The sequence below is a fragment of the Nonomuraea sp. CA-143628 genome (assembly GCF_050942315.1).
Lineage (GTDB): Bacteria > Actinomycetota > Actinomycetes > Streptosporangiales > Streptosporangiaceae > Nonomuraea.
The window spans coordinates 6,465,809-7,370,590 of record NZ_CP192072.1; the positions used below are offsets into that span (position 1 = coordinate 6,465,809).

Sequence of the window (904,782 nt, forward strand, 5' to 3'; positions counted from 1 at the left end):
GCCGACGGGCCGTAGCGAGGCGCGGGGGTCGGGCTCGAACTCGCCGCGCAGCAGGTCGAGCTCGCTGACGACGCCGACCAGATGGTCGGCGTCATCGGTGACGGGGGCGGCGGTGATGTCATGGCCGTGCAGCGACCGGATGGCCTGCCGCACCGGGTCGGTGCGGCGGACGGTGATGGCCGGGCTGCTCATGACCTCGCGTACCAGCATGGCTATCTGGCCTCCCACGTGGAGTCGTCGTGTTTCCAGGTGAGCTCGTCGATCACGTCGACCACGCCGCTGACCCGGCCGGTCATCCGTATGGCGATCGCGGTCTCGGTCTTACGGTCCATCCGGCCGCTCAGTGTCACCACGCCGTGGCGTACCTGGACGACGACGCCGGAGGTGTCCACCCACAGTCCTCGGTCGAGGATGTCCTCGCGCACCTCGGCGGCGATGTCGTCGTCGGAGCGCAGGAACAGCTTGATCAGATCGCGGCGGGAGACGATGCCGACCGGCCGGCCGTCCTGGTCGACGACGGCGAGCCGCTTGACGTCGTGGGCGTCCATCAGCCGGGCGGCGGAGACGGCCGCGGCCTGGGGCGAGATGGTGATCGGCGGGCTGGTCATCAGCTCGGCCGCGGTGTCACCGGCGGCCTTCTTCCTGCCTTTGGGGTGGCGCAGCCGGGCGCGCAGCGGCGGCTGGTAGCCCTCCCGGTAGAACTGCTCGCGGAACTCCTCCTTGCGCAGCAGGTCGGCCTCCGACACCATGCCGATGACGCGGCCGTCGTCGTCGATCACCGGGACGGCGCTGATGCCGCCGGCGATCAGGGTCTCGGCGATGTCCTTGAACGGGGTTCTCGCGGTGACCGTGACGACCTTGTCGGTCATCACGTCGGCGACGGTCCTGCGCTTCACGGCTCAGCCCTTCTCGTCGGCTGTTGTTGTACCTTCAGCACAGCTCCGACGGTGGTGCGCCGGGTAGGGCCGTAAGTCCCGACGGCGATGGTCGTTGGTCAGTGCGGGCGGCGCGGCGGGCCGACGCCTCTGACAGGGCGGGACCTTCGGCCCTGCCCGGCGGCCTCCCCGATGTGATGCGCTGGGGTCATCACCGATCGGAGGTGCTGTCATGACCACTCGTACGGCACAGCATCGGGAGCATGCCATCCAGGCGGCACTGAAGGCCGCTCGCTGGGCCCCTTCCGTGCACAACACACAGCCCTGGTCCTTCGGCGTGTCCGGCGAGGAGATCAGTCTGCGGGCCGACACCGACAGGAAGCTGCTCATCGGCGACAGCGCCGGCAGGGAACTGCTGATCAGTTGCGGAGCCGCCCTTTTCACCATCCGTACGGCGCTGCGATGCGCGGGTTATGAGCCGTCCGTCCGGGTGCTGCCGGACCCGGACCGTCCTTCGTTGCTGGCCACGATCAGCGTGGGCGCGGAACTGGAGACCGACCAGCACACGCGGGCGCTCGGCCCGGAGATCGAACGGCGCCGCACCCATCGGGCGGGGTTCATCGACCTGCCCGTGCCCGAGCGGCTGCTCGATGGGCTGGTCAAGGACGCGAGGAGCGAGGGGGCCAGGCTGACTCCGGTCGGCTCGCCCGCCGCGGTGAACATCATCGCGGCGCTCACCCAGGCCGCGCAGGCGGCGCAGGCCCAGGACCGGGTGCTCAGCCTGGAAGTGATCCGCTGGGCGCGGCCACCCGGCAGCGCCCGCAAGGACGGCGTGCCGGCCGAGGGTTACCCGCGCCGGGCGGCCCGGACCGACCCGCACTTCCCGCAGCGTGACTACGCCTGGCGCCACGACTGGGGCAGCCAGGCGGACCAGCGCGCCTCCACGGCCACCGGAGTCGTGGCCCTGCTCACCACCCCGGGCGACACCCGCCAGGAATGGATCGCGACGGGACAGGCACTGCAAAGCGTCCTCCTGCACGCCTCCGCGTACGGTGTCAGCGCCGCCTTCCACACCCAGGCGCTGGAGATGTACCACCTGCGGGAGTTCCTCAGGCAGGAGGTGTGCTCGCAGGAGTATCCGCAGATGATCATGCGGTTGGGGATCACCTTCGACGACAAGGAAGCCGTCCGGCGTCCGCTGCCCGACATGCTGGCATGAGTACCGGGGTTCATCCCGGCGGGAACAGCGGTCTCAGATTGACGATGGGGGTCACCGCGACCGGGCACCAGGCTTCGAGCAGCGCGGTCTGGGTGACCGGTCCCAGCAGAAGGCAGGCGGGTGACTCGTTTCCCCGGTTGCCGAGCACGAGGAGCGTGGCGTCCTTGGCCGCGTCGATCAGCGCGCGCTGGGGCCGCTCGGTCACGAAGTCCGCCGTGACCGGTACATCGGGGTGTCTGCGCGCCAGCTGGGACACGACCTCATAGAAGCGGGCCTCCGCTCCCTTGCGCAGCGCGTGCGAATCCACGAAGGGAAGCGGCTCCTGCCACGACGACGATCGGCAATCTCCCCAGCAGCACAGGGCCGTCAGGGAGCCGCCGCGCAGCGCGGCCTCGTCCAGAGCGAGATCGAACGCCGCCAGGCTCGCGGGTGAGCCGTCGATGCCGACCACGACCCGGACGTCCTGGCCGCTCGGTCGCGGGAGGGGCCGTACGACGACGACCGGCCTGACACTGTGCGCGGGCACCTGCACGGCGGCCGACCCCACCTGAAGACCGTCGAACCCGCCTCTTCCGCGAGACCCGAGCACGGTCATCTCCGCCTCGCGCGTGGCCTCCAGGAGCACGGCCGAGGGGCTGCCTCTCCCCAGCAGCGGCTGGGCATCCACCTCCGGAGCCAGGGCCCGGGCACGGTGGACGCCCTCGTCCACGACGGCGAGGGCGACCTGCTCGATCTGCGTCAGGACCTCCTGCGCGACAGGCCTGAGCACATAGGGCCAGTGCAGAGCATGACAGACCAGTACGGGCAGCCCACGCAGCCGCGCCTCTTCGACCGCCCAGTGCAGCGCCTCATGACTCCCAGGCGAATCGTCGTAGCCGACCAGAATGGGCCGACCAGCGTATCGATCGCTCACCGCGCCGCCTCCTGGAAGAGGAATTTCTCTGTCCCTGCGGCATTTCCCCAAGCCGCTGAGATGAGACCCATAGGCGATGAAACTCTTGGCCCTATCTCGGTTGCCTTAGTCCGCTCCGGACGGCGCTGCCAGCCGCACGGCGGTGACCTTGTATTCGGGGCACGACGTCACGGTGTCACCCCACCCGGAGATGAGGGTGTTGACGCCGCCGGCGGGGAAGTGGAAGGCGCAGAAGAGCTGGCCGGGCGCCATGTCGTCGGTGGTGCGGGTGACCAGCCTGGCCTGGCCGTGGCGGCTCTCCACCACGACGGGATCACCGTCGCGCAGACCGTGGCGGGCCGCGTCGGCGGGGTGGACGTCGAGCCTGTCCACGGAGTCGAGCCGGAGATTGTCCGTGCGCCGGGTCATGCCGCCTGAGTTGTAGTGCGCCCAGCGCCGTCCCGTGATCAGCACCAGAGGGTAACGGTCGTCGGGCTGCTCGCCCGGCGGCAGATAGGGCGCGGCGCTGAGCTGAGCCCGGCCGTCGGGTGTGGCGAAGCGTTCTCGGTAGAGAGTGGCCTCTCCGGGACGATCGGGATCCGGGCACGGCCACGCGACAGCGCCTTCGCGGTCGAGGCGCTCATGAGACAGCCCCGCGAAGACAGGAGCGATTCGGCCGCACTCGGCCAGCGCCTCCGCCGGCGTGGGACATCCCAGATCGGCGCCGAGCACCGCGGCGAGCGCGTGGACGACCTCGAAATCGGTGATCGCCTCTCCCGGCGGGTCGAGGGCGGCGCGCACCCTTTGGAAGCGACGGTCGAAGTTGACGAAGGTGCCCTCCTTCTCCAGCCAGGACGCGACCGGGAGCACGACGTCGGCCCTGCGGGCGGTCTCGGACAGGAACAGCTCGTCGCAGACGACGAGTGGGCAGGCCTCCAGCGCCTGGATGACGTGCGTACTGTCCGGGTCGGTGGCGCACACGTCCTCTCCGATGACCCACAGCGCCCGCAGTTCCCCGACGCGTGCGGCGCCGAACATCTCCGGGATGCGCAGTCCGGGTCGCCGTGGGACCGGCGCACCCCATACGTGCTCGGCTCGGGCACGGGCGGCGGGGTCGGTGACCTTCCCGTATCCGGGCAGAAGATCCGGGAGCGCGCCCATGTCGGAGGCGCCTTGGACGTTGTTCTGGCCACGCAGTGGGTTCACGCCGAAGCCGCGGCCGGTTCCGACCGCTCCGCGCAGGATCGCCAGGTTGGCCAGGGTGCGCACCCCGTCGGTGCCGTGCAGGTGTTCGGTGACGCCCAGCCCGTAGATGATCGCCGGTCGCTCGGCCCGGCCGAAGAGCCGGGCGGCGGCGACGATGTCCTCGGCCGGGACGCCGGTGATCTCGGCCGCCCGGCGCGGGGAGTAGCCCGCCAGCAGGGCGGTGAGCTCCGGCAGGCCGGTGGCTCGGCGGCGCAGGAACTCCTCATCGATCAGGCCCTCGGCGAGCAGCACGTGGGCCAGCCCGTGGAAGAGGGCGACGTTGGTTCCGGGCCGGGGTCGCAGGTGAACGTCGGCGTAGCGGGCCAGACCGACCGCCCGGGGGTCCGCCACGACGAGCCGTGCACCGCGCAGGACCCGCTGGAGCAGCCGCGCGCCGACCACCGGGTGCGCCTCGACGGGGTTGGCGCCCACCAGCAGCAGGCAGTCGGCTGTCTCCACGTCGTCGAAGCGGTCGGTGCCCCCGGACAGGCCGAATGCCGCGGTCAGCCCGGCGGCCGACGGGGCATGGCACAGCCTGGAGCAGTTGTCGACGTTGTTGGTGCCGATCACGACGCGCATGAACTTCTGGATCAGGTAGTTCTCCTCGTTGGTCGCCCGAGCCGAGGAGATCGCCGCCACCGCGTCGGGGCCGCCCGCGGCGACCGCGGCCCGTAGCCCTCGGGCGACGTGTTCGAGAGCGTCGTGCCAGTTCACCGGCTCCAGCCGGCCGGCGCGGCGCAGCAGCGGCCGGGTGAGGCGTTCGGGCGAGCGCAGGAAGCCGTGAGCGAAGCGGCCCTTGACGCACGCGTGCCCGCGGTTGACCGGGCCGTCATGGTCGGGCAGCACCGCGATCACTCCGCTGTCGCCCGTGAGCACGTCCAGCGAGCAGCCCACCCCGCAGTAGCCACACGTGGTGCGGGTGTGTGCCGGCTCCGGTGCGCCGCCGCCGATGGGCAGGCCGGGCTCGGTGAGCGCGCCGGTGGGGCAGGTGTCGACGCAGCCACCACAGGCGACGCAGTCGGAGTCCGCCCACAGTCCGCCGGTGCCGGGCGCCACCACCGTGCCGGAACCCCGCCCCACCAGGGTAAGCGCGAAAGTGCCCTGCACCTCGGCGCACATCCGCACACACCGGCCGCAGGCGATGCACAGGTCCCGGTCGAGGTGGACGTAGGGGTGGCTGTCATCGCGTCCCCGGCCGCGTGGCCCTTGGGCGGCCCGCGGCGTAATCCCCAGCGAGTGGCAGACCCTGGACAGCTCGCCGCCGCCGGCAAGAGCGTAGGACGGCAGAGCCGAGACGATCAGCTCGACCGCCTCGCGGCGCAGCGTCCGCAGATCGTCGGCCGCGACCTCGATCAGGGCGCCGTCGGTGGCCGGGGTCACGCACGCGGCCACCACCTTTCCGCCGGATCTCACCAGGCAGGTACGGCAGGAGCCGACCGCGGTCAGCCGATCATCGTGGCACAACGTGGGCACCTCGCCGCCGGCCGCGCGCACGGCATCGAGCACCGAGGCGTCATCCGCCACATGAGCGGTCACACCGTCGACCCGAACCCTCACCGGTCCCACCCCACCGGCCGGCCGCCGTAGGCGCGGGCGAGGCTGCGTACCGCCGCCGGTACTCGCCGCCCGAAGGCACACAGGCTGGCCTCACCCATGACCCGGAGCAGCCGCGCGTACTCCTCACCTGGCGGTGCGCCGCTCCGGACGATCTCCAAGCCACGCCCGGACCCGACCCGGCACGGCGAGCAGGCCCCGCAGCTCTCGGCGGCCGCGAACTCCCACAGATGCCGCAGCACCTGCTCGGGCTCGACGTGCTGGTCGAAGGCGACCAGTCCGGCATGACCGAGCGCCGCGCCACGGCCGGCCAGGCCCGCCTCCGACAGCGGCACGTCGAGCTGGTCGGCGGCGAGAAACCCGCCCAGGGGCCCGCCGACCTGCACCACGGTCAACTCCGAGCCCTCACGCAGGCCGCCGCCCAGCTCGGCGACGATCCTGAGCACCGGCATGCCCAGCTCGACCTCGTAGCAGCCGGGCCGGGCGAACCGCTCCGACAGGCAGACCAGCTTCGTGCCGGTCTCCGACGGTGTGCCGCGTGCGGCGTAGGCGTCCCCGCCGTGAGCGATGATCCACGGGAGCGCGGCCAGCGTCTCGACGTTGTTCACCACTGTCGGGACATCCCACAGCCCCCGCCGCGTCGGGTACGGCGGACGCGGCCGGGCACAGCCGCGTCCCCCTTCGAGCCCGGCGACGAGGGCGGTCTCCTCACCCGCGACATAAGAGCCCGAGCCGGCGACCACCTCGACGTTGAGATCGACATCAGTGCCGTGGATCCGCCGCCCCAGATGCCCGTCGGCGCGTGCCCGCTCGACCGCGACCCGCATCCGGGCCAGCGCGCGCGGATACTCCGACCGGACCAGCACCACGCCCCGGCGGCTCCCGCAGGCGAAACACGCCAGCGCCAGCCCCTCCAGGACCCGTTCCGGATCAGCCTCCATCAACAGCCGGTCGGCGTACGAACCCGGATCACCCTCATCGCCGTTGGCCACCACCACCGTGTCAGGCGAACCCCCGGCGGCGGCCCACTTGGCGGCCACCGGAAAGCCGGCCCCGCCGCGCCCACGCAGCCCGGAGGCCGACACCTCGGCAAGGACCCGCTCGGGTGTGCGCGTCCGCACGACGCCGGGCCACACCTGCCAGGCGTCCGATCCCTCGACGACCCCGGCCAGCAGCACAGGAGCGCCGGTGGCGTCGACGGCCGGTATCGGGGGAGCCTGAGGTTCCGCGTTGCCGGAGAGCTGGTCGGCGAGCGTCGGTCCGGTACACGGCGTGTCGCCGTCGAGACAGGCAGGGCCCGTATAGCAATAGCCAAGACAGCGGACGCTCTGCAGCGAGACCTCCCCGTCCGCGTCGATCTGGTCCGCCCGAACGCCGAGCACTCCCTCCACCTCGGAAAGATGCCGGCCCGCCCGAGCGGCGAAACAGGCCGCGGCGGTACAGACCCGCACATGACGGCGACCGTGCGGAGCCGCCAGATCGGCGTAGAAACTGGCCGGCCCGAGCCCCGCCGCCGCCGGCAGGCCGAACCGCTCGGCTACCTCGGGCGCCCACACCTCCGCAGGTCCCTGCCCGGCCTTCGCCGCCTCGGACAAGGACTCCAGCAGCCCAACGCCAGGACGCCCACGACGCTCGGCCAGGGCGCGGAAAGCGTCGAATCGGCTGTCTGACCCCATGTTCCCCATCATGACCCCACATTTGCGATCGTCACACGAAGGCGCTCGTCATCATTGGGCAAGGTCATGCCCACGATGACCGGTAACCGGGCATCGGTGGCACGCTCGACGAGGGCCGGCACCGGCGACTGATGGCCGGGCCCACCATGAGCGGCTCGCCCCGTCCCGGTCAATGCGATGTCACCGGCGGGCGGGAAGGATGCAGGACGCGATCAAGCCGGACGGCGGCGTAGCCGAGGGCGGACAGCGCGGTGACGATCAACAGCTCGCCCAGAGGCAGCGGTTCGGTGCCGAGCAGCTCGCGCAGCGGCGGCACGTACAGTCCGGCGAGCTGCAGGACGAACGCACCCGCGACGGCGAGCAGCAGCATGGGGTTGGCCAGCGAGCCGGGCCTGGTGCGGGAGCCGAGCGCGACGCCGAGCTGGGTGGCGCCAAGCGCGAAGAAGGCCATGCTCTGCCACGGACGGCCCGTCTGGTGGGCCCAGACGGCGACCCCCAGGGTGACCGCTGTAAGGACGACGGCGATCCGGATCACGCGCTGCCACAGCCCGGCGCCCAGGATGCTCTGGGAGGGCGGCCGTGGTGGGGTGGTCATGGCTCCGGGCACGGCCGGCTCGCCGCCGAGGGCCACGCCAGGCAGTCCATGCGTGAGCAGGTTGATCCACAGGATCTGGGCGGGAAGCAGGGGGAGCGCCAGACCGGCGAACGGCCCCAGCAGCATCACCGCGATCTCGGCGGCTCCACCCGAGAGGCCGTAGACCAGGAACCGGCGGATGTTGGCGTAGACCCGGCGGCCCTCCTCGACAGCCGCGACAACGGTGTCCAGGTTGTCGTCGGCGAGCACGAGGTCGGCGGCCTGACGGGCGACCTCGGTGCCGCGTCTGCCCATGGCCACGCCGATGTCGGCGCGTCGTAGCGCCGGTCCGTCGTTGACGCCGTCACCCGTCATGGCGAGGGTCTCGCCGCGCTCCCGCAGCTCCTCGATGATCTCGAGCTTCTGTTCCGGGGTGGCACGGGCGTACACTCCGGCCTCGGCCTGGCCGGGTGCTCCGGGGGCCCGGCAGTCCACGACCGGGTCGCCGTCGGTGATGATGCCCAGCTCGGTGGCGACGGCTCGAGCGGTCCCGGGGTGATCGCCGGTGATGAGGAGCGGTCTTATGCCGGCCTGCTTGCAGGCGGCGATCGCGGCGGACGCCGCCGGACGCGGCGGATCCAGGATCGCGACCAGCCCGAGCAGCGACAAGCCGCTCTCCCGCGCTGTTTCCGGAACGGTGTCCAGGTCGGCGCCGGCCACCGCCAGGACCCGGTATCCCGCCTGGGCGAGTTGCTCGGCCCGTTCGGCCGCGCGGGCCAGCAGCGCCGGGTCGTCGATCAGGACAGAGGGACGGAGCAGCGCTTCGGGTGCTCCCTTGCAGATCACCCGGCCGCCACCGTCGGGCAGGCGGTGCCCGGTGGTCATCCGCTTGCGTTCACTGTCGAAGGGACGCTCGGCGACGCGCGGGAAGCGCCCCTGCAGCTCCTTGCGGTCCAGGCCGAGCTTGGCGGCGGCGGCGAGCAGGGCCGCCTCGGTCGGGTCGCCCAGCGCCGTCCACTCCTCGCCGTCGTCCCGCGGCGGCGACAACCGCGCGTCGTTGCACAGTACGGCCGCCGTCAGCAGGTCGGTGAGGCCCGCTCCGCCGAGTGAGTCGTCGACCATGACCTCGCCGTCGGGCGCGTATCCGGAGCCGGTGATCGTGGCCTCCCCCATGGGGGTCCAGAGGTGCCGGGTGACCATCCGGCCCTCGGTGAGAGTCCCGGTCTTGTCGGTGGCGAGCACCGTCACCGAGCCCAGCGTTTCCACGGCGGGCAGCCTTCGTACGAGAGCGTCACGCGCGGCCATCCGGCGGGCTCCCAAGGCCAGGCTCAAGGTCACGACGGCGGGCAGCGACTCGGGAACGGCCGCGACCACCAGGCTGATCGCGGTCACCACCATCAGCTCGACCGGTTGCCCGCGGACCAGTCCCAGGGCCAGCACCACCGCGGACAGTGCCACTGTGACGCCGGCCAGCAGGCGGCCCACTCCCATGAGCCGCTGTTGCAGCGGCGTCAGACCGGCTCCCTTGACCATCATGGACGCGATACGGCCACTCGCGCTGGCCGCCCCGACGGCCGTGACCACCGCCCGGCCACGCCCTCTCACCACGACGGTGCCCGAGGAGACCGGATCGCCGTCGGCCTTGTCCACCGGCGCCGACTCGCCGGTCAAGGACGACTCGTCGATGAGCAAGGCCGCCGACTCCACCACTCTGGCGTCGGCCACGATGATGTCGCCTTCGGCCAGCACCAGGAGATCGTCCACGACGACCTCGGCTGCCGGAATCCGCGCCTGGGACCCGTCGCGGACCACGCGGGCCACCGGGGCCGTGAGCTGTGACAATGCCGTGATGGCCCGGTCGGCGCGGATCTCCTGCGCGACCCCGACGGAGGTGTTGACCACGACCACGAGCATGATGACGGCGGTGTCGGTCCAGTCGCCCGTGACGATGGTCAACGCCGCCGCCACGAGCAGGACGACGATCAGCGGATCGCGAAGCTGGGTGAGCACCCGCCGCCACAGCGGAACGGGCGGCTTCTGCGGGAGCAGGTTGGCTCCGTCCCGCTCCAGACGTGTGGCCGCCTCCGCGGACGACAACCCAGAGGGTGCGGGAATCACCATGTCTTCCTCTCTGACCTGTCGTCGTCCGATCGGCCGCATCGTTTACTTACCCGACCTGTTCTCGCAGGTGACGAGCTGTCAAACCAGCGGCGAAAGTCCCATCCGGACAGGGCCGAACGGCAGGCGTCTCGCACAAGCGGCTACGCGTGCCAGGCCGCGTTCACCAGCCCATCATTCCGCCCATGCCCGGCCAAGACCTCTGCGAGGACCCGTCCGGTCGGCCCCACATGGGGCCGGGCATCGTCGAAGCGCCGAACCAGTCGGCCAGATATCGCTGCATCTGGAACATCTCGGCGTGCTGGGTGTCGCGGATCTTGGCCGCGAGGGCGGCGACCTGTGGATGCTGGGCGCGGCCGGAGGTCAGCAGGTTCTGAGACATCATGATCGCGGTCATGTGGTGCGGAATCATGTCGCACAGGAACGTCTCATCCAGCGCATCGCCGGACAGCTTGGACAGGTCCCGCATCATCGGCTGGTAGCGGGTGCCTGTCGCCCGTCCCGGATACCAGGTGGCCAGCCACGTGTTCATGGTGGCGATCTCGGTGTTCTGCGTGGCGACGATCGAGGCGCCCAGGGCGCGCATCTGGGCCCGGCCCGAGCGCTGCAACTGCCTGGCCGCGGCCACCGCTTCCTGGTGGTGGGCGACCATTTGGGATAGATAGCCGGCCTCGTCGCTCACCCGCACGCCGTGCATCGGGCCGCCTGGCCCCATCATGCCCCAGCCGGTCTGGCAGACGGCGGACTGCCCGGCCGCCTGCCGCCCGATGGCACCGTCGGCGGTAGCCATGGCGATGCCGCTCGCCGCGGTTGCCGCCAGCAGTGATCCGGCCGCGATCCCGACCATTATCGAGCGTTTCATCTCGGCCTCCGAACTCTCGGTGGAGGGGTTCTCCGCCACCCACGCTGAGGGAAGTTCGGCGCCCGGCACAGGGCCATAAGACCTGGATGGCCCGGACCAACGCCACCACCGGGCCCGGCCCTTTGGGGAGCTTCACCGGCAAATGGCCGCCATGTCACCGACGCCGTGCACCCGTCACCGGGGCGAACAGGGTCCTTCGGGGCCTGTCCGACGGACTTCCGGCCCTATGACGACGCTCTGTGAGCGGGTCGGATGGAGAGGTGACGAAGGAGGGCGGATCATGATCATCGTAGGTGTGGATGGTTCGATGACCGCGCGGGCCGCGGTGGAGTGGGCGGTCAACGACGCTTTGCGGATGGGGGAGCCGTTGCGGATCGTGCATGCGGTGGACCGCTCGCCGTATCAGATCGGCAGGTTCCCCAATGCGGCGTTGCCTGATGTGCTGCTGCGTGAGGGGCATCGGATCTTGCGTGAGGCGTTGGCTCTGGCTCGTGAGCGTCAGCCCGATGTCGAGGTTATGACGCGGGACGTCGAGGGTGCGCCGGCTGAGGTGCTGCGTGAGCAGGCTCGGGAGGCGAGTGAGATCGTGCTCGGCAGTCGGGGGCTCGGTGGGTTCGCCGGTGCGTTGCTGGGTTCGGTCAGTACGCATGTGGCGGGTCAGGTGGGGTGTCCCGTTGTGGTCGTGCGTGGTGATCATCGGCCGGTTCGTGGGGAGGTCGTGGTCGGTGTGGACGACTCGCCGGCGTGTGAGGCCGCGCTGGCTTATGCCTTCCGGCAGGCCGAGCTGCGGGGGGCCGCGCTGAGGGTGGTGCATGCCTGGCAGTTGCCGGTGCATGCGTATGCGCCTGGGGTGCCGTACGAGATGGACGAGGTCCGCATCGCGCAGCACCAGATCGTCCGCGACCGGGTGGGAACCTTCAAGAGGGGCTATCCGCGGGTGCGGGTGGTTGAGGATGTCCAGCCGGCGCAGCCGGTGGAAGCGCTGACCGACGCCTCGGCGGGAGCCGACCTGCTGGTGGTGGGCTCGCACGGCCACGGCACGGTGGGCGCGATGCTGCTCGGCTCGGTCAGCCGCGGCGTCCTGCACCACACCCGTTGCCCGGTGGCGGTGGTACGCGCATAGAGGCCCTCCGCCGACAGCGAAGTCGCGGGCGCATCGTTACGAGAGAGATGAGGAGGCGGAGATGCCCATCAAGGTCAAGGACCTCATGAGGAACGTCGCCATCGCGGTTCGGGAGGACGCGTCGTTCGCCGAGATAGTACGCACGATGCGCCGATACACCCTCGGGGCGATCAGCGTGATCGATGCCGATGGGCGCCCTGTGGGGGTCGTCTCCGAAGACGATCTGTTGCTCAAGGAAACGGACCCGGTACGACACAGCACCTCGATCTTCGACAGCCACAAACGGCGTGCGGAGCAGGAGAAGGCGGCCGCGATCACCGCGTCGGCGCTCATGACCACGCCCGCGATCACTGTGACCCCGGGAACCCCGGTTCGCGACGCGGCGCGGCTGATGCACGACAAGCGGATCAAGCAGCTGCCGGTGATCGACGTGGTCACCGGGCGCATCACCGGCACTCTGCACCGATCAGACGTGCTGCGTGTCTTCAGCCGTTCGACGGGCGAGTTGGAGAGAGAGATCAGGGCCGTGATGGGTGACCGGACGTCGGTGTCGGCCGATGTTTCCGGTGGTGTGGTACGGCTCAGCGGCCGGGTGGCTCGCGGCTCCGACGCCATCCAGCTGGTGGAGGAGATCCGCCGGGTGGAGGGCGTGATCGACGTCGTCTCGGAGCTGACCTACGACAGGGCCGACCTTGTCGTCGTCCCGCCGCTGCTGTAAGGGCCGCGATGGATGCTTGCGCGCCTGCCTGATTCAGAGGGGTACGGTCCAGGTCAGCCGCGTGCCTCCCTCCCGTGGTACGTCCAGCTCCGCGGAGCCGCCGAGCTGGGTGGCGCGTTCCTCGATGTTGCGCAGGCCGCTTCGGTGGCCGCCGTGCCCGATGCCGACGCCGTTGTCCGACACCACGAGCGTTAGCCCGTTGCCGTCGACCTCGATGGAGACATCGGACTTGGCCGCCTTGGAATGGCGTACCAGGTTGGACAGGGCCTCGCGGAGGACGGCCAGCAGGTGTTCGGCGACGGCTTCGGGTACCTGGTTGTCGATCTGGCCCTCCATGCGCAGGCCGGGCATGAAGCCCAGGTGTCCGCCGGCGTCCTCGATGAGGTCGACGATGCGTCCGCGCAGGCTGGGCTCGCTGTCGTCCCGGGGCGTCTGCAGGGCGAAGATGGAGGAGCGGATCTGCCGGATGGTCCCATCCAGTTCGTCGATGGCGTGCTGGAGGCGTTTGGCGGCCTCGGGCCGGTCTACCAGGCGGACGGTGCTCATCAGCGTCATGGCGGTGGCGAACAGGCGTTGGATGACCACGTCGTGCAGGTCTTTGGCGATGCGGTCGCGGTCTTCGAGCAGGCCGATGCGTTCGGCGTCGCGGCGGGCCTCGGCCAGCTCCAGCGCGATGGCCGCCTGGTCGGCGAAGGCCTGCAACATCTTTTGGTCGGCTCCGCTGAACGGCAGCCGGCCTGAGCGTTTGGTCACCGCCAGGACGCCGCGCACCTCGGGCGCGGCCCCCAAAGGCACCATGAGTCCTGGTCCGTAGCCCAGCTTGCGCAGTGGCGAGCCGGGGTAAGGAGTGCTCCGCATGTCGCCCTCCACCATCGGCTCGCCCTTGGTGAACACGTCGCCCGCCATCGTGGTGGCGATGGGGAAGCTCGTGCCGATGAGCTCCTCGGCGCCTGAGCCTTCGGCGACCGCGACGGCCAACGACTGCCCGGACCGGTCGGGTAACAGTACCTGGACCAGATCGGCGTCGATCATCTGCCGGGCCCGGCGAGCCATCAGGGTGAGCACCTCGTGTGGATCGTCGCCGGACAGCAGGCTGGTGGTGATCTCGGCGGAGGCCTCCAGCCAGGTCTCGCGCCGTCGGGTCTGCTCATACAGGCGGGCGTTCTCCACCGCGACGCCCGCCGCCGTGGCGAGCGCGATGACGATGGCCTCGTCCTCGTCGTCGAACTCGGCGCCGTCGCGTTTCTCGGTCAGATACAGGTTGCCGAACACCTCGTCGCGCACCCGGATCGGGACACCTAGGAAGCTGCCCATCGGCGGGTGGCCAGGAGGGAAGCCGTAGGACTCGGGATGGTCGGAGATCCGCTTGAGCCGCAGCGGGCGGGCGTCCTTGATCAGCAGGCCGAGCAGCCCGAGCCCGTGCGGCCAGTGCTCGATGCGGGCGATCTCCTCCTCGCTCAACCCGACCGGGATGAACTCGAGCAGGGTATTGTCCTGCCCGACTACCCCCAGCGCGCCGTAACTGGCATCCACCAGCGTGGTCGCGGTCCGCACGATGCGCCGGAGCACCGTCTCCAGATCAAGATCACTGCCGACCGACACGACGGCTTCGAGCAGCGCGTGCACCCGATCCCGGGTGGCCAGCACGGCGTTTAGCCGCACCTGCAGCTCGGCCAGCAGGTCATCCAGCCGCATGTGCGGCATGAGGGGATTGCCCTCGAACTCGGCCATAATGGCGAGTGTGGCAGCTGGATGGCATGACGCCTACCCGGATTCGGAGGTCGGGCGGCGTGGGGCGCGTGGCACCGGTGGTCCGTATCCGAGCCGCATGATCATTTGAGGGTGCCCGCGGCGGTGGTGTGGGTCCTTGTGGCGCCGCATGTCGCGCAGGTCGAGCGGCTGGTTGAGGAACGAGGCCGACACGGCGTGCTTGGCCGCCACCAGCAGCACGCGCTGGAGCGCCTGCCCCGCGCGCAGCCAGTCCAGCGGCTCGTCCGTGGCGGTGGTCAACACGGCCAGTTGCGGGTTCGGCTCGAAGCGGGCGCTGCCGGTGCGGCGGCCGAAGTCGCGGATCGGGTCCATGTCGCCGACGGCCGCCGGCCCATGCACGTGCGAGGGCACGCCTTGACCGGTGGTCCACGCGGCCAGCTCCGCCAGGTATTCCGAGTCCTTCGTCAGCTGCTCCTGCGCGATGGCCGCGTAGTCGAGCATGTCGTCGGCGCCGCGCCGGTCCAGGAAGATCAGCCGGGCGCGCTCCAGCGAGGCGGCGGTGCGCATCTCCGACAGAACCGGGGCCGGGATGAGGCGTTCGCTGAAGGGCGCCCTGCTCGTGCGGCGGTACGGGATGAGCGCGTACAGCTCGCGCATCTCCGCCGGCACGGGGCTCCACGTGTCGAATCGTATGGTGGCCAGCACCTCGGGATTCGGAAGCATCCGAACGGCGGCCACACGACCGGCGACGCGAACCGCCACGCGCAGGTTGAACAGTGCGCCGCCGCAGCTGACGTGCAAGGAGCGCCCGCGTGGATCGCTCACCGGCAGCCAGCGGTCCCAATCGGCCAGCAGGTCCATCTGGTCGTTGTCGTGGACGCGGAAACGCCATGGCTGGGTGTTGTGGACCGAAGGCGCCTCTCCGGCCGCCACGAGCAGCCGCCTGGCCGCGACGTCGATGGTGTGAGCAGTGGACATGACGCACCTCCTGGGACCGACACTGGCCTGCCGTCACAGGGGGTGTCAGGGGCGGAGGTCCTGCCGAAGGTCCCGTCGGAAACCGCGAGGGGACCAAGGTCCTCAAGCCGAGGGTCGTACGGCACTGCCCCGGAAAGGGGGTACGCGGTGTGCTTTGGAGGTGACGAGAACGACGAATCCGCACTGAAAGGGGGCCATCATGGCCGCCACCGTCAACAGGCCCGTTTTAGAGAACGGCCCTGTCGCCGCGCACCGCCCCGTCGACTACGTTTGGGCGATCACCCGAATCTCGATCGGGTGGATCTTCCTGTGGGCGTTCCTGGACAAGACCTTCGGCTGGGGCTTCGCCACTCCGGCCGGCAAGGCCTGGATCTCGGGTGGCAGCCCGACGACCGGCTTCCTCAAGGGCACCGGAGAGAACGCGCTCGGCGGGTTCTTCAGCTCGCTGGCCGGCCAGCCGTGGGTGGACTGGCTGTTCATGCTCGGCCTGCTCGGCATCGGCGCCGCGCTCATTCTGGGCGTCGGCACCCGGATCGCCGCGGTCACCGGCACGCTCATGCTGGTCCTGATGTGGGCCGCCGAACTGCCGCTGGCCAACAACCCGTTCCTGGACGAGCACCTCATCTACTCCATCGTCCTGGTCGGCCTGGCCCTGGCCAACGCCGGCGCCACACTCGGGCTGGGCAACCTGCCCATCGTCCGGCGTACCGCCTGGCTGAAGTAGCCGCCCACGACCAAGCGCCCGCCTCCGATAACGGAGGCGGGCGCTTGGTCGTCGTCCACGATGGCGGCGTAGCCATAGCGGACCTAAGGCGCTCAGACGTGGACGAAGGTCCCTACCCAGGCCGCTGCTTCGAGGGTGATCGTAAGAACCGGGAGGTCACCATGAAAGATGATTTGGGCGTCGTTGTGGGATACGAGAGCTCAGGGCGGTCACTGGCGGCTCTGCGATGGGCCGCGGCTGAGGCCACCGCCAGGAAGGTGCCGCTGACCGTGTGCCACGCCTGGGAGTGGCCGTACCACGAGTGGCCGGGTGAGCTGGTGCCGTACGAACTGGTCCGCCGTCCCGTCCAGCGGCTGCTCAAGCGGGCCGCCGACTGGGCCGCGCGCCACTATCCGGCGCTGCCGGTCAACACGCTGTCCGCCTCCGGCACGCCTGCCGCCCTCCTGGCGGATCTGTCGCGGGAGGCGAGCCTGGTCGTGGTCGAGGCCAACGGCGGCGGCGCACTCGCCGGGCTGGTCGCCCGGTCCGTGAGCCTCCAGGTCGCGACGCACGCCTGGTGCCCGGTGATCATCGTACGAGGAGACTCGGAGGCGCTGAGCGGCCGGGAGGTGGTGGCCGGGTTCGATGGTTCGCCGGCGTCCGTGGAGGCTCTGGCCTTGGCCGCAGGGGAGGCTGACAGGCTCGGGGTCCGGCTCAAGGTGCTGATCGCCCGTGAGACGGGCGTTCCGCCGGAAGGGCTGGCATGGGAGGAAATCGCCCCGTTGCAGCATGCGTACCCCGAACTGAAGGTGGAGGTCGAGCAGGCCGACGAGCCCGCGCGTCCGGCCTTGCTGGAGGCCGCCCGGCGGGCGGGCCTCCTGGTGGTCGGCGCCCGCGGACTCGGGCAGATCCGCGGGCTGCTGCTCGGCTCGGTGAGCCAGGCGATGGCACGGCACGCGCCATGCTCCGTCGCCGTGGTGCACCGGCGGGACAGAGCGGAGTTCCCGTAGCGCCCTGGACTGCTGATTCGGGACCAAAGGCACCTGAATCGGGGACTTCGTCCCCGGGTGCCGGGGTGCTTGTTTCGTGATGCTGGAGATGGCAGGAAACCTCGCGAAGGAGACACGTGATGGCCAGACGGATCGTGGTGGGCGTGGACGGGTCGGTGCCGTCGGCGGCGGCGGTGGAGTGGGCCGCGGCCGATGCCGAGCGCAGAGGACTGCCGCTGCGGATCGTGCACGTGTGCGAGCAGTGGCCGCACAGCCCTGGCGGGCCCGCCTACTGCGCCAAGGCGCTGGAGGCCGCGGCGACGCGGGCCCGCGCGCTGGGCGCGGAGGTGACGACGGAGACGCTGACCGGGAACGTGATCGACGACCTCATCGGTGAGTCGGCGCAGACGGACAGCGTGGTCCTGGGCAGCAGGGGACTGGGCGGGTTCGCCGGTCTGGTGCTGGGCTCGGTCAGCCTGGCCGTGGCGGGGCACGCGGCCGGCCCGGTGGTGATCGTCCGCGCGCCCACGGAGGCGCGGCACGGTCGGGTGGTGGTCGGCTACGACGGGTCGGAGCACTCGCGGGCCGCCATGGAGTACGCACTGGCGCAGGCCCGTGCCCAGGGCGCCGAGCTGCATGTGGTGTACGGGTGGCGGACACCGATGTTCTCGCCGTACGCGGCCGTGTCGGGCAGTCTGCTGGAGGACGCCTTCCAGCAGCAGGTACGGATGGCACGCGAGCGGATGGCCTCCTGGCGCGAGGGCAACCCGGACGTCAAGATCACCGACGCGGAGGTGTGTGAGCACCCGGTGGCGGCGTTGATTCAGGCCTCACAGACGGCGGACCTGGTGGTGGTCGGCTCGCGCGGGCTGGACGCGTTCGCCTCCGCGGTGCTCGGGTCGGTCAGCCACGGCGTGCTGCACCACGTGACCTGCCCCGTCGCGGTCGTACGTCCGCGAGAGGAGCCGTGATGGCGAGAGGAGCCGTGATGGCGAGGGGCGCGGTGATGGCGAGAGGAGCGGTGATGAACGTCGAGTCGCTGACGGCGAAGCAGGTGATGAGCCGGATCCTGGTGGCGATCAGGCCGGAGGAGTCGTCGCTGATGGCCTGGGAGCTGATGCGCCGGGGCGATGTCCATCACCTGCCGGTCGTCGAGGACGGGCATGTGCTGGGCGTGCTGACCCGCGAGGACGTGGCCGCGTCCTGGTCGGGCGGCCCTGAGGAGCAGTTCAGGCGCCAGGTGCGCGGGCTGCTGGGCAGCAGGCGCAGGCCGCGCGTCCAGCCGGACACGTCGCTGTCAGAGGTGGCGGTCGTGATGCTCGACGCCGGGTGCGACGCGATCCCCGTGGTCTCGGAGGAGGGGCTGATCGGGCTGATCACGGCCAGGGACGTGCTCGCCGCGGTCGCCGGCCGGGTCAAGGCGGCCGACAGGCCGGGCGAGGTCGTCACCGGGATGTTCCACCTCGACCCCGTCCTGCCCGCGGGCGACTGAGCGGATGGGCGCAGGGAGGCCCTTCCGGTATGCCGGGCGTTCCCTCGCGGACCTCATGGAGTGATGCGGCGCCCGCTGACGTGCTCGGCCCGCAGCACGATGTAGTGGTCCCTGCTCCCCGGCGCCCAGGCCGTCAGCGGCAGCGCGGCGAGCCGCGCCAGCTCGGCGGGGTCCCGCACCGCTCTGGAGGGTCCCACCGCGGTCACCGACCAGCCGGTACGCGACCGCGGTTCGAACTCGTCCACCTCGAACGCCACGATCGCCTCCCGGGTGGCCGCGGCCAGCTTCGAGCCGATCCCGGTGCGGATGACGATCCGCTCACCGTCGAGGCAGAAGGTGACCGGCTGCACCGCCGGCAGGGCGTGATCGGTGAACACGATCCGCCCGATCGGCGTGGACGCCAGAAGAAGCATGCACTCCTGGCGGGAGAGCACCTGGAGTCCGGAAGAGTCGATTTTCATGCCGTACAGCCTTGCGTGCGAGGCTAGTCACGGTTAGGGGCGAAAGTCCCGTGAATCGCGCCGATCCGCACGCAGCCGGGCGGCCAGCGCGGCGGCCTGGGTACGGCGTTGCATGTCGAGCTTGGACAGCAGATTGGACACGTAGTTCTTGACCGTCTTCTCGGCCAGGAACATCCGCTCGCCGATCTGCCGGTTGGTCAGCCCCTCGCCGATCAGGTCGAGGATGTGCCGTTCCTGCTCCGACAGCGTGGCCAGGGGGTCCTTGCGGGCCGCCTGCTCGCGCAGCCGCGTCAGCATGGCGGCGGTGGTCTGCGGGTCCAGCAGTGACTGGCCGGAGGCGACCGTACGCACGGCGCCGACCAGGTCGGAGCCGTGGATCTGCTTGAGTACGTAGCCGGCCGCGCCCGCCATCACCGCCTCGAACAGCGCGTCGTCGTCGGCGTAGGAGGTCAGCATCAGGCACGCCAGCCCGGGCAGGCGGGAGCGCACTTCACGGCACACGTCCACGCCGCTGCCGTCCGGCAGGCGTACGTCCAGCACCGCCACGTCCGGCTTCAGGGCCGGGATGCGGGCGATCGCGGACTCGGCGGTGCCGGCCTCGCCGATCACCTCTATGTCGTCCTCGGAGTCCAGCAGGGCGGCCACTCCCCGCCTCACCACCTCGTGATCGTCGACGAGGAACACACGAATCATGGGACAGACGGTAGTCACCCACACCTCCCTTGTGGAAGGGACCAAAGACCTTGGCACGACATGTCGCACCGCTCTGCTCGCGAGTGCCGGTCGTCGGCTCGCACGGACGGGGCACCAGGGGCTCCGCGCTGCTCGGCCTAACCAGCCGGGGCGGTCCGGTGGCAGCGGTCCGCGTGCAGAGGACCTACGACGGGATCATCCGGGCCCTTCGTCACTGCCGGCCGGAGCCAGGACGAGGGACGGTAGGGGTGGAGGTGAAGGGTTATGTCCATCCAAGTCAAGGACGTCATGGGCCGGGTCGCCATCGCCGTGCTGGAGGAGGCGTCGTTCGCCGAGATCGTGGCCGCGATGAAGCGGTTCGCGGTGGGCGCGGTCACCGTGATCGACGCCGACCGCAGGCCGGTGGGTGTGGTCTCGGAGGATGATCTACTGCTGAAAGAGGCCGATCCGGTACGGCACAGCGTGTCCATGTTCGAGTCCCGGAGGCGGCGGAGCGAGCACGAGAAGGCGGCGGCGGTCACGGCGGCCACGCTCATGACCTTTCCGGCGATCACCGTCACGCCGGGCACCGCCGTGCGTGACGCGGCTCGGCTGATGCACGACAAGCGCCTCAAGCAGCTGCCCGTGATCGACCCGGTCACCGGGCGGATCGTCGGCACCCTGCACCAGCGCGACGTGCTGCGGGTCTTCACCCGGCCCGCCGCCGACCTGGAAGCCGACGTCAGGGCCGTGCTGCCTGACACCGGAGCGTTCTCCGTCGAGATCGACAACGGCGTGGTGACCGTCGGCGGACGGGTGCGGCACAGGTCTCAGGCCATCGCGGTCACGGAGGCGGTCCGCGAAGTCGAGGGCGTCGTCGACGTGGTGTGCGAGGTGTCGTTCGAGAAGGAAGACCTCGTCATCGTCCCTCCGCTGCTGTAGGCGCGTTTCGGCGGGTCGGCAGGACGAGATTCGACATACCGTTCGCGGCGCTGGACGCCCAGCGCCGCGAACGGTTCAGTGTCGCCGACAGACTGGCCGAGCGGATGGAGCCGACGGGGCTCAACCTGTGGTGACGAGGTCGCTCCGAAGGCTCTCAACGGCGCGGACCAGGGCCAGATTCGCCGCGGTCAACGTGCGTACTTCTTCCTCGAGCTGGTTGACCCGCTTCTTCAGCGCCAGCAACTCGGCGTCCAGCACTGAAGCCTCGGCGATCATCCGTCCACCGATCATGATCGATCACACCTCCGAAATGTCTTCACGATGATGCTCGCCTGCTCCTGGGCTCCCGTACAGCGGCGAACGTCCTCATTCGCCGGGACCAACGACACTGTCCGATCGTCCGCGAGGGTGGGGACTTCGGCCTCTGCCGGTGACACCGCCTCAGGTGTGTGCTGGAAGACGCAGGGCCACGAAAGGAGGCCACCATGAGCCTGCCAGAGCGCAGGGAGATGAGGTTCCCGTTCCCGGAGCTGTTCGAGTGGGCCGAGCACCCGATGTTCGGGTTCCGGCCGTTCGGACAGATCATCCGGGTCGAGGACTACATCAAGGAGGGCCGGTACGTGCTGCGCGCCGAGCTGCCCGGGCTCGACCCCGACAAAGACGTCGAGGTCACTGTGGGTGACGGAGTGCTGCACATCCGGGCGGAGAAGACCCGCAAGGTGGACGAGCCGCACCGCTCGGAGTTCGCCTACGGGTCGCTGTCCCGGTCGGTGACGCTGCCCGCGACGGCCGACACGGACGACGTCAAGGCCACGTACAAGGGCGGTGTCCTGGAGGTCAGCGTGGGGCTGACCGAAGGGAAGAAGGCGGAAGGCCGGCGGATCGCCGTCGAGAACTGACGCCTGGCCGGGCGCGGGCGCGAGAGACACGGGGCTCTCGCCCGCGCCTGCACGGCGGCCATGCTCGGGACTTCGTCCCCCTGCTTGGCGCACTCGCCGCCGTGATGGTGAGAGCTGGAAGAAACCGATAGGAGGCGTGTGATGGACGCGCTGGTCGTCTACGAGTCCATGTACGGCAACACCAAGCAGATCGCCGAGGCGGTGGCCGAAGGGCTGGCCGGCCGGTTACGGGTGCGGGTGGTCGAGGTCGGCTCCGCACCTTCGCGAGTGGGGCCGGAAATCGGATTGATCGTGGCAGGCGGGCCGACGCACGCCTTCTCCATGAGCAGGGCCTCCACCCGGGAGTCCGCCGCCAAGGCCGGCAAGCCGCTCGTCTCGCGCGGGATCGGGGTACGGGAATGGCTGACCACCTTGCGCACGCCGTCCGCCGCCCTGGAGTCGGCCGCCTTCGACACCCGTATCGCCAAGCCGCGCATGCCCGGTTCGGCGGCTCGTGGCATCGCCAGGCGGCTGCGTCGGCTCGGGGTCAGAGCGGTGGCGCCGGCACACAGCTTCTATGTCATCGGCGGGGAGGGGCCGCTGGTGGAGGGGGAGCTGGAGCGGGCCCGACAATGGGGTGAGAGCCTCGCCGCGTCATTTCCGGTCCCCACGTCCTGACCCGGACCAGCGGACGTCCTGACATGGATACCACCGCCGTGCTCGCCAGGCACTTCGACGAGAGGTGTCTGGCGAGCACTCGCACCGCCGTCTTCCACGCGGCGTCGAACCAAGGGCTCGCGGGCGAGCCGCTCACCGACTTCCTCATCGCGGTCAACGAGTGCGTGACCAACGCGCTGGCGCACGGTGGCGGTCGGGGCAGCCTCAGCCTGTGGCGGACGAACGGCGGCCTGCTGTGCGAGATCACCGACACGGGGCCGGGGATCCCCGCTCGGGCGCTCACCGAGGGCCCGCTCCCGCCACCGGGCGCTCCCGGCGGGAGAGGAATCTGGCTGACGCGCCGGCTGGCCGACCAGGTCTCCTTCCTCACGGGTCCCGCGGGTACCACCGTGCGATTGAGCATGCGCGTGAAGCGTCCAGAAGTCCGCGAACGCCGTCGAGAGCGCCAGACGAGTGAAGGGAACGCGCTGATGCGCTGGAACGAGATGTCGAAGAGGCAGCAGGGCACATTGATGGCGCTGGCGTCCGCGGAGGTCGCGCTCACCGCGGCGGCCGCGGTGGATCTCTGCTTACGGCCCGCCCGCGATGTGCGCGGGCGCAAGGGCCTGTGGTGGATGGCGATCTTCGTTCAGCCGGTCGGCCCCCTCGCCTACCTGCTGTGGGGCCGGCGGCCATGAAGGCTCTGGGGTCGATCGCCTGGCGCTGGCCGCGGCCCTTCGCCTGCCTGTACGGACGACCGCTCCCGGACGAACGACCCTCGGCCGGGCGCGACCTCGATCAGGTGTCGCGCTTCCGCCTCCGCGGCACCTCACCCACGACGTTTCGGCTCGCGCCGAACTGAGCGGCCGGCTCACGCTCGGAAGGGAGTTCGTCCCCCGACTGGATCTCCCCGGAACGGATGTCGTGCTCGAGCCGGCGGGCGATGCGCTCGGTCAGGAGGCCTCGGTGGGACCGCGACAGATCATCGCCCATCCGCGCCGGCAGGTCGGTGGGCATGCGCCGAGGATCCAGGAGGGGCCGATGGCAACGGATCCGCGCGCCGTGGTGAAGCGGGGGAGGGGCGCAGGAATGCCCCGGACGCGACCATCGCGACCAGCAGGAGGGCGCAGATCCATGCGAACCAGTCGCCGAGCCGGGTGTAGAGGGTCGATACCGCGCGATCCGGCAGGTCCGCGGTCACCGACACGAAGGACGTGCCGGTGGTACGTGCCTCGGCCAGGAGGCGGCCGTGCGGGTCGCTCACGGTCAGGGCGCCCTGCCGGGCCGCCCGTGCCACCGCGATGCCGTTCTCGATGCCGCGCGTGATCGCCATCCGGCTGTGCAGCCACGCGTCGGCGCCGAAGTCCCAGGCGGGTACGAACAGCGCGCTCGCCCCGTCGCGCCGATAGTCGCGGACCAGGTCGGGGAAGTCGAGATCGAAGCAGATCGCGATCGCCCATCGCCGGCCCGATCCGGGCACGAACGCCGGCGCCAGACCGGCCGTGAAATCGCTCTCCAGCCCGGGGACGAGATGGCGTTTGACGTACTCGACGGGCCGTCCGCCGTCGGCGGGGAAGTCGATGGCCGCGTTGTACTCGCGCCCGTCCCTCATGAGGATCAGCCCCGCGACGATGTCGACGCGGTGGCCGGTGGCGAGCCGGGACAGCGGTCCGGTGAGTGACGGCAGGTCCGCCTCTTTCACCCGGAACGTCTTCTCGGGAAGGACGACGACGTCGGCCCCGCGCTCGGCCAGGGCCGGGATGCGGCTCACGTATCCGGCCAGCAGGTCGCGCCCCTCGGGATCGGTCACCGCCGGCCTCGGCCGGTCGCAGCTGCCACCACCCGTAGCCCGCCACCAGGGCCGCGACCGTCGCGGCGGCCACGGCGACCCGCACCCGGCCGGCCGCGCCGGGCCTCAGCAGGGCGGCGGCCGTGGCCGCGACGCCCATCAGCACGAACGTCACGCCCCAGGGTCCGGTGGCCGAGACGATCTGGATGACGGGAAGGAGGTCGGTCTGGGTATAGGCCAGGCTCCACCAGGCGCCGTTCGGCGTGATCAGCGACAGCGCGTACTCGATGACGACCCACGCGGCCGGGACGACGCCGACGGCCATCAGCGGGTGCCCGCGCAGCGTCAGGCCCCGGTAGGCGAGCACCACCAGACCGAACAGCAGCGCCGAGCCGACGAGCAGGAGCACGGTCATCGCCGGCGGGATCTGCACCGTGTTCAGGAAATATCCCCACATGGGGGTCTGGCCGGCGAGCCATGCGAGGGACGCGGCGGCCAACGTCGAACGCGCCGAGCAGCGCGGCGCCAGGACAAGGACCGGGATCGGCGCGATCCACGTACACCAGGGCACCGGCCGCAAGCCGGTACCGAACAGGAACAGCGTGGCCGACAGCACCGCCGCGCCGATCAACCACCATCGTTGCGATCTCATCGAGCAGACTCCTCCACCAGGGAAACTGCCTCGATACTCCACACCGGCGCCCCGCGCCCACATCGGCGGCGAGAGTGAACTCCGCACTCCCTCTCACGGACAGCTCAGGCGTCACCGGCGATGATCAGTCCCGACTCGTAGGCGAACACGACCGCCTGCACCCGGTCGCGCAGCCCCAGCTTCGTCAGGATCCTGCTGACATGGCTCTTCACGGTGTGCTCGCTGACGACCATCTCGCCGGCGATCTCCGCGTTGGACAGCCCCCGGGCCACCAGCCGCAGCGTCTCGGCCTCCCGGCCGGTCAGCTCGGCGAGGCGGGCGGCCAGCCGGGGCGCCACCCCATGGCCAGGCCGGAGGATCAGATCCTCGATCAGGCGTTTGGTCACCGTGGGCGCCAGCAGCGACTCTCCCGCCGCCACCACGCGCACCGCCGCCACCAGTTCGTCGCGACGGATGTCCTTCAGCAGGAAACCGCTGGCCCCCGCGCGTAGCGCGTCGTAGACGTACTCGTCCAGATCGAACATGGTCAGCACCAGCACCTTGGCCGACGTCGTCGCGCAGATCCGCTCGGTCGCCTCGATCCCGCCCATGCCGGGCATCCGGACGTCCATCAGTACGACGTCCGGGCACAGCTCGGTGGCTGCCCGAACGGCCTGCGCGCCGTCGGCCGCCTCGCCGACGACGGTGATGTCGGCCTGGGCGTCGAGGATCATGGCGAAGCCGCCGCGGAACAGATCCTGATCGTCGGCCACGAGCACACGGAGCATGGGCCTATCCAACCGGGAGCGAGGCCGCCACGACGAAGCCTTTCTCTCCCTGGCCGGTCTCTCCCCGGCCGGCGCGCAGCGTCCCGCCGCAGGCGGCGGCCCGTTCGCGCATCCCGATCAGGCCGTGCCCCTCGGCGCCGCCGTCCGCGCCCTTGCCGTCGTCGGCCACTTCGACCGCCAGGACGCCCGGCGTCCAGCGCAGTCGCACCTGCGCGGTGCGCGCGTCCGCGTGGCGCAGCACGTTCGTCAGCGCCTCCTGCACGATCCGGTACGCCGCGACGTCGACCTCGACGGGGATCGGCCGCGGCACGCCGTCGCTGGTCAGGGTCACCCGCAGTCCGGAACGGCCGGTCCGCTCGATGAGTTCCGGCAGGGCCGCGAGCCCCGGTTGCGGCTCCCGGTGATCGGCCTGGCCCGAACGCATCGTGCCGAGCAGGGTCCGCAGCTGGGCGATCGCGCCCCGGCCGGTGTCGGCGATCGTGTCGAAGGCGGCCTGCGCGCGTGCCGGATCGGCCTGGAGCATCAGCGGCCCGGCCTCGGCCTGGACGACGATCAGGCCGACCGAGTGAGTGAGGATGTCATGCATGTCCCGGGCGATGCGCGCCCGCTCGTCAGCCGCGGCGATGGCTCGCTCCCGCTCCAGGCGCAGAGCCCGTTCGGCCAGCTCGGCGGCCTGGGCGCGGCGGGCGCGGGTGCTGGTGCCCAGCGCGTACGCGGCGACGAACGCCGTACCGACCACGCGATAGGAGTCCAGTCCTTCCTGCGGCAGGGCGAGCGAGATGTACACCCCCGCGCCGATGACCGGAACGGCCGCCAGCCGCAGCAGCGGCGGGCTCAGCGCGGCGATGGTGTAGGTGCCCACCAGCGGCCCGTACGGCAGCATCGGCTTCTCCCACATCACCAGCGCCGTCATCGCCAGCCCGACCACGCAGGTCGCCACGAGCGGTGCCCTGCGTCGCCACAGCACGGGCACCGACGCCAGCACGGCCAGCGCCACCACCCACCACGGCTGTGCGGACGGGACGAGCGCGGGACCGACGGTGGCCGCCGACACGGCGATCGTGATCGCGACGTCGACCACTCGTGGCGGCACGCCCGTCAACCGGATGCTCAGCCGCTCAGTAAGTCCGGACATCCCGCCCAGTATCGGGATCCAGACCGCCCGGCGCATCCCTCCCACGACGGATGGCGCCGTTCACTCTCAGGAGTGACCGGCTGTCGGGGCGTCTCCCTAAGATCACGCGTATGAACAAGGACGAGACCGCCGCCCTCGCCAGGTGGCTGTGGCATGAGGTGGATCCCGGCGACTGGTCCGGTGCGGTGCTGCGGCCGCTGGCCGAGGGACGCGGCCGGCTGGTCCCGGTGGCGGAGCACGAGCGGCGGTACTCGGGCGAGCGGGAATATCGCGGTTTGACCGTCCCCGTCTCCTTGGCAGGCGAACCGGCCGCCGCCTTCCGGCGGCTCGCCGAGACGGTGGAGGAGGCGATCGGTCCCGCCGCCGGCGTCGGCAGTCACGGCCCGACGGGGCCCTGGTACGAACGTACGCCGGAATGGGGAGCTCCTTTCCTGCGCTGGCGACGGCCCGGTGCCGAATCGCTCGAATTACGCGCAACTGAGACCGGCGCGGAGCTCTCCCTGCAGCCGACGGAGCCTTATGAGGAATGGCGGCGTGCCGCGTTCGAGTGGGGAGAGCCGTCGCGTTTGCCGGGCGGTTTCGTCATCGAATATCTGGACGCCGCCAATGAGGGCCTCAGCACACCAGGCAGTTGGCGGGTGCCCCGGTGGGCCGCGCTGCCGCCCCTGCTGGCGGCGTTCGTCCGGACGCTGCCCGCCGAGACGTACGCGATCGGCAGGAAGGTGGGGGTCACTGTGTTCGGCGGAAATCGCTCCGTGCTCGCCCTCCGCTCCGGTGAGCGGCTCACCGTCGAGGGCTGGTTCAAATATTTCTCGCCGGGTGAGGATCAAGGCTGGTCGCAGCGGCTCGAACGGACCGTCCGATCGTGGACGCTCGACGCGGGCGGCCCCGGCGAGGTGGATGGAGACCGGCTGGCGCGACACCTCATCGACATTCTCAAGACGGAGAAAGTGGCCTCCATGGCGAAACTGGGAAAACACGTCCACGGCCCGGAGCACGCCCACACGGTGCTGTTCGGCTTGGGATTCTGAAGCGGCCGACCTGCTATCTCAGCCAGTGACCGCGTGTCCTCACCCGCTGCCGATGCGAAGCGCTTCTTTCAGGAACACGCGGTAGACGCTGGGCGTCCCTTCGGTGGTGATGACCTCGACGATGGAGCGGACGTCGCGGTCGTCGACGGCCGCGCGGATGAGCGCGTCCGCGAGGTCGCGACGTGAGGTGAACCGGCCGACCATCTGCGGCGGGCCGACGGTGTATCCGGTGATCGCGCCGCCGTCGAACAGTCCCGACGGGCGGATGACGGTCCAGTCGAGGTCGGTCTGGGCCACGATCTGTTCCATGCGGGCGGCGTCCTCGTACAACGGGCGCCCCATCTTGACGAGCGCCGGCACGATCACCTTGCGGTAGATGAGGGTCTCGCCGGGCGGGGGTCTCATCGGCACGCCGGTAGAGGTCACGCAGACCAGGCGCCGGATGCCGTGCGCGGTCATGGCCGCGATGATGTGCCCGGCGGACTCGGAGAACGTGGTGATGGCCTCGGAGCCGTAGGGGACGCCGAGCGTCGAGAGCACCGCGTCGTGCCCGGCCACCACCCGACGCACCGCCTCGGGGTCCAGCGCGTCCGCTTTCGCGACCTTCAGCGCGGGGGCGCCGAGGGGGAAGGTTTCCGGATGCCTGGTGACGGCGGTGACGGTGTGGCCCTCGGCGAGGGCTTGGGCGGTGGTGAGCCGTCCTGTCGGGCCGTTGGCCCCGAAGATCACGAGCTTCACGTACGTGGCCTCCCATGCGCTTCACGTGGATGACGCCGGGGATCTGACGCCATCTATATTCATTATAAGCAGCGTAAGGCACACCGCTACCGTTCGGGACGTGGCGCGGGAGGCCGGACGTGCGGGACCTCCAAATTCCCCGAAATCGGGGTGAAACTATCTGGCGGGTCCGGACAGGTACGGGGTGTCGGACCTATCGGATGAGAGAAGGCAGCGTGACCCACCTTGACCGAAAGCAGCGCTTCGAGGTGATCTACGTTGCCAACTATTCCGACATCCTTGCCTATATCCGGCGGCGTACCGACTCCCACGAGGACGCCGCCGATGCCCTCGCTGAGACGTTCACCACGGCCTGGCGCCGCCTGGACGACATCCCCGAGGGACGGGACGCGCGCCTGTGGCTGTTCGGCGTGGCCCGCCGCATGCTGGCCAACGGCCGTCGCGCCGAGTCGCGCCGCAGCGAGCTGGTGGAGCGGCTCGGTCACCAGCTGGCCGTGTGGGCGGAGCACACCGAGGACGGCCAAAGCCTGGCGGGCGTCCAGGAGGCGTTCGCGCGGTTGAGCCCCGACGACCGGGAGATCCTCGCGCTGGCCGGCTGGGAGGGCCTGGGCTCCGACGAGATCGCCACCGTCCTGGGCTGCTCGCGCGCCAACTCCCGGTTGCGGCTGCACCGGGCCCGCAAACGCCTGGCCAAACACCTGGACACGGCCGGCGTCGACATGGCCCGTATCGGCTTGCGCGCCGTCGCGATGACGAAGGGGGTTATGTGATGCACGAGATCGACCGCCTGGTGGCCGGCATCGCGCCCGATCCCGGTCCCGGCACGACGCCGATCGCCAGAGAGCTGATGGAGGAGATCACCTCCGTCCCTGTCCCCGAGCGGCGCCGCCGCAGTTGGTTCGCCCTTCCCCGGCCGCAGCTCAGTTGGGTGGCCGGGCCGGTCCTGGCCGCGCTGGCGGCTCTGCTGTCCTTCGGCGTCGCTCAGGCGCCCGCCTCCGCCGCGCTCGACATCGAACTGGTGGACGACCACTACGTGATCACGGTGAAGGACCTGCTGGCCGAGCCCGAGGTGTACCAGCGGGAGCTGCGGGCCAGGGGCCTGGACATCACGCTCGATCTGGTGCCGACCTCCGCGAGCCTGACAGGCCAGATAATGGTGATCAACGACATGGATCGGTTGCGGTCCGGCAATCCGGTGCCCGGCGACGGCCCGATCACCACAATCGACGCCCCGGGTTCGTGCGAGCGGTTCGGTGGCTGCCCTGTCGGCCTGAAGGTGCCGGTCGATTTCGACAAGAAGGCCGAGATCACCCTCGGCAGGCGGGCCCTGCCCGGCGAGAAGTACAAGATGCCGCCCGGCATCGCCCTGCCCGGCGAGCCGCTGCACTGCGTGGACTACGTCAACAAGAGCGTCGCCGAGATCTCGGCCCTGCTGCGCGAGCGGGGCGTCACGCCGTCGTACATCCAGTACGGCAAGCGCGCGTCCGCCGCCGCCCCCGGTGGCTGGTACGTGCACGACGGCGTCATGAGCGCCGACGGCCAGGCCCTCCTGCTGGTCGGCGCCGACCCCAGCACCCAGCGCAGCCCGATGCCGCGGTCCCGCTGCTGATCCCGGCTCGGTACTGAGAGCTTCCACCCGGGTCGCGCACGGCTGAGCGCGCGCCCCCTCACCGCCATGCGTTGTCCCCGGCATGCGCGGACCCCTGTCATGCCACCACGATCGGATTTCGCGTGCTCACCGACACCCGTGTCGCGCTGCCCTCGCAGCGTCGCCTGGCCGCCCTCGCCGACCACCGCGTCTTCGCCGCGTTGCTGCTCCTGGCCGCCGCGTTGCGGGTGGTGACGATGCTCGGCTACCGACCGGTCACGCTCTACTGGTACGACTCCTTCACCTACCTCGACACCGCCGTGCACCCGGCCCCATCGGCGACCTTCCACCCGATCGGCTACCCGCTGCTGCTGCGGGCGCTGCTGCCGTTCCACAGCGTTGAGCTGGTCGCGGCCGTCCAGCACGTCATCGGCCTGAGCACCGGGACACTGCTGTACGCGGTGCTGCGCCGCAGGTCGGCGTCCGGCTGGGTGGCGGCGTCGGCGACGGTGCCGCTGCTGTTCGACGCCTCCTTCCTGCGGCTGGAGCATGCCGTCCTGTCCGACACGCAGTTCATCTTCCTTGTCGTGGCCGGGCTGGCCGTGCTGATGTGGTCGCCGCGGTTGTCCGTGCGCGCCGCCGCCGGAGCGGGCCTGCTGTTCGCCGCGGCCGCGCTGACCAGGACGATCGCGCTGCCGCTGCTGCTGCTCGTCGTGCTCGTGCTGGCCGTACGGCGCGTGGGATGGCGGCCATTGGCCGCGCTGGTCCTGGCCGGTTCCCTGCCTCTGGCCGGCTACGCCGCCTGGTACGCCCAGCACCACGGCCGTTTCGCCATCAGCGGCGCCGACGGCGTCGCCCTGTGGGCCCGTGCGATGACCTTCGCCGACTGCGCCCGCATCCAGCCGCCGCCCGATCTGGCGCGCCTGTGCCCCAACGGGACGAAGGTGGACGCGGCCTCCGAGTACGTGTGGGCCCCCGGGGCCTCGCTCAACTCGCTGCCCGGCGACCGGTTCGCGCACAACGACCTCGCCCGCTCGTTCGCGATCGACGCGATCCTCGCCCAGCCGCTGGACTACCTGGGAAACGTCGTACGCGACACCGCCATCGCCTTCTCCTGGACCCCGATCGCGCACCCCGGCCGCACCACCCCGGCGTTCGGCTTCCGCGGCGGGCACTGGGAACTGCCCGACCAGCCGCTGATCGACAAGGTCAAACGGGAGTACGACCCGGACATCCGCGGTCTGTCGTCGGTGTCTCCGTACGCGGACTTCCTCATCGCCTACCAGTACGCCGCCTACCTGCGCGGCCCGTTCCTGGGCCTGATCCTCCTGCTCGGCGCGGTCGCCGCGGTGCGGCGGCCCCGCGTGGCGCTGCTGCCGTGGGCCGTGGCGATGGGCCTGCTGATCGGCCCGGTCGCGGTCCTGGACTTCGACCACCGGTACGTGCTGCCCGTCATACCCGTCGCCTGCCTGGCCGCCGCCCTTGCTTTCCACCGTCGCCCCTGCTCCACGCGGCACACTCGGAGCTGAAGTCAGATCAACGCACATCGGTTTTTCTTCGGATGCTCGTCATGCCCCGAGTGCGTCTGCTGATTTTTTCTCTGGTGGTGTCGGATGGCGTCGAGCCCGTTCGTAGCCAAGGTGAGAGACCGGCAACGGGCCGGTCCGCCACTGGCCGAGATGGAGTGTGCACACCATGGACCAGGAGAACGTGAGCGCCACCCTGACCGTCGCCGCGCCCGCCGCGAGGGTGTTCGCGGTGCTGGCGGATCCGGCGACCCATGCCGCGATCGATGGCACCGGCTGGGTTCAGGAACCCGCCGACCGGGCACCGCTGACCGAGGTGGGGCAGGTTTTTCGGATGGACATGTATCACGCGAAGCACCCGGACGGTGACTACCGGGTGGCCAACAAGGTCGCGGTGCTCGACCCGCCGCGCGCCATCGGCTGGCTGACGGGCACGGAGGGGGAGGACGGCCGCCTGGAGCTCGGCGGCTGGATCTGGCGTTACGACCTCACGCCGCTCGGTCCGTCCGAGACCGAGGTCACGCTCACCTACGACTGGTCGGCGGTGCCGCGGTTCAGGCGGGAGTACATCCAGTTCCCGCCCTTCGGCCCCGAGCATCTCATCAACTCGCTGCGCCACCTGGCCGAGCTCGCCGCACCGACCTCAGCTGACCGGACCACGTGACCTGCTCCATACACCCGATCCCGCATTTGAGGAGAGCACCATGACCGCTATCTACACCTTCGACGTCTTCATGAGCCTCGACGGCTTCGGCGCCGCCGGCGGCGACTGGGGCGGCTACTGGGGCAAGCAAGGCCCCGAGCTGCTGGATCATCGCCTCGCCTTGCACAGCGAGGAGCAGCGGATGGTCTTGGGGGCCAACACGTATCGGGCGTTCGCCCGGATGCTGGCCTCAAGCACCGAGGAGTCCGATGTCCGTGACCCATGGGTCACCCGGATGAGGAACCTGCCGGCCACGGTGGTGTCGACCACTCTGGAAGGACCTCTCGACTGGCCGGACGCGACCGTCGTGAGCGGCGACGCCGTCGACGTCGTCGCCCGGCTCAAGGAGAAGTCCGAGGTGCCGTTGCGCTCGCACGGCAGCCTGTCGATGAACCGGGCGCTGATGGCCGCCGGTCTGGTCGACCGCGTCCAGGTGACGCTCTTCCCGGTGATCACCGGCCGGACCGGAGCGGACCCGATCTTCCAGGGTGCGGCCGACTTCGACCTTGAGCTGATCGAGAGCCGGACGCTCGACGGCCACACCCAAGAGCTCATCTACCGGCCCACCCTTCATGTCTGAGTCCGCCCCTGTCTCTGCCGGGGGTGACCCGAGCCGCACCATGCGCGCCAGCTTGATCGTCCTGTACACCGACCGCCTGTGGGAGTGCGCCGACTTCTACCTCGGCCTTGGTCTGCCGTTACAGGTCGAACAGCACGGCAACGGCCCCGAGCATTACGCCGCCGAGCTTGGCGGGACGGTCTTCGAGGTCTACCCGGCCTCCGAGCGCCGGCCGCCCACAGGCAGCCTGCGTCTGGGTTTCCGCGTCCCCGCGCACGCGGTCGTCCGCGACCTCCCGACCGGCAGGCACCTTCTCACCGACCCGGACGGCCGCATGGTGGACCTGGAGATCACCAAGGAGACGAACACCAAGGAGTAGAGCGCATGGCAAGCGACCGCGCCGCCCTGATCCGGGCCGGCTACCGATGTCGCTGAGAAGTAACAGCGGTCTCCGGCTCCGCCTCCGCCATGGTCGCCGGGCTCCAGCTCAACCCGGCCAACAACGCGCAGATCCGCCGACTCCCTGAAACTGGACCGCCGCCTCAGGGCGCTGCTGTTTCTCGTCGGCATGGCGGAATGGCTGATCCGCTTCGAACCCTCTGACCCCTCGGGCACGCCCGTCGCCGCGGGTTGGTGTGTTGATAAATCCGTACGTGGTTGATCTTGCCGGAGAAAATATGACACAAGGTGTCGGGTTTTTGGTCGAGCTTGGTTTCACCGGGTCGGCGTCAACGGTGGACGCGAGCCGGGCCTACGGATAGATGCGGATAGACAAGGACCTCAATGCGCGAAACGCCAGAAGATCTCAAAGAGCTCCAGGGCCTCCTCGACTCCTCCCTCTCCCGCTCCACCTCGCATCTCCGCTCGATCATCACCGAGCGCACCCTGACCGCGGAGCAGCTCACCCAGGTCCTCGCCGGCATGTGCACTCTCGCTCTGTCAACTGTGACGGCGAAGGGCGAGCCGCGGATCAGCGGCGTGGACGGGCATTTCGTGCACGGCAAGTGGCACTTCGGCACCGCGCGCAGCGCCGCCAAGGCCCGCCATCTTGCCGCCCGCCCGGCCGCCAGCGTCGCGCACATGCGCGGCGAGGACTTGGGCGTATTCACGCACGGTACGGTGGAGATCCTCAACCCTCAAGACGGTGAGCCCGCCGCCGACTGGCCAGACCTGCTGGCCTACTTCAAAGACTTCTACGGCATCGCCGCCTTCGACTGGGACAACGAGGTGGTCTTCTACCGGCTACGCCCGCACTGGATGACCGTCTACGCCCCCGACGTCGACAAGCTCACCGCCAAGTGACCCCAGGCTCATTGCCGTAAGCGAACTGCCCCAGGCAAGGGCGCCAAGGGCAGTTCGCTGTGAGTGCTCGCGGCATCAGGCGATGGCCTGGGCGAGCTCGACGATGTTTCCGCTGTTGTCCTTGATCATGGCGAGCAACTGCCCGATGGGAGCTACCTCGAAGGGCTCGGCGAGGAACTCCACGCCCTTGTCCTTCAGATCGGCGACCGTGCGGCCGAGGTCACCGACGCGCAGGCAGAGGTGGATGTACCCGCCGCGGCCAAGGTGGTCGGCCACGTCGGTGGTCGGGGCCGCGGCTGTGAGCTCGCCTTCCGCGATGACCTCGATCTGGAAGTCGCCGAGGGCGAGGTAGGCGAACCTGGCGCCCGGCAGGGCGTCCGGGAGAGTCCATTCCCGTTCGAGGCGGAAGCCGAGGATGGCGGTGTAGAAGGCGATGGTGCCGTCGTAGTCGGGCACCCTGATGGCGACGTGGTCGGCACTGACGATGCCGAGGTTCTGAGGCATGGTAGGTCCTTACAAAGGGTGGTCAATGGACAAGGGGGCCACGGCACGGCCCCCGTGCGACGGGTTCGCCCGGTCTACGACTCGACGCGGTTGCCCTTGATGAGCCAGGTCGGGCCCTGGACGTAGGGTGTGATCTCGGCGAAGAACGCCTTGAAGTACTCGCCGTTGGCGTGCACGTCGAAAGCCTCGGCGCTCTCCTAGCCCTCGTTGAGGTAGAAGCGGTTCGGGTCCGACTCGTCCTGGATCAGCTCGAACCGGAGGGTGCCCGGCTCGTTCGCGCCGGAGTCGATGCCGTCCTTGATGGCGGCGTTGATGAAGTCCTGGCGGTGCTCGGGCTGGACGTCGAAGTAAACGGCGATGTGGTACATGAGTTCTTCCTGGGCGTGCTGCTGGGTTTCCGGCCGGCGGCGGTTTCTGCCGGCGTGTCAGAGTCAACCCCGCCGCAAGGGCCCGTGGGAGGCTGAAGCAGGCCACGCTCTGCCTAGGAAACGCTGTCCTACCCAGACCTGCTCCCAGCAGCGGATACTGGGGGAGTGGACACGACAGCCACCCTGGCCGACTTCCTGCGCGCGGCACGCGCCCGGGTCAGTCCGCGCGATGTAGGGCTCAGCGATGCCGGGCGTGCCACGCGCCGGGTGCCGGGCCTGCGACGCGACGAGGTGGCGATGCTCGCGGGAATGAGCGTGGACTACTACACGCGCATGGAGCAGGGGCGCATCAAGCACGCCTCCGACGCGGTGGTCAACGCCCTGTGCGGCGCCCTCCGGCTGACGGAGACCGAGCGGAACTACCTGTTCTCGCTGTTCTCGCCGGCGACCGGGCGCCCCGCCCGGCAGCAGCGCAGCGCCAAGGTGCGCCCCATGCTGCGCCAGCTGATGGAACAGATGGACAACACCGCCGCCTTCGTGCTCGGCGTCGGCATGGAAGTCCTGGCCATGAACGACCTCGCCAAGGCACTGCTGCACGACTTCACCAAGGAAACGGGACTGGCGCGCAGCCTCGCCCGCTGGGCCTTCCTCGCTCCGGAGGCGCGGGCCTTCTACCTCGAGTGGGACCTGGTCGCGGCCGACATGAGCTCGATCCTGCGCCGCGACTCCAGCAGCCACCCCAACGACAGCAAGCTCAACGAGCTCATCGGCGAGCTGACGGTCAAGAGCGACGACTTCCGCAAGTGGTGGCCACAGCACAAGGTCTACGAGTGCACCTTCGGCAGCAAGCAGCTCCTGCACCCGCTCGTCGGCCGCATTCAGATCGAGTACGAGACCTTTCCCGTGCCCGGCGAGCCCGACCAGCAGCTGTTCCTCTACGCCGCGAAGAAGGGCTCGCCATCCGACGACGCGCTGCGCATCCTCGGCAACTGGAGCTCAGCCGCGGGCACGCTCCCGTCCCGGGTGAACGAAAGCAAGTAAAGCGGCGCGGCCGTCGGATTATCGGTGGATCACTCCGGGGTTCGGGTCGAGGGTGATGGAGTCCAGGTTGACGTTGCCGTTGTCGTCGGGGCCGAAGGCGAAGGTGAGCGGGGTGGCCGGGGCAAGGGGGAGGCTGAGCTGGTGCTCCGACCAGGTGTCCCAGTTGGCCAGGGTGGGGAGCTTGAGCCGGCTGGACTGGGTGCCGCTGCTCAGCGTCATGGTCTGGGTGGTGCCCATGGCGTTGGCGTAGCGGAGGTGGAGGGTGTAGAGGCCGCCGACGGTGACCGGGGCGTTGAACCGTACGCCGCTGTCCTTGGTCTTCATGCAGGCCACGAAGCCGGTGCCGGTGTAGCCGGTGTGGTCGGTACGCAGGCACGCGCCGCTGAGGAGCTGCGCGGATTCCGCTTCGACCCTGCGGGGCCCGGTGGCGAGCACTCCGCTGACGGCCAGCAGGTCGGCCGCGACGTCCGCCGGGATCGGCGCGGCCGTGACCAGGGCCGTGAACCGGTTGAGCGCTTCCCTCATCCCCGCCGGGTCGTCGGCGGCCGCGGCGATGATCGAGGCCTTGACCTCGGTGCCGAGCCTGCCGGACAGCACCGGGTCGAGGGCTCCCGCGTCGGTCGCGAGCCGCACCTTCAGCGCGAGAGCGAACAGTGCCCGCGGAGGGCCGAGCGGGGCGGCGAGCCGGTCGTCGATGGCGGTTCGGGCTTGCGCGCTCACCTCGGCGAGGGGAAGACCGTACAGTGCCAGCCGTACTTCCTGGAGCCTCAGGAGACGGCCGATCACGTCGCCCTGACGGAGCGCGGCCTCGGCGCTGGTGATCGCCGGCTGGAGGAGCGCCATCGCGGACGACGTCATCCCGCCGGACTTCCGTAGCTTCCGGACGAGGTCGAGCAGCGAGCGCGGCTGCGTCACCAGAACCGGTTTGCCGCGCTCGCCGCCGGGTGCGCCCACGACGATGCGGAAGTCCTGGTCGGGAACCTCGGCGGCGGGCAGGACGAACTCGACGGTCCGGGTTCCGCCGCCCGCGACGCGGACGCTCCGCACCTGGCCCGCGGCGCGACCGTCGATGAACAGCCGGGCCTGGAGTTCGGCCACCGTGCTGCCCTTGTTTGTCAGGGGAGCCTGCACGGTGAGCTGCTGGGTGGCCGGGTCCAGTACCGCTTCGGGGGCGCCGTAGCCGGCACGGGGGCCGGCGTACCAGGGGAGTTGGTCGAGGTCCCGGCCGGTCGCGGGTCTGATCCTGACGGCCTGCCCGCCGGCGGCGACCAGCGACATGGACAACCGGGTGGACGATCGGACCAGCGTCTCGCGGATCTCGACGGGCAGCGGGTCGCCCTTCCAGGTGGTCTCCTGGGCGTCGGCGTAGGTCTCCGCCACGAAGGTGCCCGAGGGGAGGAAGGACAGCGGGACCTGGAGGGTCCGGTCGTTCTCGTCGGTGATCGCGCCGAGGTACCAGGTGCCGCCGTCGCGACGGGCCGTCACGGTGTAGTCCCCGATGACGCTGTCCAGGACGCGGGTCTCGTCCCACGAGGCAGGCATGTTCTTGAGGAAGGCGAATTCGGGATGGGCGGCGTAGTTCTCGGGGGTGTCGGCGAGCATCTGCATCGGGCTGAAGAACGTCGGGTACAGCGCGAGCTGCGCGGCCGAGGTGGTCTGGACGCGGGTGCCGAGCCGGGCCGGGTCCCAGGTGACGTTCAGGACGCCGGGCGTGTAGTCGGCGGGTCCTCCGATGAATCGGGTGAAGGGGAGGATCGTGGCCTGTGCCGGCGGGTTGCCGTTGACGCCCATGTAATTCTGCTGCTCCATGCCCGCGACGCCCTCGCCCGTCATCATGTTCGGGTAGGTGCGCGCCAGGCCGGTGGGCTTGATCGCCTCATGCGCGTCGATCGTGATGCGGTGCCGGGCCGCCGCGTCGATCACCCGCTGGTAGTGGCGGACTGCCTCCTGGTCGTAGTGGCTGCGGTTGACACCGCCGAGCAGGAATTTCGTGGCGTAGCCCGTCTTGACCGCGTGGATGCCGAGCTCCTCGTACCGGGAGAAGATCTTCTCCAGGTTCTGGTCGTAGTAGTCGATGTCGCCCCGGGTCTCGTTGTGGGCGATGTACCCGACGCCGTTGGCGGCGGCGTACCGGAGCACCTCGGTCAGGTCGAAGTCGGCCTGCGGGGTCAGGAAGTCCTGGCCCGACCAGGAGCCGCCGGAGTTGGTGTTCCAGCCCTCGGCCAGCACGAACTTCGCGCCCGCCTGCTTGGCCAGGTCGATGTACTGCTTGACCCGCGCGGTGGTCGCGCCGTGCTTGGGCCCGGCGGTCCAGGTGGTCTGCCTGCGCTGGAGCTCCCACCAGACGCCCACGTACGTCGCGGGCTTGATCCAGGAGGTGTCGCCGCAGATCGCGCACGCGTCGTTGAGGTTCTCGATCAGATGGGACTCGCCCAGGTCGCCGGGCCGTTCACCTACGGTCAGGGTGCGCCAGGGCGTGGCGAACTCGCCGTTCAGCCTGGCCTTGGTGCCGTCGGGCAGGGCGATCAGGTCGCTGGAGAACACGCCGGGCCGGCCGGGCACCGCCTTCAGCGTCATGCTGGGGTAGTCGGTCAGGTCGGCCTCGTGCACCACCACGTACGAGTCGGCGGCGGGCGCGGCCGTGATGGGGGTCTGGGCGGTGGAGACGCCGGACAGAGGCAGGTCCCGGTAATGCTGCTCGTCGGCGGACCAGGTTTTGCCCGCGGCGATCGACCAGCTCCGCGCGGCGGGGTCGAGGGCGAACTCGGTCTGTTCGGCGGTGACGGTGTAGGCGTCCAGACCGCTCTGGCCCGGGAAGTGGTAACGGAAGCCGACCCCGTCGTCGAAGACCCGGAACACCAGATCGAGCCTGAACCCCGTGCCGGCCTGGACCGCGTGGACGGTGAGCTCGCTCGCGTGGTTCCTGACCTTGCTCGATGTCCCCCAGAGCGGCTTCCACGTCTCGTCGATCGTGCGCCGTTCGACGGACGCGATGCTCATGCCCCGCGTGACGCTGGGGCGTCCGGCGAGATCCAGGCCGAGCCCTGACGCGCCGACGAGAGCCTTGCCATGGCTGTTCACGCTGTACGTGAGCCGCCCGTCCACGGTGGTGACCGCGACCCGCAGATCTCCGTCCGGCGACGACACGACCTGAGCACCCGCCTCGGGGACCTCGGCCAGGGCGCCGGGGGTGGGCTCCGCGGCCTGGGCGGGGACCGCCGCGCTACCTCCGAAGATGACGACGGCCATCGTCGCCGCGAGGAGTGTTCCCCGCGCCGCGTCCGCTCGCTTCATGCGCACCTCATTCGCTGGGAAGGCACTTCGCCGGGCCGGACGACTCGCGGAGCACCAGCTCGGTAGGCAGGCGGATCGTTTCGCCCTCGCGTGGTGACCGTGCGGAGAGCTGCTCGATCAGGAGCTCCACCGCGAGCCGACCGGCATGCGAGCCGGGCCCGGCCAGAGTGGTCAACGAGGGATGGACGAAGTCGGCGGCGAAGATGTCGTCGAACCCGATCACGCTGATGTCGGCCGGGACTCGAACACCGCGCTGGGCCAGACGTCGGATGATTCCTATCGCCAGGAGGTCGTTGTGAGCCACGACCGCCGTCACACCGGTACGCAGTGCTCCGTCGGCGGCGGCCCCGCCGCCCGCGACGTTGGGGGCGTACGGACCGATCCGGTGTGCCGTCAGACCGTGCGCTTCGGCCCCGGCGCTCAGCGCGGCCCAGCGCGCCGCGCCTATCCAGGAGCTGGGCGGCCCGGCGCAGTAGGTGATGCCCTGATGCCCGAGCGAGGCCAGGTGCTCCAGGATCTGCTGACAGCCGGCGCCGGTGTCGAACGTCACGCTGGTCAACCCGGGCAGCTCTCGGTTGAACAGCACGATCCGATGCGGTTTGGCGAGGTCGCGCAGGACCTCGTCGTCGAGCCGGCTGGAGGCCAGCACGAACCCGTCCACGCCGGCGGCCAGGCCGCGAATCTGGTTCTCCTCGATGCGCCGGGATTCCTCGGCGTTGACGATCACCAGCGTGACGTCGGATGCCTTCGCGCGCTGCTCCGCGCCTCGGATGAGCTCGAAGAAGTGGGGATTGGTGATGTCGGACAGCACCATGGCGACGGTGCGGTGGCGGACACCCGCGAGAGCGCGGTTCTGCGGTCTGTGCTGGTAGCCGAGCCGCGCGGCGGTGGCGATGATCCGCTGTCGCGTCGCCTCGTTGACCCGGCCGGGTTTGTTGAACGCCCGGGACACCGTCGACGCGGCCACGCCGGCGGCCCGCGCGACGTCAAAGATCGTGGGCTCCACGAACGCATCTAGTCACGCGATGGAAATTCTGGCAACACCTTGCAGAAATTGTCGTGTGCTATCTACCTTCCGATCATGCCGGCCGCATCATGCCGTGTCGGGCGAGAGGAGCGAGGGATGTCGCAGCCCGGACAGAGACTGCAGCACATCGCGGGTCGGGCCAGGCGATGGTCCGTGGCTGTGACGATCGGCGCCCTGCTGGGCGCGTCGCTGATGTCGGTGGGGGTGACGCCGGCGCAGGCGTCATCGACCGACTTCACCATCTTCGACGGGCGTACGACCGTTCCGATCCTGATCGACCCGTCCTATGGCGGCGAGCACGCCGATCGGGACTACACGCAGGTGCGCCGCGCGGTCCAGGACCTGCGCCAGGATGTCGCCATGGTGACCGGGGCGGTCGATCCCGGCGAGGTGCAGAGCCTGTTCGTCGACGACACACCGGCCAGGGAAGCGCGGCTGGCGAAGGCCGACCAGCGCAAGTTACCTGCCCTGCTGACCAAGGCCGCGGGCCAGAAGACCGCGATCATCGTCGGCCAGATCGGTCAGAGCCGGCTGATCGACGCGATCGTCGCGGCCGGCAAGTTCGACGAGGCCGCCGGAATCAAGGGCAAGTGGGAGGCGTACGCGACCAAGACCATCAAGAACCCGGTCCCCGGGGTCGGCAACGCACTGGTGGTCGCGGGCAGCGACGCCCGCGGGACGATCTACGGGATCTACTCGATCTCCGAGGAGATCGGCGTCTCGCCGTGGTACTGGTACAGCGACATGCCGGTCAAGCGGCGCGACGACATCGAGGTCAAGGGCAAGGCCCGGGTCGACGACGGGCCGGACGTCAAGTACCGCGGCATCTTCATCAACGACGAAGAACGCACCATGGTGTGGGCGAAGAAGAAGTTCCCCACCGGCAACGGCACACCTGACGTCAACTACTACCGGCACGTCTATGAGCTGATGCTGCGGCTCAAGCTGAACACGTTATGGCCGGCGATGCACCTGGCCTCGAGGGCGTTCAACGCGGTCACCGACACCGGGACGTACGACAACGGGACTCCGATCAACGCTCGCGAGGCGTCGGCGTTCGGCGTGGTCGCCTCCTCCTCGCACGCGGAGCTGATGCTGCGCAACAACGAGGGGGAGTGGCGGCAGTGGTACGACCGCAACAAGGACGCGCTCGACATCAAGGGCGCGGACGCGGTGGCGGCCTACGACTATTCGATCAACAAGCCCGCGATCCTGGAGTACTGGCGCCAGCGGGTGGTCGCCAACTCCGGCTTCGAGAACATCCTCGCCCTGGGCATCCGCGGGGTGCACGACAGCGATCCGGTGTTCACCCCCGGCAACCCGTACGGGTTCAAGGACAAGATCGAGATGCTGGCCGACGTCATCAGCGAGCAGCGCAAGCTGATCGCCGCGGTCTACGGCAGCGCCGACGCCGTGCCGCAGGTCTTCATCCCCTACAAGGAGATGAACGATCTCTACAACGCCGGGCTGAAGAACTACATCCCCGGCGACGTGACCCTGATGTGGGCCGAGGACAACCAGGGCTACCTGCGCCAGGTGCCCACCCGCGCCGAAGCCGCCCGGTCCGGCGGGAACGGCGTCTACTACCACATCTCCTACTGGGGCGAGCCGAAGAGCTACCTATGGCTGAACTCCACGCCGATGTCCTTGATGGTGCAGCAGCTGCACCGGGCGTGGAACTCCGGCGCGGGGCGCTACTGGATCCTCAACGTCGGGGACATCAAGCCCGGCGAGATCAAGCTCGACCTGTTCGCCAAGCTCGCGTGGGACGTCAAGGGCTATGACGACACGAACATCGGGAGCAAATTCCTCACCGAGCAGGTGCGGGAGGACTTCCGGCTGAAGGGCGACGACGCCGCCGTGGTCACCGACGCGCTGCAAAGGTTCGACGCGCTCGAGAGCACCAAGCGCGCCGAGTTCTGGGGGGAGATCAACTCCTCCAACGCGAGCTCGGGAAGGATCCACAACGGCCAGGTCTTCCCGCTCAGCGCGACCTCGGACGGGGATGAGCTCCAGCGCTACATCAACGAGTCCAGCAAACTGGTGGCGATTCTCGAAGGCGTTTCCGCGAAGCTCGACCCGCGCTATCGCTCGGCCTTCTATCAGCAGGCGCTCTACCGGGTCCGGTCCTACCGCAACATGGCCGAGCAGATCGGCTACTACTGGAAGAACCAGCTCGCCGCCGCCCAGGGCCGCTACGCCAGCGCGGGCAGCTACGAGCTGCTCTCGAAGCAGGCCCGTGAGCGCGTTTTCACCGACGAGGACCACTGGAACACGATCAGCGGTGGCAAGTGGGACCACGCCATCGGCCACAGCCATCCCGAGGGCTTCCCGAACGAGGGCACCGTCATGCTGACCAACGACCGGTATGCCCGGGTGGCCACACCGGCCGACGCGGTGGGCGCCGCCGCCGAGGGGAGCAAGGAGGCTGGCCGTGGCACGCTGACGTTCAACTCGGCCGCGCCCGACGACCAGCGGTTCTTCGACGTGTTCTCCCGGGACGACGTGTCCAGACCGCAGGAGTGGGTCGCCGAGGCGGACGCCCGGTGGATCACCCTTTCCCAGCGCTCGGGCACGACCGCGACAGAGCAACGGGTCACGGTGACCGTCGCCAAGAACCACCCGGCCGCGACGGGGACGATCCGGGTCTTCAACGCCGTCAACAGAGCCAAGGTCGGCGACCCGGTCGCGACGTTCACGGTCGACGCGGCGCGGGCGGCCGTGGACCTGCGCCGTGCCGAGCGCGGGCACCTGGAGGCCAGCGGATACGTGGCCCTCGAGGCGGAGCACTTCGCCGAGAACGTGCCCGGCACCGACGGGAGCCGGTGGGCCCCCCTTGAGGGCGTGGGTCAGCGCGGGGCGTCGATGGGCGGCTTCCCGGAGATCGCGCCCCGCGTCGACTCCGCCTTCGAGACGACCGCCCGCCTGAGATACCGCGTCTACTTCACCTCCACCGGGAAGTTCACCGGGACCTTCTACCGCGTTCCCACCCTGAACGAAGGCACAGAGGACAACGGCACGCCGCGAACCGCGCGTACGGCGATCGGGCTCGACGACCAGGCGCCCGGCCTGCTGCGCGGCAACTCCGTCGCCGGTACGAGCACCAGCCCCTGGGGCTTCAACATCATGCATGGCATCGAACCCCTGAACTTCACCATCGACGTGACCGCACCAGGGTGGCACGACCTCGTGGTCTACCGCTCGGACGCGGCGATCCTCTTCGACCGGATCATCATCGAGACCCGCGCCGGCGCGGCCGGCGACGGCCTGGTCGGCCCGCCCGAGAGCCCGAACAACATCGCCGCACCCCAGAAGGCCACCGTGGCGCCTCTTCCTGACGCGATGCCGAAGCTCCGGCGGCTGCCCGCGATCCAGACCTCGGTGGGCGAGACGAGCACGATCACGGGTGTACGGAATGTGGCGGCCGCCGAGTCCGACAACGAGACCGCCGCGTCGGTCGCGGTGAAGGACGGCCAGGTACAGGTCACCGGACACCGCACCGGGAAGGCCGAGCTGTCCATCACCGCCGGCGGCGGTGAGGCCTGGGTGGCGCCTGTCACCGTGGGCAGAGCCGCGGGGGCGCCGGTCGGCGCCTATCTGGAGCGCAACGGTTCGGTCGTCTTCGACGCGGCCGACGCGCTGGAGAAGAGCGCCGCCGCCAACGCGGTCGACAGCAACAACGGCACGCACGGCTGGGCGCTGGCCCGTAACGGTCTCCAGGTCGTCCCGCCGGCCGACGCCAGTGCGAAGGCGCAGTGGCTGGCGACCACGGCGGCCCAGGCCGAGGCGTTGTTCAAGGCCGGCCCGACGCAGAAGGTCAACGGGAGCTCCGCGGCGGGAGCACCACCGCGGCTCGACTTCACCGTCGACATCCAGACCGGCGGCACGTACTACCTGTTCGTCAACACGAGCAACCCGAACGCCGACGCCGACTCCTACCACGTGTTCGTCGACGGGCAATGGAGATACCAGTCGAACAAGTCCGGGCCGGAGACCGGGTTCGAGACGTGGTACGGCAGCACGAGCGTCGCCGCGGCCGCGCTGGCGCTCGGGCCGGGCGAGCACACGATCTCGCTGGCGCCTCGTGAGGCCGGGCTGGTGCTCAACCAGATCGTCCTGACCACGGACGACACACCCGGCCTGACCGGCTTCCAGACCCCCAGCGGCCGGAAAGCGAGCGCCTCATGAGGCTCTGACATCCTGGCCCCGCCACCAACCGCGACGGCCCCCGCCGTGTGCCCGCGCCTGTAGCCGGAGTCACTCGATGACCTCTACTCGACGACCTCTACTCGATGACCTCTACTCGATGACCTCTACTCGATGACCTCTACTCGATGACCTCGCCGGCCTTCCGGCGGCGGCCGTCGACGGTGACCGCACCTGAAGCGGTCGAGACGTCGATCACGCGCCCCCGGTAGGCCAGCCCGGTCAGCTCCACGTCCCCGTCCGGGAGCACCGCCGGCTCGACGACCAGGCTGCCGTCGAGCCGGAACCGCACGCCCGCCGCGCCGGTCAGGATGGCCTCCGCGCCGGCCAGCCCGGCGACGATGTTCACCCGGCGGCCCGAGGGCGCCGCCGCCGGGCGGTCGCAGTAGTGGTCCTGGGGGAAGTACGGGAAGTGCCGCCCCATCCAGAGCAGCCGTCGCATGACGTCCCAGGCCAGCGACGCCTCGCCCTGCTCCCAGAGCGTCAGGGCCAGCTGCGGGCCCTCTCCCGTGTACGCCCCGCCGCCTGACCAGTCGGTGTCGCCGAGCTCGTAGTGCAGCCGATCGTCCGAGGCGACGGCGCTGACGCCGTACGGCGCGAGGAACGAGCCGTTCCGCAGCCGCCCGAGCATGGCCTCGGCCATCTCCGGTGTGCAGGCGCCGTTGCGCATCGCGTCGAACGCCTGGACGTGCCGGACGAGCTCGGAGTGCCCGTCGGGGTAGCGGCAGCGGAACCACCCCTCTTGCTCGTCCCACAGCTCGCGGGCGATCGCGTCCCTGATGGCGCGGGCACGCGAGCGCAGGTCGCCCACCGGCAGCCGCGCGCCGGACACCTCGGACAGCTCGGCCAGCCGATCGAGGCACCAGGCGCGTTCGGCGTTGGGGCTGGCGACCACGTGCTCCCAGCCGCTGCTGCGCATCTCCAGCAGGTTGTACTGGTCGCCGTAGTCGCGTAGTGCCCCCGCCGGGGCGAATCGGGCGTCCAGTCCCTCGACCAGGTCGTGGAGCTGGGTGACCAGGGCGGGGGAGATGCCGTGGTGAGCGGCGACGGCGGTGGCGAGGGTGACCAGCGACCAGCCGCTGTAGGCGTACGGGACGCCGAGGCCCGTGCCGTCGGGGGCGATCGCGTAGTGCCGGGTGAGGTCCACCTTCATGATCGACTCCAGGACGCCGGTGGTGTCCTCGCCGAGCATGAGGGTGAGCAGGTGGGGGGCGTACCCGCCGGTGTCCCACGCGTAGGCGCACAGCGCCCCGCCGTCGACGCCGGATGTGGCCACGAAGGGCGAGGTGATGAAGCCGGGGTTGTCCCAGAGGCAGACCAGCCCGCTGGCCAGGGACCCGCGCCAGTACGCGGCCAGCCCGGGGATGTCGCTGGTCAGCCGCGGCACGCGCGCCAGTGCCCGGGCCAGCCGGTGCTCTGACCGCTCGGCGGACTCGGCGGCCAGCTCCCGTGGCCGCCCGGGCGGCCGGCCGGCGCCGGCGCGGACGGCCAGCGCGAACACCGCCGTCCCGCCCGCCGGGACGTCCTGGCGCAGTCCCTCGTGGGTGAGCTCGATGGTGACGTCCCCGGCCTGCCAGGTCCACGGGCCCGTGCTCACGGCCTTCGGGCCGGGGGTGGGTGGCACCCAGCCCCATTCGGCGAGCGGGACGCGGCGGGGGCCGCCGGGGTCGGCTCTCGGGTGAAGGGTCACCGTGACGTCCCGTCCGGCTCGGTTGGTGATCTCCACCTCCAGGACGAATCCGGCCTGGCCGTGCAGCGGGGTGAGGGTGCTCAGGACGCGCAGCGACATCGGCTCGCCGTCCTGGTCGTGGCGGCGGTGGTAGGTGCCGTGCCTGACGATCCGGCCGGGCCACCAGGTGCCGCCCGCGGGCAGCAGGCCCACCCCGGCCACGCCCGGCGCCGCGCCGTCGGTGATCCGGTGACCGTCCACCTCCAGCTCGACGGCCAGCCCGGCGTCGGGCGCCGCGTACGGCGGCGCGAACCACCCACCGACCCCGCACACCGATCCCGGCGGGGCGTGGACCGTGGTCCAGCCGCTGGTGACCCACGTGTGACCGGGCGCCACGCTCTGGCGCAGGTCGAAGGCGAACTCGTCAACGGAATAAGGCATGCGTCAATCCCTTGCCTGACGTGGCTGTCGGGGGAGTCGTGCCCGAAGGGCGTGGACGGTCGGAGCGTCGGCCGGTCGGCGCGTCAGTCGGCGCGTCGGCCGATCAGTGCGTCGGCCCGGAGATCCGGCGTCTCGTGACCGATGCTGACACCGGCCCTTATCCATCGCAAGAGTTACCGCCGAGTTACGCCTGTTTTTCATTCAGGTATTGCTATCGAACCGGTCCAGCGTTACGGTCCTGGCAAGCGTTGGACCGGTTTGACAAAAGGCCGGGCGCAGCTGAGGAACGTGCATGGAGAAAATCACGATCCGCGATATCGCACGCCTGGCAGGCGTGTCGAAATCGACGGTGTCACTAGTGATCAACAACAGCCCGCGGGTCGACCCGGCCACCAGGCGCCGCGTGCTGGCGGTGATCACCCGGCACAACTACGTGCCCAGTGCCACCGCGAGCGCGCTGGCGAAGGGCGGGCGGCCGCCGTTCATCGGCATGATCGTGCCCGGGCTGACGTGGCGGATGGTCGCCCCGCTGAACTTCGGGGTCGCCTCCGTCATCGAGCGCACGCCGTACGAGATCATCCTCTACACCAGCACCAACGACCGCGACTACGGGCCGGTCATCGACCGGATGCTCGCCTCGGGGCTGTCGGCCGGGGTCCTGGTCATCAACCAGGACCAGCCCATGAAACCCCTGCTCGACCTGCATGAGCAGGGGGTGCCCGTGGTCCTCATCAACACCCTCGGCTCCCACTTCGACCTGCCCTCGGTCGAGGCCGACAACTACGAGGGCGCCTACGGCGCCGTCCGCCACCTGCTGGACCTGGGTCACCGGCGGATCGCGTCGCTGGCCGGGCCGATGACGTATCCGTGCTGCCAGGACCGGCAGCGCGGTTACGAGGACGCGCTGACCGGTGCCGGGGTCCCGATCGACCCCTCGCTCACCTCGCAGAGCGGATTCGAGCCCCCCATCGCCCGTGAGCTGGTGCGCGAGCTGCTGGGACGTGCCGACCGGCCGACGGCGGTGTTCGCGCACAACGACGTCACCGCCTACGCCGCCATGGAGGCCGCCGCCGACCGCGGCCTGCGGGTGCCCGAGGACCTGTCCGTGGTGGGGTTCGACGACATACCGTCATCGGCGCACGTCAAGCCCGCTCTCACCACGGTCGGCCAGCCGTTCGAGGCGATGGGCGAGCAGGCGGCCCGGATGCTGCTCGCCATCGTCTCCGGTGAGGGCCCGCCGCCGCCCACCCGCATCCACCTGCCGACCGCTCTCATCGTCCGCGACAGCACGGGTCCCGTTCCGGCCTGACGCGCATTTCCCATCGCTATTCACTTCGACTCGACTTTCACTTCGCCTTTCACATCCACTTTCACATCGACGAAGCGCAGACCGGCGCCCCTGGGGCACCGGTCGCGATCCCCCCCTGCCCGTCGTAAGAAAGGACCCTGCCCATGGGTCGCCTCACGAAGACGCTGGCGTCCGCCATTCCCGTAGCGCTGCTCGCGGCGCTGGGACTGACGGCGCCCGCGGCCGCCGCCGCCCCCACCGAGGTCATGCCCGCCGACGTCCTCGCGTCGTTCACCCAGTTCACCGGAAACCCGGCGCCCCAGACGAAGATCGTCACAGTCCAGGGCCAGCCCGACTTCGACAAGGCCCTCCAGATCACGGTGACCGGGCAGCCGAGCTCGCCCGGCCTGGACGGCGAGTACTCGCTGGGCGTGGGCGTCCCGTCCGCGCAGCCCACGGTCAAGGACGAGGCGATGCTGGCCACCTTCTGGGCGCGGTCGGTCACGCCGACCCCGTCCGGATCCGGTCTGGCCCACTTCGTGTTCGAGCAGAACGGCGGGAGCTACAGCAAGTCCAGCCAGGCGGCGATGAAGTTCGGATCCGTCTGGCAGCGGTTCGAGCTGCCGTTCCGGATGGCCGCCGACTACGCGGCCGGGCAGGTCCGCATCAACTTCTGGCTCGGCTACGGCCCGCAGGTGCTGCAGATCGCGGGTGTGTCGGTGCTGCGGTACGGCCCCGGAACCCCGGCGGGCTGGCCGCAGGCCACCTACGCCGGTCGAGAGGCGGGCGCCTCGTGGCGGGCCGCCGCCGACGACCGCATCGAACGCAATCGCAAGGGCAACCTCTACATCAAGGTCGTCGACTCCCAGGGCCACCTCGTCCCCGGCGCCACCGTCCAGGCGGACATGACCAAGCACGCCTTCAAGTTCGGCTCGGCCGCGGACGGCATCCGCCTGATGACCCAGAACACCGCCGGCCAGAAATACCGCGACACGCTGAAGGCCAACTTCAACCAGTTCACGCTCGGCAACAACCTCAAGTGGAACCACTGGGAGAACCTGACCGAGCGCAACACCTACACCCTTCCCGCGCTCCAGTGGGGGCGCGACAACGGCCTGTTCGTCCGCGGGCACACCCTGATCTGGCCCTCGTGCGGCAACATGCCCGCCGACGTCTGCGGTCTGCGCGGCGACCCCGCCGCGCTGCGGAACAGGATCGACACCCATATCACCGACGAGGCGAGCACGCTGGCGGGCAAGATCGACGAGTGGGATGTGGTCAACGAGCCGTACGCCAACCACGACGTGCAGAACGTGCTCGGCGACGGCGAGATCGACCGCTGGTTCCGGCTGACCCGGCAGGCCGACGCGGGCCCCAAGCTCTATCTCAACGACTACGACATCATCGAGGACAACGGGGCGGAGGTCCGCCACCAGGACCAGTTCACCGCCCTGGCCACCTCGCTGAAGAACGGCGGAGCGCCCATCGGCGGGATCGGCATCCAGGGGCACTTCTCCGGCGAGCAGCTCACCCCTCCCGCGGACCTGGTCACGCTGATCAACAAGTTCGGCGGGATCGGCCTGCCGATCGCGATCACCGAGTTCGACGTCGGCACCACCGACGAGCAGCTCCAGGCCGACTACACGCGTGACTTCCTCACCCTGATGTTCAGCATGCCGCAGGTCACCGGGGTCAGCACGTTCGGGTTCTGGGAGGGCGACACCTGGGATCCCAAGCGGGCCCTGTTCCGGACCGACTACACGCCCAAGCCGAACGCTCTGGCCTGGCGCGACCTCATCTACGGCAAGTGGCTGACGAAGGCGTCGGCCACGACCGGGGCGACCGGCTCGGCCACCGTGCGCGGCTTCCTCGGCGACTACACGGTGAAGGTCACGGCCGGCGGCGTCACCAAGGAAGTACCCGTCTCGATGCCGACCATCGCCGGCAAGGCCATCACGGTGGTCGTCGGCTGACCTCAGCACATCGAGCCGGTTCATCGAAAGGAAAGTCCATGTCAGCCATTCAGCTCAGCCGCCGGCAACTCCTGCGGGCCGCCGTCGCCGCCGGCGGGGCCACGGTCCTCGCCGGCTGCGGCGACTCCGGGAAGGACGCCGCCCCCGCGTCGGGGACCACGCTGGCGTACTGGGACTGGTACGTCAGCCAGGCGCCGTGGGTCGACAACGAGATCAAGCTCTTCCAGCAGGCCAACGGAAAGGCCACGATCAAGAAGACCACCCAGGTCACCGACAAGTACCTCGACCTGGTGGCGCTGGCCTTCCGCAGCGGCACCGCCCCCGACGTCTTCCTCCTGCCGACGAAGCCGAAACTGGAGGTCCACGTCGGCGAGGGCTGGCTGATGCCGCTGGACAAGTGGGCCACCCCGGAGTGGCGGTCGAGGTTCCCCGACAACAGCTTCGTCGAGGGCGTCAACGTCTTCGGCGGCAAGGTCTACTCCGCGCCCTTCAGCGGCCTGGCCCCGGCGTTGCAGCTCTACATCCACAACGGCGTCTTCAAGGAGGCCGGCCTGACCAACCCCGACGGGACGGTCCTCATCCCGAAGACGTGGGACGACATCACCCGCGCCGCCGCGACGATCACCAGCAAGAGCGGCGGCAAGGTCTTCGGGCTCGGCTTCGGCAACGCGCAGAAGGGTGCCCTGCCGTGGCTGATCGAGCTGTTCTGCCGGGGCGCCGGATCGCCCGGGGGCACCCAGTCGGTCGACTACCGCACGGGCAGATGGACGTACGGGACCGACCGCAACTACGCGGACTTCCTCGCCCTCCTCCTCGACTGGAAGAGCCGCGGCTTCATCTACCCCAACTCGATGAGCATCTCCGACGAGCAGGCCAGGGCGTTCTTCTCGAAGGGCCGGTTCGGCATGATCGTCGGCGGCGTGTGGAACCAGGCGCCCTGGGAGGAGGCCGGATTCAAGGACTACAGCCTCATGACGCTCCCGTCGCCGACCGGCACCCCGCAGGGCTTCTTCTACGGAGCCCCGGGCAGCTACCTGATGGGCATCTCGGCCAAGGCCAGGAACCCCGACCAGGCGTGGGCCTGGCTCGACTGGTTCTACAGCCGCGAGGCCGGCAAGCGCTGGGTGCAAGGCGGCTACGGCCTGTCGGTCTACCCCGACAACAACGACCCGGCGGGCGTGACCTCGCCGACCTTCAAACAGTACGTGGCCATGGCGAGCACGGCGCTCGTCGGCCCGGTGCCCGCCATCCGCAACCCGGAGCTGGCCAAGGTGGAGGTGGCGCCGGTTCAGCCGGACCTCCCGGACGTCGCGGCCGGCATCTACACCGGCCAGCTCAAGGACGTGCCCAAGGCGCTCAAGGAGCTTGAGGACCGCCTCAACGGCGCCTTGAGCGAGGCCGTCTCGAAGGCCCGCGGGCAGGGGCTGAAGGTCAGCATGGACGACTACGTGTTCGCCGACTGGGACATCGCCAAGTCGTACACCACCAAGCGCGGATGAGCTGATGACGGACATCCAACTGGTCGGCCGGCCCCGTGCGCTGGTCGCGGGCAGGGCGTCCCGCCTGCGGCAGCGGATCGCCGCGGCACGCTGGTCCTACCTGTACGTCCTGCCGATGCTGGTGCTGCTGCTGGCGTTCGTGATCTACCCGATCATCGCGTCGCTCGGCTACACCTTCTACCGGTGGGACGGGATCGGCGAGCCCGGCGACTTCGTCGGGCTCGCCAACTTCTCCCGGGTGATGACGGACTCCATCTTCTGGGGAGCCCTGCGCAACACCTTCTTCTATGTGCTGCTCGTGGTGCCCGTCCAGCTCGTTCTCGCGCTCGCGCTCGCCCTCGTGCTGAACAATCGCCGGCTGCGCGGGCGGACTTTGTACCGGACGCTCTTCTTCCTTCCGGTGGTGACGTCGGCCGCGGTCGTCGGCGTGGTCGTCCAGCTGCTCTTCTCCAATTTCGGGGACGTCGTCAACGACGCCCTGATGTCGATCGGCCTCACCGACGAATACGTGGACTGGCTGGGCGACCCGAATTTCGCGATGCTCATCATCATCGGGGTCGGGATCTGGCACACGCTGGGCTACAACCTGGTGTATTTCCTGGCCGGTCTGCAGACGATCCCCGACGAGCTGTACGAGGCGGCCCGGCTCGACGGCGCGGGCGCCTTGGCGAGCTTCCGCTACATCACCGTCCCCATGCTCAGGTCGGTGGGGGTCGTCATCGTGCTGCTGTCGGTCATCGGCTCGTTCCAGGTCTTCGACCTCGTGCAGGTGCTCACCAACGGCGGGCCGTACTTCGCCACCGAGGTCGTGAACACCTACATCTACCACCTGGCGTTCGGCGGGTTCGGCGGGTCCACCGTCGAGCGGGACGTCGGCCTCGCCTCGGCGGCCTCCTTTTTCTACGGGGTGCTGCTCATCGTCTTCGCCGTGGCCCAGGCCCTCTTCCTGCGGGTGCTGGTCAAGCGCAGGGGAGGTCGCGCATGACCCGGCGCGCGCCGTGGATGACGCACGTGTTCCTCCTCCTCGGCGGGATCGCCTGGCTGTACCCGTTCGTGTGGACACTGGGCAGCTCGCTGAAGAGCACCGACGAGTTCTTCGGCCGCGGCCTGAACCCGCTGCCCGGCACGCCGCTGTGGTCCAACTACGGGCAGGCCTGGCAGGGGGCGTCCTTCGGCCAGTATTTCCTCAACACGCTCACCATCACCGTCGCCACGGTGGTCATCACCCTGCTGGTGACCGCCATGGCCGGCTACACGCTGGCCCGCACCGAGTTCCCCGGCAAGGGGCTCGTGCTGGTCGCGGTGGCGGGGACGGTGTTCCTGCCCCACGGGTACACCATCATCCCGATCTTCGACATCATGAACGCGCTCGGCCTGCTCAACAGCCTGTGGTCGATCATCATCGTGCAGTCCGCCGGCGGGATCGTCTTCGGCACCTTCCTGTTCATGGGCTACTTCCGGGCGATCGACGGCTCGCTGGAGGACGCCGCCCGGGTCGACGGGGCCAACTTCCACCAGGTCTTCTGGCGGATCATGCTGCCGTTGTCGGGGCCGATGCTGGCGACGGTCGGCCTGTTCACCGCCATCTCGGCGTGGAACAGCTTCTTCATCCCGCTGGTGTTCACTCTCGCCCGTCCCGAACTGCGCACCCTGGGCGTCGGGATGTACGCCTTCATCGGCGAGAACTCCACCGACTGGACGCTGCTGTGCGCCGGCTCCGTCATCACCCTCGCCCCCATCATCGCCATCTTCCTGGTGCTGCAGAGGTTCTTCGTGAACGGGCTCGCCGGCGCCGTCAAACAGTGACAGAAGGGTTGCCCATGTCCCGTCCCCGGCGAGCCGCGATCGTCGGCACCGGCCTTCGCGCGCAGCTGTTCACCCAGGGCCTGGCCCGGCGCGAGCACGTCGACCTGGTCGCCCTGTGCGACCCGAACCGGACCCGCATGGCCGTGCACAACCGGCTCATCACCGCGCTGGGCCGGCCCCCGGCCGCGACCCTTGGCCCGGACGGGTACACCCGCCTGCTCCGCGACGTCGACACCGTGGTGGTGACCACCGTCGACGCCCTCCACGACGCCTACATCGTCCCCGCGCTCGAGGCGGGCTGCCAGGTGATCACCGAGAAGCCGATGGCCACGGACGCCGCCCGTTGCGCCCGGATCCTGGACGCCGTGGACCGCACGGGCTCCGGCGTGACGGTGGCCTTCAACTACCGGTTCAACCCGGTGCACGAGAAGGTCTGCGAACTGCTGCGGGCGGGCGAGATCGGCCAGGTCCTGTCCGTGCACTTCGAGTGGCTCCTGGACGTACGCCACGGCGCCGACTACTTCCGGCGCTGGCACCGTCTGAGGGCCGGCAGCGGCGGCCTGATGGTGCACAAGTCCGGGCACCACTTCGACCTGGTGAACTGGTGGCTGGGCAGCGTGCCGCGGCGCGTCTACGGGCAGGGCCGCCTGGCCTTCTACGGCGCGGCCAACGGCCGGGCGTCCGGTTTCGCGCGCGACTACGAGCGCGCCCATGGGGCGCCCGAGGCCGCGAGCGATCCGTTCGCCCTGGACCTCGCCGCCAACGCACAGCTCAAAGAGCTGTACCTGAACGCCGAGCACGAGGACGGCTATGTGCGCGACCGCAACGTCTTCGGCGACGACATCACGATCGAGGACGACATGGCGGTCCTCGTCACCTACGCCAGCGGCGCCACGATGACCTACCACCTCACGGCGTACTCCCCCTGGGAGGGGTACCGGGTCATGTTCAACGGCACCCGGGGACGGCTGGAACTGGAGGTGGAGGAGACGCAATGGGCCGATCCGGGCACGGGCGTCACCGCCGGGTCGGGGGCGCTGCACGGCGACGTCGCCCCGCCCAACTCCGGCGGGGCGCGGATCCGCGTGCGTCCTCTGTGGGCGCCCCCGCGCGAGGTCCCGGTGACGGTGGTCCACGAGGGGCACGGCGGCGCCGACGAGCGCATGCTGGCCGCGATGTTCGACGGCGCGGCCTCCCCGGTGGCGCTCGCGGACGAGCGGGACGGCGCCCGCGCCCTGGCGATCGGACTGGCCGCCAACGAGTCGTTCGCCACCGGGCAGCCGGTCAGCTGCGACACGATCACCCGGTGATCTTCAAGGGTCCCAGACCTGGGCCGTCGGCGTAGGTTTCGCGTCAGGCCCGGCCGAGGACGCAGAACTCGTTGCCTTCCGGGTCGGCCAGGACCTTCCAGGGGACGTCGCCCTGGCCGACGTCGGCGGGCGTCGCGCCGAGGGTCCGCAGCCGGGCCACCTCCGCCGCCTGCTCGTCGATGGGGTCGGGCAGCAGGTCGATATGGATGCGGGTCCACACGGTCTGCACGCCGGGCCTGCGGAGGAACTCAAGATATGGGCCGACACCCTTGGCCGAGCGCAGCCGCGCGTGATCGTCGGTGACCTCGTGCACGGTCCAGTCCGTCGCCTCACCCCAGAACCGGGCCATGGCCCGCGGATCGGCGCACTCGACCACCATCGCGGCGATCGGCCCGGTGTCGCGGTAGATCTCCCGGGGCTCCAGCACGCAGAACACGTTGCCCTCCGGGTCGGCCAGAACCGTCCACGGGACGTCGCCCTGGCCCACGTCGGCGGGCGTCGCGCCGAGCTCCTTCAGGCGCGCGACCAGCTCCGCCTGATGGGCGGCGGAGGTGGTGGCGAGGTCGAGGTGTACGCGGTATCTCACCGTTTCGGGGTCCGGGACGCGGACGAGATCGATGTAGAAGGCGTCGGGGTCCGGCCAGGAGAAGCCCTCGGGTTCGAGGTTGGTCACGCCGGGTCCCTCGCTGGAAAGACCCCAGCCGAGCGCGTCCGCCCAGAACCGGCCGAGCGCCGAGTCATCCCGAGCCTTGAAATTCACCTGAACAAGTCGCAACGCCATGCCGCTGATCCTATGCCCGACCTACAAAACGCATCTTGGCGGTAACAGGCAGGTCGGGGACCGCGCCGAGCGGCCGATGGCTTCGGGCGGGTGCGCCGCGTAGCGGCACACCCGCGGGTGCGCTTTGGTCAGGAACTGGGCAGCGAATGGCCTGGGAAGTGATCAGGCGAAGAGCCGAGACTCGGCGGGCTGGTTCCACGACGGCGGACACCGTGCTGCCGCCGTGCCGCTGAGGAAAGGCTGAGTGATCTTGACCGAACGCGTACGCGTGGCTGTGCTGGCGGGTGGACCGTCCGCCGAGCACGAGGTGTCGCTGCAGTCGGCGCAGGCTGTGCTCGATGCTCTGCCGAGGGATCTGTACGAGCCCGTCGCCGTCATCATCGACCGGCAGGGCAGGTGGCCGGTGGAGCTGCGACGCGATCTGGCGGACGTGGTCTTCCCCGTGCTGCACGGGCCGTTCGGCGAGGACGGCGTCGTCCAGGGTCACCTGGAGACTCTGGGCATCCCGTACGTGGGCTGCGGCGTCATGGCCTCCGCCGTGGCCATGGACAAGGTCGCGATGCGGCGCATGTTCCTGGCGGAGGACATTCCGGTCACCCCGCATGTGTGGTTCACCGAGCACGAATGGCGCACCGCCACCGACCACTGGGGTCTGGTGAAGTCGCTCGACTGGCCGATGTACGTCAAACCGGCCAGCATGGGCTCCTCCATCGGCATCTCACGTGTGACCTCCATCGAGGAGCTGCGCGCGGGCGTGGAGCTGGCGCTGACCTACGACCGGGTGGTCATCGTCGAGCAGGGCGTGACCGCGCGCGAGCTCATCTGCGGCGTGCTCGGCGGCTACGACACTCCGGATGCTTCGGTGCCTGGCGAGCTCCTCGTGCCCGGCGACTGGCTCGACTATGAGGCCAAATACCTCAGTAACGCCGAGATCGCCACCATCCCCGCCGTGCTGCCGGAACGGGTGGCCGAGGAGGCGCGCGAGCTGTCCCTGCGCGCCTTCCGGGCGATCGGTGGCTACGGACTGTCCCGGGTCGACTTCCTCTATGAGGAGGACACGGGACGCCTGTACGTACTGGAGATCAACACCATGCCCGGCTTCACCTCCCGTTCCGTCTACGCCCGGTGCTGGGCCGCGAGCGGTGTCCCCTACCCGGACCTGCTGCGCCGACTGATCGACCTCGCGTTCGCCAGGAGCGGCTCGTGATCCCCATGGCGCTGAACGAGATCGCGCAGGTCGTCGGCGCGAGCCTGCGTGACGTGCCCGACCCGGGGGCGCTGGTGACGGCGCCCGCGGCGGTCGACTCCCGTGAGGTGGTGCCCGGCGGCCTGTTCGCCGCGACGGTCGGCGCCCGCGTCGACGGTCACGACTACGCGGCCGGTGCCATCGCGGACGGCGCCGTCGCGGTGCTGGCCGCACGGCCCGTCGGCGTGCCCGCCCTGGTGGTCGAGGACGTCCAGGTCGCGATCGGCCTGCTGGCCAGGCACCTGCTCGAACGCGTCAGCCCGATCGTGATCGGCCTGACCGGCTCGGTGGGCAAGACCACGACCAAGGACCTGCTGGCCCAGGTGCTCGAACGGCGCGCCGCGACGGTCGCCACCGACAGGTCGTTCAACAACGAGCTCGGGCTGCCGCTCACCGTGCTGCGTGCCGACGCCACCACCCGATACCTGGTGCTGGAGATGGGCGCGGGCCGTAAGGGCGACCTGACATACCTGACCGGGCTCGCGCCTCCCCAGGTCGGGTTGGTGCTCAATGTCGGCACCGCGCATATCGAGCGTATGGGGGCCGGGCTGGCCGACGTGGCCGAGGCCAAGGGCGAGCTGGTCGAGGCGCTTCCGGCGGACGGGTTCGCACTGCTCAACGCCGACGACCCGTACGTCATGGGCATGGCCGGCCGCACCAAGGCCCAGATCGTGTTGTACGGCAGGTCGGCGCGGGCGCGGGTGCGAGCCGAAGGCGTACGGATGGCCGACCGGGCGCGAACCGCGTTCGAGTTGGTGACGCCCGCCGGCCGTGCCCCGGTCGAGCTCGACCTCATAGGCGAGCACCAGGTGAGCAACGCCCTGGGCGCCGCCGCCGTCGCCACCGCACTCGGCCTGGGCGTCGCCGAGATCGCCGATGGGCTGACCGCCGCGCGGCGGCGCTCCGGGGGCCGGCTGGAGATCGTCGAACGACCTGACGGCATCACCATCGTCAACGACGCCTACAACGCCAACCCCGAGTCCATGCGGGCCGGGCTACGGGCGGTCAAGGAGCTGGCCGGCACCCGTCGTACCGTCGCCATACTCGGCGCGATGGGCCAGCAGGCCGACGCCTCCCGCGCCCGGCACGCGGAGATGGGCCGGCTCGTCGCCGACCTCCGCTTCGACGTGCTGATCACGGTCGGCGCGGGGGATCCGCTCGCGATGGCGTGGGCGGCGGAGACTTCGAACCAGGGCGTGGCCGTCCACACCGTCGAGGACGTGGCCGGGGCCATCGAGCTGGCCACCTCCCTCCTCGAACCGGGAGACGTGGTGCTCGTCAAGGCCTCCAGCGAGATCGGGCTCGGCGCCTGCGCCCGTGCGCTGGCCCAGTGACTGTTCACAGGAAACGGAGTTCCATGCGCACTATCGGGCTTATCGGCGGGTTGAGCTGGGAATCGACGGTGATCTACTACCAGATCATCAACCAGCGGGTACGCGAGCGACTCGGCGGCAGCCATTCCGCCGACAGCCTCATCTGGTCGGTCGACTACACGCGTGTCGAGGACCTCATCTTCGCCGGCCGCTGGGACGAGGTGAGCACGCTGCTGACCGGGGCGGGCGGGAAACTGGCGGATCTGGGCGCCGAGGTCCTGCTCATCTGCAGCAACACCTTCAGCCGGGTGAGCGACGACGTGGCGCGGGCCGTGAGCGTACCCGTGCTGCACATCGCCGACACCCTGGGCGCCGAGATCCGTGCCAGGGGCATGCGCAAGGTCGGCCTGCTGGGCACGCGATTCACCATGGACGAGCCCTTCTACCGGGATCGGCTGGCCGCCCACGGATTCGACGTGGTCGTCCCGCGGCGTGAGCAGCGGGAACTGATCCATCACGTGATATTCGACGAACTGGTGCGCGGGGAGCTCCGGGAATCGTCCAGGGACGCCTACGCCCGGATCATCGATGATCTCGCGGCCGACGGCGCTGAAGGCGTCATCCTCGGCTGCACGGAGATCGAGTTGCTGATCAGTGAGAAGGACAGCTCCATCCCGGTGCTGCCGAGCGCTCGGCTGCACGCGGAGGCGGCAGCGGGCTTCGCTCTCGCCGACTCTTAGGCGGATCGGTAAGCCGGTGCGCCGTACAACTCCCGGTGCCACAGGTCGGCGCGGAGGCGTTCGATGCCGGCCGCCAGATGGCGGCGGTAGGTGCTGAACGGCAGGCCGAGCCGTTCCGCGGCCAGCTCCTGGGTGGGCGTGCCGCGCAGGAACGTGACCGACAGCGCCTGATGGAACTTGACCGAGCGCGGATCCGCACGCAGGCCGTCGATCGCCTGGCGCAGCAGGTCACCCAGCGCCGCGGCCGGATCCTGCCCGGCCCGCTCGGCGATCAGCCTGGTGCGCGTCAGAGGGGAAACGGCCAGCGCGTCCGGCCGCGACAACCGGCGCAACGCCTCGCGGACCGCCTCGGCGAACTCCGCCCGCGACAGCACCGCCAGCTCCGCCGTCGCGGCACCCGGGGCGCCGACGAGCTGCCGGTTCATCCGCTCCAGCCACGCCCGCGCCGGCACCGCGCGCCAGTCATGGACGAACAGGGTGTACGCGTCATCCCCCAGCCGCGGCTGCTCGGAGAGGTCACGCATCCCGTAATGCCGTAACCGCTCCGCCCACGCTTGGTCCGGATGCCGTGTCGCGATATATGACCAGGCCATCCGTTCGGCCCGCAGACAATCGCCGATCACTCGCCACTGGATCACCTCCATCAGGGGCGAGTTTCCGCGATACGTCTTTCCGTAATACGTCTTTCCGTAATACGTCTTTCCGCGATACGTCGGCAGCGTCCACAGCCGGCTGACCGCCACATGCTCACCGGCGCGCAACGGCGTGGTGGCACGGGCGTGCGCCCACGCCATGGCCACGATGGGATCGGCCGTCAGCTCCTCCTCATCGAACTCCGCCAGCCGCAACCACGCGGAGAAGGCCACGGGCTCGCCGGTCTCGGTCCGCCGATACAGCCGGAACGCCTCCGGCTGACGTTCCGCCCAGAAGGCGGCGCGGCGCGCGGACGCCGCGCCCTCCGCCGCCGTCGCCATCCGGACCAGCGTGCCGACGTCCTCCTGGCGCAGCGCCGCTTCCTGGAACTCGCCCTCGTCGTGGCGGCCGTGGAAATCGGCCGGCGCCCCGTCGCCGCGATGCGGGTAGAGCAGTGCCGCCACCGCGCCGGGCACGTCCGCGTCGCTCGCCGTACGCACCTTGTCCGCCAGATGCGCGTGAACGCGCTCGCGCATCACCGCGTACCCCTCCGGATCCCGCCATCGCAGGTCAGCCTCCACCACCTCCCGCACCACGTCATGCGGAAACAACCCGAGACCGCTCGACGCCACGAACGGCAACCGCCGCAACCACCGGAACAACGTCCCGGCCTCCTGCGGCAGGGCCGCCCGCAGCAGGTCCTCCGTGGTCGTGTACGCGTGCGCGCAGATCTCCAGAGCATGCCGATGGGCCGCCGAAGGCACCTCGCCCACCAGCTGGTCCAGCAACGTGGCCACCACGTCCTGACCCGGCGTCCACCGCCGGCCGGCCCCGCCGTCCTTCACCGCTGCGGCCGCCCCCAGCAGCAGCGCCAGCGGATGGCCACCGGCGAAGGCCGCCAGCGGCTCACGCGACTCGGCCGGCACCCCGCAGGAGTCCATCAGGGCCTGCGCGTCTTCGGCCCGCAGGTCGCGCAGCGGCAGCACCTCCAGCGCGCCCGCCCACCCCGGGTCCGCCTGCCAGCGCAGATCCGGCGGGTAGCGCCCCGCGATCACCACCAGCGCCCCCACGGGCATCCGCGGCAGGAACCGCTCACGCAGCCATCCCTCCAGGCCCTGAACGCGTTCGAAGGAGTCGACCAGCAGTACCGCCCCCGCGTCACGGAAGACCGGCTCCGCCTCTGCCTCGAACGCCTCCGGCGACGGCTCCGACATGCGCCCGTCCACCATGGACACCGGCCGCCCCGTCACCGCGGCCTCGTGAGCGAACCGCCGCAACAAGGCCGACTTCCCGATCCCGCCGGGACCGTGCACGAACAGCACGCTGCGACCGCCGCCGTACAACGCCGCCTGGAAAACCGCGAGCTCCTCCTCCCGCCCGGCGAACGCCCTCTCACGCGCCGCTCGCAGGTGCCATCCCAGCGATCCAGATGTGTCGTTCATGACGAACCACGATCGGTGCCGAATGTGCGCGCGTTGTCCGCCGCATGTCACCGTTTCTCGACGGGGGCGACCGAAGGCGCAACCGTAGGCGCGACCGTGACACGCTCATGACAGGGCGCGGACGGGGTGGGGACACGGCCGGTCGACAGTGGACGGGGTTGACCGTCCGCTGGACAGAACGTCACGGCGATGGTGCTCACGAAAAGGGGAGAAGCCGTGGCTGATGGCAGAGAAGGCAACAGTGACGCCGACGCGCTGTTCAAGGCCGGGAAGTTCGAGCAGGCCGGCCGCGCCTACGAAGAGATCCTGAAAACAGACCCCAAGAACATGCAGGCGGCCCGTCGGCGCGGCTATATCGGGCTGCTGTCCAACCGGTTCCCCGACGCCGAGAAATACCTCAAGATGGCCCTCGAGCTGGCACCCGACGACAAGGACGCCAACCGGTTCCTGGCCGATTGCTACATCCGGCAGGACGAACTCGCCCTCTCCGCACCACACTGGCGAGCGACCGGCGACGAAGTCTTCGCCAAATGGTTCGCGGCGGTCAGCGGCGAGCCGTATCAGATCCACGGCGACATCGCGCGTGTCTCATTCGCGCAGATGGACCCGTTCCCACTGGTGGAGGCCTTGGTCAACGGCGGACCGCCGAAGCGTTTCGTGCCCTACACCGGCGCCCCGTGGCTGGGCATGTCCGCGAAGGTAGCCGAGGAAGCCGGGCTGAGCCCCGTCGCCAGCCAGAAGATCGATTACCTGGGCGGCAGCGCGTGGCAGTACTTCGGGGTGCTGGACTCCTTCAAGCTGGGCGGCATCGAGCTGCGCAACATTCCCGTGGAGTGGTCGGAAACAGACACAGGTGAGGAGTCCAACGACGGCATCATCGGCACGTGGGTCTTCTACCACTTGCTGACCACCTTCGACTACGCGGGCCGGTCGCTGATCCTGCGCCGCCGGACCCCCGAAACGGCCACCCAGGTACGCGCCGCCGCCGAACGAGCGGGCGCCCAGCCCCTGCCGCTGTGGCTGGCCCGTGAGCACATGTGCCACAGCACGGGCAGCATCGCCGGCTCCGGACCACGGGTGGTGGCGGTGCCCATCGGCGGAACCGGTGAGATCGCCGCGAGCATGCCCGGGGAAACGGCCGAGCAGTTGCGGATCCGCACTGACTACGACCGCCCGGTCGAGACGTTCGCCCACAGCCACCCGGTCGTCGCCTACCCCTGCTATCCGAAGGAGATCCGGCTCGGTGAGGCCGTCGCCAAGGAGTTCTACTGCATGACGAACCCCAGCCAGCCGCTGGCCCCCTTCGGGTTCGACGTGTGGGCCCACATCTCCCACTCCTTCTACAAGCCCTACAACGTCACTCTCGACTTCACCGGCATGAACCTCTACATCGCCCGCGGCAAGGCCGCCTGATCGCCGCGACCGCGCGGGCTACGGCAGCATGCCCACCAGCGCGGCCAGCTCGGGGTCGCCTTCGTACCGTCGCCGGTGCAGGTCGGCGATCTTCGTTCCCATCTGCGGGTCGTCGTCGTCAGTGATGTCGTACGAGTCGTACTTCTCGACCAGTGGCATACCGAGCTGGTCGGTGCGCGCGTGCGCCGGATGCGTCAGGTACTCCCAGTAGCCGTCGAGGTCCTCGAGGACGAACACGCCACCCCAGTCGAAATCGCCTCCGTAGTCCCGGCCGACGACGAACGATTTCACCGCCGAGATGACCCGGCCCTGGTTGCGCATGCTGTCCAGGGCCTGCTCAATCTGCTCCTGCGTCACGCCGGCCTTGGCCTTCATGCGGATGCTGTGGAAGATCATCAAGCTCCTCTTCGTAGGTGGTGAACGCTGTTGACCAAGAGGTCCAGCGCTTGATGATGGCGCGCCCACTATGAACGAGCCCCGTGTCTCGTCGCGCCGGTAGGTGTTGCCTATTCGATGGCAACGGCGCGTAGGCACCCACGAAGCCGGCGAGCACGCCCCTCGGCCGACCGCAATTCCAGCCCGTTCTTCAGCAATCTCCCGCATCGACTTCATGACCTGCCCGCGCCTACGGTTGCCGCTTGATCGGCGTCGTTCGCGGCGAGGCGAAGGCCCGCTGCCGCCGACTTCGCGCATCGCGCGCCTTCCTTCTCGTTCCCGCGCAGGTATTGGAGTTCGCATGTCCGCTGTGACCATGTCACGGGCCGTTCGCCGCCGCTGGTGGTGGACCCTGTGGAGTCTTCTCGCCGTGCTGGCGACCGGCATCACGGCCTACTTCGTGCCGCCGTATCTGGTCGGCGGCACGACCGTTCCGGGTCTCGACATGAGCATCCCGGGGTACTACGTGAGTCTCGTGTTCCACGCGGTGCCCGCCGGCACGGCACTTCTCGTCGGGCCGTGGCAGTTCGTGCCGCGGTTGCGGGCCCGTTTCCCCCGTGCGCATCGGATCACGGGGCGGGTGTATCTGATCTCGGTCGTGGCCGCCGCGATGGCGGCGGCCTACTCCTCCGCGGTGACGCCGAGCGGCCCCACCTTGCAGGTGGCGTTCTTCGGGCTGATCGTGGCGTGGTTGTACACGGCGGCCAAGGCGTATCGGGCGATCCGCCGCGGCGAGGTGCAGTTGCACCGCATCTGGATGGTCCGCAATTACGCGTTCACGTTCGCCGCCGTGACTCTGCGGCTCTACCAGCTGACCGGGCTGGCGCTGATGGGCGTCATGCCGTCGCTGGAGTACCGCGATGTCTACGCGTCGAGCGCGTGGCTGTCTCTGCTGGGAAACGTGCTGGTCGCGGAGTACTTCATCGTTCAGCGCGTGCTGGCCCCGCTGGCGCGGCGGCGGTCGGCGGAACCGGACGAGGCTCTGCCACGGCAGGCCGAGGCGCTATCGCAGCAGTGAGCCGACTTCGTCGGCGTACAGCAGCCCGACGTCGATGTCCATGCCGGTGAAGTGGCCGGCGAGTTCGAGGGACAGCACGCCGTGCAGCCGGGTCCAGAACGTCAGGGCCTGGCGCAGGACGGCCGCCGGCGCGGTGGGATCAGGCGCCCAGTGCCGGTGGCTGTCGAGGTGAGCGCCGAATGGGGTCTCCGGCGATGAGATGTCGGCCTTGCGGTAAGCGCCGACCAGCACGGCCATGATCTCCTGCGACATCGCGACGGTGTCGGCGGGCGCCTCATAGCCCGGCACGGGTGTGCCGTAGATCAGCAGGTATCGGTGCGGATCGCTCAGGGCCCACGCGCGTACGACGTGCGCCAGCGCGGCGATGCCGGCACCGGAGTCGTACGCCTCGCGAACGGCGTCGGCGAGGCTGCGATAGGCGTCCCTGATGAGCGCCGTGATCAGATCGTCGCGACTGGCGAAGTAGCGGTAGAGGGCCGGGCCGCTCATGCCCAGCTGCTTGGCGATCGCCTTGAGGGACAACGCCGACACGCCCGTCGTGGCGATCTGCTGCCAGGCGTGTCGCTTGATCTCGTCTCGCACCTGCGCCCGGTAGCGCTCGCGCGGGCTCACCGCATCGCTGTCCATGGGTCGGCCTCTCTGGTCACCGTGCGCCACCGCGAGTTAGAGGCTATCACCATCGCGATTGACGATAGCGATGAGCCAGTTATAGGGTGTAACAAAAGTGAGCTTGGGTAATTAGCCGCTCGTCACCCGTACCGGAGAAGTGGTCTCGCTGATGCAGAGGGAACCGCGCTTCGACATGGCCGGCTACGCCGGCCTGGACCTGGACCGGTTCGTCCGCCGATCGTTGTGCAGCTGGGAACGGCCCGGATGGCGCTCGCTGCTGCTCCAGAAGTTCGAGCACGTCGAGGCAGCCGGTGAGATGGTCATGCCGCCCTCGGCGGACGCGCACCTGTGGCTGATCACCGGCGGCGCGGGACAGCTGCACATCGACACCGGCGAAGGCTGGCGGACCACACCCATCACGCCGGGCGAGATCGGGATGGCCACACCGGGCGTACCGACTCGCCTGCGGTACGAGACCACGGCGCCGATGCACTCCATCCACGTCCATCTCCCCGCCGACGTGCTCGACCGGGTGGTCGACGAGCTCGGTGGCCCGGCGCTCCCGGCCGGAGATCCGGCGCCGGACAGCGGCGAGCTGATCGGCGCGGTGCTCAAGTCGCTGGCCGCCGCCACCGCGGCGGGCGCGGACGAACTCTACGCCGACGCGGCCGCGCGGTTTCTGGTGGTGCACCTGGCGATCCGCGAAGGCCGGCGAGGCTCGGCGGACCGGACGAGGCGTGAGGACGTTCGAGTGCGCAAGGCCATCGCGTACATGCGCGACCGGTTGAGTGAGCCGGTGCGCCTGGCGGAGCTGGCCGAGGAAGTGCGGCTGAGCCCCTATCACTTCCTGCGGGTGTTCAAGCAGGCGACGGGGGAGACCCCGGTCCGCTACCTCACCCGGCTGCGTATCGCGCACGCGACGCGCCTTCTGGAGAACGGGATGACGGTGAGCCAGGTGGCTCGGCGGTGCGGTTTCAGCAGTCCAGGGCACCTGTCGTCCGCTTTTCTGCGGGAGACCGGTGTACGACCCTCAGCCGTGCCGGCCAAGTAGCGCGGCGGCAACGACCCTGCCGCGGATGGAGGCGACCGGCGGTCCTCGTGCCCGACGCCTGACAACGGTTCCCGTCGGCCAAGCGCGGTATCGCCGACGCTGTGCGGCAAGTCACCCGCCGTCGGGCCGGTCCTGGACGACGAGGTCGGCGTGATCTTTGAGCTGTCTGCGTGAGGTGATGCCGAGCTTGCGGAAGATCTTGCGCAGGTGGGCGTCCACGGTGCGCTTGCTGATGTAGAGCTGGACGGCGACCTCGCTGGAGGTGGCGCCCGAGGCCACGAGGCGGGCGACGGCGACCTCCTGCATGGACAGCCTCCCGTACGTCTGCTCGGACCGGACCTGGACCGTCTCGCCGGTGGCGCGCAGCTCGCCGGCGGCCCGCCGGGCGAAGCCCTCCGCCCCGGCCCTGGACAGCAGTTCGTGGGCGGTGCGCAGGTGTTCGCGGCAGTCACGCCGGCGGCCTTCGCGCCTCAGCCATTCGCCGTACACCAGGTGCGCCCGAGCCAGGTAGGGGAGCAGCGGGCCCTCGGCGAGCAGGTCGACGGCTTCCCGGTAGTGATCCTCGACGCCGGTCACAAGCCCTCGTGAGTAGGCAGCGACTCCCCGGCCGGCGGTGGTTCCGCCGGCCCGGGTGCGCTCGGTGAGGGAGTCCAGTGCCCGCGCCGCGGTGATGTGGTCCGCACAATGGACCGCGGCTTCGATCAGCTCCGGCAGGGCCGCTCCGGTGAGGAACAGATCATCGTGCTCGGTGGCCTTACGGGCCGCGGCCAGCGCGGCCGGGTATTCGGCCAGCCCGTTGTGGAGCATGGCCGTCGTCCAGTGCAGGTTCGTGACCTGTCCCGGCCATCCGGTGGCCGGTGCCGCGGCGGCCGCCTCGCACAGCTCAAGGGCCTCCTCGCGGCGGCCGCGCTGCGCGGCGAGGTGCAGCCGGTGGTGGAGCAGCGGGGGAGCGGCGCTCGCGTCGGCGATGGCCGCCTCCTCGGCGGTGGTGGCGATCGCCTGCCCGAGGTCGCCGATCAGGGTGGCCTCGACCGCCTTCTGCGCGAGGCCGAGCCTGAGCAGCAGCGGCGAGCCCGACGCGCGGCCCGCCTTCACCAGCCAGGTGGCGATGGCGGCCAGGGTGTCCGTGTCCCACAGCTCGACGGCGATCATCGTGGCGAGCGCGGGACGCCGCGTCCAGAACGGGTCGCCGATGCCGTAGAGGGCGTGGCGAAGTAGCGGAACCGCGGCGTCGTACCCGTCGTCGGCCAGCACGATCAGCGCGTCGAGGGCGTCCGGCGAGCTCGGTGCCGGTGCCGTGGAGCGGGCCGCGGTGAGGACCCGATCGATGACGGCACCGCCGCGGCCGACGGACAGGCTCATCTCGACGGCATCGAGGAAACACTCACGTGCCCGGTCCGGATCCAGGCTCGCCAGCCGTTGGGCGGCGCGCACCATCAGCATGGGTCCGGAGCCGTCGGCGTGCCTGGTGAAGGCGATCCGGCCCCGAAGTAAGTCGACCTCAGCACGCTGGAACTCCTCCAGCGCGGCGGGTTCGAGGAGCGCGAGCAGGTCCGCCGCCTTGCCGGAGGCCCCCGCGTCGAAGCCGGCCTGGGCGGCGCGCAGAGTACGGTCGATCCGGCGCGCGGGATCCAGCGACAGCGCCACCGAGCGCTCGAGGAAGGCCGCCGCGGCCGCCACGCCTCCGCGCGCCTGGGCACGCGTCGCGCACCGCTCCAGCTCGCCGGCGACGTCGTCATCGGGGCCGGAACCTGCTTGGGCGCGGTGCCAGGCCCGGCGGTCCGGAGCCGTGATCGGGTCGGTGACCGCCGCCAGCGCCTCGTGCGCCGCGCGGCGTTCGCCGGCGTCGGCGGCCCGGTAGACCGCGGAACGCGCCAACGGGTGGCAGAAGCGGACGCGGGTCCCGAACTCGACCAGTCCCGTCGCATCCGCCTCAGCGCCGGCCGGCGTCACATCGAGGTCCAGGTGGCGCGCGGCCGGCCAGAGCAGGCCCGGGTCGCCGGTCGGGTCGGCGCTCGCCACGATCAGCAGCAGCCGGGCCTCGGACGACAGACCGGCCAGCCTGGCGCGGAAGCCGTACTCGATCCGGGCCGGCATCGAGGACCCGTCAGGCGGGGCGAAGCCACCGGCGCGAGGCAGCTCCAGCAGCGCCAACGGGTTCCCCTGGGCCTCGGCGACGAGCCGGTCCCGGACCTGGTCGTCGAGGGGGAACGGGCTTCGCGTCGCCAGCAGCGCCTTGGCGTCCTCGTCACTCAGTCCGCGGACAACCAGTTTCGGCAGCTCGCCGAACCCGTCCGCCAGGCCGTGGACGGCCGGCTTCGGCAACTCGCCGAGCCCGTCCGCCACGTACGCCGGCCGTACCGCGAAGATCATCGCCACCGGGTCGGCGGCGATCCGGCGGGCGAGGAAGGCCATCGCCCTCGCGGACGCGCTGTCGACCCACTGCGCGTCATCGACCAGGCACATCAGGGGCCGCTCCCGGGCCGCCGCCGTCACCAGTCCCAGAGCCGCCAGACCGATGAGGAACGGGTCGGGTGTGCCCTCGGCCAGCCCGAAGGCCACCCGCAGAGCGTCGCGATGCCGGTCCGGAAGCTCGTCGAGGTGCTTCAGCATCGGCACGCACAGTTGGTGCAGCGCGGAGTAGGGGAGTTCCTGCTCGAACTCCGACCCGGAGGTCCGGACCACCCGGAACCCGGGCGCCGCGTTCCGGGCGTACTCCAGCAGAGCACTCTTGCCGATGCCCGCCTCGCCTTCCAGCACCAGCGCGCCGCCCTGTTCCGTACGCGCGGCGCCGGTCACCTCGTCGAGGCGTCGCTTCAAGTCGTGCCGGCCGACGAGCGGATCGGTGGTGAGCGCAGGAGACCGCATAACGGGAAACGGTAGAGGATCGCGGACCGGCCGGGTCAGGTTTCGTAGGCGCTCGTCAGGCGTGACCGGGACGCCTCCAGGTGGGCGGTCATGGCGGTCGCCGCCGCCTTCGGATCATTGCGGCAGATGGCGTCGAACACCGCGCGGTGCTCATCGGCGGCGTGAGTGGCGATCCCGTGGCGGAAGTAGAGGCGGTAGCCATGGGTGTGCGCGCGGAACCTGCGCAGCGTGTCGGCGATGAGCGGGCTGCGACTGGCTTCGGCGATCGCGTTGTGGAACAGGGCGTCCAGCTCCGCGAAGCCGCGATACGCCTCGTAGGTGTCGCCGACCAGCGGTGACATCATCTGCTCCAGCGACCCCCGCATGGCGCGCACCTCGGCGGCCGTGGCGTAGCGTGCGGCACGCGCGGCGGCGGACGGTTCGAGGAGCAGGCGGACGTCGTACAGGTCGTCAAGGGCGGCCCGGTCGAGCAGGGGAGCCACCAGATAGCCCGTGTTCGGCCGGCGGACGACGAGCCCCTCCGACTCGCAACGCGCGAGCGCTTCGCGGACCGGAGTCTGCGACACGTCGAGCTCGCGGGCGAGCCCGTCGATCGACAGCTTCGCCCCAGGCTCCAGATCGTGATCCATGAGCCGGGCCTTCAGCGTCTGGAAGACCGATTCGCGGACGCTGACCTTGGCCGGCTCGCCGGAACCCGGGCCGCCGGACGCGCCCGTCACCGGCGTCGAGTCACTCATCTCCCCTCCCAATGAACTTCCCTATTCGTGGTTGACACATGCCCGAAACGCCCTGCATCCTCATGCAAATCGTATCGTATCCGATCTGGGCAAGCCTGCCCAACGCAGAAGGATGAGCTCGTGACCTTTCCCGACTGGTTCGGCGAGGCGGGTTTCGGCCTGTTCGTGCACTGGGACCATGCGAGTCAGCAAGGCGTGGAGATCGGCTGGCCCCTGGTGGGCCACTCGATCCTGCCGGGCCGGACAGAACCCGAAGCCGACATGACCATCGCGCAATATCAGTCGAGCGCGGCCACGTTCGACCCGCGGCGCTGGGATCCGCGCGGCGTCGCGCGGCTCGCCCGCGACGCGGGTGCCCGCTACGTGGTCTTCACCGTCCGCCATCACGCCGGCTACTCGATGTACCACACGAGGCAGTCGGAGTTCTCCATCGCGGCCTCGCCGTACGGGCGTGACATCACCCGGGAGTTCTTCGACGCGTTGCGCGCCGAGGGCCTGCGTGTCGGCGTCTACTACTCGCTGCTCGACTGGAACCATCCCGACTACCCGGCGTTCACCGACGCCGATCGTCCCTACCCGCACGACCGCTACCGGCGGCCCGCACCGGAGCAGTGGGCGCGATACCTCGACTACGTCAAGGGACAGCTCACCGAACTGCTCACCGAGTACGGGCCGATCGACCTGCTGTGGTTCGACGGGGAGTGGGAACGCACCGCGGAGGAGTGGCACGCCGCCGAGCTCCGCGAGCTGATCAAATCCCTGCAGCCGGACGTGATCATCAATGACCGGCTGCCGGGCCAGGGCGACTACGCGACACCTGAGCAGGGCATGCCGCGCCGGCCACCGGGCGGACCGTGGGAGCTGTGCCTCACCATGAGCGAGAGCTGGGCCTACCGGCCCGACGACCTCGACTACAAGAGCCCGCGGCTGCTCGCCTCCTACCTGAGCGAGGTCGTCTCCCGGGGCGGCAACCTCCTGCTCAACATCGGGCCGCGGGGCGACGGGTCGCTCGTGCCGGCCGAGGTGGCCGCGCTCAAGCAACTCGGCGGCTGGCTCGCCGGCCACGGCGAGAGCATCGTCGCGGCCACGCCCGCGCCGCGACGCCTCGACTTCCACGGCCCGGCCACGCAGCGCGGCAACACCATCTACCTCCACCTGCTGCTGCGACCACAGGACGTGCTCGTCGTCAGGAACGTTCCCATCGGCTCGGTCGTCGGCGTTCGTCTGCTCGGCACCGAGCAACCGCTCGAGTACAGCCTCAACGAGGAAGTGCACAAGGCGAACGGCGCGGACGACGAGCCGCTCGGCGAACTGTTCATCACCGTGCCGCCGCCGACCGGCGCGCTCATCGACGTCATCGCCATAGAGCTGTCAGCTCCCTGGAAGGACGGCTCCCATGCCACTGTCTAGAACTCTCAAGGTAGCCAGGCCCGTCCTCGCGGGCGTCCTGCTCGCGGCCGCCGTCGTCGCGTGCGGCACCGGCACCGGGCCAGGCGGCGGCGACGGCAAGTCGCTCCGGATCCAGATCCCCACCGGACCGCTGGCCGGCGCGATGCAGCAGGTCGGCAAGGACTTCGAGAAGGCCAACCCCGGCACGGTGGTCACCTTCGAGGGCGTCGACTCCGGCAGCTCCCGCGGCCCCAATGTGGCCCTGCTCAGTTCGACCGGCACCCCGGACATCGGCTACCTCCAGCGCAGCACGGGCGTCTGGTCGGCGCTGCTGAAGAACAAGCAGCTGACCCCACTGGACGACGTCTGGAAGGCCGCGGGCCTGGCGGACAAGTACTCCAAGAGCCAGGCCGACTACTACACGACCGACGGGCACCACTACGGCGTCCTCTACGAGCAGCTGCTGATCAATCCCGTCTACTACAACAAGGCGGCCTTCGCGAAGGCCGGCATCGCCGACCCGCCCGACCACCAGGTGGCCTCCGTCGCCGACTTCGAGTCCATGGTGGGCAAGGTCAAGGCCGCCGGTTACGAGGGGTTCGGCGTGGGCGGTTCGAGCCCGTACGACCTGGGGCACACGCTGGACGCGCTGCTGCCCACCGCGGTGCCGGCCGAGGACTACGACGCCATGCTCACCAACTTCAAGCCCGGATCACCCACGGACGTCAAGTACACCGACCCCGGCTTCGTGAAGGTGCTCCAGACGATCCAGGACTGGCAGAAGAAGGGCATCTACCAGAACGGGATGCTCGGCATGGACACCGACCAGGCCCAAGGGCTGTTCACCAGCGGAAAACTCGCGATGCTGCAGGGCGGCAACTACTCCTACTCGAGCCTGAAGGAGGCCAAGCCGTCGTTCGAGATGGGCTGGTTCCTGCTGCCCCCGCTCACCCCGGGCCGCAAGACACCCTTCGACGCCTTCAACGGTGACACCCTGGTGGTCCCGGCCAAGGCGGCGAACCCGGAGCTGGCCAAGAAGTTCCTTCAGTTCTTCATGACCGACAAGTACCAGGTCAGCGTCATCGCGGCCACCGGTTCGCTCCCGGTGTTCACCTCGATCCCCGCGTCGAGCCTGTCGAACCTCGGCGACCTGGTGCAGCAGCAGTTCGAGCTGTCGCGGTCCGTCGGATTGGTCAACATCTGGGACTCCACCGTGCCGTCCACGCTCGGGCAGGCGTTCTCCGTGCCGGTGCTGCAGAAGCTCGTGGCCGGCAAGCTGACCCCGCAGGAGGCGGCGCGGCAGTACCAGTCGGCGCTGGAGGACCTGCAGTCCGGCAAGGTGTCGGGAGCGTCGGACTGATGATCGCCGACAAAGTCGTCCTGGCGACGACCGCCACGGCGCGGCCGCCGCGCCGGAGGGCACGGATCTTCCCGATCGCGATGATGGTCCCGGCCCTGGTGCTGCTGCTCGTGCTCGTCGCCTACCCGATCACCGGATCCGTGCGGATCAGCCTCGGTACCTGGGACGGCATCGGCGCGGTCGCCTACCACGGCCTCGACAACTACCGGCGCCTGCTGCGCGATTCGCTGGTCTGGCAGTCCATCGGGACCAGCCTGCAGTTCTTCGTCGGGACCGTGGTGTTCACGGTGACCCTCGGCTGCCTCCTGGCCAACGCGATCAGCCGGAAGGTCCCCGGCGCCCGGATCTTCAAGGTCGTCTGGTTCCTGCCGGTGATCATCCCGGTCAGCATCGCGGGCATCTTCTGGTCGAACGCCTTCCAGCCCACGACCGGCGTGGTGAACTCACTGCTCGGCCTGATCGGGCTCGGCGACGATCACGCCTGGCTGGCGTCGTCCTCGGCGGCACTGTACGCGGCGATCTTCGTCGCGGTGTGGACGCAGACCGGGTACGCGATGCTGATCTTGCTGGGCGCGATGGAGGCCATCCCCGAGGAGGTGCACGAGGCGGCGACGCTCGACGGCGTCGGAGCGGCCGGCCGGCTGTTCCGGATCACCTTGCCGAACATCGTACCGATGCTGGGCACGATCACGACGTTGACCTCGGTGTTCTCGTTCAACGCCTTCGGCATCATCTACGCGATGACCCGAGGCGGCCCGGGCAACTCCACGAGCATCCTCCCGGTGCTGGTCTACAAACAGTCCTTCGTCGACCAGGACTACGGCTACGGCTCGGCCACCGCGGTCATCACCACGCTGATCGTCGCCGTCATCGGGATCATGGTCATGCGGATCTTCCGCCAGCAGACCCTGGACGCGCGATGACCGCGCCACGGACTCCGAGCCGGCCGCGCCCGGCCGTACGGCGGCGCTCGGTGTGGCGGCACGGCCCGCTCTGGTACGTCGGCTACGCGCTCCTGCTGGTCTGGACGGCGATCACGGTCGTGCCGTTCGTGTCGATGCTGCTTCTGTCACTGCACCCGACCAGCGACATCTACGCCCACCCGCTGGGGCTGGGCGGCCAGTGGGTGCTGTCGAACTACGCCGACGCCTGGCGGGGCGTGGTCGGTGGCGCGCCGCTGTCGACGTACATCATCAACAGTGTGCTGGTGGCACTGTGCAGCCTGGCCATCGGCGTGACCTGCGGCAGCCTGGCCGGCTATGGCCTGGCCCGCGCCACCAGGGGCCTGTCGAACGCGGTCAGCCGCGTCATGGTCCTCGCCCTGAGCGTCCCGCTGGTCGTCGCGCTGATCCCGACGTTCGAGCTGCTGGGCAGGTATCGGCTGCTCAACAGCGTGGCGGGCATCTCGCTGGTGTACGCGGCGTTCATGACGCCCACCATCGCCCTCATCATGCGGTCGGTGTTCGCCGCCGTGCCGCGGGAACTGCTCGAGGCGGCCAAGATCGACGGTTACGGGGAGCTCGCCGCGCTGCTCCGCGTGGTCCTGCCCATCAGCAAGGGCGGTTTCGTCTCCGTCACGCTGCTCGGGCTCATCTTCGTATGGAGCGAGGTCCAGTTCGGAGTCGTGCTGCTGACCCGCCCGCAGGACCGCACACTGTCGGTCGGTCTGCTCTCCTTCCAGGGCCAGTTCGTCAGCGACCAGGGGGCCTTCTTCGCCGGCCTCGTCATCGCGACCTTCCCGATCGTCATCCTCTTCCTGATCTTCCAGCGCTACGTCACGAGCGGCATCACCCTGGGTGCGCTCAAGTGAAGAAAGCACATGACATGCCCCGAATCGAACGAATCGACGTCCAGCTGGTCGACCTGCAACCGGCGGCCGTCCGCGTCGACGCGATGCAGTCCTTCGTCAAGCAGGAGACGGTGCTGGTCACCGTGCACACCTCCGACGGGCTGTCCGGCACCGGGTACTCCTACACGATCGGGACCGGCGGGCGGGCCGTCACGTCACTCATCACCGACCACCTGGTCCCGGCGCTTCTGGGCCGGGACGCCCGGCCGGTCGAGGCGCTGTGGCGGCACATGCTCGACCAGACCCGCGCGACCACCGTCGGGGCCATCACCTCACTGGCGTTCGCCGCCGTCGACACCGCGCTCTGGGACCTGCGCGGCCGCCGTACCGGGGAGTCGCTGTGGCGGATGGCAGGCGGCGCGCACGAGCGGCTACCCGTCTACGACACCGAGAGCGGCTGGCTGCACCTGCCCGTCGAGGAACTGGTGGACGGCGCGAAGCGGGCGGCCACAGCCGGGCTGCGCGGGGTGAAGGTCAAGGTGGGCAGACCGTCGCTCGCCGAAGACGCCGATCGCCTCGCGGCCGTCCGCGAGGCGGTCGGACCGGGCTTCGAGGTCATGGTCGACGCCAACCAGGCGTTCACCTCCGCGGAGGCGATCCGGCGCGCCCGGACCTACGAGCCGCTCGGCATCGCCTGGTTCGAGGAGCCGCTGCCCGCGGACGACCTGCACGGACACCGGAGACTGGCGGCCTCCACCTCGGTGCCGGTGGCGGTCGGCGAATCCCTCTACTCCCTCCAGCGGTTCGGCGACTACCTGGCCGCGGGCGCGGTCGGCATCGTGCAGGTCGACGTGGCCCGCATCGGCGGGATCACCCCATGGCTGAAGGTCGCCCACGCCGCCGAGGCGTTCAACGTCGCGGTGAGCCCGCACTTCCTCATGGAACTGCACGTCAGCCTGGCCGCCGCGGTGCCGAACGGGATGTACGTCGAGTACATCCCGCAGTTGCGGGCGATCACCCGCGGCTCTCCGGTGATCGAGGACGGCCAGATGACACCGCCCGACGTTCCCGGCATCGGGATCGACTGGGATCCCGATGCCGTCGACGACCATCGCGTCGCCTGAGCCCCGTCGGCGAGCCCGCCGACGACATGGGCTGGCGGTCGATGCCGGAAACCCGCCGGCCTTTCCCGCCGCCCTGGCCACCGCGCCCGCACGCGGGGGTGAGCCCTCTGCGGCGAGAGGCGCTCCTGGCGCTGACCGATCGGCGGGAGCCGCGCCCCGGCGCCGACGAACGGCTGCGCGCGGTGGTGATCGACGGGCTCGCCGAGACCCCGGAGCAGTCCCCGCACCTGCCCGATCCGCGCGACGACCGGCTGCGTGGCGTCACCGATCTCCTGCACGCCGATCCCGGCCGCACCGCGACCCTGGCCGAGCCACTCCTGGGCCTCCGGCTCGGCCTGCTCGAACGGGGTCCCGGCTCCCGGCAGCCGCCGCGATCACTACCGCTTTCGTCAGGGCGCTTGGGCGAGTCTGATGTCACAGCAGAACGCGATGCCGGCCACCATGGGCGCGGCCGCCCAGGAAGGTCTTGACGCGGCGGGTGAGGACAGCGTCACCGGCCGGCGCCTGCACGAGATGAAGGACTTCTACGCCTACATGACCGAGCAGTTGATTCCCCTCATCGACAGCTGGCGCGAGCGATTCGCCGCCCAGCACGCTGACACGTCCCGCTAGGGACCCGCGGCGACCACGCGCCACCCTGGAACACAAGTGACCGGGGACGGGTGGAGGCCTTGCCGGTGGCGTCCACCCTGTGATGCGACCCCACCCGGCGGGCATAGTGCCGTGCTATCTCGCCTGAGGAGCGGCAGATCCGGAATCTTGGCCATCCGCTGGCGTGCTCAAGTCCTCCGGGACGTGCCCGCGCAGCAGACGTACGCCTACGGCGATGAGCCAGCAGAAGCCGGTCAGCAGGGACAGGTGTTCGAGCAGACCGGCGGGGGCCGGTCGCCAGAGGCCGAGGGTGTCGAGGCGGTAGGCGATGCCGGCGGCGAACGCGAAGACGATGATCAGGGTGCCGGACAGGTGGGAAGAGACGGCCCAGCCGCGGCTTGCCGCTCCCAGCCGCCGGGCCAGGACGAACGCGGCGGCGCTGAGCCCGGCGAATAGCGCGAAGCCGGCGACCTGGTGGATGAGGCCGCTCGTGGTGACGCCGGCCGGCTGCCCGGGCGGGTAGCCCAGTGCGGGGTCGGTGGGCACCAGCCCGGCCACGACCAGGCCGGCCGCGGCCGTTCCGAGCAGGATCGGCCCCCAGGTGGCGCCACGGCCGCCGTGCAAGGCCTGGCGCAGCCCGGCCGCGAAGGCCAGCAGCAGCAGCCCGCCGACCACGAAGTTGATCGTCTGCAGCCAGGCGCGCTCGCCGGTGCCGAGCTGGCTGGCGCCGTGGTGCCACAGGCTGTACCCGGGGCGTGTGGCACCGTCGGCCCACAGCAGCGTCGGCATCAGCACTCCGACGGCGATGCCGCTGCCGAGCAGCGGCTTGAGGGTACGGGGGGTCATTGGGACGTCCTCCTGATTCTCCGTGACCGCAGCGGGTCGCGGGCCGACCAGACTTCCCGGCTCACCATCGGCAGGCCCCGACGGGGGCGCGTACTTGATCAATACAGGTATTTTAGCTCATACTAAAATAACTGCAAGAGATGAGGATCGAGTGTGACCGAGCAGGGATCGTCGCTGGAGTGGGTGGAACGGGTCGCCATGTACCTGGCGCGCGACGGGGTGCCGCCCATCGCCGGACGGGTGCTGGGCTGGCTGATGGTCTGTGATCCGCCTGAGCAGTCCGCCGGACAGATCAGCGAGGCCATCGGCGCCAGCCGAGCCTCGCTGACGTCGAATCTGCGGCTGCTGTGCAGCATGGGCTTTTTGACGTGGCGGACCCGGCCCGGCGAGCGGACCGTCTATTACCGGATGGCCGACGACGCATGGGAGGTCGTGGTGCGCCGTCAGATCGCCTCGATCGCCTCGTTCCTGGACATCACGCGTGACGGCCTGAGCCTGGCCGGGCCAGGTGACGAACGGATCCGGCAGGCGCACGCCACGTTCGAGTGGATGGCCAAGGTGTTCGACGACGCGCCCTCGCTGCGCGTCGATGAGGAGGAGGCGACATGACCGGACGGGCCGTCGTCGTGGGCGCGGGCATCGGCGGGCTGGCCGCCGCCTTGGCCCTGCACCGGATCGGCTGGCAGGCGCTCGTGTTGGAGCGGGCGGCCGAGCTGGGCGAGATCGGGGCGGGCATGTCGCAGGCGCCCAATGCGCTGCGTGCGCTCGCCGAGCTGGGCGTCGCCGAACAGGCCCGCGTGGCCGGCGTCCCCACCGACGCCTCGGGCAACCTACGTGCCTGGGACGGCCGGTACCTGCAGCGCGCCCGGCCGGGCGATCCGCGTCCGCTGCTCGCCTTCCACCGCGCCGACCTGCACCGGGTGCTGCTTGAGGCGCTGCCCGCCGGATGGGTGCACACCGGCGCGGAGGTCACCGAGGTGCGGCAGGACGCGACATCGGCGACTGTCTCCTGGGACGGCACGCAGGTCAGCGCGGACCTGGTCGTGGCCGCCGACGGCCTCCGCAGCACCCTGCGCCGCCAGATGTGGCCGGATGCTCCGCCGCCGCGCTTCCTCGGCCGCACCGCCTGGCTGGGCATCGCCGAGGTGCCCGGCATGCCGGGCAGCGTCACGCTCGGCCCGGGCGGCTACGTCCTCATCCACCCGATCGCCCGCGGCCGCGCGTACTGGGCCTACGTGACCACCGCGCAGGCGCCCGGCGTCCGCTACGAGCGTGAGAAGGCCGAGGTGGCAGGCCGGATCGGCGACTGGCACGACCCGATCCCAGCGCTGGTCGAGGCCACTCCGGATGACGCCGTCATCCACATCGATATCCACCAGGTGCGGGCGCTGCCCACCTACGTCCGCGGCCGGGTGGCGCTGCTCGGCGATGCCGCGCACGCGATGAGCCCCGATCGCGGCCAGGGCGCGGGACAGTCGATCGAAGACGCGGTCGTGCTCGCCGCCGCGCTCGCCGGCGAGCCCACGATCGAGGACGCGCTGGGCCGCTACGACGCCGAACGCCGCCCGCGCACCCAAGCAACCGCCCACGGCGCCGCCAAGGATGGGCGACGGCTCACCTCCGAGGCCGCCCACCGGGCGATGGTGACCATGCTGCGCCTGGTGCCCGCTGCGTTGTGGCGCAAGGGGATCGCCGCCGACGGCAACGCCACCTGGCGCTGGCAACCGCCCCACCTGTCGGTACCCGGCCGAGGGCCCTCGAGAAGCTAGGGGTTCTGCTACAGGTCGGTGGTCAGAAACGCGCCGATTCTCGCGGCAACCCGCGGATAGTCCGCGCCGAACCAGATCATGTGGCTGTCGGCGCGGCTTTCCACCAGCTCGGCATGGGGCATCGCCGCGGCCAGGGACTCGGCGTGGGCGAAGGGCACCGACCTGTCCTGGCGGCTGGCGATGACCAGCGCGGGCTGGCCGACCTGCGCGGCGCAGTCCGGCACGGGGAGCATGTCGGCGACGAAACCGCTGCCCGAACGCATCAAGGTGAACAAGCCTGTCAGCGTGGCCCGTTCGGCGGTGGACAGATTCCCCAGAAACCGACCCGCGGGCAGGACCGACAGATCACGCACCAGCAAGCGCAGCGCCAGAGACGGTGCGACCCGGAGCAGGGAGCGCATGATCGCCCACGTGCCGGCCTCCAGCCGGGCGTGAAACGCCACCCGCCCACCCAGCCGGACCAGCCAGTGAGGCCAGGGCAGGAACGCGACGGCGCTCTCCAGGACGACCCGCTCGACCAGCTCGGGGTGGCGGGCGGCCATGGCCAGCGCGGTGCGCCCACCGGCCGAGACACCCACGACCGCCGCCACACGCTCGACGCCCAAGGTCCGGCACAGCTCGGCGGTGACGTCGGCGAAGCCGGCCGCCGTGGTGCCGGTGGACAGCGGCGTACGTCCATAACCAGGGCGCGACGGCGCCAGCACCGTGAACCCGGCCTCGGTGAAGACCTCCTCGCCCAGCGGCAGGCTCGCTCGCGCATGACCGCCGTGGAACACCACGACCGTCCTGGGGCCGTCGCCCTCCAACCGGTATTCCACCCTGCCTTCCGGCAGGTGTGCGACGGCCGTGCCGCGTTCGGCAAAGGCCGCGGAGGGAGTGGACACCATGGCACCTCCTTGTAGGGAACGGGGGTTACGGCTTTCGGGCCAGCGGACGGGCCCAGGCCTGCGGCGGGTCGGAGGGGCAGGCTCGGCACGTACAGTCCTCAGCACGAGCAGCACCGGGCACGGTCAATCCCGTTGGCGGATCTTGCGGGTGACGCTTCCGTACCAGGTAGGGACCTCGCGCTCGTCGTCGAACCAGCGGGCCACCACGATGTCGGTGGAGGAGTGCAGCAGGATCGACAGCACGATGGTCACGGCCACGATCTGGAACGCTTGCTGCGCCGCGACGATGCCGGAGGCGAGCACGAGCAGGCCGTACACGACGGAGGCGAAGCCCTTGGGGCCGAACCAAGCCACCGCCGCCTGCTCACGCACCGACAACCCGGAGCGCAGGAAGGACAACCAGATCGCCAAGGGGCGGGCCAGCACCAGCGCGAGGATCGAGAACAGCCAGCCCTGCCAGCCCACCGAGCCAAGCAGCGCCGGTGTGATCAGCGCGCCGAACACCAGCAGCGCCGCCAGCTTGAACACTTCGGCGATCAGCTCGCCGAAGTGCTCGAACGACTCCCGCTGCCGCGGCCCGAAAGTGGCCACGGTGATCCCGGCCGAGAACGCGGCCAGGAACAGGTTCCCGTGCGTGGCCTTGCCGACCGCGAGCACGAGCAGGCCGATGGCCAGGGCGTTGAGCGGCTCGTACTGCGTGGAGGCGGAGAACCAGCGGGTCTGCTCCAGCTTGATCGCCGCCCACGGGACGGCTACCCCGATGAGAATGCCCAGCCCGAGCTCCAGCCCCAGCGCGCCGAGGTGCAAGTCGTCCGTTCCGGACGCGATCGCCAGGAAGAGGATGACGAACGGCAGCGCCAGTCCGTCGTTGACGCCGGACTCGACGTTGAGCAGCTGCCGCAGCCGGGGCGGCACCTTCTCGTTGCCGACCAGGGCGGCGGCGAACACCGGGTCGGTAGGCGCCAGGATCGCACCGATCAGCAGTGACTCGATCCAGCCCAGGCCGAGCAGGTAGTGCGCTCCCACGGCGGTGATGACCAGGGTGAGCGGCAGTCCCCAGCCGAGCGCCCGCCCCGGCAGCCGCCAGGCGCCGCGCAGCTCTGGCCAGCCCACTCGCATGCCGTCGGTGAACAGCACGGTGAACAGCGCCAGCTCGGCGAGCGTGGCGACGAGGTCGTCGCCGGGCCGCAGCGAGATCACGCCCAGTACGCCTTCGCCCAGGACGAATCCGGCCACCAGGAACAGCGCCGCCGTGGACAAGATGGTGCGGTGGGCCAGGCTGGAGAGCAGCACGGCCAGCAGGAGCACGGCTGCGAACACCGTCAGCAGCGTGCCCATCAGAGGCACCGAGAGAAATAGGGCACCAGCGCCTCCGGTCGGAATCAACGACACGTCATTGCCGACCAGACTTCCCGGCTCACCCAGCATCACCTTAACAGCCGCGATGCTCCCGGAAACAGATGATTTCCTGACGTGCACGTCGGCAGCCGCGGCACAACGACGCGGCACAACGACACTGTGCGAACCACCGGTCCCACTCTGGGCGATCTTGACGGTGCTTGATACGTTGTCTACAGGTGAGCCGGGAAGTCTGGTCGGCATGTCCTGTTTCCGTTGGGTGAAGGACGTGCCCCGATGCGTGCCCGTGATCTGCTTGCCGACTTCTCTACCATCCAGCTCGACTCTCCTGTGATCGACGCGGCCAGGATGCTGGCCGAGCAGGGTCTGCCCGGCCTTATCGTGGTGGACGACGACGGCTCGCCGTTCACGATCCTGCCCGGCACCCAGGTGCTGCGGCTGGCCGTGCCCGGCTATTGCCAGGACGATCCGGCGCTGGCCCGGGTGGTGGACGAGGCGCACGCCGACACCTTCCTGAACGCGCTGGACGGCCGCACCGTACGAGAGGCCCTGCCCCGGCAGCAGCACGAACTGCCGGTCACCGACCCCGATGCCACCGTGCTGGAACTGGCCGCGCTGATGGCGCGCACCCGCAGCCCACTGGTGGCCATCCTCGGCGATGGCCGGCGGCTGATAGGGGCGGTGACACTGCGGGCGCTGCTGGACCGGGTGCTCGCCGGATGACGGCGTTCGCCTGGGTGAGCGTTGCGGTGTTCCTGGCCGCCTACACGCTGATCGCCACGGAGAAGGTCCACCGGGTCGCGGCCGCGCTGGGCGGGGCGGGGATCATGCTGCTGATCCACGCCACCGGCGCGGAGGCGGCATTCTTCTCCGAGCACTCTGGGATCGACTGGAACGTCATCTTCCTGCTGCTCGGCATGATGGTCATCGTCGGCGTGCTCAAGCAGACCGGCGTCTTCGAGTACCTCGCTATCTGGGCCGCCAAACGCGCCAAGGGCCGGCCGTTCCGGCTGATGGTGCTGCTGGTGCTGATCACCGCCGGGGCGTCGGCGTTGCTGGACAATGTGACCACGGTGCTGCTGATCGCGCCGGTGACCTTCCTGGTGTGCGAGCGGCTCGCCGTCAACCCGGCACCGTTCCTGATCGCCGAGGCGATGGCCTCCAACATCGGCGGCACGGCCACCCTGGTCGGCGACCCACCCAACATCATCATCGCCAGCCGCGGAGGCTTGAGCTTCAACGACTTCCTCATCCACATGGCACCGATGGTCATCGTGCTGATGGCGGTGTTCGTCGGGCTGTGCTGGCTGATGTTCGGCCGCGGGTTCCGTTACGACCCGGAACGCGCTGAGGAGATCATGGCGCTGGACGAGCGCGAGGCCATCGCCGATCGGCGATTGTTGTGGCAATCGCTGGCCGTGCTGACGCTGGTCATGGCGGCGTTCGTGCTGCACCCGGTGCTGCACTACGAGCCGTCGGTGGTGGCCCTGTTGGGCGCAGGCGTGCTCGTGGCGGCGACCAAGGTGACCACCGAGCAGGCCATCGCCGAGGTGGAGTGGCCCACGCTGGTGTTCTTCGCCGGGCTGTTCGTCCTGGTCGGTGCCCTGGTAGAGACCGGCGTCATCGGCGCGCTGTCCAAGGCCGCAGTCGCGGCGACCGCCGGGCAGCCGGAACTGACCACGATGGGGCTGCTCGGCGTATCAGCGGTGCTGTCGGCCATCGTGGACAACATCCCGTACGTCGCCACGATGAGCCCCATCGTCGAGCAACTCGTCCAGGCCAACGGCGGCCACCAGGTGCTGTGGTGGGCGCTGGCCTTCGGTGCCGACCTGGGCGGCAACGCCACCGCGGTCGGCGCGGCGGCCAACGTCGTGGTGCTCGGGATCGCCGCCCGCAACGGCACCCCGATCAGCTTCTGGCAATTCACCAAGTACGGCCTGATCGTCACGACGGTCACCGTCGTCCTGGTCGCGCCTTACTTGTGGCTGCGTTATCTCATGTGACCCGTCCCGGCCGCTTCCAGCCGACAGGGCCGGCCACCGCCGCCCCACGGCGCACTGGACGCCGCGCCATCCGTAGCTTAATTTATTTACGAAGCGGTATCGTAAATAAATTAGGGAGTCTTCATGGAAACCGACGTACTGGTGGTCGGAGCCGGGCCGGTGGGCTTGGCGCTGGCGTGCGCGCTCCTGCAGCACGGCGTCTCAGTACGCGTGGTGGACAAGGCTCCGGGACCGGCCACCACGTCGCGGGCGAACTTCGTGCACGCGCGCGGCTCGGAGGTGCTGGACCGGCTGGATGCGCTCAGCGGCCTGCCCGAGGAGTCGGTGCGAGCCATGAACATCACCACCTACGCCGGGGACCGGCCGATGATGCGTATCCGGTTCGGCGACTCCGGCCTGCGCACCGCCGCGCCCCCGATGGTGATCTCCCAAGCGCGGGTCGAGGCGCGGCTGCGCGACCGGCTGACCGCGCTGGGCGGAATCCCGGAGTGGAACGCCGGGCTGGTCGAGGCCGAACAGGACGCCTGCGGCGTCAGCGCGGTGCTGGCCGACGGCTCCACGGTGCGGGCGGCATGGCTCGTCGGCTGCGACGGGACCGGAAGCACGGTACGCAAGCTGGCCGGCATCGGCTTCCCCGGCGTCAGGCTCAGTGAGCGTTTCCTGCTGGTGGACGCCCATCTCGACACGACCCTCGACCGCTCCGGCACCAGCGGCTGGGTGCATCCGGACGGCATGTTCGGCGCCATGCCGATGCCGGGCGGCCAGTGGCGCCTGCTCGCCTACGACCCCGGCTTCCGCGAGGAGAAGCCGACCGAGGAGCAGATCGTCGAACGCATGCGGCGCATCCTGCCCGAACGCACCGGCCTGCCCCGTGTACGGCTGCTCGACGCTACCTGGGGGTCACTGTTCACCGTGCACCGCCGCCTGGCCGACACCTACCGGCGGGGCCGCATCCTGCTGGCCGGGGACGCCGCGCACGCGCACGCCCCGTTCGGCGGTCAGGGCATGCTGACCGGGCTCGGCGACGCCGAGAACCTGGCCTGGAAGCTGGCCGTGGTGGTCCAGGGCCGGGCCGGTGATCGCCTGCTGGACGCCTACGAGGCCGAGCGGCGCCCGCTGGCCACGCAGGTCCTGCGCGGCAGCACCGCCGCCACCAAGGTGAACATCGCCGCCAACCCGCTCGGCCGCCTCCTGCGCGACCGCGTGCTGGTGCCGGTGTTCAACATCGCCTGGCTCCAGCGCTGGGCCACGTACACCACCTCGCAGTTGTGGGTGAGCTACCGGCGCGGCCCGCTCGGTGGGCGCGGCCGCAAGCCTCGCCCCGGCGACCGCATCGCCGACCTGGCCTGCGTCCACCTCGACGGTACCCGAACCCGGCTGCACGCCGAGCTGCGCGGACGCTGGGTCGTCCTCGGCGACGAGGAGTCCTTCAACGCGGCCCGCGATCGGCTCGGCGATCAGGTGGTGCATCTGAGGCCGGCGGACCCGCGGCCCACTATGCTCATACGCCCGGACGCCCACCTGGCCTGCAAGGGCGGCCCGGCCGACCTCACCGACTGGCTGGACGGAGCCCTCCGATGACCGCCGCCCGAGGACGCGGACGGCCCCGCGACCCCGAGACCGACGCCGCGATCCTGCGCGCGGCGCTGGAGCTGTTCATCGAGCGCGGTGTGGAGGGCACCAGCATGGAGCAGATCGCCAAGCGGGCAGGGGTGGGCAAGCTGACCGTCTACCGCCGCTGGAGCACCAAAGAGGACCTGATCGCCCAGGCGATCGAGCAGACGGTCCGCGCCGACCTCGTCCCCTCGCCCGCCGACGTCCAGGCCATGGCGCCGCAGGAGATCATCGAACGCTCCCTTCCCGCGGCGGCGGAGATGGCCGCGAGCCCGGCCTTCCGCGCCTTGACGGCCCGGATGATGGGCTCCGCCGTCAGCCATCCGTCGTTGATGGCCGCCTACTGGGAGCACTACATCCTGCCCCGCCGCCGGCTGGCCGCCGCGATGCTCCAGCGCGCCCAAAAGGACGGCACCGTCGCGCCGGACGCCGACCTGGACGTGCTGATCGACATGATGGCCGGAGCGGTGACCTGGCGGGTGCTCCAGCCCGACCCGCCGGATGCCGCCGGAATGCTGCGCTACCTCAAGGCTGTCTACCGCCAGGCCGGTCTGTACCAACCATCTCAAGGACCGTGACCGCGGTGGCGGCATCGCCCTCGGCGCGAATGCGATAGCTGAAGGACAGCGCGTTCGGCCATGACCCGGGCTTTGATCTCCATGTTGAAGGCGATGGCCAGAGCGTCGCCTTTTGGGCAATGGCGGCGGGGCTGCGGTTGGGGACGCTGTGCTACATCCGCCACATCGAACTCGTTGGGATCAACGTCCAGTGTGTTCAGCCCTTGATGTAGCGCCGGGCCATGTAGCGGCGTACGGGAGGCAGCGCGGCCAGGCGCAACGGCACCTGGCTCAGCCACAGGACGAAGGGATTGGCAGGGGCGTAGACGCCCTTCACTCGACGGCCCAGCTTCTGCTTCTTGTCCACTTCCGGGCGCAGTCCCGCCTCCCACGCGGTGAGGGCGGCGTGGATGTCGCCGGGGTTGTCCTGCAGCGCCGTACCCAGCAGGTCGGCGCCGCCGACAGCCAGCGAGGAACCGTAGCCGGCGAACAGGGTCACGCACCAGGCGGCGTCGCCCAGCAGCACCACCCGGCCACGACTCCACCGGTCGAGGACCATCTGACTGATGGTGTCGAAGTAGACCGACTCGGCCGTCCGCATCCCCGCCAGCACCTCGGGCACCACCCAGCCCAAGTCGCCGTAGACGGCGGGCAGCACCGTGTGCGGATCGTCTTGTGGTGAGTCGATGCCGCGCGTGGTGCGGTAGCCGAAGAAGGCGACGTTCCTACCGTCTCCGACACTGATGACGGCGACGGTACGGCCGCCGGCGGAAAGCGTGCCGGTGGTTCCCTCCTCGATGGCCGCGGGCCGCTTGTCGAGCATGTAGACGGCGACCATGTGCTCCAAGCTGAGGCGATAGTCCTCTTCGGGGCCGAAGGCCAGGGCGCGGGTCGCCGAATGCAGGCCGTCCGCCCCGATGAGCAGGTCGGCGTGTTCCGTCGTGCCGTCGCTGAGGGTGACGTGTACGGAGTGATCGTCTTGGGTGACGGCGGTGAGGGTGGTGCCGAAGCGGATCTCGGTGGTGTCGCAGACCGCCTCGTACAAGACGATCTCCACGTCGCCGCGCAGGATGTTCATCGACCTGCTGCCCATGGTGGCCGCGATGGTCTCGCGGGTCAGGGAGAAGTCCCGTTGCCCGTTGGCCTTGTGGTAGACGAGCTCCTTGGTGACGAAGGCCTTGGCCTGCAGGGCTGGCAGGATGCCCATCCGTTCGGCTGCGTCGTAGCCGATGCCCCCAAAGGTGACCCCGTACCCGCCGCCCCGGCGTTGGGGCGCCCGTTCGATGATGAGGCTTTCCCAGCCGATCTGGCGTAGCCGCAGGGCGGCGGCCAGGCCGGCGATGCCTGCTCCGATGATGATGGCGCGCATGAGTGTCCTGTCTATGTCGCGGTCTCGGTGATGTCTGCGGTGATCTCGGGGTGATTCGAGTGGTGTCAGAGCTGGTCGAGGATCTGTCGTTCCTTGACGGGATCGAGCCAGGTGTCCGGCGACGGCGCGTCGGGGCGCGGCGTGGGATCGCCTTCGGCCTGCAGCCAGGCCCAGGTGCCGGCGATCGTGTCCCGCAACGGGCGGCAGGTCAGGCCGGCGGCGAAGGCGGCCGTGACGTCGGCGTCCTGCATGCCGGTCGGCGCCGGGTCGTGGGGGAAGCGCAGTCCGAGTTCCATCCCCAGCGGCAATCCCTCCTGGTGCAGCAGCTCTGCGGGCGCCCACACCAGCTCGGCGTCGAACCCGGTCACCGCCAGCGCGGTCTCCAGCAACTCATCGATCGTCACGGCGCCGGCGCGGCCGGTGACGTTGAAGGCGCCGCCGACGCCGTTCTCGGCGGCCGTCAGCATCCAGGCGGCCATGTCGCGGGCGTCGATGTACTGCAGAGGGGCGTCGGCGGGGCCGGGGGCCAGCACCCGGCCGCCCTTCTCCAGACGGCGCAGCCACCACGGGATGCGGCCGACGTCCTCGTACGGGCCCAGGATCATGCCGGCCCTGGCCAGCAGGGCACGCTGGCCGAACTCTTCGAGGGCGGCCAGTTCGCCGCCGCGTTTGGCGGCCGCGTAGTCGGCGGCGTCCTCACTCGCCGGGTCGCCGTCCACCAGCGGGGCGCTCTCGTCGGCGGCTGGCGGCCATGGCCAGCGGTAGACGCCGCGGCTGGAGACGTACCCGTAGTGCCCGGCCCGGCCGGCCAGCAGACGGGCGGTGTCGGCGACCACGCGCGGCGCCCAGGCCCAGGTGTCGATGACGGCGTCCCACTCTCGCCGGCCCAGGGCGGTGCGTACCGCCGTGGTGTCGGTGCGGTCGGCGATCAGGGCCTGGACGCCGGGTTCGGGGGCACGGCTGAGGCCGCGGTTGAGCGTCGTGACCTCGTCGCCGCGCTCCAGCGCGGTCTCCACGATGGCGCGGCCGACGTGATGAGTGCCGCCGAGAACGAGGAGTTTCACAGATAGCTCCGTTGAGCAGGGGGCGCCTTACATAGCCGGTCCGCGCCGCGAGGTGGGGTTTGAGGCCGGTGTCAGGACGTGCCGGTGACGACGGGCAGCCAGAGCGCGGAGGGGCGGCCGGGGTCGTGGAAGATCTCGTGCTTGGACGGGCGCAACTCGCGCGCCCGTGCCAGGGGTTCGCCGGTGCCGGGGTTGCGGCCGAAGCGCGGATGGGCGCCGCTGGAGACCTGCAGCCGGATCCGGTGGCCGCGCCGGAAGCGGTGGGCCAGCGGCCACAGCTCGATGTCGACGGCACGAACATCGCCGGGCTCACCGCCGGGTTCACTCAGCCGCACGATCCCGTCGCACAGGTTCGTCGAGCGGCCGCGCGGCGACACCTCACACAGGCGGGCGAAGTAGTCGACGTACGGGTTATCGGAGCGGGCGTGCAGCCGGACCCGGACCGGGCCGATCACCTCGACGTCGCCGGCCAGCGGCTCACTGGTGAACGTCAGCACGTCCGGCCGGGCCTCGATGGCGCGGTTGTCCTTGCGGCCTGCTGACCAGCTGACCATGGTCCCCCCGATCGTGGGGGTCGGGTCGGCGGGGTCGTAAAGATAGACGCTGGGCGCGCCGCCTGCGGTCGGGTCGTCCGCCTGGCGGGTGTCCAGGCGGCCGTGCGGGTGCAGGTGCCAGGCGGTCGGGTGGTGCGGCGGCGGCCAGTCCGGCAGGTCCGTCCACCGATCGGCGCCGGTGACCTGCACCCGCACGCCGACCGCCCCTGCCTTGCCCGTCAACGCGGCGTCCAACGCGGCCAGCGCGTCCTTCATGCCGGGGCGGGTGTAGAGGCCCTTCCCGTGCCCCCACGGCCCGATGAGCAGCCGGACCTGGCGTCCCGAGGCCCGCAGCGCGGCGTAGTCGGCCAACATGCCGGGCAGGAAGAAGTCGTCCCAGCCGCCCTGCAGACGCACCACCGGCGGCATCCGCACGACGTTGGCCCGATGGTCGGTCCTGGCCCAGTAGGCCTCGTCCGGACCGTGCTCGAGCCACTCGCGCCACCAGGTGACCTGGTGTCCCGTCAACGTTGTGTCGGCCTCGTTCAGCGGGAGCGTCAACGCGGCGCGGCGCAGCGTGCGCGCGGCACCGAACAGGGCGAGCAGCTGGCGGGTAACGGAGTAGCCGCCGGTGAACATGTGGTCCACGAGCTGCACCCAGCCGAGCGCATTACCCAGCGCGAAAGCGCCGCCCGGGTACATGAAGCGGTGCGCGAACTCGGCGGGGGCGTCCTGGATGACGGCGATCTTCCACTCGGGAATTTCGCGGGCGGCCAGCTCCCACTGCGCGTACCCGAGGTAGCTGGCTCCCCAGGTGGCCAGCTGGTCGCCGAACCACGGCTGCGCTCGCAGCCAGGTGAGGGTGCCGTCGGCGTCGGCGGGGTCGATGGTGAAGCCGTCGAAGCGGCCGCCCGATCCGGCGGTGCCGCGCAGGCTTTGATACAGCACCTGGTAGCCGCGCTCGGCCAGCAGTGCGGGCATCTGGTCCAGGGCGTTGCCCCGGCCGTACGGGCTGCGCAGTAAGACCAGCGGCGGCCGGTCCACACCCACCGGGTAGTAACGGTTGGCCAGCAATCGCACGCCGTCTGCGGCCGGGATCACCAGGTCACGCTCAACTCGTACCGGATACCGGTGCTGGGGACGGACGTCGAACAGGCGGCTGAGCAGGCTCATCGGGGTTCACCTTTCACGGGTCGTGACTCTTGCTCGCCGACCAGGCTTCCCGGCACACCATCGACCCGCCGCAAGGCGGGCGATCCACCGACAATACCGAATTTTCGATAATTTCTGAAGACTCAAATCATTGGCTATCCTGCCACACGGAGGTGGCGCGTGGACGACGGGCACGAGCAGTGGCAGGCGGCAGAACGGCTGGCGCTGACCCTGACCGAGGGCGGGATGCAGCGGATGCACGCGCGGACGCTGGCGGTGTTCCTGTTCACCGACGCCGAGGCGGTCACCATGGGCGAGATCGGCGACCGGCTCGGCGTCAGCGCCGGCTCGGTGTCCGGTGCGGTCAAGGGGTTGCTGTCGGTCGGGCTGATCGAACGCCTGCCCGCACCGGGCAGCCGCCGCGAGCACTACCGCATGCGTGACGACGCCTGGCCCCGGCTGTTCTCCACCCAGAACGCCGCCGTCCACGCCATGCTGCAGGCCGCCGAGACCGGCATCGCCACCACCACCTCCGGCGACCCGGCCCACGCGCGCCTGATGCGGATGCGCGACTTTTATGAGTTCCTGATGGGGGAACTGCCCGGCCTGCTGCGCCGCTGGGAAGAGCAGCACTCACCCCGCTGAGCCTGCCGCCCTCCCATACCCACACCCGATCGATCACACCTGACCGGGCCCGAGCCACGACACCGACGGCAGCCGTGCAACGGGGGCAGGCAGACCACTGTCCAGCACAGGCCGACAGGGATAGGCTGACACCAGGTGAGCCGGGAAGCCTGGTCGGCACGTCCACTCCGCATCGAGTGATCGAGACGAGGATGTGCCCGTGCGCTCCCGAAACCCCCACCCCCACAACGTGATGGCGCCGCATCTCAGCCTGCGCCCCCAGCCATGACGGCGCATCCGCTCCGCAGCGCGGCGACGCCGGTCATCGAGATCGCTCACCTGAGCAAGCGCTATCGCGACGTGACGGCCGTCCACGACCTCACCCTGCACGTAGGACAGGGGGAGATCTACGCCCTGCTCGGCCTCAACGGCGCCGGCAAGACGACCTTGATCCGCATGCTGCTCGGCATGATCGCCCCCACCTCCGGGACGGTACGCGTCCTGGGCGCCGACGTCTCAGCCGGCGACCGCTCCGCCTGGGCGAACGTGGGCTACCTGGTGGAGGCCGCCGCCGCCTACCCCGAACTGACCGTCCGCGAGAACCTGGACGTGGTCCGCCGGCTGCGCCGCCTGCCCGCCACCGCCGACGACATCATCGAACGACTGGCCCTGGCCCCGTACGCCAACCGCCGCGCCCGCACCCTGTCGCTCGGCAACCTGCAACGCCTGGCCCTCGCCAGAGCCCTCATCCACGTCCCCGCCCTGCTCATCCTCGACGAGCCCGTCAACGGCCTGGACCCCGCCGGCGTCGCCGAGATCCGCACCCTGCTGGCCGATCTGGCCCACCAGCACGGCACCACCGTGTTCCTGTCCAGCCACCTGCTGGCCGAGGTCGCCCGCCTGGCCACCCGCATCGGCATCCTGCACAACGGCCGCCTGCTCGGCGAGCACGACGCCGGCCACCTGGATCGGCATCGCCGCCGCCACCTGCGCCTGGTCACGCGCGATGATCATGCCGCCCAGGCGGTGCTGCGAGCGCACGGCTATCACCCCGAACCCGCCGCGCCGGCCGGCCTGCTGCTCGCCGACGAGCGCGCCCTGGCCCAGCCGGAGCAGGTCGCCAGCGTCCTCGTGCACGGCGGAGTGCCGCCCACCGACCTGCACCTGCACGAAGAAGACCTCGAAGCCTTCTTCCTGCGCACGATCGGAGCGAGCCCGCAGACCCCGCACGACGACCCGGCGGCAACCAAGACGGAAGCCGGAAAGGGGTCGGCGGATGCGTGAGGCGCTGTGGGCGGAACTGCTGAAAGCACGGCGCAGCCGCCTGCCCTGGATCACCGCGCTGGCCTTCACCATCGCCACGCTGGTGTGCGGGATGTTCATGTTCATCCTGGCCGACCCCGGCCGCGCCCGCGCGTTCGGCCTTCTCGGCGGCAAGGCCCAGCTGTCCGGCGCCAGCGCCGACTGGCCCGGCTACCTCGCCCTGCTCGCCCAGGCCGTCGCCGTCGGCGGCTTAGGCGTCTACGGGCTGATCACCATCTGGCTGTTCGGCCGCGAGTTCAGCGACCACACCGCTACCGATCTGCTCGCTCTGCCCACCTCCCGCACCGCCATCGTGACCGCCAAATTCACCATCGCCGCCCTCTGGGCACTGCTGCTGGCCCTGCTGCTCGCCGGACTCGGTTTGCTCATCGGCACCCTGCTCGCCCTGCCCGCCTGGTCGGCGCCGGCCGCGATCGACGGCCTCGCGCGCATCCTGGCTGCGGCCACGCTTGCCGCGCTGACCACCACGCCGCTGGCCCTGGCCGCCAGCGCCGGCCGTGGCTACCTGGCCGCCGTCGGCGTCCTGTTCGGCATCATCTTCGCCTCTCAGGTCATCGCCGCGCTCGGCTACGGCGCCGTCTTCCCCTGGTCGGTGCCCGGCCTGTACGCCGGCATCGCCGGAACGGGGCAGGCCCCGCCCGGCTTGTTCGGCCTGCTGCTGGTGACGGCTACCGGCGCGATCGGCGCTGCCGCTACCGCCGTGTGGTGGAATCGCGCCGACCACACGCGCTGACCCGAACCAACCCGTGCCGCGGCTGACCCGGCCAGCCCACAACGCCGATGTCGACCAGTCCGGCCTGCTGCCCTGTCGAAACGCCGGGACACACCTGCGATGCAACATGCCCGCTGTGCCAGCCAACGTGCCTTACGCGGCCGAATATGAGCTTCCACCGCCGGCGCACCATCCTGCGTATCCACTACGCGTTGGTCCATCTCACCGACGGCCGGTTTGTCGCCGAGACCGTGACGCAGTGGGGGTGGTCCAACCCCTCGAGCTTCACCGAGGTAGTCGGCCGGACTCCGGGCCGATACCAAGCGGATCTGCGCGGCGGCGCGAAGTAACCACGCCCGCCCCGCGTGCGTGCGGCACATTGGCGGGTTTCCGGTATTCGTGGCCATTTATCGATGGTCGGCGATCACTGCCGGGTCCCAGAGTGATGGTCGGCATACCGCACTCTCTTCAAGGAGGTCCGCAAACGGATCGTGCTGGCGGAACTGGAACGCCGGTTCACCTCTCCCGCGGCGAACCGCCTCTCCGGCGAACTCGCCGCCGGAGGGAATCAGGCAACAGCCGTGATCGCGGCTTCGAAGGTGGGTGCCCTTCATGCCGCCGCGGTGAGGAATCGCGTCTGGATCTGGACAGGCGGCCATCGCCTCGTCGCGCCCGGTTATGAGCGGGGTCGCCCGGGCGATGCCGCGCTGGATGGCGCCGGGGTCGGCGGTGAGGTGGCTCAGGACGAACGCCTGCCGCGTGCTGAGTCCTCGCGTGCGAATCCACTCCTGTCCCGCCGTCCCGGCCGCCGGAGTGCGGGCATTAAGGTCAATACCTTAAATAGCTGAGCCGCATATCCTATTTATGGCTGGAGTATCGCAGTTTTCGCCGAAACGCGCAATATGCGTGACAAAAAATGACATTCGCGCTTTTGGGCAACAATAAGCATTTCTCGGAGGCAGATGCCCGGTAATGATGAGCCGTGATGTCCCCCCCCAACATCGATTCGACAGGAGAGCCGATGAGAAGACTGCTGACCGCCATCGTCGTCGCGGCGGCCGCCGTCATGTGTCTTTCTCCCTTCCCGGCAGAAGGATCGGCACGGATGCTCGGCCCCAGCTCGAACGTCTGCGCGAACGCCCCCATCCCCACCGGCTCGATGCCGACGGCCTACTTCGACTGGTACCAGTGTGGCCAGCCCGGCACCATCTACTACAACGCGAAAACCCTCCAGGTCATCAGCGACACCGCCGCGGGCGGCACGGTGACCACCTGCATCACGCCTCCGCCTCCGGCCGGGTTCTATGCCACGGCGCTGTCCTACTCCTTCAACTGTGAAATCAGCAAGACCCCCAACGGCGTCCTCAACAACCAGCAGACCCTCACCAACATCAACGGTCTGCCCTCCGGCCGCACCCTCATCATCTGCGGCGTCCAATCGGCGCCGCCCGGCTGGACCGTCGTCGCCGTCGTACAGACCTACCTGTGCGTGTACCCCCGGGGCGGCGGGATCGGCGACAACGCCGTATCGATCCGCAAGCTCTGAGCCCCACACGGTAACCGAGCCTGACACCCCAGCCCAGGAGGTGTCAGGCTCGGATCATTGACGCCCAGGATGCGCCGAGGCTCTCTACAGCAGTCTCAACGCGCTGCGGACATCGCTGAGGAGGGTGGTCATCGCCCGCTCGGCGGCGTCCGGGTCCCCGGCGCAGATGGCTTCCATGACGGCCTCGTGATAGCCGATGGTCTCGGGGACCGGGTAGTCGGAGCGGCCGTGAGTCGGTGACTCCCTGAGGACCTCCGCGATCGGATCGGCGAGGGCGGTGTACATCCCGTTGCCGGAGGCGCCGAGGATGATCCGGTGGAACTCGATGTCCGCGGCGAGGTAACGCATCGGGCGATGCGTCGTGCCGTAGCGGCGCATGTCCTGCGCCGCGGCGCGGAGTGCCTCGCGCTCGTCGGCGGAGGCCCGCAGGGTGGCCAGGTGCGCCGCGATCGGCTCGATGCCAAGGCGCAGCTCCGTGAGCGAGCGGAGCTGGGCGGCGCGGTGCTTGCTGTCCAGGCGCCAGCGGATCACCCGGGTGTCGTAGACGTTCCACTGCCGCTCAGGCGAGATGCAGATGCCGGTGCGGCGCTGTGAGGTGACCATGCGCAGCGATTCCAGGATGCGCATGCATTCACGCGCCACCCCTCTGGAGACGGAGTATCGCTGTTGCAGGCTCTCCAGGGTGAGGACGGATCCGGCGGGCAGTTCTCCGCTGACGATGTCCGAACCCAGTGCGTCGAGAACCGCCGAATGGAGAGTCGCAGCCGACATACGATCACCCTACTCGTCACCGGGACGGCCATTCGCCGCCCCGCCCTGGGGCCGGGCCGTTCGGACGACGTCGTGCCGGGGACTCATGCCGGGCCGAGCGGGTACGGTCACCGGTCAGTTCTCCGCTTCGAGGGTCCTGCGGCGCTGACGGACCAAAGGCAGCGCCGTACTGATGAGGACAAGTATCGTCAGAGCGAGCAGCACGACGGCCGTCGGCGAGGAGGCGAAGATGCCGAAGCCGCCGTCGGAGAGCACCAGCGACCGGCGGAAGTTCGTCTCGAAGATCGGGCCCAGGATGAAGGCCAGCACGATCGGCGCGGGCGGGACACCGATGCCCCGCAGGAGATAGCCGGCCAGGCCGGCGGCCACCATGACGGCGACGTCGAAGGTGTTGCCGTTGATGGTGTACGCGCCGACGATGAGGATCGCCACGGTGAGCGTGGACATCACGGCGGGCGGGATCTTGGCGATCCGTACGAAGACCGGCAGCAGCGGGATGTTCATGACGAGCAGGATCAGGTTGCCGACCACCATGGAACCCACCACACCCCAGAAGATGTCCGGGTGGTCGGAGATCAAGGTCGGCCCCGGGGTGACGCCCTGGATCAGCAGCGCGCCGAAGATGACGGCGAGCACGCCGTTCGGCGGGAATCCGAGCGTGAGCAGCGGGATGAAACTGGAGATGCTGGCGGCGTTGTTGGCTGTCTCCGGCCCGGACACCGCCTGCGGCGCGCCGTGGCCGAACCGCTCCGGCGTACGGGAGATCTTGCGCTCCACGCCGTACGAGACCAGCGACGCCAGCACCCCGCCGCCACCGGGCACCAGCCCGAGCCCGGTGCCGATCAGCGAGCCCCGGCCGATGGCCCCGGTGTTGTCCTTGAGGTCGCGGCCCGTGGGCAGCACCCGGCCGACGGCGTTGGTCGTGGACACGCCGCGCCGGTTCTCGACGATGTTGACGAGGATCTCGGTCAGCCCGAACAGGCCCATGATCACGGCCACGATGTCGATGCCGCCCATGAGGTCGGGCACGCCGAACGCCCACCGGCTCGCGCCCGACATCGGGTCCTGCCCGATGGAGGCCAGCAGCAGGCCGATGCCCACCGCCACCAGCGATTTCACCATGGTCCCCGCGGAGGTGTAGGCGACCAGGATCAGGCCCAGGAGCGCCAGGACCGTGTATTCGGGCGAGCCGAAGTTCAGCGCGAAGCCGGCCAGGGCGGGGGCGAACAGCACCAGGCAGCAGGTGGCGACCAGCCCGCCGACGAAGGAGCCGATGGCCGCGAGCCCCAGCGCGCGACCCGCGTGGCCCTGCCGGGCCATTTCGTGCCCGTCGACGGTGCTGACGACCGAGGCCGCCTCACCGGGGATGCGCAGCAGCACCGAGGTGATGGTGCCGCCGTACATGGCGCCGTAGTAGACGCCGGCCAGCATGATCACCGCGGTGGACGGCTCCAGGCCGAACGTGATCGGGAGCAGCAGCGCGACGGTCGGCGCGGGGCCGAGGCCGGGCAGGACCCCGACCATCATGCCGACGGACACGCCGAGCAGGACGAACAGCAGGTTCTGCGGGGCGAGGGCCACCTGCAGCCCGTCGGCCAGATTCTGGAGGATGTCCATGACTACCGGATCCCGGTCAGGGTGCCCAGCGGGGTGGGCACGTGGAGCAGTTCGATGAAGACGACGACGATCCCCGTCGTGATCGCGGCCGCTCCGATCAGGCTGCGGACAGGGGCGGTCCTGGTGATCACGATGAACCAGTAGAGGCAGGTCAGCGCCGTGGTGACGGTGAGCCCGAGCAGGGTGAGCATCGGCGGCGTCAGTGCCAGCAGGGGAAGGGCCGCCGCGACGGCGAGCCCGTCGGCGCGCGTGATACGGCTGACCCCGTCGATGACGAGGCGCGGGTTCAGCAGCGCCGTCAGGGTGAACGCGAGGGTGGCGGCCGAGACACAGCCGATCCAGAACCCGGGACCGGGTTCGGCGGGGCCGCCGAAGTCCAGTGTGGTGAACGCGCCGGTGGTGGCGACGGCGGCCAGGAGCGTCAGAAGCGCGAAGCCGATCCGGCCGGACCGGAGGTCGGAAGGAGCGGCCATGTCAGCCGCGCTTCTTGGCGTAGTCCGAGGCCGCCTGCCGCAGCAGCGTGGTGACCTGGGCGCCGTCCATGAAGGAGGCGGGCGCCACGCCCTTGCCCAGACCGGTGACGACCTTCTCGGACGTCATGCAGGTCTTCATCGCGCCCGCCAGCCGGCCGACGACGTCGTCCGGGGTCTTGGGCTGGGTGGCGAGGAACCAGAAGGAGTCGGCGTACGGAAGATCGGCATACCCCAGGGACTTCAGCGTCGGCACGTCCGGCATGGTCGTGATCGGCTCGGTGGCGGCGGTGGCGAGCACGCGCACCTCGCCAGACTGCACGCGGGGGAGTACCACCGCGGCGTCGGCCGACAGGTAACCGGCCTGCACCTCGCCGGAGAGCACGGCCGTCATGGTGCCGCCGTTGCCGTCGAAGGGCACCGGCGTGAGCTTCAGCCCGGTGGAGCCGATCAGGGCGCCGGCGGAGATGCCCGGCACGCTCGTCTTGCCCGGGATCCCGAGCTTGACGGCGCCGGTCTTGGCGGCTGCGAAAAGGTCCTTCGCCGTCTTGAAGGAGGAGGCCTTCGGCACCACGAGGACGACCGGCGCCGTGCCGATCATCCCGACCGGCCGGAAGCTGTCGACGGTGTAGCCGACGTCGCCTTCCAGGATGGGCGGCAGGACGGCGTTGGCGGCGGTGGTCGACACGAGCGTGTAGCCGTCGGCCTTGGCGCGGGCGAACACGCCGTTGCCGACGGCGCCGGATCCGCCCTCGCGGTTCTCGACCACGATGGTGGCCTTGAGCTGCTGCTCCAGGCAGGGTGCCAGCACACGCGTGGACAGATCGGTGGACGACCCCGCCGGGACGGGGACGATGATGGAGATCGATTGCGAGGGATAGCCGGAGGAGGACGGGGCCTCGGTCAGGGAACAACTCGTGACGAGCAGCAGTCCGGCCGACGCCGCGGCCGGGATGGTACGCAACCTCATGGTGCGGATCTTTCTCGAGGTCGCCCGCGCCGGGGGAGGGCGCGGGCTCGGTCATTTTGATACGCCGGGTGGGAACACGTGGGTGTCGTGGTCCGGGATGCGCGGCAGCCATTCGGCGCTCCAGCGCTGTTCGATGCCGTCGCGCCAGCTCGTGGCCGCCGCGGTCAGCTCGGCCACGAGGTCCGGGTGCTCGGTGGCCCGGTTCACCGTCTCGCCGGGGTCATCGGCGAGATCGGCGAGGAACACCGGCTCGGCCGGGGGCAGGCCCTCTTCGAGCTGGCCGTCCAGGACGAGCTTCCATCGGCCGCGCCGGGTCGCCGTCTGCACGCCCTGCTCCCAGAACAGGTGCTCGTGCGGCGATCGGGCGCCGTCGGTGAGCACGGGCAGGACGTCGTGGCCGTCGCACTCGTACTTCTCCGGCTCCCCGCCCGCCGCGGCGAGCACGGTGGGGAACACGTCCATGGCGGCCAGCGGTTCCTCCACCACCTGCCCCGCGGGGATCACGCCGGGCCAGCTCACGATGCCCGGTACCCGAATGCCGCCCTCGAAGAGGCTGAACTTGTGGCCCTTCAGCCCGCCGGAGCTGCTGGCGCGGTACGGAGTCTGGCTGCCGTCCATCCAGTTGCGGATCTCGCGGGACGGCCCGTTGTCGGACATATAGAGCACGAGCGTGTTGTCCAGCACGCCTTGGCGATCCAGCTCGTCCATGACCGCGCCGACGGCGTCGTCGAGCGCGCCGATCATCGCCGCCATGATCATCTGATCCCATGGCAGGTGCGCGAAGCGTTCCTTGTACTTCGCCGGCGCGTGCAGGGGATAGTGGGGGGCGTTGAACGGGACGTACAGGAAGAACGGCGACCGCGCCGCGGCGGCCTCGCGCACGGCGCGCGTCGCGCGGTCGGCCACCAGGTCGGTGAGGTACTCACCGTCGAGGTGGATCTCGCTCCCGTTCTCCCAGAGGTCGTGCAGCGGCGTGCCGAAATAGGTCTCGCCGTTCATGCTCACCCGGCGGTTGTTCGGGCTGTAGTGGATGTGCGAGTAGTAGTCCACAGCCCCGGCCAGATGCCCGAACGTCCGGTCGAACCCGTGAGCCTCCGGCCGCGATTCCGGGGTCAGGCCCAGATGCCACTTTCCGACCAGTTCGGTGCGGTAACCGACCTCCCGCAGCGCGCTCGCGAGCGTCGGCACGTCCTGGCTCAGGCCCGGCGTCGTCCGATACCCCTGCAGAATCGACCGTACGCCCGCGTTCCCCGGATATCGGCCGCTGAGCAGGGCCGCCCGCGAGGGTGAGCAGACCGGCGAGTTCGAGTACCAGTTGGTCAGCAGGGCGCCCGAGGCCGCCAGCGCGTCCAATCGCGGCGTTCGCACCGTGGGTGATCCCATGCACGACAGGTCGCCATAGCCGTGGTCGTCTCCGACGAAGATCACCACATTCGGCCGGTCAGGTCTCGGGCTCACAGCCATCGATCCGTACTCCCCATTCCTTGCGATTGCCGGGAAAGGTAGCATCTTCGGCCGAAAGGTACAATCTTTTGGCGCGGGGGCGATGTCGCCCTGCACGTCCGTGCCGGGTTGCGGACGATCGGCGTACGCGGACGAATCGAATCTCCCCTGTGGGCTTGACCTTGACGCTGCGTCAGCCCTCCATGCTGGCTGCCAAGGAGTCGGGCCGCGGTACCCGGGCGACAAACCGTAACGAGGGGATGGATATCCAAATGAAAGCCGATCAGGACCACGACAACGCCTCCGTGAGCGGTGATGGTGACGATCTCGAGCACGGTGTGGCGGAAGGCTGGGGAAAGCTCGCTGACGCGTTCCGCGCGAACTTCGAGGCCCCCGGCGAGGTCGGCGCGGCGTGCAGCGTCTACGTGGGCGGCCGCCCCGTCGCCAACCTGTGGGGCGGGCTCGCCGATCGCGAGGCGAACCGGCCGTGGCGCGACAACACCATCGTCCACGTCGCATCCACGACGAAGGGCGCTACCGCGATCTGTGCCCATCTGCTGGCACAGCGCGGTGAGCTGGATCTGGACGCCCCGGTGGTCCAGTACTGGCCGGAGTTCGGCGCCAACGGCAAGGAAGAGATCAAAGTGCGCTGGCTGCTGTCACACCAGGCCGGTCTCCCGCTCGTCGACGGACCACTGACGTTCGAGCAGGCGTGCGCGTGGCACCCGGTCATCCGTGCGATCGAGGCGCAGAAGCCGCTGTGGCGGCCGGGCACCGAGCACGTCTACCACGCCGTCACGTTCGGGTTCCTGGTCGGGGAGGTCGTGCGCCGGATCAGCGGCAAGTCCCTGGGCACGTTCTTCGCCGAGGAGGTGGCCGCCCCGCTCGGGCTGAGCGCCTGGATCGGGCTGCCCGAGGAACACGAGGAACGGGTGGCCCGGCTCCACTACGCCGCTCCGTTCAGCGTGGAGGAACTGCTCGCCGGGATGATCGCGACGACCGGGCTCGATGCGGAGAGGGTCACCGCGTGGGTCGAATCGATGTGGAGTCCGGGCTCGATCCAGATGCGGGCCGGCGAGCTCGGTGGCGCCTTGGACAACGCGTCCGGGGAGTATACGTTGACGCGTGCCTGGCGCGCGGCGGAGTTCCCGGCCGCCAACATGCTCGCGGACGCGCACTCGCTGGCGCGGATGTACGCCGCCACGGTCAGCGACGTCGACGGAGTGCGGCTGCTCGATCCGTCGACGGTCGAGAGGATGACAGTCGTCCAGACCGACAAGACACGGATGTACGGACTGCCGCCGGGCCTGGACATCCCGGCCGACCGCTCCTTCTACATGTCCCTGGGTTTCGGGCGGGCATGCCCTCCGGCGCCGATGATCGGGCCGGGGTCGTTCGGCCACCCGGGCTCCGGCGGATCGATCGCCCTCGGCGACCCCGAGGCCGGTGTCGGCTTCGGCTACGTCACGAACCTCTGGAACTTCCGGCCCGACGACCCGCGGGCGTCGAACCTGGCCAAGGCTGTCCGGTCCTGCCTCGGTTGAGACAGCCCGCGTGATCCGGTTCGCGTGCGACCGCGACGACACCCATGTGGCGCGGATCAGCCGCGGAGTTCGCCTTCGAGGAGGCCCATGATGATCATGTCGTGCCACTTGCCATCGTGGCGGAAGCACTCGCGGAGGCGGCCCTCCTCGACGAAGCCCACCTTCTCGTAAACACGGCGCGCCGCGGTGTTCTCTGCCGCGACGTCCAAAGTGATCCGGTGCAGGCGCATCTCGTGGAAGCCGTACCCGCACATCAGGCGCATCGCCTCAGTGGCGAAGCCACGTCCCCAGACATCCTTTTCGCCGAGCTGGATGTCCAGCTCGGCGTTTCCGGTCTCCGGCTTCGCATCCCTGAGCCGCACGAACCCGACGGCGCGCTGATCGTCGAGCGCCTCGATGATGAAGCGGCAATTCTCGTAGTTGTTGCGCGGCGCCGCTGCCAGCCGCTCCCGCGCCTGAACGAACGACTCGGGGTAACCGCCGCTCATCCAGCGCACCACCTCGGCGTCGTGACTCCAGCGCCATATGCTCTCGAAATCCGTGGGTTCGACGGCGCGGAGGCGGACAAGCTTTCCAGTCAGCATCGCCATGTTCTATCGCATACAACCTCGTCGCGAGCTAGCCAGGGCCGTTCAGGATGTCCCGCGATTCGGCCTCGGCCCAGCTGAAGATGCCGATCGACATGGTGCTGCGCTCCTGGGCGGTGCGGAGCGCGTAGACCTCGGCGCGGGCGGTGTGGACGGCCTTGTCCTGCGGGGCGGCATCGCCGGCGAGCTGGGCGAGGTGGCAGGCCAGCCGGTGCTCGCCGGCACGGGACAGCTCCAGTGCGCGGTCGGCGAGGACCTGGGCGCCGCCGGCGAGCGCGGCGAGTTCGGTGGCGAGGGCGGCGTCGGTGGCGGGCTTGAGGTGGGCGGGGTTGCCGTCGTACCAGCCGGCGAACTGGCGCCATACGTTGCGGACGATGAATTCCGGCTCGTCGTAGAGCGGCTGGAGGTAGTGCAGCGCGGCCAGATCGTCCGGCACCCGCACCCGGTGCAGGGTCTCGACCAGTGTCGCGCCGTCGTTGAGGCAGGCGAGCGTCTGGTCGACGAGGGTCTCCAGGTAGCGGGCGGTGTTCTCCAGGGCCTCACGTACGTGATCGGCGCCGACGACGGGGATGCCGTGGCTGCCGAGCATCAGCTCGGCGTCGAGCGAGGCCATCCAGCGGAGGGCGGCGGCCCAGTCGACGGGGTAGCGCTGCACCTTCTGCGGGTTGCCGGCGTTCGGGGCGACACCGAGGAACAGGTCGCCGGGGAAGAGGATCCGCTGCTGGGGGAGCCAGCCGACCACGTGGTCGTCTGTCTCGCCCCGGTGGTGGGTGAGTTCGAGGCGGAGGCCACCGGCCTCGACCACATGGGTGCCGGAGAAGGTGACGTCCGGCTCCCGGTATTCGGCCGGCCAGACGAGGTCCGGGATGCGGAACTGGCGCCGGTTGATGATCGTGTTGTAGCCCTGTGTGTCGGCGTAGCGCCGGAAGCGCGCGAGTACGTTGTCATGCGCGATCACCTGCGGGCGAGGCACGCCGCGGGCATCGGCGGCGGCGTCGAAGGGGCCGAGTCCGCCGACGTGGTCGACGTGACCATGGGAGTAGACGGCGTGGGTGACCGGCCCGGAGTCCCACGCGGTCACCCGCTCGTGCAGCTTGTCAGCGAGCAGCTTGACGCCGGTGTCGAAGAGGACGACTCCGTGCTCGTGCCGGAGGGCGAAAGCATGCCCGAAGCCGGGCACCATCAGCACCCCGTCGGCGACCTCCTCGGCGTCGGCCATGACGGGTTCCGCTATGGAGGTGGGCTCGCGCCGGTCGGCCCACATCTCATCGGCCAGCTTGAGAATCGAGGAGGTCATGACGGGTCCTTTCCACAGGGTGCCGGACGGCCTTCGGGCGTGACCGTCACCACATCATGATCCAGTGCGGCGCCGGTGGCGTACAGGTCCCGCCGCACGGCCCGGCGTACGACCACGACGGTGAAGCCGGCCATCGCCAGCAGCGACGGCTTGCTGAACAGCGCGCTGACCAGCGTGAGTCCGACGAGTGAGTTCGCCGCGTAGAGGTAGCCGAGCGGCACGAGGTGACTCACCCACAGCACGACCCAGCCCGCGGTCAGGCGGACGTGGCGGCGCCGGACGGCCGGGTCGCCGGCCGTCCGGGACGGCTCTATCCCGGCCTTGCGGCAAACCGCTTCGGTGAGCGGCCGCCCGATCAGCAGCGAGACGGCGCACGCCACCAGGCCGGCGACGTTGATGACGAGTTCGGGGAAGTAGAACGCGCGCCCTTCGCCGGAGGCGATGGCGCTCACGCTGTGCAGGGCCACGATCGAGGTCGACAGCATGACGACGGCCGGCGAGTCGCCGCGGTACCTGCGGATCGCGCCCACCGCCAGGGCCACCACCAGCGCGACGATCGCGCCCCACGCGGCGCCGTTGCCGGACTCGACCATCAGGAACGCCGCGGGTGCGGCGAGCGCGTCGACGATGTGGCGTACGACGTCGGCCGCGCGGCGTGGCGGTCCGGGGAACGGGTTGTGTGCCTTGTCTGTGCCGGTCTCGGTCATCGGCGCCTGCTCTCATGCCTGTAAGTGACACATGGATCAGTATTGGTTGACACATCAGAACTGATAACTTCATCATTTGTCAAAGGGTCGCGACGACAGGAGCCAGACAGATGACCACCACCGTGACGCTGACCGGCACCGGCGTGCCTTTCCCGAGCCCGGATCGCGCTGGACCCGGCGTGCTGGTGGGCCACAGCGAGGTCTACCTTCAAATCGACGCCGGGCGCTCCACCTTGATGCGGCTGGCCCAGGCGGGGATCGGCCCATACCAGCTGTCCGCCCTTCTGCTCACGCATCTGCACAGCGACCACGTCAGCGACGTCGCCGACCTGGTGCACACGCGGTGGGTGCAGGACCACATGCACGGCACCGGCCCCCTCCCCGTGGTGGCGGTCGACGGGCACGCTCCCGGGTTCGTACGGCGCGTGCTGGCGGCCAACGATTACGACGTCGACGTGCGCGTACAGCATGTGCAGGACGGCCCGCCCGAGGTGATCGGCCACTGGTTCGACCTGCCCGACGCCCCGGCCGAGGTCTGGCGCAGCCCCTGCGGCCGGGTCGGCGTCGAGGCCGTACGGGTGCGGCACGAGCCGGTCGAGCAGGCTGTCGCCTACCGGGTGACGACGCCGGACGGGGTGGTCGTCGTCTCCGGAGATACGCGGGTCTGCGACGAGGTGGAGGCGCTGTCGGCCGGCGCCGACGTCCTGGTCCATGAGGCGTGCCGCAGCTCGGCGTTGGCGGAGCTCGTGGCAGGGACCCGCTTCGAGACCATCTTCAGTTACCACGCCGACACCGTGGCGCTGGGCGCGATGGCCAAGCGCGTCGGCGTGCCGCACCTGGTGCTGACGCATCTGATCCCCGCTCCGACGTCGCAGGAGCAGGTGGCCGAGTTCGAGGACGAGGTGCGCCGAGGCGGGTTCGAAGGGCGGGTGTCGGTCGGGCACGACCTGCTGTCGGTCACTGTCGGCGACGCCCCCGGGGCGTCGCGACCGGTCCATTAGAAGGGAGTTTCGCCGATGATGGAGATCGAGATGCCGGTCGGCGCGGCCGAGCCGGCAGACGTCCACCACGGGCTGCACAGTGAGCTCGGTGCTCTGCGCGGGGAGCATCCGGGAAGGGCCCGCAACCCGGTGATCAAGGTGGTGGAGCTCGGCTGGCTGGAGTTCGTCAAGCCCGACCTCGACCGGGCCGAGCGCTTCGCCCGCGACTTCGGGTTCGTGGCGCACTCGCGTACGCCGGACCGGCTCAGCCTGCGCGGCACCTGGTCGGCGCTGCCCTGTCTGGTCATCCGCCGCGGCCGCCAGGCCCGCTTCGTCGGGCCGACGTTCGTCGCCGAGTCCGTCGCCGACGTGCGGCGGCTGGCCCGCCGGGCGGGCGCCAACGTACTCCCGGTCCAGGGTGGTCAGGGCGTCCAGCTGACCGACCCGAGCGGTTTCCCGGTACGGGTCGTCGCCGGCCTGGATCGGCCCGCGGCACTGGCCGAGCGCGAGCCGCTCGACCTCAACGTCGGCACGAAGCCGGTCCGGGTCAACACCGCCCAGCGGCCGCCGCGGGCCGCGGCACAGGTTCAGCGGCTCGGGCACGTCGTACTGGAGACGACGAAGTTCCGGCGCGCGCTGGAGTGGTATCTCGAGGTGCTCGGGCTGATCGTGAGCGACTTCCTGTTTCTCGACGAACTCCGCGATCGCGGGCCCACGATGGCCTTCCTGCGCTGCGACCTCGGGTCCGTGCCGGCCGACCACCACACGCTGGCCATGCACCTCGGGCCACGCGTCGGCTATGTGCACTCGGCCTACCAGGTGACCGACCTCGACGCGGTGGCCGCGGGCGGCGAGCACCTCGCCGCGCGGGGCTACCGCCGCGTCTGGGGCATCGGCCGGCACATCCAGGGCAGCCAGATCTTCGACTACTGGCGCGACCCCGACCGGATGATGGTCGAGCACTACGCCGACGGTGATCTCTTCGACAGCTCTCTGGACCCGGGCTGGGCGCCGATGAGCGCCAGCGGGCTCGCCCAGTGGGGCCCGCCCGTATCCCGCGACTTCCTGCGCGGCAAGCCCACTCCCGGCATGGTCGCCGCCCTTCTCAAGGCGCTACGCGACGAGGCCAACGAGATCGACAAAGACGTGCTGAAGGCACTGGCGAAAGCGATGGCGGCATGAGTATCAACGTGGCTCGCACCGAGAACGGCTGGTGGGTCGAGCACAGCGGCCGGCTGACCCGGATCCCGACCGACGCGACCACCACCCGCGAACTCCTGGCCGACCGCCCGGCGGTCGGCAAGGCCGCGAGCGCACCTGACCTCGAGGGCCCCCTGCTCGCGGACGCCGACCTGCTCTCCCCGGTCACCGCGCCGGCCCGGGTGGTCGCCCAGATGGTCAACTACCGCGGTCACGCACACGACTCCGGCTTCGACCCGGACGCCGTGCCGCCGGCCTTCTTCCGCAAGTCGTCCGGCTCGGTCTGCGGGCCCACCGACGACATCCGGTGCCCGGAGCACGTCCGGTTCCTCGACTACGAGGTCGAGCTGGGCCTGGTGATCGGGCGCCGGATCGACGTCGGCGAGGCGGTGGCCGAGGACGAGCTCGCCGACGTCGTCGCGGGCATCGTCGTCGCCGACGACATCAGCGCCCGCGACATCCAGCTGACCCGGACGCAGTTCTACGAGTCGAAGTCCTACCCGACCTTCACCCCGGTCGGCCCGTTCCTCACCCTCGTCGACGGCGAGGAGCTGGCCGGACTGGAGCGGCTGCGGCTGACGCTGAGCGTCAACGGAGAGGTCCGCCAGGACAGCACCGTCGCCGACATGATCGTCAAGCCCGCCCGCGCGCTCACCCTGCTCGCCCGCTTCCAGGCCCTCGACCCCGGCGACCTGCTGCTCACCGGCACGCCGGGCGGCACCGCCCTCAAGTCCCCGGGACCTGTCGCCGAGAAGATCGGCGCGCTGCTGCCCGCCGCGGTGAAGTGGAGGGTGTTCTTCAAGCGGCAGGCCGGCAATCCGGACTACCTGAAGGACGGCGACGTGGTCGCCGCGACCATCACCGACCCCGTACGCGGTATCGACCTCGGCCAGCAGTCCAACGTCGTGCGCGGACCGGCGCGAAGGACCGCCCTGTGACGCCGGGTTCGGCGGCCGGTCCGCCCCCGCTGTCCCCGCTGTCCCCGCTGTCCCCGCTTCCCTCACTGCCCCCGCTGACCTCGGTGGCCGACCTCCACAAGATCGAGCGGGTCCCGCTCGCCGACCGCGACCTCGCGCTCACGACTTACGACCTGCTCGTACGGGCCGCGCGGCGCTGGCCCGACGCGCCGCACTCGGTGTGGATTCCCGACGCGAGCGTGATCGAGGACCACGTGCCGGTGAGCTTCGGCGGACTGCTCGATCGCGTGCACGCGGTCGCCCACGCGCTGCACGGGCTGGGGATCGGGCGCGACGACGCGGTCACGCTGATGGCCCCCAACTGCGGCGACCTCCTCGCGGCCACACTCGCGGCCGAGGCCGTCGGGATCGCGGCCCCGGTCAACGCCGCGCTCGACGTGCGCCACGTCGCGCACATCGTGCGCCTGACCGGCTCCCGGGTCCTGGTCGCCGCCGGTCCCGAGCTGGACGAGGCGCTGTGGAAGCGCCTCCTGGACAGCGCCGCCGACTTCGGCATCGAGGTCCTCGTCGCGCTGTCGCCCGACTGCCCCGGCCGAGTCACGGAGTCGGGCCGCGCCGGCCGAGTCGCGGAGTCGGACCGCGCCGACCGAGTCGCGGGGCCCGACGACGCCGGCCGAGCCTCGGTGCCCGTGCTGGAGGCCCGTCCGGGGCTGCGCACCGTACGCCTCGACGACCTGGTGGCCGACGGACCGGCCGCGCCCGCCGGACTGCCCGCCGCGCCGCCGGCGCCCGACGATCTCGCGGCGTTCTTCCACACCGGAGGCACGACCGGCAGCCCCAAGGTGGCCGCACACACCCACCGCAACCAGGCGGTGATGGCGTGGAGCCTCGCGGTCGCCGGCGGCTCCGGCGAGGGGCAGGGCATCGTCGCCGGCCTGCCGTTGTTCCACGTCAACGCGCTGCTGGTGACCGCCCTCGCACCGCTGGTGTCCGGAGCGCGGTCGATCTGGCCGGGCCCGCTGGGCTATCGCGACCCGAAGCTGTACGCCGGGTTCTGGCGACTGGTCGAGCACTACCGGCCCCGCGCCATGTCGGCGGTGCCGACCGTCTACGCCTACCTGTCCGCCATACCGGTCGACGCCGACATCAGCTCGCTCGAACTCCCGGTCGTCGGCGCCGCGCCGCTGCCGGACAGCGTGCGGCGGATGTTCACCGAAACGACGGGGCTGCGGCTGCTTGAGGGCTACGGCCTCACCGAGGCCACCTGCGCGTCGTCGGCGACCCTGCCGGGCGACGTGCGCCCCGGCTCGGTCGGGCAGCGGCTGCCGTACCAGACGGTGGTCGCCGCGAAGGTCGATGAGGCGAGCGGGACGGTGCGGCCGTTGCCCGCGGGCGAGACGGGCGAGCTGATGATCGGCGGGCCGACCGTGTTCGCGGGGTATGCGCGGCGCGACGGTGACCGCAGGTGGGTGTCCGCCGACGGCGTCGTCGATGGCCGGCTGCGTACAGGGGACCTCGGCTTCGTACGCGACGAGCGGATCCATCTCCGCGGCCGGCAGAAGGATTTGATCATCCGCGGCGGCCACAACATCGACCCTGCCGTCATCGAGGACGCCCTGCTCGGTCACCCCGCCGTGGCCGCCGTCGGTGCCGTCGGCCGGCCCGACCGCACCTCCGGCGAGGTCCCGGTGGCCTTTGTCGCGCTCTCCACCCCTGGGATCACGGTGGCGGAACTGACGGCCTGGGCCGCCGAGCACATCAGCGAGCCGGCCGCGCGCCCGAAGTCGATCATTGTGCTCGACGCGATCCCGGTCACCGAGATCGGCAAGCCGTTCAAGCCCGCGCTGCGCGAGGCGGCGGCCGCCCGGCACTTCCGTGCCGAGCTCGCCGAGCACGGCATCGATGGCGTCGAGGTCGGCGTCCGCCACGAGGCCGGGCGGCTGGTCGTGCGGCTGACGGGCCGCGCCGAGGCCGACGCGGCCGCCGTGCTGCGCGGCTACGACGTCGGGATACGCATGGACACCGAGGAGACGGAACAGTGATCACGAAGGGCCCATGGGACGTGATCGTGATCGGCGGCGGTCCCACGGGCCTGACAGCCGCGACCCTGCTCGGCCAGTACGGGTGCCGGGTCGCGGTCGTCGAGCGTCACCATGACATCTATCCGCTCCCGCGGGCCGTCCACGTCGACGACGAGGTGTACCGGATACTCCACCAGGTCGGCATCGGCGAGGAGTTCGCCGCGCACACCCGTCCCGCGGCCGGGCTGCGGCTCGTCGACGGGCGCCACCGTGAGCTGGCCACCTTCTCCCGCGAGCGGAGGACGGCCGCCGGGCTTCCTCAGGCGAACATGTTCGACCAGCCGGTCCTGGAGCGCCTGCTGCGCGACAACCTCAAGCGCCTGCCGGAGGTGACCGTCCTCGGCGGCCACGAGCTGCTCCGCTTCGACACCGGCACCGACGGGATAACCGCACACGTGGGCGAGCCGGACGGCGCGACGGCCGAGCTGCGGGCCCCGTACCTCATCGGCTGCGACGGCGCCAACAGCACCGTCCGCGCACAACTCGCCATCGACAGCGACGATCTGGGCTTCGAGCAGCGCTGGCTGGTCGTCGATGTCCGCTGCGAGCCGGCTCTGGATGCCTGGGACGGCGTGCACCAGGTGTGCGACCGGCACCGGGCGGGCACGTACATGCGCATCGGTCCGGACCGCTACCGCTGGGAGTTCCAGCTGCTGGACGGCGAGAGCGCCGACGACTACGACGGCATCCCGGCGCTTCGCTCGCTCATCGACCCGTGGGTCCGCGGCATCCCGGACGACCGCTTGGAGCTGGTGAAGTGCCGGGAATACCTCTTCCGCGCCCGCGTCGCCCGCCGCTGGCGCGCGGGCCCGGTCTTCATCGCCGGCGACGCCGCCCACGTCACACCGCCGTTCATCGGCCAGGGCCTGTGCGCCGGGCTCCGCGACGCGCACAACCTCGCCTGGAAGCTGGCCGCGCGGCTGCGCGGGCGCGCGGCGCCGGGGCTCCTCGACTCCTACGAGGCCGAACGCCGGCCGCACGCCACGGCGATGATCAAACAGGCCAAGACCGTCGGCCGGCTGATGACCGGTGGCGGCCGTACCGCTGAGCTGGTGCGCGGACGTCTCCTGCTCGCCCTCGCCCACTCCCGGACAGCCCGGCGGGTCGTACTGGACACCGGCAGCCCGCCGCTCACACCCGGCCCCCGAGTCCAGCGGCGCACCCCCCGCAGCGTACGAGGCGCGCTCCTCCCGCTCGTACGCCTGCCGGGCCCGGACGGCGAATCCGTACTGGTCGACCGGGTGCTCGGCGACCGCACAGCGGTCGTCGCGCTCCCCGGCACCGACCTCGCAGCCGTCCCCGACGCCCTGCCATCGGCCTGGCTGACCGTCGATCCGGAGGGCGGCGAAGGCGAACGGTTCCTCGCCCGCTGGCTGCGGAACGCCGGCGTCGCCTGGGTCAGCGTCGACCCCGACCGCGTGATCAAGGCCGCGGGACCGTCCGGGGTGCTGCGGTGAGTAACGGGCTCGCCCCGGCTACGATTTCGACCATGCCGGAACAGCAGTCGTCGCGTGGAGAGAGGCGCAAGCTGCGCACCCGAAGGGCGCTGATCGAGGCCGCGCAGGAGATCTACGCCGAGCGCGGTGACTTCGAGGTCAGCATCCAGCAGATCACAGATGCCGCAGACGTCGGCTTCGGTACGTTCTACAACCACTTCTCGTCCAAGGCCGAACTCCTCGACGCGGCGATCGCCGAGGCGCTCGAGACCCACGCCGCCTGGCTGGAGAGGCTGCTCGCCGGCGTCGACGACCCCGCCGAGGTCTTCGCGACGTCGATGCGGCTCACCGGCCGGCTCGTCCGCACCCGCCCCAGGCTGGCGCAGGTGATGATGAACAGCAGGGGTGCGCTGCTGGAAGCGCCGTACGGCCATGCTCCGCATGCCCGGCACGACATCGAGGCGGCCATCTCCGCCGGCCGCTTCGTCATCGACGACGTCGGGGTCGCGCTCGCCTGCACCGCGGGCTGCCTGATCGCCACGATGCACCTCTGCGCCACCGACCCGAAGGCCTCGGTCGACGACGTCGCCGACCAGACCGTGCTCAACGTCCTGCGGATGTTCGGCATGGCCGAAACGGAGGCACGCCGCATCGTGACGCTGCCGCTCCCGGCCGACGAGCCTCCGCCCGCGTCGATCTGAGAGTCATGATCACGTGGCTGGAAAAGGATTGGACGGGATGCTGCTCGGGCTTGTAGCTTGCAGTCGACCGTGACACCGCCCCAGGAGGTGAGACCCATGAACGCTGTATCGATGTGGGTGCTCTCCCTTCCGGTCACGGCCGGCGATTGACGTAGGTGTCGCCGGGAGCGCCTCGCCACCAAGGCACTCCCGAAAGGCAACACCTATGCACTCCCCGCAGTTCCCCGCCGAGCCGTCGTCGAACGACACGGTCGAGCGCGACGTCCCCGGACTCCGGTCGCCGGCCTCCAATGGCGCGCCCCTGTTCGACGTGATCATCGCCGGGTGCGGCCCGACCGGCGCGATGCTGGCCGCCGAACTTCGGCTGCACGATGTGCGCGTACTCGTTCTGGAGAAGGAAACCGAGCCCAAGTCGTTCGTCCGCATAGTCGGTCTGCATATTCGCAGTCTCGAGCTGATGGCGATGCGCGGGCTGCTGGATCGCATGCTCGAACACGGAAGACAGCGTCCGGCCGCCGGATTCTTCGCCGCCATCCCCAAACCCGCGCCCAAGGGCCTGGATTCCGCGCACGCCTACCTGCTGGGCATCCCGCAGCCGGTCATCGAACGCCTGCTGGAAGAACACGCGATCGACCTGGGTGCGCAGGTCCGGCGCGGTCGCGCGGTGGTCGATCTCGAGCAGGACGACGAGGGGGTGACCGTCGAGCTGGCCGACGGCGAATGCCTGCGTTCGCGCTATCTCATCGGCTGTGACGGCGGGCGCAGTACGGTGCGCAAACTGCTCGGCGTCGGCTTCCCCGGCGAGCCCTCACGGACCGAGACGCTGATGGGCGAGATGGAAGTGGGCGTGCCACAGGAGGAGGTCACCGCCAAGGTGGCCCAACTCCACGACACCCATAAGCCATTCTGGCTCAGGCCCTTCGGCCGAGGCGTCTACAGCGTCGTCGTCCCCGCCGCGGGAGTCAGCGACCGCGCGGAACCGCCCACCCTCGACGATTTCCGGCAACAGCTGCGCGCCATCGCCGGAACCGATTTCGGCGTGCACTCCCCGCGCTGGTTGTCCCGCTTCGGAGATGCCACCCGGCTGGCCGAACGCTATCGGGTCGGGCGGGTGCTCCTGGCCGGCGACGCGGCACACATCCATCCACCCATCGGCGGACAAGGCCTCAACCTGGGCGTCCAGGACGCGGTCAACCTCGGCTGGAAACTGGCCGCCCAGATCCGCGGCTGGGCACCGGAAACACTGCTGGACACCTACCAGGCCGAACGTCATCCGGTGGCCGAGGCCGTACTGGACAACACCCGCGCCCAGATGGAACTGCAGTCCACCGAACCGGGCCCGCAGGCCGTGCGCAGGCTGCTCACCGAACTCATGGACTTCGACGAGGTGAACCGCCGTCTGATCGAGAAGATCACCGCGATCGGCATCCGCTACGACTTCGGTGCGGGCCCCGACCTGCTCGGCCGCCGCCTGCGCGACATCGACGTGAAACAGGGCCACCTGTACGGTCTGCTGCACCGCGGCCGCGGCCTGCTGCTGGACCGTACCGAACGCCTGACCGTCGGCGGCTGGTCGGACCGGGTCGACCACCTCGCGGATCCCACCGCGGCACTGGACGTCCCGTGCGTCCTGCTACGCCCCGACGGCCATGTCGCCTGGATCGGCGACGATCAGCAGGACCTGGACGACCACCTCTCCCGCTGGTTCGGCAAGCCCGCCAACTGATCCCTCCTGGTGTGGGCTCCGGGTCCAGGCGTTCATCGGCGGGACCAGCTCTTTGGCGTTTTTCGGAATCCGTAGTCGCCGGATAAGCAGACATTCTGTAGGCATTTTGTAGACGCCGAATATACGGGCCTGTCACCATTCATGTGGCCCCTGAGGTGGTAAAACGGCACAGTTGCGGCGAGTGTGGATTTTTACGCAGAACGGCGGCAGGAAACCGCCTACGTTCATGTCCGTCCGGAACGACTACTGGGCATCACGACTAATCAGGAGGACGGAATGCGAAAGATTCGCAGCATTCTCGCCGGGGGCGCCGTCGTCGGCTCCCTGGCAGCGGGTCTGGCCCTCGCGCCGGCCGCGAACGCCGCGACGACCGGGGCGGCGGCCACGGCGACCGCGACGGCTGCCAGTTCGAACGGCTTCCGGTGGTACTCGGGCTTCGGCCGGGGCGAGGACCGGGGCGACCGCAGCTACATCAAGGGGGAATGGCACCGCGATCGGTCCGGTGACGTCGTCTTCGTCTTCGCCATTGTGATCGTGGACGGGGACGACGACTACAACTGGGTCCGCTTCAAGTGGCAGGACGACGACGGCGACGTGCACTATCGCTGGGTCAAGGCCTTCGAGGGGCGCCGCTACTCCTACCGGTTCGACCGGGACGACTACCGCGATCTCCGCGTCGGGCTCTACGGGAGCGAGGGCCGAGGCGGCGACTTCGGAGGCTGGCACAAGTTCTAGCCACCGCTGAACCCGAGGCCGTCCGTCTCCCTTGCCGGGGAACGGACGGCCTTTCCCTTCCAGGACGTCGACGACGGCCGGACCAGCCTCGGCTACGTTTGTCCCGCCGCCTGCGAAGCCGCTCCCTCGGCCGCCGGATATGAGCCGGGTGGATGACCCAAAGCCCGCGTCAAGGCGGCCGCCAGGGCATGCGGGGTGGCGTGCGTGGCGCGCCAGGCGATCACGTGGTCGGGCCGGACCAGCAGGGCGCCGTCCTCGCCGATTCCGCAGCGATCGGTGCCGCGGGACAGGAGTGCCACGTCGAGGAAGTCGCCCGCGGGATCGGCTTCGCGCGCGGCCTGCTCCCAAGCCTGTCCGGCCGTACCGGTGAGCAGCAGGTAGCGGCCATCGCGGACGAGGTCGAGCGTCGAGACGCCGGTGAGCCACAGGTGCGGCAGCCGCGTCCCAGGTTCGCCGCGCCAGCGGCCCGGCTCGTCGGCCACCGGGAGGTGGGCGTCCCGGCGCGCCAAGGGGTAGCGGTAGCCGATGGCACGGTGCAACGCCGGATCACCGACCTACGCGACACCGGCGTGCTCTACTTCGATGTCGATACCGACCGCGCCCGCCTCGGCCTGCACATCCGTACGCTGCTCTGGCTGACCGTCACACCCGCGCGGATCCAGGCCACCGGCACCGCGCTCGCCGCCCACCCCGAAGTGGCGTTCGCCGCGGCGATCACCGGCAACCGCAACCTGTACGCGTCCGTGGCCACACCCAGCATCGCCGGGCTCTACACCTACCTGACCGACACGATCGCCACACTCCCGGACGTCCAAGGCATGGAAAGCTCGCTGGTCCTGCACACCGTCAAAAGCCCACCCGGCATGCGCGTCCCGGCCCCCTCCCGCTGAACCACAGCCACCTTCTTCAACCAGGTGCCACCTGATCCTGATGCCGCGGCCGTCACGTTTTCCACAAAGGCGGCACTCTATGCGGGGGTGATCAGCGGTGCTGGGGCATCGCCGAGAACGGGGAAATGGTGTCGACGCACCGGCCCGCCGCATCGAGGATTCGTCCGCTGTGCTTGATGACCCGCAGGGTGATGGCGCGGTCGTCGACCGTCATGCGGGGCAGCCGGGCGGTGAGTCGCTCCTCGAAGCGCACCACGTCCGACGTGGTACGCAACCATGCCTCCAGATACAGGTTCTGCGGCCCGGCGGTGAGAAAGGCGACCCGGACCTCGGGGATGGCGGCCAGTTCCTTGTTCGTCTCCGCCAGTGAGTCCATCGGCACCCGTGCCCAGAAGCAGGCGGTGACCGGCCAGCCCGACAGCGGCCGCGCCATGTCGCAGCGCAGCGTCAGCTGACCGCTGCCCAGCAGCGCGTTCATCCGGCGGCGGGCGGTGGCGAGGCTGGTGCCGATCTCCGCGGCGAGTTCGGCCAGGCCCAGCCTGCCGTCCCTGGCCAGCGCGCCGGCGAGGGCGTGGTCCGCCTCCCGCAGCGCGACGGGCGGGGCCGGTCGCGGGCGCGCCGCCTCGCTGAGGCGAGCGGCCGCGGAGGGCTCCAGGTTTCGCAGCCGCCAGCGGCTGCTGGCCCGCGCGTCACCGACCATCAGGTAGCTGCCCATGCGTGCCACGCCTGGTAGCCGGCCCGGTCGTTCCAGCAGGTAGTGCGACAGTTCCTCCAGGTTGCGCGCCACGACCAACGCGACCAGGTCCCGGCGTCCGCTCATGAGTTTGACGCCGTAGGCCTGAGGATCCGCCGACAGGGTCTCGGCGACCTCGATGACGCGTCCTGGACGGCAGCTGATCTCCAGGATCGCCCCGCATTCCTGGGTGAACCCGTTGGTGAGGAAGCCGGTGACCCAGGCATGGCCGACGGACTGCATCCGGCGCCAGCGCCGTGCCGCCGTGACCGGGTCGACCTGCAGGACCTCGCCGATGAGCGACCACGGGGCTCGGGGGTGGATCTGCAGGGCGTTGACGATCGCCAAGTCGAGTTCGTCGGGCAGCTGCGCGGTGGAGTCCGGCCGGTCGGCCATGTCACATCCCTGCATTCCAAGGTTGGGCTGAATCCGGCATTCAGCCGGCCGTGGTGAAAAAATCCGGCGATTTTCCTGGGTGCGGCGAATGCCATACCGAGACTACCGGGCTAAGGGCTCCACGCCACCGGCGCGAACTCACTCCCTGGAGACAGCCAATGACCTGGGCTTCGGCCTGTGACACATCCGTGCGGTTCGAAGGCGCCGTTCTCATCGACGGCTCCGGCGCCCCGCCCGTTCCGAACGCCACGGTCATCGTCGGCGAGGACGGCCGGATCCGCTATGCCGGCCCCGCCGCCGAGGCGCCGGCCGTCTCCGAGGCGGTCGTGATCGACGTGACCGGGCACACCCTGCTACCAGGGTTCTTCGACTGTCACGTCCATATGGCCATGACTCCCGGCCGTGGGCTGACCGAGGGGCTCGGCGCGGACCCGGTGGTGGACGTGTTCGCCACAGCGGGCCGGCTGCGCGAGACCCTGCACGCGGGAGTCACCACCGTCCGCGATCTGGGCGGCACCCCCGCCGGCTTCCGCACGGCCATCGAGCAAGGCCTCATCGAAGGACCTCGCATGCAGGTCGCCGTCAAGGTCATCGGGCATACCGGCGGCCACGCGGACTGCACGCTGCCCAGCGGGGTCAACGCCGTTCCCTGGCTCGCCGAGCTCGCCGACACCCCTGACCAAGTACGCGTGGCCGCACGCAGGATGCTCCGGGACGGCGCCGATGTGATCAAGGTGTGCGCCACCGGAGGCATGGGCAGCCCACACGACGATCCCGACGATGAGGGGCTGACCATAGAGGAGATGCGGGCGGCGGTCACCGAGGGACGCCGCCACCGTGGCCGCAAGGTCGCCGCCCATGCGCAGGGAGCCGCCGGGATCCGCAACGCTCTGCTCAGCGGAGTCACCAGTATCGAGCACGCCTACGGCATCACCGATGAGCTGTGCGACCTCGCCCGTCAGCAGGACGCGTTCCTGGTGCCGACCCTGGCGACCGCGTTCCGGCCGCTCGACCCGGCCGGCATGCCCGGATACCACTATCGCAAGAAGTCCCGCTGGGCGGGCGCGACCAAGGAGAACATCGCCCACGCCATCTCCCAGGGCGTCAAGATCGCCGTAGGCACCGACGCGGGTGTGACCCCCCACGGGTTCAACCTGCGGGAACTGTCCCACCTCGTCGAACTCGGCATGGAGCCGATGGCCGCCATCGTCGCCGGCACCCGCGCCTCGGCCGAACTGCTCGGCCTCGCCGACACCCTCGGCACCGTCGAGACAGGCAAGATCGCCGACCTCGTCGTCGTGGCGGGCGACCCGCTCGCCGACATCTCCCTCCTCGGCAGTCCGCAGAACGTCGTCCTGGTCGCTCAGGCCGGAGTCATCCGCAAGAACCTGCTCTGAGGCTCTCCCGAGTCCGAATCTCTCCCGTCCACATCCCGAAGGACCAGATATGAAGATCAGGCGAGATCGCATCGCCATCAACCCCCTGCAGTGGGTGGCCAGCCCTGACGGCTGGATCGACCCTTCGCTCGCGCCGTCGTTGGATGAGCAGCTGCGGACGATCAGTGAAGCCGGCCTGACGGCGGTGCACAGCTCCGTACCGGCCGATATGACGGTCGGGGACTACGCGAGGTCGCTCGCCCACCACGGGCTGAGCGCCGCGCCGGGGTACCTCCCGGTACGGCTCAGCGACGACGCGGCCGAGAAGCGGCAGGTGATGGACAGCGCGGCCCGCGCCGCCGAGCACCACGCCGTGCTGGGCGTGCCGACGATGTTCCTGGCCATGGGCATGGCCAAGGACGCGCCACGCGTGGCCCGGCCGGCGGTCGGTCACCTGGCCGACCGAGACCGCCTGGAACGGGTGCGGGACCTGCTGGCCGAGGTGGCCGGTGTCATCGGGGCCGGCGGAATCACCCCGGCCTTCCACCCGCACGTGGGCACGTGGGCCGAGACGGAGGAGGAGACTCGGTTCGTTCTGGACACGGTGGACGCGTCGCTGCTCGCCTTCGGCCCGGACATGGGCCACCTGGCCTGGGCCGGCGCGGATACCGCACAGCTCGTCCGCGACTACGCCGACCGGGTGGCGAGCGTCCACGTCAAGGACCTCCAGCTGACGCTCGCCGAGCGGGCCAGGAGCGAGGGCTGGGACTACCGCCGGACCGTCCTGGCCGGCCTGTGGTCCGAACCGGGCCAGGGCGACGCCGACGTCGACGGTTTCCTGGGGGCGCTGCCGGAGGACTTCGACGGCTGGCTGATCGTCGAGGTCGATCGCGGCGCCCAGGCGACACCGGAGGACAGCGTCCGGTTGTGCGGAGCATGGGCTGCCGCGCACACGTGAAGGCTTCCCGCGGCCGCGTCGTGCGGCAGGGGATGGACGAAGGCGGGGAAGGAACCAGTGGAGAAAGCATGCGTAAGACAGCGACGCTCATAGGAGCGGGAATCCTGATGTTCGGCGCGGCGGCTTGCGGAAGCGGGGGAGCATCCGCGTCCGGCGAGACGAGCTCCGGCGAAATGAGCTCCGGCGAAATGAGCAGGGTGCTCACGCTCGCCCAGTCGGTGCCGGCCAAGCCGTGGGATCTGGCGAAGGCCAGCATCGGCCCGGAGGCCTACTACTACCAGCCGGTCTACGACACACTGATCCGCCTCGACGCGCAGGGCGCCCCGGCCCCGAACATGGCGCGGTCGTGGAGCTACGACGACCCGCAGACCACGCTGACCCTCAAGCTCCGCCCGGGCTTGAAGTTCACCGACGGCACCGCGGTCACCGCTGAGGTGGTGAAGGACAACCTCCTGCACACCAAGGGCGGCGCGGACACGGCCGCCGCGCAGTTGTCGGACATCAGGGGGGTCGAGGCAGTGGACGACACCACTGTCGCCATCAAGCTCGACCACCCCAGCCCCATGCTGCTCCCCGCGCTGGGCCTGGTCTCCGGGATGATCGCCAGCCCCAAGGCGTTGACGGACCCGCAGACCCCGATCGGCTCTGGCCCGTACCGGCTGGACACCTCGGCGACCATCGCCGGCCAGCAGTACACCTACCAGCGCAACCCCGGCTACTGGAACACCGGGGCCTTCCCCTACGACACCATCGTCATCAAGCTGCTTCCTGACCCGACGGCGAGGACCAACGCCCTGCTCGCGGGCCAGATCAACGGCACCCTGGTCAGCCCCCAGAGGGTGAAGACCGTCCAGGACGCCGGGGTGAAGACCATCGTCTACTCCTCCGGTGACATCGAAGGCCTGTTCATCTGGGACCGGGCCGGCAAGAAGGTGCCCGCGCTGGGGAACCTCAAGGTCCGCCAGGCGCTGAACTACGCCTTCGACCGGCAGAGCATCGTCAAGGCCGTGAAGATGGGCCTGGGCAAGGCCACCACGCAGGTCTTCGACCCGGATCAGCCGGCGTATGACGCGTCTCTGGACGACAGATATCCCTATGATCCGGCGAAGGCGAAGCGGCTTCTGGCGGAGGCCGGTTACCCGGACGGCTTCTCGGTCACCATGCCGGACATGGCGTCGCTCTTTCCCCAGCAGCAGGCGGCGCTGACCCAAGCGCTTCAGAACATCGGCGTGAAGGTCACGCTGCAGAACCTGCCCACCAACCAGATCTTCACCACCATGCTGTCCGGTAAGTACCCGATGTCGTTCTTCAAGCTCGGTGCCCCAAGCGACTGGGGCACGGTTCAGTTGCAGCTGAAGAAGAACTCGACCTGGAACCCGGACAAGTATGAGGATCCAAAGGCCGACGCCCTCATCTCGCGGATCGAGTCGGCGACCGGCGCGCCGCGGGCGGCCTTGATGAAGCAGCTCAACGCCTACGTCGTCGAGCAGGCATGGCACGCGCCCTGGGACGTCATTCGGTACGTCTTCGCGACCACGAAGAACGTGACGGTGACACCGCTGCCGGGCTTCCAGTACCCGCCGATCTACAACTTCAAGCCCGCCCAGTAGCGGCCGGTAGCGAGAAGGAACGCACAATGGCTCTGTTCTTGCTCCGGCGCCTGGTCGCCGGAGTGGTCATGGTGTTCGTGGTGGCCACGGGCACATTCGGGCTGCTGAGCCTGGCCGCTACCGAGGTGGCGCGCAACATCGTGGGCGAGACCGCGACCCAGGATCAGGTCGCCGCCAAAGCCCACGAGCTGGGACTCGACCAGCCGCTGGTCGTCCAGTACGGGCGCTGGCTCGGCAACGCCGTACAAGGTGACCTGGGGCGATCCTGGTTCAGCGGTGCTTCCGTCGGGCAGTCCCTCGCGACCACGCTCCCGGTCACCATGTCCATCGTCGTCGCCGGACTGCTGCTCTCGGCGGTCGTCAGCGTCGCCCTCGGCGCGGTGGCGGCGCTCCGAGGCGGCTGGATCGACCGGATCCTCCAGGTCGGCGCGGTGTTCGGCACGGCGCTGCCGAGTTTCCTGATCGCGCTGGTGCTCGCCGTGGTCGTGGCCGTCAAGCTGCGGTTGCTTCCCGCGACGGGATACGTCATGCCGAGCCGATCCCCAGCGGAATGGCTGAGCTCGATCACTCTGCCCGCGCTCTCCCTGGCGATCGCGGCGACCGCGGCGACGGCCATGCAGGTACGGGGTTCGCTGATCGACGTGCTTCAGACCGACTTCGTACGAACGCTGCGCAGCAGAGGCCTCGGCAACGGGAGCGTGGTGTTCCGGCACGCGTTGCGCAACGCCGCCCCGCCCGCTCTGACCGTCCTCGCCCTGCAGTTCATCGGCCTCATCGGGGGAGCGGTGGTCGTGGAGAAGGTGTTCGGCCTGCCGGGGATCGGTTCGCTGGCCAACTCGGCCGCGACCCAGGGTGATCTGCCCGTCCTGCTCGGCACGGTGACCGTGACCGTCGCTCTGGTGGTGCTGGTCAATCTGCTGCTGGACATCGCGTACGGCTGGCTCAACCCGAAGGTGCGTGTCTGATGACCGATATCGCGGAAAGCGTCCCCGGCGGTTCACCGGCACCCTTCGCCGCATCGCTCAAGCGCGACCACCTCGTGCGTCGCACCTTGCGCAACCCGGCGGCGCTGGGGGGTCTCGCGGTGCTGCTGCTGGTCGCCGCCGCCGGTGCGGCCGCCCCGCTGCTCTCCCCGTACGGTCCCGACAGCAGCGCGTTGTCCGCGATCCTGGCGCCGAGCTCCGCGGCCCATCCGCTCGGCGGAGACGGGGTCGGACGTGACGTGCTGGCAAGGCTGTTGTACGGAGGCCGCACCAGCTTGATCGGCGGGGCGATCGCGGTCCTCGTCGCCTTCGCGATCGGCGGTCCGCTGGGCCTGGTCGCGGGCTTTCACCGGGGCTGGGTGGACGCGGTCGCCCGGTGGATCAACGACGTCATCATGGCGGTCCCCGCCATCATCGTGATGCTGGCGGTGATGGTCGTCATCTCTCAGGATCTCAACGTCGCGATGGCCGTCCTCGGAGTGATCGTCGCACCTTTGGTCTTCCGCCTCATCCGTGCCTCGGTGATGGCGGTCCGCGAGGAGCTGTACATCGACGCGGCCCGCGTCTCCGGGCTCGGCGACGTCCGTATCCTGCGCAGGCACGTGCTGCCCATGGTGATCGCCCCCTCGGTGATCCAGGCCGCCCAGCTCTTCGCGATCGCGATCGGCATCCAGGCGGGGCTGGGCTTCCTCGGGCTGGGCAAGGCGTCCCAGGCCAGTTGGGGGGCAATGTTGAACGATGCCTTCACCAACGTCTACAACGCTCCGATGCTGCTGCTGTGGCCGGGCGCGACGATGGCGGCGACCATCGTGGCCTTCGGCTTGCTCGGCACGTCCATTCGTGACGCGATGGGCGGCAACGACACCGTCCGGCCCGTCCGGCGCATGCCGCGTCCCCATGCCGTCGCGAGATCCCGCGACCCCGCGCCGACGCCCGCGCCGGTGTCCGAGGGGGAGCGGCCCCTGCTGGCGGTCGGTGACCTTCGTGTCACCTACGCCGGGCCTGGCGGCGACCGCGCGGTCGTCGACGGGGTGAGTCTGGCGATGCACCGGGGTGAGGTGCTCGGTCTGGTAGGCGAGTCGGGATCGGGTAAGAGCCAGACGGCGTTCGCCCTGCTCGGCCTGCTGCCGCCGCAGGCGCGGGTAGGCGCGAAGCAGCTGGAATTCGACGGGATCGACCTGACCCGGCTTGGCGACGGCGCCTACAACCGGCTCCGGGGCAGGCGCATCGGCTACATCCCGCAGGAGCCGATGTCCAACCTCGACCCCAGCTTCCGCATCGGGTTCCAGCTGGTCGAGCCTATGCGCCGTCATCTGGGCCTGTCCTCGGCCCGGGCCCGTGAGAAGGCACTCGCGTTGCTGGACCGGGTCGGCATCCCCGATCCGGCGCGGGTCTTCCGCTCCTACCCGCACCAGATCTCAGGTGGCATGGCCCAGCGCGTGCTCATCGCCGGCGCCGTCTCCTGCGACCCCGACCTGCTGATCGCTGATGAGCCGACGACCGCGCTCGACGTGACGGTCCAGGCCGAGGTGCTCGACCTGATGCGCTCGCTGCAGCAGGAGCAGCAGATGGGAATGATCATCGTGACCCACGATTTCGGGGTGGTCGCCGACATCTGTGACCGCGTGGCGGTCATGCGGACTGGCAAGGTCGTGGAGACCGCCTCGGCGCGCGAGCTGTTCCACGCCCCGCGGCACTCCTACACCCGCATGCTGCTGGACTCCACGCTGGAAGGGGCCGAGCCACGCAAGGCGCTCTCCGCCCCCAGACCGGATCAGATCAAGGACGGAAACCGATGATCCCGCCGCCCGTGCCCCCCGAGAGTGCGTACCCGGCACTCGCGCGGCCGCTTCTCGAACTCGACGAGGTCGTGGTCGAGTACCCCGGCAGCGGCCGTCTCAAGCCCGGGTTCCGGGCCTTGCACGGCGTGTCGCTGTCCGTCGCGCCAGGGGAGACACTCGGCCTGGTCGGTGAGTCCGGCTCGGGCAAGACCACCCTTGGCCGCGCGGTGCTGGGGCTGGCTCCGGTGACCGCGGGCGACATCCGTTACGACGGCCGGTCCATCGCCCACCTCGCCAGACGCGAACGGCGCGCTCTCAGCAAGGACATCCAGGTGGTTTTCCAGGACCCCTACACCTCGCTGAACCCGGCCATGACAGTGATGGACATCCTCACCGAGCCGCTCCTCGTCACAGGTGTCTCCCGAAGCGCGGCCGAACACCGCGTACAGGCTCTGCTCGACCAGGTCCAGCTGCCGGAGGACGCCGCTCGGCGGCTGCCGCGGGAGTTCTCCGGCGGCCAGCGCCAGCGGATCGCGATCGCCCGCGCACTGAGCCGCGGCCCGCGGCTCATCGTCTGTGACGAGCCGGTGAGCGCCCTGGATCTGTCCACCCAGGCCCGCGTGCTCGACCTGTTCGTGCAGATCCAGGAGGCGACCGGGGTGGCGTACCTGTTCGTCACCCATGACCTGGCCGTGGTGCGGCACATCAGTCACCGGGTGGCGGTGCTCTACCGAGGCGAGGTCGTGGAGACCGGCGAGACGACCAAGGTCACCGATGGTCCGGACCACCCCTACACCCGACGGCTGTTGCTCGCCGCCATGGTGCCTGACCCCGACCGCCAGGCCCAGCGGCGCGCCGAGCGGCGCAGGTTCGCCGAGTCGCAGGCGGGAAAGGAACCAGCCGCGTGAGCGAACGGAGCCGTTGCTCACGTTCCGTGCGGGGGTGGGGAGCGGGCAGGGGCTTCGGGTCTTTCAGTACGGCCGGACGAGCTCAGCGCAGTGCGTCGACGGGCTCCATGCGCGCTGCCCGCAGCGCGGGGTACAGGCCGGCCAGGAGCCCTACCAGCGCACCCGCCACGGGCGCGGCCAGCGCCAGCCGTACGTCGAGGAGCGGGGTCCACTGGCGCACGGCCGCCACCGCGACGACGGTCACCAGGCCCAGGCCGGCTCCGATCACCCCGCCGGTCAGCCCGATCAGGCTGGACTCCAGCAGGAACTGTGCGGCGATGTGGCGGCGGGCCGCGCCCAGGGCGCGACGCAGGCCGATCTCGGCGACCCGCTCCATGACGGTGACCAGAGTGACGTTGGCGATGCCCACCGCGCCGACGACCAGGGAGACCAGGCCGAGGATGAGGAAGAGGGCGTTGACGTCGTCCTGGGCGCCGTCGCGCGCCCGTTTCGGGCTCGGCGGGGCGTTCACCTGCAGCTCCCCGCTACGGTTGGGGCTGAGTGCGAGGGGTGCCTGGCGGGCGATGAGCTCGGCGGCGCCCAACTGGGTGGCGACCAGGACGCGGGTGACGTCCTTGAGCCCGAATTCGGGGCCCAGCCCAGGCGGGACGATTACCGCGCCGGCCAGGATCTGCTCGCGCCTCAGGCCGCCGATGACGCCGATGACGGTGTAGGCGCGGTCCTTGATGAACACGGCGGGCGCGTACTCCAGATTGTTGATGCCGAGCATGGCGGCGGCCTGTTCTCCTAGCACGACCACGTGGTCGCGGCGGGTGACGTGGCCGGCGTCGTAGAAACGCCCGGCCAGCATCCGGCTCTGGGTGGTCTCCGGCAGGTCGGGGGTGGCCGCGATGACCGCGAGGGTCTGCCCGGAGACCCGCGTGGGGTCGAGCAGGTTGTTGGCGGTCACGACGAGGTTGGAGCTCTCGTCGCTCTGCGCAAGCGCTGTCGCCGACGTCACTCCGCGCAGGCGGCGCAGCTCCTTGGCCGCCTCCCAGGACACCAGGGGGTGGTAACCGCCACGCGGCACCTCGACCGTGATGCTGGTGGCCAGCAGTTCGTCGAAGCGGCCGACGATCTGGTTGCCCGCGGTCGCCGCTATGCCCAGAGTGACCACCAGGGTGGTGATGCCCAAGACGGTGCCCAGTGTGGTCAGGGCTGAGCGCATCGGGCGGGCGAGCATCCCGGCCAGGGACTCGGCCCACAGGTCACGGAGCTTCACGGAGCACCCCGTCAGTGATGTGGACCCGGCGTTCGGCCCTGGCGCTCACCTCGTCCTCGTGCGTGATCACCAGAATGGTCAGGCCGTCGGCGCGCAGGCCGTCGAACAGGTCGAGGATGGCGCCGGTGTTGCGGCTGTCGAGGTTGCCTGTCGGCTCGTCGCACAGCAGCAGAGCGGGCTTGGCCATCAGCGCTCGGGCGATCGCCACGCGCTGGCGCTCGCCGCCCGAGAGCCGGTCGGGGGCGAACCCGATGCGATGGCCCAGGCTCACCTGCTCCAGCGCCTGTACGGCCCGAGTCCGCCGGCCGCTACGCGGATGCGGGCCGTACACCTCGGCGAGCATCACGTTCTCCACGACGCTCCGGTGGGGCAGCAGGTGGAAGGACTGGAAGACGAAACCGATGCGGGTGCCGCGCAGCCGGGTCCGCGCCCCGTCGCGCAGCATTGTGGTTTCGACGCCGTCCAGGCGGTAGGAGCCGGAGGTCGGCCGGTCGAGCAGCCCGAGGACGTTGAGGAGGGTGGACTTGCCGGAACCGGACGGGCCGACGATGGCCAGGTAGTCGCCCGGGTCGACGCGCAGGTTCACCTCGGCCAGCGCGCGTACCGGCGGATCGGCGGGGAAGTCCCGGCAGACGCCGCTCAACTCGATGACCGGCTCAGGCATCGCTCACCACCACCCGGTCGCCTTCCTTGAGCCGGCCCGCGCGGACCGGAGTGACCTCCACGTCGCCGTCGGCGGTCAGCCCGGTGCGCACCTCGACCTCGCGGGTGCGGTCGCCGTCCAGCGCCACTCTGACCCGTGGCCGTCCGTCGGCGGAGGTGATCACGGCGGCGACCGGGACGGCCAGCACCTGGCCCTCGGTCGAGCCGACCGAGATCCGCACCGTCAGCGATGAGCCGACCAGGGACTTGAGCGCCTTGGCCGAGCCGGGCGTGAGCAGAATGGGGACCGAACCGGACTCCGGCTCGTCCTGCTCTCCGCTGTCCCCCTCCTTCGGGGCCAAGCGGGCATCCTCACCGGTCGCGGTCAGCGTGGCGGGCAGCCGTGTGCCGTCCGTGGTCTCCATGCTCGCCTCCTGGCCTGGGCGCAGCAGCTTGGCCTCCTTGGCCTCGACCGACCCGCTGACCGCGAAGGCGGAGCCGGTCACGGTGGCCACCTTGCCCTCGATGGTGTCGCCCGGTTTGACCTCCGCCTTGTCGATACGGGCGGGCAGCTTCGGCAGGAAGACGATCTCGCCCGCTGGCACGCTGACGCCGTAGGTCTTGCGGAACTCGACCAGCACGGTACGGGCGTCGGCGAGGTTGGCCTCGCTGTGCGTGAGCTTCATCCGCAGCGGCGAGACCTTCCTGGCCCGCTTCAGCGCCTGGGCGGCTGTGGCCTCGGCCTCCTTCGCGGTGCGGACCGCCTTGCGCAGTTCCTCCAGCCGCTTGTCCCGATCCACGCTGATCTGCTCCTCGTAGGCGGTCACCGCCTGCTGGGCCTCGTGGAGATCCTGCCGGGCGTTGCCCAGCTTCATCTCCAGCAGGCTCGTGTCCACCGCGCTGGGCGTGGGCGCCGGGGTCGCCGTCGGGGTGGGCGCCGGTTTCCTGGCCTCCGCCAGTGCCTGCTCGGCGGCGAGGACCTGCTCCTCAGCGGTCCGTACGGCACGGCGCAGCGAGGCCAGCTGCGTCTCCTGCTCAGGTGTGATCTCGGGCGCCTCTGCCAACGCCTTCTCAGCAGTCCGCAGGTCACGGCGGGCATTGTCGCGGCGCAGCCGCAGCGGCCGTATGTCCAGGCCCTCGTCGAGAGCCTTCCGGTCGGCGGTCAGCGTCTCCTCAGCGGTCTGTACGGCTTGGCGCAGCTGCTGCAGGGTCTTGCGGGATTCCAGATCGGGTTCCTGCGCCTTGTATCCGCGTTTGGCGTACCAGCGCTTCACCGCCGCCACGGTGGCCGCGTCGAAGACACCGCTCGCCTTCACCCGCAACGCGCGCTGAAGCTGCTTGACATCGCCACCCTGGGTGCCGGGCACCAGGGGGCGGTACATCGGCCGCTTCCCCTGAAGAGCGAAGACGGGCCGCCCGTTGACCTGCATCAGCACGTCACCCTCGCGGATCGGCCCGGGATCGGGCGCCGTGGTGACGCGCTGCGGCGAACCGCCCATCCCACTGGTCGCCCCATCGCCGGCCCCGCCGACCACCCCCGCCAGCGTGACCGGCAGCGGCGAGCCGTACGTCAGCGTGCCGTTGACAGTGACGGTGCTGGTGAGCTTGCGTCGCTCGACCGGCGCGGTGACCAGGGAGGGCTTGGGCGGGCGGCGTGCGGACGCTTCATCGGCCGGGGAACGCAGCCGGGAACCGACCGCCCAGCCCACACCCGCGATCACCAGCACTCCCGCCACGACGAGGGCGAGGACTCTGGATCTGCGCACGTTACTTCGTGGCCATCACGGTCAGGCCGACCCCGGGCATGAGCTGGGCACGCTTGTACACCTCGTTCGCCTTGGGACGGTAGACGGCGTAGAACTCCTTGCCGCACTCCAGATCGTCCAGAGCCGCCTTGATCTCGCGCCGCAACATCGGCCGCGCCTGGTCCGCCGTGGGGTTCTGCCGGCCGAACTCGCCGAGCTCCTTCAGGAACGGCTCCTCGCCGCTGCGCACGATCTGCGAGGGGCGCCGCGAGGTGACCCGGTAGCCCTTGCTCTTGAGGCAGTCGGCGAACGCGCCCGTCAGCTCCACCAACTTGGGATCGCCGTCGATCTCGCGGCTGATGATCTGCTCCAGCATCTCGCTCTGGGCCTTGGCCGCCTCCTGCGTCGACTTCAGCTTCTTTCCGGTGGCTTTGTTGATCATTTCGAGCGTGCAGGCTTCCATCGCTTTGAAGTACGCCTCCTGCTGCGGCTTCGACAGCCCGGCGATGACCTTCGCGTTGGGATCGTCGCTCCCGTCTCCGTCGCCGATCTTGCGGGCCATCCGGCCCACCCCCTCGTTGGGGTAGACGATGGAGGCAGCCATGCCAAAGCCATACTTTTCCCGATATTTCCGCATTGCGGAGTAGTCGCCTGACATCTCCTGCTTGACCGCTTCCGGCAGCTCCGGCAGGGAGACGATCGGGTGATAGACGAAGCCCTTGCCCTTCATGCAGGTGGCGAGCTGGGCCTGGTTCTGGCGCTGCTGATTGGCGGGGTCCGCGGAGGGAGCCGCCGACGGCTGAGTCCCGCTGGAGGAGGCGCAACCGGTCAGGGCGGTCAGCGCGGCCGCGGCGATTGCCAGCGGCATTCGGAAGTTGGTCACGGGGCTTCACAATCGCCACAGAACCCTGAAGCGAACCTGAACCCGGCTGAAGAGGCTCGGCGATTTGCGCGATGCTCGCCGGATCAGCCCCAGAAGGCCTGGGCCTGACGGCCGAGCGACTGCTGACCTGCCGCGTTGGCGTGGCAGCCGTCGGCGACCTCATTGGTCCTGAGACGGAACGACCCGGCGTAGGTCACGTTCTGCGTCGTGTCGGTGGCCGCCTGCCTGGCGAGGCTGTCAGTCAGTTGCGGGCCGTTGGCGCCCGCCAGGAAACACGTCTGGCCGGCGTCGTAGAGCGGCTGACCGGTGATGAAAATCTTGGCGCCGGATGCCGCGTGCAGGCGCGCGTTGGCGATGAGGCGCTTCACCTCGTCATAGGTCGCGTTGGCGTTGAACACGCAGATCTGCACCCACACGGCCGTCGGCCTGCCGAACCTGCTCACCTGCTGGTCGAATTTCTGCCAGGCGCTGGAGTTGGGGTCGGTCCACGACTGCACGACCAGGCCGCCCGTTCCGTACGGGCCCCACATGCGCTTGCCACCGATCGCCACGTATCCCTGGGCGACGTTCTCCGCCATCGAGCAGCCGATGAAGCCCACCGAGTTCGCCGGTTCGGGGCCGCTGGTCGGGGTGACCGTGGGAGTCGCCGTCGGCTGGCCGGTGCCGCTGGTGCACGTCACGCCGTTGAGCGCGAAGTCGGCCGGTACGGGGTTGCCGCTGTTGTTCCACGAGCCGTTGAACCCGAAGCTCGTGCCGGCGTTGGTGGCGAGGCCGCCGTTCCAGGAGGCATTGCGCGCGGTCACCTGTGCACCGTTCTGGGCGATCGTGGCGTTCCATGCCTGGGTCACCTGCTGGCCTGCGCCGAACGACCAGGTCAGCGCCCAGCTGGTGACTGGATCACCCAGGTTGGTCAGGCTCACGTTGGCGGTGAAACCTCCCGTCCACTGAGAGGTCACCGAGTACGCGGCCTGGCAACGGGTCGCGGCATGCGCGGTCGTTAGGGCCCCGGTGACAGCGGCGGCCGCCGCCAACGAGACGACGACCGCGATGAAGAGACGTAACCGAGACAGGAGCATCGCTTTCTCCCCTCAACTGCACGGGCTTCCCGGATCGTGACCGCGTGGAGGTCCGCTCATGGATCGAAGCCATCGCCGCCTCCATCGCGTCTGTCTTGCCGGGTGGACCGTAAGACATTTGTGTGACGGCGGTCAATGTCAATGTCGAATACGCGAGCGTTTCGGCTGGCGGGCCGCCAAGGCCGGTGCTGTGGTCATGAAACTTCCATGGCGCGTGTTGGAGATCTTGGAGCTTCAAGACGGACCGGCGCGCGTCGAGGTGCGGATCTACAACTGCCGGCCCACTTCGGTGACGATCCGATCCTCGTCGCCGGAGGCGATCACCGGCCATATAATCCGCGCATGCGCCCCGATCTCGCCTGCGGCGGCACGGCCGGCCGCCGGCTGCGGCATGCCTGAGCCTCTGGACGAAATCGTCCCTTTCGGCGGCGCGTCTCAGGAGAGGTTCGTTCTGTCACGCCGGTACGCCGCGGGCACGGGTGGGGTCCGGGGACTGTTGATCACGCTTCTCGGTGATTACGTGCGACCGGCGGGCCGGCCCGCTCCCACGTCGGCCTTCGTCGACGCTTTGGGCCGGTTCGGCGTCAAGGAGGAGGCCTGCCGGCAGGCCCTGGCGCGCGCCGCCGCGGACGGCTGGCTCGTCGCCGACCGTGCGGGGCGGTACACGTGGTGGCGACTCAGCCCGGCCTTCGAGCAGTTTCTCGACCTGGGCGCTCAGCGGATCTTCGGCTTCACCGCGACCCAGCCGGACTGGGACGGCCGCTGGTTGGTGGTGCTGGCGCGGGCCGCCGAAAGCAATCGGGCCGGGCGTCATTTGCTGCGTACGCGGTTGCGGTGGGCGGGATTCGGCAGCCCGGCGCCCGGGATCTGGGTCAGCACGCACACTGATCGGGTCGCCGAGGCCGAGTTGGTGCTCGACGAGGCCGGGGTCCGCCAGGAGGCGCAGATTTTCTTGTCCGAGCATCTCGCCGGTGGGGAGTTGTCGACTCTCGTCCGCCAGGCGTGGGATCTCGGCGAGGTCGAGCGGGAGTACGAGGCGTTCCTCGCGGAATTCACCTCCCCGCCCTCCAGTGATCCCATTGTGCTGCTCACCCGGCTCGTACATTCCTGGCGCGGACTCGCGCTGATCGATCCCGCACTGCCCGCGCGACTGCTCCCCGCAGGATGGCGTGGCGCTCGCGCCGCGAAGCTTTTCCAGCGGCAGCACGCGAAGTGGGAGCCGGCCGCGACCCACGAATGGGAGCGAATCAGCCCTGAGCAGTGACGCACCCTACTCGGTCAGGTCGTGGCGGTGGCCGTTGAGGAGGGCGGTGCCCAGGTGGGTGGCGGAGTGGAGCACCGTCTGACCGTGACGCTGGCTCGTCGCCAGACCGGCTTCGCGCAGGGTCGTGACCTGGCGGCTGGCGGTGGAGGGCGGGACGCGCAGCTGCCGCGCCAGCTCGGACGTCGTGCACGCGCCGAGAGCGACGACCTCCAGCACCCGGGCGCGGGTGAGTCCGAGCAGGTCGGCCAAGGTCTGCGGCGGATCGCCGCCCCTGCCGTGCGCCCACGCCGGGTCATGCTCGATGGGATAGACCAGAACCGGCGGGAGCTCCGGATCGCGCAAGGTGACGGGGGCTTGGCGGCAGAAGAAGGACGGCTGCAGGATCAGCCCGCGTCCCTCCAGATGGATGTCGTGCTCGGCCGGGTAGGCCAACTCCAGCACCGGGTACGACCAGCGCGCCGACGGGTGCAACGTGGCGAACACCGCCTCCCAGCCGCCCTCCGACAGCAGGCGGGAGCGGCGTGTCCGGTCCTTGCCGACCTCCACCCGGATCTGGGACCAGTACGGCGACAGGCACGCTTGGAAGTAGGCGCCGGCCGCCGCCGCGACGGCTTCCACCTCCTGCGTACCACCGGCCGCCAGGCCGTGGGTCCAGGAGGGCAGCCGGGTGGTGGAGTGCCGGTGCGACAGCTCCGCCAGGTCGGCGCGCAGCCGCTGACGCGGCGTTCGGCGCAGGCCCTCCATGCCGGCTTCCAGCGAGCCGGATTCCGTTCGCGGAGTGAGGAAGTCGACGGTGTAGCCGCGCGGCGGCGCGAGGGTGGTCAGCCGACCGGTGAGCGACGGCACGCGGCGGAGGGTGCGTCGCTTCCACTCGCCGTAGACCACGCTGTGCTCGCGGCGACGTAGCCGGTTCAGGCTGAGCATCAGCTCCCACATCGTGTCGGGTTCCCGGGCGATCCGGGTCCGCGCCAGGTCGGCGCCGGTGAAGTGGATGCGCAGCACGCTCGTCAATCCTTCCGGGAGAGACCAAGTACGCCTGAATGAGCTGGTCGGAGGCTTGTTCAGCCCGGTGATGTGACGCTTCGCACGAGGGTTGAGTTCGGTTCGGTGAACGGCGGGGGCCGAGGTCCAGGGTGTGACGTCGGGGACGGAATCTCCAGGAGATTCAGGCTGGCCTGAATAATGACGTCCGGGAAGAATCACCTCAGGGGATGCCAAATACGGGGGCGTAGATGGTTTATCGCGTTCACTTCACCAGTCAGGATCTTGCTCGTACGCGGGTGGCCGAGGCGCCTATGCCCTTGGCGGAGCTGCAGCTGGCGATACGGATGTTGCAAGACCGTGAAGCGGCGTGGTTGGACGGCTGGCGCCAACGGGTCATACCCCGGCTGCCGCAGCACACGCGCATGGTGTTATCCCTGGTTCCCGCGGTCGGGTGGGCACCGACCTTTCTCGGCCCGGGTAAGGCCGGCACCCTCCCAGAACTGGTCGAGGAAGTGAGAGCGACCCCGCCCGACGTGATGAACAACGAACTCGCCGCGATGGCCGAGCTGCAGAGCGTCCCCACATGGGCTCGCCATCTCGGCGACGACGAAACGCTGCGCGGGCACCTATGGGAGGCGCTCGAGCAGCTGTACGAGCAGCTGCTGAGCCCTTATTGGCAGCGGCTCACCGGCTGTTTCGCGGCCGATCGCGCTGTCCGGACCCAGCATCTGCTCACCGGAGGCGTCGAGCGGCTGCTCACTCTGGCCAACCCGCTATGGATGCGCTGGAACCCACCGGTGCTGGAAGTGCGGATGGCCAATGGCCTCGACCGCGACCTGTATCTACAAGGGCAGGGCATCGTGCTGGTGCCGTCGGCCTTCGCATCGCGGTCCATCGTCGACGACGACGAGAGCCAACCGCAGATCACCTATCCCCTCCCCGGCGACCTGTCTCTCGACCGGTTGACCGCCCTGGTCCCTGAGCAGGAGGTCCCGGGCTCCACGGCCGCTCTGGCCGCGCTGCTCGGGAACACACGCGCCGCCGTACTGAACGCCATCGCCGAACACCCCGGCTGCACCACCACGGAACTGGCCGGGTGGAGCGGCACCACGCCTCCAGGCGCGAGCCAGCACGCCACCGTTTTGCGGGAGGCCGGGCTCATCCATACGACCCGCTTTCGCAACACCGCGCACCACACCGCCACCACCTTGGGCATCGCCCTGTTGAACAGCCCCGCCGGCACCCGGCAGAACTGACACGCGCGAGTACGGGGGAGACCGGCCCACAACGACCCGAAGAGCCCGCGCCGACACTGCCGTTGACCAGGGCCTTTGCACTCTGGTGCAAGTGTCTGGAGAGCGTTGGCGAATCGCGGCACACTGCCCTCCAGGTGCGCTCGCGGGGGCTCGGTGCCTCAAGGCGCCGGGATCGTGTGCTGCGGCGAGGAGGCCGATGTGATCGTACGGTGGCTCTTGTCCTTCGCCCTCGCCTTATCCAGTCTGGCAGGCCCGGCGGCCGCGGTGCGGGTGGCCACCGCCGAGCCGCTGCAGCCGGGCCCCGGCCAGTACCACGAGGCCAGGGTCCGCGTACTGAGCAACGCGTCGATCGCCGGCGGGGCCACGGTGACGGTGAAGGTCGCCGGAGTGGGCGGCGTGCCCGCCGGCGGCGTGTCGAGTGTCGCGGCCAACTTCGCGGCCAAGGGCGCGAGCGGGACGGGCGGCCTCATCGTCTACCCCTCGGAGTTGACGGCCGCGCCGGGTGTCACCGGCACCCGTTACCGGTCCGGGGTGTGGGAAGACCAGTTGCTGACGGTCAAGCTGGGCACCGATGGTTCCATCAAGGTGAAGAACACCGGGTCGGCGGCGGTGAACGTCTACGCCGAGGTGCGGGGCTACTTCAGCGCCACGGCCGCAGGTCCGGCGGGCGCGGCGTACGTGCCGCTCGACACCGCCAGGCTCGTCTCCAACCAGAGCGTCGCCGCCAACTCGACCTCGACCTTCACCGTCACCGGTGTGGGCGGCGTCCCCGCGACCGGGGTGGCGTTCGTGGCGCTGACGTTCGCCGTCAAGACCACCGGGTCCGGCAAGATGTTCGCCTACCCCTCGGGCGGGACGCTGCCCGGCGGGGCCGACATCGAGTACCGGCCCTCCTATTTCCAGTCCAACCTGGTCATCGTCGCACCGGGCGCCGACAGGAAGATCGCCGTGAACAACGGCGGCCCGGCCGCGCTGAGTGTGTACGCCGATGTCGCGGGCTACTTCGTGACGCCGGCCGCCGCGGTGTCCCCGTCGGCGCTGGTGCGCGTGGCTCCGGCGAGGATCGCCGGCAACGTGACGGTCGCGGCCGGCGCCACCGCCACGGTCGCCCCGCTCGGCAAGGGGGGAGTGCCCGCGAGCGGTGTGTCCGCCGTCGGGGTGAACATCACCGCGAAAGGCACGGCCAACGGCATGATCCGGGTCTATCCCGGCGGGCAGGGGCGCGTCTGGTGCGGCCGGTGAAGCAGGGGGACTCGGCGCTCGGCGGCGGGGGAGTGGTCCTGCGCGACGGCGCCCTCGTCATCGAGGTGGAGCACGCCTTCCAGGAGAAGGGCCGGATGGTCACGAAGGTCGAGGGCCAGGTCACCCTCCAGCAGCAGACCAAGATGAGCGCCGGAACCGACTCCAGCGCCCGCGGCGTCGACATCACCAACTCCACGAGCGTCAGCTCCGAGCTGCGCGTGAAGCAGAACCTCAGCCAGGAGTTCGAGAAGCGGGTGCACATCGGGCACGTCAACGGTCCCTGCTTCACCTTCAACCTGGGCAAGGTCCCCGTCGTGGTCTGCCTGCGCTTCTCGGTCGCGCTGGGCGTCGAGGGCGGGGCCTCGGTCGGGGCGACCTTCTCGGCGCACTGGGACAAGACGCTCGGCACCCGCTGCCACATCGTCAAAGGCGGTACGACCTGCACCCCGGTCGACGACGGGCCCGGCTTCTACCTCGACGGCGGAGTGGGCCTCTACGGCGACCTCAGCCTCACCGCCACGGTCTCCACCGACATCCAGCTCCTCGTGTACGGCGTGGTCGGCCCGGCCCTGGTGGTCGACCTGCCGGGCATGCAACTGAAGGCCGACACCACGCAGAACCCGTGGTGGGAACTTCGCGGCCTCGCCCGCCTGGGCGCCGCGATCGACCTCGGCGCCATCAGCAAGGACTACTCGCTCTGGCGCAAGGACAACATCGTCAGCGCCTCCTACACCATCGCCCACGCCGCCGGCCCGTTCCAGGGCATCAAGGTCACTCCACCGCTCGGCACCGTCGGCCCGGGGCAGAACTATCAGTTCAAGGTCGCCGTCTCCGGCTACCCCGACGACGTCGAGACGCAGTGGAGCATGGTGAGCGGCCCAGGAACCGTGACCCCGAGCGGGTTGTACATGTCGCCGCAGGAAGGGATCGCCGAGGTCGCCGTGGTCAGCCCGGCCACCGGCGGGCATCCCCAGCTGGAGGGCCGCGGCGGAGTGATCGTCGGCACCCAGTACGGCACCCCTGGCCCGCCCCAGCTCGACGCCTACACCAAGCCCACTTGCGCGGCGCCTCGGTGAGCTGGACGCCGCCGGCCGACCAGGGGGCGAGCCCCATCAGCGGGTACGTCGTCACCGCCACAGCCGGCGACGGCAGCGGCGTCAAATCGGTGTACGCCTACGGCGGTGACGCCACGCACCAGCTCATCCAGGGGCTCAAGCCCGGCGTGAGCTACACCGTGTCGGTGATCGCGCAGAACAACAACGGCACGGGCGATCCGTCCGGCACCATCACCCTGAAGCCGCTGGACATCGTCTTTCCCGGCCCGCCCAGCACGCTGGGCGCGGACCTCGCCAGCAGCACCGAATATCCGGGGCGGCCCGGCTCAACGGGCACCGCCGGTGGCATGGGCGGCGGCTCCATCTCAGGAGACGGAAAGTACATCGTCTTCGAGACCCAGGGACGCGGCAACCTGATGCCGCAGGACTCGCCGTACCGCCACCCGGCGAGCAGGTACCCCTACGTGGTGAGGAAGCAGATCGACGGCACCGATGGCGGTTCGGTGGTGGCATCGATCGAGCCGGACGGCAATCCCAGCTACAACATGTACACCGAGCCGCTGATCAGCAGGGATGGCAACGTGGTCGCCTACACCGGGTCCAGCTACGCCAGGCCCGGCGTCTTCAGAGGAGTGGTCCACGACATCACGGCCGGGACCTCATGGACGACCGAGGACAACGCCCAGATCTACGGCGTCAGCGACAACGGGCAGGTGGTCCTCTACTGGAAGTCCGCATCCGGCCAGGCCGCCAACCTCTACCGCCAGGTCAAGGGCGCCGCGGCACAGAAGCTGACCAACTGCACCGGGCTGAGCGGCCCGGAGTGCGCTCTGACGCCGCCGGGCAGGGGGATGTTGTCCGGCGACGGCAACCGGGTGGTGTGGTCCACGGCCGACTCCGCCGGCAAGCGGCACAGCTGGCTCTACAACGCGCCCAGCGGCACCACCACCGAGATCTTCCCGGGCGCCGACGTCGCCGCCCCGCTCATCTCGGGCGATGGGCAGGTCGTCGTCCTGTCCTACACCTCGCCCGACCGCCTCACGTCGTGTTTCGTGATCAAGGCGCTCAGCAACCCGCCCCCGACCGCCCCTGACTGCCGGGTCAGCGACACCAGCGCCGGGCGGGCCGAGCCGATCTTCCTCAGCAAGGACGGCCGGGCGCTCGCCTATCGCTGGATCGCCTTCGCCGGCGGCTCTCCCAACCGGACGAGCCTTCGCGTGTACTACGACACGACCACCACCCACATCGCGGGCGGCTCACCGGACACCTGGCCGAGCACGGCGTTCATCACCGACGACAACCAGCGGCTCGTCTACAGCTTGTGGCGCGATGAGGACTCAGGGGGCACATTGTCCACCGTGCCAGGCCTCTGGTACGACTTCACCACGGACAGCATGTCCCTCCCTGTGAATCTCGGCTCCACGACGGAGGAGAAGCGGACTCCGGCCGGCCGAGTCCATCCCCGCGACCTCAAGCCCTTCGTGCCACATCCGCTCAAGGCCGGTGAAAAATCTACTTTGTAAAGGCGCTTGGGCGCGCGCCTTCGCCACCGGCTACGAATCCGAAAGCGCCTTCAGCACCGCCTTCCGCCGGGTCGTCGGCATCTCGCCCAAGCATTACCGGGACAGCCCGGGCCGGTAGGCGCGCTGGTGCCGAGGGTCCGAGTCGCCCCACCATCCGGCGCTCGGCACCCCTCGGAGGGACGCGCGGTCAGTGCGTGTCCGGGGGGGAAGATGTCCGGAAGTTGGTGATGATCTCGGCCATTGTGGCGCCGAAGTGTTCGCGATCGTGGGTCGAAAGGGGCGAGGTCAGGCGGCTCAGCTCCGCGCCCACCTCCGCGTGGAAGGCCAACGCCGCCTGACGGCCGGTGTCGGTCAGCGTCACCTGCACCGCGCGGCGGTCGCCGGGCACGGCTGACCGCTCGGCCAGGCCGCGACGCTCGGCCCTGTTCATGAGTCCCGTGAGCGCGGCCTTCTCCACGCCGAAGCAGCGGGCGAGCTCGGCCATGCCTCGTGGGCCGCCGAGCAGGACGCACAGGAGCCTGGCCTGGACGGGGGTCAGATCATGGCGTTCGGAGACGCGGGTGTACATGGCCTGCACGAGGCCGGTGAGCTGGATCAGGCCGGTGGCGACGTCGATCTGCCCACCGTCCGTCGCGCACCCGTGCTGAGCCGCCACTCCGATGTCCGCGATCGCCTGTGCCCCTTCTTCCACGCCACTACGGTACAGTACGCATATAGTTAATGACACATACAGTGTGTGGCGTGAACGGTCGAGGAGGATTCACGGTGTCTTTCAACGAAGAAGAGGTCGCCTACCTGCGATCCCAGCGGCTGGCCCGCATCGCCACCGTCTCGGGCGACGACCAGCCGGACGTGGCCCCAGTAGGGTTCGAGTTCGACGGGACGTACCTGTACGTCGGGGGGATCGATCCGGACAAGACCCGGAAGTTCCGCAACGTGCGGGACGGGAACACCAAGGTGGCGATCGTCATCGACGACCTGCCATCCGCCGATCCGTGGACGCCGCGCTATCTCCGTGTCTACGGCGAGGCCGAACTCGTCGAACGCCAGGGCCAGTTCGGGCCCGCGTCCTACATGCGGATCACTCCTACCTTGTCGTGGAGCTTCAACCTGGAAGGGGCGCCGTTCACCCACGACCGCGACGTCCACGTCCAGCGCACCGTGCACCACGCCGTAGCCGCCGGATAAGGCGGACGCCTGGGCTTCGGCCGGAGTGCTCAGGAGCGTGGCATGAGTGATCGCGTTCTCCGCGCCGCGGCGCACCATCCATCGCATCGCGGCCGGGGAGATCTCTTGGCCGGCACGAATCGAACATCCGGCGAGAGCAAATGCCGAAACTTCTGGTCATCGTCGGGAGCACTCGGCCCACGCGGTGGGGGAGTTGATCCCGGGCGTGATCCGGGCCAGAGCCGCCCGGGCATGACCATCGCCTGGTCCCCTTTTGATCACGAACACACCCGAGGAGGAAGTCAGATGGTCTTCAATACGCGTCCTGGAACTCGGGGGGCTCGCCAGCCCTCGGCGGGGTGGGCGTTCCGCTGGTTCAACAAGTTGATGGCCAGGCGGATCCGCCGCAAGGGCGGTGGCAAATTCCTCGGCTTCAATGCCTTGGTCCTGACGACCGTCGGCGCCAAGAGCGGGCAGGAGCGGGTAAATCCGGTCGGCTGGTTCCTCGGCGAAGACGGCAACCGGCTGATCGTGGCCTCGGCGGCCGGGGCGGCGGGGAACCCGGCGTGGTACTACAACCTCGCCGCCCATCCCGACAGGGTGCGGATCGAGGTCGACGGCCGCACGATCGCCGTGGTCGCCGAGCAACTGCACGGGGAGGAACGCGAACGGGCATGGCAGCAGATCATCGCTGCCTCGCCCCGTTTCGCCGAGTATCAGGTGAAGACGGACCGGGAGCTGCCGATCATCCGCCTGATTCCCCGGTGACCGGCAAGCAGCGGTGAAGCCTCGTCTCCAAAAATCTACTTTATAAAGGCGTCCGGGCGGAGCAAAAAACCAAACACATAATCGAATAAATACCCTCATTTAGACCCGAGGGGTTTACGAAGGGTCACGGGCAGAGCTGGTCGGCGACCTCGCGGACGCGGGTGGTCACCTGCAGCAGGCAGCGCAGGGGCCGCCCACCGGCTGGCCACGCAAGGCGAACTCACTCCAGCCCTGCTGCCGACCCTGCCCGTCCAGGCGGCCGACGCGGTCCGGCTGGCCGTCACCGGCGGCCTGCACGTCATCCTCATCGGTGCCGCGGCACTGTGCGTCATCGCCTTCGCCATCGCGTGGCTCGTCCGTGAAACCCCCCTGTGGACCAGCAGCACCGACACCACCGACGCCGGCCGATAGGGTGATCCAGTGAGACTCACGCATTTCGGGCACGCCTGCGTGCGCATCCAGAACGGCGATCGGGTGCTGGTGATCGATCCGGGAACCTTCTCCGACGCGGCGGGGGCGCTGTCCGGAGCCACGGCCGTGCTTGTCACCCACGAGCACCCCGACCACGTCGACGTGGAGGCGCTCAAGGCCGCCCGGGCAGACAACCCCGCGCTGACCGTCCACACCCATGCGGCGCTGGCCGCCGAACTCGGCGACGGAGCGGTCGCGCTCGCCGCGGGCGAGACCTTCGCCGCCGCGGGCTTCAGCGTGAAGGCCGTGGGCGGCGTGCACGCTGAGGTCATCGACGGACTGCCCGGCTGCCCGAACCTCGGGTTCATCGTGGACGGCCTCTACCACCCGGGAGACTCCCTGTTCGTCCCCACCGACGAGGTCGACACCCTGCTGGTCCCGGCGGCCGGCCCCTGGCTGAAGATCGGCGAGGCCATCACCTTCGTCCGAGACGTCCAGCCGGCCCGCGCGTTCCCGATCCACGACATCCAGCTCAGCGAGGTCGGCCTGGAATACTTCGACGCGTGGCTTGAGGAAGAGACCGACTACGCGCGCATCCCGGTGGGCGATTCAGTCGATCTCTAGAGTGATGCGGCCGGTCCAGATCACTCGTACCGTCCGGCCCGACCACCCAGCAACGCCTCGATCCGCTCGAGGTTCACCGCTTCATGAAACCCACCCGCTCACGCTTTTCAAGATCATCTCAATGTGGGGGTGACCCCCTCAGAGGAGTTCGCCGGCCCGGCGCAGACGGCGCTCGCGCAGAGCCAGCAGCGGCGGCAGACCCAGCTGCACGATCAGGTACGCGGCCACGGCGAGCGCCTGCCAGAACCCCGCCGAGCCGATCGCGCTGCCACCGAGCTGCGTCAGGGCCCAGCGCCCGAGCGAGACGGCCAGCGGCAGCACGCCCGTGACGAATATCCAGACCATGCCCGCGATCCCCGCGACGTACGGCACCACGAACCACCGGGCGACTCGGCGATCACGCGCGCTCGTCTCCGACAGCTCGGTCGTCTCGGCCTGGGTGAGCCGGAACAGTATGGACTTGGCGGTCAGCCAGGTCGTCCGGTAGAGGTTGTGGCACCGCAGCGCGTTGGCGAGCAGAGCGTAGGAGTCGCTGCGCAGTGGCAGGGCGGCCCACTGCCAGGCGATGCCGAAGATCTGGGAGAGCACCACGACGGCGAGGAGATCGCCGAGGACCCCGGGTGGGTCGAGCAGCCGCAGTGCCAGCGCGGCGGCCAGTATCACGGTGTCGATGGCCATTCCGGCCAGGTAGACGCCGTGGCGGCGGCTGCGCGGGACCGTGACGATCTGGGTGAGATCGGTCTCGAAGACGAGGTAAATGCCCCGATAGCTGACCCGGAAGATCGCCGGCACGCCGAGAGCTCGTCCCGCGAGCCAGTGCCACGCCTCGTGCACGGCGCCGAACGCGATGCCGATCAGCAGCCAGCCGAACGCGGACAGGCCGGGGCTGGGCAGGAACCAGGCGTCCTCCCAGGAGGGGCGCAGATCGGGGCGGATCACCAGGAGGGAGGCGGAGAAGAGCGCGGCGGCCGCGTAGCACGACCAGGCGATGGGCCCGAACAGCCGGGCCGCCGATCGGGTACTGACTCCTTCGATCCATTTGATCTGCCCGCGCGTTCCGCCCGCTTCGGCTGGTGGGTCGAGCAGTCCCGCGGCGGTGAGTCCGTCGACGAAGTCCGTGCCGTTGACCTGTTCGCCCGCGATCTGGCTGGCCCGCGCGGTGGCCTGGTCGAGCGAGCCGGTCTCCTGGAGTGCGGTGACGAAGACCGCGCCCGGTTCCGGCACCGCGACGAAGACGCCCAGCTCGGGTCGGCCGAGAATCCATGCCTCGCCGTCGAAGGCGATCGTCAGCCGGGCGGCCCGCTCGCGCAGTTGCTCATCCAGGGGCGTGGTCATTGTTCTGTTCTCTCCTGGGGCTTCTCGACTGGGTCGGCAGGAAGCGGGAGGGGCCGCACTCCGATCGGGCAGGAGTGCGGCCCCCCAACGGCACCGGTTCTTAGGAGTCGGTGCCGTTCTGGGTGAGGCGGGCGTTCTCGACGCGCACGATCTCGATCTTCATGGTTGATCACCTCCCTCCGCATGTCGTACAGGCTGGATCACGTGGCCACTCGACCTGACTGGTCGCGCAGCCATGCGCGAAGTCGATGTCGAGTGGCCGACCGGCGTATGCCGGTGGCTCGAAGCCGGTCAGATAGCGCAGCACCTCGAAGGCGCCCAGCGCTCCCAGCAGACCGGCGACCGGTCCGATTCCGCGGTTGGGCCGTGGCTTGCTGACGAACAGGCGGGTGGCGGCGATGGCGCCGGCGATGGCCGGATCGTCGGGGTCGGGGTAGCCGGCCGGGTTCGAGGGATCGGCCGGTACGCAGGCGCGGCACGCGCTGAGGCCCGGGTTCACCGACCAGACCGTGCCGGTGGTGACGGACATGCCGCCGCGGACGAACGGCACGCCGTTGCGTACGCACGCCTCGTTGACCCACAGGTCGATCATGTTCGGCCGGTCGATGCCGGAGGCGACCACGTCGGGCCGGACCTGGCGGATGAGCTCGACGAGCTGCTCCGGTCCGGTGACATCGGCCTCGACCCACTCGACCTGTATGGCGGGGTCGAAGGCCCGCACCCATGCCGCGGCGCGTTCGACCTTGCGTGCGCCGATGTCGTCGGTGCGGTAGAGGTATTGCCGGGCGAAGTTGCGCGGTTCCACGGTGTCCCGGTCGAGCAGGGTCATCGCGCCGACGCCGAGCCCGGCCAGGTGCGGGATGGTGTTGGAGTTGAGGCCGCCGGTGCCCAGCACCAGGACGTGCGACTCGCGTAGGCGCTGCTGCAGGTCTTCGCGGCTGTGGTCAAGGGTGCTGAAGGACTCGAAGAAGGCCAGGTTGCTGAAGTATCGCTCGTTCTCGGCGGGCTTCAGCCGGTCGAGGCGGTCGCCGTCTTCCAGTAGCCGCTCGGCGTCGAACGCCGCGACGGCCTCTCGTACGTCGGCCAGGTCCAGCGACAGCTCGTCCGCGATCTCGGCGACGGTTCTGCCGCCCTCGCTGAGCAGGAGCACGAGTTTTTCCACGGTCCCGTCGGGGTCGGTCAGGAGCAGCTGGTCGCGTGGGTCATAGACCAGCCGCAGCTCATCCCCGACCCGCTCCCAGGAGATGCCTTTGAGTTGTGGCCTCATCGGCGCATCAGCCAATCTCTGAGATGGGATATGGCAACACCGTGGCAGCCGGGCGCATGGACGCCGCATGGATCTGGCACGTGAGCAAATTGCCCCTGTCGGAGGGGTGGACTAGCCTCGGACCGTGATCTTGTCCGGTGTCCGGTTCCTTCTGCTCGGTCCTCTGGAGATCACGGTCGAGGGCCGGGCTGTTCATCTGACCGGCCGGCAGCGGGCGCTGTTGTCGGCTCTGCTGCTGGATGCCGGTGGTGTGGTGTCGGTGGAGCGGCTGGCCGACCGCGTTTGGGGCGATGATCTGCCGCCCTCGGCTTCGGCGCGGCTGCGCGCGCTGATCGCCGAGCTCCGGCGGGCGCTCGGTCCCCGTGGGCGGGATGTCGTTCTCACCCGGAGCCCGGGATACATGATCGCCGCCGGGGCGGCCGCGGTGGATGCCGAGGAGTTCGCCTGCCTGGTGGAGAGTGCGCGGCAGGCCGCTGGGGAGGATCGGCACCAGGTCGCGCTGGATCTGTACGACCGGGCTCTGGCGCTGTGGCGGGGTGACCCTTTCGCCGATGTGACCGACCCTGTCGCTCATGCGGAGCGCTATCGGCTTGAGGAGCTCAGATGTGAGGCGGCTGAGGGCCATGCCGCGGCGCTGCTGGGGATGGGGCGGAGCCGGGCGGCCATTCCCGACCTGACGCGGCTGCTCACCGAACAGCCGCTTCGGGAGCGGCCCCACGTGTTGTTCATGCGGGCGCTGCGCGATGACGGGCGCCTTCCCGACGCTCTGGCGGTCTATCGGGACTTCCGGGCGCGGCTCGTGGGCGAGGTCGGGGTGGAGCCGAGCGGAGAGCTGCAGCGGTTTCATCAGAGCCTGCTGGAGGAGGCGCCGGAGGCCGAGGCGGCCAGGTCGGCGCCCGTGCCGCGCCAGCTGCCGCCCGTCACCAGCCGTTTCGCGGGCCGATCCGCGGAGTTCCAGCGTATGGACGCCGGTCGGGTGACGCTTGTGGTCGGCCCCGCGGGGGTGGGGAAGAGCGCGCTGGCGATCCGGTGGGCGCATCGTTCGAGCGATCTCTTCCCCGACGGGCAGTTGTTCCTGGATATGCGGGGTTTCGACCAGCGGGAGCCGATGTCCTTGCCTGAGGCGTTGCAGCTGCTCTTGCAGGGGCTTGGCGCGGCGGCGAAGGACATACCGGTCGAGCTGGACGCTCAGATCGCGCTTTACCGCTCGCTTCTGGCGGGACGGCGCGTGCTGGTGGTCCTGGACGATGTGGCCGACCCGGAGCAGGTACGCGCGTTGCTGCCTGGGGATCCTGGTTGCCGGGCCGTCATCACGAGCCGTAACCGGCTGGGCGGTTTGGTGGCCGTGGACGGGATCGAGCGCCTCACATTGGACGTGCTGGACCGTGGGGAGGCGCGCCAGCTGCTGGCCCAGGGCATCGGCGAGGATCGCCTGCTGCGGGAGCCGGAGGCCGCCGAGGAGCTTGTGACGCTCTGTGGCCGGCTGCCACTGGCCTTGTCCATAGCGGTGTCCTGGATCGGCGACCATGGGCACCGGTTGATCGGCCATTACGTTCATCAGCTCGCGGACCGGGGGCGGCTGGTGAGGTTGCGTGTGGAGGGCGATGAGAGTGTGGCCGTGCAGGCGGCTCTCGACCTGTCGCACAAGGCGCTGCCGCCGGCGGCGCAGCGCATGTTCCGCCTGCTCAGCCTGGCGCGGGGCGGCGGCATCTCACCCGCTGCGGCGGCCGCCCTGATGGGGACCGGCCACGACCGCGCGGAGGATCTTCTGGCTACGGTGGCGCGGATTCACCTGATCAAGGAAACGGGGCCGCACCGTTTCGCCGCTCATGACCTGGTGCTGGAGTACGCCGCGCAGCGCAGTCTGGCCGAGGATTCCGCGAGCGAGCGGTGGGCCGCCGTCCAGCGGCTGCTCGACTACTACCTGCGCACGGTCATCGGCGCTAGCGCGGTGGCCGGTTTCGAAGTGGCGGAGCTCGCCTATGACGAGGCTCAGCCGGATGTCGTTCCGACGGTCTTCGACGCCGCGGCGGACGCCCTCGACTGGCTTGACACCGAGTGGGACAACCTGGCGGCGGCCGTGTCGTATGCGGCCGCGCACGGGCCGCGGCCGTACGCGTGGCTGCTGGTCGAAGCTCTGACGGACATCCTGCATCACCGGCGGGCGCGGGGGGAGTGGCTGCGTCTGGCGCGGATGGCGCTGGGCGCCGCCGAGGACGAGCAGCACCTGAGGGGGCAGGCGGCGATGCATCACTCGCTCGGACTGGCCCGGTGGCGGATGGCCGACCTCAGCAGTGCCATGGATCATTACGAGCAGGCGCTGGCGTTGTCGCGCCGGGCGGGCTGGGCGCTGGGTGAGGCCAGGGCGCTGCAAGGCTGCGGCGTGGTGCTCAAGCAGCAGGGGGAGCCGCACCAGGCCATTGCGCGGTATCGGCGGTCGGTGGAGATCCATCACGTGCTCGGGTCGGTGCGCGGTGAGACGGGCGGGCTGAACAACCTGGCCTCTGCCTACCTCATCCTCGCCCGGCTGGACCTCGCGGAGGAGTGCCTGCGGGCCTGCCTGCCTCTGGCCAGGGAGTCCGGCGATCGGCATCTGCAGACGCTGACGCTGGTCAACCAGGCCCTCGTGCGCAGGAGGCAGGCCCGCTTCCCTGAGGCGCTGGAGTCCCTGGAGGAAGCGCTGGCCCTGGCCCAGGCCGACGGTTTGCGGTACGCCGAGGCGGTGACGTATGAGACGTTCGGCGCGGTGCATCGCGAGGTCGGCTACTACGAGCGGGCGATCGATGTCTTCGGCCGGAGTCTGGCCATCGCCGAAGAGATCGGCAACCGCCGGTGCCAGATCGCCTCGCTGACCGGCATGGCGGCGGCGGAGGTGGAGCTCGGCGGAGCCGACAGCGCGCTCGTCCGCCTCGACGCCGCGCTGGATCTCGCCGAGCACACGGGCATCGATCTGGACGAGGTGTTGCTCGGGCGTGCGGAGTTCCATTGCCGCCAGGGCAGGTACGCGGCCGCGCGGGAGGAGGCGGAGCGGTCGCTGAAGCTGGCGCTGACGTCCAATCTTCTGAATCTGCCACGGTTGCACGGTCTGCTCGCCGTGATCGATTTGGCAGCGGGCGAGGTCGAGCAGTGCGTGCGGGCGTGTGAGCAGGCCTTGGAGCACGCGCGGCGATCCGGGCAGCGGCTGGAGTACGCGCGCGCCCTGATGACGCTCGGCCATGCCGTGAAAGGCGCGGGGCGCGAGGAGGCTCGGCGCCATTGGGGGCGGGCTCATGCGTTGTTCACGGTCATCGGCGCACCGGAGCGGTCGTCGTCGGCGGCACTGCTGGGTCAAGGGCCCGAGGCTGTGTGAAGGGGCTTGACCTGGACGGATGTCACTATCGGCAGGCGCGAGGGCTCGTCCATCGCCGTGGAGGGTCGCCCCCGATCCGCATGGAACCCCCTTTCCGGTCCATACATAGAACGCTGCTTTTCGTCCGAAATATCAGCAACCTGGCCCCTTTTGTCGGTGGGCGGGAATTTAATTTCGACCGTTGCGCCGTAATTCGGAAGTCCAGATCATCGTGATCATCATCGTTTCGGCCGCAGGGCCGGAGAGGAGACATCATGATGGGTCTCGTAGATCGTCTGCTTGCGCGCGTCGCCCACAAGGTGAGCGTGGAAGCCGCCTGCACCAACACCTACTACTGCAAGAGCGGGGTCAAGTACCTGCGTTCTTGCTGCCTCGACCAGGGGTGCCAGACGGTCAGGGTCGGCACCTGCTGACGCGGTCGGCATAGCGTCCGCGGGCGGCGGCCGGCCGCCGCCCGCTCACCGATCGCCTCCTTCGACGACCTCGTCGATCTCTTCGTGAGGAACCCCTGATGCCCTACCTGACCGCCGCTGTCGTGCTCATCGGCGTGCTGTGCGTGTTGAACCTGCTGCTCACCCTGAGCCTTGTTCGCCGGATACGACAGCTGGGCGAGGGAAACGTCCAGCATGCCGGACCCCCCATCGCGCTGGGTCCCGGCTCACCCATCGGCGAGTTCGCCGCGGTCACCGTCGACGGTGAGCCGGTGTCCCACGACTCGGTCGCCGGACTGGTCGGGTTCTTCTCCGCCGGATGCGAACCCTGCCACAAACTCCTTCCCCAGTTCGTGGCGCACGCCCGTGCCCTGGGACGGCAGAACGTGCTGGCGGTCCTCGCCGGGGACGAGGCCGAGATGGTGGCGGCACTCACGCCGGTGGCCCGGGTGCTCCAGGAGGACTTCGACGGCCCGGTGGCCGGCGCGTTCCAGAACACATGGACGCCGGCGGTCTATCTTCTCGGCTCCGATCATCGCGTCGTCGCCGCGGGCGGTCGCCTGGAGGACCTGCCCGTCGCGTCGCCGGCATGAGCGGCGGCCAGGCCGAGGTGCCGGGCTCCCGCGGCCGGGCCGGTCTGCGGGAGCTGGTCTCGGCAGCGGTGGAGGCCGTGTCGCTGGCCTGGCGGTCAGCCTCGGCAGGGGTGGCCGGTTATATCGGGCGCTACCTGCGCGCTCAGACCGGCCGCCGCGCGGGAGCCGCCGCGACCGACCGGCTCTTTGTGGCGGCCGAGCGGCTTGACGTAGACGCGGTGCAACCTGCGCGGTGCGATGATCCGCACGACGAAGCCGGCGACGCCGGTCTCGCCGGCAAAACTGGAGGTGATGTTCACCATCGCCTGCTCGCCTTGCGGGGTCACGGTGAACGTCGTAACAACGAGGCCGGGGCTGGTTCAGGCCGTCTTGATGGTGCCGCCGTCGATGACGTAGTCGGCGCCGGTGATGTTGCCGGCCACGTCGGACAGCAGGAATGCGACCAGGGCCGCGACCTCCTCGGCTTCGCTCATGCGGCCGGTCGTGATGTTCTGGGCCTTCGCGATCTGCTGGACGAAGTCGGCGAGGCCGACGCCTGCTGCCGCGGCCAGCTGGGCGACCGGGCCGTCGGGGTCCTCGTAGACGGTGGTGCGGACCAGGCCAGGGGAGACGGTGTTCACGCGCACGCCCTGGGGGCCGAACTCCTCGGCCAGGGATTTGCCGAGCGCGGTGACCGCCGCCTTGACGGCGCTGTAGCTGGCCGGGACGCCCACAGGCATCCGGGCGACGGTGGAGGAGATGTTGACGATCGCCCCGCGACGCTCGATCAGGCTGGGCAGGGCCGCGCGCGTGGCGCGGACGGTGGCGAGCACACCGGCTTGACGCAGGACGAGCAGGACGCGCTGCAGGGTCTGCTCAAGCGGGCCCTGTCCCGCGCTGAAATCCTCCAGGCCTGACGGCGTCGGCCCGTAGTCCGCGCTCTGACAGGCAGGTCCCGAGTCGGTGCTGCCCGGCCTCAGAAGCCGACGCGGGCGATGATCTCCAGCACGAACGGCGCGGCGACGACGAGGACGGCGATGACGATCAGCAGCGCGATCACGTTGCCGACGAAGCTCGACCGGCCGGACCGGCGCGCCAGCCGCGCCGAGTCCTGAGCGGATTGGCGCGCCCACTGGGCCGCCCTGGCCGCGTTCTGGCTGGCGTTCTGCTGGCTCTGCCACGATGAGAAGTTCGGGTTGGTCATGACGATCTTTCCTTTCGTATCGTATGGATCAGGCGGGGTCGTCCTGCGACCTCCGTGCCGGGATGCGTGTTCGGATCGCGCCGGCGAGCAGAGCGGCGCCGAGGGGCCCGGCACCCAGGAGGTAGGGGGCTCCCGGGTCGCCGGTGAGCGGCGCGAGCAGAGCGGCGAACGTGATGACCGCTCCGGCCGCCGGCCGGACCAGTCCGGCGCGGGCGAGCCCGTACGCCAGCAGCGCGATGCCGACCGCGGCGCCATAGGCCAAGGCGAGCCGCGGGAGGGGCTGCGCCGCGGCCCACCGCCCGCCGGCGGCCCGCAGCGTCGCCTCGACCATCCAGGCCGAGGCGACCACCCCGAGCAGGGCCAGTGCGACGGCGGCCCGCCCCCGTCCGGCGTGCCGCGCGATGTCGCGGTACACCGTCGCGGTCGCCGCCACCCCGGCCCATGCGCCGGCCCCCCACAGCACCTCGGCGGATGCGGTCAGGGTCGCGGCGAGGCAGAGCATCGCCGAGGCCAGCAGCCCCAGCCCGCCGAGCGCCCGCGCTGTCATGGTCGTCGTCAGGGCCGGCGGTGCGGGCTCAGCAGTGCTTGCTCAGCGACATGTGCTTGATGAGCGGGAACAGCTCCGGGTTGAACTCCGCCTCGGTGTCCTTGATCAGCCACCGGTACGGCTCGGCGTGGCTGGGCATGTTCATGACGAACTTCGTCAGGTTCGTGGGGTTGGAGCGGGTGTGTCGCAGCCAGCCGAGCACGGCGCCGTTCTCGTCCTTGATCTTCGCCCACATCAGCCAGGCGTCGTCGTCATCACTGCTGGTGACCGTGCCGTCGAAGGAGGCCTTGCCGGTGGAGGTCAAGGTCCATCGGGCACCCGAGAACATCGTGCAGTCGCCCGCCCGCATCGTTCCGAAGGAGAAGGTCTTGGTGGCCAGGGCGGTGGTGCCCTGCGCGTGGGCGGTCGCGGTGGTGGCGAAGGTCAGCCCCGCGACCAGGGTCGCGGCGGTCGATATGGCGCCCAGCGTCCTGCGGGTCCCGCGCATGGGATCGTCCTTTCCTGAAGGTGGCTCGTCGATCAGTCACCCTCAGGGTGGGCGGTAGCGCGTCCCGTCGTCATGGGTCCCGTGTCCCAGCCGATCCGGGAGGTTGTTCCCGGGCGAAAGCGGTCTTCAGCGGGATTCGGGCGCTCCGCCGAGTCCCGCCTCGCGGGCCCGTACGATCGCCGCGGGCCGGTCGGCCAGCTGCAACTTGGTCAGTACGTTCGAGACGTGGTTGCGCACGGTCTTGCCGCTCACGCCGAGGCGCCGCGCGATAGCCGTGTTGTCCAGGCCCCGCGCGACCAGCCCGAGCACCTCATGTTCCCGCTCGGTGAGCTGCGGGAACGGGGAGGCCACGACGGTCTTGGAGAAGTGCGCGAGCAGCCGCGTCGCCACGCCGGCGCCGAAGACGGCCTCGCCGCGGGCGATGGCGCGGACCGTGGCCGTGATCTCCTCGGGGCCGGCGCCCTTGAGCGCGTAGCCGTGGGCGCCGGCCCGCAGGGCGGCCAGGACGTTCTCGTCGTCGTCGTACATCGTCAGGATCAGCGCACGCGTGGGCAGGCCGGCGGCCCGCATCCGGGAGGTGACCGTGAGCCCGTCGCCGCCGGGCATGTTGACGTCGAGCACCGCGACGTCGGGCCGGTGCTCGATCGCCGAGCGCAGCGCCTGCTCGCCGGTCGCGGCGACCGCGAGCACCGTCATGTCCTGCTCGGAGTCGAGCAGGGCCCGCAGGCCCGAGGCGAACACGGGGTGGTCGTCGGCAAGGATCAGCCGGATCATCGTGCCCTCCCAGACTCGCCCAGATCCGCCGGCAGGAAGGCGCACACACAGGTGCCCCCCTCGGGCAGGGAGCATATCGACCATTGCCCGCCGACCTCGGCGGCCCGCTCCCGCATGGAACGCAGCCCCACCCCGGGCGGCCGCTCAGGATCGAGGCCGCGGCCGTCGTCGCGTACCGTCACCTCGACGCCGCCGGCCGCCAGCGCGATCTCGGCGGTGCAGCCGCTCGCGCCGCTGTGCCGGACCGCGTTGGTGATCGCCTCGACGGCGATCCGGTAGGCCGCCGTCTCGACCGCGGCGGGCAGCGGCGGCAAGCCTTCCTCGCCGATGACCTCGATCGGCATCGCTCCCGCCAGGCTCGCCGCCCGGGAGCGTACCGCCGCGACGATGCCCAGTTCGTCCAGCGCGGGCGGGCGCAGCGCCTCGACCAGGCGCCGGATGTCGCTCAGCGACGCGCTCGCCTCCGCGGAGATCTCGCCGAGCAGGGAACGCGCCGCCGAGTCATCCGCTACGGCGCGGGCCGCCAGCGCGGCCTTGAGCCCGATCGCGGCCAGCGTCGGTCCCAGCCCGTCGTGCAGGTCGCGGCGCAGGCGGCGGCGTTCGTCCTCCCGCGAGGCCACCACTTCGGCGCGGGAGCGGGTCAGGTCCTCGTGCAGCCGTGCCGCCTGCACCGCGCTTCCCACCTGCTGCGCCAGCGAGGCGATCAGGCTGAGGTCGATGGGATCGAGCGGGTCGTCCGAGCCGCGCGCCGAGACCAGCAGGAGCCCGACGAGCGTGCCGTGGTAGCGCAGCGGCTCGGCGTGCACCTGGCCCGCCGCGACGCCGTGCCGGGCCGCCGGGTGGCGCTCGCCCGCGCCGTCCACCAGGTCGATCGCCACGTACGGCACGCGTAACGACCGGGCCACGGTCTCCACGATCGCCGGTAGCATCTCGGCGGGCAGCAGCACCGCCTGCAGCCGTGTCCCGAGGCGGGTCAGCGCCCCCTCCGGGTCGTGGCGGTCGCCGTACATCACCCGGTTGACGGTGCTCTGCGCCGCGTTGCGCAGCGGCGCCAGCGCGAGCGCCGCACTGGCCGCGGCGAGCGCGGCGGCCACGGTGCCCGACAGCCGCAGCACGCTGACCAGCAGCGCGACCACGGCCGCGTATCCGGCGACCAGGATCGCGACCACGGTGGCGTACACCAGCGAGCGGTTGGCGAGCCTCTCGACGTTGAACAGGCGGTGGCGGCGCAGCGCGACGCCGATCCCGGCCACGAACGGCAGCCCCGACAGGCCGAGCGCGCCCCACGGCAGCGGCTGCGTTCCGGTGATGAGTTCCGGCAGGTGCCAGCCCGCGATGCCGAGCGCGGCCGTGGCCGCGCCGCCGCCCAGCATCCAGCGCGTCCGCCCGCGCATCAGCGGATCGGGGTTGCCGCGATAGCTGATCGCGCCCCAGACCGTCCCGGCCACCAGTACCAGCGCCACCAGCGCCGTCTGACCGCTGTGCAGCAGGCCGAGCCAGCGCAGCGTGTCAGGCACCATCAGCGCCGCGACCCCGCTCCACGCGGCCATCGCGGCCAGGGGCGCGGCGTAGGCGACGGCGATCGTCTTGCGGGTGCGGGCCGACAGAGGCTGGCGGGCCGTGAAGGCGAGCACGAAGGCCAGGAAGGCTCCCCAGCCGATGGAGTACGACACGATCGCGTTGATGTGGAACAGCCAGAGCTGAGGGCCGCCGGTGGCCAGCGCGAGTACGGGCAGCCCGACGGCGACGGTGAGCGTGCTGCCCAGCAGCCCGGCCGCGAGCACGAGCAGCGGGGCCGTCGCGGGCGCCTCGGGCCGGCGCAGGTACAGTGCGGCCGCCAGCCCCGCCAGCGCCAGGACGAACACGAGATTGCCCCAGCCCTGCACGAGCAGCGGGTATGGATCGGGCCGATCGACGCGCACCGCCACGGCCTCGTCCTGGCCGGCCACGCCGTACGGGACGCTCGCGCCCAGACCGGGACGGGAGACGGTACCGAGCCCGTCAGCCAGGCGCCTGCCCGCGACGGCGATCACCAGGTCCCCGGTTCGCAGCCCAGGCCCCGAGGGCGCGGCCGGCACGTCCACCACGACGCCGTCGAGCCGCCACGTCGACCAGCCCAGCCGCACGATGCTGCCGTCGGACGGCGCGTCCAGCGAGACGGCGGTCGCGACGACGCCCAGCACCACCAGGACGATCGCGACCCCGGCCGGAACCCTGCGCGAGCGTCGCACCGAAGCCAACCACGACAGCCGCGCGGACACACCCCCATCCTCACCGACAACCGGTCCCGAAACCACCGGTCCGGCCCTCAGAGGCCCGCTGTCACCGCGGCGCCCAGCCCCAGCAGGACGACGCCGGTGGTCACGCTGAGTCCCCGCAGGACGGCCGGCCGCGATATCAGGGCGCGCCCTCGGCTGACGGCCCAGGTGAGCAACGTGTACCAGGAGGCGCTGACGAGCGCCCACAGGGCTCCCAGGGCGACGGTCGACAGGAACACCGGGCCTTGCGCGGTCACGAACTGGGGCAGCACCGAGACGGCGAACACGCCCGCCTTGGGGTTGCCGAGATTGGTGATCAGGCCGGTGAGATATCCGCCCGCGAAGCCGGTGCGGCGCCCGCCCTCGTCGGGCGGGGGAGCGGGGACGGTGGTGAGCGCGGTCCGTAGCGTGTTCACCCCGAGGATCATCAGCACGATGCCGCCGGCGATCCGGAGCACCGCGTAGGCGGTGGGGCTGGCCAGCAGGACGGCGGACAGTCCGGCCGCGGCGGCTGTGGACCACAGCAGGAAGCCGGTGGCGTTGCCCGCGAGCGTGCCCCGGACCGTGCGTTGCTCGCCTTGCAGAACCTGCCGGATCATCAGGGCTTGACTCGCGCCGGGCAGCATCGCCAGCAGCAATGTGGTGGCGATGAAGACGGGCACATGCGTGGGCATGGGAAAAGAACCCCTTCCGGGGATCGCGGCCGATGGGTGTCCTGTGAGTCTTCCTCTCCCGTACTCCTAAGAGAAGTTAAAGAAGAAGGGTCCAGCGTTAGGATTGGTGAATGCTGGTGGATCCGGGACAGCTGCGGCTTCTCGCGTTGATCGAGCGGCACGGCTCCCTTACGGCGGCGGCCCACGCGCTCCGGCTCACGCCCGCGGCGGTCACCCAGCAGGTGGCCAAGGCCGAGCGCGACTGGCAGGTGCCCCTGGTCATCCGTGGTCCTCGCGGAGCGAGGCTCACCGCGGCCGGTGCGCTGCTCGCCTCCCACGGCCGAACCGTGCAGGAGGCATCGGAGACGGCCAAGGCGCAACTGGCCGCACTGCTCGGCCACCTCTCGCTCCGCCTGCGGATCGGAACATTCCAGGCGGCCGCCCTGCACCTGCTGCCACCCGCCCTGACAGCCCTGCGGCACCGCCATCCGGACGCCGACGTCTCGGTCGTGGACGTGGTGTCCGGACGCGGAGCGGAGGAGATCAGCGCGGGGCGCCTGGACCTCGCCATCGTCGCGTCCTGGGGCACACCGCTCACGCCGCCCCCACACCTGCGGGCCCACTCGCTACTGTTGGACCCGATGGTCGTGGTCGTCCCCGATGACCACCCCCTGGCCACCGGGCAGCCCGCGGACACCGAACTTCACCTGGAACAACTGCGCGACGAATCGTGGGTCTCCATCCTGGCCGGCCATGCCGCGCGCGAACAGTTCCACGACGCCGCCCGCGAGGCCGGCTTCACTCCCACCGTGCGGTTCGAGACCGAGTCCTACGACGTCGCCCAGGCTCTCGTCGGCACAGGCATCGCCGTGGCCCTGGTCTCGCGCCTGGCCCTGACCCACGCGCCTGGCACCACCCATCGCGAACTGGCCCACCCCAGGCCCTACCGCCGGCTCTACGCCGTGACCAAGACCGACGCCGGCCTCACACCACTCGCGGACATGCTCATCGACCTCCTGCGTGATGTCGCCCGCGACATCACCGCCACCTGGCAGGCTCCCGGTTCGACGTCGGTGAGGTAGCCGCGGATGAACGCGGCGCGCACCGACGGCCGTCGTTACGCGAGCGAAGGGCCCATCACCGCGGGAGGCGGCAGAGAGCCAGGGCGCTGAACCTGGAAAGCCTGGAAGAGATAGGCCAGCAGGCGCCGGGAGGCCGCGACGGCGGCTTCTCTCGGCTGTCCGGCGAGGCCGCTGTTGGCCAGGAACAGGAGGGTGATGTCGGCGAGGTCGAAGTCGTCGCGCAGCTGCCCGCTCTCGCGGGCACGCTGGACCAGCCGCGCCAGAGCCTCTTGGGCACAGTCGCGTTCGCGATCGTGATCAAGGGCGTCGGGGAACTGATCCCAGAACACGGAGGCGAAGCCGCGGTCGGTCACCTGTGTGGTGCACACCTCCTCCAGGAGTGTGTACAGGCCGTGCCCGGGATCAGGGTCGGCCAGGGCCTCGTCGAAGGCTGCCACGCACAACGCGAGTTGCTCGGCGAAGGCGGCGGTGGCGAGCACCGTGCGGGTGGGGAAGTGGCGGTAGAGGGTGGCCACGCCGACGCCGGCGCGGCGGGCGACGGCGCTCATGGGGGCGTCAACGCCCTGGGCCGCGAACACCTCGCGCGCGGCTTCGACGATGCGTTCCCGGTTGCGCCGGGCATCGGCGCGCAGGCCCACAGGGTCCGCGTCGCCGGGCACATCTCCGACGTGCCCGAACGGCTTGTGAGATGGCTGAGCAGGCAATGTCTCTCACTTCACACTAAATGGACGATGTCATCCACTTACGGGGTTAGCGTGAGCGTACCAGCGGGCGTACACAGCGCCTCCGCGGCTCCGAAACGCGACACAGGACAAGATCATGAGCGACATGCGCGCAGCCCTCTTCGACCGATACGGCCCCCCGGAGGTCCTCTACGTGGGCAAGCGGCCGACGCCGGCCCCCGCGCCCGAGGAGGTGCTGGTGCGGGTGCACGCCGCCAGCGTCAACGGCGGCGAGCTGCTCGACCGGGCCGGGAGAACGCGCCTGGTCACTGGCCGCACCTTCCCCAAGGCGAGCGGAATCGACTTCGCCGGGGAGGTCGCCGAAGTCGGTTCGTCGGTCACCGGAGTAGGTGAAGGGGACCGGGTGTGGGGGCTGCTCGGGCGCAAGACCGGCAGCATGGCCGAGCACGTCGTCGTGCGCCCCCGCCAGATCGCCCCCGCTCCGGACAACCTCACCCCGGTGCAGGCCATCTCACTGCTCGCCGGCGGGGCCACAGCAGTCACTGCCCTGCGCGACAAGGCCGCCGTCAAACCCGGTGAGCGGCTCCTGGTGCGCGGGGGCAGCGGCGGCGTGGACAGCGTCGTGGTGCAGATCGGCAAGCTCTTCGGTGCCCACGTCGTCGCTCTCGCGGGCGCGAGAAACCTCGACTTCGTCCGCGGCCTGGGCGCCGACGAAGCACTCGACTACCGTACGACCCGCCTGTCCGAGCTGGGCCGTTTCGACGTCATCGTCGACACCGCCGGCACGCAGCAGTCCCGCTTGCGCCGCCTGCTGGCACCCGGCGGGCGCATGGTCGCCATCACCTTCGACTTCACCAGGCCTCTGGCCGGCCTCGCCTCCATCCTCGCCTCGACCATCCACGGGAGCAGACGCATCCGCATCTTCAGCGGCAACCCCGGCACCGAACTGCTGGCCCAGATCACCCGTTACGCCGAGCGCGGCGACATCGTCCCCGTCGTGGACACCGTCCACCCTCTCGACCGGATCGCCGATGCCCACCGGGCCCTGGAGGCCGGTGGCGTGCGCGGCAAGCACGTCATCCAGATCAGCTGAGGGGAGACACTCCCGCTCACTGTTGTTCATGACCCCCACGCGACCGCGCAAGCTCCGCTGCGGGTTCGTGATCGCTGGGTTGAGTGTCGGCACCGGCCGACTTGATCATCCAAGGTCGAGGGAGTACCAGCCATAGTGTGCGATATGGCCGTTGTGCAGCAGTGCGGGATGGCCGTGAGGCAGAGGTTCCCCGGGAAGCGGCGGGATGGTGATCACCGACCAGTCCAAAGACCCATCAGCCGTCCGGACCAGTGGTTCCAGGCTTGCCTGGCTCAGCCGCTCACCCGAGGCGTACACCGACAGATGGTAGGCGCCGAGACCGGCGATATCAGCGAACCAGTGATCGCATGCCCACCGCAGTTCTTCGGCGTCACTGACGACGAGCTGTTCACGGCATCCGACCGTGCCGCTCCAGTACTCCCCTTGGACCAAGTAGTGGCTGTAGGGAGCCACCGGAAAGGGCGCCCCCTCGAAAGCGGCCAACCCGCTGCGAGCGCCCGGATGCGCGGGGTCCGCTCGTAACACTTGCTCGTAGAGCCGCTGCGCCTCTTTTCGCATCCGCTCGCAGTTCCTCCTGGCCCAGCTACCCTCCTCGTCCTCGTCGCCCTCGCTCTCCTCGTCGTCGAGCCCGTAGGCGTAGGCGAGGGCATCGGCGTCACCAGTAAGGCGGGCGGCCAGCAAGACAGCAGCCTCGTGATCCTCAGGCCGCCCTTCCAGCGCGGCACGAAACCACCACACGCACGGCCACTCGTCATCGGCCTCCTCCATCTCGGCCGGGAGAAGACTGAGGAGCCTGCCGTATTCGCGCGCGGCCTCGAAGTCCCCCGCCTGGGCGGCGCCTCGAACACTTTCCAGGTGATGTTCAACAAGGGTCATGCCACAGGACCTTAGGAGTTTTTGCCCAGATTAGGGGACTTGTCCGAGCGCGGTACTCAGGTCCTCGTCCGTGAGCTTCTTCACCCAGGCCGGTAGGGAGTCGATGTACACAAGACTCGACCTGGAGCAGGTGCAGAGCGAGCGTCGAGGTCTCAACATGCTCCTTGTCCCGGGCCCGTGAGGGCACCGTCCTTCCCGTTGCCGTCGCGGCCGATCACGCAGCGCGGGCCGTCAGTACCAGGACATCGTCATACCCGCGTCCGCGTGAACGGCCGCGCTGTACGTCTCCTTGAGGTCGGCGAAGTACAGCGTGACGTACTCCTCGTCATCGCCATTGACGTTCTCGGTCGTCCTCAGGCCCGTCATGAACTGCTCGACAGTGATGGGCGAAAGACGCTCCCAGAAGGCTTTGACCTGTTCGGGGGCGAGTCGGCCCACGAATCCTTCCTCCGACCCCTCGGCGTCGACGCCGTCCGGACCCCCCACCCCGTGAACGATCTCGTCGCCGTCGAGCCCCAGCGCCTCCAGCCCCACGCGAAGGTGGTACGCGCTGCTGTCGAGGTCGCAGCTACCAAGCTTCTTTCCGTCCCTGACGACGTCGATGTAGATGCAGACCCCCACGGTCGCCTCCCTCGTGTACCGTGACTTGGTCTTCGGCGAAGAGCATATATACGTAGATCTTACGATCACCAGTTCGAGGCTCTTCATCTGCGCTGCCCTCCCCATCCCAGCCCATCCTCGGCTGGAGGTTCCTCACTTTTCGTGCGCCGCGGCATGCGCCAGGGTTTCGCGGCCGCCCGCTTGGGAGCCGAGGCGTTCGAGCGGCTGAGCTTCGAGTTCGGCGATGCGTCGGTCGGCGAGCCGGGCGTTGGCGCGGGCGGCTCGAAGCCGTTCGTTCAGGATCCGGGTTTCGTCGGTGAGGCGGCGGACCATCTGCTTGACAGTGGTGTTCTCCGCGAGGAGCCACCCGCGTTCGTCGTCTCACAGCCCGGCGCCGTCCCCCGACGTACGACAGAACCCTCACGCTGTGCGCCCACTGGCGCAGGCGGGACGGATGCGGGAAACTGCCTCGATGCCCGCTGAGTACGCCCAGAGTGACCAGTTCCGTGATGCCCGCATCCACCTATGCGACCTTGCCGGCCTTGAGATTCGCGATTGCGAGGTCAGCGGCCTGAAGATCGTGGACTGCTATGGGGGCGACATCTACCTCGGTGGCGACTTCGAGCGTGTCGTTGTCAACGACGTCGACGTGACCGCCTACGTCGAGGCCGAGCTCGACCGGCGGCATCCCACGCGGGTGCTGGCGCGTGACGCCACGTCCCCCGACGACTATCGGGCTGCTTGGGATGCCATCGAGACGCGATGGGAGGCGACGCTCGACCGCGCCAGGCTCCTGCCCGAGGCCACGCTGCACGAGCGGGTCAGCGGCGAGTGGTCGTTCGTCGAGACCCAACGGCACCTGCTGATGGCCGGCGATGCCTGGCTTGGCAATGCCGTGCTCGAGGAGGATGCGCCGTACCACCCGTTGGGCCTTCCTTACGGCGGGATGCCGCCCGACGCGGCGGCGAAGCTCGGGCTCACCCTCGAAGCCACGCCGACGCTCGACGAGGTACTCGCGCCGCGGCTGGCCCGCATGGCCACGATGCGGCGTGTCGTCGACGGGCTCACCGAGGCCGAGCTCGATCGGGTGTGCGGTCGCAAGCCGGCGGGCCCATATCCAGACCGGGAGTACGTCGTGCGCCGCTGCCTCAAGGTGGTGCTCAAGGAAGAGGCCGAGCATCACCGTTATGCGGTACGCGACCTCGCCGTGCTCGAGGCCGGTGCCTGAATCGGAGCAAGGGCGCGGGCCCCGGGGGCGCTGGTCCGACCGGGCGAAATCCGTGAGGCCCTCGAGACCGGGCCACCCGACGGACCACTTACCGTTCCTGGCCCCTTGCCGTGCAACCTCGCCATCGACGACCGCATAACCGACCAGCGCAAGCTCATCCGGCTCCGGGGCCTGATCCACGCCGAGGGGCGCCACACCACCGACTCAGCCATCACCATCGGGCGGTGGCTGCGGTGATCAGGGCGCGTTCTCGTCGCACCCGCATGCTTCCTCCGGTGATCTACGTGGTGGACGGCGGCAGATAACCACATCCAGCAGGCGGATCGCGGAGGAAGGGCGCTCCAGGTAACGAGGGCCTGTGAAACAGAGACGCTGCCGGCTTGCTGTGTTGGGCGACTCGGGGCGCTTGTGCCAGGGCTGACCGGTCAGGACGTGGGGCCGGACCGCGCCCCAGGACCATGGACGATCTGTTCCAGACAGTCGCGGAACAGATCGTCGACGCTGTGGCCGGCCTGGAAATACTCTGTCACGCCGGCCATCACGGTGGGGTACGCCGTGGCGTACGCGGCCATGTCGAAGCCGTCCAGGGCGTCCGCGTCGGGGCGGCCGGCCTGTTCCTCCAGGACGTAGCCGACGGTGAAGCGCAACACCGTCAACACGATCAGGCGAGCCCGCCGCAGGGGAACGCCCCGTTCGACCAGTGTGCTCATCGCCAGTTCGGATATGGCGGCCATCTTGAGGGACAACTGGGAGGCCGCGATGATCCGGGCTCCGTCCGGGTGGGCCAGCAGCGCGCGGCGCAGCCGCTCGGCCAGGCCGATCAGCCATTCCGGCCAGCGCTCCTGCGGCGCGGGCGAGGCCGGCTCGGGGAACTGCTGCTCAAGAATCGCCTCGGCGATCGCGGTGACCAGCGCCGCCTTGTTCGGGATGTGCCAGTAAAGGGTCGGCGACTGTACGCCGAGCCGGGCGGCCAGTTTGCGCGTGGTCACGCCGTCGAGACCCTCTGCGTCCAGTAGCGCGACGGCCTCGGTGACGATCCGCTGCTTGTCCAAAGCCAATTCCGGCACCTCCCTTCCGGAGTCTATCAGTGATAGAGTCCTCTATCACTGATAGAGACGCACACGCCAGAGGAGGCGACCATGAGACACCAGCACTCGCTCCGCGACCTGCTGCACTGGGCGACCCATCGCGTTCCGGGGATTCCCGCGCACACCGAGCGGCCGGCCGGGCACCAGGGCCAGGCCCGCCATGGCCATGGGAGGCGGCACTCGCCCACGCACCACCACGGGTTCGACCACTCGCCGGCCCGGCCGCCTCGTGTCCTGGCGGCGTGGCAGACGCGGATCGCTCGCTTGTTCGGGCAGGAGCTGGGATGAAGGCAGCCGTGCTCCACGAGGTCGGCGGCATCCCGCGCTTTGAGGACTTCCCCGATCCGGTCGCCGGCGACGGTGAGGTGATCATCGATGTCAAGGCGGTCGCCGTCGAGAACGTCGACAAGGCCATCGCGGCCGGTACGCACTACGCCAGCGAGAAGTACATCGGCCGGCTTCCGGTGATCCCCGCCTTCGACGGCATCGGCGCCCTCCCGGACGGCACGCTCGTCGGGTTCGGCAACATCCGCCTGCCCTACGGCGCGCTCGCCGAGAAGGCCGTGGTGTCCCAGGGCTCCTACATGCCGATCCCAGACGGCATCGACCCGGCCGTGGTCGCGGTGATGGCCTCGGCCGTCACCGCGATGTCGATGAAGACGGCCGCGGGGTTCGTTCCTGGGGAGACGGTGCTGGTGCAGGGCGCCACCGGGGTCGCCGGGCGGCTCACGGTCAAGGTGGCCCGGCTGCTGGGCGCCGGCCGGATCGTGGCCACCGGCCGCGACGACGACCAGTTGCGCGAGGTACGGGCCATCGGGGCCGACACGGTGATCAACACCGCGGTCTCCGACGAGGCGCTGGCGCAGGCGTACCTCGACGCCAAAGGGGACGGCTACGACGTCGTCATGGACTACCTGTGGGGCAGGCCCAGCGAGATCCTGCTGCGCGCCCTGGTGCCGCGGTCGTTCGCGTTCGGCAAGCCGACCCGGGTGGTCCAGATCGGCGAATCGGTCGGCACCGAGGTCGCCATCGCCGGGTCGAGCCTGCGCACCTCCGGCGTGGAGATCTACGGCGCGGCCAAGGGCCTCGACCCGCAGACCATGGACGAGGCGTACCAGCAGATCGTGACGTGGACGCGGTCCGGCGATCTCACCTTCGAGGTGGAGAAGGTCCAACTGAGCGACATCGCGGCCGCCTGGCAGCGAACCGACCTCAAAGGCAGGCGAGTCGTCGTGATGCCATGACCGGCCCGCGCCCACTCGATGATCACCAGTGAGCGTTCCGTCGCCGTCCCTGCCCACGACGTCGACGGAACCGTCTCCGAGCGGCGGTGCCTAGCCCCACCGTGCCTGTGCGGCTGACCCGCGCGTGGCCTCAGCGATCCGTCAGGCCACTCAGCTGGCGACCGGTCCGCGTAGGGACCTGATGTGGACAGGCTCACGGGCTGTTCAGCTCTTCGGGACGGGGTCAGAGTGTCGCCAGGGCGAAGGGAGGAGACGCCATGACCGATCGCCCACCTGAAAGCACCGGCTCCTCATCCTCATCCTCGAGCAGCAGTTCGGGGTCGTTGGGCAGCCGCAGTACCACCGGCTCAACGTGCGCCCTCGCGGTCAAGGCCCTGATGGGTATCACGTCCATCACGTGGGGCAGCGGAAGTTCCTGGCGCACCAGCGGCGGGGTTCCCGACCACACCGAGGGGCCCATCCAGCTGATGTGCTACGAATTCCTGCCCTACGCCCTGCTCAGGGCTAAGCGCCTCAACCAGAAGACGTTCCTGGAGGGGATGCAGGTCAAGGCGTCGGGTAAGTACGATGGCGGATCGGAGTCGTGGGCGGCCTTCCTCTGCGACACGACGTCACAGGGCCGCGTCGCGCCGGACGAACTCGCCACCCTGCGGGTCGTCCCGGGCGACGTCATCGTCATGTACGGCGGAAGCCGCGACGCGTTCCACACCGTGATCGTCTCGGGCGCCACCTCGACCGGCCCCGCTTCAGAGGGCCCGATGGTGTACAGCCTGGCCGACCGCAGCCCGACGGACGACCCCGCCGAAATGACCCTCGCCAAGATCATCGAACAGTTCCTGCCCTACGAAACCATCTCGGTGGGGGTGTTCACCGTGAAACCGGCCCTCCTGGAGTGAGGCGAGGAGATCGAACGGCTCGACGCCTCGTCGATGCCAGCCCGACCGAGCACAAGGCGCACCGCGTGTACGCCGTCGGTGTCACAGCCGTACAGCCCACCCGACTGCATCCGTCCTGACCTGTGAAAACCCGTCGGCGAGACGCATTTGGCCGGAAAGTCACGGCAAGCCGCTCAACGCTGCTCTGCTGCTTCGTAGTCGGCGGAGCGCGTCCGCCAAGTCACATCCAAGTCGTTCTCATGTCTTTCGGGAGATCGCCTTCAGTGCTGCCCAAGTCGTTTTCCTTACTGTCAGGCATGGCACTGAGAACAGCACAAGGGAAGGACGATCAAATGGACTTCAGTTTCGGTCGCGGTACGGTGGCGCGGGCCGGCGCGGCGGCAGCGGCGATGACCGCGGCATTGTTCTGCGTACCCACCACGGCTATGGCCGATCAGCCGTCGATCACGGTGGAAGTGACGCCCACCGGCTCCGCCCGCTACTACGAGTCCTGCACCGACACGGAGACGTGGGGAGTGGCCGCCGGCAAGGACAGCCCCGATTTCAACAAGGGCAATTACCAGGTGTGCAAGTATTCCAGCAGCGACGTGAACTTCAACCCGTGGGCGGGCGGGCTCGGCACCGAGTACAACGCCGCCGCGAGGGACCACGTCATCGAGCAATCCCATGGGGAGTGGTTTCCCCGCGCCCTGGATTCCCGGTGCACGTACTGGCTGCCCGGCGGTCCGAACCGTTCGGCGCAGATCTCCGAGATCGTGCAGACATACCAGGTCAAGCTAATCTACAAGTACGCCGACGGACATATCCAGGTCGCCGACACCACTCAGGCGACGTATTCCGGCAACAAGAGCGTCTCGTGGAACCCCGGCTGCTGGACGAGATGACGCCGCCGCCACCGCACTGCGTCCTGGCCGCCCGCAGCGTGTGCGCCTCGGCGCCTGGGATGCAGGGGCACATTATGCGAAGCCTTCTGGTGATCTTCTCTGGTAATCGAGCATTTATGAGAACACGAAAGTCACCAACATCACGCACGGCTTTGGGGTCGTCTCCCGGACCGAGCGGGTGGAAGGCCCATGTGGGCGCGAATGGTGGTCTCTTCGACGAGATGTAGGTCGAGCAGCCCGAGGTGGCGCTCGGCGACGGCCTCGGTAGCCGCGGCCCTGACGCCGGCGTCAGGGCCGCGGCGGCGGAGGCTCGGGTCAGCTCGCGTCTGGAACGGCGGGCTTGTCGTTCGTCCACCCGGCCTTGATCGTCTGTACGCCGGACGTGCCGAGCACCGCCTTGCCGCCGTCGGTGAGGTCGGTGTACTGGGCCAGCAGCGTCGTGGCGGTGGTGTCCACGAGGACCTGCTGCCAGGTCAGCGGGAAGCGGTGGCGGTTCAGCAGCGCCTTGACGACCTCGTCGCGCCGCGGGTGGTCGGGCCGGCCGCCGGAGGTCCGGGCGATCGTCACCAGGTAGTGGTCCTGCATCGGCAGGTCGAGCTCGCCGGCCAGCTGGGGCGCGGCGGGATCGTCGGACAGGAGCATCCGGGCGAGCATCTGGATCCTGGCCACGACGGGCAGGAAGCGCTCCTGACCTTTGAGGTATCCGCGTGTGTAGGCGTTCTGCGCGGTAAGGCCATGGTGGGCGATCCACCCGAGGATGCGCATGACGTCGCCAAGGTCGTTGGGGCCCGCCGCCTCGTGGATCTCGCGCAGCGAGAGATTGGCGTGCAGGAGCAGAATCTGCCGCTGGGATGCCAGCGAGACGCCCACCTCGCCCCGCGCCGCGCCGACCGAGGCCATGTAGGTCTGGTCCTGCCCGGTGAACGCCTGGTCCTCCGCGGCCAGCTCGATGGTGCGGCGCCGCAGAATCACCGCGAATTCCAGCATCGCGGCCGACCCCCGAGCCTCAGCGGCCAGGCTGCGGTAGTCCGCGAGCTCGCGGGTATACACCTCGACCGCACGCCGGGCATTGGCATCCAGGCTGCTGCGTAAGGTCCGGAACAGGTTGCCCATATCGGCTCTCCTTCACATCCGGCCGTCATCCGCGAGGGACCGCCCGCCACCGCCGCAGACGTCACCGACGCCATGGAGAACTGTGCCGATCTCCGCAGGTCCCTCGCTGACGCGGTTCATGAAGACACTGGACTGGGCGGCCTCACGGGGTCTGCTCGTCGATCTCGCACTTGGTGAAGACCCGTTGGTGGCCGCCGCTGTTCTTCAGCCACCCGTACATCCACGCCGTTCCAGTCAAGTCGACGCTGACAGCGAAGTCGAGGGTGATGTCACAGCCGGAGACGTTCGCGCTCTGCGTGCCGCCGCCGTTCGGCGCGATGAGCTGGTACTACGTGCCGGAGGCGTTGGTGATGACGAGGTGGAAGCGGCCGAAGCCGGCGGGCCGTCCCCCCGGCCGAGCCGCGCCGACGGCGATGGGCGCGTTGATCGCACGGCTCGGGGGATGGTGTGGCGGACGTGTCTTCGGAGCAGGTTGGCGCGGGAGGAGGTCGATCGCGTCAGCCGACGGCGTAGGCGCGGATGACGGTTTGCTTGACGCTCGTCCCCGACGTGTCGCTCGCCGTGACCCTCAAGGAGACGAAGCCGGCCGTACGCGGGTTGGGCACGGCGGCGGTCCAGCCCGAGCCGGTCGGGACGCTCGGCAGGGCAAGCCAGTTCGCGCCGTCGTCAGAGGACATCTCGATGCTGAGGGAGGTCACCTTGGCCCCGGGCGCGCCGGGGTTGCGCTCCACCCGGACGGGCAGCCTGGTCGCCGTGCCGGGACGGGCCCGGTTGAACGAGTCGAGACCGCCTGGGGCGTAGCGGACCGCGAACAGCGGGAGCGGCTTCGCCTCGGACGTCGGTCTCGTATGGCGTGACGCCCGGTGTGGGGGCGGCGCTGCCGATAAGGGCGGCCTTGAGCTGCTGTCCGGTCCAGTCCGGGTGCCGCTGCGCCATGATCGCGGCGGCGCCGGCCACGTGCGGCGCGGCCATCGAGGTGCCGCTGCGCTCCACGTACGTGCCGCCCGCCTCGGCGGCCATGATGTCCACGCCGGGAGCCGTGATGTCCGGCTTGATCGCGTGGTCGCCCTCGCGAGGGCCCCTGCTGGAGAAGCCCGCGACCCGGTCGTGGTCGTCGACCGCGCCGACCGTCAGGGCGGCGTCGGCGCTGCCGGGGGTGGATACCGGGGCTTGGGCGCCGCTGTTGCCCGCGGAGATGACGAACAGCGTGCCGGTCCGCTCGGACAGCGTGTTCACCGCCTGTTCGACGGGGTCGGCTTCCGGGGTGTCGGGACCGCCCAGGCTCATGCTGACGACCTTGGCCTTGACCTCGGTCGCGGCCCACTCCATGCCCGCCAGGACCGCGGAATCCGAGGGGCCGGAGCGGCCGCCGACCTTGCCGACGGCGAGGTTCGCGCCGGGCGCGACTCCCCGGTACTTCTCGCCGGCTCCGGCCACGATGGAGGCGACGTGTGTGCCGTGTCCAAGGTTGTCGCGGATGTCCGGCTCATCGGAGAAATTCCGTTCGTGGGTGACCACGCCCTTGAGATCAGGGTGATCGGGGTCGTAGCCGGAGTCGAGCACGGCTACGGTGACGCCCTTGCCGGTGAAGCCCTGTTTCCAGGCTTCGGTGGCGCCGATCTGTTTGACGCTCTTGTCGAGGGTCCAGGGGCGCCGGCCATCGAGCCAGAGCTTGGCCTTGCCCGCCGCCAGCGCCCGGGCGCCGTCGCCGGTCAGATCCTTCCAGGTCTGGGCGGCGTTCTTCTTCGAGACCCGGAGCGTGGACATGCCGAGCCCGGCCAGCCGCCGCGCCCCCGCCATGTCCACCGACTGGGTGATCACGGGGATGTCGGGCCGGTCGGCGTCGCCGTAGCGCCATTGAAGCAGTTGCGTCACGTCGAACAGCCGCGGATCCAGGACGCCCCGGGCCAGCAGGGGGCGGGCGTCGAACGGGATCACCTGCAGGTGGCCCTCGATCACCTGCCGGGTGAATCCCGTCCGCCTGCCCGGTCCGGGCTCCACCCGCAGGCTCGCGCCGGTGACCACGACGCGGTCGCCGGTGATCAGGGTGACGGCGCCGGTCGTCGCAGCCGGTGGTGGCCGCTCCGGCGGCGGTGCCACGGTGATCGTACTGGCGAGGAGCGCGGACGCGAGAATGCCGCCCAAGCTCATGAACTGCCTCCATCAAGAGGTGATCTTGAATGCGGCAGCGACCATACTCTTTTTAACGTAGTATGGTCAAGGCTTGCAGGCCGGCCCAGTCGGTAGCCATGTTCAGGACCACTGGCGGCCCTTCGGTTCTTGAGGCGCGACAGGGCATGCTCGACACGTGCCCGAGCCCGACGGGCAGAGGGCGGCGCCGCTCAGATCATGCGTCGTAGCGCGGTCTCCACGGCATCGACCAGCGGATCGCCTTCGGTCCGCGGGTGCCTGGCCAGGCCGAGTTCGATGTCCGGCAGGCTGGGCAGGGCGTCCGCGTCGTGGCACGCCATGGCCGGTTCGAGATTGCCGGGCAGCACCGCCGTAACGCCGAGCCCGGCCCGCACCGCGGCGAGCACACCGACGAGAGTGTTGCTCTCGAACGCCACCCGCCAGCGGCGGTCGGCGCTTTCCAGCCCTTCCAGCACCGACGCACGCCATGTGCACGGGCCCGAGAACAGCACCACGGGTAGCGGATCGGCGGCCAAGTCCACACCCTGGCCGACCGCCCAGACCAGCGGCCGGCGCACCGTCCAGCGCGGCCGGCCGGGAACGTCCGCCGCCTCGTCGAGCACGAGTTGGACGCGTCCCGCGTCGTACGCCTCGCGCCTCGCGTCGCCGGAGAGGCTGAGCACCTCAAGCGTCGCGCCTGGATGCAGCCGGGCGAGGTCGGCCAGGGCCTGCGGAAGCTGGGACGCGGCGAGGTCCTCGAGCAGCCCGACGCCGCAGTGGCCGGTCAGTGCGCGGCCGACTTCGGTGAGTGCCTGCGCGGAGAGGGAGAGGATGCGCTCCGCGTAGGGCAGGAGTTCGTCACCCGCGCGGGTCGGCGAGACGCCGGTCGTGGACCGCAGGAGCAGGGGACTGCCGACGGTGTTCTCAAGCTTGCGCAACTGCTGGCTGAGCGCGGGCTGGCTCTGCCCCAGCGCGCTTGCGGCGCGGCTGATGCTGCCCGCCCGCACAGCGGTGACGAATGACCGCAGCAGTACGATCTCCAGATCCCTGGCCATAAGAATCCATTATATCGACCCCAATCATATGGCCACTTCCTATAGCCAGATGATTGGAGCTAGCGTCACGCGGGTGAGTCGATACCGACAGCTGCTCGCCGCGCCTGGGATGGCATCGCTGCTGGGCGTCTCGCTGCTCGCCCGCATCGCGATCACGGCCTCCGGGATGGCGCTGACGATGTACGTCGTTCTGGGCCTGGACATGAGCTACGCGGCGGCGGGAGGAGCCGCGGCGGCCATGACCATCGGTCTGGCGCTGGGCGGTCCGCTGCTGGGCCGCATGATCGACCGGCGGGGCGCGCGTATCGTGCTGCTGATCACCGTCGTGGTTCAGGTCGCGTGTTGGCTCAGCGTCTCGGTACTGCCGTACACGACCCTGCTGGCCGTCGCCTTCGTAGCAGGTCTGCTGATGGTGCCGGCCCCGATGGTGACCAGGCAGGCGATCGCCGCGATGACGAAGGCGGGACAGCGCCGGGCCGCCTTCGCGCTGGAAGCGGTACAGGGCGAACTGTCCTACATGGTGGGCCCGCCGATCGTGATCCTCTGCGCGGCACAACTGCCCTCCGGCATGGTGGCCTGGGGCGTCGGCGCCGCGATCGTGGCGGGCGGAACGGGGATCGCCCTGCTCAACCCCCCGCTGCGGGCCGAGGATGAGGCGCCGGCCGCCCCAGCCGACCGCCCCCGTCGCCGGGAGTGGCTGGGCTCGAGAATGATCGCCGTGCTGGTGATGGCGTTCGGCGCCACGATCGTGCTCAACGGTACCGACCTGGCCATCGTGGCCACTCTCAAGGAAGCCGGCCAGGTCTCCTGGGCCGCCGTCGTGGTGGCCGTGTACGGCGCGGCCTCCATCGCCGGCGGGCTTCTGTACGGCGCGCTCCCGCGACCGCTGCCCACCTGGCTGCTGCTCGGCCTGCTCGGGCTGGTGACCATTCCCGCCGGACTGGCCCACGACTGGCGCTGGTTGTGTGTGGCAGGCTGCGGCGCGGGGCTGCTTGCCGCACCGACTCTTTCCGCGTTGTCCGACGCCGTGAGCCGGCTCGCACCCGCGAGCGTGCGAGGTGAGGCGACAGGCCTGCAGTCCTCGGCGCTGGGCGCGGGCTTCGCCCTCGGCGTCCCGATCGTCGGCGGGGCGATCGACACGTCCGTACCGGCAGGCGGCTTCGCGGTGGCCGGCCTGGCCGGCCTCGCCGCCGCGCTGATGGGATGGCTGCTGTCCCGGCGCTCACCCATTCGAACGCGGTCGGTGCGCGGCGATCCCGGCTTCATCGGGGCCTCGGACGCGCGATGATCCGCCTGCCGTCCAGCGACACCGAGCGGGTCGGTCGGTCCAGCCAGATACCCTCCGCGACTACGTCGTACCGCGGACTTTCAGGCTCGGTGTCAGGACGGCGGGGGGTGGCAGTTCGCCGGCGAGGAGCCGGTCGACCTGGTGGACGGCCATTTCGCCCAGCCGTCGCTTGTCCAGGTGGAGGGTGGTCAGTGGTGGGTCGAGCAGATCGGCGACACTCAGCCCGTCGTAACCGACGAGTGCGCAGTCGTCCGGCACGCGGAGGCCGAGCCGGCGGGCGGCCTGGAGCGCGCCGATCGCGACGAGGTCGTTGAAGGCGAACACGGCGGTGAGGTCCGGGTGCGCGGCGTGCAGCGCCTCGAACGCGGCGGCGCCGCCGTCCAGGCTCTGCTCGCCCACGATTCTCCAGTGGTCGTCGATCGGCAGGGCGTGTTCCTCGGCGACCTCGGCGAAGACGCGGCCTCGGACCAACGGGTCGCAGATCGGCGCGCAGTCGATCATGCCGATGCGGCGGTGCCCCTGGTCGATGAGGTGCCGCATCCCGGCCCTGATTCCGGCCGCGGTGTCGACCTCGACCAGCGCGTAGGTGGATGAGTCCATCCCGCGGTCGACGATGACCAGCGGCACGGAGCCCACGTACGGCTCGAGTTGTGCGTCGGAGTGGCTGAGGTAGCTGACGAGCGCGTCGACCTGCCGTCCCAGCGAGCGGAGCAGGGCCGGCTCCCGGGATGGGGTGTTCTCGGTGCTGGCCACGAGCACCTGCCAGTCCCGCTGGTCCGCGGCCGCGAACACCCCTGCCATGAACTCGGGGAAGAACGGGTTGACCACGTCGGGGACGATGAGCCCCACGGTGACGACGTCAGGGCGGACCAGCCCCCGGGCGAACCGGCTGGGCCGGTACCGCAGTCGCCGGGCGACGTCGAGCACCCGACGCTGGGTCTCCGGGTCGATCTCTCCCTTGCCGTTGATCGCCCGCGAGACAGTCTGGTGGGACACGCCCGCCGCCTTGGCGACATCGCGCAGCGTGACGCGCTTGGCGGTCCCCGCGCCGGGGGAGTCGCGCCCCGGCTGCTCTTCCGTTTCCCGTTGTCCCGCCACGCCGCCCGCACACTCCGTTTCCTCGCGCTGCCGTGCCCCAAGTCAAGCAGGTTCACCGACCGCCGCGGTCCCTGCCCGCCACCGCGCCGGGCGGCCTGTCGGGCATTGACGGGATCGATCCGGTGAGCCAGAATCCGTTACCGTTCACGTTAACGGTAACGGGGGATCTGTGCACCCCCAGCTCGACACACCGAGGAGACAGATGTCTTTCCGCGCCACTACAGGCATCGCCTACGTCGAGGACGTCTCGCCGGGCAGCGGGGCCCTGCCGCCCCGCGCCTGGTACGCGTCCTCGGACGCCAGGTCGCTCTCTCTGAACGGGAGCTGGCGCTTGCGCCTGTCACCGGCGGCCGACACCGAGGACGACTCGTTCGCCGAGCCGGGATACGACACGGGGAACTGGGCCGAGGTGAGCGTGCCCGGCCACTGGGTCCTGCAGGGCCACGGCTCACCCATCTACACCAACCACCTCTACCCCTTCCCGGTCGACCCGCCGCGCGTCCCGACGGAGAATCCGACCGGTGATCACCTGCGCGTCTTCGACCTGCCGTCCGACTGGCCATCGGACGGCCGATCGGTGCTCCGCTTCGACGGCGTCGAGTCCTGCGCCCGGGTGTGGCTGAACGGCACGGAACTCGGCGAGTTCAAGGGCTCGCGGCTCCCGCACGAATTCACGGCCGGGCATCTGCTCAGGCCGGATGGCAACGTGCTCGCGGTCCGGGTCCACCAATGGTCGGCCGGCTCCTACCTGGAGGACCAGGACCAGTGGTGGCTGCCGGGCATCTTCCGTGATGTCACGCTGCTGCACCGCCCGGCCGGCAGCGTCCGCGACTTCTTCGTGCACGCCTCCTACGACCATGTCACCGGTGAGGGCACGCTGAAGGTCGACTCGGACGTGGACGGCCGGATCACCGTGCCCGCGCTCGCGATCGATGTCGCCACCGGCCAGTCCGTGACCGTGCCCGTCGAGCCGTGGACCGCCGAGACGCCGAAGCTGTACGACGGCGTGCTGGCCACCGCGGGCGAGCGCGTACCGCTCCGGATCGGCTTCCGCACGGTCGTCCTCGAAGACGGCCTGATCAAGGTCAACGGAAGGCCCGTCCTGTTCAAGGGCGTCAACCGGCACGAGTGGCACCCGCAGCAGGGCCGCGCGCTGGACCTGGAGACCATGCGCGAGGACGTGCTGCTGATGAAGCGGCACAACATCAACGCCGTCCGCGCCTCGCACTACCCACCGCATCCGGCCTTCCTCGACCTGTGCGACGAGCACGGGCTGTGGGTCATCGACGAGTGCGACCTGGAGACCCATGGCTTCACCGAGCAGTCCTGGCGCGACAACCCCGTCGACGACGACCGCTGGACCCCCGCTCTGCTCGACCGCGCGGCCCGCATGGTCGAGCGAGACAAGAACCACCCGTCGGTCGTCATGTGGTCCCTCGGCAACGAAGCCGGCACCGGGCGTGGTCTGACGGCCATGGCCGCGTGGATCCACGGCCGGGACTCCTCGCGGCTCGTGCACTACGAGGGCGACGGCGACTGCCGTGACACGGACGTGTACTCACGGATGTACGCCTCCCACGCCGAGGTCGAGCGCATCGGCCAGGAACTGGACGGCGGCACGCGCAAGAGGCGCCGGCTCCCCTTCATCCTGTGCGAGTACGCGCACGCCATGGGCAACGGCCCCGGCGGGCTCGCCGACTACCAGCGGCTCTTCGAATCGTACGAGCGGCTCCAGGGCGGCTTCGTCTGGGAGTGGATCGACCACGGGATCAAGCACGCCGATCTCGGCTACGCCTACGGCGGTGACTTCGGCGAGGAACTGCACGACGCGAACTTCTGCTGCGACGGGCTGGTGTTCCCGGATCGCACGCCCTCGCCGGGGCTGCTGGAGTACCAGAAGGTGATCGAACCGGTCCGCATCGAGGGCGGCGGCACGGACGGCACCGTGCGGGTCACCAACCGGCACGACTTCGCCGACCTGTCCGCGCTCGCCTTCGAATGGTCCTACCAGGTGGACGGCGAGACCGTCGAGTCCGGCGCCTTGCCGGTGCCGGCGCTCGCACCGGGCGAGTCCGCCGACCTGACGCTGCCCGAGCCACCGGCCGGCACGCGCGGCGGCGAGAGGCAGTGGACGATACGGGCGCTGCTCGCGACGGACACCTCATGGGCACCGAAGGGCCACCCGGTGGCGTGGGGCCAGCTCCCCGTGGCCGTACGGCAGGCGCCATCCGTCACCGCCTCCGACAGGCCCCTCCTAGGCGAGCGGCAGATCACCCTCGGACCCGCCACCTTCGCCCCCCGCACCGGCGCTCTGACGTCGATCGGCGGGGTGGCGATCGACGGCCCGCGCCTGGACGTCTTCCGGGCGGCCACCGACAACGACAACGGCACCTCCTGGCGGGACGGCGTGTGCTTCGGCTCGCTGTGGCGCACATTGGGCCTGCGCCGGATGCGGCACCGCCTCGACTCCGTCGAACTGGGCGACGACGCGCTGACCGTGCGGACCAGGGTGGCGCCCGCGGCCCGGGAGGCGGGCCTGGCCACCGTCTACCGGTGGACCTCCGACGGCACCCGGCTGAAGCTGACCGTTTCCGTGACGCCCGAGGGCGACTGGCGGGTGCCGCTGCCCCGGCTCGGCATCCGGTTCGGGCTCGCGGGCTCGGCGGACCGTGTTCGGTGGTTCGGCGGCGGTCCGGGGGAGGCGTACCCGGACACCAGGTCGGCCTCCATGCTGGGCCGCTGGGAGTCCACAGTCGACGAACTGCAGACGCCGTACGTCCGCCCGCAGGAGAACGGCGCCCGTGCCGACGTCCGCTGGGCCGAGATCGGTGGCCTCAGGATCGAGGGCGACCCGGAGTTCTGGTTCAGCGCGCGGCGCTGGACCAACGAGCAGCTGGACACCGCCGCGCACCGCACCGACCTCACGGCCGGCGACCGGGTGTGGGTCAACCTCGACCACGGCCAGCACGGCATCGGCTCACAATCCTGTGGCCCCGGCCCGCTGCCGCGCTACCACCTGCCGGCTCAGCCCGCGGAGTTCTCCTTCTCCTTCCTGGAGACCAAGTGACCGACAAGGTCGTGACGTCGCCCGCCGACGGCCGGCTCTTCACCCGTCCGGCCGCGGTCGCCTCCTGTGCCGGATTCATCCTCATCGGCATGCTCCAAGCCCTCTACGGCCCGGCGGTCCCAGGCCTGCGGGAGCAGTACGGGCTGACCCCGTCCGGCGCGGGCCTGGGCCTGAGCCTGCACTTCGCGGGCGGGCTCGCGGGCGTCCTGGCCTTCAACGCCATCCACTCCCGGATCAGCAACAGGGCGCTGGTCGTCGCAAGCTACGCTCTGATGGCGGCGGGCGGCGCGGGCTTCGTGCTCGCCCCCAACTGGCCGGTGGCACTGGCCGCCGCCTTCCTCGGCGGCCTCGGCTTCGGCGGCATCGACTACGGCCTCAACCAACTGTTCGCGGTCGGCTTCGGCGACAAGTCCACGGCCATGCTGAACGTGCTCAACGCCCACTTCGGCATCGGAGCGGTGCTCGGACCGGCCGTCGTGGCCTGGCTGGGTCCAGACGACCACGCGTACGCGTTCGCCGGCTGCGCGGTGCTGGCGGCGGCGCTCGCCCTGAGCACGAACGGCATCCGCACGAGGACGGCGGCCGGCGTCCCGTCCGAGGCAGCGTCCGTGAAGCTGGGCCTGCCGCGCATCCTGATCGGCTTCATCGCCCTCTACATCCTCAACGTCGCGGTCGAGGCGGGTGTGGGCGGCTGGGAACCCACCCACCTGGAAACCATCGGCTACAGCGCGACCGTTGCCGCATCGGCGACCTCCGTGTACTGGCTGACGATGACGGCGGGCCGCTTCCTCGTCGTCCCCATCACGCTGAAGTACGCCCCAGAACGCATCCTCGCCGTGTGCGCGGCCGGCATGACCGTGTGCCTGCTGCTCACGCTCTTCATGGGAGCGGCACCCCTGGCCTACGCCGGTGTCGGACTGTTCATCGCGCCCGTCTTCCCCACCGGCCTGCCCTGGCTCAACAGGGCCCTGCCACAGTCCAGACGCGCCGGCGCCTGGGTCATCGCGGCCTCGATGCTCGGCGGTGTGGCGGCGCCGCCCCTGCTCGGCGTGGGCATCGAGGTGTCGGGGATCCACGCCGTGCCCTGGCTGCTCACCGCACTGTCCGCCGCCTCCCTGGCGGCGACGGTCTGGCTGATCCGCCTGACGAGGACATCCGGTTGACCGCATCTTCGCAGCCGTGGCGGTCTGCTCCCCCCAGCGCGGCCCCGAGGCCAGCACGGCGTGGCTGTAGCCGTTGACGGGAGGCATGCCTCGGGGCGTACGAGGGGGCGCATCGTCATGTCCTACTCATCCGGGTCCCAGGCGCTGAGCTGGTCGAAGAGACGTCGGTCGCCGTCGAGCTTCAGGGAGTTGATCGGGATACGGTCGTGCAGGATGAGGACCAGTTCGTCGGCCGTGCCCCAGACGGAGGCGTCGGCCGCGTCCGGGTCCTGGTCGGCAGCGGTGTCCGATTTGGTGCCGGGCCCGGGGAGACGGGTGGTCCGTGCGCCGCCGGCGGACAGCGAGAGGCGCCAGGAGCGGCCCTCGGAGGCGTGGAAGTCGACGACAGCGGGCTTGTGCGGCCAGGCACTCGTCGTCGCGACGCAGGTGGACAGGAACTCGTCGACACCGTCGAGCGCCACCTCGTCCGGCAGCGGCTGCGGGGCACCCACGGTGATCTGGGCGTCGTAGGTGTGCACCGCCATCTGCTGGAGCTGGTGCCGAGCTACGGCACCGGAGGTCTGCGGCGACTGCGACGTCTCCCACCACGTCCAGCAACCGCGATCCGGGCCGGCCTCCCGCAGCGCGTCCACCAGTTGCTCCGTGGACTCCGCCAACCAGGCCAGCAGCGCCTCGCGCTCCCGAGGCGCAGCCGGGGCGCCCTGCGCCGCCGACTTGGCCGGAGCAGGGCCGGCGGCGACGGTGGCGGCCCAGTCGCGGCGCCCTTCGCCGATGTGCTGCGCCAGATCGAACAGCGTCCACTCGGGGCAGGTCGGCACCTGCGCGTCGAGGCGGGGTGCGGAGGCGATCGCGGCGCGGAAGGCGGTCGAGCGTTCGTCGATCAGTCGCAGCAGAACGGGAAACGCAAGTGTCGTTGTCACCCGGACTCTCTATCACGACCCGGTACTCGGGTCGGTCGTCAGGGGCGATGCGGCTCTGCGTAGCCGAGGTGCTGGAAGTCCTCGTCCCCTCCGGCCGTCACCCGGGCCGTGCGTGGAAGCCCGGCCCCGCGCCCGAAGGTCATCGACGACGACATGCTCACCCGTCGCGCTGAAGGACAAGGGCGTCCCCGTCCCCGAGATCGCCAAGAAGCTCACCATCAAGACCGGCAAGGTGGGCTTCGGGCAGGGGACGGTCCTCCAGCGTCTTGAGCGTGGACCCCGATCCCGGGTCATGGATGCCGTACCCCTCCAGCGGCACCCGCGGCCGGCCCCGGTCCGCCGCGGGGTTGCCGACCGGCCCGTAGCCCGGTCATCGCCACACGCCGGCCGGCGGTTTGGTCTCGCCGCGCTCCCACGAACGCGATGGAACGCGGTGGAACGCCTTTCCAGGTAAGGCGGCTCTGCCTCGGGGACATGCCATCGCGGAGCCGCTGGGGGTTCATGCCGGCCGCGGGGGTGCGTGGTCGGCGCCGGCTCGTCCACTCCAAGGAGGATGCAGTGATCGACCGTGTCCAAGACCGGTCCGGCCGAGGCCCGTGGATCGAGTCCGCGGCCGGAGAGCGGGATGAGCGATGACGGGGGAGCCCGTCCCGGGGGTACGGGACTTCCGGCTGATGGTGGCACCGGAGCCGTTCGACCCTGCGGCAATGGAACCGTCCCACCAGGAACTCGCCCGCCAAGAGCCGCCCCCCAGTGAGTCGTCCCACCGCGAGCGGCCCGCCGCGGTGGGCGTGGCGCGGGCGACGGTCGTGCAGGTCGCGGCGTTGCTGAGCGAGCCCGACATCGCCCGTCTCAAGGCGGCGTACGGCCTGCGCCTGGACAAGTTCATCCCGAACCTGGCCTACCTGGAACGCCTGGACACCGCGACCGCCGACCGCGTACGCGCGGACTTCCTGGTCAGGGCGGTCATCCCGTTCCCGCAGGCGTCGAAGCTGTCGCCCACGATCCCCGCCACGGGGCCGCTCGACCTGACGATGGTGCTGTTCGAGGACTCGGACCCCGTCGCCGTCACGGCGAGTCTGACCGCGCTCGGCGCGCGTGACATGGCGACGGCCGATGACCGGGAGAGCGGCGGGCGGCTGCGGTTGCACCTCACGCTCGACGACCCGTCCAGGGTGGCCCAGGCGGCGGCGATCGACGACGTCATCTGGATCGAGCCCGAGCCCGAGTTCACCCTCATGGACGCCGGGTCGGCACGGGTGCTCCAGTCGGGCGACCCGTCCAGCGGCCCGGTCTGGATCCACAACCTGCACGGCGAGGGCCAGGTGATCGGGATGATCGACCAGGGCGGCGTCGACCTGGACCACTGCTTCTTCGCCGACAACCCGCCGAACAAGCCCGGTCCGGACCATCGCAAGGTGGTCCGGGCGTTCAACGAGGGCGTCGTCGGCCGGCACTTCATGTTCATGGCCGGCATCATCGCCGGTGACCAGCTCGGCTTCTCCGGCAATCACCCGAACCGTGGCGGCGCGTGGGCCGCCAAGCTCGTCACCCGCAATCTCGGGGACCTGAAACGAGAGAAGATCAATACGGGTTTCGCGGTCTTCAGCCTCGAGACCCTGCTGAACGCGTCGAGAAAAGAAGGCGCGAGCATCCACAACCTGAGCTGGGGAATCGGCAAGGTGGCGGCCTACGACGTGCTCGCCCAGGACGCGGACAAGTTCAGCTTCGAGCACGAGGACCAGTTGCTGGTCGCGGCCGGCCAGAACGTGGAGGACGGGCCGGAGAACACGCCGCCCGGGATCGCGTTCAACACGCTGTGCGTCGCGGCCACGAAAGCCTTCCCCGACCACATGTCGCGGGGCAATGGGGTGGACGGGCCGACGCCCGACGGCCGCCGCAAGCCGGACCTCATGGCGGTCGGTTGTGGCATCACCACCTCGACCATCCCTACGCCCGCTCCCAAAGGCCCGTTCTGCGATGTGGAAACGATCAAGTGCGGCTGCAGCGCCGCGACGGCGAACACCTCGGCCGCGGCCGCGCTGGTGCGCCAGTACTTCCAGAGGGGCTTCTACCCAACAGGCGAACTACACAAGGACAAGGGCATCGAGCCGTCAGGAGCGCTGATCAAGGCGGTGCTGCTCAACTCGACGGTCCGCATGACGGATCATCCCGGCTACCCGAACGACATCACGGGCTGGGGGATCATCCAGCTCGACCGGACGCTGTTCTTCAAGGACTCCGGCCGCCGCAATCTGATCGTCAAGGACGTCCCGAAGAGCGCCGGCCTGCGGATGGGTGAGACGCGCACGTCCCAGTTCTTCGTCAACGGCGACACGGAGCCGCTGAAGATCACCCTGGTGTGGGTCAACCGGCCGCCGTCCGAGCAGAACCTGTCGCATCCCCGGGTGGACGCCATCAGGTTCGAGGTGGAGGACTCCCAAGGCAACTTCTACATGGGCAACGACTTCGACGGGATCGCCGGCGTCTCGCGGAAGCTGGCGACGACCCCGGCCAACCCGCCGGACGCGATCAACAACGTTCAGATGGTCATCGTGAATCAGCCCACTGCAGGGACCTGGAGGATCCGGCTGCGCCATTCCGGGCACCAGGAGAAACAGCGCTACGCGCTCGTGGTCTCCGGTGACGTCGCCGTGGACGAGCTATGACGGGCCCGAGCCCCGACTTCCGGCTGATGGTGGGGCCGGAGCCGTTCGATCCCACGCAGGTGGAGCCCACAGCGGCGGCCGGGCCGCAGGCGACGGTCGTGCAGTTCACGGCGTCGCTGAGCGGGCCGGACATCGCCCGGCTCAAGGCGGCGTACGGCCTGCGGCTGGACCGGTTCATCCCGAATCTGGCCTACCTCGAACGGCTGGACGCGGCGACGGCCGACCGGGTACGCGCGGACTTCCTGGTCCGGGCCGTAACCCCGTTCCCGCAGGCGTCCAAACTCTCGCCCGACATCCCGGTGACCGGGCCGCTCACTCTGACGGCGGTGCTGTTCGACGACTCCGACGCCGCCGCCGTCACGGCGAGCCTGACGGCGATCGGCGCGCACGACGTCGCGACGAGCGACGCCCACGAGTTCGGCGGCAGGCTGCGTCTGGTCTTCGGGCTCGACGACGTGACCAAGGTCGCCCAGGTCGCGGCGCTGCAGGACGTCACGTGGCTCGAACCGGCGCCCGCGGTCGAGAACCAGGACGTTCCGTCCGCCCAGGTGACCCAGTCCGGCGACCCGGCCCGGGGCACCGTGTGGGACCAGCACCTGCACGGCGAGGACCAGGTGATCCAGATCATCGAAGAGGGCACGCTCGACCTCAACCACTGCTTCTTCGCCGACGTCGCCCCGAACAGGCCGGGCCCGGGCCATCGCAAGGTGCGCGCGCAGTTCAAAAGGGCGAACACCGCGCTCGACAGCCACTTCATGAAGGTCGCTGGCATCGCCGCCGGTGACGAGCTGGGCAACTCCGGCAACCACCAGGACCGAGGCGGCGCCTGGGCCGCGAAGCTGGTCGCCAACGACAGCGCCGCGCTGCGCGACCTGGGCCCGAATCACCGCAGCGTCCACCAGTTCCTGGAGGACGGGAGGGGCGTCGGCGCGACCGTCCACAACTTCAGCTGGGTCAACGCCTTCACCGTCCGCTATGAGTCCACCGCCCGGGACGTGGACGCGTTCTGTTTCGCCCGCGAGGAGCAGGTGGTGGTCGCCGGCGGGCCGAACACGCGGCCGAACTCGAGGAACATGCCACCCGGCATCGCGCTCAACGCGATCTGCGTCGCGGCGGCCAGGGCCCACCCCGGCCACATGACGCGGGGCAGCGGCGTGGACGGGCCCTCGTTCGACAGCCGCCGCAAGCCGGACCTGATGGCCGTCGGCTGCGGCATCAGGACCTCCGTCCTGCCGGCCGCGCCGCCCCAGGGCGTGTACTGCGACACCGCCGTCCAGACGTGCGGCACCAGTTTCGCGACGCCGAACGCCACGGCCGCGGCCGCCCTCGTACGCCAGTACTTCACGCAGGGCTTCTACCCGAACGGCAAGCCCGAACAGGACAAGATCGTCAAGCAGCCGTCAGGCGCGCTGATCAAGGCGGTCCTGCTGAACGCGACCGTCGACATGACCGGCCACCCCGGCTACCCGAGCGACACCGAGGGCTGGGGGCTCATCCAGCTCGACCGGGCCCTGTTCTTCGAGAACGGCACGCGCAAGCTGATCGTGCACGACGTCAGGAGCGCCGCCTCCATGACGACGTCCGCGACCCGCTCGTACGGCTTCACCGTCGACAACGCGGGCGAGCAGCTGAAGATCACCCTTGTCTGGACGAGCAAGGCGATGACCGAGGTGGCGCCGTTCACCCCGGACCCCATCCGGTTCGAGGTGGAGGACCCCGCCGGGGGCTTCTACATGGGCAACGACTTCGACGTGCCCAACGGGGTCTCGCGGAAGCTGGTGGCGCCCCCGAAAGCGCCGCCCGACATCGCCAACAACGTCCAGATGGTCGTCGTGAACAACCCCGCTCCCGGCCCGTGGACGATCCGGCTGCGCCCGGTGCTCACGCGGGCGCCGCAGGGCTTCGCGCTGGTGATCACGGGGGGTGTGCGATGAGGAGTGAGGGACAGGACTTCCGGCTGCTGGTGGGGCCGGAGCCGTTCGATCCCACGCAGGTGGAACCGGCCGCGGCGGCCGGGCCGCAGGCGACGGTCGTGCAGTTCGCGGCGTTGCTGAGCGGGCCGGACATCGTCCGGCTCAAGGCGGCGTACGGGCTGCGGCTGGACCGGTTCATCCCGAATCTGGCCTACCTCGAACGGCTCGACGCGGCGACGGCCGACCGGGTGCGCGCCGACTTCCTGGTCCGGGCCGTCACCCCGTTCCCGCAGGCGTCCAAGCTCTCCCCGGGCATCCCGGCGACCGGGCCGCTCGACCTGGTGGCGGTGCTGTTCGACGACGCAGGCGCCGACGCCGTCACGGCCGCGCTGACGACGATCGGCGCGCACGACATCGCCACCGTCGACGGCCGGGCGTTCGGCGGGCGGCTGCGCCTGCGGCTCACGCTGGCCGACGCGGCCAAGGTCGCCCAGGTCGCGGCGCTGGAGGACGTCACGTGGATCGAACCGGTGCCGACGATCGTCGACGCGGACGTGCCCTCCGCCCAGACGACCCAGTCCGGCGACCCGGCCCGCGGCACGATCTGGGCGCACGACCTGCACGGCGAGGACCAGGTGATCCAGGTCATCGAGCGGGGCACGCTCGACCTCAACCACCGCTTCTTCGCCGACGTCGCCCCGAACAGGCCCGGCCCCGGCCATCGCAAGATCCGCGAGCTGTTCAACCCGAGAGGGGCCACGCCCCGCGACCACTTCATGAAGGTCGCCGGCATCGCGGCCGGTAACGAACTGGGCAACTCCGGCAACCACCAGGACCGAGGCGGCGCCTGGGCCGCGAAGATCGTCGGCCACGACGCCAACCTGATCCTCGCCCCGCCGGACAAGACCTCGCCGGACGAGAACCGCCGCTCGCGCAGCCTGCAGGATCTGCTGGAGGACGGGAGGGGCGCCGGGGCGACCGTCCACAACATCAGCTGGAGCACCAATATCCGCTACGACGTCGTCGCCCGGGACCTGGACGCGTTCTGCCTGGCCCGCGAGGAACAGGTGGTGATCGCCGCCGGCGAGAACACGGGGGTGAGCCCGAAGAACGCCTCGCCCAGCGTCGCGTTCAACGCGCTCTGCGTCGCGGCGGCCAAGGCCTTCCCTGACCAGATGTCGCGGGGCAGCGGCGTGGACGGGCCCTCGTTCGACGGCCGCCGCAAGCCGGAGGTGATGGCCGTCGGCTGCGGCATCAGGACCTCGGTCCTGCCGCCCACGCCGTCCACGGGCCTGTACAGCGACACCGAGGTCCAGACCCGGTGCAGCACGAGCTTCGCGACGCCGAACGTCTCGGCCGCGGCCGCCCTCGTACGCCAGTACTTCAACCAGGGCTTCTACCCCAAGGGCCGGCCGGTGGAGGGCAACCGCAACCCCAGCCCGTCAGGAGCGCTGATCAGGGCGGTGCTGCTGAACGCGACCGTCGACATGAGCGGTCATCCCGGCTATCCGAGCGACACCGAGGGCTGGGGGCTCATCCAGCTCGACCGGACCCTGTTCTTCGAGAACGGCACCCGCTCGATGATCGCGATCGACATCCCGAGCCGAGCCGGTCTGCGCCTGGCCGAGACCCGTACGTACCGCTTCTTCGTCCATGACGCCCACGAGCCGTTGAAGGTCACCTTCGTGTGGGTGAACCGGCCGCCGTCCGAGGGCCAGATCACCCCCACCGTGCAGGCGATCAGGTTCGAGGTCGAGGACCCGGCAGGAAACCTCTACGCGGGCAACGACTTCGACGTGCCCAGCGGCTTCTCCCGCCAGCGCAAGACCAGCCCGCCCGTTCCGCCCGACATCGTCAACAACGTCCAGATGGTCGTCCTGCCGAGCCCCGTCATCGGTCCATGGATGATCCGGCTCCGCCCCTACGTGAATCTCGAAACCCAAGGTTACGCGCTGGTCATATCCGGCGGCGTGATCTAGACCGGAGGTATCCCGCGATGGCATTGTCCGTCGAATCCCTGATGCTCGAGGTGGGCAAGGCGTTCGCCCCTTTGGAGCAGCGGCTGCGCGGTGACGAGATCCCGCTGCTGTTCGCCGAGATCGGCCTGCCGGCGCCCGGCGTCGTGCTGGCCGCGCAATCCGTACGCAACGCCGTGGAAGGCGCCGCCACGGCGCTGAGCGGACTGCCGCGCTCGCTGTCCGACCTGGCCGCGGCGATCGAGGCCGAGGACGTGGACCGGATCGCGGAGAGCGTGGCCGCGATCAGCAAGCTGGTCACGACCGTGGCCGACGCGGTCGGCGTGGTGGCCGGCGCGATCCGGGCGGCCGCGGCGGCGGCCGGGCCGAACCGGGCCGAGGTGGAGGCGTTCGCCGGTGAGCTGCCGGAGCGGCTGTTCGGCTTCGCGCTGATCACCTACCTCCAGGACAGGAAGCCGATCGTGGCGAACGTGCTGGAGCTGATCGGCGTCCTGGAGTCGACCCCGATCGCGGCGACCCCCGCGGCGCCCACGCACGTGCGCCGGGTGCTGCGCCTGGACCGGCTGAGCGGCTTCCTGCGCGACCCCGTCGGCACGCTGACGGAGCTCTACCGCTGGGGCGGCCCGGACTTCGACTGGGACCTGCTGCTCCAGCGCCTGTCGATCTTCCTCACCACGGTGTCGCACTTCGCCTTCCCGCAGCCGGGGCCGCCGCCGTTCCTGCGGGTCGCCGGCGTGGACATCGGCAGGACCGACGACCAGATCCCCGGCGTGGCGGCCACGCTGCGGCTCGACGCCAAGGACCATCTCGAGCTCATCGTGCCGGTCAACGACTCCGTGGCGCTGGTCGCGACGGCCGACGCGGCGATGGAGGCCGGGGCCGCCGTCGAACTGCTGCCGCCCGCCGACCTGCGGGTCGTGCCGCCGACCGGAGAGGTGCGCGGCTCGGTGCGGTTCGGCGTCCAGGCGCCGCCCGCCGCCGGCGGCCCGCCGCTGGTCGTCCTCGGCACCGCGGGCAGTTCCCGCGTCGAGGCGCGCTCTCTGCGCATCACGGGCGGGGCGGACCTCGACTGGAACGCCGCCGCCGGCCGAGCCGAGGGCGAGCTGGTGCTGGAGGCCGCCGTCGAGGGCGGCAAGATCGTGCTGAACCTGGCGGACGCGGACGGCTTCCTCGGGACGATCCTGCCGTTCGGCTCCATCGAGCTCGACGCCGACGTGGGACTGTCCTGGTCGAGCGCGACCGGGCTGCGCTTCCGCGGCACGGGCGGGGTCGAGGCCGACATCCCCGTCGACCTCCAGGTCGGCCCGGTGGAGATCCGCTCGCTCCACCTCGGCCTGCGCCTGACCGACGACGGGGTCGCCCTGGAGGCGTCAGGCACGGTCGGCGCCCAGCTCGGCCCGATCGCGGCCGTGGCCGACCGGATGGGAGCGGTGATCAAGCTGTCGCGCCAGGACGGCGCCCTCGATCTCGACGTCGGCTTCAAGCCGCCCACCGGGGTAGGGCTGAAGATCAGCGCGAACGGCGCGTCCGGCGGCGGGTTCTTGTCCTTCGACCCCGGCCGCGGCGAGTACGCCGGCGCGCTGGAGCTGGAGATCGTCGACCTCATCGCGGTCAAGGGCATCGGGCTCATCACCACCCGCCAGCCGGACGGCTCACCGGGCTTCTCGCTGCTCATCGTGCTCACCGCGGAGTTCCCCTCCGGCATCCAGCTCGGCGCCGGATTCACGCTGCTTGCCGTCGGCGGGCTCCTGGGACTCAACCGGAGGATGGACCTGCAAGCGCTCATCGAGGGCGTGCGGACCGGCGCGATCGAGTCGGTCGCCTTCCCCAAGGACGTGGTCGCGAACGCGCCGCGGATCCTGTCCGACCTCGGCCGGTTCTTCCCCGCCCAGCAGGGAACGTTCCTCATCGGCCCGATGGCCAAGATCGGGTGGGGCACTCCGCCCCTCATCACCGCCTCGGTCGACCTGATCATCGAGCAGCCGGGCAACATCGCGATCCTCGGCGTCGTACGGGCCGCGCTGCCCTCTCCCGAAGACCCGCTGCTGCTCCTGCAGGCCCAATTCCTCGGCGCGCTGGAGCGGGACAAGGGACGGCTGTGGTTCTTCGCCAAGCTCGTCGAGTCGCGCATCGTGGGGATGACCGTCGAGGGCGGGATGGGCCTGCTGGTGGCCTGGAGCGGCGACCGCGAGCTGATCGTGACCGTCGGCGGCTTCCACCCGGGGTTCAACCCGCCGCCGCTGCCCTTCCCCACGCCGAGCCGGCTCGCGGTGGACCTGCTCAACCGGGGCAAACAGCTCATCCGGGTGACCGGCTACTTCGCGCTCACCCCCAACACCGTGCAGTTCGGCGGCGGTGTCGAGGTGCGGCTGGGGTTCAGCTCGTTTGGGGTCGAAGGCCATCTCACCCTCGACGGGCTGATCAACCGCGACCCGTTCCGCTACAAGGCGCACAGCTCGGGGCACGTCTCGCTCAAGGCCTTCGGCGTCGGCGTGTTCAGCCTCAGTCTGGACCTCACGCTGGAGGGCCCGGCACCGTGGCGGGTGCACGGGCGCGGCTCGATCGGCTTCCTGTTCTTCTCCATCTCCGCCGACTTCGACTTCTCCTTCGGCGAGGAGCTGGCGCTGTTCGTGCCGACGGTTCTCGGGCTGCCGCTGCTGGTCTCGGAGATCGCCAAGAACGAGAGCTGGGAGACCCGGCTGCCGGGCGGCGGCGTCCGTACGCTGGTCTCCCTGCGCAGCCTCCCGGCGGGCGACGACCTGGTGCTGCACCCGCTCGGCACGCTCGTCGTCCGGCAGCGGGCGCTGCCGCTGGGCGTCCGGGTGGACCAGATCGGCGGGCAGCCGATCACCGACGGGCGGCGCTTCAGCCTCACCACGCCGGACAACGGCGGATTCGTCGAGAAGTCGGTCACCGGCGAGAAGTTCGCGATGGCCCAGTTCCAGAAGATGTCCGACGCGGCCAAGCTGTCGCGGCCCTCGTTCGAGACGCAGGACGCCGGGCTGGAACTCACCTCCGACCAGGGCGATCTCGCGACCGCCCGGGTCGTGCGCCGCGCGGTCCGGTTCGAACTGCACCTGATCGACAGCGCCGCCGCGCAACCGGCCGGAGTCGCGCTCGCGGCCGCGGCCGGCGCGCCCGTGCAGCGCTTCCACAGCGTCAGCGAGCCGGTGTTCGACGAACTGCTGCGCGGTTCGAGTACCAGCCGTTCGGGGCTGTCGGCCAGGCAGGCCAGGCAGCGGCAGCCGTTCCTGGCCGAGGACACCGTGCGGATCGACGAGCAGCGGTTCGTCGTCGCGTACGTGAAGAGCAACCGCCAGGCGTTCCCGCCGAGCCGGTCGGGCACGACCTCGCGCCGGGTGCCCTCGACGTTCCGCAGCCGCGCGACGGCCGAGGACGCGCTGGATGGATTCGTGACGCTCGACCCCAATCTGGCCGGGCAGCTGCATGTGATTCCGGCGGCCGAGGCGGCCGTCACGCCGGGCGTGCCCGGCACCTGGTCGCCCGCGGGCGTGCTGCCCGCACCGGTGTCCGAGGTGGATCTCGTGCCGCTGCAGAACGGCCGCGTCCTGATCGCCGGGGGCAGCGCCCCCGACGGCTCGCCCGTACCGGTCACCCAGTTGTTCGACCCGGCGGGCGACTCATGGTCCACCGGGTCCGCGCTCGGGGCCGCGCGCAGGCGGCACGCCACCACGCGCCTGCAAGACGGCCGCGTGCTCGTCACAGGCGGGCAGGGGCGCGGTCACGCGCCGCTCGCGTCCGCCGAGCTCTTCGACTCGGCCGCGGGCCGGTGGACCCCGGCTGCCGGCATGGCCGTCGCCCGCCACGGGCACTCGGCCACGGTGCTGGGCGACGGCCGGGTGCTGGTGGCCGGCGGCAGCGGCGCGCGGGACGGGCAGGAGGACGGCGCGCTCGCCTCCGCCGAACTGTACGACCCGGCGACCGCCACGTGGACCACTACGGGAACACTGAGCAGCGCCCGCACCGGCCACCAGGCGGTCCTGCTGGACGACGGCCGGGTCCTGGTCACCGGCGGCCTGCTGCCCACCGGCGCGGGCCGCGCCGAGCCGCTGGCCTACTGCGAGGTGTTCGACCCGGCCGACGGGGAGTGGAGCACCACCGGCAGCCTCGGCACGGCGCGGGCCGGGCACCAGGCCGTCCTGCTGGCCGACCACCGGGTGCTGGTGACGGGCGGCGACCCGGTCGTGGCCGCCGACGGCACGCTGGACCCGCACAGCCTCGCGAGCGCCGAGCTGTACGACCCGCTCGGCGAGGTCTGGAGCCCGGCGCGGCCGATGCCGGACGGCGGCCGCTCCGGCCACCGCTCGATCCTGCTGCGCTCCGGCGAGGTGCTGGTGACCGGCGGCACCGGCGCGCCCGAGCGGAGCGCCGGCTTCCGGTCCGTCATCTCCTACGACCCCCGGTCCGGCACCTGGCGCACGCTGGGCGGCCTGCTCCTGGGTCGCAGCGCCCACGCCGTCGCCGAACTGCCCGACGACCGGGTGCTGGCCGCCGCGGGCGTGGCCGGCACCGACCCCACAGGCACCGGCGAGGTGCTGATCCCATGACCAACGAAGGAATGACCATCATGCCCAAAGCCACCGAGCCACCCGCCGGAACCTGGAAGACCGCGGGCGACCTGCCCACCCCTGCCGCCTGGCACGGCCAGCACGACGGGCCGGTGCTGCTCGCCGACGGCACGGTGCTGGTGGCCGGCGGCGCCGACGCGGCGGGCGGCTCGCTCGCCGACGCGGCCCTGTTCGGCAAGAAGCAGGGCACCGACCACGACACCTGGGACCGGGCCGACCCGATGGGCACGCCCCGGCGGCTGCACTCGCTCACCCGTCTGGCCGACGGCCGCGTCCTCGCCGTCGGCGGCCTGAACGGCAGCACAGAACAGGGCTCCGCCGAGCTGTACAACCCGGCGACGGGACACTGGACCCCGACCGGCGGCCTCATCACCCCCCGCTGGGGACACAGCGCGACCCTGCTGGACGACGGCAGCGTCCTGATCGCCGGCGGCAGCGCCTCGCGCCCCTCGGGCGGCACGGTCGCGCTGCGCTCGGCCGAGCGGTTCGACCCCGGCAAGGAGAAGTGGCGCTCGGCAGGCTCCATGAGCGACGCGCGCACCGCCCACACGGCCGTACCGCTGCACGGCGGAATGGTCCTGGTCGCGGGCGGCACCGCGCCGGTCGGCGCCCCCGACGACCCGGCGCTGGCGTTCTGCGAGCTGTACGACCAGGCACGCGACAAGTGGACGGCAACCGGCAGCCTGATCAGCGTCCGCAGGCACCATCGCGCGGTCCGGCTGTCGGACACCAGCGTGCTCATCACCGGCGGCACCGCGCCGGGCTCGCCGGGCACCGCGCCGTACGACCCGTTCAGCCGGCGCACGGCCGAGGTGTTCGACCTGGACACCGGCAAGTGGGCAGAGGTGACCGCGATGCCCTCAGGACGCGCGCTGCACCGCGCCGTCCTGCTGCCCGGCGGCCAGGTCATGGTGGCGGGTGGCGCGTCCGGCGACCGCGACGAGTCCGGCTTCCGCAGCGTGCTGGCCTACGACGTCACCGGTGACGCGTGGGTGTCCGTGCCGGGCCTGGTGACGGGCCGCTGGTCGTTCGCGGCCGTCGTGCTGGCCGACGACAGGGTGCTGGTCGCCGGCGGCGTCGCCCGCTCCGGGCTGGCCGCCGCAGACCCGGCCGCCGTCGAGCTGACCGCGACCTCCGAGGTGTTCGGGGAGACCTCGTGACCGCCAACGCCTACACCTTCCTGCCGTGGTTGCGGGCCGGGATCAACACCCGGATCACGGCGGATCCGGGAACGGCCGCGCGGGCCAGCGTCCAGATCCCGCTCAACGTCTCCGGCGAGGGGCTCGACGGCGGCACGATCACCCACGACGCCGGGCGTCCCGTGCAGTTGTACGGGCCGGGCGACGTGGTCGGTGTGGACCCGCGCGCGATCTCGCGGACCGAGCCGCGGCCGGGCACCGCCAACGTGGAGCCGAACTTCCTCGCGCACATCGAGTTCGTGGAGGAGGACTTCGCCTGGCGCTACAGCCCCGCGCCGTCCGGCCCGTCGACCGCGCGCCTCACCCCGTGGCTCGCGCTGGTGGTGCTGGCCGCCGGCACCGAGTTCGCCGACGCCCCCGGCACGGACCCGCTGCCCGCCATCGACATCGTCGACCCGGTCCATGTGATGCCGCCCGCCGACCAGCTCGGCGCCTGGGCGCACGTCCACGTGAACGGCTCGCTGGCGGGCCCGGTCGTCACCGACAGCACGGCCGGCCCGCTCGCCGCCCTGGACACGGTGCTGACCACCGACCCGGACAGCGCCTGCTCGCGGCTGATCTGCCCGCGCCACCTGCGGCCCGAGACCGCGTACGAGGCGTTCCTGGTGCCGGCCTTCGAGACCGGGCGGCTGTCCGGACTCGGCTTCGACCCGGCCGGAGCTCCGGGCGCGCTGTACTCGAGCTGGGGCCCGCCCTACGCCAACCGCCCGGTCGGCAACCGCATGCCGTACTACCACCGCTGGGCGTTCCGCACCGGTACGGCCGGAGACTTCGAGTTCCTCGTACGCCAGTTGCGGCCCCGCCGAGCCGACGCCCGGGTGGGCGTCCGGGAGATCGACGTGCACTCCGGCCCCGGCTTCGACCTGCCCGGCATCCCCGACCAGGGCGGCGTGCTGCCGCTCGGCGGCGCGTTGCGCGTGCCGGAGAGCGTCGATCCGAGGGAGAACTGGGACCACTTCGCCGACCCGCCGTCGCCGTCCCCGCTCTACCCGCACCCGTTCGAGCAGGAGCTGGCCCGGCTCATCAACCGGGCCGACGACTTCCAGCACCGCACGTCGGGGCCGGACCCGATCGTCACCCCGCCCCTGTACGGCCGGTGGCACGCGCGCACCTCGCGCCTGCTGTACGACCGGGACGGCACACCGGTGTCCACGGAGGAGAACCACAACTGGGTGCACCGGCTGAACCTGGACCCGCGCTTCCGCGTCGCCGCCAACCTCGGCGCGCAGGTGGTGAAGGACCACGACGAGGAGCTGATGGCGGCCGCCTGGGCGCAGGTCGGCGACGTGCTGGCGGCCAACGGCCGGATCCGGGCCGCCCAGCTGGCCCGCGAGGTCGGCCACGCGCTCCAGACCCGCCACCTCGAACTGCCGGCGGGCACGGCGCGGACCGCGGCGGCCGCCGCGCCTTCGGGACGCGCGCTCACCCTCACCGCCCCCGCCCACTCCCGGGTCACCACCCCCGTCACCGCCGTGAACTCGCTGGTGGCGGGGCAGGACAGTGAGGTCGCCGTCGGGTTCCACGTGGCCGGAAGCCGGGTCGCCGCCGCGCCCGTCTCGCCCGCCATGCGGCGGATCATCCGCCCCGGCTCGCGGCTGATCCGCTCGCTGGACTTCGCGGAGGGCGCGCGGCCGGACGCCCTGCTTTTTCGCATGGACGACGCGGTCAACCCGGTCGTCGCCGTACCCGTCAAGATCACTCCCGGCGCGCTGGTCACCCCGGCCGACGTCAACGCCGTGCTCCACCCTGACCGGCCGCCCGGCACGGACCCGGTCGACGTCCTCGCGCACAGCCCCGACTTCGTGCTCCGCACGCCCGGCGATCCGGTCACCCCGCATCCCGGCACCGCCGACAGCGCCGAGGCGACCCGGTTCAAGACCGCGCTGCGCGAGCTGCACCAGGCGATCGACGCCGGTGTGGCGGTCGGCCAGACCCCGCCGCCGAACGCGCTCGACCTGACCACCACCACGACGGCTACGCTCACCGGCCTGCGCTCCGACACGACCGTGCCGCGCGCGCTGCTGGACGGCTCCGTCAGCCTGCCGGAGCGCCTGCGGCCGTTCGCGGAGGCGTTCACCGAGGCGATGGCCTACCCGGTGTTCGACCTGCCGATGTTCCGGGCGCTGCTCGGCCTGGGGGTCGACGCGTTCGTACCGCACCTGAACCTGCTGCCGCAGAACACGTTGACGCTCCTGGACAACAACCACGAGTTCATCGAGTCGTACATGGCGGGGCTCAACCACGAGATGGCCCGCGAGATGCTGTGGCGGGAGTTCCCGACCGACCAGCGCGGCACTCCGTTCCGCCAGTTCTGGGACCCGGTCACCGCCCTGCCGGAGCCCGGGGTGTCGCCCGCGGACCGCCGGGAGCGCGACTATGACATCCCGCCGATGCACCGCTGGCCGCTGACGGCCAGGCTCGGGGAGAACTCCAACCCGCACGACGGGATCGTCCTGGTCGTCAGGGGCGAGCTGCTCAAGAAGTACCCGACCACCGCCATCTACGCGCACCGCGCCGAATGGCCGCCCGGCTCTGACGGCCTGCCCGACAAGTCGCAGCAGCGCCGCCTGGTCACGATCACCGGTCAGCCGACGACCGGGCAGATCCAGCTTCCCCGCTTCGAGGCCACCGTGGACCCGGACATCTACCTGATCGGGTTCGGCCTCACCGCCGACCAGGCGATCGGCGGTCCCGACGACCCCGGCTGGTTCTTCGTGCTGAAGGAACGTCCGGGCGACCCCCGCTTCGGCCTGGACGACCGAGACCCCGGCGCGCCCGCCGACCCCATCGAGGTCTGGAACGACCTGACCTGGAGCGACGTCGACCCCGCCGGACACGGGTTCCTCACGCTCGACCCCGCCGTCACCGTGCCGCTCGCCGGGCTGGACGGATCCGACGACGCGGGCAAGCTCGACCAGCACGACGAGGACGAGAACCTGCCGCTGTGGTCCAGCGGGCTGGGCTCGGCCGACCTCGCCTACATCCTCCTCCAGGTGCCCGTCATGGTCGCCGTTCACGCTCAGGAAATGGTGCCCCGATGACCGCGCTCAGCGACGCGTTCCCGGTCCTGCTCGCGCCGGTGCGGGTCGAGACCCGCTTCACCGCCACGGAACTGCTGGTCCGGGTCTTCCCGGACGAATGGGCCGTGGACAAGTTCGAGTCCAAGCCCACCGACGCCGAGATCACCGCGATCGACGCGTACTGGACGGCCCGCTGGGCGGCCGGCAGCCGGGCCGCGCGGCTTCAGGCCGCCTGGCAGGAGCTGGCCACCCGGATACCGCCGGGCCGCGCGGCGTGGCTGCTGCGCGGCCGTACCCCGGCCAACCCGGCCGAAGAGCCCACCGGGGCGGCCGACGACGCCGTGGTGCTGGTCATCCGGTCCGCCGCGGCTCCGGCCGCCAACAACCGGCAGCCCTCGATCGTCTATTGGAGCGCGGTGTGGCGGGCGCACGGCGACCGGCTGCGGTTGCGCCAGGCCGACGCCGCGCTGGTCGCCTCGGTCGGAACCGCCAGGGCGAACACCATCCGCGCCAACCGGCCGTTCGGGCTGGACGGCGCGCTGACGAGCCCGACCGACAACGTGCTCGTCGCGTTCCTGGTGCTGAAGCCGCCCGAGACCGGCACGACGGCGACGGACGCCTGGACGCAGGGCGCCAAGGCCGGTCTGCTGCCCGACCGGTTCCAGGTGCTCGGGTTCAACGGCACCCGCCAGGTGATGTCGGTGACCGGCGCCACGGTGCCGGCCACGCTCGCGGTGAGCCCGGACCCCGGCTCCGGCGACCAGATCTCCGTCAACGAGCAGACCGGCGTCCTGCACGTGCCGGACGCGCTGCGCTGGCTCGTCGACTTCGACCGGGCCGTGGCCGTCGGCATGGGCGTGCGGGTCCCGCTCACCGACGAGATCCGCGGGGGAGTGGAACGGCTCGTCGTGCTGGGCCTGCGCGAGCAGGCGGCACCCACGCAGACGGCCGCCGACCTCACCGAGCTGATCAAGCGCCACCTGCGCGGCCCGGACGGGTTCGCCCTGCTGCCGCAGGGCACGCCGACCAACAACTCCGAGGTCCGGCCGGCCGGTCAGGACGGGGAGGACGAGGCCGCCGCCGCGCTGCGCTCCTCCAGCGGGATCGCCGCCGCGGCGGCGCAGGACTGGACGACGAGGACCGACGGCAGGCAGCTCACCGACCTGCTCGGCATCGACCCCGGCGTCCTGTCCGGCATGCCGAACGCGGACGGAACGGACCAGCGCGACGCCCGCGCGGCCAACACCGCGCTGTGGCCGGCGACGTGGGGCTCCTTCCTGCAGACGACACTGCACCCGCTGCTCGGCCCGGACGCCGTCGCCAAGACCCGCGACTTCTTCCAGAAGTACGTCTCCGGCCGTGGCCCGCTGCCCGTGGTCAAGATCGGGCGGCAGCCGTACGGGATCCTGCCCACCACCGCCTTCTCCCGGCTCGCCTTCCCGGACTCGGCGGGGCACCGGCGGGCACTCAACCGGGTCCTGACCGAGGCGGGCAAGGACTGGGCCGCCGCCGCCGCTCAGGTGCCGCACCTGGGCGACGGCGCGAGCGACGCGCACCAGCAGCTGCTCGACCTGGTCGCGCTGCACCCGACGTCGGCCGAGTACCACCAGCGGTACGCGCAGAGCCTCGAGGACCTGTTCAACCGGGAGAACCTCGCCGGGCTCGGCGCCACCGTCGTGTCCACGGTGGAGCAGCTCGGGCTGGCCGCCCCGGTGCGCGCCCTGCTCAGCCGGTTCGGCGCGGACACCGGCCCCGGCCGGGACCCTGACCTGCTGCGGCGGCTGTTCACCGACTTCCACCAGCCGATGCTGGCGCCGCTGGTGGACGACCGGCCGCTGTCGGAGAGCGCCCGCATCCGGCCGTACACCACCGACGGGCGCGACTATCTGACCTGGCTGGCCGCGCTGACGCGGACCAACCTGAACGGCATCCGGCTGGAGTCGGGCTTCGCGGAGGGGCAGCGTCCGGCGACGATGCTGTACCTGCTGCTGCGGCACGCGATCCTGCTCGGCTGGGACGAGGCGGCCCGCGCGCTCACGGCCGCGGCCGGCCAGCCGGCCGGGCCGCCGGTCGACCCGCCGTTCATCCACGTGCACCTGCCCGGACCCGGTGAGGACGCCACCAGCGAGAGCCGCTTCCGGCTGCTGTACTCGCCCGCCCCGCTGGTCACGGGCAGCCCCGATCAGCTGCTGGTCAACTTCATCCCGTCGGCGCTGAGCAAACAGTCGCCGGACCAGCCGGGCCCGACGGCGGCGCTCGCCGACCAGGCCCGCGCGCTGGACGTCCTGGCCGCCCTGCCGACCGCCCGCCTGGAACGGCTGCTGGCCGAGCACCTCGACCTGGCCACCTACCGGCTGGACGCGTGGCGGCTGGGCCTGGCCACCGAACGGCTCGCCGAACTGCGGTTCGCGCCCGACGGCAGCGTACGGCCCGGCCTGCACCTGGGGGCGTACGGCTACCTGGAGAACGTACGGCCGCATGCCATCGACCGGCTGGAACCCGTCACCCTCACCGGCCCGCTGGCGACGGTGTTCGCCGGAGCCCAGCCGCTGCTGCACGACCCGGAGAACGAGGGCTTCGTGCACGCGCCGTCGCCCGGCCACGCCCGTACGGCGGCCGTCCTGCGAGCCGGGTACGTCGCCAACGCCGACCGGCAGAACCCGGGCCCCTTCGCGGTCAACCTCGGCGCGGACCGGGTCAGGCTCGCGCTGTCGATCCTCGACGGGATGCGGCGCGGCCAGTCGCTCGGCGCGATGCTGGGCTACCGCTTCGAGCGCGGCCTGCACGACCGGAGCGGCCACGGGACCGAGGTGGACAAGTTCATCGGAGGGCTCAGGCTGGCCTTCCCGCTGCGGGCGGGCAAGATCCCGCAGTCCGTGGACACTGATCAGGACAAGCCCGACGAGATCGGGCAGGTCGAGGCACGCAACGTGATCGACGGCCTGGCCCTGGCCCGCCATCTGACCAGAAGCGGCGAGTCGCGTACGTACCCCTTCGGCCTGAAAGGTCTGCCGGAGGCGGACGCCGATCAGACCCAGGCGATCAGCGAGGAGGCCGACCGGCTGCTCGCCGCCAACGACGCGGTCGCCGATCTCGCCGTCGCCGAGGCCACGCACCAGGCGCTGGGCGGCAACCCCGAGCGCGCCTCCGCCACCCTCGACGCCTACGCCAAGGAAGGGCTGCCGCCCGAGCCCGAGGTGGTCAGGTCGCCGCGCAGCGGCACCACGCTCACCCACCGGTTCGGGCTGCGGCTGAAGGCCGGACAACACCCCGGCAACGACGACACCCCCCGCGCGCAGGCGGAACCGGCCGTGGACGACTGGCTGCCGAGCCTGCTGCCGCGCGACGACTCCGTCGCCGCGCGCGTCACCTGGACCGACCCGGTCAACGGCCGCGCCCACGAGAGCGTGGTCACCCAGGACGACGTCGGCCTCGCCCCGATCGACCTGCTGTGGACGGTACGGCCGACCGACCAGGCGGCGATGACCGACCTGGACGACCGGATCATCGGCGTCGTCGTGAACAGGGAGGACCCGCGCCCGGACGCCGAGCTCACCATCCGCTACACCGACCGCGTCGACGGCAAGGTCACCTTCTTCGAGCTGTCGCCGCTGATCACCGCGCTGCGCACGCTGCTGACCACGGGCCGGCCGCTCAAGCCGACCGACCTGGTGCCCGCCTCCGGCCCCGTCACGCTCGACCGTACGCTGGACGACGCCGTGTCGGTGCCCAGGCAGCGCCCGGTCGCGGTCCGCGAGTCGCTCGACGACCTCGGCGACGACGTGGACGACCTGCTGCGCGACCTCGTCCGGCTGTACCCGCCCGCCCCCGCGCAGCCGCGGCGCGACGACATCGTGGAGGACATCGACACGCTGCTGACCCGCTACGCCCGGCTGGTCACCACCGCGGCGGGGTTCGGCATGGTGCGCAGCGGCTGGGGCGAGGTGAGCGCCTGGCGGCGCGGCGTCTTCTCCGAGGTGCTGGCGGCCGCGGCCCTGACGGCGGCCCGGATGGGACGCACGCTCGCCAAGGCCGACGCGCTGCTCGCCGCCTACGACGCGCTGCCCCGGCGCACCCCGGACGACGAGCGTTTCCGCAGGTTGCACGAGGTGGAGCCGCTGCTCACGACCGCGCCCGACCCCGACCCGCCGGACCGGCCCGACCGGTTCCGCGACGCCATCGGGCGCAAGCGCGACACCTTCGCCCGGCGCCAGGACGATCTGGAGGACGTCGCCAGGACCGACCGTACGAAGCTGAGCGAGCTGCTGGAGCAGGTCGGCGACCTGCTGCCGCTGACCGGACTCGACCCGGCCGGGCTGGACCTGACCCCGGTGCTGGACAAGGTCGTCGCGTTCGGCGGGGAGCTGCTGTCCAGGTCGCGGGCGCTGCGCGAGGAGATCACCGCCCGCCTCGCCGCCGCCACCGCCGCGCTGACCAGCGCCGACAACGCCGTCACCGCGCCCGACCGGGCGAAGGCGACCATCGAGGCGCTGCGGGCGCTGCTCGGCCCGGACGCGCTGGTCGTGCCGGAGTACACGCTGACGAAGGATCTCGGCGACGACCTGCATGACGCTTTCGACGACAGCGACGACCTGGTCAAGCACCTCACCCGGGCGCCGATCTCCCGGGACTTCCCCGTCGACGACTGGCTGCACGGCCTGGCCCGCGTACGGGAGATGCCGCGGCTGTGGGAGCGGGTGACGCTGCTCAGCGACGCGCTCAGGAACGACGACCTCGACGACATCGAGGACCGGGAGCCGCGGCTGCGGCCGATCCAGTTGCCGCTCGTGAACGGCGACCACTGGCTGGCCATGGAGCTCGCGTCGGGCGCCACCATCGACCAGGACCGGCTGCTGTTCACCGCGCACTACGCCGACGACCCGCCCGGCGGGTCCGGGCCCGCCAGCGGCCTGCTGTTCGACGAGTGGACCGAAGTGCTGCCCACCGACCGGGAGACGACCGGCATCGCCGTGCACGCCGACAGCCCCGACTCCGAGCCGCCGCAGAGCATGCTGCTGGTCGTGCCGCCCGTGACCACCGGGTCGTGGCGGGCCGAGGACCTCGTCGCGGCGGTCACCGAGACGTTCGACCTGGCGCGTACGCGGCTGGTGGAGCCCGCGCAGCTCGATGGCACCGGGTACGCCCAGCTGCTGCCCGCGACCCTCCTGTCCGCGACCAGCCAGCCCATCACCATCAGCACCGATCTCGCCGTCGCCAACGCACGATGGAAGGCCGACCATGAGTGAGACCCGTATCGCCGACCTCCCCGCGGCGCTGGCCCATCGCGACTTCCCGACGGTGGGCCTGTGGAACCGCCTGGAGGGGCGTCCCCGTACCACCGACTTCGGCAGGGCGCTGCGTGCCGAGGTCCGTGACCCGCTGTGGCTGCTGGCGCGGCAGTGGCAGCTCGGCGAGTTCCGCGCCACCGACGGCGGCTCGCCGGTGACGGCCACGTACTCGGTCGTGGCCAGCCCGCTGACCCGCTTCCGCCCCGACACCGACCCGGTGAGCCCGCCGGGCGCGTTACCCGCCGGGCGTCCCCTGGAGACGGTGGTGGAGAGGCGGCCGCTGCCGTTCGCGTTCGGGACCGAGCCGATCTCGTTCGACCTGCGGCTGTCGCTGGGCCGCCGCTGGCTGAAGCTCGTGGCGCGGGCCTCGCTCCAGCACAACCGCGAGGTCGCCGAACAGTACGTCGCCCGCTACCGCATCACCCTCCCCGACCCTGACGCCGAGGCCGACGCCCAGCGCGTGGCCCACCCGGAGGTCTGGGCGGGCACGCAGGCGGTGGCCGGCCGCCGGATGGACGGCTACCTGCTGTACCAGCACGTCAAGGGCGGCGGAACGGCCGCCGACGGGATCACCGGGCTACGGCGGCAGGACCGCGACGCGCTCAACGCCCTCGGCCCCCGCCTGATCGCCTGGTTCGACCAGCTCATCGACCAGCCGGGCGCGGCCGGCCCCTGGGACCCGCGACGGCTGGAGCACCGCTTCTCGGTCGCCGCGGCCGGGCCCGGCGGCGAGACGGTGCTGTCCGCGCCCGAGTACCCGGGCGGCGAGCTGGACTGGCACGCGTTCTCGACGGCCCACGACGACACGCTCGGCGGCGCCGGTGCCACTCCCGCCGCGCTGAACCGCACCGTGTTCCCCACGCCCGCCCGCTTCACCGGCATGCCGCTGCCACGCTGGTGGGCGGTCGAGGACGGCCGGACGAACTTCGCCGCCGTCACCCCCGACAGCACCGACCTGGCCCGGCTGATCTTCCTCGAGTTCGCGCTGGTCTACAGCAACGACTGGTACATCCTGCCGTGCGACGTGCCGACCGGCACGTTCGCGGCGATACAGGGGCTCGCGGTGACCGACGTGTTCGGCGCCCGCCGCTGGATCACCCCCGCCGGCGCGGGCGCCGCGCACGACTGGCAGCAATGGTCGATGTACGTCCACGGCGACCCGCCCGGCCTCCTGCTGCCACCCGGAACACCGAAGGTGACCGACGGCCCGGCGCTGGAGGAGGTCCTGCTGGCCCGGGACGAGAACGCCAACATGGTGTGGGGCATCGAGCAGACCGTCCGCATGCCCACCGGCGACCCGCGCCCCGGCGCGGAGGCCGCCGCCGAGACCCTCGCCTTCCGCCGCCGGCCGCACCCGCCGACGCGGCTCGACGACCCTCGGGCGGCGCCCGCGTACCGGGTGATGAGCTCGGTCCCGGAGCACTGGATCCCGTTCATCCCGGTCCACGTCCCCGGTGACAACCGCAGCGTGCAACTGCAGCGTGCCGCGATGCCCAGCGAGGTGGACGGCAGTCCCGTACCGGCCAGGACCGCCCTGCTCCGCGAGGGGTTCGACGCCGGGAACTCGTACTTCATCAACGAGGAGGAGGTCCCTCTCACGGGCACCCGCCTGACCGCCGCGTACAACCGCACCCGCACCCGGACCGGCCAGGTGATCGTCTGGCTCACCGTGCGGCGGGACACCGGCCGCGGCGGGCGCTCCAGCGGGCTGGCCTTCGACCTGCTGACCGACACCGCGCCCCAGTGACGTACGGGCCGCAGGTCGGTCGGCGGCTCGCCGTTGCTATGGGAAGTCCGGGCCGTGACTGCGGCAACGCTGACGTGGACACATACGAGCGGGCCTTGAGCGAGATCCGGATTTCCGCAGCTGACGAACATGCCTGACAACCCCAGACAACTTGTCAGGCATGTCCCTCGGAGCCCACATGCCGCACATGCCTTCCCGGCACCCCAGATAATCAGGGCCCCTCTTCGATCAAGGCTCTGACCTGAGCGACTCGCTACTTTGCCGCTGGTGACGGCGATCCGAACGGGGGGCCTTGGTGGTCGTAGATCTTGAGCGCGTCAGTGATGTCCGACCCATCCACCCAGAACGTGCCCGTGTTGCCGTACCTGTCGAACGCGATGATCTCCGGATTGAAATGCCCTTCCCATTGTTCTAGCGGCCCGTTGGGGATGTGCCACCCGGCGCCACCGGTGGTGGAATGCACCCAGGTGAAGCACAGGTAGCGTTCGGGATATGTCTTGTCGTAGATCTCCGCGTGATCCCACCAGTTGTTCCCGTCGGGGAAGTTGACGATTTCCCCCGTACCGGGTTCGTGCGGTTCATCATGCCAGACATAGCCGCCGTAGAAATTCTTGTGGTTCTCCGGAGTGATATTGTACGCGAATAACCCGTCGTAACCAGAATCCGTGAAGTGGCCCTGCACCTGGAAAGTGACGAAGTAGTTATCTGCGGCCTTCAAGGACAGATAGTAGTTCCAGGCATACGTTGTCACATACTTTGTGTTTTCCCCGTCCTGAGTCGACGTACGCGAGTAATCCCAGCTGATGTCATTCAGCATGTACGTTCTGGCCGTCCGTGGATTGAGCGTGACTTTGCTGTGGTATGCCCCATTTTGTGAACTTTTGACGGTATTGCCGGAGTCGGTCCTGACCCGGACACCGATCGACTTCCGGTTCACCTCGGGTGAGCAGTACACGTAGAACGTGACCTGCTGGGTCCCGCTGTCTTCGATCGTGGCTCCGGCGCCCTCGCTGGACCCGTCCGGGATCGCAGTGAACTCATTCGCGGCGTCCGAATAGGCCCAGCCCGAGATGCCGTTCCGGTTGAGCGTCGACTCGTCGGCGTAGTCGATGAGCCACAAATTATCGACCAGGTGCTGGGGGTCGACCTGAATGGGATCTCCGTTTTTGTCGGTCGGCTCGACGTTGATCGTCACGCCGATTCTGTTCTGTCCATTCGCATAGATGTCGCAATTCTCGTCGCCGCTCTCGAGCGTCATCGAGAGCTTCGACACGCTCTCCCATGTTGACATGTTCGTCTCCTTCGTTCGTGTGAGATGGCGCGGTGGGTGTAAGGCCCGGCTGTTTCCGTCGCGCCCGTAGGCACCCGGTACGGCCTCATGTCGATCATCGTTGCGGCCGCTGCTCACCCGGAAGAACAGGTTCAACCGCGGATCCGGCACCCTCCGGCGGGACGAGTATCGGCGTACCGTGCTGAGCACCGTTGCGGGCCGCACGCTCACGAACGTCACCGAAGCCCCAGGGCCTGATGACAAGTCCCCCGAGCGGACGGCGGCTCTGAGAAGTCCCAGGCCAGGCGGGGCGGGAGAGGGGAGCGGGCCTCGCAGTAGTCGAGCCCGAGCCTCCCCAGGTGATGGCGATGACGCGCTGGCTGGTGGACGAGCACTCATCAGATACCGATGTGTTACGCGGCCATGCCGAGCTTGCCCGAGGCTATGATTGGCAAGGTTCCACCTGCATCGAGTGTTCGATTTCGAAATCCCATTCACTCCAGCCGGACTTCGCTCCGTGCATCGGAATCTTGTTCGTGAACCTCCAGTTGAGCGGGTACGAACCATCCGGATAATCCGCGAGAGTCACTGTCTTTTGCACCATCCCAAGGACGACATCATCATCGGCGGCCTCCCGAGCTCCGACCAGCGCCACGGGCGTGGCGGCAAGAATAGCCGCGGCAACGGAGCCCGGCACGGGGGTGGTCAGTTCCCTGATCGCAGTGCCGATGTGTGCGGTCAGTGCATCAATCACCGTCCCCCTCGTGTGGTCGAAGTACTGCGGGTCAGCAATGCGCGTCGTGCGGAAGACAAAGGCAAGCTCGATGAAATCTTGGGCATGCACAACGTCGTTGAAGACTCTGCTCCCGACAATTACCGACCCGTATGAGGTTGAGATCATCTTGCTCCGATATCCCTGGCACTTGGAGCCAGGCAAGGGACCGGTGGCAGCACCACCAGCGACGTAGTAGTACCCCCCGTAGGGAGAAGGCCAGTCGTTGGTCTCGCCCCAGTGCGCGCTTTCCAAGTTGATCACGACACGTTTGAGAGGGTCGTTCTGCGCCGGCATGAGTGTCTCTCCTGTCAAGAAATCATTCGAAGCATGTCCCTACAATCGGCCTCCCATGGACCCATCCGGCGTTGGACTGTGCCGGACCGACCCGACGGTGCCGATGAAGCCGGCCCTCCGGCTCCGCGAGCGGTAAGAGCCGTTCTCCCGTTGCCCAAGGGCTTACATGATCGTGCCCAGCCCGATCGAGGATTGCAAGGAGTGCTCAATCGATGACCCAGCGACCCTTCTTGCTGAATGTGCAACCCTCCCAGGACGAAAGGCCGGCGAGTTAGCCAAGGGGAGCAGGGGTGAGCATGCGAGCAATAGCCCGGCTCAGCCACTACCGGTGCAGACTCCAACCGTGATCACGAAATGTCACTGGAGTACTAGAGGCTCAAATACGTGGGATACTCCCGGAGATCGCCGGTCTAGTCGCTGTCCTGGGCGATGAACTCGGCGTAACCGTCCGCGTCCCAATTGAAATCGGACTTGGGTTCGCGGTCATGGATCTCCATCTCAAACAGCCAGCCCTCGCCATAGGGGTCCCTGATGAGTAGCTCCGGAGTGTTGGCGAGCTCGGTGTTGACGGCGACGACTTTCGCCTCGACAGGCGCGCAGAAATCGCTCCAGGCCTCGTCAGGAGCAGTATCCCCGTCCTCCCACTCCTCGTCGGAATCAGCATCCCCCTCCTGACTCCAGCTGACCCGACCGAAGTCGTCACCCAACTCGACGTAGCTACCTACCTCAGGCAACTGCACCCGCAGCCCTCTGTCGGGGATCTGACCGATGAAGAAGGTGGTGAAGCCGACCCTCACCCGGTCGCCAGGCGTGTCCAGCTTCCTGTTGCGCGTGAACCACTCCCCGTTGCCCCACATGTGCAGCTCGCCGGCGTACAGGCGATCCTGGGGGTACTCGCTCACTTCTTCCTCCCGTAGAAAGGCAATCCGAACCCTTCCGATCTTCGCCCGGCGGCGGCTGTAGTGTCGAGGGCCGCACCCGGGCCCAGATCACCGCCGTGGCGTGGTCGTCCAGGAGGTCGCTCGCCTAGGTGGTCAGCACCGCGCGACGTTCGCGAGCTTGATCTGTTCGGCGACCAGGAGGGCGATGTGGTTGCAGGCCACGCACCGCGGCCTCTGCCCGTGTACGGCGAGGCCCTGCTGACACTGGGCACCGCAGTCGGCGCACACACGCTGCGCGGCGGTCGCCCGCCGGTCGGCCGCCGCGAGCCGGCGGCCCGATGGCCGCCGAGTGACGCGCCCGGCCGTGGTGTTGGAGCCGGCGATGGCGTCCGCGAGGGCCGCAGCCAGGTCTCCGTTGTCTGTAGTGTGCGGAAATGACAAGAAGCGAGCGGCTCGCGGAGCAACTGGACCGGCACTGGCGCAAGAACCTGCGGCCGCGGCTGGACGGTCTTACCGATGAGGAGTACTTCTGGGAGCCGGTGCGCGACTGCTGGAGCATCCGCCCACGTGGCACGTCGGCCGCACCGATGTCGGCAGGTTCGGGGGAGTGGACGATGGACTCCGCGTCCCCTGACCCGGTGCCGGCGCCGGTGACCACGATCGCCTGGCGGCTGGCACACGTCATCGTCTCGTGCCTGGGCTATCGGGTCGGATGGCACTTCGGCGGCCAGGACGTGGACTCCCAGACATTCGCCTACGCGGGGACCGCTGACGAGGCGCTGAAACAGCTCGATGAGATGTATGGGAGATGGAACGCGGGGGTCCGCGAGCTCTCGGACGCCGACCTGGAGAATCCGCCTGCGGTGGGGCCCGAGCGGGTTCCCATGGAGGGCATCGTCCTGCACGTCAACAAGGAGCTGATCCATCACGGCGCCGAGATTTCCCTGCTGCGCGACCTCTACCGCTGGCAGGACGGAGCCGGACCGCGCCGAATCTGACTTTTCGGCGACCGGCGATGGAGCTTCGGAAACTTACGTGGATTCCGTGACACTCCGTGGCTGCTGCCGCCGAGAGGCCTCACGATCTTCAACCGCCGGTCTGCGCAGGTAGAAGGCCCTGGCATGAGCATCCCGGGCGGGCGCCATGCCAGGGCCTTCTACCTGCATGTTCGAAGTTGGCGAAGAGCTTACGGTGCGGACCATGAGCGACGAGAGGCCGGCCTTCCGGTACGGCCAGGGCAGGAGGTCGCTTGGAGCGAGCGGGATCGCGACGCCGAGCGGGTCCGTGACACCTTGCGTGATGCCGATGCGGGTCGAGCTCGGCCGAGGCGGTCTTGAACAGGTATTCGGCGCGCGGGTGAGACAGGCGGCCCCGCCCGGTGACGGGGCAGACGTCGCCGGACGCCGGTGCGCGGCGGCCGGAGGTGGGAGCGCGCCGGTCGGCCAGGAACACCGGCCCGCAGGTGCGGCCGGTCAGCGCCTCCACAGCAGCCGTTCGCGCAGGGAGTGCGAGGGGTCGGTGAAGAGCGTCTCCAGCCGGGTACGCGGGATGGCGCGGTCGCCGCGGCGGGCGGGTTTGCGGCGCTCCAGGCGGCGGGCCGGGTTGGTGTCCAGCAGTTCCTGGAGCTGGGCCCAGGTGGTGAAAGAGCACAGGGCGGACAAGTCACAGGTGGTGGCGGGCGCGAGCACGTGTTCCGCGCTCTTGAGTGGAGTGACACACGTCACGTCGCGTCCTGTCACGTCTCTGCGATCCTCGGTGTCTTGAGGGCATGATCGAACACAGCACATCCCACAAGGTCGTGATCATCGGTGGCGGTTACGCCGGAACGCTGGCGGCCAACCGTCTGCGCAAGCGCGACGACGTCGACATCACTCTGGTCAATCCGCGCCCGGAGTTCGTCGAACGCATCCGGCTGCACCAGTTCGTGGCCCGTACCGGCGACGCCACGATTGACTACGGCACGCTGCTCGGCGAGGGCATCCAACTGGTCGTCGACAGCGCGACGAGCATTGACACCGCCGCCCGCACCGTGCGGCTGGCGTCGGGCCGCGCGCTGGACTATGACTACATCATCTACGCCGTCGGCAGCACCGGCGCGGTCCCCTCGGTGCCAGGCGCGGCCGAATTCGCTTGGTCCATCGCGGAATTGGAGTCCGCGCAGCGGCTGCGCGCCAGGCTGGAGGAGTTGCCCCTTGAGGCTCCGGTCACCGTGGTCGGCGGCGGATTGACCGGGGTCGAGACGGCCGCCGAACTGGCCGAACGAGGGCGCGAGGTCACGTTGGTGTGTGGCCGGACCCTGGCGCCCTACCTGAGCGCAGGGGGGCGCCGATACGTCGCCAAATGGCTGACCCGCCATGGTGTCGCCGTGCTCGAGGGCGGCGCGGTGACCGAGGTCCGGCCGGACTCGGTCGTCCTGGCCGACGGTTCTGCCGACAGTGTGGTGCGTCCGAGCGCACTGACCATCTGGACGGCCGGTTTCGGCCTGCCGGAGCTGGCGGCGGCGAGCGGGCTGCGCACCGACGCGCTCGGCCGGCTGCTCACCGACGAGACGCTGACCAGCATCGACGACGACCGCATCGTCGCGGCCGGCGACGCCGCCGCACCGTCGGGCCAGCCGCTGCGGATGAGCGGCTACGCCGCAGGGCCGCTCGGGGCGCAGGCCGCCGACACCGTGCTGAGCCGCATCGCGGGGACCGAACCGGCGGTGATCAACCTGGCCTTCACCGGCGCGTGCGTCAGCCTCGGCCGGCACGCCGGCATCAGACAGATCGCCGGTAAGGACGACAGCGCGGTGAACATCTACATCCCCGGCCGCATGGGCGCGATAATCAAGGAAGTGACCTGCAAGTTCGTGGTGTCGAAGAGGATCCGTCTGGAGGCAGGCAAGCCCGGTTCCATGGGCTGGCCCAAGGGTGGCCCGCGCCCCGAACAGCCGGCCTCCGCTGCGCGGGCGGTCACCTCCCCGTGAGCGCCGACGAGCATGCCGAGCGATTCACCGTGTTGCGGCCGCTGCTGTTCACCATCGTGTACGAGATACTCGGCTCGGCGACCGAATCCGACGACGTGCTGCAGGACAGCTATCTGCGGTGGGCCAACGTGGACCTCGCGACAGTACGGGACACCAAGTCGTATCTGGCGCGGCTGGTGACCCGTCAGGCGCTCAACGCCTTGCGGGCGAGCACGCGCCGTCGCGAGGAGTACATCGGCTCCTGGCTGCCCGAGCCGCTGCTGCTGGAGGAGAACGACGCGTCGGCCGATGTGGTGCTCGCCGAGTCGGTGTCGATGGCGATGCTTGTGCTGCTCGAAACGCTCACCCCCGATGAGCGCGCGGTGTTCGTGCTGCGCGAGGTGTTCGGGTTCGACTACGACGAGATCGCCGCAGCGGTGGGTAAGTCCGTGGTGACGGCGCGCCAGATGGCGCACCGCGCCCGCGGGCACGTACAGGCGCGGCGTAAACGTTTCGACCCCGTCGACGCTGGGACGACCACGCGGATCACCGAGCAGTTCATGTCCGCGGCGGCGACCGGTGACATGAAGGGGCTGCTCTCGCTGCTCGCGCCGGACGCCACGTGGATCGCCGACGGCGGTGGCAAGGTCACCGCGGCGCGTCAGCCGGTGGTGGGCGCGGAGAAAGTGGCCGTGCTTGTCATGGAACTGTTCCGCGTGGGGCGGTTGCCGGACTCGCGGATCGAGATGGTCAACTGCAACAACGCGCCCGCGATGGCCGCCTACGACGGCGATCACCTGGCAGGCGTCTGCCTGTTCGAGGTCGGCGACGGGAAGATCATCAACTTCTACGTCATCCGCAACCCGGACAAACTCCTCGCGCTGACGGTTCCGCGTCAGATCAGCCGATAGGAGTCGGCAAGCCGCAGCGCGGCAGGTCGCGATCGCGCATGTCTGGCGCAAGCGGAGTTGCCGCTGCAGATGCGGCGCGGCAGGTGACACGTCCTGTGGCGATCGACGAACGCGTTTCCCCCCTTTGCGTGTGTTGACCAATTCGACTCAAGGAGTTGACCATGACCGAGACACAGGTAGTGATCGCTGGGGCGGGGCCGACCGGGCTGATGCTCGCGTGCGAGCTGGGGCTCGCCGGGATCGATGTGCTCGTCCTCGAGCGGCTCCCGGAGCCTCGAACGGTGGAATCGCGGGCCGGAGGCCTGCACATCCGTACGATGGAGATGCTCGATCAGCGGGGTCTGCTCGACGGGTTCCTCGAGCGCGGACGGCCGCGACGGGACGTGCACTTCTCCGGGCTCGGTCTCGACCTATCCGATATGGCGACGCGATATCCGTACGCTCTGCTCATCTTGCAGGCCGAGGTGGAACGACTGCTGGAGGAGCGCGCGGCGCAGTTAGGGGTACGGCTGCGCCGCGACGCCGAGGTGACGGGGTTCACCCAGGACGAAACGGGCGTCACGGTGGAGCTCGCGGACGGGTCGCGCGTCCGGGCGGACTACCTCGTCGGCTGCGACGGGGGCCGCAGCACCGTGCGGGGGCTCGCCGGCATCGCTTTCCCCGGTACCCCGGCCACGATGACCGCGATGCTCGGCGACGTCGAGCTCGCCGAGCCGCCCGCGGCCGACATCTTCCAGGAGCGGCGCGAGCACGGCAGATTCTCGGTGCTGTCGTACGGTCCGGACTGGTACCGGGTGCTGACCAACGAGTTCGATCACGTGGCCGGCCGGGACGAACCGATGACCCTGGAGACCCTCCGCAAGTCATTGCTCAAGATCGCCGGGACGGATTACGGGATGCACTCACCGCGCTGGCTCTCCCGGCACGGCGACGCGGCGCGCCGGGCCGAGCGTTACCGCGTGGGCCGGGTTCTCCTGGCCGGTGACGCCGCGCACATCCACTTCCCGGCGGGCGGTCAGGGCCTGAACACCGGCGTGCAGGACGCGGTCAACCTCGGCTGGAAGCTCGCCGCCGTCGTCCGCGGCCAGACCTCGGACCTGTTGCTCGACACCTACCAGGCAGAACGCCACCCGGTCGCCGCCCGCGTCCTGCACAACACCCGCGCCCAGACCGCCCTCTGGCGGGTGGACGATCACACCTCCGCACTGCGCGAGGTGCTGGACGATCTCATCGGAATCGATGAGGTACGGCTGCGCCTGGCCGGTATGATCACGGCGACCGACATCAGGTATCCGATGGAGGGGACGGACGACCTCCTCGGCCTGCGGATGCCCGATCTCGACCTCGAACACGGTCGCGTCTACGAACTGCTGCACCGCGCCCGCGCGATTCTGCTGGATCTCGGTGGTCTCCCGCCGCTCGCCGCCGTCGTGACCGGCTGGGCGGACCGAGTCGATCTCGTCCGCGCACGTCCTGCCGAGGGCTCCGATCTCGGCGCGGACGCCGTACTCATCCGTCCCGACGGACACGTCGCCTGGGTCACCCGCGCCGGCGAGCAGCCAGACCTGGACGCTCTCCGGACCGCCCTCACGACGTGGCTCGGCCCGGCCGGCCTTCGCGGTGCGCCTGTACACCACCGGCCCGCCCCGCGGGCCACGCCAACCCCGGATTAGTGCGCAGATCCCGCCCCAGCCAGCTCATCTGAGCTCTCCTCGACCTATGTCCTTGCGACCAGATCGAGCCCATGACGTTCTAGCGCTGCCGCTGCGCCCAGCCCGCCGAACTTGTACGACTCTACGGGGACATTCCACTTCCCGATCACAGAGTCGCGTCCGTGACGGCCGCCATCTGTCTTGGCCAGCTCCGCATCCACGCCCACGGTGATCACGCCGAAGAAGTCCGTCGTCCAGGTGATGACAGCATTGGTCGAAACGGTCAAACACCACGCCTGATCGGTCTGATCGGCCAGGACGGGCCTGGTGACGGCGCCCTGCTGGGCGTAATGCAGGTCACGGCGCAGCGGCGGGGCGTCATCCCGGATCAGAATGATCTTGCCGAGGTCGCGGATGCGCGGCGAGAGCCGCTTGCCCACCAGGTCGAACAGCGCAAAGTTGATCAAGTTGACGCCGTGGGTATCTGTCGTGTGTTCGAACAGGGGCAGATCGGTGGCCATGTCCAGGGAGTCGTCCAGCACGAAGTGCGCCTCTGGCAGAATCCACACTGTGATACGAGCGGTGCAGCAGACGACACGCGACCTGCGTCGCCACAACCGCTCGACGCTGCTGTCGTCTCTGTACGTCCAGGGGCCGCTCAGCCGCCAGGACCTGATCAAGGAGTCGGGACTGAGCTCGGCCACCGTGAGCAACGTCGTCTCGGACCTGATCAACGACGGCGTCGTCGAGGAAGCCGGGCTGGTCGGTTCCGACGGTGGGCGGCCGCGCACCCTGATCCGTGTACGCGGCGACTTCGGCCGGGTCGTCGGCGTGGACATAGGCGAGACTCACGTTCAGATCGGCCTTTTCGACTTCACGCTGGACACGATCACGACGGCGACCTATCCCGTCGCCGGCACCGGCCTGGAGCCGGAGGCGGTGGCCCGGCTGGTCGTGGCCGGGATCGACCAGGTCACCTCCGAGGTGGGGCTGGACCCGGCCGAGCTGCTGGGCGTCGGCGTCGGTGTTCCTGGGGTGGCGGCGGCCGCCCACGAGCTGGTCTACGCGCCGACCCTCGGCTGGGCCGCCGCTCCTCTCGGCGACTTGCTGCGCCGGGATGTCGGCGTCCCTTTGTACGTCGACAACTGCGCCCGCACGCTGGGCAAGGCCGAGATGTGGCGGGGCGCGGGGCGTGGGTCGAGCCGGGCGGTCGTCGCGCTGATCGGCGTCGGGGTCGGGGCCGCGTTCACGACTGCGGCCGATCCCCTCCGCGACGCCACCAGCATGACCAGCGAGTGGGGCCACACGGTCATCAATGTCGACGGCCGGCCGTGCCGGTGCGGCTCGCGGGGGTGCCTGGAGGCGTACGTCGGCGCGGAGGCGATCCTCGAGGACTACCAGACCCTGCCCGGGGCCCGGGCCTTCGAGTCCGCGGACACCGAGACGCGCCTGGCCGAGCTGGTGACCCGGGCGGCGGCACCCGGCCCGGAGGCTGAGATCCTCGACCGGACCGCGAAATATCTGGGCATCGGCATCGCGAACCTGGTGAACCTGCTCAGTCCCGATCTCGTGGTGCTGGCCGGCTGGGCGGGCGCGACGCTGGGACTGTCGATCTTGCCCGCCATCCGCGACGCGGCCGGTAGGCACGCGCTTCCCTACCTCCGCGGCCAGGTGCGCATCAAGCTCGGCGAGCTCGGCCCGGAGGCGGTGGCCATGGGGGCGGCCACGCTGCCGGTGATGCAAGTTTTCATCAACGGCGGCTTCCCGCCCAAAGGAGCCCGCGACCCACAGCCCCGTTGACCGAATTGCCGTAGGGACTTAACTTAAGTCATGGATTAAGTATCCATGACCGTGGCGCCGTGCGCCACCGGAGATCCCTCGGAGTGCGGATGACGTCTCGCCCAGCCGACAGCCGGCTCTACATCGACGGAGCCTGGCGACCGTCCGCGTCCGGCCAGGTGGGCGACGTGGGGGAGAAGGCCACCGGCGCCCGCATCGGCGGCTACGCCCTCGGAGACCAGCGGGACATCGAGCTGGCGGTCGCCGCGGCACGCGCGGCCCAGCCGGGATGGGCCGGCCTCGCCGCCCCGGAACGGGCCGCGTACCTGAAGAAGATGGCCGACTACCTGCGCACACACTACGAAGAGCTCGTCACGCTGAGCATGCGGGAGACGGGAGGCGTGCGGGCCAAGGGCGAGGATGAGGTGTCGACGGGCATCCGCCAGCTCGACATCTCCGCCGTTCAGGCGACCGAGAACGCGGGCGAGATCCTTCCGCCGTACAAGGCCGGAAAGCTGTCGCTGTCGCGGGCGGTCCCGCTCGGCGTGCTCGGCGTGATCACGCCGTGGAACTACCCCCTCAACCTGGCGATGCGCGCGGTGGCGCCCGGGCTGGCCTTCGGCAACACGATCGTGCTCAAGCCCGCCGAGCTGTCGCCGATCATCGGAGGACAGGTACTCGCCGAGGCGGCCGACCATGTGGGCCTGCCGCCCGGCGTGTTCAACGTGGTGACCGGGGACGGCCCCGAGGCCGGATGGGCACTCGCCACCCACCCGGGCCTCGACCTGGTGGACTTCACCGGCTCGCGCCCGGTGGGCCTGGCCATCGCCGCCGCGGCGGCGCCCGGCCTGCGCCCGATCCGCCTGGAGCTCGGCGGCGACAACGCGTTCCTCGTCCTCGACGACGCCGACGTGGAGCTGGCCGCGTCGCACGCGATGATCGCCTCCCTGGAGTTCCAGGGGCAGACGTGCATCAGCTCCAGCCGCCACATCGTCGTACGGGACGTCGCCGAGGCGTACGTCGCGGCCGTGACCCGGCGGGTCGAAGCCCTGCGGGTGGGCGACCCGATGAGCGGCGAGGTCGAGCTCGGGCCGCTGATCAGTATGGGGCAGCGGGACCGGGTGCACCACGAGATCGTGGAGCCCTCGGTCGCGATGGGAGCCGAGCTCGTCACAGGCGGCACGTACGAGGGCCTCTTCTACCGGCCGACCGTGCTGACCGGGGTGACACCGGAGATGCCGGCGTTCGCCGAGGAGATCTTCGGCCCGGTCATTCCCGTCACCGTGGTGGACGACGAGGAGGAGGCCGTCGCCCTGACGAACGGCTACCCGATGCTGATGAACTCCGTCTTCACGGCCGACCTCATGCGCGGCATGCGGGTCGCGGAGCGGTTGCGGGCGGGGGAGGTGCACGTAAACGACGCGCACGCCCGGCACGGCGCCGAGAACCAGATGCCTGGCTTCACCCGCCGCCAGTGGATCGGCGTGCAGCGCACGCCGATCGCCCTCCCGGGGTGGACCGCCGACCCGATGGGCCGGGTGTGAGCGCCGCCGGACGCAGGGCGCTCGTCGTCCGTGGCGGCTGGGAGGGGCACGTCCCGGCCGAGACGACCGAGTTGTTCCTGCCGACGCTGACAGAGGCGGGTTTCGCGATCAGGATCAGCCCGCACTTATGTCAATGCTTGATTTAACTCCTAAGCAATAGTGCTGACGGCTCGGTGAGGCGCGGCGTCCGTGAAGAACGGCTCGATCACCAGCGTCGCCGCGCCGAGCGCCACGGCGTCGGCGCCAAGGCGGCCGAGCACGACCGTCGAAGGCTCGAACGGCTGCGCCTGCGTGTTCGCGGCGGTGGCCGCCCTGATCTCCGCCAGCAGCCGGCCGCCCAGCATGAGCCCAGCCCAGCCGCCGATGACGATGCGCTCGGGGTTGAACAGGTGCACCAGGCTCGACAGGCTCACGCCCAGCAGCTCGACGCTCTCGGCGATGACCGGGGAGCCCTCGTCGATCAGCCGGGCCAGCGCGGTCTCCTCGTCGGCGGAGTCGGCCTCGACGCCCGCGCGCTCGAGTATCGCCTCGGCCCCGAGGTACGCCTCCAGGCAGCCGCGCGCCCCGCATCGGCAGGCCCTCCCGCCCGCGACGAGCTTCATGTGGCCCACCTCGCCGGCGGCCTTGCCCGAGCCCCGGTAGATGCGGCCGTCGGTCACGATCGTGCCGCCGACGCCCGAGCCCATCAGCACGATGATCGCGTCGCGGGTGCCCTTGCCGGACCCGAACCAGAGCTCGGCCTGTCCCATGGTCTTGGCGCCGTTGTCCACGAAGAGCGGCAGCGACGTGCCCGCTCGTAGGAGCGCTCCCAGCGGCACCGCCTGCCAGCCGAACGTCTTGGCGCGCACCAGCGCGTCCGGGCCCGGCTCGACGATGCCGGGGACACCCACGCCCACGCCGAGCACCCGATCGGCGGGCACGTCGCCCTCTGCGATCACGGTGTCGACGCCGGCCAGGATGTGCCGGGCGACCAGTTCGGGGTCGTGCCTGGCCGAGCGGACCGCGTAGTGGGCCCTGGCGCGCTTGGTCATGTCCAGGTCGAACAGCTCGACGCTGACCTGGGTTTCCCCCACGTCGACGCCGACGGCGTACCCGTAGGCGGGGTTGACCTTGAGCAGTGCGCGGGGCCTGCCTCCATCGGAGTCGACCTGGCCGGCCTCGACGATGACGTTCTCGGAGAGCAGGTCGCCGGTCATGGTGCTGACGGTGGCCGCGCTCAGCCCGGTCGCGGACGACAGCTCGTTGCGGCTGGCGGGGCCGCCGAAGTAGAGCGCGCGCAGGAGCATCGCCCGGTTACCCCTGCGGAGATCCCGTACGGTCCTGCGTTCTGACGTGCCCATTTTCGTCCCCGCCCCTCTCCCCGGATCGCCCGGGCCCATGTTAGTTCACAGACTGAAATCGCCTGAACCCGCTGTTACCGAAGCGTTTCCGAGGGATCCCTGACTTTCTTCGCGTCTTAGATTATGGTCTGGCCAATCCCCCCGAACGAGGAGATGGCAATGAGCCGAGGACTTATGCGTGGCGCCTTGGTGGCGATGCTGGCGGCCGGGCTGGCCGCCTGCGGCGGCGGTGGCGGCGACTCCGCGGAGAAGACGCTGACGTTCTGGATGTACCAGGACCGCACCCCCCAGGCCGGGCAGGTCATGGAGAAGATCCGCAAGGACTTCGAGAAGGCCAACCCCGGTGTCACGGTGAAGTTGGTCAAGATCCCCAAGGACGACTACAACACCAAGCTCGGCAGCGCCGTGGCCAGCAAGAGCGCGCCGGACGCGGGCATTCTCGACCAGCCCCTGGTGTCCAAGTACGCCCTGGACGGCACGATCAAGGAGGTGCCCGCGGGCCTGATCGACGAGGCCGCCTTCTACAAGGGCGCGCTCGACACCAACCGCACGGCCGGCAAGCTCTACGGCCTGCCGCAGGACCAGACCACGGTCGCGCTCTTCTACAACAAGAAGCTCGTCCCGACGCCGCCCAAGACCTGGGACGAGCTGAAGCAGACGGCCGAGCGCGTGCACGCCGCCGACGCCAAGGTGGCCGGCATGAACGTCCCCAAGGGCGACGGATACGGCGCCTGGATGTTCCCCGGCATCGTGCACGGGGCGGGCGGCCAGATGGTGGACGACGCGGGCAAGAAGGTGCTGTTCGACCAGCAGCCGGCGGTGGAGGCGCTGCAGCTCTGGGTGGACCTGCAGAAGTCCTCACCGCGCCAGATCACCGACTCGGACAAGCCGTTCGAGAACGGCCTGGCCGCCATGACGATCTCCGGGCCGTGGGACGTGCCGACGATCCACGAGCAGTTCCCCGACCTCGACTTCGGCGTGGCGCCGCTGCCGTACAAGACCGAGCCGGCCGGCAACATCGGTGGCGAGGACTCCGTGGTCTTCTCCTCCAGCAAGAACGCCGATCTGGCGTGGAAGTGGCTGGCGTTCCTGGCGAGCGAGACCAGCAACGGCGCGGTGGCCGACGCGTTCGGCGGCTTCCCCGTCCACCTCAAGGCGCAGGTCGTCGCGGGCGGTCCGGAGCAGGCGGCGTTCCTCGAGCAGCTCAAGGTGGCGCACGCGCGACCGGCCGTGCCGCAGTGGATCCAGGTCAATGACGAGATCATCGCCCCGGCGATCGAGTCGGCGCTGACCGGCAAGGTCACGGCCCAGCAGGCGCTGACGGACGCTGCGGCCAAGACGCGCACTCTGCTGGGCTGGAACGGCTGACGTGGCCGCTCCCGCACTGGCGGAAGCGCAGGTGGCGATCAGGTCCCCGCGGCGGCGGCCGTCGGCACGCCGCCGCGACCGGCTCATCGGCTGGTTCCTGGTCGCCCCGGCGCTCGCCTATTTCCTGGTTTTTCTGCTCTATCCGGCGCTGTCCGCCCTGTACTACAGCTTCACCGACTGGAACCTGCGCTCCGACGCCAACTGGGTGGGCCTGGCCAACTACGCGGACCTGCTCTTCGACGACGTCAAGTTCCCGCACTTCTGGAAGTCGGTCCGGGTCACGCTGCAGTACACGCTGATCGCCGTCCCCCTGACCATGATCTCGGCACTGGTGCAGGCGCTGCTGCTGAACGCGATCAGAGGCGGCGCGAACGTGTTCAGGCTGCTGCTGTTCCTGCCGGTCGTCACGGCCGAGGCGGCGGTCGGCGCCATCTGGCGCTGGCTCTACGACCCGCAGTACGGCCTGATCAACTCCGTGCTCGGCCTCTTCGGCATCCCCGGGCAGAACTGGCTCAACACCCCCGAACTGGTTATCCCTGCGCTGGCGTTCATCGCGGCCTGGCAGTGCGGCATCTCGATGATCATCTATCTGGCGGGACTCAAAGGCATCCCGGGCGCGATCACGGAGGCGGCGATCATCGACGGAGCCGGCCCCTGGCAGCGGTTCTGGCGGGTCACCTTCCCCATGCTGCGGCCCACGACCTTCTACCTGCTGGTGACGGGCGTGATCGCGGCGCTGCAGGTGTTCGGCCTGGTGTACGTGATCTTCTCGGGGAACGGGCGCAGCGTCACCGGCGGCCCCGAGCAGTCGGGCCTGACGTATGTGCTGCACCTCTACCTGTTCGCGTTCCGCTACGACGCGATGGGTGCCGCCTGCGCGATGTCGTTCATTCTGCTCGTCTTCATCATGATCGTGACCGCTCTGCAGTTCAGATTCGTCAAGCAGGAGGCGGCATGAGAAAGGCCCCCATTTACGTGGCGCTGGTGCTGCTGGCGGCCGTGTCGGTGGTGCCGTTCCTGTGGATGCTGGCCACCTCGGTCAAGCACGGGCAGGACATCTACAACAAGGTGCCGAGCCTGCTGCCGCTGGACAAGAAGACCGGCGAGTGGGCGGCGACGCTGGACAGCTACGACTACGTGCTGAACGTCGGCGGGCTCGGCAACGCGTTCGTCAACAGCGTCTGGGTCTGCGCCATCCTGGTGCCGGCCAAGCTGCTGGTGGACGCGCTGGCCGCGTACGCGTTCGCGCGGATCCCGTTCCCGGGCCGCGACAAGCTGTTCGTGATCATGCTGGGCGGCATGATGGTGCCCGCGATCACGCTGCTCGTGCCGCGTATCCACATCACGCAGGCGCTCGGCATGTTCGACTCCGGATGGGGGCTCATCGTCCCGAACATCGCCTCCGTCCTGGACATCTTCCTGCTGCGGCAGTTCTTCCTGTCGATCCCGGCCGAGCTGGAGGAGGCCGCGCTCATCGACGGCGCGGGCCGCATGCAGATCTTCTGGCGGATCGTGCTGCCGCTGTCGAAGCCGGTGCTGGCGGTCGTCACGATCACCAGCTTCCTGTTCCACTGGAACGACCTGGTCTGGCCGCTGGTCGTGACCAACGACCCCGAGCTGTACACGCTGCCGCTCGCGCTGCAGCAACTCGTCGCCAGCCCCGACGGCGGGCGGGCGTACTACATCATGGCGGGCGCCACGCTCGCCGTCCTGCCGGTCATCGCGGTGCTGATCGTGTTCCAGCGCCGCATCCTGCAGGGCATCGCGTTCACCGGATTGAAAGCTTGAGGAGAACCGACGTGCTCATCGACGGGCAGGTGCTCGTTACCGCCGACTACCCCTACTACCGTGACGATCCGGCCGTATGGGCCGACCGGCTGCGGGCCGTGCGGGACGAGCTCGGCATCGACGTGATCACCAGCTACCTGCCCTGGCGGCACCACCAGCCGGAGCCGGGCATAGCTCCCGACTTCACCGGCGCCACCCATCCGGCCAGGGACGTCGTCGGCTTCCTGGCGCTCTGCGCCGAGCTGGGGCTGCGGGTGATCGCCAAGCCTGGCCCGTTCATCCACGCCGAGGTGGGCTACGGTGGGCTGCCCGACTGGGTCTGCCCGGACGCGGACCCCTCGATCGAGCCGCTGCTCGACGCCGAGGGGAACCCGTCGCGCTGGTGGGACGGGTCCGTCTCCCGGCCGCTGCCCTCGCCTCTGGGCGCCGCGTTCCTGACCCGGACCACCCAGTGGCTCGCCGCCGTGGGCAAGGAGGTGCTGGCCCCCCTGCCGGCCACCGGGGGCCCGGTGGTCGCGCTGCAGATCGCGAACGAGGGCATCTACACCAGCGGGGCGCTGCCGCTCACCGCCTACGACTACAGCCCGTCCGGGCTCGCGTTCTTCCGCGATCTGCTGCGCTCCTGGTACGGGAGGCTGGAGGCGTACAACATGGCGCACAAGACGGCGTACCGGGACTGGACCGAGATCGAGCCGCCCACCGGGGCGGGCGGGATGCTCGCCCAGGCCGACTGGGGCCGCTTCCACGCCGAGTACATGGCCGAGGTCTACCGCGTCTGGGCCCAGGCCGTCGGCTCCGACCTGCCCGTCGTCGTCAACCTGAACCCGCCGACCGTGCCCGAGTTGGACGACTGGCTGGCCAGGGTCAGGCCGGAACTGTGGGGCGGCATCTCGTACGGCTTCACCAACTGGATGGGCGTCGTCTCCGCGGACCGCGACGCCCAGGCCCGTTACGTGATCGCCGCCAAGCGCGCCCCCGGGCCGAACATGGAGGAGAACTGGGGCTTCTCCCGGCTCTACGAACCGGCCTACATAGACGGGGCGACCAGCTTCCACCAGTCGCTGCTGGCCATGGCAGCGGGAGCGACCGGCTTCAACGTCTACACCGGGGTGTCCACCTCGGGCTGGGCCCCGGACCTCGACGCGGCGCACGAAGGGCCGTACCCGGACTGCGCGCCGATCGACGCGGACGGCGCCGCCACCGGCAAGGCGCCCGTGGTGCGGGCGCTGGCGGACTTCTTCGCCGCGCACGGGCAGGAGTTCCTGGAGTGTGCAGGCACGGCACTGGACGCGTTCGGGCTCTACCTGCCGTACGCCGGGATCGCGGCGCTGTCAGGCCCCGACGGGCCCGGGTGCGGCCGAGCACTGCGGGCCTTCCACGAGCGGATGCGCGAGCGCGGCCTGGACTACGCGCTGGTCGACCTGGAGCGCGCGAGCGCCGGGGAGTTGGCCGCCTACCGCTCCGTCACCGTGCCGGGCGGGCCCTTCATGCACCGGAGCGTGCAGCGGCTGCTCGCCGAGTACGCCGCCGGCGGCGGCCGTGTGCTGGTGGACGGGCCCGTGCCCACGCAGGACGAGAACCTCGCGCCGTACGCCCTGATCACCCCGTCGGCCGCCCCGGATCTCGGCGACGGCTTCGTCCTGTACGGCGCCGCCGACGCGTTCCTGCGCAGCCATCCCGAGCTGGACGTCCACTACCTCATCGTGCTCGTCCAGACCGGCAACACGGGCCCGGTCGGCGTGCGGACCCCGTACGGGACCGTCGAGATCGTCGCGGCGGACGGCGGCGCCGCCGTGCTGCGGCTGGCCGGCGGCCACCTGGGCGACCTGGTGGTGAAGGGCGTCAACGAGTACCTGTCCTCCGCGGTCGCCGCCCGCGTGTCCTTGAACGGCGAGAGCGTCGTCACAGCGGGACCGGGAGACCTGATCATGACCGGCGGTGTCTGACCAACTGCCGAAGGGACCAGCGCCCTGTACCTCAGCCGACGCGGGCGCGTCCTCCCCCTTTCGGTAAAGGGGGAGGGCGCGTTGGTGGGTTATGGGTATTCGGTGAGGTTTGCGACGTTTGTTGAGGAGTTGCTTGGGCCGCCCGTGGAATTGATGACGTGGGCGATGGTTCCGGTGCCGCCCAGGGAGACCGTCACCATGTGGTGGAAGCGGACCCCCGGCGTGTTCGGCACCTCGAAGGCCCGGTCCGCCACCACCGCGGGGTTGGCGCTGAAGTAGCAGTAGCTGCCCAGCCCCCAGGCCTCGTGTGAGGTGACCGAACCGGCAACCTTGTAGGCGGCCCAGCCCCGGGTGGAGCCGTTCATCCAGGACGCCTGGTTGGGCGGATCGTAGGGCATCTCGTTCTGGAAGAAGTATGTCCGCCCGCCGTTGCCGTTCCAGATGACCTGGTACTGGTGGTAGTGCTCGACGAACAGCCCGTAGAACGTCACGTTGTCGCCGTTGACGACGAGCCCGTTGACGGTCGTGTTGGTGTTCCACCCGACGCCGCTGCCGTGGTCGGCCCGCCAGATCCAGGTGTGGTCACCGATCACGTCGTCACTGTTGATCACCAGGCTCTGTGACGCCTTGCCCACCCCGGCGCCACCGACGCGGAAGAAGACGTCGTGCAGTGAAGTGGGGTTGGCCGCGTGTGAGGCCGCCGAGCCCGCCGGGCCGACCTGCATGAGCGTCGCCGAGTTCGTGGTCCCGGCGTCGATCAGCAGCCCGGCGATCTTGACGCCGTCCACGTCGGCGACGGTCATCGCCGTGACGCCGTTGTCGGGTACGAACGTCGCCAACCCGAGACCGAGCACCACGGTGTCGGCCCTGGTGACCCTGATCGTGTCGTTCAGGTGGTAGACGCCCGGCGTGACCAGCAGGTTCTTGCCCGCCGCCAGCGCCGCGTTGATGTCGCCGGCGGTGTTGCCCGGCTTGACGACGAAGAACTGATCGATCGGCAGCGACGTGCCCGCACCCGGCCACGACACCCCGGTGGAGTTCGACTTCAGCGCGGGCACGAACACCTGGTAGGCCCCCGCCGCGTCGATGTAGAGGAACGGCTTCTCCCGTACCACCGGCGCCTGCCCCACTGTCGTGTACGGCGGGCTGGGGAAGGTGTTGCCCGGCGCGCCGGACACCCCGACGAAGGTCATGTTCCAGTTCGACCCGCTCCAGGACCCGAAGGCCGAGTTGCGGGAGATCCACTGCTGTTGCGACCCGGACCTGACCTGACCGTCGATCCGCGAGTCGGAGATCCACCCGCCGCTCGACCAGCCGCCGTCGTCCAACTGCAGGTTTCCGCGCACATGCATGCGCCGGTACGGCGCCGCCTGCGAGACCGCCCACCGGTCCGTGCCGCCCGCCGGGGTGACCGAGAGGTTCTCGGCGGAGCGCCAGAAGTTCTGTGTGGCGTTGCCGTTGAACCAGTCGGCCTCGGCGTGCACGGCCCCGTTGATCGTCACCGCGTCCGGCGTCTGTCCCAGGCCGAGGACCTGGGTGTAGAAGCCGACGTTGACGTCCACGCTGTAGCTCCCCGGCTTGAACAGCAGCGCGTACCGGTTGGACCCGAACTGGTTGGACTCCTGCTGGCTGAACACCGAGTTGAGCTGCGACTGGATCGTGGACGCGGGCATCGACGGGTCGAAGACGCGCACGTTCGGCCCCAGGTCGGGATTGGGGCCACCGCCGCCGCCCGACAGGGTGAACGACTGCGCCGCCGTGCCGTTGCAGGTGTACTGCTGCAGTTGCACGCTGTCGGCCGTGGAGGCGCCCGGTACGTCGAGGCACTTGCCGCTGTTCCTGTTGACCAGGTGGTACGTGCCTCCGGATTCCTCCACCGGCTGCCACTGCTGGTTGTTGCCGCCGCCGTAGGCCCACAGCTGGACCGGTGCGCTGTCAGCGGTCGAGACTCCGGTCACGTCCCAGGACTGGGCGGTGTTGAGCGAGCTGTTGACCTGGTAGTAGCCGCCGCTGGTGGGCTGGAACTGCCAGAGCTGCGCGCCGCTGGCGTTGCACGCGTACTGCTGGACGGCGGTGCCGTTGGCGGTGGCGGCGGAGCGGGCGTCGACGCACTTGCCGCTGTGCTTGGCGACCACGGTGGTCAGGCCGGTGGGGACGGCTGCCTGCGCGGCCGGCATGAGGACGAACCCGGCCGCGATCAGCACGAGGACCATGAGAGCACGCATCAGAACCCCGCCGTCAGCCTGGTGAAGTCCCAGGCGTTCTGGGAGACTCCGCTGCAGGTCTCGGACAGCCCTCCGGAGCAGGGGCGGTCGCGGTTGACCGACCAGAAGGCGAGCCTGGTCAGGCCATGGGAGTTGGCGTAGTCGCGGATCTGGGTCCAGGTGGCGACCGAGGTGACCTCCGACTGGTCGGACAGGCCGTTCATGCCGGAGATGCCCATGTGCGCGTACGCCTGGGCGTCCGACCAGCCGAACGCCGACTTCAGCGCGTTCTTCAGCCCTTCGGCCGCGTTGACCGTGCTCTGGTACATGTTGGACCCGCCCCCGAAGTCGAACGGCATGATCGTGTAGTTGTCGATCGGGACGCCGAGCTCCTTCGACCGGTTGATCAGCCGGGTGCCCGCGCCGGCCGGGCCGCTGGTGGAGGTGCCGAAGGTGACGACCACCTTGACGTTCGGGTTGTTCGCCTTGACGATCTTCAGGCCGTTGAGTATGCGGTCCTGGACGGTGTAGTTCTCGTACTCGTCGGTGTTCTCGATGTCGAAGTCGACGGCCGCAGGGCCCAGGGCGTTGATGACCTGCTGCACGGCGCCCGCGTACGCCTCAGGCGTACCGCAGTTGGGGCCGAGCTTGTTGCCCGACCAGCCGCCGAAGGAGATCTGGACGCTGCCGCCCTTGGACTTGATCGTGTTGATCGCCTGCTGATCGGCGCCGCCGGTCAGCGCACGCGAGCCGTCCCAGCGTGGCGTGCAGCCGCCGCCGGACAGGATGAAGGCCATCGTGAAGGACTTCACGCCGGTCGCGTCCATGACCGTGCCCGGGTTGGGCGGACTGCCCCACCCCATGTAGAGGTACGGGGCGCCGGGCAGTTTGCCGGAATTGGGGGTGCCGTTGCCGGAGGGCGGCGTCCACTTCTGGTTGGCGCCGGTGCCGCAGCTCCAGATCTGCAGGGGCGTACCGTCGGCCGAGCCGGCGTCGGTGGCGTCCAGGCACTTGCCGAGCGCTCGCAGGGTGCCGTCGGAGGCGGACGTCCACTGCTGGGCGGCGGTGCCGTTGCAGTCGTAGATCTGCACCTTGGTGCCGTTGGCGCTGCTCGCGCCCGCCACGTCCAGGCACTTGCCGAGCGCGCGGATCGTGCCGTCGGACTGCGTGGTCCACGACTGGGCGGTGGTGCCGTTGCAGGTCCAGAGCTGGACCTGGGTGCCGTTGGCGCTGTTGGCGCCGGCGACGTCGACGCACTTGCCGCCGTAGCCGGTGATCTGGCCGGTGGCGGCCGAGGCCGGGAGAGCGAGGCCCGTCACGGCTAACGCCATCACAGAGGCAAGGATGATTCCTCGTCTTTTCATGGGTGTCACTTTCTGTGGGGGGTGTACGCCGGTGGCTGGCCGCCGGCGTGGGTGAGCACCATGGATAAGAGAAATCCGCTGCCGTGACCTTACGGTGACCTCATCAGAGCGTCAAGACTTAGTTTAAGGTTTGACGCATCCTCGTACGGTCCTTGGAACAGGTGGCGAAAACAAGCCGACGTGGGTGCTCAGCCGCCCTCGCGTCGCCTGACGAGCGCGGGGCCGATCTCGGAGTCGAGGGCGTTTCTCCGCGGTGGCGAGGGTCCGGCCCGCGATGGCGGGTGTGAAAATCGCTGTCCGGTTGTCGGAACGCGGTGATAGAGATTCTGTGTCACAGATGTGCGCCGCCATGGGCAGTGGCTAGGTGGTCGTTCGCGATCGGGCCTCGGCGGCCCAATGAGGTGCGTTCCACCGGTTGGCGATGGTGGCGGCCTGAGCGACGTGCTCCTGCCCGATGACGACGGCTTTGAACAGGCGGCCACCGCGTGGAATCTGACCGTCAGGCAGCCGCTGGCGGCCGTGGTGGAGGCCGCGGATGCCGATGACGTGGCGGCGCTCGTGCGTTACGCGCGGCGGGCGGGGATGACGGTGACCGCGCAGCCGAGCGGGCATGGCGCCTCGGGTGATGTGGAAGGCCTGATCCTGCTGCGTACCGGCCTGCTGAACGAGGTGGAGGTACGCGCGCAGGAGCGCGTGGTCCGGGTGGGCGCGGGCGTGAAGTGGGGGCAGGTGCTGGCGGCGGCCGGTCCGCTGGGTCTGACCGGCCTGTCCGGCAGCGCGCCGGGGGTCAGCGTGACCGGCTACACCCTGGGCGGCGGGGTCGGCTGGTTCAGCCGCAAGTACGGCTTGGCCTCCGACAGTGTGCGGGCTATCGACATCGTGGACGCCGATGGCGAGCCGGGCCGGGTGAGCGCCGAGTCCGATCCCGAGCTGTTCTGGGCGCTGCGCGGCGGTGGCGGGGACTTCGCGATGGTGACCGCCCTTGAACTCGAGCTGTATCCCGTGCCAGTCCTGTACGGCGGGCGCGTGATCTGGCCGGAGCACCGGACCAGGGAGGTGTACGACGCGTTCCTGGAGATCACCGCCGAGGCGCCGCGTGAACTCAGTGTCTGGATCAACCGGCTCCAGCCACCCGGCGCGCCGCCGATGGTGACGCTGGATCTGGCCTACCTGGGTGGGGTGGCTCAGGGGGAGGACCTGCTGGTGCGCATCGACAAGATCGAGGGCGCGATCTCCGACAGCCGCGGCGTCGTCCCGGTTGCCGACCTGGGTGACATCGCCGCCGAACCGACCGCCCCGGTCCCGTCCATCGCTCGTGCGGAGCTGCTCACCGGCCTGGACGCGGACGCGGTGGAGCTCCTGCTGGCCAAGCCGGTCCAGCCGCTCATCAACCTGCAGATCAGGCACCTGGGCGGGGCGCTCGCCGAGCCGGGCGGCGGGGCCGGTGCGAGCGGCGCGGTGGCTGAGCCGTACCTGCTCGGACTGGTGGGTCTCGGCCTGCCGCAGGCGGCCGATGCGACACGCGCCAAGCAGGCCGAGGTCGTGGCCGACCTGGAGGCATACATCAGCGGCCGCAAGCCGTACACCGTGCTGTCCCCCGGTGACACGGCGGCCAAGTCCTTCTCCGGCAGCGCGCTCGCGCGACTGCGGGAGATCAAGCGGGCCCGTGACCCGCACAACGTGTTCCGCGCCAACTACCCGGTGCTCGGATAGATCGGTTCCAGCAGGACACGGAACGGCGTCAGTGCATCGATTGTCATGGCGCGATCTTGGCAGGCCATACCGACATAGTCAGGCCTACTTCGCCCTTCCGCGCGCACCTGCTGTCCGAGAGCCGGGCTTGTTGCCGCCGACATCACGGAAAGCCACTACCCCGGGTAGCCAGCGCGGCCAGCACCGGTTTGTCCCCGCGACATGCCCCTTTTGCCGCCCAGATGCTGGAGGCGGCGGGGGTGGAGGCGAATCCGAGGTGGGCCAGGCATACGACTTCTTCGCCCGGTGCCCCCACCGCCTTGCATCAGCTTGACCTCACAGACGAAGAACGTCAGGCGCTGGAAGGAGACCGCGACGCCGTCGCCGCGCTTGCTGAATGACTTACCGACATCCCCACTCCAGCTGGACCCACCCCTCGCCAACTCGGCGCGCACATGGCCTTCATCCCGCTCACCGCCCTGCACGACAGTCGACCTCGAGGCGCGCCATGATTATCTCTTGTTGTCGTGAAGGCTGTTCGTTCATCCCACCGCAGATAGGCGATGGCGAGTTCGATGAGTGCTTCGCGCCATCCGGCGACGCGTTGTCCTTTCACGAGGCGGGCGCGGGCGTGAAGGCGTTCTTGTCGCCTCTCTGGCGTTTGGTGGCGCGTTTGACTCATCCGGCGGACCGGGCCAGTGAAGGGCAGAAAGGGAATGAACCGGTCCCAGGCGTCCTCGAACACCTTGATCGCCTGTGGGTACTTGCGGCCTTGGTCGGTGCCCGGGCAACAGCGGCTCGATCAGCGCCTACTCCGCCGCCGTGGTGTCGGGGGGAGCGGCACCGACGAACCTCTGACTCCAGCCATCCACCATCACGCAGAACGCCACGGCTGGAGGGAAACGCCAGTGTCAGACCCGGCCCCCGGATCTTGAAACTCCAAAGACAGGTTCTAACGGACGCAGGCGCGGCCGCCGGGGATGACCTTCTCGGTGACGGCACCGGCGGCGTCGGTGATGGTGACCTTGGCCGCAAAGAACGACCCCGGTACGCAGTTGCCGTCCACCCAAGTGCGGTGGGTCGCCGAGTTGTAGTCGCCGGGGCCGACCCAGGTGTTCCAGGCGTTGCTCCATTGGGCGGTGGCCGGGTCCGTGCCGCCATCCCACTGCGCCTCACAGGTCATCCTGTAGACACTGCCGACGGTACTACAGAAGGAAAAGGTGATGGTCGGGGCTGAGGTGGGAGCAGCTGCCGCCGGGGTGGCCTGAACCGTGGCAAAGAACAGAGCGCCTAAGGCGGCGACGGCGGTCAGGTTGCGCTTCATGGTCCGCGACCTCATTAATCAGTCTCCCTTTGAAAAAGGATTTTCCGGTCGGTAAACTGAATTGACTGGTTTGATGGGTACGCCTGCTCGCATATTAAGAGCCGATCGTCGATCAGTCCATGTCTTCCGTCTGGCCGCGAGTGGACACCAAATCAGTGTGTGGTTCTCTCGTCTCGTGGATAGGCGTACACGGCTCCACAGCTGATGCCGTACCGCGGGCCAGCGCCGCCTTGAGCGCCCGCCGGACAGCGGGCCATCACGCTCCGCGCGCGTCGGCCTCGGCTACTACAGAGCTTGAAGTTTGGCGTCTCATGGCGGCTGGGCGTGGCTGGTCAGCCAGGGACGGGTGGCGATCAGGCTCCTCATCAACGCGTCCTTGTGGCTGGTGAGGTTCAGCCACGGCGGGACCAGGTGCGGGCCTTGGGTGGCATCAGCGATTGGCCTGCTTCGTCCTCAAAGCGGATCCATGCGCCCTGGTCCCGCGCGGTTGTTCCACGGTCGGCCAGGTCTGCTTGATCCAGGTGGTGATGGCGGACCTTCCCGCCGGGACGTTTCCCAGCTCAACCGTACGAACGCGGGCGCAGCGCCAGTCCGGCGGCCAGGCAAGCCAGGGGGATGGCCGGAACCACGTACCGGACGTCGAACCCGGCGAGGAACGGGGGCACCAGGATCAGCGCCGCGGCGGCCAGGCCGGGTAGCAGGGCGTCGCCGCGGCGCCGCAGGACCGCGAGCACCAGCGTCCCGGCCAGCGCGAGCGCCAGCAGCGGGAACGGCAGATACCCGAAGCGCTGGTAGGCCCGCAGCCAGCCCGCGTACGGCTCGTGAATGCGGGTGGCGGCCGGGCCGCCTTCGTACGCCTCGGCGATCGGGCGGACCGACGGCGTCAGGGAGCGCTCTTCGAAGGGGAACCAGTACGGGTTCGTCCGCTTCATGGTGGCCTCGCGGTTCGTGGTGCGCTCCCAGCGCAGCAGCTGCCCCAGGTCGGAGCCAACGGTGGCCAGGTAGTCGCCGGGCTGGGCCAGGATGGCGGCGCGGGCGAACCGGCTGGCCAGCGCATTCCGGTCGCCGTGCACCTTCTTGATCGGCGACCACGGCGCCCACAGCCAGAACGGCGCCGCCGGGCGGGCGGCCACAGGGGTGTCCGGGCAGAGCGGCGCGAGCCGGGGCTCCGGCCTGATCACCGAGCAGTCGGCGAACGTCGCGGTCCGCGCCCACAGGAACAGGCCGTCGGCCCGGGTCAGGCCGAACACGCCACTCGTGGCGGACATCCACGTCGCGTATGCCAGCAGCGGCGCGAGGCCGGCGACCGCGAAGGCTCCCCACACTCGCCATCCGGTACGGCGCAGCAACAGTTGGGCGCCGGCGAGCGCGAGCAGCACCACGCCGATCGTCCGGGTGAGCGCGGAGAGGCCCAGCACGACGCCGGCGAGCGCGGCGGCCGCCGGGGTGACCCGCCGCCGCAGCAGCACCAGCACTCCACCCGTGACCAGCACCGTGAACAGCGCGTCAGCCATGACCATGTGTTCGAGCAGGATCAGGAACTCGTCGTACAGCAGCGGTGCCACCAGCACGGTCGCGCCCCAGCCGGGCAGTCCCCGCCGTACCAGCAGCGCGTACGCCGCCACGGCCAGCCCCGCTCCCAGCAGGTGCTGGACGGCCGTGACCAACGCGAGGCCGGGACCGGGGGTGAGGGCGCCGAGGAACAGCGAGTACCCCAGTGGCCGGAACGCCCCCGGCACGGGGCGGGCAGCCGACTCCAGATAGGCGAAGGAGTCGGCCCAGAAGAACAGGGCCGGCCGGTACCCGAGCATCGCCAGCCCCCGCAGGGCGAGCCCGAGCACTAACGCGACGGCGAACGGAACGTGCCGCCCTCCGGATCGTTGTCGGGGCGGGCGCCCGTTTTTGGGCAGCACGAAATGAACGGCGGGCGCCGTCATGGAGGACTCCCTAGGCTGTGGGCCAGCCGGGTCCCTCGCGCGAGCCCCCGCCGGCGTGATGGTCTATCGGTTCTTGGCGTCTCACCGTGAGGCCGTTATCGCCCCCAGGTGAGGCGGGGCGGGAACGGCCTCACCTGTGTATTGCTGTGAGACCCGGAGAAGGTTCGCCTCGTTTCAGCCCACACGCACGGAGCTGGAGAAGTACCTCTTCCTCGATGACGCGACCGAGAGGCGATCGAAAGCAGGCGCAGAGATCACAACAGACTCGGCTTCGCCCGGCTCTTGCGGCGGTTTCTACCCGGCCCCCGCCAGCTCGACCGCGGCGAATGAGCCTCGCGCCGTTGGAGAAGCCGCCCTTTGGGGAGGGTTATCCGACCGCGTAGGCGCGGTGGATGGTCTGGCTGACGGTGTTGTCCGCGGTGTCGGTCATCGTGGTGCGCAGAGATACGAAGCCTGCTGTGCGCGGATTGGTGACCTGCGCCGTCCAGGCCGAGCTCTCGGCACTGACCTGGATGCCGCGCCAGGTCACTCCGTCATCGACGGACATCTGCAGCTGGATGGACTTCACGGCCGCCGCGGGAGCGCCGGGATTGCGTTCGATCCAGATGGGCAGCCGGGTGGACGATCCAGGCTTGGCGCGGTTGTACTCGTCCAGCCCCGTGGGGGCGTAGCGGATCGCTGTCAGGGCGAGCGCTTCCCTCTTCGCGGTGTTCGCCGAGCGGAACGTCCACGTCGATTCCACCTTCGTGGACAGCGTGGAGTACGGCACCTGCCGGTCGGCCGTCGCGCTGAGCGTGTACGTCGCGGGCTTCGCCGGGATGCCGGCGGTCAACCGGCAGGAATCGAGCTCCCACGGCCCGCACCTGGTGTAGTTGATCGTGGAGATGACCTGATCATCCTTGGCGAGGCTGATGGTGCCGGTGGCCGTGCCATCCATGCCGACTCGGCCGGGCACGCCCTCGGAGAACAGCCGGGCGCCATCGAACGTCACGGTGTTCCCCTCCCGCCAGGCGCCCAAGGTGGCGAAGGACGGGCCGCTCACCGCGACACCCCACGTCTGCCGATCGCGGCCGTGGCCGGTGGGTCCCGTGGCCCCCGTGACCGCGGATTCGCCGACGCGCAGAGCGCTGGACCACTTGTACCCTCGCGTCCGGTATTCCGTTAGCTTGCCCGGCAGCGGCACATCGTTCGTGGGGGTCAGGAATCCGTCAGAGAAGCCTTCGATGGCATTCGCCACGAAGTAGGTACCCTTCGCGGTCGTTCCGGCGCCGCGGAAGGTCGTGGTCACCTTGTCGAGGTCCTTCACCCTGGCCGTGTAGGTGGGGTCTTCGGGCATGCCGTCATGGCGTTCGTCCACCAGGTCGTAGCGGACGGGGGTGGGAGTGGCGTCCTTCTTGTGGAAATGCATCCTGGTGACGTACTTCAGTCCGGGGTGCTTGGAGGCGAGCACGAAGTACGCGGCGCTGGGGTCGGGCCTGCCTCCGGACCAGCCGAAGTACCACGAACCGTTGATCACCCACATCTCGGTCCACCCGCTGGTGACAGCCGTGGGTTCGTCCAGGGTGAACCTGATCGGTTTGGCCTTGCGCGTGTCCAGGACGATCTCCGTGCCCTGTTCGCCGACCTTCACCGGCAGGTGTGTGGTCGTGATGCGCGTGCCTTCGTAGATGTCCACGTACAGGCTCCACTCGCCGACGGGGAGCCGGTAGGTGTCCGGCGCGCCGAGAAGGAGCAACTGGTGACTCTCGCCCTTGCCGTTGTAGAACCACCCGACCGCGTCAACGGGCTGGCCGTCGGTTCCGAGTGCGCTGATCTTCACGTCGTAGGATTCCGGCTCCACGTACGCGGTGGCGACGGTACGGACGAGGAGGTCACCCGATCGGGCCGTGATGGTGCCCGGGTGGTCGCCGGGCTGCTTGCCGGTTCCGTCGATCGTCACGGTGACCGATGCCGTGCCCTTGGCGGGCACCTCGACCCGCTGTGCTGAGGTGCGCAGCACGTCGCCGTCCACGGTGAGGTCCAGCGTGACCGGGGAGTCGCCGGCGTTGGTGTAGGTGATCTCCTTGGTCGTCAGCCGCTCGCCGGATCCGCCCCAGCGGAAGACCGTGCCGATGTTCGCGGGACTGGCGTACACCTGCTGACCGATCGCGCGAACCAGGTCGACGCGTCCGGCGCCCTGGTCGAAGTGCGTGGCGCCGGCCTGCGGCGCGGCGCTGGCGATGAGCGCGGCCTTGAGTTGCTCGCCGTTCCAGTCCGGGTGCCGCTGGGCGAGGATCGCCGCCGCGCCCGCGACGTGCGGCGCCGCCATGGAGGTGCCGTTGTAGGCGACGTACGGGCCGCCTGCCGTGCCCTGCGCGGCCGCCGCCGTGATGTCGACGCCGGGAGCGGTCACGTCGGGCTTGATCGCGTGATCGCCCTTTCTCGGGCCGCGGCTGGAGAATTCGGCCATCTTGTCGGACTTGTCGACCGCGCCGACCGTAAGTGCCGCATCGGCGCTGCCCGGGCTGCCGACCGAGCCGGGTACTCCGTCGTTGCCCGCCGCGATGACGAACAGCGCTCCCGTACGCGCTGACAGGGTGTTGACGGCGTGCTCCAGCGGATCGATGCCGGGCGTGTCCGGGCCGCCGATGCTCATGTTGATGATCTTCGCTTTGACCTCGGCGGCGGCCCATTCCATGCCCGCCAATATGGCCGATTCGCTCATGTATTCGCTGCCGACCTTGCCGAGCGCGATCTTCGCACCCGGCGCGACACCCCGATACTTCTCCCCGGCTCCCGCCACGATGGAGGAGACATGAGTGCCGTGGCCGATGTTATCGGTGATGTCTGGTTCGTCGGAGAAGTTCCGCGACTGCGTGACCACATCCTTGAGATCGGGATGGGTAGCGTCGTAACCGGAGTCCAGCACGGCGACCGTGACACCGGCTCCGGTCAGCCCCTGCTGCCACGCCTGCGGGGCCCCGATCTGCTTGACGCTCTGGTCAAGAGTGACGGGCCGCTTCCCGTCCAGCCAGATCTTCGACTTGCCCGCGGCCAGTGATCGGGCGCCGCCGACCAGGCTCTGCCAGGTCTGGCCCGCCGTCGCCTTGGAGACGCTCGTGGTGGCCAGTCCCAGCCCGGCGAACTCCTTCGCCTTCCGCGTTCCGCTGAGCGCCTGTGCCGACTTCCCCTCGGCTGACTGCACGATCAGCGGTATCTCCGCCTTGTTGGCGTCGCCGTACCGCCAGGTGAGCAGCTGCGTGACGTCGAACAAGCGCTCATCCAGCAGACCCTGGGCCAGCAGCCGCTTCGCGTCCTCTGGAATGACGTGAAGGTGGCCCTGGCGGCGCTGAACGTCGAAGCGCTCTTTCCTGCCCGGCCCCGGCTCGATCTGGTAACCGTTCGCGGTGACGGTCACCCGATCGCCGGTCAACAGCGTCACCGAGCCCGACACCCCGGTCGCGGGAGATACCGGCTCGGCCGCCTGCGCGGCGCTCGTGGTGCCGCCTGTGATGAGACATCCCGCCACGATCATGGCGAGGGTTCCGTGGGTTAATTTCATCTGCTCTCTCATTGTCGATGTGCGGAGAATTGACCCTCCGATGGAGCAGAGACGCTGATGGCCTGGGAAGCGACTCTGCCGTGCCTTCTGGTCAGCAGGGGACCTTGGAGGCGGGCGCGCCAGGCACCCCGGGAGTGCTGTGTCAGACGAGCTTGAGGTAGATCCGGGACGGGATCGCCTGGGCCGCGCCCTCCCGGCCGAACCCCTGGTAGACCCGCGAGGTGATCTCGATGGCCTTGGGGGAGTAGGCGGGGTAGAAGTCCTTACCGCACCGCAGGTCCTTCAGCGCCGCCTTGATCTCCTTGTCCAGGTAGGGTCTGGCCCGCGCGGGCTTCAGGTTCGGCCGGAAGATGACGGTCTTGCCCAGCACCTCCTTGACCGCATGAGAGAAGCAGGACCCGTCGGCGGCGCGCCACTTCTTCAGCTCGCCGGCCGACGGCGACATGGCGAACGCCTCCGGCTCCCGCAACGATCGGCGGATCAGATCGGTGTCGGCGGCCTCGGCTATCGCCGGTTCGGCCATGAACTGGTCAGCTCCTTCACGCGGTGCCTGGTGCGGCAATCGGGCAGATTCGCATGTACTTACCGCTGCTCCGCCGAAGAGTTCACGCCGGCCCGATTTAGCGAGGATGGCGGGGGCGCATAACGGCATCAGGCCTCCCGGTGCAGCAGGGCGTTGACGCCGCGGGACCGGGCGTACGGCGATGGACTGGCTCAGCGGGCGCTCCCCGCCCGTGAGGCGGCGATCCCATAGCCTCCTTCAGCGTGCCGCCGGATCCGATCTCGAACGCGGCCAGCTGGTTCGTGTCCCGGATGGCGGCGAGGACGTCCCGGCGGTTCGGCGTGATCGCGACCGCTCGACCACGGTGACGTCTTCCATCACATTGCTGGCGTCAGGTGGTGCAGTCATGGTGTCCTGCCGAAGGCAACTGTCGCCCAGTGTTCGCCGCTCACGCCAATGTCCGTCCAAGCACGGCCCGCCCGCCGTCCGGTGAGCGCGGGCTCAGACGCAGCATCTCGGCTTCGGGGATGTGGACCAGGCCGGGAGTGTCGGTGATCCGCGCACGGGTTACGGATCAGAGTTCACGCCTTCTCCCCGGCACGAGTTCCTGGCTGCCCAGCAGGACGTACCGGCACCCTCTACAACGAGGTCACGGCGTGGGCGCATCACGCCGAATCGGCCGCTGCTTGACACTCAAGCGCCAGGGATGTCTTTGGTCCGCGCGTGAGCCGCTCTGGACACCTGTCGCTGACCTGTCGCTGACCTGCCCGAACCGGCTTAACGTGCGATCCGGTTCCGTCGCAGGTCCACCTCCGTGTCCCCGAAGACCGGATCTACACTGACCCCGGCTTCTCCGGCACCACCGGCCGCAATCGTGGCGGCCTCGACCAGGCCCTCGCCGCCGTGTGGACGGCAGCGTCTTCACGGTGACGAAGTTCGATCGGCCCGCCCGCAACTTGGCCGAGACCAACGAGATCCTCACCGAGCTGTCCGGACGCGGCGTCCTGTTCGGCCTCGGCGCCAATGTCTACGACTGGACCGACCTGTTCGGGCGGCTGTTCCTGCAGACCGTCGCCGAGCTCGAGACCAACCTCGGGCAAATGCGCACCCGCGAGGGCAAGGTCAAGGGTAAGCAACCCAAACTGCCCGAACCCACCCAGTGCTCCATCCGCCGGCGATACGCCGAGGGTGAGGTTTCCCTGGCCGACCTGGCCATCGAGTACAGCGTCGGACGCACCACCATCCACGGGCACCGCGCGTACCCCGGGTGCTGGGAGTCGACGACTTCGCCCTACGTCGGCGCCACCGCTACGCCACCGTACGCCCGCATGCCCGAACCCGAACGCCTGCAACGCGCCAAGACGAGCATCGCCGCCTGCTGAACGACCTCACCGCCGCCTGCCCTGAGATGATCGACCTGGCCGGGCTCGTTCGCGACTTCGCCGCCCTGCTGCGGCCACGCAACGGCAACGCCGACCGTCTCGAGACGTGGATCGCCGCCGTCCAGGCCGCCGACCTGCCTCATCTGCACGCCTTCACTCACGGCCTCGAGCAGGACCGCGATGCCATCCACGCGCCGTCCTGACGGCTGGGCGATGGAAGCCGGATGAGTCGAGAGGTTCAAGTCCGGTTCTGCGAGAGTCGGGGGTGCGATTCTCTCCGGCCACTCACCGGCTCGTCGAAGGAGAGGTCGATGCGACCCTGCTCGCCACCGCACTCGACGTGCATGCGCGGCACTTTGGTGAGGGTGTCGTAGCGGTGGGTGCCGGTTGGATCCGGTACCCACCACTCGCCCAGAGGTGGGTGACCTCGGTCATGCGCCAGCTGTCATTGAAGGTAGGGGGCGCGGGCGGGGGCATGGCAGGTCATCTCCTTGTCTATGTCGTCTATTCCAGGCCCAGGCCGTGGCCGTGCGGGGGCGTGCGGTGGCCTGGCTGAAGCAGGCGATGCTGGATGAGCAGGAAGCAGGCGTTGCCGGTGATGCCGAGGACTCCGAGCAAGACGATCACGGCCCACATGGCGGTCACGTCCAGGGCGCCTGCGGCTTCTTGGAGCCGGTAGCCGAGCCCTTCGGTGCTGGCGACCAACTCGCCGACGACCATCATGATCAGAGCGAGGGAGACACTGAGCCGGAGCCCGGCCAGGATCTTGGGTGCAGCGGCGGGCACGATCACCGAGAGCAGCCGTCGCCGGCGGCCGAGCCGGAAGACGTGGGCGGCATCGAGATAGGCGCGTTCGACGCTGCGGACGCCGTCCACGGTGTTGATCAGGATGGGCCAGATGACGCCGGACAGGATGGTGGCGAGCTGGGTCGGGGTGCCGATCGGCAAGGCGGCGAGGAAGAGGGGCAGCAGGGCGGGCGGCGGGATGGAACGGCCGATGTGGATGAGTGGGTCTGCCAGGGCGGCCACGACAGGAAGGAGGCCGAGCGCGAGGCCTGCGGCCAGCCCGAGTGCGGCGGCCAGCGTCCAGCCGAGCGCCAGCCGGGCCAGGCTGGGCAGCAGATCGGCCAGCGCCTGGTCGGTGAGGAAGGCGCGGCTCACGGGGCCGGCGAACCACAGGTGGTAGGCGCGGGCGGCGATGGCCGTGGGTGGCGGGAAGTAGAGCAGGCCAGCGGTGCGGGCGGCACCCTCCCAGGCGATCAGCGCGGCTGGCCCAGGCAGTACGCGAGCCACACACCGCAGGTGGGAGTACGCGCGGTGCGGGCGTGGGGCGGTCATTGGGGCGCTCCGGTGGTGTGCCGGCGCCAGGCGAACAGCCGTCGCTCACAGCTGCGGCATACGGCGGTGGCGGCCAGGCCGAGCAGCCCGGCGGCGAGCGTGGCGGCCAGAGCGGGCGCGGCGCGGTCGGCGCTGTAGGCATTGACGATGTAGGTGCCGATGCCGGGCGTGCCGCCGTTGATCACCTCGACGCTGATGGACACGATCAGCGCGACCGCGATGGCCAGGCGCAGGCCGGTGGCGATGTGGGGTGCGGTGGCGGGCAGGCAGACCCGCCACACGATGGTCAGCGGGCCGAAGCCGTAGGCGCGCAGGGTGTCCTTGGCCAGTGAATCGACCTCCGCCATGCCGTACAGGGTGGTGATCAGGATCGGCCAGGAGCAGCTGTAGACGATCAGCGCGGTCTTGGTGGCGCTCGGGTCGCCGAGCAGGGACAGGGCGAGCGGGATCAGCACCAGCGACGGGATCGCTCGCAGGAACTCCAGTACCGGCCGTATCGCTCGTTCGACGCCGGGCAGCGCGCCGAGCAGCAGTCCGGCCGGAACCGCCAGGCTGATCGCGGTGGGCAGACCGACAGCGCAGGCGTACACGGTGGCGTACACGTGTGCGGTGAACTCGGTATCGACCAGCAGGTCGGCTGTGGCGGCTGCCACGCTGGAGGGGGCAGGCAGCACGTGAGGCTCTGGCGGGCCGAGGCGGTAGGCGAGTTCGGCGACGGCCCCGCTCAGGCCCAGCCCTGCCGCGCCGAGCAGGACCCGGCGCCGCCACGTCAAGGCGGTGGTCATCGAAACTCCTGGGGAGGGATGCGATTGCTGGGAGGGGCCGGGGCGGTCTCGCCTGCGCGGGTTGAACCGCCCCGACCCAGGGTTGACGTGCGGTTAGGCGCCGTCTGGCACGACGATCATGAGGGTCTGATCGCCGGGCAACAGTTCTTCTTCGGTGAGGGTGAGCCCGGCCGATGCCAGCAGTGCCTGGTATTGCCGCAGCGTGCGCTCCTGGCCGCCGGCGAACATGGCCATCATCCGCAGGTCCAGGTCGGTGCCGCTGTCGTGGATGCCCGCCTCGGGCAGCAGCATCTCGACGCACCACAGTTGGGCGTGCGGGCCCGCATCTTTCAGCGCGTCGCGGACGGCGCACAGCAGCCTGACGTTCGTGTAGTCGTCCCAGTTGTGCAGAACAGAGGAGACGATGATCCGGTCAGCGGACGGGCAGACGTCGCGGAAGATGTCCTTGGTGATGACCTGGACGCGCCCGGCCAAGCCCTGCTCGGTGAGACGGCGTTCGGCGCGGGCGGCGACATCGGCCCGCTCGACCAGAATCCCGTTCAGGTGCGGGTGAGCGGCCAGGATCGCGGCCAGCAGGCTGCCGTCCCCGCCGCCAAGGTCGGCCACGGTGCGGACATCGGAGTAGTCGCGGGCGGCCAGCGCGGCGGCCGGGCCTGCGGTGCGGCCGCTCATGAACGCGTCGAACTTCGACGCCAGGTCCGGATCGCGGGCCACCAGCGGGTAGGGGGTGGCCTCGCCTCCCAGGATGGCGGGGTGTCCGGCGCGGATGGTGTCGGCCAGGCTGTCGCCCGCCTGCTGCCACAGCGGTGAGGTGATCACGCCGAGGGCGGCCCACATCGCGGCACCGGGCAGCAGTGCCTGGCCGAGCGGGGTGAGCCCGTAGCAGCCATGCTCGTCGGTGGTCACCACGCCGTAGGCGTGCATGGCGTGCAGGAAGCGGGCCATCGACTTCGCGTCGGCGTGGCAGATGTCGGCTATGTCATCACTGGTCAGGTGGTTGTCGTCGCCCAGGATGGCAGCGATGTCGAGGGCGACGAAGGCCTTCAGCGCCTTCAGCCGGATGTCACCGCCGGTCAGCTTCTGGATGGTCTTTTGCGTCCTGAAGTCTTGCCACAGAGCGGCGTTGAACGGGCTGGCGATCTCGCTGGCGGAGGCCGGGCCCTCCATGGGCAGGGCAGGCACGTCGTTGTCGTAGGCGGTCATGGAGTGACTCCCGGAGTGGAGGAGGCCGAGCCGGGGGCATGCCAGATGAGATCAGCGGCGTTGATCGGCTTGTCGAGGTACCGGTCCGCCGTGTCCTTGGACGCCTCGAGCATGGCGTCGCCGACTCGCTGCAGGCGGGTGGGGTTGAGCGTGATCGGGAACGAGCCGAGCGTGATCAAGTTGGCGACCGCCGGGTCGATGGGCGAGTAGGTGGGCAGGATCTTCTTGGCCGTGCTGTCGTCCAGGGCGGCCAACTTCTGCCCGCGGGCGAGGGCCCGCTGGAAGCGCACGACGAGATCGGAATGCTTGTCGGCCCATTTCGTGGAGACCGCCCAGCCTGCGATCGGCCATTGATTGGTTGACGCCGAGGCTGCATCGGCCAGGACGCGGCCGTCGTACCTGCTCTTGAACAACGTGATGCCTGGCTCGGTCATCCACCCCACATCCACGCGGCCGTTCTGGACGGCCGCGGCCATCTGCGGCAGCGGAACCTGCACGAACGTGATGTCGTTCGCGCTGACCCCGGCCACCCGCAGCGTGCTCTCCGTGGTAAGCGTGGAGACGCTTTTGAAGGTCGCCACGCCGATGGTGATCTTCTTGCCTCTGCCGTTCCACTTCAGATCCGCCAGGCTCTGGATGGGCGAGTCCTTGCGGACCATCAGCAGGAAGGTGTCCTTCTCTGCTTGGTAGGCGTCGGCGATGAGGCGGGCCAGGCCAGGCTGCTTGTCTTCGGTGGTGAAGGCGGTGACGTAGTTCCACAGCGCTACGTGAAGGTCACCAGAAGCGAGGCCCGGGATCGCGCTGGACGCGCCCTGGATCTCACTCCATTTGATCTTCAGGCCCTCGGCCGCGAAGTAGCCGCACTGCTCGGCCAGCTTCGCGGGAGCGACGTCCGGGATGGGGATGATGCCCACGGTGATGGTCTCGAGGGCCGCGCTCGTGGATGTCGGCGGTGCAGTTGCGGTGCGGGTGCCGCATATGCCCGTCGCCGATTTCGGCGCTGTTGTCGTGTTCGGCGACGTACACGCCGCCAAGAACACGCAAAGTACCGGTAATATTACTAAGAGTGATCGTTTCATGGATGTCCAAAGCAAGGGATGGAAGGGGAATGAATCACCTGGCCGAGACCTCACGCCTCGGCCGAGACGTGGCGGCAGGACAGCTACCCTGCGGCATCGCCCAGCAGATGAGGGGAAGCCGCCGCGGTCCCGCCCGCCATTGAGCAGGCAGTGCGAACTCGCCCGCAGGCGTGCTGTCGGGTCATGCCTCCTCTGCGATCAGCGTTGGCCGGCCACGAGGTAAGAACCGTCGTTGAGGGTAAGGTTCACGAGCGCGGCGGGACCGTGGCACACGGCGGCCACGACGCCACCGTTCTCGTAGATCCCACGCCCCACCCGGGCGGCGCCGGAGTCGTCCGGAAAGTCCCACATTGTGCCGTGCTCACACGCATAGACCACCGCGTTGTAGCGAGAAGGATCCAGGTCAGCGAGCCGAGCGGTGTTCGTCAGGGCTCCGCTGGACGGGATCCTTCGGGTCAAAACCGTCCTGCGGCGGCCTGCCGCCACGGACACTGGCGAGCTCTACCGTGAATCCGCTCCTGCGGAACACCATCCCAAGGATGGGCGGCCTCGGGCACGTAGAAACCGGTCTTGCGGACTCCGCCGAGATCCCCATGACTGGCCAAGGCGATCTTGGTCATGCCTCAATGATGTGCCAGCCACTCCATCACAGAGAAATAGCCAACCCGCCCTCCAGACATCAGAATTCTGATGCATCGCATTGGTTGGACTTGCAGGACGCTGCTAGCGGTAAGCATTCACGTCGTGTACGCGGTGTAATGGTGCGACTGGGTGCGTGGCTGTCGGTCGTTTTGATCAATTGGCACGCAGGTGATGGGATCTGCGGGTCGCCGGCCTGGAGGAGCCGTCTCGCGAGGAGCTGATCGCTCTGACGCGTGCCCTCATGGTCGAGAATGCCGTGTTGAAGGCGGAGGTCACTCAGCTGCGGGAACGCGTGGCCAAGCTGGAGCGGCTGGTCTCGCGTAACAGCGGTAACTCCGGGATGCCGCCCTCGGCCGATGAGCTGCCCGGCGAGGACGAGGGCGCCGAAGTCCCCGAAGCCCCGCCCGGATGGCGAGCGCGGGCGCCACGCGTATGCGGCTCAGCACAGGCCTGACCCGGGCGGGCGCCACCGATCGAGCAGGTCGGTGCGGGCGGCCGGCCACCACGGCGGCGTCGTGACGAGGTCGACCGGGCGGAAGGCGACCGGCCCGGTGGTGTGGATGCGCTCGCCGTGGGCCGCGAGATGTTCCAGGAGGCGGGCGGCCCCGGTGGTGTGCTGAGTGATGAGCCGTCGCAGGTCTTGTTCGTCGATGCCGTGGCGCCATTTGAAGCGGTGGACCGGGACAGGTGGGGTGTGCCGGGCTGCGGTGCGATCCGAGCGCGAGTCCGACCCGCGCGTCGGCCAGGACGATTTTGCGCGGGTCGCCGCCCAGCAGCAGGCCGGTAAGGAACCCGCCGAGCGGAAAGGCGGCGTCCAGGCCGACCGATGGGTCCCACGCGGCCAGCGACCCGTCCGCGGTGATGCGGTCGAGCAGCAGTCCGCCGATGGTGAGACTGCCCGCGTCTTGGGCGGCGGCGATCATGTCGGGGATCGGGGCTGGGTAGGCATGGAACTTATCGGAGTCGGCGATCAGGTGCCGGCCGGGGCCGGCAGCGGTGCGCAGCTGGTCAGCGAGCCGAGCGTTTCCCTGCCTCCAAACGCGGCCCGTACCGGATCTCGTTCGGTTTCACAGCGCAATATTGATCAAGGCCGCCGGAGAGCCCAACATGCCGGGTGCCCAAAGCTGGCAGAGTTACAAGGCGCGGACCACCACAGAATTCCTCATCGGCGGGGTGACAGGCAGCCTCGCCCACCCGTCGGGGTTCCTGCTCGGCCGCTACCCGCCGAAGGGCGGACGGCTCCGCGTCGCTGGCCGGACCACCCGCCTCGCCCGGCACCTGACCGCCGAAGTCGCCCCGTACCTCCACCCGGCCGCCGCGGCTGTCACCCATGGCCCGAGCAACTACCCCCAGGGTGGGCGAGCGACCTGCCCGGCAAAGGCGACCCGATCGCCTACCGTCAGGTCGTGCCCGAACTGGTGGTCGACGTCACCAACGAGCGCGGCCGGTGGCGGCACCCGATGCGGTACCGGCGGCTCGACCTGTCCCCGGGCGCTTGACCACCCGGCACCCCCCTGGATGCCAGGTCGGCATAACGGCGCCCGGTCCTACGGTGCCGAGGTGTGAGCGTCGGGGACGGTCGTCAGGGCTGAAGTGCGTAGGTCACTGTGGCTGTGACCGCGAAATCATCCACATCCATGTTCGACGACCCTATGGTGATCTCACAGTGGGCGGTTGTTTTGGTGCATCCCGTCGCCGTGGCGAAGATCAGGATCTCGGGGTAGTCACCGTCCGTTCTCGATATCGGTCTGTAGCTCTTCATTACGTACTCTGACACCCGCATCGACTCCCATGTCTGGCCGAGCTCATCCAGCGCGCAGGCAGCTGCGACCTGACCGGCGACGTCGGCGGCTGCCGTGATCGCCGCGGTGGACAGCGTCTGGCGTTGCAGGGCCAGGATGTCGGACCAGGGGAACTTGATAAGCAGCGCGCGGGCGTAGAAACCCTCCACCCTTAGGTCCAGTAGCTGGGTCCACAGGGGGACGTTCTTCTTGATGACCATGTCAAACGCATCTCGTGGCTCCATGCGCCCAGTATGTGCATAGATCGACGGGCGCGCCCAGAAGTTGGAGAGTGGCCGCTGAGCTTCAAGTACGTCGTCCGCAGCGTCGGTACTCCCGTGGCATTCGTCACATATATCCCACCTCGGATGATGTGCCATCATGGGTATCGTCACTTCGACGATAAGGGGTGTGCCATGACCGCGCGGCGCCATCGGCGGCCTGATCCTCGCCGCGGACACCGGCCCCGGCCACCTCTTCCCCGATGACAGCGCCTGCCACCGCGGCGCTGGCCGGCATCGGCGCCATTGCGATCACGACGCTGACAAGCCTCGCTCTCGACCGCCGACGCTCGTCCGAGACCAACCCGTAAGTCAGATGCACTCATCCCAACACTGGAGGTTCCATGCCCAAGGGCTACTGGGTCAGCGTTTACCGCACCATTTCAGACCCTGAGAAGCTGGCTGCCTACAACAAGCTGGCCCGTCCGGCCGTCAAGGCCGGGGGCGGTCGGGTCCTCGTCCGTGGCGGTCGGGTCGTGGCGCATGACGCCGGAATCGCCGAGCGCACCGTCCTGATCGAGTTCGACAGCTTCGAGCAGGCCGTCGCGGCGCATGAGAGTGCGGCCTACCAGGAGGCGCTGGTCGCCCTCTCCGACGGCGTCGAGCGCGACTTCCGCATCGTCGAAGGCATCGACTGACCGAGGTCCAAGCCGGATCTTCACTGAAGATCCACCATCTTGGTTTTCGCTGGTGCGGCTGCTGGCGTGGCGGGGTTCGTGGGTGCTTGTGCTGGTCGTGGGCGGCTGTCTTCGGTCTTGATCGTCTGCCAGCGGTCGAGTTCGAGGTTCGTCAGGACGGGCAGGGCGCGGAGCAGGTGGCGCGGGCGGCGTTTGGTGAGGATGCGCCAGGTCTTCAGGTGCGCGAAGCCGTGCTCGACGGGGGCGCGGTCAGCGATGAGGACGTGGCCCGGCTCGGCCCGCTTGGGCACGCCCATGTGAACTGCCTGGGCCGCTACGCCTTCACCGCCTCCCAGCCCTCCAGCGGTCTACGACCGCTGCGGCGTCCGAACGGTTCCGAATCCGACATCGACGACTGACGACTGACGACTGACGGCTGGCCGAGCAGCAGGCGGTCGCCGCCGAAGCCGCCTGGCCGCTGCCAACGGCGGGACGCTCCCCGACGGGCATGACGTCGTCGACCATCAAGGCATCTACGATCAGGCGTGACCTCAGCCTGTCGTGAATGAAGCCAGGTACACGCGAGAGGCGTTAGTCCAAGTCAACGCATCATCTCTCGCGTGTACCTGCTGGCTGGGGTTGGCGCTGCCCTGCGGTCGAATGATCGGCTCGCGGGGAGAGGATGTGCTGCTGGGGTGCTATTCGACGAAGTCGCTGTCGTGGTCCTGGGCCCAGGTGGCGAAGGTGCGGGCAGGGTGGCCGGTGAACTGTTCGACGGTGTTGGTCAGGGGCACCGGGCGGCCGTCATAGGCCTGCCAGTAGTCGAGCAGGGCGTCGGCGTAGGGGCCGGGGATGTGATGGGCCATTTCCTGCTTCCATTCCTCGCGGGTGACGTGGTTGACGGTGATCGACCGGCCGGTGATCTCGGCGAGCCGGTCGATCTGTTCGCTGAAGGTAAGGGCTTGCGGGCCGGTCAGGTGGAGGTGCCGGCCCCGGTGGCGTGGGTCGGTGAGCACGGTGCAGGCCACTTCGGCGATGTCCCGTTCGTGGATGGGGTCGACGTAGGAGCCTGGGTAGGGCAGGCTCACCGGGCGGCCGGCCTTGATGGGCCAGGCCCAGGCACCCGCGTTACCGGCGAAGGAACCGGGCCGCAGGAACGTGGTGGTGAGCGGTGAGGTCAGCAGGGCGGCCTCGACGTCGAGATGAGATTTGGCCAGCGGGTCATCGGCGGCGTTGGATTCCAGCACGCCGGCGGAGGACAGCAGGACGACATGCTCGACGCCTGCCGTGGCGGCAGCGTCGATGAACTCGGCGATGTGCGACGCCTCGGCGTACAGAAAGACCTCGGTGACGCCGCAGAGAGCGGCCGAGAAGGTGACCGGGTTCCTAAGATTACAGGCGATGGATGGGATGCCATCGGGGACCTGGAGTTCGCCGGGGTTGCTGGAGGCGACGCGCACGGGGCGACCGGCCCGGTGCAGCAGGGTCAGCAAGTGGGTGGCGACCGCGCCGCGGCCTCCGGTGATGAGGATCATGGAAATACTCTTTTCGAATGGGATGGATATGACTTCGGGCCGGTAGGAGACGGAAGTTCGCCGGGCAAGGGCCTCCGCCAGGCCACGGCTGGCCGCAATCGCGACTACGCAGCGAGGCTGACCGTCATCGCGCGACCTGATGGCGGTTGTCTCCGGCCTGTCTCGAGACGTGGCTGCCCGCCGCCGTACTCGGCATTGGGGATGAGCGTTCGCCTGACGGTGTCGTGGAAGGCTCAGTGAACGTGGGCTCCACGGCGCGGAAGAAGCGGGATGCTCATCGCACAGGCCACGGTGATGGCCAAAGTGAGGAAAAGGCAGGGCAGAACGCCGCTGGAGGGAACGCTCGGCGTGACGGCGGCCAGGTAAACGGTCGACACGATGGCGGAGCCGGCCGCGTTGACGATCTGTTGTACCGCGTTGAGGACGCCGCTGGCGCTGCCGGCCTGGGCGGAGTTCACACCGCCGAGGGCGACCGCGAACACGGCACCGAAGCAGCAGCCCATACCGAGCCCGGCCGCGAACAGGGGAACGGCGATCAGCGGCACCGGATGGCCCACTGCGCCGATCACGATGGTCATGCCGCTGACTCCCAAGGCGAACAGCAGCACGCCGATCGAGACCACGCTGCGACCATGAGAGACGATGCGGCTTCGGACCGTGAACGAAGTGGCGATGATGCCGACAGATACCGGCGCGGTGACCAGGGCCGCAATGAGCGGGCTCAGGCCCAGACGCTGCTGGAGGTAGAGCGTCGTCACGTACATGGTGCCCGTGACGGTGCTGAAGAACAGCGCACCGAAGACCAGACCTGCCATGAAGCCACGGTTGCTGAACAGTGACCGTTCCAGCAGGGGCCGCCTGGTGCGCGCCTGCTGCCATCCGAACGCGGCCAGCGCGACGGCGCCGGTCACAGTGCCGGTGATGGCGCGGGTCGTCCACCCGCTCGTGCCGCCGTCGATCAGTCCGGCGAGGAGCAAGCCGAGGCCCGCCATCAACGTCAGGGCGGCACCTGGCCGGATGCGGACCGAGGCGTCGCCGTCGAAGTGCGGGATGGCCCTCAGCCCCGATGCGAGCATCAGGACTCCGAACAGGACGTTGAGGAGGAATACCGAGCGCCAGGACAGATCGAACGGATTGGCCTCGATCAACAGGCCGGCGACTACGGGGCCGCTGATCGAAGACACCGCGATCAGGGGGCCGAACAGGCCGAACACCGTGCCCATCGACTCACGGGGGACGACCCGCATCAGCAGGATGAAGCCCTGGGGGATGAGCAGGCCACCGAACATGCCCTGTCCGGTACGGGCGGTCACGAGGACGAACGGTGCGGTGGCCAGGGCGGCCGCGAGCGAGCACAGGGTGAAACCCGCCAACCCGAGGAGGAACAGCCGGCGGCAACCGAACCGGTCGCCCAGGCGCCCCCCGACGATCATCAGGGAGCCCATCGCGAGGGTGTAGCTCGCGCCGAGCCAGGGGGCCAGGGACCACGAGCCGCCAAGGTTCCGCACGATGGTGGGGGCGGCCACGTTGGTCACCGTGGTGCTGAGCAGGTCAAGCACATCGGCGGCGACCACCAGCAAGAAGACGGCCCACGCTCGCGGGGAGAAGGTTTTGGACATGGCGAAGCACGCTCTCTGCAGAGAGATCAGACAGCCTTACTGAGGCTGTCGTGCTGGCCGGATGTCCCGACACGCTTACCAATAAGCGCTGCACCTTACGATCAAGAACGTATCACAAACCTCAGATAGCGCCGAGCGGCCCGTAAGCCGTACAACACGCAAGAGTTCGTTCAGTCGCTGGCTCGGCCGACGCCATGTCTCACAGAACTCTCGCAAACGGAGCCGAGTGAGGTGCCCAGATTCGATCTGTGCTCGACGTTCGGTTCCTACTTGGATCACGCCGCTAGGCGTGCTACCGGACACGACAATGTGCGTCCGTTAGGGGAACCTTCACCGGACACTGGGGATCTCGAGTGGCGAAAGATCTCGACCAGCGGCAAGGCTGTCTCATATAGGTGGTCCGATGAAGCGTCCGGTGAATGGGTGCTGAACGTTACACTTCTGCAAGTGAGCGCCACCTTGATCGGCTACGCCCACTGCTCCACCGACGAACAAGACCTCACCGCCCAACACCAGAGTTTGCTCGGGCTCGGCGTCCGCGGCGTCAAGCTCTCTCTCGGCGGCACCCTCTACGACCCCACCGACCCGACGGGCAAGATGTTCTTCAATATCCTGGCCACCTTCGCCGAATTCGAAGTCGATCTCCTGCGCATGCGCACCCGCGAGGGCATGGCCGTGGCCTGGGCCAAGGGCGAGCTCAAAGGCAAAAACCCAAACTGACTTCCCGTCAGCAAGACGAACTCGGCCGGATGCACGCCAGCGGGGGAGTACACCATCGCCGACCTCGCCGAACTCTTCTCCGTCTCACGCCCCACCGTCTACCGCGTGCTCGAACGCGGCAAGAACACCAGATAGGCCAACGCTCGGTCGGCTCATCCTCGTCGGCGACAGTCGGTGCATGCAACTGTGCCAACGGGGCTCGCTCCCGGGCTGTCGAAGCCGGCCTCCGCCTGGTCGGCGGCCGGCCGCTGATGCTTGACCACTTTCTGCTCGTCGGCCTCCCGCTGCGCTCGGTCCAGCACCGCGATGGGGAGCCGCTGGCCTGTCTGATCCTGTGACTGGGCGCCTTCAGCAACCAGGTCGCCGGGCCCTGACTATGCCCGGAGTCCACAGGACCCGTCACCGACAGAACACCACGACATGGCCCGACTGTATGGGAGCGAAAACCTGACAATGGACAGCGTCCCACCGTCGGCTTGGGCAAGATTGGCGGGTTGTCACCATGTTTAGGAGGGTGCATGGACGACCGAGCCGCCGCCGAGTTGGCGGAGACGATCCGCGCACTGCGCGCTGAACTCACCGACGCGATGGAGGGCAGTCGCGACGAGGCATTGCGGTTGAACTCGGCGAGGTGACCCTGGCGATCACCAGAGAGGTGTCTGGTGACGGCGGAGTACGGTTTGGCGTGGTGTCGTTCGGCGCGAAGGGAAAGAGCGGGGACGACGTCACACACCGGCTTTCGTTGTCGTTGTCGCCGGTCGTCGCCGAAGATGGCCAGACACGGCCGGCCCGGGTCAACGCCCGCACGGACCGCGTATTCCAGTGTGGCACCCCAACTGAGCCTTCCTGCGGCCCGCCAAGCCGCTTCCCTGACAGGCCCGAACACTACGGTGGGGTGGCCCAGAGGTGAGGGCCTTCGGGCCACCCGGTTCGGGCTCAGGAGGTCGGATCGTCGGGTGCCTCTTCGACTGAAGGCGCCTCGGCCGAGGGCTCCACGGTCTCAGTGCCGTCCGGCGCTATGGCGACCCGGGGTGAGCCGGTGAGGTTCCAGACGTAGTCGCCCTTACCGTCGTTGTTGATGTTGTAGATGATCCTCCCGTCGGCGGTCCACCCGCCGTTGAGAGACGAGCTGTAGTACGCGTAGCAGTCCCACATCACGCCCTCGGAGTCAGAGATGCTGTTGAGATCGCTCGTCCAGTTGCACTGCTCGTTGCCGTAGATGATGTCGTTGCGCTCGACGCGTACTTCCGCGACGAACTTGTCGAACCGCTTGCCGCCCAGGAACGACCCTGACCAGTTGATGCTGAGCATGCCCGTTTTCTGGTTGTTGCCCGTACCCCTGGTGTAGATGCACAGTTCGGCCCCCACCCACACGTCCGGCTTTCCGGGCAGGGAGAAGGTCTTCTCTTGCGGTGAGGAGCATTCGGACGCCGCCCACGCGGCGGTCGTGGGTGTGATGGCGAGGCTGGCGATGAAGAGTGAGGCGACAGCGGCAATCCGCGGAATCCTCCGGACCATGAAGTCCTACCCTCCTCGAGGGTCGCGCGTCGGGCGACCACGTTGATCATTTGCCCGAAAGGTAGATCACAAAGAGAAGCCACGCCAGACCCTATTCTTTAGTGGAACGAACTATTTCCAGATGGACTTCTTGGGAACGGTGCAGAGGCCCGAACGGCCCTGCGGTGCCGCTGTTGCCGTGGTTTCGCGGGGGTGGCCCACAGCGCGGGGGACCGGGGCTCACTGAACCGCTCCGACTTTCATGGAGACCGGTCGAGCCGGTACACGGCCCGTTCTGGGTTGGTTCGGCGAGTTTGCGGGGCTTCGGGGGCGCGGCGCACCGTATGGGAAGCGCTGCGCAGCCACGTCAAGGTCATCGGCCTGTATGACGAGGAGCTCCTGCACGGCCGCCCTCGTCGCCCGAGCACGGCGACGCCTGCTCATGGGCGGCACCCCGATGGAGAACAACGCCAGGGAATTTCTCAACGTGATCGAGCTGGCCAACCCGGACAAAGGACCTGGGCTCTGGCTGCGGCACCGTTCTCAACCACAACGGCAGCCCTCCGGCGGGCTACGCGGCGCTGATGTACAGCTCGCCCGACGGCGCCAAGACCCTGACCGCCTCGCTGACCGCCGGCGACGCCGCATTCGACCTCACCACTTATCCCAAGCTGCTGAACGGGCTCGTCAAGACGGCGTTCTGCGGCCAGCAGACCACAAGCTGACCAGGCCGTGCCGACGGCAGTGGCCGTCGGCATGATGCCGGTGACAGTTCCGGCGCGCCACGACATGGCCACCGCGCGACCGGTTGATGTTCGCGGTCCTGGTCGCGGCCGCCGCATACGAACTGGAGCTGCGCGCCGAACGCCAGGCCGAAGGCATCGCCGTCGCCGAATATCCCGAACGCCGGCCGCACGACTATGCCCGCGCGCTCGATGACGTCTGGCACGTCACCAAGGGCCTGTGGGAACGCGCCGCCCCCTCATCCACAAGGAGGTCAAGCGGCGTGGGCGTCACCACCGTTCGCGGCGGCACGGCACCCACCCAGGTCTCCGACGCGTACTTGAGCACCCCGGTGGATTTGACCAAGAGGGACAAGCAGACCGTGGGACGGCGGGTGCGGCCGTTTGACAGCGACCTCGTCGCGTAGCGTGACGCGATCAGGACTCGGCGGCCAGTACGGCACCCCACGCGCCGGCCCATCGGCCGAGCTCGGCGCCAAGGATTGGGGGCCGGGCGTGGAAGGTGACCGACCTGTACACCTTGTGTGCAGTCGGAGTCACGACCAGGTCGCGCGCCGCGGAGATGCCGCCACCGATGATGATCGCTGAGGGGTCGAGGGTGGCGATGACGCCCAGCACGCTGCGCGCGAGCGCCGTGGTCGCCTCGTCGACCATCTCCAGGGCGGCCGGGTCGCCCGCCCGGCCGGCCTCGAACAGGTCGCGGGCGGTGGCCGGTCGGTCGATGTGCGCGCTCCATCGGTTCGCTAGGTATGTCCCGCCGATGAAGGTTTCGAGGCATCCGTGCTGTCCGCAGCCGCACGGTCGTCCGCCGGGGTCCTGGCTGATGTGGCCGACCTCGCCGGCGGCCGCGTTAGCGCCGCGTCGCGCTCGCCTGCCTTCGACGTGCGCGCCGGCGATACCGGTGCCCAAGGCGAGGACGAAGGAGTCCGCGAACCCTCGCCCCGCGCCGAGCAACGCCTCGGCCTCGGCCGCGGCGCGGCCGTCGTGCACCAGCCGAACGGGGAAGCCGAGCCGCTGTTGCAGGGCCGAACCGAGGGCGACGCCGTCGAGCCATGGCAGGTTGACGCTCCGCACGACACGGCCGCTGTCTTCGTCGACGATCCCGGGTATGGTCACCCCGCCCGCGCTGATCGGATGCTCGGCGACCCCTGCCAGGTGGCCGGCGAGCCGGTCGATCGGATCACTCCCTCGCGGGGTGGGGAAGGTGAAGCGATCGACGACGGCCTCGGCGATGGCCGGCTTCTCGCCTGCGCGGATGTCGGCGATCAGGACCTTGGTGGACGTCGCCCCGAGGTCGATGCCGACACGACACGTGGAAGCCCTCATCGCCGTCGGCCTGCGACGAGCTCGGACGCGGTCAACGGTAGATCACCGCCGTGAGGTCGGGTTCGGCGTCGAAGGCGTCGAAGGGGAACATGGGACGCACGATGCGCTCGTGCCCGAGCCGTCCGAGGTCCTGGTCGACCGGCCCGGGAGTGAGGGCGAGCGTCCAGCCGGCCGCGATGTCGTAGAGGGTGGGCTCCAGGTAGCCGATCTTGGTGATGATGATGTCGGCGTCCTCCGGTTCGAGCCCGATGGCGCGGAAGTCGGCGACGTCGTGGAACGCCTTGCGGAACTCGGTGATGACGACGTGCAGGCCGCCGCGGCGCACGACGGCGATGCGTCCTGCTGAGGGGTCGCCCTCGAAGCGTGCGACCAGGATGCCCTGGACGAGAGCGGGGCCGCAGACCCGGGAGTCGACGCGCGCGCCCGCGCGCACGCTGACCTGCGCGCCCACCTCTGCGGAGAAGAGCTCGTCGATCGCGGCCGGGTCGAAGACGGAGGCGCAGTAGGTCACCGGCGCGCCGTCGGTGGTGAGCTCGGGCATCCGCAGCAGGCGGCTGAGCGTCCACGTCACGTCCCCGGTGCCGCCCGCGCCCGGGTTGTCGCCGGAGTCGCTGATCAGGTACGGCTTGCCGGGCGAGGCGAGAGCCCGCTCCACCCCCTCCTCCAGCGTGCCGGGAGGGCCGACGAAGGCGAAGCTGTCGCGGACCGCCCAGAGCTCACCGGCCAGGCCGGTCGCGGCGTCTCGCACCTTTTCCGCGTCGGTGCCGGTGACGACCACGCTCGCATGGCAGCGCGGCTCGTCGGCCCAGGCGTAGCCGATCCAGATCGACGCGTCGGTGATGTGCTCGCTCGCCTCGATGGGAGGAATCCGCTGGTAGAGGCTCTTCGCTGGTTCGACGCGCGTGCTCGTTTTCTCTCCCGGCAGCAGGATCGGGATCCGCGACCAGGCGCGCACGGGCCTTTCCCCTGCCCGCAAGTGACGTACGAGGTTGCGCGCTGCGCGCTCTCGAGTCTCCGCGGCGTCCTCGTGCGGGGCCAGGCGGAAGCAAGTGATGAGCTCGCATCCCTGGACGAATCGCTCGGAGAGGTTCCCGTGCAGATCCATCGACGCCGAGATGAGCGGACCGGAGCCGATCGCCGTGCGGATGGCGCCCACCAGGTCGCCTTCCGCGTCGTCCATGTCCTCGACGCTCATCGCGCCGTGGATGTCGAGCAGGATCCCGTCGAGCGGCTCGCGCTCGTGCTCGCGGCGCAGTCCTTCGACGATGCGCCGGCGGAAGTCGTCGTAGACACCGGCCAGCACCTGCCCGCCGGGAAGGGATCGGGCGTAGAAGACCCCCACCCATCGGGCCGAGGCGGCGAGTTCGGAGCCCGGCGTGAGGAATCCGTAGCGGTCGACGACCTCGGCCCCGCCGAAGGTCGCGAAGTCCCGGTAGCCGGCCCGGTGCGGCGAGTAGGCGCTGGACTCGATCGCCATGCCGGCCACCGCGATCCTGGGCGGGTGTGCGGCCGGGGTCACCGTCCCCCCAACCCGGAGGTTGCGATGCCCTTGACGAGGTGCTTCTGAAGAGCGATCACGAGGATCACCGTCGGGATCATGGAGATGATCGAGGCGGCCATCTGAAGATCCCATCGGGTTCCGTTCTGCGTGGAGAAACTGGCCAGGCCGATCGGCAGGGTGCCGCGGACCGTGTAGTCGTTGACCGTGATGAGCGGCCACAGGTAGCTGTTCCAGTAGTTGAGGAAGGTGAAGACGGCGAGCACGGCGAGCGCCGGCCCCGCGAGGGGCAGGATCACCCGCAGGAAGGTGCGCAGCGGACCCGCTCCGTCGACGCGCGCGGCCTCCTCCAGTTCGTAGGGGATGCCGCGGAAGAACTGCCGCATGAGGAAGGTCCCGAACGCGGTGAAGGCCCACGGGAAGACGAGCGACTGGTAGGTGTCCACCCAGCCGAACCACTGCATCAGCACGAACATCGGGATGACGAGCACCTCCTGCGGCACCATGAGGGTGCCGAGGAAGAGCACGAAGAAGACGTCGCGTCCCGGCCAGCGCAGCCGGCCGAACGCGTAGCCGGCCGTGGCCGACACCACGAGCACGACGATCACGCCGGCGATGGAGACGAAGAACGAGTTCGTGATGTAGGTGGTGAAGGGCGCGTAGGTGAATACCTCGGTGAAGTTCTCCCACCGGAACTCCGAGCCGAGAAGGCTCGGGGGTGTCCGCATCACCTCGCGGGAGGGTTTGAAGGCGGAGAAGACGGCGTAGACGAGGGGCGCCACGAAGATGATCGCCGCGAGCAGGACGGTGGCGTAGGCGACGACGGTGCCGAACCGCGGGTTCTCCTTCTGGCCCGGTCTCCCGCCCCGCGGCTCGCCGTCGGCGAGAGCCGGCGTCGTACTAGTGCTCATAGTGCACCCACCGCTTCTGCGCTCGGAACTGCAGCGCGGTAACGCCGATGATGAGGGCGAACAGGATCCACGCGGCGGCCGCCGCGAGCCCCAGATCCTGGAACTTGAATCCGGTGTTGTAGATGAACATCACCAGAGGCACCGTCGAGGTGCCCGGGCCGCCTCCCGTCAGGAGTTGCGGCTGCGCGAACACCTGCAGCGACGAGATGATCGTCATGACGGTCGCGAAGAAGATCGCAGGTGAGATGAGGGGGATGGTGATGCTCGTAAGAATGCGCCAGCCGCGGGCGCCGTCGATTCGGGCGGCTTCGATCACTGAGACCGGTAGCTGCTCCAGGGCGGCGGTCAGCACCAGCATGTTGTAGCCCATGCCCGACCAGACGCTCATGACGACGATGGTGATCATCGCCCAGTCGGCGTCGACGAGGAAGTTGGGCAGTTCGATGCCGAACATCGTCTGCGACAGGCCGTTGAGCAGGCCGTCCGGTTGGAGGATCAGCTTCCAGACCAGGACGTTGGCGACGATCGGTGTCACGACCGGGATGAAGAACAGCACGCGGAAGACAGCTCGGCCGCGGATCCGCGGTCCCAGGAGGAGGGCGAGCCCCAGCGCGACCACCAGGTTGACCGGCACGTACAGGAGGGTGAAGACGATCGAGTTGCGCAGGGCGGGCCAGAAGTCCGGGCTCGAGGTGAGCAGTTCGACGTAGTTGCCGAGCCCGATGAAGGCCCGCTCACCGAAGATGGGCCAGTCGAACAGGCTCATGACGATGGCGAGGACGACCGGGATCACGGTGAACAGGGAGAGCCCGGCGACGGCGGGGGTGATGAAGCCGAACGCCTGTCGCTGCTCGGTCCGCTGGAGCGCGCCGGGACGCCGGACGCCACCTCGCCGCGTTATCACGGCTCCTCCGGTACGACTTCGACGAATTCACGAACGAGGTCGCGGCTGACCGTCACCGACGACGAGTAGCCGCTTTGTTCGGTCTGCCAGAGGCAGAATCCGTCGTGGTGCTTGGCGGTGAGCACTGCGTAGCGGGCGGCACGGACTAAGAGGGGATGGCTGGGCGTCATCTTCCTTCTCCTGAATGCGGGGAATGCCCGGGCGTCCTGTCCGGGACGCCCGGGTCTCGGGTGTCACTTGGCGAAGCGCTGCTGCAGGCCGCCGAGCGCGTCGGCCATCGGCTTCTGCCCGGTGTAGACGCTCACGAGTTCCTGCGGGAAGGCGGTCGTGATCTGCTCCCATTCCGGGGTGACCCGTTGCGTGGACGCGCCGTCGAAGGCCGCCTTGAAGGCCGCGGTAAGCCCGTCCTTCGTCTCGGCGGGGAGAGCGTCGTAGAAGAGCTGCTGGCTGCCGATCTGCGCGGGGTAGCCGCCCTGCTTCGCGATCACCGCCTCCGTCTTCGGCCCGGCGAGGGCGCCGAGGACCTTGAGCGCGGCCTGCTTGTTCGCGCAGTTGGCCGCGATGCCGTAGCCCGAGCCGAGGGCGACGCCGAAGGGACCCGCCGGCCCCGCGGGCAGGCGCACCGTGCCGCCGGTGAACGGCATGTCCTTTCCGGTGTACCTGGTGGCGTTCCACGTGCCGTCGATGATCATGGCCGCCTTGCCGTTCTCGAACTGGCCGGGGTCCCAGCCGGACTCGGAGGCCGAGGGCGGGGCGCTGGAGACCTTGAGGCCGGTGACGAGCCCGGAGTACCACTCGGCCGCCTTGACGAAGGCCGGATTGGTGAGGTCGAGCTTGCCGGCCTCGTTCACCGCCTGCAGGCTCGCTTTGGCCATCGGCAGCGAGAGCCACTGGAACTCGTCGAGGCTCACCGCGAAACCCTTGACGCCGGTCTTCTCGGTGATGGTCTTCGCGGCGGCTTCGAACTGGTCGATCGTCCAGGTGTTCGTGGGTGGTTCGATCCCTGCCTTTTTGAACAGGTCGGCGTTGTAGAACAGGAGCATGGTGGCGATGTCGTACGGGAGCCCGTAGAGCTTGCCGCCGTACTCCATGACGCTCAGCGCGCCCGGGCTGTAGTCGGTGCGTGCGATGCCGGCGACCTTGAGGTCCTCGTCGGTCAACGGCGTCAGAGCGGCGGTGTAGCCCGACAGGCGCTGGCCGTTCATCGACGTGATGCACGCGAGCTTGCCCGAGGCCATGTTGGCGTTGAGCTTGGTGAAGTAGTCGGCCCAGGGTGCGGTCTGCAGTTCGATCTTCACGTCGGGGACGAGTGCCTGAGCGACGGCCATCTGGTCCTGGAGCTTCTTGGTCGACTCGTTGTCGCCCGACCACATGCTCCAGGTGATCGCCGCCTTGGAGCCGTTGCCGGCCCCGTCTGCGGCGCCCGAGGCACAGGCGCTTGTCGCGGTCACGATGGAGACGGCCGCGACTGCCAGTGCCGCGATTCGAAGTTTCATGGTCACCTTCCACTTTTGCGCCGCGCACGGCTGAACCGTTGAGGCTCTCCCGCTCTCGGAGACATCGGATGTCGTCGAGTGTGGAACCGGAGCGGGCAACAAGGACACCCCTGTGTGCGATGCGGGATGCATTTGTTACAGAAATCAAATCAATGGAGGTGACTTGCTTTGATTGGCGAACTAAGTGTGCGCTCGCAACGCGCGGTCGATCGCCGCCGCGTCGAGGATGCCGTCCAGCATGAGCGCCGCGGCCCCCAGGGTTCCGCCGTCGGCCCCCGCCTCGCTCACCATGACCTCCAGGCCGTCCGTGGACATGGGAAGGCACAACGAGTAGACGCTCGACCGCACTCCCGCGCAGAACGCGTCGGCCGCGGAGAGGCTCCCGGCGAGCACCAGGCGCTGGGGGTTGAAGAAGTGCACCACGCTGGCCATCACCGCTCCGACGCGGGCTCCGGCCTCACGGAGCAGACGGGTGGCCAGGGGGTGGGCGTCGCCGGCGAGTTCCAGGACCCCGGCGGTGTCGACGACCTCGACACCCGCGGTCCGAAGGTCCCGGACGATCGCCACCCCGCCGGCGACGGCGTCGAGGCAGCCGAGCCGTCCGCAGGAGCACAGCACCGACGGCGCGTCGGCGACGGGGGTGTGGCTCACGTCGCCCGCCATGCCCCGGAACCCCCGGTGCGGCCTGCGGGCCGCGATGACGCCCGAGCCGATGCTCGAGCCCGCCTTGACGAGCACCAGGTCGGCGATCTTCCGCCCCGTCGCGACGTACTCACCGACCGCCATGGCGTTCGCGTCGTTCTCGACCTGCGTGGCGACGCCCGAGATGGCCTCCATGAGGGCGCCCGGCACGACGCCGTTCCAGCCCGGCATGCGCGAGGGCGAGACGACCCGGCCGTCGGGCACGCTGACGGGGCCGGGCATCGCGAGGCCGATCCCCGCGAGGGCGACGTCTCCCTCGAGGTCGGCGGCCAGGTCGAGGATGGCGCGGTGGACCTCCCCGAGAATCTGTTCGGGGCCGCGGGCGATGTCGATCGCCAGCGAGCGGCCCGCCACCTTGCCGCCGGCGAGGTCGAACAGGCCGATGTTCGCGTGCCGGGCTCCGCAGTCGACGCCGGCCACGACACGTCCGTCGGTCGCGACCGCGAGCGACCGGGGCCGGCGGCCTCCGCGTGAGGCCCCCGAGCCGGTCTCGACGAGATAACCGGCTCGGATCAGCTCATCGACCCGCGTGCCCACGGTGGACATCGCCAGCCCCGTGAGGCGTGACAGCGTCGTGCGCGAATCGGCCCGGCCGTCGCGTACGAGAGCGAACAGCCCTCCCGCGGTCGTGGTGTGGAGGTAGCTTCCCGCCTCTTCGCTCACGTGGTATCCCTTCGCGCTTTCTTGCCGCGAAGCCTACCGCCACTTACTCCGATGAACGTAATAAGTCAGTTCGGCGGTGAAGTGATGCTCGTGAAGCGGACCGGCAGTCGGACTGGTGACCCGGTCCCTGGGACGGGGACGGCCGTGGCCGATCGGCCTGGGGGAATGAGTCGCAATGATCGGGTGAATCGCGTGTCCGACGACGAGAGCCTGCTGCGCAATCGCTCGGGCATCGCTCGGAGCCGTGGGACGGATGAGTCGCTCGAACCGTTGCGCACTCAGCGGCGTCTTTCGATCGCGGGCATGGCTCTTGAGGTAGGTATCTCGAAGGCGATGCTTTCGAAGACCGAAAACGCTCAGACATCGTGCAGCCTGAGCACTCTTGCCGCTCTCGCGCGTGGCCTGGATGTTCTCCCGCTCCAGTTCCCGAATCCGCGCCCGCTCCGGCCCGGAGACCGGCCGCTCGCCCTCCAGCACCATTGTCAATGGCCTGTGAGCTCGGTTCTGAGCCACTTCTTGTGATCCGTGACGGGACGTAACCATGCTCAGTCGGCGTGGAGGATCTGAAGGCGGAGAAGGTCGAAGCTGGCACGCCCGTAGCCGTCCCTTTTGATCCGCTTAATTCGATTCACATTGCCTTCCACACGGCCGGAGTTCCACTCCAGGGTGAGCCCGGCGGTGACGGCGTCGAAGTCTTGGCGCAGGCCACGGGCCAGGCTGCGCAACGGCTGCAGGCCGGTGGCCTCGGCCTGGTCGAGCCAGTCCGGTAGCAGGTGACCGTGGCGGTTGGTCATCATCACGGCGAAGGCGGTCACACAGTCGGCGACAGCATCCAGCTCGGGACACCGAGCCCGCAGCTTCTCCAGCCGCAAGATCCCGACCTCATCCAGATGGTCCGGGTGGCTGGTGAGCAGGCGCGCGGCGCGGCGGACAGTGAGTTCCTCGCCCGCCTTCGGCGCAGGCTTGCCACTGGCGCGAAGATCTTGAAAGTGGCGGCGCAGGGTGCGTTTGCTGCCCTGGTAGCCCTGCTGCTGAATCTCGGCGAACAGTCGAGCGGTATCGGTGCAGCCCTCGTTCCAGCGCTGGTGCAGGTAGGGCAGGAACGCATCCACGCGAGTGCCCCGCAGTACGGGCCCGCTGACCAAGTCTTGCGGGCAGGCGGCCTGGGCGTAGCGGCGTACGGTCTTGCGGTCCAACTGCAACGCCTCGGCGATGGCGGAGATCCCGACCCCCTTGTCCAGCAGGGCATGTACGGCGGCATGGCGTTCGCGTCGGGTGGCAGCGCGTCGCCCTTCGGCTTGTGCCGGAACCGCTGTGGGATCGTCTGAGAGGTGCCCTGCCGCATCAGGTTCGCCGCGGCCGGAGTCACTCTCGGCCGCCTCGATCAGGCATCCGCGATGAGCCTGGACGCACTTTTCGACCGCGTCGCACAGGTTCTTCCAGATGTGGTACCTGTCGGCTACCTGCGTCGCCTCGGGGGCGGCGGTGCGTACAGCCTCGGCATAGGCACCTCCACGATCTCGGCACACGACCTGCACGCCGGGGTGAGCCCGCAGCCAGGCGGCGAACGTCTCGGCCGTGCGGTCGGGGAGCACATCGACACGCTCGCCAGTCTCCATGTCCAACAAGATCGTGGCATAGACGTGTCCCTTCCTGGTAGCCCAATCGTCGACTCCCAGCACGCGAGGCGCCGGTCCGATCACCTTGTCGGGCAGCTTGCGGATCAGCCGCAGCAGCGTATTCGCGCTCGCGCTCATCGCCAGGTGCCCGAGCAACCGGGCCGCCGGTCTGCCGCCCGTGGCCAGCACGATCCGCTCCAGCGCCCGGCGTAGCGCCGGTGTTCGACGCGCGAACGGCTCGGTCAGCCCGTCCACCTGCTCCACGAACGTCTTGCGCGCGCACTGCGGTGTCCGGCAGGCGAACCGGCTGACCAGCAGGCTGATCACCGTCCGACAGCCCGCCGCCCCCAGATCGGCCAGGCGGCGTCGATACCTACCATGCCGCCGGTCCGACACGATTCCGCAGGTAGGACACGCTGCGCTCGTCGTCACGGTTTGCGCGCAAATGGCCACCGTTCGATCGTCAACGACGACATCCTCCACGGCCACGGCATCCACGTGACCCCATAGGGCAGAGAGCAATCCACAGTCACACGAACCTTGATCATTCCTGAACGCGTGACACGGTGTGATCACTTCACAAGAAGTGGCTCAGAACCGAGCTCACAGGCCATTGACAGTCTCGCGCCATCCGGTAGGCGGCGGTGTGCCGCAGGTTGTGAAGGGACCAGTTGGTGCCCAACGCGGCGTTCGCGCGCTGGAACATCCGGTAGGCGGCGTGGTAGCTGAGCTGCCGGAATGGTCGGCGCAGGGTCCACCACAAGGGATCGTCCCGGCCGGTAGGCACCAGGGCGTGCAGTTGAGCCTGATAGAGCCGCAGCCACACGAACGCATCAGGGGACACGGGTAGCTGCTGGATGGCCCGGGTGCCCTTCCTGACCACGGTGATCAGTTGCTGGCCGGCGTCGGCGTCGGCGTCGGCGTATCGGGCGCCGAGCAGTTCCGAGGCTCGTGCTCCCGACGACACCCAGAAGGCCACCAGCGCCCGGTCGCGATGCGAGCCCAGCTGAGCGAACAGGTCGTTGAAGCGCTCGTTCGGGATGCTGCGCGGCACCCGCTGCACGATCCTGGGCCGATACAGCCCCGTGCGTTCCTTCCGGAAGGGGTCCATCGGATTGTGATGGGCATGCGCGCGGCCACCTGGCCGGACGAGAGGAAACGGGTTGATCATCGGGCCCGAACCGGCGTCGCGGTGGAAGTCGTAGAAGCCGCGCAGCACGCTCTCGCTGTGGCCGCGGGTGGTCGCCGCGTACTTGGGGCCCGGCTTGGCCTTGCCCGTCACGGGATTCGGCGAGGCCGTCGTCCCGCCGCCCAGATGCGCGGGCTTGTCGGTGATCTGAAGCGCTCCGGCTTCGGTGGAGGCTCGTTCCTTTGAGAGGATCGAGTCATGGCAGCCAAAGCACCGATCAAGCGTCAATGCACACAGGCGCGGTCTACCGGCTCTCCACGCTGGGGGAATCGTTCATGAACGGCCCCCTGGCGCAACTCGCGCAGTGGGCCGCCGACAATCAAGACGATCTCGTCGGCCGGTCAACAACGTAATGACCAACAGCGAGTCCGCCATGGTCAACCGCGTAAAGTCGTTAAACGCAAGTGATCAACTCCACGAGGAGTCGAACAATTGACCAAGCACGATGGCTTATCGCAGTTCGCCGCCGACCATGCGGAGTGGTTCGCCCGATCGGCCTACCTCCTGACAGGAGACCCGGAACGCGCCAGGGACCTGGCCATCCAGGCCCTGGTGACGACGGGCCGCCGCTGGTCCGTGCACCGGTGGAACAGACCGGTCGAGGCAGTGCTCAGCACGCTCTACCGGGCATACCTCGTCGGCCCCGCGGAGCCGCCCGCGGGCTTCCCGCTGGCCGGGATGTCCCCGCTCGGGCGGGTGGCCGTGGTCGCCCAGTTCCATGACGGCCTGGACCCGCACCGCGCCGCCCAGTTGGTCGGCACCTGGATGCCCGGCGCGCTCCAGGCGGAGACGGAACGCGTTCGAGCCACCCACCCGCACCTCCTCGACCTCGGCGAGGAAGCCGCCACGGAGCCCCGGCCCCATGAGGCCATCGAAGCGCTCGGGGACAGCCCGTGGGCGGCACCCTGGCAGGCCGACGACCTCGCGGCGCCCCCGAGCCCCTGGACGGCCCTGCCCTCACCGGCTCCGCTCGCTCCGTCGCCCGCCCTGGTACGGCTGGCGGCCGAGTTGCCCGTCGCCGTGCCCCTGGACGTTGCCCAGACCGCGCCCCGCCTGGTCCTCAGGCGGCGCCTCGTGATGCGGAGCGTGTTCACCACCCTGAGCTTCGCGGGCGCCGGCGCGTTCGTGGCGCTCACCATAGTCGCGCTGAGCGCCCTGGCGAACAGCGCGGAAAGGGCCGCCCAGCGGGCCGACGCCCCGATCTCCGAGCCCGACCTCATACCCACAGAGCTCGACCCCACGCCCACCGCCGAGGAGCCGCAGCCCGACCCGTTGCCGGAGCGCCTGGACGAGCCGATCAGCCGTGCCTATCAAGGCTTCTGCAACAGCGACGCCCCCTACGACACGCGCAAGCCCCCGGAGTGCGCCCAGTGGCGGCTGGTGGGCAAGTCGGGCACTGAGTGGCGGCTGGACGCCTCCCAGGCCGCCAAGCAGACCACGACGGTGCCGGACGTGGCCGTCAGCCAGGACGGCCGGCGCGTCGCCTACCTGGACACCCAGAACGACTACGTGGTCCGCGACCTGGCCACCGGCAAGTACAAGACGTTCGCGATCCGGCTGCACGGCTCCGATCCCGAGTTTGTCTCCTCGCGCAACGGCCGCTACTTCGCGGTCAACTTCCTCCAGAGCGGCGCCGACAGCCCGATGCTTGACTTCACCAAGGGCAGGACGACCTACGGCGCCTGGACCATGGCCATCACGGGCGACGGCAAGCGCGTGATCGACGAGTCCATGGCGAGCGAGGCCTCGTCGGACACGAAGATCAAGCTGGCCGGACGCCGCTTCCGCGTTGACGCCGAGGTGGGCATCAGCGGCGCGGCGCTCTCACCCGACGGCCGGACGCTCGCCGTGGCCGACGACGAGCGCGTGATCACGCTGGATACGCGCACCGGACATGTCACCAAACTACGGCGCTTGGTGGACGAGGACGGTGCCCAAGAGATCGACACCGTGGAGCGCTGGCTCAACGCCAACGAGGTGATGGTGCGCCTCTCGGACGAGGACGACGAGGTCTACCTGGCTGCCGTGGACGTGCGCACCGGGAAGACCCGTGACCTGGACGCGGGCGACCTCGAGTACGGCGACGTCCTGGGCGCCTTCGCGGAATCGAGTAGGGGACGGGGTTGACCCGTCCCCCTCTCACACCACTGGACATGCGGGCCCGCATCCGGCGGTTCGTCAGGTCGTGGTTTTGAGCCTGTGCCAGGTCGGATACAGACCCTTCAGGCCAAGATCGGCCCAGTGGATGTTGGGCAGCGCCCGCGCCAGAATGGGCGAGCCCGCGATGCGCCAATACCCCTTGCCGCTCGATGCCCATTCCCTGGCCTTATGGTCAGGAATGCCGAGCGTGCGCAGATTACGGCGTCGGGTCTTGGGCCTCTTCCATGTCTGGGTGACCGATCCGGACTTCGGGCACGTCCTGCTGGTCAGGCACCGGGTGCGGGGCTGGGTGCCTCCCGGCGGCAAGGTCGAGCGGGGAGAGACACCCCGCGCCGCCGCAGCACGCGAATTGGTCGAGGAGACCGGGCTGCACACGGAACTGCTGGATGTGCCGGCCGCGGTCTGCGTGCGTTCCTACCGCTCGGACTGGTCGCCGACGCTTGGCCTGTCGTACGCCGCGATAGGCGATCTCGATGTGCCGCTGGGTGGGGAGAGCGGGCAGCCGCCGCGCTGGTTCGCCCTCGATGAGGAGTGGGACTCGGTGTTTCCCGAGGATCGCGCCCGAATCCGGGCACGCGATCGCGGCTGGTGGCCGCCCGCGCTGTCGAGGCGCGCAGACCATCGGCTGCGGCGTGACGGCAGCCGTGCAGGGATCTGTTCAAGCCGAGGATCTGCTCGTCGAGTCCCAAGTGGCGGGCGCCGCGTTCGCTGTGGAACGGGCCGGACCCTCAGCGTTCCTGGCGTGAGTGCGTCACCAGGTCGATCGCCGGTGGGGAAGCATCTTCCTTCACCGGTACCGGTTGCCGAGGGGCTTTCAACTTGAGGCGCTGACGGTATCTCTGGTGGCCATGTCGGTGCCGTGGGCGCTTTCTCCCTTCGGGGCGATGATCAGGTTGAAGACTTCGCGTGGGGGAAGGCCGGGGTCCAAGGGCACGTCGTTGGCGAGTAGATGGTCGAGTGCGCTGGCCAGGACGTGCGGTTGGACGTGGCGGCCCCTGGCGTACGTCACTCGCCAGGGGGAGGGCAGCGATGGCCGCAGCGCCCAGAGGGGTTCGTCGGCCATGCTGTCCTCTGAGGTCAAGATGCCGATGTCCTGCCAGAAGGCCAGCAACTCGGCCATGGTGTCCACAGGCGGGTCATCGCAGGCCTCGACCAGGGTGGCGAAGCCAGTATTCCAGCATTCCCACGCTTGGTGGTCATCGTGTAGGTGGCGGCGCAGCACCTGGACGGCTGGGTGCTCATCCAGCTCCGGAACCTCACCGGCGACAGGCAGGGCGAGAGCCGGGGGCCGGATGCCGTCCCAAATGCTGGACTCGAGCCACTGCTCGCCGCTGGACCAGCGCTGCGGTGTCTGGAGGGCGGCGATTTCGGCGAGGTCGGCGGTCGTGCCACGGGGGCAGTCCAGGAGGGCGGCGATGATTTCCGCCGAGCGTGGGCACAGGGCCGGCCAACCGGTGTCGTACAGGGCGAGCATCGCGTGGTCCTCTTCGCTGAGTGTCAGTCCGGCATCGTCGTCGAACGGGATGACCTGGCGCGGGCGGCTCGGCGGGCTGGGCAGTTCCAGGCGGTGGGGGCGGCGGCCGTAGCGGTCGATCCAGTTCGCGGCCAGAGCCATGCGCTGGTCGTCGAGGGCGTCGTGGATGGCTTGCATCTGGCGGTCTTGCGCTGCGCGTAGGTTGTCGCGGCGCTGTCGTTCGGCGGGGGTGAGGTGGACGCTGCAGTGGGCTGAGCCGATGCCGGTGACGATGTTTTTGGTGCAGCGTTCCTTTTTGAGGGTGGTGCCGTCGCATTGGGCGTGGGGGTCGGGGTCGTCGCGCATGGCGGCGTCCACGTCTTGGGTGAAGTGGGGGTCGATGGGTGGGTGCACCATGGCCAGGTCTGGGCGTACTTCGGCGGGGTTGGTCCCGGCTTCGCGTGCCTGGGCGAAGATGGAGCGGCTGCGGGGCCGGCCGCTGCCCCAGGCGGGGGCCAGCGGTAGGCGGGCTTCCATGATGGCTGTGGCGTGTGCGGCGTTGATCAGCATGTCGCTGGATTCGCTGTGGATCTGGAGCTCTTCGCTGAGGTTGAGCCGCATGCCGTTGATCAGTAGCAGGATGTTGCGGATCTCCCAGGACAACTGGGCGGCTTGCATGAGCAGCCAGGCGGGGGAGATGCCGCCATCGCGGGTGCGGCGGGGTGGGGTGATGGTGCGGGTCGAGTAGGGGTGGGCCTGCCGGGAACGGGTCATGCGTCCTTCTTTAGGGGCGGCGATAACGACTGCGTGTGCGGTGGTGCGGCTGCATGTTTGCACGTCACCGCGGCGTGGCTGGGGTCCACGACCATCATTTGTACCAACGTTGGTACAGACCTTTGGTGATCATGCACGTCACCGTGGGTGGGTGCCCGATCCGATCACGCCACGCCTGGCTGAGCTGCGCAGACAGTTCGGCCTGCGGCTGCGTGAACTCCGCGAAGGGCACGGGCTCACCCAGGAACAACTGGGCGAGATAGCCGACGTCGACCGTAAGACGATCAACCGGATCGAGAACGGCATGTACAGCCCGCACCTGGACAAGGTGTTCCAGATCGCCGACGCGCTCAGCGTGCCCACCAGAGATCTGTTCGAGTGGGACGGTGCCTCAAGCCCCCGCTGACCATGAGATCCACCCACATCCCGCGCCCGGCCTCGCTGCCGGGCCCGGCAATGCGTCAGCGGCCGTAATCCGGTGATGGACGTCGACCCGTGCGGTGCCAGCAGGGGAGTCCTTCAGCGGCGAAGGCGTATCTGTCGGGCACCTCACCAGCAACCATCTCGACGCCGACACTTTCGAGCGGACCGAGCAGGCGGACGGGTACGGTCATCTCCCATGAGTGCGCAGCTCGTCGAGGACACACCACCGTACGACCTGGCCGTGATTCTGCGCGCCCTGCCGCCGGACAAGCGGGCGCATTTCCTGCCCTTGTACAGGCAAGCCGTCGAGGTCGCCCGCGGCCCTGACCAATGCCACCGTCTGTACGAGTTGCTACACATCTGGTGACTGAAAGCAGAGATCTACAGGGGGCGACCCCGGATTTGACCGGACTCCGGAAGAGATCCTGTGCTGGGCTTGGTAACGGTGTTCCCCTCAACGACGCGATCCTGCGTGGAAGCACGGCGGGATGAGCGAATCGCCCGCAGTTCAGCACATCCGGATCGCGCACCATGAGGGTGGTGCCGGAAGTCGGGGCCGAGGTCAGTACACGTCCGTTGCGTAGCGTCCCGCCTCTCGCATCTCCTGCAGCCACCCGCGGCCGTTCTGGTCGTCCGAGATAGTCGTGCCGATGCGCCGGAGTGTCTCTTCGGCGGCCGGGCCCATGCCGGTCGCGTCGCCGCAGACGTACATATGCGCCCCGTCGCTGATAAGGGCTCGTACGCGTTCGCGTTGTTCCCACAGCCGGTGCTGGACGTAGCCGATGTGGCCGTCATGCAGCCGGGAGTACGCCCGATAGACCTCGAGACGGCCGGCTTGCGTGTGCTCGGCGAACTCGTCGGCGTACAGGTCGTCCCAGTCAGGATGTTGGCAGCCGAAGAACAGCACCGTAGGGCCCACGTCCCGTGCGGTCGCGGCGGCGGCCATGCGTGCCCGAATGAACCCGCGGAAGGGGGCGACACCCGAGCCTGCGGCGATCATGACCACCGGGGTGCCGGTGTCGGCCGGTGGGCGGAACGTGCTCGGAGGGGAGGTGATGGTGGCGACGATGCGATCGCCCGGCCGTACGCGCTGGAGATAGCTCGACGCCGTGCCGTGGAACGTGCCCTTGCCGGACAGGGCCGGGCCTTCCAGTACCGACACGGTCAGCGCCACCTCGCTCTGCTCTTCGGCGGCGGAGCTGATGGAGTATTGGCGCGGTCGGGGTGCGGGCAGTAGTTCGAGCGCGAGGGCGAGGTCCACCTGGCACGAGGCGAACTTCTCGAGCAGGTCGATCAGCGTCAGCCTGCGGCGCAGGACCTGCTCGGCGTGGTCGTCGAAGGCGAGGCGTTCGAGTTCCGCTCGTTCCGGCGGGCAGCTGGTCGTCTGTGTCAGCCGGGCCACCACGCCCGGGGAAGCGGGGGCCGCCAGGTCGACGTATCGGGTCAGCAGGTCGTCCACCCGCAACGCTCGTCCGATGGGGACAAGCCCTTGAGGCGCGCTCGATTCGATCGTGCAGATCCGGTCTGCGCGCGTACCGAGGCGTTCGATCATCCTGGCGACCAGATGGGGGTCGTTCTGGGGCAGGACCGAGAGGTAGTCGCCGGTTCGATAGCGCATGCCGTCGGGAAGGCGGATCTCCAGATGGCGCTTCGATCTGCGGCTGGGGTGGCGTACGAGCTCGCGGTTGTCCAGTACGACCGCGGTCGCGTGGTTTCCCTCGTGCCCGTCGTCTGTCTCGATGACGCGGAATCGGGGACCGGTCTGCGCAATCTGTTCGACGCGGTACTCGTCGGACAGAAGTGGCCACAGGGGTTCGTACCAGCGCTCCCAGTCGCCGAAGAAGTCCGTGCGGGCGTCGATCGTGCCGCGCTCGCGGATGCGGCGTGCCCCTGCGGCCCGCATCGCCTCGTCGAGGAGAGTGGGGACTCGCTGGTAGGTGGCCGCCCAGTCCAGGCTGCCGCAGCCGAGCACGAGGTAGTCGACGCTGCTCAGGTCAGGCTCGTCCGTGGTGAGCCAGGTGAGGAAGCGCCGCGCGTTGTCGGGCGGGGTGCCGTTGTAGGAGGAGGTGACGATAGCCACCGGCCCGGTCGTGGGAAGGCGTCCTGCGTATTCGTCCAGCGGGGCCACGGTCGTCTTCCACCCGCGCAGCGCCCCGTCGGAGGCGATCGTGCGCGCCAGGCTCTCGCTGCTTCCCCCGTTCGAGCCGTAGAGCACGAGGAGTGGGGTGTCATGGCTGGGCATGGTGTTCTCGCTGGTGACGGCGGTATCCGCCGAGGAAGGTAGTTGCACGCGTGAGCGGGCGAGGCGCGGCGTGGCACGGATGGCGAGATTCTTGGGTTTGATCGTCAACGACTCCTGGATGACCAGCTCGTAGCCGGGATCGGCGAGTTCGATGTCGAACCGCTGCAGCATCATCGCCAGGACCAGGGTGGCCTCCTGGAGCGCGAAGGGTCGGCCGATGCAGGCTCGGGCGCCGTGGCCGAACGGCATCCACGCGTATTCGGGGATCTCGGCCATCCGCTTGGGGGCGAAGCGATCGGGGTCGAAGAGGTCCGGGGAATCCCAGACGGCGGGGTCGCGGTGGAGCGTGGGGAGCATGATGAGCACGTCCTCGCCCTTGCGCACGGCGTACCCGCCCAGCGTGGTGTCCTCGCTGGGGGTCAGGGCGAAAGCGGGCGCGGTCGGGTGCATCCGCAGTGTTTCGCGGAGGACCTGACCCAGGTAGCCGAGGTCGGCGAGGTCGTCGAAGCCGGGTGTGCGATCGCCGAGGGCCTGGTCGACGGTCTGCCGGGCTCTGCGCAGCACATCGGGGTGGGTGAGCAGTTCGTAGGTGGCGAAGGAGAGCAGGCCGGAGGTCGTCTCATGGCCCGCGATCAGGAAGGTCGCGAGCTGGTACTGGATGTTCTCCTCTGGCAGCTTCGCGCCAGTCACGGGGTCGACGGCTGTGAGCATGCGTTCTAGCAGGTCGTCGGGGCGCGTGGAGGAGGGCTGGGCGGCCCGGGCCGCGACGATCTCCTCGGTGATGCGGCGCATGGCCGCGATGTCGTCCCGGTACTGGCGGTTGGTCCTGAACAGCAACGGTTGGATGGCCGCCAGTCGTTCGCTGCGGGCGCCGGCTTCGACGAGGCTGCGCACCATCGCCCCGACGAACGGGTGCAGTTCTTCGGAGTAGAAGGAGTTGAGCCGGACGTCGAAGGCGCACAGGGCGATCGTGTCCAGGGTCAGGCGGGTCATGTCGTCGGGGACGTCGATGCGCGCGTCCGGCCCGAAGCGCTCCCAGCGGGTGAACATCTGATCGGCGATGTCGAGCATCGCGGGGAAATAGTCCTTCATGGCGACCGGGCCGAAGGCAGGCATGAGAAGGCGGTGGGCGATCGCCCAGTTCGGCTCGTGGTTGTGGGCCGTGAACAGACCATCGCCTCCGAAGGCGCGCACCTCCTCGAGCGCCGCGTGGACCGACTTCGTCCACAAAGGGCTGGAGCACATCTGGGAGACCAGCGCATGGCTCGAAGCGAAAATCGTTCGTTCACCGGCGATGGTCAACGCGAAGATGCCGCCGTACCTGCGGTGATACGCGTCGGCGAAGTCGACGCTCGTCTCGGCGGACGTGGTCAGCACCTCGGCCAGGTTGCCCAGCAGCGGCAGGGCCTTCGGCCCGGGCATCTCGGGCGTACCGGGGGCAGTGGTCGGCGGTTTGACCGCGGACATGGCGGACTCCCTTTCAGTGGTTGTGGCGGTGCCGTCGGAGCGTGACGATCGCGGCGACGGCGGCGGCGCCCACAATGAGCGCGGCGGCCGTGAACGTCTGGGTCATGGCGTTGACGAAGGCGCCGTTCACGACGAGGAGGAAGGGGCCGGCCTGCTCCGGCGGCAACTGGGCGGCGGCCTGGCCTGCGGCGCCGAGGGTCTGCGTCGCGGCATCGGTGATCGCGCGCGGCGTCTCGGCGGGCAGGCCCTCGAGGACCTGGTCCCGGTACAGGCGGGCGCCGATGCTGCCCAGGATGGCGGTGCCCAGGGTGCCGCCGATCTCGTAGGCCGTCTCGCTGATCCCCGCCGCGGCCCCGGCCTTCTCGGCCGGCGCGGTGCCGACGATGACGTCGTTGGTGAGCGTGTCGGCCAGTCCGACGCCGACGCCGAGGAGTGCCCCGCCGCTGAAGGCGAGAGCCATGACCTCGTCGGCGCCCAGCATGCTGAGCAGCAGGTAGCCCGCTGCCGCGGCGGCCAGCCCCAGGCCGATCACCCAGCCCGCCGGAAGGCGGCGGGCAATGGCTGGGACGGTGAGTGCGCCGAGGACGGCGCCCACGGCCAGCGGCAGCGACCACAGGCCCGCCTCCAGCGGCGAGTGCCCCAGGACGAGTTGGACGTACTGCGGGAAGAAGTACATCACGCCGGTCATGGCGAACACTCCGGCGATGTTCGCGAACACCGCGACGGTGAACGGGAGCGACCGGAAGAGCTTGATGTCGATCATGGGGTGGGCCAGGCGCCGCTGACGGACCGCGAAGAGCGCCGCGAGGAGCACGCCTGCGAGCAGCGCGGCGATCGGGCCGACGCCCCAGCCGTGCTCACCCGCCCGCTTGATCCCGAAGATCAGCGCGAGTACGGCGGCGATCAGCATGAGCGCCGAGACGATGTCGAACGGGCCCGGGTTCGGATCCTTGGACTCGGGCAGTAGGAACGGGCCCACGACGAGTAGCAACGCCATGACCGGCAGGTTGATCAGGAACACCGAGCCCCACCAGAAGTGCTCCAGCAGCAGCCCGCCCACCACCGGCCCGAGCCCGGCGCCGCCGGCGAAGGCGGCGGCCCAGACCGAGATGGCGCGGCGTCGCTGAGCGGGGTCCTGGAAGATGTTGCGGATCAGCGACAGCGTCGACGGCATCAGGGTGGCGCCCCCGAGGCCCAGGAGCGCGCGGGCCACGATCAGCACCTCCGCGCTCCAGGCGAACGCGGCCAGGGCGGAGGCGGCTCCGAACGCCAGCGCGCCGATCAGCAGCAGGCGGCGGCGCCCGATCCGGTCTCCTAACGCTCCCATGAGGATCAGCAGGCCGGCCAGGAACACGCCGTACACGTCAATGATCCACAGCAGTTGCGTCGCCGTCGGGGTCAGTTCCTCGCTGAGTGCGGGCACCGCCATCGACAGCACGGTCAGGTCGATGCTCATCAGCAGCACCGGCACGGTCAGCGCGGCCAGGGCCCACCACTGACGGACTCCCACCGGCCTCGATTCCTCCAGCACGGGCATGTCAATTCACTCCTTTGCGGCATGCCAATGAAACGACCATAGAGTTGGCCACGCGGCCAAGTCAAATGGCTGAGTCGATTGGCCAAGTCACGTGGCCAACTTCTTGCTATCCTGGAGGGCATGGCTATGGCACAGGCGGACAAGGCAACGAAGAAGCACGTCAGCGCGGACGTCCGGCGCGAGCTGCTGGTGGCGGCGGCACTGCGCGTGATGAAACGCGAGGGCATCGCTGCGGCGACGACGCGGGCGATCTGCGCGGAGGCGGACATGCCGCACGGCGCCTTCCACTACTGCTTCCGCTCGAAGCAGGAGCTCTACGCCGCCCTGCTGTCCACCGATATCAACATCGCCCTGGACGCCGCCTGGCCCGCCATCACCCCTGAAGTCGATCCCGTCGAGAACATCCGGACGCTGTTGCGCGCCTACTGGTCGGCCGTGGAGGCGGATCCCGAGACGCAGCTCGTCCTGAGCGAACTGGTCAACCTCGCCCTGCGAGAACCGGAGCTGAGCGAACTGCCGGCCTGGGAGCACCGGGCCTACCTCGACAAGACCGTGTCCTACCTGGAGCGCTTCGCGGACGAGGCGGGTCTTGAGCCGACCGTCGACACGCGGGCCCTCGCCGAGATGATCAACTCGGTGGTCAGCGGGGTCATCTCCTCCTGGCTCTCCCACCGCGACAACGGCATCGCCGTGGAGACCCTCGACAACTTCGCCGCTCTCTTCGCCACCCTCACCCGCCCGCGCGGGTAAGCAGGAAACAACGAACGGTCGGGACCCGGCAGATCATCGGGTCCCGACCGTGGCCTTCCTCTAGAGGGTGGGGTGGCGTTCATGCCAGGTGGTGGCGCGTTCGTAGCGGGCCGCCACCGAGATGACGGCCGCGTCGGCGTACAGCGGGCCGATGAACTGCAGGCCCACCGGCAGGCCCTCGGCGGTGAAGCCGCCGCAGATCGACAGGGCCGGCAGGCCGGCGTGGCTGGGCGGTTCGGTCATGGAGTGGAGGAACAGGCCGAGGGGCGGCACTTCCCGATCGTCTACCAGCACGGTCGGGCCGTAGTCGCCGGCGTGGGGGAAGGCCGTGATCGGGGTCGTGGGGGTCACCATGATGTCGAAGCCGTCGAGCACGGTGAGGAAGGCCTCGTATACGTCGGTCTTGCCCTGGCGCATAGCGGTGCTCACCTGCGCCCCTGTCAGCAGGCGCGCCCGCGCCGCGATGTCGGTGATCAGCGGCCATACGGGTAGGCCGGCGGCGAGCAGTTCGTCGGCGTACGGGATGTACTCGGGGCTGGAGAACTGGTCGAAGAACTCCTGGGTGTCGGGTAGGTGGATCCCGACCTCCTCGACCCACGCGCCGGCGGCCCGCATGTCGTTCAGCGCTTGGGTGAAGACATGCCGGACTTCCGGGTCAAGCGCGCCCTGACCGAGGTCGTAACAGGCGGCGATGCGCACGCCGGTCAGGTCGCCCGGCTCGCGGACCGCCGCGGTGTAGTTCTCGCCGGTCGCGGGCAGGGCGATGCGGTCCAAGGGGTGGGGTCCGACGGTGGCGTCGAGCAGCAGCGCGGCGTCGATGACGCGGCGCGTGATCGGACCCTCGGTGGAGTCGGTGTCGGTGTTGTGGGCGTGCGGGATGCGGCCGATGGAGGGCTTGACGCCGACGGCTCCGCACAGGGAGGAAGGGACGCGGATGGAGCCGCCGCCGTCGGAGCCCCAGGCGATCGGCGCGATGCCGGAGACCACTGCGGCCGCGGCGCCGCCGCTGGAGCCGCCGGAGTTGCGGGACGGATCCCAGGGAGTTCCGGTCGAGCCGGTCAGGTGGCTCTCTGTCACGCCGAGCAGGCCGAACTCCGGGGTCGTCGTCTTGCCGATGAGGATGACGCCCTGCTCCTTGAGCCTGGCCCAGGCCAGGGCGTCCTCCTCCGGAACGTGCTCGGCGAAGGCCTGGCAGCCGTACGTGGTGCGGACGCCGGCCGTGTCGGTCAGGTCCTTTACCGTGATCGGCACTCCGAACAGGGTCGGCAGGTCGTCCTCGTGGCGCAGGCGTTCCTCGGCCGCTTTGGCCTGCTCTCGGGCCCGGTCGGCGGTCACGGTCACCATGGCGTTGATCTTCGGGTTGACGTTCTCCAGCCGCTCCAGCACCGCGTCGACCACTTCGACCGGCGACACCTTGCGGTCGCGGTAGAGCTCGCCGAGTTCCCAGGCGCTCTTCCAGAACAACTCCTCTGACATATGCGTGCATCTCCTTCGAGCTCGACCCGTGCTGTGACAAGCGTTGTGTGACGTAGCGAACATTACGTCACCTTGATTTCGCAAGAGGTGTCTTGTGGGTTATACGACGAGGGTTATATGTTCACGGTTATGTCACTGGCATGATCCAGGTCACATGCAAGAAGTCAGGAGAAGCCATGGACCTTGCCCATATGACCGGGCGCCGTGTCGTGTTCGCGGCCGTGGCCCTGATCGTGAGCACCGCGGTGGCCGCCTGCGGCGGCAGCTCCACAGAGGCCCCCGCTACTCCCAAGATCGACCCAGCGAAGCTCACTTCTTCCCTCCCGGCCGCCAAGGGCGACGTCGACAAGATCGTCTGGAATCTCACGACGGGTGAACCCGACACACTTGACCCGCGCAACGCCGCCAGCTACAGCTCCGGGCAGGTCGTCAAGAACGTGTGCGACTCGCTGCTCAGCATGAATGCCGACTTCAGCACCCGCCCGAACCTGGCCACGATGGAACAACGCTCGCCCACGGAGCTGGTCTTCACTCTGCGCGACGGCGTCACCTTCTCGGACGGAACGCCGGTGACGGCCGACGACGTCGTCTACAGCCTGAAGCGCTCGGCCGACCCCACCGCCATCGTCAGCTTCGTCTTCCTCTACGTCGACTCGATCAAGAAGACCGGCGACAAGGAGATCACGGTCACCTTCAAGAAGGCTGACGCGCTGTTCGCCGACGGCATGGCGACGATCTCGGGGGCCGTCGTCAAGAAAGAGTGGGCCGAGCGAGCCGGCAAGAACGCGGGCACCCCATTGGGCGGGCTGGTGTGCAGCGGCCCGTTCACCCTGGGCGAGTGGAAGAGCGGCAGCGGCATCACCCTCAAGCGCAACGACGGTTACTGGAACAAGGAACTGCGGCCGTTCGCCAAGGAGGTCGACTTCACCTTCGTCACCGACGCGACCGCCGTGGCCCAGGCGCTGAACGCGGGCGAGATCGACGGCGCGTACGAACTGCCCGTCTCCACGGTTTCCAGTCTGCAGAAGTCGCAGAAGGGCCGGCTGGTCTTCGGCCCGTCCACCCAGAGCGTGAATCTCTCCGTCGCCCGCCCCGACGGCCCCCTCGCCGACAACAAGCTCCGTCAGGCGCTGCAGCGGGCCGTCGATCGGGACGCGTTGGCCAAGGTGGTCTTCCACGGGGCCGCCGAGGCGAACTACACCCTGCTCGCACCGGCCACCTGGCCGAGCGCTCAGCATGGCCGGTATCAGGCGGCCTATGACAAGTACGTCAAGGAACGTTCCTACGACGTAGAGGCAGCCAAGGCGCTGGTCCAAGGGTCGTCGTACAAGGGCGACACGGTCGTGCTCGCCACCATGGCCGGTGACGAGACAATGTCTCGGACCGCCCAGCTCATCCAGCAGCAGGCCAAGGCGATCGGCGTGACCGTCACGATCCAGTCGATGCAGCCCCTGGTGTGGGCCGAGGCGAGCTACGACGCGTCCAAACGCCCGGGCGTCGACCTGATGCTGAGCAGCAACTTCAACGCCGGCCAGAACCCCCTCGAACCGCTGGGCTTCGACCTGCTACCAGATCAGCCGTACAACTACACCGGCTACGACAACGCGGAGGTCACCAAGCTGCTGACGGAGGCCCGGCAGACGCTCGACCCGGCGGAGAGCGCGCAGAAGATCATCAAGGCGCAGGAGATCTTCGAACCGGACGCGAGCACCGTCCCGTTGCTGTCGACCAACACGATCAGCTTCTTGAACAACCGCCTGACAGGTGCGGTGACGTCCTTCGCCTACTGGTCGATGCCGCAGATGGCCTACGTCGGCGCGGCTGGATGAGGCTCGATGGCCATCGTTGAGAAGACGCCGGTGACGTACAGCCACACCACCGCACTAATACGGCGAGCCGCCGGCACGGTGTCCGGCGCACTGGCCACGATCCTGGCCGCGTCCATCGTGATCTACGCCGGGCTGTCGATGGCGCCGGGGGACCCGGTCGCCAGGATCCTCGGTGCCCGGGCCACCGACGAGGCGCGGGCAGCCGTGCGGGCGCAGCTGGGGCTGGACGACCCGCTGCTCGAGCGCTACTGGCACTGGCTGACGGCTGCCCTGCGGGGCGACCTGGGCCGGTCGTCGACCTACCGGCAGGAGGTCACCTCGCTGCTGGGACCGCGCATCCAGACCACGCTGCTGCTCGTCGCCATGGCGGCGGCCCTGGTGCTGGTCGTCGGGATCGCCGTCGGCGTGGCGGGCGGTGCCGCCCGCCACGGACGTCCGATCGTCGCGACGCTGGTCGCCGTCGGCATCGCCGTCCCGAGCTTCGTCGCGGCCAACGCCCTCATCGGTGTGTTCGCCGTCCGGCTCGGCTGGTTTCCCACCTATGGGGCCGGCGACGGGTTCCTGGACAAGGTGTGGCATCTTACGCTGCCGGCCATCGCCCTGTCGATCGGGTACGGCGCGTACGTCTCCCAGCTGACCTCCACCGCGGTCGATGAGGAATCGGACAAGGAGTACGTGGCCACGAGCCGGGGCCGCGGCATCCCGGCCGGGATCATCCTGCGCAAACACGTGCTGCGCAACGCCGCACTTCCTGTGCTGACGGCCTCCGGCCTGGCGATCGCGGGCCTGGTCTCAGGGACGGTGGTGGTGGAGCAGGCGTTCGGGGTGGACGGCGTCGGGGCGCTGCTGGTGCAGAGCATCTCCGGCAAGGACTACGACGTGGTGACCGCGGTCAGCCTCATCATCGTGGTCGTCTTCGTCGTGATGACCACGATGATCGACCTGGTGCAGGCGGCACTCGACCCGCGAGAGAGAGCGGGTGCGTGATGGCCGTCACCTGGACGAGAACGGTGCCGAGTACGCGTCGCCGGTCGGCCGGTGCGGGGCACCCGATGCTGCTGGTCTCCGGCGTCACCGCGGCCCTGCTCACCGCTCTGGCGATCGTGGGCCCCTGGCTCGCCCCGTACGAGGCCGACGCCACCGACGTGCTCGCCGCGAGCCAGGGACCGACCGCGCACCACTGGCTCGGCACCGACTCCCTGGGCCGGGACATCCTGTCCCGCGCACTGACCGGCGCCCGGCTCAGCTTCGCCGGGCCGGCCATGATCGTGCTGATCAGCGCGGTGCTCGGCACCGCGCTGGCCCTCTTCAGCGCCTGGCACGGCGGATGGGTGGACCGGACCTGCAACCGGCTGCTCAACGTCATGTTCGCCGTGCCCGGCATCCTCGTCGCCGTCCTGTCCTCGGCGGTCTTCGGCGCCGGATTCTGGGCGCCGGTGCTCGCGCTCGGGGTCGTGTACGCCCCGTACATGGCCCGAGTGGTGCGCAGCATGGCCGTCCGGGAGCGGCACCGCGGCTATGTCGAGAGCCTCCAGCTCGCCGGCATGTCGCCGGTGCGGATCGGCGTGCGGCACCTGCTGCCCAACGTGTTCCCCATCCTGCTCGCCCAGGCCACCTACGGATTCGGCACGGCACTGGCCGACTTCGCCGCCGTCTCCTTCCTCGGGCTGGGCATACAGCCACCGCAAGCCGAATGGGGGGTCATGGTCGCCGAGGGGCGTTCGGAACTGCTCGACGGGGCCGTGCAGCAGAGTGCGGTCGCCGGAACCCTGATCGTCGTGACCGTGGTGGCGTTCAACGTCCTTGGCGCGCAACTGGCAGCCCGATACGGAGGTCGTCGATGAACACCCTGCTGGCCGTGCGCGAGCTCCAGGTGCATCTGGCCGATCGCACCCTGGTCGACGGCGCGAGCCTCACCGTCGGCACCGCCGAGTCAGTGGGGCTCGTGGGGGAGTCTGGATCGGGCAAGTCGTTGTCGATCAAAGCGGCCATGCGCTTGCTGCCGCGCGGGCTGAAAGCGTCCGGCGAGATCGTCTTCGACGGCGAGAACGTCCTCTCCATGGCCCGCAAAGAGCTGGCCCGCTACCGCGCGAGCGACGTGGCCCTGATCCACCAGGATCCGCGCGCGCACATCAACCCGAGCCGGACCATCGGCCAGTTCGTCACCGAAGGAGTCGTCGACACCGGACAGATGCCGGCGGCGGAGGCGTGGGACGCGGCCTGCGCCCTGATGCGGGACGTGGGCATCGGCGACGCGGAGCGGCGCATGCACCAGTATCCTCACCAGCTCTCCGGCGGGCTTCTGCAGCGGGTGATGATCGTCGCGGCGCTGTTGCCGGGCCCGCGGCTCATCTTCGCCGACGAACCGACCACGGCACTCGACGTCACCGTCCAGTCGGAGGTGATGGCCATCCTGCTGGAGCAGATCAGGGAACGGGACCGCAGCCTGCTGTTCGTCACCCATGACCTCGACCTCGCGGCGGCCGTCACCGACCGGCTGGCTGTGATGTACGCCGGAACGATCGTCGAGACGGGCCGCTCCGAAGACCTCTGCGCGCGGCCGCTGCACCCCTACACAGCCGGCCTGCTGCGATCCCGCCCGTCGGCCACGCGGGTCCGCCGCCTTCAGGCGATTCCTGGACGGCCGGTCCCCGCCTACGAGGCGGGGCCCGGCTGCCCCTTCTCCGCCAGGTGCGCGTTCGCCGAGGACCGCTGTCAGACCGAACGCCCGCCGCGGCGGGAGCTGGAAGGGCGGGAAGTGGCCTGCCACAGAGCCGAAGAGCTCGCGGGCTCTCTGCGGGAGCGGGTCTCATGAGCGCGCTGCCACGCGACGACGATCGCATGACCAGCCTGGCCGGGGGCGACGACACATCGCTTCTGGAGGTGCGTGGCCTGTCGAAGACCTTCCCCGCTCGCCGGGCGCCCTCGCATGTCGCCCTGCGCGACGTGAGCTTCTCGATCGACCGCGGCACGTGCCTGGCCCTGGTGGGCGAGTCGGGCTCGGGCAAGACCACCGCCGCCCGGATCATCGCGGGCCTGGAGCCGGCCACCTCGGGAACGGTCCTGGTCAACGCGCCGCAGGCGGCACGACCCGTACAGATGGTGTTTCAGGACCCCTATGGCTCCCTCGACCCGCGCCAGACGATCGGCGCGGGACTGCACGAACTGCTGTCGCTGCACGGCCTGCGCCGCCGCGGCGAACGCGGCGAACGTGGCGAACGTGGCGAACGGGTGGCGAGGCTGCTGCACGACGTGGGGCTGGACGAGCAGCATGCCAGGCAGCGGCCGGGCGCGCTGTCCGGCGGGCAGCGCCAGCGTGTGGCCATCGCCCGCGCTCTGGCGCTGGAACCAGCGCTGCTGATCCTCGACGAGGCTGTCTCGGCCCTCGACGTCAGCGTGCAGGCCCAGGTGCTCAACCTTCTGGCCGACATCCGCGAACGCAGCGACATCAGCTACCTGTTCGTCTCCCACGATCTGGCGGTCGTACGGCAGGTGAGCGACACCTGCGTGGTGCTCCAGCACGGTCAGGTGGTGGAGCAGGGGCCGACGGCCGACATTCTCGACCGCCCGACACGGGCTTACACCCGGGCACTCATCGACGCGATCCCGCGACCAGGCTGGCGCCCTCGCCGTCGATCCACCTGACCTGGGCTGGCTCGCGCCGAACCCGGCCCCTGCCCAAGTAGATAATATAACGAAGGTTATGTAACATGACGAATATCAAGGAGGTGTGATGGGCATCGACGTCACGGACACGTCCGAGGTCGTCATCCTGACGGTTCCGCATCCGAACGACCTGCCCAAGGTGGTGGGCAGGTCGTTCACCACGCCGTGGTTCACGATGGACGAGGACCGATCGGCGCAGTTCGAGTTCGCCACGTACCTGGACAGCTACCCTCACTCCTACGGTTCGGAGGGGGACGACGGGTACGGCGAGGGCCTCGTCGAGGGCTTCCACCTACTCGGCATGCTCGACTATCTGCTCAACCACGTGCTGGTCTCGCAAACCCCGTGCACGCCGTGGAACTACGGCCTCGACCACGTGCGCTTCGTGTCCGTGATCCGCCTGTCCGACCGGTTCCGGATCACCGGGACCGTGCGCGAGGTCATCGACCGCGGCGAGCAGGGTCACCTCGTCGTCCTCGACCTCGCGGGAGAGGTCCAAGGCCGCGAGAAGCCCGGCTTCGTGGCCACCCAGCGAGTCCTGTGGACCCCGGCCCCCTGAGAAAGGACGAGGACAGCACCATGTCTGACAACCTCGTAGAAGGACTCGCCGAGCACCACCGCGCGCTGCTCGGTAAGGCGATGCCCGAAGCCCTGGACGCCGCCGCCGAGCGCTGGGGCGATCGGCTCGCCCTGTACGAGATCGAAGGGCTGCGGCGCTCCCGTACCTGGGGCGAGCTGCATGCCGAGGTGAGCGCGCTGCGCTCGGGACTGGAGGCCGCCGGCCTGGAACCCGGCGCCAAGGTCGGCGTGCTCATCCGCAACCGGATCGAGTTCCCCGTCGCCTGGCTCGCCGTCGTCGAGGCGGGCGCAGCCATCGTGCCGCTGAACCCCAAATACACCAACCGCGAGATCGACTTCGTGCTGTCCGACGCCGGGGCGACCTGGCTGATCGGCGAAGGCGACCTCGTGGACGAGCACCTGGCCGATGACAAGGTCGGGCCGGTCGCGGCGGATCGCGTGGTCGGCATCGGCCCGAGCGCCGGTGCCGGGCTGGACTACGAGGGCCTGCTCGCCACGCCGGTCACCGCGCGGCGTCACCGGGCTGAGCCCCTGGAAGTGGTGAACATCCAGTTCACCTCCGGCACCACCGGCCTGCCCAAGGGCTGCCTGCTCACCCACGAGTACTGGCTGGAGCTGGGCATCTACGGGGCGGCCGCCTCCGTGGACCCGCAGCGGATGCTCGCCGACCACCCGTTCTACTACATGCAGAACCAGGCATACCTCATGACGGCCATCACCTGCGGCGCGGCGCTGTACATCACACCCGGGCTGAGCCGCCGCAAGTTCATGGGATGGCTGTACGACCACCAGATCGACTTCGCCTGGATCGACGAGGACATGCTGGAGTTCCCCGCCAGCGAACTCGATCAGAAGCTGGCGCTCAAGCGGGCCCCGGTCGCCGGGCTGCCGCGCGAGGCCTACCGCCCGATCGAGCAACGGTTCGGCATCAAGGCCCGCGAGTGCTACGCCAGCACCGAGATCGGGCCGGGCACGATAGTGCCGTACGACCGCGACGACCTCGCCGGCAACGGATCGATGGGCTTCTGCTCGCCGAGCCGGGAATCGAAGATCATCGACGAGCACCTCAACGATGTGCCGCCGGGCACGCCCGGCGAGCTCTGCTTCCGCGGCAGCGGCATGATGCTCGGCTACCACAACCGCCCCGAGGCCAACGCCGAGCTCTTCCTGCCCGGCGGCTGGTTTCGCACGGGGGACGTGGCCCTTAAAACCGAGGACGGTCAGCACTTCTTCCTCGGCCGGATCCGCGACATGATCCGCCGCAGCGGTGAGAACATCTCCGCCGCCGAGGTCGAGCAGTACCTGTGCGCGATGCCGGAGATCGCCGACGCCGCCGCCGTCCCCGTGCCGGACCCGGACCGGGAGGAGGAGGTCAAGGCCATCGTGGTGCCCGCCGAGGGCGTCACCCTGACGGCTCGGCAGGTCGTCGAGTGGGCCAGGGCCGGGCTGGCCTCCTTCAAGGTGCCCCGGTACGTGGAGTTCCGGGACGAGCTGCCGTACACGCCCAGCGGGAAGATTCACAAAGCCGCGCTGCGCGCCGAGGAGCCGTTGCATGCCGGCGTCACGGACACGAAGGCGTGAGGAACATCAACAAGCGTAGAGGTGCACCCTTATGATGTGACCGACGTTATATAACCATGGTGGAGGAGTGCTGTGCCGATTTACGTTGACCACGACGAGCGGCGTAAGCAGATCTTGGACGCCGCAGAACGAGTCCTCGGCGACGAAGGGCTCGACCAGTTCACGCTGCGCAAGGTCGGCCAGCGCCTCGGCGGATCGGTCACCCTGGTGACCCACTACTTTCCCAGCCGGGGCGCGCTGATGAAGTCCATGCTGGAGCGGACGCTCGACGACGCGCACACCATGCGCGACGAGCTGACCGCGATCCAGGACCAGCACGACCGGCTCGAAGCGGTGCTGCAGTACTTCCTCCCCATCGACGAGCAGGCGCTCGCGCAGGAACGTGCGCGAGTCGCCCTGGTCAGCCACCGGAATGTGGAACCCGCCGTCGACGAGTTCTTCGCGCGGATCGAGCCGAGCATGCGGGACGTCATCAGGAAGGGCATCGAGGAATTCGTCAATCCGGACGACCTCGAGGCCATGGTGGACCTGGTGCGGGTCTGGACGAGCGGCATGGTCCTGTCCGTGATCGAGCACCCGGAGATGTGGACGCCCGAGCGCCAGCTTCAGGCGCTGCGGCACTTCATGCGGGTGATCGAGTTGCCGAGCATCGCCGCTCGGTGACCACGGCCTGAACCCGTACGAAACGGGCCACATTCCGGACTTGGCGCGGAAGCAGACAGCACTTCAAATCGCCGTACCAAGGACGTGAGAAACGGTGACGTGGCCCGAAGGGTCATTCGATGACTCCGTACTGAAACCCCTGTGGTTGGACAACCCGAGCAGGCCGCCCGCCAGGGAGTCGCTCGACCAGCCGGCCGAGGCGGATCTGCTGATCGTCGGCGGCGGCTTCACCGGGTTGTGGACCGCCCTGCGCGCCCTCGAACGCGATCCCACTGCCAAGGTGCTGCTCATCGAGGCGGACCGCATCGCGGATCACGCCTCGGGCCGCAATGGCGGATTCTGCGAGGCCAGCATCACACACGGCGCCGCCAACGGCCGGGCGCGCTGGCCCGACGAATATGCCATCCTGCACGAGCTGGGCATCCGCAATCTCGACGAGATCGCGGCCACGGTCGAGCGCTACGACATCGACTGCGGCCTGGCCCGCGGCGGCGTGCTCACGGTCGCCACCCGCGACCACGAGATCGCCGACCTCGGACCGGGGACACAGGGCTTCCTCGACGCGACGGCGGTCCGGAAACTGGTCGACTCGCCGACCTACCTCGCGGGCCACCACAGCCCGGACGACAGCGTGCTCGTCGACCCCGCCCGCCTCGCCTGGGGCCTCGCCGACGCGGCAGAAAGACTGGGGGCGCGCCTGGCCGAACACACACGGCTCGCCTCGCTCCACGATCGCGGCAGCCACATCGAGGCGGCCACCGACCGCGTGCTCATCAAGGCCAAGAAGGTGGTCATCGCCACCAACGCGTTCCCCAACCCGCTGCGCCGCCTGCGACTGCCCGTGGTACCGGTCTACGACTACGTCCTGGCGACAGAGCCACTGACAGACGAGCAACTGCAAGCTATCAAGTGGGACCCCGCCATCGGAGTCAACGACTCCGGCACCCGCTTCCACTACTACCGCCTCACCCCGGACCGGCGGATCCTGTGGGGCGGCTACGACGCCGTCTACCACTTCGGCCGCTCCATCAGAGCGCAGCACTACGACCGCCGGGAAACCTTCGACAAACTGGCCCGGCACTTCGCCGAGACGTTCCCGCAACTGGCCGGCATCCGCTTCACCCACCGCTGGTCCGGCGTCATCGACACCTCCTCGCGGTTCTGCGCGTTCTTCGGCACCGCCCACCGCGGCCGGACCGCGTATGCCACCGGCTTCACCGGCCTCGGCGTCGGCGCCTCACGCTTCGCCGCCGACGTCATGCTGGACCTGCTCGATGGCCGGCCGACCGAGCGGACCCGGCTGAAGATGGTGCGCAGGAAGCCGCTGCCGTTCCCGCCCGAGCCGCTGGCGTGGATCGGCATCCAGATCACCCAATGGGCCATGCGCAGGCAGGACCGGACCGGCAGGCGCAACGTGTGGCTGCGTGTGCTCGACCGGTTCGGCATGGGATTCGACTCATGAGCGTCCCGGCGATGGCCTCCGCGCGGCTGGTCAGCGCGGACGTGCTCGCGGAGGCGCTGCCGCCGGACGGCGCGTCGGAGTCGCTCGCGACGGCCCACGTGGTGCTCGGGCAGAGCTGGACCTGTGACCTCGGCCTTTGGGAGGCGGGTCCCGGGACCGACGTCGATGTCGAGAGCGAAGAGCTGTTCCTCGTCCTGAGCGGCGCGGGCACCGTCACGTTCGCCGACGGCAGCCGGATCGACCTGAGGCGGGGCGTCCTGGTCCATCTCCGTGCCGGGGACCGCACCACTTGGGAGATCACGGACCGCGTACGCAAGCTGTTCCTGTCCGGCCCTCCGGCCGGCGGCTGATCCAGCGAGTTATTGACACGGCCGTAGTACAACGCTTATTTTACAACGAATTGCAGACGGCCCACGAAGGAAACTCGTGACCACTGACCGCGCCGTTCAAGCCACCCCCATCCGTCACCCGGCGGACGATCTGGACCCCGACTCGATCCCGGCGACGCTCGACGACCTGCTGGCCGATCGCGTCCGCACATTCGGATCCCGGACGCTACTCGACTACTTCGAAGATGAGCGCTCGTACACCTACGCCGAGTTCGCCGCTCTGGTCGACAGAGCGGCCGGCACGCTGGCCGCTGCCGGCGTCGTCTCCGGAGACCGCGTCGCGGTGATGCTGCCCAACATCCCGCTCTTCCCCGCGCTCACGTTCGCGCTCGCCCGCCTCGGCGCCATATGCGTGCCGGTCAACACGCGCTACACGGGCACGGAACTGGACTACGTCGCCGACGACGCCGGCGTCGGCTGGCTGATCATCAGCGATGACCTTCGAACTCGCGTGGCCGACGCTGGGATCTTCAGCCGCCTGCCCAATGATCGTGTGCTGCGGCCTGATATTGACGGTGCCGAGCTCGATTCCGCCGACACGGTGGCGCCGTGTGGCTCGGTCTCCATGGACCACGTCACACACATCCAGTACACCTCGGGCACGACCGGGTTCCCGAAGGGTTGCCTGCTGACGCAGCGGTACTGGCTGACCGCTGCGGCCAGTTACGCCGTGGTCAAGAGGCGGTCCGGGCGCAGCCTGGAGGACACACCGTATTTCTACATGTCAGGGCCGCTGCTGCTGATCAGTACGCTGTGGTCCGGCGGCACCGTGGTCGTGCCGAAGGGCGCCACCTTACGACACTTCCTGGCGCGGATCACCGAACAGCGGATCGACTGGTGCTGGTTTCCACAGCAACTCCTGAAGTTCCCGGAGAGCGACCTGGACCGCGCGCACGGTTTGCGCGTCGCGTCGATCTACCTGGCCGAGCCCGAAGAGGTCGATGCGATCGAGCGGCGCTTCGGCGTGATCGTCCGCGATGGATGGTCCATGACCGAGACCGGCTTCGGCACCTATGTCCCCGAGGACCGGCCGGAGATGATGCGCGCCAGGTCGATCGGCATCCCCATGCCGCTCCGGGAGTTCAAGATCGTCGATGCGGAACTGCGCGAGGTGCCCGACGGCGAGGTCGGCGAGCTCTGCGTGCGGGGCCCGGGCATGTTCCTCGGCTATCACAACCGACCTGAGATCAACAAGGAACTTCTGATCGACGGCGGCTGGTTCCGCACGGGTGACCACGCACGCCGGGACGAGCACGGGTGGCTGTACTACCTGGGGCGGGCCAAGGACATGGTCCGCCGCAGCGGCGAGAACATCTCCTGCGCGGAGGTTGAAGCCGCCATCCGCCAGATGCCGGAGGTGTTGGACTGCGCCGTGATGGCCGTCCCTGATGAATGGCGTGACGAGGAGGTCAAGGCGTATGTCGTTCTGGTCGGCGACGCCACGAGCGAGACCGTCCCGCCGGAGTCCATCGTGTCCTGGGCGCAGGGGAGGCTCGCTCCGTTCAAAGTGCCGCGCTACATCGAGTACCGCGACGAGCTGCCCCGCACACCATCCGACAAGGTCGCCAAGGGAGAACTGAAAGATGAGAAGCCCGATCTGCGAGCCGGCGGCTACGACCGCGTCGACGGCGTCTGGAGGTGAGCGGCGATGACCGAGCGGTTCACGTTCACCGACATCCCGCAGCGAGCCGGTAGTACGTTCGTCAGCCCGTGGATCACCGTCGATCAACGCCGGATGGAGCTGTTCGACGAGTCGACGTTCTACGATCCGGCGGAGTACGGCTGGGACGTCGAGAACTTCCCCGACGACATGCTGGAGGGTTTCCACCTTCTCTCGCTGGTGCCCTACCTCGTCAATCTCGCGGCGAGACTCGACGACCCGAGCGCGTTTTCCTTGAACTACGGACTGGACCGGGTGCGGTTCGTGACGCCCGTATTCGCCGGCGAGAAGCTGCGCGCACGCGGAGTCGTCGAGGAAGTCCGCCCGAAGCACAACGGATACCTGGTCCTCAACAAGATCACCGTGGAGGTCGAAGGACGTGAGCGCCCGGGCTTCACCGCTGATCTATGGGCGCTCGTGTTGCCGCGCGTCCCGGAGAATCTGTCCTCGAGATGACGAGCGCGACCGGGCCCGCCGGAGCGGCCCCGACCGAACCCGACTCGACGGCCGGTCCCGTCCGGCCACGCCGTGCCCTGCCGCGGGTGCGCAGCGTCGCCGGATCGCTGCTCTCACGCGCGGCGACGCTCGTGGCCGCGAGCTTCCTCGTGTTCGCCGCTGTGTCCGCCTCGCCCGGGGACCCGGTCAGCCAGATCGTCGGCACGCGTGCATCGGAGGTGGAGCGTGAAGCCGTCCGGCAACAGCTCGGCCTGGGGCGTCCCTTCCTCGAGCGCTACTGGGACTGGATCACGGACGCGATCAGCGGGGACTTCGGCTCATCGATCATCTACCGCACGGACGTCAGTTCTCTGATCTCCGCACGCATCGGGACCACGCTGATGATCGTGGCCTACGCGACCGTGCTCATCATCGTTCTCGGTCTCACGCTCGGCATCCTCGGCGGTGCCGTACGGCGCCTCCGAGCACCCATGGCCGCAGTGACGGGACTGCTGCTCGGCGTCCCGCAGTTCGTCGCCGCTCAGGTACTGGTCGCGTTCCTCGCGGTGCAATGGAACGTCTTCCCGGTGCAAGGGCGGGGGAGCGGCGTGCTCGACACGATCCATCACCTCACGCTGCCGGCTCTGGCCTTGGCCATCAGCTGGAGCGCCTATGTCGCTCAGATCACGATGGCGGCCGTCAAGGACGAGGCGCGGCGGGATCACGTCGACACGGCTCGAGGGCGGGGGATCCCGCCGGCCCACATCTTCCGCCGGCACGTGCTGCGCAACGCAGCCGCGCCCGTGATCACCGTCTCCGGATTGACCGTGGCCGCGCTGTTCGCCGGCGCCATCGTCGTCGAGACGGCGTTCAACCTTCCCGGCCTCGGGACGCTTCTCGTCAAGGCGGTCTCCGACAAGGACCACAACATCGTGCTGGCAGTAAGCGTGATCTTCGTCGCCGTGTTCATCGTCGTGACCACTGCCATCGACTTCATCCAGGCGGCTCTCGACCCGCGGATCAGGCAGGGAAGGGGCAGAGCATGAATGTGGACGTCGTCGCGCCGACCAAGCCGCGCCGCCGCGCGGGCCGGGTGCCGCTGGGGGCGGGCCTGGCAGGGGGACTGATCATCGTGATCACGATCCTCGGGCCGCTCATCGCGCCGTACGACCCGCACGCGACAGACCTCCTGAACCAGGGTCTGCCTCCGTCCGCGCAGCACCTCCTCAGCACGGACTCGCTCGGACGCGACATCCTGTCCCGCATCCTGCACGGCGCACGGACGAGCCTGCTCGGACCGCTGTGCGTGTCGATCTTCTCCGTCATGCTCGGAACCGTCATCGCCGTCGCTTCCGCGTGGTTCGGGGGCGCGGTCGATGCGCTGTCCAATCGCGCGCTGGACGTGCTCTTCGCGTTTCCCAGCATCTTGATCGCCATTGTCGCCGTCGCCATGTTCGGCGCCGGCACGGTGGCGCCGGTGGTCGCGTTGTCGATCTCCTACGCACCGTATGTCGCTCGCGTGGTCAGGTCGGTCGTGGTTCGCGAGGTCCACCTTCCGTACATCGAAGCGTGCCGGTTGCTGGGCTACTCCGGTCTTCGCATCTGCCTGCGCCACTTGCTTCCCAACGTGCAGGGGATCATCGTCGCGCAGGCCACGATCATCTTCGCCTCTGCGCTGATGGACCTGGCCGCCCTGTCGTTCCTCGGGCTCGGAGCGCAGCCGCCGTCGTCGCATTGGGGTCTCATGGTCCAGGAGGGCAGCGTCGAACTGCTCAACGGCGCACCGCAACAGTCGCTCGCCGCGGGAGCCGCAGTCGTGCTGACGGTCGTGACGTTCAACGTCCTGGGTGAGCGTCTCAACAACCGCTTCTCGGAGGTGCACCGATGACCGGCCCCCCACAACCGTTGCTGCGCCTTGAGCACCTCGCCGTCGATCTGCCGGTGGGAGGCATCCCGCGGCGCGTTCTGCACGATGTGTCGTTGACCATCAGGCCAGGGGAGGCTCTCGGCCTCGTGGGCGAGTCCGGATCCGGCAAGTCGATGACGTCGCGGAGCGTGATGCGCCTGCTGCCATACGGTGCTCACGTCCAGGGCAGGCTCGAGTTCGACGGTGCGGCGATCAACGATATGAGCCCGCGGGACCTGCGACGCTTTCGCGCGAGCGACGTGGCGTTGATCCATCAGGATCCGCGCAGCCACATCAATCCACTCCGCACTATCGGCGACTTCCTGCTGGAAGCGCTTTTGGAACGCGGGACCAGCCGCTTCGAGGCCCGGGCGCGGGTGGTCGACACCCTTCGGCAGGTCGGGGTGGGTGACGCTGAACGCCGGCTCGACCAGCACCCCCACCAACTGTCCGGCGGGCTGCTGCAGCGCGTGATGATCGCCGCCGCACTCGTCGTCGATCCCCGCCTGATCCTGGCCGACGAGCCCACGACCGCCCTCGACGTGACCACGCAACAGGAGGTCATGGCGATCCTGGACGAGGAGCGAAGCAACCGCGGGATGGCGATGGTATTCATCACGCATGACCTTGACCTCGCGATCGCCGTCACCGATCGGGTCGCGGTCATGTACGCAGGGACGATCGTGGAGGAAGCACCCTCCGCGCGGCTCTACGACTCGGCACGGCACCCGTACACCCGAGGGCTTCTGGCCTCGCGCCCGAGGCTCGACCGGACCGAGCGACTGAGTGTCATCCCGGGCAGGCCGATCTCGGCGTACGAGGCAGGCAGCGGTTGCGTGTTCGCCGCTCGATGTCCCCACGTCACCGAGCGAGCACGTCTGGAGCGCCCCACGAGCCGAGTCGTCGACGACCACGCGGTCGCATGTCACCGCGCCGAAGAGCCGTGGCACGCCCAGGACGTGCGGGCGGTCGACGCATGACGAAGCTTCTGGAGGTCAGCGGGCTCCGCAAGGTGTTTCCGGTCCGCCAATCCGACGGCACCGCCGAAGAACTCGTCGCGGTCGATGAGGTGTCGTTCGCCATCGCTCCGGGCGGTTCGATGGCGATCGTCGGCGAGTCGGGCTCCGGGAAGTCCACCGTCGCGCGCATCGTGGCGGGCCTGGAGACTGCGACGCAGGGCAGTATCCGTATCTGCGGCGACGAGCGCCCTGCCGGACGCCAGAGCCGAGGGAAGCGCAAGCACTTCGCTCGACTGGTGCAGATGGTCTTCCAGGACCCGTACTCATCCCTGGATCCGTCCCAGACCGTCAGATCTTCGATCGAAGAGGTGCTCCGCGAGCACTTCGACCTCAGAACCGCACAGCGTCTCGCGCGTGTGACAGAGCTCTTGGAGCAGGTGGGGCTGGACTCTCGCCAGGGTGACGCGCGTCCAAGGGCTCTGTCCGGCGGTCAGCGACAGCGCGTGGCGATCGCCAGGGCGCTTGCGGTTGAGCCGCGGCTGCTGGTTCTGGACGAAGCCGTGTCGGCCCTGGACGTGAGCGTTCAGGCGCAGGTCATCAACGTGCTGGCCGACATTCGTGCCGCCCTCGGCATCGGCTTCCTGTTCATCTCACATGATCTGGCCGTGGTCCGCCAGCTCTGCGACGACTGCATTGTCATGTTCCAGGGACACGTCGTGGACGGCGGTGAGATCGCCACCATCCTGGACGCGCCCCAGGCCGAGTACACACGGGGACTCATCGAGGCGATTCCGCGTCCGGGGTGGCGGCCCGTTCGGCGGGGCGTGGCAGAGACGGCTTAGGGCTCACCGAGGTGAGTGTCCGCTACGTCGCCGGCGCCTCGACGATGACGCCGTCGACCAGCTGCATGAGGCCGTCGACCACGGATTCCTGGCGTTCTGGTGGCCACTCGCCGGGGTACTCGAGAACGGACAGCACGACTCCGCCAGTGAAGACGCGCAGAAGATCGACGAGCCCGTCGACACGGTCCTGCGGCACGAGTGCACCCAGATGCCGACGCAGGTGCTCGCGCATCATGCGATCCCATCTGCGGAACGAAGCGCGGAAGACATCGTCGCCATGGTCGTGCGCGAGTAGTTGGATGCGTGCCCGTTCGGTCGTCACGTCGGCCTCGGACGCCGGGACGAACCAGATCAGCAGTTGTCGTAGACGTTCACGCGGGTCCTGCGAGGCGGCGTCGATGGTTCGGATGTCGTCTTCCCACTGCGCGGTCAGGCGAGCGGTCAAGTCGTCCAGCAGCTCACGTTGTGTGCGGTAGTAGTGAGTCACCACCGTCGTCGAGGACCCGCCCAACCGCTCAGCGATCTTGCGGAAGGACATGCCCTCCGTACCTCCCCGCGCGAGAATCTCCAGCGTGGCATCCATGATCGCTTTGCGGCGCTGTTGATGATCGACGTACCGCGGCATACCTGCCCGTCTCGCTGATGGATTGCGACAAACGGAGATCCTCACACAGCGTAGTGCATCATTCGTTGTAGTACAAGCGTTGTAAAATGAATGGACCTCTTCTAGTGTGAGGCGACGCGGCCACGTGGCCGTCGTGGCATGCGGCCCACTCGGTGCCCACGTGCGCACCGTGAACGAGGAGGTTCTTCAATGAGACCTCGATCCCCATGTCGTATGAGGGTCTGCTTGGCCTTGAGCGCTGCGGCAGCCTTGATCACTGTGGCGGGTTGTGCCGGTTCGACGTCCGGTGGTGCTGGACGAGCCATTGCCTCCGATGTCGAACTCCAGGCCACCTACGGTCAGGCGGCAGGACCGGTCGACACGCTCAATTGGGGGCTGCCCTACGGTGAGCCGCCGACTCTCGACCCGCCCAACGACGCCTACTTCTCGGCGACGTTCACGTTGTCTCAGATGTGCGACTCGCTTCTGCGGTCCGGTGAGGACGGCATTCCCAAGCCCGCGCTGGCCGCGGTCGAGCAGCCCGATGCCACGACCATCAAGGTCAAGCTCAAGAAAGGCGTCACGTTCTGGGACGGTAGCGAGGTGACGGCCGAGGACGTCAAGTTCAGCCTCGACCACACCCGTGACCCGGCGACCGCCATCGGTGTCATCTTCTCGTCGATCAAGTCGGTCACCGCAGATGATCGCCACACCGTCACGATCGACCTTTCGCGGCCTGACAGCTTGGTGGCCAAAGAACTCCAGGGTCTTGGGGGCATGGTGTGGCAGAAGCGTCACGCCGAGAAGGCAGGTGGCAAGTTCGGCACCTCCCAGGGGGGCATCATGTGCTCTGGGCCGTACGAGCTGAAGAAATGGAACTCCGGCACGAGCATCGAGTTGACGGCCAACCCCGACTACTGGGACCCGGAGTTCAAGCCCAACGCCAAGAATGTCTCGTTGAAGTTCTTCTCGGACTCGACGACGCTCGCTTCCGCTCTGCAGGCGGGTGAGATCGATGGCGCTTATGAGATCCCGGCCCAGACGATCCCGAGCCTGTCGAAGTCCGGCGCCGGCAAGCTCCTCTATGGGCCCTCCGACATCTTCGTCACGATGAGCGTGGTCAACGCCGACGGCCCGCTGGGGGACGTGAAGCTTCGCAAGGCGATCTCGAAGACTCTCGATCGTGCCGCCATCTCACGGTCCGTCTTCCACGGCGCGGCGCGCCCGTACTACACGCAGATCAATCCCGGGAACTGGGACCCGGCCGCCGAGAAGGTCTACGCGGCTGCATACGGGCCCTATCGGCAGGAGGGCGAGACGTTCGGTAGCCAGAAGGCGGTCGACGAGGCCAAAAAGCTGGTCGAGTCCAGCGGCGCCGATAACCGCCCCCTCAAGCTCATCACCCAGGCCGGCGACGTCACGATGAGCAGGATCGCCCAACTGGTCCAGCAGCAGGCACGCCAGATCGGCCTCAGCGTTGAGATCGAGCCCTTGCAGGCCATCAAATACACGGAGGCCACCTACGACGCCGCGGCGCGAGGGGACGCCGACCTGATGCTCTCCACGAGCTACAACGGGTTGCGCGAACCGGCCGAGAGCATCCCGTTCACCTTCCTACCGGACGAGCCTTACAACTACACGGGCTTCGACGACCCGGAGGTCACCAAGCTGCTCTCACAGGCTCGTGCCGAAGCGGACGCGACCAAGCGAGCCGAGCTGATGATCAGAGTGCAGTCGATCGTCGAGGAGAACCCGTCTTTTATCCCGATCGTCGAGGTACATGAGATCAGCTTCCTCAACAACCGTCTGAGCGGGATGACGACCAGCTTCAGGTACATGCGGACACCGTCCCTCGCTCGGATCGGAGCGGCCTCGTGACGCCCCTTGTGGCTGCCGAGAATGCGAAGGCGGGTAGCACGGCCTGGCTCCCGCAGCGGCTGCGCTTCACCCCCGGAGGCACGCGTGGCGAGTTCATCGGCGCCTCCGACCAGGTGACGTGGCTCGACTCCGGTCGCAGTCATGCGATCGAAGGCTGGTGCTCCGAGCCCAGCGTGCGCGCCGGTCATCGGCTGGCCGTCTACGTCAGCACCGCTCCCGCCGTCGACTTCACGCTCGACATCTTCCGGATGGGGTACTACGGCGGGCTCGGGGCACGTCACATGGCGGCCTTCGGCCCGCTGCGCGGATCCGAGCAACCTGACCCCACGCCTCGGACAGGCCGCCTGATCGAGTGCGCATGGGAGCCATCGCACGAGTTCACGATCCCGGACGACTGGCCGAGCGGCGTCTACCTCGGCAAGCTCGCCCGGCTCGACAACGGGATCGAGTCCTACGTCATCTTCGTCGTGCGCGACGAGCGCGAGGCGCACCTCATCGCGCAGACCTCGGACTTCACGTGGCAGGCCTACAACCGCTGGCCGTATGCCCACTCTCTCTACTCGAACGGAGATGACGACCTCACCGCCTACTACGGCACCGACGTCGCGGTCAGCTTCGATCGGCCCTACCTCAGCACCACATACTTCAACTCGCCGCTGCCGGGCTCAGGGGAGTTCTTCGTCTTCGAATACCCCTTCATCTTCTGGCTGGAGCGCATGGGCTACGACGTCACGTACTGCTCCAACCTCGACACCCACCGGGGTACGGCCGAATTCTCGCGAGCCACGGGATTCCTGTCGATCGGTCACGACGAGTATGTGACCGTCTCCATGTACGAGAACTTGATGGCGGCCCGGGACTCGGGGGTGAGTCTCGGATTCTTCAACGGGAACAGTTACTGCTTCAACGTCGATCTCCGCGCCGGGACCGACGGAAGGCCCGACCGCGTCTTCTCGCGTGCAGACGCTTTCGGGCCCGACCGTTCTCCAGGGTCGGGGTATGTGCCGCACCCCGACGAGGCGGCGTACGGTGACGTCTACCCGTTCCCGCTTCTCGCTCCCGACGAGGGCCTTTTGATGGGCGCGCGCAATCACTGGCCCGTCGAAGGAGTGGGCGACTGGGTGTGCAGCCTCCCGGATCACTGGATCTTCGACGGAACGGGCATGCGCGAGGGGGAGTCGATCCCGAACCTCGTCGGTCACGAATGGCATGGCAATCCCGCCGACATCCCCGGCCTCGAGGTCGTGTCGCGGGGCAGGACCTGGGAACCGGGCCTCGGCGACGGCGAATACTCGGCCACCGTGTACCCGGGGCCCGACGGCAACATCGTGTTCAACGCCGCCACCTGCTGGTGGGGGAGCGGCTTGTCCCACCCGCCCGGCTTCCAGCGCCCCACCTGGCACGAGATGCCTAGTGGCCTGCCCGACGACCGGGTGCAGCGGATCACCCAGAACGTGCTGGACCGGATGATCGAGAGGTAACGACGTGGCGGACGAACTCTGGGTCTACTGGGACGACCGGGTGCTGCTGAACGACACCGGCATGGCCTTCGGTGAAGTGCCGGTGTCGCCCCTGATCGACGTGCAGGCGAAGCACGTCGAGAACGCCGATCGGGTCGTCAACATGCGATCGGTCCTCCAGCGGGGGCCGATCCGGAATCACCTCGTCTGGCGTGATGGCCGCCTTGCCACCCTCGACGAGATCGCGGCATCGCACCCCCTGGGCTACATCGACTCGGTGCGCGCCTTCATCGACGGTGGGGGCGGGTACATCGAGGAGAACACCGTCCTGTCGGCCAATGCCTGGGAGCCGCTCCTGGCCGCCGCGGGAACGTCGATCGAGGCGACGGACGCCGTCCTCCATGGCGAGACCCGTCGCGCGTACGCTCTGGTGCGCCCGCCCGGGCACCATGCTCAGCCCGAGCAAGCCGAAGGGTACGGCGTCTTCAACCACGCCGCCATCATGGCCGAGCGGGCTCTCGCCACAGGCATGACCCGGGTCGCGATCGTCGACTGGGACGTCCACCACGGCAACGGCACCCAGGAGTTCTTCTACGAGCGGGACGACGTCCTCTACATCTCGTTCCACATGCGCCATGGCACCTGGAGCCCCGTTCACCCGCAGACAGGTTCGCCCGCGGAGATCGGCGTCGGCCCCGGCATGGGATACAACGTCAACATCGAGCTGCCCCTCGGCTCCGGCGACGCCGCGTATACGGCGGCCTGGCACGCGATCGTCGAGCCGATCATGGAACAGTACGGGCCCGAGCTCATCATCGTCTCCTCCGGGCAAGATGCCAGCGCCTACGATCCGAACGGACGTCAGTGCCTCACCATGAAGGGCTTCCATCGGCTCGGCAAGCTCACGCGTGACCTCGCCGACAGGCTCACCGGCGGGCGCTTCGTCGCCGTGCAAGAGGGCGGCTACCACCTGTCCTACGCGGCCTACTGCCTGCACGCGACGTGCGAGGGTTTCCTCGCCCGAGAACCCGAGCTGGATGATCCGATCGGCTATCTCCCAGACGACCCCCGGCACGGCGATGCCGGGATCGCCCTCGTACAGACCTACCTCTCACGCTTCTGGGAGTTTCCTCGATGACCTCTTATGCCGATCAGTTCCTCGCCGCCGCGTACCCGGAACAGGAGCTCGCCTTCTCCATCGGCGAGTACAAGGCACGGCACGCCCGCCTGCGTCAGGCCATGTCCGACGCCGGGTTGGCCCTGCTGTACCTCTCCTCACCTGAGGCGATCTGCTGGCTCACGGGCTACCAGGCGGAGTGGTACCACGGTCAGTCCTCGACTCAATGGCCGGCGTTCTCGGGCGTCGCGGTATACCTCGACGACGATCACTGGCTTCACTTCGAGACGCGAGACGAACTGCTCCTCACGCGCATCACGTCAGTGTCCGAGCACGTTCGCCTCGGCGGCGACACCGATCTGCTCGAATCCGTGATCGGTGGACTCACCGACGAGGGCTGGCTTCGCGCCGGAACTCGAGTCGGGCTCGAGATGGGCAGCTACCGGCCCAATCGCAACCAGAGCCAGGAGTTCCAGGCCGCGATCGAGTCCGCCGGTGGCATCGTCTCGGACGCGACCAAGCTGGTTCGCGCCGCGCGCCGGGTGAAGAGCCCTCAGGAGCTCGCCCACGTGCGGACCGCTCAGCGCATCGCCGACATCGGCATGGCCGCGGCCAGGGCAGCGCTCGCACCTGGGGTGACCGAGCTCGACGTGTATGCCGAGATCGTCTACGCCATGGCGAAAGCCGGAGGTGAGAACCCCGGAATCACCATGCCCGTCGCATCCGGAGCCAAGAGCGCCTGCGTGCACGCTCTCGCCTCGCGCCGCAAGATCATGCCGGGCGACATCGTCAGCGTCGATGTGAGCGGTGTGTACTTCCGGTACCACGCCAACATGGCGCGCACCTTCTCCATCGGCGAGCCGGATCCACTCGTCGCCGAGTACATCGACCGCACGCTCGGCGCTCTCGACGTGGTCCGGGAGCATCTGAAGCCGGGCGCTACAGTCTCGGACGTTCTCAAGCCTCTCGAGGAGTTCTACCGTGAGATCGGCGCCTGGGAGAACCGCTGGTGGGTTGGTGGCTACGAGCTCGGCATCGCATTCCCGCCGGACTGGGTCGGAGAGTTCGTCTACGACGAGGACTCCTCGCCCGATCAGACATTCGTCGAGAACGAGGTCCTCAACTTCGAGGCGAACTTCTACCTGCCCAAGCACGCAGGGCTCACGATGGGCATCAACACCCTCATCGTGACCCCTGACGGCGCTGAATTCCTCCACTCGACCCCGGACGAGTTCTTCATCGTCAACGACTGAGCGACGGGGATCGTAGAACCCGGGCTCCGCCTCCCTGCCATGACAGGGCAGGCGCCGAGGTGCTGCCATGCCACCTTCCTTCCCGTCCCACAGAGGAGATTCGGATCTGTCATGAGCACCGCTCCCGACGCTCCTTCCGCCGGCTCGCCCTGGAGCAGCACGCCGGCGCCGATCGACGCACGCGCCGACGCCACGATGCTGCACCTGCGCGACGGGACGCGGCTGGCCACGGACGTCTACCTGCCCGCCTCCCAGCGGCGTGACCTGCAGACCGTGCTGGTGCGACTGCCGTATGACAAGTGCGGGCGCTACACCTTCATACCGGCAGTCGCCGCCTATCTCAACGCCCACGGTTTCGCGGTCGTCGCCCAGGACGTCCGCGGGAAGTTCCGGTCGGAGGGTGAGCGCTTCCCCTTCGTCAACGAGGCGGCGGACGGCCATCAGAGTATCGACTGGATCGTCGCGCAGCCGTGGAGCGACGGTACGGTCGGCATGCTGGGAGACTCCTACTACGGCTTCACCCAGTGGGCCGCGGTGGCGAGCGGCCACCCCGCATTGCGGGCCATCGTGCCGCGCGTCACCGGCTCGCGGTTCATGGACATGTTCTCGCCCGACGTCGTGCCCAAGCTTCCGCTCTACGAGTGGGTTGTGCACACGTTCACGACGTTCGGCATGCTCGACGGGGACGTCCTGCCGACCGAACCGCTTGCCGGACTCGACTCGCTCCCCGAGTACGCGGCGCATATGGCCGCCTTGCTCCACGACCTCGTTCGCGCTTGCGGCGATGGCACGCTGCTGCGGCGCTCGTTCCCCACTGGCCCGCCCGCCCCGGCCATGAAGCTCCCCGCACTGCACATGGGCGGCTGGTGGGACAACCTCCAGCGAAGCCAGCTCGACGACTGGCGCTGGACCGGCGCGTCGCCGGCCGCGGCGCACCAGTTCCTCCGGATGAACGCGACGGATCACGAAGACTTCGAGCTGCGCGAGGACGGCCTCCCCCACGAGGACCACGAGGTCGACGACGACGCGCTGGCGCGCTACCTGCCCAGGATGCTCGACGAGCCCATCCGGTTCCTCGACCACTACCTCTCGGGCCGTCCGGGCCGGTGGCGGGCTCCCCGGGTGCGGTACCGGGTCGCGAACTCCGGCTGGCAGATCGCGGACCGCTGGCCGACCGGGGACGCCGGCCTGGTGGAGTTGCACCTGACGGAAGGGGACCGCGCGCTCTCCAGCGCCGACGGCGGTGCGCTGTGCGCGGCGACGGAGGGGATGGCCACGTGCGTCTCCTGGACGCACGACCCCCTCGACCCCGTTCCCCACCTGGTCGCCGACGAGTGGAGCCAGCTGTCCGGGCTCCCGGACGAGCAGGTCGTCCATGCGCGCGACGACGTGGCGACTTTCACGGGGGAGGCGCAGGACGCGCCGTTCGACATTGTGGGGCCGGTGGAGGTCGCGTTGCGGGTGGACGCCGATGCGCCGTCCACCCATGTGATCGCCCGGCTGCTCGACGTCTATCCCTCCGGGCGGGCGCGCATGGTGCTGGAGGGGGCGGAGAGCGTGTCCACCATGGCCGGTCCGGCCCGGGTACGCGTGCGCCTCGGCGACACCGCCTACCGGGTTCGCCCGGGGCACCGCCTGCGCCTGGCGATCAGCAGCTCATGTTTCCCGCTCTATCTCGTGCACCCCGGCAACAACGAGGATCCGTGGCACGTGTCGTCGTCTCGACCGGCACAGCAGACCTTGCACCTCGGCGGATCGGACGGCGCGGTCCTCCGCCTGCCGATCAGAGGGAGACTCGGGTAATCGACCAGCCCGACAGCCACCCCCGCACCGCGAGCGTGGGGTGCCTGTACGGGACCCGCCTTCAGGCGAGGGTGATGGCCGGGAGCACCAGCCGGGCTCCGGTGGCGCCCCCGATGCCGATCGTCTGCCGGCTTTTCACTGTGTCGGTCGTCAGCCAGGGGTTCTCGCCGGTGCCCGGGTGCACGGCGTAGTGCGGGAAGTCGCTGGACTGAATCTGCAACTGCAGGCAGTGCCCCTCCTGCAGCCGGTAGGCGTTGTCGTCCATGGTCAGCGTCAGGTCCGGCCCGGAGAGTTCGGACAGGACGGTACGGCCCCAGGAGATGGGATGGGTGGTGCCGTCCGGATACACGTCCTGCAGCTTGGCGAAGACGTGTGTGGAGGGGGCGGAGAAGGTGATGCGCGCGGTGAAGATGGGCTGGCCGGCGAAGTCCAGGTGCTCGGCCAGGGGGTCCGTCCGGAAGGTTAGGACGTCGGCGCGCTTGGCGAGTTCGCGCTCGTCGGGGTAGGCCGCCAGCAGGTACCAGATGGCCTCGATGTCGACGCTCGAAGGAACGGGATTGGCCGGGTCGTGCGTCCAGCCCAGCATCTCGGTGTCCTCCTCCGCCTCGGGGCCCAAGCCGTGGACCTGCTGCGTCGACGTCGTCAGGTGGAACGTCACCGGCCGGCCCGGCGGCGGATATTCGGTCGAGGACTGCCAGCCCACATGTCCCACGTGCCATCGCGCGTGGGGCCGGGGCTCGGCAGGGGCGACGCCGTCGAGGTGCTCGTCGAAGAAGCCAGCCATCTCACCGCACTCGGCCTCGATCTTCTCCGCGAGCGCCGTCTCGTTGAGGTACGGATTACGCTCGTCACCGGCGCCGACGTCCTCCAGCTTGTAGCCCGCGTGGTCGGCCGAGCCGACGCGCAGGTAGTGCAGGTTGCGCAACCCGCCGAGCGAGCGAAAGTGCCGCCAGTCGCGTAGCCCGGCCGGGGCCAGGCCGGGGTCGTACCAGTTCTGCCAGTGCAGGATCGGCACTGTCGTGGTGTGGTACGGGTGCCGCTGCCCGTACGGGTTATACCACTCCTCGGTGCCTGCGCGAGCGAGCTTCTCCAGAGCGCTGACGCACTCGCCGATCTGCTCTCGCGCCTGCTCGATGATGCTCTCGACCGAGCCGGCACTCCAGTCGATCTCGGCCAGGTAGCCGTTGTTGTCGGTCCAGATCTGCAGGAGGTCGTTGAGCCCGGCGAGGGACGGTATCTCGTGCAGCCACTGGGACCCGACATGAGTGGCCCCCATGTCGATCCCGGTGACCTGGGGGATCGCCGCCTTGATGGCCGGGTGGCCGCTCGCCACCGCCGCCCAGGCGGTGAAGCCGTAGTAGGACGCACCGGCGACGCCGACTCGGCCGTTCGACCAGGGCTGCTGGGTGATCCACTCGACCGCGTCGTAGCCGTCGGCGACGTCGAAGGCATAGGGCACGGTCTCACCCGTCGAGCGGAACTTGCCGCGAACGTCTTGGGCGACGAACACGAAGCCGCGCGATCGGAAGTACTCGGCCTCGTACTTTAACGCGGTGTAACGGCTGGACTTGTCGTAGGGGGTGCGGACCAAAATCGCCGAGTGGGTGATCGCGTCGTCGGGCAAGTAGACATCGGTTGCGAGCTGGACGCCGTCCCTTGTCCGGACCAGGTGCTCGGTGGCCTGCCCTGACATGGGCTCCGGCGTCATGGTTTCGAGGATCTTGAAGCTCATCGGCTGCCTTCCGCAATAATATTTCGCCATTTATACAACGATCGTTATGTAATGGGAAGGCGTTGCTCGACCTGGGCATCGGCTACGCTTCGACAGGCGCGGCCCGAGGGGAACGGTGATCGCGTGACCGATGGCCATCGTTGAGGAGCTATTAGTGCCGCGCCACGTCGATCACGACCAGCGTCGCCGGGAGATCGTCGCGGCCACGGTGGCCGTGCTCGCGGAGCGAGGCACCCGAGGGCTCTCGTTCCGCGCGGTGGCGAACTACATGGGCGGCTCGACGACCTTGGTCACCCACTACTTTCCGACCTTGAAAGATCTGATCGACGAGGTGACGGCGCAGTCGCTTCGCAAGTGGGACGACGAGATCAAGGAGCTCGACTCACAGGCGAACGACCCTCTGGGGCGGCTGCGCAACCTGCTGACCTGGCTCGTGCCCACGACGGAGATCGGCCTGGCCAACGAGCAAGCCCGGATCAACCTGCTGTCCGGGCAGATACTCGGCGGCGAGAACCGCGCCACGTTCGAGGCATGGGACGGAAAGATCCGCGGCTACCTCCGTAGCCATCTGACAGACCTTGTGCCCGCCGAGGAGGTCGAGCGGACGGTCGAGCTGTTGCGCGTGACCACCAACGGAGTGGTGCTGTCGGTCGTCGAACATCCGGATTCGTGGTCCGCGGAGCGGCAGATGGCGGTCGTAGACGGGCTGCTCGAACTGCTAGGCCTGGCGAATTCGCCCTCGAAGGACTGAACTACTGCGCCTCAGGTGATGCGCAGCAACAGTAGCCAGACGCCGGTCCGCCCGTTCCAGCTGCTGGAGGGGGAGCCGGCGTGAGTGCCTCCTGGAAGGCGGCGACGCCGGGCAGGTCGACGGCGCGGACCGCGGTGGCCCGGCCAGGGTGCGGACGGGTTTCGGTGGGCGAACAGCGGCTCGCCGGAGATATCCGGCGCGGGCGTGTAGACGACGCTGCGTCCGGTGATCAGCGCAGGGACGATCTTCGTGACGGCCATGTTGAACGGGCGGTTCCACGGTGCGATGGAGGCCACGGCGCCGACCGCCTCCTTGAGCACGGCGCCCGCCGGACCTCGCTGAGCGGGTCGTTCCTGGCGACGTCGAGAAAGTATCGGCGAGCGGACAACGCTCCCGGGATCTTCTTCGCCGTGATCGACGCAGGCAGTCCCATCTGCAGCGCCAGCGCCAACGAACTCGCCGAGCGCGCCTGCGGCGCAATGCCTCGCCCCCTGGTCCTCAAAGCCTTCGGCACCACGGCTGACGAGTTGGCGGGGTCCGCTCCGTTACCTGGAAGTGGTGAACGAGCAGGGGCGGAGCTCTTGAAGTGGGTGCCGTCGTCCAGCTTGGCGAGCTCGAATCCGCACGTTGACATATACCCCTGCCTCGTATAGAACACTGCCAAGTGAATACCCCTAAGGGGTATATGAGCTCGATGCTTGCCCGGGAGGAGACGGACATGGGATTGTTCGCGATTCGCGACTACCGGCGGCTGTTCAGCGCTCAAGTCATCGCGTTGTTCGGCACTGGTTTGGCTACCGTCGCGCTGGGGCTGCTCGCGTACGAGCTCGCAGGTCCGCGTGCCGGTGCGGTTCTCGCCACCGCGCTGACGATCAAGATGGTCGCGTACGTGGTCGTCGCACCGCTCGCGGCCGCGTACGTCGATCGGCTGCCCAGACGGTGGTTTCTCACGATCCTCGACGTGGTGCGCGCTCTGGTGGTGATCGCGCTGCTGTTCGTCACCGAGGTGTGGCACATCTACGTCCTGATCGGGGTTCTCCAGACCGCCTCAGCGGCATTCACCCCGACGTTTCAGGCCGTCATCCCCGACATCGTGACCAAGGAGGCCGACTACACCCGCGCTTTGTCCGCCTCGCAGGTGGCCTACACCATGGAGAGCCTGTTGAGCCCCGTGCTCTCGGCTGTGGCGCTCACCTTCATGTCGTTCAACCTGCTGTTCATCGGCACCTCCGTCGGGTTCGCCGTGTCCGCGCTGCTGGTCCTGTCCACGCGCATCCCCAACGCACGCCCCAGTTCGCACACGAACGCCTGGGACCGGGCCGTGGCGGGGATCCGCACGTTCGCGGCCACCCCGAGTCTGCGCGGCGTCATGGCGCTGAACCTCGTGGTCGCCGCCGTCGGCTCCATCGTGGTCGTCAACACCGTGAACTACGTCCGCGACGTTCTCGGCGGAGCCCAATCCGACGTGGCCTGGGTGCTCGCCGCGTCCGGAACGGGGACGCTGCTGGTGGCCCTCGTCCTCCCGCGCGTCCTGGACCGGGTGGCGGACCGGTTCGTGATGCTGATCGGCGCCGCCGTGCTGGTATTCGCGGTCGGCGCGGCGGTCACGATGTCCGCGGCGAGCGTCGCCGCATCACTGCCGACCGTGGTGATCTGGGTGGCGATCGGCGGCGGGATGGCGCTGATCATCACGCCGACCGGGCGGGTGCTTCGTCGGGCGGTCGATCCCACCGGAATCCCCGAGGTCTTCGCCGCCCAGTTCTCGCTGTCCCACCTGGCCTGGCTGGTCACGTATCCCATCGCCGGCTGGGTCGCCACGCAGGCCGGCTTCACGATCACCTGGGCCGTGCTGGCGGGCCTGGCGGTAATCGGAGCTGTCACGGCACTGGTGGTCTGGCCGCACGACGAGAAGGTCGAGGTCGGAGGGCGTACGGCAACGGCCGTCCAGCCTCGCGTCAGGAAGGCCGAGGCCGCAGGCCGCGCCGCGGCGGCGGTTGCCTCCACCAGGACCGAAGTCGCCACCCGGGAAGTCGCGGAGGCTGCGGAGGGCACACTCGCGGCCTGCCAGTGCGCCTGCGTTCGCACCGTCTGAGGTCACCGGCTAACACCGTCTGGGCAACCACGCATGCGCATGGCCATTGTCGGAACGGAAGCTTCATCCCCCCACGAGCGTCGGATCAGCGGGTCCACTGTGGCAGCGGGCGGCGGCGCGCTGTTGCTCATGCTCCTCCTGCTGGTGCTCCTGAGTGGCGGCGGTTCGAGCTCGACGGGCTCTCTGGAGCAGGCCCGGCGTCCGTCGGCGTGGTGGCCTTCCCCCGGTAGGCCACCACGCCGACGACAGGCCGCCCTGCAGGGCGGCGCAGCACTGGCCAACAAGCTCTCAGCTGTCGTCGTGGTCAGGACGACCGCCGGTCTCGAAGAGAACCGCCTTGGTGTGCTCAAAGTTGTGCTCGACTCTAGATTGATGCGACGATTGAGCTGCGCCTCGGCGCGTACAGGAGCGCGCTTCATGTAGGTTTGCTTCCATGGCTCGTCGCGGTTCCTACGCCAAGGGGAGAGCCCGGCGTGCCGAAATCGCGGACGCCGCCCTCGCCCTTGTCGTGGAGCGCGGACACGATCGCGTGAGCATCGCCGACGTCTCTGAGCGCGCTCGCGTGCCCGAATCAACGCTGATGTACTACTTCCCGACGAGGGACCACCTTCTGGTCGCGGCTATGGCCAGCGCCGAGCAGATCGAGCTTGGTGATCCCGTCCCGCAGGAAATGATTGATGATCCGGCGGAAACCCTCCGGGCCACAGTCGCGAGGGACATGGAAGAACCGCAGCGCATGAGGCTCTTCCTGGAACTGCAGTCGCGGGCGTCGGATCCCGATCACCCCGCCCATGAGTTCATCAGGTATCACCACAGCCTCGCTCACTCGCAGCTCGCAGCGACGCTCAGGGCTAGGCAGGCCATCGGCTTGGCGCATCCTCAGGTCGACCCCGAGCGATTCGCGTTCCGTATGGCGGCGGTCTGGGACGGGCTGCAGGCACGCTGGCTGGTTGATCGGAACTTCGACCTCGCTGAAGCCGTGGCGGACTCCTTCCGTGAGCTCGCCGGCGAGCACATCCTGCAGGCGCAGGCCACGCTCGATCGCCTCGTTTCCGAACTCTGACGCTCCGCGCGCTCGGCAGATCACCTCACCCATTACCGTGTTGGGCCGCCAGCGTATCTGCTGCTTTCGTCAGATACGCCTTGCCCAGGATGTACACCCTTGCGCCTAGCTGGCGGTGGGAGTACCGTCGGCCCGAATCTCGAGTCTGGTTCGAGTTTCGAAGACGAAAAGGCAATTCCGTGGCACACAATGCTGTGAACAAGGCACCGAACCCCTGGTGGGTTGCAGTCGTTTGCGGCCTCGCGTCGTTCATCGATGCGGCGGCGATCGTCAGTTCCGGAACGGCGCTAGTGATCTATCAGCACGCGCTGGGGCTCGGCGCCAGTCAGATCGGGATTCTGGCCGCGGCACTCACCGTAGGGATTGCCCTCGGCGCGCTCCTCGGTGGCCGTCTGGGCGACCAGCACGGGCGGCGCCGCGTGTTCACCATGACGATGGTGATGATCGTGGTCGGTTCCGCGCTTCAGGTGTTTGGTGGCGGGTTCGAGCTGCTCCTGGTTGGGACGACGCTGGTCGGGCTGGGTACGGGTGGAGACCTGCCTGTCTCGCTGGCCACGATCGCCGAGCATGCCCCGGACGAGAAGCGGGGCAAGTTGATCGCCTTCTCCGGGCAGCTCTGGCTCGGAGGGATCGCCACGTCGATCCTGATCGCCGCCATCGTCGGCAACTGGGGGCATCTCGGCGGTCAGATCCTCTACGGCCAGGTGCTGGTGATAGCGGTCATCACGCTGCTGCTGCGCCTGACGATCCCCGAGTCCCCGGTCTGGTTGGCTGCCCGCGTCACCGGTTCCCCGGGCTCTGCCGCCTCAACACCGGAGCGCGCCCGCGTCCGGGATCTGCTCCGCAGCCCGTTCGTGAGGCCGTTCATCGCGCTGCTGCTGTTCTACGCCCTCGTGAACCTGGGCGCGAACACGAGCGGGCAGTTCGGCACCTACATCGCGGTGAACGTCATCGGGATCGACGTCAGCCTGACGAGCATCATCGGGCTGATCTTCCTCCCCCTCGGGTTCGCCTTCACCTACTGGTTCATGCGCATCGTTGACACCCGGCACCGCTTCATGTACTTCCTAATCGGCGGTATCGCGATGGTCGCTCAGTACGCACTGCCCGCGCTGTTCGGGTTCTCGCTGCCGCTGCTGTTCGTCGGCGCTTTCCTGGCCGGATTCGGCGGGGCTTTCGCCTTCGAGGGCATCATGAAGGTGTGGACCCAGGAGTCGTTCCCGACCCTCCTTCGCACCACGGCCCAGGGGTCGATCCTGTTCTTCGCGCGCATCCTCGCGGCGGCCCTGGCCTCTGTGACCCCGCTCGCGATCGAGGCCGGGCCGCGGGTCCTGTACACCGGTCTGGCCGCGGTCACGTTCGCGGGGCTCGCGTTCGCCTTCTTCGAATTCCGTGGAAAACAGCGAGACATCCTCGAGAGCGAAGTCGAAGCGGGTGTCTCCGCGCCCAGCGCGGCCGCTGACGACGCGCGTCGGGCGCAGGGCTGAACGATGGGGAGCGCTAGTGTTTCGCGACCCGGCGTCGATCCGCGTATGACGCTTGACCGCGATCTGTTCCGGTCGCCGACCGCAAGCGACCGTCCCGGCATGCGCTGGTGGTGGCAGGCCGGAACCGATCCGGCAGAGCTGGAGAGAGAGCTCCAGGCGATCGCCGATGCGGGTTTCGGAGAGGTGGAGATCGCGTTCTCCCCGCAGCTCTGGGCGACCCCGGATCAGCGCGCAGCGCTGAGACGCGTCCTGGACCTGGCGTCGCTGCGCGGGATCGGCGTCGCGGTCACCCTCGGCGCGGAATGGCCCCTGCGGACGCCGAACACCGCGGCCGGCACCGAGCATGCGGCGCTGGAGCTCCAGTACGGCGTCGTCTACGTCGGGCACGACCACGCGGGTCGCATCGCGATTCCGTCACCCATCGATGAGGACGAGCTGAGCCGTGGCGCGCGACTGCTGGCGGTAACCGTGGGTCGCGTCGTGGAGCGCGGGCATCCCCCCGCGTTCGTCGACGTCGCGACGTTCTTGGGGCCGCGCCGGGAGCTTCGCAGCGGAGATCGCGCCACGATACTCGCCGAGGATTCGCTGCGCGACGTGACGGGCCGCGTGGTCGATGGCGAGCTGGACTGGGCGGTTCCTGAGGGGGAGTGGGCGGTGTTCGCGTTCTGGGTCCGCGACACGGCCCAGGGAGTGACGAGCTTCATCGACGCGGGTGCGGCGCGAGCGGCGGCGCAGTACCTCCAGGAGCATCAGCTGGGACAGGACAATCTCGCGATGCTGAAGGGCGTGGGCACAGACCTCTTCGAGGACTCTCTGGAGCTCAACGCGGAGTCCCTGTTCTGGGCGGAGACGCTGGTCGAGCGGTTCCGCGACCGGCACGGCTACGACCCGACGCGGTTCCTTCCGGCCCTGTTCGCGCACGGCATGTGCCGATACTGGACCCCCAACGAGGAGCCGACACCGGACTTCGAGTTCGACACCTGCAATGGTGGACGCGTCCGCAAGGACTACTACCGGCTGCTCACCGACCTCTACGTCGATGAACACCTCGCGGTCTTCCAAGACTGGGCGCGCTCGCTCGGCATGCGGCACAAGTCGCAGGCGGCATACGGGCAGAACCTCGAGCCCATCCGCAGCAATCGCGAGCTCGTGCGCCTGGGCGGACACGCGGAGGGAGAGTCGTTGAACTCGGGCGATCGCGCAGCCGTCCACCGCGATCACCCGACCTGGCGGTTCGCGCTCGACTGGCAGCGCTGCGTCGTCGGCGGAGCGCACCAAGGCGGTACCACCAGGATTAGCACGGAGCTCGGCGCCCAGTTCGCCGCCGCGTACCGGCAGACCCTCGGTGACCTGCGTCAGATGCTCGACAAGGAGTGGGCGGCCGGGATCACCCGACCCTTCGTCCACGGGTTCGCGAGCCAGGACGCGGACGCGCCCTGGCCTACGCGGTCGCGCTTCTTCGACTTCGTCACCGAGAGCTGGAACGACCGGCATTACCCCGAATGGGCGCACTGGGCGCCGCTCACCGATTACTGGGCCCGTGGAACAGTCGTGCTGGAGACCGGCATCCCCCGCACCGACGTGGCCGTCTACCGCGATGGCTTCTTGACAACGGCAGCGCGCGGTCTGCCCGACGACGACCTCACGGCACCGCGCATGCTCGCCGACAGCGAGGCGCTGGAGCGGGCCGGTTACACCGTGCAGTTCATCGATCCGGTAGGCCTCGCCGACACGGAGGCGATCGAGTCCGACGGGACGCTCTATCCGGACGGTCCCGGCTACCGGGCGCTCATCATCGACGAGCGCCGGATCGACCCGGCAGCGATCGAGGCGGTGGTGCGCGCCGCCGCGAACGGGCTTCACGTGATCTTCGTGGGAGAGGCTCCGGCGGGGGACGTCGGGTTCTCCGCTCGTGAGGAGGGGAACGAGCGCGTGCGGCGCGCAGTCGACGCGCTGCGTGTGTGTGCGTCCGTCGTGTCGGTCGGTGCCGCGGACGAGGCCCCCGCGGCGCTGAAGCGGCTCGGGCTCCTGCCCCGTGCCCACACCGAGCGTGCCGACGGGGGCGGGGTACTCACCCAGTGGCGCGAAGGCGATGGCCGCGACTACATCCTGGTCTACAACCCGTACGACCGGCCGCAGGAAGTGCGTCTGGGGCTGGAAGGCCTCGGCGTCGTGACTGAGCTGGACCTGGACACGGGACTCGTCGCCCCCCTCGCCTGCCACTCGACCGACGGCCGCACCGCCGTCGAGCTGTCGCTCCCGGCTCTCGGGCTGCGCGTCCTGGAGCTCGACCGCCGGTCGCAGACGGTGAGCAGCCCCGCTCCCGCGCCGCACGGGAAAGGCCGGGTGATCCCGTTGACAGGGTGGACGCTGGACGTCGAGGCGGAGGAGCCGACCGGCGTCCGCCGTATCGCTCTGGACTCCCAGGGGCCCGCCGACTGGCGGACGGTGCCGGGACTCGAGGGCGTGTCGGGAGTGGGACGCTACCGGGCGATACTCCCCGACTCCCTTCCCAACGGCACGTACACCCTTGATCTCGGGGGACTCGCCGGCTCCGCGACGGTCAGGGTCGCCGGGCACACCGTCGCGACCGTGTACACGTCCGGCGTGGCCGTGACCATCGGGGAGCGGCCGGAGCCCGCGACGTCGATTGAAATCGAGGTGCGCACCGCGCTCATCAACGCCGTCGTCGCTCACGGTGGCCATCCGGCGGCGGGCGACGTGACGGCTCCGCACGGCCTGGAAGGACCTGTCGTGCTCAGATCCTGGGCGAGCCCTGACGCCGCCGCGACAGAAGAGAGGCCTCGATGAAGACCGCACCCGAGCTGCTGCGGGAAGCGCAGTGGATCACGATCCCGACGGATGCCGGGGAGCCTGGGACGAGGCCAGCGTACTGGTTCCGCCGCTTCTTCGACCTGACCAGCCCCGTCGCGGACGCCACCCTCTACGCCACGGCCCACGGCCTCTACGAGGCGTTCGTGAACGGCACCCGCGTCGGCGACGAGGAACTGGCGCCGGGATTCACGAACTACCGCAGGACACTCCACGTCCAGCGATACGACCTGCGCCCCTACCTGCGTGAAGGTACTAATGAGCTCAGGTTCCTCGTCAGCGACGGATGGTATCGCGGACGCTGCGGACCGTTCCGGATCGCCGACAACTTCGGGGATCAGATCGCCGTGGTGGGTGCGCTGACCGTCGACGACGCCCCGGCGGTCACCACCGATGCCACGTGGGGCGCCGCGGTCAGCCACATCACGGCCGCCGACCTCATGGACGGCCAGACCACCGACCACAGGCGGATCGGGCTTGAGCAGTGGGAGCCGGCAGAGGTGTCCCGCGACCCGCTCACCCAGGAGCACGGACGGTTGCAGTGGTCACCCGCTCCGCCAGCCAGGAGGACGGAGGAGTATCGTCCGGTCTCGATCGACCGGCTCCCCAGCGGTCGGGTGATCGTCGACTTCGGGCAAAACCTCAACGGCTGGACCAGGCTGTCGACACTCGGCCGGGCCGGCACGGAACTCGTGCTCGTCCACGGGGAGGCGCTCGGCCCCGCCGGTGACGTCAGCCAGCACAACCTCGAGTTCGCGATCCCGCAATGGCAGACCTTCCCCGCCGGGCAGAAGGACGTGGTGATCTCCCGGGGCGAGCCCGGCGACGTGTTCGAGCCTCGCCACACCACCCACGGGTTTCGCTATGTCGCGATCGACGGCCTCCCCGAGGCTGAGCAGATCGACATCACCGCGGTGCAGGTGCGCACCGATATGACCCACATCGGCAGCTTCGCGTGCAGCGACGAACGCCTGAACTCGCTGCACGCGATCACGGTCGCGAGCTGGAGATCGAACAGCTGCGACATCCCCACCGACTGCCCCCAGCGTGAGCGGTGGGGGTACACCGGCGACTTCCAGATCTTCATCCGCAGCGCGGCCTATCTCGACGATCTTCGCGGATTCGGCCAGAAATGGCTGCAATCCCTCGCCGACGACCAGAATGCGGACGGGCGGATCACCAACGTCTCCCCGAACTGCGGGGCCCTGCCGGTCCCCGACGACAGCCCGCTCCGGCAGGACGGCGCGGCCGGCTGGGGGGATGCCGCCACGATCGTGCCCTGGGAGCTGTACCGCCAGTACGGTGACATCGACATCCTGCGACGCACCTATCCGATGATGCGCAGATGGATCGGCTATGTGCAGGCCCAGGCGGCCACCCGACGCCACCCCTCCCGCGAGGAGGCGCACCCGGCGCCTCGACCGCACGACGCCTATGTCTGGGACACCGGATGGCAGTGGGGAGAATGGCTCGAGCCTGGCGGGCAGTTCGATCCCACCGAAGACCAGGGGATCGTGGCGACCGCCTACTTCGCGAGATCGGCGGACATCGTCGCGCAGGCGGCAGACATCCTCGGCGAGCATCACGACGCAGACGAACTGAAGACGCTCGCCTCCGCCGTGCGCGATGCCTGGCGGAAAGAGTTCATCGGCGACGACGGCACGCTGAGGCATCCCTCTCAGGCCAACTACGTGCGCGCGATCACCTTCGGGCTCATTCCCGAGAACCTCCTACCCGCGTCCGCGGACAAACTCATCGCGCTGATCCGCGAGAACGGGAACCGCCTGTCGACCGGGTTCCTGTCCACCGGGATGCTCCTGCCCGTTCTCGCCGACATCGGCCGGGCCGACCTCGCCTTCGCGATTCTCCTCCAGAGCGAGGAGCCGAGCTGGATGACCATGCTCGAACGTGGCGCCACGACAGTGTGGGAGGAGTGGGGCGGAGTCGATGCCGACGGCGCGGCTCACGGCTCTCTGAATCACTACTCGAAGGGAGCGGTGATCTCTTTCCTGCACGAGTACGTGGCGGGGATCCGCCCGGCACAGCCCGGATACGCGGAGATCGAGATCTCTCCCCTCGTCCCCCCGGGCGTGACATGGGCGACCGCCTCGCACCACACCCCTCACGGAGTCGTCACCGTCCGCTGGCACATCGAGGGCGATCAGTTCGCTCTCGAAGCAGAGACGCCCGAAGTGCCGACTCTGATCCGCCTTCCCAGCGGTGCCGTCCATTCCGTCAGTGGAGGACGCCACCTCTTCCAGGAGCCAGTCTGACGCCCACTGAACCTGCCCGGGCGAGCAGTTCCCGCTCCGTCCGAGCGCCATCGACGAAGAAAGAGACGAATGACAGACCTTCCCTACCGCGACCCCTCGCTCCCGGCCGGGGAGCGCGTCGCCGACCTCCTATCGCGCATGACCGTGGAAGAGAAAGCGGGGCAGCTGACGCAGTACTTCTACTTCAGCATGGCCGTCACGCCCCCGGGCGTCGACATCGCATCGCTTCCCTCGGAGCAGCAGGCATACCTTGAGCTTCCGAAGATGGTCGAGGACGCGATCCGCGCCGGACGCGCGGGATCCGCCCTCTTCGCGAAGGACGCCGAGACGACGAACCGGCTGCAGCGCATCGCCGTCGAGGAGAGCCGCCTCGGGATCCCGATGATCTTTGGGTTCGACGTGATCCACGGCCTGCGCACGATCTTCCCCACGCCGATCGCGATGGCCGCCTCATGGTCGCCCGAGCTCCTGGAACAGGCGCAGAGCGTCGCCGCACGCGAAGCGCGATCCGTGGGCATCCATTGGACCTTCGCGCCCATGGTGGACATCGCTCGAGATCCGCGATGGGGTCGCATCGTGGAAGGCGCCGGTGAGGACCCCACGCTGGGGGCGGCCGCTGCCGCTGCCCAGGTCCGAGGCTTCCAGGGCGACTTGGGACCGGATCGGGTAGTCGCAGGGCCCAAGCACTTCCTCGGCTATGGCGCCGCGCGCGGAGGCAGAGACTACGACGACGCCGAGGTATCCGACAACGAACTGTGGAACGTGTACCTGCCACCCTTCCAGGCGGCGATCGAGGCCGGCGCTAAGAACGTGATGAGCGCATACATGGACCTCAACGGACTCCCCGCATCCGGCAACCGAGCCCTGCTGACGGATATCCTCCGCGACCGGCTTGGCTTCGACGGGTTCGTCGTCTCCGACGCGAACGCCGTACGAAGCATGGTCACGCAGCACTTCGCACGAGATCTCACCGACGCCAGCGTTCACGCGATCAACGCGGGCCTGGACATGGAGATGTGCACGACCGACCCCGCGTTCAACCGCCTCCCACACGCCGTGGCCGAAGGCCTGGTATCGGAGGACGCGCTCGACGCCGCCGTGGCACGCGTGCTGACCGCCAAGTTCGATCTAGGGCTGTTCGAGACGCCGTTCGCCGACCCCGCCTCGGCGGACGCCGCTCTCGCAGCCCCTGAGCATCGCGAGCTCGCGCGGCAGGTCGCGGAGCAGACCATCGTGCTTCTCAAGAACAACGCCGGCACGCTCCCGCTTGCGGCGGACTCCATCTCGAACATCGCCGTGATCGGACAGCTAGCCGACAGCAGGCGCGACACCCTCGGCCCCTGGGTCTTCGACTACGACCTGGAGGAGACGATTACCGTCCTCGACGGCATCCGGCGCCGCGTCGGCGCGGACGTGCAGGTGGAACACGCGCCGGGTGCGGGAATCATGGAGCGGAGATTCCCCTCCATGTTCGACCAGATGGACGTGGTCGTCGAGCGGACGCCCGACGACCACGACGACGATCTCGAGATCGAGCATGCTGTCGCCCTGGCCACCGCAGCGGACGTGGCGATCGTCGTCGCAGGGCAGCGACAGAATCAGATCGGTGAGAAGTCGTCTGTCTCCACCCTCGACCTTCCCGGTCGACAAGTCGAGCAGCTTCGACGGATCGCCGCCACGGGAACACCCGTTGTGCTTGTCCTCATGACGGGACGCCCCGTGGACCTGCGGATCGCCGACACGTCGGCGCTCGCAATCCTCCAGGCGTGGCATCCCGGCACTCGCGGGGGTGAAGCTGTCGCCTCGATCTTGTTCGGCGACACCTCGCCGGCCGCTCGACTGCCCTTCACGTGGCCCCGGCATGTCGGGCAGGTGCCGATGATCTACGCTCACAACCGCACCTTCGCGCCGGAGGACCAAGGCACGCGATACTTCGACGAGGAGAGCACCCCGCTCTACCCCTTCGGTCACGGGCTGTCCTACGCCGAGTTCGAATACTCGAACCTTCGTATCGACCGTCCCTCGATCACCGTCGGGGAGACCGCGCTCGTCACCGTCGAGGTCACGAACACATCGGATCGTGACGCCGACGAGGTCGTCCAGCTCTACACCCATCAGCGGCACGGCAGGTCTACGCGCCCCACCCGCGAGCTCAAGGGCTTCCAGCGGGTCCCGCTCGCAGGCGGCCAGACCCGCACGGTGACCTTCGAACTCGGGCCCGACGAGCTGCGGTACTGGAGCGCCGCAGACGGTGAGACCGTCCAGGACCCCACGATTGTGGACGTGTGGGTCGGTGGCAGCTCGGCGGCGGAGCTGTCGAGCACGCTGGAGGTGGGCCCATGAGCCATGTCAGGGCTGAGCCATCGACACCATCGATGGAAGGAGAAGAACCGTGACGAAGCGGATGAAGATCATCCTCGGTACCGCGCTGGGCGAGCCGCCGATGGTGAGCGGGCGTAGGGCAGTGGTCCGCCGCAGCCGTCGATGCTGGCCCGCAACAGCGGCCCGGCGGTGTAGTCGGCGCGGGCCAGGTAGGGCTTGAGCAGGGCGACGTAGCCGCAGTCGTCCAATAGGACGGATGCGCACGCTGCCGCCGTTGTCGCGGATGCGGACGTGTTCGTCGTTCAGGCGCAGATGTAGATCCTCCACGTAGAGACCGCGCACCTCGGAAGCGCAGGTGCGGCAGACGTGGGCGGTCTCGAACAGCACCTGGTCGCGCAGCCGATCTAGCGGCAGGTCCTTGCGTGGCCGCCGTGAGCAGATCGCGGCCAGGACCTTGGCGACGTCGGCGGCCGCGGCCAGCGCAATCCGCCCGTTGATCGTCGCGTCGGCAAGGGTGACAGATCGGAGCCCCGATGACTGACGGAGGCCGGGGAAAGCTTTCCATGGCCTCCGTCACTCAGGACCGGATCTTGTCGCTTGGCGTTGCCGCCAATTGGTCGATGATGTCAGCGAATGCATGCGCGACGGGCGCGAGGTCAGGCTTGTAGACCTTGTCGAGGGTGTCGGCTTTGTCGTAGAGGTAGATGGGGCCGCTGATGAAGCTGATGGTGGGGATGCCGGCCTGGTAGACGTGGTCGGCGTCGGTGGGTAGTTCTCCGATCAGTGGGAATAGTTTGTCGGTCGGCAGGCGGAGGGTGCGCTGGAGGCCGTGGGTGGTGACGGCGTTCTCGATCGCGGTTTTGAGGGGTGGGCTGACGTTCTCGAAGATGCCGCGGTACTCGGGGCGATCGTAGACCCGCAGTTGCCCGTTCGGGCCGATCTCGGCTTGCTTGGCGATGTGCTCCAAGGTGACGTTGGCGACGATCCGGCGAGGGGTGGCCGGGGCGGTGATGAAGGTATCGACGAACTTCGCGTGGGCCTGGTAGCCGGTCCAGTGGCTGTCCATCAGGACGAACATGAGGGTCTTGGGCCGCTGCTGTTGCGGGATCTGGCTGTAGTAGCGGGCGAGGGCCAGGACCTCGGCGGTGCCTGAGGCGTCCTCGACGCCGCCATCCCAGGCGGAGTCGTGGTGTGACTGGATCATGATGGTGTCGCTGCTTCGGCCGGGCAGGTAGCCGATGACGGTCCGGGCGGGGGTCGGGGCTCGCTCGCCTTCGAGGCGCAGGGTTGCGGTGCCGGCGCCGGATGCGGTCAGGGCACGGATTCGCGCTCCGGCGGCCTTGGTCACCCAGAGCCCGGGGATGGTGATGCCAGGAGTGTATTCGGGGCGGATGTCGTGGGAGTCGAAGTAGTCGGCCAGGACGCCGACGAAGCCGGCCGCGCCTGCCGCGATCGCTCGTTCCAGGACGTCGTCGTAGTTGTTGAGGTAGGGGTTGGCGGTGTCCAGGTCGGCGGGGTCCACGCTGTCGTGGGGGTCGTAGAAGAATTCGCCGGCGGCCAGGAGCAGGCTGCGGGACAGTATGAACCGCAGGTTGAACAGTACGATCTTGCCGTTGACGTCCGCGCGAGCGAAGTCGTCCTCCTGGCCGTCGCCGACGTCGACGATCGGTGCGATGAGGCCGTCGGGTCCGGTGGAGAACGGACCGTTGCCGGTGTCGAGGGAGAAGACCACGGGGGAGTGTGAGATCGGTGTCGCGCCGATGATCAGCTGCGACCTGGTGGCACGCCAATGAAGGGACTCGGTCTCCTGCTGTTGGACGTCGGCGAGCCCGAACGTCCGGAATGTGTCGAGCAGGTAGTCAGCGGATCGGTGGTCATCGACGGTTTGCGTGCCGCGTCCGGTGAAGACCGTGAGGTCCTTGACCCACGAGAAGATCGTCTCGTTGTCGGGCATGGTCGCGGCGTACGGCGGGTCATCGGATGGCACGCCCCTGTTCTGGATAGTCACTTGCGTCATTCCTTTCGAGGGCCGTCCCTTTGACAGCGCTCATGGGCGCAATCAGAACGACGGCTGGTGGGTCCGGCGGTCGATCCGGACGGCCGAGGTATGCGGTAGGCGCCGCCTGCCGAGCGCGGTTGCATTCCGTGCTTCGGCCATGGGCATCTCAGAGCTCTCAGCTGATTCAGAAGCTGCTGTCACTGCCGACGCGAAGAGGTGTGCGCGCCGCAGTCGCTCGATGATCGGCGGAGGACATGTGCAGGCATTGTGGCGTGACAGACCGCCGCGCGGGGCATGGGAGACCTCACCACTACCGCCCAGACGGCGTAGCAGTGGTAGGAGGCGATGAGCAGCTCTGCCGTTACCAAGCGGCCGGTGATCCACTCCAGCGTTTCGGCGATGTCTGTCCGGTCGGGCTCCTTCAGCGGGTACACGTCGGTTGCCAGCGAGAGTCTGTCCCGCCTTCCGCTCGGCGGCCGCGTCGCGCTGCACAGCACCGACTGTCGAAGGCAGCACGAATGACATGACAGAACACTCCGTTCGGCGAACGTCTCACGGTCGGTACCCCGGCGGCCGTGAAGCAGGTTGCGGACCTCACGGGCCCCAGAGTGGATTTTATGATACGGTCATTATATAACAATAAATATATAACAGTCATGGGTGGTTCTGTCCGCAGTGGAACATCCGGCCGAGTGGTCGCCGGCTCGCACTCCTCGATCACGTTCTTGCGGCGCTGGACCTGGTCGACGTGGCCGCTATCGCCGCGAATGCCGCTACCTGACGGAGCGGGGCCCGCGACGTCGCCGAGTGGGATGCCCCGCTCGGCTGGCGCGCCGATCCAGCCTTTGCTGATGTGCGGCACCTGCTCTCTTGGCGAAGCCGCCGCGTCATAGGCGCATCGATGCCTGATATTCCGTCCGGACGAAATGTCCGGCGCTAGCGAGAAAAGAGGCTTGATGTCGGTTCACTGTCCACGGCAGGTGAACATCCATCTCCCCGCGATCTCCGCGCCGAGCAGGTGCGATCGATGAGCCGTACCTCGCCCACGGGAGCGATCGGCATCGGCGTGGGCGCAGCCCTGGTGACGGGAGCTGCGGCAGGCAACCTCGGATCCAACCTGATGCCGGTCCTGCTGCCGGGCATAGCCAACCGGTTCCACCTGTCCAACACCGCCTCGGGCATGGTCGCCACCGTGCAACTGCTCACGACGGCGCTGGCAGCGCTCGCCCTGGCGCCACGTGCAGGCCGCCCCGGACGGGCGCGCATGGCCAGGTTCGGGCTCATCGCCACCGTGGCGGGCTTCGGCCTGGCGTTCGCCGCGCCGGACCTTACGCTCCTGACCTTGGGCAACGTCCTCGCGGGCGGGGGCCTGGGCGTGGTCTATGCCGCCGCTGTGGCGGCGATCGCCTCGACGGACGACTCCGATCGGGCTTCGGCCGTTACCGTGCTGGGTGGCACGATCGTGATTGCGGTGCTCATCATCGCGCTGCCTCTGGCCAATGACGCATGGGGTGGAGCTGCGGGCTTCGCGGTCCTGGCCGCCTGCTGCCTACCGGCGTTCTGGCTGGTCCGTGCCCTTCCTGACGCGGCTGAGCACAACCACGGACCAGCCTCGAATGCCCGTACCCCGGTGTTGTTCCTGCTGGCCGTGGCCTTACTTGGGGCAACTGAACAGGGCGCCTGGTCCTACAGCGCAATCCTGGGAGAGCGCTTCGCGGGCATGTCGGCCGGCAGCGTCTCGATCGTGCTGTCGGTCGCTGCCATCGTGGCACTGGCAGGCGTGGGCCTGAGCGCCCTGGCGACTCGCAAGATGGGGCGGTTGTCCGCCATAGCTGCTCTTATCACGGTGGGAGGTCTCGCCAAGCTGGTGATCGCCGCCGTTCCTTGGGCAGCCAGCTATGCCGCAGCCGCGATCATCTGGCAAATCTGCTTCATGGGCCTGCTCGTCCAGGTACTCGCCGTGGCCGCGGCCGTCGACCGCAGCGGCCGCTGGGTCGCAGCCTGCAGCGGAGCGCTGGCGATCGGCGGCGGCCTGGGCTCCGCCCCCGCCGGCTGGGTCCTCGACACGTTGGGCGCTCCAGCATTCGGCCTGGTCATTGCCCTGGCCACTGCGCTGGCAGCGGTTCCGCTCGTACGCACCATCCGCGCCGTGGATACGGTCTAGGCGCAACCACTGGACTCCGCGACCCAGGCCTCAACGAGGAATGGTTAAGGCAGTCCGCCACTGGGTTCTCGGGTGCCGGCCGGTGTTCCACCGACGCAAGGGCGGCCCCACCTGCTGGGCAGTTGCGATCATGTCGTTGCCGTGGATCCAGTACAGCACCGGCATGGGCTCGGCGCCCAGAGTGGGACGGTGGATGGTCAGGGTGATGTCAGAAGCGCCAGGGATGAGGGTGGATGGGATGTTCACTGACTACCTGTCGAAGGGGCGGTGATCGGTGGGCATGGTTCTCCTCTTGCGAGGCGTCGATGGGACGTGTTTCAGCGCCGGGCCGTCTGGTGGCGCTGCATCACCCACAGGAGCGCCCCCCGATTGCGATCAAGGCGGCTGCGGCGAGAGCAGGGACTCGCTGGAGAGATGTCGCGGTGGCGTACCCCGCACCGGCCTCGGCTGTGGCCCACAGGCAGGCGGCGGTGACGCTGTAGGGAGCGATGTGGCGATACGGCATGCGGGTGGCGCCCGCGAAGTGAGGGGCCAGTGTGCGGATCACCGGCAGAAAGCGGGCCAGGAAGATGGCTCGGCCGCCGTGGCGGATCATCAGCGTCTCGGCGTGCTGCCAGGCGGCGCCGGGGATACGACGGCCTATGCGGCCTGCGCGTAGCCGATCGCCCAGAAGTCCTCCGGTGCGGTGGGCGAGGAAATCGCCCGCGACCACGGCACCGGCCGCGAACACGATGACGAAAGCAAGATTGACGTGGCCGGTGCGGGCCAGCGCACCGGCGGTAAGCAGCAAAGTGAACGTGGGGACGAAGGTGCCGATCAGAAGGATCGACTCGGCTAGGACGGCCAGAGCCACCACGGCGTAGGCAGCAGCGGCGGGAAGATGATCGAGGATGCCGGACAGCGCATTCACTGCCCCGCTCCGGTCCGGGGGTGCTCGTCACGTGGGGAGGCAAGGGGGCGTTGCAGGCGCCACACGTAGGCTGGGGGCAGGTTGGCCCACACTGTCCAGCGACCAGTGGCATAGGCACGCTGGTAGGCGGCCATGACCTCGTCCACCGCGGCGTGCCGGCGCGCTTCGGCCCGGGAGGTCAGCAGGGCTCGGGCTTTGCGAGTGCCGAGGTAAGCGAAGTAGGTCAGGGCACCGCCAGGATGCAGCATCTCCATGTACCGGGCCATGATCTGCTCGACCTGCTGCGGAGTGAAGTTGGTCAGCGGCAGGCCGGAGACGATGACGTCGTACTGCTGGTCGGTGCCGAGGTGTTCGACGTACGTCTGATGCACGTCCACCTGGGCGGGCTTGCCTGCCAGGTGGGGATGCGTGGCGACGAGGTGGCGCAGTTGCGCGGCGAAGCGCGGGTTGGCCTCGACGATGTCCAGATGGCTGCCTCGGGACAACTGGGGGATCAGAGCTCGGGTGACTGCGCCGGTACCGGCGCCCGCTTCCAGGACTGCCAGCGGGCGAGGAGCCTGGGCCCGTACCGGATCGGTCAGCACTCGGGCCAGGGCCTTGCCGCTGGGGGCGATGGCGCCGGTGGTCCGCAGATCACGGGCCGCTTCGAGGAGGAACATCCAGCCTTCGGCATGCCGCTGCACCGAGACACGATCGTGGGAAGTGGGGGTGCGGTCATTCATGGATTCGACGCTAGAAACCTGCCGCTTTCCTCGGATCCGCCGTTATACGACGGCGTTCCCCGACGAAAGTAGGGGGTCAGCGTAGTAGATCGTCGGATGGGTGGACTCGGCAGCCTGCATAGGATCGCCAGGGTGACCTGGAGAAATGGCCCCAGATGGGCCGCGTACGGACGCCTGGGGCTGGTGTTCGTACTGACCCTGGCCTCCGTGCTGAACGGCGCGTCGGGCAACGGCGGTGACTATCTGACGCCCATGACGGCCGCAGCCCTGGTGTGCGCGGCGGCCCTGCTCGTGCGTCGGCTGCCCTGGCAGGTCGCGCCGCTCCTGGCCACCGCGGCGACGATCTGGTGGGGATGGCTCCTGCAGCTACTGCTGGCGGTCGCTCTGTACGACCTGGCCGCCCACCGCCGCGCGCGAGCGGCGGTGGGATGCACCGTCCTCGCGCTGAGCGCCAACCTGCTCGGCCCCCCAGAAACCTCGCTGTGGGCGCCGGAGCGGTACGCCTCCTCTCTGTTCCTGCCGCTGCTGGCCGTGGTCGGTGGGCTGTGGCTGGGTAACAGGCGGCGCCTGGTCCAGGCGCTGGCCTCCCAGGTTGAGCACCTGCGGATCGAGTCGGAGCTGCGTGAACAAGCGGCTCGCTCCGCGGAGCGAGCCCATATCGCCGCGGAGATGCATGACGTGCTGGCCCACCGTTTGAGCCTGATCGCGCTGCACACCGGCGTCCTTGCCACCAAGGGCGACACGCTGCCCGCACCGGTTACCGAGCGCCTCGGCCTGCTGCGCACCACATCCACCGAGGCCCTGGCCGATCTGCGCGATGTCCTCGGCGCCCTCCACGACCCAGATGCCACGGACACGGGTTCTCCTCTCGCGCCTGCGATAAGAGACGCACGGGAGTTGGTGGAGGAGGCGCGCGCCGCCGGGGAGCGCGTTCACATGACGGTCGACGGCCTGCCCGAACAGGCTCCCACCGCTCATCGCCTGGCCGTCTACCGCATCGTCCAGGAAGCACTGACCAACGCCCGCAAGCACGCTGGCGGCGCCGAAGTGACCGTACGCATCGGCTACGGGCCGCCGACCACGCTCGTCGAGGTCACCAACGCCCCCGGCACTCCCAGCACCAGCACCGTCGACTCCGGATACGGGATCGTCGGTCTACGCGAACGCGTCACCACCCTGGGCGGTCACCTGACGGCCGGCCCTGCTGGCGCGGGCGCCTGGCGGCTGGTCGGCCGCATCCCTCACCCCGCCGCAATCGGTCAGAACGGAGCCAGCACGTGATCCGCGTCATGAGCGTCGACGACGACGCCTTGGTCCGTCTCGGCCTCACCGACCTCCTCGACGGAGACCAAGGCATCGAGGTCATCGCCCAGGCCGTCGATGGCCTGCAGGCCATCGAGAAGGCGACTGCCCACCGCATCGACGTGGCCCTGGTCGATGTGCGCATGCCCCGTATGGACGGCATCACCGCCACCACGCGCCTGCGGGCCCTTCCCCATCCCCCGAAGGTGATCACCCTGACCACCTTCGACCTCGACCACGGGTCTCAGGCGACACGCAGGCTTCCCGTTCGCGCTACGCATGGCGAAATTCAGTCTGCCGACACTGCACCGCCGCGGTGAGGGCCAGCATCACGGCCAACGCAGGCAGATGCGAGATCGCAGACACGAAGATCATGCAGGGCGGAAACGAGCCTTATGAGCTATTTCTTCACGATCTGAGCACTGCAATCATGTGACCAATGCGCTGAAACCCTGTGACGAACGCCCAAGAAATTTAAGTGGCGGGTCCCAGCCGGATCATTCTCACAGCCAACGGCTGTTCCTGGGTTCCTCGCCCTCGGAGATCCAGCTCGGTCGAAACTTGCGGGAATTCTACCTTCTCGCAAGTTGCCAAGATCCGTCGCGACGCAACAGATCTTAATTATTAAATTTGAATTTCTGGAAAATCAAAAATGCTAGAGTCTGAGCGTGACGGCTGAGATGGGCGGACGTAGCAACCGTGCAGGGCTCGCATCCGAAGCGGAGAGGATGACCGCGTGATGTCCGGTCTCCCTGGAAGCCGCGCGCGCCGAGTGGAGCCCGGCGTGCCGTTGGTGTGGAGTAGCGCCACGAGCGCTGACGACGGAGGCTGTGACAGCGCATGATTTGCCGATGATGAGGATCGAGACACCGTGGGGTCCCTGGGAGGCCGCGCCGCTTGGCGAGGTCGTTGCGCTGATGGGCGGGCTGGCGGCGCCATGGTGGGTGGCCGGCGGCTACGCCATCGAGCTGGCCGTGGGCCATGCGTACCGCGAGCACGGGGACGTCGATATCGCGCTGCTGCGCCGGGACCAACTCGCGGTGCGGCGGCTGCTGGACGGCTGGGACGTACACGCCGCGGTCGTGCCCCAGACGCTGCGGCCATGGGCTCTTGGCGAGGTCCTGCCCGAGCAGGCGCACGACATCTGGATACGCGAGCATCCGGATGGCCCCTGGCGGTTCCAGCTCATGCTGGACGAGGCTGACGGCGAGGAGTGGATCTTTCGGCGTGACCCTCGGATCCGCCGCCCGCTGGCCGGGTTGACCGTCGAGCAGGATGGTTTCCGGAGGATTGCTCCGGAGGTGCAATTGCTCTACAAGTCCAGGGGCATGCGGCCGAAGGACGAGGTCGATTTCGAGGCGGTCCTGCCGCTGTTGAGCGAGGGGGAGCGGCGCTGGCTGGACGAGGCGCTGGAGACCGAGCACACCACACATCCCTGGCGCGCGCGCCTTGCGTCTGACGCGTCTGACGCGTCAGACGCGCCACGCACGACCGATGGGCCTGATGGGCCAGATGACGTGCGGCATTCCGGCGGGGCGTCGTGAAAGCGCGGGATCCTGCGCGCAAGGCCGCAGCCGGTGTCCCGTTCCGCGAAATCCGCCACTTCACATGAGAAGGCAAGACCAGTGACCATCCCGGATACACAGGGCAGCGCTCGACAGATCAGCACAGAAGCCACAGTGGTTACGCCGTGTCTGCACTGTGGGGCCCCGATCGAGCAGCGGCGGGGGAGGGGGCGGCCCAAGGCGTACTGCCCGGAAGGCGACTGCCAGGCCGCCGCCAAGCGTGAGCGGGAGATGCGGCGCGCGACGCCTGGGCTGGAGGGGGCGCTGGCGCGCGCCGAGCAGCTGTACGACCGGATGGAGAACGGGCTGGCCGCCGCCATCGAGCCGCTGGCCAGGGCCCTGGCCCAAGAACTGAGTCCGGCCGGGGTCGAGGCGAAGCTGAGCGCCGTACAGGCTGAGGCGCACACGCGGGTCGCCATCGCGCGTACCGAGCGGGAACAGGCATTCGAGCAGGTACGGCTGTCGCGGGAGGCCGCCGAGCACGCGCGCAGGGAGGCCGGCGTGATGCGGCTGCGCGTGGAGGAGGCCGAGGCCGAGCGGGATACCGCGCAGGCTGACGGTGAGCGGGCTCGCGAGCAGGCGCTGGCCGCGCTGCGGGAGGCGGCCAGCACAGAGCGGCAGGCCCTGCAGTCGGCCGAGGAGGCCGGGCGCCGGGCCGATCTGGCCGAGCGGCAGGCCGATGAGGCGGTACGACGGGCGGAGCTGACCGAGCGGGCCAGGGATCAGGCGCTCCAGGAGCTGGCGGAGCGGGTCGAGGCCGCCGACGGGCGGGCCGCTGAGGCGGAAGCGCAGGCCGTACGGGCTGAGACAGCGGCGGAAGCTCGGGTGGTACGCGCCGAGAAGGAGGCGCAGGCGCAGGTCGTACAGGTGCGGAAGGAAGCCGAAGCCCGCGCCGTACGGGCGGAAAAGGACGGGGAGGCGCGAGCCGAACAGGCCCGGAAGGAGGCGGCGGCGGCGCGGGCGGAGAGTGATCGCGCCCGTGAGGAGGCGGCGGAAGCCAGGCGGGGCAGGCAGCTGGCCGAGCGGGACCTGGCCGCGGCCGAGGCCAGGGCGGAGGCGGCCGGGCAGGAGCGGGAACGGGCCGTCGCCCGGGCGGAGAGCGCCGAACGCGCGGCGGCCGAGGCGCAACGGGACCGCGCCGTCGCCCTGAACGACGCGGTGAAGGCTCGGGAACTGGCCGCCGCGGAAATATCCCAGGCAAGCGAGACGGCGGAGGAACGGGACCGGTTGCGGGGGGAGCTACGGCTGGAGCGGGCTCGGCTGGAGGACGCCCGTGTTCAGCTGGAGGCGGCTCGGGCGGAGGCCACCCAGCTGCGGGAGCGGGCGGTCGCGGCGGAGTTGCGCGCGGGCTGATCGCCAAGAACGGCGCCGGCCCGAACGAGGCCCCTACGGTGTGCCGGGAAGCCGGACCGTGACCAGGAGACCGCCGTTGGGGCCGGGGGCGAGGTCGAGGGTCCCGTCGTGGGCGCGGACGATGGTGTGCACGATGGCCAGGCCGAGGCCGACGCCGGCGTGCTCGTCGGTGCGTACGCGTTCCGTTCCGCGCTGGAACGGTGCGATGAGGGTCGGTATGAGTTCCGGCGGGAGCCGGCGACCCGTGTTCTCGACCCGCAGCACGCTCGTGTCGCCGTGCGCCTCGGTGTGGACCGTCACGGTGCCGTCGGCGGGGAGGTTGTGGACGATGGCGTTCTGGACGAGGTTCGTCACCATCCGCGACAGGAGCTCGGCGGAGCCGCTGGTCTGGGCCGCCCCGCCGGTGACGTCCAGCGTGATCCGGCGCTGTTCGGCGAGGGGGAGCAGCGTTTCGGCGGCTTCTTCGGCGAGGAGGGAGAGGTCGACGCTCTCGCGGCTGAAATCTCCGCGGCTGCCGCGGCTGAGCAGCAGGAGGGCCTCGGTGAGGTCGATCGCCCGTGTATTGGCGGCGTGCAGGCGTTCGATGAGTTCGTCCCGGTCCTGAGTGGGATCCTTGCGGGCGACGTCGAGCATCGCCCGCGAGATCGCCAGTGGGGTACGCAGTTCGTGGGAGGCGTTCGCGGCGAACCGCTGCTGCTCGGCGACGTGAGACTCGAGTTGTTCGAGCATCGAGTCGAACGCGTCGGAGTGTTCACGGAATTCGTCCTGGCGGCCCTTCATGCGAATCCGGTGGGACAGCGACCCGTTCGCGGCCATCCGTGCCGCATCCGTGATCTTTGTGAGTGGTGCGAGCATGCGGCCGGCGAGAATCCACCCTCCCACGAGTCCGAACACCAGCAGGAACGCCAGCACCTGGGCCGCCCGCGGAGCGAAGGCCTGCAGGAGGTCGTCGCGGGTGGGATTTCGAAGGAGTGGTACGTGGGATCCGGGTGGGTTGGGGCCGAGACTTCCACGTGGTGGGTCGGGTACGTAGCGCAGGAGGAACACCCACACGGTGGCGAGCAGCAGGACACCCGCGAGCATGAGGAATCCGGCGTAGCTGAGGGTGAGTTTGAGGCGAACACTCAAGCCAGGCGCCCTATTCACCGCCCCCTCCCTCGCGTGCTGTGTCGATGCGGTAGCCGACCCCGGCCACCGTCGCGATGATCCCGGGTTCGCCGAGCCGTTTGCGCAGCGCCGAAACGGTGATGCGCACGGCGTTGGTGAACGGGTCCGCGTTCTCGTCCCATGCCCGCGCCAAGAGTTCTTCGGCGCTGACGACACCCCCTTCGGCGGCGACGAGAACCTCGAGTACGGCGAATTGCTTCCGGGTGAGCGCGACGTAGCGGCCGTCGCGGTAGACCTCGCGGCGGAACGGATCCAGGCGCAGACCCGCGATCTCTCGCACGGGTGGCCTGCTGTGGGCGCGCCTGCGGTCGAGCGCCCGGATACGGAGCACAAGCTCTTGCAGCTCGAAGGGCTTCGTGAGGTAGTCGTCGGCGCCGAGTTCGAACCCCGAGGCCTTGTCGTCGATCCGGTCGGCAGCGGTGAGCATGAGGACGGGCATGCCGCTGCCGGAGGCGACGATGCGGGTGGCGATCTCGTCGCCGGAGGGGCCCGGGATGTCGCGGTCAAGGACCGCGATGTCGTAGGCGTTGATGCTCAGCAGTTCCAGCGCGGTGTCGCCGTCGCCGGCGATGTCGGCGGCGATCGCCTCCAGCCGCAGACCGTCACGGACGGCTTCTGCCAGGTGGGGTTCGTCCTCGACGATCAGTACGCGCATGCCTGAAGACTATGACCCACTGGTCACAGGCACGGGGCGGGACTGGTCCGACGGCACCTCCGCCGTGGTGCGCCACCAGGGGCGCGAGGCCAGCGCGGCCAGCGCGGCGCCGGTGGCGTTGACCAGTACGTCGTCCACCGAGGACACCCGGTCCAGCCGCAGGACGTACTGTGCGGTTTCGACCAGGACCGAGCAGCTCGCCCCGAGCGCCAGGATGCGCGGCACGGACGCCAGCACCGCGAAACGCATCGGAGCGAAGAACCCCAGCGCCGCGAAGATCAGCAGGTTTGCGCCGATCCCGAAAAATCCCATCGTGAGCAGGTCCAGCAGCGGGACCAGGCTCACCCGACCCGGGACGATGCCGGCCCCCGGGCCCGGCATCATGGTCATCCACACGAACGGCACCGTCCCGTAGACCATGCCCACCTCGGCCAGCGACATCCGCCACGCCGATCGGACGCCGGCGGCACACCGGAGGCGTGCCAGAGCCCACACCAGCAGCGCGGCCAACGGCAGCGCGACCAGCGTCATGAGCACCACACCGTTCTCGGTGTCGAAGCAGCCGTGCCACCGCCCGGCCATGCACCGCGGAGCGGACATCATGAGCGGCCGCCGCACCACGAACGTGGCGCACGCCATGCCGAGGATCGCCAGACTCAGGAGCACGATCCCGCGCCTACGGCGGGACGGTGCTGACAGGGATTCGCTGTGGTTCATGCGCTCATCGAAGCCGGAGGGCCGTTGCGGTGGCGTATGCGATTTTCCATACGTCCGCGATACATGTTCGCCGCGCCGGACGCACAGGAGCCCCGTTCGACGACGTCCGCGACGAAGGGGGTGACAGGCACCGGCGGTTACGGTGCGGGATGAGAGCGGGCGCCGGCCAGGGTGAGCGCGGTGACGTTCTCGGCGAGCGCCGTCAGGTTCTCCGCGCCGCTGACCAGGAGCACGCCGGCCGCCTGTGGCGCTCTCATCGGGCATGCCCGGTTCGTGCCGGGGCAGGGGCCATCGGGGCGAGGCCCAGGTCGGCGAGCAGCGCCGCGCCGCGCTCGGCATGCCGGCCGCCGGCGAACACCATGGTCCGAGCGAACTGGTAGCGGCAGCCGGCCGCGTCAAACGCGTCCGCTGTGGCGAGCAGCGCCTCTTGATCGCCGGTGAGCAGGGCTTCGGCTCGCTCCACGATGGCGTCGGCGACCGGGTTGCCGCGCACGGTGGTCCGGGCCTCGGCCAGACGGGCGCGAGCGCCGGGGCTCCCGGCGAGCACGGCGGCCTCGGCACGCAGCGCGACATACCAGTGGTGCCAGATCCAGGTGACCCACTTCCACACCTGCCTGGGTTCGGGGGCCATCCGCTCCAGCGCCTCCGGTGCCTGACCGCGGTGCAGCAGAAGTATCGCGTCGAAGACCGCCCCGTAGCCGTAAGCGTGCTCCGGTGGGGTGTCGAGCTGAGCCAGGATCTCCTGCCATTCGCGCCGGGCGTCCTGGTCGCCGCGGAGGCCGTGGATCATCGCCACCCCGGCCGCCGCCGGGCGAAGGAGCGACCGGGCGGAGCTGCCTGCCCGCCGCCACGCGTCGAGGAACCGGACGCCGCCGGTGAGCACCTTGTCGACATCGCCCGCCAGCGCGTCGACCATCAGCAGCCGGCACGTGGCGCGGTCACCGGCCTCCGCCAGCGATGGATGGTCGGCCAGTTGGCGCGCCCATCGGCGGGCGGCTGGCACATCCCCGGTGCCGAGATCAGCCTCGGCGACGATGCCGAGCGCGTCGATCAGCTCGTGGGTGCCGGCCGGCGTGATCGGCAGGGATGACAGGAGCGTGATCCGGCGCCGGGCCGTGGTCGCGGTGGCGAACGTGTCGCCGGCCCAGCTCTGCGCGCCGGTGAGCGCGTCGAGTGCGGCCGACTCGGCGAGCGGGTCGCCGGTCCGGCGGGCGAGCTCGACGGCGCGCTCGGCGCGCGCGATCGTCTCCGGTACGGCGTTGCCGGGCGGCCCTTGGGCGGCGCCGAACGCGTCGGCGAGCACCGCGGCCTCGGCCAGTGCGATCGCGGCCTGCGCGGCGGGATCGTCGCCGGCCCCCTCTCCCGCCTCGGCGATCAGCGCGAGCGCCTCCTCCCGGGTCGGGAGCCGCAAGAACGTGGGCGAGAACCGGAAGGCGATGGTGGCGGCGCTCGCCAGGTCGGCGGCGGCGCCGGCGGTGTCACCGGCGGCGCGGGCGGCGTCCGCGGCCGCGCGGCGCAGGCGGTACATGTCATCACCGATCGTCCGGCAGCCTGCCACGGCTGAGGCCTGCCGGAGCAACGACGCGGTGGCGGTGGGGTCGGTCGCGAGCGCGGCCGCCTGCTCATAGTGCCGCTGGGACTCTCCGACGAGGTTGCGGGTGAAGGTCAGTTCCGCCAGGTGCCGGGCGAGCTGGTACGCGTCCGCGCGCTGCTCCGGCAGGTCGGCCGCCCACGCCAGGGCCGCGCGGAGGTCGTCGGCCACCAGGTCGAACCGGGCCCGCCAGTCTGCTCGTACCGCCTCCAGCCCGGCTGCCCTGGTGAGGCACCAGCGAAGGTGCCGGGATCGGGCGTCGACCAGCTCGCCGGCCTCGGCGAGCCGCTCCGTGCCGTACTGGCGGATGGTCTCCAGCGCCCGGTACTCGGTCCCGCCGGGGGACGCCGTCACCGTCAGCAGGCTCTGTTCGGTCAGCCGGGCCAGCCCGTCGGCGACGAGGCCCTGCTCGGACCCGGTCACCTCGGCCGCGGCGGCCGCGGTGAAAGGCGCCACGAACACCGACACCCGGCGCAGCAGCGCCCGGTCGGCCGGCTCCAGCAGGGCATGGCTCCAGTCGAGCGCCGCGCGTACCGAGCGGTGCCGTTCGTCGGCGCGGGAGCCGCCGGTGAGCATCCGGAGCGGGTGGGACAGAGCGGCGGCGATGCCGTCCAGCCCGAGCGCGGGATACCGGGCCGCGGCCAGCTCGATCGCCAGCGCCATGCCGTCCAGCCGCTCACAGATCGAGACGACCTGGTCGAGCGGCGGCGGGTCGAGCGGCCGGCCGGCCGCCGCCGCCCGTTCCATGAACAGGTCGACCGCGTCCGACCCGCCATCGACGGTCAGCGACAGCGGCGGAACAAGATACACCCGTTCGAACGGCACCATCAGCCGCGTCCGGCTGGTCGCCAGCACCGTCAAGCGCGGGCAGGCCACCAGCAGCCGCTCCAGGAACAGCGCGACCCCGTCCACCACCTGCTCGCAGTTGTCCAGGACCAGCAGCGCATGGCGGTCGGCCAGCGCGGCGACCACGGACGCGGTCATGTCGCGGCCGGGCGGCTCACCGAGGCCGAGCGCCCCGGCGACCGCGGTCGCGATCATGGCCGGATCGGTGACCGGAACCAGGTCGACGAACCACACCCCGTCGCCGTAATCGCCGGCCGCCTCCGTGGCCACCGCCAGCGCGAGCCGGGTCTTGCCCACTCCGCCGGGACCGAGCGCGGTCACCTGGCGGTGCGTCCTGATCTTCTCGCTCAGCACGGCCCGCTCACTCACCCGGCCGATGAACGAGGTCAGCGGGGCCGGCAGCACCGGTGCCGGTTGAGACGGGCCGGTGCCGGCCCGCTGGGCGAGGGCCCGCCGATCCGGCACCTCCAGCTTGCGCAGCAGCGAGGAGACATGGCTCTCTGCCGTACGTACCGAGATGCACAGCCGTGCCGCGATCTCGGCGTTGCTGAGATGGGCCCCGACCAGTTCCAGCACCTCGGCTTCCCGAGGCGAGATCTCCACTTCTGTCACCACTGTGCAAGTTTGCCGCATCCCTTCCGTGCGCGAGCCGGGTCGTCGATCCGTGGTCGTGAGGGAGCCCTGCACGACGTCGGCGGCGACCGTCTGGTGGCCACAGTCACCGACCCCGACGGCGACGTCCTCGGATTGCTTGAAGACCGACGAGCGCCCACGTCATCGCGACACGGAGCACCGGCTCACCCACGGCGGGAAGAGGGCCGTCAGCGACAACCTGCTCGGAGTCAAGGACACTGAGCAACAGCCTGGTCCTGCTGACATGCGTTCCGGCGTGGTACACGATGACCGACGTCCAATTCTGATCCCTCCGTTGTGTCGTCCCTGCCGCTGTATCGCGGGCGTATCGAAAATCGCATACGCCACCGCAACAGTGACTCATCTTCAGTGGACATCGATCACAGCGCATGTCGACCGGGAAAGGATTGTGATCATGGACTCCGATTCGGCAGGTGGTATCGACCGGCGGCGGCTTGTCAAATGGGGTGGGCTCGCCGCCGCCGGAGTGGTGGCGGCCGGCGCGCCGTTGGCAGGCGCCCAGCCCAGCCGCGCCGAGCCGTCCGGGGACGACCGGATCCCACCGGATACCCGGCCCGGCGGGGCCTACGACCGGTACGTGGCGAAGCTGGCCGCCGAGGACAAGTTCTCCGGCGTGGTGCTGCTGTCGTACCAGGGCCGGACGGTGTTGTCGCGCAGCTACGGCATGGCCGACAAGGAGAAGGGGATCCGCAATCACGAGGGCGTCGCGTTCAACCTCTCCTCGGGGAGCCAGCCCTTCTTGTCGGTGGCCGTCCTGCAGTTGGTGCAGCAGGGCAGGATGACGCTGTCGGACCCGGTGGGCAAACACCTGACCGGCTTTCCCAAGGAGATCGCCGAGAAGGTGACCATCCATCACCTGCTCACCAGCACCTCCGGGCTGGACGCCCCGATGCCGGACTGGCAACGCGTCTTCCACAGCCGGGAGGAGGTGCACGAGTACAACGAGCGGTGGGCCCGGCAGGCGACGCTGGTGGGGGTCCCCGGTGCGGGGTCCAATGGTCACCTTCCCGGTGGCGGCGTCGGCCTGGCCATGGCGGCGCAGATCGTGGAGGCGGTGTCCGGCATGACGTTCTGGGACTACGTGCACAAGCATGTCTTCGGACGCTCCGGTATGAGCGGCTCGGCGTTCTACACCAGGGAGCAGTGGCTCACCGACAAGCACATCGCGCACCCGTACATGCTGCAGGCCGACGGCAGCCTGGTGGACGCCGTCCGCAACCTGGACAAGGACAGCGTGGACCCGAACACACAAGGCAGGAATCCGGGCCGCGCCTTCATCGGTTACGCCTCGGGTGACGGCTTCGCCACCGCGCCGGACCTGGCCCGGTTCGCCGAAGCGCTGCGCGACGGCACGGTGCTGGACCGGCCCTACGTGGATCTGTTCGCCGGGGCCAAGCTTCCCGGCCCGGCGCCCACGTCGTACGACGCGTACACGATGCCGGTCAGCATCATCAACGGCCAGTGGGTGATCGGGCGCGGCGGCGGGGCCGGTGGCATCGGCGCCAACTGGAGCATCTACCGGGACACCGGCTGGGTCGGTGTCATCCTCAGCAACTGCGACGGCGTGCCGCTGCTGGACATCTGCCTGCGGGAGGCTGCGGCCGTCACCGGCGCGCCGGTCAACCCACCAGGCGGCGGCTGACACGCGGCCCCGGCCGGGCCGACACCCAAGGACCGCATCATGTCATCGTGTCGGCCGATCCGCCGTCGGGTCGCGCGGGAGGTCGATGGTGATGTCGAGACCGCCGCCGGGACGGGCGGTGACCGCGATGCGTCCCTGATGGGCGAGGGTGATCGCGCGGACGATCGTCAGTCCCAGCCCCAGGCCGTGGGTGCGGACGCGGGTGCCCTGCCCATGCACGAACGGTTCCAGCAGCGTCTCCGCCTCGTCGGGCGGGATCTGCCGGCCGCTGTTGGAGATCCGCAGGACGGCGCGTCCGCCCGCGGTGTCGGTGTCGACGGCCAGGTGCCCGCCCGCCCGGTTGTAGCGGATCGCGTTGTCGACCAGGTTGCCGATCATCCGTTCCAGCAGGACGGGCTCGCCGGTGACCGGAGCCGGCCGGAGCCGAGGCCGTACCGTGACGTCGGCGGCGGCGGCTCGCGCATGGACGGCATCGAGGGCGGCGGCCGCGATGGCGGTCAGGTCGGCCGGTTGCCGCGCCGCGAGGCCGGCTTGGCTACGGGCCAGCAGCAGCAGCCCGTTCAGGACGCGTTGCATGTGCTCGACGGCGTCGCGTACGTCGCCGGCCATCGCGAGCAGCTCGGCGCGGCTGGGGTGTCCGTCGAGGGTGACATCGATCGCGGCGCGGGCGGTGGTCAGCGGGGTACGCAGCTCGTGGGCGGCGTTGGCGGTGAACAGCCGCTGGCTGTCCAGGATCCGGTCGCGCTCGGCGATGCCGCGCTGGATGCGGTCCAGCATGTCGTTGACCGTGCCCGCCAGCGCCGACAGCTCGTCGGCGGGAGTGGTGACCGGGACCCGCTCGGTGAGGTTCTCGGCCGACAGGCGCCGGGCGGCGGCGGAGATCGCGCGGATCGGCCGCAGCACCCGTCCGGCCACCGCCCAGCTCAGCACGGCGGCCAGCGCGGTCACCACGACGAGTGCCAGAGCGGCCTGGGGCAGCAGCGCTGACAGAGTGTCGGCCTGCACCCGGTCGACCACGGCGTGCAGGTCCTTGACCTCCGGCGGGTCGGAACCGGTCGGGTCCAGGTAGGTGAAGAGCGCGCGGCGTCGCATCAGCAGGTACGTCAGCCCGGTCAGCGCGGCGCCGGCGGTCAGTACGAGGGCGGTCTGCAGCAGCGCGAGCCTGGCCCGCGCGGTCGGCCGGACCATCCTCACCCGCTGATCCGGTAGCCGGCGCCGATCACGGTCTCGATCAGCGGCGGGTCGCCGAGCTTGCGGCGCAGCGTGCCGACGGTGATCCGGACCGCGTTGGTGAACGGGTCCGCGTGCTCGTCCCACACCTTCTCCAGCAGCGTCTCCGCGCTGACCACGTCACCGCTGGCGGTCAGCAGCCGCTCCAGCACGCCGAACTCTTTGGGCGTCAGGCGCAGCAGCCGCCCGTCCCGCTCGGCGCTGCGCCGGGCCGGATCCAGGACGACGCCCGCGGCGCGCAGCACCGGCGGGCGGGCCGGTGCGCTGCGCCGTACCAGGGCGTGCACCCGGGCGACCAGCTCGGAGAACGCGAACGGCTTGCCCAGGTAGTCGTCCGCGCCCAGCATCAGCCCGCCGACCCGGTCCTCCACCGCGTCGGAGGCGGTCAGCATCAGCACCCGCGACTCGCCCCGCTGGACGAGCCGGCGGCACACCGCGTCGCCGTGCACGACGGGCAGGTCCCGGTCCAGGACCACCACCTCGTACGGGGTGATCTCGCACTTGTCCAGCGCGCTCTGGCCGTCCAGGGCGACGTCGACGGTGAAGCCGTGCTTACGCAGCCCGGCCTGGATGTAGCCGACGAGGGGCCGCTCGTCCTCGACCAAGAGCACACGCATCCGGGCAGTATCGCAACACCCGCATATGGAACACATATGGTCCGCCGATCGGCGGCCGATAAGCGCCGGCCGGTAGATGTGATCACCCTCGAAGTCTCGAAGAGAGGATCACCGGAAATGAGCCGTGCACGAACGGTCGGCATGACCGCACTGGCATCCGCCATGCTGGCGTTGAGCGTCCAAGCACCCGCGACCGCCGACGGCAAGCTCACGCTGGGCGACGTCCAGCAGGCGATAGGGAACGTGGCGAAGACCGCCGGCGTGGTGGGCGTCATCGGCGAGGTGTACGTCGACGGCAAACGGGTGGCCCAGGGTACGGCGGGTTCGCGGCTGCTCAATGGCAAGGGCGGTCGCATCCCCCCGGGTTCCCGTTACCGCATCGCGTCCCAGACCAAGCTCATGGAGGCCACGGTCATCCTGCAGTTGGTCAGCGAAGGCAAGCTCAAGCTGGACGACAAGCTCAGCGACGTCCTGCCCGAGATGGCCGAACGCGACTATGTGGATCGGGCCAGTGAGATCACTGTGCAGCAGCTGATCCGCCACACCTCGGGCATTCCCGACTTCATGGAGAGCGGGAAGTTCGACGTCTTCGACTTCACCACCTCCTACAAGCTGATCGACCTGGTCAAGGCCGCACGGACCGTCCCCCGCAAGGGCGAGCCGGGACAGTACCTCTACTCCACCACCAACTACGTCCTCCTCGGCATGATGATCGAGAAGCTGACCGGCCACGACCGGGCGAGTGAGTTCAAGCGGCGCCTGTTCGCCCCGCTCGGCATGAGGCACACCTATCTGGCCACCAAGGTCTCCGACCAGATCAAGGGTCCGCACGGGCACGGCTACTACCCCGACGCCAAGGGCAGGCCACGTGACGTCGACCGGCTCAACGCCACCATCGGCGCCGAAGGCGCGATCTCCACCGCGCACGACGTCAGCGCCTACTACCGCGCGCTCAACCAGGGCAAGCTGCTGCCGGCGGAGCTGCAACGACAGATGCCACGGCCCTTCCCCGAACTGTGCGGTGGCACGGTCTCCGCGGCCTCGGGCGGCATGCCCGGAATCAGCTCCACCACCTTCTCCTCGACGGACGGCCGGATTCAGTTCGCGGTGGCCGTCACGCTGAAGATCGACAACGAGCGGGCCATGGCCGTCGGTGACGCCGTCACCCAGGCCGCGAAAGCCGTCCTCTGCCCCGGCCAATAGCCGAAGCCATCGAAAGAGAAGATCATGACAACGAGTATGGGTCTGGCCGGGCTGGCAGGGGCGGTGCTGGCGTTGATCCTGCCCGCGCCCGCGACGGCCGCCGTACAGGCGGGTGGGTTGTCCGTTCAGTGGAAATCCTGCCCGGACTACTCCGATGCGGTGATCCAGAGCCTGCGCGTGACGCAGGAGCAGATCCCGGCCTTCCGGACGCTGATGAAGCGTCTGGAGTGCGGGACGGTCAGTGTCCCGCTGAACCACCGCGACCCCGGCGGGCGGAAGATCGACATCGCGGTGACCCGGCTGGCCGCCACCGACAAGGCCCGCCGGCTCGGCGCCCTCGCCGTCCTGCCGGGAGGGCCGGGCCAAAGCGGCTATCTGGACCCGGTGCGGTCCACACTCAACAAGGAGGCGACAGCGCTCAACGCGCGATATGACATCATCGGCTTCGACCCGCGCGGGGTCGGATACAGCACCAAGGTCGCCTGCCCTCTCTCGCCAGGAGGCCCGCGGGAGCCGGGCGCGCTGACCAAGGAGACCGCCAGGAAGATCTACGACGGCCAGGTCGCGGCCAACCAGAAGTGCGGACGCTCCGACCCCGCCTTCCTCGGACAGCTCACCACCGACATCGCGGCCAAGGACCTGGATCTGGTGCGGGCCGCACTGGGTGAGCGTGAGCTCAACTTGCTCGGCCTGTCCTGGGGCAGCTCTTTGGGCATGGTGTACCGCAGCCTGTTCCCCAAGCACACTGGACGGGCCTTCCTGGACAGCGTGGCGCCGCCGTGGACCGACCTCATGAAGCACACCAAGGGCAGCGCGCAGGCGGCCGAGCGTAACTTCGGGCGCATGGCCATCTGGCTGAGCCGCCACGATGAGACCTATGGTCTCGGTGCCACCGCCCGGCAGGTGCGCGAGCGGGTGGCCAAGCTGGTCCGCGACTACGACAAGAGCCCCAAAACCTACACCGACCTGCCGCGGCCCATCGACGGCTCGGCCGTCGCCGACCTGGCCAAGCGCATCTCGTCCGAGTGGGTACGCGCGGGCAAGGCACTGGCCGAACTGCGGACGGCGACGGGCACCAGCGCCCCGCCCACCGTCAAGGAGATGCTCAGCGGCGGTCAGATGATGGGGACGCCCGTGCCCGGCGCGCCCGAAATGCTGAACATGACCATGAACTGGGCGGTCAAGTGCAACGAGGACAGCAGCCGGCCGGACTTCGGCACCGCCTGGCGTGCCTACCAGCAGCTCGTGAAGCACCATCCGGCGACCGGCCGGTCCGGGGGATTCGGGGGTGCCCTGTGCCAGGGGTGGCCGCTGCCCGTACAGCGGCCCACGTTGAAGCGGGGGAGCGGGTCACTGGTGCTGGCAGGGCACCTATATGAGTTCATGTCCGTCTATGGCTGGACGTTGCAGACGCGGCACGCCATCGGCGGCACCGTCTACACGGTCGCCGACGACGTGCACGTGTCGACCACCCGGGTGCCCGAATGCGCCGCCGACGTGGTGAAGTACTTCGAGACGGGCCGGATCGACACGGGTTGCAAGGGCAGCGGAACCCCGAACTGACCACCTGTGCGGGTCACGCCGACGGCGGGGCGAGTTTGGCGGCCACGGCGTCCAGGACCCACTCCAGGCCGGTCGCGAAGGACGTCTCGGCGTCCACCTCCGTGCCCTCGCGCACGGCCTTGGCCAGCGCCGGGAAGCGGCCCGTGGCCAGCATCCTGCGCACATGCGGGCCGGAGGCGCGCTGCCAGTCGCGCTTGGACAGGCCCGTGGCGCGTTCGGCCCGCACGTCCGCCATCTCGCGCCTGATCGCGCCGGTGAAGTAAGCGCTGACGGTCTCCACGGCACGCCGGACGGTGTCTACGTCGGCCAGGCCGTCGAGGGCGGCCAGCGTGGCCTCGGTCACGGCGAGGGCGTTCGGGCCCAGGGCCGGACGGCCGCCGAGCAGGTCGGCCAGCCATTCGTGACGACGGGTGGCCTGCCTGGTGCGGTGGGCGCGGACGCGCAGCGCCTCCCGCCAGTCAGCGGGCTGCTCCTCGGGGAGGATCTCGGCGTGGACCTCGTCCACCATGAGGTCGAACAGCTCCTCCTTGGTGGAGATGTATCCGTACAGCCGCATCGGGCCGGCGTCCAGCCGGGCGGCGACCTTGCGCAGCGACACCGCCTCCAGCCCGCCCTCGTCGGCCAGCGCGATGGCGGCGGCGACGATGCGCTCCCGGTCGAGGGGCGCGGGTCGGGTCGGCGGCTCCGGCCGGTCCCACACAGTCATGGGTACATCGTACTGTTGCGATACGCTGTAACTGTAAAATACAGTGTATCGACATGAGACATCGTATCGCCGTGATTGGGGGAGGCCCCGCCGGCCTTACCTTCGCCCGTGTCATGCACCGCCACGATCACCCCGTCACCGTCTTCGAACGCGATCCCGCCCCGGACGCCCGTCCCCCGGGCGGCACGCTGGACCTGCACGAAGGGCTGGGCCAGCGGGCGCTGGACAAGGCAGGGCTGCTGGGGGAGTTCCAGGCGCTGTCCCGTCCCGAGGGACAGGCCATGCGCATCCTGGACACGGACGGGACCGTCCTGCGCGATTGGCGACCCGGTCCGGATGAGCGGGCCAATCCCGAGATCGACCGCGGGCAACTCCGCGACCTGCTGATCGGCCCCCTGGACGTTCAGTGGGGGCGGGGCGTGACGGAGGTGGTGCCGGGGACGCCGGATGGCGTGCTGGTCCATTTCGCGGACGGGCGACAGGAGAGGTTCGACCTCGTGGTCGGCACGGACGGCGCCTGGTCCCGGGTCCGCCCGGCGCTCTCGCCGGTGACGCCGCACTACACCGGCGTCACCTCGGTCGAGACCTCCCTGGACGACGTCGACACCCGCCACCCCGGCCTCGCCCGGTTGATCGGCGACGGTTCGGTGGCCGTGTACGGCGTGAACCGCAGCCTTACCGCCCAGCGCAACAGCGGCGGCCACGTCAAGGTGTACACCAAGTTCCGCGCGCCGCTGGACTGGCAGGCGAGCCTGGACCAGGCCGACGCCGAGGCCGTGCGATCAAGCCTGCTGGCTCTGTTCGACGGCTGGACCGCTCCCGTCCTCGACCTCCTCCGCCATGGCACCGCCTTCGTCCACCGCCCCTTCTACGTCCTGCCCGTGTCCCACACCTGGGATCACGTCCCCGGGGTGACGCTGCTGGGCGACGCCGCCCACCTGATGCCCCCCTTGGGGGTGGGGGCGAACCTCGCGATGCTGGACGGCGCCGAACTCGCCGAGTCCATCGCCGCCGCCCCCGGCGATCTGGACGAGGTCGTCCGCGTCTTCGAGGAACAGATGTGGGCACGGGCCGGCAAGTGGGCGAAGATCACGACGGCCGGTCTGGAACGCCTCGTGAGCCCGGACCCCGCCGAAGCCCTCGCCCTGTTCGACCAAGTCCAGCCATCCTGACTGCCTGTCAGCCGGGGCGGCGGAGGGTACGCCGTACGGCCAGGCCGCCGAAGGCCACCGACGCCAGCGTCAGGATCGCCGCCTCGGTCCACTGGAAGCGCCAGAACCTGGACGACGGATGGTAGTAGACCGCGTACCGGTAACCCTTGCCGAACAGGCACGCCTGCCACGCCTCGGCGTTCTTGTTGCTCTGCCCCGCGTCCACCCGCCGCGGGCAGCCGCTGCCGGCCGGGTCGGCGACCTCTCTCCCGGACGGATCCACCCAGGCGGCGCTCACCAGCCGGGCGTCGGGATCGCCCAGCAGCACGGTGCCGGACAGCTCGGTACGCGCCGGCTCGGCGTAGAAGTCGCTCAGCTTGAACAGCGTGACCATCGTGACCACCACCACGGCCACGACCAGCGCCATCGCGGGCAGCGTACGCCGGAACAGGGTGCCGGCCGCGGTGCCCAGCGCGAACGCGTACAGCCACCACGCCGCCGGCTCCACGCCGACCATGTTGAACACACCGATGTTGCCGAACGTGGAGTCGACCCCCGTCCTGAACACCGGCCGCCACAGGCTGACCATGAGCGACAGCAGCAGCCCCCCGGCCACGACCGCCCCGCCCAGGATCGACAGCTTGACCGCCAGCCACCGCCACACGGGCACGGACTGGGTCCAGGCCAGGCGGTGGGTGCCGCGCTCGTACTCGCGGCCGAGCAGAGGCGCGCCCCAGAACGCCCCGATCAGCGCCGGCGCCACCAGCGGCATCCAGCCGAACACCGAGTAGGCCGCGTCGTAACGCTCCCCGAGGGCCACCGCGAGGTCTCCGCACTCCACGGCGGGCCCCGGGCAGCCGGGCGGGGCGTGCTCGGCCACGTACCGGCTCGCCTCCAGTGCCGAACCCAGCAGCAGCAGCCCCAGCAGCGCCAGGAAGCCCGCTGTCACGAGGAGTTGCGCCCGGTGCTGGCGCCACGTCACCCAGATCACGCGCCCACCCCCGTCAGGCCCGGCAGCGCCGCCGACTCGGGGCTGCGCAGGTAGCCCATGACGAGTTCTTCCAGTCCGGGGCGCCGCGCCTGCCAGCGCGGATCGTGCGGGGGCGCGCCCCTGATCAGCATGCTGACCTGCCTGCCGGTACGGCTCGCGCCCACCACCCGCGTCCCCGCCGCCGACGCGTCCTCCGGCCCGGTGAGCACGAGATGCCCGTCGAGCAGCTCCTCGATGTCACCGCTGACCTGCAGCCGGCCTCCGTTCAGCACGATCAGCCAGTCGCACGTCTCCTCCAGGTCGGAGACGACGTGCGAGGACAGCAGTACGGTCAGCTCCCGCTCGGCCACCTCCGCCATGATCGAGCGCATCACCTCGTGGCGGGCGAGGGGGTCGAGGTTGGCCAGCGGTTCGTCCAGCACGAGCAGGTCGGGCCGGCAGGCCAGCGCCAGCGTGACCGCCACCTGCGCCTGCTGCCCGCCCGACAGCCCGCTCACCTTCCGCTCCAGCGGGATGCCCAGCCCGGCGAGCCGGCCGGTCGCGGCCGCGTCGTCCCAGCTGGTGTTCATGCGGCGGCCGAAGGTGAGCATCTCGGCGACGGTGAAGCCGTCGTACAGCGGCTTGTCCTGCGCCACGAACGCCGCCTCGCCGGCCACGCGGACGCTTCCCCGCGCGGGTCGCAGCAGGCCGACGGCCGCGTGCATGAGCGTGGTCTTGCCCGCGCCGTTGGGCCCGACGAGCGCCGCCACACGTCCTGTGGGCACGGACAGCGAGCAGTCGCGCAACGCCCACGTACGGCGATAGCGGACTCCCAGCCCGGTGGCCTCCAGTCTGGGACTCATGCCACGCCCTCCTTCGCGACGTCGGCCAGGACCACGTTGAACAGCGCCCGAAGGTCCTCCTGGTCGAGCCCGGCCCCGCGGGCCTCGCGCGCCCACGCCTCCAGAGCGCGCCGCAGCCGCGTGTGCTCGGCGAGCGTCGCACCCGCGATGCCCTGCCGGACGAACGTCCCCATCCCCGGCCGCCCCTCGACCAGCCCTTCGCGTTCCAGCTCCCGGTACGCCTTGAGCACGGTGTTGGGGTTGATGGCCAAGGTCTCGACCACCTCGCGAGCGGTCGGCAACTGGTCGCCGGGCCGCAGCGTACCGAGCCGGAGGGCCTGTTTGACCTGGTGAACGAGCTGCAGGTACGTCGAAACCCCCGAGCCGCGGTCCAGGTTGAACTCGATCAACCGAAAGCACCCTTTCACTATTCGAATAGTGAAAGGGTGTTAGATCCGGTCGTCCGTTGTCAACCCGGGCTCGCCACGGAGAAATCTTGTGCACGCGAGGGCGCGAGAAGGGGATGGTGTCGGGTTATGCGGCGATGTGCTCCGGACGGACGCCCATGCCGATGAAACGACCCAGGAGGTGGCGCAGCGGTGGCAGCGTCCGGAACGCTGTGAAGATCGGCGGCACATGCTGGGTCGTGTCGTCGCCCAGGTCCTTGGGGTAGAGGTCGCGCAGGATGCCGAGTTGGAAGGCCTGGGTGATCCTCGCGGCGCGTTCTCTGCGGGACTGCACCCGGGCCAGATCGGCGTCTTGTGGTTCGCCGCCTCGGGCGAGAAGCGGGCCCAGCAGGTTGGCGGTGGCCACGGCGTCCTGCACGGCAAGGTTGATGCCCACGCCACCCGCGGGCGACATGGCGTGGGCGGCGTCGCCGATACACAACAGTCCCGGCCGGTGCCAGCGTGGCAGCCGGTCCACCCGGACGCTCAGATGGTGTATCGCCTCCCAGTCGTGGATCTGGTCCACGCGGTCGCGCAGGGCGGGGGCCAGCTGCGCCACCCGGCTCCGGAACGCCGGCAGCCCGGCGGTCTTGAGCTCGTCGAAGGCGGCCGCCGGGATCGCGTAGGCGATCTGCCAGTAGTCACCACGGTCGATGGAGATCAGTGCCCCCTTGCCTCCTTGGAAGAAGGGCACTTGGTCCTGTGGGCGGCGGGGCAGGTGGAACCACAGCACGTCCATGGGAGGCGAGGCGCTCACGGGGGCGAGGCCGGCGCGGGCCCGTACGGTGGAGTGGCGGCCGTCGGCGCCGATCACCAGGTCGGCCCGCACCTCGACGGGGCCGTGGGCAGTGTCGGCCAGGACGCCGGTCACCCGTCCCTGGTCGGTGAGCAGGTCCGTGGCCTGGGTGCGGCGCAGGAGGCGGAAAGACGGGTAGGCCGTGGCCTTGTCGGCCAGGAAGTCCAGCACATCCCACTGCGGCATGAACGCGATGTAGGGGCAGCGCACCTTCAGCCGGCTGAAGTCGGCGAAGGTGACGTCCCGGCCACCCATGTTGACCGCCACCTGCGGCATCTTGGTGTGCGGGAGGTCCAGGAACTCCTCGATCCAGCCCAGCTCGGCGATCAGTTCGAGGGTGGAGGGGTGGACGGTGTCGCCGCGGAAGTCGCGCAGGAAGTCCGCGTGTTTTTCCAGCACGGTCACCTCCACGCCCTGACGGGCCAGCAGCAGCCCGGCCATCATGCCCGCGGGGCCGCCCCCGACGACGCAGCACTGTGCGCGCATCTCATCCTTCTTCCGGAAACAGCAGCCCGACCAGGGCCGCGATGTCGATGGGGGTGCCCAGCCGCCGGTTGACCGCGACGGTGGCGAACAGGGTCCTGGCGGCCGTGACCGTGTCGTGTGGGCGCAGCTCGCCGGCATCGATGCGTTCGAGCAGGAAGTCGCCGATGAGCCGCTGGCCCTCGCTCACCAGCGCCGCCAGCGGCACGCGGGCCTGGGCGGTGCTGAAGAACACCGCCATCAGCTCGGCGTTGTCTGCCAGCAGCCGGTCGAACGCCTCCAGCAACTCGGCCAGCACCACGACAGCCGGCCGGGTGTCGCGGTCCTGTGTCCGCAGCTCCCGCAGGCGGGGCAGGAAGCCCCGCTCCGACAGGAGCGTCTCCACCATCGCCTCCTTGCTGTCGAAGTAGCGATACAGCAGGCCGGGCGTCACCTCGGCGGCCTGAGCCACATCCTTGACCGTGGCCCCGTCCACGCCCTTGTCGGCGAACACGCGCAAGGCCGCGTCCAGCAGTTGCTCCCGGCGCCATACTGCCTGCTCACTACGCGTCCTGGACATTACCTACCCATCATTGAGTAAACGTTTATTCAACGTACCATGCAGGCGATCCTGGCGCACGGCGCTGGGCGCTCGCGTGGTCACCATCTCGGGTGCGGCCTCGAGGGCCTGCCAGCGCTCGCTGATCTCGACCCACAGCCACAGGTCATCAGCCTGATCCCCGAACACCTGCCGCTGCGCGCGGGGTCTCGATGGGGCTCCGTTCGATCGCTTTGGGTTGGCGGTGGTGGTCAGGAGCCCGTGACGAACCAACCCATGCTCATCTGTCCCTCCGTTCTGGGATGTGTTACCGGGTGATGGGGCCGAGGCGATCGATGAAGATCCCGGTCGGCCCGTCAGAGGCGAGCGTCGCGAGCTCGATGATCGGATCACTGCCCTCGGTGACCGTGAGCTCGCCCGTGTGGATGTTCATGTTGGTGGCCTCGCCGAGGGTCACGGCGTTGAACTTGATGTCCTGGACCCGCGGGCGCAGGGCGGCCACCCGCCTCACGGTGAATTCGCCGATCACCGAACGGCGGGCCGCGGCGTGTTCCGCGCCATCCATGCCGAGCATCAACGGCTGCTGGTTGAGGACGAACCGGCTGTCGGCGACCCGGGCGTCGAGCGCCTTCTTTAATTCGGGTTCTTCACCCTCGGACACCGCGAGTTCGAGCCGCCCGTCAGGAAACTCGACCGCCGCGCTCTCGTAGGTGTGCGAGAGCGAGACGACCACGTAGCCGCGGCTGGCCAGGTCGTCGACGATCGCCGTGTAGGTCTCCCGTGGGAAGCCGAAGCCAGGGGAGAAGAGCGCGACCGGCTTGGGCGCGCCGTGCGCCACGGGGACGCCGGTTTTGGCCCTTCGCTTCGCCGATGCCCAGTCGATGGAGCCGGCCGGGAGTTCGAGGTAGTCCTCGCCCGCCAGCGCCTGGTCGATGACGGTGCTCATGCCGGGCGTGAGCCACGGTGCCCGCGGGCCCTCGGCGAATCGGTCCGCCGGGTAGGTGAGGGTGACCATGAGTTCCCGGCGCCGTTCTGGTTTCCACGGATCGGCGCGGGAGGGGTCGATGAGGTGGAGGTCGGTGGTGCCGACGTCGTACCGGCCGGTGAGGGTCGGCGCGGTGAGCTTGGCCTGGTCGGCCGCCACGGCGGGAGCGGTCGCGGTGAGCACGCCCGCGAGCGCGAGGCCCGCGACCAGCGCCGAACCCCAGGCCACCCCGGTGTGTCTCGATGACACTGCTGGAGTCCTTCCGGGTCGGGGCGGTCCAGCGACCGCCTGCTTCCGACCCTGGCAGCGCCCGGCACTACGCACCTCCTCCCTTCGGATGGAACCGTGCTCATCCGTGAGGGGACGGTGGGATGACGCCGCCTCGGGTGCGGCGCCACCTTGCCAGTGCCGATCAGTGTTCGGACGTCAAGGAACTTCTTGACCTTACGGAGGTTTCGCGGCTCCTCCGCAGGGCTGAGCTTCGTCAGCTTGATCGCGCCGGACTTGCGTTCGGAGATCGCCAACGGGGCCGGCTTGGGCAGCGCGGTGTTGAGCGCTTCCGGCTTCCTGGTCGGCCAAGGTCAGTGGAGTTGGCGGAAGAAGCCGCGGATGTCATCGACCAGCAGGTCGGGGGCGTCGTGCGCGGCGAAGTGGCTGCCCGTGTCGTACACGTTCCAGGACACGATGTTCTTGTGGTCGCGTTCGGCGAACGGGCGGATCGACTGGAAGTCCCAGGCGAAGTTCGCCAGCCCGAGCGGCACGGTCGTGGGTTCGGCCGGCTTGTCCTCCGCGTGGAAGTCCTCGTAGTAGAGGCGCGCTGATGACGCGGCGGTGTTGGTGAGCCAGTAGATCATCGTGTTGGTCAGCACGTAGTCCGGGTCGAGGTTCGGGCCGAGCAGCTGCGCGTTCCAGCCCAGCTGTCCCACCGGCGAGTCGGCCAGCGCGTGTGCCAGGGTCTGCGGCGCGGTGGACTGCAGCTTGTCGTAGGCGCCGCCGTTCTCCAGCCACCACCCCAGGAACTGGACCTTCTTCTGGTCCTCCTCGGACAGACCGGCCAGCTCGGCCGGGTCGCCGGAGGGGAAGGAGAAGACCTGGGTGACGTGCACGCCGATGACGTGCTCGGGATCGTGGCGGCCCACTTCGGGGGAGATGAGCGAGCCGCCGTCGTTGCCGTGCGCGCCATAGCGCTCGTAGCCGAGGCGGCGCATCAGCTCGGCCCACGCCTTCGCGATCCGGTACCGGTTCCAGCCCCGCTCGGTGGTGGGGCCTGAGAAGCCGAAACCGGGCACCGAGGGGATCACGAGGTGGAAGGCGTCGGCCGGGTCGCCGCCGTGGGCGCGCGGATCGCTCAGCGGGCCGAGCACATCCAGGTACTCCACGATGGTGGTCGGCCAGCCGTGCGTGAGCAGCAGCGGCGTGGCGTCCGGCTCGGGGGAGCGGACGTGCAGGAAGTGCACGTTCTGCCCGTCGATGGTGGTGGTGAACTGCGGGTACGCGTTGAGCTTCGCCTCCCACGCGCGCCAGTCGTACCCGTCGCGCCAGCGCTGGACAAGGCCCCGCAGGTACTGCAGCGAGACGCCGTAGTCGCTGCCGGCGTCGGGCAGCTCATCGGCCCAGCGGACCCGGGCCAGGCGCTCGGTCAGATCGTCCAGGTCGGCCTGCGGGATATCGATGCGGAAATCGCGAATCTCGGTCATGTCGTCGACTCTGCCGGACCATTAGGAAGACTCCACTCCTAATTATCGGGGATCCTTGAGGAATGTTGGAAACCTCCGCCCGCCTCCTGCGGCTGCTCTCCCTCCTGCAAACCCCACGCGACTGGACCGGAACCGAACTCGCCGAGCGCCTCGGGGTGAGCGGGCGGACCGTACGGACCGACGTGGAGCGCCTGCGCGGCCTCGGCTATCCGGTGCTGGCCACGCGCGGCGCCACCGGCGGCTACCGTCTCGGTGCTGGCGCCGCGCTACCGCCGTTGCTGCTCGACGACGAGGAAGCGGTCGCCGTCACGGTCGGCCTGCGGACCGCCACCAGTGGCGCCATCGCGGGGATCGAGGAGGCGTCCTTGCGGGCGCTGGGCAAGCTGGAGCAGGTGCTGCCGTCACGGCTGCGGCGCCGGGTCAACACCCTGCAGACCTACACGGTGCCGGTGCCCCGGGACGACCCCGGTCCCAGCATCGACCCGTCGATCCTGACCACCCTGAGCGCGGTCTGCCGCGACCGGGAACGGCTCCGGTTCGACTACCACGACCATGCCGGTGCGGCCACCGTGCGCACCGTCGAGCCGTACCGGCTGGTCAACTGGGGCCGCCGCTGGTACCTGCTGGCCTGGGACGTCGAACGGGGCGACTGGCGTACCTTCCGCGTCGACCGGATACGACCTCGCACCCCGGCCGGCCCCCGCTTCACCCCGCGCGACCTGCCCGACGACGACGTCGCCGCGTACGTGTCACGCCGGGTATCCGCCGCCGCCTGGCGTTATCGGGCGCGGGTCACCGTGCACGCGCCGGCCGAGGTCGTCGCCGATCGGATCAGCCCGGCGGTGGGAACAGTGGAACGCCTCGACGAACGCACGTGCGTCCTGCACACCGGCGCGGACACGGTCGAGACCCTCGGCGTCTACCTGGGCCTGATCGACGCCGACTTCGACGTCACCGGGCCGCCGGAGCTCCGCACGCACCTGCGCCGTCTCGCCGACCGATACGCACGAGCGACTGGCTGACGGCTTTTGTCGTGTCCTGTCGCTCAGGTGAAGCTCAAGCCCTATTCACGCCTTTGCCGCTCCAGCTCGCTGAGAAGTGTCAGGGCCTGCTCGGCGAACCCGGCGTGACCGGAATCGGCCGCGCGTCGAAGCGCGGTGGGGTCGCCTCGCATCTCACCCACCCGTAAGGCGGCCTCGCCCACCAGCTCAGGGTCGTCCGTCCCGCTCAAGGTGCGGTCGTACCAGCGAAGAGACTCCTCTTTGTCTCCGAGCCAATAATGGAGCTCGCCCAGATGCGCCGCCGCCAGCGCGGCGCTCTCGTCATCGGATTCGACGACTGGGCCGTACCATCGCCGCGCCTCGGGGGCATCGCGGGCGATTTTGGCCAGATAACCCAGCTCCATCGCCGCTGAACGGACCATTGCCGGTTGGTCGCTCGCCGCCGCGCACAGCCACCATTGCCGCGCCATTTCCCGGTCGCCGACGCTCTCCGCATGATGTCCGAGGAGCATCATGGCCTCGGCCGCACCCCTGTCACCCTCTCCCGCGATCGTGAGAAGCAGGTGCCATGCCCTGTGTTCGTGTCCTGCTCGGAGGAGGAGGCGCGCGTAGGAGAAGACCGCGTACGAGGCCCCGGCGGCGAGCTCCGGGCCGGCCGTCTCGGTCGCCGCCGCCCGTGCCGCCGCCGCGGCCACCGGATAGCCGGTCGCGTCCAGGCTCCGGGCCAGGGTGATGAGCGCCCTCGCGGCCGGTTCGGTCCCGCCGAGCTCGGCGACGCTCGTCCAGTAGGCCGCCCGGACCCAGGCATCGGCCTCGTCCTCGGGTTCGCCGAAGGTGGTGTAGTGATCACCGATCGCGGCGTAGGCGGCTGCCGCCAGGCCCGGGAAGCGGGCGCCGGCCGTTTCTGCGATGTCTCGCACCTCCTCGGGCAGGTGCATGGCCACCGCCGTCCACATCAGGCGCTCACCGATGGCGGCGGTGACCTCCTCCGGATAGGCGTTGCCGCTTGCCAGCGCGTACCGCCACATCGTCGACCCGAGCTCGGCCGTCACACGCAGTTCCAGCAGGGCGGCCACTACGTCGTCGCCGCCCTCGCGGGCATGGACGAACACCAGATCGGTGGCGATCAGCGCCATCCGTGTGCGGTCGAGGTCGCCGCCGGGCAACGTCGCGTCGGCGGTCTCGAAGTCGCCGTCGAGAAGGGCCACGGCGAAGTCGATCACCTCGTCTCCGCCGTCGTACGCCCGCCTCAACTCCTTCAGCGCCCCGGCGCGGTCACCCTCGCTCATGAGCCGATGCGCGCGCTCGGCGGGGGACTCCATACCCGCGCGCTCTCGGGCCTCGCCCATGAACTCCGGCCTTCCGAACGAGTGCACGAGCAGGAACGCGGCCCGCGCCTCCGCGTCCCGGCCCTCCTCGGAGAGCCGGACGCAGAGCTCCAAGGCGGCCCTCGCCTCGTGGGCGATCTGGGCGTCGAAGCGCAGGGCGTCGAGGTAAGTGTCGAGATCGTCAAGGGCCAGCAGCGCCCGCACCGTGGCCTCGGGGTCGTCGACAGCGGTCGCGCGCCGGAACGCGTGAGCCGCCCCTTCTCTGTCGCCCTGGTCCTTGAGGATCAGGCCGCGACGCACCAACTGACCGCCCGCCACCGTCCGGCCCCATGACGCGAAGCCGGTGCCCATTCCCTGCCCCTCGCGAAGCGGCTCCAGCCAGCGCGCGTCGGTGACGACGACGTCGTAGTCAGCCTGGATGAGCAGGTTCTCATGTTCCCATCGTTCGTGCCACCGATGGAGGCGCCGATCGAGTTCCGTGTAGTGGGTTTCGTAGAAGCCCGCGAGCTCATCGCCAGGAGGGAGGTTCCGGGCACTGACCCTCTCCACGCTCTCGATGAAGCGGCTGGCGTTCGCTTCGACCCAGTCCGGGTCGAGGGTGTCTTCAAGCGCGACGCGGACATTGAGCGGGCCGCGCCGCCGTCCCGCCTCCCCGTCGGCGGCCTGCCACAACACGCAGAAGAAGAAGCTCCGCCCGTGAGGAAGAAGATCGCTGTGAGGCTGGGACGGATCGTAGTCGGCCAGGAACACGCGCAGGCGCACGCGGCGCTCCTCCAACTCCAGCACACGGACGCCGTGAGTGTAGATGATCATTCGGCCCTCAATCGTCGATCATGAACTATAGGGCGGACAGGGACCATTCCCACCACGCGGCCGGTGGATCAGCGTCGGGCCCCTAGGGTGCGGTGCGGTAGAACTCGGCCGCGGTGACGGTGGCGGGGATGCCGAGTTCGGCGGCGACCGCGGTGATCGCGGTGGCGCCGACGCCGAGGTCGGCTTGGCCGTCGGTGCGGAAATACGGCGCGATGAACGTCTCGTAGTGGGCCCGGACTTCGGCCGCGGTGTGCCGGCCGAGGAACGTCTGCATGTGCCGCAGCGTGATGTCGGGTTCGTTGCGGATCGTCTCCAGGGCGCGCCGGTGGGCTCGTACGACCGCCTGGACCGCGGGGTCGTCCGGCTGGATGTAGGTGGGGTCGACGGCCACGCCCACGGTGGGGATCTGGAAGTGGTCGCCGATCCAGGCCAGCACCTGCCAGCCGTTCTCGGCGGCCACCCCCTCCGGCGCCATGGTGCTGCCGACCAAGGCGGCGTCGATCTCTCCGTCGTGCAGCCGGCGCAGGTCCATGCCGTAGTCGCCGGGCGGGCGGACGATGGCCTGGATGTCGCGGTCCGGGTCGAGGCCGGCCTGGCGCAGGACGATCCGGGCGAAGCAGCCGGGTGCGGTGTGGGGGGCGTGGATCGCCAGCCGCCGACCGGCCAGGTCGGCCAGGGAGGTCAGACCGGAGCGGGCGAGGAACCAGAACAGCGGGCGGTGGGTGTTGACATTGAGTGCGACCCAGGGAATGCCATCGGCCAGCCGGGTCAGCAGTGCCCGGCCGAGCCCGATGGTGGCGCCGTGGCGCACCCGCTCGTTGTCCCATGCGCAGCCGTCGCGCAGCGCGACGTGGACGCCCTCGTCGGCATAGTAGTCCTGCTGGTCGGCGATGTAGGCGGCCAGCTCCTCGTGCAGGCCCCGCCCGACGAAGGTGAGATCGATCGTGTCCATGGACGTCTTTCCTTGATCGTGTCACCGCGCGCGTCGTGGGCGACGTTGTGCGCGGGGGAGGGGCCGTCACTACATGGACATCCCGCCGTCGACCGCGGCCGTCGTGCCGGTCATGAAGCCGTTGTCCTCGCTGGCATAGAAGGCGACCACTTGGGCGACGTCGCCCGTCTGTGCCAGGCGGCCCAGGGGAGTGGCGGCCACCTGCTGCTTCTTCTGCTCCTCGTCGAGCGCCTTCGCCGCGATGCGGGTGTCCTCCACCGGGCCGGGCTCGACGACGTTGACCGTGATGCCCCGCGGGCCCAGCTCCTGGGCGAGGTACCGGGAGAACTGCACCAGTGCGGCCTTGGCCGTGCCCAGTGCGATCATGTTCTTCCGGGGCCGGTGGCTGAGGCCGGTGCCGATGTAGACGATGCGTCCCCAGCCCTGTTCGGTCATGGAAGGCAGGACGGCTTTGGTGATCACGTACGCCGCGCGCATCTCGTCGTCGAGCTTGCCGCCCAGTTCTTCCCAGGTCATCTCCTGGAACGGCTTGATCGCGTACGGGGTGAGCGCGTTGTGCACGAGCACGTCGATGCCGCCCCATGCCGCCCTGACCCGCTCGGTCAGGCTCTGGACCGCCGCCACCTCGCGTACGTCGGCCTGCACGGCCATGGCCTGGCCGCCCGCGGCCTCGATGCCGGACACGACCTCCTCGGCCGCCGCGCCGCTGCGGAGGTAGTTGACCACCACGCGCATCCCGCGCGCGGCCAGAAGGCGCGCGGAGGCCGCGCCGATTCCGCTGCTGGATCCGGTCACCAATGCCACCCTGCTGGTCACCCCAGTCACGGGCCCACCTCGACTTCGCTGTGCTCCCCCATGAGCTCCGCATACCCGGTCACATGGGGTTCTACCGCCTGGGTCGGTTGCCGGTTATGGCGTCATCCGACCCGCTGCAGGGCGCGCTCGCGGCGCGCCGTCATGGTTGAGCCGGACTCGCCGCGCGCCATCCGGCGCAGCACCACCGGCGCCAGGAGCAGGCCGAGCACCGCCCAGGCGCCGAGTACGCCGACGGTCTCCAGGTGCCGCCAGGATTGCCCGATCTCGATGGCCGCCGCCGAGTCCGGCAGCAGGGCTGACCGCATGCCCAGGCCCATCCAGTAGATGGGGAAGGTCTGGGCGATCCATTGCAGCCATTCGGGCAGCGCGGTGATCGGGTAGAAGATGCCGGAGATGCCGATCACGGCCAGGAACGGCAGCTGGATGAGCCCTTGGGCGCGTGCGCTGGTGAACACCGAGCCCAGGACCGCGCCGAGCGGCAGGGTCGCGACCAGGCCGAGCGCCAGCGTCCAGGCCAGGGTGGGCCAGGAGCCGGGGCCGATCCGCAGGCCCTCGACGAGGAGCATGGCGGGCACCAGGAAGATGACCAGATCGGCTAAGAGACTGCCGGAGACCGAGATCACCTTGCCGATGAGATAGGCGGGCATCCCGTGCGGGGTCGCCTTGGCGCGCAGCAGGGTGCCGTCCTCGCGGTCGGCGGTGAGTTGCTGGCTCATGCTGATCATGCCGGTCGCGGCGTTCATGCCCAGGATGCTCGGCAGCGCCAGCATGCCCAGCAGGAGGCCGCTGGATCCGAAGGGCAGGTCCCGGATGAAGAACATCGTGGCGACCATCAGTCCGGGCCAGAGGAAGTGGGAGAACAGGTCGGCGCCGTTGGTGAACGACTGCCGCAGCTCGATGCGGCCGCGGGTCCAGCCGGTGCGCAGTACGGTCGTGGCCGGGTTCATCGAGTGGCCTCCTGGGGAGATTCGGCCTGGCGGACCAGGGAGAGGTAGGTCTGCTCCAGCGAGGCACGGTGGACTTCGAGCTCGTGGATGTCGTCGCCGTATCGGGCGAACAGCTCGCGGGCGAGCTTGGTCGAGTCGGTGGTCCGCTCCGTGAAGCGCTGCCCGCCGCGCAGCCAGCGCACCTCGTCCTCGCCGGTGATCCGCTGCGCGAGTTCGCCGGCCGTGCCGTCGGCGATGATCCGCCCGCCGTTGAGTACGAGGATGCGGTCGGCCAGCTTCTCGGCCTCGTCCAGATCGTGGGTGGTGAGCAGGACGGTGGTCTCGCCGGTCCCCACGACGCGTCGTACCAGATCGTGGAACTCGTGTCTGGCCTGCGGGTCGAACGAGGCGGTGGGCTCGTCGAGGAACAGCAGCTCGGGACGGCCCACCAGGCCGATCGCCACGTCCAGCCTGCGCCGCTGTCCGCCGGACAGCGTCCTGAGCTTCTTGCCGGCGTGCTCGGTCAGACCGACCGCCTCGATCAGCTCGTCGGGGTGCCAGGGCCGCTTTATCCGCGGGGTGGTGTACTGGGCGTAGTAGGTGCCGAGGTGGGTCAGGAACTCGCGTACGCGCCATTTGCCGTGATCGCGCCAGGACTGCAGCACGACCCCGAGCCGGGCCCGCCACCGCTCGTCGCCGTGCGCGGGGTCGGTGCCGAGCACCTTGACCTGGCCCTGTGAGCGAGTGCGGAAGCCCTCCAGGATCTCGATCGTGGTGGTCTTGCCGGCGCCGTTCGGGCCCAGCAGGGCCAGCACCTCGCCGTGGCGGGCGTGGAAGGTGACGTCGTGCAGGACGTCGACCGAGCCGTAGCGCATGCGCAGCCCGCCGACGTCGAGCACGACCTTGTCGCTCGTCGTCATGAGATGACCCTTCTTCGTGGATTGAGCGCCCTGACCTGCCGCACATGCCGGTGTGGGGCGTTACGAGGGCATGCCAGATCAGCCTGAGCCGAGAGAGCCGCGTCGCCGCGCGGGCGGTCGCGGCCCAGGCCGGGCCATAGGGAAAGGAATGGGGATCAGGCGGCGTCGAGTAACGCCTGGCCAGGACCGTTCAGACCCGGGGACGGTTTCAGACCGAGGACGGTTCAGGCGGGTGGGCGAAGCGGCAGGCCGAGCCCGGCCTACCAGCTGTTTCCGGCAAGCGCCTCCCGAGCGCGGGCGATCAGATCCACCCGGTCCAGGCCGGCCAGGGCGAGCGCGCGGGGGACGGTGCCGATCTCGGTGTCCAGGATGCCGAGCAGCATATGCGCCGGACGCAGGTCCTTCTTGCCAGTGGCGGCGGTGAACCCACGTTCGATCGCGAGCCGCGCCGAAGCGCCGAGCTTCGGAGGCTCGGGGGCGGCGGCGGGTTTGGGGAGGTCGAAGGAGGCGACGCTCACGCCGACCGCGCTCAGGCTGTGCTCGAACTCCCTGTCGAGCGCGTCCCGGATCGCCTGCCGCCCGAGCCCGGCAGCGGCCAGGACGCGATGGGCGGCGGTGCCTTCGCCGGCCGCGATCGCCAGCAGAAGATGGTGGGCCTCGATCGCCGAGGACCCATCCTCTTGCGCCTCCGCCGCCCCCTGCTCGATGATCGCGTTGATGTAGTGATCGATCGCACTCACTGTCGTCTCCTCAGCGCGACTCCGGCGGCGATGAGCCGCTTGACGTGCTTCTTGTGAACCGCCTGGCGGGTGACACCGAGAGCCTCGGCGACATCCGGCCAGCTCCAGCCCGCGCGCATGGCCTGCTCCACGGCGGCGTCCTCCAGCCGATCGGCCAAGAGTCGCAGCGCCACGACGGCCGCCAGCGAGTCGGCGGGATCCTTGGGAACGGGTACGTCTTCGACCGGCATATAAGCAACCGTAGTTGACTAACCGTCGATAGTCAACGTCGGTTGCTTGGAATCTCGGGCCCGTGCCCGGCCAACGTATCGCGCCGACCCCAGACCCCCGACAATCTCTGGTTGACCTGGGGTCTGCCCGCCGAAGAATTCCCTTCGCGGTCGTGGGCACTGTCACGGGGCCGGGGCGGCGGTCGCCGTACTCGTCCAGGTCGCCTTCATGAGCTGAGGACGGTCCGGGCTCTCGGCTCGGCGGTTGTCACCGGGCTTTTCCAGAAGTGCGCGCACTATGCCGGGATGAGGCCGAGTTGCCGCAGCTGTGAGTAGAGGTCGACGACTCCCCAGATGTCGATGATCTGGCCGTCGGCGAAGCGGATGATGAAGATCTCGTGGTAGGTGACCGATTTGCCGGTCGGGGGCATGCCCCGGTATTCACCGGAGTTGGTCCCGGTGACCGTCTGCCGAGCGACGATCTTGTCTTCCTCGGCGATCAGGTCCTCGAGCGCTATGCGGATGTCGGGATACGCGCGCAGGAGGACCTCCCATATGCGCCTTTGCACCTGCACCGCGTTCACGGCGGTCCCCTCCGCCGTGTGGAACCGCCCGTCCGGGTGAATGAGCTCGTCGATCGCCTTTGAGATCACCTCCAGATCGCCGCTGTTGATGGCCTCATGGAAGCGGTGGTACGTCTCCTTGTTGCGTGCTTCCTGGGCTGTTGACATGTCGCCTTCTCCTTGGATCGAGATGCTGCGGTCATGGACGCCTGGCGATGAAACCGGCGCCTCAGTAGCTACCGACGAGATAGCTCCTCGGATTGTGATGCCAACGCCAGTCGGGGCGCCTGCCGGCCGGGCTGGTCGCGACACAGCAGAACTCTCGTGATATTAATAAACCGGCAGCCGGTTTGCTAATAGGTGGATGGGAGGATGCGATGGCCCGGACAGTTGATCAGGCCGCGCACGCCGGACGGCGAGCGCAGTTCCTGGACGCGGCGGAACTGTTGCTGCACACCAAGGGCTACGAGCGGATGAGCGTGCAGGACGTCTGGTCCCAGGTGGGCGCCTCCAAGGGCGCCTTCTACCACTACTTCGACTCCAAACAGGCGCTCGTCGAAGCGGTGATGGAACGCATGGCCGATCAGATCGCCGCCGCTGTGGCTCCACTGGCCGCCGATCCGGACGCGCCCGCGTTGGAGAAGCTGCAGAGCTTCTTCACCGGGCTGGGCCGCTGGAAGGCCCAGCGGCGCGACCTGCTCGTCGCGCTGCTACGCGTCTGGCAGTCCGACGACAACGCCGTCGTCCGGCAGAAGCTGCGCCCGGGCATCGCCGACCGCATCGCTCCGCTGCTGGCCGGCATCCTTGAGCAAGGCGCACGCGAGACCACCCTGGCCGTCACGCACCCCGACGCGACCGGCCGCGTTCTCGTCGCACTGGTGCAGGACCTCAACGACCGGCTGGCCGAGATGATCGTGTCCTTCGACGCGACCGGCGGACCGGACCTGTCCGCCGCTCAGGAGACGGTCGCCGCCCACACCCAGGCCCTGGAACGGATCCTCGGCCTTGCCGAGCACTGCCTCGTGCTGGTCGAACCCACCGTGCTGCGCCCCTGGTTCACCGCCGTTGACGCCGCAACCGAAGACGCCTCATGAAAGGACGCCGGCCATGACGATCGCACTGGGCATCTTGATCGCCCTGTTCTACCTGCAGGCACTGGCCAAGTTCGGCCTGTGGCTGTTCGCCCCCTACCACGTCCGGATCAAGCGCATCGCCGCCTACTACGAGCGCGGGCAACGCCTCATCGGCATCTACGACACCCTCACGCTTCTGTGCGTGGTGGCCATCATCGCCCTGCAGTTCGCCGTCGGTACGAGCGCGCTGAGCTTCGCGGCGGGGCTGGTCGCCGGCATGAACCTCATCCAGATCTTCATCCACCGCTTCAACCAGCCACTGGCCGAGAACCGGCGACCGCCCGCGCCGGCGGCACCCAACATCACCATGTCGTACGCCATCCAGGCCAGGCCCGCCCTCGGCTGGCGCGAGATCATCATCATGGCCGGGCTGTCGGTCTGGGCGCTCTACGTCATCGTCACCGAGATGCTGACCGGGTAAGGCGCCAGGTACAGCGAGAGCGCTAGACGGTCGGCCGGATGTTCTGGTTGAGGTGGAAGAGGTTGGCCGGGTCGTAGCTGTTCTTCAGCGCGGTCAGCCGGGCCAGCTTGGCCGGCGGGAAGGCGCGGCTGAGGCTCTCGCCGTTGAGGGTGTTGACGTAGGCGCCGCCGGCGTACGGGTCGAGGGTGGCGGCGTACGCGCGGATCGTGGCGATCCGTTCGGCGTCGTCGGCGAGGTCCTCCCAGCGGGTGGCGGTGACGAACTCGAACTGTGTGTCGCGGTGGCTGAAGGCGGCGTCGTCGTCCGCGACCTCGGCGATCGCGCCGCCGTACGCCTGCAGGCTGGCGCCGATGCCGGGGTTGCGGAGCAGGGCGCGGATCGCCTCGTCGGGCAGAGACTTGAAGTAGTGGCCTTTCCAGTAGCGGCGGAACCGATGTCCTTGCACGCTGTCCTCGCGGCTCTGCAGAGTCAGGTAGGACATCTCCTCGATGCTCTCGGCGACTATCGTGCCGAGCTCGTGGAAGGCCGCGATCAGCTCGGCGCCCTCGTCCGGGTCGCCGACCCAGACGAAGCCGATGGTCAGTTCCTGGCCGCGGATGCTTGCGGTGAAGGTGGCCTGGCGGGGCGCGGTGGCGTTCAGGTCGCGCCAACCTCGCAGTACGGCGAAGGCCTCTTCCCAGGCGTAGCTGAACTCGGCGACGAGGGTGCGGGTGCCGACCTGGTGCAAGCGGAACTCGAACGAGGTGACGATGCCGAAGTTGCCGCCGCCACCGCGTAGTCCCCAGAACAGCTCGGGGTTCTCGGTCGCACTCGCCGTCACGATGTCGCCGGCGGCGGTCACGAGTTCGTACGAGGCCACGTTGTCGCAGGCGAGCCCGAACTGCCGGGCGAGCCAGCCCATCCCGCCGCCGAGAGTGAGGCCGCCGACGCCGGTGTGCGACACGTTGCCGGCCGTGGTGGCCAGGCCGTACTCCTGCGCGGCGCGATCCAGTTCGCCGAGCAGGGCGCCGCCCTGGATCCAGGCGAGCCGCCGCTCGGGGTCGACGCGGACCTTGTTCATCGGCGTCAGGTCGATCATCAGCCCGCCCTCGGGTACGGCGAGTCCGGCGATGTTGTGGCCGCCGCAGCGGACCGCGATCTCCAGGTCCCTGGCCTGGGCGAAGCGGACCGCCGCCGCGACGTCCGCGGTGCTGTGGCAGCGGGCGATCACGGCCGGGTGCCGGTCGATCATCGCATTCCAGACCGTTCGCGCCTCGTCGTACCCGGCCTCTCCCGGGTGCAGCAGTTCAAGGGTGAGAGCGGTGGTGGTCATCGTCGTACTCCTGTCGCAAGTGGTGGTGTTCACCACCCTGACAGCGAAGCGGTACTTCGATAAGGTCCAGTTCTATGAGCCGATCCAGGACCAATTTGGCCACCGGTGAGCTGCTCGTCGAGCTCCGGCGCGACTCGTCCGTGCCGCTGCACCAGCAGTTGGAAAGCGGCATCCGGGACCGGATCCGGCAGGGGCTGCTCCGGGCCGGCGCGGTGATGCCGGCGACGCGCGCCCTCGCGACTGATCTCGGACTGTCCAGGGGAGTGGTCGTCGAGGCCTATCAGCAGTTGGTGGCCGAGGGATATCTGGTCAGCCGGGCCGGCGGTTACACGCAGGTGGCGCCGGCGGCGGCCGCGATCCAGATGGAGCAGAAGAGCGCCGCGACAACCGATGAGCAGCCCCGGATCGATTTCAAGTACAGCAAGCCGGACGTCTCCCAGTTCCCTCGCGCTGCTTGGTTGCGGTCGATCCGCAAGGTGCTCAACGAGACGCCGAACAGGCGCCTGGCCTACCTCGACGGGCGCGGCACCGCCGAACTCCGTGAGGCCCTCGCCGACTACCTGAACCGGGTCCGCGGCACATCGGCGCGGCCGGAGAACATGCTGGTCTGCAACGGCTTCGCCCAAGGTTCGCGGCTGCTCCTGCAGGTACTGGCGGCTGCCGGGTATCGCCGGCTGGCGGTCGAGGACCCGTCCGACAATGAGCTTCGCGATGTCGCGACGAAGACAGGGCTGGAGACGGTCGGCGTACCGGTGCTGGAGACCGGGCTGGATGTGGAGGCGCTCGAGCGGTCGGGAGCCGACATCGTCGTGGTGACCGCGGCCCACCAGTTCCCGACCGGTGCGGTGGCTTCGGCGCGGACGCGGGCCGGGTTGGTCGCGTGGGCCACGAAGCACGATGTCCTGGTCATCGAGGACGACTACGACGCGGAGTACCGATACGACCGCGAGCCGATCGGCGCCATCCAGGGTCTGGCGCCGGAGTCCGTGGTCTACGCCGGTACGGCGAGCAAGACGCTGGCGCCCGGGCTCCGGCTCGGCTGGCTGATCCTGCCGAGCCGTCTGGTCGAGCCGATGTCGACGGCCAAGGTGATCGACGATCGCGGCTCGCCGGTGTTCGACCAGCTGACCTTCGCCGACTTCGTCGCGCGAGGTGAGTTCGATCGGCACCTGCGCCGGATGCGGCCGCGGTACCGGCGGTTGCGGGACACGCTCGTCGGCCGGCTGGCCGAGCAGGTGCCGGACCTCGTGCCGATCGGAGTCTCCGCCGGCCTTCATGTGATGACGTGGCTGCCGCCCGATCTCACCGAGGCCGCTGTGACGAACGCGGCGCTGGAACGCGGTCTCGGGGTCTATGGCCTGGCGCCCTACTGGGTGGAGAAGGCGGGACCGGAAGGTCTGGTCTTCGGGTACGGCAGCCTGACCGAACCGGCCGTCGTCGACGGCATCGACCTGCTCGCCGATGCCATCGGCTCCCTCCGCCGTCAGTAGCCGACTACGCGAAATCGGTTGACGTGGTCAGGTGAGCCCACGCGGCGGCGTTGGCGACACGGCATCGGCGCCGAGATCCGCGCCGCCCGCCGTGGGCGTAACTGTAGGCGTAACTGTGACGAAACCATGACACGGCGCGAACGAGGCGGGGACGCGGCCAGCCGACAGTGGACGGGGATTGACCGGCGGGCAAGTCACGGAGCGTAAGGAGAAGACGTGGCTGATGACGGGAAATGGGACCGGCGTTCACTGTTTCGGGGCGCCGCCGTACTGGCCGGTGCCGCCGCGGCCACGCCGCTGCTGGGCAAGGCGGCCACGGCGTCAGCCGGCAGCGGTGACGCCGACGCGGTGTTCAGGGCTGGGAAATTCGAGCAGGCCGCCCGGGCGTACGAGGAGATCCTGAAGACAGACCCCGAGAACCTGCGCGCCGCTCGCCAGCGCGGCTATGTCGGGCTGCTGTCCAACCGGTTCCCCGACGCCGAGAAATACCTCAACATGGCCCTCAACCTGGCGCCCGACGACAAGGAGACCAACGAGCTTCTGGGCGACTGCTACATCCGGCAGGACAAACTCGCCCTTTCCGCACCACGCTGGCAAGCGGCCGGCGAGGAAGCCTACGCCAAATGGTTCGCGGCGGTCAGCGGTGAGCCGTATCAGATCCACGGCGACATCGCGCGTGTGCGGATCGAGCAGATGGACCCGATTCCGCTGGTAAAGGCCTCGGTCAACGGCGGGCCGCCGAAGAGCTTCGTGTTCTACACCGGCGCCCCGAATCTGAGCATGCGCGCGTCGGTGGCCAAGGAGGCCGGGCTGAGCCCTGTCGCCAGCCAGAAGACCGAATTCGAGGGCACCTCCATCTGGGCGCACTACGGGATACTGGACTCCTTCAAGCTGGGCGACATCGAACTGCGCAACGTCCCCGTGGGCTGGTCGGAGACGGAGTCGGGCGCAGATGTCGACACCGACAGCGACGGCCTGATCGGCACGTGGGTCTTCTACCACCTGCTGACCACCTTCGACTACGCGGGCCGATCGCTGATCCTGCGCCGCCCGACCCCCGAGGCGACCAGGAAGGCGCGTGCCGCCGCCGAACGAGCGGGCGCCAAGCCCTTGCCGCTGTGGCTGGCCCGTGACCATGGGGTCCTCAGCCTGGGCAGCCTCGCCGGCGTCACCGACTCCGGCCCGCGGGTGATGGGCGTGACCATCGGCGGAACCGGCGAGATCGCCGCGGGCATGCCCGGGGAAACGGCCAAACGGTTGCGGATCCGTACCGACTACGACCGCCCGGTCGAGACGTTCGCCCACAGCCACCCCGCCGTGGCCTACCCCTGCTACCCGAAGGAGATCCGCCTCGGCGACGCCGTCGCCAAGGATGCCTACTGCTACATGAACCCCAAAATGCCGGTGAACGTGCCCTGGCCCTTCGGGTCGGGGATCGACAGTACGGGCCACTTCCCCCACTGCTTCTTCAAGCCTTTCAACGTCACCCTCGACTTCGCCGACATGAGCCTCTACATCGCCCGCGGCAAGGCCGCCTGATCACCGCGACCTCACGGGCGTCGGTCATTTGAGGTATTCGAGTACTGCCAGCACCCTTCTGTGCCCGTCCGCGGCGGGCGGGAGGTCGAGCTTGGCGAAGATGTTCGCGATGTGCTTGGCCACGGCCGCCTCGGTGACGAACAACTCTTTGGCGATCGACGCGTTCGTCCGCCCCTCGGCGATCAGACCGAGCACCTCCTGCTCGCGCGGGGTGAGCCGGGCCAGCGGGTCGCGTCGCCGCCTCAGCAGTTGGCGGACGACCTCCGGGTCCACGACCGTGCCCCCGGCGGCCACCCGGTCGAGCGCGTCGACGAACTCGCGCACGTCGCCGATGCGGTCCTTCAGCAGGTAGCCGATCCCGGCGCCGGCGCCCGACTCCAGCAACTCGGCGGCGTAGGTCTGCTCGACGTACTGGCTGAGCACCAGGACGGCCAGGTCCGGACGCCGCCCGCGCAGCTCCAGCGCCGCCCGCAGCCCCTCGTCGGCGAAGCCGGGCGGCATGCGCACGTCGGTCACCACGGCGTCGGGGCGGTGCTCGGCGACGGCGGCGAGCAGGGCGGAAGCGTCGCCGACCGCGGCGGCCACGGAGTGGCCGAACCGTTCGAGCAGCCCGACCAGGCCTTCCCGCAGCAGGACGGCGTCCTCGGCGATCACTACGCGCACGGTATCTCCACTCTCATCCGGGTCGGACCGCCGGCCGGGCTGGACAGGGACAGTCTCCCGCCCACCACGGACAGCCGGTCGGCCAGCCCGGTCAGCCCCGTGCCCTTGGCCGGGTCGGCCCCGCCCACACCATCGTCGCGCACCTCCAAGACCAGCGTGCCGCCCTCGACCCGCCCGGTGACGGCGCCCCTGGTGGCCCGGCTGTGCTTGGCCAGGTTCGCGAGGGCCTCGCTGACCACGTAGTACGCGGTCACCTCCACGGGCGCGGGCAACCGGCCGGCCAGCTCCGTGTCCACGTCCACCGGCACGGGCGAGCGCCCGGCCACGTCGCGGACCGCCGCGCCCAGCCCGCGGTCGGTGAGCACCTGCGAGTGCACGCCCCTGATCAGCTCGCGCAGCTCGGCGAGCGCCCGCTTGGCCTCCTCGTGAGCCTGCCCGACCATCCGGCCCGCGGGCGAGTCGTCCGGCAGGTCGAGCCGGGCCATGCCGAGCGCCATCGACAGGGAGACCAGCCGCTGCTGCGCGCCGTCGTGCAGGTCCCGCTCGATCCTGCGGCGCTCCATCTCGAACGCGTCCACCAGCCGCGCCCGCGACCGCAGCACCTCGTTCAGCTCGGAGCCCTGCGGCGCGAGCATCGCGCGTACCATCACCCCTCGGGCACCGCCCCAGGCGGTGATCGTGTACGCGGCGACGGGCAGCAGCAGCACGCCCGCAACAGAGCCCGCCACAGAGCCCGCGGGCTCCGCCTCGGGCTGCACGACCGGCGAGAGCATCAGGACCACCGGCCCGCCCACGGTGAACCCCAGCATGATCAGGTCGATCCACCACAGCGCGAGCATCGTGACGACGGCCAGCCCGGCCTCCCGCCCGCGCCCGCCGGGCACCTCGGGCAGCGGCACGCCGTCGACCAGCCGCAGCCTGCGCCGCTCGAACCAGGCGACGAGCGGCAGGCACAGCGCCAGCACGACCGGGGCCGCGACCACGCCGAGCGGGATCGTGGCGAACGCCGCGGCCCCGACGGCCATCCCGGGGACGGCGCTGGCCAGCAGGTACGCCGCGCACCGCCAGGGCCACGCGGAGCCCAGGAACGGCAGCGGTCGCTGCGTGAGCGCCTCCAGCGCGGTCCGGTTGAGCACTTTCTGACGGTATCCGCCGGTAGGCGGGCGGGCAGTAGTGCTGGGTCTACTGTCCGAGGCCGAGCCGCCATGTCGCTACGGCCGGGACGGCCGCAGCGCGGCTCTGGCCGGGATGACCGAGGCGGCGACGGCGAGCACGAGGCAGATGCCGATGACCGCGCCAATGATCGGCCACGGAAGAATCATGCCGACGGTCATGCCGATCATGTTGGACAGCCCCGTGGCGATGCCGACCAGAGCCGTCACCGCCACCACGATGCCGAGCAGCGCGCCGATCGCGACCACAAGGGTCGACTCGAGGGCGACGGTCCGCAGCACCTGGGCGGTGGTCGCGCCGGACAGACGCAGCACGCGCAGATCGGTTGTCCGGTCGGCGGTGGCCATCAGCAGCGTGTTGGCGATGGCGATGGCGCTGTAGCCCACGGACAGTCCTACCAGGATGAGCACGAAGACCCAGACCAGCTGGTCGTCATGTTCCTCGATGCCCGCCATCCGGTCGGTGACCTTTTCGATGACGGCTCCCGTGTCCGCCGGGACAGCGGTGGGGGCGGCGAGGTAGACGGGGTCGGTGAGTGCGGACGGGTCGTGGTCGCGTACGGCCTGGCGGGTCAGCAGGATGTCGGCCGGGGCCTTTTCGAGCACCGCGACCACGGTCAGCCGCAGGCTTCGCCCGTCCTCGAACGCCACTGGCGCGGCGGTGCCGACGCGCCAGCCGCGCTCACGCGCGGCCCACTCGGCCACGGCCATCGTCTGGCCGCCTCGCAGGTCCCGCAGGTCTCCGGCGATCACATCCGCCTTGGTCCGTCCCGCCACGCCGACCGCGCTGAAGGGTCGGTCGCCCGCGTAGACGGTGGTCGGCAGCGTGGAGGAGCCCTGCGCGGCCGAGACCGCGGCGTCGGTGAGGCCCGGTGTGCCCTGTGGCGCGAGCACCCAGTCCGCCTGGACGGCCGCGGCCCGACGCAGCCCGTTGGCCCCGACGTTGGTTTCCACCATCCCGGTGACCAGAACCGCGAACCCGACCGTGACCAGCACCGGTGCCGCTGTGGAGGCGGTGCGCCGCACAGCGGTCAGCGCGCCCTGCCGTACCAGCATGCCGATCGCTCCGCTTCGGGCCGGCCACGACACGGCTCGTACGAGCGGTGGGATGACCGCCGGCGCGAGCAGCGAAAGCCCGACGATCAGTGATCCCGCCGCGTAGAAGGAGTACTGGATCACGCTGTCGGACTCGCCGGCGATGAAGACGCCGAGCACCACCCCCACGATGGTGAACAGCGCTCCGAACCCCCACCGGCCGGCCGTCATCGGGCGTTCGTCCACCACGGCCTCGCGCAGCGCCTCCAGTGGTGCCACCTTCGCAGCCCGGCGTGCAGCCGCCCATACCCCGAGCTGGGCGACCACCAGCCCGGCGGCGAAGCATGCCGCTATCGGCCACGGCTGGATCTCAACGGCGAAGCTCTGCGGCTGGAACCCCAGATCGACGAGGGCCTGGCCGAAGCCGGGAGCGCAAGCCGTACCCAGAGCGGCCCCGGCCGCGGCAGCGGCCACGCCGACCACCAGCGCCTCGCCGTGCATCAGGGCGCGCATCTGGCGCGGGGTCGCGCCCACCGTCCGCAGCAGCCCCAGCTCCCCGCGCCGCTGCGCCACGCCGAACGCGAAGGTGGAGGCCACGATGAACACCGCCGTGAATGCCACCAGGATCGCCATGCCGCTGAGGATCTGGTAGCCGAACCACCGTCTCTGAACGTCCGCCACAGGCTCGGTCGCCGATCTGGAATCACCGCTCAGGACCAGCCCCTCGGCGCCGACGACGGCTCGGGCCGCACGCTCGATCGCCGCGACGTCCGCACCGGCCTCGGCCATCAGCCCGATGACCCGAACCCCGCCGGATGGCGCCTGTGCGAAGTAGTAACCCGGGCCGGTGACCGTGCCGGACACCAAGTAGGACGCCGGCCCGGCGGCGGTGAGCACCGTCACCCGCTGACCCGGGGACAACCCCAGCGCACGGCTCACGACGAGCTCACCAGGGCCCGCGGGGGGCTTGCCCGCGGCCGGCCGGTACGGAGCGAGCGCCGCGCTGGGCCACAGGTATCCCTGCGTCTCACCCGCGACGGGCTTGCCGCCGATGACCGCTTGAGCGTAGAAGACCCGGTCGGGCACGACCGCCGCCACCCCCGGGATCCGGCCGAGCCGCTCGGTCAGCGACCGCGCCCGCTCCGGTGACCAGGACCTGTCCGGGTAGAACAAGCCGTTCACCTCTCCGCCGGTAGAGGGCGTCTTGACCAGGACGGCCGCTGCGGCGTACCGGACGGGAACCTGAGGCCGCGCGGAGGCGAAGACCAGTCCCGTCATGGACAGGATGCCGACCGCCAGGCCGAGCGCGAGGGAGGTGCCGATCAGGCTGCCCCAGCGGCCGCGCGCCAGATCCCAGGCCAGGACCAGTGAACCGCCATCGCGCCCTCCGCGGCCTGCCGCGCCCTGGACCCGCCCGGCGTCGCGCGGCGCTGAAGCCTTCCTCCTGGCCCGCTTCAGCATGCCGCCACCTCCAGGCTCGCCATCCGGGCCGCGATCGTCTCGGCCCCGGGGCCGCCGGTGAGCTCGTCCACCACACGGCCGTCGGCCAGGAACAACACTCGGTGGGCGTACGCGGCCACGACCGGGTCATGCGTCACCATGATCACGGTCTGACCCTGGTGATCCACGATCCCGCGCAGCAGCTTCAGCACGGCCCGGGAGGTCGTGGTGTCCAGCGCGCCGGTCGGCTCGTCCGCGAAGATCACCGCGGGTTTGGTGACGAGCGCGCGGGCGATCGCCACACGCTGCTGCTGGCCGCCGGACAGCTCGCTGGGTCGGTGCCGGGCCCGCTCGGCCAGCCCGACCTCGGCCAACGCCGTATGGACCTCGGCCGCGCCGGGCCGCTGCCCGGCCAGGCGCAGCGGGAGGGCGACATTCTGCTCCGCCGTCAGAGCGGAGACCAGATTGAAGGACTGGAAGACGAACCCGACCCGCTCACGGCGCAGCAGCGTCAGCTCATTCTCCGTCAGCGTGCCGAGGTCGGTGCCGTCGATGACGACCTTGCCGTCGCCGGGCCGGTCCAGCCCGGCCGCGCAGTGCAGCAACGTGGACTTTCCCGAGCCGGACGGGCCCATCACGGCGGTGAAGGTGCCTGGCGCGAATCCCGTGGTCACGCTGTTGAGCGCTGCCACTGCTCGGTCTCCGGAGCCGTACACCTTGCTCACCGACCGCAACTGGACCATATCTGTCGATGTCATGCCTCGATCCAACCGGCGCGGGGATCTTGGCACATGGGCGCTGAGGCTAGAGATGCGGGTATACCCAGCACTACCCCGCCAGGACGCTACCGGCGACCGGCACCAGCCGCTCCTGCTGTCCGCCCTGCAAGGGACCGGCTGACCCGCAGTTCGGTGCGGAGTATGAGGTGGATGTCGACCTCAGCGACCCGGATTGCGCAATCTCGGAGGTCATAAGTTGCGCCGGAACGCCGCCACCGCCTATCTTGGAACAGTCGTTCCAAGATGAGAGATGGTCAGATGCCCGACATCAAACACTTCGATCCCGACGCGACCCTGGACCAGGTGGTGAACCTGTTCTGGCAACGCGGGACCGACAGCACCGGCATCGCCGATGTCGTCCAGGCGACCGGGCTCAGCCGCTCCAGCCTGTATGCGACCTTCGGCGGCAAGGCGCAGCTGCAGGCCGCCGCGCTGGGCCGTTATCTGGAGCGGCAGTCACGGCCGGTGTTCGAGGCTCTGGCCGCCGACGCCCGGGGCGTGCCGGCCATCGCCGCGTTCTTCGAGCGGCTGGTAGCGGCGCGGTGTGCGGGGGAGCATGCCCGCTGGGGATGCCTGGTCACCAACAGCCACGCCACGGCGAGCGGTGGCCTGCCGGAGATCCGCGAGGTTCTGGATCGCCACCACGACGCGCTCCGGGCGGCGATGCGCGCCGCGCTGGAGAGCGCGCGCGCCGACGGCCAGCTCCGGGCCGGCCTGAATGTGGAGGCGGCCGCCGAAGCGCTGACCCTGCAGGCCTATGCGGTCAACCTGCGTTCGCGAGCCGGCGCCGAGCCGGCCGTCCTGCTGGCGGGCGTGCACGCCGTGATTGACGGTTTCACCACTACCGAGGAGAGATGATGAGCGGTTTTCGCACCTACGACGGTTTTCGCACCTACGACGAAACCGATGCCCCCGAGGCCGCCCGCCCCATGTTGGCGGCGGCCAAGAAGCGAATGGGGTTTGTGACCACGTTGAACGGGGTGATGGCCGAGTCGCCGGAACTGCTGGCCGGCTACAACGCGCTGGCCGAGCAGTTCGGCAAGTCGTCCCTACCCCTGGCGGCCAAGCAGGTGGTGCTGATCACCGCCAGTGTGGAGAACGGCTGCGAGTACTGCGTGGCCGCCCACTCCACGCTCGCGCTGCGCGCCCGGGTGCCGGCCGAGGTGGTTCAGGCCCTGCGCGCCGGTCAGCCGATCGCCGACCAGGCGTTGGAGGCGGTGCGTCGCCTCACCCAAGCGGTCGTGGAGCGGCGGGGCTGGGTGGCCGAGGCCGAGATCGAGGCGTTCCTGGCCGCCGGGCACACCCGCCGCCACGTGCTGGACGTCGTGCTCGGCGTCGGCATGAAGACGCTGTCGAACTACACCAACCACATCGCCCACACTCCGCTGGATCCGGCCTGGGCCGATCAGCAGTGGAAGCGGGAGCGGCAGGCGGGGTGATCAGCCTGCCTCGAAAAGGAGTCGTGCGACGGCTTCATCGCCTTCGACCTCGACGAGCCCACGGGCATCGTCGAGGGTGAGCGCACCCGCGGCCAGTCCGAGAACGATCGAGGCGTCAGCGCGCACGACGGCATCGAGATCGCCGCCGTCGTGCGGGGTCACCTCGATGCCCGAGCCCGTCGCCCGCAACTGGAGCAGCCGGCCGTCGACCGCGATCCCCACCCTCGACGTCTGCTGTGCGGCCGCCCTGCCGCTGAGCAGGGCGCGGAGGGCGACGATGAGCCATTCGGCGTGGAAACGGTCGTCACCCGGCCCGCGCGCCATGAGCGGTGTGGACCAGCGGATGAGGCTGTCAATCGGCTCCCGCAGCTCGGTGCCCCAGGGGGTGAGCGCGTACACGATGGCACTGGCCTCCTCGGCCAGCCGCCGCTCGACCACTCCGGCGCGCTGAAGGTCGCGCAGGCGGTCGGTGAGCAGGTTCGTGGCCACGCCGGGCAGCCCATCGAGCAGCTCGCGGTAGCGGGCGGGAGCGATGAGGAGCTGGCGGACGATGAGGAGATTCCACCGGTCGCCCACGACATCGAGCGCCCGGGCGAGACCGCAGTACTGGCCGTAGCTCCGACTCATGACGGCCACTTTACATTCTCAAGTGCACCTGACAATATCCAGCACGTCGCCAGTGGCTATGGCTGACGCGCGAACGCCCGATGACGGGCCGCTCTGACACCCAGGGAGGTGCTGACATGGTCCCGGCCGCGGCGTACAGCGGTGCGCCCGACACCATGACCAAGGCTCGTGCGGCATTGCGGGAGGTTGTTCCCCGCCTCGTCGCACTGGTGCGGAGCGTCGCCGACCCCCACACCGTTTCGGTCGGTACGTGGACGGTGGGCGATGTCGCGGCTCACCTGACTCATGTTCTCCGCTTGGACACCGACGCCGTCGCCGGGCGGCCGGTCCCGGACGCCACGGTGACGGCGGCGGGAATGGCCGAGGTCAACGCCAAGATGCTGGCCCAGGACGAGGAACGGGCCCCATCGGTTCTCGCGGCTCGCCTCGCCACGCTTGCCGACGAGTTCGACGACGTCGCGTCGCGTTCGCGAGTAGCCACTGTCGACTGGCTGCAAGGCACCCGCCTGCCGCCTTCGGCGGTGGCGTGTCACCTGCTCGAGGAATGCCTGATCCACGGCCACGACATAGCCACGGCCACCGGGCGCTCGTGGCCGATCCAGCGGCACCACGCTCTGCTCGCGGTCGAGGGCGGCGTGTTTCCGCTCATCGCGGCACTGCCGCCCACGGCCTTGGTGGACCAGGACAAGGCCGGATCCTTCCGAGCCCGCTTCGACCTGCGCCTGCGTGGCGGCGGACGTACGTTGATGGTCTTCGACCGCGGTTCGTTGACGCTGGACCCGGCGTCCGCACGCGACGCCGACGCGCGCCTGTCCGCCGACCCCGCGGCTCTCATGATGGTGTTCATCGGCCGGCAAGGGATAGCCAAACCGCTTCTGGGCGGAAAGCTCGCCGCTTGGGGCCCTCGGCCATGGAAGCTCGCCCGCATGCTCACCGTCATCAGCCCCCCGTAGGCCGCGGTCTCTCCTGCGGTTTGACCCAGTTCCAGCTGGTGATCGTGGTGCGCATCAGGCGGGCGGCGGTCGACAGGTGGTTGTCGGCGCCCCAGTACAGCGTGAGCGCGCGACGGCAGTCAGGGCTGTCGACGGTGATCGCGGCAAGGGGAGCTCGGACAGCGGTGTGCCGGGCGAAGGAGGGGACGAGGCCGATGCCGAGCCCCGCGCCGATCAGGTCGGCGATGGCGCTGGGCTCGTCGACCTCACAGACGATCTTCGGTGTGCGGCCTCTGGCGGCGAAGAGCCGGTCGAGGAGCCGGCGCTGCCAGTGCCCCTTGCGGGCGGCGACGAAGGACTGGTCGGCGAGTTCGTCGATGCTCACCGAGGTACGGCCCGCCAAGGGATGGTCGAGTGACGTGGCCACCCACACCTCCTCGTCGAGCAGCTGAACCGCCTCCAAGCCCTCGGCGTGGATCGGCTGCGAGGCGACGCACAGATCGACCTCTTGGGCCCGCAGGTGGCGGGCCATGTCCTCGGCCGCCGCCCAGCGGAGTTCGACCTCGATGGTGGGATGAGCTCGCTTGTAGGCCGCCAGCGGCCCGGTGAGGGTGAGGAACGTCTCCGACGCCAGCCGCACCGTGCCCGCGCCCTCGCTGGTGGCCTCGGCGACGGCTCGCCGGCCCGCGTCGAGCTCGCCGAGAGAGCGTTCGACGTGGTCGCGGAAGAGCTTGCCCGTGTCGTTGAGCCGGAGCCGGCCGCCGCGATCGAACAGCGGTGCGCCCAGTTCGCTCTCCAAGCGGGCGATGGTACGGCTCAGCGATGGCTGGGCGACGCGCAACTCGTCGGCCGCGCGGCTGAGGTGTTCGAGCCGTGCCACCACCAGGAACTGCCTGAGTGTGTTCAGCTCCATCATGCCCCTCAATACATAACAGCATAGCGATATTGATCTTAGACAAGATAACCCACGAGCCATAGCGTCGATGCCGGACAACATGAGGGGGGATATCGCATGCTCACCATGCCCGCGCATCGGACGACACCGACGGGGTGGACACTGCGGGCCGTCGTCAGCGCGCATGTGGTGGCGATCGTCGGCCAGCCGGTATTCGCCGGGGCGTATCTGACCGGTGACTTCGACAGTCTGCGCTGGCACGCGGTCGGCGCCGACGTGGTCACCTCCATCGGCTACCTGCAGGTGATCGTGGCGATCGTGGTGTGGATTCGGCTGCGCCGCATCTGGCCGTTCCTGGCCACGGTGGCGGTGGTGGCGGCCGAGACCGTGCAGTACTTCGCCGGGTTGGACGGCGCGCTGTGGTTGCACATCCCGTTGGGTGTGATGACCGTCGTCGCGCTCGTCGTACTGTTCATCGCCGTCTGGGTGGGCGGCGGTCACGTACGTGACGGCAAAGCGCCGCGGCGGGAGGTCCACCATGCGTGAGGGCCTGACCCGGCGCCGGGTTCTGGGCATCGGCGGGGCGCTCGGGCTGATGGCGGCCACCGGGCTGTCGGCCTCGGCCGCGCTGGCCCGCCGGCCGTCGATCACCGGGGCCGAGTTGCGCAGTGCCGTACCGCTGCCGCCGCCGTTCCTCGTGCCGCTGCCGATTCCCGCCGTACTGGCGCCGGTCGGCACCTCGGGCGGAGCAGACCGGTACGAGATCACCCAGCGCGCGGCGAGCGCGGAGATCCTGCCAGGGATCAGGACACCGCTATGGACGTACGAGGGCACCTTCCCCGGGCCGACGATCGAGGCGCGCCGCGGCCGGCCGATCACCGTGACGCACCACAACGAGCTGCCCGTGCCGACCGTCGTACACCTGCACGGCGGTCGGACCCCGGCGGCCTCCGACGGGTACCCGACCGACCTCGTCCTGCCCAACGGCTGGCCGCAGACCACCACGCACATGGGGCACGGCCACGATCCGCGGGCGGCGGTGACCGAGCTGACGCGCGACTACACCTTCCCGCTGGATCAGCGGCCCGCGCTGCTCTGGTACCACGACCACCGGATGGACTTCACCGCCCCCGCGATCTGGCGCGGCCTGGCCGGGCTGCAGATCGTCCGCGACGACGCCGAGGACGCCCTTGGCCTGCCCTCGGGGCGGCGCGAACTGCCCCTCATGATCGCCGACCGGGCGTTCGCCGCCGACGGCGGCCTCGCCTACCCCGCTCTGCGTGGGCGGCCGGGCGTACAGGAGCCGTACCTCGCCGGGGTCCTCGGTGACGTGATCCTGGTCAACGGCGCGCCCTGGCCCGTGCACGAGGTCGACGCGGCCCGCTACCGGCTGCGCGTCCTCAACGCCTCCAACGCCCGCCACTACGAGCTCGAAGCGGTCAGCGACGACGGGCGCCCGCTCGACCTCGTCCAGATCGGCGCCGACCAGGGACTGCTCGCGGCGCCGGTCACCCACCGGCTCCTGCCGATCGCGCCCGCCGAACGCTACGACGTGATCATCGACTTCGCGGGCCTGCCGGTCGGCAGCCGGGTGAGAATCGTCAACCGGCTGGGCACCGGGCGTACCCGCGACGTGATGGCCTTCCGCGTCGCGCGCAGGGCCACCGACGACAGCCGCGTCCCCGGCATCCTTTCCACGGACCTGCCGGGCTGGCGCCGCTCGGAGGCCGTCAGGACGCGCGAGTTCTCCTTCCGCACCGGGCGAATGGGTGGTGACCACGGCTGGCTGATCGGCGGGCTGCCGTTCGACCCCGCCCGCTCCGATGTCACCGTCGGTCTCGGCGAGGTCGAGGTGTGGCGGCTGGTCGCCGACGTCCATCACCCCGTCCACCTGCACCTGGTCGGCTTTCGGGTGCTCTCGCGCGGCGGCCGGCCGCCGTTGCCGTACGACGCGGGGCTCAAGGACACCGTCTCGCTTCGGCCGGGCGAATCGGTGGAGATCATCACCCGTTTCGACGGCTACCGCGGCCGTTACCTCTTTCACTGCCACAATGCCGAACACGAGGACATGGGCATGATGGCCAACCTCGAGGTCGTCTGACCTTCCTACGCGCGAGGTTTGGCCTTGTGGGCGTGGCGGGCGGCTTTGAACGTCTCGGGCAAGAACCGGTGCATGAGGGCGGTGCGTTTGGTGGCTCCGTCGCCGGCCACGACATGGTCCTTGCCCGCCATCAGGGCATCGAAGCCCTGCTGGGCCACGTCGAGGCGGCTGTTCTTCTTCGCCCCCGTCCCGAAGGCGGTGTCGGCCATGCCGGCACGGGCGTGGAAGTCGCTGTCGGTGGCTCCGGGCAGCAGGGCGGTCACGCTCACGCCGTACTCCTTCAGTTCCTCACGCAGGCCTTCGGCGAACATGTAGGTGAAGGCGCGGGAGGGCCCGTAGACGGTCTCGTACGGCGTGGGCAGGGTCGCCGACAGGGATGAGGTGATCAGGATCCTTCCGTCGCGGTTGACGGCCATGTGCCGGGCCACGTGCTTGGCCAGGTGGACGACCGAGGCGACGTTAAGGGAGATCAGGTCCAGTTCGTCGTCCAGGTCGGTGTCGAGGAAGGCGCCGCCGATGCTGCGGCCGGCATTGAGTACGGCCGCCTCCACCGGCCGGCCGGTGGCCTGTGTGGCCTGCCAGACGTCCTCGACGCCGTCGTATTGGGCGAGGTCGGCTTGTACCGGGACGACCTGGGCGCCCTCCTCTTCGAAGGCGGCCGCGGCCTGGTAGATCTTGTCGCTGCGGCCGGTGACCACCAGGTCGTAGCCGTCGCGGGCGAACAACCGAGCCAGTTCGTAACCGATCCCGGCCGACGCGCCGGTCACCAGCGCCAGGGGTCGGCCGGACGAGCGGGGAGTGGTGGCGCTCACGATGCACTCCTTCGGGCGTTCGCGGTACAGCCCTAGGAACCCCACTTCCCCCGCAGGTCAGGGCCATGCTTCCCGGAGTCCGGCGACGTGACGGAGACCTCCCACAGGCGGGCGGCCTGGTCGGCGTCCAGCGCGTGGCCCGCGACGCCTCCGTGCGGGTTGTCCGGGTGGAGGGGCTCGGCCTCGGCCCTCCGCGCCCGAACATGTCCTCAGCCGCCAGGTAGCGGAATGAGAGGTCACGATTGCGGTTCGTGATCGTTTCGGAGCGGTGAATGCGACTGGTTGGGTGGGGCTTCTGCTTGATCGTGTTCGTGTCGGCGGCGGTCGGGTGGAGGGGCGGGTTCGGGTGCGTCGAGAGTGGGAACCGGAAGAGCTGATCGCGGCGTGGACGCTGCTGGACGGCGACTGGGAGCTGGTGGGGAACAAGACGGGGGCGACCCGTCTGGGGTTCGGCCTGATGCTGAAATTCTTCGAGCAAGAGGGCCGGTTCCCGCGGCACGTGGGTGAGCTGCCCAAGGCCGCGGTGGACTACATGGCCGGCCAGGTGAAGGTCGAGCCGGCGTTGCTGGCGGAGTACGACTGGTCGGGCCGGTCGATCGAGCGACACCGGGCCTAGGTGCGGGACGCGCTGGGGTTTCGGGAGTCGACCCGGGCGGATGAGGATGTGCTGGCCGAGTGGCTGGCAGACAAGATCTGCCCGATGGTGTTCACGGACGAAGGGCTGCGGGCGGCCCTGCTGAGGCGCTGCCGGACGTTGAAGATCGAGCCGCCGGGGCGGCTGGACCGGATCATGGGCGCGGGCCGGGCTCGGTTCGAGCGGGAGTTCTGCCTGCATGTGCTGAACGGGCTTTCGGCACACTCGGCGCGGTCGCTGTGGGAGCTGGCCACGGGTGAGGACGGGTTCCTGCTGGAGCTGAAAGTCCGACCCCGGACGTCTGGGGCTGGAGACGCTGCTGGAGGAGATCGTCAAGCTGCGGCGGGCCAAAGCGCTGGGACTGTCGGCGGATCTGTTCGGCGTAGGATACTCCGATCGGCTGGTGGCCTCCTGGCGGGCGCGGGCGATGGCCTCGCACCCGTCGGACTTCGCGGCCAACCAGCCGCCGGTCCGGTTGACGTTGGTGGCAGCGCCGGCATGGTCACGGACGACGGAGATCACCGACGCGCTGGTCGATCTGTTCATCGGCCTGGTGTCGAAGATCAACACCCGGGCGGAGCGGAAGGTCGAGAAGGCGATCGAGGCCGAGGCCAAGAAGGTGCATCGCAAGACCGAGAAGCTGTTCTCGATCGCCGAGGCGTCGCTGCGGGCGCCGGAGGGCACAGTCCGGCAGGTGGTGTTCCCGGCGGTGCCGGGCGGGGAGGCGATGCTGCAGGCGCTGGTGGCCGAGGCGAAGGCGGACGCCAGGGCCTACAAGGCGCGGGTGCGGACGGTTCTGACCAGTTCCTACACCTCCTACTACCGGCGGATGCTGCCCAAGCTCCTCGCGGCGATCGAGTTCAAGTGCAACAACACCGCCTACCGGCCGGTGATGGACGCCGTGGACCTGCTGCAGCGCTACGCCGACATCCCCAACACCACCCGCCACTACGACGCCAGGATCAGATCCTCACGGCTGATGTCGGGGGAGGACCGCAGCCGCTCCAGCTGGTCCTCGGAGAACATCCGGGTCGACATCGACCACCTCCACACCGCAACCCGGTCAGGACCGTACGAACCGTAGCGGAAGTGATCAACGACCGGAACCTGCCCGCATCAGTGCAGGTCAGGCAAATCCGTTGGAAATTTCCCCGGGACTACAGCGAGGCCGTACTGGCCGACGCCGAGGCGCATCGGGCACTCGAACGACGGGACGTCCACAGAAAGATCGTCCTGACCACGTTCTGACCCCGGATTGCCACGCCGCTGAACACATGTTTATTCTAGTAAACGTGTGTTCATCTCTCTTGTCGGATCTGACCGCTCAGGCCAAGATCCGTAATGCCGCCATCGCGCACTTCGCCCGCGACGGCTTCCAGAAGACAAACCTGCGTGCCATCGCGGCCACCGCAGGAGTGAGCGCCGCCCTGATCATTCGCCACTTCGGGAGCAAGGACCATCTGCGCAGCGTCTGCGACGATCATGTCCTGCAGATACTGGTGCGGCGGGCCCGGACCTCCGCCCGCCCGGCCGGCGTGCCGGATCTGTCCCGCGAATATCTGGCGAACCCGGAGGAATACGGCCTCCACATGCAGTACATGGTGCGCGCGATCGAGGAGGACTCCTCGGCGGCCACCACGTTCGTCAACACGCTGGTGGAGGAGACCGAGGAGCTCTTCCGGGCCGGAATCGCCGATGGCTCGATGCGCCCCTCCTCGGACGTGCGGGCACTGGCCGTGCTCACCGTGCAGATCAGCCTCGCCACGCTGACCATGGCGCCGGCCCTGACGCGGACGCTCGGTTACGACCGCATGGGCCTCGACGTGCTGCAGCGCGTCGGTGTGCCCATGCTCGAGATCTACACCCACGGCATGTACGTGGACGACACGATGCTCAAGGCCGCCCGGACCGCCTGGGAGGCCGAGCAGGGAGATCATTTCCAGCGCAAGGACACCCATCATGGCTGAGACCGATGCCATCACTATGGCCGGACTGGTCAAGTCGTTCGGCCCGACCCGGGCACTGAACGGCCTCGACCTCGTCGTACGGGTCGGCGAGGTGCACGGATTCCTCGGGCCCAACGGCGCGGGCAAGAGCACCACCATCAGGATCCTGCTGGGCCTGATGCGCCCCGACGCGGGCACCGCCCGGCTGCTCGGCGGCGACCCCTGGACACAGGCCGGCGAACTGCACCGCCGCCTGGCGTATGTGCCCGGCGACGTCACCCTGTGGCCCAACCTGTCCGGCGGCGAGACCATCGACCTGCTCGGCCGGCTGCGCGGCGGCCTCGACCGGCGGCGCCGGGACGAACTGATCGAACGCTTCGACCTCGACCCGCGCAAGAAGGGCCGCACCTACTCCAAAGGCAACCGGCAGAAGGTGGCCCTGGTCGCCGCGCTGTGCTCCGATGCCGAACTCCTCGTCTTCGACGAACCCACCTCCGGCCTGGACCCGCTGATGGAGGAGGTCTTCCGGCAGACGATCCAGGAAGTGCAGCGCGCGGGTGACCGTACGGTGCTGCTGTCCAGCCACATCCTCTCCGAGGTCGAGGCGCTCTGCGACCACGTCACGATCATCCGCGACGGCCGTACCGTGGAGTCCGGCACCATGGCCGAGCTGCGCCACCTCACCCGCACCGCCATCGAGGCCGAGCTGGCCGGCTCACCGGACGGGCTGGCAGGCCTGCCGGGGGTGCACGGTCTGCGTGCCGACGGCGGCCGGGTGCGCTTCAGCGTCGACGCCGCCGCGCTGGACGCGGCGTTGCGTCAGCTCACCGCAGTGGGCGTGCGCAGCCTGGTCAGCCGGCCGCCGACGCTGGAGGAGCTGTTCCTGCGGCATTACGACCGCGCGGGCGCGAGCGCCGGTGGCAGGCACGCGGAGGCGGCACGATGAACCCCTTGACAGGCACCGGAAAGCTCGTCCGCCTGGTGTTGCGGCGTGACCGGTGGCTGCTGCCCCTGTGGGTGGTCTTCATCTGCCTGGTCCCCGTGGTGTTCGTCGGCGCGTTCACCGGGGCGTACCCTACGGCCGAGGCTCGTCAGGCCTACTACGAGACCAGCGTCCACACCAGGGCCTTCACCGTCGCCTACGGCGTGCTGAACGGCTCCAGCCTCGGCGAGCTTGTGGCCTGGCGGTCGGGGTTCGTCACGTTCATGGTCGGGCTGCTCGCCCTGCTCACGGTCGTCCGGCACACGCGTACGGAAGAGGAGGCCGGGCGGCGCGAGTTGGTCGGGGCGACCGCGGTGGCGCGGCACGCGAACCTGGCCGCCGCCCTGATCGTCACCTGTGTGGCCAGCCTCGTCCTGGGCGTGGCGTCGGCGTTGGCGTTGATCGGCCAGGACCTGCCGGTGGCGGGTTCCCTGGCGCTCGGGCTCGGGTTCGCGACGGCTGGCTGCGTGTTCGCCGCGATCGGCGCCGTGACCGCGCAGCTCACGACGGGCGCGGGCGGCGCACGCGCCATCGGGATCACCGTGCTCGGCGCCGCGCTCATCCTGCGCGGCATTGGGGACATCGCGGGACAGACCAGTGACGGGCCGGCCTGGGTGTCGTGGCTGACGCCGCTCGGCTGGGCGGAGGCGCTGCGGCCCTACAGCGGCGAGCGTTGGTGGGTCCTCGCGCCCGCAGCCATCGTCGTCATCGCACTCAGTGCGCTGGCCATAGTGCTGTCGGCGCGGCGCGACCTCGGCAGCGGCATGTTCCAGGCCCGGCTGGGGCCGGCCGCCGCGGGACCGCGCCTGCGCAGCCCGCTGGCGCTGGCCTGGCGGCTGCACCGCGGCCCGCTGATCAGCAGGGTCGTGGGGCTCACGCTGGTCGGGTTGGTGATCGGCGCGATGTCGGCGAGCCTCGGCGCGCTGATGGACAACAGCGGTGCCGCGGCGCGAGAGGCGCTCGCCCGGCTCGGCGGTCCGGGCACGCTCGTCGACCAGTTCCTCGGGCCCATGATGACCATGCTCGGCCTGGTCAGCGCCTGCTTCGCTATCCAGTCCGCGCTGTTGCTCAGGAACGAAGAGCGCGACGGCCGGGCCGAGCCTCTGCTGGCCACGCCGGCCAACCGGCTGCGCTGGGCGGGCAGCCACTTCGCCTTCGCGCTGCTCGGTCCTGCGCTCGGGGTGGTGGCCTTCGGGGCGGCCGCCGGCCTGGCGCACGGACTCAACACCGGTGACGTCGCCCGTGAGCTGCCCCGTCTCCTGACCGCAGCACTCGTGCAGCTCCCGGTGGTGTGGGTGTTCACCGGGATCGCGTTCGCGCTGTTCGGGCTGCTGCCCCGGCTGGTCGCCGGCACGTTCGCCGTGGCCATGGTGAGCATGCTGTTCGGCTGGGTCGGCGGAGAACTGCAGCTCGACCAATGGGTCATCGACCTGTCGGTCTTCGAGCACGTACCGAAACTTCCCGGCGGGGACATGGCGGCCGCGCCTCTGATCATCATGACCGTCGCCGCGGCAGCCTTCGTCGCGGCCGGCCTGGCCGGATTCACCCGACGCGACATGCCCACCACCTGAGCCTGGAGGACATCATGGGAGTGACCCTTCCTACCCTGACCCCGTTGCAGGAAACCCTGTGGGTGACGCTGTGCGGCCGAGCACTCGACAGCCGCCTGCCAAGCCCCATGCTCGGAGACCGCATGGCCTACGAGATCATCCAAAAGACCGGCTACGACCACCGCAAACTCCGCTGGAGCGCGGCCTCGGCCATCGACGTCGCCCAGCGCGCCAAGAAACTGGACGAGATCGCGCAGCAGTTCATCGCCCGCCATCCCAACGCGATCGGCATCGACCTGGGGGCCGGCCTCGACACCCGGGCCCTCCGCATCGACCCGCCGCACACGGCTGACTGGTATGACGTCGACTTCCCCGAAGTCGTGGACGCCCGGCACCGGGTCATCCCCGATCGGCCGCACACGCACACGATCGGCGCGGACCTGACCGAGCCCGGCTGGCTGGAGGCGCTCCCCGCCGACCGCCCCGCCGTGATCGTCGCCGACGGCGTGCTGCCCTTCCTCTCCCAGGAAGAGATGATCACTCTGCTGGACCGTCTCACCAGCCACTTTCCCAGCGGGGAGATAGCGTTCAACGTCTACACCCGATTCACCGTCTGGGCCGCGAAACACTACTCCGGCAGCCGGTTCCTAGTCCCCCTCTTCAAGTCCCCCGGCTTCGACCGCCTCGACCCCGTACGGTGGAACCCGCGACTGACCCTGATCCGGCACATCCTGCTCACCCGGGAGCCCGAGGTCGACCAGTTCCCGACGGCCCTGCGCCTGTGGACCCGACTGTCGGCGCTCAGCACGACCTTCTCCAGGCTGGGCACCACGGTCGCGCACTACCGTTTCTGACGATTCCGGCCGGCGACTCACGCCGGGTCGGGCAGGTCCATCGCCGCCAGCCGGGCCGGGTCGACCAGGGCCGCGATCCCGCGATCCATCAGCTCCAGACACCGCCGCACGTGCTCCACCACCACGACTGGCACCTCACGAGCCTTGGCGAAGCGGCCCAGCCGCTGAGAGCACTTGAGCGCGAGGGTCAACGCCAACAGGTGTTCATCGGTGTCGGTCTTCTCCCGCGCCCACGCCCTCTCCTCCTGTGAAGGAGAGGAGAACAGATACAACTCACGCGTCGTCATCAACCGCGGCAACACCCGATAGGCGGTCCGCTCACCGACGTCACCGCACACGCCTCCCGGCCGGCCCGCTCAACAAACGAGACACACCGTAGCGAGACGAACACGCACACAACAGACGAAGAAGATCACAGCTTCATCAAACCCACCCGCCCAACCCTTCAAGACCATCTCAATGTGGGTTTTGGGCTTTTGTGGGCTGACCCCCTTCTTTCTCCTGGGTTTCTCCTGGGCAAGCTCGGCGACGAACGTGCCGCACGAACACGATGAGACGGCCCGCCCAATCAGCCATATTCACCGCACCGAAACGATCACGAACCGCAAGCTTGATCCCTCAGTCCGCAACCTGGCGGCTGGGGACATGTTCGGGAGCGGAGGGCCGAAGTGCGGCTCCCAGCGCTGCGGCGTACGGGTCAGCGGAGGCCCCATGCCCCGGCATTGTCGACCAGGATGTGCAAGGGGCCGTGCCATCGGTCTCGACGCCGATGCCGGACGCCCCGCCGGTGACGACCGCTCGCCGAGCGGACAGGTCGAGGCCGGCCACCACTTCGGCGGCGGTGGAGGTGGCCGTGAACCGTGTGGTCACTGTCGTGCTCCCTTTCGCTGCCCGTCAGGCGGTGACGACGTGTTCGGCCTGGTCGCGGCGGATGTGGAGGTTCCAGTAGAGCTGGGCGAGGTCGTCCGGGGCCATGTGCGGGACGCCCTCGGGCGGGTTGGTGCCGATGAAGACGTTGATGGCGACGTTCGCGACGTGGATGCCCTTGTCGGCGAGGGTGTTGTGGAGGTTGTGGACCCAGTTGCGCAGCGCGGCCTGTGCGGCATTCATGTGGGCGAGCATCGGGTACGGGGTGATGGCGCCGCCGCCCATACTGAACAGCAGGGTTCCGGCGCCGACGGCCAGCATGGCGGGCAGCGCCGTCTGGGTGGCGGTCACGGCGCCGTACAGGATGTGCTCGATCTCGGGCCGGAGGTCGTCCACGCTCAGCTGTTCGGGAGCGACCATGTTCAGGCCGCTGTACGGGGAGAACTCCAGGACGTCGATGGCGCCGAAGCGCTCGCCGGCCTCTTGCAGCGCGGCGGTCAGCGCCGGAAGGTCGGAGACGTCGGCGGGGAAGCCCGCGGCGGTGATGCCGGCCTCGGCCAGTCGGGTCACCAGGGCGTCGAGGTTGTCCTTGCTGCGGGAGATCAGGGCGACCTGGAATCCGTGGCCGCCGAAGACCTTGGCGATCGACAGGCCGAGCCCGGGTCCGGCTCCGACGATGGCGATGGTGGGCATGGTCGACTCAGCTCCTTGCTGTGGGTGGGGAAACGTGCCTGACGGCCGTTTGTGTCTCAGGCGCCGTTGAGTGGGGGAGCGGCGTCCGGGATGCAGTCCTCGATGCGAGGCGTGTCGGGGTCGATGGCTTTCAGGATGCGCTGGGCGATGCGGCCCATCTGCTGCTGCTGGGCCTTGGTCAGCGGGTCGAAGACGAGCCGGCGGACCTCGTTGACGTGCGCGGGTGCGCTGGCGGCGACCTTGGCCCTGCCCTCCTCGGTGAGGATGGCCAGGGTGTAGCGGCCGTCGGTCGGATCTGGGGTGCGCCGCAGCCAGCCGCGTTTCTCAAGCCTGATGACCACGTTGGACAGCCGGGACAGCGTGCTGGCCGTGTAGATGGCCAGATCGCTCATCCGCTGGGTGTGGTCGGGCATCAGCGACAACCCGGACAGCACGAGGTACTCGAAGTGGCTGATGCCCGCGTCACGCTGCATCTGCGCGTCGAGCGCGGCCGGTAGGCGGATCAGCGCGTAGGCGAGCGCGTACCAGTTCTGCTGTTCCTCGACGTCGAGCCAACGCGGCTCTCCCGGACTGTCCATACCACCACCCTAGCTTCAACCTTGGAGTCATCACAACTACAACGTTGGAGTGATCTCGTGTTACCTTCACTCCAAGGTTGGAGTTAATGCATCCCCCTCCGGAGAGGAAAGAGCAGATGGGCAACCCCCAGAGCAGGCTTCAGGTGGTCTTCAGCGATCTGCGCCGCGCCGTTGACGACGTCATCGGAAAACACCAGGTGACGCCCGAAGAGCTGTTCCAGGCGATCGGCTGGGTCCAGCGCGCCGCCGACGCCGGAGAGCTGCCGCAAGCGGGCGTCCTGTTCGTCAAGGCGGCTCTGAAGGCCACCGAGGGCGCCGCCTACGCCCACCCGGAGAAGGACGGCGCCGGCCACTGGGAGATGAAAGGGCCCGCGCACCTGCCCGGCGCCCCGCTGCTGGAAAGCCCTGCCGTCCTCCCCATGCGGGCGGACGAACCGGGCGAGCCGCTGCTCGTCTCCGGAACGGTACGCTCCACCTCAGGCGAGCCGCTCCCGGGCGCGATCCTCGATGTGTGGCAGAACGACGCCAACTGCGTCTACTCGGGGATGATGACCGGAGACTTCGGGCCGCTCGACATCCCCAACGACTCCACCGGCATCCCCACCTACAACCTGCGGGCCAGGGTCATCGCCGACCGCGACGGACGCTACGAGTTCCGTACGGTCATGCCCGGCATCGAACCACTCGGCTTCGACGAGGACGACGACAGCCCGCTGACCGGCCTGACCAGAGCGCTGGATGTCCAGGGCGTCCGCCCCCTGCACATCCACTCGATCGTCTCCGCGGACGGTTGCCACGCCCTCATCACCCAGATCTACTTCGACGGTGACCCACTCGTGAACGCCACCATCGAAGGCCCGACTCCGCCGTCCGCCGTCAAGACGACCGAACTCCACGACGACCCGGCCGACTACCAGGCCCGCGGCCTCAGCAAGCCGTACCGTGCGCTGACCTACGAATACGTCCTGCGCCCGGTGACAGCGTCTTCGGTTCCCTGTGTTTACCTAGGTAAAGCGGACATCGGCGTAGTCTCGTCGCGCCCGGCCGAGGGCGGGCAGTGATTCGGTGGAAGCCGAAGCCGCGTCCGTCCGGCAAGCCGGGCGGACCGTGGTGTGAGAACCGCGTTGTCAGGGCCTGATTGCGCACTCCTGGAGGAAGTGCGCCTCTTGGGCCACCGCCCCGCCGGACGCTATCCCGTTGACGCGAACACCAACGGGGACGGGGACCGAGCGCTCAGTCAGGCACCCGGCTGTGACAGAAAATTACCCCACGATTACCATCCGTCGCAACCGATCGAGTCGGAGAAATCCAACAAGAGTTCTAACGGTAACCACCGGCTCGCATAGCGAATGCCAGCGACAGTTCATACTCTGAGACCATGAAGGTGTGGTCTGCGCTATCCCGCAGGTTAGGCCGCCGGGGTCGCGGAGGTGCGGCCGTGCGCCTCCACCGCGAGGTCCTGCCAGTCGGCCCAGGTCTTGAGCCGGTCGGCGTAGACCTGCTGGACCATCTGGTTGCCCTGGGTGCCGAAGAACGCCCGCAGGGGCGGGTTGTCGGTGTCGGCGATCGTGAGGAGTGCCCGGCCCGCGGCGGCCGGGTCGCCGACGTCGAGCGTCCCGGCGAAGGCGAGGAAGTTTTCGCGCAGACCGTCGTAGCGCGGGTCGGCCTCGGCCCGGACGGCGCCGGCGGTCGCGCCGGTGGCGTAGCCGCCGGGCTCGATGATGGTCACCTTGATGCCGAAGCCGACGACCTCTTGGGCGAGGGATTCGCTCAGGCCTTCGAGGGCCCACTTGGAGGCGTGGTATCCGCCGCCGAGCGGCATGGAGGTCAGGCCGCCGACCGAGGAGATCTGGATGATGTGCCCGGCGCCCTGCTCGCGCAGGTGGGGCAGCGCGGCCTGGACGACCCACAGCGGGCCGAACAGGTTGGTCTCCAGCTGGTCGCGCAATAGCTGCTCGGTCAGCTCCTCCACCGCGCCGAACAGGCCGTGGCCCGCGTTGTTCACGATGACGTCGAGACGGCCGAAGTGCTCCTTGGCCCGCTTCACGCTCTCGAAGACGGCGGCCTTGTCGGTCACGTCCAGCTCGAGCGGGAGCACCGCGTCGCCATGGGCGGCGACCAGCCCATCGAGGCTTGCGGCGTTTCGCGCGGTGGCGGCCACTTTGTCGCCGCGGGACAGCGCGGCCTCGACGAAGCTGCGGCCCAGGCCGCGGGACGAACCGGTGACGAACCAGATCTTGCTCATAGTGTCTTTCCGTTCTTTCCAGGGATGGTTACAGCCGTCGGCTCAGCTCTTGGCGAGTGCTTCGCGGCGGATCCACTGCAGCAAGGTGGGATTGTCGACAGTGGTGATGACGCTCACGGTGGTACGGAAGTAGCGGTCGTCGTCCAGCAGAGCCAGCAGGCTCGCGGCCAGGTCCGTACGGGCGGTGAACCTGCCGTCGGCCTGGCCCTCGACGACGGTGTAGTCGGTGGGCGACGGCAGGTGGTAGAGCCCGCTCGGGCGCACGATCGTCCAGTCGAGGTCGCTGGCGCGGACCAGCGTCTCCATCCGCCGCATGTCGTCATAAAGCGTCTTGCCCAGCACCTGCGTCACGTACGGCAGCACCACTCGGTTGAACAGGAAACCGCCATCGGAGTACGAGTGGGGGGCGACCCCGCTCGAGCTGACCACGGCGAGGCGACGCACCCGATGCCGTTCCATCGCGGCGACGATATTCGCCACCCCCCGCGAATAGGTGCTGATCGGCTCCTTCCCAGCGGGCACTCCAAGCGTTGACAGCACCGCATCCCGCTTCGCCACGGCGGCGTCGACGGCCGCCGCGTCGAGCACGTCGGCACCGACTACCTCGAGCCGATCATGGCGCAGCGGAAAGGAGCCCGGCTGCCGGGTGACCGCGGTGACCTGATGTCCGGCCGCGAGTGCCTGGCCGGTGAGCAGGCGGCCGGTCGGACCATTGGCTCCGAAGACTGTGAGGAACATGACGGCTGTCCTTCCTTGGATACGACACCACCAGGCCGGCATTCCGTGAAGAAGCATCGGAACGCCAGCGGCGCGTATGGTCAATTCGTGGGCCGGCGGGCCTGGTTCGCCTCGCGAACGACCGCCCAGGCGTCCGCCACCGGACCCAGGTGCCGCAGCTTGTCGGGGTTGAGCACCGCGCGGATCGTCTGGATCTGCCCATCGAGGGTGTCGAGCGCCAGGATGTTGACGACGTTGCCGTCCCGGTCACGGAAGATGGCGCCCGGCCGGCCGTTCACCTCGTGCGGCTCCATGATGCCGCCGATCCGGGCGAACGGCGCGACGATCGCGGCCAGCGTCCGGGCCACGTTCGCGGCGCCGAAGACGCCCTTGCCCCACAGCGGGGCCTTGCCGCCGCTGTCGCCGATCATCTGTACGTCGGCGGCGAGCAGTTTCCGCAGGCCCTCGACGTTCCCTTCCCGGAAGGCGTCGAAGAATCGCTCGGCGAGTTCCGCTCGCTCCCGTCGATCGGCCTCGAACCGGGCGCGGCCCGCGTCCATGTGGCGGCGCGCCCGCACGGCGAGCTGGCGGCAGGCCGCCTCTGACCTGCCCACCGCCGAGGCGACCTCCCCGAAGCCGAACCCGAACACCTCCCGCAGCACGAAGACCGCGCGTTCGAGCGGGCTGAGCCGCTCCAGCAGCAACAGGGCCGCCATCGATACAGAGTCGGCCAGCTCCGCCGACCGCTCCGGATCCTCGTACGGGTCGGCGAGCAGCGGCTCGGGGAACCATTGCCCGGCGTACTCCTCCCGCCGGACGCGGGCCGAGCGCAGCACGTCGATGGCGATCCGGGACACCGTGGCCGACAGGAACGCCTTGGTCGAGGTGGGTCGCGTCGGGGATGCCTCGTAGCGCAGCCAGGTCTCCTGGACCGCGTCCTCGGCCTCGCTCACGCTGCCCAGAATCCGGTAGGCGATGGAGAACAGCAGCGGCCGCAGCTCCACGAACTCCTCCGCGCGCGTCATGCCAGCTCCTCCTTGAAGCCCTGCCGCCAGGAGGGGTAGCGCAGCTGCCAGCCCAGCTCCCGCTTGGCCTTGGCGTTGGAGAAGCCGCGCCCCTGGGTCATCATCGCCACCGCCGTACTGCCGGCCAGCGGCCGGGCAAGCCACACCGGGACCCGCATCGGCGGCTTCGCCCCCGCGCACGCCGCCAGGTAGGGCAGCCACTCGCGGGCCGGGGCCGGCTCGTCGTCGACGATGTTGAACACGCCCTTCACCTTGCGCTCCACGGCCAGGAGAGTGGCGCTGGCCGCGTCGTCGAGATGCACCCATGAGCTGTGGCCGGCGCCGTTGCCGACGACCGGGTACTGCCGCTTGCGCACGAGCTCGACCTGATCGTCGGTGGCGCCCGGCCCGTAGAACGCGCCGTAGCGCAGGACCGCGCCGCCGGCCTTGACGACCACGTCCTCAAGGTGACGGATCGCCGACGCCCCCTTGCCCGTGCTCGTCGGGTCCAGCGGGTCCTCCTCGGTCTTCACCCATCCGCCCTCGCGGATGCCGTTCCAGGAGCCATAGCTCTGCGCGACGAAATGGGATACACCGGTCGCTTCGGCGGCGGCCAGCAGATGGTCCGTCCCCTCGGTGCGCAGCCGGTTGGTGGTGGCGAACCAGCGGTCGAAGTGCTTGATATCCGGCTTGCCGGAGATGGCCGTCATCTGGTGCACGATCACGTCCGGCCGGGCCTGGGCCACCGCCTCACCGACCGACACCGCGTCCAACCCGTCCATCACGACCGCCTCGGCGCCCAGCCGCTCCAGCAGGCCCCGCTTGGCCGTGCTCGTCGTCGTCGCCGTCACCTCGTGGCCACGCGCCACCAACTGCGGCACCAGCCGCCGCCCCAGCACCCCGGCCCCGCCCGCCACGAACACCCGCATGACCATCACCTTCCGGATCCCAGAGCTTGTCTTCGGAACCCGAGACGAGACAGCCCGCCCATCTGTGACATGCCGCCTAGGACGTTCGCACCCGGCCGGCCCGGGACTCCAGGTAGCGCTGCTCGGCGATACTGGCCGTGGACTTCGCGGCGAGCCGGAAGTGCTCGTACGCCCCCGCCGTGTCGCCCGCCTTCTCCAGCAGATGCGCCCGTACGGACAGCAACCGGTGATGCCCGGCCATCCGCTCGTCACTGTCCAATGTGGCCAGCAGGGCCAGCCCGGCCTGCGGGCCCTCGGTCTCGGCGAGTGCGATGGCCCGGTTGAGGGTGACCATCGGGTTGGGCGCGATCCGTTCCAGGACGAGGTACAGGGCGTGCACCTGCGCCCAGTCGGTCGCCGCGGCCGTGTCCGCGTCGTCGTGGGTGGCGGCGATGGCGGCCTGCAGCTGGTAGGGCCCCAGCGCGGGGCCGGCCAGTGATGCCTTGACCAGCTCGGTGCCCTCGTCGATCAGCGCGCGGTCCCACTTCGTACGGTCCTGCTCGTCCAGCGGCACCAGGTCGCCGGTCGCCGTCGTACGTGCCTCCCGGCGGGCGTCGGTCAGCAGCATCAGCGCGAGCAAGCCGGTCACCTCGTCGTCCTCGGGCAGTTGCGCGTGCACCATCCTGGCCAGCCGGATCGCCTCGTGCGCGAGGTCGGTGCGGTGCAACTCGCTGCCCGAAGAGGCGGTGTAACCCTCGTTGAAGATCAGGTAGAGCACGTGCAGGACGACCCGCAACCGCTCCTCGCGCTCGGCGCCTTCCGGCAGGCTGAACGAGCTGCCGGCCGCCTTGATGCGCTGTTTGGCCCGGCTGATCCTGGCCGCCATCGTGGCCTCCGGCACCAGGAACGCGCGGGCGATCTCAGCGGTCGTCAGGCCGCCGACCGCACGCAGCGTCAGGGCGGTCTGGGAGGCCGCGGTCAGCGTCGGATGGCAGCACAGGAACAGCAGGACGAGCGTGTCGTCGGTGTCCGGCACATCCCCGGCCGACACCTCGGTGGCCGTCGCCGACTCCCGCTCGCGGCGCGCGTGGTCGCTGCGCATCTGGTCGATGAGCCGCCGGGACGCGACGGTCATCAGCCAGCCGCGCGGGTTTTCCGGTAGCCCCTCGGCCGGCCACTGCACGGTGGCGGCGAGGACGGCCTCCTGTACGGCGTCCTCACACGCCTCGAACTGCCCGTTCCGCCGTACCAACGTGCCGAGGACCTGCGGCGTGAGCTCACGCAGCAGGTCCTCGATGGCCGATGTCGTCATGCCTCCAATTGTCCGTCAGCGAACATCACCTGCCGCACCTCTACCCCCAGACCCTCGATCGCGGTGTCCGGGATCTGCGTCGCCAGCTCGATCGCCCGCTCCTTGTTCTCGCAGTCGATCAGGTAGAAGCCGCCCAGATACTCCTTCGCCTCCAGGAAAGGGCCGTCGGTCACGACCGGCTGGCCGTTGCGCACGGACACCACGGCAGCCTGCGAAGGGTCGACCAGCGCCTGGGTGGTGATCAGCTCGCCGGACTTCTTCAGCGCCTCGATGAACGCGCCGTGGCCGTCGCCGATCGCCGCCTTCTCCGCGTCGGTCAGCGCGTCCAGGACGGCCGGGTTGATGTGCATGCTGATCAGGAACTTCATCTCGTACTCCTTGTGGTCGCGAGCCCCGGCCGGGGCCCTTCGACCGGTTGGTCGGAGCCGCCGGCGTCGTCTTGACATCCCCCGCCAAAACTTACCCGCGAGTTTTTCGGTGTCGCGCGACCGCGGCGATGTCAAGAAGCTCGCGACCGCTCCGACCACCCGGCGAAACATCGACCGCACAAACAGGGAGTTTCGGATATGCGAGTCAACCGGGCGTGGCTGGGACTGATCGTCCTGGTGCTGCCGACCTTGCTCGTGGCCATGGACATGACGGCGCTGCTCCTCGCGCTCCCACAGTTGAGCGCCGGTCTGGGCGCCACCAACGTCCAGCAGCTGTGGATCAGTGACAGCTACGGATTCATGGTGGCCGGCCTGGTCATCACGATGGGTACGCTCGGCGACCGGATCGGCCGCCGCCGGCTGCTGATGATCGGGGGAGCGGCGTTCGCGGTGCTGTCGGTCGTCGCCGCCTTCTCGGTCAGTCCGCTGATGCTGATCGTCGCGCGGGCGCTGCTGGGTGTCGCCGGCGCGACCCTGATGCCGTCCACGCTCGCCTTGATCACCAGCATGTTCCACGATCAACGGCAGCGCGGGCAGGCCATCGCGATCTGGGCGACCTGCCAGTTCACCGGTGGCGCGCTCGGGCCCGTGCTCGCCGGATTCCTGCTCCAGCACTTCTGGTGGGGATCGGTGTTCCTGGTCGCCGTGCCGGCGATGGCGTTGCTGCTGCTCGCCGGGCCGGTCCTGCTGCCCGAGTTCCGGGCCGAGCGGGCCGGTCGGCTGGACCTGGCCAGCGTCGGGCTGTCGCTCGTGGCGGTGCTGTCGATGGTGTACGGGATCAAGCAGCTGCCGGTCGAGAGCGCGCCGGTCGTCCCGGCGATGACCCTGGTCGTCGGCGCGGCCATCGGAGTGCTGTTCGTCCGCCGGCAGCTACGGCTGGAGACGCCGTTGCTGGATCTGCGGCTGCTCCGCAACCGCCCGTTCACGGCCGTACTCATCGCGCTGGTCTTCGCCGGCATCGCCATGGCCGGTACGGGCCTGCTGGTGACCCAGTACCTGCAGAGCGTGCTGGGCTTCTCGCCGGTCGCGTCGGCGCTGCTGTTCGCGCCCATGGGCCTGGGCACGGCGGTCGGCACCATGACCGCGCCCGCGCTGGCCCGGCGGATGAAGCCGTCCTCCGCCATCGCCGGCGGGCTGGTGGTGTCAGCGCTGGGCAGCCTGCTGCTGGTCGGCGTCGGCGGGGCGAGCGCCCTGCCGCTGGCGATGATCGGCATCACCGTGCTGGCGCTGGGCACCGGTCCGCTGTTCGCGCTCGGCACGGGGCTGGTCGTCGGGGCCGTACCGCCGGAGCGCGCCGGATCGGCGGCGTCGATGTCGGAGACCAGTAACTACTTCGGCGGTTCGCTCGGCTTCGCGCTGCTCGGAGTGGTGGCCGCGGCGGTCTACCGAGGCCGGATGGACGGCACGTCCGACTCGCTGGCCGGCGCCATCGCCACCAGCCGGAACCTGCCCGCCGGCCAGGGCGCGGAGCTACTGCACGCCGCGCGGGAGGCGTTCACCGCTTGCGTGCACGTCACCGGCGTCATCGCCGCGGTAATCTTCGCCGGGCTGGCGGTACTGATCCTGACCATGCGCCCGGCGACCCGGACCACCCCGGCCGCGCTTCCCGATTATGAGGCGGCTCGCCCATAGGGGTAGTTCGTCCCACGAAGCTTGTTAGCCTGGGCCGGTGAGTGAAGATGTCGACGGTCAGATCGGGGCGGTGGCCGCACTCGTACGGTCTACCTTTCTGGTGAATGCTGTGTACGCGAATTCCGCCCGCGAGTATGGCCTCACCCAGCAGCAGGGCCAGTTGTTGTGCGTCTTGATGCCGCAGCCGTACGGCATGAGCGAACTGGGCGCGATGCTCGGCCTGGCCAAGTCGAGCCTGACCGGCCTGGTGGACCGCAGCGAACGCAACGGCCTGGTCCAACGCCGGCCCGACCCGCAGGACTCGCGCGCGGTACGGGTGGCGCTCACCCCACGGGGCGCCAAGCTGGTCGACGAGTTCTACGCCGAGACCTGTCGCCGCGTCGAGGAGCTGACCTCGGGATTCGCCCCGGCCGAACGCGACACGCTCGCCGCGCTGCTCGGCCGGATCGTGGCGGACAACAAGGTGCCCACCGTCTTCGTGGAACCGGATCGCCCGCGCTGAACCGCTGCGGGAGAGTTGCAGTTCGTACTGCGAACTAATATGGTTCGTAGTACGAACTCAAATCGCCGCGCAGCATACCGGGGCGCGCTGACGATCATTCGCAGAGAAAGGCGGCACGTTGTCCGCACATAACGTCGTCTTCGGTTTTGGCGCGCATTCCAGCATCGACGACATACCTGAGCTGTTGCGCATGGTCCAGCAGGCCGACCAGGACGGGCTGGACATCTTCACCTTGTCCGACCATCCCTACATCGGCGGGCGTCTGGACGCCTATGCCGCGCTCGGCTTCATCCTCGGGCGGACCCGGCACATCGCCGGCTTCGCCAACGTCACCAACCTGCCGACCCGGCCGCCCGCCATGCTGGCCAGGACGGTGACGTCGCTGTCGGCACTGTCGGACGGCCGGATCGTGCTCGGCATGGGCGCGGGCGGGCTGTGGGATCGCATCGCCGACATGGGAGTGCCGCGGCTGACGCCCGGCGCGGCCGTGGACGCCTTCGAGGAGGCGATCGTCCTGGTCAAGCTGCTGTCGGGCGGCGGCCCGCCGGTCACCTACGAGGGCAAGCACTACCAGGTGCACCGGATCGAGCCCGCTCCCGTCGCCGCGCCGCCCGTGTGGACCGGCTCGGTCGGCGCGAAGTCCCTGGCCGCCACCGGCCGGGTGGCCGACGGCTGGATCCCCGGCCACGCGGCCGACTGGCTCAGCGAGCGCTACCGAACCTCCCGGCCGATCATCGACGAGGCGGCGGCGGCCGTCGGCCGCGATCCGGGCGAGATCCGTACGGTCTTCAACTTCCCCGGACGCATTACCGACCAGCCGCTGCCCGCCACCCGCGACCGCGACGGCCGCTGGCTCGGCGGCTCCGTCGGCCAGTGGGTCGAGGAGCTGACCGGAGCCGTGCTGGAGCACGGCGCGTCGGGCTTCACGCTCTTCGCCGACGGCCATGGCGCCGCTGACCTCACCGTGCTGGCCCGCTGGGCCCAGGAGATCGTCCCGTCGGTCCGCGAGGCGATCGCGAAGTAGCGCGACACCGGTCGATGCCTCCAGGCGCCCCGGAGGCGATCACGCCTGCGGTACTTCACCGTGACACCCGCCGACATCGCCTTCATCGACCCGGGCCGCGGCCCGACCGATCAGGGCTTGCCGTTCGACTCGCTAGCTTGCACTGGCTGGGGTTCGTGCCAGACGAGGTGACCTCGGCCCCGCCGGTGGCGGTGGCCCGGCCGGCCGAGCGGCTGGGGGTGGACCCGGCCGTGGTCGACGCCGAACTCCTCAAAGCCGTCCGCGACCTGCTGCCCGACCCGGCCGCTCAGTGACGTCGATCGCCAAACTGCTGGGCGTCTCGGTCGGCGCCCCCTACCACCACATCCCCGGCCCGCAACAGCTACGCGTCGGCCGGACCGCAGGTGCTCGCGTCCACCGCCCCGGAGGCGGGGGTCAGGGAAATTTCTCACGGAATCCGGCGTAGTGGAGATTTCGCTGCTCAGCTGACCCCGGCTGCTCTTCGCTCTTCAGAGTCAACGCCGGATTCCGCTCCATCGCGCAGAAGAGCAGCTGAGTTCCCGGTCATCTGCGGCTCCCAGGATCGTGCTGCTGGGGCTGGAACGCGGGGTCACGTCCGCCTGCGATTGCTGCCGGTGAAGTGGTCGCGCGCGGCGATGGCACCGACGCCGGGCGTAGTGCTCCAGGTAGCGGGTGAGGGTTCGGCGTGGAGGCTGAGCGGGCCCGTCCGGTGGCCCGCATCACCTCCGCCAGGTCGTATGCCACCTCACCGGCGTCAGGCGACCTTGGGGGTGGCGCGCATGCCGACGTACACGCAGGCTGTGCCGTCGGCCAGGGTGGAGAAGACGACGGGCATGTAGTCCTCGCTGAAGGACGGGCCCGCCCCCGTGGCCGCGAAGACGGTCTGGGTAACCGGGAGCAGCTCCATGTCCAGGGGTGGGGACATGTCCTTCATGTCGTCCACGAACTCGTAACGCATGCGCAGGCCGTCACCGTCGTCATCACCGGCGCCTCCGCTGTCATGGCTGACGGTGATGACGACGCCGGCGCGCCGGTAGGTGCCGAGCAGCGGGGTGACGTCCACGGTGGGGGGTTCGGCGGGCGGGCCGAAGGGGGCGGGCATGGTGACGCCGGCGAGTTCGGCGAGCAGGTCGCGGAACAGGTCGGCGTACAGGAGCCGGGCGCTGCCGCCGTTGGTCAGCAGGACCAGGGCGAGGCCGGCGTGCGGGACGACGCGCAGGTAGGCGTACTGGCCGATGGCGGCGCCGTCGTGGCCGTAGCCGGGCACGCCGTTCCAGTCGTAGAGGGTCCAGCCGAGGCCCCAGCCGTCGGCGGAGACGGTCCACTTGTCGGGCACGTCGGTCTCGCGGCGCTGCATGGCGGCGACCGCCTCGGCCGACAGCACTGGGCCGCCGCCGGCCAGGTGCATAGCGGCCAGGCGGGCCATGTCGCCGGCGGAGGTGATGACGCGGCCGGCGGGGCCGGCCGAGCGCGGCATGAGGTCCCAGGCGGGGGCCGGGTCGGGGTCGGCGCCGGGCTCGCCCAGGTGGCTCATCGCGGCCGGGAAGCGCAGCGCCTCCTCCGGCAGCGTCATCGAGCGCTCCAGGCCGAGCGGGGTGAACAGCAGGTCTTTGAGGGCCTGGTCCCAGGTGCGGCCGGTGAGGACCTCGATGAGGCGGCCCAGCACGATGTAGCCGAGCCCGCCGTAGGAGATCGCGGTGCCGGGCGGGCAGTCCAGCGGCACCTCCCGGGCGGCCTCGACGTAGCGGGCCAGGCAGTCGTCGCCGCGCCCGCCGTCGTAATTGAAGTCGTTGGTGACGCCGCCGGTGTGCGACAGGAGCTGGCGGACGGTGATCGTCCGGGTGGCCACGGGGTCGGGGGTAGCGAACTCGGGCAGGACGTCGGCCACTCGGGTGTCCAGCGCCAGTCGGCCCTCGTCGATCAGCCGCATTACCAGAGTGGCCGTGTAGACCTTGGCGATCGAGCCGGACAGGAACACCGAGTCGGTCGTCACCTCCACGCCCGTGCCCCGGTGCAGCACGCCGCTCGCCAGCTCGTGCACCCGCCCGTTGACCAGCACCGCCAGTGACGCGCCCGGCACGTGGTGCCGCCGGCGCAGCTCGTCGAAGCGCGCCTGCCAGCGGGCCAGGTCAAAGGTCTGCCCCTGCGAGCCGGCGCTTCCCCAGTCGCCACTGGCCGTCCAGCCACCTTGCTCGGTCCACTGCGCGTTCGTCGCCATGCTTCCTCCTGCACGCTGTTCCCTGATGCGCACACTGTACGCATGGCGGAGCGATGTACGCAACCGCGCACGGCGATACGGCCGAGGCGGTCAGCAGACATGAGGCACCACCCGGCGGCGGTGCGGCAGTGCGGCGGTTCAGCTTGGCGACTACCAGCGAACGTGTAGCGCACGTGCGCGTTCTCGGCGCACGACGCACTCGGGGCGAGCCTTCGATGTTCACAGGCTGGGATCACTGTACGCATGCCGCGAACGTCGTACGCTAACATGAGCGTCCCGCAACGAGGAGACCTGTATGCCAGCCGAGAAGCAGCCCATCCCCTCGGTATGGGCCCGCCCGCGCGCCAAGCGGGAGCAGCCGTCGCTGAGTCGCGACCGGATCGTGTCCGAGGCCATCCAACTCCTGGACGCCGAGGGCATCGACGCCTTGAGCATGCGCAGCCTCGGCGTCCGGCTCGGCGCCGGAGCCACGTCTCTCTATCGGCACGTGGCCAACAAGGACGAGCTGATCGAGCTGGTCGTGGACGAGATCTACGGCGAGGTACGGGTGCCCGCCGCCACCCCCGCACGCTGGCGGGCGGCCGTCACCGAATCCGCCCACAGCCTGCGCTCGATGGTGCTGCGTCACCCCTGGGTCGCCTCCATGCTCGGCCAGGTCGGGCTCGCCTACCTCGGGCCCAACCTGATGCGGCAGTCGGAGCGCATGCTCGCCCTGTTCAAAGCGGCGGGCTTTGCCGTCGACGAGGCCGATCAGGCCATGAATCTGCTCATCGCCTACGTCATCGGGATGACCACCAGCGAGGCCGCCTACCTGTCGGTGCTCGCCCGCAGCGGCCAGAACGAGCAGGACTGGCTTGAGAGCCTGCGACCGACCACCGAACACGCCCTGCGGGACTACCCGCTCCTGCGCGACGGGCGCGCCGCGGAGCAGACCAAGGATCCGGAGCAGATCCGCGTAGAGTCCTTCGTCTACGGCGTCGAGCGCATCCTGGACGGTTTGGAGACCAGGCTCGGCCGCACCCCCGCCCGTTGAGACACGGAGGGTGGCGGGGAACCCGTCGGCGTGGATCTGCTTGACGGCAGCGTCCACGGGGGTGGACTGGCAGGACATCTCGTTGGCGCTGAGAAAGGTCTTGATTGCAGCGAGCTAGGCCCACAGACCAAGTACGCCGGGAAGGGGCAGTGGGAGCTTGAAATCGAGCAGCCCGACCTGCGAAAACGCCCCGATGATCGTTATCGCGCCGGGCTTATCCCGCCATGTTCGAGCCGTAACCCTCGCACGCACACCTGCCGCGGGACCAGGGGATTGCCCCCTTGCGCCGGTACTTGGTCTGCGCCCCGCATAAGCCCAAAACCCACATTGTGATGATCTTGGTGACAAGGGCGAGCGGGTGGGTTGGCCCTCGGAGAGGAACGGAACGGTCGGCGGCGGTTGCGTGTGCAGTTTCCTGCACACCGCATGGCGGCCGGTGGGCGACGCCGAGCTGGCAGGAACCTGAAGTAGGTTTCTAAAATAAGACAATTAGGCTAGACATTGCCCACCAAAGCATAGACAAAGGGCCCAAAAAGCACGATTTTCACCATTGTTCAAATACGCTACAAACCATGTCTTGACCGCAGTATTAGCAAATGATACAGATAACTCATCAATGATGATGTGAGGAACCTCCGGGGGGAGCATGGGATCAATCAAGAGCGCCGCAAGGCGATGCCTTACAATCGCAATGGCGCTCGTGATCACTTCAATCTGGGCAAACGCCGCAAATGCCACGACCATAAGCACCGCCGCAGTTGCCAAGTTAGAATGCAAGAACTACTCAAAGATGGCGGAGGTCGACGTCACCGCAAAGGGAGTCAGTGTTTCTGTCCCCTACTACAAGGGCCAGTTCTGCATCGACTTCCACAGGACGAGCACTCGCGTCGACTCGCTCCGGTACGAATTCGGGTCGTTGTTCCACCGCACGTGCGAATGGTGGGTCAACTTCGACTTCTGGGACGGCCTCACGGGAGAGCAGTATTACCACTGGGAGGCGGGCCAGCAAAGACACTTCGGCTGCTCGAGGTGGGGAAGCGGCACCCGTAATGTGGCGAACGACCCTAATGTGCCGCCGCTTCGATCAGGTCAGGTCTGCGGCACCCTCTACACGGGCTACCAAAAGAACGCCATCCTGCTGACGACCGTATGTAAGTACGTCGCCGTATGAGGCAGACCAACAGATGACGCCCCGCACCGTTAGGCGGGGCGTCGTCGATATGAGCAGGCCCACACGAGAGGTCGGAGAACGAACGCCTCACTGCTGCAACCTTCTTGGGGCGTAGACCAAGTAACGCGGAAAGGGTCAGTCTCCTGGTCGCGGCGGGTGTGCGTGCGAGGGTTACGGCTCGAACATGGCGGGATAAGTCCGGCGCGATAACGATCATCGGGGCGTTTTCGCAGGTCGGGCTGCTCGATATCAAGCTCCCACTGCCCCTTCCCGGCGTACTTGGTCTGTGGGCCAGCTAGGGCTGCTCTTGGTCGCGACGGTTCCTCATCTTGCTGCCGGCCTCGGTGCCGGCGGGCGGCGCGGATCTCCCCGTCACGATTGCTTGGCGCGCTCCATGTCGGCCTCGCTCAGCCGGGCCGCGTCGGCCAGAGCGCCGGCGCCGGACGGCTCTGATCACACGACCGACACAGCTCGGCCAGGCCGCGCCCGCCGCCTGCGCGTTCGCAACTCTGCTCTTCAAGGTCGTCAGCAAGTATCGGAGATGATCACAAAGCTCATCGACCAAGCCCTCAAGACCACCGGATGAGCCGACACCACCTGCGGGTGACATAGGCAGGTCTGACCTGGTTCCTCAGGAAGTCTCGCCCGACGTCAACCCGGTCGGCGTCGCGGTCACGCACGCTCCACAACGGCGGCGTCCCCTGGCCGTATCCGAACTCAGGATCGCCATCACCGATGACCCACACCGCAAACGAAACGCGGCTTCCCATTTCGGGGGACGGCATCAGTGGAGGTCAGCGAAATCCGACCAAAATTTCCCCGAGACTACAGCGAGGCCGTGTCAGGTGAGTGCTCCGGAAATCCAATCGGCGGCCGCTGCCAGCCAGTCGGGGCGGGCGTTGCCGAGCAAGTGGTCGCCGTGAGAGAGGCGAAGGTACTGTCCGTGCGGGGTTAGACGGGCCAGCGACTCGCCGTTGGCCACGCCGGGGATGACGTCCTGGCCGCCGTCCACTACCAGAAGGGGGCAGGCGATCTGTGAGGCGAGGGTGGACAGATCCACCTGGCCGGCGAAGTCCCGGGCGGCCGGCTCGCCGCCGGCACGCTGGATGAGGATCTCCCGTACGGGGCGCGGCAGGAGGTCCCAGTGCAGCCGGAAGGGGCCGCTGACAGTGATGGCGGCCGCGACACGGCTTTCCCGGGCAGCGCTTTCCGCCACGTAGTAGCCGCCGAGGCTGAGTCCGACGAGTCCCACCCTGTCCGTGCCGAGTGCGTCGATGACCTGGCCGATCACGTGGTGGTAGTCGGCTCGGACGGTGGTGGTGTCCGCGAGCACCCCTTGCCCTGGCCCGTCCATCGCGAACACGGCCATGCCCCGGCGCAGCAAGGCATTGATCACATCGTGGAATTCCTCTTTGCCGGAGTCCAGTCCCGGGACCACTACCGCCGTTGCCGCGACATCGGCCGGGCCGCGCAGCCAGCCGGTGAAGCCCGGCCCTTCGATCCGGCGCGCTCCGGGCTCCAGCAGGTCCAGCGCACGACCCATCGCGGTGTCCGCCTCGGCGGCCGCGAGTGCCCTCTCACGGTTCGGCCCCAGCGTGGCGAAGTGGAACCAGCGCGCCGCCACCTGGAAGTGCTCGCCCGCCGAGATCGCCGTAGCCGCCTGCCCGGCTCGTACCAGATGCCCGTGCGCGGCGCGCACGAAGGCCTCGCCCCATTCCTCCAGGTCGGCCAGCTCGCCGGTGACGCGTAGGTACTCATGCGGGTCCAGTCCGGCTCCGGTGGCGCGCGACAGGTTGGCGGCAGCGAATTCCGCGGCGCTCATCGTGATGCTCCGATCGTCAGCACGGCGTTGCCTCGGATACGGCGTTCCCGCAGGTCGATCACGACCTCGGCGGTCTGGCCCCAGTCGGTGGTACGGCCGATCTCCGGGTGCAGCCGCCCGCCTGCCACCAGGCGTACCAAGGTGGCCAGGTCGGGACCGTACGGCGCGCCGGCGTAGTGGAAGTGGCGGATCACGGCGTTCTCCGGCCCGGCGAGCAGGTCGAAGAAGTTCACCGTCGCCGGGGTACGGCTGGCCTGGCCGAACCACACCAACGTGCCGTCCGGGACCAGCTTGGCCAGCGTGGCCGTCAGGGTGCCGCCGCCAAGGGATTCCAATACCACGTCGAACGGCCCGTCCGCGTCGGCCACGTCGTGCACGATCGCCGTGGCGCCCAGCTCGCGCAGGCGCGCCCCGCGCTCCACCGTGGCGGTCACCGCGGTCACCTCCGCCCCGGCCGCGGCGGCGAGTTCGGTCAGGTAGTGACCCACTCCGCCGGAGGCACCGGTCAGCAGCACCCGCCTGCCCGTCACGGCACCGGCCGTACGGAGCAGCCGGAGCGCGGTGATCCCGGCCAGCGGCAGAGCGGCCGCCTGGATGGTGGTGAGCTCGTCGGGCAGGACAGCGATCGAGTGGGTGGGCACGGTCGCGTACTCGGCCCAGCCGCCCATCGGCGGATGGCCCACCACCCGCGTGCCGACCGGCGGCCCGGAGCCGTCGGCGGCAGCCTGCACGACCAGGCCGGCGACGTCCTTCCCCGGCCTCAGACCGGGTTCCGGCGCTTCCAGCAGGAACGTCTCTCCGCGATTCGGCGAGAACGCCTCGACCTTGATCAGCACTTCGCACGGGGAGGGGGCGGGCTGGGTGTCCTGGACGAACTCCACCGGCCGCGTCGCATCTCCCGTAGGCATCAATCTACGCATGCGGCCATGAAACCGGCATCCGGCTGGCGTGAGCTAACAACAGAAGCCACAGGCCGACAACCATGGGTTGTCGCCTAAGGTGACGGGCGTGGATCTCGACCTGGCACAGGTGCGCGCGTTCGTACTGGCAGCCGAAGGACTGCACTTCGGCCACGCGGCCGAAGAACTGTCGATCTCCCAGCAGGCGCTCTCCAAGCGGATCGCCCGCCTGGAGTCCACCCTCGGCAGGCGCTTGCTCGACCGCGACGGCAGGGGAGTGCGGCTCACCGAGGCCGGGCAGCGTTTCCTGGAGCCTGCCCGGCAGGCGTTGACCGCCGCGGACCTGGCCGTGGCGGCGGCGCTGGACGCGTACCACCCGCTGCGGATCGATGTGTGGGGTCACCTGTACGCGCCCATGCGCACACTGGCGCAAGTGGCGGCCGGCGAGCCGCGGCTGGAGCTGGGGCATGGCCGTGACCTGCCCTCGGTGACCGCCGCGCTGCTGCACGGCGACATCGATGCCGCCTTCGGCCGCGTCCACGCGCCGTTGCCCGCCGGACTGACGCATCGCCTGGTACGCCTGGAGCCGGTGGATGTGATCTTCAGCGCGGATCATCCGCTGGCAAGCGCGCCGGCGATCCGGCCGACGCAGTTGCGCGACAGCCTGCTGTGGACTCCCGGAGTACTCCACCGGCTGGACTTCCTGCGCCGCTTCGCCGAGTCTTTCGGCATCCACGATCGCGCCGAGGGGACGAACCTGGGGCTGGACCACTTCCTGGCCGACCTGGCGGCCGACAAGCGCCGCTTCAGTCTGCTGCCCGCCGACGTGCCCCTCCCGCCACACCCGGCGATCCGTTCGGTCCCGTTGGCAGACCCCACCCCGCTGTACGCCTGGTCGCTGCTCTGGCGCGGCAACGGCGCTCATCCGCTGCTGGACACCCTGGTGAGTGCCTTCGCGGCAAAGGCTCAGCGCAACCGGTGGCTGGAATACGACCCCATCCGCGATTGGCTGCCCGAGCGCCACCCCGCCGACGCTGACGCATCGGCTCCATGATGAGGCGCCAAGCCGGGCCGCCTCACTCCGCCAGGGCGCGGCGCAGGGCGGCGCCGAGCTCGGCGATCTGCCGCTGCGACACCTCGGCGGACAGGATCGCCTGTGATCCGTGGAAGGTGCCGGGCCACTGGTGCAATTCCGCCGACACGCCCGCCCGCAGCAGCCGTAGCGCGTACGTGATGTCTTCGTCGCGGTTCGGGCAGAATTCCGCGGTGGCGATGTAGGCGGGTGGCAGGCCGGACAGGTCGTCGGCCCGCGCCGGGGCGGCGTACGGCGTGGCGGGCGTGGAGCCCAGGTAGTGCCGCCATATCGCGGTGACTTTGTCGCGATTCATCCATGGCGTGTCGGTGAAGTGCCGTGCCGACCAGCTCTCCTGCCGGTCGTCGAGTCCGGGCTGGTTGAGCAGCTGGAAGCGGATCGGCGGCCCTTGCTCGTCACGCGCTCGCAGTGCCACCGCGGTCGCGAGCCCGCCGCCGGCGCTGTGGCCGCCGACCGCGATGCGCTCCGGGTCGACGCCGAGCTCGGTGGCGTTCTTGGCCGTCCAGGTCAGCGCGGCGTAGACGTCATCCAGGGCGGCCGGGAACGGATGCTCGGGGGCCAGCCGGTAACCCACAGAGACCACCACCGCGCCGGAGACGTTCGCCAGCCGGGCGGCCCAGGGGTGTTCGGTGTTCAGGTCACCCATGACGAATCCGCCGCCGTGCAGCCAGACGATGGCGCCCCGCGGGTGGTGCGGGCGGTAGATCCGCACCGGCACGTCCGGATCGGCGGGCACCATGCGGTCCTCGATCCGCAGGTCACCGGTGTCGGGTGGCGGCAGCGCGGCGGCCAGCGCGGCGAAGTTCTCGCGTTCGGCGACCGGGTCGGTCAGGTCGGCCTTGGGGAACAGCGGGATGAATGCTTCAAGTTCGGGATCCATGTCAGCCATCTTCATGGTTGTCATCCTCGGGATCATCCGCCATCCGTCGGACGTTCAGCCTCGATCACGCACCGCTCGGCGCCCTCTTGCCTCGTTGGACCGGGGCTGCGGAAAACCGCAGGTGCGAACGGGTGAGCACCTCATTCCGCGAGGTGCGTGGCCCGGCTTAGCCTTCGTGGCCATGATCGGAAAGTTGTTCGACGTCCCACGGCGGCTGCCGGCCGGGCTGGTGGCCCTGCTCACGCTGATGGCGGTGATCATGCTGTCCGCCATGGCCGACAGCACCATGCAGCCCCTGCCGGCCAGCGCCTCGAGCGCGCAGTTCAGTGCCGAACGCGCGCTGGCGCACCTGAAGGAGTTCGCCGCTGAGCCGCGGCCCATCGGCAGCCCGGCGAGCGGCCGGGCCAGGGACTACCTGGCCGGGCGGTTGCGCGCGGCAGGGCTTCAGGTCGAGATCCAGCGTTCGGTCGGTGCCTGGTCTTCCGCGGGGCTGGCGGCGTTCGGCCAGGTCGACAACATCGTGGGCCGGCTGCCCGGGATGGGCTCCACCGGCACCGTGCTCATCGCCGCGCACTACGACTCCGCGGCCATGGGACCGGGCGCCTCCGACGACGGCGCCGCGGTGGCCGCGATGATCGAGACCGTCCGGGCGCTGCGCACCGGTCCCGGCATGCGTAACGACATCGTGCTGCTCATGTCGGACGGCGAGGAGGACGGGGTGCTCGGCGCCGAGGCCTTCGTCCGCGACCACCCCCTGGGCAAGGCCGGCGGCGTGCTGCTGAACTGGGAGGCCCGCGGAGTCAGCGGCCCCTCGTTGATGTTCGAGACCACCGCCGGCAACTCCCGCCTGGTCGAGACCTTCGTCAACGCCGTCCCCGCGCCGCGCGGCCACTCCGCCATGGTGGAGGTCTATCGGCTGCTGCCCAACAACACCGACTTCACCCCGCTGACCAAGGCGGGCTTCACCGGCATGAACTTCGCCTACATCCAGCGTTCCTCGCTTTATCACACCGCGGGCGACTCCATCGCCAACCTCAACCGGGGCAGCCTGCAACATCACGGCACCAACATGCTGGCGCTGGCGCGCGCCCTCGGCGACGCGGACCTGCGGACGCTGACCTCCGATCAGGACGTCACCTACTTCCGCGCGCTCGGCACCATGATCACCTACCCGGACCGGCTCGTCTGGCCACTGGCGGTGCTGGCCCTCGTCGCGGTGGCGGGCCTGGCGCTGCTGGCCCGCCGCAGGCGACTGCTGAGCGTGCCCCGGTTGATCGCGGCCACGGTCTCGGCCGTGGTGCCCCTGGTGCTGTCGGCTGCCTTGGCACAGGGATTGTGGGAACTGCTGCTGGCCTGGCGGCCCGCCTACGACCTGATGGGCGGGCTGCTGCACCGCCCGCGGCCGTACCAGGCGGCGATCGCGGTCCTGTGCGCGCTGGCGGTTCTCGGCTGGTATCTGGCGCTGCGGCGCAGGCTCGGTCCGGCGGCGCTGACCGTCGGGGCGCTGACCTGGCTCGCCGGACTGGGCGTGCTGTGCGCGCAGGTCGCTCCCGGCGCGTCCTTCCTGTTCGCCCTGCCGGCGCTGCTGGGCGCGCTCGGCTGCCTGGCCGCCGCCTTGTCGCGCGGACCTGCCTGGACGGGGGCGGCCGCGGCGATGCTGGGCCCGGTCACGGCCGCGATGCTGCTGCCGTCCCTGGCCGGGGACGTCTTCGACGGGATGGGGCTGGCGCTCGGCGGGGTGAGCGCGCTGATACTGGCACTGTTCGGGCTGGCCGTGGTGCCGATCGCGGAACTGTTCCTGCCCGACCCCGCCAGCCGCCTGCTGCCGGATCCCGCCACCCGGCCCCTGCCCGACCCCGCCGCCGGGGTCCTGCCCGGTCTCGCTACCCGGCCGAAACGCGCCGTCCTCCTCCCCGTGTCTCTGGCGGCCCTTCTCCTGACGACGGGACTGGTCGCCACCGGGCTCGTGGCGGACGACTTCGACGCCGGCCAGCCGCAGCGCACCCACCTGGCCTATGTCATGGACGCCGACGCCCGCACCGCCCACTGGGTCAGCGCCGACACGGACCCGCCACAGTGGACCAAGCAGTATGTGTCCAGCCACGACACCTCCGCGCTGCCCGCCGGGTACGCACGAGGCACGCTGTGGACCGGCCCCGCACCGGTGATCGCCGCCGACGGCCCGCGAGCCACCGTCCTGGCCCACCGCGAGGGCACGCTCAAACTGCACGTGACAGCGGGGAAGGGCGCACGCTCGGTGACGCTGAGGCTCGACCAGCCGATCAGCCACGCCACCGCGTCGGCCGACCGATTCGGGTCGGCGAGCGTGCCGGTGACCGGTACGCGAGCCGGAACCTGGCCCTCAGAGATCCGCTTCCGCGGTATCCCCGCTCAGGGAGTCCAGATCACCCTGCGCGTACCGGAAGCGGGCCGGATTCGCCTCACCGTCATCGGCGAGACCGACGGGCTGACCGCGGTGCCGGGCTTCGTCCCCAGACCACCGGACCTGGTCGCGGCCACCAGAGAGGACGGCGGCCTCGTCGCGGTCACCCGCGGTTATACCTTGGCCGGCGACGCTTAGACTCGCCTGCTGTCCGGTTCGAGCAAGGGCGCGCGATGATCACGGGGCGGCCGTCGCGGGTTCGCGTCATAGCGACTCCGCGACTCACGTCCCATATGTCCAGTTTGATGCTTATGGTGTGGTACGTCACCCTAGGCTGTTGGCGCCTTGAGCGACGGCGATGGCGGGAGCCACGCGCGCCGATCCGATGCCGCGGTCGGGCTTGCCGAGCCGGAAACGCACCTTGCCCTTGAGCACAGTGCCGGATTCGGCTTGCCCATCCGTGAGACCCTCGCCGGGGAACAGCGTGAACGTCCACCTCGCGTTCGATTCGCAGTCGGGCAGGTCACGCCCGCTCTGCAGGACTCGGGCGCCCCAGAGCTGACGGATCATCAGCGCCCTGGTGTCCGCGCCCGCCACCGTGAACGAGGCCGCCGGCCCGTCCGCGATCTGGTGGTGACTGCCCAGAGACGGCCCATAGACCCCGGTGACCGTGGCGACCATGGTCCACGGCCTGCCGGGCCGGACGCCGAGGACACCTGCGGGCAGCCGCGCGTCGAACACGTCCTCGGTAGGCGTGCCAAGCTGATCCGCTCGCATGGCCGCGGTCATCGGACGCCGGGTGTCCAGCCGGCCAGGGTCGGGTACCAGCAGGATGCCGTACGTCGTCTCCTCCGCGAAGCGAGCCGAAGCGAAGTGGTTCCGAAGCGCGAGCACCGCGCGCTCGGCCACCTCCCACAGATCGTCGGAGAACGCGGCCGCCAGATAGTCAGGCGTCACCGCCGGTAGCCCGGCCCGCGCCACCGCTTCGGCCACGGACGCGCAGCACGACCACCCGGACTCGGCAAGCCGCGCGATCTGCTCGGCCTTGAACGACATCACTCACCCGCGATCGTCACAGATCCTTCTCATCGAGTACGCCCTCAAACAGGCCCGCCAACTCGGTCGTCTCCACGATCTCGGCGAGCCGTTCCAGTGCGTCCGGACGGGTCAGCGCCGCACGCTTGCCCTCGAACTCGGCCAGGGACATGTCCAGCTCAAGGACCGTGATCACCTGCCGGTCATCGGCGACATTGCGTGAAACGCTGACCTTCGCGGGATAGCCGTCCGTATCCTCCGGAACCCAAGCTTCCTTGAACTGCTCATACGTCACACCCGCCTTCAAGGTTCGTACGAACACCGCACGCAACATCGCTACCCCTCCATAAGCGGCAAACCCGATGCTCACGATACGGACATCGAGCTGGAGTCGCCGACCGGACTACTCGGCTTCACGGCGACCGCTCCAGAGAAGATCGATACGTCGCAGACAGGATTCGAGGTCGGCATCGGGTCTTGGACGGTCTCGCCGCGACGAACTTGCCGTGGAAGCCGACGCTCGACGGTCGCCTCGTAGTCCTCGGGGCCGGGGCCGGCCGGGCGGATGCTATGGATGTCGCAGTCGACGCGCTCGCTGATCATCCGAGCGAGCACCTCGATGTTCCCGACGGTGAGCGTGCGACGACCGCCGTTACAGGGTGTTCCGGCAAAGGGCGCTGCACCGGCGCCCCGGGAGCGGGTCAGTTCGCCGCTTGGCTCTTGATCTGTTCCAGAGCGTCGTTGAAACCGACCGGAGTGCCGCTGGAGCCGGCCGTGCGGGACAGGCGGACGTCATCGATGTCCCTGCCGACGACCGTCTGGGGCACGGCGGTGGCGAAGCGTTCCTGGTAGTCGCGGGAGGTCGGATTGGTGGCGTGCGGTGCGACGGCCACTCGGGTGATCACGTCGTCGTCGAGCGTGAGCGTCACGGTGATGTGGGAGGGCCCGCCGCCGTAGGTGCCGGTGGCGATGTAGGCGCCGTCGCGGTACTGGGAGCCTCCTCGCGCCGGCGCGGATGGCGGTGACGAGGGAGTCGACGAGGGCGACCCTGGGGATGCGGTGCCGGCCTCGGGCTCAGTGCCGGCCGAGCAGGCTGCGCCGGTCAACGCGAAGGTCGAGGCGGCGATCGTGAGCAGCACTGTGGCGGTGCGGTTCTGGGCGGTCATGAGCGGTCCTCGTGTGCTTCGGGGCCGAACAGGCCACCGGGGAATCGGGATGAGATCTCAGCGCGTCCGTCATCTAGCAGTCGAACGTAGTCAAAGGCGAACGAGTGCCCGAGCGTGCGCGGGTCGGTGACGAACAGGGCCGTGGCCAGGGCGTCGGCGCGGGCGGCGTCGTCCGCGACGACCCAGGTCGCCACCACCCGCGCGGCCGGGATCCCGGTGCGAGCGTCCAGGATGTGGTGCAGGCCGTCCCCCCAGGAGCGCCGGTTGACGGCCGAGGCGCACAGCGCCCGATCGCGCAGCTCGGCGACGCCGATCACCCGGGACGGGTCGGCGGGGTGCTCCAGCCCGATCCGGATCGGGTGTGGGCCGGCATGGCGCAGGTCACCGCCCGCGTCCACCACGAATGCGCCGATCCCGGATTCGGTGAGCAGGGCGGCGACAAGGTCGACCAGATACCCCTTGCCCGCGGCCCCGACGTCCACGACGACCGGCCCACCAGTGGTGAGCACCGTCCCCTCCCGTACCGTGTCGCATCCCCAGACTGGCCGCGGTCCGGCAGGCCGGGCCGCGGGCGTGACGGGCCGCAGGGTGTAGGCCGCGTCGTAGCCGAGCAGTTCCAGCTCGCGGCCCACCAGCGGGTCGATGGCGCCGCCGGTGACAGCGGCCAGCCGGTCGTACAGGTCGAACAGGGCGGCGGCGTCCTCGGGGAAGAAGAACCGGCCGCCCTGTTGCGCGGCGGCGATCCGGGAGACCAGCGAGTCCGGCCGGAAGCGCGAGTAGGCCAGATCGAACCGCTCGATCCGGTCCTGGATCCGCGCCCGCGCCCGCCCGTCCAGCGGCCGGCGGGTCTCGATCTCCCAGCGCGTGCCGATGGCGTCGAACGCCCAGATCGCCTTGGCCGGCCTGCCGCCCTGCGCCGTGCCGGTCGCCGGAGCGGGATCCTTCGTGAGCATGGTCATGCCTTCATAGGTGGGATGCCGGGAAGCGGCTGCTTTTGCCCGGCGCTCTGTCGAAGATCAGGGGCGGATGAGCGCCTTGAGAGCTTCGCGGTCGGCCATGGCGCGGTAAGCGTCGGGGACCTCTTCCAGGCCGACGGTGCGGTCGAAGACGCGGCCCGGGTCGATGACGCCGTTCAGGATGTCGGGCATGAGTTCCTCGATGTAGGCGCGGGCCGGTGAGACGCCGCCGGTCAGGGTGATGTTCCGCATGATCATGGCAGGGCCGATGGGGCCGTTCTCGTACTGCGGAACGCCCAAGCGGCTGATCGTGCCGCCGTCGATGACGGCGGTGAAGGCGGTGCGCAGGGCCTCCAGGGCGCCGACCGCCTCCACGACGCGGTCGACGCCGTCGCCGCCGGTCAGCTCGCGCACCCGGGTCGCGCCTTCGTCGCCGCGTTCGGCCACGACGTCGGTGGCGCCGAAGTCGCGGCCCAGGTCGGTGCGGTCGGTGTGCCTGCCCATGAGGATGATCTGTTCGGCGCCCAGACGCTTGGCAGCGAGGACGGCGGACAGGCCGACCGCGCCGTCGCCGATGACCAGGACGCGGTCGCCGCGCCGGACGCCGGCGGTGACGGCGCCGTGGTGGCCGGTGCCCAGCACGTCCGAGAGCGTCAGCAGGGACGGCAGCAGCGGGCTGCTCTCTTCCACGGGGAGCTTGACCAAGGTGCCGTCGGCCTGGGGGACCCGCACTGCCTCGCCCTGGCCGCCGTCCACGCCGTCCAAGCCGTAGCGGCCGCCGTGGCGGCAGGAGGGCTGCAGGCCCTTGCGGCAGAAATCGCAGGTGTTGTCGCAGTAGGTGAAGGGTGCGACGACCAGGTCGCCCGGCTTCAGGGCGCTCACCTGGGAGCCGGTGTCCTCGATCACGCCGAGGAACTCGTGCCCCATCGGGCGCCCGGTGGCGGTGGCGGGCATGGACTTGTACGGCCACAGGTCGCTGCCGCACACGCAGGACAGCACCACGCGGACGATCGCGTCGGTGGGCCGCTGGATCTTCGGGTCGGGCCGGTTCTCGACGCGGACGTCGCCGGCACCGTACATCACGGCTGCACGCATGACGTGCTCCTCTCAGATGAAGGGCGGAGCTGGGGCGCGGGTCAGCGCTCCAGCATCCGCAGGCCGGCCTCGGTGTGGGTGTCGCCGGCGGCCGGGGGCAGGCTGGACAGCGCCGCGAGCCGCTCATCCGACAGCCGGATGCCGTCGGCGGCGGTGTTCTCCTCGACCCGGCTCACGCGCTTGGTGCCGGGGATGGGAGCGATGTCGTCGCCCTGGGCCAGCACCCAGGCCAGCGCGACCTGCGCCGGGGTGGCGCCTGCTGCGGCGGCGATGGCCTGGACCTCGTCGACCAGGCGCAGGTTGTGCTGGAAGTTCTCACCGGTGAAGCGCGGGTTGCCGTGCCGGAAGTCGCCTTCGGCGAAGCCGTCGGTGGAACGGATCTGCCCGGTCAGGAAGCCGCGCCCCAGCGGCGAGAAGGGCACCAGGCCGATGCGCAGCTCGCGCAGCACCGGCAGCACCCGCTCCTCCAGGCCCCGGGTGAACAGGGAGTATTCCGACTGCACGGCGGTGACGGGGTGCACGGCGTGCGCGCGGCGGATGGTGTCCGGCCCGGCCTCCGACAGGCCGATGTGGCGGATCTTGCCCTGCTCCACCAGCTCGGCCAGCGCGCCCACGGTCTCCTCGATCGGCGTGTTCGGGTCGACCCGGTGCTGGTAGTACAGGTCGATGTAGTCGGTGCCCAGCCGCTTCAGCGATCCCTCGACCGAGGTGCGGATGTTGGCCGGGCTGCTGTCGAGGGTCCACGGGCCCGCGCCGGCGTGCGCGATCAGGCCGAACTTCGTCGCCAGCACCACTCCCTCGCGGCGGCCCTTCAGGGCCCGGCCGAGGAGCTCCTCGTTGGTGTACGGCCCGTAGATCTCGGCCGTGTCGATGAAGGTGACACCCAGTTCCAGGGCCCGGTGGATGGTACGGATGGATTCGGCCTCGTCGGTGCCGGAGCCGGTGTAGCCGTGGGACATGCCCATCGCGCCCAGCCCGATGCGGGAAACGTCCAGGTCACGCAGTTTGATGTGCTTCATCGTTGCCATCTCCAATGGATCGATACCTTGATGGGTGTGGTCATCCCTCGCGAGGGACGGGCTTGAGCAGCAGGCTGACCGCGGCGGTCGCCGCCAGCGCGGCCACGGCGATCATCAGGCCGGTGTGCAGGCCGGTCACGAAGCCGGTCCGGTCGGCGACCAGGGCGCCGAAGACCGCCACGGCCAGGGCGCCGCCGGTCTGGCGTGAGGCGTTGAGCACGCCGCCGGCGGTTCCGGCGCGTTCGGCGGGGACCCGGTCGAGCAACAGCGCGGTCAGCGACGGTACGGCCAGAGCGCCGCCGGTCCCGACCGGGATCATGAGAACGACCAGCAGCCACGTGGGCGCCGTCGCGGGGGCGGCGATGAGGGCCGCCAGCCCCGCCGCCATGAGACCCTGCCCGGTGATGATCGGCATCCGTGCGCCGAACCTCGCCGACAACCACGCGGAGGTCGGGCTCACGAAGGCGGTCAGCAGGGCCATCGGCACGAAGGCCAGGCCGGTGGAGAGCGCGGACAGGCCCCGCATCTCCTGCAAGTACAGGCCGAGCAAGAAGATCATGCCGTAGAAACCGACATTCATCGCGAAGCCCACCGCTCCCGAGATCGCCATGGTCCGCGAACGCAGCAGTGGCAGCGGCACCATCGGATGCTTCCCGCGCGCCTGCGCCGCCACGAACACCACCGCCGCCACCACGGCGGTGGCCAGCGCGAGCAGCACCGGGGGTGCGGCCAAGCCGACGGCCCCGGCCTCGATGGCCCCGTACGTCAGGGCACTCATCGCCGCGACCGCGGCGATCTGCCCGATCCAGTCGATCGGCGCCTCCCGACGCGGGGAACGCGCGGTGCGCGTGAGCAGGAACAGCGCCACCGACCCCACGGGAACGTTGACGAAGAAGATCATCCGCCAGTCGATCAGGGTCAGCAGACCACCGGCGACCGGACCGGCCGCCGACCCCACCGAGCCGCCGAGTCCCCACATGGAGATCGCCCACGCCCGCCTGGCGCTGTCGGGGAACGCCTCACGGATCAGCGCCAGCGTGGCCGGGAGCATCACCGCCGCACCCGCGCCCTGCGCCAGACGCGCCGCGACCAGCACGCCCAGGTTCGGGGCCAGGCCGCACGCGGCGGAGGAGGCGACGAACACCGCCAGCCCGACCGCGTACGCCTGCCGTGCGCCGATTCGATCGGCCACCGACCCGGCCGACAGCAGCAGCGCGGCGAACATGAGCGTGTAGCCGTCCACGACCCACTGCAGCCCCGCCATGCCGCCCCCGAGGCCCCGTCCGATCGCGGGCAGCGCGACGTTGACGACGAGCGCGTCAAGGGTGATCACGAAGAACCCCAGGAGCGCGGCGATCAGCGCCGGGCCAGAGCCGAAACGGCCGTCAGCGGGATCACCGATCGAGGACGTGGGAAGGGTGGCGGTGGACAAGGGATGGATCTCCTGACGAAAGGGACAGCGACATCGTCACCAACATCCATCGTGCTCAGCGCATTCGCGCGGTGGCAGACCGCGCTGTGCCGGGGAGTCGTGTTCAGGGGTGTGACAGGGCCCCCCTCGGCCGCACGGTTCGCGGCCGGCGGCTGTAACACTGAAAGCATGGCTGAGCAGCACAACGACGGCGGCGGCAGCGAGCTGGGCCGCTTTCTGCGCGCCCGTCGCACCCAGATCACCCCCGCCGAGGTCGGCCTGACCGCCGGTCCCGGCCTGCGCCGCACTCCGGGCCTGCGCCGGGAGGAACTCGCCACCCTGGCCGGCGTCAGCATCGACTACTACACCAGGCTGGAGCGCGGTAAGGAGACCCGGCCCAGCCCCGCCGTCATCGACGCCCTCGGCCGCGCCCTGCGTCTGGACGAGGACGAACACGAGCACCTGCGCAGCCTCGCCGCCCGGGCCGCCCGCTACGCGCCCGAACCGCCGCCCCCGCCCAGCCGTACGGTCCGCCCGCACCTGAAGCTCCTGCTGCAGACCATGCGCCCGAACCCGGCCTACATCATCAGCCGCAGCATGGACCTGCTCGCCTGCAACCCCGGCGGGCTCGCCCTGTACGCCGGGATCGACGACTGGCCGGCCAAGCAACGCAACCTGGCCCGTTACCTGTTCCTCCACCCCACAGCTCGCGAGCTGTTCCCCGACTGGGAGATCCAGGTCCGCGGCTGCGTCGCCCGGCTGCGCGCCCTGGCCGGCACCGACCCCGACGCCCCCGACCTCACCAACCTCGTCGGCGAACTCCTGCTCAAGAGCCCCGACTTCGCCAAGCTCTGGGAACGCTACGAGGTCACCGGTCGTAAGAACGCCCGCAAGACCTTCCGTCACCCTCACGTCGGGACGATCACCCTCGACGTCCAGAGCATGCACCTGGAGGGCACTCCCGGCCAGCGCCTGGCCGTGTACGTCGCCGAACCCGGCACCCCCGACTACGACGCGATGGTCCTGCTCGACCTGTCCACCCCTCACCACGCCGCGCGGACGGCCGAAGAGCGCCAACGCTGACTCACCAGGGGCTCTGGCAAAATGATCAAATGCCAGAAAAGGGCCGCAGGCGATGGAACCACAACATTCATTACCACCCCCGCATCCTCCACGCCGTCCCCGATGGCGCCCGGCGGGCCCTCGACGTCGGCTGCGGCGAAGGCATGCTCGCCCGCGAACTGCGGCGGGCCGTGCCGGAGGTCATCGGCATCGATCTCGACGCGCCCAGCATCGACCAGGCCCGTGAGCAGTCGGACGACGTCGACTACGTCCTCGGCGACTTCCTCACCCACCCGTTCGAGCCCGCCTCGTTCGATGTCGTCGCGTCGGTGGCCACCCTGCATCACATGGACGCCGTCAGCGGGCTGGCCCGAATGCGCGACCTGCTGCGTCCCGGTGGCGTCCTGGCCATCGTCGGCCTTGCCCGCAGCACCATGCCCAGGGATCTGCCGCGCGCCCTCGCCGGCGTCGCGGTCGGCACTTTCCACCGCGTCAGGAAGGGCCTCTGGCAGCATTCGTCTCCTACCGTGTGGCCGCCTCCGGTGACGTATCCGCAGATGCGCGCGCTGGCCGCGGAGATCCTGCCCGGTTCCCAGTACCGCCGCCACCTGCTGCTGCGCTACAGCATCGTCTGGCGGAAGCCGAAGGACTAAGCCTGCCTTTCCCGCCGTGCGACGGCGGGCATCAGGGCGAAGGCGAACACCACGCACAGGACGCCCGTCGCGGCACAGGCCCACCACAGCATCCCGGCCTGGAACAGTACGGCGCCGACGGCCGGTCCGGCGAAGCGGGCGATGGCGGTGGTCCAGCCGTACAGGGCCTGGTAGGTGCCGTGGGCGCCGTCCGGGGTGAGGTCGGCGATCAGTGCCGCCTCGAAGCCCGCCATGCCGATCTCGCCGATCGACCACAGCACCACCGTGACCACGTAGTGCCACGGCCGGTCGGCCATGCCGGTCAGGGCCAGGCCGAGGCCTACCACGGTCATGGAGACGCCGAGGACCGGCAGCCGGGGCAGGCGCGACAGCCAGGAGATGAACAGCGGCTGGAAGATCACGACGATCGCGCCGTTGACCGTGATGAGCAGCCCGTACAGGGATGCCGGGAGTCCGTCGGCGGCCAGGGCCAGGGGCAGCGCGTACGAGGCCTGCGCGTACAGGATCAGGCCGAGCAGCAGGAAGGCCAGCGCGGCCAGCAGTACCCGGTCGCGGGCCGCGATGGCGTAGCCGTTGCGCGCGGGTCTGGCGGCGGCCTTGTCGTGGCCGCGGGGGATGCCGACGGCCACGATCACGGCGAAGGCGACGCTGGTGGCCACGTCCAGGATGACCAGGAGCCAGAAGCCGTGGGCGAGCAGGAGTCCGGCGACGGCGCCGGCCGCGGCGGTGCCCACGTTGACCGCCCAGTGCATGAGCCCGAAGGCCTTCGCCCGCAGGTGCGCCGGTGTGGTCTCGGCGACCAGGGCCGAGGCGGCGGGCCGGTAGACGTCGCCCGCCAGCCCCATGGCCAGGGCCGCGGTCATCAGCCAGGTCAGGCTGCCGGCGGCCGCGATGAGGATCAGGCAGGCCGCGGTGGCGAGCAGTCCGCCGATGAGGGTGACGCGGCGGCCGAACCGGTCGGCCAGGTAGCCGCCCAGCGGCTGCCCGCCCAGGCCGCCCAGCCCGTACGCGGAGATCACGGCGGCGATCTGCGCGGCCGCGTACCCCCGCCCGGTCAGGTAGAACACGAGGAAGGGCAGCACGACCCCGCCGAACCTGTTGACCAGCTGGCCGGAGAACAGTAGCCAGAACACCTTGGGCAGCCCCTGGAACACGGGGGTGGGGGCGGGAGCCGTGATCGTCATGAGTGCATGGTGCGGGCGGCCCTCGGCGCGGGGCGACACATTCGGCCTGCGCCGAATCAGTCGTCCAGCAGGGCCTGGGCGCGCGGGGTTCGTACGTAGAGCATGGCCCGGCCGACGCGGTGCTTGGTGACCAGGCCCGCGGACAGCAGCAGGGAGAGCTGCTCGGAGACGTTGGCGGGGGACAGGCCGGTGCGCCGGGACAGGTCCGTGGTGGAGGCGGGGGTGTCGAGCTCGGCCAGCAGCAGCGCACGGGAGCGGCCGATGACGGCGGCCAGGGCGTCGGGGGCGGGCGCGGTGCCGCGTTCCCACAGCGTGGCGACGGCGCGTACGGGGTAGGTGATGGCCGCCTGGCCGGGGGAGTCGGTGCGGTAGAGCAGTCTGGGCCAGACGAAGACGGACGGGGCTAGTAACAGGCCCTCGCCGTTCAGCGTCCGGGACAGCTCTTTCGGGCGGTCGTCCAGGTAGAGGGTGCGATCTTCCCAGCGGATGGCCGTGTGCATGTCCGCGAACACGCCGGCGGGGCCGCGTTCGGCGTACTGCCGGGCGCGGTAGAGCAGGTCGCCTTCGAGGAGGCTGCGCATGCGCGGCCAGTGCGGTGCCATGGCGAGCTGCCAGAAGGCCTCGATGGCGTGCGTCAGCCGGTCAAGCCCTGGGCCCGGATCCTGGTACAGCTCCAGGGCGCGGCCGGTCAGCGAGCCGGGGATCTCGGCGGCCATACGGTCGAGGTCCGTGCGGATGATCTCGTGCGGGGTGGCGCGCAGGACCGCCAGCTCGCCGGCCAGGTCCGGGGTCGGGCTGGTGGGGACGGGACACAGGAAGTCGGGGATGTAACCGGCGCCGGTGATGAGGTCGAGCAGCGGGGCCGACTCGCCGCCGATCAGGGGGCCTACCTGCTTGAACCACGGCAGATGCAGGGGCCGCCCGGCGGGGGTGCGCAGCGCTTGGATGCCGGCGGAGACCTCCCTGAGCGGGGAGTAGGCGAACCTGATGGAGGTCAGGTCGTAGGCGGAGAACGCCACCGTGAGCATGCCAGGGACCCCTTGGATTCGGCTACGGCCGAAGGTATCGCAGGAGCCCGGACCATCTTGACGCACGCTCTTTGTTAACGGTTAACTGACCACCGTTAACGGTGAACGGAAGGTTTCGGAGTGCTCACGTCGAAGAGGCCCACAACGCGCCCCCAAGCGCCGCGAACGGACGGCGGTGGGCGGCGCGGGCCGGCGGCGCCGTCGCGGAAGCTGCTGTGGTTCGCGCTGCCCGCGCTCGCCTTCTACGGGTTCGCCGTCGTGGTGCCGACCCTGCGCGGCGGGGCGCTCGCCTTCACCGACTGGGACGGGCTCTCCCCGGACTACAACTTTGTCGGCTTCGACAACTTCGCCCGCATCTTCTCCTCGGACAGTTCGCTCGAAGCGCTCACCATGACGCTCATCTTCGCGCTCGCGATCACGGTGCTGCAGAACGGCGTCGGGCTGCTGCTCGCGGTCGGTCTGCACACGGGCCTGAAGACGCGCAACGTGCTGCGCGTGGTCTTCTTCGCCCCGGTCGTGATCACGCCGGTCGTGGTCGCGTACCTGTGGAAGTTCATGCTCACGCCGGACGGCGCGGTCAACGGCCTGCTAGAGGCGGTCGGGCTGGGCGCGCTGCGGCAGAGCTGGCTCGGTGACCCGACGTGGGCGGCGGTGTCGGTGGTCATGATCGTGGTGTGGCAGCACGCCGGCTACTCGATGGTGATCTACCTGGCGGGCCTGCAGTCGATCTCGCCCGAGGTGATCGAGGCGGCGGCGGTGGACGGCGCGGGCGCGTGGCGCCGCTTCTGGTCGGTGACCTGGCCGCTGCTGGCCACCGCGACCACGATCAACGTGATGCTGACCCTGATCGGCGGATTCAAGATGTTCACCGAGGTGTACGTGCTCACGGGCGGCGGGCCTGGCGGGGCGACGGAGACGCTCTCCACGCTGCTCTACAAGTCGGCCTTCCAGTTCGACCAGTTCGGGTACGGCATCGCGCTCGCCCTCGTGCTGGCCGTCATCGTCGCGGTGTTCTCGGTCGCGCAGTACCGGATGTCCAACCGGCAGGCGGTGAGCTGATGTTCCGCTACACCAAGGGCGTGTTCGCGCGCGAGGTCGTCATGCTCCTGGCCGCCCTCGTGTTCGTGTTGCCGGTCTACATCCTGGTCAACCTGTCCCTGCGGCCGGCCGGCGACGCCTCGTCGCCGCTGCGGCCGGTGACGGCGCCGACCTTCGGCAACTATCTCGCCGCCTGGGAGCAGGCGGGCCTGGCGGGCGCGCTGGTCAACAGCGCGATCGTGACGGGCGTCAGCGTGGTGCTGATCGTGGTCATCTCCTCGATGGCGGCCTACCCGCTGGCGCGGATCACCTCGAAGCTGTCGTCCACCGTCTTCTGGCTGGTGCTGGCCGGCATGCTGATCCCGTTCCAGGTGGCACTCATTCCGCTCTACCAGACCATGCGCGACGTCGGGCTGCTCGGCTCGCTGTGGGCGCTGGTGATCCTCTACGCCGGCATGCAGGTGCCGTTCTCGATCTTCCTCTACACCGGGTTCCTGCGCGCGATCCCGAGGGAGTACGAGGAGGCGGCCTCGATCGACGGCGCGGGCGCGCTGCGTACCTTCCGCAGCGTCATCTTCCCGCTGCTGCGCCCGGTCACCGGCACCGTCGGCATCCTGAACGCGATCACCGTGTGGAACGACTTCCTGGTTCCGCTGCTGTATCTGAGCGGAACGCCGCAACAGACGGTGACGGTCGCGTTGTACGCCTTCGTCGGGCAGTACGTGTCGAACTGGCCGATCGTGTTCGCCGGCCTGGTGATCAGCATCCTGCCGGTGCTGGTCGTCTACTTCCTGCTGCAACGCAGGATCATCAGCGGTTTCGCGGGAGGGCTGAAGGGATGACCGGATTGCGACCTTATGAGCTGCGGACCGGCGGGCAGCACGAGCCGGTGGGCGTCGTCGCCGCGCCCTCGTTCTCCTGGCGGCTGCAATCGGAGCGGCGTGGCGCGCGCCAGCGCTCCTACCGCCTCCGGGTGCGGCACCTGCCGGCGACCGGCGGCGCGGTGCTGGTGTGGGACTCCGGCGTGGTGGAGTCGGACAGCACTGTCGGCGCCCGTTACGGCGGCGGGCCGCTGGTGACGTCGTCGGCCTACGAATGGGAGGTCGAGGTCGAGGACGAGACGGGCGCGCGGACGGTGGCGCGGGCCCGGTTCGGCACCGGGGTGGTGCACGCGGGGGAGTGGCGGGCCGCCTGGATCGGCCGTAACCCGATCTACCACCAGGTGGCCTCGCCGCCCCAGGACACCGACATCAGCTACACGGTGAACAAGCTGCAGCCGGTGCGCCGCTTCGTCCACGGCTTCGACCTGACCGAGGTGCCGGCGTCGGCTCGGGTGCACGCGTCGGCGAAGGGCGTCTACCGGCTCTACGTCAACGGCCGCCGGGTCGGGCAGGACGAGCTGGTGCCGGGCTGGACCGAGTACCGGGAGCGGATCACGTACCAGACCTGGGACGTGACCGCCCTGCTGCGGCCCGGCCGCAACACGGTCGCGGCGCTGCTGGGCGACGGCTGGTACGTGGGCTTCATCGGCACCGACCGCCGCCACCAGGCTCAGCACTACGGCACCGAGCCCGCGCTGCTGGTGCAGCTCGACGTGGACGGGGCGGACGGCTCGCGCCGGTCGATCGTCAGCGGCGAGGGGTGGAAGGAGTCGCCGAGCGACATCCTCTACGCCGACCTGCTGATGGGCCAGTACGAGGACTCGCGCCGCGCCGAACCGGGCTGGGAGCTGCCGGGACACGACACCTCGGCCTGGTCGGCGGCCGTGGTGACCTCCCGCGATACCTCCACGCTGGTCCCGGAGGCCGACCCGGCGGTGCGGGTGACGGGCCGGGTGCCCGCGGTCGCGGTGACGCCGCGGGGCGACGGGCGGTTCGTGGTCGACTTCGGGCAGAACGTGGTCGGCCGCGTCGCCCTCACCCTGACGGGCCAGCCCGCCGGCACCCGGGTCCAGCTCACCCACGCCGAGGTGCTCGACGAGCACGGCGACCTCTATACGGCGAACCTGCGCACCGCCGAACCCGTGGACGTCTTCTGGACCGACGGCTCTCCGGCGCAGGTGTTCGAGCCCCGCTTCACCCTGCACGGATTCCGCTACACCGAGGTCTCCGGCCTGACCGGGGACCTCGCCCCCGAGCAGGTCGAGGCGGTCGTGCTGCACAACGGCTTCGCGCTGACCGGCGCGTTCGAGACCTCCAGCGCGGACCTGAACGCGCTGGCCTCGAACATCACCTGGAGCCTGCGGGGCAACTTCGTGTCGATCCCGACCGACTGCCCGCAGCGCGACGAGCGGCTCGGCTGGCTGGCCGACGCGCAGGTGTTCACGCCTACCGCGCTGCTGCTGGCCGACGTCGCCCCGCTGCTGCGCCGCTGGCTGCGGGACGTGCGCCTCGGCCAGTCCGCGGACGGCGCGTTCCCCGACCTCTCGCCCCGCCTCATCCACCTGCGGGAAGGCGCGCCGGCCTGGGGCGACGGCGGGGTGACGATCCCCTGGCACGTCTACCGCGCGAGCGGCGACGCCGACGTGCTGCGGGAGTCCGTGGACGCGATGGTCGCCTGGGTACGGCACGTCGAACGGCACAATCCCGGGCTGATCTGGCGCGAGCGCGTCGGCAACAACTACGGGGACTGGCTGCAGGTCGGCGCGGAGACCCCGAAGGACGTCCTGGCCACCGCCTACTTCGCGCACAGCGCCGAGCTGACCGCGCGCAGTCTCGCCGTGCTCGGGCGCGACGCCGAGGCGCGGGAACTGACCGGCCTCGCCGAGCGCGTCCGCGCGGCCTACCGGGCGGAGTTCGTCGGCCCCGACGGCCGCGTCCACGGCGACACCCAGGGCGCCTACCTGCTCACCCTCGCCTTCGACCTGTGCGAACCGGGGCAGCGCGATGCCGTCGCCGGGCGGCTCGTGGCGGCGATCGAACGCCGCGGCGTCTCCCTCACCTCGGGTTTCATCACGGTCGGGCTGCTGTGCCCGGTGCTGACCGCGATCGGCCGCTCGGATCTGGCGTACGCGCTGATCAACGACGACCGCTACCCGTCGTGGCTGTTCTCCGTGCGCAACGGGGCGACGACGATCTGGGAGCGCTGGGACGGCTGGACCCCGGAGGGCGGTTTCCAGTCGCCGCGGATGAACAGCTTCAACCACTACTCCCTCGGCGCGGTCGGCGAGTGGTTGTTCACCGGGGTGCTCGGCATCGGGCAGGCGCCCGGTTCGGCCGGGTACGCCGGCATCCGGCTCGCGCCGCAGCTCCACACCTCCCTGGACTGGGCGCGCGGGGCGATCGATACCCCTCGCGGGCGCGTCGCCAGTTCCTGGCGCCGCGACGAGGCGGGGTGGTGCGAATGGTCGGTCCTGATACCGCCGGGAGCGGCCGCCGAGGCCGTGCTTCCGGTGCTCTCGGCGGCGACGATCACGGAAGGCGGCGAGGCCGTCACCCGTTCGGAAGGGGTCACCGTCCAGGAGGAGCGGCAGGGGTGCACCCGGCTGCGCCTGGCATCGGGAAGCTACACCTTCCGTTTCCCGGCCGGAGCCGCGACGACGACCCACTGATTTCCCTTCGAACCCCCCTGGAGTACAACCAGCATGTTCAACCGGAAGATCGCCGCTCTCGCCGCGGCGACGCTGGCCCTGACCGCCTGCGGGTCGCAGCCGCAGGCGGCGAGCAACGAGAAGACCAAGGCGCTCACCATCGCCACGACGTCGAACAACCAGGCGCCGATGCGGGCGGTGGTCGAGGCGTACAAGAAGAAGACGGGCCTCGACATCAACGTGACCGTGGCCGACACCGCGCAGTACCAGACGACGCTGCGTACCCAGCTGTCGTCGGGGACGGCGCCCGACGTCTTCACGGTGTGGCCGGGCAGCGGCAATCCCGGCGCCATCTCCCTCCTGCAGAAGGCCGGGTACCTGGCCGACCTGTCGGACCGGCCGTGGGCCGCCAAGATCGAGCCCGGCACCGCCGAGACGATGCGGATCGGCGGCAAGACCTACGGGCTGCCGTCCAAACTCGACGCCATCGGCGCGATCTACAACGTCGCCACGCTGAAGGAGACCGGGCTGAAGACGCCGGCGACCTACACCGAGCTGCTCAAGTTCTGCGCGGACGTCAAGGCCAAGGGCAAGGTCGCCTTCGCGCTGGGCATCCAGACCGACTGGGTGACGCAGCTCATCCCGTACGCGCTGGTCGCCTCGACCGTCTACGCCGCCGACCCGTCCTTCAACGACAAGATGGCGAAGCAACAGGCGAGTTTCGCCGGCTCCGGCTGGGCGGCCGCCTTCGCCAAGTACCTGGAGATGAACAAGGCGGGCTGCTTCAACGCCGATCCGCTCGGCACCGACGTGACCGCCTCCTACAACCTGGTCAACACCGGCAAGGCCGTCGGCGTGGTGCAGGTGCTCGCCTCATACTCGCAGATCACCTCGACCGCCCCGAAGGACGCGGAGTTCGGGTTCTTCCCGCTGCCCGGCGGTGACAGCGGCACCAACCCGGTCCCGCGCGGCATCGGCGTGAGCTTCGCGGTCAACGACAAGGCCAAGAACAAGGTGAACGGCCTCGCCTTCGTCGACTGGCTGGCCACGCCGGAGGCCATCAAGGTCTGGTTCGACACCGCGCCCGGCATCCCCGCGATCCAGGGGGCCCAAGTCGAGGCGGCGTCGGCCGTGCGGACGGCGATCGACATCATCGCCGCCGGTCACACCGCGCCCTTCCCGGACTCCGGCTGGCCCAACGCGCGGGTGCAGGCCGCGCACTTCGCCGGGATCCAGCAGCTCTTCTCCGGACAGGCGGACGCCGAGCAGGTGCTGGCCTCGATGGACGAGGCGTACAGCGCCGGGTGATCCACTCATCTGCCCCCGGAATCCCTCAATCTCCCCATCCCCGTGAAAGATCCATGACTGAAACGTCGTCACATGACATCATCGCCGCCGTACCCGTGTCGTTCGCCGAGGACGGCGCACTCGACCTGGCCGGGACCCGTGAGATCCTCGCGTACGTCGCGGGCTCCGGGGTCCAGGGGGCGCTCGTGCTCGGCACGACCGGCGAGTTCCCGGCCCTGTCGATCGAGGAGCGCAACGCCGTCGCGGCCCTGGCCGTGGAGACGCTGCCCGGCATCCGCGTGATCGTGCACGTCGGGGCCGCCAGCCGGTTCGAGGTGTCGCGGCTCATCGCGGGCGCGCGGGCGGCCGGCGCCCGCGAGATCGCCGTGCTCACCCCGTTCTACCTGCCGACCCCACCCGAAGAGGTCTACGCGTTCTTCCGGGACGTCAGCGCGGAGGCCGGCGGGCTGGACGTGTTCGTCTACCTCTTCGAGGCGCGCACCGGCGTGGCGGTGGACGAGGAACTGCTGGTGCGGCTCGCGGGCCTGCCGAACGTCGTGGGGGTGAAGGTCAGCGGGGAATCGCTCGACACGATCGCCTCGTACCGGGCCCGCCTGCCCGAAGGGTTCCTCATCTACACCGGGAGCGACGCCGACTACGCGGCGGCGGCCGCCGCGGGCGCCGACGGGATCGTGTCCGGGGTGGCGTCGGCGTTCGCCAAGCCGTTCGTCGCGATGCGGGCCGCGCTGGAGCGCGCGGACGCCGGCATCGTGGCGCGCCTGCAGGGCGACGTGGACGAGGTGGTGGACGCGATCCGCGGCGAGCCGACGCGGATGCTCGCCGTGCACCGCCTCGCCGGACGGCCGGTCGGCCGCTCCCGCATGCCGATCCCGGAACCCGACCAGGAGGCCCTGCGGCGGCTCGCCCGCGACCTCCCGCTCCACCACTGACCACCTTGATCGCTTCGCAGCCAGCCAAATGGAGAATGCCATGACGCGTACGCGTTCACACCCCCCTGTCCGCACCGCCGCGCTCGCCCTGGCGGCCCTCCTCGCCCTGTCCGCCGCCCCGGCGCACGCCACCGTGGACGGCCCGCCGCTGAAGGTGCCCGACGGGCTCATCGACACCTCCAACACCGCCACGCTCGGCCTGGACCGCGCCGCGCGCGCCGAGACCATCACGGTCTTCGCGCCCGGCGCCGACGACCGCAAGTACAACCACGGCGTCGTGCTCATGCCGTTCAAGGGACGGCTGTACGCGCAGTGGCAGAGCTCCGCCGTGGACGAGGACGCGCCCGACACGATCGTCACCTATGCCACCAGCAAGGACGGGAAGCGGTGGTCGAAGCCGATCCCGCTCACCGCGCCGCGCACCGACGGCTACACCTCCAGCGGCGGATGGTGGACCAACGGGCGGACCCTCGTCGCCTACCTCAACGTCTGGCCACGCGCCCTGACCCCGCGCGGCGGCTACACCGAGTACGTGACCAGCAGGGACGGCCGGCACTGGAGCAGCCCCCGCAGGGTGACCGGCGCCGACGGGCAGCCGGTGAACGGCATCATCGAGCAGGACGTGAAGGCGCTGCCGGGCGGGCGGGTGCTGACCGCGTTCCACATGCAGCCCGGCCTGTTCGTCAAGCCCTACTACACCGACGACCCGCTCGGCGTCTCCGGCTGGAAGCAGGGCGACTTCACCAACCAGCCGAACACCCCGGAGATGAGCCGCGAGCTGGAGCCGAGCTGGTACCGGCGTCCGGACGGCTCGATCGTGATGGTCTTCCGCGACCAGGGCGGCGGAACCCTGCGCAAGCTCGCCGCGGTGAGCACCGACGACGGCGAGACCTGGTCGGGGTCGGTGGAGACCAACGTGCCCGACTCGCGCACCAAGCAGAGCGCGGGGAACCTGCCGGACGGCACCGCCTACCTGGTGGGCAACCCGACCGGCACCCGCAACAGGTACCCGCTGACGGTGCTGACCAGCGCCGACGGGGTGACCTTCGACAAGGCGTACAACCTGCGCACCGCCGAGGACCTGCAGCCGCGCCGCTACGAGGGCCTGTACAAGAACGCCGGGTACAGCTACCCGAAGAGCATCGTGTGGAAGGGCTCTCTGTACGCGGCGTACGGCACCAACAAGGAGGACGTACAGCTCAGCCGGGTCCCTGTCGCCGACCTCGCGCGGCGGGGCGGTGGCCACGCGACCGACCTCGGGCGCTCTTAGCCGCTGGTCATCCCGTGATGGAGAAGATCGTGCCCAGCATGCTGCGCGCGGCGGCGAGCTGGGCCTCGGGCAGGTCGCCCACCTTGCTCTTGAGCCGGGTGGCCGCCACGGTGCTGATGCGGTCGATCATGGCGGCTCGGTCGTCGCCGACGTCGACGACGAAGGCGGTCAGGGCATGCGCCAGGTCGGCGGCCTCGACGTGGGCGGTGAGCACGTTGTCGTTGTAGAGCGTGTGGTAGAAGTCGCCGGTCACGACGAGCCGGACTTCCTCACGGTCGCCGAGCTGGACGGTCCACAGCTCGCCGAATCGGTGGCTCACGCGGCCTCGCCGCGGCGCTCGTCGGCGGCCCGCGCGGTGTCGTCGGCGACGATCCGCTCGTCGGCTTCCTGGTGGGCGCTTTCGCCGTAGACCTTGGCGCGGGCGGCGGCGCTGTGGGTGGCGGCGATCTCGCGAAGGGCTCCGCGCTCCAGGACGGTGGAAACGCTGAGCCCGTTCGCCTCAGCGTGCTTGCGTACCGCCTCCAGGACCCACGGGGCGATGCTGACGGATGTTCTCTCCTTGGCCATGATCGGTATGCTACGGCCGATGCGCCGATAGTGCTACCCGTCGTAATACTCGGGCTCATACTCTCGCTGGCGCGTCGCCACCTAGCTGGTGGCGCGCCAGGTGAGGGAGAGGCCGGTCGCGGCGCGTTCGGTGCGGATCTCCATCATGGTGCCCAGGATGGTGGCATGGTCGGACACGACGGGAACGGCGTCGGGCGTATACGCGATCCGGGTGCTGACGAGCACGGCACTGCCCTCGGGCTCGTGCAGGCGGCGCGCGGCGGCGGGGTCGAGCAGGCCGGGCCGGACCACCTCGGACGCCCGGGCCACCGCCACTCCCGCCTCGGCGAGCGCCGTGTAGAGGGAGACGGTGGTGAAGTCGCGCTCGCGGATCTGGTCGGCCGCCGGCCGGCGTACCCAGGACACCTGGTGCACGGCGGGACGGCCGGCGAACTCGCGGACCCGCTCCAGCCGCAGGGCGGTGTCGCCGGGAGGCAGCCGCAGCTCCGCGGCGATCCGGGCGGGGGCCCGGCGCATCGCCCGCCCGGCCACCACGGTGCGTACGTCGTGGCCCTGTTCCCGCAGATCGTCGGCCAGGCTGCGGAGCGAGCCGAGCTGGTACGCCAGATGGGCCGGGGCCACGAACGTGCCCTTGCCGGGCCGCTGCACGATCAGCCTCTCGTCGCTGAGCTCCCGCAACGCCTGGCGCAGCGTCATGAGGGTCACCCCGTAGGAGGTGCTCAGCTCCCGTTGCGGGGGCAGGGCCTCACCGGGGGCGTAGTGTCCCGACCGGATCTTCGCGGCGAGGTCGGCGGCGATGGCGCGGTATCTCGCCTCATGCCCGGCATCGGGGGTCATCCTGGTGCGTCACTCCTGGTCGAGGGCCCGGCGCAGGGTCGCGAGAAAGGCCAGCAGGTCGTCCGGCCCGGCCCCGTCGAGCACCCGCCGCATGACCGCGGCGCCGACCACCACGCCGTCGGCGTGCCGGCCCGCCTCCCGCGCCTGGTCAGGCGTGGAAATGCCAAATCCTAGCAAGACCGGCCGGTCGGTGCCGCGTTTGATCCGCGCGGTGAGCTCCGCCGCCGAGGCGGCGAGGTCGGCCCGCTCGCCGGTGGTGCCCATCACCGACACCGCGTAGACGAATCCGCGGCTGCGGCGTGAGATCTCCGCCAGCCTCGGCTGCGGCGTCGACGGCGAGGCCAGCAGGGCCAGATCGATCCCGGCGGCGGCGGCCACGTCCGTCAGCTCGTCCGCCTCGTGCACCGGCAGGTCGGGCACGATCAGACCGCCGACGCCGGCCCGGCGCAGCGCGGCGCAGAACGCCTCGGGCCCGTCATGCAGCACCAGGTTGTAGTAGGTGCTGGCGACCAGCGGCACGCCCACGCTCTGGGCCTCGGCCAGGTCGGCGAGGATCCGGCGGGTGCTCGCCCCCCGGGCCAGCGCCGCGTTGCTCGCCTGCTGGATGGTGACGCCGTCGAGCGTGGGGTCGGAGAACGGCAGGCCGACCTCGATCGCGTCCGCTCCGGCCGCGGCGAACGCGTTCAGGTATCGCGTCCAGCCGGGCGTGACGCCCCCGGTGATGTACGGCATGAGCAGACCGCGACCGGTGTCCCGGCGGGCACGCAGATGGCGTTCGACCTCGCCCGGGGCCAGGGTGTTCGTCACAGCAGCTCCTTCAGGGTAGAGATGTCCTTGTCGCCCCGGCCGGACAGCGTCATCAGGACCGTCGATCCGGCGGCCAGTTCGCCCTCACCCGCCGCGCGGATCACCCAGGCGAGGGCGTGCGCCGATTCGAGCGCCGGGACGATGCCCTCGGTGCGCGCCAGCCGTACCGCCGCGCCGACCGCCTCCTCGTCGGTCACCGTGACGTACCGGGCCCGGCCCAGCTCGCGCAGATGGGCGTGCTCCGGGCCGACCCCCGGGTAGTCGAGCCCGGGGGCGATGGAGTGCGCCTCGACGATCTGCCCGTCGTCGTCCTGCAGGAACAGCGAGCGGCAGCCGTGCAGGACGCCGAGCCTGCCGAGGGCCGCCCCGGCGCCGCCCTCCGCCTCGACGCCGACGAAGCGCGCCGAGGTGTCGGCGAAGCCGGCGAACGTACCGGCCGCGTTGGAGCCGCCGCCGACACACGCGACCACGTGGTCCGGCACGCCGGTCCGCAGTTCGGCGGCGCACTGCGCGCGGGCCTCGTCGCCGATGACCCGCTGGAACTCCCTGACCATCCACGGGTACGGATCCGGCCCGATCACCGAGCCGACGCAGTAGTGGGAGTCGCCGGTGACGCCCACCCAGTGCCGCATGGCCTCGCTGGTCGCGTCCTTGAGCGTGCGGCTGCCTGTGGTGACCGGGATCACCTCGGCGCCCAGCATGCGCATCCGGAAGACGTTCAACGCCTGCCGCTCGATGTCGCGCTCGCCCATGAAGACCGTGGCCTCGAGCCCGAGCAGCGCGGCGGCGGTCGCGGTGGCCACCCCGTGCTGGCCCGCTCCCGTCTCGGCGATCAGCCTGCGCCGTCCCATCCGGGTGGCGAGCAGGGCCTGGCCCAGCACATTGTTGATCTTGTGCGACCCGGTGTGGGTGAGGTCCTCGCGCTTGAGGTACAGCCGCACGCCCAGCTCCTGCGACAGCCGCCGGGCCGGTGTGAGCGGGGTCGGCCGCCCGACGTGCAAGGCGAGCAGTTCCGCCAGGGCGGCGCGGAAGCCCGGATCCGCCCGCGCCTCCCGGAACGCCTCGTCCACCTCGCGGCACGCCTCCACCAGGGACTCCGGCGCGTACCGCCCGCCGTACTCGCCGAACCGGCCCCGCGCCTGGGGCTCGCCCATCGTCCCGCCTGCCGGGACGGGCTCCCGCCATGGCGACATCTCTCGCATCACATACCCACCTCGTTCTATAACTCTTCATAGAGTTCTATAACAGCGAGTGTGGCATGGACGAGGTGGGACGCGCCACCCCCTGCGCCGCCTTCGACCGCCTGCAGGAAGAGGGCCTCATCGCCGAGGATCGCGAGGAGATCGTGGACGGCCGGGTCCGGCGCTACTACAGGCTGACCGATGACGGCGCGACCCGGCTGGCGGCAGAGGCCGAGCGGATGCGCCGTCACGCGCGAGCGGCCGCCACCCGGCCTCCACGACTACAAGAACCCTAGGAAGGCCGTCGGCGGCCGACGAACACATACTCCCGGCTGTCCTCGGTGAACGGCTCGCGGGCGAACCCGCCGTAGAGCGCCTCCAGCTCAAGTCCGGCGACATCCAGAAGCCCGAGCCACTCGTTCTTCGTCGCCCACCAGAAGGAGCTCTTCGCGCCGTCGTCGAGGACAAGGTCGACGCGGTTGTCGCCAACCGCGTAACGGACGGTGTGCGGTACGGGCTTCTCCTGCCGCGCGCCGTCGAGCTGGACCGCGATCCGATGGTCGAAGGCGATGGCGTTCCAGGCGAACCGCCCCTCCGGCCGGAGCGAGGCGGCGACCCGCTCAAAGGTACGGCGACGGTCGGCCCAGGTCGGCAGGTGCTGGAGTGATCGGAACGGGCAGTAGATCAGCGCCGCGGGCTCGTCCAGGGCGAAGTCGCGCATGTCGCACTCGCGAAGGTCGAGTTCCACACCGGCCTCGGCCGCACGGGTGCGGGCTTGCGCGAGCATCGCCGGTGAGATGTCGACCCCGACGACCCGCCGGCCGATCTCCCGCGCCACCGGGATCGCGACCCGCCCGTCCCCGATCGCCAGCTCGACCACCGGCCCCTCCGCCTCGCGCGCGAGATCGAGGTAAAAGGCCACGTCGGCCGTCATGTGGCCGGACCATTCCTGGTACCGGTCCGCGAATGCCTCGTCCCAGGTCGTCGCCATCGCTCCATGATCGCACCCGGCATCTTGAAGCAGCCAACGAATAAGCTCAGGCCGGCGGCCAGTTGCGGAGAACGGCGTCGAGGGCGTCCAGCGCTCTGAACCACGAAGCGTCCACGTCACGAGGGTGGCGGCGGAACCCGCCCGCCGTCTCCAGGCTCACATAGCCGTGGAACGTGCTGTGCAGCATGCGTACCGCGTCCGTCTGGTCGGGCTCCGACAGCGCGTACCCGCGCAGTATCGCGCGTGTCATGTCCGCGTGCGGACGCCCAGCGCTGGTGTCCACTCTGTCGAGCTCGATCTGCATGGCGGCGTACCTGCCCGGATGCTCTTTCGCGTAGCTCCTGTAGGCGTTCGCGAAGGCCACCAGCGCGTCCTTGCCCGCGCGGCCGGCCAGGGCGGCGGCGGCCCTGTCGGCGAGCTCCGCCAGGGCCAGCGACGCCACCCTGGCCCTCAGGTCCTGCACGTCCTTGACGTGTGAGTACAAGGCCGCGGGCTTGACGTCGAAACCGCGCGCGAGCGCCGAGACGGTCACGTTCTGGAAGCCGATCTCGTCGGCCAGGTCCGCCGCCGCCTGGGTCAGGCGTTCGGCGCTCAATCCCGCGCGTGCCATGCGCCCTCCTTCTCGGCTAACTTACAGGCTTTAAGTATTTGCATAATACCTGTAAGGAAGCTAGCCTCCCCGCCCATGAGACCAATCACCGAGCGCGACATCCGTATATCATTCGTGAACTGTTCCAAGGGAGAGACCAAGCGGCTGAACGTCCCCAAAGACCTCGCGGACCATCCCTGGGAAGACCTCGACTTCCTCGGGTGGCGAGATCCGGGTGCGCCCGAACGCGCCTACCTGGTCGCCGAACGCGACGGTTCCCTCGTCGGCATCGCGCTGCGGGTGACATCCGGCGCGTCGCGCGGCTTCACCTCGCGCAGCATGTGCTCGCTGTGCCTGACCACGCACACCAACGGCGGCGTGGCGCTGATGACCGCGCGCCGCACCGGCGAAGCGGGCCGCCTGGGCAACTCGGTCGGGCACTATCTGTGCACCGACCTGGCCTGCTCCCTCTACACGCGCGGTAAGAAGGAGGCGGCCGGGGGCGGGACCATCGATGAGTCCCTCAGCCTGGGGGAGAAGGTCACCCGCATCCGGGCGAACCTGCACTCCTTCCTGGACAAGGTGGTCAGCCAGGGATAGTTCCGGCGCCTTCGCCGGTCGCGCGATCGATGGCGTTGGTCAGCCGTTCCCGCTCCCGGCTGATCCACTGACCCTCCGGGTAGTTGCGAAGGAACGCCTCGGCGAACTCCACCGGGTCTTCGCCGACGACCTCGCGGAGCGGGGTTCCGTCCGCCGCGCCCTGCTCGAACAGATCGACGAGATCGTCCAGCATCGCCAGCAGGCTGTCCGCCTTGCCCGGCCCGAAGTGCTCCATGTACCGCTGCAGTGCGTCGATCGCCGTGCGATAGTCCGCTGGAAGCCGCTCCGTGCGCGCCTTGTACCGCCAGTAGCGTTTCTTGTCCTCGATCGGTCCGGTGACCATCTCCAGGTAGCGCAGGTAGCGCCGCTTCGGCTCGTTCGGCTCGGTGGTCATGTCTGCCTTCCTCCTTCGCGGAGCTGTTCGAGCCGTTCCGCGAGGAAGCTCCAGGTCCTCCAGAACTCTTCGAGGTAGACCCGCCCCTGGGCGTTGAGGGAGTACACCTTGCGCGGCGGCCCCTTCTCGGACGGGACCTTCTCCACGTCGACGAGGCCGCGCTGCTCGATCCTGACCAGCAGCGCGTAGATGGTGCCCTCGGCGATGTCGGAGAAGCCCTGCTCCCGCAGCCACGCCGTGATCTCGTAGCCGTACGCGGACCGGCTGGACAGGATCGCCAGGACGATGCCCTCCAGCGTCCCCTTGAGCATCTCCGTCGCCTGCTTGCCCATGGAACACCCTTCAACTACCCAGCGATGCTGACTACTAGTACATAGTATCGCTAAATAGCGATGACGCAACCTCGTCAGATGAAGAGCGTTTCCGGAGCGGCGAGCGCCAGACCGGCGGCGCCGAGCGCGTGCTGGGCGTCGCTCCAAGGACGGACGATCACTTGGACGCGGTGGGCCGCGGTGACCTGACTGGTCCGCATCACCACGGAGAACCCGGGTTCCAGGCCCGGCCAGAGAACGTGGTTCTCACCGATGATCGCGATGGTGGGCGTGCCGAGCAGGTTGACGACGCCGGCGACGGCCCGCCCGAGCATGGCGCCGACCTTGGCGAGCACCCGGGCCAGCGACCGCTCACCGGCGACCCACCGTGAGCGGAGCTCCTCGATGGTGGTGGACGCCTCGGCCAGGCCCTCGCGACGGGCGGCGCGCAGGATCCCGTCGTCGCTGGTGAACGTCTCCAGGCAGCCCCGCGCGCCACAGGCGCAACGCGGGCCGGTGGCGGCGACGGGCGTGTGGCCGAACTCGCCGGACAGCCCGCCCGGGCTGCGGTGCACCCGCCGTCGCAGGACCGCGCCGACCCCCACCCCGTCGCCGATGCCGAGCACCAGGAAGTCGTCGTGCTCGAGTCCCGCCCGATACAGGAGCTCGGCGGTGGTGCTGGCCGTGAGGTCGTTGTCGACGAGCACCGGGATCGGCAGCTCGGCGCGCAGCCGTTCGCCAAGGGGAAGGTTGCTCCACCCAAAGCGGGGACAGAACCGGATATAGCCCGCATCAACGGAAGCCGGCACGGCCACGCCCACGGCCTTGAGCCTGGGACCCATGACAGGGTCGGCCAATCGCCGGTCGATGACGGTGAGTAGCTGAGGGAGCGGGTCTGCGTGACAGTCGAAGGGCGATACATCGGATGTGAGCAGCCCTCCATCCAGCCCTGCGACCACAGTGACAAGATGGTCGGTCGCGACGCGTACGCCGATGGTCGCGGCGGCCTCCGGCACGACCTCCAGGGGGATGCGCGGCCGGCCGACCACCCCGGCCTGTGGGCTGAGAGTTCGCAGATAACCGCAGGCCAGAAGGCGTCGCGTGTGTTCGTGAACGGTCGCGTCGCCGAGCTTGAGCCGGGCCGCGATCTGACGGCGATCCAGGGCGCCCGCGGTGCCGAGAAGCGCCAGGATCTCGACGCGGGTCAGATCGCCACGACCGGCTGTTCGGCGAGCAGTCATCGGATATTTCCTATCACGAGCTCATTGACATTACGGATTGCTACGCCCTAGTTTCGGATCAATTAACTCGGCCCCGAGCTTATTGAGTGGAGCTGCGATGGGCAGGCAGATGTATAGCGGTCGGAGATCGCTGGCGGTCGCAACAGCGGTGGTCATCGCGGGGGGACTGGCTGGTTGCGGAGGCGGCGGCCAGGAATCGGCGGGAGGCAACAAGGCGAGCAACGGCGCGGTCACGCTCACCTGGGGGATGTGGGCGTCCGGAACCGAGGACCGAAACGCCTGGCAGAAAGTGGCCGACCAGGTCACCCAGAAGTACCCGAACATCAAGATCACGCTCGAGACCTCGCCCTTCAAGGACTACTTCACCAAGCTCGGCACCCGCCTCGCCGGTGGCAGCGCTCCGTGCGTCGTCTCGATGCAGAGCCTGCGCACGGGCGGCTACGTCAGCGGCATGCGTCCCCTGGACGACCTGATCAAGAAGAACGGCCTGGACACCGCCGACTTCGACACGTCGATCATGGCCGGGCTGGCCTCCGGCGGCAAGCAGTACGCGCTGCCGTACGACGTCGGCTCGCTGATCATCACCTACAACAAGGACATGTTCAAGGCGGCCGGCGTGCCGGAGCCGAAAGTCGGCTGGAGCGTGGCCGACTTCGAGGCGGCGGCCAAGAAGCTGACCACCGGCGGCAAGTACGGCTTCGTGGGCTACCCCTCGGCCCTGGGGATGTTCTCGATGATCCTGGCCAAGACCGGCAACGCGGAGCCGATGGACGAGTCCGGCAAGCTCACCCTCACCACCGAGCAGATGAAGGCCGGCTTCCAGTGGTACGCGGACCTGACCGCCAAGCAGGCAGTCTCGCCCAAGATTCCCGGCGTGGACAACAACTTCACCGAGACCCAGTTCCTCAACGGCAACGCGGCGATGTCGGTGAACGGGCCCTGGTCCGTTCTGGAGCTCAAGGCGAAGGCCAAGTTCGGTGTCGGCCTGGCCACCATCCCCGCCGGTCCGGACGGGACCAAGAGCTACACGGCCGGGTCCGGCTTCGGCATCTCCCAGTCCTGCCCGTACCCGGATGAGGCGTTCAAGGCAGTCAGCACGATGACCAGCGCCGAGGTGCTCGGGCAGCTCGGCTCGGTCGGGCGCGCCTACCCGGCGCGCAAGTCCGTACAGAACAAGTGGTACGAGAACGCCTTCGAGGGCTCCAAGCCCGTCCTCGACGCCGCCAACGCCTCGTCGAAGCCGTTCCGGACGACCAAGAACTGGGACCCGGTGGAGAAGCTGCTGGCCCAGTACGGCATCCAGGCCTTCAACGGGCAGACCACGGCGGCGGACGCACTCACCCAGGTGCAGCAGCAGTCCCCGGCCTAAGGAGCGAAGTGTCCGACGACGCCATAGCCCGCCCCGCGGCGGTAGCGGGCAGACGGCGCCCCCGTCTGCGCCGCGACGGAAGGGCCGCGGCCTTCTTCGCGGCGCCCAGCATGATCGGGTTGACGCTGTTCACCCTCTTCCCGATCGTGCTGTCTCTGGTGATGGCCTTCTTCCAGTGGCCCGCGGTGGGCGAGCGAACCTTCACCGGACTGGAGAACTTCACGACGCTGTTCACCGACCCCGTCTTCCGGCGGGCGCTGTTGAACACGCTGCTGTTCGTGGTGCTCTATTTGCCGCTCAACCTCATCGTCTCGGTGGGGCTGGCGGTGTGGATGGGCCCGCGCATCAAGGGCCGCAAGGCGCTGCGGGTGGTGTTCTTCCTGCCCGTGGTCACGCCGATGGTGGCCAACGCGATCGTCTGGCGGATGATCTACCAGCCGAACGGGCTGATCGACGGCTCCCTGTACGCCGCCACCGGCACGCACGCGCCGAACTTCCTCGGTGAGCCGGGCTGGGCCATGTTCGCCGTCGTCGCGATGAGCGTGTGGCAGGGGTTCGGCTACAACATGCTGGTCTTCTCGGCCGCGCTGGACGCCATCCCGCGGCACCTGCTGGAGGCGGCGCAGATCGACGGGGCGGGACCGTGGCGGCAGTTCTTCCGCATCATGCTGCCGATGATCTCCCCGGCGCTGTTCTTCGCCTCGACGATGACGCTCATCACCTCGTTCCAGGTCTTCACCCAGCCGTTCCTGATGACCGGCGGAGGGCCGGGCATGGACACCGAGACCCTCATGATGTTCGTCTTCGACAAGGGGTTCTCGATCTACCAGTACGGACTCGCGTCCGCCGGAGCCTGGATCCTGTTCGTGCTGATCCTGGGTGTGACCGCGGTGCAGTTCGCCGGCCAGCGCAGGTGGGTGACCTACGATGTCTGATCACGCCATCCGCCGCGTCCGGCTGGTCATCTCGCACGTCGCCCTCTACCTGGTGGCCGCCGCGTTCCTGGCGCCCCTGGTGTACATGCTCGCCACCTCGCTCAAGCCCGCCGACGAGGTGTTCCAGTCGCCGCCGAGCCTGTTCGGCTCGCTGATCCGGTGGGAGAACTACAAAGAGACCTTTGAGTTCCTGCCGTTCGGGAAGTTCGTCATCAACGGGCTCGCCGTCGCCATCTGCGGCACGGTCGTGGTGCTGGTGGCGTCGGCCATGTCGGCGTACGCCTTCTCGCGGCTGCGCTGGCGCGGTCGCGACGGCTTCTTCCTGGTCTTCCTGGCCACGCTGATGATCCCCCAGGAAGTGCTGGTCGTGCCGATGTTCATGCTGATGAAATGGTTCGGCTGGGTGGACTCCTTCCAGGCGCTGGTCTTCCCCTGGGCCTTCACCGCCTTCGGGACGTTCATGCTGCGCCAGTTCTTCCTGACCATCCCTGAGGAGATCTCCGAGAGCGCCCGCATCGACGGCGCGGGATCGGTGCGGATCTTCTCCAGCATCATGCTGCCGCTGATCAGGCCCGCGCTCGCGGTGCTGGCGGTCTTCACGTTCATCAATTACTGGAACAGCTTCATGTGGCCGCTGATCATCATCAACACCGTGGATGAGAAGGCCACCGTCCCGCTGGGCCTGTCGCTCTTCGTCGGCCAGCAGGGCACCCAGTGGAACCTGATCATGGCGGCCTCGGTGATCTCCATGGCGCCGACCGCGGCGCTCCTGATCCTCCTGCAGAAACATCTCATACGCGGGATCGCCACGAGCGGTCTCGGCGGCCGATGAAATCTGTGTTCGCAAAATCTCATTTCGCGAATCTCTCTTTCGAAAGGAACGTAGTGGACCACGCCTGGTTCTCCGAATCCCGCTTCGGCATGTTCGTGCACTGGGGGCTGTACTCCCTGGCCGCCCGCCACGAGTGGGTGAAGAACCGCGAGCAGATGACCGACGAGCACTACCAGCGCTACTTCGACCACTTCGACCCCGACCTGTACGACCCCGCGGAGTGGGCGAGGCTGGCCAAGGAAGCCGGCATGCGCTACGTCGTCCTCACCACCAAGCACCACGACGGCTTCTGCCTGTGGGACTCCGCGCAGACCGACTACAAGGTGACGCGCACCCCCTGGGGCAAGGACCTGATCGCGCCGTACGTGGAGGCCCTACGCGCCGAAGGGCTGAAGGTCGGCTTCTACCACTCGCTGATCGACTGGCACCACCCCGAGTTCCCCGTCGACTCCCTCCACCCGCAGCGCGAGGACGAGGAGTTCAAGGCCGCCGCCAAGGACCGCGACATCTCCAAGTACGCCGACTACCTGCACGCCCAGGTACGCGAGCTGCTCACCGACTACGGCCAGATCGACTACCTGTTCTTCGACTTCTCCTACGCCGGCAGAACGGGCTACTGGGGCGGCAAGGGCGCCGAGGACTGGCGCTCACCCGAGTTGATGGCGATGGTGCGTGAGCTCCAGCCGGGGATCATCGTCAACGACCGGCTCGCCATCCCCGGCGACTTCGTCACCCCCGAGCAGTACCAGCCCGCCGCCCCGATGACCATCGACGGCCAGGAGGTGCCGTGGGAGGCCTGCCAGACCCTCAACGGCAGCTGGGGATACGACCGGGACAACCTTGACTACAAGACCCCTGACCTGCTCGTACGCATGCTGATCGACAGCGTCGCCAAGGGCGGCAACCTGCTGCTCAACGTCGGCCCGGACGGACGCGGCCAGATCGACCCGCGCGCCCGCCAGAGCCTCGCCGACATCGGTGACTGGATGCGGCTGAACTCCCGCTCCATCTACGGCGCCGGCCCCAGCGGCTTCACCGCGCCTCCCGACTGCCGCTACACCCAGCGCGGTAACCGGCTCTACCTGCACGTGTTCGGCTGGCCGTTCCGCCACCTGCACCTGCCCGGGCTGGGCGGGCGCGTGAAGTACGCCCAGTTCCTGCACGACGCCTCGGAGATCCGTTCGCGCGTGATCGACCCCAGCCAGACGGCCCAGAACACGGCCATCGGCGCCCTGACCCCCGACACCCTGACCCTCGACCTGCCGGTCCAGCGCCCCGACGTCGTCGTACCGGTCATCGAGCTGTTCCTCAACGACTGACTGACGCAGAGTTGAGTCCGGCCAGGAGCGCGTCCGCGTTCCTGGCCGAACCCGTTCCGCGGGTGTCTCTACAAGGTCAGGGTCCATCCGTTGATGAAGCCCTTGTCACCCTTGGCCAAATCCTCCGCCCGGAGTTTCCAGGTGCCGTTGGCCGCTGAGGCACTGGCGTTCACCCAGTAACTCTCGTCGATGTTGTCGGTGCCGTCCTTGGCATCGGGGGCGCGCAACGGGTACACCTTGCCGTCCGGCGCGACCAGGTCGAGCTTCAGGTCACCGCGCCAGGTGTGGTCGATCTCGACGTGGACCCGGGAGCGGGTGGGGGCGTTGCCGTTGATCCAGGCCAGGACGATGCTGGATTCTGCGACACCGGGATCGGGGATGTCGGTGTCGTCCCAGTTGCCGAAGCAGGGCAGCCGGATCGACCAGCCGTCGATGAAGCCGGTGTCGAGATATTCGACGTCCTGCACGCGTAGTTTCCAGGTGCCGTTGGCCGGTGACGCGCTGGCGTTGACCTGGTAGGTCTCGTGCAGGATGTCGGCGCTGTCGTTGGGGTCGTTGGCCTGCAGCGGATAGACCTTGCCGTCCGGGGCGAGCAGGTCGATCTTCAGCTCGCCACGCCAGCTGTGGTGGATATCCACGTACACCTCAGTGGTGGCGGGCGCGGTGCCGAGCAGGCCGGTGACCGCGATGGAGGACGTCACGGTGCCGTGGTCGGGGATCGCGGTGTCCTTCATGTTCTCGTAGTACGGGACGGGCCAGGCGCCGGCCTCGGGCTCCTTGCCGAGCACGGCGGCGTCGACCTGGATGCGGGGGGTGGTGACGCCGTTATAGGCGATGGCCTTGCCAGTGGTCTTCAAGGCGGTTTCGAGCTGGGCCAGCGGGGCGTCGGGCATGGCCTGGCGCAGCACGGCCAGGGCACCGGTGACGTGCGGGGCGGCCATCGAGGTGCCGTTCAAGGAGGCCCACTTGTTACCGGGCACCGAGGAGATGATCGACACGCCGGGGGCGAAGAGGTCCAGCAGCGTGCCGCGGTTGCTGAAGGCGGCCACAGCGTCCTGGTCGGTGGTGGCGCCGACGGTGATCGCCGAGGACACGCAGGCCGGGGCGGCCACGGCGGTGCCGAAGCCGTCGTTGCCGGCCGCGACCACGGTGGCCACACCGGCGGTGCGCAGGCTGTCGATGATCGCCTTGCGCGGGTCGCCGTCGCAGGCGGCGGTGTACTGGCCACCGCCCAGGCTGAGGTTGGCGGCCACCAGCGGCACCCCCTCGTCCTTCAGTTCCAGCACTTTCTCCAGGCCGGCGAGCTGAGCGCTGGTGAAGCTGAGCACGCACGGGGCGGCGCCCGCCCCACAGAGGTCTTCGGAGGAGAACTTGCTGAACACCTGGATCGCGACGAGCTCAGCGCCCGGCGCGACGCCGGCCGGTGGAGCACCGGTCACGCCCGTGCCGTTGCCGACCGCGATGCCGGCCACGTGGGTGCCGTGGTCGCAGTCCAGCGCGGCGTCGGCGCAGGGGCCCTGGTCGGCGTCGGCGGAACCGGGCCCTTCCTGCTCGGCGGTGCCGTCGGGACACAGGCTGGTGGAGGAATAGTCGGCGTCGATGGGGGAGAAGCAGGCCTCTTCCAGTACCCGGTCTTTGAGGAAGGGGTGGTTGACCGCGACGCCGGTGTCCAGCACGGCCACCACGGCTCCGGCGCCCGTCTTGCCCGCGGCCCTGGTCTTGTCGGCGCCGATCAGCGGGACGCTCTCGGCCAGCACCGGCCGCACCGGCTTGTCCTCGGTCACGCTCACCACACTGGGCAGCTTGGCCAGCCGGTCCAGCCCGGCCTGGTCAACGTGCAGGGTGACCACGGGGAAGCGGGACAGTTGCTGGACGACCTGACCGCTGGAGGCCGCGTCCGGCAGGTCGGCGAGGGTCTTGCTGACGACGTTCACTCGGATCTTGCCCGCGGCCGCCACCCGCGCGCTGAGCTGGGGTTCGACATGGGGGGCCGCCGAAGTGCCCTGCTGAGCGGTCGAAGTGGCCTGCTGTGTGGCCGAAGCGGACGCTGCGGGAGTCGTGGGCGGGGCCTCTGCCGCGTTGGCCGGCCCGGTCGCGAGCGCCGTGGTCGCCAGCGCCGCGATGACACAGGATAAGACTCGCAATTTCATGACGTACCGCGCCTTACATGAAGGAGGTGCAGGGAGACGACGCCGGCATGAGGGGTGGCCGGACGGCGGCCGAGGCCGCCGTCCGGCGGAGGAAGGTCCCCCGGAAAGGTCAGAGCTCAGGTGTCACGTCGAGCTCGGGCGGTTATCAGGGATTGCCGTACCTCTTGACGGCCTTGTAGTACACCCAGGCCCATGCCCGGCAGTCGGGCCGCACCAGGATGAAGTAGCCACCGCACACCTTGTCGCGCATGGTGATGTAGAACCGGTTGTCCACGTCAGCCTTTGAATGGGCGTTGGCGAGGTAGTAGCGGTAATGCTTCCTCTTGTTGGCTATCAGGCCGTACCCATAGTCATGGGAGTCACAGGCCGGCCGCATGTCGAAGTTGTGAGGCTTGTCCGGAGAGGTCGTGCAGTGGTCGTAGTAGATGCCCCTGACCTTGAAGCCGCTGGCGGTGCGCTTCCAGTCGGGCTTGCGCCACTTGCCGCCGTGCCATGCCCAGGCCGAGCAGCCCGACTTGGTGTACCACATCCAGGTCGCGGCCGTGCTGCACTTCGCCGGGTAGGACTGCGGGGGGTCCACGCCTTCCGGCAGGAAGTCGCCGGCCGGCGGCTCGGTGGCGTTGGGGTCGTCGAGCCCGGCCGCGCCCGTGGTCGTCCCGCCGTTGGCCGGCATGTCGGTGCCGGTGGCGGTCACCTGAGGAGCGGCGACGCCCGCCGGGAAGGAGAGCTGCCAGCCGCCGTTGGTGACGGAGTCGATCGACGACAGGCGCCCCACCGGGTCGTAGGAGTAGGTCCCCTGAACGGCGCCGACGCTGGGGTCGGTCACGGTGCGCAGCAGACCGTTCGGGTCGTAGGAGTAGCTCGCCTCGGTCTGCGGGGTCTCGGTCCCCCAGGTGACCGTGACATCCTTGAGCCGGCCCGCGAAGTCGCCGTTGGAGGTGCTGGTGGCCGTGGTGGTCGTGGCGTAGGTGAATTTGGTGACGGACGCGGGGTCTGACACGCCGGCCGGCTCCTTGACGGTGCTGACGCGGCCCTGGGTGTCGTAGGTGATCGTGGACTTGCCGAAAGCGGTGTTGCCCACGTCGGTCACGCGCCAGGGGTCGGCGCTCGGCGCACCGGCCGGCCGGGCCCAGGTGTAGGTGAGCTGGAGGTCGGTGTCGCTGACGGGGGTGCCGTCGGCGTTGGTGAAGCCGTCGTCGCCCGCCTCCTGAGCGCCCACGTCCGACACGAGCGTCTCGATCGTCGTGGTGCGCATCGCACCGACGACCGCGTCCCACTTGGTGGTTTCGGTGATCTTGGATCCGTTGGCGGCCTGGTAGATCTGGATGCCGCCGCCGTCGGGGGTGGAGACGCTGCTCTTCAGGGGGTAGCTGGTCGATGTCCCGTCTTCGAGTTCCGTGACGACAAGGGTGCCGTTCTGGTTCTCGAGCTTCCGGTTGATCTGCCCACCGGCGAACTCCGCCTGCCAGCTCGGCCCGAAGACGCCCAGCTCGGGGCGGGTCGCCGGGGCTGACTGCGGTCGGGCCAGGTCGCCACCGGCCAGCGCCACACCGTGCTTGCGGCTGATCGCGCCCGCGGACACGTCCAACTCGGTCAGCTTGAAGGTCTGGCTGTCGGCGGAGTACTGGCCGGGGCCGATCTCCTGAACGTCGGCCGGCGGCGGGTCGGCGAGCAGGGCGGCGGAAGCCGTCGAGGTCTGCGTGGCGGCGGAGACCTCTGGGGCGAGGAAGGGGATCAGCATCGCCGTGACGGCGACGGGGAGCGCTAATCGGCGCAAGTGGTGCCTCCAGGAAAAGCGAGAAAGAGATTTGATCACCTGGAGGATAAGCGCCTGTTAAACATTTTTACAAGAGCTTGACAATGCCACAGGACGGTGTTAAATCGCCAGTGACGCTATGTCTTGGATGCGATTTATTTATGCGTCTTCGCAGGTCCAGGGGCTGTGTAGCGAAATTATGGCGAATTTATGGCGATCGTGTGGGGTCATTGGACAATAATGACCATGCGGCAGGGTGCGGAGGCGTATTAAGCCATTCACGAGTGCGGGATCGCAGTAAAGTGAGCGCTGCCCTGAACGCCTCCTGAAGCATGGGGCGCCCAGCCGACATCGATCGGCCTTCCCAGCCCTCCCACCGCCGGCGGTTGCCGAAAACGGGTGGATCTTGTGGATGGTGGTCGCCTATCTTGGGCTCTCACCCCTACGTGAGGACTTCGCGCGCATGACGCCGCCTGCTCTTTAGACCTGACACTTCCCTGCGCATCGATCGCCGACGGACGCCGCCGGCTCTGTTTTTCGTGCTCTTCGTCAGGTCTTCAGAGAGATCATGTCTTCACATCCTCATATCGTGCTGCCCTGGGCCGTACGACGCACCCGCCTGCCGCTGCTCGCCCTCCGGTGCGTGGCCTGCCCTTCCGGCCGCGCCACCGTCGGCAACGGCAGGTTCCGCGTCAACGCCAACGGCAAACTTCTCGACGTCTGGCTCCTGGTCAACTGCGTTTCCTGTGACCGGACCAGCAAGCTCACCGTCCACGATCGCGTCCCGGTCCGATCACTGCCCGCCGACCTTCTGGCCGGCTACTCGGACAACTCGCCGTCCCTGGTCGCCGATACCCTTCTCGACCCGTTGATCGCCCGGCGCAACCGGTTCGCGCTCGATTGGGACGGGCGCTGGGAACTCCACGCGCCTCCCGTCCCCGAGGATCCGTGGCCCCTTCAGATCGCGGTCACCTTCGACGATCCCGTGCCGGTCCGTCCCGGACGGCTCATCGCCCATGGGCTGGGCATCAGCCGTAATGAGATCGCTCGCCGGGTCAAGATCGATATCCCGCTGAACCGCAGGACGAAGCTGGATTTCTCCTTCGTCCTGGTGCGGTCGGTCCAGTAGGTCCAGGCGTCGGAGCGACGCTCTCCGCCAAGGCAGAACGCGGCACAGCCATGTTCTGCCTTGGCGAAGCCCGCCACGTGTCCGGATCCGGACACCAAAAAACTGTCATGGCTGACACTTTCTTCGCTAATGTGTCAGTCATGACAGTTTTTCGCGAGAGCGCCTTCCGAACCGGAGGGACGGCCGGCGGGTCCACCGCCGACGATGATGACGTCGAACGTCACTGACATCCACCTTAAGGTACGCGACTGTATCTAACGGGAGACACCGTAAGTGGCCGCGATAAGATACGCAAGTGAATCTCAAGCGCGGGCGGATCGCGGAGGAGCGCGAGACGGTGGAGGAGCGCGAGGCGATGGAGGTGGTCGGGGTGGCCGAGGCACAGGCGGCGGGACGTCGCGCCGGCGGCGGCGCGACCCGTGGCGCCGGCCGATCCCGTCGGCGCGGCGCCGAACTTGAGGACGCGATCCTCGACGCCGCGTGGGACGTGCTGGTCGAGCACGGATATCACGGCTTCACCTACGAGGCGGTCGCCGCCCGCGCCGGCACGAGCCGTCCCGTGCTCTACCGGCGCTGGCCGCAGCACGAGGACCTGCTGCTGGCCACCCTCGCCAAGTTCTGGCAGCTGATCGCGGTGCCCGACACCGGAAGCCTCCGCGACGACGCGGTCGGCTTCCTGCGCAACGCCGACGCCGACCGAGCGGGCATGATCATGTTGATGAGCGTGCAGCTGGCCGGCTACTTCCGCGACACCGGCACCAGCCTCACCGAGCTACGCGACACCCTTCTCCCGGCGGGCCAGGCGACCGCCTTCGAGATGATCGTCGCCCGCGCGGTCGAGCGCGGCGAACTGCCCGACGTACGGCGTTCGTCCCGTGTGGTGAACCTGCCGCTGGACCTGTTGCGTCACGACATGTTCATGACGATGCGCACGGTGCCGGACGAGTCGATCGTGGAGATCGTGGACGAGGTATGGCTGCCGTTGCTAAGGATGCCCGTGAGCTGATCATCGCCGGGTCTTCAGCGCAGCAGGAGATCGACAGCTACGTTCAGTCGTTCGAGGTAGACCTCCCGTGACGCGACCTGATGCTTGAGGCCGATCGACGCGCTGATCATCGTCTGCGCGACCGGTGAAGCCACCTCTCGTCCCGACTCCATGGCGATCGCGTCTGTGACCAGCTCCTCGAAACGTCGCCGCGGGGTCTCGATGATCTCTCCGAGGAGGTCGGGATTGTCCTCGATGACCACCGCGACATCGCTCGTCAGCGGGCCGATGTAGCGGCCCGCCCACTGATCGAACGCTTCGACGAGACGCTCCAGAAGGGGTCGGCCGGTGTCGGCCAGGACGTGTTCGACCGCTGTGATGTCGCGATCCAATGCCTGGGCAACCGCGGCACGGAACAGAGTCTCCTTCGCGGAAAAGAGGAAATAGAGCCCAGGCCGGGAGATACGCGCCGCCCGCGCCACCTCCTCCATCGACGTCTTCCTGTAGCCGAATCGCGCGAACGTGACCATGGCGGAGTCCAGGACCATGGACCGACGGTCGGTTTCGGCGACTGCCGACGGCGGCGGGTGACCAACCTCGGGACTGCTCATGAAGCGAGCATACGAGCGAGAAGCTAACTATACAAATATTGTCTAGTCTGTATAGTCGCCGCCATGACCACTCCCGAACTCATTTCCACGCCCTTCACCTCGTCCAGCACCGCCGCCGAGGTGCTACGGGGCGTCGATCTCACCGGCGTCCGCGCGATCGTGACCGGGGGTTCCTCTGGAATCGGGACCGAGACGGCTCGTGTGTTGACCTCTGCCGGAGCGGAAGTGACACTCGCTGTCCGAAACACGACCGCGGGTGACGCCGTCGCCGAGACGATCGCGAAGTCGACCGGAGGGATCCGGCCCCGAGTCGTCCGGCTCGACCTCGCCGACAGGACCACCATCACGCGATTCGCCGACGCGTGGAACGGCCCGCTTCACCTGCTGATCAACAACGCGGGCGTGGTCACCGGTGGCCTCGAACGGACGCCTGAGGGCTGGGAACTGCAATTCGCGACGAACCATCTCGGCCACTTCGCCCTGGCTTCCGGCCTTCACGACGCCCTGGCCCTGGGAGCGACCGACCGCGACGGAGCACGGATCGTCTCGGTCAGTTCGACAGCGCACATGCGTTCCGGCATCGACTTCGACGACCTCCACTTCGAGCGTCGCGACTACGACCCGCAGATCGCCTACGCCCAATCGAAGACGGCGAACTCTCTCTTCGCTGTCGAGGCGACCCGCCTTTGGGCATCCGACGGCATCATCGCCAATACGGTGAACCCCGGCGGTGTCGCGACGGGACTGCAGCGGAACTTCACCGCGCGGCAGAAGGCGTCGCTCGACGCGGCCGAGGCCGCCGGAATCTTCACCTACAAAACGGTCGAGCAGGGAGCCGCCACCACCATCGTCGCGGCCGTCGCCCCGGAGTTCGCTCACTCCGGAGGCCACTACCTCGACGACGCGCAGGAGGCCTACACCGTGCCGGACGACGCCGACCTCGCACAGCATCCCCACGGTGTCAAGGAATGGGCGCTCGATCCCACCACCGCCAAGCGCCTCTGGACGGTCTCGACCGATCTGCTCCGCGTCTGACCTCTCGACGCTGGTGACAGGTCCGTTTACCGCCCCCGATCGCTCGTGGAATGTGCGATCGACCCAGGTGCGCGCCTGAGCACAGCCAGTGCCGCGATCGGAAGCAGCAGCAGTGTCAGCCCACCGGACAACACCAGCCCTCCGGTGCTCCCGGCCAGCTCGATCAGTGGTCCGCCGACGAGCAGGCCGAGCGGGGCGGCCACCGTGGAGCCGGTCGTCCAGAGCGTGACGACCTGCTGTTGCTCGTCGGGCTCGAGCCCCGATTGCAGGAAGCTGTACGCGACAGGCGTGAACGGCGCCCACACCAGACCGCCCAGGCCGAAAACGATCAGCGCGAGAGTGAGATCGCCGACGAACGCCAGAGCGACCGGGCACATCGCCCACAGGCCGATGATGGCGATCAGCACATGACGCTGTGGAAGGTTGCGCAACTGATTGACGAGAGCGGCGCCGACGAATGCGCCGATGCCCAGCGCACCCCACATGAGACCCAGAGCGGACGCGTCGGCGTTCAGCGTCCCGCGTACGTACAGGGGAAGCGCCACCTCGATCGGCATGTAGAAGAAATTGAAGAAGAACTCCACCACCAGCAGCCGCGCGGCGACCGGTCGGCGACGCAGGATCCGCCAGCCCGACTCGCGGACCCCTGCGCGACTGGGCGCGTCCCGATCTTTGGTGGCTCGGGGAACGGATACCAGGACGGCAACCAGCAGGATCAGCGCACCGCACGCGTCGAAGAAGAGCGCGACGCCCGCGCCGGTGGACGCCACGATCACTCCGCCCAGCACCGGGCCGACGATGTAGAGCGCGAACGTGGAATTCAGCCCGAGCAAGCCGTTGACCGCGAACCGCCCGCTCTCACCCGCGATAGACGTCGCCAGCAGACGTCGGCTGCTTGAGCCGGCCATCCGGAACGTCGCGCCGAAGAGGAGGCCAACGATCAGCACGGGCAGTGAAAGTCGCTCGGTGACGGCCAGGACGCCGAGGACGGCGAAGGTCAGCGACCGTAATAGACAGTCGGCGATCAGAAGGGTCCGTGGCGGCACCCTCACCCGCCCCAGTCCGATGGCCAGGGCGAGGATGGTGGACAGGACGAACGGCGCGGCCTCCACCAGCCCGATGGCGATCGCCTTCGGCACGCTGCCATGGATGGACAGCGTCTGCACGGGCATGGCCACGATGATCATGCCCGTACCGGCGTTGGCCAGGAGGTCGCCCAGCAGGAGCCCGGCCATCTGGCGGTCGCGCAGCACCGCGCGGTAGGACCGGTTGGCCTCGGGGGTCGCTGCGGTGGGCATGTGGGCTGGTCTCCTCCTCAGGGTCTGAGAGTCGTCTCGAACGCCGGGCCGATGATCTCACCGTTCCGGTCGGCTCAGCGAACTGCCGTCGCCGGCCGTCAGCCGCCGTACGGCTGCTCGGGCCGAGGATGTCGCGGTAGAAGGCCAGGGAGAGGTCGGGTCGTCGTGCGGCAGGAAGCTCGCGTGAATGGTGATACCCATAGCGGTCAGGCTAGGTACGGCTCGGTCATCCGCGCTTCTCGATTCCTGATCGGTCCGTTCACCTGTTTCGCAGCGGAAACTGTCGTGCGGCGGCAGCTTGCCGGCAATCGCGAGGACGGAGTCGTCCCGAACCTGGCAGCCGCTGAGATCACTCAGCCAGCCCTATGTCCCGGAGCACTTCAAGTGTTTCCAGAAACCAGCGGAACTGCTTGGACCTCGTCGGAGCGACGACGACGGTCGAATCAAAGGGCGTGAGGTTGAGCTGGTCCACCAGGACATCGGCGTCCTTGGGGAGTTCTCGCCCTTCCAGCTTGGAGAGATTCTCCCGCCGCAGGAGGAACTGGGTCCGCGGATCCCGCCGTACGAGATCTCCCGGCACGTAGGTCAGCGACACGTGGGCGAACTCGGCCTCCGAGATGTCGAGCGCCCAGTCAATCGACCGGTACGCGTCGACAAGCGCCTGTCCGGCGCCTGGCACCAGTTCTCCATCTGGCACGGGCAAAGGTGACGTTATGTTCAGCGGCCCGACCCTGCCACTGAGCTTCACGTGCGAGAGAACGCAGCCGCGGAGGGATTGGGTGCCGCCTCTGACGGAGAGACCGGCGATGGTGATGTCCTCGAAGCGCACTCCGCTGACCCTGCAGTGGTTGACTGTGCACCCGGTCGCCCTGAGGTTCCGGACCACGAGGCTCGGGGCCGGGTTGACGTGCTGGACCAGGACCGCATCGACGAACGTGCACCGGCTCAACTCGACGTCTTCTATCACCTGCCTGTCGTCGAGGTTCCGGACATTCTCGATCAGCTGGTCGGCCAGCCTCGTTGTCACTGCGGACGCCTTCCGTGCGCTCACTCATAGATCTTGTCGATGAATACCGTGCCAGCTCTTGCGCCGAGGTGTCAGTCCCACCAGAAGGACCAATCGTCGGAGCCGACCAGTGCTTCGGCATAGTCCTCGAAGTCTCCGCAGCCCTGCCAGATGGTGTCCGGGGCGAACGCCTCATGCTCGGCCGCCACCTGGCGGGCGTGCTCGAGCGTGGTCGGTGGTGCGGCCACGGACAGCTCGAGCGTGTCGAAACCCACGTTCACCACACGAGCCCCGAACCGCTCTTCCCACGAACGGACCACGACCGAGATCTCCTCCGTTTCGTTGGTGTGGTTGCACGGACCGGTCCATCCGCACAGCGTCAATGTGTCCGCGCCGCGCGTGGCCGGCACCAGGCCGAGCAACCGGGGGTGGGCCGAGCCGAGGGACTCGGCGAGCAGCCCGGCAGCCGAGTCCGGATCCCGGCCCGGCACGCCCGGCGGTGCCAGTCCGGGCCAAGGGCCGAGCGGGCCGTCGGTCCAGAACCCGACCAGTACGTTCTCGGCGGTGAGCGCGTCGATGGTACCGATCGGCGCGGCATTGAGTTCGCCGTCGTGCCACGGTCGTCCGGAGCCGTCTCGGAGCTCGTCCAGCAGCAGCGGGTAAAGGCCGGTCTTGTCGCGAAGTTCGAAGAGTCGCCGCCAGTGTCGTCCCGCGTCAGGAAGCCGTTGGTCCGAGACCCACATGACGGGGCTGTCGGAGCCGCGTTCGGGCGTCACCAGACGGCCCGGTGGCAGTTCGTCGGGTAGCGCGTTGAGTGGCGATTCGTGGTGCATACCGGAGAAAGTTAGCGGCATGCTCCGACGTTCTTAAGCGGTTCAAGACAAATGACGCACCCTCAGGAGGCGTGCGGCGAGTCTCAGGGGCCGATCAGGGAGATACCTGATGGGCGATGATCGACGCGCTGCGGCACGCTTGCCGATCATGAGCGATCACGTGGTTTCCCTTGAGGGAGTGACCAGGACATATGGGAAAGGTGCTGCCGAGGTGGCCGCGCTGCGGCAGATCAGCGTCGGGTTCCCGCGCGGTAGTTTCACCGCGGTGATGGGCCCGTCGGGGTCGGGGAAGAGCACGCTGCTGCAGTGCGCGGCCGGGCTGGACCGGCCAGACTCGGGCGCGGTCCTGATCGCCGGGCAGGACATCACCCGCCTGGGGGAGAAGGAGCTGGCGGTGCTCCGCCGCGACCGGATCGGCGTCATTTTCCAGGCGTTCAACCTGGTGCCCTCGCTGACCGCCTGGCAGAACGTCATCCTGCCCCGCCGCCTGGCCAGGCAGCGGCCCGACCCGTCACGCGTGCGCGAGTTGCTGCACCGGGTCGGCCTGGGCGGGCGGGAGGGGCATCGCCCGGCGCAGCTGTCCGGTGGCCAGCAGCAGCGGGTGGCGATCGCCCGCGCCCTGCTCGGCAGGCCGGAGGTGTTGTTCGCCGACGAGCCGACGGGAGCGCTGGACCGCCGCACCGGGCACGAGGTGCTGGCACTGCTGCGGGAGGCGGTCGACGCGTTCGGCCAGACGGTGGTCATGGTCACCCATGATCCGGAGGCGGCGGCCCGGGCGGACAGCGTGCTGTTCCTGACCGACGGGCTGATCGTCGACGTCCTGGACCGGCCCTCGGCGGACCAGATCGGCATGCGGTTGAGTGGTCGCCGGTGACACTCGTGCTGGCCTGGAACAACGTACGAACCAATCGGATGGGCTTCGCCGCTTCGTTCACGGCGGTGGCCTTGGCCGTGATGCTGGTGGGCGGTAGCGGCCTGGTGGTCGCCGGCGCGTCCACACATGACGAGTCGAACGGCGTCATGGGGTTGCTGGTGTTGTCGGCCGTGGTGTCGGGGTTCGTGTCGGTCTTCGTCGTCGCGGGCATGCTGAGCCTGCACGTGCTGCGGCAGCGCAGGACCTTGGCACTGTTGCGCTCGGTCGGCATGACGCCGCGGCAGGTGAGCCGGCTGGTCACGGCGGAGGCGCTGGTGGTGGCCGTGCTGGCGAGCGCGGCGGGCTGCGCGCTGGCCGTGCCGTACGCCGTGATGATGGCGGCGTTCATGCGGATGACCGGACTGGCGCCCGGAGGGGTACCGGTGAAAGTGACGGCGGGGCCGTTCATCGTGGCGCTGGTGGTCGGGCTGGCGGTGACGCTGCTGGCGGCCCGGATCGCGGCGCGCAAGGCGGTAGGTGTGGGCCCGCTGGAGGTGCTACGGGACAGTGCGGCGCAGCGGCGGCTGCTGCCCTGGGCCAGGGCCGTCACCGGAGCGGCGGCGCTGGCCGGCGGCACCGTGCTGCTGTGGCTCGTGCCGCAGGTCAGGCCGAAGGACGCGGCGCCGACCGCGCTGGGGGCAACGATGGTGCTGTGCGTTGCCGCATCCGCGCTGGGCCCCGTCGCGCTGCGGGGGATGGGGTGGCTGCTCGGAGCCGTGGCGGCCCGGCTCGATCCGGGTGCCGGGATGCTGGCCAGGTCCTCACTGGTCGCTCAGCCGCGCCGGGCGATGTCGGCCGCGTCTCCGGTGATGTTGACCGTGGCGCTGGCGTGCACCTTCCTGTTCGCCGTGGCGACCTCCGACGCGGCGGCGGGTGTCACCCGTACCGGTGCGTCGGCGTGGGCGGCTCCGATGCTGGTGGGGTCGGCGGTGGTCTACACCGTGATCTCGGTGCTCAACGCGACGGCCATGTCGATGGCCGAGCGGACCGAGGAGATCCGGCTGCTGCGCAGCGTGGGGACCAAGCCCCGGCAGCTGGTCAGGGCGGTGTGCTGGGAGACGCTGATCGTGACGTGCGCCGGGACGCTGCTCGGAACGGGCATCGCCGCCGCCTCGCTCACCGCGCTCGGCAAGGCCGCGACCGGCGAGGCGTGGTTCGCCTACTCCCTGCCGCAGTACGCCGGGCTGGTGCTGGTCTGCGCCGTGAGCGGCCTGGCCGGAGGACTGGCCGCCACGCGGAGAGCACGGCACGCCCCTTTGACAGCGGGCTAAGGCCAAGTGCGTCTCATTTAGCGACACATCGCGTCGATGAGATCCGTGAACTGCGGGAACTCGGCTCGGGCGGCAGCGACGATCTGCGTGGGGGTACGGCGGCGGCCGGGTGCGTGTCGCTCGGCGATCGTCTGGAAGGCCTCATTCGGCTCGGTGGGGGAGTCGGGGTCCGTGAAGGCCTCGGCGGGGCCCAGCCCGGCGGCGAACAGCCAGAGGAGGTCACCGAGATCGCGGGCGATCACACCGTGCTCACCCTCCGAACCGATGTGGACAACGGGCTGATCGGTGATCGCCGCATCGGGTCGTACCAGCCAGAAGCCGGTGTAGTCGCCCGACCCAGTCGTGCTGAAGAAGCGGAACTCGCCGCCGTCGACCTCTTGGTTGCCGGTCCACAGGCGGAACCACCACGCCGTCCGGTCGGGCTCCTCGAAGTGAGCGTATGGCTCGAAGTCGCAGCCGCGGGTCTCGTCGGTCTCCTCGTCCCACTCCCACTCGAAGCCGACCTCAGCCACCTCGGCCAGGGCAGTGGGCAACGCGAGACCTTCAGGTGTGTCCGTCACCCGGAAAGATTAAACGATCAATCGGGTCTGGTGCCCGGCGCGGTCAGAAACCGAAGCGGAACATCCGGTAGAAGTCTCTGGACGCGGGGATCATGTTCATGAGCCGGTACGTGACGCGGTAAACACGCACCGGAATCTTCGCGTACAGCGAGGCGAAGGGGACGTCCTCGAGATATCTGAATCGTGGATTCCACCGCTCGATCTCCCGGCGGTCCCGAATCGCCGTCCAATAGGACGGATATCCCTTGCGGGCCAGCCTCTTCGACATCCGCTGGGTCAGGCGAACGACCCATGGGGCGAATCCATCGAACAGTAATTCGCCGCCGCTGAAACGATCGGTTAATTGTTGGAGCAGCCGCTTGTTCTCGTTTTCTGTGAGGTACATGAGCAGCCCTTCGGCGATGACCAGCACCGGATACTCCGTGGGAATCTCATCTAGCCACCTCGTTTCGGTGACCGAGGAGCCGATGGTGCGGTACCCGTCCAGCTCCGGATAGAGCTTGCGGCGCAGGTCGATGACATCGGGAAGGTCGACGTCGAACCAGCGGACACCGACCGGCAGGCCGAGCCGGAAGGCCCGGCTGTCCAGCCCGCAGCCCAGATGCAGCACGACGGAGTCCGGATGCCGGCGGAGGAAATCGGCGGTCCAATCGTCGAGTTGCTTGGAGCGCAGTGCCAGCATGAACCGGTTGCCAGCCCCACCGCGGAGCATCAATTTGCCGAAGTCGTAGTCGATACGATCCACGACCCCGGCCGCGACGTGATCCCGGAGAATCGAATCCTTCGAACGACTTTCCCAGGCCCGGAGATACAGGGTGGCGAGCATCGTCTGCTCCACGCCGGTGAAGTCGATCTTCTCCCTCATCGCCCTCTCCTTTTCGTCGCGCGGTAGTCCTCCCACCGCCGCATGAATTCGTCGTGTACCTCGGTGGCGGAGAACTCGCAGAAGTCGCGGAGCTCTTCGAGATGCTCCCGTTGTTCGGGGCGGCCTTCCCCGATCACCGACAGCCCGAACTTGGCCGCCTCCGCACCGGCCCCCATGCGATCCAGCTGGACCTGCAGCACGCGGGTGAAACCGCCGGGTGTGAGCCGGTAACGGTGCTCGCGGGTCGATGAGGGCAGCCGCTCCACCAGACCGCCTTCCTGCATGGGCCGGATGACGGTGCTGATCGACGGCTTGCTCACCCCGAGCGCGGCCGCCAGTTCGGTCAGCGACTGCTGTGGCGGATCACAGATCATCAGCCAGCCGTAGATCCGTCCCATCGTCCGGGGACCGCCCACCATCTCGAAGAACAGCCCGAGCCGGTCAACGAACTCGGCCTCGTCCGGGGAGATCTCGGTCACCGTATCTACCGCCTATATAGCATCGATCGTTAAGAAGAATCTTAACGAACTATACGCGCTTGGCGCCGGAGGGGACAGGGCACGCGGCCTACAGGCTCCCGAGCTCTTTCAGTGCCTGCTCAGTTGCCGAGCCCGGCTCGGCGGCGTACAGGTCCAGCCCGCAGCACGACGGCTCGTCGGGCAGCGTGATGAGCTCGCGGTGCAGGGTCAGTTCGCCCACGACCGGGTGGTGCAGCACGTACGTCCGGGACCGCAGCCGCGCGACCGGCTGCGCGGCCCACATCCGCGCGAAGTCCGCGCTCAGTTCCCGCATGTCGTCGATGTGCGCCGCGAGTCCGGAGTCCCCGCGGTGGCGCCCCAGCAGAACGCGCAGATGCGCCACGTGCTCGCGCGCGGCCCGCTCCCAGCCGGTGCGGTGCAGCACGCGCGCGGAGGGCTCGGTGAACAGCAGGTGCGAGAGCGTGCGGCGGTTGTCGGGCCACGCGGGGAAGTCCCCGAACACCGCCACGGCGAGCTGGTTCCACCCGATGATCTGCGTGTGCCGGCCGATCACCAGCGCCGGCGTCGTCACGAACGACGCCAACAGGTGACGAAAGCCGAGAGGCACCTCCGACGGGTCTCCGGCACCCGCGCACGGCCGCGGACGCCGTGCCACCCGGTGCAGGTACGTCAGTTCGTCGGTGTCCAGGCGCAGCGCCGCGCCGACGGCGCCCAAGATCTCGTCCGAGACGCTGTCGCCCTTGCCCTGTTCCAGACGCGTGTAGTGGGCGATGCTCACGCCCGCCAGCCGGGCCAGCTCCTCACGCCGCAGGCCCGCGACCCGGCGCGCTCGGCCGTAGTCGCGCAGCCCGACGTCCTCCGGGCGCAGGCGGGCACGGCGTGACTTGAGGAACTCGCTCAGCTCGATCCGGTCGTCCACGCGACAACCCTACGGCGGGTGATCACGCCGTGAGTACGCAGGACACGGGCCTGGCCGGGCGATCGCGGCGGCTCCACGCTGTCAGGCGAGCCACCCCTGACATGCACATGAATGGAGACAAGTCGTGTCCCAAACGCTCGGACTCATCGGCAGCGGAATGATCGGTTCTTCCGTTGCCCGCCTGGCCGTCGCGGCCGGCCTCGAGGTCGTCCTCAGCAATTCGCGAGGGCCCGAGACCCTCGCCGAACTCGTCGCCGAGCTGGGCGAGGGTGCTCGAGCGGCCACACCGGCAGAAGCGGCACGCGCCGCGGACCTGGTGGTGGCGGCCATCCCGTTGAACGCCTACGGGCGGCTCCCCGCCGAAGCGCTGGCCGGCAAGACGGTGCTGGACACGGCGAACTACTACCCCGAGCGGGACGGCCACCTGGCCGAGCTGGACGCGGGCGAACTGACCTCCAGCGCGCTGATCCAGCGTCACCTCGCGGACTCCCAGGTGGTCAAGGTGTTCAACACCATCACCCCGCACCAGTTGTTCTCCCTGGCTCGGCCCACGGGAGCGCCGGACCGCAGTGCCCTGCCCATCGCCGGCGACGACGCGGCGGCCAAGGCGGAGACCATCCGGCTGTTGGACATCCTCGGTTATGACGGGGTGGACATCGGCTCACTTGCCGACAGCTGGCGCTGCGAACCGAACACGCCGGTATACATCCACCCCTATCTCGGCGAAACGCCCGCCATGAACGTCGAGGCATTCCTCCGCTGGACCCTCCAGACACCCGGCGTCACCGTTCCCGCCGCGCAGGTCGGCAAGCTCGCCGAGGTAGCGGTTCGCCAACCGGCCGGCGCGGCCAGGCTCCCGAGCGACGACTGAGTCCGGCTGGTCACGTGGAGACCCGGCGAGCCGCGATCACCAGCAGGACGATCGCGCCGACCGTCAAGATGGCGTTGCTGGTCAGGTCGACCACCTGGCTCACGGGCTCGGTCGTGACCGGCTCCCACGGGAACGAGTGCCACGCGTACGTGAGCATGGCCCCCGCCGCGAGCGCCAGCCGGTGGGCGTCCGACCAGCCGGAGCGGTGTGACCAGCGGACCACCAGCGCGCCGACCGTGACGAACAGGGCCAGGTAGATGAGCACACTGCCCCACGCCGGAAGGGGGATCGTCAGCCATGGCGACAGGCCGGTCGGGTCGACCGCGTAGAGGAGGACGAAGATCGCGCCGGCCGCCAGGGCGAAGGCGAACACCGCCCACGGGCTGGGCGCCTTCCCCTTGGCCGTGGGGGCGCTGGGACGCGGGCGCAGGCCGAGCACGACGAGCGCGGCGACCACCACGGCCGCCCCGATGTACTGGACCGGGCCGGTGAGCAAGCCCTTTCCAGCGGCGGTGGTGGCGACACCGATCACGGAGTAGACCGCGAAGATCACGGCTACGGTCCAGAAACCGCGCTTCTTCAGCCAAGGCGTGGTACGCCGGGCACCGGCCAGCGTCTCCATGATCGCGATCGGGACGCTGATGCTCCAGATGGTGTGCACGCCCGTCATGAACAAGATCCACGGCAGCGCCGTCCCCAGCGCGGGCATGTAGCCGTAGTCGAGAATGCGGGTGTCGGCCCAGTTCTCGTCCCAGAGCGTCTGGGTGAGGAACGCCTCCTCGAACATCCCGTACGCCAGCCCGAACGCGAGCATGGCCGGCCAGCCGCGACCGGTCCGCCGGACCGCCTCGCGGATGAACAGGGCGCCGGTTCCGTACAGGGGGATCATGGAGAGGAGCACGGCGACATTGGTGATCGGGAAGTTCCCCATCAGGAACTCCGCGACCAGCGGCGCCAGGAGCAACAGCCCGATCACGGGCGCCGCGCGTACGAGCCGCGGGCTCCGCTGAATCGTCGTCACAGATACATCCGGACGGGAAGCTTGGCGAGGCGCCAGGACATCGGCATGTACTGCCGCTCCGGTTCACCGGCCAGGGCCAGGTCGGGGAAGCGGCGGAACAGCGCGTTGAACGCGATCTCCGCCTCGCCGCGCGCCAGCGCCGCGCCCAGGCAGTAGTGCAGCCCGTGGCCGAAGCCCACGTGCGTCTCACGCCGGGAGTCCTGCTCACGGGTCACGTCGAGCCGTAACGGGTCGTCGAAGCGGCGCGGGTCGTAGTTGGCGCTGACCAGGATGGGGATGACGCCCTCACCCTTCTTGATCGTCTGCCCGTCGATCTCGACGTCCTCGGCCGCGTACCGCATCTGGGTGCCGTGGACCGGCCCGCACCAGCGCATCAGCTCGTGCACGGCGCGCGGCCACAGCCCCGGATCCTTCTTCACCAGGTCGAGCTGGTCGGGGTGGGAGAGCAGGGCCAGGGTGCCGTTGCCGATCAGGTGGGTGGTCGTCTCGTGTCCGGCCAGGATGAGGGTGATGAGCATGGTGACCAGTTCGCGGTCGCTCAGCCGGTCGCCGTCCTCGTCGTGGGCGCGGATCAACGCCGACAGCAGGTCGTCGCCCGGTTCCGCGCGCCGCCGTTCGATCAGGTCCTGGGCCAGCTCGACCATCCCCCACAGCGGTGCGTTCGCCGCGCCGGGAGTGAGGGTCATCAGGGCCCGCCCCTGGTCGCGCCAGGCGGGGCGGTCCTCCTCGGGTACGCCGACCAGCTCGCAGATCACCGTGATGGGCAGCGGGTAGGCGAAGTTCTCGATCAGTTCGGTCTCGTCGCCCAGCTGGTCGAGCTGCGCCTCGGTGAGCTCGGCCATGCGGGGGCGCAGGTCGATGACCCGGCGGGCGGTGAACTCGCGGGAGACCAGGCGGCGCAGCCGCAGATGGTCGGCGCCGTCCACGTCCAGGATGCTGTCGAGGATGTACGGGGCCAGCTCCGGGTCGATGCCCCTGGCCGCGATCATCTGCTCTCGGATGTTGCCCACATCCATCCCGGGCACGCTCGCCGGGCTGTTGACGAACCGGGTGTCGCTGAGCACGTTCTTCACGGCCTCATAGCGGGTGATCAGCCACATCGGGGTGACCGCTCCGGAGAAAGAGCCCTTGACCATCGGCCCCTCCTCCCGGATTCGAGCGAAGCCGCCGAAGGGGTCCTGCATGAGTGCCGGATCTAACAGGTTGACGACATTCACGATGCCTCCACTCAGGTGAAGCTCAGGTGAGTTTCTGCCGGCCGATCTCCTCGATCAGCAGTTCGCGCATGTTCCGGTAGAGCTCGAGCACCTGCGGCACGGCGCCGCGCACGCGCTCGGCCGCGTCGGGGGTTTCGAAGGACGACCTGACGGTGTACGCGATCAGCTCGCCCCTGGCCGCCAGCGAGATCTCGTCGTCCGTCCGGTACGGATCGATCATCAGGAACCCGCTGAGGATCGCCGTGTACGCGTGCAGGAGCGCCTCGGGCGCCAGGTCGTCGCGGACGACACCGTGCTCGCGCATGACCTCGAAATAATCGGAGATCGTCCGCACGCGCGCCTTCATGAGCGGGCCGACATGCTCGGCGCCGCTCCGGACGAGCGCACCGAGCGTCTCGGGGTCCCCGGTGATGATCAGGTGGACGAGCGGGTCCTCGTGCACCAGCCGGTACGCCAGGCCGGCCAGCTCGCTCGGGAGCACGTGGGACGGGTCGGCTTGGAAGGCGGCCAGGAACCGGTCGAGCAGCCGCGCCTGCTCACGCAACAACACGGTGAGAAACAGCACTTCCTTGGTGTTGAAGTGCAGGTAGACCGTCCCCTTGCCGATCCCGGCCCGGCGCGCGACATCCTCGATCGTCACCCGCCGGTATCCCCACGAGACCAGCAGCTCCGCGGCGGTGTCCAGGATCAAGTCGGCCCGCTCGTCGCTCATCACATCTCCTCAGTGACCCGTTGACCGGATTCTCGAATCGGGTCACAGAGTCAAAGGTACACCTGGAGTGGCCGACCGCGAGGAGTGGGGTGGCTGGAAATCCAGGAGATGGCGGCAGGACGCCGATGAAGCGGGGCGAGAGCGCGCGGGCCAGGGGGGTGGTCGGATCGGCCCCGTGGGGACGTGCTAGCCGACGTGCGGGGGCGGTGGCGGAAGGGTGAGGGCGGCGCGGACCGCGGCCTTCAGTCGTTCCCGGCTGTCGGCGGCGACCTCGGGCGGGCCATCCGCGGACGGCGCGGTCAACGTCCGGCGGAACATCGCCGTCGGCAGCTCGACCACGCACAGCGTCATCACCTCGACGCCCGCCCTGTCGGCTCGGTCCCACAACGCCCGCGCCAGCCCGGACAGCAACATCATCAGCCGCTTGTCCAGGGCGAACATCGCCTCGGCCAGCTCCTCCGGAACCTGGGGACCGAGCAACTGGTCACGTCGCGTCGTCATCAGCAGCCGCGCCGCCATGGGCCGCCGGTCGGCGAACACCGCGGGCGCGCTCGCCGCCGCCACCACCGCCTCGACCGCCGCCTCATGGCCGTCGCCCCGCGCCGCGTCGACGAGCTCGATCTGCAGATTGAGAAGTTCTTCCGCCGCCCTCAGCCACAGCCGCCCGAGCAGCACCGGCAGCGACCCGAACGCGTGGTAGATCGCCCCGTTCGACACCCCGGAGGCCGCCGCCAGCCCGCGCACCGTCAAGCCCTCCGGCCCGCCGTCGACCACCAGTCGCTCGGCGACGTCCAGCAAGTGATCCAGATCATGAACCCGAGGGCGAGGCACGCCCACCAGAATAACAGAGCATGTGCTCCGTAACTGTGTATCTTGGACACATTCTCGCGGGCAGAGCGAGTACGCCACCCGCGAGGTCGACCCCTCCTAGCCATACGAGGTCACATCGAATGTCCAAACCCGTAAACCGGGCGTTAGCTCGTGCCAGAACCCTGGCAGCGCTGGTCCTGCTCACCGTGCTGGGCTCGTTGCTCACCGCGCCCGCCGCGTCCGCCGCGGCTGGTGCGCCCATGCTGCCCCTGTTCGTACGCAGGGCGAGCGACGGTCACCTGCTCGCCTATGAGCCCAAGAGCACCGGCGGCCTCGAGGCCGCCGTCGACCTCGGCGGCGGCTTCTCCGCGGCGACCGCGATCCTGCGCGCCAACACCTCCGAGAACGGCACCAGGAACGACCTGTTCTTCCGTCTGGGCGGCGAGCTCTACTACACCGCCGAGCGCGGCACCTCCACCATGCCCGTCGCCTCGAACATGGACGGCTACAACCTGATCATGACCCCGGGCAACATGGGCAGCAGCGCCGCGCCCGAGATCATCGCACGGGACACGGCCGGCGCCCTGTGGCTCTACCCGGGCCGCACCGACGGCGGGCTCGCGGCCCGCGTCCAGGCCGGAACCGCCGGCTGGAACGGCATGGACGCCCTGGCGGGCTACGGCGACTACACCGGCGACGGCAAGAACGACCTGCTGGCCAGGACCACCGCCGGCACCCTCTACATCTATCCGGGGACCGGTGGCATCACCGCCGAGCAGATCCTGGGCGCCCGCATCAGCGCGGGCACCGGCTGGGACGCCTACACCGCCCTGGTCTCCACCGGCGACAACAACGGGGACGGAAAGGCCGACCTGATCGCCCGCGACTCCGCCGGCGCGCTGTGGCTCTTCAAGGGCACCGGCGTCTCCTCGGCTCCCTTCGCCGCCAAAGAGAAGATCGGCAACGCGGGCTGGAACGCCTTCAACGCCTTCTTCTGAGCACCTCCATTCCCGTACCAGCGGCTGAAAGCTGACCATGCACACCACCACTGCCTCATCGCGCCGTACCCGGCGCCCTCTTTTAGGACGGCTGCGCGCCGCGGCCGCGGCCCTCACCTCTGTCGGCGTCGTCATCGCCGGCGTGCAGTTCGCACCCCTGCCCGGCGCCGGCCCGGCGCTCGCCTTCGCCGACTCCGCCCTCGCCGACGCTGCCTTCGCTGACGCCGCCGAGTACGACCTGGCGCACGCCGCGTCGGTCCGCGCGGCCCAGTGCCTGCTCACCGTCGTACAGCGCAAGGGCGGCCAGGATCTGAAGGCCGTCGCCCGCGCCGGGCTGGGCGGCACGGACGACATCCTGCTGCGCAACGCCGCCCCCGACTACGAGACCACCCCGTCGACCCCGCTGCACACCGCCTACGAGCAGGACGAAGAGCGGGCCTCGGCCAAGCTGAACGAGCTCAACGACCGGCACACCGTCTGGGAGGAGTCGCTCAACGTTCCGCCTCCGCAGGGCTACACGGAGGCCGCGTTCCAGTGGATCGAGCAGAAGGACAACCCCTTCACCAAGGTGGGCCTGTCCTCTTGGGTCGACGGCCAGTACTGGCGGGAAGAGGAGGACTTCTACGCCGACCAGACCCCGCTGGCCGCCAAGGAATCCGTGGACGCGGTCAACGCGATCGCCAAGGAGCGTTACCCCGCCGGCGGCGACGACGACAAGGGGCGGGACGCGTGGAAGGACATGTCCTTCCTGCACCCCATGTACGCCGACGACGCGCGGGCCTTCCTGGAGCGCGGCGGCTTCCCGACCAGCGCGCCCGATCCGGACAGCATGGAGTTCCGGGTCGACGTCGAGAACCTCAAGGCCCGCTACGCCTCCTGCGCCACCGACAACCCGCCGGACCCGCACGAGGTGCTGACCGCTGAGTTCGCCAAGGCCTCGGCGGAGTGGCAGCAGGAGGTCGACGGCCAGCGCGCCCAGCGTGACAGCATCCTTGCCGAGGAGGCCCAAGCCGCCACCGACCTCCAGGTCGCCTCCCATGCCCTGGGCGAGGCGCTGGGCCAGTCGATCATCGGTGTCCGGCTGGCCGACTGGCAGGCCTACTGGCTCAAGCAGCCGTCGGGAACCCCGTCCTATCCGAGCGCGGCGGTGTTCGCCAAGGTCAAGAACGACATCGTCAAGGCCCAGGCGATGTCGCTGGGCCGGGTGTTCGTCGCCTCGCGGGCCTCACAGTCGGCGCAGCGGCACGCCGCCGCGGCCGTGGCCGCGCAGCAGGCCGCGTACGCCATCGCCGACGCCGCCAGCCTGCCCCGAGGGCGCGGTCTGCTCTACGGCCAGCAGGCCGTCCAGGTGACCAGGGCTTCGGCCGCCGCCACGCAGGCCGTGGCCAAGGCCACCGAGACCGCCGCCAACGCCACCCGTGCCTCGGCCGCCGACAGCAAGACGCTGATGGCGCTGGCCGAGACGCAGGCGCACGCCTCACGGGCGGAGTTCCGGCGGATGGCCGCCCAGGAGGCCGCCGCGCAGGCCAAGGCCGCCGCCGAAGGCGCCGCCACGCAGGCCGCACTCGCGGCTGAGAACGCGACCAAGGCCAAGAACGCCCAGGCCAGGGCCGAGGACGCCGAGCAGACGGCCAAGGCCGCCGCCGACGACGCCAAGGCCAAGCGGGAGATCGCCGAGGCCGAGCGCGACAACGCCGAGCGGCAGAAGAACATCGCCGCCCAGCAGCGGACCAACGCCGCCAACGCCGAGGCCAGAGCCCAAACCGAACGCACCAAGGCCGCCGACGCGCTCAGCGCCGCCCAAGGCGCCGGTAACACGGCCGCCGAGAAGAGGGAAGCGGCGGAGCAGGCCGAGCGCGATGCGGCCGCGGCCCGAAACACCGCTGTGGAGGCCGAGAGCACCCGAGACGCCCTGCAGGCCAAGGCCGCCTCCCGCGAGGCGTACGCCGCCGCCGCCGAGGGCACCGATGCCGCCGAGGGGGCCAGGACCGCCGCTACGCAGGCGCGTTCCGCGGCCGACCGGGCGACCACCGCCGCGACCAACGCCCGCGCCGCCGCCGACCAGGCCACCGCGGCCGCGGCCGCCGCCCGTGAGGCGGCCACGCGCGCCACGGCCTCCGCGGCTCGCGCCCGGTCCGCCTCCGACGCGGCCCAGCGCGACGTGAAGATCACCAACGAGGCCGTCAAGAAGGCCCACGCTGCGGCGGCCGACGCCATCGCGGCCTCGTGGGCCGCGGGAATCAACGCCCGCGAGGCCAAGGCCTACGCCGACACCGCCGTGGCGAACGCGGTCAAGGCCAGGGCCGACGCCATCGTCGCCCGCAAGGAGGCCGACGCCGCGCACGTCAGCGCGGTCCGCACCGCGGGGTTCGCCTACGCCACCGCCCAGGCGGCCGTGGCCACCCGTGACTCGGCCGCTCAGGTCATCAAGCCGGCCAACGACGCCATCGAGCTCGGCTCCCCGTACAAGGAGACCGACGCCTCGGCGGGCCTGGCCGTACTGACCGCCCAGGCGTCCAAAACGCTCGCCGCCCAGCAGGCCGCAGTCGCCCAGGCCAAGTCCACCCAGGCGAACAAGGCCGCCAAGGAGGCCGCGCTACTGGCCGAGCAGGCCGACGCCGACGCCAAGGCCGCCGCCGTCGCGGCGTCCGAAGCCGCGCAGTCCGCGGCCAAGGCCGTGGCCTCGCTCGCCCAGGCGCAGGCCTCGGCGGCAGAGGCGGCGGCCGCGGCCAAGGCAGCGGTGAAGGCCGAGGCCAACACTGTCGAGTACGACCGCAGGGCCACCGCCGATGCCGCGGCCGCCGACTCGGCGGCCACCGCCGCCGAAGGGTACGCCAGCGACGCCCGCGACTCGGCCGACGCGGCCGAACTGGACGCCGCCTCGGCCCGCGCCGCCGCCAGCGCGGCGGAGGCCGACGCCGCCACCGCCCGCGACGTCGCCTCCAAGGCGGAAGCCGACGCGACGGCCGCGGAGGAAGCCGCCAAGAACGCGCGGCAGAGCGCTGAGGAGGCGCAAGCCGCAGCGGAAAGGGCCGAGGCACAGGCGCACAAGGAGACCCAGGAAAGGCAGCGCATCGCCACCTGGGAGGGCGGCTTCGCGCTGACGCAGGTGTCGACCGACCTGACCGTCGACTCCTGGAACGGGTCGTGCACCACCGGCTGGGGTGGCGACGGGACGTGCGACATGGACATCCCGCTGCACATCCACGGAACGGTGTACTACAGCGTCATCACGTGTCAGATGACGAGTGCGACCGACGCGGACTGCGTCCGCGACAACCTGGTCTCCAAGGACGTCGACTTCATCGAGCACCGCACGCTGCACATGGACGTGCGGAAGGTGATCCAGGAGTCGTTCCGCAACCTGGTGCACGTCGTGCTCGGCGACGTCATCGACTGCGCCAACTTCAAGGCCTCGGGCTGCGCCTGGGTCGCCGGCGAGATCCTGGGCCCGCTGGTCATCGGCAAGATCGCCAAGAGCGTGGTCGCCTTCCGGAACTCCGTGCGCACGGGCGTCGGCGTCGAGGAGGCAGTAGCGGGCCTGGAGGCCGAGACGGGCCTCGAATCGGGGACCGTGCTCGGGCTCGAATCGCAGGCGGTGGCCGATCTCGAGGCGCTCGAGGGTGCTAAGGTCACGCTCGGCAGCCTCAGAGCCCGACTGGTGGAGCTGATGCGCCGCAAGGCGCTGGGGATGGACGCGGCGCAAGGCGGGAGATTCCGGAAAGAGGAGATGGAAACCGCACTCCGTATCGAGCAAGCGCGCGGCGTGCAGCTCTTCCGGTCGAGCGGCACGAGCGAGGACTGGTTCGACCAGTACAAGCGGTCCTATGACGCGGTGGGCAGCGGGCTTCCCGCGGCGCACTTCGAGGCGCAATGGCCGAACCTGCAGGCCCAGATTCAGTCGCACCTGTCGAAGGCGCAATTCGTGCCAGTCGACGTCGCTCTGTTCACACCCGCCCAGATCGAAATCGTGAAGGCCTTCATCGAACCGCTGGGCCGCAACGTCTTCATCGTGGGTGCTCCCTGATGGCGAGCGACATCTTCATCTCCGACGAGTACGCGTGGACGGCGTCGTCCGGATTGTTCGAATGGGTGGTCCAAGTCCTGCTCGAATCCGTCGACGACGCGGCCACCAAGGAACACCTCGAGCTGGTCCTCAGCGCCAACCTCGGGGCTGTTGACCTGCGAACGCTGCCGGACACCGGGCGCGCGCAGATCATGCGAGCCCTGCGTGAGCAGTTGGTCCCCGCGGCCGAGTCGGGCCTGGGGCTCACGCAGCCTGAGCCGGCTCGGCGTTTCACCGTCGGCCACGTCAAGGTCCTGGCTCTCATGGCCGAAGACGTGGCGAAATCTACCGACGAGAAGGGAACCGCCTGAGCCCGCCGCCTCCGGGTGGATGAGCTGGGACCGGCGGCACGCCCGCACGGGCAGGTGAACCTTCCCGCCTCACGCGGGCAGGTTCGCCCTCATCCGGCCCGCGCCGGTGCGCGCTTCAGTGTGCACCGGCGCGGCCCTTTCCGGCGGCCGTGCCGCACGACTGTAAGAAGTCCGCCCGCACGGCGTACGGGTCCGCCGTGCTCGGCCCCGTCTACTGAGCCGGCTCGGCCTCGTCGGCCGTCCCGGTCTGCCCGCCGCAGAACACCTCCTTGACGAGCTTGTCCACCAGCTTTTGGAAGTCCTTCGCCGGGCCCCTTATGGCCTCGTCCACCCAAGTCACCGAGGCGGCGATGTCCTCGGCCTGGCCGTAACGCCTCAGCCCGACACTTGGCCACCTGACCGCCGACCGCGCCTCCACCCACCACCACGGTGACCATCAACACGCCACGCACCTGTGCACGTTTCGTTCCCACACTTGTGGTGAGCTTGGGCGAAACCACTCGCTGACCTGTAAGTACTGATCGACACCGTTCGCCAGGTCATGGGTTATGTCTCTACGAACCACCGTTGGTTCAACGAACTACCGGTAGTGCCCGATGCCGGTTCATCCTGGTGTGGCTCGAGGGTTACAGGTCAGGCGATCGCCGGCTCCGTACGACACGAGTCCTACCCCGTGGGGTTGTAAGCCTTGCACGTCGGCGACGTCCTCATCGGTTGCGTCCGCGGGCCCCGCCATGTGACGGCCGGTCGGCGTCAAGCATCCAGCGGTTCGTCCAGGACTTCGAGCCAGCCGTTGACCATCCGCACCTTCTTGCCGAGCGCCTGCGAGATGGCGGCCTGCCATCGGGGATCGTGGTCGCGATGGGTGCGGATCGTCTTGAACGGGGCTCGGCCGCGCAGACCTGCGGGGTCGAGGTCGTCCGGAAGTCTCAACAACGACAGCTCGGCGAGTGCCGGAAGGTCGGCTATGCCGCCGAGGTCTTCCAGCGCGGGGCTGCTCCACAGGGTCAGCCGGCGCAGCGACGGCAGATCGTGGCCGGTTCCCGGCGTACGCAGCCCGCCGCATCCGTCCAACCACAGATCGGACAGTGCGGGCAGGCCGCCGAGCCCGTCGAGGTTGTCGAGGATGTCGCAGTAGCGGAGGGTGAGCTCGTTCAGCGATGCCGAGCGGGGGAGTGAGGAGGCGTCGGTGACAGGCTGCCCGGAGAGGAGGAGCTTACGCAGCGCGGGCACGGCGGACAGAGGCGAGAGATCGCGCACCTCGGGGCTGTCGACGATCGAGACCCACCGGAGCGACGGCAGTTGTTCGACGCCTTCGAGCGAGGCGAGACCGGCGCACCCGGAGATCACCAGCCCTTCCAGCCCGGTGAGGCCGGTGATCCCTCGTAGGTCGGTTAGCTCGTCGCAGCCCGTCAGGCTGAGGCGGGTGATCCCGGGAAGCGTGCCGAGGCCCCGCAGGGACGTGAGCCGGGCGCATCCCTCGATCTTCAGGGTGGTCAAGGCCGGTTTGTCGCCGAGCCCTTCGAGGTCTTCCAGACGGACGCATCGGGAGACATTCAGCTCGGTGAGAGCGGCGAGTTCCGTCAGGTCGGCGAGATGACTGATGCCGGTCCTGGACAGATCGAGCCTTTCGAGGCCGGTGAGCGCCTTGAGCGGGGCGAGGTCAATGACCGCGCGGCAGCCGCCCAGGTTGAGTGTGGTCAGCTCCGTGAGGCCGACGATCGGGGCCAGGTCAGAGATCTCAGGGCATTGGTCGAGATCGAGATGGATGAGGTTGCGGAGGGTGGCGAGCCCGTCCAGGACCGTGATGTCCTTGCGGCGCGAGATCCGCAGGCGGCGGAGCGTTGTCAGGTGGCCCACACCCTCTAAGGTGTGTTTCCTGCCGAGGTCGAGCTCGGTGCGGTGCTCGCGAGCGAAGGCGGGAGCGAGGAGGAGTCGAGCGAATTCGCCGCGGTCGGTAACGGCCGGCCACAGTTTGAGCAGTCTGTCCGTCGGCGGTTCCGCTATCACGGCGAAGTCGGCGGCGAGTTCGGTCGCAGCGGTGGTGCCGATGCCGTAATCCATGACGACCAGCTCACGTATCGCCCGCCAGGCGCGGGACGGTGAGGGCGGCTTCTCTTCGCCCAGCAGACTGCGGAGTGCGGCCAGCTGAGGTGATTCGCCGGTTCGGGATGTCATGGTGATCACGATATCCACGTCGACGGACGGATGGACGATGCCGGGGCCGAGCCCGGCATCGTCCTAACGCCCACCCGCGCATCAACCAACTGCCGAGCCAGCACGACAAGAACGCGGCAGAGACAGCGACATCAACCGCGGCACGTCACAAGCAGCCCCTGGCACTGCGCCCTTGCCGCGGGCGCCCTACTCGGAGGCCTCTTCCACGCCACGATCGGTGCCCCCGGCAAGAAGCCCGAACTCATCGCTCGCTAACGTCCCGCACTCGGCGCAGATCACTGCGCCCAGAGCGTTGACGGTGACGTGGAGTAGTGGGAGTACGAAGCGGAGCGAGCTGCTGCCCCCTCCAGCCTGTTCCCTTCGTCAGAGGACATCGCGTCTGCGCAGGCGCGCACCGGTGCGGTTCCTTCCGGCAGCCGTGTCACATCACTACCGCGTCAGGGTTGTTCCGGTGTTCGGGGGACGAGCAATCCTCGGTTGAACGCCTCGGTGACGGCGGCGGCGCGGTCGCCGACGCCAAGCTTGCCGTAGATGTTCAGCAGGTGGGATTTGATCGTGGCCTCCGTGACGAAAAGCTGCGCCGCCGCCTCTCGGTTCGTGCCACCGGCCGCCACCAGCTGGAGTACTTCGAGCTCCCGCCGGCTGAGCAGCCCCGAGGCGGAAGAGCGTACTCGGCTCATGAGCAGAGCCGCCGCCGACGGCGCGAGAACCGCCTCGCCCCGAGCCGTCGCCCGGACCCCCCGCAGGAGCTCGTCACGGGGAGCGTCCTTGAGCAGGTAGCCGGTGGCGCCAGCCTCGATCGCGGGCAGCACGTGACTGTCGGTGTCATACGTCGTGAGCACCAGCACGCGCACCCCGGTCCCGCGCCCGGCCAGCTCTCTTGTCGCGCTCACGCCGTCCATGCCGGGCATCCGCAGATCCATGAGGACCACATCCGGCCGTAGCGTCTCGGCGAGCCGGACCGCCTCGGCTCCATCGGCGGCCTCCCCGACCACCTCGAAGTCCGGATCGCGAGCGAACATGCTGCTCAAGCCGTCTCTGACCACCGGATGATCGTCGACGACCAGCAGTCTGATCACGCCATCCGGACTGCTCATGGCTCGGCCCACTCAGCGGGGACACGGGCCGAGATCCCCGTGCCGGCACCGGGCTCCGACTCCACCTGCAGCGTGCCTGACAGGCCCTCGATCCGCTGCCGCATCGCGATCAGCCCAAACCCAAGGTGAGCCGTACGCGGACCATCGCCACCACCGTCCCCGAGGCAGGCCGGGTCGAAGCCGACACCGTCGTCGCGCACGTCCAGAGCGACCTCGTGTTCCATGTACGACAGTGTCACCCCCGCCCGGGTCGCCCGCGCGTGCTTGGCCACGTTCGTCAGCGCCTCCTGCGCGGTTCTGAGCAACGCGACCTCGACCTCCGGGCGCATCGGCCGCGCCGTGCCGGTCGTCGTGACCTGGACCGGGATCTCGTTCAGTGCCGACCAGCGGCCGGCCACGCTCGCCAATGCCTCGCCCAGCCGCGCGGTCCGCAGCGGCTCAGGACGCAGCGCGTCCACCGATCGCCGCGCCTCGGACAGGCTCTCCCCGGCCAGCCTGGTCGCGGCTTCGACGTGCCGGCGCCATTCCGCCGGGTCGTCGCCGGCGTGCTCGGCCGCGTGCAGTTGGGTGATGATGCCGGTGAGTCCCTGCGCCAGCGTGTCGTGGATCTCCCGCGCCATCCGCCGCCGCTCGTCGTGCACGCCGGCCAGCCTGGCCTGCGCCAGTAACTGCTCGTGCAGGGCCGCGTTCTCCGTCAGTGTCGTCTCCAGCCTGCGGTTCGCTTCGCGCGCCTCTTCCAGCGCCCGCTTGCGCTCGTCGTTCTGCTGGGCACTACGCCGAGCGAACCAGGCGAAGCCACACATAGGGATCACATTCGCGGCCATGACAGCGACATACGTGATCAGCCCCACAGATGTGGTCTTGTCCACGTCGTACGCCTGCGCCGTGCCCGCCACCATAGCCACCGCCGCGACGCCGGCCGGTTGCCACGGCCAGCGCAGGACCCGGAAGGCGTAGATGTATCCGGCAGGGGTGAAAAACCCGAACCACGGGTCCCTGACCACCAGAATCGCCGTGAGCAGGATCAGCACGGCGAAGAACACGGCCATCACCGGCACGCGCTCGCGCCAGGCGGGGCGGAGCGTGAAGACTCCCAGCATCCACGCCGCCAGCAGCGCGCACAGCACCAGGTCGGCGAGCGGGGACGCGCCCGCCGACCGCTTGATGGCCACGGTGACGCCGGCCAGAAGCGCCAGCAAGGCATACGGGCCGACGGTCACCGTCACGGGCCACCGTGTCGCTGGATCGCTCATTCGCGGCCTCCTCCACCGCACAGGCCACCATGCCGGTGGAGGCACACGCCACCGTACCGCTGGATCACTCATCCGCGTGCTCCTCCAGCGGCGAAAGCCACCATTTCGGTGCAGGTACGGGCCGCCGTGTCGCTGGATCGCACATCCGCGGCCTCCACGTCCGTCGCCGGCCCCCGAGCGGGGAATCTAACCTCCACATCGGCACGTCCCTACGCGGCTCAGCCCGCCTGAGGAGGCTCGATGGCCAGGGCGTGCCGGAAGACGTTGCGCGGGTCCCACCGGGCCTTCACCCGTTGGAGGCGTGGATAGTTGTCCTTGTAATAGAGCGTGTGCGCGGGCACACCTAAGGTGTTCCACGCCGGGTCGGCCAGGTCGGCGTCCGGGTAGTTGATGTAGGAGCCGTCGTTGACCTCGCCGGGCACGGGCACGCCGCCGGTCTCGGCGTAAACGTCGTGGTAGAAGCCGCGAACCCAGGCGAGGTTGGCCTTGTCATCCTTCTCGTCTTCCCAGATCGTCTGGTAGACCGCCTTCATGACCACGTCTCGCTGGGCGATCGCGGTGGCCCCTGGCGCTGTCGCGCGGACCTGGCCGCCATAGCCGATGAGCAGCATGCCGGCGTTGGAGCCGCCGGTGGAGTTGGTCAGGTTGCGATGGGCGGCCGCGAGTTGGGTCTCGGTGAATGATCGTCGCAGGTAGCCGGCCTTGATCTTGTAGCGCCGGGTGATCACGTCACCCGGCTCGCCGGTGCCCGGCCAGGTCATCCGGTGCAACCAGGGCATCGTCCGCCGGATGTCGAGCGCCGGTGTGAGGTCGAGGCCCGCGGTCACCGCGGACGCGAAGCCGGTCACCATGCTGTCGGCATTGGGAAGGTCCGCGTCGATCTGCGCGACCAGCATGACGGTTCCGCCGGCGCGGTGCGACAGCTGGAGGATCCCGTACAGTCCGGCGTACGGAGCGCCGGGCGCGCTGTTGCGCTCATGCCAGGTCCCGAAGTTGCGCAGCAGTCCGGTGATCGCCTTTTCGGTCATGTGCTCCCAGGACCAGATGACCACGTGCTGCAGCATCCGCTGCGGCGCCTCCGGGAGCAGCTGGGACGGATCGGTGCCGGCGACGCCGGGGGAGCGCAGCCAGTAGCGGGTGACCACGCCGAAGTTGCCGCCACCACCACCGGTGTGCGCCCACCACAGGTCGCGGTGCGGGTCGTCCGGCTCGCGGGTGGCGACCACCGCGCGGGCGGTGCCGTCGCGGTCGACCACCACGACCTCCACGCCGTACAGATGATCCACCACCGAGCCGTACCGCCTGGACAGCGGTCCGTATCCGCCGCCCGCGAAGTGCCCACCGGCACCCACTTCCGGACAGCCGCCCCCGGGGATCGTCACGCCCCAGCCTTTGAGCAGCGTCCGGTACACCTGACCGAGGGTGGCTCCGGGTTGCACGGCGAACGCCCGCCGGCCGGCGTCATAGCCGACCTCGTCCATCGGCGAGAGGTCCAGCAGCACCCGAACCGCCGGATCGGCGGTGAAGTTCTCGAAGCAGTGCCCGCCACTGCGCACCGCGACCCGTCGGTCGGACCGCACCGCCTCCGACACCGCGCGCACCACCTGATCGGTCGACCCGACCACGCGGATCTCCTCCGGCCGGCCGACGAACCGGAAGTTGTTGCCACGCAACAGGTTGTCGTAGCGAAAGTCGCCCGGACGTACTGTCACCGGCCCGAACATCGCCGCTTCCGCTTCCGCCGCAGCAGACTCCGCCGCGCCCGATTGCGCCAACGCCGCCGCGGCGCCCCATGTGCCGGCCGCCGCGGTGCCCGCCGCGGCACCCGCACCGGCGAGCAGCCCACGCCGACTCACCGCTGCGGCTCCCGGCAGGCTCGTACGCCCGTCGCCCACTTCTGACATGTGGCTCGCCCCTTTCCGTTTGGAGGTCGTCAGCCTCTCAAGCAGGCAGCACGGCACACATCAACCCGTGGCATGAACCAGCGGCTCACTTCTCCGCCCCTCCGAACGGCTGATCCGCCCCACCGATCGGCTGACCGGCAGCGGGTGGCTTCAACCGCCTGCGGACAGGAGGTCGGGCGCGCGCCGCCTGTGGTCAGGAGGTTGGGCGAGGGAGCTCGGCGGTACGCACTTCACCGGCGCCCTCCCAGAGATCGGGCGATGGGTCGGGTGCAGCCAAGGTAGGCTCCAAACCCACAATCGCAATCTTGAAGGTGTACCGGTTGCGGTGTGGTGACTTTGGGGCGGGTGGGTTGAGACCGTCGCTACGGTGAGCGAGGTAGATCGGGGGTTGAGGCCGAGCTCGGGGAGATTGGCGGCGGGTGGCCTCGATCGAGCGGACGGCGTATCCGCGGTTTAAGCGGCTGATCACGGCGCGCGAGCCGCATGTGTTCTTCTTGCCGAGCCAGGCGGAGGCCGCGTGGGCGGCCGAGCGCACCCAGTCGGAGGACCATCACTTCGCGCTGCTGGTGATGTTGAAGTCGTATCAGCGGATGGGCTGCATTCCCAAGCTGGCCGATGTCCCGGAGACGGGCTGGAGCTGCCCGCGTTCTCAACGCTGGACGCGAGGGCCTCAGCCTCGCGCGCCGAGGTGAACAGGGTCATCTGCGGGGGATCTACGAGCGGCTCTTCAGCGTGGGGGTTGGGGCCATAAAAGTTGGTCAAGATGATGGTCAACTGTCGGGATGCCGCGTGCCTGGCGGGTACCACCGTTGGTCTAGATATGCCGAGTCTTCCAGGAAGCATGCGATGACCACCGTTCACCACCGCTACGCCACCGTCCACGAGCGGCGGCTGTTCTATCGGGAAGCAGGCCCGGCCGACGCGCCTGCCGTGGTGCTGCTCCATGGCTTTCCCACCAGCTCGTTCATGTTCCGCAACCTGATCCCGCTGCTGGCCGACCGCTATCGGGTGATCGCCCCTGATCACCTGGGGTTCGGATTGTCCGACGCGCCGCTCGCCGGCGAGTTCGGGTATACCTTCGATGCCCTGGCTGGCCTGACCGGAGCTCTGCTGAGCCAGCTCGGGGTTACGCGGTATGCGATGTACGTGCAGGACTACGGTGCGCCCGTGGGTTGGCGGCTCGCCCTGGCCGACCCCGACGCGGTCACCGCGATCATCACCCAGAACGGCAATGGCTACGAGGCCGGCTTTGGAGAGGAGTTCTGGAAACCGGTACGCGCGTACTGGCAGGACCAGAACCCGCAGACCGAGGCAGCGGTCCGGCAGGCCCTGACCCTGGACGCCATCCGCTGGCAGTACCTGCACGGAGTGGCCGACGAGAGCGTCGTCAGCCCCGACACCTGGTATCACGACCACGCCCTGGTGTCCCGGCCCGGCAACGACCTCATCCAGCTGCGGCTGTTCGCCGATTACGCCGGTAACCTCCCGCTGTACCCGAAGCTGCACGCCTACCTGCGCGACAGCCACGTCCCGCTGCTGGCCGTCTGGGGCCGCAACGATCAGATCTTCATCCCTGAAGGCGCGCGTGCCTTCAGGGATGACGCGCCCAGTGCCGAGATCTGTCTGCTCGACGGCGGGCACTTCCTGCTTGAAAGCCATCTCGACGCCGCAGCCGGCCACATCCGCGACTTCCTCGCAAGAACGCTGGCATGAGCGGATCGCTGAAGGACCAGACTGTTCTGGTCATCGGCCGGGGCAGCGGGATCGCCAGCGCCCTTGCGCTCGCCTCTCGGGTTCGAGGGCGCACGTGATCGCTGCCAGCCGTGACCAGGAGGCTCTGGCCTCCGTCTACGCCGACGAGCCCAGGACCACCACCGAGACCGTCGACCTCACCGACGAGACCTCCATCGCCGCCATCTGCAAGCGGCTCGGGGCGGTCCGCCACGTGGTTCACACCGCCTCTGCGCGGGCCCGCGGCCGACTGCCATGACCGCCGCTGTCACAGATAGCGCCATCACCACCGGCGGCCACAGCCTGCTCGAACTCGCCGAAGCCTGCGGCATCCGAACCCGCCGGAGTTTGCCGCACCGGCTTATGCCACACCTGCATCACGCCCCTGCTGTCCGGCGAGGTTACCCCCGGCCCCGCTGGAACCTCCGGCCTATGGGCAGGTGCTCCCCTGCTGCGCCCGGCCCACCACCGACAGCGTCCTGGACATGTGATGCGAGCAATACCGAGCAGCGAACTACTCCAGCGCCGATGGGCGGGCAGCATCGGCCACTTCCACGCGCTCGCAGCCAAATCCCATCTCCATCGGCCCAGTACCGCTCATCGCCCTTCCGCGATCGGGCTGGTCGGGGCGCGATGGGCCTCCTCTGACACGCCGCAGTCCCGGTGCCACGTCGGGGAATGCCGCTGGCGCTGACGAACGCCGGCATCGCCAAGATCCACATCGAAAGGGACGGTCGTGACTGGAAGGCCTCGCCGTGAGCCTGACCCGATCGAACGTGATCCCGCGCGGGTCGTTGCGTTGAGTGATGCGGTCATCGCCATCGCCGTTACTCTCCTCGTTCTGGAGATTCACCCACCGGAGGACACCCGGCACCTGCTCCAGGGCCTTGCCGCACTCTGGCCGTCATACGTGTCCTATGTCATCACTTTCATGCTGATAGGACAGGTATGGGCCAATCATCACGTCATGTTCGATCACATCCGTCATGCTGACCGGTTGATATTGTTCCTGAACACACTGCTGCTGATGGACATCGCGCTCCTCCCATTCGCCGCCGCAGTTTTGGCCAATTCATTTCGCGACGGACAGGGGGAGCGCACCGCGATCCTCCTTCACGGCATCGCGTTCGAACTGGCGGCCGCTCTGTTCAACATCATTTGGTGGCATGCCCGGCGTGATCATCGGCTGCTCCTCAAGAACATCGATCCCGCTGGTGTGAGAGCGATCAGCAGGCGATTCCTGCTCGCGCTTGCCTGGATCGGCACCGGAACACTCCTCGGCTCACTGGTTCCCGTCCTCGGTGTGTCCGTGATCGCCGCTTTCATCGTTTACTACTGGCTGCCGATCTCCGGCGAGATCGGCAGGGCTGGGCCACGGACGGGGGGATCCCGGTAGCACTGACGAAATTTCGGTCGGATAAGGCCGCTGCCTGCGGCTGTGTGCATTCTCGGGACGGGGTGTTGATCACTACCGCTACGTTCTGATCCGGTTCGCTCGTCCTCCAGGATCGTCCAGTGCTCGACGAGCTCGAACTGCTCAACGACGCTGAGCACTACGCCGACGTGGGACGAGCTGACCGACGAAGCCGAAGGCCGGTACCGGGGCCGGCCGTCCGGCACCACCCCTTGGATGGGGACGTTCTCGCCGGCGTCGTAGTGGCGGGTGGTATTCGGGATGTCGGCGTACCGCTCCAGCAGGTCCAGTGCGTCCATCGCCGGCCGGTAGGCGGTGTTGCGGGCGATCGCCTGAGGTGGATCGACGTGCATGATGAGGAACCCCCGGCTGTCGTGCCAGGTGAACATCTCCCGTGGACCGGCCCATCGGCTGCCCGTCGATCGATGCCTCCATGTCCCACTCCCCGACCAGCACATCCAGGCTCCGCAGCCGCTGGTTGACTGTGTGTCGCGCTGCTGTGACGGCTACCTCCCGTTGACGTGTGGTCGGAAGGCGTGCCGCGAACTCATCGCCCCCGGCGGGCTGGGACGTCGCGGCCGAGGAAGGCCAGCAGTTGCCGGTGCGCGGGGGCGTCGGCGGGGGCGGGGACCGCGGGGCCGAACATGCCGGGGCGGCGGAAGGTGTCGAAGTCCAAGCCGTGCATGATCGTGAGCAGTTCGCCGCACGACCGTTCGTCGACGAGATGCTCCTGGCCGGTGGCGAGCGCCAGGTCGACGCCGTGGACGAGGACTTCGGTGAGGTGGATGAGGGCGGCCATCGGCCCCGGAACGGTTCCGAACCCCAAACGTACGGTGGCGTCGAGGGCGCCGGGACGATGCCAGGCGGCGCGGTCGAGGTCGGCAGCGGTGAAGAAGGCGGCCTGCGGGTCGGTGCCGAGCCAGTCATCCTCGTGCTCGCCGCCCGCGTCGGTCGCGGTGAGCTCGGCGGCGAAGACGCGCATGCCGCCGACCATGTGGTTGAGCTCTGTACGCACGTCCCAGTCGGCGCAGGGGGTGGGGGCGTGGAGCCGGCTGTCGGTGATGCCTTTGACGATGGCGGCGGTCATGTCGAGAGCGCGGTCGATCATGGCGATGGTCATGTCGTTCTCCAGGAAGGGAGCGGGGGATCAGGCGGTCGTGCCGAACACGTCGTCGAGCCAGTCGTAGACGCGCGCGAAGGCCAGTCGCTGGGCGCCGGACTGGCAGTGGGCGTCGGCGCCCTGTTCGGCGGTGAACTCCAGCAGCGTCTTGGGGCAGGTCAGGTGCTCGTACAGCAGCTCGGGCTGCCCCTTGAAGAACCCGTCGTCGGCCCCGGCGCAGACCAGGGTCGGGCAGGCGATCTTCTCGGCGATGCCGTCGCGCAGGTGGTAGTCCAGGTAGGCGGCGCCGAACGCGCGCGGGGTGTCGCTACCCATGGCGTACATGCCGTGCTCGACGGCCCAGCGCAGCATGGGCACGACGGCCATGGCGGCCGTCATGATGGCGTCCAACTCCGGATCGTGCTCGGCACGCAGACGGCGCTCGGCCTCGGCACGGGGAAAGGGGAGGGGCGCGGTGGAGATGTCGCCCAGGTCATAGACCCCGTCCAAGGCGATGAGCGCGGCGACGCGCTGGTCGAAGGCGGCGGCTCGGGGCGCGAGCAGGCCGCCCATGCTGCAGCCGAGCAGCGCGACGCGGGCGCCGTCGACTTCGGGCCGGGTCAGGGCGTAGTCCAGTACGGGGCCGACCACGTTCTCCCAGTCGGGACGGAACATCAGGCCCCGATGGTGGCGGGTGCCCGGCTGGCCGAGGCCGTCGAAGGTCAGCACGGTGTAGCCGCGTTCGACGGCCGCGGCCGCGCCGAAGAAGTGCATCTCCTCCACCGTGCCGTCGAACCCGTTGTGCATGACCACGGTCGGTCTGGCCGTGGCGGAGTCGTCGGCACAGTACAGGTAGCCGGGCAGGACGGTGCCCTCGTACGGGATCTCCACCGGCTGGATGACCGGGGCGAACAGCGCCGCCGCCTGGCGGAAACAGTCCACTGAGGCGTCGTACGCGTGCCGGATGCGCGGATCGGCCGCGTCGCCGTGCAGGAAGAACTCGGCGCAGCGGTAGTAGTTGGAGGCGCGCAGGAAGGCGTCGCGGGCGCTGACGCGGTGCCCGGCCGCCAGCGCCCCGCGCCCTTCGGCGGCCACCCGGTCGGCGGTGGCCAGCCACTCGTCGTGCCAGCTGTCGTAGTCACCGGCGGTGATCCGCTGACAGGTGATCACGACCTCGCCGAAGTCGGCGCCGCCGTAGGCGATGTGTCCGAAGGTGCGCAGGGTCTCGTACCAGAACTGAGGGTTGTCGGGAAAGAACAGCGGGGGCATGGCCACTCCTAAAGCAGTAGATGACTGCGTTAGGGGGACTTTAGGACGCCATAACTCGCAAACGCAAGTCGTGACTGCGTTAAGCTGTGGGCATGGTGGAACAGCAGCCGACTCGCCGGCCCGGCGGGCGCAGCGCCCGCGTCCGCGCCGCGGTGCACCACGCGGTCACCGACCTGATCGCCGAACGCGGCCACGGCAACTTCACCGTCGGTGACGTCGCCACCCGCGCCGGGGTGGCCGACACCAGCGTCTATCGCCGCTGGGGCACTCTGGAGGCCCTGCTCACGGACGTGGCGATCACCTGGCTCACCACCACCTCGCCCATACCGGATATCGGCAGTTTGGAAGGCGACCTGCGCGCTTACGCGGCCGGCGTCGCGCGCGACGTGACCGGGCCCGACGGGCTGGCGGTGTTGCGCCTGGTCATCGCCTTGTCCACCGGGGGAGAGGCCGGCGTACAGGCAAGAGACGCGTTCGTCGCCGAACGCGGGCGCCAACTGCAGGGCATGCTGGACCGCGCCCGAGACCGCGGCGAGCAGCCGCCCGAGGGCTTGGACATCCTCGACCACCTGCTGGCCCCGATGTACGTCCGGGTCCTGTTCGGCATGGGCCCGCTCACCCCCGACTACGTCAACGCCCTGGTCGACCGCCTTCTGGTCGACTAGGCGGGACGGGCGCAAGCCGGTAGGCCGGGCCGTCGGCGATCACGCGGCCCGCGGTCGGCGGGGGGAAGTGGGTGCCCAGCACGAGGGCGCCGGCGCCGGCGCCGGCGCCGGCGAGCGAGGCGAGCAGGGCGCGGCGGGTGGCCGTGGCCTGCTCGGGGTCGATGTCGACGCAGCTGCCGATATCGGGGTACAGCAGTTGGACGGGGTGGTGCACGCAGTCGCCGGTGATCAGCGCGCTCTCGCCGCCGCTGGTCAGCCGGACCGCGACGTGACCGGGAGTGTGACCCGGCGTGGGGACCAGGTGCACGCTGGGGGCGACCTCGGCGCCCTCGGCCGGGACGGGTACGAGGTCGAGCAGCCCCGCCTCTTCGATCGGATGCACGGAGTCGCGGAACATCTGCCGCCGCGCTTCGTCCATGTCGTATCCGGCCCAGAAGTCCCTCTCTGCGCGAGAGGTCAGATAACGGGCGCGGGGGAAGGTCGGCACCCATTCGCCACCCTCCGCCCGGGTGTTCCAGCCGACATGATCGGTGTGCAGGTGGGTCAGGATCACCATGTCGACGGACTCGGGCGGGAAGCCCGCGGCCACGAGGCGATCGAGGTAGCCGGTCCGGAGGTCGTGCCACGCCGGGTTCTCCCGCGTCTTGCCGTTGCCGATCCCGGTGTCCACCAGGATGCGCAGCCCGTCGGCCGAGATCGCGAAGCTCTGGCTGACCAGGCGCAGGACGCCGTCCCGGTCGGCGAAGTCGGGCCGCAGCCAAGCGTGCCGCGCGACGACGTCCGCGGTGGCGCCGGGCAGCAGCCAGGGGCCGGTCTGGGGAGGCAAGGCGATCTCGTCCACCCGGTGGATCGTGATGTCGCCCACGGTCCAAGAGATCATCACTACCTCCGGCGAGCTTCGAGCGCGTCCAAAACCAGGTCCAGTCCGTAGCCGAACTCGCCGGCGTGGTCGTATTCCGGCCGCAGAGCGTGGTCGCGGATCATCTCTGTGAGGTACGGCAACTCCTCCGGCAGGTGCCGAAGGATGCCGCCGGCCACTTCCTCGACATCGTCCGGCGTCGTCACCGGCAGGTTCGCCTCCTGCAGGACGAACCCGTAGATATAGCTGTCGATGAGCGAGACCGCGTGCGCCGCCATCGGCAGCGTGAACCCCGCCTCCCGCAGGACACCGAGAACGGCGTCGTGGTGGCGTAGCGTCGCCGGACCCGGGTCGCGACGGGAGTCCATGAGGCCGAGAGCCCAGCTGTGCCGCGACAGGACCGCACGCGCGGAGGAAGCGCGCGTACGGATCGCGTCGCGCCAATCGTCGCATTCGACACTGGGCAGTTTGATCGCCGCGAACACCATGTCGACCACGCCGTCGAGGATCGCGTCCTTGTTCGGTACGTGGTGGTAGAGCGACATCGCCTCCACGCCCAGCTCCTGCGCGACCCGACGCATCGTGATCGCCTCCACACCCCCGCGATCGGCGACCCGGATCGCCGCTTCCAGCACGAGACCTCTGCTGAGCGGTTGTGGTGGTGGCGACACGACGGCTCCGGAGTGTAGGCGGTTGACAGCCTTACAAGCGTAAGCCAATCTTACATACGTAAGTCGCCTTACTGGTGTAAGCCTCTCCGGTCGGCAAGTCGGGAATCGGCAAAAGCCTGACCAATGACGCGCCCCGCCGGGGCGAAAGGAGATCCCGATGCCGATGCCGAAGTGGTGGGGGCACGTGAACAAGAGAATGTTCAACCCTCGCGCCATCGCGGGCGGGAGGTGGCCGGTGCTGATTCACGTCGGCCGCGTTTCTGGCGCGACGTATCGCACGCCGCTCGATGCGCATCCCGTCGACGGCGGCTACCTGTTCGTCCTGGTGTACGGGTCGCGCTCGGACTGGGTGCGGAACGTCCTGGCGGCCGGCGCCGCGCGGCTCCGGACCGACGGGAGGGAGGTGGAACTCACCGCCCCACGCCTCGTCAGAGAAGATGAGGCGTTCCAAGCACTCCCCGATGAGGTGGCGCGCCCACCGAGGCTGCTCCGCATCACCGAGTTCCTCCGCATGGACCTGGTCACAGGTTGACGCCGGCCGCCGCAAGTTGTTCGAGTTGCCTGATGGCCGTGGTCAGGTCATCGGCGATGGGATGGACAAGCACATGGTCGGCGCCGGCGTCGAGTTGCGCTTGAACGCGCGCGGCGACGGCCTCCGGGGTGCCCCACGCGACCAGCGCGTCGACCAGCCGATCACTTCCCCCGTCGGCGATGTCCTGCCGGCTGTAGCCGAGACGTAACCAGTTGCGCGCGTACGGCGAATCGGGGCCGGCCTTGCCTCGGTATCGCCGCGCGATGGCACGAGCTTGCTCGGGATCTGGCTCGATGATGAACGCCTGCTCGGGGATGAGCAATTTATCGCTCCCCAAAGCCTCACGGACAAGAGCGGTGTGTTCGACCGGGGCCGAGAACGAATGAACGCCGTCGGTAAGGTCGCGAGCCAGTTCTACCATTTTGGGCTGCAAGGCGGCCAACACCCGAACAAACGGCTCCGGCGGCGGGTTACGCGTTTTCGCCTGGTCCATCTTGTCGAGATAGTCCCGCATGATCTTGAGGGGATGGCTGTAGTCCAGCCCATTGGCCTCGACCAGGAACCGATGGCTGACGCCGATTCCGAGGACGAACCGTCCAGGGTAGGCCTCGGCCAACATCGCGGCACCGCCCTGCATCGTGGCTGGATGGCGCGTCCAAATATTGGCGATTCCCGTGCCGATCATCAATCGGCTGCTCGCGGCGAGCTGAATGCCTCCGTTGACCAGGGCGTCCTTGCCACCGATTCCTTCAGGCCCCCACAGCGAACCGTATCCGAGCTGCTCAACGCGCCTCACGGCGTGGCGCCAGCTCTCGACCGGCGCGCCGTGCACGTGGGGTCCGCCAAGCCACACTCCAACGCGTCCCAGCTTCGCCTTCACTTTCGTGATCACTACCGAAACCTCCGCACACCCGACGACTGCTATCCGGGGACTGTCTCCGGTAAGCGATGATGCTATCCGGAGACAGTCCCCGGTACAATCGCTTCGGCCGAAAGGGGAGCTATGAGCGACACAAGGGCACCGCGTGCGATGCGGGCGGACGCGCAGCGCAATCGGGCTCGCTTGCTCGCCGCGGCGAGCGCGGCGTTCGCTCGCGCGGGTGTGGATGCCTCGCTCGATGACATCGCCCGCGACGCCGACGTGGGTTCGGGCACTCTCTACCGCCACTTCCCCACCCGCGAGGCGCTGGTGGAGGCCGTCCTCGACAACCGCTACCAGGCCCTCGCCGCCGAAGCCGCCGAGCTACAGGCCAAGCGCCCGCCGCACGAGGCGCTCGCGGTCTGGCTGAAGCTCTTCGTCAACCACCTCATGACGTATCGAGGGCTGGCGGCAAGCGTCACCACGGCGCTCCACAACGAGACGCCGCCATCGGACTCGCCATGCCAGGCCATGCGCGCCGCGGCATACGAACTCGTGGCAACAGCCCAGCGCGACGGCGCTGTCCGGGATGACATCGACGCCTCGACGATCCTGCGCCTCGCCGCCGGTGTCGCTTGGGCCCACGAGCAGTCGCCCGCCGACCGGGCCGGTGTCGGGCAAATGCTGGCGGTCCTCATGGACGGACTGCTGCGCGACAGCCGCGTTCCGCGGGCGGTCAGCTGATCCCGGGGGAATGCGTCACACCGTGGCGATCGGGCCGAGGTAGGTGCCGCCCGAGACGTCGATGGTCTGGCCGGTCACCCATCGGCCCTGCGGGCCCGCCAGGAAGCCGACGACGTCCGCGACGTCCTCGGGCTCGCCGAGCCGCCCGAGCGCGGTGATCGCTTCGATCTGGGCGACCGCCTCGGGGATGGTGTTGTAGCCCGCGGTCATGTCGGTACGCACCGCGCCGGGCGCGACCGTGTTCACCGTGATGCCGCGCCTGCCGAGCTCGTTGGCCAGGGACGGGGCCATCGACTCCAGTGCCGCCTTGCTGATGTTGTAGCCGATCTGCGTGGAGACCGCGAAGCGGCTGGCCACCGAGCCCATGTTGATGATGCGGCCGCCGTCGTTCAGCAGCGGCAGCGCGCGCTGGATCACGAAGAACGGTGTGCTGACGTTGATCGTGAGCAGCCTGCCGAACTCCTCCGGTGTGACCTGAGCGATCGGGTTGACCAAGCCGATGCCCGCGTTGTTGACCAGGATGTCCAGGCCGCCGCCCGCCGGTCCCTCGGCCAGACCGCTGCTCGCCAGTCCCTCGGCCAGGCCCTCGAACAGGCGGTCCACCGCGCCATCGTCGCCGAACCGGGCCTGCACGGCGAACGCCCGGCCGCCTTCCTGCTCGATCCGCGCCACTGTCTGCTTGGCCGCGTCGGCGTTGTCGCCGTAGTGGACGGCGACCAGCGCGCCCTCGGCGGCCAGTCGCAGCGCGACCGCCCGGCCGATTCCCCGCGATCCTCCGGTCACCAGCGCGGTCTTGCCGGTCAGACTGTTCATCTCTGCTCCTCGTTCAGCGGCCGGCCCTTGGCGGATCCGGCGATGGCTCAACAGTGGCGGCAGTGGCTCACCGCACGCTCACCGACGGCTCACCGGGCGAGCAGCGCTCCGGGTGGGACCAGGTAATGCTGAGCGGTCCCACCCGAAGATCCGGCCTAGAAGTCCATGTCTCCGCCGACGGGGGCGGCAGAGGTCGTCTCGGGCTTCTCGGCGATGACCGCCTCGGTGGTGAGGAAGAGCGCCGCGATGGAAGCGGCGTTCCGCAGCGCCGAGCGCGTCACCTTGGCCGGGTCGATGATGCCCGCCTCGAACATGTTGACGTAGTCGCCCGAAGCGGCGTTGAGGCCCTCACCCGGGGTCAGGTTGCGGACCTTCTCCACCACGACGCCGCCCTCAAGGCCAGCGTTGACGGCGATCTGCTTCAGCGGCTCCTCGAGCGCCTTCTTCACGATCGCGGCACCGGTGGCCTCGTCGCCATTGAGCTCGAGCTTGTCGAACGCCTTGGCGCCCGCCTGCAGCAGCGCCACGCCACCGCCGGGGACGATGCCCTCCTCGACGGCCGCCTTCGCGTTGCGAACGGCGTCCTCGATGCGGTGCTTGCGCTCCTTCAGCTCGACCTCGGTCGCCGCGCCGGCCTTGATGACCGCCACGCCGCCGGCCAGCTTGGCCAGCCGCTCCTGGAGCTTCTCACGGTCGTAGTCGGAGTCGGTCCGGTCGATCTCGGCGCGGATCTCGTTGACCCGGCCGGCGATCTGCTCGGGGTCACCGGCACCGTCGACGATGGTGGTCTCGTCCTTGGTCACCACGACCTTGCGGGCGCGGCCCAGCTGGTCGAGGGTGGCGTTCTCCAGCTTGAGGCCGATCTCCTCGGAGATCACCTGGCCGCCGGCCAGCGTGGCGATGTCGCCCAGCATGGCCTTGCGGCGGTCGCCGAAGCCCGGAGCCTTGACCGCGACCGACCGGAAGACACCCTTCATCTTGTTGACGATCAGGGTGGCCAGGGCCTCGCCCTCGACATCCTCGGCGATGACCAGGAGCGGTTTGCCGGACTGCACGACCTTGTCGAGCAGCGGCACCACCTCCCGATTGGCGGAGACCTTGCCGTTGACGATCAGCACGTACGGATCGTCCAGGACGGCTTCGAGCCGGTCGGAGTCGGTGATGAACAGTGGGGCGATGTACCCCTTGTCGAAGCGCATACCTTCCGCAAGCTCCAGCTCCAGGCCGAAGGTGTTGCTCTCCTCGACGGTGATGACGCCTTCCTTGCCGACCTTGTCCATCGCCTCGGCGATGAGCGAGCCGATCTCGGGGTCGGCGGCGGAGATGGAGGCGGTGGAGGCGATCTGCTCCTTGGTCTCCACGTCCTTGGCCAGCTTGGACAGCTCCTCGCTGACCCGCTCGACCGCCGACTCGATGCCCTTCTTCAGCGACATCGGGTTGGCGCCGGCGGCGACGTTGCGCAGGCCCTCGCGCACCAGCGCCTGGGCGAGCACGGTGGCCGTCGTGGTGCCGTCACCCGCGACGTCGTCCGTCTTCTTGGCGACTTCCTTGACCAGCTCGGCGCCGATCTTCTCCCACGGGTCCTCGAGCTCGATCTCCTTGGCGATGGATACACCATCGTTGGTGATCGTGGGAGCGCCCCACTTCTTCTCCAGCACGACGTTGCGGCCCTTGGGACCCAGGGTCACCTTGACCGCGTCGGCCAGCTGGTTCATGCCGCGCTCGAGACCGCGCCGGGCGTCCTCGTCGAACGCGATCATCTTCGAAGCCATTCCTGCTCCTGCTCTCGATAGGGGCTGTCCGGGACGGCGCCCGCGACGGACGGCCCGCCGACAGGCGGACCTCGCCGTCCCGGCACACCCCGCCGGTTGGCACTCTCCAGGGGCGAGTGCCAGGCGTCCCGTCGCACTCTACCCACAACTTGCGCGTCACGCACCTAGTGCGTGCCGCGCATCATCCGATAGGGTCGCTCCCATGAACGACGACGCCCCCGACCTCCGGGCGCGCAACAAGCAGGCCACCCGAGAGGCGATCAGCCACGCCGCGCTGCGCCTGGCCATCGAGCAGGGCCCTCACGGGCTGGCCCTGGTGCGCGTCCATGACATCGCCACGGCCGCGGGAGTCTCATCCCGTACGTACAACAACTACTTCTCCAGCAGAGCGGAGGCGATCTGCGCCTTCCAGGCCGACCAGGCCGGCCGCGTGGGGCAGGCGCTGCGCGCCCGGCCCGCCGGCGAGCCGCTCGACCAGGCCGTCATCGCGGCCGTGATCGAGCTCTACACCGACCCTGAGCCCGACAAGGCCGGCCTGCGCATGATCATGTCGACGCCCGAGCTGGAGGGCGAGGCCCTGAGGGCGTTCACCATGGCGGAAGGCCCGCTCGCCGAGGCGATCGCCGCCCGCACCGGCACCGACCCCCAGCGAGACCTGTTCCCCGCCGTCACAGCCGCCGCGGTCGCCGCCGCCATCCGGGTGGCGGGGCGACGCTGGCTCGAGCCCGGCAACACGGAATCCTTCGCCGCGATCCTGCGCGGCGCCCTGTCCTGCGTCGTTCCCGCCGCGCCACCTGAACGGACTCGGCCCTAAAGGCTGGAAGCCGCGCCCTCGAGGCTGACGTTGCAGTGACCCGCTCAATAACGAGGTGCGGCGAACCCGCGGTTCGGGCGAAGATGGCCGCGCCTGGCCGTGGGAGCCGGCACTTCCTGGATGAGGAGCGTGCCATGAGCGTCATCGGATCCGCACACCCAGAGGTCCGGGTGGGCACGGGACGGCTGCGCGGGCGACTGGAGGACGGCGTGGCCGTCTTCCGCGGTGTGCCGTTCGCCCGCCCGCCGGTGGGCGCCCTGCGGCTGGCCGCGCCGGAGCCGGCCGAGGCGTGGGACGGGGTACGCGAGGCCGGGGCGTTCGGCCCGCCGCCACCGCAGTCCAGGTTGCTGGGCGCCTCCAGCACGGACGACGCCGACGGCGACTGGTTGACGGTCAATGTCTGGTCCCCCGATCTGGGCGCCGCCGGGCTGCCGGTGATGGTGTGGATTCATGGCGGCGGCTACATGTACGGGTGGTCCGGCAGCCCCCTCTTCGACGGCCGCGTGCTCGCCCAGGACGGCGTCGTCGTGGTCACCTTCAACTACCGGGTCTCCGCCGAGGGCTTCGGACACTTCCACGGGGCACCGGCCAACCGCGGGTTCCTGGACCAGGTGGCCGCCCTCCGCTGGGTGCGGGACAACATCGCGGCCTTCGGCGGCGATCCGGACCGGGTCACCGCCTTCGGAGAGTCCGCCGGCGCCGGGAGCATCGCGGCGCTGATGACGATGCCGAGCGCCGCCGGCCTGTTCCACCGGGCGATCGCGCAGAGCGTGCCGGGCATGTTCTTCTCCGCTGAGCTGGCCGCCGACATCGCCGTCGCGGTAGCCGGTGAGCTGGGCCTGCCCCCGCTCGCGGACGAACTCGCCCGCCTGTCGCCGGAGCGGCTGATCGAGGCCGGGGACGCGATGGCGGAGAAGACGGGCGACTACCCGCGGTGGGGCCAGGCCGCGTACGTTCGGACACCGTTCGGACCGGTCGTGGACGGCGAGGTGCTGCCCGAGGTGCCGTGGCGGTCACTGGCGGACGGGGCCGCGCACGAGGTGGAGCTGATCGTGGGTCACACCCGCGACGAATATCGGCTGTTCATGGCCATCAGTGGCGACACCGGCCAGATCACCGCCGAACGAGCGGACACCGCGCTGCGGATGCTCGCCCCGGACCCGGAGGCATACCGGGCCGCCTACTCGGGTGCCGACGAGGAGCGGCTGTACGAGCTGGTGTACTCCGACTGGTTGTTCCGGATGCCTTCCGTACGCCTGGCCGAAGCCCGCCAGAGGCACGGCCGCGCCCACCTGTACGAGCTGACCTGGCCGGCCCCCGGCATGGGCGGAGACCTCCTCGGCGCCTGCCACGGGCTCGGCCTGCCGCTGACGTTCGGCAACCTGACCGCCGGCTCGGCGGGACTGCTGATCGGACAGGATCCGCCCCCGGCCGCGGCCGAGCTGTCGGCCCAGGTCCGAGCGGCGTGGATCGCCTTCGCCACGACCGGAGACCCGGGCTGGCCGGCGTACGAGCCGCAGAACCAGCACACCTGGATCATCGACACCAAACCCGACATCGCAGCGTATCCGGAGGAGACCTCCCGCGAGCTGTGGGCCGGGCACCCCTTCGGCCCTCTTGCGTTGCAGGCGAGTCCGTAACCGCTCCAACCCCACCACCGTCCAGGCGCTGACGACGAAGGCGCCTGGTTCGGCGTGCCGTCGTGCCTCATGCGCTTGTAGACCCCCTGGAACAGTTACAGGAACGGGCCGTTGGCGGCGGGCCGGTCCAGGAGATCACCAGATGTAGCGTTTTGACACCTCCCACGGCTAACCGCTATCTATTGGCTAACCGTTAGGGGGGATGGAGTGCAGGACGCAGTGCTGGCGATGCTCGCCAAGGAGCCGTCGCACGGGTACCACTTGCACGCTCGGCTGCAGCGAACTCTCGGCCCGCTGGGCGAGTCGATGAACCGCGGTCAGATCTACGTGACGCTGGCCCGGCTGGAAAAGGCCGGGCTCGTTGTCTGTGAGCGGACGGACGGCCTGCCCGAGCGGCCCGAGCGCAAGGTCTATGAGCTGACGCCGGCCGGGCAGCAGCGGGTGGCCGCCTGGCTGGCCGAGGTGGGCTGGCCGAAACCGGACCTGGCGGAGTTCCATCTCAAGCTCGCCGCGGCCGCCGCGGCCCGGCTCGCCGACCCGGTCGAGCTGGTGGCGGCTCAGCGCCGTGAGTTGCTGCGCCGCTTGCGTGAGGTGCAGCGGGCGGCGCTGGCCGAGCCGCCGGGGTCGGGCGCCGGCCTGCTGCTGGAAGGGGTCGTGCTGCGGTTGCAGGCGGACCTGCGCTGGCTGGATTCCTGTGAGCGGGCCTGGTCCAAGGCCGATGACGAAGTCGAGGGTGGATGAACGTGTCAACTGCCGTGGTCCGGGCCTGCGGCCTGGTGAAGACGCATGGTCAGGGGCAGAGCCGGATCCGCGCGGTGGACGAGGCCGACCTGGAGGTGCCTCAGGGGGAGACGCTGGCGGTGATGGGGCCCAGCGGCTGCGGGAAATCGACCCTGCTGCACCTGCTGGGTGGCCTGGAACGGCCCACCGATGGAGAGGTGTGGGTGGCCGGGCGGCGCATCGACACGCTGAGCGAGCGGGCTCTGGCGCGCCTGCGGCGCCGGTCGGTGGGGTTCATCTTCCAGGCCTTCCACCTGGTGGAGGAGTTGTCCGCGGCCGAGAACGTGGAGCTGCCCGCGCTGCTGGCCGGACGCTCGCGCCGCCAGGCCAGGCGGCGCGCGAGCCTGCTGCTGGAACGGGTCGGGCTCGCCGACCGGGCCCGGCATCTGCCCTCGCAACTGTCGGGCGGCCAGCGTCAACGGGTCGCCGTCGCTCGCGCGCTGGTCAACGAACCGCTGGTCGTCCTGGCCGACGAGCCGACCGGCAACCTCGACACAGCGGCGACCCTCGACGTTCTGAGAATCTTCGAGGAGCTGCGTTCCGCGGGCCAGACCTTCGTGATCGTCACGCATGACGAGCGGGTCGCGGCCACCGCGGATCGGCTGATCTCCATGCGCGACGGGATGTTCGTCGACGACACCCGATTGGCCGGCTCCCACCCGCGCGGGCTCGGCGGGCTGATCGGGCTGGAGGGCTGAACGGCATGGGCTCCATCGTGCTCGTCGTCCGCCTGGTGCTGGCCGACGTGCGGCGGCACAAGGTCCAGGCCACGATGCTCCTGCTCGCGGTGACCGTGGCCACCGCCACGATGACACTGGGCCTGTCGCTGGGCGGCGTGAGCGACGCGCTGTACGAACAGACCCGCGCGGCCACCGCCGGGCCGGACGTGGTGGCACTCTCCGGCGACGCGGGCACCGCCGAGACCGCGGCTCTGGCCGCGCTGGCCGACGCTCCCGAGGTGGTCGCCCACCACGGCCCCTATCGCATCGTCTACGCCGACCTCACCACGCACGATTCCACGTCGTCCGCGGTGGTGGTGCACGGCTTCGCCGAGACGCCCGGCGCGGTCGACCGGCCGCTGGTGACCTCGGGACATTGGGTACGCTCCGGCGGCACGGTCCTCGAACGCGGCTTCGCCACCGCGCTGGGCGTGGGCGTCGGCGACCGCGTCACCATCGCCGGCCGCTCCTACCCCGTCGTCGGGATCGCCGTCACCGCGGCCACCTCCGTCTATCCCGGAGCCGCGCAGATCGGCCCGGGCGGCGGCCCCACCGATGCCAGCGGCCTGGCCTGGATGACCCGATCGGATGCCCGGGCCCTGGCGGCATCCCAAGATCTCCCGGTGACCACGGCTGTGGACCTCAAGCTGCGCGACCCGGCCGCGACCGAGGCCTTCATCGACGCCCACAGCGACACCACCGTCAGGGTCGACTTCCACTCCTGGCAGTTCAAAGAGACACAGGACCTGGCCATCCTCAGGAACAGCCAGCCGATCCTGGTCGTCGGCAGCTGGCTGCTCAGCTTCCTGGCCATCACCGGAGTGGCGGCGCTGGCCGCGGGACGCGCCGTCGAGCAGACGCGCAGGGCCGGGCTGCTCAAGGCCGTCGGCGCCACCCCGGGGCTGATCGCCACCGTCCTGCTCACCGAGTACCTGGCGCTGGCGCTGATCGGCGACACGCTGGGGCTGGTGATCGCCCGCCTGACCGCGCCCGCCATCGCCAGCCCCACCGCCAGCCGGATCGGCGACGTGGGCGGGCCCGACGGCGCCACCGTCCTCACGGCAACCGTCCTGGCGGTGGCGGTGGCGGTGCTGTCCACGCTGCGTCCCACGCTGCGGGCCATGCGTACGGCGACCGTCACGGCGCTGACCGCCACCGCGCACCATCCTCGTCACCGGCCCTGGCTCACCGCGCTGTCCGCGCTGCTGCCCACGCCACTGCTGCTCGGGCTGCGGCTGACCGCCCGCCGGCCGGGCCGCGCCGTACTGCAGGCATGCTCCACCGCCACCACGGTGATCGCGATCGTCGCCCTGCTGACCATCTACGCCCAGCCGGCACGGGGCTACGGCCTGGACGGCTCCTCTGTCCTGCCCAACCTGCGGGCTGAGAACGACCGCCGGCTGATGCTCGCCGTCACCATCCTGCTGATCGCGCTCGCCGTCGTGAACACCCTCACCTTCACCTGGACCACGGCCATGGAGGCCCGGGCGAACATGGCCATCGCCCGTACGCTCGGCGCCACCCCCGGACAGATCACCGTCGGCCTGTCCACCGCTCAGCTCCTGCCCGGCCTGCCCGGCGCCATCGTCGGCATCCCTCTGGGCATCGGCCTGCTCTCGCTCTTCGCCGCCAGGAACGCGGTGTACCCGCCCTCCTCCTGGCTGCTCGGCGTCGCACTCGCGACTCTCCTGGCGACGGCGGCACTCACCGCCCTGCCCGCACGCCTGGCGGCGCGCCGGCCCGTGGCGCAGGCCCTCAGCGCCGAAACAGCCTGACCGGCCCCGCAATGAATCGATTCGATCGACGGAAGGAAGCACGAAGTGGCGTCTGACGCCGCCGGCATTCGGCGATTAATGGTGGACACGGGAGAGCCCCGCGGATGGGTGTCTCCCAGGACAGACCTGGTGACAGCCTTGCTCGGCACCTGGTTCGGGGTCGGACTGATGATCGACGCCTGGGCGCACAGCAACCTGGCGCAGCTGGAGACGTTCTTCACTCCATGGCACGCGGTGTTCTATTCCGGTTTCGCCGTGGTCTCCGGCTGGATCATCTGGCAGGTGTGGCGCAACGTGCGCGCCGGGCGGCAGGGGCCGGCAGCCGTCCCCACCGGTTATCTCGCCGGGTTGGTGGCGATTCCCGCGTTCGCCGTCTTCGGTTTGGCCGATCTGACGTGGCACACCGTCCTCGGCATCGAGACGACCATCAACATCTTCTTCAGCCCGTCACACCTCGGCCTCGTCGTGACGATGATGCTCATCATCACGACACCGCTGCGCTCGGCATGGAACGCCCCCGACGTCGGCGCCCGGCCGTCGCTCGGCCGCCTGCTGCCGGCGCTGATCGGGCTCGCGTTCGCCACCACGCTGGTGTCGCTGTTCCTGTCGTACGGCGGCGCCATGAAGTATCGTCCCGAGGGCATCGTCCGGGCTTTGTCCATGTTGCAGAACGCGGGCGGCGGTGCGGGGGGCGCCGGCCCCGTGGCGATAGGTCCCGGCGCCGAGCAGGTGGCCGTCGCGATGGTCGTCACCAACGTCGTCGTGCTCAGCCCGGTGCTGCTCCTGGTGCGCCGCTGGCTCCTGCCGTTCGGCTCGGTGACCGTCATGTACACGGTGATAGCGCTCATGCCGGCCGCCCAGACGGGGTTCCGCAATGTACCGATCCTGTTGTCGTTCGTGCTGGCCGGGTTCGTGAGCGACCTGCTGATCCGCCGGCTGCGGCCGTCGGGTGAGCGGCGCGGCGCCTACTGGGCGTTCGCCGGGCTGTCGGCCTTCGCCACCTGGTCGCTGTACATCGGGGTCGCCTCGGCCATCGGCGGCGGCCTGCCCGCCGTGCCCGAGCTGTGGACCGGAGCGCCGGTCGTCGCCGGGCTGATCGGGCTGGCACTCGGGGCGTTGTTCCTGCCCAACGCCGTCTCCGTAGTGGGCGTGGGGTTCTCCGCGAGCAGGACTGAGCGCCCGGCAACAGACAACGATGCATCACGGCGACACTAGGTAATCGTAGCGCTACAGACAGTCACCGATCGGGTATGGTCGCGTTGATCACGCGCTCTCCCTTAAGGCGTTCACATGACTGTCACCAAGCTCGACGCTGCCGCACATCGCCGCTGGCTGGGCAAGACCATGGCGCTGAGCTGCGGGCTGTGGGAGGGGACGAACGACCTCGACGCCGCCCAGCTCGCGAAATTCCGGCTGCTGAGTGACTGGGCGGAGGTGGGCGCCCAGTCACGCGTCCTCGACGTGGGCTCGGGCTACGGCGGCTTCCTGAGCTATCTGAGCCGGGAACGCGCTGTGGCAGCCGCGTGTGGTGTCGACGCCTCCGATCACGCATGCCAGGAAGCCGAAGGGTTGCGGCTGCGCGGGGTGACCATCCATCGGGGCGACTATCGCGCCTTCACCCCTGACCGGCCCTACGACGCGGTCGTCAGCATCGGGCTCCTGGAGAACCTGGAGACCGTGGACGGCATGCCCGACGCCTACACGGAGTTCTTCGCCCACGCGCACGCGTGGACCAGGCCGGGCGCCCGCCTGGCGCTGGAGAGCACGATCCGGGGGCACAGCGAGAGCTGGCCGGCCGAGGCCGCACGATACGTCGAGGCGATGCGACGCCTTCGCCTGACCGGCACCCTCCTCACGCTCGACCGGCTCCTGGCCGCCTGCGGGCGTTGGTGGGAGCCGATCCACATACGGACCCACCGCGACGACTACGCGCGCACCTTCGCGACCTGGGCCACCCAGCTGCGCGGGTGCGGGAGCGCCGAGCGCGACGAGGCGGCACTCGCCGACTGGCTGGAGTTCACCACGACGGGCGCGACGCTGTTCCAGCAGGGCGCCCTGTCCGTCGCGCACCTCGGACTACGCCGAATAGATCAACCGACGCGCCCGCCGGCCGCACCAGGTCCGCAGGCGTGAAGACACCCGGGCCACGGCCCGGCCCACAAGCCCCGCGATCAGATATCGCGAGGATCCGGTGAGGCACTCAGTCCGCACCGGCGGCACCCTCATGCACGAAAGGAGAGAGAAGATGCTTTCGACGAGCACCTCGACCGAAACCCTGAGCGCCTGCCCGATCGAGATGGAAGACGGCAAGCTTCTGGTCGCCCCGATCACCAGCAGCAGCAGTTCAGCCGCCGTCGCCATGGAGGAGTAACGCGAGAAGCGGGTGCCGTGTCCCGGTCCTCGGACCGGGACACGGCACCCGCCGAACCCGGCCCACCCCGTTCAAGGATCGGTGCAGATGGAGAACACGCCGGTGCTGCGCTCCGCGCTCGGCACCAACTTCTTCCGTGCGGTCAGCCCATGGCTGGACAGCACGGCTTTCCACACCAACCAGCTCCGGCACTCCCATCTCGGGATCTCCCGGTCGGCCTCGCCCGCCGAGGAGTTCCTGTACGCCAGCCGGCTCCGCCGCCACGACCGCGAGCTGCAGCGCTCGGTCGCCGACTACCTCACGACGGCGAGCATGGAGACGCTGAGCCACACCGATGAGGAGACCATCCCGGCGGCACGCCGCGTCGACCTGCCGGATCCGGCGCCGGCGCGGATGGCGCTGGATGAGGCGATCGCGGCCCGGCGCAGCACCCGCTCGTTCAGCGGGGCCCCGGTGACGCTGCCCGAGACCGCCGCGCTGCTACGGGCCGCCGGAGCGTGCTTCGGCCACCAGGCGGGCCGGCCGCACCGAGCCGTCCCCAGCGGCGGCGGCCTGTACCCGGTCGAGCTGCACCTCGCCGCACGCGAGGTGACGGACCTGGAGCCGGGCCTGTACCGCTACGCCCCCCGCCTGGACTGCCTGGCCCGCCACGGCGGCCCTCAGCAACTGGCCGCGCTGCTGCGCTGCGGCCTGGACGAGCTGCCCGACCTGCTGCCGATCGACCGAGCGGCGCTCGTCGTGCTGTTCGTCGGGCGCCCATGGCGCTCGATGCGCAAGTACGGCCCGCGCGGGCTGCGGTTCGTGCTGCACGAGGTGGGGGCGATGGCCCAGCATGTCCATCTCACCGCGGCCGCGCTGGGCCTGGCCGGCACCGACTGGTCGACCTACTACGACGAGGAGGCCCACGAGGTCCTCCGGGTCGACGGGCTGCGGACCGCCTTGCTGCATCTGATCGTCCTCGGCCGGCCGGACGACCGGCCACATCCGCAGGAGAAGAGCCGCCCTCGACCGCGTTCGCAGGAGAAGATGTGACACAGCCCGCATCACCCCGTATTAAGCGGTCGTTCTCGGTCATCGGGCATGATCCCGACACGGTCGAGCTCAGGCAGGGCGTGTGGAGCGCCACCTCGCACACCATCACCGACGAAGCCCGGCGCGGCTGGCTGTTCTCGGTGGTGAACGCTCTGGACGGCTCCCGGGAAGTGGCCGAGCTCGCCTCGCGGGCGAACATCGGCATGGAGGAGATGTCCGCGCTCCTGGAGCAGTTGCGGACACTCGACGTGATCGAGGACACCGCGACGAACGCACTCGACCACTACCTCGACCACTACGCCGACCTGCTCTCCGGGCCACCGCCACCCGCCCGTCCGATACGGGTCATCGGCGACGGCGCTATGGCCGCCCGCGTCACGGCGCTGATCGCGGCCAGCGATCCGGAGCTCGACGTGACCAACTCCAGCGACGATCCCGTCCTCGGGGTGCTCAACGACGCCGACACCGGCTGGACCACGCACGGGCTGCGGCTGCACGAAGTCGCCGAGACATTCGCCTCCTGGGAGGGCGGCATCACCGTGTGGGCCGGCGTCCGGGTGGATCCGGTGACGGTGAGCCTGTTCAACAGGGTCGCCCTGGAAGTCGGCATGTCCTGGCTGCACGGCACGATCGATGGGCCGTTCCTGTTCGTCGGCCCGACCTTCCACCCGGGCCGCGGGCCCTGCTACACCTGTCTGGAAACGCGCATCACGATGAACCTCGCCGACGGCGCGGGCTACCGCCGATACAAGAACGCGCTCACCACCGCGCAGGCGTCGGGCGGACGTCCGCCGATGCTGGCCGCGCTGTCCTCGCTGCTCTGCTCCCATCTCGCCTTGGAAGCGATCAACCTCGCCCATACGGGCGCCTCCTTCACCCACGGCAAGATGCTGTGCGTCTACCTCCCCACCTGGGAGACGACCGTCAGCGAGGTCCTGCAGATCCCCGGCTGTCCGGCCTGCTCACCCGTCGCGCAGCGCGACGAACCCGAGCTCTACTTCCAGGCCAAGGAGTGGCTCAGTGGCTGACCAGCGCTCCGCCGCGGGTCTCGTACCGCGGACCACACCGTTCGACACCGGCACCCGGGCGCTGGCCCGGCGCATGCTGAACCCCGTGTGCGGCCTGATACCGCGGCTGAAGTTCAGCGCCCGCTCACGTGGCGAACCACGCATCGCCATCGCCGGCGCCGAACTCACCGGCGTGCACGTCCTGTACGACGCCCGGCCGATCCCCGCCGAGCGCCACCACCTGGGCGGGGCCGGCATCTTGCTCGACGAGCCCCTCATCAAGTCGCTCGGGGAGTCGGCCGAGCGTTACTGCCACCACTCGTACCTCGCCCTGCACCGCGACCGGCTCCGCTTCGCCAGTCACCGCGCCATGAGCAGCGGTGGCCACGCGATTCCGGCAGATCAGTGCCTGTCGTTCTTCTCCGACGAGCAGCTCGGCCGCGACGGCTTCCTTTTCGAGCCCTTCGACCCCGACGCCCCGATGAGCTGGCTGCCCGCCGACTCGCTCACCTCCGACGACACCTACTGGATGCCCGCCCAGCTCACGCTGGTCGGCTACCTGCCGCGGCGCAAGGAGGGCGAGCCCTGGGTGAACGCCGCGGTGACCACCGGCACCGCGACCCACAGCGACCCGGGCAAAGCCCTGCTCGGCGCGCTGGAGGAGCTCATCCAGCTCGACTGCGTGATCGGGCACTGGTACGGCGGTCAGCCCTCCGTCAAGATCCTTCTTGACGGCCGCCTGCGGGCCCTCGCCCGGTTGATCGACCGTCACTGGTCGCCGGGCACGCCGCCCCCGGAGTTCCACCTCCTGCCCAGTCCCGACCTGCCCGGCTTCACCGTCGCCTGCGTCTACCGCGACGAGCACCCCGGCAACGCGCCGGTCGTCGCGGGCCTGGGCAGCGACCAGCGCCTGGGCCACGCGATGTACAAGTCGCTCCTCGAAGCCGTCGCGGTGTTCCGCTACGCCAACTGGATGGCCGCCAAGGCCGCCATCGAGGACAGTGACATCACCGACAAGGACCGCTTCTTCGATCTCGACGACAACGTGGCCTACTACACAGATCCGGCCAACGCCGCGATCATCGACAAGCGCTTCGCCGTCCATGTGGAGGTCTCGGCGCGCGACCTGCCCCCCGACGCGGCCCCGGACCTCCGCGGCCGCGTGAAAGGGCTGGTGGCGGCCTTCGCCAAGACCGGAAAACAGCTCGGCTACCTCGACCTCACCACCCCGGACATCCGCCACCTCGGGCTCACGGTCTGCCGCGTCTGGTCCCCGGACACCCTCAGCCTGTGCCCGCCCAGCGCGCCGCCCCTGCTTCACAAGCGATTCGCCGACTACGGCGGCGCGACCAACCCCGAGCCCCACCCCTACCCTTGATCACCTCATGACGGGAGGACGTCGCGCGAGGTCACGGTGCCGGCTGGCAGGCGGCGTCAGAGCTTGCCGAGTCCCCGGGCCAGAATGGTGGCGGACTTCGCGATGGTCGTGTTGTCGGTGGGGAGGCCCGGGGTGCGGTTGGTATAGATCGCCATGACGATGGGAGCGGCGCCCTGCTCGGAGCGGATCACGGCGATGTCGTTCCCGCCGCCGAATCCGTCGGAGTTGGTGCCGGTCTTGTCGGCGATCGTCCAGGTCTTGGGCAGGCCCGCCCGGATCCGCTCGGCGCCGGTCTTGTTGGCAAGCAGCCAGGCGTTGAACTGCTCCCGGTCCTTGGCGTCCAGCGCGTCGCCGATCGCGAGCACGCGCAGATCGCGGGCGATGGCCGCGGGCGTGGTGGTGTCGCGCTTCTCCTTGGGCGTCCAGTCGTTGAGCTCGGGGTGCCAGCGGTCCATCCGGGAGGTCGAGTCCTTCAGCGTACGGAAGTACTTCGTCAGCCCGGCGGGCCCGCCGATCAGCTTGAGCAGCAGGTTGGCCGCGGTGCCGTCGCTCTTGGTGATGGCCGCCTCGCACAACTGGGCGACCGTCAGACCGTCCTCGACGTGCTTCTCGGTGACCGGCGAATTGGGCGTCATGTCGGCGGCCGTCCACTTGATGAGCTTGTTCATCAGGCCCGGCTCGGAGGTGCGCGCCTTGTTCAGCACGGCCGCGCAGAGGGGCGCCTTGAAGGTGGACAGAAACGCGAAGCGCTCGCCCGCCCGGTACGTCACCGTCTTGCCGGTGGCGGTGTCGATGGCGTACGCCCCGATACGGCCCTTGAAGGACACCTCCAGCGCCCGCAACTCCTTCCTGACCTGAGCCTCGCCCGAAACGGCCGGGGACGCCGCGACGGTGGCGGCCGAGGCCGGGCCCGCGCCGAGAGCGCTGCCGGACAGGAGGGAGAACGCCAACGAGGTCGCGGGGAGCGCTGCGGTGACGCGGCGGACGCGGAAGTGTCGCATGCCGAAATCCTTGCTTCTCATCTGTCAGAAGCTTGGAGCAAAGCAGATGTGATCATCCGCTGTCTAATAGCGATATCAGGGATCCAGCGATATCGAGTCCAATATCACTGCAGGTCAGGCACCAGACCCAGTTCCCGCATGACGAACGCCAGCCAGAAGCTCTGCTGCTGGACGATCGTGCTCCAGCTCGTTCCCCCATGGCCCGCGTCGGACCAGACGCGCAGCAGGACAGGATGGGACGAGGTGGTGGCGGCCTGCGTTCTGGCGGCGAACTTGCGGGAGTGCCACGCCGGGCAGCGAGGATCGTTGGCCCCCGCGTCCAGCAGGATCGCCGGGTAGGCCGTGCCCGGTTTCACGTTGTGGTACGGCGAGTAGGCCATGAGCACGGGGGCGTCGGCCGGGTCGTTGGGATTGCCGTACTCGGAGAGGGTCGCCGCGGTGCCCAGCGGGTCGCGGGCGACGCGCATCAGGTCCAGCTTCGGGGCGCCGCAGACCACCGCCCGCCACAGCTCCGGCCGCTGGGTCACGGCGGCGCCCGTGAGCAGCCCGCCGTTGGAGGCGCCCTGGACCGCCAGCCGGTCGGGCGTGGTGACCCCGTCGGCGATCAACCGCTCCGCGATGGCGTACAGGTCATTGAAGGTGTTCTGCTTGGCGTGCAGCCGCCCGCCCTCCCACCACTCCAGGCCGAACTCCCCGCCCCCGCGCAGATGGGCGTGCGCGTAGATCCCGCCCGCCTCCACGAACGCGGCCAGGGGGCCGAGGTACGACGCCAGCACGGCGATGTTGAACCCGCCGTACCCCTGGATCAGGGTCGGCTGTGGCAGCGAGCGGTCCAGGTCGGCGCGGTGGACCAGGGTGCAGGGCACGCGCGTGCCGTCGGCCGACGTGGCCCATACGCGGGTGGTGACCAGCCCGGTGAGGGTGTGGCCCGACCCCTGCAGGGCGGTCAGGGCCCCCGACTCCAGCTCGTAGTGGTAGACCGTGGGGGACTGGGTGTAGGAGGTGTAGCCGAAGGTGATGGCGTCCTCGCAGCCCACGACCTGGTCCATCACCCCCAGGGCGACGACTCCTTGAGCGATGGAGCTGACCGAGCCCTGGCCGGGCAGCGGGACCTCCCCGAGGTCCGTGCCGTCCAGGCCGAGGATCCGGATGCGGGAGACGGTGTCCACCAGCTCGCCGAGCACCAGCCGCTCGCCGACCAGGGTCACGCCGGTGAGTACGGCGTCGCCGCCCGGCACCAGCTCGGTCCAGGTGTCCGGGTTGTCGGGGCTGTCCAGCGGGATGCGGACCAGGCGGCCTCGCGGGGCGCCCGCCGTGGTGACGGCCACGTAGGAGTCGCCGACGAGCACGCCCTTGTACAGGTGCTCGGCGTCGGTGACGAACTCCCGCCACTCCCAGGGACCGTCCAGGCGGGCGATGAAGTGCGGCCGGGGCCGTAGATGGTCGACCTGGACCAGCGCCCAGCGCCCGTCCCTGGAGATCTTGGGGATGGCGAACATGTGGGGGATGTCCAGCGGCTCTGGCTGGGTGGCCGCCGGCTGCCCCAGCCGGTGGAAGAACAGCCGCCACCGTACCTGCGCCGCCCCCGACTCGTTGGCCATGTAGAAGAATCCGCTGCCGTCGGGGAGCCAGGCCACCAGCCCCGGCCGCTGCTGCGGTACGCCGTCCAGCAGCACCTTTCCGGTGTCGATCTCGATCACCTTGAGCGCCGGCAGCTCGCGGCCCCCGGCGTCGAGGGAGTACGCCAGCAGGCTGCCGTCGGGGGAGGGCTGCGGGCTCATACGCAGTGGCGTGCCGTCGGACAGCTCGTTGAGGTCGATCACCATGCGCCATGGACCCGTGGGGGCGTCGGCCGTCTCGAAGACCATCAGCTCCCGGCCGTCGGGGATGCGCGCGCGGAACCACCGCGGCCCGTATCGCACCGGAACCACCAGGTTGCGGGCGTCCATCTGCTCGACCAGCTCCTCGACGCGGGCCGCGAGCGCCTCATGGTGCGGCCAGCCGTGCACGTAGGAGCGGGCCAGCTCGTCCTGGGCCTTCTGCCAGGCCGCCGCACCCTCGCCGTCGTTCTCCTCCAGCCACTGGTAGGGGTCGTCGAAGACCAGGCCGCCGACCTCGTTGTGCTCCGGCCGTAACGGCGCCTCGGGGTATCGCATTCTCGCGTCACTCTCCTGATTCGTGTTCGCGGGCCCAGATCACGGCCCGCTGGAGGTAGTCGAAGATGGCGGGCAGGCCGTCGGCGTCCAGCCACTCGATCTGGCGGCTGACCTCCTCACTGACCCCGGCGCTGTTGTCGCGCCACCACGCCGTTCCGGCGCTCTTGAGCCGTTCGTCGAGCTGCTCGTCGCCGCCCTGGACTGCGGCCGCCATCGCCGTCCAGCGGGCGGTCACGGCCTGCACCTGGGGGTCGTCGACGGGCGTGCCCGCCAGCATGTGCTGGTGGGCCTCCTTGAGCAGGACGAGCCATTCGGCGCGTAGGTCCCGCAGCGTGTCCTCGCCGAGTTGGATCCGGCGCTGGGCCAGGTGGTCTCGCAACTCCTGGGCGAAGTACGTCTCGTACACCGAGATCTCTTCGAGGGCGGTCATGAAGTGCTCCGAATCGGGCATGACCGACCGGTCGAGCAGCCCGAGGAGCCCGCCGATCTTCGTCTTGAGCTGCGCCATCCGGGCCGATTGCAGCTCCAGCTCGGCCAGCTGGGCGCCGAGCAGGTCGCGCATGGCCGTCAGGTCGTCGGCCGGCCGCCGGAGGACGTTCGCGATCTCCTCCAGCGACAGTCCCAGTCCGCGCAGGGCGCGCACGCGATACAGCTGCCGCAGATCGGCCTCGGTGTAGCGGCGGTGGCCCGACGCGGTCCGCTCGCCGGCCCGGACCAGGCCGATCTCGTCGTAGTGGTAGAGCGTACGGATGGTGACCCCGGTGGCCTTGGCCAGCTCTCCGATGGTCCATCGACGCTCGATACCGTCGTTTTCGGTCACGGAGTCGACGGTAGATCCTCCCGCCACGGGAGGTTCAAGCCAGAACTCCCGCGTGTCTCATCGTGGCCGTCGAGGCGGTGGGACGCGGCTATGTGAAGCGAGGACGGCGGGCCATGTAGACGGTCGCGGGCGGCAGGTTCTGCCAGACCGTCATGGTCGTCACGACCTCCTCGAAGTGCGTACGCAGGCCATCGAGCAGCCGCCGTGCCGGAGCTGCCCAGCGTGTCCAGTTGTAGGCGAACTGCGTGTAGACCCCGGTAGGGGAGAGAACGCGGGCCACTGACTCGATCAGCGGAGGCTGCCCGGCGTAGGCGACCCACGGCAGACCGCTGACCACGACGTCCACCTGCCCGACGCGGAGCTCGGCGAGCAGATCGGGCAGGCGTACGGCGTCCTCGCACACCACCTCGACCGACGGGTACGCCCGTGCGATCCGCGTGGCGAACCTGTCGTTCAGTTCGACCACGATGTGCCTGCCCCGGCCGCCGAGCCGCCGCTGGATGGCATGGGTGAAGGCACCCGTCCCCGCGCCGAGCTCGACCACCACCGGCTCGCCGCGCTCCGGGACGCCCGCCACCATCCGCGCCGCCAGCCGCGCCGAGCTCGGTAGCACCGAAGCCGTACGCGTAGGCGACTTGACGAATTCCCACATGAACCGGCTGCTGCCGAGGCCAAGGCGGTTCTGATCGGTCGTCACAGTTTCTTCTCCCCGAGCCTGTATGTAGATCATGTCGGGTTGAAGTGAACGACTCAGGTAGGTCGGGCGAACGACAGGGTGCCTGGAACGGTCACATCACCGCGTCTGTCTCCAGCGGCCCGGCGGTGATGCGTATCGTCCGGATCCGGAGCGGCTCTCCGTCATCGAGGTAGAAGATGTGCATGAACGGGGCGCGCACCACCCGGTTCGGTTCGGCCTTCTTGGCCATGGTCGCTTCGCCGCGCAGCAGGCGGACTCCGTCGCCCGCGGTCCAGAACTCCAGCACCTCGTGGGTGATGTTCAGCGGCTCGTCGATCTTGACGAAGAACGCCTGGATGGCCTCGACGCCGTGGCTGTGCTCGGTGCCGAAGTACATGTCGGTGTCCTCGGTCAGCGGCGCGAAGCCCTCGCCGAACTCCAGGGTGTCGATGGCTTCCATGAACTTCAGGACCCAGCCGGGTACGTCCGTCGCTTGTGCGGTGTCAGCCATGGTGGTCCATGAAGTACTCCTTCTTGAAGGTGGCTCAGGCCAGGGTCGAGATGTCGATCACGAACCGGTACCGCACGTCGGAGGCCAGGACGCGCTCGTACGCCTCGTTGATCTTGTCGGCCGAGATGACCTCGATGTCCGCCCCGAGGTGGTGCTGGGCGCAGAAGTCGAGCATTTCCTGGGTTTCGCGGATGCCGCCGATCGCCGAACCGGCGAACGACCGGCGGCTCATGATGAGGGGGAACACGTTGAACGCCAGAGGTTCGGCCGGAGCGCCGACGTTGACCATCGTGCCGTCCACGGCCAGCAGCGACAGGTAGGCGTCGAGGTCGATCTTCGCGCTGATGGTGTTCACGATGAGGTCGAAGGAGCCGGCGAGCTGCTCGAACGTCTCCGGGTCGCTCGTGGCGTAATAGTGGTCCGCGCCCAGGCGCAGGCCGTCCTCCCTCTTCTTCAGCGACTGCGACAGGACGCTCACCTCGGCGCCCAGCGCGTGCGCGAGCTTGACGGCCATGTGACCGAGCCCGCCGAGCCCGACGACCGCCACCTTCTTGCCAGGGCCGGCGCCCCAGCGGCGTAGCGGCGAGTACGTCGTGATGCCGGCGCACAGCAGCGGCGCGGCGGAGTCGAGCTCGATACCTTCGGGGATCCGTACGACGAAGTCCTCGGTCACCACGATGTGGGTGGTGTAGCCGCCCTGGGTGATCCGTCCGTCCTTGTCGGGGGAGCCGTAGGTGAGCGTGCTGCCCTTGAGGCAGTACTGCTCCTCGCCTTTGCGGCAGCTGGAGCACTCGCCGCAGGAGTCGACCATGCAGCCGACGCCGACCCGGTCTCCGACGGCGTACTGGGTGACCTCCGGGCCGACCGCGGCGACGATCCCGGCGATCTCGTGACCTGGGGCGACGGGATAGGGGGCCGTGCCCCATTCGCCGCGTACGAAGTGGATGTCGGAGTGGCAGATCCCGCAGTACTTGATCTCGATGAGGACATCGCGCGGGCCGACGTCGCGACGGTCGACCCTCGCCGGGGCGAGCGGCTCGGTCGCGGACGTGGCGGAGTAGGAGTTGACGGTGAGCATGTTCTTCTCCGTGCTGAAGCTTCTACGACTGCTTCTATGACTGACGGCGGCGCGTGTCGGCGCGGCCGGAGCGAGCGTGTTCCGAGCTGTTTTGAAGCTGCTCTGAGCAGGGAAAACGTCTCTTTCCCCACCCCACTGTGCCACCGCCCCGCGCTGCGCGGCAGGGCGGGGTGTGCCGGGGAGCGGTGTTCAGGGGTGTGACAGGGCCCCCCAGGCGCCGGGTCGGCGGCGCGGGTTCGGGTATTGACGATGCGGCCGCGGCACTTGAGACCGCGGCGATCACCGATATGACGAAGGAGACAAGCCGATGACCACGTGGACGAGCGACGAGCTCAGCAGGATCGAGGCGGCCGACGAGTTGCGGATCGAGCCCCGGCGGGGCGACGGCACGCTGGGCAAGCCGGTGCCGATCTGGGTCGTCCGCCATGGCGACCACCTCTATGTCCGCTCCTACAAGGCGGGCGCGGGTGCCTGGTTCCGCACGGTCCAGGAGACCCACGAAGGCCATATCCGGGCCGGCGGCGTCGACAAGGACGTCACCATCGAGGCGGAGACCGATCCTGACATCGGCCACCAGATCGACGCCGCCTACCGCGCCAAGTACGGCCGCTACGGTCCGACGTACATCGACGCCATGGTGGCGCCCGAGGTGCGAGCCACGACCCGCAAGCTCGAGCCTCGCTGAACCTCGCGGCCCCCAAGACTTGCCTTGACGCTGGCGGCAACGTTCTAGCGTGTCGGCGACAGGCGGGGGGCGCATGCCGATCCTCCGTGCGCCGATCGGAGGAATGACGATGAAGTTCGGGATCAGCTACAACATGGCCTATTTCGGCGTCGACCCCGAAAGGATCATGGCCTTCGCCCGGCATGCCGAGGACAGCGGCTTCGAGTCGCTGTACCTGCCGGAGCACATCGCGCTGTATCCCGGTGCCACAGTCGGGACCATGGAGCTCCCGCCGTCGCTGCCTTACGCCGATCCGCTGGACTGCCTGAGCTTCGTCGCCGCGGCCACGGAGCGGATCCAGCTCGGAACGGGTGTGCTGCTGCTGCCGTACCACCACCCGGTGGTCCTCGCCAAGCGCCTGGCGACGATCGACGTGCTGTCCAAGGGGCGGATGCGGCTGCTGACCGTGGGGCTCGGCTCCCTGCCCGGCGAGGCGCGGGCGGTGGGGGTCGACTTCAGCACCCGCGGCCGGCGCGCCGACGAGGCGATCGATGTCATGCGGCTGCTCTGGGCCGGTGGCGAGGACGGCGTCAGCTTCGCGGGGGAGTTCTTCGCCTTCGACGACCTGTGCCAGTTCCCCAAACCCGTCGGTGTCACCCACCTGCCGATCCACATCGGCGGATCGAGCCGGGCGGCCGCCCGCCGCGCCGGGCGACGCGGGGACGGCTACTTCCCCGGCGGCGCGCTCGGTCCGGACGAGCGCGCCCTCCAGTTGGACCTCGCCCGCTCGACCGCCGTCGAGGCGGGGCGCAGCCCGGAAGCGCTGGAGTACACGCGATGGGGGTCGATCGACATGTCCGCCGAGGGGATCGAAGCCCTCGCCGCGCAAGGCGTGACCCGCCTCGTCGTGAACCCCACCGCCCCCGATCTGGACCGGCAACGCGATCAGATGTCCGCGTTCGCCCAGCGCTTCGCCCTCCTCGACACCTCCCTCAGCGGTCCGGCTTGATTCCGCTGGACCTTTGATCCCAACGCCTCGTAACGTCGCCGCATGACGACAGTGCTCTGTGTACCTCAATGGCAAGGATCGGCGTCGAGCAACGCGCCGCGGCTGATGGCCGGTGCCCGCCGCGCCGCCGAACTCATCCCCGCCGACGCGGTGGTGACCGTGCCCGTGATGGAAACCGGCGGGGACAAGGGCGCAGGGGTCCGCGCGTACGACGCGCTCGTGGAGAATCAGCGACTGACGCGGAAGGCACTGACCGGCATCGACGACCGGGTGATCACCGTCGGGGGCGACTGCGCGGTCGACATCCCGCCGATCGCCGCCGCTCACGCCCGCTATGGGGACGCTTTGACGGTGCTGTGGATCGACGCGCACCCCGACGTCTACAGCCCGCAGACCCTGCCGTCGGGCGCCTTCCATGGAATGGTGGTACGCGCGCTGCTCGGGGACGGGCCGGCCGGCCTCACGCCGCCGCAACCGCTGACACCACGGCAGGTGATCATCGCGGGGGAGCGGGCGGGCGACGTGTCCGAGCACGAGTACCTCGCGAAGACCGGCCTGCGCAGGTACGGCGTCGACGACCTGGAGCGCGTGCTCGACGGTCTGCGCGGTCCCGTGTACGTGCACATCGACCTCGACGTCCTGGAGCCCACCGCCTTCGGCTCGACCTGCTACCCCGAGCCGAACGGCGTACAGCCGCAACGACTGATCGACCTCGTCTCCCAGGTGGACGACATCATCGGCGCGGCCATCACCGAACACGCGCCGGCCGGCGACGCCGCCGACCCCGGCGAGGCCGAGACGATCCGCCGGCTGGGCGCCGCGCTGACCCGCTGACAGGGTGCCTGCGGTGAGGCGCGCACCCCCGCCACATGGCCTCGACAACACTCGACATAGGCTGCTTCCAGGAAGGGCCTGAGCCAACCGCAGCAGATGCAGACGGGGGGCGGTTGCCCGATGGCGAAGCTACTTTTCGTGATGACCGGCACGGCGTACTGGACGCTCAAGGACGGCACCAGGCATGCGACGGGTTACTGGGCCGAGGAGTTCGCGGCCCCGTACAAGGCCCTCACCGAGGCCGGCCACGAGGTCGTGGTCGCCACCCCCAACGGGGTGGTACCGACCGTGGACATGATGAGCCTGCGCCCCGAGATGGCGGGTAGCGCGCAGATCGCTCTCGATCTGGAGGCGATCATCCGTTCCGCGGAGGTGATGCGGCGGCCGATCCACTTGGCGGACGCCCGCCTGGAGGACTACGACGCCGTCTACTGCCCGGGCGGCCACGGCCCCATGGAAGACCTGTACATCGACGCGGACGCCGGCCGGCTGCTGACCGCGGCGCTCGCCTCTGGCAAGCCCCTCGCGATCGTCTGCCACGCCCCGGCCGCGATGCTGGCCACCAGGATCCACGGTGTGTCGCCCTTCGCCGGTTATCAGATCACCGCGTTCACCAACGAGGAAGAGAACGCGGTCGGGCTCGCCTCGAAGGCCCGCTGGTTGCTGGAGGACGAGCTCATCGACCTGGGCGTCGACTTCACCAAGGGCGAGATGTGGAAGCCCTACACGGTGGTCGACCGCAACCTGTTCACCGGGCAGAACCCCGCGTCGGCGGCCGTCCTGGCCGAACGGCTGCTCAAGGTCCTTTAGCCGATCATGTCGAGGGACACCTGCCAGAGGCGGGCGGCGGCGGCGGGGTCGACGGCGTAGGCCGCGAAGCCGCGCCGGAGCCCGGGTGTGTGCGGGACCGCTGGTTGGCAGTCCTCGAAGTACTGTCCGGTCACGCCTTCGACGAGCGGCGAGGCGGCCAGCAGGGTCGAGGTGGCCGCGCCCTGCGGGATGTCCTTGACCGTCACACCGTCGCTGGATTCGGGCTCGAACGATGCCGGTGGGACGGTCATGTGCCGCGACAGGCCGGTGCTCCAGATACGGCCGGGGTTGAGCGCGTTGACCATGATGCCGTCATCGGCCCAGCGCCTGGCGGCTTCGACGGCGAACAGGATGTTCGCGGTCTTGGATTGGCTGTAGGCCTTCCACTCGTCGTACGGGTGACGCTCGAAGTTGATGTCGTCCCAGATGATGTCCCCATTGACGTGGCCCACGGAGCTCACGACGACGACACGTGCGCGCCCGGCGGCCGCGAGGGCGTCATGCAGTCGTGTGGTGAGGACGAAATGGCCGAGATGATTGGTGGCGAACTGCATCTCCCAGCCCTCGGCGGTACGCCGCTCGGGGGTGGCCATGATGCCGGCGTTATCGACCAGGATGTCGAGCCGGCCTCGCCAGGAGGCGGCGAAGGCGTCGATCGAGTCGCGGACCGATAGGTCCATCAAGGCCACCTGTACCCGCGCATTGCCGGTGGACGCCACGATGTCGGCGGCGACCTTCTCGCCCGCGGCCGTGTCGCGGACCGCGAGGGTGACGTCGGCGCCGGCCTTGGCGAGCGCCCGCGCGGTCTCCACGCCGATTCCCGACGACGCTCCCGTCACGATGGCCCTCTTGGCGGACAGATCGACGCCCTCGACGGTTTCCGCAGCGGTCGTGGCCGCCCCGAAGGCAATGGTGATCATGTTGATGTCCTTCACGTAGGATTAACCGGAGCTGGCTCCGGTTAGCCTCACTATAACCGGAGCCGGCTCCGATTTTGCCAGTGGCACAGGAAGCGATCCATGGACACGAAGGACCCCAGGTAACCCCGAGCCAACCGTGAAGGGCTCCTTCGTCGAAGCGCCGATAGCCAGGCGCGAGAGGGCGGATGCCGACCACGTGGTCGAACAGCCATCCGGCCACTGACCCGAACGCGTAGTGGTCGTGGGACATCCGAGCGGCGCCTTTCCGGTCGGATCCCTCCCAGGTTTCCCAGGTGGTTGTGGCGCCTCGCTCGATTTGATGGAGCCACGATGGGGGCGTGTCGCCGTTGAGCGAAGGCGCGTGGAGATGACAACCCCCATTGGTTTCGGATGCGGGCCGCCGCGGACCCAAGATGGGGCTGACCGTCCGCCCGTCCGGCGCCCCGGTGATCGGACAGGCGGACGCGGGCGGCGAGAACCGGCGGGGATCAGTCCTTGTCGTAGTACCAGTCGGTGCAGAAGCTCGCACCGTTGAAGCGGACGCACGCGCGCATGCTGTTGTGGAGGTTGCTCAGGTCGTTGGAGAACTTGGCGCTGAAGGGACCGCACTGGGTCCACGTGGCGCCGCCGTCGTAGGAGCGGTCGACCCAGGTCTGGTCTCCGGAGCGGTAGCCACTGCGGACAGCCGCGAAGGAGTGGTCGCTCAGCCGCTGGTTGACCAGGGCGATCTTCACCGTCCGGCCGCCGTGGGGGATCGTGCGCGTCTTGACGTCGTGGTCGGCGATCCCGTTGCCGGGCCAGCTTCCGCAGTTGGTGTCCGCGACCGCGGACGGCCCGGTGAGGGCGAGCAGGGGAAGGGCGAGCAGCGCCCCGGCGAGAATCGCGGCGGTCCGGCGGCGGGTGGGCGGCATGGAGAACCTCCTTGGGATGGGGGATCGCGATCTGACTGAGGCGAACTGTTCCGGGTGAGCGGCACGCTGCCAAGAGGGAGAGTGGGAAACGGGACGGGTGGGATGCCGGTGGCCGCTCTGGCCTGCGGGTTCATCTGCTCTTTGGGATGCTCTGACATGCTTCGGCGGCGGACACGGGAACGCTGAGGAGGTCCGGTGGGCGGGCGGAAAGAGCAGGATCTCTCCTTCTTGCTGCGCAGGCTGAAGGAACGCAGCGGGCGCAGCTACGAGGACCTGGCCGCCGCGTCCTTCGTCAGCCGCTCGACCCTGCATCGCTACTGCAGCGGCAAGAGCGTGCCCGCCGACATCGGAGTGGTGATGCGCTTCGCCCGGGAATGCGGCGCCGGGGCCAAGGAACTGCAGGAGGTGCTTCGGGCCTGGGCGGTGGCGACCGCAGGCGGAGAGAAGGCCCCAGCCGAGGAGACGGGAACACCCGTGGAGGCGGGAACGCCTGTGGAGGCGGGAACGCCCGAAGACGAGGGGATTGTCCACCGGAGTTCGGGAGCCGGCGAACCTTCGAGATGGGTGCGCGTGCTCAGCATCGTCGCCGTGCTCGCCGTACTGGCCGGCAGCAGTCCCGCGACTCCCGGGAAAGGTGTACGGGCGGCGCAGTGGATCTCCGGGCCCAGTTGGGTGCGGGCGCCCGAGCCCGTATCCAGGAAGATGTTCGGCGTCACCATGAACTCCAACACCGGCACCATGCCCGCCTTCGAGGTCGGCGCCGTCAGGTTGTGGGACAGCGGGACGCGGTGGGCGAGCATCGAGCCCCGTCGCGGAGAGTACGACTGGATCACGCTGGACCGCCTGGTGACGGGCGCGCAACGGGCCGGCCTGCCCGTGCTTTTCGTCTTCGGCGGGACGCCCTCCTGGGCGGCGCCGCAGGCACCCCCCGCCCCTTACGGGGATCAGTCCCGGGCTGGAGCGCCCGACGACCTGGGGGACTGGGAGCGGCTCGTACGGGCTCTTGTCGCCCGCTATCGGGGCCGCATCGAGGCCTACGAGCTGTGGGTGATGGGCAACGACGAGCGCTTCTTCACCGGCGGGGTCCCGCTGCTGGTCGAGATGACGCGGCGCGCCGCGCGGATCATTCGGCGGGCCGATCCGCGCGCGACCATCGTGTGCCCCGGCATGGGCCGATTGTGGGACCCCGCCGCCCGGCAGGCGCTGGAGCGCTTCGCGGAGCTCGGCGGCTACCGGTACTGCGACGCCGCCGGCATCAAACTGCACCAGCGGCGCGCCTCGGATCCGCCGGAGACGATGCTGGAGGTCCTGCACCTGGTCGACCGGACGTTCCATCGGCTCGGCATTCACCCACCGCTGTGGAACACCGGGACGAGCTATGACATCCCGCTGCAGGGCTCGCTGGACGAGCAACGGGCCGTCGACTACGCGGTGCGCTTCTACCTGCTGGGCCTGTACGCCACCAACCTCCACCTGGAACGCATGTACTTCTACAACTGGGGAGGCAGCGCGATCCCCGTCGTGCTGCAGGCGGAGGGTGGGGCGCCGACGCGGGCCGCGCTGGCCGTCGAGCAGTTGCAGCGCTGGCTCGCCCACGCCCGGCTCCGCTCCTGCGGGCAGGGGCTGCCCGTGGGGTTGCCGGCCAACGTCTGGCAGTGTGAGCTCATCGTCGCGGGGCCGGATGGCGAGCACGCCGCCGTCCTGCGGTGGACGCACCAGGGTACGGCCTCCGTCGCCGTTCCCGGTGCCGGGAGCGTATGGCGACTCGACGGCTCCAGCAGTCCGGTCCGGCCGGGCGACGCTGTCCAGATCAGCGAACGGCCCGTCCTCATCACGTACTGACCGGCTGGAGATTCTCCTAATCGATGATCGCGGTGACCTCGGCTTCAACGAGGATGCCGGGCTCGAAGAGGACGTCGACCCCGATCAGCGCGGCGGGCGGCGTAGCGAGGTCGAACTCGCGGGCCGCCTGGTCGATTCCCGCCTTGAAGGCGTCGTACATCTCTCTCTTCCAGCCCGCGGCGTACCACGTGAAGCGGACGACGTCGTGGAACGTCGCTCCTGCCGCGTCGAGCGCCTTGGCGACGTTGCGGTAGACCTGGGCGACCTGTCCGGCGAGGTCGCCCGGTGCCACGAGCTCGCCGTTCTCGTCCCAGGCGACTTGTCCCGCGATGTGGACCTGCCTGCTACCCGTCGCCACCGCGACGTGGTGGTAGAGCGGGATTTGGACATGCTGGTCGGGGTTGATGAGCGAGACGGTCATGAGATTTCCTATCTTTTCGTTCGGTCAGGTGAGCGCGAAGGCAATTGTGCTCTCTTGCGGTTACTCAGAAACCATAGGAGAGTGTGCGCTGACGTGGAAGAACGAACTTTTTAGTGACTGGGGAACCAGATGGTGACCAAGCAGCTCAGGGACTCATCCGACGAAGCCGATCTGCGGCGCGCGGACTCCCTCGCGCGGGAGATCTTCTCGGATGTCGCCAACAAGTGGGCGTTGCTGATCATCGAGGCTCTCGGCGAGCGCACCCTGCGCTTCAGCGAGTTGCGGAACGAGGTCGAGGGCATCAGCCACAAGATGCTCACCCAGAACCTGCGCATGCTGGAGCGCAACGGCCTGGCGGAGCGGAAGGTGCACCCCACAGTGCCGCCACGGGTCGAGTACACCCTTACCGAGCCGGGCCAGGCCTTGCGAGCGACGGTCGACTTGATCTGCGACTGGACCCACCAGTACTTCGGTCACATCGAAGCCGCCCGCCGCGGCTTCCACGCCTGACAGCTCACGTGGCTCGCGGCGCGGCCCCGGTTCAGGCGACGTGGGTGTCGTACGTCGCGCGGTTGGCGAGCACATCGTCCATGTGCGCCTCGGCCCATGCCTTGAGGCCGCGCATCATCTCCTGCAGTGAGAGACCGAGGTCGGTCAGCTCGTAGGTGACCGTGACGGGCACGGTCGGCGTCACCGTGCGGGTGATGAGGCCGTCCCGCTCCAAGGAGCGCAGCGTCTGAGTGAGCATCTTCTGGCTGACGCCGGCCAGCAGGCGGGACAGCTCCGAGTAGCGCATCGACCTGGGCTCACCGGCGCAGTCGGCGCCGAACTGATGCGGGCCGTCGCTGCCCAGCGCGGCCAGGATCAGCGCGACCCACTTGTCGGAGATGCGATCGAGCAGCTTGCGGCTGGGACACGCCGCCAGGAAAGCGTCATATTCCGCCTTGGCCTGTGCCTTCTTCTGGGCCACTGTCTTGGTCGCCATCGACCGCTCCTCTCACCCGTGAGCGACTTACGCACTTTGAGGTGCCTACTTCCTATCAGGAAGTTACATCCCATTAATAGAGGTATGAAGATGCTCCCCACGTCACTCCCCGGCGGCACCTGGACCCTGGGCGACCTGACCGTCACCCGGTTCGGCTACGGCGCTATGCAACTCGCCGGCCCCGGGGTCATGGGGCCGCCCGCCGACCGCGACAGCGCACTCGCCGTCCTCCGCGAGGCTGTCGACCTCGGAATCACCCACATCGACACCAGCGACGCCTACGGGCCGCACGTCACCAACCAGCTGATCCGTGAAGCGCTGCACCCATACCCCGAATCGCTGCACATCGTTACCAAGGTCGGCGCGATCCGGGACCAGCAGGGCGGCTGGCCCCCGGCCCGGCAGCCCGACGAGCTACGCCGCTCCGTCCACGAGAACCTGGAGTCCCTCGGCCTCGAAGTGCTCGACCTGGTCAACCTCCGGCTCGGCAACGCCGAGGGACCCCAACCCGGCTCGCTCGCCGAGCCGTTCGAGACGCTCGTCGAACTCCAGCGGCAGGGCCTGATCCGGCACCTCGGAGTGAGTAACGCGACCGCGGAACAGGTCGCCGAGGCACGGGCGATCGCGCCGATCGTGTGCGTGCAGAACATGTACAACCTCGCCTATCGCCAGGACGACGACCTGATCGACATGCTCGCCGAGGCGGGCATCGCCTACGTGCCCTTCTTTCCCCTCGGCGGCTTCAGCCCGCTCCAGTCCTCGGCGCTCTCGGCCGTGGCCACCCGGTTGGACACGACGCCGATGGCCGTCGCCCTGGCCTGGCTGCTGCGGCGCTCGCCGAACATGCTGCTGATTCCTGGCACCTCGTCGCCGGCGCACCTGCGCGAGAACGTCGCCGGCGCGGGAGTCTCACTCTCCGAAGAGGATCTCGCTGAGCTGGACAAGATCGGGCATTAGCGGTCTTGCCCAGAGCCGATACGCCGTTCACCATCGATCCGCGCGTCAGCGCCGACGGCCGAGGGCGAGGCCGGTGACCAGGACGCCGAGGAAAGTCACCCCTGCGGCCAGGTAGTACCCCAGGGTCAGGCCGTGGGTGAGTTCTCTTCTGAGCGCATCGCCGTACAGGCCGCCGAGTCCCGCGTTGGCGACGGCCACCATCAGGGCGGTGCCGATCGCGAGCCCGGTCTGGTGGGTCACGGACGCCATCCCGGAGGCGACACCCTGCTCGCCCGCCGCGACACCGTTGCCCGCCGCGATCCACATCGAGGTCCAGACGATGCCCATCCCCAGACCGGCCACCATGATGCCGGGCAGCGCGGCGATGAAGGGGGAGTGGGGGGAGACGGCGACGGCCAGCAGGATCATGCCGGCCGTACCGATCAGCAGGCCGGTGGACAGGGCGGCGCGCATGCTCGCGCGCGTGACCAGGCGCTCGGGGAGCGCGACATACACGATGTTGTGGTCGATGGCGATGATGAACTGGGCGAACGCCAGCAGCGCCAGGATCCGCCCCAAGCGGCGAGGCGGGCTGGCGCGGTCGACCGGGTCATCCGCATCCAGGAGCTCTTCGCCGCGGGGCTGCACAGCGAGAAGATCGCCCAGCTGCTGCCCTGCATGCGGGACGCGGACGGCGGTCCGTCCGAGATCGCCACTCCGCGGCTGGTCACCGAGCTCGCCACCGAACGCGACCGCATCGATCGGATGATCATCGACCTGATCCGCTCGCGCGACGTCCTGGACGAAGTGATCGACACCGCCTCAGGCCGGACGACGCCGACATGATGGTCGCGCCCGGCTACTGCTGACGCGTCTCCGAAGGGTCGGCCGTTGACGGGAGAGCCGCGGCGATGCAGTCGAGGACGCGCTCCAGCCCGTACCGGAACCGCTCGTCACGGCTGAGGTGCGTCTGGCGGGCCTGTGTCGCGATCTTGGTGAAGATCGGGTACTGGCCGCTCTTGAGCAGCTGCTCGACGTACGGGTAGGTCCGCGCCAGCCACTGCGTCTCGGTGAGCCCGCTGCGGCGCACCTCCTCGGCCCAGCTGACCTCGTCGCGGACGGCGCTGTCGATGTAGCCGTTCAGGATGGCCATGAGGCCGAGGTTCTCGTCGATGGGGACGTAGGCGTCGAGGGCGCCCATCACCCGTTCGATCAGGCGCAGCTGGTTGGGGCCGAGGCCGGGGAGTGACCGGTGGACGGTGGCGATCCACGGGTGCCGCAGCCACATGGCGCGCATCCCGTCGGCGTAGCGGGTCAGGTCCGCGCGCCAGTCGCCCGAGGGCATGCCCTCGACGTCGATCTCGCCCTGCAGCCGGTCGGCCACGAGCTCGATCAGGTCATCGCGGCTGGGGACGTAGCGGTAGAGGGACATGGCGCCCGCGCCGATGTCGGCGGCGATCCGCCGCATGGTGGCGGCCTCCAGCCCCTCGGTGTCAGCGATCCGGATCGCCGCCTCGGTGATCTGGGCGCGGCTGTAGGCCGGCTTCGGCCCGCGGGCCGGGCGCTCGGGCCGCATCCAGATGTTGACGTACTCGGCGTCGGTCACCGTTCCACCCCCAACTTGCGTACATAGTACCCAGTGGCTTAACCTGGCCGTCGCAACTGCGTACGAAGTACCCAATGGGGGGATCATGGATCCGATCGTGGTCAGCGAAGACGACCGCGACACGGCCGTGCGGCGCCTTCAGGAGGCGTACACCGAAGGGCACCTCTCGTACGAGGAACTGGACGAACGCCTCCACCAGGCGCTCACCGCCAACACGCACAGCGAGCTCGGGTCGGCTCTGGCCTCGCTCCCGGAGGAGGACGCGGGCACCACGGCCACGATCGCCGCCGTCAGCGGGCGGATCCAGCGGCGCGGCGCATGGCGCGTACCTCGGACCCTCAAGGTCGAGTCCGCACTCGGAAGGGTGCGTCTGGACCTGTCCCGGGCGGTCATCGACCATCCGGTGGTCGACATCGAGTTGCACCTCGGCACCGGCGGTGCCGAGATCACGGTGGCTCGCGACGCGATCGTCGACGTCGAGGGTCTGCGCACCGGGTGGAAGGCCCCGCTCTACAAGGCGCGGCGGCGCGTACGACCCGGCGGGCCGCGAATCCGGATCTCCGGGACCATGGGGACAGGACGGTTGAAGATCCGCCACGCGCGGCGCTAGGCTACGAACCGACTTCTCACCGTTGGGCTTTCCGCCCCGCTTACCAGCTTCACCCGGGTCCCGATGACACGGGGAAGGTGGAAGTCGCTCACCACATCCTGGACAAGGGTGTTCTGCATGGTGGCGACGCGCGGCGGCCCTTCTGGTCTCCTCCGAGGTTTGCGCCGTTCTGGCATCAGTGGCGCGTGTCATCACCCAGCAGACGGTTGTCCTCAGAGAGGTCTCCGGAATGCCGGAAATCAAGTCCACCGAACAACCGGTCACGCGGCGTCCGTGGCTGGTTCTCGCGATCATGTGCGTCGGCTTCTTCATGTCGTTGCTCGACGGATCCATCGTCAACGTCGCCATCCCCACGCTGATCCATGGCATCGACGCCTCCTACGACCAGGTGCTGTGGGTCATCGACGGCTACCTGCTCGTCTTCTCGGTGCTGCTGATCACCACCGGGCGGCTGGGCGACATCTTCGGATACCGCCGGCTGTACGTGATCGGCATCAGCACCTTCACCATCGCCTCGGCGCTGTGCGGGCTGGCCGACTCATCATCCCAGTTGCTGGCCGCCCGGCTGCTGCAGGGACTGGGCGGGGCGCTGCTGTTCCCGCAGGTCATCTCGTCGATTCTGACGATCTTCCCGCCACGGCTGCGCGGCCGGGCGTTCGGGCTGTTCGGGTCGATCGTCGGCTTCGCACCGATCGTCGGCCCGGTCATCGGCGGCTTCCTGCTCGCCCACCTCGACTGGCGCTGGATCTTCTTCATCAACGTCCCGATCGGGATCATCACCGCCGGGCTGGCGCTGACCTTCGCGCCGCCCATGCGCGCGGGCCGTCAGCACCGGCTCGACCTGGTCGGCGTCGCACTGGCCACCGCCGGGCTGAGCGGCATCGTGTTCGGCCTGATCGAGGGAGAACGCTACGGCTGGGGCACCATCACCGGGCCCATCAGCATCGCGTCGGTCATCGTCGCGGGCGTCGCGCTGCTGGCGGTGTTCGTCCTGTGGCAGCACCGGCAGCGGGACGAGCCGCTGATGCCGCTGGCCCTGTTCGGCGCGCGCAACTTCGCGGTCGGTAACTGGGTCGGGTTCGTCTTCCAGCTCGGCATGATCGGCATCATGTTCGTGGTGGTGCTGTACCTGCAGATGGCGCGGGGGTATTCGGCGCTGGAGACCGGCCTGGTGGTGCTGCCGAGCGCCGTGCTCACCGCGGTCGGCTCGGCGTACGCCGGGCGGCTGTCGGACAGGTTCGGCGGCAAGTACGTCCTGACGGCCGGCCTTACGCTGCTGGCCGTCGGACTGCTGGTGCTGGTCGCCATGGCCGGACCCGCCGGCGGCGCGTGGAGCCTGCAACCCGGTTTGACCATCATCGGGATCGCCAGCGGTGCCACGTTCGTACCCCTGCTGCAGGCCACCATGGACGGCGTCGATCCCCGGCTGGCCGGGGCGGCCTCCGGCGTGTCCAGCACCACCCGGCAGATCGGTGGCGTCCTCGGCACCGCCGTGCTGGGCGTCCTGCTGTCGGCCCGCCTCTCCTCGACCCTGCGCGAGGAGGCCGAGAAGCGCGCCGGTCAGCTGCCGGAGAACCTGCGCGCCCGGTTCATCGACGACAGCGCCGCCGCCGCGCGTGATTACAGCCCGCCCACGCCGCCCGGCGGCCTGAGCCCCGCTACGAGGAGCCTGTACGAACGCGTCACCGCCGACACGTTCGCCACCGGCTTCGTCCACGCCATGCAGACCACCCTCGTGATGTGCGCCGTGGTCCTGGTGGTCGCCGTCCTGTCCTGTCTCCTGTTCAGCCCGCGCGAGAAGCCGGCGACCGAGCCCGCTGAGCAGTTGACCTAGCGCTCGTTCGGGCATATATATCGAGAGGCAAACATATGTAGTAGACCCGATATCAGACGGGAGCACCCCGGTGGCGCGTACCCAGGATCAGCGGCGAGCCGAGACCCGGGCCCGGCTGATCGACGCGGCCGCTGACCTGTTCGCCCGCAAGGGGTTCCACGCGGTGTCCGCCGAGGCGGTGGCCGATGTGGCCGATCGCACGACCGGCGCGCTGTACAACCACTTCGGCGGCAAGGAAGGGCTGCTGCTCGCGCTGCTGGAGGTGTGGAAGGACCAGACCGTGGCCGAGCTGCTCGCCGGGTTCGAGGAGATCACCGAACTCGACGAGCGGCTGGCCGCCCTGTTCGAAGCGCTGACACGTAAGGACGAGGATCGCGGTGCGTCATGGCTCCTGCTGGAGTTGGAGCTGTGGCTGCACGGCGCGCGCGATCCCGTCATCGCCGAGCCACTGGCCAGGCGTTATGCCGACATCCGTGCCCGGCTCGCCGGCGGGCTGTCCGACTGGGCCGAGACGGCGGGCGTGCCGCTGCGCCGATCGCCGGAGCGGACGGCCACGGCCGTGCTCGGGGTGCTGATCGGCTGCGCGGTCCAGCACCGGCTCGATCCCGCCGCGGTCGAGGAGCGGGCTGTCGTGGAGAGCCTGCGCGACCTGCTCGGACTGCCCGGCCCCTGAGTCCCTTCGACGGCCCGGGCTCCGAGCCGTCCCGACCGCTCGACCTGCTCGACTCCTAGATTCTCGCGCCGAAAGGGAGCCCATGCGGATCAACCTGCTCGAAGAGACGTGGGAACGCGAAGTTCCCCACGACCAGTTCGCCTACCTGCGCCGGAACGCGCCCGTCCACTGGCATGACGTCCCCGACGACACCGGCTTCTGGGCTGTCACGAAATATCAGGACATAAAGGCGATCAGCCGGGACGTACAGACCTGGTCAACCGAGATCGGGACCGCGTTCATCCGTACCCAGACGCCGGAGTTCATCGAGATCGCCAGCATGATGCTGCTGAACATGGACCCGCCCAAGCAGACCCGCTACCGCCGACTGGTGAGCGCGGGCTTCACGCCCAGGACGATCGCCCGGCTGCGGGGCACCATCCAACGGCGCGCCGAGAAGATCGCGGAAGCCGTACGGGAGCGGGACGGCGAGGTCGAGTTCGTGACCGACGTGGCCGAATACCTGCCGCTGCAGATGATCTGCGACCTGATCGGCGTACCCGAGGAGGACCACCACCTGATCTTCGAGTGGTCCAACCGCATGGTCGGCTTCCAGGATCCCGACTTCCGCACGACGCCCGAGGACGGCGAGATCGCCGGGGCCGAGATCTTCTCCTACTGCGACGGCCTGGTCGACGACCGCCGCCGAAACCCGCGTGACGACATCCTCACCGCGCTGGTGGAGGGGGAGGTCGACGGCGACAGGCTGACCAGGGAGGAGATCGACTCCTTCTTCGTGATCCTCTGCGTCGCCGGAAACGAGACCACCCGCAACCTCATCGCCCACGCCATGAACGCCCTCATCCTCCACCCGGACAGCTACCGCGACCTGGCGGCCGGCCTCGACGACGAGGCCCTGTGGCGCAGCGCCACCGAGGAGTTCCTGCGCTGGGGCTCTTCGATCCACAACTTCCGGCGTACGGCCACGCGCGACACCGAACTCCGCGGCCAGAAGATCGCCGAAGGGGAGAAGGTGGTGACGTTCTACATGTCCGGCAACCATGACGAGGACGTCTTCGCCGACCCGTACACCTTCGACATCCGCCGCAGCCCCAACGACCACATGACGTTCGGCGGCGGCGGCCCGCACTTCTGCCTGGGCGCCAATCTGGCCCGGCTGCAGATCAACTGCATGATCAGGGAACTGCTGCGCCGCTTCCCCGAGGCGGAGCACGCGGGGCCGGTCAAGAGGATGCGGTCGGATTTCATCAATGGCATCAAGCACATGCCGGTGCGCTTCTCCATGTCCGGCTGAAAGGTTCGGCTGAAAAGTTCGGCTGAAAGCGCAGGTTCCGGACGTACGCTGCCCTGGCCGGGGGTGCGGAGCCACCGGGCCAGGGCGCGGGGCGCGGTGGCCGGCCGGCGGGCGCTGCCACGCGCTGCCCTGCACCTGGACATGTTCATGCGGATGGGGTCGGGTGGAATCGTTCAGGTCCTGGTGTCGGGTAACGACGATCAGGATCGCCATCAACAATCGCGGGCAAGTAGGAGTGGCGGTTTAGCCTGGATCCAGGCGGGGCCGGGATTCGGCGAGTCGGCCCAGCAGTTCGCGAAGGAGTGCGTACTCTCCGGCCGTCAGCTCTGTGGAGTCCTGGTCCACCAGCGCGCGCAGCGTCAGTGCCGCACCGGCCCGAGTCACCGCGTCAGCTGGTCGGACCGCGTCCGAGTTGAGGACTGCGGCCAATGCCGCTTCGCGGACACGGTCGGACAGCCCCATGTCGCGGTCGTCGTCGGGCCGAGTGATCAGGCTCAGGGTGATCCCGATGTTCGCGGCCAGGATCTGGTCGGCCGCGTCATCGGCCGGGACTCTCAGCAGTCCCCGGCGGGCGGCCACGGTCAATAGATCGCGCAGCATGGCGTGTGCGGGGGCCGTGATGGCGCAGGGCTTGCCGGGCTCGATCTGGCCGTACAGCAGCGCGTAGAACGTCGGGTGGTCCAGCCCGAACTGTACGTGTCGGTCCCAGCCCTGACGAATGTCGTCCACCGGATCGCTGGAAGCCTGCGGCGGCTGGACGTATTGGGTGAACCCGTGGTCGAGCACGGCGTCGATCAAGCCCTGCTTGCTCCCGAAGTGATGGTAGAGCGTGGGCGCCTGAACCCCCGCGCGCTCGCAGACGGCACGGGTGGACAGCGTGCGATCGCCGGAGCTGTCCAGCAGCTCGGCGGCGGCCAGCAGGAGTCGATCGCGAGCGCCGCCACCCTGTCCCCGCCTACTCATGCCGCTATAGTACCTTATGTAGCGATATATTGACTATTGTAGCGAATGTAGCGCTGATGCCACCTCAAGGAGAGCTCATGAACCTCGCCGTTCCAGGCGTTGTCGCCCGATACTTCGAGGCCGACCGCCGCCGCGACCCGGACGCCGTCATCGCCCTTTTCACCGATGACACCGTGGTCACCGACGAAGGCCGGACCCGGCGCGGGGCCGCGGACCTGAAGTGGCGCTTCACTCTCGCCGACGACCGGATCCGTCAGCTGGAGATCGCGCCATGAGAGGAAATCCGATGAAGACCTGGTACATCACCGGCGGCACCCCTGGTGGTTTCGGCATGGCGTACGCGAACGCCGCGCTGGAGGGTGGCGACCGCGTCGTGCTGACCACGCGCCGGCCGGCGGAACTGCGCGACTGGGCCGCCCGCCATCCGGAACGGGCATTGGTCCTGCCGGTCGACGTCACCGACGCCCGGCAGGTCCGGCAGAGCGTGGCCGAGGCCGAGAGCCGCTTCGGCGGCATCGACGTCCTGGTCAACAACGCCGGCCGCGGATGGTATGGCTCGGTCGAGGGCATGGACGACGCCGCGGTCCGCAAGACGTTCGACCTGAACTTCTTCTCAGTTCTCGCGATCACCCGGGCCGTGCTACCCGGCATGCGCAGGCGCGCGGGCGGCTGGATCATCAACATGTCCTCGGTCGCCGGCCTGGTCGGAGTGCCCGGCTTCGGCTTCTACACCGCCGCCAAGTTCGCGATCGAGGGGCTGACGGAGGTGCTGCGCCAGGAGGTGGCACCGTTCGGGATCAAGGTACTCGCGGTGGAGCCCGGCGCATTCCGTACCCGGGCCTACAGCGGGTTCGCCGACGAACCGGTCGACGAGCACATCACGGACTATCAGCCGATGCTCGCGGCGGTGCGCGCCGCCATGATCGAGCAGGACGGCAGGCAGCCCGGCGATCCCGATCGTGGCGCCCGAGCCGTCGTCGCCGCGATCAACCAGGACGACCCACCCAAGCGGCTCGTCCTCGGCGGCGCGGGATACGACGCCGTGGCGGGCCACCTGGACGCCATGATCGCCGAACTTCGTGGCCAGCAGGCCGTCGCACGCGACGCGGACTTCCCCCGGAGCACGGAAGCGGCTGTGCGCACCGACAGGGATTGACGCATCTCGTCGTCGGGACCTCTACCGACGCCGGCAGCGTGCTGGTCGGCGGATCCCGCGCGAGCCATGTTTCATCCGCAATTATCGGAATCAGTGGAGAGGCGTTGGTTGCTAAGTGGGGAGCTCCCCACTTAATCTGGGCGGCATGACACTGAACGCCGACGACCGTGCGGCCATCACAGAGCTGATCTCCCTGCACGGGCACCTGTTCGACGACGGCGAGTTCGATCGGCTGGACGAGCTGTTCACCCCCGACGTCGTCTACGACGCCACCGACTACGGCGTCGGATCGCTGGAGGGCGTGGCGGCGATCCTGGACGCCGCGCTCACGCTGGGCGCGCGAAACCCCGTGGCCCATCACGTGACCAACGTCGTGCTCACCGAACTCGCCGACGGCAAGGTGCGCGCCCGGTCCAAGGCGATCTCCATCATGGCGGGCGGCACCTGCGGAAGCGCGACCTACGACGACGTCATCTCGTACGGCGACCAGGGATGGCGGATCAGCCACCGCAAGATCATCGCGCGGCGGGCGCCTCTCGGGGGTTTCGGTAGCGATGGCGGCCGGTAGTCGCGGAGCATGTCCGCCGTAGTGTGACAAGGTGACCGTTCCTGCCGATCAGATCTCCACCGCCTTGGCGCCGTTCGTGGCGACACTGGCCGCGTACGATCTCGGGCCGGGCTCGGGCGGCCTACATCGCGGGCTTCCCTCATCCACGGTGTCGATCACGATCCCCGAGGAGGACCCGCTGGAGATCGCCTGGGTCGGGCGGCCCGGCTCACACAGACGGCTGCGGGCCGTGGTGGCCGGACTCCATCTGAACGCGGCCGAGCTGCGGCAAGAGGGGTGCACGCGCGGCGTGTGGTTGACGCTCAGCCCGCTGGGTGTCAGCGCGCTGCTGGGACTTCCCTCTTCGGCGGTGGCCGGGGACATCGTCGATCTCGCCGACGTCGTCCCGGTGATGGCGGACCTGCCGGAGCGCTTGGCGGCCTGCCGGTCCTGGCCGCAACGTCGCGCCCTCGTCGAACGCTCGCTGCTCACCGGCCTGGCCCGGCACGGCGAACGCGCCGACAGTCGCGAGCTGCGGGCCACTCTCGCGGCCCTGTCCGGGACCACCCGGGTGCAGGAGGCGGCTCGGCTGCTCGGGTGCTCCCGGCGGCATCTGAGCAGCACGGTTCGTACCGAGTTCGGGGTGACGCCGAAGGAGTACCAACGGCTCGTCCGCTTCGAGGCCGCCCGAGGCCGGCTCGTGGCCGCCGCCGGTGGGGGAGGGGACGGTCTGGCGGCGGTGGCCGCCGCGTCGGGATTCGCCGATCAGGCGCACCTCACCCGGGAGTGGCGGGCCATGGCCGGGTGTACGCCCACCGAGTGGCTCGTGTCCAGGTGATGACCGATGCGGGCGCGTTCGTTCCCATTTGTTCAAGACCCCTACGCCCGCTCGACCTCACCATGGGCACATGACGCCAGATATCCGCATCACCCCTCGTCTCATCGTGCCCGACCCGGACCGCGCGTCGGCGTTCTACCAGGACGCCCTCGGCGCCGAGCAAGTGTTCCGTGCTCCGCAGGGCGATGACGGACGGCCCCCCGTCGTCGACCACCGCGTCGGTGGTTCGTCCTTCCGCGTCTCGCCGGCCGTCACCTCGTGGGGCTGGCTCTCACCAAGCGACCTCGGCGGCTCCGCGGTACTCCTGGAGATCGAGGTCGGCGACCCGGACGCGCTCGGCGAACGCATGATCGCCCACGGCGCCGAGGTGCTCGTACCGATCGAGAACCGGCCCTACGGCAAGCGCTCGGGCCGCGTCCGTGACCCCTTCGGCCACCTGTGGATCATCACCGGCGAGCTCCGCTGACCCGGAGAGGCCTCAGCCCTCCTGTTCGCCCGCACCGTGGTCGGCGAGGGGGAACGAGTGGTGCTCGTGCGCCACGGCCCATCGCCCGTCCTTCTTGCGCAGGCCGAGCGTCAGCCGCAACCGGTGCCGCGCCACGTCCTCCGGCATGCCGCAGCGAAGCAGGGCGTGGGCGAAGGCGACGTCGTCACCGGCGGTGACCTCCAGCGTCTCGATCTCGAACATCGCTCCTTGCGCCTGCCACTCGAAGAACGGCGGCCACGCCTTCCGGTAGGTCTCGATGCCGCGCACCTCCCCGGGCACGTCGTACATCACGATGTCCTCGGTGTGGTCGGCGACAACGGCCGTCAGCTCACCACGGTGCACGGCCTCGGCCCAGGCCACGACCAGGCCGCGGATCCGCTCTTCGTTGATCGACATGGAGGCTGCCTTTCCGATTCAGATGTTTCCCCCAGGACCGCAACCAGAGCCGTCGGCGCGGACGAAGGCGAGGTTCAGGGCATTCGTCCCCAGAAGTCGAGGCCGTGCTCGGCCACGTAGTCCGTGCCGCCGATCCGTTCGGGCGCCAGGGCTTGAACGTAACCGGTGCTGACGTCGGGCCAGTCCGGCAGGTCGGCGCGGGCGGGATCACCGTGGCGGGCGAAGGTCGTCCAGTACTGGTTCATCCGGTCGGCGAGCTCACGTTGTGCCGCCGACAGCGACATACCACCGCCGGGAAAGTCGATTTGGTACGCCAGAGCGCTCGAATGCTGGGCGCCGGTCGGAAACCCTGGGAGTGGCACGAGCGATGGGGCGTCCCGATCGGCGAACTCGTAGAACCAGGTGCCGGTGTGCGCGGCGAAAGCGCGGCCCAGCTCCCAGGCCGGTCGCGCCCAGGCCCGGTCCGTGGCGATCTGGGCCCAGGCGAGGCTCGGCGTCGGGAAGCCGTCGAGAGGGTAGCGGGCGGCGACCTGATCGGCCGAGTCACCGAACGCCTCGGCCACCAGTCGCGGGTAGCTCTCGGCTGTGACCGGGTTGCCGACGAGATCGGCGAAGAGCCCGACGAAGAAGCGCGCCTCGTCGCGCATGGCGCCCAGCATCAGCGGTATCCGGTGGAATCGTCCGGCGGGTATCGCCGTCGAGGGCGACTCAGGCAGGGTGATCCCGCCGAAGGCGGGCCGGATGAAGGAGTCCGACGCCTGGAGCAGGTCTGTCACCGGGACCCGCCGGAGCTGCGCGAGCGCCGACTCGGGATCACTGCCCGGCGTGACCCAGCCGCGCTCGACCGCGACCGCGGCGCCGAACTGCTCCAGCTCGGCCATCGGAGCCCATCTCGGCGGGAGCTCCGGAACACCGGGAATGAAGGTGTGTGCCGGCGTCGTGCCCAGTACCGAGAACGCGCTCTGCAGGATCGCTCGGTGGAACAACCCCGCCGACCCGGGTGACACGAGGTGCGCGGCGATCATGAGGGCCCCGTACGACTCTCCGGCCAGGGTCACATTCGCCGGGTCGCCGCCGAACCGCGCGATTTCCCGCCGCACCCAGCGAAGTACCGCCTGCTGATCTCGCAGGCCGAAGGTGCCGCCGTCGGCGAGACCGGGGTGGCCGAAGCACCCGAACACGCCGAGCCGGAAGTTCGGTGCCACGACGACGACGTCGCCGGCTACGGCCAGCCGCTGAGCGTCGTAGGCAGCGGCACTGCCGTTCGTCCCACCGCCGCCGTGCAGCCATACCAGCACCGGACGCCCGGTTCCCCGGGCGGCCTCCGGCACGGTGATGTCGAGCGTCAGACAGTCCTCGTCCACGGAGGTGACGTCCGCGAACGACTGGGCCAGCTGCGGCGCCGGGTTTCCGGGCACGGTCGCGTCCCGGATCCCGGTCCACGGCTCGACCGGCGCGGGCGGCCGCCATCGCCGGTCTCCGATCGGGGCCGCGGCATAGGGAATCCCCCGGAACGAGAGATGGCCGTCCAGTCGGCGGCCACGGACGGCACCGCTGCTCAGCCGTACGGTCGCGTGCTGGGTCATGGTGCGCATCCTGCGGTCAGTTTGCGCGTCGCGAGTTCCCGGTCAACTGGTGCCGTCCCACCGAGCCTCCGTAGCAATATGGTCATATTGCTAAAGTAGCAGTATGACCATATTGCGATGGAGAAGTACCACAGTCAGGAGAGTGAGCGATCGTGATGCCCGGCGAACACCGTGGCGACCACCGGGCGCAATACATCGCGCGCCGAGAACGCGTCCGCACCCGAGAGCGCGACCTGATCGGCCAGGCCCTGCAAGGTCGCCAGGATCATGCGGGCGGCGAGCACGGCGTCCACGCCGGAATCGACCTCACCGCGCTTCCTGCCGTCCTCGACCGCCATCGTGACGTATCCGAGCAGGTCACCGCCCGACCGCCGGGCGACCTCGGCGAGACCGGGGTGATACGGCGCCTGAGCCGAAAGGCACTGCCGGACGCGATACTCGATCTCCCGCTCCTCGTCCAGCGGCAACAGCTCGACAAGACTGTCGAGCAGCACCTGTGAGACCTGGAGACCGGCATCCGAACCCTCACGGACCCGCGCCCCCACCCGCTCGCTCATGCGACGCACGGCGTCGTCGAAGGCGAAGCGGAGCAGCTCGTCCTTGCCGGCGAAGTAGTGCTGGATGAGCCCGACCGAAACCCCGGCCTCCGCCGCCACGCGCGAGAACGAGACGCCGGCCAAACCCTCCGCCGCGAGCAGACGCTGGAATGCCCGTGCGATCTGGACACGACGCTGGTCATGATCGGCAACCCGCGGCACCCCGCTATCGTACAGCCGTATTGTTATCCTCACCCCGGATCAGGAGCTCAGCACATGCGCGCCAACCTGCGCGACGACCTGAAAACCGCCCTCAAGGCCCGCGACCGCGTCGCGATCACCGCACTCCGCTCCGCCCTGGCGGCGATCGAGAACGCCGAAGCCGTCGCGGTCGACCCCCCGCCGTCCGGCGCCCCGAAGAACGACGAGCACTTCGCGGGATCGACCGCCGGCCTGGGCGCCGCCGACGTGGAACGCCGTCTCCTCACCGAGGCAGATCTGCTGTCGATCGTCGAGAAGGAAGTGCGGGAGCGCTCGGTCGCCGCGCGGGAGTACGAGCGGCTGGGCCGCGACGACCACGCCGAACGGCTCCGCGCGGAGGCCGAGGCGCTGAGCCGGTACCTGAAGCCGACCGTCTGAAAACGCCGGGTTGGGCTGTCACAAACGGTGCGGCTGTCTTGTCCTCACTCCGGACAATCCCCGTTTGGATGGAGGAACACATGAGCGCACACCTGCCCCCAGGCATTGAGGTGATCGCGACCCTGCCGGAGGCGGCGGCCCGGATCCCGGCCGGCGCCGAGGCCAGGACCGTCCGGATCACCCTGGCGCCCGGCGACCCCGGCGCGCCGCCGCACCGGCACCCCGGGCCCATCTTCGGCTACGTGACCCAGGGCGAGGTCCTCTTCGAGCTGGAGGGGCAGCCGCCCCAGGTGCTGAAGGCCGGTGACGCCCTGTTCGAGCCCGGGGGCGACGTGATCCACCTCCAGGGCGCCAACAACCTTCAGGACGCGCAGTCGCAGATGGTGGTGACCATGTTCGCGCTGCCGGGCACCCCGCTCCTGACCATGGTCAGCGCGGAGGAGCTGGCCGAACGGCGACACCTGCGGGTTACCCCGACCATGAGGGCCACCAGCATCTCCTGATATACGAAGAGTCCATCTCCCATCACGTTGGGTGACGGTAGATTTCCCGTGTGGCGAACGCAGCGGATTCTCGTGAGGCCGAGTTCGGAGCCGAGCCGCGGCGGCGGGTCGAGACGGGCCGTTCGCGGTCCCGGCCCGCGGCCGGGTGCCCCTATCCGGGGCTGACGTCCTTCCGCACCGGGGACGCGCGCTTGTTCTTCGGCCGCGAGCGGGCCGTGGCCGATCTGGTGGCCCTGCTCGCCGACCCCGAAACGGCGGGTCATCCGGCGATCGTGATCGGCCCGTCGGGAGTGGGCAAGTCCTCGCTGCTGCGCGCCGGCCTGGCCCCGGCCGTGCTGCGAGGCGCGCTTCCCGGCCGCCGGCCCGGTCGGCCGAGTGTGGCGTACCTGACGCCGACCGCCCAGCCGATGCGCGAGCTGGGCGGCGTCGACTCCCGCACGCTGGTGATCGTCGACCAGTTCGAGGAGCTGTTCACGCTGTGCGGCGACGAGGCCGCGCGGCAGGCGTTCATCGCCGAGCTGTGTCACCGGGCGGCGGCCGGCCTCGCGGTGGTCCTGGGCGTACGCGCCGATTTCTACGGCCAGTGCGTGGCCCACCCGCCGCTGCTGGCGGCGCTGCGGGCGCGTTGCCTGCCGCTCGGCCCGATGGCGGCCGGGCAGCTGCGGCAGGCGATCAGCGAGCCGGCCGCCGTGGCGCAGCTGGACATCGAAGCCGGCTTGGTCGAGCTGCTGCTGCGCGACGTGGGCGCCCGGACCAGCGGCGCCTGCGACGCCGGGGCGCTGCCCCTGCTGTCCCATGCCCTGCGGGCCACCTGGCAGAAGCGGACCGGCACTCTGCTCACCGTCGCGGGCTACGAGCGTACGGGCGGCATCCGGGGGGCGATCGAGGTCACGGCCGAGCAGGCTTATGCGGAGCTCGACCCGGCGCAGCAGCAGGTGGCCCGGCACATGCTGCTGCGCCTGATCCAGGTCGGCGACGGGACGGCCGACACCCGCCGCCGGCTCGCCCGCCAGGCACTGACCGACGACGGGGACGAGGCCGTCCTGGAGGCGTTCATCCGGGCCCGGCTGCTGACGGCCAACGCCGCATGGGTGGAGATCAGCCACGAGGTCCTGTTCGACGCCTGGCCCCGGCTGAAAGGCTGGATCGACGCCGACCGGGCGGGGCTGCGGATCCGGCGGCAGCTCGCCGACGCCGCCGAGGCGTGGGAACGCGCGGGCCGCGACGAGGGCCTCCTGCTGCGCGGCCCCCAGCTGACCATGCTGCGCGAATGGGCCGACGCGGCACTGGCCGTCAACCTCACCCCCGCCGAATGCGCCTTCCTGAGCGCCAGCCGGCAATGCGGTGAGGCCGAGCAGGTGGAGACGGTGCGGCGTAACCGCCGGCTACGCCGCCTGGTCCGCTGCCTCGGAATCACGCTGGCGCTGACCGCGGTCGGCACGGTGGTGGCGGTCAGGCAGGCGGCGGAGGCGCACCGGCAGGAACGGAGCTCCCTGGCCGGGCGGCTGTCGGTCGAGGCGGCCCGGTTGGCCGGCCACCGGCCGGAGGTGTCCGCGCTGCTCGCCGCGGCGGCAGTCGGGCAGGACCGCACTCCGCAGTCGCTCGGCGCGCTGATGAGCACGCAGGCGGGAGGGTTCGCCGGGCGCCTGGCCGGGCACGGGGCGGCGCTGTGGGGAGCGTCCTTCAGCGCCGACGGCTCGACGCTCGCCACCGTCGACCACGGTGGCCGCGCCCTGCTGTGGGACGCCCGCCGCCGGACCGTGACCCATACGCTGGAAGACCTCTCCGCCCGCCTCACCGCCATCGCCGTCAGCCCGGACGGGCGCCTGGTCGCCGGGGCGGGCGACGACAGGCGGCTGCGGATGTGGGACGCCGGGACCGGCAAGAGGCTGGCGACGCGCGAGCTGCCGGGCGGCACGGCGATGGGCGGTCTCTCCTTCGACCAGAAGGGCTCGATCCTGGCCGTGGCCGGGACCGGGGTCGTGTTGTGGCGGGTGAGCGACCTGCGGGCGCTGCCTGCTCCACCATGGGGGTCCGACGCGATCGAAGGTGCCGCGTTCAGCCCCGATGGCACGCTCCTGGCCGCCGCCGGCCACGACGGGAGGCTGCGGCTCTGGCGCACCGACGGCGCGAGCGGGCCGCCGCCGACTCTCCCAGCGGGCGCGCACGCGTTGCACGACGTCGCCTTCAGCCCGGACGGCACGCGGCTGGCCGCCGCCGGTGACGACGGAGCCGTACGACTCTGGCGTACCTCCGACTGGCACCCGTCAGGCGTGCTCACCGGGCATCGCGGCGCCGTGTGGGACCTCGACTTCCGCGGCGACGGCCAGCTGCTCGCCACGGCGGGTGAGGACCAGCGGATCCTGCTGTGGGACGTGGCGGCGGGCCGCCAGGTCGCCGAGCTGACCGGCCACAGTGCCCCCGTGCACGCGGTCACTTTCCCCCGCGGCGGGACGCTGCTGGTCAGCGCCGCCGCCGACACGACCGGGGCCGTCTGGGACACCGCGGGCTGGGAGATCCGCGGCTGTCCCGAGCCGGGGACGGTCGCGGCGGCATGGGGACCCTGGGGGCTGGTGACGGGTGCCGCCGACGGCGTCGTCCGCTACGGCGGACCCGCCGCCGCGACCGGGAAGTGCGAGCAGCTGTCCCTGCCGTACCCACGCATCCGCGCGCTGGCCAGGGGTGGGAAGGACGGAGACCTGCTGGTGGCCGGCGGTGACCGGGGCCGGATTCGGGTGTGGAGTCTCCGGCGCCGCGCCGAGCTCTATCGGCTCGACTCCGGAGCCGGAGACCAGCACGGTGTCGCCGTCGATCCCGAAGGCGACCTCGTGGCGGGCGGCTATGGCAACGAGATCCTGGTGTGGCACATCACCGCGGGTCAAGTCGGCAGAGTGGACAAGTGGACGGCGAGCGGGACGGTGGGCACGCTCGCGTTCGACCCCGGCGCGGGGACGCTGACCACGGGCGAGGACCGGGCCGTCTATGTGCGGCGACTGGGCGATCCCGCCTCGCGGCGGCTCCTCATGGTCGCCACCGCGCCGATCACGGCGCTCGCCTACAGCGCGGACGGCACCATGCTGGCGATCGGCTCCGACGACGGCACGGTACGGCTCTGGCAGGTCCAGGGGCGCCGCGAGCTGTTCGCCCTGTCCACCCGTCAGGGCTCCGTCCGGGCGCTGGGCTTCGCCTCCGGCCATGGCCGCCTGGCCGTCACCGGAGCGCTCGGCACAGTGCGCTGGTGGGATCTGGACGAAGGGGCGGCGCTGCGCCACGCCTGCGACATCGCCTCCGTGCCCCAGCCGCAGGAGTGGGCACGGCTCGTACCGAACATGAAGCCCCTGCCGCCCTGCGCCTTCAGCTCTTCGGGAGTTCCGGTCTCAGCACCGCACGCGGCGCCGGGGCGCGTCATCGGCGCGGCCGGGCACCCCGTCGTGGCCGGTCCGAGGCCGACCAGTGGGCCGGGCGCGTGAGCGCGGCCGACAGCTTGGTGGCGCCGTCGCCTCTGGCCGCGTTGAGCTGCGGCTGGGTGAGGAAGATGCTGCCCGTGAGGTCGGCGCCGGCCAGCTCGGCACCCCTGAGGTCGGCGCCGATCAGGTCGGCCAGCCGGAGGTCCGCGCCGCGCAGATCGGCGCCGATGAGGTAGGCCCCGCGTAGGTCGGCGCCTCGGAGGTCGGCGCCCTTGAGCTTGGCGCCGATGAGGTCGGCGCCCCTGCGGTTCTTCCGGCGGGGGGTCTCGCCCCTGACCAGTTCGCTCGTACGCAGCAGCAGGGTGTTGACGCTCTGCCGGTGCGCGGGCACGTCCACGAGCAGGAGGGTGTCGGCGTCGGCGCGGCTGAGCCGCCCGGTCTCGTCGAGCGCGGCGCGGAGGTCGTCGTGGAGCTCGCGGGCCGGGTCGAGGGTCAGCGCCTCGGTGAGGTACCACAGCAACTCGTGGAGCTGGCGCACCACCGGGAACACCGCGAACATCCGCGTCGCCGTCTCCGGAGCCCGCCGCCAGTCCTGCCCGGCGAAGGTGACCTGGGAGACCTTCTGACCCGCGCCGAAGCAGTCATAGACCGTGCAGCCCGGGAAGCCGCGCTCCCTGAGATCGCGGTGGATGCCGCAGCGGAAGTCCGCCTCCAGGTTGGGGCACGGCCGTCCGGCGTCCTTGTCGATCGCGAAGTCGGCCGAGGCGGCGAAGGGCAGCGCCACGCAGCACAGCCCGAAGCAGCTCTCGCAGTCGGCTTTCAGGGATTCGGACAAGGGCAGAGGTCTCCTTCTGGGGCACCGAGTCTCCGAACATTACCCCAGCTCCGCGGCCGAGAATCCGGGAGCGTGTCACACTCCGGGGCCCGGCACCGCTCTCAGCTCGGAAACCGTTCAACATCGATGGGACATCTCATGATCTTAGTGACCGGAGCCACCGGCCTCGTCGCACGCCCCCTGATCGAGCTGCTCGTCGCGGAAGGCGCCAAGGTCCGTGCCGTCAGCCGTTCGCCGGAGACCGCCGGGCTGCCCGACGGCGTGGAGGTCGTAGCGCGACCGGACGTCTTCGACGGTGTCAGCGCGCTGTTCCTCCACCCGCGCGCCGTGGCCAGTGGCGCCGTCGAGCTGCTGGATCTGGCCCGGCGGCACGGGGTGCGGCGGGTGGTGGCGCTGTCGGCCAGCAATGTCGACGACGATCTGGCGGACCAACCGTCCCGCTTCAGAGGTGACAGGAACAAGGAGGCCGAGCAGGCCGCCGCCGGTAGCGGTCTGGAGTGGGTGAGTCTGCGGGCCTGCTCGTTCGCGGTCAACACCCTGCACCCGTGGGGCGGCCAGATCCGGGGCGGCGACGTCGTGAGCGGGCCGTACGCGAAGTTCGCCGAAGCATGGATCCACGAGCGGGACCTGGCCGCGGTCGGCGCCCGCGCGCTGCTCACGGACCAGTTCGCGGGCCAGAGACTGGAGCTGACCGGCCCGCGCTCACTCACCCACGAGGAGACAGTGGCGATCATCGGCGAGGTGATCGGCAGGCCGCTGCGCTACCAGGAGATTCCGCCGGAGGCGGCGGCGCAGGGGATGGTCGCGCGCGGCTTCCCGCAGGCGTTCGTCGATGCGCTGATGGCCAGGTACGCGAGGGGAGCCGGGCAGCCCGCGCGGGTCACCGGGGAGGTGGAGCGCGTGCTCGGCCGTCCGGCGCGGACCTTCGCCGAGTGGGTTGCCGATCACGCCGCCGCGTTCGAGGGGTGAGCCCTCCTTTGGCGGCTGGCGAGTTCACGACAAGTCGGGATCTGGCCACACCTTTCGCATGGACAACGCCAAATCATGACCACTAGGAATTCGGTAGCTTCTCTTACCGATTCGCTGGAGGTCGTCAATGCTGCGTGGGCTGCGTGGGCGAAGGGCGGTGGCCACCGTCGCGGCGGTGCTGGCCGTCTCCGCGCTGTCGGTGCCCGGGGCACGGGCCGGCGCCGAGGTGGCGGCCCCAGGGCTCGCGGTGGGTACGTCCGGCGGTGAGATCACGCTCATCACCGGCGACCAGGTGCACCTGCGTGCCGTCGACGGTGGACACCAGGCGGTGACGATCACTCCGGCCCCGCGCGCGGACGGCTCCGTGCCGAACTTCCAGGTGCTGGAGGCCGACGGACAGCTGAGCGTCATCCCCGACGACGTCGCCGCCCTGGTCCCGCAGCGTCTCGACGCGGCGCTGTTCGACGTCTCGGAGCTGGCCGAGGACGGGTACGACGCCGCGATCCCGCTCATCCTCACCTACGAGGGCAACACCACCAAGTCCGCCCTCCCGGCCGTCAAGCAGCTCCGCACGCTGGAGAGCATCGGCGGCGCGGGAGTGTCGATCGCCACCCATGACGCGGCCCGTTTCGGCGCCGCGCTGGCCGGGCTCGCCGCCGGAACCGCAGCCCGCGCGGCGAGCCCGTTGGCCGGGGTGTCGAAGATCTGGCTCGACCGCAAGGTGGAGCCGGTCCTGGAGAACAGCGTGCCCCAGATCGGCGCGCCCGAGGCGTGGGCGGCCGGCTTCGACGGCACGGGCACGACCGTGGCCGTGCTCGACACCGGCATCGACGCCACCCATGCCGACCTGGCCGGAAAGATGACCGACCAGCGCGACTTCACCGGCGAGAACGCGACCGGCGACCCCAACGGCCACGGCACCCACGTCGCGAGCACCATCGCGGGCTCCGGCGCCGCCTCGGACGGCCGCCGCAAGGGCGTGGCGCCCGGGGCGGGGCTGCTGAACGGCCGGGTTCTGGGCGGCGACGGCAAGGGCCAGCTCTCCTGGATCATCGACGGCATGGAGTGGGCGGCGGGGGAGAAGCACGCGCAGGTCGTCAACATGAGCCTGGGCAGTCGCGTCGCGGGCGGGCCGCTCTCCTCGGCCGTGTCGCGGCTGTCCCAGCAGTACGGCACGTTGTTCGTGGTGGCGGCGGGCAACGACGGCTGCGACGGCTGCGTCGGAGCCCCCGGCGACTCCGCCGACGCGCTGACCGTCGGCGCTGTCGACCGCGCCGACCAGCTGGCCACCTTCTCCAGCAGGGGCCCGATCGCCGTGGACGGCTCGGTCAAGCCCGACGTCACCGCGCCGGGCGTGGAGATCACCGCCGCCAAGGCGGGCGGCGGGTACGTCACGATGTCGGGCACCTCGATGGCCACCCCGCACGTCGCGGGCGCCGCGGCGCTGCTGCGGCAGGCCCGGCCCGGCATCACCGGGCCCGAGCTGAAGTCCTTGCTGATGGAGAGCGCCAAGCCCATGCCGGGCACACCCGCCGACGCGCGAGGCACCGGCCGGATCGACGTCGGCGCGGCGCTGAAGGGCGCCGTCGTCGCCTCGGCCGGCTCGGTGAACTTCGGCGGCCTCGTGGAAGGCGCCGACAAGAGCGTCACGATGACGTACCGCAACCTCGGCACGGAGCCCGTCGAGCTGGACCTGAAGGCCGGCGGCCCGTTCACCGCCGAACCCGGCGAGGTGACCGTGCCCGCCGCCGGGCAGGCCGAGGTGAAGGTGACGCTCAAGGGCGCGCCCTCCGGCCGGCTGCGGGAGGAGCTGTCGGCGAGCGTTCGCGGCGGCGCCACCGTACGGACCCTGCTGACCGCGAGCGTCGAGCAGCGGCGCGTCGAGCTGCGGGTACGCGGGGTGGCCAGGGACGGCCGCAACGCGCGTGGCGGGTTCACGGTGCTGAACCTGGACGAGGGCACCCTGGTCGGCCGCGTCCTGCCCGGCGATCCGGCCCAGCCGTGCACCGAGCAGAAGTCCGGCACCGGCACCTGCCTGCTGGTCAAGCCCGGCACCTACTCCGTGCTCGGCCACATCTTCACCATGCCCGCCACCCAGGACAGCACGGCGACGGGCAAGCCGCTGAACGAGAGCCTCGTCGGCGACCCCGAGATGAAGATCACCGGGGACACCGAGGTCGTGCTCGACGCCCGCAAGGCCGTCGAGGTCGAGATCCGGACCCCCGACCACAAGACCAAGCGGAACATGGGCGCCGCCGCGCAGCTCGCCTGGTACCGCGCCGGCGAGACGGGGACGGCGCTGCGCGGCGGCACCAACATCTCGCCCGGCGGGCAGGTCGAGGAGCGGCTGTTCGTCCAGCCGACCAGGAAGATCACCAAGGGCACCTTCACCGTCGCCACCCGCTGGCGGCTTGAGGCACCCGCGATCACCCTGACGGCTCCGGGCCTCGACCTGAACCCCCAGTACTATGACCCGGTCTCCTTCAGCGACTACGCCACGGAATACCCGAAGCTGGACGGCACCGCTCTGCTCGCGGCGGTCGACGCCGGGCGTGGCACGGCCGAGGAGATCAAGGCCCGCGACCTGCGCGGCAAGCTGGCGGTCATCCGCCGTACCGACGGCGTGCCCGTCTCGGCCCAGTCCAACGCGGCCGCGGCCGCCGGAGCCAGGATGGTGGCGATCTACAGCGACCGCCCGGGAGCGGACATCACCTCGGGCGGCACCGGCGTCAAGCTCACGGTCCCGACCGTCCGGCTGACGCAGGAGGAGGGCCTGAAGCTGGTCGAGCGGCTGCGGCGGCTGCCCGTGCCCGTCCTGGCCAAGGGGATCGTGGCCAGCCCATACGTGTACGACCTGTACCTGCGCGAGAAGGGCCGGGTGCCGGACTCGCTGCGATACGTGGTGCGCGACCGCTCCCTGGCCAGGACCGGGGCGGGCTATCACAGCCAGCTCGCCGACGACGTGACGGTGAACGAGGCCCGGTTCGTGTTCGAGCCGTGGGACACCTCGTCGATCTCCACGAACCGGCCGCTGGCCAAGACGCCGCGTACCCAGGTCCAGTACTTCACTCCCGACCCCGACCTGCGCTGGAGCTCCTCGGCGGGCAGTCCCGAGCGGCACTACAACACGATGTGGCCGCACGTGGACACCCCGCGCGTCGCTCTGTCGTCGCCGGAGTTCCGCAGCTACAAGGCGGGGGAGCGGGTGGAGCGCACCTGGTTCAAGCAGCCGCTGCTGCCGGGCGTCAACCCCCGCAATCCGCTGCGCAGGGAGGGCGACAAACTGCGCATCTCCATGCAGGGCTTCATCGACGCCGGCGGCAACTACGGCGAGGCCTACACCAGCTCGTTCGAGCACGGCCTGAAGACCGATTTCCGCCTCTACCAGGGCGACAAGCTGCTCCAGCAGACCAACTACCTGCCTTCGGGCAGCGTGACTCTACCGGTGGAGAAGTCCACGTACCGGATCGAGTACGACGTGCGCAACGAGGCCACCTGGGCGAAGCTGTCGACGCGTTCCCGGTCGGTGTGGACGTTCGGCTCGGAGCACGTGGACGCGGGGGTCGCCACGGTGATCCCGCTGATCCTGGCCGGGATCGACGCGCCCGTCGACCTGAAGAACCAGGCCCGCTCGGCCAAGCTCGGCGTGTCCTTCCATCGCCAGGAGGGGGCGGCGCGGAGCGCGCTGAAGGAGGTGTCCCTGGAGGTGTCCTACGACGACGGCGCCACGTGGCGGGCGAGCCGCCTGCGCGCGAAGGGCGGCACGGACTCCTACGAGGCCACGCTGGACCGGCGGCCCGGGAGCTTCGTCTCATTGCGGCTCAAGGCCGCCGACGTCGAAGGCAACACCTTCTCCCAGGAGGTCATCCGCGCTTACGCGACACGGTGACGGTCATCCGCGCCTCCCTGGGACGGTGACGGTCATCCGCGCATACGCGCCTCCCTGGCGCGGTGACACACAGACCCGCTGGGCGGATGGGCCACCCCCCTCCGGTCCCATCCGCCCGGCGACCACCTTAATATCAATATTGACTTATATAAGTCCGGCTTGAAATACTCCGTCATGTGCATGCATTCGACGTCCTCGGAGACCCGGTCCGGCGCCGGATCCTGGAGCTGCTGGCCGATGGCGAGCTGAGCTCCGGCGAGGTCACCGCGGTCATCCAGAGCGAGCACGGCATCTCCCAACCGGCCGTCTCACAGCATCTGCGGGTGCTGCGGGACAACGGGTTCGCCAGCGTGCGAGCCGAGGGCACCCGGCGGCTCTACGCCGTCGAGCCCGGGCCGCTGCGGGAGGTCGACCTCTGGCTGGAACGCTTTCGCGGGTTCTGGGAGCAGCGGCTGGACGCGCTGGCCACCGAGCTGGCTCGGGGCAAGCGGGAACGCCGCGCTCCCGGCCCATCATCGAGAAACGAGCACACATGATCGACATCATCAAGCAGATCGAATACGTCCACCGGCAGCTGGAAGACGGCGACGAGCTCAAGACCGTCGTGCTGCGCCGCCACTACGACGCCGGCATCGAGGACCTGTGGGACGCCTGCACGTCCGCGGAGCGCATCAGCCGCTGGTTCCTGCCCGTCAAGGGGGACCTTCAGCTCGGCGGCCACTACCAGCTCGAAGGCAACGCCGGTGGAGAGGTGATGGAGTGCGAGCCGCCGCACCGCTTCAAGGTCTCCTGGATCTTCGGCGACGCCCCCGGGCTCTCCGAGGTCGAGGTACGGCTGTCGGCCGACGGCGCCGAGCGCACGCTGTTCGAGCTCCGGCACACCGCCGCCGCGCCGCCCGAGTTCTGGGACCGGTTCGGACCGGGTGCCGTGGGTGTCGGCTGGGACCAAGGGCTGCTCGGCCTGGCCCTCCACCTGACGGGCGGATCCGTCGGCGATCCGATGGCCTGGCAGATGAGTGAGGAGGGCCGTACCTACAGCAAGACGTGCAGCCGGTTGTGGGGGGAAGCCCACGAGGCGGCGGGCGCCCCCGCCGACCAGGCGAAGGCCGCCGCCGACAACACCAGCGCCGCCTACGCTCCGCCGGCCTGAACAGGCAGCCTGCCGGGCGCTGTGGGGCACGGCCCCGACGCACTCCGTACCGGAAGATCACTGTTGCCGCAGGCAGGACATGCCGAGGCTCCCGCTCACGCCCAGTTCGGCAGATCGGTGCCCCATTGGGTCGGTGCACGGTTCCAGTTCGCGGGTGCGCCATCGTAATGGACCGGGGGCAGGGCATGACGCAGCAGACCGTAGGGCGATTCGGTCTCGGTGAGCCAGGACCCGGGGTCGTAGGTGCCGGCATCGCCCCGCACGGGGGTGGGACGGATGTCGTGCAGCAGCCAGGAGGCCGTGCCCGCCAGGGAGAGGCGAAGATGCCGCCCACCGCCGGTGGCCTGGCGGTCGCTCAGTGCACGAAGCACGGCGGCGGCGAGCAGGTACCCTGTTCCGTGGTCCAGCGCCTGTGCGGGCAATACACCGGGCCGGCCGTCAGCAGTGGCCTCAATTGCGGCAATACCGGTACCGGCTTGGACCAGGCTGTCGAAGCCGCGACGCTCGGCCCAGGGGCCGGCCCAGCCCCAGGCGCACAGTTGGGCGACGATCAGGTCGGGATGCCGGACCAGTAGCGTCTCGGGGGTCAGTCCGTGCCGGTCCAGGGCGCCGGGGCGGTAACCGGTCACCACGACGTCTGCCTGGCTGAGAAGGCCCTCGAAGGCGTGCCGGTCGTCAGGGCTGGTGAGGTCCAGCAGCGTGGAGCGTTTGCTCACGCCGGTGTCGGCGTGGGTATCCGCGTCCTCGAGGAGCTGAGGGGCGTCCACGCGCAGTACGTCGGCGCCCAGCAGCGCCAGCGTGCGTGTGGCGACAGGTCCGGCGATGACGCGGGTCAGGTCCAGCACCCGCACTCCTTGCGCCGGCACGGATGCGGGCGCCAGCAGTCGGGGGCTGCTCTGACCCACGTGCCGCGTCTCGACCAGGGCGGGTCCGGCCGCAGCGGGTGCGGAGGCCACGGCCACGGCCAGGCCGCCCGCCGCGTAGACAGTCTCCTGGACTTCCCAGGCCGGACGCGATGCCAACTCCTTGGAGAGCACGCCTACCAGCGCCTGGTCCTGTCCCGTGTCCGCGATGCCCAGCGCGCTGAGCAGCCGGGCACGGTGGTGCGGGTAGTTGGCGTGAGTGCGTACCCATCCGTCGGCTGCTTCCCAGAAGCCGGACAGCGGGGCGAAGGACGTCGGGGCCCGGCCGTCGATCCGCAGGTGGCGTTCACTGACGAACGCGGTGGTCACCGCCGCCTCGTTCACCCGCACTGCGGGCACCGGCACGCGGTTGCGCAGCGCCAGCAGTTCCGCCGCCGCCAGCGAGGACGCTCCCACGCTGGCCCGCGCCAACTCTCTCACCGGCAGACGAGACGGCAGGACAGCGCCCGCCCCCTCGAAGGACACACATTGAACCAGTTGCCCTCGACCCCCCAGGGCGGCCCAGGCGTATGCGGTGGCCGCATCCTTGGTGTACGTCATCCGCTCATTGTGCGACACCGTCAGGGTGACGCCGCTAAAGGGGAAGCGCTCGCTCGGCTTGCTGACCTGCGCATGACGCATGGCCTGCCTATGGGCGGGCGCGTCAGGCGATGCGGACGATGCTCTTGCCGTGGGTGTCGCCGTTGGCCAGCCGCTGGATGGCGGTGTCGAGGTCGGCCATCTCATACTCGGCGGTCACGTCCACGCGGACCGTGTGGTCGGCCAGCAGTCGCAGTGCCTTGGTGGCGCTGTCGGCCAAGCGTCGCGGGTGGGTCTGGCTGAGGAGGTTGCTGTTGTAGGTCAGGGCCGACCTTCCGCTCATGAGCAGGTCGTTGGTGTTGATCTCGACAGGTTCGAAGGTGGCGATGTTGCCGTAGATCGCCAGGCGGCCGTGCGGCGCGAGCCGCTCCAGGTTGGCCAGGCGGGTCGGCCCGCCGATGGGGTCCAGGATCACATCGAACCGCTCGTCGGCGAGGGCGCCGGGGAAGTCCTCGCGGGTCACCAGCAGGTCGTAGCCGAACCGCGTGGCGTATTCGGCCTGGGCGGTGCCGCCGACCACGCCCACGATGCGGGCGGCTCCGGCGGCCTTGGCGAACTGGGCCGCGAGCGTGCCGACACCCCCCGCCGCCGCGTGGACGAGCACGCTGTCGCCGGAACGTACCCGGCCGACCGTGTTGATCAGGTCGTAGGCGGTCGGGGTGATCCAGCCGAATCCGGCGGCCGTCCGAGGGTCCACGCCGGCGGCGTCGAAGGCGAGGAGGCCTGGCGCCACCACGACCTCGGCGTATGCTCCGGCGCTGGTCAGGGCGGTCACGCGCTGCCCGACGCGGCTCGCGTCCACGCCTTCGCCGACCGCGACGATGCGGCCGGCGGCCTCGAAGCCGGGCACGAAGGGGCGCGGCACCGGGAAGTGGCCGCTGCGGACGAGCACGTCACCGTACTGGATTCCGGCGTATTCCACCCGGATCGTGACCTGCCCCGCTGCGGGTACGGGCTCGTCGACGTCGGCGAGGGTGAACCGGTCATCGGTGTCGAAAACCACGGCCTTCATAGTTACAGCTCCCTGTGTTGACTCAGTATCCTGATACCGAGCGACCTTAATGAGTATCAGGTACCTGAGTCAACGCAGGGAGCTGTTGATTGATGACCGATGTCCCCGCCGAGGAATACCTCTGTACGCGCATCCGCCGCACCGAGCAGGCTCTGATGGGCCACCATGAGGCTGTTCTGCGCGGCTACGGCCTCACCATGACGCAGTACACCGTGTTGCTGGCACTGTCGCGCGAGGACGGTATGTCCGGTGCGCAACTCGCCCGCTCCTGTGGCGTCACACAGCAGACCATGGCCTCCGTCCTGACCGGCCTCCAGAACAAGGAACTCATCGCCCGCGAGGCCTCGCCCGTACATTCCAAGGTCCTCATCGCCTCGCTGACCGAACAGGGGCGGCACGTTCTGGACGGTGCTTATCGAGAGGTCATCGTGCTGGAGCGCGCACTCGGCGCGGCTTTCACCCCGGCCGAGCGCGACGCGTTGTGCGCGCTCCTCGAACGCGCCACCACGATCCTGATCCAGCAGACGCCCGGCGCCGAGTCCCGAGCCGGTTAGCTCACCAGCGCCGACGGGTCGCGTTCCGGTGGGCCGGCGGGCCACCACTGGCCGTCGCGGTCGGTGAAGGGGTACCAGCGGCCGTCGCGGCCGTAACGCAGTTGCCGGGCACCGATGGTCCAGCGGTTGCGCCAGGCCTCGACCTCCGGTGGGCGCTCGCCCTCCCAGCCGGCCCGCAGGAGCGCCCCGGCTCTGGCCAGGTCCTTCTTGGGCGGGGTCCAGGCCGTTTCGAGCGCCTCCAGCCCGTCGGCGCCGCCGTACCGCCAGGCCTGTACGGCCGTCTCCAGGCCGAGGTCGAGATCGTGGGCGGCGGCCAGGCGTACCCGGTCCTGATATTCGGTCAGTACGGCCAGCCGCCCGGTGAGCAGCAGCTCGCGGGCCCGGTCGGCGGCTGAGGCGGCGAGCACCTCCAGGGCGGCCACGTCGACGCCGGGCGTGGGCTCCAGCCCGAGCGGCGCGTACGCGACGTCGAGCGGCGGCGGACCGGGCAGCGGCGGCACGCCCAGGCTGAACGCCACCGCGGCGGGCGTACCGGTCTCGGCCGGCGCGGGGACGTCGCGGCCCTGGAGCGCCTCGATCAGCTCCTGCTCGCCCCGGCCGCGCATGAGCAGCAGCACGAACGGATCGGCGTCGAGCAGCCACGACGCCTGGTAACACAGGGCGGCGGCGTGCTTGCACGGGTGCCCCCAGTCGGGGCAGGTGCATTCCGGTTCGAGGTCGCCGACCGTCGGCAGCAGCGGGACTCCGGCGTCCTCGGCGGCCTCGACCAGGTCGTGCGGCATGTCGCGGTCGAGCAGCGCCGCGATGTGCCCCGCCTTGGCGGCGACCTGGTCGAGGAAGCGCTCCCAGTCGGAGTCGGCGAGCTGTTCAACGTGGACGACGGTGTCGTACTCGCTCTCGGTGACGGCGGCGATGCGGCCCGGACTGACCGTGATGGGGCCGACCTGGCCACTCTTGGCGTAGGTGCGGCCCTTGCGCAGAAGGGTGTGGTCGAGGGAGGTGTCCTCCATGGCCTGGATCCAGGCCCCGCCCCACCAGGAGGTGGCGAAGCGGGCGCCGGCCCGTTGCGCGGGGAACGCGGGGAATCCTCTGACTGCGTTCATTTCAGCTCCACCAGTGCGGCGAGTTCCGCGTCGGTCAGTTCGGTGAAGGCGGCGTCGCCTCCGGCCAGTACGGCGTCGGCCAGCGAGCGCTTGGCCGCCAGCATCTCGGCGATGCGGTCCTCGATCGTGCCCTCCGCGATCAGCCGGTGCACCTGGACGGGTTTGTCCTGGCCGATGCGGTAGGCGCGGTCGGTGGCCTGGTCTTCGACGGCCGGGTTCCACCAGCGGTCGTAGTGGATGACGTGGTCGGCGCGGGTGAGGTTCAGGCCGGTGCCGGCCGCCTTGAGCGACAGCAGGAACACCGGCGCCGCCCCCTCCTGGAAGCGCCGCACCATCTCCTCCCGTTTCGGCACCGAGGTGCCGCCGTGCAGGAACTGGGTGGCGACGCCTCGATCCGTCAGGTGCCGGTCGAGCAGCCGCGCCATGGCCACGTACTGGGTGAAGACCAGCACCGCGCCGTCCTCGGCGACGATGGTGTCGACGAGCTCGTCGAGCAGTTCGAGCTTGCCGGAACGGCCGGTCAGCCTGGGCGCGGCCTCGTGCAGGTAATGGGCCGGGTGGTTACAGATCTGCTTGAGCCCGGTCAGCAGCTTGACGATCAGGCCGCGCCTGGCCATGCCCTGGGCGCTCTCGATCTGATGCATGCTCTCCCGGACCACCGCCTCGTACAGCCCGGCCTGCTCGGTGGTCAGCGCCACCGGGCGGTCGGTCTCGGTCTTGGGCGGCAGTTCGGGCGCGATGCCGGGATCGGACTTGCGGCGCCGCAGCAGGAACGGCCCCACGAGCCTGGCCAGCCGCTCGGCCGCCACGGTGTCGCCGGACTCGACCGGTTTGGCCCAGCGCGAGCGGAACCTGCCCAGCGAGCCGAGCAGCCCCGGCGTCGTCCAGTCGAGGATGGCCCACAGCTCCGCCAGGTTGTTCTCCACCGGGGTGCCGGTCAGCGCGACGCGGGCGGCTGCCGGGATCTCACGCAGCGCCTTGGCCGTACCGGAAGAGGGGTTCTTGACGTGCTGCGCCTCGTCGGCCACCAGCAGCCCCCACGGGTGCTCGGCGAGCCGCGCCGCATCCATCCGCATAGTTCCATATGTCGTCAGTACGAAGCCCTCATCGGCCAATGTCCGGCTATTTCCGTGAAATCGGCGGACAGGGACGCCCGGTGCGAACCTGGAGATCTCCCGCTCCCAGTTCCCCAGCAGCGAGGCGGGGCAGACGACCAGTGTGGGACCGCCGCCCCGGTGGAGGTGCAGGGCGATCAGGGTGATCGTCTTGCCCAGGCCCATGTCGTCGGCCAGGCAGGCGCCGAGCCCGAGCGAGGTCATCCTGGCCAGCCAGCGCAGGCCCTGCAGCTGGTAGTCGCGCAGCCGCGCGTCCAGGCCGGCGGGCACGGTGATCTCCTCGGGCTCGGACAGCCGGTCGCGCAGCTCCCGCAGCCAGGCGCTCGGCTCGATCGGCACCTGCTCGCCGTCGACCTCCACGGTGCCGGTCAGCGCGGCGCCCAGGGCCTCGAGGCCGCTCAGCGGCTTGAGATCGCGCTGGCGGGCCTTGCGGGCCAAGTCCGGCTCGATGAGCACCCACTGGTCGCGCAGCCGTACGACGGGCCGGTGCGCCTCGGCGAGCCGATCCATCTCGGCCGCGGTCAGCCGCTCGCCGCCCAGGGCGAGCTGCCAGTCGAAGCTGGTCAGGTGATGGCCACCGAGGAAGGACGGCATATCGGAGGGGGCGCTGTCGCGCTCGCCGACGACGGCGCGGGCGCTCAGGCCGCGTACGAGCTCCCTTGGCCAGTGGACCTCGACACCGGCCGCGCCCAGGCGTTCCGCGGCCCCGGCCAGCAGGTCTTCCACGTCCTCGCCGGACAGGGTCAGCTCGTCGGGGACGGCGCTGTCGAGCAGGCGTTCCAGCCGGGCCCAGGCACGGGCGGCGCGCCTGATGGCCAGCGTGGCGTCGATCCTGGCCCGGGGGCCGAACCCCGGGTCCGTGCCCGCCCACAGGTCGGCGGCGTCCACCACCAGGGACGGATCGGCCAGGCTGTGCAGCTGGACCACCGCCCGGAACTCCGCCTGCTCCAGGCTGTCGGCCTCCAGACGCAGCGACAGGCGTACACCGGAGTCCAGCCCCGCCGACACCTCGTCCGCCCAGGAACGCAGCCGGGGCACTTTGACCGGTTTGACGGCCGCGAACGCCGAGGTGCCGGTGGCCCGGACGGCACCGGGGGAGCGCGGCATCGCGTCGGCCACCGCGTCCAGGAACGCCCGCACCAGCGACTCCGCGTCCCTCAGCCGCACCTCTCCCGCGCCACGTCCGTCGCCTTGGCGCGACTCCGCGGCCGCTGGTCGCGCCGCGCCGTCATTGACGTCTTCGAGAGGTACGGACCGTGCGGCCGCGGGCATGGCGTCGGCCAGCTCCCGGATCCGCTGGACATCGGCCGCGTCGAACGGCCCCGCCCGCCATGAGTCGAAGTCGCCCGCCGAAACCCCCGGCAGGATCCTCCCCCTGGCGACCAGTTGCAGCGCGACCAGCGCCACCGCGCCCCAGAAGCGCGCCGCCGGATCGGCGCCCGCGTCGCTCCTGGCCCTGGCCAGCCCGGCCACGGCGTCGGCGACCGGGACGCGGGTGGCCCTAGCCTCCAGAACCCGCAGCTCACCGCCGTGCTCCTCGACCACGGTCACCGTGGCGTCCCCGTCCAGGTCGAGGAAGGCCATCCGCCCCTGCCTGGGTGGGTCGCCGGGCTCGAAGACGACCGCTTGCCGTACCAGATCCGTCATTGGGCTCACGGCCGTACAGTGTACGGTACGAATCACCCTGTGGTTTACCACAGCCCAGATCTGCCGCCCGCCTCATTACCACCACTTTGGATCTTGATTAGCCTCTAGAACATGACTGAATGGCTCATCGCGCTGATGGAGACTCTGGGCGCCCCTGGGGCGGGCCTGGCGATCGCGCTGGAAAACCTGTTCCCGCCGCTGCCCAGCGAGGTGATCCTGCCGCTGGCGGGCTTCACCGCCAGCAGGGGCGAGATGGACCTGCTCGAGGTGCTGGTGTGGACCACGGCGGGGTCGGTGTCCGGGGCGCTGGCGCTCTATTGGGTGGGCGCGCTGCTCGGCCGCCGCCGCACGCTGGCCATCGCCGCCAAGCTGCCGCTGGTGAAGGTCTCCGACATCGAGAAGACCGAGGCGTGGTTCCTCAAGCACGGCCAAAAAGCGGTCTTTTTCGGGCGGATGATTCCCATCTTCCGCAGCCTGATCTCCATCCCGGCGGGGGTTGAGCGGATGCCGCTGCTCACGTTCACCCTGTTGACGACCGTCGGCAGCCTCATCTGGAACACCGTGTTCGTGCTCGCCGGCTACTACCTGGGCGAAAACTGGTCGCTGGTGGAGGCATACGTGGGAGTCGGCACCAACGTGGTGATCGGCGTGGTCGTGCTGGCGGTGCTCGTGTTCATCGGTGTGCGAGTGGCGGAGCGGCGCAAGGGGCGGCATGCGTCCCGTCGCTGAGGGCCTGCGGCTGCTGGCGGCGGTGTCGCTGGGCGCCGCCACCGCTCTGGTCGACGTGGTGTTCCTGGTGATGGCGCTGCCCTTCCTGGACACTCCCAACACGCGGGCGGCGGCCCGGCGGCTGGTCCTGCTGGAGATCCGGCGCCTGCGTCTGGACGCGACGGAGTTCGACGTGGGCGGGCGGGCCCCGCGCTATCTGGCGCTCCGCGTTCCGGCGGGCTTGCTGGGCGGGCTGGTCGTGGGGCTGCTCCTGCTCGGGGTGGTGACGGTCGGCCGGCTCGCCTGGGCCTGGGCCGGCGGCGACACCTTCGACGGCATCGCACCCACCTTGCCGATCCTGCTCTATTTCACCCTGGCCGGGATCCTGCTGCTCTTCCTGAACCTGTCGGGCCTGGTGGGCGTGCATTCACTCGAACGGCGGCTGGCCCAGCGCGTGCTCGGCCCCGACCCCACCGAGAGGCTCGAGCGCAGGATCGTCGAGCTGGCCGAGAGCCGGGCCGGGATCGTGGCGGCCGTCGACTCCGAACGCCGCCGGATCGAACGCGACCTGCACGACGGCCTCCAGCAGCGCCTGGTCGCCCTGTCGATGTTGATCGGCCGATCCCGGCGCGGCCGTCCCGAGCTGCTGAACCAGGCTCATGAGGAAGCACAGCAGGCGCTGGCCGAGCTGCGTGAGGTGGCCTGGCGGGTCTACCCGAGCGGCCTGGACTCCCTCGGCCTCGGCGAGGCGCTGGCGGGGGTTGCCGAGCGATCGAGCGTGCCGGTCAAGGTGTCCTGCGAGCTGGCCGCGCGCCCGCCGATGGGGGTGGAGACGGCCGCCTACTTCGTCGTCTGCGAGGCGGTCACCAACGCCGCCAAGCACGCCGGAGCCACGTTCATCACCGTTGACGTGCACCGGGAGGGCACAATGATCGTCGTGCGGGTCGAGGATGACGGCCGGGGCGGCGCGAGCGCCTCGGGAAGCGGGCTGTCGGGGCTGGCGCGCCGGGTGGCGGCCCTCGACGGCAGGTTCGAGCTGACCAGCCCGGCGGGCGGCCCGACGACGATCGTGGCGGAGCTGCCGTGCGGGTGATCCTGGCCGAGGACTCGACGCTGCTGCGCGAGGGCCTGCTGCGACTGCTCGTGGAGGAGGGCCACGAGGTGCCCGCCGCCGTGGGCGACGGTCCCGCCCTGGTCGAAGCGGTGGCCGCGCACGAGCCCGACATCGTGGTGGTCGACGTACGGATGCCGCCGACCCACACCGACGAGGGCCTGCGCGCCGCACTGGAGATCAGGCGCCGCTGGCCCACCGTCAAGGTCCTGGTCCTTTCGCAGTATGTGGAGAAGAAGTACGCCACGGAGCTGATGAGCGGTGACGTGGAAGGCGTCGGCTACCTGCTCAAGGACCGGGTGGCGCAGGTGGCCGACTTCCTCGACGCGCTCGACCGGGTGGGCGCCGGGGGAGCGGCGTTCGATCCCGAGGTCGTACGCCAGCTGCTGGCCCGCACCACCCAGCTCGATCCGCTGGCCCGCCTCACCCCTCGGGAGCGCGACGTGCTCGAACGCATGGCCCAGGGCCTGACGAACGCCTCGATAGCCCAGGCCATGCACGTGTCACAGAGCGCTGTGGAGAAGCACGTCAATTCGCTCTTCGACAAGCTCGGCCTGTCACACCACACCGGCTACAGCCGCCGCGTGCTGGCCGTGCTGCGCTTCCTGGAGTCGTGACCCGATTTCCGCCTCGTTCCCGGCAGGCCGCGCGGCTTGCTCAGGGCACAGGACCGGAGCCGCGGGGGTCGAGCAGGATGAGGATGGTCAGCAAGACGATCCAGGCGAGAATCGCGGCCATGAGGAGCCGGCCCAGCGAGAAGTTGGCGGGTTTCACAGCCACCCGCTCTTGCGCAGCAACCGATGGACGATGAACGTGGCGATGACCATGACGCTCAGGCTGAGCGGGTAGCCGAGCAGCCAGTGCAACTCCGGCATGTGGTCGAAGTTCATGCCGTAAATCCCGGCGATCATGGTCGGGACGGCGATAAGGGCCGCCCACGAGGAGATCTTGCGCATGTCGATGTTCTGCTGAATGGCCGCCGCGCTCTGCTCCCGGCTCACGAGGGCCAGATGCGCGCTCAGGGCGCTGGTGAGCAGTTCGTTGTGCTCGTCGACCTGAGCGTCCACGCGGAGCAGGTGGTCCAGGACATCACGGAATTGGTCGCGGACGGCGATGCACAACTCCACCCGGCCTTTGACGATCTCCTCCAGGACCGGCACCAGCGGATCTTGGGCGGTGCGGAACTCCAGCACCTCGCGCTTGAGGGAGTAGATGTCCTCGGTGACATCGGCCTGCTCGCCGCTGAAGACCCGTCGCTCCAGGACGATGAGGTCGTGTTCGACCTCGTGGGAGATCTGTGAGTACGTGTCGACGACCTGATCGCAGATCGCGTAGAGCACCCCGGAAGGCCCGGCGGCCAGCAGGTCGGGGTCGGATTCGATGCGCCGGCGCACCCCGGTCAGCGGGTTGGCCTTGCCGTGGCGGACGCTGATGACGAAGTCGCCGCCCAGGAACAGGTTGATCTCGCCGACCTCGATGTCAGAGCTTTCCTCCACGTACAGCAGCGGCTTGAGCACCACGAACAGGGTGTCGTCATAGCGTTCGAGCTTGGGCCGCTGATGGGCATGGATGGCGTCTTCCACGGCCAGGGGATGCAGCTTCACCTCGCGGGTGATGAGGTCGAACTCCTCCTGGGTGGGCTCGTGCAGGCCGATCCACAAGAAGCAGTCGCCTCTGGCTCGGGCGTCACCAAAGGCGTCACTGATGTCGCCGCTGATGGTCTCGCGCACGCCGTTGCAGTAGATCGCTTTGTCCACAATCACATCAGGCATTCTGACCCATCCCAACAACCCTCCCAACTTCTTCGCCGAGCCCGGGGCCCGCCCTACGGTCATCGCCGCTCTCCGGTGTATGAGAGCGCCCGGGTCTGCGAGCAGGGCGTCGAGGGCGCCCGGGTTTGCGAGCAGGGCATAGCCCACCTCGACGCGCAACGCCGATCGCCCTGATGGCGATCCCCTTCCGGCAGCCTTTGACCGCGCCTTCTCCTGCCCTGCCCTGATGGAAGGCCGCCGCCGAGTTTCGTGTACGTTTGTACATGTACAGACGTACACGAAGGGTGTCTGATCATGGTGATGTACGCGTTCCTGGCGTTGGCTATCGTGGCGGAGGTGGTGGGCACCAGCCTGTTGAAGAGCACGGAGGGGTTCACCCGGCTGTGGCCGACGGTGGCTTGCCTGGCCGCCTACGTGGTGGCGTTCGTGGCGCTGTCGCAGGGGATCGCGCGGGGAATGCAGATCGGAGTGGCCTACGCGGTGTGGGCCGGGCTGGGCACGGCGCTGATCGTGATGATCGGCGTACTGTTCCTGGGTGAGCCGATCTCGGCGACCAAGCTGCTCGGGGTCGCACTGGTGATCGCCGGAGTGATCACATTGAATCTGAGAGGGGCGCATTGAGCGAAACCGGGAGGGGCGCATCGAGCCGCCGCGATCCGTCCGGCCGGCGTCGCGTCATCGTCGAGGCCGCCGCCGGACTCATTGCCGGGGAAGGCATCAGCGGCCTCACCCACCGCAAGGTCGCCGCGGCCGCCGATGTCCCCCTGGGCTCTACCACCTACTACTTCACCGACTTGGCCGACCTCGTCCAAGCGGCTCTGGAACACATCGCCGCCCTTTCTCGCCAGAGCCTGGAGGAGATGGCCCGTGACCTGCGGGAGGCCACCGACCTGGCCGCCGCCCTGGCCGAGCTCACCACCGCCTACCTCGCCGCGCCCCAGAGCCACCGCACACAAGACGAGCTGTACCTGGCCGCCAGCTACCGGCCCGAACTCCGGCCCGCCGCCCGTCTGTGGTTCGACGGCCTGACTGACCTGCTCGCCCCCCGCACCGGCCATGCCGCCGCCCAGACCATAGCCGCTTTCATCGACGGCGTTTTCCTCCACGCTCTCATCCACGACCAGCCCCTCGACACCGCCACCCTCACCACCGCCTTGTCCGCCCTCATCGCCACCGGCGACCACAAACCCTGATAGAGGGTGCCAAGTACGAGAGAAAGGGGAATCAGCGTGATCTGGCGTAGAACCCCGGACATTTACCCCCGGAAGGAAAACGGCAGCGCGGAAGGGCCTTCAGGCTCGAGCGGCTGACGGTGTGCCGAACCAGTCGGAGAGTGCTTCGCGCAGCGCGGGTGTAGCGGTGTCAGTGGGTTCGTCGAGGGTGGCGGCCCAGGCGATGTGGGCGTCGGGGCGGATCAGCAGGGCGTCGGCGGGTCTCTGGTCGGTTTTGGCGGTGTGGATGTCGACGCGTTGCCCCCACTCTTGGGCAATTTCGCGGAGTTCTGGGCGGTCGGCGAGGTCGAGGAGGATGGGCCGGGCGGGGTGCAGGAGGTCGGCGACGCTGGTCATGCCCTGGTCGGTGTGCAGGGGGAGGTTGGGGGCGAAGGTGCCGGTCAGCGGGTGGGGGTGGGTGCCGGGCATCGGGTAGCGGATGTCGGTGCCGGCGACCAGTGCTCCCATGCGGCGCAGCGGCTGCTCGTCGGTGAGCAGTTCCTGGAAGACTTCTCGGAGTGCTTCGGCGGCTGGGTCGTGTCCGCGTCGCAGTGCCACCTGGGCTCGGGTGTGCAGCATGGTGCGGGCGCCGGCGTGGTGGCGTTCGGTGTGGTAGGTGTCCAGCAGGCCGGTCGGTGCGTGACCGTGGATGTCGGCGGCCAGTTTCCAGGCCAGGTTGACCGCGTCGAGCATGCCGGCGTTGAGTGCCACGCCGGTGGCGGGGAACAGGTGTGCCGCGTCACCGGCCAGCAGGATCCGCCCGTGGCGGTAGCGTTCGGCATGGCGGGCTTTGAAGGTGAAGCGCGACAGTCGGTGTGCTTCTCCCACGGGTAGCTCTGCGCCGAGCACGCGGCGGATGCTGTCTTGGAGTTCGGTCACCGTCATCGGTATGTCGTCGTCGTATTCGGTGTTTTCATCCTCGATGGTGTAGAGCGAGACGTTCGGGGAGCCGGGTGACGAGCCGCAGCCGAACAGGCCATGGTCGGTCCGGGTGAAGCCCGCGTGGATGGTGCCGAAGCCGGGTACGTCGAGATCGCCGTTGCCGAGTACGGTCACCGTGTCGGGCAGGGTGACCTGGGCCAGCCGGTTGACCTCCGGGTAGACGGTGCCCGGGAAGCCGATGCCGGCCCAGTCGCGGACCCGGCTGCGTGCGCCGTCACACCCGACGAGGTGCTGGGCGTTGATCCGGTACGGTCCGTCCGGGCCCCGTACGTCCACGGTCACCGCGGCCTCGTCCTGGCTCACCGCTGTCACCTCGTGTCCGCGGCGGACGTCGGCGCCGAGTTCGCCGGCGCGTTCGTCCAGGAGCCGCTCCAGCAGTTGCTGCGGCAGTGGCAGGGCGTGCAGCGGGGGGTCTGCCAGCTGGGTGAGGTCCAGGTGCACACCGCCGAAGGGGAAGCGGGGCGCCGGGATGGGGTCGGTGCAGGCGGCTTCGAAGCGCGCCAGCAGGCCCCGGTAGCGCAGCAGTTCCAGGATCTGCCCGCCCAGGCCACCGGCCTTGGGGGTGTCGCGGCGGTGCGGCTGCCGCTCCAGCACCAGTGGCCGTACCCCGGCCAGGCGCAGTTCGGCGGCCAGCATCAGGCCGGTCGGGCCGGCTCCCACGATGATCACGTCGGCGTTCATGATTGGTCACTTTCCTTGCGGGCTTTCGTCGCATCCTCGCGCGACCTGATCGTCAACAACATGTCGGTGAGTTCTGGCCTCGGCCGGCGGCCGTCCTGCGGATCGACCGACTCGCTCCAGCCGGTGTCACCCCGGTGATGCGGCGCGCTGGTGGTGAGCACGGTGATGCGCTCGTGCGGGTTGAGCTGGTTCAGTCCGGTGGCCGCCTTCCAGGGCAGGACCGCGACCGCCGGCCCACCCGTGCCCGAGCGGCGCCCGCCCGCCTTGTGTAACTCACCCAGCAGCGGCGGCGTGGCCGGGGTGGGATCGCGATGCGTCATATCGACGTCCCCTCAACGGGCGACATCGTCGGCCACGGTGGAGATCGGGGTGCTGAGGATGCCGTCGAACGCGTCGAGGATGGGGGTGTGCAGGTAGGCGCTCTGGATTCGGATGCGGTCGGGGGCCGCGGCAGGGCCGCTCTCGTGGCGGGCGCGGCGGAGGTCGGCGAGGCTGAGCCCGAGATCGGCGTCGGCGAAGGCGGCCTCGATGCTGCCCGGCTCGGGCGGTTGCAGCGCGGTGTCGTCGATGGTGAAGCCGAAGCGCGCGTTCTCGTCGGGGCGCATGTCGGCGGTCTGCCCGGTGACGCTGGTCAGGGCGAGGGCGAGGTAGTCATCGCCCAGCCAGTGGTGCAGGTGCTGCCCCATCGGCAGCCCGGTGAGGTGACCGTTGAAGGAGACCGGCGTCTTCTGGATGTGGGCGTTGTGGGCCGCCAGCACGATGCGGGTCCCGGGTTCGAAGCGCTCCAGGTGCCACAGGACCGACCCGGCCATGTAGACGTCCCGGGCCGAGGTGTCGGCGGTCCACCCGGTTCCGGCGAACAGGCCGGCCATGGCACGAAAGCCGTAGTCGGCGTGGCAGGCGGCCTCCAGGCGGCGCAGGGCGATGTCGTAACCGTGCTGGTCCCCACGAGAGACGTACAGCAGCTCGACCGCACGGAACCGGATGAGCAGCCGCATCAGGATCGCGCTGAGAGCGTCCTGCTCGGCGGCGGCCAGGCGGGTCCAGGCCGGTGCGGCCGAGGCCGCGGAAGCGCCGGCGAACGACTCGGCGATCCGCATCGCCTGCTGAATCATCGGCAGGACTTCGGGATCGATCTCGCGCAGGTAGTCGGCGACCGGGGCCAGCGCGGGAAGCAAGGACCCGCCGGCCGCCGGGATGTCGATCCCGGCGAAACGGACCGGCGCCGTGGCTGTTGCGTTGTGCCGGCGCATCCAGCGCAGCGGCTCATCGACTCCCACCGGGATCGCCGCGGCGAGATGAGCCGCCAGCTCATCGTCTGCCCCCTCTCCCTGGGCCCAGGCGTCCAAGGGGAAGCCTTCGCTGAAGCCGTACTCGAAGGCCAGGACGGTGAAACCGCAGCGCTCGGCCAGGAACCGCAGGATGCGCCGGCGCAGGAGCGAGAACTCGGTGATGAAGTGGGAGTTCTCGCCGATCGCCACGACACGGGCGTCGCCGATGAGGTCGCGTAACGGCTCCAGATCATCGAGCGGCGCCTCAGGGTCGAGGTGGGTGAGCGGGGCGGCATGGCCGCGAAGCCAGTCGGCGAACGGGTGGGGATGGGACGAAACAGGCATGCTGATAGCTCGATTCCGAAGTCATGAAGTGAGACAGGGTCATGGCCGGCCATGGGTCAAGTGATCTCACAACGTATAGACCAGCGTGAGCACTTGGAACTCGCGCTCCATCGCCCGACCGGCGATCACGGCGAGTTCTCCCGTCCCCGAGTTCGGGACGATCCTTCCTTCGCTGCTCTGGTCGGCTCCATCGGCCAGCCCCCAGTGCTGGATGACGAAGGTGCCCTGGCGACCATTGAGCGTGCCTTCGATGCGCTCCGAGGCGACATAGCCACCGCCGGCACCGCCCTGGGCGGTGAGCACCTCGGCAACACCCGTTCCTTCGATCACGCCCTGGTAGCGCTTCCGGATCGTGACCCGGGTCAGCTTGGGCCCCTCAGCATGCTCGTCGTACACGCTCTCGTCGAACTCGACGATCTCAAACGTCGCTTCGACGGCGTGCTCTGCCTGCGGGTCACTCATGACGACTCGATTCCCAGGTGCTGAGAGCGGACGCCGTCTTCTCCAGGTCGTCGATGCTGCCGGACATGATCGTGCGGATGTGGTCGGTGATGTGCTGGAGCGGCCAGTCCCACCAGGACACCGCCAACAGGCGGTCGATGTCGGCGTCGCTGTAGCGGCGGCGGATGAGCCTGGCGGGGTTGCCGCCGACGATGCCGTAGTCGGGGACGTCCTCGACCACGACGGAGCCGGAGGCGACGATCGCCCCGTGGCCGATGCGGACGCCGGGCATCACCAGGGACCCGTAGCCGAGCCACACGTCATTACCCACCACGGTGTCACCCCGTCCGGGCAGTCCGGTGATGAGGTCGAAGTGCTCGGCCCAGGAACCGCCCATGATCGGGAAAGGGAACGTCGAGGGGCCGTCCATGCGGTGGTTGGCGCCGTTCATGATGAACCGCACCCCCTCGCCCAGCGCGCAGAACTTCCCGATGACCACCTTTTCCGGCCCGTACTGGTAGAGCACGTTGCGGGTCTCGAACGCGGTCGGATCATCCGGGTCGTCGTAATAGGAGAACTCCCCGGCCTCGATCAGCGGTGAGGTGACCAGCGGTTTCAGCAGCACCACCCGCGGCTGCTCGGGCATGGGACGCACCACGGTCGGGTCGGCAGGAAGGGGCATCACAAATCGTTTCTCTCCGAAGAGGTGGAGGCGGAGAACGTCAGGCCTCGTCGCCTCGGCATCGTGCACGTAGCACGTTGAGGTAGAACACACTGCCCTTGCAGTCCTCGGGGACGGGCTTCGACCTGGCCGCTCTTATCGGTACGGAACGCACCGTGCCGATAAGATGATGTCCAACAGGGCTTGGGATGTCAAGTACGGAACGTACCGTACCGATAGGGTGTTGGCATGACCGATACTCCCCACCGTCGCGGCGCCGACCGGACCGAGGCCATCATGCGGACCACGCTGGAGCTCGGCCAGGAGATCGGCTACGCCAAACTGAGCATTGAAGCGGTCGCCGCCCGTGCGGGCGCGAGCAAGCAGACCATCTACCGCCGATGGTCATCCAAGGGAGCCATGCTGCTCGACTCGCTGTTGTCGCTGAACAAGTCCGGCCTGGACTATCCCGACACCGGCGACATCGCCGCCGACCTGCGCGCGCAGATCTACGCGGCCGTCGATCTGCTGGCCAGGCCACCCTTCGGTCCCTTGCTCAAGGCCCTGATCGGCGAGGCCCAGTACGATCCCCAGGTCGCCGCCACGCTCAACGAGCGCCTCATCACCCCGCAGGCGGACAAGACCGTCGCCCGGCTGAGGGCGGCCCGCGACCAGGGCCAGCTGTCACCCGGCTTCGACCTCGATCTGGCGATGGCGATCCTGTCCGGCCCGCTGTACTTCCAGCTCCTGATCACTCAGGAAGAACTGACCTATGAGTACGTCGACCGGATCCTCGACGCCCTGTTCGCCGGAATGGGCCCCCCGCCACGTACGCAGGAATCTCGTGTCAGGCCGCCGAGCTCGCCGGCCTCACCCGTTTCATAGGCGAACGCTGTTTCATATGTCGATGCCGCCCGCCGCGCGGAGCCAACCCGATGGACCGTCGATCGAGACGGTCGCATGACGAAAAACCCGGGAGACCCCTCTAGCTTGGGGCACTGCCCGGCCGCGGGGCCGGTGGGAAGAGGGTACGGACGGCGCGGACGACGGCGGCTCGGCGGGCGGCGAGGGAGGGGTCGGCGGCGGCCCGCTGAGCGAGGGCGGCGAGTTCGGGCTGGCCGATCCAGGCGGTTGCGAGCTGGGTGATCAGGGACATCACGTCGACCGGGTCCCAGGCGGGGTCCAGGTCGCCCACCTGCTGGGCGCGGCGGATCGTCTCGACCTTGCCGAGGATGGCCCGGCTGTAGGGGTTGGGGGTTCCGTCGGCGGGATCGGCGCCCAGCTCCAGGCGTCCCCAGCTGACGAACCGGTAGCGGTCGGGATGGGCGGTGAAGTAGTCGAACAGCTGCCCCGCGTAGGCAGGCAGATCGGCCGGGTCCAGGTGGATGGCCTCGGCGGCCACCGCCAATTCCCGTGCCGCCACGTACCCGTAGAGCTCCTCCTTGCTGCGGAAGTACGCATAGACGCGTTCCTTGCTGCTGCGGGCGGCCTTGGCGATCCGGTCAACCCGGGCGCCGGCGATCCCGTGCCGGGCGAACTCGGCCTGGGCGGCGGCGACGATGCGGTCGCGGGTGGAGTCGGTACTCGCCATGCCCTTCACCTTAGTGAACCGAACCGTTCGGTTTGACCTGGTGGGTGTGCGGAGTAGTGTGAGCGGGTCAATACCAAACGGTTTGGTTTTGCCATTGTGAAGGGATCCGCCATGCAGCAGCGCACTCTGGGCCGCCAAGGTCTGGTCACCTCGGCCATCGGTTACGGCGCGATGGGCATCTCCTTCGCCTACGGACCCGGCGATGACGCCGAAGGGGTCGCGGCGATCCAGCGCGCTTACGAGCTGGGCGTCACCCATTTCGACACCGCCGAGCTCTACGGCTGGGGCGCCAACGAGAAGCTCGTCGGCAAGGTCGTCGCGCCCTTCCGGGACGACATCACGATCGCGACGAAGTTCGGCTTCACCCGCGAGTACGGCACCGACTCCCGCCCCGAGCACATCCGCGAGGTGCTCGACAACAGCCTGCGCCATCTCGGCGTCGACCACGTCGACGTGCTCTACCAGCACCGCGTCGACCCCCAAGTGCCGATCGAGGACGTCGCCGGGGCCGTGAAGGAGCTCATCGAGGCGGGCAAGGTGAAGTACTTCGGCCTGTCGGAAGCGGGCCCGCAGACTCTGCGCAAGGCCCACGCCGTACAGCCGGTGTCGGTCCTGCAGACCGAGTACTCGCTGTTCGAGCGCGAGGTGGAGCAGCTGTTCGGAGTTCTGCGGGAGCTCGGCATCGGGTTCGTGGCCTACTCCCCGCTGGGCCGCGGCTTCCTCACCGGCACCGCCCAGCCCGCCGGCGGCTACGACGCCACCGACATGCGCAACAACGACCCGCGCTGGCAGCCCGGCAACTTCGAGAAGAACCTGGAGGCCGTACGGCAGCTGACCGAGCTGGCCGCTGCCAAGGACGCGACCGCCGCCCAGTTGGCGCTGGCCTGGATCCTCGCCCAGGGCGAGGACATCATGCCGATCCCCGGCACCCGCAGCTCCCAGCGTGTGGCGGAGAACATCGCCGCCGCCGACCTCACCTTGACCACCGCCGACCTGGAGGCCATCGCCCAGATCCTGCCGAGTGGCGGCTTCGGCGCCCGCTACGCCCAAGTGCCTGTCTGGGTCTGACCACCACCTCGCCCCGTGGCCCGGTCGGCGGCGCGGCCGGGTCCGGGGGCAGCCGGCGGGCGGCCACTGGCTTCGTCCACCACTACCGCGCCCTGGCCGCCACCACGGCTTTCGAGCCAGGCAGGTCGGGCGCGATCACCCGGCCGTGGGCGCTCAGCTCGGCGATGGCACCCATCCTCATCGACGCACTGCCTGCCATGGGATGGACCAGCAGGTGGGTGGGCCCGCTCAGTTGTCGAAGGCCCATACCGCGGCGGCGATCGGCTCAAGCCCCGCGGCCAGCTCGTCGAGCTCGTCCGCACTGAGCACGTCGTACGCCGGCGCGGCCAGCTCGTCGGTGAGGGCCTCGATCCGCTGCCTGGTCTCCCGGCCGGCGTCGGTGAACCCGCCGGCGGCGTCCACGAGGCCGCGGCCGCGCAGCCCGTCGACCACGGCGGTAAGCCGTGCCTTGGGCAGGTGGTGGATCCGGCCGAACTCCTCCACCCTCATCCCGAGGGAAACAGCCATGAGGACGTGGGCCTCGGTGCCGCCGATGCCGTGGGCGAGAAGGGCGGCGTTGTGGCCGTCCCCACGGTGCTCCCGTAGCAGCGTCGCCGCGTGCCAGAGCCTGGCCACCGGCTCCTCGGGCACGTCGAGCGCCCGCAGCCCGGCGTACAGTGGTCGGCCCTCTGTCGGCGCGCTGACCGATGCTCGGGTGGCGAGGTCGGCGGCCCGCACCAGACCGGGCGAGTCGGCGAGCTCTCCGATCATTTGCCGCAGGGCGGCGGTGCTGCCCTGTTCGCGCACGGTGATTGCCTCCTGCGGGGTGATCTTTCCCCACACCCAGGGGATGTGGCGTGCCACCTCGCCGTCGGCGAAGTTGTAGAAGACCGCGTGTACCACCGCGGCCGGTGCCGGCCCCAGCGCCGCGGCGCGGCCCGCGAAGTATCCGTCCCAGTAGTTGCGCATGCCGAGGGCCAGGAACGCCTCGTTCACCACCTCGGAGAAGGTGACGGTGGCGATCGGCTCGACGAGCTCGAACATGCGGTGGATCTTGGCCTGTGGGTGCTGCCGCATCGGTCCGCATCTCCCTTGGTCGTGACGGTGCCCTCGTGGGCGACCGTTCACCCTGGCTACGAACGACGCGGCCCAGATACGACAACTCCGGTCGATAATTCTCGGTCGATTCTGCCAGGCAGCGTCGGGGTGTCACCAGGACTTGGTGGAACCGGGCCGTGACGAGCAGACCCGGGGCTTCCGCGAAGACCTAAGCCACCGGGCGCCGCTGCCTGAGGGCGTTCTCATCGCTCGTCCCAGGTGACCGGTAGCCGGTGCACGCCGTACACATCCGAGTGGGCGCGCAGCGGCACGTCCTCCGGCGGGATGGCCAGGCGCAGCGTCGGGAAGCGCGCAATCAGCGCGGGGAAGGCGACCCGCATCTCGACGCGGGCCAGTTGCTGGCCGAGGCACTGGTGGACGCCGTGGCCGAAGGAGGTGTGCCCGGCGGCGTTCCGGCGCAGGTCGAGGATGTCGGGGTCGGTGAACTTCGCCGGGTCGCGGTTGGCGGCCAGGGTTGAGACGACGACCGTGTCACCCGCCTTGATCAGCTGACCGTCCAGCTCGACGTCTTCCAGCGCCGCCCGCATCCCGCTGTGGACGATGCTCAGGTAGCGCAGCAGTTCCTCGACGGCCTGGTCGGTGATGCCCGGGTCGGCGCGCAGGGCGGCGAGCTGGCCGGGGTGGGACAGCAGGGCGAAGGTGCCCAGGGCGAGCATGTTGGCGGTGGTGTCGAGACCGGCGCCCAGCAGCAGTGCCCCGATGTTGGCGAGCTCCTCATCGGTGAGGTCGCCGGTGGTCAGGTCGCTGAGCAGGTCGTCGGTGGGTTCGGCGCGCTTGGCGAGTACGAGCTCGTGCAGGGTCTTCTGCAGCTCGGCGAAGGCGCCGTAGCGCTCCTCGACTGGGATGTCATGGTCGTTCACCGCCGCCGCGTGACGCTGGAAGGACTCGCGACCGGCGGAGGGAACGCCGAGCAGCTCGCAGATCATCAGCGCGGGGATGGGTTGCGCGTACGCCGTCACCAGGTCCACCGGCGGGCCCTGCCGCTCCATGGCGTCCAGGAGCTCGGCGGTGATCTGCTCGACGCGCTCGGTCAGCAGGCGCATCCGGCGGACGGTGAACTTCGCGGTGAGCAGGCCGCGGTAGCGGGTGTGCTCGGGCGGGTCCATCCCGATGAACATCCCGGGCGGCGCGGGCGGGGGATGCTCCATGGTGGATGCCGCGGGCAGCGGGGAGCGCATGAGCTCGTGCCGTGAGCTGAAGCGGGGGTCGGCCAGCACCGCGCGGACCAGGGCGTGGCTGGTGACCAGCCAGCCCATGTGCCCGTCGGGGAAGGCCAGCCGGCTCAGCGGCTGCCGCCGCCTCAGCTCCTCGGGCGGGTCGAAGGGACAGCCTGCGGGGCGTTCCATGAAAAGCCCGGCCGGGTCGGTCATCTTTGCTCCTTCAAGTCGAGATAGTACTCCTTCGGAACTCGCCAAAAGCTACGTTGCGTTCAATGTAAATGTCAATGTTCTCGACCGGATATTTTCGCATTGGCCCTGGTTAAATGCGACAAGAATTGCAATGGTTCTGCGCCTGAATGCAACTACCAAGTTGCAATGGAGTGCAAGCGAACGCAATAATGTCCATCGGATCGAGCCGCGGGAGGCGAAGACAGGTGCCAGGAGGCAGGCTGACCAATCAGGACCGCCGGCAGATCGCCGCAGGACTGGCCGATGGGCTCACCTACGCCGAGATCGCCAGGAGCCTCGGCCGGCCGACGTCGACGATCACACGGGAGGTCATGCGCAACGGTGGCTCTGGCGGCTACCGGGCCGATCAGGCGCATCAGGCGACCGAAGGGCGCGCGCGCCGTCGCCGGACCCCCTCGGCGCCGGCCGCGCCCGCCGCCACCGCCGCATACGGGCGTGACCCCAAAGCGGTGCACGACTTCACCGAACGCGTCACGGCGCTGCTGGCCCAGCAGGGACTCCCGCGCATGATCGCCAGAGTGCTGAGCTGCCTGTACGTCACCGACAGCGGCAGCCTCACCGCCGCCGAGCTGGTCCAGCGGCTACGGGTCAGCCCGGCGTCGGTCTCCATGGCCGTCGGTTACCTTGAGGAGCAGGGGCTGATCAGGCGCGAGCGCGACGCCCGGCGGCGGCGTGAGCGCTACGTCATCGACGAAGACGTCTGGTATCAGGCGTTCCTGATGAGCGCGCAGAGAAACCTCATGCTGGCCGAAACCGCCCTGGAGGGAGCCGAGATCCTGGGCGCCGCCACACCCGCCGGCGCCCGGTCAGAATATGTGGGCCAGTTCCTCAAGCACACGAGCGAGGACATGGTTCAGCTGGCCGAGCACTGGCGCAAGACGCTCGCGGCGAAGCGGCGCGCCGCGAGCACATGACGTGGACCGTTCACTTCCCGGTGGGCTGGGCGCGGACGTGGAGGCGTTCGCCCTGCGGGCCGAAGAGCGACAGCAGCTCGACCGGCTCGGGGCCGGCGTTGCCGAACCAGTGAGGGATGCGCGTGTCGAACTCGGCCACCTCGCCGGGCGTCAGGATCACGTCGTGCTCGCCGAGGACCAGGCGCAGCCGCCCGGCCAGGACGTAGAGCCATTCATAGCCCTCGTGTACGCGGGGGTCGGGCTCGGTACCGGGCCAGTTCGGCGGCATGACCTGCTTGAACGCCTGGAGCCCGCCGGGCCGGCGGGTGAGCGGGATGAAGGTGGAGCCGAAGCGCTGGAACGAGCGCAGCTGCACGCGCGGGTCCCCGGTGGGCGGCGCGTCGACGAGCTCGTCGAGTGTCACCTGATGGGCGCGTGCCAGGGGCAGCAGCAGTTCCAGGGTCGGCCGGCGCTGCCCGGACTCCAGCCGCGACAACGTGCTGATCGAGATGCCGGTCGAGTCCGACAGCTCGGTCAGGGTGGCTCCGCGCTGCTGGCGCAGGGTCCGCAGCCGTGGCCCGACGGCATGCAGAACGTCGTCCAGGGCCGGTCCGTCATCGTCCATGAAATCCACCTTGCCACAACGGCAAACACCTCAGCCGCCTGACTGCGCGCTCACCAGCACCTGCCCGGCGTCCGTACGGTCGTAGAACACCGACCGCCCGGCCCGTCGGCGGCGCACCAGCCGGGAGTCGAGCAGGACCTTGAGATGACGGCCCACCGAGCCCAGGCCCTGGCCGGTCAGCGCGACGAGTTGGGTCGTGCTCTTCGGGGTGTCGAGCAGCATCAGGACGCCCGCCCGCGCGGGCCCGAGCAGCCTGCCCAGCGCCTCGGGCACCGGCGCGCCACCGGTTTCGGCCAGCGCCCCGGAGCACGGGTACACCACGGCGTGCCGGTGCGCCGTGTCCCACGAGACCCAGGTCTGGCTCGGGGTGACGGGGACGAACATCAGCCGCGCGCCGGACAGCTCGCGCGGCGGGTAGTCGTACGTGCTGATCTGCAGCCGGCTCTCACCGAGCCAGCGCATGCCGGGGCGCATGTCGTCGAGGGTCGCCGCCCAGCCGCCCTGGCTCAGCCGCGCGGTGCGGGCGATGACGTCGGCCTCGATGACGCGCCGGCGGCGCGGCCAGTAGGGGAGCACCGTTTGCCGCCACACCCACTCCAGCACGTCGGCGGTGCGTCGCGGCAGGTCGCCGCGGTGCAGCCGGGCGGGCAGGGGGCCGCCGAGCGACACGGTCAGGTCCGCGCGGGCGGCCTCGGGCGGTGTGTCGCGGATGCGCGCGAGCTCCCGTTCGAAGACGGGCTCGGCGTCGTCAGAGGGGGTGGGGGTGAGGAAGTCGGCGTTCCAGTTGCGGCCCAGGGCGGCCCGGATGAGCAGCGCGGTGATCGGGTCGCGGGCCTGCCGCGCGCGGTAGGCGGGCAGGTGGGCGTCGAGCCACGCGTGCTCGCCCGGATGCGCGGCCGTGCCCCGCTCCAGGGTCTTCAGGCTCGCGGTGGCCTCGGCCAGGGGTGAGACGACGAAGCGGCTGCCCGCGAGCGTGTCCGCGTTGACCTGCCACCAGCCCATGGTTTCGCCCCCCTGCGAAACATTAACGCCTCGCCGGGGAAGCCCCCGACACTTTCCGCCATGCGCACCTATCGTGATCTTTTCCGGACGCCGGAGTTCACGCCGCTGTTCCTGACCGCCGCCGCGCAGGGGGCCGGGTACACGGTGAGCGGGCTGGCCCTGGGGACACTGATCTACTCGGCGACCGGGTCGCCGCTGCTGTCGGCTCTGGCCATGTTCGGCCCGTCCCTGGTTCAGGTGGTCGGGGCGGCCACGCTGCTGTCGGCGGCCGACCGGTTACCGCCACGGGCCGCGCTGACGGGTCTGACGCTGGTCTTCGGCCTGGTCACCGCCGCGCAGGCCATACCGGGGCTGGCGGTGTGGGCCGTCTTCGCCCTGCTGCTGGGGCAGGGGTTGATCGCCTCGCTGGGCGGGGGAGTGCGCTACGGGCTGCTCAACGAGATCCTCACGCGGGAGGGATACCTGCTCGGCCGCTCGATGTTCAACATGTCCGACGGCGCCGTGCAGATCTGCGGGTACGCGCTGGGCGGCGTGCTCGTGGCCGTCCTGTCGCCGCGCGGCGCGCTCCTGACCGGCGCGGCCCTGTACCTCGTCGCGGCGGCCGTGGCCCGCTTCGGCCTCAGCCGCCGGCCGCCGCGCGCCGCCGGACGGCCGTCGATCACCGAGACCTGGCGGGACAACGCCCGGCTGTGGTCGGCCAAGCCGCGCCGCTATGTCTACCTCGCCCTGTGGGTGCCCAACGGGTTGATCGTCGGCTGCGAGTCCCTTTTCGTGCCGTACGCGCCCGAGCAGGCGGGATTTCTGTTCGCCTGTGCCGCGCTCGGCATGCTGGCCGGTGACGTCGTGGCCGGCCGGTTCGTGCCGCCGCTGTGGAGGGAGCGGCTCCGGGTGCCGCTGTGCCTGCTGCTCGCCCTGCCGTACCTGATCTTCGTCCTGCGCCCGGCGCTGCCCGTCGCGGTGGCGGCGATCGTGCTCGCCTCGGCGGGGTACTCGGCGAGCCTGCTGCTCCAGGAGCGCCTGATGGCGCTGACCCCGGAGGAGCTGAGCGGGCACGCCCTGGGGCTGCACTCCTCGGGGATGGTCACCATGCAGGGCGTGGCCGCCGCACTCGCGGGTGCCGTCGCGCAGCTGACCTCGCCCGCGACGGCGATAACGGTGATGGCGGCGGCCTCGGTCGCGGTCACCCTGACGCTGGCCCCCGGACTGCGGCAGCCGGTACCCGTGTGACCGCGTCACTTCTGCTCGTAGGTACGGGCCACAGCCCAGCACACCAGCAACGCCACCCCGAACACCGGCAGCCAGCCCAGCCGGGCCAGCACCCAGCCGAAGCCGTCAGGGGCGGTGTGCAGACCGGGCAGCGCGTCGCTCACGAACAATCCGGCCACGGTGACCGTGATCAGCGCGGTCTGATGCCACAGGAAGATCGTCATCGCCGACAGGTTCACCAGCGCCACCGCCGCCCAGGCGGCCGGGCGGCGCAGCGCCCGCCGCAGCGGGCCTCGTAGTAGCAGGGCCGCACCGCACTGGGCGAGGCCGAAGGAGACGGCCGCGAGGGAGGGCGGGTCGAGGTTGGAGACAGGGGCGCCGGGCACTCCGACCATGGCGGCCGGATACCCCGCCCACAGGACGAGCCCGGCCGCGGTTGCCGCGCCGCCGAGCAGCAGCGCCCAGCCCATCCCACGGCCGCTCAGGTCGCCCCGGGCCCAGGCCGCGCCGAGGCAGTACGGCACCAGCCACCCGGCCACCACGTTGATCCAGCCGAGCCAGGCCGGCCCGTCCAGGCAGTACCGGATCAGGTCGCCGAGCAGGACGGCGGCGAGCGGCCACAGCGGGTGCAAGCGGGCCACCAGCGGGGTCAGCGCCGTCAGCACCGCGAACACCAGCAGGAACCACATCGGCGACAGCACCAGCTTGACCAGCACGCGCACGGTGTCCAGGGCCACCCCGGAGGCCAGCAGCGCGCCCGCGACCACGGCCCACACCACCAGCACGGCCACGACCGGCCGGAACAGCCGGGACAGCCGCCCGCCGAGCCACCGCCCGTACGTCATGCCGCGAGCGCGGGCGCTCGTGTAGCCCTTCGCCCTCACCTGGCCACCCACCAGGAAGAACACCGCCAGCGTCTGGAGCACCCAGGAGACGGGGGTGAGCTCGGGCAGGTGCTTGAGCGGGCTGGCGGCGCGCACCGTACCGTCGCCGACGACCACGGCGGTCACCAGCCAGTGGCCGAGCACCACCCCGAGGATCGCCAGGGCGCGCAGCGCGTCGACGCCCCGGTCGCGGCCGGCCGGTGTCGACGCCTCGATCCGCTGGATGAGCTGGGAGGATGTCATGGCGGCGAAGCTACGGATCGCCCCTTGTGGTCGGCTTCCCCCTGGGGAGCGCACCCTTGGCGTAGCTCCGAAGTACCAGGCGGGTCAGTCCCGTGCTCCTAGCCGCAAATCATGCGGAGGGCGGAGGAATACCTATCAGGCGGTGAAGATGCTGGACTCATGAAGATCAGAGCCTTGATGGTCGGCGCCGCGCTGGCGATGGCTGCTTTGCCCGCCCTCCCCGCCTTCGCGGCTCCCGTACACGAGTGCGCCAAGGCGGTGAGTCGCTGCGACGGCACGATCTCGGTGCCGCTGAACTGGAACGACCCGTCCTCCGAACGCATCAGCGTGTCCTTCGCCTGGCTGCCCGCGAAGGACCCGGCGCAGGGCACCATCCTCGCCAACCCCGGCGGGCCTCTCCCCGCGCTGCCCCAGATCCCGATCCTCCAGCAGACGCTCGGGTCCGTACTCGACCGGCAGAACCTCCTCGTGGTCGAGCCGCGCGGCCTGGGCAAGTCCTCGCCGCTGCTGTGCCCCGGCCTCAACCTGATGGCCCCGGAGAAGATCGCCGCGTGCGCGCGCCTGCTCGGCCCGCGCGCCCAGTACTTCACCGCCGACCAGGTGGTGGCCGACATGAACGCGGTCCGGCAGGCGCTCGGCGTGCCCGAGGTCACCTTCTACGGCAACTCCTACGGCACCCTGTACGCCCAGGCGTACGCCACCCGGCACCCCGGCAGCCTCGCCGCCGCCTTCCTCGACAGCACTGTGATCACCGCGCCCGACGGATATGCGCTCTGGCCGATGCGTACCCGCCTCGACCTGCTCGACCTGGTCTGCGAGCGGTCCCGCGCCTGCCGCGACCTGCCGGGAAGCGCGAGCGGCACCTGGACCCGCCTGGTGGCGGACCTGCGGGCGCATCCCGACACCGAGGTGCCGCTCAGCTCGCTCATCGCCATCGGCAACAGCCTGCAGCAGCCGGTGTTCGGCCGGGAGGCGAGCGCCGCCGCCACCGCCTACCTGCGGGGCGACCAGGCTCCGCTGCGGCGGCTGGCCCGAGCGGTTGGCGGGAGTCCCCAGCAGCCCGTCGAGGGCGCCGAATGGGCGGGCTACCTGGCTCACCGGTGCGGCGACGGCTCCTTCCCCTTCGAGCGGGACGCCGATCCGGCCGAGCGCGGCCGCCAGATCGACCGCTATTTCCGCGAGGAACGTCCTCTGGCGCCGTTCACCCCCGCCGACATGGGCTTCACCGGGGCGGCGGCCCTGGAGTTCTGCGTCAACTGGCCCACTCCGCGCGACAACCCGCCGGTCCCGCCGCGGGGCACGCCTCCCGCCGTACCGGTCCTGGTGGTCGGCGGCGACTTCGACACCCAGCGCCCGGCCGAGGTCGCCCGCGCCGTACGGGCCTTCCCGGACGCCACGTTCGTCAAGGTCCGCTATGGCGGGCACAGCCTCGCCTGGAACGGCGGGGCGGTCGGCGAGTGCGTACGTACGGGGGTGCGGGCCTTCCTGTCCGACACCGCCCATCGGATCCCTGACCTGCGGTGCAGCGCGGAGAACTATCGGGCGGCCGGAGCGTTCCCCCGATCGGCGGCCGGCGTCGCGGCGATCCCGGCCTCCGGGCTGACCGAGGCGGAGCGGCGTACCGTCTCGGCGGTCCTCGCCACGGCCGTGGACGCCACGTCGCGCCGCAACCCGTACGCGCTGCTCCACGCCAGGCTGAAGACCGAGCCGGGGCTGCGCGGCGGCCGGGTCGACTTCCGCGACGAGAAGGCCACCATCGCGCTGGACCAGGTCCGCTTCGTCACCGACCTCCAGGTCAGCGGGGACATCCAGCTCACCGCGACCGGCCGGGCCACCGCCGGGCTCCGCGCGACGGGAGCCGACAGGCGGGCGCACGATCTCACGCTGACCTGGCAGGCGTTCACCGAGCAGGAGCGCCCCGCCCTGTCCGGCACCTTCGACGGCCGGCCGTTCTCCGCACCTGGCACGTGATCCGCTCATAGCCTGACCCGCATGAGCGAGGAAACCGATCTGGTCCGGCGCGGCTACGACGAGCTGTCCTACCACTACCGGGGCGACGAGGACGACGACGGTCAATACGCGCCGTGGCTTGAGGAGCTCCATTCCCGGCTGCCGCCGCGGGCCCGCGTGCTGGATCTCGGCTGCGGCTGCGGGGTTTCCGTCGCCCGCTCGCTGGCCGCGGCCGGGCACGACGTGACGGGCGTCGACCTCAGTGACGTCCAGATCGAGCGGGCCCGGCGTCTCGTGCCCGCCGCCACCTTCGTCAGGGGCGACGCCACGGCCCTCGACCTGCCGGAGGCCTCCTTCGACGCGGTCGTGTGCCTGTACGCCCTCATCCACATGCCGCTGGAGCGTCAGCCCGCGCTCATCGGGCGCGTCGCCGCCTGGCTGCGGCCCTCGGGCCTGCTCCTGGTCACCACCGGCTGGGAGTCCTGGACCGGTACCGAGGACGGCTGGCTGGGCGGCGCCACGACGATGTGGTGGAGTCACGCGGACGCGGCCACCTACCGGACCTGGCTAGGGGAGGCTGGGCTGGAGGTCACCTCGGAGGCGTTCGTCCCGGAAGGGGACAGCGGGCACGCCCTGTTCTGGGCCCGCAAACCGGGCGGCTGACAAGATTCCGGGTGGGGTGCGGTAATCCGGGAGCGGCCGGAGGGACTACTGGGTGTGGACGATCCTCAAGAACGATTCACCGACCTCTACGACCGGCACTACCGGAGCGTGCTCGGCTACGCGTTGCTGCGCGCCGAGCGTGACGCGGCCGAGGACGTCTCCAGTGAGACGTTCCTCGTCGCCTGGCGGCGGCTGGACGACCTGCCCGAGCCGCCGCTGCCGTGGCTGCTCGGCGTGGCGCGCAACCTGCTGGCCAAGCAGCGCGACTCCCGCCATCGCCGGCAGGCTCTGGTCGACCGGATCACGGCGCTGACCACCTCGCGCGACCATGTCGGCTGGGACGTGGCCGACCACGTCGTCGACAGGGAGAGCGCGCTGGCCGCGCTGTCGGCCCTGCCGGAGCAGGACGTGGAGGCGATGGTGTTCGCCACCTGGTACGGCCTGCCGCCCGAGCAGGCGGCCGCGGTCATGGGCTGTTCGGTCCGGACGTACAACGTGCGGCTCCATCGCGCGCGCAAACGGCTCGCCACCGCGCTGCGCCTGGAGCCGGGCGGCACGCGCCCGCGAGCCCGTACGACCCCAGCGACCCGTACGGCCGGTGGCCGCTTCCAAGAGCACCCAGAGACCTGATCGGAGAATGATATGACCGACCGCTTGTTCGCCCAGCTCAAGCCGATGGAGCTGGACGAGATGACAGAAGAGGCCCACCGGCGGCGCCGCGCGGCCGACCTGGCCGCCGCCTTCGGGACGCCCCGCTCCGCGCGCCCGTCCCGACGCCGGATCCGGGTCCCGTTCCTGCTGGTCGCGGGCACGGCCGCGGCCGGAGTGGCCGCGGCGGCCGTGATCGTCGTGACCGGCTCAAGCACCGCGCCCCCGGCCGTCACCGCGTCTCCCACCATGCCGCGCACCGCCCGGACCGCGACCGCGGCCGAGCCGGTGGACGCCCGCACGTTCCTGCTCGCGGCGGCCGCGACCGCGGTGCGTGAACCGGCCACGTCCGGCCGCTACTGGTACCTCCGCGAGCGCACCTTCGCGAAGGTGCACGTCGTGCCGGGCGACTACATGACCCAGGTCAAGGCCCTGCTGGCCGAGCAGCAGCGAAAGGAGAAAGAGCTCAAGGACAAGCCGGACGAGCTCGCCGCCCTGCGCAAGGAGATCACCGGGAAGATCACCGAGCTCAAGCAGTCCGAGCTTCCGTATCTGGCGTTCACCACCGACACACAGGACACCTGGCGCGCGATGAAGCCGGGCGCGGCCAGCCGCTTCGTACGAGACCCGGACGTGAGCGTCACCTTCGGCTCCCCTCAGGACGAGGCCGACTGGAAGGCAGCCGGCTCGCCCGCCCTGACGGAGAAGAGGCCCACCACTCGCGACGACAGCAGCGAGCGGATCCTGTCGATCGACAACCCGACTCTGACGATCCAGAACATCGCGCGGCTGCCCACCGACGAGAACGCGTTGCGGCGCCGCCTGGACACCCTGTTCAAGCAGAGCCCCAACAGCGCCCGGCTCGGCAAAGGCGTCTACCTGTGGCAGACGGGCGTGGACCTGATGACCGCGCCGATCACGCCCGGCACCCGCTCCGCCCTGTTCAAGGTGCTGGCCGGTCAGGGCGGCATCACCTCGCGGGGCAGGGTCACCGACGCGGTGGGGCGTACCGGGGTCGCCCTCTCGACGGCGGGGGACGACGGCGTGGAGTTCCGGATGATCATCAATGAGGACACCGCCGAGCTGCTGCAGTACGAGGTCGTGGAGAAGGGGCAGCCGCTCCTGCGGGTGGCGCTGGAGCGGATGGGCTGGGCCGACCGTCTGGGAGGCGTCCCGGCCTGACGCGAGTGTCGAGGCCCGCATGGGGGCAGATGCGGGCCTTTAGCTCAAGGTCGGTACGGCGCCGCCCTCGGCCCGCTCGACCGTGACGCCGGACATATGCCTGGCCCATCGGCCGGTGATCTCGCCGAGCTGGGCGGCCGGCGGAGGCGTGTGACCCAGGCCGATCGCGTAGCGGGCCTGTCGGGGGCCGCGCTCGAACGGGCGCGGCCAGGCGTGCACGTCCGGCAGCCCGGCCTCTTCCAGGCAGGTGAGCAACTCCAGCATGCGTCCTCTGACACGGCCGAGCACCGCGTCGAGCTCCTCGGAGCGTACAGTCAGCACCGCCCAGGCCGCGTGACGGCGGTGGAGGGGCGGCGGGGCGGGCAACTCCGTGGACCGGCCGTTCTCCGCGAGCTCCCATGCCTGGTAGAGCTCCCGGGTGAGCAGGTCCAGGCCACCTGAGGTGACGTGGCGAGCGCAGTTGCGTACGGGAGCGCTGGGCGTCATCACCGTCATCACCGGCATTACAGTCGTCGTGGCTGGGGTGAGGGTGACCGGTTCTCGCCAGTCCCAAGCGGCCCACGTGCTGAAGAAGTGGCGTAGGAGATCGGTGTCGGATCCGTCCGAGGCATCGAGGACGGTGCGGGCGGCCAGCACCGTCCAAGCCAGACCGGGCAAGCCACCGAACGGGGCCGCGTCCAGGCCCTTCGCCCGAGCCCACGCCTTCACCCGGCGGGCGAGGCGGGCGAAACGCTCGTGTGCGGGGCCCACCGCGGCGCGGATCGCGTCCGCGTCGCTGACGGCGCTCAAGGCGATGGCCGCCGCCTCGCCCAGTTCGGCGCGGCGGGACACGGCCTGCGCCGGAGCGATCTGGCCGGTTGCCACCACGGTCAGGTCGACGTCCAGGCCGGACACTCGCAGGCGCAGGCCCGGCACCCGTGCGCCGACCACCTGCCGCAGCTGGACGGCCTCAGGCAGCGCCGCCCGCACCCGCGCCGCCACGTCCATACCGGACTCTTCCGTGTCGGGGAGTGCCGCCACGAGGTCCAAGTCGGCTGTAGGGAGTGCGCAGCCCATCCGCCGGGAGCCTGCGACGTGCACGATCCCGGGACGCAGTGCCTCCGCCAGCCGGCGAGTGACGCGATCGGCCAGGTCATCCAGGCCGGGCATTGGCTCAGGAACGAGCACAGGCGAGGCGACGGTGGGATCGGATACAGGGAGGGGCGCGCCAGCGGACGCGACGGCGGTGGGCGCGTCAGCAGTCGGCCCGGGTGTGGGCGCGGCGGAAGTGCGCTCGGGGACGGTGGGTTCGGGCAGCCAGCGGAGTTCGCCCGTACCCAGGGCGATCACCGCGCGCGGGCGCATGGGTTCGTCCCCTCGCCGCGACAGCAGCACCACGGCCCCGACGCGGGCGGTCATCGCGTCGAGCCGGATGCCCGCATGGTCGGGCGCGTTCACGCGGCCCAGGGTCAGGTGCGGCGTGAAGCCCTCCGCGCGGCCCACGCAGCGGGGAAAGCGCTGGTGGAGGGCCTGGCGCAGGCGGGCCCACGGGGCGGGGTCGGCGGCGGCCGGGTCGAGCCAGACGGTCGCGTCCTGGCGGTGCCGGAAGGAGCGGATCCCCTCCAGCCGTACCGCGAACGGCTGAACCTCAGCGGCCGCCGCGGCCAGCAGCGGCGCCGCCGCGTCGAAGGCCGACTCCGGCACGAACCCGAAGAGCAGGTTGACGTGCGGCGGCCACCGGTTCACCTGCGGATCGTGCGTCCGGCGCACCGCCTGAACGGGTGCCCAGAGCTCCTCCGGCGGAATCCAGGCCACCGCCGTACGCGCGGTCGGCGCCATGTCCAGCACCCCGGCGGGCGCGCTGCCCGTGAGGTCGAGGACGGCCTCCACCCCGTAGTGGTCGGAGACGTACAGCCCACCGGGATCGGGGCTGTCTCCGCGCAGGACGGTCGCGACGGTCCGGGAGCGGCCGCGCACCAGCACGCGGTCCAGCCGGGCGGCCCGCCCGGACAGCGAGGACAGCGCCGCCAGCGGGTTGGCGCGCGGGTCGAAGGTGGGCGTGTGGTCGCCGGGCCCGTACGCCTCTGTCCAGGCGTCGCGGAGCCCGAGGGCCGACGCGGGGACGTCCGTGCCGTCGTTGAAGTCGCCCATCAGGACCAGGTCACCCTCGACGCCGGCCAGCCCTTCGGCGATCCGGGCGAGCTCGGCCCGCCGCCGCGCCGCGCCGTCGGCGGTGTGGTCGCTGGTCAGGTGGGTGGTGGCGACGACGAGCGGGCCGGCGGCCGTCTCGGTCGCGAGGGCGGCGACCGCCTTGTGCGGGCCGAGCCGCAGCCAGGCCGCCTCCCGTACGGGCAGCCGGCTGAGCAGCAGCAGCCCGCTGTCGGCGATGTCCTCGCCACCCGGGTCGGTGCCGACGGCGTAGCGGGCCCGCACCCACGGTGCGGCCAGCAGGAGCGACAGCAGCGCGGGCTCGACCTCCTGCAGCGCGATGACGTCGGCGTCGGCCGCTTCCAGGGCCGCCAGCAGCAGGGGACGGCGCCGTGCGGTGTCGATGCGGTCGCTGTCGTAGCGGTCCCACAAGGTGTTCCAGGTCAGGACGCGCACGGCCGCACCCGTGGACGCCCGCGCCGCTTCCTGCCCCGTGCTGGGCCGCCAGCCGGCGGCCGGGTCCCAGGTGTGCGGGGTTCTGGCGGTGAAGACGGGCGCGCGCAGGCGGCGCGGGGCGCGTACCCGGCCCGCGTCGCAGGTGTCGATCCGGTCCAGTCCGGTGGCGCGGTCCCAGATCAGCTCGCCGTCCGCCTCGACGAACAGCACCCGGTGCCACGGGACGTCGCCGCCGGGCACGAAGGTGGGCAGCGGGATGCGCTTGGGGGCGGCGGCGCGCTGGCCGACGCCGAGCACGAAACGTGAGGGGTCGAAGCGGGGGTCCCAGCGGACCCAGTGGTAGATCTCCTCGCTGGTACGCATCACGCCTCTTCCTCCTCCAAGGCGCCGTCCACGTCTTCGACGGTCCCGGACGCGCCGACGTACCAGGTGTGATGGGCCTGACCGGGATACGGCGGGACGTAGCGGCGCACCTGATCGTCCAGCACGTGCGGCGGCACCGGATGGGCGCGGCGGGCGTTGCGCCGGTGCAGCTCGTCCGCCTCCACCAGCGCGACCACGTGCGTCGTCAGCGCGGCGCGGCGGCGCGCCACGGCGTGGACCAGGGAACGCTGGTGCTGATTGAGCGAGGTGGCGTCCCAAACCACGGTGCCGCCGGCCGCCAGGGCGGCATCGAGGCGGTCCAGCCCTTCGCCGAGCACTTCGCGGTTGGCCCGCTGGTTCGCCCGTGAGCCTCTGGCGGCACGCAGATCGTCCAGCGACACGAACACGGCTCCGTCGACGTCCCGCGGACCGGCCGTCTCCCGCGACGCGGCCGTCTTCGTCAGACCGGCCGCGAACGTGCTCTTACCGCTGCCTGACGGTCCGACCAGATGTACCAGCCGGGGGAACCGCTCCGACCGCCACCGCCAGGTCGCCGCCACGGCCTCCTCAACCGTGGTGACCCTTCCCCTGGCCCAGGCGTCGCGCGCCTCCGCCCAGCAGCGCTCGGCCGCCTCCCCGCCGAGGTCGGCCAATGCCTCGCGCAGACCGGCCCGCAACGGCTCCAGCGGATCGGGCCCGAGCAGCCCGGCGTCCTCGGCGTACAGGGCCGACCATTCGACCTGCTCACGCTCCTGGTCAGCTTCATTGTCGTCAGCCTCATCGTCCACGCACGCCGCCGCCACGGCGTGCAGCACGCCCAGGTCGGCGGCCAGCGCCATGCGCCCCAGCCCGGCCCGCCGCTCCTCGTCCGGGTACGGCCGGCCCAGCGTGCCGTGCAGCCCGGTCAGATCCGCGACCCGCCGCGCCAGCCGCATGCCCAGCGGCCTGGCCAGCCGGGCCGCCAACCGGGCCCGTGGTATGGAGTGCAGCGCCGTGGCCAGCACGCCCGCCAGCCGAGCGTCCCCGCGCCGGCCGATCGCGTCCAGCTGAGCCGACACCTCGGCCACCCTCTCCGGGGCGATGTGCCCTGTTTCGGCTGGGGGGAGATCCACCGCGGCCAGCAGTGCGTGCACCTCGCAGTCCGCGCCCGAGCGCACCGACCACAGGGCCGCGCCCGGGCCAAGGGTGTTCGGCACGACGGTCGCGTGCATCCAGTGCGTACTGGTCTGGACGTGCCCCCGGCGCACCCACTTGCCCACCCGCCCCGCGAACTCCGCCCGCCCGAATCCTTCGACGGCCCGCACGACGTAGCCCTCTTGCCGCTCCGGGTTCAGCCGCAGCCCCCGCAGCGCCCGCTCGTCGAAGACGCCGCGCCACAGCACCGGCGGGACCGGAATCCCCAGGCCGCGCAGGAAGGCGACCGTGCGGTCCCAGTCCAGGCAGCGATCGTCGTCCCAGACCGAGAAGCCGTAGAACCAGCTGTCCAGCTCCTGGTAGGCGATGGAGTGCCGGGCGTACATGTTCTCCCCGCACACCCGCCACCCCGCCGGGATCCGGCCACCGATCCGCCCTTGCAGAGCCTTGACCCACGCTCGGGAGGGATGGTGGGCCGAGTCCAGCGACCGGGCGTGCGTCCCGTCCGTGTAGAGGGTGGTGTTCTCGCCGTCGAGCTTCTCCGTGACCACGACCTCGCGCCCGCGCAGCCCGGACAGATCTCCCGCGCGAACGTCGTCCGGCGTCACCCCAGGCGACCAGGGCAGGTGAGGGGTGCGCGGATAGTGCACGCGCATGATCCCTCCCCCTTCCGGCTGAGGTCACAGTACAAGCGGCACGAAAGCGCCTCCATCGAATAAACGCTCACCGACCATTGAAGGAGTCTTGACAACTATTTTTTTCGGTGGGAGGCTGAGGGCACCTCAGACAAGGAGCACAGCGATGAGAAAGATCGTGGCGGGCCTGTTCATCTCCCTGGACGGCGTCGTGGAGTCCCCCGAGAAGTGGCACTTCCCCTACTTCAACGATGAGATGGGGGAGATCGTCGGCTCGCAGATGGAGCAGGCCGACGTCATGCTCCTCGGCCGGCAGACCTACCAGGAGTTCGCCGCCCACTGGCCGCACCAGGACCCGGCCGGCAACCCGTTCGCCGACCGCATGAACAACACGCCCAAGTACGTCGTGACCAACACCCTCGACACCGCCGAGTGGCAGAACACGACGATCATCAAGGGCGATGTCGTGGCCGGTCTGACCGAGCTCAAGGAGCGGCCCGGCAAGGACATCGGCATCACCGGCAGCGCAGCCCTGGTGCGGTCGCTGCTGGCCGACGGCCTGCTCGACGAGCTGCGCCTGCTGGTCCACCCGATCGTGGTCGGCTCCGGCAAGCGCCTGTTCGAGGAGGGCACCGGGCAGATCCCGCTCCAGCTGGCCGGCTCCCGGACGCTCAGCACCGGCGTCCTCTCCCTCACCTACGGCAGGGCGTGACATGGCTGCCAAGACCGTCGCCGACAAGCTGCTCGTCAAGCCGCGGACCGCCGTCTGGATCTCCGACGACGAGCACCGCCCGCTCGTCGAGCCGCTGCCCGAGGGCGCGCGGCACGTCGACGACCTGGGCGAGGCGGGCGTGGCGGTGTTGTTCGCCGCCGACGCCGCCGCGGTCCGTCGGCTCCTCGACGAGCACCGCGATCGGCTGTCCCGGCCCGCGGCCCTGTGGGTGGCCTACCCAAAGGGCAACAAGGCCGACATCAATCGCGACACGCTCTGGCCCATCGTCGCCGAGTACGACCTGCGGCCGAACGGGCAGGTGGCCGTGGACGAGGTCTGGTCGGCGCTGCGCTTCCGTCCGCTCAAGGAAGGCGAGCCGCCCTTCACCGGTGGCCGGTAACCCCGCGAGGCCAGGCGGCGGCGTCTCCGGTCCACTCAGGGGTGCCGGTCGGCAAAGAGGTGCCTGTCGGTGCGGGGGGCAGGCGCATCAGCAGGCCATCGCAGCGGCAGGGCGAGCCGCACCGGTGGCAGTGACAGTCGCCCACCACCGAGGCCTGTTCCCAGTATTGGCGGACGGTGGTCACCGGCTCCCAGCCGGCCGCCTTCAGCACCCCGTCGGCGCGCCCGGGCCGGTCGCGCAGCCACACCATCGCGTACGCCTCGGTGCACCGCTCCCTCAGCCAGGCCGTGCGCTGGACGGCGAGGGCGGTGCCGAGGCCACGACGGCGCACCGACGGCACCACGGCCATGGTGCTCAGGATGCCGACCCGGCGACCGTCGGCGGACGGCGGCGCGGGGGAGAGGATCCCTGGCGGCATCGGGGCGGTGAAGGCGCGATATTCCTCGTCGTCGATCACCTGGGCCAGGGCCGCTCCCACCGGCGTCATCGACCCCTGCGGGAAGGCCGCCAGGAACTGCACCCTCTCGTCATCGCGCATGTGCCGCAGGAGCCGGTCGACGGTGAGCACGCCGTGGCCGAGAGCGGCGTTGACGACGGCGGCGGCCGCCGCGACCCCCCGCTCGTCCCCGAGGTGAAGCCGGGCGATGAACCAGCCGGGCGGCGTGATGAGCGAATGCATGCGAGTCACGGTCCTCGTTATATCTGGGTACCGTTCTCGAATTCAGGTGAACGAAATTCACGTATCTCCCACATAGTACTATGATCGGAGTGGTTTGAATTCCGATCATGGAGATACGCATGCGGCAGAACCCGGCACGACGGGCGGCGCTCCTTGACGCCGCCATCGAGGTACTGGCCCGCGAAGGGGCGCGCGGGCTGACCTTCCGTGCCGTCGACGTCGAGGCGCAGGTGCCCAACGGCACGGCCTCCAACTACTTCGACAACCGCGACGACCTGCTCACCCAGGTCGGTCACCGCTTCTACGAACGGCTGGAGCCCGAGGCCACGATGGTGGCCACCGCGCTGGAGGGGCCGCGCGACCGCGACCGGGTCGCCGAGCTCATGCACGACCTGGTGGACCGGGTCAGCCAGTTCCGCTCCGGCTATCTGGCCCTGCTCGAACTCCGCCTGGAGGCCACTCGCCGTCCCGAGCTGCGCCGCCTGCTCACCGAGCGCATCCGCGCCGACGTCGACGCCAACATCACCTACCACGAGCGGTCCGGCCTGCCCGGCGACGCGACCACCGTGGTCCTGCTCTACCTGGCCCTCAACTGGCTGATCCTCGAACGGCTCACGCTGCCCGACGTCTTTCCCGAGAGCCAGATCCACGACCTGGTCACCGACGTGGTCGAACGCGTCCTGCCCGGCCCCGGACGTTAGCCACTGGCTCCAGGCCCAGGCGGCGCGTCAGCCTCGCGTCAGCCGAGCCAGCGTCCGTCCCGCATGAGGTCGCGGCCCTCCAGCTCGTCGGCCTCGCGCCAGGCCTGCAGTCGCTGGGGCTGGATCCGGAAATAGAGGTAAGGGCTGCTGAGCCGGCGCGGGTCGAAGCCGGTCTTGGTGGCGAAGGCGTCACCGAGCTGGTCGGAGAGCTCGCCGGCCGGGACCGTCCGAACGCTTCCCTCGATGAGGACCACATCGCGGGTCGGGCCGATGCCCAGACGGACCTTGCCGGTGGCCTGAAGGTTGCGACTGGTGGGGCTGGCGGCCGGAGTGGAGATGAGCAGGGTGGCACCGTCCCAGAGGAAGGACAGCGGCACCATGTAGGGCGTCCCGCCTTCGCCATCGGCCGTGGCCACCCAGGCGTCGACGTCCTGGGCGAGCCGGTCGAGGGTGTCCTGCTTACGCTGGTGCAGGGTACGGGGCGAGTCGCTCATCGGAAGTGGGTCCCTTCTTGCTCCAGATCGATGCTCGACCCTACAGAACGACCCGGCAGCCGCCTCTCCGCGCTCCCCGCAGGGGGATCCTGGCAGACTGAGATCGGCCGCCATCCCGAGGAGGATCGGTGCGTTACGTGTTGATGTTGTGCAGCGACGTGTCCGACGAAACGGTCGCCGGGCAGGATCCGGACATGGTCGGCTGCGGCGGCTGGACCGAGGACATGGAGCGCCGAGGGATCCTGCGCGGCGCGATGGGGCTGCGGCCCAGCAGTGACGCGACGACGTTGCGCGTACGCCGTGAGGAGGTCCTGCTGACCGACGGGCCGTTCGCCGAGACGAAGGACCAGATCGGCGGGTTCAGCGTGATCGACTGCGCCGACCTCGACGAGGCCATCGAGCTGGCCGCCGCCCACCCGTGGGCGCGCGTGGGGCAGATCGAGATCCGGCCGGTCTGGCAACCGTGACGGACCAGGTCACCGCGGCGGTCGCGACCGCGTTCCGGCAGGAGTGGGGGCAGGTCGTCGCCACGCTCATCCGGATGACCGGCGACTGGGACCTGGCCGAGGAGTGCGCGCAGGACGCCTTCGCCGCGGCGCTCGAACGGTGGCCGCGCGACGGAGTGCCGCGGCGGCCGGGCGCGTGGCTGACCACGACGGCCCGCAACCGCGCCCTCGACCGGCTGCGCCGCGACGCCGTCGGGGCCGAGAAGCTGCGGCAGCTGGCCCTGCTCGACGCCCAGGACGGTGCGGGGAATGGCGACGAGAGCGGGGTGGGTGATGACCGGCTGCGGTTGATGTTCACCTGCTGCCATCCCGCGCTCGCGCTGGAGGCGCAGGTGGCGCTGACCCTGCGTACGCTGGCGGGGCTGACGACGGCCGAGATCGCGCGGGCGTTCCTGGTCACGGAGCAGACGATGTCCAGGCGCCTGGTCAGGGCCAAGTCGAAGATCCGTAACGCGGGCATCCCCTACCGGGTGCCGCCCGCCCACCTGCTGCCCGAGCGTACGACGGCCGTGCTGGGCGTGGTGTACCTGCTGTTCAACGAGGGATATTCGGCCGGCGCGGGCGCCGATCTGGTGCGGCGCGATCTGTGCGGCGAGGCGATCCGCCTGGCCAGGGTCCTGGCGCGGCTGATGCCCGGGGAGCCGGAGATACGCGGGCTGCTGGCGCTGATGCTGCTGCACGACGCCCGGCGGGCCACCCGGGTGGACGCCGCCGGTGTGCTGGTGACCCTCGAACACCAGGACCGCGGCCACTGGGACACCGGCGAGATCGCGGAGGGCGCCGAGATCCTGGAGCGGGCGCTGCTCGAGGGCCGTCCCGGCGCCTACCAGGTGCAGGCCGCCATCGCGGCCTGCCACGCCACCGCGGCCAAGGCCGCCGACACCGACTGGGCGCAGATCGTCGCCCTGTACGACCGGCTCGCCCTACTGGTCCCCTCACCGGTGGTACGCCTGAACCGGGCGGTGGCCGTGGGCATGGCCGACGGCCCCCTGGCCGGGCTGGCGCTGGTGGACGGCTTGGCGGAGTCGGGCGAGCTGGACGGCTACCACCTGCTGCCGGCGACGCGCGCCGACCTGCTGCGACGTCTGGGCCGCGACGGCGAGGCGGCCGCCGCCTACCGGCAGGCGCTCGACCTGGCCGCCAACGACTCCGAACGCCGCTACCTGGCCGGACGGCTGGCCGAGGTCAGCTGAGGGACGGCGGGTGTCGGTTCCGGCTTGTCCCGTTCGTCGGTGGGGCGAGATGACCGGCTAGGGAAAAGACCGGCAAGGGAAAGAAGGAACCTCATGCACACCGTGCTCTCAGCCGACGGCACCCACATCGCGTACGACCGGTCGGGCAGCGGCCCGGCGCTCGTCCATGTGACCGGCGCGCTCTGCGACCGCTCGACGGGCGCGCCGCTGGCCGCGCTTCTGGCGCCGTACTTCACCATCTTCACCTACGACCGGCGCGGGCGGGGAGACAGTGGCGACACGGCGCCGTACCAGGTCGACCGCGAGGTGGAGGATCTGGCGGCGGTCATCGCCGAGGCCGGTGGGGCCGCGGCGGTGTACGGCATCTCCTCGGGGGCGGCGCTGGCGCTGCGGGCGGCCGCCCAGGGGGTGGCGATCACCAGGCTGGCGCTGTTCGAGCCGCCCTACAGTCCCGACGACGCGGACCGGCTGGCGCGGGCCCGCGCCTACGAGGCCGAGCTGACCGAGTTGCTGAACGCGGGGCGGCGTGGGGACGCGGTCGCGCTGTTCATGACCACGGTGGGGCTGCCGGCGGAGCTGATCGGCCAGATGCGGGGCGCGCCGATGTGGCCCGCGCTGGAGGCGCTGGCGCCTACCCTCGCCTACGACGCGGCCGTCATGGGCAACGGCTCCACGGGCGGCGCGTTGCCCGTGGAGCCGGCGGCCAAGGTGGGCGTGCCCGTCCTGGTGGCCGACGGCGGGGCCAGTCCGGTGTGGATGCGCGACATGGCGCGGCGCCTGGCCGACGCCCTTCCGGAGGGGCGGCACCGCACGCTGGAGGATCAGACGCACGACGTGGATCCGCAGGTGCTCGCCCCGGTGCTGCGGGAATTCCTCAGCGATGCCACCTGACGGCCGCCCGTCGAGCAGCAGGCGCATCGGCGCGTCGGTAGCAGGCAGGTCGGCGCGTCGACCTCGACAGGACTCATCGTGGCAGGGCTGACCATCGATCCCGTACTGGCCCACCATATGATCGCCTGATGCTCAAGGACCTGCCGGACGGGACGGCCCGATGATCACTGCCAGGGAGCTCAACCGGGCCACGCTGGCCAGGCAACTGCTGCTCCAGCGGCACGCGATGCCGGCGATACAGGCGGTGGAGCACCTGGTCGGCCTGCAGGCGCAGGCGCCGTTCCCGCCGTACTTCGGGCTCTGGTCACGCCTTGCCGGGTTCCGGCCGGAGGAGCTGGCGGGGCTGCTGACCGGGCGTGAGGCGGTGCGGATCGTGCTCATGCGCGGCACCGTCCACCTGGTCAGCGCCGCCGACTGCCTGACGTTACGGCCGCTGACGCAGCCGCTGCTCGCCAAATACCTGCACAGCGCGTACGGCCGGCAGCTGGCGGATCTGGACCTGGCGGCGGTCGTCGAGGCGGGCCGCGAGGCGCTGACCGGCGCACCCCTCACCGCGGCCAAGCTCGGAACCCTGCTGGCCGGGCGCTTCCCCGGCACGAACGCCGCCGACCTGGCGCAGCTCATGCGCCTCCTGGCGCCGCTGGTCCAGGTACCGCCCAGGGCGGTGTGGGGGAAGGCCGGGCAGACCGCGTACGCGACGGCCGAGTCGTGGCTGGGCCGCGAGCTGCACCCCTCGCCGTCGCTGGAGGACCTTGTCGTGCGCTACCTGGCCGCGTTCGGGCCCGCGACCGTGGCCGACGTACAAGCGTGGTCGGGGCTGACCGGGCTGCGCGAGGTGGTCGAACGACTGCGTCCACGGCTGGTCGAGCTGGACAAGGGGCTGTTCGACCTGCCGGACGCGCCCCGGCCGGGCCCGGAGGTGGAGGCGCCGGTGCGACTGCTGGCGCCGTTCGACAACGTGCTGCTCAGTCATGCCGACCGCACGCGGATCATCTCCGACGAGCACCGCAAGCGCGTCATCACCGTCAACGGGCAGGTGCTCGGCACGGTCCTCGTCGACGGGTTCGTGCGAGGGGTGTGGAAGCGGGACAAGCGGGTGGTGAGCGTCGAGATGTTCGCGCCGGTCTCGCCGGGCCAGGCCCAGGAGATCCGGGAGGAGGCGGCCGGGCTGCTCGCCTTCGCCGAACCGGGCCAGGCCGGTGAGGTCAGGGGGATCTGATGGCGGTTTTCCGCAATAGTTGCTGAGGGTTTCCGCGATGTGCCGCGGCGGGCGCGGTCCCTAGCGTTGACGGGTGCTTCTGAACACTCTCGCGGCGCTCTACCTGGCCGTATTTCCCGTACTTCCCGCCCCGCCAACCCCCGCCTCGATCGACGGGTTCATCGCCCAATATCGTGAAACGACCGGATTGCCGGGTGTGGCGGTGGTGGTCACCAAGGGGACGCGGGTCGTCCACGCCGCGGGCTACGGCCGCACGGCGGCAGGCGAGCCCGTGACCGCCGACACCCCCATGGCGCTCGCGTCGCTCAGCAAGTCCTTCACCTCGCTGGCCGTCCTGCAACTGGTGGAGAAGGGCCGGGTCGAGCTCGACAAGCCGGTTCGCGGTTACCTGCCCGAGTTCCGGATGGCCGATCCCCGGGCGGCCGACATCACAGTGCGCCAGCTGCTCAACCAGACCTCGGGCATGGCCGACTCGACCTTCCACGAGAAGAGCCTGCCCCAGCCCGACACCCTCCAGGGCTCGGTGCGCCGGCTCAAAGACGCGCGGCTCGCCTCGAAGCCGGGCACCGCCTACAGCTACCACAACACCAACTACCAGGTCGCAGCCCGGCTGGTCGAGGTGGTGAGCGGCGAGCCGTTCGCGGGCTATCTCAAGACGCACGTGTTCACGCCGCTCGGCATGCGCGACAGCAGCACGATCGACACCGATCGCGACCTGCCGGGCAGCGCCCGGGGCCACCTCTACCTCCTCGGTCAGGCGATCGCCGTGCCGGAGCCGCCCGGGTTCGGCAACGGCTCCGGCGGCGTGCTCAGCAGCGCCAACGACATGGCCCGCTGGCTGATCGCCCAGAACAACGGCATCCTGTCTCCCGCGAGCGTCAAGGAGATGCGCACGCCCTCGGCCCAGAACCCGGACTACGCCCTCGGCTGGGAGCTCGACCGGACCGCGGGCGGCACTCCCGTCATACGCCACGGCGGCGACCTGTTCACCTCCACCGCCCAGCAACTGCTGATGCCCGAGTCCGGTTACGGCGTGGCGGTCATGGCCAACACCGGCATGGCCTTCGCCGACAGCGCCGCGCTCATGGACGGCCTGGTCGCCCTGATCGAGGGCCGGCGGCCGGCGGCGCCCTCCTCTCCCTTCCTGGCCACCGACCTGGTGTTCACGCTGCTGACGCTGGTGACCGTCGCGCTGGCGGTGCGCGGCGTCGCTCGCTCCCGGCGCTGGGCCGCGCGCCGGACGGGCCGGCAGCGATGGCGGCTGCTGCCGTACTTGTTCCCGCTCGTCCTGTGTACGGCCATCGCCCCGGTCTTCCGGGTGCTCGCCCGAGGCAGCGACATTGCCTGGATCCAGGTGGTCTACCTCTACCCGACGTTCATGATCTGGCTGGTGACGGCCGCGGCGGCGGGGACGGCACTGGTGGCCGCGCGCCTCTGGAGGGGCGCGACCAAGTAGACATAACGACTTTCGTTATTTACGATTATCGTTATGTCTGCGAAGTGGCTCAACCGACTCGAGATCCTGCTGACCTTCTCGCTGATCATCAGCTGCCTGGGCGCCCTGGCGCTGCTGGGCTTCACCTTGATGCTGGCCTTCTTCGGCGCCCCCAACGGCGTGGGCGTCCCGCTGCACGTCTACGACGTGCCGGTCGCGGGCATGGCGGCACCCGACGCCACGATCTCCAGCGCGAGCGCCGACGTGACGGTCGGCCCCCAGGGCCCCGCGCCACTGGTCGGCCTGCTCTACCTGCTCTCGTGGGCGCCGGGCGTCGCCACCACCCTGCTCGCCCTGTTCACCGTCGTGCGCGCGATACGCCGGGCCAGATCGGGGGACAGGGCGCTGTTCTCCGCCGTCACCGCCGCCCACCTGCGCCACCTCGGCTGGATCCTGATCATCGGCTCGCTGGCCACGGGTGCGCTCGGCATGGTGGCCGAGCCGATCCTTTCCTCGCTGCTGCTGGCCAAGAGCTACCCGTTCCACCTGGAGGTGGGTGAGGTGCTGGCCGCGGTCGTGACGGGAATGGTGGCGCTGGGGGTGTCGGAGATCGTCCGGCGCGGCGTCGGTCTCCTCGAAGAGGTCGAGGCCACCATCTGATGGCCGAGCCGTCCATCCGCGTGCGACTGGACGACGTGCTCAAAGAGCGCGGCATGACGCTCACCGAGTTGTCCCACCGGGTCCAGATCACCGTCGTCAACCTGTCGATCCTGAAGAACGGCCACGCCAGGGCGATCCGCTTCTCCACGCTCATGCGCCTGTGCGACGCGCTCGACTGCCAGCCGGGTGACCTGATCACCTACGAGCGGTCGTAGCCCGGCCCCGCCGCGGAGCCGGACTCAGTTGCCCACGCCGAGATGGGACATGAACGCCGACGGGTATCGGTCGCCGCGCGCCGCGCCCGGCGGCACCGCCTTCTCGATCTCGGCGAGGTCGTCCGCGGTGAGGTTCACCTCCATCGCGGGCAGCGCCTCGGCCAGCCGCTCGCGCGTACGGGCGCCGACCAGCGGCACGATGTCCTCGCCCTGCGCGGCCACCCAGGCGATGGCCAGCTGGGCGACGGTGTGGCCCTTCGCCTCGGCGACCCGGCGCAGGGCCTCCACAAGGCTGAGGTTGTGTTCCACGTTCCCGCTGGAGAAGCGCGGGCTGAAGCCGCGGCTGTCGCCGGGGCCGCCGGTGTGGCCGGCCGTCCAGTGCCCGGAGATGAGACCGCGGGCGAGGGTGCCGTACGCGGTCAGGCCGATGCCGAGCTCCCGCAGTGTGGGCAGCACGTCCGCCTCCACCGCGCGGGAGATCAGCGAATACTCGATCTGCAGGTCGGCGATCGGGTGCACGACGTGCGCCCGGCGGATCGTCGCCGCGTCGACCTCGGAGAGCCCGATGTGCCGTACGTATCCGGCGTCGATCATCTCCTTGATCGCGCCTACCGTCTCCTCGATCGGCACCGCCGGGTCCAGCCGGGCGGGACGGTAGATGTCGATGTGGTCGGTGCCCAGCCGGGTCAGCGAGTAGGCCAGGAAGTTCTTCACCGCCTCGGGACGGCAGTCATGCCCGCCGAACTCGGAGCCCGGCCCCCGCAGCATGCCGAACTTGACGCTCAGCGCGTAGCTGTCGCGATCCCGGCCGCGCAGCACCTCGGCCAGCAGCGACTCGTTGTGGCCCATGGCGTAGAAGTCGCCGGTGTCGATCAGTGTGACGCCGCTGTCCAGCGCGGCGTGCACGGTGGCGATGCTCTCCGCTCGGTCGGATGTGCCGTAGGCGCCCGACATGCCCAGCCCGCCCAGGCCCAGTGCGGAAACGGCCGGTCCGGTGCGGCCCAGAGTTCGCATCTGCATGACGTACTCCCTCTTTGTCGACGTCGTCCCCAACCTTGGCGACGGACCAACGCGGGCGGGAGCGGAGCGTTCATCGTGGGAGAGCCGCTCCCTGGCTCGGCCCGGCCGCCGCGCGAGAGCATGGGGTCATGCAACGTGACCAGCTCGCCGACTTCCTGCGCCGCCGCCGCGAGGCGATCCGCCCGGCCGAGGTGGGTCTCGCCGACGGCCCTCGCCGCCGCGCCGTCGGCCTGCGCCGGGAAGAGGTGGCGATGCTCGCCGGCATGTCGGTGGACTATGTCGTACGCCTTGAGCAGGGCCGCAGCAGTCAGCCCTCGACCCAGCTGCTCGGCGCGCTGGCCCGCGCGTTGCGTCTGTCCGACGACGAGCGCGACCACCTGTTCCACCTGGCCGGCCACCGGCCCCCGCCCGCCGACGGAGTGGCCCGCCTGGCCCGCGCCGGGCTGATGCGCATGCTCGACCTGCTCGGCGACACCCCGGCGCTGGTGCTGTCGGACCTGGGCGAGGTCCTCGCCCAGAACCGGGCGGATGTCCTACTGATGGGCGACCACACCGGCTTCTCCGGCGACCGGCGCTATGTCGCATACCGCTGGTTCACCGAGCCCGCCGCGCGCGCCGTCTGCCCGCCCGAGGAGCAGGAGCGTCACTCCCGCCAGCTCGTGGCCGACCTGCGCGCGACCGCCGGCCGCCGCTCCGGCGACCCCACGGTCGCCGGGCTCCTCGACCGTTTGCGGGCCGCGAGCGCCGACTTCCGGCGGCTCTGGGCCGAACACCAGGTGGCGGTCCGGCGCGCCGACCGCAAGACCATGCTGCACCCGCGGGTGGGCCGCCTGGTGATGGACTGCGAGACCCTGGTCACTCCCGACCAGGGGCAGGAGCTGGTGGTGCTCACCCCGGCGGACGCCGAGACCCGCGAACGGCTGGAGCTGCTGCGCGTGCTCGGCATCGAAGAGTTCCCCACGAGGGCAACGGGCACGCCCGCACGGTGAGGCGGCCGCACGGTGAGGCGGCCGCGCCATGGCGATGCGGTTCTCGACTTCACACCCCCGCCACCCGCTCACCGTGCGTCTGGCGCGGGGCTACCGCGGCCGGACGTTGTGGTTGCGGGCGAACAGATTGCCGGGGTCGTACTGACGCTTGACCGCCGCGAGCCGCTCGTAGGTCCGCGTCGGATAGATCGCGGCGACATCCTCCTCGCCGGCAGCGGTGAGGAAGTTGGCGTAGGCGCCGCTGACATGAGGCGCGAGTCTCGCCCAGACCGCGTCCAGAGCAGGACGCGCGGCCTCGACGACCGACTGCGGCCCCAGGATGGTGGTCACGACCATCAGCTCCGCCTGGCGATGCGCGTAGGCGGTGGCATCGTCGGGGACCCGGGACACCGCACCGCCGACGCTGCGAACGGCGATGAACGGCGACCCCTGCGCTGCCCCGACCTCGACAAGCATCCGAAGGAGCTCGGGCACCGATGCCTGGTCGGCGAACGCGCTTCGGGTCACCAGCTGGATGCCCGGCGGCGGGGTGGCGCCGTCCACGAGCGCGTCCGCGTACGGTCTCAGCGCGACATCGTCTCCGATGACCGTACCGAGCCGCCGGATCGGGTCGATGGCCCGCGCCGCGAGCTCCGGGTCATCGCCGTCGAAGGCGAGGCGGATCTCGACCGGCGCTTCGGGCCCGCCCGCGAAGGGATTGGCGAACTCCGCGACGGAGGTGAGCTCTTCGGGGGCGCTGCGCAGGTGGTCGGCCCAGCCCTGGAGCACGGTGGCCGCCTCCGACGCCGGGAAGCTGATCTTGCCGTAGAAGATGTCCGTCGTCGGGTGGGCCGCGAACTCGAAGGCGGTCACGATCCCGAAATTGCCGCCGCCACCGCGAATCGCCCAGAACAGCTCCGGGTTCTCCTCCTCGCCGGCCTGTACGACCTGTCCGCCGGCCGTGACGACCTCGGCGGTGACCAGGTTGTCCAGCGCGAGGCCGTACTTCCTGACCTTCCAGCCGATGCCACCGCTCAACGTCAGCCCACCGACACCGACGCCCTTGGTGTCGCCAGAGGAGATCGCCAGGCCGTGCGAGGTCAGGGCGGTCACGACCTGACCCCAGGTGGCGCCGCCGCCGATCCGTACGAGATGCCGTTCCTTGTCGATGACCTCGACGTCCGCGAGCTCGCCGAGGTCGATCACGACGCCGTCGTCGAGGGTGCCGAAGCCGGCGAAGCTGTGGCCGCCGCCTCGTACGGACAGTGAAAGCCCCGCTCCGGCGGCGAATCTGACACCCGCTTGGACGTCCTGGACGCTCTTGGGCCGCAGAACGTAGGCCGGGCTGCCGGAGGCCAATATCGAGCGGCTGGCCGATGGGTACTCGGCCGCGCCCGGTTCGATGATGTCGCCGCCGAAGTCACGGCGAAGGGTGTCAAGCGCTGAACTCATGATGTGCCTTCCAAATCTTCCGGTCAGTTCGCCATGCCGTCGAACATGCCGGGCTGGTAGGAGCCCCCCGGGTTGCGCACGATCACGTTGAGCCGGTTGTTGGCGTTGATCATGGCGATCAGGGAGACCAGCGCGACGACCTGGTCGTCGTCGTAGTGCTTGCGCACCTGGGCCCAGGTGTCGTCGGACACGCCCTGGTGGGCGTCGGCGAGCCGGGTACCCTCCTCGGTGAGCGCCAGTGCGGCCTGCTCGGCCTCGGTGAACACGGTGGACTCGCGCCAGGCGGCGACCAGGTGGAGCCGGACCGCGCTCTCCCCGGCGGCCGTGGCGTCCTTGGTGTGGTAGTCGACGCAGAAACCGCAGCCGTTGATCTGGCTGGCGCGCAGCATCACCAGGTCCTGGGTGGCTCGGGGGAGCGGCGACTGCTGGATCGCCAGGGCGACGTTGTAAATGCGCTTGGCGATCTTGGCGCCGAGCTCGTTGGCCATCAGGTCCATACGCTGTTCCATGATGTGGTCCTCATTCGTGGTGGTAGGTGCCGCGTCAATCGTTGGCGCGGCGTCCTGGCGAACAAGAAGATCCCGGCGACCCGATCCTTGTGACAGCGGAGTGATGTGACGTGCATCACCGATCGCCGGTGTCACAAAGCGGGGGGTAACGGGATCTCATGCACGCCACGGTCGAGAACGAACAGGCAGGAACCAGCGATGAGCGAGCACAACAAGAAGTCGACGGACACGACAGGGCCCCTCGCTCGTGACAGCCACGTGGACCCCGCCACCGAGGCGTTCCTCACCCACCGCAACCTGCTCTTCACGGTCGCCTACGAGATGCTCGGCTCGGCCGCCGACGCCGAGGACGTCCTGCAGGAGACGTGGTTGCTGTGGGCGGGCGTCGACCTCGGCACGGTACGCGAACAGCGTGCCTACCTCGTCCGGATCACCACCCGGCAGGCGCTGAAACGGCTGCGTACGCTCGGCCGCCGCAAGGAGTCCTACGTCGGCCCCTGGCTGCCCGAGCCGCTGCTGACCGCGCCCGACGTCGCCGAGGACGTCGAACTGGCCGACAGCGTCTCGACGGCGATGCTGCTGGTGCTGGAGACGCTCACGCCGACCGAGCGGGCGGTGTTCGTCCTGCGCGAGGTGTTCGATCTCGACTATGACGAGATCGCTGACGCCGTCGGCAAGAGCCCGGTCGCGGTCCGCCAGATCGCCCACCGGGCACGGGCACACGTCGCCGCGCGCCGGCCACGCGACGTCGTCTCCCCGGCCGAGACCCGGGCCGCGCTCACGGCCTTCCATAGAGCGATCGAAACGGGCGATCTGCAACGCCTGCTCGACATCCTCGCGCCGGATGTCGTCCTGCTGTCCGATGGCGGCGGAGTCAAACAGGCCGCGCTGGTGCCCGTCGTCGGGGCCGACCAGGTCGCCCACGTGCTGGGCAGGCTCAACCCCGAGGCGTCGCTGCGGCTGGCACAGGTCAACGGCCATCCGGCACTGATCGTCCGGCTCGACGGCGCGATCGACACGGTCGTGACGGTACGCATCGACGACGGCCTCATCGCCGGGCTCTACGCCGTACGCAATCCCGAGAAGCTGTCGCACATGGAGTGGGAGACCACGGTGAGCCGCTGAGCCGGCCCAGCGCCCGGGGGCGTGGCACGGACCGGCATCGACGGCACCGACCTGTTCGCGCCGGCCGGGGCGCTCACGTGGCTCAACGATCAACCCTCGCTCGCGCCCCGCGCCGATCATCTCTTCGGCGTCATCACGAGCGCGATTCTGACGGGCGCGAGAAGGTGATCGCTTCTGCGGGCTCCAAACGCGCTTGAGCGCGACCGACGCCGCCATCGGCCTCCTGCCGCAGGCCGGAACATGATGGATCAAGAAGCTGCCGTCCGGGCTTCGTGCAAGGATTCGGCATGAAGCGTCTCGTACTCTGGCTGGCACTGATCTGTCTCGGCGGCATCTGTGTCGCGCTCGCCGTCCAGACCGGGCCTGAGGAAGATCCGGATCCGCGGCCGACGGTACAGCCGGCGGCGGGGCTGCCCGAGTTACCGGCCCAAAAAGCGCCGCGCCTCGATTACGCGGTGTTGTACGACCCGGAAGTCATCCGGGAACCCGCGGCCGCGCACCATCCCTGGCGGGTGGGGAGCGGTTCTGGCGAGGAGTGGCGGATCGAGGACGCGCTCGGCTTCGTGCCCAAGGACGGCGAGCAGGCGGTCTCACCTCTCGCCATCAGCGACGACGGTCGCCACCTCGCCTATATCAGGCGTTCCGACCGTGTCCTGGTTGTCAGAGACCTCGCCAACGGGACGACCGAACGGGTCCCTACCAGGGTGTATCAGCCCGATGACGACTCATGGAACGTCGAGCTCGCCTTCCATGGGGAGGGCGAGCTGCTGTTCGTGTGGAACGCCGAGCGCGGCAGCGAGCTGATCGATCTGTCGTCGAACCGGCGTCTTCGTGTCGGCACAGACTTCGATCGTGACCTTCTGGACGCCCGCGCCGACGGCGGTCGCGTCATCATGGCGAGGGACAAGGAACTGCGGGTCCGCGAGAGCTGGAAGTCTCCCTTCACCGTGGCCCACCGTGAAGGTGACGCCGAGGACGGCACGCACCCCGTGGTGCTGGGCGATGAGGCAGTGAGCGTGGACCGGCTGGGTGAAGTGGAAAACCTGCGTTACCGGCTGAAGAGAGTGGATCTCCGGCGCTCCGCCCACCGGGTCACGTTCGCCGATCTCGCGCTGCCGTACGACCTGGGGACCGTCGACGCCGTCCGCCCTCTGGGTCGCGACAGCGTGCTGCTGCGCGCCGAGCGGAACCGGACCTGGCCCGACCACGGCTTCCCACCTGGACCGTGCGACTGGGAGGAGTTCTACGTCGTCAATCTGAAGACCGGGGCCGTCAGGTGGGCCGATTACCGGGCGGCCGAGATCTGGAGCACGGAAGGAAGACACATCAAGAGGCAGGCCTACGCACGCGACTTCGTGCCCGAGCCGATCGCAGAACGCCCCGTACCGGCCCGGGACCGTGAGCGCTGCCTCTGATCAGGACCGGCCGGCCAGCCGGTCGGCGAGGAGCGCCAGATCCGCTCCGAGCGCACCATCCACACCCGTCGACCCTGGAGAGAGCACATGTTCGAGATCGCGGAACTGCTGGCGGAGTACGACCGCGCCCGCGCCTACACCGACGAGCTCTGGCGCGACCTGACCGCCGAGGAACTGCACTGGCGGCCCGAGCGGAACTTCAGCCCCATCGGCTGGCACCTCGGCCATCAGGCCCACGTGGCCCACTTCATGGTCCGCAACCTCACCGCGGCCGAACCGAGCCCCGCACCTGACCTGGACGACCTCATGGACTCCGCCATCCCCGAAGCCAATCGGTTGCCCCTGCCGGACCCCCGGCGACTGGCCGACTTCCGGGCCACCGTCGGCGAACGGGTCCACGCCCGCATGAACGCCATCGGAGCCGGAGACGTCGGCGCCCCAGCCCAGCTCAAGATCATCGCGCAGACCCTGCTCATGGCGATCATCAACCACGAGTACCAGCACGACCGCTGGATCGGGGAGGTGCGCGACCGCGACCTCGGCCACGCCCTGCCCGACGACCCCGCCTCCGATCGCATCACCACCGTCGACGGGTATCTGGTGGTGTGCGGATGGGACCCCCTTGCGCCGGGAAGGTCATCCCAGTAAACATTTACTTGTGATTGCGAAGAGCAAACAGGCGCTGCTCGACGCGGGAGCCGAGGTGTTCGCCCGCCACGGGCTGAAAGGCACCCGGGTTCGCGAGATCGTCGAGCGCGCCGGCGTCAACGAGCGGATGATCTACGACCACTTCGGCAGCAAGGAAGGGCTGTACCGGGCGGTCCTGGACGCGCAGAGCAGCGACATGGGAGCGGCGTGGCGGCCGGTTCTGGACCGGTTGACCGGCCAGGATCCGGTCGAGGCCACGCGCGTCGCGTTGCGGGCGTACTTCGACCTGGTCTGCGAACGTCCCCTGCTGGTGCCGCTGCTGCTGCACGAAGGGCTGGGCGAGGGGGAGATCAGGCCGCCGATCGAGCCGGCGGACCTGCCCGCGCCGCTGCGCGAGGTGTTCGAGCGCGGGCAGCGGGAGGGGGCCTTCCGGGCCGATGGCGACTTCGAGCTGTTCTACGTCACCGCGATCTGCCTGCTGACGGTGCTTCCCACCCTGCCGGGGCGGCTGACCGCCCTGGCCGGCGGCACCGGCGAGCAGGCACGGGCGCGGCTGCGCGACCAGGCGGTGGACCTGCTGCTGGAGGGCATCACGAGGCCGGCGGAAGCGGACCGGTGAGCGACTTACAGGTGCTGATCGCCGGGGCCGGGCCGACCGGCCTGACGCTGGCCTGCGACCTGGCCCGTCGCGGCGTCGCCGTACGCGTCATCGACCAGGCGCCCGGGCCGTTTCCCGGCTCGCGCGCCAAAGGCGTCACCCCCCGCACCGTGGAGGTCCTCGACGATCTCGGTCTCGCCCAGGAGGCCGTGCGGGCCGCCACGCCGCTGGTCATGCGGCACTACGGGCGCGAGGGCACCTTCACCGACCAGCGTCCGGCGTCGTACTGGCAGACCAGCCCGGCCGAGCCGCACCCGCAACTGCTGCTGCCGCAGTGGCGCACCGAGGCCATCCTGCGCTCCCTGCTGGGCCGCCTGGGCGTCACGGTCGAGTACGCCACCCGGCTGGCCCGGTTCGAGCAGGACGGCGAGCAGGTCACGGCCACCGTCCAGCGCGATGCGGGCGGCCAGGTCATCGTGGCGGACTACCTGGTGGGGTGTGACGGCGGCCACAGCACGGTACGCAAGCAGCTCGGCGTGGCCTTCGAGGGCGCCACGCACCCCGGCCAGACGCTGCTCATCGGCGATGTCGAAGTGACGGGCCTGCGCCCGGACCGGCTGCATCTGTGGGCCGACCCCGAGCGCGGCCTCCTGCAGCTGTGCCCGTTCGCGGGGGTGACGGCCTGGCAGGTCGCCGTCATGACGCCGGCCTGGCAGGCACGTCCGCCGGCACCCTCGCAAGAGGTCTTCCAGCGTGCGGTGCTGGAGATCACCGGCATGCCGCAGATCACGCTCGGCGCGCCCACCTGGACCTCCACCTACCGGGTCAATGTACGGATGGCCGATCGGCTCCGCGGCGGGCGGGTGTTCCTGGCCGGTGACGCGGCGCACGTCCATCCGCCCGCGGGCGGGCTCGGCATGAACACCGGCATCCAAGACGCCTACAACCTGGGCTGGAAGCTCGGGCTGGTCCTGTCCGGCCACGCCGGCGACGGGCTGCTGGACACCTACGAGGGCGAACGCCTGCCGATCGCGGCGTGGGCTCTGGGCACGAGTACCGAGCGCTTGCGGGCCATGACCGGCGAGTTCGGCAAGGGCACCGACGCCGACCTCGGCGTGGTGAACACCGACGACACCCGCCAGCTGCGCCTGGGCTACCGCTGGAGCCCTCTGTCGCGCGAGGGCCACCGCCAAGGTGTACGCGCCGGCGATCGCGCTCCCGACGCCCCCTGCCGCGACGCCGCAGGGGCGAGCGTGCGGCTCTTCGACATCTTCCGCGGCCCGCACTTCACCCTTGTGGGATTCGGCCAGAGCAGCCGGAGCTCGCTCGACGTCGTAGGCGATGCCTGGCCCGGCCCGCTACGTACCTGCCTGATCGCCGAAGCAGGCACGCTCACCGACGCCGACGGCCACGCGGCCGACGCCTACGGCGTCACCGGCGAGGCCATGGTGCTCGTACGTCCCGACGGCCATCTGGCCCTGACCGTCGAAGCCCACGACACCGTCGCCGTGCTGAACTACCTGGAGGCATTGAAAACCCTGCTGTCTGGCCGGTGAAACGGCTCGCGACCGTCAGGCCTGGCCGAGGCCGGTGCAGTAGGTGATCGTCGCGTCGTCCGCCGCCACCGCGTGGCGCGCCTCCGCCTGCCGGACACGATGGATGATGTCGGCGGGCCCGCTCGACGCCAGTACGGCCATGACCTCCGGCCAGTCGGCGAGCTGGAAGGGGTCCACGATGCGGCCGGCTCCATTGCTGAGCAGGACGGCGCCGTTCAGCTCGGAGATCGGGCGGCTTCCGGTGATCGCCTCGTCCGCCGCGCGCGGGTCGTCCTTGGCCACCCAGAAGCCGCCCGGCTGGTTCCGGTTGGCGCGCAGGTCCCGAAGGACGCGGTGGTAGTCCTCACTGTCCTTGGCGGCGGCCGCGAGCGCGGGCTCGTACGACCGGCTGATGATCACCTCCCGAGGGTCGGAGACCACGAGCGGCGCGTCGTCAGCCCTGTCGAGCACGAGGAACGCGTCACCGAGCACCAGGTACTCAAGGAGGCCGCCGGACAGGCGCAGGACGGCCACGGCCGCCGACGGGCTGATGGGGTTGGTGACGTCGCAGGTATCGCGGTGATCGCCCGTCACCTGCTCGATGGCCGCGGCGAGCAACGCCGGAAGGTCGCGATCCCCCACGAGGGACAGGAGGCTGCCTCCCAGGCGGCGGGCGTACCAGGCCACGCCGTGCCGGCAGGTCGCTTCGCCGCCGGGGATGCCGGCGCCGTCGACCAGCACCGCTGCCGTCGGTACGGCGCCGGTGAAGTCCTCGTTCGCGCGGCCGGCCTGTTTCGCGACGCTCGTCATCGTCACCCGCATGTCCTGGCACCGCCCTCTCACCGCTCGGCTTTCGCCCGCAGGCATTAGATCACTCGAGGTGCGAGGTCGTGTTCCAGGGTGCGGGCGTAGGACTCGACGCTGGCGACGATGTCGACGGCGTCGGGGTCGAGCAGCCACTGGGTCTGCAGGCCGTCGAGGGTCGCCAGGATCTCGGTGGCCTTGGCCACCGGGTCGATGTCCGGGCGGGCGACGCCGTCGGCCTGGGCGGAGCGGATGTTGTCGGCCACGATGGCGCGCATCGCGCGGTAGCGTTCGACGAAATGTTGGTGGCCGGGCGAGCCCGGCTCGAGGCTCTCCGCCACCAATACCGTGAACAGTTTGGCCAGCCCGGCCCGCTGTTTGTTGCGGCGCGCGAACTCCGGCAACGCCCGAAGCCGCCCGGAGGGCTCCATGCCGAGCAGTTCCAGGGCGAACGCCTCACTGTCCAGGTCACGCCGCTCGATCACCGCCAGCAGCAGGCCCGCCTTGCTGCCGAAATGGTGCAGCAGACCGGGCTCGGTGATGCCGGCCCGGGCCGCCACGTCGGCGAGCGAGGTGCCGCGGAAACCGCCGCGGGCGAACATCTCGCCGGCCGCCGTGATGATCTCCTCCCGCCGCAGGCGAGCGCGTTCCTGCCTGCCGGGTCCTTGCCTGCTCGGGGTCACGGTGTTAAACCTAACCCAACTCACTTACCGAGCACTAGGTAAGTGAATCCCCCTTCGGTACGAGTAGCGAGGTGCGACGATGCCGCCCAGACCCCACCGCTTCCGGCCCTTACTGATCATCGCGGTCGCCCTGCTGGGCGGGCTCTGCCCCGGTTCGCCGGCCCAGGGCGCGCAGCGGGAGCCGGTCATCCTGGTTCACGGCTGGAACGGCTCGCCGACCGAGTTCGCCCAGATGCGGACGGCGCTGGAGCAGGCCGGCTACCCGACGTACGCGATCGACCTGCCCGGTGAGGAGAACCTCGCCAACGCCCAGGCCATCGCCGGCCTGGTGGAGCAGGCACGCGGCGAACACGGCGGCAGCAAGGTCAGCCTCGTCGGGCACAGCATGGGAGGGCTGTCGGCGCGCTACTACCTCAAATCCCTCGGCGGTGCCGCCAAGACGCTCAGCTACATCTCGATGGGCACCGGGCAGCTCGGCTACTGGCCCGCCTGTCTGCTGCCGGCCGGGCAGGGCGGGCAGATGTGCCCCACCAGCAGCTTCATCACCCAGCTCAACAGCGGCGACCCCACGCCGGATCCGGTCAGGTACACGTTGCTGACGAGCTCGCTCGACGAGACGCGCAACGACGTCATCGCCGGCGTCTGGTGCCGGGCCGAATTCGCCGGCGTGGCGCATGCCGACGAACCGGCCTCACCGGTGTTCATCAACGCCGTCCTCAGCGCCCTTGACGGGCAATGCCCGTCCTGAGTGCTCGTCGCAGAGGGCGAAATGCGATCGCCGATCGCGCGTCCGGCCTACTACTGTCGCGCGGGTGCGAAGTGATCCTCTGCCTTTGCTGTGGCTGTGCGGGCCGTCAGGTGTCGGGAAGTCCTCGCTCGGCTGGGAGGTGTTCGCCCAGCTGAGCCGGGGCGGCGTCCGGGCGGCGTTCGTCGACGCCGACCAGATCAGCCTGTGCTACCCCCTGCCCGAGGTCGGCACCCATCGGATCCGGGCGCGGAGCCTGGCCGCGATGTGGCCCCACTTCCGGGAGCGGGGAGCGCAGTGCCTGGTCCTGTCGGGATTCGTCGACACCGCCGAGGAGATCGGCGAGTACGTGAAGCGTCTCCCGGACGCCGCCTTCACCGTGTGCCGGCTGCGCGTGGGCACCGGGGAGCTCAAGGAGCGGTTTCTCGGGCGGGGATGGCGTCCCGACCTGGTGGCGGAGGCCGTCGCCGAGGCGGAGTCGCTGGAGGGAAGCGACTTCGCCGACCTGTGCCTGGATACCGGCGGGCTGACCGTGCCCGAGGCGGCCCGGATGGTCCGCGAGCGAGCCGGTGGCTGGCCGCGTCCCGGCCCACCCGTCGGCCATGTTTCCCGACCGGCCGCGCCGCTCGCCGTTGACCCGGCTCCGGTGCTGTGGTTCTCCGGCGCCACCGCGGTGGGGAAGTCGACCGTCGGCTATGAGGTCTTCTCGCAGATCGTCCGGACCGGCGTACGAGCCGCTTATGTGGATCTGAAGCAGATCGGCGTGTTTCGTCCCGCCGCGGACGACGACCCGGACGGCCATCGCCTCAAGGCGCGCAATCTCGCGGCCCTCTGGGCCGGATACCGCGCGGCCGAGGCCAGGTGCCTGATCGTCTCCGGGCACGACGACCGGGACGACACCGTCCGCGCCTACGCCGGGCTGCTTCCCGGAGCGGCGCTGACGGTGTGCCGTCTGCACGCCGGGCCCGCGACGCTGGCAGAGCGCGTCACGCGGCGCGGCCGGGGAGGCGGGCCGGCGATACCGGGAGATGAGCTGAAGGGGCTGGACCCCGAAGCCCTGCGGCGCGTCGCCGAACGGGCGGCACGCGAGGCTTCGGCGCTCGACCGCGCCGGAGCGGGTGACCTGCGTATCGACACCGACGACCGGTCGGCGCAGGAGGTGGCCGACGAGGTGAGGACGCTCATCGGCGACTGGCCGAACTAAGGCAAAGCGCGCCGAACCGAACGGCCGCTTGACAACCGCGCCCTTCATAGGATAGTTGTGCTATCCAATAACTAGATAGCGCAACTACCCAATAGGGAGACGTGATGGAGACGAGCATCGTTCTGGTGGTGGCCCTGCTGGGTTTCCGCGCGCTGGGCGCCTTCGGGGTCGGCCGGTTCGCCTCGTGGCCGGTCAGCGCGGCGCACGCGCTGGCCGTCATGCTCTTCATGACGGCCAGCGCGCACTTCGTCCCGGAAAGCGTCACGGTGATGCCCACCCACGGGGATCTCGTACGCATGGTGCCCCCCTTCGTGCCCTTCGCCGACGCGGTGGTCTACCTGACCGGCGTGCTGGAGCTCATGGGCGCCGTGGGGCTGATCATCACCAGGACGCGCTGGTCGGCCGGGATCGGGCTGATCGCGCTCTTCGTGCTCCTGCTGCCGGCCAACATCTACGCCGCGCTGGCCGACGTGCCGTTCAACGGCGGCGAGGCGTCCCCGTTGTGGCTGCGGATTCCCGAGCAGGTCCTCTACATCGCCGTCGCGCTCTGGGCCATCCGCTCGGCGCCCCGGGTGTGGCCGCTGCCGCTTCGCATGGGTTATGGCACTTCGTAGGTGATGTCGTACTTGGCGGCGATGGAGTTGAGCTTGGCCGGGTCGAGCCTGCCGCCCGCGCTGACGTACGGCCTGGCCTCGATCAGGTCCTCGACGAAGCACTCCCAGCCGCCCGGCGAGGAGATCTGGATGACCCGCGGCGGAGGAGTGGACCCGGGGCGCAGCGCGTGCGGGACCCCGTGGGGCAGCAGGACGAACCGCCCCTTGCCCGCCTTGTCCGTCCCGTCGTCGAACTCGACGACGAGCTCTCCGTCGAGTACGTAGATCCCCTCGTCGGCCTTGTGGTGGACATGGCGGGGAATGTCCTGAGCCACGACCATTTCCAGCAGTGACAGCGTGCCGCCGGTGTCGGTGGCGCGGGCCTTGGCGGCGAAGGCGGGCGGGACCTTGATGCGCCCCGGCCGGGCTTGGCCGCGCCCCAGGACGTAGAAGCGGTCCTTGTCGCCGTTCTCCTCGGCCACGTCCTGGACGTCGCCTTCCAGGCCGCCCGGCGTCGACAGTCGCAGCGCGTGGACCGGGGCCTCGGACAGGGTGCGCAGGGCATGGGTGACGCCGCGTGGCAGCAGGGCGCACATGCCCGCGGTGAGGCGGTGGGTCCGGCCGTCGAAGTCGATGCCCAGCTCCCCGTCGAGCACGTAGACGAACTCGTCGAAGGCGCCGTGGACATGCGAGGGGATGTCGTTGTGCCCCCGGTCCTCCATGAGGGTGAACCGGCCCTCGGTGTCAGCGGCTCCGGCCTTGAGCATCGTCCACGGCGGTAACGGCAGGCGTGACTCTCCGGGGCCCAGGAGGATGAAGCGATCTTTGGACATGAGGTATCCTTTCCAGAGGCGGATTCGGAATCCGATTCCGCTTCAAGTCTAGGCAGAGGACCGCCAGGGATGTCAAAGCACACCGCCCGCAAGCCCCGCACCGACGCCGAGCGCAACCGCGCTCGCGTGCTGGAGGTGGCCTGCGAGCTGTTCGCCGAACGGGGGGATGAGGTGCAGATGGCGGAGGTGGCCAAGGCGGCCGGGGTCGGCATCGGCACCGTCTACCGGCATTTCCCGACCCGTCAGGCGTTGATCGAGGCGGTGACGGAGCAGCGGTTCGCCGAGATCCTGGCCTACGCCCGTACCGAATGCCTGCCCAACCCCGACACCCGGCAGGCCCTGACCTGCTTCCTGACCCGCATCGGGCAGGTGCACGAGGAGGGCCGCGGAATCTCCAGCGCGATCGAGGCGGCACTGGGCTCCACCGAGCCGCGCGGGCAGGTGGGCGAAGACCTCCTGACCCTCGGCGAGGCACTGCTCGAGCGCGGCCGGGCCGACGGCACGCTCCGCGCCGACGCCAAGCTCGGAGACCTCTACATGATCGCCGGAGCGGTGTCGGCGATCAGCCGCAACGCCGTGGGCGACTGGCGGCGCTTCATCGACATCGCCCTCGACGGTCTACGGGACCCGGCCCGCCCACTCTGAAGCCCCCGTCGCCTTACGCGATCATTCCGAAAACGTGCCCAATACCCTGTTGACCTTGTAGGGAATCGGTGGATACGTGAAGGGATGAGCCTCTGGACCCCGGACCCCACGTTCTATCCTTCACCCAGGGACGCGATCGGCGCACCCGCGGAGAAACTGGCCTATGTCGTGGCCTTCGACCGGTCGGCGGCCAGGCCGGACGCGCTGACCGTGGTCGACACCGATGCCGCCTCGCCGCGCTACGGCCAGGTGGTGGGCTGGAGCGACCTGCCCAACACCGGCGACGAGCTGCACCACTTCGGCTGGAACGCCTGCAGCACCGCCCTGTGCCCCAACGCCCCGCACCCGCATGTCGAACGCCGCTACCTCATCGTGCCCGGAATACGCTCCTCACGCATCCACGTCTTCGACACCAAGGACCGCCTCAGCCCGGAACTGGTCAAGGTCATCGAGGCCGACGAACTGGCCAAACGGGCCGGCTACTCCCGGCCCCACACCGTGCACTGCGGCCCCGGCGGGATCTACCTGTCCGCGCTCGGCGGCGCCGACGGCAACGACGGGCCCGGCGGGATCGCGCTGCTGGACCACACCACGTTCGAGGTGCTGGAGCGCTGGGAGGTCGAGCGGGGACCGCAGTACCTCGCCTACGACTTCTGGTGGCACATCAACCACGACGTGCTGATCAGCTCCGAGTGGGGCACCCCGTCGATGATCGAGAACGGTGTGGTGGGGGAACTGCTGCTCGGCCGCAAGTACGGCCACAAGCTGCACTTCTGGGACCTGCGCAAGCGCAAGCACGTCCAGGAGGTCGACCTGGGCGATGAGCACCAGATGGTGCTGGAGCTGCGCCCGGCGCACGACCCCACCCGCACCTACGGCTTCGCCGGGGTCGTCATCAGCGCAGCGGACCTGTCGGCCTCGGTCTGGCTCTGGTTCCGCGAGGACGGCCGCTGGCAGGCCCGCAAGGTGATCACCATCCCCGCCGAGCCCGCGAGCGCCGACCTGCTGCCGCCCGTCCTGCAGCCGTTCGGCGCCGTGCCGCCCCTGGTCACCGACATCGACCTGTCGGTCGACGACCAGCGCCTGTACGTCTCGTGCTGGGGCACCGGCGAGATCAAGCAGTACGACGTGTCGGACCCGGCCAACCCCGCCGAGCTGGGCTCGCTCAGGATCGGCGGCATCGTCCGGCAGGCTCCGCACCCCGCCCAGCCGTCCCTGCCGCTGCGGGGCGGCCCGCAGATGGTCGAGATCAGCCGCGACGGCCGCCGCCTCTACCTCACCAACTCCCTGTACGGAGCCTGGGACGACCAGTTCTACCCCGAGGGCGTCGGCGCCTGGATGGCCAAGATCGACACCGGGTCCTTCACCTTCGACACCGGCTTCTTCCCGCACGGCGAGGCCTTCCGCGGCCTGCGCCCGCACCAGGTACGCCTGCAGGGCGGCGACGCCTCCTCCGACTCCTACTGCTACCCGTGACGATCGCCACCGTGCTCCTGCTGGGCGCCTTCCACGGCCTGAACCCGGCCATGGGCTGGCTCTTCGCCGTGGCCCGCGGCCTGCAGGAGCGCAGCAGGGACCTGCTGCTGCAGTCGCTGCCGGTCATCGCGCTGGGCCACCTGGGCTCGGTCGCCGTGGTCGCGATCGTCGTCGGCCTCACCGGCTCGCTGGTCACCGGCAGGGTGCTGTCGATCGGCGGCGGGGTGGTGCTGGTCGCCTTCGGCCTGTGGCGGCTGCTGTCCAGGCGGCACTTCCGCTGGGTGGGGATGCGGCTGTCGCTGTGGCAGCTGGCCGGCTGGTCGTTCCTGATGTCCTCGGCCCACGGCGCGGGCCTGATGCTGCTGCCCGTCTTCACCGGGCTGCACGCCCCCGGTCATGAGGGTCATGCCCTGTCGGGCGGCCTGGCGGTGGCCGCGCTGCACACGCTGGCGATGTTCGTGGTGGCGGGCGTCATCGCCGTGGTGGTGTACGAGGTGGCCGGGCTCACGGTGCTGCGGCGGGCCTGGTTCAATCTGGACCGCATGTGGGCGGTCGCCCTGGTGGGCGCGGGGGTGATCACTCTGGTCCAGGCATGAGCTCGGCGGGAGTTGTCACATCGGTGGCGTCGGGTTGGTCAGTGCTATGACTTGCCTTGACGGAGGATTGTGACGATGGACGATAAAGAGTTTCTGGCCGGCCGGTTCGAGGAGCACCGCTCCCATCTGCGGGCCGTGGCCTACCGGATGCTCGGGTCGCTGAGCGAGGCCGAGGACGCCGTACAGGAGGGGTGGATCCGGCTCAGCCGCAGCGACACCAGCGAGGTGAACAATCTCGGCGGGTGGCTGACCACGGTCGTGGCCCGGGTGTGCCTGACCATGTTGAGCTCGCGCGAGCGGCGGCGCGAGGACTCCCTGGAGGAGCGCCTGCCCGACCCCGTCGTCAGCCCCGCCGAGGGCGTCGATCCCGAGCATGAGGCGCTGGTGGCCGACTCGGTCGGATTGGCGTTGCTGGTGGTGCTGGACTCACTCGAGCCGGCCGAGCGGCTGGCGTTCGTGCTGCACGACATGTTCGCGGTGCCGTTCGAGGAGATCGCGCCGATCGTGGGACGCACCCCGGCCGCGGCCAGGCAGCTGGCCAGCCGCGCCCGCCGCCGCGTGCGGGGCACGGCCCCGGTGCCCGATCCGGATCTGGGCCGTCAGCGCCGGGCCGTCGACGCCTTCCTGGCCGCCGCGCGCGATGGAGACTTCGAGGCGCTGGTGCGGGTACTCGACCCGGATGTCGTGGTCCGCTCCGACCGCGGCGCCGTGGGGACCGTGCTGGTGACGCGCGGTGCGGCGGTGGCGGCCAAGCAGGCGATCATGTTCCGGCCGGCCGGTTCCGTGGGACATCCGGTGCTGGTCAACGGGGTCGCCGGAGTCGTCGCCACGGTCGAGGGCCGGGTGGTCTCGCTGGTCGCCTTCACCGTCAGCGGCGGCCTGATCGCCGAGGTCGTCATCATCACCGACGCCGAGCGGCTGGCCAGGCTCGACCCGATGTCGGCGACGGGCTGACCTAGGTGTTTCACTGGTGCGGTCGGCTCGTCGCGGCCCTCGGGCGCGGATAACGTTGGCCTGATGGCCCGAACCCCGCCCCTGAGCCCCGGCGGCACGCCGGAGCAGGCGCCCGACGCGCCCGGCATCGGGGCGTTCCTGCCCTTCGTCCTGCTGGCCGCGGGCGCGATCTGGGAGACCGTCGACGGCTCGCTGCGGCCGGCCTGGCTGTCGTGGGCGGGCCTGACCGCCATGTCCGCCCTGTACACACTGACAGTGATCACGGCCTTCCGGCCCCGCACGGTGCCCGCCCGGCTCGCGCTGGCGGGGCTTTCGGCCGTGGTCTTCGGGCTGTCGATCGTGCTGGGCGGCGGCTGGTACTACCTGTTCCCGCTGCTCGGCGTGGCGTGCGGCATCACCCTGCGCGGCCGGACGGTGCGGGTCGCCACGGCGGCGCTGCCCTTCGGCACGGCGCTGGTGGTGTGGGCCGGCGGCGGCAGCCTGGAGTCGATCCTGGCGTTCTCGTGGGGGACCTTCAGCGCGGGCGTGGTCGTGGCCGTCATCCTGCACCTGCACATGGTCATCGGCGAGCTGAACCAGACCCGGCGGCGCCTGGCCGAGGCGGCCGTCGCCGAGGAGCGGCTGCGCTTCTCCCGCGACCTGCACGACCTGCTCGGGCACACCCTGTCGGTCATCGTGGTCAAGGCCGAGGCCGTACGACGGCTGGCCCGCCGCGACCCCGGCCAGGCCGAACGCCAGGCCGCCGACATCGAGGCCGTCGGCCGGCAGGCCCTGACCGAGGTACGCGAGGCGGTCACCGGCTATCGGGCGGGCGGCCTGGCCGACGAACTCGCCCGCGCCCGCGACGCCCTGACCGCCGCCGGCGTGCGCGCCCGCGTCCGCCGCACCGGGCCGCCACCGGCCGCGCAGGCCGAGGCGCTGCTGGGCTGGGTGGTACGCGAGGGCGTCACCAACATCATCAGGCACAGCGGCGCCACCGAGGCCGAGATCGACCTGACCGGCCTGACCCTGACGATCCGCGACAACGGCTCCGACCGGCCGCGGCCCACCGGCAGCGGCAGCAACCCCGACGGACCCACCGAGAGCGGCACCGACGGCCCGCGACCCGCCGAGAGCCCCGGCCCGCAGCCGGCCGAGAGCGGCAGCGGCAGCGGGCTGCGCGGCCTGGCCGAACGGCTGGGCCAGGCGGGCGGCAGCGTCGAGGCGGGCCCCCACCCGGGCGGCGGCTTCGAGCTCACCGCCACCCTCCCGCCCGGCGTTTAGGGGGCGCGGCCAGCCGTCCCAGACGGCGTCCAGGGGGTGCGACCGCAAAGCCCAGCCGGCGTCCAAGGGGTGCGGCCGGAGGGCCCGGACGGACATATGGCGCAAGACGGGCTCACAGTTCGGCACAATTGCCGCTGTGAGAGTCGAATTGCTGGGACCGTTCGAGGTCCGAAACCGCGATGGGGCCATGGTGGAGGTTCCGGGGATTCGGCTGCGCGCACTGCTGGCCGCGCTCGCCCTCGAACCTGGCCGGATCGTCACACGTGCGAGGCTGGTGGACTGGATCTGGGGCGAACAGCCGCCCGCCGACGAGGTGAACGCCTTGCAGGCGCTGGTGTCCAGGCTGCGCAGGGTGCTGCCGGACGGGGTGATCGAGGCCGATTCCGGCGGATACCGGCTGGCCGTGGCTCCTGACGCCGTTGACGTGTCCAGGTTCGAGCAGCTGGTCGGCCAGGCCCGTGCCGCCGAGCCCGCGGCGCGGGCGGATCTGCTGCGCTCGGCCTTGGCCTTGTGGCGCGGCACGGCCATGGCCGACCTCGCGCTGCAGGGCAGCGACGCCTTCGACGCCGCGGTCGCGCGCCTGGACGAGCTCCACGTCGCCGCGCTCGGCGATCGGGTGGATGCCGATATCCGCCTCGGCCGTGGCTCGGAGCTGGTCTCGGAGCTGACCGAGCTGGTCGCCGCGTACCCGCTGCGGGAGGGGTTCGTGGCCGCCTTGATGCGGGCGCTGGCCGAGGCGGGGCGAGGCAGCGAGGCGCTGACGGTGTACCAACGCACCCGCGAGCGGCTGGCCGAGGAGCTGGGCGTCGATCCGTCGGCCAAGCTCTCCGCGCTGCACACCGCGCTGCTGCGTGGCGAGCTGGGCGAGCGGGCCGACAACCACAAGACGAACCTGCGCGCCGAGCTGACGAGTTTCGTCGGCAAGAAGAATGATGTGTCCGCGGTCGCCGCTCTGGCCGCCAAACACCGGCTGGTCACCTTGACGGGGGCAGGAGGCTCCGGCAAGACGAGGCTGGCCACCGAGACCGCGCGGACGATGCTCACCGACCTGCCGGATGGGGCGTGGCTGGTCGAACTGGCCTCCGTCGGGGAAGGCGGTGACCTGGCGCAGGCCGCCCTGACCGCGATCGGCCTGCGTGACCAGGCACTGCTCGGTGGCTCGCGGGGCGGGGAGCCGATGGACCGGCTCATCGCCGCGGTCCGCGAGCGCGCGATCCTGCTCATCCTGGACAACTGCGAGCACGTGATCGAGGCGGCCGCGGCTTTCGCCGACCGGCTGCTGGGGGAGTGCCGCAGGCTACGGATCGTGGCCACCAGCAGGGAACCGCTCGGCATCACCGGGGAGGTGCTGTGGCAGGTCGAGCCACTCGCGCTGCCCGCCGGCGGAGCCGATCCCGCCGAGGCCGGATCCTCGCCCGCGGTGCGGCTGCTGCGCGACCGCGCGGAGCTGGTGCGCAAGGACATCGGCTCCGACGCCGACACCGTGGCGGCCATGGTGCGGATCTGCCGGGCGCTGGACGGCATGCCGCTGGCGATCGAACTGGCCGCGGCCCGGCTGCGCACCATGTCCGTCGACCAGCTGGCCCGCCGCCTCGACGACCGATTCCGGCTGCTGACCAGCGGCAGCCGTACGGTGCTCGCCCGGCACAAGACGCTGCGCGCGGTCGTGGACTGGAGCTGGGACCTGCTGAGCGAGACCGAACGTGAGGTGCTGCGGCGGCTGTCGGTGTTCTCCGGCGGGGTGAGCCTGGAAGCGGCCGAACAGGTCTGCGGGCAGGAGACGTCGGCCGGGGAGCAGGTGTTCGACGTGCTGACCGCGTTGATCGACAAGTCGCTGCTGCTGGCCGACGGCGAGGGCATGCCGCGCTACCGGATGCTCAACACCATCAGGGAGTACGCGGCGCAGCGGCTGGCCGAAGCCGGGGAAAGCGAGCCGGCGCGCCGGGCGCACCTGGCGTACTTCACCGACCTGGCCGAGACGGCCGAGCCGCGCCTGCGCCGGGCCGAGCAGGTGGAGTGGCTGGCCAGGCTCGGGGCCGAGCACGACAACATCAGTACGGCCCTGCGCGGCGCCATCGCCGAGGGATGGGCTCAGGAGGCGATGCGGCTGGTCGCCGCCGCGGGCTGGTACTGGTACCTCAGCGGGCACCGGGCCGAGGGCGCCGAGCTGAGCATCGCGGCGGCCTCGCTGCCAGGTGAGGTGTCGGATGAGGTGCGGGCGCTGGCCTACTTCACCGTGACGACCTTCGTGACCGCCGGGGTCAGCGGCGATCAGTATCAGGCGCGGGAGTGGATCGAGCAGGCGCATCGGTTCGCCCGGCGCAGCGGGTCTCGTCACCCGATGCTGGGGTTCGTCGAGCTGCTGGAGCGGATGCTGCGGGGCCCGGCCGAGCTCATGCCCGCCTTCGAGCCGCTCATCGCCCACGACGATCCGTGGGTGCGCGCGCAGGCCAGGCTCACGCGTGGCCGGCTGCGGCTCACGCTCGGCGGCGACGAGACCGGCGTGGACCTCGACGCCGAGACGGCCCTGGCCGAGTTCCGTACGCTGGGTGACCGGATGGGGATCTCGCTCGCGCTGACCTTCCTGGCCGATCGGCTCGCCATGCGCGGTGAGTTCGCACGCGCCTGTGAGCACTATGAAGGGGCGGCTGTGGCGCTGACCGAGATTGGCGCGACCGAGGACGTGGTCGGCCTGCGGGCGCGGCAGGCTCAGCTGTACTGGCTGCTCGGCGATGAGGGATCCCGCGCCTCCGCCATGGCCGAGGCGCAGCGCATCGCCGGCCGGATCGTCTGGCCGGACGCGCTCGCCGAGCTGGCGCTCGCGCAGGCGCAGCTGGCGCGCCTGCGCGGCGAGCCGGACCAGGCGCGCCGGCATCTGGCCACGGTGCGGGCGGTGCTGGGCGAGGCGGACCTGGCCGACTCCGTCCGTGCCCAGACCATGGACCTGTACGGCTACCTCGCCGAGGATCTGGAAAAGGCCCGCGCGTGCCGGGCCGAGGCGTTGCGCGCGGCCACGGCCGTCGAGCACACCCATCCACCCACGATCGCCATGGTGCTGATCGGGATCGCCGATCTCGCGCTGCGCCAGGGAGAGCCCGAGCAGGCCGTACAGCTGCTCGGGGCGAGCGACGGCGTGCGCGGCACGCCGGACCGTTCGCAGCCGGACGCCGCCAGGATCGCCGCGGACGCGCGCGATCACCTCGGCGAAACCGCGTTCGCCGAGGCGGCGCTTGCCGGGCAGCGGCGGGACTGGCGCGAGCTGGCCGAGATCACGCTCGCTTCGTGAACGTCGCTCGAGCCCGGGCAAGCTGACATGGCGTTCATCGCGCGCCGGCCTCCTTGTTCGCGTGAGCGGTAAGGGCGAGGAAGACGTCGTCCAGGTCCGGTGTGTGCACCGACAATTCCTCCACTTCCAGGCAATGGGCGTCGAGCCGATCGATCAGCGCGCGCAAGGACCGCACCCCGCCGTCGCCGGGAACACGCAAGGTCAGCTCTTCGTCATCCCTGGTGGACTCGTGCAGGACCCGCGCCGCGGCGTCGAGTTCGTGCCGGGCGGTGAACCGCAGCCGGACATGGCCGCCGGGGATGCGGCGCCTGAGCTCATCGGCGGTGCCCTCGGCGACCAGCCGGCCCTGATCGAGTACGGCGATACGGTCGGCGAGCTGATCGGCCTCCTCCAGATACCGGGTGGTGAGGAAGATGGTCCTGCCCTCGGCGGCCAGTTCCCGGATGATGCCCCACATGGTGCGGCGGCCGCGCGGATCGAGTCCCGTGGTGGGCTCGTCCAGGAAGATGATCCGCGGGTCGCCGACCAGCGTCATGGCCAGGTCCAGCTTGCGGCGCATGCCGCCGGAGTAGGACACCGCCAGCTTTCCCGCCGCCTCGACCAGATCGAACCTCTCCAGCAGCCGGCCGGCGACGCGTTCGCCCTCCGCCTTGGGCAGGTGCAGGAGATCGGCCGTCATCAGCAGGTTCTCCTCGCCGGTGAGCAGGTCGTCCACCGGGGCGAACAGCCCGCTGACCCCGATCGCCGCGCGCACCGCCCTGGTCTGCGTGGCCACGTCGTACCCGGCGACGACCACCTTCCCGGCGTCGGGGGTCGCCAGCGTGGTCAGCATGTTCACCGTCGTGGTCTTGCCGGCGCCGTTGGGCCCGAGCAGGGCGAAGATCGTGCCGGTCGGGACATTCAGCTCGATGCCGTCGAGCACGGTCTTGTCGTCGTATGCCTTGCGCAGCCCCGAGGCCACAATGGCTGAACCGTTCATGGGGTCCAACCTGGCCGACCGCTCTGATATCGGGCCGTCGCCGTCCTGACGTGGCCGCTGACACGACGCCGCGCCGTTCGCCGCGCCGTTCCGGCCATGCGGTGTCAGCGGCCGTGTCAGCACCGCGACGGTCTCGTATCAGAGCGGTCGGCGAGAGTGGACGTCATGGAACACACCATTACCGCGATGCCGACCGAACGTCAGCCCGGCTGCCCCTTCGACCCGCCCAAGGAGCTGATCGAGGCCCGCGAGCACGGCCCGATCAGCCGCATCCCCTTCGCCGACGGGCATCAGGGCTGGCTGATCACCGGCTTCGACCTGGTCCGGTCGGTCATGGCCGACCCGCGGTTCAGCTCGCGCAGGGAGCTCATGCGCCACCACCCGTGGGTCGACTACGGCGACATCGAAGTCCCTCCGGCGCCACCCGGCGAGTTCCTGCTCATGGACGAGCCGCAGCACAGCCGGTACAGGAAGCCGCTGGTGGGCAAGTTCACCGTGCGGCGGATGCGGCTGCTGACCGAGCGCGTGGAGCAGGTCACCGCCGAGTGCCTGTACGCCATGGAGAAGGCCGGGCCGTCGGCGGACCTGGTGACCGCCTTCGCCAAGCCCATCCCCGCGATCGTGATCTGTGAGCTGCTGGGGGTGCCGTATGAGGATCGGGGCGCCTTCCAGGACAACGTCGACAAGTTCATGGGCGGGGAGACCAGCGACGAGGAGCTGATGGCGGCCTACACCGCGGTCCAGACCTATCTCGCCGAACTCGTGGCGGCCAAGCGCGCCAACCCCACCGACGACGTGCTCAGCGACCTGACCGACAGCGATCTGACCGATGAGGAGCTGAAGGGTGTCGCCCTGATCCTGCTGGCGGCCGGGCTCGACACCACCACAAACATGCTGGCGCTGGGCACCTTCGCCCTGCTGCGCAACCCGGAGCAGCTGGCCGCGCTGCGCGCCGACCCCACACTGGCCGACAAGGCGGTGGAGGAGCTGATGCGGTATCTGAGCGTGGCCAAGACGTTCTTCAGGACGGCGCTGGAGGACGTCGAGCTGGGCGGCCAGACCATCAAGGCCGGTACGGCGGTCATCCTGTCGATGAACACCGCCAACCGCGACCCCGAGCGCTTCGCCGATCCCCACACCCTCGACCTGCGCCGGGAGGACGGCGGGCATCTGGGCTTCGGTCACGGCATCCACCAGTGCCTGGGCCAGCAGCTGGCCCGCGTCGAGATGCGGGCCGCCTTCCCCGCGCTCCTCAACCGCTTCCCCACGCTGCGCCTGGCGGTAGCGGCCGAAGAGGTCGCCCTGCGCCCGGAGACCGCCGACATCTACGGGGTCAAGAGCCTGCCGGTCACCTGGGACGTGTGACCGCCGGTAGATCGATAATCTGGGATAAATGACCGATTTGTGGCAATGAGTTTGACGCGTGGTGAACTAGCGGGCCGCGACCACTCCATATTTTGTTGAGATGGAAAAGCTGACCGGGATCATCAGGGCGGCGCTGTTCGTCGCCCTGACCTTGGCCGCTTCAGCCGTCGGCTTGACCGGGACCGCGCTGCTGACCCGCGACGAAGCGCCCCCCGTTCTTCCGATCACCGCGTCGATCTCCGGCTCCGGCTCAAGCGCGCAGAAAGGCGCGATGGACGCCTGGCGGGTCGACTTCCAAGGGCTGCACCCCGACCTGCGGGTGGACTACAACGCCAACGGCTCGGGCGCCGGCATCCGCGACTTCATCACCGGCGCCACCGCGTTCGCCGGCTCCGACGTCGCGATGCGCCCCGACGAACAACTGCTGGCCGACAGACGCTGCCGCAGCCGCGCGATACACCTGCCCATGGTGGTGGGCCCCATCGCCCTGGCCTACAACCTGCCGTTCACGCCGGAACTGAAGCTCTCACCCACCACCCTGACCGGCATCTTCAGCGGCCGCATCACCCGATGGAACGCGGCCGAGATCGCCGCCGACAACCGCGGCGCGATCCTGCCGCGCACCGGCATCCGGCTCTTCCACCGCTCCGACGACTCGGGCACGACCTACAACTTCACCGCCTACCTCAAGGAGGCGGGCCGCTGGCCGTACGAGCCGTCCAGGAAGTTCGCCGTCACCGGGCAAGGCGTGACCGGCTCGGCCGGCATCACCGAGGCCATCCGGCGCACCGAGGGCTCCATCGGGTACGTGGAGTACGCCTACGCCAGCGACGCCGCCCTGCGCACGGCCAAGATACGCAACGCCGCCGGCCAGTACGTCGCCCTCTCGCCCCAGAGCGCCACCAAAGCCCTCGAAGGCGCCCGGATCGCCGGCCACAACGGCGATCTGATTGTCACGTTCGACTACCTGACCAAGAACAAGGACGCCTACCCCATCATCCTGGTCACCTACGAGATCGTCTGCTCCCACAACTCAGACCCGCTGGTGCGGACCTTCCTGGACTACACCGCCGGCAACGCCGGCCAGTCCTACCTGTCCCTGTACGGCTACGCCCCGCTCCCGCACGACCTCCTGGCCAAGGTACGTGCCCAGCTCGGCGTCACCACCTGACCGGGAACCCCCGGCCGCCCACCGGTGTAGGAAAGACGTGAGCACCATCACCAGACGCCAAGCCCTGGCGCTCGGCGCGGCGGCCGCCGTATCGGCCTGCTCCACCACCCAGCCGCCCCCCAAGGCGGCGCCCCCCGCCCCGCGCGGCAGGCTGCTCGCCGAGACCGCCGCCGGGCTGTCCCTGGTCGAGCTGTCCACCGGCGCGGTGACGGCCACCTACCCCGGCGCGGTGCCCGGCCCCCGCTGGCTGCGCCTCTACCAGATCGACCACGACCGGCTGCGCACCTACGACGCCACCACGGGCCACCTCCTCCAGCAGAGCGACCTGGCCGGCGCCCAGGGCCGGCGCATCAAGGCCGTCTCCGGCGATCTCGTCGCCCTCGGCCCCGAACCCGGCCCGCGCGGCCGCACCACCATCACCCTGACCGGCGCCGGCGGCAACCGGACGCTGCGGCTCGACGGCAACATCGAACCGGAGGCCTTCTCCGGCGACGGCCAGGTCATGTACGTCCTGGACCACCTGCCGCCCGAACACCCCGACCGCTACCGCGTGCGCATGTACGACGTGGCCGCCGGCCGGATGACGCCGCTGCTGACCCGCGCCAAGCAGCCCGTGCCGCTGTCGAAGGAGGAGGAGATGCGCGGCAAGGGCCGCCAGGCCGTGCACGACGCGGACCTGGCCACCCTCTACACCCTCTACACCCACCAGGACGAACACCTGCACACCCGCGACCTGATCGCCGGCCACGACCTGAGCCCCGGCGTGCACGCCTTCGTCCACGTGCTCAGCCTGGACCAGCGCTGGGCCTACTGCCTGGACCTGCCCGAACCGTTCGGACTCGGCCCGCCACTGGCCCACGCGATGGCGCTGGACACCCAGGCCCGGCGGCTGTACGTCTTCGACGCCTCCACCGGCCGCGTCGTGGTCGCCTCCACCGACGACCTGACGATCAAGCGCGGCGGCCTGCTGGGCCGGCTGGGCGACGGCGAGGCGTACGCGGTGGCCGGAGGCGGCCACGTCCACCTGGCGGCGGGCACGCGGCTGCTGTCGGCCGACGGCGAGAGCCTGGCCGGCGCCGGGGCGTGGGACCTGCCGGGCCCGGTGCGGGGGCTGGCCCGGCTGAACGGCGAGCTGCTGGCCGGGGCGGGGGAGCAGGTGCTGCGGCTGGACCCGCGCACCGGCGCCCGGCTGGGCGCCATCGCGCTGCCCGGCCTGCGCGAGCTACGGCACGCCGAGCCGTCCTACAGCTGAGCGCGGCGGGCGGCACGCGGGCCACCTGTGCTCGACCTGGCAAGGCGGCGACCTGGCAGCGGCGCGGGCTGGCGTGACAGCGATCTGTGCGAGCTCTGCCAGCGCCGCCGCCCACGATGGCGGTCATGAACGCATTCGAAGCCGAAGGGCTGGTCAAACGCTTCGGCACGACCACCGCCCTGGCCGGCATCAACCTGTCGGCCCGCCGGGGCACCGTCCTGGGCGTGCTGGGCCCCAACGGCGCCGGCAAGACCACCGCCGTACGGATCCTGGCCACCCTGCTGCGCCCCGACGCCGGCCAGGCCCGCGTCAGCGGCGTCGACGTCGTCCGCCACCCCGCCCGAGTGCGCCGCATGATCGGCCTGACCGGCCAGTACGCCTCAGTGGATGAGGACCTGACCGGCACCGAGAACCTGGTGCTCATCGGCCGGCTGCTCGACCTGCGCGGCCCCGACGCCAAGGCCAGGGCCGCCCAGCTGCTGAACGACTTCGGCCTGGCCGAGGCCGCCGACCGCCGCGCCGCCACCTATTCCGGCGGCATGCGCCGCCGCCTGGATCTAGCCGCCAGCCTGGTCGGCCGGCCCGACGTGATCTTCCTGGACGAGCCGACGACCGGCCTGGACCCCGCCAAGCGCGAGGACGTCTGGAACATCATCCGCCACCTGGTCACCGACGGCGTCACCGTCCTGCTGACCACCCAATACCTGGAGGAGGCCGACGCCCTGGCCGACGACATCTCCGTCATCGACCACGGCAAGGTCATCGCGCACGGCACCCCTGCCGAGCTCAAGCACGTCGTCGGCGGACAGACCGTCCTGGTGCGGCCCGCCGACCACACCAGGCTGCGCGAGAGCGCCGAGATCATCTCGGCCGTCGCGGGCCGCCCCGCCGAATCACCCGGCCGCGACGTGACCACCGTGCCCGTCGAGGGCGACGCCGCCTTCACCGAGATCGTGGCCCGCCTCGGCGCCGCCGGAATCGCGGTCACCGAGCTGTCGCTGCGCCTGCCGAGCCTGGACGAGGTCTTCTTCACCCTGACCGGCCACCACGCCGACAAGCAGGACGCGGCATGACCCTCACCGCCGAACGCACCGCCGCCCCCGCCCGCCTGGACGCGCGCCCTTTCGGCCTGGTCCGCCACAGCCTCGCGCTGGCCGGGCGCAGCGTCGTCAAGACCCTGCGCACCCCCGAACAGCTCATCGACGTCACCTTGCAGCCGATCGTCTTCCTCATCGTGTACGTGTTCCTGCTCGGCGGCGCCGTGTCCGGCTCGACCGAGGACTACCTGCAGTTCCTGCTGCCCGCGATCATGGTGCAGACGGTGATGTTCGGCGGGATGGCCACCGGCGTCAGCCTCAACACCGACATCAAGAAGGGCGTCTTCGACCGCTTCCGCAGCCTGCCGATCGCCCGCTCGGCACCGCTGATCGGCTCGGTCCTGGGCGACCTGATCCGCTATGTGGTGGCGATCGTGGTGCTGATGGGCGCCGGGGCCGCGCTGGGGTTCAGAATCCACACCGGGCTGGTGCCGACGCTGGCCGCCTGCCTGCTGACGATCTTCTTCTCCTTCTGCCTGAGCTGGGCGTTCGTGCTGCTGGGCGTACTGATGCGCGAGCCCGGCGGGGTGCAGGGCACCTCGTTCCTGGTGCTGTTCCCGCTGACGTTCGGCACCAGCATGATCACCCCCAAGGACACGCTGCCCGGGTGGTTGCGGGCCTGGCTGGAGGTGAACCCGGTCAACCACGCCATGGAGGCCTCCCGGGCGCTGATGCTCGGCGGCCCGGCCGCCTCCTCGGTGGTGTGGACGCTCGTGTCGGGGCTGGTGTTCCTGGCGATCTTCGCGCCCCTGGCCGTCGCGGCCTACCGCCGCCGCGCCTGAGCCACCCGCTGCCCGACCGGTCCCCGACCGGTCCCCGGCCGTCCCCATTCGCTGCCCGGTCGTCCCCGGTCGTCCCCGGCCGCTGCCGGCCGCGCCGGGCGGGCTGCTTCGATGCCCCGGCCGCTACGATGGCGCGGCCGGGGCGTGCACCAGGCTGAGCGCGGCGGCCCGGTCCAGGTCCCGGCCCGCCGCATAAGCGGCGTCGTAGCCGTCGCCGAGCTCGGCGCGCAGCCGCGCGGACAGGCGGGCCACCTCAGGGTTGAACGCGTCGGGCGCGCCGCGCAACTGCTCGGCCGCGCCCAGCGTCCGGGCGGCCGCGACCGGCCGGCCGCCGAACGCCCTCGACTCCGCCACCACCACCGCCACCCGGGCCAGCACCGGCATGTCCCTGGCCGAGACGCTCAGCTCGGCGGCCTGGCCGATGTAGCGCCCGGCCGCCGCCGGGTCGCCCACCGCCAGCGCCAGATGCGCCCGGCCGATCATCACCAGCGCCCGGAACTGCGGCGCGATCGCCGAGGCGTACTCCAGTGTGGCGGCCGACCGCTCATACTCACGCGCGGCCGTCTCGAGATCGCCCTCCAGCCGCGCCAGGTCACCCAGCGCGGAGTGGGCGAAGGCGGCGTTGCGCGGCGACTGGTCACGATGGGGCTGCTCGGTCATCTCGCGCAGTTCGGCACGCGCCTGCTCCACCTCTCCTTTGCGCATGCGGATGGTGGCCTGCCACACCTGATGCCCGGGGTCGAGGTCGGGGTTGAGCTGCCGCACCAACGCCGTGGCCTCCAGGATCGAGGCGAGCGCGTCGTCGAAGTCGCCGAACATCGCGTGCGCCTCGCCCAGCGACATCAGCGCCATCGACAGCCCCCACCGCTCACCCACCGCCCGCAGCTGCGCGGCGGCGGCGATCAGGTCCTGACGCGAGCCGCGCATGTCGCCGTCGTTCTCCTTCATGGCGGCCCTGACCGTCAGGAGCATCCCGCGCGCCCACTGGTCGGGATGGGACAGGCGCCGCTCGACCTCGGCCGGCCCCAGCTCCTTGTCATCGGTGAACAGCGCCAGCGCCGGCCCGAGCATCGCCAGCACCGGATGCGACAGCTCCTGCTGCGACAGCTCGGCGATGCGGCGCAGCTCCTCCACCGCCGCCCCCACCGTGGCATCGCCGCCGGCCAGCGCGCCATTGATGAGAAAGGTGGCCGAGGCGATCAGCCTGGCCTGCCGCGGCGCGTCCCCGGGCACGTCCAGCGCCAGCTTCATCCAGCCCACCGAATCCTGCCGGTTGCCGCGGAAGGTCCAGAAGATCCCCATCGCCGCCGCCAGTCGTACCGCCGTGTCGGCATCGCCCCGGTCGACGGCGAAGCGCAGCGCGGCCAGCAGGTTGTCATGCTCGGCCAGCAGCCGCGCGATCCAGGTCAGCTGCTCGCGCCCGCGCAGATGCGGCTCGGCGAGCTCGGCCAGCCGCAGGAAGTAGGCGGCGTGGCGGACGCGGGCCGGGCCGATCTCGCCGCTGCCGGCCAGGCGTTCCAGCCCGTACTCCCTGATCGTCTCCAGCATGCGGTAACGGCCGCCGTCGGCCGCCTGCAGCAGCGACTTGTCCAGCAGGGCCGCCACCAGGTCGAGCGTGCCGCCCAGGTGTTCGGCCGCGGCCAGGTCGAACCCGCCCGCGAACACCGCCAGCCGCTCGGCCAGCCGCCTCTCCGGCTCCTCCAGCAGGTCCCAGCTCCACGCCACCACCGCGCGCAGCGTCTGGTGGCGGGGCAGCGCCGTACGGCTGCCTCCGGTCAGCAGCACGAACCTGTCGTCCAGGCGTACGGCCAGCTCGTGCAGGCTCAGCGCGCGCAGCCGGGCCGCGGCCAGCTCGATGGCCAGCGGCAACCCGTCGAGCCGGCGGCACACCTCCCGCACCAGGCCCTGATCCAGCACCAGCCCCGGACAGGCCGCCGCCACCCGGTCGCCGAACAACCGCACGGCCGGCTCGGCCGGCAGCGGCGGGACCGGGCTGACGACCTCGCCCACGATGCCCAGGGGCTCGCGGCTGGTGGCCAGCACCCGCAGCCGCGGGCAGCGGCCGAGCAGCTCCTCAGCCAGGCGGGCGACGGCCTCGACGAGGTGCTCGCAGTTGTCGAGCACCAGCAGCACGTGACCGGCCGACAGGGCCTCGACCAGGTGGCCGATGGTGTCGGTCGGCGCGGTGGGCCCGGCCGGCACGATCGAACGGCCCAGCGCGGCCAGTGCCGCCTGCGCCACGTCGGCCGGATCGCTCACCGGCGCCAGCTCCACCAGCCACACCGCGCCCGGCCCCGGATACGCCGGCTCGGCTCCCGGCGTCGGCGGCCGGTCGCCGTCGGGACTGGCAGGCCGGTTGTCGTAGGCCGCCTCGGCGCCCGGGCCCGCACGCCGGTCCTCGCATGGGGAGCCGTTCGCGGGGCGGCCTCGGTGCTCGGCCTGGTTCAGCAGGGCGGCGGCGATGGTGGTGGCCAGCCGGGTCTTGCCCGCGCCGCCCGGCCCGACGAGCGTGACCAGGCGGCTGTGTCCCAGCCGGGCGCTCACCTGGGCGATCTCGGCGGCACGGCCGACGAAGCTGGTCAGCGGGGTACGCAGGTTGGTGCGGGGGCGGCGCAGCGGCTCGGCCCGTAACAGCCTCAGGTGGATCTCGCGCAGCTGCGGCCCCGGATCGGCGCCCAGCTCCGCGGCCAGGGTGCGCCGGACGTCCTCGTAGGCGGCCAGCGCCTCGGCCCGGCGCCCGGCGGCGTGCAGCGCCTTGAGGTGGGTGGCGTGCAGCCGCTCGCGCAGGGGATGACGCGCCGCCAGTTCCCCGAGCTCTGCCAGCAGCCCGCCCAGCTCGCTGTCCGCTCCCTCGCCTTGCGCCGTGCCTTGAGGGGTTTCGGCCTGGTCGGTGCGATGCCGGGTGGCGCTGCCCTGGGTGGGCCCCGCGCCATGCCGGGTGAAGCGTGTCAGGTCGGCCTCCGCGCGGTCCTCGACGGCCGTCAGCCGGGCCTCCTCCAGGCGTAGCGCGTATCCGGTCGCGAACGGCGCCGTCGCCACCTCGCCCAGCGCCGGGCCCCGCCACAGGGCCAGCGCCTGGCGCAGCAGCCCGGCCCTGGCCGCCGGGTCGCTCTCGCCGCGCGCCCGGGCCGTCAGCCGGTCGAACTCTCCAACGTCGGTGACGGCGTCGAGCCGGTAGCCGCCGGGCACCAGAGCCAGCGCGGAGGCATCAGGCAGGGCCCGCCGCAGCCGGGAGACCAGCGACTGCAGCGCGTTGGCCTGGTCGGCGGGCTGCTCGTCCGGCCACAACGCCTCGGCCAGCTCCTCGATGGTGACGATGCGCCCGGCCGACAGCGCCAGCCGTACCAGCAGCAGCCGCAGCCGGGCGCCGCTGATGGCGGCGGACTCGACTTCCAGCGGCCCCAGGATTGCCACACGCACACGACCATGCTGCCACCTCGGCGCCGTCACCTCGCCGCCACGGCTCCCACCCCTCGGCCACCGCCCAGCGAAGCGAGGCACGCCGGCGCTCTGCTCAGCCTTCGACGGGCGCGGCCGCGGGTGTCTCGAACCAGACGACTTTGCCGGCCGGCGTGCGGGCACTGCCCCAGCAGCAGGCGAGCGCCTTGAGCAGGCGCAGCCCGTGCCCGTGCTCGTCAGATGCGCCGCGTCGGCGCTCGGCGGGCAGGTCAGTGCCGGTGTCCTCGACCTCGCACCGCAGCATGCCGTCGGTGAGCCAGAGGGTGAGTCTGATCGGTCCGGGTGCGTGGTGGAGTACCGGTAGGCCACTGGCGAGGTGTCTGCTGGTGCAGGTCCTTTTCCAGTGGCCCCCGGCCCGAACCCGCCGTGCACCTTTCGATGCAGCGGGCTCTCCAGTGACTACTGCGTGTTTGTCGCGGTGGGTTGCCCGGCGTGGATGGTCTCGTGGCAGGCGGCGCAGACGATCAGGGTTTTGCGTCGCATTCTGGTCATGAGTTCCGCCCACGGGGGCGGTGGTTGTCCCGCTTTGGCGAGATCTGCGAGTGCGCGGATGTGGTGTGTTTGCACCGTGGCCGGTCTGTTGCAGAGCTCGCATCGCCCGGCTTGGAGGCGTTCGATCAGTTGCTTGCCTCGTTTGCGGGTGAGCGGGGCCGATGGATGGTCGTCCAGGACGGCCTTCCGCTGCCGTTTGAGGGGAATGCCACCGAACCGTGCGACCAGTGGTTTCCTGCCTGCTCGTTCGACACGGGCTTCGAAGCATCTGCGTCGCCCGTGCGGTGTGATGATGGTGGTCTTGGTTCGCTTTGCCATCGTGGTCACCGTTGAGCGGTGCTTGGCCGCCAGTGTCTTGAGCATCGCGGTCAGCATGGTCCAGCGGAGCCTGTCCAGTTTCCAGACGTCGCCGGCCAGCAGGTAGTACTGGACGATGCCCCGGTATTCGGCCCCGAACCTGCTGATGATGTCGTAGTCGGTCAGGTTCGTCAGGTGGGGCTGGTGCTCGGGTTTGCCGTGCTTGAGATACGGGGCGCATTTGGCCTTGATCACCGGTGGCGGTACCTTCAGGCGGATCTTCCCGTTGGTGGCGCGCATGCCTTTGGTGAGCCGCTCGCCTCGGGAGATCTTGTTGTTGGCGTGCTGGACGGTGATGTCGTAGCCGAGGAATCGGGCCGCGCCTGTGCGGGCGTGGGTGATCAGTGTTTTGTCCTCGTTGGGTTCCAGTTTGAGGTCGTCACGTAGGAACGTCGCGAGGCGTTGCTTGATCTCCTCGGCTTCGGCTTTCGGTCCGATGAACCCGAGTAGGTGATCATCTGCGTAGCGGACGTAGCGCAGGCGCCGGTAGCCGGGATCGCTGGGATCTCCGACTGGGAGGCGGCGTAGTTGCTTGCGTAGCTCTCGCATTTCCGGGGTTTCGGTTTTCTCCTTTCTGCGGGACTGTTTCCTCCGGATGTAGTTGATCGCGTTCTCCACCTTGTGGTAGGCGGGATTGCTTTTCCTTGTCTGTCCTCGGGTGTATTCCGGGATGAGTATTGTTTCGACGAATGTGTCCAGCCGATCCAGATAAATGTTGGATAAGATTGGTGAGGCGACGCCGCCTTGCGGGGTTCCCGATAGGGTGGCGTGCCAGATCCAGTCTTCGAGGTATCCGGCCTGGAGCATCTGTTTGATGAGGCGCAGGAACCGGTTGTCGTGGATGTTCTCCGCCAGGATCGAGAGCATGACCTGATGGTCGAGTGTCCCGAAGCAGTCGGAGATGTCTCCTTCGATGAACCAGGTTGTCCCCGTCCAGTTGTGTGCCACCTCGGATAGTGCGGTGTGGCAGCCTTTTTGGGGACGGAAACCGTGTGAGCGGCCGGAGAATCGCGGTTCGTGGTAGGCCTCGATCAGGAGGCGGATCACTTCGCCGACGAGTTTGTCCGACCAGGACGGCAGGCCGAGCGGTCTTCTGGTCCCGTTCTGTTTCGGGATGTAGGTCCGCCGGACGGGCTGGAACCGGTAGCGCTCGTGGCGCAGCGCGTCGATGACGCGCTCGATCTTTGCCTCCGACATGCCGTCAGCGGTTTCCCCGCAGGCTCCGGGTGTCATCGCTCCGTGGTTGGAGTAGATACGCCCGTAGGCCATGAGATACAGGTGCGGGTTGAACAGTTGCCGATACAGTTCCTCACATGGCAGGCCACGCCTGCCGCGTTCACGCAGGACATTCAGCACTGTTTCGGCGCTCTGCATTGCGCATACCTCCCAGTTCTTGAATATCCGATCACCTGGCCCCCTTCGCCCTGTGGACGGCTTTCCCGCCCGCCTTGGCAGGTCGTGACTCCTGCGACTACTACGGGGCCTCCGTCGCCTTAGAACTCGCGTTCCTTAGGCGATCCCACGTTCGTCTCTGTCATACGTTCTAGCGCGACTTAGGCGCCCCACTCATCTCCTTGAATCCCCTCGCTGGGGATCGTCCTCACTCCTGAAGGTTGTGTCATAATGCACTCAATCCGACACAGGGAGCGGCGCCGGTGCCAGGCATGGATTTCCGGCGGATGCCTTCCTTTCATCGACTGGAGATTGGGGTTCAGCCAATCCAGGTTTCGCCATATCGCACGGGCCCCTCAACGCATCGCTTCCATGCCTGAACACGACCGTTGATTTCCTGGCATGCTACGGTCCCCTTCACCTTTCAGATCCGGGTAAGCCATCAGGCCCAGGAACCTCCCTTCAGTTCCTCCCGGCTCAACCGGGGATACAACAGAGCGCCTCGTGGCGCACGCGCGTTGGAGACCAATTCGCTGACAAGGAGTTCGGCTACGTCCGTTGATTCTGCGAGTTTCCAGGCCTTCAGCCGGCGGCGGGTGAGGTGCCGCGCTCTGGGCACCGAGGCCGGGACGGGCGGCAAGGCCCAGCTGGCGATCTGGGTGCCCGGCTCGTGCTGTGGCCGGGTGGCCAGTGCGCCCACGTGGTGAACAATGGTCTTGAGTACGTCCCAAGCGTGGAGGTGGGTGACTCCCGGGGCGGTCGCGATCCGCTGGGCCCGCCTCATGCCGCGCGTCCGTAGCAGCTCGCATGGGCGGGAATGCTGCGCCCGTCGGGCAGAAGCTCACCGTTGTCGTCGAAGACGATGACTCCGTTGCAGAGCAGACCCCACCCCTGTTCCGGGTGGAAGGCCACGAGCAGCGCCGCATCATGATCTGGCGCGTATGCCGACGGGCATCGGGGCTGATGGCGACACATGGTTGCCTCCTTCGATCTGGTGTGAATGCGGACCAGGCGGCCCCGCATCTGCTGGGTGAAGGTCATCGGCCGAGGCTGCCTCCGGCGGGCGGAGATCGGCTGGGCCATTTGCCACGATGAACCATTTGGTTCAAACTAGTCCGAGGTTCTCATGAGCGGAACCCTCAGCCTCAAGCAGGAAGCTATGTTGAACGAACACAGACCTGAGTTTGACCTGGTCATCAGGCATGGACACGTCCTGACCATGAACGCCGCCCGCGCCACCTTTCCCGACGGTCTCCTGGGGATCAAGGATGGGCGGATCACCGCCATCGAGGATGACCGTGGGCGCCTTCACTACCGGACCGCCCACGAGATCGATGCGACCGGCTGCGCGGTGCTTCCCGGGATGATCAACGCGCACACCCATCTGGCGATGACGCTGTTTCGCGGGATGGCCGATGATGTGGCGCTGGAGGAGTTCGTTTCCCGGCTCACCACCGAAGAGGCGAACGTCCTGACGCCGGACACCGTCGGCCAGGGCGCCGCGTCAGCGGCGGCCGAGTCCATCCTGGCGGGGACGACCGCGGCCCTGGACATGTACTGGTTCAGCGATGCGACGGTCGCCGCGGCGGCGGATTACGGGCTTCAGGTGGTCAGCGGACCCACCTTCGCCACCTTCGCCCATCCGGATCCGCGCTCCTTCACCGAGACACTCCGGGACGCGGAGGAACAGCTGGCCCGCTTCCCGGTCGGAGACCCTGCGGCGCCGGCGCTGATGCCGCACAGCACGTACGCCCTGACCAGGAAACAGCTGGAAGAGGTGGCCGGGCTGGCCCAACGCCATGCCTGCCGGATCCACGTCCACGCCGGCGAGAGCAAGCGGGAGGTGGCGCAGGTCCGCCGGCTGCACGGCGCCACCCCCATCCAGGTTCTGGCGCAAACGGGCCTTCTCGGGCCCAAGACCGTGATCGCGCATGCCGTCGAAGTCGATGACGACGACATCGAGACGCTGGCGGCCACGCGCACGTCGGTCGCGCACTGCCCGTGGTCGAATCTCAAACTCGCCTGCGGGGTCGCTCCCGTGGGCAAGCTCCTCAAGGCCGGCGTCACCGTGGCGCTGGGCACCGACGGCGCGGTGAGCAGCAACGGGCTGGACCTGTGGTCGGCGGCCAAACTCGCCGCCACCCTCCACAAGGGAGTCTCCGGCGACCCCGCTTTGATCACGGCCGAGCAGGCCATCGCCATGGCCACCGTCAACGGCGCCCGGGCCCTGGGCCTGGCCGGGGAGATCGGCACGCTCGAGGTCGGCAGGCGCGCCACCCTGCAGGTGGTCGACCTGTCACGGCCGCACTTCGCGGGCTGCCGGGATGTCTGGTCCGCCTTGACCTACTCCGCGCGGCCGTCCGACGTCCGTGATGTCATCGTCGACGGAGTTCAACGCGTCTCCTCCGGCGCGCTGATCGGGAAATGAGCCGGCCTGCTCATGGACGCTCGCGCAAGGTCTCGGCCCGGCCGGCGATCGCCTCCGCCGCGATGTCGTGCACGGCGGTCACCTCTTCCATGTCCCCGGTGGTGAGCAGATCCAGTTGCAGCCCACGCCACAGGGCCACGATCTCTTTGGCCAGCCGTCGCGCCGGGCCGTCCGGCAGGCCGTCCTTGACCAGGGCGTCGGTCGCGACGTCCACCCAGTCGTGGCCGAAGTGCCGCAGCAACCCCGGGATGCGTTCCGGCTGGTGCACGGCCAGCCCCACGGACTCGAAGAGCAGCCGCAGGTAGGGCAGATTCTCCTCGCGGCACAGGGCGCGCCAGGTCTCATCCAGCCGCGCCTTCAGCGGGATGTCCAGGCGCGCGATATGGCGATCGGCATCCTTCAACAGCGGATACCGCAGCAGCGCCACGTCCAGGGCCTCCCGGACGAGGTCCTCCTTGGAGCCGAAGTAGTACAGCAGCATGCGGTTGTTCGACCCCGCGGCCCGTGACAGATCCCGCAAGGTCGCCGCCGCGGACCCTTGCTCCAGCATGTAGTTGACGATCGCGTTCAACAGCTTCGTCTTGCGCCGGTCGTTGGTGTCCGAGGGAGCATCACCGGCCGCCTGCTCACCACCGCCGGCTACCGCCTCCGGTGCGCGTGTGCCGGCCTGGCCCGCGCCGCCGAGTGCGGGTTGGCGAGCCGATTCACCCGCCGCCGCCTCCTGCGTGGCGGCCTGCCGCCCCTGGGCGGCGGCGGCCCGCCAGAGCGCCTGGAAGAGGGCCGTCTGCTGGTCGGGGTCGAGCGGGGGGTTGTTCCACGCCGCGAGCACACGCACGACCGGCTCCAGCTTCGACCATCGCGCCAACCCGCTGCCGCGTAGCAGCGCGGCGACCTTCTCATGGCTGACCGTGTCGGAAAAGCCGCCGTCGGCGACCGCGCCGGCGATCCGCCGCACTCCGGGCATTCCAGCACCTTGGTAGAGGCCGTGCAGAGCCTCGACCAGGTCTCGTACCGGGCCGGGAGGCAACTGCTCACGGCCAGGGAGCGCTATACCGACCACCGGGCGCACATCCAAACTCATCGTCAAGGAACGTCAATAAACGTCAGGGTACGCCGCCGGTGCCCGCAGTCGCCACCGCAGCCCCGACAAAGCCGGAGGTGGGCAGTACGGCCCGGCCGTCGCGTCCGGATCTCTACTCTGTCAAAAAATGTCAATAAACGTCACGTTACCAGAAGCGGCGGCCCCTGCCGCACAGGGAAGCAGTCCCGCCGCATCTCGATATCGACGCATCCGACACGGACCCAGCCAACCAGATGTCGGATTACAGCCCTTTTTCGCATTTTGCCTCTTCCGTTCCGGGAAGCTCCCCATTATGGTGAACCAAATGGTTCATCTCGCTGAGCTGTGTTTCTACCGCCGCTCCGCGGATGCTCTCCCAGCCGGTGACGGCGGCCTTCGCTCTGCGAGCGCGTGCGATGCACCCTGCCCGGCTCACCTGTCTCGTTAGATCAGGAGGCGCACATGCGTCATGGATGGACATGGCTTCTTCCCCTGCTCGCGGTAGCCGCGATGGTCACCGGGTGCGGCGCGCGACCGGCCCCGGTAACAGGCGAAGGGCTGCGGGTGGGGCTCGCCTACGACATCGGCGGGCGCGGCGACCAGTCGTTCAACGACGCCGCCGCCAAGGGCCTGGACAGGGCCGCCAAGCAACTCCACATCGCCAAGACGCAGGAGCTGGAGGCCACCGCGGGCGAGTCCGACCAAGCCAAGGAGCAGCGGCTGCGGCTGCTGGCCCAGCAGGACTTCGACCCTGTCATCGCCGTCGGCTTCGCCTACGCCAAGCCGCTGCAGAAGGTCGCCGGCGAGTTCCCCGCCACCCGCTTCGCCCTGGTCGACAGCTCCGAAGCCACCGGCGCCAATATCGCCAACCTGGTCTTCGCCGAGCACGAAGGCTCCTACCTCGTCGGTGCCGCCGCCGCACTGAAAAGCAGGAGCGGCTCGGTCGCCTTCATCGGCGGCGCCAACACCCCTCTCATCCAGAAGTTCCTGGCCGGCTACCAGGCCGGCGTGGCCCGGATCGACCCGAAGAAGAAGGTGCTGGTGCAATACCTGAGCCAGGCGCCGGACTTCTCCGGCTTCAGCTCGCCCGACAAGGGCCAGGTCGCGGCCAAGGGCCTGTATCAGCGCGGCGCGGACGTCGTCTTCGTCGCCGCCGGCGCATCCAGCATCGGTGTCTTCCAGGCCGCGCACGACCTCGGCAAACGGGCCATCGGCGTCGACTCCGACCAATACCTCCAACCAGCCCTGAGCGCGGTCAAGGACGTCATCCTCACCTCGATGATCAAGCGCGTGGACACGGCCGTCTTCGACTTCATCGACGACGCGGGACGCAAGACCTTCAAAGCCGGCGAGCAGAACTACGACCTCAAGCACGACGGCGTCGCCTATGCCACCTCCGGCGGATTCGTCGACGACATCGGCCCTCGCCTGGAGGAACTGCGCCGCGCCATCGCCAACAAGGACATCACCGTATCCACCATCCCGAAGGCAGGAACATGAGCACCTCGGCGCCACCAGACGCGCCACCGGCCCTGCGGGCCCGGCACCTGCGCAAGCAGTTCCCCGGCGTCGTCGCCAACGAGGACGTCAGCCTCACGCTGCGCGCCGGCACCGTACACGCGATCGTGGGCGAGAACGGCGCGGGCAAGTCCACGCTGATGAAGCTCCTGTACGGGATGCACCGGCCGGACTCCGGCGAGATCCACCTGGACGGCGAGCCGGTCCGCTTCACCTCGCCACGCGAGGCGATCGCCGCCGGACTCGGCATGGTGCACCAGCACTTCATGCTGGCCGACAACCTGTCCGTCCTGGAGAACGTCGTCCTTGGCGCCGAACCGGGCCGGGCGGGCGTGCTCGACCTGCCGGCCGCGACACGCAGAGTCGAGGAGCTCTGCGCGAACCTCGGCGTACGGGTGCATCCGCACGCCGAGACCGGCGGCCTGAGTGTGGCCGACCGCCAGCGGGTCGAGATCGTCAAAGCGCTCTACCGGGGCGCGCGCATCCTCATCCTCGACGAGCCGACCGCCGTCCTGGTGCCCCAGGAGGTCGAACGGCTGTTCGTCAGCCTCGACCGGCTCAGGACACGCGGCCTGTCGATCCTCTTCATCTCCCACAAACTGGACGAGGTGCTGGCGGTGGCCGACGACGTGACCGTCATCCGGCGCGGGGTCACGGTGGCCGACTCGCTCCAGGCGAACGAGGTCTCCTCTCGCGAGCTGGCCCACCTCATGATCGGTGCCGAGCTGGTCAGGACAGAACGGCCCGCACACCCGGCCGACCAGACCGCCAGGCGGGTCGCGCTCGGCCTCGAGGAGGTGTCCCTGCGCCTGTCCGATGGCAGGCAGGCCCTCGACGCGGTCTGCCTCGACGTGGGCGAGGGCGAGGTCGTGGGCATCGCCGGAGTCGAGGGCAACGGGCAGACCGAGCTGATCGAATGCGCCGCCGGACTACGCCGCCCCGACCACGGCACGCTGACACTGTTCGGCCGCAACATCACGGGCACCACCCTCAGGCGCCGGCGAGCCGACGGTGTCGCGCTCGTCCCCGAGGACCGCCACCGCCAGGCCCTCCTGCTGGAGGCTCCTGTGTGGGAGAACCGGATGCTCGGCCGGCAGTCGGCGCCGCCCAACAGCAGGCGCGGCTGGCTCACCCGCCGGGCCGCCCGTCGCGACACCGAACACCTGATGCGCGACTACGACGTCCGGGCACGCGACGCCGACGTCGCCGCCGCGTCGCTGTCCGGCGGCAACCAGCAGAAGCTCGTCATCGGGCGCGAACTCGCCGCAGAGCCGAAAGTGCTGCTCGCCGCCCATCCGACGCGGGGCGTCGACATCGCGGCCCAGCAGCAGATCTGGCGGCGGATCGAGGAGGCGGCCGCGGCAGGAGCGGGCGTGCTGCTCGTCTCCGCCGACCTCGATGAGCTGCTGAGCAGGTCAGACCGGCTGCTGGTGATGCTGCGCGGCCGGATCGTCGCGCAGGTCGATCCCCGGCGGACCAGCACCGAGGAGCTCGGCGTGGCCATGTCCGGAGCGGGAGAGAGCGCCAGATGAGCCTGACCTCCCACCCGCGCGGCGTGGCCGCGGCCCTCCTGGCACCGGTGGCGGCGCTCGTCCTGGCCGCCGGCGCCGCTTGCCTCATCCTCGTGGTCACCGGCGCGTCCCCGCTCGACGCGGCCCAAGCCATGGTGACCAACGCCCTGAGCGGCTCGAGCGCCGCCATCATCCTGAACTCCGCCGCCGCCTACTACCTCTCGGCGGTCGCCGTCGCCTTCACCTTCCGCCTCAATCTGTTCAACATCGGAGCCGAAGGCCAGTACCGGATCGCGGCCCTGTGCGCCGCAGCCGTCGGGGCCGAGCTGCCGCTGCCGCCCATCGCCGGGTACGCACTCCTCCTGCTGACCGCCATGGCCGCAGGAGCGGCCTGGGCCGGCATCGCGGCGGCGCTCAAGGCGATCAAGGGCGTCAACGAGGTGATCTCCACGATCGCGCTGAACTTCATCGCGATCGGCCTCATCTCCTTCCTGCTCACGCCGGGCAGGCTCGGCGCCGACGGCGCAGGCAGCAACAACCTCGGCACGCCACCCCTGCCCCCGAGCCTGCGCGACTCCGGGTTCATCGCCGTCACGCACGGCGCCACCCTCTACTGGTCCTCGTTGCTCGCGCTCACCGCCGGGATCGCCTTCTACCTCCTCCTGGAGCGCACGGTCTTCGGCTTCGACCTGCGGGCCATAGGGCGCTCACCGGAGGCGGCCCGCTTCGGCGGGGCATCCACGGCGCGCGTCACCGTGATCACCATGCTGCTGTCCGGGGCGACGGCCGGCCTCGTCGGCATGCCCGCGCTACTGGGCGATTCGGGCGGCTTCTCGCTCAGCTTCCCTTCCGGGCTCGGCTTCATCGGCATCGCGGTCGCCCTCATCGGCCGCAACCGCGCGGCGGGGATGGCCTTGGGCGCGCTTCTGTTCTCCTTCCTCGACAACTCCTCCAACGTGCTCCAGCTCCTCGACATCAACAACGAGGTCGTCCGCATCATGGAAGGCCTGATCGTCTTGGCGGTACTCGTCGCCTACGAGCTGAGCGCCCGCTGGCGCGCCCGCCGCGAACGGCAACAGACGCCCAGCCCGGCCGGCGCCACGGCAGGTCTGGCCGCCGCGGCCCGGCCCCTCGGCGGAAAGGCGGCGACATGATCTCCCCGGCGGCCCCGCGTGTCCTTACCCTGCTTGCCCCGGGCCGGCTCTGGCCACTCCTCGCCCTGGCCGGCGGGCTGCTGGCCACGATGCTGACCCTGCCGGAGGGCGCCGGGCTGGTATCCGGCGGCACGCTGTCGGCAGCCCTCGCGCTGACCTCGCCCGTGGCCCTGGCCGCCCTCGGCGGAGTCTGGGCCGAGCGCGCCGGCGTGGTCAACATCGGCCTCGAGGCAATGATGATCCTCGGCACCTGGGGGGCGGCCTATGGAGCCCTGCGGTGGGGGCCCGTCGCCGGCCTCGTCCTGGGCGCCGCCTGTGGCGCGCTCGGCGGCCTCCTGCACGCGATCACGACGGTCACCTTCGGCGTGGACCACATCGTCGCCGGCGTGGCCATCAACCTCCTGGCCCCGGGAGTGTCCAAGTACCTGTCCTCGATCACGTTCACCAGCATGCCGGGTGGCGGCGCCACCCAGTCGCCGCCGGCACCCCGGCTGCCCGAGGTGCCGCTGCCGTTCGGGCTCGGCGGGCTGTCGTCGGGAGTCGCGCTCGCGCTCGTCCTGGTCCCGCTGTCGTGGTGGCTGCTGTGGCGCACCTCCTACGGACTGCGCCTGCGCTTTTGCGGCGAGAACCCGGCCGCGGCGGCGAGCATGGGGGTGCGGGTCGCCGCGCTGCGCTACGGGGCCGTCGTCTCCTCCGGCGCGCTGTCCGGCCTCGGCGGCGCCATCCTCGTGCTGGTCGGTTCGGGCCTCTACCGGGACGGGCAGACCGGCGGGCGAGGCTACATGGGCCTGGCCGCCATGGTGTTCGGCAACTGGCGGCCCTCCGGGGCGTTCGCGGGGTCGTTCCTGTACGGGTACATGGACGCGCTGCAGCTTCGGGGAGGCGGCGCGGCCGTCCACGCGCTGCTGCTCGTCGCGGCCGTGGCATGCGGGCTGACGCTCCTGAGATCCACGGCCGGCCGCGGCGATCCCGCCGCGGCCGGAGCCCGGCGCCGGCGGCTCACCGTCCTGGCGCTTGCCACAGCGGCCCTCGGCACCGCCTTCGCCGTCACCGACACGCTGCCCGAGCAGGTGGCGTTCGTCGTGCCGTACGTGGCGGTCCTGGTCGCGCTCATGGTCTCCGGCCGGCGGCTGAGACCGCCCGCGGCCGTCGGCAGGCGCCCGGACGGGACCACTCACTGATGCTCTCTGACACGAATGAGGTCGATGGTCACGTGCGTGTCCTCGCAGACATGGATACCGGGATGGACGACGCGCTCGCGCTCATCTATCTGACGAGCAGACCGGAGGTCGAACTGCTGGCGGTGACCTGTGTGAACGGGTGCGTCGACGTGGACGCCGTCGCCCGCAACACCACCGGGGTACTGGCCGCGCTCGGCCGCCACGATGTCGCGGTGGGCAAGGGGAGCGAGCGGCCCCTGGCCTCCGGCGGCCCCGGGGCGCAATGGGTCTTCGGCCCCACGGGCCTCGGCGACGTCACCCTTCCCGAGGCAGCCGCCCCGCGGGACCTGCCCGCGGCGCTCGACGTCATGCGCGGCGTCCTCGCCCGGCCCGGACCGCGCACCACGCTCGTGTGCACGGGGCCGCTGACCAACGTGGCGCTGCTGCTGCGCGCCCACCCCGAGGCCGCCCGGCAGGTGGAGGCCGTCTACGTGATGGGCGGCTCGGCCGCGGCAGGAGGCAACGAGACCCCCGCCGCCGAATTCAACATCCTGCAGGACCCGGAAGCGGCCGACATCGTGCTGCGCAGCGGGCTGCCCGTCGTGATGTACGGCCTCGACGTCTTCGCTCGCGTGAGCGCGACCGACGCCGACATCGCCACCCTTGACGGGTCCGGCCGGCCGGGCGCGGCGCTCGCCGGCCGGATCCTGCGGGAACTGGCCGCCCGCTTCGCCACACGAGGCGCCTTCCTCGGCGACGCCGGCGTCGCCGTGGTCGCCACCGAACCCCACCTGGCCGAGCTCCGCAGACTCAAGGTCGCCGTGGAACTGCGCGGCGGCTACACCCGCGGAGCGACCGTCGTGGACCGCCGCACCACCAAACCACCCCATGGCGACCATGCCGACGACTGGCCCTACGCGGAGATCGTCTGGGATCTGGACGCCCCGGGGGTCGCCGCGCAGTTCGTCCGATCTGTGATCACCGGCCGCTGAACTAGGAGTCCTGACATGAACAAACTCGGCGTGCATGCCGCCGTCTTCGCCGGCGGCTGGTCCGCCCCGGACTGCGACAGCACGGTCAGCAGGGCCCGCGCGTGCGGGTTCGACGTCGTCGAGATCCCGGTGTTCGAGCCGGACACGCTCTCGCCCGCCGCCACCCGGCAGGCGCTCCAACGGCACGACATGCAGGCCACGTGCTCCGTCGGCCTGCCGTTCGACGCCGACCTGGCCAGCGACGACGACGCCGTCTCGGCGGCGGGCGAACGCTACCTCCTGGCGGCGCTGGACTTCGCCGCGGCCATCGGGAGCACCTACCTGGGCGGCGTCATCTACGGAGCGTTCGGCAAGCACAGCCGCCCGCCCACCCCCGCCGGACGCGACAACGCCGCCGGCGCGCTGCGGCGGGTGGCCCGACGCGCGCTCGACCACGGGATCACGCTCGGCCTGGAGACGGTCAACAGGTACGAGTCCAACCTCCTCAACACCGCGGCGCAGACGAGGGAGTTCATCGCCGAGGTCGGGGCCGCGAACATCGCCGTGCACCTGGACACCTACCACATGAACATCGAGGAGGACGACATGGCCCGCGCGGTCGCCGACAGCGCGGGCGCCCTCGGCTACGTGCACCTCGGCGAGAGCCACCGCGGCGCCCTGGGCACCGGGACGGTCGACTTCGCCGCCGTCTTCGCTGCCCTGCGCGAGATCGGCTACGACGGGGTGATGACCTTCGAGAGCTTCTCCTCGCGGGTGGTCTCCCCGGGACTGTCCAGCACGCTGGCCGTCTGGCGCGACACCTGGGACGACCCGGATGCGACGGCGGCCTCGGCCCGGCGCTTCATCGCCTCGGCGCTCGCCCCAGCAGGAGACTGACCCGGCCGCAGGCGAGGTGCCGTAGGCCGGGCAGCATGGATGACGGCGCGATCGGCGGCGGCGCTCAGGCCTGCCAGTCCGTCAGGCCTGCCAGTCCGTCACGCCGCCCGGGACGGGCGCCTGCGGGTCGTAGGGCTCGCGGGTGAAGATGAAGGTGTTGAGGTCGAGGTGATCGGCGGCGACCCGCAGCGTCTCACCGGCGTAGTAGCCATCCAGCCCCAGCCACGTCCCGTCGTCCTGCGGCACGAACCGGGAGGCCCGGCCCGCCCCGCCCACCGGCGTCAGCGCCAGGCCGCCGTCGGGCAGCAGCCGCAACGCGTACGGCTTGGGGCCCCAGTGCCACAACCCGGTCAGCGCCAGCAGGGCGGGGTCGGCGGGGGCGGGCCGCCACTGCTCGGGCAGGCGGGGCTCGTGTTCGTCGAGGATGTCCAGAAGGTCGGTGGTCAGGGTGTAGGTGAGGCCGCTGGTGGTGTTGGCCAGGAACAGCACCCCCACCTGGTCGGCCGGGTCGGCCCACACGGTGGCCAGGAAGCCGGGCATGGACCCGGTGTGCCCGGCCAGGCGGCGGCCGGCGTGCCGGGTCAGCTGCAGGCCGAGCCCGTAGCCGGAACTCCAGGCGTCGCCGTCGTCGACGGTGGCGGGCTCGCGCATCTCGGCCAGTGTGGCGGGGGACAGGACGCCGCCGGTGTCCCCGGCGACGAACGCCGCCCAGCGGGCCAGGTCGGCGGTCGTGGACCACAGCTGACCGGCGGGAGCCATGGCGGCATGGTCGTGTTCGGGCTCGGGCAGCACCACCTCGGCCCACGGGTGGACGGCGTAGCCGACTGCGTGCGGGGCGCGCGGCCGCTCGGTGGTGGCCGACAGACCGAGCGGCTGGAGGACCTCCTGCTGGACGGCCCGCAGCCAGGGCATGCCGCGCAGCCGGGCGACCACCTCGCCGAGCAGGCCGTAGCCGATGTTGGAGTAGTGGAAGCGGCGGCCGGGCCGGTGCTTGGCGTGCTGCGGCCCGAGCAGGGCCAGCAGGTCCCCGGCCGGCAGGCCGGGGGTGCGTTCCCACCAGCCGGTGGGCGGTTCGGCGGTCAGGCCGCCGGTGTGGGAGAGCAGCTGGGCGATGCTCACCTCGCCGAACGGGGTGCCGGGCAGGTGTTTGGCCAGGGGGTCGAGCAGGTCGAGGCGGCCTTCGTCGCGCAGCCGCATGACCACGACGGCCACCATGCTCTTGGTGATCGAGCCGAGCCGGTATTGCGTGTCGGCGGTGGGAGCCGCCCCGGCACCGGGGCCGGTGAAACCGCGAGCGCCGAACCAGGCCAGCCTCCCCTCCCGGACGATCGCGGCCGTCAGCGACGGCACCCTGCACTCGGCCTGTTCGACGGCCAGCCTGCGCAGCAGCGCCCGCGCCGTCGTCTCACCCACCTGACTCATGGGCGCCAAGCCTAGTGCTCAGATGGGCAGCAGTTCCGGCCCGATAAGCTCGCCCTGGTGCGGCTGCGGGTGGGCCTGGTCGTGGTAGTAGTGGCCGGCGTACCAGACGACGACGTTGGTGGCGTCGATGCTCTCGCTGTTGAGGAAGCGCCCGATGGCGGCCCGGTCGCGCGGGCCGGGGTTGCCGTCGTCGAGCTCGGCCGCGTGGTGGCGCAGGAACCACAGGTCGGAGACCCCGTAGGCGTCGGCGGTGTCGTCGAAGGGCCCGGGGTGGATCTGGTAGCCGCGCCCTGAGGACTTCTGGCGTACCTGCCAGTAGCGGCCGGGGGCGCGGCGGCGGGTGGTCTCGCGGACGATCGGCACCGGCTCGGGGATGATCGGCCCCTGGTCGATCTGCTCGACGACGTCGCCTGCCGAGCCTTCGATGTCGAAGTCGAAGCGCCAGTAGGCGTGGTGGCGGTGCACCATGCAGGTCATCGGGTTGGCGGTGGCGGCGAAGCCGAAGCGGGGCCTGATGGTGCCGTCGTCGCCGAGCCGCCAGTCGCTGGCGTAGCGGTACCAGCCGGCCTGCAGCTCGCTGACGATGCGCAGCTCCTCGCCGTCGTGGTGGAAGGCCACGCCCTGGAAGCCGCCGGCGTCGGTGTCGGGCCGTTCCAGGATGGTACGCGGCGGGCTGTCGCACAGCCGCCAGCCCCAGCCGACCGGGTCGGTGCCGGTGGCCGAGAAGCGGGTCTCGGAGGAGGCGTCGTCGCGGAAGGTGGTGCCTTGTTCGTACTCGACGTTCAGGATGGGTACGTGCGCCTGGCGCAGCACCAGCCGGCCCCGGTAGCGCACCTCGCGCAGCTCCACGCCCGATCCGGCGCCGGGGTTCTGCGGGGCCGATGCGCGCGGCCGCACGACCAGCAGGTTCCACAGCTCGCTGGCGCCCCGCAGGAGGCGTACCCGTACCTGGTCGGGACCACCGTGGTCGGCCAGCGGGGTGACGCCTTCGGGCACGGTGTGCTCGCAGTCGTGGTGCATGCGCACGTCGATGCCCGCCGGCGTCCAGTCGACGGTGCGGGCGGCGGTGTCGACGGCGACGATGCGGTGGCGTACCCCGGTGGGCTCGCCGGGGGTGTAGATGCCCAGGGTGGGGCGGCGCACGGTGGTGCCGTCGGGCCTGTCCAGGTCGGCCAGGGGCGGCATGGGCCGGTAGACGATCACGTTCTCGCCGGCTGGGAAGTGCGGGTCGGCGCGCAGCACGTCGGCGGCCGCGAGCAGTTCGCCGTGGCTGGGCGGCGGCCGGTGGGCGCTGGGCCGGACCTCGGCGCCTTGCGGCCGGTCCAGGGTGCCGCGCAGCTCGATCGCGCGGTTGCCCACCGGGTCGAAGACGGTGGCGCGGAAGGGGGCGTCCTGGCCCGGGTCGTGGCCGAGCGCCGGAGCCTGGCCGATGATCAGCCGGTCGGCGTCGGCGACCTCCAGCGCGGACAGGACGCCGGGGTGGGCGGCCACGGCCTGGCGCAGTTGCCCGGCGCTCAGCCCGGCGCGGGGGACCGCTTCGATGGTGAGGCGTACATCGTCGCTCATGCATGGCTTCCTACCGGGCGGCGGGCGCGCCTGGAAGGCCCAGATGTTCTCTCTCACCGGTGCTCTGCGGCGACGGCGTGCGGCGGGCACGGGAACGGCCCCGGTCGGCGAGCGACCGGGGCCGGATGACGCCGCAGGTCAGTCGGCGCAGATGGCGAAGACGCTGATGCCGACGTCGTTGTAGCCGATCTGCCGGCCGAGGACGATCCAGCCGCGCCCGTCATCGGTGGGGAAGGAGCCGACGAGGATCGCCCCGTTGCCGCGGGCCTCGCCGCCGCCGCCCAGGACCTTCTTGGCGCCGGGGCAGTAGAGGGTACGGCGCTGGAAGTTGGGCACGTTGGCGTTCGGCAGCGTCACCAGCTGGTATCCGGGCGGAAGCGCGGAGGCGTGGTGGGCCTGGACCGCGGGTGCGGTGGTGGCGTTGGCTGCGGTGACGACGGTGGCGGTGGCCACGCACGCACCGGTGAGGAGGACGGCCAGGGCGAGGGACTTCTTGTGCATCGCTCTCCTTGAGTTGTTCCCTGGATCACCCCGCCACGGCGGGCGGGCAGCACGAAACCCGCGGTCGAAGTGGGGTGATCAGGGAGCCAGGGCCTACACGAAGAGTATCCATACCACTACCGTGAGTGTCGATGGGTAATCATGTTCGAGATGCGGACCCCGCTGACATGCAGTCATATGCCTGCATGTCGGCGATGGCCTGATGTTACGCTCAAAAGTGATCACTCCTCTGCGAAAGAAGGCCGCCCATGAGTGACACACAGTTCCCGCTCACGCTGCGCGTCACCGTCACCGGAGCGACCCCGGACGAGATCCGGCACAAGGCCAGAGCCAGAGCCCTGGACTTCTTCGGCCCCGACTCCGAACTGGACGTCATCAGCGCCGAAGCCGAGTGCGACCCCGAGCACGGCATCGGCTACCAGGCGGTCGTCGTCTTCCGGCGCGTCGCCTTATAGAAAGCGGCCCAGACGCGCATCGACGGTCAAGCCGGCGCCAACGGCGACAGCGGCGGAATAAATAATACCGGCATCGAGGTAAAAGGCCGTCGTCCGACATCCCCAGCGCCCCCGCAAGAAATCCACATCGAATGTTTCATGTTCCGGAAAAAGGGCCCGGCCGCCGCTCGGTAAATCTTGGCGCACGTCTTGACTATTGCCGAGCGCGCCATGTCACGATGGGAGGGCAAGCGAGAGACACACAATGGGGGTGGTCTCGTGCTCAAAGAAATATTCGTTACCGGGGCCCTGGTGGCGGCGACCGCCATCGTCCCTTCAGCGGCCGCACTGGCCCAGCCTGACAAGGCCCGCGCCCTCGCCGGCCACGCCGCATCCACCTCGCTCACCCACTGCACTTCGATAAACTCCGGCAAGCCCTGCAAATGGCTTGAAGGAAAGTCCAAGAAGTGCCTGTGGTGCAAGTCGAAGAAGGGCGGATACACGCGTAGTTACTGCGAGGACAAGAGCACGGGCTCGCCAGGAAAGGCGCCCGAGAAGCCCAAGCAGCAAGAGGGAATCCTGTGCAAGGGAGACCTCGACGAGAGCGGCGCCTCCTGCACGAGGTGCGTCAACCTCAAGACCGGAAAAATATTCTCCAGCACCTGCAAGGGGGAAAAGGCCGGAGACGCGGCTCCCTAGTTCGAGCCCCGAATAGGATCCCTGGGCATAGGCGTCGCGACGCGCGACCCTATGCCCGCACGGGCACGAGGCCACCCGCCCCTTGCCCTTCTTGGGCCAGCAAGCGCCCAGGGACATCCCTCAAGGTCAGAGCTTGATCCCCGCGACAGGCCCCCGCTTGACCGTGCAGGTCCCCACGACGCCCACGGAGAGGCTCTACCAGCGTCAGGTCAAGGCGTGGTGTGAGATCACAGGGGCCGGGCGATGAGGTGATGTGAAGCCCAGCTCACACTGGATGGGCGCTGAGAAGCGCCGCTGTGGCGCCCCCCGGCGAGGTTCTGCCTGCAGGGGTGGCGCTGTGCTGATCACACACCGTCGGCGCCGGCCGGACGGGCGGAGCCTGGCGGCGAGTCCTGCGCCCCCGCGCGCTGTTACCGCCGGGAGCGCCCATGGAAGGCTCGGCATTTCGTTCCGTGGGCCGATCAGCCGTAGTTCTGCACCCACACTCTGACCGTGTGAGCCTTGGGGCTGAGCTTGACGGTGGCCTTCCACTTCTCGCCGGCCCTCGCCCAGTTGATACGGGTGTACATCTTCCCGCCCACGCAGTAACCGCGGTCGCGCTTCGCGTTGGCCCACGCACCACCGATGCCGGAAGTATTGGTCACCCACTTATACAGAGTGGCCGTGGCCTTGGTGCCGTCCCCGCCGTTCCAGCACTGGGTGACGATCTGCAGGACCTTGGCCCGGCTCCTTAACGTCCCGGTATCAATGCCCGTGGTGTTCCCGCCGCCGTCCCAGATGGTGAACCAGCGGGCCTGGCTCGCCTGCTGGACGGAGACGGCGGCCGTCGCCGCAGTCGCCGCCTGGGCGGCGGGGGCGAGAAGCGTGCCGGCCGTGAGGACGCCGGCGGCCAGGGCCAGTGGTAGACGTCTCATCGTGATTCCTTTCGCTGATTGTCGTAAGACATCGGAAAGGTAGGCCGGCGCATGTTGAGTTCTTGTTGAGTCCGGGTTGAGACGGCGCATGGCCACAAGGACCGGAACCGGCAGGCCGGCGCTGGGCCCCGAGCCGAGTGTCGCGGCGATGAAGATCTGCCCTAGTCTCGTCGATGTGGGGAGGCCCGAGGGGAGCCCGGACGTGGGCGCCAAAGATGTCGGCACTCATTTGAGCGCCGTACTTGAACGCTTCACCTACGGCCCCAACGAGGAGACCGGCTACACGATCGCGCGGGTGGCGACCGAACGCTCGGGCGCCGAACTGCTGACCGTGGTGGGACCGCTGCTGGGCGCGCAGGTGGGGGAGTCGCTGCGGCTGAACGGCCGCTGGACCTCCCACCCCAAGTACGGCAAGCAGTTCGAGGTGTGGTCCTACACCACCGTGCTGCCGGCCACCATCCAGGGCATCCGCCGCTACCTGGGCTCCGGCCTGATCAAGGGCATCGGCCCGAAGATGGCGGAGCGGATCGTCGACCACTTCGGCACCGACACCCTCGAGGTGATCGAGCAGACGCCCGAGCGGCTGGTCGAAGTGCCGGGCCTGGGCCCCAAGCGGACCAAGCTGATCGCCGCCGCCTGGGAGGAACAGAAGATCATCAAAGAGGTGATGATCTTCCTGCAGGGCGTCGGCGTGTCCACCTCGATCGCGGTGCGCATCTTCAAGCAGTACGGCGAGAGCTCCATCTCCGTCGTCAAGACCCGCCCGTACCAGCTGGCCGACGACGTGTGGGGCATCGGCTTCAAGACCGCCGACACCATCGCCCAGTCGGTCGGCATCCCGCACGACAGCCCCGAGCGCGTCAAGGCCGGGCTGCGCTACACCCTGTCCCAGGCCGCCGACGACGGCCACTGCTACCTGCCCGCCCCCAACCTGATCGGCGACGCCGTCAAGATCCTGGAGGTGCCCGCCGACCTGGTCGCCTCATGCCTGGAAGAGCTGGTCGCCGAGGAGGGCGTGGTCCGCGAGCAGATCCCGGCCGGCGACACCATCGTCCCGGCGGTCTACCTGGTGCCCTTCCACCGGGCCGAGCTGTCACTGGCCTCGGCGCTGCTGTCGCTGCTGCGCGGCGGCCATGACCGGCTGGCCGCCTTCGCCGGCGTCGACTGGGAGCGGGCAGAGCAGTGGCTGCGCGGCCAGACCGGCGCGGACCTGGCCGCCGAGCAGCGCCAGGCCGTACGGCTGGCGCTGACGGAGAAGGTCGCGGTGCTGACCGGCGGGCCGGGCTGCGGCAAGAGCTTCACCGTGCGTTCCATCGTGACGCTGGCCCGCGCCAAACGGGCCAAGGTGATCCTGGCCGCGCCCACGGGCCGGGCCGCGAAAAGACTCGCCGAGCTGACCGGCCACGAGGCCACCACCGTTCACCGGCTGCTGCAGCTGCGGCCCGGCGGGGATGCCACCTTCGACCGCGACAACCCGCTGGATGCCGACCTGGTCGTCGTCGACGAGGCCTCCATGCTCGACCTGCTGCTGGCCAACAAGCTCGTCAAGGCGGTCGCGCCCGGCACGCACCTGTTGTTCGTGGGGGATGTGGACCAGCTGCCCTCGGTCGGCGCGGGGGAGGTGCTGAAGGACCTGCTGGCCGCAGACGACATACCCCGCGTACGGCTGACGCAGATCTTCCGCCAGGCGCAGGAGTCGGGCGTGGTGGTCAACGCCCACCGCGTCAACACCGGCCTGCACCCGAAACTGGAGCAGATGACGGACTTCTTCCTGTTCCCGTGCGAGGAGCCGGAGGAGATCGCGGCGCTCACGGTCGACGTGGTGGCCCGGCGCATCCCGCGCAAGTTCGGCCTCAACGCCCGCCGCGACATACAGGTGCTGGCTCCCATGCACCGCGGCGCCGCCGGAGCCGGCGCGCTCAACATCGCGCTGCAGGAGGCCCTGACCCCCTCACGCGAGGACCTGCCCGAACGCCGCTACGGCGGGCGCGTCTTCCGGGTCGGCGACAAGGTCACCCAGCTGCGCAACAACTACGAAAAAGGCGCGGCCGGGGTGTTCAACGGCACCGTCGGCATCGTCGTCGACATCCGTCCCGACGAGCAGAAGCTGATCGTCGCCACCGATGAGGACGAGCAGGTCGACTACGCCTTCGACGAGCTGGACGAGCTGGCCCACGCCTACGCCGTCTCCATCCACCGCTCCCAGGGCAGCGAGTACCCGGCCGTGGTCATCCCCCTGGCCACCAGCGCCTGGATGATGCTGCAGCGCAACCTGCTCTACACCGCGATCACCCGCGCCAAGCGGCTGGTCGTCATCGTCGGGTCCCGGCGCGCGCTGGCGCAGGCCGTACGGACCAAGGGGGCCGGGCGGCGCCACACCAGCCTGACCCACCGCCTGGCCCAGCACTGAGGGTTTTCGCCCCTTTACTCCTGTTGCGCCCCGCTGACCTGCGGTTCCCAGCAACAAGTGACTTAAATGTTACCGAACTATCCCAAACTCCTCCGCGTCTTACATGCAGGAGCATTAAGGTCTTTGACATTGAATTGCTGTTATGGGGGAGAGGACTGACTTGAACGTCAAGCCCGGTTGGAGGACGCCCGTCACGGGCATGGCCCTGCTCGCGGCCGCGGCACTGACCGCGTCCTGCTCGAGCGCTCCCCCCGCTCCGGGCAAGGCCGACGCGGCCAAGGCGACCACCTCCGCGACCCCGGAAGCGCCGACGATCAAGATCTCACCCGCCGAGGGCAGCTCGAAGATCAGCCCCGACAAGAAGATCGTCGTGACCGCCGCCGGCGGCACCCTGGAAGAGGTCACGGCCGAAGGCGGCGGCAAGAGCGTCGAGGGCACTTTCAACGCCGACAAGACCAAATGGGTCTCCAAGGGCACCCTGCTGCCCTCCAGCTCCTACAACGTCAGCGCCAAGGCCGGCGTCACCACCGCCGCCAGCACGTTCAAGACGCTCAAGCCCGAGCGCGAACTGCAGGTCGCCGACGTCACACCCAGCGCCAAGGGGGAGACGGTCGGCGTGGGGGCGCCGATCATCGTCACCTTCAACCAGCCCGTCAGCGAGAAGGCCACCGTCGAACGCGCCCTGGAGGTCGACGCGCAAAAGCCCGTCGACGGCGCCTGGCGCTGGATCAACGACACCACCGTCATCTACCGCACCGCCAAATACTGGCCCGCCCACCAGAAGGTCACCTTCAACGCCCGCCTCACCGGCGTCAAGGGCGGCAAGGGCATGTACGGCGTCAAGGACTCCGCCACCACCTTGAAGATCGGCGCCCGCGTGATCAGCAAGGTCGACACCAAAAAGCACATGATGTACGTCTACCGCGACGGCAAGCGCGTGCAGACGATGCGCATCAGCGCCGGCATGGCCACCACCCGCGAGTACACCACCACCTCCGGCGTCCACCTGACCATGGAGCGCGGCAACCCGGTCCGCATGATCTCACCCGGCCGCAAGAAGGGCGACCCCGGCTACTACGACGTCATGATCAACCACGCCGTGCGGATCTCCAACTCCGGCGAGTACGTCCACGCCAAGGACAACGTCTGGGCCCAGGGCCGCTCCAACGTCAGCCACGGCTGCATCAACTCCCGCCCCGACCAGGCCCTGTGGTTCTACGACCACTTCCAGCGCGGCGACGTCGTCGACATCAAGGGCACCACCCGCGACCTGGAATGGAACAACGGCTGGGGCTTCTGGCAGCTGCCCTTCTCCAAGTGGAAGAAGGGCAGCGCCCTGTAGGCGAGCTGGCTGAGCGCACCCGCCGCTCAGCCGGCCCCCAGACCGTCGAGAGAAGGCCGTCGGCCCTCCAGGTCGGGCAGAAGGATCGTGCTCTCCTGCTCGCGCGGATCGGTGCGAGCCAGGACGACCTCGGCGGGCTCGCTGTCACTGAGATTCACCGGCATGTGCGGCGTACTGGCGGGGATGTAGATGAACTCCCCTTGGCGCGCTTGCAGGTAGTGCTCCAGATTCTCGCCGTACCAGGCACCTACAGCGCCCCTGATCACGTAGATGGCCGTCTCGTGATGGTCGTGCTTATGGGCTCGGCCGCTGCCCGAGGGAGGAATCGTCTGCAGGTGCATGCAGATATTGCGCGCACCCACGGTTTCGGCGGCGATACCGGCGAAGAACTGCAGATGCTGCTTGCCCTCATACATCAAAGCGGACCGAATGACACGGCAGTGGCCGTCCGGCTGCGGGGGATGCTCCACCTGTGGCTCCTCAGAATCGGCCGAAGATCAGGTTGCCGGGCGCACTCGGGTCGGTGCTGGCGTAGAAGTCCCGCTGCGCGGCGTGGATCTCGCTGATGTCGAGATGCCCGCTGCCGTCGGTGTCGAGCCGATCGAAGACCTCACGCCGCTCGGCTTCGGACAGGGAGCAGATGCCGGGGATGGCGGCGAACTCCTCAAAGGAGATCCGGCCATCGCCGTCGATGTCGCAGACGGTCAGGACGGACTCGGCGATCCGGCCGGCGGTCGCCGCGTAGCCGCTGGTGCGGAACTCCTGACCGGCCAGGTAAGCGGTGAACTCCGCGCGCGACAGGTGTCCGTCGTTGTCGTCGTCGGCACTGTGGATCAGGGCGTTCCACATGCTCGCGTACGCGGCCACCACGTCCCGGCCCTTGGCGGAGTCGGCCGGCATGCCGAACGCCGCCAAGAATCTCGTGGCCGCGAGCTGAAAGTCGTCCCTGGTGAGCACACCGTCACCATCGGCGTCGTACAAGGTGAATCTCTTGTCGAATTTCCGGGCGAGTACGTCGGGCACGGACATGGCGCTCCTTCAGGGAGGCGGTGAACCGGCACCCGCACTTTAACACTACTTAAAGTTATGAACAATCACTCTTTGCAATCAGCGGTCACTTGCGCTGTGGGTGAAGCGGTTGCGCCGTGGGCGATGAGGGGGTGCCACGAAGGAGGAAGGCCGACAAGGTGAGTCCAAGACCCACGACGAGCGGAGAGGTGGCCACCATGGCGATCGCACAAGTGCTGGGGCCCGGCCAATGGCTTGCGGCGGAGATCCGCGACAACGACCCCTGGAGGATCACGCTCAACGAGGAGCATCAGCACGAGGTGCTCAGCGCCGTACGAGCGGTGGAGGCGGCCGGGCCGGCGCCGCAGGAGATCACCCCGGACGGCTTCCCGCTGCCGACGCTCGGGCCGCTCCTGCGGCGAGTGCGTGAGCAGATCGTGGACGGTCACGGGTTCGCCCTGCTCCAGGGGGTGCCCGTCGGCCAGATGAGCGAGCGGCAGCGCGAGATCGCCGGACTCGGCCTCGGCTGCCACATCGGCGCGATCGTCTCGCAGGGAAGCGGCCCGGTGCCGCTGGTGCACGTACGAGACACCGGCGCCGACCCCTCCCAGCCACGCACCCGCAGCTACCAGCACAACGGGCGGCTCGGCTACCACAGCGACCCCACCGACGTCGTCGCCCTGCTGTGCCTGCGCCCGGCCAAGTCGGGCGGCCTCAGCCTCATCGTCAGCTCCGTGGCGGTGCACAACGAGGTCGTCCGGACCCGCCCCGACCTGGCCGAGGTGCTCTACCAGCCATGGTGGCACGACCGGCGCACCGGCGACGGCCCCGACAGCTTCTACACCAAACCGCTGTGCACGCTGAGCCCGGACGGCAGGGTGTCGTTCTCCTACGGGCCCGACTACCTGCGCTCGGCCCAGCGCGGCGCCTGCGTGCCGCCCTTCACCCCGGCCCAGCGCGAGGCGATGGACCTGCTCGACCGGCTGACCAACGACCCCCGCTTCGTGCTCACCATGGACCTGCGGGAGGGCGACATGCAGTTCCTCAACAACCACGTCGTCCTGCACGGCCGCACCACCTACGAAGACCACCCCGGGCCGGAGCGCCGCCACCTCATCCGCCTGTGGTTCACCACCGGCTGAGACGCCGAAGCAGGCCGCTCGTCACCAGGTGACCCACACGTCCTGCAACCCCCCTGACAGCAGCCCCGTACGCAGCCGCAGATCACCGGGAGCATCCCGCAGCTCCAGCCCGGGCAGCCGCCGGGCCAGCGTGGCGAGCACGACCTGAAGCTCCATCCGGGCCAGCGGCTGACCCAGGCAGAAGTGCGGCCCCGCGCCGAACGCCAGATGCTGGCCCGCGTTGTCGCGGCGCGCGTCGAAGCGGTCGGGATCGGCGAACTTACGCGGATCCCGGTTGGCCGCGGGCCGGCACGGGATCAGCGTCGTACCCGCGCTGACCGTCATCCCGCCGAAGTCGGCCTCCTCGGTTGCCACCCGCGGCATGCCCACCACGCTGAGCGTGCTGTCCAGCCGCAGGACCTCCTCGACCGTGCCCGGGATCAGCGCCGGGTCCTCGACCACCGCCGCGTAACGCCCCGGCTCCGACAGCAGCATCGCCACCATGATGGCGATCATGTTCGACGTCGTCTCGTGCCCGGCCAGCAGCAGCGCCTGCACGGTCGCGATCAGCTCCTCATGACTGAGCCGCCCGTCCTGGCTGTCGGAGATCTGCGTCAGCTCGCTGAGCATGTCATCGCCCGGCGCCGCACGCTTGTCATCCACCAGATCCGACACATACGCCCCGAACTCCTCATACGCCTTCTCCACCTCCGACTGCTCGTAGCGGGTCAGCGTCAGCATCACCTGAGACCAGTACGCGAACTTGTCCTGATCCTCACTCGGCGCCCCCACCAGAGCGCAGATGACCCGCACCGGCAGCGGCAGGCCCAGCTCGCGCGACAGGTTCGCCGGCGAGCCACCGGCCAGCATGCCGTCCACCAGCTCATCGGCCATCCGCTGCACCCGCGGGCGCCACGCCTCGATCTTGCGGATGGTGAACGACGGGGTCAGCAGCCGCCGCCATCGCCGATGCCCGGTCCCGGCGATCATGCTCCCGCTCGCCATGCCGCGGGCGAAGATCCCGCCGTCGGCGGTGGTGGACACCCGCGCGGCGTCGGCGCCACCACGGCTGAAACGCGGGTCGGTCAGCAGCGTGCGCACATCGTCATAGCGGGTCACCAGCTCGGCGGTGTCGCCGCTGGGCAGCTGTACGTGCGCCACGGGGCACCCGCTCTGCAACTGGGCCCACTCCCGCGGCGGCTGCAGGGCCTCGGTCCGGTCGAAGGGGTAACGGGAGACGGGTTCGGCGGTCATGGCGGCGCCCTTCTGCTCACTGATAGGACACCCAAGATTCTAAGGCGACAGCCTTAAATCTTGACAGTAGTCAGACCAGCGCGAGTTGCGGGAACCGCGGCTCCCGCTCCGGCGGCTCAGGTGGCCCCGACCGCATGCCAAAGACCCGGCACAACTGCCCGATCTGCCCCGTGATCCGCTCCTCGTAATCAGCCGCTGGCAACCCCGCCCCGTCGTACAACTCCTCATAACGCTCCACCAGATGCGGATGCGCCTCACCCAGCCACTCCAAATACCACTGCCGCGTCCCCGGCGGCAGCCGCAACACCACCGGCTCCACCACCCCAGCCCCCGTGGCCGCGATCCGACGCACCGTCGCCGACAACTGATCGGCCCCATCACTCAGCAACGGCAGCACCGGACCCATCAGCACCCGGCACGACACCCCCGCCTCCACCAGCGCCGACACCAACTCCAGCCGCGCCTGCGCACCCACCGCGCCCGGCTCCACCCCACGCCGGATCCGCTCGTCGACGAACGCGATCGAGACCGCCACCTGCGCACCCACCCGCGCCAGCACCGCGGCATCCCGCAACACCAGCGGACTCTTGGTATAGACGGTGAACGGCACCGCCGCCTCACCCAGCGCCTCCACAATGCCCGGCATCAGCCGATAGGTCGCCTCCGCCTGCTGGTAACAGTCACCACTGACCCCCACCGCCAGCGCCTCACCACCCCAGCGCACCAACTCCGCCCGCAACCGCGTCACCGCGTTGGGCTTGACCACGATCCGCGTGTCGAAATCCCGCCCCGCGTCCAACCCCAACCGCCGATGACCCCCACGAGCACCACAACCACGGCAAGCATGAGCACACCCACGATAAGGGGAGACGGCCCACCGCTCAGCGATCCCCGCACTCCGCGGCACCCGCTCGATCACCGTACGGGCCTGCGTCTCATAGAAGCCGTCACGCAGCACCGCCCGCCGCTCGATCAACGGACGATCATCTGCGGCCTCAACGAGCGAAAGCGCGTCCCAACCCACGGCCCCAGTGGAACACGCATTCGACTCCCTTTTCAAGCGCTTCCGCCTCACCGGGCGGGGTTCGACACAGACCGCCTCGCTCAGCACACTCATCTTCATGGCCCCGGCGGTGACCGGCAGTGGCTCCAGCACCACACACGATCACACCGAGGCCCTCTCACCGCCAATCACGGGGAAGGATCCACCATGGCCTGGCTGCTGCTCGCGATCGCCATCGCCGCCGAGGTCATCGCGACCACCGCGCTCAAACTCAGCAACGGCCTGTCCCACCTCGGCTGGGCCGCCATCGTCGCCATCGGCTACCTCATCTCCTTCGTCCTGCTCGCCCGCGCCCTGAAGATGCAGCTCGAAGTCGGCACCGCCTACGCCGTCTGGTCCGGCACCGGCACCGCCGCCATCGCCCTCATCGGCGCCGCCTTCCTGGGGGAGACCCTCACCCCGCTCAAGATCGGCGGCATCCTGCTCATCATCGGCGGCGTCATCGTCCTCAACCTCGCCGGCACCCACTGACCCCTGACACCCCTGTCACGTCGAGCCGGCATCCAGCGCCCACCGACAGCCCGCCCGCTTGCCCGCCCGCCCGGCGAAAACGCCTCGCGCCCACGAAGACCGGTTATCTACACTGCCCCCGTGCTCAAACCCCACTACCCGATCCTCACCGACCGCCTCCTGCTGCGCCCCTTCACCCCCGACGACCTCCACGCGCTGCACGCCTACGAATCCCGGCCCGACGTCGCCCGCTACCTCTACTGGGAACCCCGCGACCTCGACACCGTACGCACCTTCCTCGAAAGGAAGATCACCCGCGTCGCCCTCCTCGACGAAGGAGACGCCCTCGACATCGCCATCACCCTGCGCGACACCGGCCAGCTCATCGGCAACGGCGTCCTGATCTGGACCAGCAAACAACACCGCCAAGGCGAAATCGGCTACATCCTGCACCCCGACCACCACCGCCGCGGCTACGCCCCCGAAACCGGACGCGAACTGCTCCGCCTCGGCTTCGACGAACTCGGCCTGCACCGCATCGTCGGCCGCCTCGACGCCCGCAACACCGCCTCCAGCCGCGTCCTGGAAAAACTCGGCATGCGCCGCGAAGCCCACCTCATCGACAACGAGCAGGTCAAAGGCGAATGGGCCTCCGAGGTCATCTATGCCATGCTCGACTCCGAATGGACACCATAGACATCCTCCACCTCGCCCTGGCCGCCGACTGGGCCGACGCCCAGCCGGCGGGGGAGTACCGCATCTCCACCCTCGGCCGCACCCTCGACCAAGAAGGCTTCATCCACTGCAGCCGTGACCTCGACCAGCTCCACGGCGTACACACCGCCTTCTACGGCCACGTCACCCAACCGCTGCTCATCCTCCAGATCGACCCCACCGGACTCGACATCCGCCTCGAAAACGGCTTCCCCCACCTGTACGGCCCACTCCCGCTCACCTCGGTCACCGCCGTACACCCCTACGCCTGACCACTCGGCCCTCACCGCTCGACGACACCACAAGCGCCGAGCCCCTCAAGACGGCCCCGAGCCTCACCCCAGAGGCAGAGGGCGGCGCGGCACCGGCGCAGTGTGAATGAGAGACGTGGTCGTGTGACCATACGGGGTGAACAGATCCAGAATCGGCTCGAGCTCGTCGACCGCCCGCAGATGCATCGTGAAGTAGAAGCAGTCGTCACCGGTCATTCTGTAGCATTCGACGATCTGCGGAACCTCCTGGGCGATCTTGGAGATGCGGTGAAGCTCCCGGATCGCCGGGCGGATACGCACCATCACCGTCACCGCAAAGCCCAGCGCCCGCGGATCGACCTCGGCACGATAACCGGTGATCACCCCACCCTCCTCCAGCCGCTGCACCCTGTCAGCCACCGCAGGAGCCGACAAGGCGACCCGGCGGCCCAGCTCGGCGAAGCTCACCCTGGCGTCAACCTGCAGCTCAGCGAGAATACGAAGGTCAAGGGCATCGATTCCCTTGGGTTCGTATGTCCGCTCAGGTCTGATCCTTCGATTCGCCATTCTCCTAAATTACGGGCTGCCCGACGATGACGTCATGCCGCCCACCGGCCCTCGCGCCGTCCTGTCCGCGCCGCCTCCATGGACCTACTTCATCGGCAGCGCCGTCTTCCACTACCTCGGCCCGGCCTTCGCCGTACTCCTGTTCACCAGGCTCGCCCCACTCGGGGCCGCGGGACTGAGGATCTGCAGCGCCGCACTCGTCCTCACGCTCTGGCGCCGCCCCTGGCGAACCCTCGCCCGGCTCGACCCCAAGGGACGCCGTACGATCATCACCTGGGGCGCGGTGCTCGCGGCCATGAACACCTGTTTCTACCTGGCCATCGCCCGCGTGCCCCTGGGGACCGTCGCCGCCATCGAGTTTCTGCCGGTCATCGTGCTGGCCGCGCTCGGAGCCCGAACGGCACGTAACCTCCTCGCGCTCGTGGCAGCCGTCGGCGGCGTCTACGTGCTGACCGGCATCCAGCTGGCCGGGCAGCCACTGGGGTTGATGTTCGCCTTCGCCAACGCGGGACTGTTCGCCGCCTACATCGTGCTGGCCCACCGCACGGCTCGGCGTCAGCGCGGCATCAGCGGCATCGACGGGCTGGCCGCCGCCATGCTCATCGCCTGCGCGTTCGTCACGCCGGTCGCCGCCGGGCAGATCGCCCCCGCGGTGATCGACCCTGTCACACTCGCCGCAGGGGTCGCAGTGGGGATCTGCTCGTCCGTGATCCCGTACGTGTGCGATCAACTCGCCATGGCACGCATGGCCCGCTCTACCTACGCGTTGCTGGTGGCGCTGCTTCCGGCCACGGCAACCGCGATCGGCACCCTGGTACTCCGGCAACTCCCCTCACCCGCCGAACTCGCCGGAGTCGGGCTCGTGGTGCTCTCCATCGGGAACTTCCGCCTCCTCCAGCCACAGCGAAGACCCCACAGCAAGGAAAGACGACATGCGATACCTGAAGCTGGGCTCCTCAGGACTGCAGGTCTCCCGGATCTGCCTGGGCATGATGACCTACGGCGATCCCGATTCCTGGCAGTGGCTGCTGCGCCAGGACGCGGCCGAGCCGATCGTCAGGCGCGCGGTCGAGGCCGGCGTGACGTTCTTCGACACCGCCGACATGTACTCCGACGGCGCCAGCGAGGAGATCACCGGACGGCTGCTCAGCAAGCTCTTCACCAGCCGCGACGACTACGTACTCGCCACGAAGGTCTACTTCCCGACGGGACCGGGCCCCAACGACCGAGGACTGTCGCGCAAACACGTGCTGGCCGCCATCGACGCCTCGCTGACCAGGCTCGGAACCGACTATGTCGATCTGTACCAGATCCACTGCTGGGACTACGAGACGCCGATCGAGGAGACCATGCAGGCCCTGCACGACGTGGTACAGGCCGGCAAAGCACGCTACATCGGGGCCTCCAGCATGTACGCCTGGCAATTCGCCAAAGCACAGCACATCGCTCAGAGCGCCGGCTGGACCAGGTTCGTGTCGATGCAGAACCACTAGAACCTCCTCTACCGGGAGGAGGAACGAGAGATGATCCCGCTCTGCCTCGACCAGGGAGTGGGCCTCATCCCGTGGAGCCCCCTGGCACGCGGACTGCTCACCGGCAGCCGCCACCGCGACAACCGGCCACGCACACTCCGATCCAGCAGCGACCAGCTGGCCGACAGCATGTACGACGACGCGGACTTCGACGTCGTCGACGTCGTGCGTGCACTCGCCGACGAACGAGGTCTGCCACCGGCGCAGATCGCGCTCGCCTGGCTACTCGCAAGACCCGGGATAAACGCCCCCATCGTCGGGGCGAGCAAGGTGGATCACCTCAACGACGCGATCGCGGCGCTGGATGTGCCCCTGAGCGAACAGGAGACCGCCCGACTCGAGGCCCCCTACCGGCCACACCAGGTCATCGGGCACTCGTGAACAGGGCGAAGGCGCGACCGACCGGCTACGCGCACAACACCCGCTGAATCCGCCCCGCCGCGAACCACAACCCCGCCACCGCCATCACCACCAGATAACCCGCATGCCCCAGCAACCCCCACTCCGGCACACCCGAGGCCAGACCCCGCACCAACTCCACCGCGTGATACAGCGGCGTCACCCGCACCACCACCTCCAACACCCCCGGATAATCCGCCACAGGGGAGAAGGTGCCGGAAAACAGGAACAACGAGAACTGCGCCGCCGTCATCAGATCGAAATCCTGCCAGCCACGCAACACCGTCGACACCGCCATCCCCAGCGCGCCGAACGACACCCCCACCAGCATCGTCGCCGGAAACGCCGCCAACGCCCACACCGGCTCGGCCAGCCCCAGCACCACCATCACCACCAGGAACAACGCCGTGTAAACAGAACTACGCACCATCGCCCAGCTCAACTCACCCAGCGCCACCTCGATCGGCCGCACCGGCGTCGCCAAAACCGCCTCGAACGTCTTCGTATAACGCATCTTGAAGAAGAAGTTGAACGTCGTCTCCGACAACGCCCCATTCATCGCCGAGACCGCCAGCATCGCCGGCGCCACGAACACCGCGTAAGACACCACCCGGCCATCACCCAGCGGAATCCGCCCCACCAGCGCACCCACACCCACACCGATCGACAGCAGATACAGCAGCGGCTCGAAGAACCCCGACACCAGCACCAGCCAGTACGAAGCACCCGAACGCAACGCACCCACATTGCGGCCCACCACCGCACCCACCCGGCCCGCCGAAACACGCCCCGCCGAAACCCGGCCGGACACCAGCCGCCGGGCCACCGCCAACGTCACCATCATCAGTCCTGAAGTCGCTTACGGAACGCGTAACCCGCCCACCACAGCCCGCCCGCCGCGAACACCACCAAACACCCGGCATGCGCCCACACCGGCCACGGGGGAGCGGCCCCCGACGTCGCCGCCCGCGCCAACTCCACCCCATGCCACAACGGCGACACATAAGCCACCGGCCGCACCAGCCCCGGCAACTGCTCCACCGGGAAGAACACCCCCGCGAACAACGTCGAAGGCAACATCACGAACCGAAACAGCAACGCGAAATAACTCTCATGATCGATCGTCGCCGAGAACGCCGTCACCGGCGCCGCCACAGCCACCGCCAGCAACGCCGCCACCACCGGCGTCAGCACCACCCACGGCGAGGACAACGCCCCGAACGCCCCCACCACCAGCAGGAACACCACCACCGCGATCTCGACCCTGAACACGATGTACAGCAACCAACCGCCCACCATGTCCCACACCGACACCCGCGTCGCGAACATCGCATGCGCCCCGCGATTCCACCGGAACTCCCCGAACACCGCATACGTACACTCGCCGACCGCCATCTGAAACGCCGTCGACGCCAGCACCCCCGGCACGATCCACTCCACATACGGCACGCCGCCCACCTCACCGACGTAACCGCCCACCCCCAGCCCGATACTGGCCAAAAACAGCACCGGCAACACGAACGACGAGAACAACGACGCCCGCCACAACCGCTTGTACAGCGTCAGATGCCGCTCCAGCACCGCCACCGTCGGATGCGCCATCACTCCACCAACGTCCGGCCCGTCAGATGCAGGAACACATCCTCCAGCGACGAACGGCGCACCAGCACACTGGAAGGCACCAGCCCACGCCGATGCACCTCCGACACCGCCGCGTCACCGTCCTTGGCATACACCAAGATCCGATCCGGCAGCACATCCACCCGATCACCGATCCCGGCCAGCGGCGCCACGAAATCCGCCAGCTCCCGCCCGCCGAAGCGCACCTCCACCACCTCAGGCGAGGAATGGGCCTCGATCAGCGAACGCGGCGACCCCTCGGCCACGATCCGCCCACCGTCCATCACCACCAGCCGATCGCACAACTGCTCGGCCTCATCCATGTAGTGCGTGGTCAGCACCAGCGTCACACCCCGCTGCTTCAACCGGAACAACCGCTCCCACAGCAGATGACGCGCCTGCGGATCCAGCCCCGTCGTCGGCTCGTCCAGCAGCACCAGATCCGGCTCGTTCACCATCGCCCGCGCGATCGTCAGCCGCCGCTTCATCCCGCCCGACAGCGGCTCCACCCGGCTCGAGGCCCGATCACTCAGCTGCGCGAACTCCAGCAGCTCCTCCGCCCGGGCCCGCGCCTGCGCCCGCGACAACCCGAAATAACGAGCGTACGTCGTCAAATTCTCGCGAACCGTCAGATCAGGATCCAAGTTATCCAGCTGCGGGCAGACACCCAGCCGCCCCCGAATCCGCGGCCCCTCCCGCACCGGATCCAGCCCGAAGATCCGCAACTCACCCGCCGACGGCATCGACACGCAACTGATCATCCGCATCGTCGACGACTTACCCGCCCCATTGGGACCCAGGAAACCGAACGCCTCACCAGGCGCCACATCAATATCGATCCCGTCGACCGCGACGAAATCCCCGAACCGCTTCACCAGCCCACGCGCGCGAACCAGCGACTGCTCACCAGACACGAGCTCAGACCATAACCAACGCCACCGACAGAATCGAGCGGTTAAACGCCGCCACACTGAGACCCATGAACACCCGAGCAGCCGCCCAGCGCTTCGCCGACACCTGGCAACACGGCTGGACCCACCACGACACCGACCGCATCGCCACCCTCTACCACCACGACGCGGTCCACACCTCCATGCCCTTCCGGCCACCACACCGGGGGAGAGGCGCCATAGCGGACTACATCCGCTGGTCCTTCAGCACCGAAACCGCACCGCACGTCACCTTCGCCACCCCCATCGTGGACGGCGACCAAGCGGTCATCGAATTCCGCGTCCACGCCATCGACGAAGGCACACCCATCACCCTCGCGGGCTGCGTCATCGCCCGCTTCGACTCCGACGGCCTCGCCGTACAGACCCGCGACTACTGGCACACCACACAAGGCCACGTATGACCACGCACAGAGCAGCCAGCCCACAAACGCGACAAAACCACTACAACTCAGGCCCGAAGACCCACCCGGCACCCGCACAGAACCGGGCACCGGCTACAACAACGATCAGCCCCCCACCCGCGCCCGCACCGGACCGGCGACAGGAGCCAGAGAAGGCGCCGGAGCCACCGGGGGAGCGGGCTGCGCAACCGGGGCCGAAGGACGCGCCATCTGCTGCGTCCGCTCCATCTCGGCCCGCCGCTCGGCGCAACCACCTCCGCAGTAACCGTTGGTCACAATAAGACGACCCCGCAGTGTCGTATAGGACTCCCGGCCCGTAGCGGGCAGAACTCCCTGACACACTGGACATAACACCGACTGGTTCCCCACGTGCTGCTCCTCTCGCGGCGCGATAGCAGATTTCCCACCCTAAGGCGATCCAGCCGGCCAGGACAGTGAATCAACCGAAGGTCAACCCATCGGTCAGAGCATTCCAGCCTCACGCACCGTAATGATCAAGAACCGCGCCGGCCCACCGGAGGCGGCCGTCACCTCCTGTAACACCCCCTGGCCAGACCCCGACGATCACCACTCGGCGGGCCGGCGGGCAGGGTGACCAACGTCACTAAGCGCACATGGGGCTCCACCCCGAGTCAGAGCCTCTCTCAAAGCGGTCTACTTGACATAATGTTCATTATCAAGCAAACGGAGAGGGCTCGCCGCACGGCGGCTTTTCGCCACCTACGCTGAGAAATATGAACTTAGGCCCCGTGGAGCTACTCGTCCTCGCCGTGATCATCGTCGTGATCGCGATCATCGCCTTCGTCGTCATCCGGGCGTCTTCTCGCCGCTGATCTCCAGCGGGCGGAGCGTTACGATCGAGAGATGCACAGCCTGGCGATCTCCACCACGGGTCTCGTCGCGCTCACCGCCGTCGTCACCGCCCTGGCCATCTACCTGATCATCCTGGCCGTCCGGCTGACCAGGAACCCCCGCAACCGCCCCACCCCCAGTCCCGACCTCGTCGACCAGGCGCGCGAGATGAAGGCGCACGGCCAGCTCCAGGAGGCCGTCTTCCTCGTACGCGGCGAGACCGGCATGAGCCAGCGCGCCGCCGCCCGCTTCGTCAACCGCCTCTGAATCACCCGAAAATATGCGATACCGGACAGAAGCTGGATTCTGTCCGGTATCGCGTACAGTCCCATTTCGGCGACTGTCCAGGCAAGCAGGCCGGGCTTCTCCGCGTACGGGGCCGGCGTGGCGGACGCGTGAAATGCCGCGGCGTCCATAGCGCGTATGCGTCGCCTTTGACGCTCACTACCATTCCGCCATGTCCTCCTTCGATCTTGCGTTCTACGCGGTCTCGGCGCTGGCCCTCGTCCTGTTAGTCGGCCTTCCCCTGGTGGTCGCGGCCGGGGCCATCCTCGCCGCGGTGCTCTCCGCCCCACCCAACCGCCACGGGTCCATAAGCCGACGATTAGTCGTCGTGGGATTGTTCGTGTCGTTCGCCGGTTTGTTGTTGATGGGGCTCGGTGCGTGGTTGGGGCATGAGGATTCGCGGTACGGCGCCCTCGAATCCCTCGGAATACTGATGATCACTCTCATCGGCGCGGGTCTGCTTGTCGCCGGTCTCGGCCCGCTGCCTGCGATGCTGCTGGAGGTCACCGCTCCCTATGCGGAGCGGCTGCCGCTGCCCTTCCGTCTGGCGGTCCGCGATCTGGCCGGTCGTCGCATTCGCGCGGTGCTCGCGATCACGCTGGCGATGGTGGCGAGCGCTTTCGGTATCGCGCTGATGGTGATCGCGGTCGGCCAAACGACGCTGAGCAGGGCCGAATACTCCCCCAGGGCCCGGCTGGGCACCTTATTGGTCCAGCCGAACCCCTTGTACGCGGGGCCTTTCTCGGCGGCGGACGCGGAAAGCGTGCGAGCGGTGATCGAGCGCGATTTACCGGGGGTGCCGATCGCCCAGAGTGAGCGCCTTTCGGCCGAGTCTCGGTTCTTCGAGGTGAGGGCGGAGAACGTCGAGATACCGGAGGAAGTTGTCTATGGGGATCAGGCGATCGGCGATGAGAAGCTGCTGCGGTATCTGACGGGTGATCAGTCGACGCCGTACGACGAGGGCACGGCCGTGGTGATCACGTCAGCCGAGGTGAAGGTCGACTCGGTCGAGCTCTCCTTCGAGATCAACGAGAACGACAGGACGACGACGGTCAGGACCGTCCCGGCGGTCAGTGCCAGGGCCGCTGATCCGCATATGGAGACGATCTTCGTCCCCTCGAAGATCGTCCGGGACCTCGGTTATCAGCTCCAGCCGGAGGAGTTCATCGTCGACCCCACCCTGCGGCGGGTCACGGCGCAGGAGCAGGAACGTCTCGATGGCCGGCTGGACGACGCGGTCGCCAAGGCTTACGTCGAACGAGGCTTCGAGGCTTCGACCGGGTGGTTGCCCGTCGTCGCGGTGGTCCTCCTTGTGGCCCTCGGGTGCGCGCTGAGCGCTGGATTCGGGAAGGCCGCGAATGCGCGCCAGGCCCGGGTCCTGAGGCGTGCTGGTGATGGATCGGTCGCGGCCTTCCGGTGGTTTTGTTCCTTTCGTTCTGGCCTGAGTGCCCTGTGTGGAACGGTTCTGGGCGCGGTCGCCGGCTGCCCGGCCGGGATGTTGCTGCTGTGGCCCCTGACGGTGCGTACCACGTGGGAGGAGCCGGGACGGGTACCGTTCGAGACCCCTTGGCCGGCGATCGCCGCCGTCGTCGCCGGTCTTCCTCTTCTTGCCGCCGCCCTCGGTGCGGTTCTCACCCGCGAGCAGTCGCACGTCCCGACATCTGCGGCGTCTCGGCCCTGAAACTGAGCGATCCTTGCCCAGCCCGATCACGTTGTTGCCGTAGGGATCGGGCGCCGGATCATGGTGGCGGGTGAAGTTGGGCCCCTTTTGCGACAGGACAGAAAGCCGGACCGGAAGGGGCGCAATCACAGTGGGGCGCCGCAAGTGTCAAGCGGTCCGGGCCGGGGTTTCGGTCGCGCGGCGGGCTCGGCTGTCGGGAGGCGGAGAGGGGTTTCGGGGTCGTTTAGGGGCCTCTCCCCCACATTCGATTCCGACAAATCTGGTCATTTGGGGCTGGTCCGGGCGGATTTTTGCCGAGATGTGTCATCAGCACTTGCAGGTTCGTGTCAGCATCAAGGGCATGTACGGGCCATATGGGACTGCCGTAAACATCTGGGACCGGTGGGGTCACCCGCGCCCAGGTATGCCCGGCTGAGCCGGCCCCTCTCCCCCGGGCCCGCACAAGGGCGAGCCCCCCTACCCCTCGAACGACCCGCCTGAAAGAAGTTCTCCGTTGCGTATTCTGCTGCTCTGCTCCTCCTTCAACGGCCTGACCCAGCGCGCCTGGCTGGAACTGCGCCGGGCCGGTCACGACGTCACCGTCGAGCTGGCCGTCTCGGAGCAGGTGATGCTGGAGGCGGCCCAGCTGGCCAAACCCGACCTGATCATCTGCCCGTTCCTGAAGGAGAAGGTCCCGGCTCCGCTGTGGCAGAACCACCGCACGATCATCATTCACCCCGGGCCGCCCGGTGACCGGGGCCCGTCCTCGCTGGACTGGGCGATCGCCGACGCCGAGCCGGAGTGGGGGGTGACGGCGCTGCAGGCGGTGGAGGAGATGGACGCGGGGCCGATCTGGGGGTTCAGGACGTTCGCGATGCCGGCCGAGCCGCCGCGCAAGTCCGCCCTCTACAACGGGCCGGTGGCCGACGCCGCGGTGGAGTTGGTGGTGGAGGTGGCGGCCAAGGCGATAGACGCGGGGTTCGCGCCGGTGCCGCTTGATTATCGTTCGCCGCTGGTGCGGGGGCGGTTGCGGCCGGCGATGCGGCATGCGGATCGGGAGTTCTCCTGGTCGGAGCCGACGGACGCGGTGTTGCGGCGGGTGCGTTCGGCCGATGGGGCGCCGGGTGGTCGGGTGCTGCTGGAGGGGCGGTTGATGCGGGTGTTCGATGTGTATCGGGGCCCGGTGGTGGCGGGGACGCCGGGGTCGGTGGTGGCGCGGCGTGAGGGCGCGGTGCTGGTGCACACCGGTGATGGCACGGTGTGGGTGGGGCATCTGCGGGCGGAGGAGCCGGGGGCGATCAAGCTGCCGGCGGCGTCGGTGCTGGGTGAGCGGGTGGCGGGGCTGGAGGAGCGGCCGGGTTACAGCGAGGTGACCTATGACCGTAGTGACGCGGTGGGGGTGGTGAGTTTCGACTTCTACAACGGCGCGATGTCGACCGAGCAGTGCCGGCGGCTGGCCTCGGCGTTGCGGTACGCGGCGGCGCAGGACACGCGGGTGGTGGTGCTGCGCGGTGGTGAGGTGTTCTCCAACGGCATCCATCTGAATGTGATCGAGGCGGCGCGTCATCCGGAGCTGGAGGCGTGGATGAACATCAACGCGATCAACCAGGTATGTCGTGAGGTGATCGCGTGTACGGGGCAGCTGGTGGTGACGTCGGTGGGCGGTAACGCGGGTGCGGGCGGCGTGATGATGGGGCTGGGCGCGGATCGGGTGCTCATTCGTGAGGGTGTGGTGTTGAATCCGCACTATCGGACGATGGGGTTGTTCGGGTCGGAGTTCTGGACGTACGTGCTGCCCCGGCGGGTGGGTGCGTCGGTGGCGGGGCGGCTGACGGGTGAGGCGTTGCCGGTGGGTGCGGCGCAGGCGGTGGAGCTGGGGCTGGCCGATCGGATGATGGCGGGGCCGCGGCTGGAGTTCGAGCGGTCGGTGCTGGAGTACGCCGAGCGGCTGGCGGCCGGGGATGATTATGAGCGGCTGCTGGGGATCAAGCGGGAGGTGCGGGAGGCCGATGAGCGGCGTAAGCCGTTGGAGGCCTATCGGGTGGAGGAGCTGGCGGAGATGAGCCGGGACATGTTCGATGACCGCAATGGGTTCCGGCAGGCGCGTCAGGCGTTCGTGCACAAGCGTAAGGTGGTGGCGACGCCGGAGCATCTGGCGGTGCATCGGGAGTTGTCCGGCGCGTCGGCGGGGTCGGGTGCGGCCACATCTCATATGTGAGATATGTTGTCGTGTTATGACTGATGATTATCTCGTGCGGATCGGCCGGTTGATTCGTGACGCGCGCCAGCACCGTGGGTGGACACAGCTGCAGCTGGCGGACGCTCTGGCGACGAGTCAGAGCGCGGTGAACCGGATCGAGCGCGGTAACCAGAACATCAGTCTTGAGATGATCGCCCGGATCGGCGAGGCGCTCGACAGTGAGATCGTGTCGCTGGGCTATGCCGGGCCGATGCATCTGCGGGTCGTGGGCGGGCGGCGCCTGTCGGGCAGCATCGATGTCAAGACCTCCAAGAACGCGTGTGTGGCGCTGCTGTGCGCGTCGCTGCTGACATCGGGGCGGACGATTCTGCGTAAGGTGGCGCGGATCGAGGAGGTCTACCGGATCCTGGAGGTGCTCGCCTCGATCGGGGTGCGGGCGCGGTGGATCAACGAGGGCAGCGACCTGGAGATCGTGCCTCCGGCCCGGCTGGAGCTGGAGGCGATGGACACCGAGGCGGCGCGGCGTACCAGGAGCGTGATCATGTTCCTGGGGCCGTTGATGCATCGTACGGACCAGTTCAGGATTCCGTACGCGGGCGGCTGCGACCTGGGGACGCGCACGGTGCAGCCGCACATGTCGGCGTTGCGGCACTTCGGGCTGGACATCACGGCGACGGGCGGTTTCTACCACGCGCGGGTGGACCGGGGGGTGTCGCCGTCGCGGGCGATCGTGCTGACCGAGCGGGGTGACACCGTGACGGAGAACGCGCTGCTGGCGGCGGCGCGCCACGACGGTGTGACGGTGATCCGCAACGCCTCCTCCAATTACATGGTGCAGGACCTGTGCTTCTTCCTGGAGGAGCTGGGCGTGCGGGTGGAGGGCGTGGGCACGACGACGCTGACGGTTCACGGGGTGGCCTCGATCGAGCGGGATGTGGACTACTCCCCCTCTGAGGACCCGGTGGAGGCGATGAGCCTGCTGGCGGCGGCGGTGGTGACGCAGTCGGAGCTGACGATCTGCCGGGTGCCGGTGGAGTTCCTGGAGATCGAGCTGGCGGTTCTGGAGGAGATGGGCCTCGATCACGATCGGGGTGCCGAGTACGCGGCGGCCAACGGGCGGACGCGGCTGGTGGATCTGACGGTGCGGCCTTCCAAGCTGGTCTCCCCCATCGACAAGATCCACCCGATGCCGTTCCCGGGGCTGAACATCGACAATGTGCCGTTCTTCGCGGCCATCGCGGCGACGGCGCAGGGTTCGACGCTGATCCATGACTGGGTCTATGACAACCGGGCGATCTATCTGACGGAGCTGACGCGGCTGGGGGCGTCGGTGAAGTTGCTGGATCCGCATCGGGTGCTGGTGGAGGGTCCGACGCGCTGGCGCAGCGCGGAGATGATGTGCCCGCCGGCGCTGCGGCCGGCGGTGGTGGTGCTGCTGGCGATGATGGCGGGTGAGGGCACGTCGGTGCTGCGCAATGTGTACGTCATCAACCGGGGGTATGAGGATCTGGCCGAGCGGCTGAACGCGCTGGGGGCGCGGATCGAGACCTTCCGCGACATCTGATTTTCTGTCGGTGGGGCCCGCTACCGTCTGCCTGTGTGGATCTTCGATGGATCTTGGGGTGAGGGGGGACGGTGCGGCCTGCTGAGCTCGATCGGCTGACGGTGGTGGAGGCGGCCGACCGCTATGTGGAGCTGGTGCGGGCCAAGACGTTGACGGGGGCGTTGTCGCAGGCGACGGCGGAGCTGTATGCGCGCGACGTGGCGACGCTGGTGGCGCTGGCCGGGGAGTCGACGGTGCTGGACGACCTGTCGGGTGAGGACGTCGACGCGATCTTGCTGGCGTTCGCGCGTAAGCCGGATGGCCGGCGCCCGGCGAGTGGCGGGGGGCAGAGTCCGTCGTCGCAGGCGCGGTTTCGGCGTTCGATCTCGGCGTTGTTCAAGTACGCGTCGCTGGCGGGCTGGGTGCAGATCAATCCGATGGCGGCGTCGACGGTGACGGCCAGGGAGCGGGGCGGGTTGCGGCCCGAGCGGCGGGCGTTGACACGGGAGCAGGCGCAGGGGCTGATCGGGGCGGCGCGGTCGGCTGGTGAGGCGCCGGCGGCGGGGCGGCGTGATCAGCGGACGGAGTTGCGTGATGCGTTGATCGTGTTGCTGTTGTCGACGCTGGGGCCGCGGGTGTCGGAGCTGGTACGGGCCAATGTCGAGGATTTCTACACCAATGACGGGGTGCGTTATTGGCGGATCTTCGGCAAGGGGGGCCGCACCCGGGATGTCCCGCTCCCCCGCGATGTGGCGCTGGCGTTGGAGGCCTATCTGGCGCGGGAGCGGGCGGCGTTGCCGGACAAGGCGTTGTTGTTGTCGTGGCGGGGACGGCGGCTGGCGCGTGGTGATGTGCAGGGGGTGATCGATCGGGTGCAGCGGCGGGTGGCGGCCGAGCAGCGGCGGTCGGTGACGCCGCATGGGTTGCGGCATACGACGGCGACGCATCTTTTGGCGGACGCGGTGGACATGGACGCGGTGCGGCGGGTGCTGGGGCACAGTGATCTGTCGACGCTGGGGCGTTACCGCGATGAGTTGCCGGGCGAGCTGGAGGGGGCGATGCGGGCGCATCCGTTGTTGAAGCGGGCTGACCCGGATCGGTGAGCGGGCCCGCTTCCGCTTCGCCCGCTTCCGCCGGGCCCGCTTTGGCCTGGCTCGTTCGCGTGGCTGAGGTGGGCTTTTGGGCGAGTGTGGCGGCGGTAGGCGGGTGTGGCGGGGACGAGCGGTTGAGCGGGCCCGGTTTTGTCTCGCTCAGGCGGGTGTGGCGGGGGTGAGCCGCAGGGCGAGGTGGTCGAGGGAGACGCCGAGGACGTCGGCCAGGGCGGCGATGGTGAAGAAGGCCGGGGTGGGGATGCGGCCGGTCTCGATCTTGCGGAGGGTTTCGGCGGACATGCCGGCCGCGGCGGCGACTTCGACGATGCTGCGGTCGCCGCGCACGTCGCGGAGCAGCAGGCCGAGCTGCTCGCCGCGCCGTCGCTCTTCGGGGGTCAGCGAGGGTCGGACCATGAACCCCAGTCTACAGCTGGGATACAAATACCGTCGGGATAAAAATACCGGTATAGTTATCGACATGGTAGAGATCAAGACATTGGCGGAGATCGAGGCGATGCGCGAAGCGGGCCGCGTGGTGGCGCGGGCGCTGCAGGCGATCGTCAAGCATGCGGCGGTGGGGGTGCGGGTCGACGAGCTGGACGAGCTGGCGGCCACCATCATCGCCGAGGCGGGTGCCAAGCCCGCGTTCCTCGGCTATCAGCCGCACTTCGCGCCGACGCCCTACCCGGCGGTCATCTGCTCGTCGATCAACGACGTGATCGTGCACGGCATCCCGGACCGTTACCGGCTCAAGGACGGCGACCTGGTCAGCATCGACTGCGGCGCCTACCTCGACGGGTGGGCGGGCGACTCGGCGGTCAGCTTCGTGGTGGGGCAGCCGCGCGCCCGTGATGTGGCGCTCATCGAGGCGACGCAGGAAGCCCTGCGGGCGGGCATCGCCGCGATGCGGCCGGGCAACCGGATGGGCGACATCGGGCACGCCATCTCCTCGGTCGCGGTGGCGGGCGGTTATGGCGTGCCGATCGACTTCGGCGGGCACGGGATCGGCCGGAAGATGCACGAGGACCCGCACGTGGCCAACCAGGGGCGGCCGGGGCGCGGGCTGGTGCTGCGGACGGGTTTGGTGCTGGCGATCGAGCCGATGTTCACCGCGGGCGGCGACGGCCGCTACCTCACGGCCGCCGACGGATGGGCGTTGCGGACCGTTGACGGCTCGCGCGCCTCCCACAGCGAGCACACGGTGGCCATCACCGACGACGGGCCTGTCATCCTCACCGCTGTCTAGGAGTCCCTGTCTAGGACCGCGGTTCTAGACAACGGTTCGGGGGTCGCGGTTCGGGGGTCGCGCAGCCATATCGTGCCGCTCTGTCGTGCTCAGCCCTCGTGTGGCCCTCGTGTGGCCCGGTGGTGTGGCGCCGCCCAGAAGAAGCCTCCGCGTCTGGACATCGCGAGCAGCCAGACCAGGCCGCCCGCTCGGCGACCGCGGGCAGCCCCAGCGACGCGGTCGCGTTCGGGACGCGCGTTGTGCTCGCCCCTCGTGCGGCCCCGTCCCGCTCACCGTCCCGCTCCCGCTCACCGCAAGGTTGGCACTGTGTGGTGGGGTTGCAGGGTTGGCGCTGTGTGGTTGCACCGCAGGGTTGGCGCCGCGTGGTGCCGTGTCGTAGAGCCGTGTGGTGGGGTCGGGTTGTGGGGTCGGGTTGTGGGCCCGTGGTGGTCTCCTGTGCTCGCGGGCCCACAGCGTTCCGGGGAAGGTCGCTCCGGGCTCAGGGGGTCAGGGCGTTGAGGCGGAAGCGGATGACGCTGGCGATGGTCGATCCCGCTTCCCAGTTACCGTCCAGCGGGGTGATGGTGACGTCGCCCGCGGCCAGCAGGGTGCGGTCGGCGTCGGTCACCGGGTCGGGCGCGGTGGCCGGCAGGGGCAGGATGCGGTAGCAGGTGGCGCACGCGGTGGAGTCGAGGGTGTAGTCGGTGGAGAACGGCAGCGAGGTGCCCAGCTTGGCGACGGTGACCTTGCCGTTGGGGGTGACGGGGTAGTTGACGTTCAGCGCGGTGCGGGCGGGCAGGACGGCGCCGCGTGAGGTCGCCGCCAGCCGGTCGACGAGTTTGACGGCGAAGGCGATCGACTGGTCGGCGCTGGGGAAGGAGCCGCCGCTCCTGGCGACGCTGACCGCCACGGCGGGGATGCCGCCGGTGATGGCGGTGATCGTCGCGGCGACGGTGCCGGAGTAGTTGGCGGTGGCGGCGACGTTCTCACCCGGGTTGGGGCCCGAGACCACCAGGTCCGGCGGGTTGCCGGCGAACACGACGCGTGTCCCGAACGCGACCGCGTCGCTGGGACTGCCCCCGACGGCCCAGACGCCGGGCTCCTTCTGCGTGGCCTGCAGCGTGGTGCCGAACCTGGCGTTGATCGCCGTGCCGGTGATGCTGACGTCGCTGTCGGGGGCGACGACCGTCACCTCGTGGCCCGCCTCGATCAGCTTCTGGCGCAGTCCTTGCAGATAGGCGGAGGTGTAGCCGTCGTCGTTGGTGAGCAGGATGCGCAGGTGGCGCGACTCGTGCGCCTGGGCCGGGGCGGGGTTCGCCACTCCCAGGAAGGCGAGTAACAGCACAGGGATGAGGGCGATGCGCTTGAACACGGTCTGTCTCCTTGCCGGCTCTTACCTTCGCGCCCGACGCGGCCGTGGCGACCGGCCTGACCTGGCTGGGCCGGTGTGTCCGCGGTGACGCTCGGGATGGGGTGACGCTTCGGAATGTAAGAGCCGGCGCGGTGGCGGGGGAAGATCGTGCGACCCCAGATGAACCCCTGATTAACGGGTGAGGTGGTTCATGCCGGGCGGACGGGCTGGCGCAGCAGCGTGCGCGGGTCGGGGTCGTCGAACGCCGTCAGGTACACCTCGTGGTGCGGCCCGTTGGCCACCAGGCCGTGCTCGTCCATGTACTCCTCCATCACCTTCAGCGTCGCGGGCTCGTCGCTGTAGGGGCCGTGGTGCAGCATCTGCACGCACTGTCCCTCGGTGAAGACGGCCACCCGTACGCGGTCGACGGCCGCGCCGCTCGCGCGTACGGACTCGCGGGCCTGTTCCAGGTGTCCGGGCTCGGGGGTGGCGGGCAGGGGCAGCAGCAGGTGCCAGCGCCACTGCTCGCGCGGCACCTGCAGCCCCGGGCGTTCGTCCTCCACCCACCACAGGCCCTCCAGCGGGCCGGCGGGGCTGCCCATCGCGGCGGCGACGGCGTGCAGGGCGCCGATCGCGGACAGGTGCTCGGCTCCGCCGGGTTCGCCCAGGCCGGTGACGTTCAGGCAGGTGACGGGGCCTTGGGTGATCAGTTCGGCGCTCATGACTCGTCCTCCAAAGGGATCATCAGGTGGGTGATCAGTTGCTCGGGCGGGGTGTGGGCCGGGTCGGACACGTACACCTCGCGGATCGGGCCGCGCATGGGGTGGCGGCGTTCGGCGCACCAGGCCAGGACGGCGTGGGCGGTCAGGGAGATCTGGTCGTAGGGGCCGAGGTGGGTGGCGGCGGCGAAGGTGCCGCCGGGCAGCACGTCCAGCTGTGCTGTCCCGCCGGTGTGCCAGCCGTCTGCCAGGACGAGCGCGGCGGTCACGTCGAAGTCGTCGGTCAGGTCGACGGGGAACAGGCCTATCAAGCGCGGGCCGCCGGCCGCCGCTCCCCCACCGGGCAGCGCTGGGGGCGTGTCAGCGGTAGTTGGACGGCTGCCGGGGACCGCGGAGGGGGTATCGGAGGACATCACGGAGGGCACCGGGGAGGAGTCCGCGCCGGGCATCGTAGAGGGCGTCGTGCCGGAGTGTGCCGGGTCGGTGCCCGCGACGCTCCCCGTGGCGTCCCTCGTGTCAGTGTCGGTGTCCGTGGCAGTGCCTGTGTCGGATCGGGTCGCCGGCCCGTACAGCAGGCCGGCTGTCAGGCGTGTCATCGCGGCGGTGGTGGCGCGGGCGATGTCGGCGGGGCCGGTGGCACGTTCGCGCACGAGCGCGACGCGGTGGGCCGGTTCGGTGACGATGCGGACCTGGGTGGCGGGCAGGCCGTCGGCTATGACGCGCTCCAGGGAGGCCAGTGTGCGCCGCCGCCGGGCCAGTTCGGCCTCCAGTGAGTCGTGTACGGACTCCAGGGCGCCTTCGGTGCCGGCCAGGACCTGGCCGACGACGGGCAGCGGCACGTCGAGGGAGCGCAGCAGCCCGATCGACATGGCCGTGCGGGCCTGGGCGGCGCGGTAGTAGCGGTAGCCGGTGGCGGTGTCCACGCAGGCGGGCCGGAGCAGCCCGATCTCGTCGTAGTGCCGCAGTTGCTTGACGCTCAGCCGGGTGAGCCGGGCGAACTGTCCGATCGGCAGGAGGTCGTCGTCCACGTCCCCCAGCATGGGGCCTCCGGCTGTGGGAGAGTCCAGCTGGGGCTTGTGCCTGACGTAACGTGAGGGTTCATGGTGGGTGTCATGAGCTTCTCCGTGGGGCAGGTGTCCAGGCTGGCCGGTGTCACCGTGCGGACGCTGCATCACTATGACGACATCGGCCTGCTCTGTCCGGGTGAGCGGACGGCGGCCGGTTGCCGGTGTTACACCGAGGCGGATCTGGTCAGGGCATGAACTGTCGCTGGCATCGCTGTGCGAGCCGATGGTTTCAGTGAGAACTGTTGTTGGATTTCTCTGTCTTGATCGGTTGCGACGGTTGGTAATCGTGCGGTAATTTTCTGTCACAGCCGGGTGCCTGACTGAGCGCTCGGTCCCCGCCCCTGTTGGTGTCCGCATCACCGGGATAGCGTCCGGCGGGGCGGTGGCCCAAGAGGCGCACTTCCTCCAGGAGTGCGCAGTCAGGCCCCGACAACGCGGTTCTCCAACCACGGTCCGCCCGGCTCGCCGGACGGACGCGGCTTCGGCTTCCACCGGATCACTGCCCGGCCCCGGTCGGCCGCGACGAGACTACGCCGATGTCCGCTTTACCTAGGTAAACACAGGGAACCGAAGACGCTGCAGCAGGTGCTGATGTGTCGGAAGCTGGGTTTCGCGCTGGAGGAGGCGATGGACGTGGCCGAGCGTCATCGCGCTCACATCAGCCGATGGTGCGACGCGCGCACGCATGAGGTGCATCGGGGGCTGGGCGAGTTGTATGTGGCGGATCCGCGCTTCGCCGCTCGTTTCGAGGATGTGGCGCCGCGTCTTGCCGTCTATTTCCGTGTGGCCATCGCCGCCAACGCCCGCCGCTGAAGGCCGGTGGCGGGGCTCAGCCCGAGCCGGCTCTCGGGCGGCCCTTGCGGCGGATCTTGATGTCGCGCATGTCCGTGACCGCGATGCGCAGCACGTGGTAGGGGTGTCCGTGGGCGTCCAGGGCGGCCATCGCGGCCGCGGTGGCCTCGTGCTCGCCGTCGTCGGGGCCCGCGGGGATCTGGCAGCGGAAGGTGAAGGCCGACACGCTCTGGTCGTGGGTGAAGGTCCCGGTTTCGGTGAAGGCGGCGCCTGCCGCGGCCCGTACGGCCTCACGCGTGGTCTCGTCCAGGCCCTGGAAGGTGCCTCGGATCGTCACTCTGAACAATGGTCAGTCCTTACGTGTGGCGTAGGTGAGAAGTCGGTCTCCGAGCAGGTCCTCGTAGACGTCGATGAGTTCCAGCACGGCCGCGGCGATGGCGTCGGGGCCCTCGCCCGCCGCGGTCCGTTGGCCGATCTCGGCGTAGATGAGCGCGTGGAAGCCGCCGATGTGCCAGGCCACCATGGCGGGCAGCGGGTCGCCGGGTGCGGCGCCGCTGTCCTGGGCCAGGACGGCGGCCAGTTCGTCGGTCATCTGCCGGCCGAGGTCGCCCAGGCGGGCGGTGAGGGTGGGGGCGGCGCGCATCATGTCGAAGACGCGGCCGAAGCCGTCGGTCAGGCCGAGCTTGCGTTCGCGCCGCCGTACCTCCTGGCGCAGGTGCTCCAGGACGGCGGGGACGGCGGCCTGGCCTGTGGGGCGGTGGCGCACGATGTCGGCCAGGCGCTGGGGGGAGGCCTCCTCGGGCGGCAGGACGAGGTCCTCCTTGGTCTGGAAGTAGTTGTAGACGGTGTTGACGGACACCTCCGCCGCCGCGGCGACTTCGGCGATGGTGACGTGGTCGAAGCCGCGTTCGACGAACAGGGCGGTGGCCACGTCGCGGATGCGGTGGCGGGTCTGCTGCTTCTTGCGTTCGCGCAAGCCCTCGGTCATGCCAAATAGCTTAACTCAACTCCAAACTTTAAGTCGATTGCAATTTTGGAGTGGACTGTGGTTCTATCGGCGGCATGCCTGAACCAGCCATCCACGTCCGGGGCCTGACCCGCAGCTTCGCCTTGGCCAAAGGCCCCGTCCACGCCGTACGCGGCATCGACCTGACCGTGGCGCGCGGTGAGATCCTCGGCTTCCTCGGCCCGAACGGCGCCGGCAAGACCACCACTGTCCGCATGCTCACCACCCTGCTGCCGCCCAGCGGCGGCCACGCCGAGGTGGCCGGGCACGACCTGCTCGCCGACCCCGCCGGGGTACGCCGCCGCATCGGCTACGTCGCCCAGTCCGGCGGCCTGGACCCCGGCTGCGGCGTACGCGAGGAGCTCATCACCCAGGGCCGGCTGCATCGCCTGAGCAGAGGCCAGGCCGGCGAGCGGGCCGAGGAACTGGCCCGCGACCTGGCGCTGACCGAGCTGATGCAGCGGCCGAGCGGCGCCCTGTCCGGTGGCCAGCGCCGCCGGCTGGAGATCGCGCTCGGCCTGGTCAACCGGCCGCAGGTGCTCTTCCTGGACGAGCCGAGCACCGGTCTGGACCCCGGCAGCCGCGCCGAGCTGTGGGAGCTGGTGCGCCGCATCCGCGCCGAGCACGGCACCACGGTCTTCCTGACCACCCACTACCTCGACGAGGCCGACGCGCTCGCCGACCGCATCGTCGTCGTGGACGCCGGAGCGGTCGTCGCCGAAGGCACCCCCGCCGAGCTCAAGTCCCGCCACACCGGCGATCCGGCCGCCAGCCTGCAGGAGGCCTTCCTGGCCATCACCGGCCGCACCACCGCCGGCGAACCCCTGTCCATCTAGACCCTTTTGTCCATCCAGACCCACAGGAATACAGACCCATGACCCTTCTCACCGACACCGGCATCATCTTCGGCCGCTACCTGCGCGCCACGCTGCGCTCCACGACCAGCCTGTGGTTCGGCATGCTGCAGCCGCTGCTGTTCCTGGCGCTGTTCGGCCCGCTGCTGACCAGGTTCGACCTCGGCGTGGGCGGATCGTCCTGGCAGGCGCTGGTGCCCGGCGTGCTGGTGCAGCTCGCCCTGCTCGGCGGCTCGTTCGTCGGGCTCGGCCTGCTGATGGACCGCAATCTCGGCGTCATCGACCGCATGCGCGTCACCCCCGTCCACCCGCTGGCCCTGCTGCTGGGCCGCACGCTGCGCGACGTCGTGCAACTGCTCGTCCAGTCGATCCTGCTCGTCGGGCTCGGCCTGGCCTTCGGGCTGCGCGCGCCGCTGGCCGGGATCGTGCTGGGCCTGGCCTTCGTCGCCGTCCTGGCCGCCGCCCTGTCGGCCCTGTCCTACGGGCTGGCCATGAACGTCGCCACACCGCCGGAGTTCGCGGCCATCGCCAACACCGCCGGCATGCCGCTCATGCTGCTGTCAGGCCTGCTGCTGCCGATGAGCCTGGCTCCGGGCTGGCTGGACGCCGCCTCCCGGGTGGTGCCCCTGCGCTACACCGTCGACGCGGTACGGCAGGTCTTCCAGGGCCACTACGCTAACGCCACTGTCCTGACCGGCGCCGCCGTCACCGTGGCCCTGGCGGCCGTGTGCGTGTTCGGCGGCGCCCGCCTGTTCGCCCGCAGGCGGGCCTGAGCGGCGTTCAGGCGTTCAGGCGTTCAGGCGCTCAGGCCGAGAGCGGCCGCCGTCACCGCGCGGGCGCGGCGCGGCTCCAGCAGCAGGTCCACCGAGTCCGACAGCTGGTCCACGCACCCCACCACCGGCAACCCCTTGATCACCGGGTCCGACACCGATCCCAGCAGCGCCTGGACGAACCGGTCGCCGCCGATGACGCGGAAGGGCCGGTCGTGGAAGTCCCGTACCCGCTCATCCAGCGGCTCGGCCAGCGCCACCCGGTTCTGCAGCGCCGCCAGCCGCGCGTAGGCGGCGGCCAGCCCGTCCTCCCGCTCCCGCCATGACCGGGCGGCCACCGCCAGCCCCAGCGACTCCCCCAGCTCCGTCGAGCCGGGCATCCGCGCCAGGGCGCTGCCCAGCCATTTGGCGTAGGGCGGGTAGCGGCGGCGCAGCAGCAGCGCCAGCCGCATCACCTCCCGGCTCAGCCGTGCCCCCACGACGGCTGAGCCGAGCTCATCCCCCACCTCGCCCGACCGGCCGGGGAACGGCTCCTCCTGGGCGATGCGCCGCCACTGACAGGCCAGTACGTACCGCCACACATCGCCCGGATACCAGCGCAGCGCCGCCCGGGCCTCCTCCAGCCCGCCCAGCCCGTCATGGAAGACCTCCCCCAGCGTCACCTCCGCCAGGCTCTGCCACGGCACCGACAGCCAGTCCAGCAGCGACACCCCGCGCCGCGGGTCGAACCCCAGCCGCTCCACCAGCCACGCCTCCAGATCGGCGACCACCACGCCCGGCCGCCGGGCACCGTGGTAGTCGAACACCGTCTCCAGCCCCCGAAACCGCTCGGGCAGCCCGGCCAGCACCCGCTCCTCCACCTGAGCCACCCGCTCCGGCTCCACGAACACCAGCACCCGCGGGCCCCAGTCGTGATCGGCGGAGCGGCCCGTGTCGAAGGCCAGCACCTCCGAGCCCGGCCCGATCAACGCGGCACTGTGCGGCACCCGCTCCACCAGCGGCGCCACCACCTCGGCATAAAAGTCTCGAGACAACTCGATACCAGGAACAAAATCGGACATCACACTGTCAACTGTGCCTGACGGCCTGCCGAACCTCATCCGATTTTCCGGCCACCCCGAACCCCGGCCTGGACGCCGCCTAGGGATAGCCCTGAGACCGCCACCGATGCGCCCCGCATCCGGCCCCGCTTACGTGGAAACGTCAGAATCCGTTCCCGCCAAAAGGGCTCAGCCATGGCATATCGCTGCTCCTTCGTCCCGCCCCACGTCCTCGACCACATCGCCAAGGTCCAGGCACAGCAGAGCGCCGAACCCTCTCCCGCCCAGCGCTCGGCCGTCGTCTCCGCCCAGTTCCGCCGCGGCCGGCGCAGCACCGACGCCCTCCCGCTGGCCCAGCAGCGCCTGACCGCCGAACCCGAAAGCGTGCCCCCGGGGCTCACCGTCCCCAAACCCGGCACCGGCGGACGCCTCGTCTACGACGACCTCAACCAGTGGACCTTCGACGTCACCTTCATCCGCGGCGAAGGAGACCCCGCCGTCGCCGCCCAGAACGCCAACGACGCCTACGACCACCTCGGCACGGTACGCACCTACTACAAGGACCGGCTCGGCCGCGATTCCATCGACAACGCCGGCCTCAACCTCGTCGCCAACGTCAACTTCGGCATCGCCTTCGACAACGCCTTCTGGGACGACGCGGGCCTGCGCATGGTGTTCGGCAACGGCAGCGGCCAGGTCTTCAAGGACCTGACCGCCAGCATGGACGTGTGCGCCCACGAGCTCACCCACGGCGTCACCCAGTTCAGCGCCAACCTCAACTACACCAACGACCAGAGCGGCGCACTGAACGAATCCTTCAGCGACATGCTCGGCACCGCCATCGACGCCTACGCGAGCGGCCAGGACGCCCACACCCACAACTGGCTCATCGGCGACGAGATCATGGCCGACGACCTGTACGGCGAGGCGCTGCGCAACATGGCCGAACCCGGCACCGCCTTCGACAACCCCCTGATGGGCCGCGACCCGCAACCCCGCGACATGTCCGGCTACTTCGAACCCGCCGACCCGCACATCATGTCCGGCATCACCAACCGCTGGTTCTACCTCATCAGCCAGGACCTCGGCCTCTACGCGGCCACCGTGATCATGTACCAGACGCTGCAGAACCTGTGGCCCAACGCCAAGTTCGCCGACGCCGCCACCGTCGCCGTCGCCCAGGCCCGCATCCTGGCCCGCGCCGGGCTCGTCCCCCGCCAGTCCCCCCAGACCGTCCGCGGCGCCGCCAGGCAGCAGGGATTCTGGTAACCGAGGCTCTCCGCACGGGTCCGGCGGCGAGGGTCGCGCGGCCCAAGCCCGCCCCGGACCCGGGCCGAGCCCCGTACCGTAGGGGTGAAACCGGAGGGACGCCCATGCGTGTCACGCTCGAAACCAGCGGCGGCTTCACCGGCCTGCGCCGCACCGCCACCCTCGACACCGACCTGGACGACAGCCTCGACGACCTGCTGCGGCGCCTCGGCCCCGGCGCGGCCGCCGAACCGGCCGGCTCCTCCCAGCCCCGCTACCGGCTGACCGTCCACCGCCCCACCGGCGACCAGGTCACCGAGCTGACCGAGTCGCAGGTGCCCGCGGCCCTGCGCCCCCTGCTCACCGAACTGCTCCGCCACGCTCGCCCATAAACCGAGCCCATGAAGGCGCACAAACCCGCCGCCCCGTACGGCACAACGCGGGGAGGCCTCATTCGTGCCGCAGGCGGCGGGCGCCGTGGCGCGTCCTCAAAAGGGCGTCCTACGCCACCCGCGAGGCCATGAGCGGGCGGTGCCGGTAGCCGATCCGCTCGTACACCCCGATCGCCGCCCGGTTGTCCTCATCCACCATCAGCGCCGCCCGGCCCCGCGCCGCCACCATCTCGCCCGAGACCCACCGGCACAGCCGATGCGCCAGCCCACGCCCGCGAAAGCGGGCCGCCGTCGCCACCCCCGCCAGGAAGCCGACCGAGGGGGCGCTCCACGCCTCGGCCGCGACCGCCGCCAGCCCGGCGCCGGTCCGTACCCCGGCCCATCGCCGTACTCCGGGCACGCCCGGCACCGCGTACGAATCCGGCGCGGCGGCCGCCAGCAACCCGGCCACCTCCGCGTCCATCTCCGGCCCCAGCCACCCGGCCTCGTCCGGGCCGCCCGCCGCGTCCCCCGAGCCCGGAGCCGAGCCCGAGCCCGGGGCCGGGGCGGGCAGGCTCATCCACCAGAACGTGCCCGCCACCTCCAACTCCGCCAGCCGCGCCGTCACCTCTGCCACCAGGCCGGCCTCACCCACCGGCCGATACGAGGGCCCCATCTCGCTCAGCGCGTGCCGTACCAGCCGCGTCGCGCATGCCGCGCCGCCCCACACCGCCAGCCGGTCCCGGCGCGACAGGCCCGGCGAGGCCGCCACCACCGCCTCACCCGACGCCCACACCCGCACGCCACCGGAGAGCCCCTGCGCCGCCCACATCAGCAGGTCGTCGTCCCCGCACGCCGAGCGCACCTCATCCAGCCGCGACAGCTCGGCGATCACAGAATCGAGCCCGGCCGGTAGGCCGCCGCCTCCGGGTGGGCCGCCACGATCTCGCCCACCGACCGCGACAGCGCCGCCACCTGCTCGGCCGCCGCGCCGGTGAACGACACCCGGTCGGCCAGCAGCGCCGCCAAAGCCGCGCGGTCCAGCGGGAAACGCTCATCGGCCGCCAGCCGCTCCAGCAGCTCGTTGGCCGCGCCGCGTGAGCGCATCGCCAGCGCCGAAGCCACCGCGTGCTCCTTGATCAGCTCGTGCGCCCGCTCCCGGCCCACCCCGGCGCGCACCGCCGCCATGAGCATCTTCGTCGTGGCCAGGAACGGCAGGTAGCGGTCCAGCTCCGCCGAGATCACCGCCGGGAACGCGCCGAACTCGTCCAGGACCGTCAGCATCGTCTCCACCAGCCCGTCGAAGGCGAAGAAGGCGTCCGGCAGCGCCACCCGGCGCACCACCGAGCACGACACATCGCCCTCGTTCCACTGGTCGCCCGCCAGCTCGGCCACCATCGAGGCGTAACCGCGCAGCACCACCGTCAGGCCGTTCACCCGTTCGCAGGAGCGGGTGTTCATCTTGTGCGGCATCGCCGACGAGCCGACCTGCCCCTCCTTGAACCCCTCCGTCACCAGCTCGTGCCCGGCCATCAGCCGGATCGTCTTGGCCAGCGACGACGGCGAGGCCGCCAGCTGCACCAGGGCCGAGACGACCTCGAAGTCCAGCGAGCGCGGGTAGACCTGGCCCACGCTGGTGAAACGCCGCTCGAACCCCAGATGCGCGGCCACCCGGCCCTCCAGCTCCGCCAGCTTCGCGCGGTCGCCGTCCAGCAGGTCCAGCATGTCCTGGGCGGTGCCCACCGGTCCCTTGATGCCGCGCAGCGGGTAGCGGGCGATCAGCTCCTGCAGCCGGCCGAAGGCCACCAGCAGCTCATCGGCCGCCGAGGCGAACCGCTTGCCCAGCGTGGTGGCCTGCGCCGCCACGTTGTGCGAACGGCCCGCCACCACCGTCGTCTCATGCTCCTCGGCCAGGCGCGCCAGCCGGGCCAGCAACGCCACCACCCGGTCGCGTACCAGCAGGAGGCTGTCGCGTATCTGCAGCTGCTCGACGTTCTCGGTCAGGTCACGCGAGGTCATGCCCTTGTGCACCTGCTCGTGCCCGGCCAGCGCGTTGAACTCCTCGATGCGCGCCTTCACGTCGTGGCGCGTCACCCGCTCCCGCGCGGCGATGGAGCCCAGATCGACCTGCTCGACCACCTTCTCGTAGTCGGCGACCGCGCTGTCCGGGACCGTGACCCCGAGCTCCGCCTGCGCCCGCAGCACCGCCAGCCACAGCCGCCGCTCGGCGACGACTTTGTACTCGGGGGACCACAACCGGGCCAGCTCCGGGGAGGCATAACGGGCGGCCAAAACATTAGGGACACGCGGCTTGGAAGTCACGTCGGACAAGTCTATTCACACGGCTGCGCCCGTACGGCACCAGGCCGTACGGGCGCAGCACCCCTCTGTTCTACGGGGTCGGAGCCAAAACCTTCGCCTCTTCCTTCTTCGGCTCGGCCGGCTTGCGGCGCAGCCGCTCCTTGGCCCGCTCCACCATCGTGTAGAGGGTCGGAACCAGCACGAGCGTCAGCAGCGTCGAGGTGATCAGCCCGCCGATGACCACGACCGCCAGCGGCTGGGAGATGAACCCGCCCTGCCCCGTCACGCCCAGCGCCATCGGCGTCAGCGCGCAGATCGTGGCCACCGCCGTCATCAGGATCGGCCGCAGCCTGCGCCGGCCGCCCTCGATGACCGCCTCCACGATCCCCAGCCCCTGAGCGCGGTACTGGTTGATCAGGTCGATCAGCACGATCGCGTTGGTCACCACGATCCCGATCAGCATCAGCATGCCGATCAGCGCCGGCACACCCATCGCCGTGCCGGTGGCCACCAGCAGCCCGACCGCGCCCGTCGCGGCGAACGGAATCGACACCAGCAAGATCAGCGGCTGCACGAAGCTGCGGAACGTCGCCACCATGATCATGAACACGATCGCGATCGCCGCCAGCATCGCCAGCCCCAGATCCGCGAACGCCTCCTGCTGATCCGCCGACGCGCCACCGATCTCATAGGAGGCGCCCGCGGCCAGGGTGACCCCCTTCAGCTTCGTCGTCAGCGCCTGCGTCACGCTGCCCAGGTCCGAGCCCGTCGTCTTGGCCGACACCGTCGCCGAGCGCTCACCGTCGATCCGGGTCACCTGCGTCGGCCCCGCCACCCGCTTCACGTCGGCCACCGACGACAGCTTCACCAGGCCCGTCGCCGTGGCCAGCTTCAGCTTCTCGATCTCCTTGACGTCCTCGGGAGCCTCACCCACGCGCAGCACCAGGTCACTGGCCCGCCCGTCCAGCGTCAGCTGGCCCAGCGGCGCGCCGCGGAAGGCCTGCGCCACCGACTGGCCGATCTGCGCCTCCGACAGCCCCTTGGCGGCCGCCTTCTCCTTGTCGACCCGCACCTCGACGCGCGGGGCGCTGGCCTCCAGGTTGGACGACACATCACGCAGGCCCGGCACCTGGCCCATCGCCGTCTTGACCGCGTCGGCCGCGCTTCGCAGCGTCTGGGCGTCGGCCGCCTGCACGATCACATCGATGGAGTCGGAGGAGAAACCGCCGCCGCCCGACCCGCCGACCGTCACCTCACCGACGTCCGAAAGACCGCTCAGCTTCTCACGCAGCGCCTGCTCCACCGCCGGAGTGTCGGCGCCGTCCTTCAGCGTCAGCGAGTACGAGGCGCGGTCCGCGCCGCCGCCGGCACCGCCGCGCATCGCGTTGCCGCCACCGACGTTGACCTGGTAGGTCTCCACGCCGTCCAGGCCGGCCAGGAGGCCCTCCACCTTCTTGGCGGCCGCGTCCGTGGTGGCCAGGTCCGTGCCCACGGGCATCTTCTGCGACACCGAGATCGTGTTCTGGCCGGCCGAGTCCAGGAAGTTGGTCTGCAGCCTGCCCGCCAGTCCCAGCGTGCCGACCATCACCGCCAGCCCGATCAGGATCGTCACCAGCTTGAAACGCGTCGCGAACCGCAGCACCGGCAGATAGGCGCGCTGCAGCGGGCTGCGCAGCTCCTTGGCCTCGGCCGCCTCCCGCTGCGCCCGCGCCTGCTCCGGCGTCAGCACCGGCGCCTTGAGGAACCAGTACGCCATCACCGGCACCACCGTCAGCGACACCACCAGCGAGGCCAGCAACGCCACCGCCACCGTGACCGCGAACGGGCCGAACAACTCACCCACCATGCCGCCGACCACCGCGATCGGCGCGAACACCGCCACCGTCGTCAGCGTCGAGGCCGTCACCGCGCCCGACACCTCGCGTACCGCCGACAAGATCGCCGACAGTTTCGCCTCGCCGTAGCCGAGGTGGCGCTTGATGTTCTCCAGCACCACGATCGAGTCGTCCACCACCCGGCCGACCGCGATCGTCAGCGCGCCGAGGGTCAGCATGTTCAGCGAATAGTCGCCCGCCCACAACGCGATCAGCGCGATCACCACCGACAGCGGGATCGACACCGCCGTCACCAGCGTCGAGCGCACCGACAGCAGGAACACCAAGATGACCAGCACCGCGAACGCCAGGCCCAGCAGGCCCTCGGTGGTCAGGCTCTCGATCGACTGCTGAACGTAGGGGGCCTGGTCGAAGACCACCTCCACGGCCGTCTCCGACGAGTCGCCCAGCGAGCGGCCCAGGTCGGGCAGCTTCTCGCGGATCGCGTTGGAGATCGACACCGCGTTGCCGTCGGGCATCATCGTCACCGACACGCCCAGGCTGGTCCGGCCGTCGGTACGGGTGATCGTCGTCGCCTCGGCCAGGCCGCGCGTGATGTCGGCCACCGAACCCAGCTTCACCGGCTTGAGCGGCTTGGGCTGGGCGAGCGCGGTCGTCTGCGCCGGCCGGCCGCCCGGCTGCTGCTGCCCGCCCGGCCGGCCCTGCTGCGGCTGCGCCTGCGGCTGGGCCTGGGCCTGGGCCTGGGCCTGGGCCTGGGCCGGGCTGGCCTGCGGCTGGGCCGGAGTCAGGTACAGGTCCTTCAGCTTGTCGATCGAATCGAGGCGCTCGCCCACCTGCACCGTGAGGGAGGAGGAGCCGGAGTTGAGCGTGCCCGCCGGGATCGGCGTCCCGTTCGCCTTGAGCACGTCCGGGATCTGTGCCGCCGACACCCCCGCCAGCGCCATCTTCTTCAGGTCCGGCTTGATCGTGACGACCTCGTCACGGGTGCCCGTGACCGTCGCCTCCCGTACCCCCGGCACGGCCTGCAGCTCCGGCACCATGATCTGGCGCAGCTTGTCGGCCATCGCCCGCTCGTCGCCGCCGTCGCCCACCGCCAGCACCAGCACCGGAATGTCATCGGTGTTACCCGCGACCACCTGGGGATCCACACCGGCGGGCAACTGCGGCTGCACTCGGCTGACCGCCTGCTGCATCTTGCTGATCGACGCCTCGATGTCGGTGCCGAAGGCGAAGGCCACCTGAACCTGGGTCATGCCCTCCTTGGAGGTGGAGGTCATCTGCTCCATGCCGTCAATGCCCTGGAAGGAGTCCTCCAGCGGCTTGGTCACCTGGTCTTCCACGATCTCGGGCGAAGCCCCGGGATAGGAGGCGATCACGAACGCGCCGGGGAACGACAGCGACGGCAGCAACTGCTGCTTGAGCTGCGGGATCGTGAACGCGCCGAAAGCGGTGATCACGATCGACAGTAAGATCACGAGGCTGCGGTTGGCAAGACTCAACCGGGCGAATGCGGTCATGGGCGTCCCTTCAGATTTCGCCCCAGACTAACACTTCGCCTTGTACGAATATTTAATCTGCCTTGGCTTTCCTGATAGCCTTCTCAGGAAGCGAGAGGTGAGTGTGGACGACGAACGCGAAGACCTGATCCGCCGGATCACCGAGACCCAGCGCGGCCTCGGGCGGGCCCTCAGCCAGACCCAGTCCGCCTTGTTCACCTCCAACCTCACCATGCGGCAACTGAAGGTCGTCATGCTGCTGTCCCACACCGGTTCGGTCTCCGGGCAGGAGCTGGCCCACGACCTCGGCGTCGGCCTGGGCACCGTGACCGGCATCGTCGACCGGCTGGTCAGCCATGGGCTGGTCAGCCGGCGCGAGGACCCCCACGATCGGCGCGTGCGCCGGGTGGAGCTGACGGAGGCGGGCGCCAAGCTCCTGGCCGAGATCAACGACGTCGGCCTGGAGCACTACCGGCGCATCATGGACCACCTCGACACCGAGACCCTGCGCTGCCTGCTGCAGGTGACCACCCGCGTCCGCGAGGTCGCCGACCAGCTCTACCCGTGACCCTCCGTAAACCCCTTGGGTCTAAATGAGGGTATTTATTCGATTATGTGTTTGGGTTTTTGTCCCGCCCGACCGCCTTTACAAAGTAGATTTTTTGGACATGCGGGACAAGACCGGCGGCAGGTCGTTCTCGTGGGTGATCGTCAGGCGGCGGGTGGCCCTGGTCACCGCCACATACAGGTCCTGGCCGCCCATCGGTGACTGCGCCATGATGGCCGCCGGCTCCACCACGATGACGGCGTCGAACTCCAGCCCCTTGCACTGGGTCACCGTCAGCACCACCACCGGGGCCTCCAGATCGCCGCCGCCCGGCAGCAGCGCCGCCACCGGCGCGTGAGCGGCGTCCGGGGTCAGGACGGCCAGGCGCCCCTCGCCGATCAGCGCCAGCTCCTCGGCCACCAGCGCGGGCAGCCCGGCCAGGCCCGTACGGACCGCGCGGGGCTCGGCCTCCCCGTCCCTGACCGACTCCGGCACGCTCTGGGACGGGTCGACCACGCGCAGGACGTCGGCCGCGACCCGCATGATCTCCGCCGGCGTCCGGTAGTTGACCAGCAGCCGCTCCTCCCGCCAGCGGCCACGCAGATAAGGATCCAGCACCTCGCCCCACGAGCGCGCGCCCGCCGCCGAACCCGTCTGGGCGATGTCGCCCACCACCGTCAGCGAGCGGGCCGGAACCCGGCGCATGACCATCCGCCACGCCATCGCCGACAACTCCTGCGCCTCGTCCACGATCACGTGACCGTAGGCCCACTGGCGGTCGGCCGCGGCCCGCTCGGCGGTGCTCAGGTCCGGGCCGGCATCGGCGTGGCGATCGGCCAGGACGTCGGCCCGGTCGAAGATGCCCTCCTCCAGCAGGCCGGTGCTCTCCAGCACCTCACGGGCGTAGCGCTCCTGCTCTTCCCACTCGCCCTCGGCCAGCCTGGAGGCCGACCGGCTGGCCGAGTCGTCCTCGCCCAGCAGTTCGGCCGCCTCATCCAGCAGCGGGACGTCGCCGATCGTCCACGGCGAATCCACCGGCCGTACCAGCGCCCGCCACTCCAGCCCCGGCGGCGAGATCTGCCACAGCGTCTCCGGGCAGGCCAGCAACTCCGCGATGAGGCGCTGCGGCGTCAGCTCCGGCCACAACCCCTCCACCGCCTGGTATATCGCGGGCTCCTGCCACAGCCGCGCGGAGGCCAGCGCGAGATCGACCTCGTCCAGGTCGCGCTCCAGATCCAGCGGCTCCTCCAGCTCCGGATCCTCGAACTCCATCTCCGCCAGCCGCAATGCCTCCTCCACCGCCCGCGCCTCGGCCCGCGCCAGCTCCTTCAGCACTTCGGTGACGAACAGCTTGCGCGCCATGTTGTGCGGCAACCGCACCGCCCGCGCCCGCTCCCGCAACGCCACGCACACCGCGCGCGGCACCCGCAGCACCCGGCCGTCCAGACCCACCTCCAGATCGCCCTCGGGCAGGCGCTGCCGCTCGCGCACCGCCGCCGCCACCACCTCGGCCATCCGCACGTCGCCCTTGACCACCGCCGCCCGCGGCCCGTCGGCGGCGGTCGCGCGCACCCCGGGGAACAACTCCCCCACCGTCGACATCACCACCTGCGTCTCGCCCAGCGCCGGCAGCACCTGGCCGATGTAGCGCAGGAACATCGGATTGGGCCCCACCACCAGCACTCCCCGCCGCTCCAGCGTGTCGCGGTGGGTGTAGAGGAGGTAAGCGGCGCGATGCAGCGCCGCGACGGTCTTGCCGGTGCCGGGGCCGCCCTGCACCACCAGCGCCCCCTGCAGGCCGGCGCGGATCACCCGGTCCTGCTCGGTCTGGATGGTGGCCACCACGTCGCCCATCCGGCCTGTGCGGCCCCGGCGCAGCGCCGCCAGCAGCGCCGCCTCGCCGACCAGGGTGCGGCGCTCGCCCTCGCTCATCGCCTCCAGGTCGAACACCTCGTCATCCAGGCCCACCACCGTGCGCTCGCGGGTGTGCAGGTGACGGCGGCGCAGCAGGGCGCCGGGATCGCTGGCCGTGGCCACGTAGAACGGGCGGGCCGCCGGGGCGCGCCAGTCGACCAGCACCGACTCGTGCTCGGCATCGCGCAGCCCGATCCGGCCGATGTAGGTGCTCTGGCCGCCGCGCTCGTCGATGCGGCCGAAGCACAGCCCGCGCTCGACCCCGTCCAGCTGCGCCAGCCGCCGCGCCTGCTCCGCGGCGCTCACCTCGCGCTCGACCCTGGCCTGGCGGGTGCCCAGCGCGCCGCCCTGGCCGTACACCTCACGCAGCACCGCCCGCGCCCGCTCACGCGCCGCGTCGAGTCTGCCGTAGAGCATGGACACGGTCCCCTGCTCGACGTCAAGGGCTTCCGCGAGAGCATCTTGACGATTAGCCATTCGCTGGTATACTCCTAACGGGAGGCTTGTATATCGCTCTTGGTTTGAAGTGCCAAGTATGCGAGCGTACCTCCCCTTCCGCCTTCCCGCAACCGCCTGCGCGCGCTCCCGCGACGCCACGCACACCGCGCGCGGCACCCGCAGCACGCGGACGGCCCCCGCGCCGACGCGATGCCGGGAGCGGGGGCCGGATACGAGTGACGCTCATGGGGTTCGGCGACGCCAGATCTGGTTGGGGCGATCCTTGCAGATCGCCTGAAGGACATTGGCGCCATGGGCGCGGCTGGCGTCCTGGACGTCCAGGCACAGGCCGCTGTGCCTGGCGACCAGTTCGAAGGCGCCGCTGCCGCGCCATTTCGCCCCGGGCGGCGTCCGCATCCTCCACTGCTGGTTGTAGCCCGGCGACCAGCACCTCGCCTGCAGAACATTGGCGCCGTGGAAGCGGCTGGCGTCCTGGACGTCCAGGCACAGGCCGCTGTGCCGGGCGACCAGCTTGAAATAACCGCTGTCGGTCGGCACGAAAGACCACTGCTGGTTGTATCCCCTCACGCAGTACGCCTGCACGACGTCGGCGCCGTGGGCGCGGCTGGCGTCCTGGACGTCTAAGCATCTGCCGCTGTGCTCGGCGACGATCTCGTAGTAGGTGGTCGCGGCGTGGGCGACCCCGGGCGCGGTGAGGGTGAGGCCGGCGGCCGCGGCCGAGGCCACGGCGAGAGCACGGCGGATGGCAGCGAAAGACATGATCATTTTCCTCTCATGTGATCCAGAGTGGGTGTGACAAGCGGATTGCTCATCCGTCGCAGGGGCGCAACGACCGCCCCAGGTCGACGATGAAGCGAGCGAGCGCGGCCCGCCTGCGAAACAGCTCGTGCAGTTCGGCCGTGGGGTCCTGGTCAAGGAGCTCCACGGGGATCGCGGTCCACGCGCTGCGCAGCACGAGCGCGGCGGCGTAGCCGAAGGAGACCTCGCGGGGGTCGGCGATCGCGGCCGTCGCGGCGGCGTAGGCGGCCTCGATCACCTCGTGGACGGCGGGCAGGTCCGCGGGATCGAGCTCGCCGGTGTGGGCCCGGCCGACCAGGAGCTGGCCGAGGTCGAAACCCACGGCCGCCGGGTGCGGCCAGCTCCAGTCGACGGCCACGAACTCCGCCGACCCGTCGGCCGGGACCAGCAGGTTCATGGGGCCGGCGTCGCCGTGGACAAGGGTGTGCGGCAGGCCGTCCAGCGCCTGCAGCAGCGGGCCGATCCGGTCGGCCAGAGCCAGCAGGTCGGCCCGCAGCAGCGGATCGGCGTGCCGGGCGACCAGAGGGTGGCGCCAGGTGGCCGGATCCCGCAGCATCGGCAGGAACAGCTGGGCGACAGGACCCGCGCAGAACCAGCGCAGCCCACGGTTGAGCGGCTCGCGCGGCGCAGACGACCGACCCGCCACAGGCCGTGCGGCGGCGAGGTCGCCGAGCAGGCGGGCGGCCGCGCGGTAGCGGTCCAGGCCCCACGCGGCGGGCTCGACCCGCACATCCTCCAGCCACATGACCAGCCGGTCATCCCCCAGGTCCTCCAGCCGGTACATCCGCGGCAGCCGCAACCCGTCGGGCAGCGGGCAGCGGGCCAGGTAGACGTCCGCGTCGGCCCGCCAGGGGAACCGCGCCGTCGCCTCGGCCCTCAGCCCCTCCGGCATCCGCGCGAACCAGGCCGAGTGCTTGATCGCGTGGATCGACTTGACGAAGAACGACCAGCTCACGCCGCCGGTCGTCGTGCCGCGCACGCGGTGGATCCAGGCCGTCGACAGCGACCCGGAATCGTGGTGGAGGGGCTCGACGCGCTGCTCGGCGATCTCGGCCAGCGGATCGCCGAGGCTCACGCGGACGAGGTCCCTCAGGCCGGCGGCCGGTGTTTCGGTCATGGCTCCAGCCTGCCGAGCGCGATACTGCCTCGCATGAGCAGGGCCTACTCAAATAGGCTTTCGCCGTGGCAGCCTCCTGGCCGTTCGTCGGGCGTACGGCGCAACTCGCGGCCATCAGGTCCGCCGACCGGGGCGTGGTCGTCGCCGGAGCGCCGGGCACGGGTAAGAGCCGCCTGGTGGCGCGGGCCGTACACGATCTCGACGGGGTGGCCTGGGCGCGGGCCACGGCGGCCGCCGGACAGCTGCCGCTGGGCGCCTTCGCGCCGCTGCTGCCCGCCACGCCGCCCACCGGCAACCCGCTGGGCTGGGCGGCCGCCGCGCTGCGCGCGCCGGTGCTCGTCGTGGACGACGCCCACCTGCTCGATGCGGCCTCGGCCGCGCTCGTCCACCACCTCGCGACGCGGGGCGGCACCCGGGTGATCGCGACGCTGCGCAGCGGGACGGCCGTGCCGGACGCGGTGCACGCCCTGTGGAAGGACGGCCTGGTGCCGCGCCTGGAGCTGGAGCCGTTCTCCCTCAAGGACACCGCGGCCGTCCTGGAGGCCGCCCTGGGCGGCCGGGTGGAGTCGGCGACCGTGGCCCGGCTGTGGCGCGCCAGCCAGGGCAACGCGCTCTACCTGCACGAGCTCGTCATGTCCGGGATCCTCCTGCAGGACGGGGACGTGTGGCGCTGGCGCGGGCCGCTGACGATCACGCCCACGCTGCGCGAGACCGTCGCCGCCCGCATCGGTGACCTGACCGTCAGCGAGCGCGAGGCGATGGAGCTGCTGGCCTACGGTGAGCCGCTCGGCGCCGACCTGCTGGCCGTCCTCGGCCGCCTCGACGCCGTCCAGCAGCTGGAGGACCGTCAGCTCGTCACCGTGCAGCGCGACGGCCGGCGGCTGCAGGTACGGCTCGCGCACCCCCTGTACGGCGAGGTCATCAGGGACGGCTGCGGCGTGCTGCGCGCCCGCGCGATGATGCGCCGGCTGGCCCAGGCGGTCGCCGAGGCCGGGCTACGACGGCGCGAGGACGTGCTCAGGGTGGCGCTGTGGCGGCTGGAGGCCGGCATGAGCGGCGATCCCGGGCTGCTGCTGGCCGGCTGCGAACGCGCCAGGGTCGTCCGGGACCTGGAGCTGGCCGTACGGCTCGGCCGCGCGGCCGTGGCCGCGGGCGGCGGAACGCCCGCGCTGGCCGCGCTCGGCACCGTGCTGTTCTACACCGACCGGCACGCCGAGGCCGAGGAGATGTACGCCGGCGTCTGGGCGGCGGAGATGGGCGAGACGGCCCGGATCGACCTCGGCGTGCAGCGCGCGCTGAACCTGACCGTCGGGCTCGGGGAGGTCGCACGGGCGCGGGCCGTCCTGGAAGAGACCACCCGGCTGGCCCGCGGTGTCGAAGGACGGCAGGGCGCCTTCATCATGCGGGCCGTGGTGGCCGCCCTCACCGGCGACATCGCCGCCGCCGAGGACCTGCTGGAACAGACGCGGGACATGGGCCCGCTCAGCCCGCACGGCGAGCGCATGATCGGCGGGGCCGAGGCGGCCGTCCTGCTGGCGCGGGGCCGGGCCACGCAATGCCTGGCCCGCGTGCGGGAGGCCGGCGCCCGGCTGGCCGAGCAACCGGACGCCATGCGCAGCCTTTCGGCCGCCCTGACCGGGCACGCCGCGAACGCCGCCCTGCTGCTCGGCGATCTGGACACCGCCGAGCGCCTGGCCGACGAGGGATACGAGCTGGGAGGCCAGTGGGGCAGCTGGACGCGGGCGATCCTGGAGTTCGGCGCGGCCAAGACCCGCGTGCTGCGGCTGCGCGGCCGGCTCACCGACGCCCTGGCCTGGGCCCGCGACACCGTCGTGCGGCTGCCCGTCCCCAGCACGCTGGCCGGAGCCTGCCTGGGCGAACTCGCGCACGCCTACGCCCTGCTCGGCGACGTCGCCGCCGCCGAGCAGGCCCTGGCGCGAGCGGAGGGCGCGGGCACGCCGATCGGCCCCTACGGCGTCCTGCCCCTGCGCTTGGCTCGCGCGTGGACCATGGCCGGGCGCGGCGACGCCGCCGGGGCCGTCGAGATCTGCCTGGACAGCGCCGAGAGCGCGCCGGCGTGCGACGTGCCGTACGCGCTGCACGACGTCGTCCGGCTGGGCCGCCCCGACCTGGTGTCGGCCCGGCTCGCCGCGCTCGACATCGACAGCCCGCTGGTCGCCCTGTTCGCGCGGCATGCCGCCGCCCGCGACGGCGTGCGGCTCGACGCGGTCTCGCAGGGCTTCGAACGGCTCGGCCTGCTGCTGTACGCGGCCGAGGCGGCGGCGCAGGCGGCGGCCCGCTACCGCGAGTGCGGGCAGTGGCGTGGCATGCGGGCGGCGCAGACGCGGGCCTGGCGACTGTCCCAGCGCTGCCAGGGTGCCCGTACGCTGGCGCTGATGGACCTCGACGTCCCAGGCCTGACGCCGAGGCAGCGCGAGATCGCCGTGCTGGCCGCCCAGGGGCTGACCAACCGTGAGATCGCCGAGCGGCTCGTCGTGTCCGTTCGCACGGTGGCCAACACGCTGTACGCCATCTACGAAAGGACCGGCGTCAACGATCGCACCGCCCTGGCCGCCCTCCTGGGCGGGCCGGAAGAATAGTGCTTACTCCTGGCCGAGCACGCTCTCCTACCTCAGCCCTGGTTCAACTGCGGCCCTGCAGCCTGCCGCAGGGTCTGCAGGGCGTCGGCGAGCAGGGGGTTGCCGTTGGCCTCCCGGTGCAGGGCGACCACCGTGCGGTGGGCGGCGGGCGCCTCCAGGCGCGTCGCCACGACGCGGTCGTCGGGAACATGGCCCAGAGCGGGCACCACCGCCACCCCCAGCCGGGCGGCCACCAGGTGGCGGACCACGTCATAGTTGTTGCTGCGGAAGGTGACCGCGGGCACGAACCCGGCCGCCGCGCACAGCCGGGTCAGGGACAGGGCGCCGCCGGTGCCCTCACCGCTGGTGATCCAGCGCTCCCCGGCCAGCTCGGGCAGCCCGGCGCCCGGGGCGTGGTCGCGGGGCCGTAGCAGGAGCAGGTCCTCGCGCAGCAGGTGGTGGGCGGCCAGGCCGCCGGGCCACCGCCGCGGGGTGAGGCCGTACTCGTAGACCAGCGCCAGGTCCAGGGCGCCGTCGATCACCCGCGGGATCAGCTCCTCGGGCTCGCCCTCCTCCAGGAGGATCTCCGCGCGGGGGTAGCGGCGGGTGAAGGCCGACAGGGTGGGCGGCACCAGCCGTACGCTGGCCGTGGGGAAGCTGCCCAGCCGCAGCCGGCCGGTGGTGCCGGCGGCCAGTTCGCGCACCTCGTAGCCGAAGTCCTCCAGCGTGGCCAGCACCCGCTGGCTCAGCTCGACCAGCCGGTGCGCCGCCGCGGTGGTGCGCACGCCGCGCGCCTCGCGCTCGAACAGCTCCAGCCCGGTGTCCTTCTCCAGCGCCGCGATCTGCTGCGACACCGCCGAGGCCGTGTAGCCGAGCTCGCGCGCCGCCAGCGCGAACGATCCGGTCCGGCACACCTCTCGCAGAGTGACCAGATGCAGGGGTTTGATCATGCCGACTCCGCGCCGCCAGTAGAGCACCCTCAGCAGTGCTTGGGCTTTGGCTGGAAATCTATCGGGCTGCTGGGGCTTGGATTCACCCGGGATCACCTCCATCGTGGACAAAGCCATCCGTACCTGGAGGAGATAACGCATGGTCATGGTCTCTCAAGGGCGGCTGCGCGCGGCGTTCGCGCGGCGCCTGTCGGAGATGTACGGGCAGGAGGTGCCCGCCTACCGGACGCTGGTGGAGGTCTCCCAGAAGGTCAACGACGGCGTCCTGCGGCGGGCGGGAGCCGGCGCCGAGCGGCTGGGCTCCATCGAGCGCGTCACCGCCGAACGGCACGGCGCCATCCGCGTCGGCACCCCCGCCGAGCTGCGGCAGGTCGCGCGGATCTTCGGGGCGCTGGGGATGCGCCCGGTCGGGTTCTACGACCTGCGTGAGGCCGCCGCCAGCGCCGTGCCCGTGGTCTCGACCGCCTTTCGTCCCGTCGCCGCCGACGAGCTGGCCGGCGATCCCTTCCGGGTCTTCACCTCCATGCTCACACCGGCCGATCCCCGCTTCTTCGACCCGGACCTGCGTCAGCGGCTGGAGGGGTTCCTGGCCGGGCGGCGGCTGTTCCCGCCGGAACTGCTGGAGCTGGCCGATCGGGCCGGACGCGAGCGCGAACTGCCGCGCGAGCAGGCCGAACGCTTCACGCACCTGGCCGTCCAGGCGTTCGCGCTGAGCCAGGAGCCGATCGACCAGGCCTGGTACGACACCCTGGAACGCATCTCGGCGGTCGCGGCCGACATCGGCGGCGTGAGCAGCACCCACATCAACCACCTGACGCCGCGCGTCCTCGACATCGACGAGCTGTACGCGCGGATGACCGAGCGCGGCATCACCATGATCGACCAGATCCAGGGGCCGCCGCGCTGGTCCGGCCCGGACGTACTGCTGCGCCAGACCTCCTTTCGCGCCCTCGCCGAGCCACGCGCGCTGCGCCGGCCTGACGGCGGGATCACCACGGGATCGCTGCGGGTGCGCTTCGGCGAGGTGGAGGCGCGCGGAATCGCACTGACCCGCGCCGGACGCGAACGCTACGACGACCTGCAAGCCAGAGCCGACGCCAACCTAGCCGACCGTACTGTCGCCCAGGCTGCCGGCGGCCGTGCGCGGGCCGCCCGCTCCCACAGCGACCAGGCGGACCGCGCGCGGGCCCTGTGGGAGCGGGAGTTCCCCGCGACGGAGCGGGATCTGGCGGTCGAGCGGCTGGCGTACTTCACCTATCGGCCGGTGCCGGATCGCCCGCGTGACGGGCGGCGGCCCGGCGGCGGGCTCGCCGACCTGATCGACCACGGCTGGCTGCGCCCGGAGCCCATCGTCTACGAGGACTTCCTGCCCCGCTCGGCGGCCGGCATCTTCCAGTCCAACCTCACCGGGCAGGGCGTCAGGGACGACAGCCGCGCCGCCGCCGGCTACGACGGCGACTGGCTCTCCGGCGCCATCGGGGCCGAGGTGCTGGACCCGTTCACCTTGTACGAGAGCCAGCAGCGGCGCTCTCTGGAGGACGCCGCCCACGCGCTCGGCCTGCCCGAGATCAGCTGACCCCGAGCCCGACCTCCTACCGCGACGGAGAGCCGTTCATGACCACGACCACCCTGCCCGCCACCGGCGTCCTGCGCCGACGCGCCCTCGACATCCTGGCCCGCCTGGAGGTCACCCTGGAGGAGGGCGACGACCTGCACGCCCGTACGCCGATCACCGGCGAGACCCTGCTCGGCCTCACGGCCGCGACGCCCGCCGACGCCGGCGAGGCGATCGGGGCCGCGCACGAGGCGTTCCTGGCATGGCGCACGGTGCCCGCCCCCCGCCGCGGCGAGGTGGTACTCAGGCTCGCCGAACTCCTGCGCGAGCACCGCGACGACCTGGCCGACCTCGTCACCATCGAAGCGGGCAAGATCCGCTCGGAGGCGCTCGGCGAGGTCCAGGAGATGATCGACATCTGCGAGTTCGCGGTCGGCTTGTCGCGCCAACTGTACGGGCGCACCATCGCCTCAGAACGGCCCGGCCACCGGCTGTCGGAGACCTGGCACCCCCTTGGGGTCGTCGGCGTGATCTCCGCGTTCAACTTCCCGGCCGCCGTGTGGGCGTGGAACACCGCCATAGCGCTGGTCTGCGGCGACACCGTCGTGTGGAAGCCGTCGGAGCTGACGCCGCTCACCTCCCTGGCCTGCGACCGGCTGCTGGCCGTGGCGGCGGCCGAGAGCGGCATGCCCAGCGATGTACACCGGCTGCTGCTCGGCGAGCGCGCCGTCGGGGAGCGGCTGGCCGACGACCGGCGGGTGGCGCTGGTCAGCGCCACCGGCTCGGTCCGCATGGGACGCCAGGTCGGTCCGCGGGTCGCCGCCCGCTTCAGGCGTTCGCTGCTGGAGCTGGGCGGCAACAACGCCGCCGTGGTCACCCCGTCGGCCGACCTCGACCTGGCCGCCTCCGCCATCGTGTTCGCCGCGGCCGGCACCGCCGGGCAGCGCTGCACCACCCTGCGCCGGCTCATCGCGCACACCGACATCGCCGGCGAGCTGATCGACCGGCTCACCACCGCCTACGCGAAGCTGCCCATCGGCGACCCGTTCGGCGACACCACCCTGGTCGGACCGCTCATCTCCGCTCAGGCCCACGAGGCGATGCGGCGGGCGCTGAGCACCGCGCGGTCCGAGGGCGGTGAGATCCTGGCCGGCGGCGGGCGCCGGCTCGCCGACGCCGCCCCGGCGGCCTACTACGCCGAGCCCGCCATCGTCCACATGGACGCACAGCCGGGCAGCGGCGCGCAGTCGGGCATCGTCCGGGAGGAGACCTTCGCGCCGATCCTGTACGTGCAGACCTACCGGACACTGAGCCAGGCCATCGCCCTGAACAACGACGTGCCCCAAGGGCTGTCCTCCAGCATCTTCACCCGGGACCTGCGGGAGGCCGAGCGCTTCCTGGCCGCCGACGGCTCCGACTGCGGCATCGTCAACGTCAACATCGGCACCTCGGGCGCGGAGATCGGCGGGGCCTTCGGCGGCGAGAAGGAGACCGGCGGCGGGCGCGAGTCCGGCTCGGACTCCTGGCGCGCCTACATGCGCCGCGCGACCGGCACCGTCAACTACTCCGACCAGCTGACCCTCGCCCAGAACGTGAGCTTCCTCTAACGCCCGCACCACGACCCAGACCAGCGGACCCTCGGCCCTGCGGCTCACCGGCCCAGCCCAGCGGCCCAGGGCAGCGATCCGGATCGAAGCGCGACCCAGACCAGTGCGGCGGCCTGTCGCGTTGATTGTTTGTACAAACGATCGATAGAATAACGCGCATGGCGGAGCTTCCGGCACTACCGGCTCGTCGTGTGCGTACCGTGCTCGGGGATGTCGACCCCTCGGCGCTCGGGCACACCCAGCCACACGAACACGTCCTGAGCGACATGTCGGCCATCATCCAGCCTTGGGGTCTACAGCCTGTGGCCGGAGACAGCGGCGGGGGCGGCATCGGCAAGGAGCTCCCGGCATCGGTGCGCGCCCGTATCGCCGAGCCCGTCCGGCTGGACAACTACGACTGGATCCGACGTACGGTCCTCAACCTGGACAACCTGCGGCTGCACTCCGAACAGGACGCCACCGACGAGCTGACCCTCTACCGCGCGGCCGGCGGCGGCGCCGTGGTGGACTCCTCCTCGGTGGGGCTCGGCCGCGATCCGCTCGGACTGGCCCGGGTCTCTCGTGCCAGCGGGGTGCACATCGTGATGGGCAGCGGCTACTACTGCCGCGACTACCATCCGGCCGGGCTGGCCGACGCCTCGGTGGAGGCGATCAGCGCGGAGATCGTCGCGGACGTGCGCGACGGCGTGGGCGACACCGGCGTCCGCGCCGGGCTCATCGGCGAGATCGGCCTGAGCTGGCCGGTACATCCCACCGAGGACAAAGTGCTGCGCGCCGCCTGCGCGGCGCAGGTGTCGACCGGGGCGCCGCTGCAGATCCATCCCGGACGCCATCCCGAGGCGCCGCTGCGGGCCATGCGCACGGTCGTCGCGGCGGGCGGCGATCCGGCCCGCGTGATCATGTCCCATCTCGACCGTACGCTGTGGCGGCCCGATGACCTGGTGGAGCTCGCGGGCACGGGCTGCTATCTGGAGCTCGACCTGTTCGGCCAGGAGTCCAGCTACTACGCCTTCAACCCCGAGGCGCGCCGGCCCAACGACCGTACCCGGATCGAGTGGCTGCGGCGGCTGATCGAGGCCGGCTACGGCGAGCGTCTGCTGATCGCGCAGGACATCTGCCAGAAGGTCTACCTGCGCCGCTACGGCGGCCCCGGCTACACCCACATCCTCGACAGTGTCATCCCGCTGATGCGCCGCATGGGGATGAGCGAGAGCGAGATCATCATGGTGACCGTCGCCAACCCCGCGACCGTCCTGGCTATGGGATAGTCGGCGCCATGGCCACCACCAACCAGACGGGCAACCAGAGGGCCGGCAGCCGGCAGACGAAGGGCGGCCGGATGAAGGCGACGTCCTCGCGGCGGGCGCAGTCGGCCCGCACGGAGCTGCGGCTGCTGCGCACCGCCTGCTGGCTGTTCTCCGAGCGAGGCTTCCACGGCACGGGCATCCGCGACATCTCCGTGGCCGCGGAGGTGGCCGTGTCGGCGATGTACTACTACGCCTCCTCCAAGGACGAGCTGCTGGAGGCGGTCACGCGCCGGGTCATGGAGGTGCTGGCGGCCGGCAGCGAGGAGACGGTCCGCGACATCGACGACCCCGCCGAGCGGCTGGTCGCGCTCATCGCCGTGCATGTCGCCTTCCACGCGCGCAATCCGCGCGCCGCCAAGGTGGCCGACCACGAGTTCCAGGCGCTGACCGGGCAGGCCCGGCGCGACATCATGCGGCTGCGCGACGCCTACGAGAAGGTGTGGGTCGACACCCTGGAGGCCGGCGTCCGCGCCGGCGTCTTCAAGGATCGCGGCAACGTCGCACGGCTGGCGTTGCTGCAGATGGCGACCGGGATCGCGCACTGGTACCGCCCCGGCGGCGAGCTGGACATCGCGCAGTTGTGCGAGCGGTTCGCCGACATGGGACTCGCGCTGATGGGCGCCAATCGCGACGGGCGTCCGCTTGAGGTGCGCGGCCTGACCATCCCCGACTCCGAGCTGCTGCTCGAGCGGGTCGAGCTGGCGATCGAGCCGCGCCGCAAGCCGAGCGGAGTGTGAGCTGCGGGCCCGCGAGCGCGCGGGCCCGCAGGTGCCTTGACATCGCCGCCAATTTGAGCGATCGTTCGACAACATAACGGCCTTGAGGGGAGAGCGACGTGACGCGTACGCACCATGAGGACGGGCGGCGGGCCACCTCGTCCCCGCGGCCGGCCGGCGAGCTGGACCCGAACGCGTCCGAGGAGCCGGACCTGAGCTCGGCGGGCGAACCGGACCCGCGTTCGGACGGCGAGCTGGAGCAGGCCGCAGCGCTCGCCCGCGACCTCTACGGCCTGGAGGGCCGGCTGGCGCCGCTGCCGGGAGAGAAGGACCGCAACTTCCAGGTCAGCACCGCCGGCGGCGAGCGCTACGTCCTCAAGCTGCACGCGCCCGGCACCGACCCCGCCGAGCTCGCCCTGCAGGACGCCGTGCTGGCGCACCTGGCCGGGCAGGCCGGCGGGCCGCCGGCCCCGCGCGTGGTGACGAGCCTGGACGGACGCCGGTCGGCCGCCGCCCCGTGGGCCGACGGCCCGCGTACGGCCAGGGTGCTCACCTGGCTGGAGGGCCGCCCCTGGACGCAGGTCGAGCCGACGGCGCGGCGCCTGCGCGACCTGGGCCGTCACGTGGCCGCCGTCGACCAGGCGCTGGTCGGCTTCACCCACCCCGCGATGCGGCGCGAGCTGGTGTGGAACCTGACCGGCGCCCCCGCGCTCGCCGGCCTCGCGCCGCTGCTGGACGGCGAGCTGCGGCCGCTGGTGAGCGAGGTGTTCGACCGCTACCGCGCGCATGTCGCGCCGCGCGTGGTGGCCCTGCCCCACCAAGTGATCCACAACGACGCCAACGAGCTCAACATCCTGGTGGACGACGCCGGCGCGGTGGCCGCCCTGATCGATTTCGGTGATGTGGCGTGGAACCCGCGCATCTGCGGCCTGGCGGTGGCCGGGGCGTACGCGATGCAGGGGCACGCCGATCCGCTGCGGGCGGTGCTGCCTCTGGTGAGCGGGTACGACGAGGTGTCGCCGGTGCGTCCGGGCGAGCTGGAGGTGCTGTTCGACCTGATGCGTACCCGGCTGGCGATGAGCGTGTGCCTGTCGGCCCACCAGCACGCCAACGACCCGGCCAACGCGTACCTGCTGGTCAGCCGGCGCGGTGTGACGCAGGTGCTGCGGCGGCTGGCCGGGACCAGCCCGGATCTGGCCCATTTCCGGCTGCGCGAGGCGGTCGGGTTCGCGCCCAACCCGCTGGCCCGCGCGGTGCGCCAGCACTTCCAGTCCGGCGCCGCCCAGCCGATGCCCCTGCTGGAGGAGGACGTCACCCCAGAAGAGGCCGCCACATCGGCTCGCTACGGCGAGGAGGCCACGCCGCCGCCCGGACGGCGGTCGGACATCAATCTGGGCCGCGACCTGCCCGCCGGCGAGGGCGTCACGGTACGGTGCCCCCTCCCCTCGCTCGTGCACAGCGTCAAGACCGGCAGCGGGATCGTCGTGCTCGAACACCGCACCGGCGACGGCCTACCGTTCTGGACCCTCTACCGGCACCTGGACCCGGGCTCGATCACGCACCTGACTCCCGGCGACGAGGCGAAACCGGGCGCGCGCCTGGGGAGCACCGGCCAAGCGGCGCCGCCGCGCGTGCAGCTGCTGACCCACCTGCTCGGCATGGGAGCCGACATCCCGGACACCGCGCCCGCCGACGAGGCGGACCTGTGGACCGCCGTCAGCATCGACCCCGGTCTGCTGCTGGGCCGGCCGGGCGGAGCGGCGCGGCCACGGCGGGAGACGGCCGGCATCGCCGCGCGCCGGCGGAGGAACCTCAGCCGGGCGATGAGCCTGGCCTACCGCGAGCCGCTGCACATCGTACGGGGCGAGGGCGCCTATCTCTTCGACGCCTCCGGCAGGCCGTGGCTGGACCTGGTCAACAACGTCTGCCATGTGGGGCACTGCCATCCCCGGGTGGTGGCGGCGGGCCATCGGCAGGCGGCCCGGCTCAACACCAACACCCGGTATCTGCACGAGTCCGTCGTGGAGTACGCCCGCCGCCTGGTGGAGCTGATGCCGGACCCGTTGCGGGTCTGCTTCTTCGTCAACTCCGGCTCCGAGGCCAACGACCTGGCGCTGCGGCTGGCCACGGCGCATACGGGCGCCGAGGACGTCCTGGTCCTCGACCACGCCTACCACGGCCATCTCACCTCGCAGATCGCCCTGAGCCCGTACAAGTTCAACCGGCGTGGCGGGCGCGGCCGGCCGGACACCACCCACGTCTGCGAACTGCCCGATCCCTACCGCGGCCGGCTGCGCGCGGGACGCGACGTCGATCTCGGCCCGCGCTACGCCGGCTCGGTCGCCGACCGGCTCGCCGGGCTGGTGGCGGCCGGGCGCCGCCCCGCCGCGTTCTTCGCCGAGTCGCTGCAGGGTTGCGGCGGTCAGATCGTCTACCCCGACGGCTACCTGCGCGGCGCGTTCGAGCACGTGCGGCGGGCCGGCGGGGTGTGCGTGGCCGACGAGGTGCAGGTGGGGCTGGGACGGGTGGGCCGGAGCATGTGGGGGTTCGAGTTACAGGGCGTCGTGCCCGACATCGTCACGCTCGGCAAACCCCTGGGCAACGGCCATCCACTCGCCGCCGTGGTGACGACGCCGGAGATCGCGCGCTCGTTCGAGACGGGGATGGAGTACTTCAACACCTTCGGCGGCAACCCGGTCTCGGCCGAGATCGGGCTGGCCGTGCTCGACGTCGTAGACGAGGAGGGCCTGCAGGCCCACGCGCGCCGGCGCGGCGAGCAACTGCTCGGCGGGTTGCGCCGGCTCCAGGAGCGGCATCGGCTGATCGGGGACGTGCGGGGCGAGGGGCTGTTCCTCGGCGTGGAGCTGAGCCTGGATGAGCGGCGGCCGGCCGGCGCGCAGGCGGGCGCGGTCAAGGAGGCGGTGAAGGCGCGCGGGGTGCTGGTGTCGACGGACGGGCCGGACGACAACGTACTCAAGATCAAGCCGCCCCTGGTGCTGAGCGCGGCGGACTGCGAGATGTTCCTCGACGTGCTCGGTGCGGCGCTGGGCGAGGTCGAGGCATCCCTTGAGGGCGTCGCGCCTTGACGTGAGCATTTATTTGAGCGATCGTTCGACTACATAGAGGCGGTTCAGATGCAAGGCGTGCGGACAAAGACCGTCAAGGAGACGCGATGACCGAAACCACCCCGGCTCTCGCGGAGCCGGTCGGTACCGGGCCCGACGGGTGGCCGAGCGCCACCGAGCTGGCCGAAGGCGTCGCGGCCGGCGAGATCGGCGCGCGGGAGGTGCTGGAGGGTTACCTGGCGCGCATCGACGCACTCGATCCCGCGCTGAACGCCTTCTGCCACCTCGACCACGAGCGGGCCCGCCAGGCCGCCGACGCGGCCGACGCGCGGGTGGCGGCCGGCGGGCCGCTGCCGCCGTTCCTGGGCGTCCCCATCGCGATCAAGGACCTGCATCCGGTACGCGGCTGGCCGCTGTGCAGCGCCTCCAACGCCGTCGAGCACCGCGTGATGGCCGCCGACGCGCCGGCGGTCAGGGCGTTGCGGGAGGCGGGTTTCGTGTTCGTCGGCGCGACGACCTCGCCCGAGTTCGGCACCGTGTCGGTCACCGAGTCGGCGCGTCACGGCGTCACCCGCAGCCCCTGGGATCTGAGGCGCAGCCCGGGCGGTTCCAGCGGCGGCGCGGCCGCGGCCGTGGCGGCCGGCCTGCTGCCCGTGGCACACGGATCCGACGGGGCGGGCTCCATCCGCGAGCCGGCCAGCTTCTGCGGGCTGGTCGGGCTCAAGCCGAGCCGCGGCCGCGTCCCCTCCGACGCGCACTACATGGAGGGCTTCGCGACCGAGGGGGTGCTCACCCGCACCGTACTGGACACCGCGGCGATCCTGGACGTCTTCGCGGCGGCCCCGCAGTCCACCTGGTACAGCGCTCCCCCGGCCGACGAGCCCTACCGGCGCCAGGCCACCCGTGACCCGCGGCGGCTGCGCGTCGGGCTCAACCTGCAGCCCGCCTTCCCCGCCGAGGTCCATCCCGCGGCCGTCGCCCTGGCCCGCCGGGCGGCCGACCTGCTGGCCGACCTCGGTCACGAGGTGGTCGAGCAGACCATTGCCGGGCTCGACCCCGACTGGTTCCAGCCCCGTTTCGAGATCCTTTACGCCACGGGGTCGGCCGACTGCGCGGTCGTGGACGAGTCCGCCGTCGAGCCGCTGAACCGCACCCTTCGCCGGGCCGCCCGCCAGACCGACTCGCTGACGTACGTGACGACCATGCTCGAACTGCAGTTGCGCTCGGCCGAGATGTACCGGGCGTGGGAGGCCGTCGACGTCGTCCTGACCCCGACCAATCCCGTCCTGGCGCCGAGCGATGGCGCTCTGTGGCAGGGGCAGGACGCCGACCCGTGGCTGCCGCTGCGGCGCGCGGAGGAGACCGCCTCGCTGACGGCCCTGTCGAACATGCTGGGCCTGCCCGCGATCTCCATCCCGCTGGTGGAGCAGCCGGACGCTCTGCCGCTCGGCGTCCAGCTCATCGGCGGCCGATGGCGCGACGGCACCGTCCTGGCCTTGGCCGGCCAGCTCGAACGCGCCCACCCGTGGCGGCACCGCAGACCCGGCGGCCTGCCCCGGTGAACGACACCCCCCGCATCCCTCAGGAGGAACACCTCATGGATCTGACCGGCCCGCCGATTTCGACGATCATCGACTTCCGCGTACGGGTGCCCAGCCCCGCCCGCCCCCCGCTGTCGGCCGGCGGCGAGGTCTACACCCAGTACGAGGCGGTCCTGGACATCGGCGACGGCTGGCACAAGGGTATGGACGATCTGCTGGCCGAGCTGGAGGAGGCCGGGGTCGGGCACGCCGTGCTGCACGCGGAGTACGAGCACGGCGACTACGCCGACGCGCTGAATGAGGAGGTGGCCGAGCAGGTACGGCTGCGGCCCGAGCGCTTCTCCGGCTTCGGGACGGTGACGCTGGAGCCGCTGTCGATCATGCGCGCCGTACGCCAGGTGGAGCGGGTGGCCGGGCTGGGACTTTCCGGGATCAACGTGCAGCCGTCGTTCTTCGGCCACGCGATCGACGACCGCCAGCTGTACCCGCTCTACGCCAAGGCCACCGAACTGGGGCTGGCGGTCGCCATCCACACCGGCGTCAACTACTCGCGCCGCCACCCCATCGAGGCCGAACGCCCCATCCGCCTGGACCAGGTCGCCTGCGACTTCCCCGAGGCGAGGCTCATCGCCTGCCACGGCGCGTGGCCCTGGGTGCCGGAGATCGTGGCCGTGGCGCGCCGTCACCCCAACGTGCTCGTCGACTTCGGCGGCCTGGCCCCCAAGTATCTCGGCGTGCCGGGATCGGGCTGGGAGACGATGCTGCGTTTCATGGACCGCCTCCTGCGCGGCCAGGTGCTGTTCGCCACCGACTGGCCGGTGTTCCCGCACCGGCGGGCGTTGCGGGAGTGGCACGGACTCGGCCTGCGAGCCGAGACCCTGGACGCGCTGCTGCACGACAACGCCAGGCGGCTGCTGTCGCCGGCCCAGGAGGCGGTGCCGGTATGAGCCTTCCGCGGCTGGCGCGCATCACCGACTACGTCGGCCATTGGGCCACCCACCATCCGGCCCGGGAGGCGCTGGTCGGTCAGAGCGGCCGATGGACCTACGAGCGGCTGCGCGCGGACGTCGACCGGTGCGCGGCCGCGCTGCTGGCCGCCGGCGTGCGCCGCGGCGACCGGGTGGCGCTGCTCGGCCACCCGCGGCCGGAATGCTTCGTGGTCTTCCTGGCCACGGCGAGCATCGGCGGCATCTGGGTGGGGCTGAACCCCAAGTACACCCTCGCCGAGCTGTCGCACGTGGTCGCCGACAGCGAGCCGGCGCTGCTGTTCGGCATGCTCGACGACGCCACCCAGCCCGAGACGCTGAACGCGCTGCGCTGCCTCGCGCCGATGCGCGTGGTGACCAGCGGCCGCGCGCTGGACGGGCTGTCACTCTCCTACGAGGACTTCCTCGACGCCGCGCAACCGGGAGAGCATCTGGCCGGCGCCCGCGAGCAGGTCCGGCCGCTGGACCCGGCGGCGATGATCTACACCTCGGGCAGCACCGGCAGGCCCAAGGGCGCGCTCGTCCCGCACCGGGGGCTGGCCCACTGCGGCGTGGTGCAGGCCGGACGGTGGTACGGCCAGGCGCCCCGCAAGCTGTGCGACCTGCCGCTCAACCACATCGGCGGGCTCGGCGACATCAGCACCTCCGTCCTGACCGCCGGCGGCACGGTCGTGTACATGCCGCGCTTCGATCCGGCCGGCGCCCTGCGCATGGTGGAGCGCGAGCGCCTGACGCACCTGTACTGCATCCCGACGCAGCTGCTGGCCATGGTGGGGACGCCGGAGTGGTCGAACTGCGACCTCGGCTCGCTGGAGTACATCCTGTGGGGCGGGGCCGCCGCGCCTCACAGCCTGCTGCGGACGCTGGCCAAGACGGGCGCGCACCTGGCCACCAGCTACAGCCTCACCGAGTCGACCGGTTCGGTGACCTACACCGACCCGGGCGACCCGCTGGAGGTGCTGGCCTGGAGCGTGGGCCGGGTGGATCCGCACTACGAGGTCACCCTGCGCCCTCCCGACGGCGCGGCGGGCGCCGCTGGGGAGTTGCTCATCCGGGGCGACTTCATCACCCGCGGCTACTGGCGCTCCCCGGAGGCGACGAGGGCGGCGATCGACGATGAGGGCTGGCTGCACACCGGCGACCTGGCCGTACAGGAACCGGGCGGCCACATCCGGCTGGTCGGCCGGCTCAAGGAGATGTTCAAGTCGGGCGGCTACAACGTCTACCCCCGCGAGATCGAGGCCGCGATCGAGGAGCATCCGGCCGTCGCGCTCGCCGCCGTGGTCGGGGTGCCCGACGAGCGCTGGGGCGAGGTCGGGCACGCCTTCGTCGTGGCGGCCGGGCCGGTGACGGCGGGTGAGCTGCGAGAGTACGCGCGGGCGCGGCTGGCCAACTACAAGGTGCCGAAGGCGTTCCGGCTGGAGGCCGAGCTGCCGAAGCTGCCCATCGGCAAGATCGACAAAGTGGAGCTGCGCCGGCGCGCCGGTTTGGAGAGCAAGACATGACTGTTCTGCGTAACTTCATCGACGGCGAGTTCACCGATCCGCTCGCCGCCGGCTCGATGCCCGTGCTGGATCCGGCGACGGGCGAGACGATCGCGCAGGCCCCCCGGTCCGGGCCCGAGGACGTCGACCGGGCGGTGGCGGCGGCCAAGGCGGCCTTTCCCGGCTGGGCCGAGACCACCCCGGGACAACGCGCGCTCGCGCTGCTCAAGCTGGCGGACGCGATCGAGGAGCACGCCGCGGAATTGGCCGAGCTGGAGTCCGCCAACGCCGGCAAACCCCTGCACGTGGTCGCCGGCGATGAGATCGGCGCCATGGCCGACAACCTGCGCTTCTTCGCCGGCGCCGCCCGCTGCCTGGAGGGCAAGGCGGCCGGCGAGTACGTGGCCGGCTACACCTCGGTGATCCGCCGCGAGCCCGTGGGCGTGGTCGGCCAGATCACGCCGTGGAACTACCCGATGATGATGGCCGTGTGGAAGATCGGCCCCGCCCTGGCCGCGGGCTGCACGAGTGTGCTCAAGCCCGCGCCCACGACCCCGCTGACCACCCTCAAGCTCGCCGAACTGGCCGCCGGCATCTTCCCGCCCGGTGTCCTCAACGTCGTGGCCGGCGGCAACGAGCCCGGCGCGGCGCTGGTCGAACACCCGGACGTCGACCTCGTCTCGCTGACCGGGTCGGTCGAGACCGGCAGGTGGGTGGCCGAGCACGCGGCCCGCACCCTCAAGCGCACCCATCTCGAACTCGGCGGCAAGGCACCGGTCGTGGTGTTCGACGACGCCGACCTGGAGGCGGCACTGGAGATCATCTCCGGCGCCGGCTTCTACAACGCGGGGCAGGACTGCACGGCGGCCACCCGGGTGCTGGCCGCCCCCCGCCTGTACGACGACCTCGTCGCCGGCCTGGCCGAGAAGGCGAAGGAACGGGTGATGGGCGACATGAGCGCGCCGCAGACGACCCTCGGCCCGGTCAACAGCCTGCGCCAGCGTGAGCGGGTGACCGGCTTCCTGGAGCGGCGGCCCGGCCACGCGGAGGTCGTCACCGGGGGCCGGGCGGCCGAGCGGCCTGGGTTCTTCTTCGAGCCGACGGTCGTGGCCGGGCTGCGGCAGGACGACGAGCTGATCCAGCGGGAGATCTTCGGCCCGGTCATCACCGTGCAGCGCTTCGGCGCGGAGGACGAGGCGATCAGGCTGGCCAACGGCACGCCGTACGGCCTGGCCGCCTCGGTCTGGACGCGCGACATCGGGCGGGCCCTGCGGGTGTCGAAGGCGCTGCGCTTCGGCTGCGTGTGGATCAACGACCACGTACCGCTCGCCTCGGAGATGCCGCACGGCGGCTTCAAGCAGTCAGGTCACGGCAAGGACCTGTCGGCGTACTCGCTGGAGGACTACACCCTGGTCAAGCACGTGATGGCCAGCCTGCGCTGAGCGCCGGCCCTTCGACCTCAGAAGTGCCGTGCCTCCCCCCGATAATCTATCGATCGTTCGAAATGGTGAGTGTCCATGATGCGAAGGAAAGCGGTGGGATGCGTCCTGCTGGTGATGGCCCTGCTGGCCGCGGGCTGCGGTAACGAACCCGCTGGAAAAGGCGCCTCTCGCGACGCCGGGACGCCCAAACGCGGCGGGAGCCTCACGATCCTGCGCGCCGCCGACATCGACGGCTGGGATCCCGACAAGGCCATCCAGCTGGCCACGTTCCAGACCCTGCCGCAGGTGATGGAGGGCCTGGTCCGCTACGCACCCGACGGCAAGTCGATCGAACCCGGCCTGGCCGAAAGCTGGAAGCTCGACGCCAAGGCCAAGACCATCACCTTCACCCTGCGCCCCGGCCTGACCTTCAGCGACGGCCGGCCGCTGACCTCGCAGGACGCCGCGTTCTCCGTCGAGCTGTGGCGCAAGGGACTGTCCCTCGGCACCCTGTACGCGGCCATCACCGGCACCGCCACCCCCGACGCGCGCACCCTGGTCATCAAGATGAGCAAGGCCAGCACCTTCACCCTCACCTGGCTCAGCAACGGCTCCTCGGTCATCGTGCCGAAGGACTTCGGCGGCATGAACCGCAAGGACTTCTTCACCAATCCGATCGGCGCCGGCCCCTTCGTCGTGACCTCCTACCGGCCGGGCCAGCAGCTCGTCCTCCAACGCAACCCGCGCTACCACGACCCCGCCCGCCCGTACCTGGACCGCCTCACCTACGACGTGGTCGCCGACCCCAACCAGCAGATGCTGCGCTACCAGAGCCGCCAGGCCGACGCCATCGAGGCGGTGCCGCTCGACCTGGCCGCGCAGATCCCCCGCGAGGAGCAGGTCGTCGTCCACCCCTCGGCGACGATCCACGGCATCTTCGTCAACGCCGCCCGGCAACCGGGCAACGACCTGCATTTCCGGCGCGCGGTCAGCCTGGCGATCGACCGCGCCCGCTACATCCAGGCGGTCTTCGGCGGCCTGGCCACACCGGCCACCGGCGCTCTGCCGCCGCGCGTCCAGGGCTCGGTCGGCTGCGGCTGCACCTACGAGACCGGCCTCGAAGGGGCCAAGCGGGAGCTGGCCCAATCCTCCTACCGGCCGGGAACGAAGGTGGAGCTGGTCGTCGACGCCACCACGCCCTTCTCCACCCGCGCCGGCGAGACCGCCGCCGCGCTCCTGCGCGCCGCCGGCATCGAGGTCGACCTGCAGAAACTCGAGGTGCAGGTGCTCGTCGACCGGCAGGCCAAGGGCGCCTACGACCTGTCGCTGGGCGAGGTCGGCAGCGTCTCACCGACCGTCGGCGACATCTTCGGCCTCATCGTGGCCACGGGCGGGCTGTACTCCGGCCTGCCGATGAAGACCATCTCCGACGCCTTCGCCCGCCTGGAGGTCGCGCGGACCGACCAGGAACGCGCCGAGGCGGTGCGCGTGGCCGAGACCTGGATCCATGACAACCTGCCCTACATCCCGACCGCCTTCCCCGACCGTCTCTTCGCCGTCTCCCCCAAGGTGAAGGGACTCAAGGTCACGCCCTTCCTGTCCTATCCGGCCGACCTGCTCTGGGCGGCGTGAGCATGCCGGCCGGACGGTTGCGCTTCGTGACGGGCAGGCTGGCGCAGGTGCTGCCGGTGCTCCTCGCGCTGCTGCTCATCGTCGTCCTGCTCCAGCAGCTGATGCCCGGCGATCCGGCGCGCGTCATCGCCGGGCCCCGGGCCGGCGCGGAACAGGTGGAGCGGGTACGCCACGACCTCGGACTCGACCAGTCGATATTCGGCCAGTTCTGGACCTACCTGACACACCTGTCGGCAGGGGACCTGGGCCGGTCCAACCGTACCGGGATCCCCGTCTCCACCATCGTGGGTGAGCGGGCCGCCGTGACGGTGTGGCTGCTGGCCGGCGGCCTCGTCGTGAGCACGCTGCTGGCGGCGCCCGCCGCGCTGGTGATGGCGCTGCGCCCGCGCTCGGCGGCGGCACGGCTGTGCGCGCGCTCGCTCACCGTCATCCTCAACTGCCCGCCGTTCTGGGTCGGGCTCATGCTGGCCTCAGTGCTGGCGCTGCGGACCGGCTGGCTGCCGGTCGGCGGCTTCGGCGAGGAGGGCGGCGAGCGGCTGCGTTCGATGGTCCTGCCTTGCCTGACGATCGGACTGGCGGCGATGCCGCTGCTGGCCCGCAGCGGCGCCGCGAGCCTGCGCCAGGTGCTGGCCGCCGACCACGTCACCACCGCCCGGTCGCTGGGCCTGTCCGGATGGCCGCTGGTACGACGCCACCTGCTGCGCAACGCCCTGCCACCGGCCGTCACCCTGCTGGCCGTCCAGGCCGCCGCGCTGCTGTTCGGCGCGGTCATCGTCGAGCAGACGTTCGGCCTGCCGGGGCTGGGGGCGGAGATGGTCAACGCGGCGAGCCAGCGTGACTTCCCCGTCGTCCAGGCCCTCACGCTGATCTTCGGCACGGCCATCATCGGGATCAACCTGCTCGCCGACCTGGCGGTGGCCCTGCTCGATCCGAGGACGACATGGCGATGACCACTCCCCCGCCGCTCCTGGACAGCGCGGTACCCGTGGCCTCGCGGATGGCCCGCGCGTTCGGCTGGACGCGGTCGGCGGCCGTCGCCCTGACGGCACTCGCGATCCTGGCCGCCCTCCTGGCACCGGTACTGGCTCCGGCCGACCCGGCCCAGCTGACGCTCGACCAGCTCCGGCCGCCGAGCGCCGCCCATCCGCTCGGCACCGACGCGCTCGGCCGGGACGTGCTGTCGCGTCTGCTGTTCGCCCTGCGCACCGACCTGCTGCTGATGGTGTTCGCGGCGGGCCTGCCGATGCTCCTCGGCACGCTGATCGGCGCGATGGCCGGCTACCGCGGCGGCCTCCTGGACGCCGCGCTGCGCTGGGCGGCCGACATCTTCCAGGCGCTGCCGGTGTACGTGCTGCTGATCGCCTTCGTGTTCGTGCTGGGGCCGGGAACCTCCTCGCTGCTGGTGGCCTTCAGCGTGCTGGGCTGGGTCGTGTACGCGCGGCTCATCCGCACCGAGGTCCGCCGCGTACGCGAACGCGACTACGTCTCGGCCGGCTACCTGCTCGGCCTCTCGCACACCGCGGTGCTGTTTCGGCACGTGCTGCCGAACGCGCTGCGCCAGTCGCTGGTCTACCTGGCCACCGACATGGGGATGGCGCTGCAGGGCATCGCGGTCCTGTCGTTCTTCGGGCTCGGCGTCAAAGCGGGCACACCCGAGCTCGGCGCCATGGTCGCGGAGGCTCAGGTGTTCCTGCGCAGCCACTGGTGGCTGGCGGCGTTCCCGGGCCTGACGATCGTGGTCATCGGATCGAGCATCGCGGCCCTCGGCGACCGGCTGGGCGATCCAGGGGAGGCCGGATGACCTCGTACCCGCTGCTCGAAGTCGACGGGCTGCGTGTCGCCCCCCATGGGGGCGGCACCCTGCTCGACGGTGTCTCCTTCGCGGTAGCGGCCGGGCAGTGCCTCGGCATCGTCGGCGAGTCGGGGTGCGGCAAGTCGCTCACCCTGCGCGCCACGATGGGACTGCTGCCCGCGGGCGTCGAGCGCACGGGAGGAGAGATCCGCCTGAGCCACCAGGCTGATACCGCACCCACCGCCGTTACCACCGGCCAGGCGGCGGGGCGCGGATTGGCGATGGTCTTCCAGGACTCGCACGCCTCGCTCGATCCCACCATGCGCGTCGGAGCCTTCGTCGCCGACATCGTCCGCCGCCGCACCGGCGCCCCACGTGCCGCCGCCAGAAAGCGGGCCGTGCGACTGCTGGCCGCGGTCGGCGTACCCGACCCCGGACTGCGCTCGCACGCCTACCCGCACGAGCTCAGCGGCGGCATGCGCCAGCGCGTCGCGATCGCGCTGGCCCTCGCCACAGACCCCCGGGTGCTGCTGTGCGACGAACCGACCACGGCGCTGGACGTCACGCTGCAGGCCGAGATCCTGCGGCTGCTCGACGCGGCACGCGCCGAGCGGGGGCTCGGCATGGTCTTCGTCAGCCATGACATCGCGGTGATCCGGCAGATCGCGGACGTGGTCGCGGTCATGTACGCCGGGCAGATCATCGAGGCCGGACCCGTGGCCGACGTACTCGACCGACCCCGCCACCCCTACACCCGAGCCCTGATCGAGGCCGTCCCCACGCTTGAGGGGCCCATCGGCCGCTTCCGCCCGATCGCGGGCGCGCCGCCCGCCCCGGCCGGCTACACCTCGTCATGCCGCTTCCGGGATCGCTGCGCCCACCAGGTCGCGGCCTGCTCGGGCGTCATCCCCGGCATCGACGCGCTCACCATCGAACACCGCTCGTCCTGCATCCGCTCCTCCTTCCTCCACCCGCCTCGCCTCCACTCCTCCAGCGACCACTCCTCCAGCGACCACTCGTCCTGCGTCCACGAGCCGGGGGCCACATGAGCGCGTTGATCCGAGTCCACAGCCTGGTCGTGGAGCACCCGGTGCGCACCGGATTCCTGCGGCGGCGCCACCTGCGCGCGGTCGACGGGGTGGACCTGGAGCTGCGGCGGGGCGAGATCCTGGGGCTGGTGGGCGAGAGCGGGTGCGGCAAGTCCACCCTCGCCCGCGCGATCGTCGGCCTGACCCCGCCGACGGCTGGAGGCGTGCTGCTGGACGGCGTGCCCGTACCCGGCCGACGCCCGCCGGGCATGCGCCGCCGGATACAGATGATCTACCAGGATCCGGGCTCCTCGCTCGACCCGCGCCGCACCGTCGCGCAGACGCTCGCCGAACCGCTGCGCCACACCGTCCCCGCCGCGAAGATCGCACACCGGGCACGCGAACTGCTGGAGATGGTCGGGCTGGGCGAGCGGCAGGCACACGCGCTCCCGCGCGAGCTGTCCGGCGGTCAGCGCCAGCGCGTCGCGATCGCGCGTGCCCTGGCCGTCGAGCCGGAAGTGCTGGTCGCCGACGAGGCCGTGGCCGCGCTCGACGCCTCGGTGGCCGGCTCCGTGCTCAACCTGCTGAGCGACCTGCGCGAGCGGCTCGGCCTGTCCGTGCTGTTCATCTCGCACGACCTGGCGACCGTACGGGGGTTGTGCGATCGCGTCGCCGTCATGTACCTGGGATCCATCGTGGAGGAAGGGCCCGTCGCCCGGGTCTTCGCCCGGCCGGGGCATCCGTACACCCGCGTGCTGCTCGACGCGGTCCCCTCCCGCGACCGGCACCGCTCCGGCGCCATGGCTCCGGCGCTCGGAAAGCCCGGAGGGGTTGGGGAGCTCGGAGGGCCCGGACAGCTCGGGGGCGAGCCGCCTAGCCCGCTGCACGTCCCGCCCGGCTGCCGGTTCCACCCGCGTTGCCCGCAGGCGACGGCGGTGTGCGGCACGTCGGAGCCGTCCGAGGAGCGGCGGGACGGGCAGCGGGTCTGGTGCCACTTCGCCTGGCGCCACGAGTACTGAGCGGATCACCGATCCCAGGAGCGACGCTAGGGTCTCTGAGCGGATCGCCGGACCCAGAACAGACCCGTAGCGGCGCTCCATCGGGAGTGACGCTACGCGTTCTGGGCGCTGCGCCGATCCCAGGACGGGCCGTAATGCCGCTCCATGTTGTCCCGCATGAACCGGACCACTTCGGCCGGGGCCTTGCCCACCGAGCCCGCGTCGTGCGGGGGCTGGGGGTCGTACTCGATCCCCAGCTGCACGGCCTGGGCGTAGGCCGGCCCCGCCAGCCGGTCACAGAGCAGCAGCGCCATGTCGATGCCGGAGGACACGCCCGCGGCCGTCATGATCTTCCCGTCCTCCACGACCCGCCGCGACACCGGTTCGGCGCCGAAGCAGCGCAGGCTCTCCAGCTCGTACCAGTGGGAGGTGGCCTGACGTCCCTGGAGCAGGCCCGCGGCCCCGAGCAGCAGCGAGCCGGTGCACACCGACGTCGTCCAGGTGCTCCTCTCGTACGCCCGGCGCAGCCAGGTCAGGATCGTCTCGTCGGCCAGCAGCCCCTGAGTGGTGCTGCCACCGGCGACCACGACGATGTCCGGCCGCTCCATGCTCTCCAGCGGGTCGGCCACCAGCCCGAAGCCCGGCTGATCGGCGGCGCACATCCCCGGCGTGCCCGACACGAAGCGCACCCGCGGATCGGGCAGGCGCCGCAGCACCTCGAACGGCCCGGTGGCGTCGAGGGAGGTGAAACCTTCGTAGATGAGGATGGCGACGTCCACGTTCTTGCCTGCTCTCGTCACTTCCGGCACGATTGATTTTATCGACCGATCGATTAAACTCGCTCCATGGTAAGCGTTGCGAACGACAGAGACCAGCGCGTTCGCGCGGACATCGCCGTCCTCGGCGGCGGCACGGCCGGCGCGCTCGTCGCCGGGCGCCTGATCGAGAACACCTCCCTGTCCGTGGTGGTCGTGGAGGCCGGGCCCGACTACGGGGCCTACGACGCCGGACGATGGCCGCGCGAACTGCTCGACAGCTCCACGCTGCCGCGAACGCACGACTGGGGATACCGCGGCCCCGGCGCCGCCCCCGGACACGACCTGCCACTCGACCGAGCCCGCGTCATAGGCGGCTGCTCCTCTCACAACGGCTGCTCCCAGACCGTCGGCCACGCCGCCGACTACCGGACATGGGGACCGTCCTGGACGGACGCGTCGGTCACCGAGTTGATGCGTCAGGCGGCCGCCAGACTGCGCGTCCGCCGGGACGCAGACGACGACCTCACCCCGTTCCAGGCGGCGGCGATGGAGGCCATGATCCTTTGTGGCGTACCGCGCACGGATGACCTGGACGACCTGTACGGCGGCGTCGGCTGCGGGCCTTCACCGGTCAACAACCCTGACGGCATCCGCTGGAACAGCGCCTTCGCCTACCTGGACCCCGTACGCGACCACCTGGGGCCGGGGCGGAGCGATCGGCGGCTGCGCGTGGTGGACCACGCGCTGGTCGACCGCCTCGAACTCCACGGCTCGCTGGTCCGCCGCGCACACGTGCTGCGCGGGCAGGAGCGGCTCACCGTGGAGGCGGACCGCTTCATCCTGTGCGGCGGCGCCTACGGCAGCCCCGAGGTACTGCTGCGCAGCGGCATCGGACCGGCCGGCGAGCTGACGGCGATCGGCGTCGCCCCCCGCCTCGACCTGCCCGGCGTCGGCCGCAACCTGCACGACCACCCCACCCTGGAGCTGCGGTTCGCCGCGAGCGAGGAGCTGGTGCGACGGCTCGCCGATTACGAGCGCGGGCGGCCGGTCCCGGACGAGCAGGTCATCGGAAAGGCCCTGTCTGCCGGCGGCCGCGCACCCTACGACCTGCATCTGCTCCCGTGGACCGGCAAGGAGCCCGGGGGCTGGACCTGCGTACTGCCCGCCGCGTGTCTCACGCCGCGATCCCGGGGCACGCTGCGGCTGACCTCACCCGACCCCGCGGCCAGACCCCTCATCGACCACGCGTACCTGACGGACCCCGGCGGCAGCGACCTTGAGGTACTGCGGCACGGCATCGACCTGTGCCGACGCATGGCCACCTCACCGGCGCTGGCCCCCCTCTTGGGGCAGCCTCGCGACGAGTTCACCGCGGCCTGGCTGGAGGAGTTCGCCGAGAAGCCGCGCGAGGGACTCGCCAGGCATCGACGCGAGAGGCTCACCATGGATCCGCGCGACGGACACACCGCGAATCCGTCGCGCGACGAGCCCTCAGGCCCGTCCCGCGGCAAGCTCACGGGCCCGCGAGAGGCCGCGATGCGCGCCGCCACCGCTCACTACTGGCACCCGGTGGGTACCTGCGCGATCGGCACGGACCCGGCCGCGGGAGCCGTCGTCGACGCCACCGGGCGGCTGTACGGCAGCGACAACCTCTGGGTCATCGACGCCTCGATCATCCCGGTGATCCCCCGGGCCACGACCAACCTCCCGGTCGTCGCCCTCGCCGAACACCTCCTCCGCATCCTGCTCTGAGACTCCCCAGCGGCGCTCCCGAGCCGATCCAGGCGACGCCTCGGCCGACAGGGCTGAGCGGGCAGGCGGCACGCACCAGCCTGGCCAAGCTGAGCCGACGGGTGCGCGCCCCGCTTGGCCGAGCCGATCCAGCCCGCGGACGGGAGAGTCCCGGTCGGCCCGCGAACCGGGGGGTTTTGGACGGTCCGGCTGTTTTTGGACGGTCCGGCTCAGGAGGGCTCGCCCTTGGCCAGGGCACGCGCCGTGAACCGCTCGGCGTCGATGATCACCCGCTCGTGCGTACCCTCCCCGATGACATCCACCCCGTCACCGGCCGCCACCTCGAACCGCAGCCGCCGCCCCTCCACCGACACCAGCCGCACCCGGCAGGTCACCGTCATCCCCGCCGGCGTGGGCGCCTGGTGGGTGATGTCGACGCGCGTGCCGACCGTCTGCTCGCGCGGCCAGTCCAGGTACGGCAGGACGGCCCGCACACACGTCCACTCCAGCAGCCCCACCAGGAACCCCGTGGCGAACACCGGCGGCATCACCCCGAACTCCGCCGACTCCGGATACAGCCCCGCCACGACCTTGCTCTGCGGCACCAGGAACGCGAACTCGTGCTCCAGCCCCGCGACCAGCCCTTCAGCCATGTACTCCACCGATCATCCGGGCGGCCGCGGCCTTGGCCCGCAGCATCGCCGACCGATCCCCATCCACCACGACCCGGGCATTGGCCCCGTCGATGAGCAGCAAAAACGCATAACCCAGCCCGTCAGGGTCGGCCAGCCCGGCCTGCTCGGCCAGCTCGGTCAACCGCTGCCGCAGCCACCCCTTGTAGGCGGAGATCACCTTGCGCGCCGGATGGTCCGGATCGGGCAGCTCCACCGCGGCGTTGGTGAACGGGCACCCGCGAAACCCCTCGCTCCCATGGCCCCGCGCCAGCCAGTCGAACACCGCCAGCAGCCGCTCCTCCGCCGACCCGCCGCTGTCGAGCAGGAACTCGGTCAGCTCCGCCTGGCGTACGGCCCGGCGCCACTCCAGCACGGCGGCCACCAGGTTCTCCTTCGACCCGAACTGGGCGTACAGGGTCGGCTTGGACACCCCGGCCCGCTCCACCAGCGCGTCGACGCCGGTGGCCCGGATCCCCTCGGCATAGAAGACCTCGGTCGCCACCTCCAGCAACCGCCGCCCGCCGGGACTGTACTTCTCCACCACGCCATACTTACAGGTCTGTAAACCCCGCACAACCGCCCGCCGGGAGGAAAGGTGGCGGCCAGGAGCGGCAGATTCGGTGCGGGACCCGCTACAGCCTGCGGCGGGCTGGTGATACTCGCGCCCGGCATCACCAAGCCGCTCAAGTAACGGACGCCGCCTAGCCGCACCTGTACCCGCGGTCGTCCCAGCAAGAGTCAGCCGCGGCCACGCTGACCGGCAAGCCCTCTCGCCGGCCTTCTGGAGAAGTGTCCGTGATCTCGTCGAAGGCGATCCCGATGAGCCGCTTGCCTACCTGGTGGACGAGCTGAGACTCACTACAGCCTGGAGCGCATGCCTGCGAGGCGGGCGACCACCCCGCCTCGACGAACGCCTTCCACAGCTCATCACGTCGGAGCTCCGGGCTCACCAGAACCGAAAGGGCGGCACCGTTGCTGGCGGAGTCGCATCCGTTCCATTCGTCAACACTCACACGCTTGCCCGATGGCAGAACGGCCCCGATCGCCGTCAGATACAGAGCGTTCTCCCGGTTCGCCCGGTCTACGCATACCTGGCCGCCACCGTACATGCCCTCATAACCGGGACTACAGCCGATCAGGCCGCAGACCAAGACCATCAAGGCGCTCGCCGCGCCGAGCCTCCTGGGTGGCCGAATCGAGCGACGTAATCCCATGGGGCAAAGTAGATCATCTGTCGAGGAAGCCGGCAAAGCGCTGCGCCCCGTGGGAGCCGTGGTGAAGGCCGCGCCAACTCGCCGGCGACCCGGTGGGCGGGATCGGGGGATGGGCAGGCAACCACCACGACGTCAGTCGCCGAGGCAGGGCAGGGTCGGCGCACGCTTGGTGCTAGGTGTTGATCTCCAGGACCCAGACCGAGACGTGGTCGGGGCCGCGGGTGTAGACCAGGCGAAAGGTGTCGGTGCGGATCTCGAACGCGTCGGGGATGCCGCGGTAGGGCACGGCCCCGAGGGGTTCGGGTTCATCGATCAGGTCGAGCAAGGCGTCTGCGATGGCGGCGCGCAGGCCGGGCGCCGCCTGGCGCAGGATGTCGCGTGCCGCGAGGTCGATGTGGAGGAGTCGTTTCAAGAGCGCTCGCCGGGGGTCGGTAGGCCAAGGTCGGCGTACAGAGCTTCCTTGCTGTCGTAGGTCATCATCATCTCGCGTTCGCCGCGGGCGTGGGCGGTGATCGCCTCGGCCACGTGGCCAGCCTCCAGCTCTCGGCGGGCGCGCAGCAGTTCCTCGTAGTCGGCTTCGGAGATGAGGACAGCGCGCTCTGTCGTGGACCGGCGGATAGTGGTGGGCTGGTGGCCGTGAACGGCTCGCGCCACCAGCGTGCCGAGTTGGCTACGGGCCTCGGCGATGCCCAGTGGGTCGGTGGCCATGTCGATCCTCTCTACAGCGCCTCGGGCGTAAGGCGCGCTGCACTCCACCTTACGAGGACACGTACAACTTGTACAACGTGTACAGGATGCTCAAGTAGCGGATTTCCATTACCGGGATTGTCGATTTCCCCGGCAACCTACCCGCGACAATGCGCGTTGTCGCCGTTGACCTCCGGAACACGAACGCCCCTGGCGTGAAGGCGGTGATGAAGCATCGGTTACGCGTGCTCATCGGCCTGGAAGGAGACGGTCGCGGAGCAAGATAGCCAGTCGATGTGGCTCTTGCGCCCGCTGTCCTCGGCCTGGAGTTCGCCGCCCGCGCGGCCCGTGACGAGCACATCAGGGCGGCCCTCACCGCGATGCGCCGCGCCCAGCGGGAAGCGACGGCCCCGTCGATCGCCGAGGTCACAGAGCGCACCGGCGTCAGCCCCACCATCGGACGTCGCAAAAGCGCTGACCACCCGCGCTGACCTGCCTCGTGCCACTGCGGCCGGACGACAGCCGAGCAACTGAGCGACGACCTCACCGAGCAGCATCCGACCCACGCCGGCGCCACGGAAGCCGCTAGCGCACCCAGCCGGTGTAGCGGCGGCCGCCCTTCGGCTCCTCGCGCCATCCGGAACGGCGCCCTCCACCATCGGGTTCGAGTGCCGCCGAGACCGCCCGGACGAGCCAGGCGTTGACGGAAAGTCCCTCACGACCGGCCGCCTCCTCGATGCGCGGCTTGAGGTGCTCGGGGACACGCAGCGAGATCCGCGACGTGCCGCCGTCCTCACCCTCCTGCGGCACCCCGACACCGGCCGACGCCCCAGCCTCCGAAGCCCCCCGGGCTCCTGGAGTCGCGGGGCCGCCCGAAGCCGTGCGCCGCCGACCACCCGCCCCACCCGGCAACGCGTCAAAACCGCCCTCGCCCCCGTCCTCGAACGGGCGGTCCGTGGGCGGCGGCGTCACGACGAAGGAGGGGTCGCGCCCGCGCAACCGTACATCGACCGAGCCCGGTGCGAGTTCCCGGGTGATCTCGTCGGCGGCGGCGGACAACGCCTCCAGCAGAACAAGCCGCGTCGCCGACTCCAACGGCAAGGTGAGGCGCTCGGCGAGGGCGCGCGCGTCATCGCCGCCCGCCTCGGCGGCGACCGCGAGTTCGCGGCGCAGATTGTCAACGTACGGCGCGAGATCCATGACATCACTATGACGCCATAAAGGCGCCATGACAACTCGCGTCGCCGGCCTGAAACGCTGTTCACCTTTGACGCCACCGCCCGTCGACGGCCGCCGCAATCGCTCCAGCCGGATCTCGCCGGTACGGAACACGACCTCACGACTGGCCGCGAATATAGCAGGACGATCACGCGTCGACGACGGCGCGAGCTGCCGCCCCGGCGGGGCGACCTGCCTCTCGGGCTCCGGCCGTCGATCCCACCGCCCGCGCGGCGATCATCATGCCGTTAACCGACACCGGGATACCGTACCCAGATGGAAACCGTCACCCTGGACCGCCTGGACCGCTGTCTGGCACACGCGCTCCAGATCGACGGCCGAGCGCCCTTCAGCAAGATCGGCGAAGTGCTCGGCGTCTCCGAGAACACCATCGCCCGCCGATACCGGCGACTACGTTCGGCCGGGATACTCCGCGTCGTCGGCGTGGTCGACGGGCTCCGGCTCGATCATGTCTCCTGGGCGGTCCGGCTGCGCTGCACACCAGACGCCGCCAGCGCCGTCGCCACCGCCCTGGCACGCCGCAGCGACACCGCCTGGGTGAGTCTGCTCTCCGGCGGCACCGAGATCGCCTGCGGCACCCTGGCCCGGACGCCGGCCGAACGCGACGCCTTCCTCCTGGAGAAACTCCCCCGCAGCCGGCAAGTGGTGGGCGTCACCGCGCACCGCATGCTGCACAGGTTCGCGGGCGGCCCGGCAGGCTGGGCGGGCCTGCGGGCGCTGTCCACCGAGCAAGCAGCCGCACTCCTCGTCGATCCGGTCGTCGATCCGGTCGCGCAAGAGGGAACCGCCTCGCCCACCGACGAACCCGTCCAGCTCGACGAGGCGGACCACGCGCTGCTGGAGGCCCTGTCGAAGGACGGGCGCACCACCCATACCGACCTGGCCGCGATCACCGGCTGGTCGGAGTCGACCGTACGACGGCGCATGGCACACCTGCGGCAGACCGGAATCCTCTACTTCGACGTCGACATCCCACCCGAACCCCTCGGCTTCCACGCCGAAGCCTGGCTGTGGATGTCCGTGAAGCCCGCCAAACTCGCCACCGTGGGCGAGGCCCTGGCCCAGCACCCGGAGGTCACGGTCGCCGCCGCCACCACGGGTCCGGCCAACCTCTTCGCCGGCGTCACCTGCCGCAACTCCCGCGACCTGTATCGGTACCTGACCGAACGCATCGGATCCTTGAAGGCCGTACGGCATGTAGAGACGGCGCCCCTGATCCGGACCGTCAAGCGAGCAGGCGCCATCCTGCCCGGCTTCCACCAGGAGGGGCCCGGTTCAGGAGGGGCCCAGTCCCGCTGAGAGGAGTCCGCCTTCCCGCCGGGGGTCCGGCCGGCCGCCGCCAAGAGCACCCCGGCGCTCGGTAGGAGAGGACCCGCCTCCAGAGGCCCCGCTTCCAGTAGGAGAGGCTCGGCCCCGGTAGGAGAGGCCCGCCTCCAGTGGGAGAGGCTCGGCCCCCGGCAGGAGAGGTTGGCTCGACCTCAGACCGCTCGCCGGATTCCGGCTGATTGCCTGCCCGTCATGCCGGAAACCGCCGCGTCGCAGCACCTGGATCGCCTTCGCCCCGCTCCGACGCCGACAGTTGCCGATGACCAGAAGGGAATCACCACCATGCATGTGATCGTCATCGGCGCCGGACTCGGCGGCCTGTGCCTGGCCCAACGACTGCGCCGACTCGGCATCAGCGTTTCCGTGCACGAGCGAGACACCACGCCGGTCTTCCGCCACCAGGGCTACCGACTCCACATCAACGCCGACGGCCGGCGCGCTCTCGAACACGCCCTCCCGCCACGGCTATGGCGACTCTTCCTGGCCACGACGGGGACACCTGGCCCCCGCTCGGTGTTCCTCGACGAACAACTCCTTCCGCGATGGACGGCAGAGGCGGACTCCGGACCCGCGCCCCTGGCGGCCGACCGGCTGACCCTGCGTCAGATACTGCTGTCCGGACTGGAAGACGTCGTCACCTTCGGCAAGACATGCACCGGCTTCGAAACCACCCCGACCGACGGCACCGCGACCGACGGCACCGCGCCAAACCACACCACCACCGCGATGAACCACACCACCATCGCGCGCAGCCGCATCACAGCGAACGGCCGTGACACCGCCGCGAACGACCCCGTTGCCACCGCGAACAGCCGCATAACCGCCCACTTCGCCGACGGCAGCACCGTGACCGGCGACGTGCTGGTAGCCGCCGACGGCGTGAACTCCGTCATCCGCCGCCAGTTCCTCCCCCACGCCCGCGTCATCGACACCGGCCTGCGCCAGCTCTACGGCAGGATCCCCTTGACCGCCCAGACCAAAGCGCTGTTCAGCGACGACATGTTCAACGTCTTCACCGCGATCGTCGGCCCCGGCGGCGCCTTCGTCGGCGTGGCTCCGGTGGAGTTCCCGGAGCCGAGGGATCAGGCCGTCGCCCGGCACGCCCCCGACGTACGGCTGCACGACGTACGGGACTACATGACCGCCAGCTTCGGAACCCGCCGCGAGCACCTCCCCCGTACCGACGACGAACTCCATCGGATGACCGGCGCCGAACTCCGCGCGATGGTGCTGGACCTGATCGGCGGCTGGCATCCCCGCGTCCAGCGCATCGTGCGGGAGTGGGATCCAGCCAGCATCTTCCCCGCCATCCTGCGCACCAGCGTCCCCATCGAGCCATGGCCCACCAGCGCCGTCACCCTGCTCGGTGACGCCATCCACGCGATGAGCCCGGCCGGCGGGGTGGGCGCCAACACCGCGCTGCGCGACGCGGCCACACTGGCCGACGCACTGAACGAGGCGGCACACGGACGCCCGCTGGTCGCGGCGCTGGGCGAATACGAAGCCGCGATGACCGGCTACGGGTTCGCCGCAGTACGCGCCTCCGCCGACAACGGCCACCGCTTCCTCGGCCAGAACCCGCTCCCCACCGCATGAACCCCCGGGCCACCGCCCCTACGGAGGCCTCGTGGCGCGGACCCTGCGGAGGCCCCGTGCGGAGACCCATGGTGCTGATTCGGACACCTGAGAGAGCCGGCAGCCCGCCGACCCTCTTAGCAGAGCAAGCGCCGAAAAAGGCCCGGTCCACCGCTTCCTGCCATTGGGGCGCCTCGTGAACTGGTAGACGCTGCGGGCGTCGGTAGACGTTGGCCGACGTCCGCCACCATCGGCGAGTCCGCGAACGAGGTGGATGTTGGACCGACACTGGCGTCGCCTGGCCGGCCCGCCCCCCGACGATCTCCTGGAAGGCCCCCGGTCGTTAGATCAACAAGCCCCGCCCCGTCGCGGACAACCGTGCACCGGATGCTAGTTTGACCCTTCGTGTCTGACTATCTTCGCGATCTCTTCTCCCTGGACGGTCGGCGGGCCCTGGTAACCGGCGGCAGTTCAGGGATCGGTTATGCCATGGCCGAGGCGATCGGCCGCGCCGGGGCCGAGGTGGTGATCGTGGCCCGCCGGGAGGCCGAGCTCGACAAGGCCGTGCACCAGCTGCGGCAGCACGGCGTGACGGCCTCCCGCATCAGCGCCGACCTCGGCGACCGCGCCGCCGTGGAGCGGGTCTGCGCCGGCGCCGGCCAGATCGACATCCTGGTCAACGACGCCGCCAACAACATCCGCAAGCCCATGGCCGAGCTCACCGACGACGACTATGAGCAGACCATCGCGGTCAACCTGACCGCCCCCTACCTGTTCGGCCAGCACTTCGGGCCGAGCATGGCCGAGCGAGGCTGGGGGCGGATCATCAATGTGGGCTCCCAGCAGACCGTCAGTGCCTTCGGCAACAGCGGTGTGTACGGAGCGGCCAAGGCCGGGATCGGCGGTCTCACCCGTTCGCAGGCCGAAGCCTGGTCAAGCCGGGGCGTCTGCGTCAACACGATCATCCCCGGATTCGTGCTGACGCCGCTGACCGAGCCGGCCCAGGCCATCCCCGGCCGGGTCGAGGCGCTCGCCGCTCGCCACATGGTCGCCCGTAACGGCGTGCCGGCCGATTTCGCCGGTGCCGCGGTGTTTCTGGCCGGTGACGCCTCCGCGTTTGTCACCGGACAGATGCTGTTCGTCGATGGTGGGTTTTTCGTGCATTAAGTGAGTGCACGAAATCGACCGAGCGCCTTTACTTTGTAGATTACTTGCGGCGGATGTGTCGTACCTCCGCGCCTTCGTGCCAGGTGTCGATGACCAGTTCGTCGCCCTCGACCCGGGTCCACACGACCTCGGACACGTCGATCCTGAACAGGTGCGAGTCGGTGCCGGGCAGGCCCGCCTCGGCCAGCACCTTCGGGTCGGTGATCTCCACCGCGCGGCCGGCCAGTTTCACGTCGCCGGCCCATGACGACGGATCCGCCTCGTCAGGGTCGGGCGAGGTGGCGTGGATGGCCATGCGCGGATCTCGCCGCAGGTCGAGCGCCTTGACCGCGCCGGGCATGGACCCCATCCACAGCTCGCCGCCGTCAAGGCGCGACTCGGTGCCGCTCACCCTGGGAGAGCCGTCCTTGCGGAGCGTGGCCAGGACCTTGTGCTTGTGACGCTCCAGAATCCCCCGAGCGACCGCCGCCAGCTCGGGGGCCTGGATCTCGAACTCTTTCCACGACGTCATGCGAGCATCATGAACGACGCCACCGACAAAACCCGCCGGGCAGTACGAGTCCATCGCCTCCATGCCGACGGCCGGGCATGCCGACGGCCGAGGTTCTGACGGCTCGGCAGCGCGTACCCGGTCTCAGTCCCGGTCCGGCTCCTGGGACAGCTCGTGCGACAACTGTTCCAGCTCCGCTCCCCCCGCCATCAGGCCCGTCAGCTCCTCCCGCGTGATGTCCCCCTTGCCGTACTCCCCCAGGCTCGTCCCCCGGTTGAGCAGCAGGAACCGGTCCCCCACCGGATAGGCGTGGTGCGGGTTGTGCGTGATGAAGACCACGCCGAGGCCCCGGTCGCGGGCCCTGGCGATGTAGCGCAGGACGACGCCCGCCTGCTTGACGCCCAGCGCCGAGGTCGGCTCGTCGAGGATGAGCACCCGGGCGCCGAAGTGGACCGCCCTGGCGATCGCCACCGACTGCCGCTCGCCGCCCGACAGCGTGCCGACGGGCTGGTCGACGTCACGGATGTCGATGCCCATGGCCCGCAGTTCCTCGCGGGCCACCCGCCGGGCCGTGGCGACGTCGAAGGCCAGGCCCTTGCGGGGCTCGGAGCCGAGGAAGAAGTTGCGCCAGACCGACATGAGGGGGATCATCGCCAGGTCCTGGTAGACGGTGGCGATGCCGCGGTCCAGTGCCTCGCGCGGGCTGCCGAAGCGCACCTCGGCGCCGTCGACGAGGAAGGAGCCGGTGTCGTGCTGGTGCACCCCGGCGAGGATCTTGATGAGCGTCGACTTGCCGGCGCCGTTGTCGCCCAGGACGCAGGTGACCTGGCCCGCCTCGACGCTCATGGACACCTCGCGCAGCGCCAGGACAGAGCCGAAGGTCTTGCCGATGTCGCGCGTCTGGATGATCAATGCTTCACCTCCTCGGCGTACCGCCGCACCAGGCGGTTGGCCAGCGTGGCCAGCAGGAGCATGGCGCCCAGGAAGAACTTGAACCAGTCGGCGTCCCAGCCCAGGAAGACGATGCCCTTGTCGGCCATGCCGAAGATGACCGCGCCGATGGCGGCGCCGATCGCCGAGCCGTACCCGCCCGTGAGCAGGCACCCGCCGATCACGGCGGCGATGATGTAGATGAACTCCTGCCCGATGCCGATGTTGGCCTGCACGGAGGTGTAGCGCAGGGCCAGGATCGAGCCGACGAGCCAGGCGGCGACCGCGGTGGTCATGAACAGCGCGATCTTGGTACGGGCGGCGGGCACGCCGACCGCGCGGGCGGCCTGCTCGTTGCCGCCGACCGCGAAGATCCAGTTGCCCGCCCTGGAACGCATGAGCACCCAGGTCGCCGCGGCGGTGACCAGCACCCACCACAGGATCGCCACGCGGAAGGAGGTGCCGCCGATTTCGATGGTGCCCGCGAAGATCGTCCGGGCGCTCTCGTAGCCGGCCGCCCTGCGCAGGCCGCTGACCTGTACGGTGCCGGTCAGGGCCTTGGTGACGCCCAGGTTGATGCCCTGCAGCATGAGGAAGGTGCCCAGCGTCACGATGAAGCTGGGCAGCCGCGTCCTGGTGACCACCAGCCCGTTGGCCAGCCCGATGAGCAGCGCGACGACCAGCCCGACGAGCATGGCCGTCCACACGTCGAAGCCGTAGCGGGTGGCGAGCGTGACCAGGATGAGCCCGGTCGTGCCGGTCAGCACGCCGGCCGACAGGTCGAACTCGCCACCGATCATCAGCAGCGCGATGGCGACGGCCATGATGCCGAGCGTCGCGGCCGGGTCAAGCCAGTTCGCGATGCCCGCCGGCGAGCGGAACACCGGTGACTGGGCGGCGAAGAAGGCGAACACCGCGACCAGGCCGACCACGGCCCCCAGCTCCGGGCGGATCAGCAGCCGGCGGGCCAGGCCGACGCTGCCGATCCGTTCGTCGGCGGGAACAGTGGTCACCTGGTGCCCGCTTCTGCCAGTTTGGCCACCTGCTCGGCGTTGTCCTTGGTCACGAAGCCGGGGCCGGTGTTGACGGGCAGGCCGCCGCCGACGGTGTTGAGGTTGTTCTTGTACAGGTAGAGGAAGACGATCGGCAGGTAGCCCTGCAGGTACTGCTGCTGGTCGACGGCGAACAGGATCTCCCCGTCCTTGATCGCGGCCACCACGTCGCCCGACAGGTCGAACGTGCCCAGCTTGGTCTGCGTCCCGGCGTCCTTGATGGCGTCGCGGGCGGCGATGGCGACCGCCGGGTTGAGCGTGAGCACGCCGTTGAGCTGCTTGTCGGACTGCAGCTTGGCGGTGACCTTGGAGGTCACGTCCGCCAGGTTGCTCACATCGACCTGCAGCCGCTCGACCGTGCCGCCCAGCGTGGCCTCGGCGCCCTTGCACCGCTGGTCGAGGCCGACGTTGCCGGCCTCGTGGATGACGCACAGCAGCTTGGTGACGCCGGCGGCCTTGAGCTGTTCGCCCGCGCCGCGCCCGGCCACCTCCTCGGACTGCCCGACGTGGGTGATGGCGCCGAACGCCTTGGAGGAGTCGGCGCCGGAGTTGATCGTCACGACGGGGATCTTGGCGGCGACGGCCTTGCCGATGGCCTCCTTGAGGGCGTCGGGGTTGGCCATGGACACCACGACGCCGTCGACCTTCTCCGAGACCGCCTGGTCGATGAGCTGCGACTGCTTGGCCGGGTCGCCGTCGCCCTGGTAGGTGACCTTCACGGAGTATTGCTTGCCGGCGGCCTCGGCACCGTTCTTGACCACGTCCCAGAAGGAGTCTCCGGGTCCGGCGTGGGTGATGACGGCGAAGGTGCCGCCGCTCGCCGCGGCGGGCGCGGATCCTGCGGCCGGTGCGCTGCTCTGCGCGGCGGGTTGCTGCGCCGAGGAACAGCCGCTCAACGCCAGAGCGCCCAGCAATGCCACCACGATCGGGATTCGTCTCATCCGACACCTCCAAGACCAACGGGCTCGTCCCTGGTTCTACCCCAATGTCATCTGCTTGTATAGACATGCGGACCAATGGTGACAATCATGGTTTCGTCCTGATGTCAGGACATGATGGTCGCCACGCATTCCAGGAAGGACGAGCGACAAGGAGCCGCGATCACCCTCGATTCTACGCCGCCTACCTGGCCGAACTTCTGGTAGTAGAACGGAATCGTTCGTTCCCGTATGCTGGGGGGATGACGACCTCAGCACCGATGAGCGGCCGCAAGGCACAGGCCGCCCGCAACGACACGCTGATCCTCCAGGCGGCACGGGAGGTGTTCACCGCCGACCCGGGCGCTCCGATCGCCGCCGTGGCCGAGCGGGCGGGCGTCGGGATCAGCGCACTCTATCGCCGGTATCCCAGCAAAGAGGCCCTGTTGCAGAAGCTCTGCTTGGACGGGCTGATGGTGTACATCGCCGCCTCGGAGAAGGCGCTGGCCGACCAGGGCGACCCCTGGGACGCCTTCGCCACGTACATGCGGGAGATCGTCGAGGCCGACACCCACTCCCTGACGATCGCGCTGGCCGGGACGTTCCAGCCGACGCAGGAGCTGTACCAGGCCGCCGTACGGGCCAGTGACCTGGCGACCCAGGTGCACGGCAAGGCGTCCACCGCCGGTGTGCTGCGGCAGGACGTCACGGTGGCGGACGTGGCGATGCTGTTCGAGCAGCTGGCCTCGGTCAAGCTGGGCGAGCATGAGCGCACCGAGCAGCTGCGGCACCGCTACCTGGCGCTGCTGCTCGACTCGCTGCGGCGGCCGCCGGCCCATCGGCCGCTGCCCGGCCCGCCGCCGCAGGACGCCGAGCTGCGGGCCCGCTGGACGCCCGGCTCGCCCTGACACCGTCTTCCGGCGGAAGCCTCAGTCCTCCCCCGCCTTCCAGTGGAACAGGTACGACATCACGAAGCCGAACAGCCCGGTGACCCCGGCCGCCACGGTCATCGCCATGCCGAGGCTCGACACGGCGCCGGAGACCAGCCCCGGGGTGCCGGCGACCAGGCCGACGGCCTGGATCAGCACCACCACGACGCCGAGGACGAGGAAGACGACGAGCCCGATCTTGAACAGCGCCATCGTCACGCGCTTGAGGGTGTCCACAACGGATTCCTTTCGGGGAGATCAGATCAGATCGGCAGCACGCCGGTCGCCACCAGCACGCCGAGGGCCAGGATCGGGATGACGAACCAGATGATGAGCCGTCCGAACGTCCTGGCCGGGTCCACCCCGGCGATCCCGCTGGCGATGTAGATGGGGGCCGCGCCGGGAGGAGAGGCGCCCTCGGTGGAGGCGAAGATCATGATGGCGGTGGCCGCGGCCACGGGCGAGACCCCGGCCGCCGTCAGGGCGCTGAAGGCCACCCCGCCGACGGCGGCGATCGTCGCGCTCCCGGTCAGCGGCGCCGCGATGATCACGATCAGCAGCCCGACCAGCGTGGCGATGACGGCGACCGGCGCGTTCAACCCCTTCATGATGGCGGTGAGCTGGTCGACCAGGCCGAGCTCGCCCAGGCTGGCCGCGGCCGCGAAGGCGAAGAACAGCGTCGCGCCGATCACGGCGTAGCGCGGGGCCATGTCGCCCAGCAACTCGTTCCAGGCCCGCCCGGTGCGCGGCAGCCGCTTCCAGGCCACGGCCAGTGTGGCCAGGATGGTCAGCACGGGGATCCAGACGACGATGCTGATGTCGTCGGCGGCCTCGCCGACGCGCGACTCCATCCACTTGACACCGAAGTCGAGGGTCATGACCACCGGTACGGCGATGCCCGCGTACACCAGCAGCGACGTCCACCCGGCGCGCAGGGCGGCCCGCAGCGGGATCAGGTCGGCGGCGTCGGTGGCCTCGATCCGGTGGCGCCGTACCCAGACGAACACGACGACGAAGCGGTAGAGCACGGTCCACAGCCCGCCGACGAGCGCGGGCACGAACAGCTGGTCGGCCGTCAGCACGGGCGCCACGGCGGCCGAGCCGAGCAGCAGGAACATCGACGAGCTCGGCGGGATCGAGATGCCCAGCCCGGCGTTGCCCGCCACCAGCGCGGCGGCCAGGTCGGGCCGCCAGTTGGACCTGGTCATCCACGGGATCGTCACCGACCCCACCGAGGCGGCGATGCCGGACCCGGACCCGGCGGGCCCGCCGAGCAGCGCCGCGGCGGAGGTGGAGACGTACCCGGCGCCGCCGCGCAACCGCCCGAAGATCGAGTTCAGTACGGTCACCTGCTCCTGGATCAGCCCCAGCTTGGTGAGCAGGTAGCCCATGAACACGAAGGCCAGGGCGGCGAAGACGACCTCCTCGGCCAGTGCGTCGGAGATGCCCGCCCAGGCCAGGCTGAGGAAACCGGTACCGCCGAACAGGCACACCCCGAGGAAACCGATGAGCATGGCCTCACCGATGTTGCGTTTCAGGACGCCGTTCCAGACGACGATGATGGCGATGTAGGCGACGAGCGCCCAGACGGCGATGCCCATGGCGAAATGGCCTCCGTTGGGGGTGGTGGCGAAAAGGGAGCTGCGGCTTGTGGAGTCGGTGCTCGGGCGCGGAAAAGCCGGCCGCGGGGAAAGATCAGCCTTCGGGGGCGGGAAACCGGCCGCCACGAAAGATCCGGGAAGTCGGCCGCCGCGAAAGCGCGGAACCGGCCGCCGGGAAGATCAGTCCTCGGGCGCGAGCCGCTCGGCGAGGTCTAACGTACGGCGGGCCCTGGCGACGATCGGCGCGTCGACGAAGCGGCCGTCGGGCAGCGCGACGGCGCCCGCCCCGGCCCGCTCGGCCTGCTCGGCCGCCTGGACGATCTCGGCGGCCCGGTCCGTCTCCTCCCGCGTGGGAGCGAACGCCCGCCTGATCACCGGGATCTGGCGGGGATGGATCGCGGTCCTGCCGAACAGGCCGAGCGCGCGGCCCGCTCGGCAGGAGGCCGCCAGACCGGCCTCGTCCTTGACGTCGGGGTAGACCGACATCGGCACGGGCGGCAGTCCGGCGGCCGCGGCGGCGATGACCGCCTGGAGCCGCAGGTGGTTCATGGCGGCTTCGTCGGTGATCGACAGCTCGGCCACCAGGTCCTGCTCGCCGAGCGCGATGCCCGCCACGGCCGGGTGGGCGGCGATGGTGTGGGCGGCGACGATCCCGGCCGCGGACTCCAGCAGCGCGTACGCCCTGACGCCCAGCCCGTCCAGGAGGCCGGCCGACTCCACCTTGGGCAGCCGGACCGCGCCGAGCGCCGGCAGGCCGGCCAGCGCGTCGAGATCGTCGCGGCCGCGCCCGCCCGCCAGGTCGTTGATCCTGACGTGTATGTCAACGTTCGCGGTATGGCTCGCCAGGTAGGCGGCGGCGTTGGCCCTGGCCTCGTCCTTGCGGACGGGCGCGACCGCGTCCTCCAGGTCGATGATGACCACGTCCGCCCCGGAGGCGGCGGCCTTGTCGAACCGCTCGGGCCGGTCGCCGGGGACGTACAGCCAGGTGACGGGGGTGCTCACGCGATCACCCCGTCCTCGCGCAGCTTGGCGATCTCCTCGGGCCCGTAGGCGAGTTCGCCGAGCACCTCGTCGGTGTCCTGGCCGAGGGGGCGCCCTGGCCAGGAGACCGCGCCGGGTGTGTCGGACAGGCGGAACAGCACGTTCTGCATGGTGACCGAGCCCAGTTCCTCGTCCGGCACCTCGATGAAGGTGTCCAGGGCGGCGTACTGCGGGTCCTTGGCGATGTCGGAGACGTCGTAGATGGGGGCGACCGCCGCCTGGGCCTCCTTGAAGCGGGCGATGACCTCGTCGGCGTCGCGTTCGGCGATCCAGGAGGCCACGGCCTCGTCGAGTTCGTCGACGTGCTGGACCCGGCCCTGACCGCTGGCGAACCAGGGCTGCTCGACCAGGTCGGGCCGGCCGACCAGGGTGACCACGCGCTCGGCGATGGGCTGGGCGCTGGTGGAGATGGCCAGCCAGCGGCCGTCGCGGGTGCGGTAGGTGTTGCGCGGCGCGTTGCTGCTGGAGCGGTTGCCGGTGCGCTGGGGCACGACACCGAGCGCCTTGTACGCGCTCATCTGCGGGCCCAGGATGCCCAGGATCGGCTCGATGATGGCCATGTCGACGACCTGGCCGCGCCCGGTCTGCTCGCGGGCGCGCAGGGCGACCATGATCGCGTACGACATGGCCAGCCCGGCGATGCCGTCGGCCAGGGCCAGGGGCGGCAGGGTGGGCGGGCCGTCCGGCTGGCCGGTCATGGCCGCGAACCCGCTCATCGCCTCGGCCAGCGTGCCGAACCCGGGCTGGCCGGACATCGGGCCGAACTGCCCGAAGCCGGTCATCCGCGCCACGATCAGGCGGGGGTTGATGTCCATGAGGTCGCCGGGGGCCAGGCCCCAGCGTTCCAGGGTGCCGGGGCGGAAGTTCTCGACCAGGACGTCGGAGCGTTCGACCAGGCGGCGCAGGATGTCCTGCCCTTCGGCGCGCGACAGGTCGACGGCGGCGGCGCGCTTGTTGCGCGACAGCGTCTTCCACCACAGGCCCACCCCGTCGACCGAGGCGCCGTGCCCGCGCGAGGGGTCGCCGCGGCGGGGGTGCTCGATCTTGATCACGTCGGCGCCGAAGTCGCCGAGCATCATCGCGGTGGATGGCCCGGCGAACAACGTCGCGGCGTCGATGACCCGCAGGTCGGCGAGGCTCGTCATAACGATGTAACTTATAAGAAATATGTCATAGGTCAATACGCTTCTCAGATTGCGGGACACTGATGGTCATGCCGACCAGCGAGCCGCGTCCTCCCATGAGCAAAGCCGAATACGTCTACAACGTGCTGCTCGAGGAGATCCGCACGGCCAGGATCCCCGGTGGCACCGCGCTGCGCGCCGGGGCGGTGGCCCGCAGGCTCGGCGTCTCGGTCACGCCGGTCCGCGAGGCGCTGCGCAGGCTGGAGAAGGACCGGCTGATCAGCTACGAGGCCCACCACGGCGCGACCGTGGTGGACCTGGGCGACGACGCGGTGGAGGAGTATTACGGCCTGCGGGCGGTCGTCGAGGGCCTGGGCGCCCGGCTGGCCGCCACCCGCATCACCGCCGCCGACCTGGCCGCGCTGCGCGAGCTGCACGCCTCGATGGTCCGCGACGCCGAAGAGAGCCGGCACGAGCGGCTGGGCGAGCAGAGCCGGCACTTCCACCTGCGCATCGCCGACATCGGCGGCCCGGCCTTCCTCGGCCAGCACGCCAGGGCGGTCCGCGACAGCTTCCCCGTGCCCGCCGGGGCGTCACTGTGGCTTGACGACGAGCAGGTCAAGCTGCAACTCGACGCCCACGAGGGCATCCTGGCCGCCCTCGCCGCCGCCGACGGGGCCGCAGCCGAGCACATCATGATCGAGCACGTACGCCTGGCCGGCGACTACCGCAAGGGGCACTGACCACCCCCAGCCGGGCACGCGAGTCACCCAGTCGCGAGGGCGGGACGCAGCTCGGCCCAGGCCCATGCTCCGAGCGTCGTGTCGGTCGTGGTCACGGGGGTCCTCGGCTGTTCGGGGACGAATCCGTCGCGCAGTCCGGTGGACATGCCCATGATGGCCTCGACCCACGCCGGGGACATACCGGCACCGGCCAGCGTGGCGCGCATGTCGTCGTCGGCGACGCGCTGGGCGGTGACCGTGCGGCCCAGGACGTCGCCGACCACGGCCAGGGCGTCGTCCCAGGACAGGTGCCGTGGTCCGTGCACGCCCTGCACCCGGCGGCCCGACCAGTCGGCGCGCAGCAGCAGGGACGCGGCCACCGCGGCGATGTCGGCCGGCGCGACCCAGGAGAACGGCGCGCCGGTGGGCAGGACCACGGACACGGTGCCCGATCGGATGCCGTCGAGCTCGAACAGCAGGTTGCTGAAGAAGTAGCCGCACCGCAGATGGGTGACGGCGAGATCGGCGTCCTTGGCGACGACCCGGTCCAGCGTCTCCTCGACGCGGGCCAGCCCGTCGATCTCACCGGCGCCCTCGCGCAGCTCCGCTCCGACGCTGCTCAGCAGGACGGTGCGGGGGACGCGGTTCTCGGCGGCCGCGGCTGCGACGATCTCGCCGACCTCGGCGTACGCCGCGACGGGGTCTTCGGCCTCGCCGGGCGGCACGACCAGGAACAGCGCGTCGAGGCCGCGGGTCGCCTCGGTGACGGCCGCGGCGTCCCGCAGGTCGACCTCGCGGGCGTCGACGAGGTCGCCCCACGTCGCGCGGGGCTTGTCGGGGTGGCGGCTCAGCAGCCGCGGACGGACACCGGCGCGGACCAGGTGACCGACCAGGAAGCGGCCGACGTTGCCGGACGGTGCTGTGATAGCGATCTCCATGACGTCCACGGTATGAGGAGATGTGGCCGGATCCTGTCCGCGATTGTGGCGACACTGGAACTATGACCGATTTCGCCCCTGCCGACGGCGATCCCGCCGGACGGACCCTCCTGCTGCTGGAGTTGCTGGCCGCCCGGCCGAGCTGGTCGGCTTCCGATCTGGCCGGGCGGCTGGAGGTCAGCACCCGCACCGTGCGTCGCGACGTGGCCCGCCTGCAGAGGCTCGGCTACGCCGTCGAGGGCCGGCCTGGGCCGGGTGGCCACTACGCGCTGCGCCCGGGGCACCGGATGCCGCCGCTGGTCTTCCAGGACGACGAGGTGGTGGCTCTGGTGGCGGCCCTGCGCATGGTCGAGGGGATTCTCGCCGGGGACGCCGCGCACCGGGCGCTGGCCAAGCTGTCGCAGGTGCTCCCGCACCGGCCGCGCACCGTCCTGGACACCGCGGCCGCGGGCAGCGAGAACGTCGACGGCGAGGGCGGGGGCGTGGAACCCTCGGTCCTGGCGGCGCTGCTCCGCGCGGCCGATCAGGACCTCGTGCTGCGCTTCGGCTACCGCGACCAGCACGGGACCGCCAGCCGGCGGCGGGTGGAGGCGGTGCGGTGCCTGTACACCCGCGGACGCTGGTACGTTCTCGCCCACGACCTCGACGCCGAAGACTGGCGGGTCTTCCGCCTCGACCGCGTAAGGCGGCCGGAGGCGGGGGAACCGGGCTCCGGCGCCCACGGCCGACCGGCCGGCGACCTCGCGAACTGGCTCGCCACGGACTTCGGCCGCCGGCCCAAGGGGGTCACTTGAGCACGTGTGTCCGTGCGGACGTCCCCGCTCAGGGCACCACCTCGGCGAGGGCGGAGCCGCGCAGGTCGAAGCCGCCCACATGCGCCAGATAGTCGCCCTTCTCCAGCGGGTCGCCGACGTAGACGCCGCCCGCCTGCCGGACCAGCAGAGCGCCCGCCGCCACGTCCCACGGGTGGGAGCGGGTGCCGTACGCCACGTCGGCCCACCCGGCGGCGACGTGCGCGAGCTTGAGCGCGGCGCTGCCCACACGCCGTACGGCCGAGAAGGACTCCAGGAAGCGGCCGTAGCGGCGCAGCGCCCGCTCCCCGTCGAGCTCCAGGTCCAGCGGCGTGGGGTAGCTGGACAGCAGCATCGCCTCCCTGTCACGGGTCGCCCCCTTGCTGCGGATCGGGGTGCCGTTGCACCAGGCGCCCAGCGTGGAGGCGGTGAACTCGTCCTCGCGCACCGGGTCGTACACCACGCCCGCCACCAGCTCACCCCCCACCGCGGCGGCGATCGAGACGCAGAAGAACGGCAGGCCGGCGGCGAAGTTGGCGGTGCCGTCGATCGGGTCGACGTACCAGCGCAGCTCGCCCGAGCCGGTGACGCCGCCCTCCTCCCCCACGATCGCGCTGCCGGGCCAGCGAGCGGTGATGACGGCGCGGATCGTCTCCTCCGCCGCCCGGTCATGCTCGGTGACCGGGTCGTGGAAGTCGCGCTTGGTGGCGACCGGCGGCCTCGACCTGAAGGCCTTGCGCAGCCTCGGCCCGACCGCCCTGGCCGCCTCCGAGGCGGTGTCGAGCAACTGTGTCGCGTCCATGTCTCCTCCAAAAGCACTTCACGCGTATTCAGCACGGTCATGCCCAATTCCGCGCATTCGACGTACTTATCAAACTATGTCCGGACAGCAGATTGTCATGACCTACTACCTACACGTGAGATTTGTCAGGACATTCTGACCTGGGTTAATCTGATCAGCATGACCGCGAACCTGGCGATCGACCTGGACCGCTCCAGCCCCGTGCCGCTCTACTTCCAGGTGGCCGAGCAGATCGCCGAGGCGATCCGGCGAGGCGACCTGGCGCCCGGCTCCCGGCTGGACAACGAGATCCTGCTCGCCGACAAGCTGGGCCTGTCCAGGCCCACGATCCGCCAGGCCATCCAATATCTGGTGGACAAGGGCCTGCTGGTCCGCAAGCGCGGCGTCGGCACCCAGGTGGTGCACGGGCAGGTCAAGCGCTCGGTCGAGCTCACCAGCCTCTACGACGACCTGCGCCGCTCGGGCCAGGAACCGGCGACCCAGGTCCTCGCCCTGGAGCCCCGACCGGTGAGCGAGGAGATCGCCGCCGTCCTGGGCGTCGAGCCCGGCGCCGACGTGCTCTACCTCGAACGGCTCCGCTTCGCCGCCGGCGAGCCGCTGGCCGTGCTGCACAACTGGCTGCCGCTGGGCCTGGCCCAGCTGACGGCGGCCGACCTGGAGGGCCGCGGCCTGTACGAGCTGCTGCGCGGCGCGGGCGTGCGGATGCGGGTGGCCAACCAGCGCATCGGCGCCCGCGCGGCCAGCCAGGCCGAGGCCAAGCTGCTGGACGAGCGGCGCGGCGCCCCGCTCCTGACCATGCTCCGCACCACCTACGACGACCAGGGCAGGGCCGTCGAGCACGGCTCACATGTCTACCGGGCCTCGCTCTACTCCCTTGAGGTCACCCTCATCGAGCGCTGAGGCCGCGCGCCGCTTGACGTACCAGGTGGTGGCGATGCCGCACAGCACCGCCGCCACGAGCCCCACCCACGAGAAGCCCTTCAGCCACTTCTCGGCGACCATGCCGAGATAGAAGATCACCGCGGTGGTGCCGCCCGCCCAGACGATCCCGCCGAGCACGTTGGCGACCAGGAATCGCCAGTACGGCATGCGCAACGCCCCCGCCAGCGGCCCGGCCAGGATGCGCAGCAGCGCGATGAAGCGCCCGACGAACACCGCCCACACCCCGAACCGGTCGAAGTAGTGCTCGGCCTTGCCGATGTGGTGCGGCCCGAAGTGCTTGGGGAAGCGCCGTCCGAGCCGCTCGAACAGCGGCCTGCCGCCCTTGCGGCCGATGGCGTAGCCGATGGAGTCGCCGACGATCGCCCCCGCGCTCGCGCAGACGCCCACCCACACAGGGCTGACGACGCCCTTGGCGGACAAGAGCGCGGCGCTGACCAGCACGATCTCGCCGGGCAGCGGGATGCCGAGGCTCTCGACCCCGATCACCAGGCCGACCAGGGCACACAGCCACGCGGGCGGGATGGCCTGCAGCAGTTCGTCGATGTGCACGCAGCAACCCTAGCCCGGCCGACCGCCATGAGCGGACGTTCAGCTTCAGGCGGTCGCCTGGTCGAGGAGTTCCAGCAGATGGTGGTACGGCTCGCCGGTGGCGCGGGTCAGGCCGAGCTCGCAGGTGCGGTTGACCGAGGCGTGCGCGGCGAAGTCACCGGCTCGTACGGCGGCGGCCTCGGTGTGGGTGGCCGAGGCGGTGAGCTCCGGATGGAGCAGCCCGCGGTCACCGGCGAAGGCACAGCACTGCCACCCGTCAGGGACGACCACCCGCTCGGCGACGGCTTCGGCGACGCGGGTGATGGCGGCGTCCAGGCCGAGGCGGGTGGAGGAGCAGGTGGGATGCAGGGCCAGGGACGGCAGGCGGCGGTGCACGGTCAGGCGGGGCAGGAGGTGCTCGGCGGTGAAGGCGACCGCGTCGAGCACCCGCAGGTCCTGTCCCAGTGATTCGGTCAGGCGGTGGAAGCCCTCGGTGCAGGAGGCGGCGTCGCTGACGACCGGGATCCGGCCGTCGCCGGAGGCTTCGAGCAGGCTGTCGCGGACGCGGCGGGCCATGAGGTCATGGCCGTCGGTGTAGCCCTTGGACGACCAGGGAGTGCCGCAGCACAGGCCGCCGATCCCCTCCGGGACGTGCAACCGCACGCCCGCCCGCGCGGCCAGCCGGGTGAACGCCTCCAACACGCCGGGGCCGCCGTCGGCGGGGGCGAACAAGGTGTTCAGGCAGGACGGGACATACACCGCGTCCGCGTTCTCCGCCGGGTCCGGCCGGCGGCGCCTTCCGCCCCGGGGCAGGTCGCGGGTCCACCCCGGAACGGCCTCGGAGCCGGTGACGGCGCGAGCGGCACGACTGGCCGCCTCCGGCAACAGGGGCGGAACCGCTTTGGCCGTGTCCAGCGCCAGGTCGAGCGCGCCGCTCACCCCGCTCCAGTGCTTGGCGGCGGCCTTCCAGCCCTTCTGGGCCAGGCGGCCGTGACGCTCGCCGCGCAGGCGCTTGGTCAGGTCGCCGGTGTTGATCAGGACCGGGCAGGCGGTGGCGCACATGCCGTCCACGGCGCAGGTGTCCACGGCGTCGTAGCCGTACTCCTCCTCCAACTCGCGGGCGAGCTCGTGGTCGCCCGCGGCGTGGGCGGCGGCCAGTTCGCGGCGCAGCACGATGCGCTGGCGCGGGGTGGTCGTCAGGTCGCGGCTGGGGCAGACCGGCTCGCAGTAGCCGCACTCCACGCACCGGTCCACCTCGGGCTCGACGGTGACGACGGCCTTGAGGTCACGCAGGTGCGCGTCGTCGCGGTCGGTCAGGACGACGCCGGGGTTGAGCGCGCCGGCCGGGTCGCACAGCCGCTTGACCTCGCGCATCACCTCATACAGCTCATCACCGTACTGGCGGCGCACGAACGGGGCCATGACGCGGCCGGTGCCGTGCTCGGCCTTGAGCGTGCCGCCCCGGGCCAGGACGGCCCGCACCATGTCCTCGGTGAAGTCGGCGTAGCGCTTCAGGTCGGTGTCGAAGCGCTCGTTGAGCATGAAGTGCAGGTTGCCGTCCTTGGCGTGGCCGAAGATGACGCTGCGCTCGTAGCGGTGCTCGGAGAACAGGGCGATCAGCTCGTCGCACAGGTCGGCCAGGGCGGGCACCGGGACGGCGACGTCCTCCAGCAGGGCGGTGGTGCCGCTGGGACGGGCGCCGGCGACGGAGGCGTACAGACCTTTGCGGATATGCCACAACGCGGCCCGGCCGCCCGCCTGCCTGCTCAGCCGGGCCGGGGCCGACAGTGGCAGCCGCGGGAACAGCTCCTCGGCTGCCCGTTCTCGTTCGGCCAGGAGATCCGGGTCCGCTTCCTGCCATTCGATCAGCAGGGCGGCGTGCTCGGCGACGGCGAGCGTGCGCAGCACCTCGTCGGCCTTGGGGTCGGTCTGGGCCACGCGCAGGGACTCGGCGTCCAGCAGTTCGACGGCGGCGGGCGTGGCGGCGACCAGATCGGGCATCGCGGCCATGGCCTGGCGCAGGGTGGGGAAGAGGAGCAGGCCGGTGGCGGCCAGCCGGTGGGCGGGGACCGTGCGCAGCACCGCCTCGGCGACGAAGCCCAAGGTGCCCTCGCTGCCGATGGCCAGATGGGCCAGGATCTGGGCGGGCGATGAGTGGTCGAGGAAGCTGTTGAGGCCGTAGCCCATGGTGTTCTTCAGCGAGAACTGGGCGGTGATGCGGCCCACCGAGTCGGGGTTGCCGCGCACGCGCTCACGCAGCCGCTCCAGGCCCTCGGCCAGCGCGGGCTCCAGGGCACGCAGCCGCTCGTCGGCGTCGGGGGCGCCGGTGTCGATGACGGTGCCGCTGGGCAGTACCAGCGTCATCGACTCCAGGGTCTGGTAGGTGTTGGCGTGCGTGCCGCAGGTCATGCCGCTGGAGTTGTTGGCCACGACGCCGCCGATCGTGCACGCCGACTCACTGGCCGGGTCCGGGCCGAGCTTGCGGCCGTACGGCGCGAGGCGGGCGTTGACCTGCCGCAGTACCGCGCCCGGCTGCACCCGCACCCGCGCCCCGCCGTCCAGCACCTCGATGCCGCGGAAATGCCGCCGGGTGTCCACGAGGAGGTGCTCGCTGACCCCCTGCCCGCTCAGGCTGGTGCCGCCGGAACGGAAGGTGAGCGGCAGGCCCGTACGCAGCAGCGCCGCCACCTGCTCCGCGCTCTCGGGCACCAGCACGGCCTGCGGGGTGAGCAGGTAGTGCGAGGCGTCGTGCGCCATGCCGAGCCGGTCACTGGCCCTGGTGCGGGCGATCCCGGGGACGGCTGCCTCCACCGCCGACAGTACGGCGGCATCGGGGAGGGGCATTGTGCTGCTCACGCGTGCTTGCCTCACAGTCGCGGATCGATGTGGATCTTCGGGCCGGGCCCGGCGTCGTCAGGCCGGTGCCCGGCCAGGACGTCGGCCGTCGCGGCCAGGCCGACCGTGGCGGCCACCAGCGGGCGGGGGTCCAGTGAACCATTGGCGTAGGCGGCGATGGCGCCCGCCAGCCCGGCCGAGCCGCCGAGGATGCCGACGGCGGTGACATCCCGCAGCAACAGGTCGCGGGTGTCGAGGGTACTCGGTGTCGCGGCCAGGCCGATGTAGACGACGCGTCGCGCGGGCTCGACGAGGTCGAGCGCCAGGGCGGGCAGCTGCGGGGCGTTGGAGGCGTCGACCACCGCATGCCACGCCAGCTCCGGCAGCGTCTGCCGGGTCCAGACGCCGGTGAGTCCGAGGGTCCGCGCGACATCCGGGGTGTGCAGCCCCATCAGGTGTACTTCTACGCCTTCCGCACGGGCGAACAGGGCCACGAGCAGGCCGATCGCGCCCGTGCCAAGGACCAGCAGCCGCTCCCCCGGCCGCAGCGCGGCCGCGCGGAAGGCTCTGAGCGCGTTGGCGCCCGGCTCGACCAGCGCGCCGAGCGTGGCGTCCATCATGTCGGGCAGCGCGTGCAGGGCCGTGGCCGGCACGGCGAGCTGCTCGGCCAGCGCTCCGGGACGGCCGCGGCTGATGCCGATCTCCACCATGTCGGCGCAGACGTGGTGGTCACCGGCCGCGCACCGGTCGCAGTGGCCGCAGCCGAGCATGGTGTCACCGGTGACCCGGCGGCCCAGCCAGCCGCCGTCCACGCCCTCACCGGCCGCGCTGACCACGCCGGTCCACTCGTGACCGGGGCGCAACGGGTACCAGGACCGGCCGGTGTGCAGGTAGCTCATCTCGCCGGTGAACAGCTCCACGTCGGTGCCGCACACGCCGACCCGCTCGACGTCGACGACCACCTCCCCGGGGGCGGCGAGCGGCGGCGCCACCTCCTGGACTTCGGCCTTGCCCGGGCCGGTCAGGACGAGGGCGCGCACTAGCGGGGACCTACGACCCGCTGGCGCTGGCTGCCGAGCCCGTCGATGCCGAGCTCCATCACGTCGCCGGGCTGGAGCCAGATCTGGGGGTCGTGGCCCATGCCGACGCCGGGCGGGGTGCCGGTGTTGATCAGGTCGCCGGGCTCCAGCACCATGAACTGGCTCAGGTGGTGCACGATGACGTACGGGTCGAAGATCATCGTCTTGGTGGTGCCGGTCTGGCGGCGCACGCCGTTGACGTCCAGCCGCATGCCGAGGGCGGTGACGTCGGCGATCTCGTCGGGGGTGACCAGCCAAGGACCCGCCGGGTTGAACGTCTCGGCGGACTTGCCCTTGCTCCACTGCCCGCCGCGCTCCATCTGGAAGGCGCGCTCACTGACGTCGTTGACCACGCAGTAGCCGGCGATGACGTCGCGGGCCTGCTCGGCCGAGTCCAAGTAGGAGGTGCGGCGGCCGATGACGATGCCCAGCTCCACCTCCCAGTCGGGCTTCGTCGAGCCGCGCGGGATGCGCACCTCGTCATACGGGCCGACGAGCGTGTTGGGCGACTTGGTGAACAGGATCGGCTCATCCGGGACCGCCTGGCCGGTCTCGGCGGCGTGGTCGCTGTAGTTGAGGCCGATGCACAGGATCTGGTGCGGCCGGGCGATCGGCGCCCCGACCCGCTCACCGGCGAACTCCGCCACCTGACCGGCCGCGATACGGTCGGCGACCGGTCCGGCCAGCAGGGCCGTGCCGCCGGCGCCGAAGAAGCGCTCGTCGAAGTCGGGCGTCAAATCAGAGACGTCCACGTAGTGGGTGTCGTCCACGCGGACGACGGGCTTTTCGGCGCCGGGGACGCCGATGCGCATGAGGTACACGATCAGTCTCCGTGAATCTTCGGTAGGGCGGTGGCGGGCCTCACGAGAGGTCCTTGCCGGACACGATGGCGCGGATGGCGGGCAGGTCGGCGACGAGCTTGTCCAGCGGTGTGCGGTAGGCCAGGCCGCTGACGCTGATCGCGCCGCTGGGCACGGCGGGTGAGTTCAGGTACGCCGGGACCGCCAGGCAGTTGACGCCCGGCTCGTTCTCCTGGTCGTCGACGGCGTAGCCCTGCTCACGGACGCGTACCAGCTCGGCGTGCAGCTCCTCGGCCGTGCCGATCGAGCGCTCGGTCCGCCGCTCCAGCGTCCGCCCGCCCACCCACGCGCGCACCGCGTCCTCGTCCGGCAGGGTGTGAGCGAGCAGCATCTTGCCGACCCCCGTGCAGTGGGCCGGGTTGCGACCGCCGACGACCGAGGTCAGCCGCACCGCGCCGGCGGCCGGGTCCAGCTTGGAGCGGTAGACGACCGAGGTGCCGTCCAGCACCGCGTAGTGCGCCGTCTCGCCATAGCGCTCGCACAGCGCCTTGAGGATCGGGGTGACCCGGACGTGGTCGGGCCGGGCCTCGTGGTGGGCGAAGGCCATCCGCAGGAACTCATCCCCCAGCACGTACTGGCCGTGGCCGTTCTGGGCGGCGAACCCGGCGCGGCGCAGCGCGGCCAGGGCGCGATGCGCGGTCGGCTTGGGACTGGCCACCGCGCGGGCCATCTCCTCCAGGCCGATCCCGTCGGGGTGGCGGGCCAGCTCGGCCAGCACCGCCAGCACCCGGTCGGACCCGACGAGCTTGGGCTCATCCGTAAGCTCGGACATAATTCCGAATGTTAGACCATCATTCCAAAAGCAGGAAATTTCCTCCCGCCATGAGGCGCCCGTCAGAGCAGTCGGTGAACCGTGGTCATCATTTCTGGCTGATATCACAGCTCTTGACCCTGCGAGCGCCAAAGGACTTGTACACTTCGTTCTGGAAGCACACGGTTACACAAGGTAATAATCCACACATCTGGTGCAAATCGCATGTGCGATTCCTCGTGGCGTCCGGACCCCGCGCCACGGCAGGTGTCGAAGTCGGCGGCCGGGCATGTCCCCGGACTCGCGAGGGTCCTGATGGGGAGCAGGCTCCAGCGGCCGGCGGATGTTCCAGTGTGGGAACACAACAGGGGAGCCGAGCTCATGGAGCCACTGCACCTGACGACAAGCCGTCAGGGGGCGAAAGTTATCGTGCACATCTCCGGGGAGCTGGACATCGCCACCACCTCGATACTTCGTGACCATCTGCTCGACATCCTGAGGGAGACCCGCAACGGACACCGGAAGATCGACGAGGTCGTCATGGAGCTGAGCGGGCTGTCGTTCATCGACGCGGCCGGCTTGGGCGCCCTGGTGAGCATTCACGATCACGCGCGGCGCAACGCCATACCGTTGCTGCTGTCCGGGATCCCCCCGCAGGTCGACCGGCTGCTCCTGATCACCGGCCTCAACCGTCACTTCCCGCACAAACCCCTGTAGAACTTAAAGGCCGAGGTCGCCCCCATACGACACGACCTCCTGAGCCACCTCCGCCAGCCGCCGGTTGTGATCGCGGGCGTGCCCGCGCAGCCGCGCGAACGCCTCCTCCATCGCCCAGCCGTGCCGCTCGGCCAGCACACCCTTGGCCTGCTCGATGACGACGCGGCTGTCGAGCGCGGCCCGCAACTGCTCGGCCAGCAGCCGCTCTCCCCGCACGGCCCGCTCGTGCAGCAGCCCGATGGTGGCCAGGTCGGCCAGCGCCTGCCCCATCGCGACGGTGTCGGCATGCAGGTCGCCCGGAGCCTCGCGGAACAGGTCGAGCGCGCCGATCACCTCCTCGCGCACCCGCAGGGGCAGCGCGCTCACCGCGCCGAACCCATGGCCCTGGGCCTGCTGGGCGAAGCGCGGCCACCTCCGGCGCGCCTCCGCGCCGTCCGTGTCCGGGCAGTGCACGACCTCGCCGCCACCGACGCAGTCGAGGCAGGGCCCCTGCGCGTACCGCAGCTGCGACAGCTCCAGCGACCGGGCCCGCTCGCCGGAGGCGGCCATCAGCCGCAGCTCCCCCCGCTGATCGCTCACCAGCAGCCCGGCGGCGTCCACACCCAGCAGCTCCACGCAACGTTCGGCGAGCAGACCCATGAAGTCGGCCGCGTCGGAACCGGTGACCAGCGTGTCGGCCAGAGCGACGAACGCCTCCGCGACCCCCCGCCCCGACACCGTCGGCGCCGCCGCCGCGGCGCGCGTCTGAGCCGACTCGGTGTCCACCGCCGTAGGAGACTCGGATCCCACAGCCGCAGGATACGTGAAGACCGGCCAAATCACCGGGAATCACCCACCTGACGAATCAGGTCATACAGTCCCGGATCGCGGCATGAGCGGCCTCGCGCAGCCGGGCGTGCACCACGGCGTTCGCCTCCCGGTCCGTACGCACCTCCACCAGGCGCGGCCCCTCGCCCCGCAGCGCCTTGGGCAGGTCGGACAGATCCTCCACCAGCTGGTACGGAGTGCCCGTCGAAGCGGCCACATAACCGAGATCGACGCCGTGCGGCGTACCGAAGACCCGCTCGAACGGATCCCTGACCGCCGCCTGCGGCAGCAGCGAGAAGATGCCGCCGCCGTCGTTGTTCACCACCACCAGGCACAGGTCGGGCCGCGGCTCGCGGGGGCCCAGGATGAGGCCGTTCTGGTCGTGCAGGAACGACAGGTCGCCCATGAGCGCGTAGGACGGCCCGTTGTGCGCCAGCGCCGCCCCCATGGCCGACGACACCAGCCCGTCGATGCCCGACGCGCCCCGGTTGGCCAGCAGCCGCAACCCCCGCCGGGGACGCATCGCCTGGTCCAGGTCGCGGATCGGCATCGAGGACCCGCAGAACAGCAGCGCCCCGTTCGGCATCGCGTCGACCAGGTCGCGGGCCAGCCGCGGCTCGCTGGTGCCCGAGGCGTCGAGCACCTCGTCGATGGCCGACCTGGCCGCCTGATCGGCCTGCCGCCAGGCGTGCAGCCACGTGTCGTCACCCGAGGCGACGGGGATCTCCACCGCCTGCGCTACCTGCGTCGCCGACCGGGTCGGATCGGGCCAGCGATCGAGGTCGGTGGCGACCACGATGTGCTCCCCGGCCCGCCGCAGCCACGACAGCAGCGGCCGCGACAGCCCGGGACGGCCGAGCGTGACCACCACGTCGGGGCGGTGCGCGTCGGCGAACTCGGGCGTGCCGAGCAGATAGTGGTAGGTGGACACGGCGTGGTCGCCGTAGCGTCCGCCGCCGTTCGGCTCCGAGACCACCGGCCAGCCCGCCATGCCGGCCGCGGCGACGTAGCGGCGGACGTTCGCGGCACCGTCGCCGACCACCAGCACGCCGCGCCTGGTCGGCGGGATGTGCAGGGCGATGGGCGGCGGCGCGACGCGGGCGCGCACCCAGGGGCCGCCTGCGTCGCCGTCGAGCGACTCGCACCAGGAGGTGTCGCCGTCGGGGATCAGCGGCTCCCTGAAGGCCAGGTTCAGGTGCACCGGCCCAGGAGCGGCGGGCCCGGCGGCGCGCTGGTAGGCCCGGCAGGCCAGCGACCGCCAGTAGGCCACCTGTCCCGGCCGGTCCTCGGGCACCCCGACCTCGGCGAACCAGCGCACCGCCGAGCCGTACAGCTTGATCTGGTCGATCGTCTGGTTCGCCCCGGTGCCGCGCAGCTCGGGCGGGCGGTCGGCGGTGAGCACGAGCAGCGGGACGCCCGACTCGCTCGCCTCGACGACGGCCGGATGGAAGTTGGCGGCGGCCGTGCCGGACGAGCAGATCAGCGCGACCGGCCGCTCGGCGCGCCTGGCCAGCCCGAGCGCCAGGAAGGAGGCCGAGCGCTCGTCGATGCGCACGTGCAGCCGCACCCGCGACTCGGCGTGCAGCGCCAGCGCCAGGGGGGCCGAGCGCGAGCCGGGCGCGATCACGACGTCGGTGAGGCCGCAGCGCACCAGCTCGTCGACCAGGACCGTGGCCAGCGCGGTAGCGGGGTTCACAGTGACGCCTCCTGCATCCGGCGAAGCCACGAGGGAGATTCAATCTCGAAAGCCGACAAAAGCTGAAAATTCACCGCAGGACGTCGTACGGCCAGCCGCCCATCCACGGGCACCAGCGAATCGTCCACCACATCACCCGTGAGCAGCGGCATGGTGCCCAGCCCGCACGCGTAGGGCAGCTCCGGCAGCGCCGCGGCCAGCGCGAGCCCCGCCGCCAGCCCCACCGAGGTCTCCACCGCGCTCGACACCACCGCCGGCAGCCCGCACGCCTCCACCACCCGCAACGCGTTACGCACCCCGCCGAGCGGCTGCGCCTTCACCACCGCGATGTCGGCCGCCTCCGCCGCCCTGACCCGCAGCGGGTCCTCGGCGCGCCGGATCGACTCATCGGCCGCGATCGGCACGTCGACCGCCCGCCGCACCGCCGCCAGCTCCTCGAGCGTGGCGCACGGCTGCTCAGCGTATTCCAGGTCGAAGCGGTCGAGCTCCTTCAGGTGGCGTACGGCCTCGCCCACCTCCCAGGCGCCGTTGGCGTCGACGCGCAGCCTGCCCGCCGGGCCGAGCGCGTCACGCACCGCCTCCACCCGGGCCAGGTCCTCGGCGAACGTCTGACCCCGCTCGGCCACCTTGACCTTCGCCGTGGCGCAGCCCGACCCGCGGACGAGCTCGAAGGCCTGCTCGGCGCCCACGGCGGGCACGGTCGCGTTGACCGGCACACTGTCGCGCACCGGCTCCGGCCAGCCCTCGAAGGCGGCCTCACGGGCGCACGCCAGCCAGCGGGCGCACTCGCGCGGACCGTATTCGGGAAAGGGCGAGAACTCGCCCCAACCGGCCGGACCGTGCAGCAGAACACCTTCTCTGACGGTCTGACCACGGAAACGGGTGCGCATCGCGACCCGGAAGACGACGGGAGCCCGGAATTGCACGGGAGAACGCGTCACGACCCTCCCTGCACCGCTGACCGACCTGTCGCCATTAACCTTACGAGCATGTTGAGGAAGCCGTCGCATCCGGACCGGCCGTTGCACGCCGTGGTCGGGCCCCCAGGACCCGAGCTCTTCGCGGCGATCCGCGCCGCCCTGTCCGGCGACGGCCCGGCGATCCTCCCCCTGCCCGTCGCGAGCGCCCCCGGCGCGCTCCGCCCGACGCACGTCAACGGCGCCCCCCAGGACGACGGCCAGGGCGTGCCCGACGACGTGGCCGTGGTCATCGCCACCAGCGGCAGCACGGGAGCGCCCAAGGGCGTGATGCTGTCGGCCACCGCGCTGCGCGCCTCAGCGGCCTCCTCACTGCGCCGCGTGGAGGCGGTCAAGGGCGAGCGCTGGCTGTGCTGCCTGCCGCCCTCCCACGTGTCCGGCCTGCAGGTGCTGGTCCGCGCCCTGCTCTGCGAGAGCGAGCCGATCATCCATCCGCGCTTCGACCCCCACGAGGTGCTCACCTCGGGCGCCGAGCACGTGTCGATGGTGCCGACCCAGCTCCACCGGCTGGTCGAACTCAACGCCGACCTGTCGGTGTTCCGCTCCATCGTGCTCGGCGGCGCCGCCCCGCGGGCCGGCCTGCTCGCCGAGGCTCGGGCGCTCGGCGCTCGGGTGTTCACGACGTACGGGATGAGCGAGACGAGCGGCGGTTGCGTGTACGACGGCCGACCCCTTTACAATGTAGATCTCAAAATCGGCGACGACGGGCGCATCCGCGTCGCCGGACCGGTGCTCTTCTCCGGTTACCGCTTCGGCGAGCCCGCCCCCTTCGACGGCGACTGGTTCGTCACCTCCGACCTCGGCGAGCTGACCGGAGGCCGGCTGCGCGTGCTGGGCAGGGCCGACGACGTCATCAACACCGGCGGCGAGAAGGTGGTGGCCGCCTCGGTGGCCGAGGTGCTCGGCGCCCACCCCGAGGTGGCCGACGTGGCCGTGATCGGCCGGCCGGACCCCGAATGGGGCGAGATCGTGGTGGCCGTCGTGGTGCCCGCCGACCCCGCGGGCCCGCCCACGCTGGACCAGCTCCGCGCCTACGCCGCCGACCGGCTCCCCGCCTACGCCGCGCCGCGCCAACTGCGACTGATGTCCCGTTTGCCGCTGCTAGCGAATGGTAAAACGGATCTCGTTAGCCTTAGGACAGGAACCTGATGAGTTGCGGGTGCGTCTTATGGAGGAGAGCAAGGAGGGAGCCTTCATGAACCAGACCCGCAAGATGTGGGCATCCGCGGCGGTCGTCGGTGTGATCCTCGTCGGCGGAGTCTCAGTCGCGGCGGCCGCCTCGGCGGGCAGGCTCGAAAGGGTCGGCAGGGAGACCAGAGCAGTGGTGGAGAAGGAACCGTCCGCCCAGCCCCAGTCCGTCCAGAACGATCAGCTTTCGGGGCTGACCGTCTCGCCCGCGCCGAGTGATGGCAGCGTCGTGTCCAAGGAGCTCAACCCCGACCCGCAGAAGGTCATCGAGTATTGGACGGACAAGCGCATGGAGGACGCCCAGCCCATGCCGATGCCCGAGGTGAAGCCAGGCGAGGTCGCCACCGGGGAGTGACGCTCCTCGCGTGTGGGGTGGGTCACCTTTAGGGCGGTCCGCCCCCTTTTTTGTCCCTCCGGGAACAAATAGCGCTGAACGGCGTTATTGATACTGGTGCGCCGAGCGGCCGCAGCCGCCCCACCACAATCTTGGTCTGATCGAATTCGACTCCGTATGGAGGAGGTGTCCTCATGCCCCGAACCGCCGTGGCGACCCCACCCACGACCCTCGACCAGCTGATTGACCGAGGGCGAGCTCAGGGTCACCTCTCCTTGGCGGAGCTGCGTGACGCGTTCGCCGAAGCCGGCATCAGCCCCTCGGACGGCCGGTCGATCCTGCGCGAGCTCACCGAGGCGGGTGTCAGTCTCGCCGCCGAGGACGAGCCGTCCCTCGGGCGGGCGCCCTCGCGCAAGGCCACACGCAAGACCACGACCAAGCGAGCGAAGTCTACCCGCTCGAAGGCCGCGGAGCCAAAGACGGAATCCGCCTCACAGGATGAGGATGCCCCCGACGAGCTCGCGCTGAGCCCGGACGCCACGGCCCCGGACGACGCCGAGCTGGAGTCCGAGACGATCGACCTCGACGACAACCAGTCGGTCATGGGCGACTCGGTCCACACCTACCTCAAGTCGATCGGCCGCCGTACGCTGCTCACCGCCGCACAGGAGGTCGAGCTGGCCAGGCGGATCGAGGCCGGCCTGTACGCCGAGTACAAACTGGAGACCGACCCGGACCTGTCCCCCGCCGCCCGTGACGACCTCGAACTGGTCATCGAGGACGGCAGAGCGGCCAAGGACCACATGCTGGAGGCCAACCTCCGGCTGGTCGTCTCGGTCGCCAAGAAGTACACCGACCGCGGCATGTCCCTGCTCGACGTGGTCCAGGAGGGCAACCTGGGCCTGATCAGGGCCGTGGAGAAGTTCGACTACACCAAGGGCTTCAAGTTCTCCACGTACGCCATGTGGTGGATCAGGCAGGCCATCCAGCGCGGCTTCGCCGACTCGGCCCGGACGATCCGCCTGCCCGTACACGTGCTGGAGATGCTCTCCAAGCTGTCGCGCATCGAGCGCGACATGCACCAGAGGCTGGGCCGCGAGCCCACGCCCGAGGAGCTGGGAGTCGAGCTCGACAAGACCCCCGACCAGATCGAAGAGCTGCTGCGCACCAGCCGCCAGCCCATCTCGCTCAACGCGACGATCGGCGAGGACGGCGAGACCACGATCGGCGACCTCATCGAGGACGTCGACTCCCCCGAGGCGTCGGAGATCGTCGACCGCCAGCTGCTGGGCGACCAGCTGCGCGGCGTGCTCGGCAACCTCACGCCGCGCGAGGCGAAGATCATGGCTCTGCGCTTCGGCCTGGTCGACGGCAAACCGCACACACTCGACGAGATCGGCAAGCACCTGGGCCTGACCCGGGAGCGCATCCGGCAGCTCGAGAAGGAATCGCTTTCGAAGCTGCGCCACCCGAGCAATACCCGCCCCTTGCTCGACTGGGCCAGCTGATCCGCGACGAAGCCCCGGCACTCCTCGTGCCGGGGCTTCGTCATGTCTTGAGCGGACCGCCTTCGCCCTCTCCCCCGACTCCGGAGGGACCCCACCGTCTTAAACCGCTCCCCCGGGAGGGGGGTATCTGCCTTGGAACCCCCAACCACGACGGACCGCCTTCTTCCGCCCCCGTGGGGTGTCCCTCCTGAGAGACCCCAACCACTTGGGGGTGTCCCCCGAGGGGCCCCAACCACGGCAGACCGTGCCCTTCCCCTCCCCCGTAGGGGGTATCCCTCCAAAAGGACACCAGCCACCACGGACCGTCACAGAGATCGAGACGGTCGCGTGACGAACCACCCGGAGAAGCGACGGAAGGCTAGCGGACGGCGGGCACCGGGCGTGGCACGCGCGGGATCCCCCACAGCCGGTTGTCCTCGCGCAACGTACGCAGCCGATCGACCTCGGCGGTCCACGTGGCCCCCGCGGGCGTCGCCTTGGCCTTGCGGCGGGCGATGCGGTCGTCATAGGCCTTGACCCCGAACGTGGCCCGCTGCCCGCTCTCAGCCGCCCGCAGCGCCTCGCCGAGCGCCTTGTCGAACGCCACCCCAGCGGCCATCAACTCGAGCTCATCCGCGGCGGCGGCCCGCAGGTCGCGCAGCGTCCCCTCAGCCACCCTGGCCCTGTCGAGCAACTCGGGGTAGCTCTTGGAGATCTCCACGTCCGCGTGGTAGCGGACCTCAGCCTCGCGGCTCACCCGCGGCCGGAAAAACGCCATCGACTCTGCCCCTCATCCCAATCGGCTCCTATCAGGCGACCAGGGTACGCCCGACCGCGACACGCTCCATAATCGGACCCGCGCCGCGCCCTTTACATAGTAAGATGATCTCCATGCCCGCCAAGAGACCGCCGGTTCCCCTCTCCCGCGAGCGCATCATCGACGCCGCCCTCCACATCGCCGACTCCCAAGGGCTCAGGCGCCTGACGATGCGCAGGCTCGGCGACGCCCTGCAGGTGGAGGCCATGGCCATCTACCATCATCTGCCCCGGGGCAAGGAAGCGCTGATGGACGCGCTGGCCGAGCACGTCACCGCCGTCCACGTGGAGCAGGGTCCCACCTGGCAGGACACCGCCAGGGCGTGGTGCCGGGCCGGTCGCGAGCTGCTGCGCGAGCATCCCGGCGTACTGGCGCTCGCGCTGACCAAACCACCCAAGGGCGGCACCGCGCTGGCCATCAGGGAGCAGACGGAGCAACTCGCCGACGCGGGCCTGAACGACGCGCCGGAGGCCGTACGAGCGCTGCGGGCCTTCGTGTTCGGCAGCGTGGCGGTCGAGGTCCAGCAGTCAGGCTGGGCAGACCCCGAGGTCGACGAGTGGACCAGGCGCGACGAGCGCGCCGACGTCGACTTCGAGCGTGGACTCGACGCCTTGCTGAAGGGCTTGCAAAGCTAGTGGGCGTGTCGAGCTTGGACCGTTATCCTGTATAAGGCACGCTGTGTCGAAGGTCACACTTTCGCATCCTCCTGTAACAGTCCTAACGGACTATGTCCGAACGTGTGACATACGCCGCACACTTGAAAGAAAGACAACACCCAAGCTGTTCCCGCCCCTTCCTACCCGCGGGAGCCATTCACGAGATATCGGAGGCACGCCGATGTGCCCGCACGACCCGGCCTGTCCGGCAGCCGAGGCGCCCGACCGCGAGGCCGCACGTACCCTCGCCTGCCACCCCGAGCAGGGGTGGAGCCTCCTCTGCAACGGCGTCGTCCTCTTCGAGGACACCGGGGAGCTCCTGCCTGGTGGCACCGCCATCGCTCCGCACCGCCCGGATCCGCTCGTCGGCGCCGCCTGAGCCGCTACCCGCTCGGCCGGCATCCCCAGAGCCACCGACCACTCACACGCAGCCTCGGAGCCACTTGCCTACGCGTCCTCTGAACCGTGTCCCTTGAGCTGCGTCTCCTGAGCTGCGGCCTGTTCGTCGGGGCCCGTTCGCCGGGGCCCCTGGGGCACGCCGCTCACCCATAGCCGACGATCCACTCGGCGACCACCTCGCCCACCCGGGCGGGGTTCTTTTTCAGGTCGTGCCCCTCGCCCGGCAGCACAACCAGGCGTGCCGCGTCGGCAGCGTCGGGCACGCCGAACGGATCCCGGTCCCCGTTGACCACCAGCACGTCCACGCCCGCCTCGCGCAGCTCGCCGGCTCTCGACTTCTCGGGCCTGCCCGGCGGGTGCAGCGGGAACGCCAGCGCCACCACCGCGACCGCGCCGACCACCTCGGCCGTACGGCAGGCCACCCTGGCCCCGTTGCTCCGGCCACCCTGCACCAGCGGCAGCCCCGGCCAGCGCGCCCGCAACTCTCCCAGGACGACCTCCCACGCCTCGTCCTGCCGTACGGCCGAGCCCGGCGCCCGCGCCCCCGCGAGACGGAACGGCTGCGTCACCCTGGCCACCACGGCCCCCACGTTCAGCGCCGCGTCGCGCACCGCCAGCAGATCGGGCGCGTCCACTCCCCCGGCCGACCCGTGCGTCAGCACCAGCAGCAGCCGGGGCCGCTCCACCTCGTCGAAGTCGACCCGCGCCGGGCCGCGCGGGGTCATGATCCGCATGTCAGAACCGTACCTGGGGATGAGTTCACCATGGCCCTCAGGGTTGATGACGGCGCGCCGCGCAGCCGCGATGATGAGCTTCATGCCAGACATGCGCCCCATCCGTGAGGACCTGCAGGCGACGCTCGACGCCCGTCGCGACCTCGGCCCCGAATACGAAGCCGCCCTGGTCGAGTCGTTCGTGGAGCGGCTCGACGCCACGATCGCCGCCCGGGTGCGCGCCGAGCTCCAGGCCCACGGCGCCGGTCCCGTCCCGGCCAGGTCCAAGAACCCGGGGGCGGCCATGATCCCGATCGCACTGGGGTCGATGGGCATCGGCATCCCGCTGACGGCCATCGCGGCGGGCCACGGGGGCGGGTTCGGCTTGGCCATCGCCTGGTTCGCCATCGTCCTGATCAACGTCGCGGCGGCGGCCGCCATCATGCGCCGCGGCTGACCGTTCCCGGGAGCCGTCCAGTCCCTGACCCCCTGACGCGGACGAGACCCGTTCGGATCTGGCCTCGCGAACCGGGAGTAATGCCCATCGCGGATAGTGAGTGATTATCTGCGACAGGGTGAGTGCCGTCCTGGGAGAACAGCTCGTTGCGGCGGCGATGACTCTCCCTATTTACCTGCGATAGAGCTCGCGATAGCCGCTGGCCCCGAACGGCCGTCCCGCAAAGCGGGCTAGCGAGGTTCTGGAGGCGCAGGAGGGCTGGGCTGTTCGGTTTCGCGTACATGCTGGAGGCGCTGGTGAAGGTCATGAGCGTGGCGGAGGTGGACGTGTGCTGTCGTGTGGTCGCCGGCGGATTGGGCCAGGTGGGCGAGTTCGGCGTGTGCGTTGGCTTGTCCTTGGACGTGGCTGATCTGGCTGGTGAGGGTGAGGGCGGTGGTGGCGTGAGCGTGAGCGGTGGCCAGAGAGCCTAGCCCGCGATGGACGACGGCCAGGTTGTAGTGGGTATCGGCCTGGTTCATGAGATCTCCCAGCTTCTCGAACAGGGAGAGGGCCTGGTCAAGGTGTGCTTGCGCGTCGTGATAGCGGCTCAGCTGCTCGTCCAGCATGCCGAGCTGCCGGTGACAGATGCCGAGGCCCCGGCGTTGCCCAGCCTGCTCGAATAGTTCCATCGACCGGGTGAGGTGTTCGCGTGCAGTGGTGTAGCTGCCTTCCAGGCGGTCAAGGATGCCGAGGCTGGAATGGGCGAATGCCCGTTCGGTGAGACCTCCTTCTGTGTAGGCGGCTTTGAAGCAGAAGGTGGCGTGCGCCCGGGCCTGGGCGAAGTTGCCGAGCCACTTGTGGACATTGCAGAGCTCGTGGTGGATCACCCTTTGGCCGGGTCGGTTGCCGACTTGGGTGTATAGCTCAAGCGATGCCTGAAAGCGTGCGAGCGCGGTGAGGTAGTTGCTTGTACGCATGTCGACCAGGCCGAGGTTCTGATGCATGGCTGCCTGGCCGAGCAGGTCGCCGGCGAGCTGGGCCAGACTCAGCGCCTGGCTGTTCAGTTCGATGATCTCGGTGTAGAAGCCGCGCATCCGCTGGTAGGACTCCAGGTTGTGGACCAGACGCCATGCTTGGGGGGAGCGTGCGGACAGGCACCGCCGGGCCACGGCGAGAAGATCTGCGTGATGCCGGTCGAGCCATCGCAGTGCGGCGACATCGGATTCGTGCCGGGGAGGTGGCACGCGGTGATCGCCTCCGTCGGCACTCATACAGGTGACGGAGGCGCTGGAATCGATCGGAAGAACCGCGGCGTCGATGGTGCTGTTCGTGTACCGGAAGAGTCGTTCGTCGGCGGCCGCAAGTTGTCTGGCGCTGTCGTGCTGGTCGGATTCGATCAAGGCGGCTGTGCGGACAGCGTCGTGCATGCGATAGCCGCCGCTGGTGCGGTTGTCCGGGATGAGCAGACCGCGCTGATAGAGGGTGGCCAGCATGGTGATGGCTTCGTTGACCGGCTGGTTGGCAAGGACTGCGGCAATGGGCGCGATGATCAGCGAGCCGGGGTAGTGGGCGACGCGGCGGAGCGCGAGGCGTGCGGGTTTGGCCAGAGTGGCAAGAGAACGGGCGAATGCGGCAGAGGTCTCGTCGCTGATCGTTCCTGCGGAAGCGGTGGGGATTTCGTGGGCAGGGTTGGCCACCTTCAAGTCGCTCATTTGCCGGATCGCGAGTGGAAGCCGGAAGGTGGCGGCGATCGCGGTGACCGCCTGGGGGTCGTTCAGCCCAGCACGGCGCAGGATGGCTCCAGCCAACTGGGCGGCCTGGCTGCTGGTGAACGGTTGCAGGGTGACGCTGTGGTCGGGGTCGAGGCCGATCAGCACGTGGCGGGTGGTGATCAGGACCGCCGATTCTTCGGCCGCAGGTAGCAGCGGGCGGATCTGTTCGACGGTGTCGGCGTCGTCCAAGACGATCAGTATCTTCTTGCCTGCGGTGGCGGTCCGCAAGGTGCAGCTGAGCGCTGTCACGCTTGTGGCGTTCGGGTCGGGCGGTACGTTGAGAGCGTTGAGCAGGGTGCGCAGCGCTGCGGTGCTGGTCAACTGGGACTCGGTCGCGGCGTAGGTGCGCAGGCCCAGCCAGAACAACCCGTCGGGGTAGCGTGCGGTCAGTGCACGGGCGGCGCAGATGGCCAGCTCGGTCTTTCCGGTCCCGGGCATGCCAGTAATGACCATGATGAGAGGACCGGGCCGGTTTCCCTCAGGGCCGGGGGCTGTCAAACGGCGCAGGTCTTTGGTGCGACCGATGAAGACCCGGGTGCCCGATGGAGGCTGCAGCACCGAACCGGCCTGCGGATCTTCTGTCTGGAGCGTCGCCGGGTATGGCGGGGCGCCGTACGGCAGGGCGATCAGCGTACTGGCGCTCACCAGGCTGGTCGTCAGGACCAGCCCTCCGAACAGCCACCAGTTCCACGTCATGGTGAGCAGATTGGTTAGTCCTCCGGCCGCCACGCCGGCCATCGGACCCAACGCGACGATGACCAGACGCCCTCGCCGCTGAGCCCGTAATCCACCTGCCATCGGATCACCTCATGTTGCTGTCGACCGGGTCGACGATCTAGAGGTCGAACGGAGTTCCCGTAGGTCGGGGATGTGGTTATAGAGCGTGCCCGGACTGACGCCGAGCAATCTGGCGATCGAGGTGATCGAGTTCTCCGCATTCGGCAACATGTCGCGGGCAGCGCGCAGCAGTTCTGGGGTGATGACGTCGAGGTCGGCGGCGCGCGTTTGGGCACACCGCGTTCATGAAGGCGGGGTCGTTTCGGCCGTCCCAGCCATGGCAGTCGTTTCGGCCGTCCCAGCCATCGCATCCGCAGTAGGCGCGTGTCGGCGGGCGAAGAGGAGGCAGGCGCTCGCGCTGAGGAGGACGGCGACGACGGTGACGACGCCGAGCGGGAGGATGCTGGTGGCGCCCGCGATGCCGACGAACGGGGCGGCCACCCCGCCGAAGCCGTACTTGACCGTGCCGAGCAGGGAGGAGGCCGTTCCCGCCATCCGCGGGTAATCCGCCAGAGCGAGGGTGCTGGCGGGCGCGGAGGAGATCGCCACGCCGCCGGCCAGGAAGAACAAGGACGCGATGACCACCCAGAGCGGCATCCGGGTGAGGCCGGAAGTGAGAAGCCCGCCGGCACCGGTGCCGGCGACGAGGATGCCGATGGCGAGGGTGCCGGTGATGCTCCATCGTTCGGCGCCGCGACCGCCGAGCCACCCGAAGAACGCGAAGCCGGCTGAGTTGAGTCCGAAGGCGGCCGCGTACCATTGCGGGGAGAGTCCGTAGATGTTCTGCAGGACGTATGTGGCACCGGCGAGATAGGCGAACACGGCGGCCCAGAGGAAGCCCTGGTTGAGGAGGGCGCCGAGGAAGATCCGGTCGGCGAGCAGCGTGCGGTAGTCGCGCATGGTCTGGGCGAATCCGCCGCGGACGCGGTGGTCTGCCGGAAGTGTTTCTGCGAAAACAAGCAGGGTGGCGATCAGGATGGCGGCGCCGATGACCGCGAGGACCCCGAACAGGCCACGCCAGTCGACGAGAGCGGTGAGCAGCCCGCCCAGCAGCGGGCCGACGATCGCGGCCGACGCTCCGACCACGGTGAGCCGGCCGTAGAAGCGGATCAGCTCGCCGCCGGAGTGGACGTCGCGGCCCGCGGCCTGGGCGATGACGATTCCGACCCCACCGGTGAGACCTTGCGCGAGCCGGGCGATGATGAGCACCTCGACACTCGGGCTGATCGCGCAGAGCGCGGAGGTGACGATGTACGCGGCGACGCCGAGGCGGAGGATCCCTCGCCGGCCGAACTGATCGGAGATCGGTCCCGCGATCAACTGCCCGGCGGCCAGCCCGATCAGGCACGCGGTGATGGTCAACTGCGCGACGGAGGTCGCGGCACCGAGTCCGACCGTCAGCGCCGGCAGCGCGGGCAGGTACAGGTCCATCGAGATCGGCCCGAACACCGTCAGCAAGAGCAGCAGGGGCGGCAGGAATCGCCCCGCTACCGGCTTGGACGGCGTTGTGGTCTCTGGCATCGTTCTTGCTTTCCTTGCGAGGTCGACGGGGGGAGGCACGGGCGACGCTCGCATCACCGGCCCCCAGGTCGTCATTCGGGATACGGAAGGGCGCGAAGGTCGTCGCTGCCGGACTGTCATCCGGCTGGGATGGCGAGGATCCGGTCGTCACCCGGACCGGGCCGGCCGGTGCCGTCGCTGTTGCTGGTGACGGCCCAGAGGTTCCCCTCCGGGGTGACGACCACGTCGCGGATGCGCCCGTATTCCCCCAGGTAGTGCCGGGCGGAGGCGCCGGGGGCGGAGAAGCGCCGCCGTCGCGGAACTCCCTCTCTTCAACAGGCGCGGCAAGGTCATGCGCGCACATGTCCGCTGACGCACGGGGTCAGGGTTTGAGGAGGGTCTTGATGGCGCGACGCTCGTCCATGGCCTGGTAGCCCTCGGCGACCTGCTCCAGCGGCAGGGTGAGGTCGAAGACCTTCCCGGGGTTGATCCGCCCCGACAGGACGTGGTCGATCAGGTCGGGCAGGTAGCGGCGTACGGGGGCGGGGCCGCCACGCAGGCCGACGTGGGAGAAGAACAGCTCCTGCCCGTCGACGGCGACCTCGTGGGGGACGCCGACGAAGCCGACGTTCCCGCCGGGCCGCGCCGAGTGCAGGGCCTGCCGCATGGCCTCGGCGGTACCCACGCACTCCAGGACCGCGTCGGCGCCGATGCCTCCGGTCAGCTCCTTGATCCGGGCGATGCCCTCCTCGCCGCGCTCGGTGACGATGTCGGTGGCGCCGAACTCCCTGGCCAGCCTCTGCCGGGGCTCGTGGCGGCTCATCGCGATGATCCGTTCCGCGCCCATCTCCTTGGCGGCGATGACCGCGCACAGGCCGACCGCGCCGTCGCCGACCACCACGGCGGTCGAGCCGGGCTTGACCTCGGCGGCGTCGGCGGCGTACCAGCCGGTGCCCATGACGTCGGAGACGGCCAGCAGGCCGGGCCACAGCTCCTCGTCCGGCACCTGGCCGGTGGCGACCAGGGTGCCCTGGGCGTTGGGGATGCGCACGTACTCGGCCTGGCAGGTGCTCATGAACTCACGGTTCAGGCAGCTGGACTGGAAGCCGTTGCGGCAGTTCGCGCACGTGTTGTCCGAGGTGGCGAAGGAGCCGACGACGAACTGGCCGGGCCGGACCGCGGTGACCTGGCCGCCGACCTCCTCCACGAAGCCGACGTACTCGTGACCCATCGGGTGGGCCTCCTGGGCCGGCTCCAGGCCGCGGTAGGGCCACAGGTCCGAGCCGCACACACAGGTGACGGCCGTCCGGATGATCGCGTCGGTCGGCTTGAGGATCTTCGGGTCCTCCAGGGTCTCGAAGCGCACATCGCCGGGGGCGTGGATCACTGCTCCGCGCATCAAAGTTTCCTTTACGTGGTCAGGCGTCTGGTATGCGGCGGTCGCCCGGTCGTACCGAAGGCGCAGGTGTCCGCCGCGATTCACCTAACCGGCATTGCGCGGTGGTTACGAGTTACCAGTGAGGGGTGTACTCCCAGTACATCCCTCACTTGGCGATGAGGCCGTACGGTCGAGGTGTGGACAATCGTGACGAGGTCCGCGAGTTCCTCACCTCGCGGCGAGCGAAGATCACTCCGGAGCAGGCCGGCCTGATCGCCGGATCCCGGCGGCGCGTCCCCGGTCTGCGCCGCAGTGAGGTCGCGGCCCTGGCCGATCTGAGCGCCGAGTACTATGCCAAGCTCGAACGAGGCAACCTCGCCGGCGCCTCCGCGGCGGTGCTCGAAGCCCTCGCCCGCGCCCTGCGGCTCGACGACGCCGAGCGCGCCCACCTCCTGCATCTGGCCCAGACCGCCGACGGCTCGGACGTCCTGACCCGCCCCCGGCGCCGCGCCGCCCGGGCGCAGACGCTCCATCGCAGCCTGCAGTGGACTCTGGACGCGATCACCGCCGGACCCGCCCTCGTGCAGAACAGCCGCATGGACGTGCTCGCCGCCAACCAGCTCGCCCGCGCGTTCTTCGCCGACCTCTACGCTTCCCCGGCCAATCAGGAGAATCTGGCCCGGTTCGCGTTCCTCGACCCGGCCTCCCGCCGCTTCTACCCGGACTGGGGTCCCTTCGCGGACATATGCGTGGCCATCCTGCGCACCGAAGCCGGCCGCAACCCCCACGACAAAGAGCTCCACGACCTCGTCGGCGAACTGTCGACCCGCAGCGATGAGTTCCGCACCCGCTGGGGCGCGCACAACGTCCGCCGGCACGGCACCGGAACCAAACGCTTCGACCACGCCATCGTCGGAAAGCTCACCCTCGCCTTCGAGGGTCTGCAGATGGTCGCCGACCCCAGCCTCACCATCACCATCTACACCGCCGAACCCGGCTCACCCTCCGAAGAGGGCCTGCGCCTGCTCGCCTCCTGGGCGGCCACCCAGGAAGCCCGGACCCCCACGGAGCCGCTGGCAGCGGACTGACGGTCGGTGCACGGTCGGCGAGGGAGAACCCGCCGACCGCGTAGCAGCGGCGGATCGAGCGGCGAGCGGGCGCGGGAGTCCTGGAGGGCGCTCGGCTCCTGCTGGGATCCTGAACTCCTGCTGAGGTCCTGAAGGCGCTCGCGAGACGGGGAGGCCGGTCAGGTGTCGCGGTCGTAGCGCAGGCGCACCTCCGCGGCCAGCGTCTCGTCCTCGTGCTCCAGCCCGTACGTCCAGACGCGGCCCGCGTCGTCGAGGCGGCCACGCAGCGGCAGGGTCCTGGCCAGCAGCTCGATGGCCAGCCCGCTCGTCGGCGCGTCACCGCCGTCCTCCACCGCCCCGGCGAACTCCGCGCAGGCGAGCTCCAGGTGCGCGATGCCGAGCTGCACCCGCAGCCGGGCCACCTCGTCCTGGGGGGCCACTTCGAGCGCCTCCAGCAGCACCTCGGCCGCCTCCCCCGGCTCGCCCCGCTCCAGCAGCAGCTCGGCCAGTTGCTGCGCGGCGTGCGCGCCCACGTCGTCCGGCCCGGCGGCGGCCAGCGCGGCCCGCAGCTCGTTCTCCGCCTCGTCGTAGTCTCCGGCCAGCACGGCCAGCCGGGCCAGGGCGAGACGCGCCAGCGGGACGTAGGCGGCCGTGCCGACGCCCAGGACCGCCTGCCACGCCCCCCGGGCCTGTTCGGCGCGGCCCTCGCGCTCGAAGCCCTGCGCGAGGTGACAGGCCGCCTGAGCGGCGAACTCCGGATGCCCGGTGGCCAGCGCGACCCGGGCGGCCGCCCGGGCCCCCTCCGGGTCGCCCCGCTCGTCGAGCACCACGGCCAGGCCCACGGCGGCCTGCGCCCGGTCGGGTTCCTCGGGGTCGGCGGCCAGCTCGCTGAGTATGGCCGCCGCGCCGTCGAGGTCACCGTGCTCGGCCAGGCGGCGAGCGGTGTCGAGAGGCGGGACCTGCAGCTCTGAGAACGTCAAGAGAGCTCCTTAGGCGACGGTCGGACAGAGCCTAACGAGTTCCGGTGATCATGTCTTCTCACTGGCCACGTTCAGCCTGGGTGGCGGGAAAAAATCCCGGAAATCCCGGAAAACGGACGTAGCCCTCCCCGCCGAGCACAGCGGCGGAGAGGGCTACGGACAGTCACGCGAACACGACGGACGGACTGGTCACTGACGCGACAGCCGCGCGAGTGGACGCGACAGACAGGTCAGTCCTCGTACGCCTCCAGCGGCGGGCACGAGCAGACCAGGTTGCGGTCGCCGTAAGCCTGGTCGATGCGCCGCACCGGCACCCAGAACTTGCCCTCCCGCAGCGACGGCAGCGGGTAGACCGCCTCGGTACGGCTGTAGGGATGGGCCCACTCGTCGGCCGCGACGGCCTCGGCGGTGTGGGGGGCGTTGCGCAGCGGGTTGTCGGCCCGGTCGTAGGCGCCCGAGGCGACCCGCGCGATCTCGCCCCTGATGGCCACCATCGCGTCCACGAACCGGTCGAGCTCGGCCAGGTCCTCGCTCTCGGTCGGCTCGATCATCAGCGTGCCGGCGACCGGGAAGGACATGGTCGGCGCGTGGAAGCCGTAGTCGATGAGCCGCTTGGCCACGTCGTCGACCGTGACGCCGGTCTCCTTGGTGATCTGCCGCAGGTCGACGATGCACTCGTGGGCCACCAGGCCGCCGCGCCCGGTGTAGAGCACGGGGTAGTGCGGGGCCAGCCGCCGGGCGAGGTAGTTGGCCGACAGGATCGCCTGCTCGGTGGCCGCGGCCAGGCCGTCGCCGCCCATCATCCTGACGTACGCCCAGGAGATCGGCAGGATGCCCGCCGAGCCGTACGGGGCCGCCGAGACCGCGCCGACCGGTGAGCCGGGGCGCAGCGGGTGGCCCGGCAGGTAGGCGGCCAGGTGGCCGCGGACCGCGACCGGGCCGACGCCGGGGCCGCCGCCGCCGTGCGGGATGCAGAAGGTCTTGTGCAGGTTGAGGTGGGAGACGTCGGCGCCGAACTCACCCGGCTTGGCCAGCCCGACCAGCGCGTTGAGGTTGGCCCCGTCGACGTAGACCTGGCCGCCCGCGTCGTGCACCTTGGCGCAGACCTCGGTGATCGTCTCCTCGAAGACGCCGTGCGTCGACGGGTAGGTGAGCATGATCGCGGCCAGCGCGTCGCGGTGCTTGTCGATCTTGGCGTCGAGGTCGGCCAGGTCCACGTTGCCCTCGGTGTCGCAGGCCACGACCACGACGCGCATGCCGGCCATGACGGCGCTGGCGGCGTTCGTGCCGTGCGCGGAGGACGGGATGAGGCAGATGTCGCGGTGCTCGTCGCCGTGGTCGCGGTGGTAGGCCCGGATCGCGAGCAGCCCGGCGAACTCCCCCTGGGACCCGGCGTTCGGCTGGATGGAGACCGCGTCGTAGCCGGTCACCTCGGCCAGCCACTCCTCCAGGGTCTCGATGAGGTGGCGGTAGCCCGCGGCCTGCCCGGCGGGCGCGAAGGGGTGGATCCCGGCGAACTCCGGCCAGGTGATGGGCTCCATCTCGGTGGTCGCGTTGAGCTTCATCGTGCACGAGCCGAGCGGGATCATGGACCGGTCGAGGGCGATGTCCTTGTCCTGGAGCCTGCGCAGGTAGCGCAGCATCGCGGTCTCGGAGTGGTGGCTGTGGAAGACGGGGTGGGTGAGGTAGCCGGACTCCCGCGTCAGCGCGGCGGGCAGCGTGTCCAGCCCGTCGTCGGCGAGGAGGCCGGCCACCGGCCCGCTGACGCCGAAGGCGGCGGCGACCTGCTCGAGGTCGGTCGCGGTGGTCTTCTCGTCACAGGCGACGGAGACGTGGTCGGCGTCGGCCTGCCACACGTTGACGCCGCGCTCGGCGGCCTGCCGGACGACGTCGGCGGCCCGGCCGGGCACCCTGGCCAGCACGGTGTCGAAGAACTCCCGGTGTACGACCTCGACACCGCCACGGCGCAGGCACTCGGCCAGCGCGGCGGCGTGCCGGTGCACGCGACCGGCGATGCGGCGCAGCCCCTCGGGCCCGTGGTAGACGGCGTACATGCCGGCGATGACGGCCAGCAGGACCTGCGCGGTGCAGATGTTGCTGGTGGCCTTCTCCCGCCTGATGTGCTGCTCGCGGGTCTGCAGGGCCAGCCGGTAGGCGGGCGCGCCGTCGGCGTCGACGGAGACGCCCACGAGGCGGCCGGGCATCTGCCGCTGCAGTCCTTCGCGTACGGACATGTAGGCGGCATGCGGCCCGCCGAAGCCGAACGGCACGCCGAAGCGCTGCGAGGAGCCGATCGCGATGTCGGCGCCGAGCTCGCCCGGCGCGGTGACCAGGGTCAGCGCGAGCAGGTCGGCGGCGGCCACGACCAGCGCGCCCGCGGCGTGCGCCCCCTCGGCCACGGCGCGGAAATCGCGCAGCCGGCCGGAGGCGCCCGGGTATTGGACGAGCACACCGAAGCACTCGGGCAGTTCGCCGTCGAGCGCGTCCTCGACCAGCGTGATGCCCAGCGGCTCGGCGCGGGTGGCCAGCACCGCCTTGGTCTGGGGCAGCGCGTCGGCGTCGACGACGAACACGTCGCTCTTGGACTTGCCCGCGCGCCTGGCCAGCGTCATCGCCTCGGCGGCGGCCGTGCTCTCGTCGAGCAGGGAGGCTCCCGCGACGTCGAGCCCGGTCAGGTCGGAGACGACGGTCTGGAAGTTGAGCAGCGCCTCCAGGCGGCCCTGCGAGATCTCCGGCTGGTAGGGGGTGTAGGCGGTGTACCAGCCCGGGTTCTCCAGCAGGTTGCGGCGGATCACCGCCGGGGTGATCGTGTCGTGGTAGCCCAGGCCGATCATCGAGGTGAGCACCCGGTTACGGCCCGCGATGGCCCGCAGCTCGGCGATGACCTCGGTCTCACTGGCCGCGGCGGGCAGCGAGAGCCGGTCCTTGATCCTGATGGACTCGGGGACGGCCACCGCCACCAGGTCGGCCACGGACTCGAAACCCACGGCCTCGAGCATGCGCTGCTGCTCGGATTCGGACGGGCCGATGTGCCGGGTCGAGAACGGCGGAGCTGACAGATCGGTCATGGAAGGTGCCTCCCGAGGGCTATGGAGACCGGCGCCTGGGCGCGGGCGAGTGCCGGATCTCCCCCTCTGTCATGGCGACCTGAGAGCTTCACCCCCATGAGGGCTTGCACCGTCGGTGAGGCGCGCCTGGCGGGCGTGCCTGCTTTCCAGAGTTGCCTACCCCGAGCGGTACGGGTGCCTGAGAGATTCCGGGGAGGGTTGCTCCTTCGGCGCCCCGGGACCAGCCCGGGACTCTCCCGCAGGGGGTCGTCAGCCTTGCGCCTCTAAGGTTACTACCGGATTGCTACCCTATGCGGCGCGCCCGTCGCCGCTGGGCCAGCTCGTCAGCGGGGTGGTCGGCCGGGACGCTGTCCTCGACCGCCGCCCTTTCCCCCGGCAGCTCCGCGAGGGAGCCCTCGACCTCGCGCCAGACCCGGCCGAGCGCGATGCCGAACACGCCCTGACCGCCCTGGAGCAGATCGATCACCTCGTCGGCCGAGGTGCACTCGTAGACGCTGACGCCGTCGCTCATGAGCGTGATCTGCGCGAGGTCGCCGACCCCGCGGTCACGCAGGTGTTGTACGGCCGTACGGATCTGCTGGAGGGAGACCCCGGTGTCGAGGAGCCGCTTGACGACCTTGAGCACCAGGATGTCGCGGAAGCTGTAGAGCCGTTGGGAGCCCGAGCCGTGCGCGGCTCTTATCGTGGGCTGGACCAGCTCCGTACGCGCCCAGTAGTCGAGCTGCCGGTAGGTGATGCCGGCCGCCGCGCACGCCGTCGGGCCGCGGTATCCGATGTCACTCGGCAGTGTCGTGGGCTGCTCGTCGAAGAGCAGGCCCTGCTCTCCGGCACGCTGCCGCGCACTCTCACGCCGCACCGGATCTTCCTGGCCGGCCGTCTTTCCCTCGCCGCTGCTGACCGCCACGCGGACCTCCGGCTTTCTCTCATCCCATGGCCTGATCTGGGGGTTCGTAAAAGCGCGGCCATGGGTTTCACTTGCACCGTAGGACCGTGACCATGCGCAGTCAACGATCCCGCTCGGCGCGTCGTGAAGCCTAAATGCACTGAAATACCTACCCCGCCCGGCCAAAGTCTTCGGGGGTGATCGTGTCAAGGAACTCCCTGAACTTCTCCACCTCGTCCTCTTGGTCGTCGGGGATGATCACCCCGGCCTCCTGGACGACCTCCTCACTGGCGAAGATTCGTGCTCCGGTGCGCAAGGCGAGCGCGATCGAGTCGGAGGGCCGCGCGCTCACCTCGACGCCGTTGGAGAACACCAGGTCGGCGAAGAAGATACCGTCACGCAGGGCGACGATGTTGACCGCGCGCAGGCCCACGCCGAGGGCGCTCAGCACGTCCCTGAACAGGTCGTGCGTGAGTGGCCGGGCTGGAGGTTCCTCCGCTTGGGCCAGAGCGATGGCCGTGGCTTCGGTCATCCCAATCCAAATCGGCAGGAACCTCTCCCCGTGTGCCTCCTTGAGCAAGACGATCGGCTGATTTGTGGGCATCTCTACGCGGACGCCCACGACCTCCATCTGCAACACGGGCTGCTCCATATTCGACTGGTCGGCGACCCCGGCACAGCTATTGAGCCGGTCCGCTTCTGCATTTCAACGTAACACCCGAGGGGCCTTGTATGTCCCGCTGGTCCGGTCATCGGCCTAGAACGGTTCGTACGCCCGTACGCACCAGAGCGGCGTGCAGATCGAGCAGCAGCGCCGACAGCTCCCTCGCGGCCTCGTCGGCCTCTCCGATGGCCCCTGGGGCCCGGCGTTTGAGTATGGGCGCGACCGTCTGCTCCACCAGACCGCACTCGCGCTCGGCCGCGGCCTTGACCGCGCGCAGATGCCGGGCGTGCAGGCCGAACCGGGCCAGGGCGCCGACGCTGCGCGCCACGTTGAGCGCCTCCTCGTCGTAGCGCCTGGCCGTCGCCGAGAGCAGCCCGTAGTCCTCGAGCTCGGCCAGTGTGTCCTCGTCGAGCCCGGCCGCCTCCAGCAGCTCGGCGCGGCTCAGCCGCACCTCCCGCGTCTCCGGCCGGTCGGTCACGGCACGCGGGCGGCCGAAGTGCTCGGCCATCTTGTCCTTGATCACCCGCAGCGGCAGGTAGTGGTCGCGCTGCTCGGTGAGGATGTAGCGGAGCTGTTCGACGTGCAGGTGGGTGAACTTGCGGTAGCCCGACGGGCTGCGCTCCGGCTCGATGAGCCCCTCGCCCTCCAAGAAGCGGATCTTGGAGATCGACACATCGGGGAACTCGCCCTGGAGCATGGCGAGCACCTCCCCGATGCTCATGTGCGAGCGTGCCGCCTGCGCGCTCATGCGGCTTCCTCCGTGAGCCGCATGAACGCTGTGACCATCGGTCGCTCGCTGGGCTCGCTCATGCGCCGGCGGCGGTCCGCATCAGGAAGACGAGGCGGAACTTGCCGATCTGCACCTCGTCACCGGAGTGCAGCGGCACCTCCTCGATGCGCTCCCGGTTGACGTAGGTGCCATTGAGGCTGCCCACGTCGCGCACGGAGAACTGGCCGCCGCGAAGGCGGTAGAACTCCACGTGCCGCCGGGAGACCGTGATGTCGTCCAGGAAGATGTCGCTCTCGGGATGGCGCCCCGTGGTGGTGAGCTCCTTGTCGAGGCGGAAACGGCTCCCCGCGTTGGGCCCCCTGGTCACGGTGAGCAACGCCGTGCCAGGCGGCAGCTGCTCCACCAGCGCGCGCTCGGCGAGGAGCATGTCACCGGTCTCAGCCTCGTACGCCTCGATTCCCGCGACAGAGATCGTCGATGTGGTGTCCCCGGCGACCTCGGTCCTGGTCAGCGGTGACCCACAACGGGAACAGAAACGGGCATCCTCGGGGTTGGCGTGCCCGCACTGCGTGCAGTAGACGCTCGGCATCGATCGGCTCGGCCTCCTACCGCGAAGACGCGGCAACGGGGATCTGGGCGCGCCTCGCTTCGCTCTTCAAGTTTACGAATGCCGCAACCTACGCTGATCAGCGGCAAAGGTCAAGGCGGGGCGCTGGACGACGGGTTCGGACGGTGACAAAGTTACCGCCGCCCGCGCCCCAAGGTCCATGCCGCCGCGCGTTTCTACATTACGATCTTGCACGTTCCGGCGCCACCGATCCGCCAGTGTCACCCTCCGTGATGATTCCATACGATTTGCCGTACGGATTTCGGTCCCGAGGCTCAGGAGGCCGCCTCCTCGACCACGCGGGCCCAGTGCTCCAGGAGCGACTGCGCGGTGTCCACGTCGGCGGCCTCGGCCCACAGATCGGTGACCGGCTCGGTGGCGGCGGGCAGGATCAGCACCCAGCTCCCGTCCTCGGCGGCCACCCGTACCCCGTCGGTGGTGTCGACGCGGCAACCGTCCGGCTCGGCCTCGGCGGCCTCGATGACCGAGCGCATGACGGCGCCCTTGGCCGCCCACGGGGTCGGCACCGTACGCTTGAGCAGCTTGGCCTCGGGGATGCGCGCGTCGATCTGGCTGAGCGAGAGCCGGGTGCGGGCGACCAGGCCGAGCAGCCGCATGAACGCCGCGACCCCGTCGATCGCCGGACCGAACTCGGGCACCACGAAGCCGCCCCTGCCGTCGCCCGCGAAGATCATGTCTTCGTCCACCGCGGCCGAGGTGAGGGCGTCGACCGCCGTGGAGGTCCAGCGCACCTGCACGCCGTGGAAGCGGCAGACCTGCTCGGCGACCCTGGTGGTGGTGACGGGCAGCGCCACGCGGCCGGTCCTGCGCTCGGCGGCGATCAGGTCGAGCACGACGAGCAGGGCCCGCTCCTCGCCGATCAGCTGGCCCATCTCGTCCACCAGCGCGATGCGCTCCCCCACGGGGTCGAACCGCACCCCGAAGGCCGCCCTGGAGGAGCTCACGAGCTCCGACAGGCGCTGCAGGTCCCTGCGGCGCTCGGCGAACGTCTCCGTGGGCGAGATGTCGTCCAGGCGGGCGTTGACGGTGAGCACGTCGACGCCGACCCGGCCGAGCAGCGTGGGCAGGACCAGTGCGGAGGTCCCACCGGCGCAGTCGACGACGACCTTCATGTCCCTGATGCCGGTCATGTCGACACAGCGCAGCAGCTCGTACGCGTAGTCCTCGACCGCCCTGGCGGGAAAGCGGAGCTCGGCGATCTCGCCGGGGAAGGCGCGCCGGAACTCCTGGCGGGAGAAGACGCGCTCCAGCTTGCGCTGGGCGGCCGGAGGCAGGTCGGCGCCGCGGTCGTCCATGATGACGATGTCGATGCTCTGCGGGTCGCCGGCCGTGGTGCGCAGCGCGATGCCGCCCGCGGCCGACTCCCTGGCCGTGTGGAAGCGGGCCACCGGCAGCGGCGCGGCCTCCAGGTCGAGGACGTTGATGGCGCTGGCGTTGAGCGCGCCGATCACGGCCCGCTTCAGCGCCCTGGCGGCCAGCGAGGAGTCGCGCGAGGTGACGACGTGCTCGCCCTTCTTCAGGGTGGTGGCGTACGCGCTGGCCAGCCGTACGCACAGCTCGGGGGTGATCTCCACGTTGACCAGGCCGCTGACGCCGCGGGGGCCGAACAGGCTGCGCTGGCCGCGCGACTCCCAGATGACGCTGGTGTTGACGACGGCGCCGGCCTCGATGGTCTTGAAGGGGTAGACCTTGACGCCGCTGGAGACGTACGCCTCGGGCTCGATGACGCACTCGTCGCCGATGACGGCGTTCTCCTCGATGCGGGCCCCGGCCATCACGTCGGTGCTCTTGCCGATCACGCAGCCGCGCAGGTGGCTGCCGGGGCCCAGGTAGACGTTGTCGTGGACGACCGCCCGGTGCAGGAAGGCGCCTTCGCGCACGACCGTGTTGTTGCCGAGCACGGTGTATTCGCGCAGCTCGGCACCGGCCTCGACCTTGGCGTACGCGCCGACGAGCAGCGGGCCCTTCAGCACCGCGTCGGGGTCGACCGAGGCCGACTCGGCCACCCAGACGCCCGGCGAGACCTCGAAGCCGCCGATGTCCACGGCGACCCGGCCGGACAGAGCGTCGGCCTGGGCCTTGAGGTAGCTCTCGTGGGTGCCGACGTCCTCCCAGTAGCCCTCGGCGACGTAGCCGAAGATGGGGGCGCCGCGCTCCAGCAGGGTGGGGAAGACGTCGGCAGACCAGTCGACGGGCTCTCCCGAGGCGACCGCGTCGAGGACCTCCGGCTCCATGATGTAGATACCGGTGTTGACGGTGTCGGAGAAGACCTGTCCCCAGGTGGGCTTCTCCAGGAAGCGCTGGACCCGGTTGCCCTCGTCGACGATCACGATGCCGAACTCGAGGGGGTTGGGCACCCGTTTCAACCCGATAGTAACAAGCGCCGAATTTTCACGATGAAAACGGACCATATCCGACAAATCGATATCGGTCAGGGCGTCACCGGAGATCACCAGGAATCGGTCATCGCGCAGGCGGGCCGCGGCGTTCTTCACGCTGCCCGCCGTGCCCAGCGGAACGTCCTCGGTGGCGTATTGCAGGCTCATGCCGAGTTCGTCGCCGTCGCCGAAGTAGTTGCGCACGAGCGCGGCCAGGAACTGGAGGGTGACCACGGTCTCGGTGATGCTGTGCCGTTTGAGCAGCCGCAGCACGTGCTCCATGATCGGGCGATTGACCACGGGCAGCAGGGGCTTGGGCTGGTTGGCCGTCATCGGACGCAGCCGAGTGCCCTCTCCACCCGCCATGACGACCGCCTTCACCCGATCACTCCTCCTTGGCCGCGGTTACGAGCCGTCGTACCTGTACCCCATACAGCACCCCCGACCACCAGTACAGGCCCGTTCCCCAGAGCGCAAAGGCCCACCCGACAATTCGTGCTATATCGGCATACCACCCAGTGTGGGAGGCAAGGAAGAGCAGAGGGAAGGCGTACATCAGGTTGAACATGGCGGCCTTGCCCAGAAAATGCACCTGAAGTGCCTTGTAACCGCTCTTCCGAAGTACGGGAAAGAAACACGCGACGAAGAGTTCGCGACCCAGGATGATCGCCACCAGCCACCAGGGAATGACGTCGCGCACCAGCAGCGCCAGGATCGTGGCGAAGACATAGAGCTTGTCGGCGGCCGGGTCGATGATCCGGCCGAGCCTGCTCATCTGGTTGAAGGCGCGAGCGATCTTGCCGTCCAGCCAGTCGGTGAATCCGGCGACCGCGAGCACGAGGATCGCCCAGGCGTCCGCCTTCGGCCCCAACACCAGCCAGAGGAAGACAGGAACGCCGAGGAGGCGCAGGAAGCTCAGCAGGTTCGGAACCGTCCAGATCCGGTCCTCGGCGGAAGTTTCGCTCACGCTGCCGACCCTACTGCGTCGGCTTTCTCCGCAGCGGGGTAGGCAGCGGCTCGTCCTTCCCGGCGGCACTCCCTCTGCGGCACTCCCGGCGACCTGGCGGCACTCCCGACGGCCTTCCCGGCAACTTTCCCGCCGGCACTCCCCGCGGCTCTCTCAGCGGCTCCCCTGCGGCTCTCTGGGCGACGCCACGCGCATCGGCGCGTCGCGAGAGGTTAGCGTCGGCCCTCACCGCGCAGGTGTAGTGGGATGAAGCGGAACATCCTGATCGTGATGTGCGCGGGCCTGTTCGTCGTCCTGCTGGACGTGACCATCGTGAACGTGGCGCTGCCGTCCATCGCGGCCGACGGGCACGCCGGGCTCTCCGACCTGCAGTGGGTGGTCGACGGCTACCAGATCGCGTTGGCCGGGCTGCTGCTGACGGGCGGCACGCTGGGCGACCGCTTCGGACACCGGCGGGTGGTGCTGGCGGGGTTCGCCCTGTTCGGCGTGGCGTCGGCGGGCTGCGCGCTCGCGCCGGGCGTCGGGGCGCTGGTGACGGCGCGGGCGGTGCAGGGCGTGGGCGCCGCGCTGCTCCTGCCGGGCACACTGGCGGTCATCACCCGGACCTTCCCCGGCGAGCGGGAACGGGCCAGGGCCATCGGGGTCTGGGCCGCGGTGGGCAGCGCGGCCCTGCCCGCCGGGCCGCTGCTCGGCGGGGTGCTGATCCAGGCGTTCGGCTGGCCGTCGATCTTCGCCGTCAACGTGCCGATCATCCTGATCATCTTCGTGGCGGTACTCCGGGTCGCTCCGGCCGACGAGCCCGAGCGCCGGCCGATCGACCTGCCGGGCACTGTGACGGGCGCGGGGACGCTGCTGGTCCTGACGTACGCGGTGATCCAGGCGGGGCGTGACGGGCCCGACTGGCGGCTGTTCGGGGTCGCCGCGGCGCTGCTGGCCGCGTTCGTGGTGATCGAGAGCCGGCGGGAGGCACCGATGCTGCCGCTGGGGCTGCTGCGACGCCCCTCGATCGCGGTCGGCACGATCGGCTCGGCGACCATGAACTTCGGGATCAACGGCATGATGCTGCTGATCACCCTGTACCTCCAGGGCGTGCTGCGGCTGTCCCCGATGACGGCGGGCGCGGCGCTGCTGCCGCTGTTCGTGCCGCTGGCGCTGCTGTCCGCCCCGTTCGGGCGCCTGGCCGGCCGGTACGGGCCGCGTCCCGTCATGGTCGCCGGGCTGGTGGTCCTGGCCGTGGGCATGGGGCTGCTGCTCCTGGTACGGCCGGCCACGCCGTACCTGGTGCTGCTCCCGGCGCTGGCCGTCATCGGACTCGGCGCGGCGCTGCTGACGCCGAGCGTGGTCGCCCTGGCCATGAGCGACCCGCCGCCCGGCAGGGAGGGGCTGGTGAGCGCGATCAACAACACCGCCCGGCAGGCGGGCGGCGCGATCGGCGTCGCGGTCTTCGGCGCGATGGCGGGCGCTCCCGGCGGGCCCCGCTTCATCGGCGGGCTGCACGGGGCGGCGGTGGTGGCGGGAGTGGCCTACCTCGGTGTGACGGCCCTGACCCTGACCCTCGGCCTCACCACCCGCCACCGCCCCACAACCCCCTCGTCCGAACGCTCCCAGACCCGCACCTGACAACTCCAGGCCCGCCTCTGACCGTCCGCCCCAAGACCCGCGTCTGGCCACCCCAGACCCGAGGCTGGTCACCACGCGCCCGCATCTGACCACCCGCCCCAGGTCCCGCGTCTGACCGCCGGCACCAAGCCGTCCGTCCCGGCCTGCCCCGGGCCAGACCGCACCACCCGAGATCCGCCACCGCCCGAAACCGCCATCGAGAGCCTCCACCACTGGCGGTCGAGTCCCGACGGCTGGGTCCCGCCAGCCGTGACCGGTGGGCCGGGGTCAGCAAGGGTCGGTCAGCCGGAGGGACGGTTGGCCAGGGTCCGTCAGTCGTGGTCAGCCGGGCGGGGTCAGCCCGAGGCGTGACGTCGGTCTGAGGCGGTCGGCCTGGGTTGGCCGGAGGCGGCCGGGGTCAGTCGGCTGGAGGCGGCTACGCGGAGGCGGCCGAGATCAGTCAGCCGGGTGAGTCGGGATCGGTTGGCCGGAAGGACGTCAGGTCGGCCGGAGGCGGTGAGGTCGGCCGGGCGGAGTCGGCCGGGCGGAGTCGGCCGGGCGGAGTCGGCCGAGATCAGCCGGCCCGGTCAGTCAAGGTCCGACGGCCGGAGGGACGGCTGGCCGGAGGCGGTCGGCCTGGGCGGGCGGTCAGGCGCGCAGGAAGCTGTGGGTGTGGCCCACCGGCTCGAAGCCGAGCCGTTCGTAGAAGTCCTTGGGCCAGTCGTCGGCGTCGGCCAGCAGGAACACCAGCTCGCTGCCGGCCGCCTCGGCGAGCAGCGCCCTCATCAACGTGCGGGCGTGCCCCCGGCCCCGGTGGCGGTCCCCCGTGTAGAGGTCCTCGATCTGTGTGACGGCGCCGTTGCGGTAGATGTCGGCTCGGGCGGCGAGTTCGCCGTCCTCCGTCCGTACGCCGCGGAAGCCCACCGTGTCGGCGCCGCGCAGCCGCTCCTCCATGCGCCTGGCGAGCTGGTCGATCACGTCGTCGGTGGCCTCTGGCAGCGTCTCGCGCCAGCCGGCCCGGAGCGTGGGCAGCAGCGCGGGCAGGTCGAGGTGCTCCACGGGTGCCGCGTCGTGCGGGAACGCGCCGCGGAAGACCATGACCAGGTTCGTCTCGTGCGTGTAGCCCGCGGCCTCGAAGGCGGGCGCGTACGCCCGGCCCAGGCGGTCGTCGTCGACGTTGACCAACCGGTGGGCGTACCCGGCGAGCACCTGGTCGGCCGCCTTCAGCGCCGCGCCGGGGTCGTCGCCGGACCAGATGACGAGCTTGTTGTCGTCGTACGAGCCGGGGTAGCGGTCGTTGAGCACGGCGAACCCGCCGGGCACCTCGACGGTCCGCCCCGCCTTCCGCCGGGTGAAGTCGTGCGTGAAGGCGACGCTTCGGGCGAAGTCATGCGCGAAGGCGGCACTACGCGCGGAGTCGGGCGTTAACTCGACACTTCTGGTGAAGTCATCCTGAGACCCGGCCTCCGTGCCGCCGAATCCACCGGTCATGAGCGAGCCGCCGTGATGAAGCGTCTGATGAGGTCGGAGTCCTTCACCCCGGGCGCCACCTCGACCCCGCTGGACACGTCCACGCCCCACGGCGCCGCGGCGGCTACGGCCTGGGCGACGTTGGACGGGTCGAGGCCGCCCGCGAGCAGCCAGTGCCCCGAGGGGCGGCCGCGTACCGCCGCCCAGTCCCACGGCTCGCCGGAGCCGGGGCGGGGCGCGTCGACGATGAGCAGGTCCTCGTCGTAGGCGCCGCAGCGCAGGTCGGCCTCGGCGTCGACGGCCCTGACCAGGGTGTGGCCGAGATCCTTCAGCGCGGTGAAGTCGCCGTGCGGATGCCGGCCGTGCAGCTGGACGCCGCGCACCCCGGAGGCGAGCGTGGCGGCGCGGACGGCCTCTGGGGTCTCGCCGCGGAACACGCCGACGGTGAGGACGTGGGCGGGGACCGCCGCGGCCAGCTCGGCGGCCCGCTCCGGGGTCACCTGACGAGGGCTTCGGGTCAGCACGAAGCCGATGGCGTCGGCGCCCGCCTCGACGGCGGCCGCCACGTGCTCGGGCTCGCTCAACCCGCAGATCTTCACGTACACACCGTCGACCCTAACGGCGAACGGCGGCGACCGGGACCCTCGAAAAGCGCGCGGGTCAGCCCAGGGGATCGCCTGGGGGGCCGCCGCGGGAGTGGCGGAAGGGCTGGCGCAAGGGGTGGTGTACCGGGCGGAAGGCCGCGTCCACCAGGCCGGTACGGTAGGCGACGACGGCGGCCTGGATCCGGTTGCGCAGCCCCAGCTTGTCCATGGCGGCGGCGACATGGGACTTGACCGTGGTGACGCCGACGCCCAGCTCCTCGGCGATCTCCGCGTTGGACAGGCCGGTGCCGACCAGCGCCAGCACCTCCAGCTCGCGGTCGGTGAGCCCGGCGGGAACCGGTACGCTCGCCGCCTCCTCGGCGGCCAGGAAGCGGGCGACCACCCGGCGCAGCACCGAGGGGGCCAGGAGCTGCTCGCCGGTCGCGGCCCTGCGTACGGCGTCGACCATGCGTTCTGGCTCGTCGTCCTTGACCAGGAAGCCGACGGCGCCCGCGCGCAGGGCGGCGTAGACGTTGGAGTCCTCGGCGAACGTGGTGAGCACGACGATCCTGGCGGCCGGCCGCGCCAGCAGGATCCGTCTGCTCGCCTCCAGCCCGTCGACCCTGGGCATGCGCAGGTCCATCAGGATCACGTCGGGCAGGTGGAGCTCGGCCAGGCGTACGGCCTCGGCGCCGTCCACGGCCTCGGCCACGACCTCCATGTCGCCCGTGACCTGCAAGAGCATGCGCACGCCCGCGCGTACCAGCGCCTGGTCGTCGGCGACCAGCACGCGGATCACGCGCCACCTCCCGTGAGGCCGCCGGTGAAGCGCTCGGTGACGCACCCTGTGCGCCCGACCACGTACTCGGCGGCGTGCGGCTCCGTGATGTGCGGGGCGGTGGGCATGGTCGCGGTGAGCAGCCAGCCGCCGTCCTGGTCGAGGCCCGCGGTCAGCGTGCCGCCGAGCGCGCGGACGCGCTCGCGCATGCCGGCCAGGCCGCGGCCGGACGAGGGCAGGCGTTCGATGGTGGTGGGCGGGGAGCCGTTGCGTATGTGTACGGTCAGCCCTTGGCCGGCGGAGGTGACGGCGACGCTCACCTGAGTGCCGGGACCGGCGTGCTTGAGCACGTTCGTGAGACCTTCCTGGACGATGCGGGCCGCGGAGGCGCGGGCCACGAGGGGGGTGTGCGCGGTGGCGGGGTCGAGCTCCAGCTCTACCTGGAGGCCGGCGGCGGTCATCCGCTCGGCGGACTCGCGTATGAGGGCCGCGGGGTCGGCGGCCATGTCGGGGCGGCGGCCGGGGTCGCGCAGCACGTCGAGCAGCCCGCGCAGGTCCTCCAGCGCCTGGTGGCCGGTCTCGCGGATGTCGGCCAGCGCGTCGGCGACCGGCCCCTCGGGGGCGGCGTAGCGGGCGGCGCCGGCGCGCAGGACCATCGCGCCCACGTGGTGGGCCACGATGTCGTGCACCTCGCGGGCGATGTTCTCGCGCTCGAGGAGCTGGTCGGCGCGTACCTGGGCGACCGCCAGCCGCGCCGACTCGCGCAGCCGCAGCCCCTCGGCCTCGGCGGCCGCCTGCCGTACGCCCAGGTAGCGGCCGATCGCGACGGGTGTGGTCACCAGGGCCATCAGGACGGCGACGCGGAACGCGGTGACCTCGGTCGAGTCCTGAACGATCGCGATCGAGGCGAGCATGGTGCAGGTCACGTAGGTGACCGTGATCCAGGCCCAGGAGGCGATCCGCATCGCGAACACGCAGAGCGCGATCAGCGTCAGGATCAGGCAGGTGGTGACCGTGTCGTTGAGATACTGGTCGGCGGCGATCAGCAGCACGCTCTGGAACATGAACACCAGTCCGGGAAAGCGCCGCGCGACCCCGAGGGAGAGCCCGCCCAGCACCGCGAGCAGTCCCACGACCCAGACCGGCTGGGTGCCGTTGTGCCAGTCGGTCCAGGTGCTCAGCACCGTGAAGGCCACTCCGCCGCCGGCCAGCAGCACGTCCGGGGTGAGGTCGGCGTCCCGCAGCCGCCCGGCGGGGCCGCGCAGGTAGGCGCCGATGAGGACGGGCAGGGCGGGGACGAGCACCGAGTACATCCACGCGTTCGAGGTGAACGCGATGCCCGGATCGGCCAGGTTGACCGCGGTCGCGGCGATGGCCGCGCCCAGCGCCAGGCAGGTCGCCCGCCGGCCCGAGCGGTAGGCGACCAGGCCGACGGAGACGCAGAGCAGCATCTGGGCGGTGTTGGAGGTGAACGACCCCACCTGGTCGGTGAAGACGAGGAAGGCGGCCAGGTAGAGGCTCACCGCCAGGGGCGCCCGCCTGACCAGGCCCATGGGCGCGCCCACGCCCACGGCCATCGGGATCACCTCGTTGCCCGGCAGCAGCGCGGAGCCGCCGCCCTTGGCCGACAGCAACACGTCGAGAGCGGTCCCCGCGGCCGCGAGCACAAGGTCGAGCGGCACTCCACGCCATCGCATGCGCACACGGTATCCGGGTGGCGCGCACCCGCCGGACCTCCCGCCGGACCTACAGCCGGACCTCCCGCCGAAGCCCGCCGCAGCCCGCTGCTCCTCCCCCCGGAGGAGGCGGTCTCCTCCAAGTGGCCGCAGCTTCGTCCCTTGGGGGGACGAAATCGGGGCGAGAACTCCCTTACGTTTGTGGTATGCCCAATGACACCGCAATGTTCCTCGGCCAGTTCCTGCGCGCTCCGGCCACCATCGGGGCGCTCGCGCCCAGCTCACGGTGGCTCGCGACGGCGGTCTGCGCGCCGGTCCCGGAACGCGGCGAGCCGACCGTGGTCGAACTCGGCCCGGGTACAGGGCCCTTCACCGCCGAGATCCAGCGCCGGCTGGGCGGGCGCGGCCACCACTTGGCCGTGGAGGTCAACCAGTCGCTGGCGGCGTTGCTGGCCGAGCGGTTCCCCACCGTGGATGTCGCGAACGACGACGCGACCGACCTGCGCCGCCTGCTCAGCGAGCGCGGCCTGCGGCAGGCGGACGCGGTGGTCAGCGGGCTGCCCTGGGCGGCCTTCCCCGAGGATCTGCAGCGCCGGCTGCTCGGCGCGGTGGCCTCGACGCTGAGCCCGGCGGGGGCGTTCACCACCTTCTCCTACATCCACGCCGTCCCGCTGAACTCGGCGCGCCGCTTCCGGGCGCTGCTGGCCGAGCGGTTCGAGGAGGTCGTTCGGGGCCGTACGGTGTGGCGCAACGCGCCTCCGGCGTTCGTGTTCCACGCCCGCCGGCCGCGACCCTGAACAGAACTTACTTCTACAATGGTGTGATGGATTTCACGCTTCCCGAAAGCGCCCTGGCCGTCCAGCGCGGCATCGGCGACATCTGCGCACGTTATGACCTTGATTATTGGCAGCGGTGCGAGGCGGACAAGCGCTGGCCGGAGGAGGTCTGGGCGGAGCTGGCCAAGGGCGGGTGGCTGGGTCTGGCCGTGCCCGAGGAGTTCGGCGGGGGCGGCCAGGGGCTGCTGGAGCTGGCGGTGGCGACGGAGACCCTGGCCGCCTCGGGGGCGGCGGGCGGCTCGGCGTTCACGTACGTGCTGACGCCCGGGTTCGGCGCGCTCACCCTCGCCAGGCACGGCACGGCCGAGCAGCGGGCGGAGCTGCTGCCCCGGCTGGCCACGGGCGAGGTGGAGACGTGCTTCGCGCTGACGGAGCCGGACGCGGGCTCCAACTCGCTGGCGATCACGACGGCGGCCCGGCGCGACAGCGACGACTACGTGATCAAGGGTCAGAAGATCTGGATCACCGGCGTGCAGCGGGCCACCTGGATGCTGCTGGTCACCAGGACCGTCCCGGCGGCCGAGGCCAGGCCGCGTACGCACGGGCTGACGGTCTTCCTGGTGAACGTGCCGGAGGCGGTGGCGGCCGGGCGGCTGTCGTACCAGCCGATCCCGAAGCTCGGCGCCAACACCACGCCGTCGAACATGGTGTTCATCGACGACCTCCGGGTGCCCGCCTCCAGCGTGGTGGGGCAGATCGACCAGGGCGCGGCGGTGCTGTGGGACATCCTCAATCCCGAGCGGGTGCTGCTCGCCGCCTCCGCGCTCGGCGGGGCCGAGGTCGCGTTGCGGGTCGCGGTGCAGTACGCCAAGGAGCGCGAGGTGTTCGGCCGGCCGATCGGCGCCAACCAGGCGATCGCGTTCCCGCTGGCCCAGGTCAAGGCCAAGATCGAGCTGGCCCGCCTGATGATCTACAAGGCGGCGTGGTCGTTCGACCGGCGCCTGCCGTGCGGCACCGAGGCCAACATCGCCAAGCTCACCGCCTCACAGGCGGCGTGGGAGGCGGCCGACGCCGCGTTCCAGACGCACGGCGGGATGGCGTACTCGCTGGAGTATCCGGTGGCCAGGCTGCTCACGGACGCCCGCATCGGGAAGGTGGCGCCCGTGACGGAGGAACTGCTGCTCAACTACCTCGCGACCCAGGTGCTCGGGCTGCCGCGCAGCTTCTGACCATCGACGGTGTGGCCGATCTGCCACGCGCACCAGCGACCGGCGCGGGCCGCGGCTTCGTCTCCCGGGGCGGCGTTCTCGGCCTCGGCGGACAAGCCCGGTCCGGCACTGGTGCGGCAGCAGCCCCTCCACACCGTCCAAGGGTCACGCCTACCCTGGGCGCGCGGGTGAAACCGCAGGTCAGCCGAACTCCGGTGACCGTTTCTCGCGCACCGCCCGCACACCCTCCACCACGTCGGGGCCGCTGAAGCCGAGGAACTCCATGGCGAGCGAGGCGTCGAAGGTGGGCCCGGCCATGCGCAGCCAGTTGTTCAGGGAGTATTTGGTGAGGCGGATGGCCTCCTGGGAGCCGGCCGCGAGCCGCACGGCGATCTCCATCGCCTTGTCGTGCACCTGGTCGTCGTCGACGCACAGGCTCACCAGGCCCATCCGCTCGGCCTCGGCGCCGGTGACGGGCTCGCACAGCAGCAGGTGGTATTTGGCCTTGGCCAGCCCGCACAGCAGCGGCCAGATGATCGCGGCGTGGTCGCCCGCCGCGACGCCGAGCCTGGTGTGGCCGTCGATGATGCGGGCGGTGCGCCCGGCGACGGAGATGTCGGCCAGCAGGGCGACGGCCAGCCCGGCGCCCACCGCGGGCCCCTGGACGGCCGAGACGATCGGCTTGGCGCAGTTGAGCACGTTGTAGACGATGTCGCGGGCCTCGCCGAACACGCGCAGCCGGGTGGCGTGGTCGCGGGTCATCTCCTCGATCATCGACAGGTCGCCGCCGGCGGAGAACGCCTCGCCCTCTCCCCTGACGACCACCGCCCTGACGGAGTCGTCGCGGTCGACGTCGCGCCAGATCTCGGCCAGCTCGCGGTGGCCGGTCATGTCGACGGCGTTGCGCCTGCGCGGCTCGCTGATCGTGATCCGCAGCACGCCGTCGGCGGGCGTGTCGATCTTCAGCTTCTCGTACGCGCTCCGGTACGTCACAGGGCCTCCCGCAATCGCTCGGCCACGTAATCGCGGGCCTCCACGGCCTGGTCGAACAGGCCGGGCAGGCCGAAGAAGCCGTGGATCGCCCCGTCGAACCTGCGCGTCTCGACGGGCACCCCGGCCTCGGCCAGCCGCGCGCCGTAGCGCTCGCCGTCGTCGCGGAGCACGTCGTATTCGGCGGTCACCACGGTCGCGGGCGCCAGCCCTGCGAAGGACGGCAGCCGCATCGGGGACAGCCGCGGATCCGCCGGGTCGGCCTGGCCGGCGTAGGTGCTCAGGAACCACGCGAATTCCTCGGCGTCGAGGCCGAGGCCCGTGGCGAACTCGGTGTAACTGGGGGAATCCATGGCCGCGTCGAGCGCCGGGTAGATGAGCACCTGGTGGGCCAGGCTCAGGCCGGCGTCGCGGGCCTGCCAGGCGGCCACGGCGGCGAGGTTGCCGCCGGAGCTCTCGCCCATCACCGCGACGCCGCCGTCGCACTGGTAGAAGGCGGGGCGGGCGAAGATGTCGCGCACCACGGTCCAGGCGTCGTCGGCCGCGGCCGGGAACGGGTGCTCGGGGGCCAGCCGGTAGTCGACGGAGACGACCACCGCGCCGGTGCGGATGGCCAGGTCGCGGCCGAGCGCGTCGCTGCGCTTGATGCCGCCGCTCACCCAGCCGCCGCCGTGGAAGAAGACCACCACGGGCAGCGCCCCGTCGCCCCGGTCGGCGCGGTAGACGCGGATGGGCACGTCCTCGGCGCTCTCGTCGCGGACGAAGGGCAAGTGGGTGAGCGGCCCGCGCTGGAGCGCGAGGTCGTCCCGGGCCCGGGCCTCCTGGATCCCGGCCAGGTCCATCCCGGCCGGGCCGGGGCCGGGATCGGACATGTAGCGCTCGATGAAGTCCTGCGCCTGGGGGTGCAGTGGCATGATCGAAGCCTAGCGGGCCGCCTCCACGAGCGCATCGAAGAGCCGCCCGTCCTCGGCCCGCTCCGGGTGCCATTGCACGCCGACCCCGAACCGGTGGCCCTGCAGCTCGATGCCCTCGATGATCTGGTCCTCGGCCCAGGCCACGGCCAGCAGCCCGGTGCCCAGCCTGCGTACGGACTGGGTGTGCGGCGCGACCACCTCGACCTTGTCGCCCACCGCCTTGCCGAGCTTGCTCGACACGCTCACCTGGATGACGTGCGGCGTGCCCGGCTCGGCGTGCCGCTCGTTGTCGAGCACCTCGGGCAGCCAGGAGATCAGCGTGCCGCCCTGGGCGACGTTCAGCACGTGCATGCCGCGGTCGATGGCCAGGATCGGCACGTCGGCCTGTACGGCGGCGCGGGCCAGGGCCAGCTCGAACCTGTCACGGTGGCCCTGCGCCTCGGGCACCCGCTCGTCCTGCTCCTCGCCGTAGGCGCTACCGCCCACCTCGACCCCGCCGGCCAGCACCACGCCCCGTAGCCCTCGTACGTAGTCGCCGATCGCGTGCAGGTTCAGCGGCGGCAGCACCACGGGGGCGCCCCCGGCGCGCTCGACGGCCTTGGCGTAGGACGGGGGCGACAGCACCGCCTCCCGCACCCAATCGCCCCAGCGGGCGGCTTCGAAGTAGGCGGTGATGCCGATCAGCGGTCGGGGCATGCGATCTCCAGGGTGCCTGGTGGAGTACGTGCCGCCGCCGGTGGTGACGACGGCCGCACGCCCATCATGGCGTACACCATTTCGGTTATGTCACCTCTCCTGAAGATCCCTGCTGCATAAGGGGTATTCACGGCACCGTGAGAAGGACCGGCAGCTCCGCCGCGGAGTTGGAGAACAGGGACGGTACGGGGACCAGGGCCGCGGGCGGGACGGCCAGCGACAGGCCCGGAAAGCGGCGGAAGAGGGCGGGCAGCGCCTCGGTGGCCTCCAGGCGGGCCAGCGGGGCGCCCAGGCACAGGTGGGGACCGCCGCCGAAGGCCAGGTGCCTGCGCTGCTCGCGGGTGATGTCGAACCGCGCGGCGTCCTGGCCGTGGTGCGCCTCGTCGCGCCCCGCCGCGCTGTACGGGGCCAGGATGGCCTCTCCGGCCGGGATGGTGACGCCGGCGATCTCGATGTCCTCCAGCGGGTAGCGGGCCATGAAGTTGCCGATGGGCGCGTCCCAGCGCAGCGTCTCCTCCACCACGGCCGACCAGGTCTCCTCGCCGCCGGCGACCGCCAGTGCGCGCTGGTCCGGGTGGGTGAGCAGGGCGCGGGCGCCGTTGACGATCAGGCTGAGCGTGGTCTCGTGCCCGGCGGCCAGCATCAGCCACATCGTGCCGACCAGTTCCTCGTCGGTGAGCCGCTCCGGGTCGTCGCGCTGGGCGGCGATCAGCGCGCTGATCAGGTCGTCGCCGGGCTCGGCGTGCCGCGCGGCGACGAGCCGGTCGAGCAGCAGGTAGATGTCGCGCTGGGTCTTGAGCACCTCTTCCGGGGCGGTGGTGGAGCGGAAGATGCTGTCCACCAGCTCCCGCAGTTCCGGGCGCTCCTCCTCCGGCACGCCGACGAGCTCGCAGATCACCTGCATCGGCACCGGGTAGGCGAAGTGCTTGCGCAGGTCGACGGTCCCGTCGGCGGCCGCGTGCGACGGCAGGTCGTCGAGCAGCCCGCCGACGATCCCGGCGATGCGCGGCCGCATGGCCTGGACGCGCCGCGGCGTGAGCGTCTGGGTGACGAACTTGCGCAGCCGGTGGTGCTCCCGCCCGTCCGCGGTGACCATGTTGGTGACCTTGACCATGCCGATGAGCGGCCAGTCGTCGGTGATGCGGCCGTCACGGACGGCCGTCCAGTTGTGCCAGTCCTTGCTGACCCTGCGGTCGGTCAGCAGGTCGGCCAGCAGCGCGTGATGGGTGACCGACCACGCCTCCACGCCGCCCGGCAGGACGACGCGGACGACGGGGCCCAGCTCCCGCAGCCGGGCGGCCTCGCCGTGGTGGTCGGTCCCGGCGGGGTCGAGGGTGACTACTGGGATCATGAACGGTCTCCAAGCGCGCGGAAGTGGACGGGCAGCGATGCGGGGCAGCGGGTCCACGGTGACGGGTGCGGGGTCAGCTCCGCGGCGTCCACGGACAGGCGCACGTCGGGCAGCAGGTGCAGGGCCGTCTCCACCGCCGTGCGGGTGATGAGCCGGGCGGGGACAGGGGCCGGGCAGACGTGCGGGCCGGCGCTCCAGGCCAGGTGGGCGCGGTTGCCCAGCTCGATCTCCGTCGCGCCGCCGTGGACGCGCGGGTCGTCGTTGGCCGCCCCCAGGCCCAGGACGAGCGCGTCACCGCGGGCGATGCGCCGGCCGCCCAGCTCGGTGTCGCGCAGGGCGTACCGGGCGGGCATGTTCGTCATGGGCGGGTCGCGCCAGAGCACCTCGTCCAGCGCGTCGTCGACGCCCAGGCGCCCGCCGCGCACCCGGCCGGCGAAGCGCGGGTCGGTCAGCATGAGCCGGAAGGTCTGCGCGATCCACGTGGTCGTCGTCTCCTGCCCGGCGGAGATCATCACCACCATCGACTGGAGCACCTCGGCCTCGTCGCGCAGGTCGGCGTGGGCCAGGAAGTGGCTGGTCAGGTCGTCGGACGGGGTCTCCTTCCTGGCCCGCAGCAGGCCGCCGAGTATCTCCTCGAACTTCTTGTTGCCGGCCTGGGAGTCCTCGGCGCTGCCGAACAGGGCGCGCAGCGCCGCCAGCAGCTCGTGGCCCTGGCCGGTGTCGAGGCCGAACAGCCCGGCGATGGCCAGCATCGGGACGACGGCCGCGTAGTCGCCGACCAGGTCGGCGCTGCCGCGCTCGGCGAAGCCATCGATGAGCTCGCGGCACATGGTCTCGACGGAGCGGCGCATGCGGCGCTGGTCGATCGCGGCGACCCCGTCGTCGATCGGGCGGCGCAGGCGGCGGTGCTCGGCCCCGTCGGCGCCGATCACGTTGGGCCGCCAGAACATCATCGGCCCCAGTCCCGAGTCGGGCGGCACGACGCCTTCCTGGAACAGCCGCCAGTTGCGGGCGTCGCGCGAGTACAGCTTCTCCTGCCGGGTGATGGTCAGCAGTTCGTGGTATCCCATGACCAGCCAGGCGCCGACGCCCGGCTCCAGCTCCACCCAGGCCACGTCGCCCCATTCGCGGCGCAGCCCGCGGAAGACGCCGCGCGGGTCGGGGCAGGTCGTGGTGGCGGACAGAGGGATCATGAGGGGCCCTTCTGCAGGGCGAGCGCGTGCTCGACGAGGGTGATCAGCGCGTCCACCGAGGAGGAGCGGCTTCTGGCGTCGCAGTTCACGATGGGCGTGCCGGGCTCCAGGTCCAGGGCTTCCCGCAGCGCCTGCGCGCTGTGGTCGGCGGAGTCGGGGAAGTGGTTGACGGCGACGGCGAAGGGCAGGTCGCCGCGGAGTTCGAGCTGGTCGATGACCTCGAAGCTGCCCTCGATGCGGCGGGTGTCGACCAGGACGAGCGCGCCCACGGCACCCTCGCCGAGCCCGGCCCACAGGTCCCAGAAGCGCCGCTGGCCGGGCGTGCCGAACAGGTAGAGCGCGGTGTACGGGCTGAGCGTGATGCGGCCGAAGTCCATGGCCACGGTGGTCGTGGTCTTGCCCTCCAGCCCGGCCAGGTCGTCCACGCCGACGCTGGCCTGCGTCATGGTCTCCTCGGTGCGTAACGGCTCGATCTCGCTGACCGCGCCGATCATCGTGGTCTTGCCGACACCGAAGTCGCCGACCACGAGGATCTTGACCGCCTGCTGCACGGTGTCGGGCAGGTAGCGGTCAGCTGAGCCGGCGGAGCCCATTGAGCACCTCCTGGAGGGTCGTCAGGTCGGGACGCCCGGCCTCCGGGATGCGGGAGCGGGCTATCAGGTGGCCGGAGTCGACCAGGTCGGAGGCTAAGATCCCGGCCACGCTCAGCGGCAGCTTGAGGTGTGCCGCCGCCTCCGCCAGCGACAGCAGCCGCCCGCACATGCGCAGCAGGTCGCGCGCCTGGCGGGTGGCCGAGGGCGGCAGGGGCTTGCCGGCGTCGGCCACGACGAGGAGGGTGTCGAGGCCGATGGTGTTGCGGGTGGGGCGGGCCCGGCCCTGGGTCAGCACGTAGGGGCGTACCGCGCTGTCGTGGTACTCGCCGCTCATTGCCGCGCGGCCCGGCGTGCGGGGGTGCTGAAGTTCCTCTCGCCGATCTTGATGACCTGGGCCTGCATCTGCTGCGCGATGAGCCGCGGGTCGACCACCGGATCGGTGATGACCACCAGATGAGAGCCGGATCCGGCCGCGCGGGCGAACAGGAAGCCGCCCTCGAAGCCCACCATCAGCTCCCTGACGGCCCTGTTGCCGCCGCCGAACTCGCGCCCCACGCTCTGGGCCAGCGACTGCAGCCCGGAGCAGGCGGCCGACAGGCGGTCGGCGACGTCCCGGTCCGTACCGGCCGAGCGGGCCTTCAGCAGGCCGTCGGAACTGAGCACGACCACGTGGCGGACCCCGGGGACCCAGACGACCTCGGCGATCATCCAGTCCTGATCTTGGTGCATCGGTACCCCGTTCGTCATCGCTCGTGGTTTTCCCCTGCGTCGGGGTCGTGGTCAAAGAAGGCGGCCATCCACTCGCCCGCCTGTTCCGGGGTGGCGGCCGGCTCGGCGGCCGGTCCCGCCGCGGTAAGCCGCTCGGAGCCCGCCTCGCCACGGCGTGAGCGCCTGCGCGGCAGCGCGCCGCCGCCCGCCGTGTCCTCCGTCGTGTCGCCCGTTCCGGCGACGTGCTCGCCCAGAGGGGCGGGCGCGTCCGGCACCGGCTCCTCCGGCACGGGCTCGTCCAGCGTGGGGTGGTCCTGGGTGAAGTGGTCATGGGTGAAGTGGTCCTGGGCCGGGTCGATCGGCCGGACCTCGTGGCGCGCGGGCCGGGCTCGGGGCGGCGCCTCGGCCGGCTCCAGCGTCTCCACGATCGGGCCGGGCACCAGGACGACCGCGCGCACCCCTCCGTACGGTGAGGGCAGCAGGTCGGCCAGGAACCCGTGGCGGCGTACGTAGTGCCCGATGACCGCGAGCCCGGTCTGCGGGATCTCCCCCACCTCGCCCACGTCGACGGAGCGGCGCCCGGAGACGATCTCGCGCGCCTGCTCCAGCTGGTGGTCGTCCATGCCGACGCCGCCGTCGTCGATCTCGATGACGGCGCCGCGCTGCACATTGCGCACCGCCACGAGCACCGTGGTCGCCGGCGGCGAGGACTGGGTGGCGTTGGCGAGCAGCTCGGCCACCAGGTGGATGAGCGGCTCGACCACGTGGGCCGCGACGGCGGTGTCCGGGTCGCCGGACACCTCCACCCGCTTGTAGGCGACGATCCTGGAGGAGGCGGCCCGCACCACGTCCACCAGCGCGAGCGGATTGGGCCACTGCTGTCCCGGCCACTCGCCGCACAGCACGGCGAGGCTCTGCGCGTGGCGCCCCTGCTGGGCGGCGGCGTGGTCGACCTGCATGCTGGTCTCGAGCACGTCCGGGTTACCCGGGTGGCGCTCGGCCATCACCGAGACGTTCTCCTGGATGCGGTGGGCGGAGGTCTGTACGCGGCGGGCCAGCGCCAGCAGGGCCAGCCGCAGCGACTCCTGCCGCTCGCGGTCCTGCTCGGCGGCCCCGCCCACCGCGTCGAGCACCTCTTCCAGCAGCTCGGCCGCGTCCTCGTCGAGCCCCTGGCTCTGGTACGGCGGGGGCACCGCCTCCTGGGCGATCACGGCCGGGATCCGCTTGTCCACCAGGTGCCTGACCGCCTCCTGCAGGGCCTTGGAGCGAGCCGCGACGTGCTTGCTCCACTGGGTGTTGCGCTGCTGGAGGTGGTGCTGGAACTCGGCCTCGCGCTGGTGCATGGCGCTCTCGCGGCGGCTCATCGTCCGCAGGGCCTCCTGGTGTGCCTGACGCAGCGCCGCCACGGCGGCCAGGCCGAGGAGCGAGAGCGCCGCTGCGCCGACGCACGCCCAGACGACGCCGGTGCGGCTGTCGAGGAGCAGGGCGGTGAAGGCGCAGCACGCGGCGACCACCGGCAGGGCCAGCGCGGCCGGCCAGAGCCACTGCGTCTGAGGAGCCGGGGTCGCCGGCGGCTGAGCGGCCGGCGTCGGCGGCTGAGGAGCGGGCCGCTGAGGTGACGGCGTCCGGCGCGCCGGAGCTTGGGGCGGTGGGGGTTGGGAACGAGCCATGGTCACCTTCGCGAACGGGCTGGAGTATGCGCTGGTCTCAAGCGGGAGGCGGCTACGGAGACCCCCTCTGCCGAAGCAAGCGGCACCTCCCCTTCCAGTCCGTTGCCTCTGCGTCACTCCCAGTGGCGACGCTTCCGCCAAGATCCGATTATTCCGACTCTACTGAATGAGTCAATCCATTCCCCGCCGCCTGTCAGATATATACCAAAGATGCATTTTATCCCGCTTTGTCAGGATATGTCCGTCTTGGCAGCGGCGGCGCGGCTGACAATTCCCGGCCGATCCTGTCAATGAATCGCGTCTTCATATCCGGCCAAGAATAGCCCGATAAGGTCCACCCGAAATGTCATCGTCATGAGATATGGGCCCCTACAACCCTTGTCCGGGCAAAACCCGTCGCCCACAATCCAGAGGACACCGCCGGACCACAGGAAGGAAACTCATCGTGCCTGCGAACAATGACGTATTCGCGTACGGCCCCTCGCAAACGAGGTGCTGAGCGTGGCCCGCTACCGCGCTCCCCTGCCGGACGCCACGAGCGCCGCCTTCCTCGCCGAGGCACTGGCCGAGGCCAATGCCCTCCGTGCCGAGCACCACGCCCCGCCGCTGGTCCTGGACCAGGAACTGGTCGAGTACGCCAGATCCCGCGCCGCGTCGCGATCGGAATATCCGGACACCGAGGCCGGGCACGACGGGTTACGGGACGGCACCGGGGAGAACCTTTTCTGGGGCGCCGGCTCGAAACAACGGCCGCTCGACGCGGGGAAGGCGGTTGCCGAATGGTACGAGGAAAACAAAGGCTACGACTTCACCGACCCGGAAAACGTCGCCGACTGCGGGCACTTCACCCAGCTGGTATGGAGGGAGAGCCGGCGGATGGGCGCCGGACGCGTGGCCGGACGGGGCCCGGATTTCTTCGAGACCTACATCGTCTTCGTTTTCGAGGCGCCCGGCAATAAGCCCGGCCACTTCGCGGAGAACGTACGTCCCGCCTGACTTCCGGCCCGGGAGCCGTGCCGCCGGCGGCTCCCCTCACCCCGATCACCCCAGTCACATATGCGAATAAGACACACTTTCACTTTTATGACCGAAATCTTCCCCACCTTGAACGCGGAAAATCACGTTATCGTCACGGAAAGTTTTGCTCCGCACTGTATCGGGGCGAAACGGTTGTGAGGCTCAGGAGGTGGTGTAAGACTCGAATTCGAGCGAGCAGTCGTGCCGGGGCCCGCAGCACGCTCATTACCCGGAGCCGTCAGGGAGGTGTTAACGACACGGCCGGAAGAATATTCCGGTCAAAGGGTGGGGTTAATTTCATGTCGTTGAATCCGCGCCTGGTAAAGGAGAGTTTCTCCGTCGTGGAGCCGGTGGCCGACAAGGCCGCCGCCTACTTCTACGGCCGGTTGTTCGCCGAGAGTCCGCAGCTGCGGGGCATGTTCCCCCCGGCCATGGACCTGCAGCGCGACCGGCTCTTCGGCGCTCTGACCCGCATCGTGTGGAGCCTGGACAGCCCGGCCAGCCTGGCGTCCTTCCTCGGCCAGCTCGGGCGGGACCACCGCAAGTACGGCGTGATCGCGGAGCACTACACCGCGGTCGGCAACGCCCTGCTCGCGACCATCAAGCGGTTCGCCGCCGACATCTGGAACGAGGAGATCGAGGCCGCCTGGGCGGCCGCCTACACCGCCGCCGCCAACCTCATGATCGAGTCGGCCGAGTCCGACTCCGGGGTCTCGCCCGCGTGGTGGCTGGCCGAGGTCATCGACCACGAGCTCCGCGCCCCGGACATCGCCGTCCTGACGCTGCGGCCGACGCAGCGCCTGCCGTACACGGCGGGCCAGTACGTCAACGTGCAGGTCTCGCGGTGGCCGCGCGTCTGGCGCACGTTCTCCATCGCCAACGCGCCGCGCCCGGACAACACGATCACGCTGCACGTGCGCTCGGTCCCCTGCGGCTGGGTGTCCACCACGCTGGCCAGGGACACCCGCATCGGCGACACGATCATGCTGGGACCGCCGATGGGCACGATGACACTGTGCGACCGCAGCTCGCGCGACGTGCTGTGCGTGGCGGGCGGCACCGGGCTGGCACCGATCAAGGCGATCATCGAGCACATCATCGCCTCGGGCCGCCGCCCCAACATCCACCTGCTGTTCGGGGCGCGGACGGCGGCGGAGCTGTACGACCTGCCCGACCTCATCCGGATGGAGTCGAGGTTCCCCTGGCTGCGGGTGCTGCCGGTGGTCTCCGGCCAGGCCGGCTACGAGGGGATGCGCGGCCGGCTGCCGGAGGTCACGCAACGCTTCCACTCGTGGGCCGAGCATGAGGTGTACGTGTGCGGGCCGTCCGGCATGGTCAGCGAGACGGTCCGGCGCCTGCGCATCGACGGCGTGCCACTGTCCCGCATCCACCGCGACATCGTGCAGGGAGAGCGCTGACGCGGCGACCACGACCGTCCGCCAGGTCTCCGTTCTTCCCCCTGCCACGACGGACCGTCCTCTTGGGGCACCCCTCCAGAGGACCTCGGCCACCACGGACCATCTCCTGTCGCTCTTCCGGAGGAGGTATCCGCCTATGGGGACTCCGACCACAACGGACCGCCTCTTTTCACTCTCCCGAAGGGGGGCATCCCTCCCCAAGGACCCCAACCACAACGGACCAGCACGCGAATGAGACGGTCGCGTGACGAGCCTGGCAACCGCACCAGACGCGGCGGCGCGCTACGAGGCGGCGGGCCGCTGGAACGCGGCGGCGGTCTCGTCGTCGTTGGGCCAGAACGTCTCGATGGCGAGCTCCGCGACCGTCACATCCAGGGGCGTGCCGAACGTGGCGATCGTGGTGAACATCGACAGGATCCGCGTGCCGTGCCTGATCCGCAGCGGCACCAGGAGGTCGCCGGGACCCGGCACGTGCGCCACGTTCAGATCCACCCCGGGATAGGTGTAGGCGGCCAGCTCATCATGCAGCTCGGCCAGCTGCCCCGAGCCCGACGCCTCCGCCTGCCTGCGCAGCTGGTGCAGCAGGTGGGCGCGTACCTCCGCCAGGTTGACCAACCGGCCGCCCATCGCCTCGGGGTGCAGCGACAGCCGCATCACGTTGACCGGCTCCTTGAGGAGCTCCGCGGGCACCCCGTCCATGAACAGAGCGGCCGCCGAGTTGGCCGCCACCAGGTTCCAGGCGGCGTCCACGACCAGCGCGGGGTAGGGCTCGTGCCCGGCGAGGATCTTGTCGAGCGCCTGCCGGACGACCTGCATCTCGGGGGCGCGTACCTCGCGTTCGGGGAAGAGCGGCGCGAACCCGGCCGCGACCAGCAGCCGGTTGCGGTGGCGCAGCGGCACCTCCAGCTCCTCCGACAGCTTCATCACCATCTCCCGGCTCGGCCGGGCGCGCCCGGTCTCCAGGAAGCTGACGTGGCGGGCCGACACCTCGGCCTCGATCGCCAGGTCGAGCTGGCTCACCCGCCGCCGCTGCCGCCAGGACCGCAGCAGCTCCCCGAACGATTCATCCCCCACTGCGAACGCGCCATTGACCGACCCCATACGGCAACGCTACCGACAGGAGGGAAGCGCGGCGATTACCTCACGCGTAATCGTGCGGCAAATCGCCCAGTCCTCGGCGCTCCTGGTCACGGCGTGGCACGATGGCCGGGAAGCGAACACGGGAGCGATGGGAGCTTGTTATGAGCGACGCAGTGCTCGCGATCGGCACCCGCAAGGGCCTGTTCCTCGCCCGCTCGACGGACGGCGGCCCGTTCGAGGTGGCGCCGATCCGGTTCTCCACGGTCGGCGTGACCTCGGTGGCGATCGACACGCGCGCCGCCACGCCGCGGATCCTGGCGGGCATCGAGTACGGCCACTTCGGCCCCTCGGTGATGTACTCCGACGACCTCGGCGAGACCTGGCAGGAGGCCGAGCGTCCCCCCATCGCCTTCCCCGAGAAGACGGGCGCGACCCTGACCAGGGTGTGGCAGCTCATGCCGTCGCCGGCCGAGCCCGAGGTGGTCTGGGCCGGGGTGGAGCCGGGCGCGCTGTTCCGCTCGGCGGACCGCGGTGTCACCTACGAGCTGGCCGAGGGGCTGTGGGAGCACCCGCACCGGCAGCACTGGCAGCCGGGCGGCGGGGGGCTGTGCCTGCACACGGTCGTGAGCCATCCCACCGACCCGAAGGTCATGGGCGTCGCGGTGTCGACGGGCGGCTTCTATCGCACCACCGACGGCGGCCTGTCGTGGGAGGCCGCCAACCAGGGCATCCGCGCGCCGTTCATGCCGGAGGGGCAGCAATATCCCGAATACGGGCAGTGCGTGCACAAGGTGGGCATGCACCCGTCCCGGCCCGAGCGGCTCTTCCTGCAGCACCACTTCGGCGTCTACCGCAGCGACGACTTCGGCGGGTCCTGGCACGACATCGGCTCGTCATTGCCGTCCGACTTCGGTTTCCCGATCGTGGTGCATCCCACCCGGCCCGACACGGTCTTCGTGCTGCCGCTGACCGCCGACATCGACCGCACGCCGGTCGATCACCGCTATCGGGTCTTCCGCAGCCAGGACGCGGGCGGCACCTGGCAGCCTCTGGAGGCCGGGCTGCCCGAGGGGCCGGTGCACGCGAGCGTGCTGCGTGACGCGATGACCGCCTCCGAGGCGGGGGTGTTCTTCGGCACCCGCGACGGCGAGGTCTACTGCTCGCGGGACGACGGCGGCACCTGGTCGACGGTCGTCCGGCACCTGCCCGACGTGCTCAGCGTGCGTGCGGCGGTGCTGTAGCCCATGGCCAAGAACGTGATGATGGTGGTCTTCGTCCTGCCCAACTCGCTGCGCCGCTGGGTGAGCGGCGACAGCGAGGTGAAGGTCTTCGCCGTCGCCGCCGACCAGCACACCCCGCCGACGCTCGGCTCCGCGCTGGACATGCTGCGGCGTACGCATCCGCTGCTGGAGGAGCGGCTGCGTGACGACTACGGGCGCATCCGCCGGCACATCAACATGATCGTGTGCGGCGAGAACGCCCGCGGCCTCGGCAGCCTCGACTGCGCGCTCCCGCCGGGTGCCGAGGTCTACGTCATGCCCGCGCTGGCCTGATCACGTGTACAACATGTCAAACCGGCTGGTTCAGACCTTGCGCCAGCCCGGGACCCAGGCCCCGTCCTCGATGACGTAGTCACCGAAGAGGGCGGGCGCTTCCTTGACCATGAGCGCGCCGATGTGCTGGAACAGCAGCCGGATCTCCTCCTCGGCCCCCACCGCCGTGCGCGCCTCGATCGTGTGCCGCAGCGTGCGGACGTTGGCCGTCCAGACCAGGCCGGTCGCCAGCCCCTCCGGGGCGAAGCGGCGCATGAACGAGGTGCGGTGCTTCTTCTCCGAGAACGGCACGCCCTCCTCGTCGAGCCCGAAGTGGCCGGCCATCCAGACCTGGAACTGCTCCATCTGCTCCAGCAGGGCCGTGGCCCGCTTCATCAGCTCGGGGTCGGACTGTGCCCACTCGGGGAACCAGAACGGCAGCTCGTCGAGGCGGACGAAGCGCAGCGACTCCTGAGAGATGGCCACCCCGGGGCGGTGCCTGACGAGCTCGTGGGTGAGCACGCGGCTGACGTTGTGCAGCACGAAGCTGAAGTTGAGGTGCTCGAGCACCGAGCCGTGGGCGCTGGCCAGGATGTTGCGCAGGTAGTCGCCCTGGTCCTCGCGGATGCGCACGACGTTGGGGTTGAGTCCGGGCTCGAAGGAGCGGTAGCACAGACGCCCGGCGAACTCGGCCAGGTTCTGTGCGTCGAGGTCGCCCCTGTCGAGCCGCTCCAGCCAGCTCTCGCCGCCGACCTCGCCCAGGTAGCGGGCGAGCTCGTCGTAGTCGAGGTCTGGACGGGCGACGAGGAAGACCTCGGGTTCGACGGTGCGCATGGGCGAGCCCCCGCTCGGGTTAGGCGATGTGATGGCCCCCAGCAAACCAGGTCGCGGACCCGCGCGCGACTCGGCACGGGGTCGGCCTGAACACTTGTCGCTTCAAGTTTTTCGTCCTACAGTCAGCACTCTCGATACTTGAAGGGACAACTTATGAACGTCGTCCTCTGGGTCCTCCAGGCCCTGCTCGCCGCCGCCTTCCTCATGAGCGGGTTCATGAAGGCCACGCAGCCCAAGGAGAAGCTCCAGCCGCGCATGGGATGGGTGGATGATTTCAGCCAGGCGCAGATCAGGGGCATCGGCGTGGTGGAGTTCCTCGGCGCGCTCGGCCTGGTGCTGCCCTGGGCCACCGGCATCGCCCCGATCCTCACGCCCCTGGCGGCGGTCGGCCTCGCCATCACCATGATCGTCGCCGCCCAGGTGCACCGTCGGCGCAAGGAGAGCTTCGCGGTTAACCTGGTACTGCTGGCGGTGGCGGTCATCGTCGCGGTCGGCCGATTCTGACACTGGGGGTCCGTTGGTCGAAGGGCTCGGCCATGACGAGCAGCGAGCGTGGCAGGGCCTGCTCGCGGTGATGCTCGTCGGCATTCCGCAGGTGGAGCGCACCTTCCGCGCGTACGGGCTGGTGCACATCGAATACGGCCTGCTCAACACGCTGACGGCCGGGCCGTTGCGGCTGAGCGACCTGGCCACCCTGGGCAACGTCTCGATCAGCCGCCTGAGCCACCGGGTCAGCAAGCTGGTCGAGCGCGGCTACGTACGGCTGCGGCCCGACGAGAACGACGGCCGGGCCAGTGTCGCCGAGATCACCCCTGAGGGTCGGGCGGTCATCACCGCGATAGCGCCCGACCACGCGCGGGCCCTGCGCGAGGTGCTGTTCGACCACCTGTCGCCCGAGCAGGTCGCCGCGCTGGCCGACGCCATGCAGAGCGTCGGAGCCAAGCTCGGCGCCTGCATGGCGGACGACCGCGGGAGAGAGGGCCACGACCCCATCGGGTGCGGCTAGGTGATGTCCCGCCGGATCGTCGTGGCCGAGGCGACCGCCGAGAAGAGCACCGCGTACCCGAGCAGCACCAGGGCGCCCGCCCAGGCCGGCAGCAGGTAGTCGGTGCCGAGCCCGAGGTCGACGCCGCTGTTGGTCACCGCGCCGCCCGCGCCGGCCGGCGTCCACTTGCCGACGGGCTGCAGCACCGGGATCGCGTTGACCAGGGCCTCGACGATGAACACCCACACCACCGCGACGATGATCGCGCCGAGCTGGTTCTTGATCAGCGCGCCCAGCCCGACCCCGAACAGCGTGTAGAGGACGAGCACGAGCAGCACGCCCGTGGCGATGCGCAGGACCTTCGCGGACAGGACCAGATCACCGCCGGACAGCAGGACCGACGCGACCACCGCGATGGCGGTCAGCGCCAGCACGACCAGTCCGAAGGCCAGTCCGACGACCACCCCCGCCCCGAGCTTGGCCACGACCACCCGCTCGCGCCGGGGCGTGGCGAGGAACGTGGTGGTGATGGTCTGGTAGCGGTATTCGGCGGTCATCATGACGACCCCGAGGATCATCGGGAACAGCACGCCGCTCGAGCCGAGCCCCCACAGGAGCTCCTGAAAGGGCACGGTGCCCCGGCTGGGGAAGACCTGCCGGCCGTTCTGGCCGGTCTGACCGGCGAACCCGATCGTGAGACCGAGCTGCAGGAGCACGTAGGCGACCGTGACGCCCAGCATGACCCACCAGAGCCTGGTGGTCCGGAGCTTGAGCAGCTCCGCCCTGATCAGCGTCATCAGCCCTGCCCCTCCCCCGTCAGCTCCAGGAAGACCTGTTGCAGGTCGGAGCGTTCGGGCGTGACCTCGCTCAGCACGACCTTCGCGTCGAGCGCGATCCGGCCGATGTCCTCGGCGCCGAGGCCGCGTACGCGCAGGAATCCGTCCTGCTGGTCGACCGTGGCTCCGGCGCCTTCGAGGGCCGGGACGAGCTCGGCGGTCCCCGTGGTGCGCACCCTGACGGCCGTGTCGCCGTTGGAGACCAGCTCGGCCAGGCTGCCCTGGCGTACGAGACGGCCCTTGGCGATGATCACCACGTTGTCGACGATCTGCTCGACCTCGGCCAGCACGTGGCTGGAGACCAGGACGGCGGCGCCCTGGTCGTGGGACAGGTAGCGCAGGAAGCCGCGCAGCCACTGGATGCCCGCCGGGTCGAGCCCGTTGGCGGGCTCGTCGAGGATGAGCACCTTGGGATGGCCGATCAGCGCGGTGGCCAGCGCCAGCCGCTGCCGCATGCCGAGCGAGAAGACCTGCACCCGCTTGCCGGCCACGTCGGCGAGGCCGACCTGCTCCAGCGCCTCCGTCGCGCGCTCGCGGGGCAGCCGGGCCGCCGCGCAGAGCACCCGGAGATGGTTGAGGGCCGTACGGCCCGGATGGAAGTTGGTGGCTTCGAGCACCGCGCCCACCTCGCTGAGGGGATGCGGTAACTCGACGTAGCGCTGGCCGTTGACCAGCGCCGTGCCGGAATCGGCGGTGCACAGCCCGAGCAGGCTGCGCAGGGTGGTGGTCTTGCCCGCCCCATTCGGGCCAAGATAGCCGGTGATGGTGCCCGGCTCCACTGTGAACGACACCCCGTCGACCGCGCGTACCGGTCCGAACGCCTTGCAAAGGTTTCGAATCTCGATCGCACTCATCGTGAGGTAATTATCACGAATGTGGAGTTGATGGCACCTCCTCCCCAAGGAGGAGTTCAGAGCCGGTATACCCGGCGGGCATTGCCGGAGCCGATCATGTGGGCCACTCGGGCCGCGTCGGCGGCGCTCCACTCCCCCGCGTCGAGCCGCGACTTCAGCGCGGCAGCCAGCGCCCGGCGGAAGTAGAGGGCGCCCAGGTGGCCGGTCTCGGCCACGCCGTGGCAGCCGGAGCCGAAGAGCAGCTTGTGGAAGGGCGCCAGTTCCAGCAGCTCGTCCATGATCCGCGCGGACCCGGCGGCGCTGTGGGTCAGCGCGAGGCCGACGTCGACGTAGACGTGCGGGAAGACGCCGGCCAGGTGGGCGGCCTGGCGGTGGAACGGGTAGCCGTGCAGCAGCACCACCGGTACGCCGGCCGGCTGCAGCGCTCTGACGAACGTGGTCATCCGCGCCGGGTCGGTGCGATGCAGGCCGGAGTAGGACGGATCACCGAATCCGGCGTGGAACTGCAGGGGCAGGCCGCGGTCCCTGGCCACGTCGACCGCGGTCCACAGCAGGTGGCGCAGCAGGATCGGGTCGGTCAACGGCTCCTTGGGGTCGGACAGCCGGCGGTTGGCCGCCGCGATGACCGAGCCCCTGCTCGGCCTCGACGGGTCGAAGTCGAGGCCGCACCGGTGACCGATGACCGTCGCCATGCCCATGGCTCTGGCGGCCCTGGCGGTGAGCTCCTCGGCCAGGCTGTCCATGTAGTCGAGGGCCGTCTCGGCCATCTCCACGACGTCCTGCTCGATCTGTTCGATGCCGACGACCTCGTTCGCGCTCGCGTCGCCGTGGCGGGCCAGCTCGGCGGCCGTCAGCAGTTCGGCGCTCTCCATGCCGGTGTCGACCAGGAGCGCCCCGACCCCGGCGGCCCGCAGCAGCAGCCGGTTGACCTCGTCGGCGCCGAGGTCGGCCCGGCGGGCCAGGTAGACGGCCGGGGGCGCGTGCGGTTCCAGGCCGAGTACGGGCGCGCACCAGCGGCGGATGGCCGCGCCGATCGGCGTGTCGAAGTGGGTGGTGCCCGGCGGCGCGGGGCAGCCGCCCTCGTTGATCAGCAGCTCGAACTGGGCTCTGGACAGGTCGTCGCGGCGCACCCCGTGACAGTGGTGGTCGACGAGCGGGGCGAGGAGGGCGTCACGCACCGTATCGGGAAGATCTACGGGGAGCATGCGGAGACTCTAGGTGGCCTCCGCACGCTCCCGCGGCCGTTTTACCTACCCGAAAGACGCGCTAGATCCTCACGTGTGAAAGCGCGCTCCGGACCGCCAGTGCGAACGCTCCGGTCCACACGTGTGAAACCGCCCCCAGGTAGGCCCAGCCGTCACCGGCGGGCGAGGCGGAGCACGTTGGCGATGACGCGCGCGCCCGCGCCCCCCTCGGCGGTGAGGATGGACTCCGGGTGGAACTGCACGGCGAAGCGGCGCCGCTCGATGTCCTCGATCGCCATGACGTTGCCGTCGGGCGTCAGCGCGGTCGGGGTGAAGCCGACCACGCCGACGCGCTTGGCGTGCAGGGAGTGGTAGCGGGCCGCGACGAACTCCTCCGGCAACCCGTCGAGCAGCGCGTCGCCGCCGCCCAGCCGGGTGACCTGGCCGCGCTTGCCGTGCTCGGGGTAGTCGAGCAGCTCCAGTGAGCCGCCCGCGTGCTCGACCATCGCCTGCAGGCCGAGGCAGACACCGAAGACCGGCAGGTCGCGGGCGTAGATCTCGTCGATGAGCGCCGACATGCCGAAGTCGGACGGCCAGCCGGGGCCCGGCGACAGGACGACGAGGTCGGGTGCGATGTCGTCGAGCATGGCCGAGGGGAAGCCGTGGCGCAGCGTGACGACGTCGGCGCCCTCCTGGCGGAAGTAGTCGGCCAGGGTGTTGACGAAGGAGTCCTCGTGGTCGACGAGCAGCACCTTCATGCCCTGGCCGGGCTGCTCGCGGACCGGGACGACCGGCGTGGCGTGCGGCTGGTTGACCGCGGCCAGGGCGCCGAGCAGGGCGCTGGCCTTGAGCTCGGTCTCGCGCTCCTCGGCCTCGGGGTCGGAGTCGAACAGCAGCGTGGCGCCGGCCCTGACGGTCGCCAGGCCGTTCTTGATCTGGGCGGTGCGCAGGGTCAGGCCGGTGTTCATGGAGCCGTCGAAGCCGATGAAGCCGATGGCGCCGCCGTACCACCTGCGGGTGGTGGCCTCGTGGTCCTCGATGAACTGCATGGCCCAGGTCTTGGGCGCGCCGGTGACCGTGACGGCCCACATGTGGGTCAGGAAGGCGTCGAGGGCGTCGAACTCCGGCCGCAGCCGGCCCTCGATGTGGTCGACGGTGTGGATCAGCCGGGAGTAGAGCTCGATCTGGCGACGGCCGATGACCTTGACGGAGCCGGGCACGCAGATGCGCGACTTGTCGTTGCGGTCGACGTCGGTGCACATGGTCAGCTCCGACTCCTCCTTGACGCTGGTCAGGAGGGTGCGGATGGCCTCGGCGTCCTCGATCGGGTTGCTGCCGCGGGCGATCGTGCCGGAGATGGGGCAGGTCTCGACGCGGTCGCCGCTCACCCGGACGTACATCTCGGGCGAGGCGCCGACGAGGTGCTCGCCCTCGCCGAGGCTGATGATGAACTCGTAGGGCGCCGGGTTGCTGTGCCGCAGGCCGCGGAAGAAGGCCGCCGGGTCGGTGCAGGGGGCGTGGAAGACCTGGCCCGGCACGACCTCGAACAGGTCGCCGCGCTTGAACTTCTCCTTGGCCGCGGCCACGACCTTGGCGTATGTGCCCCTCTTGGGGTCGGCGGGCACCTCGGCGGGCTCGGTGAGAGGCACGGACTCGCCGGTGCGCTCCAGGCCGCGGGTGGTGGCGCCGTCGACGGTGAACTCGTAGCGGTATTCGACGCTGGTCTCGCGCTGGCGGTCGATCACCACCAGTCTGTCGGGCAGGTGCAGCACCAGGTCACGCTGGTCGTCGGGGCGGACGAGCTCCTGCCTGATCGGCTCGAACTGGAAGGCCAGGTCGTAGCCGAAGGAGCCGTAGAGGCCCAGATGCGGGTCGTCGCCCCGGAAGGCGGCGATGACCTCGCGGATCGCGGTGAACACCGTGGGCCGGCGGCTGCGCATCTCCTCGGTGAGCAGGTCGCCCGACTCGGGCACGTAGACCTCGACGTGGTCGGCGGTCGGCTCCTCGACGGGCTTGCCGGCGGCCAGCAGGCAGGAGACCACGGCGGGCAGCACGACCCTGCCGCGGGCGTTGAGCGCCCTGGCGGAGATGTGGCGGCCCCTGGCGACCAGCTCCAGGCACGGGTCGACGTAGCCGAACGCCCATCGGCTGTAGCGGCCCGGGTAGTCCATCCCGGAGGAGAAGGCGCCGCCGCGTCTCTCTCCGAGCGCCGTCACGATCTCTTCGAGCGCTTCCTCAGGCACCTGGCGTACCTCGCGCTCGACGCCGATGCCCCCGGCGGTGGTATATCCGCTCGTCTCCACTGCTGCCCCTTGTCGAAAACCGATGATCGAACACCGACAGTGATGCCCCGGGGGCGGACACGAGAAAGGCCGCCTTCCGGGGCGGCCGTCCGTTGAGGAATGCGAATCCACGCGCCGCCTACTAGCGGCGCCACCACTGAAGCTGCAACGAGATTCGCATGTGGCAAGCGTAACCGGCGCGCGATGATCACGCAACGCGGCCGCGCCGGGTGGTCCCCAGATGGGCGAAACGCCCGGCAAATAGGGGTGCGCAACTCCTGACGGGAGTTCTGACGAGCGGCTAACTTTAGGAATCATGGAACGCCCCCCGTTACTAGCGTGGCGCTCGGTCACGTTGATCTCGATCTTGTTGTTCGCGGTGCTGCTGCTGCTCAGTGGGAGCTACGGATATCACCGCGATGAGATGTACTTCCGTGTGCTGTCCGAGCACCCCGCCTGGGGGTACGTCGATCAGCCCGCGTTCGCGCCGATGGCGGCCAAGCTGTCGATCGCCGTGTTCGGCGACACGCTCTTCGGGATCAGGGTGCTGCCCGCGCTGGCCGCGGCGATCCTCGTCGTGCTCGTCACGCTCATCACCCGCGAGCTGGGCGGCCGTGGCGTCGCGCAGATCCTGACCGCGCTCGGCACGGCGACCGGCGCCTACACCTTCATCGCCGGGCACACGCTGCTGACGCTCAGCTTCGACCTGCCGTTCTGGGCGGCGGCCATCCTGTTCATGACCAAGGCGCTGATGCGCGAGCAGCCACGGTGGTGGCTGGCCGTCGGCGTGATCGCCGGGCTGGCGACCTACAACAAGCACCTGATCGTCATGCTGCTGCTGGGCCTCGCGGTCGGGCTGGTGGCCGTGGGTCCGCGCCGGGTCCTGGCCAGCCCCTGGCTGTGGGGCGGCGCGCTGATCGCGGCGGCGCTGGCCGTACCGAACCTGCTCTATCAGGCCACGCACGACTGGCCGCAGCTGAAGATGGCGGCAGCGCTGAGCTCGGAGCGGGGCGGCGAGCTGCGGGCGCTGTTCGTGCCCATGCAGCTCACGCTGTTCGGGCCGGTCGTGACGATCATCGGCGCGTTCGGCTGGGTGCGCCTGTGGCGCGACCGGCGGGTGCGTGCGCTGGCCGTCGCCTATCCCGCCGCGGCCGTGGCGACGCTGATCAGCGGCGGGCGCTTCGACTACACGGCCGGCCTGATCCTGCTGCTGTTCGCGGCGGGCTGCGTGAGCGTGGAGGCGGCGGGTCTGGGCAAGGTACGCCTGGCCACCGGGTTCCTCGTGGTCAACGGCCTGGTGTCGGCCGTGATCGCGCTGCCGCTGATCCCGGTCGCCAGCCTGGCCGCCACCCCGGTGCCGGCGATCGACGAGGTCGTGCGCGAGTCCGTCGGCTGGCCGCAGTTCGCGGCCAAGGTCCAGAACGTGCTGCACGCGCTGCCGCCGGAGGACCAGGCGAAGGCCATCGTCATGACCGGCAGCTACGGTGAGCACGGCGCGCTCGTGCGCGCCGGGATCCCGCGCGTCTACAGCGGCCAGAACCAGCTCCACGAGTACGGTCCGCCGCCCGAGAACGCCACCGTCGCGGTCATGGTGAACATCGGCCCGCGCGGTATGGACTTCCAGTACAACAGCTGCGAGCAGAAGGACCGCGTCGACAACGGCGTCGGCGTCGACAACGAACTGCAGGGCATGGGCATCTTCCTGTGCCGAGGGCTCAAGCAGCCGTGGAGCGTGGCCTGGCCCCGCTACCAGCACTTCGACTGACGCCCCGGCCGTTGGGGTGCCCCCGGGCTACCGGACCCCGGGGGCATCTGTTACTGGTAGGTAATGCGACGTGTGCGGGTCCGGCGTGACCTCCCCATTCCGATGCCCGACGGCGTGACCCTCCTGGCCGACCATTACGCGCCGGTCAGAGGGGACCGGGCGCCGGTGATCCTGATCCGCTCCCCGTACGGCCGGCGCGGCCTGTTCGGCTGGATGTGCGGCCGGGGCTTCGCCAGGCGCGGCTTCCAGGTGGTGATCCAGAGCTGCCGGGGCGGTTTCGGCTCGGGCGGGACCCTGGACCCCCTCGGTGACGAGCACGACGACGGCCTGGCCACCGTCGCCTGGATGCGCGCCCAGCCCTGGTACGGCGGGTCGTTCGCGATGTTCGGCCCCTCCTATCTCGGCTACGCGCAGTGGGCCATCGCCGCCGAGGCCGGGCCGGAGCTGAAGGCCATGGCCACGCAGATCACCGCCTCGCAGTTCAGGGACGCCGCTTACGTGGGCGGGGCGTTCGCGCTGGAGTCCGCGCTGAGCTGGACCACGCTGACCGACGCCATGTCGCGCCCCTTCGGAGGTACGGCGATGCTGACGGCGCCCCGGCTCACCCGCCGGGCGGTCCTGTCCGGGCGGCCGGTGGCCGAGCTGGACCAGGTGTCGGCCGGGCGGCCGCTGCCCTTCTTCCAGAACCTCCTGGAGCACCATGCAGACCCGGCGGTGCCGTACTGGGACAAGCGTGACTTCTCCCCGCAGGTCGGTGAGGTGGAGGCGGCCGTCACCATGCTGGGCGGCTGGTACGACGTGTTCCTGCCGTGGCAGCTCAAGGACTACCAGGCGATGCGGGCGGCCGGGCGGCGGCCGTACCTGACGATCGGGCCGTGGTACCACGTGGACCGCCGGCACGGACGGCCGGCCATGGCCGACGCGCTGGCCTGGTTCCGCGCGCACCTGCTGGACGATCCGTCCGGGCTGCGCCCCGATCCGGTGCGGCTGTACGTGACGGGGGCCGAGGAGTGGCGCGACTACCCCGACTGGCCGGTGCCCGAGATGCGGCCGGAGCGCTGGCATCTGCAGCACGGCTTCGGGCTCGGCACCGAACTCCCGCGCGAGGACGAGCCCGACCGCTTCCGCTACCACCCGGACCATCCGACGCCGGTGCTCGGCGGCCCGGTGCTGCTGGCCGACTCCAGGCCCAGGGACCAGCGGCGGCTGGAGGCGCGGCGCGACGTGCTCGTCTACAGCTCCGCCGCGCTGGAGTCGGACGTGGAGCTGATCGGGCCGGTCGGCGCCGAGCTGTTCGTCAGGTCGAGCACGCCGTACGTGGACGTGGTGGTGCGCGTCTGCGACGTGCATCCGGACGGCCGCTCGCTCAACGTGTGCGAGGGTGTGCGGCGGCTGGGTCCCGACGCGGCGGCCGGCGACATCCGGCGGGTGCTGGTGGACCTGTGGCCGGTCGGTCACCGGTTCGCCCGCGACCACCGGATCCGGGTGCACGTCGCGGCCGGGGCCTACCCGACGATCGCCCGCAATCCGGGCACCGGCCGCTCGCTCGGGCTGGGCGGGGAGATGGTGCCCGCCGACGTCGAGGTGTTCCACTCCCCCGAGCGTCCCTCGGCCATGATCCTTCCGCTGTGCGCGCCGCGCGGTTGATGTCGCTGCTCCTGCTGCTGCAGGGGCGCGGCGGGATGACGGCCGCGGAGCTGGCCGGAGAGCTGGAGGTGTCCGAGCGGACCATCCACCGCGACGTGCTCGCGCTGTCGGAGTCGGGGGTGCCGGTCTACGCCGACCGGGGGCGCGGCGGCGGCTACCGGCTGCTGGACGGCTACCGTACCCGGCTGACCGGGCTCGACCGGGCCGAGGCGGAGGCGCTGTTCCTGTCGGGGGTGCCCGCGGCGCTGCGCGAGATGGGGCTGGAGGAGGTGGCCGCGACGGCCCGGCTGAAGGCCGCCGCGGCGCTGTCACCCGGCGTACGCGACGCGCCCGCGACGGCCGCGCAGCGTTTCCACCTGGACGCGCCCGGCTGGTTCGCCGGCGACTCCCCGCCCCCGGCCGCGCTCGCGCCGCTGGCCAGGGCCGTCTGGCGGGACCTCGCCGTGACGGCCCGCTACAAGGGCGCGGAGCGGACCGTGGAGCCGTACGGGCTCGTGCTCAAGGCCGGCGCGTGGTATCTGGCGGCCAGGAGCGGCGAGCGGTTCCTGATCTACCGGGTGGACCGGTTCGGGGAGATCGACGTACTCGCCCGGGTCTTCGAGCGCGACCCGGGGTTCGACCTGGCGGCCTTCTGGGCGGGGCAGTCGGCGACGTTCACCCGCTCGCTGCTGCGCGAGACGATCACGCTGCGGCTGAGCGAGGCGGGCGTGCGCCTGCTGCGCCACATCGCCGACCCGGCCGCCCTGCCCGACGCGCTGGCCTCGCTCCAGCCCGACGGGACGGTCCGGCTGGGGGTGGAGTCGGTCCAGGTGGCCTACGGCCAGGTGCTGCGCTTCGGGCCGGAGGCGGAGGTGCTCGAACCACCGGAGCTGCGCGCCATGGTCGCCGAGGCGGCCGCCCGGCTGGCGGCCCTCTACCGGTAGCGGGGCGGCCCTCAACCGGCACGGCCCTCTACCGATAGCCGGGCGGACCTCTACCGGTGGCCGGGCGGACCTCCCTCTACCGGTAGTCCTCCGGGTCGGCCTCCTTACCAGGATCCCGGACCTCGGTGATGAAGCGCCACACGTCCGGCCTGCTTCCGTCCACGTCCGTGAACCCGTACACCTGGGCCAGCTCCCCGCTGGAGACCGACCGGCCCGACCAGCGCCCCTTGTCCGGGTCGGTGGCCAGGGCGGCGACCGCCCGGCCCACGTAGGCCGGGGTCTCCGACACCGCCCACGCGGGGTCGGGCGCCGCCTCGCGCCAGGTCTCCTCGGTGACGCCGAACAGCTCCAGCATGGCCTCCGAGCGCAGGAATCCCGGGGTGAGCGCCACCGCCGTGCCGCCGTACGGCTCCAGGTCGTGCGCCTGGCTGAAGGCCAGCCGGTTCACCGACACCTTGGCCAGGTCGTAGTACGGCGAGACCCGGTAGTGGGTGTCGTTGTAGCCCGTGGTGCCGTCGGTCACCTCGACCACCAGCCCGCCGGGGTGGCGGATCAGCAGCGGCTGCAGGTGGTGGCTGGTGATCAGGTGGGTGTCGATCGCCAGTCTCAGCAGGCGCAGCCCGTTGTCCAGATTGTGCTTCCACACCGGCGTGTCCCACTCGTACAGGCCCTCGCCGCCCCACACGTCGTTGACCAGCACGTCGAGCCGTCCCTGCTCGCGCTCGATCCGCTCGGCCAGCGCCTGGACCTGTGCCGGGTCCAGGTGGTCCACCCGCACCGCGATGCCGGTGCCGCCCGCCCGCGTGACCAGCTCGGCCGTCTCCTCGATGGTCTCGGGCCGGTCCAGCTCCGAGCGGCCCTCCCGCGTCGATCTGCCGGTGCAGTAGACGGTCGCGCCGGCCGCGCCCAGCTGAACCGCTATTCCTCGTCCCGTACCGCGGGTCGCGCCCGCAACCAGAGCAATCATGGGTCCATGCTCACCCGGAAAGAGGACATCTCTTGTCATGTTTTCCACGGGACCCCTGTGATAAGTAGGTAGTTACTATGAACAGCGAATTCGAGTTACGCGGGGTCAACCACGTCGCCCTGGTCTGCTCGGACATGAAGCAGACCGTGGACTTCTACTCAGGCGTGCTCGGCATGCCGCTGATCAAGACGATCGAGCTGCCGATGGGCTGGGGGCAGCACTTCTTCTTCGACTGTGGCGGCGGCAACGCGCTGGCCTTCTTCTGGTTCCCCGACGCGCCCGAGGGCGTGCCCGGCGTGTCGGCGCCGCGCCACCTGCCCGACCGGGGCGAGCTGCTGTCGGCCGTCGGGTCGATGAACCACATCGCCTTCGACGTGCCGCCCGAGCGGATCGAGGAATACCGCGAACGGCTGCTGGCCAAGGGCATCGACGTGGGCGTGCTGCTCAACCACGACGACAGCGAGTTCGGGGTGGCGCCGGAGATGCACGAGGGCGTGTTCGTCCGGTCGATCTACTTCAAGGACCCCGACGGGGTGCTGGTGGAGTTCGCCGCCTGGACCCGGCCGGTCGGGCAGCCCGGTGACGTACGGCACGAGCCGAAGACGGCCGCCGAGCGGACGATCTGATGCCGCGGCTGCGGCAGGTGCCCCCGGAGGAGATGACCGACCCGCTGGTCCGCTTCTTCCACGACCGGCTGTTCTCGCCGGATCGGGAGGGCACGGCGACGGGCTCGCCCGGCGACTGGTGGACGGTGTTCGCGCTCGACCCGAAGATCTTCCGGCACTGCGTCAAGGGCTTCCAGCTCTACCGGGACTCCTCGCTGGACCCGGTCCTGCGCGAGCTCGGCCAGACCAGGGCGGGATGGGCGCGGCAGAGCCAGTTCGTCTACTCCCAGCACTGCAAGCAGTTGCGGGCGCTCGGCGTACCCGAGGAGAAGGTGCGGGCGGTCGCGCACTGGCAGGTCAGTGACGTGTTCGACGGGCTGGAGCGGGCCGTGCTCGCCTACACCGACGGGCTCGTGCTCGACGGCGGGCGGGTGCACGACGAGGTGTTCGCGGCGCTCCGCGCGCACCTGCCCGACGAGCAGATCCTGGAGCTCACCTACGTGACCTGCCTGTACGAGATGCACGCCACGATGGCCAGGGCGCTGCGGCTGGAGTTCGACGACCGGCCCGACCCGATCGTCGAGGTGCCCGCGCCCGAGGGTTACGGCACGAGCGACATAGCCGACGCGGTGACCGTTCGTCGCGAGGAGCCGACCACTCGCCGATCGGTGACCTGACCGAAATAATCACGTCACTAGTCTGCGAGGGCAAGAGCCGCATCTCCCCTAGGAGACCGCCTTGCCCGATGACAAGAGTGACCGCAGCCCCTGGAACTGGCTGCTGCTCCTCCCCATCGCCATCCCCCTGCTGACGTTCCTGTACAACTCCGACGAGCCCCGGCTGCTGGGCTTCCCGCTGTTCTACTGGCTGCAGATCGCCTTCATCGCCCTCGGCGTGATCACGACCACGCTGGTCTATCGGATGACCAAGCGGAGGCAGCGATGAGCGAGCACCTGACCGAGATCATCATCTTCACCGTCCTGTTCCTGGTGGTCAGCGGCATGGGCTTCGTCGCCGCCCGGTGGCGCCGGCCCACCGACCTGGCCAGCCTCAACGAGTGGGGGCTGGGCGGGCGCAACTTCGGGGCGTGGATCACCTGGTTCCTCATCGGCGGCGACCTCTACACCGCCTACACCTTCGTGGCCGTGCCCGCGCTGCTGTTCGGGGCGGGCGCCGCGGGGTTCTTCGCGGTGCCGTACACGGTGATCACCTACCCGATCGTGTTCCTCATCATGATCCGGCTGTGGTCGGTGTCGCACGTGCACAGCCTGGTCACGCCGGCCGACTTCGTGCGGGTACGGTTCGGCTCGCCGACGCTGGCGCTGCTGGTGGCCATCACCGGGATCGTGGCGACCATGCCGTACATCGCGCTGCAGCTGGTCGGCATCGAGGCCGTGCTGAAGACGATGGGCGTGTCCGGCAGCGGGTTCCTCACGGACCTGCCGCTGATCATCGCGTTCGTGATCCTGGCGGCCTACACCTACCAGTCGGGGCTGCGGGCGCCCGCGCTCATCGCCTTCGTCAAGGACATCCTCATCTACCTGGTCATCCTCGTCGCGATCATCTACATCCCGGCCCGGCTGGGCGGCTGGAGCCAGATCTTCGGCGACGCCACGGCCAAGTTCGCCGCGACCCCGGCGCCCGGCGACGGGACCCTGCTCAACCCCAACAACCAGCTCCAGTACGTCACGCTGGCGCTGGGCTCGGCGCTGGCGCTGTTCCTCTACCCGCACAGCGTCACCGGCGTGCTGGCCTCGCGCAACCGCGACGTGATCAAGCGGAACATGTCGGCGCTGCCCGCCTACAGCCTGCTGCTGGCGCTCATCGCGCTACTGGGCTACATGGCGATCTCGGCGAAGATCAAGCCGATCGGCACCGACGTCAACACCGTCGTGCCGCAGCTGTTCGACCAGATGTTCCCCGACTGGTTCGCGGGTGTGGCGTTCGCGGCCGTCGGCATCGGCGCGCTGGTCCCGGCGGCCATCATGTCGATCGCGGCGGCGAACCTGTTCACCCGCAACATCTACCGCGAGTACATCAACCGCGATCCGACCGACGCCCAGGAGGCCGGGGTCAGCAAGGTCACCTCGCTGGTGGTGAAGATCGGCGCGGTGCTGTTCATCCTGTTCATCGACCCGCAGTTCTCCATCGACCTGCAGCTCATCGGCGGCGTGATCATCCTGCAGACGCTGCCGTCGGTCGCCATCGGCCTGTTCACCCGCTGGTTCCACAAGGGCGGGCTGATCGCGGGCTGGGTCGCCGGGATGGGCGCCGGCATCCTCATGCTCTACAACGTCGCCAACCCGGCCACCAAGCACGAGCATTTCGGCGGATCGGCGTTCGCGCTGTCCAAGCTGGGCCTCGACACCAAGATGACGATCTACGCGGGCTTCCTGGCGCTGGCCGTGAACCTGATCGTCGCGCTGCTCGGCACGCTGCTGTTCCGGGCGCTCAAGGTCGCGGACGGCCCCGACGGCACCGCCCCCGAGCACTACACGGCCGACGAGGGAGACCCGCGCATCAAGGACCTCGACCTGGCCGGTTCGACGTGATTTAGGCCAAACCGTAACCCAGCTGACATTGGGATTAATCCCCTGGAAAAGCTACCCTCCTCCCATTGACGAGATGTCAGGAGCCGGTTCAGAAGGATAGACCGGCTCCTGATCCATGCTTGGGAGGGGTCGATGACAACCGGGGAACCCGGGCGGGCACGCAGTGACCGCAGCCCTTGGAACTGGCTGCTGGTGCTGCCCATCGTGCTGCCGCTGCTGACCTTCCTGTTCAACGCCGACGAGCCCCGGCTGCTCGGCTTCCCGCTGTTCTACTGGCTGCAGATCGCCTTCATCATCGTCGGCGTCGGCTGCACCACGATCGTGTACAGGATGACCAAGTGAACGCCAACGTGACCGAGCTGGTCGTCTTCGCGCTGCTGTTCCTCGCGGTGAGCGTCATGGGGTTCGTGGCGGCCAAGTGGCGGCGGCCCGAGAACATCGAGAGCCTGCACGAGTGGGGCCTGGGCGGCCGGAACTTCGGCTCCTGGATCACCTGGTTCCTGGTCGGCGGCGACCTCTACACCGCCTACACCTTCGTGGCCGTGCCCGCGCTGGTGTTCGGGGCCGGGGCGCTGGGCTTCTACGCCCTGCCGTACACGGTGGTGGTCTACCCGCTGGTGTTCCTGGTGCTGGCCCGGATGTGGTCGGTGTCGCACGTGCACGGGTTCGTCACTCCGGCCGACTTCGTCCGGGCCCGGTTCGGGTCGCCGACGCTGGCGCTGATCATCGCGATCACCGGCCTGGTGGCGACCATGCCGTACATCGCGCTGCAGCTCGTCGGCATCGAGGCCGTGCTGAAGACGATGGGCATCACCGGGCACCTGCCGATCATCATCGCCTTCGCCATCCTGGCGGCCTACACCTACCAGTCCGGGCTGCGGGCGCCGGCGCTGATCGCCTTCGTCAAGGACACGCTGATCTACATCGTGATCCTGGCGGCGGTCATCTACATCCCGGCCAAGCTGGGCGGCTGGGGGTCGGTCTTCGACGCGGCCAAGGCCAAGTTCGACGCGAGCCCGGCGCCCGGCGACGGGATCACCCTCAACGCCAACAACCAGCTGCAGTACATCACGCTGGCCTTCGGCTCGGCGCTGGCGCTCTTCCTCTACCCGCACAGCCTCACCGGCGTGCTGGCCTCCAAGAACCGCGGCGTCATCAAGCGGAACATGGCGGCGCTGCCCGCCTACAGCTTCCTGCTCGGCCTGATCGCGCTGCTCGGCTTCATGGCGATCGCGGCGGGCACCAAGCCGGTCATGGGCGCCAACGGCAAGCCGGACACCAACACGATCATCCCGGCGCTGTTCGACCAGATGTTCCCCGACTGGTTCGCGGGCGTCGCCTACGCCGCCGTCGGCATCGGCGCGCTCGTCCCGGCGGCCATCATGTCGATCGCGGCGGCGAACCTGTTCACCCGCAACATCTACCGCGAATACCTGCGCAAGGACGCCACGGACGCGCAGGAGGCCAAGGTCTCCAAGCTGGTCTCCCTGGTGGTCAAGGTGGGCGCGGTGCTCTGCATCCTGCTGCTCGACCCGCAGTTCTCCATCGACCTGCAGCTCATCGGCGGCGTGATCATCCTGCAGACGCTGCCGTCCGTGGGGCTGGGCCTCTACACCCGTTGGTTCCACAAGGGCGGCCTGATCGCCGGCTGGATCGCCGGGATGGGCGCGGGCATCTGGATGCTGTACATGATCCCGAACCCGGCCAACGGCAAGGCTCACTTCGGCGGGTCGGCGTTCGGGCTGGCCAACCTCGGGATCGACACCAAGATGACGATCTACGCGGGCTTCCTTGCGCTGGCCGTGAACCTGATCGTGGCGGCTCTGGGCACGCTGGTGTTCCGCGCGATGAAGGTGGCCGACGGGCCGGACGCGACCTCTCGCGAGGACTACTTCGCCGACGAGGGCGACCCCAAGGTCAAGGACCTGGACCTGGCGGCGTCGCACTGATCGCCTTCCTGGCCGTTTGACGGCCGGTTCCCGGTGGGGAACCGGCCGTCGGTCATGATCGGCTAGCCGTCGACGAGATAGCCGGGGTTGGCCACTTCCAGCTTGGCCCGTACGGCGTCCCTGAGCGCCTCGACCAGGGCCGAGTCGTCGAAGCGGCCCTCCCGGACGGCCGCCGCCAGCTCCGCGTCGTCGCTCACCCCCAGCCCGGCCAGCCGCCGCCCGTGCTCCTCCGCGTGGCCGGGGCCGAGCTCGAGCTCCCGCTCGACCATGCCGAGCACGTTGATCGCCACCCGGGTGTGGAAGCGCACCCGGCCCTCGACCGCGGGCAACACGTCGTCGGCCAGGAAGTCGCGGACGGCCGCCACCAGATGGGCCGCTGAGGGGACGTCGTGCGGTGCCGCCATAAGGGACCCCTTATCCGTTGACCGGGCAACGATTATCGGTTGTGATCCTGTCATGAGCTTCGCCGTCCCAGACAGCGTCCGTCCCATCCGCGATGCCGTCCACGCGTTCATGACCGAGCGGGTCGAGCCCGCCGAGAACGTGCTCCACCAGGGCGGACCCGCCGCCGGGGCGGCACTCGACGAACTGCGGGCCGAGGCCAAGAAAGAGGGCCTGTGGGCCCTCGGTCACCCGCGTGAGCTGGGCGGGGGCGGGCTGCCCTTCCTCGACTACGTCTACGTCAACGAGGTGCAGGGGCGCAGCGAGTTCGGGCAGATCGCGCTGGGGACGTACACGCTGCAGGACTCGCTGATGCTGTACGAGCACGCCTCGGCCGAGCAGCGGGAACGCTACCTCGACCCGCTGGTGCGCGGCGACATCTCGCCGAGCTTCGCGATGACCGAGCCGTCCGTGTCGAGCAGCGACCCGACGCAGCTCAGGACGGCCGCCGTACTCGACGGGGGCGAATGGGTGATCAACGGGCACAAGTGGTTCACGACCGGCGCATCCCGGGCCGCGTACACCACCGTGATGTGCCGGACGGAGGACGGCGCGGCGCCGCACCGGTCCTTCTCCATGATCCTCGTGCCGACCGACACGCCTGGCTACGACATCATCCGCGAGACGCCGGTCCTGGGGCTGGACGGCGCGCACTGCGAGGTCCGCTACGACAACGTCCGGGTGCCCGCCTCGAATCTCCTGGGCCGGCGCGGCGAGGGGTTCGTGATCGCGCAGCGGCGCCTGGGCCCCGGACGGATCTTCCACTGCATGCGCTGGCTCGGCCAGGCGCAGCGGGCCTTCGACCTGATGTGCCGCCGGCTGCGCGAGCGGAGCGCGTTCGGCGAGCCGCTGGCCGCCAAGCAGCTCATGCGGCAGCACGTGTTCGACTCCTACACCGAGATCCAGGCCGCGCGGCTGCTCACGCTCGACGCCGCGCGGGCCATCGACGCCGGCTCGGAAGCCCGGGTCGAGATCGGCGCGATCAAGGTGGTGGGCTCGCGCATGCTGCACAACGTGATCGACCGGGCCATCCAGGTGTACGGCGCGGCGGGGCTGACTCCGGACACCCCGCTGGACCGGATGTACCGGCACGCCAGGGCCGGGCGGATCTACGACGGCCCCGACGAGGTGCACATCGACTCCGTGGGACGGCGGATACTCGGTGCCTACGCGGCGGGCGGGAACTGGGAGTTCGGGCTGCGATGACAGAGCCGGTCCACTCGAGCGTCCACTCAGTCGTCCACTCGGTCGTCCACTCGATCGTCCGCGAGGTCTTCGGGCCCGGCGCGTCGGTGCCCTTCAGCTCGCGGCTTCCCGGCGGGGCCTCGCGTGAGACGTGGGCGCTCGACGTGCTCGACGGGGACGAACGGCACGAGCTGATCCTGCGCCTCGACTCCCCCGGCGCCGCCCTGGAGGCCGGTGGCAGCCTGGCGAGCGAGGCCGTGCTGATGCGGGCCGCCGCCGAGGCCGGGGTGCCGGTGCCGCGGGTCGTGGCGGCCCGTGGGGCGGAGGTGTCGGTGCCGCCGACAGTGGCGGCCGGTGAGCCGTACATCCTCATGACGCGGGTGGCGGGCGAGACGATCCCGCGCAGGATCCTGCGCGACGAGGCGTACGCGAGGGCGCGGCACCGGCTGGCCGCCCAGTGCGGCGAGGCGCTCGCGGCGATCCACCGGATGCCGCTGTCGGCGCTCCCCCCTGTTCCTGCCGCCGAGGATCCGCTGCGGCAGTGGCGGGACGTGCTCGACCAGATCGGGGAGCCGCATCCGGTGTTCGAGCTGGCCTTCCGGCGGCTGGCGGCGACCCGCCCGGCGGCGGCGCGGCGGACCGTGGTGCACGGCGACTTCCGCAACGGCAACCTGATCGTCGGGCCCGAGGGGATCCGGGCGGTGCTCGACTGGGAGCTGGCCCACGCGGGTGACCCGGTCGAGGACCTCGGCTGGCTGTGCGTGAAGGCGTGGCGGTTCGGCTCGCCGCTGCCGGTGGGCGGTTTCGGTGATTATGACGACCTGGTGAGCGCGTACGAGAAGGCCGGCGGGCAGCCCGTCGACCGGGACGCGCTGCGCTGGTGGGAGACGTTCGGCGTGCTCAAGTGGGGCGTCATCTGCGTGATGCAGACGATGCGCCACCTGCGCGGCGGCGCGCGTTCGGTCGAGCTGGCCGCGATCGGGCGCCGGGTGTGCGAGAACGAGTGGGACCTGCTGCGGCTGCTCGGCTGAGAACCCGCTCCGCTGTGGGGTGGCTGAAAACCCGTTGCCGTTGATCGCGTACGAACCGCACTCTTGTCGGGTGACCATCCTGGAGGCGACTCATCTGGTCAAGCGGTTCGGGTCCGTGACGGCGGTGCGCGATCTGAGCCTCACCGTCGCCGAGGGAGAGGTGATCGGGCTGCTCGGCCTCAACGGCGCGGGCAAGTCGACGACCCTCCACATGCTGCTCGGCCTGATCACCCCTGACGCGGGCAGCGTCAACCTGTTCGGCCAGGACCTGGCGCGGCACCGGATCGAGGTGCTGAGCCGGGTCAACTTCGCCGCCAGTTACGTGGACCTGCCCGGACCGCTGCTGGTGCGGGAGGTGCTCGACGCCTTCGCCCGCCTCTACGCGCTGCGGCGGCCGGCCGCGCGGGTCGACGAGATGATCGAGCTGTTCGAGCTGGGGCCGCTGCGCGGGCGCCGGATGATGGACCTGTCCTCCGGCCAGCGCACCCGGGTACAGCTGGCCAAGGCCCTGCTCAACGCGCCCCAGCTGCTGGTGCTGGACGAGCCCACCGCCAACCTCGACCCCGACGCGGGCGACCGGATCCGCGGCCTGCTGTCGCGCCTGGCCGAGGAGAGCGGCAACGCCATGCTGATCACCTCGCACAACATGCGCGAGGTCGAGCGGATGTGCGACCGGATCCACTTCATGTCCGACGGGCGGATCGTGGCCACGGGCAGCGCCGAGGAGCTGGCCAGCCACTACGGGGTCGACGACCTGGAAGAGGTGTTCCTGAAGGTGGCCCGCGGATGACGTACCTCGCCCCTCCCCCGCTCACCCTGCCTCCGCTCAGCCTCGCCGCCCGGCGCAGCCGGATCTCCGGGGTGATCCGGCGTGACTTCGCCGCGCTGCGGCGCAGCCCGGTCCGGATGTTCGAGATCCTGTTCTGGCCCACTGTCGAGCTGCTGCTGTGGGGGTTCGTCACGCTGTTCCTCCGCACGCAGCAGGTGCCCTTCGTGGTGGCGTTCCTGATCGGCGCGGTGCTGCTCTGGCAGGTGCTGCAGAAGGCCAGCAACGAGATCTCGATGGCCTTCCTGGAGGACATCTGGTCGCGCAACCTGCTCAACGTGCAGGTGAGCCCGCTGTCCAGCGTCGAATACCTGATCGGGCTGATGCTGTTCTCGCTGGGCAAGGTGGTCTTCGCGGTCGCCGTGATGGCGGGTCTCGCGCTGGTGCTCTACGGGTTCGGGGTGACGAGCCTGGGCGTGGGGCTGGTGCCGTTCATGGGCATCCTGCTCCTGCTCGGCTGGTCGCTCGGGCTGATCGGGATCTCGGCGGTGCTCAGGTTCGGCGAGAACGCGCAGGTCATCGCCTGGTCGGTGGTCTTCTTCGTACAACCGCTGGCCGGGATCTTCTATCCCCTGTCGGTGCTGCCCGCGCCCGTGCGGACCGTGGCGTGGTTCCTGCCCGCCTCGCACGTCTTCGAGGGGATGCGTACGGTCATGTCGGGCGGTGCGGTGCCGTGGGACCGGATGGCGTGGGCGGCAGGGCTCAACGCCGTCTATCTGGCCATCGCGCTGGGGGTGTTCGGGTGGGCGCTCAACTACGCCCGGCGGCATGGGAGGCTCTCCCGCTTCGGTGACTGACGGCCGCGACGATCACGTCCACCAGTCCCTCGACGACCTCCGCCCGATCGACCTCCGGATGCTCCAGCCACCAGTCGCCCGTGGTCTGCACCATGCCGACGAAGGCGTGACCGAGCACCTGGGCGCGTACGGGCTCCGGCACCACCCGCCCGGCAGCCAGCACCCCGCCCAGCTCCTCGCCCAGGCTGCGCACGAGCGCCGTCATGTGGGAGCGCATCCGGGTGTCCTCGGCACTGGCCCGGTGGAACAGGAAACGGTAGAGGTTGCGGTTGGCCGAGATCAGGTCCAGGTAGACGGTGATCGTCGTCCTGGCCCGGCCGCGCAGATCGGACGCTGCCTCCGCGAACCCTGGAGGCCGGTCGGACACAGCTCCGGCGAACCCGGGGCGCAGCTGGGCGATGACCGTGCGCACGTGGCGGTCGGCCAATGCCTCGTAAAGGCCGCTCTTGTCGCCGAAGTGGCGGTAGAGGATCGGCTTGGTGATCCCGGCCTCGGCGGCGATCGCGGCCATGGACGCCTCGGGGCCCTCGCGCAGGATCACCCGGTCCGCCGCGTCCAGCAGCGCCTTGCGCCGATCCGGGTCCCGTCCGCTCATCCGCCCAGGATAGATCGCCGTCTACGCGGCAGCAGCGCCGACAGCACCAGCAGGACGCCGATGACGGCGTACAGGCCCGTCACCCCGGCCAGGGCGCCCGGCGGCTCACCGGCCAGGGCGCCCACCGGCTGGCCCGTGGGCACCGCGAAGCTCGGCAGCCGGCCCGCCAGGTCCAGCGCGACCTCGAGGTCGAACGCGAACAGCGCGGCGGCGGCGGTCAGCGGCAGCCCGCAGGCCAGCGCGGCCAGCGGCGACAACCACGACCAGGCGGCCAGCAGCAGCACGATGGCCGCCACGACCGTCAGGTAGCCGAGCCCGGCGGGCGCGGGCCGGAAGGCGGCGTACGCCGCTCGCAGGGCCCTGGCGCCCGCCTCGGTCAGGTAGTAGACGAGGGGCAGCGCGGCCGACCCGGCCACCGCGCCGATCAGATGACGCACCTGAGGGGACACAGCACCTTCGTCCCCGCGAGAACGGAATCCCATGTGCGCTCGCCCGGAGTTAGATTCGAAGGCATGACGATCATCCCCCGCTCCGGCACCGGCCCCGGCTCGATCACTCCCGACGGCTCCCCTGTCGAGTACTACACACTGCTGAAGCCCCGCGGCGAGGCGGAGCTGGTCGCGGGGGTGGTGCCGCCTGGCGGCTCCGTCCTGGAGCTGGGCGCGGGCGTCGGCCGGGTGACGCACGCGCTGCTGGAGCACGGCTTCGAGGTGGTGGCCGTGGACGAGTCGGCGGAGATGCTGGCCCACGTGCGGGGGGCGCGGACCGTACAGGCTCGGGCGCAGGATCTGCGGCTGGAGCGGCGCTTCGACGCGGTCACGCTGGGCTCGTACCTGGTGAACACGGCCGACGAGGACGACCGGCGGGCGCTGCTGTCGGCCTGCGCCCGGCACGTGGCGCCCGGCGGAGCGGTGCTGATCGAGTGGACGCCGCCCGAGACGCACGACTCCAGGCGAGCCGGCCAGGGCAGAACCGACGGCGACATGACGATCACGCTGGCCGCCCTGGAGGAGACCGGGCCGGACCAGTTCAACGCGACGATGCGCTACACGCACCGGGATCGGGTGTGGACCCAGTCGTTCACGTCCCGGCGGCTGACGGACGACGACCTGCGCGCGGCACTGGCCGAGTGCGGGCTCCGCCTGGACCGCTTCCTCACCGAGGACCGCGGCTGGGCACTCGCCGTCCCCGACCTCCCGTAGCCGTGCGCGTTGACATCTGACGCGCCGCTGGACAGGCGCTGTCGTCGGTGGGATGGGCTTGTATGGGCTGGTCGGCCGCGACCTGCCCGCGGCCGTCGATGGCGGCGTCTTCGTTGTTGGCCAAAATCGTGAAATCCATCAAATGTCCGGCAAATTCTCCCAGCCGGTCAGGCAATTGTCCGCGTGCCAACGTTAAAAGTCTGACCACATTTATCTCCTCCGCGGGCCCCCTTCCGCTACTCTTACTCCCTTTTCCGCGCAGAGCTGGTTTTCCGGGAAATTGCCGCAGTATTCGACGACCTTGACATGGGCTTGGCGGCGGAGGTTACTTGAAGTATGCCTAGATCGCCGCAGGCCGGCGATGGCTCTGCGGTGCCGAAGGCCGGAGAAGATCGAGTCGGATCTCTGCGGAGGAATGCCTATGGCGACGTATGAGTATCGCTGCCCCGACTGCGGGCGATTCGACGTGCACCTACCGATCGGGACCGCCGCGGCGGCCTGCGAATGCCCCGCGTGCCGGCGCCCCTCCCGTCGAGTCTTCTCCTCGCCGTACCTCAGCCGGGTGCCTTCGGTGGTCAATGCCGCGCTCACCCGCGAGGAGCAGAGCCGGGAAGCACCCGAGGTGGTCACGAGCGTGCCTGCCAAGCGGCGCGAACCGCCGCCGCACCCGGCACTGCCACGCCTGCCTCGGCCTTGAGCAACAGAGCCTTGAGCAACAGAAGCTTTTGATCAACACAAACAACGCGGCGCGTGCGTGTGAACCGCTCACACACGCGGCTCCGCCGGTCCGGAGGCGGTGACAGGCCGCCCGGCGTGAGTGATGCCGCCACACGACAACACCAGGAGGTGCGTCGCTCATGGGAGCCGTCGGACTTCTCTACGTCGGCGCGGTGCTCTTCATCAACGGGATGATGCTGCTGAAGAAGATCGACGCACGCGCGGCGGCCATCTTCAATCTCTTCGTCGGCGCCCTGCAGGTGATCACGCCCACTGTGCTGATCATCCTCAATCCCGGAGACCCGGCCCAGGTCCTCGGCGCGTCCGGGATCTATCTGTTCGGTTTCACCTACCTGTACGTCGGGATCAACCTGCTGGGCGGTTTCGACACCACGGGAGTCGGCTACTTCTCGCTGTTCGTGGCCGTCATGGCGCTCGGATACTCGTACGCGAACTTCCGGCTCCTGGGCGATCCGGCGTTCGGGGTCATCTGGCTCTACTGGGGTTACCTGTGGTTCCTCTTCTTCGTGCTGCTGGGTTTGAAACACGAGCAGATCACCAGGTACACGGGCTGGGTGACGGCGATCCAGGGGTGGGTCACGGCGGCGATCCCCGCGTTCATGATCCTGACGGGCTACTGGCGGAACACCAGCCTCATCGCCTCCGTCCTCGCCGTGTTCGGCGTGGTGGTCTTCGTCGGGCTGTGGCCGCTGACACGTGGACGTGAACCCACGGCGGCGGCACCGGCTCCGAGCGATGAGGCGATGGGCGCCCGCGACCGGACACATCGCCCTCGGTGGACCTGAGGAGAAGACCCGCGACGCCCGCGAAGGAGGTGGTCGATGCGTTTCTCGCCTGACGGCATCCGTATTCCAGAAAGGCATTCATCATGCCGAACGTCGTATTCAGCATCGATCAGTCGAGGTCAATGCGCGATCAGAAAGTCCCGGGACACAATCGATGGCACCCGGATGTTCCGGTGGCCGAGATGGTCCGCCCCGGAGATGAGTTCCGAATCGAATGCAGGGAATGGACCGACGCCCAGATAGGCAACAACGATTCCGCGAACGACGTACGCGACGTCGACCTGACCGTCGCGCACGTGCTGAGCGGACCCATCGGGGTGGAGGGAGCCGAGCCGGGCGATCTGCTGGTCCTCGACATCATGGACCTCGGCGCGGTTCCCCAGCAGGTCGGGCAGGCACCGGGACAGGGATGGGGCTACACCGGCGTGTTCGCCAAGGCGAACGGCGGCGGATTCCTGACCGACTACTTCCCCGACGCCTACAAGGCGATCTGGGACTTCCACGGCCAGATGGCCACGTCCCGCCACCTGCCAGGTGTCCGGTTCACCGGCATCACCCACCCAGGGCTGTTCGGCACCGCGCCGTCAGCCGAGCTGCTCGCCTCCTGGAACCGCAGGGAGCAGGCGCTCATCGACACCGATCCGCAACGGGTCCCGCCGCTCGGCCTGCCACCGCTGGCCAACAACGCCATCACCGGTATGGCGAACGGCGAGGCGGCACGGCGGATCGCCGAAGAGGGCGCCCGTACCGTGCCGGCGAGGGAGAACGGCGGCAATCACGACATCAAGAACTTCACCCGCGGAGCCCGGGTCTTCTACCCGGTCATGGTGAAGGACGCGAAACTTTCCGGAGGTGACCTGCACTTCAGCCAGGGCGACGGCGAGATCACCTTCTGCGGCGCGATCGAGATGGGCGGTTTCATCGACTTCCACGTCGACCTCATCAAGGGCGGCATGGAGAAGTACGGTGTCTCCACCAACCCGATCTTCCTGCCCGGAAACGTCGAGCCGCGCTATTCCGAGTTCATGTCGTTCATCGGGATCTCGGTGGACCACGACACCGACACCAACTATTACCTCGACGCGACGGTGGCCTACCGCAGGGCATGCCTTAACGCCGTCGAGTATCTCAAGAAGTGGGGCTACACCGGCGAACAGGCCTACCTGATCCTCGGCTCGGCTCCGATCGAAGGGCGAATCAGCGGGATCGTCGACATTCCCAACGCCTGCTGCTCGCTCTACCTGCCCACCGCGATCTTCGACTTCGACGTACGCCCGAATGCCGAAGGACCAGTCAGGAAGGAGCGCGGACAGTGCGCCGTGACGAGCTGACCGCCACCACATGACGCGTGCGACGGCCCAGCTCCTGGTCGAGCGGCGCCTGAGAACGAGAATGGCCACCGCGCATCGACGATCGATCGTGACAGAGAGGAAGACGGATCGCGCGGTGGCCATCGCGATCCCGGCACGCGGCCGGCGATCGTGCGCCGGGTAATATCTTCCCCTATTTATCCCCATAGGTCATTTACCGCGCCAGAGTGCGATCCGATGGACCAATGCCCCTGCCACGCCAGGCTTGCCACCATTTCGACGCGCCCCGCTCAAAGGCGGTTCGACCGCCGCCAACGGTCAACCCCACGCCCCTAGCCCGAAACTTGCGCAAATAGATGGTTATCCTCAGGTGTAGTCGCACAAACCCCTGACATGCCTCCCGACCTAGGGCAATTCCCAAACGGGTGGGTGCGCCTGCCACTCCGAAGGATTTATCAATGAACAACGACGCCGTGTGGGTCCGGAGCGTGACCGGCATCCAACTGCACCACACCACAGACCTCCAGGACGCCGGCCGATTCCTGGGCAACGCGGTGATGGCGCTGCGGGCCGCGCACGTACGAACCGGCGATGACAGGTACTCCGACCTCGCCGCCGAACTCAAGGCCATGGTGGCGGAGACCCGGACCCTGGAGACCCAGGCCCGGGAACGCATGCACGGCCTGCACTCGGAGGACCCCGAACAGTTCGTCCGCTGCCGCGAAGGCGAAGAGCCCTGGCCCGACGAGATCCAGGCGGGGTTCGTTCCACGCCACACCTGCAATGATCGGTGCCTGTATCACGACCAGGACGTTCTCGACGCGATCATGCAGTGCATCTGCGCACGTCCCCCGTGCCGGGCATGCGCCATCGCCGGTACGCCGTGAAGTGAGCGGCGCATTGAACCAGGCCGCGCCCTTTACAATGTAGATCACACGCACGTCTCGATGTCCTGAAAATACTGGGAAATACTGGAACTCTTGGTACGCTCGCGCCATGAGTGACCGGCTGGACGATCTCGAGAGGCGGATCGACGAGCTCCGAGCCGGTGTGCGCAGGGCCATGCGGGTCAAGGACACGGCCACGGCCAGGACCCTGCGCGCCGAGCTGCGCGGCGCCGAGCGCACCTGGGACGCCCTGGTGAGCACGGCCCCGGCGGATGATCCGAAAGACAGCGAACCCGAGCCCCCGGCTCCACGCCTGGTGACCGTGCGCGAGCAGGTGCATCAGGGTCTCCTCATCCTGGGCGCCTGTGCCCAGCCACGGCTGATCGTCGCCGTGGGCGCGGCGTTCTGCGGCGGCACGCTGCGCAGCAATCAGCTCACCAGCCTGCGCCGCGACGAGGAACGCTCGTTCAAGTCCTCCCCGTACGGCCGCCCGTACTACCTGTGCGCGGCCCTGACGGACCGCCTCTCCCCCGCCCGTGGCCTGCTGGCGGCCAGTACGTGGCCGCAGGCGCGCCGGATGGTCGGCCCGCTCAGCCCTCGCGTCGACTTCCTCACCTGCGCCATAGCGGTGGCCGAGCAGGTGACCGACGCCCTCCTCGAGCCCGGAGGGGCGCGGCTGCTGACCAGGATGGCGCGCAACATCCCCGGCGCCGCCGACGACGATCTGGGGCCGCCCGACCCCGGCCGGGTCATCGAGGCGGCGCGGGCAGAGCTCGCGGTGCACGTGGAACGCGACACGCAGGACCGCGCTGAGCTGGCCGAACGTGCGGCGACGCAGCTCGGTGACACAGCGCGGCTGTTCGGCGCCGCTACGCTGAGCACTGTCGCGAAGAAAAGGATCACTGGGTGAAAGCGCGCAACAGCGAGACGAGAGGCAGCCGATGAACCGGCTTGACGCGCTGCGAGGCACGACGCCACCGAAGCCGCACGACGCCCGCGCCATCGCCGCGCTCGCGGCGAACCCCGGCTGCTCACGCCGGGCGCTCATGGACGGCGCCGGGATCGACAAGGACGCCGCCGCCCGGCATCTGGGCTTCCCCGCGCCGTTCGGCCAGTCGCCGTTCGCGATCACCCGCGGGAACGTGTTCGAGGCGCTGGTGAAGGCCGACGGCTGCGCCGAGCTGCTGCGCATGCTGCGGGAGCAGCTCGGCCTGCCGATCGCCGAGGTGGCCTACCACGACGTGGAGAACGTCGGCGCGCACCTGCGCCACGCCCACACCAAGGCGCTGTTCGACCGGGCGGTGTCCGAAGGGCAGGACGCGGGGACGGTCTACGACCATCCGCTGCTCGCCCTGGAGATCGCCGGGCACGCCGCCTACCTGGAGCCGGACGTGGTGGCCTTCCAGCTCGGCGGGCGCTTCCACATCGTGGAGATCAAGTCGTTCGCGGTGATCGACGGGCAGGCGGACCCGGCCGCGGTGGCCGCGGCGGCCCGGCAGGCGGCGGTCTACGTGCTGGCGCTGCGCAGACTGCTCTACGAGCTGGGGCACGACCCGCTGCGGGTCTCGCACGAGGTCGTGCTGGTCTGCCCGGAGAACTTCGCCAACCGGCCCGTCGCGACGCTGGTCGACGTGCGCAAGCAGCTGGCCGTGCTGGAACGCCAGCTCGACCGGATGACGGGGCTCGACCGGCTGCTCGACGTCCTGCCCGACGAGGTCACCTTCGATCTGCTGCCCGGCGAGGACGGGCTGCCGACCCGGTCGGCCGCCGAGCTGGCCGACGCGCTGCGCCGGTCCGACGCCCGCTACGCGCCCGACTGCCTGTCGACCTGCGACCTGTGCTTCTTCTGCCGCGACGAGGCCCGGCAGGAGGGCGCCTCCGACCTGCTCGGCCGTAACGTACGCGACGAGCTGGGCGGCGTGGCCTCCGTCGGCGAGGCGCTCGGGCTGGCCGACGGCACCCGCGACCCGGCGCCGGGCCAGGAGGAGATCGCCCGGCTCCTGCGCAACGCCGAGCGCCTGCGCAGAGAGTGCCTGACGTGAGCCTGCTCACCTCGCTCGCCCGGCTGCGGGCCCTCGACGAGGGCATCGCGCAGCCCATCGCGACCGTCCGGCACTGCCATCTGTCGGCGCGGCCGATGGTGTTCATCCCGCTCAAGCTCTCCGGCGAGGCCGCCGCGCCGCTGGCCGCCATGCTCGGCACCGACCGGGCCGAGCCCCGCCTACTGGTGGTCACCCAACCGCGTAACCGTGATCTGCGCTTCGCCTGGGCCGCCGAGCTGGCCGGGCTGCTGCTGCCGTACATCCAGGGCTTTCTGCGCGAGACGGAGACGGTTGAGCGCAAGAACGCCGACCCCTACGAGCGGGCGCTCGACGCGCCGCAGCTGATCGTGCCGAACCAGGCGGGGGTGGCGTTCACCCGGCTGCTCGGCCGCTCCACCCGGTTCCGGCGGGCCGACGGGCCCTATCCGGTGCCCACGGGGGTGCCGCTGCTGGGCAGGTGGCTGACCTGGTTCGCCGAGCGGGCCGGATATCCGGGTTCGTCGCTGACCATCGCCGCGACCGACGAGCTGGGCAGGCACTGGGCAAGCGGGCAGAGCGGCCTGGAGGACGCGAACCTGGCCGCGCTGCTCGCCTGGATCACCGACGGGCCGAGTGACGACGCGGAGGATCCGCTGATCTGGCCGCCCGCGGGGCCCGTCACCGATCCGGGGTTCGACGCCGAGGTGCTGGCGCCGGCGATCGAGAAGGGCTCGGCCGAACGCGTCACCGAGGCCCTGCGTTCCCAGCTCGAACCCACCTGGCGGCTCATGTGGCAGGCGATCGACCTGCTCGCCGGTCTGCCCGAGGGCAACAGTGTGGCGCAGCGGTGGGAGCAGGACCGCGCCTCCTTCAGCGGCCTGGCCGCGCAGATCGAGGACGGCGCGCCGCCGCAGGCCAGGCATGACGGCGCGATCGCCGCCGCCGCGCGCCTGGCGCGCATGGAGCGCGCCCAGGCCGCCTACGAGGTGCAGCGCGCCTACGACGACCCGCTCGTCATGGCCGAATACCGGCTGACCGGCGAGGCGTTCGCGGGCGAGGTCGTGGAGACCGAGCCGGAGAACTTCGAGGGCGAGGGCCGCTCGCGCAAGCTGCGCCCGCTCGTGGTGGTCAAGACCGACGATCCCGTACGCCTGGCACCCGGCACCACGCTGGGCACCCCGCAGCGGCGCGGCCAGGGCGCCCAGCTGGTCGAGGCGAGCGACGGCCTGGTCACCCTGAAGATCACCAAAGGCATGGGCCGCGGCAAGACGCCCACCCCGGGCGCGGTGCCCGAGGTGGGCGAGCGGGTCTGCTACACCTCGCTCACCGACGACTTCCAGGGCGCGCCGAGCCTGCCCGACGCGGAGGCGACGCCGTGGACGCACGGCGGACCGCCGCGCGAATACCGCCCCACCGACGAGGACGCCCGCGAGGAGTGGTCGTGACCGGCGAGGACGCCAGCCCCGAGCAGGTCATCAGGGACGTGCTCGCCGACCTGCCCAAGAACCGCGGCGTGGTGGTCGACTCACCGCCGGGGGCGGGCAAGTCCACGCTCGTCGTCCGGGCCGCCGCCCACCTGGCCGAGACCGGCGAGCCGCTGATGATCGTCGCCCAGACCAACGAGCAGGTCGACGACCTGGTGACGCGGATCTCGGAGCGGCACCCGCGGCTGACCGTCGGCCGTCTGTCGGCCAGCGGCTACGTGCCGCCGCTGCGGCTGCTGGAGCTGTCCGGTGTCACGGTCGGCACGCGGATCCAGGATCTCGGCGATCCCGACATCACGATCGCCACGTCGGACAAGTGGGCGTGGATCTCCGGCCGTACCTGGCCGTGGGCGATCGTGGACGAGGCGTACCAGATGCGCTCGGACAAGCTGCTGCGCATCGCCGGGCTGTTCCAGCGGGCGCTGTTCGTGGGCGATCCCGGCCAGCTCGACCCGTTCTCGATCGTGGACGGCGACCGCTGGTCCGGCCTGTCGTGGGACCCGCTGCAGAGCGCGGTCTCGGTGCTGCTGCGCCACAACCCCGATCTGCCGGTGCACCGGCTGCCGGTGTCGTGGCGGCTACCCGCCACGGCCGCGCCGGTGGTGTCGAAGGCGTTCTACCCGTTCACCGGGTTCCGGTCGGGCACCGGGGCCGGTGAGCGGCGGCTGGAGCTGGCCACCGGCGGCATGGGCACCGTGCACGACCGGGCGCTGGAGGAGGCGGCCCGCTCCGGCTGGGCGCTGCTGGAGCTGCCCAACCGCCACACCGTGCGCACCGACGGCGAGGCCGTGCAGGCGGTGGCGCTGCTGGCCGAGCGGCTGCTGCAGCGCGGCGCGGTGGCGGGCTCCGAGCAGGGCGAACGGCCGGTGACCGCCGACCGGATCGCGGTCGGCGCGGCCCACCGCGACCAGGTGGCGGCGATCAGGGCCGCCGGGCTGCCGCCGGAGATCACGGTCGACACCGCCAACCGGCTGCAGGGCCGCGAGTACGACGTGACGATCGTGCTGCACCCGCTGTCGGGCCGCCGCGACGCCACCGCGTTCCACCTGGAGTCGGGGCGGCTGTGCGTGCTGGCCTCGCGGCACCGGCACGCGTGCGTGGTGGTGGCCAGGGCGGGCATCGCCGAGCTGCTCGACGCCCATCCGTCGGCGGAGCCGGTACGGCTGGGCGTTCCGGTGAAGTTCCCCGACGGCTGGGAGGCCAACCAGTCGGTCCTGGAGCACCTGGCCCGCCACCGGGTGTAGCGGCGACGATCACGAAGTGAGGCATGTGTGACATCCGTGTACGTTCTCAACGGCCCCAACCTCAACCTGCTCGGCACCCGCAAGCCGGAGGTGTACGGCACGACGACGCTGGCCGACGTCGAGGAGATGTGCCGCCAGGAGGCCGCCGGGCTCGGCCTCGACCTCCGCTTCCGGCAGTCGAACCACGAGGGGCAGCTGATCGACTGGATCCACGAGGCCGGGGCCGAGGTCAAGGCCGGGCGGTGCGTGGGCGCGGTGTTCAATCCCGGCGCCTACACGCACACCTCGGTGGCCCTGCACGACGCCATCGAGGGCGTGGAGCTGCCGGTGGTGGAGCTGCACATCTCCAACGTGCACGCCCGCGAGCCGTTCCGGCACCACTCCTACATCTCGCCGGTCGCGCGGAGCATCGTGGTGGGGTTCGGCGTGCACGGCTACGTGCTGGCGATGCGCGGCCTGCACCACATGGTCAAGGGGTGATCAGCGGCAGAAGGGCGCCATGCCCATCGCCGAGCGCAGGCCGCCGGTCAGGTGGCCGAGGAAGCGCTGGTCGCCGGTCCACGCCTGCACCTCGTGGCCGAGCGTGGTGACCCACGACCTGCCGCCGTCGTAGTACTGGCACCAGGAGACCGGGTGGTCCCTGCCGTGCCCGGGATGGCCGAGGTTGCCGCGGGTGCCCTTCAGCATGGTGCTCTCGTCGACCTGGGCCAGGACGCGGACGCGGGTGGGGGCCGGGACCAGGTTGTACCACTCGTCGCTGAACGTCCAGGCCGGCGGCAGCCCGGCGGTGGAGGCATCGCGCCGGTCGACCGTGCGCACGGTGGCGGGCTGGTCGGGGCCGTGGTCGTAGAAGTTGGTCTCGCCGAGCAGCCCTTCGTACCAGGGCCAGTTGTACTCGGTGCCGAAGGCGTTGTGCACGCCGACGAAGCCGCCGCCCGCCCTGACGTACTGGCGCAGCGCGGTCTGCGCCGCGTCGTCGAGCGCGTCCCTGGTCGTGCTCAGGAACATCACCGCGTTGTACTTCAGCAGGCTCTGCGCCGAGGCGAGCTGGGTGACGTCCTCGGTGTAGTCGACCGCGAAGCCGTTGTCCTGGCCCAGCTTGAGCACGGCCTTCACGGCCACGTTGTCGTCGTTGAGCGGCGGGTTGAGCCCCGGCCCGAGCACGGTGCCCAGGTGGGCGTGGCGCGGGCCGGCCGTGCGCGTGTAGACGAGCAGGCGGTAGCCCTTGGCCGGGTCGAAGTTGCCCCAGTCGTGGTAGCAGCGGGCGTCGGTGCCCCGGCACACGCCGCCGGCGGGCGCGGGATCGTTGGAGGCGGCTGAGGCGGGCAGGGCGACCGCCAGCAGAAGGGCGGCGGTCACGAGCGTAGAGGGTCTCACGGGCACCTCCGAAGTCCACCAGGTGGATCGATCGTTCCACAGCGTAGCCAGCGCACCGAAGCCCGGCAAGGTCTTGTCTTCACCGCGGTACCGGCTTATTGTGCGTCCGTTAAGCGGATCTATAGGTCCATCTAGTGGACCGCAAGAAGGCGTGGTGCCAGTGGAACGACGCAACTTCCTCATCGGCGCGGCCGCGGCGCTGGCCGTACCCGCTCCTACGGACGCACCGGCTCCGGCTCCGGAACAGCAGTCCGCCGCCCTGGGTAGCGCGGGCAAGGACTTCCCCAAGGTCTGCGGCAACCTCGGCAACCACAACCACTCGCCGCTCAAGAAGATCACCGCGCGCAACCTGGACCGCCTCGGCGGCGCCTGGCACGTCAACCTGGAGGGCGGCAGCACCGCCGCGCCCCAGCAGAGCACCTGCGTCGCGGAGAACGGCATCCTGTACGTCCAGACGACGCAGCAGAACGTCTTCGCCGTGGACGGCAGGACAGGGGCGCTGAAGTGGAAGACGAACCTCGGCACCAAGCAGACCAACATGCGCGGGGTCGCGCTCGGCGAGGGCCTGGTCTTCTCCACCTCCGGCGCCAACATCGTGTACGCCCTGGCCAAGGACACCGGCAAGGTGGTGTGGCAGCGACAGCTCATCACCGAGGACGAGGGCGGCGGCGACACCGGCGGCTGCGATCCCCAGAACGGGCAGTGCGGCGGCCTGACCGGCACCCTGGCCGGCGCGGTCGTCTACTGGGACGGCCTGATCTACGTCGGCATGCAGGGCAGCACCGGCGGCGCCCGTGGCCGCGCCTACGCCCTGAAGGCGGCCACCGGCGAGGTGGCGTGGACGTTCTGGGCGTGTCCCGGCGAGGGCCAGTTCGGCAACGACACCTGGGAGGGCGAGTCCTGGAAGACCGGCGGCGCGGTGCCGTGGATCCATCCCGCGATCGACCCGGACCTCGGGCTGGTCTACTGGACCTTCGGTGGCTCCTATCCCCGGCTGGACGGTTCGGGCAGGGGCGGCGACAACCTGTTCGCCAACTCGATCGTGGCCATCGACGCCAAGACGGGCAAGCGCGAGTGGCACTTCCAGTCGGTGCACCACGACATCTGGGACCTGGACAACGTCATGGCGCCGGTGCTGGTGGACGTACGGATCGGCCGCGGCGTGCGCAAGGTCGTGGTCTACGGCAGCAAGGCCGGGATGTTCTACTTCCTCGACCGGGCCACGGGTGAGCCGGTCCACGGGGTCACGGAGCGGCCCGTGCCCCAGGACTTACGTCAGAAGACCGCGCCGACGCAGCCGTTCCCCGGCGGCGCGCCGTTCATCACCCAGGCGCCGGAGTTCGGCAAGGCGACCCGGCCGGTGCCGTTCTACGCCTGGGGCGGCCTCTACACGCCGCACTGGGACCGGGCGACCATCATCTTCCCCGGCGCGGGCGGCGGAGCCGACTGGGCGCACCTGTCGTTCAGCCCCCACACGGGCTGGATCTACGTCGGGTACGGGCTGATCAACTCCGGCTTCTCCAACAGCCGCGACGGCCGGGTCAACACCTCGCGCCCGCTGGGCGAGTACTTCGCCGGGGGCATCGCGGCTGTCGATCCCCGTACCAACAAGCCGGTGTGGACCCTCGACCGGGAATGGTCGCTGGCGCACGGCAACGGCATTCTCACCACGGCCGGGCGGGTCATGTTCCAGGGCGGCCCCGACGGGGTACTGCACGCGATGGACGACACCGACGGGAAGATCCTTTGGAGCTTCCAGTGCGGCGCCGGGGTGCACACCAGCCCGATCAGCTACGAGATCGACGGCGAGCAGTACATCGCGGTCCTGGCGGGCGGAAACGGGCTGCCGTACCCGGACATCCCGCGTGGCGACCACCTGTGGGCGTTCAAGCTCGGCGGCAAGGTGGCACCCGCGGCGGCCCCGGTCCCGCCCAAGAAGCGCAACGACGTCAGGGCCGCCGCCGTCGCCGGCACGACGGTCACCCTGGGCCGCGTCTGGGACACAGCGAACCAGGGTCCGGGCCCGGCCGAGAACACCGTCGCCCAGAACGCCATGTCGCCGCAGCACCTGCGGGTCCCCAAGGGGACGACCGTCACGTTCGTCAATCCGGCGGACAACGCCTTCGCGCACGCCGCCGTGTCGTTCTTCGAGTACGAGTTCGACACGGGCGTGCTGATGCCGGGGCAGTCGTTCACCCACACGTTCGCCACGCCCGGCGAGTACTTCTACAACGACGCGATCTTCCCGCAGAACACCGGGAAGATCGTCGTCTACTGACCGGGACTGTGCTGACCAAGGTAGGTCGGCCGGATCGAGGGGGGCAGGGGGCCCTTGTTGCGCCGCCCCTGCCCCGACTCCTCCCAGGCGTGCGCCAGGATGCCGACGCTGCGGCCGAGCACGAACAGCCCTCTGGCCAGCGGCGCGGGGAAGCCGAGCTCGGCGTAGACGACGGCGGTCGCGCCGTCGATGTTCATCGGAACCGGGCTGATCAGCGCCTCGACCTCCTTGGCCGCCCGCAGGTGGCCGCCCGGCACGACGCCGTCCGCCACGGCGTCCTCCACGAGCCCGAGCAGCGGATCACGGCGCGGGTCGCGGGAGTGGAAGCGGTGCCCGAACCCGGGCAGGTATTTGTCGCGGGCCCGCCACCGGGCCACCGTGGCCGCGGTGTCGCCGCAGGCCAGCGCCTCCTCCAGCAGCTCCACGCACTGCTCCCCCGCCCCGCCGTGGACGTCGCCCAGCAGGTTGACGCCGGTGGCGACGGCATTGTTCAGCCCGACGCCGCAGGTGATCGCCATCCGCGCGACGGCGATGGACGGCGCGTGCGGGCCGTGGTCGACCGAGGAGACGAGCGCGGCCTCCAGCAGCGCCGCCCGTCGCGGGTCGGGCAGGTCGCCGCGGAGCATGAGCCAGACCATCTCCGCGAACCCCACCCGGCCGATCAGCTCCTGGACCGGCCGGCCGCGCAGCTCGATGACGTCGGGCTCGATCCTGGAGACGGCGGTGCCCCACCAGTCGGCCGCCTCACTCATGGGCGTACTCCTCGTTGTGCGCGCCGAGCCGCGGCGGGGAGGCCGGGGGACGCAGCGGTTCGTCGTCCACGAGCACGCCGTTGCCGGTCACCGTCAGGCGGCGATCGGTCCCGTCGGGGAAGCTCAGCTCGGTGAGGAAGCCGCGATGGCGCAACTGGTCGAGTGCCAGCGCCTGCGGGACGGTGAGGATGCGGGCCGCGGGCACGCCGTGACCGGACAGCACCTCCTCCCACTCCAGCGCGGTCCTGGCCCGCAGCGCGGCGTTGAGCTCGGCGTTCAACGCCTTCCGGTGAGCCTTGCGCCCCTCGGGGAGGGCGAAGCGCGGGTCGGCCGGCAGTTCGGGGCGGCCGATCAGGCGGCAGAGCGTCTCGAACTGCGTCTGCTGGTTGGCGGCGATGTTGAGCGGCCCGTCGGCGGTCTCGAACGTGCCGGACGGCGCGGCGGTGGCGTTCTGGTCACCCATCGGCTCCGGTTCGACACCGCTGACCAGGTAGTTGGACACGGTCCAGCCCATGGCCGAGATCGAGGCCTCCAGCATGGACAGGTCGAGGAAGCTGCCGCGGCCGGTGCGGTGCCGCCCGGCGAGCGCGGCGCAGATCGCCATGGCGGCCATCAGCCCGCCGATCGTGTCGCAGACCGGGAAGCCGACGCGCATCGGCACCGTGTCGGGGGTGCCGGTGACGCTCATCATGCCCGACAGGCCCTGGATGATCTGGTCGTAGGCGGGGGCCCCGCTCATCGGGCCGCTCTGCCCGAAGCCGGAGATCGCGCAGTAGACCAGCCGCGGGTTGAGCTCGCGCAGCCGGTCGCGGTCGTAGCCGAGCCTGGCCAGCACGCCGGCCCGGAAGTTCTCCAGCAGGACGTCGGCGCCGGTGACCATCGCCTCGAAGGCCACCCGCCCCGCCGGGCTCTTCAGGTCGAGCTCCACGGACTTCTTGCCCGCGTTCTGGGCCAGGAAGGAGGCGCCGATCCGGTCCCGGTTGAGCTCGTCGTCAGGGCCGAGGCGCCTGGCCAGGTCGCCGCTGCCGGGCAGCTCGACCTTGACGACCTCGGCGCCGAACAGCATCAGCTGGTAGCTGCAATAGGGTCCGGCGAGCACGCTGGTCAGATCGACGACCTTGACCCCGTCCAGTGGCAAATGCATTCACGCTCTCCCCATCGGTCAAGTCAGTGGGTGGTCGAACCCGCGCTCCGACATCCGCTCCGCCACCTCGCTCAGGTCCGCGACGAACTCCGCCACGCGCTCGTCCGTGAAGCGCACGGTCGGCCCGCTGAGGGTGAGCGCCGCCACGATCGCCTTCGTGGCGCCGGTGACGGGCACCGCGACGGCCGACAGGCCGGGCTCGCGCTCGCCGTGGCTGACCGCGTGGCCGTCGCCCGCCGCCTGGTCGATCCACTGCCGCAGCGTCTCCAGGTGCGCCTCGCCGTACGGAGAGGAGCGGGCGATCCGCGACAGGAGGCGCGCCGGCGCGTCCCTGAGCAGGACCTTCGAGGAGGCGCCCGCCCACATGGGCAGCTCGTCGCCGACCCGCACCACGTGGCGCAGCGGCTGCGGGCTCTCCTGCTGGGCGATGCAGATCCGGTGGACGTCCCTGGCGACGTAGAGGTTGACGGTCTCCCGCTGCCGGGCCGCCAGGTCGCGCATGAGCTTGACGGTCTCCGGCGGCAGCTCCCACGCGCTACGGGCCAGGTGCGCCCACCGCCACAGGGCGGGCCCTGCGGTGTAGCCCTTGGGCGTGGCCCACAGCAGGCCCATGTGCTCAAGGGTCTGCAGCAGGCGCAGCGCCGTCGTCTTCGCCAGGCCGGTCTCGTCGACGACCTCGCGGATCGTCAGGATCCGCCGGTCCTCGCCGAGCAGGGACAGGATGTCGAACGCTCGCTGAACGCTGCGCACGCCACCGGCCTCGCCGGATTCTGCCGGGAAGTTCGCGGGCACGGGTCCTCACTTGTCGGTCGAAGGTGAACTCCTGCTCACCCTCTCATGCGGTCCGTACGCTAACACTCGGTCCATTATACGGTCCAGACGTTCCACTACGCGGTTCCTCTTGCGCGGACTGAGATGTCCTCATACTTTGAGCAAGTCCACAGTGCGGTTCTGATGCACCACCTAGTGGAGTCGAGATGGATGCGATCTACCAAGCGGGCTGTCTGGTCGCCGGGACGTGGCTGACAGACGGCCCGGCGGCCGAGCGGACCGGCCCCTACCTGCGCCGGACGGTCAGCCGGGCCCGTACGGCGACCCCCGACGACATCACGCGGGCCCTGGCCTACGCCGGGCCGGCCGCCAAGGCGGTGGCGCGGCTGGCCCCGGCGACCAGGGCCGCGATCCTCGAGCGCGCCGCGGCCGAGGTCACGGCCCGCGGCGAGGAGCTGGCCCGGCTGCTGGCCGTCGAGCTCGGCAAGCCGGTCAAGGACGGGCGCGGCGAGGTGCTGCGGGTGGCCGACACGCTGTCGGTCTCGGCGGCCGAGGCCAGGGCGCTGGGCGGGGAGGTGCTGCCGGTGGCCGGCTGGGCACGCGGCGTGGGCAACACCGCGCTGACCTGCCGCGCTCCCGCCGGTCCCGTGCTGGCGATCACCCCGTTCAACGCCCCGGCGAACCTGCTGGCGCACAAGCTCGGGGCCTCCTTCGCCGCGGGCAACACCACGATCGTCAAGCCGCCGCCGCAGGCGCCCGCGGTCTCGACGGAGCTGGTGCGGATCCTGCTCGACGCCGGGATGCCGGTCGAGGCCGTACAAGTGCTGCACGGCGGCGCCGACGTGGGCGCGCGGCTGTGCGCCGCGCCCGAGATCGCGGTGGTCAGCTTCACCGGCGGCGTGAGCGCCGGCGCCGCCGTCGCGCGCGCCGCCGGGCCCAAGCGGGTGCTGCTGGAGCTCGGCGGCAACGCCGCCACGATCGTGTGCGAGGACGCCGACGTGGCCGAAGCGGCGCGGGTCTGCGCGCGCACCGGCTACAGCAACTCGGGCCAGAGCTGCATCTCGGTGCAGCGGGTCTACGTCCAGCGCGGCAGGTTCGAGGAGTTCGTGGCCGCGCTGACCGCCGAGGTGAAGTCCCTGGTCGTCGGCGATCCGCTGGATCCGGCCACCGACGTCGGCTCGATGGTGGACGACGACGCCGCCGAGCGGGTGGTCCGCTGGGCCGGCGAGGCGGCCGGCCAGGGCGCCGCGATCACGACCGGCGGCGCCCGGTCGGGGGCGGTCATGGAGCCGACCGTGGTCGCGGCGCCGCCCGCCGATGCCCGGCTGGTCCGCGAGGAGGTCTTCGGCGCGCTCGTCGCCGTGCTGCCCTACGACGGCTTCGACGAGGTCATCGAGGCGTGCAACAGCAGCCGGTACGGCCTCCAGGCCGGACTGTTCACGCATGACGTGCGGCGGATCGTCCGGGCGTGGCGGGAGCTGGAGGTCGGCGGGCTGGTGGTCAACGGGTCGTCGAACTTCCGCCTCGACCACGTCCCCTTCGGCGGCGTCAAGGACTCCGGCATCGGCCGCGAGTCGCCGCGCTGGATGATCGAGGACTTCACCGTGACCAAGACCCTCCTGCTGCGGGGCCTGACCATCTGGGGAGAAGAATGACCGCCACCGCCGCGCACGCGCTCGTCGCGCAGTTGGAGGACCTCGGCGTCACGCACGTCTTCGGCACCTGCGGCCACACCAACATCGCCGTGCTGGACGCGCTCGCCGACAGCCGGATCCGCTTCGTCATCGCCCGGCACGAGCAGGCCGCCGCGCACGCCGCCGACGGCTACGCCCGCGTGTCGGGCAAACCCGGCGTGCTGCTCGTCCACGTCGGCCCCGGCCTGACCAACGCCACCACCGGGGTGCTGACCGCGGCGCTCGACTCGGTGCCGCTGGTGGTGATCTCCGGCGACGTCCCCTCCTACTACCACGGGCGGCACCCGCACCAGGAGATCAACCTGCACGCCGACGCCGACCAGGCGGCCGTCTTCAGGCCGTTCGTCAAGCGGGCGTGGAACGTGCACCGCGCCCAGGATCTCGGCCGGGCCGTGGAGCGCGCCTTCTGGACGGCGACGACGGGCCGGCCGGGCGCGGTGCTGGTCAACGTGCCCATGGATGTCTTCTCCAGGCCGGCCGAGCCGTACCCGCCCATCAGTGCCGCCGAGCCGCCCGGCCTGTCGGCGGACGTGGCCGAGCGGATCGCGGCGGCGCTCGCCGGGGCCGAGCGGCCGCTGATCTACGCGGGCGGCGGCCTGCGCGACGCCGCCGACGGGCTGCTCCGCCTGGCCGAGCACCTCGACATCCCGATCGCCCACTCGCTGATGGCCAAGGGGGCCGTGCCGGACGCGCACCCCCTGGTCCTCGGCATGACCGGGTTCTGGGGGCTGGAGCTCACCAACGACTACGCCCGGGAGGCCGACGTGGTGCTGGCGCTGGGCACCCGCTTCGCCGAGACCGACTCGAGCTCCTGGGACCCCCGCTTCACCTGGACGCTCGGCGGCAAGGGCCGGCTGCTCCAGATCGACCTCGACCCGGCCGAGATCGGCCGCAACTACCCGGCGGAGATCGGCGCGGTCGCCGACGCCGCGCTGTCGATCAGGGCGATCGCCGCGGCGGCCGCGGCGCACCCGGGGGTGAGCCGTCCCGCGCTGCGGGAGCGGATCCACGCGGCCAGGTCGGAGCTGTTCGGCGCGAGCAGGGAACGCGGGCGCGGTGACGACTTCCCGCTGCGGCCCGAGCGCATCCTGGCCGACCTGCGCGACTCCGTCCCCCCGGACACGATCCTGGTCACCGACGTCGGATGGAACAAGAACGGCGTGGCGCAGTGCTACGAACTGCCCTCCGAGGGCCGGTTCATCACCCCCGGCGGCGCGTCCACCATGGGCTTCGGCCCCGCCGCCGCCGTCGGCGCGCAGCTCGCCGCGCCGGACAGGACCGTGGTCGCGCTGATCGGCGACGGCGGCATGGGCGCCCAGCTGCCCGCCGTGCCGCTGGCCGTCGAGCTGGGCGCGCCGGTGATCTTCGTGGTCATGAACAACCGGTCGCACGGCACGATCTCCGACCTGCAGTCCGCCCACTTCGGCCGCAGCCACGGCTGCGACTTCACCGATCCCGCCGGACGGCCCTACAGCCCGGACTTCGCCGCCCTGGCGCGGGCCTGCGGGGCCGACGGGCACACGGTCGCCGCGCCCGGCGATCTCCATACGGCGCTGCGCGAGGCGGTGGCGGACCGGCGGCCCGCGGTGATCGACGTGCCGATGGTCAACGAGCCGGTCCCGACCCCCGGGCACTGGAACATCAAGGACATCTACCAGGGCGTCTTCCCCGCCTGAAACCGTTGCGCGTTCGATATTTCCTCTGGTCACACCCGGCCGTATAACTAACGTACTAGTTCGTGCATTACACGGCCATGTCGAACTCCCCCCAAACGAGGTGAACCGTGTTTCCCGCGAGATTCCCCATCGCCGCCGTAGCGGTCATCGTCACACTGACCGCCTGCTCCGCCCCGGGACAGCAGTCCGGCAAGCAGGCCGACGCCACCGGACCCATCAAGGTCGCCAACATCAACGCCCAGAGCGGCCAGCTCAGCTCGCTCGGCAAATGGGAGAACAAGGGCGTCAAACTGGCCGTCGACGAGGCCAACAAGGCCGGCGGCGTCAACGGGCGGCAGATCCAGCTCGACCTGTTCGACGACCAGGGCGACCCCACGGTCGGCACGAACCTGGCCAGGAAGATCGCCGGTGAGGGCTACGTCGCCATGCTCGGCACCGCCGAGAGCGCCGTCACCCTGGCCATGGCGCCCATCCTCAAGGACGCCGGGATCCCGAACATCACCTCGGGACAGTCGCCCAAGCTCGCCGCGCTCAAGAGCCCGTTCCTGTTCCTCAACGCGCCGACCAGCGTGACCTACGACGAGACCTTGGCCAAGCACCTGGTCGACGACAAGGGCTACAAGAAGATCGCGCTGATCAGCAACAACGGCACGTACGGCGCGGGCGAGCACGACGCGTTCCTGGCCGCGCTCAAGACCAGGAACATCACGCCCATCGCCGACGAGGCCGTCACCCCCGACCAGAAGGACTTCAGCGCCTCCCTCACCGCCATCCGGCAGAAGAACCCCGACGTGCTGTTCGTCGGCGCCGAGGAGGTCGAGTCCGGGCTGATCGCCAAGCAGGCCCGCGAACTGGGGCTGAAGGCGGTCCTGGCGGGCGGCGCCCCCATGGGCACCGACGTGTACGTGACCACCGCGGGCGCGGACAACGCCGAGGGCTCGGTCATCAGCTCGCCCTACCTCAGCAACGACGCGAACCCGGCGAGCAAGACCTTCTCGGCCGCCTACCAGGCCGCCTTCGGCGAGGCCGCCGAACTGCACGGCGCCAAGGCCTACGACGGAGCCAAGATCCTCATCGAGGCGCTCAAGCAGACCAAGGGCGCCGGCGGCCGGCCGCTCGCCGACGCGATCCGCGCGGTCAAGCACGACGGCCTGCTCGGCGACTTCGCCTACGACGATTCCGGGGTGGGCATCCACGCGACCCAGATCGGCCTCATCAAGGCCGGGAAGATCGTCGCCGAGTCGGCCGGCTAGGAGTACCGTGCAGGTCTTTCTGCAGACCCTCATCGGCGGCGTCACGTTCGGCGCGGTGTACGCGCTGGTCGCCATGGGCTTCTCGATCGTCTACCGCACCATGGGCCTGGTGAACTTCGCCCACGGCAACGTGGTGATGATCGGCGCCTACGCCGCCTCCAACCTGTACATGTTCGCCAAGCTGCCCTTCCCCGTCGCGGTCGCGGTGGCCATCGCGGTGACCGCGCTGATCGGCCTGGTCATCGAGCGGGTGCTGCGCCCGCTGGAGAACAAGGACTTCGACCTCATGCTGATCGGCACGATCGGCTTCGGCACCGTGCTGGAGGCCGGGGCGATCCGCGTGTTCGGCGCGACCGGCCACGCCGTGCCGTCGCCGGTGGCGACCGCGCCGCTGGACGTCGCCGGGATCAAGATCCCGACCTACAGCCTGCTGGTCATCGCCGTGGCGGCGGCGGCCACGGTCCTGCTGGGGCTGTTCCTGCAGCGCACCAAGCGCGGCGCGGCCATGCAGGCGGTCGCGATGGACCACGAGGCGGCCACCGCCGTCGGCATCCACGTCGGCCGCAGCAACGCCATGGCCTTCGCCATCGGCGCGGGCCTGGCGGCGCTGGCCGGCGGCCTCATCGGGCCGATGCTCTACGTCAACCCCACGATGGGCGGCTCACTGGGCATCAAGGGCTTCGCCGCCGCGATCTTCGGCGGCTTCGGCAGCATGCGGGGCGCGATCGCCGGCGGCATGGCGTTCGGGCTGCTCGACTCCTTCGCGGCCGGCCATTTCCAGGAGTACTCGGAGCTGGTGACGTTCCTGGTCTTCGCCGCGATCGTGATGGTCCGCCCCACCGGCATCTTCGGAGAGACGACGGTGAACCGAGCGTGAAACGGCTGATCCCCCTCATCACCGCCGCCGTGGCGGCCTGGCTGCTGCCGTACGGGCTGGGCGGCTACGCCATCCACGTCGTCGACGTGGCGATCATCTTCGCGGTCCTCGGCATCGGCCTCGGGCTGGCCATGGGCGTGGCCGGGCAGATCAACCTGGCGCAGATCGCCTTCTTCGGCGTCGGCGCCTACGCCGTCGCCATCCTCACCACCCGGGCCGGGCTCGGCTTCTGGACCGCCGCCACGCTGGCCCTGCTGGCCGCCGTCCTCGTCGGGCTGCTGGTGGGCCTGCCCGCGCTGCGGATGCAGTCGCACTATCTGGGCATCGTCACGCTCGGGCTGGCGCTGGCCTTCGTCAACTGGATCACCAACGCGACCATTGCCGGGCGGGCCGAGGGCATCAGCGACATCCCGGTGCCGCCGCTGTTCGGGGTGGACCTGTCCAGTGAGTACCTCTTCTACTACGTCGAGCTGGTGGTGTTCGCGCTCGCGCTGGCGTTCGCGCTGTTCGTGACCCACTCGCCGCTCGGGCGGCGGCTGCGCGCCATGCGCGACGACGACCTGGCCGCCGGCGCGCTCGGCGCGGAGATCCCGCTGCTGCGCATGACCGCCTTCGTGCTGTCCGGCCTGTACGGCGGGATCGCCGGGGTGCTGTACGCCGGGCTCATCCGCTTCGTGGCGCCGGAGACGTTCAGCATCGCCAACATGTTCCTCCTGCTGGCCATGGTGATCATCGGCGGCCGGCGGAGCATTTTCGGCTGCGTCGTCGGGGCGGTGGCGCTGTCGCTGGTTCGGGAGGCGCTGCTGGATGTGTCCGCCTACGCCCAGCTTGGCTATGGCAGCGTGGTCGTCCTCGTGGTGGTCTTCGCCCCCACCGGGCTGGCCGGACTGCCCGCCCGGCTCCGGCGCCGCCGGGCCGCCGGGGCGAGAGCCGCACTGGGCGCCTTCCAGCCGTACGACCGCGCGGATGGCTTGGGCGACGGCCGGGCGGACGGGCAAGCGCACGACCGGACCGATGACCGAGTGGGCGCGGACGCGGGCGTGGGCCTGCTGGAGGTCGGCGGCGTGACCATGCGGTTCAAAGGGCTGACCGCGCTCGACCAGGTGTCGCTCACGATCACGGCCGGCGAGATTCGCGGCGTCGTCGGGCCGAACGGGTCGGGCAAGACGACGCTGTTCAACGTCGTGAGCGGCTTCTACACGCCGACGTCCGGCCGGGTGCTGTTCCGAGGGCGGGAGGTCACCGGCGCGGCTCCGTACCGGCTGTCGCAGCTGGGGGTGGCCCGCACGTTCCAGAACCTGCGGCTGTTCGGCGACCTCACCGTACGGGAGAACATCCTGGTCGGCCTGGATCGCACGCGCACGCGCTGGGTCTGGCGTTACCTCGCGCTCCCCTGGAGCGTGCTCGGGTTCGAGCGGGCGCTGCGGATGCGGGCCGATGAGCTGATCGACCGGTTCGGGCTGCGGGACTTCGCCGAAGCCGCGCCGCGCGCGCTGCCGTACGGGATCCAGCGGCGGATCGAGATGGCCCGCGCGATGGCGATGGCGCCCGCGCTGCTGCTGCTCGACGAGCCGGCGGCCGGGCTCAACGGCGAGGAGGTACGGCAGCTCGCCGAGATCGTCCGCTCGATCAGGGACTCCGGCGTGACGGTCGTGGTGATCGAGCACAACATGGGCCTGGTCATGTCGCTGTGCGACCGGGTCACCGTGCTGTCCGGCGGAAAGGTCATCGCCGACGGCGCGCCCGCGGACGTCGCCGTCCAGCCGGACGTGGTCGCGGCCTACCTGGGCGATTCGATGTCCGCACCGTCCCGGACCGCCGCGGAGTCCGCCGCCGAGTCCGGCACTGGCTCCGCCGCGGAGTCCGATGCCGACTCTGATGCCGGGTCCGCTGCCGAGGAGGCCACCAGATGAGCACGCTGATCGTCGAAGGACTGTCGGTGCACTACGGCGGGGTGCGGGCCGCCCGCGACGTGAGTTTCACGGTGGAGCCCGGCCAGTCGCTGGGCATCATCGGCGCCAACGGGGCGGGCAAGACCTCCACGCTCAAGGCCGTCATGGGCCTGGCGCCCCGGCAGGCCCGGCGCATCGCCTTCGGCGCGCACGACCTGCTGCGAGCGCCCGCGCACACCCTGGTCCGCCACGGCATCGGGTACGTCCCCGAGGGGCGGCACGTGTTCCCGGGACTCTCCGTGGAGAAGAACCTGCTGCTGGGCGCCTACACCGGCAACTGGAAGCGGACGCCGATCGGCGAGGTCTACGACCTGTTCCCGGTGCTCGGCGAGATGCGGCACCGCCTGGCGGGGGCGCTGTCCGGGGGTCAGCAGCAGATGCTGGCGATCGGCCGCGCGCTCATGTGCCGCCCCCGGGTGATGCTGCTCGACGAGCCCTCTATGGGGCTGTCGCCGATCCTGGTCGAGGAGATCGTGACCGGGCTGAAGAGGCTGAACGCCGACGGGCTGAGCATCCTGCTGGTCGAGCAGAACGCCAAGCTCACCTTCGATGTCACCTCCGCCTGCCTGGTCATGGAGAACGGGGAGATCGCGGCCACCGGCACCTCGGCCGCCCTACGGGTCGACCCCCAGGTCCGGCGCATCTACCTCGGCCTGTGAGCCCTTCCGGTCCTGCCGCCGCTGCCCGCCCGCGCTCCCGCAGGTCCTCCGCCGGTGCTCCCGCAGGGTGCTATGGGGCGATCACGGCGACCCGGCCGCTCAGGGGCCCGGTGAGCGGCGGGAAGCGGGTGAGTACCTCGGGGTCGTGGCCGGGCACCACCAGATGCGGACCCTCGGCGAGCTCGTTGATCCGGTCGAAGGCCCCGTACATGCCGGTCATGCTGTGCAGGATCGGGAACGGCCGGTCGTCCTCGATGTTCTCGAAGAAGTGGCTCGCGTCCGAGGCGATCACCACGTGGCCGCGCGCGGTCCGGACCCGTACCACCTGCATGCCCGCCGTGTGCCCGCCGACCAGGTGGACACTCAGCCCGGGGACCACCTCGGCGTCGCCGTCGAGCAGGTCCATCCGGCCTTCCTTCTCCGCCGCCCGCAGCCGCGCCACGTCGTCCTCGTCCATCAGCCAGCGCTCCCTGGCGACGCGCCGGGACCAAGGGCCGGTCCAGTAGTCGAGCTCGGCGCGCTGCAGGACGTACCGGGCGGCGCCGAAGTCGCGGGCCGTACCGGTGTGGTCGTAGTGCAGGTGGGTGAGCACCACGTGGCCGACCGCGTCGGCGTCCACGCCCAGCTCGGCCATCGTCTCGGCGGGTGCGGCCAGGTAGTCGAGGCCGTCGATCCCGGCGGCGCGGGCGCGGCTGATGCCGGTGTCGATGACGACGGTGTGCCGGTCGGAGACGGCCAGCCAGGTGTAGTAGGCCGTCGGGTGCGGTTCGCCCGCCCGCCCGTCGTGACCGTGGAAGTGCTCACCGCGCAGGGCGTCGCGCCGCGCGTACTGGATGGCGTAGACACGGAACTCCTCGCTCACGTCGCGCGCGCCGTCGCGGTCGGTGCGGGGGTGGCGGGCTTGACGCCGAGCTGGTCGGTGGGGATCCGGTACGTCTCCCGCGCCGTGGCCACGGCGGCCACGTTGATCAGGCACAGCGCCGCGGTGAGCAGTGAGACGCCCAGCCAGCTGTCCCGGCCCGTCCCCGCCACGGCCGTGGCGAGCGTGGGCGCGAACCCGGCGATGGCGAACCCGATCTGCGTGCCGATCGCCATCCCGGACAGCCGTACCCGGGTGCTGAACATCTCCCCGTAGAACGAGGGCCAGACCCCGCTGGTCGCGCTGTGCACGACACCGAACATCAGGATCCCCGCCACGAAGATCAGCGGATAGCCGCCGGCCGAGATCGCCCAGAGGTAGGCGGAGATCAGCACCGCGCACCCCAGCGAGCCGCCGATGAACACCGGCTTGCGCCCCACCCGGTCCGACAACTTCCCCCACAGCGGGATCGTGATCACCGCCGCGACATTGGCCAGCACGCCGACCCACAGCATCGGTGCGCGTTCCAGCCCCATCGTGTTGACCGCGTACGACAGCGCGTGCACGGTGAAGATCGTGCTCACCGACGCGATCACCGCGGCCACGATCACCCGCAGGACGTCCGTCCCGTGCTCGCGGAACAGCACGACCAGCGGCAACTTGGCGACGCCGTTCTCGGCGACCTCCCGCTCGAAGGCGGGCGTCTCCTCCAGCGTGCGGCGGATCACGAACCCGACGGCCGCCACCACGATGCTCAGCCAGAACGGCACCCGCCAGCCCCAGCTCAGCAGCTGCTCCTCGGGCAGCGCCGCGATCGGCAGGAAGATCGCGGTCGCGATGATCTGCCCGGCCTGCGTGCCGTTGAGCGTGAAGCTGGTGTAGTAGGCGCGGCGGCCCTCCGGGGCGTGTTCGAGGGTCATGGAGTTCGCGCCCGCCTGCTCACCCGAGACGGAGAAGCCCTGCAGCAGCCGCAGCACCACCAGCAGCACCGGGGCCAGCACCCCAACCTGGTCGTAGGTGGGCAGGCAGCCGACCAGGAACGTCGACAGCCCCATCAGCACCAGCGTGGAGACCAGCACCTTCTTGCGCCCGAACTTGTCCCCCACGTGCCCGAGCACGAACGCGCCGACGGGCCTGGCCAGGTAGCCGACGCCGAACGTGGCCAGGGCCAGCAGCGTTCCGGTGCCCGGGGCGGACGAAGGGAAGAAGACCTTGCCGAAGACCAGGGCGGCGGCGGTGCCGTAGATGAAGAAGTCGTAGTACTCCAGGGCGCTGCCGATCCAGGCGGCGATCGCGGCCTTGCGCGGCTTTCCCTGGGGAGTGGGGATGTCGGTCACGGGGCTCCTCCCGGGTGAGAATAGCCCCGAAACTAACTCACTGGTTCGTACATTACAAGGGTGTGAACGAACCGTCTCCCGAGCGGCCGAGATCGGGTGCGGCCGTCCGGCCGCAGGTGGGCGGCACTACACGGGGCGTCGACACACTGCGCGAGGCGCTGACGCTACGCCGGAGCGCCGGCGCCACGCAGGTAGGCGACGGTCAGCTCGCCGACCATCGTGCGCAGCCTGGCGCGGTGCTCCGGCGCGGTCATGTCGCGGCCGAACAGCGCCCCGAACGTGTGCTGGTTGGCGACCCGGAAGAAGCAGAACGCGCTGATCATCATGTGCACGTCTATGGCATCGGCCTCGGTGACGAAGTCGCCGGACTCCTGTCCCGCGTCGAGGATGCGGGAGATGATGTCGAGCACGGGCGCGCCCAGGTTGGCCAGCACCTCGGACTTGCGGATGTGCTCGGCCTCGTGGATGTTCTCGATGCCGACCAGTTTGATGAAGTCGCGGTGCGCGTCGTGGTGGTCGAACGTCAGCTCCGCCAGCGTGCGGATGGCCTCCACCGGCGCCAGGTGCGCCACGTCGACGGTCCGCTCGGCGGCCCGCACCTCGGTGTACGCCTTCTCCAGGACCGCGATGTAGAGCTGCTCCTTGCCGCCGAAATAGTAGTAGATCATGCGCTTGGTGGTGCGCGTCCGCTCGGCGATCTCGTCCACCCTGGCGCCGGCGTACCCGTGCCGCGCGAACTCCCGCTGCGCGACCTGAAGGATCTCCGCCTTGGTCCGGTCGGCGTCACGCTGACGTTCACCGGCGGCGCGAGCGAGTGGCTGCGAGGTCATGGGGCTCCACGGTCGGGCCGACGGGGGTCGCGTTAATCCTAGATGACGGCTGTCCTTGCGAGGCGTGTCCTTCCCGTGCGGCGCCTTCCCGCCCGTGGCCTTCCCGTGCCGCGCCTTGCCGTGCGTGGCCGCCATCCCGGGCGTGCTGGGCGGCCAGGCGGACGGGCGCGTTGGCGGCGCCGTACCCCTGATAGCCGCCGACGCGCTGGACGAGCTCGAAGAACACCCGCCCGGCCGTGATCGTGTACAGGTGGAGGAACTCCCCGTGCTCGTCCCTGTCGTACAGCAGGCCGAGCTCCCGCAGCTCGGGGGGCACGTCGTACCGGGCGGCGAGGTCGTCGTAGTAGTTGGCGGGGACGGCGAGCAGCAGGTCAGGGTGTACGGCGCGCAGCCTGCGGGCGGTGGCCACGATGTCGCCGCAGGCCAGGGCGATGTGCTGCCAGGGGATGTGCTGGGCGCCGACCTGGTTGATGTTGAGCACCATCCGTACGGCGCCATCCGCCGTGGACATCGCCTTGCTGCGGAGCAGGCCGTAGGGATCGGGGACCTCCAGGCTCTCCTGGGGACGCAGGCCGAGGACGGTGCGGTAGAACAGCGCGGCCTCGTCGAAGTGGTGCCTGGGCTGGGTGAGCGCCACGTGGTCGATGTGCGTGATGCCCCCAGCGGCAGGTTCACCCGCCGCGCGGGGCTCGAAGTCGTCGGTCCAGGTGGAATGGTCGGGATGTCCGGTTCGGCAGAAGAAGAGCTCGGTCCCGTCCGGTGCGGCGATCGCGTCCAGCCTGGCGTCCCTAGGGGCGCGGTGGCGGGGCAGGACCGGGGACAGCAGCGACTCGGCGCGCCGCACGGAACCAGCGGGGTCCGGGCTCTCCAGCCCGATCGCCGCGAGCGCGGGTCCTTCGCCGGTGGCGTTGAGCAGGATCCGGGCCTCTCCCTGCTCCCAGAGTTCGACCGGTTTGTGGGCATGCGTCCCGGTGCGGACGAACCCGAGCGCCGCCAGCAGCCCGCCCAGCTCGTACGCATGACCGGATTGCCCCCCACGCGACTCCCCCGCTCCAGACAGGTCGGCGGGAGGGACGGAGAGCTCGGCGAACGCGAAGCCGGACGGGATGACCGGGGACGGGACGACCGGTGCCAGTCGGACGGGAGCCGTGCTGGCCGGGGACGGGATCGGCGGGGTCGCGGCGCGTCGCAGGGCGGTGGCCTCCTCCAGGGCGATGAGCGACCGCATGGCGTCCAAGGCCGTCCGGCCGGCGTCGGCCTGCCGGAAGCCGTCGTTGAACACCTCCAGCGACAGCGGCCCCGCGTACCCGGCGTCCAGCACGTGGCTCACCAGTCCCGCCAGGTCGAAGGTGCCCTGGCCAGGGAAGCACCGGTAGTGCCTGCTCCACTGCAGCACGTCCATCGCCAGCAGCGGCGCGTCGGCCAGCTGGAGGAAGAACACCCGGTCGCCCGGGATCGCCTCGATGCCGATCGGGTCGGAGCCGCGCGACAGGATGTGGAAGCTGTCGAGGCAGGTGCCGAGGTTCGGGTGGCCGGCCATGCGGACGATCCGCCAGGCGTGCAGGTATTCGTTGACGTGCCTGCCCCAGGCCAGCGCCTCGTAGGCGATCCTGATGCCGTGCCCGGCGGCGCGTTCGGCGAGCAGGCTCAGCTGCTCGGCGGCCAGCTGGTCGTCGTCGGCCGCGTCGGGCGACACGCTGGAGCAGACCAGCAGCGTGGTGGCGCCGAGGCGTTCCATCAGCTCGAACTTGCGCTCGGCCCGGCGCAGGTTGCGGGCCAGCACGTCGCCGGGCACCGCCTCGAAGTCGCGGAACGGCTGGTACAGGTCGATGCCGAGACCCAGATCCCTGGCCCGTGCCTGCACCTCCTCCGGGCTCAGCGGGGAGACGAGCAGGTCGTTCTCGAAGATCTCCACGCCGTCGAAGCCCGCGGCGGAGATGGCGGTCAGCTTCTCCGCCAGCGTCCCGCTGACCGAGACGGTGGCGATGGACTTGCGCATGAGGGGACCTCCCGGTCAGGCGTCGATCAGGTCGGTGAGGTGGGTGAGCATCCGTTCGGCGTCGGGCTCGCGGCCCGTGAACAGGCGGAAGGCGTGCGCGGCCTGGAAGACCACCATGCCGCCGCCGTGCATGGTCCGGCAGCCGAGCGCCCTGGCCCTGCGCAGCAGCTCGGTCTCCAGGGGCCGGTAGACGATGTCGGCCACCCACAGCTCCGGCCGCAGCAGCTCGGCGGGGAGCGGCAGCCCGGGGTGCTGCGCCATCCCGGTGGGGGTCGCGTGCACCAGCCCGTCGGCCGTCGCGAGCAGCCCGCCCAGCTCGGCCGTGGCCGCGGTGCGGATCCGGTCCGGCCCGAACCGGCCGGCGAGGTCTGCGGCGAGCGAGGCCGCCCGGCTTTCGGCGGCGTCGACCAGCACGACCTGATCGGCACCGAGGGTCAGCAGGGCGTGCGCCACCGCCGCGCCCGCCCCGCCCGCGCCCAGCTGCACCACCCGCCGGGTCGGCGCGTCGGGCAGTCCCCGGGCGAACGACTCCGCGAACCCGGCCCAGTCGGTGTTGTGCCCCACGGCCCGCCGCCCCTCGAACACGACGGTGTTGACCGCGCCGAGCATGGCCGCGTCCGGGGACAGCTCGTCCAGGAAGGGGATCACGGTCTGCTTGCACGGGTGGGTGATGTTGAGGCCGTCGTACCCGAGCCGCCGCGCCGTACGGACCAGCTCTCCCACGGCGTCCGCCCCCAGTCCCAGCTCGCCGATGTCGAGCAGTCGGTAGACATAACGCACGCCGTGCGCGTCGGCTTCGCGCTCGTGCAGCGCGGGGCTGAACGACGGGCCGATCCCGGCGCCGATCAGGCCGATCAGATAGGAGCTCATCCGCTCTCACTCTCCTCCAGTCCCATCAAATGTACGAACTAGTACGTTCGTACGCTAGACCGAAAGAAGCACCACCCGTGAGAGCCGACCGTCAGGAGGCTCGGGTGGGGCGGATCAGGCGGCGCCAGACGTCGATCACCAGGACCGGTCGCATGCCCGCCGACAGGTACAGGTCGAGCGCGGGCGAGGTGTTGTTGGAGTCCACATGCAGCAGCGTCCCCCGCCTCCCGCGCGCCGCGTCGGCGGCGAAGGCGTGCCGCAGCAGGAAGCGGCCCAGCCCCTTCCCCCGGTGCTCGGGCAGGACGGCCAGCGTGGCGACGTAGCCGCAGTCCTCGTCCGGCACGAACTGGTTGTTGCCGATCACCACCGCCGCCGGCCGCCCGTCGATCCTGGCGACGGTGAGCTGGGTCCAGTCGGTGATGCTCTGCGCCTGCCTGCGTTCGAGCCAGTGGTCGTAGTCGTTCTTGACGAAGCCGAAGTGGTCGGCGAACGCCTCCTGGTAGATCTGGTGCGCCTCCCTGCGGACGGCGTCGGTCTCCCCGTTGTGGAGGGTCAGCCCGGGGATCGGGGCGGGCGGCTCGACCGGCCCCTCGTGGTCGACGCGCATGCGGTGGAAGCTGGTGCCGGGCTCGAAGCCGCGCTCCTTGGCGAGCGCCTGCCTGGCGGTGTCGGCCCGGTAGATGCCGATGTCGACCGTGGCGGCGTCGTGGCCCCGCTCCAGCGCCAGCTCCCCGGCGCGGTCGAGGACGAGGCGCCAGAGCTCGTCGGCGAGCCCCTCGACGCCGGGACGCACGAGGACCTCGATGTCGAGCATGTCGCTGTCGCCCTTGGCGCCCGCCCAGGCCCAGCCGACCAGCGTGCCGTCGGCGTCGTGGACGAGCCAGCCGTCGGTGTCGAGGTTGAAGTCCGGCTCGGCCAGCTCGTCGGCGATGTCGGCCAAGGTGGCGTCGGGAACGCCGATGACGGCCAGGTCGCAGGCCGCGACGAGCTCGTGGATGGCGGGGGCGTCCGCCGCGCTTGGACGGCTGAACCGATGGGCACCAGAGGGCTTCATAGCGGCGATTTTCCCGAACCCGGGCGCCCCACGCCTCCCATTATCCGCGCGGTGGATAAGCTGAGACGGTGCTCGACAAGACGCCGTTGCGCATCGATGTCGCCACGCTGGACGAAACGACGATCCGGCTGGCGCTCAGCGGCGACCTCGACTTCGACACCGCCGCCGAGCTGGCGGGGCTGACGTTCGACACCGGTTATCGCCGGCTCGACCTCGATCTGTCGGAGCTGGCCTTCATCGACTCCTCCGGTCTGGCCGCTCTCGTACGCCTCCAGCGGCAGGTCGAGGGCGCCGACGCCGAGTTGCGCGTGGTGGCGCTGACGCCCTATCTGCGTAACCTGATGCGGATGACCGGGCTCGACAAGCTGTTCAGCCTGCCGCCGGGCTGACCACCTCGTGCTGGGAGGCGTCGGCCGACGGGCCCCCGCGCAGGGGGATCTCCTTGATGAAGAGCGCCAGCACCGGCACGGCCACGGCGAACAGGATGGCCCACCAGAAGACGCCGGAGATCGACGCGGCGAGTGACTCCAGCAGGCCGGTGCGCATCTGCGGCGGCATCTGGCCGAGCGCCGCCGGGTCCAGCCGGCCGCCGCCCTTGGCGATCTTGTCCGCCGCCTGCGGGCCGAACCGGCCGGTCAGCTCGGACAGGAGGTGGTTGTTGAAGATGGCGCCGAACATCGAGACGCCGAACGAGCCGCCGATCGAGCGGAAGAACGTGGCGGCGCTGCTGGAGACGCCGAGGTCCTTCTGCTCGACGCTGTTCTGCGCGATGAGCATCGTGGTCTGCATGAGGAAGCCCATGCCGAGGCCGAGGACGGCGATATAGACGCCCGTGCGCCAGCTGGGCGTGGCGACGTCCATGGTCGACAGCAGCCACATGGCCACGGCCATGCCGACGCCGCCGAGCACCGGGTAGATCTTGTACTTGCCCGTGGCGGTGATGGCCCGGCCGACGAACAGCGACACCACCATGGCCGAGGCCATCATCGGCAGCAGCAGCAGGCCCGAGTTGGTGGCCGAGGCGCCCTGAACCGTCTGCTGGAACAGCGGCAGGAAGTTGATGGCGCCGAACATGGCGAAGCCGAGCAGGAACCCGATGCCCGAGATCAGGGCGAAGTTGCGGTTGCGGAACAGCTGGAGCGGCATGATCGGCTCGGCCGCCCTGCCCTCGGCGAAGATGAACACCGCCAGCGTGACCACGGCGACCGCGACCAGGGTGAGGATCTGCCAGGAGCCCCAGCCGTACTGGTTGCCGCCCCAGGTGGTGATCAGGACCATCGCGGTGATGCTGACGGACAGCAGGATCGCGCCCAGCCAGTCGATCCGCACCCGGTTGTGCAGCTTGGGGAGCTTCAACCGCAGCGCCAGGACGACCAGGGCGATGGCGCCGACCGGCAGGTTCACGTAGAAGGCCCAGCGCCAGTCGAGGTTGTCGGTGATGAAGCCGCCCACCAGCGGGCCGGCGATCATGGCCAGCGACATGACGCCCGCCATGATGCCCTGGTACTGGCCGCGCTCGCGGGGCGGCACCAGGTCGCCGATGATGGCCATCACGTTGACCACGAGGCCGCCGGCGCCCAGACCCTGCAGCGCGCGGAACCCGATCAGCTCGGCCATGCCGCCGTCAGGGCCGCCGAGCAGGGAGGAGCCCGCCATCCCGCAGAGCATGGAGCCGATCATGAAGATCACGATCGAGATCATGAAGATGGTCTTACGGCCGTACAGGTCGCCGATCTTTCCCCAGATGGGGGTGGAGACCGTCGTACCGAGAACGTAGGCTGTGACGACCCATGACAGATGGGTCAGTCCCCCGAGTTCGCCGACGATGCGCGGCATCGCCGTACCCATGATCATGTTGTCGAGCATGGCGAGGAGCATCGCGAGCATCAGCCCGGGCAGGACCACCATGACTTCACGCCGTCGTGCGACCGTTTCCGCCATACACACCCCCACTGGACGTCCTTGCTTACCGGCCGACCGGCAAGCATAGAATAGGCTAGAAACCTTGCTTGCCGACGGTCAAGTCGATACAAGTCGAAATAGGTGCACATTGCGGGAAGACACGCGGAGCCGGATCCAGGAGATCGCGCTCAAGCTCTTCATCGAGCAGGGTTACGAAGCGACCTCGCTGCGAGAGATCGCGGAGGAGCTCGGCGTGACGAAGGCCGCGCTCTACTACCACTTCAAGACCAAGGAAGACATCGTCGCCAGCCTGGCCGATCTGCGGGTGGCGGACATGGAGGAGCTCCTGGCCTGGTTCAGGAGCCGGTCGAACACGCCGGAGACACGCCGCGAGCTGCTCCTGCGCTACGCCGAGAAGCTGACGAACGAGCGCTACCTCGAGGTCGCCCGCTTCATGGAGCGCAACCAGACGGCGCTGCGCGATCACCCGAAGATCCTTCGGATGCGCGAGGTGATGCTGGAGCTGACCTCCGCGGTCACCGATCCCGGCGACCCGCTGGCCGTGCGCATCAGCCGCTCGATGGCGCTGTTCACGCTGCACGCCGGGAAGTGGATGACGCAGGACGAGAAGCTGACCGAAGAGGAGATCAGCGAGGCCGCGATGGAGGTGGCGCTCCGCCTCATGGAACCGTAGGGACGATTGGGGCGGGTCTGAATGGGCAGAGGAGTGGCCACTGACGCGTCCAAGGGACTACGGAGGAGGTGCGGTGGAGGCCACGATAGCGCTCCGGCTGCCCAGAGATGCGGCCAGCGTCCCCCTGATCAGGCGGATGTTCGACGGCACGCTGAGGTCATTGGGGGTGGAGCCGCAGATCCGCGACGACATCGAGCTCATGCTCACCGAGGCGTGCTCCAACGTCATCAGGCACGCGGGCTCCAGCGACGAGTACGTGGTGAGCGCGGGGGTCTACGACAAGCTCTGCGTCATCAGAGTGATCGACATGGGCGGCGGCTTCGACCCGCCCCCCAGCAACGGCGAGGCGGCGCCCAACGCCGAGTCCGGCCGGGGGATCCAGATCATGCGGGCACTGGCCGACGACATCCGCTTCACCAACCGGCACGAGGACGGGTCGGTGGTGTGCCTGGAGAAGCGCCTGCGCTTCGCGCCGGGCGCGGCGGGGCCGCACTTCATCGCCAACTGAACGGCTTCCGAAGCACGGCCCCCACGCTCAGGCGGACGGTCGTACCTGCTCACCTCTCCCCCGCAACCGTGCCTCAAGCCCTCCCATGACCGGCCGTACCTCGGGCTTGTGGGCCGTCGATCCCGCCATCAGCGCGAGCGCGAGCAGGACGGCCACGGAAATGAGGAAGACGGCCAGGAACGCCAGGATGAGGACGATCACCAGCGAGGCGATCGTGCTGAGCACTGCCAACATCAGCCGGAGATGCCCCGAGAACCGCCACTTATGCGCGAGATTCGGGTAGATCGCGGTTACCTCGACGTCACATCCGGCCGACTGGGCAGCATGTCGAGGCGACGCAGGATGACCCCCTCGCGCAGCGCCCAGGGGCAGACCTCCAGCCGGTCGACCTCGAAGAGGTCCATGGTCGCGTGAGCCACGATGGCCCCCGCGGCCAGCTGCGCGGCCCGCCCGTCGGACACGCCGGACAGCGCGGCCCGCTCGGCGGAGCTCATGGTGGTCAGCTTGACGGCCCACTCGGCCATGTCCTGCCGCGACAGCGACCGGGAGACATAGAGGCCGTCGTTGGTGGGCGCGGCCCCGGCGATCCTGGCCAGCTGTTTGAAGGTCTTGGAGGTGGCCACGGCCCGGTTGGGCTCGCCGTATCGGACGATGTCGCCGACCGTGCGGGCGATCTGGGCGCGTACGTGCCTGCGCAGGTTGCGGACCTCGTCGGCGGACGGCGGGTCGGAGGCGAACCAGCCGCGGGTGAGCCGCCCAGCGCCGAGCGGAAGCGAGACGGCGACGTCGGGCTCCTCGTCGACCCCGGCGGCGATCTCCAGCGAGCCGCCCCCGATGTCGAAGGCGAGCAGCCGCCCCGACGACCAGCCGAACCAGCGCCGCACCGCCAGGAACGTCAGCCTGGCCTCGTCGCTGCCGGACAGGACCTCGATGTGCACGCCGCAGCGGTCGTTGATCTGGGCGAGCACGTGCTCGCCGTTGGCGGCCTCGCGCACGGCCGAGGTGGCGAAGGCCAGGAAGTTTTCCACGCCTTTGTCCTCGGCGATGCTCAGCGCCTCCTCGACGAACTCGCCGAGCCGCTCGATGCCCTCGGCCGACAGCTCGTTGCGCTCGTCGAGGTGCTCGGTCAGCCGAAGCTCCTCCTTGTGCGAGTAGGCGGGCAGTGGCCGCGCGCCGCGGTGGGCATCCACGACGAGTAGGTGGACGGTGTTCGAGCCGATGTCCAGCACGCCGAGTCGCATGGTGAAACGCTACCGGTCAACCGCCTGTTCGGCGAAGCCGAGCCCCAAGTGACCGTGCGGCGCGACGACCTTTCCCGCCGGGGCCCTAGTCTGATCGCATGTCACGAACCCTGCGACTGTTGATCACCGGCGGCGGCACCGGCGGTCACACCTATCCGGCCCTGACGACCCTGTCGGCCGTTCAGCGACGTCAGGTGCCGCACGACGTGCTCTGGGTGGGCACGGCCAACGGCCTTGAGGCCAGGATCACCACCGAGCACGGCATCCCGTTCAAGGCCATCACCACCGGAAAGCTGCGGCGCCGGCCCAACCTCAAGGAGCTGGGCACCAACGTCGCCGACGTGTTCCGCATCCCGGTGGGCGTGTTCCAGGCGGTCGGGCACGCCGCCCGCTACCTGCCCGACGTGGTGCTGTCGACCGGGGGCTACGTGGCGGTGCCGATCGGTGTGGCGGCCAAGCTGATCCGCCGCCCGCTGGTGATGCACGAGCAGACCACGGTGGTGGGGCTGGCCAACCGGATCCTGGCCAGGCTGGCGACGCGGATCGCGCTGTCCCACGAGTCGTCGCTGGAATACCTGCCGCCGTCGGCGCGCGCGAAGGCCGTGGTGACCGGCAATCCGATCAGGCCGGAGCTGCTGCAGGGCAACCGGGCCGCGGCGTACGACCTGTTCGGGCTGACGTTCGAGGTGCCGCTGATCTACGTGACGGGCGGCGCGCAGGGCAGCAAGCAGATCAACACGTTGATCGCGGAGATCCTGCCGCGGCTGCTGCCGCACGCCCAGATCGTGCACCAGTGCGGGCCCGCGTGGATCGACCAGATGCGCGCCACCGCGCTGCCGCCGGACCTGGCCGACCGCTACCACCCGGTGCCGTACGTGGGCTCGGAGCTGCCCGATCTGTTCGCCGCGGCCGACGTGGTGATCTCGCGCAGCGGCGCCGGCACGGTGTCGGAGCTGACCGCCATCGGCAGGCCGTCGGTGCTGATCCCGCTGATCCCGAGCGGCGGCGACGAGCAGCGCAAGAACGCCGGCTACCTGGTCTCCGCGGGCGCGGGGCGCGCGCTGCTGGAGCCGCGTCCGACGGGCGATCAGCTGCTGGCCGAGCTGATGCCGCTGCTGGCCGATCCCGGCCTGCGCGCGACGATGGCCGAGGCGGCGCGCAAGCTGGGCCGGATCGACGCGGCGGAAGCTCTGTGCGACGTGCTGATGGAGGCCGCGCACGTCCAGTAGCCCTTGGACAGCACTCAGGGGTCCAGGTAGCGGAAAGCCTCGTGGGCGGAGCGCACGCTCCGCCGCAGCGCCCGCTCCAGCTCGTCGGCGTCCTGCGCGAGCCGGGTGATCTCCGGTACGGCGAAGCCGTCCGCGCCCGACTCCGAGACCAGCTCCTCATACTGGTGGATCCGGCCCCGCAGCTCCTCGATCTGTTGATGGGCCCGGTAGGCGCGCTCGGCGTCGGCCACATTGGCGGCGTACCGTTCCAGGGCCTCCACCCGGGCCACGACGGCCTCCTCGCTGCTGTCGAGCGCCCTGGCGAGCGGCTCGGCCACGGCGGCGACCTCCGGCGAGTTCACCTCCGACATGGTCTGGCGATGCTTGGTCCGCAGCGCCGACAGCTTGGCCAGCAGCCGGGCGATCTCCCACTCCTGGGCGGGCAGCATCACGGCGTTGCGCACGTCGTCCAGCAGTCCTTCGACGTTGACCGCCGAGTGCGTCACCGTGGCGACGGCCCGCCTGGCCCGGGCGAGCAGTCTGCGGGAGGATTCGTCGAGGTCGGCGGCGAGCACGTACCGGCCCTCGTACCAGCGCAGTTGCTCGTAGGTCTCCCGGTCGACGGCCGTCTCCTCGTCCTCGTCGAGGTCCTTGCGGAGGAAGATCACCAGCAGGACGGGGATGGCGATGAGGCTGAGCAGCAGCAGGCCGCCCGCCCGGTAGGTGTGCGTCCCGGACAGCAGAAGGGACATCACCATCAGGGTGATCGCCGCGAGGGCCACGCGCCCGGCCTTACCGGATGCCCTGGACGGCAGGGGGTCGGGCGCCCAGCCGCGCCGCATGCGGATCAGGAGATGCTCGCTCTCCGTGATCAGCTGGGCGTCATCCTCCGGGACATCTGGATCGACCACCACATCCGCCACAGAAACGGATTTTATGGGATTGTCACCCGGAGAGGTGCTGGAACGTGTCATACGACAATACGCAACCGCCTGCTCACGATCTGTTCGGCGTCAGCCTTCCAGGTGACGGAACGCCTCGTGCGCCGAGCTCACGCTCCTGCGCAGCAGCCGCTCCAGGTCGTCGGCGTCCTCGGCGAGCTTCTCGATCTCGGGTACGGCCAGCGCGTCGGCGCCCGACTCGGCCAGAAGCTCCTCGTAGCGCGGCAGCCGGGCCCGCAGCTCCTCGATCTGGCCGCGGGCGTGGTAGGCGCGCTCGGCCTCGGCGACGTGCCCGGCGTAACGTTCCAGCGCCTCGACGCGCGCCACGACCGCGGCCTCGCTGGTGACCAGGGCGCGGTCCAGCGGCTCGATCACCGCCGCGACCTCCGGAGCGATACCGCGGGCCAGCAGCTCCTTGTGCTCACCGCGCAGGGCCGAGAGCTTGGCCAGCAGCCGGGCGATCTCCCACTCCTGCTCCGGCAGCATCACGGCGTTGCGCGCGTCGTCCAGCAGTCCTTCGGCGTTGACGTGGGAACGCAGCACGGCGCCGATCGCCCGCTGCGCCCTGGCCAGCACCACCTTGGCCTCCGCGTCGAAGTCGTCGGCCAGCAGGTAGCGCCCGTGGTACCAGCGGGCCCGCTCGTAGACGCCACGCTCATAGGGGCGGTCGTGTAACGGCACCTCGTTGATGGAGGCGATCTTGACGAGCACGACGAAGACGAATCCGCCCAGCAGCACGAAGCCGACCGGCGCCACCGGGGAGGCCAGCAGCGCGGACATCATCGCGACGACCAGGGGCGTGGCGGCCAGCAGCGCCAGGCTCGACGGCCAGCGCCGCTCGACCGGCTGCACGGCAGGAGGCACCCAGCCTGCTCGGATCCTGGACAGGAGCGGGGCGTTCGCACGCAGCATTCCGGCGACCTCCGGGGGTACTCCCGGCTCGACGACCACACCCACGCTCTGTCCTGGCACCCTGGCGCCCCCAACGCTCGTGATGTCCGGATACTACGTAACATTTCGCTGAAGCGGCAGCCTCGCGGGGGACAGACGAGGAAACCGCCGGTCGCGCTCACCGATCATTTCCATGATCGACGGCGCTCCGTTCGCCCTATTGGAAGGCGTCGGCGTGGGCCTGCGCCCACTGTTCGAAGGTGCGGGGCGGGTGTCCCGTCACCTCCTGAACGGTCGGCAGGACCTGGGACTCGTCGAGCGTGCCGTCGACATAGAAGCTGAAGAAGGCGTCGACGTACTCGACCGGCATGGTCGCCTCCATCTGCGCCCGCGCCTCCTCGTCCGGCAGGCCCTCGCAACGCAGGTCCCTGCCCAGCACCTTGGCCAGCACGGCGACCTGGTCGGCGGGCAGCAGCGAGTCCGGGCCGGTCAGCTCGTAGATCCGGCCCTCATGCCCGTCGCCCGTCAGCGCCAGGGCCGCGACCGCCGCGATGTCGGCCGGATCGATGGTCGCCGCCGCCACCCCGGCGAACGGTACGCGTACCAGGTCGCCGGCCTGAAGCTGCGGCAGCCAGCGCAGCGCGTTGGACATGAACGCCCTGGGCCGCAGGAAGGTCCAGGGCACCCCCGCCTCCCGCGTGGCCTGCTCGGACAGCGCCATGTAGCGGGAGACCGCGTTGCTCATGTCCGCCTGCCCGGCCGAGCCGCCCGACAGCAGCACGACCCGCTCCACCCCCGCCCGCCGCATCTGGGCCAGCAGTCCGGGCATGTCCGCATATCCCGGCAGCAGGAACACCCCTCGCACGCCGGTCAGGGCATCGGCCAGGCTGCCGGGCTCGTTCAGGTCGCCGGTGACGGGCTGGACACCGGGCGGCAGCGTGACGGCCCCCGGATCGCGTACGAGCGCTCGCACCCCCTGCCCGGCCTGAGCCAGAGCGGCCACCAGTGCCGATCCGACATTGCCGGTGGCGCCGGTCACTAAGATCATCATGTCTCCCATTCTTGTGCTAAGCCCCTCCGACGAGGCCCACGGCCAGGGCGATCAGCGCGGCGGCGAGGAGCAGGCCCCCGGCTCGGGTGACCATCGTGCCCGACGAGCGGGCGCCCTGCTCGCCGACGGCCAGATGCAGGAAGAACCCACCCGACTGCGCCAGCACCCCGGCCAGCAGGACACCGCCGGCCAGCCACTCCAGCCCGTCGGAGAAACCGGCGCGGGGCAGGTACAGCAGGTACACCAGGGAGAGCAGCAGCAGCACTCCGGCGTGCGCGTGGCCGGCGCGGAAGAACCGCTCGCGGAACTCGCCCAGCTTGTCGCGATCGGTGGTGATGAAGCGCAGCAGCGCGTGCCCGCCGAACTCGACCGTGACCAGCGAGGCGATCGCGATGATCGGCAAGACTTTGGTGGGCTCCATCAGGCTCCCTGCCCTTGTACGGCCATGACCCAGGTCATGGTGAACGGATGTCCGCGACGACCCCCAAAGGGTGACAGCGACCGGGAAAGCGCCGATAGTGTCCCTGTCATCAGGCGGTTATGCATTTTGCATAGTTCATCGGGAGATCGGGTTGGCACGGACCGCTGACGACCTCCCGCTGCGGGTCGCCCAGGGCATGCTGTGGGCCTCGGTCGGCATCCTGGTCTACATCCGCACGATCAGCGGGGTGTCGCGCGACGCCGCCCCGCTCGCGTCGCTGCTCACGATGGCGTCGTATCCGCCGCTGATCGCGCTCCTCGCGCGGCACCGGCGCCCGGCCGGTCGATACGGGCTGCTGGCGGCAGTGGTGCTGCTCTACCTGCTGCCCTTCCTCGTGATCGGCTCGGCGTGGGACTGGATGCCGTGGACGGTGGCCGCCGGAGTGCTCTGCGTGCTCCCGGCGCGGCCGGCCTGGCCGCTGTTCGTCCTTGTCCTGGCCGCCACCGGCACGACGGCCGCGCTGCTCGGGTACGGGGTCTACGACTCGATCTGGTTCGTGATCGTCACGGCGGACGACGCGCTCATCGTGTTCAGCCTCGCCGCGCTCGTCGGGACGGCACGGCGGCTGCACGACACCCAAGGAGAGCTGGCCCGGCTGGCCCTGGCCAGGGAGCGCCTGCGGCTGGACGGCGAGTTGCGGGACGTCCTGGGCGGAAAACTGCGGGCGATCGCGTTCCGCATGCGGAAGGCGGCCGCGTTCCGGTTGGGGGAAGCCGCGGCGTTCCCTTCAGGGGAAGCGGCCGCGTTACCGACAAGGGATGCGGCCGGGGAAGAGCCGGTGGAGGCCCGGCAGGACATCCGCGAGGGCATGGAGCTCGCCCGGCGGGACATCCGTGAGGGCGTGGCGCTCGCCCGCCGTACCTTGGCGGAGGTGCGGGCGACGGCCGGTGCCTATCGTGCCGAGCCGATCGCCGAGCCCGCGGCGCGGATCGAGTCACCCCGGCTGGCGCGGTTCGTCCTGCTCGCGGTGCTGCTCATCCAGTGTGTGCTGGTGCTGATCAACCTCTACTACTGGGAGCACGCGGCCCCGCCGACGGTCGCCTGGGCGCTGCTCGGGCTCATCGGGATCGTGGTCCTGCAGGTGCTGCCGCAGACCCGGGTCACGTTCGTCGTGCAGGGCCTGCTGTTCCTGCTGCCCCTCGCGGTCATCCCCGGCTCCTGGGACCGCGTGCTGAGCTTCTTCACCGGCAAGGTGCTGCTCACCGTACGACCGCCTCGATCGTGGGTGATCGCCGGTGCCGTCCTGGCCGGGCATCTGGCCTGGCTCCTGTACGACAGTGTCGCCGCCGGCACCGGCTTCCTGAACGCGCTGGCCAACTTCGGTGGTCACGTCATGCTCGCGTGGCTGGTCTACAGCCTGGGGCGCCTCACCGGGCTGATCACCGTGCTGAACCGGGCCCGCCACGAGCTCGCCGAGGCCGCGGTACGGCGGGAACGGACCCGGGTCGCGCGGGACCTGCACGACGTCCTGGGGTTCAGCCTGTCGGCGGTCGCCCTCAAGGGCGAGCTGGCCGAGCGGCTGCTGGACACGGACCCCGGCCGGGCCAGGACCGAGCTCGCCTCGCTCGTGTCGCTGGTCGAACAGGCGCTGGTGGAGCTGGGGTCCATCGCCGGCGACCGGGTCGAGCTGCGGCTGGCGGCCGAGCTGGACGCGGCGCGCGAGGTGCTGACGGCCGCCGGGATCGAGGCGATGGCACGGGTCACGACGGGCCCGCTGCCGGCCGAGGTCGACACGGCGGTGGCCACCGCGCTCCGCGAGACCGTCACCAACGTCCTGCGGCACAGCCGGGCCCGGACGTGTGAGCTGACCGTCTCCGGCGCCGACGGGCTCGTACGGTTGCGTGTCGTCAACGACGGTGCCCGGCCCGTCGCGCCGAGCGAACCGGCCACGCTGCCGGAGCAGGGGCGGCACGGATCCGGACTCGGCAGCCTGGCGCAGCGCACCGGCGGACGGTTGGCGGCGGTGCGCCTGCCCGGCGACAGGTTCGAGGTGATCGCCGAGTTCGGCCCAGACCCGGCCGGACCCAGCTCAGAGCCCGCCAGACTCGGCTCAGACCCAGCCGGACCCAGCTCAGAGCCCGCCGGACAGAGCTCAGGCCCAGCCGGAGTCGGCTCAGATCCAGCCGGACTCGGTGGCGATCCGGATGGCGTCCACCCGGTTGCGAGCACCCAGCTTGGTGACGGCTGAGGTGAGGTAGTTGCGGATCGTGCCGTAGGTCAGGAAGAGCCGCTCGGCGATCTCGGCGGGCTGGGCCCCGCTGGCCGACATGCGCAGCACCTCGGTCTCCCGCTGGCTGAGCGGGCTCTCCGGCGCCTCCAGCGCCACCAGGGCCAGGGCCGGGTCAACCACCCGTCCTCCGGCGGCGACGGTCCTGATCGCCGCGGCCAGCTCGGCCGGACGGATGTCTTTCTGGACGAATCCGGCGACCTGCGCACCGAGCGCCCGGCGCAGGACGCCCGGCTTGGCCAGCGCCGTCAAGATCAGCACCCGGCAGCCGGGCAACCGGCCACGCAACTCGGCAGCCGCCGAGATGCCGTCCCGCCCCGGCAGATCGATGTCGATCACGGCCACGTCGGGCCGGTGTTCCAGCGCGGAGGAGACGATCTCCAGACCCGAGGCGACCCCCGCCACCACCGTGATGTCGTCCTCGAGCGACAGCAACTCGACCAGCGCTTCGCGAAGGATGTGCATGTCCTCCGCGATCAGAATCCGGATCACACCGGTACGGTAATCCGCTCACTCCCCGCCGCGCGATTCCGCCGCCGCCACGGTAGCCCGTGTACGGCCAGCCCGGCGGCCACGCAAGCGATCGGAATGGCGGGCAGCACGTAGCGGTGGTCGAAGTCCAGCGCCGCCACCGGCGCGACGAGCAGGAACATCGCGAACGCCCACGGCAGCAGGGCCGGCCGGCGGCGGCCGATCGCCCCGGCCGTCCCCGCCAGGAGGATCACGCCGAACAGCGTGCCGTGCAGGAACCACGGGTACGGGTAGGCGGCGAGGACGGACCCGAACGGCTCGACCGAGCTCATGCCGCGGATGGCCGGGTCATACTCCTTGCGCACCTGCGCGATGAGGCTGTGCTCCTCCGGCAGCCTCCACGAGCCGTACGGGAAGGTCGACATGGCGGTCACCCGCTTGGGGTGCTGCACCGGCTCCCAGGTGAAGGCCAGCGAGGTGTCCTTGACGATCTCGCGCAGATAGTCGAGCGGCTGCGCGGCGATGGCCTTCAGGGCGAACGACCTGGCCAGGTCGTTGTAGGCGAACCGGTCGCCGGGCAGCCGGTTGAGCGCGGCGCCGGGCGCCCAGACGTACTCGGAGGCGGCGTCGACGACGGTGCCGTTCGGGCAGAGCCTGGCCTCCGCCGCGGGCGGCTTGATGATCGAGCAGTCGGCGAACGTCATCGTGCGGGCCCAGAGGGCGACGCCGTCGGAGCCGCTCAGCGCGAACCGGCCGTGATACTGGGCGTACCAGCCCGCGTAGGCGAGCAGCGGCAGCGCCCCGGTGACCACCAGGACGACGACCTTCCGCCACGGGGTGCGGCGCAGCAGCAGGTAGAGCGCGGCCAGGGCGAGCAGCGGCACCGCGGCGGTCCGGGTCAGCCCGGCCAGCGCGAGCAGCACCCCCGCCAGCGCGGCGGCCCGCCACGACACCTCCTGGCGCCACATCAGCACCGTGAGCGCGGACATGACGAGGAAGATCACCTGCAGGTCCGAGAGCACGGCGTGCTCCAGCCGCAGGAACGCCGGGTCGAACAGCACCGGCACCGCGGCCAGCGCGGCCCCCCAGCCGGGCAGCGACCAGCGGCGCAGCAGTACGTAGATCAGCACACCGACGCCCAGGCCCATCGCGTGCTGTACGCCGACGACCAGCTCGACGCTGTGGAAGGGGCGCAGCAGCCACAGGAACCACGAGTAGCCCGCCGGGTGGAAGGCGCCCTGCGGCTTCATGTGCACGGCCGTGTTCAGGTAGGTGAACGAGTCGTACCAGTAGACCTGCGCGGTGTCGTACCCGAGCATGACCAGCACACGCAGCGCCGCGGCCAGCACCAGGACGACCCCGAACAGCCGGTGGCCCGTCTTCCTCAAGACCGGATCGGCCAGGCGGGGCCGCGCGGGCGCCACAAGAGCGCCAACCATGACATCTCTCCCCCGTGAGAGGCCGGGCGGGTCCCGGCCGCAGGGAAGGCAGTTCACCGAGTCGGCGCTAACCTGAGCGTCACCAAAAGTGGTTATGTCCGCGTTATGCAGGCTGGAGCAGACTGTCGGGACTTTCGATCTTCATGGGGGCGACATTGCGTGTTCTGGTCGCGGAGGACGAGCGCATGCTCGCCGATTCGATCGCCGAGGGGCTGCGGGGGGAGGCGCTGGCCGTCGACGTGGCCTACGACGGTGACGGGGCGCTGGAGCGGCTCGGCGTGCACGACTACGACGTGCTGATCCTGGACCGAGACCTGCCGCTGGTGCACGGCGACGAGGTGTGCCGGGCGGTGGTCGAGCGGGGCTGGCCGGTCAGGGTGCTGATGCTGACCGCCGCCGGTGACGTACGGGCGAGGGTGGCGGGGCTGTCGCTGGGGGCCGACGACTACCTGACCAAGCCGTTCGCGTTCGAGGAGTTGGTGGCGCGGGTGCACGCGCTCGGCCGCCGGGCCAGGCGGGCCGACCCGCCCATGCTGGAACGCGCCGGGGTGCGACTGGACTGGGCGCACCGGCAGGTGTTCCGCGAGGGGCGTTATGTGCCGCTGGCGCGCAAGGAATTCGGGGTGCTGGCCGAGCTGCTGCGGGCACAGGGCGCGGTGGTCTCGGCGGAGGAGCTGCTGGAGAAGGTGTGGGACGAGCACATCGACCCGTTCACGAACACGGTACGGACCACGATGATGAAATTACGCAAGAAGCTGGGCGAGCCGCAGGTCATCGAGACCGTGCCGGGATCGGGGTATCGCATTCCATGAGCGTCCGTCTGCGTTTCGCCCTGGCCTGCGCGGGGGTGTTCCTCATCGGCGGCGGCCTGTTGCTGACGGCCGTCTACTTCCTCGTACGGTCGAACCTCTCCTACCGCGCCGACCTCGTCACCCCCAACTCCATCGCCGTGCGTGACGGCTGGGAATTCCGCAGATACGACAACCGCTACGAGGTGGCACGAGACCGGGTCCTCCAGGTCCTGCCGGTCTACCAGCGCGACACGTTGGCCAACGTGCGCAACATCGGCGCGCTGGCGGTGCTGGCCGTCACGGGCGGCGCGTTCGGCCTGGGCTGGCGGGCGGCCGGGTGGGTGCTGCGGCCGGTCACGTCCGTCACCGAGACCGCGCGCCGGGTCGCCCAGAGCCACGACCTGACCGAGCGGATCGGGTACGAGGGGCCGAACGACGAGGTGAAGGAGCTGACCGGCATCTTCGACACCATGCTCGGCCGGCTCGCCCGCTCCTTCGACGGCCAGCGGCGCTTCGTGGCCAACGCCTCGCACGAGCTGCGCACCCCGTTGACGATCAACAGGACGCTGGTCGACGTGGCGGTGCGGCGGCCCGACGCCACCGACGACGTCAAGCGGCTCGGCGAGTCGCTGCTGCTGGTCAACGCCCGGCACGAGCGGCTCATCGACGGGCTGCTGGCGCTGACCGAGGGCGAGCGAGCGGTGCTGGACCGGCGCCCGTTCGACCTGACGGACGTGGCCGAGCACGTGCTGGACCAGGCGGCGGATGAGGCGGCCGAGCGGGAGGTGACGATCCACCGGCTGCTGGACGCCGCGCCGACGACCGGCGAGGCGGTGCTGGTGGAGCGGCTGGTCCAGAACCTGGTGGAGAACGCGATCCGGCACAACCACCCCAAGGGCGAGGTGTGGGTGACGACCCGGCGGCGCACCGAGCAGGTGGAGCTGGTCGTGGCCAACACCGGCCTGCACGTGCCGCCGTACGAGATCGAGACGATCTTCGAGCCGTTCCGGCGGCTGCACGGCGACCGGCTGCGCTCCGATCGGGGCAGCGGCCTCGGTCTGTCGATCGTGCGCGTCATCACCGAGGCCCACGGCGGCACGGTCGTCGCCCGGCCGCGCGAGGAGGGCGGCCTGACGATCACGGTCGAACTGCCCTTGGACCGATCAGCGGCCTGAGGCCGCCTCAGGCCGCCTCTGGACCGATCAGCCGCCTTAGGCCGCCTCAGGGCGAGCGCACCTCGCGCATGACCGCTTCCGGGACGCCCGCCCGGAGGAGGAGCTCCCAGCTGTCGGACCGCTCGAAGAACATCGACTCCAGCAGCGGCCGCCACAGCGCCGGGTCGACGCCGTCGCCGGCCAGCCCGCCGAGCAGATCGGCCCGGTCCTGGAAGGGCATGGCCGATCCCTCCAGCGTGAGGGCCCGCAGCACCAGGTCGAGCAGCCGCCGGTTCTCGGGCGTCTGGAACGCGGTGACCGCCGCGATCGCGTCGGCGTAGAGCGCGACGCGGGCCTCGACGCTCGACGGCCGGTTCATCAGCACCTCCTCGACCAGGCGGGTGCAGCTCACCACCTGACCCGACCCCCGCTGCACGACGATCAGGCTCGGGTGCGTCTCGTCGTCGGCGCGCAGCGAGTCGGTCAGCAGGTCGGCGTCGATGTTGAGCAGATAGGGCCGCTCCAGCAGGGCGTAGGACTTGTAGCGGCCCAGCGCCCTGGTGCGCGCCGCGGGCCGCGGGCGGCCGAACCACCAGCCCGCGCCCTCGAACTCCCACGACTCGCCGCTCCCGCCGAGCCGGATGTCTCGCTTGCCGCCGTCCACGACCCGGCGCGCCGGCATGGCGCCGATGAGGCCGGTCCAGCCCTCTCCGCCGAGCTGGCTCTTCCAAAGATGCGCGTACGAGCTCCACCGGGCGAAGTCCCCCGATTCGCCGAGCAACTCCGCGACGCTGACCGGTTTGTCAGACGCGGCCACCACCAGGAGGGTGAGGTTGGCCGAATAGGCAGCCAGGCGGCGCGGCACGGGATGGCGTACCGGGCGGAAGGCGAGGAAGGAGCGGCGCGGGCGCTCGTGGAGCGACTCGCGCAGCAGCGCGCTGAGCAGTGTCACGCTCCTGGCCCGGACCTCGGCCGGCAGCGCGCCCATGAGCTCCATGGCGAAGCCGACCGTCGGCCCCCGCTCGGCCAGGCAGGAGAACGAGGTGATCGCGTAGAGCAGGTCGTCGTCGACCAGCTGGCCCGCCAGCTCCTCGTCGTGGTCGTGCCGCCTGATCAGGTCGCGTAGCGCGTACACGGCCAGCCAGGCCACCAGGAACTCGCCGAACGTGGCGTGCAGGAACTCATAGCCCTGAGTGCCGCCTGCCTCCTTCGCCTGCGCCGAGCCTGGGTCGTTCACGTGCACGAAGAAGAACCGCTCGGTCGCCCGCCGCGCCCAGCCGCCCTCGCCGTCCCGCTCCTCCCCCGGTGCCCCGCACAGGGCGGGCAGGTCCCGGTCGAGGGCGGTCTCCGACACGACCGCCCGGCCGCGGACGAACATCGACAGCGCCACGGTCCCGAGCCGCACCAGCTCCCGGTCCACCAGCCCGCCGCGCCGGGCGGCCGGCAGCGCCCGCACCTCGGGGTCCTTGAGCAGCTCGCGGTAGGCGAAGTCCCTGATCAGCGACTCGTAGAGGCGGCCGCGGCCGAGGACCGCCTCGTCGCGCTGCAACGCGTTCTCGGCGGCGTCGTGGATGGCCAGCAGCAGCAGGAGCAGCGGCTGCCTGGCCAGCTCGCCCTGGGCCAGCGCGACGTCGGCCGGCAGCGGCGTCCTGCCGCGCCTGGACAGGACCGCGCGGTTGGTCTCCGCCCAGATCTCCAGCCACTGGCGGACCTGCTCCTTCTCGAACGGCTGGAGCTCGATCGTGAGCACGCCCTCGGGGAAGCGGACCCGGTCGGCCACGACGGTCCGGCTGGTCACGATCACCGCGACGGGACAGCCGTGCCTGGACTGCTCGTCCTGGAACTCCTGGACCTGCTCCAGATAGTCGTAGCGATTGGTGCCGGCGGCCTGGAGCAGCTCGTCGAACCCGTCGAGCATGACGACGGGCAGCATCCCCTCAGCCGCCTCCACCAAGTCCCGATATTTCACCTTCTCGCGGAGTAAGGGGGAAACGCTCTGCTCGATCTGCGAGATCACGGACGACTCGGCGACGACGTCGCGCAGTTCCACCTTGATCGGCAGGAACTCCGAGGCGGCCAGCCGGGCGGCCAGCACCTCGGTCAGCTTGGTCTTGCCCGACCCCGGCTCGCCCAGCACGACCAGGGGCGCCTGGGTGGCGTGCGGCGAGGTGAGATGGCCCACCAGGAACGCCTCCGCGTCAGGCAGCTCCAACCGGCCCTTCCACCAGCTCTTCGCCGCCGGCGCGGACTCGCGCGTCATCTCCGCGACCTTGCACCGGGGGCTGATGTACCCCTCGCCGAGCAGCGGCAGCGTGACGTCGTCCGGCGCCCTGCCGACGGCCATGAGCGACTGGTCGAGCGCGGCGGCGGCCATCCTGACCAGGTGGATCATCGGCCGGTCGCCCACGCGCGGCGGCGCCAGCTCCGCCAGCAGCCGGGCCACGCGCGACAGCCCGGGGGCGAACGCCTGCGTCTCGGTGACCAGGCTCCACATCCGGAACTCGGGGCTGTCGAGAGTGAGCGATCGGTAGTCCTCGTCATAGATCCGCAGGGCGTGCGCCGACGGTCCCTCCACGAGCATGAGGGGGACGCGGGCCTGCTCGTCGGCCGAGAGCTCGTCCCAGGCCGCCACCTCGCGCACATATCCAGCCACGGCCTCCGACATCCGCCGGTAGTGGCGTTCGACGGCCTCACGGGTCTCCGCGTAGGGGCGGTACGGCTCCGGCATGGGCAGCGGCCGCGTGAGCAGCTTCTCCACCAGCTCGGCGAACGCCGCCGCGCGGGTGCCGCCGGCCGCGCGGTCCCGGTCGAGCCGGTCCAGCCCGAACGGCAGGCTGGCCCGGCCGAGCGCCTCGAAGTAGGCCGAGACGATCACCACGGCGTGGACGGCGGTCAGCCGCTGGGTGCGGGCGAACCGGCCGGCGCCGCCGCGCCACTCGGGCACCCGCCGCACCACGTCGTTGCCGTAACGGACAGCGTCCTCCTGCAGATCGCGCAGGCCCAGCGCCAGGTCGGCGCCACCGGCGAGCGCCCATCCGGTCAGCGCGGCCGTCGCGGCGAAGTCGATCACCTTGACGAGCCTGCTGTCCTTGCAGCCGAGGATCTTCAGAGCGTCGGCGTAGCTCAAGGTCTCCGTCATCACGGTCTCCGTCATCAGGGCTCTGAAGAGCAGAGGAATTCCCATGATGGCGCGTTCCATCGCCTTGAGGGAGCCGTTTAGGCGTAATGGGTGCTTAGGCGAAATGACGGTTTAGGCGGATTGGGTCAAAGGGCGTCGGCGATCTCCGACAGGGCCGCCGGGTCCTCGATCGTCGAGGGGGCGCGGTAGTCGCGGCCGGCCGCGATGTCGCGCATGGTGGCGCGCAGGATCTTCCCGGACCGGGTCTTGGGCAGGCGGGCCACGACGACGGCGCGGCGGAAGGCGGCGACCGGGCCGATGCGCTCGCGGACCAGGGCCACCAACTCGCGCTCGACCTCGGCCGGGTCGCGGTCGGCGCCCGCCTTGAGCACCACGAAGCCGAGCGGGAGCTGACCCTTCAGCGCGTCGTCCACGCCGATCACCGCGCACTCGGCCACGTCGGGATGGGCCGCGATGACCTCCTCCATCGCGCCCGTGGACAGCCGGTGACCGGCGATGTTGATGACGTCGTCGATGCGCCCCATGACGTAGAGGTAGCCGTCGTCGTCGAGGAAGCCGCCGTCGCCGGTCAGGTAGTGGCCGGGGTAGCGGGAAAGGTACGACTCGGTGAAGCGGGCGTCGTCGCGGTAGAGCGTCGGCAGCGCGCCGGGCGGCAGGGGCAGCCTGATCGCGACCGCGCCCTCCACGCCGGGCGGGCACTCCTTGCCCTCCGGGTCCAGGACGCGTACGTCCCAGCCGGGCACGGCCTTGGTCGGCGAGCCCGGCTTGATCGGCAGCGGCTCGACGCCGACGCAGTTGGCCGCGATCGGCCAGCCGGTCTCGGTCTGCCACCAGTGGTCGATGACCGGGATCCCGAGCAGGTCGGAGGCCCAGTGGTAGGTGTCGGGGTCGAGCCGCTCCCCGGCCATGAACAGATACCGCAGACCCGACAAATCCCACTTTTGCGCGAAATTTCCGGAGGGGTCGTCTTTTTTGATGGCGCGGAGCGCGGTCGGCGCGGTGAACAGCGTCCGCACCCCGTGCGTGGCCACAATCCGCCAGAACGCGCCCGGATCAGGCGTCCCGACCGGCTTGCCCTCGTACAACACGGTCGTGCACCCGGCCAGCAGCGGCGCGTAGACGATGTAGGAATGGCCGACGACCCACCCCACGTCGGAGGCCGCCCAGTAGACCTCGCCCGGCGCGGCGCCATAGACGTTGGACATGCTCCAGTGCAGCGCCACGGCGTGCCCGCCGTTGTCGCGGACGACGCCCTTGGGCACGCCGGTGGTGCCGGAGGTGTAGAGGATGTAGAGCGGATCGGTGGCCGCCACGCTCACGCAGCCGGCGGGCGCCGCGTCGCGTACGGTCTCGGCCCAGTCCAGATCCCGCCCTTCGGCGAGGTCGGCGGGCGACTCGGGCCGCTGGAGGATCACGCACCGCGCCGGCCGGTGCTCGGCCTGCTCAAGGGCGGCGTCGAGGAGCGGCTTGTACGGCACGATCCGGGTCGGCTCGATCCCGCAGGAGGCGGAGAGCACGACCTTGGGCTTGGCGTGGTCGATGCGCACGGCCAGCTCATTGGCGGCGAAACCGCCGAACACCACCGAGTGCACGGCGCCGAGCCGGGCGCAGGCCAGCATCCCGATCACCGCCTCGGGCACCATCGGCATGTAGATCACCACGGTGTCGCCGGCGACGACGCCGAGGTCACGCAGCATCCCGGCGGTCCTGGACACCGCGTCGAGCAGTTCGGCGTAGCTGAAGCTCCGCACGACCCCGGTCACGGGGCTGTCGTAGATCAACGCGGCCTGCTCGCCGCGTCCGCGGACCACGTGCCGGTCGACGGCGTTGAAGCAGGTGTTCAACCGCCCGTCGACGAACCACCGCCCACCGGAGAACACGGTCGCGGGAACGACGTCCCAGTCGATCCCCTCAGCGGCCTGGCTCCAGAAGGCCTCGGGCTCGTCGATGCTGTGCCGGTAAACCGTGTCATAGGTCACCTCTCGATCAGATCAGCGCCTCACCCCCGATGGCAAGCACCAACGGAAGCCATGGCCAAGAAGACGCGCGTAACGGCGCCCGGCCCCGTGCGGGTTCAGCAGCCGTCTTCCTGGAGGCCGCCCGCCCTGTGCGGCGGGTGGCGGTGGGTGCGGCTGTGCCGTAACTGATCATCTGGTGGTAAAAGATCAGCCCACGTGGACCTGAGGGCGGCGGGCGGGCTCCTCCTCGGCCTGGCGCAGGACCTCGCGCGTGAGCGGCGGTACGTCACCCCCGCCGAACAGCAGATATCTCACCAGCGCCAGCACCGGATTGCCCTCCGCCCAGTGGAAGTACACGTGCGGACGGCGGGCGGACGTGTCGCGCAGGTGCAGCAGGATCGCGGCGATCGTGTTGGGCACCGCCGCGCTCGTCGCGGTCAGCACCCCGTAGCCGTGCCGCACCTCGCCGCGCACCAGCACCTCGGACTCGAACTCCGACGTGTCGCCGAGCGTGACCTCCAGGAACAGCATCGGCTCGTCGTCGGGCAGGTGATGGTACTGGCGCGTCTCGCTGTCCTTCTCGGCGTACTCGGCCTCGTCGCGGGCGTCGGGCTCGTTGGCGATGATGCGCAGCTCGCCCGTCGTCAGCTCGTCGATGAGCCGCTTGGCCTCCTTGTCGAGCGCCACCCCCGTCACCCGCAGCTCGGTGGAGCGCGTGGCGCGGGAGATGATCGAGGTGACGATGATCGCCACGACGAAGAACACCGCGATCGACAGGCCGTCGGGGCGTTCGATCACGTTGGCGGCGAAGGTGTAGGTGAGGATCAGCGAGATGAGGCCGAACGCCGCCGCCGCGCCCCGCCGCCCGGCGCGCGCGACCGAGATGGTGACGGCGACCGCGGCCGACAGGATCAGCGCGAGCACACCGGTGGCGTAGGCGCCGCCCTGCGACTCGACGTTCGCGCCGAACAGGATCGTGATGACGAACGAGATCGCGGTGAACACCAGCACCAGTGGTCGTACGGCCCGCGCCCAGTCGGGCGCCATGCCGTAGCGGGGCAGGTAGCGCGGCACGATGTTGAGCAGGCCCGTCAGCGCCGACGCGCCCGCGAACCAGAGGATGGCGATGGTGCTGATGTCGTAGAGGGTGCCGAACCAGTCGCCCAGGTATTCGTGCGCCAGGTAAGCCAGGGCGCGCCCGGCCGCGCGGCCGCCCTCCTCGAACTCCTTGTGCGGGATGAGCACGGCCGTGGCGAACCCGCTGAAGATCAGGAACACGCTCATGATCAACGCGGCCGTGGTGAGCAGCCGCCTGGCTCCCTTGACGCGCTGCTCCAGGTCGCCCTCGATCTGCGGCATCACGGCGACGCCCGTCTCGAACCCGGACAGGCCGAGCGCCAGTTTGGGCAGCGCGAAGGCGGACAGCGCGATCATCGCGAGCGGGCTGGAGTGCCCCGCGGTGAGCGCGTCCTGCCAGTCGCCCACCAGCTCCGGGCGGGACAGCACCTGGGCGACGGCGGTGCCGACGACGACCAGGTTCAGGGCCAGATAGACGGCCACGAGCGCGATGGCCAGGCCGATGGCCTCGCTGAACCCGCGCAGGAAGATCGCGCCGAGCGCGGCGATGAGCAGCAGCGTGATGGGCACCTGCTGACCGGCGAGCGCGTCGGGGAAGAACGGGTTCTGCAGGATGTGGGCGGTCGCGTCGGAGGCCGACAGCGTGATCGTGAAGATGAACGCCGTCGCCACGAACCCGAGCAGCACCAGCACCAGCAGCTTGCCCCACCAGCTCGGCAGCAGCCGTTCGAGCATGGCGATGGAGCCCATGCCGTTGGGGCTCTCGGCCGCCACCACGCGGTAGGTCGGCAGCGCGCCGAACAGCGTCAGCGCCACCAGCATGAGCGTGGCGATCGGCGACAGCGCGCCCGCGGCCAGCGCGGCGATGCCCGGCTGGTAGCCGAGGGTGGAGAAATAGTCGACGCCTGTGAGGCACATGACCTGCCACCAGGAGTGACGCTTGCCGGGATGTTCATCGTGCATCCCAGACGTCGGCTGCAGCCCGTGTAGCAGCCAGCTCCGCATGGTCACCGGTCGGCCCCTTCTGTCCTGGTCGAATTCGGAGACCCTATCCATCGAGGCGGCTCTCGCGCATGCCGGGCCCTGCCGGACTGGAAATTCGGCGGACATTTGGCGATTTGTGCCGGTACCGTGGATCACCGGGGTGGCTCCTTGGGCGTGCTTCCTTCTTCATCTTTCAAATGAGTCCAGCGCGCCCGCTCTCCACCTCTCCAGAGGTCGCGCGGTGCTCCCACGCGGCCTCTCTCAATGCGAAGGGTCGCTCCGCGGTCTTTAGGGCATCGGAGGTGCCTCCATGAACGGTCCCGCCGAGATCCTGCTGCGCCGTACGCGGGTGGTCGCGCCCGCGCTGCTGGCCGCCGATCCACGCATGCCCGAAGCCGTCGGCAAGCTGCCCAAGTCCCTGAACATGACGCGCGCCGATGTGCGGTCCGGGGTGGCGGCGCTGGAGTTCGAGCTGCTGCAGCTGGGCTTCCTGGTGTCGGCGGAGCTGTATCGAGCGCTGGCGGCGCTGTCGTCGACGGAGCTGACGCGCGTCGGGCGGCGGCTGCTGCACGGGCTGCGGGGTGAGCTGGGCGCGGCGGTTTCGCACGTACCCCTTTTCCGGAAATTTCCTGACAGCGTGCCCAGGGACACCGGCGACTTCTACGTGCGGCGGGTGTTCTCGCTGCTGCTGCAGCAGCCGGAGCGGCCGTGCGTCCTGTGCGGGAACGTCGGCACCGTCCACGCCGTGGCGCCGTGCGCGCATCTGGTGTGCCGTTCGTGCTGGGACGGGGCCGACTTCAGCGCCTGTCCCATCTGCCATCGGCGCGTCGACCCGGACGACCCGTTCCTGCTCCCGTCGGAGGAGCGCGCGAGCGTCGATCGCGCCGCCGTCACCGCCACCGGCCTGCTGCGTCTCGCGGACGACCCCACGGCGGCCTGCCGCGAGATGGCCGTGGACCTGATGACCCGCCGCACCCCGATGCCGCCGCACGACCGGGCCGACCTGGAGGCGCTGCTGGCGGCGTTCTGGCCCGAGTCGGGCGACTGGCTGCCGGAGAGCGTCCCGGTCAAGGAGACCCGCGCCGTCGTGCTCGCCGCCGCACTGCGCCGGGGCGCCCCCGACGAGCTGCTGCGCAACCATCTGGAGACGGCCACGGACGTGCTGCGGCTGCTGTACGTGCTGATGGACGCCGACCCCGGGCTGCGGATCCGCCCGCGGCGCCGCGTGTCGCTGCCGCGCGCCGTCCGCCGGACCCTGCTGTCGTGCCTGGACGCCATGCCGTACGCGATCGAGGACCTGCTGCGGTACGGCGAGCAGTGGAAGCGCATGGCCGAGGTGCTGCACCCCCACGAGCACCACGCCCGCTACCCGAACGCCGCGCTGGCCTTCGCCGCCCTGCGCGGCACCCGGCTCGACCCGGAGACGGCGTTCGGGCGGACCCTGCTGGAGCTGGCCGCGCGGCGGCCGGAGCTGCTGCGGGTGCGCGACGGGCGGCTGGTGGCCACGTCGTTCGCGAGCCGCGTGGAGACGGCCCTGGCCGACGGCCGCCACTCCGACGCGGCCAGCCTGCTGGTCCACCGGCCCGGCGAGCTGATGCGGCGGCTGTCGCAGCTGCTCCGCCTCTCCCCCGATCTGTTGGAGACCCTCGGCCAGGAGGGGATTGTGGCGCGGGTCGCGCCCGGGGTGCTCCTCGCCGCCCTGGGGCAGCTGCGGACGCCGCCCGGTGGGCTGCGGCTGTTCCTGCCGCGCGGCGGCACCGCGCGCTTCCACACCCGGCCCGACGACCGGCCGCCCCTTCCGGACGAGGTCGTGCTGGAGGCCGAGCGGACGCTGGCCGCCGAGCTGCTGCGCCGCGCCGCCGCGCTCCCCCCGCTGCGGCGGGTGCTGCTGGACGAGGGCCTGGCCGACCTGATCGCGCCGACGTCCGAGCGGACGGCGGTCAAGGCGCTGGTACAGCTGCCGCGCGGCAGCGTCCAGCCCATCCCCGGCGGCGAGCGGCTCCGCTTCTTCCTCCACTGGGCCGAGCCGAAGGACACCCGGGTGGACCTCGACCTGTCCGTGGCCGTCTTCGACGAGCGCTGGGCCTTCGTCGGGCTGTGCGACTACACGAACCTGCGGCTGGGCAAGGCCGTCACCCACTCGGGCGACCTGACGTCGGCGCCCGAGCCGCTGGGCGCGTCGGAGTTCATCGACGTGAACGTGCGGGCCCTGCGCGGCCGCTACCTCGTGCCGGTCGTCTTCAGCTACAACGACGTGCCGTTCGAGGATCTGGTACGCGGGTTCGCCGGGTTCATGGAGCAGCCGGAGGGGCTGTTCGACCCGCTGGCCGTCCGGCAGCGCTTCGATCTGACCGGGCAGGCCAAGATCCTGGTGCCGCTGGTGGCCGACCTGTGGACGCGGACGATGCGGTGGGCGGACTTCAACCTGGGCGCCGCCGGTTACGGGCACAGCGTGGACGGGAGCGCCGACGAGCTGAGCCTGCTGGGCGCGGCGCTGGAGCAGGCGTTCACGCACCGGGTGACGCTGTGGGAGGTGGGCTGCTGGCACGCCGCCGCGCGCACCGCCGAGGTCCTGGTCCGCAACCGCCAGGGCGAGCTGGTCCGCTACGAGCGGCGGCCGGGCGAGGACGTGGCCGCCTTCGCCGACCGGCTGATGGCCCGCGCCGACGCCCCGGCCGTCGCACAGCCCGCGTCGTTCGACGGGGTCGAGCTCGCCATGCTCGTCCAGGGCGACCTGCCCCTGCCCAGCGGCTGCGCGGCGTACGCGCTGCATCCGGGCGGCCTCGGTGACGTACACCAGCTCGGCGCGGCCGACCTGTTGAGCGGCCTGTCCCCCGACCCCGTGAAAGTGGCCACGTGAGCGAAGACCTGATCCTCTCGGTCGTGGTGGGGTCACGGGCCTACGGTCTGGACACCGCCGAGTCCGACACCGACCGGCGCGGCGTGTTCGTGGTGCCGACGGAGGCGTTCTGGCGGCTGGACAAGCCGGTGACGCACCGCGACGGGCCGCTGCCCGAGCAGTTCTCGTGGGAGGTCGAGCGCTTCTGCGGGCTCGCCCTCGACGCGAACCCCCACGGTCCTGGAGTGCCTGTGGTCCCCCCTCACAGAGGTGCTCACGCCGGAGGGCGGACGGCTGCGCGACCTGCGCGGGGCGTTCCTGTCGCGGCGGGCGCACGAGTCGTTCACCCGGTACGCCGACGCCCAGTTCCGCCGCCTCGACCCGGCCGCGCCGAAGTGGAAACAGGCGATGCACCTGATCAGGCTGCTGCTGAGCGGCCGCCACCTGGTACGCCACGGCGAGCCCCTGATCCAGGTCGGCGACCACCGCGACCGGCTGCTGGCGATCAAGCGGGGCGAGGTGCCGTGGGCGGAGATCGCCGCCTGGCGGGCCGAACTGACCGGCGACCTGGCCGACGCGGCCGGCGTCCTGCCCGCGGCGCCGGACCGGGCGTCCGTCGAGACCTACCTCGTGGCCGTACGGAGGGCCCACCTGTCCCGGGAGCGCGTGTGAACCTGCCTGCCTGGCTGCCGGAGATCCCCGAAGAGCAGCCGTACTCGCTGGTGTTCGCCACGATCAGCGGCGCGCACCTCTACGGCTTCCCCTCGGCCGACTCGGACGTGGACCTGCGGGGCGTACACCTGCTGCCGCTGCGGGAGGTCGTCGGCCTGCGTACCGGACCGGCGACCCTCGACCGGACCTGGACGCGCGACGGCGTCGAGGTGGACCTGGTCACGCACGACCTGGCCAAGTTCTGCGGGCTGCTGCTGAACCGCAACGGCTACGTCCTGGAACAGCTCCTCTCCCCCTTGGTCGTGTCCTCCTCTCCGCTGCACGAGGAGCTCAAGGACCTGGCGCCCGGCTGCCTGACGCGGCACCACGCCCACCACTATCTGGGGTTCGCGCGTACGCAGTGGCGGCTGTTCGAGAAGAACGGGGAGCTCAAGCCGCTGCTCTACACCTTCCGTGTGCTGGCAACCGGCATCCACCTGATGCGCACCGGTGAGCTGGACGCCGACCTGACCCATCTGTTCGCGTACGTACCGGCGTACCTGCCCGACCTGGTGGCCGCCAAGCGGGAGGCCGAGCACGGCCGCGCGCCGGGAGTGAGCACGGCGGGCGACGACGTCGCGCGCCTGACGGCCGAGCTGGAGGCGGCCAGGGACTCCTCACCGCTGCCGGAGGCCGCCACGGTCCGGGACGCCATGCACGACCTCGTGGTCCGGGCGCGCCTCGCCACCGCGTGAGCGCGACCTCGGCTACCGCGTGAGGGCGACCTCGTGACGGGGGAAGCCAGACGCGACGCGCTCCGGCACATCGAGGAGATCCTGCCATCGGGCGGCTGCGTGATCGTCGACGGGGTGGCGGGGATCGGCAAGAGCCACCTGCTGGCGGCGGCGATGGCGCTGGGACGCTCGCACGGGCTGGCGATCGGTGCCGGGCGCGCCACCGAGCTGGATCGCGTGGCGCCGCTGTCCACCCTGCTCACCGCCCTCACCGTCCTGCCCGGCCCGCTCACGCCGCCGTCACGGCTCGGCGGGTTCCGGGAGATCGAGCGGCTCGGTGACGCGATCGAGCGCTTCACCCGGGATCGGCCGCTCATGGTGGTGCTGGACGACGCCCAGTGGGCCGACGAGCTGACCTGCCTGGCGCTACGACTGCTCGTACCGGGGCTGAGCTCGTCCCCCGTGACCTGGCTGCTGGCCCGCCGTCCCCTGCCCGCCCAGGCGGCCCTCGACCGGCTGATCTCCGAGGGCGCGCGACGGCTGTCGCTGCCGCCGCTCACTCCCGGCGAGTCCGCCGAGCTCAGTGCTCGCCTCCTGGGCGCCGAGCCCGGCCCGTCGGTGCTGGAGCTGGCCGAAGCCGCCGGCGGCAACCCGTTCCTGCTCGAAGAGGTGCTCACGGCCATGCGGGCGGACGGGCGGGTCACGGTGGTGGACGGTCGCGCGGCGATCACCGGGGCGCCGGACGGGCCCGGCGGGGCAGGGATGGGGCTTTCCCTGCGGTTCGTCGCGGCGGGTCTTCCGCAGCGATTCGTCGCAGCGGTGGAGCGGCGGTTGCGCGACCTGTCGCCGCAGGCCCGCAGGCTGCTGGAGGTAGGGGCGGTGCTCCGGCGCCCGTTCTCAGTGCATGAGGCGGCCGGGCTGCTCGGCGTGCCGCCGGTCGGGCTGCTGGCCACCGTGGAGGAGGCCGTCGGCGCGGGAGCGCTGACGGGTGAGGGTGAGCGGCTCGGGTTCAGGCACGATCTGATCAGGGAGGCGGTGTACGGCGGGCTCTCGGCGCCGGTCAGAACCGCGTTGCACAGGGAGGCGGCGACCGTGCTCAGGGCGGAAGGGCGGCCACCGGCCGAACTGGCCGAGCACCTCCAGCACGGCGCCCGGCACGGAGACGCGACCGCGATCCGCGAGCTGCGGGCCGCGGCCGAGGAGATGAAGTCCACCGCCCCGTCGGCCGCCGCCGACCTCATGCTGCGCGCCCTCGACCTGGCAGGCGGCCCGGACACCGCCGCGGACGCCTGGCAGACCTCGCCCGGCGAACCGGCCACCGTTACCGGAGACCAACCGACCCCGCCGCTCGGCTCGGCACCCGGGTCGGTCGCCGCCCCTGGCGACCAATCGACCCCACCCCACGGACCAACGCCCAGGCCGGTCGCCGCCCCTGGCGACCAACCGACCTCGCCCGGCGGGCCGGAATCCGGGCTGGTCGCCGGGGCGGTGCGGTTGCTGGCCTCCGCGGGACGGCTGGGCGAAGCCCGGCGGCTGGCCGACGGTGCCGGGCAGTTGGGCGCGGCACAGGAGGCGGACGTCGCGCTGGGGCTGGCCGAGGCGCTCAAGCACGCGGGCGAGGACCGGGCGGTGATCTCGCGGACGGCACGGGTGCTGGCCCGGCCGGGCGTGCCGGTCGCGGCGCGGGCGCGGCTGCTGGCCGTACAGGCGCACGCGCTCATGATGTCCGGGCGGATCGACGCCGCCGACCTGGCGGCGGCCGAGGCGGTGGCCGGTGGGGAGCCGTTCGGGCAGGTGGTGGGGTTGCAGGCGCGCTCGACCGTGGCCCTGTTCCGGGGCGAGCTCGCCGCCGCGCTGGGTCACGCCGAGGAGTCGGTACGGCTGGCCGACGCGGCCGGCGGGGAGGTGGCGCACCGGCATCCCCGGCTCTGGTTGGGTGCGGCGCTGGTGGCGCTGGATCGGTTCGAGGAGGCGGACGACGCCTACGCCGTCGTGGAGCGGCGGTCCGGGGCGCTGGGCACCGCGTGGTCGATGCCGTTGCGCCACCGGCTGCGGGCCGAACTCCTGCTGGCCGGGGGGCGGCTGGCCGACGCGGGGGCCGAGGCGGAGGCCGGGCTGCGGGTGGCCGAACAGCTGTCGGCGCTGGCGCTGGTCCCGGCCCTGCTGGGGATACGCGGGTACCTGGCGCTGTCACGGGACGACGTGGCGAACGGCCGTACCCACCTGGAGCACGGACGTCGTCTCGCCGGCGACGAACCGGGACTCGTGCGGGACGAGCTGCGGTGGCGCATCGGCCTGTTCCGCCAGGCCATCGGCCCGGCGCAAGGAAGCGGTTGGGTCGATGAGATGGCGGGGACGCTGTCGTACCTCATTCTCCAGGAGCCGCAGGCCGCGGCGCGGTTGCGGGCGATTCCGCACGTCATGTCCTGCGTGCGGGAGCTCGCCGACCGCAATCCCGGCGTCCCGTCGCTCAAGGCCGCGGCCGTCCACGCCGAAGGCCGCCTGGAGGAGGCGATCGAGCTCTACCGGGCCGGCCCGCGCCCGCTCGGGCTGGCCGCGGCGCTGGAAGAGGCCGGTCAGCGTGACGAGGCCCTGGAGATCTACACGGCGTGTGGCGCCACCAGGGACGCGGCCCGGCTCCGGGGCGCCCACGGCCCGCCGCGCGGCTGGGCGGCGCTGACCCCGTCGGAGGTGCGCGTGGCCCGGCTGGTCGCTGAAGGGCTGACGAACCGGGAGGTGGCCACGGCCCTGTTCGTGTCGCCGCACACGGTCGACAGCCACCTCCGGCACGCCTTCGCCAAGCTGGGCGTGAACAGCCGCGTCGAACTCACCCGCCAGGTGCTGGCCGCCCTCGGCCACGACCCAGGCTCATGAATCGGTCACGACCCTGGCGTATGAAGCGGGCACGATCCGTCGCTCATGAATCGGCCGCGTGTCGGCTCGCCAGCCGAGGCAGCAGCCGCGCCGCGTCCGGCTCCGCGATGTCGATGCCCAGCCGGTCGCGCAGTGCGGCCGCCAGCTCCTGCGCCGTACTCACAAGGGGGATGTCCTCGACCCGGATCCGGGCGTCCGCCGTGGTGCGCTGGGCGAGGACATGGTGGACGAACGGCGAGTGCGGATTCGTGGCGACGTAATAGTTGGCCACCTCGAAGTCGCTCGGGTAGTGCGGCTCGTCCTCACGGAAGGCGTACAGCTCGACGTCACCATGGTGCAGCACCCAGAAGTCGTCGTCCCTGCCGAGCCGCCACCGCCACGGGCCCACCTCGGCCGTGGCGCCGTCGGCGAAGGGCATCGGCTCCACCAGTCCGTCGCCGCCGAAGCCCACGTCGGCCAGCCAGCGAGTGCCCGACGCCTCGACGGTCAGCGTGGCGTGTGAGCGCGGCAGGTGGCGGCGGCCCAGCCGGATCCTGGCCAGGTGCCTGGTCAGGGGGAAGCCCAGGCGTTCGAGCACGGCGGCGAACAGCAGATTGTGCTCATGACAGTAGCCGCCGCGGCCGCCCGTCACCATCTTGTCCTGCAAGCTCCCGAGGTCGAGGGAGATGCCCCTGCCGAGCACCACGTCCAGGTTCTCGAACGGGATGGCCAGGACGTGCGCGCGGTGGACGGCGCGTAACGTCTCGGCGGTGGGGTCGCGCGGGCCGTCGTAACCGACGTGAGCCAGATAGGTGTCAAGATCGAGCTTTTCGATGTTCCACGTCATGGCTCCACTCTGCCGGTCGCCACGGCCCGCACACCATCACGTGTTCACGTGATCAGACGCCGCCGGATCACGCGTTCAGAGCGTCGGACGGTGCCGACAGGACGAGTCTGACGGCGAAGTTGTGGTAGCCGGACCGCTCGAAGGCCCTGGCCATCGGAACGTTCACGGCGTCGGTGTCGGCGACGATCCGCTCGGCGCCCCGCTCGGCGTGCAGCCGGGTGATCTCGCCGAGCAGGTCGTCGCCGTAGCCGTGCCCGCGGTGCTCGGGCACCACGCCGAGGTAGCCGACCACGGGCCCGCCCGCGTTGGCCGACGGCAGCGCCACGCCGACGAGGTCGCCGTCCGGCGTGTACGCCAGGCGCCACCAGCCCCTGTCACCCGGCATGCTCCGGTAGCCCTCGACGTCCTCGCGGGCCTGCGCCTCGGGGCCGGTCGTGGCCAGGGCCTGCCGGGTGTGGTGGTCGAGCGTGCCGACGGCCACGCGACTGAACGCCTCGACGAACACCTCGTCGTCGGCCTCCGCCCGGAACACCAGCCGCTCCGACGCCTCCGGCACCGGCGTGCCGCGCGTCCACTCGTACCTGAGCCGTTCGAGTTCGTCGGTCAACCCGGCCAGGGCCCCGGCCCGCCACCGCCAGTCGATGGCGGCCGTGATCTCCGGGTCGTCCCGCCAGCCGTTCGCGACGAACACGTGATAGGCGGGCGCCTCGCCGTACCCCTTATGGGCGTGTCGCAGCAGCTCGGCGGCCAGTTCCACGCGGTCGGGCACCGACGGGTGGACCCAGAGGCAGTCGAGCGCGAGCGGTTGGTCATCGTCGGGCAAGCCCCACCAGACGGCGCGGGCGAGGATGCGGCCGTCCTGTTCCGCGACCCACATGCGGTCGTGGCGGTAGTGGCCGGTCTCGAGAAAGGAGCGCAGCCGGTCGGGGTCGGCCCAGCTGATGGGCTCGTCGACGGCGCAGTCGAGCAGTCGGTCGAGGTCAGCCTCGACCGTGGAGCGGAAAAGCGTCGAGCCAGAAAGCACAATTCCTCCGGAAAGTTACAACAGCGGACGCGGAGAGCGCCCGGATACCACGGACCATCTCGACGCCTCCCTTCTTCCGGACTTTTCGCGGTCAGCGGGGACTTTATCGCAAATGTAAGGCGACTTCCGACAGGATAAGGACGTGGGCTCCTACGACGACGACACGCTTCCGCTCCAGCCTCCCGTCCGGCTGCCGGCCGACGACGAGCTGGTGGCGGCCATACGCGAGACTCCTCTGGCCACCGGCGACGCCGACGCTTCCACTCATCCGGCGTTCGCGCCGGACGCGGTCGAGGCGCTGCGTGACGGCTCCGACGACAAGGTGCTCCAGGTGTGGGCGGACGTCTGCCGCCGCACGCTGAGCACCGACGAGACGCTGTTCATGGAGGTGGTACGCCTCTATCTGGGCCGCGGTCCGCTGACCGACGAGGTGCCCGCCGTCCTGACGGACCTGGGCCTGGTACGTCAGGCGCCGCCGCGCACCCTGGCCCCGCTCGGCATCTGGGCGGCTGGGCTGGTGATCGGCGAGGCGACCGGGCAGGACATCCCGGTCATGGGCTCGCTGGCCGGCCGGGACGCCGGTGCGCTGCTGTACGGCCTGCGCTCCTACCCGGAGCCGGAGCGCGACGAGGAGCTCGCCGGCTGGCTGGCCGGCCGGGATCAGGGCGAGGCGGTGGCCGAGATCGCGGCCGCCCTCGGCGAGGTGAGCCCGCTGAGCCGGGCCGTCGGCGTGGAACTGCTCGCCACGGGACTGGGCGACGCGGGCACGGAGGCGCTCGACGGGCTGCTCGGCGCGCCGAGGCTGGGCGCCGTCGTGGCCGCCCGGCTGGGCCGCGAGGAACGGCCGCCGACGCCCGAGGAGATCGCGTGGGCGTTCGTGGACATGGCGGCGGCGCTGCTGGAGTTCGGCGGGGAGGCGGCCGAGGTCATCAAGTCGGTCTCCCAGGGCATGGAGAAGGACGAGCAGGCGGGCACGATCGCCCTCCTGGCCCTCGGCGACCATCCATGGACCGAACGGGTGCTGCAGGTGTTCATCGACCACCATCCGGACGAGCGGGTGGTGGCGGCGGCCCGCAAGGCGCTGCGCCGGCACGGCCTGATGGACGTCCGAGGGTAGGGTTTCCCGAGATGACGAACCACACGATCAGCCCGCGGACCGGCGTTCTCGGCGCGTACTCCTGCGACTGCGAGGCGGACCTGCCCGACCTCATGTCCGCCGAGTTGCACGCCTCCGAGACCAACCAGTGCACCGTCTGCCTCGGCTCGGCGGAGCAGCCGGTGCTGCCCGGCCTGGTGCCCGGCATTCTGCCCGGCCTCTCGCGCGGCCTGATGCGCCCCTGCACGGCCTGCGCGGCCACGGGCCGCCGCAGGGAGCAGATCGTCTGGGAGCTGGCCCACGCCGAGGCCGAGCAGGTGATCACCATGAGCCTGGTGCGGGGTGTGGTGGCGGAGTTCGGCGGGCCGTTCCACCTGTCGGAGGTCGCGGACGCGGTCCGATCGGGCCTCGGTCTCCCGCCCGGCCGCCTGCCGGTGGGGCCACGGGTCCGCGACCTGCTGCTGCGGCTGCAGGCAGCGGGCGAGATCACCATGCTGTCGGCTCCTGACGAGCTGCTGGACGGCGCCGACGTGGTCCTCTACCGCGACCCGCAGTGGGCCCGCACCTCTGGCCTTTAGCGCGGTGACCACCGAGGTCCCCCTCGGGTTTGGTCCGCTCCCTGTGACGGTCCGTCGTGGCTGATGTCCCTAAGGAGGGATACCCCATTCGGGGGGGAAGGGGGGGCGGTACAGGTCCCAAAGGACGGACACCCCCTTCGGAGGAGAAGAGACACGCGGCCCCTCGGGGGGAGAACGGGCTAGCGTGCGATGCGGCAGAGGATTTCGCCGTGGGTGATCGAGATCCAGCCGTCGTCGGCCGCGGCCCACTTCAGCCAGCCCTCGGAGATGCGCCGTAGGTCCTCCCCCGTGGCGGCGCCCGTGGCGAGTGCCTGCTCGGCCATGGCGGACTGCTTGATCCGGTCGGCCCACATCCCGCCCCACCAGGCCCGGTCCTCCGGCGTGGCGAAGCACCAGGTGGACGAGGTGGCGGTGACGTCGTCGAAGCCAGCGGCCCTGGCCCACGACAGCAGGCGCCGCCCGGCGTCCGGCTCGCCGCCGTTGCTCCGCGCCAGCCGCTGATAGAGCGCCAGCCACTCGTCCAGTTCCGGCAGCAGCGGGTACCAGGCGAACGCGGCGTAGTCGCTGTCACGCGCCGCCACCAGGCCGCCCGGCTTCGTCACCCGCCGCATCTCCCGCAGCGCCCGTACGGGATCGCCGACGTGCTGCAACACCTGGTGGGCGTGCACGACGCAGAACGTGGCGTCGGGATGGTCGAGCGCGTGCACGTCGGCGACGGCGAACTCGACGTTGCCCACGGCGCCCACTCCGGCCCTGGTCAGCTCCAACGTCTCCGCGCTCACCTCGGACGCCGTCACGTGTGCCACCCGGCCGGCCAGGTCGGCCGTGATGGTGCCGGGCCCGGCACCCACGTCCAGCAGCTTCATCTGGGGTTTGAGGTGGGGCAGCAGGTACGCGGCCGAGTTCTCGGCGGTGCGCCAGCGGTGGGAGCGCAGCACGGACTCGTGGTGGCCATGGGTGTAGACGGCGTCCATCGAAACTCCTTCGTCTCGCCTCGGTAGGACGACCATAGCCGCTATCTCACAATTCAAGAATATATGTCTCATTATATGAGCACCACTGAGTGCTGATCATCTCCTGGTCGCTCGTAGACTTTGTGGCGACACATCCGCATGTGGAAAGGGCAGTGGTCGTGGGAGAGGTCCGGCCGATCGTTCAGGTGGGAGACCCGGTGCTGCATACGCCCTGCGAGCCGGTCACCCGGTTCGACGGAGCGCTGTCTGCGCTGGTGGAGGACATGTTCGCGAGCATGTACGCGGCGGAGGGCGTGGGCCTGGCCGCCAACCAGATCGGCGTGGCGTTGCGGGTGTTCGTCTACGACTGCCCCGACGAGAACGGCGACCGCCACAAGGGCGTCGTGGTCAACCCGTCGCTCGAACTGCCCGGACTCGGCGAGCGGCATCTCGACGCGGGCGAGGAGGGCTGCCTGTCGGTCCTGGGCCAGTACGCCCCGCTCCCCCGCCCCGACCACGCCACCGTGCACGGCTTCGACGCCGAGGGCGCGCCGGTCACCGTCGAGGGCACCGGCATGCTGTCGCGCTGCCTGCAGCACGAGACGGACCACCTCGACGGCTACCTCTACATCGACCGCCTCCCGGCCAAGCGCCGCAAGCAGGTGCTGGCGGCGTACGAGGAGTCCCGCGCCGTAAGGTGACCGCGGAAAGTGGACTGCCCACGGAAGGTGGGCTGCCGCGAAAGTGGACCAAACGCGAAAGTGGACCAGAGCGGAAAGGGACTACGGTGGCGATGTGATCACGGTGGAGGACGTGCGGCGGCTGGCGATCACGCTCCCGCGCTCGTCGGAGCATCTCATCAGAGACCGGATCAAGTTCCGCGTCGGCTCGATCGTCTACGTCGCCTTCTCCCGCGACGAGACCCTCATGGGCTTCGGCTTCCCCAGGGAGGAGCGGGCCGCCCTGGTGGCGGCCGAGCCGGACAAGTTCCTGCTGCCCGGCGAGTCCGACATGCGGTTCAACTGGGTCGTCGCGCGACTGGCCGCGATCGACGCCGACGAGATGCGGGAGCTGGTCGTCGAGGCGTGGCGGCTGGCGGTCCCGAAGAAGGTCTACGCCGCCTACATCAGCTCAGCCGGTCGGCACCCAACGCGCTGATCAGCAGGCGTTCCTCGCGGTTGCCGAGCAGGCGGGCCGCTTTCCTGAGCACCCGCCGCAAAGCCGTTGATTCATCACCCATCACCCCAGCATGATCGTGATCATGAGTGAGCGCGACTGGATTACCTGGCACGACCACTACGACACGCCCGGCTCCTCCCTGAGCCGGCGGCTGGCCGTGGTACGCGAACACGTCCGGCTCGCCCTTGACGCCGGCGCCGAACGGGTGGTGAGCCTGTGCGCCGGGCAGGGCCGCGACCTGCTGCCCGTGCTCGCCGACCACCCCCGCCGGGACCGCGTACGCGCCAGGCTGGTGGAGCTCGACGAGCACAACGCCCGGCTCGCCGAGCGTGCCGCGCCCGGCGGCGTCGAGGTGGTGTGCGGCGACGCCGCGCTGACCGACGCCTACGCGGGGGCCGTGCCCGCCGACCTGGTTCTCGCCTGCGGGATCTTCGGCAACATCAGTGACGCCGACATCCGGCGTACGGTCGCCACGCTGCCTCGCCTCTGCGCGCCCGGCGCGAGCGTGATCTGGACCAGGGGCCGCCACGAACCCGACCTGCTGGCGACGATCTGCGGCTGGTTCGAGCAGGACGAGTTCGAGCGGATCCACCTGGACAGCGACGGCCACTACGGCGTCGGCGTGCACCGCTACACCGGCCCGCCCAGGCCGCTGGAGCCGGGCGTCCGGATGTTCACCTTTCTTTAGGGCAGGGTATGAACCGCTGCTTATATTCGCTATGAAAACCTGAGCATCTGCCATGATCTGTCAAGGTTTCCTCTTGGGCGGTGGCGTCGGCCGGGTCGAGCATGATCGGCCCGCAGGGCGCGTCATGGGTCGGCGGGGTAGTCACCGAATCGGTTGGCTGCGGTGTCGCTGAGTCTGCAGGCTTGCGATGCGATGGGCCGTGGCTGGTTCTGGTCTGGCGGGCGGGCAAATCGGAGCGTTGTCGTTCACTTGTTCTACCCGCCAGGGTCAACCGATGGTAATCTTTCAGTTGCCGATCGTGATGTTGCGTTCCGGAGGGGCGGGGGTGCGGACATGCGGGCATGCCGGCTCTCCTGCGATCGGGCCGCGCCGACCGTGCGGTGCGGCCGTTGCCCCGACCGCCGCCCGGCCGGCACCCTCGCCCGCACGTGGTCGCCGAGTGCCGGGCAGTGCTCACAGGGCGGCCGATCCGAGCGTGGTGCGTCACCGTCCGCCCGCCCGCTATCAACCTGCCCCGAGACGGGAGCGGTGCATGAGTGATCTGACCGCGACTGCCTCGTGCACCGCTCATGCGGCGGTGGTGGAGGTGACCGGCGAGGTCGTTCCTCAGCCGCTTGTGGCGCGGCGGGTGGCCTGGCTGGCCGCTCTGGCCCGCGATCTGACCGCCCGCCTGGTGACCGCCCGGTGGAATACGGCTGATCTGGACGCTTTGGCGTCGGGGGTGGGGCCGGACGGGCGGGTGTTGCCGTCGAAGGGCTGGATGGCCCTGCGCAGGCTCGGCTGGGCCGTGGGCCCGCCCTCGGGTGTGCATGTGTGCGATCGGGTGCTGCGGTGCGCCCAAGAGCAGGCCGCTCACCCGCGCGGCCCGGCGCGCCCGCCACACCCGAGCAGACCTGCACCCCCGACCAGCGGCACGCGACAGAGCCAAGAGGCACCCCACCCCGAAACGGCCGACCCGCACCACCTCGGCCAACTCACGAAACAACCCTCAAGACAACCCGCGAGACAACCCGATGACGTCCAGCCGTGTGCCCGACCGGCGCACGGTGCCCGCCCCACCGCCCACCAGCGGTGGACAGCGTCCGGCGGGCCATGCACCCAAGCCGGGACGGCACCAGCCGTACCGGACAGGGCATGTCAGGAACTCCCACCATCGGACCGGCTTCCACCACGCCAAAGCCACCCCCGTGCTCACGCTTGCCAAGCACGGGGGCGGCCCAAAGCAGGCTACGCCTGTCCGAGTTGCCTGATTCCTTCAGGGAACTACAGGGAATTCAAGACGCTCCGGTAGAGGCCCTGGGTCAGCATGGTGATGCGCTTGACCGAGGAGCTCCAGGTGCCGCCCACGGGGTGGGCCGTGAGCAGCGCCATGATGAACCGGTCGTCCTTGCCCAGCAGGCCGGTGGTGTGCAGCACCGGACGGCCGTAGTCGGGCACGCCGGACCCGGTGGCCCGTGACGCGACCCCGCTGATCGACAGGTCGGCGCCCGGCGCCCGCAGCGGGACCGGGTTCGCCGAGGCGCCGGTGCCGCACTTGGTGGGCGCGACGTCGCCGAACCCCGACCAGCCCTGCTTGACCGCCCACGGCTTGGGCACCGCGCGCGGGATGCCGAAGTACTGGTCGAAGCCGTCGGTGCCGCACGGCGTGGAGTTGCGCAGGTGCCCCAGGATCGTCTCCCGCACCCCGGGCGCCGCCGTGTCGAGCAGGTAGCGATACGTCCGCACGATGTCGTACGCGCTCAGCGACGTATAACCCCAGAACCCCGGCTTGGACGCGGGCGGCGGCACGGTGTCGGACAGGCCGAGCTTGCGTGCCATCCGCTGGACGATCGCGCCCTTGCCGCCACGGTTCCAGAACGTGGTGGCCGCGCCGTCGTCGCTGGAGCGCAGCATGACCTTGAGCAGCCGGGCGTCGGCGGCGGGGACGCTCTTGCGCTTGTCCAGGTAGTCGATCGCGATCAGGATCTTGACGACCGAGGCCGAGCGGAACTTGCGGTGCGCGTTGCGGGTGGCGACGAACCTGCCCGCCTTCCTGTCGAACACCAGCCACGACGCCGTCGTACCGGCCGGCACCGTCGGAGGCTTGACGCCATCGGTGGACGCGGCCGCCGGCGGCCCGGCGACGCATGCCACGGCGAGAGGTAAGGCTGCCGCGACGGCGGCCCAGGGCTTGGTTCGCATCCGACATACCTACCAGAGTCTTGACCTTCCAACAGACTCGGGTATAAACACAGATGAAACCACACTGAAACGGCGGTGAATCAACATCATGTACGCCGAGGAGCGGCAGCAGGAGATCCTTCGCAGGGCCCGCGCCGCGGGCCGTGTCGACGTGGTGTCGCTGGCCGGCGAGCTCGACGTGACCACCGAGACGATCCGCCGCGACCTGACCGCGCTGGAGCGGGCGGGCGTGCTGCGCAGGGTGCACGGCGGCGCGATTCCCGTGGAGCGGATGGGGTTCGAGCCCGCGCTCGCCACTCGCGACGAGGTGATGACCGCGGAGAAGGAGCGCATCGCCAAGGCCGCCCTGGCCGAGCTGCCGGAGGACGGCTCGGTCATCATCGACGCCGGCAGCACCACCGGCCGCCTGGTGCAGATCCTGCCCGCCGACCGTGAGCTCACGGTCGTGGTCAACTCACCGCCGCTGGCCACCGCGCTGGCCGCCCGCGCCAACATCAGCGTCATCGTGCTCGGCGGCCGGCTGCGCGGCCGGACGCTGGCCACCGTGGACGACTGGGCGCTGCGGCCGCTGTCCCAGCTGCACGTGGACGTGGCGTTCATGGCGACGAACGGCTGCTCGGTCGCCAAGGGCCTGACCACGCCTGATCCGGCGGAGGCGGCGATCAAGCGGGCGATGGTGTCGGCCGCGGAGCGCAGCGTGCTGCTGGCCGATCACACCAAGTTCGCCAACACCTACCTCGCGAGCTTCGCCGAGCTGAGCGAGATCGACGTGGTGATCACCGACGCGGGTCTCGACCTGGCATTGGCAGCCGACCTGTCCGCCGCCGGCCCGGAGGTGGTCCGCGCATGAGCCTTGACAGAGACCTCAGCGGCGGGCGGCAACCATGATCCTCACGCTGACGCTCAACCCGAGCCTGGACCGCACGATCGAGATCGGCTCGCTCGACCGGGGCGCCGTCATCCGGGCCGCCGCCGCCCGCCTGGACCCCGGCGGCAAGGGCGTGAACGTCTCGCGCGCGCTGCTCGCCAACGCGGTCGCCTCGCGCGCGGTGGTCCCGTTCGGCGGCGACGAGGGCAGGCAGCTCGTCCGCCTGCTCTCCCTCGAAGGGCTCGACATGGTGACGGTCCCGGTGACCGGCACGACCCGGTCGAACGTCACCCTGGCCGAACCCGACGGCACCATCACCAAGATCAACGAGCCCGGCACCGCCCTGTCCCCCGGCGAGCTGGACACGATCGCCGACACCGTACTGGCCGCCGCGCACGAGGCCGACTGGGTGGTGGCCTCGGGCAGCCTGCCGCCGGAGGTGCCCGCCGACGTCTACGCCAGGCTCTGCCGCCGCTTCGCCGGCGCGGGCATCCACGTCGCCGTCGACACCAGCGGCCCGGCACTGGCCAGCGCGCTGGCCGCCGGCCCCGCCCTGGTCAAGCCGAACCTGGAGGAGCTCGCCGCCGCCACCGGCATGCCGATCCGCTGTCTCGGCGACGTGGTGGAGGCCGCGGGCAAGCTGCGGGCGGCGGGCGCGCGTACCGTCCTGGCCAGCCTCGGCGCCGACGGCGCGGTTCTCGTCGAGGACGGCGGCATCTGGTACGGCCACGCCACGGTGACCGAGCCGCGCAGCTCGGTCGGGGCCGGGGACGCCATGCTGGCGGGCTTCCTGGCCGGCGGCGGGCACGGCGAGCGGGCGCTGGTCGAGGGTCTGGCCTGGGGCGCGGCGGCGGTGTGCCTGCCGGGCAGCCGGATGCCCGGACCGGCCGACATCCGCCGCGAGGGCGTCCGCACCGGCCCGCCCCTCCTGACCCGCCCGCTGGAATCCCCCGCCGACCCCTCCTGACCCGCCTCCTGGAAGCCCCGCCGACCCCACCCGATTGATCCGCCTTCTGGAAGCCCCCGCAGACTCGACCCGACTTCGACATACCAGGAACCTGCTCATCCCCCCGAAGGAGCACGTCCAATGGCCGAAACCTACACACCCCCGGTCTATGGGACCGGGGCCAAGGCCACCATCCAGCGCATCGGCGGCCACCTGGCCGGCATGATCATGCCGAACATCGGCGCGTTCATCGCCTGGGGGCTGATCACCGCGCTGTTCATCCCCACCGGCTGGCTGCCGAACGCGGCGCTGGGCGCGATGGTCGACCCGATCATCAAGACGCTGCTGCCCATCCTCATCGCCTACACCGGCGGCCGGATGGTCCACGGGCAACGCGGCGCGGTGGTGGGCGCGGTCGCGGTGATGGGCGTCATCGTGGGGTCGGACATCCCGATGTTCCTGGGCGCCATGATCATCGGCCCGCTCACCGCCCTGATCCTGAAATATGTGGACAAGTTCACGGAGGACCGGACCAAGTCCGGCTTCGAGATGCTCGTCGACAACTTCACCGCGGGCATCGTCGGCGCCGCCATGGCCATCGTGGGCATGTGGGCCATCGGGCCGGTCGTCCGCGTCGTGACCACGGCCGCCGGCAACGCGGTCGAGTGGCTCATCGTCAACAACCTGCTGCCCCTCGCCTCGGTCCTCATCGAGCCCGCCAAGGTGCTGTTCCTCAACAACGCCGTCAACCACGGCGTCCTCGGGCCGCTCGGGGTCGCCGAGTCCGTCAAGCACGGCAAGTCGATCCTGTTCATGCTGGAGTCGAACCCGGGCCCCGGGCTCGGCCTACTCATCGCGTTCCTGCTGTTCGGCCCGCGCCCGCTGCGCCCGAGCACGCCCGCCGCGATGATCATCCACTTCTTCGGCGGGATCCACGAGATCTACTTCCCGTACGTGCTGATGAAGCCCCGCCTCATCCTCGGGGTCATCGCGGGTGGCGCGGCCGGCGTGTTCACCTTCATGATCACCGGCGCCGGGCTGGTGGCGACTCCTTCACCGGGCAGCATCTTCGCCTACATAGCGGTGACGCCGAAGGGCGGCTGGCTGGGCGTGATCGCCGGCATCCTCGTGGCCACCGCCGTGTCGTTCGCGGTCTCCTCGCTCCTGCTCGGCTTCGGCCGCGGCGAGAAGGAGGAGCCGCCCGAGGACACCCCGCAAGCCGCCGCCGACACTCCCGAACCTGCCGCCGACGCCCCTGAACCCGCCGCCGACCGCGTCGACGAGAGCGGCCGCGTCGGGGAGACCGGCGACAACGACCGCGACACCCAGGCCCAGCCCGTCGCCAAGGAGGCGTGAACCATGGCCAGCATCGACAGCAAGGACATTCACAAGATCATCGTGGCCTGCGACGCGGGCATGGGCAGCAGCGTCATGCTCGCCAGCCAGCTGCGCAAGCAGCTCAAGGACACCGGCGTCACCGTGGAGCACACGCCGGTCAACGAGATCCCGGCCGACGCCGACGTGGTGGTCTGCCACTCCGGGCTCGCCGCCCGGGCCAGAGTCTCCGCGCCGGGCAAGGTGCTGGTGTCCTTCCAGATCTTCCTCGGCGACCCGGCCGTGACCAAGCTGGTCGCCACCATCAAGAACGGTGGCACGGTCGATGCGTGACGACCTGCTCGACCCGCGCGCCGTACTCCTGCACGAGAGCGCGGCCGACCGGGACGAGGCGATCAGGCGGTGCGGGCGCGCCCTGGTGGAGGTGGGCGCGGTCGCCGAGCCGTACATCGACGCCATGCTCGAACGCGAACAGACGATCTCCACCTACGTCGGCGAGGGCGTGGCCATCCCGCACGGCACCGCGGCCGCCAAGGAGGTCGTCCGGCACGACGCGATCTGCGTCGTACGCTTCCCGGACGGCGTCGACTGGGGCGGCGAGCCCGTCACCCTCTGCGTCGGCATCGCCGCCAAGAACGACGGGCACGTACAACTGCTGGCGGCGCTCGCCGACATCCTGCTCGACCCCGAACGCGCCCGGGCACTCCGTGAGGCGACGGAGGTCGGCCAAGTCATGAAGGAGCTCAGATCGTGAAGGTCGCCCGTTTCCACGCCCCAGGAGACATCCGCGTGGAGGACGCGCCGGAGCCCGTCGCCGGTCCCGGCGAGCTGAAGATCCGGGTACGCAACTGCTCGACCTGCGGCACCGACGCCAAGATCTTCAAGCACGGCCACCACCACATCCGCCCGCCACGGGTGATGGGCCACGAGATCGCCGGCGAGGTGGTCGGCACGGGCGAACGCGTGCAGGTGATCGCCGCCATCCCGTGCGGCACCTGCGAGGAGTGCCGGCGCGGCCGCCTCACCGTCTGCCCGAACCAGGAGTCGATGGGGTATCACTACGACGGCGGTTTCGCCGAGTACATGGTGATCCCGGCGAAGGTGCGGGCCGTGGACGGCGTCAACGTCATCCCGTCCGGCGTCGGGTTCGCCGAGGCGTCGGTGGCCGAGCCGCTCGCCTGCGTGCTGAACGGCCAGTCGCTGGCGCGGGTCGGGCCGGGCGACGACGTGGTCGTCATGGGCGCGGGCCCGATCGGCTGCCTGCACGTGCGGCTGGCCCGCGCGCGCGGCGCCGCGCGGGTGTTCCTGGTCGACGTCAACGCCGACCGGCTGGCGATGGCGGCCGAGCTGGTACGCCCCGACGCGGTCGTCGACACCGACGCGGTGGACCAGGTGCTCAAGCTGACCGGTGGCCGCGGCGCCGACGTGGTGATCACGGCGGCGGCCTCCGGTGCGGCCCAGGAGCAGGCCCTGCGCATGGCGGCCAGGCAGGCCAGGATCAGCTTCTTCGGCGGCCTGCCCAAGGACGCCCCGATCATCGCCCTGGACTCCAACCTGGTGCACTACCGCGAGCTGACCATCGTCGGCGCGAACGGCTCCAGCCCGGCGCACAACGCCGAGGCCCTCGGGCTGATCGCCGAGGGTCTGGTGCCGGTGGCGGACCTGATCACCCACCGGCTGCCGCTGTCCCAGGTGCTCGACGGGATCGACCTCGTCAGCCGGGGCGCGGCCATCAAGGTCACGATCGAGCCCTGAGGGGGTTGTGATGGCACAACGTACGGTGACGGTGGCATCGGCGAGCGGCCTGCACGCACGGCCCGCGAAGCTGTTCGTCCAGGAGGCGGTGCGGCTGGGGGTTCCGGTGCGGATCCGGGTGGGCGAGAAGTCGGTGCCCGCGAACAGCATGCTGGGCGTGCTGTCGCTCGGCGCCACCCAGGGCACCGAGGTGACGCTGGAGTCGGACGCGCCGGGCGCGGACGCCGCGCTGGACGCGCTGGTGGCACTGCTCGCCCAGGACCTGGACGCGGAAGGGGCTCTCGATGGCTGACCCCGGCCGACCGGCCGACCCGGACGGCAGGCTGGCGGACGGCGACCCCGCAGGCGGCCGCCTGGTGGGCGGCGGCCTGGCGGGGCTGGGGGTCAGCCAGGGCCGGGCCGCAGGGCCGATGATCCGCATGGCATCGCCGCCCGCGCTTCCCAGCCCCCGGCAGGTCGCCAACTCTGCCGCGGAGACCGCCGCGGTGGTGAAGGCCCTGGAGTCGGTCACCGCCGACCTGCGACAACGCGGATCCCTCGCAGGCGGTGGCGACGCGGCGGAGATTCTCGACGCGCTCGCCATGATCGCCGACGATCCGATGCTGCGCGAGGACGCCGAGGCCGCCGTCCGCGACGGCCTGGACGCGCCTCACGCCCTGGACGCCGCGTTCACGCACCACCGTGAGACCCTGGCCGCCCTGGGCGGCTACCTCGCCGAGCGGGCCGCCGACCTGGACGACCTCAAGCATCGCGCCGTCGCCGCCTGCCTGGGTCTGCCGATGCCCGGCATCCCCGCCCCCGGCCACCCGTACATCCTGGTGGCCGAGGACCTCTCCCCCGCCGACACGGCGGGCCTGGGCACGGACGTGGTGGCGCTGGTCACCGAGAAGGGCGGCCCGACCAGCCACACCGCGATCCTGGCGCGTGGCCGCGGCCTGCCCGCCGTGGTCGCCTGCGCGGGCATCACCGCCCTGGCCGACGGCACGGTCATCTCGGTCGACGGCAAGACCGGTCAGGTCGGCGTCGGCCTGACGGACGAGGCCGTGGCGCAGGTCCGCAGGAGCGACCGGGAGGAGCGCGAGCGCCTGGCGAACAGCAGCGGCCCCGGCAGGACGGCCGACGGCCACCCGGTCAAGCTGCTGCTCAACATCGGCTCGGCCGCCGACCTCCGGCCGGGCGCGGAGGGGGTCGGGCTGTTCAGGACCGAGTTCCTGTTCCTGGACCGCAAGCGGGAGCCGTCCTTCGAGGAGCAGGTGGCCGCCTACGCCGAGGTGTTCGCGCGGGCCGGGACGGTCGTGGTGCGCACGCTCGACGCGGGCACGGACAAGCCGCTGCCGTTCCTGGACCTGCCGCCGGAGCCGAACCCGGCGCTCGGCATCCGCGGCCTGCGGGTGGACCGGGTGCTCCCGGCCGTACTGGACACGCAGCTCGACGCGATAGCGGAGGCGGCCCGCGCGACGGGCGCCGACGCCTGGGTGATGGCACCGATGGTCACCACCCCGGCGGAGGCGGCCGGCTTCGCCCGCCGCGCCCGCGACCGGGGCCTCACCCGGGTGGGCGCGATGGTCGAGGTGCCGGCCGCCGCCCTGCTGGCCGACCGCCTGCTGGCGGAGGTGGACTTCCTGAGCATCGGCACCAACGACCTCAGCCAGTACACCTTCGCGGCCGACCGTCAGCACCCCGGCCTGGCCGACCTCCTGGACCCGTGGCAGCCCGCGCTGCTGAAGCTCATCGCCGCCTGCGCGGACGCCGGTCGCGCCGCCGGCAAGCCGGTCGGCGTCTGCGGCGAGGCCGCCGGCGATCCCCGGCTCGCCCCGGTGCTGGTGGGACTGGGGGTGACGAGCCTGTCCATGGCGGCGGTGTGCGTGCCGTCCGTACGCGAGGAGCTGTCCCAGCACACCCTGGAGGAGTGCCGCGAGTTGGCGGCACTCGCCCGGTGACGGTCAGGGGCGCCGGCGGAGTTTCGCGTCGGACAGCTGCGGGGGCTGCCAGCCCTCGTCGCCCGGGTTGATGGTGACGCCCGGCGACACGATGGCGTCGATCCTGTCCAGGACGTCGTCGCTGAGCCGTACCTCGGGGGCGCTGAGCTGGCCCTCCAGGTGTTCCATCGTGCGCGGCCCGATGATGGCCGAGGTGACCGCCGGGTGCCTGAGCGTGAACGCCAGGGACAGCTCGATCAGCGTGTGCCCGGCCTCCTCGGCCAGGACGGCGAGCTGTTCGACGGCGTCCAGCTTGCGCTGGTTGACCTCCAGCTTCATGTCGTAGCGGTGCGGCAGCCGGCTCGCGCGGCGGCTCTCCGGCAGTTCCTGGTTCTTGCGGTAGCGGCCGCTCAGCCAGCCGCCCGCCAACGGGCTCCAGACGATGGCGCCCATGCCGTACTTCTGGACGGTGGGCAGCACGTCGGCCTCGATGCCGCGGGCGAGCAGGGAGTACGGAGGCTGCTCGCAGACGAAGCGTTCGAGCCCGCGCCGCTCTGCCGCCCACTGGGCCTCGACCACCTGGTGCGCGGGGAAGGTGGAGCTGCCGATGTAGCGGACCTTGCCCTGCCGGACGAGGTCGGTGAGGGCGCCGAGCGTCTCGTCTATGTCGGTGGCGGCGTCGGGGCGGTGGATCTGGTAAAGGTCGATCCAGTCGGTGCCGAGGCGGCGCAGGCTGTTCTCGACGGCCTGGAAGATCCAGCGCCTTGAGTTGCCGCCCTCGTTGGGGCCCTCACCCATGGCGCCGTGACATTTGGTGGCCAGGACGACGTCGTCGCGCTTGCCCGACCTGGCCAGGGCCTGGCCGACGAACTCCTCCGACTGGCCCCGCGAGTAGACGTCGGCGGTGTCGATGAAGTTGATGCCCGAGTCGAGGGCGCGGTCGATGATGTCGGCCGACTTCTCGGCCGACTCCTCACCGAACCCGCCGAACATCATCGCGCCGAGACAAAGAGGGCTGACCTTGAGACCGGTATGTCCGAGTACCCGATATTCCGTCATGCCCTCACTCTGGCATGACCGCCTCGGCGATCGCGCATCCCCCGGACGCGACGTGGCCGCCCGCCATAAGGGCGTTCATGGCGGCCGTGGTGTCATGGAGCCATGACGGAGTTCTCCCACGCACCTACGTTCCCGCACGCACCCACACCGGCGTTCCTCTTCGACCTCGACGGCACCTTGATCGACAGCGTCTACCAGCATGTCATCGCCTGGCGCCAGGCACTGTCCGGGCTGGGCATCGACCTGTCGGTGTGGCGCATCCACCGCCGCATCGGGATGAGCGGTGGCCTGTTCGTGAGCGCGCTGCTGCAGGAGACGGGGCTGAAACTGTCGGCGGAGCAGATCGACGAGTTGCAGACGATCCACGGTGACGCCTACACCGAGCAGATCGACTCCGTCCGCCCGCTGCCGGGCGCCGCCGAGTTGCTGAGCGAGCTGACCTCGCGCGGCGTGCCGTGGGCCATCGCGACCAGCGGTTACGCGCGTACGGCCCGGCTGGCGCTGGGCATGCTGGGCCTGCCGGAGGACACTCCGATGGTGACCCGCGACATGGTGCGCCGGGCCAAGCCGGACCCTGACCTGTTCCTTGCGGGTGCGGCGCTGCTGGAGGTGGATGTGCGGCATGCGATGGTGGTAGGAGACAGTGTCTGGGACCTGCTCGCCGCCCGCCGTGCGGGGGCGCTCGGGATCGGGGTGCTGTCAGGCGGATACGGCAGGGACGAACTCGAGCGCGCGGGTGCTTTCCGCGTGTACTCCGATCCGGCTGACATGCTGCATCGGCTCGACGAGCTGGGCGTACGCCAAAGCGACTGAAATATTGGAATATCCAGCCGAACCTCTACCGCTGGATCATGCGTATCCCCCACAGAGGAGCTTGATATGGACTTGGCAGATATCGGGGTCACCGGCCTGGCGGTCATGGGCAGGAACCTGGCGCGCAACCTGGCCAGGCACGGCTACGCGGTGGCCGTGCACAACCGCACGCCCAGCAAGACGCAGCAGCTCGTCAAGGAGTTCGGCGGAGAGGGCACGTTCGTACCGTCGGAGGAGCTGGCCGCCTTCGTGGCCTCTCTTAAGCGGCCGCGCCGGGCGATCATCATGGTGAAGGCGGGTCCGGGCACCGACGCGGTGATCGACCAGCTCGCCGAGCTGATGGAGCCGGGCGACATGATCGTCGACGGCGGCAACGCGCACTTCGCCGACACCCGGCGGCGCGAGGCGGCCCTGCGCGACAAGGGGATCCACTTCGTCGGCACCGGCATCTCCGGCGGCGAGGAGGGCGCGCTCAACGGCCCGAGCATCATGCCCGGCGGCTCCAAGGAGTCGTGGGAGGCGCTCGGCCCGATCCTGCAGGACATCTCAGCCAAGGTCGACGGCGTCCCGTGCGCGGTGCACGTGGGCCCCGACGGCGCCGGGCACTTCGTCAAGATGGTGCACAACGGCATCGAATACTCCGACATGCAGCTCATCGCCGAGTCCTACGACCTGCTGCGTCAGGCCCTCGGCGCCACCCCGGCGGAGCTCGCCGGGGTCTTCCGCGAGTGGAACCAGGGTGAGCTGGAGTCCTACTTGATCGAGATCACCGCCGAGGTGCTCGACCAGGTCGACGCGGCCACCGGCAAGCCGTTCGTGGACGTCGTGGTGGACCAGGCCGAGCAGAAGGGCACCGGCCGCTGGACCGTGCAGAGCGCGCTCGACCTTGGCGTACCGGTGACGGGCATCGCCGAGGCGGTGTTCGCCCGCGCGCTGTCGGGGCACCCGGAGCAGCGCGCCGCCGCCGCGTCCCTGGAGGGGCCGAAGCTCTCGGGCGTCGGCGGGCGGGAGCTGGTCGAGGACGTACGGCAGGCCCTGTACGCCTCCAAGATCGTCGCCTACGCGCAGGGCTTCGACCAGATGGCCGCCGCCTCCAAGGAGTACGGCTGGGACCTGGAGCTGGGCGCCATGGCCACGATCTGGCGGGGCGGCTGCATCATCAGGGCCCGCTTCCTCGATCGGATCCGCGCCGCCTACGACGCCGACCCCGCACTGCCGACGCTGCTGGCCGACCCGACGTTCGCGGCGGCGGTGAACCTGGCGCAGGAGTCCTGGCGCCGGGTGGTGACCACGGCGGTGCAGATCGGCGTGCCGACGCCGGGCTTCTCCTCGGCGCTGGCCTACTACGACGGGCTGCGCCGCGAGCGGCTGCCCGCCGCGCTGATCCAGGGGCTGCGCGACTTCTTCGGCGCGCACACCTACCTTCGGGTGGACCGTGAGGGCGCCTACCACACCGACTGGTCCGGCGACCGCACCGAGCGTCCCGTGTAGCGTCGCTCATGTAGTTCGTGCCACCTCTTCCTGACCGCGTATCGACCGGGGCCAGGAAGAGGGCTCTGGCGGCCGCGATCATGGTTTCGCAACTGGTATGGTAGAATCCGACTCCATAGGTTGGTCCGCCGTCGGTCGCGAAGAGGGGATGGGGCTCAGTCGCATGGCGAGGTCTCAGTCCGGCGACGCCGCCGGTTCGCACCAGAAGCCGCGAAGCGCCGAGCCCGCGACGTCGCTGCCCATCGGCGAGCTGGACAGCGGCGGATCCATGAAGGACGCGATCGTCAGACAGCTCCGGCAGGACATCGCCTCCGGCACGATCGCCTACGGCGAGAAGCTGTCCGAGGCGCGCCTGGCCCAGCGCTTCGGCGTGAGCCGGATGCCGGTCCGCGAGGCGCTGAAAGAACTCGAGGGCGCCGGCTTCGTCACGGTCGAGCGTCGGCGCGGCACGTTCGTCAAACGTCTGAGCCGCCACGAGATACTCGACCTGTTCGAGGTCCGCGAGGCCGTGGAAGGCATGGCGGCCCATCTGTGCGCCAACCGCGCCAACAACGAGATCGTCGCCCTCATCGACGAGGTGATGGTGGCGATGACCGCGGCCGCGCAGGCGGGCGACACCGACGGTTACAGCGCGACCGACGAGCGTTTACACCAGCTGATCGTCAAAGGGGCGGGCAACGACCGCCTGACGGATCATTACCGGCTGCTCGTCCAGCAGCTCCATCGGGGGCTGCTGTCGTCCATCGTCACCCGCCGCGAAGGGCGCATGGAGCGGTCGCTGGCCGAACACCGGGCCATAGTCCAGGCGATCCGGGCCCACGACGCCGACGCGGCGGAGCGCGCCATGCGGACCCACGTCAAACAGGGACGTCTGGAGCTGGCCGACGAGGTCAGCGTCAAGTTCGCGCTCTGACCTGCCCAGCGGGCGCGCCCTGCGGCTGCCCAGCGGGCGCGCCCCTCGGCGCCGTCGCGCACGCGCCGCGACAAGGCGTGTCCCGCTGTAGCGCGACGGGGCAGGTCCCGCCGTAGATCGACAGAGCATGTCTCGCTGTAGCGCGTCCACCCGGAGACATCAGCGGGTGCCGACCGGCCCTCAGCTGCTCATCTGGGATGTTACGCGCCGGAACCATCTCTGACATGTCAGGGCGGTAATAGCCGCCCACCTCCGGCATCCCCACGACCACGCATCGCGCAATAGGCCGAGGCCAACGCCATGAAGACGACCCTTGACATCTAGTATGGTAGATGACAGCCTGTCGCTACCATGCAGGCCACATGGTGCTGGTAACTCCGCAGACTGGCATACCAGTTCAGCCAGCTGCCCTCCCCTATCTAGCTCATGCCTTGCCCGGCGTACCGGGCACGGGAAAGGGTCACCATGCGCACCAGGATTCCGCTCACCTCAGCCGCCACCGCCCTGACGCTCACGCTCGCCGCCTGCGGCACCTCATCGGGAAACAGCGCGGCGGCCAGCAGTGACACGGTGTCGATCGGCTTCATCTCGCAGGCCCCGCGCAACGACAGCGGATTCACCCAGTACGGCCTGGCCGGGGTGAACGCGGCCGTAGCCGCGCAGAAGAAGCTGCGGCTCGCCTCCATCGTCGACAACGTCACCAACTCCCAGGCGCAGATCAAGGGCCTGCAGACGCTGGCCGCCGCCAACTCGATCGTCGTGGCCGACGGGGCGTCGCTCAACAAGGCGGTGGAGGTCGTCGCGCCCAAATACCCGAAGGTCAGGTTCATCCTGGTCGCGGCGCACACGGAGTCGTTCGCCGCCAACGTGACCTCGGTCGACGCCGCGGTCGGCTACGACGCCATCGTCGTCGGTGCCGTCGCCTCGGCGCTGTCGCGCTCGAAGAAGCTCGGGATGCTGGCGGGCCTGCAGGTTCCGGCCTCCGCCAGCTGGTATTACGGCATGGTCCAGGGCGCCGGGCTCGACACCTCGGGCGCCAAGGTCGGGCAGACCTATACGGGCGACTACAACGACGTCGGCAAGGCCAAGCAGGCCGCCGAGGCGATGATCGCGACCGGCGTCGACTCGATCCTGTCCGACCTGGACAGCGGCTCCCAGGGCGTCTACCAGGCATCCGACGCCGCGGCGAAGCCCGTGGACATCTACCAGGTCTTCGGCCTGGACTGCGCCGCCGGCAAGAACATCATCGGCTCGGGCGTGGTCAGCTGGTCGGCGATCCTGCAGGATGCGGTGACCGACGCCGCGGCCGGCAAGCTGCCCGCCGGCGCGATCAGCTACGGCCTGGCCAAGGGCGCCGTCAAGTTCGAGTTCTGTCCCGGCAAGGCGACGCCGGAGGCGCGGGCGCTGGCCGACAAGGTGACCAAGCAGCTGATCGCCAACGAGATCACCCCGGCCACGAACGTCCTGCTGCCGAAGCCGTCCTACGCCTTCGCGCAGCGTTAGGCCGCCGCGATGTCCATCCGCACCAAATCGTCCATCCGCACCAAGTCGTCCCCCCGAACCAAATCGTCCTCTGGACCCCAGTTCGGCGTCGATGCCCCGGCCCTTCGCCTGAGCGGTGTCACCAAGCGGTTCGGCGCCTTCACCGCCAACGATCGCGTCGATCTCGACATCCACCGGGGCGAGATCCACGCCCTGCTCGGGGAGAACGGCGCCGGCAAGACGACCTTGATGCGCATCGTCACCGGCCTGTACCAGCCCGACGAGGGCGAGGTGCGGCTGTCGGGCGAGACCGTGCACTTCCGGAAGCCGGAGCACGCCCTGCGCGCCGGGATCGGCATGGTCCACCAGCATTTCACGCTCGTGCCGATGCTCACCGAGCTGCAGAACCTGGCGATGCGCCCGGCGCGGGTCCCGTGGCACAACGCGACGGCGGACGTACGCCGGCGCGCGGAGCGGATCGCGGCCACGACGGGCCTCCGGATCAACCCCGACCGCCTGGTGGCCGACGCGTCCGTAGGAGAGCGTCAGCGCCTGGAGATCGTCAAGCTGCTGTGCCGGGGCGCCCGGATCCTGATCTTCGACGAGCCGAGTGCCGCGCTGAGCCCCGGCGAATGGGACGAACTGGCCGCGCTGATGCGGCGGCTCGCCGACGAGGGGCACGCCATCGTGCTCATCTCCCACAAGCTCTCGGAAGTGTTCGCCGTCGCCGACCGCTACACCGTCCTCCGGGCCGGCGCCGTCGTCGGGACGGGCCGCGTCGCGGACGTCACCTCGGACGAACTGGTGACGATGATGGTGGGCGGCCTGGTCGCGGAGCGACCGGCGCGGCCGCACATCCAACCGGGCCGGCCGGTGCTGACCATTCGCGGGCTGGCGGTGGCGCGTGACCCCCTCGACCCGAAGGGTCCGCCGGCCTTGAGCGGGATCGACCTGGAGGTCCGCGCCGGAGAGATCCTCGGCATCGCCGGTGTGGCGGGCAGTGGTCAGAACGAGCTGGTCGAGGCGGTGATGGGCATCCGGCCGGCGCTGTCGGGCCGGATCGAGCTCGACGGCGAGCCGTTCGAGAACCGGACGCCGAGGCGGTTCTACCAGGCCGGCGGCGCGCTCATTCCCGAAGACCGGCACCACGTGGCGATCGTCTCCGGCATGGCCCTCTGGGAGAACATCACGATGCGGGCCCTGCGGCGGCCGCCGCTGAGCCGCCGGGGCATCCTGAACACCGCCGCGGCACGCGCCGAGGCGCGGCGGCTGATGACCGAGTTCGACGTCCGCGCCGACAGCGAGAAACTCCCGATCGGCCGCCTGTCCGGTGGCAACCAGCAGAAGGCCGTACTGGCCCGGGAGTTCTCCGACCACCCGGCGCTGCTCATCGCCGTGCAGCCGGTACGCGGCCTGGACGTGCGTGCCACCGACTTCGTCTACCGGCGGCTCGGCGAACACCGGGCGCGGGGCGGCGCGATCCTGCTGATCTCCATGGATCTCGACGAGGTCATCGCCATGTCCGACCGCATCGCCGTCATGGCCCACGGGCGAATCCAAGGGCTGGTGGCGGCCGCCGACGCGACAAGAACGCGCATCGGCGCTCTCATGACCTCGGCGAAGGAGGTGGAGGGCACGTGACGCGCATGAGACAGCACCTCCCGCGCGTGCTCGTCACGGCGGGCGTGATCGTCATCGCGGCGCTGATCGCCTCGCTGATCCTGCTCGCGAGCGGGGTCGCGCCCGCCGACGCCCTCTCGGTCTTCTGGGCGGGTACGTTCGGCGACAGCACGAACGCCGGGACCACGCTCACCCAGGCCGTGCCGTTGCTGCTGGTCGCGCTCGGATGGATCGTGGCCACCCGCGCCGGGCGCCTGCACGTCGGCTACCCCGGGCAGGTGATCGCCGGTGGCTCGCTGGCGACGGCGATCGGCCTGCACTGCGGCGGCCTGCCCGGACCTCTGGCCGTGCTGGTGACCGCGCTCGCCGGAATCGCCGGCGGCGCACTGTGGGCGGGGCTGACCGCCTGGCTGTGGGCGTCGCGCGGCGTGCTGGAGATCATCTCCTCGCTGCTGCTCAACCTCGTCGCCGTGCAGGTGGCGGCGTGGCTCGTACGCGGCCCGTTGCAGGGCGCGGCGAGTCACGAGCCGCAGTCGCAGACCTTCCCGCCGGCCACGATCTGGCCGAGTTTTCCCGCCGTCCCCGGTCAGACCCTGTCCTATGACGTCGTGCTGCTGCCGATCTGCGCCGTCCTGGTCGTGCTGCTGCTCTCCCGGACCGTCTTCGGGTTCGGGCTGCGCGCGTCCGGCGGCAACGGAGAAGCGGCGCGCTGGTCGGGCATCGACCCCAAGCGGGACGGAGTGGCCGCCATCCTCATCTCCGGCGGCCTCGCCGGCCTGGCCGGGGCGGCCCTGCTCTTCGCCGGGACCGCTCCCTGGATGAGCGACGGCTTCGAGGCCGGAGTCGGCTTCAACGGCATCGCGGTCGCGCTGCTGGCGGGGAACTCGCCGATCGCCGCGATCCTCACGGCCGTCGTGTTCTCGGCGTTGAACGTCGGCGGAACGGCGTTGCAGGCCGGACTCGACGTGCCCGCGTCCTTGGCCGAGGTGTTGCAGGGCGCGGTGATCGTGCTCGTGCTGCTGGCCGCCGTCGTGGCCAAGCGACGGATGAGCCGGGCACCGGCCCACCAACCGGTCACCACCGCCAAGAGCCTCGCGCTCGTCGGCACCGAGGAGGCATGACATGGGCATCTTCGATGTCGCGTTTCTCGTCTCGGCGGTGACGATCGCCGCGCCGATCCTGCTGGCCGCGACCGGCGAACTCGTCTCCGAACGCGCTGGTGTGCTGAACGTGGGCCTGGAAGGCGTCATGCTGATCGGCGCGTTCGGCGGCTACCTGGTCGTGTGGGAGACCGGCTCCATCGCCCTCGGGTTCCTCGGCGGGATGATCGCGGGTCTGCTGTTCGGCGTCGTCATGGCCCTGCTGTCGATCGAGGCGAAGGTCGACCAGATCGTGGCGGGCATCGCGCTGACCCTGCTCGGCTACGGCCTGACCGCCTTCCTCAACGAACGCTTCCTCGTCCCGGCGCGCAGTTTCCAGCCGCTGCCCCGGCTCGCGATCCCCTTGCTGAGCGACCTCCCGGTGATCGGTCCTGCCCTGTTCGACCAGGACGCGTTCATCTACGCCACGGCGATCCTGCTCGTCCTCGTCGTGGCGGCTCTCGGCCGTACCACCTGGGGGATCAACCTCAAGGCGGTGGGCGAGAGCCCGATGTCGGCCGACGCGGCCGGGGTCGGCGTCCGCGGCATGCGGTGGGCCGCCGTGCTCTTCTCCGGCGCCTGCGCCGGAGCGGCCGGCGCCTATCTGTCCATCGGCGACGTCGGGGTGTTCCGCGAGGGCATGACCGGTGGCCGGGGCTACCTCGCCATCGCCGCGGTGCTCTTCGGCGGCTGGCGGATGTCCGGGCTCGGGATAGCGGTGGCGATCTTCGCGCTCGCCGACGCGACCCAGCTCCGGTTGCAGGCCATCGGCGTCATCCCCCGCGAGCTGTGGCTGGCCGCGGCGATCCTCGTCGTGCTCGCTCTGGCGCTGCGGCGGGTGCGGCGCGGCGCGGGCGTCCCGCGTCTCGACTCCGGCCGGCCCACCGGCGTGGAGGCCGCGGGGCTCGCCGCCGTCGTCGTCCTCCTCTCCCTCGTCGTCGTATCCCCGTCCGTCACCCTGCCGGTATCCCTGTGGCTGGGCATGCCGTACCTCCTGGCGCTTGTCGCTCTCGGCACCGAGGGGAAACGGCGGCATCGAGCCCCCACGGCACTGGCGATCCCCTACCTGCGAAGTGAGGCCTGACCGCCATGATCACCGATGTACACACGCACTTCTGGGTGCCGGACCATCAGGGTCCACCCTGGACCGACGGTCTCGGCCGGGTCTCCACCCGCCTGGCCGCCGACGCCATCGACCGGGTGACCGTCGAGTCGTACCGGCGGCAGGTCGCCCCCGCCGAACGGACCATCGTGTTCGGGCTGCAGGCTCAGGCGTCGGGGATCATGGTGCCGAACGACTCCGTGGCCGCCTTCGTCCGCGAGGTCGGCGGCCGGACCGTCGGATTCATGTCGGTGGATCCCACCCGGCACGACGCGGTGGACGAGATCGAGCGGTGTCACGCCGACCTCGGGTTGCGCGGCATCAAACTCGGCCCGATCTATCAGGGGACCTCGCCGCTGCACCCGTTGACGATGCGGGTCTTCTCGGCCGCCGAGCGGCTCGGCCTGCCGGTGATGATCCACCAGGGCGCGATCTTCGCCAACGCCGGCCGGCTCGCCGACGCCAACCCGCTGCTGCTGGACGACGTGGCGATCGCCTTCCCCGAGCTGCGCGTGGTCATCGCCCACATGGGACACCCGTGGGTGCACGAGACCGCGATCGTGATGCGCCGCAACCCGCACGTGTACGCCGACACCTCCGCGATCGCGAGCCGTCCGACGGTGCTGGCCAACGCGCTGTCGGCGGCCAAGGAGTACGGGGTGCTGGACAAGGTCCTCTTCGGCAGCGACTCCCCGATGGTCTCGGCCGGCAGCGCGGCCGCCGCGCTCACCCGCGTCGTGGCCCGCATGCGGCACATCGCCCACACGCCCATCACGGACGAGGAGCTGCACGCGCTCCTGCACCGCCCCTCCTTCGAACTGCTCGGCATCCCCGCACCCGCCGAACCCGAGCTCATCCCTTCCGCCCCCGGAGGAACCCGGCCATGACCCCGACCCCGTCCGCCTTTCTGGACGCCCATCAGGTGCTGGCAGGACCGCTGCCCGAAGAGGTGTCGATGGAACCCATCATCGAGGGGGTGCCCTTCGCCTACGAGAAGACGGTCTTCGACGGCGCCGACGGCTTCTTCGCGATCTGGGCCTGCGACGCGGGGGTCTTCCCGCGCGTCAAGGACAAGCGCGGCTCGTTCATGTACATCATCTCCGGCGACGCCACGATCACCGACCAGGACGGCACGTCGCACCAGCTCACCGCGGGCAGCGTGCTGGTGCTGCCGTTCGGATGGGTGGGCACGTGGCACATCCGGGAGACGATCCGCAAGGTCTACCTCCACACCACCCCGGCTCCCCCGCTGCCCGAGACGGTCGTCCCGTCCGCGTTCGTGCCCGCGGCCCAGGTGCTCGAAGGAGCGCTCCCGGTCGTGGTGTTCGACGGGCCGGACGGCCACTGCGCCGTACAGGAGCGCGCGCCGGGGGTATATCCACAGGTCAAGGACGATGACGGAGCGTTCACGTACGTCATCTCCGGCGAGGCCACGGTCACCGACCGGGACGGCACGTCGCACGAGCTGACCGCCGGCAGCGTGATCGCGCTGCCCCGCGGCTGGGCGGGCACCTGGGACATCGGCCGGACCATCCGCACATTCGACGTCAACAGCACATCATCCCGACAGGACACCACATGATCAACGACGACCCTTACGCCGCGGTCACCCCGGCGCCGGCGCTGGACGTACGCAGCGATGACCTCCGTCACGGGGAGCAGATGCCGCTGACCTTCCGCGACCCCGAGATCGGCGGCACCAACGCCTCCCCGCACCTGGCGTGGAGCGGGTTCCCGCCGGAGACGAAGAGCTTCGCGGTGGTCTGCTACGACCCTGACGCGCCGACCGGGGTCGGTTTCACGCACTGGGCGGTGGCCAACATTCCCGCCGAGGTGACCTCCTTGCCGGCCGGTGCCGGAGCCCTCGACGGAGCGATGCCCGCCGGGTCGCTGACGCTCCCGAACGACCTGCGGATGCGCCAGTACATCGGGCCCAACCCGCCGCCCGGTTCCGGCCGTCACCGTTATGTCTTCATCGTCCACGCGGTCGACGTACCCCGGCTGGACATCGACCCCGAGCTGACTCCGGTCGTGCTCGGTTTCAACCTGCACTTCCACACCCTGGCCCGCGGCAGCATGACCGTCTGGGTCGACGCGGCCGGCTGATCGACTTCCGGAAGGTACCGAGATGACAACCCCACCATCACCGGCCCGACACGCCGAGGTCGCCGGGGCGGGCTTCGCCGGCCTGACCGTGAGCACCGCGCTGGCTCAGCGAGGCTGGACCGTACGCCTGCACGAGCAGAACGACGACGTGCGCGACTTCGGCGCCGGCATCCTGCTGTGGCGCAACGCGATGCTCGCGCTCGAGGTCATCGGCGTCGCCGAGGCGATCCGCGACAACGGCGTGCGCCCGCACTACTACGAGACGAACCTGGACGGCGTCTCGGTCTCGGCCGAGCTGCCGGGCTACCCGTACTGGGCGATCACCCGGCCGAAACTGCACGCCCTGCTGGCGGATGCCGCGCGGGCGGCGGGCGTCGAGATCGTCACCGGCTCGCGCGCCGTCGGCGCCGATCCCGCGGGCGCGCTGCTCCTGGAGGACGGCACCAGGCTGGAGGCGGACCTCGTCATCGGCGCGGACGGCGCCGGATCGGCGATCCGCAACTCCCTCGGCGACCTCGCTCAGGAGCGCAAGAGCTACTCCGACGGCGTGTGCCGGGTGCTGATTCCGCGTCCGGAGGAGTTCCGCGGTGAGCAGTGGGACCGCGTGGTCGACTTCTGGACGCTCGGCGCGGACGCGATGCGCATCCTGTTCATCTCGGTCGGGCCGGACACGCTGTACCTCGGGATGATGGCGCAGACGAGCAACGAGCGCGCGTCGCGGATCCCGATCGACGTGGAGGTCTGGTCGCGGCGCTTCCCCCAACTGGCGGCGATCGGCGAACTCGCCGGCAAGGCCGAGGGCGGGCGGCACGACAGCTACCAGACCACCCGCGTCACCCCGTGGTCGACCGGACGCGCGGTGCTGGTGGGCGACGCCGCGCACGCCATGTGCCCAGCGCTGGGCCAGGGAGCCAGCGTGGGCATCGTCAACGCCGTCGACCTGGCCCACGCCCTCGACCTGTACGACGACCTCGGCCAGGCCCTCGCCGAATGGGAGCGGCGCGAACGCCCGATGACCGACGACGCGCAGGCGCGCAGCGCCTTCATGGCCGAGACCCGCACGCTGGCCAAGGGGAACGGCTTCACGCCGCAGCTGCTGGAGACCGCGAACTTCGTCTCGGCGGCCGTCTCGCCGGAGCTCGCGGCACGCTATCCGGTGCCTGAGGCGAACCGGTCGTGGTGACCGCGCCGCCCAGCGTCGTCCTCGGCGACGTCGAGATCACCCGGGTGCAGGAGTACGCGGGTCCCAGCCCCGCCACGCCGGCCTTCATGTTCCCCGACAGTGACCCCGGCTACTGGGACGACCGGCTCGACCCCGACTTCTATGACGCCGAGAGCCGCACCCTGCGCTCGGTGCTGCACACCTGGCTCATCCGCAGTCAGGGCATGGTGATCCTCCTCGACACCGGTGCCGGCAACGGCAAGGAGCGTCCGTACGCACCGGTGTACGCCCATCACGACACCGCCTACCTGGACAATCTCCAGGCGGCCGGGGTGCGGCCGGAGGACGTCGACATCGTGGTCAACACCCACCTGCACGTCGATCACGTCGGCTGGAACACCCGGCTGGAGGGGCGCGAGTGGGTGCCCACCTTCCCCAACGCCCGATATCTGATCCCGGAGCCGGACTTCCTGTTCTGGGATCCGATCCGCACGCCCCGGCCGCCGGGCGACGGCAACCAGAACGTCTTCGAGGACAGCGTCCTGCCGGTGCACCGTGCCGGGCTGGCCGACCTGTGGAACGGCGAGCACCGCGTCAACTCCGAGCTCGTCCTGCGGGAGGCACCCGGCCACACGCCCGGTTCGGCCGTACTGCGGCTGGACTCGAAGGGGGCCGGCGCGCTCTTCGTGGGCGACATCCTCCATTCACCGGTGCAGATCGCCTTTCCCGCCGTCAACAGCTGTTTCTGCGAGGACCCGGCCATGGCGCGCGCCACGCGCCGCCGGCTGCTCGCCGAGGCGGCGGACCGCGACCTGCTCGTCTTCCCCGGACACTTCGGCGGCCACTCGGCCTGCCGGGTGGATCACCACGGTACGGACGCCTTCGTCATCCGCGACTGGGCCGACTTCGCCCGCATCTGATCGTCAACTCTCACCAGGAGCACCACCATGAACCAGGACCTCTACGACGCCGGCCTCGCCATGCGGCGCAAGGTGCTCGGCGACGCCCACGTCGACGCCTCCCTCGCGGCCGCGACCGACTTCTCACGCGACATCCAGGACTACGTCACCCAGTACTGCTGGGGCGATCTGTGGAACCGGCCGGGGCTCAGCCCGCAGGAGCGCAGCCTCATCAACCTCGCCATGATCACCGCGCTCAACCGCGGTCACGAGTTCAAGGCGCACGTGCGCGGCGCGCTCAACAACGGCGTGTCGCGCGAGAAGGTCAAGGAGGTGCTGATGCAGAGCGCCTTCTACTGCGGCGGACCGGCGGCGCTGGAGGCCTTCCGCCTCGCGGCCGAGGTGTTCGCGACGATGGACGCCGAGGTGCCCGAGGCAACGGACGTGGAGCAGTGAGCATCGCCCGTGTCGGCTTCGTCGGTCTCGGGAACATGGGAGCGCCCATGGCGGCGCGCCTGGCCGAGAGCGGCTATCTGCTGACGGTCACGGACGCGGCGCCCGGCGTGGCCGCCGCCTTCGCCGCCGAGCATCCGACGGCCGGCGTGGCGGCCGGGCCCGAGTCGTTCGCGGCTGTTCAGGCCCTGATCCTCATGCTGCCGAACTCGGCGGTCGTGGAGGAGGTCCTCGAGCGCGACGGGCTGGCCGACGCCCTCACGCCCGGGAGCCTCGTCATCGACATGAGTTCCTCCGAACCGCTGCGCACCCGTGCGCTCGCCGCGCGTCTGGGCGCCAAGGGGCTGCCCATGCTGGACGCTCCGGTGTCCGGCGGGGTCCGCGGCGCGAAGGCGGGGACGCTCTCCGTACTGGCCGGCGGGTCCCCGCAAGAGCTGGCGTGGGCCACGCCGTTGCTGCGGGCCATGGCCCGCACCGTCATCCCCGTCGGTGACATCGGATCGGGCCACGCGGCCAAGGCGTTGAACAACCTGGTCTCGGCGGCCACCATCTCGATCACCGTCGAGGCGCTGTCGCTGGCCGAGTCGTTCGGCATCTCCCCTGAGACGATGACGCGGGTGCTCAACAGTTCCTCGGGCCGCAGCAACACCAGCGAGAACAAGGTGGCCCAGTTCATGACGAGCGGCACCTTCGCCTCCGGCTTCGCGCTGCGGCTGATGTCCAAGGACGTGGACATCGCGGTCGATCTGGCCCGCGCCCTCAGCCGGCCCGCCGAGATCGCCGACGGGGTGGCGCGCCAGTGGCGGCGCGTCGCGGGCACGGTGACGCCACAGACCGACCACACGGAGATGTACACACTGCTGGGGCCCGAATGATGAGCATGAGTACGCCGCTTACACACTGGATCGACGGCAAGGCGGTGCCGTCCGCCGGCGGCACGACACATGTCGGCACCAATCCGGCGAACGGCGCCCCGGGGGCCGAGGTGAGCCTGGGCACCGCGGCCGACGTGGACTCCGCCGTACAGGCCGCGCGCCGCGCCGCCAAGGGCTGGCGGCACACGGGCTCAATCGAGCGTGGCCGCATCCTCGCGGCCATCGGCCGCCGGCTGCTGGCCGACCTCGACGGGCTCGCGGCCATGGAGAGCGCCGACACCGGCAAGCCCCTCGCCCTGTCGATGGCCGAGATCCGCGGCGCGGCCGAGTACTTCGAGTTCTACGCCGCCCTGGTCAACCTGCCGGTCGGTGAGGTGCTCGACATCCAGCCGAACCTGCACGTGTACACGCTGCGGGAGCCGCTGGGCGTCGTGGGTGTGATCACCCCGTGGAACCTGCCCCTCAACCAGGCGGCGCGTGCCTGCGCGCCCGCGCTCGCCGCCGGCAACACCATCGTGGCCAAGCCCGCGGAGGCGACCTCGCGCACCACCGTCGCACTGGCACGGATCGGCAGCGAGGAGGGGCTGCCGCCGGGAGTGTTCAACGTGGTGCTCGGCCGGGGCGCGGAGGTGGGCACCGCCATCGTGCGGCACCCGCTGGTGCGCAAGGTCGCGTTCACGGGCTCGGTGCCGGTCGGGCAGGAGATCGGGCGGATCGCCGCCCATCGCATCCTGCCGCTGACCCTGGAGCTCGGCGGCAAGTCGGCGAACATCGTCTTCGCCGACGCCGACCTGGAGTTCGCCGCGTCCGAGGCGGTGCGGGCCTTCACCACCAACGCCGGTCAGGTCTGCTCCTCGGGTACGCGCCTGCTCGTCCAGCGCGAGGCCCAGGAGCGGTTCACCGCGGCGGTGGTGGCCGCCACCCGCCGGCTGCGCCCGGGCCACGAGGTGGGACCGATGATCACCCGTGGACAGTGGGAGACCGTACAGAGGTACTTCCAGATCGCGGCCGAGGAGGGCGCCACCGCGGAGATCGGCGGTGGGCTGCCCCGCGACCCCGAACTCGCCTCGGGCTTCTACGTCGAGCCCACCGTCTACTCCGGCGTGACCAACGACATGCGCATCGCCCGTGAGGAGATCTTCGGCCCGGTGCTCGTCATCATCCCGTTCGAGACGGAGGAGGAGGCGGTGGCCCTGGCCAACGACTCCGACTTCGGTCTCGTGGGCGGGGTGTTCACCTCGGACATGTCGCGGGCCGTCCGGGTGGCGGAGTCCATCGAGGCCGGGCAGGTGTACATCAATTCCTGGTCGACGCAGTCGGTGCAGATGCCTTTCGGCGGACACAAGAACAGCGGCTATGGGCGCGAGAAGGGCATCGAGGCCCTCAACCACTACTCCCACGTCAAGAGCATCAGCATGCGCTTGACAGGCCGATCTTAGTATCCCAACGCGGCCCCGCCTTTCTGCTGCTATGCGAAAGCCGGCTGCAAATGATCACTTCTAGTATGGTACATTTCGCTCCCTTGTGAGGAAGGCGCAGACATGGCCGAGGCGCAGTTCGCACCCCCCGTTCTCGATGACATCCGCCTGGCGCGGAAGATGCTCATCGGCGGCGAGTGGGTCGAGGCGATCAGTGGCAAGACGTTCCCGGTCTACGACCCGGCCGACGGGCAGGTGATCGCCGACGTGCCGGCCGGGGAGGCGGCTGACGTCGATCGCGCGGTGGCCGCGGCACGGGCCGCGCTCGCGCCGGGCGGCCCGTGGCGGTCGATGACGCCGCAGGTGCGGGGACAGCTGATCTGGAAGCTGGCCGATCTCGTCGAGCGGAACGCCGAACGGCTGTCGGTTCTCGATTCCATCGACAGCGGTAAGCCGATCAACGAGATGATCTACTTCGACATCCCGTTCTCGGTGGACGTCCTGCGCTACTACGCCGGCTGGCCCACGAAGATCACCGGTGACACCATCCCGATCTCGTACCCGGCCCGGTCCGGTGGGCGGTTCCACGCGTACACGCTGAAGGAGCCGGTCGGTGTCGTCGGCGCGATCGTGCCCTGGAACCTGCCGCTGCTCATGGCGATCAAGAAGCTGGCGCCGGCCCTGGCGACCGGCTGCGCCGTCGTCCTCAAGCCCGCCGAGCAGACGCCGATCTCCATCGCGCTGCTGGCCCAGCTCACCATCGAGGCCGGCATCCCCGCCGGGGTGGTCAACTACGTCACCGGGCTGGGAGAAAGCGCCGGCGCGGCCATCGTCGACCACCCCGGCGTCGACAAGGTGACGTTCACCGGGTCGGTCGGGACCGGCAAGGCGATCGTCCGGTCGGCCGCCCAGGACCTCAAGCGGGTCTCGCTGGAACTGGGCGGCAAGTCCCCGAACATCGTCTTCGACGACGCCGACCTCGACGCCGTCGTCGCGGGCGCGGCGGCCGGCGCCTTCGCCACCCAGGGCGAGAGCTGCATCGCCGGCTCCAGGCTCTATGTGCAACGCGCCGTCTTCGACGAGGTCGTCCAGCGCCTGGCCGACCACGCGGCCTCGCTCAAGCTCGGCCGCGGGCTCGATACCGCCACGCAGATGGGCCCGCTCATCTCCGCCGAGCACCGCGACAAGGTGCTCGGCTACGTCGAGATCGGCGTCGCCGAGGGCGCGAAGGTCGTCACCGGAGGCCGCGCCCTGGCGGGCGAGGGGTTCTTCGCCGAGCCCACCGTCCTGGTGAACGCCCGGCCCGACTCGCGCATCATGCACGAGGAGATCTTCGGCCCGGTCGTCTGCGCGGTCCCGTTCGACACCGAGGCGGAGGTGCTGGCCCTGGCCAACAACACGCGGTTCGGGCTGGGCGCCGCGGTGTGGACCAAGGACATCTCGCGCGCGCACCGGATGGCGGCGGCCATCGAATCGGGGCAGGTGTGGGTGAACTGCTACCAGGCGGCCGACTCCGCCCTTCCCTTCGGCGGCACCAAGGAGTCCGGCTGGGGCCGTGAGACGTGCAGGGAGACGCTGGAGGAGTACCTCGAGACCAAGACCGTGGTGGTCGCGCTGTGACTCGGGGCCGGGTCTACGACTACGTCGTGATCGGGGCGGGCACCGCCGGCTGCGTGGTGGCGGCCCGTCTCAGCGAGGATCCGTCGTGCCGCGTCCTGCTGATCGAAGCCGGTCATGCCGACACCAGCAGCCGGATCACCACCCCTCACGCCTGGCCGGCCCTGTACCGGACCGACGTCGATTGGGCGTTTCAGACGGTGCCCCAGACGAGGACGGGCCGGGTGCACGACATCCCCCGTGGCCGGACGGTGGGCGGCACCGGAAGCACGAACGCGATGGCCTTCCTGCGCGGCGACCGCCGTGACTTCGACACCTGGGCGTACGAGGGGTGCACGGGATGGGACTACGAGTCCGTCCTGCCGTACTTCAAACGCTCGGAGTCCGTGCCGCACGGCGACCCGCGCTACCGGGGCACGGACGGCCCGCTCCGCCCGGCCCCCACCGCCCGGCTGCACCCACTGTCAAAGGCCTATCTGGCGGCGGCGCAGCAGGCCGGGCATCCGCTCACCGCCGACCTGAACGGCGCGCGGCTCCGGGGGGTGAGCAGCCATGATCTCCTCATCGTGGACGGGCGCCGCCAGAGCACCGCGACGGCCTACCTGGAGCCGGCGCTGGGGCGCGCCAATCTCGACCTGCTGCCGGGGGCCCTCGTCGATCGCCTCTCCGTGGATGCCGACCGCTGCGCGGGCGTCGACGTGGTCGTGGACGGCGAGCTGATCCGTTGCACGGCTGACACGGAGGTCGTGCTGTGCGCGGGCGCCATCGGCACGCCGCACCTGCTGCTGCGCTCCGGCATCGGGCCGGCCGCCGAGCTCGAGCGGGTGGGGGTGAAGGTGCTGCACGATCTGCCCGGCGTCGGCCGGAACCTGCAGGATCACATCATCCTGGCCGGCTTGACCGTTCCGTCGCGCGGACCGCTGCCCGCGCCGTCCGGCAATCTCGGGGAGGTGACCCTGCTGCTGGACAGCGAGCCGGGACGCGCCTCGGCCGACCTGCAGATCGTGTTCATCCATGTGCCCTTCGCCAACCCGTGGCAGAGGTCCCCGGAGCACGGCTACACCTTCGGCGTCGGGCACATGCGCCCGGCCGGCAGAGGGTCGATCACCCTCTCGAGCTCCGACCCGGCGGCCTCGCCGCTCATCGACTTCCGCTACCTCGGCGAGAGCCACGATCTGCGCGCTCTCGTCTCCGGCGTACGGCACGCGCTCGAGATCAGCGAGACGGCGGCGTTCGACGAATGGCGGAGCGGCTCACATCCGCTCGCCGGCGCCGACGACGAGACGATCGCCGCCTTCGTCCGTGAGGCGGTGCAGTCCTACGGTCACGCCGCCGGATCGTGCCGGATGGGGGTTGATGCGTCATCGGTGGTCGATCCGCGGCTTCGCGTTCACGGCCTCGCCGGTCTGAGAGTGGCCGACGCCTCCATCATGCCGGAGATCGTCTCCACCAACACCAACGCGGCCACCGTGATGATCGCGGAGAAGGCCGCCGACCTCCTGCGGGGGCTGACCTCGGCGGACTCGGGTCTCTAGCGGGTCCGCAAGGGAACCGGGTTGGCCACGGCGGTCACGAGGCAGAAGCCGATCGGCCCGGCGGCGTCGTGCAGGGTGCACTGCCCTGTGGCGACGCCGCCGTCGCTGAGGTGCCCGGTCGCCTCCACGCCGACCAGCTCTCCCTCGGGGACCCGGCCGAGCGTGATCGTGTAGTCGGCGTTGATGAAGTGCACACCGCCGGTGCCGCCGGTGCTGAGCGGGCTGGCGAAGTCGGCCGCGAGCGCCACCCTGGTGAACGGCGTGACCGGCTCGTCGTCCACGAGCGGATGCGTCTCGCGCAGCCAGACCCGGTTGGGACCCGGCTCGCTCCAGTCGGTCAGCCGCCACAGGTCGAACGGCGGCTCCCACTCCCCGCCCGTCACAGGCGGTCCGGCGGGCGGCGGCTCGTCCCAGGCGGGCGTGTCGTTCCGCTCTCCGTCCGGCTGCTCGCTCCGCCTGAGCAGCACGGCGCTGGCCCGGCCGATCACGCCCTGGTCGGTACGGATCGTCACGTCGGCCACCCGGATCCGGCGCCCGTCCCTGACCAGCTCGGTCTCGACGGTGACCGGGAGCATCGGGCTGTTGCGGAACAGATCGACGGTGAGCCGGGCGAACCGCAGGTCCGCCTCGCCGTACTCCTGCTCGACGGCCATGGCGGCCAGGCCCCCGAGCAGGCGGCCGTGGAGCATGTCGGGCGACCAGGGGCTGCGGGCGTGCGGAGCGGGCACGAACTCGCCCGTCTTACGCGTGAAGAACGCTGACGTCACAGAATGAGATTCTAGAGGGTGGTGAGGCGCCGCCCGAGCCCGCGCAGCCGTTCCTTGAGCTCGACCGGCTCCAATACCTCGAAGTCGAGGTCGAGGAAGGCCACGACCACGGCGATCAGGTGCAGGTCGTCGCCGCGCAGGGTGAGCACGCAGGTGTCCTCGCCGACCGGCTCGACGACGCCCGCCGTGCGGCCCGCGACCTGGTCGGCGGGGGCGTGCAGCAGGACGCGGGCCTGGATCGGCCACATGTCGTGACCCATCCGGCGCTCGACCCAGGCGGCGACGTCGCCGCCTGGCGGCTCACGCGGTGTGAAGCGGGGGCCGTTCGGCGTACGCAGGCGCAGGCGGTCGGCGCGGTAGGTGCGCCAGTCCCGCCGGTCGAGGTCCCAGCCGACCAGGTACCAGCGGCGCGACCAGTTGACCAGGGTGAGCGGCTCGGCCTTGCGTTCGGTGGTGACGCCGTCGCGGCCGGTGTAGTCGAAGCGGAGCTGCTCGTGATCGCGGCAGGCGGCGGCCACGGCGGTCAGCACCTCGGCGGCGACCGTCGGACCGCCGGAGGTGATCGGCACGGTGTGGGTCTGCAGCGTGTTGACCCGGTGCCGCAGCCGGGCGGGCAGCACCTGCTCCAGCTTGGCCAGCGCGCGCAGGGAGGTCTCCTCGATGCCGGTCACCGTGCCGCCCGCGGCCGTGCGCAGGCCGACGGCGACGGCCACGGCCTCGTCGTCGTCCAGCAGTAGCGGCGGCAGCTCGGCGCCCGCGCCCAGCCGGTAGCCGCCGGAGACGCCCGGCGTGGAGTGGACCGGATAGCCGAGGCCGCGCAGCCGCTCAACGTCGCGGCGCACGGTCCTGACCGCGACGCCGAGCCGCTCGGCCAGATCGGCGCTGGGCCAGTCGCGCCGCGCCTGCAGCAGGGACAGCAGGCGGAGCAGCCTGGCGGAGGTGTCCAACACAAGGGCAATTGTGTCCCGATCCTGGCCGCAATGCCGCCTAGCTTTGGCGACATGGAGAAATTCGTGATCGACATCCCGCAGGCCGCGTTGACCGATCTGGCGGAGCGGCTGCGCCGTACGCGCTGGCCCGACGCGCTGGAGGGCGTCGGCTGGTCCTACGGCGTACCGCTTCCAGCGGTACGCGAGCTGGCCGAATACTGGCTCGACGGCTATTCCTGGCGTGACCACGAGGCCAGGCTCAACGCCCTTCCGCAGTACACGACCGTGATCGACGGGCAGCGCGTGCACTTCGCGCACCTGCGCTCCCCCCGCGAGGACGCGCTGCCGCTGCTGCTGACGCACGGGTGGCCCAGCACGTTCGCCGACTTCGCGCGCGTCGCCGGACCCCTCAGCCGCGACTTCCACCTGGTCATCCCGTCGATCCCCGGCTTCGCCTTCTCGGGACCGACGGCGGAGACCGGCTGGGGCGTGCGGCGCGTCGCCGCCGCCTGGGCGGAGCTGATGAGCAGGCTCGGCTATACGCGGTACGGCACGCAAGGCGGCGACTTCGGCTCGCTGATCTCCCCGGAGGTGGCCAGGCTCGACCCGGACCACGTCGTCGGGGTGCACCTCAACGCGCTCACGACGATCGTCAACGACGACCGGGCCGGGCTGAGCGCGGCCGAGGTGGAGCGGGCCAAGGGGGTGGAGCGCTGGCACCGCCACTACTCCGGGTATGCCATGATCCAGGGGACCAGGCCGCAGACCCTGGCCTACGGCCTGGCCGACTCGCCGACCGGCCAGCTCGCCTGGAACCTCGACGCGTACGCCTCATGGGGTCAGGACATCGGCGGCTTGTCACGCGACGACATCCTGACCAATGTGACGATCTACTGGCTCACGGACACGGCGGGCTCCTCCGCGCGCCTCTATCGCGAGGGCGCCTCAGCCTGGGAGCCACCCGCCGAGCCGGGCAGGACGCCGACCGCCGTGGCGGTCTTCCCCGGTGACAGTTCGGTGCGGCGCTACGCCGAGGTCGCGCACAACGTGGTGCGCTGGTCGGAGTTCCCCGACGGCGGCCACTACGCCGCGCTTCAGGCGCCGACGCTGCTCGCCGAGGACATCAGGGCGTTTTTCATGGCGCTCAGCCCCCGATCCATGAACTCGGCGACGACGGGCACCGCCTCCTCCGGGTAGAGGTCCGCGTGCCAGACGAACCGCGAACGGCCGTCGCCCTCGTCCACCACCGTCGAGGACGCGTTGTGGTGCCGCAGCCCGAGCGGGCTGTCGACCATGGCGTAGGCGATGCGGCGGGCCTCGTCGTCGACGTCCAGGATGAGCTCATGGGCGACGGCTCCGTTGAAGAACGTGACGATCCTGACATCGCCCTCCATGTGGCACTTGAGCGCGAACCCGGGAGCGAGCAGATCAACCCGGCCGGCCTCGCGCAGAACCGCCCACACCCGCTCCGCGGGAACGTCGAGCACCGCTTCCTTGTGAATGGCGGCCATGGGGTCAGCCACCTGCCGCGACGCAGAACGGGTGGCCCTCAGGGTCGGTGAGCACGGTCCAGTCGGCGCCACCCGGCTGGAACTCCGGCACGGCGGCGCCGAGCCCGACCAGCTCCTTGACGGCGACCTCGACGTCGGTCACCTGGAGGTCGAGGTGGACGTGCTTGGCGTCACTGGGCCAGCCGGGGCCGCGGTAGCCGGCGACACGCTGGAACGACAGCCCGACGGGGCCGCCCTCGACGGTGGCGAAGTCGTCGTCGCTGTGGGCGATCCGGCCGCCGGTGGCCTTGGCGTAGAAGTCGGCGAGAGTGGCCGGGTCCTGGCAATCGAAGATCACGGTGGAGACCGTGATGGTTGTTGTCATGGGTCCAGGGTGGGGCGGGGCGGGCGACCGGGTCTTGAACATCCTTGCACCACCGCGGGTCGTACCGTCGTACGCCAGGAATGTCGTAGCCGGAGCGTAGGGTTCGGCGGGTGCGTTCAGCAGTCCGTCTCGGCACCGGTTCCGGGTTCACTCTCGACGCGGTGACCTGCCACGACGATCACCGCAGGTGGTCGCCGCCCGAAACGAGCTCCGCCTACCGGGTGGTGCTGGTGCGCCGCGGCCGCTTCCGCCGCAAGGCCGACGGGCGGGCCGCCGTGGTGGATCCGACGATGGCCTATCTCGGCCTTCCTGGTGAGGAGGAGCATTACGCCCACCCGGCGGGTGGCGACGTGTGCACCTCCCTGTGCGTGACGCCGGACCTGTGGCGCTCGCTCTCGGGCGACAACGTGGTGCCCTCCCGCTCCACGATCTACGTGGACGCCCGCCTCGACCTGGCGCACCGCCGCTTCCTGGCCGCCGCCCGCACCGGCGACCCGGCTTTCGAGCTCGCCGAAGCCCTGCTGCCCCTCCTCTCCACCGCCCTCGACCAGCTCACCCCCGCGCCGGCGCGGCGCGGCCGGGCTCCGGCGAGCCCGGAGGTGATCGTGGAGGATGCCCGGGAGGCCATCGCCGCGGGCCATCCCGCCGCCGATGGGCTCCTGCCGCTGGCGGAGTTCCTGGCCGTCTCGCCGTACCAGCTGAGCCGGGCCTTCACCCGGGAGCTCGGTGTGTCCCTGACCCACTACCGCAACCGGGTGCGCGTCGGGCGGGCCCTCGACCGCCTGGAGGGCGGCGCGGCGAACCTGGCGCTGCTGGCCGCCGAGCTGGGGTTCGCCGATCAGGCCCACCTGACCCGCACGGTCCGCCGCCACGCCGGCCGCACCCCCGCGGCGCTGCGCCGCCTGCTCGCCCCTCCAGGATCGCCGGCGGAGGGTTGACGTCGTGCTTCCCCTTTGCGGACAGCCGCACCGGATTCGATCAACGACGGCCCGGTGGCGTAAGCTCCCTCGCGTGCGTGATTCAGGTGAGGACCCCCGGCCCGCCCGCGGCGCGGTGCGGGAGATCCACTCGCTCAGCCAGGCGGCGACCCTGTCCTACTCCCCCGACCTCGACGGGCTGGCCGACCCCGGCGAGATCGTCTGGGCCTGGGTGCCCTACGAGGAGGACCCGGAACGCGGCAAGGACCGCCCGCTGCTGATCGTGGGCCGCACCGGACGCAGGCTGCTGGGCATGATGCTGTCCAGCCAGGGCGACGACGGCCCCGAGTGGCTGGAGGTCGGCGTGTGGGGGCGCGACGGCAAGACGTCCTACCTGCGACTGGACCGCGTGTTCGGCCTGGACGAGGACGACATCAGGCGTGAGGGCGCGGTGCTCGACGGCACGCGGTTCGCCCGCGTGGCGGCTCACCTCATGAAGACCTACGGCTGGACCGCCGGCCGCTGACCCGCTTCGTTCGGCGTCCTCCTGACTGAGATCATGGGGACATGCGTGTTGCGGTGATCGGGAGCGGGATCGTCGGAGCGGCCGCGGCCTGGCACCTGAGCGGGCGCGGAGTGTCCGTGACGGTGGTGGACGGGGCTTTCAGCGGGCGGGCGACGGAGGCCGGCGCGGGAATCGTGTGCCCGTGGGTGGACCATCCCGACGACGACGCCTGGTACAGGCTGGCGCGCGAGGGCGCTCGCCACTACCCGGATCTGGTGTCGGCGCTGGGCGAGGACATCGGGTACGCGCGGGTGGGAGCGCTGCTGGTGGCCACGGACCCGGTCGAACTGGAGCCGATACGCGCCCTCCTGCTGCGCCGCCATCCGGAGGCACCCGAAATGGGGGACATCACGGATGTGGCGGCTCCGTCGGCACTGTTCCCGCCGCTCAGGGAAGGTCTGAGCGCGATCCACGTGCCGGGGGCCGCTCGGGTGGACGGCCGGGCGGTACGTGACGCCCTCCTCCGCGCCGCCATCCGCCAGGGCGCCGATCTCCGTACGGGCACCGCGACCCTCACCCCCGACGGCGGCGTGCTCCTCCACACCACACCCGACGGCGATCTGCCCCTCCGCACCACCACCGGCGCGCCCGGCCCGGAGCCGCACGTCGGAGAGGCGGGGATACCGGGCAGCAGGCTTGAGTTCCCGACTGGGGAGGTGGGCGCACCGAGCAACAGGCTCAAGTCGCCAGGCGAGGGAACGGGAATGCCCAGCGACAGGCTCAGGTCGCCGGTTGAGCGAGCGGGGGCATCCAGCGAGAGGGGCCTCGCGCCGGTCGAGGAGGCCGGGGTTCGCGTGGAGGCGGATGCGGTGATCGTGGCCGCCGGAGCCTGGAGCGGGGAGGTGTGCCGCGGACTTGGGGTGGAGATCCCGGTGTCCCCCAGACGCGGGCAGATCGTGCATGCCGCACTCGACGGCGTGGACACCGCCTCCTGGCCGATCGTGCTGCCCCGGAGCGGGCCGTACCTCCTGGGCTTCCCCGGCTCGCGGCTGGTGGTCGGCGCGACCGTGGAGGACGCCGGGTTCTCGCCGTACGTCACCATCGGCGGCGTCCACGAGGTGCTGGCGGCGGGCCTGCGACTGGCGCCCGGCTTGGACGGCGCGAGGGTGGTGGAGACGAGGGTGGGCCTGCGTCCGGTGCACGCGGCGGGCACGGCGCTGATCGACCGGCTCACCGACCGGGTGGTGGTGGCGACGGGCCTGGGCGCGTACGGCCTGACGGCCGGCCCGTTCACCGGCCAGATCGCCGCCGCGCTCGCGCTGGGCGAAACCCCACCTATCGACATCAGCCCGTACACGCACCCCGCCTGAGCCCGCCCGGTCCTCAGGAGGCGGCCAGGACGGCTGAGAGCTGTTCGTTGGATCAGGTTTGGCACCAAACGACCAGGCCAGCCGCTCCACACCCCTTCCACGCATGGATGGGGTCTTGACCGTCGGCGGCTTGTTTCGTACGTTCCCGACGAGCTTGTTGGACGACGGCATCGCCCGGAGGCGGCTTTGACAGAACAGTCCAGCACCACATCGATCTACCCGGACCTTCCCCCTGGACCGTACGGCACTCCTTCGCCCGACCTGACCCGCCGGTACGCTGACGCGCCGATGGAGGCGGCCACACTGCCGAGCGGTGACCGGGTGCCCATGATCGTCCGGTACGCGGATGTCCGCAGTGTGCTCACCTCGCCGGCCAGCAGCCGTAACCTGCGCGAGCCCGGCCTGCCCAGAATGGTCAGCGGCACGTTCCTGGACGACGACCCGGCGGCGCTGATGAACCAGGATCCGCCGGAGCACACCCGATACCGGCGCATCATGCACGGCACGTTCACACCCAGGCACATCGAACGCTGGCGGCCCCGCGTGGCGGCCATCGCCGGCGAGTTGATCGGCGCGGCCGGTGATGAGTTCGACATGGTCGCGGACTTCGCGCTGCCGCTGCCCGCTCGGGTGATCTGCGAGCTGCTCGGCGTGCCGATGGACCGCTTCGAGCAGGTCCGCGGCTGGACGGAGATGTTTCTGTCCGCCTCGGACGCGAGCGCCGACGCTCGGGCCCAGGGATTCGCCGCGTTCACGGCCTATGCGCGGGAGCTGATCGAGCAACATCGGACCGAGCCCGGCGAGGACCTGATCGACTTGCTCATCGCGGCACGCGACGAAGGCGATGGGCTCAGCGAGGACGAACTGACCAACATGGTGTTCACGCTGATCATGGCCGGGCACGAGACGACCGCCTCAATGATCGCCCGGGGCAGCTTCCGCCTGCTCTGCCACGCCGACCAGTACGCCGAACTCGCGGCCCGTCCCGAACTGGTCGAGCCGGCGGTGGAGGAGATCCTGCGTCACGAAGCACCTGGCTCCAACGGCATGCTCCGGCGGATCACCGATGACGTCGAGGTGTCTGGCGGGACCATCCCGGCCGGCACGGTTGTGCTGCCCAACCTTTGGGCCGCCGACCACGACCCGTCGGTGTTCCAGGACCCGCTGCGGTTCGACGTGAAGAGGTTCACCGGTGCCCAGTCCACCCCGCACCTGGCATTCGGCCATGGCCCTCACTACTGCTTGGGCGCGAACTTGGCGAGAATGGAACTGCAGGAGGCCTTCCACGCTCTGGTGACGCGCCTGCCAGGGCTGCACGCGCAGGAGGACCTGTCGGACGTCGTGTGGAGCGACGGATTCGTCTACTGGCCACGCCGACTGCTGGTCAAAGCAAGCTGAGCCCGCGCATGCGACCGCATCGCCGGCGCCGCCTCGGTGCGAGCACCTGGGCGGCTCGGGGTCACGTTGATCGCCCGCCGGTGGTCATTCCGCCGCCCACCCTCGGGCAGCGGTGACCTGAGCCGCTCCCACTCGGCGTTCGCCAAGTCACCATGCCCTATGAACCGATCGTGAAAAGATCATCACAAACAGTCGGCGATCGAAGATCCAGTTCTCGATCCAGGCCCGGTCAGTGCCCACACCGCTTGGCAAGGTGTCGACCAGACCCCGGTCGACGCCGAGGCGTGGCGGGACGCCTATCCCAGTCCCCGGTCGGTGCCGACGCCGCGAAGCAGGGTGTCGACCAGGAGCGTGGCCAGGGTGTCGGCGTCGTCGCCCTGGCTCTGCGCGGCCTCGTGGATCAGCGCGTAGTAGACGCGTCTGGCCCACGCCGGATCCACGTCGGCCCGCAGCAGGCCGGTGGCCTGCGCCTTGAGGAACAGCCGCTCGCACCTGTCCTCGACTTCTGAGTGCACGCGGGCCACCTCGGGGTCCGATGACGCGCGGCTCATCGCGAACCCCCAATCGATCTTCACCCGCAACACGCTGGCCGTGACCTGGTAGAGCGCGACCAGCGGCGGCGTGGTCTCGGGATTGGCGGACTCGACCGCCGCCGCGAACTGCCGCGTGGCCCACCCCTCCATCGCGCTGACCAGGGCATCGCGGGACGCGAAGCGCCGGTGCACGGTCGTGCGGGCGACCCCGGCCGCCTCGGCGATCTGCTCCATGCTGGCCGACGGATTCTTGCTGAGCACCCGCTCGGCCGCCTCCAGGATCGTGCGCACGGTCCGTTCGGCGTCGGAACGCAGCGCGCGCCCCTGCTGACTCGCTTCCACGGTGCAACCATACACTCCAGAGTTGCGACACCGATGTTGCAACTGCTACGTTCTTGGCATCATCAACGATGCACTTACGGAGGGATGCGTCACCATGGACATGCGGCTCACCGGCAGGACCGCCGTCGTCACCGGCGCCAGCAGGGGCCTCGGTCTCGCCATCGTCGCGGCGCTGCGGGCGGAGGGGATGCGGGTCGTGGCCGGTTCGCGGACGATCTCGCCCGAGCTGAAGGAGACCGGCGCGACGGCGATCGCGGTCGACCTGTCCAGCGCCGAAGGCCCGGCCGAGCTGATCGGCACCGCCCTGGCCGAGTTGGGCGAGCTCGATCTGCTGGTCAACAACGTGGGTGGCGGCGACGGCGGCGAGGGGCAGCTGGACGGGTTCCTGGGCTTCACCGAGGAGCACTGGCGCCAAACCCACGATCTCAACTTCCTCAGCGCCGTCCGGGCCACCAGGGCCGCCCTGCCCAGCCTGCTGCGACAGGGCGGGACCGTGGTCAACATCTCCTCCAACGGCGCCCGCATGCCGCACGCCGGCCCGATCACCTACACCACGGCCAAGGCCGCGCTGACCGCGTTCGGCAAGGCGCTGGCCGAGGAGTTCGGGCCGCAGGGGGTGCGGGTCAACACCGTCTCCCCCGGTGCCAGCCGCACGTCGATGTGGGAAGACCCCAACGGTTACGGCGCGGCCCTCGCCGCCAAGATGGGCCTGGAGCACGACCAGCTCCTGGCGGGGCTGCCGTCGAGCACGGGGATGACGACGGGTAGGTTCGTCGCTCCCGAGGAGGTCGCCGCCCTGGTGACCTACCTCGCCTCACCACACGCCGCGAGCGTCAACGGCGCCGACTACGTCATCGACGGCGGCGCGATCAAGACGGTCTGAATCTATCGCGATATATCGTCGAAATCGGGAACATCGGAGATATCGCGATCAGTTGAGTGGTGTGGACCGACTTTCAGGGGAGTGTGAGCGATGGCGAGACTGCGGACGATACGACGGATTCTCGTAGGCGGGGCGGCCTTGGCCGCGGCGGGCTGGGCCCTGCGTGACGTACCCGCCGAGCTGGGCGTGCGGCCTTTGACCTCGGGACCGGACCGGGCGGCCAGGGTGCGGCGCTCTCCGCAGTTCAAGGACGGCGCCTTCTACAACCCGATGCCGGAACCCACCACCATGATGTCCGCGCCGCCCCCGGGCCTGCTGCGCGAGATGTCCAAGGACAGAGACCTGCGCCGCCCGTCCGGCCCCGTTCCGCTGCGCGTCCCGCCGACCGGCGACCCGTCGCCGACCGGGCTGAGAGCGATCTGGTACGGCCACGCCTCCACGCTGGTGGAGATCGAGGGGCGTCGGGTGCTGTTCGATCCGGTGTGGAGCAGACGGCCGTCGCCGTCGCAGCTTGTCGGGCCGAAGCGGCACCACCCGGTGCCCGTCCCGCTGAACCGGTTGCCGCAGGTCGACGCGATCGCGATCTCGCACGACCACTATGACCACCTCGACATGGGGACCGTGCGCACGCTCACCGCGACGCAGAAGGCGCCGTTCCTGGTGCCGCTGGGCATCGGCGCCCACCTGGAGCGGTGGGGCGTGCCCGCCTACCGGATCATCGAGCTCGACTGGGACGAGGAGGCCGAGGTGGCCGGGCTGCGCTTCATCGCGACCGCCGCCCGCCATTTCTCCGGCCGCGTGCTCACCCGCAACGACACGCTGTGGGGCTCCTGGGTGGTGGCCGGAGCGAGCAAGCGCGTCTTCTACGCGGGCGACTCCGGCTACTTCGAGGGTTACCGGGGCATCGGGTCGGCGCACGGCCCGTTCGACCTGACGCTGATGCCGATCGGCGCCTACAGTCCTTCCTGGCCCGACATCCACATGAACCCGGAAGAGGCGGTCAACGCCCACCTCGACCTGGGCGGCAGGCTGCTGTTGCCGGTGCACTGGGCGACGTTCACGCTGGCGCTGCACCCGTGGGCGGAGCCGGTGGAGCGGCTGTGGCGCGAGGCGAAGGCCCGCGATATCGAGATCGTGGTGCCACGCCCCGGTGAGGTCGTCGACACCGACGGCGCTCCGGCCGTCGACGGCTGGTGGGAGACGCTGGGCTGACCACCTTCGACCACACCCGGCGGGCCTGCTACGCCGGATATGTCACCCAGGCCATCGTCAACAACCTGGCGCCACTGCTGTTCATCGTCTTCCAGACGCGCTATCAGGTGCCGTACGAGATGCTGGGCCGCCTGGTCCTGCTCAACTTCGCCACCCAGCTCGTCACCGACCTGATCGCGGTCAAGGTGGTGGACCGGACGGGCTACCGGGTGCCCTTGGCACTGGCGCACGTGCTCAGCGTGGCCGGGCTGGTGCTGCTGGCGGTCGCTCCGTCGGCGCTGCCGTCGCCGTACACAGGGCTGGCCGTGGCGGTGGTGGTCTACGGGATCGGCGGCGGGCTGCTGGAGGTCCTGGTCAGCCCGGTGGTGGACGCCCTGCCCGCACCGGCCGAGCACCGGGCCGCCAGGATGAGCCTGTTGCACTCCTTCTACTGCTGGGGCCAGGTCGCCGTCGTGCTGGGCACGACGCTGGTGCTGGCCTGGATCGGCGACGCGGCCTGGCAGGCGCTGCCGCTGCTGTGGGCACTCATACCACTGGCCGGCCTCGTGCTCTTCCTGCGGGTCCCGCTGCCCGCGACGGTGCCCGAGGAGCACCGGACCGGGCTCGGGGCGCTGCTGCGGACCCCGTTCTTCGCGGCGGCGCTCCTGCTCATGCTCTGCGCGGGCGCGGCCGAGCTGACCATGTCGCAGTGGTCCTCGCTCTTCGCCGAGCAGGGGCTGGGCGTGGCCAAGGTGTGGGGAGACCTCGCGGGACCGTGCCTGTTCGCGGTGCTCATGGGACTCGGCCGGATCGCCTACGGTCTCTGGGGCAGCCGGATCCCCCTGCTGCCCGCCGTGATCGCCTGCGGCGCGCTGGCCACCGTCTGCTACCTCGCCGCCGCCCTGGCCCGGGACCCGGTGCTCAGCCTGATCGGGTGTGCGGTGTGCGGGCTGGCGGTCAGCCTGATGTGGCCGGGGACGTTCAGCCTGACGGCCGCCCGTTTCCCGTTGGGCGGGACCGCGATGTTCGGGGTCCTGGCGATGTTCGGCGACGCGGGGGCGGCGGCGGGTCCGTGGCTGGCGGGCGCCGTAGCCCAAGGCGGTCTGCTCGGCGACAGCGCCGTCGCTCAAGGGAGCCTGCTCGGCGACGGCTCCGGACTCCGTGCCGGGCTGCTGGTCGGCACCGTCTTCCCGATCGCGATCGTCGTAGTGGGCATCGCGCAGTCCCTCCTGGCCCGCCGCCGCACCTCCGCTCCCGCACCCGCACCCGCACCCGCACCCGCCGAAAACTGACCCATGCCGCCATATTCCGCCACCGCTCCCGCTCCAGCACCTGCTGAGTGCTGATCCATGCCGCCATACTCCGTCTCCGTCTCTCCTCCCGTGCCCGCAGCCGCACCCACCGAGAGTGACCCATGCCGCCGTACAGTGCCGTCGCTCCCGCATCCGCTGAGTGCTGATCCATACCGCCGTACAGTGCCTCCCGCACCCGCACCCGCCGAGTGCTGATCCATGCCGTCGTACAGTGCCGTCGTACAGTTCATAACGTGAGCAACCTGGAGCAGGACCCCGACGAGATCCGCTGCGGCGCCGAGAGCGGTGGTGAGACCGAGCTGCTCGCCGGGCGGGCGGTGCCGCTGGGCGGTCCGCGCGGCATGTCGGTGAGCAGGACGCTGCCCAACGCGCACCGCCGCATGATCGGCGCATGGTGCTTCGTGGACGCCTACGGCCCCGAGGTGGCGGTGATGCGGGTGCCTCCGCATCCGCACACCGGCCTGCAGACTGTGAGCTGGCTGGTCGCCGGAGAGGTGCTGCACCGCGACAGTGTCGGCAGTCTCCAGGAGGTACGCCCTGGCCAGCTGAACCTGATGACCGCCGGACGCGGCATCTCCCACTCGGAGGAGTCACCCGAGACGCTGCTGCACGGCGTTCAGCTGTGGGTGGCGCTGCCCGGCGCGGACCGGCGTACCGGGCCCGGGTTCGAGCACCACGCGTCACTGCCCGTCCGGTCCGGCGCCGGGTTCGACGCCACGGTGATCATGGGGTCCCTCGGCGGCGTGACCTCGCCCGCGACCACCTACAGTCCCCTGGTGGGCGCCGAGGTGGCCGTCGAAGGGAGCGCCGAGGTGCCGCTCGACCCCGGCTTCGAGCACGGGGTGCTGCTCCTCGACGGGCAGGTCGAGCCGCTGGAGGCGGGACCGCTGCTCTATCTGCCGCCGGGCCGCAGCGTGTTGCGGCTGAGCGGACGCGGGCGGGTGCTGCTGATCGGCGGCGAGCCGTTCGCCGAGGAGATCGTGATGTGGTGGAACTTCGTCGGCCGCGACCACGACGAGATCGTCGCGTTCCGCAAGGAGTGGATGGAGGGCGAGGGGTTCGGCGCCGTCGAGGGGTTCGACGGCGGCCCGCTCCCCGCGCCCGTCCTGCCGGGCACCCGGCTGCGGCCCAGGGGCCGCGTCCGCTAGTTTTCCGTTTCCCACACATACTGCCCGCCTTGCCACAGGTCAGCCGCTATGGCTGATCCAGCACTCGATGTCATCGGTGTTGCCCCGGACAGTGAAGTGCGGACAACAAGACCGGTTCCAGTGGCGTACAGAAAACAGGGCAAGATCCAGTGACGTGCGGTCAACAGGACCGGTTCCAGTGGCGTACAGGAAACAGGCTAGGTCCAGTGACGTGCGAAAACAGGGCTAGTTCCGGTGCGGGAAGGTGTAGATCACGTCCATGTTCGTGCCGTTCGTCGGCATCTCGGCCAGCAGGCGCACCGCGGTGCCCGCGAAATCGACCACCTGCACCTGCTGCTTCTCCGCGCTCGCGTCGGGCCTGACCCAGCAGACCAGGTGGCTGTCGTCGTACCAGGTGGCCAGGCCGGTGCAGGGCGACTCGAAGCGCTTCAGCTCGGCGCCGGTCTGGGTGTCGTAGACGCAGTTGTTGCCGTTGGCCAGACCAGGGCAGTTGGTGACGAACTGCTTGCCCGACGGCGAGAACAGCGAATCGGCAATGCCCGGTCCCACGTTCGGAATCCGGCGCAGCCGCAGCCCGTTCGCGTCGAAGAAGCGCAGCGCCTGCTGCTTGGCGTCGTTCGACAGGGCCACCACGCCCGTGTCGGACTGGTCGAACCCGTAGCGGATGCCGTGCAGCGAGCCCTCCCTGAGCGAGGCGACCGTGGCCTGCCTGGTGGCGACGGTCACGATCGCGAACCCGGTCGACTGCCAGACGCCCTTCACCGGGTTGCCGACGTTGAACAGCAGGCGGCCGCTGTCACGCGACCAGCCCTGCACGTACGCGCTGAGCGGCTGGCGCGAGGTCTTGACCGTGAACACCTCACCCGACACCTTGTCGGTGATCTTGACGCTGTCGTAGCCGTCGGCGAAGTTCTTGCCGCGCTGGGCCAGGTACCGGCCGTTGGGCGACAGCATGCTCTCCCACATGTCCGGATATTTCGTGAACGGTCCGGTCAGGGAGTCCCGGGCGTAGTAGATCCAGTTCTGAGTCTTGGCGTCGCGGACCATGTAGGTGGTGAGCCTGACGGCGTCGCCCGGATTCTCGTAGATGACCGCGTCGGTGCCGGGAAGGGTAGAGGTGACCAGGTTCGCGGTAGGAACGACCGCCGGGGCCGCGGATGTGGCCATGCCTTCGGCGCTCGGAGAGGAGGTCGGGGTAGGCGGGCCGGGCAGGTTGGTCAGCGCGACGGCCACCACGACGACGGTCGCGACGATGGCCACAGCCGCGGCGATCGCCGCCACCACGTAGCTCTTCTTCGCGCCCGCGCCCGATCGAGGCGGCGGCACCTGCGGGCCGGAGCCGTACTGCGGGGACTCCCCCTGCGCGGTCGGGGAGACCCACTGCGCTTGAGGGTGCGGCCCCGACCGTGCCTGCGGTCCTTGTGCTTGCGGGCCCTGTGGTGGCGCTCCTTGTAGCGGCGGTCCCGGTGGGATCGGGCCTTGGAGTGGTGGCCCGTACGGGTGCGCCGCCTGCGGTTGCGGCCCTTGGGGGTATGGCCCCGACTGCGCGTACGGAGGCTGACCGTATGAGGGTTGTCCATATGGGGGCTGCACGGGGAACCCTGCCCCCGGCTGGGACGGAGGCTGGGGCTGGAACGGAGGCTGAGGCGGAACCGAGGGGTGGGACGGGGGCTGCATGGGAAACCCCGACCCCGGCTGGGACGGAGGCTGGGATTGGAACGGAGGCTGAGGCGGAGCGGAGGGGTTGGACGAGGACTGAGGCGGAGCCGAGGGGCCGGACGGGGAGCCGCTGACCACGGCGGCCGCCTGCTGCAGCTCCGCGGGATTCGACGTGGGATGCTCCAGTAGTCGCATGATCACCTGCTCGGCGGTGGGCCGCCGGTCGGGGTCCTTCGACAGGCATGCGGCCACGAGTTCGCGCAATGGCCCGGTCAGCGAGGACAGATCGGGCTCGTTGTAGAGCACCTGGTCGACGATCTCCGGCACCGACTCCGCCTCGAACGGCCCGGTGCCCGTGGCGGCGAACACGATGGTGCTCCCCCACGCGAACATGTCAGCGGCCGGCCCCACCAGCTGCCCCAGAACCTGCTCCGGCGCCATGAACGCGGGCGTCCCCACCGGGGTGGAGGTGATCGTCGAGGTGGCGTCGAGCGCCTTGGCGATGCCGAAGTCGATCACCCGAGGACCTTCGCCGGCGAGCAGCACGTTGTTCGGGCTGAAGTCGCGGTGCACGATGCCCGCCTGGTGGATGGCGGCCAGCGCGGTGACGCTCCCGATGGCCAGCCGGTACAGGGCGGCGTCCGCGCGCGGCCCCTCCTCGGTCACCACCTGGCGCAGCGGCGGCCCCTCGACGTACTCGCTGACGATGAACGGCCGCTCCTCGTGCACCCCGGTCGCCAGTACCTTCGCGGTGCAGAACGGCGCCACCCGCTGCGCCACGGCCGCCTCCCGCGCGAACCGTTCGGCCGCGACCATGTCGCCCGCCAGGTTCGGCCGTAACCACTTGATGGCGGCCTGGTCGCCCTGCTCGTCGACGCCTAGATAAACGACGCCTTGTCCGCCTTCTCCCAGCCGTCCGCGGATCTCATAACCTCCGAGACCGGCGGGATCTCCTGCTCTCAGCTCACTCATCGACGGCATGACCAAATTATGGGCGTGCTTCTTGCGAATGACTTAACTTGCTCTGTCCGGAAATTTCGTGTCAGTACGGCATGGACGACGGTGCGCGCGTGCCCATAGGGACCAGTGGGCCCGCGGCCTTGACGGTGTGCAGCACGGGAGCCGTTTCGAGTGTGTGAATGGCGTCGAGGCCACCCAGCCGATGGGTGAGGTAATCGTGCAGATCGGCAGGGCTGCGGCAGAGCGCGTTGGCCAGCAGATTGGTCCGGCCGGTGGTGGCGGCCACCAGGGCGAGTTCACGGTGACCGGCCAGGGTGGTCGCGACGCGGTCGAGGTGCCCTGGCTGAACGGACATCCAGAGCAGGGCTTGGGTGGTGGCCCCGAGGGCTGCGGGGGCGAGCTCGACATCGAAGAAGATCGCCCCGTTGGCGCGGAGTTCGGCCAGACGGCGAGCGACGGTGGCTTGGGACAATCCGGTCGCCGCGGCGAGGTCTGCGTACGTGGCCCGGCCGTCGTGACGCAGAGCGTCGATCAGGTCGTGATCGACACGCGCCAGCGGCGGCCGACCGGCCGCCTGATCGGCCAGCCGACCGGTCAGCTGATCGACCGGCAGATCAGGCGGCTGACCGGCCAGCCGACCGGTCGACCGATCAGTCGGCGATGACTGGCGGGCCGACTGATGGGTCGACGGTGGCAGGTGGGCCGACTGATGGGTCAGTGATGGTCGGCGGGCCGGCGAATCAGTGTCCCTGGCCTGTGCGAGCCGCTGTTGCTGCTGTTCGGTGAGGGCCTCGAGGCGGCCTCGCCACCCGGTCGGCCCGCCCAGATAGGTGTGCAGCAGGCAGTGGGCGGAGACCGCGGTGATGCCGGCCCTTCGCGGGATGTCGTGCAGCAGCAGCGATGGTACGGCCTGCGCACCACTCGGCGCGTGGATGACGGCGAAGATCTCCGTACCTCCGGAGGCCAGTTTGACCCACGAGGTGTCGGCTCGCCGGGCCAGCGAATGCGAAAGATCTCGCACGGCGGACGGGGTGGCGGTGAGCCGGATCATCCACTGCGTCTGGCCTGCCCGGTCTGGGTTCGGGAGCCCGACCACGCGCAGCGCGGCCTCGGCGCGCAGCCGCCGATAGCGGCGGGCCACGGTCTGCGCCGAGGTGCCGATCACCTCGGCGATACGGCCGAAGGGGGCTCGCCCGTCAATGCTCAGGGCGTGGATCAGCCCTCGGTCCACATCGTCGAGCGTGAGCATTTCCCTCACATATCCGTCAGTCATGGAAGATAGTCGCCAACTCTACATTCCAGATGGAACAACTGACCTGGCCTCTTCCACGCTGGGACCCCGCCCGTCGACGGCGCGGGTTCGCGGAGTTGGAGAGGAACGTGGGATGTCGGTACATGTGTCATCGCCCCTGAGGGCGGCTTACCGGTGGCGGTGGGTGGCGCTGGCAGCGTTGCTGCTGGCCGAGGCCATGAATCTGCTGGACTCGACGATCGTGCAGGTCGCCACACCGGCGATCCGGGCCGACCTGGGCGGGTCGGCGTCGGACATGCAGTGGTTCAGCACGGCGTACACCTTGCCTTTCGCCCTGCTGCTGATCACCGGGGGCCGGCTGGGCGACATCGCCGGTCGGCGGCTGGTCTTTCGGATCGGTGTCGCGGGGTTCCTCGCCGCGTCGCTGGCCTGTGCCCTGGCGGACTCGGTCGGCGCGCTGATCTGCTTCCGCGCCGTGCAAGGCGCCGCGGCCGCGGCGATCATTCCGCAGACCATCGGCCTGATCCGCGCCATGTTCGACGGCGAGGAGATGTCCAAGGCCTTGGGCAGCATCGGTCCCGTCATGGGTCTGGCCGCTGTCTGCGGGCCCATTCTCGGTGGCGTGCTGACCCAGGCCGACCTGTTCGGCTCGTCATGGCGGTCGGCGTTCCTGGTCAACGTCCCGCTCTGCGTCGCCGTGCTGGCCGTCGCGCCGATCCTGATCGAGGACCACGCGCCGCGGCGACCGGGGCTCGACCCCGCGGGCACCGCACTGGCGATGCTCGGCGTCTCTCTGATCGTCTACCCCCTGATCGGGCCCGGGACCGCGCACATGCCGACGGGGAACTGGGTGGCCGTCGGCATCGGCCTGGCGGCGGTCTTCGGCTTCGGCCTGCAGCAGCGACGGCGAGCCGGGCTCGGCCGCAGTTCGCTGGTGGAGACCAGCCTGTTCGCGCACCGCGCCTTCCCGGCCGCGCTGGTGACGTCCGCCCTGTTCTTCGCGGTGACGACCGGGCTGATGTTCGTCGTGGTCCTGCACCTGCAGCTGGGAGTGGGCGCCGACGCGCGCACCGCGGGTCTGACCATGACGCCTTGGTCGGTGTGCCTGGCGGTGTCGTCGTGGGTGGCGGGCGCGTATCTGGTTCCTCGCTACGGGCGGCGGGTGATGTTCGCCGGACTCGCCACGCTGGGGGTGGGCATTGTGGCCGCCATCGCCGTGTACCACGCGGCCTCCCCCACGACTTATCCCATGCCGTTGCTCGGCGCCCTGGGAGTCGCGGGTCTCGGCGTCGGAGTGTTCACCCCGTCGTTCTTCACCGCCGCGCTGCAACCGCTCAAGCCTCAAGAGATCGGCTCAGCCGCCGGCCTGCTCAACGCGGTCCAGCAACTCGGCGCCACGCTCGGCGTCGCCGTCCTGGGCAGCGTCTACCTGAACGGCTCCATGACCGGCTCGCCTGGGGGTGCGATCCAGGTGACCTGCTGGGTCGCGGGTGGCTTGCTCGTGGCGAGCTTCCTCTCCGCTGCGGTTATGACGAGGGCCGAGCCGCGGTTACAGGATCTTCAATCCCGGGAGTAAAGATGTCCTTCTCGATCTCGACTTGTGACGCAGCGTGAAGTATTGATCACCGATAGTATTCTCGGCATGACAACCCTCCAGGAGCTGGAGATCCGGGTGACGCGCCTTGAAGAGCGCTCGGAGAACCAGCGAGAAGACATCCAGGTCATCGGCTCAGAGGTCTCCAAGATCCTTCTGACTCAGGACGAGATCCTGAAGGTCCAGCGTACGCACACGCAGAAAATCGACGCACTGGACAACAAGTTCGACAAGCTAGACGAGAAGTTCAACGAGCTCGCCACGGTGGTGGGCGGGCACGGTGAGACGCTAGCCGGGCACACCCAGACGCTAGCCGAGCACGGTCAGATACTGGCCGGGCACACCCAGACGCTAGCCGAGCACGGTCAGGCGCTGGCCAAGCACACTCGGATGTTCGAGACGCTGTTCGCCCACTTCGGCATCCCCCTCCCCGCCGAAGAGCACCAGCAAAACTAGTGCGGCGACCACGATCGCTCGCCGAGCAGTTCGCCACACGACCGTCCCGATGCCCGTGACGGCCCATGGTGGCTGGGGTCCTTTTCGCGGAATACCCCTTCGGGGGACAGGAAGCAGACGGCCCGTCGTGGCACAGTCCCTCTGAACGGATACCTCCCCTGGAGGAGGGGAAGAAGACGGCTTGTCGCGACACGGCCCCATGGAGGAACACGCCTCCGGGAGCCGAGGAATAGCCGGGGTTCCCATGGAGGGATACGCCCTTCGGAGGAGAGTAAGAACGGATAGCCGGCTTCGTCTTATGGCGCCCGGGGCCGGGAGGCCCCGGGCGCCAGGTCGGCCCTTACTTGTCGGAAAGCTTGTGGCCGCGGAAAATCGGGTGGTCGGTCTCCCAGTAGCGCCAGCCTTCGATTCTCGATGGAATGTCGGCGATACCCGTGGCGATTCTGACCTCGGCACAGTTGTGGAGCCGGGCCCACTGACCCCAGCCGATGCGGTAACCGAAGACGCGGTACCACATGTTTCCGTACTTGCCGGCGCTGATGTTCTGCGTGTAGTCGTGCCCCGTGAAGATCATGTGCCTCTTCTCGAGGTGTGGAGTGACCTCCCTGGTGAGCGCGCGGAGGATGTCCTCGGTGGTGACCGTGCTGCCGACCGTCTTGGCGACCGAGTCGGAGAGCGATTTGGTCTTGATCTTGTCGGCCTCCACGAACGCGAGCACCTCATACTCGTGGTGGACCGAGACGGTCATCGAGCCGCCGGGGCCGTCGGTGTATCTGGTGCGAGGAATGAAGAAGTTGTGGGGCCTCAGGGAGTGAGCCCTGACGAAGGTTCCCGGCTCGCAGCCGTTCCCGCTGTCGGTCAGGACCGTCCTGTGGAATTTGTGGAAGAAATGGTGGTGGCGGTGGAACCGATGGTCCGGCACCGGATCGGCGTTGGCCGGGAGGGTGGTGATGCCGGCGAGGGCCACGGACAGGGGAGCTGCCACGGCCAGCGTCATCCGTCTTCTGGCCCGCCGCCTCGCCGGGCGGGTCGGTGTGCCTGTGGCGTCGGCTCTCGGAGTATGCGTGAACATAGAGGTACCGTTTCTTTTGGAGCGCGGCCAGCGGTCGCGGCTAACCCATTGGCCGGAAGACGGCCCATTCCTGCCCGCTGAGCAACCCAGCGTGACGATAAAGATGCTTACAGTCACAACCGGGCTCCCCTCGACGCCACGCCGAAAAGGACTTCCCCGGACAGGGAAAGCAAAGGTGAATAAAGCCTCAGCATTGACTGTCTCGGTTCGAGAGGACACGGCACCAGACTCGGGGTTACGCCCCACTACGACAGCCGCTGCGCCTTGCTCAGCAGCCGCTGCGCCACCACCACCAGCGCCAGGAACGCCCCGCTGACCACCTGCTGAAAGGCCGACGTCAGGTTCCCCACCTGGTTGATCAGGCTCTGGATCACGCCCAGCAGCAGCACCCCCGCCACCGTCCCGGTGATCCCGCCCGCGCCCCCGGTCAGCAGGGTGCCGCCGATGACGACGGCGGCGATCGCGTCCAGTTCCAGGCCGATGCCCAGGATCGTCACCCCGGACGAGAGCCGTGCCGCGTTCAGCGCGCCGGCGAGGCCGGCCAGCAGCGCCGACATCACGTACACGGTCACCTTGGTACGCGCCACGGGCACGCCCATGAGCGCCGCCGCCTGCTCGTTGCCGCCGATCGCGTAGACGTTCTGCCCGAAGCCGGTGCGTTGCAGCAGCACCATCGCGGCCAGCGCCAGCGCCGCGGTGATGTACACGGGGTACGTCAGGCCGAGCAACTCCCCCTGCCCCAAGGACGCGAAAGCGGGATTTTTCACCAAATAGGTGGTTGCGCCCTCACCCGAGATGGCGAGCATCAACCCCCGCACACCCAACAAACCAGCCAATGTCACGATAAAAGGAGCCATACCGGTGCGAGCTATGACCAAACCCTGCAGCAAGCCGACGATCCCGCACGCGCCCAGCGGCAGCCCCAGCGCCACGAGCAAACCGTACTGGGACCCATAGGCCGCCAGCACCCCACCCAGCACGAACAGCGACCCCACCGACAGGTCGATCCCGCCGCTGATGATCACGAAAGTCATCCCGATCGCGATGATCGCCAGGAACGATGACGAGACCACCACGCTGGCCGCGTTCCCCGCCGTGGCGAAGGAGTCGAAGGCCACGCTGCCCACGATCACCAGCAGCGCCAGCACCATGAGCGCCCCGTGCTGCTGGAGCACCCGGCTCACTTGCTCACGTCGCAAAGAAGCAGAAGAAGCGGAGGTCATCGGTTCGCACGCTCCCTGGTGGCGTAGACGGCGGCCAGGATGATGACCGCCTGGACCATCTGGGTCCACGACTGCGGCAGATTGTGCTTGATCAACGTCGCCGCGAGCAGCTGCATGAGCAGCGCGCCCATGACCGTGCTGAGCACCCTGATACGCCCGCCGGTGAGCGGCGTGCCGCCGACCACGACCGCGGTGATCGCCGACAGCTCGATGAACAGGCCGAGCGACGTCGGGTCGCTGGCCTGCAGGCGGGCCGTGGCCAGCACCCCGGCCAGCGCGGCGAGCAGCCCGGAGATGACGTACACGATCAGCAGCACCCGTTTGACCGGCAGCCCGGACAGCTCGCTGGCCGACCGGTTGCCACCGATCGCGACGACCTGGCGGCCGAACGTCGTGCGCCGCACCACGAACAGCACGATCAGCGTCAGCCCCGCGGCGATCAGCACGATGACCGGGATCCCGGCCACCGAGCTGCTGCCCAGCGCGATCAGGTCCGGGTTGCGGAACTCCACGAGCTGCGGCACCAGGACGTTGGCGATGCCGCGTACGCCCACGAGCAGCGCCAGGGTGGCCACGATCGGCTGGACGCCCACGTAGGCGACCAGGGCCCCGCCCGCCGCGCCGACGACCGCCCCGCCGATCACGGCGACGATCAGCGCGGGCAGCGCGCCGTACCCCAGGTAGAGGGCGACGAGCGCGGCGGCCAGCGCCATGACCGAGCCGACGGACAGGTCGATGCCCTGCGTGCCGATCACCAGCGCCATGCCCAGCGACACGATCACGATGGGCGTGACCTGGACGAACTGGGTGCGGAAGTTCGAGGCGTCGAGGAAGTGCGGCGTGAACAGCACGTTGAACAGCAGCAGCGCCAGCACGGCCGCGTACACGCCGTAGTCCTGCACCCAGGCGAAGATCCGCGGTTTGAGGTCTGCCATCGACATCGCCCCGTTCGGAGGCGCCGGTTTCGAGGTGAGCTCAGTCATCGGGCCACTCCCGGATCATCGCTGTCGAGTTCGGTCGCCGGGCTGCCCCGCGATCGTCGCCGTCGAGGTGAGCGCGGTCATCCGCGATCGTTGCCATGATCCTCTCCTCGGTCACCTCGTCGCCGGTCAGCTCCCCGACGACCGCGCCCTCGCGCAGCACCAGGATGCGGTCGGCGCCCTCGACCAGTTCCTCCAGGTCGGAGGAGATCAGCAGCACGCCCAGCCCTTCCTCGGCCAGCTCGTCGATCAGCGCCTGCACCTCGGCCTTGGCGCCCACGTCGATGCCGCGGGTGGGCTCGTCGAGCAGCAGCACCTTGGGGCGGACGGCCAGCCAGCGGGCCAGCAGCACCTTCTGCTGGTTGCCGCCGGACAGCTCCGACACGAGCTGGTTCGGCGAGGCCGCCTTGATGCGCAGCCGCCGCATGAAGATCTCGACCATCCGGTCGATCTTCGCGTCGGACACCACGCCCGCTTTGGCCAGGGCGGGCAGGGCGGCCAGCGCGATGTTCTCGCGGACGGACAGCGTCGGGACGATGCCTTCGGCCTTGCGGTCCTCGGGCAGCAGGCTGACGCCCGCCCTGATGGCCGCGGTGGTGGAGCCGCCGCGCAGCGGCAGCCCGGCCACGAGCACCTGCCCGCCGTCGAGGGGCATCGCGCCGACGATGGCCTTGGCGGTCTCGGTACGGCCGGCGCCGAGCAACCCGCCGAGACCCACGACCTCGCCGGGCCGTACGGACACGTCGATCCCGTCCAGGACGTGCCGCCGCGTGAGGCCGCGCGCCTCGACGGCCGGTGGCTCCTGGCCGTCGGCGGCGCGGTGGCGGTCGCGGGAGAACCTGGTCAGGCCGTCCGCCTTGACCTCGTTCAGGTCGCGGCCCAGCATGAGCGAGATGAGCTTGAGCCGGTCCAGCCCGGCCAGCGGCCCGGTGTGCGCGACGCGGCCGTCGCGCAGCACGGTGACCCGGTCGCACACCTGGTAGAGCTCGTCGAGCCGGTGGCTGACGTACATGACGGCGATGCCCTCGTCGCGCAGCCGCCTGATCACCCCGAACAGCGTCTCGACCTCGCGCGGCTCCAGTGACGAGGTGGGCTCGTCCATGATGACCACGCGGGCGTCGACGGCCACGGCCCTGGCCAGGGCGACCATCTGCTGGGCGCCGATGCCGAGCGTCCGCAGCGGCCGCCGGACGTCGGTCTCGACGCCGTAGCCGGACAGGACGCGGGCGGCTTCGGCGTACATCTTCGTGGCGTCGATGACCCCGAATCGGCCGCGTGGCTCGCGGCCGAGCAGCAGGTTACGGGCGACGCTCATCATCGGGACGAGGTTGACCTCCTGGTAGATGGTGGAGATCCCGGCGCGCTGCGCGTCGAGCGGCGTGCCGAAGGCGGCGGGCGCGCCGTGGTGGCGCAGCTCGCCGCCGTCGGGATGGTACACGCCGGTGAAGACCTTGATCAGGGTGGACTTGCCGGCGCCGTTCTCCCCCACGAGGGCGTGCACCTCGCCGGGGAGGAGGGCGAGATGCACACCGTCGAGAGCGAGTACGCCGGGGAAGCGCTTGCTGATCCCCTTCGCCTCGAGAACCGCTGCCAACTCAGTACGCCTCACCGAGGGAGTCCTTGGCGTTGGACGTGTCGTAGTCGCGGTCGGAGATGATCACCTTGTCGGGGATGGCCTGCCCGTCGAGGAACTTCTGGGCGGTCTCGAAGGCGAGCGGCCCGAAGCGGGGGTTCGACTCGATGACCGCGTGCAGCCAGCCGTCGGCGATGCCCTGGACGGCGCTGCGGGTGCCGTCGACGGACACGATCTTGATGGTGCCCGCCTCCTTGCCCGCGCCCTTCAGGGCGGTGACGGCGCCGAGCGCCATCTCGTCGTTCTCGGCGTAGATGCCGTTGATGTCGGGGTTGGACTGGATGAGCTGTTCGGTAACCTGCTGACCCTTCTCGCGGGCGAACTCGCCGGTCTGCTCGAAGGAGATCGCGATGCCGGGGGCCTTCTCCTTGATCCGGTCCTTGAACCCGTTCGTCCGCTCGGTGGTGACGTTGTTGCCGGGCGCGCCCAGCAGGATGGCGACCTTGCCCTTGCCGGCGAGGGCGTCGATCATCCGGTCGGCGGCCCGCTTGCCCTGCTCGTAGAAGTCGGAGCCGATGAAGGTCAGGTAGTCGCTGCACGCCTTGGCGTTGATCTTCCTGTCGACCGTGATGATCGGCACCTTCTTGGCCGCGGCCTGCTGGAGCACCGGCTCCCAGCCGTCGGAGTTCAGCGGCGCGATGACCAGCAGTTGCGCGCCCTGGGCGATGAGCTGCTGCACGTCGGTGATCTGCTTGGAGAACTGCGACTGGGCGTTGGTGACCTTGAGGTTGGCGATGCCGAGCTTGGCCGCCTCGTCCTTGATCGACTTGGTCTCGGCGATGCGGAACGGGTTGGCCTCCTTCTCCGACTGGGAGAAGCCGACGGTGGCCGTCTTGAGGTCGAACTTCTTGCCGCCGAACTGGTCGAGCGTGCACGTCGGCCCGGCCGTGCCGCTGGGGCTCTGCACGACCTGCTGCCCGGCCGTGCTGGTGGCGGCGGGCGCGCTCTGCGGTGCCTCCGCCTTGGCGCAGGCCGACGCGGTCAGGAGTACGGCCAGCGCCAGGCAGGCTGTCCGGAGATTCATGGGGGTTCCTTCCTATCAGGCGCAGGCCGGGGTGATCTGCCCGGTGAGCGCCCGGTTGGCGGCGCTGACCCGCTCCACGTCGGGCTTGGTGACGGCTCTGTCGTAGGTCATGAGGCCGTTGAGCTCGGTCTCGACGTCGGTGGTCTGGGTGTAGATGGCGGCGCTGAGCTGGTCGCAGGCGTGCAGCTTCTGGAGCTCCTGGATCATGCCGACGTAGCGGGTGGTGAGGGCCGCCGGGTCGGGCTCGACCGCGTAGCCCCAGCCGCCACCCGACCACGTGTGGCCGATGAGCGGGAGTCCCAGGCCGCCGTACTCGCCGATGACGACCGCGCGGGTACCGGTGGGCTTTCCGGGGACGCCGGGGCCCGGGTAGATGTGGTAGTCCTTGACGTCGCCGTTGCCGCCGTCCTGGGCACCGCAGCAGTTGATGCCGCTCATGTTGTCGACGAGCCGCGAGGGGTCCCAGCCCTTGACCAGGTCGGCGATGCGTGCCTGGTCGTACTGGCCCCAGCCCTCGTTGAACGGCACCCACATGACGATCGACGGGACGCTGCGGTGCTGGTCGACCATCTCGCGCAGCTCGGCCTCGAACTGGGGCTTGTCGCTCGTCCTGAACATGGCGGGCATGTCCTGCCAGACGAGCAGGCCCAGCTTGTCGGCGTGGTAGTACCAGCGGTCGGATTCGACCTTGGTGTGCTTGCGTACGGTGTTGAAGCCGAGCTTCTTGGTCTGCGTGAGGTCGTACTTGAGCGCTTCGTCGGTGGGGGCGGTGTAGATGCCGTCAGGCCAGAAGCCCTGGTCGAGGGGGCCGAGCTGGAAGACGGGCCGGCCGTTGAGCAGCATGCGGTTGTTCTTCAGCTCGATGGAGCGCATCCCGAAGTAGGACGAGATCTCGTCCTTCTTGGTGCGGACCTTCAGGTCGTACAGGAAGGGCTTGTCCGGCGACCACAGCTTGGGGTTCGGGACCGGCAGCCTGAGCTCGGTGCCGACGGGGCCGGTCACGGTGCCCACGACGCGGTGGCCGTCCTTGGCGACCACGGTGGCCGTGCCCGCCGCGCCCTGGACGGTCACGCGCAGCGCCTGGCCCGCGACGTCGGGGACGGTGTCGACGCGCTCGATGTGGTCCTTGGCGACGGGCTCCATCCAGACCGTCTGCCAGATGCCGGAGACGGCGGTGTACCAGATGCCGCTCGGGTCGAGCCGCTGCTTGCCGATCGGCTGCGCGCCGGAGTCGGTCGGGTCGGCGACGCCGACGACGAGCTCCTGCCGGCCACCGCGCCTGAGCGCGTCGGTGACGTCCACGGTGATGCGGTCGTAGCCGCCCTTGTGCGTGCCGACCTGCTTGCCGTTCACGTAGATCGTGGCGTCCCAGTCGACCGCGTCCAGGTGCAGGAGCAGCCGGTCACCGCTCCACGAGCGCGGCACCTCGAACGTCCTGCGGTACCACATGCGGTCCTCGTGGCGGCCGATGCCCGACAACTGCGACTCCACCGGGTACGGCACGACGATGCGCTCGGCCAGGTCGCGACCGGTCGGCGCGGCCTCACCCTGCTTGGCGGCGGCGAACTGCCAGACGCCGTTGAGGCTGCGCCATCTGTCCCTGACCAGCTGGGGGCGGGGGTACTCGGGCAGCGGGTTCTTCGGGTCGACGTCCTTGGACCAGCGGGTGCTGAGGATGTACGTGGAGTCGTTGAGGACGTACGCGTACGGGAAGGCCGCCACCGGCGTGCCGTCGGCGTAGCTCAGGCCGGTGCCGTCATAGGTTGCGCGGAGTGTGTTGCCCGCCTTTGCCGGAACCGGATATTGCAGCTTAAGCACCACCGTGTCCCGATTTTTCAGGGCTATGGAGGCTATGGGCCATTTGGTGCCTGCGACCGTCAGCGCCAGGTGGTCGGTCAGAGCCGTAGGCAGCGAGCTCAGGGGCTTGGCGAACGTCAGCGTGGCCAGGTCACCGGAAGCGCCGACCGACGCGGCCGCCGGACCGGGCGGGTCGAACCCGTCCGGCAGCGTGAACGCCGCCGCCGGCACCGCGGCCTTCGGCTGGCTGGCGCTCTGCCAGCGCAGGTGCAGATTCGCCCCGCCGAAGTGCTCGAAGTACTCGACCTTGATGTCGTAGTCCTTGCCCGCCTCCAGCGCGATGGGCGTGCCCACCTGCTCCCTGTCCCAATCGTCCACCCAGTGGTCGATGACGGCCTTGCCGTCCACCCAGAGCCGGAAGCCGTTGTCGCCGATGATCGAGAAGGTGTACGTCTCGGAGTACGCGGGCCGGATCTTGCCGGTCCACCGGACGGTGACGTCGTCCTCCCGGCCGGCCAGCAGCTTGAACACGGGGTTGAGATCGCCCTGTTCGAGGCTCGGGTCCACGACACTGGCCTTGAGTTCGCCGAAATCGAACGCGCCGGGCGCCGAGGCGAGGTAGTAGTCGCCGCGCAGCCCGTGCCGTTCGGCCGCGGCGCCCGCGGGGGTGGGAACCTGCCATAACACGGCCAGCAGCACGGCGATCATAGCCGCGAGTGACTTTCGCACGGAGTGTCCTTTCACGCTGGGGGGCGGAGGGAGCGAGCGGAGGACCGCGAGATGACGACCGGGCAGACAAGACGCATTGGCATGTCCTTCGATCAGGATCGGACAGGTTATGACCCTGCCTGGCTCCCAAATAAGCACCCGTGGACCGAGCCGGTCAAGATTTCCGATCAAATTCGTTCTCATATGATCAGAGGTGAGCCGGAGTTGAGCATTCGACTATGATCGGGACGTGAGCGACACGCAGAGCGACGGCCGACGGCCGGTGTTCGCCGCAGAACGCCGGCAGCGCATCCTCGAATTGGTGCGCGCCAACGGCGCCGTGTCCTTGCGCGAACTCGCCCAGTCCGTGCACTCCTCCGAGGTGACCGTCCGCCGCGACCTGCGCGCGCTGGAGTCGGAGGGCCTGCTCAACCGCCACCACGGCGGCGCCACCCTGCCCGGCGAGCTGTCGCGGGAGGCTGGCTACGCGCACAAGGTCTCGCTGGAGTCCGCCGAGAAGAGCGCGATCGCCGACCTCGCCTCGGCGCTGGTCGAGGACGGCGACGCCATCGTGATCGGCCCCGGCACCACCACGCAGGAGTTCGCCCGCCGCCTGACCAGGCACGCCGAGCTCGCCGTGGTGACCAACTCCCTGCTCGTCGCCCAGGTCCTGGCCGGCTCGCCGCGGATCGAGGTGATGCTGACCGGCGGCACGCTGCGCGGCACGATCCTGGCCCTGGTGGGCAGCGCGGCCGAGCACTCGCTGTCCGGGCTGCGGGTGCGCCGGGCGTTCATCTCCGGCAACGGGCTCACCGCCGAGCGCGGCCTGTCCACGCCCAACATGCAGGTGGCGGGCGTCGACCGGGCGCTGGCCGCGGCGGCCGAGGAGGTCGTGGTGCTGGCCGACCACACCAAGATCGGCGTCGACACGATGGTGCAGACCGTCGCCGCCGAGCAGATCGACCACCTGGTCACCGATGAGGGCGCCCCGGGCGACGTGCTCGACGAGCTGAGCGGCAGGGGCGTCAGACTGCACGTCGCCCGGATCTGATCGAATGTGACACTTCTGTTACTGGATTGTTTCCTGCCGCGACCACGATCGAGGCGGAGGCAACCGTGCTGCAGGTGGCTGGAGTTCTCAAGACGTTCCAGGGCGTGACCGCGCTCGACCACGTCACGCTCTCCGTGCGTCCCGGCGAGGTGCACGCGCTGATCGGCGGCAACGGCGCCGGCAAGTCCACCCTGGTCAAGGTGCTCTCCGGCGTGTGCCAGCCGGACGCGGGCCAGCTGCGCTACCTGGGCGAGCCCGTCAGGTTCGGCAGCCCGGCCGAGGCCAGGCGGGCCGGCATCGCCACCATCCACCAGGAGACGAACCTCGTCCCGACCATGAGCGTCGCCCGCAACCTGCTGCTCGGCCGGGAGCCGCGCGGCCGCCTCGGGCTGATCGACTTCACGGCAACCAACGCCCGTGCCGAGCGGATCCTGGCCGAGTACGGCCTGCGGACCGACGTCCGCAGACCCCTGGGCACGCTGGGCGAGGGGGCCAGGCAGCTCGTGGCCCTGGCCAGGGCGGCCACCGCGGACGCCCGGCTGGTCATCATGGACGAGCCCACCTCGGCACTCGAACACGCCGAGCTGGAGACGCTGTTCGGCGCGGTGGCCCGGCTGCGTGACGAGGGCCGCTCGGTCGTCTACGTCACCCATCGGCTGGAGGAGCTGTACGAGGTCTGCGACCGCGTCACCGTGCTGCGTGACGGCCGCGTCGTGCACACCGGCCCGCTGGCCGGACTGGATCGGCTCCGGCTGGTGTCGCTCATGCTCGGCAGGCCGTTCCACCCCGTCGAGGAGCCGCACTCCGCCGCCCAGCCCGACGAACCAGGCGACGACCCCGTCCTGGAGGCGAAGGGGCTCACCCGCCACCACGTGCTGGACGGCGTGTCGCTGGCGGTGCGCGCGGGCGAGGTCGTCGGCCTCGGCGGCCTGCTCGGCGCCGGACGCAGTGAGACGGCCAGGGCGATCGCGGGCGTCATGCCGGTGGACGCGGGCCAGGTGACCGTGGCCGGGGCGGCGGCCCGCAAGTGGTCGATCAGGAGCGCCATCCGCGCCGGCGTCGGCCTCGTGCCCGAGAACAGGAAGACCGAGGGCATCATCCCCGCCCTGTCGGTGCGCGACAACATCGCCCTGGCCGCGCTTCCCCGGCTGTCCCGCGCCGGAATCGTCTCCGACGCGCAGATCGACGGCATCGTGGCCACCTTCATGAAGCGGCTCGGCATCAAGGCCGTCTCACCCCGGCAGCCCGCGGGCGAGCTGTCGGGCGGCAACCAGCAGAAGGTGCTGCTGGCCCGCTGGCTGGCCATGCACCCCAAGGTGCTGCTGCTCGACGAGCCGACCCGCGGCGTCGACGTGGCCACCAAGCTGGAGATGCAGGCGCTGCTCGACGAGCTGGCCGTCGACGGGCTGGCCATCCTGCTCATCTCCTCGGACGTGGCCGAGCTGGCGGGCAACTGCGACAGCGTGGTCGTCCTGCGCGACGGCGCGATCAGCGAGCAGCTCAACGGCGCCGAGGTGACCGAGGACCGCCTGCTGGCGGCCCTGGCGAAGGCTTAGCTCCCCGCCGGGCGCTCAGGCTTGGTGGCCACGATGATCGCGTACCCTACCTCCGGCGTTTCGATGAGCCGGGCCACGAACGGCGGCGGCTCGATCACGCCGTCGAACTCTGGCAACTCCTCACGCAGTCCGGCGATTCTCTCGACGACGCGACGCAGTGTCGGAGACATCGTGTGTTCGGAGATGTCGATGATCTCTCTCAGCGCGAGTCCGCTGTCCGCGATGAAGCCGGGATAGTTCCGCAGCGGGATGATCGAGTCGATGTGGGAGTCGTGATAGGAAGCCTCCAGTCTGCCGCGCCGCTCGTCAGTTAGGGGGGCGCGCTCAACCAGGTTGGCGATGACCAACACCCCACCGGGCCGCAGTACGGAGTAGGCCTGGCGGAGCACGCGCGCCTGGTCCGGCATGTGCAGCAGTGACTCGAAGAGCCAAGCGCCGTCGAAGGAGTCCGGCTCGAAGGGCAGCTCCAGCGCGTCGGCCACCTGGAACGTCACCCGATCCGCCAGCCCTTCGTCCTTCGCCAGACGGGAGCCCAGCTCCACTTCCTTCTCGCTGATCGTCACGCCGACGACATCCACCCCGGCGGTCCGAGCCAGGGCTATCGCCGGCCTGCCCGTGCCGCATCCGATGTCGAGGATCCGCCGGCCCTTGCTCGCGTCCAGCTTGTCGATCATCAACTCGGTCAGGCGTTCGGAGGCCGCTTCCAGCGAAGCCCCATCCATGGGGTCGTCCCAATAGCCATTGTGCAGGCTGCCTCCCATGATCTTCTCGATCATCTCCGTGGTCCGGTCGTAGAGCTGACCGATGGTTTCCTGGCGCTGGCTGGATGTCGGCGTCACTGGAACGATCCCTTCCTGGGGTTCATGGAGACGGAAACCCGGCACCCGCGGTGACCGCTCACCGGCGACGAGAAATCCCGCCACCTGGCTCAGGGCGCGGGTGCGGGTTCCGCCGCGCTGCGGTACGGCGGCGACATGGGCCTCGGACCTGCTGACCGCCGAGCAGTCATGGCCAAGTGCGCGAGCATCGGACTGCATAAAAGTGATGAGCCACTGTGCCGCATCAACTTTGGGGAGTACCCTTGGAGACTCGCAGACGCATATCCCCTCTGTCAACTAGGTTCCATTGCCAGGGAAGATCTGCGAATATAGTTGATGAAGCCGAGCGGTGAGTGATGACGGATGAGAACATGTCGGATCAGTTGACTGGGCAGTCGCAAGGCGAGTCGTCCTCGCCATCCCTGGCCGACAAGATCAACTTCTTGTTCCGGACGGTCTATCCAGCCGGCCGGGGACCCTACTCCTACGCCGAGGCGGCGGCCGGCATCGAGGAGCTCACCGGCGAACAGGTCTCCCACACCACGTTGTGGAAGCTGTCCACCGGGCGCGCCACCAACCCGACCAAACGCCTGATCGAGGCGCTCGCCGCCTTCTTCCAGGTCTCGCCGGCCTATTTCTTCGACGACGAGGCCTCGAAGGAGATCGGCGACCAGGTCGAACTGCTCGCGCTGCTGCGTGACACGGGGATGAAAGGCGCTCATCTGCGTGCCTTCTTCGAACTGTCTCCGGAAGCGCGCGACATGGTGCAGGAGCTGATCGAGCGGACGGCCCGACTGGAGCAACGTCACCGCGACAAGTAGGAGAACAGGAGGAGGAGAGGTGGACCGACCATTGAGCCCCTGCTAGCCATGAGCGACGACATTTGCACTGGGCGTGGGACGGCGAGGGTACCGGACGGCATGCGGTGAAAAGGGAGCAGCGCGCACCACATCAGGTGTCGATCGAGGAGTTGGAAGCCGAAGGAGTCATCCCCGACCCCTTCGACCTCGAACTCTTCATCAAACGACTGGAGAAGCGACGAGGCCGCCCCATTCAGATGATTCCCATCTCGGCGCGTCGCGGTGCGCCGTGCGGCCTTTATATCAAGGCCGTCGGCACCGACTATTTGTGTTACGTGCGCAGCTCGTCGCCGCTGCACGAGTGCCATATCCTGCTGCACGAATTGGGTCACCTGGTGCTCGGCCATCAGGACAGCGGATGGCGGAGTGAAGAGCTCCAGCGCATGCTGCTGCCGGATCTCCACCCGGACATGATAAAACGCGTGCTGTGCCGGAACGGTTACGCCGATCCCGCCGAAGACGCGGCGGAGGCTTTCGCCGAGCTCATTTTGGCACCACGTGTGCTGGCACCGGGCAACTACACGGTGCCGGCCGCCACACCGCCTCCTGAAATAGCCGAGGTGGTCCGGAACATCGAACAGGCGTGGGGGTCCGAAAGGGGATTTTGACGTGGTCGATGTGTTGTATTGGGGGGAGGCCTCCGTCATATGGACGATTGCCGTGCAGGCCGCCGTCCGACTCGTCCGAAAACGTCGATCGCCGGTGGACCTGGCCTACTCCGCTCATATCGTCACGCTCAGCCTCAGCGTGCTGGTGCAGTTTCATGACATCCAGCCGAGGCTCGACACTCTCGCCCATGTCAACGGGCTCGGGCGATGGCTGGTGTTCAGCTTCACCATCGCCTCCATGTGCGCGTTCTGGATCACAGTGACCTACCTGACGTCACCGGCGGGCGACCGGGCACCGGGCGTCAGCGCGAAGATATTGTGGGCTGCGGCCGGCATCGCGGTGATGGGAGTCCTGCTGTTCGGCTCCGGGGTGCCGGATGACGCCGGCGCGGGCTTCCTCGTCGTGCACGGCGAAAACCCGCTCATCGTAGGTTTCTATCTGGCCTTCCTCGCCTACATCTCCGCCGGCCTTTTCGGCACGCTCCGCCGGACCTGGCGATACGTGCGCTATGTGCACCAGCCATATGTGCGGCTCGGGTTGCGGCTGGTCGCGGCCGGTGACGCCGGCGGGCTCCTCTATGTGGGCTACTTGAGTGCCACCGCGCTGACCAGCTATTTCGGCCTTCCGACGCCGCCGGGCGCATCGACGCATGCCGTGACGTACCTCGGGCTCGCCTGCACCACGCTGATCGTGGCCGGCCCCACCATCGGCGTCTGGGGGCCGCGGCTCGCCACGCCTCTGCGGTCGGTGGCCCAACGGCGAGCGCTGCGCCGCCTTCGCCCTCTGTGGACGGCGCTGACCACGGCCATGCCCGAACTCAGACGCGAACCGCCCAGCGTCGGCGACTCCGCCGGCTACCAGCTCTATCGCTATGTCATCGAGATCCGTGACTCCTTGCTGGTCCTGGAGTCCTACACCGGAAGGCCGTTTCATGACGGCATGACCCCGGCCCTGCACGCCCGAACCGTGGCCCAGGCCCTCCATACGTTCGCGGCCACGAAGAGAACCGCGGCGGCGCCAGACCTTTCCCCCGCTTCCGCGGGTGATATGAAACCCGCGGTCACCCGTGACGCCGCGTCCGGCGACCCGGTGCTCAGCCCTGGATTGCCGGCCATGAAGGACGAGCTGACGCACCTGACCCAGCTTTCGCGGGCTTTCGCCCGGCTCTGACGGAGACCATGAGCGGCCTTGTGCCGTTGTTGTCCGGCCCCTGTCGCACTCATGAAATATTACGAGGGCGATCTGTTCTCACTGGCCATGCCGTCAATTGCCATTAGTGGCGAGACGCCTTGTTCGCATTTCTTCATGGGCGCAGGAAAACCGCACACAAGGAACCCATTGGCGTTGGATCAGGCCAGGCTAATACGCTCGCATTAAGAATGCGTAGGGGGACTAGGGGGAGCTTTAGGGGGTTGCCTCCTAAATGCCGCACTGAAAGCCTCGAATTGCCATGACAGAGAAACATATCTACGGGAGAGGTTTGCGGGCATGCACATCGAAGAACTTGACGTGGCGGACTCCTTCATGATCGACCAGAAAATCTATCCAGACATGCGGGGGCTTTTCCTGGAGCCATTCAGCCAGCCGGCGTTCCGTAAAGCAGTGGGCCATCCGCTCTGGGTGGCTCAGGTCAACTGCTCCTGGTCCTATCGCGGCACCATACGCGGCCTCCATGTGGTGGGCCTGCCGGGCCAAGCGCGCTACTTCAACTGCGCGCACGGGGCCATGCTCTGTGTCGTACTCGACACCAGGATCGGCTCCCCCACCTACGGCGAGCACATCGCGGTTGAACTGACCGCCGAGAGCAGGAGGGCCCTTTACGTCGCGGAGGGGCTCGCCGCCGGATTCCTCGCGCTGACGAAGGAGGTGACCGTCTGGTATCTCTGCTCCAGCCTCTATTCGCCGAGCACGACCGTGTCCATCAACCCGCTGGACCCGGAGCTGAACGTGCCCTGGCCGCGGGAGCACGAATTCATTCTCTCCGACATGGACCGGACCGCTCCTTCCCTGCGCGAAGCCGAGGAGCGGGGGCTGCTTCCGCTCTATCGCGATTGCCAGGCCCGATACGCGGAACTCAACGCGACGGCCGATGCTTGTCCATGATTCTCGGCATCCGAACCGTCCTCAGCGAACGCGCCGTTCGGTTGGCCTACTACGCTTCCCGGGTGCGGTAACCGCGGATGCGGCCTCAAATCCGGGAGGAGAGTCGTGGTGGGCGCCGAATCGCGCTTGATCCTCAAAGCGGGCACCCGGGAGACCAGGATGTTCCAGATCGCGCGATCTCGGCACTGGTCCCTGTACGACGTCGGCAACAGCAAGGCGGACGTCTATCTCCATACCTGGCACGCATGCGACGGCAACGTGGTGATCCGCTACATCGAGGACCCGCTCACGGGCCTGAACTTCATCACACTGCGCGGCGACACAGCGGGCGAGGTGTCGCGGGACATCACAAGC

General features: G+C 70.1%; 839 protein-coding genes, 7 pseudogenes and 2 riboswitches (2 of these 848 only partly in view). Of the genes and pseudogenes, 461 read left to right on the plus strand and 385 right to left on the minus strand.

Features of this window, described 5'->3' with window-relative positions:
• Positions 1-210, minus strand: partial view of a CBS domain-containing protein gene (locus ACQP2T_RS29610; RefSeq protein WP_433519322.1) — the 5' end (the start) only. It extends 387 nt beyond the left edge of the window; 210 of the gene's 597 nt are visible here — the first part of the coding sequence; its start codon is at positions 208-210; its stop codon lies beyond the left edge, outside the window.
• Between the two features lie 2 nt (positions 211-212).
• Positions 213-896, minus strand: a complete 684-nt coding sequence (locus ACQP2T_RS29615; protein WP_433519323.1) for a CBS domain-containing protein — start codon at positions 894-896, stop codon at positions 213-215.
• 211 nt (positions 897-1,107) lie between these two features.
• Here ACQP2T_RS29615 and ACQP2T_RS29620 point away from each other — a divergent pair, with 211 nt between their 5' ends.
• Positions 1,108-2,094, plus strand: coding sequence for an Acg family FMN-binding oxidoreductase (locus tag ACQP2T_RS29620; protein ID WP_433519324.1), 987 nt, complete (start codon positions 1,108-1,110; stop codon positions 2,092-2,094).
• A gap of 10 nt (positions 2,095-2,104) precedes the next feature.
• Here ACQP2T_RS29620 and ACQP2T_RS29625 read toward each other — a convergent pair whose 3' ends face one another.
• From ACQP2T_RS29625 to ACQP2T_RS29645, 5 genes are all read right to left on the minus strand, one after another.
• Complete coding sequence (locus ACQP2T_RS29625) at positions 2,105-3,007, minus strand: universal stress protein (RefSeq protein WP_433519325.1); 903 nt, start codon at positions 3,005-3,007, stop codon at positions 2,105-2,107.
• Between the two features lie 105 nt (positions 3,008-3,112).
• Entirely contained in the window at positions 3,113-5,788 is a 2,676-nt protein-coding gene (gene fdhF, locus ACQP2T_RS29630) for a formate dehydrogenase subunit alpha (protein WP_433519326.1), read from the minus strand.
• Positions 5,785-7,461, minus strand: coding sequence for an NAD(P)H-dependent oxidoreductase subunit E (locus tag ACQP2T_RS29635; RefSeq protein ID WP_433519327.1), 1,677 nt, complete (start codon positions 7,459-7,461; stop codon positions 5,785-5,787). The genes fdhF and ACQP2T_RS29635 overlap by 4 nt, the downstream gene beginning before the upstream one ends.
• A 169-nt stretch (positions 7,462-7,630) precedes the next feature.
• Positions 7,631-10,156, minus strand: coding sequence for a cation-translocating P-type ATPase (locus ACQP2T_RS29640; RefSeq protein ID WP_433519328.1), 2,526 nt, complete (start codon positions 10,154-10,156; stop codon positions 7,631-7,633).
• A 160-nt stretch (positions 10,157-10,316) separates the two neighbouring features.
• Positions 10,317-11,015: a DUF305 domain-containing protein gene (locus tag ACQP2T_RS29645; protein WP_433519329.1), complete on the minus strand. Its 699-nt coding sequence runs from the start codon at positions 11,013-11,015 to the stop codon at positions 10,317-10,319.
• Between the two features lie 280 nt (positions 11,016-11,295).
• Between ACQP2T_RS29645 and ACQP2T_RS29650 the strand changes: the two genes are divergently transcribed.
• A complete protein-coding gene (locus tag ACQP2T_RS29650) occupies positions 11,296-12,138 on the plus strand; it encodes a universal stress protein (protein WP_433519330.1) in 843 nt (280 codons plus the stop codon).
• 61 nt (positions 12,139-12,199) lie between these two features.
• Positions 12,200-12,856 (plus strand): CBS domain-containing protein, encoded by a 657-nt coding sequence (locus tag ACQP2T_RS29655; RefSeq protein WP_433519331.1) that lies wholly within the window; start codon positions 12,200-12,202, stop codon positions 12,854-12,856.
• A 33-nt stretch (positions 12,857-12,889) separates the two neighbouring features.
• On the opposite strand, the gene ACQP2T_RS29660 is transcribed toward ACQP2T_RS29655, so the two are convergent.
• Together ACQP2T_RS29660 and ACQP2T_RS29665 are read right to left on the minus strand one after the other, a co-directional pair.
• A complete protein-coding gene (locus ACQP2T_RS29660) occupies positions 12,890-14,587 on the minus strand; it encodes a GAF domain-containing protein (RefSeq protein ID WP_433519332.1) in 1,698 nt (565 codons plus the stop codon).
• A 33-nt stretch (positions 14,588-14,620) separates the two neighbouring features.
• A complete protein-coding gene (locus ACQP2T_RS29665; RefSeq protein WP_433519333.1) occupies positions 14,621-15,544 on the minus strand; it encodes an Acg family FMN-binding oxidoreductase in 924 nt (307 codons plus the stop codon).
• A 199-nt stretch (positions 15,545-15,743) separates the two neighbouring features.
• Between ACQP2T_RS29665 and ACQP2T_RS29670 the strand changes: the two genes are divergently transcribed.
• From ACQP2T_RS29670 to ACQP2T_RS29685, 4 genes are all read left to right on the plus strand, one after another.
• On the plus strand, positions 15,744-16,268 hold the full coding sequence (locus ACQP2T_RS29670; protein WP_433519334.1) for a hypothetical protein: 525 nt from the start codon (positions 15,744-15,746) through the stop codon (positions 16,266-16,268).
• A 161-nt stretch (positions 16,269-16,429) separates the two neighbouring features.
• Positions 16,430-17,257, plus strand: coding sequence for a universal stress protein (locus tag ACQP2T_RS29675; RefSeq protein ID WP_433519335.1), 828 nt, complete (start codon positions 16,430-16,432; stop codon positions 17,255-17,257).
• Positions 17,258-17,376: 119 nt separating this feature from the next.
• Positions 17,377-18,207: a universal stress protein gene (locus ACQP2T_RS29680; protein ID WP_433519336.1), complete on the plus strand. Its 831-nt coding sequence runs from the start codon at positions 17,377-17,379 to the stop codon at positions 18,205-18,207.
• Entirely contained in the window at positions 18,207-18,728 is a 522-nt protein-coding gene (locus ACQP2T_RS29685) for a CBS domain-containing protein (protein ID WP_433519337.1), read from the plus strand. The genes ACQP2T_RS29680 and ACQP2T_RS29685 overlap by 1 nt, the downstream gene beginning before the upstream one ends.
• Before the next feature lie 53 nt (positions 18,729-18,781).
• Here the strand turns inward: ACQP2T_RS29685 and ACQP2T_RS29690 are convergent, their stop codons facing one another.
• Together ACQP2T_RS29690 and ACQP2T_RS29695 are read right to left on the minus strand one after the other, a co-directional pair.
• Positions 18,782-19,189, minus strand: a complete 408-nt coding sequence (locus tag ACQP2T_RS29690; protein ID WP_433519338.1) for a pyridoxamine 5'-phosphate oxidase family protein — start codon at positions 19,187-19,189, stop codon at positions 18,782-18,784.
• Positions 19,190-19,222: 33 nt separating this feature from the next.
• Positions 19,223-19,882 carry a response regulator transcription factor gene (locus ACQP2T_RS29695; RefSeq protein WP_433519339.1) on the minus strand — a complete coding sequence of 220 codons (660 nt, stop codon included), beginning with the start codon at positions 19,880-19,882 and terminating at the stop codon, positions 19,223-19,225.
• Between the two features lie 264 nt (positions 19,883-20,146).
• Here ACQP2T_RS29695 and ACQP2T_RS29700 point away from each other — a divergent pair, with 264 nt between their 5' ends.
• Positions 20,147-20,803 carry a CBS domain-containing protein gene (locus tag ACQP2T_RS29700; protein WP_433519340.1) on the plus strand — a complete coding sequence of 219 codons (657 nt, stop codon included), beginning with the start codon at positions 20,147-20,149 and terminating at the stop codon, positions 20,801-20,803.
• A 120-nt stretch (positions 20,804-20,923) separates the two neighbouring features.
• On the opposite strand, the gene ACQP2T_RS29705 is transcribed toward ACQP2T_RS29700, so the two are convergent.
• Positions 20,924-21,094 (minus strand): hypothetical protein, encoded by a 171-nt coding sequence (locus tag ACQP2T_RS29705; RefSeq protein ID WP_433519341.1) that lies wholly within the window; start codon positions 21,092-21,094, stop codon positions 20,924-20,926.
• A 194-nt stretch (positions 21,095-21,288) separates the two neighbouring features.
• Here ACQP2T_RS29705 and ACQP2T_RS29710 point away from each other — a divergent pair, with 194 nt between their 5' ends.
• From ACQP2T_RS29710 to ACQP2T_RS29720, 3 genes are all read left to right on the plus strand, one after another.
• Positions 21,289-21,702, plus strand: a complete 414-nt coding sequence (locus ACQP2T_RS29710; RefSeq protein WP_433519342.1) for an Hsp20/alpha crystallin family protein — start codon at positions 21,289-21,291, stop codon at positions 21,700-21,702.
• Positions 21,703-21,843: 141 nt separating this feature from the next.
• The gene (locus tag ACQP2T_RS29715; protein WP_433519343.1) at positions 21,844-22,359 is read left to right on the plus strand and encodes a flavodoxin family protein; all 516 of its coding nucleotides are present in this window, start codon (positions 21,844-21,846) and stop codon (positions 22,357-22,359) included.
• 23 nt (positions 22,360-22,382) lie between these two features.
• Positions 22,383-23,036 carry an ATP-binding protein gene (locus ACQP2T_RS29720; RefSeq protein ID WP_433519344.1) on the plus strand — a complete coding sequence of 218 codons (654 nt, stop codon included), beginning with the start codon at positions 22,383-22,385 and terminating at the stop codon, positions 23,034-23,036.
• A 100-nt stretch (positions 23,037-23,136) separates the two neighbouring features.
• On the opposite strand, the gene ACQP2T_RS29725 is transcribed toward ACQP2T_RS29720, so the two are convergent.
• The 3 genes and pseudogenes from ACQP2T_RS29725 to ACQP2T_RS29735 form a co-directional block, all read right to left on the minus strand.
• Positions 23,137-23,355: a GntR family transcriptional regulator gene (locus ACQP2T_RS29725; RefSeq protein ID WP_433519345.1), complete on the minus strand. Its 219-nt coding sequence runs from the start codon at positions 23,353-23,355 to the stop codon at positions 23,137-23,139.
• Positions 23,321-24,148, minus strand: a complete 828-nt coding sequence (locus ACQP2T_RS29730; RefSeq protein WP_433519346.1) for a nitrilase-related carbon-nitrogen hydrolase — start codon at positions 24,146-24,148, stop codon at positions 23,321-23,323. Before ACQP2T_RS29730 ends, ACQP2T_RS29725 begins: the two co-directional genes overlap by 35 nt.
• A gap of 184 nt (positions 24,149-24,332) precedes the next feature.
• Positions 24,333-24,698 (minus strand): annotated as a pseudogene (locus ACQP2T_RS29735) (hypothetical protein); the annotation flags it as partial.
• Here ACQP2T_RS29735 and ACQP2T_RS29740 point away from each other — a divergent pair.
• A complete protein-coding gene (locus tag ACQP2T_RS29740) occupies positions 24,583-24,903 on the plus strand; it encodes a hypothetical protein (RefSeq protein WP_433519347.1) in 321 nt (106 codons plus the stop codon). The pseudogene ACQP2T_RS29735 and the gene ACQP2T_RS29740 overlap by 116 nt on opposite strands.
• On the opposite strand, the gene ACQP2T_RS29745 is transcribed toward ACQP2T_RS29740, so the two are convergent.
• Both ACQP2T_RS29745 and ACQP2T_RS29750 read right to left on the minus strand, forming a co-directional pair.
• Positions 24,884-25,546 (minus strand): response regulator, encoded by a 663-nt coding sequence (locus ACQP2T_RS29745; protein ID WP_433519348.1) that lies wholly within the window; start codon positions 25,544-25,546, stop codon positions 24,884-24,886. The genes ACQP2T_RS29740 and ACQP2T_RS29745 overlap by 20 nt on opposite strands.
• A gap of 4 nt (positions 25,547-25,550) precedes the next feature.
• Entirely contained in the window at positions 25,551-26,681 is a 1,131-nt protein-coding gene (locus tag ACQP2T_RS29750) for a sensor histidine kinase (RefSeq protein ID WP_433519349.1), read from the minus strand.
• 110 nt (positions 26,682-26,791) lie between these two features.
• Between ACQP2T_RS29750 and ACQP2T_RS29755 the strand changes: the two genes are divergently transcribed.
• Positions 26,792-27,712 carry a hypothetical protein gene (locus ACQP2T_RS29755; protein ID WP_433519350.1) on the plus strand — a complete coding sequence of 307 codons (921 nt, stop codon included), beginning with the start codon at positions 26,792-26,794 and terminating at the stop codon, positions 27,710-27,712.
• Between the two features lie 39 nt (positions 27,713-27,751).
• Here the strand turns inward: ACQP2T_RS29755 and ACQP2T_RS29760 are convergent, their stop codons facing one another.
• On the minus strand, positions 27,752-28,450 hold the full coding sequence (locus ACQP2T_RS29760; RefSeq protein WP_433519351.1) for an NAD(P)-dependent oxidoreductase: 699 nt from the start codon (positions 28,448-28,450) through the stop codon (positions 27,752-27,754).
• Between the two features lie 215 nt (positions 28,451-28,665).
• On the opposite strand from ACQP2T_RS29760, the gene ACQP2T_RS29765 reads away from it, so the two are divergent.
• The 7 genes from ACQP2T_RS29765 (at position 28,666) to ACQP2T_RS29795 (ending at position 34,128) form a co-directional block, all read left to right on the plus strand.
• Positions 28,666-29,220 carry an RNA polymerase sigma factor gene (locus ACQP2T_RS29765; RefSeq protein ID WP_433519352.1) on the plus strand — a complete coding sequence of 185 codons (555 nt, stop codon included), beginning with the start codon at positions 28,666-28,668 and terminating at the stop codon, positions 29,218-29,220.
• The gene (locus ACQP2T_RS29770) at positions 29,220-30,059 is read left to right on the plus strand and encodes a hypothetical protein (RefSeq protein ID WP_433519353.1); all 840 of its coding nucleotides are present in this window, start codon (positions 29,220-29,222) and stop codon (positions 30,057-30,059) included. The genes ACQP2T_RS29765 and ACQP2T_RS29770 overlap by 1 nt, the downstream gene beginning before the upstream one ends.
• Before the next feature lie 122 nt (positions 30,060-30,181).
• The gene (locus tag ACQP2T_RS29775) at positions 30,182-31,567 is read left to right on the plus strand and encodes a hypothetical protein (protein WP_433519354.1); all 1,386 of its coding nucleotides are present in this window, start codon (positions 30,182-30,184) and stop codon (positions 31,565-31,567) included.
• Between the two features lie 166 nt (positions 31,568-31,733).
• Entirely contained in the window at positions 31,734-32,228 is a 495-nt protein-coding gene (locus tag ACQP2T_RS29780) for an SRPBCC domain-containing protein (protein ID WP_433519355.1), read from the plus strand.
• 40 nt (positions 32,229-32,268) lie between these two features.
• Positions 32,269-32,847 carry a dihydrofolate reductase family protein gene (locus ACQP2T_RS29785; RefSeq protein ID WP_433519356.1) on the plus strand — a complete coding sequence of 193 codons (579 nt, stop codon included), beginning with the start codon at positions 32,269-32,271 and terminating at the stop codon, positions 32,845-32,847.
• A gap of 40 nt (positions 32,848-32,887) precedes the next feature.
• A complete protein-coding gene (locus ACQP2T_RS29790; RefSeq protein WP_433519357.1) occupies positions 32,888-33,205 on the plus strand; it encodes a glyoxalase/bleomycin resistance/dioxygenase family protein in 318 nt (105 codons plus the stop codon).
• Positions 33,206-33,609: 404 nt separating this feature from the next.
• On the plus strand, positions 33,610-34,128 hold the full coding sequence (locus ACQP2T_RS29795; RefSeq protein ID WP_433519358.1) for a pyridoxamine 5'-phosphate oxidase family protein: 519 nt from the start codon (positions 33,610-33,612) through the stop codon (positions 34,126-34,128).
• A 75-nt stretch (positions 34,129-34,203) separates the two neighbouring features.
• On the opposite strand, the gene ACQP2T_RS29800 is transcribed toward ACQP2T_RS29795, so the two are convergent.
• On the minus strand, positions 34,204-34,632 hold the full coding sequence (locus ACQP2T_RS29800) for a VOC family protein (RefSeq protein WP_433519359.1): 429 nt from the start codon (positions 34,630-34,632) through the stop codon (positions 34,204-34,206).
• Between the two features lie 197 nt (positions 34,633-34,829).
• Positions 34,830-35,000, minus strand: a complete 171-nt coding sequence (locus ACQP2T_RS29805) for a putative quinol monooxygenase (RefSeq protein ID WP_433519360.1) — start codon at positions 34,998-35,000, stop codon at positions 34,830-34,832.
• Between the two features lie 165 nt (positions 35,001-35,165).
• Between ACQP2T_RS29805 and ACQP2T_RS29810 the strand changes: the two genes are divergently transcribed.
• Entirely contained in the window at positions 35,166-36,041 is an 876-nt protein-coding gene (locus ACQP2T_RS29810; protein WP_433519361.1) for a helix-turn-helix transcriptional regulator, read from the plus strand.
• An 18-nt stretch (positions 36,042-36,059) separates the two neighbouring features.
• On the opposite strand, the gene ACQP2T_RS29815 is transcribed toward ACQP2T_RS29810, so the two are convergent.
• Positions 36,060-39,335 carry a glycoside hydrolase family 97 catalytic domain-containing protein gene (locus ACQP2T_RS29815; RefSeq protein WP_433519362.1) on the minus strand — a complete coding sequence of 1,092 codons (3,276 nt, stop codon included), beginning with the start codon at positions 39,333-39,335 and terminating at the stop codon, positions 36,060-36,062.
• 7 nt (positions 39,336-39,342) lie between these two features.
• Positions 39,343-40,341: a LacI family DNA-binding transcriptional regulator gene (locus tag ACQP2T_RS29820; protein ID WP_433519363.1), complete on the minus strand. Its 999-nt coding sequence runs from the start codon at positions 40,339-40,341 to the stop codon at positions 39,343-39,345.
• A gap of 174 nt (positions 40,342-40,515) precedes the next feature.
• Between ACQP2T_RS29820 and ACQP2T_RS29825 the strand changes: the two genes are divergently transcribed.
• A complete protein-coding gene (locus ACQP2T_RS29825) occupies positions 40,516-44,550 on the plus strand; it encodes a glycosyl hydrolase 115 family protein (RefSeq protein WP_433519364.1) in 4,035 nt (1,344 codons plus the stop codon).
• Positions 44,551-44,689: 139 nt separating this feature from the next.
• Here ACQP2T_RS29825 and ACQP2T_RS29830 read toward each other — a convergent pair whose 3' ends face one another.
• Complete coding sequence (locus ACQP2T_RS29830; RefSeq protein WP_433519365.1) at positions 44,690-46,678, minus strand: MGH1-like glycoside hydrolase domain-containing protein; 1,989 nt, start codon at positions 46,676-46,678, stop codon at positions 44,690-44,692.
• A 292-nt stretch (positions 46,679-46,970) separates the two neighbouring features.
• On the opposite strand from ACQP2T_RS29830, the gene ACQP2T_RS29835 reads away from it, so the two are divergent.
• From ACQP2T_RS29835 to ACQP2T_RS29860, 6 genes are all read left to right on the plus strand, one after another.
• A complete protein-coding gene (locus tag ACQP2T_RS29835) occupies positions 46,971-47,987 on the plus strand; it encodes a LacI family DNA-binding transcriptional regulator (protein WP_433519366.1) in 1,017 nt (338 codons plus the stop codon).
• A 143-nt stretch (positions 47,988-48,130) separates the two neighbouring features.
• Complete coding sequence (locus tag ACQP2T_RS29840) at positions 48,131-49,939, plus strand: endo-1,4-beta-xylanase (protein ID WP_433519367.1); 1,809 nt, start codon at positions 48,131-48,133, stop codon at positions 49,937-49,939.
• A gap of 38 nt (positions 49,940-49,977) precedes the next feature.
• Positions 49,978-51,438 carry an extracellular solute-binding protein gene (locus tag ACQP2T_RS29845; protein ID WP_433519368.1) on the plus strand — a complete coding sequence of 487 codons (1,461 nt, stop codon included), beginning with the start codon at positions 49,978-49,980 and terminating at the stop codon, positions 51,436-51,438.
• 4 nt (positions 51,439-51,442) lie between these two features.
• Positions 51,443-52,423 carry a carbohydrate ABC transporter permease gene (locus ACQP2T_RS29850; RefSeq protein ID WP_433519369.1) on the plus strand — a complete coding sequence of 327 codons (981 nt, stop codon included), beginning with the start codon at positions 51,443-51,445 and terminating at the stop codon, positions 52,421-52,423.
• Complete coding sequence (locus ACQP2T_RS29855) at positions 52,420-53,244, plus strand: carbohydrate ABC transporter permease (RefSeq protein WP_433519370.1); 825 nt, start codon at positions 52,420-52,422, stop codon at positions 53,242-53,244. The genes ACQP2T_RS29850 and ACQP2T_RS29855 overlap by 4 nt, the downstream gene beginning before the upstream one ends.
• Before the next feature lie 14 nt (positions 53,245-53,258).
• Positions 53,259-54,554: a Gfo/Idh/MocA family protein gene (locus ACQP2T_RS29860; protein WP_433519371.1), complete on the plus strand. Its 1,296-nt coding sequence runs from the start codon at positions 53,259-53,261 to the stop codon at positions 54,552-54,554.
• Positions 54,555-54,597: 43 nt separating this feature from the next.
• On the opposite strand, the gene ACQP2T_RS29865 is transcribed toward ACQP2T_RS29860, so the two are convergent.
• Positions 54,598-55,335: a VOC family protein gene (locus ACQP2T_RS29865; protein WP_433519372.1), complete on the minus strand. Its 738-nt coding sequence runs from the start codon at positions 55,333-55,335 to the stop codon at positions 54,598-54,600.
• Between the two features lie 244 nt (positions 55,336-55,579).
• Between ACQP2T_RS29865 and ACQP2T_RS29870 the strand changes: the two genes are divergently transcribed.
• Genes ACQP2T_RS29870 through ACQP2T_RS29880 form a run of 3 tightly spaced genes read left to right on the plus strand, consistent with a single transcriptional unit; the run spans position 55,580 to position 58,634 of the window.
• A complete protein-coding gene (locus tag ACQP2T_RS29870) occupies positions 55,580-56,542 on the plus strand; it encodes a D-alanine--D-alanine ligase family protein (RefSeq protein WP_433519373.1) in 963 nt (320 codons plus the stop codon).
• Between the two features lie 5 nt (positions 56,543-56,547).
• A complete protein-coding gene (locus ACQP2T_RS29875; protein ID WP_433519848.1) occupies positions 56,548-57,915 on the plus strand; it encodes a UDP-N-acetylmuramoyl-tripeptide--D-alanyl-D-alanine ligase in 1,368 nt (455 codons plus the stop codon).
• A gap of 23 nt (positions 57,916-57,938) precedes the next feature.
• Complete coding sequence (locus ACQP2T_RS29880) at positions 57,939-58,634, plus strand: aspartate/glutamate racemase family protein (RefSeq protein ID WP_433519374.1); 696 nt, start codon at positions 57,939-57,941, stop codon at positions 58,632-58,634.
• Here the strand turns inward: ACQP2T_RS29880 and ACQP2T_RS29885 are convergent.
• Positions 58,631-60,709 (minus strand): AAA family ATPase, encoded by a 2,079-nt coding sequence (locus tag ACQP2T_RS29885; protein WP_433519375.1) that lies wholly within the window; start codon positions 60,707-60,709, stop codon positions 58,631-58,633. The genes ACQP2T_RS29880 and ACQP2T_RS29885 overlap by 4 nt on opposite strands.
• A gap of 216 nt (positions 60,710-60,925) precedes the next feature.
• Between ACQP2T_RS29885 and ACQP2T_RS29890 the strand changes: the two genes are divergently transcribed.
• The gene (locus ACQP2T_RS29890; protein WP_433519376.1) at positions 60,926-62,122 is read left to right on the plus strand and encodes a tetratricopeptide repeat protein; all 1,197 of its coding nucleotides are present in this window, start codon (positions 60,926-60,928) and stop codon (positions 62,120-62,122) included.
• A gap of 18 nt (positions 62,123-62,140) precedes the next feature.
• On the opposite strand, the gene ACQP2T_RS29895 is transcribed toward ACQP2T_RS29890, so the two are convergent.
• The gene (locus ACQP2T_RS29895; protein ID WP_433519377.1) at positions 62,141-62,518 is read right to left on the minus strand and encodes a Dabb family protein; all 378 of its coding nucleotides are present in this window, start codon (positions 62,516-62,518) and stop codon (positions 62,141-62,143) included.
• Positions 62,519-62,858: 340 nt separating this feature from the next.
• Between ACQP2T_RS29895 and ACQP2T_RS29900 the strand changes: the two genes are divergently transcribed.
• Positions 62,859-63,575 carry a DUF2306 domain-containing protein gene (locus tag ACQP2T_RS29900; protein ID WP_433519378.1) on the plus strand — a complete coding sequence of 239 codons (717 nt, stop codon included), beginning with the start codon at positions 62,859-62,861 and terminating at the stop codon, positions 63,573-63,575.
• Here the strand turns inward: ACQP2T_RS29900 and ACQP2T_RS29905 are convergent.
• Positions 63,561-64,202, minus strand: a complete 642-nt coding sequence (locus tag ACQP2T_RS29905; RefSeq protein WP_433519379.1) for a TetR/AcrR family transcriptional regulator — start codon at positions 64,200-64,202, stop codon at positions 63,561-63,563. The two genes, ACQP2T_RS29900 and ACQP2T_RS29905, sit on opposite strands and share 15 nt — an antisense overlap.
• A gap of 151 nt (positions 64,203-64,353) precedes the next feature.
• Between ACQP2T_RS29905 and ACQP2T_RS29910 the strand changes: the two genes are divergently transcribed.
• A complete protein-coding gene (locus tag ACQP2T_RS29910; RefSeq protein WP_433519380.1) occupies positions 64,354-65,235 on the plus strand; it encodes a helix-turn-helix domain-containing protein in 882 nt (293 codons plus the stop codon).
• Between the two features lie 111 nt (positions 65,236-65,346).
• On the opposite strand, the gene ACQP2T_RS29915 is transcribed toward ACQP2T_RS29910, so the two are convergent.
• Together ACQP2T_RS29915 and ACQP2T_RS29920 are read right to left on the minus strand one after the other, a co-directional pair.
• Positions 65,347-68,103: an ATP-binding protein gene (locus ACQP2T_RS29915; RefSeq protein ID WP_433519381.1), complete on the minus strand. Its 2,757-nt coding sequence runs from the start codon at positions 68,101-68,103 to the stop codon at positions 65,347-65,349.
• A 35-nt stretch (positions 68,104-68,138) separates the two neighbouring features.
• On the minus strand, positions 68,139-68,840 hold the full coding sequence (locus ACQP2T_RS29920; RefSeq protein WP_433519382.1) for a GntR family transcriptional regulator: 702 nt from the start codon (positions 68,838-68,840) through the stop codon (positions 68,139-68,141).
• Between the two features lie 120 nt (positions 68,841-68,960).
• On the opposite strand from ACQP2T_RS29920, the gene ACQP2T_RS29925 reads away from it, so the two are divergent.
• Genes ACQP2T_RS29925 through ACQP2T_RS29955 form a run of 7 tightly spaced genes read left to right on the plus strand, consistent with a single transcriptional unit; the run spans position 68,961 to position 75,114 of the window.
• A complete protein-coding gene (locus ACQP2T_RS29925; protein WP_433519383.1) occupies positions 68,961-70,250 on the plus strand; it encodes an alpha-L-fucosidase in 1,290 nt (429 codons plus the stop codon).
• A complete protein-coding gene (locus ACQP2T_RS29930) occupies positions 70,237-71,589 on the plus strand; it encodes an ABC transporter substrate-binding protein (RefSeq protein WP_433519384.1) in 1,353 nt (450 codons plus the stop codon). Before ACQP2T_RS29925 ends, ACQP2T_RS29930 begins: the two co-directional genes overlap by 14 nt.
• Positions 71,589-72,512, plus strand: a complete 924-nt coding sequence (locus tag ACQP2T_RS29935) for a carbohydrate ABC transporter permease (RefSeq protein ID WP_433519385.1) — start codon at positions 71,589-71,591, stop codon at positions 72,510-72,512. Before ACQP2T_RS29930 ends, ACQP2T_RS29935 begins: the two co-directional genes overlap by 1 nt.
• Positions 72,509-73,399, plus strand: a complete 891-nt coding sequence (locus tag ACQP2T_RS29940; RefSeq protein ID WP_433519386.1) for a carbohydrate ABC transporter permease — start codon at positions 72,509-72,511, stop codon at positions 73,397-73,399. The genes ACQP2T_RS29935 and ACQP2T_RS29940 overlap by 4 nt, the downstream gene beginning before the upstream one ends.
• A gap of 14 nt (positions 73,400-73,413) precedes the next feature.
• Positions 73,414-74,502, plus strand: a complete 1,089-nt coding sequence (locus tag ACQP2T_RS29945) for a mandelate racemase/muconate lactonizing enzyme family protein (RefSeq protein ID WP_433519387.1) — start codon at positions 73,414-73,416, stop codon at positions 74,500-74,502.
• Between the two features lie 41 nt (positions 74,503-74,543).
• A complete protein-coding gene (locus ACQP2T_RS29950; protein ID WP_433519388.1) occupies positions 74,544-74,972 on the plus strand; it encodes a hypothetical protein in 429 nt (142 codons plus the stop codon).
• Positions 74,932-75,114, plus strand: coding sequence for a hypothetical protein (locus ACQP2T_RS29955; RefSeq protein WP_433519389.1), 183 nt, complete (start codon positions 74,932-74,934; stop codon positions 75,112-75,114). The genes ACQP2T_RS29950 and ACQP2T_RS29955 overlap by 41 nt, the downstream gene beginning before the upstream one ends.
• Positions 75,115-75,228: 114 nt before the next feature.
• Here ACQP2T_RS29955 and ACQP2T_RS29960 read toward each other — a convergent pair whose 3' ends face one another.
• Complete coding sequence (locus ACQP2T_RS29960; protein WP_433519390.1) at positions 75,229-75,939, minus strand: DUF998 domain-containing protein; 711 nt, start codon at positions 75,937-75,939, stop codon at positions 75,229-75,231.
• A gap of 153 nt (positions 75,940-76,092) precedes the next feature.
• Here ACQP2T_RS29960 and ACQP2T_RS29965 point away from each other — a divergent pair, with 153 nt between their 5' ends.
• Positions 76,093-76,548, plus strand: coding sequence for a GbsR/MarR family transcriptional regulator (locus ACQP2T_RS29965; protein ID WP_433519391.1), 456 nt, complete (start codon positions 76,093-76,095; stop codon positions 76,546-76,548).
• Positions 76,545-77,708, plus strand: a complete 1,164-nt coding sequence (locus ACQP2T_RS29970; RefSeq protein WP_433519392.1) for an FAD-dependent monooxygenase — start codon at positions 76,545-76,547, stop codon at positions 77,706-77,708. Before ACQP2T_RS29965 ends, ACQP2T_RS29970 begins: the two co-directional genes overlap by 4 nt.
• Positions 77,709-77,716: 8 nt before the next feature.
• Here ACQP2T_RS29970 and ACQP2T_RS29975 read toward each other — a convergent pair whose 3' ends face one another.
• Both ACQP2T_RS29975 and ACQP2T_RS29980 read right to left on the minus strand, forming a co-directional pair.
• Positions 77,717-78,595: an alpha/beta fold hydrolase gene (locus ACQP2T_RS29975; RefSeq protein ID WP_433519393.1), complete on the minus strand. Its 879-nt coding sequence runs from the start codon at positions 78,593-78,595 to the stop codon at positions 77,717-77,719.
• Between the two features lie 123 nt (positions 78,596-78,718).
• The gene (locus ACQP2T_RS29980) at positions 78,719-79,933 is read right to left on the minus strand and encodes a cation:proton antiporter (RefSeq protein WP_433519394.1); all 1,215 of its coding nucleotides are present in this window, start codon (positions 79,931-79,933) and stop codon (positions 78,719-78,721) included.
• Between the two features lie 297 nt (positions 79,934-80,230).
• On the opposite strand from ACQP2T_RS29980, the gene ACQP2T_RS29985 reads away from it, so the two are divergent.
• From ACQP2T_RS29985 to ACQP2T_RS30000, 4 genes are all read left to right on the plus strand, one after another.
• Positions 80,231-80,677: a CBS domain-containing protein gene (locus tag ACQP2T_RS29985; protein ID WP_433519395.1), complete on the plus strand. Its 447-nt coding sequence runs from the start codon at positions 80,231-80,233 to the stop codon at positions 80,675-80,677.
• Positions 80,674-81,957 (plus strand): ArsB/NhaD family transporter, encoded by a 1,284-nt coding sequence (locus ACQP2T_RS29990; protein ID WP_433519396.1) that lies wholly within the window; start codon positions 80,674-80,676, stop codon positions 81,955-81,957. The genes ACQP2T_RS29985 and ACQP2T_RS29990 overlap by 4 nt, the downstream gene beginning before the upstream one ends.
• A gap of 123 nt (positions 81,958-82,080) precedes the next feature.
• Positions 82,081-83,538, plus strand: coding sequence for an FAD-dependent oxidoreductase (locus ACQP2T_RS29995; protein ID WP_433519397.1), 1,458 nt, complete (start codon positions 82,081-82,083; stop codon positions 83,536-83,538).
• Positions 83,535-84,149, plus strand: a complete 615-nt coding sequence (locus ACQP2T_RS30000) for a TetR/AcrR family transcriptional regulator (protein WP_433519398.1) — start codon at positions 83,535-83,537, stop codon at positions 84,147-84,149. The genes ACQP2T_RS29995 and ACQP2T_RS30000 overlap by 4 nt, the downstream gene beginning before the upstream one ends.
• 196 nt (positions 84,150-84,345) lie before the next feature.
• Here the strand turns inward: ACQP2T_RS30000 and ACQP2T_RS30005 are convergent, their stop codons facing one another.
• The 3 genes from ACQP2T_RS30005 to ACQP2T_RS30015 form a co-directional block, all read right to left on the minus strand.
• The gene (locus ACQP2T_RS30005; RefSeq protein ID WP_433519399.1) at positions 84,346-85,497 is read right to left on the minus strand and encodes an FAD-dependent monooxygenase; all 1,152 of its coding nucleotides are present in this window, start codon (positions 85,495-85,497) and stop codon (positions 84,346-84,348) included.
• A 65-nt stretch (positions 85,498-85,562) separates the two neighbouring features.
• Positions 85,563-86,561, minus strand: coding sequence for an NAD-dependent epimerase/dehydratase family protein (locus ACQP2T_RS30010; protein WP_433519400.1), 999 nt, complete (start codon positions 86,559-86,561; stop codon positions 85,563-85,565).
• Positions 86,562-86,632: 71 nt separating this feature from the next.
• Complete coding sequence (locus ACQP2T_RS30015; protein ID WP_433519401.1) at positions 86,633-88,267, minus strand: CocE/NonD family hydrolase; 1,635 nt, start codon at positions 88,265-88,267, stop codon at positions 86,633-86,635.
• A 159-nt stretch (positions 88,268-88,426) separates the two neighbouring features.
• Here ACQP2T_RS30015 and ACQP2T_RS30020 point away from each other — a divergent pair, with 159 nt between their 5' ends.
• The 6 genes from ACQP2T_RS30020 to ACQP2T_RS30045 all read left to right on the plus strand — a co-directional run bounded on the left by ACQP2T_RS30020 (position 88,427) and on the right by ACQP2T_RS30045 (position 92,451).
• A complete protein-coding gene (locus ACQP2T_RS30020; RefSeq protein ID WP_433519402.1) occupies positions 88,427-88,891 on the plus strand; it encodes a GbsR/MarR family transcriptional regulator in 465 nt (154 codons plus the stop codon).
• Between the two features lie 264 nt (positions 88,892-89,155).
• Positions 89,156-90,154, plus strand: a complete 999-nt coding sequence (locus ACQP2T_RS30025; protein ID WP_433519403.1) for an ABC transporter ATP-binding protein — start codon at positions 89,156-89,158, stop codon at positions 90,152-90,154.
• Positions 90,147-90,926: an ABC transporter permease gene (locus ACQP2T_RS30030; protein ID WP_433519404.1), complete on the plus strand. Its 780-nt coding sequence runs from the start codon at positions 90,147-90,149 to the stop codon at positions 90,924-90,926. Before ACQP2T_RS30025 ends, ACQP2T_RS30030 begins: the two co-directional genes overlap by 8 nt.
• A 146-nt stretch (positions 90,927-91,072) precedes the next feature.
• Entirely contained in the window at positions 91,073-91,255 is a 183-nt protein-coding gene (locus ACQP2T_RS30035) for a hypothetical protein (protein ID WP_433519405.1), read from the plus strand.
• 141 nt (positions 91,256-91,396) lie between these two features.
• Positions 91,397-91,753: a hypothetical protein gene (locus ACQP2T_RS30040; RefSeq protein ID WP_433519406.1), complete on the plus strand. Its 357-nt coding sequence runs from the start codon at positions 91,397-91,399 to the stop codon at positions 91,751-91,753.
• Between the two features lie 173 nt (positions 91,754-91,926).
• Positions 91,927-92,451 (plus strand): hypothetical protein, encoded by a 525-nt coding sequence (locus ACQP2T_RS30045; RefSeq protein ID WP_433519407.1) that lies wholly within the window; start codon positions 91,927-91,929, stop codon positions 92,449-92,451.
• An 84-nt stretch (positions 92,452-92,535) separates the two neighbouring features.
• Here the strand turns inward: ACQP2T_RS30045 and ACQP2T_RS30050 are convergent, their stop codons facing one another.
• From ACQP2T_RS30050 to ACQP2T_RS30070, 5 genes are all read right to left on the minus strand, one after another.
• On the minus strand, positions 92,536-93,222 hold the full coding sequence (locus ACQP2T_RS30050; protein WP_433519408.1) for a FadR/GntR family transcriptional regulator: 687 nt from the start codon (positions 93,220-93,222) through the stop codon (positions 92,536-92,538).
• A 114-nt stretch (positions 93,223-93,336) separates the two neighbouring features.
• Entirely contained in the window at positions 93,337-94,839 is a 1,503-nt protein-coding gene (locus tag ACQP2T_RS30055) for a tripartite tricarboxylate transporter permease (protein WP_433519409.1), read from the minus strand.
• Positions 94,840-94,841: 2 nt separating this feature from the next.
• A complete protein-coding gene (locus tag ACQP2T_RS30060; protein ID WP_433519410.1) occupies positions 94,842-95,312 on the minus strand; it encodes a tripartite tricarboxylate transporter TctB family protein in 471 nt (156 codons plus the stop codon).
• A gap of 1 nt (position 95,313) precedes the next feature.
• Positions 95,314-96,279 (minus strand): tripartite tricarboxylate transporter substrate binding protein, encoded by a 966-nt coding sequence (locus ACQP2T_RS30065; RefSeq protein ID WP_433519411.1) that lies wholly within the window; start codon positions 96,277-96,279, stop codon positions 95,314-95,316.
• Positions 96,280-96,330: 51 nt separating this feature from the next.
• Positions 96,331-97,737, minus strand: coding sequence for a sulfatase-like hydrolase/transferase (locus tag ACQP2T_RS30070; protein ID WP_433519412.1), 1,407 nt, complete (start codon positions 97,735-97,737; stop codon positions 96,331-96,333).
• Positions 97,738-97,994: 257 nt separating this feature from the next.
• Between ACQP2T_RS30070 and ACQP2T_RS30075 the strand changes: the two genes are divergently transcribed.
• On the plus strand, positions 97,995-99,266 hold the full coding sequence (locus tag ACQP2T_RS30075) for a serine hydrolase domain-containing protein (protein WP_433519413.1): 1,272 nt from the start codon (positions 97,995-97,997) through the stop codon (positions 99,264-99,266).
• Between the two features lie 56 nt (positions 99,267-99,322).
• Here ACQP2T_RS30075 and ACQP2T_RS30080 read toward each other — a convergent pair whose 3' ends face one another.
• The 3 genes from ACQP2T_RS30080 to ACQP2T_RS30090 are packed head-to-tail and all read right to left on the minus strand — an operon-like array spanning position 99,323 to position 101,857.
• Entirely contained in the window at positions 99,323-99,856 is a 534-nt protein-coding gene (locus ACQP2T_RS30080) for a GNAT family N-acetyltransferase (protein ID WP_433519414.1), read from the minus strand.
• A 28-nt stretch (positions 99,857-99,884) separates the two neighbouring features.
• Entirely contained in the window at positions 99,885-101,150 is a 1,266-nt protein-coding gene (locus ACQP2T_RS30085; RefSeq protein WP_433519415.1) for an alkyl sulfatase dimerization domain-containing protein, read from the minus strand.
• On the minus strand, positions 101,147-101,857 hold the full coding sequence (locus ACQP2T_RS30090; RefSeq protein ID WP_433519416.1) for a DUF3159 domain-containing protein: 711 nt from the start codon (positions 101,855-101,857) through the stop codon (positions 101,147-101,149). Before ACQP2T_RS30090 ends, ACQP2T_RS30085 begins: the two co-directional genes overlap by 4 nt.
• Before the next feature lie 110 nt (positions 101,858-101,967).
• On the opposite strand from ACQP2T_RS30090, the gene ACQP2T_RS30095 reads away from it, so the two are divergent.
• The 8 genes from ACQP2T_RS30095 (at position 101,968) to ACQP2T_RS30130 (ending at position 111,633) form a co-directional block, all read left to right on the plus strand.
• Entirely contained in the window at positions 101,968-102,858 is an 891-nt protein-coding gene (locus ACQP2T_RS30095) for an MBL fold metallo-hydrolase (RefSeq protein ID WP_433519417.1), read from the plus strand.
• A gap of 15 nt (positions 102,859-102,873) precedes the next feature.
• Positions 102,874-104,019 (plus strand): VOC family protein, encoded by a 1,146-nt coding sequence (locus ACQP2T_RS30100; protein WP_433519418.1) that lies wholly within the window; start codon positions 102,874-102,876, stop codon positions 104,017-104,019.
• The gene (locus ACQP2T_RS30105; protein WP_433519419.1) at positions 104,016-104,975 is read left to right on the plus strand and encodes a fumarylacetoacetate hydrolase family protein; all 960 of its coding nucleotides are present in this window, start codon (positions 104,016-104,018) and stop codon (positions 104,973-104,975) included. Before ACQP2T_RS30100 ends, ACQP2T_RS30105 begins: the two co-directional genes overlap by 4 nt.
• Positions 104,972-106,996: an AMP-binding protein gene (locus tag ACQP2T_RS30110; RefSeq protein WP_433519420.1), complete on the plus strand. Its 2,025-nt coding sequence runs from the start codon at positions 104,972-104,974 to the stop codon at positions 106,994-106,996. The genes ACQP2T_RS30105 and ACQP2T_RS30110 overlap by 4 nt, the downstream gene beginning before the upstream one ends.
• On the plus strand, positions 106,993-108,492 hold the full coding sequence (locus ACQP2T_RS30115; protein WP_433519421.1) for a bifunctional 3-(3-hydroxy-phenyl)propionate/3-hydroxycinnamic acid hydroxylase: 1,500 nt from the start codon (positions 106,993-106,995) through the stop codon (positions 108,490-108,492). Before ACQP2T_RS30110 ends, ACQP2T_RS30115 begins: the two co-directional genes overlap by 4 nt.
• Before the next feature lie 32 nt (positions 108,493-108,524).
• On the plus strand, positions 108,525-109,172 hold the full coding sequence (locus ACQP2T_RS30120; protein ID WP_433519422.1) for a TetR/AcrR family transcriptional regulator: 648 nt from the start codon (positions 108,525-108,527) through the stop codon (positions 109,170-109,172).
• A gap of 301 nt (positions 109,173-109,473) precedes the next feature.
• Positions 109,474-110,898 carry a rifampin monooxygenase gene (gene rox, locus ACQP2T_RS30125; RefSeq protein ID WP_433519849.1) on the plus strand — a complete coding sequence of 475 codons (1,425 nt, stop codon included), beginning with the start codon at positions 109,474-109,476 and terminating at the stop codon, positions 110,896-110,898.
• Positions 110,899-111,174: 276 nt separating this feature from the next.
• Positions 111,175-111,633, plus strand: coding sequence for a hypothetical protein (locus ACQP2T_RS30130; RefSeq protein ID WP_433519423.1), 459 nt, complete (start codon positions 111,175-111,177; stop codon positions 111,631-111,633).
• 92 nt (positions 111,634-111,725) lie between these two features.
• On the opposite strand, the gene ACQP2T_RS30135 is transcribed toward ACQP2T_RS30130, so the two are convergent.
• Positions 111,726-112,172, minus strand: coding sequence for a hypothetical protein (locus ACQP2T_RS30135; protein ID WP_433519424.1), 447 nt, complete (start codon positions 112,170-112,172; stop codon positions 111,726-111,728).
• On the opposite strand from ACQP2T_RS30135, the gene ACQP2T_RS30140 reads away from it, so the two are divergent.
• Positions 112,167-112,523 carry an Lrp/AsnC family transcriptional regulator gene (locus ACQP2T_RS30140; RefSeq protein ID WP_433519425.1) on the plus strand — a complete coding sequence of 119 codons (357 nt, stop codon included), beginning with the start codon at positions 112,167-112,169 and terminating at the stop codon, positions 112,521-112,523. The genes ACQP2T_RS30135 and ACQP2T_RS30140 overlap by 6 nt on opposite strands.
• Before the next feature lie 91 nt (positions 112,524-112,614).
• Here ACQP2T_RS30140 and ACQP2T_RS30145 read toward each other — a convergent pair whose 3' ends face one another.
• Complete coding sequence (locus ACQP2T_RS30145) at positions 112,615-113,652, minus strand: Lrp/AsnC family transcriptional regulator (protein ID WP_433519426.1); 1,038 nt, start codon at positions 113,650-113,652, stop codon at positions 112,615-112,617.
• A 158-nt stretch (positions 113,653-113,810) separates the two neighbouring features.
• Here ACQP2T_RS30145 and ACQP2T_RS30150 point away from each other — a divergent pair, with 158 nt between their 5' ends.
• The 6 genes from ACQP2T_RS30150 to ACQP2T_RS30175 all read left to right on the plus strand — a co-directional run bounded on the left by ACQP2T_RS30150 (position 113,811) and on the right by ACQP2T_RS30175 (position 121,268).
• Positions 113,811-115,049: an amidohydrolase family protein gene (locus tag ACQP2T_RS30150; protein WP_433519427.1), complete on the plus strand. Its 1,239-nt coding sequence runs from the start codon at positions 113,811-113,813 to the stop codon at positions 115,047-115,049.
• Positions 115,050-115,098: 49 nt separating this feature from the next.
• Positions 115,099-115,986: a sugar phosphate isomerase/epimerase family protein gene (locus ACQP2T_RS30155; protein WP_433519428.1), complete on the plus strand. Its 888-nt coding sequence runs from the start codon at positions 115,099-115,101 to the stop codon at positions 115,984-115,986.
• A gap of 188 nt (positions 115,987-116,174) precedes the next feature.
• Positions 116,175-117,596 (plus strand): ABC transporter substrate-binding protein, encoded by a 1,422-nt coding sequence (locus ACQP2T_RS30160; protein WP_433519429.1) that lies wholly within the window; start codon positions 116,175-116,177, stop codon positions 117,594-117,596.
• A 26-nt stretch (positions 117,597-117,622) separates the two neighbouring features.
• On the plus strand, positions 117,623-118,561 hold the full coding sequence (locus tag ACQP2T_RS30165; RefSeq protein ID WP_433519430.1) for an ABC transporter permease: 939 nt from the start codon (positions 117,623-117,625) through the stop codon (positions 118,559-118,561).
• The gene (locus tag ACQP2T_RS30170; RefSeq protein WP_433519431.1) at positions 118,561-120,378 is read left to right on the plus strand and encodes a dipeptide/oligopeptide/nickel ABC transporter permease/ATP-binding protein; all 1,818 of its coding nucleotides are present in this window, start codon (positions 118,561-118,563) and stop codon (positions 120,376-120,378) included. The genes ACQP2T_RS30165 and ACQP2T_RS30170 overlap by 1 nt, the downstream gene beginning before the upstream one ends.
• Complete coding sequence (locus tag ACQP2T_RS30175; protein ID WP_433519432.1) at positions 120,375-121,268, plus strand: ABC transporter ATP-binding protein; 894 nt, start codon at positions 120,375-120,377, stop codon at positions 121,266-121,268. The genes ACQP2T_RS30170 and ACQP2T_RS30175 overlap by 4 nt, the downstream gene beginning before the upstream one ends.
• An 82-nt stretch (positions 121,269-121,350) precedes the next feature.
• Here ACQP2T_RS30175 and ACQP2T_RS30180 read toward each other — a convergent pair whose 3' ends face one another.
• The 5 genes from ACQP2T_RS30180 to ACQP2T_RS30200 all read right to left on the minus strand — a co-directional run bounded on the left by ACQP2T_RS30180 (position 121,351) and on the right by ACQP2T_RS30200 (position 126,875).
• Positions 121,351-122,529 (minus strand): ABC transporter permease, encoded by a 1,179-nt coding sequence (locus tag ACQP2T_RS30180; protein WP_433519433.1) that lies wholly within the window; start codon positions 122,527-122,529, stop codon positions 121,351-121,353.
• Positions 122,516-123,193: an ABC transporter ATP-binding protein gene (locus tag ACQP2T_RS30185; RefSeq protein WP_433519434.1), complete on the minus strand. Its 678-nt coding sequence runs from the start codon at positions 123,191-123,193 to the stop codon at positions 122,516-122,518. Before ACQP2T_RS30185 ends, ACQP2T_RS30180 begins: the two co-directional genes overlap by 14 nt.
• Positions 123,186-124,937 carry a peptidoglycan-binding protein gene (locus ACQP2T_RS30190; RefSeq protein ID WP_433519435.1) on the minus strand — a complete coding sequence of 584 codons (1,752 nt, stop codon included), beginning with the start codon at positions 124,935-124,937 and terminating at the stop codon, positions 123,186-123,188. Before ACQP2T_RS30190 ends, ACQP2T_RS30185 begins: the two co-directional genes overlap by 8 nt.
• A 1-nt stretch (position 124,938) precedes the next feature.
• The gene (locus ACQP2T_RS30195; protein WP_433520036.1) at positions 124,939-125,799 is read right to left on the minus strand and encodes a hypothetical protein; all 861 of its coding nucleotides are present in this window, start codon (positions 125,797-125,799) and stop codon (positions 124,939-124,941) included.
• 83 nt (positions 125,800-125,882) lie between these two features.
• Positions 125,883-126,875 carry a cellulose-binding domain-containing protein gene (locus ACQP2T_RS30200; RefSeq protein ID WP_433519436.1) on the minus strand — a complete coding sequence of 331 codons (993 nt, stop codon included), beginning with the start codon at positions 126,873-126,875 and terminating at the stop codon, positions 125,883-125,885.
• A 217-nt stretch (positions 126,876-127,092) separates the two neighbouring features.
• Here ACQP2T_RS30200 and ACQP2T_RS30205 point away from each other — a divergent pair, with 217 nt between their 5' ends.
• A complete protein-coding gene (locus ACQP2T_RS30205) occupies positions 127,093-128,139 on the plus strand; it encodes a PaaX family transcriptional regulator (protein WP_433519437.1) in 1,047 nt (348 codons plus the stop codon).
• A gap of 6 nt (positions 128,140-128,145) precedes the next feature.
• Here the strand turns inward: ACQP2T_RS30205 and ACQP2T_RS30210 are convergent, their stop codons facing one another.
• Positions 128,146-129,141, minus strand: a complete 996-nt coding sequence (locus ACQP2T_RS30210; protein WP_433519438.1) for an ArsR/SmtB family transcription factor — start codon at positions 129,139-129,141, stop codon at positions 128,146-128,148.
• A gap of 299 nt (positions 129,142-129,440) precedes the next feature.
• Between ACQP2T_RS30210 and ACQP2T_RS30215 the strand changes: the two genes are divergently transcribed.
• The 4 genes from ACQP2T_RS30215 to ACQP2T_RS30230 all read left to right on the plus strand — a co-directional run bounded on the left by ACQP2T_RS30215 (position 129,441) and on the right by ACQP2T_RS30230 (position 134,199).
• Positions 129,441-130,379, plus strand: coding sequence for an ArsR/SmtB family transcription factor (locus tag ACQP2T_RS30215; protein WP_433519439.1), 939 nt, complete (start codon positions 129,441-129,443; stop codon positions 130,377-130,379).
• Between the two features lie 198 nt (positions 130,380-130,577).
• On the plus strand, positions 130,578-131,621 hold the full coding sequence (locus ACQP2T_RS30220) for a hypothetical protein (protein ID WP_433519440.1): 1,044 nt from the start codon (positions 130,578-130,580) through the stop codon (positions 131,619-131,621).
• Positions 131,618-132,697 (plus strand): hypothetical protein, encoded by a 1,080-nt coding sequence (locus tag ACQP2T_RS30225; protein WP_433519441.1) that lies wholly within the window; start codon positions 131,618-131,620, stop codon positions 132,695-132,697. The genes ACQP2T_RS30220 and ACQP2T_RS30225 overlap by 4 nt, the downstream gene beginning before the upstream one ends.
• The gene (locus ACQP2T_RS30230; RefSeq protein WP_433519442.1) at positions 132,679-134,199 is read left to right on the plus strand and encodes a fibronectin type III domain-containing protein; all 1,521 of its coding nucleotides are present in this window, start codon (positions 132,679-132,681) and stop codon (positions 134,197-134,199) included. Before ACQP2T_RS30225 ends, ACQP2T_RS30230 begins: the two co-directional genes overlap by 19 nt.
• A gap of 187 nt (positions 134,200-134,386) precedes the next feature.
• On the opposite strand, the gene ACQP2T_RS30235 is transcribed toward ACQP2T_RS30230, so the two are convergent.
• The gene (locus ACQP2T_RS30235) at positions 134,387-134,890 is read right to left on the minus strand and encodes a MarR family winged helix-turn-helix transcriptional regulator (protein WP_433519443.1); all 504 of its coding nucleotides are present in this window, start codon (positions 134,888-134,890) and stop codon (positions 134,387-134,389) included.
• A gap of 74 nt (positions 134,891-134,964) precedes the next feature.
• Between ACQP2T_RS30235 and ACQP2T_RS30240 the strand changes: the two genes are divergently transcribed.
• From ACQP2T_RS30240 to ACQP2T_RS30250, 3 genes are all read left to right on the plus strand, one after another.
• Positions 134,965-135,387: a PPOX class F420-dependent oxidoreductase gene (locus ACQP2T_RS30240; RefSeq protein WP_433519444.1), complete on the plus strand. Its 423-nt coding sequence runs from the start codon at positions 134,965-134,967 to the stop codon at positions 135,385-135,387.
• 285 nt (positions 135,388-135,672) lie between these two features.
• Positions 135,673-136,134, plus strand: a complete 462-nt coding sequence (locus tag ACQP2T_RS30245) for a nitroreductase/quinone reductase family protein (protein WP_433519445.1) — start codon at positions 135,673-135,675, stop codon at positions 136,132-136,134.
• 420 nt (positions 136,135-136,554) lie between these two features.
• Positions 136,555-137,169 (plus strand): MBL fold metallo-hydrolase, encoded by a 615-nt coding sequence (locus tag ACQP2T_RS30250; protein ID WP_433519446.1) that lies wholly within the window; start codon positions 136,555-136,557, stop codon positions 137,167-137,169.
• A 138-nt stretch (positions 137,170-137,307) separates the two neighbouring features.
• On the opposite strand, the gene ACQP2T_RS30255 is transcribed toward ACQP2T_RS30250, so the two are convergent.
• Positions 137,308-138,504, minus strand: coding sequence for a hypothetical protein (locus tag ACQP2T_RS30255; protein WP_433519447.1), 1,197 nt, complete (start codon positions 138,502-138,504; stop codon positions 137,308-137,310).
• Between the two features lie 169 nt (positions 138,505-138,673).
• On the minus strand, positions 138,674-139,771 hold the full coding sequence (locus ACQP2T_RS30260) for a HesA/MoeB/ThiF family protein (protein ID WP_433519448.1): 1,098 nt from the start codon (positions 139,769-139,771) through the stop codon (positions 138,674-138,676).
• Between the two features lie 124 nt (positions 139,772-139,895).
• Between ACQP2T_RS30260 and ACQP2T_RS30265 the strand changes: the two genes are divergently transcribed.
• The 3 genes from ACQP2T_RS30265 to ACQP2T_RS30275 all read left to right on the plus strand — a co-directional run bounded on the left by ACQP2T_RS30265 (position 139,896) and on the right by ACQP2T_RS30275 (position 144,144).
• Positions 139,896-143,120 (plus strand): BTAD domain-containing putative transcriptional regulator, encoded by a 3,225-nt coding sequence (locus ACQP2T_RS30265; protein WP_433519449.1) that lies wholly within the window; start codon positions 139,896-139,898, stop codon positions 143,118-143,120.
• A 254-nt stretch (positions 143,121-143,374) separates the two neighbouring features.
• Complete coding sequence (locus tag ACQP2T_RS30270) at positions 143,375-143,533, plus strand: hypothetical protein (RefSeq protein ID WP_433519450.1); 159 nt, start codon at positions 143,375-143,377, stop codon at positions 143,531-143,533.
• Positions 143,534-143,631: 98 nt separating this feature from the next.
• Positions 143,632-144,144 (plus strand): peroxiredoxin family protein, encoded by a 513-nt coding sequence (locus ACQP2T_RS30275; RefSeq protein ID WP_433519451.1) that lies wholly within the window; start codon positions 143,632-143,634, stop codon positions 144,142-144,144.
• A 95-nt stretch (positions 144,145-144,239) separates the two neighbouring features.
• Here ACQP2T_RS30275 and ACQP2T_RS30280 read toward each other — a convergent pair whose 3' ends face one another.
• The 8 genes from ACQP2T_RS30280 to ACQP2T_RS30315 all read right to left on the minus strand — a co-directional run bounded on the left by ACQP2T_RS30280 (position 144,240) and on the right by ACQP2T_RS30315 (position 150,067).
• Positions 144,240-144,470 (minus strand): hypothetical protein, encoded by a 231-nt coding sequence (locus ACQP2T_RS30280; protein WP_433519452.1) that lies wholly within the window; start codon positions 144,468-144,470, stop codon positions 144,240-144,242.
• Between the two features lie 33 nt (positions 144,471-144,503).
• Positions 144,504-144,956 carry an SDR family oxidoreductase gene (locus tag ACQP2T_RS30285; protein ID WP_433519453.1) on the minus strand — a complete coding sequence of 151 codons (453 nt, stop codon included), beginning with the start codon at positions 144,954-144,956 and terminating at the stop codon, positions 144,504-144,506.
• Between the two features lie 143 nt (positions 144,957-145,099).
• Entirely contained in the window at positions 145,100-145,327 is a 228-nt protein-coding gene (locus tag ACQP2T_RS30290; protein WP_433519454.1) for a hypothetical protein, read from the minus strand.
• A gap of 28 nt (positions 145,328-145,355) precedes the next feature.
• The gene (locus tag ACQP2T_RS30295; RefSeq protein WP_433519455.1) at positions 145,356-145,874 is read right to left on the minus strand and encodes a hypothetical protein; all 519 of its coding nucleotides are present in this window, start codon (positions 145,872-145,874) and stop codon (positions 145,356-145,358) included.
• A 28-nt stretch (positions 145,875-145,902) separates the two neighbouring features.
• On the minus strand, positions 145,903-146,361 hold the full coding sequence (locus tag ACQP2T_RS30300; RefSeq protein ID WP_433519456.1) for a DUF6294 family protein: 459 nt from the start codon (positions 146,359-146,361) through the stop codon (positions 145,903-145,905).
• A 126-nt stretch (positions 146,362-146,487) separates the two neighbouring features.
• Entirely contained in the window at positions 146,488-147,135 is a 648-nt protein-coding gene (locus tag ACQP2T_RS30305) for a response regulator (protein WP_433519457.1), read from the minus strand.
• Entirely contained in the window at positions 147,132-149,396 is a 2,265-nt protein-coding gene (locus ACQP2T_RS30310; RefSeq protein ID WP_433519458.1) for a GAF domain-containing sensor histidine kinase, read from the minus strand. Before ACQP2T_RS30310 ends, ACQP2T_RS30305 begins: the two co-directional genes overlap by 4 nt.
• Before the next feature lie 47 nt (positions 149,397-149,443).
• The gene (locus ACQP2T_RS30315; RefSeq protein ID WP_433519459.1) at positions 149,444-150,067 is read right to left on the minus strand and encodes a LysE family translocator; all 624 of its coding nucleotides are present in this window, start codon (positions 150,065-150,067) and stop codon (positions 149,444-149,446) included.
• Between the two features lie 110 nt (positions 150,068-150,177).
• Here ACQP2T_RS30315 and ACQP2T_RS30320 point away from each other — a divergent pair, with 110 nt between their 5' ends.
• Positions 150,178-151,128: a LysR family transcriptional regulator gene (locus ACQP2T_RS30320; RefSeq protein WP_433519460.1), complete on the plus strand. Its 951-nt coding sequence runs from the start codon at positions 150,178-150,180 to the stop codon at positions 151,126-151,128.
• Positions 151,129-151,163: 35 nt separating this feature from the next.
• Here ACQP2T_RS30320 and ACQP2T_RS30325 read toward each other — a convergent pair whose 3' ends face one another.
• Complete coding sequence (locus ACQP2T_RS30325; protein ID WP_433519461.1) at positions 151,164-151,787, minus strand: TetR/AcrR family transcriptional regulator; 624 nt, start codon at positions 151,785-151,787, stop codon at positions 151,164-151,166.
• A gap of 169 nt (positions 151,788-151,956) precedes the next feature.
• Between ACQP2T_RS30325 and ACQP2T_RS30330 the strand changes: the two genes are divergently transcribed.
• A complete protein-coding gene (locus tag ACQP2T_RS30330) occupies positions 151,957-152,904 on the plus strand; it encodes an NAD(P)-dependent alcohol dehydrogenase (protein WP_433519462.1) in 948 nt (315 codons plus the stop codon).
• Between the two features lie 105 nt (positions 152,905-153,009).
• Here ACQP2T_RS30330 and ACQP2T_RS30335 read toward each other — a convergent pair whose 3' ends face one another.
• The 3 genes from ACQP2T_RS30335 to ACQP2T_RS30345 all read right to left on the minus strand — a co-directional run bounded on the left by ACQP2T_RS30335 (position 153,010) and on the right by ACQP2T_RS30345 (position 154,713).
• Positions 153,010-153,780 carry a hypothetical protein gene (locus ACQP2T_RS30335; protein WP_433519463.1) on the minus strand — a complete coding sequence of 257 codons (771 nt, stop codon included), beginning with the start codon at positions 153,778-153,780 and terminating at the stop codon, positions 153,010-153,012.
• 231 nt (positions 153,781-154,011) lie between these two features.
• A complete protein-coding gene (locus tag ACQP2T_RS30340) occupies positions 154,012-154,488 on the minus strand; it encodes a DUF1877 family protein (RefSeq protein ID WP_433519464.1) in 477 nt (158 codons plus the stop codon).
• Positions 154,489-154,533: 45 nt separating this feature from the next.
• Positions 154,534-154,713, minus strand: coding sequence for a hypothetical protein (locus tag ACQP2T_RS30345; RefSeq protein ID WP_433519465.1), 180 nt, complete (start codon positions 154,711-154,713; stop codon positions 154,534-154,536).
• Between the two features lie 139 nt (positions 154,714-154,852).
• Here ACQP2T_RS30345 and ACQP2T_RS30350 point away from each other — a divergent pair, with 139 nt between their 5' ends.
• Together ACQP2T_RS30350 and ACQP2T_RS30355 are read left to right on the plus strand one after the other, a co-directional pair.
• Positions 154,853-155,608, plus strand: a complete 756-nt coding sequence (locus ACQP2T_RS30350) for a DinB family protein (protein ID WP_433519466.1) — start codon at positions 154,853-154,855, stop codon at positions 155,606-155,608.
• 105 nt (positions 155,609-155,713) lie between these two features.
• Entirely contained in the window at positions 155,714-155,845 is a 132-nt protein-coding gene (locus tag ACQP2T_RS30355) for a hypothetical protein (protein WP_433519467.1), read from the plus strand.
• A gap of 188 nt (positions 155,846-156,033) precedes the next feature.
• Here the strand turns inward: ACQP2T_RS30355 and ACQP2T_RS30360 are convergent, their stop codons facing one another.
• On the minus strand, positions 156,034-156,666 hold the full coding sequence (locus tag ACQP2T_RS30360) for a TetR/AcrR family transcriptional regulator C-terminal domain-containing protein (RefSeq protein WP_433519468.1): 633 nt from the start codon (positions 156,664-156,666) through the stop codon (positions 156,034-156,036).
• Positions 156,667-156,747: 81 nt separating this feature from the next.
• Between ACQP2T_RS30360 and ACQP2T_RS30365 the strand changes: the two genes are divergently transcribed.
• The 4 genes from ACQP2T_RS30365 to ACQP2T_RS30380 all read left to right on the plus strand — a co-directional run bounded on the left by ACQP2T_RS30365 (position 156,748) and on the right by ACQP2T_RS30380 (position 159,720).
• Positions 156,748-156,984 (plus strand): hypothetical protein, encoded by a 237-nt coding sequence (locus ACQP2T_RS30365; RefSeq protein WP_433519469.1) that lies wholly within the window; start codon positions 156,748-156,750, stop codon positions 156,982-156,984.
• Complete coding sequence (locus ACQP2T_RS30370) at positions 156,981-157,940, plus strand: zinc-binding dehydrogenase (RefSeq protein ID WP_433519470.1); 960 nt, start codon at positions 156,981-156,983, stop codon at positions 157,938-157,940. Before ACQP2T_RS30365 ends, ACQP2T_RS30370 begins: the two co-directional genes overlap by 4 nt.
• A gap of 377 nt (positions 157,941-158,317) precedes the next feature.
• Positions 158,318-158,836: a hypothetical protein gene (locus ACQP2T_RS30375; RefSeq protein ID WP_433519471.1), complete on the plus strand. Its 519-nt coding sequence runs from the start codon at positions 158,318-158,320 to the stop codon at positions 158,834-158,836.
• A gap of 332 nt (positions 158,837-159,168) precedes the next feature.
• Entirely contained in the window at positions 159,169-159,720 is a 552-nt protein-coding gene (locus ACQP2T_RS30380) for a hypothetical protein (protein ID WP_433519472.1), read from the plus strand.
• Between the two features lie 315 nt (positions 159,721-160,035).
• On the opposite strand, the gene ACQP2T_RS30385 is transcribed toward ACQP2T_RS30380, so the two are convergent.
• The 4 genes from ACQP2T_RS30385 to ACQP2T_RS30400 all read right to left on the minus strand — a co-directional run bounded on the left by ACQP2T_RS30385 (position 160,036) and on the right by ACQP2T_RS30400 (position 164,018).
• Complete coding sequence (locus ACQP2T_RS30385) at positions 160,036-160,833, minus strand: hypothetical protein (RefSeq protein ID WP_433519473.1); 798 nt, start codon at positions 160,831-160,833, stop codon at positions 160,036-160,038.
• Between the two features lie 497 nt (positions 160,834-161,330).
• On the minus strand, positions 161,331-161,510 hold the full coding sequence (locus ACQP2T_RS30390) for a hypothetical protein (RefSeq protein WP_433519474.1): 180 nt from the start codon (positions 161,508-161,510) through the stop codon (positions 161,331-161,333).
• Positions 161,500-162,984, minus strand: coding sequence for a S8 family serine peptidase (locus ACQP2T_RS30395; protein ID WP_433519475.1), 1,485 nt, complete (start codon positions 162,982-162,984; stop codon positions 161,500-161,502). The genes ACQP2T_RS30390 and ACQP2T_RS30395 overlap by 11 nt, the downstream gene beginning before the upstream one ends.
• A 191-nt stretch (positions 162,985-163,175) precedes the next feature.
• Positions 163,176-164,018, minus strand: a complete 843-nt coding sequence (locus ACQP2T_RS30400) for a LysR family transcriptional regulator (protein ID WP_433519476.1) — start codon at positions 164,016-164,018, stop codon at positions 163,176-163,178.
• 73 nt (positions 164,019-164,091) lie between these two features.
• Between ACQP2T_RS30400 and ACQP2T_RS30405 the strand changes: the two genes are divergently transcribed.
• Positions 164,092-165,306, plus strand: coding sequence for an MFS transporter (locus tag ACQP2T_RS30405; RefSeq protein WP_433519477.1), 1,215 nt, complete (start codon positions 164,092-164,094; stop codon positions 165,304-165,306).
• A 60-nt stretch (positions 165,307-165,366) separates the two neighbouring features.
• Here ACQP2T_RS30405 and ACQP2T_RS30410 read toward each other — a convergent pair whose 3' ends face one another.
• Positions 165,367-166,404 (minus strand): LacI family DNA-binding transcriptional regulator, encoded by a 1,038-nt coding sequence (locus tag ACQP2T_RS30410; RefSeq protein ID WP_433519478.1) that lies wholly within the window; start codon positions 166,402-166,404, stop codon positions 165,367-165,369.
• 202 nt (positions 166,405-166,606) lie between these two features.
• Here ACQP2T_RS30410 and ACQP2T_RS30415 point away from each other — a divergent pair, with 202 nt between their 5' ends.
• Positions 166,607-169,471, plus strand: a complete 2,865-nt coding sequence (locus ACQP2T_RS30415; protein WP_433519479.1) for a glycoside hydrolase family 2 TIM barrel-domain containing protein — start codon at positions 166,607-166,609, stop codon at positions 169,469-169,471.
• Complete coding sequence (locus ACQP2T_RS30420; RefSeq protein ID WP_433519480.1) at positions 169,468-170,634, plus strand: MFS transporter; 1,167 nt, start codon at positions 169,468-169,470, stop codon at positions 170,632-170,634. The genes ACQP2T_RS30415 and ACQP2T_RS30420 overlap by 4 nt, the downstream gene beginning before the upstream one ends.
• Before the next feature lie 122 nt (positions 170,635-170,756).
• On the opposite strand, the gene ACQP2T_RS30425 is transcribed toward ACQP2T_RS30420, so the two are convergent.
• Positions 170,757-171,554, minus strand: coding sequence for a maleylpyruvate isomerase N-terminal domain-containing protein (locus ACQP2T_RS30425; RefSeq protein WP_433519481.1), 798 nt, complete (start codon positions 171,552-171,554; stop codon positions 170,757-170,759).
• Positions 171,555-172,186: 632 nt separating this feature from the next.
• On the opposite strand from ACQP2T_RS30425, the gene ACQP2T_RS30430 reads away from it, so the two are divergent.
• The 8 genes from ACQP2T_RS30430 to ACQP2T_RS30465 are packed head-to-tail and all read left to right on the plus strand — an operon-like array spanning position 172,187 to position 193,955.
• Entirely contained in the window at positions 172,187-174,223 is a 2,037-nt protein-coding gene (locus ACQP2T_RS30430) for a S8 family serine peptidase (protein WP_433519482.1), read from the plus strand.
• Positions 174,220-176,157 carry a S8 family serine peptidase gene (locus ACQP2T_RS30435; RefSeq protein WP_433519483.1) on the plus strand — a complete coding sequence of 646 codons (1,938 nt, stop codon included), beginning with the start codon at positions 174,220-174,222 and terminating at the stop codon, positions 176,155-176,157. Before ACQP2T_RS30430 ends, ACQP2T_RS30435 begins: the two co-directional genes overlap by 4 nt.
• A complete protein-coding gene (locus tag ACQP2T_RS30440) occupies positions 176,154-178,115 on the plus strand; it encodes a S8 family serine peptidase (RefSeq protein ID WP_433519484.1) in 1,962 nt (653 codons plus the stop codon). The genes ACQP2T_RS30435 and ACQP2T_RS30440 overlap by 4 nt, the downstream gene beginning before the upstream one ends.
• 17 nt (positions 178,116-178,132) lie before the next feature.
• The gene (locus tag ACQP2T_RS30445) at positions 178,133-182,680 is read left to right on the plus strand and encodes a DUF6603 domain-containing protein (protein ID WP_433519485.1); all 4,548 of its coding nucleotides are present in this window, start codon (positions 178,133-178,135) and stop codon (positions 182,678-182,680) included.
• Entirely contained in the window at positions 182,677-183,861 is a 1,185-nt protein-coding gene (locus ACQP2T_RS30450) for a Kelch repeat-containing protein (RefSeq protein ID WP_433519486.1), read from the plus strand. The genes ACQP2T_RS30445 and ACQP2T_RS30450 overlap by 4 nt, the downstream gene beginning before the upstream one ends.
• A complete protein-coding gene (locus ACQP2T_RS30455; protein WP_433519487.1) occupies positions 183,858-186,941 on the plus strand; it encodes a hypothetical protein in 3,084 nt (1,027 codons plus the stop codon). Before ACQP2T_RS30450 ends, ACQP2T_RS30455 begins: the two co-directional genes overlap by 4 nt.
• A complete protein-coding gene (locus ACQP2T_RS30460) occupies positions 186,938-192,166 on the plus strand; it encodes a hypothetical protein (RefSeq protein ID WP_433519488.1) in 5,229 nt (1,742 codons plus the stop codon). Before ACQP2T_RS30455 ends, ACQP2T_RS30460 begins: the two co-directional genes overlap by 4 nt.
• On the plus strand, positions 192,159-193,955 hold the full coding sequence (locus ACQP2T_RS30465; protein ID WP_433519489.1) for a hypothetical protein: 1,797 nt from the start codon (positions 192,159-192,161) through the stop codon (positions 193,953-193,955). The genes ACQP2T_RS30460 and ACQP2T_RS30465 overlap by 8 nt, the downstream gene beginning before the upstream one ends.
• A 253-nt stretch (positions 193,956-194,208) precedes the next feature.
• Here the strand turns inward: ACQP2T_RS30465 and ACQP2T_RS30470 are convergent, their stop codons facing one another.
• From ACQP2T_RS30470 to ACQP2T_RS30485, 4 genes are all read right to left on the minus strand, one after another.
• A complete protein-coding gene (locus tag ACQP2T_RS30470) occupies positions 194,209-195,246 on the minus strand; it encodes a hypothetical protein (protein ID WP_433519490.1) in 1,038 nt (345 codons plus the stop codon).
• 421 nt (positions 195,247-195,667) lie between these two features.
• Complete coding sequence (locus ACQP2T_RS30475; protein WP_433519491.1) at positions 195,668-196,294, minus strand: hypothetical protein; 627 nt, start codon at positions 196,292-196,294, stop codon at positions 195,668-195,670.
• Between the two features lie 410 nt (positions 196,295-196,704).
• Positions 196,705-197,196: a hypothetical protein gene (locus ACQP2T_RS30480; protein ID WP_433519492.1), complete on the minus strand. Its 492-nt coding sequence runs from the start codon at positions 197,194-197,196 to the stop codon at positions 196,705-196,707.
• A 132-nt stretch (positions 197,197-197,328) separates the two neighbouring features.
• Positions 197,329-197,616, minus strand: a complete 288-nt coding sequence (locus ACQP2T_RS30485) for a hypothetical protein (RefSeq protein ID WP_433519493.1) — start codon at positions 197,614-197,616, stop codon at positions 197,329-197,331.
• Between ACQP2T_RS30485 and ACQP2T_RS30490 the strand changes: the two genes are divergently transcribed.
• A complete protein-coding gene (locus ACQP2T_RS30490) occupies positions 197,610-198,173 on the plus strand; it encodes a DinB family protein (protein ID WP_433519494.1) in 564 nt (187 codons plus the stop codon). The two genes, ACQP2T_RS30485 and ACQP2T_RS30490, sit on opposite strands and share 7 nt — an antisense overlap.
• A gap of 474 nt (positions 198,174-198,647) precedes the next feature.
• Here ACQP2T_RS30490 and ACQP2T_RS30495 read toward each other — a convergent pair whose 3' ends face one another.
• Complete coding sequence (locus ACQP2T_RS30495) at positions 198,648-198,914, minus strand: hypothetical protein (protein ID WP_433519495.1); 267 nt, start codon at positions 198,912-198,914, stop codon at positions 198,648-198,650.
• Between the two features lie 29 nt (positions 198,915-198,943).
• Here ACQP2T_RS30495 and ACQP2T_RS30500 point away from each other — a divergent pair, with 29 nt between their 5' ends.
• The 3 genes from ACQP2T_RS30500 (at position 198,944) to ACQP2T_RS30510 (ending at position 202,706) form a co-directional block, all read left to right on the plus strand.
• Positions 198,944-200,143, plus strand: a complete 1,200-nt coding sequence (locus ACQP2T_RS30500) for an NAD(P)/FAD-dependent oxidoreductase (protein WP_433519496.1) — start codon at positions 198,944-198,946, stop codon at positions 200,141-200,143.
• Positions 200,140-201,033, plus strand: coding sequence for an RNA polymerase sigma factor SigJ (gene sigJ / locus ACQP2T_RS30505; protein ID WP_433519497.1), 894 nt, complete (start codon positions 200,140-200,142; stop codon positions 201,031-201,033). The genes ACQP2T_RS30500 and sigJ overlap by 4 nt, the downstream gene beginning before the upstream one ends.
• A 161-nt stretch (positions 201,034-201,194) precedes the next feature.
• Positions 201,195-202,706: an FAD-dependent monooxygenase gene (locus tag ACQP2T_RS30510; protein ID WP_433519498.1), complete on the plus strand. Its 1,512-nt coding sequence runs from the start codon at positions 201,195-201,197 to the stop codon at positions 202,704-202,706.
• Between the two features lie 44 nt (positions 202,707-202,750).
• Here ACQP2T_RS30510 and ACQP2T_RS30515 read toward each other — a convergent pair whose 3' ends face one another.
• On the minus strand, positions 202,751-203,227 hold the full coding sequence (locus ACQP2T_RS30515; RefSeq protein ID WP_433519499.1) for a Tn3 family transposase: 477 nt from the start codon (positions 203,225-203,227) through the stop codon (positions 202,751-202,753).
• Between the two features lie 40 nt (positions 203,228-203,267).
• On the opposite strand from ACQP2T_RS30515, the gene ACQP2T_RS30520 reads away from it, so the two are divergent.
• Both ACQP2T_RS30520 and ACQP2T_RS30525 read left to right on the plus strand, forming a co-directional pair.
• The gene (locus tag ACQP2T_RS30520) at positions 203,268-204,485 is read left to right on the plus strand and encodes an ROK family transcriptional regulator (RefSeq protein ID WP_433519500.1); all 1,218 of its coding nucleotides are present in this window, start codon (positions 203,268-203,270) and stop codon (positions 204,483-204,485) included.
• An 89-nt stretch (positions 204,486-204,574) separates the two neighbouring features.
• Positions 204,575-206,008, plus strand: coding sequence for an aldehyde dehydrogenase family protein (locus ACQP2T_RS30525; protein ID WP_433519501.1), 1,434 nt, complete (start codon positions 204,575-204,577; stop codon positions 206,006-206,008).
• A gap of 149 nt (positions 206,009-206,157) precedes the next feature.
• Here the strand turns inward: ACQP2T_RS30525 and ACQP2T_RS30530 are convergent, their stop codons facing one another.
• Positions 206,158-207,348: an ROK family protein gene (locus tag ACQP2T_RS30530; RefSeq protein ID WP_433519502.1), complete on the minus strand. Its 1,191-nt coding sequence runs from the start codon at positions 207,346-207,348 to the stop codon at positions 206,158-206,160.
• A 159-nt stretch (positions 207,349-207,507) separates the two neighbouring features.
• Between ACQP2T_RS30530 and ACQP2T_RS30535 the strand changes: the two genes are divergently transcribed.
• From ACQP2T_RS30535 to ACQP2T_RS30550, 4 genes are read left to right on the plus strand one after another with little or no spacing between them, the layout of a single operon-like run.
• Entirely contained in the window at positions 207,508-208,716 is a 1,209-nt protein-coding gene (locus ACQP2T_RS30535; protein ID WP_433519503.1) for an ABC transporter substrate-binding protein, read from the plus strand.
• Between the two features lies 1 nt (position 208,717).
• On the plus strand, positions 208,718-209,674 hold the full coding sequence (locus tag ACQP2T_RS30540) for a carbohydrate ABC transporter permease (protein WP_433519504.1): 957 nt from the start codon (positions 208,718-208,720) through the stop codon (positions 209,672-209,674).
• Positions 209,671-210,504 (plus strand): carbohydrate ABC transporter permease, encoded by an 834-nt coding sequence (locus ACQP2T_RS30545; RefSeq protein ID WP_433519505.1) that lies wholly within the window; start codon positions 209,671-209,673, stop codon positions 210,502-210,504. Before ACQP2T_RS30540 ends, ACQP2T_RS30545 begins: the two co-directional genes overlap by 4 nt.
• Before the next feature lie 11 nt (positions 210,505-210,515).
• Positions 210,516-212,450 (plus strand): beta-galactosidase, encoded by a 1,935-nt coding sequence (locus ACQP2T_RS30550; protein WP_433519506.1) that lies wholly within the window; start codon positions 210,516-210,518, stop codon positions 212,448-212,450.
• An 89-nt stretch (positions 212,451-212,539) separates the two neighbouring features.
• On the opposite strand, the gene ACQP2T_RS30555 is transcribed toward ACQP2T_RS30550, so the two are convergent.
• Positions 212,540-214,675: an RICIN domain-containing protein gene (locus ACQP2T_RS30555; protein ID WP_433519507.1), complete on the minus strand. Its 2,136-nt coding sequence runs from the start codon at positions 214,673-214,675 to the stop codon at positions 212,540-212,542.
• Positions 214,675-215,985 carry a ricin-type beta-trefoil lectin domain protein gene (locus ACQP2T_RS30560; protein WP_433519850.1) on the minus strand — a complete coding sequence of 437 codons (1,311 nt, stop codon included), beginning with the start codon at positions 215,983-215,985 and terminating at the stop codon, positions 214,675-214,677. The genes ACQP2T_RS30555 and ACQP2T_RS30560 overlap by 1 nt, the downstream gene beginning before the upstream one ends.
• 474 nt (positions 215,986-216,459) lie before the next feature.
• Between ACQP2T_RS30560 and ACQP2T_RS30565 the strand changes: the two genes are divergently transcribed.
• The gene (locus tag ACQP2T_RS30565; protein WP_433519508.1) at positions 216,460-217,731 is read left to right on the plus strand and encodes an FAD-binding protein; all 1,272 of its coding nucleotides are present in this window, start codon (positions 216,460-216,462) and stop codon (positions 217,729-217,731) included.
• 931 nt (positions 217,732-218,662) lie between these two features.
• Here ACQP2T_RS30565 and ACQP2T_RS30570 read toward each other — a convergent pair.
• The 4 genes from ACQP2T_RS30570 to ACQP2T_RS30585 all read right to left on the minus strand — a co-directional run bounded on the left by ACQP2T_RS30570 (position 218,663) and on the right by ACQP2T_RS30585 (position 225,035).
• Positions 218,663-219,034, minus strand: coding sequence for a hypothetical protein (locus ACQP2T_RS30570; RefSeq protein WP_433519509.1), 372 nt, complete (start codon positions 219,032-219,034; stop codon positions 218,663-218,665).
• A gap of 560 nt (positions 219,035-219,594) precedes the next feature.
• Positions 219,595-220,971: a hypothetical protein gene (locus ACQP2T_RS30575; protein WP_433519510.1), complete on the minus strand. Its 1,377-nt coding sequence runs from the start codon at positions 220,969-220,971 to the stop codon at positions 219,595-219,597.
• Between the two features lie 367 nt (positions 220,972-221,338).
• Complete coding sequence (locus ACQP2T_RS30580; protein WP_433519511.1) at positions 221,339-224,512, minus strand: S8 family serine peptidase; 3,174 nt, start codon at positions 224,510-224,512, stop codon at positions 221,339-221,341.
• A gap of 142 nt (positions 224,513-224,654) precedes the next feature.
• Entirely contained in the window at positions 224,655-225,035 is a 381-nt protein-coding gene (locus tag ACQP2T_RS30585) for a hypothetical protein (protein ID WP_433519512.1), read from the minus strand.
• A 905-nt stretch (positions 225,036-225,940) separates the two neighbouring features.
• Between ACQP2T_RS30585 and ACQP2T_RS30590 the strand changes: the two are divergent.
• Positions 225,941-226,087 (plus strand): annotated as a pseudogene (locus ACQP2T_RS30590) (recombinase family protein); the annotation flags it as partial.
• 293 nt (positions 226,088-226,380) lie between these two features.
• A pseudogene (locus tag ACQP2T_RS30595) lies at positions 226,381-226,590 on the plus strand (ISL3 family transposase); the annotation flags it as partial.
• Between the two features lie 310 nt (positions 226,591-226,900).
• On the opposite strand, the gene ACQP2T_RS30600 reads toward ACQP2T_RS30595, so the two are convergent.
• The 5 genes from ACQP2T_RS30600 to ACQP2T_RS30620 form a co-directional block, all read right to left on the minus strand.
• Positions 226,901-227,734, minus strand: a complete 834-nt coding sequence (locus ACQP2T_RS30600) for an ABC transporter permease (RefSeq protein ID WP_433519513.1) — start codon at positions 227,732-227,734, stop codon at positions 226,901-226,903.
• Positions 227,731-228,519, minus strand: a complete 789-nt coding sequence (locus ACQP2T_RS30605; protein ID WP_433519514.1) for an ABC transporter permease — start codon at positions 228,517-228,519, stop codon at positions 227,731-227,733. Before ACQP2T_RS30605 ends, ACQP2T_RS30600 begins: the two co-directional genes overlap by 4 nt.
• A 93-nt stretch (positions 228,520-228,612) precedes the next feature.
• Positions 228,613-229,722: a methyltransferase gene (locus ACQP2T_RS30610; RefSeq protein WP_433519515.1), complete on the minus strand. Its 1,110-nt coding sequence runs from the start codon at positions 229,720-229,722 to the stop codon at positions 228,613-228,615.
• Complete coding sequence (locus ACQP2T_RS30615) at positions 229,719-230,636, minus strand: ABC transporter substrate-binding protein (RefSeq protein ID WP_433519516.1); 918 nt, start codon at positions 230,634-230,636, stop codon at positions 229,719-229,721. The genes ACQP2T_RS30610 and ACQP2T_RS30615 overlap by 4 nt, the downstream gene beginning before the upstream one ends.
• A gap of 620 nt (positions 230,637-231,256) precedes the next feature.
• Positions 231,257-231,421, minus strand: a complete 165-nt coding sequence (locus ACQP2T_RS30620; RefSeq protein WP_433519517.1) for a hypothetical protein — start codon at positions 231,419-231,421, stop codon at positions 231,257-231,259.
• Positions 231,422-231,684: 263 nt separating this feature from the next.
• On the opposite strand from ACQP2T_RS30620, the gene ACQP2T_RS30625 reads away from it, so the two are divergent.
• Positions 231,685-231,897, plus strand: coding sequence for a DUF6444 domain-containing protein (locus tag ACQP2T_RS30625; RefSeq protein ID WP_433519518.1), 213 nt, complete (start codon positions 231,685-231,687; stop codon positions 231,895-231,897).
• Between the two features lie 1,128 nt (positions 231,898-233,025).
• Here the strand turns inward: ACQP2T_RS30625 and ACQP2T_RS30630 are convergent.
• Entirely contained in the window at positions 233,026-233,445 is a 420-nt protein-coding gene (locus ACQP2T_RS30630) for a hypothetical protein (RefSeq protein ID WP_433519519.1), read from the minus strand.
• Positions 233,446-233,849: 404 nt separating this feature from the next.
• Here ACQP2T_RS30630 and ACQP2T_RS30635 point away from each other — a divergent pair, with 404 nt between their 5' ends.
• Positions 233,850-234,143 (plus strand): DUF1330 domain-containing protein, encoded by a 294-nt coding sequence (locus tag ACQP2T_RS30635; RefSeq protein WP_433519520.1) that lies wholly within the window; start codon positions 233,850-233,852, stop codon positions 234,141-234,143.
• A 20-nt stretch (positions 234,144-234,163) separates the two neighbouring features.
• Here ACQP2T_RS30635 and ACQP2T_RS30640 read toward each other — a convergent pair whose 3' ends face one another.
• The 3 genes from ACQP2T_RS30640 to ACQP2T_RS30650 all read right to left on the minus strand — a co-directional run bounded on the left by ACQP2T_RS30640 (position 234,164) and on the right by ACQP2T_RS30650 (position 237,276).
• Positions 234,164-234,439: a hypothetical protein gene (locus ACQP2T_RS30640; protein WP_433519521.1), complete on the minus strand. Its 276-nt coding sequence runs from the start codon at positions 234,437-234,439 to the stop codon at positions 234,164-234,166.
• A gap of 381 nt (positions 234,440-234,820) precedes the next feature.
• Positions 234,821-235,657, minus strand: a complete 837-nt coding sequence (locus ACQP2T_RS30645) for an SDR family oxidoreductase (RefSeq protein ID WP_433519522.1) — start codon at positions 235,655-235,657, stop codon at positions 234,821-234,823.
• A 233-nt stretch (positions 235,658-235,890) separates the two neighbouring features.
• Positions 235,891-237,276: an MFS transporter gene (locus tag ACQP2T_RS30650; protein WP_433519523.1), complete on the minus strand. Its 1,386-nt coding sequence runs from the start codon at positions 237,274-237,276 to the stop codon at positions 235,891-235,893.
• Between the two features lie 447 nt (positions 237,277-237,723).
• Between ACQP2T_RS30650 and ACQP2T_RS30655 the strand changes: the two genes are divergently transcribed.
• The 3 genes from ACQP2T_RS30655 (at position 237,724) to ACQP2T_RS30665 (ending at position 238,906) form a co-directional block, all read left to right on the plus strand.
• Positions 237,724-237,996 carry a recombinase family protein gene (locus ACQP2T_RS30655; protein WP_433519524.1) on the plus strand — a complete coding sequence of 91 codons (273 nt, stop codon included), beginning with the start codon at positions 237,724-237,726 and terminating at the stop codon, positions 237,994-237,996.
• 54 nt (positions 237,997-238,050) lie between these two features.
• On the plus strand, positions 238,051-238,131 hold the full coding sequence (locus ACQP2T_RS30660; protein ID WP_433519851.1) for a hypothetical protein: 81 nt from the start codon (positions 238,051-238,053) through the stop codon (positions 238,129-238,131).
• Positions 238,132-238,684: 553 nt separating this feature from the next.
• Positions 238,685-238,906, plus strand: a complete 222-nt coding sequence (locus ACQP2T_RS30665) for a hypothetical protein (protein WP_433519852.1) — start codon at positions 238,685-238,687, stop codon at positions 238,904-238,906.
• A gap of 26 nt (positions 238,907-238,932) precedes the next feature.
• Here the strand turns inward: ACQP2T_RS30665 and ACQP2T_RS30670 are convergent, their stop codons facing one another.
• Positions 238,933-239,514, minus strand: a complete 582-nt coding sequence (locus ACQP2T_RS30670) for a hypothetical protein (protein WP_433519525.1) — start codon at positions 239,512-239,514, stop codon at positions 238,933-238,935.
• Positions 239,515-240,077: 563 nt separating this feature from the next.
• Between ACQP2T_RS30670 and ACQP2T_RS30675 the strand changes: the two genes are divergently transcribed.
• Both ACQP2T_RS30675 and ACQP2T_RS30680 read left to right on the plus strand, forming a co-directional pair.
• Positions 240,078-240,218: a hypothetical protein gene (locus ACQP2T_RS30675; RefSeq protein WP_433519526.1), complete on the plus strand. Its 141-nt coding sequence runs from the start codon at positions 240,078-240,080 to the stop codon at positions 240,216-240,218.
• A gap of 86 nt (positions 240,219-240,304) precedes the next feature.
• Positions 240,305-240,643: a hypothetical protein gene (locus ACQP2T_RS30680; RefSeq protein ID WP_433519527.1), complete on the plus strand. Its 339-nt coding sequence runs from the start codon at positions 240,305-240,307 to the stop codon at positions 240,641-240,643.
• A 10-nt stretch (positions 240,644-240,653) separates the two neighbouring features.
• On the opposite strand, the gene ACQP2T_RS30685 is transcribed toward ACQP2T_RS30680, so the two are convergent.
• The 7 genes from ACQP2T_RS30685 to ACQP2T_RS30715 all read right to left on the minus strand — a co-directional run bounded on the left by ACQP2T_RS30685 (position 240,654) and on the right by ACQP2T_RS30715 (position 247,736).
• On the minus strand, positions 240,654-241,562 hold the full coding sequence (locus ACQP2T_RS30685; protein WP_433519528.1) for an ROK family protein: 909 nt from the start codon (positions 241,560-241,562) through the stop codon (positions 240,654-240,656).
• 31 nt (positions 241,563-241,593) lie between these two features.
• Positions 241,594-243,081: a M81 family metallopeptidase gene (locus tag ACQP2T_RS30690; protein ID WP_433519529.1), complete on the minus strand. Its 1,488-nt coding sequence runs from the start codon at positions 243,079-243,081 to the stop codon at positions 241,594-241,596.
• Entirely contained in the window at positions 243,078-243,971 is an 894-nt protein-coding gene (locus ACQP2T_RS30695; protein ID WP_433519530.1) for a carbohydrate ABC transporter permease, read from the minus strand. The genes ACQP2T_RS30690 and ACQP2T_RS30695 overlap by 4 nt, the downstream gene beginning before the upstream one ends.
• A complete protein-coding gene (locus tag ACQP2T_RS30700) occupies positions 243,961-244,875 on the minus strand; it encodes a carbohydrate ABC transporter permease (RefSeq protein ID WP_433519531.1) in 915 nt (304 codons plus the stop codon). Before ACQP2T_RS30700 ends, ACQP2T_RS30695 begins: the two co-directional genes overlap by 11 nt.
• On the minus strand, positions 244,872-245,045 hold the full coding sequence (locus ACQP2T_RS30705) for an alpha-L-fucosidase (RefSeq protein ID WP_433519532.1): 174 nt from the start codon (positions 245,043-245,045) through the stop codon (positions 244,872-244,874). The genes ACQP2T_RS30700 and ACQP2T_RS30705 overlap by 4 nt, the downstream gene beginning before the upstream one ends.
• Positions 245,046-245,108: 63 nt before the next feature.
• Positions 245,109-246,371 (minus strand): ABC transporter substrate-binding protein, encoded by a 1,263-nt coding sequence (locus ACQP2T_RS30710; protein WP_433519533.1) that lies wholly within the window; start codon positions 246,369-246,371, stop codon positions 245,109-245,111.
• 180 nt (positions 246,372-246,551) lie between these two features.
• Positions 246,552-247,736, minus strand: a complete 1,185-nt coding sequence (locus tag ACQP2T_RS30715) for an ROK family protein (protein ID WP_433519534.1) — start codon at positions 247,734-247,736, stop codon at positions 246,552-246,554.
• A 303-nt stretch (positions 247,737-248,039) separates the two neighbouring features.
• Between ACQP2T_RS30715 and ACQP2T_RS30720 the strand changes: the two genes are divergently transcribed.
• Complete coding sequence (locus ACQP2T_RS30720; RefSeq protein ID WP_433519853.1) at positions 248,040-248,258, plus strand: helix-turn-helix domain-containing protein; 219 nt, start codon at positions 248,040-248,042, stop codon at positions 248,256-248,258.
• A 23-nt stretch (positions 248,259-248,281) separates the two neighbouring features.
• Here the strand turns inward: ACQP2T_RS30720 and ACQP2T_RS30725 are convergent, their stop codons facing one another.
• Complete coding sequence (locus ACQP2T_RS30725) at positions 248,282-249,853, minus strand: ISL3 family transposase (protein WP_433513225.1); 1,572 nt, start codon at positions 249,851-249,853, stop codon at positions 248,282-248,284.
• Positions 249,854-249,932: 79 nt separating this feature from the next.
• Positions 249,933-250,772, minus strand: coding sequence for a tyrosine-type recombinase/integrase (locus ACQP2T_RS30730; protein ID WP_433519535.1), 840 nt, complete (start codon positions 250,770-250,772; stop codon positions 249,933-249,935).
• 204 nt (positions 250,773-250,976) lie between these two features.
• Here ACQP2T_RS30730 and ACQP2T_RS30735 point away from each other — a divergent pair, with 204 nt between their 5' ends.
• Together ACQP2T_RS30735 and ACQP2T_RS30740 are read left to right on the plus strand one after the other, a co-directional pair.
• On the plus strand, positions 250,977-252,671 hold the full coding sequence (locus ACQP2T_RS30735; RefSeq protein ID WP_433519536.1) for a hypothetical protein: 1,695 nt from the start codon (positions 250,977-250,979) through the stop codon (positions 252,669-252,671).
• A gap of 211 nt (positions 252,672-252,882) precedes the next feature.
• Positions 252,883-253,527 (plus strand): NUDIX domain-containing protein, encoded by a 645-nt coding sequence (locus ACQP2T_RS30740; protein ID WP_433519854.1) that lies wholly within the window; start codon positions 252,883-252,885, stop codon positions 253,525-253,527.
• On the opposite strand, the gene ACQP2T_RS30745 is transcribed toward ACQP2T_RS30740, so the two are convergent.
• The gene (locus ACQP2T_RS30745; protein ID WP_433519537.1) at positions 253,519-254,931 is read right to left on the minus strand and encodes a hypothetical protein; all 1,413 of its coding nucleotides are present in this window, start codon (positions 254,929-254,931) and stop codon (positions 253,519-253,521) included. The genes ACQP2T_RS30740 and ACQP2T_RS30745 overlap by 9 nt on opposite strands.
• A gap of 151 nt (positions 254,932-255,082) precedes the next feature.
• On the opposite strand from ACQP2T_RS30745, the gene ACQP2T_RS30750 reads away from it, so the two are divergent.
• Positions 255,083-255,337 carry a helix-turn-helix transcriptional regulator gene (locus ACQP2T_RS30750; RefSeq protein WP_433519538.1) on the plus strand — a complete coding sequence of 85 codons (255 nt, stop codon included), beginning with the start codon at positions 255,083-255,085 and terminating at the stop codon, positions 255,335-255,337.
• A gap of 213 nt (positions 255,338-255,550) precedes the next feature.
• On the plus strand, positions 255,551-255,721 hold the full coding sequence (locus tag ACQP2T_RS30755; protein ID WP_433519539.1) for a hypothetical protein: 171 nt from the start codon (positions 255,551-255,553) through the stop codon (positions 255,719-255,721).
• Positions 255,722-255,916: 195 nt separating this feature from the next.
• Here ACQP2T_RS30755 and ACQP2T_RS30760 read toward each other — a convergent pair whose 3' ends face one another.
• Both ACQP2T_RS30760 and ACQP2T_RS30765 read right to left on the minus strand, forming a co-directional pair.
• Positions 255,917-259,063 carry a bifunctional cytochrome P450/NADPH--P450 reductase gene (locus ACQP2T_RS30760; protein ID WP_433519540.1) on the minus strand — a complete coding sequence of 1,049 codons (3,147 nt, stop codon included), beginning with the start codon at positions 259,061-259,063 and terminating at the stop codon, positions 255,917-255,919.
• Positions 259,064-259,076: 13 nt separating this feature from the next.
• Positions 259,077-260,600, minus strand: coding sequence for an MFS transporter (locus tag ACQP2T_RS30765; protein ID WP_433519541.1), 1,524 nt, complete (start codon positions 260,598-260,600; stop codon positions 259,077-259,079).
• 120 nt (positions 260,601-260,720) lie between these two features.
• Here ACQP2T_RS30765 and ACQP2T_RS30770 point away from each other — a divergent pair, with 120 nt between their 5' ends.
• On the plus strand, positions 260,721-261,350 hold the full coding sequence (locus ACQP2T_RS30770; RefSeq protein ID WP_433519542.1) for a TetR/AcrR family transcriptional regulator: 630 nt from the start codon (positions 260,721-260,723) through the stop codon (positions 261,348-261,350).
• 60 nt (positions 261,351-261,410) lie between these two features.
• Here ACQP2T_RS30770 and ACQP2T_RS30775 read toward each other — a convergent pair whose 3' ends face one another.
• Positions 261,411-262,826, minus strand: coding sequence for an amidase (locus tag ACQP2T_RS30775; RefSeq protein ID WP_433519543.1), 1,416 nt, complete (start codon positions 262,824-262,826; stop codon positions 261,411-261,413).
• A gap of 176 nt (positions 262,827-263,002) precedes the next feature.
• Here ACQP2T_RS30775 and ACQP2T_RS30780 point away from each other — a divergent pair, with 176 nt between their 5' ends.
• The 16 genes from ACQP2T_RS30780 (at position 263,003) to ACQP2T_RS30855 (ending at position 278,797) form a co-directional block, all read left to right on the plus strand.
• On the plus strand, positions 263,003-264,655 hold the full coding sequence (locus tag ACQP2T_RS30780; protein WP_433519544.1) for an ABC transporter substrate-binding protein: 1,653 nt from the start codon (positions 263,003-263,005) through the stop codon (positions 264,653-264,655).
• Positions 264,656-264,733: 78 nt separating this feature from the next.
• Positions 264,734-265,642, plus strand: a complete 909-nt coding sequence (locus ACQP2T_RS30785; protein WP_433519545.1) for an ABC transporter permease — start codon at positions 264,734-264,736, stop codon at positions 265,640-265,642.
• Between the two features lie 23 nt (positions 265,643-265,665).
• Positions 265,666-266,499, plus strand: a complete 834-nt coding sequence (locus ACQP2T_RS30790; protein WP_433519546.1) for an ABC transporter permease — start codon at positions 265,666-265,668, stop codon at positions 266,497-266,499.
• Positions 266,496-267,470: an ABC transporter ATP-binding protein gene (locus tag ACQP2T_RS30795; protein ID WP_433519547.1), complete on the plus strand. Its 975-nt coding sequence runs from the start codon at positions 266,496-266,498 to the stop codon at positions 267,468-267,470. Before ACQP2T_RS30790 ends, ACQP2T_RS30795 begins: the two co-directional genes overlap by 4 nt.
• On the plus strand, positions 267,467-268,300 hold the full coding sequence (locus tag ACQP2T_RS30800) for an ABC transporter ATP-binding protein (protein WP_433519548.1): 834 nt from the start codon (positions 267,467-267,469) through the stop codon (positions 268,298-268,300). Before ACQP2T_RS30795 ends, ACQP2T_RS30800 begins: the two co-directional genes overlap by 4 nt.
• Positions 268,301-268,388: 88 nt before the next feature.
• Positions 268,389-268,880: a hypothetical protein gene (locus tag ACQP2T_RS30805; protein ID WP_433519549.1), complete on the plus strand. Its 492-nt coding sequence runs from the start codon at positions 268,389-268,391 to the stop codon at positions 268,878-268,880.
• 20 nt (positions 268,881-268,900) lie between these two features.
• The gene (locus ACQP2T_RS30810) at positions 268,901-270,481 is read left to right on the plus strand and encodes a class I adenylate-forming enzyme family protein (RefSeq protein ID WP_433519550.1); all 1,581 of its coding nucleotides are present in this window, start codon (positions 268,901-268,903) and stop codon (positions 270,479-270,481) included.
• A 72-nt stretch (positions 270,482-270,553) separates the two neighbouring features.
• Positions 270,554-271,144 (plus strand): TetR/AcrR family transcriptional regulator, encoded by a 591-nt coding sequence (locus ACQP2T_RS30815; RefSeq protein ID WP_433519551.1) that lies wholly within the window; start codon positions 270,554-270,556, stop codon positions 271,142-271,144.
• A 94-nt stretch (positions 271,145-271,238) separates the two neighbouring features.
• On the plus strand, positions 271,239-272,606 hold the full coding sequence (locus ACQP2T_RS30820; RefSeq protein WP_433519552.1) for an NAD(P)/FAD-dependent oxidoreductase: 1,368 nt from the start codon (positions 271,239-271,241) through the stop codon (positions 272,604-272,606).
• Positions 272,603-272,956: a cupin domain-containing protein gene (locus ACQP2T_RS30825; protein WP_433519553.1), complete on the plus strand. Its 354-nt coding sequence runs from the start codon at positions 272,603-272,605 to the stop codon at positions 272,954-272,956. The genes ACQP2T_RS30820 and ACQP2T_RS30825 overlap by 4 nt, the downstream gene beginning before the upstream one ends.
• A 76-nt stretch (positions 272,957-273,032) precedes the next feature.
• Positions 273,033-274,637 (plus strand): class I adenylate-forming enzyme family protein, encoded by a 1,605-nt coding sequence (locus tag ACQP2T_RS30830; protein WP_433519554.1) that lies wholly within the window; start codon positions 273,033-273,035, stop codon positions 274,635-274,637.
• A gap of 6 nt (positions 274,638-274,643) precedes the next feature.
• Complete coding sequence (locus ACQP2T_RS30835) at positions 274,644-275,111, plus strand: hypothetical protein (RefSeq protein WP_433519555.1); 468 nt, start codon at positions 274,644-274,646, stop codon at positions 275,109-275,111.
• Complete coding sequence (locus tag ACQP2T_RS30840) at positions 275,108-276,136, plus strand: ABC transporter permease (protein WP_433519556.1); 1,029 nt, start codon at positions 275,108-275,110, stop codon at positions 276,134-276,136. Before ACQP2T_RS30835 ends, ACQP2T_RS30840 begins: the two co-directional genes overlap by 4 nt.
• Complete coding sequence (locus ACQP2T_RS30845) at positions 276,133-276,978, plus strand: ABC transporter permease (protein ID WP_433519557.1); 846 nt, start codon at positions 276,133-276,135, stop codon at positions 276,976-276,978. Before ACQP2T_RS30840 ends, ACQP2T_RS30845 begins: the two co-directional genes overlap by 4 nt.
• Positions 276,975-277,976: an ABC transporter ATP-binding protein gene (locus ACQP2T_RS30850; RefSeq protein ID WP_433519558.1), complete on the plus strand. Its 1,002-nt coding sequence runs from the start codon at positions 276,975-276,977 to the stop codon at positions 277,974-277,976. Before ACQP2T_RS30845 ends, ACQP2T_RS30850 begins: the two co-directional genes overlap by 4 nt.
• Complete coding sequence (locus tag ACQP2T_RS30855) at positions 277,940-278,797, plus strand: ABC transporter ATP-binding protein (protein WP_433519559.1); 858 nt, start codon at positions 277,940-277,942, stop codon at positions 278,795-278,797. Before ACQP2T_RS30850 ends, ACQP2T_RS30855 begins: the two co-directional genes overlap by 37 nt.
• 22 nt (positions 278,798-278,819) lie before the next feature.
• On the opposite strand, the gene ACQP2T_RS30860 is transcribed toward ACQP2T_RS30855, so the two are convergent.
• Complete coding sequence (locus ACQP2T_RS30860; RefSeq protein ID WP_433519560.1) at positions 278,820-279,422, minus strand: TetR/AcrR family transcriptional regulator; 603 nt, start codon at positions 279,420-279,422, stop codon at positions 278,820-278,822.
• Positions 279,423-279,653: 231 nt separating this feature from the next.
• On the opposite strand from ACQP2T_RS30860, the gene ACQP2T_RS30865 reads away from it, so the two are divergent.
• From ACQP2T_RS30865 to ACQP2T_RS30885, 5 genes are all read left to right on the plus strand, one after another.
• Positions 279,654-281,279, plus strand: a complete 1,626-nt coding sequence (locus ACQP2T_RS30865) for an ABC transporter substrate-binding protein (RefSeq protein WP_433519561.1) — start codon at positions 279,654-279,656, stop codon at positions 281,277-281,279.
• Positions 281,276-282,760: a N,N-dimethylformamidase beta subunit family domain-containing protein gene (locus ACQP2T_RS30870; protein ID WP_433519562.1), complete on the plus strand. Its 1,485-nt coding sequence runs from the start codon at positions 281,276-281,278 to the stop codon at positions 282,758-282,760. Before ACQP2T_RS30865 ends, ACQP2T_RS30870 begins: the two co-directional genes overlap by 4 nt.
• Before the next feature lie 4 nt (positions 282,761-282,764).
• Positions 282,765-283,877 (plus strand): hypothetical protein, encoded by a 1,113-nt coding sequence (locus ACQP2T_RS30875; RefSeq protein ID WP_433519563.1) that lies wholly within the window; start codon positions 282,765-282,767, stop codon positions 283,875-283,877.
• Positions 283,874-285,109 carry a M24 family metallopeptidase gene (locus ACQP2T_RS30880; protein ID WP_433519564.1) on the plus strand — a complete coding sequence of 412 codons (1,236 nt, stop codon included), beginning with the start codon at positions 283,874-283,876 and terminating at the stop codon, positions 285,107-285,109. Before ACQP2T_RS30875 ends, ACQP2T_RS30880 begins: the two co-directional genes overlap by 4 nt.
• A 111-nt stretch (positions 285,110-285,220) precedes the next feature.
• Positions 285,221-286,912 (plus strand): CocE/NonD family hydrolase, encoded by a 1,692-nt coding sequence (locus tag ACQP2T_RS30885; protein ID WP_433519565.1) that lies wholly within the window; start codon positions 285,221-285,223, stop codon positions 286,910-286,912.
• Between the two features lie 61 nt (positions 286,913-286,973).
• On the opposite strand, the gene ACQP2T_RS30890 is transcribed toward ACQP2T_RS30885, so the two are convergent.
• Entirely contained in the window at positions 286,974-288,644 is a 1,671-nt protein-coding gene (locus ACQP2T_RS30890) for a CocE/NonD family hydrolase (protein ID WP_433519566.1), read from the minus strand.
• A gap of 154 nt (positions 288,645-288,798) precedes the next feature.
• Between ACQP2T_RS30890 and ACQP2T_RS30895 the strand changes: the two genes are divergently transcribed.
• Entirely contained in the window at positions 288,799-289,395 is a 597-nt protein-coding gene (locus tag ACQP2T_RS30895) for a TetR/AcrR family transcriptional regulator (protein ID WP_433519567.1), read from the plus strand.
• Between the two features lie 11 nt (positions 289,396-289,406).
• On the opposite strand, the gene ACQP2T_RS30900 is transcribed toward ACQP2T_RS30895, so the two are convergent.
• Positions 289,407-289,691, minus strand: coding sequence for an aldehyde dehydrogenase family protein (locus ACQP2T_RS30900; RefSeq protein WP_433519568.1), 285 nt, complete (start codon positions 289,689-289,691; stop codon positions 289,407-289,409).
• Between the two features lie 422 nt (positions 289,692-290,113).
• On the opposite strand from ACQP2T_RS30900, the gene ACQP2T_RS30905 reads away from it, so the two are divergent.
• From ACQP2T_RS30905 to ACQP2T_RS30930, 6 genes are all read left to right on the plus strand, one after another.
• Entirely contained in the window at positions 290,114-291,487 is a 1,374-nt protein-coding gene (locus ACQP2T_RS30905; protein ID WP_433519569.1) for an MFS transporter, read from the plus strand.
• Positions 291,488-291,920: 433 nt separating this feature from the next.
• Entirely contained in the window at positions 291,921-292,550 is a 630-nt protein-coding gene (locus ACQP2T_RS30910) for a TetR/AcrR family transcriptional regulator (protein WP_433519570.1), read from the plus strand.
• 194 nt (positions 292,551-292,744) lie between these two features.
• The gene (locus ACQP2T_RS30915) at positions 292,745-294,037 is read left to right on the plus strand and encodes an MFS transporter (RefSeq protein WP_433519571.1); all 1,293 of its coding nucleotides are present in this window, start codon (positions 292,745-292,747) and stop codon (positions 294,035-294,037) included.
• Between the two features lie 45 nt (positions 294,038-294,082).
• Positions 294,083-296,848 carry a glycosyl hydrolase gene (locus ACQP2T_RS30920; protein WP_433519572.1) on the plus strand — a complete coding sequence of 922 codons (2,766 nt, stop codon included), beginning with the start codon at positions 294,083-294,085 and terminating at the stop codon, positions 296,846-296,848.
• Positions 296,845-299,142 (plus strand): family 78 glycoside hydrolase catalytic domain, encoded by a 2,298-nt coding sequence (locus tag ACQP2T_RS30925; RefSeq protein WP_433519573.1) that lies wholly within the window; start codon positions 296,845-296,847, stop codon positions 299,140-299,142. The genes ACQP2T_RS30920 and ACQP2T_RS30925 overlap by 4 nt, the downstream gene beginning before the upstream one ends.
• Before the next feature lie 69 nt (positions 299,143-299,211).
• Positions 299,212-301,485, plus strand: coding sequence for a glycoside hydrolase family 3 N-terminal domain-containing protein (locus ACQP2T_RS30930; protein ID WP_433519574.1), 2,274 nt, complete (start codon positions 299,212-299,214; stop codon positions 301,483-301,485).
• A 68-nt stretch (positions 301,486-301,553) separates the two neighbouring features.
• On the opposite strand, the gene ACQP2T_RS30935 is transcribed toward ACQP2T_RS30930, so the two are convergent.
• Entirely contained in the window at positions 301,554-301,712 is a 159-nt protein-coding gene (locus ACQP2T_RS30935; RefSeq protein ID WP_433519575.1) for a hypothetical protein, read from the minus strand.
• A 329-nt stretch (positions 301,713-302,041) separates the two neighbouring features.
• A complete protein-coding gene (locus ACQP2T_RS30940) occupies positions 302,042-303,472 on the minus strand; it encodes a M28 family peptidase (protein WP_433519576.1) in 1,431 nt (476 codons plus the stop codon).
• 1,018 nt (positions 303,473-304,490) lie between these two features.
• Here ACQP2T_RS30940 and ACQP2T_RS30945 point away from each other — a divergent pair.
• Positions 304,491-305,627 carry an MFS transporter gene (locus ACQP2T_RS30945; RefSeq protein WP_433519577.1) on the plus strand — a complete coding sequence of 379 codons (1,137 nt, stop codon included), beginning with the start codon at positions 304,491-304,493 and terminating at the stop codon, positions 305,625-305,627.
• A gap of 346 nt (positions 305,628-305,973) precedes the next feature.
• Here the strand turns inward: ACQP2T_RS30945 and ACQP2T_RS30950 are convergent, their stop codons facing one another.
• Positions 305,974-306,537, minus strand: a complete 564-nt coding sequence (locus ACQP2T_RS30950) for a DedA family protein (RefSeq protein ID WP_433519578.1) — start codon at positions 306,535-306,537, stop codon at positions 305,974-305,976.
• Entirely contained in the window at positions 306,534-307,259 is a 726-nt protein-coding gene (locus tag ACQP2T_RS30955) for a class I SAM-dependent methyltransferase (RefSeq protein WP_433519579.1), read from the minus strand. Before ACQP2T_RS30955 ends, ACQP2T_RS30950 begins: the two co-directional genes overlap by 4 nt.
• Positions 307,260-307,391: 132 nt before the next feature.
• Here ACQP2T_RS30955 and ACQP2T_RS30960 point away from each other — a divergent pair, with 132 nt between their 5' ends.
• The 4 genes from ACQP2T_RS30960 to ACQP2T_RS30975 all read left to right on the plus strand — a co-directional run bounded on the left by ACQP2T_RS30960 (position 307,392) and on the right by ACQP2T_RS30975 (position 311,479).
• A complete protein-coding gene (locus ACQP2T_RS30960; protein WP_433519580.1) occupies positions 307,392-308,540 on the plus strand; it encodes a sensor histidine kinase in 1,149 nt (382 codons plus the stop codon).
• Positions 308,537-308,881 carry a response regulator gene (locus tag ACQP2T_RS30965; protein WP_433519581.1) on the plus strand — a complete coding sequence of 115 codons (345 nt, stop codon included), beginning with the start codon at positions 308,537-308,539 and terminating at the stop codon, positions 308,879-308,881. Before ACQP2T_RS30960 ends, ACQP2T_RS30965 begins: the two co-directional genes overlap by 4 nt.
• A gap of 531 nt (positions 308,882-309,412) precedes the next feature.
• Positions 309,413-310,105, plus strand: a complete 693-nt coding sequence (locus ACQP2T_RS30970) for a nucleotidyltransferase domain-containing protein (protein ID WP_433519582.1) — start codon at positions 309,413-309,415, stop codon at positions 310,103-310,105.
• 135 nt (positions 310,106-310,240) lie between these two features.
• Complete coding sequence (locus tag ACQP2T_RS30975; RefSeq protein ID WP_433519583.1) at positions 310,241-311,479, plus strand: hypothetical protein; 1,239 nt, start codon at positions 310,241-310,243, stop codon at positions 311,477-311,479.
• Positions 311,480-311,512: 33 nt separating this feature from the next.
• Here the strand turns inward: ACQP2T_RS30975 and ACQP2T_RS30980 are convergent, their stop codons facing one another.
• From ACQP2T_RS30980 to ACQP2T_RS30995, 4 genes are all read right to left on the minus strand, one after another.
• Complete coding sequence (locus tag ACQP2T_RS30980; protein WP_433519584.1) at positions 311,513-312,607, minus strand: sensor histidine kinase; 1,095 nt, start codon at positions 312,605-312,607, stop codon at positions 311,513-311,515.
• A gap of 10 nt (positions 312,608-312,617) precedes the next feature.
• On the minus strand, positions 312,618-313,301 hold the full coding sequence (locus ACQP2T_RS30985) for a response regulator transcription factor (RefSeq protein ID WP_433519585.1): 684 nt from the start codon (positions 313,299-313,301) through the stop codon (positions 312,618-312,620).
• Positions 313,302-313,310: 9 nt separating this feature from the next.
• Complete coding sequence (locus ACQP2T_RS30990; RefSeq protein ID WP_433519586.1) at positions 313,311-313,967, minus strand: VanZ family protein; 657 nt, start codon at positions 313,965-313,967, stop codon at positions 313,311-313,313.
• Positions 313,968-314,271: 304 nt separating this feature from the next.
• Positions 314,272-317,070 carry an ATP-binding protein gene (locus ACQP2T_RS30995; protein WP_433519587.1) on the minus strand — a complete coding sequence of 933 codons (2,799 nt, stop codon included), beginning with the start codon at positions 317,068-317,070 and terminating at the stop codon, positions 314,272-314,274.
• Positions 317,071-317,503: 433 nt separating this feature from the next.
• Here ACQP2T_RS30995 and ACQP2T_RS31000 point away from each other — a divergent pair, with 433 nt between their 5' ends.
• Positions 317,504-318,751, plus strand: coding sequence for a serine hydrolase domain-containing protein (locus ACQP2T_RS31000; protein ID WP_433519588.1), 1,248 nt, complete (start codon positions 317,504-317,506; stop codon positions 318,749-318,751).
• 42 nt (positions 318,752-318,793) lie between these two features.
• Here ACQP2T_RS31000 and ACQP2T_RS31005 read toward each other — a convergent pair whose 3' ends face one another.
• Positions 318,794-319,939, minus strand: a complete 1,146-nt coding sequence (locus ACQP2T_RS31005; protein WP_433519855.1) for a sensor histidine kinase — start codon at positions 319,937-319,939, stop codon at positions 318,794-318,796.
• A gap of 2 nt (positions 319,940-319,941) precedes the next feature.
• Positions 319,942-320,598: a response regulator transcription factor gene (locus tag ACQP2T_RS31010; protein ID WP_433519589.1), complete on the minus strand. Its 657-nt coding sequence runs from the start codon at positions 320,596-320,598 to the stop codon at positions 319,942-319,944.
• 117 nt (positions 320,599-320,715) lie between these two features.
• Here ACQP2T_RS31010 and ACQP2T_RS31015 point away from each other — a divergent pair, with 117 nt between their 5' ends.
• Both ACQP2T_RS31015 and ACQP2T_RS31020 read left to right on the plus strand, forming a co-directional pair.
• Positions 320,716-321,801, plus strand: a complete 1,086-nt coding sequence (locus ACQP2T_RS31015; RefSeq protein WP_433519590.1) for a serine hydrolase domain-containing protein — start codon at positions 320,716-320,718, stop codon at positions 321,799-321,801.
• Positions 321,802-321,825: 24 nt separating this feature from the next.
• Positions 321,826-323,364, plus strand: coding sequence for an alpha/beta fold hydrolase (locus ACQP2T_RS31020; RefSeq protein WP_433519591.1), 1,539 nt, complete (start codon positions 321,826-321,828; stop codon positions 323,362-323,364).
• 13 nt (positions 323,365-323,377) lie between these two features.
• On the opposite strand, the gene ACQP2T_RS31025 is transcribed toward ACQP2T_RS31020, so the two are convergent.
• Positions 323,378-324,070, minus strand: coding sequence for a TetR/AcrR family transcriptional regulator (locus tag ACQP2T_RS31025; protein ID WP_433519592.1), 693 nt, complete (start codon positions 324,068-324,070; stop codon positions 323,378-323,380).
• A 53-nt stretch (positions 324,071-324,123) separates the two neighbouring features.
• Here ACQP2T_RS31025 and ACQP2T_RS31030 point away from each other — a divergent pair, with 53 nt between their 5' ends.
• Positions 324,124-325,242 (plus strand): FAD-dependent oxidoreductase, encoded by a 1,119-nt coding sequence (locus ACQP2T_RS31030; protein WP_433519593.1) that lies wholly within the window; start codon positions 324,124-324,126, stop codon positions 325,240-325,242.
• A 7-nt stretch (positions 325,243-325,249) separates the two neighbouring features.
• Here ACQP2T_RS31030 and ACQP2T_RS31035 read toward each other — a convergent pair whose 3' ends face one another.
• The 7 genes from ACQP2T_RS31035 to ACQP2T_RS31065 all read right to left on the minus strand — a co-directional run bounded on the left by ACQP2T_RS31035 (position 325,250) and on the right by ACQP2T_RS31065 (position 331,978).
• A complete protein-coding gene (locus ACQP2T_RS31035) occupies positions 325,250-326,212 on the minus strand; it encodes a hypothetical protein (protein ID WP_433519594.1) in 963 nt (320 codons plus the stop codon).
• Positions 326,209-327,054, minus strand: coding sequence for an ABC transporter ATP-binding protein (locus ACQP2T_RS31040; protein WP_433519595.1), 846 nt, complete (start codon positions 327,052-327,054; stop codon positions 326,209-326,211). Before ACQP2T_RS31040 ends, ACQP2T_RS31035 begins: the two co-directional genes overlap by 4 nt.
• Positions 327,051-327,443 (minus strand): GntR family transcriptional regulator, encoded by a 393-nt coding sequence (locus ACQP2T_RS31045; protein ID WP_433519596.1) that lies wholly within the window; start codon positions 327,441-327,443, stop codon positions 327,051-327,053. The genes ACQP2T_RS31040 and ACQP2T_RS31045 overlap by 4 nt, the downstream gene beginning before the upstream one ends.
• Positions 327,444-327,567: 124 nt before the next feature.
• Complete coding sequence (locus ACQP2T_RS31050) at positions 327,568-328,761, minus strand: FAD-dependent oxidoreductase (protein ID WP_433519597.1); 1,194 nt, start codon at positions 328,759-328,761, stop codon at positions 327,568-327,570.
• A 1-nt stretch (position 328,762) separates the two neighbouring features.
• Positions 328,763-329,317 carry a TetR/AcrR family transcriptional regulator gene (locus ACQP2T_RS31055; RefSeq protein WP_433519598.1) on the minus strand — a complete coding sequence of 185 codons (555 nt, stop codon included), beginning with the start codon at positions 329,315-329,317 and terminating at the stop codon, positions 328,763-328,765.
• A gap of 286 nt (positions 329,318-329,603) precedes the next feature.
• Positions 329,604-330,530: a hypothetical protein gene (locus ACQP2T_RS31060; RefSeq protein WP_433519599.1), complete on the minus strand. Its 927-nt coding sequence runs from the start codon at positions 330,528-330,530 to the stop codon at positions 329,604-329,606.
• A gap of 332 nt (positions 330,531-330,862) precedes the next feature.
• On the minus strand, positions 330,863-331,978 hold the full coding sequence (locus ACQP2T_RS31065) for an epoxide hydrolase family protein (protein ID WP_433519600.1): 1,116 nt from the start codon (positions 331,976-331,978) through the stop codon (positions 330,863-330,865).
• Between the two features lie 62 nt (positions 331,979-332,040).
• Here ACQP2T_RS31065 and ACQP2T_RS31070 point away from each other — a divergent pair, with 62 nt between their 5' ends.
• A complete protein-coding gene (locus tag ACQP2T_RS31070) occupies positions 332,041-333,000 on the plus strand; it encodes a helix-turn-helix transcriptional regulator (protein ID WP_433519601.1) in 960 nt (319 codons plus the stop codon).
• Between the two features lie 41 nt (positions 333,001-333,041).
• On the opposite strand, the gene ACQP2T_RS31075 is transcribed toward ACQP2T_RS31070, so the two are convergent.
• The 8 genes from ACQP2T_RS31075 to ACQP2T_RS31110 form a co-directional block, all read right to left on the minus strand.
• Complete coding sequence (locus ACQP2T_RS31075) at positions 333,042-335,120, minus strand: hypothetical protein (protein WP_433519602.1); 2,079 nt, start codon at positions 335,118-335,120, stop codon at positions 333,042-333,044.
• Between the two features lie 82 nt (positions 335,121-335,202).
• Positions 335,203-336,072 carry an ABC transporter substrate-binding protein gene (locus ACQP2T_RS31080; RefSeq protein WP_433519603.1) on the minus strand — a complete coding sequence of 290 codons (870 nt, stop codon included), beginning with the start codon at positions 336,070-336,072 and terminating at the stop codon, positions 335,203-335,205.
• 69 nt (positions 336,073-336,141) lie between these two features.
• A complete protein-coding gene (locus ACQP2T_RS31085) occupies positions 336,142-336,897 on the minus strand; it encodes an SDR family NAD(P)-dependent oxidoreductase (protein WP_433519604.1) in 756 nt (251 codons plus the stop codon).
• Between the two features lie 92 nt (positions 336,898-336,989).
• Complete coding sequence (locus tag ACQP2T_RS31090) at positions 336,990-337,835, minus strand: ABC transporter permease (RefSeq protein ID WP_433519605.1); 846 nt, start codon at positions 337,833-337,835, stop codon at positions 336,990-336,992.
• Positions 337,832-338,734: an ABC transporter ATP-binding protein gene (locus tag ACQP2T_RS31095; RefSeq protein WP_433519606.1), complete on the minus strand. Its 903-nt coding sequence runs from the start codon at positions 338,732-338,734 to the stop codon at positions 337,832-337,834. Before ACQP2T_RS31095 ends, ACQP2T_RS31090 begins: the two co-directional genes overlap by 4 nt.
• Positions 338,735-338,994: 260 nt before the next feature.
• The gene (locus tag ACQP2T_RS31100) at positions 338,995-339,474 is read right to left on the minus strand and encodes a Clp protease N-terminal domain-containing protein (RefSeq protein ID WP_433519607.1); all 480 of its coding nucleotides are present in this window, start codon (positions 339,472-339,474) and stop codon (positions 338,995-338,997) included.
• Positions 339,471-339,704, minus strand: a complete 234-nt coding sequence (locus tag ACQP2T_RS31105; protein ID WP_357955340.1) for a winged helix-turn-helix domain-containing protein — start codon at positions 339,702-339,704, stop codon at positions 339,471-339,473. The genes ACQP2T_RS31100 and ACQP2T_RS31105 overlap by 4 nt, the downstream gene beginning before the upstream one ends.
• A 275-nt stretch (positions 339,705-339,979) precedes the next feature.
• Positions 339,980-340,414: an ester cyclase gene (locus ACQP2T_RS31110; protein ID WP_433519608.1), complete on the minus strand. Its 435-nt coding sequence runs from the start codon at positions 340,412-340,414 to the stop codon at positions 339,980-339,982.
• A gap of 209 nt (positions 340,415-340,623) precedes the next feature.
• Between ACQP2T_RS31110 and ACQP2T_RS31115 the strand changes: the two genes are divergently transcribed.
• Together ACQP2T_RS31115 and ACQP2T_RS31120 are read left to right on the plus strand one after the other, a co-directional pair.
• Complete coding sequence (locus tag ACQP2T_RS31115) at positions 340,624-341,340, plus strand: TetR/AcrR family transcriptional regulator (RefSeq protein ID WP_433519609.1); 717 nt, start codon at positions 340,624-340,626, stop codon at positions 341,338-341,340.
• Between the two features lie 13 nt (positions 341,341-341,353).
• Complete coding sequence (locus ACQP2T_RS31120; protein WP_433519610.1) at positions 341,354-341,800, plus strand: hypothetical protein; 447 nt, start codon at positions 341,354-341,356, stop codon at positions 341,798-341,800.
• A 22-nt stretch (positions 341,801-341,822) separates the two neighbouring features.
• Here the strand turns inward: ACQP2T_RS31120 and ACQP2T_RS31125 are convergent, their stop codons facing one another.
• Entirely contained in the window at positions 341,823-343,112 is a 1,290-nt protein-coding gene (locus tag ACQP2T_RS31125; protein ID WP_433519611.1) for an FAD-binding oxidoreductase, read from the minus strand.
• Positions 343,113-343,186: 74 nt separating this feature from the next.
• Between ACQP2T_RS31125 and ACQP2T_RS31130 the strand changes: the two genes are divergently transcribed.
• Positions 343,187-344,602: a PLP-dependent aminotransferase family protein gene (locus ACQP2T_RS31130; RefSeq protein WP_433519612.1), complete on the plus strand. Its 1,416-nt coding sequence runs from the start codon at positions 343,187-343,189 to the stop codon at positions 344,600-344,602.
• Positions 344,603-344,818: 216 nt separating this feature from the next.
• Positions 344,819-346,141, plus strand: coding sequence for an aspartyl protease family protein (locus tag ACQP2T_RS31135; RefSeq protein WP_433519613.1), 1,323 nt, complete (start codon positions 344,819-344,821; stop codon positions 346,139-346,141).
• Positions 346,142-346,165: 24 nt separating this feature from the next.
• On the opposite strand, the gene ACQP2T_RS31140 is transcribed toward ACQP2T_RS31135, so the two are convergent.
• The 4 genes from ACQP2T_RS31140 to ACQP2T_RS31155 all read right to left on the minus strand — a co-directional run bounded on the left by ACQP2T_RS31140 (position 346,166) and on the right by ACQP2T_RS31155 (position 351,209).
• On the minus strand, positions 346,166-346,804 hold the full coding sequence (locus ACQP2T_RS31140) for a response regulator (protein ID WP_433519614.1): 639 nt from the start codon (positions 346,802-346,804) through the stop codon (positions 346,166-346,168).
• On the minus strand, positions 346,795-347,940 hold the full coding sequence (locus tag ACQP2T_RS31145) for a histidine kinase (RefSeq protein WP_433519615.1): 1,146 nt from the start codon (positions 347,938-347,940) through the stop codon (positions 346,795-346,797). The genes ACQP2T_RS31140 and ACQP2T_RS31145 overlap by 10 nt, the downstream gene beginning before the upstream one ends.
• A gap of 75 nt (positions 347,941-348,015) precedes the next feature.
• On the minus strand, positions 348,016-350,472 hold the full coding sequence (locus ACQP2T_RS31150) for an FtsX-like permease family protein (RefSeq protein ID WP_433519616.1): 2,457 nt from the start codon (positions 350,470-350,472) through the stop codon (positions 348,016-348,018).
• Positions 350,466-351,209, minus strand: coding sequence for an ABC transporter ATP-binding protein (locus ACQP2T_RS31155; protein WP_433519617.1), 744 nt, complete (start codon positions 351,207-351,209; stop codon positions 350,466-350,468). The genes ACQP2T_RS31150 and ACQP2T_RS31155 overlap by 7 nt, the downstream gene beginning before the upstream one ends.
• Before the next feature lie 279 nt (positions 351,210-351,488).
• On the opposite strand from ACQP2T_RS31155, the gene ACQP2T_RS31160 reads away from it, so the two are divergent.
• Complete coding sequence (locus tag ACQP2T_RS31160) at positions 351,489-352,088, plus strand: TetR/AcrR family transcriptional regulator (protein WP_433519618.1); 600 nt, start codon at positions 351,489-351,491, stop codon at positions 352,086-352,088.
• Positions 352,085-352,669 (plus strand): carboxymuconolactone decarboxylase family protein, encoded by a 585-nt coding sequence (locus ACQP2T_RS31165; protein ID WP_433519619.1) that lies wholly within the window; start codon positions 352,085-352,087, stop codon positions 352,667-352,669. The genes ACQP2T_RS31160 and ACQP2T_RS31165 overlap by 4 nt, the downstream gene beginning before the upstream one ends.
• Here ACQP2T_RS31165 and ACQP2T_RS31170 read toward each other — a convergent pair whose 3' ends face one another.
• Positions 352,670-353,296: a winged helix-turn-helix transcriptional regulator gene (locus tag ACQP2T_RS31170; protein ID WP_433519620.1), complete on the minus strand. Its 627-nt coding sequence runs from the start codon at positions 353,294-353,296 to the stop codon at positions 352,670-352,672.
• Between the two features lie 116 nt (positions 353,297-353,412).
• On the opposite strand from ACQP2T_RS31170, the gene ACQP2T_RS31175 reads away from it, so the two are divergent.
• Positions 353,413-354,249, plus strand: coding sequence for a maleylpyruvate isomerase N-terminal domain-containing protein (locus ACQP2T_RS31175; protein ID WP_433519621.1), 837 nt, complete (start codon positions 353,413-353,415; stop codon positions 354,247-354,249).
• Here ACQP2T_RS31175 and ACQP2T_RS31180 read toward each other — a convergent pair.
• Positions 354,236-355,144: a LysR family transcriptional regulator gene (locus ACQP2T_RS31180; protein ID WP_433519622.1), complete on the minus strand. Its 909-nt coding sequence runs from the start codon at positions 355,142-355,144 to the stop codon at positions 354,236-354,238. The two genes, ACQP2T_RS31175 and ACQP2T_RS31180, sit on opposite strands and share 14 nt — an antisense overlap.
• 96 nt (positions 355,145-355,240) lie before the next feature.
• Between ACQP2T_RS31180 and ACQP2T_RS31185 the strand changes: the two genes are divergently transcribed.
• Together ACQP2T_RS31185 and ACQP2T_RS31190 are read left to right on the plus strand one after the other, a co-directional pair.
• Positions 355,241-355,669 (plus strand): hypothetical protein, encoded by a 429-nt coding sequence (locus ACQP2T_RS31185; protein ID WP_433519623.1) that lies wholly within the window; start codon positions 355,241-355,243, stop codon positions 355,667-355,669.
• A complete protein-coding gene (locus ACQP2T_RS31190) occupies positions 355,662-357,224 on the plus strand; it encodes a multicopper oxidase family protein (protein ID WP_433519624.1) in 1,563 nt (520 codons plus the stop codon). The genes ACQP2T_RS31185 and ACQP2T_RS31190 overlap by 8 nt, the downstream gene beginning before the upstream one ends.
• Before the next feature lie 5 nt (positions 357,225-357,229).
• Here the strand turns inward: ACQP2T_RS31190 and ACQP2T_RS31195 are convergent, their stop codons facing one another.
• Positions 357,230-358,036, minus strand: a complete 807-nt coding sequence (locus ACQP2T_RS31195; protein WP_433519625.1) for an SDR family NAD(P)-dependent oxidoreductase — start codon at positions 358,034-358,036, stop codon at positions 357,230-357,232.
• A gap of 65 nt (positions 358,037-358,101) precedes the next feature.
• On the opposite strand from ACQP2T_RS31195, the gene ACQP2T_RS31200 reads away from it, so the two are divergent.
• The 8 genes from ACQP2T_RS31200 (at position 358,102) to ACQP2T_RS31235 (ending at position 364,002) form a co-directional block, all read left to right on the plus strand.
• Positions 358,102-358,260 (plus strand): hypothetical protein, encoded by a 159-nt coding sequence (locus ACQP2T_RS31200; RefSeq protein WP_433519626.1) that lies wholly within the window; start codon positions 358,102-358,104, stop codon positions 358,258-358,260.
• Between the two features lie 122 nt (positions 358,261-358,382).
• Entirely contained in the window at positions 358,383-358,652 is a 270-nt protein-coding gene (locus tag ACQP2T_RS31205; RefSeq protein ID WP_433519627.1) for a DUF4158 domain-containing protein, read from the plus strand.
• Between the two features lie 421 nt (positions 358,653-359,073).
• Positions 359,074-359,754, plus strand: a complete 681-nt coding sequence (locus tag ACQP2T_RS31210) for a hypothetical protein (RefSeq protein ID WP_433519628.1) — start codon at positions 359,074-359,076, stop codon at positions 359,752-359,754.
• A gap of 5 nt (positions 359,755-359,759) precedes the next feature.
• On the plus strand, positions 359,760-359,918 hold the full coding sequence (locus ACQP2T_RS31215; protein ID WP_433519629.1) for a hypothetical protein: 159 nt from the start codon (positions 359,760-359,762) through the stop codon (positions 359,916-359,918).
• Positions 359,919-359,962: 44 nt separating this feature from the next.
• Positions 359,963-360,637 carry a TetR family transcriptional regulator gene (locus ACQP2T_RS31220; protein ID WP_433519630.1) on the plus strand — a complete coding sequence of 225 codons (675 nt, stop codon included), beginning with the start codon at positions 359,963-359,965 and terminating at the stop codon, positions 360,635-360,637.
• Positions 360,630-361,562, plus strand: coding sequence for an ATP-binding cassette domain-containing protein (locus ACQP2T_RS31225; protein WP_433519631.1), 933 nt, complete (start codon positions 360,630-360,632; stop codon positions 361,560-361,562). The genes ACQP2T_RS31220 and ACQP2T_RS31225 overlap by 8 nt, the downstream gene beginning before the upstream one ends.
• Complete coding sequence (locus ACQP2T_RS31230; protein ID WP_433519632.1) at positions 361,559-363,169, plus strand: ABC transporter permease; 1,611 nt, start codon at positions 361,559-361,561, stop codon at positions 363,167-363,169. The genes ACQP2T_RS31225 and ACQP2T_RS31230 overlap by 4 nt, the downstream gene beginning before the upstream one ends.
• 44 nt (positions 363,170-363,213) lie before the next feature.
• Complete coding sequence (locus ACQP2T_RS31235) at positions 363,214-364,002, plus strand: class I SAM-dependent methyltransferase (protein WP_433519633.1); 789 nt, start codon at positions 363,214-363,216, stop codon at positions 364,000-364,002.
• Between the two features lie 17 nt (positions 364,003-364,019).
• On the opposite strand, the gene ACQP2T_RS31240 is transcribed toward ACQP2T_RS31235, so the two are convergent.
• The 4 genes from ACQP2T_RS31240 to ACQP2T_RS31255 form a co-directional block, all read right to left on the minus strand.
• Positions 364,020-364,340, minus strand: coding sequence for a DUF4158 domain-containing protein (locus tag ACQP2T_RS31240; RefSeq protein ID WP_433519634.1), 321 nt, complete (start codon positions 364,338-364,340; stop codon positions 364,020-364,022).
• Between the two features lie 280 nt (positions 364,341-364,620).
• Positions 364,621-364,872, minus strand: coding sequence for a hypothetical protein (locus ACQP2T_RS31245; protein WP_433519635.1), 252 nt, complete (start codon positions 364,870-364,872; stop codon positions 364,621-364,623).
• Positions 364,873-364,896: 24 nt separating this feature from the next.
• Positions 364,897-365,562, minus strand: coding sequence for an SDR family NAD(P)-dependent oxidoreductase (locus ACQP2T_RS31250; protein WP_433519636.1), 666 nt, complete (start codon positions 365,560-365,562; stop codon positions 364,897-364,899).
• 56 nt (positions 365,563-365,618) lie between these two features.
• Complete coding sequence (locus ACQP2T_RS31255; protein ID WP_433519637.1) at positions 365,619-366,140, minus strand: MarR family winged helix-turn-helix transcriptional regulator; 522 nt, start codon at positions 366,138-366,140, stop codon at positions 365,619-365,621.
• 116 nt (positions 366,141-366,256) lie between these two features.
• Here ACQP2T_RS31255 and ACQP2T_RS31260 point away from each other — a divergent pair, with 116 nt between their 5' ends.
• Positions 366,257-367,201 (plus strand): hypothetical protein, encoded by a 945-nt coding sequence (locus ACQP2T_RS31260; RefSeq protein WP_433519638.1) that lies wholly within the window; start codon positions 366,257-366,259, stop codon positions 367,199-367,201.
• A 347-nt stretch (positions 367,202-367,548) separates the two neighbouring features.
• On the opposite strand, the gene ACQP2T_RS31265 is transcribed toward ACQP2T_RS31260, so the two are convergent.
• The 6 genes from ACQP2T_RS31265 to ACQP2T_RS31290 form a co-directional block, all read right to left on the minus strand.
• A complete protein-coding gene (locus tag ACQP2T_RS31265; RefSeq protein ID WP_433519639.1) occupies positions 367,549-368,385 on the minus strand; it encodes an SDR family NAD(P)-dependent oxidoreductase in 837 nt (278 codons plus the stop codon).
• Positions 368,386-368,427: 42 nt separating this feature from the next.
• Positions 368,428-369,123, minus strand: coding sequence for an NAD(P)-dependent oxidoreductase (locus ACQP2T_RS31270; protein ID WP_433519640.1), 696 nt, complete (start codon positions 369,121-369,123; stop codon positions 368,428-368,430).
• An 80-nt stretch (positions 369,124-369,203) separates the two neighbouring features.
• The gene (locus ACQP2T_RS31275; RefSeq protein WP_433519641.1) at positions 369,204-370,127 is read right to left on the minus strand and encodes an RNA polymerase sigma-70 factor; all 924 of its coding nucleotides are present in this window, start codon (positions 370,125-370,127) and stop codon (positions 369,204-369,206) included.
• A complete protein-coding gene (locus tag ACQP2T_RS31280; protein ID WP_433519642.1) occupies positions 370,124-371,035 on the minus strand; it encodes an NAD-dependent epimerase/dehydratase family protein in 912 nt (303 codons plus the stop codon). Before ACQP2T_RS31280 ends, ACQP2T_RS31275 begins: the two co-directional genes overlap by 4 nt.
• A 76-nt stretch (positions 371,036-371,111) precedes the next feature.
• Positions 371,112-372,326, minus strand: a complete 1,215-nt coding sequence (locus ACQP2T_RS31285; protein ID WP_433519643.1) for an RNA polymerase sigma factor — start codon at positions 372,324-372,326, stop codon at positions 371,112-371,114.
• Entirely contained in the window at positions 372,323-372,694 is a 372-nt protein-coding gene (locus ACQP2T_RS31290) for a YciI family protein (protein ID WP_357955210.1), read from the minus strand. The genes ACQP2T_RS31285 and ACQP2T_RS31290 overlap by 4 nt, the downstream gene beginning before the upstream one ends.
• 198 nt (positions 372,695-372,892) lie before the next feature.
• Here ACQP2T_RS31290 and ACQP2T_RS31295 point away from each other — a divergent pair, with 198 nt between their 5' ends.
• The 4 genes from ACQP2T_RS31295 to ACQP2T_RS31310 all read left to right on the plus strand — a co-directional run bounded on the left by ACQP2T_RS31295 (position 372,893) and on the right by ACQP2T_RS31310 (position 376,205).
• A complete protein-coding gene (locus tag ACQP2T_RS31295; RefSeq protein ID WP_433519644.1) occupies positions 372,893-374,386 on the plus strand; it encodes an MFS transporter in 1,494 nt (497 codons plus the stop codon).
• A gap of 37 nt (positions 374,387-374,423) precedes the next feature.
• Positions 374,424-374,888 carry a MarR family winged helix-turn-helix transcriptional regulator gene (locus tag ACQP2T_RS31300; protein ID WP_433519645.1) on the plus strand — a complete coding sequence of 155 codons (465 nt, stop codon included), beginning with the start codon at positions 374,424-374,426 and terminating at the stop codon, positions 374,886-374,888.
• Positions 374,889-375,006: 118 nt separating this feature from the next.
• A complete protein-coding gene (locus ACQP2T_RS31305; RefSeq protein ID WP_433519646.1) occupies positions 375,007-375,912 on the plus strand; it encodes an LLM class flavin-dependent oxidoreductase in 906 nt (301 codons plus the stop codon).
• A 137-nt stretch (positions 375,913-376,049) separates the two neighbouring features.
• Positions 376,050-376,205, plus strand: coding sequence for a hypothetical protein (locus ACQP2T_RS31310; protein WP_433519647.1), 156 nt, complete (start codon positions 376,050-376,052; stop codon positions 376,203-376,205).
• 461 nt (positions 376,206-376,666) lie between these two features.
• Here ACQP2T_RS31310 and ACQP2T_RS31315 read toward each other — a convergent pair whose 3' ends face one another.
• Complete coding sequence (locus tag ACQP2T_RS31315) at positions 376,667-378,130, minus strand: serine hydrolase domain-containing protein (protein ID WP_433519648.1); 1,464 nt, start codon at positions 378,128-378,130, stop codon at positions 376,667-376,669.
• A gap of 295 nt (positions 378,131-378,425) precedes the next feature.
• Between ACQP2T_RS31315 and ACQP2T_RS31320 the strand changes: the two genes are divergently transcribed.
• Positions 378,426-379,163, plus strand: coding sequence for a TetR/AcrR family transcriptional regulator (locus tag ACQP2T_RS31320; protein WP_433519649.1), 738 nt, complete (start codon positions 378,426-378,428; stop codon positions 379,161-379,163).
• 691 nt (positions 379,164-379,854) lie between these two features.
• Complete coding sequence (locus ACQP2T_RS31325) at positions 379,855-380,334, plus strand: hypothetical protein (RefSeq protein WP_433519650.1); 480 nt, start codon at positions 379,855-379,857, stop codon at positions 380,332-380,334.
• Positions 380,335-381,175: 841 nt separating this feature from the next.
• Here ACQP2T_RS31325 and ACQP2T_RS31330 read toward each other — a convergent pair.
• Together ACQP2T_RS31330 and ACQP2T_RS31335 are read right to left on the minus strand one after the other, a co-directional pair.
• Positions 381,176-382,156 carry an alpha/beta hydrolase family protein gene (locus tag ACQP2T_RS31330; protein ID WP_433519651.1) on the minus strand — a complete coding sequence of 327 codons (981 nt, stop codon included), beginning with the start codon at positions 382,154-382,156 and terminating at the stop codon, positions 381,176-381,178.
• Positions 382,153-383,076 carry a zinc-binding dehydrogenase gene (locus tag ACQP2T_RS31335; protein ID WP_433519652.1) on the minus strand — a complete coding sequence of 308 codons (924 nt, stop codon included), beginning with the start codon at positions 383,074-383,076 and terminating at the stop codon, positions 382,153-382,155. The genes ACQP2T_RS31330 and ACQP2T_RS31335 overlap by 4 nt, the downstream gene beginning before the upstream one ends.
• An 88-nt stretch (positions 383,077-383,164) precedes the next feature.
• Between ACQP2T_RS31335 and ACQP2T_RS31340 the strand changes: the two genes are divergently transcribed.
• Positions 383,165-384,109 carry a LysR family transcriptional regulator gene (locus ACQP2T_RS31340; protein ID WP_433519653.1) on the plus strand — a complete coding sequence of 315 codons (945 nt, stop codon included), beginning with the start codon at positions 383,165-383,167 and terminating at the stop codon, positions 384,107-384,109.
• Positions 384,110-384,131: 22 nt separating this feature from the next.
• On the opposite strand, the gene ACQP2T_RS31345 is transcribed toward ACQP2T_RS31340, so the two are convergent.
• Positions 384,132-385,028 carry an alpha/beta hydrolase gene (locus ACQP2T_RS31345; RefSeq protein ID WP_433519654.1) on the minus strand — a complete coding sequence of 299 codons (897 nt, stop codon included), beginning with the start codon at positions 385,026-385,028 and terminating at the stop codon, positions 384,132-384,134.
• Between the two features lie 181 nt (positions 385,029-385,209).
• On the opposite strand from ACQP2T_RS31345, the gene ACQP2T_RS31350 reads away from it, so the two are divergent.
• On the plus strand, positions 385,210-387,609 hold the full coding sequence (locus tag ACQP2T_RS31350; RefSeq protein WP_433519655.1) for a M28 family peptidase: 2,400 nt from the start codon (positions 385,210-385,212) through the stop codon (positions 387,607-387,609).
• Positions 387,610-387,735: 126 nt separating this feature from the next.
• Here ACQP2T_RS31350 and ACQP2T_RS31355 read toward each other — a convergent pair whose 3' ends face one another.
• The 8 genes from ACQP2T_RS31355 to ACQP2T_RS31390 form a co-directional block, all read right to left on the minus strand.
• A complete protein-coding gene (locus ACQP2T_RS31355; RefSeq protein ID WP_433519656.1) occupies positions 387,736-388,467 on the minus strand; it encodes a hypothetical protein in 732 nt (243 codons plus the stop codon).
• Between the two features lie 16 nt (positions 388,468-388,483).
• Positions 388,484-388,780, minus strand: coding sequence for a hypothetical protein (locus ACQP2T_RS31360; protein ID WP_433519657.1), 297 nt, complete (start codon positions 388,778-388,780; stop codon positions 388,484-388,486).
• 32 nt (positions 388,781-388,812) lie between these two features.
• Positions 388,813-389,049: a hypothetical protein gene (locus ACQP2T_RS31365; protein WP_433519658.1), complete on the minus strand. Its 237-nt coding sequence runs from the start codon at positions 389,047-389,049 to the stop codon at positions 388,813-388,815.
• Positions 389,050-389,147: 98 nt separating this feature from the next.
• Positions 389,148-389,612 (minus strand): hypothetical protein, encoded by a 465-nt coding sequence (locus ACQP2T_RS31370; protein WP_433519659.1) that lies wholly within the window; start codon positions 389,610-389,612, stop codon positions 389,148-389,150.
• Entirely contained in the window at positions 389,609-390,571 is a 963-nt protein-coding gene (locus ACQP2T_RS31375; protein WP_433519660.1) for an FAD:protein FMN transferase, read from the minus strand. The genes ACQP2T_RS31370 and ACQP2T_RS31375 overlap by 4 nt, the downstream gene beginning before the upstream one ends.
• 57 nt (positions 390,572-390,628) lie before the next feature.
• Positions 390,629-391,663, minus strand: a complete 1,035-nt coding sequence (locus tag ACQP2T_RS31380; protein WP_433519661.1) for a zinc-binding dehydrogenase — start codon at positions 391,661-391,663, stop codon at positions 390,629-390,631.
• 41 nt (positions 391,664-391,704) lie between these two features.
• Entirely contained in the window at positions 391,705-392,682 is a 978-nt protein-coding gene (locus ACQP2T_RS31385) for an aldo/keto reductase (RefSeq protein ID WP_433519662.1), read from the minus strand.
• A gap of 40 nt (positions 392,683-392,722) precedes the next feature.
• On the minus strand, positions 392,723-394,114 hold the full coding sequence (locus ACQP2T_RS31390; protein WP_433519663.1) for an MFS transporter: 1,392 nt from the start codon (positions 394,112-394,114) through the stop codon (positions 392,723-392,725).
• A gap of 168 nt (positions 394,115-394,282) precedes the next feature.
• On the opposite strand from ACQP2T_RS31390, the gene ACQP2T_RS31395 reads away from it, so the two are divergent.
• Positions 394,283-395,176, plus strand: coding sequence for a helix-turn-helix transcriptional regulator (locus tag ACQP2T_RS31395; RefSeq protein WP_433519664.1), 894 nt, complete (start codon positions 394,283-394,285; stop codon positions 395,174-395,176).
• A 29-nt stretch (positions 395,177-395,205) separates the two neighbouring features.
• Entirely contained in the window at positions 395,206-395,808 is a 603-nt protein-coding gene (locus ACQP2T_RS31400; protein WP_433519665.1) for a class I SAM-dependent methyltransferase, read from the plus strand.
• On the opposite strand, the gene ACQP2T_RS31405 is transcribed toward ACQP2T_RS31400, so the two are convergent.
• Both ACQP2T_RS31405 and ACQP2T_RS31410 read right to left on the minus strand, forming a co-directional pair.
• Entirely contained in the window at positions 395,805-396,992 is a 1,188-nt protein-coding gene (locus ACQP2T_RS31405; RefSeq protein WP_433519666.1) for an MFS transporter, read from the minus strand. The two genes, ACQP2T_RS31400 and ACQP2T_RS31405, sit on opposite strands and share 4 nt — an antisense overlap.
• A gap of 56 nt (positions 396,993-397,048) precedes the next feature.
• The gene (locus ACQP2T_RS31410; RefSeq protein ID WP_433519667.1) at positions 397,049-398,020 is read right to left on the minus strand and encodes an ArsR family transcriptional regulator; all 972 of its coding nucleotides are present in this window, start codon (positions 398,018-398,020) and stop codon (positions 397,049-397,051) included.
• 120 nt (positions 398,021-398,140) lie between these two features.
• Between ACQP2T_RS31410 and ACQP2T_RS31415 the strand changes: the two genes are divergently transcribed.
• Genes ACQP2T_RS31415 through ACQP2T_RS31440 form a run of 6 tightly spaced genes read left to right on the plus strand, consistent with a single transcriptional unit; the run spans position 398,141 to position 406,094 of the window.
• Positions 398,141-399,079, plus strand: coding sequence for a carbohydrate ABC transporter permease (locus tag ACQP2T_RS31415; protein ID WP_433519668.1), 939 nt, complete (start codon positions 398,141-398,143; stop codon positions 399,077-399,079).
• Positions 399,079-399,900, plus strand: coding sequence for a carbohydrate ABC transporter permease (locus ACQP2T_RS31420; protein WP_433519669.1), 822 nt, complete (start codon positions 399,079-399,081; stop codon positions 399,898-399,900). Before ACQP2T_RS31415 ends, ACQP2T_RS31420 begins: the two co-directional genes overlap by 1 nt.
• The gene (locus tag ACQP2T_RS31425; RefSeq protein ID WP_433519670.1) at positions 399,897-402,608 is read left to right on the plus strand and encodes a family 78 glycoside hydrolase catalytic domain; all 2,712 of its coding nucleotides are present in this window, start codon (positions 399,897-399,899) and stop codon (positions 402,606-402,608) included. Before ACQP2T_RS31420 ends, ACQP2T_RS31425 begins: the two co-directional genes overlap by 4 nt.
• Positions 402,609-402,641: 33 nt before the next feature.
• Positions 402,642-403,895 (plus strand): ABC transporter substrate-binding protein, encoded by a 1,254-nt coding sequence (locus ACQP2T_RS31430; protein WP_433519671.1) that lies wholly within the window; start codon positions 402,642-402,644, stop codon positions 403,893-403,895.
• A 53-nt stretch (positions 403,896-403,948) separates the two neighbouring features.
• On the plus strand, positions 403,949-404,824 hold the full coding sequence (locus ACQP2T_RS31435) for a dihydrodipicolinate synthase family protein (protein WP_433519672.1): 876 nt from the start codon (positions 403,949-403,951) through the stop codon (positions 404,822-404,824).
• Positions 404,825-404,864: 40 nt separating this feature from the next.
• Positions 404,865-406,094: a sialidase family protein gene (locus ACQP2T_RS31440; RefSeq protein WP_433519673.1), complete on the plus strand. Its 1,230-nt coding sequence runs from the start codon at positions 404,865-404,867 to the stop codon at positions 406,092-406,094.
• 7 nt (positions 406,095-406,101) lie between these two features.
• Here ACQP2T_RS31440 and ACQP2T_RS31445 read toward each other — a convergent pair whose 3' ends face one another.
• From ACQP2T_RS31445 to trpB, 5 genes are all read right to left on the minus strand, one after another.
• Positions 406,102-406,413: a type II toxin-antitoxin system PemK/MazF family toxin gene (locus ACQP2T_RS31445; protein WP_433519674.1), complete on the minus strand. Its 312-nt coding sequence runs from the start codon at positions 406,411-406,413 to the stop codon at positions 406,102-406,104.
• Positions 406,410-406,661 (minus strand): hypothetical protein, encoded by a 252-nt coding sequence (locus ACQP2T_RS31450; protein ID WP_358548269.1) that lies wholly within the window; start codon positions 406,659-406,661, stop codon positions 406,410-406,412. The genes ACQP2T_RS31445 and ACQP2T_RS31450 overlap by 4 nt, the downstream gene beginning before the upstream one ends.
• An 81-nt stretch (positions 406,662-406,742) precedes the next feature.
• Positions 406,743-407,498 (minus strand): GntR family transcriptional regulator, encoded by a 756-nt coding sequence (locus ACQP2T_RS31455; protein WP_433519675.1) that lies wholly within the window; start codon positions 407,496-407,498, stop codon positions 406,743-406,745.
• A 9-nt stretch (positions 407,499-407,507) separates the two neighbouring features.
• Positions 407,508-408,305, minus strand: a complete 798-nt coding sequence (trpA, locus tag ACQP2T_RS31460; protein WP_433519676.1) for a tryptophan synthase subunit alpha — start codon at positions 408,303-408,305, stop codon at positions 407,508-407,510.
• Positions 408,302-409,507: a tryptophan synthase subunit beta gene (gene trpB / locus ACQP2T_RS31465; protein WP_433519677.1), complete on the minus strand. Its 1,206-nt coding sequence runs from the start codon at positions 409,505-409,507 to the stop codon at positions 408,302-408,304. The genes trpA and trpB overlap by 4 nt, the downstream gene beginning before the upstream one ends.
• A 56-nt stretch (positions 409,508-409,563) precedes the next feature.
• Between trpB and ACQP2T_RS31470 the strand changes: the two genes are divergently transcribed.
• Positions 409,564-409,782, plus strand: a complete 219-nt coding sequence (locus ACQP2T_RS31470; protein WP_433519678.1) for a PadR family transcriptional regulator — start codon at positions 409,564-409,566, stop codon at positions 409,780-409,782.
• On the opposite strand, the gene ACQP2T_RS31475 is transcribed toward ACQP2T_RS31470, so the two are convergent.
• Both ACQP2T_RS31475 and ACQP2T_RS31480 read right to left on the minus strand, forming a co-directional pair.
• Positions 409,779-410,477 (minus strand): class I SAM-dependent methyltransferase, encoded by a 699-nt coding sequence (locus ACQP2T_RS31475; RefSeq protein WP_433519679.1) that lies wholly within the window; start codon positions 410,475-410,477, stop codon positions 409,779-409,781. The two genes, ACQP2T_RS31470 and ACQP2T_RS31475, sit on opposite strands and share 4 nt — an antisense overlap.
• 46 nt (positions 410,478-410,523) lie before the next feature.
• Positions 410,524-411,087, minus strand: a complete 564-nt coding sequence (locus tag ACQP2T_RS31480) for a TetR/AcrR family transcriptional regulator (protein ID WP_433519680.1) — start codon at positions 411,085-411,087, stop codon at positions 410,524-410,526.
• 114 nt (positions 411,088-411,201) lie between these two features.
• On the opposite strand from ACQP2T_RS31480, the gene ACQP2T_RS31485 reads away from it, so the two are divergent.
• Complete coding sequence (locus ACQP2T_RS31485) at positions 411,202-411,666, plus strand: FBP domain-containing protein (RefSeq protein WP_433519681.1); 465 nt, start codon at positions 411,202-411,204, stop codon at positions 411,664-411,666.
• Here ACQP2T_RS31485 and ACQP2T_RS31490 read toward each other — a convergent pair.
• The 3 genes from ACQP2T_RS31490 to ACQP2T_RS31500 all read right to left on the minus strand — a co-directional run bounded on the left by ACQP2T_RS31490 (position 411,653) and on the right by ACQP2T_RS31500 (position 413,612).
• Complete coding sequence (locus ACQP2T_RS31490; protein WP_433519682.1) at positions 411,653-412,060, minus strand: DUF1048 domain-containing protein; 408 nt, start codon at positions 412,058-412,060, stop codon at positions 411,653-411,655. The genes ACQP2T_RS31485 and ACQP2T_RS31490 overlap by 14 nt on opposite strands.
• Positions 412,057-412,392 (minus strand): PadR family transcriptional regulator, encoded by a 336-nt coding sequence (locus ACQP2T_RS31495; RefSeq protein WP_433519683.1) that lies wholly within the window; start codon positions 412,390-412,392, stop codon positions 412,057-412,059. Before ACQP2T_RS31495 ends, ACQP2T_RS31490 begins: the two co-directional genes overlap by 4 nt.
• A gap of 74 nt (positions 412,393-412,466) precedes the next feature.
• On the minus strand, positions 412,467-413,612 hold the full coding sequence (locus tag ACQP2T_RS31500) for an ROK family protein (protein WP_433519684.1): 1,146 nt from the start codon (positions 413,610-413,612) through the stop codon (positions 412,467-412,469).
• A 97-nt stretch (positions 413,613-413,709) separates the two neighbouring features.
• Between ACQP2T_RS31500 and ACQP2T_RS31505 the strand changes: the two genes are divergently transcribed.
• The 4 genes from ACQP2T_RS31505 to ACQP2T_RS31520 are packed head-to-tail and all read left to right on the plus strand — an operon-like array spanning position 413,710 to position 418,067.
• Entirely contained in the window at positions 413,710-414,981 is a 1,272-nt protein-coding gene (locus tag ACQP2T_RS31505) for an ABC transporter substrate-binding protein (RefSeq protein ID WP_433519685.1), read from the plus strand.
• Positions 414,982-414,989: 8 nt separating this feature from the next.
• Positions 414,990-415,916 carry a carbohydrate ABC transporter permease gene (locus ACQP2T_RS31510; RefSeq protein WP_364013758.1) on the plus strand — a complete coding sequence of 309 codons (927 nt, stop codon included), beginning with the start codon at positions 414,990-414,992 and terminating at the stop codon, positions 415,914-415,916.
• The gene (locus tag ACQP2T_RS31515) at positions 415,909-416,748 is read left to right on the plus strand and encodes a carbohydrate ABC transporter permease (RefSeq protein WP_433519686.1); all 840 of its coding nucleotides are present in this window, start codon (positions 415,909-415,911) and stop codon (positions 416,746-416,748) included. Before ACQP2T_RS31510 ends, ACQP2T_RS31515 begins: the two co-directional genes overlap by 8 nt.
• Positions 416,749-416,801: 53 nt before the next feature.
• Positions 416,802-418,067: an alpha-L-fucosidase gene (locus ACQP2T_RS31520; RefSeq protein ID WP_433519687.1), complete on the plus strand. Its 1,266-nt coding sequence runs from the start codon at positions 416,802-416,804 to the stop codon at positions 418,065-418,067.
• Positions 418,068-418,135: 68 nt separating this feature from the next.
• Here the strand turns inward: ACQP2T_RS31520 and ACQP2T_RS31525 are convergent, their stop codons facing one another.
• On the minus strand, positions 418,136-420,217 hold the full coding sequence (locus ACQP2T_RS31525; RefSeq protein WP_433519688.1) for a S8 family serine peptidase: 2,082 nt from the start codon (positions 420,215-420,217) through the stop codon (positions 418,136-418,138).
• Positions 420,218-420,362: 145 nt separating this feature from the next.
• Positions 420,363-421,994 carry a phospholipase A2 gene (locus ACQP2T_RS31530; RefSeq protein WP_433519689.1) on the minus strand — a complete coding sequence of 544 codons (1,632 nt, stop codon included), beginning with the start codon at positions 421,992-421,994 and terminating at the stop codon, positions 420,363-420,365.
• Between the two features lie 568 nt (positions 421,995-422,562).
• Between ACQP2T_RS31530 and ACQP2T_RS31535 the strand changes: the two genes are divergently transcribed.
• Complete coding sequence (locus tag ACQP2T_RS31535; protein WP_433508535.1) at positions 422,563-423,102, plus strand: DUF1062 domain-containing protein; 540 nt, start codon at positions 422,563-422,565, stop codon at positions 423,100-423,102.
• Positions 423,103-423,397: 295 nt separating this feature from the next.
• Positions 423,398-424,108, plus strand: a complete 711-nt coding sequence (locus ACQP2T_RS31540) for a TetR/AcrR family transcriptional regulator (protein WP_433508536.1) — start codon at positions 423,398-423,400, stop codon at positions 424,106-424,108.
• 14 nt (positions 424,109-424,122) lie between these two features.
• Here the strand turns inward: ACQP2T_RS31540 and ACQP2T_RS31545 are convergent, their stop codons facing one another.
• Entirely contained in the window at positions 424,123-424,578 is a 456-nt protein-coding gene (locus ACQP2T_RS31545) for a TetR/AcrR family transcriptional regulator (RefSeq protein ID WP_433508537.1), read from the minus strand.
• 183 nt (positions 424,579-424,761) lie between these two features.
• Between ACQP2T_RS31545 and ACQP2T_RS31550 the strand changes: the two genes are divergently transcribed.
• Positions 424,762-425,733 carry an SDR family NAD(P)-dependent oxidoreductase gene (locus ACQP2T_RS31550; RefSeq protein WP_433508538.1) on the plus strand — a complete coding sequence of 324 codons (972 nt, stop codon included), beginning with the start codon at positions 424,762-424,764 and terminating at the stop codon, positions 425,731-425,733.
• A gap of 26 nt (positions 425,734-425,759) precedes the next feature.
• On the opposite strand, the gene ACQP2T_RS31555 is transcribed toward ACQP2T_RS31550, so the two are convergent.
• The 4 genes from ACQP2T_RS31555 to ACQP2T_RS31570 all read right to left on the minus strand — a co-directional run bounded on the left by ACQP2T_RS31555 (position 425,760) and on the right by ACQP2T_RS31570 (position 428,870).
• Positions 425,760-427,031, minus strand: coding sequence for an MFS transporter (locus tag ACQP2T_RS31555; protein WP_433508539.1), 1,272 nt, complete (start codon positions 427,029-427,031; stop codon positions 425,760-425,762).
• Between the two features lie 57 nt (positions 427,032-427,088).
• Positions 427,089-427,232, minus strand: a complete 144-nt coding sequence (locus ACQP2T_RS31560) for a hypothetical protein (RefSeq protein ID WP_433508540.1) — start codon at positions 427,230-427,232, stop codon at positions 427,089-427,091.
• A 148-nt stretch (positions 427,233-427,380) separates the two neighbouring features.
• A complete protein-coding gene (locus tag ACQP2T_RS31565; protein WP_433508541.1) occupies positions 427,381-428,082 on the minus strand; it encodes a hypothetical protein in 702 nt (233 codons plus the stop codon).
• 47 nt (positions 428,083-428,129) lie between these two features.
• On the minus strand, positions 428,130-428,870 hold the full coding sequence (locus tag ACQP2T_RS31570) for a DUF4253 domain-containing protein (RefSeq protein ID WP_433508542.1): 741 nt from the start codon (positions 428,868-428,870) through the stop codon (positions 428,130-428,132).
• A 148-nt stretch (positions 428,871-429,018) separates the two neighbouring features.
• Between ACQP2T_RS31570 and ACQP2T_RS31575 the strand changes: the two genes are divergently transcribed.
• Both ACQP2T_RS31575 and ACQP2T_RS31580 read left to right on the plus strand, forming a co-directional pair.
• Positions 429,019-429,744 (plus strand): ABC transporter ATP-binding protein, encoded by a 726-nt coding sequence (locus tag ACQP2T_RS31575; protein ID WP_433508543.1) that lies wholly within the window; start codon positions 429,019-429,021, stop codon positions 429,742-429,744.
• A complete protein-coding gene (locus ACQP2T_RS31580) occupies positions 429,741-431,054 on the plus strand; it encodes an FtsX-like permease family protein (RefSeq protein WP_433508544.1) in 1,314 nt (437 codons plus the stop codon). The genes ACQP2T_RS31575 and ACQP2T_RS31580 overlap by 4 nt, the downstream gene beginning before the upstream one ends.
• Before the next feature lie 17 nt (positions 431,055-431,071).
• Here the strand turns inward: ACQP2T_RS31580 and ACQP2T_RS31585 are convergent, their stop codons facing one another.
• From ACQP2T_RS31585 to ACQP2T_RS31600, 4 genes are all read right to left on the minus strand, one after another.
• The gene (locus ACQP2T_RS31585) at positions 431,072-431,614 is read right to left on the minus strand and encodes an SMI1/KNR4 family protein (RefSeq protein WP_433508545.1); all 543 of its coding nucleotides are present in this window, start codon (positions 431,612-431,614) and stop codon (positions 431,072-431,074) included.
• A 43-nt stretch (positions 431,615-431,657) separates the two neighbouring features.
• Positions 431,658-432,479, minus strand: a complete 822-nt coding sequence (locus tag ACQP2T_RS31590; protein WP_433508546.1) for a class I SAM-dependent methyltransferase — start codon at positions 432,477-432,479, stop codon at positions 431,658-431,660.
• Positions 432,476-432,958, minus strand: a complete 483-nt coding sequence (locus ACQP2T_RS31595) for a GbsR/MarR family transcriptional regulator (RefSeq protein ID WP_433508547.1) — start codon at positions 432,956-432,958, stop codon at positions 432,476-432,478. The genes ACQP2T_RS31590 and ACQP2T_RS31595 overlap by 4 nt, the downstream gene beginning before the upstream one ends.
• 88 nt (positions 432,959-433,046) lie before the next feature.
• Positions 433,047-433,877, minus strand: a complete 831-nt coding sequence (locus tag ACQP2T_RS31600) for a helix-turn-helix domain-containing protein (RefSeq protein ID WP_433508548.1) — start codon at positions 433,875-433,877, stop codon at positions 433,047-433,049.
• Between the two features lie 124 nt (positions 433,878-434,001).
• Between ACQP2T_RS31600 and ACQP2T_RS31605 the strand changes: the two genes are divergently transcribed.
• Positions 434,002-434,748, plus strand: a complete 747-nt coding sequence (locus tag ACQP2T_RS31605; protein WP_433508549.1) for an NADPH-dependent F420 reductase — start codon at positions 434,002-434,004, stop codon at positions 434,746-434,748.
• 10 nt (positions 434,749-434,758) lie between these two features.
• Here ACQP2T_RS31605 and ACQP2T_RS31610 read toward each other — a convergent pair whose 3' ends face one another.
• The 4 genes from ACQP2T_RS31610 to ACQP2T_RS31625 all read right to left on the minus strand — a co-directional run bounded on the left by ACQP2T_RS31610 (position 434,759) and on the right by ACQP2T_RS31625 (position 438,529).
• The gene (locus ACQP2T_RS31610) at positions 434,759-435,769 is read right to left on the minus strand and encodes a hypothetical protein (protein ID WP_433508550.1); all 1,011 of its coding nucleotides are present in this window, start codon (positions 435,767-435,769) and stop codon (positions 434,759-434,761) included.
• Positions 435,766-436,905, minus strand: coding sequence for a cytochrome P450 family protein (locus ACQP2T_RS31615; RefSeq protein ID WP_433508551.1), 1,140 nt, complete (start codon positions 436,903-436,905; stop codon positions 435,766-435,768). The genes ACQP2T_RS31610 and ACQP2T_RS31615 overlap by 4 nt, the downstream gene beginning before the upstream one ends.
• Positions 436,906-437,008: 103 nt before the next feature.
• Positions 437,009-437,698: a TetR/AcrR family transcriptional regulator gene (locus ACQP2T_RS31620; protein ID WP_433508552.1), complete on the minus strand. Its 690-nt coding sequence runs from the start codon at positions 437,696-437,698 to the stop codon at positions 437,009-437,011.
• 186 nt (positions 437,699-437,884) lie between these two features.
• Positions 437,885-438,529: a helix-turn-helix domain-containing protein gene (locus ACQP2T_RS31625; protein ID WP_433508553.1), complete on the minus strand. Its 645-nt coding sequence runs from the start codon at positions 438,527-438,529 to the stop codon at positions 437,885-437,887.
• 119 nt (positions 438,530-438,648) lie between these two features.
• On the opposite strand from ACQP2T_RS31625, the gene ACQP2T_RS31630 reads away from it, so the two are divergent.
• Genes ACQP2T_RS31630 through ACQP2T_RS31640 form a run of 3 tightly spaced genes read left to right on the plus strand, consistent with a single transcriptional unit; the run spans position 438,649 to position 443,883 of the window.
• Entirely contained in the window at positions 438,649-439,506 is an 858-nt protein-coding gene (locus tag ACQP2T_RS31630) for an FG-GAP-like repeat-containing protein (RefSeq protein WP_433508554.1), read from the plus strand.
• A gap of 37 nt (positions 439,507-439,543) precedes the next feature.
• Complete coding sequence (locus ACQP2T_RS31635; RefSeq protein WP_433508555.1) at positions 439,544-443,533, plus strand: hypothetical protein; 3,990 nt, start codon at positions 439,544-439,546, stop codon at positions 443,531-443,533.
• Positions 443,533-443,883: a hypothetical protein gene (locus ACQP2T_RS31640; protein WP_433508556.1), complete on the plus strand. Its 351-nt coding sequence runs from the start codon at positions 443,533-443,535 to the stop codon at positions 443,881-443,883. Before ACQP2T_RS31635 ends, ACQP2T_RS31640 begins: the two co-directional genes overlap by 1 nt.
• A 211-nt stretch (positions 443,884-444,094) precedes the next feature.
• Here the strand turns inward: ACQP2T_RS31640 and ACQP2T_RS31645 are convergent, their stop codons facing one another.
• The 5 genes from ACQP2T_RS31645 to ACQP2T_RS31665 form a co-directional block, all read right to left on the minus strand.
• Positions 444,095-444,301 (minus strand): hypothetical protein, encoded by a 207-nt coding sequence (locus ACQP2T_RS31645; protein WP_433508557.1) that lies wholly within the window; start codon positions 444,299-444,301, stop codon positions 444,095-444,097.
• Between the two features lie 335 nt (positions 444,302-444,636).
• Positions 444,637-446,061: a leucine-rich repeat domain-containing protein gene (locus ACQP2T_RS31650; RefSeq protein ID WP_433508558.1), complete on the minus strand. Its 1,425-nt coding sequence runs from the start codon at positions 446,059-446,061 to the stop codon at positions 444,637-444,639.
• 437 nt (positions 446,062-446,498) lie between these two features.
• Positions 446,499-447,158: a response regulator transcription factor gene (locus ACQP2T_RS31655; protein ID WP_433508559.1), complete on the minus strand. Its 660-nt coding sequence runs from the start codon at positions 447,156-447,158 to the stop codon at positions 446,499-446,501.
• Positions 447,155-448,411: a sensor histidine kinase gene (locus ACQP2T_RS31660; RefSeq protein WP_433508560.1), complete on the minus strand. Its 1,257-nt coding sequence runs from the start codon at positions 448,409-448,411 to the stop codon at positions 447,155-447,157. Before ACQP2T_RS31660 ends, ACQP2T_RS31655 begins: the two co-directional genes overlap by 4 nt.
• Positions 448,412-448,629: 218 nt before the next feature.
• A complete protein-coding gene (locus ACQP2T_RS31665; protein WP_433508561.1) occupies positions 448,630-450,315 on the minus strand; it encodes an FAD-dependent oxidoreductase in 1,686 nt (561 codons plus the stop codon).
• 419 nt (positions 450,316-450,734) lie between these two features.
• Here ACQP2T_RS31665 and ACQP2T_RS31670 point away from each other — a divergent pair, with 419 nt between their 5' ends.
• The 4 genes from ACQP2T_RS31670 to ACQP2T_RS31685 all read left to right on the plus strand — a co-directional run bounded on the left by ACQP2T_RS31670 (position 450,735) and on the right by ACQP2T_RS31685 (position 453,442).
• Positions 450,735-451,007 (plus strand): DUF4158 domain-containing protein, encoded by a 273-nt coding sequence (locus tag ACQP2T_RS31670; RefSeq protein ID WP_433508562.1) that lies wholly within the window; start codon positions 450,735-450,737, stop codon positions 451,005-451,007.
• Positions 451,008-451,161: 154 nt separating this feature from the next.
• Complete coding sequence (locus ACQP2T_RS31675; protein ID WP_433508563.1) at positions 451,162-452,028, plus strand: alpha/beta fold hydrolase; 867 nt, start codon at positions 451,162-451,164, stop codon at positions 452,026-452,028.
• Between the two features lie 94 nt (positions 452,029-452,122).
• Complete coding sequence (locus ACQP2T_RS31680; protein ID WP_433508564.1) at positions 452,123-452,305, plus strand: hypothetical protein; 183 nt, start codon at positions 452,123-452,125, stop codon at positions 452,303-452,305.
• A gap of 540 nt (positions 452,306-452,845) precedes the next feature.
• Positions 452,846-453,442 (plus strand): TMEM175 family protein, encoded by a 597-nt coding sequence (locus ACQP2T_RS31685; protein WP_433508565.1) that lies wholly within the window; start codon positions 452,846-452,848, stop codon positions 453,440-453,442.
• Here the strand turns inward: ACQP2T_RS31685 and ACQP2T_RS31690 are convergent.
• From ACQP2T_RS31690 to ACQP2T_RS31700, 3 genes are all read right to left on the minus strand, one after another.
• On the minus strand, positions 453,379-453,849 hold the full coding sequence (locus ACQP2T_RS31690) for a hypothetical protein (protein ID WP_433508566.1): 471 nt from the start codon (positions 453,847-453,849) through the stop codon (positions 453,379-453,381). The two genes, ACQP2T_RS31685 and ACQP2T_RS31690, sit on opposite strands and share 64 nt — an antisense overlap.
• A gap of 158 nt (positions 453,850-454,007) precedes the next feature.
• Positions 454,008-454,580, minus strand: coding sequence for a TIGR03086 family metal-binding protein (locus ACQP2T_RS31695; protein WP_433508567.1), 573 nt, complete (start codon positions 454,578-454,580; stop codon positions 454,008-454,010).
• 27 nt (positions 454,581-454,607) lie between these two features.
• The gene (locus tag ACQP2T_RS31700; protein ID WP_433508568.1) at positions 454,608-455,828 is read right to left on the minus strand and encodes an alpha/beta hydrolase family protein; all 1,221 of its coding nucleotides are present in this window, start codon (positions 455,826-455,828) and stop codon (positions 454,608-454,610) included.
• A 92-nt stretch (positions 455,829-455,920) separates the two neighbouring features.
• Here ACQP2T_RS31700 and ACQP2T_RS31705 point away from each other — a divergent pair, with 92 nt between their 5' ends.
• On the plus strand, positions 455,921-456,493 hold the full coding sequence (locus ACQP2T_RS31705; RefSeq protein WP_433508569.1) for a TetR/AcrR family transcriptional regulator: 573 nt from the start codon (positions 455,921-455,923) through the stop codon (positions 456,491-456,493).
• On the opposite strand, the gene ACQP2T_RS31710 is transcribed toward ACQP2T_RS31705, so the two are convergent.
• Together ACQP2T_RS31710 and ACQP2T_RS31715 are read right to left on the minus strand one after the other, a co-directional pair.
• Positions 456,459-457,373, minus strand: a complete 915-nt coding sequence (locus ACQP2T_RS31710) for an MBL fold metallo-hydrolase (RefSeq protein WP_433508570.1) — start codon at positions 457,371-457,373, stop codon at positions 456,459-456,461. The genes ACQP2T_RS31705 and ACQP2T_RS31710 overlap by 35 nt on opposite strands.
• A gap of 2 nt (positions 457,374-457,375) precedes the next feature.
• The gene (locus ACQP2T_RS31715; protein WP_433508571.1) at positions 457,376-457,987 is read right to left on the minus strand and encodes a TetR/AcrR family transcriptional regulator; all 612 of its coding nucleotides are present in this window, start codon (positions 457,985-457,987) and stop codon (positions 457,376-457,378) included.
• A gap of 193 nt (positions 457,988-458,180) precedes the next feature.
• Between ACQP2T_RS31715 and ACQP2T_RS31720 the strand changes: the two genes are divergently transcribed.
• Positions 458,181-458,555 (plus strand): nitroreductase family deazaflavin-dependent oxidoreductase, encoded by a 375-nt coding sequence (locus ACQP2T_RS31720; protein WP_433508572.1) that lies wholly within the window; start codon positions 458,181-458,183, stop codon positions 458,553-458,555.
• On the opposite strand, the gene ACQP2T_RS31725 is transcribed toward ACQP2T_RS31720, so the two are convergent.
• Entirely contained in the window at positions 458,545-459,447 is a 903-nt protein-coding gene (locus tag ACQP2T_RS31725) for a TIGR03620 family F420-dependent LLM class oxidoreductase (RefSeq protein WP_433508573.1), read from the minus strand. The genes ACQP2T_RS31720 and ACQP2T_RS31725 overlap by 11 nt on opposite strands.
• 111 nt (positions 459,448-459,558) lie before the next feature.
• On the opposite strand from ACQP2T_RS31725, the gene ACQP2T_RS31730 reads away from it, so the two are divergent.
• Complete coding sequence (locus ACQP2T_RS31730; RefSeq protein ID WP_433508574.1) at positions 459,559-460,158, plus strand: TetR/AcrR family transcriptional regulator; 600 nt, start codon at positions 459,559-459,561, stop codon at positions 460,156-460,158.
• 15 nt (positions 460,159-460,173) lie between these two features.
• On the opposite strand, the gene ACQP2T_RS31735 is transcribed toward ACQP2T_RS31730, so the two are convergent.
• Together ACQP2T_RS31735 and groL are read right to left on the minus strand one after the other, a co-directional pair.
• Positions 460,174-460,971, minus strand: a complete 798-nt coding sequence (locus tag ACQP2T_RS31735) for an SDR family NAD(P)-dependent oxidoreductase (RefSeq protein WP_433508575.1) — start codon at positions 460,969-460,971, stop codon at positions 460,174-460,176.
• Between the two features lie 155 nt (positions 460,972-461,126).
• The gene (gene groL, locus ACQP2T_RS31740; protein WP_433508576.1) at positions 461,127-462,743 is read right to left on the minus strand and encodes a chaperonin GroEL; all 1,617 of its coding nucleotides are present in this window, start codon (positions 462,741-462,743) and stop codon (positions 461,127-461,129) included.
• Positions 462,744-462,945: 202 nt separating this feature from the next.
• On the opposite strand from groL, the gene ACQP2T_RS31745 reads away from it, so the two are divergent.
• The 11 genes from ACQP2T_RS31745 (at position 462,946) to ACQP2T_RS31795 (ending at position 474,259) form a co-directional block, all read left to right on the plus strand.
• Positions 462,946-463,557, plus strand: a complete 612-nt coding sequence (locus ACQP2T_RS31745; RefSeq protein ID WP_433508577.1) for a TetR/AcrR family transcriptional regulator — start codon at positions 462,946-462,948, stop codon at positions 463,555-463,557.
• Positions 463,558-463,691: 134 nt separating this feature from the next.
• Entirely contained in the window at positions 463,692-465,197 is a 1,506-nt protein-coding gene (locus ACQP2T_RS31750) for a carboxylesterase/lipase family protein (RefSeq protein ID WP_433508578.1), read from the plus strand.
• Positions 465,198-465,404: 207 nt separating this feature from the next.
• Positions 465,405-465,938 (plus strand): PadR family transcriptional regulator, encoded by a 534-nt coding sequence (locus tag ACQP2T_RS31755; RefSeq protein ID WP_433508579.1) that lies wholly within the window; start codon positions 465,405-465,407, stop codon positions 465,936-465,938.
• Positions 465,935-466,675: an ABC transporter ATP-binding protein gene (locus ACQP2T_RS31760; RefSeq protein ID WP_433508580.1), complete on the plus strand. Its 741-nt coding sequence runs from the start codon at positions 465,935-465,937 to the stop codon at positions 466,673-466,675. Before ACQP2T_RS31755 ends, ACQP2T_RS31760 begins: the two co-directional genes overlap by 4 nt.
• Before the next feature lie 5 nt (positions 466,676-466,680).
• Positions 466,681-468,471, plus strand: a complete 1,791-nt coding sequence (locus ACQP2T_RS31765; protein ID WP_433508581.1) for an FtsX-like permease family protein — start codon at positions 466,681-466,683, stop codon at positions 468,469-468,471.
• A 129-nt stretch (positions 468,472-468,600) separates the two neighbouring features.
• The gene (locus ACQP2T_RS31770; protein ID WP_433508582.1) at positions 468,601-469,686 is read left to right on the plus strand and encodes a hypothetical protein; all 1,086 of its coding nucleotides are present in this window, start codon (positions 468,601-468,603) and stop codon (positions 469,684-469,686) included.
• 75 nt (positions 469,687-469,761) lie between these two features.
• Positions 469,762-470,604: an SAM-dependent methyltransferase gene (locus ACQP2T_RS31775; RefSeq protein ID WP_433508583.1), complete on the plus strand. Its 843-nt coding sequence runs from the start codon at positions 469,762-469,764 to the stop codon at positions 470,602-470,604.
• A gap of 112 nt (positions 470,605-470,716) precedes the next feature.
• Entirely contained in the window at positions 470,717-470,842 is a 126-nt protein-coding gene (locus ACQP2T_RS31780) for a hypothetical protein (protein ID WP_357957063.1), read from the plus strand.
• An 87-nt stretch (positions 470,843-470,929) separates the two neighbouring features.
• Positions 470,930-471,874, plus strand: coding sequence for a SagB/ThcOx family dehydrogenase (locus tag ACQP2T_RS31785; protein ID WP_433508584.1), 945 nt, complete (start codon positions 470,930-470,932; stop codon positions 471,872-471,874).
• On the plus strand, positions 471,871-472,902 hold the full coding sequence (locus tag ACQP2T_RS31790) for a TOMM precursor leader peptide-binding protein (RefSeq protein ID WP_433508585.1): 1,032 nt from the start codon (positions 471,871-471,873) through the stop codon (positions 472,900-472,902). The genes ACQP2T_RS31785 and ACQP2T_RS31790 overlap by 4 nt, the downstream gene beginning before the upstream one ends.
• On the plus strand, positions 472,895-474,259 hold the full coding sequence (locus ACQP2T_RS31795; RefSeq protein WP_433508586.1) for a YcaO-like family protein: 1,365 nt from the start codon (positions 472,895-472,897) through the stop codon (positions 474,257-474,259). Before ACQP2T_RS31790 ends, ACQP2T_RS31795 begins: the two co-directional genes overlap by 8 nt.
• A 56-nt stretch (positions 474,260-474,315) precedes the next feature.
• Here the strand turns inward: ACQP2T_RS31795 and bla are convergent, their stop codons facing one another.
• The 6 genes from bla to ACQP2T_RS31825 all read right to left on the minus strand — a co-directional run bounded on the left by bla (position 474,316) and on the right by ACQP2T_RS31825 (position 480,501).
• Complete coding sequence (bla, locus tag ACQP2T_RS31800; protein WP_433508587.1) at positions 474,316-475,260, minus strand: class A beta-lactamase; 945 nt, start codon at positions 475,258-475,260, stop codon at positions 474,316-474,318.
• Positions 475,261-475,364: 104 nt separating this feature from the next.
• The gene (locus ACQP2T_RS31805) at positions 475,365-477,416 is read right to left on the minus strand and encodes a prolyl oligopeptidase family serine peptidase (RefSeq protein ID WP_433508588.1); all 2,052 of its coding nucleotides are present in this window, start codon (positions 477,414-477,416) and stop codon (positions 475,365-475,367) included.
• 7 nt (positions 477,417-477,423) lie between these two features.
• Positions 477,424-478,236 carry a MerR family transcriptional regulator gene (locus ACQP2T_RS31810; RefSeq protein ID WP_433508589.1) on the minus strand — a complete coding sequence of 271 codons (813 nt, stop codon included), beginning with the start codon at positions 478,234-478,236 and terminating at the stop codon, positions 477,424-477,426.
• Between the two features lie 88 nt (positions 478,237-478,324).
• The gene (locus ACQP2T_RS31815) at positions 478,325-478,933 is read right to left on the minus strand and encodes a class I SAM-dependent methyltransferase (protein WP_433508590.1); all 609 of its coding nucleotides are present in this window, start codon (positions 478,931-478,933) and stop codon (positions 478,325-478,327) included.
• A 91-nt stretch (positions 478,934-479,024) separates the two neighbouring features.
• Positions 479,025-479,423: a hypothetical protein gene (locus ACQP2T_RS31820; RefSeq protein WP_433508591.1), complete on the minus strand. Its 399-nt coding sequence runs from the start codon at positions 479,421-479,423 to the stop codon at positions 479,025-479,027.
• Between the two features lie 34 nt (positions 479,424-479,457).
• Complete coding sequence (locus ACQP2T_RS31825; protein WP_433508592.1) at positions 479,458-480,501, minus strand: NAD(P)-dependent alcohol dehydrogenase; 1,044 nt, start codon at positions 480,499-480,501, stop codon at positions 479,458-479,460.
• 307 nt (positions 480,502-480,808) lie between these two features.
• Here ACQP2T_RS31825 and ACQP2T_RS31830 point away from each other — a divergent pair, with 307 nt between their 5' ends.
• The 4 genes from ACQP2T_RS31830 (at position 480,809) to ACQP2T_RS31845 (ending at position 483,818) form a co-directional block, all read left to right on the plus strand.
• Positions 480,809-481,186: a DUF2255 family protein gene (locus tag ACQP2T_RS31830; protein ID WP_433508593.1), complete on the plus strand. Its 378-nt coding sequence runs from the start codon at positions 480,809-480,811 to the stop codon at positions 481,184-481,186.
• 109 nt (positions 481,187-481,295) lie between these two features.
• Entirely contained in the window at positions 481,296-482,174 is an 879-nt protein-coding gene (locus tag ACQP2T_RS31835; RefSeq protein WP_433508594.1) for an LLM class F420-dependent oxidoreductase, read from the plus strand.
• A gap of 42 nt (positions 482,175-482,216) precedes the next feature.
• Positions 482,217-483,008 carry an arginase family protein gene (locus ACQP2T_RS31840; RefSeq protein ID WP_433508595.1) on the plus strand — a complete coding sequence of 264 codons (792 nt, stop codon included), beginning with the start codon at positions 482,217-482,219 and terminating at the stop codon, positions 483,006-483,008.
• Positions 483,009-483,128: 120 nt separating this feature from the next.
• Positions 483,129-483,818: a type 1 glutamine amidotransferase domain-containing protein gene (locus ACQP2T_RS31845; protein WP_357957040.1), complete on the plus strand. Its 690-nt coding sequence runs from the start codon at positions 483,129-483,131 to the stop codon at positions 483,816-483,818.
• On the opposite strand, the gene ACQP2T_RS31850 is transcribed toward ACQP2T_RS31845, so the two are convergent.
• The 3 genes and pseudogenes from ACQP2T_RS31850 to ACQP2T_RS31860 all read right to left on the minus strand — a co-directional run bounded on the left by ACQP2T_RS31850 (position 483,815) and on the right by ACQP2T_RS31860 (position 485,649).
• The gene (locus ACQP2T_RS31850) at positions 483,815-484,738 is read right to left on the minus strand and encodes an SDR family NAD(P)-dependent oxidoreductase (protein WP_433508596.1); all 924 of its coding nucleotides are present in this window, start codon (positions 484,736-484,738) and stop codon (positions 483,815-483,817) included. The two genes, ACQP2T_RS31845 and ACQP2T_RS31850, sit on opposite strands and share 4 nt — an antisense overlap.
• A 253-nt stretch (positions 484,739-484,991) precedes the next feature.
• Positions 484,992-485,267, minus strand: a pseudogene (locus ACQP2T_RS31855) (hypothetical protein); the annotation flags it as partial.
• The gene (locus ACQP2T_RS31860) at positions 485,227-485,649 is read right to left on the minus strand and encodes a hypothetical protein (protein WP_433508597.1); all 423 of its coding nucleotides are present in this window, start codon (positions 485,647-485,649) and stop codon (positions 485,227-485,229) included. The pseudogene ACQP2T_RS31855 and the gene ACQP2T_RS31860, both read right to left, overlap by 41 nt.
• A 195-nt stretch (positions 485,650-485,844) precedes the next feature.
• Between ACQP2T_RS31860 and ACQP2T_RS31865 the strand changes: the two genes are divergently transcribed.
• Positions 485,845-487,491: a helix-turn-helix domain-containing protein gene (locus tag ACQP2T_RS31865; RefSeq protein ID WP_433508598.1), complete on the plus strand. Its 1,647-nt coding sequence runs from the start codon at positions 485,845-485,847 to the stop codon at positions 487,489-487,491.
• A 16-nt stretch (positions 487,492-487,507) separates the two neighbouring features.
• Here the strand turns inward: ACQP2T_RS31865 and ACQP2T_RS31870 are convergent, their stop codons facing one another.
• Complete coding sequence (locus ACQP2T_RS31870) at positions 487,508-487,912, minus strand: RidA family protein (RefSeq protein ID WP_433508599.1); 405 nt, start codon at positions 487,910-487,912, stop codon at positions 487,508-487,510.
• A 129-nt stretch (positions 487,913-488,041) separates the two neighbouring features.
• On the opposite strand from ACQP2T_RS31870, the gene ACQP2T_RS31875 reads away from it, so the two are divergent.
• On the plus strand, positions 488,042-488,422 hold the full coding sequence (locus ACQP2T_RS31875; protein WP_433508600.1) for a winged helix-turn-helix transcriptional regulator: 381 nt from the start codon (positions 488,042-488,044) through the stop codon (positions 488,420-488,422).
• A gap of 31 nt (positions 488,423-488,453) precedes the next feature.
• Here ACQP2T_RS31875 and ACQP2T_RS31880 read toward each other — a convergent pair whose 3' ends face one another.
• Positions 488,454-488,897 (minus strand): winged helix-turn-helix transcriptional regulator, encoded by a 444-nt coding sequence (locus ACQP2T_RS31880; RefSeq protein ID WP_433508601.1) that lies wholly within the window; start codon positions 488,895-488,897, stop codon positions 488,454-488,456.
• 84 nt (positions 488,898-488,981) lie between these two features.
• Between ACQP2T_RS31880 and ACQP2T_RS31885 the strand changes: the two genes are divergently transcribed.
• Positions 488,982-489,854 carry an aldo/keto reductase family oxidoreductase gene (locus tag ACQP2T_RS31885; RefSeq protein WP_433508602.1) on the plus strand — a complete coding sequence of 291 codons (873 nt, stop codon included), beginning with the start codon at positions 488,982-488,984 and terminating at the stop codon, positions 489,852-489,854.
• Between the two features lie 45 nt (positions 489,855-489,899).
• Here the strand turns inward: ACQP2T_RS31885 and ACQP2T_RS31890 are convergent, their stop codons facing one another.
• Positions 489,900-490,349 carry a hypothetical protein gene (locus tag ACQP2T_RS31890; RefSeq protein WP_433508603.1) on the minus strand — a complete coding sequence of 150 codons (450 nt, stop codon included), beginning with the start codon at positions 490,347-490,349 and terminating at the stop codon, positions 489,900-489,902.
• Positions 490,350-490,355: 6 nt separating this feature from the next.
• Between ACQP2T_RS31890 and ACQP2T_RS31895 the strand changes: the two genes are divergently transcribed.
• Positions 490,356-490,679 (plus strand): hypothetical protein, encoded by a 324-nt coding sequence (locus tag ACQP2T_RS31895; protein WP_433508604.1) that lies wholly within the window; start codon positions 490,356-490,358, stop codon positions 490,677-490,679.
• A 13-nt stretch (positions 490,680-490,692) separates the two neighbouring features.
• On the opposite strand, the gene ACQP2T_RS31900 is transcribed toward ACQP2T_RS31895, so the two are convergent.
• The gene (locus ACQP2T_RS31900) at positions 490,693-491,439 is read right to left on the minus strand and encodes a TetR/AcrR family transcriptional regulator (RefSeq protein ID WP_433508605.1); all 747 of its coding nucleotides are present in this window, start codon (positions 491,437-491,439) and stop codon (positions 490,693-490,695) included.
• Between the two features lie 85 nt (positions 491,440-491,524).
• Here ACQP2T_RS31900 and ACQP2T_RS31905 point away from each other — a divergent pair, with 85 nt between their 5' ends.
• The 4 genes from ACQP2T_RS31905 to ACQP2T_RS31920 all read left to right on the plus strand — a co-directional run bounded on the left by ACQP2T_RS31905 (position 491,525) and on the right by ACQP2T_RS31920 (position 495,850).
• Positions 491,525-492,049 (plus strand): DUF1707 SHOCT-like domain-containing protein, encoded by a 525-nt coding sequence (locus ACQP2T_RS31905; protein WP_433508606.1) that lies wholly within the window; start codon positions 491,525-491,527, stop codon positions 492,047-492,049.
• A gap of 229 nt (positions 492,050-492,278) precedes the next feature.
• The gene (locus ACQP2T_RS31910) at positions 492,279-493,883 is read left to right on the plus strand and encodes a DHA2 family efflux MFS transporter permease subunit (RefSeq protein WP_433508607.1); all 1,605 of its coding nucleotides are present in this window, start codon (positions 492,279-492,281) and stop codon (positions 493,881-493,883) included.
• A gap of 70 nt (positions 493,884-493,953) precedes the next feature.
• Positions 493,954-494,556, plus strand: a complete 603-nt coding sequence (locus tag ACQP2T_RS31915; protein WP_433508608.1) for a TetR/AcrR family transcriptional regulator — start codon at positions 493,954-493,956, stop codon at positions 494,554-494,556.
• Positions 494,557-494,638: 82 nt separating this feature from the next.
• Positions 494,639-495,850, plus strand: coding sequence for a cytochrome P450 (locus ACQP2T_RS31920; protein WP_433508609.1), 1,212 nt, complete (start codon positions 494,639-494,641; stop codon positions 495,848-495,850).
• A 243-nt stretch (positions 495,851-496,093) separates the two neighbouring features.
• On the opposite strand, the gene ACQP2T_RS31925 is transcribed toward ACQP2T_RS31920, so the two are convergent.
• Positions 496,094-496,813: a TetR/AcrR family transcriptional regulator gene (locus ACQP2T_RS31925; protein WP_433508610.1), complete on the minus strand. Its 720-nt coding sequence runs from the start codon at positions 496,811-496,813 to the stop codon at positions 496,094-496,096.
• Between the two features lie 77 nt (positions 496,814-496,890).
• Between ACQP2T_RS31925 and ACQP2T_RS31930 the strand changes: the two genes are divergently transcribed.
• From ACQP2T_RS31930 to ACQP2T_RS31950, 5 genes are all read left to right on the plus strand, one after another.
• Positions 496,891-497,088, plus strand: coding sequence for a nuclear transport factor 2 family protein (locus ACQP2T_RS31930; RefSeq protein WP_433508611.1), 198 nt, complete (start codon positions 496,891-496,893; stop codon positions 497,086-497,088).
• An 11-nt stretch (positions 497,089-497,099) separates the two neighbouring features.
• Positions 497,100-497,969 carry an oxidoreductase gene (locus ACQP2T_RS31935; RefSeq protein WP_433508612.1) on the plus strand — a complete coding sequence of 290 codons (870 nt, stop codon included), beginning with the start codon at positions 497,100-497,102 and terminating at the stop codon, positions 497,967-497,969.
• Positions 497,970-498,114: 145 nt separating this feature from the next.
• Positions 498,115-498,537 carry a nuclear transport factor 2 family protein gene (locus tag ACQP2T_RS31940; RefSeq protein ID WP_433508613.1) on the plus strand — a complete coding sequence of 141 codons (423 nt, stop codon included), beginning with the start codon at positions 498,115-498,117 and terminating at the stop codon, positions 498,535-498,537.
• 31 nt (positions 498,538-498,568) lie between these two features.
• A complete protein-coding gene (locus tag ACQP2T_RS31945) occupies positions 498,569-499,354 on the plus strand; it encodes a helix-turn-helix domain-containing protein (protein ID WP_433508614.1) in 786 nt (261 codons plus the stop codon).
• A gap of 70 nt (positions 499,355-499,424) precedes the next feature.
• The gene (locus ACQP2T_RS31950) at positions 499,425-499,820 is read left to right on the plus strand and encodes a VOC family protein (RefSeq protein WP_433508615.1); all 396 of its coding nucleotides are present in this window, start codon (positions 499,425-499,427) and stop codon (positions 499,818-499,820) included.
• 12 nt (positions 499,821-499,832) lie between these two features.
• On the opposite strand, the gene ACQP2T_RS31955 is transcribed toward ACQP2T_RS31950, so the two are convergent.
• The 3 genes from ACQP2T_RS31955 to ACQP2T_RS31965 form a co-directional block, all read right to left on the minus strand.
• On the minus strand, positions 499,833-500,237 hold the full coding sequence (locus tag ACQP2T_RS31955; protein ID WP_433508616.1) for an SgcJ/EcaC family oxidoreductase: 405 nt from the start codon (positions 500,235-500,237) through the stop codon (positions 499,833-499,835).
• Between the two features lie 74 nt (positions 500,238-500,311).
• Positions 500,312-501,823 (minus strand): carboxylesterase/lipase family protein, encoded by a 1,512-nt coding sequence (locus ACQP2T_RS31960; protein WP_433508617.1) that lies wholly within the window; start codon positions 501,821-501,823, stop codon positions 500,312-500,314.
• A 134-nt stretch (positions 501,824-501,957) separates the two neighbouring features.
• Positions 501,958-502,581, minus strand: coding sequence for a TetR/AcrR family transcriptional regulator (locus tag ACQP2T_RS31965; RefSeq protein WP_433508618.1), 624 nt, complete (start codon positions 502,579-502,581; stop codon positions 501,958-501,960).
• Positions 502,582-502,635: 54 nt separating this feature from the next.
• Between ACQP2T_RS31965 and ACQP2T_RS31970 the strand changes: the two genes are divergently transcribed.
• The 3 genes from ACQP2T_RS31970 (at position 502,636) to ACQP2T_RS31980 (ending at position 506,971) form a co-directional block, all read left to right on the plus strand.
• Complete coding sequence (locus ACQP2T_RS31970; RefSeq protein WP_433508619.1) at positions 502,636-502,998, plus strand: GatB/YqeY domain-containing protein; 363 nt, start codon at positions 502,636-502,638, stop codon at positions 502,996-502,998.
• 80 nt (positions 502,999-503,078) lie between these two features.
• The gene (locus tag ACQP2T_RS31975) at positions 503,079-503,501 is read left to right on the plus strand and encodes a cupin domain-containing protein (RefSeq protein ID WP_433508620.1); all 423 of its coding nucleotides are present in this window, start codon (positions 503,079-503,081) and stop codon (positions 503,499-503,501) included.
• 50 nt (positions 503,502-503,551) lie between these two features.
• A complete protein-coding gene (locus ACQP2T_RS31980) occupies positions 503,552-506,971 on the plus strand; it encodes a hypothetical protein (RefSeq protein ID WP_433508621.1) in 3,420 nt (1,139 codons plus the stop codon).
• Here ACQP2T_RS31980 and ACQP2T_RS31985 read toward each other — a convergent pair.
• Positions 506,907-507,743: a pentapeptide repeat-containing protein gene (locus ACQP2T_RS31985; RefSeq protein ID WP_433508622.1), complete on the minus strand. Its 837-nt coding sequence runs from the start codon at positions 507,741-507,743 to the stop codon at positions 506,907-506,909. The genes ACQP2T_RS31980 and ACQP2T_RS31985 overlap by 65 nt on opposite strands.
• A 138-nt stretch (positions 507,744-507,881) precedes the next feature.
• Between ACQP2T_RS31985 and ACQP2T_RS31990 the strand changes: the two genes are divergently transcribed.
• From ACQP2T_RS31990 to ACQP2T_RS32005, 4 genes are all read left to right on the plus strand, one after another.
• Positions 507,882-508,712: an NAD(P)H-binding protein gene (locus ACQP2T_RS31990; RefSeq protein WP_433508623.1), complete on the plus strand. Its 831-nt coding sequence runs from the start codon at positions 507,882-507,884 to the stop codon at positions 508,710-508,712.
• 127 nt (positions 508,713-508,839) lie between these two features.
• Positions 508,840-512,601: a S8 family peptidase gene (locus ACQP2T_RS31995; protein ID WP_433508624.1), complete on the plus strand. Its 3,762-nt coding sequence runs from the start codon at positions 508,840-508,842 to the stop codon at positions 512,599-512,601.
• 176 nt (positions 512,602-512,777) lie between these two features.
• On the plus strand, positions 512,778-513,137 hold the full coding sequence (locus ACQP2T_RS32000) for an ArsR/SmtB family transcription factor (RefSeq protein ID WP_358555909.1): 360 nt from the start codon (positions 512,778-512,780) through the stop codon (positions 513,135-513,137).
• Positions 513,134-513,751: an SRPBCC family protein gene (locus tag ACQP2T_RS32005; RefSeq protein WP_433508625.1), complete on the plus strand. Its 618-nt coding sequence runs from the start codon at positions 513,134-513,136 to the stop codon at positions 513,749-513,751. Before ACQP2T_RS32000 ends, ACQP2T_RS32005 begins: the two co-directional genes overlap by 4 nt.
• Before the next feature lie 95 nt (positions 513,752-513,846).
• Here ACQP2T_RS32005 and ACQP2T_RS32010 read toward each other — a convergent pair whose 3' ends face one another.
• Positions 513,847-515,214 carry a CoA transferase gene (locus ACQP2T_RS32010; RefSeq protein WP_433508626.1) on the minus strand — a complete coding sequence of 456 codons (1,368 nt, stop codon included), beginning with the start codon at positions 515,212-515,214 and terminating at the stop codon, positions 513,847-513,849.
• 103 nt (positions 515,215-515,317) lie between these two features.
• A complete protein-coding gene (locus ACQP2T_RS32015) occupies positions 515,318-516,265 on the minus strand; it encodes a quinone oxidoreductase family protein (RefSeq protein ID WP_433508627.1) in 948 nt (315 codons plus the stop codon).
• Positions 516,266-516,357: 92 nt separating this feature from the next.
• Here ACQP2T_RS32015 and ACQP2T_RS32020 point away from each other — a divergent pair, with 92 nt between their 5' ends.
• Positions 516,358-516,819, plus strand: a complete 462-nt coding sequence (locus ACQP2T_RS32020) for a MarR family winged helix-turn-helix transcriptional regulator (RefSeq protein ID WP_433508628.1) — start codon at positions 516,358-516,360, stop codon at positions 516,817-516,819.
• Here ACQP2T_RS32020 and ACQP2T_RS32025 read toward each other — a convergent pair.
• Both ACQP2T_RS32025 and ACQP2T_RS32030 read right to left on the minus strand, forming a co-directional pair.
• The gene (locus ACQP2T_RS32025) at positions 516,816-517,922 is read right to left on the minus strand and encodes an SWIM zinc finger family protein (RefSeq protein ID WP_433508629.1); all 1,107 of its coding nucleotides are present in this window, start codon (positions 517,920-517,922) and stop codon (positions 516,816-516,818) included. The genes ACQP2T_RS32020 and ACQP2T_RS32025 overlap by 4 nt on opposite strands.
• Positions 517,919-520,684, minus strand: a complete 2,766-nt coding sequence (locus ACQP2T_RS32030) for a DEAD/DEAH box helicase (protein WP_433519856.1) — start codon at positions 520,682-520,684, stop codon at positions 517,919-517,921. The genes ACQP2T_RS32025 and ACQP2T_RS32030 overlap by 4 nt, the downstream gene beginning before the upstream one ends.
• Positions 520,685-520,795: 111 nt before the next feature.
• On the opposite strand from ACQP2T_RS32030, the gene ACQP2T_RS32035 reads away from it, so the two are divergent.
• From ACQP2T_RS32035 to ACQP2T_RS32045, 3 genes are read left to right on the plus strand one after another with little or no spacing between them, the layout of a single operon-like run.
• On the plus strand, positions 520,796-521,413 hold the full coding sequence (locus tag ACQP2T_RS32035; protein WP_433508630.1) for a DedA family protein: 618 nt from the start codon (positions 520,796-520,798) through the stop codon (positions 521,411-521,413).
• Positions 521,397-522,485 (plus strand): sensor histidine kinase, encoded by a 1,089-nt coding sequence (locus ACQP2T_RS32040; protein WP_433508631.1) that lies wholly within the window; start codon positions 521,397-521,399, stop codon positions 522,483-522,485. Before ACQP2T_RS32035 ends, ACQP2T_RS32040 begins: the two co-directional genes overlap by 17 nt.
• Positions 522,476-523,120 (plus strand): response regulator, encoded by a 645-nt coding sequence (locus ACQP2T_RS32045; protein WP_225292671.1) that lies wholly within the window; start codon positions 522,476-522,478, stop codon positions 523,118-523,120. The genes ACQP2T_RS32040 and ACQP2T_RS32045 overlap by 10 nt, the downstream gene beginning before the upstream one ends.
• Positions 523,121-523,273: 153 nt before the next feature.
• On the opposite strand, the gene ACQP2T_RS32050 is transcribed toward ACQP2T_RS32045, so the two are convergent.
• Positions 523,274-524,266 (minus strand): magnesium and cobalt transport protein CorA, encoded by a 993-nt coding sequence (locus ACQP2T_RS32050; protein WP_433508632.1) that lies wholly within the window; start codon positions 524,264-524,266, stop codon positions 523,274-523,276.
• Positions 524,267-524,569: 303 nt separating this feature from the next.
• Between ACQP2T_RS32050 and ACQP2T_RS32055 the strand changes: the two genes are divergently transcribed.
• Together ACQP2T_RS32055 and ACQP2T_RS32060 are read left to right on the plus strand one after the other, a co-directional pair.
• A complete protein-coding gene (locus ACQP2T_RS32055; protein WP_433508633.1) occupies positions 524,570-524,896 on the plus strand; it encodes a DMT family transporter in 327 nt (108 codons plus the stop codon).
• The gene (locus ACQP2T_RS32060) at positions 524,893-525,468 is read left to right on the plus strand and encodes a TetR/AcrR family transcriptional regulator (protein WP_433508634.1); all 576 of its coding nucleotides are present in this window, start codon (positions 524,893-524,895) and stop codon (positions 525,466-525,468) included. The genes ACQP2T_RS32055 and ACQP2T_RS32060 overlap by 4 nt, the downstream gene beginning before the upstream one ends.
• A gap of 99 nt (positions 525,469-525,567) precedes the next feature.
• Here ACQP2T_RS32060 and ACQP2T_RS32065 read toward each other — a convergent pair whose 3' ends face one another.
• The 5 genes from ACQP2T_RS32065 to ACQP2T_RS32085 form a co-directional block, all read right to left on the minus strand.
• Positions 525,568-527,109, minus strand: a complete 1,542-nt coding sequence (locus ACQP2T_RS32065; protein WP_433508635.1) for an FAD-dependent monooxygenase — start codon at positions 527,107-527,109, stop codon at positions 525,568-525,570.
• Positions 527,106-527,429 (minus strand): hypothetical protein, encoded by a 324-nt coding sequence (locus tag ACQP2T_RS32070; protein WP_433508636.1) that lies wholly within the window; start codon positions 527,427-527,429, stop codon positions 527,106-527,108. Before ACQP2T_RS32070 ends, ACQP2T_RS32065 begins: the two co-directional genes overlap by 4 nt.
• Positions 527,430-527,441: 12 nt before the next feature.
• On the minus strand, positions 527,442-528,725 hold the full coding sequence (locus ACQP2T_RS32075) for an erythromycin esterase family protein (protein WP_433508637.1): 1,284 nt from the start codon (positions 528,723-528,725) through the stop codon (positions 527,442-527,444).
• Positions 528,726-528,791: 66 nt separating this feature from the next.
• Positions 528,792-529,187, minus strand: a complete 396-nt coding sequence (locus ACQP2T_RS32080; RefSeq protein ID WP_433508638.1) for a DUF3224 domain-containing protein — start codon at positions 529,185-529,187, stop codon at positions 528,792-528,794.
• Positions 529,180-529,848 (minus strand): CatB-related O-acetyltransferase, encoded by a 669-nt coding sequence (locus tag ACQP2T_RS32085; protein ID WP_433508639.1) that lies wholly within the window; start codon positions 529,846-529,848, stop codon positions 529,180-529,182. The genes ACQP2T_RS32080 and ACQP2T_RS32085 overlap by 8 nt, the downstream gene beginning before the upstream one ends.
• Positions 529,849-530,076: 228 nt before the next feature.
• Here ACQP2T_RS32085 and ACQP2T_RS32090 point away from each other — a divergent pair, with 228 nt between their 5' ends.
• On the plus strand, positions 530,077-530,712 hold the full coding sequence (locus ACQP2T_RS32090; RefSeq protein ID WP_433508640.1) for a TetR/AcrR family transcriptional regulator: 636 nt from the start codon (positions 530,077-530,079) through the stop codon (positions 530,710-530,712).
• A gap of 100 nt (positions 530,713-530,812) precedes the next feature.
• Here ACQP2T_RS32090 and ACQP2T_RS32095 read toward each other — a convergent pair whose 3' ends face one another.
• Positions 530,813-531,418 (minus strand): TetR family transcriptional regulator, encoded by a 606-nt coding sequence (locus ACQP2T_RS32095; RefSeq protein ID WP_433508641.1) that lies wholly within the window; start codon positions 531,416-531,418, stop codon positions 530,813-530,815.
• Positions 531,419-531,529: 111 nt separating this feature from the next.
• On the opposite strand from ACQP2T_RS32095, the gene ACQP2T_RS32100 reads away from it, so the two are divergent.
• Positions 531,530-532,486: an aldo/keto reductase gene (locus ACQP2T_RS32100; RefSeq protein ID WP_433508642.1), complete on the plus strand. Its 957-nt coding sequence runs from the start codon at positions 531,530-531,532 to the stop codon at positions 532,484-532,486.
• A gap of 228 nt (positions 532,487-532,714) precedes the next feature.
• Here ACQP2T_RS32100 and ACQP2T_RS32105 read toward each other — a convergent pair whose 3' ends face one another.
• Both ACQP2T_RS32105 and ACQP2T_RS32110 read right to left on the minus strand, forming a co-directional pair.
• Positions 532,715-533,542 carry a MarR family winged helix-turn-helix transcriptional regulator gene (locus tag ACQP2T_RS32105; protein WP_433508643.1) on the minus strand — a complete coding sequence of 276 codons (828 nt, stop codon included), beginning with the start codon at positions 533,540-533,542 and terminating at the stop codon, positions 532,715-532,717.
• A 224-nt stretch (positions 533,543-533,766) separates the two neighbouring features.
• Positions 533,767-534,954 carry a cytochrome P450 gene (locus tag ACQP2T_RS32110; protein ID WP_433508644.1) on the minus strand — a complete coding sequence of 396 codons (1,188 nt, stop codon included), beginning with the start codon at positions 534,952-534,954 and terminating at the stop codon, positions 533,767-533,769.
• Between the two features lie 224 nt (positions 534,955-535,178).
• Here ACQP2T_RS32110 and ACQP2T_RS32115 point away from each other — a divergent pair, with 224 nt between their 5' ends.
• Entirely contained in the window at positions 535,179-535,907 is a 729-nt protein-coding gene (locus ACQP2T_RS32115; protein WP_433508645.1) for a MarR family transcriptional regulator, read from the plus strand.
• A 10-nt stretch (positions 535,908-535,917) separates the two neighbouring features.
• On the opposite strand, the gene ACQP2T_RS32120 is transcribed toward ACQP2T_RS32115, so the two are convergent.
• Positions 535,918-536,511 (minus strand): helix-turn-helix domain-containing protein, encoded by a 594-nt coding sequence (locus ACQP2T_RS32120; RefSeq protein ID WP_357956963.1) that lies wholly within the window; start codon positions 536,509-536,511, stop codon positions 535,918-535,920.
• A gap of 30 nt (positions 536,512-536,541) precedes the next feature.
• Positions 536,542-537,513 carry a transcriptional regulator gene (locus ACQP2T_RS32125; protein ID WP_433508646.1) on the minus strand — a complete coding sequence of 324 codons (972 nt, stop codon included), beginning with the start codon at positions 537,511-537,513 and terminating at the stop codon, positions 536,542-536,544.
• 60 nt (positions 537,514-537,573) lie between these two features.
• On the opposite strand from ACQP2T_RS32125, the gene ACQP2T_RS32130 reads away from it, so the two are divergent.
• Positions 537,574-538,740 carry an MFS transporter gene (locus ACQP2T_RS32130; RefSeq protein WP_433508647.1) on the plus strand — a complete coding sequence of 389 codons (1,167 nt, stop codon included), beginning with the start codon at positions 537,574-537,576 and terminating at the stop codon, positions 538,738-538,740.
• 5 nt (positions 538,741-538,745) lie between these two features.
• Here the strand turns inward: ACQP2T_RS32130 and ACQP2T_RS32135 are convergent, their stop codons facing one another.
• Positions 538,746-539,846: an acyltransferase family protein gene (locus ACQP2T_RS32135; RefSeq protein ID WP_433508648.1), complete on the minus strand. Its 1,101-nt coding sequence runs from the start codon at positions 539,844-539,846 to the stop codon at positions 538,746-538,748.
• Between the two features lie 159 nt (positions 539,847-540,005).
• Between ACQP2T_RS32135 and ACQP2T_RS32140 the strand changes: the two genes are divergently transcribed.
• From ACQP2T_RS32140 to ACQP2T_RS32155, 4 genes are read left to right on the plus strand one after another with little or no spacing between them, the layout of a single operon-like run.
• The gene (locus ACQP2T_RS32140) at positions 540,006-541,817 is read left to right on the plus strand and encodes an alpha/beta fold hydrolase (protein WP_433508649.1); all 1,812 of its coding nucleotides are present in this window, start codon (positions 540,006-540,008) and stop codon (positions 541,815-541,817) included.
• Between the two features lie 21 nt (positions 541,818-541,838).
• Positions 541,839-542,459: a class I SAM-dependent methyltransferase gene (locus ACQP2T_RS32145; protein WP_433508650.1), complete on the plus strand. Its 621-nt coding sequence runs from the start codon at positions 541,839-541,841 to the stop codon at positions 542,457-542,459.
• Between the two features lie 54 nt (positions 542,460-542,513).
• The gene (locus tag ACQP2T_RS32150; protein ID WP_433508651.1) at positions 542,514-543,089 is read left to right on the plus strand and encodes an RNA polymerase sigma factor; all 576 of its coding nucleotides are present in this window, start codon (positions 542,514-542,516) and stop codon (positions 543,087-543,089) included.
• Between the two features lie 12 nt (positions 543,090-543,101).
• A complete protein-coding gene (locus tag ACQP2T_RS32155; RefSeq protein ID WP_433508652.1) occupies positions 543,102-544,289 on the plus strand; it encodes a CU044_5270 family protein in 1,188 nt (395 codons plus the stop codon).
• Between the two features lie 39 nt (positions 544,290-544,328).
• Here ACQP2T_RS32155 and ACQP2T_RS32160 read toward each other — a convergent pair whose 3' ends face one another.
• Together ACQP2T_RS32160 and ACQP2T_RS32165 are read right to left on the minus strand one after the other, a co-directional pair.
• Complete coding sequence (locus ACQP2T_RS32160; RefSeq protein ID WP_433519857.1) at positions 544,329-547,235, minus strand: poly(A) polymerase; 2,907 nt, start codon at positions 547,233-547,235, stop codon at positions 544,329-544,331.
• The gene (locus ACQP2T_RS32165) at positions 547,235-549,025 is read right to left on the minus strand and encodes an RNA ligase family protein (RefSeq protein ID WP_433508653.1); all 1,791 of its coding nucleotides are present in this window, start codon (positions 549,023-549,025) and stop codon (positions 547,235-547,237) included. Before ACQP2T_RS32165 ends, ACQP2T_RS32160 begins: the two co-directional genes overlap by 1 nt.
• Positions 549,026-549,170: 145 nt before the next feature.
• On the opposite strand from ACQP2T_RS32165, the gene ACQP2T_RS32170 reads away from it, so the two are divergent.
• Positions 549,171-549,716: a dihydrofolate reductase family protein gene (locus tag ACQP2T_RS32170; RefSeq protein WP_433508654.1), complete on the plus strand. Its 546-nt coding sequence runs from the start codon at positions 549,171-549,173 to the stop codon at positions 549,714-549,716.
• Between the two features lies 1 nt (position 549,717).
• On the plus strand, positions 549,718-550,116 hold the full coding sequence (locus ACQP2T_RS32175; protein WP_433508655.1) for a hypothetical protein: 399 nt from the start codon (positions 549,718-549,720) through the stop codon (positions 550,114-550,116).
• Here ACQP2T_RS32175 and ACQP2T_RS32180 read toward each other — a convergent pair.
• A complete protein-coding gene (locus tag ACQP2T_RS32180) occupies positions 550,100-550,795 on the minus strand; it encodes a GNAT family N-acetyltransferase (RefSeq protein ID WP_433508656.1) in 696 nt (231 codons plus the stop codon). The two genes, ACQP2T_RS32175 and ACQP2T_RS32180, sit on opposite strands and share 17 nt — an antisense overlap.
• Before the next feature lie 119 nt (positions 550,796-550,914).
• Here ACQP2T_RS32180 and ACQP2T_RS32185 point away from each other — a divergent pair, with 119 nt between their 5' ends.
• Positions 550,915-551,496: a TetR/AcrR family transcriptional regulator gene (locus tag ACQP2T_RS32185; protein WP_433508657.1), complete on the plus strand. Its 582-nt coding sequence runs from the start codon at positions 550,915-550,917 to the stop codon at positions 551,494-551,496.
• 38 nt (positions 551,497-551,534) lie between these two features.
• Here the strand turns inward: ACQP2T_RS32185 and ACQP2T_RS32190 are convergent, their stop codons facing one another.
• The gene (locus tag ACQP2T_RS32190; RefSeq protein ID WP_433508658.1) at positions 551,535-551,990 is read right to left on the minus strand and encodes a pyridoxamine 5'-phosphate oxidase family protein; all 456 of its coding nucleotides are present in this window, start codon (positions 551,988-551,990) and stop codon (positions 551,535-551,537) included.
• A gap of 128 nt (positions 551,991-552,118) precedes the next feature.
• Here ACQP2T_RS32190 and ACQP2T_RS32195 point away from each other — a divergent pair, with 128 nt between their 5' ends.
• The 7 genes from ACQP2T_RS32195 (at position 552,119) to ACQP2T_RS32225 (ending at position 558,109) form a co-directional block, all read left to right on the plus strand.
• Positions 552,119-552,457, plus strand: a complete 339-nt coding sequence (locus ACQP2T_RS32195) for a YciI family protein (RefSeq protein WP_357956939.1) — start codon at positions 552,119-552,121, stop codon at positions 552,455-552,457.
• On the plus strand, positions 552,454-553,689 hold the full coding sequence (locus ACQP2T_RS32200) for an RNA polymerase sigma factor (RefSeq protein ID WP_433508659.1): 1,236 nt from the start codon (positions 552,454-552,456) through the stop codon (positions 553,687-553,689). The genes ACQP2T_RS32195 and ACQP2T_RS32200 overlap by 4 nt, the downstream gene beginning before the upstream one ends.
• 93 nt (positions 553,690-553,782) lie before the next feature.
• On the plus strand, positions 553,783-554,580 hold the full coding sequence (locus ACQP2T_RS32205) for an alpha/beta fold hydrolase (RefSeq protein ID WP_433508660.1): 798 nt from the start codon (positions 553,783-553,785) through the stop codon (positions 554,578-554,580).
• Between the two features lie 160 nt (positions 554,581-554,740).
• Positions 554,741-555,799, plus strand: coding sequence for a winged helix DNA-binding domain-containing protein (locus ACQP2T_RS32210; protein ID WP_433508661.1), 1,059 nt, complete (start codon positions 554,741-554,743; stop codon positions 555,797-555,799).
• A 73-nt stretch (positions 555,800-555,872) separates the two neighbouring features.
• Positions 555,873-557,255: a serine hydrolase domain-containing protein gene (locus tag ACQP2T_RS32215; protein ID WP_433508662.1), complete on the plus strand. Its 1,383-nt coding sequence runs from the start codon at positions 555,873-555,875 to the stop codon at positions 557,253-557,255.
• Positions 557,256-557,288: 33 nt separating this feature from the next.
• The gene (locus ACQP2T_RS32220) at positions 557,289-557,894 is read left to right on the plus strand and encodes a DUF2975 domain-containing protein (RefSeq protein ID WP_433508663.1); all 606 of its coding nucleotides are present in this window, start codon (positions 557,289-557,291) and stop codon (positions 557,892-557,894) included.
• Positions 557,894-558,109, plus strand: coding sequence for a helix-turn-helix domain-containing protein (locus tag ACQP2T_RS32225; RefSeq protein WP_433508664.1), 216 nt, complete (start codon positions 557,894-557,896; stop codon positions 558,107-558,109). Before ACQP2T_RS32220 ends, ACQP2T_RS32225 begins: the two co-directional genes overlap by 1 nt.
• Positions 558,110-558,133: 24 nt before the next feature.
• Here ACQP2T_RS32225 and ACQP2T_RS32230 read toward each other — a convergent pair whose 3' ends face one another.
• Positions 558,134-559,129 (minus strand): aldo/keto reductase, encoded by a 996-nt coding sequence (locus ACQP2T_RS32230; RefSeq protein ID WP_433508665.1) that lies wholly within the window; start codon positions 559,127-559,129, stop codon positions 558,134-558,136.
• A gap of 128 nt (positions 559,130-559,257) precedes the next feature.
• Here ACQP2T_RS32230 and ACQP2T_RS32235 point away from each other — a divergent pair, with 128 nt between their 5' ends.
• Positions 559,258-560,118, plus strand: coding sequence for a helix-turn-helix transcriptional regulator (locus ACQP2T_RS32235; protein ID WP_433508666.1), 861 nt, complete (start codon positions 559,258-559,260; stop codon positions 560,116-560,118).
• A gap of 90 nt (positions 560,119-560,208) precedes the next feature.
• On the opposite strand, the gene ACQP2T_RS32240 is transcribed toward ACQP2T_RS32235, so the two are convergent.
• A complete protein-coding gene (locus ACQP2T_RS32240) occupies positions 560,209-561,549 on the minus strand; it encodes an FAD-binding oxidoreductase (RefSeq protein WP_433508667.1) in 1,341 nt (446 codons plus the stop codon).
• 23 nt (positions 561,550-561,572) lie between these two features.
• The gene (locus tag ACQP2T_RS32245; RefSeq protein ID WP_433508668.1) at positions 561,573-562,058 is read right to left on the minus strand and encodes a carboxymuconolactone decarboxylase family protein; all 486 of its coding nucleotides are present in this window, start codon (positions 562,056-562,058) and stop codon (positions 561,573-561,575) included.
• Positions 562,059-562,256: 198 nt separating this feature from the next.
• Here ACQP2T_RS32245 and ACQP2T_RS32250 point away from each other — a divergent pair, with 198 nt between their 5' ends.
• The 6 genes from ACQP2T_RS32250 (at position 562,257) to ACQP2T_RS32275 (ending at position 567,400) form a co-directional block, all read left to right on the plus strand.
• Positions 562,257-563,183 (plus strand): RNA polymerase sigma-70 factor, encoded by a 927-nt coding sequence (locus ACQP2T_RS32250; protein WP_433508669.1) that lies wholly within the window; start codon positions 562,257-562,259, stop codon positions 563,181-563,183.
• Between the two features lie 21 nt (positions 563,184-563,204).
• Complete coding sequence (locus ACQP2T_RS32255) at positions 563,205-563,351, plus strand: hypothetical protein (protein ID WP_433508670.1); 147 nt, start codon at positions 563,205-563,207, stop codon at positions 563,349-563,351.
• Between the two features lie 119 nt (positions 563,352-563,470).
• Positions 563,471-564,598 carry a hypothetical protein gene (locus ACQP2T_RS32260; protein ID WP_433508671.1) on the plus strand — a complete coding sequence of 376 codons (1,128 nt, stop codon included), beginning with the start codon at positions 563,471-563,473 and terminating at the stop codon, positions 564,596-564,598.
• 87 nt (positions 564,599-564,685) lie between these two features.
• Complete coding sequence (locus tag ACQP2T_RS32265) at positions 564,686-565,246, plus strand: DinB family protein (protein WP_433508672.1); 561 nt, start codon at positions 564,686-564,688, stop codon at positions 565,244-565,246.
• Positions 565,247-565,256: 10 nt separating this feature from the next.
• Entirely contained in the window at positions 565,257-565,865 is a 609-nt protein-coding gene (locus ACQP2T_RS32270) for a TetR/AcrR family transcriptional regulator (protein ID WP_433508673.1), read from the plus strand.
• On the plus strand, positions 565,862-567,400 hold the full coding sequence (locus ACQP2T_RS32275) for an FAD-dependent monooxygenase (protein ID WP_433508674.1): 1,539 nt from the start codon (positions 565,862-565,864) through the stop codon (positions 567,398-567,400). The genes ACQP2T_RS32270 and ACQP2T_RS32275 overlap by 4 nt, the downstream gene beginning before the upstream one ends.
• A gap of 15 nt (positions 567,401-567,415) precedes the next feature.
• Here the strand turns inward: ACQP2T_RS32275 and ACQP2T_RS32280 are convergent, their stop codons facing one another.
• On the minus strand, positions 567,416-568,195 hold the full coding sequence (locus tag ACQP2T_RS32280; RefSeq protein ID WP_433508675.1) for an integrase: 780 nt from the start codon (positions 568,193-568,195) through the stop codon (positions 567,416-567,418).
• 50 nt (positions 568,196-568,245) lie between these two features.
• A complete protein-coding gene (locus tag ACQP2T_RS32285; RefSeq protein ID WP_433508676.1) occupies positions 568,246-568,866 on the minus strand; it encodes a TetR/AcrR family transcriptional regulator in 621 nt (206 codons plus the stop codon).
• 79 nt (positions 568,867-568,945) lie between these two features.
• Here ACQP2T_RS32285 and ACQP2T_RS32290 point away from each other — a divergent pair, with 79 nt between their 5' ends.
• The 3 genes from ACQP2T_RS32290 (at position 568,946) to ACQP2T_RS32300 (ending at position 571,429) form a co-directional block, all read left to right on the plus strand.
• Positions 568,946-569,614 (plus strand): esterase/lipase family protein, encoded by a 669-nt coding sequence (locus tag ACQP2T_RS32290; protein ID WP_433508677.1) that lies wholly within the window; start codon positions 568,946-568,948, stop codon positions 569,612-569,614.
• Between the two features lie 64 nt (positions 569,615-569,678).
• Positions 569,679-570,815 (plus strand): hypothetical protein, encoded by a 1,137-nt coding sequence (locus ACQP2T_RS32295; protein ID WP_433508678.1) that lies wholly within the window; start codon positions 569,679-569,681, stop codon positions 570,813-570,815.
• Between the two features lie 104 nt (positions 570,816-570,919).
• Entirely contained in the window at positions 570,920-571,429 is a 510-nt protein-coding gene (locus ACQP2T_RS32300; protein ID WP_433508679.1) for a DoxX family protein, read from the plus strand.
• Here ACQP2T_RS32300 and ACQP2T_RS32305 read toward each other — a convergent pair.
• Positions 571,414-572,241 carry a cupin domain-containing protein gene (locus tag ACQP2T_RS32305; RefSeq protein ID WP_433508680.1) on the minus strand — a complete coding sequence of 276 codons (828 nt, stop codon included), beginning with the start codon at positions 572,239-572,241 and terminating at the stop codon, positions 571,414-571,416. The genes ACQP2T_RS32300 and ACQP2T_RS32305 overlap by 16 nt on opposite strands.
• Positions 572,242-572,310: 69 nt before the next feature.
• Between ACQP2T_RS32305 and ACQP2T_RS32310 the strand changes: the two genes are divergently transcribed.
• The 6 genes from ACQP2T_RS32310 (at position 572,311) to ACQP2T_RS32335 (ending at position 580,461) form a co-directional block, all read left to right on the plus strand.
• Entirely contained in the window at positions 572,311-572,886 is a 576-nt protein-coding gene (locus tag ACQP2T_RS32310) for a TetR/AcrR family transcriptional regulator (RefSeq protein WP_433508681.1), read from the plus strand.
• Between the two features lie 84 nt (positions 572,887-572,970).
• Positions 572,971-574,362 (plus strand): selenium-binding protein SBP56-related protein, encoded by a 1,392-nt coding sequence (locus ACQP2T_RS32315; protein ID WP_433508682.1) that lies wholly within the window; start codon positions 572,971-572,973, stop codon positions 574,360-574,362.
• Positions 574,359-574,958: a hypothetical protein gene (locus tag ACQP2T_RS32320; protein WP_433508683.1), complete on the plus strand. Its 600-nt coding sequence runs from the start codon at positions 574,359-574,361 to the stop codon at positions 574,956-574,958. The genes ACQP2T_RS32315 and ACQP2T_RS32320 overlap by 4 nt, the downstream gene beginning before the upstream one ends.
• 75 nt (positions 574,959-575,033) lie before the next feature.
• Complete coding sequence (locus ACQP2T_RS32325) at positions 575,034-575,912, plus strand: sigma-70 family RNA polymerase sigma factor (RefSeq protein ID WP_433508684.1); 879 nt, start codon at positions 575,034-575,036, stop codon at positions 575,910-575,912.
• A gap of 63 nt (positions 575,913-575,975) precedes the next feature.
• Positions 575,976-577,175 (plus strand): sensor histidine kinase, encoded by a 1,200-nt coding sequence (locus tag ACQP2T_RS32330; protein WP_433508685.1) that lies wholly within the window; start codon positions 575,976-575,978, stop codon positions 577,173-577,175.
• Between the two features lie 136 nt (positions 577,176-577,311).
• Positions 577,312-580,461, plus strand: a complete 3,150-nt coding sequence (locus ACQP2T_RS32335; protein ID WP_433508686.1) for a BTAD domain-containing putative transcriptional regulator — start codon at positions 577,312-577,314, stop codon at positions 580,459-580,461.
• Between the two features lie 34 nt (positions 580,462-580,495).
• Here the strand turns inward: ACQP2T_RS32335 and ACQP2T_RS32340 are convergent, their stop codons facing one another.
• Positions 580,496-581,440 (minus strand): ATP-binding cassette domain-containing protein, encoded by a 945-nt coding sequence (locus tag ACQP2T_RS32340; protein ID WP_433508687.1) that lies wholly within the window; start codon positions 581,438-581,440, stop codon positions 580,496-580,498.
• Between the two features lie 165 nt (positions 581,441-581,605).
• Between ACQP2T_RS32340 and ACQP2T_RS32345 the strand changes: the two genes are divergently transcribed.
• The 5 genes from ACQP2T_RS32345 to ACQP2T_RS32365 all read left to right on the plus strand — a co-directional run bounded on the left by ACQP2T_RS32345 (position 581,606) and on the right by ACQP2T_RS32365 (position 587,107).
• Positions 581,606-582,805 (plus strand): cytochrome P450, encoded by a 1,200-nt coding sequence (locus tag ACQP2T_RS32345; protein ID WP_433508688.1) that lies wholly within the window; start codon positions 581,606-581,608, stop codon positions 582,803-582,805.
• 100 nt (positions 582,806-582,905) lie between these two features.
• Positions 582,906-583,976, plus strand: a complete 1,071-nt coding sequence (pstS, locus tag ACQP2T_RS32350; protein ID WP_433508689.1) for a phosphate ABC transporter substrate-binding protein PstS — start codon at positions 582,906-582,908, stop codon at positions 583,974-583,976.
• 37 nt (positions 583,977-584,013) lie between these two features.
• Complete coding sequence (locus ACQP2T_RS32355; protein WP_433508690.1) at positions 584,014-585,228, plus strand: hypothetical protein; 1,215 nt, start codon at positions 584,014-584,016, stop codon at positions 585,226-585,228.
• Between the two features lie 125 nt (positions 585,229-585,353).
• Complete coding sequence (locus ACQP2T_RS32360; RefSeq protein ID WP_433508691.1) at positions 585,354-586,301, plus strand: ATP-binding cassette domain-containing protein; 948 nt, start codon at positions 585,354-585,356, stop codon at positions 586,299-586,301.
• Positions 586,298-587,107, plus strand: coding sequence for an ABC transporter permease (locus ACQP2T_RS32365; RefSeq protein ID WP_433508692.1), 810 nt, complete (start codon positions 586,298-586,300; stop codon positions 587,105-587,107). The genes ACQP2T_RS32360 and ACQP2T_RS32365 overlap by 4 nt, the downstream gene beginning before the upstream one ends.
• Positions 587,108-587,230: 123 nt before the next feature.
• Here the strand turns inward: ACQP2T_RS32365 and ACQP2T_RS32370 are convergent, their stop codons facing one another.
• From ACQP2T_RS32370 to ACQP2T_RS32385, 4 genes are all read right to left on the minus strand, one after another.
• On the minus strand, positions 587,231-590,527 hold the full coding sequence (locus ACQP2T_RS32370) for a BTAD domain-containing putative transcriptional regulator (protein ID WP_433508693.1): 3,297 nt from the start codon (positions 590,525-590,527) through the stop codon (positions 587,231-587,233).
• Between the two features lie 94 nt (positions 590,528-590,621).
• Complete coding sequence (locus tag ACQP2T_RS32375; protein ID WP_433508694.1) at positions 590,622-590,810, minus strand: ATP-binding protein; 189 nt, start codon at positions 590,808-590,810, stop codon at positions 590,622-590,624.
• A gap of 155 nt (positions 590,811-590,965) precedes the next feature.
• Positions 590,966-592,789: a reverse transcriptase domain-containing protein gene (locus ACQP2T_RS32380; protein WP_433508695.1), complete on the minus strand. Its 1,824-nt coding sequence runs from the start codon at positions 592,787-592,789 to the stop codon at positions 590,966-590,968.
• 798 nt (positions 592,790-593,587) lie between these two features.
• Positions 593,588-593,782: a DUF5999 family protein gene (locus ACQP2T_RS32385; protein ID WP_433519858.1), complete on the minus strand. Its 195-nt coding sequence runs from the start codon at positions 593,780-593,782 to the stop codon at positions 593,588-593,590.
• Between the two features lie 184 nt (positions 593,783-593,966).
• On the opposite strand from ACQP2T_RS32385, the gene ACQP2T_RS32390 reads away from it, so the two are divergent.
• A complete protein-coding gene (locus ACQP2T_RS32390; RefSeq protein ID WP_433508696.1) occupies positions 593,967-595,235 on the plus strand; it encodes an amidohydrolase family protein in 1,269 nt (422 codons plus the stop codon).
• A 10-nt stretch (positions 595,236-595,245) separates the two neighbouring features.
• On the opposite strand, the gene ACQP2T_RS32395 is transcribed toward ACQP2T_RS32390, so the two are convergent.
• Positions 595,246-596,316 carry a TetR/AcrR family transcriptional regulator gene (locus ACQP2T_RS32395; protein WP_433508697.1) on the minus strand — a complete coding sequence of 357 codons (1,071 nt, stop codon included), beginning with the start codon at positions 596,314-596,316 and terminating at the stop codon, positions 595,246-595,248.
• A gap of 441 nt (positions 596,317-596,757) precedes the next feature.
• On the opposite strand from ACQP2T_RS32395, the gene ACQP2T_RS32400 reads away from it, so the two are divergent.
• From ACQP2T_RS32400 to ACQP2T_RS32425, 6 genes are read left to right on the plus strand one after another with little or no spacing between them, the layout of a single operon-like run.
• A complete protein-coding gene (locus ACQP2T_RS32400) occupies positions 596,758-597,795 on the plus strand; it encodes a BMP family lipoprotein (RefSeq protein WP_433508698.1) in 1,038 nt (345 codons plus the stop codon).
• Positions 597,792-599,345 (plus strand): ABC transporter ATP-binding protein, encoded by a 1,554-nt coding sequence (locus ACQP2T_RS32405; protein WP_433508699.1) that lies wholly within the window; start codon positions 597,792-597,794, stop codon positions 599,343-599,345. Before ACQP2T_RS32400 ends, ACQP2T_RS32405 begins: the two co-directional genes overlap by 4 nt.
• Positions 599,342-600,478 (plus strand): ABC transporter permease, encoded by a 1,137-nt coding sequence (locus ACQP2T_RS32410; protein ID WP_433508700.1) that lies wholly within the window; start codon positions 599,342-599,344, stop codon positions 600,476-600,478. The genes ACQP2T_RS32405 and ACQP2T_RS32410 overlap by 4 nt, the downstream gene beginning before the upstream one ends.
• Complete coding sequence (locus tag ACQP2T_RS32415) at positions 600,475-601,659, plus strand: ABC transporter permease (RefSeq protein ID WP_433508701.1); 1,185 nt, start codon at positions 600,475-600,477, stop codon at positions 601,657-601,659. Before ACQP2T_RS32410 ends, ACQP2T_RS32415 begins: the two co-directional genes overlap by 4 nt.
• 50 nt (positions 601,660-601,709) lie before the next feature.
• The gene (locus ACQP2T_RS32420) at positions 601,710-602,630 is read left to right on the plus strand and encodes a nucleoside hydrolase (RefSeq protein WP_433508702.1); all 921 of its coding nucleotides are present in this window, start codon (positions 601,710-601,712) and stop codon (positions 602,628-602,630) included.
• 15 nt (positions 602,631-602,645) lie between these two features.
• The gene (locus ACQP2T_RS32425) at positions 602,646-603,506 is read left to right on the plus strand and encodes a sugar phosphate isomerase/epimerase family protein (RefSeq protein ID WP_433508703.1); all 861 of its coding nucleotides are present in this window, start codon (positions 602,646-602,648) and stop codon (positions 603,504-603,506) included.
• Between the two features lie 81 nt (positions 603,507-603,587).
• Here ACQP2T_RS32425 and ACQP2T_RS32430 read toward each other — a convergent pair whose 3' ends face one another.
• From ACQP2T_RS32430 to ACQP2T_RS32440, 3 genes are all read right to left on the minus strand, one after another.
• Positions 603,588-604,928: a serine hydrolase domain-containing protein gene (locus tag ACQP2T_RS32430; protein WP_433508704.1), complete on the minus strand. Its 1,341-nt coding sequence runs from the start codon at positions 604,926-604,928 to the stop codon at positions 603,588-603,590.
• Between the two features lie 18 nt (positions 604,929-604,946).
• Positions 604,947-606,494 carry a hypothetical protein gene (locus tag ACQP2T_RS32435; protein WP_433508705.1) on the minus strand — a complete coding sequence of 516 codons (1,548 nt, stop codon included), beginning with the start codon at positions 606,492-606,494 and terminating at the stop codon, positions 604,947-604,949.
• A 138-nt stretch (positions 606,495-606,632) separates the two neighbouring features.
• On the minus strand, positions 606,633-606,995 hold the full coding sequence (locus ACQP2T_RS32440; protein WP_364012452.1) for a hypothetical protein: 363 nt from the start codon (positions 606,993-606,995) through the stop codon (positions 606,633-606,635).
• Positions 606,996-607,243: 248 nt separating this feature from the next.
• On the opposite strand from ACQP2T_RS32440, the gene ACQP2T_RS32445 reads away from it, so the two are divergent.
• Positions 607,244-607,450 (plus strand): hypothetical protein, encoded by a 207-nt coding sequence (locus tag ACQP2T_RS32445; RefSeq protein WP_433508706.1) that lies wholly within the window; start codon positions 607,244-607,246, stop codon positions 607,448-607,450.
• A gap of 258 nt (positions 607,451-607,708) precedes the next feature.
• Complete coding sequence (locus ACQP2T_RS32450; RefSeq protein WP_433508707.1) at positions 607,709-608,128, plus strand: hypothetical protein; 420 nt, start codon at positions 607,709-607,711, stop codon at positions 608,126-608,128.
• 461 nt (positions 608,129-608,589) lie between these two features.
• On the opposite strand, the gene ACQP2T_RS32455 is transcribed toward ACQP2T_RS32450, so the two are convergent.
• On the minus strand, positions 608,590-609,042 hold the full coding sequence (locus ACQP2T_RS32455) for a hypothetical protein (protein ID WP_433508708.1): 453 nt from the start codon (positions 609,040-609,042) through the stop codon (positions 608,590-608,592).
• Between the two features lie 202 nt (positions 609,043-609,244).
• On the opposite strand from ACQP2T_RS32455, the gene recD2 reads away from it, so the two are divergent.
• Entirely contained in the window at positions 609,245-611,452 is a 2,208-nt protein-coding gene (gene recD2 / locus ACQP2T_RS32460) for an SF1B family DNA helicase RecD2 (RefSeq protein WP_433508709.1), read from the plus strand.
• A 160-nt stretch (positions 611,453-611,612) separates the two neighbouring features.
• Entirely contained in the window at positions 611,613-612,794 is a 1,182-nt protein-coding gene (locus ACQP2T_RS32465) for an Ig-like domain-containing protein (RefSeq protein WP_433508710.1), read from the plus strand.
• Between the two features lie 26 nt (positions 612,795-612,820).
• Here ACQP2T_RS32465 and ACQP2T_RS32470 read toward each other — a convergent pair whose 3' ends face one another.
• Positions 612,821-613,264 carry a cupin domain-containing protein gene (locus tag ACQP2T_RS32470; RefSeq protein ID WP_433508711.1) on the minus strand — a complete coding sequence of 148 codons (444 nt, stop codon included), beginning with the start codon at positions 613,262-613,264 and terminating at the stop codon, positions 612,821-612,823.
• 10 nt (positions 613,265-613,274) lie between these two features.
• Positions 613,275-613,823, minus strand: coding sequence for an EF-hand domain-containing protein (locus tag ACQP2T_RS32475; RefSeq protein WP_433508712.1), 549 nt, complete (start codon positions 613,821-613,823; stop codon positions 613,275-613,277).
• A 197-nt stretch (positions 613,824-614,020) separates the two neighbouring features.
• Here ACQP2T_RS32475 and ACQP2T_RS32480 point away from each other — a divergent pair, with 197 nt between their 5' ends.
• Complete coding sequence (locus ACQP2T_RS32480; protein WP_433508713.1) at positions 614,021-614,944, plus strand: TauD/TfdA family dioxygenase; 924 nt, start codon at positions 614,021-614,023, stop codon at positions 614,942-614,944.
• Between the two features lie 21 nt (positions 614,945-614,965).
• On the opposite strand, the gene ACQP2T_RS32485 is transcribed toward ACQP2T_RS32480, so the two are convergent.
• On the minus strand, positions 614,966-616,177 hold the full coding sequence (locus tag ACQP2T_RS32485; protein WP_433508714.1) for a cytochrome P450: 1,212 nt from the start codon (positions 616,175-616,177) through the stop codon (positions 614,966-614,968).
• Positions 616,178-616,247: 70 nt separating this feature from the next.
• Entirely contained in the window at positions 616,248-617,153 is a 906-nt protein-coding gene (locus ACQP2T_RS32490; RefSeq protein WP_433508715.1) for a radical SAM protein, read from the minus strand.
• Between the two features lie 234 nt (positions 617,154-617,387).
• On the opposite strand from ACQP2T_RS32490, the gene ACQP2T_RS32495 reads away from it, so the two are divergent.
• The 3 genes from ACQP2T_RS32495 to ACQP2T_RS32505 all read left to right on the plus strand — a co-directional run bounded on the left by ACQP2T_RS32495 (position 617,388) and on the right by ACQP2T_RS32505 (position 618,676).
• Complete coding sequence (locus ACQP2T_RS32495) at positions 617,388-617,711, plus strand: DMT family transporter (protein WP_433508716.1); 324 nt, start codon at positions 617,388-617,390, stop codon at positions 617,709-617,711.
• Between the two features lie 120 nt (positions 617,712-617,831).
• Positions 617,832-618,386, plus strand: coding sequence for a GNAT family N-acetyltransferase (locus ACQP2T_RS32500; RefSeq protein WP_433508717.1), 555 nt, complete (start codon positions 617,832-617,834; stop codon positions 618,384-618,386).
• A complete protein-coding gene (locus ACQP2T_RS32505) occupies positions 618,374-618,676 on the plus strand; it encodes a DUF952 domain-containing protein (protein ID WP_433508718.1) in 303 nt (100 codons plus the stop codon). Before ACQP2T_RS32500 ends, ACQP2T_RS32505 begins: the two co-directional genes overlap by 13 nt.
• Before the next feature lie 63 nt (positions 618,677-618,739).
• Here ACQP2T_RS32505 and ACQP2T_RS32510 read toward each other — a convergent pair whose 3' ends face one another.
• Positions 618,740-619,222: an Lrp/AsnC family transcriptional regulator gene (locus ACQP2T_RS32510; RefSeq protein WP_433508719.1), complete on the minus strand. Its 483-nt coding sequence runs from the start codon at positions 619,220-619,222 to the stop codon at positions 618,740-618,742.
• A gap of 487 nt (positions 619,223-619,709) precedes the next feature.
• Here ACQP2T_RS32510 and ACQP2T_RS32515 point away from each other — a divergent pair.
• Positions 619,710-620,039 (plus strand): annotated as a pseudogene (locus ACQP2T_RS32515) (EamA family transporter); the annotation flags it as partial.
• 175 nt (positions 620,040-620,214) lie between these two features.
• A pseudogene (locus ACQP2T_RS32520) lies at positions 620,215-621,135 on the plus strand (aldo/keto reductase).
• Positions 621,136-621,160: 25 nt separating this feature from the next.
• Here ACQP2T_RS32520 and ACQP2T_RS32525 read toward each other — a convergent pair.
• Genes ACQP2T_RS32525 through ACQP2T_RS32535 form a run of 3 tightly spaced genes read right to left on the minus strand, consistent with a single transcriptional unit; the run spans position 621,161 to position 623,687 of the window.
• A complete protein-coding gene (locus ACQP2T_RS32525) occupies positions 621,161-621,997 on the minus strand; it encodes an ABC transporter permease (RefSeq protein ID WP_433508720.1) in 837 nt (278 codons plus the stop codon).
• The gene (locus ACQP2T_RS32530; protein ID WP_433508721.1) at positions 621,997-622,755 is read right to left on the minus strand and encodes an ABC transporter permease; all 759 of its coding nucleotides are present in this window, start codon (positions 622,753-622,755) and stop codon (positions 621,997-621,999) included. The genes ACQP2T_RS32525 and ACQP2T_RS32530 overlap by 1 nt, the downstream gene beginning before the upstream one ends.
• Complete coding sequence (locus tag ACQP2T_RS32535; RefSeq protein WP_433508722.1) at positions 622,755-623,687, minus strand: ABC transporter ATP-binding protein; 933 nt, start codon at positions 623,685-623,687, stop codon at positions 622,755-622,757. Before ACQP2T_RS32535 ends, ACQP2T_RS32530 begins: the two co-directional genes overlap by 1 nt.
• Before the next feature lie 65 nt (positions 623,688-623,752).
• On the opposite strand from ACQP2T_RS32535, the gene ACQP2T_RS32540 reads away from it, so the two are divergent.
• The 6 genes from ACQP2T_RS32540 to ACQP2T_RS32565 all read left to right on the plus strand — a co-directional run bounded on the left by ACQP2T_RS32540 (position 623,753) and on the right by ACQP2T_RS32565 (position 631,770).
• A complete protein-coding gene (locus tag ACQP2T_RS32540; protein WP_433508723.1) occupies positions 623,753-624,127 on the plus strand; it encodes a nuclear transport factor 2 family protein in 375 nt (124 codons plus the stop codon).
• Between the two features lie 864 nt (positions 624,128-624,991).
• Entirely contained in the window at positions 624,992-625,246 is a 255-nt protein-coding gene (locus ACQP2T_RS32545; protein WP_357956819.1) for a hypothetical protein, read from the plus strand.
• Positions 625,247-625,436: 190 nt separating this feature from the next.
• Positions 625,437-626,945: a hypothetical protein gene (locus ACQP2T_RS32550; RefSeq protein ID WP_433508724.1), complete on the plus strand. Its 1,509-nt coding sequence runs from the start codon at positions 625,437-625,439 to the stop codon at positions 626,943-626,945.
• 493 nt (positions 626,946-627,438) lie between these two features.
• Positions 627,439-629,142: an enoyl-CoA hydratase-related protein gene (locus ACQP2T_RS32555; protein ID WP_433508725.1), complete on the plus strand. Its 1,704-nt coding sequence runs from the start codon at positions 627,439-627,441 to the stop codon at positions 629,140-629,142.
• 16 nt (positions 629,143-629,158) lie between these two features.
• The gene (locus tag ACQP2T_RS32560; RefSeq protein ID WP_433508726.1) at positions 629,159-630,688 is read left to right on the plus strand and encodes a helix-turn-helix domain-containing protein; all 1,530 of its coding nucleotides are present in this window, start codon (positions 629,159-629,161) and stop codon (positions 630,686-630,688) included.
• Between the two features lie 71 nt (positions 630,689-630,759).
• Positions 630,760-631,770: a tyrosine-type recombinase/integrase gene (locus ACQP2T_RS32565; protein ID WP_433508727.1), complete on the plus strand. Its 1,011-nt coding sequence runs from the start codon at positions 630,760-630,762 to the stop codon at positions 631,768-631,770.
• Positions 631,771-631,917: 147 nt separating this feature from the next.
• Here the strand turns inward: ACQP2T_RS32565 and ACQP2T_RS32570 are convergent, their stop codons facing one another.
• Positions 631,918-632,172, minus strand: a complete 255-nt coding sequence (locus ACQP2T_RS32570) for a helix-turn-helix domain-containing protein (protein WP_357645069.1) — start codon at positions 632,170-632,172, stop codon at positions 631,918-631,920.
• A 64-nt stretch (positions 632,173-632,236) separates the two neighbouring features.
• On the opposite strand from ACQP2T_RS32570, the gene map reads away from it, so the two are divergent.
• A complete protein-coding gene (gene map / locus ACQP2T_RS32575) occupies positions 632,237-633,004 on the plus strand; it encodes a type I methionyl aminopeptidase (protein WP_433508728.1) in 768 nt (255 codons plus the stop codon).
• A gap of 478 nt (positions 633,005-633,482) precedes the next feature.
• Here the strand turns inward: map and surE are convergent, their stop codons facing one another.
• The 3 genes from surE to ACQP2T_RS32590 all read right to left on the minus strand — a co-directional run bounded on the left by surE (position 633,483) and on the right by ACQP2T_RS32590 (position 636,081).
• Positions 633,483-634,355 (minus strand): 5'/3'-nucleotidase SurE, encoded by an 873-nt coding sequence (gene surE / locus ACQP2T_RS32580; RefSeq protein WP_433508729.1) that lies wholly within the window; start codon positions 634,353-634,355, stop codon positions 633,483-633,485.
• 188 nt (positions 634,356-634,543) lie between these two features.
• Entirely contained in the window at positions 634,544-635,056 is a 513-nt protein-coding gene (locus tag ACQP2T_RS32585) for a GyrI-like domain-containing protein (protein ID WP_433508730.1), read from the minus strand.
• Positions 635,053-636,081 (minus strand): MerR family transcriptional regulator, encoded by a 1,029-nt coding sequence (locus ACQP2T_RS32590; RefSeq protein ID WP_433508731.1) that lies wholly within the window; start codon positions 636,079-636,081, stop codon positions 635,053-635,055. The genes ACQP2T_RS32585 and ACQP2T_RS32590 overlap by 4 nt, the downstream gene beginning before the upstream one ends.
• Before the next feature lie 84 nt (positions 636,082-636,165).
• Between ACQP2T_RS32590 and ACQP2T_RS32595 the strand changes: the two genes are divergently transcribed.
• On the plus strand, positions 636,166-636,315 hold the full coding sequence (locus ACQP2T_RS32595) for a MerR family transcriptional regulator (protein WP_433508732.1): 150 nt from the start codon (positions 636,166-636,168) through the stop codon (positions 636,313-636,315).
• A gap of 216 nt (positions 636,316-636,531) precedes the next feature.
• Positions 636,532-636,933 carry a TipAS antibiotic-recognition domain-containing protein gene (locus ACQP2T_RS32600; protein WP_433508733.1) on the plus strand — a complete coding sequence of 134 codons (402 nt, stop codon included), beginning with the start codon at positions 636,532-636,534 and terminating at the stop codon, positions 636,931-636,933.
• A gap of 16 nt (positions 636,934-636,949) precedes the next feature.
• Here the strand turns inward: ACQP2T_RS32600 and ACQP2T_RS32605 are convergent, their stop codons facing one another.
• Together ACQP2T_RS32605 and ACQP2T_RS32610 are read right to left on the minus strand one after the other, a co-directional pair.
• Positions 636,950-637,249 carry a DUF6204 family protein gene (locus ACQP2T_RS32605; RefSeq protein ID WP_433508734.1) on the minus strand — a complete coding sequence of 100 codons (300 nt, stop codon included), beginning with the start codon at positions 637,247-637,249 and terminating at the stop codon, positions 636,950-636,952.
• A 12-nt stretch (positions 637,250-637,261) separates the two neighbouring features.
• A complete protein-coding gene (locus tag ACQP2T_RS32610; protein WP_433508735.1) occupies positions 637,262-637,900 on the minus strand; it encodes a TetR/AcrR family transcriptional regulator in 639 nt (212 codons plus the stop codon).
• Positions 637,901-637,974: 74 nt separating this feature from the next.
• Between ACQP2T_RS32610 and ACQP2T_RS32615 the strand changes: the two genes are divergently transcribed.
• Both ACQP2T_RS32615 and ACQP2T_RS32620 read left to right on the plus strand, forming a co-directional pair.
• Positions 637,975-638,754, plus strand: coding sequence for an ABC transporter ATP-binding protein (locus ACQP2T_RS32615; protein ID WP_433508736.1), 780 nt, complete (start codon positions 637,975-637,977; stop codon positions 638,752-638,754).
• Positions 638,755-638,792: 38 nt separating this feature from the next.
• Positions 638,793-639,545 (plus strand): ABC transporter permease, encoded by a 753-nt coding sequence (locus ACQP2T_RS32620; protein ID WP_433508737.1) that lies wholly within the window; start codon positions 638,793-638,795, stop codon positions 639,543-639,545.
• Between the two features lie 23 nt (positions 639,546-639,568).
• Here ACQP2T_RS32620 and ACQP2T_RS32625 read toward each other — a convergent pair whose 3' ends face one another.
• On the minus strand, positions 639,569-640,603 hold the full coding sequence (locus ACQP2T_RS32625; protein WP_433508738.1) for a DUF4037 domain-containing protein: 1,035 nt from the start codon (positions 640,601-640,603) through the stop codon (positions 639,569-639,571).
• A 174-nt stretch (positions 640,604-640,777) separates the two neighbouring features.
• On the opposite strand from ACQP2T_RS32625, the gene ACQP2T_RS32630 reads away from it, so the two are divergent.
• Both ACQP2T_RS32630 and ACQP2T_RS32635 read left to right on the plus strand, forming a co-directional pair.
• The gene (locus tag ACQP2T_RS32630; protein ID WP_433508739.1) at positions 640,778-641,851 is read left to right on the plus strand and encodes a M4 family metallopeptidase; all 1,074 of its coding nucleotides are present in this window, start codon (positions 640,778-640,780) and stop codon (positions 641,849-641,851) included.
• 104 nt (positions 641,852-641,955) lie between these two features.
• Complete coding sequence (locus ACQP2T_RS32635) at positions 641,956-642,222, plus strand: protealysin inhibitor emfourin (protein ID WP_433508740.1); 267 nt, start codon at positions 641,956-641,958, stop codon at positions 642,220-642,222.
• A 109-nt stretch (positions 642,223-642,331) separates the two neighbouring features.
• On the opposite strand, the gene ACQP2T_RS32640 is transcribed toward ACQP2T_RS32635, so the two are convergent.
• From ACQP2T_RS32640 to ACQP2T_RS32650, 3 genes are all read right to left on the minus strand, one after another.
• The gene (locus ACQP2T_RS32640) at positions 642,332-643,096 is read right to left on the minus strand and encodes a GNAT family N-acetyltransferase (RefSeq protein WP_433508741.1); all 765 of its coding nucleotides are present in this window, start codon (positions 643,094-643,096) and stop codon (positions 642,332-642,334) included.
• Positions 643,093-644,523 (minus strand): adenylosuccinate lyase, encoded by a 1,431-nt coding sequence (purB, locus tag ACQP2T_RS32645; protein WP_433508742.1) that lies wholly within the window; start codon positions 644,521-644,523, stop codon positions 643,093-643,095. Before purB ends, ACQP2T_RS32640 begins: the two co-directional genes overlap by 4 nt.
• A 70-nt stretch (positions 644,524-644,593) precedes the next feature.
• A complete protein-coding gene (locus ACQP2T_RS32650; RefSeq protein WP_433508743.1) occupies positions 644,594-647,854 on the minus strand; it encodes an efflux RND transporter permease subunit in 3,261 nt (1,086 codons plus the stop codon).
• Positions 647,855-647,951: 97 nt separating this feature from the next.
• Here ACQP2T_RS32650 and ACQP2T_RS32655 point away from each other — a divergent pair, with 97 nt between their 5' ends.
• Positions 647,952-648,401, plus strand: a complete 450-nt coding sequence (locus ACQP2T_RS32655) for a MarR family winged helix-turn-helix transcriptional regulator (RefSeq protein ID WP_433508744.1) — start codon at positions 647,952-647,954, stop codon at positions 648,399-648,401.
• A 78-nt stretch (positions 648,402-648,479) separates the two neighbouring features.
• Here the strand turns inward: ACQP2T_RS32655 and ACQP2T_RS32660 are convergent, their stop codons facing one another.
• From ACQP2T_RS32660 to ACQP2T_RS32670, 3 genes are all read right to left on the minus strand, one after another.
• On the minus strand, positions 648,480-650,771 hold the full coding sequence (locus tag ACQP2T_RS32660; protein WP_433508745.1) for a HelD family protein: 2,292 nt from the start codon (positions 650,769-650,771) through the stop codon (positions 648,480-648,482).
• A 204-nt stretch (positions 650,772-650,975) separates the two neighbouring features.
• Complete coding sequence (locus ACQP2T_RS32665; protein ID WP_433508746.1) at positions 650,976-651,512, minus strand: RICIN domain-containing protein; 537 nt, start codon at positions 651,510-651,512, stop codon at positions 650,976-650,978.
• 49 nt (positions 651,513-651,561) lie between these two features.
• Positions 651,562-652,668, minus strand: a complete 1,107-nt coding sequence (locus ACQP2T_RS32670) for a hypothetical protein (RefSeq protein WP_433508747.1) — start codon at positions 652,666-652,668, stop codon at positions 651,562-651,564.
• 65 nt (positions 652,669-652,733) lie between these two features.
• Between ACQP2T_RS32670 and ACQP2T_RS32675 the strand changes: the two genes are divergently transcribed.
• Positions 652,734-655,268, plus strand: coding sequence for a LuxR C-terminal-related transcriptional regulator (locus tag ACQP2T_RS32675; RefSeq protein WP_433508748.1), 2,535 nt, complete (start codon positions 652,734-652,736; stop codon positions 655,266-655,268).
• 32 nt (positions 655,269-655,300) lie between these two features.
• Here ACQP2T_RS32675 and ACQP2T_RS32680 read toward each other — a convergent pair whose 3' ends face one another.
• Entirely contained in the window at positions 655,301-656,197 is an 897-nt protein-coding gene (locus ACQP2T_RS32680) for a LysR family transcriptional regulator (RefSeq protein WP_433508749.1), read from the minus strand.
• Positions 656,198-656,336: 139 nt separating this feature from the next.
• On the opposite strand from ACQP2T_RS32680, the gene hglS reads away from it, so the two are divergent.
• The 14 genes from hglS to ACQP2T_RS32750 all read left to right on the plus strand — a co-directional run bounded on the left by hglS (position 656,337) and on the right by ACQP2T_RS32750 (position 675,350).
• Positions 656,337-657,773: a 2-oxoadipate dioxygenase/decarboxylase gene (gene hglS / locus ACQP2T_RS32685; protein ID WP_433508750.1), complete on the plus strand. Its 1,437-nt coding sequence runs from the start codon at positions 656,337-656,339 to the stop codon at positions 657,771-657,773.
• 38 nt (positions 657,774-657,811) lie between these two features.
• A complete protein-coding gene (gene amaB / locus ACQP2T_RS32690) occupies positions 657,812-659,359 on the plus strand; it encodes an L-piperidine-6-carboxylate dehydrogenase (RefSeq protein ID WP_433508751.1) in 1,548 nt (515 codons plus the stop codon).
• A 158-nt stretch (positions 659,360-659,517) separates the two neighbouring features.
• Positions 659,518-660,627 carry a phosphotriesterase family protein gene (locus ACQP2T_RS32695; protein WP_433508752.1) on the plus strand — a complete coding sequence of 370 codons (1,110 nt, stop codon included), beginning with the start codon at positions 659,518-659,520 and terminating at the stop codon, positions 660,625-660,627.
• A gap of 8 nt (positions 660,628-660,635) precedes the next feature.
• A complete protein-coding gene (locus ACQP2T_RS32700; RefSeq protein ID WP_433508753.1) occupies positions 660,636-661,403 on the plus strand; it encodes a TetR/AcrR family transcriptional regulator in 768 nt (255 codons plus the stop codon).
• Positions 661,404-661,501: 98 nt separating this feature from the next.
• Entirely contained in the window at positions 661,502-664,468 is a 2,967-nt protein-coding gene (locus ACQP2T_RS32705) for an aminotransferase class III-fold pyridoxal phosphate-dependent enzyme (protein WP_433508754.1), read from the plus strand.
• Between the two features lie 86 nt (positions 664,469-664,554).
• Positions 664,555-666,009, plus strand: coding sequence for an amidase (locus ACQP2T_RS32710; protein ID WP_433508755.1), 1,455 nt, complete (start codon positions 664,555-664,557; stop codon positions 666,007-666,009).
• The gene (locus tag ACQP2T_RS32715) at positions 666,006-666,935 is read left to right on the plus strand and encodes an amidohydrolase family protein (RefSeq protein WP_433508756.1); all 930 of its coding nucleotides are present in this window, start codon (positions 666,006-666,008) and stop codon (positions 666,933-666,935) included. The genes ACQP2T_RS32710 and ACQP2T_RS32715 overlap by 4 nt, the downstream gene beginning before the upstream one ends.
• Entirely contained in the window at positions 666,932-668,479 is a 1,548-nt protein-coding gene (locus tag ACQP2T_RS32720) for a class I adenylate-forming enzyme family protein (RefSeq protein WP_433508757.1), read from the plus strand. Before ACQP2T_RS32715 ends, ACQP2T_RS32720 begins: the two co-directional genes overlap by 4 nt.
• On the plus strand, positions 668,476-669,900 hold the full coding sequence (locus ACQP2T_RS32725; protein WP_433508758.1) for a gamma-aminobutyraldehyde dehydrogenase: 1,425 nt from the start codon (positions 668,476-668,478) through the stop codon (positions 669,898-669,900). The genes ACQP2T_RS32720 and ACQP2T_RS32725 overlap by 4 nt, the downstream gene beginning before the upstream one ends.
• A 75-nt stretch (positions 669,901-669,975) precedes the next feature.
• Positions 669,976-671,511, plus strand: coding sequence for an ABC transporter substrate-binding protein (locus tag ACQP2T_RS32730; RefSeq protein WP_433508759.1), 1,536 nt, complete (start codon positions 669,976-669,978; stop codon positions 671,509-671,511).
• A gap of 2 nt (positions 671,512-671,513) precedes the next feature.
• A complete protein-coding gene (locus ACQP2T_RS32735; RefSeq protein WP_433519859.1) occupies positions 671,514-672,461 on the plus strand; it encodes an ABC transporter permease in 948 nt (315 codons plus the stop codon).
• Positions 672,458-673,312: an ABC transporter permease gene (locus tag ACQP2T_RS32740; RefSeq protein WP_433508760.1), complete on the plus strand. Its 855-nt coding sequence runs from the start codon at positions 672,458-672,460 to the stop codon at positions 673,310-673,312. Before ACQP2T_RS32735 ends, ACQP2T_RS32740 begins: the two co-directional genes overlap by 4 nt.
• Entirely contained in the window at positions 673,309-674,352 is a 1,044-nt protein-coding gene (locus tag ACQP2T_RS32745; protein ID WP_433508761.1) for an ABC transporter ATP-binding protein, read from the plus strand. Before ACQP2T_RS32740 ends, ACQP2T_RS32745 begins: the two co-directional genes overlap by 4 nt.
• On the plus strand, positions 674,349-675,350 hold the full coding sequence (locus ACQP2T_RS32750; RefSeq protein ID WP_433508762.1) for an oligopeptide/dipeptide ABC transporter ATP-binding protein: 1,002 nt from the start codon (positions 674,349-674,351) through the stop codon (positions 675,348-675,350). The genes ACQP2T_RS32745 and ACQP2T_RS32750 overlap by 4 nt, the downstream gene beginning before the upstream one ends.
• Before the next feature lie 92 nt (positions 675,351-675,442).
• Here ACQP2T_RS32750 and ACQP2T_RS32755 read toward each other — a convergent pair whose 3' ends face one another.
• Positions 675,443-676,129, minus strand: a complete 687-nt coding sequence (locus ACQP2T_RS32755) for a DJ-1/PfpI family protein (RefSeq protein ID WP_433508763.1) — start codon at positions 676,127-676,129, stop codon at positions 675,443-675,445.
• Between the two features lie 45 nt (positions 676,130-676,174).
• Here ACQP2T_RS32755 and ACQP2T_RS32760 point away from each other — a divergent pair, with 45 nt between their 5' ends.
• Complete coding sequence (locus ACQP2T_RS32760) at positions 676,175-677,839, plus strand: GMC family oxidoreductase (protein ID WP_433508764.1); 1,665 nt, start codon at positions 676,175-676,177, stop codon at positions 677,837-677,839.
• A 209-nt stretch (positions 677,840-678,048) separates the two neighbouring features.
• On the opposite strand, the gene ACQP2T_RS32765 is transcribed toward ACQP2T_RS32760, so the two are convergent.
• The 4 genes from ACQP2T_RS32765 to ACQP2T_RS32780 form a co-directional block, all read right to left on the minus strand.
• Positions 678,049-678,471: a thioesterase family protein gene (locus ACQP2T_RS32765; RefSeq protein WP_433508765.1), complete on the minus strand. Its 423-nt coding sequence runs from the start codon at positions 678,469-678,471 to the stop codon at positions 678,049-678,051.
• On the minus strand, positions 678,464-679,033 hold the full coding sequence (locus ACQP2T_RS32770; RefSeq protein WP_393480014.1) for a TetR/AcrR family transcriptional regulator: 570 nt from the start codon (positions 679,031-679,033) through the stop codon (positions 678,464-678,466). The genes ACQP2T_RS32765 and ACQP2T_RS32770 overlap by 8 nt, the downstream gene beginning before the upstream one ends.
• Positions 679,034-679,878: 845 nt before the next feature.
• Positions 679,879-680,118, minus strand: coding sequence for a hypothetical protein (locus tag ACQP2T_RS32775; protein ID WP_433508766.1), 240 nt, complete (start codon positions 680,116-680,118; stop codon positions 679,879-679,881).
• On the minus strand, positions 680,115-680,414 hold the full coding sequence (locus ACQP2T_RS32780; protein ID WP_433508767.1) for a type II toxin-antitoxin system Phd/YefM family antitoxin: 300 nt from the start codon (positions 680,412-680,414) through the stop codon (positions 680,115-680,117). Before ACQP2T_RS32780 ends, ACQP2T_RS32775 begins: the two co-directional genes overlap by 4 nt.
• Positions 680,415-680,689: 275 nt before the next feature.
• Here ACQP2T_RS32780 and ACQP2T_RS32785 point away from each other — a divergent pair, with 275 nt between their 5' ends.
• A complete protein-coding gene (locus tag ACQP2T_RS32785; RefSeq protein ID WP_433508768.1) occupies positions 680,690-680,884 on the plus strand; it encodes a hypothetical protein in 195 nt (64 codons plus the stop codon).
• A gap of 94 nt (positions 680,885-680,978) precedes the next feature.
• Here the strand turns inward: ACQP2T_RS32785 and ACQP2T_RS32790 are convergent, their stop codons facing one another.
• Positions 680,979-681,593, minus strand: coding sequence for a hypothetical protein (locus tag ACQP2T_RS32790; RefSeq protein ID WP_433508769.1), 615 nt, complete (start codon positions 681,591-681,593; stop codon positions 680,979-680,981).
• A 294-nt stretch (positions 681,594-681,887) separates the two neighbouring features.
• Here ACQP2T_RS32790 and ACQP2T_RS32795 point away from each other — a divergent pair, with 294 nt between their 5' ends.
• The 3 genes from ACQP2T_RS32795 to ACQP2T_RS32805 all read left to right on the plus strand — a co-directional run bounded on the left by ACQP2T_RS32795 (position 681,888) and on the right by ACQP2T_RS32805 (position 685,700).
• Positions 681,888-682,931, plus strand: a complete 1,044-nt coding sequence (locus ACQP2T_RS32795; RefSeq protein WP_433508770.1) for an Lrp/AsnC family transcriptional regulator — start codon at positions 681,888-681,890, stop codon at positions 682,929-682,931.
• A 309-nt stretch (positions 682,932-683,240) separates the two neighbouring features.
• Complete coding sequence (locus ACQP2T_RS32800; RefSeq protein WP_433508771.1) at positions 683,241-684,554, plus strand: FAD-dependent oxidoreductase; 1,314 nt, start codon at positions 683,241-683,243, stop codon at positions 684,552-684,554.
• 384 nt (positions 684,555-684,938) lie between these two features.
• A complete protein-coding gene (locus tag ACQP2T_RS32805; protein WP_433508772.1) occupies positions 684,939-685,700 on the plus strand; it encodes an SDR family NAD(P)-dependent oxidoreductase in 762 nt (253 codons plus the stop codon).
• Positions 685,701-685,740: 40 nt separating this feature from the next.
• Here the strand turns inward: ACQP2T_RS32805 and ACQP2T_RS32810 are convergent, their stop codons facing one another.
• The 4 genes from ACQP2T_RS32810 to ACQP2T_RS32825 form a co-directional block, all read right to left on the minus strand.
• Complete coding sequence (locus ACQP2T_RS32810) at positions 685,741-686,211, minus strand: pyridoxamine 5'-phosphate oxidase family protein (RefSeq protein WP_433508773.1); 471 nt, start codon at positions 686,209-686,211, stop codon at positions 685,741-685,743.
• 123 nt (positions 686,212-686,334) lie between these two features.
• Positions 686,335-687,102, minus strand: a complete 768-nt coding sequence (locus ACQP2T_RS32815) for an ATP-binding cassette domain-containing protein (RefSeq protein WP_358447426.1) — start codon at positions 687,100-687,102, stop codon at positions 686,335-686,337.
• A complete protein-coding gene (locus tag ACQP2T_RS32820; protein WP_433508774.1) occupies positions 687,099-688,133 on the minus strand; it encodes an ABC transporter permease in 1,035 nt (344 codons plus the stop codon). Before ACQP2T_RS32820 ends, ACQP2T_RS32815 begins: the two co-directional genes overlap by 4 nt.
• The gene (locus ACQP2T_RS32825; RefSeq protein WP_433508775.1) at positions 688,130-689,113 is read right to left on the minus strand and encodes a sugar ABC transporter substrate-binding protein; all 984 of its coding nucleotides are present in this window, start codon (positions 689,111-689,113) and stop codon (positions 688,130-688,132) included. The genes ACQP2T_RS32820 and ACQP2T_RS32825 overlap by 4 nt, the downstream gene beginning before the upstream one ends.
• Before the next feature lie 239 nt (positions 689,114-689,352).
• Here ACQP2T_RS32825 and ACQP2T_RS32830 point away from each other — a divergent pair, with 239 nt between their 5' ends.
• Positions 689,353-689,997 carry a TetR/AcrR family transcriptional regulator gene (locus tag ACQP2T_RS32830; RefSeq protein WP_433508776.1) on the plus strand — a complete coding sequence of 215 codons (645 nt, stop codon included), beginning with the start codon at positions 689,353-689,355 and terminating at the stop codon, positions 689,995-689,997.
• Between the two features lie 21 nt (positions 689,998-690,018).
• Here the strand turns inward: ACQP2T_RS32830 and ACQP2T_RS32835 are convergent, their stop codons facing one another.
• The 4 genes from ACQP2T_RS32835 to ACQP2T_RS32850 form a co-directional block, all read right to left on the minus strand.
• Positions 690,019-690,255, minus strand: coding sequence for a hypothetical protein (locus ACQP2T_RS32835; protein WP_364002728.1), 237 nt, complete (start codon positions 690,253-690,255; stop codon positions 690,019-690,021).
• 26 nt (positions 690,256-690,281) lie between these two features.
• Complete coding sequence (locus ACQP2T_RS32840) at positions 690,282-691,619, minus strand: TRAP transporter large permease subunit (RefSeq protein WP_433508777.1); 1,338 nt, start codon at positions 691,617-691,619, stop codon at positions 690,282-690,284.
• A gap of 180 nt (positions 691,620-691,799) precedes the next feature.
• Complete coding sequence (locus ACQP2T_RS32845; RefSeq protein WP_433508778.1) at positions 691,800-692,621, minus strand: HpcH/HpaI aldolase/citrate lyase family protein; 822 nt, start codon at positions 692,619-692,621, stop codon at positions 691,800-691,802.
• A complete protein-coding gene (locus ACQP2T_RS32850; protein ID WP_433508779.1) occupies positions 692,618-693,805 on the minus strand; it encodes a CaiB/BaiF CoA transferase family protein in 1,188 nt (395 codons plus the stop codon). Before ACQP2T_RS32850 ends, ACQP2T_RS32845 begins: the two co-directional genes overlap by 4 nt.
• A 95-nt stretch (positions 693,806-693,900) precedes the next feature.
• On the opposite strand from ACQP2T_RS32850, the gene ACQP2T_RS32855 reads away from it, so the two are divergent.
• Positions 693,901-694,527 carry a GntR family transcriptional regulator gene (locus tag ACQP2T_RS32855; RefSeq protein WP_433508780.1) on the plus strand — a complete coding sequence of 209 codons (627 nt, stop codon included), beginning with the start codon at positions 693,901-693,903 and terminating at the stop codon, positions 694,525-694,527.
• A gap of 23 nt (positions 694,528-694,550) precedes the next feature.
• On the opposite strand, the gene ACQP2T_RS32860 is transcribed toward ACQP2T_RS32855, so the two are convergent.
• Positions 694,551-695,444, minus strand: a complete 894-nt coding sequence (locus ACQP2T_RS32860; protein ID WP_433508781.1) for an NAD(P)H-binding protein — start codon at positions 695,442-695,444, stop codon at positions 694,551-694,553.
• Positions 695,445-695,506: 62 nt separating this feature from the next.
• Here ACQP2T_RS32860 and ACQP2T_RS32865 point away from each other — a divergent pair, with 62 nt between their 5' ends.
• On the plus strand, positions 695,507-696,238 hold the full coding sequence (locus tag ACQP2T_RS32865) for a helix-turn-helix transcriptional regulator (protein WP_433508782.1): 732 nt from the start codon (positions 695,507-695,509) through the stop codon (positions 696,236-696,238).
• 28 nt (positions 696,239-696,266) lie between these two features.
• Here the strand turns inward: ACQP2T_RS32865 and ACQP2T_RS32870 are convergent, their stop codons facing one another.
• A complete protein-coding gene (locus tag ACQP2T_RS32870) occupies positions 696,267-697,037 on the minus strand; it encodes an inositol monophosphatase family protein (protein WP_433508783.1) in 771 nt (256 codons plus the stop codon).
• A 159-nt stretch (positions 697,038-697,196) separates the two neighbouring features.
• On the opposite strand from ACQP2T_RS32870, the gene ACQP2T_RS32875 reads away from it, so the two are divergent.
• Positions 697,197-697,937, plus strand: a complete 741-nt coding sequence (locus ACQP2T_RS32875; protein WP_433508784.1) for a GntR family transcriptional regulator — start codon at positions 697,197-697,199, stop codon at positions 697,935-697,937.
• Here the strand turns inward: ACQP2T_RS32875 and ACQP2T_RS32880 are convergent.
• Genes ACQP2T_RS32880 through ACQP2T_RS32900 form a run of 5 tightly spaced genes read right to left on the minus strand, consistent with a single transcriptional unit; the run spans position 697,881 to position 704,053 of the window.
• Complete coding sequence (locus tag ACQP2T_RS32880; protein ID WP_433508785.1) at positions 697,881-698,528, minus strand: DedA family protein; 648 nt, start codon at positions 698,526-698,528, stop codon at positions 697,881-697,883. The two genes, ACQP2T_RS32875 and ACQP2T_RS32880, sit on opposite strands and share 57 nt — an antisense overlap.
• Before the next feature lie 45 nt (positions 698,529-698,573).
• The gene (locus tag ACQP2T_RS32885) at positions 698,574-701,351 is read right to left on the minus strand and encodes an FAD-binding and (Fe-S)-binding domain-containing protein (RefSeq protein WP_433508786.1); all 2,778 of its coding nucleotides are present in this window, start codon (positions 701,349-701,351) and stop codon (positions 698,574-698,576) included.
• Positions 701,352-701,374: 23 nt separating this feature from the next.
• Positions 701,375-702,382: a zinc-dependent alcohol dehydrogenase gene (locus tag ACQP2T_RS32890; protein WP_433508787.1), complete on the minus strand. Its 1,008-nt coding sequence runs from the start codon at positions 702,380-702,382 to the stop codon at positions 701,375-701,377.
• On the minus strand, positions 702,382-703,242 hold the full coding sequence (locus ACQP2T_RS32895) for a fumarylacetoacetate hydrolase family protein (RefSeq protein ID WP_433508788.1): 861 nt from the start codon (positions 703,240-703,242) through the stop codon (positions 702,382-702,384). Before ACQP2T_RS32895 ends, ACQP2T_RS32890 begins: the two co-directional genes overlap by 1 nt.
• A gap of 40 nt (positions 703,243-703,282) precedes the next feature.
• Positions 703,283-704,053 (minus strand): IclR family transcriptional regulator, encoded by a 771-nt coding sequence (locus ACQP2T_RS32900; protein ID WP_433508789.1) that lies wholly within the window; start codon positions 704,051-704,053, stop codon positions 703,283-703,285.
• Between the two features lie 360 nt (positions 704,054-704,413).
• On the opposite strand from ACQP2T_RS32900, the gene ACQP2T_RS32905 reads away from it, so the two are divergent.
• Complete coding sequence (locus tag ACQP2T_RS32905) at positions 704,414-704,749, plus strand: STAS domain-containing protein (RefSeq protein ID WP_433508790.1); 336 nt, start codon at positions 704,414-704,416, stop codon at positions 704,747-704,749.
• A 3-nt stretch (positions 704,750-704,752) separates the two neighbouring features.
• On the opposite strand, the gene ACQP2T_RS32910 is transcribed toward ACQP2T_RS32905, so the two are convergent.
• Genes ACQP2T_RS32910 through ACQP2T_RS32920 form a run of 3 tightly spaced genes read right to left on the minus strand, consistent with a single transcriptional unit; the run spans position 704,753 to position 708,142 of the window.
• Positions 704,753-705,538: a GAF and ANTAR domain-containing protein gene (locus ACQP2T_RS32910; RefSeq protein ID WP_433508791.1), complete on the minus strand. Its 786-nt coding sequence runs from the start codon at positions 705,536-705,538 to the stop codon at positions 704,753-704,755.
• 55 nt (positions 705,539-705,593) lie between these two features.
• Entirely contained in the window at positions 705,594-707,252 is a 1,659-nt protein-coding gene (gene menD, locus ACQP2T_RS32915) for a 2-succinyl-5-enolpyruvyl-6-hydroxy-3-cyclohexene-1-carboxylic-acid synthase (RefSeq protein ID WP_433508792.1), read from the minus strand.
• Positions 707,249-708,142: an o-succinylbenzoate synthase gene (locus tag ACQP2T_RS32920; protein WP_433519860.1), complete on the minus strand. Its 894-nt coding sequence runs from the start codon at positions 708,140-708,142 to the stop codon at positions 707,249-707,251. The genes menD and ACQP2T_RS32920 overlap by 4 nt, the downstream gene beginning before the upstream one ends.
• A 99-nt stretch (positions 708,143-708,241) precedes the next feature.
• Between ACQP2T_RS32920 and ACQP2T_RS32925 the strand changes: the two genes are divergently transcribed.
• The 3 genes from ACQP2T_RS32925 to ACQP2T_RS32935 all read left to right on the plus strand — a co-directional run bounded on the left by ACQP2T_RS32925 (position 708,242) and on the right by ACQP2T_RS32935 (position 711,259).
• Positions 708,242-709,378, plus strand: a complete 1,137-nt coding sequence (locus ACQP2T_RS32925; protein WP_433508793.1) for an AMP-binding protein — start codon at positions 708,242-708,244, stop codon at positions 709,376-709,378.
• 46 nt (positions 709,379-709,424) lie between these two features.
• On the plus strand, positions 709,425-709,772 hold the full coding sequence (locus ACQP2T_RS32930; protein WP_433508794.1) for a hypothetical protein: 348 nt from the start codon (positions 709,425-709,427) through the stop codon (positions 709,770-709,772).
• A 173-nt stretch (positions 709,773-709,945) separates the two neighbouring features.
• Positions 709,946-711,259 (plus strand): sigma-70 family RNA polymerase sigma factor, encoded by a 1,314-nt coding sequence (locus ACQP2T_RS32935; RefSeq protein WP_433508795.1) that lies wholly within the window; start codon positions 709,946-709,948, stop codon positions 711,257-711,259.
• A 358-nt stretch (positions 711,260-711,617) separates the two neighbouring features.
• Here ACQP2T_RS32935 and ACQP2T_RS32940 read toward each other — a convergent pair whose 3' ends face one another.
• On the minus strand, positions 711,618-712,016 hold the full coding sequence (locus ACQP2T_RS32940; RefSeq protein ID WP_433508796.1) for a hypothetical protein: 399 nt from the start codon (positions 712,014-712,016) through the stop codon (positions 711,618-711,620).
• Positions 712,017-712,129: 113 nt separating this feature from the next.
• On the opposite strand from ACQP2T_RS32940, the gene ACQP2T_RS32945 reads away from it, so the two are divergent.
• Both ACQP2T_RS32945 and ACQP2T_RS32950 read left to right on the plus strand, forming a co-directional pair.
• Positions 712,130-712,690 (plus strand): TetR family transcriptional regulator, encoded by a 561-nt coding sequence (locus tag ACQP2T_RS32945; protein WP_357645222.1) that lies wholly within the window; start codon positions 712,130-712,132, stop codon positions 712,688-712,690.
• Positions 712,691-712,892: 202 nt separating this feature from the next.
• Positions 712,893-713,090, plus strand: a complete 198-nt coding sequence (locus tag ACQP2T_RS32950) for a DUF5999 family protein (RefSeq protein ID WP_214634349.1) — start codon at positions 712,893-712,895, stop codon at positions 713,088-713,090.
• Positions 713,091-713,253: 163 nt separating this feature from the next.
• Here the strand turns inward: ACQP2T_RS32950 and ACQP2T_RS32955 are convergent, their stop codons facing one another.
• Positions 713,254-713,844, minus strand: coding sequence for an alpha/beta hydrolase family protein (locus ACQP2T_RS32955; RefSeq protein ID WP_433508797.1), 591 nt, complete (start codon positions 713,842-713,844; stop codon positions 713,254-713,256).
• A gap of 82 nt (positions 713,845-713,926) precedes the next feature.
• Here ACQP2T_RS32955 and ACQP2T_RS32960 point away from each other — a divergent pair, with 82 nt between their 5' ends.
• A complete protein-coding gene (locus ACQP2T_RS32960) occupies positions 713,927-714,280 on the plus strand; it encodes a hypothetical protein (protein ID WP_433508798.1) in 354 nt (117 codons plus the stop codon).
• Positions 714,281-714,510: 230 nt separating this feature from the next.
• Here the strand turns inward: ACQP2T_RS32960 and ACQP2T_RS32965 are convergent, their stop codons facing one another.
• The 3 genes from ACQP2T_RS32965 to ACQP2T_RS32975 form a co-directional block, all read right to left on the minus strand.
• Positions 714,511-716,829, minus strand: coding sequence for a tetratricopeptide repeat protein (locus ACQP2T_RS32965; RefSeq protein ID WP_433508799.1), 2,319 nt, complete (start codon positions 716,827-716,829; stop codon positions 714,511-714,513).
• A gap of 222 nt (positions 716,830-717,051) precedes the next feature.
• Positions 717,052-718,329: a multidrug effflux MFS transporter gene (locus ACQP2T_RS32970; RefSeq protein ID WP_433508800.1), complete on the minus strand. Its 1,278-nt coding sequence runs from the start codon at positions 718,327-718,329 to the stop codon at positions 717,052-717,054.
• A gap of 361 nt (positions 718,330-718,690) precedes the next feature.
• The gene (locus ACQP2T_RS32975; protein WP_433508801.1) at positions 718,691-719,707 is read right to left on the minus strand and encodes a zinc-dependent alcohol dehydrogenase family protein; all 1,017 of its coding nucleotides are present in this window, start codon (positions 719,705-719,707) and stop codon (positions 718,691-718,693) included.
• Between the two features lie 176 nt (positions 719,708-719,883).
• Here ACQP2T_RS32975 and ACQP2T_RS32980 point away from each other — a divergent pair, with 176 nt between their 5' ends.
• Positions 719,884-720,774 (plus strand): helix-turn-helix transcriptional regulator, encoded by an 891-nt coding sequence (locus tag ACQP2T_RS32980; RefSeq protein ID WP_433508802.1) that lies wholly within the window; start codon positions 719,884-719,886, stop codon positions 720,772-720,774.
• Between the two features lie 158 nt (positions 720,775-720,932).
• Here ACQP2T_RS32980 and ACQP2T_RS32985 read toward each other — a convergent pair whose 3' ends face one another.
• From ACQP2T_RS32985 to ACQP2T_RS33020, 8 genes are all read right to left on the minus strand, one after another.
• Positions 720,933-721,733, minus strand: a complete 801-nt coding sequence (locus tag ACQP2T_RS32985) for a tetratricopeptide repeat protein (protein WP_433508803.1) — start codon at positions 721,731-721,733, stop codon at positions 720,933-720,935.
• Between the two features lie 230 nt (positions 721,734-721,963).
• Complete coding sequence (gene gcvP / locus ACQP2T_RS32990) at positions 721,964-724,801, minus strand: aminomethyl-transferring glycine dehydrogenase (RefSeq protein WP_433508804.1); 2,838 nt, start codon at positions 724,799-724,801, stop codon at positions 721,964-721,966.
• Positions 724,802-724,857: 56 nt separating this feature from the next.
• Positions 724,858-724,957: riboswitch (glycine riboswitch) on the minus strand.
• Positions 724,958-725,050: riboswitch (glycine riboswitch) on the minus strand.
• A 34-nt stretch (positions 725,051-725,084) separates the two neighbouring features.
• A complete protein-coding gene (locus tag ACQP2T_RS32995; protein WP_357953000.1) occupies positions 725,085-725,705 on the minus strand; it encodes a MerR family transcriptional regulator in 621 nt (206 codons plus the stop codon).
• 148 nt (positions 725,706-725,853) lie between these two features.
• Complete coding sequence (locus tag ACQP2T_RS33000) at positions 725,854-726,324, minus strand: bifunctional nuclease family protein (RefSeq protein WP_214634355.1); 471 nt, start codon at positions 726,322-726,324, stop codon at positions 725,854-725,856.
• A gap of 109 nt (positions 726,325-726,433) precedes the next feature.
• Positions 726,434-727,096: a transcriptional regulator FtsR gene (gene ftsR / locus ACQP2T_RS33005; RefSeq protein ID WP_357953002.1), complete on the minus strand. Its 663-nt coding sequence runs from the start codon at positions 727,094-727,096 to the stop codon at positions 726,434-726,436.
• Positions 727,097-727,154: 58 nt separating this feature from the next.
• A complete protein-coding gene (locus ACQP2T_RS33010; RefSeq protein WP_357953004.1) occupies positions 727,155-727,667 on the minus strand; it encodes an FHA domain-containing protein in 513 nt (170 codons plus the stop codon).
• A 293-nt stretch (positions 727,668-727,960) separates the two neighbouring features.
• Positions 727,961-730,465, minus strand: a complete 2,505-nt coding sequence (locus tag ACQP2T_RS33015; RefSeq protein ID WP_393480114.1) for a sugar phosphate nucleotidyltransferase — start codon at positions 730,463-730,465, stop codon at positions 727,961-727,963.
• A gap of 4 nt (positions 730,466-730,469) precedes the next feature.
• A complete protein-coding gene (locus tag ACQP2T_RS33020; protein ID WP_357953009.1) occupies positions 730,470-731,051 on the minus strand; it encodes a CDP-alcohol phosphatidyltransferase family protein in 582 nt (193 codons plus the stop codon).
• Positions 731,052-731,297: 246 nt separating this feature from the next.
• Here ACQP2T_RS33020 and ACQP2T_RS33025 point away from each other — a divergent pair, with 246 nt between their 5' ends.
• Positions 731,298-732,671, plus strand: a complete 1,374-nt coding sequence (locus tag ACQP2T_RS33025; RefSeq protein WP_433508805.1) for an MFS transporter — start codon at positions 731,298-731,300, stop codon at positions 732,669-732,671.
• Positions 732,672-733,298: 627 nt separating this feature from the next.
• On the opposite strand, the gene ACQP2T_RS33030 is transcribed toward ACQP2T_RS33025, so the two are convergent.
• The 4 genes from ACQP2T_RS33030 to ACQP2T_RS33045 are packed head-to-tail and all read right to left on the minus strand — an operon-like array spanning position 733,299 to position 737,179.
• Positions 733,299-734,141, minus strand: a complete 843-nt coding sequence (locus ACQP2T_RS33030) for a GNAT family N-acetyltransferase (protein WP_433508806.1) — start codon at positions 734,139-734,141, stop codon at positions 733,299-733,301.
• Positions 734,138-734,725 carry a phosphoribosylanthranilate isomerase gene (locus tag ACQP2T_RS33035; RefSeq protein WP_433508807.1) on the minus strand — a complete coding sequence of 196 codons (588 nt, stop codon included), beginning with the start codon at positions 734,723-734,725 and terminating at the stop codon, positions 734,138-734,140. Before ACQP2T_RS33035 ends, ACQP2T_RS33030 begins: the two co-directional genes overlap by 4 nt.
• Positions 734,726-734,780: 55 nt before the next feature.
• The gene (locus ACQP2T_RS33040; protein WP_433508808.1) at positions 734,781-735,503 is read right to left on the minus strand and encodes a response regulator; all 723 of its coding nucleotides are present in this window, start codon (positions 735,501-735,503) and stop codon (positions 734,781-734,783) included.
• Positions 735,500-737,179 (minus strand): sensor histidine kinase, encoded by a 1,680-nt coding sequence (locus ACQP2T_RS33045; protein ID WP_433508809.1) that lies wholly within the window; start codon positions 737,177-737,179, stop codon positions 735,500-735,502. Before ACQP2T_RS33045 ends, ACQP2T_RS33040 begins: the two co-directional genes overlap by 4 nt.
• Positions 737,180-737,364: 185 nt before the next feature.
• Here ACQP2T_RS33045 and ACQP2T_RS33050 point away from each other — a divergent pair, with 185 nt between their 5' ends.
• Positions 737,365-737,955, plus strand: a complete 591-nt coding sequence (locus ACQP2T_RS33050) for a class I SAM-dependent methyltransferase (protein ID WP_433508810.1) — start codon at positions 737,365-737,367, stop codon at positions 737,953-737,955.
• Positions 737,956-737,981: 26 nt separating this feature from the next.
• Positions 737,982-739,163, plus strand: coding sequence for an acyl-CoA dehydrogenase family protein (locus ACQP2T_RS33055; RefSeq protein WP_433508811.1), 1,182 nt, complete (start codon positions 737,982-737,984; stop codon positions 739,161-739,163).
• 180 nt (positions 739,164-739,343) lie between these two features.
• On the opposite strand, the gene ACQP2T_RS33060 is transcribed toward ACQP2T_RS33055, so the two are convergent.
• The 9 genes from ACQP2T_RS33060 to ACQP2T_RS33100 form a co-directional block, all read right to left on the minus strand.
• Entirely contained in the window at positions 739,344-740,135 is a 792-nt protein-coding gene (locus ACQP2T_RS33060) for an enoyl-CoA hydratase/isomerase family protein (protein ID WP_433508812.1), read from the minus strand.
• Positions 740,132-741,046, minus strand: a complete 915-nt coding sequence (locus ACQP2T_RS33065; protein WP_433508813.1) for an alpha/beta hydrolase — start codon at positions 741,044-741,046, stop codon at positions 740,132-740,134. The genes ACQP2T_RS33060 and ACQP2T_RS33065 overlap by 4 nt, the downstream gene beginning before the upstream one ends.
• Before the next feature lie 9 nt (positions 741,047-741,055).
• The gene (locus ACQP2T_RS33070; RefSeq protein ID WP_433508814.1) at positions 741,056-741,742 is read right to left on the minus strand and encodes a gamma-glutamyl-gamma-aminobutyrate hydrolase family protein; all 687 of its coding nucleotides are present in this window, start codon (positions 741,740-741,742) and stop codon (positions 741,056-741,058) included.
• A gap of 127 nt (positions 741,743-741,869) precedes the next feature.
• Complete coding sequence (locus ACQP2T_RS33075) at positions 741,870-743,093, minus strand: cytochrome P450 family protein (protein ID WP_433508815.1); 1,224 nt, start codon at positions 743,091-743,093, stop codon at positions 741,870-741,872.
• Positions 743,090-744,286 (minus strand): cytochrome P450, encoded by a 1,197-nt coding sequence (locus tag ACQP2T_RS33080; protein WP_433508816.1) that lies wholly within the window; start codon positions 744,284-744,286, stop codon positions 743,090-743,092. Before ACQP2T_RS33080 ends, ACQP2T_RS33075 begins: the two co-directional genes overlap by 4 nt.
• On the minus strand, positions 744,283-744,879 hold the full coding sequence (locus ACQP2T_RS33085) for a GTP-binding protein (RefSeq protein ID WP_357645266.1): 597 nt from the start codon (positions 744,877-744,879) through the stop codon (positions 744,283-744,285). Before ACQP2T_RS33085 ends, ACQP2T_RS33080 begins: the two co-directional genes overlap by 4 nt.
• Positions 744,857-745,213 carry a DUF742 domain-containing protein gene (locus ACQP2T_RS33090; RefSeq protein WP_357953033.1) on the minus strand — a complete coding sequence of 119 codons (357 nt, stop codon included), beginning with the start codon at positions 745,211-745,213 and terminating at the stop codon, positions 744,857-744,859. The genes ACQP2T_RS33085 and ACQP2T_RS33090 overlap by 23 nt, the downstream gene beginning before the upstream one ends.
• Positions 745,210-745,608: a roadblock/LC7 domain-containing protein gene (locus tag ACQP2T_RS33095; protein ID WP_357953035.1), complete on the minus strand. Its 399-nt coding sequence runs from the start codon at positions 745,606-745,608 to the stop codon at positions 745,210-745,212. Before ACQP2T_RS33095 ends, ACQP2T_RS33090 begins: the two co-directional genes overlap by 4 nt.
• A gap of 14 nt (positions 745,609-745,622) precedes the next feature.
• On the minus strand, positions 745,623-747,257 hold the full coding sequence (locus ACQP2T_RS33100) for an ATP-binding protein (protein WP_433508817.1): 1,635 nt from the start codon (positions 747,255-747,257) through the stop codon (positions 745,623-745,625).
• A gap of 501 nt (positions 747,258-747,758) precedes the next feature.
• On the opposite strand from ACQP2T_RS33100, the gene ACQP2T_RS33105 reads away from it, so the two are divergent.
• Both ACQP2T_RS33105 and ACQP2T_RS33110 read left to right on the plus strand, forming a co-directional pair.
• The gene (locus ACQP2T_RS33105) at positions 747,759-748,253 is read left to right on the plus strand and encodes a CAP domain-containing protein (RefSeq protein ID WP_433508818.1); all 495 of its coding nucleotides are present in this window, start codon (positions 747,759-747,761) and stop codon (positions 748,251-748,253) included.
• A 320-nt stretch (positions 748,254-748,573) separates the two neighbouring features.
• On the plus strand, positions 748,574-749,692 hold the full coding sequence (locus tag ACQP2T_RS33110; RefSeq protein ID WP_433508819.1) for a globin domain-containing protein: 1,119 nt from the start codon (positions 748,574-748,576) through the stop codon (positions 749,690-749,692).
• Between the two features lie 282 nt (positions 749,693-749,974).
• Here ACQP2T_RS33110 and ACQP2T_RS33115 read toward each other — a convergent pair whose 3' ends face one another.
• Positions 749,975-750,793 (minus strand): helix-turn-helix domain-containing protein, encoded by an 819-nt coding sequence (locus tag ACQP2T_RS33115; protein ID WP_433508820.1) that lies wholly within the window; start codon positions 750,791-750,793, stop codon positions 749,975-749,977.
• Between the two features lie 140 nt (positions 750,794-750,933).
• On the opposite strand from ACQP2T_RS33115, the gene ACQP2T_RS33120 reads away from it, so the two are divergent.
• Together ACQP2T_RS33120 and ACQP2T_RS33125 are read left to right on the plus strand one after the other, a co-directional pair.
• Positions 750,934-752,013, plus strand: coding sequence for a WD40/YVTN/BNR-like repeat-containing protein (locus ACQP2T_RS33120; RefSeq protein WP_433508821.1), 1,080 nt, complete (start codon positions 750,934-750,936; stop codon positions 752,011-752,013).
• Positions 752,014-752,016: 3 nt separating this feature from the next.
• Positions 752,017-752,325 carry a hypothetical protein gene (locus ACQP2T_RS33125; RefSeq protein ID WP_225292858.1) on the plus strand — a complete coding sequence of 103 codons (309 nt, stop codon included), beginning with the start codon at positions 752,017-752,019 and terminating at the stop codon, positions 752,323-752,325.
• Positions 752,326-752,355: 30 nt separating this feature from the next.
• Here ACQP2T_RS33125 and thyX read toward each other — a convergent pair whose 3' ends face one another.
• The gene (thyX, locus tag ACQP2T_RS33130) at positions 752,356-753,138 is read right to left on the minus strand and encodes an FAD-dependent thymidylate synthase (RefSeq protein WP_364002554.1); all 783 of its coding nucleotides are present in this window, start codon (positions 753,136-753,138) and stop codon (positions 752,356-752,358) included.
• Positions 753,139-753,291: 153 nt separating this feature from the next.
• Between thyX and ACQP2T_RS33135 the strand changes: the two genes are divergently transcribed.
• Both ACQP2T_RS33135 and ACQP2T_RS33140 read left to right on the plus strand, forming a co-directional pair.
• Complete coding sequence (locus tag ACQP2T_RS33135) at positions 753,292-753,642, plus strand: DoxX family protein (RefSeq protein WP_433508822.1); 351 nt, start codon at positions 753,292-753,294, stop codon at positions 753,640-753,642.
• A gap of 13 nt (positions 753,643-753,655) precedes the next feature.
• Positions 753,656-754,144 (plus strand): MarR family winged helix-turn-helix transcriptional regulator, encoded by a 489-nt coding sequence (locus ACQP2T_RS33140; protein WP_358542974.1) that lies wholly within the window; start codon positions 753,656-753,658, stop codon positions 754,142-754,144.
• On the opposite strand, the gene ACQP2T_RS33145 is transcribed toward ACQP2T_RS33140, so the two are convergent.
• The 4 genes from ACQP2T_RS33145 to ACQP2T_RS33160 form a co-directional block, all read right to left on the minus strand.
• On the minus strand, positions 754,141-754,920 hold the full coding sequence (locus tag ACQP2T_RS33145) for an ABC transporter permease (protein WP_433508823.1): 780 nt from the start codon (positions 754,918-754,920) through the stop codon (positions 754,141-754,143). The genes ACQP2T_RS33140 and ACQP2T_RS33145 overlap by 4 nt on opposite strands.
• Positions 754,920-755,813 carry an ABC transporter ATP-binding protein gene (locus ACQP2T_RS33150; protein WP_433508824.1) on the minus strand — a complete coding sequence of 298 codons (894 nt, stop codon included), beginning with the start codon at positions 755,811-755,813 and terminating at the stop codon, positions 754,920-754,922. The genes ACQP2T_RS33145 and ACQP2T_RS33150 overlap by 1 nt, the downstream gene beginning before the upstream one ends.
• 56 nt (positions 755,814-755,869) lie before the next feature.
• Positions 755,870-757,018 (minus strand): amidohydrolase family protein, encoded by a 1,149-nt coding sequence (locus ACQP2T_RS33155; RefSeq protein ID WP_433508825.1) that lies wholly within the window; start codon positions 757,016-757,018, stop codon positions 755,870-755,872.
• Positions 757,019-757,170: 152 nt separating this feature from the next.
• Complete coding sequence (locus ACQP2T_RS33160; RefSeq protein WP_433508826.1) at positions 757,171-759,300, minus strand: anthranilate synthase component I; 2,130 nt, start codon at positions 759,298-759,300, stop codon at positions 757,171-757,173.
• A gap of 295 nt (positions 759,301-759,595) precedes the next feature.
• Between ACQP2T_RS33160 and ACQP2T_RS33165 the strand changes: the two genes are divergently transcribed.
• The 3 genes from ACQP2T_RS33165 (at position 759,596) to ACQP2T_RS33175 (ending at position 763,614) form a co-directional block, all read left to right on the plus strand.
• Positions 759,596-761,044, plus strand: coding sequence for a glycosyltransferase family 39 protein (locus ACQP2T_RS33165; protein WP_433508827.1), 1,449 nt, complete (start codon positions 759,596-759,598; stop codon positions 761,042-761,044).
• Between the two features lie 63 nt (positions 761,045-761,107).
• The gene (locus tag ACQP2T_RS33170) at positions 761,108-762,691 is read left to right on the plus strand and encodes a CocE/NonD family hydrolase (RefSeq protein ID WP_433508828.1); all 1,584 of its coding nucleotides are present in this window, start codon (positions 761,108-761,110) and stop codon (positions 762,689-762,691) included.
• The gene (locus ACQP2T_RS33175) at positions 762,673-763,614 is read left to right on the plus strand and encodes a helix-turn-helix transcriptional regulator (RefSeq protein WP_433508829.1); all 942 of its coding nucleotides are present in this window, start codon (positions 762,673-762,675) and stop codon (positions 763,612-763,614) included. Before ACQP2T_RS33170 ends, ACQP2T_RS33175 begins: the two co-directional genes overlap by 19 nt.
• A gap of 76 nt (positions 763,615-763,690) precedes the next feature.
• On the opposite strand, the gene ACQP2T_RS33180 is transcribed toward ACQP2T_RS33175, so the two are convergent.
• The gene (locus ACQP2T_RS33180) at positions 763,691-764,581 is read right to left on the minus strand and encodes an SDR family oxidoreductase (RefSeq protein ID WP_433508830.1); all 891 of its coding nucleotides are present in this window, start codon (positions 764,579-764,581) and stop codon (positions 763,691-763,693) included.
• 77 nt (positions 764,582-764,658) lie between these two features.
• On the opposite strand from ACQP2T_RS33180, the gene ACQP2T_RS33185 reads away from it, so the two are divergent.
• From ACQP2T_RS33185 to mctP (ACQP2T_RS33210), 6 genes are all read left to right on the plus strand, one after another.
• Positions 764,659-765,207 (plus strand): VOC family protein, encoded by a 549-nt coding sequence (locus ACQP2T_RS33185; RefSeq protein WP_433508831.1) that lies wholly within the window; start codon positions 764,659-764,661, stop codon positions 765,205-765,207.
• Positions 765,207-765,863, plus strand: a complete 657-nt coding sequence (locus ACQP2T_RS33190) for a carboxymuconolactone decarboxylase family protein (RefSeq protein WP_433508832.1) — start codon at positions 765,207-765,209, stop codon at positions 765,861-765,863. The genes ACQP2T_RS33185 and ACQP2T_RS33190 overlap by 1 nt, the downstream gene beginning before the upstream one ends.
• A gap of 61 nt (positions 765,864-765,924) precedes the next feature.
• Entirely contained in the window at positions 765,925-766,131 is a 207-nt protein-coding gene (locus tag ACQP2T_RS33195; protein WP_433508833.1) for a DUF3311 domain-containing protein, read from the plus strand.
• Positions 766,128-767,738 (plus strand): monocarboxylate uptake permease MctP, encoded by a 1,611-nt coding sequence (gene mctP / locus ACQP2T_RS33200; protein ID WP_433508834.1) that lies wholly within the window; start codon positions 766,128-766,130, stop codon positions 767,736-767,738. The genes ACQP2T_RS33195 and mctP (ACQP2T_RS33200) overlap by 4 nt, the downstream gene beginning before the upstream one ends.
• A 132-nt stretch (positions 767,739-767,870) precedes the next feature.
• Entirely contained in the window at positions 767,871-768,080 is a 210-nt protein-coding gene (locus ACQP2T_RS33205; RefSeq protein ID WP_225292873.1) for a DUF3311 domain-containing protein, read from the plus strand.
• Complete coding sequence (gene mctP, locus ACQP2T_RS33210) at positions 768,077-769,687, plus strand: monocarboxylate uptake permease MctP (RefSeq protein ID WP_433508835.1); 1,611 nt, start codon at positions 768,077-768,079, stop codon at positions 769,685-769,687. Before ACQP2T_RS33205 ends, mctP (ACQP2T_RS33210) begins: the two co-directional genes overlap by 4 nt.
• A gap of 62 nt (positions 769,688-769,749) precedes the next feature.
• On the opposite strand, the gene ACQP2T_RS33215 is transcribed toward mctP (ACQP2T_RS33210), so the two are convergent.
• Positions 769,750-770,091, minus strand: coding sequence for a DUF6285 domain-containing protein (locus ACQP2T_RS33215; protein ID WP_433508836.1), 342 nt, complete (start codon positions 770,089-770,091; stop codon positions 769,750-769,752).
• A 52-nt stretch (positions 770,092-770,143) separates the two neighbouring features.
• Between ACQP2T_RS33215 and ACQP2T_RS33220 the strand changes: the two genes are divergently transcribed.
• From ACQP2T_RS33220 to ACQP2T_RS33235, 4 genes are all read left to right on the plus strand, one after another.
• A complete protein-coding gene (locus ACQP2T_RS33220) occupies positions 770,144-771,334 on the plus strand; it encodes an acyl-CoA dehydrogenase family protein (protein ID WP_433508837.1) in 1,191 nt (396 codons plus the stop codon).
• A complete protein-coding gene (locus ACQP2T_RS33225; RefSeq protein WP_433508838.1) occupies positions 771,331-772,344 on the plus strand; it encodes a phosphotransferase family protein in 1,014 nt (337 codons plus the stop codon). The genes ACQP2T_RS33220 and ACQP2T_RS33225 overlap by 4 nt, the downstream gene beginning before the upstream one ends.
• A 70-nt stretch (positions 772,345-772,414) precedes the next feature.
• The gene (locus ACQP2T_RS33230) at positions 772,415-773,134 is read left to right on the plus strand and encodes an ABC transporter ATP-binding protein (protein ID WP_433508839.1); all 720 of its coding nucleotides are present in this window, start codon (positions 772,415-772,417) and stop codon (positions 773,132-773,134) included.
• Complete coding sequence (locus ACQP2T_RS33235; RefSeq protein WP_433508840.1) at positions 773,131-773,967, plus strand: ABC transporter permease; 837 nt, start codon at positions 773,131-773,133, stop codon at positions 773,965-773,967. Before ACQP2T_RS33230 ends, ACQP2T_RS33235 begins: the two co-directional genes overlap by 4 nt.
• Here the strand turns inward: ACQP2T_RS33235 and ACQP2T_RS33240 are convergent.
• Both ACQP2T_RS33240 and ACQP2T_RS33245 read right to left on the minus strand, forming a co-directional pair.
• Positions 773,921-774,562, minus strand: coding sequence for a TetR family transcriptional regulator (locus tag ACQP2T_RS33240; RefSeq protein WP_433508841.1), 642 nt, complete (start codon positions 774,560-774,562; stop codon positions 773,921-773,923). The two genes, ACQP2T_RS33235 and ACQP2T_RS33240, sit on opposite strands and share 47 nt — an antisense overlap.
• A complete protein-coding gene (locus ACQP2T_RS33245; RefSeq protein ID WP_433508842.1) occupies positions 774,559-774,999 on the minus strand; it encodes a hypothetical protein in 441 nt (146 codons plus the stop codon). The genes ACQP2T_RS33240 and ACQP2T_RS33245 overlap by 4 nt, the downstream gene beginning before the upstream one ends.
• Positions 775,000-775,074: 75 nt before the next feature.
• Between ACQP2T_RS33245 and ACQP2T_RS33250 the strand changes: the two genes are divergently transcribed.
• The 10 genes from ACQP2T_RS33250 (at position 775,075) to aroQ (ending at position 784,713) form a co-directional block, all read left to right on the plus strand.
• Complete coding sequence (locus ACQP2T_RS33250; protein ID WP_433508843.1) at positions 775,075-775,764, plus strand: class I SAM-dependent methyltransferase; 690 nt, start codon at positions 775,075-775,077, stop codon at positions 775,762-775,764.
• Positions 775,765-776,185: 421 nt separating this feature from the next.
• Positions 776,186-776,461 carry an FmdB family zinc ribbon protein gene (locus ACQP2T_RS33255; RefSeq protein ID WP_433508844.1) on the plus strand — a complete coding sequence of 92 codons (276 nt, stop codon included), beginning with the start codon at positions 776,186-776,188 and terminating at the stop codon, positions 776,459-776,461.
• A gap of 160 nt (positions 776,462-776,621) precedes the next feature.
• A complete protein-coding gene (locus tag ACQP2T_RS33260; RefSeq protein ID WP_433508845.1) occupies positions 776,622-777,287 on the plus strand; it encodes an AmiS/UreI family transporter in 666 nt (221 codons plus the stop codon).
• An 83-nt stretch (positions 777,288-777,370) separates the two neighbouring features.
• Positions 777,371-778,618 (plus strand): formamidase, encoded by a 1,248-nt coding sequence (gene fmdA / locus ACQP2T_RS33265; protein WP_433508846.1) that lies wholly within the window; start codon positions 777,371-777,373, stop codon positions 778,616-778,618.
• Positions 778,619-779,055: 437 nt separating this feature from the next.
• On the plus strand, positions 779,056-779,484 hold the full coding sequence (locus ACQP2T_RS33270; RefSeq protein ID WP_364002488.1) for a hypothetical protein: 429 nt from the start codon (positions 779,056-779,058) through the stop codon (positions 779,482-779,484).
• Between the two features lie 109 nt (positions 779,485-779,593).
• Positions 779,594-780,394 carry a hypothetical protein gene (locus ACQP2T_RS33275; protein ID WP_433508847.1) on the plus strand — a complete coding sequence of 267 codons (801 nt, stop codon included), beginning with the start codon at positions 779,594-779,596 and terminating at the stop codon, positions 780,392-780,394.
• Between the two features lie 31 nt (positions 780,395-780,425).
• Positions 780,426-781,526, plus strand: a complete 1,101-nt coding sequence (locus ACQP2T_RS33280) for a hypothetical protein (RefSeq protein ID WP_433508848.1) — start codon at positions 780,426-780,428, stop codon at positions 781,524-781,526.
• Positions 781,523-782,950 carry a hypothetical protein gene (locus ACQP2T_RS33285; RefSeq protein ID WP_358542909.1) on the plus strand — a complete coding sequence of 476 codons (1,428 nt, stop codon included), beginning with the start codon at positions 781,523-781,525 and terminating at the stop codon, positions 782,948-782,950. The genes ACQP2T_RS33280 and ACQP2T_RS33285 overlap by 4 nt, the downstream gene beginning before the upstream one ends.
• A complete protein-coding gene (locus ACQP2T_RS33290; RefSeq protein WP_433508849.1) occupies positions 782,947-784,233 on the plus strand; it encodes an AAA family ATPase in 1,287 nt (428 codons plus the stop codon). Before ACQP2T_RS33285 ends, ACQP2T_RS33290 begins: the two co-directional genes overlap by 4 nt.
• Positions 784,234-784,260: 27 nt before the next feature.
• On the plus strand, positions 784,261-784,713 hold the full coding sequence (gene aroQ / locus ACQP2T_RS33295; protein ID WP_433508850.1) for a type II 3-dehydroquinate dehydratase: 453 nt from the start codon (positions 784,261-784,263) through the stop codon (positions 784,711-784,713).
• Here the strand turns inward: aroQ and ACQP2T_RS33300 are convergent, their stop codons facing one another.
• A complete protein-coding gene (locus ACQP2T_RS33300) occupies positions 784,714-785,592 on the minus strand; it encodes a ThuA domain-containing protein (RefSeq protein ID WP_433508851.1) in 879 nt (292 codons plus the stop codon). It abuts the gene before it with no gap.
• Positions 785,593-785,764: 172 nt separating this feature from the next.
• Here ACQP2T_RS33300 and ACQP2T_RS33305 point away from each other — a divergent pair, with 172 nt between their 5' ends.
• Positions 785,765-787,888 (plus strand): PQQ-binding-like beta-propeller repeat protein, encoded by a 2,124-nt coding sequence (locus tag ACQP2T_RS33305; protein WP_433508852.1) that lies wholly within the window; start codon positions 785,765-785,767, stop codon positions 787,886-787,888.
• On the opposite strand, the gene ACQP2T_RS33310 is transcribed toward ACQP2T_RS33305, so the two are convergent.
• Genes ACQP2T_RS33310 through ACQP2T_RS33320 form a run of 3 tightly spaced genes read right to left on the minus strand, consistent with a single transcriptional unit; the run spans position 787,882 to position 790,576 of the window.
• Positions 787,882-788,640 carry a citryl-CoA lyase gene (locus ACQP2T_RS33310; protein ID WP_433508853.1) on the minus strand — a complete coding sequence of 253 codons (759 nt, stop codon included), beginning with the start codon at positions 788,638-788,640 and terminating at the stop codon, positions 787,882-787,884. The two genes, ACQP2T_RS33305 and ACQP2T_RS33310, sit on opposite strands and share 7 nt — an antisense overlap.
• Entirely contained in the window at positions 788,633-789,784 is a 1,152-nt protein-coding gene (locus tag ACQP2T_RS33315; RefSeq protein WP_433508854.1) for a CaiB/BaiF CoA transferase family protein, read from the minus strand. Before ACQP2T_RS33315 ends, ACQP2T_RS33310 begins: the two co-directional genes overlap by 8 nt.
• 18 nt (positions 789,785-789,802) lie before the next feature.
• Positions 789,803-790,576: an IclR family transcriptional regulator gene (locus ACQP2T_RS33320; RefSeq protein ID WP_433508855.1), complete on the minus strand. Its 774-nt coding sequence runs from the start codon at positions 790,574-790,576 to the stop codon at positions 789,803-789,805.
• Positions 790,577-790,761: 185 nt separating this feature from the next.
• On the opposite strand from ACQP2T_RS33320, the gene ACQP2T_RS33325 reads away from it, so the two are divergent.
• The 6 genes from ACQP2T_RS33325 to ACQP2T_RS33350 all read left to right on the plus strand — a co-directional run bounded on the left by ACQP2T_RS33325 (position 790,762) and on the right by ACQP2T_RS33350 (position 798,666).
• Positions 790,762-792,210 (plus strand): aldehyde dehydrogenase family protein, encoded by a 1,449-nt coding sequence (locus tag ACQP2T_RS33325; protein WP_433508856.1) that lies wholly within the window; start codon positions 790,762-790,764, stop codon positions 792,208-792,210.
• Positions 792,207-793,925, plus strand: coding sequence for a thiamine pyrophosphate-binding protein (locus ACQP2T_RS33330; RefSeq protein ID WP_433508857.1), 1,719 nt, complete (start codon positions 792,207-792,209; stop codon positions 793,923-793,925). Before ACQP2T_RS33325 ends, ACQP2T_RS33330 begins: the two co-directional genes overlap by 4 nt.
• 107 nt (positions 793,926-794,032) lie before the next feature.
• Positions 794,033-795,178: an ABC transporter substrate-binding protein gene (locus ACQP2T_RS33335; RefSeq protein ID WP_433508858.1), complete on the plus strand. Its 1,146-nt coding sequence runs from the start codon at positions 794,033-794,035 to the stop codon at positions 795,176-795,178.
• Positions 795,179-795,185: 7 nt separating this feature from the next.
• Entirely contained in the window at positions 795,186-796,055 is an 870-nt protein-coding gene (locus ACQP2T_RS33340) for a branched-chain amino acid ABC transporter permease (protein WP_225292901.1), read from the plus strand.
• Entirely contained in the window at positions 796,052-797,968 is a 1,917-nt protein-coding gene (locus ACQP2T_RS33345) for a branched-chain amino acid ABC transporter ATP-binding protein/permease (protein ID WP_433508859.1), read from the plus strand. The genes ACQP2T_RS33340 and ACQP2T_RS33345 overlap by 4 nt, the downstream gene beginning before the upstream one ends.
• Entirely contained in the window at positions 797,965-798,666 is a 702-nt protein-coding gene (locus ACQP2T_RS33350; protein ID WP_358542884.1) for an ABC transporter ATP-binding protein, read from the plus strand. Before ACQP2T_RS33345 ends, ACQP2T_RS33350 begins: the two co-directional genes overlap by 4 nt.
• 70 nt (positions 798,667-798,736) lie before the next feature.
• On the opposite strand, the gene ACQP2T_RS33355 is transcribed toward ACQP2T_RS33350, so the two are convergent.
• From ACQP2T_RS33355 to ACQP2T_RS33380, 6 genes are all read right to left on the minus strand, one after another.
• Positions 798,737-799,528: an N-acyl homoserine lactonase family protein gene (locus ACQP2T_RS33355; RefSeq protein WP_433508860.1), complete on the minus strand. Its 792-nt coding sequence runs from the start codon at positions 799,526-799,528 to the stop codon at positions 798,737-798,739.
• The gene (locus ACQP2T_RS33360; protein WP_433508861.1) at positions 799,525-800,862 is read right to left on the minus strand and encodes an MFS transporter; all 1,338 of its coding nucleotides are present in this window, start codon (positions 800,860-800,862) and stop codon (positions 799,525-799,527) included. Before ACQP2T_RS33360 ends, ACQP2T_RS33355 begins: the two co-directional genes overlap by 4 nt.
• A 164-nt stretch (positions 800,863-801,026) precedes the next feature.
• Complete coding sequence (locus ACQP2T_RS33365; RefSeq protein WP_357953133.1) at positions 801,027-801,692, minus strand: TetR/AcrR family transcriptional regulator; 666 nt, start codon at positions 801,690-801,692, stop codon at positions 801,027-801,029.
• On the minus strand, positions 801,658-803,691 hold the full coding sequence (locus ACQP2T_RS33370) for a bifunctional sugar phosphate isomerase/epimerase/4-hydroxyphenylpyruvate dioxygenase family protein (protein ID WP_433508862.1): 2,034 nt from the start codon (positions 803,689-803,691) through the stop codon (positions 801,658-801,660). Before ACQP2T_RS33370 ends, ACQP2T_RS33365 begins: the two co-directional genes overlap by 35 nt.
• 15 nt (positions 803,692-803,706) lie before the next feature.
• Entirely contained in the window at positions 803,707-804,561 is an 855-nt protein-coding gene (locus ACQP2T_RS33375; RefSeq protein ID WP_357953136.1) for a shikimate dehydrogenase, read from the minus strand.
• 91 nt (positions 804,562-804,652) lie between these two features.
• Positions 804,653-805,615, minus strand: a complete 963-nt coding sequence (locus ACQP2T_RS33380) for a GNAT family N-acetyltransferase (RefSeq protein ID WP_433508863.1) — start codon at positions 805,613-805,615, stop codon at positions 804,653-804,655.
• Between the two features lie 68 nt (positions 805,616-805,683).
• Between ACQP2T_RS33380 and ACQP2T_RS33385 the strand changes: the two genes are divergently transcribed.
• Positions 805,684-806,004 carry an STAS domain-containing protein gene (locus tag ACQP2T_RS33385; RefSeq protein WP_433508864.1) on the plus strand — a complete coding sequence of 107 codons (321 nt, stop codon included), beginning with the start codon at positions 805,684-805,686 and terminating at the stop codon, positions 806,002-806,004.
• On the opposite strand, the gene ACQP2T_RS33390 is transcribed toward ACQP2T_RS33385, so the two are convergent.
• Positions 805,985-807,556, minus strand: a complete 1,572-nt coding sequence (locus ACQP2T_RS33390) for an MDR family MFS transporter (protein WP_433508865.1) — start codon at positions 807,554-807,556, stop codon at positions 805,985-805,987. The two genes, ACQP2T_RS33385 and ACQP2T_RS33390, sit on opposite strands and share 20 nt — an antisense overlap.
• A gap of 109 nt (positions 807,557-807,665) precedes the next feature.
• Between ACQP2T_RS33390 and ACQP2T_RS33395 the strand changes: the two genes are divergently transcribed.
• Positions 807,666-808,211 carry a TetR/AcrR family transcriptional regulator gene (locus ACQP2T_RS33395; RefSeq protein ID WP_433508866.1) on the plus strand — a complete coding sequence of 182 codons (546 nt, stop codon included), beginning with the start codon at positions 807,666-807,668 and terminating at the stop codon, positions 808,209-808,211.
• 73 nt (positions 808,212-808,284) lie between these two features.
• On the plus strand, positions 808,285-808,719 hold the full coding sequence (locus ACQP2T_RS33400) for an ATP-binding protein (RefSeq protein WP_433508867.1): 435 nt from the start codon (positions 808,285-808,287) through the stop codon (positions 808,717-808,719).
• 27 nt (positions 808,720-808,746) lie between these two features.
• On the opposite strand, the gene ACQP2T_RS33405 is transcribed toward ACQP2T_RS33400, so the two are convergent.
• The gene (locus ACQP2T_RS33405; protein ID WP_433508868.1) at positions 808,747-808,953 is read right to left on the minus strand and encodes a hypothetical protein; all 207 of its coding nucleotides are present in this window, start codon (positions 808,951-808,953) and stop codon (positions 808,747-808,749) included.
• Between the two features lie 56 nt (positions 808,954-809,009).
• The gene (locus ACQP2T_RS33410) at positions 809,010-809,960 is read right to left on the minus strand and encodes a Ppx/GppA phosphatase family protein (RefSeq protein WP_358542815.1); all 951 of its coding nucleotides are present in this window, start codon (positions 809,958-809,960) and stop codon (positions 809,010-809,012) included.
• Positions 809,961-810,058: 98 nt separating this feature from the next.
• Here ACQP2T_RS33410 and ACQP2T_RS33415 point away from each other — a divergent pair, with 98 nt between their 5' ends.
• Positions 810,059-811,189 (plus strand): UDP-N-acetylglucosamine--N-acetylmuramyl-(pentapeptide) pyrophosphoryl-undecaprenol N-acetylglucosamine transferase, encoded by a 1,131-nt coding sequence (locus tag ACQP2T_RS33415; RefSeq protein ID WP_433508869.1) that lies wholly within the window; start codon positions 810,059-810,061, stop codon positions 811,187-811,189.
• Between the two features lie 14 nt (positions 811,190-811,203).
• Here the strand turns inward: ACQP2T_RS33415 and ACQP2T_RS33420 are convergent, their stop codons facing one another.
• The 4 genes from ACQP2T_RS33420 to ACQP2T_RS33435 form a co-directional block, all read right to left on the minus strand.
• The gene (locus ACQP2T_RS33420) at positions 811,204-812,091 is read right to left on the minus strand and encodes a hypothetical protein (RefSeq protein WP_433508870.1); all 888 of its coding nucleotides are present in this window, start codon (positions 812,089-812,091) and stop codon (positions 811,204-811,206) included.
• A 90-nt stretch (positions 812,092-812,181) separates the two neighbouring features.
• Positions 812,182-813,066, minus strand: coding sequence for a hypothetical protein (locus ACQP2T_RS33425; protein ID WP_433508871.1), 885 nt, complete (start codon positions 813,064-813,066; stop codon positions 812,182-812,184).
• Between the two features lie 151 nt (positions 813,067-813,217).
• The gene (locus tag ACQP2T_RS33430; protein WP_433508872.1) at positions 813,218-814,051 is read right to left on the minus strand and encodes an NAD(P)H-binding protein; all 834 of its coding nucleotides are present in this window, start codon (positions 814,049-814,051) and stop codon (positions 813,218-813,220) included.
• Positions 814,052-814,067: 16 nt separating this feature from the next.
• On the minus strand, positions 814,068-814,472 hold the full coding sequence (locus ACQP2T_RS33435; protein WP_433508873.1) for a hypothetical protein: 405 nt from the start codon (positions 814,470-814,472) through the stop codon (positions 814,068-814,070).
• A 151-nt stretch (positions 814,473-814,623) separates the two neighbouring features.
• Between ACQP2T_RS33435 and ACQP2T_RS33440 the strand changes: the two genes are divergently transcribed.
• The gene (locus ACQP2T_RS33440; RefSeq protein ID WP_433508874.1) at positions 814,624-816,720 is read left to right on the plus strand and encodes a sensor histidine kinase; all 2,097 of its coding nucleotides are present in this window, start codon (positions 814,624-814,626) and stop codon (positions 816,718-816,720) included.
• On the opposite strand, the gene ACQP2T_RS33445 is transcribed toward ACQP2T_RS33440, so the two are convergent.
• Both ACQP2T_RS33445 and ACQP2T_RS33450 read right to left on the minus strand, forming a co-directional pair.
• Positions 816,646-817,251: a response regulator transcription factor gene (locus tag ACQP2T_RS33445; protein WP_433508875.1), complete on the minus strand. Its 606-nt coding sequence runs from the start codon at positions 817,249-817,251 to the stop codon at positions 816,646-816,648. The two genes, ACQP2T_RS33440 and ACQP2T_RS33445, sit on opposite strands and share 75 nt — an antisense overlap.
• On the minus strand, positions 817,248-818,669 hold the full coding sequence (locus ACQP2T_RS33450) for a hypothetical protein (protein ID WP_433508876.1): 1,422 nt from the start codon (positions 818,667-818,669) through the stop codon (positions 817,248-817,250). The genes ACQP2T_RS33445 and ACQP2T_RS33450 overlap by 4 nt, the downstream gene beginning before the upstream one ends.
• 155 nt (positions 818,670-818,824) lie before the next feature.
• On the opposite strand from ACQP2T_RS33450, the gene ACQP2T_RS33455 reads away from it, so the two are divergent.
• Together ACQP2T_RS33455 and ACQP2T_RS33460 are read left to right on the plus strand one after the other, a co-directional pair.
• Positions 818,825-819,481, plus strand: a complete 657-nt coding sequence (locus ACQP2T_RS33455; RefSeq protein WP_433508877.1) for a response regulator transcription factor — start codon at positions 818,825-818,827, stop codon at positions 819,479-819,481.
• A complete protein-coding gene (locus tag ACQP2T_RS33460; protein WP_433508878.1) occupies positions 819,478-820,635 on the plus strand; it encodes a sensor histidine kinase in 1,158 nt (385 codons plus the stop codon). Before ACQP2T_RS33455 ends, ACQP2T_RS33460 begins: the two co-directional genes overlap by 4 nt.
• A 46-nt stretch (positions 820,636-820,681) precedes the next feature.
• Here ACQP2T_RS33460 and ACQP2T_RS33465 read toward each other — a convergent pair whose 3' ends face one another.
• The 3 genes from ACQP2T_RS33465 to ACQP2T_RS33475 all read right to left on the minus strand — a co-directional run bounded on the left by ACQP2T_RS33465 (position 820,682) and on the right by ACQP2T_RS33475 (position 827,793).
• Positions 820,682-823,753, minus strand: coding sequence for an NACHT domain-containing protein (locus ACQP2T_RS33465; RefSeq protein ID WP_433508879.1), 3,072 nt, complete (start codon positions 823,751-823,753; stop codon positions 820,682-820,684).
• Positions 823,754-823,878: 125 nt separating this feature from the next.
• On the minus strand, positions 823,879-825,732 hold the full coding sequence (locus ACQP2T_RS33470; RefSeq protein ID WP_433508880.1) for a propionyl-CoA synthetase: 1,854 nt from the start codon (positions 825,730-825,732) through the stop codon (positions 823,879-823,881).
• A gap of 186 nt (positions 825,733-825,918) precedes the next feature.
• Entirely contained in the window at positions 825,919-827,793 is a 1,875-nt protein-coding gene (locus tag ACQP2T_RS33475) for an amino acid transporter (protein WP_433519861.1), read from the minus strand.
• 289 nt (positions 827,794-828,082) lie between these two features.
• Between ACQP2T_RS33475 and ACQP2T_RS33480 the strand changes: the two genes are divergently transcribed.
• The 5 genes and pseudogenes from ACQP2T_RS33480 to ACQP2T_RS33500 all read left to right on the plus strand — a co-directional run bounded on the left by ACQP2T_RS33480 (position 828,083) and on the right by ACQP2T_RS33500 (position 834,870).
• A complete protein-coding gene (locus ACQP2T_RS33480; RefSeq protein ID WP_433508881.1) occupies positions 828,083-830,632 on the plus strand; it encodes an MXAN_6230/SCO0854 family RING domain-containing protein in 2,550 nt (849 codons plus the stop codon).
• A 26-nt stretch (positions 830,633-830,658) separates the two neighbouring features.
• Positions 830,659-830,775, plus strand: a pseudogene (locus ACQP2T_RS33485) (DNA polymerase beta superfamily protein); the annotation flags it as partial.
• 106 nt (positions 830,776-830,881) lie between these two features.
• On the plus strand, positions 830,882-831,283 hold the full coding sequence (locus tag ACQP2T_RS33490) for a DNA polymerase beta superfamily protein (RefSeq protein WP_433519862.1): 402 nt from the start codon (positions 830,882-830,884) through the stop codon (positions 831,281-831,283).
• A complete protein-coding gene (locus tag ACQP2T_RS33495; protein WP_433519863.1) occupies positions 831,280-832,017 on the plus strand; it encodes a nucleotidyltransferase domain-containing protein in 738 nt (245 codons plus the stop codon). Before ACQP2T_RS33490 ends, ACQP2T_RS33495 begins: the two co-directional genes overlap by 4 nt.
• A gap of 33 nt (positions 832,018-832,050) precedes the next feature.
• Positions 832,051-834,870 (plus strand): helix-turn-helix transcriptional regulator, encoded by a 2,820-nt coding sequence (locus ACQP2T_RS33500; RefSeq protein ID WP_433508882.1) that lies wholly within the window; start codon positions 832,051-832,053, stop codon positions 834,868-834,870.
• Positions 834,871-834,913: 43 nt separating this feature from the next.
• Here the strand turns inward: ACQP2T_RS33500 and ACQP2T_RS33505 are convergent, their stop codons facing one another.
• Both ACQP2T_RS33505 and ACQP2T_RS33510 read right to left on the minus strand, forming a co-directional pair.
• Positions 834,914-835,696 (minus strand): arylamine N-acetyltransferase family protein, encoded by a 783-nt coding sequence (locus ACQP2T_RS33505; RefSeq protein ID WP_433508883.1) that lies wholly within the window; start codon positions 835,694-835,696, stop codon positions 834,914-834,916.
• Positions 835,697-835,763: 67 nt separating this feature from the next.
• Complete coding sequence (locus tag ACQP2T_RS33510) at positions 835,764-836,720, minus strand: GNAT family N-acetyltransferase (RefSeq protein WP_433508884.1); 957 nt, start codon at positions 836,718-836,720, stop codon at positions 835,764-835,766.
• Positions 836,721-836,862: 142 nt separating this feature from the next.
• On the opposite strand from ACQP2T_RS33510, the gene ACQP2T_RS33515 reads away from it, so the two are divergent.
• Together ACQP2T_RS33515 and ACQP2T_RS33520 are read left to right on the plus strand one after the other, a co-directional pair.
• On the plus strand, positions 836,863-837,837 hold the full coding sequence (locus ACQP2T_RS33515; protein WP_433508885.1) for a hypothetical protein: 975 nt from the start codon (positions 836,863-836,865) through the stop codon (positions 837,835-837,837).
• An 11-nt stretch (positions 837,838-837,848) separates the two neighbouring features.
• Complete coding sequence (locus ACQP2T_RS33520; protein WP_433508886.1) at positions 837,849-838,394, plus strand: hypothetical protein; 546 nt, start codon at positions 837,849-837,851, stop codon at positions 838,392-838,394.
• A 179-nt stretch (positions 838,395-838,573) separates the two neighbouring features.
• Here the strand turns inward: ACQP2T_RS33520 and ACQP2T_RS33525 are convergent, their stop codons facing one another.
• A complete protein-coding gene (locus ACQP2T_RS33525; protein WP_433508887.1) occupies positions 838,574-839,368 on the minus strand; it encodes a class I SAM-dependent methyltransferase in 795 nt (264 codons plus the stop codon).
• 140 nt (positions 839,369-839,508) lie between these two features.
• On the opposite strand from ACQP2T_RS33525, the gene def reads away from it, so the two are divergent.
• The 3 genes from def (at position 839,509) to ACQP2T_RS33540 (ending at position 841,214) form a co-directional block, all read left to right on the plus strand.
• On the plus strand, positions 839,509-840,048 hold the full coding sequence (def, locus tag ACQP2T_RS33530) for a peptide deformylase (RefSeq protein WP_433508888.1): 540 nt from the start codon (positions 839,509-839,511) through the stop codon (positions 840,046-840,048).
• 94 nt (positions 840,049-840,142) lie between these two features.
• Complete coding sequence (locus ACQP2T_RS33535; RefSeq protein WP_433508889.1) at positions 840,143-840,505, plus strand: MmcQ/YjbR family DNA-binding protein; 363 nt, start codon at positions 840,143-840,145, stop codon at positions 840,503-840,505.
• 103 nt (positions 840,506-840,608) lie between these two features.
• The gene (locus ACQP2T_RS33540; RefSeq protein WP_433508890.1) at positions 840,609-841,214 is read left to right on the plus strand and encodes an SAM-dependent methyltransferase; all 606 of its coding nucleotides are present in this window, start codon (positions 840,609-840,611) and stop codon (positions 841,212-841,214) included.
• 1,263 nt (positions 841,215-842,477) lie between these two features.
• Here the strand turns inward: ACQP2T_RS33540 and ACQP2T_RS33545 are convergent.
• Positions 842,478-843,395, minus strand: a complete 918-nt coding sequence (locus ACQP2T_RS33545) for a hypothetical protein (protein WP_433508891.1) — start codon at positions 843,393-843,395, stop codon at positions 842,478-842,480.
• Positions 843,396-843,483: 88 nt separating this feature from the next.
• Here ACQP2T_RS33545 and ACQP2T_RS33550 point away from each other — a divergent pair, with 88 nt between their 5' ends.
• From ACQP2T_RS33550 to ptsP, 8 genes are all read left to right on the plus strand, one after another.
• A complete protein-coding gene (locus tag ACQP2T_RS33550; protein ID WP_433508892.1) occupies positions 843,484-844,245 on the plus strand; it encodes a DeoR/GlpR family DNA-binding transcription regulator in 762 nt (253 codons plus the stop codon).
• 34 nt (positions 844,246-844,279) lie between these two features.
• On the plus strand, positions 844,280-845,230 hold the full coding sequence (gene pfkB, locus ACQP2T_RS33555; RefSeq protein WP_433508893.1) for a 1-phosphofructokinase: 951 nt from the start codon (positions 844,280-844,282) through the stop codon (positions 845,228-845,230).
• 120 nt (positions 845,231-845,350) lie between these two features.
• Positions 845,351-846,565, plus strand: a complete 1,215-nt coding sequence (mtlA, locus tag ACQP2T_RS33560) for a mannitol-specific PTS transporter subunit IIC (protein WP_433508894.1) — start codon at positions 845,351-845,353, stop codon at positions 846,563-846,565.
• Positions 846,566-846,568: 3 nt separating this feature from the next.
• On the plus strand, positions 846,569-846,877 hold the full coding sequence (locus ACQP2T_RS33565) for a PTS lactose transporter subunit IIB (protein ID WP_357953209.1): 309 nt from the start codon (positions 846,569-846,571) through the stop codon (positions 846,875-846,877).
• Entirely contained in the window at positions 846,870-847,298 is a 429-nt protein-coding gene (locus tag ACQP2T_RS33570) for a PTS sugar transporter subunit IIA (protein WP_358542758.1), read from the plus strand. Before ACQP2T_RS33565 ends, ACQP2T_RS33570 begins: the two co-directional genes overlap by 8 nt.
• Positions 847,295-848,299, plus strand: coding sequence for a zinc-dependent dehydrogenase (locus ACQP2T_RS33575; protein ID WP_364002335.1), 1,005 nt, complete (start codon positions 847,295-847,297; stop codon positions 848,297-848,299). Before ACQP2T_RS33570 ends, ACQP2T_RS33575 begins: the two co-directional genes overlap by 4 nt.
• 10 nt (positions 848,300-848,309) lie before the next feature.
• Positions 848,310-848,591 carry an HPr family phosphocarrier protein gene (locus ACQP2T_RS33580; RefSeq protein ID WP_225292945.1) on the plus strand — a complete coding sequence of 94 codons (282 nt, stop codon included), beginning with the start codon at positions 848,310-848,312 and terminating at the stop codon, positions 848,589-848,591.
• Entirely contained in the window at positions 848,584-850,239 is a 1,656-nt protein-coding gene (gene ptsP / locus ACQP2T_RS33585; RefSeq protein WP_433508895.1) for a phosphoenolpyruvate--protein phosphotransferase, read from the plus strand. Before ACQP2T_RS33580 ends, ptsP begins: the two co-directional genes overlap by 8 nt.
• A gap of 3 nt (positions 850,240-850,242) precedes the next feature.
• Here the strand turns inward: ptsP and ACQP2T_RS33590 are convergent, their stop codons facing one another.
• Entirely contained in the window at positions 850,243-851,277 is a 1,035-nt protein-coding gene (locus ACQP2T_RS33590; RefSeq protein WP_433508896.1) for an aldo/keto reductase, read from the minus strand.
• Positions 851,278-851,379: 102 nt separating this feature from the next.
• On the opposite strand from ACQP2T_RS33590, the gene ACQP2T_RS33595 reads away from it, so the two are divergent.
• From ACQP2T_RS33595 to ACQP2T_RS33675, 17 genes are all read left to right on the plus strand, one after another.
• The gene (locus ACQP2T_RS33595) at positions 851,380-852,090 is read left to right on the plus strand and encodes an HAD family hydrolase (protein WP_433508897.1); all 711 of its coding nucleotides are present in this window, start codon (positions 851,380-851,382) and stop codon (positions 852,088-852,090) included.
• 66 nt (positions 852,091-852,156) lie between these two features.
• Positions 852,157-853,581 (plus strand): NADP-dependent phosphogluconate dehydrogenase, encoded by a 1,425-nt coding sequence (gene gndA / locus ACQP2T_RS33600; RefSeq protein ID WP_433508898.1) that lies wholly within the window; start codon positions 852,157-852,159, stop codon positions 853,579-853,581.
• 163 nt (positions 853,582-853,744) lie between these two features.
• The gene (locus tag ACQP2T_RS33605; RefSeq protein WP_433508899.1) at positions 853,745-854,494 is read left to right on the plus strand and encodes a GntR family transcriptional regulator; all 750 of its coding nucleotides are present in this window, start codon (positions 853,745-853,747) and stop codon (positions 854,492-854,494) included.
• A gap of 465 nt (positions 854,495-854,959) precedes the next feature.
• Positions 854,960-855,997 carry a BMP family lipoprotein gene (locus tag ACQP2T_RS33610; protein WP_433508900.1) on the plus strand — a complete coding sequence of 346 codons (1,038 nt, stop codon included), beginning with the start codon at positions 854,960-854,962 and terminating at the stop codon, positions 855,995-855,997.
• Positions 855,998-856,006: 9 nt separating this feature from the next.
• Entirely contained in the window at positions 856,007-857,617 is a 1,611-nt protein-coding gene (locus ACQP2T_RS33615; protein WP_433508901.1) for an ABC transporter ATP-binding protein, read from the plus strand.
• Positions 857,618-857,622: 5 nt separating this feature from the next.
• Positions 857,623-858,717 (plus strand): ABC transporter permease, encoded by a 1,095-nt coding sequence (locus ACQP2T_RS33620; RefSeq protein ID WP_433519864.1) that lies wholly within the window; start codon positions 857,623-857,625, stop codon positions 858,715-858,717.
• A gap of 1 nt (position 858,718) precedes the next feature.
• Positions 858,719-859,819, plus strand: a complete 1,101-nt coding sequence (locus ACQP2T_RS33625; protein ID WP_433508902.1) for an ABC transporter permease — start codon at positions 858,719-858,721, stop codon at positions 859,817-859,819.
• A 5-nt stretch (positions 859,820-859,824) separates the two neighbouring features.
• Entirely contained in the window at positions 859,825-860,724 is a 900-nt protein-coding gene (locus tag ACQP2T_RS33630; RefSeq protein ID WP_433508903.1) for an amidohydrolase family protein, read from the plus strand.
• Positions 860,721-861,419, plus strand: a complete 699-nt coding sequence (locus tag ACQP2T_RS33635; protein WP_433508904.1) for a cupin domain-containing protein — start codon at positions 860,721-860,723, stop codon at positions 861,417-861,419. Before ACQP2T_RS33630 ends, ACQP2T_RS33635 begins: the two co-directional genes overlap by 4 nt.
• Positions 861,416-861,943: a YbhB/YbcL family Raf kinase inhibitor-like protein gene (locus ACQP2T_RS33640; protein ID WP_433508905.1), complete on the plus strand. Its 528-nt coding sequence runs from the start codon at positions 861,416-861,418 to the stop codon at positions 861,941-861,943. Before ACQP2T_RS33635 ends, ACQP2T_RS33640 begins: the two co-directional genes overlap by 4 nt.
• A 22-nt stretch (positions 861,944-861,965) precedes the next feature.
• Positions 861,966-863,126: an FAD-dependent oxidoreductase gene (locus ACQP2T_RS33645; RefSeq protein ID WP_433508906.1), complete on the plus strand. Its 1,161-nt coding sequence runs from the start codon at positions 861,966-861,968 to the stop codon at positions 863,124-863,126.
• A complete protein-coding gene (locus tag ACQP2T_RS33650) occupies positions 863,120-864,025 on the plus strand; it encodes an MBL fold metallo-hydrolase (protein ID WP_433508907.1) in 906 nt (301 codons plus the stop codon). The genes ACQP2T_RS33645 and ACQP2T_RS33650 overlap by 7 nt, the downstream gene beginning before the upstream one ends.
• A gap of 27 nt (positions 864,026-864,052) precedes the next feature.
• A complete protein-coding gene (locus ACQP2T_RS33655) occupies positions 864,053-864,460 on the plus strand; it encodes a carboxymuconolactone decarboxylase family protein (protein ID WP_433508908.1) in 408 nt (135 codons plus the stop codon).
• On the plus strand, positions 864,457-865,332 hold the full coding sequence (locus ACQP2T_RS33660) for an NAD(P)-dependent oxidoreductase (protein WP_433508909.1): 876 nt from the start codon (positions 864,457-864,459) through the stop codon (positions 865,330-865,332). The genes ACQP2T_RS33655 and ACQP2T_RS33660 overlap by 4 nt, the downstream gene beginning before the upstream one ends.
• A 5-nt stretch (positions 865,333-865,337) precedes the next feature.
• Positions 865,338-866,771 carry an aldehyde dehydrogenase family protein gene (locus tag ACQP2T_RS33665; protein ID WP_433508910.1) on the plus strand — a complete coding sequence of 478 codons (1,434 nt, stop codon included), beginning with the start codon at positions 865,338-865,340 and terminating at the stop codon, positions 866,769-866,771.
• Positions 866,772-866,873: 102 nt separating this feature from the next.
• The gene (locus ACQP2T_RS33670; protein ID WP_433508911.1) at positions 866,874-868,370 is read left to right on the plus strand and encodes an aldehyde dehydrogenase family protein; all 1,497 of its coding nucleotides are present in this window, start codon (positions 866,874-866,876) and stop codon (positions 868,368-868,370) included.
• Positions 868,367-869,902, plus strand: a complete 1,536-nt coding sequence (locus ACQP2T_RS33675) for a GMC family oxidoreductase (protein ID WP_433508912.1) — start codon at positions 868,367-868,369, stop codon at positions 869,900-869,902. Before ACQP2T_RS33670 ends, ACQP2T_RS33675 begins: the two co-directional genes overlap by 4 nt.
• On the opposite strand, the gene ACQP2T_RS33680 is transcribed toward ACQP2T_RS33675, so the two are convergent.
• The gene (locus ACQP2T_RS33680; protein ID WP_433508913.1) at positions 869,899-870,669 is read right to left on the minus strand and encodes a thioesterase family protein; all 771 of its coding nucleotides are present in this window, start codon (positions 870,667-870,669) and stop codon (positions 869,899-869,901) included. The genes ACQP2T_RS33675 and ACQP2T_RS33680 overlap by 4 nt on opposite strands.
• Positions 870,670-870,680: 11 nt before the next feature.
• Positions 870,681-871,619: a helix-turn-helix transcriptional regulator gene (locus ACQP2T_RS33685; protein WP_433508914.1), complete on the minus strand. Its 939-nt coding sequence runs from the start codon at positions 871,617-871,619 to the stop codon at positions 870,681-870,683.
• 51 nt (positions 871,620-871,670) lie between these two features.
• On the opposite strand from ACQP2T_RS33685, the gene ACQP2T_RS33690 reads away from it, so the two are divergent.
• Complete coding sequence (locus tag ACQP2T_RS33690; RefSeq protein ID WP_433508915.1) at positions 871,671-872,795, plus strand: epoxide hydrolase family protein; 1,125 nt, start codon at positions 871,671-871,673, stop codon at positions 872,793-872,795.
• Here ACQP2T_RS33690 and ACQP2T_RS33695 read toward each other — a convergent pair.
• Positions 872,693-873,109 (minus strand): SRPBCC family protein, encoded by a 417-nt coding sequence (locus ACQP2T_RS33695; protein ID WP_433508916.1) that lies wholly within the window; start codon positions 873,107-873,109, stop codon positions 872,693-872,695. The genes ACQP2T_RS33690 and ACQP2T_RS33695 overlap by 103 nt on opposite strands.
• A 4-nt stretch (positions 873,110-873,113) precedes the next feature.
• Positions 873,114-873,473, minus strand: coding sequence for a VOC family protein (locus tag ACQP2T_RS33700; protein ID WP_433508917.1), 360 nt, complete (start codon positions 873,471-873,473; stop codon positions 873,114-873,116).
• Between the two features lie 110 nt (positions 873,474-873,583).
• Here ACQP2T_RS33700 and ACQP2T_RS33705 point away from each other — a divergent pair, with 110 nt between their 5' ends.
• The 4 genes from ACQP2T_RS33705 to ACQP2T_RS33720 all read left to right on the plus strand — a co-directional run bounded on the left by ACQP2T_RS33705 (position 873,584) and on the right by ACQP2T_RS33720 (position 877,663).
• Positions 873,584-874,411 (plus strand): helix-turn-helix domain-containing protein, encoded by an 828-nt coding sequence (locus ACQP2T_RS33705; protein ID WP_433508918.1) that lies wholly within the window; start codon positions 873,584-873,586, stop codon positions 874,409-874,411.
• Positions 874,412-874,484: 73 nt separating this feature from the next.
• Positions 874,485-874,916 carry a type II toxin-antitoxin system PemK/MazF family toxin gene (locus tag ACQP2T_RS33710; RefSeq protein ID WP_433508919.1) on the plus strand — a complete coding sequence of 144 codons (432 nt, stop codon included), beginning with the start codon at positions 874,485-874,487 and terminating at the stop codon, positions 874,914-874,916.
• A 41-nt stretch (positions 874,917-874,957) separates the two neighbouring features.
• Positions 874,958-876,265, plus strand: a complete 1,308-nt coding sequence (locus tag ACQP2T_RS33715) for an NAD(P)/FAD-dependent oxidoreductase (protein WP_433508920.1) — start codon at positions 874,958-874,960, stop codon at positions 876,263-876,265.
• 186 nt (positions 876,266-876,451) lie between these two features.
• Positions 876,452-877,663, plus strand: a complete 1,212-nt coding sequence (locus ACQP2T_RS33720) for a cytochrome P450 (RefSeq protein ID WP_433508921.1) — start codon at positions 876,452-876,454, stop codon at positions 877,661-877,663.
• Positions 877,664-877,959: 296 nt separating this feature from the next.
• On the opposite strand, the gene ACQP2T_RS33725 is transcribed toward ACQP2T_RS33720, so the two are convergent.
• Entirely contained in the window at positions 877,960-878,538 is a 579-nt protein-coding gene (locus ACQP2T_RS33725) for a TetR/AcrR family transcriptional regulator (protein WP_433508922.1), read from the minus strand.
• Between the two features lie 94 nt (positions 878,539-878,632).
• On the opposite strand from ACQP2T_RS33725, the gene ACQP2T_RS33730 reads away from it, so the two are divergent.
• The 4 genes from ACQP2T_RS33730 (at position 878,633) to ACQP2T_RS33745 (ending at position 883,073) form a co-directional block, all read left to right on the plus strand.
• Positions 878,633-879,421 (plus strand): SDR family NAD(P)-dependent oxidoreductase, encoded by a 789-nt coding sequence (locus ACQP2T_RS33730; RefSeq protein WP_433508923.1) that lies wholly within the window; start codon positions 878,633-878,635, stop codon positions 879,419-879,421.
• 90 nt (positions 879,422-879,511) lie between these two features.
• Positions 879,512-880,633, plus strand: a complete 1,122-nt coding sequence (locus tag ACQP2T_RS33735; protein WP_433508924.1) for an MBL fold metallo-hydrolase — start codon at positions 879,512-879,514, stop codon at positions 880,631-880,633.
• A complete protein-coding gene (locus ACQP2T_RS33740) occupies positions 880,615-881,904 on the plus strand; it encodes an MFS transporter (protein WP_433508925.1) in 1,290 nt (429 codons plus the stop codon). The genes ACQP2T_RS33735 and ACQP2T_RS33740 overlap by 19 nt, the downstream gene beginning before the upstream one ends.
• Positions 881,905-882,158: 254 nt before the next feature.
• A complete protein-coding gene (locus ACQP2T_RS33745) occupies positions 882,159-883,073 on the plus strand; it encodes a pirin family protein (RefSeq protein ID WP_433508926.1) in 915 nt (304 codons plus the stop codon).
• A 225-nt stretch (positions 883,074-883,298) separates the two neighbouring features.
• Here the strand turns inward: ACQP2T_RS33745 and ACQP2T_RS33750 are convergent, their stop codons facing one another.
• A complete protein-coding gene (locus ACQP2T_RS33750) occupies positions 883,299-885,713 on the minus strand; it encodes a protein kinase domain-containing protein (RefSeq protein ID WP_433508927.1) in 2,415 nt (804 codons plus the stop codon).
• 61 nt (positions 885,714-885,774) lie between these two features.
• Positions 885,775-886,941, minus strand: a complete 1,167-nt coding sequence (locus tag ACQP2T_RS33755) for an Lrp/AsnC family transcriptional regulator (RefSeq protein ID WP_433519865.1) — start codon at positions 886,939-886,941, stop codon at positions 885,775-885,777.
• A gap of 136 nt (positions 886,942-887,077) precedes the next feature.
• On the opposite strand from ACQP2T_RS33755, the gene ACQP2T_RS33760 reads away from it, so the two are divergent.
• On the plus strand, positions 887,078-888,520 hold the full coding sequence (locus tag ACQP2T_RS33760; RefSeq protein WP_433508928.1) for an MFS transporter: 1,443 nt from the start codon (positions 887,078-887,080) through the stop codon (positions 888,518-888,520).
• Between the two features lie 66 nt (positions 888,521-888,586).
• Positions 888,587-888,994, plus strand: coding sequence for a hypothetical protein (locus ACQP2T_RS33765; protein ID WP_433508929.1), 408 nt, complete (start codon positions 888,587-888,589; stop codon positions 888,992-888,994).
• Positions 888,995-889,334: 340 nt separating this feature from the next.
• Here ACQP2T_RS33765 and ACQP2T_RS33770 read toward each other — a convergent pair whose 3' ends face one another.
• From ACQP2T_RS33770 to ACQP2T_RS33795, 6 genes are all read right to left on the minus strand, one after another.
• Positions 889,335-889,991 carry a hypothetical protein gene (locus ACQP2T_RS33770; RefSeq protein WP_433508930.1) on the minus strand — a complete coding sequence of 219 codons (657 nt, stop codon included), beginning with the start codon at positions 889,989-889,991 and terminating at the stop codon, positions 889,335-889,337.
• A gap of 320 nt (positions 889,992-890,311) precedes the next feature.
• Positions 890,312-891,217: an ABC transporter permease gene (locus ACQP2T_RS33775; RefSeq protein WP_433508931.1), complete on the minus strand. Its 906-nt coding sequence runs from the start codon at positions 891,215-891,217 to the stop codon at positions 890,312-890,314.
• 68 nt (positions 891,218-891,285) lie between these two features.
• Positions 891,286-892,272 carry an ABC transporter permease gene (locus ACQP2T_RS33780; protein WP_433508932.1) on the minus strand — a complete coding sequence of 329 codons (987 nt, stop codon included), beginning with the start codon at positions 892,270-892,272 and terminating at the stop codon, positions 891,286-891,288.
• Positions 892,265-893,878, minus strand: a complete 1,614-nt coding sequence (locus ACQP2T_RS33785) for a sugar ABC transporter ATP-binding protein (RefSeq protein ID WP_433508933.1) — start codon at positions 893,876-893,878, stop codon at positions 892,265-892,267. Before ACQP2T_RS33785 ends, ACQP2T_RS33780 begins: the two co-directional genes overlap by 8 nt.
• Positions 893,865-894,926 (minus strand): ABC transporter substrate-binding protein, encoded by a 1,062-nt coding sequence (locus ACQP2T_RS33790; RefSeq protein ID WP_433508934.1) that lies wholly within the window; start codon positions 894,924-894,926, stop codon positions 893,865-893,867. Before ACQP2T_RS33790 ends, ACQP2T_RS33785 begins: the two co-directional genes overlap by 14 nt.
• A gap of 15 nt (positions 894,927-894,941) precedes the next feature.
• Entirely contained in the window at positions 894,942-897,452 is a 2,511-nt protein-coding gene (locus tag ACQP2T_RS33795; protein WP_433508935.1) for a PA14 domain-containing protein, read from the minus strand.
• A gap of 229 nt (positions 897,453-897,681) precedes the next feature.
• Between ACQP2T_RS33795 and ACQP2T_RS33800 the strand changes: the two genes are divergently transcribed.
• Together ACQP2T_RS33800 and ACQP2T_RS33805 are read left to right on the plus strand one after the other, a co-directional pair.
• Positions 897,682-898,482, plus strand: coding sequence for a DeoR/GlpR family DNA-binding transcription regulator (locus tag ACQP2T_RS33800; RefSeq protein WP_433508936.1), 801 nt, complete (start codon positions 897,682-897,684; stop codon positions 898,480-898,482).
• 74 nt (positions 898,483-898,556) lie between these two features.
• Positions 898,557-900,038: a sugar ABC transporter ATP-binding protein gene (locus ACQP2T_RS33805; RefSeq protein ID WP_433508937.1), complete on the plus strand. Its 1,482-nt coding sequence runs from the start codon at positions 898,557-898,559 to the stop codon at positions 900,036-900,038.
• On the opposite strand, the gene ACQP2T_RS33810 is transcribed toward ACQP2T_RS33805, so the two are convergent.
• Positions 900,035-900,877: an SAM-dependent methyltransferase gene (locus ACQP2T_RS33810; RefSeq protein ID WP_433508938.1), complete on the minus strand. Its 843-nt coding sequence runs from the start codon at positions 900,875-900,877 to the stop codon at positions 900,035-900,037. The two genes, ACQP2T_RS33805 and ACQP2T_RS33810, sit on opposite strands and share 4 nt — an antisense overlap.
• Positions 900,878-901,227: 350 nt before the next feature.
• Between ACQP2T_RS33810 and ACQP2T_RS33815 the strand changes: the two genes are divergently transcribed.
• The 5 genes from ACQP2T_RS33815 to ACQP2T_RS33835 form a co-directional block, all read left to right on the plus strand.
• The gene (locus ACQP2T_RS33815) at positions 901,228-901,677 is read left to right on the plus strand and encodes an XRE family transcriptional regulator (RefSeq protein ID WP_433508939.1); all 450 of its coding nucleotides are present in this window, start codon (positions 901,228-901,230) and stop codon (positions 901,675-901,677) included.
• 104 nt (positions 901,678-901,781) lie between these two features.
• On the plus strand, positions 901,782-902,324 hold the full coding sequence (locus tag ACQP2T_RS33820; RefSeq protein ID WP_433508940.1) for a hypothetical protein: 543 nt from the start codon (positions 901,782-901,784) through the stop codon (positions 902,322-902,324).
• A 52-nt stretch (positions 902,325-902,376) separates the two neighbouring features.
• Positions 902,377-903,495: an MAB_1171c family putative transporter gene (locus ACQP2T_RS33825; protein ID WP_433508941.1), complete on the plus strand. Its 1,119-nt coding sequence runs from the start codon at positions 902,377-902,379 to the stop codon at positions 903,493-903,495.
• Positions 903,496-903,813: 318 nt separating this feature from the next.
• Positions 903,814-904,428 (plus strand): dTDP-4-dehydrorhamnose 3,5-epimerase family protein, encoded by a 615-nt coding sequence (locus tag ACQP2T_RS33830; RefSeq protein ID WP_433508942.1) that lies wholly within the window; start codon positions 903,814-903,816, stop codon positions 904,426-904,428.
• A gap of 108 nt (positions 904,429-904,536) precedes the next feature.
• Positions 904,537-904,782 carry the beginning of a hypothetical protein gene (locus ACQP2T_RS33835; protein ID WP_433508943.1) on the plus strand. It continues 354 nt past the right edge of the window, so the window shows 246 of its 600 coding nt (coding positions 1-246); it begins with the start codon at positions 904,537-904,539; the stop codon falls past the right edge of the window.

Excerpts from the sequence above, each read along its gene's own strand:
- ACQP2T_RS31320 (WP_433519649.1), top strand. The coding sequence starts at position 378,426 with ATGCCAGCCGAGAAGCAGCCCATCCCCTCGGTATGGGCCCGCCCGCGC.
- ACQP2T_RS32065 (WP_433508635.1), bottom strand. The coding sequence starts at position 527,109 with ATGAACGCCGACGTGATCATCGTGGGAGCCGGCCCGACCGGCCTGATG.
- ACQP2T_RS33115 (WP_433508820.1), bottom strand. The coding sequence starts at position 750,793 with ATGGGGTCGGTCAATGGCGCGTTCGCAGTGGGGGATGAATCGTTCGGG.
- ACQP2T_RS32630 (WP_433508739.1), top strand. The coding sequence starts at position 640,778 with ATGGCATATCGCTGCTCCTTCGTCCCGCCCCACGTCCTCGACCACATC.
- ACQP2T_RS32140 (WP_433508649.1), top strand. The coding sequence starts at position 540,006 with ATGAAGATCAGAGCCTTGATGGTCGGCGCCGCGCTGGCGATGGCTGCT.
- ACQP2T_RS29660 (WP_433519332.1), bottom strand. The coding sequence starts at position 14,587 with ATGGCCGAGTTCGAGGGCAATCCCCTCATGCCGCACATGCGGCTGGAT.
- ACQP2T_RS31385 (WP_433519662.1), bottom strand. The coding sequence starts at position 392,682 with ATGAAGCACATCAAACTGCGTGACCTGGACGTTTCCCGCATCGGGCTG.
- ACQP2T_RS29785 (WP_433519356.1), top strand. The coding sequence starts at position 32,269 with ATGACCGCTATCTACACCTTCGACGTCTTCATGAGCCTCGACGGCTTC.
- ACQP2T_RS33830 (WP_433508942.1), top strand. The coding sequence starts at position 903,814 with ATGCACATCGAAGAACTTGACGTGGCGGACTCCTTCATGATCGACCAG.
- ACQP2T_RS30580 (WP_433519511.1), bottom strand. The coding sequence starts at position 224,512 with ATGAAATTAACCCACGGAACCCTCGCCATGATCGTGGCGGGATGTCTC.
- ACQP2T_RS33375 (WP_357953136.1), bottom strand. The coding sequence starts at position 804,561 with ATGAGCTCCTATCTGATCGGCCTGATCGGCGCCGGGATCGGCCCGTCG.
- ACQP2T_RS30105 (WP_433519419.1), top strand. The coding sequence starts at position 104,016 with ATGAGTATCAACGTGGCTCGCACCGAGAACGGCTGGTGGGTCGAGCAC.
- ACQP2T_RS32095 (WP_433508641.1), bottom strand. The coding sequence starts at position 531,418 with ATGGCGAGTACCGACTCCACCCGCGACCGCATCGTCGCCGCCGCCCAG.
- ACQP2T_RS31365 (WP_433519658.1), bottom strand. The coding sequence starts at position 389,049 with ATGATCAGCGAGCGCGTCGACTGCGACATCCATAGCATCCGCCCGGCC.
- ACQP2T_RS31970 (WP_433508619.1), top strand. The coding sequence starts at position 502,636 with ATGCGCGCCAACCTGCGCGACGACCTGAAAACCGCCCTCAAGGCCCGC.
- ACQP2T_RS30030 (WP_433519404.1), top strand. The coding sequence starts at position 90,147 with ATGCGTGAGGCGCTGTGGGCGGAACTGCTGAAAGCACGGCGCAGCCGC.
- ACQP2T_RS33205 (WP_225292873.1), top strand. The coding sequence starts at position 767,871 with ATGACAACCGGGGAACCCGGGCGGGCACGCAGTGACCGCAGCCCTTGG.
- ACQP2T_RS31260 (WP_433519638.1), top strand. The coding sequence starts at position 366,257 with ATGGGCAACCCCCAGAGCAGGCTTCAGGTGGTCTTCAGCGATCTGCGC.
- ACQP2T_RS32965 (WP_433508799.1), bottom strand. The coding sequence starts at position 716,829 with ATGGCAGGTGGATTACGGGCTCAGCGGCGAGGGCGTCTGGTCATCGTC.
- ACQP2T_RS30270 (WP_433519450.1), top strand. The coding sequence starts at position 143,375 with ATGATGGGTCTCGTAGATCGTCTGCTTGCGCGCGTCGCCCACAAGGTG.
- ACQP2T_RS31440 (WP_433519673.1), top strand. The coding sequence starts at position 404,865 with ATGACGCGTACGCGTTCACACCCCCCTGTCCGCACCGCCGCGCTCGCC.
- ACQP2T_RS31545 (WP_433508537.1), bottom strand. The coding sequence starts at position 424,578 with ATGGAGGAGGTGGCGCGGGCGGCGCGTATCTCCCGGCCTGGGCTCTAT.
- ACQP2T_RS31025 (WP_433519592.1), bottom strand. The coding sequence starts at position 324,070 with ATGACTGTGTGGGACCGGCCGGAGCCGCCGACCCGACCCGCGCCCCTC.
- ACQP2T_RS31730 (WP_433508574.1), top strand. The coding sequence starts at position 459,559 with ATGAGCGACACAAGGGCACCGCGTGCGATGCGGGCGGACGCGCAGCGC.
- ACQP2T_RS32120 (WP_357956963.1), bottom strand. The coding sequence starts at position 536,511 with ATGGACGATGACGGACCGGCCCTGGACGACGTTCTGCATGCCGTCGGG.
- ACQP2T_RS31410 (WP_433519667.1), bottom strand. The coding sequence starts at position 398,020 with ATGCTCACGGTGGCGTTCTCCGCCTACGACCTGACCTCCATCAGGTTC.
- ACQP2T_RS32700 (WP_433508753.1), top strand. The coding sequence starts at position 660,636 with ATGGCCACCACCAACCAGACGGGCAACCAGAGGGCCGGCAGCCGGCAG.
- ACQP2T_RS30335 (WP_433519463.1), bottom strand. The coding sequence starts at position 153,780 with ATGACCCTTGTTGAACATCACCTGGAAAGTGTTCGAGGCGCCGCCCAG.
- ACQP2T_RS31560 (WP_433508540.1), bottom strand. The coding sequence starts at position 427,232 with ATGGGTATCACCATTCACGCGAGCTTCCTGCCGCACGACGACCCGACC.
- ACQP2T_RS32235 (WP_433508666.1), top strand. The coding sequence starts at position 559,258 with ATGCAACGTGACCAGCTCGCCGACTTCCTGCGCCGCCGCCGCGAGGCG.
- ACQP2T_RS31960 (WP_433508617.1), bottom strand. The coding sequence starts at position 501,823 with ATGACCCAGCACGCGACCGTACGGCTGAGCAGCGGTGCCGTCCGTGGC.
- ACQP2T_RS31155 (WP_433519617.1), bottom strand. The coding sequence starts at position 351,209 with ATGACATCGACAGATATGGTCCAGTTGCGGTCGGTGAGCAAGGTGTAC.
- ACQP2T_RS30045 (WP_433519407.1), top strand. The coding sequence starts at position 91,927 with ATGAGAAGACTGCTGACCGCCATCGTCGTCGCGGCGGCCGCCGTCATG.
- ACQP2T_RS29720 (WP_433519344.1), top strand. The coding sequence starts at position 22,383 with ATGGATACCACCGCCGTGCTCGCCAGGCACTTCGACGAGAGGTGTCTG.
- ACQP2T_RS30065 (WP_433519411.1), bottom strand. The coding sequence starts at position 96,279 with ATGAGGTTGCGTACCATCCCGGCCGCGGCGTCGGCCGGACTGCTGCTC.
- ACQP2T_RS32615 (WP_433508736.1), top strand. The coding sequence starts at position 637,975 with ATGCCTGAACCAGCCATCCACGTCCGGGGCCTGACCCGCAGCTTCGCC.
- ACQP2T_RS32725 (WP_433508758.1), top strand. The coding sequence starts at position 668,476 with ATGACTGTTCTGCGTAACTTCATCGACGGCGAGTTCACCGATCCGCTC.
- ACQP2T_RS31765 (WP_433508581.1), top strand. The coding sequence starts at position 466,681 with ATGGGCTCCATCGTGCTCGTCGTCCGCCTGGTGCTGGCCGACGTGCGG.
- ACQP2T_RS33120 (WP_433508821.1), top strand. The coding sequence starts at position 750,934 with ATGAGCGACGCAGTGCTCGCGATCGGCACCCGCAAGGGCCTGTTCCTC.
- ACQP2T_RS30600 (WP_433519513.1), bottom strand. The coding sequence starts at position 227,734 with ATGACCGCCCCACGCCCGCACCGCGCGTACTCCCACCTGCGGTGTGTG.
- ACQP2T_RS30605 (WP_433519514.1), bottom strand. The coding sequence starts at position 228,519 with ATGACCACCGCCTTGACGTGGCGGCGCCGGGTCCTGCTCGGCGCGGCA.
- ACQP2T_RS33565 (WP_357953209.1), top strand. The coding sequence starts at position 846,569 with ATGGCCAGCATCGACAGCAAGGACATTCACAAGATCATCGTGGCCTGC.
- ACQP2T_RS32430 (WP_433508704.1), bottom strand. The coding sequence starts at position 604,928 with ATGAGTCAGGTGGGTGAGACGACGGCGCGGGCGCTGCTGCGCAGGCTG.
- ACQP2T_RS30650 (WP_433519523.1), bottom strand. The coding sequence starts at position 237,276 with ATGTCCAAAACCTTCTCCCCGCGAGCGTGGGCCGTCTTCTTGCTGGTG.
- ACQP2T_RS32250 (WP_433508669.1), top strand. The coding sequence starts at position 562,257 with ATGAGCGAGCACAACAAGAAGTCGACGGACACGACAGGGCCCCTCGCT.
- ACQP2T_RS29915 (WP_433519381.1), bottom strand. The coding sequence starts at position 68,103 with ATGCGGTCTCCTGCGCTCACCACCGATCCGCTCGTCGGCCGGCACGAC.
- ACQP2T_RS33325 (WP_433508856.1), top strand. The coding sequence starts at position 790,762 with ATGGATGCGATCTACCAAGCGGGCTGTCTGGTCGCCGGGACGTGGCTG.
- hglS (WP_433508750.1), top strand. The coding sequence starts at position 656,337 with ATGGTCATGGTCTCTCAAGGGCGGCTGCGCGCGGCGTTCGCGCGGCGC.
- ACQP2T_RS33655 (WP_433508908.1), top strand. The coding sequence starts at position 864,053 with ATGAACCAGGACCTCTACGACGCCGGCCTCGCCATGCGGCGCAAGGTG.
- ACQP2T_RS29880 (WP_433519374.1), top strand. The coding sequence starts at position 57,939 with ATGCGCACTATCGGGCTTATCGGCGGGTTGAGCTGGGAATCGACGGTG.
- ACQP2T_RS30370 (WP_433519470.1), top strand. The coding sequence starts at position 156,981 with ATGAAGGCAGCCGTGCTCCACGAGGTCGGCGGCATCCCGCGCTTTGAG.
- ACQP2T_RS30435 (WP_433519483.1), top strand. The coding sequence starts at position 174,220 with ATGACGGGCCCGAGCCCCGACTTCCGGCTGATGGTGGGGCCGGAGCCG.
- ACQP2T_RS31285 (WP_433519643.1), bottom strand. The coding sequence starts at position 372,326 with ATGACGACATCGGCCATCGAGGACCTGCTGCGTGAGCTCACGCCGCAG.
- ACQP2T_RS33070 (WP_433508814.1), bottom strand. The coding sequence starts at position 741,742 with ATGCCCCGACCGCTGATCGGCATCACCGCCTACTTCGAAGCCGCCCGC.
- ACQP2T_RS32530 (WP_433508721.1), bottom strand. The coding sequence starts at position 622,755 with ATGGCGCATCCGACGGTGGCGGTGCTGGAGCGGCATCTGACGCTGTAC.
- ACQP2T_RS33540 (WP_433508890.1), top strand. The coding sequence starts at position 840,609 with ATGAGTGAGCGCGACTGGATTACCTGGCACGACCACTACGACACGCCC.
- ACQP2T_RS33505 (WP_433508883.1), bottom strand. The coding sequence starts at position 835,696 with ATGACGTGGAACATCGAAAAGCTCGATCTTGACACCTATCTGGCTCAC.
- ACQP2T_RS32525 (WP_433508720.1), bottom strand. The coding sequence starts at position 621,997 with ATGATGGTGACGTTGGCGGTGGCCCGGCGGCTGGTGTCCGGCCGGGTT.
- ACQP2T_RS30800 (WP_433519548.1), top strand. The coding sequence starts at position 267,467 with ATGAGCGCGCTGCCACGCGACGACGATCGCATGACCAGCCTGGCCGGG.
- ACQP2T_RS32935 (WP_433508795.1), top strand. The coding sequence starts at position 709,946 with ATGCCCCGAACCGCCGTGGCGACCCCACCCACGACCCTCGACCAGCTG.
- ACQP2T_RS29675 (WP_433519335.1), top strand. The coding sequence starts at position 16,430 with ATGAAAGATGATTTGGGCGTCGTTGTGGGATACGAGAGCTCAGGGCGG.
- ACQP2T_RS30695 (WP_433519530.1), bottom strand. The coding sequence starts at position 243,971 with ATGAGCACTAGTACGACGCCGGCTCTCGCCGACGGCGAGCCGCGGGGC.
- ACQP2T_RS32550 (WP_433508724.1), top strand. The coding sequence starts at position 625,437 with ATGTCCTCCTTCGATCTTGCGTTCTACGCGGTCTCGGCGCTGGCCCTC.
- ACQP2T_RS30570 (WP_433519509.1), bottom strand. The coding sequence starts at position 219,034 with ATGAAGCGCAACCTGACCGCCGTCGCCGCCTTAGGCGCTCTGTTCTTT.
- ACQP2T_RS32485 (WP_433508714.1), bottom strand. The coding sequence starts at position 616,177 with ATGACCGCCGAACCCGTCTCCCGTTACCCCTTCGACCGGACCGAGGCC.
- ACQP2T_RS29930 (WP_433519384.1), top strand. The coding sequence starts at position 70,237 with ATGCCACTGTCTAGAACTCTCAAGGTAGCCAGGCCCGTCCTCGCGGGC.
- ACQP2T_RS30165 (WP_433519430.1), top strand. The coding sequence starts at position 117,623 with ATGGCTCTGTTCTTGCTCCGGCGCCTGGTCGCCGGAGTGGTCATGGTG.
- ACQP2T_RS33330 (WP_433508857.1), top strand. The coding sequence starts at position 792,207 with ATGACCGCCACCGCCGCGCACGCGCTCGTCGCGCAGTTGGAGGACCTC.
- ACQP2T_RS33670 (WP_433508911.1), top strand. The coding sequence starts at position 866,874 with ATGGCCGAGGCGCAGTTCGCACCCCCCGTTCTCGATGACATCCGCCTG.
- ACQP2T_RS31345 (WP_433519654.1), bottom strand. The coding sequence starts at position 385,028 with ATGGATCCCGAACTTGAAGCATTCATCCCGCTGTTCCCCAAGGCCGAC.
- ACQP2T_RS33580 (WP_225292945.1), top strand. The coding sequence starts at position 848,310 with ATGGCACAACGTACGGTGACGGTGGCATCGGCGAGCGGCCTGCACGCA.
- ACQP2T_RS32380 (WP_433508695.1), bottom strand. The coding sequence starts at position 592,789 with ATGCAGAGCGCCGAAACAGTGCTGAATGTCCTGCGTGAACGCGGCAGG.
- ACQP2T_RS32385 (WP_433519858.1), bottom strand. The coding sequence starts at position 593,782 with ATGTGTCGCCATCAGCCCCGATGCCCGTCGGCATACGCGCCAGATCAT.
- ACQP2T_RS33110 (WP_433508819.1), top strand. The coding sequence starts at position 748,574 with ATGTCGTTGAATCCGCGCCTGGTAAAGGAGAGTTTCTCCGTCGTGGAG.
- ACQP2T_RS33315 (WP_433508854.1), bottom strand. The coding sequence starts at position 789,784 with ATGCATTTGCCACTGGACGGGGTCAAGGTCGTCGATCTGACCAGCGTG.
- ACQP2T_RS32885 (WP_433508786.1), bottom strand. The coding sequence starts at position 701,351 with ATGCCCCTCCCCGATGCCGCCGTACTGTCGGCGGTGGAGGCAGCCGTC.
- ACQP2T_RS31505 (WP_433519685.1), top strand. The coding sequence starts at position 413,710 with ATGGGCAGGCAGATGTATAGCGGTCGGAGATCGCTGGCGGTCGCAACA.
- ACQP2T_RS32475 (WP_433508712.1), bottom strand. The coding sequence starts at position 613,823 with ATGTCCGTGCCCGACGTACTCGCCCGGAAATTCGACAAGAGATTCACC.
- ACQP2T_RS32190 (WP_433508658.1), bottom strand. The coding sequence starts at position 551,990 with ATGAGCGACTCGCCCCGTACCCTGCACCAGCGTAAGCAGGACACCCTC.
- ACQP2T_RS30055 (WP_433519409.1), bottom strand. The coding sequence starts at position 94,839 with ATGGACATCCTCCAGAATCTGGCCGACGGGCTGCAGGTGGCCCTCGCC.
- ACQP2T_RS31095 (WP_433519606.1), bottom strand. The coding sequence starts at position 338,734 with ATGACGACGAGCGACAAGGTCGTGCTCGACGTCGGCGGGCTGCGCATG.
- ACQP2T_RS29795 (WP_433519358.1), top strand. The coding sequence starts at position 33,610 with ATGCGCGAAACGCCAGAAGATCTCAAAGAGCTCCAGGGCCTCCTCGAC.
- ACQP2T_RS33610 (WP_433508900.1), top strand. The coding sequence starts at position 854,960 with ATGCGCACCAGGATTCCGCTCACCTCAGCCGCCACCGCCCTGACGCTC.
- ACQP2T_RS33700 (WP_433508917.1), bottom strand. The coding sequence starts at position 873,473 with ATGACAACAACCATCACGGTCTCCACCGTGATCTTCGATTGCCAGGAC.
- ACQP2T_RS32305 (WP_433508680.1), bottom strand. The coding sequence starts at position 572,241 with ATGTCCAAAGATCGCTTCATCCTCCTGGGCCCCGGAGAGTCACGCCTG.
- ACQP2T_RS32030 (WP_433519856.1), bottom strand. The coding sequence starts at position 520,684 with ATGACGGATCTGGTACGGCAAGCGGTCGTCTTCGAGCCCGGCGACCCA.
- ACQP2T_RS32070 (WP_433508636.1), bottom strand. The coding sequence starts at position 527,429 with ATGACGCATCGCGATCCCACCCCGGCCACGCCGCCGCTGCTGGGTGAG.
- ACQP2T_RS32870 (WP_433508783.1), bottom strand. The coding sequence starts at position 697,037 with ATGGACGCGACACAGTTGCTCGACACCGCCTCGGAGGCGGCCAGGGCG.
- ACQP2T_RS32180 (WP_433508656.1), bottom strand. The coding sequence starts at position 550,795 with ATGCATTCGCTCATCACGCCGCCCGGCTGGTTCATCGCCCGGCTTCAC.
- ACQP2T_RS31935 (WP_433508612.1), top strand. The coding sequence starts at position 497,100 with ATGAAGACCTGGTACATCACCGGCGGCACCCCTGGTGGTTTCGGCATG.
- ACQP2T_RS30175 (WP_433519432.1), top strand. The coding sequence starts at position 120,375 with ATGATCCCGCCGCCCGTGCCCCCCGAGAGTGCGTACCCGGCACTCGCG.
- ACQP2T_RS31350 (WP_433519655.1), top strand. The coding sequence starts at position 385,210 with ATGATCGGAAAGTTGTTCGACGTCCCACGGCGGCTGCCGGCCGGGCTG.
- ACQP2T_RS32810 (WP_433508773.1), bottom strand. The coding sequence starts at position 686,211 with ATGACGTCGTGGAAAGAGTTCGAGATCCAGGCCCCCGAGCTGGCGGCG.
- ACQP2T_RS32760 (WP_433508764.1), top strand. The coding sequence starts at position 676,175 with ATGGTAAGCGTTGCGAACGACAGAGACCAGCGCGTTCGCGCGGACATC.
- ACQP2T_RS30385 (WP_433519473.1), bottom strand. The coding sequence starts at position 160,833 with ATGGGCAACCTGTTCCGGACCTTACGCAGCAGCCTGGATGCCAATGCC.
- ACQP2T_RS33180 (WP_433508830.1), bottom strand. The coding sequence starts at position 764,581 with ATGATTGCTCTGGTTGCGGGCGCGACCCGCGGTACGGGACGAGGAATA.
- ACQP2T_RS30375 (WP_433519471.1), top strand. The coding sequence starts at position 158,318 with ATGGGTATCACGTCCATCACGTGGGGCAGCGGAAGTTCCTGGCGCACC.
- ACQP2T_RS31290 (WP_357955210.1), bottom strand. The coding sequence starts at position 372,694 with ATGAAGTTCCTGATCAGCATGCACATCAACCCGGCCGTCCTGGACGCG.
- ACQP2T_RS30445 (WP_433519485.1), top strand. The coding sequence starts at position 178,133 with ATGGCATTGTCCGTCGAATCCCTGATGCTCGAGGTGGGCAAGGCGTTC.
- ACQP2T_RS29970 (WP_433519392.1), top strand. The coding sequence starts at position 76,545 with ATGACCGGACGGGCCGTCGTCGTGGGCGCGGGCATCGGCGGGCTGGCC.
- ACQP2T_RS32260 (WP_433508671.1), top strand. The coding sequence starts at position 563,471 with ATGAAGCGTCTCGTACTCTGGCTGGCACTGATCTGTCTCGGCGGCATC.
- ACQP2T_RS33765 (WP_433508929.1), top strand. The coding sequence starts at position 888,587 with ATGACAACCCTCCAGGAGCTGGAGATCCGGGTGACGCGCCTTGAAGAG.
- ACQP2T_RS30945 (WP_433519577.1), top strand. The coding sequence starts at position 304,491 with ATGAGCCGTACCTCGCCCACGGGAGCGATCGGCATCGGCGTGGGCGCA.
- trpB (WP_433519677.1), bottom strand. The coding sequence starts at position 409,507 with ATGCGAGAGATGTCGCCATGGCGGGAGCCCGTCCCGGCAGGCGGGACG.
- ACQP2T_RS30705 (WP_433519532.1), bottom strand. The coding sequence starts at position 245,045 with ATGACGCCCAGCCATCCCCTCTTAGTCCGTGCCGCCCGCTACGCAGTG.
- ACQP2T_RS29995 (WP_433519397.1), top strand. The coding sequence starts at position 82,081 with ATGGAAACCGACGTACTGGTGGTCGGAGCCGGGCCGGTGGGCTTGGCG.
- ACQP2T_RS32390 (WP_433508696.1), top strand. The coding sequence starts at position 593,967 with ATGTTGAACGAACACAGACCTGAGTTTGACCTGGTCATCAGGCATGGA.
- ACQP2T_RS31400 (WP_433519665.1), top strand. The coding sequence starts at position 395,206 with ATGCCAGAAAAGGGCCGCAGGCGATGGAACCACAACATTCATTACCAC.
- ACQP2T_RS30985 (WP_433519585.1), bottom strand. The coding sequence starts at position 313,301 with ATGCGCGTACTGATCGTCGAGGACGAACCCCACCTGGCAGAAGCCGTC.
- ACQP2T_RS30710 (WP_433519533.1), bottom strand. The coding sequence starts at position 246,371 with ATGAAACTTCGAATCGCGGCACTGGCAGTCGCGGCCGTCTCCATCGTG.
- ACQP2T_RS33690 (WP_433508915.1), top strand. The coding sequence starts at position 871,671 with ATGGAGAAATTCGTGATCGACATCCCGCAGGCCGCGTTGACCGATCTG.
- ACQP2T_RS32750 (WP_433508762.1), top strand. The coding sequence starts at position 674,349 with ATGAGCGCGTTGATCCGAGTCCACAGCCTGGTCGTGGAGCACCCGGTG.
- ACQP2T_RS29910 (WP_433519380.1), top strand. The coding sequence starts at position 64,354 with ATGCAGAGGGAACCGCGCTTCGACATGGCCGGCTACGCCGGCCTGGAC.
- ACQP2T_RS31570 (WP_433508542.1), bottom strand. The coding sequence starts at position 428,870 with ATGCACCACGAATCGCCACTCAACGCGCTACCCGACGAACTGCCACCG.
- ACQP2T_RS30970 (WP_433519582.1), top strand. The coding sequence starts at position 309,413 with ATGATGAGGATCGAGACACCGTGGGGTCCCTGGGAGGCCGCGCCGCTT.
- ACQP2T_RS30390 (WP_433519474.1), bottom strand. The coding sequence starts at position 161,510 with ATGTCCTCTGACGACGGCGCGAACTGGCTTGCCCTGCCGAGCGTCCCG.
- ACQP2T_RS29990 (WP_433519396.1), top strand. The coding sequence starts at position 80,674 with ATGACGGCGTTCGCCTGGGTGAGCGTTGCGGTGTTCCTGGCCGCCTAC.
- ACQP2T_RS32085 (WP_433508639.1), bottom strand. The coding sequence starts at position 529,848 with ATGCCCCTTCCTGCCGACCCGACCGTGGTGCGTCCCATGCCCGAGCAG.
- ACQP2T_RS30075 (WP_433519413.1), top strand. The coding sequence starts at position 97,995 with ATGAAAGCCGATCAGGACCACGACAACGCCTCCGTGAGCGGTGATGGT.
- ACQP2T_RS31995 (WP_433508624.1), top strand. The coding sequence starts at position 508,840 with ATGCTGCGTGGGCTGCGTGGGCGAAGGGCGGTGGCCACCGTCGCGGCG.
- ACQP2T_RS33150 (WP_433508824.1), bottom strand. The coding sequence starts at position 755,813 with ATGAGTGCGATCGAGATTCGAAACCTTTGCAAGGCGTTCGGACCGGTA.
- ACQP2T_RS31710 (WP_433508570.1), bottom strand. The coding sequence starts at position 457,373 with ATGATCTCTTGGACCGTGGGCGACATCACGATCCACCGGGTGGACGAG.
- ACQP2T_RS29700 (WP_433519340.1), top strand. The coding sequence starts at position 20,147 with ATGTCCATCCAAGTCAAGGACGTCATGGGCCGGGTCGCCATCGCCGTG.
- ACQP2T_RS32340 (WP_433508687.1), bottom strand. The coding sequence starts at position 581,440 with ATGAACGGTTCAGCCATTGTGGCCTCGGGGCTGCGCAAGGCATACGAC.
- ACQP2T_RS32780 (WP_433508767.1), bottom strand. The coding sequence starts at position 680,414 with ATGGCCACCGACCCACTGGGCATCGCCGAGGCCCGTAGCCAACTCGGC.
- ACQP2T_RS29895 (WP_433519377.1), bottom strand. The coding sequence starts at position 62,518 with ATGATCTTCCACAGCATCCGCATGAAGGCCAAGGCCGGCGTGACGCAG.
- ACQP2T_RS31695 (WP_433508567.1), bottom strand. The coding sequence starts at position 454,580 with ATGACCATCGCCATGATCGACCGCGCTCTCGACATGACCGCCGCCATC.
- ACQP2T_RS31325 (WP_433519650.1), top strand. The coding sequence starts at position 379,855 with ATGGCGCTCGTGATCACTTCAATCTGGGCAAACGCCGCAAATGCCACG.
- ACQP2T_RS31070 (WP_433519601.1), top strand. The coding sequence starts at position 332,041 with ATGTTGGAAACCTCCGCCCGCCTCCTGCGGCTGCTCTCCCTCCTGCAA.
- ACQP2T_RS30760 (WP_433519540.1), bottom strand. The coding sequence starts at position 259,063 with ATGTCCGCGGTCAAACCGCCGACCACTGCCCCCGGTACGCCCGAGATG.
- ACQP2T_RS32240 (WP_433508667.1), bottom strand. The coding sequence starts at position 561,549 with ATGAGTTCAGCGCTTGACACCCTTCGCCGTGACTTCGGCGGCGACATC.
- ACQP2T_RS33770 (WP_433508930.1), bottom strand. The coding sequence starts at position 889,991 with ATGACGCTGGCCGTGGCAGCTCCCCTGTCCGTGGCCCTCGCCGGCATC.
- ACQP2T_RS33190 (WP_433508832.1), top strand. The coding sequence starts at position 765,207 with ATGCCGCGGCTGCGGCAGGTGCCCCCGGAGGAGATGACCGACCCGCTG.
- ACQP2T_RS30500 (WP_433519496.1), top strand. The coding sequence starts at position 198,944 with ATGATCGAACACAGCACATCCCACAAGGTCGTGATCATCGGTGGCGGT.
- ACQP2T_RS32585 (WP_433508730.1), bottom strand. The coding sequence starts at position 635,056 with ATGAGCGCCGAACTGATCACCCAAGGCCCCGTCACCTGCCTGAACGTC.
- ACQP2T_RS32795 (WP_433508770.1), top strand. The coding sequence starts at position 681,888 with ATGGAAACCGTCACCCTGGACCGCCTGGACCGCTGTCTGGCACACGCG.
- ACQP2T_RS31015 (WP_433519590.1), top strand. The coding sequence starts at position 320,716 with ATGAGCCGTGCACGAACGGTCGGCATGACCGCACTGGCATCCGCCATG.
- ACQP2T_RS29635 (WP_433519327.1), bottom strand. The coding sequence starts at position 7,461 with ATGGGGTCAGACAGCCGATTCGACGCTTTCCGCGCCCTGGCCGAGCGT.
- ACQP2T_RS33370 (WP_433508862.1), bottom strand. The coding sequence starts at position 803,691 with ATGCGCAAGTCCATCGCCACCGTCTCGGTCAGCGGGACGCTGGCGGAG.
- ACQP2T_RS31450 (WP_358548269.1), bottom strand. The coding sequence starts at position 406,661 with ATGGCCAAGGAGAGAACATCCGTCAGCATCGCCCCGTGGGTCCTGGAG.
- ACQP2T_RS32680 (WP_433508749.1), bottom strand. The coding sequence starts at position 656,197 with ATGATCAAACCCCTGCATCTGGTCACTCTGCGAGAGGTGTGCCGGACC.
- ACQP2T_RS30440 (WP_433519484.1), top strand. The coding sequence starts at position 176,154 with ATGAGGAGTGAGGGACAGGACTTCCGGCTGCTGGTGGGGCCGGAGCCG.
- ACQP2T_RS30300 (WP_433519456.1), bottom strand. The coding sequence starts at position 146,361 with ATGCGCGGGACCCGCAGGACGCTGGGCGCCATATCGACCGCCGCGACC.
- ACQP2T_RS29920 (WP_433519382.1), bottom strand. The coding sequence starts at position 68,840 with ATGAGTGACTCGACGCCGGTGACGGGCGCGTCCGGCGGCCCGGGTTCC.
- ACQP2T_RS30160 (WP_433519429.1), top strand. The coding sequence starts at position 116,175 with ATGAGCAGGGTGCTCACGCTCGCCCAGTCGGTGCCGGCCAAGCCGTGG.
- ACQP2T_RS33380 (WP_433508863.1), bottom strand. The coding sequence starts at position 805,615 with ATGAAGCCCTCTGGTGCCCATCGGTTCAGCCGTCCAAGCGCGGCGGAC.
- ACQP2T_RS32020 (WP_433508628.1), top strand. The coding sequence starts at position 516,358 with ATGACCGATGTCCCCGCCGAGGAATACCTCTGTACGCGCATCCGCCGC.
- ACQP2T_RS33025 (WP_433508805.1), top strand. The coding sequence starts at position 731,298 with ATGAAGCGGAACATCCTGATCGTGATGTGCGCGGGCCTGTTCGTCGTC.
- ACQP2T_RS32720 (WP_433508757.1), top strand. The coding sequence starts at position 666,932 with ATGAGCCTTCCGCGGCTGGCGCGCATCACCGACTACGTCGGCCATTGG.
- ACQP2T_RS31735 (WP_433508575.1), bottom strand. The coding sequence starts at position 460,971 with ATGAACAGTCTGACCGGCAAGACCGCGCTGGTGACCGGAGGATCGCGG.
- ACQP2T_RS29725 (WP_433519345.1), bottom strand. The coding sequence starts at position 23,355 with ATGCCCACCGACCTGCCGGCGCGGATGGGCGATGATCTGTCGCGGTCC.
- ACQP2T_RS29640 (WP_433519328.1), bottom strand. The coding sequence starts at position 10,156 with ATGGTGATTCCCGCACCCTCTGGGTTGTCGTCCGCGGAGGCGGCCACA.
- ACQP2T_RS33415 (WP_433508869.1), top strand. The coding sequence starts at position 810,059 with ATGTCACGAACCCTGCGACTGTTGATCACCGGCGGCGGCACCGGCGGT.
- ACQP2T_RS31805 (WP_433508588.1), bottom strand. The coding sequence starts at position 477,416 with ATGCGATACCCCGAGGCGCCGTTACGGCCGGAGCACAACGAGGTCGGC.
- ACQP2T_RS33665 (WP_433508910.1), top strand. The coding sequence starts at position 865,338 with ATGAGTACGCCGCTTACACACTGGATCGACGGCAAGGCGGTGCCGTCC.
- ACQP2T_RS32245 (WP_433508668.1), bottom strand. The coding sequence starts at position 562,058 with ATGGAACAGCGTATGGACCTGATGGCCAACGAGCTCGGCGCCAAGATC.
- ACQP2T_RS29905 (WP_433519379.1), bottom strand. The coding sequence starts at position 64,202 with ATGGACAGCGATGCGGTGAGCCCGCGCGAGCGCTACCGGGCGCAGGTG.
- ACQP2T_RS30275 (WP_433519451.1), top strand. The coding sequence starts at position 143,632 with ATGCCCTACCTGACCGCCGCTGTCGTGCTCATCGGCGTGCTGTGCGTG.
- ACQP2T_RS30120 (WP_433519422.1), top strand. The coding sequence starts at position 108,525 with ATGCCGGAACAGCAGTCGTCGCGTGGAGAGAGGCGCAAGCTGCGCACC.
- ACQP2T_RS31555 (WP_433508539.1), bottom strand. The coding sequence starts at position 427,031 with ATGCCCACCGCAGCGACCCCCGAGGCCAACCGGTCCTACCGCGCGGTG.
- ACQP2T_RS32090 (WP_433508640.1), top strand. The coding sequence starts at position 530,077 with ATGACCGATACTCCCCACCGTCGCGGCGCCGACCGGACCGAGGCCATC.
- ACQP2T_RS33095 (WP_357953035.1), bottom strand. The coding sequence starts at position 745,608 with ATGCACCAAGATCAGGACTGGATGATCGCCGAGGTCGTCTGGGTCCCC.
- pfkB (WP_433508893.1), top strand. The coding sequence starts at position 844,280 with ATGATCCTCACGCTGACGCTCAACCCGAGCCTGGACCGCACGATCGAG.
- ACQP2T_RS31190 (WP_433519624.1), top strand. The coding sequence starts at position 355,662 with ATGCGTGAGGGCCTGACCCGGCGCCGGGTTCTGGGCATCGGCGGGGCG.
- ACQP2T_RS30255 (WP_433519447.1), bottom strand. The coding sequence starts at position 138,504 with ATGACCACGCCCCTGGATGAGCAACTGCGCGAGCGGGCCGCCCGGCTG.
- ACQP2T_RS32875 (WP_433508784.1), top strand. The coding sequence starts at position 697,197 with ATGACCGCGAACCTGGCGATCGACCTGGACCGCTCCAGCCCCGTGCCG.
- ACQP2T_RS33045 (WP_433508809.1), bottom strand. The coding sequence starts at position 737,179 with ATGCGATGGCGTGGAGTGCCGCTCGACCTTGTGCTCGCGGCCGCGGGG.
- ACQP2T_RS30810 (WP_433519550.1), top strand. The coding sequence starts at position 268,901 with ATGTCTGACAACCTCGTAGAAGGACTCGCCGAGCACCACCGCGCGCTG.
- ACQP2T_RS30145 (WP_433519426.1), bottom strand. The coding sequence starts at position 113,652 with ATGGCCGACCGGCCGGACTCCACCGCGCAGCTGCCCGACGAACTCGAC.
- ACQP2T_RS29975 (WP_433519393.1), bottom strand. The coding sequence starts at position 78,595 with ATGGTGTCCACTCCCTCCGCGGCCTTTGCCGAACGCGGCACGGCCGTC.
- ACQP2T_RS31785 (WP_433508584.1), top strand. The coding sequence starts at position 470,930 with ATGGAGAACACGCCGGTGCTGCGCTCCGCGCTCGGCACCAACTTCTTC.
- ACQP2T_RS31720 (WP_433508572.1), top strand. The coding sequence starts at position 458,181 with ATGCCGATGCCGAAGTGGTGGGGGCACGTGAACAAGAGAATGTTCAAC.
- ACQP2T_RS31425 (WP_433519670.1), top strand. The coding sequence starts at position 399,897 with ATGACCGGATTGCGACCTTATGAGCTGCGGACCGGCGGGCAGCACGAG.
- ACQP2T_RS33170 (WP_433508828.1), top strand. The coding sequence starts at position 761,108 with ATGCGACGTGTGCGGGTCCGGCGTGACCTCCCCATTCCGATGCCCGAC.
- ACQP2T_RS33625 (WP_433508902.1), top strand. The coding sequence starts at position 858,719 with ATGGGCATCTTCGATGTCGCGTTTCTCGTCTCGGCGGTGACGATCGCC.
- ACQP2T_RS32170 (WP_433508654.1), top strand. The coding sequence starts at position 549,171 with ATGAGAAAGATCGTGGCGGGCCTGTTCATCTCCCTGGACGGCGTCGTG.
- ACQP2T_RS33125 (WP_225292858.1), top strand. The coding sequence starts at position 752,017 with ATGGCCAAGAACGTGATGATGGTGGTCTTCGTCCTGCCCAACTCGCTG.
- ACQP2T_RS32455 (WP_433508708.1), bottom strand. The coding sequence starts at position 609,042 with ATGAGACGTCTACCACTGGCCCTGGCCGCCGGCGTCCTCACGGCCGGC.
- ACQP2T_RS33605 (WP_433508899.1), top strand. The coding sequence starts at position 853,745 with ATGGCGAGGTCTCAGTCCGGCGACGCCGCCGGTTCGCACCAGAAGCCG.
- ACQP2T_RS30535 (WP_433519503.1), top strand. The coding sequence starts at position 207,508 with ATGAGCCGAGGACTTATGCGTGGCGCCTTGGTGGCGATGCTGGCGGCC.
- ACQP2T_RS30200 (WP_433519436.1), bottom strand. The coding sequence starts at position 126,875 with ATGCTCCTGTCTCGGTTACGTCTCTTCATCGCGGTCGTCGTCTCGTTG.
- ACQP2T_RS33815 (WP_433508939.1), top strand. The coding sequence starts at position 901,228 with ATGTCGGATCAGTTGACTGGGCAGTCGCAAGGCGAGTCGTCCTCGCCA.
- ACQP2T_RS32745 (WP_433508761.1), top strand. The coding sequence starts at position 673,309 with ATGACCTCGTACCCGCTGCTCGAAGTCGACGGGCTGCGTGTCGCCCCC.
- ACQP2T_RS30005 (WP_433519399.1), bottom strand. The coding sequence starts at position 85,497 with ATGCGCGCCATCATCATCGGAGCAGGCATCGCCGGCCTGGCCGCCGCC.
- ACQP2T_RS31160 (WP_433519618.1), top strand. The coding sequence starts at position 351,489 with ATGCCCGACATCAAACACTTCGATCCCGACGCGACCCTGGACCAGGTG.
- ACQP2T_RS32740 (WP_433508760.1), top strand. The coding sequence starts at position 672,458 with ATGACCACTCCCCCGCCGCTCCTGGACAGCGCGGTACCCGTGGCCTCG.
- ACQP2T_RS30330 (WP_433519462.1), top strand. The coding sequence starts at position 151,957 with ATGCGCGCAGCCCTCTTCGACCGATACGGCCCCCCGGAGGTCCTCTAC.
- ACQP2T_RS31845 (WP_357957040.1), top strand. The coding sequence starts at position 483,129 with ATGGCGAAGCTACTTTTCGTGATGACCGGCACGGCGTACTGGACGCTC.
- ACQP2T_RS31575 (WP_433508543.1), top strand. The coding sequence starts at position 429,019 with ATGAGCGATCACGTGGTTTCCCTTGAGGGAGTGACCAGGACATATGGG.
- ACQP2T_RS29710 (WP_433519342.1), top strand. The coding sequence starts at position 21,289 with ATGAGCCTGCCAGAGCGCAGGGAGATGAGGTTCCCGTTCCCGGAGCTG.
- ACQP2T_RS31265 (WP_433519639.1), bottom strand. The coding sequence starts at position 368,385 with ATGAGCAAGATCTGGTTCGTCACCGGTTCGTCCCGCGGCCTGGGCCGC.
- ACQP2T_RS33280 (WP_433508848.1), top strand. The coding sequence starts at position 780,426 with ATGAACCGGCTTGACGCGCTGCGAGGCACGACGCCACCGAAGCCGCAC.
- ACQP2T_RS32040 (WP_433508631.1), top strand. The coding sequence starts at position 521,397 with ATGCGTCCCGTCGCTGAGGGCCTGCGGCTGCTGGCGGCGGTGTCGCTG.
- ACQP2T_RS30835 (WP_433519555.1), top strand. The coding sequence starts at position 274,644 with ATGACCGAGCGGTTCACGTTCACCGACATCCCGCAGCGAGCCGGTAGT.
- ACQP2T_RS30635 (WP_433519520.1), top strand. The coding sequence starts at position 233,850 with ATGCCCAAGGGCTACTGGGTCAGCGTTTACCGCACCATTTCAGACCCT.
- ACQP2T_RS32730 (WP_433508759.1), top strand. The coding sequence starts at position 669,976 with ATGATGCGAAGGAAAGCGGTGGGATGCGTCCTGCTGGTGATGGCCCTG.
- ACQP2T_RS32220 (WP_433508663.1), top strand. The coding sequence starts at position 557,289 with ATGTCTGCGAAGTGGCTCAACCGACTCGAGATCCTGCTGACCTTCTCG.
- ACQP2T_RS31130 (WP_433519612.1), top strand. The coding sequence starts at position 343,187 with ATGAGCCGATCCAGGACCAATTTGGCCACCGGTGAGCTGCTCGTCGAG.
- ACQP2T_RS33405 (WP_433508868.1), bottom strand. The coding sequence starts at position 808,953 with ATGTTGGCAGTGCTCAGCACGATCGCCTCGCTGGTGATCGTCCTCATC.
- ACQP2T_RS29680 (WP_433519336.1), top strand. The coding sequence starts at position 17,377 with ATGGCCAGACGGATCGTGGTGGGCGTGGACGGGTCGGTGCCGTCGGCG.
- ACQP2T_RS31705 (WP_433508569.1), top strand. The coding sequence starts at position 455,921 with ATGGTGGAACAGCAGCCGACTCGCCGGCCCGGCGGGCGCAGCGCCCGC.
- ACQP2T_RS29695 (WP_433519339.1), bottom strand. The coding sequence starts at position 19,882 with ATGATTCGTGTGTTCCTCGTCGACGATCACGAGGTGGTGAGGCGGGGA.
- ACQP2T_RS32940 (WP_433508796.1), bottom strand. The coding sequence starts at position 712,016 with ATGGCGTTTTTCCGGCCGCGGGTGAGCCGCGAGGCTGAGGTCCGCTAC.
- ACQP2T_RS33465 (WP_433508879.1), bottom strand. The coding sequence starts at position 823,753 with ATGACGGAGACCTTGAGCTACGCCGACGCTCTGAAGATCCTCGGCTGC.
- ACQP2T_RS31820 (WP_433508591.1), bottom strand. The coding sequence starts at position 479,423 with ATGGCTGACACCGCACAAGCGACGGACGTACCCGGCTGGGTCCTGAAG.
- ACQP2T_RS30770 (WP_433519542.1), top strand. The coding sequence starts at position 260,721 with ATGGCTATGGCACAGGCGGACAAGGCAACGAAGAAGCACGTCAGCGCG.
- ACQP2T_RS32425 (WP_433508703.1), top strand. The coding sequence starts at position 602,646 with ATGAACAAACTCGGCGTGCATGCCGCCGTCTTCGCCGGCGGCTGGTCC.
- ACQP2T_RS30805 (WP_433519549.1), top strand. The coding sequence starts at position 268,389 with ATGGGCATCGACGTCACGGACACGTCCGAGGTCGTCATCCTGACGGTT.
- ACQP2T_RS31050 (WP_433519597.1), bottom strand. The coding sequence starts at position 328,761 with ATGCGCGCACAGTGCTGCGTCGTCGGGGGCGGCCCCGCGGGCATGATG.
- ACQP2T_RS31750 (WP_433508578.1), top strand. The coding sequence starts at position 463,692 with ATGAGCGTCATCGGATCCGCACACCCAGAGGTCCGGGTGGGCACGGGA.
- ACQP2T_RS29900 (WP_433519378.1), top strand. The coding sequence starts at position 62,859 with ATGTCCGCTGTGACCATGTCACGGGCCGTTCGCCGCCGCTGGTGGTGG.
- ACQP2T_RS30080 (WP_433519414.1), bottom strand. The coding sequence starts at position 99,856 with ATGGCGATGCTGACTGGAAAGCTTGTCCGCCTCCGCGCCGTCGAACCC.
- ACQP2T_RS32210 (WP_433508661.1), top strand. The coding sequence starts at position 554,741 with ATGATCACTGCCAGGGAGCTCAACCGGGCCACGCTGGCCAGGCAACTG.
- ACQP2T_RS33475 (WP_433519861.1), bottom strand. The coding sequence starts at position 827,793 with ATGCGGAGCTGGCTGCTACACGGGCTGCAGCCGACGTCTGGGATGCAC.
- ACQP2T_RS31080 (WP_433519603.1), bottom strand. The coding sequence starts at position 336,072 with ATGGACACGATCGATCTCACCTTCGTCGGGCGGGGCCTGCACGAGGAG.
- ACQP2T_RS30510 (WP_433519498.1), top strand. The coding sequence starts at position 201,195 with ATGACCGAGACACAGGTAGTGATCGCTGGGGCGGGGCCGACCGGGCTG.
- amaB (WP_433508751.1), top strand. The coding sequence starts at position 657,812 with ATGACCACGACCACCCTGCCCGCCACCGGCGTCCTGCGCCGACGCGCC.
- ACQP2T_RS33350 (WP_358542884.1), top strand. The coding sequence starts at position 797,965 with ATGAGCACGCTGATCGTCGAAGGACTGTCGGTGCACTACGGCGGGGTG.
- ACQP2T_RS33100 (WP_433508817.1), bottom strand. The coding sequence starts at position 747,257 with ATGGCTCGTTCCCAACCCCCACCGCCCCAAGCTCCGGCGCGCCGGACG.
- map (WP_433508728.1), top strand. The coding sequence starts at position 632,237 with ATGGTAGAGATCAAGACATTGGCGGAGATCGAGGCGATGCGCGAAGCG.
- ACQP2T_RS30035 (WP_433519405.1), top strand. The coding sequence starts at position 91,073 with ATGAGCTTCCACCGCCGGCGCACCATCCTGCGTATCCACTACGCGTTG.
- ACQP2T_RS32765 (WP_433508765.1), bottom strand. The coding sequence starts at position 678,471 with ATGGCTGAAGGGCTGGTCGCGGGGCTGGAGCACGAGTTCGCGTTCCTG.
- ACQP2T_RS29955 (WP_433519389.1), top strand. The coding sequence starts at position 74,932 with ATGCCGGCCACCATGGGCGCGGCCGCCCAGGAAGGTCTTGACGCGGCG.
- ACQP2T_RS33050 (WP_433508810.1), top strand. The coding sequence starts at position 737,365 with ATGCCCAATGACACCGCAATGTTCCTCGGCCAGTTCCTGCGCGCTCCG.
- ACQP2T_RS33255 (WP_433508844.1), top strand. The coding sequence starts at position 776,186 with ATGGCGACGTATGAGTATCGCTGCCCCGACTGCGGGCGATTCGACGTG.
- ACQP2T_RS30185 (WP_433519434.1), bottom strand. The coding sequence starts at position 123,193 with ATGCCTGAGCCGGTCATCGAGTTGAGCGGCGTCTGCCGGGACTTCCCC.
- ACQP2T_RS30685 (WP_433519528.1), bottom strand. The coding sequence starts at position 241,562 with ATGAGGGCTTCCACGTGTCGTGTCGGCATCGACCTCGGGGCGACGTCC.
- ACQP2T_RS31180 (WP_433519622.1), bottom strand. The coding sequence starts at position 355,144 with ATGATGGAGCTGAACACACTCAGGCAGTTCCTGGTGGTGGCACGGCTC.
- ACQP2T_RS31175 (WP_433519621.1), top strand. The coding sequence starts at position 353,413 with ATGGTCCCGGCCGCGGCGTACAGCGGTGCGCCCGACACCATGACCAAG.
- ACQP2T_RS31115 (WP_433519609.1), top strand. The coding sequence starts at position 340,624 with ATGGCCCGGACAGTTGATCAGGCCGCGCACGCCGGACGGCGAGCGCAG.
- ACQP2T_RS32420 (WP_433508702.1), top strand. The coding sequence starts at position 601,710 with ATGGATACCGGGATGGACGACGCGCTCGCGCTCATCTATCTGACGAGC.
- ACQP2T_RS31230 (WP_433519632.1), top strand. The coding sequence starts at position 361,559 with ATGAACCCCTTGACAGGCACCGGAAAGCTCGTCCGCCTGGTGTTGCGG.
- ACQP2T_RS31065 (WP_433519600.1), bottom strand. The coding sequence starts at position 331,978 with ATGACCGAGATTCGCGATTTCCGCATCGATATCCCGCAGGCCGACCTG.
- ACQP2T_RS32225 (WP_433508664.1), top strand. The coding sequence starts at position 557,894 with ATGGCCGAGCCGTCCATCCGCGTGCGACTGGACGACGTGCTCAAAGAG.
- bla (WP_433508587.1), bottom strand. The coding sequence starts at position 475,260 with ATGCGACACTTCCGCGTCCGCCGCGTCACCGCAGCGCTCCCCGCGACC.
- ACQP2T_RS32110 (WP_433508644.1), bottom strand. The coding sequence starts at position 534,954 with ATGACCGACCCGGCCGGGCTTTTCATGGAACGCCCCGCAGGCTGTCCC.
- ACQP2T_RS32665 (WP_433508746.1), bottom strand. The coding sequence starts at position 651,512 with ATGTCTTTCGCTGCCATCCGCCGTGCTCTCGCCGTGGCCTCGGCCGCG.
- ACQP2T_RS33410 (WP_358542815.1), bottom strand. The coding sequence starts at position 809,960 with ATGCGACTCGGCGTGCTGGACATCGGCTCGAACACCGTCCACCTACTC.
- ACQP2T_RS32945 (WP_357645222.1), top strand. The coding sequence starts at position 712,130 with ATGCCCGCCAAGAGACCGCCGGTTCCCCTCTCCCGCGAGCGCATCATC.
- ACQP2T_RS32405 (WP_433508699.1), top strand. The coding sequence starts at position 597,792 with ATGAGCACCTCGGCGCCACCAGACGCGCCACCGGCCCTGCGGGCCCGG.
- ACQP2T_RS29945 (WP_433519387.1), top strand. The coding sequence starts at position 73,414 with ATGCCCCGAATCGAACGAATCGACGTCCAGCTGGTCGACCTGCAACCG.
- ACQP2T_RS31760 (WP_433508580.1), top strand. The coding sequence starts at position 465,935 with ATGAACGTGTCAACTGCCGTGGTCCGGGCCTGCGGCCTGGTGAAGACG.
- ACQP2T_RS33310 (WP_433508853.1), bottom strand. The coding sequence starts at position 788,640 with ATGAGTGAGGCGGCCGACTGGTGGGGCACCGCCGTCTCCAGGATCGAG.
- ACQP2T_RS33235 (WP_433508840.1), top strand. The coding sequence starts at position 773,131 with ATGACGTACCTCGCCCCTCCCCCGCTCACCCTGCCTCCGCTCAGCCTC.
- ACQP2T_RS33755 (WP_433519865.1), bottom strand. The coding sequence starts at position 886,941 with ATGCTCACGCTCGACGATGTGGACCGAGGGCTGATCCACGCCCTGAGC.
- ACQP2T_RS33250 (WP_433508843.1), top strand. The coding sequence starts at position 775,075 with ATGACGATCATCCCCCGCTCCGGCACCGGCCCCGGCTCGATCACTCCC.
- ACQP2T_RS31185 (WP_433519623.1), top strand. The coding sequence starts at position 355,241 with ATGCTCACCATGCCCGCGCATCGGACGACACCGACGGGGTGGACACTG.
- ACQP2T_RS29840 (WP_433519367.1), top strand. The coding sequence starts at position 48,131 with ATGGGTCGCCTCACGAAGACGCTGGCGTCCGCCATTCCCGTAGCGCTG.
- ACQP2T_RS31630 (WP_433508554.1), top strand. The coding sequence starts at position 438,649 with ATGTCCAAACCCGTAAACCGGGCGTTAGCTCGTGCCAGAACCCTGGCA.
- ACQP2T_RS33165 (WP_433508827.1), top strand. The coding sequence starts at position 759,596 with ATGGAACGCCCCCCGTTACTAGCGTGGCGCTCGGTCACGTTGATCTCG.
- ACQP2T_RS31955 (WP_433508616.1), bottom strand. The coding sequence starts at position 500,237 with ATGTCGATCAACGAAGAGCGGATCCGCGGCCTGGTCGTGGCCTGGGCC.
- ACQP2T_RS32310 (WP_433508681.1), top strand. The coding sequence starts at position 572,311 with ATGTCAAAGCACACCGCCCGCAAGCCCCGCACCGACGCCGAGCGCAAC.
- ACQP2T_RS30850 (WP_433519558.1), top strand. The coding sequence starts at position 276,975 with ATGACCGGCCCCCCACAACCGTTGCTGCGCCTTGAGCACCTCGCCGTC.
- ACQP2T_RS33055 (WP_433508811.1), top strand. The coding sequence starts at position 737,982 with ATGGATTTCACGCTTCCCGAAAGCGCCCTGGCCGTCCAGCGCGGCATC.
- ACQP2T_RS30025 (WP_433519403.1), top strand. The coding sequence starts at position 89,156 with ATGACGGCGCATCCGCTCCGCAGCGCGGCGACGCCGGTCATCGAGATC.
- ACQP2T_RS33790 (WP_433508934.1), bottom strand. The coding sequence starts at position 894,926 with ATGAATCTCCGGACAGCCTGCCTGGCGCTGGCCGTACTCCTGACCGCG.
- ACQP2T_RS31435 (WP_433519672.1), top strand. The coding sequence starts at position 403,949 with ATGACTGAAACGTCGTCACATGACATCATCGCCGCCGTACCCGTGTCG.
- ACQP2T_RS30765 (WP_433519541.1), bottom strand. The coding sequence starts at position 260,600 with ATGCCCGTGCTGGAGGAATCGAGGCCGGTGGGAGTCCGTCAGTGGTGG.
- ACQP2T_RS31940 (WP_433508613.1), top strand. The coding sequence starts at position 498,115 with ATGACACTGAACGCCGACGACCGTGCGGCCATCACAGAGCTGATCTCC.
- fmdA (WP_433508846.1), top strand. The coding sequence starts at position 777,371 with ATGCCGAACGTCGTATTCAGCATCGATCAGTCGAGGTCAATGCGCGAT.
- ACQP2T_RS32635 (WP_433508740.1), top strand. The coding sequence starts at position 641,956 with ATGCGTGTCACGCTCGAAACCAGCGGCGGCTTCACCGGCCTGCGCCGC.
- ACQP2T_RS33075 (WP_433508815.1), bottom strand. The coding sequence starts at position 743,093 with ATGATCCCAGTAGTCACCCTCGACCCCGCCGGGACCGACCACCACGGC.
- ACQP2T_RS30155 (WP_433519428.1), top strand. The coding sequence starts at position 115,099 with ATGAAGATCAGGCGAGATCGCATCGCCATCAACCCCCTGCAGTGGGTG.
- ACQP2T_RS30415 (WP_433519479.1), top strand. The coding sequence starts at position 166,607 with ATGTCTTTCCGCGCCACTACAGGCATCGCCTACGTCGAGGACGTCTCG.
- gndA (WP_433508898.1), top strand. The coding sequence starts at position 852,157 with ATGGACTTGGCAGATATCGGGGTCACCGGCCTGGCGGTCATGGGCAGG.
- ACQP2T_RS29780 (WP_433519355.1), top strand. The coding sequence starts at position 31,734 with ATGGACCAGGAGAACGTGAGCGCCACCCTGACCGTCGCCGCGCCCGCC.
- ACQP2T_RS31875 (WP_433508600.1), top strand. The coding sequence starts at position 488,042 with ATGGTGACCAAGCAGCTCAGGGACTCATCCGACGAAGCCGATCTGCGG.
- ACQP2T_RS32160 (WP_433519857.1), bottom strand. The coding sequence starts at position 547,235 with ATGCGTACCAGCGAGGAGATCTACCACTGGGTCCGCTGGGACCCCCGC.
- ACQP2T_RS30675 (WP_433519526.1), top strand. The coding sequence starts at position 240,078 with ATGTACAGCTCGCCCGACGGCGCCAAGACCCTGACCGCCTCGCTGACC.
- ACQP2T_RS30630 (WP_433519519.1), bottom strand. The coding sequence starts at position 233,445 with ATGGTCATCAAGAAGAACGTCCCCCTGTGGACCCAGCTACTGGACCTA.
- ACQP2T_RS31490 (WP_433519682.1), bottom strand. The coding sequence starts at position 412,060 with ATGACCACCGAGCCGAACGAGCCGAAGCGGCGCTACCTGCGCTACCTG.
- ACQP2T_RS32670 (WP_433508747.1), bottom strand. The coding sequence starts at position 652,668 with ATGACCGAAACACCGGCCGCCGGCCTGAGGGACCTCGTCCGCGTGAGC.
- ACQP2T_RS32495 (WP_433508716.1), top strand. The coding sequence starts at position 617,388 with ATGGCCTGGCTGCTGCTCGCGATCGCCATCGCCGCCGAGGTCATCGCG.
- ACQP2T_RS32735 (WP_433519859.1), top strand. The coding sequence starts at position 671,514 with ATGCCGGCCGGACGGTTGCGCTTCGTGACGGGCAGGCTGGCGCAGGTG.
- ACQP2T_RS31835 (WP_433508594.1), top strand. The coding sequence starts at position 481,296 with ATGAAGTTCGGGATCAGCTACAACATGGCCTATTTCGGCGTCGACCCC.
- ACQP2T_RS32480 (WP_433508713.1), top strand. The coding sequence starts at position 614,021 with ATGGCGATCGCACAAGTGCTGGGGCCCGGCCAATGGCTTGCGGCGGAG.
- ACQP2T_RS31375 (WP_433519660.1), bottom strand. The coding sequence starts at position 390,571 with ATGACCATGCTCACGAAGGATCCCGCTCCGGCGACCGGCACGGCGCAG.
- ACQP2T_RS31675 (WP_433508563.1), top strand. The coding sequence starts at position 451,162 with ATGACCACCGTTCACCACCGCTACGCCACCGTCCACGAGCGGCGGCTG.
- ACQP2T_RS29715 (WP_433519343.1), top strand. The coding sequence starts at position 21,844 with ATGGACGCGCTGGTCGTCTACGAGTCCATGTACGGCAACACCAAGCAG.
- ACQP2T_RS32930 (WP_433508794.1), top strand. The coding sequence starts at position 709,425 with ATGAACCAGACCCGCAAGATGTGGGCATCCGCGGCGGTCGTCGGTGTG.
- ACQP2T_RS29865 (WP_433519372.1), bottom strand. The coding sequence starts at position 55,335 with ATGGCGTTGCGACTTGTTCAGGTGAATTTCAAGGCTCGGGATGACTCG.
- ACQP2T_RS30340 (WP_433519464.1), bottom strand. The coding sequence starts at position 154,488 with ATGAAGAGCCTCGAACTGGTGATCGTAAGATCTACGTATATATGCTCT.
- ACQP2T_RS29860 (WP_433519371.1), top strand. The coding sequence starts at position 53,259 with ATGTCCCGTCCCCGGCGAGCCGCGATCGTCGGCACCGGCCTTCGCGCG.
- mctP (WP_433508834.1), top strand. The coding sequence starts at position 766,128 with ATGAGCGAGCACCTGACCGAGATCATCATCTTCACCGTCCTGTTCCTG.
- ACQP2T_RS31105 (WP_357955340.1), bottom strand. The coding sequence starts at position 339,704 with ATGCCGGTCGAAGACGTACCCGTTCCCAAGGATCCCGCCGACTCGCTG.
- ACQP2T_RS31885 (WP_433508602.1), top strand. The coding sequence starts at position 488,982 with ATGAAGATGCTCCCCACGTCACTCCCCGGCGGCACCTGGACCCTGGGC.
- ACQP2T_RS30625 (WP_433519518.1), top strand. The coding sequence starts at position 231,685 with ATGGTCGAGAATGCCGTGTTGAAGGCGGAGGTCACTCAGCTGCGGGAA.
- ACQP2T_RS29650 (WP_433519330.1), top strand. The coding sequence starts at position 11,296 with ATGATCATCGTAGGTGTGGATGGTTCGATGACCGCGCGGGCCGCGGTG.
- ACQP2T_RS29845 (WP_433519368.1), top strand. The coding sequence starts at position 49,978 with ATGTCAGCCATTCAGCTCAGCCGCCGGCAACTCCTGCGGGCCGCCGTC.
- ACQP2T_RS30430 (WP_433519482.1), top strand. The coding sequence starts at position 172,187 with ATGACGGGGGAGCCCGTCCCGGGGGTACGGGACTTCCGGCTGATGGTG.
- ACQP2T_RS32010 (WP_433508626.1), bottom strand. The coding sequence starts at position 515,214 with ATGACGTACACCAAGGATGCGGCCACCGCATACGCCTGGGCCGCCCTG.
- ACQP2T_RS33135 (WP_433508822.1), top strand. The coding sequence starts at position 753,292 with ATGAACGTCGTCCTCTGGGTCCTCCAGGCCCTGCTCGCCGCCGCCTTC.
- ACQP2T_RS30470 (WP_433519490.1), bottom strand. The coding sequence starts at position 195,246 with ATGTCAACATGGGAGAGCGTGTCGAAGCTCTCGATGACGCTCGAGAGC.
- groL (WP_433508576.1), bottom strand. The coding sequence starts at position 462,743 with ATGGCTTCGAAGATGATCGCGTTCGACGAGGACGCCCGGCGCGGTCTC.
- ACQP2T_RS33550 (WP_433508892.1), top strand. The coding sequence starts at position 843,484 with ATGTACGCCGAGGAGCGGCAGCAGGAGATCCTTCGCAGGGCCCGCGCC.
- ACQP2T_RS32025 (WP_433508629.1), bottom strand. The coding sequence starts at position 517,922 with ATGAACGCAGTCAGAGGATTCCCCGCGTTCCCCGCGCAACGGGCCGGC.
- ACQP2T_RS29985 (WP_433519395.1), top strand. The coding sequence starts at position 80,231 with ATGCGTGCCCGTGATCTGCTTGCCGACTTCTCTACCATCCAGCTCGAC.
- ACQP2T_RS29770 (WP_433519353.1), top strand. The coding sequence starts at position 29,220 with ATGCACGAGATCGACCGCCTGGTGGCCGGCATCGCGCCCGATCCCGGT.
- ACQP2T_RS33390 (WP_433508865.1), bottom strand. The coding sequence starts at position 807,556 with ATGGCGGAAACGGTCGCACGACGGCGTGAAGTCATGGTGGTCCTGCCC.
- ACQP2T_RS31640 (WP_433508556.1), top strand. The coding sequence starts at position 443,533 with ATGGCGAGCGACATCTTCATCTCCGACGAGTACGCGTGGACGGCGTCG.
- ACQP2T_RS33630 (WP_433508903.1), top strand. The coding sequence starts at position 859,825 with ATGATCACCGATGTACACACGCACTTCTGGGTGCCGGACCATCAGGGT.
- ACQP2T_RS32950 (WP_214634349.1), top strand. The coding sequence starts at position 712,893 with ATGTGCCCGCACGACCCGGCCTGTCCGGCAGCCGAGGCGCCCGACCGC.
- ACQP2T_RS29790 (WP_433519357.1), top strand. The coding sequence starts at position 32,888 with ATGCGCGCCAGCTTGATCGTCCTGTACACCGACCGCCTGTGGGAGTGC.
- ACQP2T_RS32855 (WP_433508780.1), top strand. The coding sequence starts at position 693,901 with ATGAGCAAAGCCGAATACGTCTACAACGTGCTGCTCGAGGAGATCCGC.
- ACQP2T_RS31040 (WP_433519595.1), bottom strand. The coding sequence starts at position 327,054 with ATGAGTCCCAGACTGGAGGCCACCGGGCTGGGAGTCCGCTATCGCCGT.
- ACQP2T_RS32960 (WP_433508798.1), top strand. The coding sequence starts at position 713,927 with ATGCCAGACATGCGCCCCATCCGTGAGGACCTGCAGGCGACGCTCGAC.
- ACQP2T_RS33450 (WP_433508876.1), bottom strand. The coding sequence starts at position 818,669 with ATGGTTGGCGCTCTTGTGGCGCCCGCGCGGCCCCGCCTGGCCGATCCG.
- ACQP2T_RS32400 (WP_433508698.1), top strand. The coding sequence starts at position 596,758 with ATGCGTCATGGATGGACATGGCTTCTTCCCCTGCTCGCGGTAGCCGCG.
- ACQP2T_RS31075 (WP_433519602.1), bottom strand. The coding sequence starts at position 335,120 with ATGATCATCTACACTCACGGCGTCCGTGTGCTGGAGTTGGAGGAGCGC.
- ACQP2T_RS29835 (WP_433519366.1), top strand. The coding sequence starts at position 46,971 with ATGGAGAAAATCACGATCCGCGATATCGCACGCCTGGCAGGCGTGTCG.
- ACQP2T_RS31655 (WP_433508559.1), bottom strand. The coding sequence starts at position 447,158 with ATGAGCAGTCCGGATGGCGTGATCAGACTGCTGGTCGTCGACGATCAT.
- ACQP2T_RS30000 (WP_433519398.1), top strand. The coding sequence starts at position 83,535 with ATGACCGCCGCCCGAGGACGCGGACGGCCCCGCGACCCCGAGACCGAC.
- ACQP2T_RS30720 (WP_433519853.1), top strand. The coding sequence starts at position 248,040 with ATGGCTCTTGAGGTAGGTATCTCGAAGGCGATGCTTTCGAAGACCGAA.
- ACQP2T_RS30920 (WP_433519572.1), top strand. The coding sequence starts at position 294,083 with ATGACGCTTGACCGCGATCTGTTCCGGTCGCCGACCGCAAGCGACCGT.
- ACQP2T_RS33010 (WP_357953004.1), bottom strand. The coding sequence starts at position 727,667 with ATGCCGAGCGTCTACTGCACGCAGTGCGGGCACGCCAACCCCGAGGAT.
- ACQP2T_RS31515 (WP_433519686.1), top strand. The coding sequence starts at position 415,909 with ATGTCTGATCACGCCATCCGCCGCGTCCGGCTGGTCATCTCGCACGTC.
- ACQP2T_RS31005 (WP_433519855.1), bottom strand. The coding sequence starts at position 319,939 with ATGGTCCGGCCGACCGCGCGGGCCAGGCTCGCGCTGCTGCAGACCGCC.
- ACQP2T_RS30740 (WP_433519854.1), top strand. The coding sequence starts at position 252,883 with ATGCCGAGCGTGCGCAGATTACGGCGTCGGGTCTTGGGCCTCTTCCAT.
- ACQP2T_RS30860 (WP_433519560.1), bottom strand. The coding sequence starts at position 279,422 with ATGCCGCGGTACGTCGATCATCAACAGCGCCGCAAAGCGATCATGGAT.
- ACQP2T_RS32660 (WP_433508745.1), bottom strand. The coding sequence starts at position 650,771 with ATGGCTAATCGTCAAGATGCTCTCGCGGAAGCCCTTGACGTCGAGCAG.
- ACQP2T_RS30585 (WP_433519512.1), bottom strand. The coding sequence starts at position 225,035 with ATGGCCGAACCGGCGATAGCCGAGGCCGCCGACACCGATCTGATCCGC.
- ACQP2T_RS32230 (WP_433508665.1), bottom strand. The coding sequence starts at position 559,129 with ATGCAGATGCGAACTCTGGGCCGCACCGGACCGGCCGTTTCCGCACTG.
- ACQP2T_RS31860 (WP_433508597.1), bottom strand. The coding sequence starts at position 485,649 with ATGCCGCCCACCCGCCGCCGGACCGCCGCGATTCTCGCCGGGGCGCTG.
- ACQP2T_RS31930 (WP_433508611.1), top strand. The coding sequence starts at position 496,891 with ATGAACCTCGCCGTTCCAGGCGTTGTCGCCCGATACTTCGAGGCCGAC.
- ACQP2T_RS31165 (WP_433519619.1), top strand. The coding sequence starts at position 352,085 with ATGATGAGCGGTTTTCGCACCTACGACGGTTTTCGCACCTACGACGAA.
- ACQP2T_RS31850 (WP_433508596.1), bottom strand. The coding sequence starts at position 484,738 with ATGATCACCATTGCCTTCGGGGCGGCCACGACCGCTGCGGAAACCGTC.
- ACQP2T_RS31150 (WP_433519616.1), bottom strand. The coding sequence starts at position 350,472 with ATGCTGAAGCGGGCCAGGAGGAAGGCTTCAGCGCCGCGCGACGCCGGG.
- ACQP2T_RS29665 (WP_433519333.1), bottom strand. The coding sequence starts at position 15,544 with ATGTCCACTGCTCACACCATCGACGTCGCGGCCAGGCGGCTGCTCGTG.
- ACQP2T_RS31780 (WP_357957063.1), top strand. The coding sequence starts at position 470,717 with ATGCTTTCGACGAGCACCTCGACCGAAACCCTGAGCGCCTGCCCGATC.
- ACQP2T_RS31550 (WP_433508538.1), top strand. The coding sequence starts at position 424,762 with ATGACCACTCCCGAACTCATTTCCACGCCCTTCACCTCGTCCAGCACC.
- ACQP2T_RS31990 (WP_433508623.1), top strand. The coding sequence starts at position 507,882 with ATGATCTTAGTGACCGGAGCCACCGGCCTCGTCGCACGCCCCCTGATC.
- ACQP2T_RS31775 (WP_433508583.1), top strand. The coding sequence starts at position 469,762 with ATGACTGTCACCAAGCTCGACGCTGCCGCACATCGCCGCTGGCTGGGC.
- ACQP2T_RS32015 (WP_433508627.1), bottom strand. The coding sequence starts at position 516,265 with ATGAAGGCCGTGGTTTTCGACACCGATGACCGGTTCACCCTCGCCGAC.
- ACQP2T_RS30645 (WP_433519522.1), bottom strand. The coding sequence starts at position 235,657 with ATGATCCTCATCACCGGAGGCCGCGGCGCGGTCGCCACCCACTTGCTG.
- ACQP2T_RS30555 (WP_433519507.1), bottom strand. The coding sequence starts at position 214,675 with ATGCGTGCTCTCATGGTCCTCGTGCTGATCGCGGCCGGGTTCGTCCTC.
- ACQP2T_RS30260 (WP_433519448.1), bottom strand. The coding sequence starts at position 139,771 with ATGAGGCCACAACTCAAAGGCATCTCCTGGGAGCGGGTCGGGGATGAG.
- ACQP2T_RS30745 (WP_433519537.1), bottom strand. The coding sequence starts at position 254,931 with ATGACCCGTTCCCGGCAGGCCCACCCCTACTCGACCCGCACCATCACC.
- ACQP2T_RS30450 (WP_433519486.1), top strand. The coding sequence starts at position 182,677 with ATGACCAACGAAGGAATGACCATCATGCCCAAAGCCACCGAGCCACCC.
- ACQP2T_RS30925 (WP_433519573.1), top strand. The coding sequence starts at position 296,845 with ATGAAGACCGCACCCGAGCTGCTGCGGGAAGCGCAGTGGATCACGATC.
- ACQP2T_RS33155 (WP_433508825.1), bottom strand. The coding sequence starts at position 757,018 with ATGCTCCCCGTAGATCTTCCCGATACGGTGCGTGACGCCCTCCTCGCC.
- ACQP2T_RS33520 (WP_433508886.1), top strand. The coding sequence starts at position 837,849 with ATGACGAACCACACGATCAGCCCGCGGACCGGCGTTCTCGGCGCGTAC.
- ACQP2T_RS30845 (WP_433519557.1), top strand. The coding sequence starts at position 276,133 with ATGAATGTGGACGTCGTCGCGCCGACCAAGCCGCGCCGCCGCGCGGGC.
- ACQP2T_RS29620 (WP_433519324.1), top strand. The coding sequence starts at position 1,108 with ATGACCACTCGTACGGCACAGCATCGGGAGCATGCCATCCAGGCGGCA.
- ACQP2T_RS32900 (WP_433508789.1), bottom strand. The coding sequence starts at position 704,053 with ATGTCCGAGCTTACGGATGAGCCCAAGCTCGTCGGGTCCGACCGGGTG.
- ACQP2T_RS32975 (WP_433508801.1), bottom strand. The coding sequence starts at position 719,707 with ATGCGCGGAGCAGTGATCCACGCCCCCGGCGATGTGCGCTTCGAGACC.
- ACQP2T_RS31745 (WP_433508577.1), top strand. The coding sequence starts at position 462,946 with ATGAACGACGACGCCCCCGACCTCCGGGCGCGCAACAAGCAGGCCACC.
- ACQP2T_RS30755 (WP_433519539.1), top strand. The coding sequence starts at position 255,551 with ATGAGTGCGCAGCTCGTCGAGGACACACCACCGTACGACCTGGCCGTG.
- ACQP2T_RS30365 (WP_433519469.1), top strand. The coding sequence starts at position 156,748 with ATGAGACACCAGCACTCGCTCCGCGACCTGCTGCACTGGGCGACCCAT.
- ACQP2T_RS32155 (WP_433508652.1), top strand. The coding sequence starts at position 543,102 with ATGACCGACCGCTTGTTCGCCCAGCTCAAGCCGATGGAGCTGGACGAG.
- ACQP2T_RS33695 (WP_433508916.1), bottom strand. The coding sequence starts at position 873,109 with ATGGCCGCCATTCACAAGGAAGCGGTGCTCGACGTTCCCGCGGAGCGG.
- ACQP2T_RS30795 (WP_433519547.1), top strand. The coding sequence starts at position 266,496 with ATGAACACCCTGCTGGCCGTGCGCGAGCTCCAGGTGCATCTGGCCGAT.
- ACQP2T_RS30465 (WP_433519489.1), top strand. The coding sequence starts at position 192,159 with ATGAGTGAGACCCGTATCGCCGACCTCCCCGCGGCGCTGGCCCATCGC.
- ACQP2T_RS31120 (WP_433519610.1), top strand. The coding sequence starts at position 341,354 with ATGACGATCGCACTGGGCATCTTGATCGCCCTGTTCTACCTGCAGGCA.
- ACQP2T_RS30090 (WP_433519416.1), bottom strand. The coding sequence starts at position 101,857 with ATGACCGAGACCGGCACAGACAAGGCACACAACCCGTTCCCCGGACCG.
- ACQP2T_RS31030 (WP_433519593.1), top strand. The coding sequence starts at position 324,124 with ATGAGACATCGTATCGCCGTGATTGGGGGAGGCCCCGCCGGCCTTACC.
- ACQP2T_RS32850 (WP_433508779.1), bottom strand. The coding sequence starts at position 693,805 with ATGACGAGCCTCGCCGACCTGCGGGTCATCGACGCCGCGACGTTGTTC.
- ACQP2T_RS31480 (WP_433519680.1), bottom strand. The coding sequence starts at position 411,087 with ATGGCACGCGCGGGATTGAGCGCCGAACGCCTGACCCAGGCGGCGGCG.
- ACQP2T_RS32105 (WP_433508643.1), bottom strand. The coding sequence starts at position 533,542 with ATGCGGCAGCACCCACAGGCCAAGATCCACCGCATGTTCGAGCTCGTC.
- ACQP2T_RS31055 (WP_433519598.1), bottom strand. The coding sequence starts at position 329,317 with ATGTCCAGGACGCGTAGTGAGCAGGCAGTATGGCGCCGGGAGCAACTG.
- ACQP2T_RS32135 (WP_433508648.1), bottom strand. The coding sequence starts at position 539,846 with ATGACATCCTCCCAGCTCATCCAGCGGATCGAGGCGTCGACACCGGCC.
- ACQP2T_RS29875 (WP_433519848.1), top strand. The coding sequence starts at position 56,548 with ATGGCGCTGAACGAGATCGCGCAGGTCGTCGGCGCGAGCCTGCGTGAC.
- ACQP2T_RS32445 (WP_433508706.1), top strand. The coding sequence starts at position 607,244 with ATGAGTGACACACAGTTCCCGCTCACGCTGCGCGTCACCGTCACCGGA.
- ACQP2T_RS32440 (WP_364012452.1), bottom strand. The coding sequence starts at position 606,995 with ATGCACAAGAAGTCCCTCGCCCTGGCCGTCCTCCTCACCGGTGCGTGC.
- ACQP2T_RS31380 (WP_433519661.1), bottom strand. The coding sequence starts at position 391,663 with ATGCGTGCAGCCGTGATGTACGGTGCCGGCGACGTCCGCGTCGAGAAC.
- ACQP2T_RS32905 (WP_433508790.1), top strand. The coding sequence starts at position 704,414 with ATGGAGCCACTGCACCTGACGACAAGCCGTCAGGGGGCGAAAGTTATC.
- ACQP2T_RS31420 (WP_433519669.1), top strand. The coding sequence starts at position 399,079 with ATGTTCCGCTACACCAAGGGCGTGTTCGCGCGCGAGGTCGTCATGCTC.
- ACQP2T_RS32710 (WP_433508755.1), top strand. The coding sequence starts at position 664,555 with ATGACCGAAACCACCCCGGCTCTCGCGGAGCCGGTCGGTACCGGGCCC.
- ACQP2T_RS30060 (WP_433519410.1), bottom strand. The coding sequence starts at position 95,312 with ATGGCCGCTCCTTCCGACCTCCGGTCCGGCCGGATCGGCTTCGCGCTT.
- ACQP2T_RS33615 (WP_433508901.1), top strand. The coding sequence starts at position 856,007 with ATGTCCATCCGCACCAAATCGTCCATCCGCACCAAGTCGTCCCCCCGA.
- ACQP2T_RS29855 (WP_433519370.1), top strand. The coding sequence starts at position 52,420 with ATGACCCGGCGCGCGCCGTGGATGACGCACGTGTTCCTCCTCCTCGGC.
- ACQP2T_RS33480 (WP_433508881.1), top strand. The coding sequence starts at position 828,083 with ATGAACGGTCCCGCCGAGATCCTGCTGCGCCGTACGCGGGTGGTCGCG.
- ACQP2T_RS30290 (WP_433519454.1), bottom strand. The coding sequence starts at position 145,327 with ATGACCAACCCGAACTTCTCATCGTGGCAGAGCCAGCAGAACGCCAGC.
- ACQP2T_RS33715 (WP_433508920.1), top strand. The coding sequence starts at position 874,958 with ATGCGTGTTGCGGTGATCGGGAGCGGGATCGTCGGAGCGGCCGCGGCC.
- ACQP2T_RS33080 (WP_433508816.1), bottom strand. The coding sequence starts at position 744,286 with ATGATCCCTCTGTCCGCCACCACGACCTGCCCCGACCCGCGCGGCGTC.
- ACQP2T_RS31430 (WP_433519671.1), top strand. The coding sequence starts at position 402,642 with ATGTTCAACCGGAAGATCGCCGCTCTCGCCGCGGCGACGCTGGCCCTG.
- ACQP2T_RS29885 (WP_433519375.1), bottom strand. The coding sequence starts at position 60,709 with ATGAACGACACATCTGGATCGCTGGGATGGCACCTGCGAGCGGCGCGT.
- ACQP2T_RS32625 (WP_433508738.1), bottom strand. The coding sequence starts at position 640,603 with ATGTCCGATTTTGTTCCTGGTATCGAGTTGTCTCGAGACTTTTATGCC.
- ACQP2T_RS30320 (WP_433519460.1), top strand. The coding sequence starts at position 150,178 with ATGCTGGTGGATCCGGGACAGCTGCGGCTTCTCGCGTTGATCGAGCGG.
- ACQP2T_RS32130 (WP_433508647.1), top strand. The coding sequence starts at position 537,574 with ATGCGCACCTATCGTGATCTTTTCCGGACGCCGGAGTTCACGCCGCTG.
- ACQP2T_RS29830 (WP_433519365.1), bottom strand. The coding sequence starts at position 46,678 with ATGCCTTATTCCGTTGACGAGTTCGCCTTCGACCTGCGCCAGAGCGTG.
- ACQP2T_RS31920 (WP_433508609.1), top strand. The coding sequence starts at position 494,639 with ATGCGGATCAACCTGCTCGAAGAGACGTGGGAACGCGAAGTTCCCCAC.
- ACQP2T_RS33460 (WP_433508878.1), top strand. The coding sequence starts at position 819,478 with ATGAGCGTCCGTCTGCGTTTCGCCCTGGCCTGCGCGGGGGTGTTCCTC.
- ACQP2T_RS30475 (WP_433519491.1), bottom strand. The coding sequence starts at position 196,294 with ATGCCGGCGCAGAACGACCCTCTCAAACGTGTCGTGATCAACTTGGAA.
- ACQP2T_RS30955 (WP_433519579.1), bottom strand. The coding sequence starts at position 307,259 with ATGAATGACCGCACCCCCACTTCCCACGATCGTGTCTCGGTGCAGCGG.
- ACQP2T_RS32055 (WP_433508633.1), top strand. The coding sequence starts at position 524,570 with ATGGTGATGTACGCGTTCCTGGCGTTGGCTATCGTGGCGGAGGTGGTG.
- ftsR (WP_357953002.1), bottom strand. The coding sequence starts at position 727,096 with ATGAGCGCGCAGGCGGCACGCTCGCACATGAGCATCGGGGAGGTGCTC.
- ACQP2T_RS31910 (WP_433508607.1), top strand. The coding sequence starts at position 492,279 with ATGCCGGAAATCAAGTCCACCGAACAACCGGTCACGCGGCGTCCGTGG.
- ACQP2T_RS31170 (WP_433519620.1), bottom strand. The coding sequence starts at position 353,296 with ATGAGTCGGAGCTACGGCCAGTACTGCGGTCTCGCCCGGGCGCTCGAT.
- ACQP2T_RS32035 (WP_433508630.1), top strand. The coding sequence starts at position 520,796 with ATGACTGAATGGCTCATCGCGCTGATGGAGACTCTGGGCGCCCCTGGG.
- ACQP2T_RS32650 (WP_433508743.1), bottom strand. The coding sequence starts at position 647,854 with ATGACCGCATTCGCCCGGTTGAGTCTTGCCAACCGCAGCCTCGTGATC.
- ACQP2T_RS31700 (WP_433508568.1), bottom strand. The coding sequence starts at position 455,828 with ATGCCCCCGCTGTTCTTTCCCGACAACCCTCAGTTCTGGTACGAGACC.
- ACQP2T_RS33595 (WP_433508897.1), top strand. The coding sequence starts at position 851,380 with ATGACGGAGTTCTCCCACGCACCTACGTTCCCGCACGCACCCACACCG.
- ACQP2T_RS33275 (WP_433508847.1), top strand. The coding sequence starts at position 779,594 with ATGAGTGACCGGCTGGACGATCTCGAGAGGCGGATCGACGAGCTCCGA.
- ACQP2T_RS30880 (WP_433519564.1), top strand. The coding sequence starts at position 283,874 with ATGACCTCTTATGCCGATCAGTTCCTCGCCGCCGCGTACCCGGAACAG.
- ACQP2T_RS33085 (WP_357645266.1), bottom strand. The coding sequence starts at position 744,879 with ATGGGCTCCGCCGGCTCAGCTGACCGCTACCTGCCCGACACCGTGCAG.
- ACQP2T_RS31395 (WP_433519664.1), top strand. The coding sequence starts at position 394,283 with ATGGCTGAGCAGCACAACGACGGCGGCGGCAGCGAGCTGGGCCGCTTT.
- ACQP2T_RS33590 (WP_433508896.1), bottom strand. The coding sequence starts at position 851,277 with ATGACGGAATATCGGGTACTCGGACATACCGGTCTCAAGGTCAGCCCT.
- ACQP2T_RS31090 (WP_433519605.1), bottom strand. The coding sequence starts at position 337,835 with ATGAACCCGGCCACGACCGTACTGCGCACCGGCTGGACCCGCGGCCGC.
- pstS (WP_433508689.1), top strand. The coding sequence starts at position 582,906 with ATGGAAAAGCTGACCGGGATCATCAGGGCGGCGCTGTTCGTCGCCCTG.
- ACQP2T_RS30525 (WP_433519501.1), top strand. The coding sequence starts at position 204,575 with ATGACGTCTCGCCCAGCCGACAGCCGGCTCTACATCGACGGAGCCTGG.
- ACQP2T_RS32970 (WP_433508800.1), bottom strand. The coding sequence starts at position 718,329 with ATGCCAGAGACCACAACGCCGTCCAAGCCGGTAGCGGGGCGATTCCTG.
- ACQP2T_RS32145 (WP_433508650.1), top strand. The coding sequence starts at position 541,839 with ATGAGCGAGGAAACCGATCTGGTCCGGCGCGGCTACGACGAGCTGTCC.
- ACQP2T_RS30780 (WP_433519544.1), top strand. The coding sequence starts at position 263,003 with ATGGACCTTGCCCATATGACCGGGCGCCGTGTCGTGTTCGCGGCCGTG.
- ACQP2T_RS31125 (WP_433519611.1), bottom strand. The coding sequence starts at position 343,112 with ATGACCACCACCGCTCTCACCCTTGAACTGCTGCACCCGGGAGAGGCC.
- ACQP2T_RS31315 (WP_433519648.1), bottom strand. The coding sequence starts at position 378,130 with ATGGCGACGAACGCGCAGTGGACCGAGCAAGGTGGCTGGACGGCCAGT.
- ACQP2T_RS32505 (WP_433508718.1), top strand. The coding sequence starts at position 618,374 with ATGGACACCATAGACATCCTCCACCTCGCCCTGGCCGCCGACTGGGCC.
- ACQP2T_RS30890 (WP_433519566.1), bottom strand. The coding sequence starts at position 288,644 with ATGAGCTTCAAGATCCTCGAAACCATGACGCCGGAGCCCATGTCAGGG.
- ACQP2T_RS30150 (WP_433519427.1), top strand. The coding sequence starts at position 113,811 with ATGACCTGGGCTTCGGCCTGTGACACATCCGTGCGGTTCGAAGGCGCC.
- ACQP2T_RS31635 (WP_433508555.1), top strand. The coding sequence starts at position 439,544 with ATGCACACCACCACTGCCTCATCGCGCCGTACCCGGCGCCCTCTTTTA.
- thyX (WP_364002554.1), bottom strand. The coding sequence starts at position 753,138 with ATGCGCACCGTCGAACCCGAGGTCTTCCTCGTCGCCCGTCCAGACCTC.
- ACQP2T_RS33260 (WP_433508845.1), top strand. The coding sequence starts at position 776,622 with ATGGGAGCCGTCGGACTTCTCTACGTCGGCGCGGTGCTCTTCATCAAC.
- ACQP2T_RS31470 (WP_433519678.1), top strand. The coding sequence starts at position 409,564 with ATGGACGAGGTGGGACGCGCCACCCCCTGCGCCGCCTTCGACCGCCTG.
- ACQP2T_RS29980 (WP_433519394.1), bottom strand. The coding sequence starts at position 79,933 with ATGGGCACGCTGCTGACGGTGTTCGCAGCCGTGCTCCTGCTGGCCGTG.
- ACQP2T_RS30640 (WP_433519521.1), bottom strand. The coding sequence starts at position 234,439 with ATGGGCGTGCCCAAGCGGGCCGAGCCGGGCCACGTCCTCATCGCTGAC.
- ACQP2T_RS31330 (WP_433519651.1), bottom strand. The coding sequence starts at position 382,156 with ATGAGCGCCGCGGAATTCGCTGCCGCCAACCTGTCGCGCGCCACCGGA.
- ACQP2T_RS32800 (WP_433508771.1), top strand. The coding sequence starts at position 683,241 with ATGCATGTGATCGTCATCGGCGCCGGACTCGGCGGCCTGTGCCTGGCC.
- ACQP2T_RS30095 (WP_433519417.1), top strand. The coding sequence starts at position 101,968 with ATGACCACCACCGTGACGCTGACCGGCACCGGCGTGCCTTTCCCGAGC.
- ACQP2T_RS31295 (WP_433519644.1), top strand. The coding sequence starts at position 372,893 with ATGCGAGTCAACCGGGCGTGGCTGGGACTGATCGTCCTGGTGCTGCCG.
- ACQP2T_RS33225 (WP_433508838.1), top strand. The coding sequence starts at position 771,331 with ATGACAGAGCCGGTCCACTCGAGCGTCCACTCAGTCGTCCACTCGGTC.
- ACQP2T_RS31355 (WP_433519656.1), bottom strand. The coding sequence starts at position 388,467 with ATGTCGTTCAAGGCCGAGCAGATCGCGCGGCTTGCCGAGTCCGGGTGG.
- ACQP2T_RS32545 (WP_357956819.1), top strand. The coding sequence starts at position 624,992 with ATGCACAGCCTGGCGATCTCCACCACGGGTCTCGTCGCGCTCACCGCC.
- ACQP2T_RS33760 (WP_433508928.1), top strand. The coding sequence starts at position 887,078 with ATGTCGGTACATGTGTCATCGCCCCTGAGGGCGGCTTACCGGTGGCGG.
- ACQP2T_RS33730 (WP_433508923.1), top strand. The coding sequence starts at position 878,633 with ATGGACATGCGGCTCACCGGCAGGACCGCCGTCGTCACCGGCGCCAGC.
- mtlA (WP_433508894.1), top strand. The coding sequence starts at position 845,351 with ATGGCCGAAACCTACACACCCCCGGTCTATGGGACCGGGGCCAAGGCC.
- ACQP2T_RS30350 (WP_433519466.1), top strand. The coding sequence starts at position 154,853 with ATGCCCGCTGAGTACGCCCAGAGTGACCAGTTCCGTGATGCCCGCATC.
- ACQP2T_RS31690 (WP_433508566.1), bottom strand. The coding sequence starts at position 453,849 with ATGTTCACCTGGCACGACAGCCGGGGGTTCCTCATCATGCACGTCGAT.
- ACQP2T_RS31010 (WP_433519589.1), bottom strand. The coding sequence starts at position 320,598 with ATGCGTGTGCTCTTGGTCGAGGACGAGCGGCCCCTCGTCGGCTACATC.
- ACQP2T_RS29800 (WP_433519359.1), bottom strand. The coding sequence starts at position 34,632 with ATGCCTCAGAACCTCGGCATCGTCAGTGCCGACCACGTCGCCATCAGG.
- ACQP2T_RS32610 (WP_433508735.1), bottom strand. The coding sequence starts at position 637,900 with ATGACCGAGGGCTTGCGCGAACGCAAGAAGCAGCAGACCCGCCACCGC.
- ACQP2T_RS33645 (WP_433508906.1), top strand. The coding sequence starts at position 861,966 with ATGACAACCCCACCATCACCGGCCCGACACGCCGAGGTCGCCGGGGCG.
- ACQP2T_RS33435 (WP_433508873.1), bottom strand. The coding sequence starts at position 814,472 with ATGGAGCCCACCAAAGTCTTGCCGATCATCGCGATCGCCTCGCTGGTC.
- ACQP2T_RS32205 (WP_433508660.1), top strand. The coding sequence starts at position 553,783 with ATGCACACCGTGCTCTCAGCCGACGGCACCCACATCGCGTACGACCGG.
- ACQP2T_RS32175 (WP_433508655.1), top strand. The coding sequence starts at position 549,718 with ATGGCTGCCAAGACCGTCGCCGACAAGCTGCTCGTCAAGCCGCGGACC.
- ACQP2T_RS33090 (WP_357953033.1), bottom strand. The coding sequence starts at position 745,213 with ATGAGCGGCGAGTACCACGACAGCGCGGTACGCCCCTACGTGCTGACC.
- ACQP2T_RS32125 (WP_433508646.1), bottom strand. The coding sequence starts at position 537,513 with ATGGGCTGGTGGCAGGTCAACGCGGACACGCTCGCGGGCAGCCGCTTC.
- ACQP2T_RS30560 (WP_433519850.1), bottom strand. The coding sequence starts at position 215,985 with ATGGCGTTAGCCGTGACGGGCCTCGCTCTCCCGGCCTCGGCCGCCACC.
- ACQP2T_RS29750 (WP_433519349.1), bottom strand. The coding sequence starts at position 26,681 with ATGTCCGGACTTACTGAGCGGCTGAGCATCCGGTTGACGGGCGTGCCG.
- ACQP2T_RS31950 (WP_433508615.1), top strand. The coding sequence starts at position 499,425 with ATGACGCCAGATATCCGCATCACCCCTCGTCTCATCGTGCCCGACCCG.
- ACQP2T_RS32860 (WP_433508781.1), bottom strand. The coding sequence starts at position 695,444 with ATGGAGATCGCTATCACAGCACCGTCCGGCAACGTCGGCCGCTTCCTG.
- ACQP2T_RS29655 (WP_433519331.1), top strand. The coding sequence starts at position 12,200 with ATGCCCATCAAGGTCAAGGACCTCATGAGGAACGTCGCCATCGCGGTT.
- ACQP2T_RS31495 (WP_433519683.1), bottom strand. The coding sequence starts at position 412,392 with ATGGGCAAGCAGGCGACGGAGATGCTCAAGGGGACGCTGGAGGGCATC.
- ACQP2T_RS33365 (WP_357953133.1), bottom strand. The coding sequence starts at position 801,692 with ATGACCTCGCAGCCACTCGCTCGCGCCGCCGGTGAACGTCAGCGTGAC.
- ACQP2T_RS30840 (WP_433519556.1), top strand. The coding sequence starts at position 275,108 with ATGACGAGCGCGACCGGGCCCGCCGGAGCGGCCCCGACCGAACCCGAC.
- ACQP2T_RS31280 (WP_433519642.1), bottom strand. The coding sequence starts at position 371,035 with ATGCGGGTGTTCGTGGCGGGCGGGGCCGGGGTGCTGGGGCGGCGGCTG.
- ACQP2T_RS32100 (WP_433508642.1), top strand. The coding sequence starts at position 531,530 with ATGCAGCAGCGCACTCTGGGCCGCCAAGGTCTGGTCACCTCGGCCATC.
- ACQP2T_RS30130 (WP_433519423.1), top strand. The coding sequence starts at position 111,175 with ATGCGAAAGATTCGCAGCATTCTCGCCGGGGGCGCCGTCGTCGGCTCC.
- ACQP2T_RS30295 (WP_433519455.1), bottom strand. The coding sequence starts at position 145,874 with ATGACAGCGCGGGCGCTCGGCGGGCTGGGGCTGCTGGCCTCGGCGATG.
- ACQP2T_RS32840 (WP_433508777.1), bottom strand. The coding sequence starts at position 691,619 with ATGGGCATCGCCGTCTGGGCGCTCGTCGCCTACATCGCCATCATCGTC.
- ACQP2T_RS33065 (WP_433508813.1), bottom strand. The coding sequence starts at position 741,046 with ATGCCACTGCACCCCCAGGCGCAGGACTTCATCGAGCGCTACATGTCC.
- ACQP2T_RS33215 (WP_433508836.1), bottom strand. The coding sequence starts at position 770,091 with ATGGCGGCACCGCACGACGTCCCCTCAGCGGCCCATCTGGTGGCGGCC.
- ACQP2T_RS29685 (WP_433519337.1), top strand. The coding sequence starts at position 18,207 with ATGGCGAGAGGAGCCGTGATGGCGAGGGGCGCGGTGATGGCGAGAGGA.
- ACQP2T_RS32360 (WP_433508691.1), top strand. The coding sequence starts at position 585,354 with ATGAACGCATTCGAAGCCGAAGGGCTGGTCAAACGCTTCGGCACGACC.
- ACQP2T_RS30825 (WP_433519553.1), top strand. The coding sequence starts at position 272,603 with ATGAGCGTCCCGGCGATGGCCTCCGCGCGGCTGGTCAGCGCGGACGTG.
- ACQP2T_RS33775 (WP_433508931.1), bottom strand. The coding sequence starts at position 891,217 with ATGGTGCTGGCGCTGCTGGTGATCGTGGGCAGCGTGGCCTTCGACTCC.
- ACQP2T_RS31500 (WP_433519684.1), bottom strand. The coding sequence starts at position 413,612 with ATGACTGCTCGCCGAACAGCCGGTCGTGGCGATCTGACCCGCGTCGAG.
- ACQP2T_RS32410 (WP_433508700.1), top strand. The coding sequence starts at position 599,342 with ATGAGCCTGACCTCCCACCCGCGCGGCGTGGCCGCGGCCCTCCTGGCA.
- ACQP2T_RS32290 (WP_433508677.1), top strand. The coding sequence starts at position 568,946 with ATGCCGCCCAGACCCCACCGCTTCCGGCCCTTACTGATCATCGCGGTC.
- ACQP2T_RS33030 (WP_433508806.1), bottom strand. The coding sequence starts at position 734,141 with ATGACCGGTGGATTCGGCGGCACGGAGGCCGGGTCTCAGGATGACTTC.
- ACQP2T_RS30345 (WP_433519465.1), bottom strand. The coding sequence starts at position 154,713 with ATGGTCCGCCGCCTCACCGACGAAACCCGGATCCTGAACGAACGGCTT.
- ACQP2T_RS33430 (WP_433508872.1), bottom strand. The coding sequence starts at position 814,051 with ATGATGATCTTAGTGACCGGCGCCACCGGCAATGTCGGATCGGCACTG.
- ACQP2T_RS31250 (WP_433519636.1), bottom strand. The coding sequence starts at position 365,562 with ATGCCCACCATCGCCATCGTCGGAGCCGGACCCGGGCTCGGCCTGTCG.
- ACQP2T_RS32790 (WP_433508769.1), bottom strand. The coding sequence starts at position 681,593 with ATGGATCTCGCGCCGTACGTTGACAATCTGCGCCGCGAACTCGCGGTC.
- ACQP2T_RS32300 (WP_433508679.1), top strand. The coding sequence starts at position 570,920 with ATGGAGACGAGCATCGTTCTGGTGGTGGCCCTGCTGGGTTTCCGCGCG.
- ACQP2T_RS30170 (WP_433519431.1), top strand. The coding sequence starts at position 118,561 with ATGACCGATATCGCGGAAAGCGTCCCCGGCGGTTCACCGGCACCCTTC.
- ACQP2T_RS31620 (WP_433508552.1), bottom strand. The coding sequence starts at position 437,698 with ATGAGCGACGAGCGGGCCGACTTGATCCTGGACACCGCCGCGGAGCTG.
- ACQP2T_RS33145 (WP_433508823.1), bottom strand. The coding sequence starts at position 754,920 with ATGACGCTGATCAGGGCGGAGCTGCTCAAGCTCCGGACCACCAGGCTC.
- ACQP2T_RS31110 (WP_433519608.1), bottom strand. The coding sequence starts at position 340,414 with ATGTCAACAGCCCAGGAAGCACGCAACAAGGAGACGTACCACCGCTTC.
- ACQP2T_RS32595 (WP_433508732.1), top strand. The coding sequence starts at position 636,166 with ATGAGCTTCTCCGTGGGGCAGGTGTCCAGGCTGGCCGGTGTCACCGTG.
- ACQP2T_RS31880 (WP_433508601.1), bottom strand. The coding sequence starts at position 488,897 with ATGGCGACCAAGACAGTGGCCCAGAAGAAGGCACAGGCCAAGGCGGAA.
- ACQP2T_RS32435 (WP_433508705.1), bottom strand. The coding sequence starts at position 606,494 with ATGAGCGACGATGTACGCCTCACCATCGAAGCGGTCCCCCGCGCCGGG.
- ACQP2T_RS30085 (WP_433519415.1), bottom strand. The coding sequence starts at position 101,150 with ATGACCTCCTCGATTCTCAAGCTGGCCGATGAGATGTGGGCCGACCGG.
- ACQP2T_RS32955 (WP_433508797.1), bottom strand. The coding sequence starts at position 713,844 with ATGCGGATCATGACCCCGCGCGGCCCGGCGCGGGTCGACTTCGACGAG.
- ACQP2T_RS30395 (WP_433519475.1), bottom strand. The coding sequence starts at position 162,984 with ATGAGCTTGGGCGGCATTCTCGCGTCCGCGCTCCTCGCCAGTACGATC.
- ACQP2T_RS32345 (WP_433508688.1), top strand. The coding sequence starts at position 581,606 with ATGGAACACACCATTACCGCGATGCCGACCGAACGTCAGCCCGGCTGC.
- ACQP2T_RS32365 (WP_433508692.1), top strand. The coding sequence starts at position 586,298 with ATGACCCTCACCGCCGAACGCACCGCCGCCCCCGCCCGCCTGGACGCG.
- ACQP2T_RS30100 (WP_433519418.1), top strand. The coding sequence starts at position 102,874 with ATGATGGAGATCGAGATGCCGGTCGGCGCGGCCGAGCCGGCAGACGTC.
- ACQP2T_RS30910 (WP_433519570.1), top strand. The coding sequence starts at position 291,921 with ATGGCTCGTCGCGGTTCCTACGCCAAGGGGAGAGCCCGGCGTGCCGAA.
- ACQP2T_RS33780 (WP_433508932.1), bottom strand. The coding sequence starts at position 892,272 with ATGACTGAGCTCACCTCGAAACCGGCGCCTCCGAACGGGGCGATGTCG.
- ACQP2T_RS33525 (WP_433508887.1), bottom strand. The coding sequence starts at position 839,368 with ATGGACGCCGTCTACACCCATGGCCACCACGAGTCCGTGCTGCGCTCC.
- ACQP2T_RS33735 (WP_433508924.1), top strand. The coding sequence starts at position 879,512 with ATGGCGAGACTGCGGACGATACGACGGATTCTCGTAGGCGGGGCGGCC.
- ACQP2T_RS30305 (WP_433519457.1), bottom strand. The coding sequence starts at position 147,135 with ATGATCCGGCTGATCCTTGCCGACGACCACCCCGTGTTCGCCTCGGGC.
- ACQP2T_RS31475 (WP_433519679.1), bottom strand. The coding sequence starts at position 410,477 with ATGGCGACGACCTGGGACGAGGCATTCGCGGACCGGTACCAGGAATGG.
- ACQP2T_RS32330 (WP_433508685.1), top strand. The coding sequence starts at position 575,976 with ATGGCCCGAACCCCGCCCCTGAGCCCCGGCGGCACGCCGGAGCAGGCG.
- ACQP2T_RS33570 (WP_358542758.1), top strand. The coding sequence starts at position 846,870 with ATGCGTGACGACCTGCTCGACCCGCGCGCCGTACTCCTGCACGAGAGC.
- ACQP2T_RS29950 (WP_433519388.1), top strand. The coding sequence starts at position 74,544 with ATGCCGGAAACCCGCCGGCCTTTCCCGCCGCCCTGGCCACCGCGCCCG.
- ACQP2T_RS32825 (WP_433508775.1), bottom strand. The coding sequence starts at position 689,113 with ATGAGACGAATCCCGATCGTGGTGGCATTGCTGGGCGCTCTGGCGTTG.
- ACQP2T_RS31255 (WP_433519637.1), bottom strand. The coding sequence starts at position 366,140 with ATGGACAGTCCGGGAGAGCCGCGTTGGCTCGACGTCGAGGAACAGCAG.
- ACQP2T_RS32075 (WP_433508637.1), bottom strand. The coding sequence starts at position 528,725 with ATGCCTGTTTCGTCCCATCCCCACCCGTTCGCCGACTGGCTTCGCGGC.
- ACQP2T_RS32265 (WP_433508672.1), top strand. The coding sequence starts at position 564,686 with ATGTTCGAGATCGCGGAACTGCTGGCGGAGTACGACCGCGCCCGCGCC.
- ACQP2T_RS30545 (WP_433519505.1), top strand. The coding sequence starts at position 209,671 with ATGAGAAAGGCCCCCATTTACGTGGCGCTGGTGCTGCTGGCGGCCGTG.
- ACQP2T_RS33635 (WP_433508904.1), top strand. The coding sequence starts at position 860,721 with ATGACCCCGACCCCGTCCGCCTTTCTGGACGCCCATCAGGTGCTGGCA.
- ACQP2T_RS30050 (WP_433519408.1), bottom strand. The coding sequence starts at position 93,222 with ATGTCGGCTGCGACTCTCCATTCGGCGGTTCTCGACGCACTGGGTTCG.
- ACQP2T_RS32510 (WP_433508719.1), bottom strand. The coding sequence starts at position 619,222 with ATGGCGAATCGAAGGATCAGACCTGAGCGGACATACGAACCCAAGGGA.
- ACQP2T_RS32540 (WP_433508723.1), top strand. The coding sequence starts at position 623,753 with ATGAACACCCGAGCAGCCGCCCAGCGCTTCGCCGACACCTGGCAACAC.
- ACQP2T_RS31000 (WP_433519588.1), top strand. The coding sequence starts at position 317,504 with ATGGACTCCGATTCGGCAGGTGGTATCGACCGGCGGCGGCTTGTCAAA.
- ACQP2T_RS32185 (WP_433508657.1), top strand. The coding sequence starts at position 550,915 with ATGCGGCAGAACCCGGCACGACGGGCGGCGCTCCTTGACGCCGCCATC.
- ACQP2T_RS33220 (WP_433508837.1), top strand. The coding sequence starts at position 770,144 with ATGAGCTTCGCCGTCCCAGACAGCGTCCGTCCCATCCGCGATGCCGTC.
- ACQP2T_RS30670 (WP_433519525.1), bottom strand. The coding sequence starts at position 239,514 with ATGGTCCGGAGGATTCCGCGGATTGCCGCTGTCGCCTCACTCTTCATC.
- ACQP2T_RS32620 (WP_433508737.1), top strand. The coding sequence starts at position 638,793 with ATGACCCTTCTCACCGACACCGGCATCATCTTCGGCCGCTACCTGCGC.
- ACQP2T_RS31905 (WP_433508606.1), top strand. The coding sequence starts at position 491,525 with ATGGATCCGATCGTGGTCAGCGAAGACGACCGCGACACGGCCGTGCGG.
- ACQP2T_RS29815 (WP_433519362.1), bottom strand. The coding sequence starts at position 39,335 with ATGAAGCGAGCGGACGCGGCGCGGGGAACACTCCTCGCGGCGACGATG.
- ACQP2T_RS31360 (WP_433519657.1), bottom strand. The coding sequence starts at position 388,780 with ATGTTGCGTGCGGTGTTCGTACGAACCTTGAAGGCGGGTGTGACGTAT.
- ACQP2T_RS31405 (WP_433519666.1), bottom strand. The coding sequence starts at position 396,992 with ATGACGATCACGGCTCCCGCCCCCACCCCCGTGTTCCAGGGGCTGCCC.
- ACQP2T_RS31650 (WP_433508558.1), bottom strand. The coding sequence starts at position 446,061 with ATGACATCCCGAACCGGCGAATCACCTCAGCTGGCCGCACTCCGCAGT.
- ACQP2T_RS30620 (WP_433519517.1), bottom strand. The coding sequence starts at position 231,421 with ATGACCAAGATCGCCTTGGCCAGTCATGGGGATCTCGGCGGAGTCCGC.
- ACQP2T_RS31840 (WP_433508595.1), top strand. The coding sequence starts at position 482,217 with ATGACGACAGTGCTCTGTGTACCTCAATGGCAAGGATCGGCGTCGAGC.
- ACQP2T_RS31975 (WP_433508620.1), top strand. The coding sequence starts at position 503,079 with ATGAGCGCACACCTGCCCCCAGGCATTGAGGTGATCGCGACCCTGCCG.
- ptsP (WP_433508895.1), top strand. The coding sequence starts at position 848,584 with ATGGCTGACCCCGGCCGACCGGCCGACCCGGACGGCAGGCTGGCGGAC.
- ACQP2T_RS32080 (WP_433508638.1), bottom strand. The coding sequence starts at position 529,187 with ATGAGTGACCCGCAGGCAGAGCACGCCGTCGAAGCGACGTTTGAGATC.
- ACQP2T_RS31275 (WP_433519641.1), bottom strand. The coding sequence starts at position 370,127 with ATGACGCGCGCGGAGGAGTTCGTGGAGCTGCGGCCGCTGCTGTTCTCC.
- ACQP2T_RS33750 (WP_433508927.1), bottom strand. The coding sequence starts at position 885,713 with ATGCCGTCGATGAGTGAGCTGAGAGCAGGAGATCCCGCCGGTCTCGGA.
- ACQP2T_RS29850 (WP_433519369.1), top strand. The coding sequence starts at position 51,443 with ATGACGGACATCCAACTGGTCGGCCGGCCCCGTGCGCTGGTCGCGGGC.
- ACQP2T_RS32005 (WP_433508625.1), top strand. The coding sequence starts at position 513,134 with ATGATCGACATCATCAAGCAGATCGAATACGTCCACCGGCAGCTGGAA.
- ACQP2T_RS32395 (WP_433508697.1), bottom strand. The coding sequence starts at position 596,316 with ATGAGTTTGGATGTGCGCCCGGTGGTCGGTATAGCGCTCCCTGGCCGT.
- ACQP2T_RS29670 (WP_433519334.1), top strand. The coding sequence starts at position 15,744 with ATGGCCGCCACCGTCAACAGGCCCGTTTTAGAGAACGGCCCTGTCGCC.
- ACQP2T_RS29960 (WP_433519390.1), bottom strand. The coding sequence starts at position 75,939 with ATGACCCCCCGTACCCTCAAGCCGCTGCTCGGCAGCGGCATCGCCGTC.
- ACQP2T_RS31020 (WP_433519591.1), top strand. The coding sequence starts at position 321,826 with ATGACAACGAGTATGGGTCTGGCCGGGCTGGCAGGGGCGGTGCTGGCG.
- ACQP2T_RS30610 (WP_433519515.1), bottom strand. The coding sequence starts at position 229,722 with ATGACCGCCTACGACAACGACGTGCCTGCCCTGCCCATGGAGGGCCCG.
- ACQP2T_RS30400 (WP_433519476.1), bottom strand. The coding sequence starts at position 164,018 with ATGGCCAGGGATCTGGAGATCGTACTGCTGCGGTCATTCGTCACCGCT.
- ACQP2T_RS29705 (WP_433519341.1), bottom strand. The coding sequence starts at position 21,094 with ATGATCGGTGGACGGATGATCGCCGAGGCTTCAGTGCTGGACGCCGAG.
- ACQP2T_RS29805 (WP_433519360.1), bottom strand. The coding sequence starts at position 35,000 with ATGTACCACATCGCCGTTTACTTCGACGTCCAGCCCGAGCACCGCCAG.
- ACQP2T_RS30380 (WP_433519472.1), top strand. The coding sequence starts at position 159,169 with ATGGACTTCAGTTTCGGTCGCGGTACGGTGGCGCGGGCCGGCGCGGCG.
- ACQP2T_RS33640 (WP_433508905.1), top strand. The coding sequence starts at position 861,416 with ATGATCAACGACGACCCTTACGCCGCGGTCACCCCGGCGCCGGCGCTG.
- ACQP2T_RS33270 (WP_364002488.1), top strand. The coding sequence starts at position 779,056 with ATGAACAACGACGCCGTGTGGGTCCGGAGCGTGACCGGCATCCAACTG.
- ACQP2T_RS31200 (WP_433519626.1), top strand. The coding sequence starts at position 358,102 with ATGCTTCCCGGAGTCCGGCGACGTGACGGAGACCTCCCACAGGCGGGC.
- ACQP2T_RS32865 (WP_433508782.1), top strand. The coding sequence starts at position 695,507 with ATGACCGATTTCGCCCCTGCCGACGGCGATCCCGCCGGACGGACCCTC.
- ACQP2T_RS33185 (WP_433508831.1), top strand. The coding sequence starts at position 764,659 with ATGAACAGCGAATTCGAGTTACGCGGGGTCAACCACGTCGCCCTGGTC.
- ACQP2T_RS32375 (WP_433508694.1), bottom strand. The coding sequence starts at position 590,810 with ATGCTGCGGTGCGAGGTCGAGGACACCGGCACTGACCTGCCCGCCGAG.
- ACQP2T_RS29690 (WP_433519338.1), bottom strand. The coding sequence starts at position 19,189 with ATGAAAATCGACTCTTCCGGACTCCAGGTGCTCTCCCGCCAGGAGTGC.
- ACQP2T_RS29935 (WP_433519385.1), top strand. The coding sequence starts at position 71,589 with ATGATCGCCGACAAAGTCGTCCTGGCGACGACCGCCACGGCGCGGCCG.
- ACQP2T_RS29645 (WP_433519329.1), bottom strand. The coding sequence starts at position 11,015 with ATGAAACGCTCGATAATGGTCGGGATCGCGGCCGGATCACTGCTGGCG.
- ACQP2T_RS33620 (WP_433519864.1), top strand. The coding sequence starts at position 857,623 with ATGAGACAGCACCTCCCGCGCGTGCTCGTCACGGCGGGCGTGATCGTC.
- ACQP2T_RS31525 (WP_433519688.1), bottom strand. The coding sequence starts at position 420,217 with ATGAAATTGCGAGTCTTATCCTGTGTCATCGCGGCGCTGGCGACCACG.
- ACQP2T_RS30680 (WP_433519527.1), top strand. The coding sequence starts at position 240,305 with ATGTTCGCGGTCCTGGTCGCGGCCGCCGCATACGAACTGGAGCTGCGC.
- ACQP2T_RS29740 (WP_433519347.1), top strand. The coding sequence starts at position 24,583 with ATGGGGGTCTGGCCGGCGAGCCATGCGAGGGACGCGGCGGCCAACGTC.
- ACQP2T_RS29940 (WP_433519386.1), top strand. The coding sequence starts at position 72,509 with ATGACCGCGCCACGGACTCCGAGCCGGCCGCGCCCGGCCGTACGGCGG.
- ACQP2T_RS31590 (WP_433508546.1), bottom strand. The coding sequence starts at position 432,479 with ATGAGGGAGAAGATCGACTTCACCGGCGTGGAGCAGACGATGCTCGCC.
- ACQP2T_RS31270 (WP_433519640.1), bottom strand. The coding sequence starts at position 369,123 with ATGTTCCTCACAGTCTTCGGAGCCAATGGTCCGACCGGCCGCCTGCTC.
- gcvP (WP_433508804.1), bottom strand. The coding sequence starts at position 724,801 with ATGACCGATCTGTCAGCTCCGCCGTTCTCGACCCGGCACATCGGCCCG.
- ACQP2T_RS30930 (WP_433519574.1), top strand. The coding sequence starts at position 299,212 with ATGACAGACCTTCCCTACCGCGACCCCTCGCTCCCGGCCGGGGAGCGC.
- ACQP2T_RS31660 (WP_433508560.1), bottom strand. The coding sequence starts at position 448,411 with ATGAGCGATCCAGCGACACGGTGGCCCGTGACGGTGACCGTCGGCCCG.
- ACQP2T_RS31370 (WP_433519659.1), bottom strand. The coding sequence starts at position 389,612 with ATGACCGCCCAGAACCGCACCGCCACAGTGCTGCTCACGATCGCCGCC.
- ACQP2T_RS30460 (WP_433519488.1), top strand. The coding sequence starts at position 186,938 with ATGACCGCGCTCAGCGACGCGTTCCCGGTCCTGCTCGCGCCGGTGCGG.
- ACQP2T_RS30490 (WP_433519494.1), top strand. The coding sequence starts at position 197,610 with ATGACAAGAAGCGAGCGGCTCGCGGAGCAACTGGACCGGCACTGGCGC.
- ACQP2T_RS31870 (WP_433508599.1), bottom strand. The coding sequence starts at position 487,912 with ATGACCGTCTCGCTCATCAACCCCGACCAGCATGTCCAAATCCCGCTC.
- ACQP2T_RS30575 (WP_433519510.1), bottom strand. The coding sequence starts at position 220,971 with ATGACGGCGCCCGCCGTTCATTTCGTGCTGCCCAAAAACGGGCGCCCG.
- ACQP2T_RS33545 (WP_433508891.1), bottom strand. The coding sequence starts at position 843,395 with ATGCGAACCAAGCCCTGGGCCGCCGTCGCGGCAGCCTTACCTCTCGCC.
- ACQP2T_RS31830 (WP_433508593.1), top strand. The coding sequence starts at position 480,809 with ATGACCACGTGGACGAGCGACGAGCTCAGCAGGATCGAGGCGGCCGAC.
- ACQP2T_RS32925 (WP_433508793.1), top strand. The coding sequence starts at position 708,242 with ATGTTGAGGAAGCCGTCGCATCCGGACCGGCCGTTGCACGCCGTGGTC.
- ACQP2T_RS33240 (WP_433508841.1), bottom strand. The coding sequence starts at position 774,562 with ATGAGCGGACGGGACCCGGATCGGCGCAAGGCGCTGCTGGACGCGGCG.
- ACQP2T_RS29745 (WP_433519348.1), bottom strand. The coding sequence starts at position 25,546 with ATGCTCCGTGTGCTCGTGGCCGACGATCAGGATCTGTTCCGCGGCGGC.
- ACQP2T_RS32695 (WP_433508752.1), top strand. The coding sequence starts at position 659,518 with ATGGCGGAGCTTCCGGCACTACCGGCTCGTCGTGTGCGTACCGTGCTC.
- ACQP2T_RS32920 (WP_433519860.1), bottom strand. The coding sequence starts at position 708,142 with ATGCGCACCCGTTTCCGTGGTCAGACCGTCAGAGAAGGTGTTCTGCTG.
- ACQP2T_RS30315 (WP_433519459.1), bottom strand. The coding sequence starts at position 150,067 with ATGCCCACGCATGTGCCCGTCTTCATCGCCACCACATTGCTGCTGGCG.
- ACQP2T_RS31335 (WP_433519652.1), bottom strand. The coding sequence starts at position 383,076 with ATGCGTAGATTGATGCCTACGGGAGATGCGACGCGGCCGGTGGAGTTC.
- ACQP2T_RS31615 (WP_433508551.1), bottom strand. The coding sequence starts at position 436,905 with ATGGTCAAGGGCTCTTTCTCCGGAGCGGTCACCCCGATGTGGCTGATC.
- ACQP2T_RS32415 (WP_433508701.1), top strand. The coding sequence starts at position 600,475 with ATGATCTCCCCGGCGGCCCCGCGTGTCCTTACCCTGCTTGCCCCGGGC.
- ACQP2T_RS31665 (WP_433508561.1), bottom strand. The coding sequence starts at position 450,315 with ATGTCAGAAGTGGGCGACGGGCGTACGAGCCTGCCGGGAGCCGCAGCG.
- ACQP2T_RS32830 (WP_433508776.1), top strand. The coding sequence starts at position 689,353 with ATGACGACCTCAGCACCGATGAGCGGCCGCAAGGCACAGGCCGCCCGC.
- ACQP2T_RS32315 (WP_433508682.1), top strand. The coding sequence starts at position 572,971 with ATGAGCCTCTGGACCCCGGACCCCACGTTCTATCCTTCACCCAGGGAC.
- ACQP2T_RS30775 (WP_433519543.1), bottom strand. The coding sequence starts at position 262,826 with ATGTCAGAGGAGTTGTTCTGGAAGAGCGCCTGGGAACTCGGCGAGCTC.
- ACQP2T_RS32325 (WP_433508684.1), top strand. The coding sequence starts at position 575,034 with ATGGACGATAAAGAGTTTCTGGCCGGCCGGTTCGAGGAGCACCGCTCC.
- ACQP2T_RS31925 (WP_433508610.1), bottom strand. The coding sequence starts at position 496,813 with ATGAGTAGGCGGGGACAGGGTGGCGGCGCTCGCGATCGACTCCTGCTG.
- ACQP2T_RS31225 (WP_433519631.1), top strand. The coding sequence starts at position 360,630 with ATGGCTGAGACCGATGCCATCACTATGGCCGGACTGGTCAAGTCGTTC.
- ACQP2T_RS30015 (WP_433519401.1), bottom strand. The coding sequence starts at position 88,267 with ATGAGCCTGCTCAGCCGCCTGTTCGACGTCCGTCCCCAGCACCGGTAT.
- ACQP2T_RS32165 (WP_433508653.1), bottom strand. The coding sequence starts at position 549,025 with ATGCGCGTGCACTATCCGCGCACCCCTCACCTGCCCTGGTCGCCTGGG.
- ACQP2T_RS30905 (WP_433519569.1), top strand. The coding sequence starts at position 290,114 with ATGGGATTGTTCGCGATTCGCGACTACCGGCGGCTGTTCAGCGCTCAA.
- ACQP2T_RS30530 (WP_433519502.1), bottom strand. The coding sequence starts at position 207,348 with ATGGGCACGTCAGAACGCAGGACCGTACGGGATCTCCGCAGGGGTAAC.
- ACQP2T_RS31825 (WP_433508592.1), bottom strand. The coding sequence starts at position 480,501 with ATGCTCACCGTCAACTCCTACTCCGCCACGTCCGCGACCGAGCCGCTC.
- ACQP2T_RS29755 (WP_433519350.1), top strand. The coding sequence starts at position 26,792 with ATGAACAAGGACGAGACCGCCGCCCTCGCCAGGTGGCTGTGGCATGAG.
- ACQP2T_RS32570 (WP_357645069.1), bottom strand. The coding sequence starts at position 632,172 with ATGGTCCGACCCTCGCTGACCCCCGAAGAGCGACGGCGCGGCGAGCAG.
- ACQP2T_RS32560 (WP_433508726.1), top strand. The coding sequence starts at position 629,159 with ATGACTGATGATTATCTCGTGCGGATCGGCCGGTTGATTCGTGACGCG.
- ACQP2T_RS31455 (WP_433519675.1), bottom strand. The coding sequence starts at position 407,498 with ATGACCCCCGATGCCGGGCATGAGGCGAGATACCGCGCCATCGCCGCC.
- ACQP2T_RS30885 (WP_433519565.1), top strand. The coding sequence starts at position 285,221 with ATGAGCACCGCTCCCGACGCTCCTTCCGCCGGCTCGCCCTGGAGCAGC.
- ACQP2T_RS30245 (WP_433519445.1), top strand. The coding sequence starts at position 135,673 with ATGGTCTTCAATACGCGTCCTGGAACTCGGGGGGCTCGCCAGCCCTCG.